The sequence below is a fragment of the Cellulomonas sp. KH9 genome, from assembly GCF_900114185.1.
GTDB lineage: Bacteria > Actinomycetota > Actinomycetes > Actinomycetales > Cellulomonadaceae > Cellulomonas.
In genome coordinates this window covers 173,341-871,964 of record NZ_FOSE01000002.1, presented here as the reverse complement: position 1 = coordinate 871,964, position 698,624 = coordinate 173,341, and the positions used below count along the sequence as shown (strand labels likewise).

General features: G+C 75.1%; 596 protein-coding genes, 9 tRNA genes, 1 other RNA gene, 1 pseudogene and 2 riboswitches (1 of these 609 running past the window's edge). Of the genes and pseudogenes, 339 read left to right on the top strand and 268 right to left on the bottom strand.

The window, feature by feature from the left end:
• Positions 1–184 precede the first annotated feature (184 nt).
• Positions 185–1,705 carry an acyltransferase family protein gene (locus BMZ16_RS09950; RefSeq protein WP_089799872.1) on the top strand — a complete coding sequence of 507 codons (1,521 nt, stop codon included), beginning with the start codon at positions 185–187 and terminating at the stop codon, positions 1,703–1,705.
• Between the two features lie 56 nt (positions 1,706–1,761).
• Here BMZ16_RS09950 and BMZ16_RS09945 read toward each other — a convergent pair whose 3' ends face one another.
• Positions 1,762–5,106, bottom strand: coding sequence for a peptidoglycan recognition protein family protein (locus BMZ16_RS09945; RefSeq protein ID WP_089799870.1), 3,345 nt, complete (start codon positions 5,104–5,106; stop codon positions 1,762–1,764).
• A gap of 103 nt (positions 5,107–5,209) precedes the next feature.
• A complete protein-coding gene (locus tag BMZ16_RS09940) occupies positions 5,210–5,761 on the bottom strand; it encodes a hypothetical protein (RefSeq protein WP_089799868.1) in 552 nt (183 codons plus the stop codon).
• 199 nt (positions 5,762–5,960) lie between these two features.
• Here BMZ16_RS09940 and BMZ16_RS09935 point away from each other — a divergent pair, with 199 nt between their 5' ends.
• Positions 5,961–8,069 (top strand): acyltransferase family protein, encoded by a 2,109-nt coding sequence (locus BMZ16_RS09935; RefSeq protein WP_089799866.1) that lies wholly within the window; start codon positions 5,961–5,963, stop codon positions 8,067–8,069.
• 117 nt (positions 8,070–8,186) lie between these two features.
• On the opposite strand, the gene BMZ16_RS09930 is transcribed toward BMZ16_RS09935, so the two are convergent.
• The 3 genes from BMZ16_RS09930 to BMZ16_RS09920 are packed head-to-tail and all read right to left on the bottom strand — an operon-like array spanning position 8,187 to position 11,319.
• Complete coding sequence (locus BMZ16_RS09930; protein ID WP_177199639.1) at positions 8,187–9,470, bottom strand: methyltransferase domain-containing protein; 1,284 nt, start codon at positions 9,468–9,470, stop codon at positions 8,187–8,189.
• Positions 9,470–10,309 (bottom strand): hypothetical protein, encoded by an 840-nt coding sequence (locus BMZ16_RS19265; protein ID WP_089799862.1) that lies wholly within the window; start codon positions 10,307–10,309, stop codon positions 9,470–9,472. The genes BMZ16_RS09930 and BMZ16_RS19265 overlap by 1 nt, the downstream gene beginning before the upstream one ends.
• Positions 10,306–11,319: a glycosyltransferase family 4 protein gene (locus BMZ16_RS09920; RefSeq protein ID WP_177199638.1), complete on the bottom strand. Its 1,014-nt coding sequence runs from the start codon at positions 11,317–11,319 to the stop codon at positions 10,306–10,308. Before BMZ16_RS09920 ends, BMZ16_RS19265 begins: the two co-directional genes overlap by 4 nt.
• 200 nt (positions 11,320–11,519) lie before the next feature.
• Here BMZ16_RS09920 and BMZ16_RS09915 point away from each other — a divergent pair, with 200 nt between their 5' ends.
• Genes BMZ16_RS09915 through BMZ16_RS09895 form a run of 5 tightly spaced genes read left to right on the top strand, consistent with a single transcriptional unit; the run spans position 11,520 to position 17,289 of the window.
• Positions 11,520–12,455, top strand: coding sequence for an ABC transporter permease (locus BMZ16_RS09915; protein ID WP_089799859.1), 936 nt, complete (start codon positions 11,520–11,522; stop codon positions 12,453–12,455).
• Between the two features lie 2 nt (positions 12,456–12,457).
• Positions 12,458–13,636, top strand: a complete 1,179-nt coding sequence (locus BMZ16_RS09910) for an ABC transporter ATP-binding protein (RefSeq protein WP_089799857.1) — start codon at positions 12,458–12,460, stop codon at positions 13,634–13,636.
• Positions 13,633–14,826: a glycosyltransferase family 4 protein gene (locus tag BMZ16_RS09905; RefSeq protein WP_089799855.1), complete on the top strand. Its 1,194-nt coding sequence runs from the start codon at positions 13,633–13,635 to the stop codon at positions 14,824–14,826. Before BMZ16_RS09910 ends, BMZ16_RS09905 begins: the two co-directional genes overlap by 4 nt.
• Positions 14,823–16,190, top strand: a complete 1,368-nt coding sequence (locus tag BMZ16_RS09900; RefSeq protein ID WP_143082787.1) for a glycosyltransferase family 4 protein — start codon at positions 14,823–14,825, stop codon at positions 16,188–16,190. Before BMZ16_RS09905 ends, BMZ16_RS09900 begins: the two co-directional genes overlap by 4 nt.
• Positions 16,191–16,194: 4 nt before the next feature.
• On the top strand, positions 16,195–17,289 hold the full coding sequence (locus BMZ16_RS09895) for a glycosyltransferase family 4 protein (RefSeq protein ID WP_218143341.1): 1,095 nt from the start codon (positions 16,195–16,197) through the stop codon (positions 17,287–17,289).
• On the opposite strand, the gene BMZ16_RS09890 is transcribed toward BMZ16_RS09895, so the two are convergent.
• Entirely contained in the window at positions 17,265–18,362 is a 1,098-nt protein-coding gene (locus tag BMZ16_RS09890; RefSeq protein ID WP_089799851.1) for a glycosyltransferase family 4 protein, read from the bottom strand. The two genes, BMZ16_RS09895 and BMZ16_RS09890, sit on opposite strands and share 25 nt — an antisense overlap.
• 89 nt (positions 18,363–18,451) lie before the next feature.
• Between BMZ16_RS09890 and BMZ16_RS09885 the strand changes: the two genes are divergently transcribed.
• The gene (locus BMZ16_RS09885) at positions 18,452–19,609 is read left to right on the top strand and encodes a glycosyltransferase family 4 protein (RefSeq protein ID WP_255366519.1); all 1,158 of its coding nucleotides are present in this window, start codon (positions 18,452–18,454) and stop codon (positions 19,607–19,609) included.
• Here the strand turns inward: BMZ16_RS09885 and rfbA are convergent.
• Positions 19,579–20,445, bottom strand: coding sequence for a glucose-1-phosphate thymidylyltransferase RfbA (gene rfbA / locus BMZ16_RS09880; protein ID WP_089800082.1), 867 nt, complete (start codon positions 20,443–20,445; stop codon positions 19,579–19,581). The genes BMZ16_RS09885 and rfbA overlap by 31 nt on opposite strands.
• Before the next feature lie 85 nt (positions 20,446–20,530).
• The gene (locus tag BMZ16_RS09875; protein WP_089799849.1) at positions 20,531–21,289 is read right to left on the bottom strand and encodes a TIGR03089 family protein; all 759 of its coding nucleotides are present in this window, start codon (positions 21,287–21,289) and stop codon (positions 20,531–20,533) included.
• Between the two features lie 323 nt (positions 21,290–21,612).
• On the opposite strand from BMZ16_RS09875, the gene BMZ16_RS09870 reads away from it, so the two are divergent.
• The 3 genes from BMZ16_RS09870 (at position 21,613) to BMZ16_RS19260 (ending at position 27,305) form a co-directional block, all read left to right on the top strand.
• Positions 21,613–21,942 (top strand): WhiB family transcriptional regulator, encoded by a 330-nt coding sequence (locus tag BMZ16_RS09870; protein WP_089799847.1) that lies wholly within the window; start codon positions 21,613–21,615, stop codon positions 21,940–21,942.
• A gap of 84 nt (positions 21,943–22,026) precedes the next feature.
• Positions 22,027–25,710, top strand: coding sequence for a glycosyltransferase (locus BMZ16_RS09865; protein ID WP_089799845.1), 3,684 nt, complete (start codon positions 22,027–22,029; stop codon positions 25,708–25,710).
• The gene (locus BMZ16_RS19260; protein WP_089799843.1) at positions 25,707–27,305 is read left to right on the top strand and encodes a DUF5719 family protein; all 1,599 of its coding nucleotides are present in this window, start codon (positions 25,707–25,709) and stop codon (positions 27,303–27,305) included. Before BMZ16_RS09865 ends, BMZ16_RS19260 begins: the two co-directional genes overlap by 4 nt.
• Positions 27,306–27,390: 85 nt before the next feature.
• Here the strand turns inward: BMZ16_RS19260 and BMZ16_RS09855 are convergent, their stop codons facing one another.
• Both BMZ16_RS09855 and BMZ16_RS09850 read right to left on the bottom strand, forming a co-directional pair.
• Positions 27,391–28,299: a glycosyltransferase gene (locus BMZ16_RS09855; RefSeq protein WP_089799841.1), complete on the bottom strand. Its 909-nt coding sequence runs from the start codon at positions 28,297–28,299 to the stop codon at positions 27,391–27,393.
• A 25-nt stretch (positions 28,300–28,324) separates the two neighbouring features.
• The gene (locus BMZ16_RS09850; RefSeq protein WP_089800080.1) at positions 28,325–28,684 is read right to left on the bottom strand and encodes a metallopeptidase family protein; all 360 of its coding nucleotides are present in this window, start codon (positions 28,682–28,684) and stop codon (positions 28,325–28,327) included.
• 227 nt (positions 28,685–28,911) lie between these two features.
• Between BMZ16_RS09850 and BMZ16_RS09845 the strand changes: the two genes are divergently transcribed.
• Genes BMZ16_RS09845 through BMZ16_RS09835 form a run of 3 tightly spaced genes read left to right on the top strand, consistent with a single transcriptional unit; the run spans position 28,912 to position 29,815 of the window.
• Positions 28,912–29,301, top strand: a complete 390-nt coding sequence (locus tag BMZ16_RS09845) for a DUF3499 domain-containing protein (protein WP_089799839.1) — start codon at positions 28,912–28,914, stop codon at positions 29,299–29,301.
• Positions 29,298–29,552, top strand: a complete 255-nt coding sequence (locus tag BMZ16_RS09840) for a hypothetical protein (RefSeq protein WP_089799837.1) — start codon at positions 29,298–29,300, stop codon at positions 29,550–29,552. Before BMZ16_RS09845 ends, BMZ16_RS09840 begins: the two co-directional genes overlap by 4 nt.
• A gap of 53 nt (positions 29,553–29,605) precedes the next feature.
• Positions 29,606–29,815, top strand: coding sequence for a Trm112 family protein (locus BMZ16_RS09835; RefSeq protein ID WP_089799835.1), 210 nt, complete (start codon positions 29,606–29,608; stop codon positions 29,813–29,815).
• Positions 29,816–29,843: 28 nt separating this feature from the next.
• Here BMZ16_RS09835 and BMZ16_RS09830 read toward each other — a convergent pair whose 3' ends face one another.
• Entirely contained in the window at positions 29,844–30,692 is an 849-nt protein-coding gene (locus BMZ16_RS09830; RefSeq protein ID WP_255366516.1) for an RDD family protein, read from the bottom strand.
• Positions 30,693–30,766: 74 nt separating this feature from the next.
• Here BMZ16_RS09830 and BMZ16_RS09825 point away from each other — a divergent pair, with 74 nt between their 5' ends.
• Entirely contained in the window at positions 30,767–31,756 is a 990-nt protein-coding gene (locus BMZ16_RS09825; RefSeq protein WP_089799833.1) for a stage II sporulation protein M, read from the top strand.
• A 4-nt stretch (positions 31,757–31,760) separates the two neighbouring features.
• Here the strand turns inward: BMZ16_RS09825 and BMZ16_RS09820 are convergent, their stop codons facing one another.
• From BMZ16_RS09820 to BMZ16_RS09795, 6 genes are all read right to left on the bottom strand, one after another.
• Positions 31,761–32,930: a winged helix DNA-binding domain-containing protein gene (locus BMZ16_RS09820; RefSeq protein ID WP_089799831.1), complete on the bottom strand. Its 1,170-nt coding sequence runs from the start codon at positions 32,928–32,930 to the stop codon at positions 31,761–31,763.
• Between the two features lie 62 nt (positions 32,931–32,992).
• Positions 32,993–34,309, bottom strand: a complete 1,317-nt coding sequence (locus BMZ16_RS09815) for a DUF58 domain-containing protein (protein WP_089799829.1) — start codon at positions 34,307–34,309, stop codon at positions 32,993–32,995.
• A gap of 3 nt (positions 34,310–34,312) precedes the next feature.
• Positions 34,313–35,356, bottom strand: coding sequence for an AAA family ATPase (locus BMZ16_RS09810; RefSeq protein WP_369822522.1), 1,044 nt, complete (start codon positions 35,354–35,356; stop codon positions 34,313–34,315).
• Positions 35,353–36,543: a DUF4350 domain-containing protein gene (locus tag BMZ16_RS09805; RefSeq protein WP_089799827.1), complete on the bottom strand. Its 1,191-nt coding sequence runs from the start codon at positions 36,541–36,543 to the stop codon at positions 35,353–35,355. Before BMZ16_RS09805 ends, BMZ16_RS09810 begins: the two co-directional genes overlap by 4 nt.
• The gene (locus tag BMZ16_RS09800) at positions 36,540–37,163 is read right to left on the bottom strand and encodes a DUF4129 domain-containing protein (protein WP_089799825.1); all 624 of its coding nucleotides are present in this window, start codon (positions 37,161–37,163) and stop codon (positions 36,540–36,542) included. Before BMZ16_RS09800 ends, BMZ16_RS09805 begins: the two co-directional genes overlap by 4 nt.
• 22 nt (positions 37,164–37,185) lie before the next feature.
• Positions 37,186–38,451: a DUF7847 domain-containing protein gene (locus BMZ16_RS09795; protein WP_089799823.1), complete on the bottom strand. Its 1,266-nt coding sequence runs from the start codon at positions 38,449–38,451 to the stop codon at positions 37,186–37,188.
• Positions 38,452–38,610: 159 nt separating this feature from the next.
• Between BMZ16_RS09795 and mtrA the strand changes: the two genes are divergently transcribed.
• From mtrA to secA, 7 genes are all read left to right on the top strand, one after another.
• A complete protein-coding gene (gene mtrA, locus BMZ16_RS09790; protein WP_089799821.1) occupies positions 38,611–39,294 on the top strand; it encodes an MtrAB system response regulator MtrA in 684 nt (227 codons plus the stop codon).
• A 40-nt stretch (positions 39,295–39,334) separates the two neighbouring features.
• On the top strand, positions 39,335–41,098 hold the full coding sequence (mtrB, locus tag BMZ16_RS09785; protein WP_089800075.1) for an MtrAB system histidine kinase MtrB: 1,764 nt from the start codon (positions 39,335–39,337) through the stop codon (positions 41,096–41,098).
• Complete coding sequence (locus tag BMZ16_RS09780; protein ID WP_089799819.1) at positions 41,095–42,792, top strand: LpqB family beta-propeller domain-containing protein; 1,698 nt, start codon at positions 41,095–41,097, stop codon at positions 42,790–42,792. The genes mtrB and BMZ16_RS09780 overlap by 4 nt, the downstream gene beginning before the upstream one ends.
• Before the next feature lie 185 nt (positions 42,793–42,977).
• Positions 42,978–43,805, top strand: a complete 828-nt coding sequence (locus BMZ16_RS09775; protein ID WP_255366537.1) for a ComF family protein — start codon at positions 42,978–42,980, stop codon at positions 43,803–43,805.
• A gap of 157 nt (positions 43,806–43,962) precedes the next feature.
• On the top strand, positions 43,963–44,598 hold the full coding sequence (hpf, locus tag BMZ16_RS09770; RefSeq protein ID WP_089799817.1) for a ribosome hibernation-promoting factor, HPF/YfiA family: 636 nt from the start codon (positions 43,963–43,965) through the stop codon (positions 44,596–44,598).
• Positions 44,599–45,045: 447 nt separating this feature from the next.
• Positions 45,046–46,329, top strand: coding sequence for a winged helix-turn-helix domain-containing protein (locus tag BMZ16_RS09765; RefSeq protein WP_089800073.1), 1,284 nt, complete (start codon positions 45,046–45,048; stop codon positions 46,327–46,329).
• Positions 46,330–46,450: 121 nt separating this feature from the next.
• Positions 46,451–49,273, top strand: coding sequence for a preprotein translocase subunit SecA (gene secA / locus BMZ16_RS09760; protein WP_089799815.1), 2,823 nt, complete (start codon positions 46,451–46,453; stop codon positions 49,271–49,273).
• A gap of 3 nt (positions 49,274–49,276) precedes the next feature.
• Here secA and BMZ16_RS19255 read toward each other — a convergent pair whose 3' ends face one another.
• Both BMZ16_RS19255 and BMZ16_RS09750 read right to left on the bottom strand, forming a co-directional pair.
• Positions 49,277–49,933, bottom strand: a complete 657-nt coding sequence (locus BMZ16_RS19255) for an Rv3235 family protein (RefSeq protein ID WP_089799813.1) — start codon at positions 49,931–49,933, stop codon at positions 49,277–49,279.
• A complete protein-coding gene (locus tag BMZ16_RS09750) occupies positions 49,930–50,703 on the bottom strand; it encodes a LysM peptidoglycan-binding domain-containing protein (protein WP_089800072.1) in 774 nt (257 codons plus the stop codon). Before BMZ16_RS09750 ends, BMZ16_RS19255 begins: the two co-directional genes overlap by 4 nt.
• Before the next feature lie 151 nt (positions 50,704–50,854).
• Here BMZ16_RS09750 and BMZ16_RS09745 point away from each other — a divergent pair, with 151 nt between their 5' ends.
• Positions 50,855–51,415: a hypothetical protein gene (locus tag BMZ16_RS09745; protein ID WP_255366510.1), complete on the top strand. Its 561-nt coding sequence runs from the start codon at positions 50,855–50,857 to the stop codon at positions 51,413–51,415.
• 86 nt (positions 51,416–51,501) lie between these two features.
• Here the strand turns inward: BMZ16_RS09745 and BMZ16_RS09740 are convergent, their stop codons facing one another.
• On the bottom strand, positions 51,502–51,723 hold the full coding sequence (locus BMZ16_RS09740) for a helix-turn-helix domain-containing protein (RefSeq protein ID WP_089799811.1): 222 nt from the start codon (positions 51,721–51,723) through the stop codon (positions 51,502–51,504).
• A 189-nt stretch (positions 51,724–51,912) separates the two neighbouring features.
• Here BMZ16_RS09740 and BMZ16_RS09735 point away from each other — a divergent pair, with 189 nt between their 5' ends.
• The 6 genes from BMZ16_RS09735 to BMZ16_RS09715 all read left to right on the top strand — a co-directional run bounded on the left by BMZ16_RS09735 (position 51,913) and on the right by BMZ16_RS09715 (position 54,743).
• The gene (locus BMZ16_RS09735) at positions 51,913–52,437 is read left to right on the top strand and encodes a hypothetical protein (RefSeq protein WP_255366509.1); all 525 of its coding nucleotides are present in this window, start codon (positions 51,913–51,915) and stop codon (positions 52,435–52,437) included.
• Positions 52,434–52,574, top strand: coding sequence for a hypothetical protein (locus tag BMZ16_RS19735; protein WP_255366508.1), 141 nt, complete (start codon positions 52,434–52,436; stop codon positions 52,572–52,574). Before BMZ16_RS09735 ends, BMZ16_RS19735 begins: the two co-directional genes overlap by 4 nt.
• A 1-nt stretch (position 52,575) precedes the next feature.
• Complete coding sequence (locus BMZ16_RS09730) at positions 52,576–53,817, top strand: AAA family ATPase (protein WP_177199636.1); 1,242 nt, start codon at positions 52,576–52,578, stop codon at positions 53,815–53,817.
• 23 nt (positions 53,818–53,840) lie between these two features.
• Positions 53,841–54,299 carry a DUF6912 family protein gene (locus tag BMZ16_RS09725; protein ID WP_089799808.1) on the top strand — a complete coding sequence of 153 codons (459 nt, stop codon included), beginning with the start codon at positions 53,841–53,843 and terminating at the stop codon, positions 54,297–54,299.
• Positions 54,300–54,456: 157 nt separating this feature from the next.
• Positions 54,457–54,528: transfer RNA gene (locus tag BMZ16_RS09720), tRNA-Gln, on the top strand.
• 142 nt (positions 54,529–54,670) lie between these two features.
• Positions 54,671–54,743 (top strand) — tRNA-Glu (locus BMZ16_RS09715).
• Between the two features lie 172 nt (positions 54,744–54,915).
• On the opposite strand, the gene BMZ16_RS09710 is transcribed toward BMZ16_RS09715, so the two are convergent.
• Positions 54,916–55,635, bottom strand: a complete 720-nt coding sequence (locus BMZ16_RS09710; protein WP_089799806.1) for an IclR family transcriptional regulator — start codon at positions 55,633–55,635, stop codon at positions 54,916–54,918.
• A gap of 117 nt (positions 55,636–55,752) precedes the next feature.
• Here BMZ16_RS09710 and leuC point away from each other — a divergent pair, with 117 nt between their 5' ends.
• The 5 genes from leuC (at position 55,753) to BMZ16_RS09685 (ending at position 61,191) form a co-directional block, all read left to right on the top strand.
• Positions 55,753–57,216, top strand: a complete 1,464-nt coding sequence (gene leuC, locus BMZ16_RS09705) for a 3-isopropylmalate dehydratase large subunit (protein WP_089799804.1) — start codon at positions 55,753–55,755, stop codon at positions 57,214–57,216.
• Between the two features lie 31 nt (positions 57,217–57,247).
• Positions 57,248–57,916: a 3-isopropylmalate dehydratase small subunit gene (gene leuD, locus BMZ16_RS09700; protein WP_089799802.1), complete on the top strand. Its 669-nt coding sequence runs from the start codon at positions 57,248–57,250 to the stop codon at positions 57,914–57,916.
• A 145-nt stretch (positions 57,917–58,061) separates the two neighbouring features.
• On the top strand, positions 58,062–59,393 hold the full coding sequence (murA, locus tag BMZ16_RS09695) for a UDP-N-acetylglucosamine 1-carboxyvinyltransferase (protein WP_089799800.1): 1,332 nt from the start codon (positions 58,062–58,064) through the stop codon (positions 59,391–59,393).
• A gap of 47 nt (positions 59,394–59,440) precedes the next feature.
• Positions 59,441–60,175, top strand: a complete 735-nt coding sequence (locus BMZ16_RS09690; protein WP_089799798.1) for a lysophospholipid acyltransferase family protein — start codon at positions 59,441–59,443, stop codon at positions 60,173–60,175.
• Positions 60,172–61,191, top strand: a complete 1,020-nt coding sequence (locus BMZ16_RS09685; RefSeq protein ID WP_089799796.1) for an NAD(P)H-dependent glycerol-3-phosphate dehydrogenase — start codon at positions 60,172–60,174, stop codon at positions 61,189–61,191. Before BMZ16_RS09690 ends, BMZ16_RS09685 begins: the two co-directional genes overlap by 4 nt.
• A gap of 28 nt (positions 61,192–61,219) precedes the next feature.
• On the opposite strand, the gene BMZ16_RS09680 is transcribed toward BMZ16_RS09685, so the two are convergent.
• Entirely contained in the window at positions 61,220–62,464 is a 1,245-nt protein-coding gene (locus tag BMZ16_RS09680) for a trans-sulfuration enzyme family protein (RefSeq protein ID WP_255366507.1), read from the bottom strand.
• Positions 62,465–62,537: 73 nt separating this feature from the next.
• On the opposite strand from BMZ16_RS09680, the gene BMZ16_RS09675 reads away from it, so the two are divergent.
• Positions 62,538–63,710, top strand: coding sequence for a D-alanine--D-alanine ligase family protein (locus BMZ16_RS09675; RefSeq protein WP_089799794.1), 1,173 nt, complete (start codon positions 62,538–62,540; stop codon positions 63,708–63,710).
• A 12-nt stretch (positions 63,711–63,722) separates the two neighbouring features.
• Here BMZ16_RS09675 and BMZ16_RS09670 read toward each other — a convergent pair whose 3' ends face one another.
• Complete coding sequence (locus BMZ16_RS09670; protein ID WP_089799792.1) at positions 63,723–64,196, bottom strand: DUF3515 family protein; 474 nt, start codon at positions 64,194–64,196, stop codon at positions 63,723–63,725.
• A gap of 78 nt (positions 64,197–64,274) precedes the next feature.
• Here BMZ16_RS09670 and BMZ16_RS09665 point away from each other — a divergent pair, with 78 nt between their 5' ends.
• Positions 64,275–65,249, top strand: a complete 975-nt coding sequence (locus tag BMZ16_RS09665) for a thiamine-phosphate kinase (protein ID WP_089799790.1) — start codon at positions 64,275–64,277, stop codon at positions 65,247–65,249.
• Positions 65,250–65,348: 99 nt separating this feature from the next.
• Here the strand turns inward: BMZ16_RS09665 and BMZ16_RS09660 are convergent, their stop codons facing one another.
• The gene (locus tag BMZ16_RS09660; protein WP_089799788.1) at positions 65,349–65,873 is read right to left on the bottom strand and encodes a GNAT family N-acetyltransferase; all 525 of its coding nucleotides are present in this window, start codon (positions 65,871–65,873) and stop codon (positions 65,349–65,351) included.
• Positions 65,874–65,997: 124 nt separating this feature from the next.
• A complete protein-coding gene (gene rpmB / locus BMZ16_RS09655; RefSeq protein WP_046528726.1) occupies positions 65,998–66,189 on the bottom strand; it encodes a 50S ribosomal protein L28 in 192 nt (63 codons plus the stop codon).
• 334 nt (positions 66,190–66,523) lie between these two features.
• Here rpmB and BMZ16_RS09650 point away from each other — a divergent pair, with 334 nt between their 5' ends.
• From BMZ16_RS09650 to rsmD, 5 genes are read left to right on the top strand one after another with little or no spacing between them, the layout of a single operon-like run.
• Positions 66,524–68,068 carry a DAK2 domain-containing protein gene (locus BMZ16_RS09650; RefSeq protein WP_177199635.1) on the top strand — a complete coding sequence of 515 codons (1,545 nt, stop codon included), beginning with the start codon at positions 66,524–66,526 and terminating at the stop codon, positions 68,066–68,068.
• A 1-nt stretch (position 68,069) separates the two neighbouring features.
• Entirely contained in the window at positions 68,070–70,313 is a 2,244-nt protein-coding gene (locus tag BMZ16_RS09645) for an ATP-dependent DNA helicase RecG (RefSeq protein ID WP_089800063.1), read from the top strand.
• A 49-nt stretch (positions 70,314–70,362) separates the two neighbouring features.
• Positions 70,363–71,049: an ABC transporter ATP-binding protein gene (locus BMZ16_RS09640; RefSeq protein ID WP_089799784.1), complete on the top strand. Its 687-nt coding sequence runs from the start codon at positions 70,363–70,365 to the stop codon at positions 71,047–71,049.
• Positions 71,046–72,728 carry a DUF6297 family protein gene (locus BMZ16_RS09635; protein ID WP_255366506.1) on the top strand — a complete coding sequence of 561 codons (1,683 nt, stop codon included), beginning with the start codon at positions 71,046–71,048 and terminating at the stop codon, positions 72,726–72,728. Before BMZ16_RS09640 ends, BMZ16_RS09635 begins: the two co-directional genes overlap by 4 nt.
• Positions 72,725–73,297 carry a 16S rRNA (guanine(966)-N(2))-methyltransferase RsmD gene (gene rsmD, locus BMZ16_RS09630; RefSeq protein ID WP_089799782.1) on the top strand — a complete coding sequence of 191 codons (573 nt, stop codon included), beginning with the start codon at positions 72,725–72,727 and terminating at the stop codon, positions 73,295–73,297. Before BMZ16_RS09635 ends, rsmD begins: the two co-directional genes overlap by 4 nt.
• Positions 73,298–73,316: 19 nt before the next feature.
• Here the strand turns inward: rsmD and BMZ16_RS09625 are convergent, their stop codons facing one another.
• Positions 73,317–74,525, bottom strand: a complete 1,209-nt coding sequence (locus tag BMZ16_RS09625) for a PP2C family protein-serine/threonine phosphatase (protein WP_177199634.1) — start codon at positions 74,523–74,525, stop codon at positions 73,317–73,319.
• Positions 74,522–75,328 (bottom strand): alpha/beta fold hydrolase, encoded by an 807-nt coding sequence (locus BMZ16_RS09620; RefSeq protein WP_089799778.1) that lies wholly within the window; start codon positions 75,326–75,328, stop codon positions 74,522–74,524. Before BMZ16_RS09620 ends, BMZ16_RS09625 begins: the two co-directional genes overlap by 4 nt.
• A gap of 188 nt (positions 75,329–75,516) precedes the next feature.
• Between BMZ16_RS09620 and BMZ16_RS09615 the strand changes: the two genes are divergently transcribed.
• A complete protein-coding gene (locus BMZ16_RS09615) occupies positions 75,517–76,203 on the top strand; it encodes an HD domain-containing protein (RefSeq protein WP_089799776.1) in 687 nt (228 codons plus the stop codon).
• A gap of 13 nt (positions 76,204–76,216) precedes the next feature.
• Here the strand turns inward: BMZ16_RS09615 and BMZ16_RS09610 are convergent, their stop codons facing one another.
• The gene (locus tag BMZ16_RS09610; RefSeq protein WP_089799774.1) at positions 76,217–77,446 is read right to left on the bottom strand and encodes a saccharopine dehydrogenase family protein; all 1,230 of its coding nucleotides are present in this window, start codon (positions 77,444–77,446) and stop codon (positions 76,217–76,219) included.
• A gap of 43 nt (positions 77,447–77,489) precedes the next feature.
• The gene (locus BMZ16_RS09605; RefSeq protein ID WP_089799772.1) at positions 77,490–78,107 is read right to left on the bottom strand and encodes a GNAT family N-acetyltransferase; all 618 of its coding nucleotides are present in this window, start codon (positions 78,105–78,107) and stop codon (positions 77,490–77,492) included.
• A 61-nt stretch (positions 78,108–78,168) separates the two neighbouring features.
• Here BMZ16_RS09605 and coaD point away from each other — a divergent pair, with 61 nt between their 5' ends.
• From coaD to mutM, 6 genes are all read left to right on the top strand, one after another.
• Positions 78,169–78,675, top strand: a complete 507-nt coding sequence (coaD, locus tag BMZ16_RS09600; protein ID WP_089799770.1) for a pantetheine-phosphate adenylyltransferase — start codon at positions 78,169–78,171, stop codon at positions 78,673–78,675.
• Positions 78,672–79,172 carry a hypothetical protein gene (locus BMZ16_RS09595; RefSeq protein ID WP_089799768.1) on the top strand — a complete coding sequence of 167 codons (501 nt, stop codon included), beginning with the start codon at positions 78,672–78,674 and terminating at the stop codon, positions 79,170–79,172. Before coaD ends, BMZ16_RS09595 begins: the two co-directional genes overlap by 4 nt.
• A 178-nt stretch (positions 79,173–79,350) precedes the next feature.
• Positions 79,351–79,929: a YceD family protein gene (locus tag BMZ16_RS09590; RefSeq protein WP_089799766.1), complete on the top strand. Its 579-nt coding sequence runs from the start codon at positions 79,351–79,353 to the stop codon at positions 79,927–79,929.
• Positions 79,930–79,931: 2 nt separating this feature from the next.
• A complete protein-coding gene (rpmF, locus tag BMZ16_RS09585) occupies positions 79,932–80,129 on the top strand; it encodes a 50S ribosomal protein L32 (RefSeq protein ID WP_089799764.1) in 198 nt (65 codons plus the stop codon).
• Between the two features lie 46 nt (positions 80,130–80,175).
• Positions 80,176–80,916: a ribonuclease III gene (rnc, locus tag BMZ16_RS09580; protein ID WP_089799762.1), complete on the top strand. Its 741-nt coding sequence runs from the start codon at positions 80,176–80,178 to the stop codon at positions 80,914–80,916.
• 3 nt (positions 80,917–80,919) lie between these two features.
• Positions 80,920–81,936 (top strand): bifunctional DNA-formamidopyrimidine glycosylase/DNA-(apurinic or apyrimidinic site) lyase, encoded by a 1,017-nt coding sequence (mutM, locus tag BMZ16_RS09575; RefSeq protein WP_089799760.1) that lies wholly within the window; start codon positions 80,920–80,922, stop codon positions 81,934–81,936.
• Positions 81,937–81,942: 6 nt separating this feature from the next.
• Here mutM and BMZ16_RS09570 read toward each other — a convergent pair whose 3' ends face one another.
• Positions 81,943–82,887: an NAD(P)-dependent oxidoreductase gene (locus BMZ16_RS09570; RefSeq protein ID WP_255366497.1), complete on the bottom strand. Its 945-nt coding sequence runs from the start codon at positions 82,885–82,887 to the stop codon at positions 81,943–81,945.
• An 85-nt stretch (positions 82,888–82,972) separates the two neighbouring features.
• Here BMZ16_RS09570 and BMZ16_RS09565 point away from each other — a divergent pair, with 85 nt between their 5' ends.
• Positions 82,973–83,599, top strand: a complete 627-nt coding sequence (locus tag BMZ16_RS09565) for a response regulator (RefSeq protein WP_089799756.1) — start codon at positions 82,973–82,975, stop codon at positions 83,597–83,599.
• A gap of 61 nt (positions 83,600–83,660) precedes the next feature.
• On the opposite strand, the gene BMZ16_RS09560 is transcribed toward BMZ16_RS09565, so the two are convergent.
• The 5 genes from BMZ16_RS09560 to BMZ16_RS09540 are packed head-to-tail and all read right to left on the bottom strand — an operon-like array spanning position 83,661 to position 91,559.
• Positions 83,661–85,412, bottom strand: coding sequence for a sensor histidine kinase (locus tag BMZ16_RS09560; RefSeq protein ID WP_089800058.1), 1,752 nt, complete (start codon positions 85,410–85,412; stop codon positions 83,661–83,663).
• Between the two features lie 17 nt (positions 85,413–85,429).
• Entirely contained in the window at positions 85,430–87,292 is a 1,863-nt protein-coding gene (gene cydC / locus BMZ16_RS09555) for a thiol reductant ABC exporter subunit CydC (RefSeq protein ID WP_089799754.1), read from the bottom strand.
• Complete coding sequence (gene cydD / locus BMZ16_RS09550) at positions 87,289–88,956, bottom strand: thiol reductant ABC exporter subunit CydD (protein WP_089799752.1); 1,668 nt, start codon at positions 88,954–88,956, stop codon at positions 87,289–87,291. The genes cydC and cydD overlap by 4 nt, the downstream gene beginning before the upstream one ends.
• 19 nt (positions 88,957–88,975) lie before the next feature.
• The gene (gene cydB / locus BMZ16_RS09545; protein WP_089799750.1) at positions 88,976–90,025 is read right to left on the bottom strand and encodes a cytochrome d ubiquinol oxidase subunit II; all 1,050 of its coding nucleotides are present in this window, start codon (positions 90,023–90,025) and stop codon (positions 88,976–88,978) included.
• A 10-nt stretch (positions 90,026–90,035) separates the two neighbouring features.
• On the bottom strand, positions 90,036–91,559 hold the full coding sequence (locus tag BMZ16_RS09540) for a cytochrome ubiquinol oxidase subunit I (RefSeq protein WP_089799748.1): 1,524 nt from the start codon (positions 91,557–91,559) through the stop codon (positions 90,036–90,038).
• A gap of 478 nt (positions 91,560–92,037) precedes the next feature.
• On the opposite strand from BMZ16_RS09540, the gene BMZ16_RS09535 reads away from it, so the two are divergent.
• The 12 genes from BMZ16_RS09535 to BMZ16_RS09485 all read left to right on the top strand — a co-directional run bounded on the left by BMZ16_RS09535 (position 92,038) and on the right by BMZ16_RS09485 (position 104,184).
• Positions 92,038–95,343 (top strand): Rne/Rng family ribonuclease, encoded by a 3,306-nt coding sequence (locus BMZ16_RS09535; RefSeq protein ID WP_369822519.1) that lies wholly within the window; start codon positions 92,038–92,040, stop codon positions 95,341–95,343.
• 309 nt (positions 95,344–95,652) lie between these two features.
• Complete coding sequence (gene rplU / locus BMZ16_RS09530) at positions 95,653–95,961, top strand: 50S ribosomal protein L21 (protein WP_177199655.1); 309 nt, start codon at positions 95,653–95,655, stop codon at positions 95,959–95,961.
• Positions 95,962–96,017: 56 nt separating this feature from the next.
• Positions 96,018–96,275: a 50S ribosomal protein L27 gene (rpmA, locus tag BMZ16_RS09525; protein WP_089799742.1), complete on the top strand. Its 258-nt coding sequence runs from the start codon at positions 96,018–96,020 to the stop codon at positions 96,273–96,275.
• 131 nt (positions 96,276–96,406) lie between these two features.
• The gene (obgE, locus tag BMZ16_RS09520; protein WP_089799740.1) at positions 96,407–97,927 is read left to right on the top strand and encodes a GTPase ObgE; all 1,521 of its coding nucleotides are present in this window, start codon (positions 96,407–96,409) and stop codon (positions 97,925–97,927) included.
• 78 nt (positions 97,928–98,005) lie between these two features.
• Complete coding sequence (gene proB, locus BMZ16_RS09515; protein WP_089800055.1) at positions 98,006–99,154, top strand: glutamate 5-kinase; 1,149 nt, start codon at positions 98,006–98,008, stop codon at positions 99,152–99,154.
• A gap of 67 nt (positions 99,155–99,221) precedes the next feature.
• On the top strand, positions 99,222–100,526 hold the full coding sequence (locus BMZ16_RS09510) for a glutamate-5-semialdehyde dehydrogenase (RefSeq protein ID WP_089799738.1): 1,305 nt from the start codon (positions 99,222–99,224) through the stop codon (positions 100,524–100,526).
• A gap of 111 nt (positions 100,527–100,637) precedes the next feature.
• Entirely contained in the window at positions 100,638–100,814 is a 177-nt protein-coding gene (locus BMZ16_RS19250) for a hypothetical protein (protein WP_177199618.1), read from the top strand.
• 2 nt (positions 100,815–100,816) lie between these two features.
• Positions 100,817–101,434 carry a nicotinate-nucleotide adenylyltransferase gene (nadD, locus tag BMZ16_RS09505; protein ID WP_089799736.1) on the top strand — a complete coding sequence of 206 codons (618 nt, stop codon included), beginning with the start codon at positions 100,817–100,819 and terminating at the stop codon, positions 101,432–101,434.
• A complete protein-coding gene (locus tag BMZ16_RS09500) occupies positions 101,427–102,755 on the top strand; it encodes a hypothetical protein (RefSeq protein ID WP_143082785.1) in 1,329 nt (442 codons plus the stop codon). Before nadD ends, BMZ16_RS09500 begins: the two co-directional genes overlap by 8 nt.
• 161 nt (positions 102,756–102,916) lie before the next feature.
• Complete coding sequence (rsfS, locus tag BMZ16_RS09495) at positions 102,917–103,300, top strand: ribosome silencing factor (protein WP_089799732.1); 384 nt, start codon at positions 102,917–102,919, stop codon at positions 103,298–103,300.
• Positions 103,297–103,998 (top strand): histidine phosphatase family protein, encoded by a 702-nt coding sequence (locus tag BMZ16_RS09490; protein WP_089799730.1) that lies wholly within the window; start codon positions 103,297–103,299, stop codon positions 103,996–103,998. Before rsfS ends, BMZ16_RS09490 begins: the two co-directional genes overlap by 4 nt.
• Before the next feature lie 113 nt (positions 103,999–104,111).
• A tRNA-Ala gene (locus BMZ16_RS09485) sits at positions 104,112–104,184 on the top strand.
• Between the two features lie 77 nt (positions 104,185–104,261).
• On the opposite strand, the gene BMZ16_RS09480 is transcribed toward BMZ16_RS09485, so the two are convergent.
• The gene (locus BMZ16_RS09480; RefSeq protein ID WP_089799728.1) at positions 104,262–104,555 is read right to left on the bottom strand and encodes a DUF1330 domain-containing protein; all 294 of its coding nucleotides are present in this window, start codon (positions 104,553–104,555) and stop codon (positions 104,262–104,264) included.
• Positions 104,556–104,781: 226 nt separating this feature from the next.
• On the opposite strand from BMZ16_RS09480, the gene BMZ16_RS09475 reads away from it, so the two are divergent.
• The gene (locus BMZ16_RS09475; RefSeq protein WP_089799726.1) at positions 104,782–106,365 is read left to right on the top strand and encodes a pectate lyase family protein; all 1,584 of its coding nucleotides are present in this window, start codon (positions 104,782–104,784) and stop codon (positions 106,363–106,365) included.
• 62 nt (positions 106,366–106,427) lie between these two features.
• Here the strand turns inward: BMZ16_RS09475 and BMZ16_RS09470 are convergent, their stop codons facing one another.
• Entirely contained in the window at positions 106,428–106,925 is a 498-nt protein-coding gene (locus tag BMZ16_RS09470) for a MarR family winged helix-turn-helix transcriptional regulator (RefSeq protein WP_089799724.1), read from the bottom strand.
• A 58-nt stretch (positions 106,926–106,983) separates the two neighbouring features.
• On the bottom strand, positions 106,984–107,418 hold the full coding sequence (locus tag BMZ16_RS09465) for a hypothetical protein (RefSeq protein WP_089799722.1): 435 nt from the start codon (positions 107,416–107,418) through the stop codon (positions 106,984–106,986).
• 82 nt (positions 107,419–107,500) lie between these two features.
• Between BMZ16_RS09465 and BMZ16_RS09460 the strand changes: the two genes are divergently transcribed.
• On the top strand, positions 107,501–110,176 hold the full coding sequence (locus tag BMZ16_RS09460; RefSeq protein ID WP_089799720.1) for a phosphoenolpyruvate carboxylase: 2,676 nt from the start codon (positions 107,501–107,503) through the stop codon (positions 110,174–110,176).
• Between the two features lie 177 nt (positions 110,177–110,353).
• Here the strand turns inward: BMZ16_RS09460 and BMZ16_RS09455 are convergent, their stop codons facing one another.
• The 3 genes from BMZ16_RS09455 to BMZ16_RS19240 all read right to left on the bottom strand — a co-directional run bounded on the left by BMZ16_RS09455 (position 110,354) and on the right by BMZ16_RS19240 (position 112,958).
• Positions 110,354–111,850 (bottom strand): AAA family ATPase, encoded by a 1,497-nt coding sequence (locus BMZ16_RS09455; RefSeq protein ID WP_089799717.1) that lies wholly within the window; start codon positions 111,848–111,850, stop codon positions 110,354–110,356.
• A 173-nt stretch (positions 111,851–112,023) separates the two neighbouring features.
• A complete protein-coding gene (locus BMZ16_RS19245; protein ID WP_177199633.1) occupies positions 112,024–112,530 on the bottom strand; it encodes an NUDIX domain-containing protein in 507 nt (168 codons plus the stop codon).
• Positions 112,531–112,565: 35 nt separating this feature from the next.
• The gene (locus BMZ16_RS19240; protein ID WP_369822528.1) at positions 112,566–112,958 is read right to left on the bottom strand and encodes a VOC family protein; all 393 of its coding nucleotides are present in this window, start codon (positions 112,956–112,958) and stop codon (positions 112,566–112,568) included.
• Positions 112,959–113,078: 120 nt separating this feature from the next.
• Between BMZ16_RS19240 and BMZ16_RS09445 the strand changes: the two genes are divergently transcribed.
• Entirely contained in the window at positions 113,079–114,179 is a 1,101-nt protein-coding gene (locus BMZ16_RS09445) for a sigma-70 family RNA polymerase sigma factor (RefSeq protein ID WP_255366494.1), read from the top strand.
• Between the two features lie 129 nt (positions 114,180–114,308).
• Here the strand turns inward: BMZ16_RS09445 and BMZ16_RS09440 are convergent, their stop codons facing one another.
• From BMZ16_RS09440 to BMZ16_RS09430, 3 genes are all read right to left on the bottom strand, one after another.
• Positions 114,309–116,339 (bottom strand): pectate lyase family protein, encoded by a 2,031-nt coding sequence (locus tag BMZ16_RS09440; RefSeq protein WP_089799713.1) that lies wholly within the window; start codon positions 116,337–116,339, stop codon positions 114,309–114,311.
• Positions 116,340–116,506: 167 nt separating this feature from the next.
• Complete coding sequence (locus tag BMZ16_RS09435) at positions 116,507–118,138, bottom strand: DEAD/DEAH box helicase (RefSeq protein WP_089799711.1); 1,632 nt, start codon at positions 118,136–118,138, stop codon at positions 116,507–116,509.
• A 156-nt stretch (positions 118,139–118,294) separates the two neighbouring features.
• Positions 118,295–120,187: an alpha/beta hydrolase gene (locus BMZ16_RS09430; protein WP_089799709.1), complete on the bottom strand. Its 1,893-nt coding sequence runs from the start codon at positions 120,185–120,187 to the stop codon at positions 118,295–118,297.
• A gap of 130 nt (positions 120,188–120,317) precedes the next feature.
• Here BMZ16_RS09430 and BMZ16_RS09425 point away from each other — a divergent pair, with 130 nt between their 5' ends.
• The 11 genes from BMZ16_RS09425 to holA all read left to right on the top strand — a co-directional run bounded on the left by BMZ16_RS09425 (position 120,318) and on the right by holA (position 135,830).
• Positions 120,318–120,950 (top strand): CYTH domain-containing protein, encoded by a 633-nt coding sequence (locus BMZ16_RS09425; RefSeq protein WP_089799707.1) that lies wholly within the window; start codon positions 120,318–120,320, stop codon positions 120,948–120,950.
• A 148-nt stretch (positions 120,951–121,098) separates the two neighbouring features.
• Complete coding sequence (locus BMZ16_RS09420; RefSeq protein ID WP_255366493.1) at positions 121,099–122,817, top strand: hypothetical protein; 1,719 nt, start codon at positions 121,099–121,101, stop codon at positions 122,815–122,817.
• 52 nt (positions 122,818–122,869) lie between these two features.
• Complete coding sequence (locus BMZ16_RS09415; RefSeq protein ID WP_089799705.1) at positions 122,870–123,661, top strand: LLM class F420-dependent oxidoreductase; 792 nt, start codon at positions 122,870–122,872, stop codon at positions 123,659–123,661.
• Between the two features lie 38 nt (positions 123,662–123,699).
• A complete protein-coding gene (locus tag BMZ16_RS09410; protein WP_143082784.1) occupies positions 123,700–125,706 on the top strand; it encodes a metallophosphoesterase family protein in 2,007 nt (668 codons plus the stop codon).
• Positions 125,707–125,836: 130 nt separating this feature from the next.
• Positions 125,837–127,474 (top strand): D-alanyl-D-alanine carboxypeptidase family protein, encoded by a 1,638-nt coding sequence (locus tag BMZ16_RS19535; protein WP_143082783.1) that lies wholly within the window; start codon positions 125,837–125,839, stop codon positions 127,472–127,474.
• 19 nt (positions 127,475–127,493) lie between these two features.
• The gene (locus BMZ16_RS09400) at positions 127,494–128,186 is read left to right on the top strand and encodes a metal-dependent transcriptional regulator (RefSeq protein ID WP_089799701.1); all 693 of its coding nucleotides are present in this window, start codon (positions 127,494–127,496) and stop codon (positions 128,184–128,186) included.
• A gap of 76 nt (positions 128,187–128,262) precedes the next feature.
• A complete protein-coding gene (leuS, locus tag BMZ16_RS09395) occupies positions 128,263–131,178 on the top strand; it encodes a leucine--tRNA ligase (protein ID WP_089799699.1) in 2,916 nt (971 codons plus the stop codon).
• Entirely contained in the window at positions 131,175–132,149 is a 975-nt protein-coding gene (locus BMZ16_RS09390; RefSeq protein ID WP_089799697.1) for a DegV family protein, read from the top strand. The genes leuS and BMZ16_RS09390 overlap by 4 nt, the downstream gene beginning before the upstream one ends.
• 135 nt (positions 132,150–132,284) lie before the next feature.
• A complete protein-coding gene (locus BMZ16_RS09385; RefSeq protein WP_255366491.1) occupies positions 132,285–133,223 on the top strand; it encodes a helix-hairpin-helix domain-containing protein in 939 nt (312 codons plus the stop codon).
• Complete coding sequence (locus BMZ16_RS09380; protein ID WP_089799694.1) at positions 133,220–134,734, top strand: ComEC/Rec2 family competence protein; 1,515 nt, start codon at positions 133,220–133,222, stop codon at positions 134,732–134,734. The genes BMZ16_RS09385 and BMZ16_RS09380 overlap by 4 nt, the downstream gene beginning before the upstream one ends.
• 130 nt (positions 134,735–134,864) lie before the next feature.
• The gene (gene holA / locus BMZ16_RS09375) at positions 134,865–135,830 is read left to right on the top strand and encodes a DNA polymerase III subunit delta (RefSeq protein ID WP_089800047.1); all 966 of its coding nucleotides are present in this window, start codon (positions 134,865–134,867) and stop codon (positions 135,828–135,830) included.
• Between the two features lie 164 nt (positions 135,831–135,994).
• On the opposite strand, the gene BMZ16_RS09370 is transcribed toward holA, so the two are convergent.
• Positions 135,995–136,723, bottom strand: coding sequence for an EAL domain-containing protein (locus tag BMZ16_RS09370; RefSeq protein WP_089799692.1), 729 nt, complete (start codon positions 136,721–136,723; stop codon positions 135,995–135,997).
• Positions 136,724–136,918: 195 nt separating this feature from the next.
• On the opposite strand from BMZ16_RS09370, the gene BMZ16_RS19730 reads away from it, so the two are divergent.
• The gene (locus BMZ16_RS19730) at positions 136,919–137,044 is read left to right on the top strand and encodes a hypothetical protein (protein ID WP_255366490.1); all 126 of its coding nucleotides are present in this window, start codon (positions 136,919–136,921) and stop codon (positions 137,042–137,044) included.
• A gap of 196 nt (positions 137,045–137,240) precedes the next feature.
• A complete protein-coding gene (locus BMZ16_RS09365) occupies positions 137,241–138,569 on the top strand; it encodes a helix-turn-helix domain-containing protein (protein ID WP_089799690.1) in 1,329 nt (442 codons plus the stop codon).
• Positions 138,570–138,690: 121 nt separating this feature from the next.
• On the opposite strand, the gene rpsT is transcribed toward BMZ16_RS09365, so the two are convergent.
• Both rpsT and BMZ16_RS09355 read right to left on the bottom strand, forming a co-directional pair.
• Complete coding sequence (rpsT, locus tag BMZ16_RS09360) at positions 138,691–138,951, bottom strand: 30S ribosomal protein S20 (protein WP_089799688.1); 261 nt, start codon at positions 138,949–138,951, stop codon at positions 138,691–138,693.
• Between the two features lie 144 nt (positions 138,952–139,095).
• A complete protein-coding gene (locus tag BMZ16_RS09355) occupies positions 139,096–139,557 on the bottom strand; it encodes a type II toxin-antitoxin system PemK/MazF family toxin (RefSeq protein WP_369822518.1) in 462 nt (153 codons plus the stop codon).
• 127 nt (positions 139,558–139,684) lie between these two features.
• Between BMZ16_RS09355 and BMZ16_RS09350 the strand changes: the two genes are divergently transcribed.
• From BMZ16_RS09350 to BMZ16_RS09340, 3 genes are read left to right on the top strand one after another with little or no spacing between them, the layout of a single operon-like run.
• Positions 139,685–141,274 (top strand): circularly permuted type 2 ATP-grasp protein, encoded by a 1,590-nt coding sequence (locus tag BMZ16_RS09350; RefSeq protein ID WP_089799686.1) that lies wholly within the window; start codon positions 139,685–139,687, stop codon positions 141,272–141,274.
• Positions 141,268–142,197, top strand: coding sequence for an alpha-E domain-containing protein (locus BMZ16_RS09345; protein WP_089799684.1), 930 nt, complete (start codon positions 141,268–141,270; stop codon positions 142,195–142,197). Before BMZ16_RS09350 ends, BMZ16_RS09345 begins: the two co-directional genes overlap by 7 nt.
• Positions 142,194–143,033 (top strand): transglutaminase family protein, encoded by an 840-nt coding sequence (locus tag BMZ16_RS09340; protein ID WP_089799681.1) that lies wholly within the window; start codon positions 142,194–142,196, stop codon positions 143,031–143,033. The genes BMZ16_RS09345 and BMZ16_RS09340 overlap by 4 nt, the downstream gene beginning before the upstream one ends.
• Before the next feature lies 1 nt (position 143,034).
• Here the strand turns inward: BMZ16_RS09340 and BMZ16_RS09335 are convergent, their stop codons facing one another.
• Positions 143,035–143,781: a maleylpyruvate isomerase family mycothiol-dependent enzyme gene (locus tag BMZ16_RS09335; RefSeq protein WP_089799678.1), complete on the bottom strand. Its 747-nt coding sequence runs from the start codon at positions 143,779–143,781 to the stop codon at positions 143,035–143,037.
• 158 nt (positions 143,782–143,939) lie between these two features.
• Here BMZ16_RS09335 and lepA point away from each other — a divergent pair, with 158 nt between their 5' ends.
• Positions 143,940–145,817 (top strand): translation elongation factor 4, encoded by a 1,878-nt coding sequence (gene lepA, locus BMZ16_RS09330; protein ID WP_089799676.1) that lies wholly within the window; start codon positions 143,940–143,942, stop codon positions 145,815–145,817.
• A 25-nt stretch (positions 145,818–145,842) separates the two neighbouring features.
• A complete protein-coding gene (gene hemW / locus BMZ16_RS09325; protein ID WP_089799674.1) occupies positions 145,843–147,081 on the top strand; it encodes a radical SAM family heme chaperone HemW in 1,239 nt (412 codons plus the stop codon).
• Between the two features lie 18 nt (positions 147,082–147,099).
• Here the strand turns inward: hemW and BMZ16_RS09320 are convergent, their stop codons facing one another.
• Positions 147,100–147,486, bottom strand: a complete 387-nt coding sequence (locus tag BMZ16_RS09320) for a DUF4870 domain-containing protein (protein ID WP_089799672.1) — start codon at positions 147,484–147,486, stop codon at positions 147,100–147,102.
• On the bottom strand, positions 147,483–147,860 hold the full coding sequence (locus BMZ16_RS09315; protein WP_089799670.1) for a DUF4870 domain-containing protein: 378 nt from the start codon (positions 147,858–147,860) through the stop codon (positions 147,483–147,485). The genes BMZ16_RS09320 and BMZ16_RS09315 overlap by 4 nt, the downstream gene beginning before the upstream one ends.
• Positions 147,861–148,022: 162 nt before the next feature.
• On the opposite strand from BMZ16_RS09315, the gene BMZ16_RS09310 reads away from it, so the two are divergent.
• Positions 148,023–149,177 (top strand): hypothetical protein, encoded by a 1,155-nt coding sequence (locus BMZ16_RS09310; RefSeq protein ID WP_089799668.1) that lies wholly within the window; start codon positions 148,023–148,025, stop codon positions 149,175–149,177.
• A 51-nt stretch (positions 149,178–149,228) separates the two neighbouring features.
• Here the strand turns inward: BMZ16_RS09310 and BMZ16_RS09305 are convergent, their stop codons facing one another.
• A complete protein-coding gene (locus tag BMZ16_RS09305) occupies positions 149,229–150,098 on the bottom strand; it encodes a DUF3097 domain-containing protein (protein ID WP_089799666.1) in 870 nt (289 codons plus the stop codon).
• 261 nt (positions 150,099–150,359) lie between these two features.
• Between BMZ16_RS09305 and hrcA the strand changes: the two genes are divergently transcribed.
• The 3 genes from hrcA to BMZ16_RS09290 all read left to right on the top strand — a co-directional run bounded on the left by hrcA (position 150,360) and on the right by BMZ16_RS09290 (position 153,349).
• Entirely contained in the window at positions 150,360–151,382 is a 1,023-nt protein-coding gene (hrcA, locus tag BMZ16_RS09300) for a heat-inducible transcriptional repressor HrcA (RefSeq protein WP_089800043.1), read from the top strand.
• Positions 151,383–151,469: 87 nt separating this feature from the next.
• A complete protein-coding gene (gene dnaJ, locus BMZ16_RS09295) occupies positions 151,470–152,594 on the top strand; it encodes a molecular chaperone DnaJ (protein ID WP_089799664.1) in 1,125 nt (374 codons plus the stop codon).
• Entirely contained in the window at positions 152,591–153,349 is a 759-nt protein-coding gene (locus BMZ16_RS09290) for a 16S rRNA (uracil(1498)-N(3))-methyltransferase (RefSeq protein WP_089799662.1), read from the top strand. The genes dnaJ and BMZ16_RS09290 overlap by 4 nt, the downstream gene beginning before the upstream one ends.
• Positions 153,350–153,473: 124 nt before the next feature.
• Here BMZ16_RS09290 and ppdK read toward each other — a convergent pair whose 3' ends face one another.
• The gene (ppdK, locus tag BMZ16_RS09285; RefSeq protein ID WP_089799660.1) at positions 153,474–156,191 is read right to left on the bottom strand and encodes a pyruvate, phosphate dikinase; all 2,718 of its coding nucleotides are present in this window, start codon (positions 156,189–156,191) and stop codon (positions 153,474–153,476) included.
• A gap of 229 nt (positions 156,192–156,420) precedes the next feature.
• On the opposite strand from ppdK, the gene BMZ16_RS09280 reads away from it, so the two are divergent.
• From BMZ16_RS09280 to BMZ16_RS09220, 13 genes are all read left to right on the top strand, one after another.
• Entirely contained in the window at positions 156,421–157,422 is a 1,002-nt protein-coding gene (locus tag BMZ16_RS09280) for a PhoH family protein (protein WP_089799658.1), read from the top strand.
• Positions 157,419–157,871 (top strand): rRNA maturation RNase YbeY, encoded by a 453-nt coding sequence (gene ybeY / locus BMZ16_RS09275; protein ID WP_089799657.1) that lies wholly within the window; start codon positions 157,419–157,421, stop codon positions 157,869–157,871. The genes BMZ16_RS09280 and ybeY overlap by 4 nt, the downstream gene beginning before the upstream one ends.
• On the top strand, positions 157,868–159,241 hold the full coding sequence (locus BMZ16_RS09270) for a hemolysin family protein (RefSeq protein WP_089799655.1): 1,374 nt from the start codon (positions 157,868–157,870) through the stop codon (positions 159,239–159,241). Before ybeY ends, BMZ16_RS09270 begins: the two co-directional genes overlap by 4 nt.
• On the top strand, positions 159,238–160,158 hold the full coding sequence (era, locus tag BMZ16_RS09265) for a GTPase Era (protein WP_089799653.1): 921 nt from the start codon (positions 159,238–159,240) through the stop codon (positions 160,156–160,158). The genes BMZ16_RS09270 and era overlap by 4 nt, the downstream gene beginning before the upstream one ends.
• Before the next feature lies 1 nt (position 160,159).
• Positions 160,160–161,749: an alpha/beta hydrolase family protein gene (locus tag BMZ16_RS09260; protein ID WP_255366485.1), complete on the top strand. Its 1,590-nt coding sequence runs from the start codon at positions 160,160–160,162 to the stop codon at positions 161,747–161,749.
• 138 nt (positions 161,750–161,887) lie between these two features.
• Complete coding sequence (locus tag BMZ16_RS09255) at positions 161,888–162,727, top strand: PP2C family protein-serine/threonine phosphatase (protein WP_255366484.1); 840 nt, start codon at positions 161,888–161,890, stop codon at positions 162,725–162,727.
• Positions 162,724–164,250, top strand: coding sequence for an FHA domain-containing protein (locus BMZ16_RS09250; protein ID WP_089799648.1), 1,527 nt, complete (start codon positions 162,724–162,726; stop codon positions 164,248–164,250). The genes BMZ16_RS09255 and BMZ16_RS09250 overlap by 4 nt, the downstream gene beginning before the upstream one ends.
• Positions 164,247–165,755 carry a serine/threonine-protein kinase gene (locus BMZ16_RS09245; RefSeq protein ID WP_089799646.1) on the top strand — a complete coding sequence of 503 codons (1,509 nt, stop codon included), beginning with the start codon at positions 164,247–164,249 and terminating at the stop codon, positions 165,753–165,755. Before BMZ16_RS09250 ends, BMZ16_RS09245 begins: the two co-directional genes overlap by 4 nt.
• Positions 165,752–171,907 (top strand): Ig-like domain-containing protein, encoded by a 6,156-nt coding sequence (locus BMZ16_RS09240; RefSeq protein ID WP_089800039.1) that lies wholly within the window; start codon positions 165,752–165,754, stop codon positions 171,905–171,907. Before BMZ16_RS09245 ends, BMZ16_RS09240 begins: the two co-directional genes overlap by 4 nt.
• Positions 171,908–171,956: 49 nt before the next feature.
• Positions 171,957–172,913, top strand: a complete 957-nt coding sequence (locus tag BMZ16_RS09235; RefSeq protein ID WP_089799644.1) for an AAA family ATPase — start codon at positions 171,957–171,959, stop codon at positions 172,911–172,913.
• 4 nt (positions 172,914–172,917) lie between these two features.
• Positions 172,918–174,066, top strand: a complete 1,149-nt coding sequence (locus tag BMZ16_RS09230; protein WP_089799642.1) for a DUF58 domain-containing protein — start codon at positions 172,918–172,920, stop codon at positions 174,064–174,066.
• Positions 174,067–174,085: 19 nt separating this feature from the next.
• A complete protein-coding gene (locus BMZ16_RS09225; protein ID WP_089799640.1) occupies positions 174,086–176,530 on the top strand; it encodes a transglutaminase TgpA family protein in 2,445 nt (814 codons plus the stop codon).
• Positions 176,527–177,780, top strand: coding sequence for an RDD family protein (locus BMZ16_RS09220; RefSeq protein ID WP_089799638.1), 1,254 nt, complete (start codon positions 176,527–176,529; stop codon positions 177,778–177,780). Before BMZ16_RS09225 ends, BMZ16_RS09220 begins: the two co-directional genes overlap by 4 nt.
• Here the strand turns inward: BMZ16_RS09220 and BMZ16_RS09215 are convergent.
• Complete coding sequence (locus BMZ16_RS09215) at positions 177,777–178,541, bottom strand: TetR/AcrR family transcriptional regulator (RefSeq protein ID WP_089799636.1); 765 nt, start codon at positions 178,539–178,541, stop codon at positions 177,777–177,779. The genes BMZ16_RS09220 and BMZ16_RS09215 overlap by 4 nt on opposite strands.
• A gap of 98 nt (positions 178,542–178,639) precedes the next feature.
• Between BMZ16_RS09215 and BMZ16_RS09210 the strand changes: the two genes are divergently transcribed.
• The 5 genes from BMZ16_RS09210 (at position 178,640) to BMZ16_RS09190 (ending at position 184,243) form a co-directional block, all read left to right on the top strand.
• Positions 178,640–179,017: a VOC family protein gene (locus BMZ16_RS09210; protein WP_089799634.1), complete on the top strand. Its 378-nt coding sequence runs from the start codon at positions 178,640–178,642 to the stop codon at positions 179,015–179,017.
• 44 nt (positions 179,018–179,061) lie between these two features.
• Positions 179,062–180,537 carry an outer membrane protein assembly factor BamB family protein gene (locus tag BMZ16_RS09205; protein WP_089799632.1) on the top strand — a complete coding sequence of 492 codons (1,476 nt, stop codon included), beginning with the start codon at positions 179,062–179,064 and terminating at the stop codon, positions 180,535–180,537.
• Between the two features lie 245 nt (positions 180,538–180,782).
• The gene (leuA, locus tag BMZ16_RS09200) at positions 180,783–182,552 is read left to right on the top strand and encodes a 2-isopropylmalate synthase (protein ID WP_089799630.1); all 1,770 of its coding nucleotides are present in this window, start codon (positions 180,783–180,785) and stop codon (positions 182,550–182,552) included.
• Positions 182,553–182,673: 121 nt separating this feature from the next.
• Positions 182,674–183,405, top strand: coding sequence for a DNA repair protein RecO (gene recO, locus BMZ16_RS09195; protein ID WP_089799628.1), 732 nt, complete (start codon positions 182,674–182,676; stop codon positions 183,403–183,405).
• Between the two features lie 52 nt (positions 183,406–183,457).
• Positions 183,458–184,243 (top strand): isoprenyl transferase, encoded by a 786-nt coding sequence (locus BMZ16_RS09190; protein WP_089800037.1) that lies wholly within the window; start codon positions 183,458–183,460, stop codon positions 184,241–184,243.
• Positions 184,244–184,266: 23 nt separating this feature from the next.
• Here BMZ16_RS09190 and BMZ16_RS09185 read toward each other — a convergent pair whose 3' ends face one another.
• From BMZ16_RS09185 to BMZ16_RS09170, 4 genes are read right to left on the bottom strand one after another with little or no spacing between them, the layout of a single operon-like run.
• Positions 184,267–184,857, bottom strand: a complete 591-nt coding sequence (locus BMZ16_RS09185; RefSeq protein WP_089799626.1) for a DedA family protein — start codon at positions 184,855–184,857, stop codon at positions 184,267–184,269.
• A gap of 31 nt (positions 184,858–184,888) precedes the next feature.
• On the bottom strand, positions 184,889–185,866 hold the full coding sequence (locus BMZ16_RS09180; RefSeq protein WP_255366483.1) for a metal ABC transporter permease: 978 nt from the start codon (positions 185,864–185,866) through the stop codon (positions 184,889–184,891).
• Complete coding sequence (locus BMZ16_RS09175) at positions 185,863–186,633, bottom strand: metal ABC transporter ATP-binding protein (RefSeq protein WP_089799624.1); 771 nt, start codon at positions 186,631–186,633, stop codon at positions 185,863–185,865. The genes BMZ16_RS09180 and BMZ16_RS09175 overlap by 4 nt, the downstream gene beginning before the upstream one ends.
• Positions 186,630–187,595, bottom strand: coding sequence for a metal ABC transporter substrate-binding protein (locus BMZ16_RS09170; protein ID WP_089799622.1), 966 nt, complete (start codon positions 187,593–187,595; stop codon positions 186,630–186,632). Before BMZ16_RS09170 ends, BMZ16_RS09175 begins: the two co-directional genes overlap by 4 nt.
• A 150-nt stretch (positions 187,596–187,745) precedes the next feature.
• Here BMZ16_RS09170 and BMZ16_RS09165 point away from each other — a divergent pair, with 150 nt between their 5' ends.
• The gene (locus BMZ16_RS09165) at positions 187,746–189,134 is read left to right on the top strand and encodes a glycine--tRNA ligase (protein ID WP_089799621.1); all 1,389 of its coding nucleotides are present in this window, start codon (positions 187,746–187,748) and stop codon (positions 189,132–189,134) included.
• A 132-nt stretch (positions 189,135–189,266) separates the two neighbouring features.
• Here BMZ16_RS09165 and BMZ16_RS09160 read toward each other — a convergent pair whose 3' ends face one another.
• Positions 189,267–190,313, bottom strand: a complete 1,047-nt coding sequence (locus BMZ16_RS09160) for an NAD(P)-dependent alcohol dehydrogenase (protein WP_218143340.1) — start codon at positions 190,311–190,313, stop codon at positions 189,267–189,269.
• 108 nt (positions 190,314–190,421) lie between these two features.
• On the opposite strand from BMZ16_RS09160, the gene BMZ16_RS09155 reads away from it, so the two are divergent.
• The 3 genes from BMZ16_RS09155 to BMZ16_RS09145 all read left to right on the top strand — a co-directional run bounded on the left by BMZ16_RS09155 (position 190,422) and on the right by BMZ16_RS09145 (position 193,644).
• A complete protein-coding gene (locus BMZ16_RS09155; protein ID WP_255366481.1) occupies positions 190,422–191,135 on the top strand; it encodes a TetR/AcrR family transcriptional regulator in 714 nt (237 codons plus the stop codon).
• A 153-nt stretch (positions 191,136–191,288) separates the two neighbouring features.
• Complete coding sequence (gene dusB, locus BMZ16_RS09150; RefSeq protein WP_089799617.1) at positions 191,289–192,482, top strand: tRNA dihydrouridine synthase DusB; 1,194 nt, start codon at positions 191,289–191,291, stop codon at positions 192,480–192,482.
• 67 nt (positions 192,483–192,549) lie between these two features.
• The gene (locus BMZ16_RS09145; RefSeq protein ID WP_177199652.1) at positions 192,550–193,644 is read left to right on the top strand and encodes a carboxylate-amine ligase; all 1,095 of its coding nucleotides are present in this window, start codon (positions 192,550–192,552) and stop codon (positions 193,642–193,644) included.
• A gap of 49 nt (positions 193,645–193,693) precedes the next feature.
• On the opposite strand, the gene BMZ16_RS09140 is transcribed toward BMZ16_RS09145, so the two are convergent.
• Together BMZ16_RS09140 and BMZ16_RS09135 are read right to left on the bottom strand one after the other, a co-directional pair.
• Positions 193,694–195,409, bottom strand: a complete 1,716-nt coding sequence (locus BMZ16_RS09140) for a glycoside hydrolase family 13 protein (RefSeq protein ID WP_089799613.1) — start codon at positions 195,407–195,409, stop codon at positions 193,694–193,696.
• Between the two features lie 96 nt (positions 195,410–195,505).
• Positions 195,506–196,567, bottom strand: a complete 1,062-nt coding sequence (locus BMZ16_RS09135; RefSeq protein ID WP_255366480.1) for a LacI family DNA-binding transcriptional regulator — start codon at positions 196,565–196,567, stop codon at positions 195,506–195,508.
• A gap of 201 nt (positions 196,568–196,768) precedes the next feature.
• Here BMZ16_RS09135 and BMZ16_RS09130 point away from each other — a divergent pair, with 201 nt between their 5' ends.
• The 4 genes from BMZ16_RS09130 to BMZ16_RS09115 all read left to right on the top strand — a co-directional run bounded on the left by BMZ16_RS09130 (position 196,769) and on the right by BMZ16_RS09115 (position 202,005).
• Positions 196,769–197,998, top strand: a complete 1,230-nt coding sequence (locus BMZ16_RS09130; protein WP_089799608.1) for a sugar ABC transporter substrate-binding protein — start codon at positions 196,769–196,771, stop codon at positions 197,996–197,998.
• A 120-nt stretch (positions 197,999–198,118) separates the two neighbouring features.
• A complete protein-coding gene (locus BMZ16_RS09125; protein WP_089799606.1) occupies positions 198,119–199,765 on the top strand; it encodes an ABC transporter permease subunit in 1,647 nt (548 codons plus the stop codon).
• Between the two features lies 1 nt (position 199,766).
• Entirely contained in the window at positions 199,767–200,675 is a 909-nt protein-coding gene (locus tag BMZ16_RS09120; RefSeq protein ID WP_089799604.1) for a sugar ABC transporter permease, read from the top strand.
• 40 nt (positions 200,676–200,715) lie between these two features.
• Positions 200,716–202,005, top strand: a complete 1,290-nt coding sequence (locus BMZ16_RS09115; protein WP_089799602.1) for a deoxyguanosinetriphosphate triphosphohydrolase — start codon at positions 200,716–200,718, stop codon at positions 202,003–202,005.
• Between the two features lie 7 nt (positions 202,006–202,012).
• On the opposite strand, the gene BMZ16_RS09110 is transcribed toward BMZ16_RS09115, so the two are convergent.
• Positions 202,013–202,429 (bottom strand): YciI family protein, encoded by a 417-nt coding sequence (locus BMZ16_RS09110; RefSeq protein ID WP_369822513.1) that lies wholly within the window; start codon positions 202,427–202,429, stop codon positions 202,013–202,015.
• 71 nt (positions 202,430–202,500) lie between these two features.
• Here BMZ16_RS09110 and dnaG point away from each other — a divergent pair, with 71 nt between their 5' ends.
• Entirely contained in the window at positions 202,501–204,456 is a 1,956-nt protein-coding gene (gene dnaG, locus BMZ16_RS09105; RefSeq protein WP_089799598.1) for a DNA primase, read from the top strand.
• Between the two features lie 47 nt (positions 204,457–204,503).
• On the opposite strand, the gene BMZ16_RS09100 is transcribed toward dnaG, so the two are convergent.
• Both BMZ16_RS09100 and BMZ16_RS09095 read right to left on the bottom strand, forming a co-directional pair.
• Complete coding sequence (locus BMZ16_RS09100) at positions 204,504–205,298, bottom strand: transglutaminase-like domain-containing protein (protein ID WP_089799596.1); 795 nt, start codon at positions 205,296–205,298, stop codon at positions 204,504–204,506.
• A 295-nt stretch (positions 205,299–205,593) separates the two neighbouring features.
• Positions 205,594–206,019 carry a phage holin family protein gene (locus BMZ16_RS09095; protein WP_089799594.1) on the bottom strand — a complete coding sequence of 142 codons (426 nt, stop codon included), beginning with the start codon at positions 206,017–206,019 and terminating at the stop codon, positions 205,594–205,596.
• 232 nt (positions 206,020–206,251) lie between these two features.
• Between BMZ16_RS09095 and BMZ16_RS09090 the strand changes: the two genes are divergently transcribed.
• On the top strand, positions 206,252–206,815 hold the full coding sequence (locus BMZ16_RS09090) for a metallophosphoesterase family protein (protein ID WP_255366478.1): 564 nt from the start codon (positions 206,252–206,254) through the stop codon (positions 206,813–206,815).
• 24 nt (positions 206,816–206,839) lie between these two features.
• Here BMZ16_RS09090 and BMZ16_RS09085 read toward each other — a convergent pair.
• From BMZ16_RS09085 to BMZ16_RS09065, 5 genes are all read right to left on the bottom strand, one after another.
• Positions 206,840–206,912 (bottom strand) — tRNA-Asn (locus BMZ16_RS09085).
• Positions 206,913–206,981: 69 nt separating this feature from the next.
• Positions 206,982–207,488, bottom strand: a complete 507-nt coding sequence (locus BMZ16_RS09080; protein WP_089799592.1) for a hypothetical protein — start codon at positions 207,486–207,488, stop codon at positions 206,982–206,984.
• Positions 207,489–207,492: 4 nt separating this feature from the next.
• Positions 207,493–208,230, bottom strand: coding sequence for a phosphatase PAP2 family protein (locus BMZ16_RS09075; RefSeq protein ID WP_089799590.1), 738 nt, complete (start codon positions 208,228–208,230; stop codon positions 207,493–207,495).
• 20 nt (positions 208,231–208,250) lie between these two features.
• On the bottom strand, positions 208,251–209,009 hold the full coding sequence (locus tag BMZ16_RS09070) for a phosphatase PAP2 family protein (RefSeq protein ID WP_089799589.1): 759 nt from the start codon (positions 209,007–209,009) through the stop codon (positions 208,251–208,253).
• 64 nt (positions 209,010–209,073) lie between these two features.
• Positions 209,074–209,147, bottom strand: a tRNA-Ile gene (locus BMZ16_RS09065).
• Between the two features lie 135 nt (positions 209,148–209,282).
• Between BMZ16_RS09065 and BMZ16_RS09060 the strand changes: the two genes are divergently transcribed.
• The 4 genes from BMZ16_RS09060 to BMZ16_RS09045 all read left to right on the top strand — a co-directional run bounded on the left by BMZ16_RS09060 (position 209,283) and on the right by BMZ16_RS09045 (position 211,753).
• The gene (locus BMZ16_RS09060) at positions 209,283–210,065 is read left to right on the top strand and encodes a DUF1206 domain-containing protein (protein ID WP_089799587.1); all 783 of its coding nucleotides are present in this window, start codon (positions 209,283–209,285) and stop codon (positions 210,063–210,065) included.
• Positions 210,066–210,144: 79 nt separating this feature from the next.
• A riboswitch (cyclic di-GMP riboswitch) is annotated at positions 210,145–210,219 on the top strand.
• A gap of 19 nt (positions 210,220–210,238) precedes the next feature.
• Complete coding sequence (locus BMZ16_RS09055) at positions 210,239–210,463, top strand: BldC family transcriptional regulator (protein WP_089799585.1); 225 nt, start codon at positions 210,239–210,241, stop codon at positions 210,461–210,463.
• Between the two features lie 151 nt (positions 210,464–210,614).
• The gene (gene def / locus BMZ16_RS09050) at positions 210,615–211,103 is read left to right on the top strand and encodes a peptide deformylase (RefSeq protein WP_089799584.1); all 489 of its coding nucleotides are present in this window, start codon (positions 210,615–210,617) and stop codon (positions 211,101–211,103) included.
• A gap of 149 nt (positions 211,104–211,252) precedes the next feature.
• On the top strand, positions 211,253–211,753 hold the full coding sequence (locus BMZ16_RS09045; RefSeq protein ID WP_089800029.1) for a DUF3145 domain-containing protein: 501 nt from the start codon (positions 211,253–211,255) through the stop codon (positions 211,751–211,753).
• Positions 211,754–211,870: 117 nt separating this feature from the next.
• Here BMZ16_RS09045 and BMZ16_RS09040 read toward each other — a convergent pair whose 3' ends face one another.
• From BMZ16_RS09040 to BMZ16_RS09020, 5 genes are all read right to left on the bottom strand, one after another.
• The gene (locus BMZ16_RS09040; RefSeq protein WP_089799582.1) at positions 211,871–213,115 is read right to left on the bottom strand and encodes a beta-ketoacyl-[acyl-carrier-protein] synthase family protein; all 1,245 of its coding nucleotides are present in this window, start codon (positions 213,113–213,115) and stop codon (positions 211,871–211,873) included.
• 82 nt (positions 213,116–213,197) lie between these two features.
• Positions 213,198–213,446 carry an acyl carrier protein gene (locus BMZ16_RS09035; protein ID WP_089799580.1) on the bottom strand — a complete coding sequence of 83 codons (249 nt, stop codon included), beginning with the start codon at positions 213,444–213,446 and terminating at the stop codon, positions 213,198–213,200.
• Positions 213,447–213,514: 68 nt separating this feature from the next.
• Positions 213,515–214,519 carry a beta-ketoacyl-ACP synthase III gene (locus tag BMZ16_RS09030; protein ID WP_089799578.1) on the bottom strand — a complete coding sequence of 335 codons (1,005 nt, stop codon included), beginning with the start codon at positions 214,517–214,519 and terminating at the stop codon, positions 213,515–213,517.
• Complete coding sequence (locus BMZ16_RS09025; protein ID WP_089799576.1) at positions 214,516–215,493, bottom strand: ACP S-malonyltransferase; 978 nt, start codon at positions 215,491–215,493, stop codon at positions 214,516–214,518. The genes BMZ16_RS09030 and BMZ16_RS09025 overlap by 4 nt, the downstream gene beginning before the upstream one ends.
• Before the next feature lie 114 nt (positions 215,494–215,607).
• A complete protein-coding gene (locus BMZ16_RS09020; RefSeq protein WP_089799574.1) occupies positions 215,608–216,852 on the bottom strand; it encodes a PucR family transcriptional regulator in 1,245 nt (414 codons plus the stop codon).
• A 115-nt stretch (positions 216,853–216,967) separates the two neighbouring features.
• Here BMZ16_RS09020 and BMZ16_RS09015 point away from each other — a divergent pair, with 115 nt between their 5' ends.
• The gene (locus BMZ16_RS09015) at positions 216,968–217,654 is read left to right on the top strand and encodes a hypothetical protein (protein WP_089799572.1); all 687 of its coding nucleotides are present in this window, start codon (positions 216,968–216,970) and stop codon (positions 217,652–217,654) included.
• A gap of 92 nt (positions 217,655–217,746) precedes the next feature.
• On the opposite strand, the gene aceE is transcribed toward BMZ16_RS09015, so the two are convergent.
• Positions 217,747–220,491, bottom strand: coding sequence for a pyruvate dehydrogenase (acetyl-transferring), homodimeric type (gene aceE / locus BMZ16_RS09010; RefSeq protein WP_089799570.1), 2,745 nt, complete (start codon positions 220,489–220,491; stop codon positions 217,747–217,749).
• 302 nt (positions 220,492–220,793) lie between these two features.
• Between aceE and BMZ16_RS09005 the strand changes: the two genes are divergently transcribed.
• Positions 220,794–221,216: a DUF3052 domain-containing protein gene (locus BMZ16_RS09005; protein ID WP_089799568.1), complete on the top strand. Its 423-nt coding sequence runs from the start codon at positions 220,794–220,796 to the stop codon at positions 221,214–221,216.
• A complete protein-coding gene (locus tag BMZ16_RS09000) occupies positions 221,213–221,686 on the top strand; it encodes a peroxiredoxin (protein ID WP_089799566.1) in 474 nt (157 codons plus the stop codon). Before BMZ16_RS09005 ends, BMZ16_RS09000 begins: the two co-directional genes overlap by 4 nt.
• Positions 221,687–221,749: 63 nt before the next feature.
• On the opposite strand, the gene BMZ16_RS08995 is transcribed toward BMZ16_RS09000, so the two are convergent.
• A tRNA-Val gene (locus tag BMZ16_RS08995) sits at positions 221,750–221,823 on the bottom strand.
• A gap of 99 nt (positions 221,824–221,922) precedes the next feature.
• Between BMZ16_RS08995 and BMZ16_RS08990 the strand changes: the two genes are divergently transcribed.
• Genes BMZ16_RS08990 through BMZ16_RS08975 form a run of 4 tightly spaced genes read left to right on the top strand, consistent with a single transcriptional unit; the run spans position 221,923 to position 225,785 of the window.
• Entirely contained in the window at positions 221,923–222,972 is a 1,050-nt protein-coding gene (locus BMZ16_RS08990; RefSeq protein WP_089799564.1) for a zinc-dependent alcohol dehydrogenase family protein, read from the top strand.
• Positions 222,969–224,156, top strand: a complete 1,188-nt coding sequence (locus tag BMZ16_RS08985) for a Nif3-like dinuclear metal center hexameric protein (protein WP_089799563.1) — start codon at positions 222,969–222,971, stop codon at positions 224,154–224,156. Before BMZ16_RS08990 ends, BMZ16_RS08985 begins: the two co-directional genes overlap by 4 nt.
• Positions 224,153–224,887, top strand: coding sequence for a zinc ribbon domain-containing protein (locus BMZ16_RS08980; RefSeq protein ID WP_089799561.1), 735 nt, complete (start codon positions 224,153–224,155; stop codon positions 224,885–224,887). Before BMZ16_RS08985 ends, BMZ16_RS08980 begins: the two co-directional genes overlap by 4 nt.
• Positions 224,888–224,945: 58 nt before the next feature.
• Positions 224,946–225,785, top strand: a complete 840-nt coding sequence (locus BMZ16_RS08975; RefSeq protein WP_255366475.1) for a histidine phosphatase family protein — start codon at positions 224,946–224,948, stop codon at positions 225,783–225,785.
• Positions 225,786–225,805: 20 nt separating this feature from the next.
• Here the strand turns inward: BMZ16_RS08975 and BMZ16_RS08970 are convergent, their stop codons facing one another.
• Positions 225,806–226,588 (bottom strand): YaaA family protein, encoded by a 783-nt coding sequence (locus tag BMZ16_RS08970; RefSeq protein ID WP_089799557.1) that lies wholly within the window; start codon positions 226,586–226,588, stop codon positions 225,806–225,808.
• A 52-nt stretch (positions 226,589–226,640) separates the two neighbouring features.
• On the opposite strand from BMZ16_RS08970, the gene BMZ16_RS08965 reads away from it, so the two are divergent.
• Both BMZ16_RS08965 and rnpB read left to right on the top strand, forming a co-directional pair.
• A complete protein-coding gene (locus BMZ16_RS08965; protein WP_089799555.1) occupies positions 226,641–227,024 on the top strand; it encodes a tautomerase family protein in 384 nt (127 codons plus the stop codon).
• Between the two features lie 23 nt (positions 227,025–227,047).
• An RNA gene (gene rnpB / locus BMZ16_RS08960) (RNase P RNA component class A) lies at positions 227,048–227,438 on the top strand.
• Between the two features lie 10 nt (positions 227,439–227,448).
• Here rnpB and BMZ16_RS08955 read toward each other — a convergent pair.
• Genes BMZ16_RS08955 through BMZ16_RS08925 form a run of 7 tightly spaced genes read right to left on the bottom strand, consistent with a single transcriptional unit; the run spans position 227,449 to position 236,147 of the window.
• Entirely contained in the window at positions 227,449–228,747 is a 1,299-nt protein-coding gene (locus BMZ16_RS08955; RefSeq protein ID WP_089799553.1) for a sensor histidine kinase, read from the bottom strand.
• Complete coding sequence (locus BMZ16_RS08950) at positions 228,744–229,412, bottom strand: response regulator transcription factor (protein WP_089799551.1); 669 nt, start codon at positions 229,410–229,412, stop codon at positions 228,744–228,746. Before BMZ16_RS08950 ends, BMZ16_RS08955 begins: the two co-directional genes overlap by 4 nt.
• Before the next feature lie 47 nt (positions 229,413–229,459).
• On the bottom strand, positions 229,460–230,725 hold the full coding sequence (locus BMZ16_RS08945; RefSeq protein ID WP_089799549.1) for a cation:proton antiporter: 1,266 nt from the start codon (positions 230,723–230,725) through the stop codon (positions 229,460–229,462).
• A complete protein-coding gene (locus BMZ16_RS08940) occupies positions 230,722–232,053 on the bottom strand; it encodes a cytochrome P450 (protein ID WP_143082782.1) in 1,332 nt (443 codons plus the stop codon). The genes BMZ16_RS08945 and BMZ16_RS08940 overlap by 4 nt, the downstream gene beginning before the upstream one ends.
• Positions 232,050–233,084 (bottom strand): alpha-hydroxy acid oxidase, encoded by a 1,035-nt coding sequence (locus BMZ16_RS08935; protein WP_255366474.1) that lies wholly within the window; start codon positions 233,082–233,084, stop codon positions 232,050–232,052. Before BMZ16_RS08935 ends, BMZ16_RS08940 begins: the two co-directional genes overlap by 4 nt.
• Position 233,085: 1 nt before the next feature.
• Positions 233,086–234,639: an NAD(P)-binding domain-containing protein gene (locus BMZ16_RS08930; protein WP_089799545.1), complete on the bottom strand. Its 1,554-nt coding sequence runs from the start codon at positions 234,637–234,639 to the stop codon at positions 233,086–233,088.
• The gene (locus BMZ16_RS08925; protein WP_089799544.1) at positions 234,636–236,147 is read right to left on the bottom strand and encodes an aromatic amino acid ammonia-lyase; all 1,512 of its coding nucleotides are present in this window, start codon (positions 236,145–236,147) and stop codon (positions 234,636–234,638) included. The genes BMZ16_RS08930 and BMZ16_RS08925 overlap by 4 nt, the downstream gene beginning before the upstream one ends.
• A 62-nt stretch (positions 236,148–236,209) precedes the next feature.
• On the opposite strand from BMZ16_RS08925, the gene BMZ16_RS08920 reads away from it, so the two are divergent.
• Complete coding sequence (locus BMZ16_RS08920; protein ID WP_089799542.1) at positions 236,210–237,673, top strand: class I adenylate-forming enzyme family protein; 1,464 nt, start codon at positions 236,210–236,212, stop codon at positions 237,671–237,673.
• On the opposite strand, the gene BMZ16_RS08915 is transcribed toward BMZ16_RS08920, so the two are convergent.
• The 4 genes from BMZ16_RS08915 to map form a co-directional block, all read right to left on the bottom strand.
• Positions 237,663–238,571 carry a DUF817 domain-containing protein gene (locus BMZ16_RS08915; RefSeq protein ID WP_255366472.1) on the bottom strand — a complete coding sequence of 303 codons (909 nt, stop codon included), beginning with the start codon at positions 238,569–238,571 and terminating at the stop codon, positions 237,663–237,665. The two genes, BMZ16_RS08920 and BMZ16_RS08915, sit on opposite strands and share 11 nt — an antisense overlap.
• Positions 238,572–238,704: 133 nt before the next feature.
• Positions 238,705–239,802: a fatty acid desaturase family protein gene (locus tag BMZ16_RS08910; protein ID WP_089799538.1), complete on the bottom strand. Its 1,098-nt coding sequence runs from the start codon at positions 239,800–239,802 to the stop codon at positions 238,705–238,707.
• A 171-nt stretch (positions 239,803–239,973) separates the two neighbouring features.
• Positions 239,974–240,807, bottom strand: a complete 834-nt coding sequence (gene ppgK / locus BMZ16_RS08905; protein WP_089799536.1) for a polyphosphate--glucose phosphotransferase — start codon at positions 240,805–240,807, stop codon at positions 239,974–239,976.
• On the bottom strand, positions 240,804–241,676 hold the full coding sequence (gene map, locus BMZ16_RS08900; protein ID WP_089799534.1) for a type I methionyl aminopeptidase: 873 nt from the start codon (positions 241,674–241,676) through the stop codon (positions 240,804–240,806). The genes ppgK and map overlap by 4 nt, the downstream gene beginning before the upstream one ends.
• 58 nt (positions 241,677–241,734) lie before the next feature.
• Between map and BMZ16_RS08895 the strand changes: the two genes are divergently transcribed.
• Positions 241,735–241,920 carry a hypothetical protein gene (locus BMZ16_RS08895; protein ID WP_089799533.1) on the top strand — a complete coding sequence of 62 codons (186 nt, stop codon included), beginning with the start codon at positions 241,735–241,737 and terminating at the stop codon, positions 241,918–241,920.
• A 64-nt stretch (positions 241,921–241,984) separates the two neighbouring features.
• Here BMZ16_RS08895 and panB read toward each other — a convergent pair whose 3' ends face one another.
• The gene (panB, locus tag BMZ16_RS08890; RefSeq protein ID WP_089799530.1) at positions 241,985–242,809 is read right to left on the bottom strand and encodes a 3-methyl-2-oxobutanoate hydroxymethyltransferase; all 825 of its coding nucleotides are present in this window, start codon (positions 242,807–242,809) and stop codon (positions 241,985–241,987) included.
• Positions 242,810–243,007: 198 nt separating this feature from the next.
• Between panB and BMZ16_RS08885 the strand changes: the two genes are divergently transcribed.
• Genes BMZ16_RS08885 through BMZ16_RS08875 form a run of 3 tightly spaced genes read left to right on the top strand, consistent with a single transcriptional unit; the run spans position 243,008 to position 248,662 of the window.
• Positions 243,008–244,345, top strand: a complete 1,338-nt coding sequence (locus BMZ16_RS08885) for a glutamine synthetase family protein (RefSeq protein ID WP_089799529.1) — start codon at positions 243,008–243,010, stop codon at positions 244,343–244,345.
• A gap of 4 nt (positions 244,346–244,349) precedes the next feature.
• On the top strand, positions 244,350–247,391 hold the full coding sequence (locus BMZ16_RS08880) for a bifunctional [glutamine synthetase] adenylyltransferase/[glutamine synthetase]-adenylyl-L-tyrosine phosphorylase (protein ID WP_089799527.1): 3,042 nt from the start codon (positions 244,350–244,352) through the stop codon (positions 247,389–247,391).
• Positions 247,392–247,435: 44 nt separating this feature from the next.
• On the top strand, positions 247,436–248,662 hold the full coding sequence (locus BMZ16_RS08875) for a cytochrome P450 (RefSeq protein ID WP_089799525.1): 1,227 nt from the start codon (positions 247,436–247,438) through the stop codon (positions 248,660–248,662).
• 25 nt (positions 248,663–248,687) lie between these two features.
• Here the strand turns inward: BMZ16_RS08875 and BMZ16_RS08870 are convergent, their stop codons facing one another.
• Positions 248,688–249,737, bottom strand: a complete 1,050-nt coding sequence (locus BMZ16_RS08870; protein WP_218143339.1) for a hypothetical protein — start codon at positions 249,735–249,737, stop codon at positions 248,688–248,690.
• Positions 249,738–249,862: 125 nt separating this feature from the next.
• On the opposite strand from BMZ16_RS08870, the gene BMZ16_RS08865 reads away from it, so the two are divergent.
• Together BMZ16_RS08865 and BMZ16_RS08860 are read left to right on the top strand one after the other, a co-directional pair.
• Positions 249,863–250,432 (top strand): SbtR family transcriptional regulator, encoded by a 570-nt coding sequence (locus tag BMZ16_RS08865; protein ID WP_089799524.1) that lies wholly within the window; start codon positions 249,863–249,865, stop codon positions 250,430–250,432.
• 10 nt (positions 250,433–250,442) lie between these two features.
• Positions 250,443–250,856: a TIGR03618 family F420-dependent PPOX class oxidoreductase gene (locus BMZ16_RS08860; protein ID WP_089799522.1), complete on the top strand. Its 414-nt coding sequence runs from the start codon at positions 250,443–250,445 to the stop codon at positions 250,854–250,856.
• A 17-nt stretch (positions 250,857–250,873) separates the two neighbouring features.
• Here the strand turns inward: BMZ16_RS08860 and BMZ16_RS08855 are convergent, their stop codons facing one another.
• The gene (locus tag BMZ16_RS08855; protein WP_143082781.1) at positions 250,874–253,087 is read right to left on the bottom strand and encodes a hypothetical protein; all 2,214 of its coding nucleotides are present in this window, start codon (positions 253,085–253,087) and stop codon (positions 250,874–250,876) included.
• A gap of 614 nt (positions 253,088–253,701) precedes the next feature.
• Complete coding sequence (gene glnA / locus BMZ16_RS08845; RefSeq protein WP_089799516.1) at positions 253,702–255,126, bottom strand: type I glutamate--ammonia ligase; 1,425 nt, start codon at positions 255,124–255,126, stop codon at positions 253,702–253,704.
• 177 nt (positions 255,127–255,303) lie between these two features.
• Between glnA and BMZ16_RS08840 the strand changes: the two genes are divergently transcribed.
• Entirely contained in the window at positions 255,304–255,807 is a 504-nt protein-coding gene (locus tag BMZ16_RS08840) for an RDD family protein (protein WP_089800023.1), read from the top strand.
• Between the two features lie 67 nt (positions 255,808–255,874).
• Here the strand turns inward: BMZ16_RS08840 and BMZ16_RS08835 are convergent, their stop codons facing one another.
• Both BMZ16_RS08835 and lipA read right to left on the bottom strand, forming a co-directional pair.
• Positions 255,875–256,615 carry a DUF4191 domain-containing protein gene (locus BMZ16_RS08835; RefSeq protein WP_089799514.1) on the bottom strand — a complete coding sequence of 247 codons (741 nt, stop codon included), beginning with the start codon at positions 256,613–256,615 and terminating at the stop codon, positions 255,875–255,877.
• A gap of 114 nt (positions 256,616–256,729) precedes the next feature.
• The gene (gene lipA / locus BMZ16_RS08830; protein ID WP_089799512.1) at positions 256,730–257,743 is read right to left on the bottom strand and encodes a lipoyl synthase; all 1,014 of its coding nucleotides are present in this window, start codon (positions 257,741–257,743) and stop codon (positions 256,730–256,732) included.
• A gap of 168 nt (positions 257,744–257,911) precedes the next feature.
• Between lipA and BMZ16_RS08825 the strand changes: the two genes are divergently transcribed.
• Complete coding sequence (locus BMZ16_RS08825) at positions 257,912–258,415, top strand: flavodoxin domain-containing protein (protein ID WP_089799510.1); 504 nt, start codon at positions 257,912–257,914, stop codon at positions 258,413–258,415.
• Between the two features lie 2 nt (positions 258,416–258,417).
• Here BMZ16_RS08825 and lipB read toward each other — a convergent pair whose 3' ends face one another.
• Together lipB and BMZ16_RS08815 are read right to left on the bottom strand one after the other, a co-directional pair.
• On the bottom strand, positions 258,418–259,107 hold the full coding sequence (gene lipB, locus BMZ16_RS08820; protein ID WP_089799508.1) for a lipoyl(octanoyl) transferase LipB: 690 nt from the start codon (positions 259,105–259,107) through the stop codon (positions 258,418–258,420).
• Between the two features lie 5 nt (positions 259,108–259,112).
• Positions 259,113–259,640, bottom strand: a complete 528-nt coding sequence (locus tag BMZ16_RS08815; RefSeq protein ID WP_255366469.1) for a MarR family winged helix-turn-helix transcriptional regulator — start codon at positions 259,638–259,640, stop codon at positions 259,113–259,115.
• A 48-nt stretch (positions 259,641–259,688) separates the two neighbouring features.
• Here BMZ16_RS08815 and BMZ16_RS08810 point away from each other — a divergent pair, with 48 nt between their 5' ends.
• From BMZ16_RS08810 to BMZ16_RS08800, 3 genes are read left to right on the top strand one after another with little or no spacing between them, the layout of a single operon-like run.
• Entirely contained in the window at positions 259,689–261,971 is a 2,283-nt protein-coding gene (locus BMZ16_RS08810) for an MMPL family transporter (protein ID WP_255366468.1), read from the top strand.
• A gap of 19 nt (positions 261,972–261,990) precedes the next feature.
• A complete protein-coding gene (locus BMZ16_RS08805) occupies positions 261,991–263,037 on the top strand; it encodes a Gfo/Idh/MocA family oxidoreductase (RefSeq protein ID WP_089799502.1) in 1,047 nt (348 codons plus the stop codon).
• 51 nt (positions 263,038–263,088) lie between these two features.
• On the top strand, positions 263,089–264,444 hold the full coding sequence (locus BMZ16_RS08800; protein WP_089799500.1) for a protein kinase family protein: 1,356 nt from the start codon (positions 263,089–263,091) through the stop codon (positions 264,442–264,444).
• Here the strand turns inward: BMZ16_RS08800 and BMZ16_RS08795 are convergent.
• From BMZ16_RS08795 to lpdA, 3 genes are all read right to left on the bottom strand, one after another.
• Positions 264,416–265,333 (bottom strand): TIGR01777 family oxidoreductase, encoded by a 918-nt coding sequence (locus BMZ16_RS08795; RefSeq protein WP_089799499.1) that lies wholly within the window; start codon positions 265,331–265,333, stop codon positions 264,416–264,418. The two genes, BMZ16_RS08800 and BMZ16_RS08795, sit on opposite strands and share 29 nt — an antisense overlap.
• Positions 265,334–265,468: 135 nt before the next feature.
• Positions 265,469–267,286 (bottom strand): 2-oxoglutarate dehydrogenase, E2 component, dihydrolipoamide succinyltransferase, encoded by a 1,818-nt coding sequence (gene sucB, locus BMZ16_RS08790; protein WP_089799497.1) that lies wholly within the window; start codon positions 267,284–267,286, stop codon positions 265,469–265,471.
• 29 nt (positions 267,287–267,315) lie between these two features.
• Positions 267,316–268,698, bottom strand: coding sequence for a dihydrolipoyl dehydrogenase (lpdA, locus tag BMZ16_RS08785; protein WP_089799495.1), 1,383 nt, complete (start codon positions 268,696–268,698; stop codon positions 267,316–267,318).
• Between the two features lie 202 nt (positions 268,699–268,900).
• Between lpdA and BMZ16_RS08780 the strand changes: the two genes are divergently transcribed.
• Positions 268,901–269,260 (top strand): oxidoreductase, encoded by a 360-nt coding sequence (locus BMZ16_RS08780; protein WP_089799493.1) that lies wholly within the window; start codon positions 268,901–268,903, stop codon positions 269,258–269,260.
• Positions 269,261–269,330: 70 nt separating this feature from the next.
• Here the strand turns inward: BMZ16_RS08780 and BMZ16_RS08775 are convergent, their stop codons facing one another.
• A complete protein-coding gene (locus BMZ16_RS08775) occupies positions 269,331–270,812 on the bottom strand; it encodes a leucyl aminopeptidase (protein WP_089799491.1) in 1,482 nt (493 codons plus the stop codon).
• An 80-nt stretch (positions 270,813–270,892) separates the two neighbouring features.
• Between BMZ16_RS08775 and BMZ16_RS08770 the strand changes: the two genes are divergently transcribed.
• The 4 genes from BMZ16_RS08770 to BMZ16_RS08755 are packed head-to-tail and all read left to right on the top strand — an operon-like array spanning position 270,893 to position 272,991.
• Entirely contained in the window at positions 270,893–271,249 is a 357-nt protein-coding gene (locus BMZ16_RS08770) for a hypothetical protein (RefSeq protein WP_089799489.1), read from the top strand.
• 1 nt (position 271,250) lies between these two features.
• Positions 271,251–271,721, top strand: a complete 471-nt coding sequence (locus BMZ16_RS08765; RefSeq protein ID WP_255366466.1) for a hypothetical protein — start codon at positions 271,251–271,253, stop codon at positions 271,719–271,721.
• Positions 271,722–271,726: 5 nt separating this feature from the next.
• Positions 271,727–272,779 carry a quinone-dependent dihydroorotate dehydrogenase gene (locus BMZ16_RS08760; protein WP_089800019.1) on the top strand — a complete coding sequence of 351 codons (1,053 nt, stop codon included), beginning with the start codon at positions 271,727–271,729 and terminating at the stop codon, positions 272,777–272,779.
• The gene (locus tag BMZ16_RS08755; protein ID WP_255366465.1) at positions 272,776–272,991 is read left to right on the top strand and encodes a hypothetical protein; all 216 of its coding nucleotides are present in this window, start codon (positions 272,776–272,778) and stop codon (positions 272,989–272,991) included. Before BMZ16_RS08760 ends, BMZ16_RS08755 begins: the two co-directional genes overlap by 4 nt.
• Before the next feature lie 3 nt (positions 272,992–272,994).
• Here BMZ16_RS08755 and BMZ16_RS08750 read toward each other — a convergent pair whose 3' ends face one another.
• Positions 272,995–274,443, bottom strand: coding sequence for a MocR-like transcription factor YczR (locus tag BMZ16_RS08750; RefSeq protein ID WP_089799487.1), 1,449 nt, complete (start codon positions 274,441–274,443; stop codon positions 272,995–272,997).
• Positions 274,444–274,504: 61 nt separating this feature from the next.
• Between BMZ16_RS08750 and BMZ16_RS19230 the strand changes: the two genes are divergently transcribed.
• Both BMZ16_RS19230 and BMZ16_RS08745 read left to right on the top strand, forming a co-directional pair.
• Positions 274,505–274,666 carry a hypothetical protein gene (locus tag BMZ16_RS19230; RefSeq protein WP_177199630.1) on the top strand — a complete coding sequence of 54 codons (162 nt, stop codon included), beginning with the start codon at positions 274,505–274,507 and terminating at the stop codon, positions 274,664–274,666.
• A 57-nt stretch (positions 274,667–274,723) separates the two neighbouring features.
• Positions 274,724–275,569 carry a hypothetical protein gene (locus BMZ16_RS08745; protein WP_089799485.1) on the top strand — a complete coding sequence of 282 codons (846 nt, stop codon included), beginning with the start codon at positions 274,724–274,726 and terminating at the stop codon, positions 275,567–275,569.
• 20 nt (positions 275,570–275,589) lie between these two features.
• Here BMZ16_RS08745 and BMZ16_RS08740 read toward each other — a convergent pair whose 3' ends face one another.
• Positions 275,590–276,189 carry a DUF3043 domain-containing protein gene (locus BMZ16_RS08740; RefSeq protein WP_089799483.1) on the bottom strand — a complete coding sequence of 200 codons (600 nt, stop codon included), beginning with the start codon at positions 276,187–276,189 and terminating at the stop codon, positions 275,590–275,592.
• A 32-nt stretch (positions 276,190–276,221) separates the two neighbouring features.
• Here BMZ16_RS08740 and BMZ16_RS08735 point away from each other — a divergent pair, with 32 nt between their 5' ends.
• Complete coding sequence (locus tag BMZ16_RS08735) at positions 276,222–277,616, top strand: dipeptidase (RefSeq protein ID WP_089799481.1); 1,395 nt, start codon at positions 276,222–276,224, stop codon at positions 277,614–277,616.
• Between the two features lie 41 nt (positions 277,617–277,657).
• Here BMZ16_RS08735 and BMZ16_RS08730 read toward each other — a convergent pair whose 3' ends face one another.
• The gene (locus BMZ16_RS08730; protein ID WP_089799480.1) at positions 277,658–278,176 is read right to left on the bottom strand and encodes an acyl-CoA thioesterase; all 519 of its coding nucleotides are present in this window, start codon (positions 278,174–278,176) and stop codon (positions 277,658–277,660) included.
• 94 nt (positions 278,177–278,270) lie between these two features.
• Positions 278,271–279,467, bottom strand: coding sequence for a quinolinate synthase NadA (gene nadA / locus BMZ16_RS08725; protein ID WP_089799478.1), 1,197 nt, complete (start codon positions 279,465–279,467; stop codon positions 278,271–278,273).
• A gap of 95 nt (positions 279,468–279,562) precedes the next feature.
• On the opposite strand from nadA, the gene BMZ16_RS08720 reads away from it, so the two are divergent.
• Both BMZ16_RS08720 and erpA read left to right on the top strand, forming a co-directional pair.
• The gene (locus BMZ16_RS08720; RefSeq protein ID WP_369822507.1) at positions 279,563–280,771 is read left to right on the top strand and encodes a glycerate kinase family protein; all 1,209 of its coding nucleotides are present in this window, start codon (positions 279,563–279,565) and stop codon (positions 280,769–280,771) included.
• A gap of 73 nt (positions 280,772–280,844) precedes the next feature.
• A complete protein-coding gene (gene erpA / locus BMZ16_RS08715; RefSeq protein ID WP_089799476.1) occupies positions 280,845–281,195 on the top strand; it encodes an iron-sulfur cluster insertion protein ErpA in 351 nt (116 codons plus the stop codon).
• A 100-nt stretch (positions 281,196–281,295) separates the two neighbouring features.
• On the opposite strand, the gene BMZ16_RS08710 is transcribed toward erpA, so the two are convergent.
• Positions 281,296–282,414 (bottom strand): cysteine desulfurase family protein, encoded by a 1,119-nt coding sequence (locus BMZ16_RS08710; RefSeq protein WP_089800014.1) that lies wholly within the window; start codon positions 282,412–282,414, stop codon positions 281,296–281,298.
• A gap of 358 nt (positions 282,415–282,772) precedes the next feature.
• Between BMZ16_RS08710 and coxB the strand changes: the two genes are divergently transcribed.
• From coxB to BMZ16_RS08695, 3 genes are read left to right on the top strand one after another with little or no spacing between them, the layout of a single operon-like run.
• Positions 282,773–283,642, top strand: a complete 870-nt coding sequence (coxB, locus tag BMZ16_RS08705; protein WP_089799474.1) for an aa3-type cytochrome oxidase subunit II — start codon at positions 282,773–282,775, stop codon at positions 283,640–283,642.
• Positions 283,642–285,465, top strand: coding sequence for an aa3-type cytochrome oxidase subunit I (gene ctaD, locus BMZ16_RS08700; protein WP_089799472.1), 1,824 nt, complete (start codon positions 283,642–283,644; stop codon positions 285,463–285,465). The genes coxB and ctaD overlap by 1 nt, the downstream gene beginning before the upstream one ends.
• Positions 285,462–285,860 carry a cytochrome c oxidase subunit 4 gene (locus BMZ16_RS08695; RefSeq protein WP_089799470.1) on the top strand — a complete coding sequence of 133 codons (399 nt, stop codon included), beginning with the start codon at positions 285,462–285,464 and terminating at the stop codon, positions 285,858–285,860. Before ctaD ends, BMZ16_RS08695 begins: the two co-directional genes overlap by 4 nt.
• A 431-nt stretch (positions 285,861–286,291) precedes the next feature.
• Here the strand turns inward: BMZ16_RS08695 and BMZ16_RS08690 are convergent, their stop codons facing one another.
• The 5 genes from BMZ16_RS08690 to BMZ16_RS08670 form a co-directional block, all read right to left on the bottom strand.
• Entirely contained in the window at positions 286,292–286,921 is a 630-nt protein-coding gene (locus tag BMZ16_RS08690; RefSeq protein WP_089799468.1) for a superoxide dismutase, read from the bottom strand.
• 123 nt (positions 286,922–287,044) lie between these two features.
• Entirely contained in the window at positions 287,045–288,790 is a 1,746-nt protein-coding gene (locus tag BMZ16_RS08685; protein ID WP_089799466.1) for a cytochrome bc1 complex cytochrome b subunit, read from the bottom strand.
• Positions 288,787–289,851: a cytochrome bc1 complex Rieske iron-sulfur subunit gene (locus tag BMZ16_RS08680; protein WP_089799464.1), complete on the bottom strand. Its 1,065-nt coding sequence runs from the start codon at positions 289,849–289,851 to the stop codon at positions 288,787–288,789. Before BMZ16_RS08680 ends, BMZ16_RS08685 begins: the two co-directional genes overlap by 4 nt.
• Entirely contained in the window at positions 289,848–290,633 is a 786-nt protein-coding gene (locus BMZ16_RS08675; RefSeq protein WP_089799463.1) for a cytochrome bc1 complex diheme cytochrome c subunit, read from the bottom strand. Before BMZ16_RS08675 ends, BMZ16_RS08680 begins: the two co-directional genes overlap by 4 nt.
• A gap of 73 nt (positions 290,634–290,706) precedes the next feature.
• The gene (locus BMZ16_RS08670; RefSeq protein WP_089799461.1) at positions 290,707–291,354 is read right to left on the bottom strand and encodes an aa3-type cytochrome oxidase subunit III; all 648 of its coding nucleotides are present in this window, start codon (positions 291,352–291,354) and stop codon (positions 290,707–290,709) included.
• Between the two features lie 183 nt (positions 291,355–291,537).
• On the opposite strand from BMZ16_RS08670, the gene BMZ16_RS08665 reads away from it, so the two are divergent.
• Positions 291,538–291,954, top strand: a complete 417-nt coding sequence (locus BMZ16_RS08665) for a response regulator transcription factor (protein WP_089799459.1) — start codon at positions 291,538–291,540, stop codon at positions 291,952–291,954.
• On the top strand, positions 291,951–293,000 hold the full coding sequence (gene trpD / locus BMZ16_RS08660) for an anthranilate phosphoribosyltransferase (RefSeq protein ID WP_089799457.1): 1,050 nt from the start codon (positions 291,951–291,953) through the stop codon (positions 292,998–293,000). Before BMZ16_RS08665 ends, trpD begins: the two co-directional genes overlap by 4 nt.
• Positions 293,001–293,046: 46 nt before the next feature.
• On the opposite strand, the gene BMZ16_RS08655 is transcribed toward trpD, so the two are convergent.
• Together BMZ16_RS08655 and BMZ16_RS08650 are read right to left on the bottom strand one after the other, a co-directional pair.
• Positions 293,047–293,328 carry an Lrp/AsnC family transcriptional regulator gene (locus BMZ16_RS08655; RefSeq protein WP_089799455.1) on the bottom strand — a complete coding sequence of 94 codons (282 nt, stop codon included), beginning with the start codon at positions 293,326–293,328 and terminating at the stop codon, positions 293,047–293,049.
• A gap of 7 nt (positions 293,329–293,335) precedes the next feature.
• On the bottom strand, positions 293,336–295,153 hold the full coding sequence (locus BMZ16_RS08650) for a DEDD exonuclease domain-containing protein (protein ID WP_089800011.1): 1,818 nt from the start codon (positions 295,151–295,153) through the stop codon (positions 293,336–293,338).
• Between the two features lie 69 nt (positions 295,154–295,222).
• Between BMZ16_RS08650 and BMZ16_RS08645 the strand changes: the two genes are divergently transcribed.
• A complete protein-coding gene (locus BMZ16_RS08645; protein WP_089799453.1) occupies positions 295,223–296,509 on the top strand; it encodes an NYN domain-containing protein in 1,287 nt (428 codons plus the stop codon).
• Positions 296,510–296,593: 84 nt separating this feature from the next.
• Here the strand turns inward: BMZ16_RS08645 and BMZ16_RS08640 are convergent, their stop codons facing one another.
• A complete protein-coding gene (locus BMZ16_RS08640; RefSeq protein ID WP_089799450.1) occupies positions 296,594–298,396 on the bottom strand; it encodes an AMP-dependent synthetase/ligase in 1,803 nt (600 codons plus the stop codon).
• Positions 298,397–298,631: 235 nt separating this feature from the next.
• Between BMZ16_RS08640 and BMZ16_RS08635 the strand changes: the two genes are divergently transcribed.
• Positions 298,632–299,579, top strand: a complete 948-nt coding sequence (locus BMZ16_RS08635) for an ROK family glucokinase (protein WP_089799448.1) — start codon at positions 298,632–298,634, stop codon at positions 299,577–299,579.
• A 26-nt stretch (positions 299,580–299,605) separates the two neighbouring features.
• Here the strand turns inward: BMZ16_RS08635 and BMZ16_RS08630 are convergent, their stop codons facing one another.
• Positions 299,606–300,199 carry a hypothetical protein gene (locus tag BMZ16_RS08630; RefSeq protein WP_089799446.1) on the bottom strand — a complete coding sequence of 198 codons (594 nt, stop codon included), beginning with the start codon at positions 300,197–300,199 and terminating at the stop codon, positions 299,606–299,608.
• Between the two features lie 133 nt (positions 300,200–300,332).
• Here BMZ16_RS08630 and BMZ16_RS08625 point away from each other — a divergent pair, with 133 nt between their 5' ends.
• The 3 genes from BMZ16_RS08625 to BMZ16_RS08615 all read left to right on the top strand — a co-directional run bounded on the left by BMZ16_RS08625 (position 300,333) and on the right by BMZ16_RS08615 (position 303,873).
• On the top strand, positions 300,333–301,115 hold the full coding sequence (locus tag BMZ16_RS08625; protein WP_089799444.1) for a lysophospholipid acyltransferase family protein: 783 nt from the start codon (positions 300,333–300,335) through the stop codon (positions 301,113–301,115).
• A gap of 188 nt (positions 301,116–301,303) precedes the next feature.
• Complete coding sequence (locus tag BMZ16_RS08620; protein ID WP_089799442.1) at positions 301,304–302,524, top strand: pyrophosphate--fructose-6-phosphate 1-phosphotransferase; 1,221 nt, start codon at positions 301,304–301,306, stop codon at positions 302,522–302,524.
• Positions 302,521–303,873 (top strand): class II 3-deoxy-7-phosphoheptulonate synthase, encoded by a 1,353-nt coding sequence (locus tag BMZ16_RS08615; RefSeq protein WP_089799440.1) that lies wholly within the window; start codon positions 302,521–302,523, stop codon positions 303,871–303,873. Before BMZ16_RS08620 ends, BMZ16_RS08615 begins: the two co-directional genes overlap by 4 nt.
• Before the next feature lie 113 nt (positions 303,874–303,986).
• On the opposite strand, the gene pknB is transcribed toward BMZ16_RS08615, so the two are convergent.
• A complete protein-coding gene (gene pknB, locus BMZ16_RS08610) occupies positions 303,987–305,969 on the bottom strand; it encodes a Stk1 family PASTA domain-containing Ser/Thr kinase (protein WP_089799438.1) in 1,983 nt (660 codons plus the stop codon).
• A gap of 49 nt (positions 305,970–306,018) precedes the next feature.
• Entirely contained in the window at positions 306,019–307,362 is a 1,344-nt protein-coding gene (locus BMZ16_RS08605) for a LysM peptidoglycan-binding domain-containing protein (RefSeq protein ID WP_089799436.1), read from the bottom strand.
• A 190-nt stretch (positions 307,363–307,552) separates the two neighbouring features.
• Between BMZ16_RS08605 and BMZ16_RS08600 the strand changes: the two genes are divergently transcribed.
• Positions 307,553–307,963: an Rv2175c family DNA-binding protein gene (locus BMZ16_RS08600; RefSeq protein ID WP_177199629.1), complete on the top strand. Its 411-nt coding sequence runs from the start codon at positions 307,553–307,555 to the stop codon at positions 307,961–307,963.
• A gap of 49 nt (positions 307,964–308,012) precedes the next feature.
• Here the strand turns inward: BMZ16_RS08600 and BMZ16_RS08595 are convergent, their stop codons facing one another.
• Positions 308,013–309,131 carry a polyprenyl synthetase family protein gene (locus BMZ16_RS08595; RefSeq protein ID WP_089799434.1) on the bottom strand — a complete coding sequence of 373 codons (1,119 nt, stop codon included), beginning with the start codon at positions 309,129–309,131 and terminating at the stop codon, positions 308,013–308,015.
• 9 nt (positions 309,132–309,140) lie between these two features.
• A complete protein-coding gene (locus BMZ16_RS08590; RefSeq protein WP_089799432.1) occupies positions 309,141–309,656 on the bottom strand; it encodes a hypothetical protein in 516 nt (171 codons plus the stop codon).
• Positions 309,657–309,821: 165 nt separating this feature from the next.
• Between BMZ16_RS08590 and BMZ16_RS08585 the strand changes: the two genes are divergently transcribed.
• From BMZ16_RS08585 to BMZ16_RS08575, 3 genes are all read left to right on the top strand, one after another.
• The gene (locus tag BMZ16_RS08585; protein WP_089799430.1) at positions 309,822–310,940 is read left to right on the top strand and encodes a DUF4192 domain-containing protein; all 1,119 of its coding nucleotides are present in this window, start codon (positions 309,822–309,824) and stop codon (positions 310,938–310,940) included.
• Positions 310,941–311,042: 102 nt separating this feature from the next.
• Entirely contained in the window at positions 311,043–311,435 is a 393-nt protein-coding gene (locus tag BMZ16_RS08580) for a universal stress protein (RefSeq protein ID WP_089799428.1), read from the top strand.
• A 328-nt stretch (positions 311,436–311,763) separates the two neighbouring features.
• A complete protein-coding gene (locus BMZ16_RS08575; protein ID WP_089799426.1) occupies positions 311,764–313,305 on the top strand; it encodes an RNA polymerase sigma factor in 1,542 nt (513 codons plus the stop codon).
• A 368-nt stretch (positions 313,306–313,673) separates the two neighbouring features.
• Here the strand turns inward: BMZ16_RS08575 and BMZ16_RS08570 are convergent, their stop codons facing one another.
• On the bottom strand, positions 313,674–313,937 hold the full coding sequence (locus BMZ16_RS08570; RefSeq protein ID WP_089799424.1) for a DUF7455 domain-containing protein: 264 nt from the start codon (positions 313,935–313,937) through the stop codon (positions 313,674–313,676).
• Between the two features lie 107 nt (positions 313,938–314,044).
• On the opposite strand from BMZ16_RS08570, the gene BMZ16_RS08565 reads away from it, so the two are divergent.
• The 12 genes from BMZ16_RS08565 to BMZ16_RS08510 all read left to right on the top strand — a co-directional run bounded on the left by BMZ16_RS08565 (position 314,045) and on the right by BMZ16_RS08510 (position 330,586).
• Positions 314,045–316,186 carry a DNA gyrase/topoisomerase IV subunit B gene (locus tag BMZ16_RS08565; RefSeq protein WP_089799422.1) on the top strand — a complete coding sequence of 714 codons (2,142 nt, stop codon included), beginning with the start codon at positions 314,045–314,047 and terminating at the stop codon, positions 316,184–316,186.
• 90 nt (positions 316,187–316,276) lie between these two features.
• A complete protein-coding gene (locus BMZ16_RS08560) occupies positions 316,277–317,305 on the top strand; it encodes a GNAT family N-acetyltransferase (protein ID WP_089799421.1) in 1,029 nt (342 codons plus the stop codon).
• A gap of 64 nt (positions 317,306–317,369) precedes the next feature.
• On the top strand, positions 317,370–318,167 hold the full coding sequence (locus BMZ16_RS08555; protein WP_089799419.1) for an ABC transporter ATP-binding protein: 798 nt from the start codon (positions 317,370–317,372) through the stop codon (positions 318,165–318,167).
• A gap of 94 nt (positions 318,168–318,261) precedes the next feature.
• Complete coding sequence (locus tag BMZ16_RS08550; RefSeq protein WP_089800007.1) at positions 318,262–318,735, top strand: NfeD family protein; 474 nt, start codon at positions 318,262–318,264, stop codon at positions 318,733–318,735.
• Between the two features lie 79 nt (positions 318,736–318,814).
• Complete coding sequence (locus BMZ16_RS08545) at positions 318,815–320,017, top strand: SPFH domain-containing protein (protein ID WP_089799417.1); 1,203 nt, start codon at positions 318,815–318,817, stop codon at positions 320,015–320,017.
• A gap of 191 nt (positions 320,018–320,208) precedes the next feature.
• Complete coding sequence (locus BMZ16_RS08540; RefSeq protein WP_089799415.1) at positions 320,209–321,954, top strand: ABC transporter ATP-binding protein; 1,746 nt, start codon at positions 320,209–320,211, stop codon at positions 321,952–321,954.
• A 71-nt stretch (positions 321,955–322,025) separates the two neighbouring features.
• Complete coding sequence (locus BMZ16_RS08535) at positions 322,026–323,951, top strand: ABC transporter ATP-binding protein (RefSeq protein ID WP_089800005.1); 1,926 nt, start codon at positions 322,026–322,028, stop codon at positions 323,949–323,951.
• Positions 323,952–324,251: 300 nt separating this feature from the next.
• Positions 324,252–325,625, top strand: coding sequence for an SLC13 family permease (locus BMZ16_RS08530; RefSeq protein WP_369822527.1), 1,374 nt, complete (start codon positions 324,252–324,254; stop codon positions 325,623–325,625).
• A gap of 94 nt (positions 325,626–325,719) precedes the next feature.
• Positions 325,720–327,009, top strand: coding sequence for an endo-1,4-beta-xylanase (locus tag BMZ16_RS08525; RefSeq protein ID WP_089799411.1), 1,290 nt, complete (start codon positions 325,720–325,722; stop codon positions 327,007–327,009).
• Positions 327,006–328,346 (top strand): MFS transporter, encoded by a 1,341-nt coding sequence (locus BMZ16_RS08520; RefSeq protein WP_089799409.1) that lies wholly within the window; start codon positions 327,006–327,008, stop codon positions 328,344–328,346. Before BMZ16_RS08525 ends, BMZ16_RS08520 begins: the two co-directional genes overlap by 4 nt.
• Positions 328,347–328,440: 94 nt before the next feature.
• Complete coding sequence (locus BMZ16_RS08515) at positions 328,441–329,706, top strand: MFS transporter (RefSeq protein ID WP_089799407.1); 1,266 nt, start codon at positions 328,441–328,443, stop codon at positions 329,704–329,706.
• A 40-nt stretch (positions 329,707–329,746) separates the two neighbouring features.
• A complete protein-coding gene (locus BMZ16_RS08510) occupies positions 329,747–330,586 on the top strand; it encodes a TrmH family RNA methyltransferase (RefSeq protein ID WP_089799406.1) in 840 nt (279 codons plus the stop codon).
• A 94-nt stretch (positions 330,587–330,680) separates the two neighbouring features.
• Here the strand turns inward: BMZ16_RS08510 and BMZ16_RS08505 are convergent, their stop codons facing one another.
• The 5 genes from BMZ16_RS08505 to BMZ16_RS08485 all read right to left on the bottom strand — a co-directional run bounded on the left by BMZ16_RS08505 (position 330,681) and on the right by BMZ16_RS08485 (position 334,774).
• Positions 330,681–331,307, bottom strand: coding sequence for a DUF1349 domain-containing protein (locus BMZ16_RS08505; protein ID WP_089799404.1), 627 nt, complete (start codon positions 331,305–331,307; stop codon positions 330,681–330,683).
• 141 nt (positions 331,308–331,448) lie between these two features.
• Positions 331,449–332,024, bottom strand: coding sequence for a YbaK/EbsC family protein (locus BMZ16_RS08500; RefSeq protein WP_089799402.1), 576 nt, complete (start codon positions 332,022–332,024; stop codon positions 331,449–331,451).
• 36 nt (positions 332,025–332,060) lie between these two features.
• Positions 332,061–332,603: a YbhB/YbcL family Raf kinase inhibitor-like protein gene (locus BMZ16_RS08495; protein WP_089799400.1), complete on the bottom strand. Its 543-nt coding sequence runs from the start codon at positions 332,601–332,603 to the stop codon at positions 332,061–332,063.
• Between the two features lie 37 nt (positions 332,604–332,640).
• Positions 332,641–334,353, bottom strand: coding sequence for a SulP family inorganic anion transporter (locus BMZ16_RS08490; RefSeq protein WP_089799398.1), 1,713 nt, complete (start codon positions 334,351–334,353; stop codon positions 332,641–332,643).
• Between the two features lies 1 nt (position 334,354).
• Positions 334,355–334,774 (bottom strand): ArsR/SmtB family transcription factor, encoded by a 420-nt coding sequence (locus BMZ16_RS08485; protein ID WP_218143338.1) that lies wholly within the window; start codon positions 334,772–334,774, stop codon positions 334,355–334,357.
• A gap of 263 nt (positions 334,775–335,037) precedes the next feature.
• Between BMZ16_RS08485 and BMZ16_RS08480 the strand changes: the two genes are divergently transcribed.
• Genes BMZ16_RS08480 through dnaE form a run of 3 tightly spaced genes read left to right on the top strand, consistent with a single transcriptional unit; the run spans position 335,038 to position 341,145 of the window.
• Positions 335,038–335,970 carry a hypothetical protein gene (locus tag BMZ16_RS08480; RefSeq protein ID WP_089799396.1) on the top strand — a complete coding sequence of 311 codons (933 nt, stop codon included), beginning with the start codon at positions 335,038–335,040 and terminating at the stop codon, positions 335,968–335,970.
• Positions 335,967–337,667: a DNA polymerase Y family protein gene (locus tag BMZ16_RS08475; RefSeq protein ID WP_089799394.1), complete on the top strand. Its 1,701-nt coding sequence runs from the start codon at positions 335,967–335,969 to the stop codon at positions 337,665–337,667. Before BMZ16_RS08480 ends, BMZ16_RS08475 begins: the two co-directional genes overlap by 4 nt.
• Positions 337,660–341,145, top strand: coding sequence for a DNA polymerase III subunit alpha (dnaE, locus tag BMZ16_RS08470; protein ID WP_089799392.1), 3,486 nt, complete (start codon positions 337,660–337,662; stop codon positions 341,143–341,145). Before BMZ16_RS08475 ends, dnaE begins: the two co-directional genes overlap by 8 nt.
• Here the strand turns inward: dnaE and BMZ16_RS08465 are convergent.
• The 4 genes from BMZ16_RS08465 to BMZ16_RS08450 form a co-directional block, all read right to left on the bottom strand.
• Positions 341,096–341,644: a hypothetical protein gene (locus tag BMZ16_RS08465; protein WP_143082780.1), complete on the bottom strand. Its 549-nt coding sequence runs from the start codon at positions 341,642–341,644 to the stop codon at positions 341,096–341,098. The two genes, dnaE and BMZ16_RS08465, sit on opposite strands and share 50 nt — an antisense overlap.
• A gap of 387 nt (positions 341,645–342,031) precedes the next feature.
• The gene (locus BMZ16_RS08460) at positions 342,032–342,595 is read right to left on the bottom strand and encodes a GNAT family N-acetyltransferase (RefSeq protein WP_089799388.1); all 564 of its coding nucleotides are present in this window, start codon (positions 342,593–342,595) and stop codon (positions 342,032–342,034) included.
• Between the two features lie 130 nt (positions 342,596–342,725).
• Positions 342,726–343,796 carry a Fic family protein gene (locus tag BMZ16_RS08455; protein WP_255366457.1) on the bottom strand — a complete coding sequence of 357 codons (1,071 nt, stop codon included), beginning with the start codon at positions 343,794–343,796 and terminating at the stop codon, positions 342,726–342,728.
• Between the two features lie 87 nt (positions 343,797–343,883).
• Entirely contained in the window at positions 343,884–344,456 is a 573-nt protein-coding gene (locus BMZ16_RS08450; RefSeq protein WP_218143337.1) for a maleylpyruvate isomerase N-terminal domain-containing protein, read from the bottom strand.
• Between the two features lie 157 nt (positions 344,457–344,613).
• Between BMZ16_RS08450 and BMZ16_RS08445 the strand changes: the two genes are divergently transcribed.
• The 26 genes from BMZ16_RS08445 to BMZ16_RS08325 all read left to right on the top strand — a co-directional run bounded on the left by BMZ16_RS08445 (position 344,614) and on the right by BMZ16_RS08325 (position 392,968).
• Positions 344,614–346,692: a hypothetical protein gene (locus BMZ16_RS08445; protein ID WP_089799384.1), complete on the top strand. Its 2,079-nt coding sequence runs from the start codon at positions 344,614–344,616 to the stop codon at positions 346,690–346,692.
• Between the two features lie 37 nt (positions 346,693–346,729).
• Positions 346,730–349,075, top strand: a complete 2,346-nt coding sequence (locus tag BMZ16_RS08440) for a phage tail sheath family protein (protein WP_089799382.1) — start codon at positions 346,730–346,732, stop codon at positions 349,073–349,075.
• A gap of 10 nt (positions 349,076–349,085) precedes the next feature.
• The gene (locus BMZ16_RS08435) at positions 349,086–349,616 is read left to right on the top strand and encodes a phage tail protein (RefSeq protein ID WP_089799380.1); all 531 of its coding nucleotides are present in this window, start codon (positions 349,086–349,088) and stop codon (positions 349,614–349,616) included.
• A 19-nt stretch (positions 349,617–349,635) separates the two neighbouring features.
• Entirely contained in the window at positions 349,636–350,136 is a 501-nt protein-coding gene (locus tag BMZ16_RS08430; protein ID WP_089799378.1) for a phage tail protein, read from the top strand.
• A complete protein-coding gene (locus BMZ16_RS08425) occupies positions 350,136–351,032 on the top strand; it encodes a hypothetical protein (protein ID WP_089799375.1) in 897 nt (298 codons plus the stop codon). Before BMZ16_RS08430 ends, BMZ16_RS08425 begins: the two co-directional genes overlap by 1 nt.
• Positions 351,025–351,225 carry a hypothetical protein gene (locus tag BMZ16_RS08420; protein WP_143082779.1) on the top strand — a complete coding sequence of 67 codons (201 nt, stop codon included), beginning with the start codon at positions 351,025–351,027 and terminating at the stop codon, positions 351,223–351,225. Before BMZ16_RS08425 ends, BMZ16_RS08420 begins: the two co-directional genes overlap by 8 nt.
• Positions 351,225–351,995 carry a hypothetical protein gene (locus BMZ16_RS19225; RefSeq protein ID WP_089799372.1) on the top strand — a complete coding sequence of 257 codons (771 nt, stop codon included), beginning with the start codon at positions 351,225–351,227 and terminating at the stop codon, positions 351,993–351,995. Before BMZ16_RS08420 ends, BMZ16_RS19225 begins: the two co-directional genes overlap by 1 nt.
• On the top strand, positions 351,992–352,270 hold the full coding sequence (locus BMZ16_RS08410; RefSeq protein WP_089799370.1) for a hypothetical protein: 279 nt from the start codon (positions 351,992–351,994) through the stop codon (positions 352,268–352,270). The genes BMZ16_RS19225 and BMZ16_RS08410 overlap by 4 nt, the downstream gene beginning before the upstream one ends.
• On the top strand, positions 352,267–353,541 hold the full coding sequence (locus tag BMZ16_RS08405) for a contractile injection system protein, VgrG/Pvc8 family (RefSeq protein WP_089799368.1): 1,275 nt from the start codon (positions 352,267–352,269) through the stop codon (positions 353,539–353,541). Before BMZ16_RS08410 ends, BMZ16_RS08405 begins: the two co-directional genes overlap by 4 nt.
• Positions 353,538–353,927, top strand: a complete 390-nt coding sequence (locus BMZ16_RS08400) for a GPW/gp25 family protein (RefSeq protein WP_089799366.1) — start codon at positions 353,538–353,540, stop codon at positions 353,925–353,927. The genes BMZ16_RS08405 and BMZ16_RS08400 overlap by 4 nt, the downstream gene beginning before the upstream one ends.
• The gene (locus tag BMZ16_RS08395) at positions 353,924–357,517 is read left to right on the top strand and encodes a baseplate J/gp47 family protein (RefSeq protein WP_089799365.1); all 3,594 of its coding nucleotides are present in this window, start codon (positions 353,924–353,926) and stop codon (positions 357,515–357,517) included. The genes BMZ16_RS08400 and BMZ16_RS08395 overlap by 4 nt, the downstream gene beginning before the upstream one ends.
• Positions 357,514–359,934, top strand: coding sequence for a baseplate J/gp47 family protein (locus BMZ16_RS08390; protein WP_089799363.1), 2,421 nt, complete (start codon positions 357,514–357,516; stop codon positions 359,932–359,934). Before BMZ16_RS08395 ends, BMZ16_RS08390 begins: the two co-directional genes overlap by 4 nt.
• Positions 359,931–363,812: a phage tail protein gene (locus BMZ16_RS08385; protein ID WP_089799361.1), complete on the top strand. Its 3,882-nt coding sequence runs from the start codon at positions 359,931–359,933 to the stop codon at positions 363,810–363,812. Before BMZ16_RS08390 ends, BMZ16_RS08385 begins: the two co-directional genes overlap by 4 nt.
• Complete coding sequence (locus BMZ16_RS08380; protein ID WP_089799359.1) at positions 363,809–371,914, top strand: hypothetical protein; 8,106 nt, start codon at positions 363,809–363,811, stop codon at positions 371,912–371,914. The genes BMZ16_RS08385 and BMZ16_RS08380 overlap by 4 nt, the downstream gene beginning before the upstream one ends.
• 82 nt (positions 371,915–371,996) lie before the next feature.
• Positions 371,997–372,320, top strand: coding sequence for a hypothetical protein (locus BMZ16_RS08375; RefSeq protein WP_089799357.1), 324 nt, complete (start codon positions 371,997–371,999; stop codon positions 372,318–372,320).
• Positions 372,317–372,523 (top strand): hypothetical protein, encoded by a 207-nt coding sequence (locus BMZ16_RS08370; protein ID WP_089799356.1) that lies wholly within the window; start codon positions 372,317–372,319, stop codon positions 372,521–372,523. The genes BMZ16_RS08375 and BMZ16_RS08370 overlap by 4 nt, the downstream gene beginning before the upstream one ends.
• Entirely contained in the window at positions 372,520–373,740 is a 1,221-nt protein-coding gene (locus tag BMZ16_RS08365; protein WP_089799354.1) for a phage baseplate assembly protein V, read from the top strand. Before BMZ16_RS08370 ends, BMZ16_RS08365 begins: the two co-directional genes overlap by 4 nt.
• Complete coding sequence (locus tag BMZ16_RS08360; protein ID WP_089799352.1) at positions 373,737–373,967, top strand: hypothetical protein; 231 nt, start codon at positions 373,737–373,739, stop codon at positions 373,965–373,967. The genes BMZ16_RS08365 and BMZ16_RS08360 overlap by 4 nt, the downstream gene beginning before the upstream one ends.
• Entirely contained in the window at positions 373,936–375,540 is a 1,605-nt protein-coding gene (locus tag BMZ16_RS08355; protein ID WP_089799350.1) for a hypothetical protein, read from the top strand. Before BMZ16_RS08360 ends, BMZ16_RS08355 begins: the two co-directional genes overlap by 32 nt.
• Positions 375,537–377,972, top strand: a complete 2,436-nt coding sequence (locus BMZ16_RS08350; protein ID WP_089799348.1) for a hypothetical protein — start codon at positions 375,537–375,539, stop codon at positions 377,970–377,972. Before BMZ16_RS08355 ends, BMZ16_RS08350 begins: the two co-directional genes overlap by 4 nt.
• A complete protein-coding gene (locus BMZ16_RS08345; RefSeq protein ID WP_089799346.1) occupies positions 377,969–379,099 on the top strand; it encodes a hypothetical protein in 1,131 nt (376 codons plus the stop codon). The genes BMZ16_RS08350 and BMZ16_RS08345 overlap by 4 nt, the downstream gene beginning before the upstream one ends.
• Positions 379,096–379,779: a hypothetical protein gene (locus BMZ16_RS18920; protein ID WP_143082778.1), complete on the top strand. Its 684-nt coding sequence runs from the start codon at positions 379,096–379,098 to the stop codon at positions 379,777–379,779. Before BMZ16_RS08345 ends, BMZ16_RS18920 begins: the two co-directional genes overlap by 4 nt.
• A 1-nt stretch (position 379,780) precedes the next feature.
• Positions 379,781–384,583 (top strand): SidA/IucD/PvdA family monooxygenase, encoded by a 4,803-nt coding sequence (locus tag BMZ16_RS08340; protein ID WP_177199628.1) that lies wholly within the window; start codon positions 379,781–379,783, stop codon positions 384,581–384,583.
• On the top strand, positions 384,580–387,003 hold the full coding sequence (locus tag BMZ16_RS08335) for an AAA family ATPase (protein WP_089799341.1): 2,424 nt from the start codon (positions 384,580–384,582) through the stop codon (positions 387,001–387,003). Before BMZ16_RS08340 ends, BMZ16_RS08335 begins: the two co-directional genes overlap by 4 nt.
• Positions 387,000–391,949 (top strand): eCIS core domain-containing protein, encoded by a 4,950-nt coding sequence (locus tag BMZ16_RS08330; protein ID WP_089799339.1) that lies wholly within the window; start codon positions 387,000–387,002, stop codon positions 391,947–391,949. The genes BMZ16_RS08335 and BMZ16_RS08330 overlap by 4 nt, the downstream gene beginning before the upstream one ends.
• Positions 391,946–392,968, top strand: a complete 1,023-nt coding sequence (locus tag BMZ16_RS08325) for an outer membrane protein assembly factor BamB family protein (RefSeq protein ID WP_089799338.1) — start codon at positions 391,946–391,948, stop codon at positions 392,966–392,968. The genes BMZ16_RS08330 and BMZ16_RS08325 overlap by 4 nt, the downstream gene beginning before the upstream one ends.
• Positions 392,969–392,983: 15 nt before the next feature.
• On the opposite strand, the gene BMZ16_RS08320 is transcribed toward BMZ16_RS08325, so the two are convergent.
• From BMZ16_RS08320 to BMZ16_RS08305, 4 genes and pseudogenes are all read right to left on the bottom strand, one after another.
• Positions 392,984–396,424: an ATP-binding protein gene (locus BMZ16_RS08320; protein WP_089799336.1), complete on the bottom strand. Its 3,441-nt coding sequence runs from the start codon at positions 396,422–396,424 to the stop codon at positions 392,984–392,986.
• 356 nt (positions 396,425–396,780) lie between these two features.
• Positions 396,781–397,440, bottom strand: a pseudogene (locus tag BMZ16_RS08315) (DUF4194 domain-containing protein); the annotation flags it as partial.
• The gene (locus tag BMZ16_RS08310) at positions 397,437–398,906 is read right to left on the bottom strand and encodes a DUF3375 domain-containing protein (protein WP_089799334.1); all 1,470 of its coding nucleotides are present in this window, start codon (positions 398,904–398,906) and stop codon (positions 397,437–397,439) included. The gene BMZ16_RS08310 and the pseudogene BMZ16_RS08315, both read right to left, overlap by 4 nt.
• Before the next feature lie 220 nt (positions 398,907–399,126).
• Positions 399,127–399,209 (bottom strand) — tRNA-Leu (locus BMZ16_RS08305).
• 175 nt (positions 399,210–399,384) lie between these two features.
• Between BMZ16_RS08305 and BMZ16_RS08300 the strand changes: the two genes are divergently transcribed.
• From BMZ16_RS08300 to BMZ16_RS08280, 5 genes are all read left to right on the top strand, one after another.
• Positions 399,385–400,671 carry an AI-2E family transporter gene (locus tag BMZ16_RS08300; RefSeq protein WP_089799332.1) on the top strand — a complete coding sequence of 429 codons (1,287 nt, stop codon included), beginning with the start codon at positions 399,385–399,387 and terminating at the stop codon, positions 400,669–400,671.
• Positions 400,672–400,689: 18 nt separating this feature from the next.
• Entirely contained in the window at positions 400,690–401,631 is a 942-nt protein-coding gene (locus BMZ16_RS08295) for a PaaX family transcriptional regulator (protein WP_089799331.1), read from the top strand.
• Positions 401,632–401,851: 220 nt separating this feature from the next.
• A complete protein-coding gene (locus tag BMZ16_RS08290) occupies positions 401,852–403,108 on the top strand; it encodes a cellulose binding domain-containing protein (RefSeq protein ID WP_089799329.1) in 1,257 nt (418 codons plus the stop codon).
• A gap of 160 nt (positions 403,109–403,268) precedes the next feature.
• Positions 403,269–404,525, top strand: a complete 1,257-nt coding sequence (dinB, locus tag BMZ16_RS08285; RefSeq protein WP_089799327.1) for a DNA polymerase IV — start codon at positions 403,269–403,271, stop codon at positions 404,523–404,525.
• 71 nt (positions 404,526–404,596) lie between these two features.
• Positions 404,597–404,980, top strand: coding sequence for a helix-turn-helix domain-containing protein (locus BMZ16_RS08280; RefSeq protein ID WP_089799325.1), 384 nt, complete (start codon positions 404,597–404,599; stop codon positions 404,978–404,980).
• Between the two features lie 50 nt (positions 404,981–405,030).
• Here the strand turns inward: BMZ16_RS08280 and BMZ16_RS08275 are convergent, their stop codons facing one another.
• Both BMZ16_RS08275 and BMZ16_RS08270 read right to left on the bottom strand, forming a co-directional pair.
• Positions 405,031–405,624: a ClpP family protease gene (locus tag BMZ16_RS08275; protein WP_089799323.1), complete on the bottom strand. Its 594-nt coding sequence runs from the start codon at positions 405,622–405,624 to the stop codon at positions 405,031–405,033.
• A complete protein-coding gene (locus tag BMZ16_RS08270; protein WP_089800001.1) occupies positions 405,621–406,247 on the bottom strand; it encodes a ClpP family protease in 627 nt (208 codons plus the stop codon). Before BMZ16_RS08270 ends, BMZ16_RS08275 begins: the two co-directional genes overlap by 4 nt.
• A 131-nt stretch (positions 406,248–406,378) precedes the next feature.
• Here BMZ16_RS08270 and BMZ16_RS08265 point away from each other — a divergent pair, with 131 nt between their 5' ends.
• On the top strand, positions 406,379–407,182 hold the full coding sequence (locus BMZ16_RS08265; RefSeq protein ID WP_089799999.1) for an alpha/beta fold hydrolase: 804 nt from the start codon (positions 406,379–406,381) through the stop codon (positions 407,180–407,182).
• Between the two features lie 36 nt (positions 407,183–407,218).
• Here the strand turns inward: BMZ16_RS08265 and BMZ16_RS08260 are convergent, their stop codons facing one another.
• The 3 genes from BMZ16_RS08260 to BMZ16_RS08250 all read right to left on the bottom strand — a co-directional run bounded on the left by BMZ16_RS08260 (position 407,219) and on the right by BMZ16_RS08250 (position 409,597).
• A complete protein-coding gene (locus BMZ16_RS08260) occupies positions 407,219–407,983 on the bottom strand; it encodes a metallophosphoesterase family protein (protein ID WP_089799321.1) in 765 nt (254 codons plus the stop codon).
• Between the two features lie 41 nt (positions 407,984–408,024).
• Complete coding sequence (locus BMZ16_RS08255; protein ID WP_255366455.1) at positions 408,025–408,741, bottom strand: alpha/beta fold hydrolase; 717 nt, start codon at positions 408,739–408,741, stop codon at positions 408,025–408,027.
• Positions 408,742–408,829: 88 nt separating this feature from the next.
• Positions 408,830–409,597 (bottom strand): fructosamine kinase family protein, encoded by a 768-nt coding sequence (locus BMZ16_RS08250; RefSeq protein WP_089799319.1) that lies wholly within the window; start codon positions 409,595–409,597, stop codon positions 408,830–408,832.
• 103 nt (positions 409,598–409,700) lie between these two features.
• Here BMZ16_RS08250 and ald point away from each other — a divergent pair, with 103 nt between their 5' ends.
• From ald to BMZ16_RS08235, 3 genes are all read left to right on the top strand, one after another.
• Positions 409,701–410,834, top strand: coding sequence for an alanine dehydrogenase (ald, locus tag BMZ16_RS08245; protein WP_089799317.1), 1,134 nt, complete (start codon positions 409,701–409,703; stop codon positions 410,832–410,834).
• Between the two features lie 109 nt (positions 410,835–410,943).
• Positions 410,944–413,037, top strand: coding sequence for a M3 family metallopeptidase (locus BMZ16_RS08240; RefSeq protein WP_089799315.1), 2,094 nt, complete (start codon positions 410,944–410,946; stop codon positions 413,035–413,037).
• Positions 413,034–414,350 carry a M20/M25/M40 family metallo-hydrolase gene (locus tag BMZ16_RS08235; RefSeq protein WP_089799313.1) on the top strand — a complete coding sequence of 439 codons (1,317 nt, stop codon included), beginning with the start codon at positions 413,034–413,036 and terminating at the stop codon, positions 414,348–414,350. Before BMZ16_RS08240 ends, BMZ16_RS08235 begins: the two co-directional genes overlap by 4 nt.
• A gap of 64 nt (positions 414,351–414,414) precedes the next feature.
• Here the strand turns inward: BMZ16_RS08235 and BMZ16_RS08230 are convergent, their stop codons facing one another.
• Positions 414,415–414,663 carry a DUF5703 family protein gene (locus tag BMZ16_RS08230; RefSeq protein ID WP_089799311.1) on the bottom strand — a complete coding sequence of 83 codons (249 nt, stop codon included), beginning with the start codon at positions 414,661–414,663 and terminating at the stop codon, positions 414,415–414,417.
• A 102-nt stretch (positions 414,664–414,765) separates the two neighbouring features.
• On the opposite strand from BMZ16_RS08230, the gene BMZ16_RS08225 reads away from it, so the two are divergent.
• On the top strand, positions 414,766–415,077 hold the full coding sequence (locus tag BMZ16_RS08225; RefSeq protein ID WP_089799310.1) for a primosomal protein: 312 nt from the start codon (positions 414,766–414,768) through the stop codon (positions 415,075–415,077).
• Between the two features lie 44 nt (positions 415,078–415,121).
• On the opposite strand, the gene BMZ16_RS08220 is transcribed toward BMZ16_RS08225, so the two are convergent.
• Entirely contained in the window at positions 415,122–416,078 is a 957-nt protein-coding gene (locus BMZ16_RS08220; RefSeq protein ID WP_089799308.1) for an aldo/keto reductase, read from the bottom strand.
• Positions 416,079–416,164: 86 nt separating this feature from the next.
• Here BMZ16_RS08220 and BMZ16_RS08215 point away from each other — a divergent pair, with 86 nt between their 5' ends.
• Both BMZ16_RS08215 and mshC read left to right on the top strand, forming a co-directional pair.
• Positions 416,165–417,067, top strand: a complete 903-nt coding sequence (locus BMZ16_RS08215) for an undecaprenyl-diphosphate phosphatase (protein ID WP_369822501.1) — start codon at positions 416,165–416,167, stop codon at positions 417,065–417,067.
• Positions 417,068–417,130: 63 nt separating this feature from the next.
• Positions 417,131–418,375 (top strand): cysteine--1-D-myo-inosityl 2-amino-2-deoxy-alpha-D-glucopyranoside ligase, encoded by a 1,245-nt coding sequence (mshC, locus tag BMZ16_RS08210; protein ID WP_089799306.1) that lies wholly within the window; start codon positions 417,131–417,133, stop codon positions 418,373–418,375.
• A 71-nt stretch (positions 418,376–418,446) separates the two neighbouring features.
• Here the strand turns inward: mshC and BMZ16_RS08205 are convergent, their stop codons facing one another.
• Positions 418,447–419,304, bottom strand: a complete 858-nt coding sequence (locus BMZ16_RS08205) for a PAC2 family protein (protein WP_089799304.1) — start codon at positions 419,302–419,304, stop codon at positions 418,447–418,449.
• 159 nt (positions 419,305–419,463) lie between these two features.
• Here BMZ16_RS08205 and BMZ16_RS08200 point away from each other — a divergent pair, with 159 nt between their 5' ends.
• Positions 419,464–420,144 (top strand): HAD family hydrolase, encoded by a 681-nt coding sequence (locus tag BMZ16_RS08200; protein ID WP_255366454.1) that lies wholly within the window; start codon positions 419,464–419,466, stop codon positions 420,142–420,144.
• A 4-nt stretch (positions 420,145–420,148) separates the two neighbouring features.
• On the opposite strand, the gene BMZ16_RS08195 is transcribed toward BMZ16_RS08200, so the two are convergent.
• Positions 420,149–420,967: a RecB family exonuclease gene (locus BMZ16_RS08195; RefSeq protein ID WP_255366531.1), complete on the bottom strand. Its 819-nt coding sequence runs from the start codon at positions 420,965–420,967 to the stop codon at positions 420,149–420,151.
• A gap of 305 nt (positions 420,968–421,272) precedes the next feature.
• On the opposite strand from BMZ16_RS08195, the gene BMZ16_RS08190 reads away from it, so the two are divergent.
• Positions 421,273–422,406 carry a site-2 protease family protein gene (locus tag BMZ16_RS08190; protein WP_089799302.1) on the top strand — a complete coding sequence of 378 codons (1,134 nt, stop codon included), beginning with the start codon at positions 421,273–421,275 and terminating at the stop codon, positions 422,404–422,406.
• A 94-nt stretch (positions 422,407–422,500) separates the two neighbouring features.
• On the top strand, positions 422,501–425,185 hold the full coding sequence (locus BMZ16_RS08185) for a winged helix-turn-helix domain-containing protein (RefSeq protein WP_089799300.1): 2,685 nt from the start codon (positions 422,501–422,503) through the stop codon (positions 425,183–425,185).
• A gap of 64 nt (positions 425,186–425,249) precedes the next feature.
• Here the strand turns inward: BMZ16_RS08185 and BMZ16_RS08180 are convergent, their stop codons facing one another.
• Complete coding sequence (locus BMZ16_RS08180; RefSeq protein WP_089799298.1) at positions 425,250–425,477, bottom strand: hypothetical protein; 228 nt, start codon at positions 425,475–425,477, stop codon at positions 425,250–425,252.
• A gap of 268 nt (positions 425,478–425,745) precedes the next feature.
• On the opposite strand from BMZ16_RS08180, the gene BMZ16_RS08175 reads away from it, so the two are divergent.
• The 4 genes from BMZ16_RS08175 to dop all read left to right on the top strand — a co-directional run bounded on the left by BMZ16_RS08175 (position 425,746) and on the right by dop (position 430,784).
• Positions 425,746–426,159: a hypothetical protein gene (locus tag BMZ16_RS08175; RefSeq protein ID WP_089799296.1), complete on the top strand. Its 414-nt coding sequence runs from the start codon at positions 425,746–425,748 to the stop codon at positions 426,157–426,159.
• A 37-nt stretch (positions 426,160–426,196) separates the two neighbouring features.
• Positions 426,197–427,246, top strand: coding sequence for a tRNA (adenine-N1)-methyltransferase (locus BMZ16_RS08170; RefSeq protein WP_255366452.1), 1,050 nt, complete (start codon positions 426,197–426,199; stop codon positions 427,244–427,246).
• A 196-nt stretch (positions 427,247–427,442) separates the two neighbouring features.
• A complete protein-coding gene (gene arc, locus BMZ16_RS08165) occupies positions 427,443–429,077 on the top strand; it encodes a proteasome ATPase (RefSeq protein ID WP_089799294.1) in 1,635 nt (544 codons plus the stop codon).
• Between the two features lie 99 nt (positions 429,078–429,176).
• On the top strand, positions 429,177–430,784 hold the full coding sequence (dop, locus tag BMZ16_RS08160; protein WP_089799987.1) for a depupylase/deamidase Dop: 1,608 nt from the start codon (positions 429,177–429,179) through the stop codon (positions 430,782–430,784).
• An 8-nt stretch (positions 430,785–430,792) separates the two neighbouring features.
• On the opposite strand, the gene BMZ16_RS08155 is transcribed toward dop, so the two are convergent.
• Complete coding sequence (locus BMZ16_RS08155; protein ID WP_089799291.1) at positions 430,793–435,334, bottom strand: SCO7613 C-terminal domain-containing membrane protein; 4,542 nt, start codon at positions 435,332–435,334, stop codon at positions 430,793–430,795.
• A 196-nt stretch (positions 435,335–435,530) separates the two neighbouring features.
• On the opposite strand from BMZ16_RS08155, the gene BMZ16_RS08150 reads away from it, so the two are divergent.
• The 6 genes from BMZ16_RS08150 to hisF all read left to right on the top strand — a co-directional run bounded on the left by BMZ16_RS08150 (position 435,531) and on the right by hisF (position 440,494).
• Entirely contained in the window at positions 435,531–435,725 is a 195-nt protein-coding gene (locus tag BMZ16_RS08150; RefSeq protein ID WP_089799290.1) for a ubiquitin-like protein Pup, read from the top strand.
• Positions 435,726–435,731: 6 nt separating this feature from the next.
• Complete coding sequence (gene prcB, locus BMZ16_RS08145; protein ID WP_089799288.1) at positions 435,732–436,562, top strand: proteasome subunit beta; 831 nt, start codon at positions 435,732–435,734, stop codon at positions 436,560–436,562.
• Positions 436,559–437,296, top strand: a complete 738-nt coding sequence (gene prcA, locus BMZ16_RS08140; protein ID WP_089799286.1) for a proteasome subunit alpha — start codon at positions 436,559–436,561, stop codon at positions 437,294–437,296. The genes prcB and prcA overlap by 4 nt, the downstream gene beginning before the upstream one ends.
• Positions 437,297–437,343: 47 nt before the next feature.
• The gene (pafA, locus tag BMZ16_RS08135; protein ID WP_089799284.1) at positions 437,344–438,705 is read left to right on the top strand and encodes a Pup--protein ligase; all 1,362 of its coding nucleotides are present in this window, start codon (positions 437,344–437,346) and stop codon (positions 438,703–438,705) included.
• Between the two features lie 158 nt (positions 438,706–438,863).
• Positions 438,864–439,727 (top strand): FKBP-type peptidyl-prolyl cis-trans isomerase, encoded by an 864-nt coding sequence (locus tag BMZ16_RS08130; RefSeq protein ID WP_255366451.1) that lies wholly within the window; start codon positions 438,864–438,866, stop codon positions 439,725–439,727.
• On the top strand, positions 439,724–440,494 hold the full coding sequence (gene hisF / locus BMZ16_RS08125; RefSeq protein ID WP_089799280.1) for an imidazole glycerol phosphate synthase subunit HisF: 771 nt from the start codon (positions 439,724–439,726) through the stop codon (positions 440,492–440,494). Before BMZ16_RS08130 ends, hisF begins: the two co-directional genes overlap by 4 nt.
• Before the next feature lie 123 nt (positions 440,495–440,617).
• Here the strand turns inward: hisF and BMZ16_RS08120 are convergent, their stop codons facing one another.
• Positions 440,618–441,250, bottom strand: coding sequence for a TIGR03085 family metal-binding protein (locus tag BMZ16_RS08120; protein ID WP_089799278.1), 633 nt, complete (start codon positions 441,248–441,250; stop codon positions 440,618–440,620).
• Between the two features lie 177 nt (positions 441,251–441,427).
• Here BMZ16_RS08120 and BMZ16_RS08115 point away from each other — a divergent pair, with 177 nt between their 5' ends.
• The 17 genes from BMZ16_RS08115 (at position 441,428) to BMZ16_RS08035 (ending at position 462,927) form a co-directional block, all read left to right on the top strand.
• A complete protein-coding gene (locus BMZ16_RS08115; protein WP_089799985.1) occupies positions 441,428–443,296 on the top strand; it encodes an ABC transporter ATP-binding protein in 1,869 nt (622 codons plus the stop codon).
• 35 nt (positions 443,297–443,331) lie between these two features.
• Positions 443,332–445,137, top strand: a complete 1,806-nt coding sequence (locus BMZ16_RS08110) for an ABC transporter ATP-binding protein (protein ID WP_089799983.1) — start codon at positions 443,332–443,334, stop codon at positions 445,135–445,137.
• 110 nt (positions 445,138–445,247) lie between these two features.
• On the top strand, positions 445,248–445,679 hold the full coding sequence (hisI, locus tag BMZ16_RS08105) for a phosphoribosyl-AMP cyclohydrolase (protein ID WP_255366529.1): 432 nt from the start codon (positions 445,248–445,250) through the stop codon (positions 445,677–445,679).
• Positions 445,676–447,253: an anthranilate synthase component I gene (locus BMZ16_RS08100; protein WP_089799276.1), complete on the top strand. Its 1,578-nt coding sequence runs from the start codon at positions 445,676–445,678 to the stop codon at positions 447,251–447,253. The genes hisI and BMZ16_RS08100 overlap by 4 nt, the downstream gene beginning before the upstream one ends.
• Entirely contained in the window at positions 447,250–447,852 is a 603-nt protein-coding gene (locus BMZ16_RS08095; protein WP_089799273.1) for a Trp biosynthesis-associated membrane protein, read from the top strand. Before BMZ16_RS08100 ends, BMZ16_RS08095 begins: the two co-directional genes overlap by 4 nt.
• Positions 447,853–447,918: 66 nt before the next feature.
• The gene (locus BMZ16_RS08090; RefSeq protein ID WP_089799270.1) at positions 447,919–448,224 is read left to right on the top strand and encodes an HGxxPAAW family protein; all 306 of its coding nucleotides are present in this window, start codon (positions 447,919–447,921) and stop codon (positions 448,222–448,224) included.
• Between the two features lie 72 nt (positions 448,225–448,296).
• Positions 448,297–448,950, top strand: coding sequence for a DUF4190 domain-containing protein (locus BMZ16_RS08085; protein ID WP_089799268.1), 654 nt, complete (start codon positions 448,297–448,299; stop codon positions 448,948–448,950).
• Positions 448,947–449,402: a DUF2752 domain-containing protein gene (locus BMZ16_RS08080; RefSeq protein WP_089799266.1), complete on the top strand. Its 456-nt coding sequence runs from the start codon at positions 448,947–448,949 to the stop codon at positions 449,400–449,402. Before BMZ16_RS08085 ends, BMZ16_RS08080 begins: the two co-directional genes overlap by 4 nt.
• 40 nt (positions 449,403–449,442) lie before the next feature.
• On the top strand, positions 449,443–449,955 hold the full coding sequence (locus BMZ16_RS08075; protein ID WP_089799264.1) for a DUF4190 domain-containing protein: 513 nt from the start codon (positions 449,443–449,445) through the stop codon (positions 449,953–449,955).
• A gap of 244 nt (positions 449,956–450,199) precedes the next feature.
• Positions 450,200–451,012: an indole-3-glycerol phosphate synthase TrpC gene (gene trpC, locus BMZ16_RS08070; RefSeq protein ID WP_089799262.1), complete on the top strand. Its 813-nt coding sequence runs from the start codon at positions 450,200–450,202 to the stop codon at positions 451,010–451,012.
• A gap of 35 nt (positions 451,013–451,047) precedes the next feature.
• Positions 451,048–452,325 carry a tryptophan synthase subunit beta gene (trpB, locus tag BMZ16_RS08065; protein WP_089799981.1) on the top strand — a complete coding sequence of 426 codons (1,278 nt, stop codon included), beginning with the start codon at positions 451,048–451,050 and terminating at the stop codon, positions 452,323–452,325.
• Positions 452,322–453,158, top strand: coding sequence for a tryptophan synthase subunit alpha (trpA, locus tag BMZ16_RS08060; RefSeq protein ID WP_089799260.1), 837 nt, complete (start codon positions 452,322–452,324; stop codon positions 453,156–453,158). Before trpB ends, trpA begins: the two co-directional genes overlap by 4 nt.
• On the top strand, positions 453,155–454,033 hold the full coding sequence (gene lgt / locus BMZ16_RS08055; protein ID WP_089799258.1) for a prolipoprotein diacylglyceryl transferase: 879 nt from the start codon (positions 453,155–453,157) through the stop codon (positions 454,031–454,033). The genes trpA and lgt overlap by 4 nt, the downstream gene beginning before the upstream one ends.
• Positions 454,034–454,185: 152 nt before the next feature.
• Positions 454,186–458,751 carry a glutamate synthase large subunit gene (gene gltB / locus BMZ16_RS08050; RefSeq protein ID WP_089799979.1) on the top strand — a complete coding sequence of 1,522 codons (4,566 nt, stop codon included), beginning with the start codon at positions 454,186–454,188 and terminating at the stop codon, positions 458,749–458,751.
• Entirely contained in the window at positions 458,744–460,210 is a 1,467-nt protein-coding gene (locus BMZ16_RS08045; RefSeq protein WP_089799256.1) for a glutamate synthase subunit beta, read from the top strand. Before gltB ends, BMZ16_RS08045 begins: the two co-directional genes overlap by 8 nt.
• Positions 460,211–460,324: 114 nt before the next feature.
• Positions 460,325–461,761 carry a pyruvate kinase gene (gene pyk / locus BMZ16_RS08040; protein ID WP_089799254.1) on the top strand — a complete coding sequence of 479 codons (1,437 nt, stop codon included), beginning with the start codon at positions 460,325–460,327 and terminating at the stop codon, positions 461,759–461,761.
• 119 nt (positions 461,762–461,880) lie between these two features.
• A complete protein-coding gene (locus BMZ16_RS08035) occupies positions 461,881–462,927 on the top strand; it encodes an RDD family protein (RefSeq protein WP_089799252.1) in 1,047 nt (348 codons plus the stop codon).
• Here the strand turns inward: BMZ16_RS08035 and BMZ16_RS08030 are convergent.
• Positions 462,924–463,787, bottom strand: coding sequence for a hypothetical protein (locus BMZ16_RS08030; RefSeq protein ID WP_089799250.1), 864 nt, complete (start codon positions 463,785–463,787; stop codon positions 462,924–462,926). The two genes, BMZ16_RS08035 and BMZ16_RS08030, sit on opposite strands and share 4 nt — an antisense overlap.
• Before the next feature lie 170 nt (positions 463,788–463,957).
• Between BMZ16_RS08030 and BMZ16_RS08025 the strand changes: the two genes are divergently transcribed.
• Entirely contained in the window at positions 463,958–464,524 is a 567-nt protein-coding gene (locus tag BMZ16_RS08025) for a cysteine hydrolase family protein (protein WP_089799248.1), read from the top strand.
• A gap of 158 nt (positions 464,525–464,682) precedes the next feature.
• Here BMZ16_RS08025 and BMZ16_RS08020 read toward each other — a convergent pair.
• Positions 464,683–464,763, bottom strand: a tRNA-Leu gene (locus BMZ16_RS08020).
• A 351-nt stretch (positions 464,764–465,114) separates the two neighbouring features.
• Here BMZ16_RS08020 and BMZ16_RS08010 point away from each other — a divergent pair.
• Entirely contained in the window at positions 465,115–465,798 is a 684-nt protein-coding gene (locus BMZ16_RS08010; protein WP_089799977.1) for an ANTAR domain-containing response regulator, read from the top strand.
• Positions 465,799–466,014: 216 nt separating this feature from the next.
• Complete coding sequence (locus BMZ16_RS08005) at positions 466,015–467,304, top strand: ABC transporter substrate-binding protein (protein ID WP_089799244.1); 1,290 nt, start codon at positions 466,015–466,017, stop codon at positions 467,302–467,304.
• A gap of 199 nt (positions 467,305–467,503) precedes the next feature.
• Here the strand turns inward: BMZ16_RS08005 and BMZ16_RS08000 are convergent, their stop codons facing one another.
• From BMZ16_RS08000 to BMZ16_RS07985, 4 genes are read right to left on the bottom strand one after another with little or no spacing between them, the layout of a single operon-like run.
• Positions 467,504–468,319 carry an ABC transporter ATP-binding protein gene (locus BMZ16_RS08000; protein WP_089799242.1) on the bottom strand — a complete coding sequence of 272 codons (816 nt, stop codon included), beginning with the start codon at positions 468,317–468,319 and terminating at the stop codon, positions 467,504–467,506.
• A complete protein-coding gene (locus BMZ16_RS07995) occupies positions 468,316–469,263 on the bottom strand; it encodes an ABC transporter ATP-binding protein (RefSeq protein WP_089799240.1) in 948 nt (315 codons plus the stop codon). Before BMZ16_RS07995 ends, BMZ16_RS08000 begins: the two co-directional genes overlap by 4 nt.
• The gene (locus BMZ16_RS07990) at positions 469,253–470,239 is read right to left on the bottom strand and encodes a branched-chain amino acid ABC transporter permease (RefSeq protein WP_089799238.1); all 987 of its coding nucleotides are present in this window, start codon (positions 470,237–470,239) and stop codon (positions 469,253–469,255) included. Before BMZ16_RS07990 ends, BMZ16_RS07995 begins: the two co-directional genes overlap by 11 nt.
• Before the next feature lie 12 nt (positions 470,240–470,251).
• Positions 470,252–471,697 (bottom strand): branched-chain amino acid ABC transporter permease, encoded by a 1,446-nt coding sequence (locus BMZ16_RS07985; protein WP_255366450.1) that lies wholly within the window; start codon positions 471,695–471,697, stop codon positions 470,252–470,254.
• Positions 471,698–472,044: 347 nt separating this feature from the next.
• Here BMZ16_RS07985 and BMZ16_RS07980 point away from each other — a divergent pair, with 347 nt between their 5' ends.
• Positions 472,045–472,713, top strand: a complete 669-nt coding sequence (locus BMZ16_RS07980; protein ID WP_255366449.1) for a GNAT family N-acetyltransferase — start codon at positions 472,045–472,047, stop codon at positions 472,711–472,713.
• Here the strand turns inward: BMZ16_RS07980 and BMZ16_RS07975 are convergent.
• Complete coding sequence (locus BMZ16_RS07975) at positions 472,629–473,033, bottom strand: hotdog fold thioesterase (RefSeq protein ID WP_089799234.1); 405 nt, start codon at positions 473,031–473,033, stop codon at positions 472,629–472,631. The two genes, BMZ16_RS07980 and BMZ16_RS07975, sit on opposite strands and share 85 nt — an antisense overlap.
• On the opposite strand from BMZ16_RS07975, the gene polA reads away from it, so the two are divergent.
• The 3 genes from polA (at position 473,032) to BMZ16_RS07960 (ending at position 477,980) form a co-directional block, all read left to right on the top strand.
• Positions 473,032–475,779, top strand: a complete 2,748-nt coding sequence (gene polA / locus BMZ16_RS07970; protein ID WP_089799233.1) for a DNA polymerase I — start codon at positions 473,032–473,034, stop codon at positions 475,777–475,779. The two genes, BMZ16_RS07975 and polA, sit on opposite strands and share 2 nt — an antisense overlap.
• A 171-nt stretch (positions 475,780–475,950) precedes the next feature.
• Positions 475,951–476,322 (top strand): DUF485 domain-containing protein, encoded by a 372-nt coding sequence (locus tag BMZ16_RS07965; protein ID WP_255366448.1) that lies wholly within the window; start codon positions 475,951–475,953, stop codon positions 476,320–476,322.
• A complete protein-coding gene (locus BMZ16_RS07960; RefSeq protein ID WP_089799231.1) occupies positions 476,319–477,980 on the top strand; it encodes a solute symporter family protein in 1,662 nt (553 codons plus the stop codon). The genes BMZ16_RS07965 and BMZ16_RS07960 overlap by 4 nt, the downstream gene beginning before the upstream one ends.
• A gap of 4 nt (positions 477,981–477,984) precedes the next feature.
• Here BMZ16_RS07960 and BMZ16_RS07955 read toward each other — a convergent pair whose 3' ends face one another.
• Positions 477,985–478,812: a class I SAM-dependent methyltransferase gene (locus BMZ16_RS07955; RefSeq protein ID WP_089799229.1), complete on the bottom strand. Its 828-nt coding sequence runs from the start codon at positions 478,810–478,812 to the stop codon at positions 477,985–477,987.
• Positions 478,813–478,955: 143 nt separating this feature from the next.
• Between BMZ16_RS07955 and BMZ16_RS07950 the strand changes: the two genes are divergently transcribed.
• From BMZ16_RS07950 to BMZ16_RS07895, 12 genes are all read left to right on the top strand, one after another.
• Complete coding sequence (locus BMZ16_RS07950) at positions 478,956–480,608, top strand: ABC transporter substrate-binding protein (RefSeq protein WP_089799227.1); 1,653 nt, start codon at positions 478,956–478,958, stop codon at positions 480,606–480,608.
• 16 nt (positions 480,609–480,624) lie between these two features.
• A complete protein-coding gene (locus BMZ16_RS07945; RefSeq protein ID WP_089799225.1) occupies positions 480,625–481,629 on the top strand; it encodes an ABC transporter permease in 1,005 nt (334 codons plus the stop codon).
• Positions 481,626–482,564, top strand: a complete 939-nt coding sequence (locus tag BMZ16_RS07940) for an ABC transporter permease (RefSeq protein WP_089799223.1) — start codon at positions 481,626–481,628, stop codon at positions 482,562–482,564. Before BMZ16_RS07945 ends, BMZ16_RS07940 begins: the two co-directional genes overlap by 4 nt.
• Complete coding sequence (locus BMZ16_RS07935; protein WP_089799221.1) at positions 482,561–484,354, top strand: ABC transporter ATP-binding protein; 1,794 nt, start codon at positions 482,561–482,563, stop codon at positions 484,352–484,354. Before BMZ16_RS07940 ends, BMZ16_RS07935 begins: the two co-directional genes overlap by 4 nt.
• 157 nt (positions 484,355–484,511) lie before the next feature.
• Positions 484,512–485,537 (top strand): 6-phosphofructokinase, encoded by a 1,026-nt coding sequence (locus tag BMZ16_RS07930; protein ID WP_089799219.1) that lies wholly within the window; start codon positions 484,512–484,514, stop codon positions 485,535–485,537.
• Between the two features lie 212 nt (positions 485,538–485,749).
• Complete coding sequence (gene rpsA, locus BMZ16_RS07925) at positions 485,750–487,225, top strand: 30S ribosomal protein S1 (RefSeq protein WP_089799217.1); 1,476 nt, start codon at positions 485,750–485,752, stop codon at positions 487,223–487,225.
• A gap of 140 nt (positions 487,226–487,365) precedes the next feature.
• A complete protein-coding gene (gene coaE, locus BMZ16_RS07920; RefSeq protein WP_089799216.1) occupies positions 487,366–487,995 on the top strand; it encodes a dephospho-CoA kinase in 630 nt (209 codons plus the stop codon).
• A gap of 177 nt (positions 487,996–488,172) precedes the next feature.
• Complete coding sequence (locus tag BMZ16_RS07915; protein WP_089799214.1) at positions 488,173–488,619, top strand: hypothetical protein; 447 nt, start codon at positions 488,173–488,175, stop codon at positions 488,617–488,619.
• Positions 488,620–488,684: 65 nt separating this feature from the next.
• Positions 488,685–490,787, top strand: coding sequence for an excinuclease ABC subunit UvrB (gene uvrB / locus BMZ16_RS07910; protein WP_089799212.1), 2,103 nt, complete (start codon positions 488,685–488,687; stop codon positions 490,785–490,787).
• Between the two features lie 52 nt (positions 490,788–490,839).
• Complete coding sequence (locus BMZ16_RS07905; protein ID WP_089799210.1) at positions 490,840–491,277, top strand: VOC family protein; 438 nt, start codon at positions 490,840–490,842, stop codon at positions 491,275–491,277.
• Positions 491,278–491,513: 236 nt separating this feature from the next.
• Positions 491,514–492,575, top strand: a complete 1,062-nt coding sequence (locus BMZ16_RS07900) for a TerC family protein (RefSeq protein ID WP_089799208.1) — start codon at positions 491,514–491,516, stop codon at positions 492,573–492,575.
• A complete protein-coding gene (locus tag BMZ16_RS07895) occupies positions 492,572–493,615 on the top strand; it encodes a TerC family protein (RefSeq protein ID WP_089799206.1) in 1,044 nt (347 codons plus the stop codon). Before BMZ16_RS07900 ends, BMZ16_RS07895 begins: the two co-directional genes overlap by 4 nt.
• A 62-nt stretch (positions 493,616–493,677) precedes the next feature.
• On the opposite strand, the gene BMZ16_RS07890 is transcribed toward BMZ16_RS07895, so the two are convergent.
• Positions 493,678–493,968, bottom strand: a complete 291-nt coding sequence (locus BMZ16_RS07890; protein ID WP_089799204.1) for a YciI family protein — start codon at positions 493,966–493,968, stop codon at positions 493,678–493,680.
• Between the two features lie 112 nt (positions 493,969–494,080).
• Between BMZ16_RS07890 and BMZ16_RS07885 the strand changes: the two genes are divergently transcribed.
• Positions 494,081–495,244: an acyl-CoA dehydrogenase family protein gene (locus BMZ16_RS07885; protein WP_089799202.1), complete on the top strand. Its 1,164-nt coding sequence runs from the start codon at positions 494,081–494,083 to the stop codon at positions 495,242–495,244.
• A gap of 3 nt (positions 495,245–495,247) precedes the next feature.
• Here BMZ16_RS07885 and BMZ16_RS07880 read toward each other — a convergent pair whose 3' ends face one another.
• Both BMZ16_RS07880 and BMZ16_RS07875 read right to left on the bottom strand, forming a co-directional pair.
• Complete coding sequence (locus BMZ16_RS07880) at positions 495,248–495,973, bottom strand: MBL fold metallo-hydrolase (RefSeq protein ID WP_255366446.1); 726 nt, start codon at positions 495,971–495,973, stop codon at positions 495,248–495,250.
• Complete coding sequence (locus BMZ16_RS07875; RefSeq protein ID WP_089799200.1) at positions 495,970–497,859, bottom strand: glycoside hydrolase family 15 protein; 1,890 nt, start codon at positions 497,857–497,859, stop codon at positions 495,970–495,972. Before BMZ16_RS07875 ends, BMZ16_RS07880 begins: the two co-directional genes overlap by 4 nt.
• A gap of 145 nt (positions 497,860–498,004) precedes the next feature.
• Between BMZ16_RS07875 and uvrA the strand changes: the two genes are divergently transcribed.
• Positions 498,005–500,866 carry an excinuclease ABC subunit UvrA gene (uvrA, locus tag BMZ16_RS07870; protein ID WP_089799969.1) on the top strand — a complete coding sequence of 954 codons (2,862 nt, stop codon included), beginning with the start codon at positions 498,005–498,007 and terminating at the stop codon, positions 500,864–500,866.
• Between the two features lie 18 nt (positions 500,867–500,884).
• Here uvrA and BMZ16_RS07865 read toward each other — a convergent pair whose 3' ends face one another.
• Complete coding sequence (locus BMZ16_RS07865) at positions 500,885–501,388, bottom strand: OsmC family protein (RefSeq protein ID WP_089799198.1); 504 nt, start codon at positions 501,386–501,388, stop codon at positions 500,885–500,887.
• A gap of 111 nt (positions 501,389–501,499) precedes the next feature.
• Between BMZ16_RS07865 and uvrC the strand changes: the two genes are divergently transcribed.
• The 9 genes from uvrC to BMZ16_RS07820 all read left to right on the top strand — a co-directional run bounded on the left by uvrC (position 501,500) and on the right by BMZ16_RS07820 (position 510,885).
• A complete protein-coding gene (gene uvrC / locus BMZ16_RS07860) occupies positions 501,500–503,530 on the top strand; it encodes an excinuclease ABC subunit UvrC (protein WP_089799196.1) in 2,031 nt (676 codons plus the stop codon).
• The gene (rapZ, locus tag BMZ16_RS07855) at positions 503,527–504,468 is read left to right on the top strand and encodes an RNase adapter RapZ (RefSeq protein ID WP_089799194.1); all 942 of its coding nucleotides are present in this window, start codon (positions 503,527–503,529) and stop codon (positions 504,466–504,468) included. The genes uvrC and rapZ overlap by 4 nt, the downstream gene beginning before the upstream one ends.
• Complete coding sequence (yvcK, locus tag BMZ16_RS07850) at positions 504,465–505,454, top strand: gluconeogenesis factor YvcK family protein (RefSeq protein WP_089799192.1); 990 nt, start codon at positions 504,465–504,467, stop codon at positions 505,452–505,454. The genes rapZ and yvcK overlap by 4 nt, the downstream gene beginning before the upstream one ends.
• A gap of 110 nt (positions 505,455–505,564) precedes the next feature.
• Positions 505,565–506,545, top strand: a complete 981-nt coding sequence (gene whiA, locus BMZ16_RS07845; RefSeq protein WP_089799190.1) for a DNA-binding protein WhiA — start codon at positions 505,565–505,567, stop codon at positions 506,543–506,545.
• A 299-nt stretch (positions 506,546–506,844) separates the two neighbouring features.
• Positions 506,845–507,849: a type I glyceraldehyde-3-phosphate dehydrogenase gene (gene gap / locus BMZ16_RS07840; RefSeq protein WP_089799188.1), complete on the top strand. Its 1,005-nt coding sequence runs from the start codon at positions 506,845–506,847 to the stop codon at positions 507,847–507,849.
• Between the two features lie 165 nt (positions 507,850–508,014).
• A complete protein-coding gene (gene pgk / locus BMZ16_RS07835) occupies positions 508,015–509,214 on the top strand; it encodes a phosphoglycerate kinase (protein ID WP_089799186.1) in 1,200 nt (399 codons plus the stop codon).
• 5 nt (positions 509,215–509,219) lie between these two features.
• On the top strand, positions 509,220–510,011 hold the full coding sequence (tpiA, locus tag BMZ16_RS07830; RefSeq protein WP_089799184.1) for a triose-phosphate isomerase: 792 nt from the start codon (positions 509,220–509,222) through the stop codon (positions 510,009–510,011).
• Between the two features lie 268 nt (positions 510,012–510,279).
• Positions 510,280–510,525, top strand: a complete 246-nt coding sequence (secG, locus tag BMZ16_RS07825; protein ID WP_089799182.1) for a preprotein translocase subunit SecG — start codon at positions 510,280–510,282, stop codon at positions 510,523–510,525.
• A gap of 12 nt (positions 510,526–510,537) precedes the next feature.
• Positions 510,538–510,885, top strand: coding sequence for an RNA polymerase-binding protein RbpA (locus BMZ16_RS07820; RefSeq protein ID WP_089799180.1), 348 nt, complete (start codon positions 510,538–510,540; stop codon positions 510,883–510,885).
• 87 nt (positions 510,886–510,972) lie between these two features.
• Here the strand turns inward: BMZ16_RS07820 and pgl are convergent, their stop codons facing one another.
• The 5 genes from pgl to tkt all read right to left on the bottom strand — a co-directional run bounded on the left by pgl (position 510,973) and on the right by tkt (position 518,357).
• Positions 510,973–512,460: a 6-phosphogluconolactonase gene (gene pgl / locus BMZ16_RS20035; RefSeq protein WP_089799178.1), complete on the bottom strand. Its 1,488-nt coding sequence runs from the start codon at positions 512,458–512,460 to the stop codon at positions 510,973–510,975.
• 60 nt (positions 512,461–512,520) lie between these two features.
• On the bottom strand, positions 512,521–513,438 hold the full coding sequence (locus tag BMZ16_RS07810; RefSeq protein WP_089799176.1) for a glucose-6-phosphate dehydrogenase assembly protein OpcA: 918 nt from the start codon (positions 513,436–513,438) through the stop codon (positions 512,521–512,523).
• Positions 513,435–514,976 carry a glucose-6-phosphate dehydrogenase gene (zwf, locus tag BMZ16_RS07805; RefSeq protein ID WP_089799174.1) on the bottom strand — a complete coding sequence of 514 codons (1,542 nt, stop codon included), beginning with the start codon at positions 514,974–514,976 and terminating at the stop codon, positions 513,435–513,437. Before zwf ends, BMZ16_RS07810 begins: the two co-directional genes overlap by 4 nt.
• Positions 514,973–516,103: a transaldolase gene (gene tal, locus BMZ16_RS07800; protein WP_089799172.1), complete on the bottom strand. Its 1,131-nt coding sequence runs from the start codon at positions 516,101–516,103 to the stop codon at positions 514,973–514,975. Before tal ends, zwf begins: the two co-directional genes overlap by 4 nt.
• Before the next feature lie 85 nt (positions 516,104–516,188).
• A complete protein-coding gene (tkt, locus tag BMZ16_RS07795) occupies positions 516,189–518,357 on the bottom strand; it encodes a transketolase (RefSeq protein WP_089799170.1) in 2,169 nt (722 codons plus the stop codon).
• Between the two features lie 534 nt (positions 518,358–518,891).
• Between tkt and BMZ16_RS07790 the strand changes: the two genes are divergently transcribed.
• The 12 genes from BMZ16_RS07790 to BMZ16_RS07735 all read left to right on the top strand — a co-directional run bounded on the left by BMZ16_RS07790 (position 518,892) and on the right by BMZ16_RS07735 (position 529,485).
• Positions 518,892–519,770: a heme o synthase gene (locus tag BMZ16_RS07790; RefSeq protein WP_255366525.1), complete on the top strand. Its 879-nt coding sequence runs from the start codon at positions 518,892–518,894 to the stop codon at positions 519,768–519,770.
• A gap of 10 nt (positions 519,771–519,780) precedes the next feature.
• Positions 519,781–520,713, top strand: a complete 933-nt coding sequence (locus tag BMZ16_RS07785; RefSeq protein WP_089799165.1) for a site-specific tyrosine recombinase XerD — start codon at positions 519,781–519,783, stop codon at positions 520,711–520,713.
• A gap of 106 nt (positions 520,714–520,819) precedes the next feature.
• A complete protein-coding gene (locus BMZ16_RS07780) occupies positions 520,820–521,683 on the top strand; it encodes a ParA family protein (protein WP_089799967.1) in 864 nt (287 codons plus the stop codon).
• A complete protein-coding gene (locus tag BMZ16_RS07775; RefSeq protein WP_089799164.1) occupies positions 521,667–522,605 on the top strand; it encodes a segregation and condensation protein A in 939 nt (312 codons plus the stop codon). Before BMZ16_RS07780 ends, BMZ16_RS07775 begins: the two co-directional genes overlap by 17 nt.
• Entirely contained in the window at positions 522,602–523,261 is a 660-nt protein-coding gene (locus tag BMZ16_RS07770; protein ID WP_089799161.1) for an SMC-Scp complex subunit ScpB, read from the top strand. The genes BMZ16_RS07775 and BMZ16_RS07770 overlap by 4 nt, the downstream gene beginning before the upstream one ends.
• Positions 523,262–523,395: 134 nt before the next feature.
• Positions 523,396–524,136, top strand: a complete 741-nt coding sequence (locus tag BMZ16_RS07765; RefSeq protein WP_177199649.1) for a pseudouridine synthase — start codon at positions 523,396–523,398, stop codon at positions 524,134–524,136.
• Positions 524,133–525,242: a prephenate dehydrogenase gene (locus BMZ16_RS07760; protein ID WP_089799158.1), complete on the top strand. Its 1,110-nt coding sequence runs from the start codon at positions 524,133–524,135 to the stop codon at positions 525,240–525,242. Before BMZ16_RS07765 ends, BMZ16_RS07760 begins: the two co-directional genes overlap by 4 nt.
• A complete protein-coding gene (gene cmk / locus BMZ16_RS07755; protein WP_089799156.1) occupies positions 525,239–525,940 on the top strand; it encodes a (d)CMP kinase in 702 nt (233 codons plus the stop codon). The genes BMZ16_RS07760 and cmk overlap by 4 nt, the downstream gene beginning before the upstream one ends.
• Positions 525,937–526,635 carry a lysophospholipid acyltransferase family protein gene (locus BMZ16_RS07750; RefSeq protein WP_089799154.1) on the top strand — a complete coding sequence of 233 codons (699 nt, stop codon included), beginning with the start codon at positions 525,937–525,939 and terminating at the stop codon, positions 526,633–526,635. The genes cmk and BMZ16_RS07750 overlap by 4 nt, the downstream gene beginning before the upstream one ends.
• An 82-nt stretch (positions 526,636–526,717) precedes the next feature.
• The gene (gene der, locus BMZ16_RS07745) at positions 526,718–528,256 is read left to right on the top strand and encodes a ribosome biogenesis GTPase Der (protein ID WP_089799153.1); all 1,539 of its coding nucleotides are present in this window, start codon (positions 526,718–526,720) and stop codon (positions 528,254–528,256) included.
• Positions 528,257–528,263: 7 nt separating this feature from the next.
• Entirely contained in the window at positions 528,264–529,322 is a 1,059-nt protein-coding gene (locus tag BMZ16_RS07740; RefSeq protein WP_089799151.1) for a hypothetical protein, read from the top strand.
• Positions 529,323–529,411: 89 nt separating this feature from the next.
• Positions 529,412–529,485, top strand: a tRNA-Pro gene (locus tag BMZ16_RS07735).
• Between the two features lie 239 nt (positions 529,486–529,724).
• Here BMZ16_RS07735 and BMZ16_RS07730 read toward each other — a convergent pair.
• The gene (locus BMZ16_RS07730; RefSeq protein WP_089799149.1) at positions 529,725–530,120 is read right to left on the bottom strand and encodes a PLDc N-terminal domain-containing protein; all 396 of its coding nucleotides are present in this window, start codon (positions 530,118–530,120) and stop codon (positions 529,725–529,727) included.
• Positions 530,121–530,283: 163 nt separating this feature from the next.
• Complete coding sequence (locus tag BMZ16_RS07725; RefSeq protein WP_143082774.1) at positions 530,284–530,490, bottom strand: hypothetical protein; 207 nt, start codon at positions 530,488–530,490, stop codon at positions 530,284–530,286.
• A 252-nt stretch (positions 530,491–530,742) separates the two neighbouring features.
• Between BMZ16_RS07725 and BMZ16_RS07720 the strand changes: the two genes are divergently transcribed.
• A complete protein-coding gene (locus tag BMZ16_RS07720) occupies positions 530,743–531,228 on the top strand; it encodes a DUF1269 domain-containing protein (protein WP_177199627.1) in 486 nt (161 codons plus the stop codon).
• Between the two features lie 15 nt (positions 531,229–531,243).
• Here BMZ16_RS07720 and BMZ16_RS07715 read toward each other — a convergent pair whose 3' ends face one another.
• Positions 531,244–533,826, bottom strand: a complete 2,583-nt coding sequence (locus BMZ16_RS07715; RefSeq protein ID WP_089799143.1) for a LuxR C-terminal-related transcriptional regulator — start codon at positions 533,824–533,826, stop codon at positions 531,244–531,246.
• Positions 533,827–534,117: 291 nt separating this feature from the next.
• On the opposite strand from BMZ16_RS07715, the gene BMZ16_RS07710 reads away from it, so the two are divergent.
• Together BMZ16_RS07710 and BMZ16_RS07705 are read left to right on the top strand one after the other, a co-directional pair.
• Positions 534,118–536,736, top strand: a complete 2,619-nt coding sequence (locus tag BMZ16_RS07710) for a LuxR C-terminal-related transcriptional regulator (RefSeq protein WP_089799141.1) — start codon at positions 534,118–534,120, stop codon at positions 536,734–536,736.
• A 91-nt stretch (positions 536,737–536,827) separates the two neighbouring features.
• Complete coding sequence (locus tag BMZ16_RS07705) at positions 536,828–538,006, top strand: AI-2E family transporter (protein ID WP_089799139.1); 1,179 nt, start codon at positions 536,828–536,830, stop codon at positions 538,004–538,006.
• Here the strand turns inward: BMZ16_RS07705 and BMZ16_RS07700 are convergent.
• The 3 genes from BMZ16_RS07700 to BMZ16_RS07690 form a co-directional block, all read right to left on the bottom strand.
• The gene (locus BMZ16_RS07700) at positions 538,003–538,434 is read right to left on the bottom strand and encodes a hypothetical protein (protein ID WP_089799137.1); all 432 of its coding nucleotides are present in this window, start codon (positions 538,432–538,434) and stop codon (positions 538,003–538,005) included. The two genes, BMZ16_RS07705 and BMZ16_RS07700, sit on opposite strands and share 4 nt — an antisense overlap.
• A gap of 154 nt (positions 538,435–538,588) precedes the next feature.
• Positions 538,589–539,566: an alpha/beta fold hydrolase gene (locus tag BMZ16_RS07695; protein WP_089799135.1), complete on the bottom strand. Its 978-nt coding sequence runs from the start codon at positions 539,564–539,566 to the stop codon at positions 538,589–538,591.
• A 241-nt stretch (positions 539,567–539,807) separates the two neighbouring features.
• On the bottom strand, positions 539,808–540,302 hold the full coding sequence (locus BMZ16_RS07690) for a hypothetical protein (RefSeq protein WP_089799133.1): 495 nt from the start codon (positions 540,300–540,302) through the stop codon (positions 539,808–539,810).
• 53 nt (positions 540,303–540,355) lie between these two features.
• On the opposite strand from BMZ16_RS07690, the gene BMZ16_RS07685 reads away from it, so the two are divergent.
• Entirely contained in the window at positions 540,356–541,774 is a 1,419-nt protein-coding gene (locus BMZ16_RS07685; RefSeq protein WP_089799130.1) for an ATP-binding protein, read from the top strand.
• A gap of 82 nt (positions 541,775–541,856) precedes the next feature.
• Positions 541,857–543,251: a hypothetical protein gene (locus BMZ16_RS07680; protein ID WP_089799129.1), complete on the top strand. Its 1,395-nt coding sequence runs from the start codon at positions 541,857–541,859 to the stop codon at positions 543,249–543,251.
• Positions 543,252–543,356: 105 nt separating this feature from the next.
• Here BMZ16_RS07680 and BMZ16_RS07675 read toward each other — a convergent pair whose 3' ends face one another.
• Positions 543,357–543,920: a potassium channel family protein gene (locus tag BMZ16_RS07675; RefSeq protein ID WP_089799127.1), complete on the bottom strand. Its 564-nt coding sequence runs from the start codon at positions 543,918–543,920 to the stop codon at positions 543,357–543,359.
• A 178-nt stretch (positions 543,921–544,098) separates the two neighbouring features.
• Between BMZ16_RS07675 and BMZ16_RS07670 the strand changes: the two genes are divergently transcribed.
• Genes BMZ16_RS07670 through BMZ16_RS07660 form a run of 3 tightly spaced genes read left to right on the top strand, consistent with a single transcriptional unit; the run spans position 544,099 to position 547,905 of the window.
• Positions 544,099–545,955 (top strand): glycoside hydrolase family 15 protein, encoded by a 1,857-nt coding sequence (locus BMZ16_RS07670; RefSeq protein ID WP_089799125.1) that lies wholly within the window; start codon positions 544,099–544,101, stop codon positions 545,953–545,955.
• Positions 545,956–546,011: 56 nt separating this feature from the next.
• Positions 546,012–547,388 (top strand): glucose-6-phosphate dehydrogenase, encoded by a 1,377-nt coding sequence (locus tag BMZ16_RS07665; RefSeq protein WP_218143336.1) that lies wholly within the window; start codon positions 546,012–546,014, stop codon positions 547,386–547,388.
• A gap of 46 nt (positions 547,389–547,434) precedes the next feature.
• On the top strand, positions 547,435–547,905 hold the full coding sequence (locus BMZ16_RS07660) for a hypothetical protein (protein ID WP_089799121.1): 471 nt from the start codon (positions 547,435–547,437) through the stop codon (positions 547,903–547,905).
• Between the two features lie 120 nt (positions 547,906–548,025).
• Here the strand turns inward: BMZ16_RS07660 and BMZ16_RS07655 are convergent, their stop codons facing one another.
• Positions 548,026–548,451: a DUF7144 family membrane protein gene (locus tag BMZ16_RS07655; protein WP_089799119.1), complete on the bottom strand. Its 426-nt coding sequence runs from the start codon at positions 548,449–548,451 to the stop codon at positions 548,026–548,028.
• 273 nt (positions 548,452–548,724) lie between these two features.
• Here BMZ16_RS07655 and BMZ16_RS07650 point away from each other — a divergent pair, with 273 nt between their 5' ends.
• From BMZ16_RS07650 to BMZ16_RS07615, 8 genes are all read left to right on the top strand, one after another.
• Positions 548,725–549,165 (top strand): DUF6325 family protein, encoded by a 441-nt coding sequence (locus tag BMZ16_RS07650; RefSeq protein WP_255366444.1) that lies wholly within the window; start codon positions 548,725–548,727, stop codon positions 549,163–549,165.
• A 58-nt stretch (positions 549,166–549,223) separates the two neighbouring features.
• A complete protein-coding gene (locus tag BMZ16_RS07645; protein ID WP_089799117.1) occupies positions 549,224–549,514 on the top strand; it encodes an SHOCT domain-containing protein in 291 nt (96 codons plus the stop codon).
• A 59-nt stretch (positions 549,515–549,573) separates the two neighbouring features.
• On the top strand, positions 549,574–549,996 hold the full coding sequence (locus tag BMZ16_RS07640) for an SHOCT domain-containing protein (RefSeq protein WP_089799115.1): 423 nt from the start codon (positions 549,574–549,576) through the stop codon (positions 549,994–549,996).
• Between the two features lie 191 nt (positions 549,997–550,187).
• Positions 550,188–551,699, top strand: a complete 1,512-nt coding sequence (locus BMZ16_RS07635) for an MFS transporter (protein WP_089799113.1) — start codon at positions 550,188–550,190, stop codon at positions 551,697–551,699.
• On the top strand, positions 551,696–552,823 hold the full coding sequence (locus tag BMZ16_RS07630) for an aminopeptidase P family protein (RefSeq protein WP_089799111.1): 1,128 nt from the start codon (positions 551,696–551,698) through the stop codon (positions 552,821–552,823). The genes BMZ16_RS07635 and BMZ16_RS07630 overlap by 4 nt, the downstream gene beginning before the upstream one ends.
• Before the next feature lie 79 nt (positions 552,824–552,902).
• The gene (locus BMZ16_RS07625; RefSeq protein ID WP_089799109.1) at positions 552,903–554,387 is read left to right on the top strand and encodes an APC family permease; all 1,485 of its coding nucleotides are present in this window, start codon (positions 552,903–552,905) and stop codon (positions 554,385–554,387) included.
• Complete coding sequence (locus BMZ16_RS07620) at positions 554,384–554,830, top strand: hypothetical protein (RefSeq protein WP_089799107.1); 447 nt, start codon at positions 554,384–554,386, stop codon at positions 554,828–554,830. Before BMZ16_RS07625 ends, BMZ16_RS07620 begins: the two co-directional genes overlap by 4 nt.
• A 3-nt stretch (positions 554,831–554,833) precedes the next feature.
• A complete protein-coding gene (locus BMZ16_RS07615; RefSeq protein WP_089799105.1) occupies positions 554,834–556,189 on the top strand; it encodes a dipeptidase in 1,356 nt (451 codons plus the stop codon).
• A gap of 15 nt (positions 556,190–556,204) precedes the next feature.
• Here BMZ16_RS07615 and BMZ16_RS07610 read toward each other — a convergent pair whose 3' ends face one another.
• Complete coding sequence (locus tag BMZ16_RS07610) at positions 556,205–557,074, bottom strand: universal stress protein (protein WP_089799102.1); 870 nt, start codon at positions 557,072–557,074, stop codon at positions 556,205–556,207.
• A gap of 135 nt (positions 557,075–557,209) precedes the next feature.
• Here BMZ16_RS07610 and BMZ16_RS07605 point away from each other — a divergent pair, with 135 nt between their 5' ends.
• Both BMZ16_RS07605 and BMZ16_RS07600 read left to right on the top strand, forming a co-directional pair.
• Positions 557,210–557,617, top strand: coding sequence for an endonuclease/exonuclease/phosphatase family protein (locus tag BMZ16_RS07605; protein WP_089799100.1), 408 nt, complete (start codon positions 557,210–557,212; stop codon positions 557,615–557,617).
• Positions 557,618–557,703: 86 nt separating this feature from the next.
• Entirely contained in the window at positions 557,704–558,483 is a 780-nt protein-coding gene (locus BMZ16_RS07600) for a DUF899 family protein (protein ID WP_089799098.1), read from the top strand.
• 34 nt (positions 558,484–558,517) lie between these two features.
• Here the strand turns inward: BMZ16_RS07600 and BMZ16_RS07595 are convergent, their stop codons facing one another.
• Positions 558,518–559,156 (bottom strand): DUF2231 domain-containing protein, encoded by a 639-nt coding sequence (locus BMZ16_RS07595; RefSeq protein WP_255366443.1) that lies wholly within the window; start codon positions 559,154–559,156, stop codon positions 558,518–558,520.
• 319 nt (positions 559,157–559,475) lie between these two features.
• On the opposite strand from BMZ16_RS07595, the gene BMZ16_RS07590 reads away from it, so the two are divergent.
• The 8 genes from BMZ16_RS07590 (at position 559,476) to BMZ16_RS07555 (ending at position 566,739) form a co-directional block, all read left to right on the top strand.
• Complete coding sequence (locus BMZ16_RS07590) at positions 559,476–560,222, top strand: succinate dehydrogenase cytochrome b subunit (protein ID WP_089799094.1); 747 nt, start codon at positions 559,476–559,478, stop codon at positions 560,220–560,222.
• Positions 560,223–560,272: 50 nt separating this feature from the next.
• The gene (locus BMZ16_RS07585; RefSeq protein WP_089799964.1) at positions 560,273–562,279 is read left to right on the top strand and encodes a fumarate reductase/succinate dehydrogenase flavoprotein subunit; all 2,007 of its coding nucleotides are present in this window, start codon (positions 560,273–560,275) and stop codon (positions 562,277–562,279) included.
• Positions 562,276–563,025, top strand: coding sequence for a succinate dehydrogenase/fumarate reductase iron-sulfur subunit (locus BMZ16_RS07580; RefSeq protein WP_089799092.1), 750 nt, complete (start codon positions 562,276–562,278; stop codon positions 563,023–563,025). Before BMZ16_RS07585 ends, BMZ16_RS07580 begins: the two co-directional genes overlap by 4 nt.
• 50 nt (positions 563,026–563,075) lie before the next feature.
• Positions 563,076–564,398: an MFS transporter gene (locus tag BMZ16_RS07575; protein ID WP_255366441.1), complete on the top strand. Its 1,323-nt coding sequence runs from the start codon at positions 563,076–563,078 to the stop codon at positions 564,396–564,398.
• A complete protein-coding gene (locus BMZ16_RS07570; RefSeq protein WP_089799090.1) occupies positions 564,395–565,231 on the top strand; it encodes an aldo/keto reductase in 837 nt (278 codons plus the stop codon). The genes BMZ16_RS07575 and BMZ16_RS07570 overlap by 4 nt, the downstream gene beginning before the upstream one ends.
• An 88-nt stretch (positions 565,232–565,319) precedes the next feature.
• Positions 565,320–565,826, top strand: a complete 507-nt coding sequence (locus BMZ16_RS07565) for an RNA polymerase sigma factor (protein ID WP_089799088.1) — start codon at positions 565,320–565,322, stop codon at positions 565,824–565,826.
• Complete coding sequence (locus tag BMZ16_RS07560; RefSeq protein ID WP_089799086.1) at positions 565,823–566,452, top strand: methylated-DNA--[protein]-cysteine S-methyltransferase; 630 nt, start codon at positions 565,823–565,825, stop codon at positions 566,450–566,452. Before BMZ16_RS07565 ends, BMZ16_RS07560 begins: the two co-directional genes overlap by 4 nt.
• Before the next feature lie 11 nt (positions 566,453–566,463).
• Positions 566,464–566,739 (top strand): DUF2277 domain-containing protein, encoded by a 276-nt coding sequence (locus BMZ16_RS07555; RefSeq protein WP_089799084.1) that lies wholly within the window; start codon positions 566,464–566,466, stop codon positions 566,737–566,739.
• Between the two features lie 35 nt (positions 566,740–566,774).
• Here the strand turns inward: BMZ16_RS07555 and BMZ16_RS07550 are convergent, their stop codons facing one another.
• Entirely contained in the window at positions 566,775–567,110 is a 336-nt protein-coding gene (locus tag BMZ16_RS07550) for a hypothetical protein (protein WP_255366440.1), read from the bottom strand.
• Positions 567,111–567,114: 4 nt separating this feature from the next.
• Positions 567,115–568,602 carry a malate dehydrogenase (quinone) gene (mqo, locus tag BMZ16_RS07545; RefSeq protein WP_089799083.1) on the bottom strand — a complete coding sequence of 496 codons (1,488 nt, stop codon included), beginning with the start codon at positions 568,600–568,602 and terminating at the stop codon, positions 567,115–567,117.
• A gap of 249 nt (positions 568,603–568,851) precedes the next feature.
• Between mqo and BMZ16_RS07540 the strand changes: the two genes are divergently transcribed.
• Positions 568,852–569,064, top strand: a complete 213-nt coding sequence (locus BMZ16_RS07540) for a hypothetical protein (protein WP_089799081.1) — start codon at positions 568,852–568,854, stop codon at positions 569,062–569,064.
• Positions 569,065–569,131: 67 nt separating this feature from the next.
• Here BMZ16_RS07540 and BMZ16_RS07535 read toward each other — a convergent pair whose 3' ends face one another.
• From BMZ16_RS07535 to ligD (BMZ16_RS07520), 4 genes are all read right to left on the bottom strand, one after another.
• A complete protein-coding gene (locus tag BMZ16_RS07535; protein WP_089799079.1) occupies positions 569,132–570,325 on the bottom strand; it encodes an App1 family protein in 1,194 nt (397 codons plus the stop codon).
• Positions 570,322–570,900, bottom strand: coding sequence for a Dps family protein (locus BMZ16_RS07530; RefSeq protein ID WP_089799958.1), 579 nt, complete (start codon positions 570,898–570,900; stop codon positions 570,322–570,324). Before BMZ16_RS07530 ends, BMZ16_RS07535 begins: the two co-directional genes overlap by 4 nt.
• Positions 570,901–571,029: 129 nt before the next feature.
• Positions 571,030–571,911, bottom strand: coding sequence for a non-homologous end-joining DNA ligase (gene ligD / locus BMZ16_RS07525; protein WP_089799077.1), 882 nt, complete (start codon positions 571,909–571,911; stop codon positions 571,030–571,032).
• 58 nt (positions 571,912–571,969) lie between these two features.
• Complete coding sequence (gene ligD, locus BMZ16_RS07520; RefSeq protein ID WP_089799075.1) at positions 571,970–572,905, bottom strand: non-homologous end-joining DNA ligase; 936 nt, start codon at positions 572,903–572,905, stop codon at positions 571,970–571,972.
• 89 nt (positions 572,906–572,994) lie between these two features.
• On the opposite strand from ligD (BMZ16_RS07520), the gene BMZ16_RS07515 reads away from it, so the two are divergent.
• The 3 genes from BMZ16_RS07515 to BMZ16_RS07505 all read left to right on the top strand — a co-directional run bounded on the left by BMZ16_RS07515 (position 572,995) and on the right by BMZ16_RS07505 (position 575,520).
• Positions 572,995–574,065 (top strand): non-homologous end joining protein Ku, encoded by a 1,071-nt coding sequence (locus BMZ16_RS07515; RefSeq protein WP_089799073.1) that lies wholly within the window; start codon positions 572,995–572,997, stop codon positions 574,063–574,065.
• On the top strand, positions 574,062–575,099 hold the full coding sequence (locus BMZ16_RS07510; RefSeq protein ID WP_089799071.1) for a PHP domain-containing protein: 1,038 nt from the start codon (positions 574,062–574,064) through the stop codon (positions 575,097–575,099). The genes BMZ16_RS07515 and BMZ16_RS07510 overlap by 4 nt, the downstream gene beginning before the upstream one ends.
• Before the next feature lie 139 nt (positions 575,100–575,238).
• Positions 575,239–575,520, top strand: coding sequence for an HU family DNA-binding protein (locus tag BMZ16_RS07505; RefSeq protein WP_089799070.1), 282 nt, complete (start codon positions 575,239–575,241; stop codon positions 575,518–575,520).
• Positions 575,521–575,620: 100 nt separating this feature from the next.
• On the opposite strand, the gene BMZ16_RS07500 is transcribed toward BMZ16_RS07505, so the two are convergent.
• A complete protein-coding gene (locus tag BMZ16_RS07500) occupies positions 575,621–576,061 on the bottom strand; it encodes a DUF6328 family protein (protein ID WP_089799956.1) in 441 nt (146 codons plus the stop codon).
• A 216-nt stretch (positions 576,062–576,277) separates the two neighbouring features.
• Here BMZ16_RS07500 and BMZ16_RS07495 point away from each other — a divergent pair, with 216 nt between their 5' ends.
• Positions 576,278–577,336 carry a threonine aldolase family protein gene (locus tag BMZ16_RS07495; protein WP_255366437.1) on the top strand — a complete coding sequence of 353 codons (1,059 nt, stop codon included), beginning with the start codon at positions 576,278–576,280 and terminating at the stop codon, positions 577,334–577,336.
• 82 nt (positions 577,337–577,418) lie between these two features.
• Here the strand turns inward: BMZ16_RS07495 and BMZ16_RS07490 are convergent, their stop codons facing one another.
• The 3 genes from BMZ16_RS07490 to BMZ16_RS07480 form a co-directional block, all read right to left on the bottom strand.
• Positions 577,419–579,209, bottom strand: coding sequence for a cellulase family glycosylhydrolase (locus BMZ16_RS07490; protein ID WP_089799065.1), 1,791 nt, complete (start codon positions 579,207–579,209; stop codon positions 577,419–577,421).
• A 151-nt stretch (positions 579,210–579,360) separates the two neighbouring features.
• Entirely contained in the window at positions 579,361–581,256 is a 1,896-nt protein-coding gene (locus BMZ16_RS07485; RefSeq protein ID WP_089799062.1) for a glycoside hydrolase family 6 protein, read from the bottom strand.
• 260 nt (positions 581,257–581,516) lie between these two features.
• Positions 581,517–582,611 (bottom strand): LacI family DNA-binding transcriptional regulator, encoded by a 1,095-nt coding sequence (locus tag BMZ16_RS07480; protein ID WP_089799955.1) that lies wholly within the window; start codon positions 582,609–582,611, stop codon positions 581,517–581,519.
• A gap of 74 nt (positions 582,612–582,685) precedes the next feature.
• Between BMZ16_RS07480 and BMZ16_RS07475 the strand changes: the two genes are divergently transcribed.
• On the top strand, positions 582,686–585,349 hold the full coding sequence (locus tag BMZ16_RS07475) for a substrate-binding domain-containing protein (RefSeq protein WP_089799953.1): 2,664 nt from the start codon (positions 582,686–582,688) through the stop codon (positions 585,347–585,349).
• 113 nt (positions 585,350–585,462) lie between these two features.
• Here BMZ16_RS07475 and BMZ16_RS07470 read toward each other — a convergent pair whose 3' ends face one another.
• Together BMZ16_RS07470 and BMZ16_RS07465 are read right to left on the bottom strand one after the other, a co-directional pair.
• Positions 585,463–587,196, bottom strand: a complete 1,734-nt coding sequence (locus BMZ16_RS07470; protein WP_255366436.1) for a DEAD/DEAH box helicase — start codon at positions 587,194–587,196, stop codon at positions 585,463–585,465.
• Positions 587,197–587,496: 300 nt separating this feature from the next.
• Entirely contained in the window at positions 587,497–587,904 is a 408-nt protein-coding gene (locus BMZ16_RS07465; RefSeq protein WP_089799058.1) for a CoA-binding protein, read from the bottom strand.
• A gap of 138 nt (positions 587,905–588,042) precedes the next feature.
• Between BMZ16_RS07465 and BMZ16_RS07460 the strand changes: the two genes are divergently transcribed.
• From BMZ16_RS07460 to BMZ16_RS07425, 8 genes are all read left to right on the top strand, one after another.
• Complete coding sequence (locus BMZ16_RS07460) at positions 588,043–588,645, top strand: CDP-alcohol phosphatidyltransferase family protein (protein ID WP_369822500.1); 603 nt, start codon at positions 588,043–588,045, stop codon at positions 588,643–588,645.
• On the top strand, positions 588,642–589,589 hold the full coding sequence (locus BMZ16_RS07455) for a DUF881 domain-containing protein (RefSeq protein WP_089799056.1): 948 nt from the start codon (positions 588,642–588,644) through the stop codon (positions 589,587–589,589). Before BMZ16_RS07460 ends, BMZ16_RS07455 begins: the two co-directional genes overlap by 4 nt.
• The gene (locus BMZ16_RS07450; RefSeq protein WP_089799054.1) at positions 589,586–589,918 is read left to right on the top strand and encodes a small basic family protein; all 333 of its coding nucleotides are present in this window, start codon (positions 589,586–589,588) and stop codon (positions 589,916–589,918) included. The genes BMZ16_RS07455 and BMZ16_RS07450 overlap by 4 nt, the downstream gene beginning before the upstream one ends.
• Positions 589,915–591,141: a DUF881 domain-containing protein gene (locus BMZ16_RS07445; protein WP_089799052.1), complete on the top strand. Its 1,227-nt coding sequence runs from the start codon at positions 589,915–589,917 to the stop codon at positions 591,139–591,141. Before BMZ16_RS07450 ends, BMZ16_RS07445 begins: the two co-directional genes overlap by 4 nt.
• Before the next feature lie 187 nt (positions 591,142–591,328).
• On the top strand, positions 591,329–591,799 hold the full coding sequence (locus BMZ16_RS07440; RefSeq protein ID WP_089799049.1) for an FHA domain-containing protein: 471 nt from the start codon (positions 591,329–591,331) through the stop codon (positions 591,797–591,799).
• Positions 591,800–591,899: 100 nt separating this feature from the next.
• Entirely contained in the window at positions 591,900–592,562 is a 663-nt protein-coding gene (locus tag BMZ16_RS07435; protein WP_089799949.1) for a transcriptional regulator FtsR, read from the top strand.
• Positions 592,563–592,668: 106 nt separating this feature from the next.
• Positions 592,669–593,175, top strand: a complete 507-nt coding sequence (locus BMZ16_RS07430) for a bifunctional nuclease family protein (RefSeq protein WP_089799947.1) — start codon at positions 592,669–592,671, stop codon at positions 593,173–593,175.
• A 157-nt stretch (positions 593,176–593,332) separates the two neighbouring features.
• Positions 593,333–593,914: a MerR family transcriptional regulator gene (locus BMZ16_RS07425; protein WP_089799047.1), complete on the top strand. Its 582-nt coding sequence runs from the start codon at positions 593,333–593,335 to the stop codon at positions 593,912–593,914.
• A 212-nt stretch (positions 593,915–594,126) separates the two neighbouring features.
• On the opposite strand, the gene BMZ16_RS07420 is transcribed toward BMZ16_RS07425, so the two are convergent.
• Positions 594,127–594,891 carry a ParA family protein gene (locus tag BMZ16_RS07420; RefSeq protein ID WP_089799945.1) on the bottom strand — a complete coding sequence of 255 codons (765 nt, stop codon included), beginning with the start codon at positions 594,889–594,891 and terminating at the stop codon, positions 594,127–594,129.
• A gap of 245 nt (positions 594,892–595,136) precedes the next feature.
• Between BMZ16_RS07420 and BMZ16_RS07415 the strand changes: the two genes are divergently transcribed.
• The 4 genes from BMZ16_RS07415 (at position 595,137) to BMZ16_RS07400 (ending at position 598,275) form a co-directional block, all read left to right on the top strand.
• Positions 595,137–595,325, top strand: coding sequence for a hypothetical protein (locus BMZ16_RS07415; protein ID WP_089799045.1), 189 nt, complete (start codon positions 595,137–595,139; stop codon positions 595,323–595,325).
• A 46-nt stretch (positions 595,326–595,371) separates the two neighbouring features.
• Complete coding sequence (locus BMZ16_RS07410) at positions 595,372–595,878, top strand: GNAT family N-acetyltransferase (protein WP_255366433.1); 507 nt, start codon at positions 595,372–595,374, stop codon at positions 595,876–595,878.
• Positions 595,879–596,150: 272 nt separating this feature from the next.
• The gene (locus BMZ16_RS07405) at positions 596,151–597,611 is read left to right on the top strand and encodes a phytoene desaturase family protein (protein WP_089799042.1); all 1,461 of its coding nucleotides are present in this window, start codon (positions 596,151–596,153) and stop codon (positions 597,609–597,611) included.
• A 211-nt stretch (positions 597,612–597,822) separates the two neighbouring features.
• Positions 597,823–598,275, top strand: coding sequence for a hypothetical protein (locus BMZ16_RS07400; RefSeq protein WP_089799040.1), 453 nt, complete (start codon positions 597,823–597,825; stop codon positions 598,273–598,275).
• 33 nt (positions 598,276–598,308) lie between these two features.
• On the opposite strand, the gene BMZ16_RS07395 is transcribed toward BMZ16_RS07400, so the two are convergent.
• Positions 598,309–599,256: an aldo/keto reductase gene (locus BMZ16_RS07395; protein WP_089799943.1), complete on the bottom strand. Its 948-nt coding sequence runs from the start codon at positions 599,254–599,256 to the stop codon at positions 598,309–598,311.
• Positions 599,257–599,624: 368 nt separating this feature from the next.
• Here BMZ16_RS07395 and BMZ16_RS07390 point away from each other — a divergent pair, with 368 nt between their 5' ends.
• A complete protein-coding gene (locus BMZ16_RS07390) occupies positions 599,625–599,969 on the top strand; it encodes an RNA polymerase-binding protein RbpA (RefSeq protein ID WP_089799038.1) in 345 nt (114 codons plus the stop codon).
• 154 nt (positions 599,970–600,123) lie between these two features.
• On the opposite strand, the gene lnt is transcribed toward BMZ16_RS07390, so the two are convergent.
• From lnt to BMZ16_RS07345, 9 genes are all read right to left on the bottom strand, one after another.
• On the bottom strand, positions 600,124–601,692 hold the full coding sequence (gene lnt / locus BMZ16_RS07385; protein WP_089799036.1) for an apolipoprotein N-acyltransferase: 1,569 nt from the start codon (positions 601,690–601,692) through the stop codon (positions 600,124–600,126).
• A gap of 475 nt (positions 601,693–602,167) precedes the next feature.
• Positions 602,168–603,787, bottom strand: a complete 1,620-nt coding sequence (locus BMZ16_RS07380; RefSeq protein WP_089799033.1) for an amidohydrolase — start codon at positions 603,785–603,787, stop codon at positions 602,168–602,170.
• 72 nt (positions 603,788–603,859) lie between these two features.
• Positions 603,860–606,751 carry a DEAD/DEAH box helicase gene (locus BMZ16_RS07375; RefSeq protein ID WP_089799031.1) on the bottom strand — a complete coding sequence of 964 codons (2,892 nt, stop codon included), beginning with the start codon at positions 606,749–606,751 and terminating at the stop codon, positions 603,860–603,862.
• A gap of 31 nt (positions 606,752–606,782) precedes the next feature.
• The gene (locus BMZ16_RS07370) at positions 606,783–607,697 is read right to left on the bottom strand and encodes a diacylglycerol/lipid kinase family protein (protein ID WP_089799030.1); all 915 of its coding nucleotides are present in this window, start codon (positions 607,695–607,697) and stop codon (positions 606,783–606,785) included.
• A complete protein-coding gene (tatC, locus tag BMZ16_RS07365) occupies positions 607,694–608,545 on the bottom strand; it encodes a twin-arginine translocase subunit TatC (RefSeq protein ID WP_089799028.1) in 852 nt (283 codons plus the stop codon). Before tatC ends, BMZ16_RS07370 begins: the two co-directional genes overlap by 4 nt.
• A gap of 49 nt (positions 608,546–608,594) precedes the next feature.
• Positions 608,595–608,906 (bottom strand): twin-arginine translocase TatA/TatE family subunit, encoded by a 312-nt coding sequence (gene tatA / locus BMZ16_RS07360; protein WP_089799026.1) that lies wholly within the window; start codon positions 608,904–608,906, stop codon positions 608,595–608,597.
• Between the two features lie 96 nt (positions 608,907–609,002).
• Positions 609,003–609,335 (bottom strand): hypothetical protein, encoded by a 333-nt coding sequence (locus tag BMZ16_RS07355; RefSeq protein ID WP_089799024.1) that lies wholly within the window; start codon positions 609,333–609,335, stop codon positions 609,003–609,005.
• Position 609,336: 1 nt separating this feature from the next.
• Entirely contained in the window at positions 609,337–610,323 is a 987-nt protein-coding gene (locus tag BMZ16_RS07350) for a helix-turn-helix transcriptional regulator (RefSeq protein ID WP_089799022.1), read from the bottom strand.
• Positions 610,316–611,374 (bottom strand): helix-turn-helix transcriptional regulator, encoded by a 1,059-nt coding sequence (locus BMZ16_RS07345; RefSeq protein WP_089799019.1) that lies wholly within the window; start codon positions 611,372–611,374, stop codon positions 610,316–610,318. Before BMZ16_RS07345 ends, BMZ16_RS07350 begins: the two co-directional genes overlap by 8 nt.
• 73 nt (positions 611,375–611,447) lie before the next feature.
• Between BMZ16_RS07345 and BMZ16_RS07340 the strand changes: the two genes are divergently transcribed.
• A complete protein-coding gene (locus BMZ16_RS07340) occupies positions 611,448–612,605 on the top strand; it encodes a DUF3866 family protein (RefSeq protein WP_089799017.1) in 1,158 nt (385 codons plus the stop codon).
• A gap of 34 nt (positions 612,606–612,639) precedes the next feature.
• Here the strand turns inward: BMZ16_RS07340 and BMZ16_RS07335 are convergent, their stop codons facing one another.
• The 24 genes from BMZ16_RS07335 to pyrR all read right to left on the bottom strand — a co-directional run bounded on the left by BMZ16_RS07335 (position 612,640) and on the right by pyrR (position 637,798).
• Positions 612,640–613,086: a PH domain-containing protein gene (locus tag BMZ16_RS07335; RefSeq protein WP_089799015.1), complete on the bottom strand. Its 447-nt coding sequence runs from the start codon at positions 613,084–613,086 to the stop codon at positions 612,640–612,642.
• Between the two features lies 1 nt (position 613,087).
• Complete coding sequence (hisG, locus tag BMZ16_RS07330) at positions 613,088–613,936, bottom strand: ATP phosphoribosyltransferase (RefSeq protein WP_089799013.1); 849 nt, start codon at positions 613,934–613,936, stop codon at positions 613,088–613,090.
• A gap of 61 nt (positions 613,937–613,997) precedes the next feature.
• Positions 613,998–614,261 (bottom strand): phosphoribosyl-ATP diphosphatase, encoded by a 264-nt coding sequence (locus BMZ16_RS07325; RefSeq protein WP_089799011.1) that lies wholly within the window; start codon positions 614,259–614,261, stop codon positions 613,998–614,000.
• Positions 614,262–614,307: 46 nt separating this feature from the next.
• Positions 614,308–614,781, bottom strand: a complete 474-nt coding sequence (gene ribH, locus BMZ16_RS07320) for a 6,7-dimethyl-8-ribityllumazine synthase (protein ID WP_089799009.1) — start codon at positions 614,779–614,781, stop codon at positions 614,308–614,310.
• A complete protein-coding gene (gene ribB / locus BMZ16_RS07315) occupies positions 614,778–616,154 on the bottom strand; it encodes a 3,4-dihydroxy-2-butanone-4-phosphate synthase (protein WP_089799007.1) in 1,377 nt (458 codons plus the stop codon). Before ribB ends, ribH begins: the two co-directional genes overlap by 4 nt.
• Positions 616,151–616,765 carry a riboflavin synthase gene (locus tag BMZ16_RS07310; RefSeq protein ID WP_089799004.1) on the bottom strand — a complete coding sequence of 205 codons (615 nt, stop codon included), beginning with the start codon at positions 616,763–616,765 and terminating at the stop codon, positions 616,151–616,153. The genes ribB and BMZ16_RS07310 overlap by 4 nt, the downstream gene beginning before the upstream one ends.
• Positions 616,765–617,898, bottom strand: coding sequence for a bifunctional diaminohydroxyphosphoribosylaminopyrimidine deaminase/5-amino-6-(5-phosphoribosylamino)uracil reductase RibD (gene ribD, locus BMZ16_RS07305; RefSeq protein WP_369822499.1), 1,134 nt, complete (start codon positions 617,896–617,898; stop codon positions 616,765–616,767). Before ribD ends, BMZ16_RS07310 begins: the two co-directional genes overlap by 1 nt.
• 83 nt (positions 617,899–617,981) lie before the next feature.
• A riboswitch (FMN riboswitch) is annotated at positions 617,982–618,115 on the bottom strand.
• 114 nt (positions 618,116–618,229) lie between these two features.
• On the bottom strand, positions 618,230–618,901 hold the full coding sequence (gene rpe, locus BMZ16_RS07300; RefSeq protein WP_089799938.1) for a ribulose-phosphate 3-epimerase: 672 nt from the start codon (positions 618,899–618,901) through the stop codon (positions 618,230–618,232).
• A 35-nt stretch (positions 618,902–618,936) separates the two neighbouring features.
• Positions 618,937–620,508: an RsmB/NOP family class I SAM-dependent RNA methyltransferase gene (locus BMZ16_RS07295; RefSeq protein WP_089799001.1), complete on the bottom strand. Its 1,572-nt coding sequence runs from the start codon at positions 620,506–620,508 to the stop codon at positions 618,937–618,939.
• Positions 620,505–621,476: a methionyl-tRNA formyltransferase gene (fmt, locus tag BMZ16_RS07290; protein WP_089798999.1), complete on the bottom strand. Its 972-nt coding sequence runs from the start codon at positions 621,474–621,476 to the stop codon at positions 620,505–620,507. The genes BMZ16_RS07295 and fmt overlap by 4 nt, the downstream gene beginning before the upstream one ends.
• A 39-nt stretch (positions 621,477–621,515) precedes the next feature.
• Positions 621,516–623,621 (bottom strand): primosomal protein N' family DNA-binding protein, encoded by a 2,106-nt coding sequence (locus tag BMZ16_RS07285; RefSeq protein ID WP_089798997.1) that lies wholly within the window; start codon positions 623,619–623,621, stop codon positions 621,516–621,518.
• 76 nt (positions 623,622–623,697) lie between these two features.
• Positions 623,698–624,897, bottom strand: a complete 1,200-nt coding sequence (metK, locus tag BMZ16_RS07280) for a methionine adenosyltransferase (RefSeq protein WP_089798995.1) — start codon at positions 624,895–624,897, stop codon at positions 623,698–623,700.
• Positions 624,894–626,144 (bottom strand): bifunctional phosphopantothenoylcysteine decarboxylase/phosphopantothenate--cysteine ligase CoaBC, encoded by a 1,251-nt coding sequence (gene coaBC / locus BMZ16_RS07275; protein WP_089798993.1) that lies wholly within the window; start codon positions 626,142–626,144, stop codon positions 624,894–624,896. The genes metK and coaBC overlap by 4 nt, the downstream gene beginning before the upstream one ends.
• An 11-nt stretch (positions 626,145–626,155) precedes the next feature.
• Positions 626,156–626,422, bottom strand: coding sequence for a DNA-directed RNA polymerase subunit omega (gene rpoZ, locus BMZ16_RS07270; protein WP_089798991.1), 267 nt, complete (start codon positions 626,420–626,422; stop codon positions 626,156–626,158).
• 131 nt (positions 626,423–626,553) lie between these two features.
• Positions 626,554–627,120 (bottom strand): guanylate kinase, encoded by a 567-nt coding sequence (gene gmk, locus BMZ16_RS07265; protein ID WP_089798989.1) that lies wholly within the window; start codon positions 627,118–627,120, stop codon positions 626,554–626,556.
• 100 nt (positions 627,121–627,220) lie between these two features.
• Entirely contained in the window at positions 627,221–627,532 is a 312-nt protein-coding gene (gene mihF, locus BMZ16_RS07260) for an integration host factor, actinobacterial type (protein WP_013117080.1), read from the bottom strand.
• Between the two features lie 207 nt (positions 627,533–627,739).
• Entirely contained in the window at positions 627,740–628,570 is an 831-nt protein-coding gene (locus tag BMZ16_RS07255) for a hypothetical protein (RefSeq protein ID WP_089798987.1), read from the bottom strand.
• Positions 628,571–628,870: 300 nt separating this feature from the next.
• Positions 628,871–629,725 carry an orotidine-5'-phosphate decarboxylase gene (gene pyrF / locus BMZ16_RS07250; protein WP_218143335.1) on the bottom strand — a complete coding sequence of 285 codons (855 nt, stop codon included), beginning with the start codon at positions 629,723–629,725 and terminating at the stop codon, positions 628,871–628,873.
• Positions 629,722–633,081: a carbamoyl-phosphate synthase large subunit gene (gene carB / locus BMZ16_RS07245; protein WP_089798985.1), complete on the bottom strand. Its 3,360-nt coding sequence runs from the start codon at positions 633,079–633,081 to the stop codon at positions 629,722–629,724. The genes pyrF and carB overlap by 4 nt, the downstream gene beginning before the upstream one ends.
• Entirely contained in the window at positions 633,081–634,301 is a 1,221-nt protein-coding gene (gene carA, locus BMZ16_RS07240; protein WP_089798983.1) for a glutamine-hydrolyzing carbamoyl-phosphate synthase small subunit, read from the bottom strand. Before carA ends, carB begins: the two co-directional genes overlap by 1 nt.
• Complete coding sequence (locus tag BMZ16_RS07235; RefSeq protein WP_089798981.1) at positions 634,298–634,846, bottom strand: PH-like domain-containing protein; 549 nt, start codon at positions 634,844–634,846, stop codon at positions 634,298–634,300. The genes carA and BMZ16_RS07235 overlap by 4 nt, the downstream gene beginning before the upstream one ends.
• Positions 634,846–636,150: a dihydroorotase gene (locus BMZ16_RS07230; protein ID WP_089798979.1), complete on the bottom strand. Its 1,305-nt coding sequence runs from the start codon at positions 636,148–636,150 to the stop codon at positions 634,846–634,848. Before BMZ16_RS07230 ends, BMZ16_RS07235 begins: the two co-directional genes overlap by 1 nt.
• A complete protein-coding gene (locus tag BMZ16_RS07225) occupies positions 636,147–637,196 on the bottom strand; it encodes an aspartate carbamoyltransferase catalytic subunit (protein WP_089798977.1) in 1,050 nt (349 codons plus the stop codon). The genes BMZ16_RS07230 and BMZ16_RS07225 overlap by 4 nt, the downstream gene beginning before the upstream one ends.
• Positions 637,193–637,798: a bifunctional pyr operon transcriptional regulator/uracil phosphoribosyltransferase PyrR gene (gene pyrR, locus BMZ16_RS07220; protein WP_089798975.1), complete on the bottom strand. Its 606-nt coding sequence runs from the start codon at positions 637,796–637,798 to the stop codon at positions 637,193–637,195. The genes BMZ16_RS07225 and pyrR overlap by 4 nt, the downstream gene beginning before the upstream one ends.
• A gap of 183 nt (positions 637,799–637,981) precedes the next feature.
• Here pyrR and BMZ16_RS07215 point away from each other — a divergent pair, with 183 nt between their 5' ends.
• Complete coding sequence (locus BMZ16_RS07215; protein ID WP_255366428.1) at positions 637,982–640,306, top strand: putative bifunctional diguanylate cyclase/phosphodiesterase; 2,325 nt, start codon at positions 637,982–637,984, stop codon at positions 640,304–640,306.
• A 49-nt stretch (positions 640,307–640,355) separates the two neighbouring features.
• Here BMZ16_RS07215 and nusB read toward each other — a convergent pair whose 3' ends face one another.
• The 26 genes from nusB to BMZ16_RS07090 form a co-directional block, all read right to left on the bottom strand.
• Complete coding sequence (nusB, locus tag BMZ16_RS07210; protein ID WP_089798973.1) at positions 640,356–640,772, bottom strand: transcription antitermination factor NusB; 417 nt, start codon at positions 640,770–640,772, stop codon at positions 640,356–640,358.
• Between the two features lies 1 nt (position 640,773).
• Complete coding sequence (gene efp, locus BMZ16_RS07205) at positions 640,774–641,337, bottom strand: elongation factor P (RefSeq protein ID WP_089798971.1); 564 nt, start codon at positions 641,335–641,337, stop codon at positions 640,774–640,776.
• Positions 641,338–641,568: 231 nt separating this feature from the next.
• On the bottom strand, positions 641,569–642,000 hold the full coding sequence (locus tag BMZ16_RS07200) for a hypothetical protein (RefSeq protein WP_089798969.1): 432 nt from the start codon (positions 641,998–642,000) through the stop codon (positions 641,569–641,571).
• Positions 642,001–642,016: 16 nt separating this feature from the next.
• Complete coding sequence (locus BMZ16_RS07195) at positions 642,017–642,628, bottom strand: hypothetical protein (protein WP_089798967.1); 612 nt, start codon at positions 642,626–642,628, stop codon at positions 642,017–642,019.
• 66 nt (positions 642,629–642,694) lie between these two features.
• Positions 642,695–643,819 carry a 3-dehydroquinate synthase gene (gene aroB, locus BMZ16_RS07190; protein WP_089798965.1) on the bottom strand — a complete coding sequence of 375 codons (1,125 nt, stop codon included), beginning with the start codon at positions 643,817–643,819 and terminating at the stop codon, positions 642,695–642,697.
• Positions 643,816–644,379: a shikimate kinase gene (locus tag BMZ16_RS07185; RefSeq protein ID WP_089798963.1), complete on the bottom strand. Its 564-nt coding sequence runs from the start codon at positions 644,377–644,379 to the stop codon at positions 643,816–643,818. Before BMZ16_RS07185 ends, aroB begins: the two co-directional genes overlap by 4 nt.
• 97 nt (positions 644,380–644,476) lie before the next feature.
• A complete protein-coding gene (gene aroC / locus BMZ16_RS07180) occupies positions 644,477–645,694 on the bottom strand; it encodes a chorismate synthase (protein WP_089798961.1) in 1,218 nt (405 codons plus the stop codon).
• Between the two features lie 135 nt (positions 645,695–645,829).
• On the bottom strand, positions 645,830–646,633 hold the full coding sequence (locus BMZ16_RS07175) for a hypothetical protein (protein ID WP_089798960.1): 804 nt from the start codon (positions 646,631–646,633) through the stop codon (positions 645,830–645,832).
• Position 646,634: 1 nt separating this feature from the next.
• Positions 646,635–647,324, bottom strand: coding sequence for a fimbrial assembly protein (locus BMZ16_RS07170; RefSeq protein ID WP_143082771.1), 690 nt, complete (start codon positions 647,322–647,324; stop codon positions 646,635–646,637).
• Complete coding sequence (gene pilM, locus BMZ16_RS07165) at positions 647,321–648,385, bottom strand: type IV pilus assembly protein PilM (protein WP_255366427.1); 1,065 nt, start codon at positions 648,383–648,385, stop codon at positions 647,321–647,323. The genes BMZ16_RS07170 and pilM overlap by 4 nt, the downstream gene beginning before the upstream one ends.
• A gap of 118 nt (positions 648,386–648,503) precedes the next feature.
• Entirely contained in the window at positions 648,504–649,298 is a 795-nt protein-coding gene (locus BMZ16_RS07160) for a prepilin peptidase (protein WP_089798954.1), read from the bottom strand.
• On the bottom strand, positions 649,295–651,091 hold the full coding sequence (locus BMZ16_RS07155; protein WP_255366426.1) for a hypothetical protein: 1,797 nt from the start codon (positions 651,089–651,091) through the stop codon (positions 649,295–649,297). The genes BMZ16_RS07160 and BMZ16_RS07155 overlap by 4 nt, the downstream gene beginning before the upstream one ends.
• A complete protein-coding gene (locus BMZ16_RS07150; protein ID WP_177199626.1) occupies positions 651,088–651,729 on the bottom strand; it encodes a PulJ/GspJ family protein in 642 nt (213 codons plus the stop codon). Before BMZ16_RS07150 ends, BMZ16_RS07155 begins: the two co-directional genes overlap by 4 nt.
• A 26-nt stretch (positions 651,730–651,755) precedes the next feature.
• Complete coding sequence (locus BMZ16_RS19220; protein WP_177199625.1) at positions 651,756–653,138, bottom strand: type II secretion system protein; 1,383 nt, start codon at positions 653,136–653,138, stop codon at positions 651,756–651,758.
• Between the two features lie 120 nt (positions 653,139–653,258).
• A complete protein-coding gene (locus BMZ16_RS20030) occupies positions 653,259–653,708 on the bottom strand; it encodes a type IV pilin protein (protein WP_089798949.1) in 450 nt (149 codons plus the stop codon).
• Between the two features lie 151 nt (positions 653,709–653,859).
• Positions 653,860–655,086, bottom strand: a complete 1,227-nt coding sequence (locus BMZ16_RS07140; protein ID WP_089798947.1) for a type II secretion system F family protein — start codon at positions 655,084–655,086, stop codon at positions 653,860–653,862.
• On the bottom strand, positions 655,086–656,372 hold the full coding sequence (locus BMZ16_RS07135) for a type IV pilus twitching motility protein PilT (protein ID WP_177199624.1): 1,287 nt from the start codon (positions 656,370–656,372) through the stop codon (positions 655,086–655,088). Before BMZ16_RS07135 ends, BMZ16_RS07140 begins: the two co-directional genes overlap by 1 nt.
• Positions 656,373–656,743: 371 nt before the next feature.
• Positions 656,744–658,417, bottom strand: a complete 1,674-nt coding sequence (locus BMZ16_RS07130) for a GspE/PulE family protein (protein WP_089799932.1) — start codon at positions 658,415–658,417, stop codon at positions 656,744–656,746.
• A 129-nt stretch (positions 658,418–658,546) separates the two neighbouring features.
• The gene (locus BMZ16_RS07125; protein WP_089798942.1) at positions 658,547–659,395 is read right to left on the bottom strand and encodes a shikimate dehydrogenase; all 849 of its coding nucleotides are present in this window, start codon (positions 659,393–659,395) and stop codon (positions 658,547–658,549) included.
• The gene (gene mltG, locus BMZ16_RS07120) at positions 659,392–660,606 is read right to left on the bottom strand and encodes an endolytic transglycosylase MltG (RefSeq protein ID WP_089798940.1); all 1,215 of its coding nucleotides are present in this window, start codon (positions 660,604–660,606) and stop codon (positions 659,392–659,394) included. The genes BMZ16_RS07125 and mltG overlap by 4 nt, the downstream gene beginning before the upstream one ends.
• A 7-nt stretch (positions 660,607–660,613) precedes the next feature.
• The gene (ruvX, locus tag BMZ16_RS07115) at positions 660,614–661,180 is read right to left on the bottom strand and encodes a Holliday junction resolvase RuvX (protein ID WP_255366425.1); all 567 of its coding nucleotides are present in this window, start codon (positions 661,178–661,180) and stop codon (positions 660,614–660,616) included.
• A gap of 4 nt (positions 661,181–661,184) precedes the next feature.
• On the bottom strand, positions 661,185–663,878 hold the full coding sequence (alaS, locus tag BMZ16_RS07110; RefSeq protein WP_089798938.1) for an alanine--tRNA ligase: 2,694 nt from the start codon (positions 663,876–663,878) through the stop codon (positions 661,185–661,187).
• A gap of 87 nt (positions 663,879–663,965) precedes the next feature.
• Positions 663,966–664,349: a hypothetical protein gene (locus BMZ16_RS07105; RefSeq protein ID WP_089798935.1), complete on the bottom strand. Its 384-nt coding sequence runs from the start codon at positions 664,347–664,349 to the stop codon at positions 663,966–663,968.
• Positions 664,346–664,711 carry a DUF948 domain-containing protein gene (locus BMZ16_RS07100; protein ID WP_089799929.1) on the bottom strand — a complete coding sequence of 122 codons (366 nt, stop codon included), beginning with the start codon at positions 664,709–664,711 and terminating at the stop codon, positions 664,346–664,348. Before BMZ16_RS07100 ends, BMZ16_RS07105 begins: the two co-directional genes overlap by 4 nt.
• A 164-nt stretch (positions 664,712–664,875) precedes the next feature.
• Complete coding sequence (rpsD, locus tag BMZ16_RS07095; protein WP_089798933.1) at positions 664,876–665,502, bottom strand: 30S ribosomal protein S4; 627 nt, start codon at positions 665,500–665,502, stop codon at positions 664,876–664,878.
• A gap of 268 nt (positions 665,503–665,770) precedes the next feature.
• A complete protein-coding gene (locus BMZ16_RS07090; protein ID WP_089798930.1) occupies positions 665,771–667,180 on the bottom strand; it encodes a replication-associated recombination protein A in 1,410 nt (469 codons plus the stop codon).
• 108 nt (positions 667,181–667,288) lie between these two features.
• On the opposite strand from BMZ16_RS07090, the gene BMZ16_RS07085 reads away from it, so the two are divergent.
• A complete protein-coding gene (locus BMZ16_RS07085) occupies positions 667,289–669,520 on the top strand; it encodes an MMPL family transporter (protein ID WP_089798928.1) in 2,232 nt (743 codons plus the stop codon).
• 36 nt (positions 669,521–669,556) lie between these two features.
• Here BMZ16_RS07085 and BMZ16_RS07080 read toward each other — a convergent pair whose 3' ends face one another.
• The 6 genes from BMZ16_RS07080 to BMZ16_RS07055 all read right to left on the bottom strand — a co-directional run bounded on the left by BMZ16_RS07080 (position 669,557) and on the right by BMZ16_RS07055 (position 676,445).
• Complete coding sequence (locus BMZ16_RS07080) at positions 669,557–670,336, bottom strand: SDR family oxidoreductase (RefSeq protein ID WP_089798926.1); 780 nt, start codon at positions 670,334–670,336, stop codon at positions 669,557–669,559.
• Between the two features lie 87 nt (positions 670,337–670,423).
• The gene (locus BMZ16_RS07075) at positions 670,424–671,194 is read right to left on the bottom strand and encodes a GNAT family N-acetyltransferase (RefSeq protein WP_089798924.1); all 771 of its coding nucleotides are present in this window, start codon (positions 671,192–671,194) and stop codon (positions 670,424–670,426) included.
• Positions 671,191–672,987, bottom strand: coding sequence for an aspartate--tRNA ligase (gene aspS, locus BMZ16_RS07070; protein WP_089798922.1), 1,797 nt, complete (start codon positions 672,985–672,987; stop codon positions 671,191–671,193). The genes BMZ16_RS07075 and aspS overlap by 4 nt, the downstream gene beginning before the upstream one ends.
• A 135-nt stretch (positions 672,988–673,122) precedes the next feature.
• Entirely contained in the window at positions 673,123–674,169 is a 1,047-nt protein-coding gene (locus BMZ16_RS07065; RefSeq protein ID WP_089798920.1) for an Rv2578c family radical SAM protein, read from the bottom strand.
• Between the two features lie 101 nt (positions 674,170–674,270).
• Positions 674,271–675,647, bottom strand: a complete 1,377-nt coding sequence (hisS, locus tag BMZ16_RS07060) for a histidine--tRNA ligase (RefSeq protein ID WP_089798918.1) — start codon at positions 675,645–675,647, stop codon at positions 674,271–674,273.
• A gap of 75 nt (positions 675,648–675,722) precedes the next feature.
• Positions 675,723–676,445: an MBL fold metallo-hydrolase gene (locus BMZ16_RS07055; protein WP_089798917.1), complete on the bottom strand. Its 723-nt coding sequence runs from the start codon at positions 676,443–676,445 to the stop codon at positions 675,723–675,725.
• Between the two features lie 227 nt (positions 676,446–676,672).
• Between BMZ16_RS07055 and BMZ16_RS07050 the strand changes: the two genes are divergently transcribed.
• The 3 genes from BMZ16_RS07050 (at position 676,673) to BMZ16_RS07040 (ending at position 680,145) form a co-directional block, all read left to right on the top strand.
• Positions 676,673–677,443 (top strand): peptidylprolyl isomerase, encoded by a 771-nt coding sequence (locus BMZ16_RS07050; protein WP_089798916.1) that lies wholly within the window; start codon positions 676,673–676,675, stop codon positions 677,441–677,443.
• Entirely contained in the window at positions 677,440–679,350 is a 1,911-nt protein-coding gene (locus tag BMZ16_RS07045; protein WP_089798915.1) for a DUF349 domain-containing protein, read from the top strand. Before BMZ16_RS07050 ends, BMZ16_RS07045 begins: the two co-directional genes overlap by 4 nt.
• A 72-nt stretch (positions 679,351–679,422) precedes the next feature.
• The gene (locus BMZ16_RS07040) at positions 679,423–680,145 is read left to right on the top strand and encodes a hypothetical protein (protein ID WP_143082770.1); all 723 of its coding nucleotides are present in this window, start codon (positions 679,423–679,425) and stop codon (positions 680,143–680,145) included.
• Positions 680,146–680,214: 69 nt separating this feature from the next.
• Here the strand turns inward: BMZ16_RS07040 and BMZ16_RS07035 are convergent, their stop codons facing one another.
• From BMZ16_RS07035 to thrS, 19 genes are all read right to left on the bottom strand, one after another.
• Positions 680,215–682,611 (bottom strand): RelA/SpoT family protein, encoded by a 2,397-nt coding sequence (locus BMZ16_RS07035; protein WP_218143334.1) that lies wholly within the window; start codon positions 682,609–682,611, stop codon positions 680,215–680,217.
• A gap of 111 nt (positions 682,612–682,722) precedes the next feature.
• Entirely contained in the window at positions 682,723–683,301 is a 579-nt protein-coding gene (locus tag BMZ16_RS07030; RefSeq protein WP_089798913.1) for an adenine phosphoribosyltransferase, read from the bottom strand.
• A complete protein-coding gene (secF, locus tag BMZ16_RS07025) occupies positions 683,298–684,386 on the bottom strand; it encodes a protein translocase subunit SecF (RefSeq protein WP_089798912.1) in 1,089 nt (362 codons plus the stop codon). The genes BMZ16_RS07030 and secF overlap by 4 nt, the downstream gene beginning before the upstream one ends.
• The gene (gene secD / locus BMZ16_RS07020) at positions 684,386–686,122 is read right to left on the bottom strand and encodes a protein translocase subunit SecD (protein ID WP_089798911.1); all 1,737 of its coding nucleotides are present in this window, start codon (positions 686,120–686,122) and stop codon (positions 684,386–684,388) included. The genes secF and secD overlap by 1 nt, the downstream gene beginning before the upstream one ends.
• Positions 686,123–686,254: 132 nt before the next feature.
• Entirely contained in the window at positions 686,255–686,641 is a 387-nt protein-coding gene (yajC, locus tag BMZ16_RS07015) for a preprotein translocase subunit YajC (protein ID WP_089798910.1), read from the bottom strand.
• Positions 686,642–686,763: 122 nt separating this feature from the next.
• A complete protein-coding gene (gene ruvB, locus BMZ16_RS07010) occupies positions 686,764–687,810 on the bottom strand; it encodes a Holliday junction branch migration DNA helicase RuvB (protein WP_089799925.1) in 1,047 nt (348 codons plus the stop codon).
• A gap of 31 nt (positions 687,811–687,841) precedes the next feature.
• The gene (gene ruvA / locus BMZ16_RS07005) at positions 687,842–688,453 is read right to left on the bottom strand and encodes a Holliday junction branch migration protein RuvA (RefSeq protein ID WP_089798909.1); all 612 of its coding nucleotides are present in this window, start codon (positions 688,451–688,453) and stop codon (positions 687,842–687,844) included.
• Between the two features lie 97 nt (positions 688,454–688,550).
• Positions 688,551–689,117, bottom strand: coding sequence for a crossover junction endodeoxyribonuclease RuvC (gene ruvC / locus BMZ16_RS07000; protein ID WP_089798908.1), 567 nt, complete (start codon positions 689,115–689,117; stop codon positions 688,551–688,553).
• Between the two features lie 88 nt (positions 689,118–689,205).
• A complete protein-coding gene (locus BMZ16_RS06995; protein ID WP_089798907.1) occupies positions 689,206–689,961 on the bottom strand; it encodes a YebC/PmpR family DNA-binding transcriptional regulator in 756 nt (251 codons plus the stop codon).
• Positions 689,962–690,047: 86 nt separating this feature from the next.
• On the bottom strand, positions 690,048–690,659 hold the full coding sequence (gene pdxT / locus BMZ16_RS06990; protein WP_089798906.1) for a pyridoxal 5'-phosphate synthase glutaminase subunit PdxT: 612 nt from the start codon (positions 690,657–690,659) through the stop codon (positions 690,048–690,050).
• Positions 690,660–690,670: 11 nt separating this feature from the next.
• A complete protein-coding gene (locus BMZ16_RS06985; RefSeq protein WP_089798905.1) occupies positions 690,671–691,879 on the bottom strand; it encodes a pyridoxal phosphate-dependent aminotransferase in 1,209 nt (402 codons plus the stop codon).
• A 78-nt stretch (positions 691,880–691,957) separates the two neighbouring features.
• Positions 691,958–692,533 (bottom strand): NUDIX hydrolase, encoded by a 576-nt coding sequence (locus BMZ16_RS06980; RefSeq protein ID WP_255366420.1) that lies wholly within the window; start codon positions 692,531–692,533, stop codon positions 691,958–691,960.
• On the bottom strand, positions 692,530–693,438 hold the full coding sequence (pdxS, locus tag BMZ16_RS06975) for a pyridoxal 5'-phosphate synthase lyase subunit PdxS (RefSeq protein ID WP_089798903.1): 909 nt from the start codon (positions 693,436–693,438) through the stop codon (positions 692,530–692,532). The genes BMZ16_RS06980 and pdxS overlap by 4 nt, the downstream gene beginning before the upstream one ends.
• Before the next feature lie 159 nt (positions 693,439–693,597).
• A complete protein-coding gene (locus tag BMZ16_RS06970; protein ID WP_089798902.1) occupies positions 693,598–694,275 on the bottom strand; it encodes a hypothetical protein in 678 nt (225 codons plus the stop codon).
• Positions 694,272–695,459, bottom strand: coding sequence for a glycosyltransferase family 4 protein (locus BMZ16_RS06965; RefSeq protein ID WP_177199643.1), 1,188 nt, complete (start codon positions 695,457–695,459; stop codon positions 694,272–694,274). The genes BMZ16_RS06970 and BMZ16_RS06965 overlap by 4 nt, the downstream gene beginning before the upstream one ends.
• 14 nt (positions 695,460–695,473) lie before the next feature.
• Complete coding sequence (locus BMZ16_RS06960) at positions 695,474–696,466, bottom strand: phosphatidylinositol mannoside acyltransferase (protein WP_369822497.1); 993 nt, start codon at positions 696,464–696,466, stop codon at positions 695,474–695,476.
• Positions 696,463–697,074 carry a phosphatidylinositol phosphate synthase gene (gene pgsA / locus BMZ16_RS06955; protein WP_089798900.1) on the bottom strand — a complete coding sequence of 204 codons (612 nt, stop codon included), beginning with the start codon at positions 697,072–697,074 and terminating at the stop codon, positions 696,463–696,465. Before pgsA ends, BMZ16_RS06960 begins: the two co-directional genes overlap by 4 nt.
• A 7-nt stretch (positions 697,075–697,081) precedes the next feature.
• On the bottom strand, positions 697,082–697,654 hold the full coding sequence (locus tag BMZ16_RS06950) for an HIT family protein (RefSeq protein WP_089798899.1): 573 nt from the start codon (positions 697,652–697,654) through the stop codon (positions 697,082–697,084).
• 3 nt (positions 697,655–697,657) lie between these two features.
• A protein-coding gene (gene thrS / locus BMZ16_RS06945; protein ID WP_089799921.1) for a threonine--tRNA ligase crosses the window boundary here: on the bottom strand, positions 697,658–698,624 show its 3' end. 1,034 nt of this gene lie beyond the right edge of the window; only the last 967 of its 2,001 coding nucleotides appear in the window; its start codon lies beyond the right edge, outside the window; the stop codon is at positions 697,658–697,660.

The window sequence follows — 698,624 nt, the reverse complement described above, 5'->3', positions numbered from 1 at the left end:
GGCAGCGTCGTGCGGTGTCGAGCATGGACACCGTGTACGCGCTGAGCGCGGGGCACCCGTTGACGATCGTGCAGCTCGAGCGGTCGGTGCTCGACGCCATGCCGGCCGGCCCCGGCGTCTGACGGGGACCCGCCGCGCCGCCGGCCGTGCCGGGGCCCGTCGCGCGGGCCGCTAATCTGGCGCGGTGCCACGAAGCGACGTCGACGACACACCCACCCCCGCCCTGACGCCCCGCCGGGGGGATACCGGGGCGACCCGCCCGGGAACGCCCGCCGCACCGGCGAGGACCGCGACCAGCGCCGGGAGGTTCGACTTCCTGGACGCCCTGCGCGGCATCGCCGCGATGGCCGTCGTGGTGCAGCACGCCGCGGAGTTCATCTGGCCCGACTACCTGCGGTTCTCGATCGACACCTTCCGGCTCGGCGAGTTCGGCGTCGTCCTGTTCTTCCTCGTCAGCGGGTTCATCATCCCGGCGTCGCTCGAGAAGTACGGGTCGGTCGGGACCTTCTGGGTGGGCCGCTTCTTCCGGCTCTTCCCGCTGTACTGGTTCTGCCTCGTCGTCGCGCTGGCGCTGGCCGCCCTCGGCCGGTACCACCTCTCGGAGGAGTACCTCTCCGCGCCGTGGCTGTGGAGCGCGGTGAACGCCACGATGGTGCAGCAGTTCATCGCCGGGCCGCTGGCCATCGGGGCCAGCTGGAGCCTGGCGTACGAGATGGTGTTCTACCTCGCCATGTCGATCCTGCTCCTCGTCGGCCTGAACAAGCGCTCGGTGCCGATCGCGGTGACGCTGCTGGGCGCCGCCGGGGTGGTCGGGGCCTGGGTGCCCGGTCGTCTGCTGACCGGCGACCACGGCTGGCCCGGGGTCCTCACCGTCATCAGCGCGACGGCTGCCGTGGCCGTGTTCGTGGCCTTCCGCGCGGGCAGCGCCCGCGCCGCGGTCGTCGGCGTGGGCCTGGCGGTCGTCGCCGTCCCGCTCGCGCTGAACCAGCCGGAGCGGGTGTGGTTCAGCCTGCTGCTGTTCGGGACGATGGCCGTCGGGACCGTCATGTACCGGATGATGACGGCGTCCCTGCGCCCGGTCATCGGGTGGAGCGTGCTGGTCGGTGCGGTCCTGGTCATCGCCGTCGTGCACCGTGTGTACGTCAGTCCGCACGTCGAGCCGCTGGCCGGCGCTTTCGTGACGTGGAAGCCCGAGGCGGTCACGTTCGGTGCGGCCTACGCGCTGTTCGGCCTCGGCTACGCGCTGCGGGCCCGCCGCTGGCCGCGGTTCGTGCCGTACCTGGGGCGCATCAGCTACTCCCTGTACCTGGTCCACACCCTCGTGCTCTACGCCACGCCGTGGTGGAGCGAGGAGCTCGCCGCCCGGATCGGCCTGACCCCGCAGTGGCCGACGTTCGTCACCTGGGTGCTGCTCACGGTGGCCGTGTCCGCGCTGACCTACCGGTTCGTCGAGGCGCCGTTCCACAGCCTCGGCCGCCGGCTGACCCGCCGCCCGCCCATCGTCGCGGCGGACGCGGCACCCGCGGTCCTCGCCGAGCCCGCCCCGACGATGTCGCCGGCGCCGACCGAGCCGACCGTCGAGGCCGTGGTCCGCGGGACGCACCCCGCAGCCGTCGACGCCAGGACGGGCCTGCCCGAGCGCGACTCGAGGCCCGAGCCGCGGGAGCAGCCGGGTCGCGGCACGCCTCCCGAGTCGCAGGAGTAGCAGCCTCCGGCGGTCCTGCGACCGCGCGCGACGGGTGCCCGTCGCGCGCGGTCAGGTCAGGCGGGCGAGCCCGTCGGCACCGCGCGCAGCCGCGCGTCGGGGACCACCGCGACGAGCGGTCCGGCGCCCCCGGTCAGCTGGTACACCCGCGCCATCGTGGCCACGGGCCGGCGGGTGCCGTTCTGGAGCAGGTACAGGTCGCCCGCCTGGGCCGTGCGGACGAACACCGGCTGCGTCCAGGTGCCGCCGACCGGCAGCCGCCGGCAGGTGGACCCGTCCAGGACGGTCGCGGGCGCGGCGTCGGCCGCCAGCAGCCCACCCGGGACCAGCCGCAGGGCGCCCCCTGCCGCGACCCTGGGGGCGCCACCGCACGTCCACAGCGCGGAGAGGCTGTCCGCGGTGCGGGTCAGCCCCTCCAGCCGCGCGGACGGCACCTCGACGATCTGCTGCGGGATCCCCGCGGCCGCCGCGAGCTCGAACGACGGCAGGTGCACCAGCCGGTCGAGCCCGTCGACCAGCCACACGCGCGCGTCCCCCTGCCCCTTGACCAGGGTGCCCGGCCCGTACGCCACCGGCCCGGTCGGGACCGCCGCGAGGCTCTCGGCCGGCACCGTCGCGACGTCCCAGCGGTCGGTGAGGACGCGCCACGCCGCCCCGGACGGGATCGGCCGGCGCAGACCGCCGCTGAGCACCCACAGGTCGGCCGAGCCCGCGGTCCCGACGACGACCGGCTCGCCCCAGGCGGTGCCGCTGCGCGCAGGACGGGCGCAGGTGGACGCGTCGAGCGTCGTGGCGGGGTCACCGTCGCGGGCGAGGGTGGACGCGGGCACCGGCCACAGCCGGCCCCCCGCCCCGAGCAGCACCTCGTCACCACAGCGCCAGAGCCCGCTGAGGGGGCGCGCGGCGACCGTGTAGCCGGTGAGGTCCGTGTCGGGCACCGTGCTCCACGCCGTGCCCACGCCCACCGCCGCGGCCAGCGAGAACGACGGCAGCCGGACGAGGGTGCGCAGACCGTCCACGAGGTAGACGTCCGCGCCCGACGCCTTGACCAGCGACCCCGGTTCCAGGATCGCCCCGCCGAGCGGCAGCGACCGCAGGGCCGCGTCGCCGACGAACACCACGGACGGCCGCTCGGGCGCGGCGAGTGCGTCGAGCAGCGCACCGGTGCGCACGGGCCGCCGGGTCGCCCCCTCGACGAGGAAGACGTCGGCGGCGCCCACGGAGCGCACGAACAGGCGTGCCGCGGCCGGTGCGGGCGACAGCGCGGCCAGCACCTCGGCCGACGTCTCGACGCCCGCCTCGGCCGGGACCGCGTCGCCGGGCAGGAGCCTCGCTCCGGTGGTCGTCAGCGCGACCCGACGCCCGTCGGGTCCGCGCAGGACGCCGTTCGCGGTGGCCCGCGGCGGGGTCAGCTGCGCCATGCTCTCGCTGTCGAGTCGGCGCAGCGGCAACCCGTCGGGGAACCGCGTGGCGTTCGCCACGGCCGTCGGCAGCGCGATGCCGTCCGGCCGGTCGAGCAGGACCGTCGCGCCGGAGGTGCGGTCCTGGACCACGGTGCCGGTCCGGACGATGGGCGGCCCGTAGGGGAGCGAGGCACCGACGGACGCGTCGAGCGGCACCGCCGGGCCGTTGGACTGCACCGGCCAGGCGGCAAGGGCCTGCGCGTCGGTGATCTCGTGACGCCGCCCGCCGTCGACGAGGAAGTACTGGGACTGCGGCGTGACGTACGCGGTCGTCAGCTCCTCCCCGAAGGGCAGCAGCGACGTCATGGGGTCCGGCAGGGCCATCGCGCCGTACTCCGCGCACGCGCGCCCCCACGCGGCGAGCTCGGCGCAGCTGTCCACGCGGTGCCGTCGCCCGCGGTCCACCAGGGCGATGGCGCCGTCCCGGTCGCGGACGAACCGGCCGAGCGCGACGCCCGACGCCAGCTGGTCCACCTGCACCTGGCCCACGACGACGACGGGCCCGAGCGGGGCCAGCGCGCCGAGCACGGTCCCGTCCGTCACGTGGTGCTTGGTGGAGGCGGTCACGAGGTAGATCTCGGGCCGCCCGGAGGCACGCACGAGGTTGCCGCCGAGGCGGGACGTGCCGTACCCGTCGACGACCGCCTGGGCCCGGTTGCGGATCTCGCCCATCGCCGCGTAGCCCGCGTTGCCGGGGCAGGAGGTGTACGCCACGTCCCGGTGCGCGAAGACCACCGGGAGCCGGACGGTCGTCCCGGCGCCGAACCGGGAGTTCTCCCCGCCGCCCGTGGTGTAGTCGAGGACGCCGTTGGGTGCGCGTCCGTACGCGGCGAGCCGCCACCCGATGATCCGTGCGACGGCGTCGACGGTGGCGGGCGTGAACCCGACGTCCGTGTACGTCCCGAGCACGGAGACGCCGAACGTCCCGGTGTTGAAGCCGCCCGCGTGGACCCCGACCACCGGGGCGCTGAGCGAGCCGACGCGCCCCTCGTAGATCGTTCCCCACTTGTCGACGACGACGTTGTACCCCAGGTCGCACCAGCCGCGGGAGTCCATGTGGTAGCGCTGGTCGTTGCGCAGCTGGGCCATCGCCTCGGCCTGCGACGAGTAGTCCGGGCCGGCCGTGTGGTGGACGACGGCGCCGACGAGCGACGACGCGGTGTCGGGCGTGCACGACGGGGCACGCGCGCCCCACTGCGCGCGGGACACCACCCCGGGACCCGTCGCGGCGGCGGCCACGGGGGCCGCGGGCACGGCGGCACCGCGCTGCGCACCCGCGCTGCCGGAGCCGACCGCGGGTGCCGTGAGCTCCGAGGACAGCAGCGCCACCTCGACGTCCGCCGGTGCGTCCGCGCCGGGAGCCACCGTGAACGCGACCTGGACGCCGTCGGCAGCCCCCACCCACAGGGACGACGTGCCGTCGCGGCGGTCCGCCGTGTCGTCCGGCGTGCCGACGTCCGGGGCCCCGGCGTCGGTGTCGAGCGCCAACCAGGACGACCAGGTCCCCTCCGACCGGTACCGCACCTGCGCCTCGAGCGCGCCGTCGCCCGTGCCCTCGGCCCAGGTGAGGCCGACGGTCTGCACCCCGTCCGTCTCCACGACGGGACCCTCCACGCGGGTCGCGTCGGGCGGTGGCGGGGCCGCGTCGGGGTCCCGCCCCTCCACCTCGAGCGGCGCCTCGTCCGACGGCGCCGCCTCGGCGAGCGGCACGGCCACCTCGTCGAGCTGGACCTCCGGGGTGTCCGCCGACGCGGCGGGTGCCGCCCCGGGGCCGGCGACGACGGCCCCGGTGAGCGGCGAGCCGGCGGGCGACGCGGCGGCGGCCGCCGACGCGGCGAGCGCGGCGGCGGGCGGCCCGGCGGCCACCGCGACGGGCGCCACGAGCGAGGGCGCGACGAGCGCGAGGGTCAGGACAGCACACGAACGGGTGATCCGCATGGTTCCAGGATGGCCTGTGGGGCGCCCGGACCGGGGCGACGCGCCGCGGAGGGCCGGGAGACGGCCCCCGGGACGCGGCCGGGTCGCCGGTGCGCGGCCCGGATCAGCCCCGGGTGACGGTGACCTCGGGGGAGCGGGCTCCGGTCTCCACCCACACCAGCCGGGCGCGCCAGGTGTCCGGTGCCCCGGCGGGGGCGGGCACCGTGACCCCCGGGCAGGTCGTCACGGTGGCGTCGGCGATCGCCGTGCTCTCGGCGCGGGCCACCGTGCCGCCGCCCACCAGCTCGAAGCGGCACGCGCCGCCCTCGGAGACGACGCCGGCGACGAACCCCGCGAGCTCCACCTGCCCGTCCACGAGCGTGGCCAGCGTGAGCGTCGGGACCGGGCCCGTCGTGCCGGGGTCCGTGCTGCCCTCGTCCGCGCCGCCGGGGTCCGCGCCCGCGGCGGGCTCCTCGGCGCCGACGTCCGCCGGGGCCGTGGGCGCGGCGGACGGCTCGGGGGTGCCCGCCGTGGGCGCCGCGACACCGGCCGACGGGCTCGCGGTGGGCGACGACGAGGGCGTCGGCCCCGACCCTCCGGCGGCCGTGCACCCCACCGTCGCGGCGAGGAGGAGCGCGGCGACGAGCGCGCCACGGGGTGCCGGGGTGGTCCGCACGGTGCATCTCCTGCTGTCGGTGCCGGGGGTGGGAACGCCATGCTAGGCGCAGGGCACACCCCGGCCCGGGGAACCGTCGCGCGGTACGGCCGGCAGGTGCCTCCCGCACGACCCTGGAGAAGGTCGTCCGCGGGTTCGCTTAGGCTCTTCGGGTTGCCGCCCGGGCCGTCCACGGGTCCCGGCTGACAGGAGCCCCACGATGACGTCCCCGGCCCCTCGCACCGCGCCGTCGGTCGCGACGCGTCCCCGGCGCCAGGACCTCGACGGCCTGCGCGCCGTCGCGGTCGCGCTCGTCGCCGTCTACCACGTGTGGACGGACCGCGTCTCCGGTGGCGTCGACGTCTTCCTGCTGATCTCCGGCTACTTCGTCGTCGGCGGGCTGCTCCGGGCGTTCGCCGCCGGTCGGCCCGTGGAGCTGCGCACGTACCTGCCGCGGCTCGCGCGGCGGCTGCTGCCGGCGCTGCTCACGGTGCTGGCCGGGGTCGTGATCGCGACCGCCCTCCTGCTCCCGGCGACGCGGTGGCGCGCCGTGGCCGCGGAGTCCGTCACCTCGACGCTGTACGTGCAGAACTGGTACCTGCTGCTCACGGGGCGTGAGTACGCCGCGGCGGACCCCGCCGGCAGCCCGCTGCAGCACCTGTGGTCCATGTCCGTCCAGGGCCAGCTGTTCGTCGCCGTCCCTACCCTCCTGCTGCTGGTCTGGCGGATCACCCGGCGTCGGGCGCACGAGGTCCGCGTGCGCGCGGTCCAGGGCACGGTCGTGGCCCTGACGGTGCTGTCGGCCGTGTGGGCGGCGGTCGCCGTCCACCTCGACCAGCCTGCCGCGTACTACGACACGGCGGCACGGGCGTGGGAGTACCTCGCCGGTGCCGTCCTCGCCCTGGTCGTCGCGCGGATGCGCCGCCCGGTGCCGGGTGCGCCGCTCCTCGGTACGGCCGGCCTGGTCCTGCTCCTCGCGTCCGGTCTCCTCGTCGACGGCGGCCACGTCTTCCCGGGCCCGGCCGCCCTGGTGCCGCTCACGGCCGCCGCGCTCGTCGTGCTCGCCGGTGCGGGCGACGGCCCGCCGCGCGGTGTGGCGCGCCTGCTGGGAGCCCGTCCGCTCGCCGAGGCGGGCCGCCGTGCCTACGCGTTCTACCTGTGGCACTGGCCCGTCCTCGTCATCGCCGTCACGGTGCGGGGTCGCGGGGCGGGGTGGATGGCCGGGACCGCGGTGCTCCTCGTCTCCGCGGTGCTGGCGTGGGCCACCCACCGGTTCGTCGAGGCGCCGCTGCACGCGCCGGCGACGTCCGCGCCCACCGGGCGCCGCGCGCTGCACCGGCCCCGACCGGGGCTCTGGCACCCGGTGGGCCTGGCGCGCCGCGTGGTGGCCGTGTCCGTCGTCGTCGCCCTCGTCGTGCCCGTGTCGTGGTCCGTGCACCGCGAGGTGATGCGGCAGGGGCTCATGGCCTCCTCGCTGATCGACGACGTGGCGACGCGTCCGGGGGCGCTGGCGGTCCTCGACCCCATCGGGTTCCCGGTCGACCCGACGGTCGCGCCCCTGCCCGCACCCGTGGACGCGGTCGACGACATCGGTCCGCTCGACCGTGACGGCTGCACGGTCGGCGGCGGCCGCACCGAGGTCCGCACCTGCGTGTACGGGGACCCCGACGCGGACCGGACGATCGCGGTCGTGGGTGGCTCCCACGCCGAGCCGTTCGCCATCCCGCTGGACCTGCTCGGTCAGGAGGAGGGGTTCCGCGTCGTCACGATGATCCGGTGGAGCTGCTCCCTCGTCGTCGGGACGGCAGGTGTCGAGAAGCTCCTCGAGCGCGACCCGACGTGCCCGCAGTGGTCGGCGCGCGCCATGTCGACGCTCGAGGAGCTGGACCCCGACGTGGTCCTCACGACGGCGACCCGCCCCGACGAGAGCCCGTCCGACCGGCGCGAGCACGTGCCCGACGCGTACCTGCGGGCCTGGCAGCGCCTCGCGGCCCGCGGCATCCAGGTGGTCGGCGTGCGCGACACGCCCTGGGTCGGCAACGACCCGCCGGAGTGCGTCGCCCTGCACGGACCCGATCCGGAGCTGTGCTCCACCCCCGCCGCGGACATCCTCGACGACCCCAGCCCGCTGCTGGAGGTGGACAGCAGGACCTCGTCGGCGATCCGCTTCATCGACATCAACGACGTGCTCTGCGCGGACGGGCGCTGCGACTTCGTCCAGGGAGGGCGTCTCGTGTACCGGGACGGCAACCACCTCACCGCGACGTACGCCATGTCGCTGGCGCCCGTGTTCCGGGAGCGGCTGGGCAGCGTCCTGCTCTGGTGGTGAGCCGGGCACCCCTCCGGTGGTGAGCCGGGCGCGCCTCCGGTGGTGAGCCCGGCACGACGACGGCCCCGCCGCACCCCGGGGTCCGGGGTAGGTGGCGGGGCCGTCGTGGTGCGGTCGTCAGGCGGCGGGGGCCTCGCCGACACGCGCGACGACCGTGTACTCCTGCGCCCCGAACAGCACGTCGTTCAGGCGGCGGAAGCCGCTGTCGACGGCGCTGGCCACCTCGCCCAGGTCGTGGTCGACCGCGGGCAGGTGGTAGCTCTCGGCGGGGGAGTAGAAGTTCAGCCGCACGTCGTGGAAGCCGGCGTTCTCGCAGAGGAACGCCATGAGCGACGGGTGCAGCGGTCGCACGTGGGTCGGGTCGAGGATGTAGCTGTTGCCCAGGACCACGAGCGAGGCCGGGTTGGGGGTCTCGGCGACGAACAGGCCGCCGGGCCGCAGCCGCGACGACGCGAGGTGGATGAACTCCAGCAGGTAGTCCAGCTCGACGTGCTCGACGACGTGGGCGGAGAAGATCGCGCCGAGGGAGCCCGGCTCGCACTGCCGCAGGAACGTCACCGCGTCCGTCTCCTCGACGCGCAGACCGCGCGCCCGTGCCTCGGCGGCCATGCCCGGCTCCGGCTCGACGCCGATGCCCTCGGTACCGACCTCGGCCAGCGCGCTCAGCAGCTCACCCCGGCCGCAGCCGATGTCGACGACCGGGCCGTGGTCGGCCAGCAGCGGCACGTAGCGCTCGCGCTGGATCCGCAGCACCTCGTCCGGGTCGCCGCGGAAGCGGCGCTCGAAGCCCACGTAGTCGAACCCGGGGACGTCGGAGGCCCGTGCGGGCGTCGCCGCGGGGACGGGCGTGCTCGGCGTCGTCGGCTCCGCCGCGGTCGCGCCGCCGGCCTGCAGCCGGGCCACGCGCTCGTCGAGCAGGCGCAGCCGGCGGTCGAGCGAAGCGAGCTGCTCGCGCTGCTCCGCGAGGCGCGTCGCCGCGCCGTCGATGCCCGTCGCCGGGGCGATCGCCATGCCGAGGTCGTCGAACCGGCGCAGGACGTCGCCGAACTCCGCCTTCAGCAGGGACTGGTTGATGGTGTTCGCCTGGACCTGCTCGGAGAGCAGCGCACGGTCGACGCGCGCGGGCGCGGTCGCCGCCTGCCGGCCCTCGAGGTGGTCGAGGCGCTGCTGGACGTCCTCGAGGCGCCGCGCCAGGGTGTCGACCGACCGCGTGACGGGCGCCATGACGCGCTGGTAGACGGGCTTGAGGACGGCCTTGGCGGCGTGCTTCGCACGCGTGCGGACCCCGGCGGGGGCCGGTGCGTGGCGGGTGTCGGCACGGGGAGGCGGGGTCGACCCGGCAGCCGGAGCGGGCAGCAGCCTGCTCGTTGCCTCGGGACTGATCTCGGCGGGAAGCGTCATCATCGACTCCTCAGTACGTGGATCGCCGCGTGCGCGCGGTCCCGGATCCGGGCGTCCGGCGGCGTGCCGAGCCGATCCAGGGGGGCAGCGTAGCCGGTCTCCCACGGTCGACCTGGACGCAGGACCAGGATATCGGCGAGGTGCGCAACAGCGGCGTCGGGGTCGTGGTCGAGCTCGAAGGCGCGACGGCAGCTGCGGGCCAGGACGGCGGCGGCCGTCTCGTCGGCCAGGAGCCGCTCGACCTCGGCCTCCGGGTCGTCGGACGCCGCGAGGGGCAGGCCGGTGCGCTCGGCGACGTCCCGCGGTGCGACGACCGGCGCGGACCACGCCGCACCGAGCACCGCCGACGCGTCGTCGTCGGCCACGACCACCGCGGCCAGGCCGGCGGCCGTCGGACCGGCCTGCGGCTCCAGGACCGCCCCGTCCCACGTCCAGGTGCCGCCCAGGTGCCGGGCGACGGCCGGCCCGACCAGGCCACGGGCCCGGCGGATGCGGGACCGGGTGAACGGCATGATCGGGCGCGCCCGGCGGTGCACCGCGGCGGGGCCCAGCGCCACGACCGGGAGGTCGACGGTGCCGCGCAGCGCGCGCGCCACGGCGGGCGGCGCGAGGAGGGCGACGGCGTGCGGGTCGTCGGGGACGTCGGCGGCGTCCTCGACCCACAGCACGGTGCGCTCGGCGTACTCGCGCCCGGCGGGGGACGTGCGGACCACGGCGTCGAACGGGCCGCCGTCCGACAGCGCGACCACGGAGCAGCGCTCCGCGAGGCGCGACAGGGCCGCGTGCAGTGCGTCGGAGGCGGGGGCGCGCACGGCGACCCCGATGCGTGCGTCGATCATGCCGAGAGCAGCCGCTCGACGACCCGCTGCCAGGACAGCTCCCGCGCGCGGCGTCGTCCCTCCTCGCCCATGGCCGCCGCGTTGTCGCGGTCGGCGGCGAGACGCTCGACGGCGTCGGCCAGGCCCTCGGCCGTGCCGTCGGTGACGTAGCCGGTGACGCCGTCCTCGACCCACTCCAGGACGCCGCCCGCGTCGTGCGAGGTGATGACCGGCTTGCCCGCCAGGAACGCCTGGAGGGTCACGTAGCCGTAGTCCTCGTCGAACGGGGCGTAGATGACGCCCAGGGCGCCGGCGTAGCGGTCGACCAGCTCGGCGTCCGGCACGAACCCCGCGAGCTCGACCCGGTCGCCCAGGTCCTGGCGCTCGACGCTCGCTGCGAGGTCGGCGGCCATCGACCCGCGTCCCGCGACGACGGCCCGCACGCCGGAGCGCACGTGGCGCATCGCGTCGACGATCCGGTCGGGGCGCTTGTTCGTCTCCAGGCGGGTCGGCGTGAAGACGTAGTCGCCCATCTCGCCGGGGTGCAGCTCGTCGGCCAGCGGCGGCGGGTGGTACAGCGCCTCCCCGGCCAGCCCGTTGTAGCGCGCCAGGCGGTCGGCCACGACGTGCGAGGTCGTGAAGACGTGGCGGGCCTCCTCGAGGGCGACCGTGTCCCACTGGGTCAGCTGACGCTGCACCTCCAGCGCCTCGTCGTCCGTGCCCAGGTCCGACCACGCCGCGTCGATGGCGTCGTAGGCGCCGCGGTGCTGGTGGAAGAGCCAGACGACCTTGTGGTCGTGCCGGGCGAAGTACGACGGGAAGTTGGTCGCGACCACGACGTCGGCGTCCAGGGGCAGCATGCGCCACGCGAGCGGGGCGTCGAAGAGCCGGTCCTTCTCCCATGCGGTCGGCAGGTGCACGAGCTCGCTGCGGTGCCCCGCCTCCTGCATCGCGCGCACGATGTTGTGCATGTGCAGCTCGGCGCCGCCGCTGACGAACGGGACCTGCGCTCCGCAGACGAGGACGTCCACGCGGTTCTCACCTCGTTCTTGGCTCGGGGTCCGGCGCACCGGACGGACCGCCCCGGGCCGGCGGCGCGGGGCGCGGCCGGGCCTGCGAGGCGTGCCCATGCTACTCACCGGCCCGGACGCGCGGTCCCCGCAGGACCCAGGGAGGCAGGCGCCGGACCGGGGTAGGCTCTGGTTTTCGTGCGTGGAGACAGGAGCAGGGGATGACGGCGGCCGACGTGCGCGGCACCCTCACCACGGGTCGGTCGCCCGACGAGTCGATGCAGCGGGTGTTCACCCGGCCACGGTGGTTCCGGGGCAGCGTGCGCGACTGGGTCGACATCTGGCGGTACCGCGAGCTGTTGGGCAACCTCGTCCGCAAGGAGCTCAAGGTCAAGTACAAGGACTCCGTCCTGGGGTTCTTCTGGACGCTGGTCCGGCCGCTGCTGCAGCTGCTGGTGTACTCGGTCGCGATCGGGATCTTCCTCGGCAGCGGCAAGGTCATCCCGCAGTTCGGTGTGTACCTCTTCACCGGCCTGCTCGCGTGGAGCCTGTTCACGGACATCATCGGGGGCAGCACCGGGTCGATCGTCGGCAACGCCGGCCTCGTGAAGAAGGTCTACCTGCCACGCGAGCTGTTCCCGCTGTCGGTGGTCGGGGCCAGTGCCGTCAACTTCGTGCTGCAGCTGGTCGTGCTGATCGGCGCCTACGTGGTGACGCGCTCCTGGCCGCAGGCCGGTGACCTGCTGCTGGTGCCGCTCGCGCTGATGGTCCTGCTGGTGTTCGCCACCGCCCTGGGCCTCGTGCTCGCCGCCGCCAACGTGTACCTGCGCGACGTGCAGTACCTCGTCGAGGTGGGGCTGCTGCTGTGGTTCTGGATGACGCCGATCGTCTACGACTGGACGAAGGTGCGCGACAACCTCTCGGGCGCCCACGAGTGGCTCTTCCACCTCTACATGGCCAACCCGATGACCAACGTCGTCCTGGCGTTCCAGCGCGCCCTGTGGCCCGGCGGTCGCACGGAGGCCGGCGCGCCGTTCTACTACGACGGCGACCTGGTCGGACGCCTGCTCGTCGTGGGTGCCGTCAGCCTCGTCCTCCTGTGGTTCGCGCAGCGCATCTTCGCGCGCGCCCAGGGCAACTTCGCTCAGGAGCTGTGAGCATGGCCGCCGACGTGATCCGCGTCCACGACGTGTCCAAGCAGTTCCGTCTGCGCAACGACAAGAGCCTCAAGGAGCGTCTGGTCAACCGCCGGGCGTCGCGCGAGCACGAGAACTCCTTCTGGGCGCTGCGGGACATCGACCTGAACGTCCCCGCCGGTTCCACCGTCGGGTTCGTGGGCCACAACGGCTCGGGCAAGAGCACGCTGCTGAAGGTGATCGGCGGGATCCTCGCCCCCACCTCCGGCTACGTCGAGCGGCGTGGTCGCCTCGCGGCCCTGCTCGAGCTCGGGGCGGGGTTCCACGGCGACCTGACCGGCCGCGAGAACGTCTTCCTCAACGCGTCGCTGCTCGGCCTGAGCCAGAAGCAGACCGAGAAGTACTTCGACGCGATCGTCGACTTCTCGGGCATCGGCGCGTTCATCGACACCCAGGTCAAGTTCTACTCCTCGGGCATGTACGTGCGGCTGGCCTTCGCGGTCGCCGTCCACGTGGACCCGGAGATCCTGCTGGTGGACGAGGTGCTCGCGGTCGGTGACGAGCCGTTCCAGCGCAAGTGCCTCGAGCGGATCCGCCGGTTCCAGGCGGAGGGACGCACGATCGTCCTGGTGACGCACGCGCTGGACCAGGTCCGCGAGCTGTGCGACCGCGCGGTCATGCTCGACCACGGCCGGATGGTGGTGGAGGGCACGCCGGCCGAGGTCATCCGCGCGTTCCGCGAGGCGAACGAGGACGTCGTGGCCGCCGACGCCGAGGTCACGCCGTCCGAGAGCCCCGCCCGGATCTCGAGCGTCCGCATCACCGGGACGGACGGCTCGCAGGTCCTGACGGTCGGTCCCGACGAGCCGCTCGAGATCCGCATCGGGCTCGAGACGACGCGCCCCGTGGAGGACTACGTCGTGGGCATCGCGCTCACGGACCACATGGAGCGGCTCGTCTACGGGACCAACTCCCACCTCCTCGGCATCGAGACCCCGCGGGTCGACGGTCACGCCGAGGTGCGCTTCGCCGTCGACCGCCTCCCGGTGGTCGAGGGCCAGTACTTCGTCACCGCGGCCGTGCACCCCGTGCGCGGCCCCGAGTGGCACCGAGTGGACCGCGGCGCCGTCGTGCGCGTGCGGACGACGATCCAGGAGGACGGCGTGGTGCACCTGGCGCCCCGGTTCGAGGTGACGACGTGAGCGAGCGGCGGGGGCGCATCGGCTTCGTGCCGGCCCGGTACGGCGACAAGATCGTCGGCGGCGCGGAGATCGTGCTGCGCCAGATGGCGTTCGGCCTCCAGGAGCGCGGCTGGGACGTCGAGGTGCTCACCACGACGGCGCTCGACCACCACGGGTGGGCGAACGAGCTGCCGGCGGGCGTCGCGGACGAGGGCGGCATGCGCGTGCACCGCTTCACCGTGGACCCGGGTGGCAGCCCCGAGCGCGCCGAGCTCGAGGCCCGCATCCTGCGCGGTGAGCGGCTGACGATCACGGAGCAGCAGCGCTGGATGAACGGCGGCATGCGGTCGCCCGAGCTGTACCACTACCTGCTGGACCACGCGGACGACTACCGCGCCCTGGTCTTCACGCCGTACCCGTTCTGGGTGACGTACGCGTGCTCCCAGGTGGCGCCGTCGCGCAGCGTCCTGTGGACCTGCCTGCACGACGAGCCGTACGCCTACCTCGAGCTCTTCCAGCCCGTGTTCAGCGGCGTCGCGGGGCTGCTGTTCCAGTCGGGTCCCGAGCAGGACCTGGCCGAGCGCGTCGCGCCGTCCCTCGCCCCGCACGCCGTCGTGGGCTGCGGCGTGGAGGTCCCGGACCACTACGACCCGGAGGGCTTCCGCGAGCGGTACGGCATCGAGGGGCCGTTCCTGCTGTACGCGGGGCGCCGCGAGGGCGGCAAGGGCTGGGACGACCTGCTGGCGGCGCTCGCCCGGATCGACGAGCGGCGCGGCCTGCCGTTCTCGGTCGTCACCATGGGTGCCGGGGAGGTCCGTCCGCCGGAGCGCCTGCGAGGACGGGTCATCGACGTCGGGTTCCTGCCGGACGACGAGCGGGACAACGCCTTCGCCGCCGCGACCGCGTACGTGCAGCCCAGCCGGTTCGAGGCCTTCTCGCGCACCATCATGGAGGCGTGGCTCGCCGGTACCCCCGTGATCGCGAACGCGGGCAGCGAGGTCGTGGCCTGGCACTGCGAGCGGTCCGGTGCGGGCCTGACGTACGACGACGAGTACGAGCTGGAGCAGTGCCTCGCCTTCCTCGCCGACGCCCCGGAGCAGGCGGCGGCGATGGCCGTGTCGGGCCGGGCCTACGTCCTCGACAACTACCGGTGGGACCTCGTCCTCGACCGTGTCGAGGAGCGGATCGAGCAGTGGACGGTGGCGCCGTGAGGATCCTGATGGTCAGCCCGTACCCGCCGCTGCGCGACGGCATCGCGGCGTACGCCCTGCAGTCGGTGCGCGCCCTGCGCGCCGAGGGGCACGACGTCGAGGTGCTCTCGCCCGGGCCGTCGGCCGCGCACCACCACCTCGACCTCGTGGGGCCCCGCGGGGCGCTGGCGCTCGCCAAGCGGGTCCGCGGCTACGACCGTCTGGTCGTCCAGTTCCACCCGGACTTCTTCTACCCGATCGGTGCCTCGCCCACGCAGCGGGCCGCGGTCAGCGCCGCGCTCGCCGCCGCGTTCCGACTGGCCCCTCACGTCGAGGTCGTGGTCCACGAGATCGACTACCGGCACGGTGCCGGGGCCTCGCCGGCGGCGCTCGCCGCCCGGGCGCTGTGGCAGCAGGTCGACCGTGTCACCGTCCACTCCGAGTCCGAGCGCACGGCCTTCGTCGACGCCTTCGGCGTGCGGCCCGACCGGGTGCACGTGACGGAGCACGGCGCGGCGTTCGTGCCGCACACCCACCTGGACCGTGCGGCCGCGCGCCGCAGCCTGGGCATCGACCAGGACGCGTTCGTGTTCCTGTCCATCGGCTTCGTCCAGCCGCACAAAGGCTACGACCGGGCGGTGCGCGCCTTCCAGGGGCTGCCCGCCCCGGCGCGGCTGGACGTGGTCGGCTCGGTCCGGGTCGAGGAGCCGCAGTTCGTCGCGTACGCCGAGGAGCTCGCCGAGCTGGCCGCGGACGTCCCCGGGGCGACCCTGCACCTCGGGTTCGTCAGCGACGAGCTGTTCGACCGGTGGCTCATCGCGTCCGACGTCGTGGTGCTGCCCTACCGCGAGATCTGGTCCTCCGGTGTGGTCGAGCGCGCACGGCTGTTCGAGCGCCCGGTCATCGCGACGCGGGTCGGGGCGCTGGCCGAGCAGACCGCCGGGATGCCCGACGTGCGGCTGGTGTCGTCCGACGCCGAGCTGCGCGACGCCATGTGGGAGGCCGCCGGCCACCCCCGGCACGGGCTCGACGCCGGTCCCTGGCCCTCGGCGGACGAGGGTCGCGCGGCGATCCAGGCCGCGGTCGTCGAGCGGGCCGCCGCGATGCGCGGCGGACCGGTGGCGTCCGGGACGGCCACGGACGCGACGACCGTGCGCGACCGCGCCCGGGCCACCGCGCCCTTGCGCCGCGTCGGCGAGGTGCACCTCCCGGACCCGGGTCACGGGCGAGGGATGCGGGTCCTGGCGCGCAAGGTGGTGCGCCGGCTCACGGGATGGCAGCTGCAGCCCGTGGTGGACCACGTCAACGCCCTGACCCGCGCGACGGCGGAGGCGGTCGACCGGACGACGTCCGGCGGCGAGGGCAGCACGCGCACCGGGCGCTGACGCGGTGCCCGGAACGCTGCGCGTGGCGCTGGACGCCACGCCGCTGCTGGGTGCGCGGACCGGCATCGGCACGTACGTGCGCGAGCTGGTCGGTGCGCTCGGTGCGCTGCCGGACGTGGCCCTCACGGCGACCGCGTTCTCCGGTCGCGCGCACCGGCCCGACGACCTGCCGGCCTCCGTGGCGTTCCGGGCCGCCCGCGTGCCCGCCCGGCTGCTGCGGGTGGCGTGGCTGCGGACCGACCTGCCGCCCGTCGAGGCGCTCGCGGGCCGGCACGACGTCTTCCACGCGACGAACTTCGTCCTGCCCCCCGGGCGCGGTGCGGGCGTGCTGACCGTCCACGACCTCACGTACGTGCGGTACCCCGAGCTCGTCGCCCCGGCGTCCCGTGCGTACGCCACGCTCGTGCCCCGCGGGCTGCGCCGCGCGCGGCTGGTGCTGACGCCGTCGCAGGCCGTGGCGGCGGAGGTGGTCGAGGAGTACCGGCTCGATCCCGAGCGGGTGCGGGCCACGCCGCTCGGGGTGGCGTCGGCGTGGTTCGACGCCGCGCCCCTGATGCCGGTCCGTCGCCGCGAGCTCGGCGTGGGGGAGCGGTACGTGGTGTTCGTCGGGACGCGCGAGCCGCGCAAGGACCTCGGCACGCTGCTGGCCGCGCACGCGGCGCACCGGGCCGCCGGCGGTGACCTGCAGCTCGTGCTCGTCGGCGCGGCCGGCTGGGGCGAGGAGCTGGCGGGGCGTCACGGCGTGCGCGTGCTGGGCCACCTGCCCGGTGCGGACGTGCGCGCCCTCGTCGCGGGCGCCCGCGCGCTGGCGATGCCGTCGCGCTACGAGGGGTTCGGGCTGCCCGTGCTGGAGGCCCAGGCCGCCGGCACGGCGGTGCTGTGCTCGGACCTCCCGGTGCTGCGTGAGGTCGGCGGCAGCACGGCGACGTACCTGCCGGTCGGGGACGTCGAGGCGTGGTCGGCGGCGCTCGACGGCTGCGGTGCCACCGCACCGGACCTCGACGCCGCCCGGACCGCCCGGACCCGCGCCGCGACCTTCACCTGGGCGGCCTGCGCCCGGCTGACGCTGGCGGCCTACCGGGACGCGACGGCGGCGTAGACCTCGGCCGTCGCCCGCGCGGCGGTCGTCCAGGAGAAGTCGGCGGCGCGCACCAGGGACGCCGCGGCGAGGGTCTCGCGCCGCGGGCCGGCCGCCTGCACGAGCGCGTCGGCCACTGCGTCGGGGTCCCGCGGGTCCACGAGCAGGGCGGCGTCGCCCGCCACCTCCGCGCAGGACGTGCCGGCCGAGGTGACGACCGGCACGCCGGCGGCCATCGCCTCGAGGACCGGCAGGCCGAAGCCCTCGCGCAGCGACGGGAAGCAGAACGCCCGGGCGCCCGTGTAGAGGGCGGCCAGGTCGCTGCGCGAGACGGCGCCGAGGACCCGCACCCCGGGGTGGTGGCCCGCCGCGGCGTCGTCGCCCCAGCCGCGCGGTCCGACGAGCACCAGCTCGGCGTCGAGCTCCGCCCGTGCGCGGGCGTACGCCCGGAGCACGACGTCGAGGTTCTTGCGGGGCTCCCGCGTACCGACCCACAGCACGTAGGGGCGCGCCAGGCCGTGACGCGCGGTGACCTCCGCGACGGCGGCAGGGTCGGCGGGCTGCACGTCCGTGCCGTGCGGCACCACGTGGACGAGGGCGGGGTCGACACCCGCGCGCGCGCACGCGGCGGCCGTGTCGTGCGACGGGACCACGACGGCCGCGGCGTGCGCCTGCACGGTGGCGAGCGCCCGCCGGAAGAACGCGACGCCGTGCGGCGTGAAGTGGCTGGGGTCGTCGAGGAACGCCAGGTCGTGCACCGTGACGACCAGCGGCAGCCGGGTCGGGGGGATCGCCCACGTGGTCGCGTGGACGACCCGGGCGTCGCGCGCGAGGTGCTCGGCCCGCGGCAGCCCGGCGCGCTGCCACGCCTCGTACAGCGCCCGGCGGGGCAGCGGGGCGCGGCGCACGGCGACCCGGGGGTCGAGGTCGGCCGGACGCGCCTCGCGGTGCCACGCGCTGATCCCCGTGACCGGCAGCAGGTCGCACAGCGCCCCGGCCAGGGCTGTCACGTAGGTGCCGGAGCCGCCCGGCACCCGCTGCCACAGCTGCTCCACCGTGAGCGCGAGCGGGGGCAGGGGAGCGGGCTCGGGCATGGTGAGAGACTACGGTGTGCCCGTGATGACGACGCCGTGGCCCTTGCTCCGTACCGCCCCGAGGGCGGGTGCCTGAGGTGCGGGTCCTGGTGGACGCGACGGCGGTGCCGGACGACCGCGGCGGTGTGGGTCGGTACGTCGACGAGCTGGTCCCGGCCCTGGTGCGGGCCGGCGCCGACGTGGTCGTCGCGTGCCGTCGGTCCGGGGTCGGCGCGCTGGCCTCGTCGGGCGCGGACGTGCACGAGGTCCCGGACGCGCTGGACCGTCGCCCGGTGCGGCTGGCCTGGGAGCAGACGGGGCTGCCCGCGCTGGCCCGGCGCGTGCGTCCCGACGTGCTGCACAGCCCGCACTACACGCTCCCGGTCGCGGCCGGGCTGCCCGTGGTCGTGACCCTGCACGACGCGACGTTCTTCTCCGACCCGCAGTGGCACCTGCCCGTCAAGGCCCGGTTCTTCCGGACCGCCATCCGGGTCGCGGTCGCGCGCGCCGACGCCCTCGTGGTGCCGTCCGCGGCGACGCGGGACGCGGTCCTGGCGGCGGTCCCGTCGGCCGCGCACCACGCCGACCGGTTCCACGTGGCCTGGCACGGGGTGGACCGCACCGTGTTCCGCCCCGTCGACGAGGCGGACCGGCGCCGCGCGACGGCCGCGGTGGGCGCGGACCGGCCGCCCGTCGTGTTCCTGGGCACGCTGGAGCCGAGGAAGAACGTCGTGGCGCTCGTCGACGGGTGGGTGCGGGCGTGCGCCGACCTCGCGGACCCTCCGCCGCTCGTGCTCGCGGGAGCCCGCGGGTGGGACCAGAACATCGACGACGCCCTCGCCCGGGTGCCCGACCGGCTGCGCGTCCTCGTGCCCGGGTACGTGCCCCTCGAGGACCTCGCAGGGCTCCTGGGCGGTGCGCTCGTGGTGGCGTACCCGAGCCTGGGGGAGGGCTTCGGCCTTCCGGTCCTCGAGGCGATGGCCTGCGGTGCCGCCGTCCTGACGACGCGCCGCCTGTCGCTGCCCGAGGTCGGTGGTGACGCCGTGGCGTACACCGGCACGGACGCCGCGGCGATCGGTGACGCGCTCGCCGGGCTCCTGGCCGACCCGCAGCGGCGCGCGGACCTCGGGCGACGTGCGCTGGAGCGCGCCGCCGGGTTCACGTGGGACGCGTCCGCCGCCGTGCACCTCACCGCGTTCGAGCAGGCGGTCGGCGCACGACGGCGGCGACGCGGCTCTCAGCCCCGCTCGAGCAGCCCCAGCAGGTAGCTGCCGTACCCGGACTTCACGAGCGCCTCGGCGCGCGCCCGCAGGTCGTCGTCCGACAGGAAGCCGCGTCGCCACGCCACCTCCTCCGGGGCGCCGACCTTCAGCCCCTGGCGCGCCTCGACCGTGCGGACGAACTCCGACGCCTCCAGCAGCGAGTCGAACGTGCCGGTGTCGAGCCACGCGGTGCCGCGCGGCAGCACCTCGACCTGCAGCCGGCCCTGCTCGAGGTAGGTCCGGTTGACGTCGGTGATCTCGTACTCGCCGCGCGCCGACGGGCGCAGGTCCCGCGCGATCGCCACGACGTCGTTGTCGTAGAAGTACAGGCCGGGCACCGCGTAGGAGGAGCGCGGGTTGCTCGGCTTCTCCTCGAGCGAGAGGGCGCGGCCCTCCGCGTCGAAGTCGACGACGCCGTACGCCGTCGGGTCCGCGACGCGGTAGGCGAACACGGCGGCGCCGTCGATGTCCCCGAAGCGCTGGAGCCGCGAGCCCAGTCCCGGGCCGTAGAAGATGTTGTCGCCGAGCACCAGCGCGACGGGCTGGTCCCCGACGAAGTCGGCACCGAGGACGAACGCCTGCGCCAGCCCGTTCGGCTCCGCCTGGACCGCGTACTCGATGCTGATGCCGAACTGCGACCCGTCACCGAGCAGCCGCCGGAACTGCTCGGCGTCGTGCGGCGTCGTGATGACGAGGACGTCCTGGATCCCCGCGAGGATCAGGGTGGAGAGCGGGTAGTACACCATGGGCTTGTCGTAGACCGGCACGAGCTGCTTGCTCACGCCGAGGGTGATGGGGTGCAACCGTGTGCCGGACCCGCCGGCCAGGATGATTCCTCGCATGCGCGCCATTGTGGCGCATGCCCGCTGGTGGCAGGAATCGGGTGGCCTCCGGGCAGACCGGACGTCCCGCCGGGGCCGGATGTGCTCAGGCGGTCGCGTCGGCGTCCACGCGCTCCGTGCGCCGCAGCCGGTCACGGGCCTGCGCGTCGAGCCCGGGGCCGACCAGGACGAGCGAGCCGTCGCCGCTCCAGGCGGCCAGGGCGGTCGTCAGCGTGGCCGCCAGCGCGGCGCCCCGGTCGGCCGTCGAGCCCACGTCGAGCAGGACGCGTGCACCCGCCGAGCCGGTGCCGGCGACCGTCCGGGCGTGCTCGACCAGCGCCGCGTGGGTGGTCGAGCCGGTCGGGGTGACGAGCGCCGGGGCGGTGGCGTCCGTGGCGGGCAGCCACCCCAGCGTGTCGCCGTAGGTCATGACGGCCGCGGCGGCGTCGAGGGCTCCGGCGGGCAGCGGGCCGGGCCAGGAGCGCGCGAGCGCGGGGGAGGCGACCGCCACGAGCGGTGCGCCCGTCGTGTGGGCCTCCGGCCGGTCGGTCACGACGACGTCGACGCCCCCGCCGTCCACGGGGCCGGTGCCGTCGGGCAGCACGACGCACGCACCCGACCGCCAGACGGCCGGCGCCCACGTGAGGGCGCGCCAGGCGGCGGGCAGGTCCAGCAGGACCCGTGCGCCCGGTCCCGCGTCGAGCTCCTCGACCAGGAGGTTGGTGGTCTTGGTGACCCAGTTGACGAGCACGGTGCCGGACAGCTCGACGCGCTCGGTGTCCGTGTACCAGGTCACGCGCGGTCGACCGGGGTCGCGGGTGAGCTGCTCGAGGACGCGGGGCAGGGTCGTGGTCACGTCGGCCATCCTGTCAGCCGGGCCGTCGGTGCGCGGGTTCGCGCGGGGCGTGGACGGGGCCGACGGGGTCCCGTGGCCGGTCCGTGGCACGGCTCGCGGACGCCACGCCGTGCGCACAGAACTTTCACCCGGACAACTCGGGCAGATAGCACGTCTCCGGTTGACGATCGCGAACGACACGCGTGTAATTCTTGAGAGTTGATTCATACGCGCACCACCGTCGCGGCCTCCGCGCCGCACCGGCCGGATCGGGCGTGATCAGCAGGACGACGGCGCACTGGCAGCACCGGCCAGCATGAGCACCACCGAGCACGACTTCCGCGGAGGCACGTATGTGGCACCTGCTCGACGACGAGAGCTTCCCGACCGACGCCGCGACCCCCGCACCCGTGCAGCCCGCCTCCAACGTGCTCTCCATGTTCGGCACGCCGGACGACGACGGGCCGATGGGATGGCAGGAGCGTGCCCTGTGCGCGCAGACCGACCCCGAGGCCTTCTTCCCCGAGAAGGGCGGGTCCACCCGCGAGGCCAAGAAGGTGTGCACCCAGTGCGACGTGCGCGCCGAGTGCCTCGAGTACGCCCTCGCGAACGACGAGCGGTTCGGTATCTGGGGCGGGCTGTCCGAGCGTGAGCGGCGCAAGCTGAAGCGGCGCGTGGTCTGACGGTGCCGGCGTCGGCGCTCCGCTGCGCCACGCCCGGGCGGCCTCCCGCCCGATGCGGCACCGCGACGGCATGATGGCGCGAGCATGACTGACACGCTGTCCCCTGCGGACCCCATCACGACGGCCGCGGTGCCGGTGACGACACCGGTGACCGCGGTGGTCGTGACCCGCGGTCGCACCCGCTACCTCGCGACGACGTTGCGTGCCGTCGCGACCCAGTCGCGGCGCCCCCTGCGGGTGCTGGTCGTCGACGTCGCACCCGCGGACGAGCGGGTCGGACCGGTCCTCGACGACGCGTTCGCGGCGGTCCCCGCGCCCGCCCCGCGGCTGTCGACCGTGCGTGCGCCCCACGCCCGGACGTTCGGCGAGGCGGTGCAGGCAGGCCTGGACGCGCTGGCGGAGGCGCTGGGTGAGCGCCCGACCACGTGGCTGTGGCTGCTGCACGACGACAGCGCCCCTGCGCCCGAGGCCCTGGCCCGGCTCGTGCGGACGGTCTCCAACGCGCCGTCGGTCGCGGTCGCCGGCTGCAAGCAGCGGACGTGGACGGACCCGGAGCGGCTGCTCGAGGTGGGCGTGCGCACGACCCGCTCGGGACGGCGGATGACCGACGTCGAGCCCGGTGAGCTCGACCAGGGCCAGCACGACGGCCGCACCGACGTGCTCGGTGTGGGCATCGCCGGCGCGCTGGTGCGCCGCGACGTCTGGGACGCGCTCGGCGGCACGGACCCGGCGCTGGGTCGGTTCGGTGACGGGCTGGACCTGTCGCGGCGGGCGCGGCTCGCGGGGCACCGCGTGGTCGTCGTGCCCACCGCTGTCGTCCGGCACGCGCAGGCGTCGTACCACGGCCTGCGCACGGCGCGCGGCGGTGCGGAGTCCGACGCCGCCCCGGGCGAGGTCGACCTCGACGGGGACGGTGAGCCGGACAGCGCCGACCCGACCCGCTCGTTCCCGGCCCGGCGACGGTCCCTGCTGCACCAGCGGCTCGCGAGCGCGCCGCTGCCGCTCGTGCCGCTGGTCGCGGCCATGACGGTGGCGGTGGCGGTCCTGCGCTCCCTCGGACAGGTCGCTGCCAAGCACCCGCAGCTGGCGGTGGCGGAGCTGCGCGTCGCGCTCCTCGTGCTGCTGCGCCCCGGCCCGGTGATCCGGGCACGGCGCCGCGCGCGCGCCTCCCGCGTGCTGCCCCGGCGGACGCTGCGCCCGTTGCAGGCGACCTGGCGGGACGTCTGGCAGCAGGCCCGCGACCGTCGGCTGGCCCGTCTGGAGGAGCGCCGCCTGGTGCGCGCGCCCAGCGAGCTGGAGCTGCGGGAGCTGGCACTCCTGGCGACCCGGCGTCGCGTCACGCTCGCCGTGGTCGCCGCGGCGCTCGTGCTGCTGTCCGTCGCCGCCGTCGGTCCCCTGCTGAGCCCCGTCGCGGCGGGTGCACCGCTCGTCGGTGACGCCCTCGCACGCACGACGACGGGCCTGGGTGACCTGTGGTCGGCCGCGACGTCGGGCTGGGTCGCCGCCGGTGTCGGGGCACCCGGCCCCGCCGACCCGCTCCTCGTGGTCCTCGCCTCGCTCGCGGCGCTCCTCGGTGGAGCGCCGGCCGCGGCCGTCGCGGTGCTCGTGCTGGGAGCCGTCGTGCTGTCCGGCCTCGGGGCGTGGGCGGCTGCCGGCGCCGCGACCCGCTCGGTCGTCGTGCGCGCGTGGGCCGCGTTGGTCTGGGCGTCCGCGCCCGCGCTGCTGCTGGCCGTCGGGGACGGTCGGGTGGGTGCGGTCGTCGCGCACTGCGCACTGCCCTGGGTGGCGCTGGGGCTCGCGCGCGCCGTCGGGGTGCAGCGCGTGGACCAGGTCCTCTCCGGCATCTCGACCGCACGGCGGGAGGTCGACGAGCCCGATGCGGACGTCGCCGCCGACGAGCGGGCCGCCGCGGCCGCACGCCGGGTGCTCGGTGCCGACGTGGCCCCGCTGGGCGTCCGCGCGTCGACGGGCGCGGAGCACGGTGAGGCGGGTGCGGAGCCCGGTGCGGTGGGTGCACCGCATGCGGAGGTCGACGTCGTCACGCCCGTCCGGGGCGTCGGCGTCGTGCCGGCACCGCGGTCGCCCGGGTCGGGGGCCGTCCCCGTCGCACGACCGGTGACCGCCGCCGGTGACGCGCGGTCCGGGACCACCCCGTCGGACGAGCCGTCCGTGGTCGCGACGTTCGTCGGGGCACCCGACCCCACGGGCTCGGTCGCCGCCGCGGCGGGTGCGGCGATCGCGCTGGCCGTGGCCGTCGCGGCCGCGCCCGTGCTGCTCCTGCCCGCGCTGCTGCTCGTGGTGGTGGTCGCGGCCACGGTGCCGCGGGCACGCGTCCGGGTGCTCGGGGTGGTCGTTCCCACGCTGGTGCTGCTGACGCCGTTCCTCGTCGAGGTCGGCACGCGGGGCGTCGCGGGCGTCCGGCTGCTCCTGGCGGAGCCCGGCCCGGCGACGCCCGTCGAGCCCGCCGCGGCGTGGGCGCGTGCGCTGGGCGTCCCGGCGGACCCGGCCGGGCTGGTGCCGGCAGGGCTGCCCGAGGTGCTGACCGTCGCCTGGCCGTACCTGACGGGTGCCGTGCTGGTGCTGCTCGCGGCCGGTGCGCTGCTGCGCGGCCGGCCCGTCGCCCGCGGGGTGCGCGTCTGCTGGACCGTCGCCGCGGTCGGGGTCGCCGCCGGTGCGGCGGTCGCCGTGCTGCCGGCCGCCGCCGGTGCCGACGTCGTGGGACCCGCGTGGACGGGCGCGACCGTGTCGCTGACCACGCTGGGCCTGCTGGGCGCCGCCGTGCTGGGCAGCGACCGGCTCACCGCCCGGCTCGCCCGGCAGTCGTTCGGCTGGCGGCAGCCCCTGGTGGCGATCACCACGGTCGTGGCCGTCGTCGCCGTGGCGTGCGGCACGCTCGGCTGGGCGTGGTCGGCGCGCACGGGCGACGCCGTCGGGCTGCGCGCCTCGGGCGATCCCGTCGTCCCGGTCGTCGGGCAGCAGGCCGGGCGGTCCGCCGCCGCGTCGCGCGTGCTGGCCCTGACCGCACGCGGTGACGGGTCCGTCGACTGGTCGCTGCTGCGGTCGGACGGCGACCAGCAGGTGGACCACGCCGCCGCCGTCACCACCCGCACGCTGACCGGGTCGCTCCGGGAGCCGGTCGTGACCGGTCCCGACGACCCGTCCGCCGAGGTCGCGGGGCTCGCCGCGCGGCTGGTGCAGGGGGCGGCGGGCGACGTGGCGCACGCCGTCGGCGCGCTGGGCGTGGCCGACGTGCTGGTGCCCGCCGCCACGGACGACGACGCGCGGACCCGCGCCGCCCGCGCCCGGCTCGTCGGGGTGCTGGACGCCACCGCCGGGCTGGAGCGCGTGACGCACGACAGCGCGGCCACCCTGTGGCGCGTGCGCCCCGCGCAGGGCGACGTGGTCACCTCCTGGGCCCGCCTGCTCGGCGCCGGGCAGGACGTGACCGATCCGGGCGCCGCGGCCGTCGAGGTGCCCGCCGACGGGCGCGCGGTCGCCACGACCGTGCCGCAGGGCGAGGGACGCCGCGTGCTGGTGCTCGCGGAGCGCTCCGACCCGGGCTGGCGCGCGTGGCTGGACGGCCGCGCGCTGCCCGCCGCCGACGCAGGCTGGCGCCAGGCGTTCGAGCTGGGCTCCGACGGCGGCGCGCTCGAGGTCCGGTACGTGGTGCCGCACCGGACGCCGTGGGTCGCGGTGCTGGCCCTGACCACCCTGGTCACGGTCCTGCTGGCGCTGCCGCTGCGACGACGTCGGGGGATGCGCACGTGACCGGACCGACGACCGCACCGACGACGCCCGACGACACGGGCTCCGAGCGCCGCGCCCGGCCGCGGACGCGGCGCGGGCGCCTGGCGCGCGCCGCGTCGGGGCTGCTGGTGCTCGGGATGGCGGGCGGTGCCGTGGCGGGCGCCACGCAGCTCGGTGCCGCGGGGGCGCGTGCGGTCGCCGCACCCGGGGTGGAGGTCGCACCCACGCCCGTGACGCTCCAGTGCCCCGGGCCGGTGGTGCTGCCGCAGCGCGCCGAGCGGGGTGACGCGGCGTTCGACCCGGCGCCCGTCGAGCCGCAGGTCGCGCTCGACGCCGTGACCGCCGCCGGCGAGGGCGCCGGGCCGCTCGCGGTCCTGCCGCTCGGGGGCACGACGGCGGCGCGCGACGTCGCCGCGGGGGGTGGCGCCGTCCGGGTCCAGGGCGGGAGCACACCGTTCGTCGTGCGGGCGCAGCCCGGCGACACGTCGCCGGTGGTCGCGGCCACCGGGACCTCGGTGGTCACCGACGGCGACGCGCGGGGCCTGGCCGCCGCGTCGTGCCGGGCGCCCTCGAGCGCGCACTGGTTCGTGGGCGGCTCGACCGCGGTCGGTGCGACGTCGACGCTGGTCCTGAGCAACCCCGGCCTGACCGCCGCGCAGGTCGAGCTGGAGATCTACGGGCCGCGCGGTCCGGTCGACCCGACGGCGGCACAGCACCTCGTCGCTCCCGGCGCCACCACCACGGTCGACCTCGGCGGCGCCGCAGCCGACCAGGCCGCGATCGTCGTGCACGTCACCGTCACGGGCGGCCAGGTGGCCGCGCACGTCCAGGACACCGCCGTGCGCGGGTTCACACCGGCGGGGACCGACCTCGTCGTGGCCGGCGCCGCCCCTGCGACGCGTCAGGTGGTCACGGGCGTGGTGGCCGCGGAGTCGACGGTCGGGTCGCCCGACGCCCCGGTCCTGCGCCTGCTGGCACCCGGCCCGGAGCAGACGGTCGCCCGGGTGACGCTGCTCGGCGGCGACGGGCCGGTGACGCTGCCCGGTGCCGACCGGGTGACGCTCACGGGCGGTGAGGTCACCGACGTGCCGCTCGGCGGGCTGCCGGCCGGGGTCTACACCGTGGTGGTGGACGCCGACGTCCCGGTGGTCGCCGGTGCCGTCACCTCGCGCACGGGTGCTCCCGGTGCCCTCGACGACGAGCCGCGTGTCGACCGCGCCTGGTCCGCGGCCACCGCGCCGGCGGCGCACGGCGCGATCGCGCTCCCGGCGGGTGTCGGGGCGCGGGTCGTGGTGGGCGCCGTCGGGCAGGACGCGGACGCACCGGGGGCCGGCAGCGCGACGCTGCGCGTCCTGGGGAGCGACGGGCAGGTCCTGTCCGAGCACCGCGTGCGGGTGGACGCCGGGACGACCGGGGCGTGGGACGTCGCCGACCTCGCCCCCGACGCGGCGGGCGTGGAGCTGGAGCCCGTCGGTGGCGTGCCGCTCGTCTGGGCCGTCGCGCTCACGCTCGAGCAGGAGGACGGGCCGCTCGTCGCCACGCTGGACCCGGTGGGCGTCGTGGGCGCCACGGGTGCGGTCGCGGTCCGCGAGGACGCACGCCCCGCGCGCGGCTGAACGCGCACGACCGGCGTCGCCGGACGTGCGGCACCGGCGCGTCCCGCACCACCCCGTGTGGCCGCGACGGCGCGCGGCGGGCCGCTCAGCGCGCGGCGGCCCGCAGCTGCTGCTGCTCGCGCAGCCGCAGGCCGGCGCGCAGCGCGATCCGCACCGGCGCCTGGTACCACCGGCTGTAGCGGCGCTCGAGGTACTGCAGCGCGCTCGCGTGGTGCGCGCGGATCATCGGCGCCGGACGCTCGCGCCAGGACGTGCCGCCGACGTGCGTGACCCGGACGTCGGGGACGTAGAGGTTCTCCCACCCGGCGTGGCCCAGGCGCTCGCCCAGGTCGACGTCCTCGAAGAACATGAAGTACGACTCGTCGAAGCCGCCGACCTGCTCGAACGCCTCGCGGCGCAGCAGCAGGCAGGCGCCCGAGAGCCATCCCGCCTCGCGCAGGTAGCCACCGGTCGACTCCTGGCGCGCGTGGTACGCCCGGGTCCACGGGTTGTCCGGCCACAGGCGGGCGAACATCGCGTGTCCCGCGCCCTGCCGCAGGGAGGGCAGCGCGCGGGCGGACGGGTACATCGTGCCGTCGGTGTTCATGAGCATCGGGCCGAGCGCACCGGCGCTGGGCTGCTCCTCACCGGCGGCGACGAGCCGGTCGAGCGCGCCCGGCGTCCACTCGATGTCGGAGTTGGCGACGACGATCCACGGTGCGTCGGCGCCCGCGGCGCCCCGGTTGGCGGCTGCGCCGTACCCGAGGTTCGACCCGGGAACGAGCAGGCGGCCGCCTGCCCCGGTCACGACCGACCGGGCGACGGTGTGATCGGTGCCGTTGTCGACGACGACCAGCTCGACGGGTCCGCGGGACGCGGTCGCGAGGGTCTCGGCGAACCGGGCCAGCTCGTCACCGGGGTGGTAGACGACGCAGACCACCCGCACGCGGGGGGTGGCCGTGTCGTGGGTGGGCGCCCGCGTGCCGGCGGGCTCGGGGGAGTGGCGCGTGGTCATCGACGGTCACCTTAGTGGGCGCAGCTCAGCGCCCGTCGTCGTAGCCCGGGTCGATCTCCTCCGGGCTGCGGTCCAGCAGGTGCGCGACCTGCTCGACGACCACGTCCCGGACGAGGTCGGCGAGGTCCGCCGGGTCCGCCGCGCGTGCCTCGACCGGACGGCGGTAGACCACCACGCGGTGCGGCAGGCCGGCGTCGGCGGGGAAGTACCGCCCGAGCGGCACCCCGCCGTGCTCCCACGGCGCGGGGTTCGACGGCGGCACGTCCTCGACGGCGAACTCCGCGCCCTCCAGCTGCCGCGCCCAGCGGCGCTCGAGGTCCTCGACGGCGTCCAGCACCAGGTCGTCGAACCGTTCGGCACGCGTGCGGTACCCCGGCGTGCTCATCGGCAGGACGGTCCCGCGCAGGCCGCGCCCGCGCCGGTCCCGCCGGCGCACGGGTGCCGCCGCGGCGGGAGCGCCGACCGTGCCGCGGCGTGGGCCGGTGGGGCGGGAGGGGCCGAGCGGTGTCACACCGTCACTGTAGCCACGGTGCCGCCGCCGTCCGGCACGCGCGTCCGACACGCGGTCCGCGCGCGCCGCGGTGCGGGCCCGACGGGGGGTACCGTCTGCACGTGAGATCCGTCCGACAGTGCTCGCGCACGGCGTGCCCGCACGCTGCGGTCGCGACGCTCACCTACGTGTACGCCGACTCCACCGCCGTCCTCGGCCCGCTCGCGCAGCTCGCCGAGCCGCACTCCTACGACCTGTGCGTGGAGCACGCCGACCGGCTGACGGCCCCCCGCGGCTGGGAGGTCGTCCGGCTGCTGCCGGAGCTCCAGGCCGCGGCGCCGAGCCACGACGACCTGGTCGCGCTGGCCGAGGCCGTGCGCGAGGCGGGTCGGCGACGCGCGCCCGACCCCGCGCCGGCGCTGGCGCCCGCCGCGGCACCGGCCCCGGACACGTCGCGCCGGCGGGGCCACCTGCGGGTGGTGCCCGGTGCGGCGCAGGGCGAGCAGCCGTGACCCCGCCGCGGGACCGGCGCCCGCCGGCGGACGAGCCCCTGGGCTCCATCACGCGCCCCGTCGTCGACGACTCGGCGACCGCCCCGGAGTGCTACGCCTGCGCGGCCACCGACCTCACCCGGGTGCGCCTGGCACTCCCGGACGGACGCCCCGCGGTCTTCGCGTCCTGCCCGGCCTGCGAGGCCACCGCGTGGTTCGTCGTCGAGGGCGACGGCACGCCCCTGCGGCCCGACGGCTCACCGCGCGCCTGACCGCGCCCGACCGTGCCCGCCCGTACGACGCCCGACCGACCCCTGGAGATGCCATGACGGCGACGCCCGGCCCCGCCACCGACCTCGAGCCCTGGGCGCGTGCGCTGCTGCGCTGCCCCGTCACCGGGGCGGAGCTCGTGGACGGCACGGACGACGAGGGCGCACCGGCGCTGGTCTCGACCGACCCGGAGCGTCCGCTCGTCTACCCCGTGGTCGACGGGATCCCGGTGCTGCTCGTGGACGAGGCGCGTCCCGCCACCTGACCGGGTGCCGCCGGTCGCCCACGGGCGCTCACAGCTCCGGGTCCGGCACACCGTGCGGCAGCCGTCGCAGCAGCGCCGCCTCGGCCTGCTCGCGGCGCACCCGCTCCGTCTCGACGACGGTCTCGCGCCGTCCGCGCTCGGCGAGCACCGCCGACAGGAACACCTCCGGGTGCGTCCCCGGGGGCGGCGGCGGGCTCACGTACGGCCGCAGCTCGGCCGCCAGGCGCGCGCCCAGCTCGGCGCGCGAGCCCGGGTGCAGCGTCGCGGCCCGTCCCAGGAACTGGCGGACGGCCAGCGCGAGGCCGTCCGGCAGGCGCGCGACGTCGGCGTGCGCCGCCCACCCTGCCAGCTGCGGGGGCATCACCGCGGCGGTCCGCACGGGCGCGGCCGTGCGCACGCGTGAGCCGTACGTGCCGGCGAGCAGGTCACCCACGCGCTTGCCCCGCGGGTTGAACAGCGAGCACAGGACGGCGACCGACCCGAGCGTCGCCCACAGCTCCACGACGCCGGTCAGCGCCCGGACGAACGCGTGCCGGAAGGTGATGGGGCCGCCGTCGTCGCGGACGATGCGCACGCCGGCCACCAGCTTGCCGAGGGACCGGCCGCGGCTCAGCGTCTCGATGGTCGTCGGCACGACGACCGTGACGGTGACGATCACCACGACGGTGACGATGCGGTAGTACTCGGCCGGGATCGAGATCTCGACGCCGCGCAGCAGGACGCCGACCACGACGGCCGCGGCCCCGAGCGCGAGGACGTCGACGAACCCCGACAGGAGCCGGGACGCGACCGACGCGGGCCGGGTGTCGAGCACCACGCCCTCGCCGATGACGACACCGTCCTGCAGGTCGGGGTGGCGGGCGCCGGTCGTGGTCACCCGCGCAGGGTATCCGGCGACGTGCCGACCCGTGGGACGCACGTGCCGGGCGTCGGCGATGGCAGGCTGGGGTCGTGGACCTCGACGCGTACACCCGCGCCCGCACGCCGACGTGGGCGCGCCTCGACGAGCTGGCCCGCCGGCGCCGCCTGACGGGCGCCGAGGCCGACGAGCTCGTCGCCCTCTACCAGGCGACGGCGACGGACCTGTCGGCGGTGCGGTCGGCCGCCCCCGACCCGGAGACCGTCACGCGGCTGTCGCAGGTCCTCGCCCGGGCACGGGCCCGGCTCGCGGGCACCCACGCACCGTCGTGGTCGGACGTGGCGGCGTTCGTGGGGGTGCGGCTGCCGGCCGCGTTCTACCGGATCCGCTGGTGGACCGTGGCCGTGATGACGGCGTTCCTGGCCGTCGGGACGGCCACGGGCGTCCTGGTCGCCACGTCGCCCGACGCGCTGGCGCTCATGGGCACGCCCGCGGAGCAGCGCCAGTACGTCGAGCACGCGTTCGCGGAGTACTACGAGCCCGGCGCCGGGTTCGCCACGATGGTGTGGACGAACAACGCCTGGATCGCGGCCCTGTGCGTCGCCACCGGCATCACCGGCGTCTTCCCCGTGTACGTGCTGTTCTCGAACGCGGTCGGCGTGGGCGCCGCGGGCGGTCTGATGGCGGCGCACGGTCGGCTGGACGTGTTCCTGCAGCTCATCTCCCCGCACGGGCTGCTGGAGCTCACCGCGATCTTCGTGGCCGGTGCTGCGGGGCTGCGGCTCTTCTGGACCTGGGTGGACCCGGGCCCGCGTCCCCGCGCCCGGGCCCTGGCCCAGGAGGGGAGGGCGCTGTTCACGGTCGCCATCGGCCTCGTCGGGGTGCTCGCCGTGTCGGGTCTGGTGGAGGGGTTCGTCACGGGCTCCGCACTGCCCTGGCCGGTGAAGGTCGCCGTGGGCGTCGTGGTGCTCGCCGCGTTCTGGGTGTACGTGCTGGTGCTCGGGCGGCGCGCCGTGGAGGCCGGGCACACCGGCGACCTCGACGACGACCGTGCCGGGTACGCCGTGGCGACGGCGGGCTGAGCGCTCAGCGCGCGTACCGGACCACGTGCTCGTCCGCGTCGTCGGCGAGGAACCGCACGGCGTCCTCGGCGGCCGCGACGACCTCGCGTCGCCGCGCGACCGGCAGGGGCTCGAGCGGCGTGACGGTGAGGGTCGCGGTCGTCCTGCGCGAGCGCGCCGGGCCGTCCGCGCGCGTGCGGTCGATCGCCCAGGTGGCACGGACCCGGCCGTCCACCAGCACGGCGGCCGGTGCGCGGCCGTTGGGCGTCTGCAGGCGCCGCCGGTGCGCGTCGTCGATCACCCGCGTGCGCTGGGCGTGCGCGAGCCAGAGGTTGTCGTAGTCCGGCAGCAGGCGGACCGGTGCGGGCACGTCGGGGTCCGGGCGCGGGGCGTCCGGCAGGTCGAGCAGCTCCCGGGGGCGCCCGCCGGGGCGGGCGGGCGCGGCGGGGACGGTCACGAGCCGGTCCCGCAGGCCGTCGACGACCGCGCGCTGGCCGGTCAGGCCGGACCACGCCTGCACGTCGGCCACGCTCGCCGGCCCGAACGCGGCCAGGTACCGCAGCACGACGTCCTGCGTGGCACGGAGCAGCGCGTCCTGGTCCGTGAGGTCGGGGGCGGCGTCGGTGACGGCGGGGACCCACGCGTCGAGCGTGGTCCAGGTGGTGGCGGCCGACCGTCGCCACAGCCCGCGGGGGGTGACCTGCACCAGCGGCAGCAGGGCGCGCGCGAACGCGGCGAGGTCCGCCGGGCGGGCCGTGGGCACGTCCCGGGCCAGGTACGCCGCCAGGTCGGTCGTGCGGCGGGGGGCCGCGCGCAGGTGCGCGCCCGCCGCCGCCGCGAGGTGCTCCAGGTCCACGACCGCCAGCGCGGCGCGGCGGTCGGCGTTCGCGGTGAGCTCGCGGCGCATGACGGGCCGGGCGAGGGCCGCCAGCACCGGGGCGTCCGCCGCGGTGACGAGGTGCACGGTCGAGCGCATGACCGCGATCCGCAGCACCGTCCTGTCCAGCAGGGCGGCGTCCAGGTCCTGCGTGGTGAAACCCTCGACGCGGCTCCACAGCCCCAGGAACGGGGACCACGGGTTCTGCGCCTGGAGCCCGACCAGGTGCTCGACCACCCGTGGCACGGGGTCGCGCGTGGGCGTCAGCAGGTGCTGGCGCGCCAGCAGCGCCCGGTTGAGCGCACGGTCGTCGAGCATGGCCCGACCGTAGCCGCGGACGCCGGCAGGGGCCCGTCGCGCGTCCGTCGTCGGGCGGCCCGCTACAGCCGACCTGCCGCCTTGAGCGCCAGGTAGGTGTCCGCGAGCCGCGGCGCGAGGTCGTCGGGCGTGGCCTCGACCACCTCGACGCCGCGCTGGCGCAGGCGCACCGCGACGGCGGCACGCTCCAGCGAGGTGCGCTCCGCCGCGGCGGCGTCGAACACCTGGTCGATCGTGCGCCGCGCGGTGCGCAGCTCCTCGAGCTCGGGGTCCGCGACCGAGGCGAGGACCACCTGGTGGCGGCGCGTCAGGCCGCCGACGACGTCGAGCAGACCCTGCTCGACGGCGGCGGGGTCCAGGGAGGTGAGCAGCACGACGAGCGCCCGGCGGCTCAGTCGCGCGCGCACCTGCGCGACGAGACCGGGCCAGTCGGTCTCGACGAGCGCGGGCTGCACGGTCGCCAGCGCGTCGGCGAGCGCCGGCAGCACGCGCGACGAGTGCGTGTCGACGGCCCGGGCGCGCACCCGGCGGTCGTACGCCAGCAGCTCGACGCGGTCCCCGGCGTGCGCGGCCAGGACACCGAGCAGCAGCGCGGCCTCCACCGACGCCTCGAGCCGGGTGCCGTCGAGCACGCGGGCGGCGCTGGTACGCGACGTGTCCAGCACCAGGAGCACGTGCCGGTCGCGCTCGGGGCGCCACGTGCGGACCACCACCTCGCGCCGGCGGGCGGTGGCACGCCAGTCGATCGACCGGACGTCGTCACCGTCGACGTACTCGCGCAGCGAGTCGAACTCCGTCCCGGCGCCGCGCACCTGCACGGCGGCGCGCCCGTCGAGCTCGCGCAGCCGGGCGAGCCGCGACGGCAGGTGCCGGCGGGACGCGAACTCGGGCAGGACGCGCAGCCGTCCGGGGACGTCGAGCGACACCTGTCGTCCCGCCACGCCCAGCGGGCCGGACGTGCGCACGGTCACGCGCCCGGCGACGGCGTCGCCCCGGCGGGTGGGGACCAGCGTGGTCGTGACCCGGCGCCTTTCGCCCGGTGGCACGTCCACGCGGTGCCGGGGGGTGCGGGCGCCGGTCGGGGCGTCCCCGCCCGGCAGCGTCGAGGGCGGCCACGCGTCGCGCACCAGCACGCGGGCCGTGCGCCGGCCGGTGTTGCGCAGGGTCAGCTCGGCGTCGGCCGTCCCCGACAGCCGCACCGAGGTGGGCAGGCGGCGGGCGACCGCCAGCTCGCGCGGCGACGCCGCCAGGGCGACGTCGACCGCGCAGAGCGCGACGACCACCAGGGCCCACACGCCCACCGTGAGGGGTGCGGGCAGCAGGGCGACGGGCACCAGGCCCGCGAGCGCGACGAGGACCGCGCGTGACGTCAGCGCCACGGCTCAGCGGGGGACCGGGACGGAGGCGAGCACCGTGTCGAGCACCGACTCGGTCGTCACGCCCTCGATCTCCGCCTCGGGGCGCAGCTGCACGCGGTGGCGCAGCGTCGGGTGCGCGAGGGCCTGCACGTCGTCCGGGGTGACGTAGTCGCGCCCCGACAGCCACGCCCACGCGCGGGAGGTCGCGAGCAGCGCCGTGGCGCCGCGCGGCGACACGCCGAGGCTCAGGGACGGGGACGTCCGGGTGGCACGGCAGACGTCGACGACGTACCCGAGGACCTCGGGTCCGACCTGGACGCGGGCGACCTCCGCACGGGCGCGGTCGAGCTCCTGGGCCCCGGCGACCGCTCGCAGGCCGGCCGCGGCCAGGTCCCGCGGGTCGAACCCGGCGGCGTGCCGCGCCAGCACCTCGACCTCGTCGGCGCGCTCGGGCAGCGGGAGCAGCAGCTTGAGCAGGAACCGGTCCAGCTGGGCCTCGGGCAGCGGGTACGTGCCCTCGTACTCCACGGGGTTCTGCGTCGCGACGACGACGAACGGGTCCGGCAGCGCGCGCGGCACCCCGTCCACGGTCACCTGCCGCTCCTCCATGGCCTCGAGGAGCGAGGCCTGCGTCTTGGGCGGCGTGCGGTTGATCTCGTCGGCCAGCAGCAGGTTCGTGAACACCGGGCCCTCGCGGAACGAGAACTCGGCGGTGCGCGCGTCGTAGACCAGCGACCCCGTGACGTCACCGGGCATGAGGTCGGGCGTGAACTGCACCCGCTTGGTGCCCAGCGACAGGGCGCCGGACAGCGAGCGGACGAGCAGGGTCTTGGCGACTCCGGGCACCCCCTCGAGCAGGACGTGACCGCGGCACAGCAGGGCGATGATCAGCCCCGTGACGGCGGCGTCCTGACCGACCACGGCCCGGGCGACCTCCGTGCGCACGGCAGCCAGGGAGCCGCGCAGCGCGTCCCCGGCCCCGGTGCTGGCGGCCGGCGACGTCGGCACGGTGGTCGGGGGCACGGGTGCGGCCGGCGCGCTCGGGGGCGGCAGCGTCTCGTCGGTCACGGTCGGTGTACCTCGCTCTCCAGGTGGTGCAGGTCGTCGGCGAGCCGCAGCAGGCCCGCGTCGTCGGTGGGCGGCGGTCCGTAGACCAGGGTCTCGATGTCCCGCGCCGGCCGGCCGGTGGCACGGGCGACGGCGTCGACGACCGCTGCTGCGTCCGCCGAGCGCGGCAGGCCGAGCCGGTGCGCGACCCGGGCGGCCGTCCCCGCCCGCAGGGCGGCAGCGGCGTGCCCGTGCGCCCGCACGCGGCGGTACAGGCGGCCGCGCCCGCGGGTGGCCTCGGCGGACCGGACGACGACGGGCAGGGGCTCGGCGACGACGGGCCCGAGGCGCCGTGCCCGCCACACCATGGTCACGAGCAGCACGAGCACCAGCCACCAGGTGACGGGCCCCACCCACGGCACGAGGTCCGTGAGGGCCGGGGTGCCGGTGTCCTGCGTGACGGGTCCCACGTCGTTCAGGCTCGGCACGTACCAGACGAGGTGGTCGTGGCGGCCGAGGACCCGCAGCACGAGCGCGGCGTTGCCCTCCTCGTCGACCCTGTCGTTGCTGAGGAGTCGGATGTCCGAGAGCGCTGCGACGCGGCGCCCGTCCTGCTCGAACGTCAGGTAGGCGCCGGAACCGTCCGCGGCGGGGAAGCACACGACCGCCCGGCCGGTGTCGTCCCGGTAGCCGCCGCCCGCCACCACGGTGCCGGCCGCGAGGGCGTCCGGGTCGGCGCACTCGGCGGCCCGGGAGCGCGCGGCACCGGCGGAGCTGCTGGCGGAGATGCCGGGGTCGAGGGTCGACAGCGCCCAGCCCGCGTCCACGAGCACGAGGTCGTCGTCGAGGGCGACGAGCGCGTCGAGCTGGTCGGTGCCGAGCAGCGCGTCGCCGACGACCACGACGGTGCTGTCGCCGGTCGCGGCCGCGACGGCGGCGGACGCCGTCGTGACGGACTCGACGGTGACGCCCTGACGCTGCAGGACCTGGGCGACCGCGCGCGACCCGGCCGGGCCGGGGTTGTCCGGGCTGCCCGGCGCGTTGCTCGTCGGCGGGGCGGGCAGCACGAGGGCCAGCGCGCCGGCCACCACGAGCGCGAGCACGACGAGCCACGGCCGCGCCCCCCGCCAGCGACGCGCGGCGCGCGAGCGCCCGGTGGTGCCGTCGCCGACGACCTCGCCGGCCGGTGCCCACGCCGGTGCGGTCATGCGTCCACCGCCACGGGGCGGGCGGCGCGGACCGCGGCGTCGAGCTCGCGCATCGCGGCGTCGTCCGGCGCGGCCGCGGGCCGGTCGCCGTACACGACGGCGTCGAACAGGTCGCCCCCGCGGGCCAGCGCCCCGGCGTGGGGAGGCAGGGCGGCACCGGCGAGCCGGGCGGCCTCGTGCGCCGTGCGCCCGGGGCGGTCGTCGAGCAGCCCGCGTTCCTCCAGGTCACGCACGACGGCGCGGTAGCGGTCGGCGACGGCCGTCGACCAGTCGCCCGCCTGCGCGGCCGCGTCGGCCGCGTCGCGCAGCTGCGCCGCGGTCCGACGGTCGTCGGCGCTCAGCACCGCGGTGCGCCGGCGCCGCGCGCCGGCGCGCACCGGTCCCGCGACGACCAGCGCGACGACGACCACGACGAGGACCACGCCGACGGCGACGAGCAGGACCGTGCGCCCGGACATGCCGACGTCCGGGAGGCCGTCCAGCAGCTCGGCGAACCAGCGCAGCACGCGCTCCAGCAGGGTCTCCTGGCGGTGGTACGCCGGGTCGAGCAGCTCGCCACGCACCCAGCGGCGGGCCTCGGCGGCGTCGGGCTCGACCGGTACCCCGGCGAGGACGATCACGGCAGCTCCTGTCCCGCGGCCGTCACGCCCCGCCCGCCGCGGCGCGCGCGAGCTCGAGGTCGAGCCCCTCGCGCCGGATGCGGACGTCGACGTACAGCAGCGCCACGACCGCGGCCATGAACGTCGTGGACAGCGTCAGCCCGACGATCTGGCCGAGGGCGGAGACGAGGACCGAGGCGTCGTCGGACCCCGACGTCACGCTCACGACGCCGGCGATCAGCCCCGCCGGCACGAGGACGAGGTACATGAGCACCGAGATCAGGAGGTTCGCGAGCAGGTAGATGCCGAGCAGGCGCCAGAAGCTGCCGCGCGTGAGGCGCCAGGCCCGCACGACGGTCGGCCAGAACCGCTTGCCCTCGAGCATGAGCGCCGGGGGGACCAGGAGCGTGCGGGTCGTGACCCACACCCCGCCCACGACCAGCGCGAGGCCGCCGACCAGCGCCACGACCACCGCGGCGCCGTTCGCACCCGCCGCGACGAGCCCCACCACGGCGCCTACGAGGGCGGCGACCGCGAGGAACGAGACGAGCAGCTGCAGCAGGGCGAAGCCGACGAGGGACCACACGCGCCGGGTCCGCCACACGTCGCGCACGGCGACCTTCTGACCCAGCACCGACCGGCTCACCGACACGATGAGCAGACCGGTGAGGATCGACGTCACGGGCACCAGCAGGGGGGTCGTGACGACCTGCCCGCCGCTGACCGACAGGAGCTCGGAGACCGCCGCGGAGTCGGCCGCGGACGACCCGTCGTCGAGGGGGAAGCTCCCGAGCGCGGCACCGAGCAGGCTGCTCACGTAGAGCTGCAGCAGGGTCTGCAGGGCGACCGCGACGGTCACGACGACGGCGGACAGCCCGAACATGACCGTGGGGTTGGCGCGCACCGCCCGGACCGCACCGTCGAGGATCTCTCCCAGCCCGAGCGGGCGCAGCGGGATGATGCCGGGCTGCAGCGCGGGCATGCGCCACGCCGCCGGGCCGCCGGTCCCCGGCGGCGGAGGGGCGCCCCACCCGGGGGGTGCGGTCGGCTGCCCCCAGCCCGGCGGCGGCGGGTTGCCCCCGGTGGTCGGCTGGTCCGTCGCCGGCGGCACGGGCGGCTGCCCCGACGCGGGTGGTGCGGAGGGCTGCCCCCACGCGGGCGGTGCGGGCGGCTGCCCCCACGCCGGCGGTGCGGAGGGGCCGCGGTCCGTCACCGGCGGCGCAGCGTCACCGTCGGGTGCACCCGACGGGGTGCCGGCCGGGCTCGCCCACGGCGTCGCGGGCGCGCCGTCGTCGTGCGGGGAGGTCATGCGTCCGCTCCTCGTCGCGTGCGTCCGGGTCGACGAGGGGTGCCCGTCGGCCCCCCATCGTGCCACGGGGGCGGTCCGCGGAGGTCCCGGACGCGCAGGTCACCCGACTGCGCGCGGCGGACGCCCCCGCCGACCGCCGACGATGAGACAATCTCCGCCATGAAGGGACGCGTCCTGGTCGTCGACGACGACACCGCACTGGCCGAGATGATCGGCATCGTGCTGCGCTCCGAGGGTTTCGAGCCGGTCTTCTGCGAGGACGGCGACGAGGCGCTCGGCGTCTTCCGGGCGACGCAGCCCGACCTGGTGCTGCTCGACCTCATGCTGCCCGGCAAGGACGGCACCGAGGTGTGCCGGCAGATCCGCGCCGAGTCGGGGGTGCCGATCGTCATGCTGACGGCGAAGAGCGACACCGTCGACGTCGTCCTGGGCCTGGAGTCCGGGGCGGACGACTACATCTCCAAGCCGTTCAAGCCGAAGGAGCTCGTCGCGCGGGTGCGCGCACGGCTGCGGCGCAGCGACGAGCCGGCCCCGGAGCACCTGGCGATCGGCGACCTCACGATCGACGTCCCCGGGCACCGGGTGGAGCGGGCGGGGCGGCCCATCTCCCTGACGCCGCTGGAGTTCGACCTGCTCGTGGCCCTCGCGCGCAAGCCCTGGCAGGTGTTCACGCGCGAGGTGCTCCTCGAGCGGGTGTGGGGGTACCGGCACGCGGCCGACACCCGGCTCGTGAACGTCCACGTCCAGCGGCTGCGCTCCAAGATCGAGACGGACCCCGAGCGGCCCGAGATCGTCGTGACCGTGCGGGGTGTGGGGTACAAGGCTGGTGGCGGGAGCACGTGAGCAGGTGCCCTCGTCGGGCGCGCGGGCGTCGGGCGGCGGCATGGCACGGCTGACCGCCTGGGCGCGGCTGGGGCGTGCGCGGTGGGGACGGCGTGCCCGGGGTGTGGCGCGGCGCTGGCGCTCGTCGCTGCAGCTGCAGGTCCTCACCTCGACGCTGGCGATCGGTCTCGTGGCGCTCGCGGTCATCGGGGCGTACGTGAGCGAGCGGACGAGTGCGGGCCTGTTCGAGGACCGGCTGGGCCAGGTGCTCGAGGAGAGCGCGCGCAGCACCCAGCAGGTGCAGGACCAGCTGTCCGCGTCCCCGGCCAGCACGTCCCCCGAGGTGGCGCTGCTGCTGGAGGACGTGACCACGGCCCAGCGCAACGGCGGCTCGGGCGAGCGTGACGTCTTCCTGCTGCGGGCCCCGGGCCAGAACACCTCCATCAGCGTCGGGGCGACCGCGACCGACAGGTCGTTGGTGGCGCTCGTGAGCCGGGACCTCAAGCAGGCGGTGGCCGACGGCGGCCAGCACTGGCAGTCCGTGGCGATCCCGACGGCCGACGGCCGCACCCAGCCGGGCATCGTCGTCGGCCAGCAGGTCGACGTGCCGATGGCCGGCACGTACCAGATGTTCTTCCTCTACAGCCTGCAGGCCGAGCAGGAGCGGCTGGACTTCCTGCTGGGGACGCTCGCACTGGCCGCCGTCGCGGTCGTCGCGCTGCTCGGGGCCATGACGTGGTCCGTCACCCGCCGCACCGTCGACCCCGTGCGCCGCGCGGCCCACGTCGCGGAGCGGCTCGCCGACGGTCACCTGTCGGAGCGGATGGCCGTCCACGGCCGCGACGAGATGGCGACGCTGGCGCGCACCTTCAACGAGATGGCCGAGAGCCTGCAGGACCAGATCCACCGCATGGAGGAGCTCTCGACGCTGCAGCGGCGGTTCGTCTCCGACGTGTCGCACGAGCTGCGCACGCCCCTGACCACCATCCGGATGGCGGGCGAGCTCATCCACGGCGCACGGGACGACTTCGAGCCCTCCGTGAAGCGCTCGGCCGAGCTCCTGGCGACGCAGCTGGACCGCTTCGAGGACCTGCTGGCGGACCTGCTCGAGATCAGCCGGTTCGACGCGGGCGCCGCCGTCCTGGACGCCGAGGGACGCGACCTGCGGGACATCGTCGTGCAGGCGGTCGACAACGCCGTCCCGCTGGCCGTGCGGCGCGGGTCCTGGCTGCGGGTCGACCTGCCGGACACGCGGGCCGACGCGGACGTCGACCCCCGACGCGTCGAGCGGATCCTGCGCAACCTGCTGGTGAACGGCGTCGAGCACGCCGACGGCTCGCCCGTCGAGGTCACGGTCGGCGTCGACGCCTCCGCCGTCGCGGTGACGGTGCGGGACCACGGCGTGGGCATGACGGCGCAGGAGGCCGAGCACGTCTTCGACCGGTTCTGGCGCGCGGACCCCGCGCGGGCGCGCACCACCGGTGGCACGGGCCTGGGCCTGGCGATCTCCCTCGAGGACGCCCACCTGCACGGCGGGACGCTCGAGGCGTGGGGGCGGCCGGGGCACGGGGCGTGCTTCCGGCTGACCCTGCCGCGCCGTGCCGGGATCCGGCTGACCGGCTCACCGCTGCCCCTGCAGCCGGAGCCCGAGGCCTTGCCCGCGGTCGACGCCGGTCCGCGGCGCAGCACCGACCCGGTGGCGCTGCCGGAGCTGCCGCCGATGACGGGGGAGATCGCGATCGTGAGCAACCCGACGGACCCCGTCCGGACGGACGTGCGGCTCGACGACGCGGGCGTGCCCGCGGACGTCCGGGGCGCGCTGTGACGCGCCGGTCCGCCTCGGCCGGCAGGCGCCTGGCCGTCGTGTGCGCGCACGTCCTCGCGCTCGTCGGTCTGACCGCGTGCGTCGCCATCCCCACCGAGGGCAGCGTGACGGCGGGGGACGGCGAGGTCCGCGAGCAGGACAGGGTCGTGGTGCTGGCGCAGGGGCCGCAGGCCGACGCCGACCCCGTCGGCATCGTCGAGGGGTTCCTGCTCGCGGCGGGCACCGAGGTCACGGGCGACTTCGAGGTCACCCGGGAGTTCCTGTCGGCCGACGAGCGCGCGGAGTGGGACCCCGGTGCGGGCACGGTCGTGGCGAGCCAGCGCAAGGTCGAGCAGACCGGGGAGGCGCAGGTCACCGTCTCCCTGACCGTGACCGCCAAGGTGGACGCGGAGGGGCGGTTCGTCGAGGCGCCCGCCGACGCCGTGGAGACCCTGCGGTACGAGCTCGTGCAGGACGCGCGCGGCGACTGGCGGATCTCGCACGCCCCGGACGTCCTGGTCGTGGACTCGCGACGCTTCGCCTCGCAGTTCCGTGCGGCGTCCGTCTACTTCCTCACGCCGGACCGCGAGATGCTCGTGCCCGAGGTCCGGTGGTTCCGGGACCGGGACCGCAGCGTGGCCACCTCCGTGGTCCGGGCCCTGCTCGCCGGGCCGTCGCCGTGGTTGCACGACGCGGTGACGTCGGCGCTGCCGGCCGGTGCGGTCCTCAAGCCGGAGGCGGTGTCCGTGGAGCAGGGCGTCGCCGAGCTCGCGCTCGAGCCGGCGCGGGCGGTGCTCGACGCGGACCGCGGCCTGCTGCTCGCCCAGCTCGAGGCGTCGCTGCGGCCGCTCGGTGTGGCGACGCTCCACGTGCGCGCCGGCGCCGCCGGGGCGCTGCTCGAGGGGACCGCGACCGACCTGCCCGTACCCGGGTCCGACGAGCTCGAGATCCTCGTCGACGGCGGCACCCTCGCGCTCGGCGAGGGCGCCCCCACCGCCGTGGACGGGGTGCGGGCCGTGACCGGTGCGCGTCCGGGTGCGCCCGCGCGCTCGCCCGACGGCACCGTGCGCGTGGCGCTCGCCGACCCGTCGACGCTCGTGACCGTGCCCGTGGGGGACTCGCCGCAGCGGGTCCTGCTGAGCGGCGGGTCCCTGGTGGCACCCTCGGTCGACCGCTTCGGGTGGGTGTGGACGGCGCGCAGCGCGGTCCCGGGTCGGCTGGACGTCGTCCGGACGGACGGCACGCTGGTCGAGGTGACCGCCGAGTGGCTGGAGGGCCGGACCGTGGACGCCGTGCGGGTGTCGCGGGACGGCACGCGCATCGCCATCGTGTCGCGCGGCACGGACGGGACCACGCTCGACGTGGCGGGCATCGTGCGCGACGACGCCCGCACCCCGCAGACGATCGGCGAGGCCGTGGCGGCCGGCGCCGCGCTGACGCCGACGGCGTCGGTGGTGTGGGTCGACGAGGTCACGCTCGGCGTCCTGTCCGACGGGGAGGCGGGCCCGACTCCCTACCTCGTCCCGGTGTCCGGGACGAGCTCGCCGCTGCCCGCCGTCGCGGACGCGACGTCGCTGGTGGCCGACCGCGGGCTGCGGACGGTCCACGTCGTCACGGCCGGTGGTGACCTGCTGCGCCTGCAGGGCGGGACGTGGGTCGAGGTGCCCGGCGTCACGGGCATGCTCACGGTGACCGGCGCGGCGTTCCCCGGCTGACGTCGCGCACGGCGGGTGGTGCCGGACGGTCGGCCGCCCACAGCCCCGCGCGGGTCGGTCGGCCGCCCACAGCCCCGCGCGGGTCGGTCGGCCGCCCACAGCCCCGCGCGGGTCGGTCGCTGTCCACGGTGCGTGCTGCCGGCGTCGACGCCGGCGCCCGGGTCGTGCAGGCTGCCCGGGTGTCGATGGATCCGGCGGGCGCTGTCGTGCCGTCGTGGCGCCGGCGCGTGCGCACCCTGGTGGTGGCCGCCGGCCGCGACGTCGCGGGGCTGGTCGTGCCGGTCGCCTGCGCGGGCTGCGGGCGGGTCGACGAGCCGTGGTGCGCGCCGTGCGCAGCCGCGCTCGCGGGGCCCGTCGTGCGTCGCGACCACGGCGCCGGGCGGCTCGACCTGCTGGACGGCCGCACGCTGCTCCCGGTGCTGGGCCCCGGCACGTACGCCGGACCCCTGCGTCACGGCGTCGCGGCGTGGAAGGACGGCGGACGGACGGACCTCGACCGTCCGTTCGCCGCGGCGGCCCACCGCACCGGCAGGGCCCTGGCCCCCGGCACCGGGCACGTGGCGGGCCGGGCGGGACCGGTGCTCGTCGTGGCGGTGCCGTCCACGGCGCAGGCGCGCCGACGCCGTGGCCGGGACCCGGTCGACGTGCTCGCCGCCGCGGTCGCGGAGGGTCTGTGCAGCGGTGGCGTCCCCGCCGTCCGGGCGCGCCCGCTGGGCCGGTCCGGTGGCCCCGACCTCGCCGGCCTGGGTGCCCGGGCGCGCGGCGACGCGCTGCGGGGGCGCGTCCGTGTCCGTGCCGCGGCGCGTCTGCGCGGGCGTGTCGTCGTGCTCGTGGACGACGTCCTGACCACGGGCGCGACCCTCGCGGCGTGCCACGGCGCGCTCGTCGCGGCGGGGGCGCGCGTACCGGCGGCCGGTGTGCTCGCGGCCACCCCGCCTGCTGGGGCCGCGGGTGTCGCGGATGTCGCACCGTCGGTCCGTGGCGTTTCGCGTCGGGACGCCGCGGAGGGTTAGCGTGGTGCCTGGGAACGATGCCGCGACGGCTCTCCTGCAGCAGTCCGACGGAGGGCGCGCGGTGGAGGAGGTGATGTCGCCCGCCCCGTGGAGGGGCAGCTGAAGTTCGTCCCGTCCGGGCGGGCGTCGCCCGCCCCTGACCTCTCAGGAGGCCCCCATGGAGATCGTGGTTGCCGGTCGGCACACCGAGGTGTCCCCGCGGTATCGCGCGCACGTCGAGTCCAAGCTCGCCAAGATCGAGCAGCTGGCCCCGCGCGCCCAGCGCGTCGACGTCCTCGTGTCGCACGAACCGAACCCGCGTCAGTCCGACTCCGCCGAGAGGGTCGAGCTCACCGTGGTCGACAAGGGGCCCGTGATCCGCGCGGAGGCGTGCGCCGACGACGCGTACGCGGCCCTCGACGTCGCGCTCGGTCGTCTGCTCGAGCGGCTGCGCCGCGCGCGCGACCGGCGCAAGGACCACCGCAACCACACTCCGCTGGCGCCCGTCGACGTGCGCCCGCCCGAGTCGGAGCCCGAGCCGCGGTCCGCACCCGAGACGGGTGAGGACGGCGTCGTCGAGGTCGCGCTCGGGGACTCCCCGGTGGTCATCCGCGAGAAGGTGCACCACGCCGAGCCGATGACGGTCGACGACGCGCTCTACGAGATGGAGCTCGTGGGGCACGACTTCTACCTCTTCGTCGACGCCGAGACCGCCCAGCCCGCCGTGGCGTACCGCCGCCGCGGCTGGAGCTACGGCGTCATCAAGCTCGACGCACCGGTGTCGATCGCGGGACCGGAACGCGCGGCGGGCTGAGCCCGCGGCGACGACGGGGCGGCGGGCCGACGGGTTCGCCGCCCCGTGGCGTGTCCGGCGCCGGTGCGCGCACGAACCGCCCGGCGTCCGTGTCGGTGGTGCCCGGCCCCGGTGCCGGCCGGCGCGGTCCGTCCGGCACCGGGGGTCCGGTGGCGGCGAGCGCCCGGAGGGGGGCGTCGGCCGCGGGACGACCGTCGCCCGCGACGGCCTCCCGCGTCAAGAGTGGCGGAGATGTTTCGGAGAACTTTCGGCGACATGGCACCGGTGAAGCGGTTCCGGGGGCACGGCGGTGGCCGGGGATCACTGCTCGCGGGTGCGCCGACCCGTCGAGATCCGCAGGGAACTCAGGAACCGCCCGTCGACGACGGGCGCGGCCGGCGAAGGTCGTGCGTCGAAAGTGTCGGGATGCGTGCGGGTGTGTCGGAGGGCTCCGGCAGGATCGGCGCCATGGCCGCCGACGTCGACCACCTCACGCGCTCGCAGGCGCGTCGCCTCGCTCTGCGCGCCTCCGGGCTCGACCGCCCGCGGCCCGTCCGGGGTGCCGTCCCGGGCGGGCGGGCGCTCCAGCAGGTCGTCGGCCGTCTCGGTCTGCTGCAGGTGGACTCCGTCAACGTCCTGGCGCGGGCCCACCTCGTGCCGGTCTACTCCCGGACGGGACCCTGGGACGTGTCCGCGCTGGACCGGGCCACGAGCCGGGCCCCGCGCCGCCTCGTGGAGACGTGGGCGCACGAGGCGTCGCTGGTGCCCCCGACCACGTTCCGGGACCTGGCCTTCAAGCACGCGGCCAACCGTGCCCGGGTCGAGCGGCGCGGCGACACGCTGCACGGCGTGCCCGTGGGCCGCTCGCCGGAGGTCGCGGCCGTCCGCCGCATCGTCGACGAGGTGGGCCCCGTCACGGCACGCCAGGTGCAGGACCTCCTCGGGGGCGACGGACGTCGCTCCGGGGACTGGGGGTGGTCGTGGACGGACGCCAAGCGCGCCCTGGAGCACCTGTTCCTCGTCGGTGAGCTCACGACCGCGGGCCGCAACGCGCAGTTCGAGCGCCGTTACGCCCTGCCGGACCGCGTGCTCCCGCCGGAGGTCCTCGCCGTGCCCCCGCCGGACCAGGCGACGGCGCGACGCCGGCTGGTCGAGGTCGCGGCCCGCGCGCACGGGGTGGCGAGCCTGCGCTGCCTGGCCGACCACTGGCGGACCGCGACCGCCGCGACGGCCACCGCCGTCGCGGAGCTCGTGGAGGAGGGCGTGCTCGTGCCGGTGCAGGTCGAGGGGTGGCGCGGTCCGCTCTACCGGCACCGCGACGCGACCGTCCCCCGGCGTGCCCACGGGCGGGCGCTGCTCAGTCCCTTCGACCCGCTGGTGTGGGAGCGCACGCGCACCGAGACCCTGTTCGGGCTGCGCTACCGCCTCGAGATCTACGTCCCGGCAGCGGCTCGGGTCTGGGGGTACTACGTGCTGCCCTTCCTGCTGGGGGAGCGTCTGGTCGCCCTCGTCGACCTCAAGGCGGACCGGCGGCGGGGCGTCCTGCAGGTGGCCGCGGCGCACCGGGCGCCCGGCCCGGCCGCGGACCCGGCGGCGGGTGCGCCCGGGGACGCCGAGGTGGCGCACGAGCTGGCGCGCGAGCTGCGCACGGCGGCGCGGTGGCTGGGCCTGGCCGACGTGGCGGCCGGTCCGGAGGCGGTGGGCGACCTCGTGGCGGGGCTGCGGCACGAGCTCCCGGGAGCCGAGGCCTGAGCCGACGGCCACGCAGGTCCTGCGGCTCGCCTACGATGGTCGGGCCCGGCCGCGCGGTCGGGCGACACGCACCGCCCCGACGCCGCGAGCGGACGGGCGCCAACGACGTCGGGAGAGTTGCGTGACGGCGATCCTCGAGAAGGTCCTCCGGCTGGGCGAGGGGCGGATCCTCAAGAAGCTGTCCGGCATCGCTGCACAGGTCAACGCGCTGGAGGACAGCTTCACGGCGCTCTCCGACGCCGAGCTGCGCGAGGAGACGGACCGCTTCCGGGCGCGTCTCGACGAGGGCGAGAAGCTCGACGACCTGCTGCCCGAGGCGTTCGCCGCCGTCCGTGAGGCGTCGCGTCGCACGCTGGGCCAGCGGCACTTCGACGTCCAGCTCATGGGCGGCGCCGCCCTGCACCTCGGCAACATCGCCGAGATGAAGACCGGTGAGGGCAAGACGCTCGTCGCCACGCTGCCGGCGTACCTCAACGCGCTGTCGGGCAAGGGCGTGCACGTCGTCACCGTCAACGACTACCTGGCGGGCTACCAGGCCGACCTCATGGGCCGCGTCTACCGGTTCCTCGGCCTGACCACCGGGACGATCCTGTCGCAGCAGACGCCGGCGCAGCGTCGCGAGCAGTACGCCGCCGACATCACGTACGGCACGAACAACGAGTTCGGCTTCGACTACCTGCGCGACAACATGGCCTGGAGCGTCGACGACCTGGTGCAGCGCGGCCACCACTTCGCGATCGTCGACGAGGTCGACTCGATCCTCATCGACGAGGCGCGGACGCCGCTCATCATCTCGGGTCCCGCGTCGGGGGACGCCAACCGCTGGTACGGGGAGTTCGCCAAGGTCGTGCGGCGCCTGCAGCCGGAGCGTGACTACGAGGTCGACGAGAAGAAGCGCACCGTCGGCGTCCTGGAGCCGGGGATCGCGCGCGTCGAGGACTACCTCGGGATCGACAACCTCTACGAGTCCCTGAACACGCCGCTGATCGGGTTCCTCAACAACGCCATCAAGGCCAAGGAGCTCTTCAAGCGCGACAAGGACTACGTCGTGATGAACGGCGAGGTCCTCATCGTCGACGAGCACACGGGCCGCATCCTGCCGGGCCGCCGCTACAACGAGGGCATGCACCAGGCCATCGAGGCCAAGGAGGGTGTGGCGATCAAGGCGGAGAACCAGACGCTCGCCACGATCACGCTGCAGAACTACTTCCGCCTGTACGGCAAGCTCGCCGGCATGACCGGTACCGCCGAGACCGAGGCGGCCGAGTTCCAGGGCACCTACAAGCTCGGTGTCGTGCCGATCCCGACCAACCGGCCGATGCTGCGCATCGACCAGAAGGACCTGGTCTACAAGTCCGAGGAGGGCAAGTTCGACGCGGTCGTCGCGGACATCGTCGAGCGGCACGCCAAGGGTCAGCCGGTCCTGGTGGGCACGACCAGCGTCGAGAAGTCCGAGCTGCTGTCGTCCAAGCTCAAGAAGCAGGGCGTGCCGCACGAGGTGCTCAACGCCAAGCAGCACGCGCGTGAGGCCTCGATCGTCGCGCAGGCCGGTCGTAAGGGCGCCGTGACGGTGGCGACCAACATGGCCGGCCGTGGCACCGACATCATGCTCGGCGGCAACGCCGAGTTCATGGCGGTCGCCGAGATGACCGCACGCGGGCTCGACCCGGCGGAGAACGCCGACGAGTACGAGGCGGCGTGGCCCGACGTGCTGGAGAAGGCCAAGGTCGCCGTCTCCGCCGAGCACGACGAGGTGACCGAGCTGGGTGGCCTGTACGTGCTGGGCACCGAGCGGCACGAGTCGCGCCGCATCGACAACCAGCTCCGTGGCCGGTCGGGTCGCCAGGGCGACCCGGGGGAGTCCCGGTTCTACCTGTCGATGCAGGACGACCTCATGCGGCTGTTCAACTCCGGCCTCGCCGAGTCGATGATGACGCGCGCCGGGTTCCCCGAGGACATGCCGCTGGAGTCCAAGATCGTCACCCGCGGCATCCAGTCCGCGCAGTCGCAGGTCGAGGCCCGTAACTTCGAGATCCGCAAGAACGTCCTGAAGTACGACGACGTCATGTCCCGGCAGCGCGAGGTCATCTACGACCAGCGGCGCCGGGTGCTGGAGGGCGAGGACCTCCAGGACCAGCTCGCGCACTTCCGCAACGACGTGCTGACGGACTACATCGCCCTGGCCACGGCCGAGGGTCGCCCGGAGGACTGGGACCTCGAGGCGCTGTGGACCGCCCTGCGTGGCGTGTACCCGATCTCGATCACGCCCGAGGAGGTCGTGGAGGAGGCCGGCGGTCCCACCCGCCTGTCCGCCGAGCTGCTGACCCGCGAGGTCCTCTCCGACGCCGAGCACGCCTACGCCGAGCGTGAGGAGAAGCTCGGTGGGGCGAACATGCGCCAGCTCGAGCGGCGCGTCGTCCTGTCGGTCCTCGACCGCAAGTGGCGCGAGCACCTCTACGAGATGGACTACCTCAAGGAGGGCATCGGCCTGCGCGCCATGGCGCAGCGCGACCCGCTCATCGAGTACCAGCGCGAGGGCTTCCAGCTCTTCACGGCGATGACCGACGCCATCAAGGAGGAGTCGGTCCAGTACCTCTACAACCTCGAGGTGCAGGTCGCCCAGCCCACGGACGGGCCGGTCGTCAGCGCGGACTCCGCGGCCTCGGCCGCGGCCTCCGTCGGTGCTGCCGCCACGGCCGACCGTCCGGTCGTCGACGGCCCTGCGGCCGACGGCGAGCCGGCGCCCGGGGCTCTCGTCGCCAAGGGTCTCGACGGCCCTGCCGAGCGCACGCCGCTGCAGTACACGGCGCCGTCCGCTGACGGTGACGGTGCGACCGTCACGCGCGCGGAGGGCGGTGCCGGTGCCGGTCGTCCCGCCGCCCCGGCGTCCGGCGGGGCGAACCGCGCCGACCGTCGCAAGCAGGCCAAGCAGCGCAAGCGCTGACGCTCACCCGATCTCCAGCGCCGTGACGCGCCACGCGCCGCGGTGGGACTCCAGACGGAGTGCCACCGCGCGCACGCGCACGCCGTCCTCGACCACGAGGCACGCCTCGACGGTGTGGTCGTCGAGCGGGCAGACCCGCACCCGGCGGGCTGCCGGGCGCCGCGCGTGGGTGAGGACGCCCGCGCGGCGCACGAGCGCGGCGCGCTGCTGCAGCGACTCCAGCACCGTGGGCGACACCCACCGGGCCAGCTGAGCGGCCGCCCGGCGCGCCAGCACGACCTCGACGCACGCGAGCCCGACGCCGTGCGCGAACCGTCCGGCGTCCGTCGCGGGTGCCGCGCCCCGGTCGTCCGGCGGGTCGCCGGCGGGTGCCCGCTCGGCCACTGCGAGCCGGTGCAGACGCTCGACCAGCGAGGGCGGGGGTGAGAGCTCCGCGGCGCGCCGCCCCGGTGGTGCGGGCGCGGCCGGGACGAGCCTGAGGCGCGGCCGGCCCCGGGCGGGAGCCGGGCTCCCGGGGTGGTCGGGCGGGCGCGGGGACGTGGGCGTTGCCGGCTCCGGGTGCGTGGCCGTCGGGTGCCCCCCGCGACCCGCGGCGGTGATGGCGGTGAGGGCGTCCTCGAACGCGGCCCCGGCGACGTCGTCGTGGTCCGGCGTCGTCATCGTGGGCTCCCGGTGGTCGGCACGGTCAGGGTCTGCCCGGGCTGCAGGACGTCGGGGTCCGGGCCGATGGTCGCGGCGTTCGCCGCGTACCACCGCGGCCACTCGGCCGCGACGGCGGCGTCGGACGCGTCGGGCCCGAGCGCGCGTGCCGCGATGCCCCACAACGTGTCGCCGGCGCGGACCACGACGACCTGCGCCTCCCGGGGTGCCGGCGTCGTCGCGGCCTGAGGCGGCGCCGCCGGGGCCGGTGCGGCGACCTCCTGCAGCGCGGCGACCTCCTGCAGCGCGGCGCCCGACGGTGCGCGGGTCGCGATCGGCGAGGTGCCCGCGGTGTCCGGGGGGTCGGACGGCGGGGCGTGGGCGACGGTGCCGCCGCCGGTCGCGGTGGGCGACCACCCGAGGTCGACCGTCACCACAGGGCGGTCGGCGGGGGAGTCGGTGCCCTGGGCCCCGACCGCGCTCCCCAGTCCCACCGTCGCCGCGACCGCCACCGTCAGGGCGCGGCGCACGAGCCCCGGCGCCCACCGGTGGACGACGGACTCACCCGTGCGCCACGCACCGCCGGCGGTGCGCGCCGCGGCGCACGCGGCAGCGAGCAGCGCGGACGCCCCGAGCCAGGCGGCAGCGAGAGCACCGCTCACCACGACGGCCGGACCGACGACCGCCTCGACGCGCCACACCTGCGTCGACCCGATGTGGGCGACCACCCAGGCGAGGAGGAGCGCGGCGGCGGCCGTCGCGCCGGTGCCGAGCAGGACCAGGCTCGCCACGGCGCGGCGCGGTGTGGCGCCGCGGGGTGGCGGGGGTGTCGTCGGCAGCGGCACAGTGCTCCTCTTTGATGCAGTTTGATGTCGTTTGACGTCGACTGGTGAGGACAGGTGTAGTCGAGGCGGGCCCGGATTGTCCAGTAGGGTCCGATCCGTGACGTGGGGTGAGGGCGCGGTGGCCGGGGACGCCGCGGGCCGGTGGGAGCGGCTGTTCGCCGACCTGGAGGCCCAGCTCGCCGCCGGCAGCGCCGCCGAGACGCGGTGGGACGTGGCCGAGCTGACCCGCGCCGAGCGTGCGCGGGTGGGGCTGGCGGACCGGCTGCGCGCGTCGACGGGGCGTCGCCTGCGGGTCGTCACGACGGACGCCGGCGCCTTCGAGGGGGATCTGGTCGACGCGGCGCCGCAGTGGCTCCTGCTCGCGTCCGGTGCGGGCCGGACCGCCCTGGTCGTGGTGGCGGCGCTGGCGGCGGTCGAGGGGCTCGGGGCGCACGTGGCACCGCCCGCGGGCCGCACCGAGTCGGCGCTCGGGCTCGGGCACGCGTTGCGCGCGCTGGCGCGCGACCGTGTCGGCGTGACCGTGCACGCCCGGGGTGCCGTGCTCGCCGGACGTCTCGAGCGCGTCGGGGCCGACCACCTGGACCTGATGCCAGCGACGGGGCCGGCGCGGCCCGTCTGCGTGCCGTTCGACGTGCTGCAGGCGGTGGTGTCGCGGTGACGCGGGCCCGCGTCGACGTGGCCCCGCCCGCGGCGCGCGACGTGCGCCGACCGGGCCGCGGCGCGGCCGGGTTCAGGCCGGGTGCGTCAGGCCTGCCCCTCCGACGCTGCGGGGGTGTTGCGCGCCCGGGTCTCGGCGTACATGCGCTCGATGTACCGCTCCAGCTCGGCCGACTCGACGCGCCACTGGAGCCGCCCGCCGATCTGGATCGCGGGCAGCTCGCCCGACCGCACGAGCGCGTACGCCTGCGGGGCCGAGACGTTGAGGATCTCGGAGACGTCGGCGAGCGTCAGGAACCTCGGTGCCATTCCCGCAGTCTCGCACGGCCGACCTCGCGCGGACCGTTGTCCACAGGCGCCGTCACCCCCCGCCCGTGTCGCTGCCGACCGGGCCAGACTCGTGCCGCCGGGACGCACGTCGACCGGCCCCCTGCTGCCCGCCGTCCCGGCTCGCCCGTGGGCCGTCGACTCGTCCGTCATCGCTGATCAGGAGCTGCTGTGGACACCACCGTGCTCGACCTGCCCGCCCCGGCGGCGACGCGGCTGCGCCGCCCCGGGTGGCGCGACCCCCGGCTGCTCGTCGGGTTCGCGCTCATCGCCGCGTCCGTCGTGCTCGGCAGCTGGGCCGTGACCTCGGCGCAGCGGACGGTGCAGGTGTACGTCGCCCGGGACGTGCTCGTCCCGGGTGCCGCGCTGTCGTCCGCGGCCCTCGTCGTGGCGGACGTGCGGCTCGCCGACCGTGTCGAGGGGTACCTGCGGGCCGATCGGCCCCTGCCGGAGGGTGCCGTCGTGGTACGTCCCGTCGGCGCCGGTGAGCTGGTGCCGCTGGGGGCCGTCGGCGCCGCGGCCGACCTGCAGGTGCGCGCGGTGCCGGTCGCCCTGGCGGGGCCGCCGCCGAGCGGCCTGGTCGCGGGGTCGCGCGTCGACCTCTGGTTCACACCCGAGCAGGGTGCGCCCGGCGCCGCCGACGCGGGCGCGACTCCACCGGCTCCGCTCGCGGCGGACCTCACCGTCGCGGAGTGAGCGCACCGGACGGTGCGTTCACGAGCGGCGGCGCGCGCACGGCCCACGTGCTGGTCCCCGTGGACGACCTGCCGACCGTGCTCGGCGCGCTCGCCGGCGACGGCCGCGTCGACGTCGTCCCCGTCCCGGGCGGCTGACGTGGGCGTCGGGGTGCTGTGCGCGGTGCAGGGCGCGGCCGAGTCGGTGGTCGTGCAGGCCGTGGAGGGGTCGGGCGGGCGGCTGTCGGTGACGCGGCGGTGCGCCGACCTCACCGAGCTGCTCGCCGCGGCGGAGGCGGGACTCGGCGGGCTGGCGGTCGTGTCCGCCGACCTGGACCGGCTCGACCGGGAGGCCGTGGCGCTGCTGCACCGGTGCGGCGTCCGTGTCGTCGGCCTGGCGGACCCGGCGCGCCCGTGGCTCGCCGAGCGCTTGACCGCGCACGGCGCCGACCTCGTCCTCGACGTGGCGGACGACGGGGAGGTGCCGGACGTGGTGCGCGGGGCGCTGGCCGTCCTGGAGGACGTCCCGCCCCGGCAGTCGGTGGCCCGGCCCGCCCCTCCCACGCGCCGCGGGGCGACCGTGGCCGTCTGGGGGCCCACCGGCGCCCCCGGACGCACGTTCGTCGCGGTCAACCTGGCCGCCGAGCTGGCCGCGCTCGGGCGGTCGACGCTGCTGGTGGACGCCGACACGTACGGCGGGGTGGTCGCGCAGGTGCTGGGGGTGCTCGACGAGGCGCCCGGCCTGGCCGCCGCGGCCCGGGCAGCCGGCCAGGGGGCGCTGGACCTCGGCACGCTCGCCCGTCTCGCACCGGTCGTCCTGCCGGGCCTGCGGCTGCTGTCCGGCATCTCCCGTGCGGACCGCTGGCCCGAGCTGCCCGCCAGCTCCCTCGAGCCGGTGCTGTCCCAGGCGCGGGCGCTCGCGGAGGTCACGGTGCTCGACACCGGCTTCTGCCTGGAGCAGGACGAGATGCTCAGCTACGACACGCGGGCGCCCGCGCGGAACGCCGCCACGATCACCGCGCTCGAGCAGGCGGACCTCGTCGTGGTCGTCGGCGCGGCGGACCCGGTGGGGGTCCAGCGACTCGTGCGGGCGCTCGCCGACGCGACGGACCGCGGCCTGGCCGGCACGCGCCGCGTCGTCGCGAACCGCGTGCGACCGACGGTGGCCGGCGCACGTCCGGGGGAGGCGGTCGCCGCGGCGCTGGCCCGGTACGCGGGCGTCGAGGACGTGGTGCTCGTGCCGGAGGACCGTCAGGCAGCCGACACGGCGCTGCTGGAGGGGCGGGCGCTGCGGGAGGTGGCGCCCGGCTCCCCGGCGCGCCGCAGCCTGGCGGCGCTCGCGGCGCAGATCGTGGCGGGCCTGCCCGCCGACGCGCCGGGCGCCCGCGTCGCGGTGGGGTGAGCCGGCAGCGGCAGACTGGTCCCGTGCGCGTCTACCTGCCTGTGACCCTCGACGAGCTGCAGCAGTCCTCCCCGGTCCTGCTCGGACCCCGACCGGGGCATGCCGTCACGTCGGCGCTGCGTGCCCTGTGGCCGGACGAGGACGAGGAGGGGTGGGAGTACGCGGCGCAGGCCGGCGCCGGCGACGGCTCGGTCGCGCTGCTGGGCGGTCGCCCGGACGCCCCGCGGCTGCGAGTCGTCGTCGCCGCCGACGTCCCCGACGGCTGCGTGCGCGCACCGGAGGACGCCGCGGTGCCCTCCGCCGTGGAGGTGGTGTGCGAGGTCACCCTCGCCCAGGTGGTGAGCGTGCACGTCGACGAGCCGGCAGCGGCCGCGGACGTCACGGCCGCGGCGGCGGGGGACGAGGCGGCACTCGAGCGCCTCGACGAGCGTGACCTGCTCTGGTACGACGTCACGGAGATCGCGGACATCCCGGTCGCCTGAGACCTGCCGCCGACCCCGGTGCGCCGACCGTGACCCGCGCCACGCGCGGCCGGTTGGACCGCCGGGCCCCGGCTCGGGTAATGTTCCCGGTCGGTGCGGGGCAGTGAGCCGCGCGCCGCTGGTGCTGTGCACGGGTCTTCGATCCGGTCACAGCCCTTGGGGTATGGTGTAATTGGCAGCACGACTGATTCTGGTTCAGTTAGTCTAGGTTCGAGTCCTGGTACCCCAGCGTTGTTCTTCGGGCGTCAGCCCGTTGACCAGCACGGATGCGTCCGCCTCACGGCGGGCCGCCGGACGTCGCGGATTTCGGCTCGCGGCGGACGTCGGGTACAGTATCCACTCGGCACACGGCCTACGGGTTCGTGAGCAAGGCCCCCGTTGTGTAGCGGCCTAGCACGCCGCCCTCTCACGGCGGTAGCGCCGGTTCGAATCCGGTCGGGGGTACGGTCGAAGGCCCGGTCACCATGGTGACCGGGCCTTCTTCGTGCCGCGGCACCGCATCCGGGCGAGTGCGGCGGGGGCGGCCGGGGCGTGGTGACGTCCGTCACGGTCCGCAGACGAAGGAGCCCGAGCCCGTCGGCGACGCCGATCGGGCCCGGGCTCGTGGTCGGGGAGGTCAGTCGGCGGTGCGGCGCAGCACCTCGGTCAGCCGGTTGGCCGCCGAGACCACCGCGGAGGCGTGCAGCCGGCCCGGCTGCCGGGAGAGGCGCTCGAGCGGCCCGGAGACGGACACGGCGGCCACCACGCGCCCCGACGGGCCGCGGACCGGCGCGGAGACCGAGGCGACCCCGACCTCGCGCTCGGACACCGACTGCGCCCAGCCGCGACGACGCACCCCGGACAGGATGGTGGCGGTGAACTTCGAGCCCTGCAGGCCCCGGTGCAGCCGGTCCGGCTCCTCCCACGCCAGGAGGACCTGCGCCGCGGACCCGGCCTGCATGGTCAGCGTCGCGCCCACCGGGATCGAGTCGCGCAACCCGATCGGGCGCTCCGCCGCCGCCACGCAGATCCGCTGGTCGCCCTGCCGGCGGTACAGCTGCGCGCTCTCCCCGGTGTGGTCCCGCAGCAGCGCCAGCACGGGCCCTGCGGCGGCCAGCAGCCGGTCCTCGCCGGCAGCTGTCGCCAGCTCCGACAGGCGCGGGCCCAGCACGAACCGGCCCTGCAGGTCGCGCGCCACGAGGCGGTGGTGCTCGAGGGCGACTGCGAGGCGATGGGCCGTGGGGCGGGCAAGATGGGTGGCGGCGACCAGCTGTGCGAGGGTCGCGGGTCCGGCCTCCAGGGCGCTCAGCACCGACGCGGCCTTGTCCAGGACGCCGACTCCGCTAGAGTTGTCCATAGGTCGATATTGGCGTCTCGAAGGCTGAGATGCAAGCCGGAGGCCACCAGGCACCGTCGAACAGTCATCGACCCGGTGACCCGGGAGGCCCCCGCCCGGACGAGAGGAACGACGCACATGGCCGGCACGCTGGCGGAGAAGGTCTGGGACGCGCACGTCGTGCGCCGTGGCACGGACGGTGCCCCGGACCTGCTGTACATCGACCTGCACCTCGTGCACGAGGTCACGAGCCCGCAGGCCTTCGAGGGCCTGCGCCTGGCCGGCCGGCCCGTGCGTCGTCCCGACCTCACGCTGGCCACCGAGGACCACAACACCCCGACGCTCGACATCGACCGTCCGATCGCCGACGCCACGAGCCGCACGCAGATCGAGACGCTGCGCAACAACGCCGCGGAGTTCGGCGTGCGGATCCACTCGCTCGGTGACGCCGACCAGGGGATCGTCCACCAGGTCGGTCCGCAGCTCGGGCTGACGCAGCCGGGGCTGACGGTCGTCTGCGGGGACTCGCACACCTCGACGCACGGGGCGTTCGGCGCCCTCGCGTTCGGCATCGGCACCAGCGAGGTCGAGCACGTCCTGGCGACCCAGACGCTGCCCCTCGCCCCGTTCAAGACCATGGCGATCACCGTCAACGGCGCGCTGCCGATCGGCGCCAGCGCGAAGGACATCATCCTGGCGATCATCGCCAAGATCGGCACCGGCGGCGGTCAGGGCTACGTCCTGGAGTACCGGGGCGAGGCGATCCGCAACCTCTCGATGGAGGGGCGGATGACGATCTGCAACATGTCGATCGAGGCCGGGGCGCGCGCGGGCATGATCGCGCCGGACGAGACCACGTTCGCCTACCTCAAGGGCCGCCCGCACGCGCCCGAGGGCGCCGACTGGGACGCCGCCGTGGAGTACTGGCGCACCCTGCGCACCGACGACGACGCCGTCTTCGACGCGGAGGTCGTGCTCGAGGCGGCCGACCTCGAGCCGTTCGTCACGTGGGGCACCAACCCCGGCCAGGGTCTGCCGTTGTCGGGCAACGTGCCCGTCCCGGAGCAGATCGCCGACGCCAACGAGCGCGTCGCGGCCGAGCGCGCCATCGAGTACATGGGTCTGACGCCCGGACAGCCGCTGCGCGAGATCAAGGTGGACACCGTCTTCATCGGCTCGTGCACCAACGGGCGGATCGAGGACCTGCGGGCCGTCGCCAAGCTGGTGAAGGACCGCAAGAAGGCCGACGACGTGCGCGTCCTGGTGGTGCCCGCCTCCGCGCGCGTGCGCCTGCAGGCCGAGGCGGAGGGCCTCGACCGGATCTTCCTCGACTTCGGTGCCGAGTGGCGCAACGCCGGCTGCTCGATGTGCCTGGGCATGAACCCCGACCAGCTCGCCCCGCAGGAGCGCTCGGCGTCCACGTCGAACCGCAACTTCGAGGGCCGTCAGGGCAAGGGCGGGCGCACCCACCTGGTCTCGCCGCTCGTCGCAGCGGCCACCGCGATCCGCGGGACGCTGTCCTCGGTCGCCGACCTCGGCCCCGACGTCGAGGTCCCCGACGGCAGCCCGCTGCACACCGACGACGCGCTGCAGACCGTCTGACGCCCCCGAGACCCCGACAGGCAGGCCCATCATGGAGAAGTTCACCCAGCACACCGGGGTCGGCGTCCCGCTGCGGCGCAGCAACGTCGACACCGACCAGATCATCCCCGCCGTGTACCTCAAGCGGGTCACGCGCACGGGCTTCGAGGACGCGCTGTTCGCGGCGTGGCGCGGCGACCCCGCGTTCGTCCTCAACCAGGACGCCTACCGGGCCGGCTCGGTCCTCGTCGCCGGCCCCGACTTCGGGACCGGGTCGTCGCGCGAGCACGCCGTGTGGGCGCTGAAGGACTACGGCTTCCGTGTCGTGATCTCGCCGCGGTTCGCGGACATCTTCCGCGGCAACTCCGGCAAGCAGGGCCTGCTGGCGGCCCAGGTCGCGCAGGAGGACGTGGAGCTGCTCTGGAAGGTCCTCGAGACGCGGCCCGGCACCGAGGTGACCGTCGACCTCGGGGCGCGCACGGTCGTCTGCGACGACGTCGTGGTGCCGTTCCAGGTCGACGACTACACGCGCTGGCGGCTCATGGAGGGGCTCGACGACATCGGCCTGACCCTGCAGCACGCCGACGAGATCACGGCGTTCGAGCAGCGTCGCGAGTCGTGGCGGCCCGCCACGCTCCCCGCGAAGCACCTGCCGCCGGTCCCGGTGCGCCCGGCGCGGCCGGTCGTGGCGGTCGACCTCGGGCCGACCCGGGGCGCCTGACGACGTCCTGACCTGCTCGCTCGACGGGGCGGGAGCGCGGCACCCGCCGTGCTCCCGCCCCGTCGCTTGTGAGGGTTCTGCGAGAACAGCGCGCAGCGGGACCGAGATGACGCGCGCATCCCGTCGCGTGGTGGACGATATGGGCATGAGCGACCTGCTGTACGTCGAGGGTGGCAACCCGTTGCGCGGCGAGATCACCGTCCGCGGAGCCAAGAACTTCGTGTCGAAGGCGATGGTGGCCGCCCTGCTGGGCGAGACGCCGAGCGAGCTGCGCAACGTCCCTCAGATCCGGGACGTCGCGGTCGTCTCCGGTCTGCTGCGGCTGCACGGTGTGACCGTCGAGATCGACGACGACGCCGGCACGATCAGCCTGGACCCGACGGACGTCGAGTCGGCGCACGTCGCCGACATCGACGCCCACGCCGGGTCCAGCCGTATCCCGATCCTGTTCTGCGGACCCCTGCTGCACCGCCTGGGCGAGGCGTTCATCCCGGACCTGGGCGGCTGCCGCATCGGCGACCGGCCCATCAACTACCACCTCGACATCCTGCGGCAGTTCGGCGCGGTCGTGGACAAGAGCGACAACGGCATCCGCATCCGCGCCCCGCACCGGCTGCAGGGCACCAAGATCGCGCTGCCGTACCCGAGCGTCGGCGCCACCGAGCAGCTGCTGCTGACGGCCGTGCGCGCCGAGGGCATCACCGAGCTGTCGAACGCCGCGATCGAGCCCGAGATCATGGACCTGATCAACGTGCTGCAGAAGATGGGCGCGATCATCTCCGTGGACACCGACCGGGTGATCCGCATCGAGGGCGTCGACCGGCTGGTCGGGTTCCGGCACACCGCTCTGTCCGACCGCATCGAGGCGGCGTCGTGGGCCTCCGCGGCGCTGGCCACCGGCGGGGACGTCTACGTCCGCGGGGCCACGCAGCCGGAGATGACGACGTTCCTCAACACCTTCCGCAAGGTCGGCGGGGAGTTCGCGATCGACGACGAGGGCATCCGGTTCTTCCACCCGGGCGGCGACCTGCGGTCGATCCAGCTCGAGACGGACGTGCACCCGGGCTTCATGACGGACTGGCAGCAGCCGCTGGTCATCGCCCTGACCCAGGCGCGCGGCCTGTCGATCGTCCACGAGACGGTGTACGAGAACCGGTTCGGGTTCGTCGACGCCCTGCTGGGCATGGGCGCCACGATCCAGGTCTACAAGGAGTGCCTGGGCGGGCGGCCCTGCCGCTTCGGCCAGCGCAACTTCTACCACTCGGCCGTCATCTCCGGGCCCACGCCGCTGTCGGCGGCCGAGATCGAGGTGCCGGACCTGCGCGGCGGCTTCAGCCACCTCATCGCGGCGCTGACCGCCAAGGGCACGTCCGCGGTGCGGGGCATCAGCCTCATCGACCGCGGCTACGAGCACTTCACCGACAAGCTCGAGGCCCTGGGCGCGACGTTCAGCCGCGAGCCCGACACGCGCCGCTGACGCGGCGCGGACCGCGGCACCCCGTGGCGCGGCTACGATCGGTTCCCGTGCCGTCGCCGTCGCGTTCCAACCTCGCCTACCGCAACGTCGCACGCATCGTGCGCACGCTGCTGTTCGCGACGACCCGCCCCGACTGGCACGGTGCCGAGCACCTGCCGACCGAGGGCGGGTTCATCGCGGTCGCCAACCACATGACGGAGGCCGACCCGCTCACGTTCGCCCACTACCTGTGGGACAACGGGCACGTCCCGCGTGTGCTGGCCAAGGCCTCGCTGTTCCGGGCCCCCGTCGTGGGGTCCGTGCTGCGCGCGACGGGTCAGATCCCCGTGCACCGCGACACCGCGGCGGCGGGTGACTCGCTGCGGGCAGCCGTCGAGGCCGTGCGGCAGGGGGAGTGCGTGGCGGTGTTCCCCGAGGGCACCCTCACGCGCGACCCCGACCTGTGGCCGATGGTCGGGCGCACGGGCGCCGCGCGCCTCGCGCTGACGACGCGGGCCCCGGTCGTGCCCGTCGCGCAGTGGGGCCCGCAGGACCTCCTCGCGCGGTACGGCAAGGTCCCCCACCTGGTGCCGCCCAAGAAGGTCACGATCGTCGCCGGACCCCCGGTCGAGCTGTCCGACCTCTACGACCGGCCGCAGGACACCGCGACGCTGCGTGAGGCGACCGAGCGCATCATGACGGCCATCACCGTCCTGCTCGAGGAGATCCGCGGGGAGCAGGCGCCTGCGGAGCGGTACGACATGCGTCGGCGACGCGCAGCCGAGGAGGGGACGACGCCGTGACGCAGCCGACAGGTCCGCTGCGGACCGCCGTCCTGGGGTCGGGGAGCTGGGGCACGACCTTCGCCGCCGTGATGGCCGACGCGGGGTGCGAGGTCACGGTCTGGGGGCGTGACGCGACCACCGTGGACGAGATCGTGCGCGACCGCCGCAACTCCCGGTACCTGCCGGGCGTGGAGCTGCCCGCCGCGGTCACCGCGACGCTGGACGCGCGTGCGGCGGTGGCCGACGCCGACGTGGTGGCGGTCGCCGTGCCGTCCCAGCGTGCGCGTGCCGTGCTCGCGCCGCTGGCGGACGCGGTGCCCGGGCACACCGTGCTGGTGTCGCTCATGAAGGGCGTGGAGCTGGAGACCGACCAGCGGATGAGCCAGGTCGTCGCGGAGAGCCTGGGCATCGCCGCCGACCGTGTCGCGGTGCTGTCCGGGCCGAACCTCGCGCGCGAGATCGCCCTGCGCCAGCCGACGGCCACCGTCGTGGCCTCCACGAGCCGGGACACGGCGGCCCTCGTGGCGCGCGCGTGCGCCTCGTCCTACTTCCGCCCGTACACCAACCCCGACGTCGTGGGGGTCGAGCTGTGCGGTGCGGTGAAGAACGTCATCGCGCTGGCGGTCGGCATCTCGCAGGGGCGGGGCATGGGCTTCAACACCATGGCCACGGTCATCACGCGGGGCCTGGTCGAGATCACCCGCCTGGGCCTGGCGCTCGGCGCCGACGCCGAGACGTTCCCCGGCCTGGCCGGGATGGGCGACCTCATGGCGACGTGCGCGTCCCCGGACTCGCGCAACCACACGCTGGGTGTGCACATCGGGCGGGGGATGCGCCTCGACGAGGCCGTCGTCGCCACGGGAGGGACGGCCGAGGGCGTGAAGTCCTGCCGCTCGGTGCTGGAGCTCGCGACGTCCCTCGGCGTGGAGATGCCCATCACGTCGGCCGTCGTGCAGGTGCTGCACGAGAACCTGCCCGTCGACGAGCTGGCCGGGTTGCTGCTCGCACGCCCGCACAAGGCCGAGGGCGTCTGACCCGGCGGCGTCCGAGCGCCGCGTCGGGTCAGACGTGCGCGTCGCCCGCGTGCGAGGCCGCGTCGAGCGCCGCGTCGAGGTCCGCCCACAGGTCCTCGACGTCCTCGATCCCGACCGACAGCCGGACGAGGTCGTCGGGCACCGTGGCCGACTCGGTGGCGAAGCGGCGGCGGCGCTCCAGCGTCGACTCCACACCGCCCAGGCTCGTGGCCGGCACCCACAGCCGCACGGCGGCGACCAGGGCGTCGGCACCGGCGGCGCCGCCGACGGGACGCACGCCGAGGATCGCCCCGAAGCCGTCCATCTGCGCGGCCGCCCGTGCGTGCCCCGGATCGCCGGGCAGCCCGGGGTAGCGCACCTCGACGACGTGCGCGTGCGCGGCGAGCCGTCGCGCCAGCTCGGCCGCGTTCTGCTGGGCGCGCTCGACGCGCAGCGCGAGCGTGCGCAGGCCCCGCAGTGCCAGCCACACCTCGAACGGGCCCGCGATCGCGCCGTGCGTGGTGCGGTGCGCCACGAGGCGGGCGTGCAGGTCCGGGTCGTCGGTGACCGTGGCGCCCAGCACGACGTCGGAGTGACCCGCGAGGTACTTGGTGACCGAGTGCACGACGACGTCCGCGCCGTGCGCCAGGGGGCGCTGCAGCAGGGGGGTCGCGAAGGTGCTGTCGACGGCCACGAGGGCGCCGACCTCGTGCGCCGCGGCCACCAGCGTCGGCAGGTCCGCGACCTCGAGCATCGGGTTGGTGGGCGACTCCAGCCACAGCAGGTCTGCAGGTCCGTCGGCTCCGCCCCGCACGGCGGCGACCACCGCGTCGGTGTCGGCCACGTCGACGGGATCGACCCGCAGCAGGCCTCGGCCGGCGAGCTCGCCCAGCAGCACGAGCGTCACCTGGTACGCGTGGCGCGGCACGACCACGCGCCCACCCACCGGCACGAGCGAGACGGTCGCGTCGACCGCCGCCATGCCGGACGCGAACACGGTGGCGGGCGGCCCCGTGACCGGTCGCCCGGTGGCCGCGTGGTCGGTGCGCTCGAGCACCGCCAGCGCCTCCTCGAAGGGCTCCCAGGCGGGGGTGCCGATGCGGCCGTAGACGAGCTCGCCCGTGGCGGGCGTGCCCTGCGAGACGAACGTCGAGGTGAGCACCACCGACGGGTTGAGCGCCGCACCGGGGGTGCGGGCGGGGCGCCCGGCGCTGACCGCGAGGGTGCGCGGCGAGGGGGCCGTGGGTCGGCCGTCGGGTCGCGGGGCGGGGGCGTCGGGCACCGGCGTGGTCACCGGGGCAGGCTACGCCCGGCGGGGTGCCGGGCGGGCCCACGACCGGAGCGCGGGAGGGTAGGGTCGGTGCGCGATGGACGCCACCGAGATGCCCCTGCCCGACGACGGCACCCGCAGCGGTGGTGACGCTCCCGCCGGCGGTCGCCGCCCCCGGGTCATGGTGCTCTTCGGGGGGCGCTCCGGCGAGCACGCCATCAGCTGTGCGACAGCCGGCGGCGTGCTGCGCGCCATCGACCGCAGCCGGTACGACGTGGTCGCCGTCGGCATCACGCGCACGGGCCAGTGGGTCCTCGCCGACGACGACCCCCAGCGCTGGGTGATCCGCGACGGGCGCCTGCCGGAGGTCGAGGACACCGCGACGCGCGTGCTGCTGCCGCAGGGCACGGGCGAGCACGACGTGCAGGTGATCCGCGACGGTCGTCTCGACGCCCCGCTCGGTGCCGTCGACGTCGTCTTCCCGCTGCTGCACGGCCCGTTCGGCGAGGACGGCACGCTGCAGGGCCTGCTGGAGCTGGCCGACCTGCGCTACGTCGGCTCGGGCGTCCTGGCGTCGGCCGTGGGCATGGACAAGCACATGATGAAGCTCGTGCTGGCCGGCTCCGGCCTGACCGTCGGCCCCTTCCGGGTGCTGCCGGGTGGGCGGCCGGCCGACGACGCGACCCTCGCGTCGTGGGTGGAGGACCTCGGTCTGCCGCTGTTCGTCAAGCCGGCCCGCGCCGGGTCGAGCCTGGGGATCTCCCGCGTCGACGACGCCGCCGACCTCCCGGCGGCGGTCGCCGCGGCCCGCGAGCACGACCCGAAGGTGATCGTCGAGGCCGGTCTCGTCGGACGCGAGATCGAGTGCGGTGTGCTCGGCGGTCGCGGGGGCGTCGCGCCCCGCGCGTCGCTGCCCGGTGAGATCGTCGTCACCGACGCCCGCCACAGCTTCTACGACTTCGAGGCCAAGTACCTCGACGAGGCGGGCGTCACGCTGTCCTGCCCCGCCGACCTCGACCCCGACGTCGTCGCACGCGTGCAGGACGTCGCGGTGCGCGCGTTCGAGGCCGTGGGCTGCGAGGGCCTCGCCCGCGTCGACGTGTTCGTGACCCCCGACGGCGACGTCGTCGTCAACGAGATCAACACCATGCCCGGCTTCACGCCGTACTCGATGTATCCGCGGATGTGGCAGGTCACGGGCCTGGACTACGCGGACCTCGTCGACGAGCTGGTCGGCCTCGCGCTCGAGCGGCCCACCGGCCTGCGCTGAGGGCGGCGCCCGTCACAGGCAGCTGCGCTGCTGCTCCGTGAGGGCGACCGCCGGTCCGAGCAGGTCGACGAAGGACGTCGAGTAGGTCGTCGCGACGGCCTCGGGCACCCGCAGCTCGACCGCCGGGACCCGGCCGTACGTGGTGAAGGTCCAGTCGCCGTCGTCCTCGACGACCACCCAGTCGATCGTCGGGCCCTGCGGCGTCGTGACGGACCGGCACTGGTCGGTGGTGGGTCCCGGCGGCTCGACGCCGCACCGCAGCACGAGCGCCGCACCGGGCTCGCCCCACGCCGTGGTGGCCTGGGCGTCGGTGTCGAGGCGGTCCAGCCCGTCGCCGAGCGAGTCCGGCAGCGCCAGCACGACCGAGGCGCACACGGGGTCGGTGGCGTGCGGGGCGACCGTCACGGGCACGGTCGGGGCGCAGGCCGTCAGGAGGAGGAGTGCGCTGCTCGCCGCGAGGGCGGCGGCGGTGGGACGGTGGTGCACGCCGCCACGCTACCCGTCGCGCGGTGGTGCCCACGCCCGTGGGCCCACGCACCGCGACGCAGCGTCTAGCGTGGTCCCGTGCCCCGGGATCCTGCCGTCGTGTCCGACCTCACCGAGCAGGGCCTGCTGGACCTGATCCTCCCGCACCTGCCCGTGGGCTCCGGCACGCTGGTCCCGCCCGGCGACGACGCGGCCGTGGTCGCCGCCCCCGACGGCCGCTACGTCGTGACGTGCGACGTGCTGGTCGAGGACGTGCACTTCCGCCGCCGCTGGTCGAGCGGGCAGGACGTCGGTCGGCGCGCGGCCATGCAGAACCTCGCCGACGTCGCCGCCATGGGCGCGCGGTCGGTCGCCCTGGTCGTCGTTCTCGTGGTGCCGCGGGAGACGCCCGTCGCGTGGGTCGAGGACCTCGCGCGCGGGCTCGGGGACGCGTGCCGGCCGCTCGACGTCGGTGTCGTGGGCGGCGACCTGTCGTCGGGTCCGGCGCTCATGGTGTCGGTGACCGCGCACGGGGACCTCGAGGGGCGCGCCCCGGTGCGGCGCGGGGGTGCCCGGCCCGGTGACGTGGTCGCCCACGCGGGACGCCGGGGATGGTCCGCGGCCGGCCTCGGTCTGCTCACGGCGGGGCGCGAGGACGCCGACCCGGGTCTGGTGGCCGCCTACCGCTCGCCCGAGCCCGCCCTGGCCGCCGGGCCGGCGGCGGCCCGGGCGGGCGCCACCGCGATGCTCGACGTGTCGGACGGGCTGCTGGTCGACGCGGGGCGCCTCGCCCGGGCGAGCGGCGTGACGCTCGCCCTCGACGCCCCCGGCGACGTGTTCGCCGACGACGTCGCGCGCCTCGGGCCGGCGGCCGCGCTGCTCGGTGCCGACCCGGTCGGCTGGGTGCTGGCCGGGGGAGAGGACCACGGCCTGCTCGCGACGTTCCCGCCGGACGCGGTGCTGCCGCCGCCGTTCCGTGCGGTCGGCGTCGTGCGTGAGCGGGGGGCCGAGGACGTGCTCGTGGCGGGTGCGGCCCCGACGGTCGCCCCGGGGTGGGACCACTTCGGCGGGTGACGCACCGCGGGTCGTGACGCACGGGTCGTGACGCCCAGGTCATGGCGGCCGCGGCACCCGGCGCGTCGGGCCGAGACGTGTCACCTGCGGCCCGGCGGGTCAGCCGCGGCGGTACCGCACCTCGAGCAGGTCCGCACCGCCGATGGTCTCGAGCCGCTCGACGCCGTCCGGCGAGAACCCGTGGCGGCGGTAGAAGTGCCGGGCGCGGGCGTTGTCCGCCAGCACCCACAGCGCCATCGGGGTGCGCTCGCCCACCTCGGCGAGCACGCTGCGGATCAGGTCCCGTGCCACGCCGTGCCCCCACGTGCCGGGGTCCAGGTAGATCGAGTAGATCTCGCGCTCCCCGCGGCGGGCGTCCTCGTCACGGCTCGGGCCGTACGTCGCGAAGCCGAGCAGGCGCCCGTCGGACTCCGCGACGAGCGTGCGGACGTGGTCGGCCGGACCGGCGGCGAGCATCTGCGCCCACCGTTCCCTGCGGCTGTCGGGATCGAGCGACCGCAGGTGCTCCGCCGGGACGATGCCGGCGTAGGCCTCCTGCCACGAGCGCACGTGCACGGCAGCGATCTCCGCCGCGTCGTCGGTGGTCGCGGGACGGATGGTGACCTCGTCGATGTGCTCGGCCATGCCGACACCCTGCCACAGGTCGCGGGCAGCACGAAGGCCCGCGAGCTGGTGCTCGCGGGCCCTCGGCGTGTCGTTGGTGCGTCCGCGCCGTGCGTCCCGTCGGGTCGCCGGGCGGTGCAGCGGCTCAGACGGCGCGCTGGACCTTGCCGGCCTTGAGGCACGAGGTGCACACGTTGAGGCGCTTCGGGGTCCCGGCGACGACGACGCGCACGCGCTGGATGTTCGGGTTCCAACGCCGCTTCGTACGCACGTGGGAGTGCGAGATGCTGTGCCCGAAGCTCGGGCGCTTGGCGCAGACGTCGCAGTTGGCAGCCACGGTCTTCTCCTGGTTCTGTCCTGTCGCGGGCCGACGGGCGACCCGGGGTCGTGCACGTCCCGCGCTCCCGCGCATCGGCCGGGCCCGCGGGCCCGGGACCGCACGGCGGTGCGTCGGAAGGTCTGTGGGGGTGCCGGACGGTGGTCCGGGCAACCGGGCAAGACTAGCCCATCGCCGGGGTGACGCCCAAATGTGGGTACGGTGCGGGACAGTGGGCCGCGGACGGGAGCCCGCAGCCGGCACGTGCGGGACCCCTGCGGTGCCCGGTGCGGTGCCCGGTGCGGGGCCCGGAGCCGTGCCGGGTCCGGGTCGACGTCGGTCAGGGGAGGTGCGGGTGGAGGTCGTCGTGCAGCACGTCGCGCTCGACGCCGCGGTCGTGCGCGCGTGGGCCGAGGGCGCCCTCGCGGCCTGCCGGGCGGCCCGGGAGCGGATCGACGCGGTCAACGTGTTCCCGGTGCCGGACGCGGACACCGGCTCCAACGTCGCCCTGACCGTCGCGGGCGGTGCGCAGGCGGTGGCGAGGGCGGGCGGCGACGCCGGTGCCGCGGAGCTCCTGGCGGTGTTCGCCGCGGGGGCGGCGCGGGCGGCACGCGGCAGCTCGGGGATCATCCTCAGCCAGTGGCTGGTCGGGTTCGCGGACGGGGTGCCGGACACGCTCCCGCCCACCGCGACCGACGGGGCGGGTGCCGCACTTCTCGTCGGTGCGCTCGAGCGCGCCGCGCGCGCCGCGGCCGCCGCGGTGCCCGACCCGCAGGAGGGCACCGTCCTGACGGTCGCGCGGGAGGTGGCCGCGCACGCCCGTCGCGGGCTGGGCACCCGCACCGCCGCCGTCGACGTGCTGGCGGACGCCGCCGCCGCGGCGCGCGCGGACCTCGCACTGCTCAGCGCCGGGCACGACGTGCTGCGCGCGGCCCGCGTCGTCGACGCGGGCGCCTGCGCCCTGCTGGTGGTGGTCGACGCGCTCGTCCGGACGCTGCGCACGGGCGGGGCGCCCGGCGGTGCGCAGGACGTGGACCTGGCGTGGTTGCCCGAGGCCCGGGCCGACGTCGTCGCCTCCTGCCCACCGGCCGGTGGCGGCGCCTACGAGGTGATGATGCTGGTGCACGCCACGTGGGACGGTCTCGACGGCCTCGCGGCGGCGCTGCAGGGCGTGGGCGACGCGGTCGCCGTGGTCGACGCGGGCCCCGCGTGGCACGCCCACGTCCACTGCGACGACCCGGCCGTCGCCCTGGCGCTGGTGCCCGCCGAGGTCCGCGAGCAGGTCGTCGTGCGGCGGGTGGACGAGCCGGCGCCGGCCGAGCGGGGCCTCGTGGTGCTCACCCGGTCGCCCGGGCTCGCCGCGTGGTACGCCACGTGCGGCGCGGTGACGCTCGTGGGCGGGCGCACCGACGCGGAGCAGGTCACCCGCGCGGCGGTCGACACACGGGCCGGGCACGTCGTGGTCGTGGACGCGGGCGTCGGGGTCCCCCCGGCGCCCGGTACGGGCACGCCCGACCTGCCGGACTGCGGCCTGCCGACCCGTGACCTGGCGACTCCTGACGTGCCGACCTGCGACGTGCTGGCCGCGGCGGGGGACGGGCCGGCGGTCGTGGCGTGCCTGGCGCTCGTGGCGGACCCGCAGGTGGCGCCGGACGCGGGACGCGCGGCGCTGCGGCGGCTGCGCGCCGCCGTGCCCACGGACCTCGGGACCGTGCCCGGGACGGTGGTCGACCTGCTGCGCGACGCGCACGACGCGCAGGGGCTGACCCTCGTGCACGGCACGGTCGACGGGGCGCAGGTGCGTGCCGTCGCCGACGCGCTCGGCGCCGCGCACCCGGAGCTCGAGGTCGTCGTCGCGGGCCCCGCGGTCGGCCCCGCGTGGTGGGTGGGGGTGGACTGACGTGCTCGCCGCCGACCCGCTGGGCGTGCCGCTGACGAAGCTGAACGCCCGCACCGCCAAGGCCCTGGGCAAGCTCGGCCTCACCACCGCCGGCGACCTGCTGCGGCACTACCCGCGGCGGTACGCCGAGCCGGGCACGCTCACCGACATGGCGAGCCTGCGCGTGGGGGAGCACGTCACGGTCGTCGCCGAGGTCGTCCGGACGTCGCTGCGCCCCACCGCCCAGGGGCGCGGGCTGCTGCAGTCGACCATCACGGACGGCCGCAGCCGCATCGAGCTCACGTTCTTCGCCTCGCACGTCAAGAAGCTGGAGTGGCGCCAGGGGCAGCTGCGCCCGGGGCGCCGCGGGCTGTTCACGGGTGAGGTGTCCGTCTACCGCGACACCCTGCAGCTCATGCACCCCGAGTGCCGGCTGTTCGGCGCCGACGACGACGCCCACGACGAGGACGAGGCGCTGCTCGAGGCGGGGCGACCGATCCCGGTCTACCCGGCCGTCGCCGGGTTCGAGTCGTGGAAGGTCGCGCAGGCCGTGCGCACCGTGCTCGACCCGCTGCGGGAGGCCGACGTGCCGGACCCCGTGCCCGCCGACCTGCGCGAGCGCGACGCGCTGCCGACCCTGCTGGAGGCGCTGCGGCTGGTGCACGTGCCGCAGGCCGAGGTGGACTGGCAGCGGGGCCGCGAGCGGCTGCGGTACGAGGAGGCGCTGGTGCTGCAGGCCGAGCTGGCCCGCCGCCGCGCCCGCGTCGCCCGTGAGGAGGCGGTCGCCCGCCCGCCGCGGGCGGACGGTCTGCTCGACGCCTTCGACGAGCGGCTGCCCTTCACACTGACGGCGGGCCAGCGCACCGTCGGGGAGCAGATCGCGGCCGAGCTGGCCGCACCGCGTCCCATGCAGCGGCTGCTGCAGGGCGAGGTGGGCTCGGGCAAGACCGTGGTGGCGCTGCGCGCGATGCTGCAGGTCGTCGACGCGGGCGGGCAGGCGGCGCTGCTGGCACCCACCGAGGTGCTCGCGGCCCAGCACGCGCGCACCCTGCGCGGCCTGCTCGGGGACCTGGCCGAGGGCGGGTTCCTCGGCGGGGCGAGCCGGGCGACCCGGGTGGCGCTCCTCACCGGGTCGCTGCCGACGGCGGCCCGCCGGGCGGCGATGCTCGACGCCGCGAGCGGGGCCGCGGGGATCGTCGTGGGGACCCACGCGCTGCTGTCCCAGGACGTGCAGTTCGCCGACCTCGGTCTGGTGGTCGTCGACGAGCAGCACCGGTTCGGCGTCGAGCAGCGCGACGCGCTGCGCGCCAAGGCGGGTCGCACCCCGCACACGCTGGTCATGACGGCGACCCCGATCCCGCGGACCGTGGCGATGACCGTCTTCGGGGACCTCGAGACGTCGGTGCTCAGCGAGGTGCCGGCCGGGAGGCAGGGCATCACCACCCACACCGTGCCGGCCGACAACCCCCGCTGGACCGACCGCACCTGGCAGCGGGTGCGCGAGGAGGTCGCCGGCGGCGGGCGCGCGTACGTCGTGTGCCCGCGGATCGACGGGGACGCCACCGCGGGCGACCCGGCCGACGAGGACGGGTCCGACCTCGTGCTCGACGCCGACCCGACGGTCGGCGCGCCGGCGCCGGGGGAGCGACGACCCCTGCGGGCGGTGCTGGACGTGGTCGAGGAGCTGCGGGCGCGGCCCGACCTCGCCGGGATCGGCATCGGCGTGCTGCACGGACGGCTGAGCCCTGAGGAGAAGGGCCGGGCGTTCGCGGCGTTCGCCTCGGGCGAGGCGCCGGTGCTCGTGTCCACCACCGTCGTCGAGGTCGGCGTGGACGTGCCCGACGCGACCGTCATGGTCGTGCTCGACGCGGACCGGTTCGGCCTGTCGCAGCTGCACCAGCTGCGCGGCCGGGTGGGGCGCGGGTCGCGGCCGGGGCTGTGCCTGCTGGTCAGCGCGGCGCAGCCGGGGACCGACGCCCACACGCGCCTGGAGACGCTCGCGGCCACGACCGACGGGTTCGAGCTGGCCGCGCTCGACCTGGAGCTGCGCCACGAGGGTGACGTGCTCGGCGCCGCCCAGCACGGGCGCGGCAGCTCGCTGCGGCTGCTGCGCGTGACCCGGGACGCCGACGTCATCGCGCGGGCCCGCACCGACGCGCGCGCTCTGGTCGAGCGCGACGCCGACCTGGGGGCCTGGCCGGCGCTCCGCTCGGCGATCGAGGCGTCGCTGGCGGGCGAGCGCGAGGAGTTCCTCGACCGCGCCTGAGGCGCGGCCGCCGGCGTCAGCAGGCGCGGGCGCTGGCTACCCTGGCCGCATGGCTCCGGTGGTGCGTGTGCGTGATCTGCAGGTCGGCTACGGAGCGGCACCCGTGTGCGCGCCGGTCTCGTTCACGCTGGGCGAGGGGCGCGCCGTCGCGCTCGTCGGCGCCAACGGATCGGGCAAGTCCACCGTCCTCAAGACCGTCCTGGGCCTGCTCGAGCCCGTGGCGGGGCGCGTCGAGGTGCTGGGCCGCCCGGTCGACGAGCGCCAGGTGTGGTTCCGGCGCGCGGTGTCGTCCGTCCTCGACGACGACGCCTACTTCCCTGCGCTGACGGTGGCGGAGCACCTGTACCTGACCGCGCGGGGCCACGGCGTCCTCGACGCCCAGGACGAGGTGGCCACCCTGCTGGACGAGTTCGGCCTGGCGGACCACGCGCGCGCGACGCCCGTCTCCCTGTCCTCCGGTCAGCGACGCCGGCTGCTGCTCGCGGCCGGGCTGGTGCGGCCGCGGTCGCTGCTCGTGCTCGACGAGCCGGAGCAGCGGCTGGACCAGCGGATGCGGGCGCGGCTCGCGGACCGGCTGCGAGCGGAGCGCGAGGCCGGCGGTGCGGTCCTGATCGCGACGCACGACCCCGACCTCGTCGCTGCGGTGTGCACGCAGGCGGTGCACGTCGCGGACGACGCGTCGAGCGTCCTGTCGCCCGCCGAGGCGGCGGACCGCATCGCGCGGGTCGCGCTGTGACCGACGTCGACGCGCCCGCGGGCGACCCGCACGCCGGCGAGCCGCACGACGCCGAGCCGTACGGCACCGACCCGTACGACGTCGACGAGGACCCGCTCGTCGGCGACTTCGACCTCGGCGAGGTGCCGTCCGCGCGGACCGTCCGCCGGTACACCGCGCAGGCCGCGCGGGCCCGCGCCGGCGCGTCCGTCGGCTCCCTCCTGACCGACGTGTACACCGCCGCGACCAGCGTGGCCATCTCCGTGCTGATCGTGCTGGGCGTCGTGCAGCAGCTGGGCGACTCCCTGCCGCCCGCACCGCCCGTGCGCGACGCCGGCGGCGGCCTGAGCCTGCCCGTGCTGGTCGCCGTGCTGCTGCTGGCCGCCACCGGCGTGCTGCTGTCGACGGCCGGTCGGCTGGGTCCGGTCGGCGTGGAGGGTGCCCAGGCCGCGTGGTGGCTGCCGCTGCCCGTCGACCGCCGCGGCCTGCTGCGGCCCGCGGCCGCGCGCGTCCCTGTCGTGGCGGCGCTGACCGGCGCCCTGGTCGTGATCGTCCTCGAGGCCGGGCTGCTGGCGACGGGCGCGGCGGCGCTGGTCCGTGCCGGGCTGCTCGGGGCTGCCGTCGCCGCCGTCGTCGTCCTCGCGGCCGCCGTGGCGCAGAGCCTCGGCGTGCCGCGTCGCCGCATCGCGCTGGTGGGCGACGCCCTGCTGGTGACGGCGCCCCTGCTGGCCGTCGCCGTCCTGCTCGGCGGTCGCGCCCCCGCGACCCTGCCGGGGCCGTCCTGGCCGGTCGTCGCCGGTGCCGCCGTCCTCGCGGCGGTGCTCGCCGTGGTCGTCGACCGGCGCCTGGGGGACCTGCCCGGCCGTGCGCTGCGCGAGGGCGGCTCGGTGGCGACGCAGGCGGTGGGCGCCGTCGTCTCGCTGGACTCCCGTGAGCTGGGGCGGGCGCTGACCGGTGGCGCCGCCGCGACGTCGCGGCGCTGGGTGTCCCGCCTGCGGACCGCGCGCGGCCCGGCGACCGCGCTCGTGACGGCCGACCTCGTGGTGCTGCGCCGCTCGCTGCGGCACGTCGTGCAGCTCGTCGTCGCGGCCGGTCTGCCGGTCCTCGCCACGGTCGTCCCGCAGCTGGCGAGCCCCGTCGGGGTGCTCCTCGCCGTGCTGCTCGGCGGGTGGATGGCGTCGAGCGCGAGCGCGGAGGGCGCCCGGTGGGCCGAGATGGCCCCCGTCCTGGACCGGCTGCTGCCGCTCGACGACCGCACGGTGCGGCGCCTGCGGATGGTCGTCCCGGGGCTGGTCATGCTCGGGTGGTCCCTCGTCGCGCTCACCGCGGTGGGCGTCTGGGCGGGCGCCCCGCAGCACTGGCTGGTGCTGGCGGTCGCGTCGGCCCCCGTGTGGGCGGCCGCCGCCGTGCGCGCGGCGTACCGGCCCGCCCCCCGCTGGGACAAGCCGCTGATCGCGACCCCGGCGGGTGCGCTGCCGTCGGGGGTGCTGCAGGTCATCGCACGCGGTCCGGACCTGGTGGCGTTCTGCCTGCTGCCGCTGTGGATCGCCATCGGGCTGACGGACGTCGTCACCGTCATGGTGACCGCGCAGCTCGCGCTGTCCGTGGTGGCAGTGCTGATCGCGTCGTCGACCGCCGAGAAGGGCTGGATGGAACGGATGCTCGAGCAGCAGGACCAGGGCAAGGGGGCGACCCCGTGACCCGGATCGTCGCGGGCAGCGCGGGCGGGCGCACGCTCGTCGTGCCCCCGTCCGGCACGCGGCCCACCAGCGAACGCGTCCGCGAGGCCCTGTTCTCGCGGCTGGAGCACCTGGACGCCGTCGACGGTGCCCGGGTGCTCGACCTCTACGCCGGGTCCGGTGCCCTCGGCCTCGAGGCGGCGAGCCGCGGTGCGGTGCACGTCGTGCTCGTCGACGCCGCGCGGACGGCCGCCGACGTCTGCCGTCGCAACGCGCGCGGGCTGGGTCTGACGGACCGGGTCGAGGTCGTGGCCGACCGGGTCGACCGGTACCTGAGCCGTCTGGCACCCGCCGACGGGCCCGCCGGTGAGGTGTTCGACCTCGTGCTGCTGGACCCGCCGTACGACCTGGCGGAGGACGCGCTCGCGGCGGCGCTCGCGGGCGTCGCCCGCTGCACCGCCCCGGGCGGCGTCGTGGTGGTGGAGCGCTCCTCGCGCGCGGCCGCCCCGACGTGGCCGCAGCCGCTGGCCCCCTCGGACGACCGCCGCTACGGCGAGACCCGGGTGTGGTTCGGGGAACGTCCCGCCTGACGTCCGCCGCGTCCCGGGATCAGGACGGCCCCGTGCCGGCGGTGCCGTCCACCGCGACGGTGACCACCGCGATGTCGTCGCGGGCGTCGTCCGCCTGGTAGGTCATGACGTCGGCGAGGATCGCCTCCGTCACGTCGGCCGCCGGGCCCCGGTGATCGTCCACGACGGCCCGCAGACGGTCGTCCCCGTAGAGCTCGCCGCGTCGCCCGCGCCCCTCGGTGACGCCGTCCGTGAACAGGACGAGCGCGTCACCGGGCCCGAGCGTCACGTCCGTGTCCGTGAAGACGGGGGCCGGGAGGATGCCGAGCAGCGGGCCGTGCGCGCCGACGCCCACCGTCCGGCGGCCCGGACGCCGCAGCAGCGGCAGCGGGTGCCCGCCGCACGCCACCGTCGCCCGCCAGGTGCCGTGGGTGCGGCGCAGCCGTGCGAGGACCGCGGTGCAGAAACGGTCCGTGTCCGCCCGGCGCAGCACGTCGTCCAGCGTCGCCAGCACGTCGCGCGGTGCCTCGTGGTCCACGGCCGCGGCGCGCACGGTGTACCGGGCCAGGGCGGTGACGACCGCGGCCTCCGCCCCCTTGCCCTGGACGTCGCCGAGCACCGCGACCCAGTCGTCGGGGGCGACCTGGAACACGTCGTAGAAGTCGCCGCCCACGTGCCGGCCGTCGCCCGCGGGGCGGTAGACCGCCGCCACGTCCAGCCCCGGCACGTGGGGCGGGGTCGGGGGGATCAGGGTCTGCTGCAGGGTCTGCGCGAGCCGCAGCGCCCGCTCCTCGGAGTCCTCGGCGCGCCGCTTGGCGGCGAGGAGCTCCTGCTCGTAGCGGCGCCGCTCGGTGGCGTCGAAGACGGCGGTCCGGATGGCGCGCGGGCTGCCGTCGTCGTCCCGGTCCAGCACCGAGTTGACCAGCACCGGCAGGCGTCGCCCGTCCGCGCAGACGATCTCGAGCGCCACCTCGCGGGCCGCGCCCTGCAGGCGCAGCGTGGGGGAGTAGTGCGTCTCGTGGTAGATCCGCCCGCCGGCCGGCAGCAGGTCCACGAACCGCCGGCGGCCGACGAGGTCCTCGCGGCGGTGGCCCGTCCAGGCGAGGAACGTCCCGTTGACCTGGACGATGACCCCGTCCGGGGTGGTCGCGAGATACCCGCAGGGCGCGCGGTCGTCCCGCAGCTCCGGGGCGTCGTCGACGAGCGCGGCGTGGACGACCTCGGCGTGCCCGCGGCGCCGGACGCTCACCCCAGGCCCTCGTCCACGAACGCGGCGACGGCGGCGGTGGTCGCCTCCGGGGCGCTGAGGTTGGGGCAGTGCCCCGTCGCGTCCAGCAGGACCAGCCGTGCACCGGGCACGGCGTCGCGGACGTACTCGCCGACCGCGAGGGGGGCGATGACGTCGTGCGTGCACTGCAGCACCAGCGTCGGCACCGTCACCCGGGGCAGCGCGGCGCGGTCGTCGGAGAGGAAGGTCGCGCGCGCGAACCGGCGCGCGATGTCCGGGTCGGTGCGGCAGAAGCTCGCGGTGAGCTCGGCGCCGAGCTCCGGGCGGTCCGGGTTGCCCATGATCGCCGGGGCGATGGCGCTGGACCACCCGAGGTAGTTGCTGTCCAGCGACTCCAGCAGCTCGCAGATGTCGGCGCGGGTGAAGCCCCCGGTGTACCCGTCGTCGTCGAGGTACCGCGGCGAGGGGCAGACGAGGACGAGGCCGGCGAACCGGTCGGGCTCGGCGATGCTCGCGAGCACCCCGATCATCGCCGACACCGAGTGGCCGACGAGGACCACGTCGCGCAGGTCGAGCTCCCGGACGATCGCCAGGACGTCCTGGGCGTAGCCCTCGAGCGAGGCGTGCCGTGCGGGGTCGTACGCGGACAGGTCGGAGGCGCCGGCGCCCACGTGGTCGAACGTCACGACGGTGAACCGGTCCTCGAAGTGCGGCGCGACGTACCGCCACATGTGCTGGTCGCACCCGAACCCGTGGGCGAACAGCAGGGGGCGCGCCCCGGGCACCCCCGAGACGTGGACGGCGTGCCGGTCGACCGCGCTCACCCGACGAGGCTAACGACTCGGTGCGGGGGCAGCACCGGCCGGGCGCGCACCGATGGCACCATGCGGACCACCGGAGACCGTGGGGGACCGTGCTCCGGTGGACCCGGGCGGCGGGTTGGCGCGATCCTGCGCACGCGTGGCGGTCGCGGCTCTCGCGGGCCCGGGCGCCGCGCGCCACCATAGGGGCCATGGCGATCTCGTCCACGACACCGGCCGACGGCCTGGTCGACCTCCTCGACGACGGCAGGCTCGCGCTGCCGTCCGGTCCCGTCCCGCGTGCCGCGCTCGCCCTGGCACGCGAGCTCGAGCCCGACCACCTGCTCCACCACAGCGTGCGCAGCTGGGTCTTCGCGCGCGTCGCAGCCGCCACGCGCGGGTGGCGCGTGGGCACGGACTTCGACGACACCGCGCTGTTCGTCGCGTGCGTCCTGCACGACACCGGGCTGCACGCGCCGGCGCGGGGCGACCGGCGCTTCGAGGTCGAGGGGGCGGACCTGGCGCGGTCCTTCGCACTCGACCAGGGCCTGCCGCGAGCGACGGCGGACACCGTGTGGGACGCGGTCGCCCTGCACACGTCGGTCGGGATCGCCGAGCACAAGCAGGCCGAGGTGGCCCTGACGCGGGCGGGCATCGCGATGGACTTCGGGCACGACGCGCACACCGTCCCCGACGACCTGGCGACGGCGGTGACCGCCGAGCTGCCGCGCCTGGGGCTGACCCCGCGCCTCGTCGACGCGATCGTCGCCGACGCTCACGGCGCCACCGGGCGTGCGCCGGCCGCGAGCCTCGCGTGGCTCTTCGTGCAGGAGCGGCGCGAGCCGCCGCACGTCACGGACATGGAGCGGCGCGCGGCCGCCTCCCGCTGGGGGCTCTGACGCGCACCCGGCCTCAGCGCGGCGCGGCCTCGTAGGTGTGGCCCGCGGCACGCAGCCGCTCGACGAGCACGTCCCCGAGCCCCGCGGCCGGGGTGAGCGAGCCGGCGCGGTCCGGGAGCCGGTCGCCGTCGAGCGCGAGCGCCAGGGCGCTCTGGCCGAGCATCACGGACGTCGCCGCGTAGCCCGGGTCGCCGCTGCCCGCCGCGAGCGCCCGGTACGCGTGCCCGTCGGTCGTCAGCGCGTGCACCTCCATGCGGAACCACCCCGTGCGGCGGGTCTCCTCGTCGGGACCCGTGCCGGGAGCGGGCACGAACCGTCCGAGGAGGGCGCGGGCCTGCGGGACGGCGAGGGCCGCGAGCCCGAGCGGCAGGCCCGCGGCGAGCCCGGCCGCGGCCAGCGCCCCGCGCAGCCCGCGGCCCGTCCAGGCGACCTCCTGGTAGCGCAGGTCGCGGCCGTACGCCCAGCCCTGCAGCGCGTTGGAGCGCCGCACCAGGCGGGAGTCGAACGAGCCCATGGGCGCCGGGCCGACCCAGCCGCCGTCGACCGTCCGGCCGGGGACGGGGAGGTCCGGCGGCTGGGGGACGGTGGGCTCGGCCGCACGGTCGGGGCTCAGGGCGTACGGGTCGGCCAGCAGGCGCCGCACCTGCGCGTCGCGCGCTGCGAGCTCCGCGAGGCCGCGGACCGACGCGATCGTCCCGCCGCTCAGCCCGCCCCGCGCGGACGCGACGAGCCGGACGTGGCGGAGCGTGCCGGCGCCGTCCGCCGCCACCCGCCGGTGCAGGGTGAGCATCGCGAGGTCGGACGGGACCGCGTCGTACCCGCACGCGTGCACCAGCCGGGCCCCGGTGGCGCGGGCCACGTCGTCGAACGCGTCCGCGGCGCGCCGCACGAAGGGCACCTCGCCGGTGAGGTCCGCGTAGTGGGTCCCTGCCCGGGCGCACGCCTCGACGACCGGCATCCCGTGCTGGAGGTACGGCCCGACGGTGCTCACCAGCACGCGGGTGCCCCGGGCGAGCGCCCGCAGCGACGCGTCGTCGCCGGTGTCCGCCGCGAGGAGCGGCCAGCCGTGGGCCACCTCGGGAAGCCCCTCGCGGACCTCGGCGAGCCGGTCGGCGGACCGTCCGGCGAGCGCGACACGCGTGTCCGGCGGTGCGTGCCGGGCGAGGTGCTCGGCCACGAGCGCGCCGGCGAACCCGGTCGCTCCGAGGAGGACGATGTCGTGGTCTCGCCCGGTGCCCGTCATCCGGACAGGCTCGCGGGGCCCGGCCCGGCCCGCAACCGCGGCGTCAGGACGGCGGGTGGGGAGGCGCGTGCAGGACCGTGAGGTCCGGCCCGGAGGTGCCCAGCGTCACCACCCCGGCCACCACGAGACCGTGGCGCCCGTAGAACGGCAGGTTGCGGCGGTCGGTCGTGCCGAGCCAGGCCGTGCCCCCCGCACCGGCCGTCCCCGCCAGCCCGTGGCGCAGCAGCTGCCCACCGAGGCCGTGCCCCTGGTGGTCCGGGTGCACGGCGAGGTAGTTGAGGTAGGGGCCCGGCGTGGTCGGCGCGAGGTCCGACGCCCGGCCCAGCGCGCCGAGCACCTCCGCCGCGCGATGCGCGCCGACCAGGGCCTGCAGCACGCCCGCGGGGCGGGGGAGCGTGGCCGTGACGTGCGGCGTGGCGTCCGCACCGGGGAGCCGCCAGGCCGCCAGCGCGACGGGCTCGTCGTCGACCGTCAGCACGTCGACGCGGCCGGTCGCGACGTACCGGTCCAGGGAGGGCCCCAGCCAGGCGGCGCACGCGTCCGTGCGGGTCGCGTCGTCGGGCAGGACCCAGCGCATCAGCGGGTTGTCGCGGTACGCGAGCGCGCAGACCGTGCGCAGGTCGGGCGCGTCCGCCGGGGTCGCGGGCCGGATCGTCGCCATCACCGCACGCTAGCGGCCTGCCGCCGGGACCGTCGCGGGTGCGTGACGTAGGTTGGCGTCCGTGAGCATCGCGGTCTGCCCGGGGTCGTTCGACCCGATCACGCTGGGTCACGTCGACGTCGTGCGGCGTGCCCGGACGATGTTCGACGAGGTCGTCGTGGCGGTCGCGCACAACTCGTCCAAGCGGTCCCTGCTGGGACCTGAGGAGCGCGTGCGGCTGGCGCAGGACGCCCTGGCGGGCACCGACGGCGTGCGCGTCGTGGCGACCGACGGCCTGCTGGTCGACCTCGTGCGCGACCTGGGGGCCCGTGCGGTCGTCAAGGGGCTGCGCAGCGGTGCGGACCTGGACGCGGAGCTCGCGATGGCGCTGATGAACCGGCACCTGTCGGGGGTCGAGACGGTCTTCGTCCTCGGCGACCCCGGGCTGGCGCACATCGCGTCGTCCCTGGTCAAGGACGTGGCCCGGCACGGCGGGCCGATCGACGACATGGTGACGCCCGCGGTGGCGGCGGCCGTGCGGCAGGCACTGGCACCCGCGTCGGCGGGTGGGGGAGAGGACGGACGATGACGGAGCACGTGGACGACACCGAGGAGCGCACCGAGGGGGTGGCGGGGGTCCTCGACGCGATCGAGGAGGCGGTGGCGCAGGCCCGGGCCATGCCGATGTCCTCGTCGGTGCTGGTCAACCGGGCCGAGCTGCTGGAGCTCGTCGACCAGGTGCGCGCGGCGCTGCCGGACCAGCTGTACCGCGCCGACGAGGTGCTGGCCGACGCCGATGCGGCGCGCCAGGCGGCCCAGGCCGAGGCGGACGCCGTCCTGGCCCGGGCGCGGGCCCGCGCCGCCGAGCTGGTGGAGCAGGAGAGCGTCGTCGTCGCGGCGCAGGAGCGCGCGGCACAGATCGTCGCCGACGCGCAGGAGACGGCGCAGGCGCTGCGGCGGGACGCCGACGACTACTGCGACCGCCGGCTCGCGGACTTCGAGATCGACCTGGGCAAGGTGCTGTCGCAGGTCCAGGCCGGGCGGGCCAAGCTCGCCGGCCGGCTCGCCCCCGGCGAGGCGGGCTGACGGCCCGTCCTGGTCGCGTGGCGGGCGCCGACGTCGCCCCGTGGTTTGGGCGAGCGTCCGACGTGACGTAGAGTTGACGGTTGGTCCTGCCTGTCATGGCGTGGGCCGAGCCGTCAATGCCATCAACTCGGTGCCGCGCGTCCGCGCACGGCACCACCTGGAACGAGGGGACCGGACCGTGCGCCCAGCCCACCTCGATCCCCGTTCGCCGTTCGTGCTCGAGACGCACGAGCTCGGCCGACGTCCGGGATCGATGCGGACCGTGCAGCGGACCGTCGCGGCACCCGACGAGCTCGGCAGTGGCATGATCGGCATCCCCGCCGGGAGCGACCTCGAGCTGGATCTGCGGCTCGAGGCGGTCATGGAGGGGGTCCTGGTCTCCGGGTCGATCCACGGCGAGGCCGTCGGGGAGTGCGTGCGGTGCCTGGACCGGGTCGTCGAGCCTGTCGACGCCACGGTGCAGGAGCTGTACGTCTACCCTGAGCGTGCCGAGGCCGCGGTCGACAGCGGGGACGACGAGGACGAGGACGTGCGCGAGCTGGAGGGCGACCTGGTCGACCTCGAGCCCGCGCTGCGGGACGCGGTCGTGCCCGCGCTGCCCTTCCGGCCCCTGTGCCGGCCGGACTGCCCGGGCCTGTGCCCGCAGTGCGGGGAGCGGCTCGCGGACGACCCGGACCACACGCACGACACGATCGACCCCCGGTGGGCCGCCCTCGGCGGGCTGCTGGGTCCTGACGACGAGAAGAGAGAGAGCTGACCGTGGCGGTTCCGAAGCGCAAGATGTCGCGCAGCAACACCCGTGCGCGTCGGTCGCAGTGGAAGACCACTGCCACGACGCTCACCACCTGCCCCCAGTGCAAGTCGCAGACGCGGCCGCACATCGCGTGCCCGTCGTGCGGTGCGTACAACGGCCGTCGCTACGTCGAGGCCGTGCGCAGCGAGCACGAGGCCGTCTGACCCTCGGGCAGACGATGACCGGCACACCCGTCGACACCGACGTCGCGTGAGCACGGCAGCGCAGCAGCTCCTCGAGAAGCTCGGGGTCCACCTGGACCCCGAGCTTCTCGTGCTGGCACTGACGCACCGTTCGTTCGCCCACGAGGCGGGCGGCATCCCCACCAACGAGCGCCTGGAGTTCCTGGGCGACACCGTGCTGGGGCTCGTCGTCACCGAGCACCTGTACCGGGCGCACCCCTCGCACTCGGAGGGCGACCTGGCCAAGATGCGCGCGGCCACCGTGTCGCAGCGCGCCCTCGCCCGCGTCGCGCGCACCCTCGACCTCGGCGACTACGTGCTGCTCGGCAAGGGTGAGCTCGCCACCGGCGGCAAGGACAAGGACTCGATCCTGTCCGACACGCTCGAGGCGATCTTCGGCGCGGTCTACCTCTCCCACGGTCTCGAGCCGGCGCGCGAGCTGGTCGACCGCCTGGTGAGCCCGACCCTGGCCGCCGCCGCCGACCTGGGCGCCGGCCTCGACTGGAAGACCTCCCTGCAGGAGCTGTCCGCCGCACTCGGGCTCGGCGCTCCGTACTACGAGGTCACGGGCGAGGGCCCCGACCACGCCCGCACGTTCACCGCCCGGGCGGTCGTGGGCGGCGAGGTCCGCGGCAGCGGCACCGGACCGGCCAAGAAGGTCGCGGAGCAGGAGGCCGCCGCAGCCGCGTGGACCACCCTGAGCGCGCTGCGCGACGCCGCGGCGGCCGACGCCGGGGCGACGCAGGACGCGGCCGTCGAGCCGCGCTGACGCGTGCCCGAGCTCCCCGAGGTCGAGACCGTCCGTGACGGCCTCGCGCGGCACGTGCTCGGCCGCACCGTCGTCGGCGTCGAGGTGCGGCGCGACTACTCCGTGCGCCGGCACGACGGCGGTCCTGTCGACTTCGCCGCGCGCCTGACGGGACGGCGGCTCGAGGCCGCGGTGCGGCGCGGGAAGTTCCTGTGGCTGCTCCTCGACGCCGGGCCGGGGCACGGCGACGACGCCCTGCTGGCGCACCTCGGCATGAGCGGCCAGCTGCTGGTGCGTGGGCCGGGACGGCCCGCGACCGTCGTGGTGACCGGCCCCGCGGGCCGCCTCGACCGTCCTGGGCCGCCCGACCCGGTCGACGTGCCCGACCTCGTGGCCGCGCCCGGCCCGGAGGGCTGGGTCGACCACCCGCACCTGCGCGTGCGGTTCGCCCTCGACGACGGGTCGGCCCTGGACTTCGTGGACCAGCGCACCTTCGGGCACCTGTCCGTGCCGGACCTGCTCCCGACCGCCGACGGCGCGCCCGGTGGGCTCGGCTCGCCGCGGGCCGTCGTGCCGGCGCCCGTCGCGCACATCGCCCGCGACCTGCTGGACCCGGCGCTCGACCGCGCTGCCGTGGTCGACGCCGTGCGGTCCCGGCGCACCGAGCTCAAGCGCGCCCTGCTCGACCAGACGCTCGTGTCGGGCATCGGCAACATCTACGCGGACGAGGCGCTGTGGCGCGCGCGGCTGCACGGGGGCCGCCCCACCGCGACGCTGCGGCGCGCCGAGGTGGCGCGCGTCCTGGACGCCGCCGCGGAGGTCATGTCCGAGGCGCTGGCCCAGGGCGGGACGAGCTTCGACGCGCTGTACGTCGACGTCAACGGCGCGTCGGGCTACTTCGACCGGTCCCTGGCGGTCTACGGCCAGGAGGGCCGTCCGTGCCCGCGGTGCGGCACGCCCGTGCGGCGCGACGCGTTCGCCAACCGGTCGTCCTTCACCTGCCCCCGCTGCCAGCCCCGCCCCCGGCGCCCGCGCGCCTGACGCGGCTCACCGCGGCACGACGTTGCGCAGGGGGCGACCGGCCAGGAAGCGGTCGACGTTCTCCGCCACCAGGTCCTGCCAGCCGACCGGTCGCCCACCTGCCGCGTGCGGGCTGATCAGCACGTCCGGCTCGTCCCACAGCGGTGAGCCGGCCGGCAGCGGCTCGGTGTCGAACACGTCGAGCGCCGCCCCCGCGATGCCGTGCGCGCGGACCGCGGCGAGCAGCGCGTCCTCGTCGAGCGTCGAGCCGCGGCCCGCGTTGACGACCCACGCGCGGGTCGGCAGCAGGCCCAGCACCCGGGCGTCGATCGCGTGGTGCGTCGAGTCCCGCGCCGGGAGCAGCCCGATGAGCACGTCCGTCGTCGGCAGGATCTCGGGCAGGTCGGCGGGCGTCACGACGCGCACCCCGTCGCGCACCCCCGCCATGGTCGCCACGCCCGTCACACGGGCACCCAGACCCCTCAGGAGCGGTGTCAGGCGGGCCGCGATCGAGCCGAAGCCCCAGACGGTCACGTGCGCGTCCGTCAGGGTGCGCACCCGCGCGGGGTCGTGCAGGGGCTGCAGGCCGCCGAGCTCGTCGGCCCAGCGGTGCGCCGCCTGCGCCCGGACCATGCCGGGCACGCTGCGCACGCACGCGAGCGTCAGCGCGAGGACGTGCTCGGCGACGGTCGCGTCGTGCAGGCCGCGCCCGTTGGTCACGACAGCCCCGGGGGCGAACCCCGCGGCGAGGACGGCGTCGGGGCCCGCGGCCAGGGTCTGCACCCACCGCACGTGGCGCGCGGCGGCGGCGAGCTCGGCCAACCGGTCGTCGGGGTTGCCCCAGACGACGACCGCGTCGGCGTGCGCGGCCTGCGGCGGCGGCGGCGCGGCGACGTCGTAGGGGACGGTGGTGACGCCCGTGGGCAGCGACGGCGCGCCGTGGACGGATGTCGGGAGGAGGATCGTGGTCACGGGTCGATACGATGCCAGGGTGTCAGCCACGAGTCAGTCGACGCCGCCGCCCGCACCGGGCGCCCGGCCCGGACCCATCTCCGTCATGATCGTCGACGACCACGAGGTCGTCCGCCGCGGCATCGCCGAGGTCGTCGAGCGCACCGACGGCATGACCGTCGTCGCCGAGGCCGGGTCGGTCGCCGACGGCGTCCGGCGCGCCAACCTGGTGCGGCCGCAGGTCATGCTCGTCGACCTGCAGATGCCGGACGGCACGGGCATCGACCTCATCCAGCAGGTCCGCGAGACGCTGCCCGAGGCGCGCGCCGTCGTCCTGACGTCGTTCGACGACGACGACGCGCTCGCCGCGGCGCTCGACGCCGGTGCGGCCGCCTACCTGCTCAAGAGCGTCCGCGGGGCGGAGATCACCGACGTGATCCGCGCCGTGGCGGCCGGGCGCACGCTGCTCGACGACCGCACGGTCGCCCGCCGCCGTGCCGGCCACGAGGACCCGACGGAGTCGCTGACGCCCAGCGAGCTGCGCGTGCTCGACCTCATCGGCGAGGGCCTGTCCAACCGCGAGATCGCCGAGCGCCTCGGTGTCGCCGAGAAGACGGTGAAGAACCACATCACGTCGCTGCTGGCGAAGATGGGGCTGCAGCGACGCACGCAGGTCGCCGCCTGGGTGGCGTCGCGCAAGAACTCCGGCTGGCGGGCCGAGCCCGGGCACTGACGGCCCCGCGGCGCACCGTCGCCGGTGCGCCGCCCGGGACGCCCGTGCCCGGGACGCCCGGTCAGCCGAGCGGCGCCTGCCACATGAGCAGCGTGCCCGCGCCGCTGGGTGCGGTGCCGATGCTGAACGTCCCGCCGTGCTGCCGCGCGCGGGCCGCCAGGTTGCCCGTCCCGGAGCTGCGCTCCCGGCCGGCGGGCAGGCCCACGCCGTCGTCCTCGACGTCGACCTCGACCGACCCGGTCGGCCCGGACCCGCGCACCGCGACGCGGACGGCCACCGAGGACGCCTGCGCGTGCCGCGCGGCGTTGGCCAGCCCCTCGCGCACCACGGCCACGACGTCGTCGGTGAGCTGCTGCTCGAGGCGCTCGTCGATGTGGTCCTGCGCGTCGACGTCGTCCTGCGACAGGTCCTCGCCGTCGAGCGAGAGCACCAGGGACGGGGCGAAGCCCAGGCCGGTGCGGGCGAGCGACGCCTCGCGGCGCAGGCGCTCGACCAGCCCCGTGGCGGCGTCCGGGTCACGCAGCGCGTAGACGATCTGGCGGATCTGGCGCACCGAGCTGTCGACGTTGTCCAGGGCCTCCTCGACGATGCTCGTGAGCTCCTGGGGGTCGACGCCGCGCGCTGCCCGGCGACGCACGGTCTCCAGCTGCATGCCGGTCGCGAACAGCTGCTGGATGGCCAGGTCGTGCAGGTCCCGCGCGATGCGCTCGCGCTCGTCGAGGAGGGCGGCGACGTCCTGCGCGTGCCGGGCCTCGGCGAGCACGTACGCGAGGGCCGCCTGGGCGGCGAACGACTCGGCGGTGGCCAGGTCGCGCTCGTCGAACGGGGTGCGGCCGATGCGGCGCAGCAGGACGAGCACGCCGACGCCGCGGCCGGAGGAGTGCAGCGGGGCGAACATCGCCGGGCCGAAGGCGCGCATCTCGTCGACCTTGACGGTCCGCGACGCGGACAGGGACGGCGTGAGCAGCCCGCGGCCCTCCTCGAGGACCGTCCAGGCGCGTCCGCCGCGGGGCATGACCAGGCCCGTCAGCTCGGCCGCGTGGTAGCCGTCGGCCAGCTCGATGAACAGCTCGCCGCCCATGCCGGGCAGGGCGAGCGCGGCGGTGTCCGCGCCGGCGACCTCGCGCGCGGTGCGTGCCACGTGCTCGAGCGCCGACTCCTCGTCCACGCCCTCGAGGAGCATGGTGGTGATGTCCTGGCCGGCGCGCAGCCAGTGCTCCCGGCGCTCCGCCTCGGCGTAGAGCTGGGCGTTGGCGACGGCGACCCCGGCGGCGGCGGCCAGGGCGACCACCATCCGCTCGTCGCCCGCGGTGAACGGGCCGCCGCCCTCCTTCTCCGAGAGGTAGAGCTGGCCGAACACGTGCTCGCCGACCTTCACCGACGCCCCGAGGAACGACCCCATGGGCGGGTGGTGGGCCGGCCAGCCCTGGAACGCCGGGTGCTGGGTCAGGTCGTCCAGGCGCAGCACGCCCTCGTGGGGGATCTGCCCCAGGACGCCCTGCGCGTGCGGGGGGTGCCGCAGCATCCGTGCGACAGCGGTCGGCACGCCGGTGTAGACGAACGTCGTCGAGGTCCCCGAGTCGTCCAGGACGTTGATCGCGCCGTACCGGGCGTGCGTCAGCTCGGCGCTGACCTGCACGAAGCGGTCGAGGACGGCGGACAGCTCGAGATGACCGGCGACCGCGAGCATCGCACCGAGCAGGTCCGTCAGCGCGTCCCCGGTGAGGGGAGCGGGGGCCGGCGGGCGGTCGCTGATGACCCCGCGCTCGAACGGCGTCCCCGCCGTCGGGAGCCGTCCCGCCACCTCCCGCATCTCGCCCCGGTACTCGTTCACGACGTCTCCTGCTGCTCGGCCTGCACGGCCTCACGGTAGCCCGGCACGCGCGCGACCAGGTCCACGTGGGTGCCACGCGCCGCGACCCGCCCGTCCGCGAGCCACAGCACCTCGTCGGCGGCGGCCAGCGGCGCGAGCCGGTGGCTGACGAGCACGACGCCCCGGGCACGCCCGTCGCGCGTCGGCGGCGCGTGCCACAGCTCGTCCAGGAGCGTGTCCGCGGTGGCCGGGTCGAGGTGCTCGGCGGGCTCGTCGACGAGCAGCAGCGCCGCGTCGCTCAGCAGCGCGCGGGCCAGCAGCAGGCGCCGGCGCTCGCCCCCGGACACGGTGCGGGCGTCGGAGCCGACGACCGTGTCGAGCCCGTCGGGCAGGGCGGCGAGCCACGCACCGAGACCGGCGCGGCGCAGGGCGTCGGTGGCCTCCTCGGGTGTCACGTCGCCGCGCGCGACGCGCAGGTTCTCGAGGACGGACGTGCCGAAGACGTGCGCGTCCTCGCTCGTCACCACGACGTCGCGCACGACCTGCGCCCGGCCGACCGCGGCCAGGGGCGACCCGTCGAGGGTCACCCCGCCCGCGACGGGTGGCAGCAGCCCCGCGAGCGTGAGCAGCAGCGTGGTCTTGCCCTCGCCGCTCGGTCCGGCGACGGCCAGCCGCCGGCCCGGCGACAGCGTGAGGTCGACACCGGTGAGGACCGCGGGACGCCCCGGCCAGCCGCACGCCAGGTCGCGCGCGACGAGCGTCGGGCCCCCCACGGCGCGCGGCGCGGACCCCGGCGCGGACGGCGGCGTGGACGGCGGCGGCGCGACGGCGGTCGTGGCGCTCGGTGCCCGGCTCCCGTGCGCGTCGTCGGCGTCGTCGAGCAGCGCGAGGACGCGTGCCGCGGCGGCACGCGAGCGCTGCACCTGCACGGCGGCCGCCGGCAGCAGCGAGGTCGCCTCGAACGCGGCCAGGGGCGTCAGCACGATCACCGCCAGCTCCACCGGGGCGAGCAGCCCCGCCCGCACGGCAGGCACGCCGGTGACGAGCGCGGCGAGGACCGCCGCGCCGACGGCGAGCTGGCCGATCCCCGCCGCGACCGCTGCCGGGCGGGCCCCGGCGTCGGTGGCGCGCGCCAGGTCCGCGTCCGCCGCCCGCAGCGCGTCGAGCTCGCCGCCGAGGCGTCCTGAGACGGCCAAGGGTCCGGCGTCGTCCAGCACGCCCAGCGACGTGGCGCTCATGCGCGCCCGGGCCAGGACGCCGCGCTCCTCGGTCGTCCGGGCGCCGCGGGCCGCGAGCCAGGGGGCGAGCACGCCCGCCGCCAGCAGGCTCAGCGCCAGCGCGAGCCCGGCGGGCGGCCAGAACAGGGCCATCGCCACCGACGTGCCCACGCCGAGGGTCACCGCGACCCCGGCCGGGAGCAGCCCGCGGACCACGACGTCGCCCACGGCGTCGACGTCCGCGCCGACCCGCGCGAGCAGGTCCCCGCGGCGCACGCCCAGCAGCGCGCGGGGCGAGCCCTCGGCGAGCCGCTCGTAGAGCGTGGTGCGCAGGTTCGCCATGCCGCGCAGCGCGACGTCGTGCGACACGAGGCGCTCCAGGTAGCGCATGAGACCGCGCCCGATGCCGAACGCGCGGACCGCCACGGTGGCGACCGAGAGCTCCAGCACGGGCGGCATCTGCGACGCGCGGGCGATCAGCCACGCCGACACGGCGGCGAGCGCGACCGCGCACCCGAGCGCGAGGGTGCCGAGCAGGACGGCCAGCGCGACCCGCCGCGGGTTCACGTCGAGCAGGCGGACCGCGCGTCGCAGGGTGCCCCGGGCGGGGCGGGCGGGGCCGTCGACGGGCGGGGGAGCGAGGGTCGGGGGCGGGGTGCTCATCGCGTCACCTGCTCGGTGTCCGCGGCCGAGGGGACGACGTGCACCAGCTCGTCGGCGCGGCTCGCGAGCGACGCGCGGTGGGCGACGAGCAGCACGGCGCACCCGGCGGCCCGCAGCGCGTCGAGGGCAGCCAGGACCACCTGCTCGCCCGCGGCGTCCAGGTGGGCCGTGGGCTCGTCGAGCACGACCACCGGGCTGGGACGCAGCAGCGCCCGGGTGAGCGCGAGCCGCTGCCGCTGCCCGACGCTCAGCCCCGCCCCGCCCGTGCCCAGGACGGTGTCCCACCCGGCCGGGAGGTCCGCCACGACGGCGTCCAGCCCGGTGAGGGCCGCCGCCCGGTCGCGCTCGGCCGGGGCGGGGGAGCCGAGCACCTGCGCGACCGTGCCGGGCTCGAGCACGGGGCGCTGCGGGAGCCAGGTGACCTGGCGCCAGTAGTCGGGCAGGTCGACGTCGGGCAGGGCGGTGACCGTGCCGTCGGCGGCTTCCAGCTCCACCGTCCCCTCGTCGGGGGGGAGCAGGCCGAGCAGCACCTCGACCGTCGTCGACTTGCCGGCGCCGGACGGGCCGACGAGCGCGACCACCCGCCCGGGGCGCAGCTCGACGTCGACGGGGGCGGGCGCCCAGCCGCCCCGGGCCCGCACGGCGACCCCGCGGGCACGCACGACGCCGCCGGTGAGGTCGGGAGCGGGGCGGCCCCCGGCCGCCGGCACGGGGACCTCGAGCACGGCGAAGGCGCGGTCCGCGGCGGCGACGCCGTCCGTGGACGCGTGGAAGTGCAGGCCGACCTGGCGCAGCGGGTTGAACACCTCCGGTGCCAGCACGAGCACGGCGAGCCCCGTCACGAGGTCGAGGTGCCCGTACACCAGCCGCAGGCCGATGCCGACGGCGACGAGCGCGACGGACAGCGTCGTCAGCAGCTCGAGGACCATCCCCGAGAGGAAGGCGATGCGCAGCGTGCCCATGGTCGCCCGGCGGTGCGCGTCCCCCAGCTCGCGCACGCGGGCGGCCGGTCCGCGCTCGCGCCCGAAGGCGCGCAGCGTCGAGAGGCCGGCCAGGAGGTCGAGCACCTGCGCGCCCAGACGCTGCATGACCGCGAGGCCGCGCTCCGAGCGTCCCTGCGTCATGACGCCCACGAGCCACATGAACAGCGGCACGAGCGGCACGGTGCCCGCGAGGATCGCGGCGGACACCCAGTCCAGCCCGAGGACGACGAGCAGCGTCGCCGGCGTGAGCGTGGCGGCCAGCACGAGCTGCGGCAGGTAGCGCACGAAGTACGGCTCGAGCGCGTCGAGGCCGCGGGTGGCCAGGGTCACGAGGCTCGCGCCGTCGGTCGGTGCCGCGCGCCGCGGCCCGACCGCGGCGGCGTGCGCCACGACGCGCTCGCGCAGCTCGGCGACGGCACGTGTCGCGGCCCGGTGCGCGTAGCGCTCCTGCGTCCCGGCGACGAGCGCCCGTGCGACGACGACGAGCAGCAGCCAGCCGGCGAGCGGGGCGATGTCCTCCGGCGTCGCCCCGTCCGCGACGGCGGAGCCCAGGGCGTGCGCCAGCAGCAGGGCCTGGGCGACGACGAGCCCGCCGGTCAGCACGCCGAGCGCGACCGTGAGGGCGAGGTAGCCCCGGGCGGCCCGTGCGTACCGCAGCAGGCGGGGGTCGAGGGGCTTCACGCCGTCCAGCAGACCATGCTCAGGACCGCGAGACCACGCGCTCGAAGGTGAGCCCGACCGACTCGGGGATGTGCTCGATCGTCAGCCGCTTGCGGAAGACCCAGTAGGTCCACCCCTGGTAGAGCAGCACGATCGGCGTGAGGATCACCGCGACCCAGGTCATGACCGTCAGGGTGTAGTCGGTGGACGACGCGTTCTCGATCGTCAGCGAGTTCGCCGGGTCGAACGCGGGCATCACGTCGGGGAACATCGACCCGAAGATCAGCACGACGGCGGCGACGATCGCCACGGCCGACCCGCCGAACGCCAGCGACTCGCGCCGCTGCCGGGTGGCGACGACCACGAGGACGAGCGCCACGGCGGCGACCGCGACGGCGGCCCAGGTCCAGGCCTCGCCGCTGTGGGCGACCTGCGCCCACACGGCCCACACGCCGGCGACGACGAGCGTCACGACGGAGCTGCGCGCCGCGAAGGTACCGGCACGTTCCCGCATCTCGCCGTCCGTCTTCATCGCGAGGAAGATCGCGCCGTGCGTCAGGAAGATGCTCAGCGTGACCACACCGCCGAGCAGGGCGAACGGCGACAGCAGCGCGAAGAACCCGCCGACGTACTGGTGGTTCGCGTCCAGCTCGACGCCGCGCACGAGGTTCGCGAACGCCACGCCCCAGAGCAGGGCCGGCACGAACGAGCCGAAGATCAGCGCGCGGTCCGCCCACGTGCGCCACTGCGGGGAGTCGATCTTGCCGCGCCACTCGAAGGCGACGACACGCACGATCAGCGCGATGAGGATGAGGAACAGCGGCAGGTAGAACCCCGAGAACAAGGTGGCGTACCACTCGGGGAAGGCGGCGAACGTCGCACCGCCGGCGGTGAGCAGCCACACCTCGTTGCCGTCCCACACCGGGCCGATCGTGTTGATCATCAGCCGCCGCTCCTTCTCGCGGCGCAGCTTGTCGCCCCGCGGCAGGATCGCGAGCAGCATGCCGATGCCGAAGTCGAAGCCCTCGAGGACCAGGTAGCCGGTCCACAGGACGGCGATGAGGAGGAACCAGACGACGGGGAGGTCCATGACGGGCTCCTCAGTAGGCGAAGGACAGCGGACGGGTGGTCCCGTCGGCGTCGTCGGACGGCGGGTTGGCCTCGGGGCTGGGGTCGTGCTCGGTGTCGGCGACGCCCTGCGCGGCGTACCGCTTCATGAGCCGGAACCACACGACCATGAGCACGCCGTACAGCAGGGTGAACCCGATCATCGAGAACAGGACCATGCCGGGGCTGACGACCTCGCTCACGCCGCGTGCCGTGAGCAGCCAGACGCCGTCGACGCCGGACGCGTCGGGGTTGGGTGCGACCACCCAGGGCTGGCGCCCCATCTCGGTGAAGATCCAGCCGAACGCCGAGGCGAGGAACGGGGTCGCGATGGCCGCCAGGCCGAGGCGGCCGAACCAGACGTTGCCGGTGACCGAGCCCTTGCGGCGCAGCAGCCACAGCGCGGCCAGCGACAGCGCGGCGGACCCGACGCCCAGCCCGATCATGAGCCGGAACGACCAGTAGGTGACGGCCAGGTTCGGGTAGAACCGCGTGTCCTCGTCGACGCCGGAGTCGACGCCGTTGGCCTCGTCCCACTCGGCGATCCACTGCGTGTACTCCTCCTGGAGCTCGTCCACGCCGCGGATCGGTGCGTCGAAGTCGTTGGTGGCCAGGAACGACGTGAGGCCGGGCACCTCGAGGATGTGGCGGACGTTGTCGCAGTCGTTCGTCAGGTCGCCGATCGCCAGGATCGAGAAGGGCGCGCCCTCCTGCGAGGTGCACAGCCCCTCGGCGGCGGCCATCTTCGCCGGCTGCTGCTGGAACATGAGCTTGGCCTGCCAGTCGCCCGACAGGGCCACCCCGGCGCCCGAGACGAGCATGGTCACCAGCCCGAGGACCACCGCGGGACGGTAGACGTCGCGGGCCTTGTCGACCTGGCCCGAGCGCACGAGCCGCACCATCCACCAGGCGGCGATGCCGGCGACGAAGGTGCCCGCGGTGAGGAACGCGGCCGCGATGGTGTGCGGGAACGCCGCGAGGAGCGTGGGGTTGGTGAGGACCGCGACGATGTCGGTCATCTCCGCGCGGCCGGTCTCCAGGTTGAACGTGGTGCCGACCGGGTGCTGCATCCAGGAGTTGGCCGCGAGGATGAAGTACGCGGACAGGTTCGTGGCGATCGCCACCGCCCAGATGCACGCGAGGTGGATCTTCCTCGGCAGCTTGTCCCAGCCGAAGATCCACAGCCCGAGGAACGTGGACTCGACGAAGAACGCGGCCAGCGCCTCCATGGCGAGCGGCGCCCCGAACACGTCACCGACGAACCGCGAGTACTCCGACCAGTTCATGCCGAACTGGAACTCCTGCACGATGCCGGTGGCGACACCGATCGCGAAGTTGATGAGCAGCAGCTTGCCGAAGAACTTGGTGAGCCGGAGCCACCGCTCGTTGCCCGTGCGGACCCACGCGGTCTGCATGATCGCGACGAGCGGGGAGAGCCCGATCGTCAGCGGGACGAAGATGAAGTGGTAGACGGTCGTGATACCGAACTGCCAGCGGGCCAGGTCGAGGGCGTCCACGCGGGTCTCCGGACGGGTGCGAGGGGGCGGGCAGGAGCGTGCGGCCGGACGGGTCGCGGCAGGATCTCGGCACGCGCCGCACGGCGCGTGTCTCCCTCGACGGTAGGCCGGGCCGCAGGGGGACGGCAGGACGTTGGTCCCGGGTGCTGACGACACGTCGTCAACTCACCCTGCTCACGGGCGGTGGGAGCGGGGTCCTGTGCGATACTCGTCACTGGTCCCGACGTCCACACCGCCGGGACCGACGAGCTCGCCGCAGCAGTGCCCGTGCAGGCCAGCCGCCGCCCCGCCCTCGGCGGGCTCCAGCCTGGAGCCCCGAGACGGCCTGGCAGGCGATGGCGCCGGACGGTGCGGCGGGCGCGACCGACGACTTCCGTCGCCGCACCGGGTCGACCGGACGTGAGCGACGACCGACCGCCTGGGGGTGCACGTCGTGTGGGCGGGCTCCCCGGTACCCAGGAGCACCCGCTTGCCTCCCGTGAACACTCCCGAGAACCCTTCCGACGCCGACGTCACCGAGGTCGCCGACGCGGCGCCCCGCAAGCGACGCCGCCGCGTGGTCCGTGACGTCGTGACGCCCGACGCGGCACCCGCCGCCCCGGCACCGCACGCCGAGGTGCCCGAGGCGCCGGTCGCGCCGGCCCCGGAGCCGGTGGCCGAGGAGCCCGCGGCCGTCGAGCCGCCCGCCGCACCGCCGGCCGCCGCACCGACGCGTGCGCGCCGGTCGCGCCGCGTGACGCGCACCGTCGTGCTCGACGGCGCCCCGGCCCCGGAGGCAGCACCGCAGCCCGCGGCGGAGCCGGCACCCGCGGCCGAGCCGCCCTCGCCGGACGTCGTGGCCGAGGACGTCGTGGACGAGGACTCCGAGGCCGACGCCGAGATCGCCGCCGAGACCGCAGAGGTGACCGCGCCCGAGGCGCAGGACGCCGACGAGCCCGAGGCCAGCGGTGTGGCCGAGTCCGTGGCCGAGGAGGCCGAGGAGCGTGCACCGCGCCGGCGCCGCTCGGGTCGCCGCGGCGGCCGCACCGGCCGTGCCGCGCAGGACACCGACACCGCGGAGGCCACGCCCGACGCCGCCGGGGCCGACGGGGCGACGACCGACGGCCCCGCACCGGACGACTCCGGGTCGGGTGACGCCGGGTCGGGTGACGCGGCGCGCAGCACGGCCGCGCTCGACGTCCTCGCCGAGCTGGGACCCGTCCGCACCGCCGACGAGCCCCCGGCCCGCGCACGCCTCGCCACGACCGCGCTGCTCTTCCAGGCGCCGGACGCCGCGGTCCGCCCGCGGCGCCGCCGGGCGCAGGCCTCCACGGGGTCGCCCGAGGAGATCTCCGGCACCGCGCGCGCCGAGGTCGAGGAGCAGGACGCCCCGGCCGCCGAGGTCACCACGCCCGACGCCGCCCAGCCCGCCGCGGAGGAGGGTGCGGCCCGGCCGCGCCGCCGCCGGGGACGTGGCCGCCGTGGCGGGTCGGACGTCGAGGAGACGGGCTCCGCCGACGACCTGACGGCCGAGGCGACCGACGACGAGGCGACGGAGGCGTCCGTCACCGCCGAGGACACGTCGGACGACGTCGCGACCGTCACCGCCGAGGGCGCCGACGGCGACGACGAGCAGGACGAGGACGGTGCGTCCGGCCGCCGTCGCCGCCGCCGCGGGGGCCGCGGCCGGCGCGGGCGTGCGGACGCCGGCGACGACGACGCGACCGGCGAGGCGGCCGGTGACGACGACGCGGACGCCGAGGCCGGCACCGACACGGCGGACGACTCCGGTGAGGACGAGGGCTCGGGCTCGAGCCGTCGTCGCCGCCGTCGTCGCCGCGGTGCCCGGGGTGACGCGGCGGAGGAGCCGCGGCGCCGGTCGTCGGGCGACGAGGTCACCGCGCTGCGCGGCTCGACCCGGCTCGAGGCGAAGCGGCAGCGTCGGCGTGAGGGTCGCGACGCCGGTCGGCGCCGCCAGATCATCACCGAGGCCGAGTTCCTGGCGCGGCGCGAGTCCGTCGAGCGCTCGATGGTGGTGCGCGAGGTCGACAGCCGCACGCAGATCGCGGTCCTCGAGGACGGCGTGCTCGTCGAGCACTACGTCTCGAACCAGGCGCAGGCCTCGATGGTCGGCAACGTGTACCTGGGCCGCGTGCAGAACGTGCTGCCCAGCATGGAGGCGGCGTTCGTCGACGTGGGCAAGGGCCGCAACGCCGTGCTCTACGCGGGCGAGGTCAACTGGGACGCGGCCGGCCTCGAGGGCCAGCCGCGCCGCATCGAGCAGGCGCTCAAGTCCGGTGACGCGGTTCTGGTGCAGGTCACCAAGGACCCGATCGGCCACAAGGGCGCGCGCCTCACGAGCCAGATCACGCTCGCCGGCCGCTACCTCGTGTACGTGCCCGGCGGTGGCATGACCGGCATCAGCCGCAAGCTCCCCGACACCGAGCGCTCGCGCCTGAAGAAGATCCTGCGCGACCTCGTGCCCGACTCGGCCGGCGTCATCGTGCGCACCGCGGCCGAGGGGGCCAGCGAGGACGAGCTGCGCGCCGACGTCGCCCGCCTGCAGGGCCAGTGGGAGGCGATCGAGAAGAAGCGGAAGACCGCCAACGCGCCCGCCCTGCTGCAGGGCGAGCCGGACATGGCGATCCGCGTGGTCCGCGACATCTTCAACGACGACTTCTCCTCCCTGGTGGTGCAGGGCGACGACGCGTGGTCGACGATCTCGACCTACGTGGGCGACCTGGCACCCGACCTGGCGGCGCGCGTCGAGAAGTGGACCGGCACCCAGGACGTGTTCACGGTCCACCGCGTCGACGAGCAGCTCGCCAAGGGCATGGACCGCAAGGTCTGGCTGCCGTCCGGCGGGTCGCTGGTCATCGACCGCACCGAGGCCATGACGGTCGTCGACGTCAACACCGGCAAGTTCACCGGTGCGGGCGGGACGCTCGAGGAGACGGTCACCCGCAACAACCTCGAGGCGGCCGAGGAGATCGTGCGCCAGCTCCGGCTGCGCGACATCGGCGGCATCATCGTCATCGACTTCATCGACATGGTGCTCGAGTCCAACCGTGACCTCGTGCTGCGTCGGCTCGTCGAGTGCCTCGGGCGCGACCGCACCAAGCACCAGGTCGCCGAGGTCACGTCGCTCGGTCTCGTGCAGATGACGCGCAAGCGTGTCGGGCAGGGTCTGGTCGAGGCGTTCAGCGAGACCTGCGAGCACTGCCACGGACGCGGTTTCATCGTCCACACCGACCCGGTGGGCCGGAACGGGCGGCCGGAGACCACGGCGCCGCAGCCGGCGGCCGAGCAGGGCGAGTCGAAGCGGTCGCGACGCAAGCGTGCGGCGGCCGACGCGGGCGCCGCGCCCGCCCCCGCGGTGCCGGTGCTCCCGGAGGCGCGTGAGGCGGTCAAGGCCACGCTCGCGACGATCGCCGCGGCGGCGGCCCACGCGCACGATCACGACGCCGACCGGCCCGAGGGCTCGACCCCCGACGTCGCGCCCGACGTGTCGCCCGGGGCCGTCACGCCGACGGACGCCGAGCAGGTGCCCGCCGCCGCGGCGGACACCGGTCACGGTGCCGCGACGCTCGACGTCATGGCCGAGCTCGGCGCCGTGGTGCGGGAGCCCCGCCGTCGGCGCGCGACGAGGGCCGCGACCACGGACGCCCAGCTCGAGCTGCACGCCGTCGCCCCCGAGGTCTTCGCGGTCGACGACGAGGCGGACGGGACCGGCCCGGACGTGCAGGACGCGCCCGCGGACGGTGGCGCGGGGCCCACGACGGCACCGCAGCAGTCCGACGACTGACGTCCCCGCACGTGACGCCCGCCACCACGGCGGGCGTCACGGCGGGGCCCGTTTGACCGGGCGCGAACGGGTCCGTACCCTAGAACGTCGGTGCGTCACGCACGTACCGGGAGGTGGACGTGCCCCCGAGGACACTCGGACCCGGGTCCGTCGCACGGACCCGGTCAGGCGCCGCGGACGACACCGCCGACGCGAACCCCCGCCCTCGTGGCTGGGCGGCGCGCGGGGTCCGGCGGGTCGAGCGGCACCGACGAGCAGGACAGACGTAGCACCGATGAGCAGGTCCGACGAGCAGAGATGAGCAGCAACGTGGTGTACGCGATCGTGAAGGCTGGCGGCCGCCAGGAGAAGGTCGCCGTCGGCGACGTCGTCGTCGTCGACCGCCTCGCCGCCGGGGCGGGGTCGTCGGTCCAGCTGCCGGCGCTCCTGCTCGTCGACGGGGACAAGGTCACCACCGACGCCGCGGCCCTGGCCGGGGTGACGGTGACGGCGGAGGTCGTGCGGGACGAGAAGGGTCCCAAGATCGACATCCTCAAGTACAAGAACAAGACCGGCTACCGCAAGCGCCAGGGTCACCGCCAGAAGCTGACGCGCCTGAAGGTCACCGGCATCAAGTGAGCCCGCGCCGCCTCGGCGGTCGCCCCCGTTTCTGAAACCCGGAGAGCAGGTCAGTCATGGCACACAAGAAGGGCGCGAGCTCCTCGCGCAACGGTCGCGACTCGAACGCGCAGCGCCTCGGCGTCAAGCGCTTCGGCGGTCAGGTCGTCAAGGCCGGCGAGATCATCGTCCGCCAGCGCGGCACGCACTTCCACCCGGGCGACAACGTCGGCCGTGGCGGCGACGACACGCTGTTCGCGCTGGCCGCGGGCTCGGTGCTGTTCGGCACGCGTCGTGGCCGCAAGGTCATCGACATCGTGGTCGCCGACGCCTGAGGTCGCGACACACCCCAGCTTCACGGTCGAAGGGGCGCACCGGTGCGGTGCGCCCCTTCGGCGTATGACGATCGAGAGCAGTACCCGCAGGACAAGCGAGAGCAGTACCCGCAGAACAAGGAGGTCCAGCCGTGGCGACGTTCGTCGACCGTGTCGTGCTGCACGCGACCGGCGGTGACGGTGGGCACGGTTGTGCGTCCATCCACCGCGAGAAGTTCAAGCCGCTCGCCGGCCCCGACGGCGGCAACGGCGGCAACGGCGGGTCGGTGATCGTCGAGGTCGACCCTCAGGTCACCACGCTGCTGCCGTTCCACCACCTGCCCCACCGCCGGGCCGCCTCGGGCGGCCAGGGCATGGGCGACCACCGCAGCGGCGCGACCGCGGACGACCTCGTCCTGAGCGTGCCCGACGGGACCGTCGTGAAGTCGCCCGACGGCACCGTGCTCGCCGACCTCGTCGGAGCCGGTGCGCGCTACGTCGTCGCCGCCGGGGGACGCGGCGGGCTCGGCAACGCCGCGCTCTCGTCGCCGCGCCGCAAGGCTCCCGGCTTCGCGCTGCTGGGGGAGCCGGGCGAGGAGGCGGACGTCGTCCTCGAGCTGAAGACCATCGCCGACGTGGCACTGGTCGGGTTCCCGTCCGCGGGCAAGTCGAGCCTCGTCGCGGCGATCTCCGCCGCCCGGCCCAAGATCGCGGACTACCCGTTCACGACCCTCGTGCCGAACCTGGGCGTCGTGCAGGCCGGTGACGCGCGCTACACCGTGGCGGACGTCCCCGGGCTGATCCCCGGTGCGTCGCAGGGCAAGGGCCTCGGGCTGGAGTTCCTGCGGCACATCGAGCGCTGCGCCGTCGTGGTGCACGTGCTGGACTGCGCGACGCTCGAGCCGGACCGCGACCCCGTCACGGACCTCGATGTGCTCGAGCAGGAGCTCGCCGCGTACGCGGAGGACCTGGCGGTGGCCGCCGGCGGTGTGCCGCTCACCGAGCGGCCGCGCGTCGTCGTGCTCAACAAGATCGACGTCCCCGAGGCACGCGAGCTCGCCGAGCTCGTGCGCCCCGAGCTCGAGGCCCGGGGGCTGTCCGTCTTCGAGATCTCGACCGCGAGCCACGAAGGGCTGCGGCCCCTGACATTCGCGCTCGCCGAGCGGGTCGCCGCGGCGCGCCGCGCCGCGCCGGCGGTCGAGCCGACACGCGTCGTGCTGCGTCCCCGTGCGGTGGACGAGACCGGCTTCACGGTGAAGCGGCGCGAGGGCGGCGGCCAGGTCTGGTTCGCCATCCGGGGTGAGAAGCCCGAGCGGTGGGTGCGCCAGACGGACTTCTCCAACGACGAGGCCGTGGGCTACCTGGCCGACCGGCTCGCGCGCGCCGGGGTCGAGGACGCGCTGTACAAGGCCGGTGCCGTCGCGGGTGACGAGGTCCGCATCGGGCCGGACGAGAACGCGGTGGTCTTCGACTGGGAGCCCACGCTCCTCACGGGGTCCGAGCTGCTCGGCGGCCCGCGCGGCACGGACGTGCGTCTGGAGGACCGGGCGCGTCCGACCCGCGGCCAGAAGCGCCGCGAGTACACCGAGCGCATGGACGCCAAGGCGGCCGCGCGCTCCGAGCTGTGGACGGAGCGCGAGCAGGGTGTGTGGACGGACCCGGACGACGCCTGACCGGTGCACCGCCCGCCCTCGGGACCGCCGCGTCCGCAGGTCGGGCGGTGCGTGGGACCGGGGGCGGCGCGGGGCATCATGGGTGCCGTGAGTGCCGCCGCCCTGTCGGGACGTGACCAGCTGCCCGGTGCGGGCCGCATCGTCGTCAAGGTGGGGTCGTCCTCGCTGACGACGCCCGACGGGCACCTCGACCCCGCGCGGCTCGGCGCGGTGGTCGACGTCCTCGCCGCCCGGCGGGCCGCCGGCACCCAGGTCGTCCTCGTGTCGTCCGGTGCGATCGCGGCGGGCATCGGCCCGCTCGGCCTGGCCGCACGCCCGCGCGACCTGGCGACGCAGCAGGCCGCCGCGTCCGTGGGGCAGGGGCTGCTGGTGGCGCACTACACGCGCGCCTTCGCGAACCACGGCGTCACGGTCGCCCAGGTGCTGCTCACGGCTGAGGACACGTGGCGCCGCGGGCAGTACCGCAACGCGCACCGCACGCTCACGCGGCTGCTGGACCTGGGCGTCGTCCCGATCATCAACGAGAACGACGCGGTGGCGACCGACGAGATCCGGTTCGGCGACAACGACCGGCTCGCGGCCCTGGTGTCGCACCTCGTGCACGCCGACGCGCTCGCGCTGCTCACCGACGTCGACGCGCTCTACACCGGTCCGCCCTCACGTGCCGGGTCGCGGCGGATCGCCGACGTGCGCGCGCTCGACGAGCTCGCAGGCATCGACGTCACGGCCCGCGGCAGCGCGGTGGGGACCGGCGGCATGGTGACCAAGCTGGAGTCGGTCGCCATCGCCACGCAGTCCGGGATCCCGGTGGTGCTCACGTCGGCCGCGCGCGCCGGCGACGCGCTGGCGGGGCAGGACGTGGGCACGTGGTTCGCGGCGACCGGGCGGCGCCGCTCCATCCGCCTGCTGTGGCTCGCGCACGCGGCACGCACGCGCGGCCGGCTGGTGCTGGACGACGGCGCGGTGCGTGCGGTCGTCGACCGGCGCACGTCGCTGCTGCCCGCGGGCGTCACCGACGTCGAGGGGACGTTCGAGGCGGGTGACCCCATCGAGCTCGTCGACGGCTCCGGTGAGGTCGTCGCCCGCGGGCTGGTCGCCTACGGCTCGCAGGAGGTCCCGCAGCTGCTGGGCCGCACCACGGGCGAGCTGCGGACCGAGCTCGGCCCGGGCTGGGACCGCGAGCTCGTGCACCGTGACGACCTCGTGCTGGTGCGCCGGCGGCGCTGACGCCGCGGCTGCCCACGGTGCGGGAGGGGTCGGCACCCGCGCCCCGTGCGCGACTAGCCTGGGTGGCATGACCACGTCGCTGGAGCAGTCGACACCCGCCGCGCTCGTCGACCCCGAGGAGGCGGTCCTCGCCGTCGCGCGTCGTGCCCGCGAGGCGTCCCGCACCCTGGCCACCGCGACGCGGGCCACCAAGGACGCCGCGCTGCACGCCATGGCCGACGCGCTGGTGGCTGCGACCGACCGGGTGCTGGCCGCGAACGTGCAGGACGTCGAGCGGGAGCGCGCAGCCGGGATGTCGCCGGGCCTGCTCGACCGGCTCGCGCTGACGCCGGAGCGCGTCGCGGCGATCGCCGACGCCCTGCGGGAGCTCGCGGCCCTCCCGGACCCCGTCGGGGAGGTCGTGCGCGGGTCGACGCTGCCCAACGGGCTGCGGCTGCGGCAGGTCCGGGTGCCGATGGGCGTCGTCGGGATGATCTACGAGGCGCGCCCGAACGTCACGGTGGACGCCGCGGGCCTCGCCCTGAAGAGCGGGAACGCCGTGGTGCTGCGCGGCGGGTCCGCCGCGGCACGGTCCAACGAGGTCGTCGTGCGGGTCCTGGCCGACGCGCTGGAGGCGCAGGGGCTCCCGGGCGACCTGGTCCAGTCCGTCGACGCGTGGGGGCGTCCGGGGGCCGTCGCGCTGATGCACGCGCGCGGCCTGGTGGACGTGCTCGTGCCGCGCGGGGGAGCGGACCTCATCGCGACGGTCGTGCGGGAGGCCACCGTGCCGGTCATCGAGACCGGCGTGGGCAACTGCCACCTGTACGTCGACGCGAGCGCCGACCACGCCGACGCGCTGGCGATCCTGCTGAACTCGAAGACGCAGCGCGTCGGGGTGTGCAACGCGGTCGAGACCCTGCTCGTGCACCGTGACGTGGCCGACACCTTCCTGCCGGCGGCGCTCACGGCGCTGGCGACGGCCGGGGTGACGGTCCACGGGGACGAGGTGACGTTGACGCACGTGCCGGCGGGGGCCGCCGCGGTCCCCGCGACCGAGGAGGACTGGGGCACCGAGTACCTGTCGCTCGACCTCGCGGTCCGCGTGGTGGAGGACCTCGACGCCGCCGTCGCGCACGTGCGGCGGTGGTCCACCGGGCACACCGAGGCGATCGTCACGCGGGACCTGCGCGCCTCCGAGCGGTTCGTGGCGGAGGTGGACGCGGCCGCGGTCATCGTGAACGCGTCCACGCGGTTCACGGACGGCGGGCAGTTCGGGCTCGGTGCCGAGATCGGCATCTCCACGCAGAAGCTGCACGCGCGCGGTCCGATGGGCCTGTCCGAGCTGACCACCACCAAGTGGGTCGTGCACGGTGACGGCCACGTGCGTCCCTGACCCGCCCGGCGGGCGGTCGGTGGTCCTGCACCACGGCCCCGCGTGCGAGACTGGGTGGCCGTGGCGCGGGCCCCTCCCGGGCGTGTGCCGCCACCGACCCGCAGGACCGACGTGAACCCCCAGGAGGACGACGTGCACGCCACCCTCATCGCCGCGGCAGAGACCGCCGCCGAGCACTCCGAGGCGCTGCCGTTCGCGCCGGCCGTCTTCGGTGTCGGCGCGTTCGTGGGGCTCCTGGCGATGCTCCTCGTGACGTACGCCTTCCGCTCCGTCGGGACGCGCCACTGACGGTGCCGGCCACCACGGGGGTCCCTGCCCGCCCACGCCTCGGGGTGATGGGTGGCACGTTCGACCCCGTGCACCACGGCCACCTGGTGGCCGCGAGCGAGGTCGCCGCGCGGTTCGATCTCGACGAGGTCGTGTTCGTGCCGACGGGGCAGCCCACGTTCAAGCAGCACGTCGACGTCTCGCCCGCCGAGCACCGGTACCTCATGACGGTGATCGCGACGGCGTCGAACCCCCGGTTCACGGTGAGCCGCGTGGACATCGACCGCGCCGGACTCACCTACACGGTCGACACGCTGCGGGACCTCAAGACCGAGCGCCCGGACGCCGACCTCTTCTTCATCACCGGCGCGGACGCGATCGCGCAGATCCTCACGTGGAAGGATGCTGCCGAGCTGTTCGACATGGCGCGGTTCGTGGCGGTCACCCGCCCCGGGCACCCGCTGTCGGTGGACGGCCTGCCCGCCGGGCGGGTCGACGTGCTGGAGGTCCCGGCCCTCGCGATCTCCTCGTCCGACATCCGTGCGCGTGCGCGTGCTGCGGAGCCGGTGTGGTATCTCGTCCCCGACGGGGTCGTCCAGTACATCGCCAAGCACAGGTTGTATCGAGGTCGTGATGAGTGAACCCGGAGAGCGCCGCCGCCGTCGTGAGATGGAGCGGGCGGCCCAGGACGGTGGCCAGGGCTCCGGTGCCCCGCTGCCCCCGTCCGACGAGCCGGTCGCACCCGCGTCGCGCCGCGCCATGCGCAGCAGGCTCGTGACCCCGCCCGCGGGGACGTCGTCGGCCGCTGCCGGCGGTACGCCCGCCTGGTCGGCGGGTGCCGTCCAGCCGACCCCGCGGCCCGCGGCGACGGGGCCGGGTGCCCCGGCTCCGGCGCCCGCGCAGGGCCCGGCCGTCGGTGACGCGTCCCGCTCGCGACGGTCGTACCGTGACGCGGCACTCGACCCGACGGCCGGCCCGCGGACGTCCGGCCCCACGGCGCCGCGTCCGGGGACGCCGCCGCCGGCGCCGCGCCCCGCGACCCCGCAGCACCGCCCGGTGCCGTCGACGGCGCCCCGCCCCGCCGCCGCGGGCCCGTCCTGGGGCGCCCCGCAGGGTGCCGACGCCCCCGCGACGTCGCGCCCGACCGGTGGCCCCTCGGCGGCGGCGTCGCCGGCACGCCCGTGGGCGCAGCCCCCGTCGCAGCCGTCGGGCCCCGCGGCGACCTCGCGCCCCGAGGCGCGCACCCCGTGGAACCGGGAGCCGGGCGCGACCGCCTCGCCCTCCGGTGCACCCAGCTGGGCGGCCTCCGCGGCCCCGCCGGCCGCGGCCCCGCCGGCCGCGGCCCCGCCCCGCACCTCCGCCTGGGGCCCCGGCACGCAGGCAGCGCCCACCGGTCAGCCGCCCGCGCCCTGGACGCCCTCGCAGCCCTCGTCCGACGACCGGCGGCCGGCCGGGCCGACGCCGTCCCTCAGCTCGTTCCAGGCATCCGCCGCGACCGCACCGCGCACCGAGCCGGCCTCGCCGCGCGTCGAGCCCGCCGTGCCGGCGCCCGCGGCGTCCGCCGCACCGACGGCGTCCCCCGTCTGGACGCCGGGCGGTGCCCCGGCCGCGCCCGCGGCACCCCAGCGGGCCGCGGGGGAGCCGGCGGTCGACGGCTGGCCGCGGACGCCCGTCGCGGGCCCCGACCCCGTGGCCGGGGCCTCCGACGAGAAGGCCGCCCCGCCGTGGGGTGTCTCGCGTCCGCCGTACGACGAGGACGACCTGGACGACGAGGACGACGACGAGCCGGGACGGCGGATCCACCCGTACACCTGGCTGCACGTCCTGATCCTGGCGGCCGTGGCCTTCGTGCTCGGCTTCCTCATCATGCTGCTCTACATCCGGACGCGCGGCGCCGACGGCGCCGCCGAGGCCGCGGCCGCCGTGAGCGGCTGGGTCACGAGCCGCGCCGGCCCGCTCTGAGCGACGGCACCCGACCGACCCGCACCGCCGCGTCCGGCGGGGCTGCGCCCGGCAGTGCACCGCCCGGCACCCCCGCACCCGGCACCACCGCATCCCGTACCACCCGCATCCCGCGGCGGCGGTCTCCCCGGCCGCGCCGCCCCCCGACCCGAGGAGCCCACGTGCCCGCGAGCACCCGTGCGATCGAGCTGGCCCACGCCGCCGCCCGCGCCGCATCCGACCTCAAGGCGCAGGAGATCATCGCGCTCGACGTGAGCGAGCAGCTCGTCCTCACGGACGTGTTCCTCATCGCGTCCGGGACGAACGAGCGGCAGGTCGGCGCGATCGTCGACGCCGTCGAGGAGTCCCTGCACAAGCTCGGTGCGAAGCCCGTGCGCCGCGAGGGCAAGGCCCAGGGCCGCTGGGTGCTCATCGACTTCGGTGACGTCGTCGTGCACGTGCAGCACGCCGAGGACCGCGTCTACTACGCCCTCGAGCGGCTCTGGAAGGACTGCCCGGTGATCGAGCTTCCCCCGGACGAGCGGGGCGAGCAGGCCGACGCGTGAGGCAGCACCTGCTGCTCTGGCGGCACGCGCGGACGGCCTACAACGCCCTGGCCCGGCTGCAGGGACAGATCGACATCCCCCTGGACGAGGTCGGGCACTGGCAGGCGCGGGTCTCCGCGGCGCGCCTGGCCGCCCGCCACCGCCCGGTGCGCATCGTCGCGTCGGACCTCTCGCGCGCGGTCGACACCGCGGGGTACCTGGCCCGCGCGGTCGGCGTCCCCGTGGAGCTGGACCCGCGGCTGCGGGAGCGGGCCTTCGGCGAGTGGGAGGGCATGACCGGCCACGACATCGAGGCCCGCTGGCCGCAGGAGTTCCGCGAGTGGCGAGCCGGCGGGGACCCGGTCGGGGTCGGCGCCGAGACGCGCGCCGAGGTCGCGGCCCGCATGGGGGAGGCCGTGCGCGACCAGGTGGGGCGCACGCCCGAGGGCGGGACGCTCGTCGTCGTGTCGCACGGTTCGGCGCTCGGCTCGGTCGTGGCCGACCTGCTCGGGCAGGACCCCGAGTGGCGCGGCATCGTCGGCATGCACAACGCCCACTGGGCCGAGCTGCTGGCCGCGTCGTCCGCCGACGCGGACCCGGCCTGGCGTCTGCTGGGCTACAACGTGGGGCCGACCGACGCCTCCGCGGACTGGAACGCCGGCCCCGACCCGGAGCCCGCGCAGGAGGCCGCCGACGACGCCACACGTGACCCGGACTGACGGCATGTCGCACGTCACACGGCCCCTGCCGGGGCGCGATTGGCGTTCTGCGGCTCGTTCGTCCTAGACTCACCGGGCGCCCTTCGGGGCGACGGGGTCCGTCCGCGGACCACGGGGCTGTGGCGCAGCTGGTAGCGCACCTGCATGGCATGCAGGGGGTCAGGGGTTCGAGTCCCCTCAGCTCCACCCGAGAACGACGGCGAGGCCGCGTCAGGATCCTGGGACCAGGAACCCGACGCGGCCTTCGGCGTTTCCGGGGGACGTCAGGTCCGCAGGGCGACCGGGAACACCTCCGTCCGGGCGACGACCCGGTCCCGCTCGTCGGCCATCCGCGCGCGCCGGGGGTCGGCGACGTAGGCGTCGAGCGCTGCCGCGTCCGGGAACCGCAGGATCTGGACCTCGTGCGGCTGCCCGTCGCCCCCGTCGCCCACGGCGCGCTGCAGGACGCTGCCGCCGTGGTCGGGCAGCAGGGCCAGCACGGCGTCCTCGTAGGCCTGCAGGGCCGCCTCCCGGCCGGGGACGGCCCGCAGCAGGCAGCACAACGTCAGGGCGCTCATCCGGGCAGCGTGGCACGGGCGGGCGGCCGGGGTCGAGGGGCCGGGGCCGGCGGCTAAAGGTTTCGTCGCCCGCGGACACCTTGCTGCGGGGGAAAGCGCTCGCCTACGGTCGAGAAACCGGTTTCCGTCCCAGTGCACCGCATCGTCGCGGTGCGACCGGGCCGGACGGTGCATCCCGCGGGGCACGCACCGGTCCGACCGTGCTCGACGACGAGAAGAGGCAACGATGAGACGACCTGTCGCGACACGACTCCTGGCGACCGGGGTCGCTGCGGCCCTGGCCACGGCCGTCGGCGTGTCCGTGCTGACCATCCCTGCCCAGGCGGCCACCGGCGCCGCCGACGGCTTCGCCTCGCAGAACGGAGGCACCACCGGCGGCGCCGGCGGGCGGACCGTCCGCGCCACGACCGGCACCCAGATCCACGAGGCCCTGTGCGGCCGCGCGAGCAGCAGCACCCCGATCGTCATCGAGGTGTCCGGCACCGTCAACCACGCCAACACCGCCAAGGTCTCCGGCAGCAGCTGCAGCACGGCCGCCGGCGTCATCGAGCTCAAGCAGGTGAGCAACGTGACGCTCGTGGGCGTCGGCAGCGGCGCGGTGTTCGACCAGGTCGGCATCCACATCCGCGAGGCGCGCAACATCATCGTCCAGAACGTCACCGTCCGGAACGTCAAGAAGTCCGGGTCGCCCACGTCCAACGGCGGCGACGCCATCGGCATGGAGAGCGGTGTCAGCAACGTCTGGGTCGACCACGTGACGCTCGAGGCGTCCGGCGGGGAGTCCGAGGGGTACGACGGCCTGTTCGACATGAAGGGAGACACGCGGTACGTGACGCTCTCGTACAGCATCCTGCGCAACTCCGGCCGTGGGGGCCTCGTCGGGTCCGGCGACAGCGACCTGGGCAACGGCCCGGTGACCTACCACCACAACCTCTACGAGAACCTCGACTCACGCGTGCCGCTGCTGCGCGGGGCGACGGCGCACATCTTCAACAACCACTACGTCGGCATCAAGGAGTCGGGGATCAACGCCCGCGCCGGCGGCAGGGCCAAGGTCGACAACAACTACTTCGAGGACTCGAAGGACGTGCTCGGCACGTTCTACACGGACCTGCCGGGCTACTGGCAGGTCTCCGGCAACGTGTTCGACGACGTGACCTGGTCGTCGCGGGGGAGCGACACGAACCCCGCGGGTCCGAACGTCACGTCGACCACCACGGTCTCGGTCCCGTACTCGTACCGGCTCGACGGCGCGAGCTGCGTGCCGGCGCTGGTGCGGGCCACCGCGGGGGCGAACAAGGGCAACCAGGTGTCGAACGGGTCCTGCACGCCGCAGAGCCCGGCACCCACGGCGGCGCCGACGTCCGCGCCGACCACGGGCCCCACCGCAGGCCCCATTCCGTCGGCACAGCCGTCCACGCCGACGCCCACCGCGCCGCCCGTGGGGCGCAACCTCAGCCTGGGCGCGGGCGCCGACGGCTCCGGCAAGGGCGGCGGCACCAGCTACGGCAACGCGATCGACGGCTCGCTGAGCACGTACTGGCAGCCGAACGGCTCGACGGGCCGCATCTCGGTGAAGTGGGGCTCGGCGACCACGGTCGCCCGGGTCGTGCTGCGCGAGCCGGCAGGCTCCGCGGGGTCCGTCGGGGCGTGGCGGGTCGTCGACAACTCCACGGGCGCCGTGCTCGCCACGGGCGACGGTGCCGGGACCCTGACCTTCCGGGCCACGTCCCTGACCAAGCTCAACGTGGAGATCCTCGCGTCGACCGGCACACCGCGCGTCGCGGAGGTCGAGACGTACGCCGGCTGAGCCGGTCCGGTCGGGGGTCGTCGGGGCAGCGCGCCCCGGCCGCCCCCGGCCGTGCGGCGTCGTCAGCCGGCGAGCTCGTCGAGCGGCGGCGTGAGGCGCCCCTCGGGGTCGAGGCGGTGCAGCATCGCCCGGCTGAGCTCCTCGAGCAGGGTGACCTGCTCGGGCGTCAGCGCGTCGATCACGAGCGCCCGGGCGGTCGCGACGTGCCCCGGGGCCGTCCGCACCACCAGGTCCCAGCCGTCGGGCGTGAGGTGCGCGTTCGTCGCGCGGCGGTCCGTGGCGCACGGCGCCCGCTCCACCAGCCCGCGCTCCTCGAGCCGGCGCACGACGTGCGAGAGGCGGGGGAGCGTGGCGTTGGTGCGGCGGGCCAGCGCCGACATCCGCAGCGTGCGGTCCTCCGCCTCGGACAGCATCGCCAGCACCTGGTACTCGAAGTGCGTCAGACCGGCGTCGCGCTGCAGCTGCGAGTCGAGCTGGGCCGGCAGGAGCTCGGCGACGGCCACCAGCCCGAGCCAGGCGCGCAGCTCGGCCGGCGTCAGCCAGGGGGTCTCGGAGGTCACTCCTCCAGGGTACGCCGATGTTGAAGCGACAACGATGAGCCGCGTGCCGCGGTGTGCGTCAGTGCCCGTCCGGGCGTCTCACGGGCACACCGAGGATCGTCGGCTCGGGCGGTGGCAGCGTGTCGAGCCCCTCGGGCACGGGCGGGAAGCCGTCGTCGGGGACGTCGCCGACCCAGATGCGCCACGTGCCGTCCGTCCGGTGCGCCACGCCCGGCACGACCAGCGCGGCGTCCCCGGCCGCCGCGAGCGCGGCCGCGAGCGGCGGTGCCGCCCCGGCGGGCACGAAGCCGACGATGACGTTGCGCCAGACCAGGACCAGCCGGTCGTCGGCGCCGTGCTCCACCACCAGCCGTGCCGGGACCCGCGCCGGCGCGGGGCGGTCGCCCATGCCCAGGGCGGCGAGGATCGAGCGCTGCATCGCCGGCGCCTCCGCCGCGCAGAACCCGGTGGTGACGTCGGCCGGGACCTCGGGGCGACGGCGGAACCAGCTCACGCGCCCAGCATGGCACGCGCCGCCGCGACCACAGGGCGGTCGGGGCGGGCGCACCGTGCGCCGGGTCAACTACCTTTCTCCCGTGACAGAAGCCGAGATCAGGCCGGACGTCCCTCGCGGCGTCGTCAGCCATGAGGTACCCGAGCTCCTGCGCAACGACGTCCGGCTCCTCGGGGAGCTGCTGGGACGTGTGCTGCGCGAGGCCGGCGGGGAGGACCTGCTCGCCGACGTCGAGCGCCTGCGCGAGCTCGCCATCGCCTCGCACAGCGAGCCCAACGGGCACGCGCTGGCGCAGGCCGAGGAGCTCGTCGCCGGGTTCAGCCACGAGCGGGCGGAACAGGTGGCGCGGGCGTTCACGTGCTACTTCCACCTCGCCAACCTGGCCGAGGAGTACCACCGCGTCCGCGTGCTGCACGACCGTGAGTCGCGCCTGGCGCCCCACGAGCTGGCTCCCGACGACTCGCTGCCGGCGGCGTACCAGCAGCTCGTCGCCGAGGTGGGCGAGGACGAGGCCCGCGCCCGCCTGCGCGACCTCGAGTTCCGCCCGGTCTTCACCGCCCACCCGACCGAGGCCCGCCGGCGCGCGGTCGCGCGCGCCATCCGGCGCATCGCCGAGCTCGTCGCCGAGCGCGACGCGCTGCACATCGGCGGGACCACGCTGGCGGAGAACGAGCGCCGCCTGCTGGCCGAGATCGACACGCTGTGGCGCACCTCCCCGCTGCGGGCCGAGAAGCCGACCGTCCTCGACGAGGTCGCCACCGTCCTGTCGATCGTCGACTCGACGCTGGCCGACGTGCTGCCCACGGTCTACCGGCGGCTGGACGACTGGCTGCTCGAGCGGGACGCCGGCACCACCGCGCCCCTGGTCGCGCCGTTCGCGCGGCTCGGCTCGTGGATCGGCGGCGACCGCGACGGCAACCCCAACGTCACGGCGGAGGTGACGCGCGCCGCGGCGGCGCTGGCCTCGGAGCACGCCCTCGACGCGCTGCTCGTGTCCGCACGCCGCACGGCCGACGGCCTCACCCTCGACGCGGCCGGGACCCCCGCGTCCCCCGAGCTCAGCGCCCTGTGGCAGCGGCAGCGCTCGCTGTCGGACGCGATGACCTCCCGCATCGCGGGCGACGCCCCCAACGAGCCGCACCGGCGCGCCCTGCTGGGCATCATCGAGCGGATCGCCGCGACCCGTCGGCGCGACGCCGACCTCGCGTACGCCACCCCTGACGAGCTCGAGGCGGACCTGCGCACCGTGCAGGACTCGTTGCAGTCGGCCGGCGCCCGGCGCGCCGCGTACGGGGACCTGCAGCGGCTCATCTGGCAGGTGCAGACCTTCGGCTTCCACCTCGCGGAGCTCGAGGTGCGGCAGCACTCGCAGGTGCACGCGGCCGCGCTCGCGGACATCGAGGAGCACGGCGTCGACGGCGACCTGCAGCCGATGACCGTCGAGGTCCTCGACACCTTCCGCGCGCTGGGGACGGTCCAGCGCCGGCTCGGCGTCGCCGCGGCACGGCGCTACATCGTGTCCTTCACGCAGTCGCCCGAGCACCTGCCGGCGGTCTACCGGCTGGCCGATCTGGCCTTCGGCGGGCCGGAGCACGCGCCCGTCATCGACGCGATCCCACTGTTCGAGACGTTCGCGGACCTGCAGAACAGCGTCGAGATCCTCGACGCCGCCCTCGAGCACCCGCGGGTGCAGGAGCGGCTCGCGGCCAACGGCCGGCGCGTGGAGGTCATGCTCGGCTACTCCGACTCCTCCAAGGACGTCGGGCCGCTCTCGGCGACACTGGCCCTCGACGACGCGCAGCGCCGGATCGCCGACTGGGCGCGTCGCAACGACATCGTGCTCACGCTGTTCCACGGGCGTGGCGGTGCGCTCGGCCGTGGGGGCGGCCCGGCCAACCGTGCCGTGCTCGCCCAGCCCCCGGGCTCGGTCGACGGCCGGTTCAAGCTCACCGAGCAGGGCGAGGTCATCTTCGCCCGGTACGGCGACCCCGACATCGCCACGCGCCACATCGAGCAGGTCGCCGCGGCGACCCTGCTCGCCGACGCGCCGAGCGTCGCGCAGCGCAACACCGAGGCCGCCGCGCGGTTCGCCGACCTGGCGTCCCGCCTGGACGTGGCGTCCCGCGAGCGGTTCCACGCGCTGGTCCGTTCCGAGGGGTTCCCGGCCTGGTTCGCCCAGGTCACCCCGCTGGAGGAGATCGGTCTGCTGCCGATCGGCTCCCGACCGGCCCGCCGCGGACTGTCCGTCTCGTCGCTGGACGACCTGCGGGCGATCCCGTGGGTGTTCTCCTGGTCGCAGGCCCGCATCAACCTCGCGGGGTGGTACGGGCTCGGCACGGCGCTCGACACGGTCGGCGACGTGGAGGAGCTGCGCACGGCCTACGCCGAGTGGCCGCTGTTCGCGACGATCATCGACAACGTCGAGATGTCGCTCGCGAAGACCGACGAGCGCATCGCCGCCCGCTACCTGGCCCTGGGCGACCGGGACGACCTGGCGCAGCAGGTGCTCGACGAGATGCGGCTGACCCGGCAGTGGGTGCTGGCCACCACCGGCAGCACGGGCGTGCTCTCGCGCCGGCGGATCCTCGGACGTGCCGTGCAGCTGCGCAGCCCGTACGTGGACGCCCTGTCGCTGCTGCAGCTGCGCGCCCTGCGCGGGCTGCGCACGGGCCAGGACCCGCAGTCGGCGGAGGAGCTGCGCCGGCTGCTGCTGCTCACGGTCAACGGCGTCGCGGCCGGTCTGCAGAACACGGGCTGACACCCCCGCGTCCGCCACGACGCCCCCGCACCGACCCGGTCGGCGCGGGGGCGTCGGGCGTCCGGCCGCCCGTGACGTGCGGGTCCCTGCCGTGCGGGTCCCTGCCGTGCGGGTCCGTGCCGTGCGGGTCCGTGCCGTGCCCCTCGGTGCCGTGCGCCCCGGTGCTGCCCGGGCTGGTCAGCGAGCCGGCACCGTCCGTGTGGCCGCCCACGCGCGGAGCGCGGCGACACGCTCGCCCATGACCACGGACAGCGGGCGGGTGGCCCGCAGCTCCTCGAGGACGGTGGCGGCGTCGAGCGCGGTGCCGCGGGCGTGCGCGGCGTACGTGGCCGAGACGACGGCCTGCTCGACCTCGGCGCCCGAGAACCCGGCCGACGCGGCGACGAGCGGGGCCGCCGCGACGTCGTCCAGGGCGAGCCCGCGGCGCCCGGCGTGCAGCCGCAGGAGCGCCGCGCGGGCCGCGTCGTCCGGCAGGTCGACGAAGAAGATCTCGTCGAAGCGCCCCTTGCGCACCAGCTCCGGGGGCAGGGCGGAGACGTCGTTGGCGGTCGCGGCGACGAACACGCGGGAGCGGCGGTCGGCCAGCCACGTCAGCAGGGTCCCCAGGACGCGCCGTGCGGAGCCGCCGTCCTCGTCGCCCGCGACCGCCTTCTCGATCTCGTCGACCCACAGCACGCAGGGTGCGAGCGCGTCCGCCGCGGCGAGCGCCTCACGCAGCCGGCGCTCGGACTCCCCGACGTACTTGTCGTGCACGCCCGCGAGGTCCAGACGCAGCAGCGGCACACCCAGCACGGAGGCGGCCGCGCGCGCGGCGAGGGACTTGCCGCAGCCCTGGACGCCGACCAGCAGCACGCCGCGTGGCGGGTCGAGGTGCGGTGCGGAGCCGTCGGTCGCCGGGCGTCGCAGCAGGAGCCAGCGCACGACCCGGTCCAGGCCGACCACGTCGCCCGGCGCGACCGTCGCGTACTCGTACGCGAGCACACCGTCCCCGGCGAGGGCGTCGAACCGCGCGCGGTCGACGACCGCCACGTCGTCGACCGTCAGCGCGCCGTCGTCGACCACGGCGCCGTGCGCCAGCCGCGCGACGTCGGCCCGGGACAGCCCGGCGAGGCGCCGGACGAGCAGGTCGCGCGCCCGCGGGTCCACGTGCGGCACACGCCCCGTCGCGTGCGCCCAGGCGGCGACCGTGCGGTCGACGACGGTGGCGCGCTCGTCGGCGGAGGGGAAGGACACGGGGACGGTCACCGCCAGGTGCTCCACCTCGCGCGGCAGGTCGAGCCGTCGCGAGACCAGCACGAGCGTGCTGCGCAGGCCGAGGGGCCGCTGGGCGGCGTCCTTCAGCAGGCGCACGACCAGCGGGTCGTCGAACCAGGGGTGCAGGTCGAGCAGCACGTACACGGCGGGCGCGACGCTGTCGACGATCGTGCGCAGCAGGGCGGGGGGATCGGTGTTGTGCAGCTGGGAGCCGCCGAGGTCCACGTCCATGCGGCGCAGCCCGTCGGTCACGCTCCAGCGGAACACCGGGCGCGGGGACCGGCCGCCGGGCGGCCGCGACGCCGCGCGCAGCACCAGCTCGACCGCCTCCGGCTCGTCGGCCGTCTCCAGGACGATGACGGGCGTGCGCGCCGCCACGAGCGCGGCGAGGTCGTCGAGCGTGGAGGTCTCGGGGCGCACGCGGGCCACGGTAGCCCGCCGGTGCCCGTGCGGAGCCGGGCGCGGCCGCGGGGGGCGACGTTCCACCCGCTCGGCTCAGCGGGGGGCGAGGGGTGCCGGAGCAGCGCGGCCCGGCAGGGTCGGGCGACGGCTCAGCGGGGCGGGACGAGGGCTCAGCGGGGCGGGGTGAGGGCTCAGCGGGGGAGCGAGACGACCGCCGGCACGGGGGAGCCGGACGCGAGCAGGTCGAGCACGAGGCGCTCGTGCGGCACGACCCGCCCCGGCAGCGCGCGCAGCGGGAACCAGCCCATGGCGGCGGCCCGGTCGGGCTCCCGCAGCGTGGGCTCGCCGGTCCACCGGGTCACCAGGAAGAAGACGTCGACGCGCTGCTCGACCTGCGGGCCGCCGCGCTCGAACCGGTGCAGCGCGGTCAGGGGCTGCAGCGCGTCGGGTGCGACGACCACGCCCGACTCCTCGGCCGCCTCGCGCACGGCCGCCTCGTGGACGGACTCGTCGCGGTCGACGTGGCCCGCGAGCAGCCCCCACCACCCGTCCATGTACCCGGTGCCGGCGCGGCGCTGCAGCAGCACCTCGTCGCCGTCGTCCCCGGGGCGCCGCAGGACGACGTAGGCGGCCGCGACGAGGAGCGTGCGCCCGTCGAGGTGGTCGTCCGGGGCGTAGGCGTCGACGGGGGCGGGCACGGCACCGAGTCTGGCACGCGGCGGCCTGCTCGACGTCAGGTGTCCGGTGCGCAGCCCGGGTGCAGCAGCTCCCAGACGTGCCCGTCGGGATCGGCGAGCGTCCGCGCGTACGGAGACGTGGTGCGGGGGTCCGCCCCGACCTCCGTCCCGCCCGCGGCCAGGGCTGCGGCGGCCAGGGCGTCGACGTCGGCGCGCGACGGTGCAGCGAGGCAGAGGACGACCTGCGTCGCGGTGCGGGCGTCGACCACGGGCAGCCCGGTGACCTCCGCGAACCGCGCGGGGCGCAGCAGCATGACGCACACCGTGCGCGACACCAGCACGCAGACGACGTCCTCGTCGCTGAGCATCTCGTCCACGACCATGCCGAGGCCGGTGTAGAACCCGCGCGACGCGGTCAGGTCCCGGGCCGGCAGGTTGACGACGATCATGCGGTCCACGGGTGCTCCCTGCGGTGCGGGACGGAGGGACGTCGTGGGTGTGCCGACCGGCGCGGAGGCCGGGTCTCGTCGGGTGGTGACGATGTCGGTGGTGGCCGCTACCGTCGAAGTGTGACGACGACCACATCGGGAACCACGACCGGAGCCACGACCCAGCCGGCCCCGCCGGCCGCTGGCGGGACCGCCGGCAGCCGCGCCCCGGAGCCCGGCCCCGGCGCCGGACAGCGGGCCGGCCCCGGCGCCGAGGACCTGACGGCGGACGACTTCGCGGCGCGGCTCGCACCGTTGCGCCGCGAGATCCTCGCGCACTGCTACCGGATGACGGGGTCGGTGCACGACGCGGAGGACATGCTGCAGGAGACGTACCTGCGCGCGTGGCGTGCGATGCGGGGGTTCGAGAACCGGTCGTCGCTGCGCACGTGGATGTTCCGCATCGCGACCAACACCTGCCTGACGCACCTCGAGGGCCGGCGACGCCGGCCGCTGCCCACGGGACTCGGTGCGCCGGCCGCGGACCCCCGCGAGCGGCCGCGCGAGGACCACGCCACGGCGTGGCTGGAGCCGATGCCCGACCGCCTCGTGTGGGCCACGGCCCCGGCCGACCCGGCGGAGACGACGGTGGACCGCGACACGGTGCGGCTCGCCTTCGTCGCGGCGCTCCAGCACCTCACGGCCCAGCAACGTGCCGTGCTGCTGCTGCGGGACGTGCTCGCGTGGTCGGCCGCCGAGGTGGCCGACGCCCTGGCGCTGTCGGTGGCCGCGGTGAACTCCACGCTGCAGCGGGCGCGGGCCCACATGGCCAACGTCCAGGACGTCACGCCCCTGGAGCCCACCGACCCGCGCCGGCAGGAGCTCCTCGCCCGGTACGTCGCGGCCTTCGAGGCGTACGACGTCGCCGCGATCGTCGAGCTGCTGGCCGCGGACGTCGTGTGGGAGATGCCGCCCTTCCCCGGGTGGTACACCGGCCCGCGCGCGGTGGGCGAGCTCATCGGCACGTGGTGCCCGGCCCGGGCGGCGGGGGACATGCGCCTGGTACCGACCGCGGCCAACGGCCTGCCGTCGTTCGCGATGTACATGCGCGACGCCGAGGGCAGGCACCGCGCGTTCCAGCTCCAGCAGGTCGCGGTGACCGCGGCGGGGGTGCGCCACGTGACGGCGTGGTTCGACGAGGACCTGTTCGCGCGGTTCGGGCTGCCGACCGAGCTGGACTGACTGTGAGGGTTGTGCCCGCGGCGCCGACGCGCGGACGGTCCCGGACCAGCGGTGGGCCCCGGACGAGCGGTGCGCCGCCCGTCCGGGGAGGGCGGACGGGCGGCGCGTGGCCGGGCGGACCCGGCCGCGTCAGCCTCCGACCCGCACCTCGAGGGGAAGGCTCGAGGCCTCACCGACCGCGTTGCGGAACGTCGCGACGACGGTGTGCGTGCCCGGCGCCCAGCCGGCGGTGGACGTGCTGACGGTCTGGCCGTGCGGTGTGCGCGCGACGAGTACCTGGCGGTCGACCTCGACCCCGTCGGCGGTGAGCACGTACTCGGTGGCGTTGGTGCCCCACCAGAGGGTCGCCGTCACGGTCGGCGTGCCGTCGGCCCCTGTCGCGGCGCTCAGTCGCGGGGTGCCCGGGCTCGCGTCGCTCACGGTGACCGTGAGCGGGGCGGAGCGGGCCGTCCCCCAGGGGTTGAGCGCCTCGGCGACGTACGTGTACGTGCCGTCGGGTCGCCCGGAGACGGTGAACGTCGCGCGCTGCGCGTGCGGGGTGCGCGGGTCCACCCGCTGTGCGTCGACCAGCACGCCGTTCTCCAGGAGCCGCACGACGGTGGCGTTCTGGCCCCACCACAGGGTGGAGGTGACGGTGAACCGACCGTCGTGCAGCCCCGTGTCCCAGCCGTCGTCGTGGGAGAGCAACGGGGCGTCAGGAGCGCGCGACGCGCCCGGTGTGCCCGACGGCAGCGTGGCACCCGCACCCGCGCGGACGGCGTCGGCGACCTGATCCGCGGGCTGGACGTCCGGTGCGTAGTGGTCCCCGGGGGTCCACCGCGCCGTGTCCAGGAGCGGGGGCTGCGCGGTGGCGTTGAAGGCGGCCACCAGGTCCACGGGCTCGCCCCGGACCAGTGTGCCCTCCTCGCGCAGCATGGTGCCCTTCCAGGCCGTGACCACGGACGCCGGGTCGACGCCGGGGGCCAGGTCGACCACGTTCTGCTCGGCGACGATGCTCGACTCGACGCCCGCACCCAGGAGGTATGTGTACCCGGCTGCACGCGTCTGCTCGTAGACGTTGTTGTAGACGTGGACGTCGCCGTACCGCACCCGGGGCGCGCGCTGGCCCACGTCCGTCCAGAGGTTGTGGTGGTACGTGACGCGGTGCTGCCCGCGGTCCTGCGTCCGCGAGTCCGACGAGCCGACCAGGCTCGTCTTGTCGTGGTCGTGGAAGTGCGTCCACGAGACGGTGACGAGGTCGGAGCCGTGGGTGACGTCGAGCAGCCCGTCGTGCACCTCGTACGGGCGCCCGTAGACGGTCCGGGTCGTGGCCGGGGGGTGGTCCCCGTCGTCGAGCCGGAGGTGGTCGACCCACACGCTGGTCGAGGACCACACGGAGAGGTTGTCGTAGGCGGAGTTCCAGTTGCCGGCGCCGGTGTCACCGGGATCCCACTGGGGGAAGCAGTCCGAGGCGTCGGACAGCGTCAGGTTGCGGACGATCACGTTCGACGCGTCCCGGATCCGCAGGTTGGCCCCGACGATGCGGGCGTCCCCGACGCCGACGATCGTCACGTTGGACCCGACGTGCTGCTGCGTCTGGGCGGCCTGCACGGCCGCGGCCGCCACCCGGGCGTCCTCGAGCGGCCCGCTGGGGTCGGTGCGCCCCCACGGCCCCTCGGGGTCGAAGTGGGCGATGTGGCCGGCCATGGAGAAGGGCGCTCCGCTCCCGGCGACGGTGACCTGGCGGGCGTGGTCGTCGCACGTGGCGCGGGTCCCGTCGGCGCGGACGGACGCGTCGATCGTGCCGCGGACGTACACGATGCGGGGCTCGGTGACCGTGCGCGCCGTGGTGCCGGTGGAGCCGGGGCGCCCTCCGAGGGCGTCGCGCAGCTGCGTCCACGTGTCGACGACGTACACCTGTGCCGCGGCCGCGTCGGCGCCCCCCGTGGTGCCGGTGGCCTGGACGACGCGGCCCTCCGGACGCGAGACGCCCGACCACGAGGCCCAGCCGTCACCGGGGGCGAGGGTCTCGCGGCCGAGATCACGGGCCTCGCCGCCCGTGTCGCCGCCGGCGGACGCGGGTGCGGGGACGGCGACCAGCGCCGTCGCGAGGGTGGCGAGGACGACGACCCACCGGCGGGGCGTGCCGCGCGTCGGGTGCGGGGGCAGAGCGTCACGCATGGGGACCCCTTCGTCTCCTGACGGCGCCGGAAACCGGTTTCTCAGCGCCCGGACGAGGGTGTCACAGATCGGGCGGAAAACGCAATCCCGGCCCCCGACGACGACGGGCCCGCGAGCGGCCGACCGAGGTGGTCGACCGGCTCGCGGGCCCGTCGGGGTGGAGCAGGTCAGGCCGTGGGTGCGCCCGCCGGAGCACCCGCGCGGCCGCGGCCGCGGCCGCCCCGGCGGCGGCGCGGGGCGCCGGTCGCGTCACCGGCGCGCGTGTCGCGGCCCGTGGCCGGACCGGAACCGCCCGGGGCGGTACCCCGGCCGCGACCGTCGCCGGAGGCGTCGGTCCGGGCCGGGCTGCCGGACTCGGACGTCCAGGCGGTGGCCGGGCCGGCGGGGCGCGACGCGGCGCGGGAGCCGGAGCGACGTCGTCCGGCGGCGTCGGGCTGGGCCGCCGGGCGGGCGCCACCGGTCGGCGCGGCGGTACCGCGGGCACCGGTCCGGCCGCGCGCGGGGGCCTGGCTGCGACCCGAGCCGCCCTGACCGCCGGAGCGGGTGCGGCCGGACGCGGAGGAGCGGTCGCCCGTCATGACCGTGCCGGACGCCGGGCCGCTCGGGGCGGGTGTGCCGCCGTTGGCGGCGGGCACCGAGCCGGGTGCGTCGGCGAGCCGGCGCACCAGGTCGTCGCCGGGCGTGACGGCCACGGGCGTGACGGTGATGCCGGCGGCGCGGGTCATGGACCGCACGTCGGCCCGCTGCTCGGGCAGCTGCAGCGTCAGCACCGTGCCGCTGGCGCCGGCCCGGGCCGTGCGACCGGAGCGGTGCAGGTACGCCTTGTGCTCGGCCGGCGGGTCGACGTGCACGACCAGCTCGACCTCGTCGACGTGGATCCCGCGGGCCGCGATGTCCGTGGCGACCAGCACGCGCGAGCGGCCCGAGGAGAACGCCTCGAGGTTGCGCTCCCGGGCGCCCTGGCCCAGGTTGCCGTGCAGGTCGACCGCCGGGATCCCGGCGAGCGTGAGCTGGCGCGCCAGCTTCTTGGCGTGGTGCTTGGTCCGCATGAACAGCACCCGCCGGCCGGGACCGGCCGCGAGCGTCTCGACGACGGCGCGCTTGGCGGCCGCGTCGGCGACCTCCAGGACGTGGTGCGTGCTCGCGACGGCGGTCTGCGCGGCCGGGTCGACCGCGTGCTCCACCGGGGAGGTCAGGTAGCGGTCCACGAGGGTGCCGACGCCGTTGTCCAGCGTCGCGGAGAACAGCAGGCGCTGGCCGCGCGTCGGCGTGCGGTCCATCAGGCGGCGCACGACGGGCAGGAACCCGAGGTCGGCCATGTGGTCCGCCTCGTCGAGCACGGTGATCTCGATGCCGTCGAGCGTGACGAGGCCCTGCTTCAGCAGGTCCTCGAGGCGGCCCGGGCAGGCGACCAGCACGTCGACGCCACGGTCCAGGGCGCTGACCTGGCGCGACTGCGCGACGCCGCCGAACATCGTCGCCGTGCGCAGACCGACGGCCGCGGCCAGCGGCGCGAAGACCGCGTCGATCTGCGTGGCCAGCTCACGGGTGGGACACAGCACCAGGGCGCGCGGGCGGCGGGCGCGACGCTGCGTGCCCGACGCGGCGAGGCGCGCGACGACGGGCAGGGCGAACGCGAGCGTCTTGCCGGACCCGGTGCGGCCGCGGCCGAGCACGTCGGCGCCCCGCAGGGTGTCCGGGAGCGTCGCGGTCTGGATCGGGAAGGGGGAGGTGATCTGCTGGGCGGCGAGGGCGCGGGCCAGCACCTCGGGCACGCCGAGGTCGGTGAAGGTCGTCACAGGGAAAGGTGCCTCTCGGGCTGAAGAAGTCGGGGTCCGCCGCACGATTCCCGGGGGGACTCCACGACGCGGGCGCGCGGTCGATCGCGCTGCCTCTCGGTACCCACCCTCTCACACCCGGCGTCCGGGGCGCCGGACGGACGGTGTCGCCGCAGGTCAGCGGCCGCCGACCGACGTGTCGGTGGGGGCGTCGAGCACGGCGCGCACGGCGTCGGTCGCCGCGGGCGTCCAGCCGGGCGGCGGTGCCACCGCCGCCCACGCGTCGGCGTACTCACCCACGTACGTGTGCCCGTGCCCGGCGGGCGACTGACCGGCGACGAACAGGTCGATGAGGACACGCCAGAACGTCGCGACGGGGAACCAGCGCACGTCCGGCAGCACGTCCGCCCCGCGCGGCTCGCGCAGCCAGTCGGGCTCGTGCAGCAGCAGGTCCGGGGTCCACCACACGACCCCGTCGGAGGGGTGCTGCAGGTACACGACGCGGGGGTCCTCCCAGGTCGCGGTGCCGTCGTCGGCCAGGGAGGCGCCGTCCACGTCGCGCAGCGTCCGGCCCCAGCGCACCGTGCGGCCCTCGTCGAGGACGGGGCGGATCTCGGGCGACCCCGGCTGCCGGTCGTCCGTGAGCCGCCGCCACAGCGGGGTCGTGCCCGGCGTGCCGGCCCAGACCGCGCCGTCGGTGCGTGCGGTGACGTCCTGCAGGCTCGAGAACGCGCCCTGCGAGCCGAAGCTGCCCAGCGAGATGCCGAACGGGTACAGCGCCGGTCGGTCGTCCTCGGGCAGCTGCGACCAGCGCGCGTGCACCGCCTCGAAGAGGGCGCGGCCCGCCGCCACCGGCGTCGCGCGGTCCCCGACGAAGTTCACCCAGCTCGGCAGGTAGGAGTACTGCATCGCGGCGATCGCGCTGTCGCCGCCCCACATCATCTCGACGGCCGCCGCCGACGCCGGGTCGACCCACCCCGTGCCGGTCGTGGTGACGACGACGAGGACGGACCGGTCCCACGCGTTCGTGCGGTCGAGCTCGTCGACGACGAGGGACGCGAGCTCGTCGAGGTCGTCGTCGCTGTCCAGGCCCGCGTAGACCCGGATCGGCTCCTGGACCTCACGGTCGAGGCCGGCGGCGGCCGACAGGTCGGCGAGCTGCGCGACGTCCGGGCCGCCCGAGACGAACCGCCGGCCCTCCCGGCCCAGCGACTCCCACGGCGACAGGGACGCGGGCGAGCCGCTGCGCAGCGGGTCGGCCGGGCGCACCTCGTCGGGGTACGTCTGCTCGTCGCGGTCCGCGTACGTCGTCGTCATCAGGTGCCGCACACCGGCGACCAGGGTGCCGTCGACCAGCAGGTACGTCACGACGGCCACCACGACCACCGCGAGCAGGCGGGCGGGGACCGGCGGCAGCAGCCGGCTCGTCAGGCGTGCCACGGCGCGCACCACGGCCCGCAGCCCGCGGGCGAGGAGCACGAGCAGCAGAGCCACCAGCGCGGCCAGCAGGACGACGAGGAGCGGCCGCGCGGGCGGCGGCGGTCCCATGTCGAGCAGGGCGCGGGACCTCGCCTGCCAGTCGGTGTCGACGACCGCCGCCGCCACCACGACGGCCAGGGCGACGAGCCCGCCGACCAGCCGCACGGTCCGTGCCCGGCGCTCGGGCCACGGGGCGCGCAGCCCGATCCGTCGCCCGCCCCACCCGACCGCGGCGCCGACGGCGTAGCCGATCGCGGCGCAGACCCCGCCGATGACGCCCTGGTACAGCGGGCTGCGCGGCAGCAGGGACGGCCCGAGCGCCGCGGCGAAGAGCACCAGCGCGCCGACGAGCCCGGCGGGCGAGAAGCGCCGCCACCACCGGGCGACGGCGGACGCGGCACGGGCACCGCGGCCGCGCACCGGGGTGCCCGACCCGCTCGCGCGCGTCCTGTCGGTGCGCGGGGCGTCCGGCGACGGCGGCGCGGCGGTCGGGTCCTGCGACCTGTCGCGGGCGGGGTCGTGCGGAGGGTCTCGGCCCGCGTCCGCCGGGTCGTGCGCCGTCGCCGCGTCCCCCGACGCCCCCCTCGTCATCCCAGCACTGTGCCACGGAACGCTGCCCCGGACCTGGCGTCGCGGTCTGCGGCAGGTCCCTGCGGGTTCCGGCGCCGCGGTGGGTACGGTGTGTCCGGGCGGCCGTGGGGTCGGCGGACGGGTGGCAGGGATGAGCGACACGGGGTACGGCGACTTCGAGTTCGAGCGGCGGTTCGTCGCGCGCGACGTCCCGCCCGAGCTGCTGGACGCCGCCCCCGCGCTGATCGTGCAGAGCTACTACCTCGCCGACGCCGGGTTCGCGCTGCGCGTGCGCGCGCAGGTGTCGTCGGTGGTCGGTGTCGACGTCCGCACGGACGAGACGACGCTGCTCGAGCGGTACGCCGACCAGGTCGACTTCTGCGCGGTCACCGTCAAGGGGCCGATGAACGGTGGCACCCGGTACGAGGCGGAGCGGGAGATCGACCCGCTCGTCGGCGTCGAGATGGTGCGGCGCGGCGGTGCGCGGGTCGCCAAGGTCCGGCACTCGGTGTGGCTCGGTGAGGACGGCTGGGTCGTCGACGTGTTCGCCGGGGCCAACGCCCCTCTCGTCGTCGCCGAGGTGGAGCGCGGCGGCCCGGTGACGGATCTCGCGATCCCGGACTTCTGCGTGACCGAGGTGACCGTGGACCCGCGGTTCGCCAACGACGGGCTCGCGCGCGCGCCGTACGCCGGCTGGGCGGCGGCGTGGCAGGCCGAGCTGGAGCAGGAGGGCCCGCGGTTCCTCGAGGGGTTCGGGCACGACCACCGCATGACGGGCATCTAGGCCCGTCCCGAGCGTCCGCCGCCCGGGGCGGCGCGATCGCGCGTCCGTGCCGCCGGCGGCCCGACCTCGTGGGCTGCGTCCCGGCGCCACGCTGCCTACAGTGGCGGACCGGTGCGCGGAGCGTCCGTGCCCGGGAGGTGAGGTGGTCGTGGCGGGTCTCGGCGGCGGTGCGCGGGTGCGCGGGTGCGTGGTCGTGCTGCTCCTCGGGGTGCTCGCGGCCTGCACGGCGGGCACGCCCGGCGCCGCCCCCACGGAGGCGACCACGCCCACGGCCTCGGCCGCGCTCTCCGTGGTCCCCGCGGCGCGTCCGGCAGCGGCCACGGTCGTCGACGGGGACGAGGCGACGGCCGCGGCGAGCACCTCGGCCGCCCTGCTCGACGCGGCGCCGGTCGCCGTCGTGGCGGCAGCGGGCGACGTCGCCGGCGGGCTCACGGGGGCCACCGCGGCGGTCGCCCTCGGTGCCCCGCTGCTGCTCGCGGGCGGTGGCGCCGACGTCCGCGCCGAGCTGGCGCGCCTGGGCGCCGCCCACCTCCTGGTGGTGGGCGACGTCCCGGACGACGCGCTGCCCGCCGACGTCGTGCGCGTGCGGGTGCCGTCCGGGGCCGACGGCGCCGCGCTCGCCGCCGCGACCGGTCACCGGTTCGGCCCGGCCACGCCCGTGCCCGTCGGCGGGGAGGTCGACGCCGTCCGCGCCCTCGCCGGTCCGGAACCCGCCGTCCTGGTCCTCGACGGGGCGCCGGCGCCCGCCGCCCCGACGCAGCCCGCCCCGTCGGCGACGCCGTCCGCGACACCCGCCCCGGCCGGCCTCCCGTCGACCACGCCCGCGGCGGTGCCGGACGTGCTCGCGCTCGCGGACGGCCCCGTGCCGACCGCGGCGCTGGCGACCCTGCGCGCGCTCGACGTCGACGTGCTCGACGTGCCCGGGGGCGACCCGCGGGCCACCACGGCCACGGTGCAGGCGCTGGCGCAGGCCGACCCGGCGGCCGTCGTCGCGTTCGGGCCGACCTTCGGGCAGTCGGACCTGCTGGCCGCCCGCGTGGCGACCGCGCGGACCGGCGTCGAGCTCCCGGGTGGCGGCCAGCTGGTGTTCCCCGCGGTCGCGGGGCAGCCCGGCAAGAAGTACGTGGCGCTCTACGGCACGCCCGGGTCGGGTGCGCTCGGGGTGCTGGGGGAGCAGGACGTCCCCGCGACCGTCGCCCGCGCGCAGGAGCACGCGGCGATGTACGCGGACCTGACGTCCGACACCGTCGTGCCCGCGGTCGAGATCATCGCGACCATCGCCTCGGCCGGGCCGGAGGACGACCAGACGTACTCGCGCCGCCGGGCGGTCGACGACCTGCGCCCGCTGGTCGACGCGGCGGCCGCCGCGGGGCAGTACGTCCTGCTGGACCTGCAGCCCGGGCGCACCGACTTCGTCACCCAGGCGCAGGCGTACGCCGAACTCCTCGAGCTGCCCCACGTGGGGCTCGCGCTCGACCCCGAGTGGCGGCTCGCCCCCGACCAGGTGCACCTGCGCCAGATCGGCTCCGTCGGCATCGACGAGGTGAACGCGACGGCCGCCTGGCTGGCGGGCTTCACGCGGGAGCGGGCGCTGCCGCAGAAGATGTTCGTGCTGCACCAGTTCTCGCTGCGCATGATCACCGAGCGGGAGCGGCTGGACACGTCGTTCGACGAGCTGGCCCCGCTGATCCATGTCGACGGGCAGGGCACCCAGGGTGCCAAGGCCGGCACGTGGGCCGCGCTGCGCGCCGGCGCGCCGCCGGTGCACTGGGGCTGGAAGAACTTCTACGACGAGGACCTGCCGATGCTCGACCCGGCCGCGACGTACCGCGTGGAGCCCGTCCCCGACCTGGTCACCTACCAGTGACCCGCGCCGGGCCCGCCGCGCCCGCCGCGCGTCGCGGCGCTACCGTGTCCCGGTGACCCAGACCCCCGCGACCGACGTGCGCGTCGGCGTCCAGATCCAGCCCCAGCACGCCGACTACGCGCAGATCCGGGACGCGGTGCGCCGTGCCGAGGACATCGGCGTGGACGTGGTGTTCAACTGGGACCACTTCTTCCCCCTCAGCGGGGAGCCCGACGGCAAGCACTTCGAGTGCTGGACGATGCTGGGTGCCTGGGCCGAGCAGACGAGCCGCGTCGAGATCGGCGCGCTCGTCACGTGCAACTCGTACCGGAACCCGGACCTGCTGGCCGACATGGCCCGCACGGTCGACCACATCAGCGGCGGCCGGCTGATCCTCGGCATCGGCGCCGGCTGGTTCGAGCGCGACTACACGGAGTACGGCTACGAGTTCGGCACCGCGGGGTCGCGGATCGCCGACCTGGCGCAGGCGATGCCGCGGATCCGGTCGCGCTGGGCGGCGATGAACCCCGCACCGACCCGCGACATCCCGGTGATGATCGGCGGCGGCGGTGAGCGCAAGACGCTGCGGATCGTCGCGGAGCACGCCGACATCTGGCACTCGTTCGGCGACGTGGACACGCTGCGACGCAAGAGCGCGATCCTCGACGAGCACGGCGCGGCCGTCGGGCGGGACACCGCTGCGCTCGTCACGCGGTCGCTGGGCGTCGACGGGTCGGACCCGGAGCAGGTCGGGGACGAGCTCTACGCCGCGGGCGTGCGGCTGTTCACGTGCGGCGCGAGCGGACCGGACTACGACCTGAGCGAGGCGGAGCGCTGGGTGCGCTGGCGCGACGCGCGCGCCTGACGCCGAGCGCACCGGGCGGTCGCGTCTAGGCTCGCCGCGTGGGAGGTCCGACGAACGACGTGCCGGCGCCCGGCCGGCTGCTGCGTGCGCGTCGACACGTCGTGCGGGTGCTGCGCGCGGTGCGCCGGTGGCGGCCCCGGCACGGGTGGTGGTCGGCGATCGGGCTCGTCGTGGCGGGCGTCCTGGTGTCCGTCGTCTTCGGTGTGACGACCGCGAGCGTGCAGGCGTCCCTCGGGCCCCACGTGACGCGCTACGACGTCACGACCGACGCGACGGTGACGATCGACTTCGGCCCGCTCGGCACGCTCCAGCTCGACTCGCCGCTGCCGGCGACCCTCGGCCTGCGGGCGACCGTGCAGGAGATCCCGGCGTCCGTCACCGAGCTCGGCGAGGCGCGCACCCTGCAGGCGCTCGGGGAGGACCTCAACGCGTACGTGGCCTTCTTCTCCGGCCCGGCCGCGGCCGTGCAGGACGTCGCGAACGCCCTCGTGCGGGACGCGCTGCTGCGGTCCGGGGCGGCGTTCGTCGTGCTCGTGGTCGTCTTCTGGCTGGGACGTGCGCTGCTCGGCGGCCCGCGGCGGCGCGAGCTCACGGAGCAGCTCGCCGCGCACGCCCGCCCGCTGGCTGCCGGCGGCCTCGCCGTCGTGGTCGGCACGACGGTGCTCACGTCGAGCGTCGGCCCCCACGAGCGGCAGGAGCCGGCGCAGCTCGCCTCGGCCGTCTTCGACGGCACCCCGCTGGAGGGCGCCCGCGTCACCGGCAGGCTGGGCGGTGTCATCGACACCTACGGCGCCTACGCGGTGGACGCCTGGCGGCAGAACGAGGAGTTCTACCGGGCGGCCGACGACGCGCTCGTCCTGGCGTGGGAGGACTGGGAGGCCCAGGAGGCGCTGCTGCTCGCCGAGCAGGCCGCGCAGGAGGCCGCGCAGCGTGCGGCCGGCGACGACGGCACGGGGACGGGCGGGGACGGAGCCGAGGGGGCGGGCAGCGACGGCGACGCCGGCGCGTCCCCCGACGGTGTCGGGGGCGGTGCCGGCGACGGTCAGGACGGCATCCCGGACGGGGCGGACGCAGGCGGGGACGCGCTGACGGGTGCGGCGGGCGAGGACGTCACCGCGACGGCGCGTCCGAGCGCGTCGCTCCCGAGCCGCACGCCGTCCGCCGAGCCCGAGCCGGAGGTCGAGCCGGTGGTGCTGGTCGTCGTGTCCGACCTGCACTGCAACGTCGGGATGGCCCCGCTGATCGGCACGCTCGCGCGCCTCTCCGGTGCAGCAGCCGTGCTCGACGCGGGCGACACGACCATGAACGGGACGTCCGTCGAGCAGTACTGCGTGACGTCGTTCGCGCGTGCCGTCCCGCCGGGGGTGGCGCTGGTGACGTCGCCGGGCAACCACGACTCGCGCGAGACGACCGCGAACTACGCGCGTGCCGGCGCCACCGTGCTCGACGGGTCCGTGATCGACGTCGCCGGGGTCCGCATCCTCGGTGACAGCGACCCCAACGAGACCCGCGTGGGCGCCGGCGGCACCGCGTCGGCCGCCGACGAGACGGTGGCGGAGGCGGGGGAGCGGCTCGCCGAGACGGCGTGCGAGGACGGGGCGGTCGACCTGCTCCTGGTCCACACCCCGGCGGTGGGCGACGAGGCGCTCGAGGCGGGGTGCGTCCCCGCGCAGGTCTCCGGGCACCTGCACCGCCGGTCGGGTCCGGAGCAGGTCGGGTCGGGCGTCCGGTACATCTCGGGGAGCACCGCGGGTGCCACCCTCAACCAGCCGACCGTCGGCCCGCTGCGCGGGGTGGCCGAGATGACCGTGCTGCGGTTCGACCCGGAGTCACGCCGGCTGCTGGACCTGCAGGTCGTGCGGGTCGCGCCCGATGCGACCGTCACGGTCGGCAGCCCGCAGCCGTGGCCGCTGCCCGCGCTGGGCGACGCCGACGACGCGACCGACCAGGACGGCGGTGCGCCGGGCGACGGGACGGTCGGTCGTGACCCCCAGGAGGGCCCGGGCGCGACCCCGGACGGCGGAGCCGATGCGCAGGACGGCTGAGCGCGGGGCCGGGGTCAGGGGGACGAATCCGGCGCAACGGGTTGCGCATCCGTGACGCAGATGATCGCCTGGACCCGAGCCACCACGCCGGCCCAGGGGAGCGCCGCGCGGTGAGCCGGGGGGAGTGCGCGTGCGACGTGTCGCGATCGTGGTGGTCACCGCAGGGTTGGTGCTGGCCGGCGCCCTGCCCGCGCTGGCCGGGCCTGGCGAGGACGTCCTGCGACCCGGTGAGCAGCTGGCCCCCGGTCAGGCCCTGCTCGCGCCGGGCGGCGCGCAGGTGCTCGTCATGCAGCCGGACGGTTCGGTCGGCATGTACGCGCTGGACGACGTCGTGCGGTGGACGACGGGTCGCGGTGTCGCGGGCTCCGTCCTCAGCACCGACGCCACCGGCGACGTCCGGCTCGTGGCCCCCGACGGCGCCGTGCTGTGGAGCACCGGGACGGGCGGCTCCGGCGGCACGCTGCGCCTGCAGGACGACGGCGACCTCGTCGTGCAGGGTGCCGACGGCGCGGTGCTGTGGAGCAGCGGGACCGCGCAGGCCCCGTCGTCGCTCACCGGTCCCGGTCGCCTGGCCGGGGACGACCTGCTCTCGTCGCCGGACGGCCGGCACACGCTCCTGATCGGACCCGACGGGGTGCAGCTCATGGGGCCGGACGGCACCGTGCGGTGGGCGCCGCAGGCCCCGGCCCGTCCCGAGGAGTCCGACGGGTCGTCGAGCGGGCGGTCGCAGCGGGCCGGCGCGACGCCCACCCCGCGGCCGTCGCCCTCGGCGGCGCCCCGCGCGACCGCCGTGGCGCTCGAGCTGCGCGAGGACGGCAACCTCGTCGCGCTCGACGCGGACGGCGCCCAGGTCTGGCGCAGCCGCACGGCCGGGCACGGGCCGGCGACGCTGACGCTGCAGGACGACGGCAACCTCGTCCTGCTGGACGCGGCGGGTGCCCCCGTGTGGAGCTCGAGCACGCCCATCGGACCGTCGGCGCTCGAGCCGGGCGGTCAGGTCGCCGCGGACGGGTCGCTCGGCTCCCCGTCGGGGCACCTCGGGCTGGCGGTCCGCGACGGTGCGCTGGTCGCCTCCTGGGACGGCGAGCCGTTCTGGTCCTCGCCCACGGACGGCGCGGCGTCCGTGCGGCTGCAGGAGGACGGCGACCTCGTGCTGCTGGACGGCGCCGGCGCACCGGTCTGGTCGACGGGCACGGCCGGCAGGACCGGGGCGCGGCTCGTGCTCGAGGAGCGGGCGGTGCTCCTCGTCACGCCCGACGGCGAGGTGCCGTGGCAGGTGCCCGTGCCGGACGGCCTCGCGGCCGCACCCGTGGACGCTGGACCGGCGCCCGGGGCGCAGCCGACCGACTGCGCCCTCGTCGAGGGGCCCGTGGCCGAGGCGGACGTCGTGCGCACCAGCAGCGGCATCCGCGTCCACCCGTGCCTGGCGGGCGCGGTCGACGCGCTGGTGACCGCGGCGCGCGCCGACGGGGTGGAGCTCGGCGGGGGCGGCTGGCGCAGCCCCGAGCAGCAGATCGCGCTGCGCCGCGCGCACTGCGGCCCGTCCGACGCTGACATCTACGACAAGCCCGCCTCGGCGTGCTCCCCGAGCACCGCCCGGCCGGGCAGCTCACGGCACGAGCGGGGTCTGGCGATCGACTTCACCGGCGGTGGCCGGTCCCTGTCCGCCGGTTCTCCCGGGTACGCGTGGCTCGTGGAGCACGCGGCGACGTACGGCCTGACGAACCTGCCGGGGGAGCCGTGGCACTGGAGCGTCGACGGCTCCTGAGCCCTCTACGCTGGGCGGCGTGAAGCAGAGCCCCGCCCCCGCGGCCGCCGACCTCAGCGCGGTGACCCAGGACTACCTCAAGGTCATCTGGGGGGCGCAGGAGTGGTCGGACGCCCCCGTGACGACCAAGCTGCTGGCCGGGCGCCTGGGTGTCGGCCCGTCGACCGTGTCGGAGACCGTGAAGCGTCTCGTCGACGCCGGGCTGGTCTCGCACCGGCCGTACGGCGCGGTGGAGCTGACCGCGGCGGGCCGGGCGCACGCCCTGGCGATGGTGCGCCGGCACCGCCTCATCGAGACCTACCTGGTCGAGCGGCTCGGCTACGGCTGGGACGAGGTGCACGACGAGGCCGAGGTGCTCGAGCACGCCGTCAGCGACCGGTTCGTCGAGCGGGTCGCCGACCTCCTGGGCCACCCCGACCGGGACCCGCACGGCGACCCGATCCCCGCCGCCGACGGCACCGTCCACCTGCCTGACGCCCGCGTCATGTGGGAGGTCGAGCCGGGCGACTACCGGGTCGCACGGATCTCCGACGCGGACCCCGAGCTCCTGCGGTACCTCGAGGGCGTCGGCCTGGTGCTGGACGCGCCGGTCGTGCTCGACGAGCGACGCGCCGTGACCGGTGTCGTCAGCGTCCAGGTCGACGGCCGTCCGGAGCGCGTGGAGCTGGGTGAGGTCGCGGCCTGCGCGATCTGGCTCACCGGGCGGCCCTGAGGCCGCACGCCGACGTCGCCCGTCCGGCGTCGTGGGCCTGACGTCGCCCCGCCCCGGCCCTCGGTACGATTCACGGGTGAGCGACCAGTCCCCGAACCCGACCCCCGACGACGTCCCGTTCCGTTACACCGCCGCCCTCGCGCAGGAGATCGAGCTGCGCTGGCAGGACGAGTGGGAGAAGCGCGGCACGTACTTCACGCCCAACCCGGTGGGTCCGCTCACGGACGGCCAGGGCCGGCACGCCGACCCGGCCGCGCGGCCCTTCTTCGTGATGGACATGTTCCCGTACCCGTCGGGCGCCGGGCTGCACATCGGCCACCCCCTGGGGTACATCGCCACCGACGTGGTGGGCCGGTTCCGGCGCATGTGCGGGGACAACGTCCTGCACGCGCTGGGGTTCGACGCCTTCGGGCTGCCCGCCGAGCAGTTCGCCGTGCAGACGGGCCAGCACCCGCGCGTCACGACCGAGGCGAACATCGCGATCATGCAGCGCCAGCTGCGCCGCCTGGGCCTGGCGCACGACCCGCGCCGGTCGTTCGCGACCATCGACCCGGACTACGTGCGCTGGACGCAGTGGATCTTCCTGCAGATCTTCGAGTCCTGGTACGACGAGGACGCCCCGCGACCCGACGGCGGCACGGGCCGGGCGCGCCCGGTGTCCGAGCTGGTCGAGGAGTACGCCGCGGGCACGCGCGCGCTGCCGACCGACGTCGAGGGCGTGACCGCGGACGCGACGTGGGCGGACCTCGACGAGGCGACGCGTCGGCGCGTCATCGACAGCCGGCGCCTGGCCTACCTGTCCGAGACGCCCGTGAACTGGGCGCCCGGGCTGGGCACGGTCCTGGCGAACGAGGAGGTCACGGCCGACGGCCGCTCGGAGCGCGGCAACATGCCGGTGTTCCAGCGCAGCCTGCGCCAGTGGAACATGCGGATCACGGCCTACGCCGACCGCCTGACCGACGACCTGGAGCGCATCGACTGGCCCGAGAAGGTCAAGGCGATGCAGCGGCACTGGATCGGCCGCTCGACGGGTGCGCGCGTGCGGTTCGCGGTGCAGGGCGGCGAGGAGGTCGAGGTCTTCACGACGCGGCCCGACACGCTGTTCGGCGCCACGTTCCTCGTCGTCTCGCCCGAGCACCCGCTGCTCGACGAGGTGCCGCAGGCGTGGCCCGACGGCACGTCGGACGCCTGGACGGGCGGGCACGCCTCGCCGGTGGACGCCGTGGCGGACTACCGCCGGCAGGCGGCCGCCAAGACCGCCGTGGAGCGCCAGCAGGACGCCGGCCGCAAGACGGGCGTCTTCACGGGCCACCTGGCGGCGAACCCGGTGAACGGCGAGCTGCTGCCCGTCTTCACCGCCGACTACGTGCTCATGGGCTACGGCACCGGGGCGATCATGGCCGTGCCCGGCGGCGACGAGCGCGACTTCCAGTTCGCCGAGGCGTTCGGGCTGCCGGTCGTCTACACCGTCGACGCACCCGAGGGCACCCCGCCGGGCGCCCGCACGGGCGACGGGGCGGTCATCAACTCGTCCAACGACGAGATCAGCCTGGACGGCCTGGACGTCGCCGATGCCAAGGACCGCATCGTCGACTGGCTCGCGGCCCGCGGCGCGGGGGAGCGGACGGTCACCTACCGCCTGCGCGACTGGCTGTTCAGCCGGCAGCGCTACTGGGGCGAGCCCTTCCCGATCGTCTACGACGAGCACGACCACCCGATCGCGCTGCCGGACTCGGCCCTGCCCGTCGAGCTGCCCGAGGTGCCGGACTTCTCGCCGCGCACCTACGACCCGGACGACGCGGACTCCGAGCCGGAGCCGCCGCTGGGCCGCAACACCGACTGGCTGCACGTCGAGCTGGACCTGGGCGACGGGCCCAAGCGCTACCGCCGCGACGCCAACACCATGCCCAACTGGGCCGGCTCGTGCTGGTACTACCTGCGCTACCTGGACCCGCACTCCGGTGACGCCCTGGTCGACCCGGTGCTCGAGGAGTACTGGATGGGCCCGGGCCACGGCGAGCAGCCGGCCGGCTCCACGGGCGGCGTGGACCTGTACGTCGGCGGCGTCGAGCACGCCGTCCTGCACCTGCTGTACGCCCGGTTCTGGCACAAGGTCCTGTACGACCTGGGCCACGTGCGCAGCTCGGAGCCCTTCCACAAGCTCTTCAACCAGGGTTACATCCAGGCGTACGCCTACACCGACGAGCGGGGCGTGTACGTGCCGGCCGCCGAGGTCGTGGAGGACGAGTCGTCGCCGACCGGCTTCACGTGGGACGGCCGCCCCGTGAACCGGGAGTACGGCAAGATCGGCAAGTCGCTGAAGAACGCCGTGTCGCCCGACGAGATGTACGAGGCGTACGGCGCGGACACGCTGCGCGTCTACGAGATGTCGATGGGCCCGCTCGACCTGTCGCGGCCGTGGGAGACGCGGGCCGTGGTCGGCGCGCAGCGGTTCCTGCAGCGGCTGTGGCGCAACGTCGTCGACGAGACCACGGGCGAGCTCGTGGTGTCCGACGACGAGCCCTCGGCGGAGACCCTGCGCCTGCTGCACCGCACGATCGCCGACGTGCGCGCGGACATGGAGGGCATGCGGATCAACACCGCGATCGCCAAGCTCATCGTCCTCAACAACCACCTGACGACGCTCGAGCGCAGCCCGCGCCCGGTGGTCGAGGCGCTCGTCGTCATGACGGCCCCGGTGGCGCCGCACGTCACCGAGGAGCTGTGGGCGCGGCTCGGCCACGACGAGTCCGTGGTGCACGCGGCGTTCCCGCAGGCCGACCCGCAGTACCTGGTCGAGGACACCGTGACCTGCGTGTTCCAGGTGCAGGGCAAGGTGCGCGGGCGCGCGGAGGTCTCGGCGTCGATCGGTGAGGACGCGCTGCGCGAGCTCGCGCTCGCGGACGCCGGCGTGCAGCGCGCCCTCGCAGGCCGCGACGTGCGCACGGTGGTCGTGCGCGCGCCCCGGCTCGTCAACGTGGTGCCTTCCTGAGCCCCGCGACGGGCCGGCACGCGTCCCGCGTCGCGGTCGTCACCGACTCCACGGCCGCGCTGCCCCCGGGCCTGGCGGCGGACGTCGGTGTGCACGTGGTGCCGCTCGAGGTGAGCATCGACGGCGCCCGGTACGCCGAGGGCGTCGACGTCACGCCCGAGCAGCTGCTGCACGCGCTCGCGCGCGGGTCCCGGGTCACGACGTCGCAGCCGCCGCCCTCGGCGTTCGCGGCCGCGTACGAGCAGGCGGCCGCCGACGGCGCCCACGCGATCGTGTCGGTCCACCTGTCCGGCGAGATGTCGGGGACGGTGCGCTCGGCACGGACCGCGGCGACGGTCAGCCCGGTGCCCGTGCGGGTGGTCGACTCGCGGACCGCTGCACTCGGGCTCGGGTTCGCCGCGGTGGCCGCGGCGCGGTACGCGGCGACACCGCTGCCGGACGAGCCGGGCGACGCCGACCCGGAGGACGGCGTCGGCGGCACCGTGCGGCGGTGGGTGGCGCGCACCGTCCACCGGACGGCCACCCTCCGGTGGCCGGACGCCGAGCAGGTCGCCGACGTGGCGACGGCGACCGCGACGAGCAGCCGGGTGTGGTTCCTCGTCGACTCCCTGGAGCACCTGCGCCGCGGCGGGCGGCTGGGGACGGCGGCCGCGGCGCTGGGCACCGTGCTGGGTCTGCGTCCGCTGCTGACCGTCCAGGACGGCCGGCTCGTGGTCTGCGAGAAGGTCCGCACCCGGCGGGTGGCGCGCGAGCGCCTGGAGCAGCTGGCGCTCGCGGAGCTGGCCGACAGGCCCGGCGCCCGGGTCGCCGTGCACCACGTGGGCCCGTCGGACGTCGCGGACGACGTGGCCGCACGCCTGGCGCAGGCGGCGGGTCCCGCGGTCGGCGAGGTCGTCGTGGCCGACGCGGGCGCGGTGCTCGCCGCGCACGTGGGTCCCGGTCTGCTGGCGGTCGTCGTCAGCGACGCGTAGCAACCCGGTGCGCCTGCGGCCCGGCGTCCCCGCAGGCGGCCGACGAGCCGACCCCAGGCCCGCGGTGCGCCGCACGACCCACCGTCGGGCCCTCGTCCTCGAGGGGGCGGCACGGATGCCCCTAGCGTCGCGACGGTGCCGCCCCTCGACCGCCGCCGCGTCCCGCCCGACGTCGCGCACCGCCTCGCGGCCCTGACGTCCGCCCCGCGCCGACCGGTCGCCCCTGACCACCCGGCCTGGCACCTCCTGCCGGGCGCGGTGGCGTCCGGTCCCGCCCGCGACGACGGCACTCCCGGCGGCTGGACCCCTCGCCCCGACGGTGCCCCTGACGAGGCCCCCGTGGACGACGGGGCCGAGGAGCCGTCGCCCGAGCGGTGGCGTCCCGACGTGCGGGCGGCGCTCGCCGCCGCGTCCCCCGGGTCACCGCCCGCGGCCCCCCGGGTGCGGTGGGTGCCGGGCTGGCGGGCCGCGGGAGCGGCGGTCCTGGTCCTGGGTCTGGTCGCCGGTGGCATCGTGCTGCGCGCGGTCGCGGCGCCCCGGGGAGAGCCGGTCCGGCTGCCGACCCCCGCGGTGGCGGGGACCTCCGCCGTGCCGCAGGACGGCGTGCCGGGAGCAGGGCAGGGGGCGGCGTCCCCGGACGGCGCGGGCGACGAGGTCGTGGTGCACGTGGTCGGGGCGGTCGTGCGACCGGGGGTCGTCCGGCTCGCGCGCGGGGCGCGGGTGGGCGAGGCCGTCGACGCGGTCGGGGGCAGCGCCCCGGGTGCCGACCTGGCGGGCGTCAACCTGGCGCGCGTCCTGACCGACGGGGAGCAGCTGGTCGTGCCGGTCGTGGGGGCCGTGCCCCTCGCGACCGGCGGCACCACCGCCGCGGACACCGCCGCGGACGGGCTGGTCGACCTCAACACGGCCGACGCCGCGACGCTCGAGGGCCTGCCCGGGGTGGGCCCGGTGCTGGCGGAGCGCATCGTGCAGCACCGGACGGAGCACCCCTTCACCACCGTCGACGACCTCGACGACGTGACGGGGATCGGCCCCGCGCTGCTCGCGGACCTGCGCGCGCGGGTCCGCGTGTGAGCGCGGGTGCCGCGGGACCGGTCGACCTGCGGATGCTCCCGCCGGCGGTCGCCGCGTGGGGTGCCGGAGCCGTGGTCGTGCACGCCCCCGACGTCGTCGCCCGGACCGCCGCGGTGCCGGGTGCCGTGGTCGCCGTCGCGGTCGTGGCCGTGCTGGTGGCCGGAGTCCGCCGGGTGGCCCGGCCACGCGCCGTGGACGACGGGCCCGCGACCGGGCGACCCGGTGGACTGCTGCCCGCGCTGGTGCTGGCCGTGGTGACGGCGGCCGTGGTCCTGCTGGCCGGGGCGGTCGGCCAGCAGGCCCGTGCGCCGGACGTCCTGCTGCGGGCCGCGCACGAGCGTGCGACGGTCGAGCTGACGGGCCGGGTGTCCACGGCCCCCCGGTCGGTGGTCGGCGGTGGCGCCCGGCTCACCGTCACCGCGTCGGCCGTCCGCGTGGACGGCACGTGGCACCGGGTGCGTGCACCGGTCGACGTCCTGGCTCCGGCGGGTGCGGAGCTCGACGCGGTCGTGCGCGTGCGGGGCGTGCCGTCGCCGGGGAGCGCCGGCGTCCGCACCGCCGTCACCCTGCGCTCCGCGGAGGCGCCGGTGGTCACCGCGTCGCCGCGCGGGGTCCGGGCGTGGGCGGCGGGGGTGCGCGACGGGGCCCGCGCCGTGGCCGCGCCCCTGCCACCCGACGTGCGCGGGCTGCTGCCGGCTGTGACGGTCGGTGACACCGGCGCCGTCCCCGCCGACCTCGCGGTCGCGATGCGCGCGGCCGGGCTCGCGCACGTCATGGCCGTCTCCGGTGCCCACTTCGCGATCGTCGGTGCGATCGTGCTGGCCGGGGCGGCCGCGGCGCGGGCACCCCGGGCCGTGCGCCTGGGCCTGGTGGCGTCCGCGGGTGCCGCGCTGCTGCTCGTGGTGGGGCCGGCGCCGAGCGTCCTGCGGGCGGCCGTGATGGGAGCGGTGGGCCTGGTGGGCCTGCTCGCCGGGCGCCGCGCCGCCGGACCGGCGGCGCTCGGCACAGCGGTCGTCGCGCTGCTCGTCGTCGACCCGTGGCTGGCGGTCGACGTGGGGTTCGCGCTGTCGGTCGCGGCGACCGCCGGCCTCGTGGTGCTCGGTTCGCCGCTCGTCGACCGGTGGGCGCCGCGCTGCGGCCGACCGGTCGCCGCCCTGCTCGCCGCCCCCGTCGCCGCGCAGCTCGGGTGCCTGCCGGTGACGCTGGCGGTCTGGCCGACCTTCGGCCCGTGGGCGGTGCTCGCGAACGTGGCGGTCGCCCCGGCCGTCGCGCCCGCGACGGTGCTCGGCCTGCTCGCCGCCGCACTGGCCAGCGCCTGGCCGTGGGCCGCCGACGTCACCGGCGCGGGGGCGGGGGCGGCCTGCTGGTGGATCGCCGCGGTCGCGCGGTGGTCGGCCGGCCTGCCGGGCGCCGCCCTGCCGTGGTGGCCGGGGGTCGGGGGAGCGGTCTGCGCGCTCCTGGTCGCCGCGGCCGCCGCGGCCCTGACGCTGCGGCCCGCGGCCCCCCGGTGACGGGTGCGGGACGGGCGGGGATGTCCCCGGCACGTGGCAGGCTGGTGCCGTGGCCGCCCGTACACCCGCACGTCCGTCCCGCAGCACCGCCGGCTCGTCGCGCGGGCGGTCCGCCGGCTCGTCGGGCGGCGTGCCGTGGACGCAGGCGGCGCCGGCTCCCGTGGTCCTCGTCGCCGGCCCGGAGGGCCTGCTGGCCGACCGTGCGTGCGAGCGCATCGTCGCGCAGGTCCGCGAGACCGACCCGGAGGTCGAGGTGACCCGGGTCGACGCCGCCACCTACGCGCAGGGCGAGCTGAGCGTCCTGACCAGTCCCTCGCTCTTCGCGGAGGCCAAGGTCGTGCTCGTCGAGGGGGTGGAGCGTGCGGGGGACGCGCTCCTGCTCGACGCCGAGGCGTACCTGGCGGCGCCGGTGCCCGACGTCGTCGTCGTGCTCCGGCACGGCGGCGGTCAGCGGGGCAAGCGGCTGCTCGACGCGGCGAAGCGGGAGCAGGTCCCCACGGTCGCGTGCGACCAGGTCCGTACGGACGCGGACAAGACCGCGTTCGTCACCGAGGAGCTGCGCCGGGCCGGCCGGCGCGCCGACGGTCGCGGCGTGCGGGCTCTGGTGGACGCGGTCGGCTCGGACCTGCGGGAGCTGGCGGCCGCGTGCGCGCAGCTCGTGGCGGACACGACCGGCGTGATCGGCGAGGAGGCCGTCCAGCGGTACCACGGCGGGCGTGTCGAGGCGACGGGCTTCCAGGTCGCCGACGCCGCGGTCGCCGGGGACGCGGGCCGGGCCGTCGCGCTGCTGCGGCACGCCATGGCGACGGGGCTGGACCCGGTGCCGGTCGTCGCGGCGGTCGCCGCGCGGCTGCGCACGCTGGCGAAGGTGGGCGCGGTCCGCGGGCGGGGCGCCGCTGCCGCACGGGAGCTGGGCATGGCCCCCTGGCAGGTGGACCGTGCGGCGCAGGACCTGCGGCGCTGGAGCCCCGAGGGCCTGGCCGTCGCCATCTCCGCGGTGGCGCAGGCCGACGCGGAGGTCAAGGGCGAGGGACGCGACCCGCGGTTCGCGGTGGAGCGTGCGGTGCTGCGGGTCGCGGCGGCGGTCGACCGCTGACGCGTGGACCCGCGCGCCTGGCGGTCATGTCCGCACCAGGTGCCCGGGGCACCCGCCTGTGACTGGGCCCACCGGGCGCTCACCCGTACGGACTCGTCCGTCCGCGCACGGTCGTGACACGCCCCGGGACCCTGCCGACAGGGCGCGTCCGCGGGGAGCGGACGTCAGTGCCCGACGAGGCGCGCCCCGGCGCGGTCGAGGACGCCGGCCCGCTCGATCAGGTTGCCCTGGAAGAGCGTGAACCCCAGGTCGCGCGCGTGGCGCAGCACCTCGGGCGACTCGACGTACTCCGCGACGAGCATCGCGCCGAACGAGCGCGCGACACGGACCACGGGGTCGCCCTCGACGTCCAGGTCGCGCACGTCCACCTTGACGAAGTCCGCGTGCGGCAGCAGGCGCCGCTGCTCCGGACGGTCGGCGAAGGCCGGCAGCGCGATGCGGAATCCCTGCTCACGGAGCCGACGCAGCCCCGCCAGGGCCGCGGCGTCGACCTCGGCCGTGCTGCTGACCTCGATCACCAGGCGGTCCGGGCGTGCGGGCACCGGGAGCTCGCCCAGCAGGTGCGCCCGGGGGCAGCGGACGAACAGCAGGCGCCCGTGCGCCACCTGCTCGAGGTCGGCGCGCCCGAACGTGGCGCGCAGCACGTGGTCCGTGGCGTGCTCGTGGGCGGCCCGGTCCCAGGTGCGGGCGAGGTCCGGGTGGTGGCCGGGCGCACGGTAGGAGAGCTGGTACGCGAAGGGCCGGCCGTGCGTCGAGTAGATGCCCTGCCGGGCGACGAGCACGGGATCGTGCGCCAGGTGCTGCTCCCAGGCGCGCCGCAGCGCGCGGGGGATCGCCGCATCGACCGCCGCGCCGATCCGGGCGAGCGTCGCGTCCTGGTCGTCCGATGTCATGGGCCCTATGACACCACAGGTGCGTACGGGTGATCACGTGTCGAGAGGGTGGAAATCCGCCCGACCCGTTCGGGTGCACGGGTGTTCGCGCGGATCCTGCCGGTGTGTCACCCTGTCGGCGACGCGTCCCGACCTGGCGGGCCGTCGAGCCCACGTCCCCCAGGGAGCACGAAGCCCTCTGACAGGAGAACGACCATGAAGCCCCTCACCAGTGCACTCGCCGTCCTCGCCATCGCCGGTTCGCTCGTCGTCGGCGTTCCTGCCGCCACCGCGTCGGTCTCGATCTACGGCGGCGCGAGCGGGTGCTGCAAGGCCCTCTGATCGCGCTCCCCGTCGGACGCGGGTCGGCGACCGGTCGGCGGTGATCGGTCACGCCGCGCCGGCGGTCCGCGTCGCGCGCCGGGCCGGCACCTTGTCGTGCCCGGCCCGGCGCGCCGCGCAACCCCGGAGGGTGAACGTCGGCCGTGAATCGCCAGGGGGATGGCTTTCACGAACGTCATACGTACAATGACTTCTCATGACGACGATCGGTGACCGCGTGCGCGAGGCGCGGCTGGCCTGCGGGCTCTCCCAGACGGCGCTGGCGGGCAACGCGTTCTCGCCCAGCTACATCTCTCTCATCGAGGCCGGCCACCGGGAACCGACGGACGCCGCGCTCGGTGTGCTGGCGGAGCGTCTCGGCACGACGCTCGAGTTCCTCAAGCACGGCGAGGACGGCCCCAACGAGGCGCGGACCCGGCTCGAGCTCGACTACGCGCGGCTCGACCTGGCCAGCGGCGACGCCGCCGGCGCGGTCCGGCGCATCGACGCGCTGGACCTCACCGTGGTCACGCCCGTGCTGCGCGTCGAGGCGCTCACCACGCTCGCCTGCGCCCACGAGGTGCTCGGTGAACTGGAGACGGCGATCGCCCTGCTCGAGCCGCTGCTGGCCGAGACACGGGAGCGCCCCGACCACCTGCGCGCCGCCTCGCTCACGACGGCCCTGGTCGGCTGCTACCTCGAGGCGGGCGACCTGCACCGCGCGGTCGAGGTGGGGGAGGTCACGCTCGCGGACCTCGACACCGCGGACCTGCTCGGGACCGACGAGCACCTGCGGCTCGCGTCGACCGTGCTGTGGGCGTACGTCGAGCGCGGCGACCTGCTCTACGCGACGCACCGCGCGGCGGAGCTCGTGCGGCTCGCGGAGTCGCTCGGCACGCCCCGCGGCCGGGGCAGCGTGTACTGGAACGCCGCGCTGGTGGCCGAGCAGCGCCGGGACTACGAGCTTGCGCAGCGGTACACGGAGCGGGCGCTCGCCCTGCTGTCGGAGGGGGAGCCCGACCGGGACCTGCCCCGGCTGCGGGTGAACTACGCCTGGCTCCTGCTGCGCTCCGAGCCGGCGGACCCGCGGGCCGCGCTCGAGCAGATCGACAGGGCGGAGCCGGGGGTGAGCGCGGTCGGCTCGGCGCTCGACATCGCGCGCCTGCAGGTCGAGCGCTCACGGGCGCACCTGCTCCTGGGCGACGAGGGTGCGGCCGAGGCCGACGCGCGGCGGGCGCTGGAGGGTCTGGGCGACGCGCCCCGGCTGGAGTCCGCCACGGCGCACGTCGCGCTGGGTGACGTGCTCGACGCCCGCGGGGACCACGAGGGCGCGACCGCGTCGTTCAAGTGGGCGGCCGACATGCTCGGCATGATGGCGGCCTCGCGGTACTCCGCCGGCGTCTGGCGTGACCTGGGTGACCGCTACCTCCGTCGCGGCGACGTCGACGCGGCGGCGCGGGCGTTCGACCGTGCCCTGCGCGAGGCGGGCTTCCACCCGTCGGTGCCGACGGGTGCGCCGCGCGAGACGTGGGCGCTGGGCGGCTGACGACGTCCGGCGACGCCGGTTCCGAGCACAGCGGAAGGGCGGCACCCCTCGCGGGTGCCGCCCTTCCGGCGTTCGTGCGGGACGTCGAGGTCCCTGCGCAGGTGGAAGCTGCGCGTCGGCCTCAGAGGCCGTTGACGGCCTTCGACAGCGCCGACTTGCGGTTGGCGGCCTGGTTGGCGTGGATCACGCCCTTGGACACCGCCTTGTCGAGCTTGCGCGCCGCGACGGCGAGCGCAGCGTTCGCCGCGTCCTTGTCGCCACCGGCGACGGCCTCGCGGACGCGACGCACGTACGTCTTGAGCTCGGACTTGACGGACTTGTTCCGCAGCCGGGCCTTCTCGTTCGTGCGGATGCGCTTGATCTGGGACTTGATGTTCGCCACGTGTGGACTCTCTTGGTTAGGTCGCCGGAGCGATCCGACAGGTCGTAGAGGGCATGCGCAGCGCCAGGACTGGGGCGTGGGGACACCCTCGGGAAAGGCCTGCGCCCGCGCCCGCCGACCCAGGCGGGCACGCGGTTCGACATCCTACCAGCCGTGCAGCCGACCGGCCGCACCCACGACCTCGTCGTACCGGCGGCGGTCCAGTGCGGCGCCCTCACGGCGGACGTCGTCGGCGGGGAGCCGCAGCACCCGGTCGAGCCGCACCTCGCTCGGTCGACCCCGGGGGTCCCACGCACCGCTGCCCACGTCGAGCCAGACGCGCCCGTGCCGCGCCTCGTCGGCGGCGTCCCGGTCGTGGTCCTTGCTGGTGAGCATGAGCGCGACGACGGTGGCGTCCTCGACCGCCAGCACGAGCACCGGGCGGTCCTTGCCCCGCCGTGGGTCGTCCTCGTAGGGCACCCAGGTCCACACGACCTCACCCGGGTCGGGCCGGCCGTCGGCGCTCGGCGCGTACGTCGGGCGGACCGTCCGGGTGCCGCGGGACGTCGGGTGCAGGAGCCGACGCACGACGCGCCGCAGGGCGGAGGGTCGGCGGCCGTCGGTCACGGTCGGCGAGCCTAGCCGCGGCGTGCCGACGGCGCCGTGCGGGCGGCGCGGGCCGTGCGCCGGGCGCCAGGTCGCGGCGACCGCGTCACGTAACGCGACGTTGACACGGGCCGACTAGATTCACGCCATGGCCGACCTCTTCGACGACTACCCGGCGGGTACCGCGTGGGACGAGATGATCGGCCCGGACGGTGAGGTCCGTGCGGCGTACCGCCACGTGCACTCGGCGCTCGCGCAGCTGTCGGCGGGCGAGCTGCGGGCGCGTGCGGACACCCTCGCGCGGTCGTACCTCAAGCAGGGCGTCACGTTCGACTTCGCCGGGGAGGAGCGCCCGTTCCCCCTGGACGTCGTGCCGCGCGTGATGGCGGGTGACGAGTGGGAGCACGTCGCGCCCGGCGTGTCGCAGCGGGTGCGGGCGCTGGAGGCGTTCCTCGCGGACGTCTACGGCCCGCAGAAGTCGGTCGCGGACGGGGTGGTGCCGCGGTCGGTCGTCGTCTCCTCGAACCACTTCCACCGGGCCGCGCGGGGCATCGAGCCGCCCAACGGCGTGCGCGTGCACGTCTCCGGGATCGACCTGGTGCGGGACTCCCTCGGGGGCTGGCGCGTGCTCGAGGACAACGTGCGGGTGCCGTCCGGCGTCAGCTACGTGCTGTCGAACCGCCGCGCCATGGCGCAGACGTTCCCGGAGCTGTTCGCCACGCTGCGCATCCGGCCCGTCGTGGACTACTCGCGTCGGCTGCTGGCGGCGCTCACCGCGGCGGCGCCGCACGGCGTCGACGACCCCACGGTGGTCGTCCTGACACCGGGCGTCTTCAACTCGGCGTACTTCGAGCACACGCTCCTCGCCCGGACGATGGGCGTCGAGCTCGTCGAGGGGCGGGACCTGTACGTGTCCGGCGGCCGGGTGTGGATGCGCACGACCCAGGGGCGGCGCCGCGTCGACGTCATCTACCGGCGGGTCGACGACGAGTTCATCGACCCCGTGACGTTCCGGTCCGACTCGCTGCTGGGCTGCCCGGGCATCATGACCTGCGCGCGCCTCGGCAACGTCACCATCGCCAACGCCGTCGGCAACGGCGTCGCGGACGACAAGCTGCTCTACACCTACGTCCCCGACCTCATCCGGTACCACCTGGGCGAGGAGCCGATCCTGCCCAACGTGGACACGTGGCGGCTCGAGGACCCGGGCGCCCTCGAGGAGGTGCTCGACCGCCTGCACGAGCTCGTCGTCAAGCCGGTCGACGGGTCGGGCGGCAAGGGCCTGGTCGTCGGGCCGCGAGCGACCCGCGCCGAGCTCGACGTGCTGCGCGCCCGGCTGCGCGAGGACCCGCGCGGCTGGATCGCGCAGCCGGTCGTCCAGCTCTCGACCGTCCCGACGCTCGTGGACGACGGCCTGCGCCCGCGGCACGTCGACCTGCGGCCGTTCGCCGTGAACGACGGCGACTCGGTCTACGTGCTGCCCGGCGGCCTGACCCGGGTGGCGCTGCCGGAGGGGCAGCTGGTCGTCAACTCCTCGCAGGGCGGCGGCTCCAAGGACACCTGGGTCCTGGGCGGCCGCGTCCCGCGCCGCGCGCAGACGCAGAGCCAGTCGCGGCCGCAGGCGGTCCCGAAGGACGCCTCCGTGCCGATCGACTCCAACCCGTCCGACGCCCGCGTCCAGGTCATGCAGCAACAGCAACAGCAGCAGCAGCGGACGACCGGGGGTGCGACGTGCTGAGCCGCATCGCCGAGTCGCTGTTCTGGATCGGCCGGTACGTCGAGCGGGCCGACGACACCGCCCGGCTGCTCGACGTCCACGTGCAGATCCTGCTCGAGGACCCGTGGGCCGAGGAGGACCTGGCCTGCCGCTCGCTGCTGTCGGTCATGGACCGTCCGGCGCCGCCCGACGACCTCGAGGTGGGGCGTGAGCACGTCCTGGACATCCTGGCGTACGACCGGTTCTCGCCGTCGTCGATCGCCGGGGCCCTGGTGGCCGCCCGCGAGAACGCGCGCCGGGCGCGGGAGATCGTCTCGACCGAGCTGTGGGAGTGCCTCAACACCAGCTGGAACCAGCTGCCGTCCCAGATGCGTCCGGCCCGCCCGCACGACTACTTCACCTGGGTGCGCGAGCGTGCCGCGATCGTCACCGGGATCATGGAGTCCACGACGTCCCGGGACGAGACCTGGCACTTCATGGTCCTGGGGCGGTCGATCGAACGGGCGGACATGACGGCGCGCCTGCTGACGACGCGCGCGCTGGCCGGGTCGGCCGGGCCGAGCTGGGCGACGCTGCTGCGCTCGTGCGGGGCGCACGAGGCCTTCCTGCGCACCTACCGCGGCAACGCGTCCGACGAGCGCGCGGCGGGCTTCCTGCTGCTCGACCGTCTGTTCCCGCGGTCCATCGTCTACGCCCTGAACGAGGCGGAGGCGTCGCTCGCGGCACTGGAGCCGATCGCCGACCGCGCGACCATCGACGACGCACGTCGGCACATCGGGCACGTGCGCACGAGCCTGGAGTACCGGCCGCTGCTGGAGATCATCGACGCGCTGCCGCGGGAGATGGAGCGCGTGCAGCGTGCGTGCTCGGCCGCGTCGGACGCGATCCGCGGGCGGTACTTCCCGTCCGGGGCTGAGCTGACATGGGTGGGGGAGGCGCTGTGAGCCGCCTGCGGATCGTCCACACGTCCACGTTCCGGTACGCGGACCCGGTCGTCGCCTCGTACAACGAGGCCCGCATGACGCCCCTGTCCCAGGCGGGCCAGTCGGTCCTCGAGACGCGGCTGGAGATCCAGCCGCAGACGTGGACGCACGACTACCGGGACTACTGGGGCACGCAGGTCACGGCGTTCGAGGTGCTCGCGCCCCACCGTTCCCTGCTGCTGACGGCCGAGCACCTGGTCGAGGTGGCCGAGCGGCCGGCGAAGTCGTCGTCGGTCGGCTGGGACGTGCTGCGCGGGCCCGAGGTGCGCGACCGGCTGTCCGAGCAGCTGGCCGACACGGAGGTGACCGACGCCCCGCAGGAGGTCGTCGAGCTCGCGCGCCGCGCCGCCGGGGACCTCGCGCCCGCGGCCGCCGCGGAAGCCGTGTGCCACGCGCTGCGCGACGAGATGGAGTACATCCCCGGCGTCACGTCCGTGCACACCCCCGCCGCGGAGGCGTGGGCCAAGCGCACGGGTGTGTGCCAGGACATGGCCCACCTGGCGCTGGGGGCGCTGCGCGCCATCGGCATCCCCGCGCGGTACGTCTCGGGCTACCTGCACCCGGACTCGTCGGGCGAGATCGGGGCGACGGTCACGGGGGAGTCGCACGCCTGGGTGGAGTGGTGGACCGGGGAGTGGTGCGGCTACGACCCGACCAACCGGGTCCGCGCGGGTGAGCACCACGTCGTGCTCGGACGCGGACGGTGCTACGACGACGTGCCGCCGCTGCGCGGGATCTTCGCCGGGCCGCGCACGCAGGACCTGCAGGTGCAGGTGCGGATCACGCGCGAGGCGTAGCTCAGGGCGTGGTGCGGCCCGCCAGCAGCGCGTCGAGGGCCGCGCGGTCGCCCTCGACGCGCAGGGCCGGGTCGTCGGGTGTCGTGCGGCCCCACAGCAGCAGCGCCAGCGCGCCCGCCGGTCCGGTGACCTCGGCCGCGGGCTCCGTCGCGGCATCGGCCGTCGTCGCCCACGCGCGGCCGGCGTCGCCCGCGACCAGGGCGATCGGCCGCCCGGGTACGGCCACGCGTCCGAGCCGCACCTGGCGCGGGTGCATGACGGTCACGACCTCGTCGACGGTGTCGGCCCACAGAGCGGGTGCGACGTCCAGCGGCAGGGCGCCGGCCGTCCGCAGGTCCCACAGGTGCACCAGCGTCTCGTGGACCTGGCGACGGTGCCAGAACCGCACGACCCCGCTGTCGTCGAGGGTCCACGCGGGTGCGGCCGGGTCGAGGGCCGCGAGGGTGTCGTACAGCTCGGCCGCCTGCGCGGTGTACAGGTCGTCCAGGACGAACGGCCCGCGGCCGAGCGGGGTCTCCTGGTGGCGGCGGGCCTGCCCGGCGGCCCAGTGGTGGATCCGGGCGAGGTGCACCACGAGGTGCCGCACGCGCCACCGTCCGCACCACGGCACCGGCACGTCGGCCGCCACCTCGCCGATGCTCGCGCGGAACCGCTCCTGCAGCGCGGCCAACGTCGCCAGGTCCGGGCCGGACGTCGGGACGTGGCCCGGTGCGGTCGACGCGGCTGCGTCGCCCAGGTCGCGTGTCATGGGACCATGGTGGTGTCCGCCGCCGACACCCGACAGGGTCGGGTCCGCCACCGAGGGTCGGGATCCCGCCGACCACGGGCGAGCCCGGCGTCGCGACGGCACCAGCGCCACGGTCGACCGACCGCCCACAGATCGTCCAGAAGCCGGAGAACGTCGAGTTGCCGATCCCGTCCGCCACCGCCGCCGAGCGGATCCGACCCTCGGCGACCGCACCCGAGCTGCTGCGCAACTTCTGCATCATCGCGCACATCGACCACGGCAAGTCCACGCTCGCCGACCGCATGCTGCAGCTGACGGGTGTCGTCGACGCGCGGGCGATGCGCGCCCAGTACCTCGACCGCATGGACATCGAGCGTGAGCGTGGCATCACGATCAAGTCGCAGGCCGTGCGCATGCCGTGGGAGCTCGACGGGACGCCGTACGCGCTGAACATGATCGACACCCCGGGCCACGTCGACTTCACGTACGAGGTGTCGCGCTCGCTGGCCGCGTGCGAGGGCGCCGTCCTGCTGGTCGACGCCGCGCAGGGGATCGAGGCCCAGACGCTGGCCAACCTCTACCTGGCGCTCGAGAACGATCTGCAGATCATCCCGGTCCTCAACAAGATCGACCTGCCGGCGGCGCAGCCGGAGAAGTACGCCGAGGAGCTCGCCAAGCTCATCGGCGGCGAGCCCGAGGACTGCCTGAAGGTCTCGGGCAAGACCGGCGTCGGCGTCGAGGCGCTCCTGGACCGCATCGTCGAGCTGGTCCCGCCGCCCGTCGGCGACGCGGACGCCCCGGCACGCGCCATGATCTTCGACTCCGTCTACGACACCTACCGCGGGGTCGTGACGTACGTCCGCGTCGTCGACGGCAACCTGAACCCGCGCGAGAAGATCGTCATGATGTCGACGCGCGCGACGCACGAGCTGCTCGAGATCGGCGTGAGCTCCCCGGAGCCGGTGCCGACCAAGGGGCTGGGCGTCGGTGAGGTCGGGTACCTCATCACCGGTGTGAAGGACGTGCGCCAGTCCAAGGTCGGCGACACGATCACCAACGCCGGCAAGCCGGCCACGGACGCGCTCGGCGGCTACTCGGACCCCAAGCCGATGGTGTTCTCCGGTCTCTACCCGATCGACGGGACCGACTACCCGGTCCTGCGCGACGCCCTGGACAAGCTGAAGCTCAACGACGCGGCGCTGAACTACGAGCCGGAGACGTCGGTCGCGCTCGGGTTCGGGTTCCGCGTCGGGTTCCTCGGGCTCCTGCACCTGGAGATCGTGCGGGAGCGGCTCGAGCGGGAGTTCGACCTCGACCTCATCTCGACCGCGCCGAACGTCGTGTACGAGGTGACGCTCGAGGACAAGAGCGTGGTCACGGTCACCAACCCGAGCGAGTTCCCCTCGGGCAAAATCCTCGCGGTGCGCGAGCCGATGGTGAAGGCGACCATCCTCGCCCCGTCGGAGTTCATCGGCGCGATCATGGAGCTGTGCCAGGCCAAGCGCGGCGACCTGCAGGGCATGGACTACCTGTCCGAGGACCGCGTCGAGCTGCGCTACGTGCTGCCGATGGCCGAGATCGTGTTCGACTTCTTCGACCAGCTCAAGTCCCGCACGCGCGGCTACGCGAGCCTCGACTACGAGCGCGTGGGCGACCAGGTCGCGGACCTGGTGAAGGTCGACATCCTGCTGCAGGGCGAGACGGTCGACGCGTTCAGCGCGATCGTGCACAAGGAGAAGGCCTACGCGTACGGCGTCATGATGACCGCCAAGCTCAAGGACCTCATCCCGCGCCAGCAGTTCGAGGTCCCGATCCAGGCGGCGATCGGCGCCCGCATCATCGCCCGCGAGACGATCCGGGCCATCCGCAAGGACGTCCTGGCCAAGTGCTACGGCGGTGACATCTCCCGCAAGCGCAAGCTCCTGGAGAAGCAGAAGGAGGGCAAGAAGCGCATGAAGACCATCGGCCGGGTCGACGTGCCGCAGGAGGCCTTCATCGCCGCGCTGTCGTCCGACGGCGGCGGCGGCAAGGACGCCAAGGACGCGAAGAAGAAGTGAGCAGCGTGGCCACGGGCGGCGCCCGGTGAGCCCCGCGCTGCCCGACGGCGACCCCGCCCCCGCGGACGGCGCGCTGCCCCCGTCGGCCGTCGAGGGGGCGCAGGACCGTGCCTTCGGCGTGTACCTGCACGTGCCCTTCTGCGCCGTGCGGTGCGGGTACTGCGACTTCAACACCTACACCGCCACCGAGCTCGGCGGCGGTGCGAGCCTCGCCGAGTACGCGGCGACGGCCCTGGCGGAGGTGGCGCTCGCGGACCGGGTGCTCCGCGCGGCGGGCGTGCCGCCGCGTCAGGGCGCGACGGTCTTCATCGGCGGGGGCACCCCGACGCTGCTGCCCGTGGCCGACCTGGTGCGTCTGCTCGACGGCGTGCGCACCACGTGGGGCCTGGCCCCGGGCGCCGAGGTCACGACCGAGGCCAACCCCGACTCGGTGACTCCCGACGGCCTCGCACGGCTGGCCGCCGCCGGCGTCACGCGCGTGTCGTTCGGCATGCAGTCCGCCGTCCCGCACGTGCTGCGCACGCTCGAGCGCACCCACGACCCCGATCGCATCCCCGACGTCGTGCGCTGGGCGCGCGACGCAGGCCTGCGGGTCTCGCTCGACCTGATCTACGGCACCCCGGGTGAGTCGCTCGACGACTGGCGCCGGTCCCTGGAGGCGGCGCTGGCCACGGGCGTCGACCACGTGAGCGCCTACGCCCTGGTGGTGGAGCCCGGCACGCGCATGGCGGTGCAGGTGCGCCGCGGCGAGCTGACGCTGCCCGACGAGGACGACCAGGCGACCAAGTACGAGCTGGCGGACGACCTGCTGACGGCGGCGGGCCTGCACTGGTACGAGGTGAGCAACTGGGCGCGCACACCGGCCGACGCGTCGCGCCACAACCTGGGCTACTGGCGCGGCGACGACTGGTGGGGGATCGGCCCCGGGGCGCACAGCCACGTCGGTGGCGTGCGGTGGTGGAACGTCAAGCACCCGCGCGCGTACGCCGACCGTCTGGGGCGAGGGCTGAGCCCTGCCGCGGGTCGCGAGGTCGTCGACGGCGGCACCGCGGAGCTGGAGCGGGTGATGCTGGGCGTGCGCATCGCCGAGGGCCTGCTCGTCGACGACCTGCCCGTCGCCGCGCGTCCGGCGGTCGCGGGGCTCGTCGCCGACGGGCTGGTCGACCCGCGCGCCGCGCTCGGTGGCGACGGTCCGCGGCGAGTGGTGCTGACCCGTCGCGGGCGGCTGCTGGCCGACGCGGTCGTGCGGGCCCTCGTCGTCTGACCGGTCGGTGCCCCCGGCTCAGGGGACCAGCCGCAGCGTCACCGGGTACCGGTACCACTCCCACCGGCTCGCGGCGACGGCGGCGAGGATCTCCAGCACCACCCACGCCACGCCGGCGAGGACGAGGAGGAGCGCCGGGATGCCGAACAGCACCACCGACAGGAGCGTGCCGACGGCGACGGCGATCAGCACGGTCAGCTGGAGGTTCAGCGACTCCTTCGCGTGGTGCTCGAGGAACGGCCCGCGCCCGCGGAAGACGAGCCAGACGACGAGCGGTGCGAGGAGCCCCACCCCGAGGAGCGGGAGCAGGTGGACGAGGATCGCCCAGGTCCGCTCGTCCTGCGGGCTCAGCGGTGGGACGGGTGCGGGCGCGTCCCACGCGGGCGGGGGCGTCGGCGTGCTCATCGGACGAGCTCGAGGCTGACGGGGTAGCGGTACGACCCGCCACGGTACGCGGCGGCGGCCGCGACGATCGAGAGCACGAGCGCGACGACGCCGACCGCGAGCTTGCCGATCCAGCCGATGATCCCGATCACGGGGAACTGCTCCACCACGTGGAGCACGACCATCGCGATGAGCGCCGTGAGCTGGAAGTTGAGCGCCGTGCGCGCCTCCTGCGCCGTGGCCGGGTCCTGGTCCCGCTGGACCAGCCAGACCACGAGGGACGCGATCCAGCCCGCGAACAGGTAGGTGAGCACACCGCCCAGGTGCGCCACCATCGCCAGGGTGCGGCCCTGGGCGGGCGGGCCGGGCGGTGTGGCCCGAGGGTCGTACGACACGGGGCGGCTCCGGGTGTGGTCGTGGTGGTGGGCGTCCGCAGCGTACGGCCCGGGTGACCGGGCGCGCCACGGTGGGCGGCGCGGTGCCTTGACACGCCGCAGGCCATGTGGGTTCCCTGCGAGGAGGGCGTGTCCGCGCCCTGGTCACGCCTGGAGGCATGCATGAGCGAGAACACCGGCGGCACGCCGCCGCGCGACGACGGCGGCAGCCCGGTCCCGCCGCCCCCGCCCGCGCACGGCGAGGGCGCCCACGACCTGCCGTCGCCGCCGTCCGCCCCCGGCGAGGCTGCCCGGGACGTGCCGCCCGCGCAGGCTCCCACGCCGCCGCCGGTGGCACCCGGCCCGGCTGCGCAGGACGTGCCGCCCGCGCAGCCCCCGACACCGCCGCCGGGCGCCGGGTACCCCCCGCCGCCGCCGGGTGCGGGGTACCCGCCGCCCACGCCTCCCGGTGGCGGGTACCCGCCACCCCCCGGCCCGTCCGGCCCCGGGGGACCCCCGCCTGCCTCGCCGTACGGCGGGTCGTCGCCGTACGGGACCCCGCCGCCCCACGGCGCACCGCCGCCCTACGGCGCACCGCCGCCCTACGGCGCACCGGGTCAGCAGCCGCCCTACGGGCAGCCGTACGCGTCGCCGTCCGGTCCGGTCGACATCGGTGCCGGGTTCTCGTGGGCGTTCTCGAAGTTCGGGCAGAACTGGGCGGCCTTCGTGCTCGGCGGCCTGGTGTGGTTCGTCGTCATCGCGGTCGTCGCGGTGATCGGCGCCGCGCTGGTCGGCGGCGCCGCCGCCATTACCGGGTCCGGGGACGCGCCCGGCCTGCTCGCGGGCCTCGGCGCCTCGATCGGCGTCACCATCTACGGTGCCCTGCTCCTGCTGCTGCTCGTCCTGTTCAGCGCGGCGTTCACCAAGGCGGCGCTGAAGATCGCGGACGGTCGGCCGCTGTCGATCGGTGACCTGTTCGACACGTCGTACGCGGGGCAGCTCGTGCTGTTCGCGCTCATCGCGTGCGCCGGCGGCATCGTCGCGAGCCTCATCCCGTTCCTGGGTCAGGTGGCGCTGCTCGTCGCCGGGTTCTTCGTGTTCTACGTGGTGGCCGCGATCGTGGACCGTGGCGAGAGCGCCGTGCAGGCGATCCGCACGAGCGTGAACCTGCAGGTGCGGGACCTCGGCACGGGGGTCCTGGTGTACCTGGTCGTCGCGCTGGTCAGCTGGGTCGGCACCCTGGTGTGCGGGATCGGTGTCCTGGTCTCGCTGCCGGTCGGTGCCCTGCTGACCGTGTACGCGTACCGCCGTCTGACCGGCGGGCGCCTCGCGGCCTGAGAGCCGACGCACCGACGTGGGGCCCGTCCGGCGGACGGGCCCCGTCGTCGGTCAGGCGGTGACGAAGTCGATGAGCTCCTCGACGCGGCCCAGGAGGCTCGGCTCGAGGTCCGCGTACGAGCGCACCGAGCGCAGGATGCGCTGCCAGGCCCGCGCCACGTCCGCCTGGTCGTCCGCCGGCCACCCCAGCTCGCGCAGGATGCCGCGCTTCCACTCCGTGCCGCGCTCGATGGTGGGCCACGCGTCGAGCCCGACGCGCTGCGGGCGGACGGCCTGCCACACGTCGACGTACGGGTGACCGAGCACCAGGACGGTCCCCGCGGGCGCGGCACGCAGCGCCTCGGCGGCGATCCGGCTCTCCTTGGAGCCGGGGACGAGGTGGTCGACGAGCACGCCGACGCGCCGGTCCGCGGTCGGGCGGAAGTCCCGCAGGGCGTCCGCGAGGTGGTCGACACCGTCGAGCAGCTCGACGACGACGCCCTCGACGCGCAGGTCGTCGCCCCAGACCTTCTCGACGAGCTCCGCGTCGTGCTTGCCCTCGACCCAGATGCGCGACCCGCGCGCGACGCGTGCCGGCGCGTCCGGCACGGCGACCGACCCGGACGCGGTGCGCGTCGGCCGTGCGGGCGCCCGTGACGTCACCGGCGCCGTGAGCACCACCGGCTCACCGTCGACCCAGAACCCGGGACCGAGCCGGAACGTCCGGGTGCGGCCGCGCCGGTCCTCGAGGACCACGACGTGCTGGCCCCCGGACTTCTCGACGCGCACGACGGCGCCGACCCACCCGGTCTCGACGTCCTCGACGACCAGACCGGGGTCGGCCGTCTGCTCGCGCGACGTGCGCGCGGGGCGGTGGTGGGCCGGACGGGACGGGGAGCGGTCGCCCGACAGCACGTCGGATCCGTAGCGGTCGTCGGTCACGCGGGCACTCTAGGAGGTCGCGGGCGCGGCCTCGCGGCGGACGCGCGGGGAGCGGCCGCAGCGGCGCACGGAGCGGCGCAGGGCGAGACGCAGGCGAGGCGCGGGGGTGGCGCCGAGGCGCCCGCGGGGGCATGCCACCGTTCCTCCTGGACGAGCGCGTAGAATTGGCACTCGGTACGGGCGAGTGCTACCAGGGCGCCGGGGTGCGGTGCCGTCTGGTGCGCTCGATGGCCACCGGGGGCAGGAGGGAGCGACATGAGCATCAGCGAGGACCGACGGCTGGACGTGCTGCGCGCGATCGTCGAGGACTACGTCGCGACCCGCGAGCCCGTGGGATCGCGGGCCCTGGCGGAGCGCCACGCGATCGGTGTCTCGCCGGCCACGATCCGCAACGACATGGCCGCGCTCGAGGACGCCGGGCTCATCGTCCAGCCGCACACGTCGGCCGGTCGCGTGCCGACCGACCTGGGCTACCGCGAGTTCGTCGACCGCCTGTCGGGCGTGCGCCCGCTGTCCGCCGCCGAGAAGCGGGCCATCGGCACGCTGCTCGAGGAGGCGGTGGACCTCGACGACGTCATCGACCGTGCGGTGCGGCTCATCGCCCAGCTCACGCACCAGGTCGCGATCGTCCAGTACCCGTCGCTGCGGCGTTCGGCGCTGCGGCACGTCGAGCTGGTCCCCGTCGGTGCGCGTCACCTGCTGGTCGTCATCATCACCACCACGGGTCGCGTCGAGCAGCGCACCCTGGAGCTCACCACCGACCTCGACGAGGCCGTCGTGGCGCGGCTGCGCGTGCGGCTCAACGTCGCCGCCGCCGGCCTGCGTCTCGCCGAGCTGGACGGCGCCCTCGAGGCGCTGGCCGCCGAGTTCACGTCGGGCGGCGAGGACCTCGCCCGCTCGGTGGTCGCGGTCGTGGCCGAGACCCTCGCGCAGGAGCGCGAGGAACGGGTCGTCGTCGCGGGGGCGTCGCACCTGGCCCGCAGCGCCAACGCCGACTTCCCGCACACGATCGGACCCGTCCTCGAGGCCCTCGAGGAGCAGGTCGTGCTGCTGCGCCTGCTGTCCGAGATGGCCGAGGACTCCGGCGGCGTCGCGGTGCGGATCGGCCGCGAGACCCAGCACGAGGGCCTGGCCGAGACCAGCATCGTCACCAGCGGGTACGGCGGTGACGGGTCGTCCGTCGCCGTCCTCGGGGCCGTCGGCCCGCTGCGCATGGACTACCCCCAGACCATGGCGGCGGTCCGTGCCGTCGCCCGGTACCTCACCCGGATCCTTGCGGGCTGACCGGCACGTCCCGCGGACGCGCCGTCGGGCGCACCGCGTGCGCGGCCGGGCACGCCACCCACGAGCAGGAAGCGAGCAGCACGCCACGTGACCGACTACTACGAGATCCTCGGCCTGCCGCGTGACGCCACGCCCGAGCAGATCAAGAAGGCCTACCGCCGGCTCGCCCGTGAGCTGCACCCCGACGTGGCGGGCACCGACCCCGCGTCCGAGGAGCGGTTCAAGGACGTGTCGCGCGCCTACGACGTGCTGGGCAACCCGGAGAAGCGCCGTGCCTACGACATGGGCGCCGACCCCTCGTCGCCGGGTGGCGGCATGGGCGGCGGCTTCGGGTTCCAGGACATCTTCGAGACGTTCTTCGGTGCCGCCGCGGGCGGTGCGCCGCGCGGACCGGTGCCGCGCGCCCGCCGCGGGCAGGACGCCCTGGTACGCCTCGACCTGGACCTGGCCGAGACGGCGTTCGGCGTGCACCGCGAGGTGCAGGTGGACACGGCGGTGCTGTGCCCCACGTGCGGGGGCACCTGCTGCCGGCCCGGCACCTCGCCGCGCACCTGTGAGGTCTGCGGCGGGCGCGGGTCCGTGCAGCGGGTGGCGCGCTCGTTCCTCGGGCAGGTCATGACCACGCAGCCCTGCGCGGCCTGCCACGGGTTCGGCACGGTCATCCCCGAGCCGTGCACCGAGTGCGCCGGTGAGGGCCGCGTGCGCTCGCGGCGGACGCTGTCGGTGGACGTGCCCGCGGGCGTGGACACCGGCACGCGCATCAAGCTCACCGGCCAGGGCGAGGTCGGCCCGGCCGGCGGCCCGGCGGGCGACGTGTACCTCGAGGTGCGCGAGCGCAAGCACGACACGTTCGTGCGCCGCGGCGACGACCTGCACGCGACGCTCCAGGTGCCGATGACCGCGGCCGCGCTCGGCACGGTCCTGTCGATGGAGACGCTCGACGGGCCGCAGGAGGTCGACCTGCGCCCGGGCACGCAGCCCGGGCAGGTCGTCACGCTGCGCGGGCTGGGGGTCGGGCACCTGCACGTGGGCGGCCGCGGCGACCTCCACGTGCACGTGGAGGTCCAGGTGCCCGTCCCGGCCGACGACGAGCAGACCGAGCTGCTGCGTCGCCTCGCCGTGCTGCGCGGCGAGGAGCGCCCCGAGGCGCGGTTCGCCGCGGCCAACCCCGGCATGTTCGCCAAGCTCCGCGACAAGCTCGCGGGCCGGTGAGCGCGCCGGTCTTCGTCGTCGAGCCGGGGCGGCTCGCCGACGCGCGGCCGGGCGGGGAGTACCTCCTGGACGGTACGGAGGGCCGGCACGCCGGCGTCGTGCAGCGCCGCGGACCGGGGGAGCGGGTGGACGTGGTCGACGGCGCCGGTGTCCGGCTCGTCGGCCGGGTGCGGACCGCCGGCCCGGAGGGGGTGCGCCTCGACGTCGAGGACGTCGTCGTCGAGCCCGAGCCCGCCCCGCGGCTGGTGCTCGTGCAGGCGCTGGCCAAGGGCGACCGTGACGAGATGGCGATCGAGGCGGCCACCGAGGTCGGGGTCGACGGGGTCGTGCCCTGGCAGGCCGAGCGTTCCGTGGTGATCTGGCGGGGGGAGCGGGCGCAGAAGAGCCGCGCCCGGTGGGTCGGGACGGTGCGCGCGGCGACGAAGCAGTCCCGCCGCGCCCGCATGCCGGTCGTCGAGCAGGCCCTCGACGACCGGGGGCTGGTCGCGCGCGTCGCGTCGACCGTCGCGGGCGGCGGGGTGGCCGTCGTGCTCCACGAGTCCGCCACGACGCCGCTGCACGGCGTCGCGACGCCCGCCGGGGGTGAGCTGCTGGTCGTCGTCGGTCCCGAGGGCGGCATCAGCGACCGGGAGCTGGAGGCTCTGACCGGGGCCGGCGCCGTGGTCTGCCGGCTCGGGCCGCACGTGCTGCGGACCTCCACGGCCGGCCCGGTCGCTCTGGCGATGCTCGCGGACCGGCTCGGCCGCTGGGGCTGACGCCGGGGGTCGCCGACGACGGTGCCCCGGCAGGTCGCGGCCGGTCCTCGCGGGGGACCGGGTACGTGGGGGCGGCGGTGCGCGACGGGGAGAGAGCTGCCGCCGCCCCCACGGGTCCGGTGGGTCAGCGCGAGTCGCTGCCCTCGTGCTCGATCGCCGCGCGACCGGCCTCGAGCCGGGCGATCGGCACCCGGAACGGCGAGCAGGACACGTAGTCCAGGCCCACGGCGTCGAAGAACCGGATGGACTCGGGGTCGCCGCCGTGCTCGCCGCACACGCCCAGGGTCAGGTCGGGCCGGGTCGCGCGCCCGCGCTCGACCGCGATCTGCACGAGCTGCCCGACGCCCTTGACGTCGAGCGTCTCGAACGGGGACACCGACAGCACGCCGTTCGCGGTGTACTGCGCGAAGAACGCACCCTCCACGTCGTCGCGGCTGAAGCCCCACGTCGTCTGCGTGAGGTCGTTGGTGCCGAACGAGAAGAACTGCGCCTGCGTCGCGATGCGGTCCGCCGTCAGGGCAGCCCGCGGCAGCTCGATCATGCAGCCGACGGGCAGGTCGACCGTGACGCCCTGCTCGGCGCTGACGTCGGCCATGATCGCCACGGCGCGCTCGCGGACCAGCCGCAGCTCCTGCACGGAGCCGACGAGCGGGACCATGATCTCGGCGTGCGGGTCCCCGCCGGCGGCCAGCCGTGCGGCGACCGCCTCGGCCACCGCGCGGATCTGCAGGTCGAACAGGCCGGGGATGACCAGGCCCAGCCGCACGCCGCGCAGCCCGAGCATCGGGTTCGCCTCGTGCATGCGGCGCACGGCCGCGAGCAGCGTCACGTCGTGCTCGTCGACCTCGCCGCGCTCGGCCTGCAGCGCGACCTTCACCGACAGGTCGGTGAGGTCCGGGAGGAACTCGTGCAGCGGCGGGTCGATGAGGCGGATCGTCGTGGGCAGCCCGTCCATCGCCTCGAGGATGTCGGTGAAGTCCTGGCGCTGCAGCGGCAGCAGGGCGTCGAGCGCCGCCTGCCGCTCGTCGTCGCCGGCCGCGAGCACGACCCGCTCGACGAGCACGCGGCGCTCGCCGAGGAACATGTGCTCGGTGCGGCACAGGCCGATGCCCTGCGCGCCCAGGTGCCGGGCGCGCGCGGCGTCCTCCGCCGTGTCGGCGTTGGCGTGCACGTGCAGCCGTCGGGTCGCGTCGGCGTGGCGCAGGATCCGGTCGACCGCCCGCACCAGCTCGCGGGTCTCGTCGTCGGGGGCCTCGGCCAGCGCGACGTCCAGGCCGTCCTCGAGGTAGCGCTGCACGGGGGAGGGGACCACCGGGACGTCGCCCAGGACGACCTCGCCGGACGTGCCGTCGATCGCGATGACGTCGCCCTCGTGGACGGTGTGACCACGCGCCGTCATGGTGCGTGCCTCGGAGTCGATGACCAGCTCCTCGGCACCGACGACGCACGTGCGGCCCATGCCGCGCGCCACGACGGCCGCGTGCGACGTCTTGCCGCCGCGCGCCGTGAGCACCCCGACCGCGGCGATCATGCCGCCGAGGTCGTCGGGGTTGGTCTCGCGGCGCACGAGGATGACGTCCTTGCCGTCGGCCGCCCACTGCGCCGCCGTCTCCGGGTCGAACACGGCCATGCCGACCGCGGCGCCCGGCGACGCCGCCATGCCGCGCGTCAGCAGCACGCGGTCGGAGTCGTCGGCCACCGGGGCGAACTGCGGGAACTGCAGCTGGGAGAGCTGGGCACCCGTCACGCGGGACAGCGCCTCGTCCATCGTGATGAGGTGCTCGTCGACGAGCTGGCACGCGATGCGGAACGCGGCGGGCGCCGTGCGCTTGCCGACGCGGGTCTGCAGCATCCACAGCTTGCCGCGCTCGATCGTGAACTCGATGTCGCACAGGTCGCGGTAGTGGGTCTCGAGCCGGCGCATGGCCTGCAGCAGCTCGGCGTGCGCCGCGGGGTCGACCTGCTCGAGGTCCGCGAGGGACAGCGTGTTGCGGATGCCGGCGACCACGTCCTCGCCCTGCGCGTTGACGAGGTAGTCGCCGAACTCGCCGGTGCGACCGGACGCGGGGTCCCGCGTGAACGCCACGCCCGTGCCGGACGTCGGCCCGAGGTTGCCGAACACCATCGAGCAGACGTTGACGGCCGTGCCCAGGTCGTCCGGGATGCGCTCCTTGCGGCGGTACAGCCGGGCGCGCTCGGTGCCCCACGAGTCGAAGACCGCGACGATCGCCATGTCGAGCTGCTCGCGCGGGTGCTGGGGGAACTCGCGACCGGACTGCTCGCGCACGATCTGCTTGTACGTGCCGACCAGGGTGCGCAGGTCGTCCGCGCCCAGGTCGACGTCGGCGGTGACGCCGCGCGCGGCCTTCGCCTTGTCCAGCGCCTCGGCGAACAGGTCGCCGTCGATGTCCAGGACCGTGCGGCCGAACATCTGGATGAGCCGGCGGTAGGAGTCCCACGCGAACCGCTCGTCGCCGGACAGCTCGGCCAGGCCCTGCACCGACGCGTCGTTCAGCCCGACGTTGAGGACGGTCTCCATCATCCCGGGCATGGAGAACTTGGCCCCGGAGCGGACGGACACCAGCAGCGGGTCGTGGAAGTCGCCGAGGCGCCGGCCCAGCTGGTCCTCGAGGTGCCGGACGGCCATGGTGACCTCGACCCGCAGCTCGGGCGGGACCTCACCGGTGCGCATGTACGCCCGGCACGCCTCGGTCGTGATGGTGAACCCGGGGGGGACCGGCAGGCCGAGCCGGGTCATCTCGGCGAGGTTCGCCCCCTTGCCGCCCAGCAGGTCCTTCTGGTCCTTGTCGCCCTCGCTGAAGTCCTTGACGTACCGCGCCATGGTGCTTCCTCCGTCGCCACGCACACCACCGGGCTCCGTTGCCCGGCTCTGTGCTCCAGTGTTCTCCCGCTCGGGCGCCGGTGCCCGGGGACGAAGGACCCACACCGCCGGCGCCCGCGCGCGCCCTGCCGCGCGGGAGTCCGCGGCCCGGGTGACCGGCGACGTAGGATGGAGCCGTCCGCAGCACGGCACGCGTCGAGAGAAGGAGCGCACGGCACCCGCCGAGCACATGGCCGAGTCCAGCCCCGCACCCCGTGCACCCGAGCCCCGTCACGCGCGCATCGAGCACCGCATCACCGTCCCGCCGGACGTGTCGATGGTCGAGCTGCTCGGGCTGCGCGACGAGGTGCTGCGCAGCATCGAGGACGGCTTCCGCGCCGTCGACGTCCACGTCCGCGGCAACGAGGTGACGCTCACCGGCCCCGCGGGCGACGTGGCCCTGGTGACGCGCCTCGTCGACGAGCTCGTCGAGATGGCCGCGGTCGGTACCCCGCTGAGCCCCGACGTCGTGACCCGCTCCGTCGCGATGCTCACGGCCGACGCGGGCGCGCGCCCCGCGGACGTCCTGACGTTCAACATCCTGTCGACCCGCGGTCGCACGATCCGCCCCAAGACGCCGGGGCAGAAGAGTTACGTGGACGCGATCGAGCGCAACACCGTCACGTTCGGCATCGGCCCCGCGGGCACCGGCAAGACGTACCTGGCGATGGCCAAGGCCGTGCAGGCGCTGCAGGCGCGCAAGGTCAACCGCATCGTGCTGACGCGCCCCGCCGTCGAGGCCGGGGAGCGGCTCGGGTTCCTGCCCGGCAGCCTCTCGGACAAGATCGACCCGTACCTGCGCCCGCTGTACGACGCGCTGCACGACATGGTCGACCCCGAGTCCATCCCGCGGCTCATGGAGGCGGGCACCATCGAGGTCGCGCCGCTGGCGTACATGCGCGGGCGGACCCTCAACGACTCCTTCATCATCCTCGACGAGGCGCAGAACACGTCCGTCGAGCAGATGAAGATGTTCCTCACCCGCCTCGGGTTCGGCTCGAAGGTCGTCGTCACCGGCGACGTCACGCAGGTCGACCTGCCCAGCGGCACGCGGTCCGGGCTGCGCGTGGTCGAGGAGATCCTCTCCGGGGTCGACGACGTGGAGTTCTGCCGGCTGTCGTCCTCCGACGTGGTCCGGCACCGGCTGGTGGGGGACATCATCGACGCGTACGCGAGGTGGGACGGGGCATGAGCGTCGAGGTGAGCAACGAGTCCGGCGTCGAGGTCGACGAGGCGGAGTTCGCCGCGCTCGGGCGCTACGTGCTGGACGAGATGCACGTGCACCCGCAGGCGGACCTGTTCGTGCGGCTGGTCGACGTCCCGACCATGACGGACCTGCACGTGCGGTGGATGGACGAGCCGGGACCCACGGACGTGCTGTCGTTCCCGATGGACGAGCTGCGCCCCGGGCGCGAGGGCGACCCCGCCGGCCCCGGCGTGCTCGGCGACGTCGTGCTGTGCCCGGAGGTGGCCGCCACGCAGGCGCGCGCCGCGGGCCACTCGACGGCCGAGGAGATGCTGCTGCTGACGACGCACGGGATCCTGCACCTGCTCGGTTACGACCACGCCGAGCCGGACGAGGAGAAGGAGATGTTCGCGCTGCAGCGTCGCCTGCTCCTGACGTTCCTGGCCGGTCGATGAGCGGCGTCCCCGTCGCCCTGCTCCTCACCGTCGCGCTGATCGGGATCGTCCTGGCGGCCGCGCTGTCGGCCGGTGAGGTCGCGGTGCTGCGCGTCACGCGGGCCCGCGTCACCGAGCTCGAGGGGGAGCGTCCCGGTGCGGCCGCCCGCGTGCGGCGCCTCGTCGACGACCCCGCCCGCGTCGCCGCTGCCGCGGCGTTCGTGCGCCTGCTGGGGGAGATGACCGCGACGGTCTGCCTGACCCTGGCGATCAGCGCGGGCAGCCTGTCGTGGTGGGCCACGGCGCTGCTGGCCATCGCCGCGTGCGCGGTCGTGGCGTACCTGCTGGTGCGGGTGAGCCCCCGCAGCATGGGGCGACGCCACCCCGTGGGTGTGCTCGCCAGCCTGTCGCGGCTGCTGCTCGTCGTCACGACCCTCGCCGGCGGCGTGGGCCGCCGTGCCGACCCCTCGGGCTCGACGAGCGAGCAGGACGACGCCGAGCTGCGCGACATGGTCGAGCGCGTCAGCGAGTCCGACGCCATCGAGGACAACGAGCGTGAGATGTTCCGCTCGGTGCTCGAGCTGGGCGACACGCTGACGCGCGAGGTCATGGTGCCCCGCACGGACATGATCACCACCCAGGCCGACACCCCGCTGCACAAGGTCCTCGCGCTGCTCCTGCGCTCGGGATTCTCGCGGGTGCCCGTGGTCGGCGAGTCCGTCGACGACGTGATCGGCGTGCTCTACCTCAAGGACGTCGTGCGGCGGATCCCCGCGCGCGGCGCCCACGGCGCGGCGCCCACCGGCGAGGACCCGCTCGACGCGCCGGCGTCCTCGCTGGCCCGGCCACCCGTGTACGTGCCGGAGTCGAAGCCCGTCGACGAGCTGCTGCTGGAGCTGCGCGACGGCTCGAGCCACATCGCCCTGGTCGTCGACGAGTACGGCGGCATCGCCGGGCTGGTCACCATCGAGGACGCTCTCGAGGAGATCGTCGGGGAGCTGACCGACGAGCACGACACCAGCGCGCCCGGCGTCGAGGACCTCGGCGACGGCGGCTACCGGGTGCCGGCGCGCCTGGGACGCGACGAGCTCGGTGACCTGTTCGGCATCGCGGTGGAGGACGAGGACGTCGACACGGCCGCCGGCCTGCTGGCCAAGGCGCTCGGCAAGGTGCCGCTGCCCGGGTCGGTGGGCGAGATCCACGGCCTGCGGCTGCAGGCCGAGCGCGTCGAGGGGCGCCGCAAGCGGCTCGCGACGGTGCTGGTGCACCGCGCCGCCCTCGACGACGACGACGACCCACCCACCACCCCCGCCCGCGGCACCTCGGCCGCCGGCACCCCGCCGCGCGGCACCCCCGCCGCGCGCGACCACGGCTCGGAGGCCGCTCGATGACGTACCGTTCCGGCTTCGCGTGCTTCGTGGGCCGCCCCAACACCGGCAAGTCCACGCTCACCAACGCGCTCGTCGGCCAGAAGGTCGCCATCACGTCGGGGCGCCCGCAGACCACCCGCCACGTCGTGCGCGGGATCGTGCACCGCGAGGACGCCCAGCTCGTGCTCGTCGACACGCCCGGCCTGCACCGGCCGCGCACCCTGCTCGGTGAGCGCCTCAACGACCTGGTGCGCGACACGCTGACCGAGGTCGACGTCATCGGGTTCTGCCTGCCCGCCGACGAGAAGATCGGCCCCGGTGACCGCTTCATCGCCGAGCAGCTCGCCCGGCTGACCCCGCCCGGGCGCACCGGCACCCCCGTCGTCGCTATCGTGACCAAGACCGACACCGTGCCGCGGGCGCGGCTGGCCGAGCAGCTCATCGCCGTCGACCAGCTGGGGGAGTGGGCCGACATCGTCCCCGTCTCCTCGCGCGACGGGTACCAGGTGGACGTGCTGGCCGACGTCCTGGTCGAGCACCTGCCGGAGGGGCCCGCGCTGTACCCCGAGGGCGAGCTCACGGACGAGCCGGAGCAGGTCATGGTCGCCGAGCTCGTGCGCGAGGCGGCGCTCGAGGGCGTGCGCGACGAGCTGCCGCACTCCCTGGCCGTCGTCGTCGACGAGATCGTGCCGCGGGACCAGCCGCCGGGCGCCGACGGCCGTCCGCTGCTGGACGTGCGTGTCCACCTCTTCGTCGAGCGCGACAGCCAGAAGGCGATCGTCATCGGGCGCGGTGGCGCGCGCCTGCGCGACGTGGGCACGCGCGCCCGCACGCAGATCGAGGCGCTGCTCGGGGCCCGGGTCTTCCTGGACCTGCACGTCAAGGTGGCCAAGGACTGGCAGCGCGACCCCAAGCAGCTCGGACGGCTGGGCTTCTGAGGTGGCGCTGCACGTCCCGCGCGCGCTGAGCCGTGCCGCAGGCCCGGACGACCGCCCGCCGCAGCGCGGCGCGCGGTTCGGCTCGGTCTACCGGCTCGTCGCGAGCGTCGCGCTCGGTTCGCTGCTGCTCGCGGTCGTCGGGGCCGTCACCGGGCCGACGTGGGACCCGGCGCCGCTCGAGGAGGGCATCGAGGTCGCGACCGCCGACACCGCGATCGGGGGCGCGCCCGAGGCCGGGCGGTACGACGTGCGGGAGGTCGAGGTCTCGGTGCCCCTCGACGGTGCGACCGTCGGGGCACGCATCTCCGTGCCCGTGGGCGTCGCGGAGCCGGCCCCGGCCGTGCTCTTCGTCCACGGCGCGGGCACGGGACGCTACCAGCGGGCGTTCCTCCGGCAGGCGCGGTCGCTCGCGGAGGCCGGGGTCGTCGCGATGGTGCCCGACAAGCGGCTCGACACCTACAGCACCGCGCACCGCGACTACGTGGCGATGGCCCGCGACTACCTGCACTCGCTCGACCTGCTGCGGGACCGGCCGGAGGTCGACCCCGAGCGTGTCGTGGTGTACGCGGAGAGCGAGGGCGGGTGGATCGCGCCCGTGATGGCGGCCGAGGAGCCCGCGATCGCCGGCGTGGTGCTCGTGTCGTCGCCGGTCGTGCCCCCGCGCCAGCAGGCGGCCTTCGCGGTCGACGCCTACCTGCGCAACACCGGCGTCCCGCACGCGGTGTTCCGCGCGATCCCGCGGGCCGTGGGCATGTCGATGCCCGGCGGCGGGTTCGAGTACGCGGACTTCGACGTCTCGCCGTACCAGCAGCGCATGACCCAGCCGGTCCTGGTCGTGTACGGCACGGCGGACGCGTCCATGCCGATCGTCCAGGGTGCGCTGCAGGTCCGGGAGGACCTGGCGCGGGCGGGCAACGAGGACGTCACCGTCCGCTACTACGCGGGGGCGGACCACGGGATCCGCGTCGGGGGCTCGCCCACGGAACCCTTCCTGCGGGACCTGGCCGGCTGGGTCATGGGGCTGCCCGCGACCGGGGACACCCCGCCGCGGGTGGCCGGGGCGGAACCCGAGCAGACCTACGTGGCCGGCCCGGTGCCGCAACCCCGGTGGCTGCGCGACGGCGTCGCGCTGATCGTCCTGGTGCTCGGTGCGCCGGTGGTCATGCTGGTCTGCGGGCTCGCGGTCGGCATCGCACGCGTCGTGCAGCGCGGTGCGTCGCGCCGGGACCCGGCGGCGCCGGTCCGTCGCTTCGCCCCGGGGATCGCGGGCCGGCTGGTCGCGCTCGGCGGCGTGACCGTCGCGACCGTCGCCGCGATGGTCTGGTACCTCCTGGCCGTCGCGCGGCTCGCCCTCGACTACGAGCGCAACGCCTGGGTCGTGCAGGGCGGGTGGATCGGCGTGCGTGTGCTGGGCGTCGGTGCCGTGCTCGCGGCCGTGCTCCTCGCCCACCGCGCCCACGACGCGCGCGAGGAAGGCGTCCCGGTCGCACCGGGCGTGGTGCGGCGTGTCGCGGCCTCCGGCGTCGTCGTGGCCGCCGCCGTGCTGCTGGTCGTCCTGGCCTACTGGGGTGTCTTCCAGCTCAACATCTGAGGGTGAAGTGGACGGACGGACGTGAACCGTTCGGCTCAGGTGAGGCACCATGTGCGCCGATGACTTCTCAGGTCGGGACGGGGTGGTGCAGTGCGAACGTCGTGGGGTTCGGCGACGGACCGGGGTCGGGTCCGTGAGGTGAACGAGGACGCGCTCCTCGCGTACCCCCCGGTGTTCCTCGTCGCCGACGGCATGGGCGGGCACGACGCCGGCGACCTCGCCAGCCGGATCGCGGTCGAGGAGTTCGCCCAGCTCGCCGGTCAGCCGTCCGCGTCGTCCGACGACGTCCACGCGTGCTTCTCGCGCACCTCGACGCGCATCCGCACGGAGTTCACGCGCGGGCGCCAGGGCGGGACGACCGTCTCCGGGGTCGCGGTGACGGAGCACGACGGCGGCTGGTACTGGCTCGTGTTCAACGTGGGCGACTCGCGGGTGTACCGCTGGTCGGACCCCGCCCTGACGCAGGTGAGCGTCGACCACTCGGTCGTGCAGGAGCTGCTCGACTCCGGCGACCTGTCGCCCGACGCCGCGCGCCGGCACCCCGAGCGGCACGTGCTGACCCGTGCCCTGGGGACCGGCGAGCCCCCCGAGCCGGACTACTGGCTGCTGCCCGCCGGTGCCGAGGACCGGCTGCTGATCTGCACCGACGGCCTGACGCGCGAGCTCGCGGACCACGAGATCAGCCGCGTCCTGGCGTCCGTCGACGACCCGCAGGAGGCGGCGGCGCTGCTCGTGCAGGAGGCCCTCGAGCGCGGTGGACGGGACAACGTGAGCGCGGTCGTCGTCGACGTCGCCACCGCCACCGCGCCCGAGCAGAGCCACGCCACCGCACCGCGCTCGGCGCCCGACCTCGGGCCGCACCTGTGGGACGAGATGCTCAACGGCGCCACCGTGCCCCGTCGACCGGCGGCACGTCCCGACCCCTCGCCCGTCCCGCCCGCGACCGCGGCCGACCACGCCCAGGAGGACCCCGCATGACCGAGCGCGCGCACCACGAGTACCAGCACGGCCGGTGGACGGCCGTCGCCGGTGAGGGGTTCCTCGCGCTGGTCGAGCCGGACGCGGCACGTCGCGTGGTGGACGGGCTGTGGCAGGTGGCGAGCGGCGACGGCGACGTGCTGGGTGCGCTCGGTGTGGTGGCGGCCGACGGCTTCGCCGCCCTGCCCGGGTTCGCCGTGGTCCGCACCGACGCGGACGGTGCCGTGCACGCCGTGCTGCGAGGGCCGCTGCGGCTGCGCCTGCACGGCGCCGACGGTGTGCAGGAGGTCGCCGCCGGCGAGGGCGCCGTGTGGACCGAGCACCGCGCGCTCGGGGTGGCGGGCCTCGAGGTCGCGGTCGACGACGCCGCCGGGTCGGGCACGGACTGGTGGCCCCTCGTGGGCGGCGTCGTGCAGGCTGCGGGTCTGCGGTCGGGCACGCTCGACGACCCCGCGCAGGAGGTCGTCGACGCGGTCGGGACCGCCACGCACGAGCAGCCGGTCGTGCCGGCGCCGGCCCTGGCGCCGGCGCCGGTGACCGCGGCCGTGCCGCACACGCCGGTCGTGCCGCCGGTCGTGCCGGTGGCCGAGGCCCGGCACGCCGAGCCGGCGGACGTCGCGCCCGGTGACGTCGCACCGGCTGAGCACGTCGAGCCCGAGCAGGTCGTCCCGGTGGCCGTGGAGGCCGAGCCCGTCGAGCCCGTGGCGGTGGAGGCCGAGCCCGTCGAGCCGGTGGTCGTGGAGCCGGAGCCCGTCGAGCCCGAGCCGGCGGTCGAGGTGGTGGCGGTCGAGGAGCCCGTCGCGGCGACGGACGGCCCGACGGGGTGGTCGGCGCTCGACGCCTGGCCCGTCGCCCCGGCGGTGCAGGAGCAGCCGCAGGAGCCCGAGCCCGAGCCGGCGGCCGAGATCCCGTGGTGGCCCCTGACGGCCGCCGACCCGGCCCCCGCGACCGCGCTGGACGCGCCGCTCACGGCGGCGTCCGTCGGTGCCGCGCCGGCAGGCTCCCTGGCCGCCGGCCACGTCGCGCTCGGCTCCGGCCGCCCCGACGTCCTCGACACGGGCACCGACGACCACGACGGGATGACGATCCTGTCGAGCGACCTCGCGCGGCTGCGCGACCGCCTCCCGGCCTGGTCCCAGGACGGTGCGTCCGGACCGTTCCCGACGCCCGAGGCCGCGCCGCCGGCCGCGCGTCTCGTGCTGTCCACCGGCCTCGTCGTGGCGCTCGACCGCGCCGTGCTCCTGGGCCGCGCACCGCAGGTGGCCCGCGTGACCAACCGCGAGCTGCCGCGGCTCGTCACGGTGCCGAGCCCCAACCAGGACATCTCGCGCACGCACGCCGAGGTGCGGCTCGAGGGTGAGCACGTCGTCGTGACCGACCTGGACTCGACCAACGGCGTGCACGTGTCCCGCCCGGGGGAGGGCGTGCGGCGGCTGCACCCCGGCGAGCCGAGCGTCGTGGGCACGGACGAGGTGGTGGACCTGGGTGACGGCGTGACGTTCACGGTGGAGCGCACCGCGTGACCGCTCGCCGTGAGGCGTCCGCGCCGCCGGACCTGCCGGGGTACGAGTACGTGCGCGTGCTCGGCCTCGGGGGCTTCGCCGACGTCTTCCTGTACCGCCAGCACCTGCCGCGTCGCGACGTGGCGGTGAAGGTGCTGCTCGCGGGCAGCCTCGACGACGACGTGCGCCGGCGGTTCCAGACCGAGGCCAACCTCATGGCGCAGCTGTCGCACCACCCGTCGATCGTCACGATCCACCACGCCGCCATCGCCGCCGACGGACGACCGTTCCTCGTCATGGAGTACTGCTCGCGCCCCGGGCTGGCGGAGCGGTACCGGGCCGAGCGGATGCCCGTGCCCGAGGTCCTGCGCATCGGCGTGCGGCTCGCGTCCGCGGTGGAGACCGCGCACCGCGCGGGCATCCTGCACCGCGACATCAAGCCCGCCAACGTGCTGACCACCGACTTCGGGTGGCCTGCGCTCACCGACTTCGGCATCGCGGCCACCACGGGTCCGGCCGCGCAGACCATGGGCATGTCGATCCCGTGGTCGCCGCCCGAGATGCTCGCCGAGCACCCCGGCGGGGACGAGCGCTCGGACGTCTACGCGCTCGCGGCGACGATCTACTCCCTGCTCGCCGGTCGCACCCCGTTCGAGCTGCCCGGCGGCAACAACAGCGCGCAGCAGCTCGTCGCGCGCATCGAGCGCTCGCCGCTGCCGCCCGTGGGGCGCGAGGACGTGCCGCCGCAGCTCCAGGCGGTGCTGGAGCGTGCGATGGCGAAGCACCCGTCGCGCCGGCACGCGTCGGCGGTCGCGGTCGCCCGCGCCCTGCAGGAGGTGGAGGCGGCGCTCCGGCTGCCGGTGACGCCGCTCGACCTGCCCGACGACTCCGGCGACCCCGGGGGGCCCCTCGGTGACCTGCGCTCCGACGACGACGCGACCCGCCTGCGCGGCGTCGCCGTGCCCGGTGCGGCCGCCGGTCGCCGGGTCGACGACGAGGACGCGACCCGTGCGCGCGCCGTCGTGGTGGGGCGACCCACGCTCGTCCCGCCCGCCCCCGCACCGGCGGCACCGCCACCCGTCGGGGTGCCGGTGGGCCCGGAGCCGCGCCGCGGTGCCCGGGTGGCGGCCGCGGCCGCGGTGGTCGTGGTCGCCGCGGTGGGGGCGGTCCTGGTGACCACCCTCGGGGGTGCGGACCCCACCGGGCCGGTCGCGCCCACCGACGGCCTGGCCGCGCCGCAGACCGGTCCGGCGGCCGCCCCGGTGCCCGCACCGCACTCGCTGGCCGGCACGCGCTCGGCGGACGGGGCGGTGACGTTCACGTGGCAGAATCCGGACCCGCAGGACGGGGACAGGTACCTGTGGGGCGTGCTCACCGCGACCGGCGAGCCCACCCTGGAGCTGGTGGACCAGGAGAGCGTCACCGTCCCCGCCGACCAGGGGACGGGTGAGGTGTGCATCCAGGTGTCCATCGTGCGGGCGGACCGCACCGCCAGCGCGCGTCCCGCGCAGGGGTGCGCGCCGTGACGTGGTGGGCACCCCGCACGTGGCGCCGGCGCCCCGTGACCACGGTCGCCGCGGTCGTCACCGTGCCGGCGCTGGTGCTCACCCTCGCGCTGATGGACCGCGGCTTCCCGCTGGCGCGGGTGGACCTCAACGACGGCGGCGTCTGGCTCACCGCCACCGGCCAGTCCAGCCTCGGCCGGTACAACGTGCCCGTCGAGGAGCTCGACGGCGGGCTGGTGGCGGCGACCAGCACGTTCGACGTGCACCAGGACGGCGGCTGGGTGCTGCTGGAGGAGTCGACGGCGGTCTCCGTCGTCGACCCCGCGAGCGTCGCGACGACGACGCAGCTGGCGACCACGGACACCGAGGTGTCGATGGCGGCGGGCCGGGTCGCGTTCGTCGACGGCGCCGGGGACACCTGGGTGCGGCAGGTCGGCGAGCTCGACCTGCTGAACCTCGGCGACGACGCCCCGGACCTGGAGCTCGGTGAGGGCGGTGCCGCCGTGGTCGCCCGCAGCGGGGCCGTGCTCGCCGTCGCCCCCGAGGACGGTGCGGTCACGCTCGTCCCCGCGACGCAGCCGGTGGCGCCGCAGCGGCTGGGTGCCCTCGGCGCGGTGGAGGTCGACTCTGTCACGACCGTCGGCGACGAGCTCGTCGTGCTGTCGGGATCCACGGTCCGCACGCTCGCGGGGCAGGTCACGGTCGACGACAGCGACCTCGTGCTGCAGCAGCCCGGGCCGGCCGCCCGCACGGTGCTCCTGGCGGGCACGTCCGCGCTGTGGGAGGTGCCCCTCGACGGTGGCACGCCCCGCCGGCACGACACGACGGGCTCCGGCCCGCCCGCCGCACCCGTCCGCGTCGGGGACTGCGCGTACGCCGCGTGGGCCTCGGCCGTCGGCTCCTCGCTGCGCCTGTGCGACGGCAAGGACCCCGTCGTCGAGAACCTCGAGACCATGACCGCGGCCGACCGGCTCGCGTTCCGGGTGAACCGCGGGTTCGTGGTGCTCAACGAGACCGTCGGGGGCCGGGTCTGGCTGCCGCAGCAGGACACCGCGGTCCGCGTCCCCAACTGGGCGGACATCGTGCCGGAGGACGAGCCCGAGGAGTCCGAGGAGGACTCCGAGAGCGGCGACGTCACCCAGGAGCCCGTGACGGAGTGCAGCGAGCAGAGCGCGCCGCCCGTGGCCGTGGACGACGAGTACGGCGTCCGGGCCGGTCGCACGCGCGTCCTGCCGGTCATCGACAACGACTCGTCGTCCGACTGCGGGATCCTCGTCATCTCCGTGCTGGACGCCCTGCCGCCCGAGTTCGGCACGGTCGAGCTGATCCGTGGCGGGCGTGCGCTGCAGGTGCACGTCCTCGAGGAGGCCACCGGGACCGCGGAGGTGCGGTACACGGTCACCGACGGGCGCGGCGTCAACGCGCCCGCGACCGCGACGGTCCGCCTCACCGTCAGCGACGGTGACACGCCGCCGGAGCAGGTCCGCACGTCGACCCTGACCGTCGAGACGGGGGGCAGGCTCGAGCACGGCGTCCTCGCCGACTTCCAGGACCCCGACGGTGACGACCTCCTGCTGGTCGGCGCCACCGCCGACCCGGCGGCGGGCACGGCCCGGTTCCGCCAGGACGGCGTGCTGACCTTCTCCGCCGACGGCGGTGCGCTCGGACGCACGACCGTGACGGTGCAGGTCTCCGACGGCACCAACGTCGTCGAGGGGGAGGTCGCGGTGGACGTCCGCGCCGCCGGCTCGGTGCCGCCCCGGATCGACCCCGTGCACGTCGTGACGTACGTCGGGCAGGAGGTCGCGGTGCGCCCGCTCGACGCGGTGCGCTCCGCGTCGGCCGACCCGCCGCGGCTCGCCGCCGTGTCCGACACGGTCGGTGCGACGATCGTGCCGGACCTGCAGGCGGGCACGTTCGTCTTCAGGGCCCCCCGGGCCCAGTCGTACTACGTCACGTTCGTCGTCGCGGCGGGGCCGCAGCAGGCGACCGGGATCGCGCGGATCGACGTACGCGAGTGGCCCGAGCAGGCGCAGCCGCCCGTGGCGGTCCGTGACCTGGCCCTGCTGCCCGCGGGCGGCGAGGTCACGATCGACCCGCTGGCGAACGACGAGGACCCCGCCGACAACGTGCTCGTGCTGCAGTCCGTCACGGCACCGGAGGACTCGGGGCTGCAGGTCGCGGTGCTCGAGCACCGCTACGTGCAGATCCGGGCCGAGCGCACGCCCGACGGTCCGGTCGTGCTGGGCTACGACGTGTCGAACGGGTCGGCCACCGCCCGCGGCGAGATCGTCGTGCAGCCCGTCCCGCCGTCCGCCTCCTCCCAGCCACCGGTGGTCCCCAACGTCGAGGCCACGGTGCGGGCCGGCGGTGTCGTGACGATCCCCGTGCTGGCGGGTGCGTCGGACCCCGACGGGGACCGCCTGACGGTGCTGCGCGAGCTGCCCGAGCCCCTCGCCGACGGCGACGGCCTGCTGTTCGTGTCCGGGGACGTGCTGCGCTACCAGGCGCCCGACCGGGCGCTCACGGCCCGCGCGACGTTCGCCGTGCAGGACACCGCGGGCAACGTGACCGCCGCGACCGTCACCGTCCGCGTGCACGAGTCGGACCCGGCGACCAAGTCCCCGCCGCGTCCGAAGGACGTCGACGCGCGGGTGTTCGACGGGGACACGGTCCGCATCCCGGTGCCGCTGGTGGGCATCGACGGCGACGGTGACGGCGTCACCCTGCTCGGCCAGGCGTCGGCACCGGTGCTGGGCAGGGTGGTCGACGTCGGTCCCGACTGGATCGAGTACGCGGCGGACCCGGGCTCGCGCGGGACCGACACGTTCACGTACGCCGTCGAGGACTGGGTCGGGCAGCGCGCCGTGGCCCGCGTGCGGGTCGGCATCGCGCCCCGTCCGTCGGGCGTGTCGGAGATCGTCGCCGTGGACGACGCGGTGACGCTGCGCCCCGGGCAGCGCGTCGAGGTGCGCGTCCTGGCCAACGACATCGACTCGACGAGCCGCGAGCTGCGCCTGGAGTCGATCGAGCCGCCGCCGGGCGTGGCGGCCGAGATCCAGGGGCGCCGGATCGTGGTCACCGCGCCGTCGACCCCGGGTGTCGTCCCGATCCCGTACCTCGTCGTCAACGACGGCGGCGGGCGCGACTACGGCGTGCTCACGATCACCGTGACCGACGACGCACCCGTCCTGCCGCCCGTGGCACGCGACGTCCTCGTGCCCGCCATCGACACGCTCGGCCGGACCGAGGTCTCCGTGGACGTCCTGGCCGTGGCGCAGAACCCGTCCGGCCCGCTGTCCGACCTCGAGGTGTCGGTGCCCTCGTCGCACGCGGACGTCGCACGGGTCACCGCCGACGGCGACGTGGTGGTCACGCTCGTGGACCACGCGCAGAACGTGCCGTACCGGCTGGTCAACCGCACGTCGCCGGACGCCGACGCGTACGCGTTCATCACGGTGCCCGCGCTCGGGTTCTTCCCGCCGCAGCTGCGCCCGCGGGCGCCCGAGCTGCGCGTGGCCACCGGCGAGCAGCTGGTGATCCCGCTCGCCGAGCACGTCCAGGTCGCACCGGGCCGCGAGCCCTCCATCGCCGACCCCACCCAGGTCACCGCGACCCGTTCCGACGGCGCCGAGCTCGTGCGGGACGCCGAGACGCTGGTGTTCACGTCGGCGCCCGGCTACGCGGGGCCCGCGTCGATCTCCGTACCGGTGACCGACCGCACGGGACCGACGGACGCGACCGCGCGCACGACCCTGCTGACCCTGCAGGTCACCGTGTACGCGGTCGACGACCACCCGCCGACGTTCGACGCCCCCACCATCGAGGTGGAGCCGGGGGAGGCCGCTGCCCGGGTCGACCTGCTGGCACTGACGCGCGGGCCCGAGCAGGCCGAGGGCTCGGCGAGCCCCGCGGACCGGTACGGCTACCGGACGGTCTCCGGGACGCCCGCGGGCTTCACCGTGGTCCTCGACGGCTCGCAGCTGCAGGTGTCCGCCAAGGCCGACACGCCCAAGGGCACCACCGGCCGGCTGGAGCTGCAGGTGACGTACGGGCGCAGCGGCGTCCTGGACGTGGCGGTGGACCTGCGGGTCGTCGCGAGCAAGCGCCGGACCGCGACGGTGCAGAACTTCGTCGTCGACGACGGGGCGCAGGGCAGGGAGAGCACCGTCCGGGTGCTCGAGGGCTCCGTGAACCCGTTCCCGGAGCAGGGCCCGCTGACGGTCGTCGGCGCCGTCGTCGAGACCGCGGGCGCCGGCACGGCCGGTGCGTCCGCGGACTCGGTGACGATCCGCCCCGACGCCGACTTCATCGGCCAGATGGTCGTGCGGTTCCGCGTGCGTGACGTGACCGGCGACCCCGGCCGCGAGGTCGAGGGGCGCATCACGGTCCGCGTCAGCGGGGTCCCGCTCGCACCCGTGCCACCGCGCATCGGGGAGATCCGGGACCGGACCGTGGTGCTGTCGTGGACCGCGCCGGACAACCGGGGCGAGCCGATCACGGAGTACCGCGTGACCGCGTCCCCGGGCGGGATGGCGCGCAGCTGCGTCAGCACCACCTGCACCATCGACGGGCTGACGAACGACGTCGAGTACACGTTCACGGTGGCGGCGCGCAACCGCATCGGGTGGTCGGACGAGTCGCCGGTCTCGGCGCCCGCCCGGCCCGACGCGGTGCCCGAGGTCCCCGGCGCGCCGCGCCTCGTCTTCGGCGACCAGTCCGTCACCGCGACGTGGGAGGCGCCCCCGTCGGTCGGGTCCGCCGTCTCGAGCTACACCCTCGAGATCAGCCCCGCGCCCGAGGCGGGCTCGGTGAGCCGCACGACGACGGCCACGTCGTACACGTTCGACCGGCTGCGCAACGGTGTCGCGTACGCCGTGCGCGTGCGGGCGCACAACAAGGCGCCCGAGCCGAGCGGGTGGAGCCTGTGGTCGGCGACGGAGGTCCCGGCGGGGGTGCCGGACGCACCGGACGGTCTCGCGGCGACGCGGGAGAACACGCCGCTCGGTGGGCAGATCAACGTGGTGTGGGGCGACACCCGGCCCAACGGTGACGCGATCCAGGGCTACCAGCTCGTCATCAGCGGTGGGCCCGGGGGCGGGACGTTCCCCCTGTCGGCCGACGCCCGGTCCTACCCCTTCAGGGGCGCGGCGAACGGTGTGGAGTACACGTTCGAGCTCCGGGCCCGCAACAAGGCGGGGCTCGGTGCGTCGGCCGTCGCACGCTCGATGACCTTCGGCGTGCCGGAGGCCGTGACGGGTGTCGTCGCCCGCGGCGCCGTCGGCGGCGACCCGGGCAACGGCGCCGTGGACGTCACCTGGTCCCGCGCGGGCGACCGCGGGTCGCCGGTCACGGACTACCGGGTCAGCGTCGGCGGCAGCGAGCGCTCCGTCGGGCCTGCGACCTCGACCTCCGTGGCAGGCCTGCCCGGTGGTGAGGCCGTGGACGTGCGGGTGCAGGCCTGCAACGCCGCCGGGTGCGGCGACTGGAGCGCGGCGGTCCGCGCCGACCCGGCACCGGTCACGCGCCCGACCGGTGTGACCGGCCTGGGCGAGCCGGTGCCCGCGTGGAACGGTGACCGCCAGGTCACGTCGGTCAGCGCCTCGTGGGCGGCCGTCGCGTGGGGTGGCAGCACCGGCTCCTACCGCGTCGAGTTCTACGTCGACGACCGCCTGACCGAGACGCAGACGGTGACGGGGACCAGCGCGGCCTCGTCGGCCGGCATGCCGTCGTTCAACCTCGTCAACCGCCGCGCCACCTTCCGGGTCGTGGTCACACCCGTCAACAGCGCCGGGGAGGGCGGGCGCGCCGCGAGCGAGGTCCGCGTCACGCGTGCCAGTGCGCCGGACGACGTCCGCGGCGGGTTCGGCCTGACGGTCGCCGCCGACGGCTCGACGGTGAGCGCGTCCTGGTCACCGCCCGACGACGGCGGCTCGGGCATCGTCGGCTACGACGTCGAGGTGGCCGTGAACGGCTCGTGGCAGGCTCTCGGGCGCGTCGCCCAGGCGTCGCTGCAGGGAGCCGTGCTGCCGACGGCAGCCCCCCCGGGCGCCACCGTCCGCGTCCGGGTCAAGGCGGTGAACGACATCGGGTCGTCGTCCCGGTGGGGGGAGTCGCAGCAGGTGACCGTGCCCGCCGCCCCCGCCCCTCCCGACCCCGGGGACGGCGGATGACCCGCCGCCCGTCCCGCCCGCACGCCCCCACCGACTGGAGCCTGAGCACATGACCCCCGAGCAGACCACCTGGTTCGCCGAGACGTTCGACGCCCTCGTGGCCAACGTGGGGCAGGCGCTCCTCGGCAAGGAGGAGACGGTCCGCCTCGTCCTGACGGCGATGCTGGCCGACGGGCACGTGCTGCTCGAGGACGCGCCGGGCACGGGCAAGACGTCGCTGGCCAAGGCGATCTCGGCGACGGTGCAGGGGTCGCACCACCGGATCCAGTTCACGCCGGACCTCCTGCCGTCGGACGTCACGGGCGTGACGATCTACGACCAGTCGACGCAGCGGTTCGAGTTCCACCCGGGACCGATCTTCGCGTCCGTCGTGCTCGCGGACGAGATCAACCGTGCCTCGCCCAAGACCCAGGCCGCGCTGCTGGAGGTCATGGAGGAGGCCAACGTGACCGTCGACGGCGTCACCCACCCCGTGGGGCGGCCGTTCATGGTGATCGCCACCCAGAACCCGATCGAGCAGGCGGGGACGTACCGGCTGCCCGAGGCCCAGCTCGACCGGTTCCTGCTCAAGACCTCGCTCGGCTACCCCGACCGCGCCGCCGCTGTCGAGATCCTGGCCGGTGCCAAGGACCGCACCGCCGCGCTGCGCCCGCGCATCACGACGCAGGCCGTGGGCACCATGGCCGACCTCGCGCTCACCGTGCACGTCGACGAGGTGGTGCTCGACTACATCGCGCGGCTCCTCGAGGCGACCCGCGACGACCCGCAGACCGCGCTCGGCGCGAGCGTGCGCGGCGGTCTCGCCCTCGTGCGGTGCGCCAAGGTGCGCGCCGCGGCCGACGGGCGCGACTACGTGCTGCCCGACGACGTCAAGGCGCTCGCCCAGTCCGTCCTCGCGCACCGCCTCGTGCTGGACTCCGAGGCGGAGTTCGCGGGCGTGACGGCGACGGAGGTGGTGGGCCGCGTCCTGGAGCAGGTCGCACCGCCCGCGCTGCGGCAGGGCTGAGGGCGTGGGTCTGCGGGTCGCACCCCTCGGCTGGGGGGTGACCGTCCTCGCGCTCGGCGCCCTGGTGGCCGGGCGCCTCCTGGGGTGGGGCGAGCTGGCCGCCGTCGGGGTGGCGCTGCTCGGCGTCGTCCTGGCGTCCCTGCTGATGACGGCGGGGCGCACGCGGTACCACGTGGTGCTGGACCTGGCCGACCACCGGGTGCGGATCGGGCAGCGCGCCGTGGGCCGCGTCGACGTGCGCAACGCCGCACGGCGGCGGTCCCTGCCGTCGCAGGTCGACCTGCCCGTGGGGGAGCGTGTCGTCGAGCTGGCCGTCCCGAGCCTGCCCCCGGGAGGCGCGCACGACGACCTGTTCGCGGTACCGACGGAGCGACGGGCGGTCATCGTCGTCGGGCCCGTGGTGTCGCGTCGCGGCGACCCCCTGGGGCTGCTGCAGCGTCGGCTGCGCTGGACGGAGCCGGCCGAGCTGTTCGTCCACCCGGAGGTCGTGGCGCTGGGCGGCGCCAACGCGGGGCTGCTGCGCGACCTCGAGGGCCAGGCCACGCGCGACCTGTCCGACTCGGACCTGAACTTCCACGCGCTGCGCGACTACGTGGCCGGCGACGACCGGCGGTACATCCACTGGCGCACCACCGCCCGTCGCGGCAAGCTCATGGTCAAGCAGTTCGAGGACACCCGCCGCACGCTGACGTCGATCGCGCTGGCGACGGCGACGTCCGACTACGCGCACCCCGACGAGCTCGAGCTGGCCGTCTCGGCGGCCGCCTCGATCGCCGTGCAGGCGATCCGCGACGAGCGGGACGTCGAGGTGCTGGCCGGACCGGGCCGGCTGCGCACCGCGACCCCGCCGCTGCTGCTCGACGACTGCTCGCGGCTGTCGTGGTCGCCGGCCGGGGCCGGTGCCGTGCTGCTCGGCCGGCGGGTCGTGCGCGAGACCCCCGACGCCTCCGTCGCGTTCCTCGTCACGGGCGGCACGCCCACGGACGCCGAGCTGCGGCTCGGGGCCCGTGCACTGCCCGCGGGCACCCGCGCGGTCGTCCTGCGGTGCGCCCTGGGGCAGGAGGTCGCCGTGCGCACCCAGGGCACGCTGACGCTGGCGACCGTGGGCGAGCTCGCCGACCTCCCGCGCGCGCTGCGACGGGTGGTCGGATGAGCCGCCACGGAGGACCGCGATGAGGCCCGGGCAGCGCATCGGGGTCCGGGAGCCCGCCGACGCCGTCCGCGACGTGCTCGTGCTGACCGTCGCGACCGCCCTCGCCCTGACGCCCCTGCTGCCGGCCTACGGCTCGTCCGCGGTCCTCCCGGCGCTGGTCGGCGGGGTGGTCCTGGGCGCGGCCGTGACGGTCGTCGGTGCCCTGCGCCGGTGGTCCGCGGTCGTCGTGGTCGCGGTGCTGGTCGGTGCGTACGCGCTCGCGGGCGGCGCCCTGGCGGCCCCGACGACGACGGTCGGCGGGGTCGTGCCCACACCGACCACCCTGCTCGCGCTCGCGCGGGGGGCCGCGTCGACCTGGAAGCAGGTGCTCACGCTGCAGCCCCCGGTGGGCACGGGCGGCACGCTGCTCGTCGCGGCGTACCTGCTGGCGCTCGTCGGCACCGCGACGGCCCTCGCCCTGACGCTGCGCGTGCGACGGCCGGCGGTCGCGGCCCTCGCCGGGCTGGTGCCCGTCCTCGTGCTCGTCGGCGCGATCGTGCTGGGCACCCGCCAGCCGCCCGTCCCGCCCGCCGTGGCGGGCACCGCCCTGGCCGTGCTGGGGCTGACGTGGGCGTCGTGGCGGACCGGCCGGTGGCGGCCGCGACGTGTCGTCGCCACGGGCGCCCTGGCGGCCGTCGCGCTGACCGGGGGACTGCTCGGGGGTCCTCTCGTCGTCGCGGACGAGCCGCGCGTCGTCGTCCGCGACGAGATCGTGCCGCCGTTCGACCCGCGGGACTACCCGAGCCCGCTCGCCGCGTTCCGGCGCCTCGTCAAGCTCGACGAGACCGTGCTGCTGACCGTGGACGGGCTGCCCGAGGGGGCGCGCGTCCGGCTGGCCACGTTCGACCGGTACGACGGCGTGGTGTTCAACGTGGCGGGCGACGGGACCGCGCAGGCGTCCGGTGAGTTCCGGCGGGTCGGGGACCGGATCGAGGTCCCGGTCGCCGGGGAGCGCGCACGCGTCGAGGTGACCGTCGGGGCGCTGCAGGGGGTGTGGTTGCCGACCGTCGGGTACGCCCGGGCGATCGACCTGGGACGCGTGACCGGGGACCTGCGGTACAACGACGCGACCGGCGGGGCCGTGGTCACCTCCGGCCTGCGCGAGGGGATGACGTACGCGCTGGACGTCGTCGTGCCGCCGGTGCCCGGCGCGGACGACATCGGCGACGCCGCCGCCGGGCCGGTCGTGCAGCCCGCCTCGCAGGACGTGCAGGCGGTCTCCGTGGCCGCCACGGACATCGCGCGCGACGCCGGCACCGCCGTGCAGATCACCGAGGCCATCGCCGTGCACCTGGCCGAGCAGGGCTACTTCAGCCACGGCATCACCGACGCGGGCGACCACCCGTCGCTCTCGGGGCACGGGGCGGCACGCCTCGCCGACCTGGTGGCCGGCGACCTCATGGTGGGCGACGGCGAGCAGTACGCCCCAGCCGCGGCGCTGATGATCCGGGAGATGGGCCTGCCGGCCCGCGTCGTGCTCGGGTTCGTGCCGGGGTCCGGCGACGACGACGGCGAGGGTGCGCCGCCGACGGACCAGGACGGCCCCGTCGAGATCCGCGGGCGCGACGTCCAGGCGTGGGTCGAGGTCGCGTTCGCCGGCCACGGCTGGGTGCCGTTCGACGTGACCCCGCCGCGCTCGCGCACACCGGAGCAGGAGCAGGAGGAGACGGACACCGACCCGCAGCCGCAGGTCGTCCAGCCCCCCGCGCTCCCGCCCGACCGCGTCACGCCGCCGGACGACGACACCGAGCAGCCGCAGACGGAGGACCCCGCGCAGGACGACTCCGGGCTGGCGGTGTGGCTGCGCGTCGCGGCGTGGGTCGGCATCGGGCTCGGCGGGGTGCTGCTGCTGCTGTCTCCCGTGCTGGTGGTGCTCGCGATCAAGTGGCGCCGTCGTCGCCGTCGTCGCCGTGCCGCCGACCCCGTGCGCCGGGTCGCCGGTGGCTGGGACGAGGTCGTCGACGCGGCGCGCGACATGGGAGGCGCACCGCCGCCCGCCGCGACGCGCCGCGAGGCGGCGCGGGCCTGGGCGCTCTCGCTCGTGGCCGGGCACCCCGCGGTGGCGGCACGCGTCGAGGCGCTGGCACGGCGTGCCGACCGGGCCGTCTTCGCCGCCGGCACCCCGGAGCGCTCGGAGGTCGAGGCCTACTGGGCGGACGTCGACGCCACGGTGGTCGCCCTGCGCCGCACGCTCCCGTGGCGGGCGCGCGTGCGCTCGCAGGCGTCCCTCGCCTCGTTGCGCGCCGGCGGTGGTCGGCGGCCTCGCGCGCCCCGCGCACGGCAGGGGTCGGACGGCCGGGCGGCGGACACCCCCGCCGCCGGCCGCGGGGCGGGTGGCCGCACGCCGGCGCCGCCCGGCACCACGCGCCGCGCCACCCGTCACGGACGTCCCCACCGCACCCGCCGAGCCCGAGGTGAACGATGAGCCCCCGTCCCGTCCCCGCCGTCGACGACCGCCCCGCCGGCCTCGGCCGGAGGTTCCTCGCGGTCCTGGTGGACCAGGTGCTCGTCCTGGTGCTGGGCGGTGGCGTCGTGCTGGTCACCGTGGTGCGTGCCGCGGCGACGCTGCAGGACGGCGGGGCCGTGCCGGACGGGCAGGTGGCGTCGCCCGCCGTCCCGCCCGCGCTGGTGGTGACCGGTGCCGTGCTGGCGCTCGTCGTGACCGTGGTGCAGTGGCTGCTGCACGGCCGCCACGGCTGGACGCTGGGGCGCCGGCTGCTGGGCGTGCGCACGGTCGACGAGCACAGCCGACGGCCGATCGGGGCGGGCCGCGTGCTGGTGCGGGGGCTCGTGGTCGCCGCGGGGTCCCTGGTCCTCGGCATCGGCCAGTACGTCGTGCTGCTCTCCCCGCTGCTGGACCGGACCGGCCGCGGGCGGGGCTGGCACGACCGGGCCGTGGGTGCGGAGGTGCTGCGCGCCGCCCCGGGTGCGCACGTGGCGGGCGGCCGGGTCGCCCCGGCGGCCGTCGCGGCGCGGCAGGGCCGTCCGGCGACGGCGGCGCCCGACCGGGGTGGTGACGTGCCGCGCCCGCACGGTGTGCCGACGGCCTTCCGGGACGCGGGCGCGCGCGGCGGGGTCCCGGCCCCGCCGGACGCCCTGTCGGCACCGGCCGCGCCGGACTCCTTCGCGGCACCGGCTGCGACGCCGACCGGCGGTCTCGTGCTCGCGCCGCTGCACCCGACGCGCTCCGGGCCCGACCTCGACACCCGGGCGATCCCCGCGGTGCGGTCGGCCCCCACCCTCGCCTTCGGCCTGGCGCCCGAGCTCGAGCTGACACGCCCGGCGCCGCCGCGCACCGACGTGGTCCCGGAGCCGCGGCCGGGGACGTCGACGGGTCTGCGGATCGCGCTCGACGACGGCCGCCGGGTCACGGTCGAGCGCCTCGCGCTGGTCGGGCGCAACCCGTCACCGGGTCCGGGGCTGCAGGTCGTGCGCGTCGTCGACCCGTCGCGGTCCGTGTCGAAGACCCACCTGCAGCTCGCGGTCGACGCGAACGGCGGCGCCTGGGTCGTCGACCGGGGTTCCACCAACGGCACCCTGGTGACGCTGCCGGACGGCGGGCAGGTCGTGTGCCCGGTCGACCACCCCGTGCGGCTGCGGCAGGGGGCGGTCGTGGTGTTCGGCGACACGTCGTTGCGTGTCGTGGCGATGCCCCCGGCGGCGCCCCCCGGCTAACCGGCCCGGCCCGGCCCGGTCTGCTCCGGTCGGCCGTCGGCCGCGCGGACCAGGGCGTCGAGGGCGTCCAGGACCCGCGCCAGGCCGAAGCGCCACGCGTGCTCCGCGCTGGCGGGCCCGGCCATCGCCGCTCCGGCGACCGCACCGACCCGCCGTGCCAGGTCGAACCGGTCGCCGACGTACGTGGCGAGCCGCTCCGACCACCGGGCCCACACGGCCGCGGAGGCGCCGGCGGGCGGGTCGGTGCGCCGGGCGTGCGCGGACGCCCGCACGAAGTCGGCGACGAACGTGACGGCCGCGTCGCGGTCCAGGTCGCCCAGTGCGGTGCCGTCGAACGCGTGCAGCCGGTGGTCGTAGGCGGCGATGGTGCCGGGGCCGAACGCCGTCCGCTGGTCGTCGACGTCGAGCAGCCACGGGTGCCGCCCGTACGTCGCGAGGTCGGCCTCGGCGACGGCGGTGACCCGGGCGCGCCACCCGCCGTCCGGGTGGGGTGCCCGGTGCTGCCGGGCGTGCACCGCGTCGACCATCAGCACCAGCAGGTCGTCGCGCGCGCCGACGTGCGAGTACACGGCGTTGGGGGCGATGCCCAGCCGGGCGCCGAGGCGACGCACCGTCACGGCGTCGACGCCCTCGGCGTCGGCCAGCGCGACGGCCGCGTCGACCACCTCGGAGGTGGTGACCCGGGACCGTGGTCCGCGGCTGCCGCCGCGGGGTGCGGCGGGGTGGTCGCGCCACAGCAGGTCGAGCAGCTCGCGTGCCATGGACCCTCCGGGAACATCCGCGGGGACAGATACCTTGTACGGTGAACAAGGTAGTCCACCGGGGGGGACGACCCCGGCCCCGACCCGTGAGGAGCACCGTGCACATCACCGGATCCGCCCTGTCCCTGACCGTGGACGACGTCGAGGCGTCGGCCGACTTCGCACGCCGGCACTTCGGGTTCACCGACGCGATGTCGGCCGACGGGTTCGTCGCGATCACCCACCCCGACCTGGGCTGGAACATCACCCTGCTGCGCACCGGCCTGCCCTCGTTCCGGCCCGAGCGGATCGCCGGACCCTCCGGGCAGGGCCTGCTGGTCGTGTTCGTCGTGGACGACGTCGACGCCGAGTTCGCCCGCGTGGCGGCCGCGGGCGCCGAGGTCGTCACGCCGCCCGAGACGGAGCCGTGGGGCGAGCGCTACTGCCAGGTCGCCGACCCGAACGGGATCGTCTGGCAGCTCGTCACGTGGGTGTGACCGTCCGCGCCTCGTGCAGGGCACCCGTGGCCTAGTCTCGGCCCATGGGTGCCATGCGCCCGGCCTCGCGGATGCGGCCGGTCGAGCTGGTCGACGACGCGGACGACCGTGGTCCGCCGACCGGTGGGTCGTCGCTGCACGGCGACGGCCCCGGTGCGGCCGGTCCCGGGGACCCGCCGACCAGCTCCGGGCCGCAGCCGTCCGGACGGCGCTGGTGGCCCTGGCTGCTCGGGGTGCTGGTCGTGGTGCTGGCCGCCGGGGCGCTCGCGACCGCCGCGACCGAGCGGGCCGCGACCGCACGCGCGGACGCCTTCGCCCGGTTCGAGGGTGTCGTCCGCCCGCTCGACGAGGCCCCCGTGGTCCGCTGGCGCGCGGCGGCCGACGGGCCGACACCGGTCATGACGTCGGGCGGGGCGATCGTGACCGTGACCGACGACGAGGGGCCCTGGGTCGTGCGTTCCTCGGACCCTGCGACGGGCGACCTGCGGTGGCGCGCCGAGGTGACCGAGTCGCCCGGCGCGGGGTTCGAGTCCGTCGCGGTCGCCTGCGTCGGCCACCCCGACCCGGCCGCGCTGCTGCTGTGCCTGTGGGACGAGCCGAACGTCGTGTACGGCGGTGCGGGGGAGTCGACGCCGTACGTCCCGCCCACGCACGTCCTGGCCCTGGCGCCGGACGACGGCACGCGGCGCGGCACCTGGGAGGTGACGGGCCCGCTGCTCGGCGCCCTGCGCCACGACGACGACGTCGTCGTGGCGACCGCCCTGCCCGACCGGCGGGTGCTCGTCGAGCGTCGCGCCGGCACGGACGGCACGGTGCGCTGGTCCTGGGCCTCGCCCGGCCCGCTGGTCGACGACGGCGGCCTGCGCGCCGCACCCGACCTGCGGCTCGCGGGCGACGTCGTCGCGCTGGTGGCCGTCTCGACCGTCCTGATCGACGTCGACGACGGCCGGGTGCTCGAGGACGGCCCCCCGGGCCGGCAGATCCTCGTCAGCGCGCTGCCCGACGGCGGCTTCGCGACCTGGACCTCCGGCCTCGCGGGGCAGCTGCGGGACGCCGACGGCGGGGTCCGGGCGACCGCCCCCGGGCTGCCCGCCTCGCCCGTGGGGGACCGCTCGGTGGACGCGCTGCTGGTCGACGCGGGCAGCCAGGTCCTGGGCGTGCGCGCGGCCGACGGCACCACGGCGTGGTCGCTGCCGACCTCGATGTCACCCGTGGCCGTGGCCGACGGCGTGGTCGTGCTCGCCGGGGAGGCGTCCGTGGGTGCCGTCGACGGTGCCGACGGGCGGCTGCTGTGGGAGCGGGACCTGGTCGTCACGCCGCGCGCGTCGCCCCTGACGGACGCGCTGCACGTCCTGGTCGCCGAGCACGAGGGGCCGGACCGCACGACGTTGGTGGCCCGCGGGCTGCGGGACGGCGTCGAGGCGTGGCGGGTGCCGCTGCCCGAGGGGGTGCGCACGGTGACGGCGGCCGGTGGGCACGTGGTCGCGCGCACCGCGTCCGAGGTGCTCGTGCTGGGGTGACGCCCCGGTGCGGGCCCGTCGGGTCGTGCGGGCCGGGTCGGGAGCGGCACGGCAGGACGGGTTGCGGATCGGGGTGCCCCCGGGGGTAGGGTCGTCCCGTGCGCGCACGCTCGCTGCTTCTTCGTCGCCGCGACGAGGCCCTCTAGGCCGGCTCCTCGTCGCGGTGTGTGTCGTGCCCGGCTGACAGCCCGCCGAGACCCGCGATGAAGGACCACCCCATGAGCAGCCAGAGCCCCGCTGTGCCGATGCCCACCGCAGCCGTCGCGCCGGCCCCCGCCGCCGAGCGCAACCCGCAGCAGCCCTCGGGCATGCCGGCGCACCGCTACCGCCCGTTCCACGAGCAGATCCGCGTCGAGCTCCCCGACCGGACGTGGCCCGACAACCGGATCACCCGAGCACCGCGCTGGTGCGCCGTCGACCTGCGCGACGGCAACCAGGCGCTGATCGAGCCGATGAACCCCGCGCGCAAGCTCGAGATGTTCGAGCTGCTGGTGGACATGGGCTTCAAGGAGATCGAGGTCGGGTTCCCCTCGGCGTCGCAGACCGACTACGACTTCGTGCGGATGCTCATCGAGGAGGGGCGCATCCCGGACGACGTCGTCATCCAGGTGCTCACCCAGGCGCGCGAGCACCTCATCGAGCGCACGTACGAGGCCATCGCCGGTGCCAAGCAGGCGATCGTGCACCTGTACAACTCCACGTCGGTGCTGCAGCGCGAGGTCGTGTTCCGCAGCGACGAGGACGGCATCGCCGACATCGCCGTGTCGGGTGCGCGGTTCTGCCGCAAGTACGAGGAGCTGATCCCGGACACCGAGGTGCTGTACGAGTACAGCCCCGAGTCGTACACCGGCACCGAGCTGGAGTACGCGGTGCGCGTGTGCAACGCGGTCCTCGAGGTGCTGGAGCCCACGCCGGACCGGCCGGTGATCATCAACCTGCCCGCCACGGTCGAGATGGCCACGCCGAACGTGTACGCCGACTCGATCGAGTGGATGAGCCGGCACCTGCACCACCGCGAGTCGGTCGTGCTCTCGCTGCACCCGCACAACGACCGCGGCACCGCGGTCGCGGCGGCCGAGCTGGGGTACCTCGCGGGTGCCGACCGCATCGAGGGCTGCCTGTTCGGCAACGGTGAGCGCACCGGCAACGTCGACCTGGTCACCCTCGGCATGAACCTCTTCAGCCAGGGCGTCGACCCCCAGATCGACTTCTCCGACATCGACCGCATCCGCCGCACCGTCGAGCGCTGCAACCAGATGCCGGTCCACGAGCGCCACCCGTACGGCGGCGACCTCGTCTTCACGGCCTTCTCGGGGTCCCACCAGGACGCCATCAAGAAGGGCCTCGACGCGATGGAGGCCAAGGCCGCCCGCACCGGGCGCAGCGTCGACGAGGTCGAGTGGGCGGTGCCGTACCTGCCGATCGACCCCAAGGACGTCGGCCGCAGCTACGAGGCGATCATCCGCGTGAACTCCCAGTCCGGGAAGGGCGGCATCTCCTACCTGCTGAAGTCCGAGAAGGACCTGGACCTGCCGCGCCGGCTGCAGATCGAGTTCTCGCAGGTGGTCCAGCGCCACACCGACCAGCACGGCACCGAGGTCACCGCCGACGACCTGTGGTCCATCTTCAGCGACGAGTACCTGCCGGCCCTGCCCGGGGGGCCGCTGGAGCCGTGGGGGCGGTTCGCACTACGCGGGACGCGTGCCACCAGCACCGAGGGCGGCCAGGACACCCTCGAGGTCGACGTCGTCGACCGCGGTGTGCCGACGACCCTGCGCGGCACGGGCAACGGGCCCGTCGCGGCGTTCGTGGCGGCGCTGCGCACGACCGGCGTCGACGTGGCCGTGCTCGACTACGCCGAGCACGCGCTGTCGGCCGGCGGCGACGCCACCGCGGCCGCGTACGTCGAGTGCGCGATCGGCGACGACATCCTGTGGGGGGTCGGCATCGACCCGTCCATCACGACCGCGTCGCTCAAGGCGATCGTCTCGGCCGTCAACCGGCACGAGCGCTGACGACCGCGCCGCCCGACGTCGGCCCGGGCCCCCGCACGAGAGGGCCCGGGCGACTGGCGGTGCACGGCGTCGCCTGCGCGCCGCGCCCGCCCGTGTCGGCGGCGCGGGGGACAATGGCCCCGTGAGCCTCTACCGCGACGAGGCGATCGTCCTGCGCACCCACAAGCTGGGGGAGGCCGACCGCATCGTGACCCTCCTGACGCGCGAGCACGGCAAGGTGCGCGCGGTCGGCAAGGGCGTCCGCCGGACGACCTCGCGGTTCGGGTCGCGGCTCGAGCCGTTCATGCACGTCGACGTGCAGCTGAGCACCGGGCGCAACCTCGACGTCGTGACCCAGGTGGAGACGCTGGGGTCGTACGGCCGCCAGGTGTGCGAGGACTACGCGCTGTACACCGTCGGCACGGTGATGCTCGAGACGGCCGAGCGGCTGGTCGAGGCGGAGCGGGAGCCCTCCGTGCAGCAGTACCGGCTGCTGGTGGGCGCCGTGCGGGCGCTCGCGACGCGGGCGCACGCGGCGGGCCTGGTCCTGGACTCCTACCTGCTGCGCGCGCTCGCCGTGGCCGGCTGGGCGCCGAGCTTCACCGACTGCGCCCGCTGCGGGGCACCGGGCCCGCACCACGCGTTCGCCCCGGCCGTGGGCGGCGCCGTGTGCGGTGCGTGCCGGCCGCCGGGCGCCGCGGCACCGGCCCCCGAGACGTTCGCGCTGCTCGCCGCGCTGCTGTCGGGCGACTGGGCGGTGGCCGACGCCAGCGCCGAGCGTCACCGGGCGGAGGGCAACGGGCTCGTGGCGGTGTTCTGCCAGTTCCACCTCGAACGGCGGCTGCGCTCGCTGCCGATGGTCGAGCGGGTCTGACCCGCCCGTCCGGGGGCACCGCACCGCCGACCGCGGGTGGCACGATGTGGACGTGCCCCGCGAGATCGTCCCGCCCTACCCGCACCCGTCCGGCGCCCGCCCGCCGCAGATCCCGCGGGAGCTGGTACCGCGGCACGTCGCGGTCGTCATGGACGGCAACGGCCGCTGGGCCAACGCCCGCGGGCTGCCGCGCGTCGAGGGGCACCGAGCCGGCGAGGCCTCGCTGCTGGACGTCGTGGCCGGGGCGATCGAGATCGGCGTGCAGCACGTGTCGGCGTACGCGTTCTCGACCGAGAACTGGTCGCGATCGCCCGACGAGGTGCGCTTCCTCATGGGCTTCAACCGCGACGTGCTGCGCCGCCGGCGGGACCTCATGGACTCCTGGGGCGTGCGGGTGCGGTGGGCGGGGCGTCGCCCGCGTCTGTGGCGGTCCGTCATCAACGAGCTCGAGACGGCGGAGCGGCAGACCGCCGGCAACACCACCTGCACGCTGACCATGTGCGTGAACTACGGCGGGCGCGCCGAGATCGCCGACGCGGCGCAGGCCATCGCACGGGAGGTCGCCGCGGGACGGCTGAAGCCCGAGCGCGTGACCGAGAAGACCGTGCAGAAGTACCTCGACGAGCCCGACCTGCCGGACGTCGACCTGTTCCTGCGGTCGTCGGGGGAGCAGCGCATCTCGAACTTCATGCTCTGGCAGTCGGCGTACGCCGAGCTGGTCTTCCTCGACGAGCCGTGGCCCGACGTGGACCGTCGGCACCTGTGGCGGGCGGTGGAGACGTACGCGCGCCGTGACCGGCGCTACGGCGGCGCCGTGGACGCCCCGGTGACCTCCTGACGTGTCGGTGGTGGCCCGGGTGCTCAGCGGTGCTCGGGCGTCGTCGCGGGCTCGGCGTGCGTGCCCGTGGGGGCCAGGCCCGGCTCGGCGCGCCGGCGACGGCCCACGACCACGGCACGCACCAGCGCGAGCACGACGAGCGTCAGCGCGGCCACGCCCCACGGGGAGCCGGCGGCGAGCGACAGGGCGCCCCAGACCGCGCCGATCCCGACCGTGCCCCAGATGACCGCCCACATGGCGGCACCGGGGATCGACGCGAGCGTGAAGCGCAGGTAGGGCATGCGCAGGACGCCGGCGCCGACGAACACGGCCGTCTGGATGCCGACGGTGACGTACGCGAGCGTGACCGCGATCCAGCCCCACCGGTGCACCAGCGCCACCCCGCGCCGCGCCGACGGTGTCGACGCCACCCGGGTCGTGCGCTCGACGACGCGCTGCCACCAGCGGGGGCCGTGGCGCCGCTCGCCCTCGAGCCGGGCGCCGCGCTCGACGCCGCGTCCCGCCCAGTACGTGAGGTGCGACCGCGCCATCACGATGCCGAACAGGCACACCAGCGCGACCGCGACGGGCATCCCGTCGAGGCCGTACTCGGCCAGCACCTGCGGCGACGTCATCCCTCGATCGTACGTCCGGCGGCGGGGCGTCTCACCGGCCGGTGGTCCCGGTCCCGGCCGGCGACCCGGGTGCGGACCCGGGTGCGCAGTCCGGGTCCGTCGCGGGCACGAGCACGTCGTCCGACACGTCCGGGTGCGGGTCGCGCCCGGCGGCGCGGCGCCGGGCCACCAGGGGGTGCGCGACCGCCGCCGCCGCGTACAGGCCGATCGCGAGCACGACGATCGTCGCGCCCGGCGGCACGTCGTTCCAGTAGGTGATCAGCAGGCCCACGACGCTCACCGCGACCCCGATGCCGCTCGCGAGCAGCATCGTGCGGCCGAACGAGCGGGAGAGGATCTGGGCCACCGCGACCGGCACGATCATCAGGGCGCTGACGAGCAGCAGCCCCACGACGCGCATCGAGATCGTGACCGTCAGCGCGGCGAGCGCGGCGACGACCATCGACAGCGCCCGCACGGGCAGCCCGCTGGCGCGTGCGAACTCCTCGTCGTGGCTCACCGCGAACAGCGCCCAGCGCAGACCGACGCCGACCACCAGGACGAGCACGGCCAGCGCCGCCGTCCACCAGAGGTCGCCCGTCGAGACCGTGGAGATCGACCCGAACAGGTAGCTCATGAGGTTCGCGTTGGTGCCGCCCGCGACCTTGATGAGCAGCACCCCGCCGGCGATGCCGCCGTAGAACATGATCGCGAGGGCCAGGTCGCCGCTCGTGCGGCCGCGCTCGCGGACCAGCTCGATGACGACGGACCCGACGAGCGCGGCGACGACCGCACCGGGTACCGCGAGGGAGTCGGCGGGGGAGACCGCCGCCCAGCTGCCCACGAGCCAGCCGAGGGCCACGCCCGTCAGCGCGACGTGACCGATGCCGTCCCCCATGAGCGCCATGCGGCGCTGGACCAGGAACGTGCCCACGACGGGGGCCGCGGCACCGACGAGCACGGCCGCGACGAGCGCACGCTGCATCAGCGGCGAGGCCAGCAGCGTGAGCACCTGCTCCCACCCGGTCACGGCGTCACCTCCAGCGTCAGGTCGGGGCCGTCGGTGGGCGGCTCGGGGTCGGCGTGCGGGTGCGTGTGGTCGTGGCCGGCGTCGCCGTGCTCGCCGCGGGCGGGCGGTGGGGGGCCGTCGTGCACGACCTGCCCGTGCCGCAGCACGACGGCGCGGTCGATGAGCGGGGCGAACGGGCCGATCTCGTGCAGGACCACGACGACGGTGGTCCCCGTGTCGCGCAGGCGGGACAACGTGTCCACGAACGCGCGCTGCGTGGGCAGGTCGATCCCGGACGTGGGCTCGTCGAGCACCAGGAGCCGGGGCTCGCGCACCAGTGCACGGGCGATGAGCACGCGCTGCTGCTGGCCGCCAGAGAGCTCCTGCACCCGGCGGTCCCGCAGGTGCGCGACCCCGAGCGCGTCGAGTGCGGCGAGCGCCCGCGGTCGCCGGTCGCGGGGCGGGCGCAGCCGGCGACCGTGCAGCATCCCCGAGACGACGACCTCGAGGGCGGTGGTGGGGACGCCCCCGGCCGCGGCCATCCGCTGCGGCACGTACCCGACGCGGTCCCAGGGCACCCGCGGCCCGAGCGGTGCACCGAGCAGCTGGACGGTCCCCGACACGTGCGGGACGACGCCCAGCAGTGCGCGGACCAGGGTCGACTTGCCGGACCCGTTGGCGCCGAGCAGCGCGAGCACCTGGCCGGTGGGCACCGCCAGGTCGACGCCGCGGACGATGGGCTGGCCGCCGAGGGTCACGTGGACGCCGACGGCCTCGATCGCGTTCACGAGCAGGACAATGCCACGCGCAGGGCGTCGAGGTTGGCCTCGGCGATCGAGAAGTAGTCCTGCGAGTCGTCCGTCACGCCCTCGATCGGGTCGAGCACGGCCGTCTCGACGCCCAGGTCCGCGGCGAGGGTCTGCGCGACCTTGGGCGACGCGAGCGTCTCGAAGAAGATCGTCGTGACGCCCCGGTCGCGGACGACGTCGCCGACCTCCCGCAGCCGCGCCGGCGACGGCTCGGACTCCGGGTCGATGCCCGAGATGCCGACCTGCTCCAGGTCGTAGCGGTCCGCGAGGTAGCCGAAGGCCTCGTGCGAGGTGACCAGCACGCGGCGCTCGCAGGTGGCCAGGGCGGCGGTGTACGTCTCGTCGAGGTCGGTCAGGCGGTCCACGAGCGCGTCGGCGTTGGCCCGGTACGTCTCGGCGCCGTCGGGGTCGATCTCGGACAGCGCGTCGGCGACCGGCCCGGCGAGGGCGGCCAGGCGCGTCGGGTCGAGCCAGAAGTGGGGGTCGAGGCCGTCGTGGTCGTGCCCGTCGTCGGCGTGCTCGTCGTCGGCGTGCTCGTCCTCCGCGTGCCCGTCGTCGGCGTGCTCGTCCTCGTGCGTCGCGGCACTGTCGAGGTCCGCCCGGTCCGCCGCGTCGACGACGTGCTCGGGTGCGGTCTGCGCGACGGCGTCGTCCACGGAGGGCTGGAAGCCGGACTGGTAGACGACGAGGTCCGCGGCGTCGAGGGCGGCGACCTGCGCGGGTGACAGCTCGACGTCGTGCGGCTCGGCGCCGGGCGGGGTCAGGGAGTCGACGTCGATCCGGTCGCCCCCGACCTCCTCGAGCACCATCTGCAGGGGGTAGAAGGACGCCAGCGCCCGCACCGTCCCGTCGTCGCCGGCCGTGGACGCGCACGCCGACAGCGCGAGGACGGGCGCGGTGAGTGCGGCGAGGAGGGCGGGGCGACGGTGATGCGGGGACATGAGACCGATTCTCAATCCTGTCGAGAACCGTTGTCAAAACAGCGACCCGACCGGAGACGTGTGCGGCACCCTGCCGGGCGACCGATAACCTGGGCTGCTGTGCCCCGCGGCACCCAGCCGCGGACGTCCTCGACCCAGGAGAAACCCACCGTGGCTGCCGCACCGTCCCGTCTCGACTCCGTCGTCTCCCTCGCCAAGCGCCGGGGCTTCGTGTTCCCGAGCGGTGAGATCTACGGGGGCACCCGCTCCGCGTGGGACTACGGACCGCTCGGTGTCGAGCTGAAGGAGAACATCAAGCGCCAGTGGTGGCGCGCGATGGTCACGAGCCGCGACGACATCGTCGGCCTCGACTCCTCGGTGATCCTGCCGCGCCAGGTCTGGGTCGCGTCCGGCCACGTCGGCGTCTTCACCGACCCGCTGACCGAGTGCCTGTCGTGCCACAAGCGGTTCCGTGAGGACCACCTCGTCGAGGAGTTCGAGGAGAAGAAGGGCCGCGCGCCCGAGAACGGCCTGGCCGACATCGCGTGCCCCAACTGCGGCACGCGCGGGCAGTGGACCGAGCCGCGCGACTTCAACATGATGCTCAAGACCTACCTCGGCGCGGTCGAGGACGAGTCCGGCCTGCACTACCTGCGGCCCGAGACCGCGCAGGGCATCTTCGTGAACTTCAAGAACGTCTACACCGCCGCCCGCATGAAGCCCCCGTTCGGCATCGGGCAGATCGGCAAGTCGTTCCGCAACGAGATCACGCCCGGCAACTTCATCTTCCGCACGCGCGAGTTCGAGCAGATGGAGATGGAGTTCTTCGTCGAGCCCGGCACCGACGAGACGTGGCACCAGTACTGGATCGACACCCGCACCGACTGGTACGTCGACCTCGGCATCGCGCGCGAGAACCTGCGCCACTACGAGCACCCGGCCGAGAAGCTGTCGCACTACTCCAAGCGCACGGTCGACATCGAGTACAAGTTCGGCTTCACGGGCAGCGAGTGGGGCGAGCTCGAGGGCATCGCCAACCGCACCGACTTCGACCTCGGCACGCACTCCGAGCACTCGGGCCAGGACCTGTCGTTCTTCGACCAGGCCAAGAACGAGCGCTACGTGCCGTACGTCATCGAGCCGGCGGCCGGCCTGACACGCTCCCTCATGGCGTTCCTCGTCGAGTCGTACACCGAGGACGAGGCGCCCAACACCAAGGGCGGGGTCGACAAGCGCACGGTCCTCAAGCTCGACCCCCGCCTCGCCCCGGTCAAGGCCGCGGTGCTGCCGCTGTCGCGCAACGAGCAGCTCAGCCCGAAGGCGCGCGACCTCGCCGCGGAGCTGCGCAGGAACTGGAACGTCGAGTTCGACGACGCCGGGGCGATCGGCCGCCGCTACCGCCGCCAGGACGAGATCGGCACGCCGTTCTGCATCACGGTCGACTTCGACACGCTCGACGACCAGGCCGTGACGATCCGGCACCGTGACGACATGTCGCAGCAGCGCGTCGCGCTCGACCAGGTCACCGGCTACCTCGCGCAGCGCCTCGTGGGGGCCTGAGGCGCCGCACGACCGCGGGCCCGGGTGCTTCGGCGCCCGGGCCCGCGGCTGTTCGTGGCCGGCGGTTCGTGCCCTGCTGTCCGTGCCGGCTCGTCCGCGACGGGTCGTGACGCCCGACGTGCCGGCGTCCGGTCAGGCCCGCACCTCGGGAAGGATCCGCAGCACCACCGCGCCGCGCTTGCGGCCGGTGTCGACGTAGCGGTGGGCCTCGACGACGTCCTCGAACGCGTACGTCCGGTCGACGACCGGGCGCAGGGTGCCCTCGGCCGCGAGCCGCAGGAGCTCGGTGAGGTCGGCGGCCGACGTCGGCAGGTCGCCGGTGACGGCGCGGACGCCACGGAGCCGGGCGAACGGTGCGCCGATGGTGCCGGCCAGGTCGGCGACGACGAGCAGCAGCGTGCCGCCGCGTCGCAGCACGCGGCGGGCTCGGGCGAGCGGCAGCGTGCCGACGCAGTCGACGACGACGTCGACGCGCCGCCCCAGCGCCGTGACGTCCTGCGTGAGGTGGTCGACGACCTCGGTGGCCCCGAGCGAGCGCACGAGGTCGGCGTTCGGTGCGCTGCACACGGCCGTCACGCGTGCGCCGCGGGCGGCGGCGAGCTGGACGACCATCGTCCCGACGGCGCCCGACGCACCGTTGACGAGCGCCTCGGTGCCGGGGCGCACGTCGGCGCGGCTCAGGAACTTGTGGGCCGTGAGCCCGCCGAAGACCAGCGCGACCGCCTCGTCGAGCCGCAGGGCGTCGGGCACGTGCGCGACGACGCCGGACGCGGGCACCCGCACGAGCTCGGCGTGGCCGCCGAACCCGGACCCGGTCGCCGCGACGACGCGGTCGCCGGGGCGGAACCCCGTCACCCGGGGGCCGGTGGCGGCGACGACGCCGGCGACCTCCATGCCGAGCACCTGCCGACGCGGACGGCGGAAGCCGACGACGGGGCCGGCGAGCACGCCCATGCCGCGGGGCAGGTCCCGTGCGCGCAACCGGTGGTCCGCGACGCTCACGTCCGAGGCGTACGCGCGGACGAGCAGGTCGTCCGGGCCTGGCGTGGGCACCGGGACGTCGGCGAGGCGGACCACGTCCGGCCCGCCGTAGCGCTCGTGCACCGCGGCGCGCATGCGGGGGCCGGCGCCGGGGGCTGTCGGTGTCGTGGGGTCGCTGCGGTGGGGCGTGGTCGGCACGGTCGCCTCCGGGCATTCGAGCCTTACGACGTAAGGCTTACGCTGTAAGGGTCGCACTCACGGTGCGGCGCGTCAACGGTCCGGCCGGGACGGTGAGAGGGTGGTGGCGTGGTCGAGGCTCCCGTCGCCGACGCGTCGCGTCCGCGCCTGACGCGTGAGCGCGTGCTGCGCCGTGCCGTCGACATCGCCGACGCCGCGGGCGTCGAGGCCCTCACGATGCGACGCCTGGCCGACGAGCTCGGCGTCGAGGCGATGTCGCTGTACCACCACGTGCGCGGCAAGGGCGGCATCCTCGACGGCGCCGTCGAGCTCGTGCTCGACGAGCTGGCCGCCGCAGCCGACACGAGCGCGGTGCCGGCGCAGGACGGCGGGTGGCGCGCGGCGGTGCGTGCCCGGCTGCTCGCCGCGCGCACGGTCATGCTGCGTCACCCGTGGGCGCCGGACGTCATGGCGGCGCGCAGCGTCATGACCCTGGGCGCGGCACGGCACGTCGACGCCGTCGTCGGTCTCATGCGTGACGGCGGGCTGTCCTACGACCTCGTGCACCACGGGCTGCACGCGCTGGGCAGCCGGATGTTCGGCTTCAGCCCCGAGATCGGCGAGCCCGATGCCGGTGACCAGCAGGGCGCCGACGCGCTCGCCGGGATGGCGGAGCTGGTGCCGCACCTCGCCGCCATGCTCGCCGAGGTCGCGCACGACGACGCCTCGACGCTCGGGTGGTGCGACGACCAGGCCGAGTTCGAGTTCGGTCTCGACCTCGTCCTCGACGGCCTCGACCGTCTCGCCCGCGGCTCGTCGGCCGCAGGCGACGGGCGCGGCTGAGGACGTCCGCCCGCTGCGGTGTCAGCGCACGGACTCCCGTTCCGGGCGCGCGTCGCGGCCTCCACCTCCGCGGGCGCGCCCCCGGGGTGGTCGCGCCCACCCCCGGCGAGGAGGTCCTCGAGGCCGGGCGGGGTTGGGGGGGACAATGGACCCGTGCCCGAGACGACCACGACCCCGCACGGGACCCCGCAGCCGGGTTCCGCCGTCCTCCCGCCCCTGCGGATCGGCCCGATCACCGTGGACACGCCCGTCGTGCTCGCGCCCATGGCCGGGGTCACCAACGCCGCGTTCCGTCGGCTGTGCCGCGAGTCCGGCGCCGGGTTGTACGTCGCGGAGATGCTGACGAGCCGCGCGCTGGTCGAGCGCAGCCCCGAGTCGTTCCGCATCATCGCGTTCGAGCCGGACGAGGTGCCGCGCTCGGTGCAGATCTACGGCGTCGACCCCGCGACGGTCGGCGCAGCCGTGCGCCTGCTGGTCGAGGAGGACCGCGCCGACCACATCGACCTCAACTTCGGCTGCCCGGTGCCCAAGGTGACCCGTCGCGGCGGGGGAGCGGTGCTGCCGTGGAAGCGGGACCTGTTCGCCGGGATCGTCCGTGCCGCGGTGGACGCCGCGCAGCCGCACGGCGTGCCCGTGACCGTCAAGATGCGCAAGGGCATCGACGAGGACCACCTGACGTACGTCGAGGCCGGCCTGACGGCACAGGACGCGGGCGTCGCCGCCGTGGCCCTGCACGGGCGCACCGCGGCCGACTACTACTCCGGCACGGCCGACTGGGACGCGATCGCCACGCTCAAGCAGGCCGTCACGGACATCCCGGTGCTCGGCAACGGCGACATCTGGTCGGCCGAGGACGCCCTGGCGATGGTCGCGCACACCGGCTGCGACGGGGTCGTCGTGGGGCGCGGGTGCCAGGGCCGGCCCTGGCTGTTCGCGGACCTCGCGGCGGCCTTCGCGGGCTCCGACGAGCGGATCCGCCCGGGGCTGGCCGACGTCGCGCGCGTCATGCGCCGGCACGCCGAGCTCATGGTCGACCACTTCGGCGAGGAGTCGAAGGCGCTGCGCGAGATGCGCAAGCACATGGCGTGGTACCTCAAGGGCTACGTCGTCGGCGGGGAGCTGCGCGCCCAGCTCGGGCTCGTGTCGTCGCTGGCCGAGCTCGACGACCTGCTCGCCCGGCTCGACCTCGACCAGCCGTACCCCGGCGACGCGGCCGAGGGGCCGCGGGGCCGTGCGGGCTCGCCCAAGCGCCCGATCCTCCCGTACGGGTGGCTCGACTCCCGCGAGCTGTCCGACGACTTCCGGCGGGACCTGCACGAGGCCGAGCTGTCCGTCTCGGGCGGCTGACGCACCGGTCGTCCGTCTCGCCGCGCGCGGACGCCCACGGGCCTGCAGACTGCAGCCCGTGCGGACGATGGGTGTGGAGGAGGAGTACCTGCTGGTGGACGCCGCGGGCGTGCCCACCGGTGTGGCCGAGGCGGCGGTGCGCGCCCACGAGCAGGGCGGTGGGGAGGCTGCCGACGAAGGGCCCCCGGGCGGGGGCCTCGAGAAGGAGCTGCAGGAGCAGCAGGTGGAGACGGGCACGCACCCGTGCCTCGAGCTCGACGAGCTGGCGGTCGAGGTCCGGGAGGGGCGCGCGCGGGCGTCGGCGGCCGCGCTGCAGGCAGACGGCCGGCTCGTCGCCGTCGCGACGTCCCCCATGTCGGGCCCGACGACGCTCTCGCGCGGCGCCCGCTACGAGGCCATGGCGAAGGCGTACGCGCTGACGGTGCGCGAGCAGCTCACGAGCGGCTGCCACGTGCACGTCTCGGTGGCCGACGACGACGAGGGCGTCGCGGTCCTCGACCGCATCGGCCCGTGGCTCCCGGTGCTGCTGGCACTGAGTGCGAACTCGCCGTACTGGCACGGCGAGGACACGGGGTACTCCTCGATCCGGTCCCAGATGTGGAACCGGTGGCCCACGGCGGGGCCCACCGCGCCGTTCGGCACCGCCGACGCGTACCGGCGGGCGGTCGCGGGCCTCGTCGAGTCGGGGGTGGCGCTCGACCCGGCGATGATGTATTTCGACGCCCGGCTGTCGCCGCGGTACCCCACGGTCGAGATCCGGGTGGCCGACGTCTGCCTGCGGGCGGACGACGCCGTCCTGGTGGCGGCGCTGTGCCGTGCGCTGGTGGAGACGGCAGCGCGGCAGGCCGCCGACGGCGTGCCGCCGTCGCACGAGCGCGTCGAGCCGCTGCGCGCCGCCACGTGGCGGGCGGCGCGGTCGGGCCTCGGGGGCGACCTGCTGCTGCCGCCGTTCATGACCCCGGTGCCGGCGCGGGACGCGGTCGCGCAGATGCTGGACCACCTGCGCCCGGCGCTGGTCGACAGCGGCGACCTCGCCACGGTGCAGGACCTCCTGGCGCGGCTGTGGCAGCGGGGCACCGGCGCCGACGAGCAGCGCGCGTGGGCCCGGGAGGGCGGCCTGCCGGCCGTCGTCGAGAACGCCGTGGCGGCGACCGTCGCCTGACGCACGGACGGCCCGGTCGGCAGCTGCCGACCGGGCCGTCCCGCGTGCGTCAGGGCAGGCGCAGCCAGACCGTCGTGGCCGCCGGCAGGACCCCGTCGCCCAGCGGGCCCGAGGCCAGCAGCACCTCGGCGTCCCGGGGCAGGGGCACGTCGACGTCGTCGAGGTTGGCCAGCACGACGACGTCCCCGTTGCGGAACGCCAGCACGTGCTCGCGCGCCGGGGTGTCCAGCCACTGCAGGCCGCCGGCACCGAGGTTCTCGCTGCGACGCAGCCGCAGCGCGGCGCGGTACAGCTCGTAGGTCGAGCCCTCGCGCCCGCGCTGGCGGTCGACGGCCAGGTCGGCGAACTCCGGGGGCTGCGGGAGCCAGGTCGCACCGGTCGGCGAGAATCCGAGCCCGGGGGCGTCGCCTGCCCACGGCAGCGGCACCCGGCAGCCGTCACGGCCGCGCTCGGCGCCGCCCGTGCGGAAGAACGCCGGGTCCTCGCGCAGCTCGTCGTCCAGCGACGTGTGGTCCGGCAGACCCAGCTCCTCGCCCTGGTAGACGTACGCCGACCCGGGCAGCCCGAGCATGAGCAGCGACGCGGCACGCGCGCGCTGCAGGCCCAGCTCCGCGTCCGGCTGCTCGTCGTCGTGGCCGATGCCGTTGGGCCGGTGGGTCGGGTCGTCGAGCCCCATGCGCGACGCGTGGCGCACGACGTCGTGGTTCGACAGCACCCACGTCGTGGGTGCCCCGACGGCGTCGTTGGCCTCGTACGAGGCGGTGATGACGCGCCGCAGCGCCGGCGCGTGCCACCCCGCGGCGAGGAACGCGAAGTTGAACGACTGGTGGGCCTCGTCCGGACGCACGTAGCGCGCCAGGCGGCTCAGCGGCTCGACCCACGCCTCGGTGACCATGGCGCGGTCGCCGTCGTACGTGTCGAGGATGCGGCGCCACGCGCGGTAGATCTCGTGCACGCCCTCCTGGTCGAACATCGGGCCGTGGTTGCCCGAGCCGTCCACGGCGTCGACGTCCTGCGACGCGTCGGTGCCGTCGATCATCGCGACGTGCCCGTCCCAGTCCGGCAGGCCCGGCGCCTTGACCATGCCGTGGGCCACGTCGACGCGGAACCCGTCGACGCCCCGGTCGAGCCAGAACCGCAGCACGTCGGCGAACTCGGCGTGCACCTCGGGGTTGTCCCAGTCGAGGTCCGGCTGCTTGCTGTCGAACAGGTGCAGGTACCACTGGCCGGGCGTGCCGTCCGGGTCGGTGGTGCGCGTCCACGCGGGGCCGCCGAAGATCGACTCCCAGTTGTTGGGCGGCAGCTCGCCGTGCTCGCCCTTCCCGTCACGGAAGTGGTACCGGGCGCGCTCGGGCGACCCGGGACCGGCCGCGAGGGCCGCCTGGAACCACGCGTGCTCGTCGGACGTGTGGTTCGGCACCAGGTCGACGATCACGCGCAGGCCCAGCTCGTGGGCGCGGGCCACGAGGGCGTCGGCGTCCGCGAGCGTGCCGAAGAGCGGGTCGACGTCGCGGTAGTCCGCCACGTCGTACCCCGCGTCGGCCTGCGGCGAGCGGTAGAACGGCGAGAGCCAGACCGCGTCGACGCCGAGCTCGACGAGGTGGTCGAGATGGGCCGTCACACCGGGCAGGTCGCCGATGCCGTCGCCGGAGGCGTCCGCGAACGAGCGCGGGTAGACCTGGTAGATGACGGCGTGGCGCCACCACTCGGTGCCCGTGTCGGGGCGGTGGGCGACGAGGTCGGGGGTGAGCGCCGTGAGGGTCACGGATGGCCTTCCTGAGGGGGTGCAGGGCAGAGGTGCAACAGGGTGGTGCGGGTGGTCGCGGGCGCGCGGAGGCGCCCGGACGCGGGGCGCGGCCGCTCAGCGTGCGGCGGTCGCGACGGCGCCGGTGTCGTCCGTGGCGGGCGGGGCGCTCGCGGGCGCGGTGCCCGTCGACCCGCGTACGACCAGCTCGGGGTGGAACAGCATCTCGGTGCGCGGGGCCGCGCTCCCGGTGATCTCGGCGACGAGCGCCGACACGGCCGCGTGCCCCATCGCGGGGACCGGCTGCCGGACGGTCGTCAGCGGCGGGTCGGTGAACGCGATCAGGGGCGAGTCGTCGAACCCGACGACGGACACGTCCTCGGGCACGCGCAGCCCCAGGGAGCGCGCGGCGCGTACGGCACCGAGGGCCATGAGGTCCGAACCGCACACCACGGCGGTGTGCCCGGACTCGAACAGCTGGGTCGCGGCCGCCCGGCCGCCCTCGACGGTGAACAGGGTGGACACGACGTGAGCCTCGGGGTCGGTGACGCCCAGGCGCTGCTCGATGAGCGCGGCGAAGGCGTCGCGCTTACGCTGCGAAGGGACGAACCGCGTGGGTCCGACGGCCAGTCCGATCGCGCGGTGACCGAGGGAGTGCAGGTGGCGAAGCGCCTGATCCATCGCCGCGGTGTCGTCGGTCGACACGGCCGGCGCGTCGACGCCCTCGGCGTACCCGTTGACGAGCACCAGGGGGACGCCCCGGCCGCGCAGCCGGTGGTAGCGGTCCTTGCTGGCCGTGGTGTCGGCGTGCAGGCCGGACACGAAGACGATGCCGTCCACGCCGTGGTCCATCAGCAGCTCGATGTACTGGTCCTCCGTGGTGCCGCCGGGGGACTGGGTGCACAGGAGCGGGGTGTACCCGCGGTCGCTGAGCATGGTCTCGATGACCTGGGCGAAGGCGGGGAAGACGGGGTTGGACAGCTCGGGGACGATGAGCCCGACGAGGCCGGCGGAGCGCATGCGCAGCTTCTCGGGCCGCTCGTAGCCCAGCATGTCCAGGGCCGTCAGCACGGCCTGGCGCGCCTGGGCGGAGACGCCAGGCTTGCCGTTGAGCACGCGCGACACCGTGGCGGTGCTCACCCCGGCCTGCTCGGCCAGGTCCGTGAGTCGTGTGCGCACAGTGGGCAGCGTAGTCGGGGCCACCGGACCTCCTCGTCCCGTCGCGCGGCAGATCGGCGCGGCCTACGTGAAACTGGAACCTGAAAGTTACCGTAACGACTTGCAAGGGGGGCTGCAACGCGCATACCGTTTCGGCAACGGCCGACAACGGTGATGCGCCGGACGTCGGGCAGGTCGAACGACACATCAGGAGACAACAAGATGCGACGAGGCATCCCGGCCGCTGCGTTCACGCTCGGCCTCGCGCTGACGCTCACGGCGTGCAGCGGTTCCAGCGACGAGCCCGCGGGCGACGCCACGACCGGTGGCTCCGCCGGCTCGGGCGACGCGCTCGTGGTCTGGGTCGACGAGACCCGGCAGGCCGCGGTCGAGCAGGCCGCCGAGGCGTTCGAGTCCGAGAACGACGTGGACGTCGACGTGGTCCTCAAGAACTTCGAGGACATCCGCGCCGACTTCCTGGCGCAGGTCCCCACCGGTGAGGGCCCCGACATCACGGTCGGTGCGCACGACTGGCTCGGCGAGTTCACCACCAACGGCGTGGTGGCCCCCATCGAGCTCGGCGACAAGACCGCCGACTTCGAGGAGGTCGCGATCGAGGCGTTCACGCAGGACGGCCAGGTCTACGGCCTGCCGTACGCGATCGAGAACGTCGCGCTGATCCGCAACACCGCGCTGGCCGCCACGGCACCGGCGACGTGGGACGAGGCGATCGCCGCGGGCCAGGCCGCCGGCACGCTGTACCCGTTCCTCATCCAGACCGGGACCGAGGGCGACCCGTACACGTACTACCCGCTGCAGACGTCCTTCGGTGCCCCCGTCTTCGTGCAGAACGACGACGGCTCCTACTCCACGGAGCTGGGCATGGGCGGCGCGCCGGGTCAGGCCTTCGCGACGTGGCTGCAGACGCAGGGCCAGGCGGGCGTCCTGTCGACCGACATCACGTACGACATCGCCGTCGAGGCGTTCAAGAACGGTGAGTCGCCGTTCATCATCGGCGGCCCGTGGATGATCGAGCAGTTCGGGGACCTCGAGCTGTCGATCGACGCCATCCCGTCGGCAGGCGGCGAGCTCGCCCAGCCGTTCGTGGGTGTGCAGGGCTTCTACGTGTCGGCGCAGAGCGAGAACGCGCTGCTCGCGAACGACTTCCTCGTCAACTACATGGCGACGGACGAGGCGCAGCTCGCGCTCTACGAGGCCGGCAACCGCCCGCCGGCCCTGAAGTCGGCGGCCGAGCAGGCGTCGGCGGACCCGATCACCGCCGGCTTCGCGGCCGTCGGTGCCGAGGCCGTGCCGATGCCGTCGATCCCCGAGATGGGCTCCGTCTGGGCCTTCTGGGGCGTCACCGAGGCGAACATCATCTCCGGCGCGGCCGAGCCTGTGGCCGCCTGGGACAAGATGATCGCCGACATCCAGGGAGCGATCGGGTCCTGACCCGACACGGGCCGTACCGCGGGCGTCGTCCCGCGGTACGGCCGACCCGGTCCGCGGACCGTCCGCGGGCCACCCGTCCCGGCGCACCGACGCGCCGACCGACTGCACGGAAGGCGCGCGATGGCCACGCACCCCACCCTCGCCGGTGACACCACGGACCCCACCGGGGCCGCGGGCGGACCGACCCCCGGGTCCTCCGGTCCCGTGGTGGCCGACCACGGGCGTCGGCCGCGGGAGCCGTTCCGCATCGGCGTGCTCGTGAAGATCGCGCTGATGGCGGTCGTCAACGCGCTCGGCGTCTACGGGATCCTCGCCGCCTGGCGCGAGGGTCACCTGGGGATCCTCGCGTCGATGGTCGTGCTGGTCCTCGTGGCCGACTGGGTCTACTTCTCCCGGCGCACGCTGCCCCTGAAGTACGTGCTGCCCGGCCTGGCGTTCCTGCTCGTGTACCAGGTGTACGTGGTCGGGTACACGGGCTGGGTCGCGTTCACCAACTACGGGGACGGGCACAACTCCACCAAGGAGCAGGCCGTCGAGGCGCTGCTCATCCAGAACGAGCGCCGCGTCGAGGGCTCGGCCACCTACCCCCTGACCGTCGTCGAGCGGGGCGGGCAGCTCGGGTTCGCCATCGTCGAGGACGGCGAGGCGCAGGTCGGCACGGCCGAGGAGCCGCTGCGGGCGGACGACGCCGCGACCATCGACGACGGCCGCGTGACCGAGGTCCCCGGTGCCACCGTGCTCAGCCGGCAGGAGGTCCTGGCGCGCCAGGGTGAGGTCACCCAGCTGCGGGTCCCGCTGTCCGACGACCCGGAGGACGGCTCGATCCGGACGCAGGACGCCCGCACCGGCTTCGTGTCGCTGCCGTCCCTCGAGTGGGACCCCGAGGCCGACACGATGACCGACGTCACGACGGGCACGGTGTACCGCGCCACGTCGGACGGCACGTTCCGCTCCGACGACGGCCAGCAGCTGAACGTCGGCTGGCGCGTCATGGTCGGCCTCGACAACTTCAAGACCGCCTTCGCGGACGAGCGCTACGCCGGACCGTTCGTGAAGATCCTGGTCTGGACGTTCGCGTTCGCGATCCTGTCCGTCGTCTCGACGTTCCTGCTCGGGCTGTTCCTCGCCATCACGTTCAACGACACGCGGCTGCGCGGGCGCAAGATCTACCGGACGCTGCTGATCTTCCCGTACGCGATCCCGGGGTTCCTCGCCGCGCTGCTGTGGTCCGGCATGCTGAACCGGTCGTACGGCTTCATCAACCAGGTGCTGCTCGGGGGAGCGGCGATCCCGTGGCTCACGGACCCGTGGCTGGCCAAGCTGTCGGTCCTGGGGGTCAACCTGTGGCTCGGCTTCCCGTACATGTTCCTCATCTGCACGGGCGCGCTGCAGTCGCTGCCCGCCGACGTCCTCGAGGCGGCCAAGGTCGACGGGGCGAGCGCGGCGCGCACGTGGCGCTCCGTGACGCTGCCGCTGCTGCTGGTGTCGACGGCGCCGCTGCTCATCTCGTCGTTCGCCTTCAACTTCAACAACTTCACGCTGATCTACATGCTGACCAAGGGCGGACCGCGGTTCCCCGACGCGTCGGTGCCGCTCGGCCACACCGACATCCTCATCTCGATGGTGTACTCCGTGTCCGGGCTGGACGGGACGGCGGCGAAGAACTACGGGTTGGCGTCAGCGCTGTCCATCGTGATCTTCGTGATCGTCGCGACCATCTCCGCGATCACGTTCAAGCGGACGAAGCAGTTCGAGGAGATCAACTGACATGGCCACCACCGACGTCACGCTCCCGCACCGCACCTCCTCGAGCGCGGCGCAGCCGCGCATGCGTCCCGCCCGCTGGTTCCGCGAGCTGGGGTGGCGGCACGTCATCGGCGTGCTCTTCGTCCTCTACGCCATCTTCCCGATCGTCTACGTGATCTCGGCGTCGCTCTCCGAGGGCGGGACGCTGACCGGCTCGAACGACCTGTTCTCCTCCGTCAGCACCGCGAACTACGAGGCGCTCGGCGGCACGCTGTTCTGGACCTGGCTCGCCAACTCGTTGCAGATCGCCATCGCGACCGGGATCGGCACGGTCCTCATGGGAGCGGCGGCCGCCTACGCCTTCTCGCGCTTCCGGTTCACCGGGCGGCGTGCCGGCCTGACGGCCCTGCTGATCATCCAGATGTTCCCGCAGATGCTCGCGTTCGTCGCGATCTTCCTGCTGCTGATCGCGCTGGGCAACGTCGTGCCGGCGCTGGGCCTCAACAGCAAGCTGGCCCTGATCGCGGTGTACCTGGGTGGTGCGCTCGGCGTGAACACGTTCCTCATGTACGGGTTCTTCAACACCGTCCCGCGCGAGCTGGACGAGGCGGCGAAGATCGACGGCGCGACGCACGCCCAGACGTACTGGACGATCATCCTGCGCTTGGTCACGCCGATCCTGGCCGTCGTCGCGCTGCTGTCCTTCATCAGCACCTTCGGTGAGTTCATCATCGCGCGGCTCGTGCTGCAGTCGGAGGCGAACTGGACGGTGGCCGTCGGCCTCTACGGCTGGGTGTCCGCGCTGCTCGAGGCCAACTGGGGGCTGTTCGCCGCCGGTGCCGTCATCTCGGCACTGCCCGTGCTCGTGCTGTTCCTCTTCCTGCAGAAGTACATCGTGGGCGGGCTGACGGCGGGCGCCGTCAAGGGCTGAGCACACCCGGGGGCGGGCCGTCGACATCTACGCTGGGCACGTGACCGCACTCGACCACCTCGCCCCCGACGTCGACGGGTACGCCGACGCCGACCGGGAGCGGTGGGTGCACGAGGGGGTCAAGTCGCGCGAGCGCACGCCGTTCGAGCGCGACCGGGCCCGGCTCGTGCACTCCTCGGCGCTGCGGCGGCTCGGTGCCAAGACCCAGGTGCTCGGCCCGTCCTCGGACGACTTCGTGCGCACGCGCCTGACGCACACGCTCGAGGTGGCGCAGGTCGGCCGCGAGATCGGCAAGGCGCTGGGCTGCGACCCCGACGTCGTCGACAGCGCGTGCCTCGCGCACGACCTGGGCCACCCGCCCTTCGGGCACAACGGCGAACGGGCGCTGGCGGACCTGGCACGCGGCATCGGCGGCTTCGAGGGCAACGCCCAGACGCTGCGGCTGCTCACGCGGCTGGACCCCAAGGTGGTCGCCCCCGACGGGCGGTCCGTCGGGCTGAACCTCACGCGCGCCAGCCTCGACGCGTCGGTCAAGTACCCGTGGCGCTACGGGCAGGGGCCGATCAGCCCCGCCAGCGGGCGCCCGACCCACAAGTTCGGGGTGTACGAGGACGACCTGCCGGTGTTCGAGTGGCTGCGCGCCGATGCGCCTGCGGGTCGCAAGTGCCTCGAGGCGCAGGTCATGGACCTGGCCGACGACATCTCCTACTCCGTGCACGACGTCGAGGACGCGGTCGTCGGGGGCCGGCTCGACCTGGGCGTGCTGACGCGCCCGGACGAGCGGGCGCGCGTCGTGGAGGCCGTGGACACCTGGTACGGGGCCCAGGTCACCGGCGCCGAGCTCGAGGCCGCGATGGACCGCCTGGTCGCCGCGCGGCTGTGGGAGGCGGGGTTCGACGGCTCGCGCCGCGCGCTGGCCGTGCTGAAGGACGCGACGAGCCAGCTCATCGGCCGGTTCGCCAAGGCCGCCCAGCAGGCCACCCGGGCCCGCTACGGCGACGGTCCGCTCACCCGCTACGCCGCCGAGCTCGTCGTGCCGCACGACACGCTCGCGGAGATCCTCGTGCTCAAGGGCCTGGCCGTGGCGTACGTCATGGCGCCCCGGGAGCTCGAGCCGCTGTACCAGCGCCAGCGCGAGATCCTCACCGACCTCGTGCACGTGCTCGCCGACCGTGGGCCGGACGCCCTGGAGCCGCCGTTCGCGGCGGACTGGCGCGCGGCCGACGACGACGCCGGTCGCCTGCGCGTCGTCGTCGACCAGGTCGCCTCCCTGACGGACGTCTCGGCGGTCGAGGTGCACGGCAGGCTGGTGCACCCCCCGCGCCACTGAGCCGCCGTCAGTCGCCCGCGTCCAGCGGCCACACGGGCCGGACCTCGATCCGCCCGGCGCGGGCCATGGGGTGCGCGGCGGCGACCGCCACGGCCTCGTCCAGGTCCGCCGCCTCGATGACGTCGTACCCCGCGATGTGCTCGCGGGTCTCCGCGAACGGCCCGTCGGTCAGGACGACGCGGTCGCCCCGGCGGCGGACCGTCGTGGCCGCCTCGACGGGACGCAGCCGGTCACCGTGCCGCCACACGCCGCGGGCGTCCACGTCGGCGCCCCACTGCTCGATCGTCAGGTCGTCGGGTGCGGGCTGCTCACCCTCAGGGTCGGTGCAGATGAAGAGCAGGTACTCCATGTCGGCCTCCTCGTGGCCGGGCGCAGGTCGCCCGTCACCGCCATGACGTGCGGCGCGCAGGACATTCGACACCATGCGGACGCCCACCGCGAGGGGCGTCGCGGACCACGTCCGGGCACGTCCCGTGGACGCCTAGAATCACCGACGTGGCCGGACGGATTCTGCGGGAGGACGTGGAGGCCGTCCGTGAGCGCGTGCACATCGAGGAGGTCGTCGGCGCGCACGTCGCGCTGCGGCCCGCGGGTGTCGGCTCCCTGAAGGGCCTGTGCCCCTTCCACGACGAGCGGTCGCCGTCGTTCCACGTGCGGCCCCAGGTGGGCCGGTACCACTGTTTCGGGTGCGGTGAGGGCGGCGACGTCATCGCGTTCGTCCAGAAGGTCGACGGCCTGGGGTTCACGGACGCCGTGGAGTACCTGGCCTCCCGCGCGGGCATGCAGCTGCGGTACGAGGAGGGCGGGGGCCCGTCGCGCCCCGGCGAGGAGCCCGGCCGACGTCGGCGCCTGCTCGACGCGCACCGCATCGCCGAGGAGTTCTACCGCGAGCAGCTCGTGCAGCCGCAGGCGGCCGCGGCCCGGGCCTTCCTCGCGGAGCGGGGCTTCGACCGCTCGGCCGCCGACGACTTCGGTGTGGGCTTCGCCCCGCAGGGCTGGGACGCGCTGCTGCGGCACCTGCGCGGGCGGGGCTTCACCGAGGCCGAGCTGACGGCCTCCGGGCTCGTCAGCCAGGGCCAGCGGGGCATCTACGACCGGTTCCGCGGCCGCCTGGTGTGGCCGATCCGCGAGGTCACGGGGGAGACGGTCGGGTTCGGCGCCCGGCGGCTCTTCGACGAGGACAACGGCCCGAAGTACCTCAACACCCCCGAGACGCCGCTCTACCGCAAGTCCCACGTGCTCTACGGCATCGACCTGGCGAAGCGGGAGATCGCCCGCGAGAAGCAGGTGGTCGTCGTCGAGGGCTACACCGACGTGATGGCCATGCACCTGTCCGGGGTCCGCACCGCGGTGGCCACGTGCGGCACCGCGTTCGGCCCGGACCACGCCCGGATCGTGCGGCGGCTCGTCGGCGACTCCGGCGGTGCCGCCGGCGTGCAGCTCGCGGGCGGCTCGTCCGTGGGCGGGGAGATCGTCTTCACGTTCGACGGCGACGCCGCCGGCCAGAAGGCCGCCCTGCGTGCGTTCGGCGAGGACCAGGCGCTCACCGCCCAGACGTTCGTCGCCGTCGAGCCGTCCGGCATGGACCCGTGCGACCTGCGCCAGGCCCGCGGGCCGGACGCCGTGCGTGCGCTGGTGTCCTCGCGGCAGCCGCTGTTCGAGTTCGTCATCCGCTCGACGCTCGCCGCGCACGACCTGCGGACCGCCGAGGGTCGCGTGGCGGCGCTGCGCGCCACGGCCCCGGTCGTGGCGGGGATCCGCGACTCCGCCCTGCGCCCGGAGTACGAGCGCCTGCTGGCGGGCTGGCTGGGCATGGACGACGTCGCGGGCGTGCGCCGCGCCGTGGCCGGCGCCGCGCGCCGCGGCTCCCGTCCGGGTGCGCGCCCGGCGGAGCGCGACGCGGGACGGCGGGCGGGGGAGCCGGGGGCGGCGCCGACGCCCGTGCCGGTGGCGCGCATGACGGCGCCGGACCGGCGCGACCCCGTCGCCCAGGTGGAGCGGACCGCGCTCGAGGTCGTGCTGCAGCACCCCACCCTGGTCCCGGCGGAGTTCGACCAGCTCGCGCCCGACGCCTGCACGGCGCCGGCGTACCGGGCGGTGCACGAGGCCGTGCGCGCGGCGGGCGGCATCACCGCCGCGCAGCGCGTCGTGGCCGCGGGCGGCGGGACGGCGTGGGTCGGGGCCGTGCTGGACGAGGCCGCCGAGCCCGTGCACGCGCTGCTGACCGAGCTGTCGGTCGCCCCGCTGCCCGAGGACCGGCCGGACGCCCTGCCGGCGTACGTGCGCGGCGTCGTGCTGCGCCTGGTGGACATCGGCATCACGCGCCGGATCGCCGACGTCCGGGGCCGGCTGCAGCGCCTGGGCGACGACGCCGACCCCGCCGAGCAGCGCGCCCTGCTGGGTGAGCTCATGGAGCTCGAGGCGCAGCGCCGGACGCTGCGCAGCGCCTGACCGCACGGCACGCCCGCCCACGCGGCGCTGCGTCCCGTGCCGGGTGCTCACCGCAGCGCGACGAGCCCCGTCCCGTCGTCGACGAGGCGCGTGTCCGTGACCGCCGAGACCGTCATGGCGCGCAGGCGCAGGCTGCCGCCGTAGTAGGACAGGAACGCCGTGTCGGTGGCGTCGCGTCCGGTCGCGATGCGCAGCAGCGACTCCCGCGGCGCCAGCCCCGTCGCGTCGACGACGTACCAGGCGCCCTCGACGTACGCCTCGGCGACCGCGTGGAAGTCCATCGGCTTGAGACCCGGCGCGTACACCGACGCGAGCCGCGCGGGCACGTCGCACGCCCGCAGCAGCGCGACGACGAGGTGCGCGAAGTCGCGGCAGACGCCGCGGCGCTTCAGGAGCGTGTCCGTCGCCCCGTCCGTCGGCAGGCTGGAGCCCGACAGGTACGTGACGTGCCGGCTCACCCACGTCACGACGGTGTCGAGCAGGTCGGCACCCGTCAGGCCGCGGAACTGGTCGCGCGCGAACGCCAGCAGCCGGTCGGACTCGGCGTAGCGGCTGGGACGGCGGTACTCGACGAGGTCGACGTCCTCCACCGGCGGGACACCAGCCTGGCCGGTGACGGTGGCCTGGTAGTCCACGACCACGCGTCCGGCGGGCGCCAGGATGCGGTGCACCCGGCCCCCGTGCGCGGTCTTGATCTCCTGCACGTCGAGCGGGTCGTCGTCCGACCGCGCCGTCAGCAGCTCGGTGCGGTCGTGCGGGCCCTCGGCCACGGCCACGGACAGGAGCAGCTCGAGCGGCGCGTGGACGTCGAACGAGAGGTGGGCGGCCACGGAGCGCAGCACGACGACGCATCCTTCCCCGGCCAGACGGGCCGGACGACGGGTGGAGACAGGGGACGGGCGAGGGGTCGACGGCGTCTCCGGACCCGGCCGGGGGACGGTCGGCGGCCGCCCGGAGGAGGGCACGGCGAAGCGGGGGCGATGCGGAGGTGAGGTCCCGTGACGAGCGGGGCCGAGGCAAGTGTGAGGCCCGCGGGGGCGTTCGTCCAGCCCCGGCGTGCAGCCCCGTGAAACCGCAGGTCAGGGCGCTGATCGGGGCGTCATGGCGGCCCTCGTCGACGGGCTGCGTGCCCGGTCCTCACCGGGGCTCGGCCGCGGTGCCGCTGCCCGTCCTCGCCGACCGCCCGTCCCGGGTGCCGCGACCCCGGGGGAGCACCAGCGGCAGGGCGACCGCCGCCAGGGCGGTGGCGGCCCACACCACCAGCGTCGCGAGCGCCCAGGCCCCTGCCCCGACGATGCGCAGACCGTCCGTGAGCACCGAGGCGAGCACGAGCGCGAGGAACGTCGACACCAGTCCCGCCCCGCCGAGGAAGGCGGGCGCGTACCGGGAGCTCAGGCGCGTCACCAGGGGCGTGATCACCGACTGGGCGACCGCGAACACCACCACCGCGACGACGAACCCCGAGGCCCGCAGCGTCAGGTCGGGGACCAGCGCCGCGGCGACCAGCAGGCCGATCGCGGCCGAGCCGAGGAAGATCAGCGTGCGCAGGGCGAGCCGGGCCATGGGTTCACGCTAGGCCCGCCGCCCCCGCGCTGCGCGACGGGACGTGTGGTGGCGGCGTGCGGCCCGTGCGAGGCTGACGGCGCGCCGCCCCAGCCCGCGCGGCGCAGGAGGGACGCGCGATGGTGCGACGACCGACCGGGGCCCAGGTGGCCGCCTCGAGCACGTGCGAGCGCTGCCGTGCCGCCCTGCGCCCGCGGCGCGACGCGGTCGACCGTCGCGCGTTCCGTCGCCCGTGAGCCCCGACGCCGTGCGCGTGTGCGCGGTCGCCGACACGCACGTGCCCGCCCGTGCCCGGGACCTGCCCGCGGAGGTCTGGCAGGCCGTGGCGGACGCCGACCTGGTGGTGCACGCGGGGGACTGGGTGGCCACCGACCTGCTCGACCGGTTCGAGGACCGCGCCGCCCGGCTGCTGGCCTGCCACGGCAACAACGACCCGCCCTCGCTGGTCGCGCGCGTGCCCGAGGTCGCGCGCACCGAGGTCGCCGGCGTCCGCCTCGGCGTCGTCCACGAGACGGGCGCCGCGGCCGGGCGCGAGCGGCGGTGCGACGAGCGCTTCGGTGACCTGGACCTGCTCGTGTTCGGCCACAGCCACGTGCCGTGGGACTCCGTGACGCCGCGCGGTCTGCGGCTGCTGAACCCCGGGTCGCCGACCGACCGCCGACGCATGCCGCGGTGCACCTACCTGACGTTCACGTTGCGCGCGGGGCGGGTGACGGACGTCGTGCTGCACGAGTTGCCGCTGCGCGCACCGGCCCGTCCGCGGCCCGGCAGCACGAAGGCCCCCGGCCCGCGGTGACGCGGGACGGAGGCCTCGATGATGCTCCCCCGACTGGACTCGAACCAGTAACCCTTCGATTAACAGTCGAATGCTCTGCCAATTGAGCTACGGGGGATCGTGCGGGGAAAACCCTAGCAGGCTCCGAGGGGTGCGGCGGACACGACGGGCGTCGGCCGTGGTCCCCTCAGGGCGCGAGACCGGCCTCCGACCGGACCCGGGCCTCGGCCGCGGTCAGCCGGCGCACCGTGGCCGGGTCGGTCAGGTCGACCGCGGCGTCGCCGATCACCTGCGTGAACAGGTCGCCGTGCTCGTCGCGGCGCAGCGCGACCCGTACCGTGCCGGCGCCCACCGGCACGTGCTCGACGTGCACGACCGACTGCTGGACGCGCTCGCGGAACGTCTGCACGAGGTCCCACGCGTCGACGTCGGACGCGAGCACGAGGTCGGTGCGCGCACCGTTGACCCAGTGCACCGTCAGCGTCCGGGTGTCGGCGTCGAGCGCACCGCGGTCGACGTCCGCCCAGGGCGTGCGCGCCGCGCCGGACGCGCCCACGACGTGCAGGGCGCGGCGCGTCGCCACGACCCACCGGCCGTCGTCGAGCGGTGTCGAGGCGAGGATCGCGTCCGACCGGAGGTCGAGGGAGCGTCGCAGGTCGTCGGGCAGCCGGCGCCGCCGGGAGAACAGGGCCACGTGGTCACGGTAGTCGTGCGGGAGCGCGCTCCCGCACCGCCGGGCCGTCGGCGCCCGTCGCGGGGGTGCGCCGCAGGTAGTTCCACGCGATGACGGCGCAGGTGGCGCCGTTGAGCGCGCCCACGACGACGTCGCTGAGGGAGTGCATGCCGCGGTAGGCCCGCGCCACCCCGACCGCCACCGGTACGAGCACGCACAGCAGCGTCAGCGCCCAGCGGGCGACGGGGTGGCGCACGCGCTGGGCCTGGAAGGCCAGCGTCAGGTAGAAGGCCGTCGCAGCCCCGGTGTGCCCGCTGGGGAAGCTCGAGGTCGGCGGTGCGTGGTCCAGCTGCTCGACCTCGGGCCGCTCGCGCCCGACGACCAGGGCTGACGTGAGGAAGATCACCGCCTGCACGGCGACGGCCAGACCGGGCACGACCGCGTACCACCACTGCCGCGTCCGCCACCACGTCAGCGCGATCGCCAGGAGGCACGCGCCGATGAGGAACTCCGTCTGCCCGATCGCCGACAGCACCGTGGTCACCGCGTCCAGCGCGGGCGTGCGCTGCTCGACGAACCACGTGCTGACGCCTGCCTCCGCCGGCAGCCCGCCCAGCGGTCCGGTGACGAGCAGGCCGAGGCCGACGACGACGCACCACAGCACGGCCGCGGGCACCAGCACGCGCCGGGCGAGGTCGTGCCGCACGTCACGGCCGTCGGGGCGTGTGCTGTCCGTCTCGTAGCGGTGCCAGAAGGCGTTCACGGGTCCTCCGGGGCCAGGGCTCACGAGGGGCCGTGAGCCGGGTGCGAGGTGTCGCGGGCGGGGTCGTGCGTGGAGTCGTGCGTGGTGTCGTCGCCGGGGTCGTGCGTGGTGCCTGTGCCGGGGTGCGTGGGGCCGCGGCGCCAGCCGACGTACGACGCGCCCGCCACGGCGAGGCCCAGCAGGACGCCGGCGACGACGTCCGACGGGTGGTGCACCCCGAGGAGCACGCGGTCGGCGGCCGTGAGCACCACGAGCACGGCGCCGGTGAGGGGCAGGAGGACACGGCCCCGGCGCCCGAGGACGGGCCACAGCAGCAGCGTGAGCGTCACGGCGACGATGGTGGTGTTCGCCGCGTGCCCCGACGGGAAGCTGGACCCGGGGGCGTGCGCGACCGCGTCCTCGATGACGGGTCGCGTGCGCTGCACGATCCCCTTGGCGGCGAGCTGCAGGAGCCACCCCACGCCGACGGTGCACGCGGCCCACAGCACGCGGTCCCGCAGCCCGTGCCTGCGCCACGCCCACACGCACACGGCCGGGACGAGCAGCAGGTTCAGCCAGCGTGCGGCGAACACCTCCTGCCAGACGACGAGCACCGTCCGCAGCCCGTCCGACGTGCGGGTCAGGTCGGTCGCGGCCCGCACGACCGACTGGTCGACGCGCACGACCGTGCCGGACTCCCCGCGCACGGCGACGGCGAGGGCGACCACGGGCAGCACCACCACCGCGCCGAGCGCCGCGGCGCGCAGCAGGTCCCGGCGGCGGGTCGGGTCGGCTGGCATGGCGAGGACAGTAGGGGGGTGTCGATGTCCTCGCACGTGGGGCCGCGACCCGGGTCGCTCACGGTGGGCCAGGTGGGGCTTGAACCCACGACCGACGGATTATGAGTCCGCTGCTCTGACCGACTGAGCTACTGGCCCGCGCCCCGCAGCCTACCGACGGCCGGCGGCCGCCGGCCGCCCTCGCCAGCGGATGCCGACGGCGCGTGGCACTGCCACCATCGCTCCGGGCGCCGACGGACGTCGGCGGGTGGGGGCCCGCGTCGAGGAGGTGACATGACCACGGTCGCGACAGGATCCCGCCAGGGTGCGTGGGAGCTGGGGGCACGGGCGGGCTACGCCGCCTCCGGTCTGGTCCACGTGCTGATCGGCGTGCTGGCGCTGCAGCTCGCGTTCGGGTCCTCCGGCGGGAGCGCCGACCAGTCCGGGGCCTTCGAGCAGATCGCGAGCTCCCCGTTCGGTGGGGTGGTGCTGTGGTTCACGTGCGTGGCGTTCCTGGCGCTCGGCGCCTGGTACGCGGCCGCGGCGATCAGCGGCGCCGCGGGCGGGACGTCGGAGCGGGCGAAGGCCGGCGGCAAGGCGGCGATGTACGCGGCGCTGGCGGTCACGGCGTTCGCCTTCGCGCGCGGGTCGGGCTCCGACAGCGAGGGCCAGACGTCGAGCGTCACGGGCGAGCTCATGCAGGCGCCGGGCGGCCGGCTGCTCGTCGGCGCGGTCGGCGTCGGCATCGTCGTGGTGGGGGCGTACCACGTGCACAAGGGCCTGGCGAAGAAGTTCCTCGAGGACCTGCAGCGGCTGCCCGCCGGGACCACGGGCCGGGTGGCGCGCCGGGCGGGCGTCGTCGGGTACACCGCGAAGGGTGTCGCGCTGGGCATCGTGGGCGTGCTGTTCGTCCTGGCGGCGGCGGACGCGAACCCGCAGGAGGCGACCGGCCTGGACGGCGCGCTCGTGGCGCTGCGCGACGCGCCGGGGGGTCCGGTGCTCCTCGCGCTGGTCGCGCTGGGCCTCATCGCGTTCGGGGCGTACTGCGGCATCCGGGCACGGTTCGGACGGCTCTGACTTTTCACCCGCTCCGGACAGATCAGGCACGGCGGCGGTTGTTGCACAGTTGTCCAGATTGGGGCATAGTCGTTCACGTCAGCGACAACGGCAAACCCGCCGCAAGGTGGGGACGCAAAGCCACGGGGCCTACAGGGCCAGCCGAGCTACCGAACGATGAAGGAGTACCAGCCATGGCTGTTCACACGCCTGCCAACGAGGCCCCGCTCACGCAGGGCAGCCTGCTCACCCCGGGCGAGGTCGCGGTCCTGTTCCGGGTCGACCCCAAGACGGTGACCCGCTGGGCCCAGGCCGGCAAGCTCTCCGCGGTCCGCACCCTCGGCGGCCACCGCCGCTTCCACGAGGCGGAGGTCCGGCAGCTCCTGACGGGCGTCCCGCAGCAGCGCGCGGGGGAGTGACCCTCGGGGCCGTCGACGACGACGCACCCACGACACCGACGCCGGTGGCGACCTGATCGCCACCGGCGTCGTGCTGCGTCCGGCCGGTGCAGCGCGCACCGTCCGGCGGGCGGTGGGACGGTGCGCCCGCGGGACGTGAAAGGATCAGGACATGGCCCTGCGTGAGATCCGCATCGTCGGCGACCCCGTGCTCCGCACCCCGTGCGACCCGATCACCACGATCGACGACCGGGTCCGCTCGCTCGTCGAGGACCTGCTCGAGACCGTCGACATGGACGGGCGTGCCGGGCTGGCCGCCAACCAGATCGGTGTCAGCCTGCGGGCCTTCTCATGGAACATCGACGACGAGATCGGCTACGTGCTGAACCCCGTCATCGTCGAGCTGTCCGAGGACGAGTACCAGGACGGCGACGAGGGCTGCCTCTCGGTGCCGGGGCTGTGGTTCCCGACGCACCGCGCCTGGTACGCCCGGGTGGTCGGCACGGACCTCGACGGCCGGGAGGTCGTGGTCGAGGGCACCGAGCTCATGGCGCGCTGCCTGCAGCACGAGGTCGACCACCTCGACGGCATGCTCTACCTGGACCGGCTCGAGCGCTCCGTGCGCAAGAAGGCGATGCGGGCCATCCGCGAGCAGCTCTGAGGCGTCCCGCGCGTCCGCTGGACCTGCGGCGACGCATGGGGCATCCTGTGCCGTGCACGCCGCGTGCGCTGCACCTGTGCTGATGACGTTCCCGACACGGGGCGAGGTCGTTGGGGAAGGCGACCCTCGAGCCCAACCGGGAGGACGACATGGCCGGTGCCATCACCCGCGGTGTACTTTTCGTGCACTCCGCGCCGCGCGCGCTGTGCCCCCACGTCGAGTGGGCGGCAGGCAACGCGCTGGGCGCGCGCGTCAGCCTGGACTGGACGCAGCAGCCCGCCGGACCGAGCTTCTACCGCGCCGAGCTGTCGTGGCAGGCGGCGCCGGGCACAGGCGCCCGTCTGGCGTCGGCGCTGCGCGGCTGGGCGCACCTGCGCTACGAGGTCACGGAGGAGCCGAGCGCCGGCGTCGACGGGTCCCGCTGGAGCCACACGCCCGAGCTCGGCATCTTCCACGCCGCCACGGACGTGCACGGCAACGTCGTGATCCCCGAGGACCGGATCCGCGCCGCGCTCGAGCACGCCGCCGACCCCGAGCGGCTGCGTGCGGAGCTCGACCTGGCCCTCGGGCAGGCGTGGGACGACGAGCTCGAGCCGTTCCGCTACGCGGGCGCCGGTGCGCCCGTGCGGTGGCTGCACCGCGTCGGCTGACGCACCCGGACGCACGACGGCGCCCGCACCCCGACGGGGGCGGGCGCCGTCCCGTGACCGGGCAGGTGCGCGGCGGAGGCCCGCCAGGAGGCCCGCGGGCGGCGCCGCGGGCCCGCATCAGGCGGAGGTGACCACCAGGGCGACGTTGTGACCGCCGAACCCGAACGAGTTGTTGATGGCGGCGACGGGGCCGGCGGGCAGCGCGCGCGGGGTGTCGCGCACGAGGTCGAGCACCAGCTCCGGGTCGGGGTTGGCGACGTTGATCGTCGGTGGGGCCTGGCGGTCGTGCACCGCGAGCACCGTGAAGATCGTCTCGAGCGCACCGGCGCCGCCGAGCAGGTGCCCGGTCATCGACTTCGTCGCCGAGAGCGCCACGTGGTCGGCGTCGTCGCCCAGCACGCCGCGGATGGAGCGGGCCTCGATGAGGTCGCCCACGACCGTGGACGTCGCGTGCGCGTTGACGTGGGTGACGTCGGCCGCCGCGACGCCGGAGTCGGCCAGGGCCGCGCGCATCGCGCGGGTCTGGCCGTCACCGGACGGCTCGGGGGAGGTCAGGTGGTAGCCGTCGGCCGACAGGCCGACGCCGCCGATCCGCGCGTACACGCGGGCACCGCGGGCCGCGGCGTGCGCGGCGGACTCCAGCACGACGATGCCGGCGCCCTCGCCGATGACGAAGCCGTCACGGTCGACGTCGTACGGGCGCGACGCCCCCGCGGGGTCGTCGTTGCGCGTCGAGAGGGTGCGGGACGCCGCGAACGCGGCGATGGGCATGGGGTGGATCGTGGCCTCGGTGCCGCCTGCGACCACCACGTCGGCACGGCCGTCGCGGATCATCTGCACGGCGTACCCGATGGCCTCCGCCCCGGACGCGCACGCCGAGACGAGCGCGTGCGCGCCGGCGCGCGCACCGAGCTCCAGCGAGACGTACGCGACGGGCGAGTTCGGCATGAGCATGGGCACGGTCATGGGCAGGACCCGGCGACCGCCCTTCTCGCGCAGGGTGTCCCACGCGTCGAGGGTCGTCCAGATGCCGCCGATGCCCGAGGACACGACGGCGCCGAGACGGTCGCCGTCGACCTCGGGGGAGCCCGCGTCCGCCCACGCCTCGCGCGTCGCGATGACGGCGTACTGCGCGGAGGGGTCCATGCGCCGGAGCTCGGGCCGGGGGAGCACCTGGTCCGCGGGGACCTTGACCATCGCCCCGAAGTTCACGGCGATGTCGTAGCGCTCGGCCCAGTCGTTCTCGAACGTGCGCGCGCCGGACTCACCGGCCAGCGCGGCCCGCCACGTGCTGGGGACGTCACCGCCCAGCGGTGTGGTGGCGCCCAGGCCGGTGACGACGACCTCGGGGACGGTGCTCATGGGTTCTCCTTGGGTCAGGCGGGCGGTGCGCACGGCTGCAGGCCGGCGCACCGCCCGGGTGCCGCGGGTGCGGCGCGCAGGCTCAGGCCTGGGCGCCGGCGATGAAGCTCACGGCGTCGCCCACGGTGGCGAGGTTCTTGACCTCGTCGTCGGGGATCTGGACGTCGAACTTCTCCTCCGCGAGCGTGACGATCGTCATCATCGACAGCGAGTCGATGTCGAGGTCGTCGGTGAAGGACTTCTCGGGCAGGACGGAGTCGGTCGGCAGGCCGGTCTCCTCGCTGACGATCTCGGCCAGTCCGGCCAGGATCTCCTGCTCGCTGTGCGCCATCGTGTCTCCTCGTGTCGGGTGGTGCTGGGACGTGCTGAACGGTACAGGCGCGGTCGGCGCCGACCGGGTCAGGGCAGGACGACGACCTGGGCCGCGTAGACGAGGCCGGCGCCGAAGCCGATCTGCAGCGCGAGCGCGCCGGAGCCGACCTGGCCCTCGCGCAGCAGGCGCTCCGTGGCCAGGGGGATCGACGCGGCGGACGTGTTGCCGGTGTCGGCGATGTCCCGTCCCACGACGACGCTCTCGGGCAGCCGCAGCTGCTTGATGAGCTGGTCGATGATCCGCATGTTGGCCTGGTGCGGGACGAACGCCTCGATGTCCTGCGGGGAGACGCCGGCGGCGTCCATCGCCTTCTGGGCGACGGGGGCCATCTGCCAGACGGCCCACTTGAAGACCGACTGGCCCTCCTGGCGCAGCGTCGGCCACCCGGCGCCCTCGTCGCGGGTCGCGAGCCACGAGTGGGTCTGGCGGATCGCCTGCGCCTGGCTGCCGTCCGAGCCCCACACCGTGGGCCCGATCCCGGGCGTGTCGGAGGGGCCGACGACGACGGCGCCCGCACCGTCGCCGAGCAGGAACGAGATGGACCGGTCCGTCGGGTCGACGAACTCGCTCATCTTCTCCGCTCCGATCACCAGGACGTGGCGGGCGGTCCCGGCGCGCACCAGCGCGTCGGCCTGGCCGATGCCGTAGCAGTACCCCGCGCACGCCGCCGAGATGTCGTACGCCGCGGCCGGCGTGGCGCCGATCCGGTCGGCGACGATCGCGGCGCCGGCCGGCGTCTGGTGGAAGTACGTGACCGTGGACAGGATGACGACGTCGATGTCCGCGCCGGTCAGCCCGGCGTTCTCGAGCGCGGCGCGGGCGGCGCCCTCGGCCAGGTCGAGCACGTCGGTGCCCTCGCCGGCGCGCCGGCGCGTCACGATGCCCGTGCGCTGGCGGATCCACTCGTCGGACGACTCGATGGGGCCGACGAGGTCGTCGTTGGGGACCACGCGCTCGCCGCGCACCGCGCCGAGCCCGAGGATGCGGGTGTGCGCGGGCCCGGTGGCCTGCGTGAGGGTCGGACGGGTCACGGCGTGCTCTCCTGGGGGGTCAGGGCGGTACCGGCGTGCCGACGGACGAGGTCGCGTGCGGCGTCGAGGTCGGCGGGGGACTTCAGGGCGAGGGTCTCGACGCCCGGCAGCGTACGACGTGCCAGGCCGGTCAGGACGCCGCCGGGCGCCACCTCCAGGAGCGCCGTCACGCCCAGGTCGACGAGCGTCGCCTGGCACAGGTCCCACCGCACGGGGCGGGCGACCTGGGCGACGAGGCGGGCCACGGCGTCCGCGCCGTCGCGCACGACCGCACCGTCGGCGTTGCCGAGCAGCGTCACGACCGGGTCGCGGGGGGAGACCTGCGCCGCGGCGGCGGCCAGCTCCTCGACCGCGGGCGCCATGGCGTCGGTGTGGAAGGCGCCGGCCACCTGCAGCGGGACGACACGGGCGCGCGTCGGAGGTGCGTCGCCCAGCGCGGCCAATGCGTCGAGCGGCCCTGCCGCGACCACCTGCCCGGCCCCGTTGACGTTCGCCGGCACGAGCCCGAGCTCGGCGAGGCGTGCGAGCACCTCGTCGGGGTCGCCGCCCAGGACGGCGCGCATGCCCGTGGGCGACGCGGCCGCGGCGCGGGCCATGGCGGCACCGCGCACGGCGACCAGCCGCAGCGCCTCGTCGTCCGTCAGCACGCCGGCGACGGCGGCGGCCGCCAGCTCGCCCACGGAGTGCCCGGCGACGACGTCGACCGTGCCGCGGGCGGCGACGGGCAGCGCCGTGCCCGCGGGGACGCCGAGCACGGCCCGCAGGCTCGCCAGGGCGGTGGCCACGAGCAGCGGCTGGGCGACGGCGGTGTCCCGGATGGTCTCGGCGTCGGACGTCGTCCCGTGCGCGAGCAGGTCGGTACCGGTGACGTCGCTCGCGCGGGTCAGGGTGTCGACGAAGCCGTCGACCTCCGTCCACGGGGTGAGCATGCCGGGGGACTGGGCCCCCTGGCCGGGGCAGGCGACGACGAGCACGTGACCACTGTGCCGTGCCCGGACGACGTCGCCCGGTCGCGCCACGCACCAACCTCGCGACCCAGCGTTGTCGGACCCGTACAAAGGTCCCCTCGTGGTGCGGTGACCTGCCGGTCAGCCCGCCGCGCCGTCGAGCCGGCCGACGGCCAGCGCCGTCTGCAGCACGTACGACTCGCGCGCGTCGAGCGGGTCCCAGCCCGTGACGTCGGCCACGCGCCGCAACCGGTACCGGACGGTGTTGGGGTGCACGTACAGGGAGCGCGCGGCGGCCTCCAGCGACCGCCCGCCGCCCAGGTAGGCGGACAGGGTCTCGAGCAGGGACCCCTGGCTCGCCGCCAGCGGGGCGTACGCGCGCTCGACGAGCGCCCGGCGGGCCTCGACGTCCCCGACGAGGACGCGCTCGGGCAGCAGGTCGTCGGCGTGCACGGGCCGCGGTGCCTGCTCCCAGCCCGCGGCCGCGGCGAGCCCCGCGAGGGCGGCGCGCGCCGATCGGGTGGCCTCGGCCAGGCCCGAGGCCGTGGGGCCCACGACGACGGGCCCGGGGCCGAAGCGCGGCAGCAGCGACATCGCGGCGGCGCGCAGGTCGCCCTCGCCGCCCAGGAACACGACCAGGCGGTCCCCGAGGATGCCGACCAGCGCGTCGTCCGCCGCGCGCCGGGTCGCCCGGCGCAGGTCGGCGGCGCGGACCTCGTCCATGTGGGCCGTCGTCGTGCCCACGACCACCAGCGTCGCGCCGCGACCGCTCCAGCCCAGGGCGGACACGCGTGAGCGCAGCGCGTCGTCGGCGTCGCCGCGCACCAGCGCGTCCACGACCAGCGCCTCGAGGCGGGCGTCCCAGGCGCCGCGCACCTCGGCGGCGCGCGCGTAGACCTCCGCCGCGGAGAACGCCACCTCCCGCGAGTACCGCAGCACGGCCTCGCGCAGCTCGCGCTCCGCGCCCGGGGCGGCCAGCCGGTCGGAGTGGGTCTCGACGACGTCGACGACCACCCGGACCAGCTGGAGGGTGTGCTGCAGCGAGATCGAGCGCGTCAGCTCGGGCGGGGCGGTGGCGAAGATCTCGCTGACGCCGTGCGGGGGCTGCGTCGGGTCGGCGTACCAGGTGACGAAGGCGGTGATGCCCGCCTGGGCGACCAGGTTGACCCAGGACCGGTCCTCGGCCGGCAGCGCCCGGTACCACTCGAGGTCGGCGTCCAGCCGGCGCATGGCCGCGGCCGAGAGCAGACCCGTGCCGTCGCGCACGCGCCGCTGCGTCTCGCTCTGGTCGCCGGGCGTGCCGGGTGCGGTGGTGCCGCCGTCGGGGGTGGGGGGAACGGTGCGACGGGGCGCACGCGCCGCCGGCGTCCGGGGAGACGTCGCCATGGCGCGAGCATAAGGGCGCGGGTTGTGGGAAGTCGACAAATGTCCGGGACCGTCGCGGGCGTCGTCGACGGCCCTCGGGAAGGTGTCGCACGGGCTGACCGGATAAGGTCTCGGCATGGCTCTTCTGCCCCGCCTGCGCCAGCTCATGAGGCGACCCTCCTCGGCCTCCACGGTCGGGGCGCGTCGCCCGACGAAGGCCTCGCGACGCGGCGACACGCTCCACGAGGACGCGCTGCGGTCCATGCTGAGCGACGACCCGAACAACGAGCGTGCCTTCCAGGCCCTCGCCGAGATCGTGCGTCGCCGGGCCGCGGAGTCCGTCCCCGAGCAGGACCCGCTGACCGCGCCCAACGTCGAGCACGAGCGGCAGCACGCCGCCGACCTCGCCGTGTGGTCGCTCGGTGAGGAGCTCGCCGGCAACCCGCGTGCGTGGTTCCCGCTCATCGAGGTCGCACGGCTCTCCGTGCGCGACGACCACGAGGGGACGACCCGCCGGCTCACCACCGCCGCGGAGCGTGACCCGTCCGGCCAGGCGCTGACCCAGGCGCTGGCCCTGCTCACCGACGCCGGGCAGCCCGTCGAGGCGCTCAACCTCGGCGTCGGTCACTGGCGGCCCCGCGAGCACGTCCCCGACGTCGCCCGCGAGCTCGTCCGGGCCGCGATCGCCGCCGAGCGCCCGCTCGAGGCCAAGCAGCACCTGGCGTCGCTGGACCTCTACCCGGACCAGTCGGCGGTCTCCGGACTGAAGGCCGAGCTGGCGCAGGAGATCGCGCGCGCGCAGCAGTCCATCCCCGGGACCTGACGGCGCGGGCCCGGCCCCCCGGGACGCACCGCCCCACGAACGCACGAACGCCCCCGGCCACAAGGCCGGGGGCGTTCGTCGTGCGGCGTCCGTCAGGAGTCGCCACCCGTGTTGCCGGACGTGCCGGCCGTGACGTCGTGCAGGCGGTACCGCTCGATCGCCTGAGCCGGCAGGGACGGGTCGACCTTCCCCTCGAGCACCAGCTGCTGCAGCACCCGCACCACCGTCGACGGACCGTCGATCTTGAAGTGCCGACGTGCCGCCGCGCGGGTGTCGGAGAACCCGAAGCCGTCGGCGCCCAGCGTGGCGTAGCGGCCCGGGATCCAGGCGCGCACCTGGTCGGGCACGAGGTGGTCGTAGTCCGTCGTGGCGACGAACGGGCCCTCCGCACCCTGGAGCTTGGCGGTCAGGTACGGGGTGCGCACCTCGTCGCCCGGGTTGAGGAAGGCGTGCTGCTCGGAGGCCAGCGCGTCGCGTCGCAGCTCGTTCCAGCTGGTCACCGACCAGACCGCGGCGCGCACGCCCCAGTCCTCCGCCAGCAGGTGCTGCGCCTCGAGCGCCCACGGCACCGCGACGCCGGACGCGAGGATCTGGGCGCGCGGCCCGTCGCCCTCGGCCGGTGCGATGAGGTGGATGCCCTTGAGGATGCCCTCGACGTCGACGCCCTCGGGCTCCGCCGGCTGCACCATCGGCTCGTTGTAGACCGTCAGGTAGTAGATGACGTCCTGGTCGCGGCCGTCGGGCTCCCCGTACATCCGCTGGATGCCGTCACGCACGATGTGCCGGATCTCGTACCCGTAGGCCGGGTCGTAGTGCACGACGTGCGACATGGTGCCCGCCAGCAGCGGCGAGTGGCCGTCGGCGTGCTGCAGGCCCTCGCCCGTCAGCGTCGTGCGGCCCGCCGTGGCGCCGATGAGGAACCCGCGCGCCATCTGGTCGCCGGCTGCCCAGAACTGGTCGCCGGTGCGCTGGAACCCGAACATCGAGTAGTAGAAGTAGAACGGGATCAGCGGCTCGCCGTGCGTGGCGTACGACGTGCCCACCGACTGGAACGCGGCGGCGGAACCGGCCTCGTTGATGCCGGTGTGCATGATCTGCCCGGCCTCGGACTCCTTGTAGCTCAGCATGAGCTCGCGGTCCACGGCCATGTAGTTCTGGCCGTTGGTGTTGAAGATCTTCGCGCTCGGGAAGATCGAGTCCAGGCCGAACGTGCGGGCCTCGTCGGGGATGATCGGCACCAGGCGGTGGCCGAACTCCTTGTCCTTCACCAGGTCCTTGAACAGGCGCACGAGCGCCATGGTCGTGGCGACCTCCTGCGTGCCCGAGCCCTTGGCCAGGATCTCGTACGCCTTGTCGCCCGGCAGCGTCAGCTTGGTGTGCGCGCTGCGCCGCTCGGGGACGAACCCGCCCAGCTGACGACGCCGCTCGAGCATGTACTTGATCGCCTCGTCCTCCGGCCCCGGGTTGTAGTACGGGGGCAGGTACGGGTTCTCCTCGAGCTGCTCGTCCGTGATCGGGATGTGCAGCGAGTCGCGCAGGGTCTTGAGCTCCTCGACCTTGAGCTTCTTCATCTGGTGCGTCGCGTTGCGGCCGGCGAAGCCCGACCCCAGCCCGTAGCCCTTGATGGTGTGCGCGAGGATCACGGTCGGCTGACCGGTGTGCTCGCGCGCCGACTTGTAGGCCGCGTAGAGCTTGCGGTAGTCGTGCCCGCCGCGCTTGAGGGCCCAGATCTCGTCGTCCGTCATCTTCTCGACGAGCGCCTTGGTGCGCGGGTCGCGGCCGAAGAAGTGCTCGCGGATGAACGCGCCGCTCTCGGCGCGGTACGTCTGGAAGTCACCGTCGGGCGTGGTGTTCATCAGGTGGACCAGGGCGCGGTCCTTGTCGGCGTTGAGCAGGGTGTCCCACTCGCGGCCCCAGATGACCTTGATGACGTTCCAGCCCGCGCCGCGGAACTGCGCCTCGAGCTCCTGGATGATCTTGCCGTTGCCGCGCACCGGGCCGTCGAGCCGCTGCAGGTTGCAGTTGACGACGAACGTGAGGTTGTCCAGGCCCTGCTGGGCGGCGTGCTGGAGCATGCCGCGCGACTCGGGCTCGTCCATCTCGCCGTCGCCGAGGAACGCCCAGACGTCCTGCTGGCTGGTGTCCTTGATCCCGCGGTTGTGCAGGTACTTGTTCGTCCACGCCTGGTAGATCGCGGACGCCGGGCCCAGGCCCATCGACACCGTGGGGAACTCCCACAGCTCGGGCGCCAGGCGCGGGTGCGGGTAGGACGGCAGGCCGCCGCCGGGGTGCGAGAGCTCCTGCCGGAAGCCGTCGAGCTGGTGCTCGGACAGCCGGCCCTCGAGGAACGCGCGGGCGTAGACGCCGGGGGAGGCGTGGCCCTGGAAGTAGACCTGGTCACCGCCGCCGGGGTGGTCCTTGCCGCGGAAGAAGTGGTTGAGGCCCACCTCGGTGAGCGTCGCGACGGAGGCGTACGAGGAGATGTGCCCGCCCACCGCGACGCCGGGGCGCTGCGCGCGCGTCACCATGACGGCCGCGTTCCAGCGGATCCACGAGCGGTAGCGCCGCTCGATGACCTCGTCGCCGGGGAAGTAGGGCTCGTTGTGCACCGCGATGGTGTTCACGTACGGCGTGTTGAGCGACGCCGGGATCGCCACGTTGCGCTCGCGTGCGTGCCGCAGCATGCTCATCAGCACGTAGCGGGCCCGCGGGCCGCCCTTCTCCTCGATCAGCCCGTCGAGGGACTCGACCCACTCACCGGTCTCCTCCGGGTCGATGTCGGGGACCTGGCTGAGCAGGCCGCCGATCAGGGGGCCCGTCTCGTCGATGGAAGCCACCGGTGCTCCTTCGCGTCTCGTGCGTGCCCGGCGCCTGGTGGCACCACGGAACGCTGCGTTGCCTGCATCCGTGCCGCCGCGTCGTGCGCGGGGTGCGGTTGCGGGTAGTCGGACCATTCTCGGTCCGTCGACCCCCGAAAGTCACACCGTGGGGCTCCGGGAGGGGCGTGACGTCCGTGACACGCCCGGACGGACCGCCTCTTGCCAGGGCCCAGTGGTCTGCGGTGGGCTAACGTGTGCCGACATCGACAGGTGGGTCCGCGGACAGTGCGGCGCACCGGGGGAGAAGGGAACCGGCCGACGTGTCATCCACCGCGGACGACTCCGCGACGCAGGCTGTCGCTCGGCTCGGCTTCATTGCCGGGCAGGTGATCCAGGAGCTGGGTTACGACGACGACGTCGACGACGACATCCGTGCGGGGCTCGAGGCCCTCACCGGGACCGAGCTCGTCGACGAGGACTTCGACGACGTCACGGACGGCGCCGTCATCTGGTTCCGCCAGGAGGACGGTGACCTCACCGACGCCCTGGTGGACGCGATGACCGTGCTCGACGACAGCGGTCCCATCTGGGTGTTCAGCCCCAAGGCCGGCCGACGCGGCCACGTGTCGCACTCGGACATCGAGGAGGCCGCGAACACCTCGGGCCTGCACGCGATGACCACCTTCGCGATCGGACCGGACTGGTCCGCCACCCGGCTGGCCACGCGCGGCCGCGGCAAGTGAGCACGGCGAGCGCCCCCGCGGTCGGGGCGCCCGCCCCCGACCTGGCGCTGCCGGACACGCACGGCACGCCGGTCACCCTGGCGCAGCTGCGCGGCACGCCGGTGGCGCTCGTGTTCTTCCCGTTCGCGTTCTCGGGCATCTGCACCGGTGAGCTCTGCGAGCTGCGCGACAACATCGCGGCGTTCGACGACGCCGGCGTGCGGCTCCTCGCCGTGTCCTGCGACCCGATGTTCACCCTGCGGGCGTGGGCGGAGCAGGAGGGGTTCACCTTCGACCTGCTCTCCGACTTCTGGCCGCACGGCGCCGCCGCGCGCGCGTACGGCGTGTTCGACGAGGCCACGGGGCACGCGCTGCGCGGCTCGTTCCTCGTCGACGCCGACGGGGTGCTGCGGTGGAGCGTGGTGAACCCGCGCGGGCAGGCGCGGCCGCTGTCGGCGTACCGCGAGGCGCTGGCGGCGCTGGCCCGCTGACGGGCGGTGCCGCCGCGGCGCAGCCGGACGCACCGGGTCGTCCGGCGCACGGGTCGGCGTGGGTGGGCCCGGCCGGTCTCGAACCGGCGACCTCCGCGGTGTAAGCGCGGCGCTCTGACCAACTGAGCTACAGGCCCCTGCGGTCGGTCAGCCTACCGGCGGCCGGGGGCCCTGCTGCACGTCGCGGCGGCGATCCGGTGCGCCCCCGGCCGGCGTCCCGCCGTAGGCTCGACGTCGTGCGAGCCACCGTCATCCACGGCCCCCGCGACGTGCGCGTCGAGCAGGTGCCGGACCCCGTGATCCACCGTCCCACCGACGCCGTCGTCCGCGTCGTCGCCGCGTGCGTGTGCGGCTCCGACCTGTGGGGCTACCGCGGGGTGCGACCGACCCGGGAACCCCACCGGACCGGCCACGAGTTCGTCGGCGTGGTCGAGGAGGTGGGCGCCGACGTGCGCCGCGTCCGGGTCGGCGACTTCGTCGTCGCGCCGTTCTCGGTCTGCGACAACACCTGCGTGCACTGCCGCAACGGCGTGCACACCTCGTGCGAGCAGGTCGCGTGGTGGGGGTCGCCCGACCATGACGGCCTGCCCACCGACGGCGGGCAGGGTGAGTACGTCCGGGTCCCGCTGGCCGACGGCACGCTCGTCGTCACCCCCGAGCACCCCGACGCGGCCCTGCTGCCCCACGTGCTGACCCTCACGGACGTGCTGGGCACCGGCCACCACGCCGCGCTGGCGGCCGGTGTGCACGCCGGCTCCACCATCGCCGTGGTGGGCGACGGGGCCGTCGGCCTGTGCGGGATCATCGCGGCACGCCGCCTCGGTGCCGCGCGTGTCGTCGCGATGTCGCGCAACCCGGCCCGGCAGGCCCTGGCGCGGCGCTTCGGCGCGACCGACGTGGTCGAGGAGCGTGGCGACGAGGGTGCCGCGGCGGTGCTCGACCTGCTCGGCGGCGTGGGTCCGGACGGCGTCCTGGAGTGCGTCGGCACCAAGGAGTCGATGGCGCAGGCGCTGGCCACCGTGCGGCCCGGCGGACGGGTCGGCTTCGTCGGGGTGCCCGCGGGCGGCCCGGAGCTGTCGGTCCAGACGATGTTCGGCGGCAACAAGGGCGTGGTCGGGGGGGTGGCCCCCGTGCGTGGTTACATCGAGGGCCTGCTGCCCGACGTCTGGGCGGGGACCATCGAGCCCGGCCTCGTCTTCGACGCGACGTTCGCGCTCGACGACGTCGCGGACGCCTACCGCGCGATGGACGAGCGCACCTGCACGAAGGCGCTGGTGCTGCCGTGACCGCGACGCTCGCCGACGTCGTCGCCGCGCTGGACCGGCGGTACCCGCCCGGCACCGCCGAGCAGTGGGACCGGGTGGGTCTGGCCGCCGGCGACCCCGACGCGCCCGTGCGTCGCGTGCTCCTCGCGGTCGACCCCGTCGCGGCCGTCGTGGACGAGGCGCTCGCGTGGGAGGCGGACCTGCTGGTCACGCACCACCCGCTGCTGCTGCGCCCGGTGCACTCGGTGGCCGCGACCACCTTCAAGGGCGCGCTCCTGCACCGTCTGGTGCGGGGCGGCTGCGGGCTCTACACGGCGCACACCAACGCCGACGCGGCGCACGGCGGGGTCGCCGAGGCGCTGGCCGACACGATCGGCCTGGTGGGCACCGAGCCGCTGGTGCCCGCCGACGCGCCGGCGCTCGACAAGCACGTCGTCATGGTCCCGGTCGAGGACGCCGAGCGGCTGGTGGACGCGCTCGCGGGCGCGGGTGCCGGGCACGTGGGCGCCTACGAGCGCTGCGCGTGGACGACCACCGGCGAGGGCACGTTCACGCCGCTGCCGGGTGCCGCGCCGGCCCTGGGCGTCGTGGGGCGCCGCGAGACGGTCGCCGAGGCGCGTGTCGAGATGGTCGCGCCCCGGAGCCGGCGGGCCGCGGTCGTCGCCGCGATGCGCTCCGCGCACCCGTACGAGGAGCCCGCGTTCGACGTCCTGGAGCTCGCGGCGCTCCCGGGCGCCACCGGGCTCGGACGTGTCGGGACGCTGCCCGCACCGCAGCCGCTGCACGCGTTCGCCGCCGCGGTGGCCCGTGCCGTGCCCGCCACGGCGCAGGGCGTGCGGTACGCGGGGGACCCCGACATGCCGGTGCGCCGTGTCGCGGTGCTCGGGGGATCCGGCGACTCGCTGTTCGACGCGGTGCGCGCCGCGGACGTCGACGTGTACGTCACCGCCGACCTGCGGCACCACCCGGCCTCGGAGCAGCAGGAGCGGGCGGCCTTCGACGCGCGGGGCGGTGCGCCGCGCCCCGCCCTGGTCGACCTGGCCCACTCCGCGTCCGAGTGGCTGTGGCTGCCCCGCGCGGCGCAGGCGCTGCGCGACGACCTGGCGGCCGCGGGCACTACGGTGGAGACCCGCGTCAGCACGCGGCGCACCGACCCGTGGACGGGTCACGTGCCGCAGACGTCCCCGCCGGAAGGAACCACGTGAGCAGCGCCCCCGCCGCCGACCAGCGCCGACTCCTCGACGTCCAGGAGCTCGACACCCGACTCGCCCAGCTCGCGCACAAGCGGCGCAGCCTGCCTGCGCTCGCCCGCCTCGTCGAGCTCGACTCCCGCCTCGCGGACCTCGAGACCGCGCTGGTGACGTCCCGCACGGCGGCGTCGGACCTGCGCACGGAGGTGGCCAAGGCCGAGGCCGACGTCGACCAGGTGCGCAGCCGCGCCACGCGCGACCAGCAGCGGCTCGACGGCGGTCAGGTGGGTGCCAAGGACGCGCAGGCGCTCACCAGCGAGCTGGCGAGCCTCGCGGCCCGGCAGTCGCACCTGGAGGACGTGGAGCTCGAGGTGATGGAGCGGCTCGAGGCGCACGAGGCGGTGCTGCGCGACCTGGAGCAGGCGCGTGCCGCGCTGGTCGAGGACCGCGACCGGGTCGTCGCAGAGCGCGACGCGGGCTATGCCGAGGTCGACGCGGAGGCCGCACGGGTGCGCGCCGAGCGCGAGCGCACCGCCGACGGCCTCGACGGCGCGCTCGTCGCCCTCTACGAGCGCCTGCGCGGTCAGCTGGGCGGCAGCGGGGCCGCCGCGTTGCGCGGCAACCGGTGCGAGGGGTGCCGGCTCGAGCTCAACCCGCTCGACCTCGAGGCGATCCGTGCCCGGCCCGTCGACGCGGTGGTGCGGTGCGAGGAGTGCGGTCGGATCCTCGTGAGGCTCACGGACTGACGTCGCGCGCGGGCGCGGCGCGCTGGACCGCCGGCCGTCCACGGCGAAGACTGCAGGCGTGACCAGCACACCGCCTCGCGACGACCGGCCCGCCGACGACCGCCACGGGGCGCACGCGCACGCCCCGGACCCCTCGCCCGCCGACGCGCTCGCGGCGTCGGCGGCGGACCCGGCGGGGTCGGGTGCCTCGGCGGCCCCCGGCACCCGGCGTCGGGCCGACCGCCCGTCCGGCAGCGTGCCGCGCTTCGACGACGACGAGCCGACGACCGTCGTGCTGGTGCGCCACGGGCAGACCACCATGACGGTCTCGCGCGGCTACTCGGGCTCGTCCGAGCCCGGACCGTCGCTGGACGAGCGCGGGCGGCAGCAGGCGGCGGCCGCCGCGGCCCTCGTCCACCGGGTGGGTCGCGACCTGTGGGGCGACATCGCGTACCCCTCCGAGATCGTCGCCTCGCCGATGATCCGCACGCAGGAGACCGCGGGCGTCGTGGCCGAGCGCCTGGGGCTGCCCGTCCGGACGGACCCCGCCTTCCAGGAGGCGCACTTCGGCCACTGGCAGGGGCTGACGTCCGAGCAGATCGAGGAGCGCTGGCCCGGCAGGCTCGAGCCGTGGCACACCACGGGGCGTCTGCGACCCCCGGGCGGCGGTGAGTCCATCGAGGACGTCGGCGTGCGCCTGCGCGCGGGTCTGGACGCGCTGCGCGCGGGCGGCAGCCGGACCGTGGTCGTGGTCTCCCACGCGGTGGCGATCCGCGCGGCGCTCGGCGTGACCCTGGGTGTCGACCCCGGCACCTGGAGCCAGCTGCGCGTGGCGCCGGCATCGGTGAGCATCATCCGGCTCTTCGGTGACCGCCGCGACGAGATCGCGGTGGCCGGGGCGCCCAGCGAGGGCTGGTGACGGACGTCAGGTGACGGCGGTCAGGTGACGACGAGGGAGAGCATGCGGGCGCCGCGCCGCGGCACCGGGCCGAGCTCGACGGCGTGCAGCGCGCCGCCCACCAGGGCGCTCGCGGCGTCGGCGAGCTCCTCGGCGTCCCGCGGCGCACGGCCGCGGCGGGTCACCAGGTGGCGCGTCAGGACCCCGCGCGTGTGCTTGGCGTGGTGGGAGACGACGGAGCGCCGCCCGTCGACCTCGCGCAGCACGCGGACGTCGACCCAGCAGGCGCCGGCCGGCGGCGTCCAGGCGGCGCGGTAGGCGGCCGAGCGGCAGTCGACGACGAGCCCGCCGTCGGCGGCGTCCCCCAGCTCGACGCCCAGGGGACCGCGCCACGCGGCCGCCAGCGGCCCGATGCCGGGCAGGTCGGTGCCCATGGACAGGCGGTACGCCGGGACGACGTCGTCGACCGTCAGCAGGCCCCACAGGGCCGAGACGACGCGCACGCTCCCGACGGCGCGCGCCCGCGCGGCGGGCGTCAGCGCGTCGAGGCCGGCGGCCCCGTAGAGCACACCGGTGTAGACCCGTGACGCGCGGGCCGCGGGTGCCCCGCGCAGGCCGACGTTGCGGGCGACCTCGTCGGCCAGCCCGGCGGACACGCCGAGGACGTCGCACGCGTCGGGTCGGCCGCTCACCGCCACCAGTGCGTCGAGGACCTTCTCGCGCACCGGCGTCAGGCCGCCGTGGGACAGGGCGTCCAGGTCGAGCGGCGGAGCGGTCGGCGGTGCGGGCGTCTTGCCCTCCGAGGGCGGCAGCAGCACGAGCACCGCACGAGGGTACGTTGGTCGCCCCGCAGTCCCCACGTCCCGAGGGTGTGAGATGGCACAGGTCAAGGTGTACGGGCGGCGCTCGGTGTGGGCCGACCGGCGGAGCGAGGTCTCGGACGCCGTCCACGGCGCCCTCGTGGGCGCGTGGGGGCTGCCCGCGGACAAGCGGTTCCACCGGTTCCTGCTGCTCGACGACGAGGACCTGGTCGCGCCGCGGGGCCCGGAGTACCTCGTCGTCGAGGTCGTCTGCTTCACGGGCCGCAGCCCGGCGGCGGTGCGGGCGCTGGTCGCGGCCTTCTTCGACGACGTGGCACCCGCCCTCGGGCTGGCGCCCGACGACCTGGAGGTCGTGGTCCTCGAGAGCCCGCCGACGCACTGGGGCATCCGCGGCGTCGCGGGCGACGAGCTGAGCCTGTCGTACCGCGTGGACGTGTGACGCGGGTAGGCTGACCACGCGGATGAGTCAGCCAGGCGGCCGCGTCGGGACCCTCGGGTCCCGCCGAGGAACGTCCGGGCTCCGTAGGGCAGGGTGGTGGGTAACGCCCACCCGGGGTGACCCGCGGGACAGTGCCACAGAGAACAGACCGCCACGACGGACCGGTTCGCCGGGACGACGGGGTAAGGGTGAAACGGTGGTGCAAGAGACCACCAGCGCACCGGGTGACCGGTGCGGCTCGGCAAACCCCACCCGGAGCAAGGCCAGACAGGGAGCGTTCGAGGGTTGCCCGCCCGAGCTCCCGGGTAGGCCGCTGGAGGCGTGCGGCAACGTACGTCGTAGATGGATGGTCGCCACCCGCGCGGGGGAGACCGCGCGCGGGGACAGAACCCGGCGTACCGGCTGACTCATCCGCCCTCGCGGGTCAGAGCCGCGCGGGCGTCCGCCGCGCCTCCCGTGCCTCGTCGGCGCGGTCGACGCCGACCGGCGCGGCGGCCACGGCGGGCAGAAGCACGGTGAACGTCGCGCCACCGCCGGGACCGCTGACCGCCTGGATCGTGCCACCGTGGCTGGTGACGACCTCGCGCAGCAGCGCGAGCCCCAGCCCGAAGCGCCGCTCCTCGTCCCCGGGTCCGCGGTGGAAGCGGTCGAAGATCCGCTCGGCGTCCAGCGGGTCGAACCCCTCGCCGGTGTCGGTGACGACAAGCTCGACGACGCCCCGCTGCTCGACCGCCGTCACGGACACGACCACGCGTCCCGCGGGCGGGGTGTGCGACAGCGCGTTGGAGACCAGCTCGGCGACGACGCGTCGCAGGGCGGACGCGACACCCACGACGGGTGGCACGTCGGGGTCGGTGAGCGCGGTGACGCTCACGCCCTGTGCTGCGGCCCGTGCCGCGTCGTTCGCGACCGCCTCCTCGACGAGGGCGGCGAGGTCGACGTGGGTGCTGTCCGGGCGGGTCGTGGCCGTGTCCTGCGCGGCCGTGAGCCGTGCGGACAGGAGCAGCTCGTCGACGATCTCCCCGAGGCGCCGGGTCGTGACGACGAGCCGGTCGAGGTCGCGCGCCTGGACGTCGTCGTCCGCGGCGCGGGCGCGACGCTCGAGCAGCTGGGCGCGGGCGTGCACCTGGGCGATCGGCGTGCGCAGCTCGTGGCTGGCGTCGGCGACGAACCGCCGTTGGCGCTGCAGGGCCTCGGCCAGCGGGGCGACGGCGCGGCGCCCGACGACCACACCGCCGACGACGGCCGCGAGCGCGCCCGCAGCGGCCGCGACGCCGAACGCGATGAGCAGGTGCCGGCGGTCGGCCAGCTGGAACCGGGCGTCGAAGACGGCCTGCACGACGTGGTCGCCCTGCGGCGCGGTGCGCACGAAGTAGACGGTGCCGTCCTGTGCGACGCGGGTGTCCTGGGGGACACCGGTCGCGTGCACCTCGCGCAGCGCGTCGGTGAGCGGGAAGCCGTCCGGCGGGGCGGCGACGCCGTTGTCCACGGCGGTGCCGTCGTACGTGATGATCCAGCTGCACGCGGGCGGTCCGGCGATGGTGCCGTGCTCGACGCCCCACGCGAGCTCACCGTCGATCTGGCGCTCCTGGCTGTGCAGCAGCAGCCCGTAGGAGATGGCCCCGGCCAGGGCGAGCAGCACCGCGATGACGAGGCCGACGAGGGCGCCGATGCGCAGTCGCGCCCGCCGCAGGACGCGGTCCTCGGGCGTGGGCGGGTTCACAGCGTGCCCAGCCGGTAGCCGGCGCCGCGGACGGTGCGCACGGCGTCGCGTCCGAGCTTGCGGCGCAGGTAGTACACGTAGGTGTCGACGATGGACGCCGCCTCGGTGTCCTGGAACACGACGCGGCGCAGCTCCGCGCGCGTGTGCACGGTGCGTGGCCGCTCCGCGAGGGTGCGCAGCAGCGCGTGCTCGCGCGTCGAGAGGTCCACGCACCGGCCGCCCGGCAGGACGACCTGGCGGGTCACGAGGTCGAGCGACGCCTCGCCGACCGGCAGGTGGGTGTCGGCCTCGTCGACGCGGCGGCACAGTGCGCGGATGCGGGCGCTGAGCTCGTCCAGCTCGAACGGCTTGACGAGGTAGTCGTCGGCCCCGGCGTCGAGGCCGGCGACCCGGTCGGCGACCGTGCCCAGCGCGGTGAGCACCAGTGCCCGTGCCACGACGGCGCGTGAGCGCAGCCGCCGCAGCAGGTCCAGGCCGTCCACCGCGGGCAGCCGGCGGTCGACGACGAGGACGTCGTAGGGGCGTGTCAGGCCGAGGTGCAGCGCGCGGTGGCCGTCGCGCGCCTGGTCGACGAGGTACCCCTCGTCGGTCAGGGTCTCGGTCAGCATGTCGTTGAGCTCGCGGTCGTCCTCGACGACGAGGAGGCGGTGGGATCGTCCTGACATGTCCTGACAATGGCACATCTGGTGTGACTTGAGTAACACTTCCGTGGTCACGATGTCACCCGCTCGGCCTCCACCGCGGCCGGCGTGGGCTCCACGAGAGGGTGACGGCGCTCGACCCAGGACAGCAACGGGCTGGTCATCACCGTGGTCACGAGCGCGACCAGCACGAGGACGGTGAACAGGGCAGGGCCTACGATGCCGGCCTCCAGGCCGATGTTCAGCGCGATGAGCTGCATCAGCCCGCGGGCGTTCATGAGGGACGCGACGCGCAGCGCGACCCCCTGCGGCTCACCACGGCGCCGAGCCGCTGCCCAGCAGGCGCCGAACTTCCCTGCGACCGCCACGACCACGCACGCCACGGCGAACAGCAGCACCGTCGGATCCGTGAACAGCCCGAACTGCGTGTTCAGGCCGGAGTACGTGAAGAACAGCGGGACGAGGACCCCCGTCACCGGCGTGAGGGAACCCACGACGCGGTCGGCGGCAGGCACCCGCGGGACGGCGAGGCCGAGCGCGAACGCGCCGAAGACCGCGTACAGCCCGATCTCGTCGGTGAACCACGCCGCGCCGAACAGCACGGCCACCGTGCCGAGCAGGCGCGCGCCGTCGTCCACGCGCGGGCTCCCCATGAGGCGGCGCATGCCGGGACGGGCCACGAACACCACGACGGCCACGAACACCAGCGCACCGCCGACGGTGACGAGCGCCGGCCCCGGGCTGCCGGTCGCCACGGCCAGCACCACCGCGAGCAGCACCCAGGCGACGACGTCGTCCACCGCACCGCTCGCGAGCGCGATCGTCCCGTGGCGGGTGCCGGCCTGCCCCCGCTCGGTGATGATCCGCGCGAGCATCGGGAACGCCGTGATCGCCAGCGCCACCCCCACGAACGCGGCGACGACGCCCACCGGGACGCCGTCGGGCTGCAGCGGGACGTGCCCCGCGGCGAGCAGCACGAGCGCGACGCCGAGGACCAGCGGCCCGGTGACGCCCGCGAGCGACACGGCTGCCGCGGTGCGGGCCAGGCCGTCGGAGCGCCGGGCGGTGAACGCGTACCCCGCGTGGAACATCAGCAGGACGAGCCCCACCTGCCCGACGACGAACAGGACGGGCCGCAGGTCGTCGGGGAACAGCGACTCCTGCACGCCCGGCAGGAACAGGCCCAGCAGGGACGGGCCGAGGAGCACCCCGGCCACCATCTCGCCGACGACGGGTGGCTGCCCGACGCGGCCCAGCAGCCACGACACGCCGCGGCACACGAGCAGGATGACGACCACTGCGAGGAAGAATCGGGGTGCGAGCTCGACCGGTGTCATGCGCGGACCTCCCGGAAGTAGGTGGTGCAGGGACGGCGTCGACGGGCGTCGAGGACCATGACGGTGCCGAGCACCAGCTGCTGCACGGACCGCCCGACGTCGGCCCACCGGTCGGCCAGCCGCATGGCGGCCAGCCGCACGCGTCCCGGTGCGGGGGCGCCGGCCGGCGTGAGGTAGGCGGGGCCGCGGTTCGGCAGCGACCGCGTGTGCGCGGCGCTGGACGTCACGTCGTAGCGGCGGAGCACCTCGCGCAGCACGGCGCGCAGCATGACGGGCGCCGACCCGCGTGCGGGGCAGGCCCGGTTCGCGGTGACGCCGAACGGGATGAAGTGCGCGTCGCGCGGGCGCAGGGTCCGCCAGCGCTCGGGGTCGAACGCGTCGTCGGGTGCGGTGCCGGTGCGCTGGTACGCGAGGTAGTTGAACAGCAGCACCGAACCCGTCGGCAGCGTCACGTCGCCGACGTCGATCGGCGCGGACGTGATGCGGTGCGCGATGCCGAACAGCGGGTGCACCCGCAGCGTCTCGTCGACGATCCGGTCCAGCGCCTCGTCGTCGTCGACCTGGCCCCGTGCCGGTGCGTGGTCGCCCGCGCAGAGCAGGACGTGCGCGGCGGCCTCCGACATCTGCACGACCGCGGTGTTGAAGAACGCGCCCTGCAGGTACCAGGCGGTCTCCTGCGCGGTGAACGGCGGTGGCAGCACCACCGGGCACGTGCCCGCCTCGATCCGGGCCTGCAGGTACGCGGTGAGCCGGTCGCGCCGGTCCAGGTGCCGCAGCCCGGTGCACTTGAGGGCCGTGACGACGTCGTCGGCGTTGCCGACCACGAGGTCCCGGGCGTCGCGCGGGCACGGCTCGGCGAAGACCAGCTCGTGGTAGACCTCGGCCCACACGGGCATCAGCAGGTCGCGCAGCCGTACGCGGGTCGTGCGGTCCGCCGGCAGGGCGTCCAGCGCGCGGCGGACGGCCGCGGTCGCGAGCTCGTCGCTGCGCTCGTGCCGCACCGCCAGGACCTGGCGCGTCGTGCGGGCGACCGTCCGGTAGCGCTCACCGGGCTCGAGGTGCTCCTGGTGCATGTGCGGCCCGGGTGCCAGCCAGTACCAGAAGAGGTCCGACAGCCCGGCGCCGGCGCTGCGCCCGTCGGCGGCGGGGTGCGAGTAGACGTCCTCGAAGTGCTCCGCGCCGACCAGCGGGCCCGGCACGGGGATGCCCTCGGCGCCGTTGACCCGGGCGAACACCCGCTCGCGCAGGCGCACGACCGTGCGTGGCAGCCACCGCGGCAGCGTCCAGAGCACCACCGCCGCCGCGAGGACCGCGAGCGCCGTCGTCACGGGACCGTCACCAGGTCGGGGGTGAGGTCGCGCGGTCGGTGCGCCCCCGCGAGCGCCATGGCGTGGGCGAGGTCGTCGACGAGGTCCGTCAGCACCGACCGGACCCCGTCCGCCCCGCCCTGTGCGAGTCCCCACAGCACGGGCCGGCCGACCATCACCGCGTCCGCCCCCGTCGCGAGCGCCACGAGCACGTCGACGCCGCGACGCACCCCGCCGTCGAGCAGCACCGGCACCCGCCCGTCGACCGCGGCGACCACGCCGGGCAGCGCGTCGAGCGAGCTGACCGTGCCGTCGAGCTGGCGGCCGCCGTGGTTGGAGACCACGACGCCGTCGACGCCGTGCTCGACCGCCAGCCGCGCGTCGGCGGGGTGCAGCACGCCCTTGACGAGCACGGGCAGGGTCGTGGTGGTGCGCAGCCACGCCACGGCGTCCCACCCGAGGTCCGCGTCGACGACCAGCTCGCGCACCCGCCCGTCGGCGTCCCGGAGGTTCTCGCACACCAGACCGGCGGGCAGGTCGGTGAAGCCGTGCCGTGCGTCGCGCGCGTGGCGGCCGCGCACCGGGGAGTCCACGGTGACGACCAGGGCCCGGCAGCCGGCCGCCTCCGCGCGGGCGACGAGCGCCGCCGTGAACGCGCGGTCCGGCTGCACGTACAGCTGGAACCACGTGGTGGCGCCCGTCGCGGCGACGTCCTCGAGCGCGACGGTCGACATGGTGCTCACGGTGAGCAGCCCGCCGGCCGCGCGCACGCCCCGCGCCGTCGCGGCCTCGCCGTCCGGGTGCGCCAGGCGGTGGAACGCGGTCGGCGCGACCACGACCGGTGCGGCGAGCCGCACCCCCGGCAGGTCCGTCGTCAGGTCGGTGGCTCCCGGGCCGCGCAGCACGCGCGGCACCACCCGGCGGCGGGCGAACGCCTCCTCGTTGTCCGTCAGGGTCCGCTCCTCACCGGCCCCGCCGGCGAGGTAGTCGAAGTGCACGGGGTCCAGCACGGCCCGGGCGCCGCGCTCGGCCTCCCGCAGCGGCCCGGGCACGTCAGCGTCCCGCCAGCGCACCGGCCACGAAGCCCTCGAGCGGGGCCACGTGCGCATCGGGCCGGTCCCACCGGTTCTCGAGGTTCTCCGCCAGGTGGTGCGTCGCGACGAGCTGCCCGTGTCGGTGGTGACGGACCACCGGGTGCAGGTACGCCGCGTCGTGCGCGACGCCGGGCTGGTCCTGCGCGATGCGGGCCACGCCGATGTCGAACGGGTCGACCTTGTCGTGGTCGGGCCCGTACTCGAGGGTCACGACGAACGTGTCGTCGTCGTGCCCGTCGGGCCCGAGCCCGACGCGCGCGTGGTACGCGACGGGCACCTCCTCGTGGTAGCGGGCGGTGTCGCCGGCGACGGCGACGACGTCCGCCAGGACGCCGAACTGCTGCCACAGCGCGGAGGACCGGTTGACCCGCTCGACCACGGCGGCGGCGATCGCCGCGGGCGTCGCGGCGACGGGCCGCGAGGGCCACGGCTCGTCGGCGTACCGCCGCTCGAGGATGTGGTGCAGTGCCCGTGTGGCGTACCGGAACCCGTGCACGAACCCGTTGGTGGAGTGCTTGAAGTCGCGCTGCTGGCTGAGGGTCCCGGCGAAGAAGAGCCCCGGCACGTCGACGGACTCCCACTCGTCGGTCTGCGCGGGGAACCGGCCGCCGATCGCGAGCGCCGGCCGGCACGACTCGTCGAACACGCCGGGGTCGAACGCGAACCCGGTGCACGCGAGCACCCGGTCGTAGTGGAGGACGCGGGTCTCGTCGGCCCGGGCGAAGCGGAACGTCACGGCCAGGCCGTCGTCGTCGCGCTCGATGCGCTCGATCGTGCCGTCCAGCACCGCGTTGGCGGACTTCAGCTGGTACGTGTCGAGGAAGTTGTTGTTCACGGCGCGCAGGTGCCCCACGTAGTGCGTGCGCCACGCGAGCCGCACCGAGTCCGGTCCCGCGAGGTGGATGAGGGTGGTCGTCTCCATGAGCGCGTCGGCCGTCTCGAACCCCGAGTTGCCCTTGCCGATGACGAGCACGCGCTGGTCGAGGAAGTCGTCCGGGTCCACGGGCATCGTGTCGTAGCCCTCGACGAGCTCGAACCCGGGGATCGCGGGGCGGTGCAGCCGGCTGACACCCGTCGCGACGACGACCGAGCGGGCCGTCAGGACGTCGTCGCCCACCCGCACGTCGAACAGGTCGCCGCGGCGTGACACCCGCCAGACGGGCGCGCCGTACCGCACCCGCACCTTGGTGCGCTCGGCGAAGTCGGCGAGGTACTGCACCATCACGTCCGCGTCGGGGAAGTACCGGTCCGTGTAGCGCGTGAACCGCAGGTCGGGGTCGTCGCTGAGCAGCGAGTTCCAGTCGAACCGCAGGTTCAGCTCCGGGTCGTCGCTGCCGGTGCGCGGCTTGTTGATCGAGATGAGGCGGCGGTGCCGCGGGTACCGCGCGAAGAACGAGCCCGCGGCGTCGGCCCGCTCGACGACGAGGTAGTCGCGGCGGCCGTCGGCCTCCAGCAGCGCGCCGAGCTGCAGGCCGGCGGGTCCGGCTCCGATGACGAGGTGGTCGAGGGTCACGGTCGTGCCTCCGGGTCGGTGGTGAGGACGACGTGCGCGCAGGTGCGCACGTCCTGCTCGAGCGGACGGTCGGGGTCGACGGGGCGCACCGCGTCCTCCAGTGCGTCGAGGAGGGCGACCGACGCGCTCGCGGTGGGGCGCCGCGCGCCGACGTGCGGGGCCTGCCGCAGCCCCAGCGCGAGGGAGCCGAGCAGCAGCCGCAGGACGACGACGCCGTCGAGCGACCGCAGCGCGGCCTGCGTGCCGAACGGCACGACGTCCTGCGTGCGCAGGTTCGTCGAGAGCGACTGCATGCTGGCCGGGGTCGCGTCCCGGCGGAGCTCGGCCACCAGGGCGGTCGAGGCGAGCTGCACGCCCTGCAGCCCGTGCTGCTGCCCGGGGCCGGCCGCGAGCATCGGCGGCAGCCCGCCGTTGCGGCTCGGGTCCACGAGCAGGTCGAGCTGCCGCTCGGCGAGGTTGCCGAGCTGGGCGGCCACGAGCGCGAGCAGGTCGGCCGCGAACGCCGCGGGCTGCCCGAAGAAGTTGCCGCCATGCACCACCTTGTCCGCCTCGGGGAACAGCAGCGGGTTGTCGCTGACGCCCGCCAGGTCCGCCGTGACGACGTCCTCGACGTACCGCAGCGCGTCGTGCGCGGCCCCGAGCAGCTGCGGTGCGCAGCGGATGGAGTAGGGCTCCTGCAGGGGCCGGGTGCCGGTCGGCGTCAGGCCGGTCAGCAGCTCCCGCATGCGCGTGCCCACGACGGTGGCGCCGGGGTGCGCCCAGCGGGCGAGCAGGTCGGCGTCGGCGAACTGCGGGTCGCACCCCAGCAGGTCGGCGAGCAGGCACGTCAGGCGCACGACGCCCGCGTGCACGGCCCGGACCCCGTCGAGGGCGAGCGCGAGCGCCGCCGTCGTCAGCGACGTGCCGTTGACCAGCGCGAGCGCGTCCCGGCCGTCGAGGTGCAGCGGTGCCAGGCCGGCGGCGTCCAGCGCCTCGCGCGCCGGCAGACGTCGGCCGTCGAGCTCCGCCTCCCCGTCGCCGCGCAGCGCGGCGGCGACCGCGGCGAGGGGGATCAGGTCACCGCTCGCACCCACGGACCCCCACCGCGGCACGACCGGTGCGAACGTCGTCCCGAGCATCGCGGCCAGCGCGTCCAGCACGTCGGGCCCCACCCCCGAGGCGCCCTGGGCGAGCGAGCGGGTACGCACGAGCACGGTGGCCCGGACGAGCCCGGGAGGCAGCGTGGGGCCCTGACCGGCGCCGAGGTGCGCGAGCGTGTTGTCCGCCTGGTCGCGACCGTCGGCCCTGCCGGCGAACCCCACCAGCGCGCCGAAGCCCGTCGTGCGGCCGTACACCGCGCGGTCGCCCGCCACGGCGGCGTCGAGGAGGGCCCGTGCCGCGCCGGTGCGCTCGCGTGCCTCGGGCGGCACGACCACGTCCACCGGGCCGGCGGCCGCCGCGAGCAGGTCACGGGTCCGCAGAGGGGCGGCGAGGTCGACGCGGGTCGTCAGCGCGGCACGGGCTTCCATGCCCCCGACGGTAGGGACGCGATCTCAGAGCGGTGTGAGATGCGTCACCCTACGGTCCGTGCATGACGTCCGCCGGTCCGCAGGGCCCCGACCGCGACCCCGACCACGAACCCGCCCCCGCGGTGCTGTGGCCGCAGCCCGTGCTCGACGTGCTCGCCCGTGACCCGGGGCGCCCGGTCTTCGAGGACGGTGACCGGGTCGTGACGGCGGGGGAGATGGGGCAGGCGGTGGCGCGCGCGGCCGCGGGCCTGCGCGCCGCGGGCGCGGGGCCGGGCGCGGGCGTGGCCCTCGACCTCGGCGTGACGCCGGAGGCGTTCGCCACGACCGTGGCCGCCTTCGCGGTCGGTGCACGGGTGTGCGGCGTCCCGCCCGGGCTCACGTCCGCGCAGCGCGCGGACCTGCTCGCACGCGCCGACGCCACCGTCGTCGTCGACGAGGCCCGCCTGCCCGACCTGCTCGCGACACGCTCGCACGGTCCGCTCGTCGCGGCCGGGCGGCTGGGCGACGTCGCGCGGATCACCTGGACCAGCGGGACCAGCGGGCGGCCCAAGGGCTGCGTGCAGACCTACGCCGCGATGAGCGGTGCGTGGGTGCCGTTCCCGGAGCGGTGGCCGGCCGCGGTCGCGGCGCTCGCGCCCCGGCTCGCCCGCTTCCTGGTGCTCGGGTCGCTGAGCAGCCACGTGATGCTCGAGTACAGCGTGCTGGCGCTCACCGCCGGTGGCGTCCTCGTCGCGGCGCGGCCCCCGGGCTATCCCGCCGCGATCGTGCGGCACCGGGCGACGGCCGGCGTCGTCACCGTCGGGCGGCTCCACCAGCTCGTGCGCGCGCAGCGCGACGACCCCGCCGACCTGTCGACCCTGCGGGCGCTGCTGGTGTCCGGTTCCCCGCTCGCGCCGTCACGGCTGGCGGAGGCGCTCGACGTCCTCGGGCCCGTCGTCTTCCACGGCTACGGGCAGACCGAGACCGGCATGATCGCGATGGTCGCGCCGGACGAGATGCGGTCGCCGCCCGTGCTCGGCACGGTGGGACGCCCGCCGGCGCAGGTCGACGTGCGGGTGCGCGACGGCGAGGTGTGGGTCCGCACGCCGTGCCAGGCGACCGGCTACTGGGACGACCCCGCCGAGACCGCGGAGGTGTTCGTCGACGGCTGGGTGCGCACGCGCGACCTCGGCGAGGTCGACGCGGACGGCTACCTGCACCTGCGGGGCAGGGCGCGGGACGTCGTCATCGTCGACGCCCAGCTCGTGCACGCCGGGGCCGTCGAGCGGGTCCTCGAGCAGGACCCGGCGGTCGCCGAGGCGTACGTCGTCGCCCGGCCCGACGACCTCACGGGGGAGGCGGTGCACGCGTGGGTCGTCCCGGCGCACGGGCGTCGGCCCGACGTCGAGGTGCTGCGCGCCCGCGTGGCGCACACGCTCGGCGCGGTCGCCGTCCCGCAGGCGGTGCACGTCGTCGATCACGTGCCGCTCGCACCGAGCGGCAAGCCCGACAAGCGCGCGCTGGTCGAGCCGCTCGTCAGCTCGTGACCTCGGGCACCGGGTCGGGCGCCCGCGGCGGGTGGACCCAGGCCACGAGGACGACCGAGATGATCATCAGCAGGAACCACGAGACGAGCTTGCTGCCGCCGACGACGTGCCAGCCGTCGACCTGCGACGGGTACAGCCACGCGCCGGCGAACGTGGCGACGTTCTCGGCCAGCCAGATGAAGGCCGCCACCAGGGTGAACGCGAGCAGCACCGGCATCCGCGGGCGGGCGGCGTGGACGCGCAGGTGCATCACGGTGCGACCGAAGACCAGGACGACCGCGGCCAGCAGCACCCACCGGGCGTCCGCGACCCAGTGGTGCGTGAAGAAGTTGGCGTAGACCGCCACGGCCAGCACGGCCGTCACCCGGCGGCGGGGGTACCGGTCGAAGCGCAGCTCGAAGATGCGGAACACCCGCACGAGGTACGAGCCGACGGCGCCGTACATGAAGCCGGAGAACAGGGGCACCGCCCCGACGCGGAGCACGCCCTCGGCCGCGTAGGACCAGGATCCCACGTCGGTCTTGAACACCTCCATGGCGGTGCCGACGACGTGGAACAGCAGCACCACGCGGAGCTCCCGGACGGTCTCCAGGCGCGTGAGGAGCATCCCCACCTGCAGCGCGAGCGCCGCGACCGTCAGGGCGTCGTTGCGCGCGAGCCAGGCGTCGTCCGGGTACCAGAACCGCGCCGCGAGGAGCAGGGCGAGCAGCAGCGCGCCGAACAGGCACGCCCAGCCCTGCTTGAGGGTGAACACGGTGAGCTCGACCAGGCCGGTGCGGACCCGGCGGCCGCGCACCCGTGCCAGGCGGGCACGCGCCCAGGCGTCGACGCGTTCCTCGACGACGGTGAGCTCACGCGCACCGGCGCGCGGCAGGGTGAGGCGCAGGTCCCGTAGCACGACGCCCATCCCACCGCTGCGCTGCGGGGGGACGGGCGTCGGCCGTGGACGGGTCGGCGGGAGGACCTGTGCAGATCCTGTGCGGCACCCGTCGTCGGGTGGCGGTGGAGGTCTGCGGGACCGCCGGTGCGGCTCAGCGCGTGGAGCGCGCCCGGTACCGCTGGACCATCGGGCAGTCGAAGGGGTCGCGGGCCGACAGGCCGACGCGGTTGAGGTACTGCACCACCAGCAGGTAGCTGCGGGGCAGGGAGGTCTCGGTGTACGGCATGCCGATCTGTGCGCAGTGCTCGCGCACCATGCGACGGGCGCGGGCCAGGTGCGGCCGCGGCATGCTCGGGAACAGGTGGTGCTCGATCTGCGCGTCCAGGCCGCCCATGAGCATCGTGACGGTGGTGCCGCCCCCGATGTTGCGCGACGTGAGCACCTGCTTGGACAGGAAGTCCAGGCGGCTGTCGGCGGGGATGATCGCCATGCCCTTGTGGTTGGGCGCGAACGACGCACCCATGTACACGCCGAACACGGCGAGCTGCACGGCGAGGAACGCTGCGGCCATGCCCAGCGGCAGCGCCCACAGGACCAGTGCCAGGTAGATGCCGAGCCGGGCGACGAGGACCACGAGCTCGACCGTGCGGGAGCGGGAGCGCGGGGACGCGAGCAGGCTCTTGAACGCCAGGAAGTGCAGGTTCACACCCTCGAGCGTCAGCAGCGGGAAGAACAGCCAGCCCTGGTGGCGGGTGATCGCCGCCATGAGGCCGCGCTGCTGGACGGCGTCCTGCTCGAGGAACGAGATCGTGTCCCGCTCGATGTCCGGGTCCTTGCCGATCCGGTTCGGGTTCGCGTGGTGCCGTGTGTGCTTGGTCATCCACCACGAGTGGCTGATCCCGACGACGCCGTTGGCGAGGATCCGGCCGAGCCGGTCGTTGGCCGGGCCCGTGAGCATGACCTGACGGTGCGACGCCTCGTGCGCGACGAACGCGAACTGCGTGAGGACCAGCCCGAGGCCGGCGGCGACGAGCAGCTGCCACCAGGAGTGGCCGAGCAGCACGAAGGCCGTCACGAGGCCGGCGAGCACCGTCGTCAGCGCCGCGAGCAGGGAGAAGTAGAAGCCGGGGGTGCGGTCGAGAAGTCCTGCCTCACGCACCTGGGCGGACAGCTCGTGATAGCTGCCGGTGGCGGCCGCCTGACGGGGACGCGTCGGGGCGGGGGGCGCAGGTACGGATGCAGGAGCCACATGACCTCCAGGGCTCGGATCGACTTCCCAGCCGTGGGGGGAGCAGGTGCTCGTGGTGCGGATAGCCCTACCCTACGGCACCGTAGGTTCGGTGTCGCGGGTGTCTGCCCACCAATCGTCCCCACGGTCCGGGTGCCTCACCGGACCTGCGTGCCCCCCGGTGCGCCGCGGTCAGCGGCGGTCCGCGGCCGCCAGACGTGCGGCGCCCACGATGCCGGCGGCGTTCCGGAGCCCGGCGGGCACGATCGGGGTGCGCAGGTCCAGCAGCGGCAGGAACTGCTCGTGCTTCTTGCTCACCCCGCCGCCCACGACGATCAGGTCGGGCCAGAACAGGTCCTCCACGACCGAGAAGTACCGCTGCAGACGCTTCGCCCACTGCTCGAACGACAGGCCCTCGCGGTCCCGCGCGGCGTCCGAGGCGCGCGACTCCGCGTCGTGACCGTCGATCTCGAGGTGGCCGAGCTCCGTGTTGGGCACCAGCACCCCGTCGACGACGAGCGCGGAGCCGATGCCCGTCCCGAGCGTCGCGACGAGCACCACGCCGGGGACGTCGCGAGCCGCGCCGTAGACGACCTCCGCGTACCCGGCGGCATCGGCGTCGTTGACCGCGACCACGCGCCGCCCGGTGGCCTCGCCGATGGTCGCGGCGACGTCGGTGCCGATCCAGGAGTCGTCGACGTTGGCGGCGGACTGGGCGACGCCGTGCAGGATGACCGCGGGGAACGTGACCCCGATGGGCACGTCGTGGTCCAGGTCGAAGGAGTCGACGACCTCGGCGACCGTCCGGGCGACCGCCTGCGGCGTCGCCGGCTGCGGCGTGGGGATCCGCACGCGGTCGGCCGCGAACTCCCCGGTGCGCAGGTCGACCGGCGCCCCCTTGATGCCCGAGCCGCCGATGTCGATGCCGAAGGCCGTCCTGACGACCGTGTCGTCGTGCCCGTGCTTCGTGTCGCCGTGCCCGTGCTTCGCGTGCTTCGTGCCGTCGTGCTTCGCGTCCTTGCTCATGGCAGCGTCAGCACCTCCGCTCCGGTGTCGGTGACCAGCAGGGTGTGCTCGAACTGCGCCGACCGGCTGCGGTCGGCGGTGACGACCGTCCACCCGTCGTCCCACATCTCCCAGTCGGCCGTGCCCAGGTCCAGCATGGGCTCGATCGTGAAGACCATGCCGGGCTCGATGACGGTGGCGTGCTGCGGGGCGGCGTCGTAGTGCGGCACGACGAGCCCCGTGTGGAACGCGGGGCCCACGCCGTGGCCCGTGAAGTCGCGCACCACGCCGTAGCCGAAGCGTGCCGCGTACTTCTCGATGACGCGACCGATGACGTTGATCTCGCGGCCCGGGCGGACGGCGGAGATGCCCCGCTGCAGGGCCTCGCGCGTGCGCTCGACGAGCAGCCGGGACTCCTCGTCCACGTCGCCGGCGAGGAACGTCGCGTTGGTGTCGCCGTGCACCCCGTCGACGTAGGCGGTGACGTCGATGTTCACGATGTCGCCGTCCTCGACGACCGTGGAGTCGGGGATGCCGTGGCAGATGACCTCGTTGACCGACGTGCACAGCGACTTGGGGAACCCGCGGTACCCGAGCGTCGAGGGGTACGCGCCGTGCGCGACGAGGAACTCGTGGCCGATCGCGTCGAGCTCGTCGGTGGTCACGCCGGGCACCACGTGCCGTCCGGCCTCCTGCAGCGCCTGCGCGGCGATCCGTGCGGCGTGCCGCACGCGCTCGATCGTGCCCGCGTCGAGCACGTCCGGCCCGCGCCACGGCGCGGGCATCGGCTTGTCGACGTACTCCGGGCGGGGGATGTGCGCGGGGACCGCGCGCCGCGGGCTGACCTGCCCGGGGACGAGCGCGGTGCGCGGCGGGTGGACCGGCGGCATGACTGGCAGTCTACGTAGCGACGGGGTGGGACTGCCCGCCGGGACGAGAGGAGCCGACGTGGCCGAGTACTTCTACAACACCCGGACCCACCAGGTGGAGGAGGGGCGCCACAGCGACTGGGCGCAGCTCATGGGTCCGTACGCCACGCGTGAGGAGGCCGAGCACGCGCTGGCGCGGGCCCGGTCGCGCAACGAGTCGTGGGACGCCGAGGGTCGGGCCTGGGAGGGCGACGACCGCTCGTGACGGTGCGTCCGGCCCCGGCGCCAGCGCCGGGGCCGGACGGCTCACGGCGTCGGTGCTCGCGACGTCAGGCGTCGAACGTGTGCCCGGCGGCGGGGAAGGTCCCGGAGCGGACCTCGTCCACGTAGTCGCGGGCTGCCGCGCCCAGCGCGCGGCCGACCTCGCCGAACCGCTTGGCGAAGCGCGGGGACCAGTCGCCCATGCCCGCCATGTCGACCCACACCAGTACCTGGCCGTCGCACTCCGGGCCGGCCCCGATGCCGATCGTGGGGACGCGCACCACCTCGGTGACCCGGGCGGCGACGGGCGCGGGGACCATCTCCAGCACGATCGCGACCGCGCCGGCCTCCGTGACGGCCACGGCGTCCTCGCTGATCTGCTCGGCGCCGCCGTTGCCGCGGCCCTGCACCCGCGGGCCGCCCAGCGCGTTCTCGGACTGCGGCGTGTACCCCAGGTGGGCCACGACGGGGATGCCCGCCTGCGTCAGGGCGCGGATCTGCGCGACGGACCGCAGGCCGCCCTCGAGCTTGACGGCCGAGACGCCGGTCTCCTTCATGACGCGCACCGCGCTGGCCAGCGCCTGCTCCGGGCCGGCCTCGTAGGTGCCGAAGGGCAGGTCCGCCACGACGAAGGCCCGCTCGACGGCACCGGCCACGGCGCGGGCGGCGACGACGATCTCGTCGAGCGTCACCGGCAGCGTCGTCGTGTGCCCGTGCATGGTGTTCCCGATCGAGTCGCCGACCAGCAGCATGTCCACGCCGGCCTGGTCGAAGATCCGCGCCGTGGGCGCGTCGTAGGCCGTGAGCATCGTCAGGCGCTCACCGCGCTCCTTGGCAGCCTGCAGGTGGTGGACGCGCACGCGGCGCGGTGTCGGGGCGTCACTGGTCGGCATGCCGCGAGCCTAGTCGCGAGGTCGCCGGCGGGGGCGGCCCCCGCGGCCGCCGGCGCGTTCCCGGGGCCGTTCCGGGCCCGTCGCGTGCCTGCTGCGTGCCTGCTCCGTCCCCGCTCGGAGGCCCGCTCGGACGACGCGGCGCGGCCACCCGCGTGACGGTCGCACCGGTGCGGCCCGTCATCAGGCAGGATGTACGCCATGGACAGGCAGCAGGAGTTCGTCCTCCGGACCGTCGAGGAGCGGGACATCCGCTTCATCCGTCTGTGGTTCACGGACGTGCTCGGCATGCTCAAGTCGGTGGCGGTCGCGCCGGCGGAGCTCGAGCAGGCGTTCAGCGAGGGCATCGGGTTCGACGGCAGCGCGATCGAGGGCCTCACGCGCGTGTACGAGGCGGACATGATCGCCAAGCCCGACCCCTCGACGTTCCAGATCCTGCCGTGGCGGGGGGAGCGGCACGGCACGGCGCGCATGTTCTGCGACCTGCTGACGCCGGACGGTGAGCCGTCGCTGGCGGACTCGCGGTACGTCCTCAAGCGTGCGCTGGACCGTGCGAGCGACCGCGGCTTCACCTTCTACACGCACCCCGAGGTGGAGTTCTACCTCTTCGACGCGCCGGCCGACCCGCTGCGTCCGCTCGTACCGGTCGACCGTGGCGGGTACTTCGACCACGTCCCGCGCGGCACGGCGCACGACTTCCGGCGCGCCGCGATCACGATGCTCGAGTCCATGGGCATCTCGGTGGAGTTCTCCCACCACGAGGCCGGGCCGGGGCAGAACGAGATCGACCTGCGCTACGCCGACGCGCTGACGACGGCCGACAACATCATGACGTTCCGCACGGTCGTCAAGGAGGTCGCGCTCGAGCAGGGCGTGTTCGCGTCGTTCATGCCCAAGCCGCTGGCCGACCAGCCGGGCTCCGGCATGCACACGCACCTCTCGCTCTTCGAGGGGGACCGCAACGCGTTCCACGAGCCGGGCGCGCCGCTGGAGCTGTCCAAGGTCGCGCGGTCCTTCATCGCCGGCCTGCTGACGCACGCGGCCGAGATCACGGCGGTGACGAACCAGTTCGTCAACTCCTACAAGCGCCTGTGGGGCGGTGCGGAGGCCCCGAGCTTCGTGTGCTGGGGCCACAACAACCGCTCGGCCCTGGTCCGCGTGCCGATGTACAAGCCCGGCAAGGGCAACTCGAGCCGGGTCGAGTACCGCGCGGTCGACTCGGCCACCAACCCCTACCTCGCCTTCGCCGTGCTGCTGGCCGCCGGCCTCAAGGGCGTCGAGGAGGGGTACGCGATGCCCGAGGGCGCCGACGACGACGTGTGGGAGCTGACCGACGCCGAGCGCAAGGCGCTCGGCATCGAGCCCCTGCCGACGTCGCTCGAGGCGGCGATCGAGGTCATGCAGCGGTCCGAGCTGGTGGCGGAGACGCTGGGCGAGCACGTGTTCGACTACTTCCTGCGCAACAAGCGCCAGGAGTGGGCCGAGTACCGCGCGCAGGTGACCCCGTACGAGCTGCAGCGGTTCCTGCCGCTGATCTGATCCGATGACCACGTCCACCGGCCGTGGGACCTCGCTCGCGACGCGGCTGACGCGCGCGGGTGCGGCGGACGTGCCGCGCGCCGAGCGCCTGCTCGCCGACGCGGCGCTCCTGGCCGTCGACCCGGACGTCGTCGAGCACGTGGTCGGGGGGCTGGCGGACGTCGGCGACCCCGACGAGGCGCTGCTGGCGGTCGCGAAGGTCGCCGGCGCGGTGCAGCGCGACCCGGAGCTGTCCCGCGTGCTGCACGACGTGCTCGCCGACGACGGCCCGGCCCGGCGTCGGCTGCTGGCCCTGACGGGTGCGTCGCCCGCGCTCGGCAACACGCTCGCGGCGCACCCCGCGAACCTGCGCGTCGTCGCCGACCCCACGCCGGGCACCGGCGTCGCGGCGGCCGACGTGCGCGCCGAGCTGCTGCGGGCCGTCGACGCGGACCCGGACGCGCCGGTCCCGGTGGCCCGGCTGGCGGGTACGCCGGGGATCGACGCGATGCGCCGCGCGTACCGGACGCGGCTGCTGCGGATCGCCGCGACCGACCTCACGGCCGAGGACCCGCTGAGCCGGCTGCCGGGGGTCGGTGCGGCCCTGGCCGACCTGGCCGCGGCGGCGCTCGAGGCCGCGCTCGCTCTGGCGCGGGCGGACCTCGAGGACGAGGGCCGCGGGGTGCGCCTCGCCGTCATCGGCATGGGCAAGGCCGGCGGTCGGGAGCTCAACTACGTCTCGGACGTCGACGTCGTGTACGTCGCCGAGCCCGTCGACGGCACCCCCGAGGACGAGGCGATGATCGCCGGAGCCCGGCTGGCCGCCGGGCTGGCGCGCGCGTGCTGCGCGCCCGCGGGGGAGCCCGCGCTGTGGCCGGTGGACGCCGCGCTGCGGCCCGAGGGCAAGGACGGGCCCTTGGTGCGGACGCTCGCCAGCCACCGCGCCTACTACGAGCGCTGGGCCAAGACGTGGGAGTTCCAGGCGCTGCTCAAGGCCCGGCCGCTGGCCGGGGACGTCGAGCTCGGACGCGCGTACGTCGAGACCGTCAACCCGTTCGTGTGGTCCGCGGTCCAGCGCGAGCACTTCGTCGAGGACTCCCAGGCCATGCGGCGGCGCGTCGAGGCGCACGTGCCGCGGGCCGAGGCCGACCGCCAGCTCAAGCTCGGCGTCGGGGGTCTGCGGGACGTCGAGTTCACGGTCCAGCTGCTGCAGCTGGTGCACGGGCGCGCCGACGAGAGCATCCGGAGCCCCAGCACGCTGACGGCGCTGGCGGCACTGGCCGCCGGCGGCTACGTGGGCCGGGAGCACGCCGGGCAGCTGGCCGTCTGCTACCGGTGGATGCGGACCATGGAGCACCGCATCCAGCTGCACCGGCTGCAGCGCACCCACCTCGTCCCGACGTCGGAGGCCGACCTGCGCCGCCTGGCGCGGACCATGGGCATGCGTGCCGAGGGTCCCGAAGGGCTGCTCGAGCGGTGGCGGTCCACCCGGCGCGAGGTGCGGCGACTGCACGAGGAGCTGTTCTACCGGCCGCTGCTGCCGGCGACCGCGGCGCTGTCGACCGAGGAGGCGCGGCTGGCGCCGGAGGCGGCGCGCGCCCGGCTGGCCGCGATCGGGTACCGGGACCCGGCCGGTGCCGTCCGGCACATCGCCGCGCTGACCGACGGCGTCTCCCGGCGGGCGGCGATCCAGCGCCAGCTGCTGCCCGTCATGCTCGGCTGGTTCGCGGACGGGGCCGACCCCGACGGCGGGCTCCTCGCCTTCCGGCGCCTGTCCGACCAGCTCGGCACGACGCACTGGTACCTCAAGCTGCTGCGTGACTCGGGCAGCGCGGCGCAGAACCTCGCGCAGGTGCTGTCGACGTCCCGGTACGTCGCCGACGCGCTGCGGCGCTCGCCCGAGTCGGTGACCTGGCTGGACGACGACGCCGAGCTCGCGCCCCGGTCGGCGGAACGGCTCGCTGCGGAGGCCGACGCCGTGCTGCGCCGCGCGTCGGAACCCGTGCCTGCCGTGACGGCGCTGCGCGCGCTGCGCCGTCGCGAGCTCGCGCGCACCGCGGTCGCCGACGTCCTGGGCGTCACCACCGGGGTGCGGGCCTCGCAGAGCCTGACCGTCACGGCCGACGCCGTGCTCGCCGGGACGCTGCGCGTCGCGGAGTCCGACGCGCGCACCGCTGCGGGGCTCGACGTGAGCCCGACCCGCCTGCTGGTCGTCGCGATGGGACGCCTCGGCGGGCGCGAGATGGCCTACTCGTCGGACGCCGACGTGCTCTTCGTGCACGACCCGCTGCCCGGCGCCGACGGCAAGGTCGCCCAGGACTTCGCGGTGTCGGTCGCCACGCGCGTGCGCCAGCTGCTGGGGGCCGTGGGGCCAGAGCCGACGCTGAGCGTCGACGCGGACCTGCGCCCCGAGGGCCGCAACGGGCCCCTGGCGCGGTCGTTCGACGCGTACGTCGAGTACTACCAGCGGTGGTCCTCCCCGTGGGAGAGCCAGGCGCTGCTGCGGGCACGGCCGGTGGCGGGCGACCACGAGCTGGGGGAGCGGTTCGTCGCGCTCATCGACCCGCTGCGGTACCCCGCCGGAGGTCTCGACGCCGCGACCGAGCGTGAGATCCGGCGCATCAAGGCACGGGTGGAGGCCGAACGGCTCCCGCGCGGTGTCGAGCCGTCGCGGCACCTCAAGCTGGGCCGCGGTGGCATCAGCGACGTCGAGTGGACGGCGCAGCTGCTGCAGCTGCAGCACGCGCACGCCGTGCCGGGTCTGCGGACGACCTCGACGCTCGACGCGCTGGACGCGGCGTGCGACGCCGGGCTGCTCGACGCGGACGACACGGCCGTCCTGCGCGAGGCCTGGTTGCTCGCGTCCCGCGTCCGCGACGCGAACGTCCTGTGGACGGGGCGCGCCGAGGGGGCGCACGCCGACGTCCTGCCGCACGACCGCACGGCGCTCGCGGGCGTCGCGCGCGTGCTGGGTCACCCCCCGGGCTCGGGTGCCATGCTCGAGGAGACGTACCTGCGGACCGCGCGCCGCGCGCGGGCCGTCGTGGAGCGGGTGTTCTACGGCTGACGTCGCGGTGGTCCGCCGGACGGGTGACCCCTACAGTCGAACGGGTGACGGCGACCACGGGCGGGCAGACGCAGGGTGCGACCGGCTGTCCGGTGCGCAAGACGGCGCAACCCGGTGACGGCAGCGGCCCGGAGATCGAGCACGTCGCGGGGGAGCGCCCGCGCTGGCGCATCCGGTCCTACGCGCTGGCCCGTGACGTGCTGCGGCGCCCCGAGCACACGCGGCAGGCCGGGTTCGGTGCCGACGACGTCGGTGGTGGTGGACCGGTGCGGATCCGCCCGCCGATCCTCTTCGTCGAGGGGGAGGTCCACCACGCGCAGCGGCGCGCTGCGGCCCACCTGTTCGCCCCGCGCGTCGTGGCCGGGTACCGCGACTGGATGCAGGCGACCGCCGAGCGCGTCGTCGCGCAGGTGCGCACCGACCGGTGGACGGACGTGACGGCGCTGAGCATGCAGATGGCGGTCGAGGTCGCGTCCCGCGTGATCGGCCTGGACCACGGCTCGTCGCCGCGGATGCGCGCGCGCCTCGACGCGTTCTTCGCGCCCCCGCCGCGGCCCGGGTCACCGCTCGCCGGCGTGAGGGAAGCCCTGCGCGGCACCGCGATGCTGCGGTTCTACGTGCTCGACGTGAAGCCCGCCATCCGCGCGCGACGGCGGCGGCGGCGCGAGGACCTCATCAGCAGCCTGCTGGACGAGGGCTACTCGGACCTGGAGATCCTCACCGAGTGCGTCACGTACGCGGCGGCGGGCATGGCGACGACGCGCGAGCTCATCGCGGCAGCCGTGTGGCACCTGCTCGACGACGACGCGCTGCGTGCCCGGTACCGCGCGTCCGACCGGGACGGCCGGGTCGCGATCCTCGAGGAGGTGCTGCGCGTCGAGCCGGTCGTCGGGCACCTGCTGCGCCGCACGACGGCGCCGCTGACGCTCGAGGGGCCCGACGGACCCGTCGAGCTCCCGGTCGGTGCCCTGGTCGACGTGGACGTCCGGGCGGTCAACGCCGATGCCGGTGTCGTGGGCGCCGACCCGCACGCGGTGCGCCCGGGACGGACCATGACGCGTGCCTCGGGGCCGGCCGTGCTCGCCTTCGGCGACGGCCACCACCGGTGCCCGGGTGCGCCGCTCGCGTCCGCGGAGACCGAGGTGTTCGTCTCCGCCCTGCTGCGTGACGACCTCGCTGCCGCGGGGCCGCCCCGCGTGCGGTGGAGCGAGGTCAGCCAGGGGTACGACCTCACCGCGCTGCGCGTGCGGCGCGTCCCCCTGCGCGCCTGACCGCCCCGACCCGCCCTGCCGCCGTTCAGGCGACGGCGATCGCGGGCGTGGTGGTCGCGGCCGTCGCGCGTGCCGCGCGGCGTGTCCCGACCGTGTGGATGACGAGCCCGACGACGACCCAGCCGCCCAGCGTGAGGCCGGCGGTGAGCCCGCCCGTGCCTCCGAAGTAGGCGACCGAGCGCACCAGGGTGCCGGTGGCCCCCGGGGGCAGGATCTGCCCGAAGGTGCCGAGCCCGGCGGGCAGCCAGGCCGAGGTGGTGGCGATCCCCGCGAACGGGTTGCCGAGGAACATCATCGTCATGGCGCCGGCCGTGAAGCCCTTGCCGCCGAAGGCCTCCTGCAGACCGGTCAACGGGAACGCCATCGCGGCGATGCCGAGCGCCATCGCGCCGGCGACGGGGAGGAACGCCGACTCGATGCTGCCGAACGCGAACCGCAGCACCGCGGCGACGACCAGCCCGCCGACCACGGAGAACGTCAGCAGGCCGACGAGCTTCCACGTGTTGCTGCGGGCGAAGGCGGTCCGGAACGCGACGACGGGCACGATGCCGCCGAAGACGAGCGGGAAGGCGAGCCCGCCGATGCCGATGCCGGACGGGTCGCTGGTGGGCAGGGGGACGACGTCGCTGGTGCTGACGGGCACCCCGAGCGCGGTCCCGAGGCCCTGCGCGGTCGCGGTGACGGTCTGGGCGATGCTCGCGCCGCCCGCGGACGCGACCACGCTGTGGACGCCCTGCGGGTCGACCACGAAGCCGCCGACGACCTCGCGGTCCTCGACGGCGCGCTCGAGCGCGTCCTGCGTCGGGAGGTGGCGGACGTCGTAGGCGTCGGGGGCGGCAGCCGTCAGGGCCTCCTCGAACCGCGCCGTCTCCTGCGACGACCCGACCAGCCCGACCGGCAGGTCGCGGGGCCCGCTCTTCAGCGAGGGGAGGATGAAGATCGCCAGCAGGACGGCCAGCACGGCGCCGAGGGCCACGGTCATGCCGACCAGGGTGGCCAACGGGCGGCGGGCGGTGCGGGTGGCGGGGGCCTCGTCCGTGGCGGGGTCGGGGACCAGGTCGAGCGTCGCGGTCATCGGTGTCCTTCGAGGGGGCTGCAAGCGGAAGTTCTTCCTCCGCTTATATGGAGGCTACCCCTCCGGTTATGGTGGTGGAACCCAGGACGGCAGGATCGTGGCGGACATCACCCCAGGAGGAGCGCATGCGAGCCGATGCAGCACGGCGCCGCGGACGGCTGGTCCGCGCGGCCCGTCGGCTGTTCGCAGCCCACGGCAGCGACGTGGCACTCGAGGCGGTCGCCGAGGCGGCCGAGGTGGGCATCGCGACGCTCTACCGCAACTTCCCCTCGCGTGCCGCACTCGCGGACGAGGTGGCCGTCGCGATCCTCGACGACGTGCACGCGGCGGCCGACGAGGCGCTGCGTGCCATGCGCGGCGACGCGGCGGCGGCGTGGCGGGCCTACGTCCTGCGGCTCGTCGAGCTCGACCTGGGGGCGCTGTCGGCTGCACTGTCCGACCACGTCGCGGACCTCTCGGACACGGTCCGCACCGCCCAGGCCGAGACGCTCGGCGGCGTGGGTGAGGTGCTGGCGGCCGCACGCCGGGCCGGTCTGGTGCGCCACGACCTCCAGCCGCTCGAGCTGATCCTCGGGGTGGGCATGGTCACGCGGCCGCTGCCCGAGCCCGTCGCCCGTGACGTGCCCGAGCTGGTGCCGCGCATGGTCGAGATCGTCCTCGCCGGCCTCCGCCCGCCCGCGGGTCGCGACGTCTAGGGTCGTCGCCGTGGCGGACGCGGACGGGACACCGGCGGAGCCCGAGCGCGAGCCGCTCACCGCGGCGCCGTGCGCGTGGCTGACGACGCTGCGGCGGGACGGGTCGGCGCACGTCACGCCCGTGTGGTTCCTGCACGATCCCGGCACCTTCTGGATCGCGAGCTCGACGGTGAACGTCAAGGTCGCGAACATCCGGCGCGACCCGCGGGTCGTGCTCGCGATCGACGGGTCCGGACCGCGGCCGGTCGTCGCCCAGGGGCGGGCGCGCGTGCACCACGACATCGGGTCGTACCCCACGCTCCTGGCCCGGTTCGCCGGGAAGTACGGCGGATGGGACGCCGCCGACCCGCGCCAGGACGGGCCGCGCGTCCTCCTCGAGGTGCAGGTCGACCGGTGGCTCCTGGGGCCCGGCACCGCGCGGTGACGGCGCTGCGGACGTCCTCAGGAGCGGCCCGGTACCGGCGGACGCGTCCCGCGGCGCGCCACCACGGCCAGGGTGGCCACGACGCCCAGCGCCGCCCACCACCCGTACAGCAGCCCGGCGGCGCCGCCGTCGGCCGGTGAACCGGCCAGCGTCCCGCGCCCCAGGTCCGCTGCCGGCGCGAGCCACAGGTCCGCCTCCGGCGCGAGCGCCAGGGCCGCCGAGGCCGTGGGCACCGGACCGAGGGTGGCCCCGACGACGCATGCCAGCCACACCGCCTGCACCAGGAGGAAGGAGCCCGCGCGCCTCCCGCCGTCGTGCAGCATCCACCAGGTCAGGGATCCGACGACCGCGGCCACGAGCACGGCCGCCAGCAGGACGGACCCCGCCGCGGCGTGGTGGGTCGTGCCCACCGGCAGCAGCCACGTGGCGGCGACCCGGACCTGCCAGGCCAGGCCCGGGTGGGCCGGTGCGTGCTCGTCCACCAGGCCGAGCACCGCCCCGCGGGCGGCCACGAGGAGCAGCCAGCCACCGCCGGCGAGCACCGCAGCGACCACGGCGCCCGTCCGGGCGGTGGGATCCGCGCCGCGAGGCGCAGCGGCGTCCCGGCGCCAGGCGACCCGCGCGACGAGGAGCGCGACCAGCCACCCGTACGCGACCCCCCAGCCGGCCGAGGCGCGGACGTGCGCCCAGCCGTCGGCGCTCAGTATGAGGTACCAGAAGTCCGGGGTGAGGTACGCCCCGCCGGGAGCGCCGACGGCGACCGGCGCACTCACCACCGACGCGACCACCCCGCCACCGACCACGGCGGACCACACGCCGAGCGCACGGGGGACGGTCCCCGGCGTGGTCGACCGGACGGCCGGGATCGTCAGCAGCGCCGACACGGCCACCAGCACGACGGCGGCGACCAGCAGCCCGTTCGTACCGCCGCCGGCCCCCGGCGGGTGCGGCACCAGCAGCCCGGCCGCACCGGTGGGCACGCCGGCCTGGCTCACCATGCGCCGGAGCCCCGTGCTGACCAGCAGCACGACCAGGCTGAGGACGGGGACCAGGAGGCGAGGGTCGCGCCACGTTCGGTCGTCCCGCCGCCCGGAGCCGGCCCGCGGCTCGCCACCCGTGTCGTCCGGCTCGGTGACGGCCTCCCGCGGCTCGGTGGCCGTGCCCGCCTGCGCTCGCGGGTGCAGCCGGGGTGCGCCGAGCACGGCGACGGCCACCAGCGCGGCCACCCACCCGTACGCCAGCCCGGCGGCGCCGCCGTCGGTCGGGCCCAGCAGGGCGTCCTGCGCGCGTACCCAACGGCCGTCGCCGTCGGGGTCCAGCGCGTCGCCCCGCAGCACCGTGGGCAGCGCCCCGACGGCTGCGCCGACCACGCACGCCATCCAGACGCCCTGCACGACGATCCGTCGGGCGCCGTGGGGCACGGCCCACCGGGCCGCCGACCACGTCAGTGCGCCGACGACGGCGGCGACGAGGACCCCGGCAAGCAGGACCACCGGCACCGGTACGTCCGTGGCGCTGGTCACCGGCAGCAGCCGGTCGGTGACCGCGCGCAGGGCCGCAGCGGTGGGTGACCGGGGCGTGGTGACGGCGGTCGTCACGGTGGCGTCGGACCACGCGTGGGCCAGGGCGACAACCGTCCATCCCGCACCGGCCACGGCGCCGGCGGCGGCTGCCGCGGGTAGGGCACGAGCGGCCGGTACCAGGTGCGCACCGGGAGCGGTGCGGCGCTCCCACCGGACGGTGACGAGCGCCACGGCCCACCCGTACCCGACGCCCCAGGCGCCCGCGTGCCACAGGGCGTCCACCGAGCCGCCCGGCTGGACCGCCGTGGCGACGACGCCGGCGACCGTGACGGCGAACCACAGCGCGAGCGCGCGCAGCGCCGGTGGTGCGGTCCGCTCCCGCAGGGCCGGCCGCGCGGCGAGCAGCAGGACGCCGACGAGCACGGCCGCGGTCAGCGTGGCGCCGGGCAGGCCGCGCAGCGGCTCGCGCACCAGGCCGCTCGCGGGTGTCGACGGCGCCAGGAGGCCGACGAGCCCGGCGGGCGCACCCGTGCGCGTGCCGACGGCGTGGAGGAGCCCGCAGACGAACCACGCCAGGACGGCTGCCGCCGTGAGCAGCACGTCGGTCCGACGCAGCACCTCGGTCCGTCGCAGCACCTCGGGCCGGCGGGTCCCGGGTCCGCCCGGGGCGCCTGGCCCGTCGTGCGCATCCGGTGTGGTGGGGATCACGGCGAGAACGTAGCAGCGGCGGTCCACCGGGGCGGGCGAATCCGGCACCCGCCCTGGGCGTGACGGGGGACGGGGTCTGCGGCGTGACCCGGACGCCGGGAACCGAGCCGATACCGTGGGTGCCGTCCGGCGCCGGCACTTCGGCACCTCGAGGCGGCGTGACGCCGCGCGGACCACGGCCCGGAGGAGCGTCGACGGCGAGCTTGTCACCGCGTCTGCGCCGCGTCGTCGACGCCCTGCCGCTGCGCCCGGGCCTGCGCGTGCTCGAGGTCGTTGGCGCGCCGGGTGCGGCGGCGCGCGAGGTCGCTGCACGCGTCGGGCCACGGGCCACGTGCTCGTGCTCGACCGCTCCCCGGAGGGCGTCGCGCGCACCCGGGCCGGGTGCCGCGCCGACATCGAGGCCGGCGTGCTGTCCACGCTGTGCGCGCACGTCGAGGACTTCACGCTGTCGGACGGGGTCGCACCGTTCGACCTCGCCTTCGCCTGTCGGGCCGTCGCGGACGTCTGCGTGCGGTCGGGCAGGACAGCGCGGCACCCCCGCCACCACGAGGGTGACGGGGGTGCCGTTTCCTGCAGGTCAGACGCTCACGGGAGCAGCCGTGACGCCTGACGACTCAGCAGTCGTAGTAGAGCTCGAACTCGTGCGGGTGCGGACGCAGCCGGATCGGGTCGACCTCTGCCGAGCGCTTGTAGTCGATCCACGTCTGGATGAGGTCCGGCGTGAAGACGTTGCCGGCGGTCAGCCAGTCGTGGTCGGCCTCGAGGTTGTCGAGCACCTCGGACAGCGAGCCCGGGACCTGCTGGATGAGGGCGTGCTCCTCGGGGGGCAGCTCGTACAGGTCCTTGTCGACCGGCTCGGGCGGCTCGATGCGGTTCTGGATGCCGTCGAGGCCGGCCATGAGCATGGCCGCGAACGCCAGGTACGGGTTCGACGACGGGTCCGGCACGCGGAACTCGATGCGCTTGGCCTTCGGGTTCGAGCCGGTCACCGGGATCCGGATGCACGCGGAGCGGTTGCGGGCCGAGTAGACCAGGTTGACCGGCGCCTCGAAGCCGGGGACCAGGCGGTGGTAGGAGTTCACCGTTGGGTTGGTGAACGCCAGCAGTGCCGGGGCGTGCTTGAGCAGGCCGCCGATGTACCACCGGGCCATGTCGGACAGGCCGCCGTAGCCCTTCTCGTCGAAGAACAGCGGCTCGCCGTCCTTCCACAGCGACTGGTGCACGTGCATGCCCGAGCCGTTGTCACCGAACAGGGGCTTCGGCATGAAGGTGGCCGTGCGGCCGTTCTCGTGCGCGACGTTCTTCACGACGTACTTGAACAGCTGGACCTTGTCGGCCGACTTGCCGAGGGTGTCGAAGCGGTAGTTGATCTCCGCCTGGCCGGCCGTGCCGACCTCGTGGTGGGCGCGCTCGACCTGGAAGCCGAGCTCGTCGAGCTGCAGCGAGATCTGGTCGCGCAGGTCGGCGAAGTGGTCGACCGGCGGCACGGGGAAGTAGCCACCCTTGTAGGGCGTCTTGTGCCCGAGGTTGCCACCCTCCTCCTTGCGTCCGGTGTTCCAGGCGCCCTCGATGGAGTCGATGTAGTAGAACGACGCGTCCTGGCGGGTCTGGAACCGGATGTCGTCGAAGATGTAGAACTCGGCCTCGGGCGCGAAGAACGCGGTGTCCGCGATGCCGGTCGACTTCAGGTACGCCTCGGCCTTGGCGGCGACCTGGCGGGGGTCGCGGCTGTACGGCTCGTCGGTGTACGGGTCGACGATGTGGAAGTTGATGTTGAGCGTCTTCTCCGTGCGGAACGGGTCGACGTACGCCGTCGTCAGGTCCGGGATCAGCTTCATGTCCGACTCGTGGATCGCCTGGAAGCCGCGGATCGAGGACCCGTCGAACATCTGGCCGTCGGTGAAGAAGTCCGCGTCGAGCGAGGCGGCGGGCACGTTGAAGTGCTGCATCACGCCCGGCAGGTCGCAGAACCGCACGTCGACGAACTTGACGTCCTCGCTCCTGATGAACGCCAGGACTTCCTCCGGCTTGGTGAACATCCGCTGCTCCTCGGTCGATGGTGCCCGGTCGTCCCGGGCACGAGCGAGGCTAGGAGCGGGGCGTTTCCCTGTCGTGGCCCTGCTGTTTCCGGGAGGTTACGGGGGTCGTTGCCAGGTAACGATCCCACGACACGACGGGTGGGCGGGCCGTCCTGGTCGCGCACGTACGCTGGACGCATGGTGACGCGTGACTCGGTCGGCTCCTGGCTCGAGGGTGGTCCCCGCGGCGACGACGACGGCCGTGCGGCGGGCGCCGCGCTCGGTCTGCCGGCCTCCGGCCCGGGGTCGATGGCGCGGCTCGGGCGGCGGCTGGTCGCCCTCGCGATCGACTGGGTCGCGTGCCTCGCCGTGTCCGCCGTGCTGCTGCCGGCGCGCTCGGACGGCGCGTTCCTGCTGCGTGGCGACTCGTTGGGGACGCTGGCCGTCTTCGCGGTCGAGAACGTCGTGCTCGTCGCCACTCTCGGGCACACGCTCGGTCACCGCGTGGCCGGTCTCCAGGTCCGGCGTCTGCTCCGGCCGTCCCTCGACCGTCCGCCCGTGCCGGCGCCCGGGGCGCCCGGACCCGTCGCCGCGCTCCTGCGCACGCTCCTGCTGTGCCTCGTGCTGCCCGCCGTGGTCTGGGACCCCGACGGTCGCGGTCTGCACGACCGCGCCGCGGGCACGGTGCTGGTCCGACGCTGAGCGGGGTCCGCCGCTGAGCCGCCCACGACTCGTCCGCCGCGGCGCGGGCCGGGCGGGCCCGCGGGCGTCAGCGCCCGCGCATGCCCTTGCGGTCGGGGCGCGCGCGCATCGGGTCGATGCCCTTCGGGACGGGCAGCCGCGCGGCGCCGAGCGAGGTCACGCGCCGCAGCACGACGGCGACCTCGGCCTTGGTGAGCTGGCCCTTCAGCTTGGTGACGGTGCGCGGCAGCTTGCGCAGCGGGACCTGGCCCGCGCCGTCGCCGACCTGGATGAGGTGGATGGGGGCGCCGGACACGACGCGCGCCGTGCGCTTGCGCTCCGCCTCGAGCAGCTTGCCGATGCGGTGCGGCGGGCCCTCGCCGACGAGGACCACGCCCGGCCTGCCGACACCGCGGAACACGAGGTCCTGCGTGCGGGGGTCGGCCGCGACGGGCTCCTGCGTGAACGTCCAGCCGCGACGCAGGGTCCCCAGCGCGGCGAGCGACGCCCCGGGCTGGCCCTCGATGCGGCTGTAGGCGGCGGTCTCGGCGCGGCGGGCGAGCACGAACATGCCGCCCAGGACCGCGAACGGGACGCTGAGGATCAGCACGTACACCGGCTGGCCGATGACCTGGCCGATCACGACGCCGAGCGTGACGATCCCGACGAAGACGCCGAGCATGATCCACGTCACGGCGGGGTCGGTCTGGCGGGTGATCCGGTACGCCTGCCAGATCTGGTGGTACCAGCGGGTCTTCTTGACCTTCCCGCTGCCCTTCGCCGTGCCCTCGGGGGAGCTCTGCGGGGACGTGGAGCGCTCGCGTGCCATGACCCGGGAGTCTACCGGCGCGTCGGGGCGCGCACGTCCGGTCCGCCGGACGGCGCGACCGCGGGCCGGGTCGGTCCGCGTGCGGCCGTGCTGCTCAGCGCCCCGGAGGGCCGCTCAGGCGAGCGGCGTGCGGGACAGCAGGGCCGACGCCTCCTGGCGGGCGGTCGTCGGCTCGCCCAGGTGCGCGAGCGCGGCGGGGATCTCCAGGCCGCGCCGGCGCATGGCCTGGCCCCACAGCCGGCCCGCGCGGTACGACGAGCGCACCAGCGGCCCGGACATGACGCCGAGGAAGCCCAGGCGCTCCGCCTCCTGCGAGAGCTCGACGAACTCCTCGGGGCGCACCCACCGCGCCACCGGGTGGTGCCGGACGGACGGGCGCAGGTACTGGGTGATGGTGATGAGGTCGCAGCCCGCCTCGTGCAGGTCGCGCAGCGCGTCCACGACCTCCTCGGTCGTCTCGCCCATGCCGAGGATGAGGTTCGACTTGGTGACGAGCCCGGCCTCGCGGGCGCGGGTGATCACGGAGAGCGAGCGCTCGTAGCGGAAGCCCGGGCGGATCTGCTTGAAGATGCGCGGGACGGTCTCGAGGTTGTGCGCCAGCACCTCGGGCCGGGACTCGTTGACGACGTCCAGCAGCTCCGGCGTGGCGTTGAAGTCCGGGATGAGCAGCTCGACGCCCGTGCCGGGGTTCAGCGCGTGGATCTGGCGCACCGTCTCGGCGTACAGCCACGCGCCGCCGTCGGCGAGGTCGTCGCGCGCGACGCCGGTGACCGTCGAGTACTTCAGGCCCATCGCCTGCACCGACTCGGCGACACGGCGCGGCTCGTCGGCGTCGAAGTCGGCGGGCTTGCCGGTGTCGATCTGGCAGAAGTCGCAGCGCCGGGTGCACTGGTCGCCGCCGATGAGGAACGTCGCCTCGCGGTCCTCCCAGCACTCGAAGATGTTGGGGCAGCCCGCCTCCTCGCACACCGTGTGCAGGCCCTCGCGGCGCACGAGCCCCTTGAGCTCGCTGTACTCCGGGCCTGTCGTCGCCCGCGTGCGGATCCACTCCGGCTTCTTCTCGATCGGGGTGGCGGCGTTGCGTGCCTCCACCCGGAGCATCCGGCGTCCCTCGGGTGCGATCGTCACCCGGCCACACTAGCCCGACGGACGTGCGACCGGGCTGCCCCGGGGTGTGACGGGGACCTCTGTCCCGCGCGCCCGGGGCCGGTCCGGGCCACGCTGGGAGGAGCCACCCGCGCCCGCGGGGGGCAGGCGGTCCCGGCGGACCGGCCGGGGGCTCGAGGAGGTGGCGCCATGCGCGTCCTGGTGACGGTGGCGTCGAGGCACGGCGCGACGCGGGAGATGGGCGCGGAGGTCGCGGAGCAGCTGCGCGCCGCGGGGCACGAGGTCGACGAGGTCGAGCCCGACGACGTCGAGCACGTCGACCCGTACGACGCGGTCGTGCTGGGTTCCGCGGTGTACGTGGGCCGGTTGGCGCTCGGGCTGCGGGACCTGGTGGACCGGCAGGCCGGCCAGCTGCGCGAGCGCCCGGTGTGGCTGTTCTGGTCCGGACCGGTGGGGGACCCGCCGGTGCCCGAGACCGTGCCGGACGACGTCACCGAGATCGCGCGGACGGTCGGTGCGCGCGACGTCGCGGTGTTCACCGGACGGCTGGACCGTGCGGGGCTCAACATCTCCGAACGGGCGCTCGTCGCGCTGACCCGGGCGGACGCGGGCGACTTCCGCGACCTCGACGTGGTGCGTGCGTGGGCGCAGGACGTCGCGCGCGAGCTGCGGCAGATCGCGCGCAGCGCCTGATCTCAGCCGACCGGGGCGGTCCGGTCGGCCGTCGCTGCCAGCAGGGGGCCGAGCTGCTCCTGCAGGTGGGCGACGACCAGTGGCGTCACCTCGGCGATCGTCACCTCGCGCCCGGCCTCGGCCGACAGCGTCGTGACGTCGGCGTCGTCGATGCCGCACGGGACGATCCGCTCGTACCAGTCGAGCGACGCGGTGCAGTTGAGGGCGAACCCGTGCATGGTCGTGCCGCGGGCCACGCGCACCCCGATCGCGGCGACCTTGCGCGCCCGCCGCGGCGTCGGCGACGCCCCCGGGGCGTCGGCCGGCAGCCACACGCCGCTGCGTCCCTCGACGCGGCCGGCGCTGACGCCGACGTCCGCGCAGGTGCGGATCAGCGCCTCCTCGAGGGCGCGGACGTACCGCACGACGTCGACGGGCTCGGCGAGCCGGACGACCGGGTAGCCGACGAGCTGACCGGGCCCGTGCCAGGTGATGCGCCCGCCCCGGTCGACGTCGACCACGGGTGTGCCGTCGACCGGTCGGTCGGAGCGTGCCGTGCGCTTGCCGGCGGTGTAGACCGGCTCGTGCTCGACGAGGAGCAGGGTGTCCTCGTGCTCACCGGCGGCGACCGCGGCGTGCCGCTCGCGCTGGAGGTCCCAGGTCGGGACGTAGGGCTGGAGCCGGGTGCCGAGCTCGAGCGGTTCGACGCGCATGGCCGTCAGGCTATGCCCTCGCGGCGGGGCGGCACCCTGGTCGCGTCGGCGGTGTCGTCGTCGGCGGGCCGGCCGCCGGGCCGCTGGTCGGGCAGCACGTCCCACGGGGCGACGACCTCGCGCAGCAGGTCGTCGAGCAGCGCGCGGCGCTCGGGGGGCAGGTGCCCCAGCACGGACTCCTGCGCCGGGCCCGGGTCGGCGCACGCCCGCAGCGCGGCCGCCCCGGCGGGTGTGATCGCCACGACGTGGCGCCGCCGGTCCTCCGCGTGCGGGCCACGGGTGACGTACCCGGTGCGCACCAGGCGGGTGACCACACGGCTCATGGTCTGCTCGGTGACGCCGCAGGCGTCGGCCAGCTCGCGCTGCGACATCGGGGACGCGGTGACGTGGACGAGCACGGGCAGGCTCGCGTGGTTGAGGTCCCACGACGCGAGGTGCGCGTCCCACGCCCGCTCGATGCGGCGTGCGGCCGCCGACAGCATCCGGCCCACGGGCCAGTGGTCCGCAGGCGGCGGACCCTGCTGCACACTCACGCGTCCTCCGGTTTGCCGAGTCGTTCCTGCGGGCCCATGATACTCAGCATGCTGAGGAATCCCGTGGCCCGCGCTGTGGCCGTCGCCGTCGTGCTCGTCGTCTGGCTGGGCCTGGGTGGTGTCGGCGGCGCCGCCCAGGGACGTCTGTCCCAGGTGCAGACGAACGACGCCGCGGCGTTCCTGCCGTCGTCGGCGCAGTCCACGCTGGCCGCCGAGGCGTCCCGCGAGTTCGTCGACACGCAGACCCTACCCGCGCTGGTCGTCCTCACCCCGGCCGACGGGGGTGACGTCACCCCCGAGCAGCTCGCCGCCGTCGCGACCTTCGCCGAGGAGTTCCCCGACGAACCCGTCGCGGACGGGACGTGGGCGGACCACCTCACCGGGCCCGTGGTGCCGGTGCCGTCCGAGGACGGCGAGGCGATCCTGCTCGCGGTCCCGCTGGACGCCGACGACGCCGAGACCCTCGTGGGCGAGGAGTCGCTCAACAACCTGCTGGTCGAGGACCTGCGCGCCGGCCTGGCCGACCGGCTGGGCGCGACCGCGTCCAGCGCCGGGGACCTCGGTCTGGAGGCGTGGGTGACCGGTCCCGCGGGGTTCGTCACCGACCTCGGCACCGCCTTCGCCGGCATCGACGGCCTGCTGCTGCTCGTCGCCCTGGGTGCGGTCCTGCTGATCCTCGTCGTGGTGTACCGCTCGCCGTTCCTGCCGTTCGTCGTCATCTTCACCGCCGTGTTCGCCCTCGCGCTGGCGGGGCTCGTGGTCTACGAGCTCGCCGACGCCGGCGTCCTGGTCCTCAACGGCCAGGCCCAGGGCATCCTGTCGATCCTCGTCGTCGGCGCCGCCGTCGACTACTCGCTGCTGCTCGTCGCCCGGTACCGCGAGGAGCTGCGCCACCAGGAGCACCCGGCCGAGGCCATGCGCATCGCGTGGCGCCAGTCGCTCGAGCCGATCGCCGCGAGCGCCGGCACCGTGGTCGCCGGCCTGCTCTGCCTGCTGCTGTCCGACCTCGGGTCGAACCGCAGCCTCGGCCCCGTGGCCGCCATCGGCATCGGCGCCGCGCTGCTCGCCGCGCTCACGCTGCTGCCCGCCATCCTGCTCGTCGCCGGCCGTCGGTCCCGCGTGCTGTTCTGGCCGCGCGTGCCCCGGTACGTCGCCGCGGGCAGCGCGGGGCAGGGCACGCACGGCGAGCACGCCACCGACGTGCCGCCCGCGGCCGTCGACGCCGCCGAGGGCAACGGCCTGTGGGCCCGCTGGGCGCGGTTCGTGGCACGCCGGGCGCGTCCCGTCTGGATCATCAGCGCCGCCGCGCTGCTGCTGGCCGCCGCGTTCGTGCCGACGTTCCGCGCGGGCGGCACGAGCCAGACCGACGTGTTCCTCACGCCCGTCGACTCGGTCGCGGGGGAGGAGGTGCTCGCCGAGCACTTCCCCGCCGGCGCGGTGCAGCCCGCCCTGGTCGTGGTGGACGAGAGCGAGCTGGACGCAGTGCTCGAGGCCGCGCAGGGCGTCGAGGGTGTCGAGTCCGCGGCCGCCTACACCGGCGCGCCCGGTGGTGCACCGGGTGCTGCCGACGCCCCGCCGGTCGTCGTCGACGGTCGGGTGCGGGTGGACGTGGTCACCCAGGCGCCGTCCGACAGCCAGGAGGCCGTCGACACCGTCGCCGACCTGCGCGACGCGGTCGCCGAGGTCGCACCCGACGCGCTCGTGGGCGGGCCGGCCGCCGAGACCCTGGACACGCAGGTCGCGAGCGAGCGGGACCTGCGCGTGATCGTCCCGGTCGTGCTCGTGGTGATCCTGCTCATCCTCATGCTGCTGCTGCGATCGATCGTGGCGGGGCTGGTCCTCATGGCTGCCAACGTGCTGTCCTTCGGCGCGGCGATCGGCATCTCGGCGCTCGTGTTCGACCACGTGCTCGACTGGCCCGACGCGGACCCGGTGGTCCCCCTCTACGGGTTCGTCTTCCTGGTCGCGCTGGGGGTCGACTACTCGATCTTCCTCATGACCCGGGTGCGCGAGGAGTCCCTGCACGTCGGTACCCGCGAGGGCGTCACGCGCGGGCTGGCCGTCACCGGTGGGGTCATCACGTCCGCCGGCCTGGTCCTCGCGACGACGTTCGCGGCGCTGGCGGTCATCCCGCTGCTGTTCCTCGCGCAGCTCGCGTTCATCGTGTCGCTCGGCGTGCTCATCGACACGTTCGTGGTGCGCAGCCTGCTGGTGCCCGGCCTGGTCCACGACCTGGGACCGCGCACCTGGTGGCCGAGCCCGCTGTCGCGGCGCCCGGAGCACGGCGCGCACGCGACGGTCGGCACCGCGGAGCGGACGAGCGTGTCCTGAGCCCTCCTAGAGTGGCGGCATGGAGCCGCTGCGCATCGGGCTGATCGGGTACGGCGCGGCCGGGCGTGGGATCCACGCCCGGCTCGCGCGTGAGACGGGGCAGCAGGTCGTGGCGGTCGTGACCCGGCACCGCGGCGAGCAGGTCGCGTCCGACTGGCCGGGCGCACGCGTCGTCCCCGACGTCGCGGCGCTGCTGGCCGGCGCCGACGACCTCGACCTCGTGGTCGTCGCCAGCCCCACGGGTGAGCACGCCGAGCACGTGCGCGCGGCGCTCGAGGCGGACGTCGCCGTGCTGGTGGACAAGCCGCTGGCCACCACCCGGGTGCAGGCCACGTCGCTGGTGCGGCTCGCCGAGCAGCGCGGCGGGCGGCTGACCGTCTTCCAGAACCGCCGCTGGGACCCCGAGCAGCTCACGCTGCGCGGCCTGCTGGCCGACGGGACGCTCGGCCGCGTGCACCGGTTCGAGCGCCGGTGGGAGAGGTACCGCCCCGAGCCGCAGCACCGGTGGAAGGAGGAGGACACCGTGGGCGGCGGGCTCCTGCTCGACCTCGGCGCCCACCTCGTGGACTCCGCGGTGCAGCTCTTCGGTCCCGTGCGTCGCGTGCACGCCGAGCTGCGGGCGCTGACGACGCCGGCGGTCGACGACGTCTTCCTCGCGCTCGAGCACGCGCCCGACCCGGACGGGCACCACGTGGTCTCGCACCTGGCGGCCGGGGGGCTGGTGGGCGCGCCGGGTCCGCGCACGCGCGTGCTGGGCGAGCGCGGCGCGTACCTGGTGACGAGCTACGAGGGTGAGCCCACCCCGTTCGCCGTGCTCGACGAGGTCCAGGAGGACGGGCGTCGCCCCGGGGAGCCCGTGCACGAGGGCTGGCTCGTCCGCGGCGCCGACCGCACACCCGTGCCGCGCGCCCCCGGAGGTCACGCCGACCTGTACCGCGCGGTGCAGGCGTGGGTGCTCGCCGGTGGCCCGGTCCCGGTAGACCCGGCCGACGCGGTCGCCACCGCCCGGGTCCTCGACGCGGCCCGCGTCGCCGCCTCGACCGGGGTCGCGCAGCTGCTCGACTGAGCCTGTGGACGACGCCTGCGGGCGGGAGGACCCCCGGTGTTCCATGGCTCCGTGGACACCCCCGCGCCCCCGCCGGACGACGTCACCCGCCTGCTGCAGGCGCACGGGACCCGTGCGGCCGGCGCGGTGGGCACGGACGGTGCGTGGTGGGTGGCGCGCCCGGTGGCCGACGACGGGGCCTGGCTCGAGGTGATGGTGGCGGACGTGCCCGTCGACGCCACGCTCGCAGAGAGGGCCCGCGCGCTCACCGGCCTGCACCATCCCCACCTCGCCCGGGTGGTGGCGGTCGAGCCGCTCGGCCCGGGACGGGTGGCCCTGGTGTGCGCGCACGTGCCCGGCCCGACGCTCGCCGCCGTCCGTGCCGCCCGGCACCCCCTGAGCGACGGCGAGGTCGTGACCGTCGCCGTGCCCGTGGCCCAGGCACTCGCCCACCTGCACAGCACCGGGATGGCGCACGGTGCCGTGGGGGCGGACCGCATCGTTCTCGGCCCGGGCGGGATGCCCGTGCTCGTCGACCTGCGCGCCGCGCTGCGCGGCGGCGGGACGACCACGGGTGACGTGCACCGCCTGCTCGCGACGCTGCTCGGGGTCATGCCGCCGCTCGACGCGCACCTGGCCGCGGGGCTGCCCGACGAGGTGCGGCTGCGCGACGCACTCGAGGCGCTGCTGCGCACGGGCGCCGGACCGGACGAGGTCGTCGACACCGTCTTCGCGCACGCCGCCCCGGAACCCGTCCACGTCCCGGACGACGGGCCCGTCGCCGGCCCGGGTGCCGAGCGCGCGGCCGACGGCTCCGGCGGACCGTCGGGCGGCGCACCGGTGCGCCGCCTGCGGCGGGGCGGTCGCCCCCGACGCCGCCGGCCCGTCGCAGCGGTCGCGACCGTGGTGGCCCTCGTGGTCCTGGGCGCGGCGGCGGTCCTCGGGCGGGGCGTCCTGTCGGGGGCGGCCGCGCCCGTGGCGGAGGCACCTGGTCCACAGGTGCGCGCGACGTCGACGCCACCGGACCCCGCCACCGACCGCGAGGACCCGGCGGGCGCGGCAGGTGCGCTCACACGGTTGCGCGGGGCCGTGCTCGCGGCCGCCGACCCGCAGGCACTCACGACCGTCGCGGCCGACGGCTCGCCCGCCCTGGCCGCCGACCGGGACCTGCTCGGGCGCCTGGCCGGTGCCCGCAGCGACGGTCTGGTCGTGGACGTGGTCGCGACCGCCGCCACCGGCGCGACGCCGGACGGTGACGCGACCGTCGTGGTCACGTCGGCCGTGGGTGCCCACACCCGGGTCGCCCCCGACGGGCAGCGGGCCGAGGTCGCGGCGACGGCACCCCGCACCGTCGAGCTGGTGCTGCGGTGGACCGCGCAGGGGTGGCGCGTCTGGGACGTCAGGGAGCCCGTCGCCGCGTCGCCCTGAGCCACCGTGCCGCCTCGACCGGCGTGGTGTGGCGCGGGACGAACCCCGTCGCGGTCAGCACGGTCGGCTCCGCGCGGACGGAACCGAGCACCTCGGAGGAGAAGTCGCCCAGCGCGACGCGCAGCAGCGGGGCGGGCACCGGCAGGGTCACCGGGGCGCCCCACGCGCGCCGCAGGGCATCGACCAGGTCGACGTGCCGGTCGGCGGACGCGACCAGGTTGGCCGGACCCTGCACGTCGGCCGTGAGCAGGTGGGTGATGGCGCGGACCTCGTCGAGCAGGGTGATCCAGCTCCAGAACTGCCGCCCGGACCCGAGCCGGGTGGCCACACCGGCTCGCAGGGGGAGCAGCAGCGGCGCCGCGGCACCGCCGTGCGCGCTGAGCACGATGCCCGTGCGCAGGTGCACCACCCGCACCCCGGCCGCCTGCGCGGGCACGGTCGCCGCCTCCCAGCGGCGGACGACCCCGGCGAAGAACGTGTCGCCCAGCGGCTCGTCCTCGGACAACGGCGTCTCGCCGCGGTCGCCGTACGCCCCGATGCCCGACGCCTGCAGCAGCACGCGGCGCCCGCGCCCGCCGTCGGCGTCCGCCAGGTCGGCGAGCGTGCGCGCGAGCAGGCCCGCGGTCTGCACCCGGGAGGACAGCACCGCCTGCTTGCGCGCGGGGGTCAGCGGGCGCGAGGCCACGGGCACGCCGGCGAGGTCGACCACCGCGTCGCTCGCCGCCACGGCCGCGGTGTCGACGGTGCCGGCCGCGGGGTCCCAGGTCGCCTCGTCCGGGCCGCGGGACGCGCGCCGCACCAGCCGGACGACGTCGTGGCCGGACTCGCGGAGGTGCCGCACGAGGGCCGTTCCGACCAGGCCGGACGAGCCGGCGACGAGGACGCGCATGCCGCTCACCCTAGTCACGGCCCGGTGGCACGCCACCGCCGTGCGCCGGCCGCCGCAGCCCGGCGGGTGCGACCCGGACGCGCCGCGGGGCCGCCCACCGGCTGGTGGACGGCCCCGCGGGGGAGTGCGTGTGCGTCAGAGCCCGAGCTCGGACTCGAACGCGCCCTCCTCGAGACGGTTCTTCACCGCGGTGAGGTAGCGCGACGCGTCGGCGCCGTCCACCAGGCGGTGGTCGTACGACAGGCACAGGTAGCACATCGAGCGGATGGCGATGACCTCCTCGCCGTCCGGGCCCTTGACGACGACGGGGCGCTTGACGATCGCACCGGTGCCGAGGATGGCCGACGTGCCGCCGGGGACGATCGGCGTGTCGATGATCGCCCCGCCCGAGCCGGTGTTCGTCACCGTGAAGGTGGCGCCCGACAGCTCGTCCGGCGTGACCTTGTTGGACCGGGTGCGGCCCGCGAGGTCGTTGATCTTGCGGGCGATGCCGGCGAGGTTCAGGTCGCCCGCGTCGCGGATCACCGGCACGAGCAGCCCGCGCTCGGTGTCGACCGCGATGCCGACGTTCTCCTGGCCGTGGTACGTGATGGTCTTGTCCTCGAGGATGCCGTTGACCTTGGGGTAGGTCTTGAGCGCCTCGACCGCGGCCTGCACGAAGAACGGGAGGAACGTGAGGTTGACACCCTCGCGCGCCTTGAAGTCCTCCTTGGCCCGCGCCCGGAGCTTGGCGATCCGGGTGACGTCGACCTCGACGACGGTGGTGAGCTGCGCCTGCGTGTGCAGGGCCTCGACCATGCGCTCGGCGATGATCTGCCGCAGGCGGCTCGCCTTCTCGGTCGTCCCGCGCAGCGGCGAGACCTGGGCGGGCGCGGAGGCCTTGGTGGGGGCGGGTGCGGCGGCGGCCGGTGCCGGTGCCGCCTTCGCCGCCTCGGCGGCCTTGCGGGCCTCCTCGGCCTTGGCGGCCGCCTCGAGGACGTCCTCCTTGCGGATGCGTCCACCGACGCCCGTGCCCGTGAGGGTCGCGACGTCGACGCCCTTCTCGGCCGCGAGCTTGCGGACGAGCGGGGTCAGGTACGAGCCGCCGGCGGTGGGCTGCGGGGTGGGCTGCGGCGCGGACTGCGCGGTCGGCTGCGCGGCGGCGGCCTCCTGCGCGGCCGGCGCGGGCTGCTCCGCGGCCGGCGCCTGCTCGGTCTCCGGTGCGGGGGTCTCGTGGTCGGCCGGCTGAGCGGCGGGCGCCTTCTCCTCGGCGGGCTGCTCCGGTGCCGACGGCTGCTCGGGGGCGGCGGCGGGCGCGGCGGCACCGGACCCGACGACCGCCAGCACGGCGCCGACCTCGACCGTCTCGTCCTCCTGCACGCGGATCTCCTGCAGCGTGCCTGCGACCGGCGAGGGGATCTCCGTGTCGACCTTGTCGGTCGAGATCTCGAGCAGGGGCTCGTCGACCTCGACGGTGTCGCCGACGCTCTTCAGCCAGCGGGTGACGGTGCCCTCGGTGACGGACTCGCCCAGCGGCGGGAGGGTGACCTCCTGGCCGCCGCCGTTGCCGCCGGCAGACGGCGCCGGGGCGTCCTCGTGCTCCTCGACGGGCTGCTGCGCGGGCTGCTGCTCGGCGGCGGGCTCCTCGGCGGGCGCCTGCTGCTCGCTCGCGGCCGGCTCCGCCGGCTGCTCCTGGGCGGGGGCGTCCTGCGCCGTGGAGCCGGAGTCACCGCCCTGGCCGGAGCCGATGACGGCGAGCGACGCGCCGACCTCGACCGTCTCGTCCTCCTGGACGAGGATCTGCTCGAGGACGCCGGCGAACGGCGAGGGGATCTCGGTGTCGACCTTGTCGGTCGAGATCTCGAGCAGGGGCTCGTCGACCTCGACGGTGTCGCCGACGTTCTTCAGCCAGCGGGTGACGGTGCCCTCGGTGACGGACTCACCGAGCGCGGGAAGCTGCACGTTGTCGGACATGACCGCTCGTGTCTCCTTCGGTCCTGGGGTCAGTTGTGGGCGTGCAGCGGCTTGCCGGCGAGCGCGAGGAACGCCTCACCGAGAGCCTCGTTCTGCGTGGGGTGCGCGTGGACCAGCTGGGCGACGTCCTCCGGGTAGGCCTCCCAGTTGACGATCAGCTGACCCTCGCCGATCAGCTCGCCGACGCGCGCACCGATCATGTGCACGCCGACGACCGGACCGTCCTTCTTCCGGACGAGCTTGATGAAGCCCTGGGTCGCGAGGATCTGGCTCTTGCCGTTGCCGCCGAGGTTGTACTCGAGGACCTCGACGCCGTCGTCGCCGTACAGCTCCTTGGCGCGCTTCTCGGTCACGCCGACCGAGCCGACCTCGGGGTCCGAGTAGGTGACGCGGGGGATCCCGGACTCGTCGATCAGCGGCGGGTTCAGGCCCGCGATCTGCTCGGCGACGAAGATGCCCTGCTGGAAGCCGCGGTGGGCGAGCTGCAGGCCGGGGACGATGTCGCCGACCGCGTAGATGTTCGCGACGCCGGTGTGCAGGCGCTCGTCGGTGATGACGAAGCCGCGGTCCAGGGTGATGCCCTGCTCCTCGTAGCCCAGGCCGCCGGTGTTGGGGCCACGGCCGACGGCGACCAGCAGCACGTCGGCGTCGAACGTCTTGCCGTCCTCGAGCGAGACGTGCACCCCGTTGTCGTCCTGCGTGACGCCGGAGAACCGGACGCCGAGGTTGAACTTGATGCCGCGCTTGCGGAAGGCGCGCTCGAAGGCCTTCGAGACCGCCTCGTCCTCGTTCGGCACCAGGTGGGGGAGTGCCTCGATGATCGTGACGTCCGCGCCGAAGGACTTCCAGACGCTCGCGAACTCGGAGCCGATGACGCCGCCACCGAGGATGATCGCGGACTTCGGCACCCAGTCGAGCGTCAGCGCCTGGTCGGAGGTGATGACCCGGCCGCCGATGTCCAGCCCGGGCAGCGAGCGCGCGTACGAGCCGGTGCCGAGCACGATGTGCTCACCGGTCAGCGTGCGGTCGCCCACCTGGACGGTGTTCGGGCCGGTGAGCTTGCCGTAGCCCTCGACCACCTCGATCTTGCGGGACTTGATGAGACCCTGCAGGCCCTTGTAGAGCCGGCCGATCACGTTGTCCTTGTAGGTGTTCACGCCACCCATGTCGATGCGCTCGAGCGTGCTGTGCACACCGAACTGCGCACCCTCACGGGCGTTGTCGGCCAGCTCGGCCGCGTGCAGGAGGGCCTTGGTCGGGATGCACCCGCGGTGCAGGCAGGTGCCACCCACCTTGTCGGCCTCGACCAGGGCGACGGTCTTGCCCAGCTCGGCGGCGCGCAGGGCGGCTGCGTAGCCGCCACTGCCTCCGCCCAGGACGACGATGTCGAAAGCGGTGCCGTTGTCGGCCACGTGCGCACTCCTCGGAGGGTCTGGGATCTGCTGCGGCCCCATCTTGTCATCCCGTCCGCGCCGCGACGAACCGTCTACCACATCCGGGGGTGTGAGTCCCACGACAGTCGTCCCATGTCCAGTGCGTCCCCCGGACGGCGGCACCCGATCCGGCGACGCCGTGTCCAGGCCGTGCCCAGGTGCCGTCGGTAGGGTCTCGGGCATGGGTCTCTTCTCCCGCCGACGGGCGGCGCGCACGGAGTCGTCGACGGACGTGCCCGCGGGCCGCAGCGCACGCGCCGAGACCCTCGCGTACCTGCGCGAGTTCGTCGCCACGCGGGTCGGGGTCGAGGCGTACGTCGAGCCGCGGACCAACGTCACGCCCACGACGCTCATGCTCGTGGCGACGGACGGGGAGTGGACGCGCCGCAAGGTGCCCGACGAGCGGACGGCCGCCGCGCTCGCCCGTGACCTGCAGATCCCGGTCTACGACGTCCAGCGGACCGGGTACCCGCAGCGGGTGCGGGACTGGAACTCCCGCCAGCGCATCGAGCGCCGGCGGCGCGCCGCCGAGCGGGGCTGACGCACCCACCGACCCCGGACCGAGCGCTGCGGACGCCGTGCGCGGCCGGGCCGCAGCGCCCGGGTGCCGGTCAGGAGGCGCGCTGCTCCAGCAGGCGCAGCAGCGTGCGGACGCCCACGCCCGTCCCGCCGACGGGGGTGTAGCCGAACGCCGTGCGCTCGTTGAACGCCGGGCCGGCCACGTCGAGGTGCGCCCACGGCGTCGTGCCGACGAACTCCTGCAGGAAGATCCCGGCCGTCAGCATGCCGCCGAACCGGTCCCCGATGTTCGCCAGGTCCGCGACCTTCGACTTCAGGCCCGCGCGCAGGTCGGCCGGCAGCGGCATCGGCCAGAACTGCTCGCCCGCGCCGTGCGCGGCGTCGACCAGCTCGGCGCGCGCCTCGTCCGTGCCCATCACCGCGGACACGCGGTGCCCGAGGGCGACCATCTGCGCACCCGTGAGCGTGGCGATGTCGACCACGAGGTCGGGCTTCTCCTCGACCGCCGCGACCAGGCCGTCGGCCATGACGAGCCGGCCCTCGGCGTCGGTGTTGAGCACCTCGACGGTCTTGCCGCCACGGATCGTCACGACGTCCGAGGGGCGCTGAGCCGTGCCCGACGGCATGTTCTCGGCCAGGCAGAGCCAGCCGGTGACCGCCACCGGCAGGCCGAGGCGCGCGGCCGCGACGACCGTGTGCAGCACGGCGGCCGCACCGGCCATGTCGGACTTCATCGCCTCCATACCGGCCGCGGGCTTGATCGAGATGCCGCCGGAGTCGAACGTGATGCCCTTGCCGACCAGGGCCACGTGGCCCGACGCCTTGGACGGGGCGTAGGCGACCTTGACGAGCCGCGGCGGGCGCGCCGAGCCCTGCCCCACGCCGACCAGCCCGCCGTAGCCACCGGCGGCGAGTGCCTTCTCGTCGAGGACCGTGATCTTCAGCGACCGGGTGCCGGCCGCCTTGACCGCCGCCTTGGCGAGGTCCGCGAACGCGGCGGGGTAGAGGTCGTTGGGAGCGGTGTTGACGAGGTCGCGGGTGGCGTGGACGGCCTCGGCGAGCACCTCGGCCCGTGCCAGCGCGGCCCTGGCCGCCTTGTCCTTCACCGCGGGGGTGACGAGCTCGATGCGCCCGACCGGGGCGTCCTGCGCGTGGTAGCGGGCGAACCCGTAGGCGCCGAGCAGGGCACCCTCGGCCACGGCGGCCACCGCGTCGGCGTCCTGCGCGGGCAGCGCGAGCGCCACCGACTCCAGGCCCGCGAGCTCGCGGGTCGCGGCACCTGCCGCACGGCGCAGGAGCTCCGCACCCGCCGGCGTGCCCGCGTCGGCCGGGGCGTCGCCCAGCCCCGTCACGACCAGGGTGGCCGCGCGCAGCCCGGTGCCAGGGAGCCGGCGCACCTCGTCGACCGCCCCGGTGATGCCCAGGCGCGCACCGTCCTGCGTGATCTGGCGTGCCAGCTCGGCGGGGAGCCAGTCGGCGGCGACGGGGACGACGGACGTGCCCTGGGCCTGGACGCCCACGACGACGGCGTCGACGTCGAGCTCGGCAGGGGCGGAGGAGGTCAGCGAGATCACGTACCCGATGGTAGCCGCGCCGGGACCGGGACCCGGCGGACGTGAGGCCCGGTCGGTGGTGCGCGGTAGGTTGTGGCCCCGTGTTCCTCCCTCTCGCGCTGCTCGTCGCCGCCCTCTGCCTCGCACTGGCCGGATGGGCAGCGTGGTTCGTCGTCGCCGACCGCCCGGTCGTCCTGCGGCAGCTCTGGGGCGGTGCCGTCGTCGAGGGCGTGCTGGTGCTCCAGGGCGTCCTGCTCGCGGTCGTGCAGGCGACGGGTGACCAGGACGTCGACGGTGTGCTGCTGTGGGGGTACGTCGTGACGCAGCTGGTGGTGCTGCCGGTGGCCGCCGCCTGGGCGTTCGCCGAGCGCACCCGGTGGAGCTCGGTCGTCCTGCTCGTCGCCGCGCTCACGGTCGCGTTCCTCGAGCTGCGCCTCCTGCAGATCTGGGCGGCCTGACGTGGCCGGGTCCGGCGGCGCCGCACCGGGGGCCGTGCCGTCGCACCGCGCGACCGGCACCGGCGGCGGGCGGCTGCTCGTCGCGGTCTACGGCGTGCTCGCGATCGCGGCGACGGCGCGCGGCCTCTACCAGGTCGGCACCAAGCTCGACGAGGCGCCCGTCGCGTACGTGCTGTCGCTGGCCGCGGGCATCGTCTACGTCGTGGCGACCGTCGCGCTGGCGCGCGACCGGCGGCCCACCGCCTGGGTCGCGGTCGTGTTCGAGCTGGTCGGCGTGCTCACCGTGGGGACCCTGTCCGTGGTCGACGTCGGCGACTTCCCGGACGAGACGGTCTGGTCGCGGTTCGGCGCGGGCTACGGCTACGTCCCGCTGGTGCTGCCGTTCGTCGGGCTGTGGTGGCTGCGGCGCACCGGGGACCGCGGTGCCGCCGTGGACGGCCGGGCCCCGAGCGACCCGCCGGCCGTAGGGTGATCGACGTGTACCGGCTCCTGTTCGACCTGGTCTTCCGTCGCATGGACCCCGAGCGGGCGCACGAGCTGGCGTTCGCGCTGATCGGCGCCGTGGGGCGCGTGCCGGGGCTGCGGTCCCTCGTGTCGCGGGTCCTGCGGGTGCCGCGCGGGGGCGCAGGCGCCGTGCGCGTCTGGGGGCGCACCCTTCCCGGTCGGTTCGGCCTCGCGGCGGGCTTCGACAAGAACGCCCGCGCGGTCGAGGGACTGGCGATGCTCGGGTACTCCTTCGTGGAGATCGGCACCGTGACCGCGGAGCCGCAGCCCGGCAACGAGCAACCACGGCTGTGGCGGGTCCTCGACCAGCGCGCGCTGCGCAACCGCATGGGCTTCAACAACGAGGGGTCGGCAGCGGTCGCCGCACGGCTGCGCCGGCTGCGGTCCACGCCGCACGGCCGCTCGCTCGTCGTCGGGGTGAACATCGGCAAGACGAAGGTGACCCCGGCGGCCGAGGCGGCCGCGGACTACGCGACGAGCGCCGGACGCCTGGCCCCCTACGCCGACTACCTCGTGGTCAACGTGTCGTCGCCCAACACCCCGGGGCTGCGCGACCTGCAGGCCGTCGAGTCCCTGCGGCCCGTGCTCACCGCGACGCGTGTCGCCGCAGACGAGGCGACCGCACGCGCCGGGCGCCCCGTCGTCCCCGTGCTGGTGAAGATCGCGCCGGACCTGTCCGACGCCGACGTCGACGCGGTCGCCGACCTGGTGGCCGAGCTGGGCCTGGACGGTGTGGTCGCCGTCAACACCACCATCGGGCACACCCTGGGGCCGGGCGGGCTCTCCGGTCCGCCGCTGCTCGCCCGCGGGCTCGACGTCGTCGCACGGCTGCGCACGCGGCTGGGGGAGGAGGCCGTCATCATCGGCGTCGGGGGTGTCGGCTCGCCCGCCGACGCCCGCGAGTACCTGGCGGTGGGGGCCACGCTGGTGCAGGCCTACACGGCGTTCATCTACGAGGGACCGACCTTCCCCGCGCGCGTCGCCCGTGCGCTCGCGGACGACGCCCGCCGCGGGGGTGGGCGGTGAGCCTGGTGCGCCCCCGCTGGCAGTGGCGGCTCGAGGACGCGGGCGGGCTGCCCGTCGACCGACCCGGCAGCCCGGTGTTCCTCGCGCGGTTCGAGGCGGAGCAGTGGCTCGGCGAGCACTGGCGCGCCCTGGCCGGCCAGGGCGTCCGCCGTGTCGTGCTGCAGAACGGCGAGGACGACGTGCCACCAGCGGTCGAGCTGCCCGCCGACTGAGGGTCACACCAGCGTCGGCTGACCCGTCGCGGTACGCGTCGACGTCCGGGGGCCCAGGGCCGCCCAGGCCGCGGCCAGGCCGTCGACCGCCCGGCGAAGGGTCGCCGCGTCCTGCGAGAACGGCACGCGCAGGCGGTCCTCGAAGGTGCCGTCCACGCCGAACGCCGGACCCGGGGCGACACGCACGCCGTGGCCGTGGGCCAGCGCGACGAGCGCCGTCGACACCGGTGCGCCGAGGTCGACCCACGTCGACAGCCCGCCGTGCGGGACCGCCACCCGCCAGTCGGGCAGGTCACGGGCGAGCATGCCCAGCAGGGCGTCGCGCTGCGCGCGGACCGTCGCGCGCCGCTCGGCGAGGATCTCGTCCGCCCGGTCCAGCAGCCGCAGGGTGACGAGCTGGTCGAGCACCGACGTGCAGAGGTCCACGTGCGCACGGCGCTGTCCCAGGGCGGCGACCACGTCCGGGTGCGCCCTGACCCACCCGACCCGCAGACCGCCCCAGAACGACTTGGACGCGGATCCCACGCACACGACGTACCGGTCCACGCCCCCGTCGCCCGCGAACGGGGCGGGGTCCGCGCCGTCGAGCGTGAGGTCCGTGAGCGTCTCGTCCCCGACGACCACCGTCCGGGTGCGGCGCGCCAGGTCGCGCACCCGCTCGCGGTCCTGGTCCGGCAGCGACGTGCCCGTCGGGTTGTGGTGGTCGGGGACCAGGTACACCAGGCGGGGCGAGGACTGGCGCAGGGTCGAGGCGAGCAGGTCCAGGTCGGTGCCGTGCGCCGTGACGGGCACGGGGACCGGGCGTGCGCCGACGGCCCGGACCGCGTCGACCGCGTGCGGGTAGGTGGGGTGCTCGACCGCGACCCGGTCGCCGGTGCCCGCGAACGTGCCCGCGAGCAGGTGGATCGCCTGCTGGCCGCCCGTCGTCACGAGGACCTGGTCCGGGGTGGTCCGCACACCGCGGCGCGTGTACCGCTCCGCGATCGCCGCGCGCAGGTCGGGCAGGCCGAGCGGCAGGTACCCGGCCCGGGAGGTGTACCGCGGCAGGGCGTCGAGCGCGGCCGCGCAGGCGGCAGCGAGCTGCGGTGGTGCCGACGGCGCGGCGGCGGACAGGTCGACGAGCTCGTCGTCCACGGTGCCCAGGCGGGCCGGTGCCCGGTCGCCCGCGTGGTCCGGCAGCGTCGTGACCGTGCCGGACCCGCGCCGGCTGACGAGGAACCCCTCCTCGCGCAGCAGGTCGTAGGCCGCGGTGACCGTGGTCCGTGACACGCCGAGCGCCTCGGCGACCTCCCGCTCGCCCGGCAGCCGGGTGGCCAGCGGCAGCGTCCCGGAGCGGGTCAGGCCGCGCAGTGCGTCGGCGAGCGCCCGGTAGGCCGGGCCGTGGCGGTGCCACGAGCCGAGGAGCGTGCGCAGGCGGGTGCCGTTCACACGGCGGTCGGCCGTCAGGGGCATGTGACCACTCTTCCCGAAGTGGCACTGGAGGACAAGGCCACGAGCGCGCGACGGTAGGGCCATGTCTCTCCCTGTCGCCGTCCTCCTCGTGGCGCTCGTCGTCACCGTCGTCGCGCTCGGCGTGCTTCTCGTGCGCACCGTGCGCCGCGACGGGCTGGGGCACCGCCCGCCGCCTCCGTCGCGGCACGACCACACCGTGGCACCTGGGCGGATGCTGCTCTGAGCGGTCCGCCGGGCGGTAACCTGCCGCCAGGTTCGACGAGGGTGCCCGAGGAGGACGATGTACGCGGTCGGTGCGGTGGTGGACGGCTTCGAGCTGACCGGCTCGGGGGAGTGGGTGCGGCTCTCGCCGACGGCCGGCTCGCCCTACCGCCTCGGTGACGTCGTGGACGGGCACATGCTCGACGCGGACCTCACGTGGGTCGCGCTGCGGCGCGACCCCTCACCGCCGTACGCCGCGGGCGACGTGGTCGACGAGCACGTGCTCACACCCGACGGCGAGTGGGTGCCGCTCGGCGAGCGGGTGCGCGCCCGTGCGGCCTCCGGGTCGGCACGGCGGGGTACCGGGCGTGCGGCGACCGGCACCGGGGCCGGACCCGCCACCGCGGAGCGGACCACCACGGGACGGACCACCGCGGAGCGCCCGACACCGGAGCGGTCGGCGGCCGAGCGGGCGGCGCACCGCGCGACCGAGCGCCGGCTCGCCACCGAGCGCGCCGCCGCGGATCGCCGCGCCGTCACCCGGGAGGCGTCCGCGGAGCAGCGGGCGGTCGACCAGCGGGCGGCCGACGCCCGGGAGGCGGCGAGCCGTGCCGCTGAGCGCACCGCGGCGCAGGCCACGGCGTCCGCACCGGCGCAGCGCACCTACCGGGTCGGTGACGTGGTCAACGGCCACGTGCTGCTGCCCGACCACCGCTGGGTGCCCGTCCCGTCCGGGCCGACGGGAGGCCTGCCCTCGTCGGCGCAGCGCCACGGCGGGCAGCCGACGGGGGCACAGCCCTCGGCGCGCCCGTCGTCCGCGACGCCCGGCGACCCGACGGCGCCGCGCCGCAGCGGTGTGCCGCCGGTGGTGCCGTTGGCCGTCCTCGCGTTCGTCGTGCTCCAGGTGGTCCGGGCCTGCGGCTGACCGCAGGCCGGACCGGTGCGTCAGGCCGGGCGCTGGCCGTGCTTGACGAGCGGCTTCGGTAGCCGCGAGGGACGCACCTGGAACGCGCGGAGGACCGCGTACATGGCGAGGCCCCGGGGAAGCTTGTCGGCGCCGAACTTCGCGACGAGACGCTTCTTCAGCCCGCGCCACATCAGCCAGGCGTCGACCATCGAGGCGATGATGTAGACGTACAGCAGCAGCAGCGTCGCGAAGGCGACCACGGGTGCGCTGCGCGCGGTGACGAACTGCAGGACCAGGAACACCGCCGCGAGCGGCAGGAAGAACTCCCCGAGGTTCCAGCGCGAGTCCACGCTGTCGCGCACGTAGCGGCGCACCGGGCCGCGGTCGCGCGCGGGCATGTGCCGCTCGTCACCCGAGCGCATGGCCTGGTACTCCAGGTCGCGCTGCGCGCGGTTCCGGGCGCGGGCCTCACGGGCGGCGGCCCGGCGGTCCGTCGGGACGAGGGGTCGCTTGTTGCGCGCCTCCGCCTCCTTGCGCTTGGGCGTGGGGCGGCCCTTGCCCGTGGGCACCGGCTGCGGCGGCTCGTCGACGAGCGGCGCGTCGACCGTCGGCGGGGGATCCTGCTTGCGTCCGAACACCCTCCCAGGGTAGTCGAGTAGCGTCGGCCGACGTGACCACCATCGACCCCGTCCCCGCCCCGACCGACGACCGCGTCGCCGTGCTGCGGGCGCGCGTCGCCGAGCAGTTCGCCGGCGTCCGCGCCGACCTCGAGGCCCTCGTGCGCATCCCGAGCGTCTCCAACACCGAGTTCGACCGTGCGCACGTCGAGGCCTCGGCCGCCGCCGTCGCGCAGCTGCTCTCCGACGCGGGCATGCCCGAGGTCCAGGTGCTGCGCGTCACGGGCGCCGACGGCACGCCGGGCGCGCCCGCCGTGGTGGCGCGCCGCCCGGCCCCCGACGGTGCCCCGACGGTGCTGCTCTACGCCCACCACGACGTGCAGCCGCCCGGTGACGACAGCCACTGGTCGTCGGCGCCCTTCGAGCCCACCCAGCGCGGCGAGCGCCTGTACGGCCGCGGCGCGGCGGACGACAAGGCGGGCGTCGTGGCCCACGTCGGTGCGCTGCGCGCGCTCGGTGACGAGCTCGGCGTCGGCGTGACGGTCTTCGTGGAGGGCGAGGAGGAGGTCGGCTCGCCGACGTTCGTCGACTTCCTCCGCACCTACCGTGACCTGCTCGCCGCGGACGTCATGGTCGTGGCCGACTCCTCCAACTGGAAGGTGGGCGTGCCCGGCCTGACGACGTCCCTGCGCGGTCTGGTCGACCTGGTCGTCGACGTGGAGGTGCTGTCCCACGCGGTCCACTCCGGCATGTTCGGGGGCCCGGTGCTCGACGCCCCCACCCTGCTGGCCCGCCTGATCGCGACCCTGCACGACGAGCACGGGGACGTCGCGGTCGCGGGGCTGGTCCACGCCGACGACCCGACGGTCGACTACGACGAGGCCGAGCTGCGCGCCGACGCGGGTGTGCTGCCCGGCGTCCGGCTGGCCGGCACCGGGCCGCTGACCGCGCGGCTGTGGACGCGCCCTGCCATCGGCGTCATCGGTCTGGACGCCCCGCGGGTCGCCTCCGCGTCGAACACCATCACGCCGCGGGCGTCCGCGATGATCTCGGTCCGTCTCGCGCCGGGGCAGGACCCCGCCGCGGCCATGGCGGCCATGCGCGAGCACCTGCTGGCGCACGCGCCGTTCGGTGCGCGGGTCACCGTGCACGAGGGGGAGCAGGGGCGGCCTTTCCGGTCGCCGGCCGACTCCGCCGGCATGCAGGCCGCCCGCTGGGCGATGGCGACGGCGTGGGGCACGGCGCCGGTCGACATCGGCGTCGGCGGGTCCATCCCGTTCATCAGCGACCTGCTCGACGTCTACCCCGATGCGACCATCCTGGTCACGGGCGTCGAGGATCCGGACTCGCGCGCGCACGGCGCCGACGAGTCGGTGCACCTGGGCGAGCTCGAGCGGGTCGTGCTCGCCGAGGCGCTGCTGCTGGAGGTGCTCGCACCGACGGCATGACCTCCGCGCGCCGGCCCTCCGCCGCGGCGGGGGCCGGCGGCTCAGCGGTGGGCGACGTCGACGGCGCGCGCCCAGGCGGCGACGTCGTCGGGCAGCTCAGGACTGTCGCGCAGCTCGGCGTCGATGACGGCGATCACGTCGGCCGGTGCGATGCGGTCGCCCGCGCGCGACAGGAAGCGCCCGGCGACCCACCCGCGCGCCACCAGCAGGCCCTCGCGCTCGATGACCTGCTCCAGGTAGACCACGCGGACATCCCACCCGAGCAGGCGCGTCGTGACGGTGAACCGCTGCCCGAGGGTCAGGGAACGGCGGTGCTTCACGGTCGACGCGGCGACCACCGGGTACCAGCCGCGGGCCGACAGCCGGCCGAACGCGCCGAGGTCGGCCAGGTAGTTCGACCGCCCCAGGTCCATGTACTGCAGGTACACGCCGTTGTTCACGTGGCGGTACAGGTCCAGGTCGCCCGGGCGCACGCGCAGGCGTGTGACCGACGGGGTGAGCGGGTCGGCGCAGGGCAGGGCGGGCCGTGGGCGCAGGGTGGCGAGCGTCAGCTGCAGCATCCGGGACACGGCGCCGAGGCTACCGGCGGGTACGCGTGACGCGCCTCAGGGCGCCACGCCGGGTGGCCTCGACGACCCGGGCGACCGGTCGGCGTCAGTGGCCGGGCAGCGCCAGCATCTGGTCGAGGGCGGCACGGGCCCACCGCGCGTCCTGCTCGTCGACCACGATGCGGTGCGGGACGCGCCCGGCGACCAGCTCCTCGAGGGTCCACACCAGGTGGGGCAGGTCGATCCGGTTCATGGTGGAGCAGAAGCACACCGTGGAGTCGAGGTAGTGCACCGACAGCTCGGGGTGCTGCCGCGCCAGCCGACGCACCAGGTTGAGCTCGGTGCCGATCGCCCACGACGAGCCGGGCTCGGCCGCGTCGAGCGCCTTGATGATGTACTCGGTCGACCCGACCATGTCGGCCGCCGTGACGACCTCGTGCTTGCACTCCGGGTGGACGAGCACGGTGACGCCGGGCACCGCGGTACGCACGTCCGCCACGTTGCGCGCCGAGAACCGACCGTGCACCGAGCAGTGGCCGCGCCACAGGATCATCCGGGCGTCGCGCAGCTGCTCGGCCGTCAGGCCACCGCCCGGCCGCCGCGGGTCGTAGACGACGCAGTCGTCGAGCGACAGGCCGAGCTGTGTGACGGCCGTGTTGCGGCCCAGGTGCTGGTCGGGCATGAAGAGGACCTTGCCGCGCCCGGCCAGGCCACCCACCCGGTCGAACGCCCACCGCAGCGCCACGTGCGCGTTGGACGACGTGCACACCGTCCCGCCGTGGCGGCCGGTGAAGGCCTTGATGGCCGCGGTCGAGTTCATGTAGGTCACGGGCACCGTGTCCTGCGCGACCCCCGCGTCGACGAGCACGTCCCATGCGTCCTCGACCTGGTCGAGGGCCGCCATGTCCGCCATCGAGCAGCCCGCCGCCAGGTCCGGCAGCACGACCTGCTGGGCGTCGGACGTCAGGATGTCGGCGGACTCCGCCATGAAGTGCACGCCGCAGAAGACGACGAACTCGGCGTCCGGGCGCGCGGCCGCCTCGCGTGCGAGCTTGAAGGAGTCGCCGGTGACGTCGGCGAACGCGATGACCTCGTCGCGCTGGTAGTGGTGCCCCAGGACGAAGGCGCGGTCGCCCAGCGCGGCCCGGGCGGCGCGCGCCCGTTCGACCAGTCCGGGGTCGCCGGGCTCGGGCAGCGCACCGACGCACTCCACACCGCGCTCGGAGGTCAGGTCGACGCCGCGCCCCAGCAGCAGCAGGGCGGACGCCGCGGGCTCGGTGAACGTGCCGGTGGGGGTGCTCACGGCGGCATGATCGCACAGAGGTCCCCGCCGCCCGCGGACGCGCCCGGCCCGTGGCACGGTCCGGGGGACGCGCCGGCACGTGCCACCATCGGGGCGTGCGCGTCCTCATGGCCCCCGACGGGTTCGGTACCCACCTCACGCCCGCCGAGGCGGCCGCCGCGCTGCGCGCCGGCTGGTCGGACGGCGCGCCGCACGACGCGGTCGACGTCTGCCCGCTGGCCGACGGCGGGCCGGGGTTCGTCGCCACGCTGCACGCCACGCTCGGCGGCGACCTCGTGCCGGTGACGGTGGGATCGCCGCTGGGGGAGCCCGCGCCCGCAGCGATGCTGCGCGTCGGCACGACGGTCTACCTCGAGTCGGCGCACGCGGTCGGCCTGGGGCTGGTGCCGGTCGGGCGGCGCGACCCCACGCGGACCACGAGCCGGGGGGCGGGGGAGCTGATCGCAGCCGCGCTGCCGGGGGCGCGTCGCGTCGTGGTCGGCCTCGGCGGTTCCGCCACCAACGACGCGGGCGCCGGCCTGCTGCTCGCCCTGGCGCAGGCCCTCCTCCCGCCCGGGACGGTCGACGACGAGGTCGCGGCGCGGCTGGGCTCCGGGGGTGGTGCCCTCGGCGACGTGCACGCCGACGACCTGCCGTGGCTGCCCGCCCTGCGCGCCGCGCTCGCGGGCGTCGACCTGCTCGCCGCCGTCGACGTGGACGTGCCGCTGCTCGGGCTGACCGGCGCGTCGGCGGGCTTCTCGGAGCAGAAGGGCGCCACCGCCGAGCAGGCGCAGGACCTGGAGCGGGCCCTCGGCGCGTTCGCGCACGCCGCCACGACCGCCCTCGGCCCCGTCCGCACCGGCCCCGGCGCCGACCTGCTGGGCGCGTCCGCCGCGCGGTCCGCCCGCCCGGCCGCGCTGCCCGGGGCCGGGGCCGCGGGCGGGCTCGGCTTCGCCCTCGCGCTGCTGGGCGCACGCCTGCTCCCCGGGGCGGGCCTCGTCGCGGACGCCGTGGACCTGCCCGCACGCATCGCCGCGCACGACCTGGTGGTCACGGGCGAGGGGCGTACCGACTGGCAGTCCCTGCACGGCAAGGTGGTGGCCGAGGTCGCCGCGCGGGCGCTCCCGCTGGCGGTGCCCACCGTGGTGGTGTCCGGGGAGGTGCTCGTCGGTCGCCGCGAGCTCTCGGCCGCGGGCGTGACCGCCGCGTACCCGGTGGCCGAGGGCCCGGCCGCGGTCCGCGCCGCGCTCGCGGACCCCGCGGGCACGCTGCGCGCACGCACGGCCCGGGTCGCGCGCACGTGGTCGCCGTCGCGTGGCGCGTAGGCTGGTCGGGAACAACGGACCGGCCGACGGTGTTGGCGTCGTCGAGGAACGTTCTGGCGAACCCGGGAGTGACATGAGCGAGACCACCGAGACCACGACGCACGGCGTCCAGCTCACCGACGTGGCGGCCGACAAGGTGCGCAGCCTGCTCGAGCAGGAGGGCCGTGACGACCTGCGGCTGCGGGTCGCCGTGCAGCCCGGGGGCTGCTCCGGCCTGATCTACCAGCTGTACTTCGACGAGCGCCTGCTCGACGGCGACGCGACCCGCGACTACGACGGCGTCGAGGTCGTCGTGGACCGGATGAGCGTCCCGTACCTCGAGGGCGCGACGATCGACTTCGCCGACACGATCGAGAAGCAGGGCTTCACGATCGACAACCCCAACGCGGGCAGCGCCTGCGCGTGCGGCGGCTCCTTCAGCTGACGCCGGGACGTGTCACACCGGGCCCGCACCCTCCGGGGGTGCGGGCCCGGTGCGCGTCCGGGGCCGGTGGCGGGGGCCGGGCCTCCTGCCGGACGCGCGGTCAGGCGCCGAGCGACGCGCGCACGGCGGCGACCGCACCGGGCAGCACGTCGCAGAACCGCCGCACCGCCTCCGCGGTGACGTCGTGCGGCAGCGACAGCCGCACGTTGCCCTGCGTGAGCGCCCCCATCGCCGCGAGCACGTGGCTGGGCTCCAGCGAGCTCGACGTGCACGCCGAGCCGGACCCGACGCCGAAGCCCGCGCGGTCGAGCGCGTCGACGATCGCCTCGCCCTCGACGTAGAGGCAGGAGAACGTCACGACGTGGGGGAGGCGGTCCACGGGGTCCCCGACCACCTGGACGTCCGGCACCGTCGCCGCGACGCGTCGGCGGACCTCGTCCACGAGGGCCCGCCGGTGCGCGTCGGCGCGGTCGCGGTCGGCGGCCGCCTCCTGCAGCGCGACCGCGGCGGCCAGGGCCAGGGGTACGGGGACGCCGCCCGGTGACCAGCGGTCGTCGTCCTCGGGCCAGTCGGGGCTGCGGCGCACCCCGGTGCGGGTCACGGTGACCCCCAGGGGCGGACCTCCCCAGTCGCCGGCGTCCGCGACGAGGACGTCGCCGCCGGCGGGCGGCGCCAGGTGCCCCGTGCTCGCCCCGACGTCGACGACCAGGGGCACGCCGGTGCCGCGCAGCGCGGCGTGCACGGCGTCCACGGGCTGGCACGTGCCGACCTCGCCGTTGGCGTGCTGCAGGACGGCCAGCGCCGTGCCCGCGGCGCGTGCCGCGGTGACGAGGGCGTCGACGTGGACCCGGCCGAGCCGGTCGACGCCCACGGGGTGCACGCGCCCGCCGCCGCGAGCGGCGACGAACTCCGCGGCGTGGCGGACGGCGGCGCGCTCGACGGTCGGCACCACCACGTCCGCGCCGACGCGCCGTCGTCCCCGCGCGACCCCGAGCACGGCGTTGTGCAGGGCGAGCGTGTGGCTGGGCAGCAGGTCCACCTCGTCGGGGCGGGCGCCGAGCGCACCGGCGAGCGCCTCACGCGCCCCGTCGAGCAGCAGACGGGCACGGCGCCCCTCGGCGTACAGGCGTCGGGGGTCCGCCCAGCCCTGGTCGAACGCCTCCAGCAGCGCGGTGCGTGCGCCCGGGCGCAGCGGGGCGTGGCCCGCGACGTCCAGCACCGCGCGCGCGGCGGTGCCCGCCTGCCGCGGGCTCGTCGGGACCGTGCTCGTGGGTGCGGGGCCGCTCGGCACGGTGCTCGTCGCCGCGGGGGACAGGGGATCGCTCACCCCGGCACGCTAACGCGCGGCGCCTCGCCGCTCGCCGCCGTCGTCGGACGCGCGTGCGTGCTCGTGACGGGCGTGTCCGTGCGGCGGTGTCGCGGATGTGACGGTGCTGACACCATGTCGTCAAACGTGCGCCGCGGCACGTGAGCGCCGCCACGGCGCGCTACGCTGACCCGGTCGAGGACGAAGGTCCCACACGGCTGCCCGCACATGGCGGGATGTCGTCCGGTGGGACGCGAGTGGAAGGTTCCCCGTGCACCCGGTTCCCCCCCGCCGTACCCGGCGCGTGTCCGTCGCCGTGCTGGCCACGGCGCTCGTGCTCGTGCTCAGCGGCTGCTCCGAGACGGTCCAGCGTGGCTGGCTCCCCGGATTCTCCGACCAGGAGGTGACCGACCAGACCGGTCGCGTGGTCTCGCTGTGGGTGGGGTCCTGGATCGCCGCCCTGGCGGTCGGCGTCATCACCTGGGGTCTGATCCTGTGGTGCGTCGCGGTCTACCGGAAGCGCAAGGACGACGACACGCTGCCCGTCCAGCTCCGGTACCACGTGCCGCTGGAGATCATGTACATCCTGCTGCCGGTGGTCATGGTGGGGGTGCTCTTCTACCACACCAACGAGGACACGCTGGCGCTGCAGGACACGTCGGCGGAGCCCGACGTGCGCATCCAGGCGATCGGCAAGCAGTGGAGCTGGGACTTCAACTACCTCGACGACGAGGTCTACGAGACCGGGCAGCACGCGATCGACATCGGCGTCGAGCCGGCCGCGCTGGACGAGCAGGTGACGCTCTACCTACCGGTCGACCAGCGGGTCGAGTTCACGCTGGACTCGCGGGACGTCATCCACTCCTTCTGGATCCCCGACTTCCTCTACAAGCTCGACATGATCCCGGGGCACACCAACACCTTCCAGGTGACCCCGACGCGTGAGGGCGTCTACCGCGGCAAGTGCGCGGAGCTGTGCGGGGAGGAGCACTCCTCGATGCTGTTCAACGTGGCGGTCGTCTCGCAGGAGGAGTACGACGCCCAGATGGAGGAGCTGCGTGAGCGCGGCCAGACCGGAGCCCTCGGCCTGGAGTACAGCCGGCTGCAGGACCTGAACGACGTGGCAAAGGACGAGGACTGATGGCGGCGAGCACCGAGGTCATCCCTGGCCTGTCCCCCCGGCGGCAGTCGCTCGGGCGGACCGTGGTCAAGTGGATCACCTCCACGGACCACAAGACGATCGGGTACCTGTACCTGATCACCTCGTTCATCTGGTTCGCGATCGGCGGCATCCTCGCGCTGCTGATCCGCGCCGAGCTGTTCCAGCCGGGCATGGACCTGTTCCAGTCCAAGGAGCAGTACAACCAGGCGTTCACGATGCACGGCACGATCATGCTGCTGCTGTTCGCGACCCCGCTGTTCGCGGGCTTCGCCAACATCATCATGCCGCTGCAGATCGGTGCTCCGGACGTCGCGTTCCCGCGGCTGAACATGTTCGCGTACTGGCTCTACCTCTTCGGCGGGCTCATCGCCGCCGGTGGCTTCCTCACCCCGCAGGGTGCGGCGTCGTTCGGGTGGTTCGCGTACGCGCCGCTGTCCAACCAGATGTACTCACCAGGCATCGGGGGAGACCTCTGGGTCTTCGGCCTGGCGCTGACCGGATTCGGCACCATCCTCGGTGCCGTCAACTTCATCACGACGATCGTCACGATGCGCGCGCCGGGCATGACCATGTTCCGGATGCCGATCTTCACCTGGAACATCCTGGTGACGTCGCTGCTCGTCCTCATGGCGTTCCCGCCGCTGGCCGCCGCGCTGTTCGCGCTGGGCGCCGACCGGCGCCTCGGGGCCCAGGTCTTCAACCCGGACAACGGCGGTGCGCTGCTGTGGCAGCACCTGTTCTGGTTCTTCGGGCACCCCGAGGTCTACATCATCGCGCTGCCGTTCTTCGGCATCGTGTCCGAGATCCTGCCGGTGTTCAGCCGCAAGCCGATCTTCGGCTACAAGGGCCTCATCTACGCCACGATCGCGATCGCGGCCCTGTCCGTCACGGTGTGGGCGCACCACATGTACGTGACCGGCGCGGTGCTGCTGCCCTTCTTCGCGTTCATGACGATGCTGATCGCGGTCCCGACCGGGGTGAAGTTCTTCAACTGGATCGGCACGATGTGGCGGGGCAAGCTCACCTTCGAGACACCGATGCTGTGGTCCATCGGCTTCCTGGTGACCTTCCTCTTCGGTGGGCTGACCGGCGTCATCCTGTCCAGCCCGGCGCTCGACTTCCACCTGTCCGACACGTACTTCGTCGTCGCGCACTTCCACTACGTGGTCTTCGGCACCGTCGTGTTCGCGATGTTCGCCGGCTTCTACTTCTGGTGGCCGAAGTTCACCGGCCGCATGCTCGACGAGCGGCTCGGCAAGATCCACTTCTGGGTGCTGTTCGTCGGCTTCCACATGACGTTCCTCGTCCAGCACTGGCTCGGCGTGATCGGCATGCCGCGGCGGTACGCGGACTACTCCCCGGAGGACGGGTTCACCTGGATGAACCAGCTCTCCACCGTGGGGTCGGCGATCCTCGCCGCGTCCACGCTGCCGTTCCTCTGGAACGTGTACGTGACGTGGCGCAACGCCCCCAAGGTGACGGTCGACGACCCGTGGGGCTACGGCGGCTCGCTCGAGTGGGCCACCAGCTGCCCGCCGCCGCGGCACAACTTCACGTCGCTGCCGCGCATCCGCTCCGAGCGCCCCGCGTTCGACCTGCACCACCCCGAGGTCGCCGCCATGGACCACGTCGAGCCGGAGGACCCGGGCCCGCTCGACTGGGCACCGCAGCGCACCGGCGAGCGTGAGCTCGCCGAGGAGCGCATGGCGCAGGGCACGGGGCAGGAGCGCCAGTCGACGGCCACGGTCGTCGAGGACGACGTCGAGGACGTGCGTGAGCGTCGCGAGGAGGACGAGCGGTGAAGATCGAGGCGAAGCTCTTCCTCTACGGGATCCTGTTCTTCATCCCGGTCGGCCTGATCTACGGGTTCTGGAGCGGCGGTGAGGCTGTCGGCACCGTCGGCATCCCGCTCGTCGGCGGCCTCGTCGGCATGATCGGCGGGTACTTCGCTCTTCTGGCCCGTCGGATCGACCCCCGCCCGGAGGACGACGAGCTCGGCGAGATCGAGCAGGGCGCCGGCAACCAGGGCACGTTCAGCCCGTGGAGCTGGTGGCCGCTCGTCGTCGCGCTGGGTGGCTCGGTGGCGTTCCTGGCCATGGCGGTCGGCTGGTGGCTCATGGTCCCCGCCGCGGTCCTGGCCATCATCGGGCTCGTCGGCTGGATGTTCGAGTACTCGCGCGGTCAGCACGCGCACTGACTGAGGCGACACACAGACGCACGAGGACGGCCCGTCACCCGATGGTGACGGGCCGTCGTCGTACCGGGTGAGGTCCGGGCGTCCGTCGGGGTGCGGGCGCCGGGAAGCGCGCACGCTCCGCGTCGACCGCGCGATGCGCCCGCACAGGGCCGTGGGTGCTGCTCCCGGGCTGGACGGGACCGTCCCCGTGGCTCCGGCGTCCGGGGGATCCCCCTGGGCGGCACGCCCATGACGCCGCACCCGCCCATCGGACGTCCCCGAAGGTGCGCGGCGAGCACCGGGAGATCGCGTCGTGGCGCCGCGCGCAGTGGTGGGAGGGCGCTGCGCCGGATCGTGCCGTGCTGCGGACCGGGGCGGGAACGGCCGCAGCCGCCCGCCCCGAGGGGCGAGCGGCTGCGGTGCAGGTGCGGCCGCCCTGGCGGCCGGCGTCGTCAGGCCGAGGCGACGATGAGCCCGGCCGTCTGGGTGCGCGCGCGCGTGAAGCGCTCCGCGGCGTCCGCCCAGTTGACGATGTTCCACCAGGCCTTGATGTAGTCCGCCTTGACGTTGACGTAGTCGAGGTAGAAGGCGTGCTCCCACATGTCGAGCACGACGATCGGCACGAGGCCGAGCGGGTAGTTGCTCTGCTGGTCGTACAGCTGGAAGATCGCGAGCTTCTGGCCCACCGAGTCCCAGCCCAGGATCGACCAGCCGGAGCCCTGGATGCCCGCAGCGTTCGCGGCGAAGTGCTTCTGGAACGCCTCGAACGAGCCGAAGAACTCGTCGATCGCGGCGGCCAGCTCACCGACGGGCTTGTCGCCGCCGTCGGGGGAGAGGTTCTCCCAGAACACCGAGTGGTTGACGTGCCCACCGAGGTTGAACGCCAGGTTCTTCTCGTGCAGGTTCACCGCGGCGAAGTCGCCCGTCTCGCGCGCGGCAGCGAGCTTCTCGAGCGCCGTGTTGGCACCCGCGACGTACGCGGCGTGGTGCTTGTCGTGGTGCAGCTCCATGATCCTGCCGGAGATGTGCGGCTCGAGCGCCGCGTAGTCGTACGGCAGATCCGGGAGCGTGTAGTCAGCCATCTCGTACCTCTCCTGCGTCGGGTGGCGGTGTTCAGCATCCGCCCGGAAACGCCGTCGCGGTGCCCGGCACGTCCGGCCGGACACCGCGAACGGTCGTCTGTTGGGGTCAACTCTGGACCAGGATCACCTGTTCCGCGTGCCGTGCCCCGTCTCATCCTCCGGGCGCAGGCGCGTGCCGCCACCCGTCGGTGCGCTCTCGCCCAGCAGCTGGGCGGGTGCCTTCTCCTGGTCGGAGCCGAGCGCGTCGTGCTCACCGTGCGAGTGCGACGCCTCCAGCTCGGCCGGCGTGACCGGCTCGACCCGGTCCTCGTAGAACAGCTGCGACAGCCGCTGGCGCATGCGGTCCGTGCGGTAGCCCTTGCGCCGCACGCCGCGGGAGTCCTCCGCCGGCTCGATCTGGATCGGTCGCGTCGGGTCGTGCTGGACGCGCAGCCAGCGCTCGTGGGCGTCGAGGGGCTTGTGCACCTCGATGTACTCACCGGACGCGAAGCGCACGATCTGGCCCGTCTCGTGCCCGTGCAGGACCAGCTCGCGGTCCTTGCGCTGGAGCGCGAGGCAGATGCGCTTGGTGATGACGAACGCCGCCCACGGGCCCAGGAAGAACAGGAACCGGAACACCCACGTGATGTCGTTGATCGACAGGTGGAAGTGCGTCGCGATGATGTCGTTCGAGCCCGCCAGCACCAGGATGAAGAACGCGGTCAGCAGCGAGACGCCGAACGCGGTGCGGAACGGCCGGTTGCGCGGACGGTCCAGCACGTGGTGCTCCCGCTTGTCACCGGTCGCGAACGACTCGACGAACGGGTACAGCGCCAGCAGCGTGAAGAGCACGCCGGGCACGACCACCGCAGGGATGAGGACGTTGAGCGACAGCGTGTACCCGTCGGGCCCGAACAGCACGTACTCCGTCTGCCCCGGCATGAGCCGCAGCGAGCCCTCGAGGAACAGCATGTACCAGTCCGGCTGGGCGCCCGCTGACACCGGTGACGGGTCGTACGGGCCGTAGTTCCACACGGGGTTGATCGACAGGGTCGCGCCCATGAGCGCGATCACGCCGAACACCACGAAGAAGTAGCCACCGGCCTTCGCGACGTAGATCGGGAACAGCGGGTACCCGACGACGTTCGCGTTGGTGCGCCCGGAGCCCGGGTACTGCGTGTGCTTGTGCAGCACCACGAAGAACAGGTGCAGCGCGATCAGGGCGAGGATCAGGCCCGGGACCAGCAGGATGTGGACCGTGAAGAGCCTCGGGATGATGTCGTGCCCGGGGAACTCGCCGCCGAAGACGAAGTACGACAGGTAGCTGCCGACGATCGGGATCGCCTTGATGACGCCGTCGGTGATCCGCAGGCCGTTGCCCGACAGGACGTCGTCGGGGAGCGAGTAGCCCGAGAAGCCGGCCGCGAGGCCGAGGATCAGGAGCACGAAGCCGACGACCCAGTTGAGCTCACGCGGCTTGCGGAACGCGCCGGTGAAGAACACGCGCATCATGTGCGTGACGATCGCGGCCATGAAGATGAGCGCCGCCCAGTGGTGGATCTGCCGCATGAGCAGACCACCGCGGACCTCGAACGACAGGCGCAACGTGGAGGCGAACGCCTCGGACATCTCGACGCCGTGCATCGTCGGCCACGGGCCGTCGTAGTGCACCTCGGCCATGCTCGGCACGAAGAACATCGTGAGGAACACGCCGGAGATCAGCAGCGTGACGAAGCTGTACAGCGCGATCTCGCCGAGCAGGAACGACCAGTGGTCGGGGAAGATCTTGCGCGCGAACTCCTTGACCGCGGTCCCGATGCCGGTGCGCTGGTCGAGGTAGTCGGCGGTCCTGGCGGCCTTGCCGCTCGGGGGTGCCGTGGTGGCGCTCATCGCAGCCGCTCCCAGAAGCTCGGACCGATGGGCTCGTGGAAGTCGCTCTGCGCGACCAGGTAGCCCTCGTCGTCGACGGTGATCGGCAGCTGGGGAAGCGGCCGCTTGGCGGGACCGAACACGACCTTCGCGCCGTCGGCGACGTCGAACGTGCTCTGGTGGCACGGGCAGAGCAGGTGGTGCGTCTGCTGCTCGTACAGGGCCACCGGGCATCCCACGTGGGTGCAGATCTTGGAGAAGGCCACGATGCCGTCGTACGACCAGCCCTCACCCTGCTCCGACTTGATGTCCCGGGGGTCGAGCCGGACCAGCAGGACGACGGCCTTGGCCTTCTCGTCGAGCGGCGCGCCGGTCTCGTCCAGGCCCTCGGGGATCACGTGCACGACCGAGCCGATGGTCACGTCGGCCGCCTTGATCGGGCGACCGGTCGGGTCGATCGTGAGCTTCTTGTTCTTCGCCCACATCGTGTGCTTGAGCTTGCGGACGTTCCAGTCCTCGCCGACCTCGCCGATCAGCGGCAGCGCGATGGTCAGCGGGAACAGCGCGAGCGACGAGACGAGCGCGCCCTTGAGCACGCCGCGCCGGCCGATCGCCGAGTCCTCGACGCCGTCCTTGAGGACCTGGACGGCCTCGGCGCGGGTCTGGTCCGAGCTGCGCTGGGCGTGCCGGTCCTCGGCCTTCTCGTGGTCGTTCATCAGCGACTTGGCCCAGTGCACGGCCGCGAGACCGATGCCGAGCAGCGCGAAGGCGAGCCCGAGCCCGAGCGTGAGGTTCGACCGGTGCAGCGTCTGCGGCGAGTCGCCCAGCGGGAACGCGAAGTACGCGGTGATGAACCCGATCGTGCCGAGGATCGAGATGGCGAACAGCGCGACGACCTGCCGCTCGGCACGCTTGTTCGCGGCCGGGTCGACGTCGGAGCGCCGCGGCCGGTGCGGGCCGAAGCCGGGGTTGGGGAAGCGCTCGGGCGAGTCCTCGCCCTCGCGCAGGACCACGTCGGAGCCCGCCGTGTCGGCGTGCGGCTGCTCGTCGTGGCCGTCGTGGCCGTGCTGGGTGATGCTCACGAGGACCTCGCTCCGATCCAGACCGCTGCTCCGATGAGCAGTCCCATGCCGATGACCCACGCCCACAGGCCCTCGCTGACGGGGCCGAGGCTGCCGAGGTCGAGGCCGCCGGGCGGGCTCTCGCGCTGCAGGTCGACGTACGCGATGATGTCGCGCTTCTCGTCCGGCGTGAGCGTGGCGTCGTTGAAGACGGGCATCGACTGCGGGCCGGTCGCCATCGCCTCGTACAGGTGGGTGGGCGTGGTCTCCCACAGGTTCGGGGCCCACTTGCCCTGCGACAGCGCACCACCGGCGCCGACGGCGTTGTGGCACATCGAGCAGTTGGTGCGGAACAGCGCCATGCCGTTGGCCGGGTCGCCCAGCGCGGGGTCGACCTGCTCGGCGGTCGGCACGGCCGGCCCGGGGCCGAGTGCCGCGACGTAGGCGGCCAGGGCCGCGATCTGCTCCTCGTCGAACTGCGCCGGCTTGGCAGGCGCCTGCGGCCCGTTCGCCTGCATGGGCATGCGCCCGGTGCCGACCTGGAAGTCGACCGCCGCGGCGCCGACGCCGACGAGCGACGGGACCACGTCGGTCCCGGTGGCGTCCGGCCCGTGGCAGGTCGCGCAGTTGGCCTGGAACAGCTTCTCACCGGTCTCGACCTGGTCGGCCGAGGCCGCCGCGGGGGCGGCGTCGGCTGACGTGGGGGACAGCACGGCGTACAGCGCGCCGGTGAGGAGCAGCGCCAGCAGGAGCAGCACGACCGGCGCACGCCGGTCGTGCCTGCGGGCTGCGAGTGCCTTCACGGATCGGTCCTCGTCTCGCATGTCAGGGGATGTGCGGGTGGGGTGGCGCCGGCCCGCGGCGGGCCGGCCGTCGTCATCGGACGAGGTAGATGACCGCGAACAGCGCGATCCAGACCACGTCGACGAAGTGCCAGTAGTACGAGGTGACGATCGCCGTCGTCTCCTCGTGGTGGGTGAAGCGCTTGGCGGCGAAGGAGCGTCCCAGCAGGAAGAGGAACGCGATGAGGCCGCCCACGACGTGCAGGCCGTGGAAGCCGGTCGTCAGGTAGAAGACGGAGCCGTACGGCGACGACGAGATCGTCAGCCCGTGCTCCACGAGCTCGGCGTACTCGAAGATCTGGCCGCCGATGAAGACCGCGCCCATGACGTAGGTCAGCGTCATCCACTCGTTCATGCCCCAGCGCCAGAACTGCACCAGGGACCCGCTGCGCACGGGCTGGAGCCGCTCGGCGGCCCACACGCCCATCTGGCAGGTCACGGAGGACAGCACCAGGATCGTGGTGTTGACGAACGCGAACTGGAGGTTCAGCTTGGCGGACTCGATCGCCCACTCCTCCGGGACGGCCGCCCGCACGGTGAAGTACATGGCGAACAACCCGGCGAAGAACATGAGCTCGCTGGCGAGCCACACGATCGTCCCGACCGACACGGGGTTCGGTCGGTTCACGGTCAGGTGGGGGGCGGGGCGCGAGGCAGCCGTTGCGGTCGACACGTCCGCCATTATGGCTGACGAGAGCGTTGCATGGGTCGTTGGGCCCATGCGCGTCCCCGGGGATATGTCACATCGTCACCTTCCCGTGACCCGGCGTGCCGCACTACGCGCCGCGGGGCGGTCGCGGCACCCGCGCCCGGGGCCCGACGTGCCAAGATGCACTCTGCACGTCGACGACGAGTGAGGGGCACCATGAGCACCGCGAACCCGGCGGCCCGCGCGCCGCGCATCCTGCTGTACAGCGACGACGTGGACGCGCGTGAGCAGGTGCGTCTCGCGGTCGGCCGCCGCCTGGGACGCGGCGAGCCCGACATCGCGTGGGTCGAGGTCGCGACCGCGGACGCCGCGATCGCCGCCACGGACGCCGGCGGCCTGGACCTGCTCGTCCTCGACGGCGAGGCCGACAAGGTGGGCGGGCTCGGCCTGTGCCGCCAGCTCAAGGACGAGGTGTACGACTGCCCGCCCGTGCTCGTGCTGACCGGCCGGCCGCAGGACGCCTGGCTGGCGTCGTGGTCCAACGCCGACGCCGTCGTGAGCCGGCCGCTGGACCCCGTGGTGCTGCACGCCGCGGTCGTCGACCTCGTGCACGCCGGCGCGCCGCGCGGATGACGGTGACGACCACCTGGCCCGACCTCCTGACGACGCTCGTCCGGGGCCAGGACCTCGACAGCGGGCACGCCGCGTGGGCGATGGACCGGATCATGAGCGGCGAGGCCTCGCCCTCGCAGGTGGCCGGGTTCCTCGTGGCGCTGCGCGCCAAGGGCGAGACCGTCGAGGAGCTCGCGGGCCTGGCCGACACGATGCTGGCCCACGCGCACCGGTTCGAGGTGCCGGGGCGCACCGTCGACATCGTCGGGACCGGCGGCGACCGCCTGCACACGGTCAACGTGTCCACGATGGCGGCCCTGGTGGTCGCGGGCGCCGGTCTGACCGTCGTCAAGCACGGCAACCGCGCCGCGTCGTCGTCCACCGGCTCGGCGGACGTGCTCGAGGCCCTCGGCATCCGGCTCGACCTGCCCCTGGCGCGCGTGGGCGCCCTCGCGTCCGAGGTGGGGATCACGTTCTGCTTCGCGGGCGCGTTCCACCCGGCCATGCGGCACGCGGGCGTCACGCGACGTGACCTCGGGATCGCGACCGCGTTCAACTTCCTGGGTCCGCTGACCAACCCCGCGCAGCCCCGGTCCAACGCCATCGGTGTCGCCGACGCACGCATGGCCGGCCTCATCGCCGGCGTCCTCGCCGCCCGGGGCCGGTCCGCCCTGGTGTTCCGCGGGGAGGCCGACGGCCTCGACGAGATCGCCTCGACCGGGCCCACCCGGTTCTGGGAGGTCCGGGACGGGGCAGTCCGCGAGGAGGTCGTCGACTGGGCCGCCGTGGGCGTGCCGCCGGTGACGGTCGAGCAGCTGCGCGGCGGTGCCGCCGAGCGCAACGCCGAGGTGGTGCGTGCCCTCGTCGGCGGGGAGCACGGTCCGGTGCGCGACACCGTGGTGCTCAACGCGGCTGCCGCGCTCGTCGCGGACGCGACGCTGCCCGGCACCTCCGCGGGCACGCTCGTGGAGCGGCTGGTCGCCGGGGCCGGGCACGCCGAGCGGGCGCTCGACGACGGTGCGGCGGCTGCCGTCCTCGAGCGCTGGCGGGCTGCCGCCGCGGTCTGAGGCCGCGGCCCGACCCACGGTCCGGGGCGGCGGTCGCCGCCCCGGGTCAGTCCCCGAGGCCGAGGGCGAACGCCTCGTCGAGGTCGTGCCGCGAGTACGCGCGGAACGCGATGTACGTCTGCGTCCGCAGGACGCCGTCGAGCTTGCTGACCTTGTCGGCGATGACGTCGGCCAGCCGCTCGTGCTCCCGCACGCGGACCATGGCGATGAGGTCGACCTCGCCGGTCACCGAGTACACCTCGCTGACGCCCTCGATCTCGGCGGCCGCGGCGGCGACCTCCGGGATGCGGGCGGCGTCGCAGTCGATCAGCACGATGGCAGTGAGCATGCCGCCATCATGCCGTGCGCTGCGGCGCCCCCGCAGGGGACCCGGGCGCGTCGTCGACCAGCGGTGCGCGCGGCGCGACGAGGTCGAGCGCCACCGTCGCGGCGACGTCGCGGACCGACTGGGCCGCGCGGACCGGTGAGGACCACTCGCCGTCCACCTCGACGAGGCGCACGCCCGGCTGCTCCAACCAGGTCAGCAGCAGGTCCGTCTCCTCCGGGTGCGCGGCGGTCGCGGGCGCGACGGGCGGTGCCACGTGCTCCCCGCCGGCGCGCAGGCTCGCGACGACAGGGAGCGGGTCGGTGCGGCGGTCCACGACGGCGGTGCCGGCCAGCCGCCCGTGCCGGACCAGCACGAGCTCCCACCCGCCGTCCTCGGTGCGGCGCGCGGCGACGAGCTCGCGGACCGTGGCCAGCCGGCCGTGCCGTTGCGCGCGCGCGGCGCCGCGCAGGAAGGCCGTGAGACGGTCGCGCACCGCCGCGGCCTCCTCGAAGCGCTCCTGCGTGGCCAGCGTGCGGATGCGGGCGGCGTGGGCCGCGGCCACGGCCGCCGGGTCGCCGGTCATCGAGCGGCGCACCGCGTCCGCCACGGGCGCGTACGTCGCGACGTCCTGGCCGCCGGTGCACGGCGCCCCGCACCGCCCGACCTCCGCCAGCACGCAGGCGTGGGCACCGGGCGCCGGCGTCGCCGGCAGCCGGCCCGTGCACTGCCGCAGCGCGAACGCCGCGTGCAGGGCGTCCACGGCCTGCTGCGCGAGCGCCCGGGACGCGAACGGTCCGATGTGGGTCGGTCCGGGCCGGACGTCGCGCACGACGGACAGCCGCGGGAAGGGCTCGTCGGTCAGGCGCACCCAGGGCATGCGCTCCGGGGACCGGGACCGGCGGTTGTAGCGCGGCGAGTGCTCGGCGATGAGGCGCAGCTCGCGGACCCGGGCCTCCAGCGGCGACACGCACACGACCGGGTCGACGCGCTCGGCCAGCCGCACCATCTCGGTCATGCGGGCGCGCTTCTCGGCCGAGGTGAAGTAGCTGCGGACACGGCGGCGCAGCGAGGTCGTCGACACGCCCACGTACAGCACCTCCTCGCGCGGGCCGCGGAAGAGGTAGACGCCGGGGACGTCGGGCAGGCCGTCGGCCAGCGTGCTGCGGCGGCGAACGTCCGCCGGGACCGGGTCGGTGGCCGTGGCGAGGTCCTCGAGGTGGGTGACGCCCAACGGTGCGAGCCGACCGAGCAGCGCGTGCAGCACGTCGACGGTCGCCCGCGCGTCGGACAGCGCGCGGTGGTTGGGGGTGACCTGCGCACCGAACAGCGCGGCCAGGGTCGACAGCTTGTGGTTGGGCGCCTCGTCGCGCAGCACGACGCGGCGCGCGAGCCGCACCGTGTCGACCACCGGGAAGCCGGGCCACGGACGGTCCAGCCGTGCCGCGGCGGCCCGCAGGAACCCGACGTCGAAGGGTGCGTTGTGCGCAACGAGCACCGACCCGCGGGCGAACTCCAGGAAGCTCGGCAGGACCTGGGCGATCGTCGGCGCACCGACGAGCATCGACGTGGTGATGCCCGTGAGCACCTGGATGAACGGCGGGACGGGCCCGCCGGGGTCGACGAGCGTCTGGAACTCGCCGAGGACCTCGCCGCCGCGGACCTTCACCGCCCCGATCTCGGTGATCGCGTCCTCCGCGGCGCGGCCACCGGTCGTCTCGAGGTCCACCACCACGAACGTCACGTCCCGCAGCGGGGTGCCGAGCTCGTCGAGCCCGAGCTGCACGGGAGTGGCGCCCGGTCCGGGTGCCGTGTCCTCGAGCGGACGCAGACGACGAGCGGTGGGCATGTGCCGGACGGTACCCGGCTGCACCGACACCACCCGCCGTCGACGGCCGTCCGACCTAGGGTGGGGCGCATGGCGCAGCCGCAGGACGGGACGCAGGACGCGGCCGAGGTGCCCGACGACCTGCGGGCGGCGCTCGTGCGGCTGGCCGCCGACGTGCTCGGCGAGACGGAGCCCGCGCAGACGCCGACGGCGCTGCGGGCGGTGCGCCGCTTCGCGCCCCGGCGGCGTGCGTCGGCGGGCGCGCTGCCGCTGTGGGCGGCGCTCCAGGAGGACGCGGGCTTCCGGGCGCGCGTCACCCGGGTGTGGCTGCTCGCGCACGAGGGTGCGTCCGCGCCGGCGGAGCCCGGGGTGGCCGGCGGGCAGCCCGGCGACGTGCCGGCCCTCGACCGGGCGGTCGGTGCCTGGTTGCAGGGGCACCCGTGGCGGGACCTGCTGCGTCCCGACGCCCCCGCGCCGGGGCAGGACCTCGGCGCGCGCCGCGAGGAGGCGGCCGAGCGCGAGGCCGCCCGGCTGCGGGCCGCCCTGGGCGTGGCACGCGACGGCGAGCGCGCCGCCCGTGAGGAGCTCGCGGCGCTGCAGCGCGAGCTGCGCCGGCTCCGCTCGGACGCCGACCGCGCGCGCAGCGACGCACGGGCGCTGGCCGCGGCGGCCGCCGAGGACGCCCGGCGGGCGGCCGCGGACCACGCCGCCGCCGCTGCCGAGCGGGCGGCCGCGGCGGCGGACCTGCGGGCCGCGACGGCCGAGCGGGCCGTGGCCCGGGACACCGCCCGGACCGGCCGGCGTCTCGCGGAGACGCGCGCCCGCCTGCTCCTCGACACGCTGATCGACGCCGCCGGCGGGCTGCGTGCCGAGCTGGCGCTGCCGCCGGTCGTCGACCTGCCCGCCGACCTCGCGGTGCCCGCGGGCGCGGCACCGGCCGACCGGCCCACGTCGCGGGGTCGCTCGGTCGACGACCCGGCGCTGCTCGACGACCTGCTGCGACTGCCGCGGGCGCACCTGCTGGTCGACGGCTACAACGTGTCGAAGACCGGCTGGCCCGGCACGACGCTGGCCGACCAGCGGCGGCTCGTCGTCGACGGCATGGCGGCGCTGGCAGCGCAGACCGGTGCCGAGATCACCTGCTGCTTCGACGGGCAGCCCGGCCACCGGGCCGTCGCGACCGTGCGGGGCGTGCGGGTGCTGTTCACGGCGGGGGAGACGGCGGACGACCTGCTGCGTCGCCTGGTGGCGGCCGAGCCGCCGGGCCGCGTCCTCGTGGTGGCGACGTCGGACCGCGAGATCGTCCAGGACGTCGAGGCGCACGGTGCCTGGGCCGTGCCGGCGGTGACGGTCGTCGAGCGGCTGCGGCGTCGCTGACGTCGCCCGGCGCCACGCACGACGCACCACGCCCCTGGCACGGGGTGCCGGGGGCGTGGTGACGAGCGGTCGACGGGCTGCCGGTCAGCGCTCCCCGGAGGAGTACAGGGCCTCGACCTCGGCGGCGAAGTCCTTGAGCACCTCGGCCCGGCGGACGCTGAGCTTCGGCGTGAGGTACCCGTCGGCGATCGTCAGGTCGCGGTCGAGGATCCGGTACCGGCGGATGGACTCGGCGCGCGAGACGGCCTTGTTGGTGCGCTCGACCGCCCGGTCGAGGGACGCCAGCACGTCGGGGTCCTTCGCCGCCTCCGCGACCGACATGGCGGGCTTGCCGTGCGCGCTGAGCCAGCCGGGCACGCCCTCGGGGTCCAGCGTGATGAGCGCACCGATGAACGGGCGCTGGTCGCCGACCACGACCACCTGGCTCACCAGGGGGTGGCCCCGCAGCCGGTCCTCGAGCACGCTCGGGGCGACGTTCTTGCCACCCGCGGTCACGATGATCTCCTTCTTGCGGCCGGTGATCCGCAGGAAGCCGTCCTCGTCGATGGAGCCGAGGTCGCCCGTGCGGAACCAGCCGTCCTGCATGGACTCGTCGGTCGCCTGCGGGTTGTTGTGGTACCCGCGGAAGACCTGGATGCCCTTGATCTCGATCTCGCCGTCGGCGGCCAGCCGCAGCGCGGTGCCCGGCAGCGCGGGGCCGACGGTACCGATCTTGGTGCGCTCGGGCAGGTTGACCGTGGCGGGTGCCGTGGTCTCGGTCAGGCCGTACCCCTCGAGGACCTTCAGGCCGACCCCGCGGTAGAAGTGCCCGAGCCGCTCGCCGAGGGGTGCACCGCCGGAGATGGCCCACTCGACCTGCCCCCCGAGCACCTTGCGCAGCTTCGAGAGGACCAGCACGTCGGCGACCTTGTGCTGCAGCCGCAGCCAGGGGCTCGGGCCGCGCGGGGTGTCCAGCGCCCGGGAGTACACGATCGCCGTCTTGGCGGCCCGCTGGAAGATCGCGCCCTTGCCCCCGGCGGCGGCCTTCTGCTCGGCCGAGTTGTAGACCTTCTCGAACACGCGCGGCACGGACAGGATGAACGTCGGACGGAACGACCCGATGCCCTCGACGAGGGTCTTGGTGTCGGGCCAGTGGCCCAGGGTCGCGCCCGCCGGGACGGTCAGCACGTGCACGAACCGCGCGAACACGTGCGCGAGCGGCATGAACAGCATCGTCCGTGCCCCCGGGGTGGACACGACGACGTTGAGCTTCTCGACCGCGTTCGTCGTCAGCACCGAGAAGTTGCCGTGCGTGAGCTCGACGCCCTTCGGGCGGCCCGTGGTGCCGGAGGTGTAGATGACGGTGGCCAGGTCGTCGCGCGCGGCGAGGCCACGACGGCGCGCCACCTCCGCCTCCTCGACGCCGGCACCGGCCGCGACCAGCGCGTCGACGGCGCCGTCGTCGATGACGAGCACCTCGCGCAGGGTGGGGGCCTGGTCGCGCACCTCGGCCACGACGTCGGCGTGCGCCTGCGTCTCGACCACCAGGAGGCTGACGTCGGCGTCCGTGAGGATCCAGGCGACCTGCTCGGCCGACGAGGTCTCGTACAGCGGCACCGGGACCGCGCCGACGGCCCAGGTGGCCCAGTCGAGCAGGGACCACTCGTACCGCGTCCGCGACATGATGCCCACGCGGTCACCGGGCTGCACCCCCTTGGCGACGAGCCCACGGGCGGCCGCCACGATCGCGGCGTCGTACTCGCGCGCCGTCATGGGCAGCCAGGCGCCGTCCACGTAGCGCTCGACGAGCACCCGGTCCGGCGTGCTGCGCACGCGGGACGCGAACAGGTCGTTGAGGTTGTCCGACGGGTCGACCTCGACGAGGAGAGGGCTGTGGGACTCGTCCATGCTGACTCCAGTGGCAGGGGGGCGAAGGGTGCCATGAGGATACGGGACGTCGGTCCCTGGTCAGGGGTGCCCGGACGGGTGGAGTCGCAGGCCAGGGGCCCCCGGACCGCCGGACGCACCTCCCGCGGCCCCGCCGCGTGCGTGGTCGCGCTCCCGCACCGGTCGACACGGGCGCTAGCGTGGGTGGCGCGTGCGCGAGGGACGCGCCGCGGCGAGGGCAGGAGCGGACCAGGACATGCACGCCATCGGGGTCGACATCGGCGGGACGAAGATCGCGGCAGGCGTGGTCGACGACGACGGCAGGATCCTCGCGCAGACGCGGCGGGACACCGACCCCGACGACGTCGCGAGCATCGACGCCGCGATCGCGGACGTCTACCGCGAGCTGGCGGCGTCGTACGAGGTGCGGCAGGTCGGTCTGGCCGCGGCGGGCTTCGTGGCCTCGGACCGCGCCCGTGTGCTCTTCGCCCCCAACATCGCGTGGCGCGAGTACCCCCTGCGCGACAACGTCGCCGCTCTCATCGGCGACCCCGACGTGCGGGTCGTCGTCGAGAACGACGCCAACGCGGCGGGGTGGGCCGAGTTCCGGTTCGGCGTCGGGCGCGACGTCGAGGACATGGTGATGCTCACGCTCGGCACCGGGCTCGGCGGCGCGATCGTCTCCGGCGGGCGGCTGGCCCGGGGTGCCTGGGGTGCCGCCGCCGAGATCGGCCACATGCGGGTGGTGCCCGGTGGGCACTACTGCGGCTGCGGGCACGAGGGCTGCTGGGAGCAGTACGTCTCGGGCTCGGCGCTCGTGCGCGACGCGCAGGCGGCCGCGATCACGCACCCGGAGGACGCCGCGGGGCTGCTGGAGCTCGCCGGCGGAGGTCCCGACGCCATCACGGGCCCTCTCGTCACGCGTGCGGCCCAGGACGGCGACCCCCTCGCCCTGGAGCTCCTCGGGGAGATCGGCCGCTGGGTCGGGGAGGGTGCGGCCAGCGTCGCGGCCCTGCTCGACCCCGAGCTGTTCGTCATCGGCGGCGGGGTGAGCGCCGCGGGTGACCTGCTGCTCGTGCCCGCGCGCAAGGCGTTCGGCGAGCAGCTCTCGGGCCGGGGGCACCGGCCGGAGGCGGCGATCGTCGTCGCCGCCATGGGCAACGACGCCGGCATGGTCGGCGCCGCGGACCTCGCGCGGATCTGACGTCCGGGCGGGCGGTCCGGCCGGGCTCAGACGACCGCGCCGTCGCCGTCCGTCGGCTCGCGGCGCTGTGGCATGCGCCACACCAGGACGGCCACGGCGATGACGAACAGCGCGGCCGCCGCGCGCACGAGCAGGGCAGGTGCGTCCTGCCACGCGACGACCACGACGAGCAGGAACAGGGGTGACCCGATCGCGGCCCCCCACGCCAGCGTGAGCAGCGGGTTCCCCCCGAGCACCGGGCCCGGGTCCTGCGGGACGAAGTGCTCGATCTCGTCCACGGCGTCCTCGGCGGCGTCGTACTGCGTGGTGCCGTCCCAGTCGCGGGCGCCCAGGGGAGCGGGATCGGCGGTGCCGGGGACGTCCGGCGGACCGGACGGCGCGGGCGGCTCCTCGGGTGCCGCGCGCAGCACCCGGCCGCGCGCCGGCGGCTCGGGCGCGGTGTCCACGTCCGACAGTCGCGCGACCAGCGAGGCCCACACCTCGTCGTCCGTCGCGGGCGGGTCGACCGGGCCGTCCGCGGCCGGCGGGCCGTCGGGCGGCGGCCCTGCGGGAGCATCGCGGGGGTGCTCCGTGCCGGCGGAGTCGTCGGCGCCGGGGTCGTCCTCGGGACGTGCGTCCATGGGAGCACTCTAGAGTCGGACCCGACGAACCGGCCCGTCGCGGTCGGTGGCGGGTCCGCGGGCCGGCCGGCGGCCCGCGGGACGGGTCGGCGCGACGGACGTCGAGCGAGGAGACACGTTGTTCTACTGGTTGATGAAGCGGGTGTTCGTCGGGCCCCTGCTGCGCCTGGTCTACCGGCCGTGGGTGCGTGGTGCCGAGAACGTCCCCGCCGAGGGCGGTGCGATCCTCGCGAGCAACCACCTGGCCGTCATCGACTCGTTCTTCCTGCCGCTCGCGCTCGACCGGGAGATCGTGTTCATCGGCAAGCAGGAGTACTTCACCGGTGTCGGTCTCAAAGGCCGCGTGACCGCGGGCTTCATGCGCGGCGTGGGCACCATCCCCGTCGACCGTGGGGGCGGCAAGGCCGGCGAGGCTGCGCTGCGCACCGGCCTGCGGCGGTTGTCCGAGGGCGGCCTGTTCGGCATCTACCCGGAGGGCACACGCAGCCCTGACGGGCGGCTGTACCGTGGCAAGACCGGCGTCGCCCGGCTGGCGCTGGAGTCGGGGGCCCCCGTGATCCCCGTGGCCATGGTCGGCACCGACGTCGCGCAGCCGCTGGGCCGGCGCATCCCGAAGATCATGCGCATCGGGATCGTCATCGGCGAGCCGCTGGACTTCTCCCGGTACCGCGGCATGGAGAACGACCGGTTCATCCTGCGCTCGGTGACGGACGAGATCATGTACGCGATCATGAGCCTGTCGGGCCAGGAGTACGTCGACGTGTACGCCGCGACGCAGAAGGCCCGGATCGCGACGGGCCACCCCGAGACGGGCGACGGCGCGGGTCGGATGCCCGCCGCGCCCGGCGGCCGGCCGGTTCCCGATGTCCAGGTTCCGGTCCCGCCGCAGGACGAGGCCCCGCCGTCAGTAGGATGAGGTGGACCCGGCCGCGTGCCGGGCCCGTGCGCGTGCCCTGCGGTGCGCGCCCGCCGTCCTCTGCGTGACGCCCGGCCCCGGACCTCGGTCCCGGTGGCGGGCTGTGCGCAGGCCCCACGCTGGGCGCCGGCCGGGTGCGTCCTCGCAGCCCACGCCCGTCAGTGCTCTGCCAACGAGAGGTGTGTCCCATGTCGGTCCGTCGCGTCGCCCTTCTGACCGCCGGCGGTTTCGCTCCCTGCCTGTCGTCCGCCGTCGGCGGGCTCATCGAGCGCTACACGGAGATCGCTCCCGAGGTCGAGATCATCGCGTACCAGCACGGCTACCACGGCCTGCTGCTCGGCGAGAGCGTCACCGTCACCCCCGAGGTGCGGGCGAAGGCCGGCATCCTCCACCGCTTCGGCGGGTCGCCGATCGGCAACTCGCGCGTCAAGCTCACCAACGCCAAGGACTGCGTCAAGCGCGGCCTGGTGAAGGAGGGCGAGGACCCGCTGCAGGTCGCTGCCGAGCAGCTCAAGGCCGACGGCGTGGACGTGCTCCACACCATCGGTGGTGACGACACCAACACCACCGCGGCCGACCTCGCCGCGTACCTGCACGAGAACGGCTACGAGCTGACGGTCGTGGGCCTGCCCAAGACGATCGACAACGACGTCGTGCCGATCCGGCAGTCGCTCGGGGCGTGGACGGCGGCCGAGGAGGCTGCCGGTTTCGCGCGCAACATCATCGGCGAGCACCGCTCGGGCCCGCGCATGCTCATCGTGCACGAGGTCATGGGCCGGCACTGCGGCTGGCTGACCGCCGCCGCCGCCGCGGAGTACCGCAAGTGGCTTGCCACGCAGGAGTGGGTGCCGGAGATCGGCCTGTCGCGCGAGCGCTGGGACATCCACGCCGTCTTCCTGCCCGAGCTGGCGCTCGACATCGACGCCGAGGCCGACCGGCTGAAGAAGATCATGGACGAGCAGGGCAACGTCAACATCTTCCTGTCCGAGGGCGCGGGCATGCACGAGATCGTCGAGCAGCTCGAGGCCGCCGGTCAGCCCGTCGAGCGGGACCCGTTCGGGCACGTGAAGCTCGACACGATCAACCCGGGCCAGTGGTTCGCGAAGCAGTTCGCGGAGAAGCTCGGCGCCGAGAAGGTCATGGTGCAGAAGTCCGGCTACTACTCGCGCGCCGCGGCCGCGAACGCCGAGGACCTGCGCCTCATCAAGTCCATGACCGACCTGGCCGTCGAGTGCGCGCTGCGTGCCGAGTCCGGTGTCATCGGCCACGACGAGGAGGACGGCGACCGCCTGCGCGCGATCGAGTTCCCCCGCATCGCCGGCGGCAAGGCGTTCGACGTCTCCCAGCCGTGGTTCGGTGCGCTGCTGTCGGACATCGGCCAGGCCCTCGTGCCCGCGAGCCACTCGTGAGCGTCGAGCCGGACGCGGGCGTCGTCGCCGGGCTCGACGCCTGGGAGACGCTGCCGGTCGCTCAGCAGCCCCAGTGGCCGGACGCGTCGCAGGTGCGGCGCGTCCGCGACCGGCTCGCGAGCCTGCCCCCGCTCGTCTTCGCGGGGGAGGCCGACGCGCTGCGGGCGCAGCTCGCGGCCGCGTCCCGCGGCGAGGCGTTCGTCCTGCAGGGCGGTGACTGCGCCGAGACCTTCGCCGAGGCCACGGCCGACAACATCCGCAACAAGATCAAGACGATCCTGCAGATGGCGGTCGTGCTCACCTACGGCGCGAGCCTGCCCGTCGTGAAGATGGGCCGGATGGCCGGGCAGTACGCCAAGCCGCGCTCGTCGGACGTCGAGACGCGTGACGGCGTCACGCTGCCCGCGTTCCGCGGCGACATCATCAACGGGTTCGACTTCACGGCCGAGGCCCGCACGCCGGACCCGCAGCGGCTGCTCGAGGCGTACCACACGTCCGCCTCGACGCTGAACCTCATCCGGGCGTTCACGACCGGTGGGTTCGCGTCGCTGCTGCGCGTCCACGAGTGGAACCGCGGCTTCACGTCGAACCCGGCGTACTCGCGCTACGAGGAGATCGCCGCGGAGATCGACCGGGCGATCCGCTTCATGGCGGCGTGCGGCGCCGACGTCGACGCGCTGCGCACGGTCGACTTCTACTCGGCGCACGAGGGGCTGCTGCTCGACTACGAGCGGCCCCTGACGCGCATCGACTCCCGCACGGGCCTGCCGTACGACTGCTCGGCGCACTTCCTGTGGATCGGGGAGCGCACCCGCCAGCTCGACGCGGCGCACGTGGACTTCTTCTCCCGCGTGCAGAACCCGCTCGGCGTGAAGCTCGGCCCCACCACCACCGGTGACGACGCCATCGCGCTGATCGACCGGCTCAACCCCACGGGGGAGCCGGGCCGCCTGACGTTCGTCACGCGGATGGGAGCCGGCAAGGTGCGCGACCTGCTTCCCGCGCTGGTCGAGAAGGTCACCGCCGACGGTCGTCCCGTCACCTGGGTGTGCGACCCGATGCACGGCAACGGCATCACGTCCGCCAACGGGTACAAGACGCGCCGGTTCAGCGACGTCATGGACGAGGTCGCCGGGTTCTTCGAGGTGCACCGCGCGCTCGGCACCGTCCCGGGCGGCCTGCACGTCGAGCTCACCGGTGACGACGTCACCGAGGTCCTGGGCGGCACCGAGGAGATCGACGACGAGGGTCTCGCGCTGCGGTACGAGACGCTCGTGGACCCGCGGCTGAACCACCAGCAGTCGCTGGAGATGGCCTTCCAGGTCGTGGAGCTGCTGCGCCGCGCCTGAGGTGCGTGACGAGAGCCCCGGAGCGGTGACGCTCCGGGGCTCTCGTCCGTCCGGGGACCCGCGGTCGCTCGCCGCGGTGCCGGGTGGCAGCCCGCGTGGCACGAGGCCGGCGGTCACACGACCTGCAGCACGACCTCCGTGCCCTTCGGCACCGCGTCACCGGCGCGGACGCTCTGGGAGCGCACCGTGCCGAAGATCCCGCCGAGCACGTTGTCCCGCCGGGCCGTGAGACCGAGCGCCTCGAGCTCCGCCTTGGCCTTGTCGAACTGCTTGCCGGTCAGGTCCGGCATCGGCACGGTCTGCGGGCCCTTGGACACCGTCACGGTGACCACGTCGCCGCGGTGGGCCGTCTCGCGCGCTGCCGGGCTCTGGTCGATGATCCGGCCGGCCGGGACCGTGTCGTGGAACTCCTCCGTGGCCTCGACGGTGAGGGCGTCCGCGGCCAGCTGCTCCTGTGCGTCCTCCACGGTGATGCCGACCACGGAGGTGACCGTCACGGGCGCGGGGCCGTCCGACAGCACCAGCGTGACGGTGCTCCCGCGCTTGACCTCGTCACCCGCTGCCGCCTCGGCGCCGTCGGGCAGCGTCGCCGTGAGGACCTGGCCCGCGGGCGCCTCGTCGTCGTGGACGGGGGAGCCGTAGCCGACCGTGAGGCCGGCGTCGGTCAGGGTCTTCTCCGCGTCCGCCTGCATGGCACCGACGACGCCCTCGGGGACGGCCACGAGGTCGGGCCCCTTCGAGACCGTGTACGTCACCGTGCCGTCCTTGCGGACCGGCTCGCCGACGGGCGGGTCCGTCGAGACGACCACACCGGGCGGGACCTCGTCGTCGAACGCCTCGGCCTTGTCGTGCGCGAGGCCCGCCGCCGCCAGCGCGGCGACGGCGTCGGCCTCGGCCTCCGCCACGACGGCGGGCACCGAGGTGTACGCGCCGGGCCCGACCTCGAGGTACCACCACGTGCCGAGCCCGAGCAGCGCGGCGAGGCCGAGGGCGGCCGCCACGAACGGCCACCGGCGTCGGGTGCGGGCCGCCGGTGGCGTCGCCTCGACCACGCCCAGCCCGATGGGCAGCGCGACGGTGCCGCCGTGCGCGTGGGCCCCGACGGGGACCCGGGTGGTCAGTGCGTCGTCGTCGGGGGCGCCGGCGTCGTCGTCCTGCGTGAGGTCGGACTCCTCCGGGTCGGTCGCTGCCGGGAGCACGACCGTGGGCTGGACGTCCGCGCGCCGGTCGAGGGTGACGCCGTCGAGCGCGGCACGCGTGCGTCGCACGAGCTGGAGCGCGGCGCCGGCGTCGACCGGGCGGTCGTCCGGCGCGTGCGCCGCGAGGGCGCCGACGAGCTCGTCGATCTCCGAGGGCAGCCAGTCCACGAGGGTCGACGGCGCGGGGATCTCGGAGCTGACGTGCTGGAACGCGACCTGGATCGGTGTCTCGCCGGTGAAGGGCTGGCGGCCCGTGAGCATCTCGAACAGCATCACGCCGACCGCGTAGACGTCGGTGCGTGCGTCGCTGGTGCCCTGCCGGACGAGCTCGGGCGCGAGGTACGCGACGGTGCCGAGCACCGTGCCGGTCGTCGTGGCGGTCACCTCGGTGACCGCACGGGCGAGACCGAAGTCCGCGACGCGCACGCGGTCGTCGGACGCGATCAGCACGTTCTCCGGCTTGACGTCGCGGTGCACCAGACCCGTGCGGTGGGCCGCGGAGAGGGCGTCGAGCACGGCCTCGGTGATGCGCAGCGCCTCGCCGACGCGCAGCGCGCCCTGCTCGGCCAGGCGGCGTCGCACGTTCGAGCCGTCGACGTACTCCATGGTCAGGTAGCTGGTCTCGCCGTCGAGACCCTGGTCGAGCACCCCGACGATGCCGGGGTGGGTCAGCCGTGCGGCGCTGCGCGCCTCACGCCGGAAGCGCGCGATGAACGCGCCGCCCTGCGCCCCCTCGGCGAGGTGCGGGTGCATGACCTTCAGCGCGACCTCGCGGTCGAGGCGTCGGTCGACCGCCAGGTACACCGTCGCCATCCCGCCGCGCGCGATGCGCGACACGACCTCGTACCGCCCGTCGACCAGGCGGCCGACGAGCGGATCGGTGACAGTGGTTCCCACGCGCGGCAGTCTACGGTCGGGCGGCGGCGGATCTCGGGAGCCGCGCGGGTCAGCCGAATCGCGTCATGAGCGTCTGGACGTTCGCCACGTACCGGCGCGTGTCGGCGTACATGCCGTTGCGCTTCACGGAGCCCGCGCCCTGGTAGTACGACGCGATCGCGGTCGGCAGGTCGTCGGACGTGCGCACGAGCGACCGCAGGATCGCGACGCCCGCCACGACGTTGTCATCCGGGTCGAGGAGGTTCAGCTGGCGTCCCACGAGCTGCGACGCCCACTCGCCGGACGACGGGATCACCTGCATCGTCCCGATCGCGTTGGCGGGGGAGACGGCCGTGTGGTCGAAGCCCGACTCCTGGTGGGCGACGGCCTGGGCGAGTGCCGGGTCGACGCCCATCGCGCGGGCCGTGGCGGCGACCTTGGCCTGCATGTCGGCCCGCGACGGCGCCCCCGCCGCGAGCAGGCTCCGCTTGTTCTGGTTGGCCGCGTCGACGACCTGGGACGAGTAGGTGCGACCGGCGAACGTGTTGCCGACGAGCTGCGTGGCAGCGGCGGCCTGCGGTGCCGCGGCGGTGCCCGGCACGGTCAGCTGCTGACCGGCACGGATCGTGGCGCGCGCGTCGAGGCCGTTGGCCGCGACGACGGCCGGGACCGTGGTGCCGTGCCGCGAGGCGATGGCGGACACCGTGTCACCGCTGCGGACCGTGTACGTCGTGCCGGTCGCGGCGGGCTGCGCGGAGCTCGCCTGCGGAGCGGCGGGTCGGGCTGCGTCGGCGCCGGGGATCGTGAGGGTCTGCCCGGCGCGGATGAACGCGCGCGCGTCCAGGCCGTTGGCCGCGACGACGGCGGCGACGGTGGTGCCGTGGCGTGCCGCGACGGCGGACACGGTGTCCCCGCGCTGCACGGTGTAGCTGCTGCCGCCGGCCGCTGCCGGCGCGGGGGCGGCGACGCCTCCTGCCGCTCCGGGGATCGTGAGGGTCTGCCCGGCGCGGACGAAGGCGCGCGCGTCGAGCCCGTTGGCGGCCACGACCGCGGCCACCGTGGTGCCGTGGCGTGCGGCGATGCCCGAGACCGTGTCGCCCGACCGCACGGTGTACGACGTCCCGGCGGCGACGGGTGCGGCCGTGGTGGCCGGTGCCGCGTCGGGGACGCGCAGGATCTGTCCGGAGCGGACGCGTGACGGGTCCGCCAGCGCGTTGTCGGCGGCCAGACGGGCGACGGTCGTGCCGGTGCGCTTGGCGATGGACGTGAGCGTGTCACCGTCGCGGACGGTGTAGTCGGCGGCGTGGCCGGCGGTCCCGGTCGCGGCGAGCGCGACGGTCGCGAGCGCGAGCGTGGCACCCGTCCCGGACGCGGCACGCGCCACGGTGCGCGGGCGCGGAGAGAGTGCGGACATTGGCCCCCCCAGGCGGTGGTCAGTGGTGGTGCGTCGATGGTCGGCGGCACCCCGTCAGCACGGGCACCGAGTGACTGGTGGTGCTGATGTGACAGGTGTGACGTCGTTCGACGCTAGACGACAATGTCCAGGACGGGAAGTCCTGAGCGCCGATGACGGCCCTCCGACGTGGGACCCGTAGGCTGACAGGGTGACTTCGCCCTCGGATCTGGACCAGCTGGTCGGCGCGTGGCTGACCGTCCCGGACGTCGCGCAGATGCTCGGTGTCGACCCCGGCAAGGTGCGTCGCCTCCTGCAGGAGCGCAAGCTCGTCGGGGTGCGGCGCGGTACCCCGCCGGTCATGAGCGTGCCCGCGGCCTTCCTCGTGCCGGGCCACCTCGCCAACCCGGCCGCGCCCGACGTCCCGTCGGACGACCGCCCGTGGACGGTGCTGGCGTCCCTGCAGGGCACGCTGACCGTGCTCGGGGACGACGGATTCTCGGACGAGGAGACGCTCGCGTGGCTCTTCCGCGTCGAGGAGTCGCTGGGTGTCCCGCCGATCGAGGCCCTGCGCGCCGGTCGCAAGACCGAGGTGCGGCGGGTCGCGCAGGCGATGCTCTGACCGACGCGGCCGCCGGCTGACGGGCGCCGACGGCCCGCGAGGGCGCCGCTCAGGCCGTGCGGTCGACCGCCGCCCGCGCGAGCGCGATGAGCGCGCTGCGTGCCGGCTCGGGCCAGCCCTGCGCCTCGATCTGGGTGAACGCCTGCTCGCGCAGGTCCTCGATGAGCTCCTCCACCTCGGCGACCGCGCCGGTGCGCACCAGCAGAGCCGTGACCTCGGCGACGCCGTCCGCGTCGAGGTCCGCGTCGCCGACGCGGCGGGTGAGGGTGGCGACGGCGTCGCTGTCGCCCGTCTCCGTCGCCCGTGCCAGCGCGCGCGCGACGAGCACGGTGCGCTTGCCCTCGCGCAGGTCGTCGCCGGTGGGCTTGCCCGTCGTGGACGGGTCGCCCAGGACGCCCAGCAGGTCGTCCCGCAGCTGGAACGCCTCGCCGAGCGGCAGCCCCACCGCACGGCAGCCGGCCAGGGCGTCCTCGTCGGCACCGGCGAGCGCGGCCCCGAGGACGATCGGGTGCTCCACGCTGTACCGCGCCGCCTTGGTCCGCACCACCTCGCGAGCCCGGCGCTCGTCCTCCGCCGGGTCGCCCCAGGGCATCGTCTGCGCGACCAGGTCGAGGTACTGGCCGATCGTCACCTCGGTCCGCATGAGCGCGTACACCGATCGTGCCGCGCGTGCGACCGGCTCCGGCACACCGGTCAGTGCGTGCGACATCTCGTCGTCGCTGGCGACGAGCGCGAGGTCGCCCAGCAGGATCGCGACCCCGTCCCCGAAGCGCCGGGGCTCGCCGCGACGGTCCGCGGCGACGTGGTCGTCGGCGAAGACGCGGTGCGCGGTGGGCAGACCGCGCCGGGTCGACGAGTCGTCCATCACGTCGTCGTGGAACAGGGCGGCCGCCTGGAAGAGCTCGAGGGCCGCACCCGCCCGCAGGACCGCCACCTCGCGGTCGTCCCCGGGAACCCCGCCGTGGGCGCGCCAGGACCAGTAGCAGAACGCCGCGCGCAGCCGCTTGCCGCCGGCGAGCATCCGCTCGACCGCGTCCGCCAGTGGGGAGGCGTCCGGGCTGATCGCCAGGGCGGTGTCGCGCAGCGCCGTGACGTGCCTGGCGAGGGCCGCGTCGACGCCGGCACGGAGGTTCTCACGGTCGACCAGAGCAGCGTTCGCGGTGGGCACGGACCCACCCTAGGGGGAGGGTGCGCCGACCGTCCCCCCGAGCGTCATCGTGCGCTGCCCGTCGCGGTCCAGGATGCCCACGACGACCAGCTCCGCGCCGTCCGAGCGGGCGAACGTGGTCTGGGCGGCAAGGCCCGGTTCGGGCACGGCGGGCGGGGCCTCGGCGAACCCGGCACCGACCAGTGGTGCGCGCACGGCGTCGAGCAGGGCCGCGGTGTCCTGCCCCGTCCGCACGTTGAGGCTGATGCGCAGCATCCCGTCCGCGACGGGCTCGGCGGACGAGACGAGGATCTCCGCGTCCGGGGGCACCGGCACCAGGTCGGTGGGGAACCCCGGGGCGAGCGTTCCGACCGCCGAGTCCTCGGCGATGTCGTCCGTCAGCAGCGGCTCACCGGGCGTCGGGGTCGCGCTCGCGGTGCTCGGGGACGACGTGGGGGCGGGCGCCGGCGTCGTCGTGCACCCGGCCGTCAGCACCGTGCCGAGCGCGAGGGCTGCGACCAGGGCGGGTGTCGTCGGGCGGGGCACGGCGCCAGGGTAGTCGCGCCGGCCGGGGGCGTGAGCCGACGACCCGGGGGAGCGCAGGTCGGCGCGACGGGCCCCGACCCGACCACAGGAAGCCGACGACGCAGCGTGCCCACAGTTCCGCCGTCACACGCACCGGTCGTCGACCCGACCCGCTTCGGTGAACCCATGAAACCCCTCGTCCTCCGGCTCCACGAGCCACGTGAGCTGCTCGCCCTCGTCCCTCATCTGCTGGGTTTCCAGCCCCGGGACAGCGCCGTCGCCGTCAGCCTGCGGGGAGCGCGCGGCCGCGTCGGGCTGGTCGCCCGGGTCGACCTGCCCGACCTCGCGGACGTGCTCCACGGTCCGCAGGTCGCGCGGGCGCTGGCGACCCACCTCGACCGCGACGGCGCGCGCCGGTCCGTGCTCGTCCTCTACACCGCGGGCAGCGCTGCGGGCTCCGACCAGGGCGTCGACGCCGCGGTGGCGCACGTGGCCGAGGCGTTCGACGTGCCGTTCGGGGGTGTCGAGGTGGTCGTGGTCGACCGGACGACGTACCGCTGCCTGTCGTGCGACGACGGGTGCTGCCCACCGGGCGGGCGGCCGCTCAGCGACCTGGAGTCCACGCGCGCCGGCGCGGAGATGGTGCTCGCCGGGTCCGTCGTGGCGTCCGACCGGCAGTCGCTGGGCCAGGTCGTGACGGCGCCGGGCGACGTCCGGCGCGCCGTCGCCCGGGTGCGCCGCCGACGCACCGAGGCCCGCGCGCGCGCGACGGCGGACGGCCCCGGTGCCCTGTCGCGGTGGCGGGTCGAGGCTCTCGTCGCGTGGCGCGCGCTCGTCGCGGACGACCCGGTGCGGCCACGCCACGCCTCCCGTGCCGCCCTGCTCGGGCGCGTGGAGGCGGGACTGCACGACCGCCGGGTGCGGGACGCCGTGCTCGTCGCCGCGCTGCCCGGGGCCGGCACCCTGCCCGAGCGTGCCCTCGCACCCGGCGGCGCGGACGAGGACGCCGAGCTGCGGACAGCCGTGGGGCGGCTCGTGGACCCGGCCGCGGGCCTGCCGCCCGGCGAGGAGGTGACGGCGGTACGCCGGGCGCTGCAGGACGTCGTGGCGCACGGCCGTCGGGGAGCACAGGCTCCCGCGACCACGCTGCTGGCCACGCTGGCCTGGTGGGAGGGCGACGGTGCGCGCGCCGCGGTGCTGATCGACCGGGCGCTGCGGGACGATCCCGCGTACCGCCTGGCGCATCTCCTGCGCACCGCGCTCGACGCCGGGCTCGCCCCCGGGTGGGCGCGTGCCGGCGCATGAGACGAGGCCGAGGGCACACCGTGCGCGCGCCGAGGTCGTCGGCGGTCCCGTGCTCGGGTAGCGTCGCGCCCGAGGCCGGCGCGGCCAGGAGGAGGAGCGACGATGGGGATCGTGGTCGGCTACCTGGCGACCCCGGAGGGTCACGCGGCGCTGGACGCCGCCGTCACGGAGGCGCAGCGACGCTCGCTGACGGTCGTGGTCGTCCTGAGTGCGCGGCCCGACGAGACCCCGGAGCGGCGCGCCGAGACCGAGCAGGCGCTGGTGCGGGTGCGCGAGGAGCTCGACGCGATCGGCGTCGCGCACGACGTCCGCCTGCTGGACGGTGGGGACGTCGCGGACGACCTCATCAGCACGGCGGAGGAGGTCGGTGCGGAGCTCGTCGTCCTGGGCCTGCGCCGCCGCAGCCCCGTCGGCAAGCTGATCCTGGGGTCCAACGCGCAGCGCGTCCTGTTCGACGCGCCCTGCCCGGTCCTCACGGTCAAGCCCACCGCCTGAGGCTGCCGGCTCAGCTCTCCCGGTCCGGCGTCCGCTCCTGGAGCCGACGTCCGCGGCCCCGTCGTGGTCCCGCGCCCTGGCTGACGCGCCTCGATCCGTCGCGGCGCCCGCCGTGCGGTCGTGCCCGGCACGCCCGGCGCGCCCGGCGGGAATGCCCGGCGCGCCCCCGGCGTTGCAGCAGGTCGACCCCGGAGTTCGGCTCGGCCGTCGTCGGCGCGCGCTCGACAGCACGCGCGGCGTGCCCCCGTGGGTCGGTACAATATCCGTCTGTCTCCCGGTCCTTCGGACTCCCCTCGGTTCCGGTTGCCGCGCTGACGAAAGGTCGTTCGTGACGTCCCAGACCCCCCACCCCGCACTTCCGCGCGAGTTCCAGCACCCTGCGCTGCAGGAGCTGGTCCTGCGTGGGCGGACCCACGGCAGCGTCGACAGTGCGGCCGTGCGCGCCGCCTGCGAGGCCGCCGGCGTCGAGGGACCCAAGCGGCTGCGCGCCGTGGTGCGCGGGCTCGGCACGGCCGGCATCGACGTCAACGACCTCGGCACCGCCGGGCGTGCGGTCGCCGCGACGAGCGCCAAGTCCCGCCCCGCAGCCAAGGCGTCCGTCGGTGACGCCGTGAAGCCTGCCCGGGCCAAGGCAGCCGCCAAGCCCGCGGCGAAGGCGACCGCTGCCAAGGCCCCCGCCACGAAGACCGCTGCCGCGAAGGCGACGCCCGCCAAGGCGTCGAAGGTCGGCGACGACGTGGACGTCGACGTCGAGGACGTGGAGGACGTCGAGCTCGAGGACGTCGAGGTCGTCGACACGGTCGACGTCGACGTCGAGGAGGTCGTCGCGGACGACGCCGAGGAGACCGAGGCGGCCCCGGCCGTCGCGAAGAAGGCCGACGAGCCCGAGGACACGGGCTTCGTCTACTCCGACGCCGACGACGACGACGCCCCTGCCCAGCAGGTCGTGACCGCCGGTGCCACCGCGGACCCGGTCAAGGACTACCTCAAGCAGATCGGCAAGGTCGCGCTGCTGAACGCCGAGCAGGAGGTCGAGCTCGCCAAGCGCATCGAGGCCGGCCTGTTCGCCGAGGAGAAGCTCGCCGAGACGCGCGACTCGCTGGAGCCGAAGCTGCGCCGCGAGCTCGAGTGGATCGCGCAGGACGGCCGCCGCGCCAAGAACCACCTGCTCGAGGCCAACCTGCGCCTCGTGGTGTCCCTGGCCAAGCGGTACACGGGCCGCGGGATGCTCTTCCTGGACCTGATCCAGGAGGGCAACCTCGGGCTCATCCGCGCCGTCGAGAAGTTCGACTACACCAAGGGCTACAAGTTCTCGACGTACGCCACGTGGTGGATCCGCCAGGCGATCACCCGCGCCATGGCCGACCAGGCCCGCACCATCCGCATCCCGGTGCACATGGTCGAGGTCATCAACAAGCTCGCGCGCGTGCAGCGCCAGATGCTCCAGGACCTGGGCCGCGAGCCCACGCCGGAGGAGCTGGCCAAGGAGCTGGACATGACGCCCGAGAAGGTCGTCGAGGTCCAGAAGTACGGTCGCGAGCCCATCTCGCTGCACACGCCCCTCGGTGAGGACGGCGACAGCGAGTTCGGTGACCTCATCGAGGACTCCGAGGCCGTCGTCCCCGCGGACGCCGTGAGCTTCACCCTCCTGCAGGAGCAGCTGCACCAGGTCCTCGACACGCTCTCGGAGCGCGAGGCAGGCGTGGTCTCGATGCGGTTCGGCCTCACCGACGGTCAGCCCAAGACGCTCGACGAGATCGGCAAGGTCTACGGCGTCACGCGTGAGCGCATCCGCCAGATCGAGTCCAAGACGATGTCGAAGCTGCGCCACCCGTCACGCTCGCAGGTGCTGCGCGACTACCTGGACTGAGACGCACCACGCACGATCCACGAGAGCCCGGCCCGCGAGGGCCGGGCTCTCGTCGTTCCGCCTCGGGAGAGCCCGTCGGTCGTGGCTGACCGCTGGCTGTCACTCACCATGGGCGGGTGGCCGAGACGCGGCATCGCGGGACCGACGAGGCACTGCGCGCGCCGCCAGAGCCGTGCCGCCGGGCGGTCTGTGTCGTGGCCGGTGGCCGGCCCCTCGCTCGGGGGGCAGGCCCGGAGGCCGGCCCATGGTGCCGGGGCGGCTGCGGGACCACGTCCGGGCCGGGTGACGGCGGGACATCGAGGACGGACGACGAGGGCCCCGGACCGTGCGGTCCGGGGCCCTCGTGGCTCGTTCGCGGTGCTGAGCGGTCAGCCGGCCGCACCGGCGCCGGCGCCGTGCTCGGCGAGCAGGCGGTCGGTCTCGTCCTGGACGTGCGTCGCGACCGAGGCGAACTTCGGCGCGTGCTCACGCGCGTGGTGGGCGCAGAACAGCAGCTCACCGACCGGGAGCACCACGCGGACGTACGCCTGCGCGTTGCAGCGGTCGCAGCGGTCGGCTGCCGTCAGCGGGGTCGTGGGTTCCGTCGTCGTCCCTGTCACATCTCCATACAACCATCCGGGCCGCCGATCCATCCCCTCACGGCCCGTCGGTTCGCTGTCTGCGTACAAGATCGTGACTTCCGGGCCGCCCCGGCACGGCGGCACGGGTGCCCGGGCCGGGCGCGACTACGATCGGCGCCGTGACGACGACCGCCGCCCAGGCCGGCTACACCGCCCGCCACCTCTCGGTGCTCGAGGGTCTCGAGGCCGTGCGCAAGCGCCCCGGCATGTACATCGGCACCACCGACAGCCGCGGCCTGATGCACTGCCTCTGGGAGATCATCGACAACTCCGTCGACGAGGCCCTCGGGGGCCACGGCGACCGGATCGAGGTCGTGCTGCATGCCGACAGCTCGGTCGAGGTGCGCGACAACGGCCGCGGCATCCCCGTGGACGTCGAGCCCAAGACGGGCCTGACGGGCGTCGAGGTGGTGCTCACCAAGCTGCACGCGGGCGGCAAGTTCGGCGGCGGCTCGTACGCCGCGTCGGGCGGTCTGCACGGCGTCGGCGCCTCGGTGGTCAACGCGCTCTCGGCGCGCCTCGACGTCGAGGTCGACCGCGGCGGACGCACCCACCGCATGACGTTCCACCGCGGCGAGCCGGGCGTCTTCGACGACCGCGGCGGCGTGGGCCCGGACTCGCCGTTCGAGCCGTTCGTGCAGGGCTCGGAGCTCGCGGTCGTGGGCAAGGTCGCCAAGGGGGTGACCGGGACGCGGGTGCGGTACTGGGCGGACCGCCAGATCTTCCCCAAGTCCGCCGTCTTCTCCTACGACGAGCTGGTGACGCGGGCCCGGCAGACGAGCTTCCTGGTGCCCGGGCTGGCCATCACGGTGCGCGACGAGCGCGGCCTGGCGGGCACGCCCGGTGAGCACGGCCCTCACGAGGAGACGTTCCTGCACACCGGGGGAGTCGTCGACTTCGCCGACCACCTCGCGCCCGACGCACCCGTCACGGACACCTGGCACCTGACGGGCCAGGGCACGTTCACGGAGACCGTCCCCGTCCTCGACGACCGGGGTCACATGACGCCGCAGGAGGTCTCGCGCACCTGCGAGGTCGACGTCGCCGTGCGGTGGGGCACCGGGTACGCGACCGAGGTGCGCAGCTTCGTCAACATCATCGCGACCCCCAAGGGCGGCACGCACCTCGCCGGCTTCGAGGCCGGGCTGCTGAAGACGCTGCGCGCGCAGGTCGCCGCCAACGCCCGTCGGCTCAAGATCTCGGCCAAGGACTCCTCGTCCGAGCGCATCGAGAAGGAGGACGTGCTCGCCGGTCTGACGGCCGTCGTCACGGTCCGGCTGGCGGAGCCGCAGTTCGAGGGGCAGACCAAGGAGGTGCTCGGCACCGGCCCCGTGCGCGGCATCGTCGCGCGGGTCGTGGAGAAGGAGCTCGCGGCGCTGTTCGCCTCGTCCAAGCGGGAGCACAAGGCGCACTCGGCGCTGCTGCTCGACAAGGTCGTCGGCGAGATGCGGGCGCGGGTCTCGGCGCGCAAGCAGAAGGAGATCTCGCGACGCAAGAACGCGTTGGAGTCCTCGTCGCTGCCGGCCAAGCTCGCCGACTGCCGGATCGACGACGTCGCCCGCAGCGAGCTGTTCATCGTCGAGGGGGACAGCGCGCTGGGGACCGCCAAGCTCGCCCGCAGCTCGGACTTCCAGGCGCTGCTGCCGATCCGCGGCAAGATCCTCAACGTCCAGAAGGCCTCCATCAGCGACATGCTGAAGAACGCCGAGTGCGCCTCGATCATCCAGGTCATCGGCGCCGGGTCGGGCCGGACGTTCGACCTCGAGGCGGCGCGCTACGGCAAGATCGTGCTGATGACCGACGCCGACGTCGACGGTGCGCACATCCGCACGCTGCTGCTGACGCTCTTCTTCCGGTACATGCGCCCGCTGGTCGAGGACGGTCGGGTGTACGCGGCCGTCCCACCGCTGCACCGCATCGAGGTGATCGGGTCGGGCTCGCGCAAGAACGAGTACGTCTACACGTACTCGGAGGCCGAGCTCGCAGCGACCCTCAAGAAGCTGGACCGCTCGGGGCGTCGCTACAAGGACGACATCCAGCGCTACAAGGGCCTCGGAGAGATGGACGCCGACCAGCTCGCCGAGACGACCATGGACCCGCGGCACCGCACGCTGCGGCGGGTGCGCATCGGGGAGGCCGAGCAGGCCGCCGCCCAGGTCGAGAAGGTCTTCGAGCTGCTCATGGGCTCCGACGTCGCTCCCCGCAAGGACTTCATCGTGGCCAACGCGCACGCCCTGGACCAGTCGCGCATCGACGCCTGACCGTGCCGGCGCGACCGGGCAGCCGGGTCCGGACGACGTGTCGCGCACATATCGCTGGACCCGTCGTGGTCGGCCCGCGAGGGTAGGGGCATGACCGACACGACCGTGCCTCCTCTCGCGAGCCGCGTGGCGGCGCCCGCGCAGGTCCCGCTCCCGGCACCGGGTGCCGGCCTGACCTGGCGTCCCGCGACGGCGGACGACGCGGCCGCGATCACCGCGCTGCGGGTGCGCTCGGAGGAGGCCGACGGGCTGCCCTACCGGACGTCGGAGGCCGAGACGGCCGAGGAGCTCGCCGGGCCCTGGCGCGACCTGACGTGCGACACGCTCCTGGGCGTGGACGCCGACGGGACGCCCCGGGCCTGGGCGCAGGCCGACTCCGCGCCCGGCGACCAGCGCGTGGTGCGCGCGTTCGTCGAGGGCACGGTCGACCCGGCCTGGCGCGGGCGGGGGATCGGTACCGCGCTCGTGGCGTGGTCGCAGGCGCGCGCCCGGCAGCTGCTCGCCGCGTCCGGCAAGGAGCTCCCGGCGCGGATCGCGACGTCGGTCGAGGACTCGACGCCGGAGGTCGCCCGGGTCTACGAGGCTGCAGGGTTCCGGCCCATCCGCTACTACGCCCACATGAGGCGGCCCCTCGACGTGCCCCTGCCGGACGTGCCGCAGGTCGAGGGCGTGCGCGTCGTGCCCTGGGACCCGCGCCTCGACGACGCGGTGCGGGTCGCCCACAACGACGTGTTCGCCGACCACTGGGGGTCCGAGCCCCGGACGCCGGAGCAGTGGCGCCAGGCCCGGGTCATGTTCGCGCCCGAGTGGTCGTTCGTCGCGCTCGACGACGCGGACCGTGTCGCCGGCTACGTCGTGTCCGGGCGGTACGAGCAGGACTGGCCCGCGGCGGGGTACACCTCCGGCTACACCGAGCTCCTGGGCGTGCGGCGGGAGTGGCGCGGACGTCGCCTCGCGGTGGCGCTGCTCGCCACGGTGATGCGGGCGTACGCCGCCGACGGCATGCAGTACGCCGAGCTGGACGTCGACACGGAGAACCCGTCGGGGGCCCACGGGCTCTACGCGGCACTCGGCTACGACGTGGCCCACTCCTCGACCACGCTGACGGTCGAGCTGTGAGATCCGCCGCCCCGAGGCCCGCGGGGGCCACCCCGCGGGCCGCGGGCCGTTAGGGTCAGTGCCCATGACCGACGTGCTCGACCTGCAGGACGTGACGATCCGCCGAGGGACGACGACGATCCTGGAGGACCTGTCGTGGCGCGTGCGCGACGACGAGCGCTGGGTCGTCCTGGGACGCAACGGCGCGGGCAAGACGACGCTGCTGCAGGTGGCCTCCGGCCGCATGCACCCGACGTCCGGCACCGCGACGCTGCTGGGTGCGCGGATGGGCGCCACCGACGTGTTCGAGCTGCGTCCGCGGATCGGCCTGGCCAGCGCGGCGCTGGCCGACCGGATCCCGTCGGGGGAGACGGTCCGGGACGTGGTCCTCACGGCGGCGTACGGCGTGACCGGGCGCTGGCGGGAGGCGTACGAGAGCGTCGACGAGTCGCGCGCCACGGACCTGCTGGCCGCGTTCGGGGTCGCGCACCTCGCCGAGCGCTGGTTCGGCACCCTGTCCGAGGGGGAGCGCAAGCGCGTGCAGATCGCCCGGTCCCTCATGAGCGACCCGGAGCTGCTCCTGCTCGACGAGCCGGCCGCGGGCCTGGACCTGGGCGGCCGCGAGGAGCTGGTCAGCGCCCTCGCCGAGCTCGCGCGCGACCGTCGCTCGCCCGCGCTGGTCCTGGTGACGCACCACGTCGAGGAGATCCCCCCGGGCTTCACCCACCTGCTGCTGCTGCGGGCGGGGCGCGTGTTCGCAGCCGGTCCGATCGGCGAGGTGCTGACGGCCGAGAACCTGTCCGGCACGTTCGACCTCCCGCTGCGGCTCGACCACGTCGACGGGCGGTGGGCCGCGCACGCCACGGACCGCCCGGCCGGGTGATCGTCACCCTTCCGTGACCCCCGGACCACGGCCCCGCAAAGCGATCGCCTAGGATCGGTCCAGAGGACGACGGCGACCGGCGGAGGTGGCGGGCATGGGATGGCTCTGGTGGGTCGGGGGAGCGCTGACGCTCGGGATCCTCGAGATGATCTCGCTGGACCTCGTGCTCGTGATGTTCGCGGGCGGTGCGCTCGCCGGTGGCCTGGCCTACGCGCTGGGGGCTCCGGTCGCCGTGCAGATCCTGGTGGCCGCGGTCACGTCGGCGGTGCTGCTCCTCACGCTGCGCCCGTACCTGCTGCGGCACCTCAAGGGGCGGGTGGACCTGCCCGAGACCAATGCCGCGGCGCTCGTCGGCCGACCGGCCGTGGTCGTCGCGACGGTCGACGGCACCGCGGGCCGCGTCAAGCTGGTCGGTGAGGTCTGGAGCGCGCGGACGGCCGACGGCGGGTCGCTGCCGCCCGGCACCACCGTGACCGTCACCAAGATCGACGGCGCCACGGCCGTCGTCACCCCTGCGGCAGCGACCGCCCCCGGCGACACGGCCGCGCCCGGCGTGGCCCCCGCCTGACGCCCCTTCCCGTCCTCGGCCCGGGTCCCCGGGTCACCGTGGTCGTCCCGGCACGGGCGACATCACCTGCGGAGGTCCCATGAACGACGGCCCCGGCGCCGGCCAGATCGCGCTCCTCGTCGTCCTGCTGCTCGTCCTCGTCTTCGTCGTCGTCGCGCTGGTACGTGCGGTGCGGATCGTCCCCCAGGCGGTCGCGATCATCGTCGAGCGGCTCGGGCGGTACAACAAGACCCTGGACGCAGGCCTGCACCTGCTCATCCCGTTCGTCGACCGCGTGCGCGCGAGCGTCGACCTGCGCGAGCAGGTCGTCTCGTTCCCGCCGCAGCCCGTCATCACGTCCGACAACCTCGTGGTGAGCATCGACACGGTCATCTACTTCCAGGTGACGTCCCCCAAGGACGCGGTCTACGAGATCGCGAACTACATCACGGGCATCGAGCAGCTCACGGTGACCACGCTCCGCAACGTCATCGGGTCGATGGACCTCGAGCAGACGCTGACCAGCCGTGACCAGATCAACGGCCAGCTGCGCGGCGTCCTCGACGAGGCGACGGGCAAGTGGGGCATCCGCGTCAACCGCGTCGAGCTCAAGGCGATCGACCCGCCCGCGTCGGTGCAGGGCTCGATGGAGCAGCAGATGCGTGCCGAGCGGGACCGTCGTGCCGCGATCCTCACGGCCGAGGGTGTCAAGCAGTCGGCGATCCTCACCGCCGAGGGCGAGAAGCAGTCGGCGATCCTGCGGGCCGAGGGTGAGGCGCAGTCGGCGATCCTGCGGGCCGAGGGTGAGGCGCGCGCGATCCTCCAGGTGTTCGACGCCGTCCACCGGGGCGACGCCGACCCCAAGCTGCTGGCGTACCAGTACCTGCAGACGCTGCCGAAGATCGCGTCGAGCCCGTCCAACAAGATGTGGTTCCTGCCGGCCGAGCTCAGCGGTGCGCTGGGGTGGTTGTCCAAGGGCTTCCAGGGCGGTGGCCCGTCCGACGGCGAGTACCCGACGCGTGCCGCGGGCGACTCGCCGATCGCCGAGGGCGACCTGCCGCCGGTCTCCCTGACCGACCCGGGCGAGGCGCTCGCCGAGGCGCGGCGCGAGTCGGCCGCGGCGACGGCGGACGCCACGAGCGCGGGCACGCTGTCGGGCGTCCCGTTCGACCCGGCGGCCGAGCGTGGTCAGCGCCCCGGCGCCGGACCGGCCGCGCCGCAGCAGCCGGCGTACGGCACACCCGCCCCGCGTCCCGAGCAGCAGGACGCCCCGCCGCAGGGGGAGCAGCCGCCCGCTCCCTGACGACGTGCACCCGCGGCGCCGGCGCCCTCCACCGTGAGGGCGCCGGCGTCGGCGTTCCGCCCACCGCGGAATGCTGGTGCGCAGCGGCGGCAGGCGAGGCATCGTGTACCTGCTGCTGCACGGCCTGCTCCCGCCGAGCCGACCGCTGGTTCCGGTGGGCCCGCCCCGCCGTCACGGAAGGGCGCCGCCCCATGCTCATGCGACTGCTCCGCGAGCACCTGCGCCCGTACCAGGGCGCCGTGACCGCGGTCCTCGTCCTGCAGCTCGTGCAGGTGATCGCGACGCTGTGGCTGCCCAGCCTCAACGCGGACATCATCGACGACGGCGTCGCGCGCGGTGACACCGCCACGATCTGGCGTCTGGGCGGCGTGATGCTCGGGGTCAGCCTGGTGCAGGTCGTCGCGTCGATCGCGGCGGTGTGGTTCGGTGCGCGGACGGCGATGGCGTTCGGCCGGGACGTGCGCGCCCGCCTGTTCGACCAGGTGCAGTCGTTCTCCCAGCAGGAGATGGGCCGGTTCGGTGCCCCGACGCTCATCACGCGGACGACCAACGACGTCCAGCAGGTGCAGATGGTCGTCTTCATGACGTTCGTGTTCCTCGTCATGGCGCCGCTCATGCTCATCGGGGGCGTGGTGATGTCCCTGCGGGAGGACGTCGCGCTCTCCGGGCTGCTGGTCGTCATCGTGCCGGTCCTGGTCGTCGTCATCGGCCTGATCGTGTGGCGCATGGTGCCCTGGTTCCGGCAGATGCAGCGGCGCATCGACGCGGTGAACCGGGTCATGCGCGAGCAGCTGTCGGGCGTGCGCGTCATCCGCGCCTTCGTGCGCGAGCGGCAGGAGCAGGCGCGCTTCGAGGTCGCGAACACCCACCTGTACACCGCGTCGCTGCGGGCCGGGATGCTGCTGGCGCTGATGTTCCCGGTGGTCATGCTCGTCATGAACCTGTCGAGCGTCTCCGTGCTCTGGTTCGGCGCCGAGCGCGTCGACGCCGGCCAGATGCAGATCGGGTCGCTCATCGCGTTCCTCAGCTACATCATGTTCGTCCTCATGGCCGTGATGATGAGCTCGATGATGGTCGTCATGGTCCCGCGGGCCATCGTCTCGGCGGACCGCATCGGTGAGGTGATCGACACCGCGACGACCGTCGTGCCACCCGTGCAGCCCGTCGCGTTCCCCACCGGCGCGGACGCCCGGCCCGGCCTGCTGGAGCTGCGCGACGTGGAGTTCCGGTACCCCGGTGCCGAGCACCCGGTGCTGCAGGCGGTGTCGTTCGTCGCGGAGCCCGGGCGCACGACCGCGGTGATCGGCTCCACCGGCTCCGGCAAGACGACCCTGCTGAACCTGGTGCCGCGGCTGTACGACGTCACCGGCGGCGCCGTCCTGGTCGACGGGGTCGACGTGCGCGACGCCGACCCGATCGCCCTCGGCGACCGCATCGGCCTGGTCCCGCAGCGGCCCTACCTGTTCACCGGCACCGTGCGCAGCAACCTGGAGTTCGGCCGACCGGGCGCGACCGACGAGGAGCTGTGGCACGCCCTCGAGGTGGCGCAGGCGCGGCCGTTCGTCGAGGAGCTGGCCGAGGGCCTGGACGCGCCGATCGCGCAGGGCGGGACCAACGTGTCCGGCGGGCAGCGGCAACGGCTGGCCATCGCGCGGGCCCTGGTCCGGCGGCCCAGCATCTACCTGTTCGACGACTCCTTCTCGGCGCTGGACTACGCCACCGACGCCGCGCTGCGCGCCGCGCTCGCACCGGAGACACGCGCGGCGACGGTCCTCGTCGTCGCGCAGCGGGTGGCCACGATCCGCCACGCCGACCGCATCCTGGTGCTCGACGAGGGCCGGGTGGTCGGCGACGGCACGCACGACGAGCTGCTGGCGACGAACGAGACGTACCAGGAGATCGTGTACTCGCAGCTGAGCGCGCAGGAGGCGGCGTGAGCGCCACGACGAAGGACGACAGCCCCGCCGGCGGGCCGCAGCGTCCCCCCGGCCGCCCGCACGGCGGACCCATGGGCATGGGGCTGGGCATGCCGGGGCAGAAGTCCATGGACTTCCGCGGCTCCCTGCGGCGGCTGCTCGCCGTGCTGCGGCCGGAGCGGCTGCGCCTCGCGGGCGTCCTGGTGCTCGGCGCGCTGTCGGTGGCCGCGGCCGTGGCCGGGCCCAAGCTCCTCGGCAACGCCACCGACGTGCTGTTCGAGGGCGTGGTGTCACGGCAGCTGGAGCAGGTGGTGCCGCCGGGGACGACGCAGCAGCAGGCCGAGGACGCCCTGCGGGCCGCGGACCAGGGCACCCTCGCCGACCTGGTCGGCGGCATGCGGGACCTGACCGTCGGCGCCGGCGTCGACTTCGGCCGTCTGGGGTCGATCCTCCTGCTCGTCCTCGGTGTCTACGTCGCGGCGTTCCTGTTCGGCTGGTGGCAGGGGCGGCTGACGACACGGGCGGTGCAGAACACCGTGCTGCGCCTGCGGTCGCAGGTCGAGGAGAAGCTCACGCGCGTCCCGCTGTCGTACTTCGACCGCCAGCCCCGCGGTGAGCTGCTGTCCCGGGTCACCAACGACATCGACAACGTCGCCCAGACCGTCCAGCAGACGTTGTCCCAGCTGGTGACGTCGGTGCTGACGGTGATCGGCGTGCTCGGCGTGATGTTCTGGATCTCGCCCCTGCTCGCGGTCGTGGCGCTGGTGACTGTCCCGCTGTCCGTGGTGATCGCCGCCGCCATCGCCAAGCGCTCGCAGCCGCAGTTCGTGCAGCAGTGGGCGTGGACCGGCAAGCTCAACGCGCACATCGAGGAGATGTTCACGGGCCACGCGCTGGTGACGGTGTTCGGTCGTCAGCAGGAGGCCGCCGCGACGTTCGCCGAGCGCAACGAGAAGCTCTACGAGTCGGCGTTCCGCGCCCAGTTCATCTCGGGCATCATCCAGCCCGCGCTCGGGTTCGTCGCCAACCTCAACTACCTGGTGATCGCCGTGGTCGGGGGCCTGCGGGTCGCGTCGGGCACCATGACGCTGGGCGACGTGCAGGCGTTCATCCAGTACAGCCGGCAGTTCACGCAGCCCATCACCCAGATCGCCTCGATGGCCAACCTGCTGCAGTCCGGCGTGGCGTCGGCCGAGCGGGTGTTCGAGCTGCTCGACGCCGACGAGCAGAGCCCCGACCCGGAGCAGCCCGCCGTGCTGCCGGAGCGCGTCCGCGGGCGCGTCGTCTTCGAGGACGTGTCCTTCCGCTACGAGCCGGACACCCCGCTCATCGAGCACCTGTCGGTCGTCGCCGAGCCGGGCCAGACGATCGCCATCGTCGGCCCGACCGGCGCGGGCAAGACCACGCTGGTCAACCTGATCATGCGGTTCTACGAGGTCGACTCCGGGCGGATCACGCTGGACGGTGTCGACACCCGTGACCTGACGCGTGACGCCCTGCGCTCGCAGATGGGCATGGTCCTGCAGGACACGTGGCTCTACGAGGGGACGATCGCGGAGAACATCGCGTACGGCGTGGACGCCGCGACGCCGGAGCAGATCGTCGAGGCGGCGGTGGCGACCCACGTCGACCGGTTCGTGCGGACCCTGCCGGACGGGTACGACACCGTGCTCGACGACGAGGGCGGCGCCGTGTCGGCGGGGGAGAAGCAGCTGCTGACGATCGCGCGCGCGTTCCTGGCGGATCCCGCGATCCTCATCCTCGACGAGGCGACGTCGTCGGTGGACACGCGCACCGAGGTGCTCGTGCAGCACGCCATGAACGCGCTGCGCGTGGGTCGCACGTCGTTCGTGATCGCGCACCGGCTGTCCACGATCCGTGACGCCGACGTCATCCTGGTGATGGAGCACGGGCAGATCGTCGAGAAGGGCAGCCACGACGAGCTCCTCGCGGCGCACGGCGCGTACGCGCGGCTGTACGAGAGCCAGTTCGCGGCGGCGGTCGCACCGGTCGACTGACGCAGGCGGGGATGGTCGTGCGGTCGTGCAGGTCGCACCGGGGGCGCAGCCCTGCCCCCGAAGGTCCCAGGTGAGGGCGTCGGGCGCGCCGTAGCGTCGAGTGGGACGACACCCCCATCTCGCCGAGAGGGTCGACCCATCAGCTCCGCCACCGCCTCCGCCCCCACGCACCCGTCGCCCGGCCGGGAGCGGCCCGACAGGCCGCCGCGTGCGGAGCGGCTGCGCCGGCCCAGCCGGCCCACCGTCGGCCTGGTCGTCGGACCCCTGCTGGCGCTCCTCGTCGGATGGCTGGTGCCCGACATGCCGGCGGAGGCGGCCGGCGTGCCCGCCTACGCCGGTGCCGTGACCGCCGCGACCCTCGTGCTCATGGGCGTCTGGTGGATGACCGAGGCGCTGCCGCTGGCGGTGTCCGCGCTGCTGCCGCTGGTGGTGCTCCCCGTCGCGGGCGTCGCGCCCGTCTCCGACGTCGCCGCACCGTACGCGAACAAGGTGATCTTCCTGTTCCTCGGCGGGTTCGTGCTCGCCGTCGCGCTCCAGCGGTGGGACGTGCACCTGCGGATCGCCCTCGGTGTCGTCCGCCTGGTCGGCACGGCGCCGCGGCGCCTCGTGCTCGGCATGATGGTCGCCACCGCGCTGCTGAGCATGTGGGTCTCCAACACCGCGACGGCCGTGATGATGCTGCCCATCGGGGTGTCGGTCCTCGCGCTGCTGGGGCGGGAGCGCGGGAGCGTCGACCCGCGCCTGTCGGCCGCGCTCATGCTGGGCATCGCGTACGCGGCGACCATCGGGTCGTTCGGCACGATCATCGCCAGCCCGCCGAACGCGCTGCTCGTCGGGTACGTCTCCGAGACGTACGGCATCGAGATCAGCTTCGGCCAGTGGATGGCCGTGGGTCTTCCGCTGTCCGTCGTGTTCCTGCTGCTGGCCTGGCTCGTGCTGACCCGCGTGATCTTCCGCTTCGACCCCGCGCCGTTGTGCGAGGACGACTCGGTGGTCCGCGCCGAGCTCGACCGGCTCGGCCCCATGGGTCACCCGCAGCGGCGGGTCGTCGCGGTCTTCGCGCTCGCGGCCGCGTCCTGGATCGCCCTGCCGCTGGTCTGGCCCGGCACACCGGTCACGGACGAGGTGGTGGCGGTGATCGTGGCGATCCTGCTGTTCCTGCTGCCGTCCGGCGACGACTGCGGCGGTCGGCTGCTCGACTGGTCCGACACGCGGGAGCTGCCGTGGGGCATCCTGCTGCTGTTCGGCGGCGGGCTGGCCCTCGCGTCGCAGATCACGGCGTCCGGGCTGTCGGTCTGGATCGGGGAGCGTGCGCACGGCCTGGACGGGATGCCGACCGTGGTGGTCGTGGCCGCGGTGTGCGTCCTGACGGTCGCGATGACCGAGTTCATGTCGAACACCGCCACCGCCGCGACGCTGCTGCCGATCATGAGCACCGTGGGCGACTCCCTGGGCTACGGGCCGCTGCTGCTGGCCGTGCCGGTGGCGCTCGCCGCGGGGTGCACGTTCATGATGCCGGCGGCGACCCCGCCCAACGCGATCGCGTACTCGTCGGGGTACGTGCGGGTGCCGGACATGATCCGGGCCGGGGCGCCGCTGAGCGTCGCGTCGGTGCTGCTGGTGACGATCACGGTCACCACGCTGGCGTCCTGGGTGCTCGGCATCCCGGCGTGAGGATGAGAGCCTGATCACCCTCGCCGGGGCCGGCGGTCCGTCCGGCGTGGCCCCCCGGGGTGATGTGTCCGTCCAGCCCGTCCTGAGGAGCCGCATGACCGTCCAGCCGAGCTCGCCCACCGTCGTCGCGAGCGCCGCCGTCACCGACCCCGACGTCGCCCACCGCACCTGCACGCGCACCGTCCAGGTGGTGGACGCCGCCGGCCGCCCGGCGGCCGGCACGCAGGTCACCGTGGAGCAGGTGGGGCACGGCATCGCCTTCGGCTGCATCGGGTTCGACGAGACCGAGCGCGCGTGGCGCCGGCTGACGGGCGCGGCACCGGACCCCGAGCAGGACGCGCTGCTCGACCGGCTCGACGAGCTGTGGTTCGGGCTGTTCGACACCGCGACGCTGCCGTTCTACTGGGGCACGTTCGAGCCCCGGCAGGGCGCCGTGCGTACCGCTGCGCTGCGTGAGGCGGCCGAGCACTACGTGTCGCGCGGCGCCCGGGTCAAGGGCCACCCGCTGGTGTGGCACACCGTGGCGCCGCGGTGGCTCGAGGCGTACCCCGACCACGAGGTGCTGCGGCTGCTGCGCGAGCGCGTGCGGCGCGACGCGGGCGAGTTCGCCGGCCTCGTCGACACGTGGGACGCCATCAACGAGGTCGTCATCATGCCCGTGTTCACCAAGGACACGAACGCGGTCACGCGGGTCGCCAAGGGTGTCGGGCGCGTCGGCATGGTGCAGCTCGCGTTCGACGAGGCGCGCGCCGCGAACCCCGCGGCCACGCTGCTGCTGAACGACTTCGACATGTCCGCCGACTACGAGCACCTGGTCGAGGAGTGCCTGGCCGCCGGGGTGCGTATCGACGCCCTGGGTCTGCAGAGCCACATGCACCAGGGGGCGTGGGGCCGCGACAAGACGCTCGACGTGCTCGAGCGGTTCGGCCGGTTCGGCCTGCCGCTGCACTTCACCGAGACGACGATGCTGTCCGGCGACCTCATGCCGAAGCACCTGGACGACCTCAACGACTACCGGGTCGACGTGTGGCCCAGCACCCCCGAGGGCCTGGACCGGCAGGCGGAGGAGATGGTCGCGCACTACCGCACGCTCGTCGCCGACGCGCGGGTGCAGGCGGTCACCTACTGGGGACTGTCGGACCACGGGATGTGGCTCAACGCGCCCGGTGGCCTCGTGTTCGCCGACGGCACCCCCAAGCCGGCGTACGACGCCGTGCGGGAGCTGGTCCGCGGACGGTGGTGGCTGGCGCCGACGGCCGTGACCACCGACGAGCAGGGTCGTGTCGCGGTCAGCGGGCTGCCCGGGCGCTACGTGGTCGAGCTCGACGGCGCACGCCACGAGGTCACGCTGGACGACGACAGGTCGGACGTCGTCGTGCGATGAGCACCTCGGACGCGCCGCAGCAGCCGTCCGCACCCTCGTCGTCCGCGGCGCGGGGCGGGCAGCGCGACGGCGCGTCCGGTGCGGCGCGTCCCCGCCTGGTGCGGGACCGCACCACGGTCGGCCTCTACACGCCGTACGTCGCGTGGGGGTGGGTCCTCTACTCGTTCAACCCGTCGGTCCCGTTGCTGGCCGACGAGCTGCGCATCAGCGGTGCGCAGGCCGGCCTGCACGGGACGGCGATGGCGGCAGGGTCGCTGCTCGCCTCCGTGGCCGTGCCCCGGTCCGTGCGCGCGGTCGGGCGCCGCGGCACGGTCGTCGTGCTGGCGGTGCTCGTCGCGCTCGGCGTGACCGGCCTGGTGCTGGCGCCGTCGCTGCCGTGGACGCTCACGTCGATCCTCGTGGCGGCGCTCGGCGGGTCCGGCGCCATCGCGGCCGTGCAGGTCGGGCTGGCCGACCACACGGGTCCGGCCGCGTCGGCGGCGATCACCGAGGCGAACGGCGTCGGCTCGTCCGTGGGGCTGATCGGACCGCTCGCGGTCGGGGCGTGCGTGACCGCCGGGTGGGGGTGGCGTCCGGGGGTCGCGGTGGCGATCGTGCTCGGCGTCCTCGCCGCGGTCGTCGTCGCCCGGCTCCCCGTCTCCGCGGCCCTGCCGGCCCTGCGCCGGCCCGCGCGACCCGCGGCGACCGCCCCGGCGGCGCCCGACGCGTCGGCCGGTGCCCCCGTGCCGCAGGACGCCGCCCCCGCGCCCCGCCGCCGCCTGCGCCCCTCGATGCTGTTCCTCGTGGCGCTCGTCGCCGCGGTCGCCCTCGAGAACGCCACGACCTACTGGGCCGCCGACCTCGTCGTCACCCGGACCGACGCCGGCCCGGGCATCGCGACGGCCACCACCGCCGGCCTGGTGGCGGGCATGTCCGCGATCCGCTTCGTCACCGGGCCGCTGTCGTTGCACGTCGCGCCCGTCCACGTGCTCGCGGCGTCGTTCGTCGTCGCCATCGGCGGGTGGGCCGTGCTGTGGACCGCGACGGACGCCGGGGTCGCCCTCGCCGGGCTCGTGCTCGCCGGCATCGGCTACGGCGCGCAGTACCCGCTGTCCATCGCCCTGCTGCTCGCGGTCACCCCGGGGCACCGTGACCGCGCCCAGGCGCACGCGACGCTCGCCGGGGCGCTCGCGCTCGGCGTGGCGCCGTTCCTCCTCGGGGCGCTGGGCGACGCCGTGGGGCCGCACCGCGCGTTCCTCGTCGTCCCGGTGCTCGCGGTCGCCGGCGCGGTGGCCGCCGCGGCGGGTGGGCGGCTCGCCCGCCGGGACGGACCCGCGAGCGTCCTGACCCGTGGCTGAGCGCGCGCCCGAGGGCCCCGCACCCGCCGCGGTGCGACGAACGTCACCGACGTCGGTGGTCCAGGCGGTGCCGTCCCTCGACGATGCTCCTGCCATGCCCTCCGTGTCGGCCCCCGTGCGTCCGCGGCTCGTCCGCGACCGCCTCACCGTCGGTCTCTACACCCCGTTCGTGGTGTGGGGCTGGTTGCTGTACTCCTTCAACCCCTCGGTCCCGCTGCTCGCGGACGAGCTCGGCGTGAGCGCGGCACAGGCGGGGCTGCACGGCACGGCGATGGCCGTCGGCGGCCTCGTGGCCGCGCCCGTGACGCCGCGCGTGGTGCGCCGCGCGGGACGACGCGGCGCTGTCGTGGGGGCCACGCTGCTCGTCGCCCTCGGCGTCGTCGCGCTGCTGCTCGGGCCCACGCTGCCGTGGACGCTCGCGGGGATGTTCGTCACCGCGCTGGGCGGCAACGTCATGGTCGCCTCCGCGCAGGTCGGGCTCGCGCAGCACGCCGGACCCGCCGCGTCGGCGGCCATCACCGAGGGCAACGGCGTCGGGTCGGCGGTCGGTCTGCTCGGGCCGATCGCCGTCGGTGCCTGCGTCACCGCGGGGTGGGGATGGCGACCCGGCGTCGCCGTCACCGCCGTGCTGGCCGTCGTCGTGGCCCTCGTCGTGGCCCGCCTGCCGCACACCACCGCACTGCCCGCGCGCCGCCGGCCGCGCCCAGCAGGCGACGACGCACCCGACGAGGCCACCGCGCCCGGCGTGCCCGACGTCGCCGTGGCCGACGTGGCCGCCGTGCAGCGGCCCGGCACCGCACGGCTGGCCGCGGGGCTGTTCCTCACCGCGGTCGTGGCGGCCATCGCCCTGGAGAACGCGACGACGTACTGGGCCACCGACCTCGTGCTGTCCCGCACCGACGCCGGCCCGGGGATCGCCGCCGCCACCACCGCCGGGCTCGTCGCCGGCATGTCCGCCATGCGCTTCGTCGTCGGCCCGCTGTCGCTGCGGGTGCACCCCGCCCACCTGCTCGCGGCGTCGTTCGGGATCGCGCTGGTCGGGTGGGCCGTGCTGTGGACCGCCACGGACGTGCGGGTGGCTCTCGCCGGGCTGGTCGTCGCGGGCTTCGGCTACGGCGCGCAGTACCCGTTGTCGATCTCGCTGCTGCTCGCGGCGTCCCCGGGCCAGGGCGACCGTGCGCAGTCCCGTGCGACGCTCGCCGGCGCGCTCGCCATCGGCGTGGCGCCGTTCCTGCTGGGTGCGCTCGCGGACGCCTTCGGGACGCACCTGGCGTTCCTCGTCGTGCCGGTGCTCGCCGTGCTCGGCGGCGTCGTCGCCTTCCTCGGGGCGCGCGTCGTGCGGCGCCCCGCGGTGCTCTGACGGGTGCTGCACCACCGGCACCGGCTGGGAGGATGAGGGCGTGTCCCACCCCGACGTGCAGCCCGTCACCGACCGCGACGACCCCCGGCTCACCGACTACGTCGGCCTCACGGACGTGGCCCTGCGCACCCGCGTCGAGCCGGCCAGGGGCCTGTACATCGCCGAGAGCTCCGTGGTGCTCGGGCGGGCGCTGCGCGCCGGTCACCGGCCGCGGTCGGTGCTGATCGCCCCGCGCCTGCTGCCCGACGTCGAGGCGATGCTCGCCGACCTGCCCGGCGAGGACCCCGTGCCCGTGTACGTGGCCGAGGACCCCGTGCTCGAGGCCATCACGGGCTTCCACGTGCACCGCGGTGCGCTCGCGGCGATGCACCGGCCGGAGCTGCCGTCCGTGCCGGCCCTGCTCGCGTCCGCGCGCGGGGGTGCCGGGGCGCGGCGTGTCGCGGTGCTCGAGGACCTCGTCGACCACACGAACGTCGGTGCGGCGTTCCGGTCCGCCGCGGCGCTCGGCGTCGACGCCGTGCTCGTCACCCCGCGGTGCGCGGACCCGCTGTACCGGCGGTCGGTGCGGGTGTCGATGGGGACGGTGTTCCAGGTGCCGTGGACGCGCATCGACCCGTGGCCCGACGGCATCGCGACGCTGCGGGCGGCGGGCTTCGTCACGGCGTCGCTCGCGCTGTCCGACGACTCCGTCCCGCTCGACGACCTCGCCGCCGACCCGCCGGACCGGCTCGCGCTCGTGCTGGGCACCGAGGGCGACGGGCTCAAGCCGGCGACGATCGCCGCGGGCGACCTGACCGTGCGGATCCCGATGGCCGGGGGCGTCGACTCGTTGAACGTCGCGGCCGCCGCAGCCGTGGCGTTCTGGGCCGTGCGGGTCTGACGGGGTCGCACGACGGGCCGGGATGACGGGCCCGGACGGCCAGCCCGGACGCGGGGACCGCGCGACGGTCCGCGGGCGACCGGCGCAGGTCCGCTCAGGATCCGTCGCGCAGGTCGCCCAGCCGGGTGGTGGTGAAGTAGATCCGGTCGAACGTCACCGTGCAGCCGTCGCCGGTGGGGGACTGGCCCTCGAAGCCGACGGTCACCTCGCCGGCCGGGTCCTCCAGCGTGAAGTGCCGGACCAGCTCCCACCGCGTCCCGTCGAGCGACGCGTGGTACGCGTACGCCGCACCGATCCGGGACACGCGCAGCCACACCTGGTCGCCGTCCACCGCGAACCCGTTCGCGTCGTCGGAGACGCCCCGCGTGACGACCGAGACGATCAGCGGGACACCGTCGGGCGAGTACTCGAAGCAGAGCTTGCCCCAGTGGCGGTCGTCGACCCGCAGCAGCAGGACGCCGGCGTCGAACGTCGACGCGAAGCCGACCGTCACGCGGGCGGCGAGCTGGAAGTCACCGATCGGCGGCGCGCCCATCAGCGTGGGGGCGTTGAGCACGCCGGGGGAGTCGTACGACATCCCGTCGCGGGGGTCGATGAAGACGTCCGTGCGCGGCGGGGCGGTGACCCGGACCGTGCCCGCCGCCTCGTCGACGACCCACGCGGAGCCCTCGGACGGGACCAGCGCGAAGGGGACGGCGGGGACGTGCAGCGGGGTGGTCATCGGGGCTCTCCTGGATCTCGTGCAGCGGCACGCCGCCGACGTCGGCGGGTGCTCGCGCCAGCATCGCACCGCTGCAGGGTCATCCCGCGGCGTGCGCCGCTTCCGCCGTTTCGCCCGTGTCGGGCGGGCTCACCGACCGGGTCAGCCGACCGCGAGCCCGTCGACCACCTCGACGCCCGGCGCCCGCACCAGCAGCGCACCGGGCAGCGCGATCTTGGAGCGGCGCACGCCGCTGCCGATGATGACGGTGCCCGCGGCGTCCGGGTCGTCGGCGGCGACACCGGCGTCCGCGAGCACCCGGTACCCGGCGGGCAGGCCCAGCGGCGTGATGCCGCCGTACTCCATGCCGGACTCCGCCGTCGCGCGGTCCATCGGCAGGAACGACGCCTTGCGCACGTCGAGCAGGCGCTTGACCGCGTTGTTGACGTCGGCGCGGGTCGTGGCGCGCACGAGGCACGCCGCGGTGCGTTCCTCCCCGGCGCGCCGGCCCGCGACGAGCACGCAGTTCACCGACGCGGACAGCGGCAGGCCGTAGGCGTCGGTCATGGCCGCGGTGTCGGCCAGGTCGGGGTCGATGGCGGCGACGAGGACGGCGTCGGCGACGGCCGGGTCGACGACCGCCCACCCGCTGACCGCGGCGTGCGTGCTCGCGGCCAGCAGGTCGGGGCGGTCGACGGCCCGCTCCCAGGTGAGGGTCCCGAGGGCGGTGGTGGTCATGCGCGGCAGGCTACCCCCGGGTCACCGGTGACGCGCTCAGCGCTGGTACGTCCCCATGAGGACGGCGCGGGCGAGGGTGTGGAACACCAGCGCGCAGCTCGCGGCACCCGGCGGCGTGTCGGGCGCCAGACCGAGGTCCGCGGTGTCCAGCGCGTGCACGGCCACGTAGTACCGGTGCACCTGGTCCCCGGGCGGTGGCGCGGACCCGACGTAGCCGGCCACGCCGTCGTCACCGCGCAGGTGGTACGCGCCGGCCGGCAGGGCCGCGCCGTCGGGGCGTCCGGCGCCGGTGCCCAGCGACGTGACGTCCGGTCCGAGCCCCAGCACCGTCCAGTGCCACCACCCGGCGACACCCGGTGCGTCCGGGTCGAAGACGTTGACGGCGAACCCGGCGGTCTGCTCGGGGAAGCCCGACCACGACAGCTGGGGCGAGACGTTGCTCCCGGCCGGGGTGTTGGTGTGCACGTCCGGGATCGGGGCGCCGTGCACCCAGTCCGTGCTGGTCAGGGTGAACGCCGGGACGGGGGGCAGCAGCGCGTACGGTTCGGGGGCGACAGGACGCGTCAGGGACGTGGGCACGGGAACCTCCGGTCGGCCCGGCGCCGGTCGCCGGGGGTCAGCCCATCGTGCTGGTGCCCAGGGTCCGGCGCACGTGCGCGCGGGCGTGCGCGAGGGCGTCGTCGAGGTGGTCGAACAGGTGCCGCTCGTCGGCGAGCGCGTCGACGACGCCGAGGCTCTCCGCGAGCCGCCGGTGCTCGGGCCGCAGGCCCTTGAGCAGGACGACGATGCCGCGCCGTCGCAGGTCGTCGACGATCTCGACGAGCGCGTTGGCGCCGCTCGCGTCGAGCACGCGCACGTTGCCCAGCCGCAGCACGACGACGCGCACGTCGCTGACCAGCGCGAGCTCGTCGAGGAACCGGCGCACGTCGGCGAAGAACAGCGCGCCGTCGATGCGGTAGACCGCGATGTGCTCGTGCAGCAGGGTGCGCTCCGCGTCCGCGGTGAGGCGCTCCTGCGACTCCTCGGCCTCGTCCGGCAGCGGCTCGCGGTGCAGGCCGCTGCTGCGGGCGATCGCGCGCAGCGCGAGCACGGCGGCCACCGCGACGCCCACCTCGACGGCCATGACCAGGTCGAACACGACGGTCACCACGAGCGTCACGCAGAACACGAGCGCACCGGAGCGCCCGGACCGGCAGATCGCCCGCGCGGTCGGCAGGTCGACCATGCGGGCGGCGGTGACGAGCAGCACGCCGGCCAGCGCGGACAGCGGGATGCGCCCGACCAGGGGCCCGGCGAGGTAGATGATCGCGGCCAGCACGAGGGCGTGCGTGAGGGCGGCGACCCGGGTGCGCCCGCCGGCGCGGACGTTGACGGCGGTGCGGGCGATCGCGCCGGTCGCGGGCAGCCCGCCGAACAGGCCCGACGCGACGTTGGCCAGGCCCTGGCCGACCAGCTCGCGGTTGGGGCGGGTGCGCTCGATGTCGTCGGCCATGCCGTCGGCGACGCGCGCCGAGAGCAGCGACTCCAGCGCCGCGAGCGCCGCCACGGCCAGGGCGGCGGAGAACAGCGCACTCGTGGTGGCCACGTCGACGACCGGCAGGTGCGGGCCGGGCAGGGTGTCGGGCAGGACGCCGATGCGGTCGACGTCGAGCCGCGCGACCTCGGCGACGAGCGTGGCGAGCACGACGGCCACCAGGGAGGCGGGCAGACCCCTGTGCAGCCGGGGCAGCACGACCATGACGGCCACCACGAGGGCGACGAGGACGAGCGGCACGACGGCCTGCGACCAGTCGGTGGCGCCCAGGGTGCGCAGCGCGACGAGGCCGGCGTTCTCACCCTCCGCGCGCGGCGTGTCCAGCGCGAGCGGCACCTGCTGCAGCGCGATGACGACACCGATGCCGCAGGTGAACCCCTCGACGACGGGCCAGGGGATGTACGCGACGAGGCGGCCGATCCCCAGGACGCCGGCCAGCAGCACGATCCCGCCGGCCATGATCGCGACGACGGGCACGGCCTCGGCGCCGTGGCGGGCGACCACGGGCAGCAGGACGACCGCCATGGCGCCGGTCGGCCCGCTGACCTGCAGGTGCGACCCGCCGAACGCGGCGGCCACGGCACCGGCGACCACCGCGGTGACGAGCCCGGCGGCCGCGCCGAGCCCGGAGGAGACGCCGAACCCGAGGGCGAGCGGCAGCGCGACGATCGCGACGGTGAGCCCGGCGAGCAGGTCGTGCCGCCACGAGCGCGGCAGGTCGGCGTAGTCGGTGCGGCGCGGGGCGAGGGCGAGCAGGCGTCGCCGGGCGGTCGGTAGGAAGGTGTCGAGGCTCATGTCAGGCCTCGGCGTCGGAGTCGGTGGTGGGGGAGGCGGGTGCGGGGGCGCTGGGCGAGGGTGCCGGGCGTCCGGGTGCGTCGGACGTCGCGTCGAGCCGGTCCCGGTGGCGCGTGGCCGCGTCGACGAGGACGTCACGGGCGGCCGTGAGCATGTCGGCGACGGCGGGCAGCGCGAGCGCGTAGTGCACGGCGTTGCCGGTGCGGTGCGCGGTGACGACACCGGCCCGTCGGAGCACGGCCAGGTGCTGGGACAGGTGCGAGGCCTCGAGGCCGAGCTCGGTGAGCAGCTCGCTGACCTGCCGGTCGCGCACGACGAGGAGCTCCAGGGTGCGGACCCGCACCGGGTGGGCGAGGGCCTTGAAGAGGTCGGCCTTCACGTCCGCGAGCGGGCGGTCGACGCCGAGGGCGTGCAGGGGCACGACGACTCCGGATGACGATGTGATGAAACCATCAAATGGTAGCGGACCCTGCGCGCCGAGCCCGCCGCGCCCGGACGGGTGAACGGCGGGGAGGGGGCCCGCGCGGCGTCACGGCGGAGCGCGGGAGGCGGTTTGACACCCCCTCGGTGTCGGCGTCTACTGGCATGATCGAACACGTGTTCGACCGCGTGTCGAACGCGGGTGGGTCCGAGTACCCACCGGGGACGGACCGGTGGTGCACGAGTGGCGAGGCGGGGAGTGGCGTGACGGGGACGAGCACCGTGGAGCGGGCCGCGCGGGCGCGCGCGGCGCTCGCGGCTGCCGAGCGCCGTACCGGCGCGCGCTCCGTGCTGACGGGCACGTCAGCCGCGGGCTCGTCGGGTGCGGGTGCCGCGGGCTCGGGTGCGTCGACGGTGCGGGCCGCGACGGGGGCCGTGTCGTTCGGCGGGACGGGCGTGCTCGGGACGCTCGACGTCCTGGAGGACGCGCGTCCCGTCGGGTCCGCCCCCGCCGCCCCGCCGTCCGACGTCCCACCCCCGTCGTCCGTCGCGTCCCGGCGCACGTCCCTGCTCACCAGCGAGCGTCCGCCGCTGCCCGTGCCGCCGCCGCTGGCCGAGCTGCTGCCCGACGGTCTGCGGCGCGGCGCGACGACCTCGGTGCTCGGGTCCACGTCGCTGGCGCTCGGCGTCCTCGCGCACGCGTGCGCGTCGGGGGCGTGGGCGGTGGCCGTCGGGCAGCCGCGGCTCGGCCTGCTGGCGGCCGCGCAGGCGGGGGTCGACCTCGCGCGGTTCGCGCTCGTCCCCGACCCGGGGGCCGACGCCGCCCTCGTGCTGGCCGCGCTGGTCGACGGGATCGACGTCGTGCTCGTCGGCCCCGGCACCCCGCTCGCGGACGCGGACCGGCGCCGCCTGTCCGCCCGGGCGCGCGAGCGCGGCGCGGCGCTGCTGACGACCGTCCCGTGGCCCGGCGCCGCCGTCGTGCTCGACGCCGGGCCGGTCCGCTGGTCGGGGGTCGGCGACGGGGACGGGCGGCTGCGCACGTGCGAGGTGCAGGTGCGGCGCACCGGCCGCGGCAGCGCCGCCGTCCCGACGTCGGCCGACGTCGTGCTGCCGTTCGCCCCGCCCGGTGGGCACGTGCCGCCAGGCCCCGAGCGCCGCCGTCCCCGGACGGCCGGCGGGTTGCGGCTGGTCGGATGAGCACGCGGACGACGGTCGTGTGGGTGCCCGACTGGCCCGTGGTCGCGGCGATGGCCGCCGACGAGGTCCCCCTCGACGTGCCGGCCGCGGTGCACGACGGGCGCCGGGTCACCGCCGTGTCGGCGCTCGCCCGCGCCGACGGCGTGCGGCGGGGGATGCGACGACGCCAGGCGCAGGGCGTGAGTCCCGAGCTGGTGCTGCTGCCCGCGGACGACGCGCGTGACGTGCGGCTGTTCGAGCCCGTCGCGGCGGCCACGGAGACCGTCGTCGCGGGGGTCGAGGTCGCCCGGCCAGGTCTGCTCCTGCTGCCCGCCGGTGGGGCGTCGCGGTACCACGGGTCGGAGGAGGCGCTCGCGGAGCGGATCGTCGACGCGGTCGCCCGCGCGACGGGGCACGAGTGCGGCGTCGGGACGGCCGACGGGCTGCTCGCCGCCGTGCTGGCCGCGCGCACCGGGGCCGTCGTCGAGCCCGGGGTGTCGGCGGTGTTCCTCGCGCCGCACGGCGTCACCGAGCTCGTGCACGCGACCACCACGCCCGAGCAGGCCGCCGAGGTGATGCGGCTGGTCGACCTGCTGCACCGCCTCGGCCTGCGCACGCTCGGCGCGTTCGCGGCACTGCCCGCGCCGGACGTGCACGCGCGGTTCGGGCGCCTCGGCACGTGGGCGCGCACGCTCGCGCGCGGTCTGGACGAGCGGCCGCCCGCGCGGCGTCGCCCCGAGGCGGACCTCGAGGTGAGCGTCGACCTCGACCCGCCGGTCGACCGCGTCGACACCGCGACGTTCGCCGGGCGGCGCCTGGCCGAGGAGCTGCACGCCGACCTCGTCGCGCGGTCCGTGACGTGCGGGCGGCTGCAGGTCGCGGCGCGCACCGACGACGGCACCGAGCTGGTCCGCACGTGGCGCACCGACCTGGGCGGGTGGGGTGCGCTCGCGGCCGCCCGCATCACCGACCGGATCCGCTGGCAGCTCGACGGGTGGCTCACCGCGTCGGCGCTCGCGACGGCCCGGGACCGGCGGCGCGAGGCGTGGGAGCAGGAGCGGGGCGTCGGGCGGTCGGCCCGGGTGGACGTACGGGCGCCCGGCGACGAGGACGACCTCGCCCCCGTCGCGCTGGTCCGGCTGACCCTCACGGCGCTCGACGTCGCGCCCGCGGGTGCCGAGGCGACGCAGCTGTGGGGCGGCCCGTCGGGCGGCGACCTGCGCGCGCACCGGGCGCTGGAGCGGGCGCAGAGCATCGTCGGTGGGCAGGGCGTCCTCACCGTGGCCCTGCAGGGCGGGCGGGACGTGCGCGACCAGGTGCACGTGCGGCCCTGGGGCGAGCAGAGCGACCCGCCGCGCCCGCTCGACCGACCCTGGCCGGGCAGGCTGCCGGACCCGGCGCCGGCGACCGTGCTGGTCGACCCCGTGCGTGTCGAGGTGCGGGACGTCGACGGCGCACCCGTGCGGATCGACCGGCGCGGGCGGCTGAGCGGGCGGCCCGGCACCGTGCGTGCCGCGTGGTCCGACGTCGACGGCGGCGACCGGGTGCGGGTCGTCGTCGGGTGGGCCGGGCCGTGGCTGCTGTCCGACCGCTGGTGGGCGCACCCCGGCGCCGCGCCCCAGGTCCGGGGTCACCTGCAGGTCGCGTTCGACGACGGGGGAGCCGTGCTGCTCACGCACACCGACGGGGTCTGGACCTGCGAGGCGGACTATGACTGAGCGCCACGTCCGGGGGCGGGTCGTGCACGAGGCCCGCGCGGACCGGCCGCCGCGGTACGCCGAGCTGCACGCGCACTCGGCCTTCAGCTTCCTCGACGGTGCCAGCCAGCCCGAGGAGCTGGCCGCCGAGGCCGCTCGGCTGGGGCAGAGCGCGCTGGCGCTCACCGACCACGACGGCCTGTACGGCGTGGTGCGGTTCGCGCAGGCCGCACGCGCCGTGGGGCTGCCCACGGTGTTCGGTGCCGAGCTGCACCTGCCCGCCCCCGACCCCCGCCGGCACCCGCGCGAGAAGCGCCCGACGCCGGGGCCGCCCGTGCTCGACGCGCCCACCGGTGTCCCCGACCCGCGCGCGAGCCACCTGCTGGTCCTCGCCCGCGGGCCCGACGGGTACCGGGCGCTGTCGCGCGCGATCGCCGAGGGGCACCTGCGCACGGGCCGCAAGGGCGCCGCGGAGTACCACCTGGAGGAGCTGGCGCAGGCGGCGGCCGGGCAGTGGCTCGTGCTGACGGGGTGCCGCAAGGGGGCGGTGCGGCGCGCGCTCGCGGGCGGTGACCCGTCGGGCGTGCTCGGGGTGGCACCCGGTGGGCCGGAGGCCGCGCGTCGCGAGCTCGACCGGCTCGTCGCGCTGTTCGGACGCGACAACGTGGCGGTCGAGACGACGGTGCACGGCGACGCGTACGACACCGACCGCGCCGACGCGCTCGCCGCCCTGGCGAGCGAGGCGCACCTGCCGCTGGTCGCGACCGGCAACGTCCACTACGCCACCGAGCGCGACGCGGACCTGGCGCAGGCGCTGGCGGCCGTGCGCGCGCGGTCCTCCCTCGACGACCTCGACGGGTGGCTGCCCGGTGCGCCCGTCGCCCACCTGCGGTCGGCGGCCGAGATGCTCCACCTGCACCGTCGGCACCCCAGCGCGGTGGCCACGGCCGCGGACCTGGCTGCCGAGTGCGCGTTCGACCTGTCGCTCGTCGCCCCGCGCCTGCCGCCGTACCCCGTGCCGGACGGGCACACCGAGGCGACGTGGCTGCGCGAGCTCGTGCGCCGCGGCGCGCTCGACCTGTACGGGCCGCCGGAGGCCGAGCGGGTGCCCGGCGCGTACGCGCAGCTGCAGCACGAGCTGCGCGTCATCGAGGACCTCGGGTTCTGCGGGTACTTCCTCGTGGTCTACGAGCTGGTCGACTTCTGCCGCCGCAACGGGATCATGGCGCAGGGGCGCGGCTCGGCGGCCAACTCCGCGGTCTGCTTCGTGCTGCGCGTCACCGCCGTCGACCCCGTGAAGCACGGGTTGCTGTTCGAGCGGTTCCTCGCCCCGGAGCGCGACGGCCCGCCGGACATCGACGTCGACATCGAGTCCGCGCGGCGTGAGGAGGTCATCCAGCACGTCTACGCCATGCACGGGCGCACGCACGCCGCGCAGGTCGCCAACGTCATCTCCTACCGGCCGCGCTCGGCGGTACGCGACGCGGCCCGGGCGCTGGGGTACGACGCAGGGCAGCAGGACGCGTGGAGCTCGTCGATCGAGCGGTGGGGGAGCCTGCGCGGGCAGGAGAAGCCCAGCCCGTGGTGGCACCTGACGCGCTCCGGGCCGGTGGCACCGGAGACGCCGGGGCGTCCGACCGTCGACAACCACGACGTCGTCCCGGCGCACCTGCCGCCGGCCGCGGCGGACACCGAGGACATCCCCGAGCACGTCATCGACCTGGCCGAGCGGTTCCTGCGCCTGCCGCGGCACCTGGGCATCCACTCCGGCGGCATGGTGATGTGCGACCGGCCCGTCATCGAGGTGTGCCCCGTGGAGTGGGCGCGCATGGAGGGGCGCACCGTCCTGCAGTGGGACAAGGAGGACTGCGCCGACGCCGGGCTGGTGAAGTTCGACCTGCTGGGCCTGGGCATGCTCACGGCGCTGCGGCTGGCGTTCACCGAGGTGCAGAAGCACGAGGGCGTCACGCTGGACCTGCACGGGCTGCCGCACGAGGACCCGGCGGTGTACGAGCTGCTGTCCGCCGCGGACACCGTGGGTGTGTTCCAGGTGGAGTCGCGTGCGCAGATGGGGACGCTGCCACGCCTGCGGCCGCAGAAGTTCTACGACATCGTCGTCGAGGTCGCGCTCATCCGGCCCGGGCCCATCCAGGGCGGGTCCGTGCACCCGTACATCGAGCGCGCCCAGGGCCGGCAGAAGGTCACGTACCTGCACCCGACGCTGGAGAAGTCGCTGAGCAAGACCCTCGGTGTGCCGCTGTTCCAGGAGCAGCTCATGCAGATGGCCATCGACGTGGCGGACTTCACGCCCGCCGAGGCGGACCAGCTGCGCCGCGCCATGGGGTCGAAGCGCTCGATGGAGCGCATGGAGGCCATGCGGGCGCGGCTCATGGACGGCATGGCCGCCAAGGGCATCGGGCCGAAGGTCCGCGAGGAGATCTTCGACAAGCTCAAGGCGTTCGCGGACTTCGGCTTCCCCGAGTCGCACGCGTACTCGTTCGCGTTCCTCGTCTACGCCAGCTCGTGGCTCAAGGTGCACCACCCCGCCGCGTTCTACGCCGGGCTGCTCGCGGCGCAGCCCATGGGGTTCTACTCACCGCAGTCCCTGGCAGCGGACGCGCGCCGCCACGGCATCGAGGTGCTGCGCCCCGACGTGCAGGCGTCCGACGTGCTGGCCGTCGTCGAGCGGGTGGGCCCGACGCCGCCCGGTGGTGAGCCGCGCCTGGTGCCGCAGCCCAGCGGCACCGGTCCGACCCGACCCGTGGGGGTGCGCACCGGGGAGGGGTCGGTGCGCGCGCTCGCGGTGCGGCAGGGGCTGACGCAGGTGCGGACCGTCGGGGAGGACGTTGCGCGTGCCCTCGTCGACGAGCGCGCCGCGCATGGTCCGTTCACCGACCTGCAGGACCTGGTACGCCGGGTGCGTCTGACGACCCCGCAGCTCGAGGCCCTTGCGACGGCGGGTGCCCTGGACTCGCTGGGCGTGGACCGGCGCGCCGGGCTGTGGGCGGCCGGTGCGCTCGCGCAGGAGGGGCCGGACACGCTGCCGGGCGTCGCCGTCGGGGTGAAGGCGCCGACCCTGCCGGGGTTGTCGGACGTCGAGGTCGCGACCGCCGACGTGTGGGCCACGGGGGTGTCCGTCGACTCCTACCCGACCCAGTTCGTCCGCGAGGGCCTCGACGCCGCCGGGGTGCTGCGCGTCGAGCAGGCGTTCCGCACCGAGGAGGGCCGCCGCATCGCCGTCGCCGGTGTCGTCACCCACCGGCAGCGCCCGGGCACGGCCGGGGGAGTGACCTTCCTGTCCCTGGAGGACGAGACCGGGCTGCTCAACATCGTGTGCTCCGCCGGGCTGTGGCAGAGGTTCCGGCGGACGGCCAGGACGGCGAAGGCGATGGTCGTGCGGGGGCGGCTGGAGAAGGCGGACGGGGCGACGAACCTCGTCGCCGAGCACCTCAGCCCGTTGTCGTTGAAGGTGCGCAGCAGGTCGCGGGACTTCCAGTGAGGCGGTGCCGCGTCACGGGCCCGCCGTGCCCGCCTCCTGTGCGGGGGGTGTCGGGTCTGGTCGCGGGCTCCAGGGCCACCGACGAGCAGAGGTCGTCGTCGACGCACAGCACACTCTCCCCGCACTCCTCGTCGGTGTACGTCACGCCGACCTCCCACCGACCGGGCGGCAGGTCGACCGGCACCACCTCGCGTGGCAACTCCGGAGCGAGCGTCACGCTCACCACCTGCACCCAGGCGTCGTCGTTCGACGAGGAGCCCACCGGACGCCGGTAGACCGTGTACTCCTTGTGCGCCTCGAGCAGCCACGGGAGCTCGGTCCAGGTGAGACCCGTGCCGCGGTCGTCGGCCACAGCCGACACGTCGATGAACGGCCACGGCATGTGCGCGCAGAGATCCTCCGGCGTCATCTCGTGGTCCGCCACGTCCGCGCACGCCGCGAGGCAGGCGACGACGAGCACGACGACCCCGCCGGGCGCCCACCACCTCCCAGGAGCCACGTGCGGACGATAGCGCCGGGGCCGGTCCGGGGACTGCCGGTCTGGGGCGGCGTCATCCGGACGGCTGAGCCCGGGGCGAGCGTCACCAAGCACGCGGGACAGGCGTCCGACGAGATGGCGACACGGCGACGTGCCTTCATGGTGGTCGGCGTTCGCCGTCTTCCTGCACCTCGTCGTAGGAACAACAGGGTCCGCGTTGGCGGTGACGGCTGTGCCTCTCGGGGTTCGTGTTCCCGACCGGCCGACCTACCCGACAGCCTGCTGCCGACGCGCAAGCCTGCGACATCTCCTGCCGGACGAACGATCGCACCGAGCTCATCCGCGAGGGGCGGCTCGGAGTGCGGCCGTGCCCGCGCCACCTGTGCGATCGCCCGCCGAACGTGCACGTCATCGCGCTGTACCGCCGACGACCGATGGTCGGATCGCGGAGTACAGCAGCATGTCCACCCGTCGCCCGCCGATCTCCTGCCTGCTGCGCAGCAGCCCTTCGCGTTCGTAGCCGGCGTTCTCGGCGGTGCGGGTGGATGCCACGTTCCACGGCTCGATGGAGAGCTCGATGCGGTGCAGCTCAGGGATGGTCCACGCGAACGCGGTGAGCGCTGTCAGAGCACGCGCCGCGACGCCTCGGCCGCGTTCGGTCGGTGCGACGCCGTACCCCGCGGTCGCACGTCCGTGGGCGAGGTCGGCGAGCCACAACCCGGCCTGCCCGAGGGCGCGGTCGTCGGTGGCGTCCGCGATGCAGAACGAGTACCCCGAGCCTGAGACCAGGCGGTCGTGCTGCCGGCCGATCCACTGCCCGGCCTGCTCGGTCGTGGCATCGGCGACCAAGGTGCCGGTCAGGGGCGTGTACGGGTCCGTCGAGAGGTTCTGGACCATCCCGACGTCGCGGGGCTCGAACGCCCGCAGGCGGACACCGTCGAACGTCGGCGCGGTCGTCGGCAGCACGAGCATGCGGACAGTGTCGGGGGAGCGCTGAGCCGCGTCCACGGAGCGCGGTCCTCGTGACGTTCGCGCTAGGGGTCCCTCGGCTCTGAGACCAGGTGATCGTGCGCGTGCACCACCACCAGGGGTGCCGCTCGCACTACCGGTCGCGCACCACGCTCCACGTCGCGCTGCGGCCCACACCGTCCACCTCGACCAGTCCCTCGCTCCTCAGCTCGCCGAGGACCAGCCGGATCGTCTGGTCGGACACCCCGGGCAGCGCGGCGCGGGCGTCGCTGATGCGGAACGAGCGTCCCGCGTGCTGCAGCACGTAGGTGCGGACGCGCTCCTGCTTGCTCCGGCCGCTGCGGGCGGTGGCGACGAGGGACGAGAGCTCCTCGGAGCACTCGGCCAGCGCACGGACCAGGGAGCGCAGCCACGGCCACGGGTCGTGCCGGCCGTCCTGCCAGTCCGCGGTCGAGTCGAGCAGCGCGGTGGCGTGCGCCTCGGCGGACCGGGCGATCGCCGCGTCGAGCGACACGTACCGCGCGACGTCGTACCCGGCGTCGTGCAGGAGGCCGGGCGTCAGGGCGCGCGCGAGCCGGCCGTTGGCGGTGGTGAAGGGGCGGATCGCCATGAGGTCGAGCACGAACAGGCCCGTCAGCAGCACGGGGTGGTGGCGGCCGGTGGCGAGTGCGCCGCGGTACCGGGCGATCAGCTCGTCCAGGTGGTGCGGGACGTCGGCCACCGCGACCGGCGTGAAGCGCTTGACCCGCGCGGCGCGGGGGTCGCGGTCCAGGACCACGCTCTCGACCCGCCGGAGCCGTCCGCCCGGCGTCGGCGTGTGAGCGAGCAGCAGCCGGTGGACCTCCAGGACGAGGTCCACGTCCAGGGCTCCCCGGCCCTCACCGGCGACGTGGTCGAACGCGTCGCGGCACCCCGCGAGCTCCTGCTCCTCGCGTCCGTGCAGCCGGTCGACGTCGCCCGCGATGACGGCCGGAGCGCGTCGGCGGCTGACGACGACCCCGTCGAGGGCGGCCGACGACTCGATGCTCGCGGGGCGTGCGCGGTCGGCCAGGCTCGACAGGAGACCGGGCAGGACGTCCGGCAGCAGCCCCGCGGAGCCGCGGACCGCGTCCACGGCACGGAGGTTCGTGACGACGTCGAACGGGACGGACCCGATCAGTTCGTCGAGGTCGTGGAACGACTTCACGCTGTCACCGGTCTCCACCAATCGATCTAAGAATGCTGCTGCTTGGTGAGTTTAGAGGGTCCTTAGGGGTTTGCTGGTCCAGCAACGGAACCGTGGCACGCGTCGTCACAGCACCCGCAGCGCGTCGTGCCCGTCGCGCTCCCGCCGGGCCAGCGCGTGCAGCACCTCCGCGTCCCCGCGCCGGTTCCGGGCCGCACCGACGAGCACGTCGACGGCCGCGGTCAGCGTCGTGCCGGGCGTGCGGACGTCGCTGCTCACGCTCAGCGCGAGGTCCTCCGTGTGCACGGCGAGCTCGACGCACCGTGTCCGCAGGTACTCGTCCAGCAGCAGGGTGTGGCCCTGGTGCCGCACGGTCATGAGCCGGTCGGCCGGCTCCTGCGCGAGTCGCACCCGCAGGCGCTCCCGCGCGGCCCCGACCTCGGCAGCGAGCGCCTCGGGGCCCTGCGCGGCGGTCTCGGCGCTGCGCTGCCGTACGCCGGTGTTGAGTGCGGGCGCCGGCTCCGAGGCTCCCGCGAGGTCGCCGTAGTAGCCCTCCGCCGTGACGGGCCGCAGTGTGCCCCCGGGGACGTGACTGCGTGCGAGTCGCCGGCGGGGTCGACGACGACGGACGCCGCCCCCGCAGGCCACGCGCGGCTCACCGCCGACCCGCCCGTCGCCCATCGCAGGGTGAAGTCGCACGCCGGTGTATCTGCCCCTCCGGCGCCCTGCTCCTCACCGTGGGACGAACCGCGTACGTGCCGCGGACCCTGCGCCACCGCGCGGGACGCGCACGCGGCGCGGTCGAGGGGGACCGCTGCACCTGAGGGTCGGTGCCCGGACGGGGGGAGAGGCCGCGGTGACTGCTGACGTCGTCGACGCGCTGCTGTGGCGGGCACGGGCCGTGCTGCGGCTCGACGGCGCCCCCCTCCTCGCGGGTCACGGCCTGGCCGACGCGCTCTACCGCCCGCCACGGCTGCCGTACGCGTCGGTCCTGGGCCCGTTGTCGTACACGGTGGAGCCCGAGCGCGACGTGACGCGCCAGGTGTCGCTGACGGTGCGGCTGCCCGGGTTCCTGGCGGGCGCGCCCCTCGACGGCGCCGCGACGGTGCCGCCGCCCGGGACGCTGGACCTGCTGGTCGACGCCGACGTGCGCGTCACGGTCGACCTGGACCACGGCGCCGACGGGGGGCAGCCGCTCACCGACGCGCGTGGCCGGGCCGTCGCGGACCGCGCGCAGCAGGCGTGGGCCGCCGCGCTGGCCGCCCCGGTCACCACCCTCGACGGCACGCCCGTGACCGCGCAGCGGCTCGCCGAGCTCGCGCGGGTCACGCTGCGCTGGGACGGTGCCGCACGACGGTTCGTCGTGGCCTCCGGGCGGCGCGGGCCGGCATCGGCCTCGTCCGACACGGCGTCGCCCGACGCGACCTCGTCCGACACTGCCTCGTCCGTCCGGCTCGCGGCCACGACGCCGCACGCCGCAGCGCTGGGGCTCGGGGACGGGGCGATCACGCCCCCCGGCCGGCTCGCGCGCCACCAGGTGCCGGCACCCGTCGCGATGGCGTTCGACGTGCGGGTCGACCTGTGGGCGGGCAGCCAGCGCCACCTCGCGGCCCTCGTCGAGGCGTGGGCGCGCGTCACCCCGACGCGGTGCCAGATGCTGCTGCGTCCCGGGTTGCCGGCGTCCGACGTGCCCGACGGTGCGCGCGAGGTGCGGCTGCAGGCCCGGGGCGAGCCCGCGACGCGGTGGACGCGGCTGCAGCTGGAGGGGCCGGACCTGACCGACCGGCGCACGGGGCACCCCGTCGCGCCGGCCGGGGGTGCCGCGGCGGGCGCCGACGGCCTTCGCCTGCCGGGCGGCGGCACGGCGACCGCCGCGTTCCTGCCGCGTCCCGCCGTGCCCGACCCGATGCGTCCCGCGCACCCGGCGCCCGCCGGCTGGTCCCTCGCGGCCGACCTGTCCGCCACCGGTGCCGACGGTGACACCCGCACGCTCGCCACGCTGCGCCGCGGTGCCGACCCGGTGCTCGAGGTCACGCTCGCGTGGGTGGACGTGCCCGCCGGCAACGGCGTGCCCGCGGGCCTGCAGGTGCGCGTCACGGTCGCGGCGCGCGCCGGCGACGGCACCGACCTGCCGCCCGCGACCACGCAGGTACCGGCGGCGGTGCTCGCCGGCGGTGCCCGCGTGCACGCGCTCGTCGACGCGACCGCGGGCCGCACCGGCGCGTGGGTCGACGACACCGGCACGCTCGGGGCCCCCGTCGGGCCCGTGCCACCCGCCGGCGGGGACGACATGGAGCTCGTCCTGGGCGGGGACGCCGGCCCGCAGCTGCTGGTCGAGCAGGTGCACGTCGTCTCACGCCCGCTGGGCCCGCTCGACCACCGCACGCGGGCGTCGTCCGCGCCCGCCGGCCGGTGGCGCCCCGGCGACCCGGTCACCCTGGTGCGCAGCGACGACGGGGCGACCCCGCGCGGCACGCCGTTCACGGCGGTCGTCGTCGCCGTCGACGGTGACGTCCTCACGCTCGACCGCACGGTCGTCGGCACGTGGCCGCGCCACGACACGCTCGTCGGGACGCGCGTCGTGTTCTCCCGGCAGACCGCGGTGCGGCGCCGCGACGACCTCGCCGCGAACCTCGCGCGGATCAGCCTCGAGCACACCGTCTCGGCGTTCGTCGAGCCGGAGGGCACGAGCGCCGGCGCCCGCTTGGTCGAACGCGTCGACGCCCAGCTGCTCGACATGCCGCTGCAGCCCACCCCCGACGAGCAGCCCGCCGGCGTGCCGACGGGCGACGCACCACCTCCACCCGCTCGCAGCGGTCAGGGCAGCCCTGACGTCCGCGTCGAGCTCGTCCCTGCGCGCGCGCTGCGCAGCACCGTGACCACCACCCCGCCCGCCGCCGACACCGTCACGGGCGCGTCCGACGAGCAGGGCTGACCCGGGGCGACCGCCCCGGGCCCGCTGAGGAGGAACGATGGCTGAACGACTCACCCCGGGCGTCTACGTCGAGGAGATCTCGAGCGGGATCAAGCCCATCCAGGCGACGGGTACCTCGAGCGCCGGGTTCATCGGGGAGGCCGCACGCGGCGTCCCGGGCGTCGCGACCTTCGTGCGAGGGTTCGCCGACTTCGAGCGCGCGTTCGGCGGCCACCGCCGCGGGCCCGCGGGGCACCTCGCGCAGGCCGTCGACGCCTTCTTCGCCGCCGGGGGCGCGCGCGCGTTCGTCGTGCGTGTGCTCCCCGACGACGCGCTGATCGGCCGCGGCCGGGACGTGCTCGCAGTCACCGACGACGTGTGGGGCCTGGACCGGCCCGTGCTGCGGCTGACGGCCCGCGGGCCCGGCGCGTGGGCCGACGACGTGCGCGTGCACGTCGAACCGTCCCGCGCGTTCCCCGGACGCGCCTTCGGGATCGCCGTCGAGTGGGTGGAGGGCGGCCGCGGCCGCGTCGTCGAGCGGTTCGAGAACCTCGTGCTCGACCCCGAGTCGCCCGACTACGTCGTCGACGTGGTCGGCGACTCCTCGCGGTACCTGCACGCCACGGACCTGCACCGCACCGAGTTCCTCGACGCGGACCCCCGGCCCCTGCCGCCGCTGCCGGACCGCGGTGCGCGCCTCGTCACGCGCGGGGCCGCGGGGTACACCGTGCCGGTCGACGCGACGGTCGACCTGCGCTGGGCCGGCCCGGACGGGGTCGGTGCCACGACGAGCGTCAGCTTCGCCGCGGCGCGCGTGCAGGCTGCGGGCGGCACCCTGGCCGCCGACGGCCGCACCGTGACCCTGACCCGCGCCCAGCTCGTGGCGCTGCTCGCCGCCGTGCCCGGCACCACGCTGGTCGCGGCGGAGGTCGACGACACGGTCACCGTGACCGCACCCGTCGCCACCCGCGCGTACCTCGTGGTGCCGCCGCCCGACGGCAGCGACACGTTCGACCTGGGCCCCACGGACGAGCTGGTGCTGACCCTCGCGGCGGGCGACGGCAGCGGCCCGCGCACCGTGACCCTCGACACGACCGGCGCGGCCGCCACGACACCCGCGGCGCTCGCCGACCTGCTCACGGCGGCGGTCGCGGCGGCCGACCTCGACGACGACGTGCAGGTGCACGCCGCCGGGCGGCTGCTCGTCGTGCGCACCACGGCGCCCGACACCGACGGTGCGACGCTCACGCTCGTCCCCGACGCCGGGACCCCGTTCGGTGACGTGCTGACGCGCGACGGGGCCGGCGGGGCGGTCGTCGACGACCTCGGTGCGGTGACGGTCGTCGCGGCCGAGACCGTCCGACCCGGCGTCCCCCCGGCCCTGTCCGTGCTGTTCGACCAGGTGCGGGACTGGGGGCTGCGCGAGTCCTCGCCGCTGGACCCCGACCTGCTCCCGGCCCCCACCGGTGACACGCCGCTGCGGCTGCCCGGAGGCACGGACGGCACGACCGACGTCGACGCCGTGGACCTCGCGGGCCGGGAGGACGCGAACGGGCGCACGGGGCTGCGGGCGTTCGACGACGTCGACATCCAGCTGCTGGCCGTGCCGGGCCGCACCACGCCGGACTTCCTGGCGGCGGCGATCGCGTACGCCGACCGGCGCGGCGTGTTCTACGTCGCCGACGGCCCCGGCAGCGACGACCGGCAGTTCGCGATCGACACGTCGGACGTCGTGCGGTTCGTCGACGGGCTGCCCACACGGTCGGACAACCTCGCCATGTTCTACCCGTGGCTCGAGGTGGCGGACCCCGTGGGGGTCGGCCGCGCACCCCGCAGGTTCGTCCCGCCGTCGGGGCACGTGGTCGGGGTGTTCGCACGCACGGACCGCGCGCGGGGGGTCTGGAAGGCCCCCGCCGGGATCGAGGCGACGCTGCCCGGCGCGCTGGACCTGCAGCACCGCCTGCTGGACGCCGACCAGGACCTGCTCAACCCGATCGGGCTCAGCTGCATCCGGCAGCGCCCGGGGACGGGCATCGTCAGCTGGGGCGCGCGCACGCTCTCGTCGGACCCGGAGTGGCGGTACACGAACGTGCGCCGCACCGCGCTGTTCCTCATGGCCTCGCTGCGCCGCGGCCTGCAGTGGGCGGTGTTCGAGCCCAACGACGTGCAGCTGTGGAGCCGGATCCGCGGCAACGTCGAGTCGTTCATGCTCAGCCTGCACCGCCAGGGCGCGTTCCAGGGCGCGACCCCCGAGGAGGCGTTCGCGGTCAAGTGCGACACCGAGACCAACCCGCAGGAGCTGATCGACCAGGGCATCGTCACGGTCCAGGTCGCGTTCGCGCCCCTCAAGCCCTCGGAGTTCGTGGTCGTGCAGCTCAGCCAGAAGACGCTGCTGGCGGCGTGAGGGACCCGCCATGACCGTCGCCCGGCCCCGCAACCCGCTGCGCACCTACGCGTTCCGCGTGCGCCTCGACCTCGCGAGCGAGGCGGTCGTGGGCGTGCGGCGCGTGTCGGGGCTGTCGACGACCGTGCAGGCGCACGAGACCTGGAGCGGCGGCAACGCGCTGCACCGCTACGCGTCGCCCGACCGCGCCACGTGGGAGCCGATCACGCTCGAGCAGGGCCTCGCGCTGGACGACTCGCTCGAGCGCTGGGCGCAGGCGTGCCTGCACTACCTGACGACGGGCGACGCGCCCGCCGACGTCCCGGTCAAGCGTGACGTCGTCATCGAGGTGTGGGACCCGCACCTGTCCGGCGGCGACCTGTTCAGCGAGCCGACGGGCACGGCACCCGTGCCGCGGCGGCGCGACTACCTGGTGGTCAACGCCTGGGTCAGCAAGCTCCAGGCGCTGCCCGCACTCGACGCGATGTCGAACGAGGTCGGCCTGCTCACGGTCGAGCTCACGCACGACGGCTGGCGGCCCATGCCGCCCGCCGAGGCATGAGAGACGAGGGAGCCGTCCGATGGCACGCAGGTTCGAGGGGACGCGCCGGGACCCGTTCCGGAACTTCAACTTCCGCATCTTCATGGGCGGGGAGGAGGTCGCGGCGTGCCGCAAGATGTCGGCGCTCGACGCGACCGTCAACGTCGTGAAGTTCCGCGCCACCGACTCGCCGTCGAGCGTCGACGAGCTGATGCCGGGGCGCACCGAGTACCAGCCGGTGACGTTCGAGGCGGGCGTGACGTTCGCCGACACGTTCGAGCAGTGGGCGTACCAGCTGATCGACCACGCCCACCAGTCCGAGCGGCAGGCACGGGCGTCGGAGGACGACTTCCGCCGCGACATCGAGGTCAGCGTCCTCGACGTCGACGGCACCGAGGTGCGCCGCTACAAGCTCTTCCACTGCTTCGTGACCAAGTACCAGCCGGTGTCCGACCTGGCGGCCGACGGCAACGACGTGCTGATCGAGCTCCTCGAGGTCGCGCACGAGGGCTACACGCGGCTCGCCGTCGAGAGCGCGTGATGCCCACGCTCACCCTGGCCCACGGGCTGGTGGACACCGACGGGCGTCGGCACCGTGACGCCGTGCTGGCCCCGCCCGACGGCCGGCTCGAGGAGCTGCTCGCCACGACGCTGCCGCCGGGTGCCGGCGGGTCCGTGCACGTGCGCGCGGCGGTGCGCGCCGGCGTGCTCGCGCAGTGCCTCGACGCGCTGGGCGGGTACGAGCGGCCGGGGGCGGACGTCGTCGCCGCACTGACGCGCGGCGACGGCGACCTGGTCGCGCTGGCCGTGCGGCGCGCACTCGTCGGGGACGCGCTGGCGCTCGTCGTGCGGTGCGCGAGCCCGGTCTGCGGCGAGCTCGCGGACGTCGACGTCGACGTGGCCGAGCTGCTGCCCGAGGTCGGCGAGCCGGACCCCGAGTGGTTCGACGTCGACGCCGGCGCGCACGGCCGCGCCCGGCTGCGCGCCGCGACGGGCGTGGACGACGCCGTCCTCGACGGGCTCGACACGCCTGCCGACGAGCGCACGGCCACGCTCATGGACCGGCTCGTGGCCGACGCGCACGACGGCGCCGGCACCGCCGTGGGGCCGTGGCGCGCACTGCCCGCGCCGCTGCGCACCCGGGCCCTCGTGGTGCTCGCGACGGCGCCGACCGCCCCGACGACGGTCCTGGAGGTGGGGTGCCCGTCGTGCGGGGCCGTCCTGGAGCTGGCGCTCGACCCGTGGGTGCTGCTCGCGCGCGAGCTGCGCGCCGGCGGGGGCCGCCTCGTGCTGGAGACCCACTGCCTGGCGTTCCACTACGGCTGGTCGCAGGACGAGGTCTACGACCTGACGCGGGAGCGCCGCTGGGCGTACCTCGCGCTGCTGCGCGCCCAGCTCACCGGTGCCGCGCTGGAGACGGCGGTGGACCGTGGCTGAGCCGCAGGTGGGGATGTCCCGCACCGAGCTCGAGCGCCTCGTGCGGTGGCTGGTGCGACGGCCGCCCGGCGACCCGGCGAAGCTCGTCCCGTTCCTGGCGGAGGTGCTCGTCGAGGTCGTGGAGGAGAACAACAAGGCGGTCGCCGCCCACCTGGCGGGGCGTGACGCGCGCGAGGACGGGGAGGGGTTCTGATGATCGACAGGCTCCCCGCCCACGCGGCCCACCTGCCGGGCTTCGAGCACGGCTGCCTGGTGCGGCTCGACCAGGGCGACGGGCGCACCGGCCCGGTGCTGGAGTTCGCGTTCAACCCCGAGACGATCACGCGGGCCCGCACGGGCCGCTGGGACCCGCGCCGCGCCCGGCGCCCGGCTGACGCGGTCGTCGCGCCGTCGACGGCGCGTGGTGACGTCGCGGCGCACGGCGCGGCCGCGCTGCTGGCCGAGGCCGAGACCATCTCCTTCCGGCTCACGCTGGACGCGACCGAGACGATCCTGCGCGGCACGGACCCGACCGAGGCGTCGCCCGCCGCCGTCGGGATCCTGCCCGAGCTCGCCTTCCTGGAGCAGGTGTCGATCGGACGGGACGTGCAGGAGAACCGTGGGGGAGCCGGCACCCGCGCCGGGCGCACCGGTGGCACCCCGATCCGCCCGGTGCGGCCCGACGAGCTGCTGCTCGAGCTCGGCTCCTCGCGCGCCTTCCCGTGCGTGCTCACCGAGCTGAGCATCACCGAGCAGAAGTTCACGGCCGGTCTGGTGCCGGTGCGTGCCGAGGCGGAGCTGAAGCTCACGGTGCTGGAGCCGGTGGAGAACCCGTACAACCCGCTGGTCCGGCGTGCGTTCGACCAGCTGCTGGCCGAGCGCACGCGGCACGCCGACCTGCTCGGTGGGTCCGCCGGGGCGGGGTCGCTCCGCGCGGCGGTCGACGGCACCGCGACCGGCGGGACCGCGGGGGTGGTCGTGTGAGCGACCCCGCCGGCCGCTACCAGGGCGCCCCCACCTACCGCCGCACGGTCGACGGCGAGCGGGCCGTGCAGCTCGCGCAGCCGCGCCTGGTGCCCGTCACCCCCACGGACGGCACGACGGCCGTGGGCGCCGGTGAGCGCAGCGACCTCGTCGCCGCGCGCGTCCTGGGCGACCCGTACGCCTGGTGGCGTCTGGCGGACGCCAACCCGCACGTCGACGTCGACGGTCTGGACACCCCCGGGCGCCGCCTGGACCTGCCGCGGGAGCGACCGTGACCGGCCAGCGCGTCCCGCACCTGCACCTGTGGGTCGACGGCGAGCCCGTGGACGCGGGCGTCGTGGCGTCCCTGACGGTCGAGGACCGCGTGGACCGGGCCTCGACGTTCGCGTTCACGATCCCGTCGAGCCCCGTCGCGGCCGTGGCCGCCGGGGACGCCGGGGGCGACTGGGACACGCTGCTGCGCGGGCAGCCCGCGACGGACCTGGGGATGCCGGGCGCACGGCTGCTCTCCCGCGTGACGATCGGGTTCTCGCTGGTGCCGCCGGACGCGTCCGACGGCGGGACCGAGCTGCGGGTGGTGCTCGACGGGTACGCGACCGCGCTGGAGCACCGGTACGCGCACGCCCGCGTGCCGGACTCCGAGCTGGTGGTCACGGGCGTCGACGCCTCGTGCCTCATGCACCTGCAGACCGTGACGCGCCGGTGGCAGGACCGCTCGGACGCGCAGGTCGCCCGCGAGATCTTCGAGCGGTACGGCTTCGGTGCACAGGTCGAGGACACCCCGCGCCGGGACGGCACGGACGTCTCCCTGCTGCAGCGCTGCACCGACGCCGAGTTCCTGCGGCTGCTGGCCCGGCGCCACGGCTTCGAGGTGTTCGTCGCACCGACGGTGGACGAGGTCACGCCCGGGCGGCACCCCGGCACGGCCGTCACCGGGCGGTTCCGGGCCGCGCCCGTGGGGCGCGAGACGTTGCCGCAGGCGGACCTGTTCCCGCACGACGCACCCACGATCGTCGACATGACGGCGCGCTACGACGCGCACCAGCCGACGACGGTGCGCTCGTGGCACGTCGACGACCGCCGCCGCACGGTGCGTTCCGTCGAGGTCACCGACCCCGGGTACCCGCGCACGGGTGAGCGCTCGCGGGCCGACGTGCTGCAGGGCGCCCTGGGGGAGATCCTCGGCGACGGGCGCGCACCGGTCGCGGTGGAGGTCCGCAGCGCCGACGTCCCGTCCGACGACGACGAGCTGGCGCGCCTCGCCCGCGCGGACCTGCGCGGAGCCGACTGGTTCGCGACCGCCGAGGCGACGCTCGCGGCCGGCCGCTACCCCGGGTTCGTCGGGTCCGGCCGCATGCTGCCCGTGACCGGCACCGGCCCGGTGTTCGCCGGCGACTGGTACGTGCGCGCCGCGACGCACCGCTGGGGTGCCGCGCGCACGCCCCTGGGCGACCCGCCCGCGGTCGGGGCGGCCGACGGCGAGAGCGAGATGGTCTACGAGGTCGACGTGGAGCTCGTCCGTGGGGCGCTCGGGGGTGAGCCGTGAACCGCACGCTCGACCAGCCCTTCCGCATCACGGACCGCGGCACCGCGGGTGCCGCCGCCGGCGCCGCGCAGCTCGCGCGCGCGCAGCTGCGCCAGCTGCTGTTCACGGCGCCGGGCGAACGCGTCGACCGGCCCGAGCTCGGGTGCGGGCTGCACCTGCTGGTGTTCTCGGGCGCCGACGCGGCCCGCGCGGCCGCGACCGAGTACGCCGTGCGCACCGCGGTGAACCGCTACCTCGGTCGGCTGCTCACGCTCGACGCCGTCCGCGTGAGCGTCGACGACACGACGCTCGTGGTCGACGTGCTGTACACGCTGCGCGCCTCCGGCGACGAGCTGGCCGACACGTTCACCCACCCCCTGCCCGCACCGCCCGGGGGTGCGTCGTGACCGAGGTGCGCCTCGACGGCACCGACCTGCCCGCGTCGCTCGTGCAGGCGCAGGCCGGCCTGACGGCGGCCGCGGCCGGCAGCGCGCACGTGTGGCTGGTGCCGCACGGCACGTTCGACCTCGGCACGACGACCCTCGGCGCGCCCGGCCGCGACCTCACGCTGGCCGGCGTCGCGCCCGGGCCCGCGCCGACGTTGCGCGTCACGGGCCCGGCAGGGCTGACCGTGACAGGTGCGCAGGTCGCGGTGCGAGGGCTCGTGGTCCAGGCGGCCGTCGACGACGGCCCGGGGCTCGTGGTCGTCGGCGACGACGTGCACGTGGGCGGCGTCGAGGCCCGAGGACGCGGACGGTCGGTCGTCGCGCTCGACGTGACGGCGGCACGCACCGCGCAGGTGCTCGGCACGACGCTCGACGCGGACGCCACGGTCGGCGACGCGACCGGGCTGCGCGTCGAGGCCGGCACGGTACGCGTGCACCGCGTCGAGGTCGGCCCGGTGACGGCGCGGGGCGCGGCGACCGGCGTGCACGTCGCGGCGGTGGGGCCGCTCGCGCGCGCGTCGGTGTCCCGGGTGCACGCGGCGGGCGTCGCCGGCGCGCAGGCGGACGGTGTGGTGGTGACGGCCGGGACCATCGCCGACGTCGACCCCGGCGCCGACGTGCCCCCGCCCGCCGCCCTGGCGGTCGTCGACGTCGCGGTGGAGGACGTGCGCGCGCGCAGCGGGCCGGCGTGCGCGGTCCGCGTGCGCAGCGCGGGCGCGGCACAGGTGCGCGGTGTCGGGGTAGGCCCGGTGCGCGGCACGGCCGCCGCGGGCGTCGACGTGCTCGCGGGCGGGCAGGTGGAGGTCGCGGGCGCGAGCGTGCGCGCGGTGACCGGGGAGGACGACGGTGCGGTGGGGGTGCGCGTGCGGGCGTCGGCGTCGGCGCAGCCGCTCGTCGTGGACGACGTGCACGTCGAGCAGGTGACGGCCGCGGACCGGCCGCAGCGGGTGCGGGGGGTCGAGGTGGCGGGCGTCGTCGACGAGGACGCACCGTGGCTCGACGACGCGACCGACGCCGGACCGGTGCGCGTCACCGGGTGCGTGCTGCGGCGGGTGAGCGGCACCGCGCTGCTCGTCGACGCGGACCTGCGCGACGTCGAGGTGCGGGGCGTGGAGACGTGGACCGCGGCGCGTGCCGCGTCGGTGCGCGGGGAGCGGGTGCTGCTCGCGGAGTCGACGTGGCACCGCACCGGGACGGGCGTGGAGGTGGGCCCGTGCACGCTGACGCTGGTCGACGCGCTGGTGACCGGCGTGGTGACGGGCCCCGCCCTGGTGCTGGACCCGCAGACCGAGGTCGCCGTCGTGGCGGCGGCGTACGGCGAGCGTCCCGACGCGGGGCTGCGGCTGTCCGCGCTGCCGACGGCGCCCGCCCTCCCGTACGTCGACCCGGGGCCCGCGGGTGTGCCCGACGCGCTGGGCCAGGGGCGGTTCGTGCCGACCGCCGCGGTCGACCTGCGGCTCTCCGACGACGCGGTGCACGCGCTGGCCGTGCCCGTGCCCGGGGACGGGGACGGGCGCACGCGCCAGGTGGGCGCGCAGCCCCCGGCGGCCGCACCGGTGTGCGACCTGCGCGACCCCCTCGAGGTCCCGCAGGACCCGCCGGAGCCCCCGGCGGCGCCCGGCCCCGTGATCGACCGCACGGCCAAGGACGCGCGCGGGCTCCTCGCGGTGATGCGCGCCCGGGCCGCGGGCGTGCTGCCCGGCTGGGTGCCCACCGACGCGGCCGACCTGACCACCACGCTGCTCGAGCTGGTCGCGCACCGGCTGGACCGCATCGGCTACCGGCAGGACGACGCGCTCACCGAGGCGTACCTGCTGCACGCGCGCCGCCGCCGGTCGGTCGAGGAGCACGCGCGCCTCGTCGACTACCGCCCGGACCCGGGGCTCACCTCCACCACGATGCTCGACGTGGTGGTGCGCGAGGACGCGCACGGCGTCGAGCCCTTCGTCCTCGGTGCCGGCTCGCTCGTGGTCAACCCCGACGCCACGCAGGACCCCGTGCTGGTGGCGACCGAGACGGACCTCGTGCACCACCCGTCCCTCGCGCGCGTCGCGCTGCTCGACGACGTGCGCGCCGGTGCGACGTCGGCCCGGCTCGCCGGTGACCTGGTCGACCTGGCACCGGGACGCTGGCTCGTGCTCGCGCCGGTGGACCCGCGGGCGTCGGCGCACGTCGTGCGGGCGACCGTGGTCGAGGTCGGCACCGACGAGACGCTGGTGCGCTGGGACCCGCGGCGGCCCGTACCGCGCGACCTGCCCGCGGGAGCGACCGTGGTGCTGGGCAACGTCGTGCCCGCGCACCACGGGCTCACCGTGCCCTACCCGCGCACCGACGACGCCGCCGACCCCGGCCTCGCCGCCCAGCTCGCGGAGGTCGAGGCCCAGCTCGTCGGCGACGTCGTGGGCGGCGGCGACGTGACCGTCGAGGTGCCCGTGCCGCTCGCGCCCGTCAGCCGTGTCGCCCCCGGCTGGCCGCTGCCCGGGCAGCCGCCCCGCGACGGGCGGGCGCAGGTCGGTGTCACGGTGGACGACGAGCCGTGGCGTGCCGTCGACGACGTCGCGACCGAGCCGGGTGAGGTGTTCGCGCTCGCCGCCGAGGCCGACGGCAGCACCCGCGTCGTCCTGGGGCAGCCCGGGACGCTGCCGGGCCGCCCGGTCCGGGTGCGCCTCGCCGCGCGGCTGGGCGGCGGGGTGGCGGGTAACGTCGCCGCGCACACCCTGACGTCGCTGGTCGCCGTGGGGCCGGGGACGACGGGCCTGGCCGGCGGTGCGTCGCTCGACGCCGTGCGTGCCGCCGTCAGCGTGGACAACCCGGTGCCGGGCGTCGAGGGCCGCGACCCCGAGCCGCTCGACCGCATCCGGCGCCGTGCGCCCTGGGTCGCCCGCAGCCTGGTGACGGCGGTCACCGCGGACGACCACGCCCGCCTGCTCGAGGAGCTGCCGGAGGTCGCGGCCGCCCGCGCCCGTGTCGTCGAGCTCGGGGAGCGGCGTCTCGTGCGCGTGACGCTGCTGCTCGCGGGCGAGGACACCCTCGTGCCCGGGCGCACCGACGGGGCGCCCGGCGGCGCGGACGACGCCCGCGGCGGCCTCCTGGACCCCGTGCGCGACGCGGAGCGGCTGCGGCGCTGGGCACTGGCGCGGCACCGGCTGGAGGACGTGCGGCTGCTCGGTGTCGACGTGCAGCTCGTGCCGCCGACATTCGTCCCCGTCGACCTGGACGTCGTGGTCGACGCGCACCCCTGGGCACCGGCCGAGCAGGTGCACCACGACGTCACCGCCGTGCTCGAGGGGGACGGCGGGCTGTTCGACCCGGACACCCTGGGGCTGGGCGGCGACGTGCACGTCGACGCCGTGCTGCGTCGTGCGCTGGCCGTGCCCGGCGTCGCCGCCGCGCACGTGCGCCGCCTGCGGCGCGCCGTCCCCGGCGCCCCGGAGCACGCGGTCGACGGCACCCTGCCCGTCGGCGACGAGGAGGTCGCGGTCCTGCGCCCGATGTACGGAAACGGTCCGCGCGGACTCCTCACCATCGAGGTCTGCGGAGGGACACGATGAGCGCCACGACGAGCCGGACGCCCGGGCACCACCGCGCCCGCGGTCACGGCGAGCTGCTCGCGGGCATGCAGGACGACGCCCGCCGGCTCTTCGCGACGGCCGCCCGCCCGTGGGCACCCACGCCCCTGACCGCCGCGTCCGATCCCGGGCACGGCGTGCTGGAGTGCGTCGCCGCGGCGTGCGACGTGCTGTGGTCCTACGAGCAGGCGTGGTCCGACGAGTGCTTCGTGCCGACCGCGCATCTCGCGGCCTCGCAGGCCCGCCTGCTCGACCTCGTCGGGCACCGGCCGCGGCCCGCCCTCTCGGCCGCGGGCCTGCAGCAGCTGCGGCTCAAGGCCGGCACCCAGGTCGTCGTCCCCGCAGGGTTCGCGGTGGGTGCGCCCGCGACGGCCGACCTGCCCGCCGCGGTCTACGAGACGATGACGCCGCTGCGCGCGCACGCGCGGCTCAACGAGGTGCAGCCCTTCCTCGCGCCCGTGGCACCCGTCGCCCCGCTGCCGCCCGTGCCGCTCACCGCCGCACCGCCGCCCCTGGCGCTGCCGGGCACGACGTCGCTCGCCGAGCAGCTCGCGTCCCGCGTCGACGCCGCGCAGCGCGGTGCCGGGGCGGCCCGGCAGGCCGCCCGCACGCGGCAGGAGGCGCTCGCCCTCGCGGACCTCGCGACGGTCGTGCGCGGGCTGGACGCCGAGGCGTGCCCCGACCAGCTCGCCGCGCTGTGCGCCGACCTGTGCGAGCGCGCGCACGCCGCGCTGGAGGCCGACGCGGTGGCCGCGGCGCACCCGCTCGAGCCGCTGTCCGAGTCGCAGCGCCTCGTCATGGAGGGGCTCGCGCGCGTCGACGGCACGCTCCCGGCCGCGCTGAGCGCGCTGGAGGTCGCGCTGGCCCGCGTCGACGGCGAGCCCGACGCCGACTACGCACGCCGCCTCGACGCGATGGCGCAGTTCCTCGACGCGCTCGTCTCGCAGATCCTCGCGCAGGCCCGTGACGACGTCGTGCGGCTGCGCGGGCCGCGCGCCCTGACGGCGCTGGACCGCACGCTCGCGGGCGGCGCGCGCCCGGGCGACCTGGGTGTCGCCGGGCCCGGCACCGACCGGCTCTGGCTGCTGCCCGCGACCGGCGTCGACGCGACGCACGCGGGCCTGCTGGCACCGGGGGACTGGCTCGTCGTCGCCGAGGTCGTCGAGGTCGTCAGCCGTGACGGCGCGACGTCGCGCACGCAGCTGCCGCGCGAGGCGGTGCGGGTCGTGCGCGCCGAGGACGCCACCTCGCCGTCGGCCGGCGAGGTGGCGACGCGCGTCGTCGTCACCCCACCGCTCACGCGGGCCTACGACCTCGCGCGCACGGTGCTGCTCGGCAACGTCGTGCCCGTCACGCACGGACGCACGAGCAGCCGCACCGTGACCGGCCCGGGGCCGTGGCCGGTGGTCGGCGAGCCGCTCGCGTACGTCGCCGACCCGCTCGCACCCGAGGGGCGGCGCCCGCAGGCGGCGCTCGCGGTCGGTGACGAGCCGTGGACACCCGTCGGCGAGGTGGTCGACGCGCCCGCGGGTGCCCGCGCGTTCACGGTGGACGTGCGCGCCGACGGCGGGGCGCAGGTGCGTGCCGGCGAGCGCGGCGCGACGTCGGCCGTCCCGCCCGGCACGCCCGCGCGGCTCACGACGCGCCAGGGCACCGGTGCCGGCGGCAACCGCCCGGCCGGTGCCGTGCACCAGGTCGTCTCGCCCTCGCCCGAGGTGGTCGCGACGACCAACCCGTTCGCGCTGTCCGGCGGTGCGGACGGCGAGGACCCGGCGGTCGCGCTGCGCCGGGCGACCGCCGGCGTGCAGACGCTCGACCGCGCCGTCACCACGACGGACCTCGCCGCGCTGCTGGAGTCGCAGGGCCTGGTGAGCCGCGCCTGGGTGGGCCGAGACGACGCGGACCGGCGGCGGTCGCTGCGCGTCGTGGTCAGCGGCCCCGGCGGCGCGGTGCTCACCGCCGACGAGCACGCGCTCGTCGCCCGCTTCCTGGCCGCGCGCGTCCCGCCGGGGCTGGTGCTGCGCACCGTCGACCGCCAGGTCGTCGCGCTGCGGGCCGCGGTGACCCTCGCGCTCGCACCGGGTGCCGACCCGCTCGCGGCGGGGGCGTCGGCGCGCGAGCGGCTCGGAGTCGTCCCTGCACCCGGCGCACCGCCCGGGCTGCTGGACCCCCGCGCCGTGCGGCTGGGGCAGCAGGTCTCCGTCAGCGACCTGCACGCCGCGCTCGCGGGCGTCCCGGGCGTGCAGCGCGTCGTGGTGCACGCCCTGCACCGCGCCGACGAGCCCGCGCGCCGCGCCGAGCGGGTGCGTGTGCCGCCCGACTCCGAACCCCGCTGGGCGCCCGACGTCGAGGGCACCGAGGGCGTCACGGTGCGCTGGGAGGAGGCGGTCGACCGATGACGCCCACCGACGTCCGCGACCTGACCCCGCAGGCCCAGCGCCTCGCGGCGCTGCTGCCCGCGATGCTCCTCAGCGAGGACGCAGCCGACCCCGACCGTCCGCTGCTGCGGCTCCTGGAGGTGCTCGCCGCACCGCTCACGGAGCTCGAGGACGCCGTGGGCAGGCTCGCGCGCGACCCGTTCGTCGCCCGCGCGTCCGCGCCGGCGCTGCCGCTGCTCGCCGAGCTCGTGGGGGCGCGGCTGCTCGGTGACGACACGGCGACGCACCGCATGGTCGTCGCGCGGACCGTCGCGTGGCGTCGGCGCAAGGGCACCCGCGACACCCTCGAGGACGTCCTGACCCGCACGTCCGGGTGGCCGGCCGAGGTCGACGAGGGGTTCCGCTCCCTGCTCGTGACGCAGGACGTCACCGAGCCGCTGCCGTCGCGCGGGTGGACCGCGCTGCTGTGGGACCCGGTCGCGACGGCCGACCCGCTGACGCGCCGCGCCCGGACGCACGACCGGCACCCGAGCGCCGCGCTCGACGCCCCGCGAGCCGGCGACGACGTCACGCAGACGCTGCACCGGCTGGGGGCGCCGGACGCCGTCACGCTCGCGGCGTCGCCGCGCACGGTCGACCTCGACGGCTGGGCGCGGCCCGACGCGGTCGCGATCCGGACCAGCCGGGTCACGGTGGCCGAGCGTGACGGTGTCGAGCTCGCACCGGCCCGCGCGCTCGTCGCCGTCGACGGGACCGCGCTGCTCGGGCTGCACCTCGACCCCGGTGGCGCCGACGCGCCGGTCGCCGCGCGCGTGGTCGGTGAGGTCCTGCCGTCCGGCACGGGATACACGGCCGTGCACGAGCCCCCGCCGGCCCCGCCCGAGCCCCGGCGCCCCGAGCTGCTCACGCCCACGGACCTGGCCGCCGACCCCGGCGCCCTGGCGTCCGGCGACGCCCTGACCCTCACCGTGGACGACGTCCTGCTGGTGGGCGGGGCCGGCGCGGTCGGTGGTACGGACGCGCCTCTCGGCGTGCCGGCGGCCCCGCTCCCGCTCGCGTACGCGCCCCCGGGGACGCGCCCCGTGCTGCGGTTCGCGGAGGCCACGCGCCCCGGGCCCGGCGAGACGTGGTCGTTGGCGGTCGGTGCGCTGGAGGACCCGGCGCTCGTGGCGACGACCCTGGCCGGCGCGACGCCGTCCGGCGCCGTCGCCGCGACCAACCCGGTGGTGCTGCGCTCCCAGGCGTCCCGCACGTCGGCGACGGTCGCGGTGACGCCCGCGGGCCGTCTCGAGCGGGCCGGCGCGCACGTCGCGCTGCGCCTCGAGCGCACCGCCGGCGCGCTCGCGACGTGGCGGCGCGCCGCGGACGGCACCTGGACCGGCACGGACGTCACCCCCCACCCGGGCGAGCCGGTGAGCGACGCCGTCGTCGTGACGCCGGGCGGGCCCACCCTGGTGCGGCTGACCCGCACGGGCGACACGCTCGCGCTCGCGCGGCGCGCACCCGGCGCGTCGACGTGGACGGTCGCGGACCTCGACCTGACCGGCCTCGACGCCGACGACCGTCCCGGCACCGCGTGGCTCGCGGCCGGCCCGGCCGCGACCCTCGTGCCCGACGGCGCGCAGGCCCTGCTGCTCGCGCCGTCCGCGGACGGCGCGGCCACGCGCGCGTGGCGGCTGACGGGCCTCGGCACGGCGACGCCGGGCGTCACCGTCGCGGACGTGGGCCCCGTGCGCCCGCCGCGTCGCGTCGCCGCCGCGGCGTGCCTGGCGGACGGCGAGGTGTGGCTGCACGGCGGTCAGCCCGGGACGGACGCGGCGGGTGCCGCCGGGAGCGGCGCGCGTGGCGGGGGCCCGCGGCACGACCTGTGGTCCCTCGTGCTCACGGGCCCCGGTGCGGGGCGGTGGCGTCAGCGGCGGGTCCGCGACAGGCTCGCCCGGACGGGGGGTGCGCTGCTCGCGACGGTGGACGGCCTGGTGCGTGTGGGCGGTGCGGGCCTCGACGGCGGCCTCGCGCACGACGTCCACCTGCTGCGCCCCGCGGCGACGCGTCCCCTCTGGGAGCCGCTCGCACCCTTGCCGGTCCCCGCCGGTCCCGGCGTGCTCGTCGCGTGGTCCGACGCCGCCGGCCTGCACGCGCTCGTGTGGGCCGACCGTGTGCACCCCCGCGCCGCGACCCTGCGCGCCGGCGACACCGCGTGGCACGTCGGCCCGCCCGAGCCCGGTGCGCCGCACGCGCCCGCCGAGGGCGAGGGCGTCGTCAGCGGCGACGAGGTGCTGCTGGTGGGCCCGTCGCCCCTGCCGCCCAGCGAGGTGGTCGTCAGCGTGGGCGGCCGCGGGCACCTGGTCTTCCTGCCTGCGCTGGACCTCGCCCCGGACGAGGTCGCGGTGGCCCTGGTGCGTCAGGACGCGTCGACCGTGCTGTGGTTCACCCCCGGCACGCCCACCACCGTGCGGCTGCGCCTCGGCCGGGCGCGCGAGGCCGTGCCCGTCGCGGGCCGCCGGGCGCCGGCACAGCGGCTCGGGGCCCCGGGGCGCCTGGCGTGGGTCCCGCTGGAGGTGCAGCAGGCGTCCCTCGGGCCGTGGGACGAGCCCGTCGCGCTCGACCTCGACGGACGTGTCGCGCTCGACCCGCGCCTGGGACGGCTGCTCGTGCCCGCGGCGCACGCGGGGTTGCGTCCCGCCGGCGACGCACCCACGTTCACGGCGCACCACCACGTCGCACGCGGCGCCGCGCTGGGTGCCGGGTTCGCGCCCGCCGACGCCGCGGTGCCCGTGGGGTGGCTCGAGCCGCCGGACCCCGACGACCCCGACCGGTTCACCGTCCCCGCGCTCCCGCCCGCCGTCCGGCGCGGACCCACGGCGACGGTGGGTGGCGCGCGCACCGACGGGGCACCGACCCTGCAGGACGCGCTCACGGCGGCGGACGGGGTGGGCGGGCCGCCCGCGGGCGGTGCACCGGGTGCGACGGAGGGGTCGACGGCCGGCGGTCCCGTGGTCGCCGTCGTCGGCAGCCCGCGCCTGGCCGCCACGACGGCGGTGCTCGCACCCGGCACGACCACCACCGTCCTCGCGACCGACCCCGGCGCGTACCCCTACGTGACCGCGGACGTCGCGGGCGCCAGCCTGACGCTCGTCGAGGGCGTCGCCGCGGACCCCGACGACCCGGCGCCCCACGTGCTGCTGGCCGGCCTCGCGCTCGCGGGCACGCTCGACCTGGCCCTGACCGGTGGCACGGTCGACCTGCGCTGGTGCGACCTGGGCCTGGCGCTCGGCGGCTGCGGCGTCCGTGTGGCGGGCGCCGGCCACCACACGGAGCTGCTGCGCGCCACCCCCGCCGACGTCCGGCTGGTGCTGCGCCTGCACGGCTGCCGCGTCGCGGGGGTGCAGGTGCCGCCGTGGGTCCAGGTGGTGGCCGCGGGCTGCACCTTCGACGCGGGGTCGCGGACCGCGACCGCCCTCGACGCGCCGGGCGCGCGGCTGCGGCTGCGGGGGTGCACCGTGCGCGGCGGGATCACCGCGGGTGTGCTGGAGGCGTCCTCGAGCGTGCTCGCCGGGCCCGTCGTGTGCGACCGGCCCGACCTCGGGTGGCTGCGGCGCTGCGTGAGCGAGCCCGTGCCCGGCCGCCGGCCGCGCGCGTGGCGCGGCGTCGACGCGTCCGCGTCGTTCCTCGACGGGCGGCCCGCCTGGCCGCACCACCTGGTGCTCGACGACAACAACCCCGCCGCGGTGCTCACGGCCGGGGACGGTGGGCGGCCCCCGGGCGCCCACGCCGACCGCGGGCGTGCGTCGCGGGAGCTGACCGAGCGCACCGACGACTTCCTGCCGCTGGGACTGGCGGCGTACCACAGCGACCGCGCGGCCGCGGACGTGCACCGGATGGGACGGAGCCGCACATGAAGGGCTACACCTCGCGCGAGCGCTTCGACGAGTCGCGGCGGTTCGTCGCGGTCCAGGAGGAGATGGGCCGCGCGCGCCTCGACGCCGACGCGAACGAGCAGGCGGCCATCACCGCGACGGACGGCCGCCGGCGGTCCGCCGACGTCGCCGACGGGTCGCCTGACGACGGCTTCCGCGTGGGTGCGACGCTGCTGCTGGACGCGATCACGTCGACCGCGGGATGGACCGGGTCGGGCCTGGCACCGGGCGACCTGCGCGTCATCCCGCCGTCGATCACGCTCGCCCGCCGCGAGGCGGAGTCGCTGCCGCACGTGCTGCGCTCCCACGGCCACGTCGAGGTGCGCCGCGTGCTGCCGCACCCCGTCGACCTGCGGGCCGTGCCGCGCACCCCGCCCCCCGGTGGTGCGCTGCCGGGGGTCCCGGGCGCCGCCTGGCAGGTCGCGGAGCTGCACGTGGACCTGCGGCTGCGGCGCCCGACCACCGACGAGGAGGTCGCGCTGGGCCGGGTCGTGGTCCGCGACGTCGACGGCGCGTGGCACGAGGTGCTCGACGTGCCGGCGGACCACCGTGCGGGCGTCCTGCGCGTGCCGGCGGCGGCGCTGCACGCGGTCCTCGACCGCGGCACGGGTGCCGCGACGCGCGCCGTGCTCACCGGCTGGGGGGTGCGCGGCCTGCCGCCGCGCGCCGACAGCGACCTCGACGCGCTCGTGGCGACCGACGCGGCACTCGGCGGGGACGTCGTGCTGCGGGGTGGCGGCGGCACCGCGGCGACGGCCGGGCGTCTGTACGTCGACGGCGTGCGGGCGTTCCTCGAGGGGGACTGGCGGTACACGGAGCAGCCGTTCCTGCCCGCGCCGCAGCCGCTGTCCGTGCCCGGAGCGGGGCAGCGGGTGTCCGACGCGCTGGAGATCGACGTCTGGGAGCGCGAGGTGCACGCGTGGCAGGACCCGTTCCTGGCGGAGCCGGCGCTCGACGGCGACCCGACCACGTTCCGCCGGCAGCAGGTCGTGCAGGTGCGGGCACGCCGTGACGTCGACCCCGGTGCGCCGCCGCCGCCGGCCACGCCGCTCGGTGGCGGACGCCTCAGCTCGGACGTGCCCGACGGCCTGCTGCCCGACCGCACGGCCGCGCCCGAGCCCGACCGCTGCCGGGACCGCTGCCTGTCGACCGAGCAGGCCACCACGGGCGTCGGGTACACCGGCTCGGTCAACGCGCACGTCCGCGTCGAGGTGCTCGCGCTGCCCGGCACCGAGGACCGCGCGGTGCTCGTCTCGCGCGACAACGCGGCACTGGTCGCACCGCTCCTGGTCGACCTGCCGCCCGACGGCGTGACGCTCGTCGTCGGCGCGTTCCAGGCCGCGCGGTTCCGCGCCGGCGACGTGGTGACCCTCGAGGACGAGGCCGCCCGCCTGGACCCGGGCGACCCGTGGCACCTGCCCGTGCTGCGGCGCGTGCGGTCGGTCGACACCGCGACCGGACGCCTCGAGCTCGAGCCCGACGGGTACGTGCTGCCCAGCGACCCGGCCCCGCTGCCAGCGGGCGGTGGGCCCGGCCGGGCGCTGCGCGTGGCCGACGTCGCCGCCGTGCGCCGGTGGGACCTCGCCGACCGGCTGGTGACCGGCGTGCGGTACCGCCTGGTCGACAACCTGACGTTCGCGCTGGACGGCGCGGACTTCCGCCCCGGCGAGCACTGGCACTTCACCGCGCGCGTGGTCGCACCCGACGGCGCCGCGCAGGGCGTCGTCGAGCGCCGCACCGACGTGCCGCCCGACGGTCCGTGGCACAGCCGCGCCAGCCTGGGCGTCGTCACGTCCGAGCGCGTCGGTGGGGACGACCCCGTGCAGCGGACGTTCACCGACCTCCGCACGCGGTTCCTGCCGCTGCAGGACGTGCGCGACAGGCTGGCCGAGCTCGACGCGCGGCACCTGGCCCCCGGCGCCTTCACGGTGGTCGTGGGGGACGGTGAGCGCACGTTCGGGCACATCGACCAGGACCTCGCCGAGGGCGTGACGGGCGACGAGGCCGTGCACGCCGCGCTCGCGGAGCTGGCGGGCCGGCCCGGCACGATCTACCTGCGGGCGGGCACGTACGTGCTCGAGCACCCCGTGGTGCTGCAGGGTCTGTCGGGCGTGCGGATCCTGGGCGACGGCGCGGGGACCCGGCTCGAGGTGCGCGGTGCGGGTGGGGCGTTCGTGGTGGACGGCTGCGGCGCCGACGCGCCGGTCGCGCTCGAGCTCATGGACCTCGTCGAGGTGCCGGAGGCGGACGTGCCGATCGGCCCGGAGGTCGGCGGCGCGCTCGTGGGCGACCTGGTGCCGCTCGACGACGGCGGCGGTGCGCTCGTGCGCGCCGACGTGCTGCGCCCCGGCGGCGGGCTCGCCGGGCTGCTCGACGCGCTCGGGGCGGGGCTCCGCGCCCTGCAGCCCGGGCGGCGCCGGGCGTTCGCGTCCCTCGTGGCCACGGTGCTGGAGCTGCGCCGACTGCAGCGCACGCAACCCGGGCGCCCGGTCGAGGACGTCGCGCCGGACCAGCTGGCCACCCTGCGCAGCCTGCCCCACGGCGTGGTCAGCGTGGGCGACAGCCACGGGGTGCTCCTGCGGGACCTGCGCCTGACGTCGACCGAGCGCACCCCGGGTGCGGCCGGGCTGCCGACGGACGCCGGTGCGGGTGTGCTCCTCACGGGCACCCTCGAGGACGTCGAGGTCAGCGGGTGCGCGGTGCGGGCGGGCGCCGGCGTCGTGGCGGCCCCGCTCGCCCCGTGGCTCGTGCCGGCGGCGTTCGTCGCCCGCCCCCGTGCGGGGCTGTTCGTGCGCGGGCTGCGCGTGACGGGCAACGACCTGCGTGCCCGCGACGCCGGGGCGGGGTCGGGCGTCGTCGTGGGTGAGGGCGAGCTCGAGGGGGTCGTGGTCAGCGACAACCGGGTCGCGGGGTTCGCGACGGGCGTCGTGGTGCGCGACGCCGCGGTGGTGCGTCACGCCGAGGCGACCGCGCGGACCAGCATCAGCGACAACCGGCTGGTCGACGTGACCCTCGGGATCGACGTCGTGGCGGACGTGGTCGACGTGGACCGCTGCGTGGTGCGCCTGGCCCCGGTCGCGGCGCCCCTCCACGTGGGCGTGCGCGTGCAGGGCAGCGGGGTGCGCGTCAGCGGGTGCGTGGTCGACCTGCCCGCGACGGCGCCCGGTGCGTCGCCGCTCGCGCTCGAGGCCGGGGTGGTCGTGGGGTCGGGCGCGGACGCGGACGGCACGCTGGACCGCCCCGTGACCGAGGTGAGCGTGCTGGACACCCGCGTGGTGGGCGTCGGTGCGGCCACGCTCGCGCACGGGGTCGTGGTCGGCGGCGGTGGCCCGGTCCTGGACGTGACGATCGCCCGCTGCGACGTGCGCCGCCTGGGCGGTACCGGGGTGCGCGCGTTCGGGCACGCGTCGTCCGTGGGCCGTCTGCGCGTGCTCGACTGCACGGTCGACGACGTCGCCACCGCGCCGTTCGCCTGGTCGGGTGCCGTCACCGCCGCGGCGACGGCCCTGGTCCCGGCGGCGGCGGGCGCCGCGCCGCGGACCCTGCTGGAGTCGCTGGTCGCGGCGGGCGGCCCGGGGGTGCGGCCCGCGCTCGACGGGGTGCTGCGCTGGACGGAGGCCGCGACCCTGCGTGCCGGCATCGCGCTGAGCCTCGTCGACGGGGCGGTCGTCGCCCGCAACCGCGTGCGCGGCGTCGGCACGGGCGACCTGCCGACGCAGGTGCCCGGCGCCGACGTGCACGTGGCCGGCATCGCGGTGGTCGGCGGCGAGGACGCGCGCGTCGACGACAACGACGTCGAGGACGTCCACGGGGCCGTGCGCACCGTCGTGCCGACCGTCCCGCCGGTGGTGACGGTGCGACCGGGCGTGCGGGGCTTCCTCGACGCGCTGCCGTCGCGCGCGGTGCGGCCCGCGGGGGACCTGCACACCGCGCTCGTCGGGCTGCGCTCGCTGGTGCTCGACTACGCGGTGGCCCGCCGGACCGCCCGTGAGCAGGTGGGGCGCCGCATCTACACCGCGATGGAGGCCGTGGGCACCGAGCTGGCCACCCGTGGCGGCCAGGCGGCACGCCTCGCGCAGCAGCTCACCGAGGCGGTCGAGGGCATGCGCGAGGCGCAGGGCGACACCGACCACACGGCGGCCGCGCACCTCGTGCGGGTGGCCGTGTCGCGTGCCGCGGAGCTCACGGCCCCCGACGAGCCGACGGGCGTCGCGTGGGCGAGCGCAGCACGCGTCGACTCCGCGGCGGCGGCACGGAGCGACGCCGCCACGCCTGCCGAGCGGGACGCCCTGACGGCCGCCGCGCAGGACGTCGTCGACGGGGCCGCCGAGCTGCTGGCGGGGCTGGACCTCGGCATCGACCTCGCCGCCGACGGGCGTGCCGTGCTGGCGGCCCCCGCCGGGTCGCCCGCGCAGGAGACGGCGACGCTCGCCCTGGCGCGCGACCTGGGCACGGTCGCGGCCGCGCGGCGCCTGGTCACCCAGGTCGGCGGTCCGGTCACCGCGAGCCGCGCGAGGGTGCTCTCCGGGGTGCTGGCGGGCGTCGAGGCGCAGCTCGCCGCACCGACGGGTGGAGCCGTGACGCCCGCCGTGGTGGACGCGCTCGCCGACGGCGTGGACACGCTCGTCGACGTCCTGGCGCCCGCCCACGCGCCGCTGGCGGCGAGCGTGCGGCAGCGCTACGAGCGGCTGCGCCGCACCCGCGTGCGTCCCGCGCCGGCCGACGTCACGGCGTTGCGCGACGCGCTCGTGCAGGTGCGTGCGCTGCGCGACGCACCCGGCCCGGCGACCGTCGGCGCGGCCGAGGCCGCCGCCGCGGGCGAGCAGGCCGCCGGTGAGCTCGTCATGCTCACGGCCGGCTGGGTCGACCGGCAGCTCGCCGCCGTCGCCGAGCTCGACGAGAGCGGGGAGACCCGCAGCCTGCGCCTGCTCGCGGGCGACGTGCGCCAGCTGGCCCGGCTCGTCGGCGACGACCCCGCGCTCGCGCCGCACGTCCAGTCCCTGCGCGCCGCCGTGAAGGCCGCGGCCGACGAACCACGCGACCGCGCGCGCCACAAGCAGGACGCCGCCCGCGCGCTCGCGACGCTGCGGGCCGAGCAGGCGCACGTCGTGGGGGCGGACGCACCGCCGGCACCGACGACGGCGCCGTCGCAGGCGGCCGAGCGGCTCGCCGGGGTCGCCCAGCTCGTGCTCTCGCTGCCCGACGACGCCGAGGAGCGCGCGGCGGCCGTCGACGCGCTGGGCACCCACCTGCGCGTCACGATCGGTGACGACGCCCTCGACCTGCCGAGCGGTGAGCGCGGTGAGCTCCTGGAGCGGACGTCGGCGGCCGTCGCAGGGCTGGGCGCCGCCCGCGCGGCCGCCCGGGACGCCGCCCTGCACGACGTGGCCGACGTGCTCGCGCACGTCGGCGCGCGCGTCGCGGAGCACGTGGGGAGCCCGACCGCCGAGGCCGTCGGGACCCTCGTCGCGGCGCTCCCGGTGCTGCTCGACCCCGACCGGCCCGAGCCCGAGCGCGTCGCCGCGACGCGGGCCGTGCTGACCGCACGGGCCGCGACCCTCAGCCCGTCGTCGGCGCAGGCGCTGACCTCCGCCGCGACCCTCGCGGACCTGCGTGACCGCCTCGACCTCGACCTGTCCGGCGTCACGCTCGTGCCCCGGCCGCTGCCCGTGCCCACGGTGCCGGCCGCGGTGGTCGAGCCGTCGCCCGCCGACGGCGTGGTCGCCGCCCAGGTGGCCGGCACCGTCGCCGTGCTCGCCAACCGGGTCACGTCCGGGCGGCGCGGCGTCGTCGTGGCCGGGCCCGGTGCGCACCCGCTGGCACCGACCGTGCCCGAGCAGGACGACCCGCTCGAGGTGGACGTGCGGGGCAACACCGTGCGGGGCGCGGTCCTCGCCGGCCTCGTCGTCGACCCCGGGCGACCCGCCCGCGTGCGGGTGGCGGACAACGACGTCGCGGGGTGCGCGGGGGCGGTCACCGACCCGGCGTCGGCCCCCGCGACCGGCCGGGCCGTGGTCGACGTCGCGGGCTCGGGGGAGCTGACGGTGAGCGACAACCGGCTCGACGGCAACGGCTCGAGCGCGCACCCCGGTGTCGTGCACGCCGTCGTGCTGCACTTCGCGGGCGACGTGACCGTGAGCGGCAACCGCGTGCGGCACACCGGCGGGCAGCCCGGCGGTGGTGGTCTGGTCGTCGTGCCGGTGCCCGTGCCCGCCGGCCCTGTCGACGGCCGCTCGTGGGACCTGACCGCGTTGACCACCCGCCCGTTCCTCGACGTGGACGCCCCGCCTCGCCCGCCGCGGGTCCGCCCGCCGCGGACGGTGCGGCCCCTCGACCCGGGGCTGCTCGACGTCGTGGGCCACGTGCGACCCGTCGCCCTCGTCCCGGGTGCGGTCTCGCTCGCGGGCGTCGCCGGGGGCTCGGTGCCGCCCTCGGTGGGCGCCGCGACGTTCGCCGCGGTCCGCCCGCCGGCCCTGTCGGTGCTCACCGTGGCCGCGGCGGCGCCGGTCGCGCCCGTCGCCGCCGAGCAGCTCGCGGCGCGCTGGCTCGCCCCCGTCGCACCCGCCGCGGGGTCGCTGCGCGCCGCACCGGGCCTGCGCCCGCTGCTCGACTTCCTGCGCCGACCGCCGCGCGTGCTGGTGCCGCGTCCGCCGCGTCCCGTGCGGCTCACCGTGCGGGTCTGCGACAACGACGTGCTCACGGCCGGGCCCGCGCTGCTGGTGCTCGGCTCGGCGCAGGTGCTGCTCGGTGCGACGGTCACGGGCAACACGCTGCTGTCCACCGGCGTGTCCGGTGCGGCGTACCTGCGCGACGTCGACTCGTGCGTCGTGGGGACCAACCGCCTGGAGGGCGCCGCCGTCGTGACGGTGCTCGTGGTGCGTGCGCTGCACTCGCTCGTGGCGGTGTCCGGCAACGTGCTGGCCGGGCGTGAGCCGCCCGCGAGCACGACCGTGCTGCCCACGCCGCCCGTGCTGCTGCCGCCCGTCACCAGGCGCCCACCGGTCCGGCTCGACCTGGACCTGTCCGACGACCTCGGCGGCAGCGTGTCGGTCGTGCTCGACCCGGCGCGCGTCCTCGCGGCGCTGCGCTCGCAGCAGGACCGCGCCGCCACGCAGGCGGCCGCCGGAGCCCAGGCCGACTTCGACGTGTTCGCCCGGACCAACGCGATCGTCACGGACCCGCGCGCCGCGCTCGTGCTGGAGACCGCGTCGCGGAGCAACCTGCTCGACGTCGACCTCAGCACGGTGATCGTGCGTGCGGACCTCGAGCGGCTCACGGGCACGCGCGTGACGCTGCCGCCCCTGGGCGGCCTGGCCGGGGGAACGGGCCGACGGCCGCTGGTGCGCGGCGCCGCCGGGACGCTCGGCCGCGCGGACGGGCAGGCCGACGGCCCTGACGACGCCCCGTCGGACGGGCAGGGCGACGGCCCGGGGCGCCGCGCCGGCCGCGCCGCGACCCCGCGCGCAGCCGCAGCCGCAGCAGCGGGCCAGGGTGGCGGACAGGACGCAGAGCAGGGCGGGGACGACCTCGCGGTCACCCTGAGCCGGCTCACGGACGACTTCGGTCGCATCCTCTCCGACGCCGCGCTGAGCCCGGCCGCCAAGCTGTTCGGTGTCGCGCGCTCCGGCGGCCTGCCGGACACGGCGGCGCGCGCGATGGTCGCCGAGCAGCTCGTGCGGTCGGGCGGCGACGGTGACGCCGCACTGCGGGCCGGGCTCGGCACGCTGACGGGCGTCGCGCCGCCCGCGACGGCCCCGGCACCGGTGCGCTCGCAGCTGCCGCTGCTCGAGCAGCTGCTGGGGTCGGTGCTCGCGGACTCCGCGCTCGATGTGCGCCCCGCGGCGACCGTCCGACCCGGTCTCGACCTGGGCGGCGCCGTCGCGCCGGGCCCGTTCGTCCCGATCGGTCCGGCGGGCACCGTCGGGTGGCCGGTCCGCGTCCCGCCGGGCCTGCTCGACCCGGTCCGGCCCGTCCCACCGCCGGCGGCGCACACGCTCGTCGTCATCGGCGGTGCGCAGGTGGCCCTCAGCGGCAACGCCACCACCGCGGGCGCCGACGTGCGCCCGGCCGAGCCCGCGCCATGACGCACGACCCCATGGGCCCTGCCCCCGGGCCTGCCCCACGACCCGTCCCACGACCCGCCCCCACCGACCCGAGGAGCCCGCGATGCCGCTGCCGGAGCACCTGACCACCGCGCACCTGCGCGTCGCGGTCGTCCCCGACCTGGTGCCGACCGACCCGGCCGAGCACCGGGCCGCCGTCCGTGCCGTCCTGGAGACCACCCGGGCGCGGCTCGACCTGCGCGCCGACCTGCTGGACGGGTGGCGCGAGCGCGCACCGCTGCTGCCGCTGCCGACGCGCACCACGTCCCTGCAGCAGGCGGTCCAGGCGGCGCGCGTGCGGCTGCGCGCGGACCGCGCCGCGGCCGAGCGCACCGAGGTCGACAACCGCCGGTACGTGCTCACCACGGCCCTGGAGGCGTTGCGATGAGCCTGCGGGACCAGCTCGAGGAGATCGGCACCGACGCCGTGGTGCTGGTGCTCACCACGCTCGGCCAGGTGCACGTCGGCCGGCTGACGGACATCGAGAACGACGCGATCGTCGTCGAACGGCCCGACCGCGGCAGCCGCACGGTGCTCAGCCTCGAGGACGTGTCCGGGGTGCGCCTGCACGAGGAGGAGGCGGAGCGATGAGCGTCGACGAGCTGCTGGCCGACCTGCTGGAACGGCTCGACCAGCGCCTGTACGGCAAGTTCCGCGGGTACGTGCACCGGGTGGACGACCCCGAGAACCGCGGCCGGCTGCAGGCGGTGGTGCCACGCCTGCTGGGCCCCGACGAGCCCACCGGGTGGGCGCTGCCGTCCTCCCCGTACGCGGGGCCCGACCAGGGGCTGTACGTGGTGCCCGAGGTCGGCGCGGGCGTGTGGGTGGAGTTCGAGGAGGGCGACCTGTCCCGTCCCATCTGGAGCGGCATGTGGTGGGGCTCGCCGCAGGCCGAGGACGTGGGCACGCCCGACTCGGTCGCCGACGGCGTGGCCCGCTCGGCGCACCAGCCGCCGCTGCCCGACGGCGGCGTGCCCGACCGTGTCCCCGAGGTGCCCCGGCACGGTCGCCCGTCGACGGTCGCCGGCCCGCGGGTGCGGATCCTGAAGTCCGCGTCGGGGCACCGCATCGTCCTCGACGACGACGCCAACGTGCTCGAGATCCACGACGCGCAGGGCAACCGCATGACCTTCGGCCCCGAGGGCGTCGACGTGGTCGCCAGCAACGAGCGGACCGTCAACCACGGGTCGCGGGGGGTGACGGTCGACGGGGCCCTGCGCGAGACCGTCGCGCGCGACGTGACACGGACCGTCGGCGGGGGAGCCACCGAGAAGGTCGCGGGTGACGTCGCGCGCGAGTTCGGGGCCACGCTGACCGAGACGGTGGGCCGGGTGCTGTCCCGCACGGTGGACGCGACGGGGGAGACCGTCGAGGTGACCGGACCCGTGCGGCGCACGGTGCACGGCTCGGTGACCGAGCAGGTCGACGGCGCGTACGGGCTGACGGCCGGCTCGGGCGTGGGGATCACCACGGGCGGCGGCGTGAACGTCGTGTCGGGTGGTGCCACGACGATCGCGGCCGCGAGCCCGGGGCTCGGCATCACGGCGGTCGACGTCGACGCGGGCGTGGGCAACGTGTCGCTCAACACACGGCTGGGCGTCCTGCAGCTGGGCGGGTTGTCGGCCGTGTCGCCGATGGTGCTGGGCGACGGCCTGGCGCAGCACCTGCTGATGCTCAGCACGATCGCCAAGGCCATCAACCCGATGACGGTCGCGGCCTACGGGCCGGCCCTGGACGTGTGGGCAGCGCTGACGCCCGTGATGGACCTGTCGTACTTCGGCTTCGTCAAGCGGTTCCCGGTCGGATGAGCACGCACCCCGCCCCCGAGCCCGCCCGGTACGCGACGTCCGGGTGGCGCCCCGCCGAGCCTGTCGAGCTGCTGTCCCGCCTCGAGTCCGCGCGGGACATGCTGCGCGAGGCGGCGGCGCTGGTCGCGGCGCAGGAGGCCGCGACGCTCGCGGCGATGACCGAGCAGCAGCGACGCCGCGGGCAGGAGGTGCGCGATGCCGGCCTACGGCGGCGACGTTACCGCTGACCTGCGGGCGCTCCTGCTCACGCACTGCCCGGACCTCGCGGACGAGGTCATGGCGGCGTACGGCGTCGCGTCCGCCGCGGCGACGCCGCCGGGCGACGACGGCACCGGGCCGCGCTGGTCGCACCTGACGCTCGGGCAGGTCCCCGGCGTGCAGCAGGTCGCCGAGATCGCGGCGGCACCGCTCGAGGCCGTGGCGGCGGCCCTCAAGGTCGTGGCCGGGCTGCTCGACGTCCTCACGGCGTTCCTGCTGGAGCTGCCCGACCCGGTGCGGGCGATGATCCAGGCGGCGTACGAGATCCTCAAGCAGGTCGTCGACGACATCCTGTCCTCCGGCTGCTACCTGTACACCGACGTGCCCGGGGTGACGTCCTGGCAGCAGCGCGTGGACGCGCTGGGGGAGACCGCGTCCCGGCCGCGCACGTGGAAGGCGGGTGACCACCGGGCGCCCGCACCCGTGGTCGGCGCGTTCGAGGGCTGGTCGGCCACGTTCCGTCGGTCGTTCGACGACCCCGGCGACGGCGACCGGCCGATCTTCTCCGACGGCGCCACGGTCGAGGCGGTGTTCGTCATGGCGACCGCCCCCGGCATGGCGAACCTCGTGCCGCTGCTCAACGGGCTCGGCGCGCTGGTCGACGACAGGGCGCTGACCGACGCGCTCACGGCGTTCCGGGACGCCGACCTGCCGGGCTTCGAGGACTGGCTGCACCCCGACCCCGACGACTGGCGCGTGCGCGGCGAGCAGACGGGTCCCGGCTGGCGGTCGTGGAAGCTGCGCGACATCGCGCCGCCGTCCTACCCGCTGCGCGAGCTCGAGCGCGTCCCGGAGCTGCTCAAGGCGATCCTGGAGAACATCGACTCGGTCGTCGGGCTGCTGAAGAAGCTCATCGAGGCGGTGCGCTCCAAGATCGACGTGCTGCTGCAGATCGCCGAGACCATCCAGCGGATCGTCGACATGATCCGCTCGCTGACCGCGTCGGGGCTGCACGTGCTCGCGGTGGTCACCCACGACGGCGTCGACGGGCTCGTGCAGGCGTTCCTCGACGCGCAGGACCGGCCCGGCCGCGACGCGCAGGGCAAGCCGGTGCGCGGGCTCGTGATCGGTGGCGCGTGCCTGCTGTCGGGCACGTCCACCGCGACGTACCTGGCCGGACCGGCGCTGATCTGGAAGCTGCTGGGCGTCGACGGCCCGCTCGACGACGCCCGCGCCGCGCTCGAGAAGGACGTCGTCGCGCACCGGGACCGGCTGCTGGCCGCGGGTGCGCCGGTCGAGCAGGCGTGGCAGCGCATGCGCGACGGGGTGGCCGAGCACGGCGCGGCGTTCGTCGCGGAGGAGCGGGACGCGCTCGACCGGCTGGTGGGCGCCGTGACGACGGTCGGACCGGCGCTGGGCCGCACCCCGGCGGAGGTCGCGGAGGCCGTGCGCACCGCACGCGGCGACGTCATGGGCCAGGTCGAGCAGCTCGCGGCCGCGGGCGCGGTGCTCGACCCGTTCGTCCTGGCCGAGCTCGAGGCCACGCGCGTCGCACGCAGCCGCGGACGACGCGCGCTCGCGGACGGGCAGGCCGACGCATGAGGCTCGCGCGCCGGCTGCGCCACCAGCTCGACGAGTGGCAGCAGGTGTGGCGGCAGGTCGAGGCGATGGTCGACCGCCTGGAGTCGGCGCGCGACGAGGACGACGCGCCGCGGCGCCGCACCGAGGCGCTGCTGCTCGCGGCCGGTGCGCTGGAGCGCCGGCGCGCGCTGGCCGGCACCGGGGCCGTCACGCTGAGCGACCCCGTGGTGACGGTGGTGCCCACGAGCGGCTGGGACGCGACGACGGGCGCGCCGGTACCCGTCGACGCGTGGGCACCGGACGCCCGCAGGGGTCGCCTGCCCGGCACGGACGAGCTCGAGCTCGCGGTCGCGGACCTCGCGACCGTGACCCTGCCCGCCCCGTTCACGGCATCGGGGCCGCTGGTGAAGGAGAGCGTGCGGCTGCTGGCCGCGCGCGCGACGCTCGACGTCGAGCTCGACGGCACGGTGCAGCCGCTGTACGTGCCGTCGTACCCCGGGGGCGTCGCACCGTTCGCTGTGCCCGGCGAGGCCGACGTCGCCGCCACCAGCCTGTTCCCGCCCGACGCGCGGTTCGCCGCGGCGACGCACGTCGACGACGGCGCGGGTGACCCGCCCGCGTTCGTCGCGGCGTGGTCGGCACTGACGGTCGCGCGCCGGGCGCAGCCGCCGGCGCCGCCCGCGCCGCGCACGTCCTCGCGCGCGGGGGCGCCGACGCCCGTGCTGACCGCCGTGACGCGCACGCTCGCGCGCTCGCTGGTCGCCGACGTGCTGGGCGGCGCGCCCGTGCGGCTGCCCGCCGGGTCGCACGCGCGCGTGGCGGCCCAGGTCGCCGCCGCCGCGCACGCCGCGTCGGCACCGTCGCCCGACGCCCAGGACCTGCGCGACGCCGCGACCCTGCTGGAGGACGAGGGGGTCGACGCCACCGGGCCCGGCAGCGAGGAGCTGCCGGCCGCGCTCGCGGCAGCGGCCGACGCCGCAGGCGGCTCACCCGACGCGCTCGCGGCGCTCGCGGCGGCGGCCGACGCACTCGCCGGCACGCTCGCGGGGGCAGCGCTCGGCAGCCCTGCCCCTGCGGTGCAGGTGGCCCGGCGCGACGGTGCGGCGCGCACCCTGGACGTGACGCTCGACGCACTGCCGACGGGCGGCGGTGGGCTGCTGGCCGTGCCGCCCGAGCTCGGTGCGCTGGGTCGCGAGCTCGACGTCGCCGTCGGTGGCCGCATCGCCTACCCCGACGGCACGCTGCGGCTGCTGCGCGCGCTCGAGGTCGCGTTCGCGCGGTGGTGGCCCACGGTCGTGCGGTGGATGGCCGCCCGGACGCGCGCCGGCGGGTGGCTGCACCGCGCGCTGGACCGCGCCACCGAGCCGTTCGTGGTGTCGTTGCGTGCCCTGGTCGCCGGTGGCGGCACCGGGTTCGGCATCGAGGGCCTGGCGCTCGCGGGCCCGGCCGCGCTGGGAGCGACCCAGCTCACGTGCGACGCCCCCGCGTCGCTGCTGCCGGTCACCGAGCGCGTCGTCGAGGTGGGGCAGGTCGTGCTCACGTCGGGGGTGCGTCCCGGTGCGGCCGTGGTGCTCGGCCTCGACCGCGACGGGGACCGGCTGACGGTCCGCACCTCGGCGCTGCGGGTGTCGCGGACGCCCACCGGGCCGTCCGGCGGCGCACCCGGGCTGGTACCTGCCGGCGCCGTGCTCGGCGTGGTGTCGACGGGCCTGACGGCCGCCGAGCTGCGCCGCGGCACGGCGGACGACCCGGCGCGCGACGGTGTGCTCGAGCAGGCGGTCGCGCTGCACGGCCAGCTCGCGCTGCTGCTGGGACGGGGGCGCGTCGAGGCGCGCCTGGGGGCCGTGCGGGTGCCCGACCCCGACGGTCCGCCGCTGCACACGGTCGCCTGGCACGGTGCGGTGCCCGCCTCGACGTCGGCGTTCGTGCTGCACGGCGTCCCCGACGTGTGGTGGGAGAGCGTCGTCGAGGAGCGTCGGCCCACGCTCGTGCGCGCCGGTGAGCTGCTGCTGCTGCGCGGCGACGTGCCGCCCGACCCGGCGGGTGCGTCCGGCGGGCCGTGGCAGAGCGCGGTCGAGGTCGACCGTGCCGTGCGGCTGCCGGCGGCGATGCTCGGGCGGACCGACCTGTCGCGTGCGGCGGTCCTGGCGCGTGACCCCGCGGTCCTCGGCACCGGACCGGGCCCGACCCTGGTGTGCGGGCCGCAGGAGGACCTGGTGCTGCTGACGCTGCGCCGCACGTGGCAGACGGCGGCGCTGGTGGGCCCCGTGACCTTCCGCCGGGACTTCGCCGGCCTCGACCTGCCGAGCCTGGCCGTCGGCGTGCCGCTGGGCGACACGCTCGTGACCGCGGCGACCGGTGCGCCGCCCCCGGGTCCCGCGGGCGTCGACCGGTCCACCGAGCTGGCGGCCGCGTCCGGGCTGCTCGACGACTGGACGAGGTACGCACGATGACCGCCCGCGACGACGTCTTCGCCGTGCTGGTGCTGCTCTCGCAGCTCGAGCGGGTGCTGCACCCGGCCGGGCCACGCACCGACCCGGGCGGGTACACGGTCGACCCCGGGGTGCCGCCGCCGCTGCCGCCCACCGGGCCCGCCCCCGGCCAGGTGCCCGGCCGGCCGGTCGCGGCCACCTACGACGAGTGGACGGCACGGCAGGGGTCGGCGGGCCCGGGTCGGGGGGTGCGGGACGGCGGCGGGGGCTCCGCGCCGCGGGCCACCGGTGACTCCGCACCGGTGGAGCGCGCCGTCACCGGGGCGGTGGGGGTCGCCCGGTCGGTCGCGCGGCCGGGGCCGGTGCCCGCGGCGGTGGCGCCCGTCCTCGGGGCCGGCGCCGTGCCGCACCCGCACCCCGCCGCCGTCACGGGGGTCCGCACGCCGCCGCCGGTCGCGGTGCCGCCTCGCGCGCGGCCGCCCGTCGCGGCGACACCGCCGCGTGCACCGCTCGCACCGCGGGGGCTCACGCCCGTGCTCGGTGTCCCCGCGCCCGACGCCCCCGGGGCGGTCCCGTCCCGTCCGGTCGCGCCCGCGGGTCGGGCGGATCCGGGCAGGGCCCCCGACGTGCCCCCGCCCGGCGACCCGGCGGCGACCCCCGCCACTGCGGCCGTCCGGCCACCGCACCCCGGTCCGGCCGGCCCGGTGCCGTCGGAGCGGTGGCGTCCGCCCCCGGCACCCGGGGCGGCCCCGGGACCGGAGGCGCGACGCCCGCGGCCGCCCGGCGCCCCGGTCCGCACCCGACCGCCCGTCCCGGGGCCGCCCGCACGCCGGGTCGCGCCGGCACGGGCCCCGCGGCCACCTCGTCGCGCCCCGGTGACCCGGGCACCCGTGCCGCCCTCCCTGCCGCCGCTCGACCTGCGGGTCCCGGCACCGCGTCCGCCGGTGGTCGCGGGCGCTGCCCCGCCGCCGCTGCCGGCCCCGCCGCCGCTGCCGGCGTCACCCCCGCCGCCGCGGCGTCGCCGACTGCCGGTGGTGCGCCTGCAGGCCGGGCGCGCGGGCCTCGCGCTGACCGCCCGTGAGGCCGCGCGTGCCCGCCGGGCCGTGACCACCGGGTACCTCGACCGCGTGCTGCGCAGGTTGTCGTGAGCGCCCCCGAGGTCGACAGGCTGCGACGGCTGCTCGCCGCGCTCGCGCACCGCCTCGACGACGACACCGACGGGCTCAGCCGTGCTCCCGAGCTCGCCGACGCGCGGGCCGCGCTCGACCGCCTCGTCGCGCCGGGCACGGTGCCGCCCCACGGCAGGGTGGGAGCTCCCGGGTCCGGCGGGGCCGACGGGGCCGACGGGCTCGACGGGGCGGACGGGCTCGACGTGGTCGACCCGCGCGAGGCCGTCTGGCTCGCCGACGAGGTCGAGCGGCGGTGGGCCCTGCTGGGCGTCGCCGCGCGTGCGGCGACGGCACGGATCGAGGAGGTGCCGAGCGACGGTGCCCACGCGCCGGCCGGGGTGCGTCGGCTCGTCGTGCGCGTCGAGGGGCTCGAGCCCGGCTGGACAGCCGCCTGGGGTGGCGCCACGCCGGTCCACGACGACGCCGGCACCCCCGGGCCGGGCGAGGGTGCCGCGGGCGACGCCGTCGCGGACGACGTGGGTGCCGCGGACGACGCCGGTGCCGACCGGGGCGCCGCAGGGCAGGAGCCCGACGCCGCACGCACGACCGTCGCCGACTGGGTGCTCGACCCGGCGCGTCGCGACCCGGGCGTCACGGTGCGCGTCACGGGGCGCGGTGCGTCCGGGCGACAGGTGCTCGTCGCACGGTGGGAGCCCTGACGTGGAGCCGCGACCCCTCGCCTGCCGGGCACGCACCGACCCGGCCTCGCACCCCCCGGTGGCGCCGCCGGTGGGTGACCAGCGCGCGGGGCTGACCGCGATCCGGGACCTGGTCGCACGTGCGCCGGGAGAGCCGGCGCACCGCACCGGTGCGGCCGACCGGCTGCCCACCGGGGGGCGCGTGCACCGGGGCCCGGAGGCCGACCGCGTCACGGCCCTGCTCGGCACGCCCGCCGCGAGCGTCGGCCCGCACGTCGTGCTGTCGTCCGCGGCCACCCCGCGGGTCCTCGAGCACGAGCTCGTGCACGTCGCGCAGGACTCCGCGGAGCCCGACCCGACCCTGCCGTTCGCGCTGGGTGCCCGCGGCACCGCGCAGGAGCGGCAGGCCGCGCCGGGTGCCACCCCCACGGCCGCGCCGCGTGCAGCCGCAGGGGTGGGCGGTGTGGTCCGCCGCTGGGAGGAGGTCGACGCCGTCGAGTACGTCGACCGGCTGCAGGTCGAGATCGGCGCCGGCATGGCCCGCCACGTCGGCGAGGGGCCGGACCCCGTGCTGCCCCCGGGGCCCGCGGCGTGGGCGCCCGGCGGCGCGGCGGACCTCCTGCGGCACGTCGTCGAGCAGATGTGCACGACCGGTGACCTCGGCGCGTGGCTCGTGTGGGTGCTCGACCCCGTCTCGCCCTGGTCCGTCGTCGACCGTGCCCGGGTCATGCCGCTCGTGCCGGTCGCCCACGAGTCGGCACCGGGCGACGTGCAGATGTTCGAGTCGGGCCGTGGCCCGGACGTCTACGTGCCGGCCGTCGCCTACGCCCTCGCGGACGCCGTCCGGGCCGAGGCGGTGCGTGGGCTCGCGCGCATGGTGCCGCGCTACCTCACGGCGCTCCGCCGCGAGCTGGACGCGCAGCAGCGCTGCGACCCGGCGGACGACCTGCCGACCGTGCCGACGCTGCTGACCTCACGGCCCGTCGACGTGCTGCTGGAGCCGGTGCTGCGCGCCCACGACGGGCTGTCCGTCGACGTCGCCGCGCTGGTCTCCGCGCCCCTCGACGAGCGTCCTGCGGTGGTCGAGGACCTGCGCACGGTGACCTGGGTCAGCATGGGTGCCGCGGGGCTGGACCGCTGGGTGCGCGTCACGGACCCACCGGACGCGACGCCCGAGGAGGTGTCCCTCGCGCTGTACGGGCACCCCGCCAACGCGTCCCGGCTCACGCACGTGGGCATGCTCTTCGGCTTCGCGTCCGCCGAGGGCATGCTGCCCGACGCGCAGCTGCTCGTGGGCGTCACGCCGGTGGTGGCCCCGGCCGGGACCGCGCTCGACGAGCTGCTCGCGAGCCCGTACGCCGCCGAGGCGCGCCTGGCCACGGCCACGCCGCCCCGCGCGGGCGCGACCGGTGCCGCCGTCCTCGTCGAGGCGGGCGTGGCGGGCGCGATGCTCGCGGACGTCGTGCGGCTCGCCGGGCGGTTCGGCCTCGGGCGGCGCCTGGGAGGCGCCGCGGAGCGTCTCGACGCGCGGACCGCTGTGCTCGCCGCCGGGACCGAGGCCGAGGCCGTCGCGTGGGACGGGCACGTGCGGGACCAGCAGCGGGTGCTGACCGGCGTCGCGACAGGTCTCGCGGCGACCGTCGCCCAGCTCGACGCCATGGTCGACGCGCAGGTGGACCTCGGCGGGCACCGGCTCCCGTCCTACGTGCGGTACGCGCTGTACGAGACGGCGGAGCGCTACGTGCTCGCCGCCGACCGCAGCGACGTGCCCGCGCTCGCGACCGACCTGCTCGCGGCGGCCGACCTGAGCCTGCGGACGCTGCCCGCGACCCTGGTGGCCGGCATGCTGCGCGTCGTCACGGAGTCGCTGCACACCGCGACGGGGGTGACGTCGGCGCGCGGGTTCGACGCCGAGACGGCCCTCGGCCTGCCCGAGCTGCGGGTGCGCCTCGACGACCTGCAGCGCCGCCTGTCCACCGTGCGGGCCCTGCTGGTGGAGAACCCGGCCGACGCGGGCGCGCTCGCGGCGACGGTGATGCGGGACGCGCACGACCTGGCCGACGAGGTCCAGGTCGTCGCCGTGGTCACCCAGCTCGAGCAGGCGTGGTCCGCGCTCGAGGCGGCGGACGGCGTCAGCGCCTGGTTCGCGGGCCAGAGCGGGGACCTGGAGGCCCTGCAGGAGGAGGCGACGCGGTGGCGCGCGCAGTGGGCGCAGGTGCACGCGCACTGGCGGCAGGGCGAGAAGGACGCTGCGCGCACGGCGGCCGCACGGATCGCCCAGGACGAGGCGTTCGGCACGTTCCTGACCCGCGCCCAGGCCGAGATCACGGACGCGCGGGGCAAGGCGCTGATCGCCGAGATCGTGCTCGCCGTCGCGATCACGCTGGTGACGATGGGGGTCGGCGCGTACGTCGGCGGTGCGGTCGCCGGTGCCATGGCGGGCTCGCGGCTGGCGACCGTCGCCGTGACCGTGTCGACCGTCGCCGCGGAGACGTTGACCGCGACGGCCCTGCACATGCTGCTGCTCGCGCCCGCCGACCAGCGGACCGCGGGCGACTGGGCGACACAGGCCGGGTGGAACGCCGTGACGTTCGGGGTCCTGCGTGTCGTGTCGACGCAGCTGCGAGCGGCCGGCTTCATGCGCTCGCTCGCGCTCGACCGCACGGGGAGGTTCGTCGCCCTGGGGATCGAGCACTCGGCCAACGTCGTGGTGCTCGGTGCGGCCGACCTCGTCCGCGCGTCCTTCGAGACCGACGCGAACGGGCACGGGCCGACGTCCCAGGAGATGCAGGACCGGCTGGCGCAGGGCGTCCTGATGTACCTGCTCATGGCCGCCGCGGGTGCGGCCGCCCGCACGCACCTGCAGGTCGCCCAGGGGGCGGGCAGCCGGCACGGGTCGCTCGTGCGCGAGTGGGCGCGGCTGCGGTACGAGGCCGCGGGCTACGGCACGCGGCCGCCGGCGGTCTCGGAGCTGCCCGTGGTCGCCGAGCAGCTGCGGCGGTACTGGGAGACCAGCCGCGTGCTGGCCGAGGAGTACCTCGCCGACCCCGCGGCCGCGCGCCGCCTCGGCTGGTCCGAGGCCGACCTGCTCGCGCTGCGTGACGCCGCGATCGCCGCGCTGCCCGAGCAGCAGGCGTTCGCGGTCGCCGCGGCCATGCGCCCGGTCGGGCCCGACCACGTCCTCGTGCCGAGCGCACGCGTGCCGGACCTGCTGCGGCTGCACCAGCAGGCGGGCGCGACCGTCAGGGAGGTGCGGCGAGACCCGACGTCGGGCGTCATGACCTTCGAGGTGACGAGGGACGGCACGACCCAGCGGATCACGCAGATGCCGGGACCGCTGCGGGCGGGCGAGAGCGCGTCGGTCCGTGCACCGGACGCGGCGGAGGCCGGGGCGGCGCGTCTGGACGCCCTGCGCGGCGGGCTCGTCGTCGACCTGCGCAACCGGCAGCTGACGGCGCTGGTCGAGGCCCGCCGGGCCGCGCACGAGATCATCCGGGTCCGCCACCTCGTGCTCGGCAGCGGCCAGGCCGGCGTGATGGCGTACGCGACCCGGCCGCCGGGCACGGGCCGCGGCGCCGTGCCCGGTGCCGACGTCACCGCGATCCCGGAGGTCATGGGGATCGCCGACGGACCCGACATGTGGCGCATCGCGGGGCTCCGGCCCGCCGGGCAGGGCGCCTCCGAGTGGTTCAGCCGCGGGTTCGCGCGCCAGCCCCAGGAGTTCGCGCCGGCAGGGCGTGGTCTGGCGAGCGTCGAGGCGTTGGCGGCCGCGAGCCTCGCGACCGCGTACGAGTCGGGGATGGCGACGTACCGCGCCCGGGTCGTGCGGGTCGAGGTGAACCCCGACGTCGGCGTGCCCGCACGCCTGCGGGTCACGGTGCGCACCGCGAACGGCACGACGCACCACGTGTACGCCGACTCGGTGGACGTCGGGATCGGTCCCGGCCCCGCCAGGCCGCTGCCGCCCGGGGTGCTCGACGCCGCGAGCAGGGCCCCGCTCGAGCAGTCGGGCCGCGTGCTCTACGGGGAGGAGGCCCTCACCGTGCCGATGCCACGCGAGGAGGTCCTCGTCGTGGGCAGCGGTGCCACGGCGGCGTGGGTCGCGACCGACGCGGTCGGCCGGCTCGGAGCGGTCCGCGTCGACTGGGTGGCGAACCCGCGCGCGCCCGCACCGCTGTCCGAGACCGTCGCGCGGAACGTGCAGGCCTACCGGGCCCAGGGCATCGTCCTCACCGCCGAGGACGTCGCGTCCTTCTCGCCCGCGATCGTGCCGGGCAACGAGGCGGCGTTCCGCGGCGGACCGGTCCGGCGCGTGCTCGCCGAGGTGGGCTCGGTGCGTGCGGGCGACCCGAGCGTGCCCACCGAGGCGGGTCGCGTCGTCGTCGAGCTGCGCGCCGCGGACGGCACCACGGCGCGACGCGTCGTCGACCGCGTCGTCGTCGCACGCGGGCAGGCCCCGGGCGGGCCGGGCGGGCAGGCCCCGATGCTGGCCGGCACCCGGTTCCGCATGCAGCTGGACGGCGGACGCCTCGTCGCGCTGACCAGCGTGGACCCACCGGGCGCGGTGCGGCTCGTGGGTGCCGCCATGACGACCGGCGGCATCGAGGAGCTCGTCGTCCCGGGGGAGCGTGCCCAGTTCGTCCGGCTCGTGAGGGAGCAGGCGGTGGGCCCCGAGGTCCCGGCGAACTCGCAGGCGGTGCCGCCCTCGGTGCACCAGACCGGCGTCAACGTGCCCCGCTCCAACCGTGTCGACCTCACGACCCCGGCCGTGCCCGACCAGCGGCCGAGGGACCGTGACCGGGACCGCAGGGACGTGCCCCGGTGACCCGCGACGAGGTGCTCACGCGTGCGCTCTCGCGGCTCGACGCGCAGCTGCTGCACGCGTGCGACGTCGAGCAGCACCGCGTGACGCTGCTGGCCGGGGACGGGCGCACCGGCTGGGACGGCGTGCGCAACCTGCTGCGCCCGACGGTCGCCGAGCTCGCACAGCCCGGACCGGCGTCCGCACCCGCACCGTCCGACGAGCCGCTCGTGCCCGCCGGGCACCCCGTGCTCGACCGCCTGCGCACCGTCCTGGACGTCGCCTCGCTCGACGTGCTGCTGCTGCTGCTCGCCCCGCACGTCGACCCGCGGTACCAGTCGGTGTACGCCGTGCTGCACGACGACCTCGACGAGCGGCGGGTCACCGAGCGCGTCGTGCTGCTGGGCCTGGGCACCTCGCCGCGCCGGCGCGGCGCCGTCCGGCGCGCGCTCGCGGCCGGCTCGGCGCTCGCCCGCGGTGGTCTGGTGCGCCGCGCGCCCGGCGCCTTCGCACCGCTCGGGTCACCGCTCGAGCTCGCGCCCGACGTCGTCGACGCGGTCCTGGGCGACGCGGCGCCGGGCGTCGACGCACCGAGGTCCTCGCACGTGGCCGGCGCTGCGCGCGTCGCTGCCGTGACGGGCACGGCCGGCACGGCCGGCCCCGGTCGCGGTTCCCTCACGGCGGCGCCCCTGCTCGTCGTGCACGGGACGGGTGACGCCGTCGCGGCCGCGCGGTCCGTGACCCCGCCGGGCGCGGCGCTGCTGGTCGTCGAGGTGGCACCCGCCCCCGACGCGGCCGACGTGTGCCGCGCGGCGTGGCGCGCCGGCGTCCTCGCGGGTCTGGCACCGCTGGTGGACCTGCGGGGCTGGACCGAGCACGAGACGACGCCCGTGGTGGCGGCGCTCGTCGGTCTCGTCGACGACGTGGGCGGGCGCCTGTGGGTCGCGTCGCGCCAGCCGGTCGCGGTGGCGGCCCCGCACCTCGAGGCACGCCCGCCCGACTGGTCGCAGCGGCGCCGCACGTGGACGAGCACGGCCGCCGCGCTCGGTGTCGCCCTGGACGACGCGACGGCCGACGTGCTGGCCTCGCGGCACCGCATCGACGCGGCAGCGGTGCACGACGTCCTCGCCGACGCACCCGTCCCCGACCTCGCGACCCTGAGCGCGCGGGCCGCCGCGTACGTGGGCGCGCTGCCGACGGCCGCGCGGCGCCCCGTCGTGCGCCGCCGGCTCGACGACCTCGTGCTCGCACCGGGCACGCGCGACGCCCTCGACCGCCTCGTGCACTACGTCGCGCGGCGCGACGAGCTCGCGCGTGCCCAGGGGCTGGCCGCCCGGCACCGCGTCGAGCACGGCCCGCTCGTGCTCTTCGCCGGGCGCTCCGGCACGGGCAAGACGGCCGCCGCCGAGGGGGTCGCCGCCGCGCTGGGACGTCCGCTGTTCACGCTCGACCTCTCCCAGCTCATGAGCAAGTACATCGGCGACACCGAGAAGAACGTCGACGAGGTGCTGCGGGCCGCCGAGCAGGCGTCCGGCGTGCTGTTCTGCGACGAGGCCGACGCGCTGTTCTCGCACCGCACCGAGGGGGCGAGCACCGCGGGGGAGCACTTCAGCAACGTGCTGGTGGGCTACCTGCTGCAGCGCATCGAGGCGCACGAGGGCGTCGTCGTGCTCGCGACCAACCTGCGTCACGCCCTGGACGACGCCTTCGTGCGCCGTTTCCGGTTCCGCATCGAGTTCCCGCTGCCCACCCCGGACGAGCGCGAGCGGATCTGGGACGTCATGCTCCCGCCCGGGGTGCCGCGCGCGCCGGGGCTCGCGCTCGCGGGGGTCGCCCGGCGCGACGACCTGTCGGGCGGGGACGTCGCGAACGCCGCGCTGCGGGCGATCTTCCTCGCCGACCGCGCCGGTGCGCCGCTCACGCAGGAGGTCCTCGAGCAGGCGGTCGCGCTCGAGCTGATGGAGCAGGGCCGGCTCTCGCGCCCCGACCGACCGGTCCTGCCCGACGGCGCCGCCGCGCCCCCCGACCGCGGCCTCCTGCTCCGGGCGTTCGTCGAGACCCTGCAGGCGCAGCTGCGCACGGTGCTGCGGGCGACGTTCCTCAAGGAGGTCCACGTCGTGCACGGCTCGCCGTCGCAGGACCGGCTCGCGGGGCGTCGGCCGGCCGTCTCGCTGACGCTGCTGCGGCTCGCGGCGCCCCGTGGCACCCGGGGCATGCGCGCGGGGTTCGTCGTCTCGGTGTGGTCCGCGTTCCCCGAGGAGGAGTACGAGCTGATCGGCGTCGTCCACGAGGCCCTGAGCGCGCTCGACCTCACCGAGGTCGCGGGACGTCCCACGCGCGTGCGGCTGCACGAGAGCTCCGACTTCGACCTGCTGCACAAGTTCTGGTCCAGCCACGAGCGGCCCGTGCAGGCCAGCGTGGTGCTCGACGTGGAGATCGAGTGAGCGCCCGCACGGCGCACGGCCCCGTCCTGGCCGACCCGGTACCGCGCCCGTCACGGGTCGCGGACCACGCCCCGGCGCCCTCGGTGCCCGGTGCCGTGAGCCCCGCCCCGAACCGGGAGACGCTGCGGGCGGCACGGCGTGCCGGGCGGCAGCAGGGCCGCGCGACGGCCCGGGCACCCGATCCGCGGGCCCGCGCACCACGCGTCGACGGCACGGGTGGCGCGGTGGCCGAGTCGGCGGCACGGGCAGCCGCGCGCGCCGTGCTCGCCGCGCCGCCGGGTCTCCTCACCGCGGCGGACCGCGGGACGGCGCCGGTCGCCGGGCGCACGCTCGCCGCCCCGGCGCCCGGCCCGACGGCGGCACTCGGGCCCGGGGCCCCGCTCGCGCCGCACGTCCTGGCCGCGCTCGCCCCGCCGGGAGCGCCGATGCCCGCCGTCCGCGTCCACACGGGTGCGTCCGCCGGTCGGATGACCCGGCTGCTCGGGGCACGGGCCGTCACCGTCGGCGCGGACGTGCTGTTCGCGCCCGGCCGCTTCGACACCCTCACCACCGCGGGTCAGGCGCTGATCGCGCACGAGCTGCGGCACGTCGCCGACCAGACGTCCGCGGGTGCGGTGCGCGTGCAGTGCTCGCCCGACGAGGTGCTGGTCTCGACCGTCCTCCCGGACCGGGTGTCCTCGTGGTCCGACGCGGACCTGTCGACCGCCGTGGACCTGCTGGCCCGTCAGCTCACCGACCTGGCGGTCGACGACGTGCTGCGGGTCGCCGCGGTCGAGAACCTCTTCACCGTCGCCATGGAGTCCGACGACCGCGGCCTGGACTGCGCCCCGCGGGCGTGGCAGACGCTGCGTGAGCGTGTCGGCGGGGACCTCGCGCCCGCGTCGGCGGTCGCGGACCTCGAGGCGCAGGTCGACGTCGCGACGACGATCCTGACGCAGGCGTTCGGCACGGACCTCACCGCGGAGGCGGTCGTCCGTCTCGACCGGTGGCGCCGCTCCCTGCCGCTGCTGCCCGCGGGGGTGCTGGGACCGATGCAGCACCGCGTGGGCCGGACGGTGGTCGTCGTCGACGAGCTCGTGGCGCTGCGGTCGGTCACGCCCGACAGCGCCCCGCCCGAGCCGGCCGACACGAGCGACCCGCTCGCGACGGGCCTGGTGTCGACCGTGCGCACCGCCACGACGACGCTGATCGCGACGCTCGACGGGGCCGTGCGTGCCGTGGCGTCGGGCACGCAGGACTCGACGCACCGCGCGGCACGCACCGCGCAGGAGGCGTACTTCGACGCGTTCAGCCGCAGCTTCACGTACTCGGTGGAGAAGGCCCGCAAGGGCCTGCCCACCGGGTCGTCGATCCCGCAGCCGCGCTACCTGGGCGACATCGACGTGTGGCCCAACCGCTGGTACGGGCACGCGACCGAGAAGCGCCGGTTCGACACCGCGTGCACCACGGTGGCGCAGGAGCTCGACGCGCTCGGGACGTTCACGGGGCTGTGGGCCCGGCCCGTGGCGGAACGCGCCGCCTACCTCGTCGAGCACGGCGACGCCGCGCTGGCGGCGCTGCACCACGCCCGACCCCTGCAGATCGCGTACGCCGCCCTGGCGTACTCGTCGCTCGTCCGTTACGAGACGCACCGCCGCTACCAGATGAACTGGGACGACGCCGAGCTCGACGGAGGGCTCGCGGGCGCGGCGTCCCGGGCGCTGGACCTGCTGGACGCGGCCGGGGAGCCGGACGAGCGCGCGCTGGTCAGCCTGCAGGACGCGCTCACCGTCCGCATCGCCGAGGCCGAGGCACGGTTCGAGCACCTGCGGGACATGGACACCGCGATCGAGTGGATCGCGACCATCGCGTCGATCGTCATCGGCGTCGGCGTCATGCGGCTCGGCCTCATGGCGCTGCGGGCCGGCGTCGCGTGGACCGCCGGGCGGGCCCTGGCCCCGACCGTCACGCGGTTCGTCGTGGGGTCGTTGCTGTTCACGGCCGGCTCGACCGTGGGCCGCGGTGCCCTCACCGGTCAGTGGCCGACCCTGCGCCAGCTCGGCACCCAGACCGCCCTCGACATGGCGACCTTCGGCATCGCACGCGGCGCGCACGCGCTCGTGGGATTCGCGTACGCGGCGTCCGGCAGCCGGCTGACGGCCGCGGGCATCGTCGCCGGGATGCGCGCGGCGCCGCCCGTGGCCGTGCACGCCGCGACGTTCGTCGCGATGTGGGCCTGGGGCAGCACGCTCGCGATCGTCACGGCCGACGGTCCGATGGACGCGAGCGCGATCGCGTCGACGATCGCGCGCACCGGGGCGCGCACGGCGCTGGACCTCGTGGTGCTGCACTACGCGACGCGGCTCGTCGAGCCGCCCGCCGCTCCCACCACCGGCCTGGACGCCACGGTCGGGCGTCAGTGGGAGGCGCTGCGGGCGCAGTCCCGCGACGTGGGGGGACGACTGCAGGAGTGGCTGCGCCGCCCCGGTCGTGACCCCGCCGAGTTCCGGCGGCTCACCGCCGAGGGCGAGAGCGTGCTGCTGCGCATGCGCGAGGTCATGGGCCGGATGTTCGAGCTGACCCCGAGCCAGCGTGCCGGGCTCGACACGATGCTGGGCGACCAGCTGCGGATGATCGAGACGCTGCGCCAGGGCGTGGACCTGGGCGTCGAGCAGACCGGTGACGTCGTGTGGCGCTACCGCGGGCCGATGGACGCGCTCGAGACGTACCTCGGTCGGCTGCAGCGTGCGGGCACCGTGGACTCCTTCGTCCGTGGGCGCGGCGGCGTCGTCGAGGTGAGGTTCGCCGACGGGCGGATCGCGTTCTTCGCCCCGCGCGGTGCGCCGTCGCCGGTCGTCGAGGCGCGGCCCGACACGACGGGCGCCGCGGTGCGCACGTCCGCGCCCGCGCTGCCCGCCGCGGTCCAGGCCGACGCGGTGCTCGCGCTGCGCCTGCTGCCGCCGGGGGAGGGCGCCCGCGTCGCGGGGGCGCTCGGCCCGCCCGGGTCGAGCGACCTGGTGGCGTGGCTCGCCCGGCCGGACGTCCTGCCGCTGCTGCGCGGCACCGACCCGTTCGGCACGGGACCGCGCCTGCGGGAGATGCTGGCCGACGCACCCGCCGCCGAGCTGATCCGGGGGATGCGGCCCGCCGACGTCGCCGCCTGGTGGGCCGCTCGCCCCACCCCCGACATGTCGGCCGTGCAGTTCGCGCAGCACCTGCAGGCCCTGCGCTCGTTCCGGGGCACGCTCGAGCTGTCCGCACCCGGCCAGGCGGTGACCGAGACCGCGCGGTTCGGCAGGTCGGTCGCGGACCGTCCGCTCGTCGTCCACGCGCCGGCCGTCGCCCCCGGGCCGAGCGCCGCACCGTCGACGTCGGCACCGCTCACCGCCGGGTCCGCGACGGTCACGTCCACCGGGCAGCGGGCGCGCATCAACGACCACCTCGCGGCCGCGGGGTTCGAGGGCCACGCGATGGTGGAGATCCGGGGGCTGTCCGAGACGTGGGTCGTCGACGTGGTCGCGGGCGTCCCGGTGCGCGCCTGGCGGTTCTCCGACGGGCCGCGCCTGGTCGTCGCGGACCTGCCGCTGGAGACCCGGCTCGCCGAGGTCCGACGGGCGGTCGAGGACGCCGAGACCCTGGCGCAGGTCGACCGGGTGCGCGCCACCGAGCGGCTCGCGGGGGTCCGGGCGCTCGTCGAGCAGCTCGACGTCCTGCGCACGACCAGGGCACCCGATCTCGCCGACGCACGCAACCTGCTCGAGCGGGCCCAGCCCGACCGGTTCGTACCGCAGCCCGTGCTGCCGGGCCCGGTGCTGGAGCCCGCGACGTTCGCCGAGAGCCTCGGTCGGCGGCGCGCGGGCGTCATGGCGCGAGCGGCCCGCATGAACCTGCCGCGCGACGCGGGCCAGGCGCCGTCCGCCGCGGCACGGGTCGCCGTGCTCGCGGTGGAGGCCCTGCGGCCCCGCAACCCCCGCGGCGCGAGCGCGCCGGACACGCTCGCGGCGATCGAGCGGCAGGCGCTCGCGGCGGAGCAGGCACTCGACCGGTTGTCGCTCGCGGCGTACGACCGGGTGGTCGGGCGGCTCGGGGTCGACGTGGTGGCCGCGATCCGCGGTGGTCGCCTCGGCGCGCTCACGGACGTGCAGCTGGGTGAGGTGATGGAGTCCCTGCGGTCGCGTCAGCTCGTCCCGCCCGGGGCCTCGCCGGACGTCGTGGTCGACACCCTGCGCGGGTACCTGCACGCCCTGAACCCGCCGCCGGGGGTGCGGTCCGTGGCGGTCGAGCGCATCCTCGACGCCGCGCCCACGGCCGCGGCGCGCGGCCGGGCGATGCAGCTGTTCGGTCGCCTCGCGGAGGCGCAGGTGCCCGGCGTGCACGACGTGCTGCGGGCCATGGTCGGCAGCCGGACGTCGTGGCGCGGGGGCATGTTCGCACTGGAGATGGTGGTGCGCGGCGGCCCGGAGAACGTCCTGGCGGTCGAGGTGCGCGAGTCGGTGCCCGACCCGTCGCGGCCCCGGGACGTGGTGCGCGTCTACGACATGGTGCGGCGCGCGGCCGCGGGCCGGCCGGCCGAGCTGCAGACGATCGAGCTCAAGGACTGGTCACGGTGGTTCGAGGAGTCGATCCGCAGCCACGGCGCGGACGGGCGCAGCCAGTTCGAGCGGGACGTGCTGCTGCGCACCGCGGGACTCACGGACCCGACCGGGCTGCGGCGCCTGTCCTGGGTGTTCCGCGGCCCGGGGCCGGCGGTCGACGGGCTGACGGACCCCGCGCAGGTCCAGGCACGCATCCGCTCGGTCATGCGGGGTGCGCTCGACGCCCTGCTGGCCGACCAGGCGGTCCCGCTCGCCACGCGCGAGATGTGGCTGCGAGAGTTCGACGCGTACAGCAGGATCGTCGAGATCGTCGAGCTCGACCCGGCGAGCTGGTCGGTACGCCGGCTGGCCCCCGACCCGGAGGTGCCGTGACCCACCCGTCGACCACGCCACACGGCGTGCCGGTGCTGCCGTCGACCACCCGCCTCGACCTGGCACCCGCGCAGGGCGTCACGTCCGGGGCTCCGCGGGTCGTCGGCGTCCGGACGGTCGACCCGCGCGCGCGGCGCCGGTGGTTGCTGCCCTGGCGCGACCGCCTGCTGCTGCACGCCGACGACGCCGTCCACGACGTCGACGCCCCGGGCGCGCCCGCGGTCGCGGCCCGCTACGTGCTCCCGGCGACGGCGGACGGCCCCCTGGTCGTGACACCGGAGGGCCGGCTCGCCGCGTGGGACCGCGCACCGTTCACCTGGCCCACGGGCGACCTGCTGCACGACGTGTCGGTCGTCGGCCTGGGGGAGCACCTGATGCTCACGGACCACGCGGCCGGCACCACGCGCCTGGTGACGCGCGACGGCGACGACGTGTGGAGGGCGGCCGGCCTGCTGCACGCGACGCTCCCCGCCGCCGGGCTGCTGCTCGGCCTGGCCCCCGACGACACGGCGACGGTGTGCGCGTGGTCGCTGGTCGACGGCGCGTCGGCGTGGCGGTACACCGCGCGTGCGGCGGTGCGCCAGGTCGTGGCGTGCGTCGGCGACCGCCTGTGGGTCGGGCTGGACGACGACCGGCTGCTGGCGCTCGACGTCGCCACGGGCGAGGTCCGCGCGGCGGTGCAGCACCCGGGCGTCGACGGCTGGCGGCCCGGGCCGGTGACCGCGGACGGGCTGCTCGTCCTGCTGCGCCCGTCCGAGCTGACGGTCGTCGACCTGTGGACCGCGTCCGTCGACCACCACGTCCTGACGCCGGGCCTCGGCGACCCGATGATCGTGCGCGCCGACGCCGGCGGCCACGTGCTCGCGGTGGACGACTCCCGTCGCGTCTGGTCCGTCGACCTGCGCGAGCCACGCCCCGTGGAGGCGGCGCGTGCCGGTGCGCCGGCGACGGGCCTGGAGGTGCACGACGGCGCGTGGTGGGTCGTGGACCAGGGTGGTGGCCTCACGACGCTGCGGTGAGCGCCGCGGCGCACGCTAGACGCCGGATCGTCCGGTTCCGCCCCGCCCGTCGCGAGTCGTCCCGGCGTCCTGCGCCACCCCGGCCACCGGCTTGGTCCGCGACCGGCCCGTGGCGTCCTTCAGCACCACGTACTTCAGGTCCACGTGCGGCTCCAGCGCGCTGAACTTGTCGTTCGGCGCCCCGATGATCAGCTGGAACCCGAGCCCGCGCCACGCGCCGATCGCGCGGCCGGTGAACCGGGCGTCGGCCTTGATGAGGGCCTCGTCGAGGAACACCGGGGCGTACCGGGGACGCTCGGCGCCCGCGTCGCCGAGCTGGTAGCGCAGCGCCGCGCCGACGATGAACGCGACGAGCTCCTGCGACTCCCCGCCGGACTTCTCGCCGATGTGGTCGTACAGCGCGACGTGGTTCCCGTCGAGGTCGACCTTCTCCGCGGACAGCCGCACGTGCCGGCGCACGTCGACGAGGTCCGCGAAGTCCGGGGACGTGCGGCGGATGCGGTCGATGACCTTGGCCATCCGGTGGTACCGGCGCTCGCGCTCGGCGTCCGTCGCCTCGGTCGAGAGCACCTCGCGCAGCTCACGCAGCTCCTTGCGGAACCGGGCGACGACGGTCGACTGCGTGTCGCGCGCGTCGATGCGCAGGCGGTGGTCGTCGTCCGCGAACGGCAGGTCAGCGAGGATGTCGTTGACCGGCCGGATGCGTTCCTTGATCTCGCGCACCGAGCGGGACAGCGCGCTGTGCAGGTCCGCCAGGTCGTTGCCGGACAGCCGCAGCAGGCTCTTGCGCCACTCCGCCTCGAGCTCGTGCAGACCCTGGGCCTGCAGCTCGGTGAGGATGCGGTCGTAGTCCGCGTACGACGCGTCCGGGTCGGTGCCGAGGTTCGGGTCGGGCCAGCGCTCGACGAACGTCTCGAACGTGCGGCGCAGGGCCTCGCGCGCCGTCGCGACCGTCTGCTGGGCGGCCTGACGGTCCGCGCGCAGCAGGTCCGCCGCTCGTGACACGACGGCGTCGAAGGCGTCGAGCGCGGCGGACGGGTCGGTGCGCGCGTCCGCGCCCGGCTGGTCCGCGGCGCCGCCACTCGGCTGGTCCGCGGCGCCGCCGCCCAGCACGTGCTCGAGGTACGCCCGCTGCTCCGGGTCGAGCTGCGTCCCCGCGTCGTGCGCGGCGTCCAGCGCGCCCTGGGCGACGTCCACCGCGTCGGTCGTCGCCGACCAGCGCTCCCCGAGGTCGCCGGCGGCACCCTTGGTGCGCCCCAGCTGCTCGGTGAGGTCCTGGATGAGCACCTCGAGCTCGACGGCCCGCTGCTGCAGGCGCACCACGTCGGGGTTGCCGGACGTGACCTCGTCGACGACGAACTGCCAGCGGTCCCGCTCGGCCTCCACGCCGGCGACGTCGACCTGGTCCCACGTGAGCTCGACCACGGCGGTGTACGCGCGCAGCGTCGCGTCGTGCCGGTCCCAGGCGGCCTCCGCCTCCTCGACGCGGGCCTCCGCGGACGCGAGCCGCGCCTCCGCGACCTCGACCTGCCGCTCCAGGTCGCTCAGGCGGCGCGTGTTCGTGAAGCCCAGCACGTTGCGGGCCCCCTGCCCGCCGTGCGCGCCGCGACGCCCCTCGGAGACCTGGCCGCCGCGCGTCAGCGCCTTCTCGTGCTGCGCGAGCTCCCCGGGGGTGTCCACGCAGACGTACGCGAACCGGGACGCGAGCTCACCCTTCAGCCAGCCCGTGAACGGGCTCTGCCGGTAGTCCAGCCGGCCGGGCAGCGTGCGGCCGTCCATGCCGACGTCGTCGCGCAGGTCCGTGGGGACGCCCTCGAAGCGGATGCGCCGACCCGTGCGGACCGTGTCGATGGCGCGCCGGAACGCCTGCAGGTGGGCGATGTCGATCAGCAGGAGCGTCGCGAACCCGCCCAGCGCCAGGTTGAACGCGTCGCGCCACGGCTCGTGCTCGGTGCGGACCTCGACCAGCTCGGCGACGAACGGCAGGTCCTCGGGCGCCAGACCGGCCGCCTGGGCCAGTGCCGCGCGCGTCGCGTGCAGGTCTCCGGGGATGTTGTCGTGGCGGTGCCGCGCGTCGTCGTGGTCGCGGCGCAGGACGGCCAGGTCGGCCGAGGCCTCCTTGCGCTCGGACATCGCGTCGAACAGCGCCTGCCGGGCGCCGGCCTTGGCGTCGGAGTCGGCGAGCGCGTGCCGGGCGCGGGCGACGAGGTCGGTGAACTCCTCGAGCGTCGTGACCGACGTCCCGAGCGTCGAGGTGAGGACCTCCTCGAGCCGGGCCCGCGCCCGGGTCACCTCGTCCAGCCGCGTCCCGACGCCCCGCAGCTCGCGCTGCGCGGTGGCGAGCCGGTCGCCGCCCGACGCCCACAGGGTCTGCTTGACCCCGTCGAGCTCCGTGCGGGCGGCGGCGATGCGCGCCGAGGTCTCCGCCGCCAGCCGCTGCGCCTCCCGGTGCCGGCCCTGCAGGTCCGTCTCGACGTCCCGGAGCAGCCCCAGGCGCCGCTCGTGGCGCCACAGCGCTGCCGGCGACGTGCCGTCGTCGAACCCGCCGACCGCGTCGACGACGCGCAGCCGGGCCGCGGCCTCCTCGATCGCGGCGCGGTGCTCCCGGATCGGCTCGAGGGCCTTGACCTGCTGGCGTGCGGTGATCATCTGCTCGCGCGTGCCCGTGAGCTTGTCGAACTGCTCGACCACGGCGTCGGCCGTGGCGAACGTGTCGGGCTCCTCGAGCACCATCGCCTTGTACAGCGCGTCGACCGTGGTGATCTGCTGGCCCGCCTGGATGCGCCCCAGCAGGGCGACGGCCTTGCCGCCGTCACCCGCGGCACCGATCCCCAGGGTCGAGTGCAGCCGCGCGGTGAACTCGCGGTCGGTGTCGAAGCACGTGAGCCCCGCGGCCGCCACCGCCGAGCGCGCCAGGCGCTGCGCCGCGGCCGGCTCCAGGTCCCGCAGGTCGAACGCGGTCTCGCACGTCGCCCGCACGGCGGTGACGTCCTCGAGCGTGCGCGCCGACGACGGCACGTACCAGCCGCGCACCGCCGTGAAGCGGGTGCCCGACTGGTCGGCCCACGTCATCGCGATCGCCGACCACGTGTCCTTGCCGTCGCCGCGCAGCACCCGCTGCCGGGTGCCCTCCTCGGTGCGCGACTCGTCGAGCTTGCCGCGCGCGTACGACAGGATGTTGCGCTGGTCCTTGCCGCGCGGACGGCCCACCACCCCGCCGTTCGACGCCCCGTTGAACGGCGTCGTGTGCGGCATCAGCAGCGCGATGTACGCGTCCATCAGCGTGGACTTGCCCGAGCCGGACCCGCCGGACAGCAGCGTCGCGGTCGACGCGAGGCGCACCCGGTGGTGCCCGTCGTAGCCGCCCCAGTTCACCAGCTGCAGGTCGAGCGCGACCCACTGCTGGCCCGTCGACGCCGCGGGGATCAGCCCGAACAGCGAGTCGACCATCGTCACGGTGCCGTCTCCTCGTCGTCGTCCTCGCCGGACGCCTGGTCCGCCAGTGCCTCGTCGATCGTCCCCTGGCCGGGGATCTCGTCGACCGGGCCGCCCGGGGGTGCGTCACCCGTCCGCTCGTGCGACTCGTCGGTGGTGGGCCGGGAGGCGAGCGCGTCCCGCTCCGCCACCTCCGCGGCGGCAGTCTGCGAGGCGTCCGCCTCCTCGTCGTCCGCCTCGTCGTCGTCGGGCCCGGCGTCGTCCGTCTCGTCGTTGCCCGTCTCGGCGTCGTCGACGTCGCTGCCGGCGTCCTCGGTGACGTCGGACCGCGGGGCAGGGGTCTCGTCGTCCGTCGCGGACGTGGCGTGCGGGTCGTCATCCTGCATGGCTGCGTCGCGCGTCCGCAGCCACTCGCGCAGCTCGGCGAGCCGCTCGTTGCTGAGCACGACCTCCACCAGCGGCGTCACGCGGTAGCGCCCCTCGGACTCCTCGTCGATCACGCCGTCCTTGGCCAGCCGCGCGACCGCCGTGCGGATCTCACGCTGGTGCGCGGCGACGTTGGTGTCGTCGGGGTCGAAGTACGTCAGCGCGGTGGCCTCGAGCTCCTCGACGTCGACGCGCGCCGACGTCTCGCCCGCGCCGCGCTCCCGCTGGAAGACGGTGCGCAGGTGCACGAGCACGAGGGTCTCGGCACGCGTGTACGGCTCGTCGCGCAGCAGCACGGGCACGTCGAGCTCGGCCGAGCGCACCTGGCGCTTGTACGCGATGCCCCGCTCGTGGTCGACGACGAGGTGGACGAACAGGTCGTGCAGGCGCGACTCGACGACCTGCTGGTTCTCCAGCAGGGTGCGCCACTGCGCCGGGTTGCGCTCGGCCAGCAGGAACCGGCGCTGCAGCAGCCGCACGAGGACCCGGCGCACCTCGGCGTCGAGCGTGCCGGTGTCCCCGGCGAACAGCTCGGCCGGGTCGTCCTCCATCGCGACGGGCGCGATGAACCCGCCGGCCTCCAGGTCGTCGTGCACGACGGTGTCCGTCATCGGTCCTCGTCCCTCGTCCTCGTCGTCGTCGCGCCGAACGCGAACCGGCGGCGCGTGCCGTCGGGTCGGACCGCGTCGACGAACGCGACCTCGTCGCTCTCCGTCATGCCGCGCTGGTGCGCGAGCTCCAGCAGGCCCAGCAGGTCGACCGGCCGGCGCAGCTCCGCCGGCGCGGCGCGGAACGCCGCGGCCAGGTCGACCTCGGGTGCGTCCTCGCCGAACGTGCGCAGGTGCGCGTCGAGGTCGGCGTAGTGCGGCCCGCCCCACGCGCGGGCGTCGGTGTCCGACACGTCCGCGTCGTCGTCCCGGTCCGGCAGCGCGTCGGGCGCCTGGGCGGGTCGCAGGTCGCCGGGCGTCTGGCGCAGGTGCTCGACGTCCGCGACGGGCAGCCGGCGCAGCGGTGTGACGGCCTGCCCGCGGCGGGAGTCCGGCAGCCAGGCCTGCATGCCCGTCATGACGTCGCGCAGCAGGTCGTCGACCTGCCGGTCGCGCAGCGGGTCGTGGTTGCGCACCTGCGCCGTGATCACGTACGACGCCTCGCGCTGCGCCGTGAACACCTGGTCGAGGCCCTGCTCGATGCGCCGGACGATCTCGCGCAGCTCGGCGCGCTGGGCCGAGGGGAGCCGGGCGGCGAACCGGTGCCGCAGCACCGTGTCGAGCTGCGTGGACAGCTCGTCGAGCCGCTGCGGGTCGCCCAGCAGCCGCAGCGCACCGGCGAACGCCCGCCCCTCCGGGGTCGCGTCCATGACCTGCTCGCCGCGCTGCAGGTACTCGCGCAGCACGTCACCGGTCGGGCGCTGGTCCTGGCGCAGGGCGGTGACGACGTCGCGCTGCATCGCCTTGATCGACTCGGCGACGCGTGCGAAGTCGGCGGGGAGCTCGCGCACCAGGTGCACGACGTTCTCGGCCTCCTCGAGCAGCTCCTCGTCGTCGACCTCGTCGACCTCGCCGGTGCGCTCGAGGCGCGCGATCTCGGCCTGCAGCCGCTTCACCTCGGTGTCGAGGCGGGCGATGCGCATCATGACGTCGGGGTCGGCGTCGAGCGCGAGCCGCTCGACGGCCTCCAGCAGCGTGCGCACGCGCGACTGCGACACCCGGGCCCGCGCACCGCCGGCACGGCCCGCGACCTCGAGGGCCCCGACCGCGTGCGCCGAGAGCCGGTACACCTCGACGTCGTCGTCCAGCACCTGGCGCACGAGCCAGCCCGCGTCCGCCCACTGCCGGCACAGGTCACGGGCCGAGCCGACCGGCAGGGCGTCGCCGTGGCCGGCGGCACGCAGCTGGTCCAGCGCGTCGGCGACCTCGGTGTGGGCGTCCGCGACGGGCACGGCGGGTCGCTCGGCCGTGAACACGAGCGACAGCAGCGAGACGACCAGGGGAGCGTGCCGCTTGTGCAGCAGGTCGAGCATGGGGTTCTGGAACGCCCGGACCGCTCCCAGGTACGCCCCTTCGGCACGAGTGATCATCGCGGGACAGCGTAGGTGGTCCGGTGGGGTCCTCCGCCCCGCGCGGCCCCGGGGTGCGCACGGCGCCGCGCGGTCGCGGCCCGCGCCGTCCGGTCGCGACGGCCTCGTCGCCTTCCGACGTCCGGTGACGTCGGGAACGGCGTGGTTCCACCGCGGGGACGAAAAAACCCCCGACTCGCGTCTCCGCAGGTCAGGGGTTCTTCGTCGCTGTCTCAACGAGTGTCCGGAGGGGGACTTGAACCCCCACGCCCTTTCGGGCACTAGCACCTCAAGCTAGCGCGTCTGCCATTCCGCCACCCGGACGAGTGGACATCGAGGAGCCGTTTCCGGCCCCTCGGCGCGGCAGAAAACATACCACGGTGCCGTCGTGGTTCCCGCATCCGCGGGTTCGGGGGGCTCGCCGGTCGGCCACCGCGCAGGCAGCGTGCGCGGGGGGCAGACTGCTCGTGTCAGCGCCACGACGAAGCGGAGGTCCGGCATGGTCGACGGGTCGGACGTGCGGGCGTCCGCGGGTGCGGCGGGAGCCGCGCGCAAGGTCGCAGGCGGTCGTCGCAACCCCGCGGTCGTGGGTCGCGACGAGACGGCGCCCCGCTGGCTGCGACGCTCGGCAGGTGTCTCGTGGCGCCTGCTCGTGGTCCTGGCCGCCGTCGTCGTCGTCTTCTTCGCGACGTCCCGCGTGACGCTGCTGTTCGTCGCCGTCTTCCTGGCGATGGTCTTCACCGCGGTGCTGCGTCCCCTGGTCGAGCTCATGTCGCGGGTGATGCCCCGCGGCCTGGCGACGGCCCTGTCCCTGCTCGCCGGCATCGGGTTCTTCGTCGGCATGCTCACGTACGTCGGCTACTCCATCGCGACGCAGTGGAACGACCTGAGCAAGCAGTTCGAGTCGGGCATCAAGCAGATCACCGACTTCCTCGAGAGCGGGACGCTGCCGTTCACGATCACCAGCGAGCAGATCGCCACGTGGATCGAGAACGGCGTGAAGTGGATCCAGGACCACGCGGGTGACCTGGCCGGGGAGGTCGCCGCCAGCGCCGGGTCGGTCGTGGAGGGGTTCACCGCGCTCGCGCTCGCGGTCTTCTGCACCGTCTTCTTCCTCGCCCGCGGTGCCCAGATGTGGACGTGGTTCCTCAACCAGCTCCCGGCCCGCAACCGCCCGACCTGGCAGACCGCCGGTGACGCCGGCTGGTACACGTTCTCCGGCTACACGCGGGGCACCGTCATCATCGCGATCACGGACGGTCTCCTCGCGTTCGCCCTGCTCACGGCCCTGCGGGTGCCGCTCGCCGCGCCGCTCGCCGTGCTGGTGCTCATCGGTGCGTTCATCCCGCTCATCGGCGCACCGGCGGCGATGGTCGTCGCGATGATCGTGGCGCTCGCGGCCAACGGGTTGTGGTCGGCGGTCGGCGTGGGTGTGGGGATCGCCCTCATCGGGCAGCTCGAGGGGCACATCCTGCAGCCGCTCATCATGGGCAGGCAGGTGTCGTTGCACCCGGTCGTGGTGGCGCTCTCCGTCACCGCGGGGACGCTGACCGCCGGCATCCTCGGCGCGGTGATCGCCGTCCCGCTGGTCGCGGTGGCGTGGGCCGTCTTCTCCCGGCTGCGCACGCTCGACCCGCCCATGGGCGCGGACGTCACGGACGACGACGCGGACGACGACGCGGACGACGACGCGGACGACGGTGGTGGTGACCGGCCCGTCGGACCCGGGGGGCGGGCGGGTGCTGCTCTGCGGGCGCCGGGCGCGGAGCCGGACGCCCTGCGCTGAGCGGGCTACCGTGACGCCGTGGAACCGCACGGGGTCGACGTCGCAGCGCCCCGGCAGCAGCGTGGCCCCAGCCCGCAGCACCTGCTGACCACCGTCCTGGGGGAGTACCTCGACTCCGCCGACGCGGCGCTGCCGTCGGCCACGGTCGTCGCGGTGCTCGGGGAGTTCGGGATCAGCCCGGCGAGCGCCCGGGCGGCGCTGTCGCGGCTGGTCCGGCGCGGCCTGATCGGCGTGCGGGCGAACGGTCGGACGCCGCTGTACCACGTGGCGCCGCAGGCGGTCGCGCGGCACCGTGCGACGATGCACCGGTTCCTCGCCTTCGGCGGGGTGCCGCGGGTGTGGGACGGGCAGTGGCTCACCGTCTCCTTCTCGTTGCCGGAGTCGTTGCAGGCGCAGCGGCACGCGCTGCGCAAGGCCCTCGGCGCCCTCGGCTTCGTGCGGCTGTACGACAGCGTGTGGATCAGCCCGGACGACGACCCGGCGCCGGTCCGCGACGGGCTGGCGCAGCTGCTGGGCGGGGTGCCCGGCGCGCGCTGGTCGGTCATGCGCACCCGCTTCGAGGACGAGGCGGGCCCGGGCGGGCCGGGCGCGGCGTACGACCTGGAGGCGCTGGCGCGTGCCTACCGGGACTTCGTCGCGCGGCACGAGCCGGTGCTGGTGGACGTCCGGGAGCGGCGCGTCCGTCCGGCGGCCGCGCTGGTGGCGCGGGCGACCCTGATGGACGGGTGGCGTCGCTTCGCCGCGGTCGACCCCGACCTGCCCCCGCACCTCCTGCCTCCCGACTGGCCGCGGGAGCAGGCGCGCGCCACGTTCCTCGAGGCGCACACCGCGCTGGGGCCTCTCGCGCACGAGCGGCTCGTGGCCGTGATGTCGCCCACCTGGCCCGACGCCGCCCGGTGGGTCACGCACTACGTCGCGGCGGACGACCCGCGGGACCCGCCGCGCCGTGCGTCGGGCTGACACCGCGAGGACGTCGAGCTCGGCGGGGGTCGCGCGGTCGGGTGGCGGAAACGTTTCGGAGCCGAAGCGGTCCGGGCAGTTCCTGGACATTTGTCGTGACTGCAGCGACGGTGAGTGTGCACCTGCTCGACCGGCTCGCCGGCGACGCCGCCCGGTCGCGTGCCCCGCCCGCCGAGGCACCCGGGGTCCGTGGCGTCGTCGCCCACACTCGGAGGTCCCCATGAGACGACGAACGTTCACCCGCCCCGTCCTGGCCGCAGCGCTGGCCGCCGGTGCGCTCGTCGGCGCGGCCGTGCTGACGCCCGCCGTGGCCGCGCCCGGAGGGTCGGGCCCCCACCCGGCCGACTACTCGACGACCAGCGCCCTGCCCAACCACACGGTGTACCGCCCGGTGAACCTCCCGGCGGAGCGGATGCCCGTCGTGGTCTGGGCCAACGGGGCGTGCTCGGCCGACGGGACCTCCGCCCAGAACTTCCTGCGGGAGATCGCGTCGTACGGGTTCCTCGTGATCTCCAACGGACGCCCCGGGGGAGGCGGGAGCTCGAACGCGAGCTGGCTGACGCAGGCGATGGACTGGGCGACCGCCGAGAACTCCCGGCAGGGCAGCCCGCTCTACGGTCGGATCGACCCGGACAACGTCGGCGCCGCCGGGTTCTCGTGCGGGGGCATCGAGGCCTACGCCGTGTCGGACGACCCCCGCGTGCGCACCACCGGCATCTTCAGCAGCGGCCTGCTCAACGACGCCGACGACTACCAGCTGCGACGCCTCGACCACCCGATCGCGTACATCATCGGCGGGCGGAGCGACATCGCGTACCCCAACGCGATGGACGACTGGGGCAAGCTGCCCGCCGGGCTGCCGGCGTTCATGGGCAACCTCGACGTGGGGCACGGCGGTACGTACCACGAGACCAACGGCGGCCAGTTCGGCCGCGCGGCCCAGCTGTGGTTCCGGTGGCAGCTCCAGGGCGACCGGCAGGCCGGGCAGGCCTTCGTGGGCCAGAACTGCGGTCTGTGCACGTCCGGCTGGGCGGTCCAGCAGAAGAACCTGACGCTGGGGGCCGAGCCGACGCCCACGCCCACCGTGACACCCACGCCGACCGTGACACCGACCCCCACCCCGACGCCGACCCCCACCGCGACGCCGTCCCTCACGCCGACGCCGCCCCCGACGGACGGCGGCGGCACGTCCGCCTGCACCGCCGCGTACCGGGTCGTGAACCAGTGGGGCGAGGGCTTCGTCGCCGACGTCACGGTCACGGCACGGTCCTCGCTGACCGGGTGGCGGGTGCGCGTCACGCTGCCCGGTGGCGGCGTGTCGACCAGCTGGAACGGTGTGGCGAGCGGCTCGGGCGGTGCGGTGACGGTCACCAACGCGCCGTGGAACGGTGCGGTCGCCGCGGGTCAGAGCACCACGTTCGGGTTCCAGGGCACCGGCAGCGGCGCGGGCGCCACCGTCACGTGCGAGGCCGCCTGACCACGCGCTCACGCACCCCCCGTGCGGCGGGCCGGTGATCCGGCCCGCCGCACGGTGCGTCCGGTCCTCGGCGCCCGCCCGGCGCGGGTGAGGCCGCAGCGCGCCGGGCGGTCCACGCCGAGACGCCGGGTCGAACAGGTGTTCGAGTTATGCTCGCCCCATGGCGGGCCCGACGATCCTGCACGCCGACCTCGACGCGTTCTACGCGTCGGTCGAGCAGCTGCTGGACCCCCGCCTGCGCGGGCGCCCGATCGCGGTGGGGGGCAGCGCACGCGGGGGCGTGGTGCTGGCGGCGTCGTACGAGGCGAAGGCGTTCGGCGTGGCCGGGGGCATGCCGGGCTGGCGCGCCGCGCGGCTGTGTCCCGCGCTGCGGTTCGTCCCCGGTCGGTTCCGGGAGTACCAGCCGCTCGCGGACCGCGTCATGGACATCCTGGGCGACGTCACGCCGGCCGTGGAGCGGATCTCGATCGACGAGGCCTTCCTCGACGTCTCGGGGTCGACGCACCTGTTCGGCCCGCCCGCGCAGATCGCGGAGCTCCTGCGGCGGCGGGTCCGCGAGGAGGTCGGTCTGCCGATCTCGGTGGGCGCGGCGCGCACCAAGCACCTGGCCAAGATCGCCTCCCAGGTGGCCAAGCCGGACGGCCTGGTCGTCGTCGACCCCGAGCGGGAGCAGGAGTTCCTCGACCCGCTGCCGGTCGGGCTCATGTGGGGCATCGGGCCGGTGGCCCGTGCCCGGCTGGCCGAGCGCGGCATCACGACGATCGGGGAGCTGGCCCGGACGCCCTCGGGCGCTGTCGAGCAGGTGCTGGGGCACGCGGTCGGCGCGCGGATGTCGGCGCTCGCGCACAACGAGGACCCGCGCCGGGTCGCCGGTGCCGGCCGGGCGCGGTCCGTCGGGGCGCAGTCCGCGCTCGGTCGGCAGCCCGTGACGCGCGAGCTGGTGCGCGAGGTGCTCACCCAGCTCGCCGACCGCGTCGCCGGACGCCTGCGGGCCAAGGACCGCGCCGGGCGCACCGTCACCGTGCGCGTGCGGTTCCCCGGCATGCGGTCGGTCACGCGGTCGTCCACGCTGCCCGGGCCGGTGGCCACCACCCTGACCCTCACCGAGGTCGCCGAGCAGCTCGTCTGGCAGGCGATCCGTGACCAGCCGCAGCCGGAGCCCGAGGTGACGCTCCTCGCGGTCTCGGTGTCCGGGCTCGTCCCGCAGTCCGCGCTGCAGCTGGAGCTGCCGCTGGAGGCCGACGACCCGCGGCGCCCGGGGTCGGCGCCGGGCGCGGCACGCTGGGCCGTCGACCGCTCCGTCGACGCGGTGCGCGCCCGGTTCGGCACCCGCGCCGTGGGGTACCTGCCCGCCGCGATGCCGCGCGTGCGCACGGTGCCCGACGAGTTCCGTGAGCTCGCCGAGCACGACCTGTGACCGCCGGCCCCGCCGTTCTGCCCTCAGCAGATCGTGCTCCGCACCGCCCCCGGCGGACCTAGGTTCGGTCCATGGACCACGACGTCGTCCCGCTCGTGACGCGCCGCCCGTCCGCGTGGCGGCGGACCATCGGTGCGCTGCTGCGCGCCGCGCGGGAGGACCGAGGCCTGCGCCTGGTCGACGTGGCCGCCCGGGCGCGCCTGTCGCCGCAGTACCTCTCGGAGGTCGAGCGCGGCCTGAAGGAGCCGTCGTCCGAGGTGCTGGCGGCGCTGACGGACGCCCTCGGGCTGACGCTCGTCGACCTCGCGGAGGGCATCGCCGCCGTCCTGGGCCGCGCGGACGGGCGCGGGCACGCGGGCGGGACTGTCCGGACGCTGTCGGGGGCGGCCGAGCTGCCGAGGCGGGCGGACGGCCCCGCGGGCCCGCTGCGTCCCGGCGTGCTGCTGGCCGCCTGACCCTCGTCCCGCCCTGCCCTCCCGGCGCGCCCCGTCGCCCCGTCGCCCGGTCAGCGTCCCCGCGACCGCACCACGTGGTCCGCGATTCCGTACGCCACCGCCTGCTCGGCCGTCAGCACCAGGTCGCGGTCGGTGTCGCGGCGCAGGGTCGCCGTGTCCTTGCCCGTGTGCCGGGACAGCACCTCCTCGAGCTGCGCCCGCACCCGCACCACCTCGTCCGCGGCCAGGATCAGGTCCGGCACCGTCCCCTGCCCGCGGGTCGACGGCTGGTGCAGCACCACCCGCCCGTGCGCGAGGATCGCGCGCCGCCCGGCGGCGCCCCCCGCCAGCAGCACGGCCGCGTCCGCCGCGGCCTGCCCCACGCACGTGGTCTCCACGTCGGGCCGCACGTACTGCATCGCGTCGTAGACCGCGAGCATCGCCGACGTGTCACCGCCGGGAGAGTTCACGTACAGCTGGATCGGCAGGTCGGGGTTCTCCGACTCGAGGTGCAGCAGCTGCGCCACCAGCACGTTCGCCACCCCGTCGTCCAGCGGCGTGCCCAGGTAGACGATCCGCTCGGACAGCAGCCGGCTGAACACGTCCACCGACCGCTCGACCGTGCCGCGCCGCTCGACGACGTTCGGCACCAGGTACCCGCTCACGCGCCGAACCCCGCGATCCCCACGGCGGCACCGCGTCCCGCGACCCGGGGGCGTACGTCCGCCGGGTTCGTCGCGACCGCGTCGACGAACCCGTACGCCAGCGCCTCCTGCGCCGTGAACCAGCGGTCGCGCAGCGAGTCCTCCCGCACGCGCTCGACCGGCTGCCCCGTGTGCTGCGCGATCAGCCCCAGCACCGTGTCACGGGTGTGCCGCAGGTCGTCCGCCTGCAGCTCCACGTCCACGGCGGTGCCGCCGATCCCCGCCGACCCCTGGTGCAGCAGCACCCGCGCGTGCGGCAGGGCGTACCGCTTGCCCGGCGTGCCGGCCGAGAGCAGGAACTGCCCGGCGCTCGCGGCCATGCCGGCCGCCACGGTCCGCACGTCGTTGGGGATCAGCCGCATCACGTCGTGGACCGCGAGCATCGCGGGGACGGACCCGCCGGGCGAGCTGATCCACAGCGTGATGTCGGTCCGCGGGTCGTCCGCGGACAGCAGCAGCAGCTGCGCCGCCAGCCGGTGCCCGGTCTGCTCGTCGAGCGCCGTGCTGAGCGCGACGACGCGCTCGTCCGCGAGCCGGGCGAGCAGCTCGTCGTCGTAGGGGCGGGTGGGGGTCGGTGTGGTCATGGCCCCACCCTGCGCCGGGTCGAGCGCGACCGGGGCGCCGTGCTGCCGACGGCGGATCCGCCACGGGCAGCGCACACCGTCGTCGGCCGCCACCGGGTCGCGGCGCGGCCCACGCCCTAGGCTCGGTGGCCGTGAGCACCAGCGCGCAGCCCCTCGTCGGCACCACCGTGGGGGAGTCCGGGCAGCCGGTCGTCTTCCTGCACGGACTGTTCGGGCAGGGCCGCAACTTCACGCAGGTCGCCAAGGCGCTGACGCCCGAGTTCCGGTCCCTGCTGCTCGACCTGCCCAACCACGGCCGCTCGGCCTGGACCGAGGACTTCGACTACGCGGCGACCGCCGACCTGGTGGCCGAGCACCTGCGGGGCGGGTTCGCGGCGGACGGGCCCGTGCACGTCGTCGGGCACTCGATGGGTGGCAAGGTCGCCATGCTGCTGGCCCTGCGGCACCCCGACCTCGTGGACCGGCTCGTCGTCGCGGACATCGCGCCGGCGTCCGGCGGGTCCCTGGGGGAGTTCGCGCACCTGCTCGACAGCCTCGCGGCGATCGACCTGAGCACCCTGACCCGCCGCGGCGAGGCGGACGAGCGCCTCGCGGAGCGCGTCCACGACGCCCGGGTCCGCGGCTTCCTGCTGCAGAACCTGCGCGCCGACGGCGACACGTTCCGGTGGCAGGCCAACCTCGACCTGCTGCGCCGCGACCTGCCCACGATCGGCGGGTTCCCCGACGTGGGGGACGCCACGTTCGACCACCCGGTGCTGTGGGTCGCCGGGGACCGCTCGGACTACGTGCGCCCCGAGCACGGGCCGCAGATGCGGCGCCTGTTCCCGCGCACGACGCTGGTGACGCTCAAGGGGGCGGGGCACTGGGTGCACTCCGAGCAGCCCGAGGCCTTCGTCTCGGCGCTGCGCACGTTCCTGGGTGCCGCCGGCCGCTGACGGCCTGGTCGACCGTCCCGCCAGGCCGGCACCGGGTCAGACGTCGTCGGCGCGCAGCCCGCGCTCCGCGTGCAGACCGCGGTACACGGCCGTGCGCAGCTCGATCGCGTACGCCTCGCGCTGCGGCATCCGCGCCTCACGGGCCACGGCGATCTCGGCCTCGACGTCGTAGGGCACCCGCACCACCTGCAACGAGAACGGCGCCGACGCGTCGGCGCCCGGCTCGCCCTCCAGCACGACGTACGAGGCGGTCGGCTCGTCGAGCGGGTTGCCCACGCTGCCGACGTTGAACAGCGTGCGACCGTCCTGCGTCTCGACGTACGTGTCGTGGACGTCGCCGTACCCGACCATCGTCGGCACCGGGCCGTCACCCGTGAGCTCGGTGGTGGCGAACATGCCGGCGAACTCCTCGGCGGTGTGGTGGAAGTGCACGCGCACGTGCACGCTGCGCGCCGATGCGTGCAGCAGCCGGATCCGCCGCCCGCTCAGCTCCAGGTGGTGCACCAGGGGCAGGCTGCGCAGCCACGCGCGGTCGTCCGGCGTGAGCTCCTCGTACCACCAGGTCAGCGCCTCGTCACGGACCGTGTCCGGGTGGGGGAGGAAGTCGTCCCAGTTGCCGCGGACGGTCACGGCGCAGCGCTCGCGGCTGCGGGCGACGGCGGCCGAGCCGCGCGGGCCCTTGCCGACGACGTCCCCGAGGTTCAGCACCGTCGTGACGCCGCGGGCGTCGACGTCCCGCAGCACCGCGTCGAACGCCGTCATGTTGCCGTGCACGTCCGACAGCACGGCGATGCGCTCCATGCCGGCTCCCTCCGTGGTCGTCCGCAGAGGGTAGCGGGACGTCAGACGGCCGCGGCCAGTGCAGGCGCGGGCGTGCGGGCCGCGAGCTCGTGCAACGCGTCCAGCAGCACCCGGTTGAAGGCGGCAGGGGCGTGGGAGTTGACGTCGTGCCCCGCCCCGGGCACGACGGTCAGCCGGGCGCGGGGCACCGCACGCAGGTAGCGGCGCTCGTCGAGGCGCAGCGGGTCCCGCGCACCGTTGACGAGCCACACGGGCAGCAGCAGACGGCGCAGGTCGTTCAGCGGGGAGTACCCGGCCATCGCGGTCAGCATGTCGGTCACGACGTGCCACGAGCCCTTGCCCAGGCCGAACCACCGCGTCACGTGGTGCGCCGCCCGCCGGTACAGCGACAGCGGCTTGCCCTTGATCTCCGTCGAGCAGCCCGCGAGCACGACCCCCGCGATGCGGTCCTCGTGCCGGCCCGCGTACGCCAGCGCCGTGTAGCCGCCCAGCGAGAGCCCGACGAGCAGCGGCTGCTGCGCGCAGGACCGGACCGCGTCGTCGATGGCCGCCAGCGCGCCGTCCAGGGTGAACCGCTCGTCGGAGCGTGAGCCGTGCCCCGGCAGGTCGATCGCCACGGTCGGGTGCCCGCGGCGCTGCAGCGCCCGGACCTGGGGCGACCAGATCTCCGAGGACGTGCGGGTGCCGTGGACGAGGACGATGGGGCGGGTGATGAGGGGCCTCCTGGGCGTGGGTCGATCGGTCGTCCCGGGCCGCACGGCGCCGGTGCCGTCCTCCCGGGACGCTGTGACGCTAACCCCGGAACCTGGGTGCCCGCCGGGCGTGCCCGGGTCCCTCACCAAGTTCTCACACGAGCGCGCCGTGCAGCAGCGCCCGGGTCTGCGCGACGTACCCGCCGCCGAACAGCAGCGCGTGCACGGCGACCGGGTACAGCTGGTGCAGACCCACCCGGTGGCGCCGGCCCGGCAGCGGGTGGACCTCCTCGTACGCCCGGAGCACCTCGTCGAGGTGCGGCAGGCCGAAGAGCGCGAGCATGGCCAGGTCCGTCTCGCGGTGCCCACCGTGCGCCGCCGGGTCGACGAGCGTCGCACCCCCGTCCGTCCACACCACGTTGCCCTGCCACAGGTCGCCGTGCAGCCGCGCCGGCGGCTCGCCGTCGTCCCACCGGCCCGCCCGCAGCAGGTCCGCGAGCCTGCCGAAGGCCTCGTCGTCCTGCGGGGTCGTCAGGCCCGCGCGGCGCAGGTCCCGCGCGACCGGCTCGACGCGGCAGGCCGCGAGGAACGCGCCCCACGAGTCGTACCGGCCGGCCCGCATCGGCAACGGCGCGTCCAGCGGGCCGAACCACCCGTCCCCGGACCACCCGTCGGGCGGCGCGCCGAACGCCGACGCCCCGGCGTCGTGCGTGCGGGCCAGCCCTCGCCCGAACGCCCGGGCGGCGGCGGCGTCCGGGGGGACGGGGTGCAGCCGCACCAGGTCGAGGTGGTCGTCCGCGACGTCGAGCACCTCCACCACCGGGACGCCGCCGGCGGCAGCCAGCCAGCGCAGCCCCGCGGCCTCGCACGCGAAGAACCCGGCGGGGGCGTCCTGGCGGGACTTGCGGTGCACGGTCGACACACCGCCACGCTACCGACCGCCATCAGGTCGTCATGCGGGCGCAACAGCCCCGCAGCAGACTGGACCGACAGGAGCACCGCCCTCGGCCACCAGGAGAACCGTCATGCAGGTCGGCGTCCCGCGCGAGACCAAGAACCGCGAGTACCGGGTCGCCCTGACCCCGGCCGGGGTGCAGCACCTCGTCGCGCGGGGCCACGAGGTCCTGGTCGAGGCCGGCGCCGGGGACGGCTCCGCCGTGCCCGACGAGGACTACGCCGCCGTCGGCGCCCGCATCGTCCCCACGGCTGCCGACGCGTGGGCGGCCGAGCTCGTGTGCAAGGTCAAGGAGCCGATCGCCCAGGAGTACGCGTACCTGCGTCCGGACCTCACGCTGTTCACCTACCTGCACCTGGCCGCCGACCGGCCCACCACCGACGCGCTGCTGTCCGCCGGCACCACCTCGATCGCGTACGAGACCGTGCAGCTGGCCGACGGCTCGCTGCCGCTGCTGGCACCCATGAGCGAGGTCGCCGGGCGGCTCGCCACGCAGGTGGGCGCCTACCACCTCATGCGCAACGAGGGGGGCCGCGGCCTGCTCCTCGGCGGGGTGCCGGGAGTCGACGGCGCGAAGGTCGTGGTCCTCGGGGGCGGCGTCGTCGGGACGCACGCCGCCCAGATCGCCGCCGGCATGCGCGCCGACGTGACCGTGCTCGACCTGTCGGTGCCGCGGCTGCGCGAGCTCGACGACCTCTTCGGCGGGCGCGTGCGCACGATCGCGTCGTCGACCTGGGCGATCGAGCACGAGCTGCTCGACGCCGACCTCGTGGTCGGCGCCGTCCTGCTGCCGGGGGCGCGCGCACCGCGCCTGGTGAGCAACGAGCTGGTGTCCCGCATGCGGCAGGGGTCGGTGCTGGTCGACGTCGCGGTCGACCAGGGCGGCTGCTTCGAGGACACCCGGGCCACGACCCACGACGAGCCGACGTTCCGCGTGCACGGCTCCGTGCTGTACTGCGTCGCCAACATGCCCGGGGCGGTGCCCGTGACGTCGACACGTGCCCTGACCAACGCGACGCTGCCGTACCTCGCCGCGTTGGCCGACCTGGGGTGGCGGGGTGCCGCGGCGGCGGACCCCGCGCTCGCGGGCGGCCTGACGACGCACGGTGGGCGGCTGCTCAACGAGGCCGTCGCGCAGGCGCACGGCTACCCCTGGACGTCACCCGACGCGTGGCTGCCGACCGACGCCGACACCCGGGGCTGAGCCGCGGTGCCGCGCGCGCCGCGCGGTGGCACCGACGTGACGTGCGCGACGCGACGCCCCGGGGCGAGGGTGCGTGCCCCGCGGCGCCCGCGTCTGTGACGATGGCCCCATGACCTCCGACGCGCTCCCGCTCGACCCCGCCAACCCGTTCGCCCGGGCGTCCGACCTGCCCTACGGCCTCCCGGACTTCCGGGAGCTGCGCGAGGAGCACTTCCTGCCCGCGATCCGTGCGGGCATGGCCGAGCAGCGCGCCGAGGTCGAGGCCGTCGCCACCGACCCCGCCGACCCCACCGTCGAGAACACGCTCGAGGCGCTGGAGCGCACCGGGCGGCTGCTGTCGCGGGCCGCGTCGGCGTTCTACGTCCAGGCCGGCGCGGACTCCACGCCGGGTCTGCAGGCGATCGAGGAGGAGGTCGCGCCGCTGCTCGCCGAGCACTCCGACGCGATCTGGCTGGACGCCCGGCTGCACGCGCGCGTGGAGGCGCTCGCCGCGGCGCTCGAGGCCGACGGCACGGAGGTCGCCCCCGACACGGCGTGGCTGCTGCACCGCACGCGGACCCGGTTCGCCCGCGCGGGCGTCGGTCTCGGCGCGCAGGAGCAGGAGCGCCTGCGCGCGATCAACGCGGAGCTGACCACCCTCGACGCGACGTTCGGCCGGCGGCTGCTGGCCGCGACCAACGCGGCGGCCGTCCTCGTGACCGACGAGGCGGAGCTCGACGGTCTGCCCGAGGACGCGCGGGCCGCAGCGGCCCAGGCGGCGACCGCCCGCGGGCACGAGGGCGCGTGGCTCATCGAGCTGCAGCTGCCCACCCAGCAGTCCGTGCTGTCGCTCCTGCGCGACCGCGGGCTGCGGGAGCGGATCATGACCGCGTCGCTCGGGCGCGGTGCCGCCGGCGACGAGAACGACACCCGCAGCACCCTGCTCGGCATGGTGCGGCTGCGTGCCGAGCGGGCCCGCCTGCTGGGCTTCGAGCACCACGCCGCCTACGTGGCCGCGGACGCCACGGCCGGGTCGGCGCAGGCGGTCGAGGACATGCTGTCGCGGCTGGCGCCCGCCGCCGTCGCCAACGCGCGTGCGGAGGCCGCGGACCTCGAGCACGCGCTGCAGGCCGACCACCCGGGGTCCTCGCTGGAGCCGTGGGACTGGGCGTACTACGCCGGGCGCGTGCGCCAGGAGCGCCGGGCGCTCGACGAGGCGGAGCTGCGGCCCTACCTGGAGCTCGAGCGCGTCCTCGCCGACGGCGTCTTCCTGGCGGCGAACAAGCTCTACGGCCTGACCTTCGCGGAGCGGCACGACCTGGTCGGCTACCACCCGGACGTCCGCGTCTTCGAGGTGTTCGACGCCGACGGCACCGGCCTGGGCCTGTTCCTCGGCGACTGGTGGACCCGCCCGGCCAAGCGGGGCGGGGCGTGGATGAACTCCCTGGTCGAGCAGTCGACGCTGCTGGGCGACGCCCCGGTCGTCGTCAACAACCTCAACGTGCCCAAGCCGCCGCCGGGCGAGCCGACGCTGCTGACGTGGGACGAGGTCATCACGCTCTTCCACGAGTTCGGGCACGCGCTGCACGGGCTGCTGTCCGACGTGCGGTACCCGTCGCAGTCGGGCACGAACGTGCCGCGGGACTTCGTGGAGTACCCCTCGCAGGTGAACGAGATGTGGGCGTGGGACCCGACGGTGCTGCGGTCGTTCGCCGTGCACCACGAGACCGGTGAGCCCATGCCCGACGAGTGGGTGCGGACGCTGCTCGCGGCGCGTCAGGACGGCGAGGGGTTCGCCACCACGGAGTACCTCGCCGCGGCGCTGCTGGACCAGGCCTGGCACCGCCTGAAGCCTGAGGAGGTGCCGACGGACCCGGCCGACGTCGTGGAGCTCGAGGCCCGCGCGCTGCGCGCCGCCGGCGTCGACCTGCGCACCGTCCCGCCGCGGTACCGCACCACGTACTTCAACCACATCTTCTGCAGCGGCTACTCGGCCGGCTACTACGCGTACATCTGGTCCGAGGTGCTCGACGCGGACACCGTGGAGTGGTTCACCGAGAACGGCGGGCTGGACCGCGCCAACGGTGACACGTTCCGCCACCGGCTGCTGGCCCGCGGAGGGTCCGTGGACCCGCTGCAGTCGTTCGCCGACCTGCGCGGCCGGGGACCGCACATGGAGCCGCTGCTCGCGCGGCGCGGGCTGCTCGGGGCGGTCGCGCGGTGAGCGCCGCGGGGACCGCCGCTGACGAGGTCGTCGACCTGTGCCGTGAGCTCATCCGGTTCGACACCACCAACCCGGGCGACGGCACCGGGCCGGGGGAGCGGGCGGCGGCGGAGTACGTCGTGGGCCTGCTGCAGGACGTGGGCCTGGAGCCGGAGCTGTTCGAGAGCGAGCCGGGGCGGGCCAACGTCGTCGTCCGGCTGGAGGGCGCCGACCCGTCGCGGCCGGCCCTGGTCGTGCACGGGCACCTCGACGTGGTGCCCGCCCACGCGCCCGACTGGTCCGTGGACCCGTTCGCCGCCGAGCTGCGCGACGGCCTGGTGTGGGGCCGCGGCGCGGTCGACATGAAGGACATGGACGCGATGGTGCTCGCCGTCGTGCGGCAGATGGTCCGCGAGGGCCGGCGGCCGGCCCGTGACGTCGTCGTCGCCATGTTCGCCGACGAGGAGGCGGGGGGCCGGCTCGGCGCGCACTGGGCGGTCGAGCACCGGCCCGAGCTGTTCGCCGGGGCGACCGAGGCGATCAGCGAGGTCGGGGGCTTCTCCGTCGACGTCGCCGGGCAACGGGTGTACCTGCTGCAGACGGCGGAGAAGGGCCTGGCGTGGTTGCGGCTCGTGGCGCGCGGCCGCGCGGGGCACGGCAGCCAGGTGAGCACCGACAACGCGGTGACGCACCTGGCGTCGGCCGTGGCCCGCATCGGCGCGCACCCCTGGCCGCTGCAGCTCACGCCCACCGTGCGTGCGCTGCTCGAGGGCGTCGCGGACCTCACGGGGCTGCCGTTCGACCCGGACGACCCCACGGGCGTGGAGGCGCTGGTCGAGGCACTGGGGCCGGTGTCGCGGTTCGTGGGGGCGACCCTGCGCCACTCGACCAACCCCACCCGCCTGGCGGCCGGCTACAAGGAGAACGTCATCCCCGGGGAGGCGACGGCGGTCGTCGACGGCCGGTTCCTGCCCGGTCGCTCGGCGGAGTTCGACGAGACCGTCGCCCGCCTGGCGGGACCGCACGTGCGCGTGGACGACCTCGTGCGCGACACCGGCCTGGAGGTGCCGTTCGAGGGTGCGCTGGTCGACGCGATGGCCGCGGCGGTCCTCGCGGAGGACCCGGGCGCCCACGTCCTGCCCTACATGCTGTCCGGCGGCACCGACAACAAGTCGCTGTCGCGCCTCGGCATCACGGGGTACGGCTTCGCGCCGCTGCGCCTGCCCGCCGACCTCGACTTCGCCGGCATGTTCCACGGCGTCGACGAGCGGGTGCCGGTGGACGCCCTGCAGTTCGGCACGCGCGTGCTGGACCGGCTGCTCTCGACCTGCTGACGACGCGCCCGGGCCGCCCGTCGGTGGCCCGGGCGCGCGTCGGTCCACGTCCGGCGCCGTGCCGTCAGCCGAGGGTCTCGGCCAACGTCGAGCGCACCCGGATGATCTTGCGGCGCAGCCACACGCGTCGCTCGCCGCCCGCGTACAGCCGCAGCCGGGCCAGCTCCCACCGCCCGTACTCGGCCTCGTCCGTCAGCAGGCGGCGCGCGTCGCCACCCGACGTCGTCGGGGGGATCCGCAGGACCCGGTACTCCCACTGCCCGCCCTGCGTGTCCCACTCGCTGCGCCGGTCGCGCACGGTGCCGTTCGCCATCGCCTCACCCCGTCCCGCCCGTCCGGGCCCGACGTCGTGCCAGGAGCGCCCGTGGGCGCCGATGCGCTGCCATTGTGCCCCGCGCGGCGCTACCGTCGTCGCATGACCGTGGACCCGCGCGCCGCCCTCGACCGTCTGGTGGCCGCCCTCGAGGCGCACTATGCCGCCGTCCTCGCCAAGCAGGGCGACGACGACCCTGCGGTGGACGATGCATACGACGTCCTCGCGGACGCGTTCGAGGTCTACGACGACGCGCTCGGCACGGTTCACGGGGAGGCCACCCCGTTCTACCTCGCCGAGGAGGACGACGAGGACGACGACGACCTCGACGACGACGACCTCGACGACGAGGACGACCTGGACGAGCACGAGGATCTCGACGACGACCTCGCGTACCCGCACGCGGGCGCCTGACCTGCAGGCCGGCCCGGGCGCCGGCGCCCGACGCCGGCGGTGTCTCAGCGTTCCGGGTAGCCGGCGGGCGGGGCCGTGATCTCGTCGAGCGCGACGACGATCTCCGGCGGCAGCCGCAGGTCGTCGACCGCCAGCGCGCCCCGCAGCTGCGTGGCCGTGCGCGCCCCGACGATCGCGCTGGCCACACCCGGCCGTGACGTCACCCACGCGAGGGCGACCTCCAGCGGGGTCCGGTCCAGGCCCGCGGCCGCGGTGACGACGGCGTCGACCACCCCGGCGGCGTCGGCCGTGAGGTAGGGCTGCACGAACCCCGCGAGGTGCGCGGAGGCCGCCCGGGAGTCCGCCGGGATCGTGCGCCGGTACTTGCCCGTCAGGACACCGCGCCCCAGCGGCGACCAGGCCAGCAGGCCCGCGCCGAGCGCCGTGCAGGCGGGCAGCACCTCACGCTCCACACCACGCTGCAGCAACGAGTACTCCGCCTCGACGGCCGCGAGCCCGGGGTCGTGCTCGAGCAGCGTCGCCGCCCGCGCCACCTGCCAGCCGGGGTGGTTGGAGAGACCCACGTAGCGCGCCTTGCCGGCCGTGACCGCGTGGCGCAGCGCCGAGACGGTCTCCTCCAGCGGGGTGCGGACGTCGGGGGTCGCGAGCCATAGGTCCACGTGGTCCGTGCGCAGCCGGCGCAGGGAACCGTCCAGGCTGTCCAGCAGCGCCCCGCGCGACGCGTCGACGACGCCTCCGTCGGCGGTGCGCCGGACGCCCGCCTTGGTGCAGATGACGACGTCCTCGCGCCCCGCGACGTCGCCCAGCAGGGTGCCCAGCAGCTCCTCGGCGCCGCCGTCGGCGTACGCGGCGGAGGTGTCGACGAGCGTGCCGCCGGCCTCGACGAAGTCGCGCAGCTGGTCGGCCGCCTCGTGGTCGTCGGTGTCCCGGCTCCACGTCATGGTGCCGAGGCCCAGGGACGAGACGCGCAGACCCGTGCGGCCCAGACGGCGGTGCTCCATGGGGCGCCACCCTAGCCGCGTCCGCGGGTCGGGCCGGTACGCCGGGCCGCGCGGCACCGGCGCGGGCACCGCTATCGTTGCGCCTCGTGGCGACGGGTATCGGGACAGGCGAGGCGATCCTCCTGGGGCTGGTCCAGGGGCTGACGGAGTTCCTCCCGGTCTCCTCCAGCGCGCACCTGCGCATCGTGGGTGAGCTGGTCGGGTCGGGCGACCCGGGTGCGGCGTTCACCGCGATCACGCAGCTCGGCACCGAGACCGCGGTCCTGCTCTACTTCCGCCGCGACATCAAGCGCATCGTGCTGGCCTGGTGGGCCGCGCTGCGCGGCGCGTACGGCACGGACTGGCGGTCGCGCGCCGGCATGCCGGCGGGGCGTCCCTCGGACCACGACGCGCTCATGGCCTGGTTCATCGCCCTCGGCACGGTGCCGATCGTGGTGCTGGGCCTGGCGTTCCAGGACGCGATCGAGCGCCCGTTCCGCAACCTGTGGCTGGTGGCGCTGACGCTGGCGGTCTTCGCCCTCGTGCTCGGCTGGGCCGACCGCCGGGGCGCCAAGACCCGCACGCTGCAGGAGCTGACGCCGCGCCACGCGCTGGCCTTCGGGTTCTGGCAGGCGCTGGCGCTCGTGCCGGGCGTGTCCCGCTCGGGCGGCACCATCACCGGCGGGCTCCTCATGGGCTACACCCGGGAGGCGGCCGCCCGGTACTCGTTCCTGCTCGCGATCCCCGCGGTGTTCGGCTCCGGGCTCTACCAGCTGGCCAAGAGCGTCGGGTCGTTCGGGGAGTCCGGGACCCCGGGGTTCGGGGCGACGGTGGTGGCCACCCTCGTGGCGTTCGTCGTCGGGTACGTCGTCATCATCGCGTTCCTCAAGATCGTGTCGACCTTCAGCTACACGCCGTTCGTGTACTACCGCCTCGGCCTGGCCGCGCTCGTCGTGGTCCTGCTGCTCACGGGCGTCCTCGAGCCGGTCACCGCGCCCGCCAACGCCTAGGCGTCACAGCCAGCCGGACCGGCGTGCGCGGGGACCCCCGCCGGCGGCGGTTAGGCTTCCGCCGTGCTCACCTGGCCCGCCCCCCAGATCCCTCGGCTGCCCGGGACCGGTGAGCCGGTCCGCGTGCTCGACACCTCCTCCGGGCAGGTCGTCGTGGCGGCACCCGGTGCCGACGCGCGGCTGTACGTGTGCGGGATCACGCCGTACGACGCGACCCACATGGGCCATGCCGCGACGTACGTCGCGTTCGACGTGCTCGGGCGCGCGTGGCGCGACGCCGGGCAGCGGGTGACCTACGCGTCGAACGTCACCGACGTGGACGACCCGCTGCTCGAGCGGGCGACGGCCACCGGGGTCGACTGGCGTGCGCTGGCCGCCGACCAGACCGCGCTGTACGCGTCGGACATGGCGGCGCTGGGCGTGGTCCCGCCCGACGTGTTCCGCGGCGTCGTGGAGTCCGTGCCGCAGGTCGTCGACGGCGTGAACCACCTGCTGGCCCGTGGTGCCGCCTACCGGCTGCCCGCGCCCGACGGCGGCGAGGACGTCTACGCCGACCTGGCCGTGGACCCCGCGTTCGGGACGGTGGCACGGCTCGACCCCACCACGATGCGCGCGCTCAGCGCCGAGCGCGGCGGCGACCCGGACCGGCCGGGCAAGCGGTCGCCGCTGGACCCGCTGCTGTGGCGGGCCGAGCGTCCCGGTGAGCCCGCCTGGGAGGCACCGGGCCTCGGCCGCGGCCGGCCGGGGTGGCACATCGAGTGCGCGGTCATCGCCCGCGACGCCCTCGGTGTGCCGTTCGACGTGCAGGGCGGCGGCTCCGACCTGGTGTTCCCGCACCACGAGTGCAGCTCCTCGCACCTGCGGCTGCTCGACGAGGGGCAGTCCGCGCGCGTCCACCTGCACACCGGCATGGTCGGCTACCAGGGCCACAAGATGAGCAAGTCGCGCGGCAACCTCGTGCTCGTCTCGACGCTGCTGGCGCAGGGCGTCGAGCCCATGGCCGTGCGGCTGGCCGTCCTGGCGCACCGCTACCGCGACGACTGGGAGTGGACCGACGCGGGCCTGGTGGCCGCGCAGCAGCGCCTCGCCACGTGGCGTCGCGCGCTGTCCGGCAACGGCGGACCCGACGCGGCGCCGGTCCTCGCGGAGGTGCGGGCCGCGGTCGCCGACGACCTCGACACGCCGCGCGCCCTGGCCGTCGTGGACGCCTGGGCCGCGACGGCGCTGGCCGGCGAGGTCCCCGTGCACGAGGGGGCGCCGGGCGTCGTGGGCCGTACGGTGGACGCTCTGCTCGGTGTGCGGATGTGACCGTGGACGTCGTGACCGCGGACGTCGTGACGGCAGGTTCGTGAGCGCGGGCTCGTGACCGCGTCGGGGGCTCAGCCTCCGGTGCCCTTGTCCCGCCGCCGCAGGTAGCGCTCGAACTCCTGCGCGATGGCCTCGCCGCTGGCCTCCGGCAGCTCCGCGGTGTCCTTGGCCTCCTCGAGCTGGCGCACGTACTCGGCGATCTCCGAGTCCTCGCCCGCCAGCTCGTCCACGCCGTGCTGCCACGCCGTGGCGTCCTCCGGCAGGTCCGCCAGGGGGACCGGCTCACCGAGCAGGCCCTCGATGCGGTGCAGGATCGCCAGGGTCGCCTTCGGTGACGGGGGAGCCGCCACGTAGTGCGGGACGGCCGCCCACAGCGACAGCGCCTGCATGCCGCGGGCAGCCGCCTCGTGCTGCAGCACCCCGACGATGCCCGTGGGGCCCTCGTAGGTGTTGGGCTCCAGGCCCATCAGCTCACGCACGTCCCCGTCCTCGCTGGTGGCGTTCACGGGGATGGGTCGTGTGTGGGGCACGTCGGCCAGCAGCGCGCCGACCGTGACGATGGTCCGGGCCCCCAGCCCGGCCGCGATGTCCAGGAGCTCGCCGCAGTAGCGGCGCCAGCGCATGGACGGCTCGATCCCGTGCACGAGCACGACCTGGCGGCCGGAGCGCGGCGTCGTGGCGACCGCCACGGCCGTCGTGGGCCACGTGATCTCGCGCGTGCCGTCAGGTCCCATGCCGACGACGGGCCGGTTCACCTGGAAGTCGTGGTACTCCTCCGGGTCGAGCTCGTCGACCTGCTCGGCACCCCACACGTCGTGCAGGTGCTCCAGGGCCGCCGTGGCCGCGCCTCCCGCGTCGTTCCAGCCCTCGAAGGCCGCGAGCAGGACGGTCTCACGTGCGGGCAGGTCGGGGGCTGCGTGCTCGCTCACCGTCCCAGCCTAGGGTGCGAGCGGCGCACGGGCCGGACGACAGCGGGGCGTCGGACCCCGCCGGTACGCTCGTGCGACCGTCCACGCCCGCCCCCGCACCCCCCGGAGCCACCCCTGAGCACCGTCACGAACCCCACCGGACCTGCCGCCGCGCGGCCCGTGCCCCGCCCGGCGCTGCCCGCCGCGGTCCTCTGGGACATGGACGGGACGCTCATCGACACCGAGCCGTACTGGATGGCCGCCGAGATCGAGCTGGTGGAGGCCCACGGCGGGGTCTGGACGCGTGAGGACGCCGTCGCGATGATCGGCAGCTCGATGGACGTGTCCGCCGGGCTCCTGCAGGCCGCCGGGGTGGAGCTCGAGGTCGCGGAGATCGCGGACGCCCTCAACACGGCGGTGCGCGCGGCCGTCGCCGCGGGGATCCCCTGGCAGCCCGGCGCGCACGAGGTCCTGCGTGCGCTGCACGCCGCCGGCGTCCCGCAGGCGCTCGTCACGTCGTCCTTCGACGTCCTGGCCGCGCCCTTCGCGGACGCGGTGGGCCTGTTCGACGTCGTCGTGTCGGGCGACACCGTGGCGCGGCCCAAGCCGCACCCGGAGCCCTACCTCGCGGCGGCACGTGCCCTCGGGGTCGACGTCGCGGCGTGCGTCGCCTTCGAGGACTCGCGGTCGGGGCTCGCCTCGGCGGTCGCCAGCGGTGCACGGGTCGTGGCCGTGGACTCCCACGTCGTGCTCGACCCGCCCGCCGGCGTCTCCCGCGCGTCGTCGCTGCTGCACGTCGACCTCGACGTGATCGCCCGCGTCGCGGCGGGCGAGACGCTGCACCTGCGCGACGCGGCCTGACCCCTCAGGCGGTGGGCGGCACCGGGGTGACGCCGATCGCCCGCTCCACCGCACCGACGGGGACCTCGGGGGGAGTGCCGCCGAACGCGGGGCACCGGTCGCGGAACGCGCACCAGTCGCACAGCCGCGACGGTCGCGGCCGCCAGTCGCCGGCGCGGGCCGTGTCCTCGATGCCGGCCCAGATGGACCGGACCCGCGCCTCGAGGGTGTGCATCTCCGGCTCGGTCGGCTCATGGGTGACCACCACGCCGTCGCCCAGGTACGCCAGCTGCAGCCGCTTGGGCAGCACCCCCCGCGTGCGCCACACGACGTACGCGTAGAACCGCATCTGGAACAGCGCCGAGCCCTCGTAGCCCGCCCGTGGGGAGCGGCCCGTCTTGTAGTCGACGACCCGCACCCACCCGTTGGGGGCGACGTCCACCCGGTCGACCACGCCGCGCAGCTGGGGTCCGTCGGGCAGGTCGTGCCGCACCTGCAGCTCGCGCGCCCGCGGCTCCAGGCGTGTGGGGTCCTCGAGCGTGAACCACGTCGCGAGCAGGCGCTCGGCCTCGGCGAGGAACTCCGCGCGCTCGGCGTCGGTGGTGTGCAGCGCGCCGTACCGCGGGTCCTGCTCGAGCAGCTCGGCCCAGCGCGCGGGCAGGGACGCACACGCCGCGGCGAGCGTGCGCTCGGGTGCCGGCAGGTCGAACAGCGTCTCCAGCGCCGCGTGCACGAGCGTGCCCCGCGCCGCCGCCGGCGACGCCGGCTCGGGGAGCCGGTCCACCACGCGGAACCGGAACAGCAGCGGGCACTGCAGGAAGTCGTTGGCGCGCGAGGGGGACAGGCCGGGGGTGCGCCGCTCGGCGGGCGGGTCCGCGACGACGACGTCGGGGACCGCGTCCCCGGGCGCCGCACCGGCCGGCCGGTCCGTCCCGGGCGCACCGTCGGTCGCCTGCGGTCGGTCGGTGCTCTCGGCCTGCTCGGTGTCCACGCTCACGGCACGAGGGTAGGCGCGACCGCCCACACGACCGCCCGCACGGCGCTGCACGCGCCTCCCTCGGACGCGCCGCCCGGCGCGCCGCCGGCCGCGGGGACGTGCCTGCCCGGCCACGAGCGGGGACGCCACGGCCGCGACCGTAGGCTGGGTGCGTGAGCGCACCGCGACCCGACCGTCGGACCGGCTGGGTGCTCGGCCACGTGGCCGGGGCACCCGTCGTCCTGGCCCCGAGCTGGCTGCTGGCCGCCGTGGTCCTGACGCTCGTGTTCACGCCCAGCGTGCGCACGTGGACCGGCGCGGGTGGCGGGGTGCTGCCGTACGTCGTGGCCCTCGTCTTCGTGGTGCTGCTGTTCGCCTCGGTCCTGGTGCACGAGCTCGCGCACGGCCTCGTCGCCAAGGCGCGGGGGCAGCAGCCGCGCGAGTTCGTCCTGACGCTGTGGGGCGGGCACACCACGTTCGGCGGCGCGGCACCCTCACCCGGTACCAGCGCGCTCGTCGCGGTCGTGGGGCCGGTCGCGAACCTCTTGCTCGCGGGCGGGTTCCTGCTGCTGGCCGACCACGTCGCGCCCGACGGCAGCGTGCTGCAGGCGATGACCTGGGCCGGCGCGGTCGCCAACGGGTTCGTCGGCCTGTTCAACCTGGTGCCCGGCCTGCCGCTGGACGGCGGGCGCATCCTCGAGGCCGCCGTGTGGGCGGCCACCGGCGACCGGCACCGCGGCAGCGTCGTCGCCGGCTGGACGGGCCGAGTCGTCGCGGTGGGCGTCGTGCTGCTGGTCCTCGTCCGGCCGTACGTCACGGGCGGCACGCCCGACCTCGGCACCGTCGCCTGGGCCGCGCTGATCGGTGCGTTCCTGTGGTCCGGTGCGTCCGGCGCGGTGCGTGCGGGCCGCACGGGGCGCGTCGTCGACGCGATGACGATCGGCACCGTCGGCCGGCCGGCCGTCGTGGTCGGGGTCCGGTCGTCGCTGGCGCAGGCGCGGACCACCGCCGCCGCGGCGCACGCCGCGGAGGTGGTCGTCATCGCCCCCGACGGCAGGCCCGCCGCGTACGTGGACGCCGACGCGGCCGCGCGCGTCCCCGCCGAGCTGGCCGGCAGCACGGACGTCCTCGCGGTCGCCACCCCGCTGCCCGCGGGCACCGTGGTGGACGGCACCCTGACCGGGGACGCGCTGCTGGAGGCGCTGTCCCGCGCGTCCGCGAACGGTCCCGTGATGGCGGCCGTCGTCGACGGCCGGGTGGTCGCGCTGGTGCGGACGGCGGACGTCGTCGCCGCACTGCGGCACTGACGCACCGCCGGGGTGCGGCGGCGCTCCCGGGGGACACCGCCGGGGCCGCGGGCTAGATTCGGCCCAGGATCGCGTCCAGCCCCGGGGGGACGGCATGACGACGACCGTGCGCACGTCGACGTCGACGCGCGACGCAGGGCGGCCGCCCGTCGGCAAGACGACGGCGCCGCACCCCCCGACGCTGCAGGTGGACAGACCGCGGTGCACCGCGGCGCTCGCCGAGGCGCTCGCGTCGCACGGCGTGACCGCGGTGACGGCACCCGCCGGCTACGGCAAGTCCACGCTCGTCGGGCAGTGGGGCGCGGGCCACCCCGGGCCCGTGGCGTGGGCGAACCTCGACGCCTTCGACGACGTGCCGCAGCTCGTCCGGCTGCTGGCCACGTCCGTCGCGCTCGCCGTCCCGGGCTCATCCGCCGCGGACGCGTTGCACCGGGTCGTCGCAGCCACGCGCTCCGGGAGCGTCACCACCCTGACCGGGGCGCTGCTCGCGGCGCTCGAGCGGCTGGAGCAGTCCGTCGTGCTGGTCGCCGACGACGTGCACGAGCTGCCGCTGGAGAGCGTCCGGACCGTCCTCGAGCCCCTCGTCCGCTACCGTCCCGACCTCCTGCGCCTGGTCCTGACCAGCAGGTACGACGCCGCGCTGCCCCTGCACCGGCTGCGGGTGCAGGGCGCCCTGGGCGAGCTGCGCACCGACCGGCTCGCGTTCACGCCCGAGGAGGTGGCCGCACTGGTCCGGGCCGACGGCCACCGGCCCGACGCGCAGCGGGTCGCCCGGCTGCACACCGTCACCCGCGGCTGGCCCGTGGCCGTTCGCCTGGCCCTCGTCACGGGCGACGAGGACGGCGTCGACGCGCGTCTGGACGGCATGGAGGCGTCCCAGGTGCCGCTGACCGGGTACCTGGTCGAGGAGGTCCTCGGCTCGCTGCCGGACCGGCTGCGCACGCTGCTGCTCACCGGCAGCGTCTGCGAGACGCTCGACCCCGCCCTGGCGGAGCGTCTGGTGCCCGGCGGGGCCGCCGCGCTCGCCGAGTGCGTCGCGCGGGAGCTCTTCGTCACCCCCGTGGCCCGGAGCGGCCGACCCGTGCAGTACCGGTGGCACGACCTCGTCGCCACGCACACCCGCATGGCCTTCGAGCGGAACGACCCCGCCGGTGCGGCACGTGCGCACCGCGTGGTCGCCGAGCACCGGCGCCGCACCGACCCCGCTGCCGCGGTGCGCCACGCACTCACCGCCGGTGACGTGCCGCTCGCGGTCGAGGTCCTGGCCGACCAGTGGCCCGAGATGCTCGTGCGGGGCGACGCCCTCGTCGTCGAGCGGCTCGTCGACGCGATCCCCGTCGCGGTGTCCGCGACGCCCGACCTGCAGGTGGCGCTCGCCGCGGCCCGCACCTTCCGTCACGCGGCCTCCACCGGGGGGCCGGACGGCGCGCCGGCGGCGGTCGTGCGGTGCGTCGAGCTCCTCGCCGGCGACGCGGGCGCACCGCAGGAGATGACCGCTGCCGCCCGCGCGCTGCTCGCGGCCGAGCCGCTGCGCCCGTCCGACCGCGCCCTCGGCCTGTACCTGCTGGGCCGGGCGGAGGCGCAGCGGGCCGCCGACGCGGCGCCCGCCGTGCAGCACCTCGCGGAGGCGCGGGACCTGGCCACGGCCCGCGGCTGGACCGCCGTCGCCGTCGCGTGCCGCGCGGAGACGTGCGTCGCGCTGCTGCACGGCGACGACCCGGGCGAGGCGGAGCGGCTCGCGGCGGACGTCCTGGCCGAGGCGGCGGTCCACGGCTGGGCGGGCAGCGGCGTCACCGCGGGCGCCTCCCACGTCCTCGGCGTGCTCGCCTACTGGCGCGGGGACTTCGCCGCGGCGGCCGAGCACCTCGAGCAGGTGCTGGGCGCGACCGGCGCGGCGCGCCCGGAGCCGACCGCCGCCGCGGGTGCGCACCTGGCCCTCGTCGGCATCGACGCGCACGACCCGGCCGTCCTCGCGCGGGCCCGCCACGCGCTGGCAGCCGTCGACGACCGCGCGGTGCTCCCGCCCGAGGTCCAGGACCTCCTGCTCGCCGTTCGGGTGCGGGACCGTGCGGCGCACGAGCGGCCGACCGAGGCGCTGGCCCTGCTCGCGGACGCCGCGGGCAGCGTCGCGTACGGGCCGCTGAGCCGGTGCTGGGAGGCCGAGCTGCGGCACCGGGCCGGGGACACCGCGGGGGCGTGGCGGGCGCTCGGGCGTCCACCCGGGCAGGACGCGCCGCGGGACGACGCCCACGAGGACGACGTGCCTGTCAGCGATGCGCCCGGCGACGACGTACCCGGCGGCGACGTGCCCGGCGGTGCCGCGTCCGGCCGGGGGCACCGGCCGGTGCGGGTGCTCGCCGCGCTGGTGCGCGCGCGGCTCGCCCCGGACCGGCGCACCGCGCACGCGGCGCTGGAGACGGCGCTCGACCTGGCCGCACCGCTCGGGCTGGTCACGCCGTTCCTGGCCGACGACCCCGGCTGGCGCGCGCTGCTGTCGGAGCACCTCGAGCGGGCGGGGCGCCACGAGGCCCTCGTGACGCAGGTCCTCGCGCGACTCGCCGACGCGCCGGTGATGACGCGCTCGTCGTGGGACCTGACGCCGCGCGAGCGCGACGTCCTGGTCCGGCTGCGCACCACCGCGACCGCCGAGGAGATCGCCGCGGGGCTCTTCGTGTCCGTCAACACCGTCAAGACGCACCAGCGCGCGATCTACCGCAAGCTCGGCGTGGCCGGTCGACGGGCCGCCGTCCGCACGGCCCTGGAGCGCGGGCTGGTCTGACACGGGCGTGTGCGTCTGACACGGGCGTGCGCGGCTCGGCGCGCCGCCGCAGTCCCGTCGGTGATCATGCCGGCGGGCGCGGCGGGGGGACGTCGTCGGGGACGCGGTAGATCTCCGCGATGGTCATGCCCAGGTCCGTGAGCAGGGCCACGAGGCCGGTCAGCGCGGCGGCGTCGGGCAGCCGGCAGGACAGCGCGGCACCGTCCGGTGTGGGCGCCGCCACGACGTCGGCGAAGTCCGCGAGCGACGCGAGGTCGTGCGCGGCCGACACGACGCGGATGTGGTAGAGCATCAGGCCTCCTCGCTCCCGCGGACGAGCCTGGCAGGGGCGTGGCGTGGCGGCGTCATGCCCACCGGATGACGCCGTGGCGGCCGCAGCGCCCGCGGCCGCCGGGTGACCCCCACCGGACCGCCCCCCGCACCCGGTGCGAGCGGCCCCGGGCGCCGTCGGAGCGCGTCGGCCGCGGCGCGCGCTCATCCGCGCCGGGTGAGGCACGGCGGCGCGCCCCGGGTGACAGTGGCAGCCGGTGCCCCGTGCGGGCGGACCCGAGGAGAGCGCCATGCGTCGTCCCCGTCTCGTCGTCGTCGTCCTGCTGAGCCCCGTGGCGCTGCTGCTGGCCCAGTGCTCGACCGGGACGCCCGAGGCAGCCACGACCCGCGCGTGCGAACGGGCCCAGGACCTCGCGACCGCGCTCGCCTCGCTGGACGAGACGATCGGCGAGGGAGCCCCGCTCGCCGACGTCCAGGACGCGGCCCAGCGCGCCGGGGACGCGCAGGACGCCCTCGACGACGCGGCCGGCGACCTCGCGCGCGATCGCGTCGACGCCGTCGACGCCGCCTGGGAGCGGGTCGACGACGGGATCGACGCGCTGGCGGACGACGCGGCCGTCACCGCCGGGGCCGACCGTCTGCAGGAGGACGTCGCCGTGGTCGAGGAGGCACGGGTCGACCTGGTGGCCGAGCTGGGCTGCTGAGACGGTGGGCGCCGCGGGGCGCCTAGACTCGTCGCCCGTGACCTCCGACGACGCCGCCGTGCCCGCACCGACCGGGGCCGCCCAGCGGCGCGGTCCCTTCCGCGTCGGCGAGCGCGTCCAGCTGACCGACCCGCGCGGTCGCCTGCACACCATCACGCTGCACCCCGACGGCGCCTTCCACACGCACCGCGGCTACCTGCGGCACACGGACCTGATCGGCGCGAGCGAGGGCGTCGTCGTGCAGAACACGTCGGGCATCGCCTACCTCGCGCTGCGCCCGCTGCTGGCCGACCACGTGCTGTCGATGCCGCGCGGTGCCGCGGTCGTCTACCCGAAGGACGCCGGCCAGATCGTCACGATGGGTGACGTGTTCCCCGGCGCCACCGTCGTCGAGGCGGGCGTGGGCTCCGGCGGGCTGACGCTGTCCCTGCTGCGCGCCGTGGGTGACGGTGGGCGCCTGGTGTCCATCGAGCGCCGGGAGGACTTCGCCGCGATCGCGCGCGGCAACGTCGAGACGTTCTTCGGCGGTCCGCACCCCGCGTGGGACCTGCGGCTCGGCGACCTGTCCGACGTGCTGCCCACGGCCGCGGAGCCGGGCACGGTGGACCGGGTGGTGCTCGACATGCTGGCGCCCTGGGAGAACCTCGACGCGGTCGCGACCGCGCTCGCGCCCGGCGGCGTCCTGGTCTGCTACGTGGCGACGACGACCCAGCTGTCCCGCCTGGCCGAGGACGCGCGGTCGGACGGCCGGTTCACCGAGCCCGAGGCGTGGGAGTCGATGGTGCGCGGGTGGCACCTCGAGGGTCTGGCGGTGCGTCCGCAGCACCGCATGGTCGGCCACACCGGCTTCCTGCTCACGACCCGCCGGCTCGCCGACGGCGTCGAGCCGCCGCACCGCAAGCGGCGCCCCGCCAAGGGGTCGTACCCCGTGGCCGACGACGGTGCGCCCGTGACCGACCCCGAGCTGTGGTCGCCCGAGGCGATGGGGGAGCGCGAGACGTCCGCGAAGAAGATCCGTCGCGTGCGGCGCGAGCTGCACGTCGCCCCCGAGGACCTCGGGCCGCAGGGTCCTGCCACGGGCGACTGACCTCCGGTGTGCGTCCGGCCGGTGGGTGGCGCGTGTCCGGGGCGCGCCGTCCACCCTGCGGGACGCCCTCGACCCGCGGGCCGCGACACGCGCCAGGTGTTGACACCTGCGGTTAGTGTCGTCTGACCAGCAGGCACAGCGGCGTGCACGGTGGACCGGAGGAAGGGCGCATCGCGCGGAACGGAGGCCGAGCACCATGACCGAACCGGCTGTCCCCGGACGTGACCTGCACCGCGAGCTCGCGGTGCTGGCAGCGAAGAACGAGCGGCTGAGCGAGGCGCTCGTCGCGGCACGCGAGCAGATCCTCGAGCTCAAGCGGCAGGTGGACGACCTCGCCAAGCCGCCCGGCACCTACGCCACCTTCCTCGGTGCGCGTGACGACGGGACGGTGGACATCGTGTCCGCCGGCCGCAAGATGCACGTGGGCGCGAGCCCGACCCTCGACGTGCACCGCCTGCGCCCCGGCCAGGAGGTCATGTTGAACGAGGCGCTCACGGTCGTCGAGGCCGGCGGCTACGAGCAGGTCGGCGAGATCGTCACCGTCAAGGAGATGCTCGGCGAGGGGCGCGCGCTCGTCGTCGGGCGCGGCGACGAGGAGCGTGTCGTGCGCTTCGCCGGCCAGGTGGCCGACGCAGGCGTGCGCGTCGGCGACGCACTGACGATCGATCCGCGCAGCGGGTTCGTGTTCGAGGTCATCCCGCGGGCCGAGGTCGAGGAGCTCGTCCTCGAGGAGGTCCCGGACATCGACTACACCGACATCGGCGGTCTGGGCCCGCAGATCGAGGCGATCCGGGACGCGGTCGAGCTGCCGTTCCTGCACCCCGAGCTCTTCCGGGAGCACGGCCTCAAGCCGCCGAAGGGCGTGCTGCTGTACGGCCCGCCCGGCTGCGGGAAGACCCTCATCGCCAAGGCGGTCGCGCACTCGCTGGCCGCGACGGCGGCCGCCGCGCGCGGTGCGGACGTCGCAGAGGCGCGGTCGTACTTCCTCAACGTCAAGGGCCCCGAGCTGCTCAACAAGTACGTGGGTGAGACGGAGCGGCACATCCGCCTGATCTTCGCGCGTGCCCGCGAGAAGGCGTCGCAGGGTCACCCGGTCGTCGTGTTCTTCGACGAGATGGAGTCGCTGTTCCGCACCCGTGGCACGGGTGTGTCCAGTGACGTGGAGACGACGATCGTGCCGCAGCTGCTGGCCGAGATCGACGGTGTCGAGCGGCTGGACAACGTCATCGTCATCGGGGCGTCCAACCGCGAGGACATGATCGACCCCGCGATCCTGCGGCCCGGCCGGCTCGACGTGAAGATCAAGATCGAGCGCCCCGACGCGGAGGGTGCGCGCGAGATCTTCGCGAAGTACCTCACCGCGGACCTGCCGATCCACGACGACGACATCGCCGAGCACAGCGGGTCGGCGTCCGCGGCGGTCGAGGCCATGATCTCGCGCGTCGTCGAGCGCATGTACTCCGAGGCGGACGAGAACCGGTTCCTCGAGGTCACGTACGCCAGCGGCGACAAGGAGGTGCTGTTCTTCAAGGACTTCAACTCCGGCGCCATGATCCAGAACGTCGTCGACCGCGCCAAGAAGTCCGCGATCAAGGACCTGCTGTCCACCGGGCAGCGCGGCATCCGCGTGGACCACCTGCTCGCGGCGTGCGTGGACGAGTTCAAGGAGAACGAGGACCTGCCCAACACGACCAACCCCGACGACTGGGCCCGGATCTCCGGCAAGAAGGGCGAGCGGATCGTGTTCATCCGCACGATCGTCCAGGACAAGAAGGGCATCGAGGCGTCGCGGACCATCGAGAACGTCACGAGCACCGGCCAGTACCTGTGACGTCCCCCGCGTGAGCGGTCCGGCGGGGTGCCCGCGCGGCGGTGACCGCCTCGCGGGCACCCGCGGCCGGTCCTCCCGGCGGCGCCTAGGGTGGACGGCGTGACCGTGCGCCGCGTGATGGGCATCGAGACCGAGTACGGCGTCCTGCAGCCGGGCCGGCCGCTGGCGAACCCCATGCTGCTGTCGAGCCACGTGGTGGCCGTGCACGCGGCCGCGCGCGAGGCGGGCCGCTCGCGGGCGCGCTGGGACTACGACGACGAGGACCCGCTGCACGACGCGCGGGGGTTCCACCTGCAGCGCGCCGCCGCGCACCCGTCGATGCTGACGGACTCGCCGACGGTCCCGGCGCCGTCCGGCGACGGCCCGCAGGCCATGCCGCGCTCCGAGGGCGAGGAGTACGAGGACCCCGGCGCCGCGAACGTGATCCTCACCAACGGGGCGCGGCTGTACGTCGACCACGCGCACCCGGAGTACTCCTCGCCGGAGGTGACGACCCCCCTCGACGCGGTGCGGTGGGACCGGGCCGGCGAGCTCGTCATGCTCGAGTCGGTGCGCCGGCTCGCGGCGAGCCCCGCGCTGCCGGACGTCACGCTGTACAAGAACAACGTCGACGGCAAGGGGGCCACGTACGGCACCCACGAGAACTACCTCGTCGAGCGGTCGGTCCCGTTCGCGGACCTGGTCGCCGGTCTGACGACGTTCCTGGTGACGCGCCAGGTGTTCACCGGGGCGGGGCGGGTCGGGCTGGGGCAGCGCGGTGAGCACCCGGGGTTCCAGCTGTCGCAGCGTGCGGACTACATCGAGGCCGAGGTCGGCCTGGAGACGACGTTGCGTCGTCCGATCGTCAACACCCGCGACGAGCCGCACGCCGATCCCGCGCGCTGGCGGCGCCTGCACGTCATCATCGGCGACGCCACGATGCTGGAGCCGGCGACGTACCTGCGGCTCGGGACGACCTCGCTCGTGCTCTGGCTGCTGGAGCAGGCCACGGCGGGCGGTGCCGCGCGACGGGCGGCGCAGCGCGTCGAACGGCTGGCGCTGCGCGATCCGGTGCAGGCCGTGCACCGGGTCAGCCACGACCTCGGCCTCGGCGAGCGGCTGGAGCTGGTCGACGGGCGCCGGCTCACGGCCCTCGAGCTCCAGGCGGAGTACCTGGACGCGGTCCGTGAGGCGCTCGATGCGCAGGGCGCCGAGCCCGACGACGCGACGCGGGACGTGGTGGCGCGCTGGGGGTCGTTGCTGGAGCGCCTGGGGACCGAGCCCGCGTCCTGCGCTCGGGAGGTCGAGTGGCTCGCGAAGCTGCGCCTGCTCGACGGCATGCGCCGGCGGGACGGCCTGGCCTGGGACCACCCGCGCCTGGCCGCGGTGGACCTGCAGTGGTCGGACGTGCGGCCCGAGCGAGGGCTGTACCACCGGCTCGCGGCCGCCGGGGCGGTCGAGCTGCTGGTGACGCCGCAGGACGTGGCCGACGCCGTGCAGCACCCGCCGCAGGACACCCGCGCGTACTTCCGCGGGGAGGCGGTCGCGCGCTACGGCTCGGAGATCTCGGCGGCCAGTTGGGACTCGGTGGTGTTCGACGTGCCCGGCACCCAGACGTTGCAGCGGGTGCCCATGCGGGACCCGTTGCGTGGCACCAGGGCGCACGTGGGTGAGCTCCTGGACCGGAGCCCGGACGCCCGTTCGCTGCTGGCGGCGCTGGGCGGCTGACCCCGCCCTCAGCGCATCTCGCCGACGAACCGCACCGCCTCGCGGGCCTCCTGCACGCGCTTCTCGTACGTCACCCCGAGCCCGAGCACGAGCGTGCCGCCCACCGCGAGCAGGACCCATCCGTCGATCGCGGCCAGGGCGCCCGCCGCGATCGGGCTGAGCACCACGACCAGCGTCACGAGCACGGCCCCGGCCCCCAGCAGGAACGGGGCCTGCCGGCGGCGTGCCGCACCGGTGACGACCGAGGCCACGCCGAGCGCGAGGAGCAGGGTCGCCCGCCACCCCGCGGGCTCGGCCACGAGGAGGGCGAGCGGCGCCCCGAGCGTGAGCACCAGCGGGCCGCCGAGGTGGGTCCACGAGCCCCGTGCCGGGTCCCGCCGCAGGCGCTGGACCCCCAGGGCGAGCGTCAGCAGGCCGAGCACCGTCCAGGGGACGTCGGCCGGCTCGGGTCCGCCGCGCAGGGCCAGCAGGGTGGTGGCGAACGCCGCGATCGTCAACCCCGACGCGGTGCCCACGCGGTCGCGGGCCCACCACGCCACAGCGGCCCCCGCGCCCAGCACGACGACCCCGCGTGCGGTGCCGAGCGCCGTCGCGTCCACCGCCGCGAGGGTGGGCAGGACGAGCAGACCGACCAGCAGGCACCGCAGCACGGTGCCCGCGTGGCGACCCGGCCACGTGCGGCGGTGCGCGAGCCCGACCCCCCACGTGAGGACGGCGACGCCCTCCACCGCGAGCACCGACGGGACCACCTGACCCGGCCGGTGCACGAGCGACTCCGCCCACGGCCCGACGGCGGCCACGATGAGTGCGGCGCCTGTGAGCACCGGGGCCACGTACCGCGCCGCGAGCAGTACGCCGGCGGTCGGCACCGGGCGCCGCGGGCCGGCGGGGGCGGGCCGCGGGTCGGCGCCGTCCGGGCGGTTCCCGTGCCCGGCGCGGGCCACCAGGGCCAGGCCGAGCAGCGCCGCCGCCGTGACCCACCACACGACCGGGCGTGCGTCGGGCGTCCGCAGGAGCACGGACGGGACGAGTGCGAGCAGTCCCGCCACCGTCCAGGCGCGGGGGACGTCACCGCGGCGTGCGGCGAGCGCCACGGTGGCCAGCGTCACCACCCCGGCGGCCGCGAGCGGCAGGTCCGCGAGCGGCGGCACGCCGCCGCCGGGGGCCCGCGCGACGATGACCGCCGTGCCCGTGGCGGCGGCCCCCGCGAGCAGCAGCAGTCCCAGGCCCGCCAGTCCGGCGCCGGCGCCGGCCGCCGGCGCGTCACCGGCCGGGCCCGCCGCGCGGGGCCGCGGCAGCGGCGCGCGCAGGCGTCGCCCGCTCGCCCCGCCGCCGAGCGCGAGGACGACGGCCGCACCAGCGAGCACGAGGCCGCGGACCGTCGCGGCCGGGCCCGCGGGCGCGGCGAGCGCGGCGATCACCGTGGGGACGGTCGCCGCGACGACGACCGCCCAGGGTGCGGCCGTGTCGACGACCGCACGCACCCGGGGCCCGCGGGCGGTCCCCGCACACAGCAGCAGCGCGGCCGCCGCCGGCCAGGACCAGGCCTCCACGGCAACCGTGCCGTCGGGTAGCCACGGGCCGCTGACCACCGCGCCGGGGGTCACCGCTGCGACGACCGCACGGGCGATCGGACCGAGGAGCACCAGCAGCGCGGCCAGCCCGCACAGCAGCTCACCGGCCGCCGGTCGACGCGGCGCGACGAGCACCGCGGCCGCGGTCAGGGCGACGGTGACGCCTGCGGTGAGCAGCCCGCGGTCCACCCACCGGGTGCCCACCTCGAGCACGGCGGGCAGCACGGCCGTCGGCAGGGTGGCCGACGCCAGACCGGCGACCATCAGACCGGCAGCGCCGGCTCGGTCCCGGGTCACGCGCCAGGCGCCGACCCCGGCGACCACGAGGGCCGGCGGCAGCGTCCAGACCTCGACGGCGCTGGCGTCGCGCACGCCCAGGACCGACCACCACGCGCACGTCGCCAGGGCCAGCGCCAGCCACCACACCCGCGAGCGCCCCGGGCCCAGCGCCCACGCGGCTGCTCCGACGGCGGCGAGCACCAGCGCCACCGCGAGGGGCGCCTGGCCCTGGGCGGTCGCCGCGGCCAGGCCACCCGCGACGACGGCCGTGCCGGCCACCTCGACCGTGACCCGTCCCGCGGGGGCGGCGCGCGGGGCCGCGGGTGCGGCCACGGCCCAGGCCACGGCGCCCACGAGCGTGACGAGCAGGGCCGTGCCCGTCGCGCCGGGACGCCCCAGCGCGAGGTGGGCCGTGGTGACGACCAGGGCCGCGACGGGTGCCGCGGCGCCGGCTCCCGCGGTCACGTGGTCGGCGCCCCAGCGTCGCCCGTCCCGCAGCAGCACCGCGACGAGCGCCACGGCCGCCGCGGCGACGGCGAGGGGCGCCACGGTGACGAGCGACGTCAGGGTGGCGAGCCGGGTGCCGTGCGTGGCGGCCTCGTGCGCGTGCGCGGTCGCCGACGCCCAGGAGACCGCGACCGCGACGGCGGCCAGCCCGAGGGCGGTGTCGCGCTCGGCGGCGTCGGCGGTGCCCAGGCGGTGCGCCCGGACCAGCAGCGCGCCGGTCACCGGCGCGACCGCCAGGGCGAGCGCGGTGGCGACCGGTAGGTCGGCGGCCGCTCCCGCGGTCGTGCCGGCCGCCACCAGGAGGAGGGCGGCCGTGGCGGTCGAGGCGGCCCCCGACCGTGCAGCGGCCGACCAGGTCCGCGCGTGGCCGGCGATCGCCGCGGGGACGAGCAGCGCGGCGGCCGTCCACCCGGGGTGCGGCAGCGCGCCGAGGACCGCGAGGACACCGGCCGCGACCGCCCCGGTGCGGACGGCCGCCCGGCCGAGCCGCCGGGCGGTCCCGGGGGTGAGCAGCACGGCGGCGACGGCGCCCTGCGCGCCCACGGCCACGACCGGTGCCGCGGGGCCGACGGCCGTCAGGACGGGCGCGACGACCGCGAGACCCACGACCACCCCGCGCCACGCGAGCGCGCCGGCCCGCGCGACGGTGCCCTGCTCGCCCCGGGCGACGAGCGCCGCGAGCGCGCCGGCGGCGGCGAGCGCGCCGACGGCGGCGGCACCGACCCGCGGGGCGCTCCCGGGGGCGGGGTCCTGCAGGAGGTGCGTCGTGGCCACCGTCACGAGGACGAGGCCGGCCCACGAGGCGGCGGGCACGGTCGTCGCGAGCGCGGCGCGGGCGCCGGTCCGTACGTCGACGCGCCAGGCCGCGGGGACCACCGCGGCCACGCGCAGCAGGCCGCCCGCGGCGAGGCACGTGCCGACCACGCCCGCGAGGGACGCCAGGACCGCGTCCGTCGCGCGGGCCGCCCCCGTGACGCCGACCACGGCCGTGGCGCACGCGGCGGCCGGCGCCAGTGCCGCGGTCACGCCCGCCGTCCACGCCCAGGCCGTGCGCGGGCCGGTGCCGCTGCGCGCGCCCGAGGGCGGTGCGACCGCACCGCGCGCCTCCACCACCACCTGGAGGGCCGCCACGGCGGCGACGCCCGTGAGGGCCGCCACGGCCGGCCACGCCGTGCCGCCGGGGCCGGTGACCGTGCCGACCAGCGCCGTGACCGCGGCCGCCGGCAGCAGACCGGCGGCCGCGGCGTGCAGCACCGTCCGCTCCGCGCGGGAGTGCACCCAGGGCGCCACCGCGCGCACGGCCGTGAGAGCCCCGGCGAGCAGCAGCAGCGCGGCGGCCGTGGCGGCGTCCGGTGCGGTGACCAGCCAGGCGAGCGGCGTCAGCGGGACCAGCGCGGCACCGGCGACCGCGCCCACGCGCAACCGCGACCGGACGCCCCAGGCCGTGAGCAGCCCCGCGCAGACGAGGGCGGACAGACCGGCCTGCGTCGGGCCGTCCCCGACGACGAGCGCCCCGGTCGCGCGGACCGCCCAGGCGTCCAGCAGGAGCAGGACGACCGCCACCGCGCCCACCGCCTCGGAGCCCTGCGGGAGGCTGCGCGCGCGCAGCCACGACGCGAGGCCGAAGACCACGACGGTGCCGACGGCGACGACGAGCGCCCGGCCGCCGAGCCCCATCACGTCCCAGGCGAGGACGAGGAACGCGATGCTCGCCGCGACCAGCAGCGCCGCGCCGACGACCTGCAGGACGGTCTGCACCCGCCACGGCCGCCGCGGCGCGGCGGGGGGAACGGGGGGCACGGGTGCCACGGCCGGCCGGGCGGCCCGCGGCACGGCGTGCGTCGCCGTCGCGGCGGTCGCGGCCGGGACGGCAGGTCGCCGGACCGCCGGGGCGGGCGCCGCCGGTGCCGGGTGCCGGGTCGGCGGGACGCCCGGGGGCGCCGGCGTGGGCGCCCCGCGGCGCGTGGCCGCCCGCAGCTGTGCCGCCCGCAGCGCCTCGACCCGGTCCTGACGCGCCCGCAGCGCGTGGACCACGGCCTGGCTGTCCCGCCAGACCAGCGCACCGTCCGGTCCGGAGACGTCGAGCGCGCACCCGCCGCAGCGGCCGGCGCTCAGCGGGGCGGCGCACGCGGGGCACAGCGTCGGGTCCTGCAGCGCACGCAGCACGCGGCCGTAGAGAGTCTCGGGCATGCGCGCATCGTGCCAGGCCACCGCCCCTGCGGACCCCTCGTCCACAGCCCGTGCGCGTGCCGGACCACCCGGGTGGCCCAGAGCAGCGCCCGCGGCGGCGCGCCGTCCGTGGCGTGGTCACGGGTACGGCGACGGGGTGTTGGGCCTAGGGTGGTCGAGCGAGCACGCGGCACGTGGTCGCAGGACGGAGATCACCATGGCTGGGCAGGATCAGGTCAGGCACGGTCACGAGGACGAGCCGGTCGACGAGCCGGCCCCGCCCGCCCCGTCGGCGGCGGGCGCGCAGGCCCGGGACGCCGAGGTCGACGCGCTGCTCGAGGAGATCGACGACGTCCTGGAGCAGAACGCCGAGCAGTTCGTGCGCGGGTTCGTCCAGAAGGGCGGGCAGTGAGCGCCGATGACACCGAGCGACTCGTCCGGGCGGCTCCCGCACGCCTTCACGACCCCCGGCACACCCTCGTTCGTCGACTTCCTGTCGGGGTACGCCCCTGACCTGCTCCCGGGACGCCGACCCGTCCCGGTGGGCGACCTGCAGGCGCCGCACGCCACGACGATCGTCGCGCTGACGTTCGACGGCGGCGTCGTCATGGCGGGGGACCGGCGCGCCACGATGGGCTCGATGATCGCGAGCCGGCACATCGAGAAGGTCTTCCCGGCCGACGAGTTCTCCGCCGTGGGCATCGCCGGCACCGCCGGTCTGGCCATCGAGCTGGTGCGGCTGTTCCAGCTCGAGCTGGAGCACTACGAGAAGATCGAGGGCAGCCTGCTGTCGCTCGACGGCAAGGCCAACCGGCTGGCCACCATGATCCGCGGCAACCTGGGGCTCGCCATGCAGGGGCTGGCGGTCGTCCCGCTGTTCGGCGGCTACGACCTGGACCTCGGTGCGGGCCGGATCTTCTCGTACGACGTGACGGGCGGGCGCTACGAGGAGCACGGGCACCACGCGGTGGGCTCCGGCTCGGTGTTCGCGCGCGGCTCGCTCAAGAAGCGCTGGCGTCCCGACCTCGACGCGGCCGGGGCGGTGCGGGTCGCCGTCGAGGCGCTCGTCGACGCCGCGGACGACGACTCCGCCACGGGCGGCCCCGACCGTGCGCGGCGGATCTGGCCCGTGGTCGCCACCGTGACGCAGGCCGGCTACCTGCGGGTGTCGGACGACGAGCTCGCCGCGGCGGTCGACGTCGTGGAGAACGGCCGGCGCAGCGCCCGGCGCGACGGAGGTGCCGCATGAGCATGCCGTTCTACGTCTCGCCCGAGCAGCTGATGAAGGACCGGGCCGACTACGCGCGCAAGGGCATCGCGCGCGGCCGGTCGGTCGTCGTCCTGCAGTACGACGACGGGATCGCCTTCGCCACGGAGAACCCGTCGCGCGCCCTGCACAAGATCTCGGAGATCTACGACCGGATCGCGTTCGCCGCGGTGGGCAAGTACAACGAGTTCGAGAACCTGCGCGTGGCCGGGGTCCGGTACGCCGACCTGCGCGGCTACTCCTACGACCGCGTCGACGTGACGGCCCGCGGGCTGGCGAACGCGTACGCCCAGACCCTGGGCACCGTGTTCACCACCGAGTCGAAGCCGCTCGAGGTGGAGCTGGTCGTCGTCGAGGTGGGGCGCGAGCCGGCGGGGGACCAGATCTACCGTCTGTCCTACGACGGCTCCGTCACCGACGAGCACGGGTGGGTCGTCATGGGCGGGCAGGCCGAGCGGCTGGCCACCGTGCTGGGCGGCGGGTGGCGACCCGGCATGACCCTCGCGCAGGTGCTGGGGCTCGCGGTGCGGGTGCTGGGCGGCACGGGCGAGGACGGTGCGCCCCGGGCGCTGGGCGCGGCGCAGCTCGAGGTCGCGGTGCTGGACCGCACACGGCCGCGGCGGGCGTTCCGGCGGCTGACCGGTGCGCTCCTGGAGGACGTCCTGGGCGGTGCCGGTGCGCCGACGGGCGGCGGGGACGAGCCGGTCGCACCCTGAGGGTGTGTCCCGGCGGCGCCGGACCGACGAGCGACGGGGAGTGACGCATGGACAGACGCATCTTCGGCCTGGAGACCGAGTACGGGGTCACGTGCGCGGCGCAGGACGGCCGTGGCCTGTCCGCGGACGAGGTCGCGCGGTACCTGTTCCGCAAGGTCGTCGCGTGGGGGAGGTCGTCGAACGTCTTCCTGCGCAACGGCTCGCGGCTGTACCTCGACGTCGGCTCGCACCCGGAGTACGCGACCGCGGAGTGCGACGACTGGCGCCAGCTGGTCACGCACGACCGCGCGGGCGAGCGGATCCTCGAGGGCCTGGTCGGCGACGCGCAGCAGCGGCTCGAGCACGAGGGCCTGCCGGGGCGGATCCACCTGTTCAAGAACAACACCGACTCGGCGGGCAACTCCTACGGGTGCCACGAGAACTACCTCGTGCGCCGGCAGGGAGACTTCGCGCGGCTGTCGGACGTGCTCGTCCCGTTCCTCATCACCCGCCAGATCCTCACCGGTGCCGGCAAGGTGCTCGCGACCCCGCGCGGTGCGGTCTACTGCCTCTCCCAGCGCGCCGACCACATCTGGGAGGCCGTCTCGAGCGCGACGACGCGCTCGCGGCCCATCATCAACACGCGCGACGAGCCGCACGCCGACGCCGAGCAGTACCGGCGGCTGCACGTGATCGTGGGCGACTCCTCGATGTCCGAGACCACGACGATGCTCAAGGTCGCGTCGACGGACCTGCTGCTGCGGCTCGTCGAGGCGGGGGTGACGATGCGCGACATGACGCTCGAGAACCCGATCCGCGCGATCCGGGAGATCAGTCACGACATGACCGGACGGCAGCCCGTGACGATGGCGTCCGGGCGCACGGTCACGGCGATCGACCTGCAGGAGGAGTACCTCGCGCGGGTCACGGAGTTCGTGACGGCCGAGATGGGCCCGTCGCCGGAGACCAAGCAGGTGCTCGACCTGTGGGAGCGAGGGCTGCGGGCGCTGCGCACGGGTGACCTGACGCTCGTCGAGCGCGAGCTGGACTGGGTCATCAAGTACCGGATGATCGAGCGCTACCGCGCCAAGCACGGCCTGGAGCTGTCGGACGTGCGCGTGCAGCGGCTCGACCTGGCCTACCACGACATCTCGCGCACCGAGGGGCTGTACAACCTGCTGGCGGCGCGTGGGCTCGTCGAGCGCGTGACGACCGACCTCGACGTCTTCGAGGCGACCGCGGTGCCGCCGCAGACGACCCGTGCCAAGCTGCGCGGCGACTTCGTGCGCGCCGCGCAGGACGCGCGCCGGGACTACACGGTCGACTGGGTGCACCTCAAGCTCAACGACCAGGCGCAGCGCACGGTGCTGTGCAAGGACCCGTTCCGCAGCGTCGACGACAGGGTGGAGCGGCTCATCGAGTCGATGTGACGCGGCCGGCGCGGGTCCGACGGCCTGCGGCCCGGACGTCGCGGCGTCGGCCCGCGCCGGGGTCGTACAGTGAGTCCCCGTCGAGGGCGGACCGGTGTGCGCGGTCCGCTCCGGCGTGACCGGTGGGACGACCTGGAGGAGGCACGGACGTGCGGTGGGTGGCTGCCCGACGCCTGACGGTGCTGGCCGTCGTGGGCCTGCTGACGGCGTGCAGCGCGGTCGCCCCGGTCGAGCCGGAGGTGACGGTCACCGGGGGCCCGGGGGAGGCGCCGACGGTCACGTACCTGACGCCGCTCACGGTCGACGGGACGCACCGGGAGACGGTCTGGCCCGGCACGGGTGCCGAGCTCGTCGAGGGCGCCCCCGTCCTCATCGACTTCTGGCTGGAGAACGCGACGGACGCGAGCCTGGTCAAGGAGAGCTACTCGACCAGCCCGACCCCCCGCCTCCTGACGGCCGAGGACCTCGGCACCGACCTGTACGAGACCCTCAAGGGCCAGCAGGTGGGTGCCCGGCTCCTGCAGGTGGTGCCCGGCGGCGCCGGCGTGGACTACCCGACGGTGACGGTCCTCGACGTGCTGCCGTCGCGCGCCGTGGGCGAGCCCGTCCCCCCGGACGCGTCGCTGCCGGTCGTGACCGAGGGCGGTGACGGCGGGTTCTCGCTGGCGCCCACCGGTACGGAACCCCCGGACTCGCTCGTGATCCAGCCGCTCGTGCGCGGGACGGGCCCGCAGGTCGCCGCCGGCGACGTCATCACGGTGCAGTACAGCGGGTTCGCGTGGGACGACGGCGCGCTGTTCGACTCCACGTGGCAGCACGGGCTGCCCGTCTCGTTCCTGCTCTCCGACGTGCCGCCGTGGGCCGAGGGGCTGGTCGACCAGCCTGCAGGCAGCCGCGTCATGCTCGTCGTGCCCCCCTCGTACTCCCTCGGTGTCACCGACAGCGAGGAGCTCTCCGGGAAGACGGTGGTGTTCGTGATCGACATCCTGGCCACGGGCAACCCTGCGCAGGGTGCCTCGTGAGCCTCGCGCTGCGGGTCATCCCGTGCCTCGACGTCGACGCGGGCCGCGTCGTCAAGGGCGTGAACTTCGAGAACCTGCGGGACGCGGGTGACCCGGTCGAGCTGGCGCGGCGGTACGACGCGGAGGGCGCCGACGAGCTGACCTTCCTCGACGTGTCCGCGTCGTCGTCGGACCGTGAGACCACCTACGACGTCGTGCGCCGGACCGCCGGCGAGGTCTTCGTCCCCCTGACCGTCGGTGGGGGGGTCCGCTCGCCGCACGACGTGGACCGCTTGCTGCGTGCCGGTGCCGACAAGGTCGGCGTCAACACCGCCGCGATCGCGCGGCCCGAGCTCATCACGGAGATCGCCGACCGGTTCGGCTCCCAGGTCCTCGTGCTGTCCGTGGACGCGCGACGGGCGACGGGCGACGTGCGCACGCCGTCGGGCTACGAGGTGACGACGCACGGTGGGCGCCGTGGCACGGGCATCGACGCGGTGGAGTGGGCGCACCGCGCCGTCGAGCTCGGCGTCGGTGAGGTCCTGCTCAACTCGATGGACGCGGACGGCACCACCGCGGGGTTCGACCTGGCGATGATCCGGGACGTCCGTGCGCGGGTGAGCGTGCCCCTGATCGCCTCGGGCGGGGCGGGCACCGTCGACCACTTCGTGGAGGCGGCTCGGGCGGGCGCCGACGCGGTGCTGGCGGCGAGCGTCTTCCACTTCGGCACGCTGACGGTGGGGCAGGTCAAGGACGCCCTGCGCGCGGCCGACGTCGTCGTGCGCTGACGGCGGACGCGCCCGGAGGGCCCGAGGGCACCCGGGAGGCGCTCCCGCCCGTGCAGGGCCGCGGTGAGCCGCCCACGGTGACCCGGCCCGCGCCGGCCCGCCCCACGGTGGCCTGCGCCGCGGTCAGGGCCCGGTGAGCAGGTCCCGGACCGCCTGCACGTCCTCCGGTGCGCCGTCGACGGTCACGTCCGCGGCCTGCAGCCGGCCGGAGACGGCGAGCACGAGCTCGCCCACGTCGCCGCGCAGGACGACCGTCCCGTGGCCGGCGCGGGGCCGGTGGACGGCCGAGCGGACGTCGTCGGTGCGCACGAGCACGACGCCGGGACCCAGGCCGCGCAGCCGCAACGGTGCCATCCGGACGAGCTGGGACCACAGCACCTCGGCCAGCTCCGGGGGAAGCTCGCGCGGCTCCCGGGTCCCGGACCCGCGGCGCACGTCCTCGGTGTGCACGAAGTACTCCGTGGTGTTCACGGTGTCACCGGCCCACGCCAGGGGGCTCCAGCGCGGCGGGAGTGCGGCGAACCGGTCGACGAGCGCGGTGTAGCCCGCCCGGTCCGCCGCGGTGTCCGCCAGGCGCTCGGTCGCCGCGGCGACGCCACCGCGCAGGGCACCCGCGGCCGTGGCCGGGCTCTCCCGGATCACCAGGTGGGCCGCCAGGTGCCGGGCCTGCCAGCCGTCGCACAGCGTGGGGTCGTGCGGGTCCGCGGCGCGCAGCGCGTCGGCCAGCCAGTCGCGTTCGGTCTCGTGCCACGTCATGCCACCGGATCGTGCCACGTGCGGGTGGTGTGCGCGCACGTCCGCGGGGCGGGTCGTGTCGCAGGCGTGCGTGTCGGAGGTGCGTGAGAGGATCCCGGGATCCCCTCTCCCGTCAGGAGTGTGAACGCCGTGCCCGCACGTCCCCGGCAGCCGGACGAGCCGCCCGTTCGCGGTGCCATGCTCCAGGGCTCCGCCGCGCGCCGCTCCGCCGCGCTGGTCTGGCGGGGCATGCGCTCGCACCCGCGGACGTACCTGGCAGCCGTCGGGACGTCGGCGCTGTTCGGCGGCCTGGTCGTCGCGGTCAGCCGCGTGCTGGGCGCCGTGACGGACCAGGTCGTGGTGCCCGCGCTCGAGGGCTCGGCCGAGGCGCGGGACCGGATCTGGCTCGCGGGACTGACCATCGCGCTGGTGGCGCTGGCGCTGGCCGTCACGGTCGCCGGGCGGCGCATCTTCGCCGGGATGGGTGTCGCGGACATCCAGGCGGACCACCGCCGGGCGGTGACCCGTCAGTACCTGCGGCTGCCGATGACGTGGCACCGGCAGCACCCGACGGGCCAGCTGCTGTCGAACGCCGGCTCCGACGTCGAGGCGGCCACCGGCGTGTTCAACCCGCTGCCGTTCGCGCTCGGCGTCGTCGTGATGATCGTGACCGCGACGGTGGCCCTGCTGCGCACCGACGTGTGGCTGGCCGTCGCCGCGCTGGTCGTGCTGCCGCTCGCCGTGATCGCCAACCTGGTCTTCCAGCGCCGCATGACGCCGGCCATCACGCGTGCGCAGCAGCTGCGCGCGGAGGTCGCGGACGTGGCGCACGAGAGCTTCGAGGCCGCCGCGCTCGTGAAGTCGCTGGGCACCGAGGACCGGGAGGACGAGCGCTTCACCGACCGGGCGCGCGCCCTGCGGGACGCGAACGTGCGCGTCGGGGTCGTCCGGGCCGTGTTCGACCCGGTCATCGACCTGCTGCCGAACCTCGGGACCCTGCTCGTGCTGCTCGTCGGCGCCCAGCGGGTCGCGGCCGGGGCGATCGGCACGGGTGACGTCGTGGCGGCGGCGTACCTGCTGACGATGCTCGCCGTGCCGGTGCGGGCGTTCGGGTGGGTGCTCGGCGAGCTGCCCCGGGGCCTCGTCGGGCACGACCGCATCGCGCGCGTCCTCGACGCGCCGGGTGTGCCCGTGCCGGGGCGGACGGCGCTGGTCGCGTCCGGTCCGGGCGCCGACGTCCGGCTGCGCGGCGTGCACCTGCGGGTGCCCGGCGAGGGCGGGGAGGTGACGCTGCTGCGCGACGTCGACCTGCACGTCGCACCCGGCCGGACGCTCGCCGTCGTCGGCCCCACCGGGGCGGGCAAGTCCACGCTGGTCGGCCTGGTGCCGCGCCTCGCGGACCCGTCGGCGGGCGTCGTCGAGATCGACGGCACGGACGTGCGCGACCTGCGCCCGGCGGACCTCGCCGCCCAGGTGGGCTACGTGGGGCAGTCGACCTTCGTGTTCGAGGACACCGTGCGCAGCAACGTGACGCTCGCCGACGCCGGTGACCCCGACGCGCCCGACGACGCGCAGGTCTGGGCGGCCCTCGCCGCCGCGCACGTCGACGACGTGGTCCGGGCGCTGCCCGGCGGGCTCGACGCGCCGCTCGGCGAGCGGGGGGCCAACCTGTCGGGCGGTCAGCGGCAGCGACTGGCCCTGGCGCGCGCCCTCGTGCGCCGGCCGCGCGTGCTGGTGCTGGACGACGCGACGTCCGCCGTCGACCCGCGCGTGGAGCGGGACATCCTCCTGGGCCTGCGGTCCGCCGAGGGCGCCGCGGGTCCGACCGTGCTGCTCGTGGCGTACCGGATGGCCTCGGTGCTGCTGGCGGACGAGGTGGTGCACATCGAGGCGGGACGGGTCGTGGACCGCGGACCGCACGACGAGCTGCTGGTGCGCGACCCCGGGTACCGCGAGCTGGCCACCGCCTACGAGCGGGAGTCGCAGCGCCGTGCCCAGGAGCGGGCGGACGAGGACGCCGCGGTGTCGTGGTCGGACGACGTGCCGGCCGAGGGAGGACGCAGGTGAACGCGACCACGGAGCCCCAGCGCACGGACGCACGGATGGCGCCCGCGAGCACGCTCGGGGTGTGGGCGACGCTGCGCCGCGCGGCGCAGGTGTCGCCCGAGCTGCTCGACGGCCTGACCGTCACGCTCGGCCTGGCCGTGCTGGCGGCCACCGCGCGCGTGCTCGTCCCCATCGCCGTCCAGCAGACCGTCGACACGGCGATCCTCGCGCCGGGCGGTGTGGACGTGCAGCGCGCAGCCGTGCTGGTCGGCCTGGCCGCGGTCGGGCTGGCGGTGGGCGCGGCGTGCTCCGCGCTGGTCAACGTGCGGCTCTTCCGGTCCAGCGAGTCCGGGCTGCTCACGCTGCGGACCCGCGCCTTCCGGCACGTGCACGACCTGTCCGTGCTCACGCAGAGCACCGAGCGCCGCGGCTCCCTGGTGTCCCGCGTGACGTCCGACGTCGACACCGTCTCGATGTTCGTGCAGTGGGGCGGCATCATGCTGCTCGTCTCGGTGCTGCAGATCCTCGTGGCGACGACGCTCATGGCCCTCTACTCGTGGCAGCTGACGCTCCTGGTGTGGGCGTGCTTCGTCCCGCTGCTCGTGGTGCTGCCGCGCCTGCAGCGCGGGGTGAACGCCCGCTACGCAGCGGTCCGCCAGGAGTACGGCGCCATGCTCGGTGCGGTGTCCGAGGCCGTCGTCGGCGCCGAGACCATCCGGGCCTACGGCGTCGCCGCCCGCACGCAGCGCCGCATCGACGCCGCGGTGGCCGGGACCCGTCGGGCGATGGTGCGCGCGCAGAACCTCGTGGCGGTCGTGTTCTCCTCCGGGGTGCTGGTCGCCAACCTCGTGCTCGCGGTGGTCGTGGTCGCCGGCACGTGGCTCGGGGTGGCCGGTGAGCTCAGCGTGGGGCGCGTGCTGGCGTTCCTGTTCCTGGTGCAGCTGTTCACAGGGCCCGTGCAGATGGCCACCGAGATCCTCAACGAGCTGCAGAACGCCGTCGCCGGGTGGCGCCGCGTGCTGGGTGTCCTCGAGACGCCCGTCGACGTCCCCGAGCCGGGCGCGGACGCCGTGCCCAGCCCGCGCGGCCCCGCGGCCGTGACGTTCGACCACGTCGGGTACGCCTACCCCGGGGGTCCGCCCGTGCTGCAGGACGTGGACCTGCAGGTCGCGGCCGGCACGTCGGTGGCCGTGGTCGGCGCGACGGGCTCGGGCAAGACGACGCTCGCCAAGCTCGTCGCGCGGTTCATGGACCCGAGCACGGGCGCCGTGCTGCTCGACGGCGTCGACCTGCGCCGTGTCGCCTCGGCGGACCTGCGCCGCCGGGTGGTGCTCGTCCCGCAGGAGGGGTTCCTGTTCGACGCGACCCTGGCGCAGAACGTGGCGTACGGGCTGCGGGACGTCCCGCGCGGCGCGGACGGCACGGCGGAGCTCGACGCGGGCACGCTCGCGCGCGTGCGGCAGGTGGTCGACGAGCTGGGCCTGGACGCGTGGGTCGACGAGCTGCCCGCCGGGCTCGACACGCCGGTGGGGCAGCGGGGCGAGCTGTTCTCGGCGGGCGAGCGTCAGCTGGTCGCCCTCGCCCGCGCCCGCCTCGCGGACGGTGACCTGCTCCTGCTCGACGAGGCGACGTCCGCGGTCGACCCCGTGGCCGAGGTGCGTATCGCCCGGGCGCTGCGCGAGCTCTCGCGCGGGCGCACGACGCTGACCATCGCGCACCGGCTGTCCACCGCCGAGGCGGCCGACCTCGTGGTCGTCGTGCACGCGGGCCGCGTGGTCGAGGTCGGGACGCACCCCGAGCTGGTCGCCCGGGGCGGTCACTACGCGGCGATGCACGCCGCCTGGGTGTCCCAGACCCGCTGACCCCGGCACCGTGCCGCGGCGGGCCACGGACAGGTCGCCGACGGTCCCGCGGCGCGTGGCAGGATCGGCACGTGCCGCAGAACCCCCCGACCACCACGTCCGACGGCCGCATCACGCGCAGCGACCTCGACCCAGCCGTCGCCACGCGGCTGCGCCGGGACGACGCCGGGCTCGTCGCCGCGATCGTCCAGCAGCACGACACCCGCGAGGTGCTCATGCTCGGCTGGATGGACGACGAGGCGCTGCACCGCACGCTCACGACGGGCCGGGTGACGTTCTGGAGCCGGTCGCGCCAGGAGTACTGGCGCAAGGGCGACACGTCCGGGCACGTGCAGCACGTGCGCGGCGTGGCCCTGGACTGCGACGGCGACGCGCTGCTCGTCACCGTCGACCAGGTGGGTGCCGCGTGCCACACCGGGACGCGCACCTGCTTCGAGGCGGGCGGTCCGCTGCCCGTCACCACGACGACCCCCGATGCCACGGAGCCCGCCCAGCCGGCCGTCGGTGACGACGCCGCGACCCCCCGAGGAGCCCAGCCGTGACCCAGCCGTCCGTCTCCGCCGCGCCGCGCGCGACCGCCACGGACCTGCCCTGGGGCGCGACGTGGCCGACGCCGGAGCACTTCCGCGAGCTCGCGGCGGACCGCCGGGTCGTGCCCGTGGTCCGCCGGCTGCTCGCCGACGACGTCACGCCGGTCGGGCTCTACCGCACCCTGGCGGCCGGGCGGCCCGGCACGTTCGTGCTGGAGTCGGCCGAGTCCGACGGCACCTGGGGCCGCTGGTCGTTCGTCGGGGTGTCGTCGCGCGCGACCCTGTCCGTCCGTGACGGGCGGGCCTGCTGGTCCGGTGACGTCCCGGTGGGCGTGCCGACCGAGGGCGACGTGCTCGACGTGCTGGGCCGGACGCTGGACGTGCTGCACACGCCGCGGGTGGCCGGGCTGCCGCCCCTCACGGGCGGGCTGGTCGGCGTGCTCGGGTGGGACGTCGTGCACCACTGGGAGCCGACGCTGCCGCGCCGGGCACCGGAGGAGCTGGACGTCCCGGAGGTGACGCTCCTGCTGGCGTCGGACGTCGCCGCCGTGGACCACGTCGACGGGTCGGTGTGGCTCGTGGCGAACGCCATCAACTTCGACGCCACCGACGAGCGCGTGGACGAGGCCTACGCCGACGCGGTCGCCCGGCTGGACGCGATGCAGGCGGCGCTGTCGCGTCCCGCACCGCCGGCGCCCGCCGTGCTCGACCCCGAGGCCCCGGTCCCCGCGCTGGAGTTCCGCAGCACGCGCGAGGAGTTCGAGGAGCAGGTCCGGCGCGGGCAGGAGGCCATCCGTGACGGCGACGTCTTCCAGGTCGTCCTCTCGCAGCGCCTCGACCTGGACTGCCCGGCCGAGCCCGTGGACGTGTACCGCGTGCTGCGCACCGTCAACCCCAGCCCGTACATGTACCTGCTCGCGCTGCAGGACGCGGACGGGCGCGACTTCGCGGTCGTCGGCTCCAGCCCCGAGACGCTGGTGAAGGTCAGCGACGGTCACGTCACGACGTTCCCGATCGCCGGGTCGCGGCCGCGTGGCGCGACGCCGGAAGAGGACCGTGCCCTCGCCGACGAGGTGCTGGCGGACCCGAAGGAGCGTGCGGAGCACATCATGCTCGTCGACCTGTCCCGCAACGACATGGTCAAGGTCTGCGAGCCCACGAGCGTCGAGGTCGTCGAGTTCATGGCCGTGCGCCGGTTCTCGCACATCATGCACATCTGCTCCACGGTGGTCGGCCGGCTGCGCACCGGTGCGACGGCGCTGCAGACGTTCGTGGCGACGTTCCCCGCGGGGACGCTGTCCGGGGCGCCGAAGCCGCGGGCGATCGAGCTGATCGACGAGCTCGAGCCCGCCCGGCGCGGTGTGTACGGCGGCACCGTCGGCTACTTCGACTTCGCCGGGGACATGGACATGGCGATCGCGATCCGCACCGCCCTGCTCCGCGACGGGCGCGCCAGCGTCCAGGCGGGTGGCGGCATCGTGGCCGACTCCGTGCCGGCGCTCGAGTACGAGGAGTCGCGGAACAAGGCGGCGGCGGCCGTCCGGGCCGTCCAGCTCGCGGCGCGGCTGCGCCGCGCCACGCCGTGACGGCGGCGCCCGCGCCGGGACCCGGCGCGCGGGCGCGCCGCGGCCGCTGGGTCGTGCTGCTGCTGGGCGCCGCGGGTCTCGTGGGCCTGGTGTCGGTGCCCACCTGGGTGCACGGTGAAGGTCGCAGCGTGCTCGAGGGCACGGTGGCGGTCGCCGTCCCGGGGTCGCAGGCGGCACCGCAGGCGCCGGCGGCCGCGCTGGTGCTGCTGGCCGCGGCCGGTGCCCTCGCGCTCGTCGGGCGGGTGGGCCGGTGGGTCGTCGCGGGGGTGAGCGCCGCGGCCGGGGTGCTGGTCGTGGCCGGTGCCGTGGGCGTCCTGCGGGACCCGGCAGGCGCCGTCGCCGCGGCCGTCGCCGACGCGACCGGCGTCGCGGCGGCCGACCCGGTGGCGTCCGCGACCGCGTGGCCGGTGGTGGCGCTGGTGGTCGGCGCCGCGGTGCCGGTGCTCGCGGTGGTGCTCGCGCGCGCACCCGGCGGGTGGGACCAGCGCTCCCAGCGCCACGAGCGGCCCGCACCGGGTCGTGCCGGCCGCAACGCGAGCGGCGCGGCCGACGAACGATCCGACTGGGACGCGCTCAGCCGGGGCGACGACCCGTCCTGACCAGCGCGTGGGTCGCCGGGCTCTCGGATAGGGTGAGCGAAACCGAGCACGAAGGACGTACCGCTGATGGCCGATCACACGCTGGCCCACCGTTCCCAGAACGCCACCCGGACCGAGACGGTCCACCTGCCGCCGGCGACGCCGCCGACGAACCACGGGCGCACCCTCGCCGCGTGGACGACCACGTGGACCGTCGTGGCGGGCGGCGTCGTCGCCGGCCTGGGCGTCGCGTTCACGATGATGTGGCTGTTCTGGGTCGGCATGGGCGTGATCGCGGGCGGGCTCGTCCTGGGCAAGGTCCTGCAGCTGCTGGGCCACGGTCAGGGCGGCGCGGCGACCCGCGCCCGCGCCCAGCGGCGCGGCGGTCACTGACCCCACCGGAGGGTTTCCTCCGGTCCCCACCCGGCTGGTTCCGCCGGCCACCACCGACGCAGGGAGAGCCGCATGTCGAGCCCCAACGAGCCCCGCGACCCGGGCGCACCCGACGAGCAGCCGGGCACCGGGCCGGGGTCACCCGACTCGCCGTCGCAGCCGTCCGGCCCCGACGTCCCCCCGTACCCGGCGGGTACGGGTCCGGACACCCCGGCCGCGCCCGGGTACGGTCAGCCGCCCGCCTACGGGCAGGGCCAGCCGCCCGCCTACGGGCAGGGCCAGCCGCCCGCCTACGGGCAGGGCCAGCCGCCCGCCTACGGGCAGGGTCAGCCCCCGACCTACGGTGAGCAGCCGACCTACGGCCAGCCCGCGTACGGGCAGGCACCGGGCTACGGGGCGCCGCAGTCCACCGCACGCAACTCGCTCGGTGTCTGGTCGCTGGTGCTCGGCATCCTGTCGATCGTGCTGTGCTGCCTGGTGGTCGGCATCGTGCCGGGCGCCATCGGCGTGTGGCTGGGCTTCAAGGGACGGTCGGCCGCCGCGCGCGGTGAGGCCAGCAACGGGGGCATGGCCCTGGCCGGCATCATCCTCGGCATCGTCGGCATCCTCGCCAGCCTCTACATGATCATCAGCCTCTCCATCGGGCTGGCCGAGTACGGCGGCCTGGACGGCTTCCTGCAGTACGTCGAGGACGAGGTGGAGCGCCAGCAGCTGCAGGCGCCGTGACCGACGTGCGGCAGCCGGCGGCGGGCGCCGGGCACGCCACCGCGTCGCGGGTGCGACGGGGTGCGCTGCCCCTCGCGCTCGCCGCCGCTGCCGCCGGGGCCGCGACCCTGCTCGTGGTGCGCTCGCCGTACACCCCGCTGAGCTACGGGTTCTGCCCGTCGGTCCTGTTCCTCGGTGTGTCCTGCCCCGGGTGCGGCGGGCTGCGCGCGACGCACTCGCTGCTCACCGGGGACCTGGCCGCCGCCTGGCAGGCCAACCCGCTGTGGACCGTCGCGGCACCGCTGCTCGTCGTCGCGTGGGGGGTGTGGACGGTGCGGCGCCTGCGCGGCCGCCCGCCCGTGTCGGCGCCGACGTGGCCGGCCTGGCTGGTCCTCGTCGTCGTCGTGGGCTTCGCTGTCCTGCGCAACGTGCCCGCGCTCGTGCCCTACCTGGGCCCCGCACCGCTGCCCTAGGGGGCGGTCGCACCACCTCTCGACCGACCGGAGGCCGTCCATGAGCAGTCCCAGCGAACCCCTGGGCCCGCCGTACGGGCAGGAGGGCGCGTACGCCGCGCACGCGGTGCCGCCCGCGGCCACCCCGCGCACGACCGGGTCGGACCAGCCGCCGGTCGGCGCGTCCCCGCCCGGGGCGCTGCCGCCGCCCGCGACGTACCCGCCCGGCCCTGCCGGTCCTCCCGCGCCGGCCTACGGGTACGCCGAGGGCCCGCCGCGCCCGCCGTCGCCGCCCCGCAACGACCTCGCGGTGTGGTCGCTCGTGCTCGGGCTGCTGGGCGTGCTCGGGTGCGTGTTCTTCACCGGCATCCCCGCCGTGGTCGTCGGCGGGCGTGCGCGTCGGGCCGTCGCCGCGGGCCAGGCCGACAACGAGTCCCTGGCGACGGCCGGGATCGTGCTCGGCTGGGTCGCGACCGCGCTGGGTGCCGTCCTGCTCGTGACCTTCGGGGTCCTGCTGCTGCTGCCTCTCCTCTTCCTCGGGCTCGCCATCCCGTTCATGGGCGCGTTGCCGTAGTCCGAGCCGTCGCCGGGAGTGGACCAGGAGCTGGACCACGCGCCGGACCACGCTTCGGACCATGCCCCGGACCACGCCTCGGACCACGGTCCGGACGGCGGCGGGGCGTCCTCCCCGGTCCCACACCTCGGGCGGGTGGGCCGAGGCGGTCCGCGGCCCGTCTACCATGGCTCGTCGGCGGCGGCCTCCCGGGGAAAGCCCGTGGTGCCTGCCGCACCAACCGGCCAGAGGGGATGATCGGTCGATGACCGTGCTGGACGACATCGTCGCGGGGGTCAGGGTCGACCTCGCAGCGCGCCAGGCAGCGACGCCCCTGGCCGAGCTCAAGGAGCGCGCCGCCCGGCGCGAGTCCGCGCTGCAGTGCGTGGCGCGGCTGAAGGTGCCCGACGCGGTCACCGTGATCGCCGAGGTCAAGCGCTCGAGCCCGAGCAAGGGTGCGCTCGCGGCGATCTCCGACCCGGCCGCGCTGGCGGCGGAGTACGAGAAGGGTGGCGCCGTCGCGATCTCCGTGCTCACGGAGCAGCGCCGGTTCAACGGCTCGCTCGACGACCTCGACGCCGTGCGCAGCCGGGTGGACGTCCCGGTCCTGCGCAAGGACTTCGTGGTGTCGCCCTACCAGGTGTGGGAGGCGCGCGCCCACGGCGCGGACCTCGTGCTGCTCATCGTCGCCGCGCTCGAGCAGACGGTGCTCGAGTCGCTGGTCGAGCGGGTGCACTCGCTCGGCATGACCGCGCTGGTCGAGGTGCACGACACCGAGGAGGTCGCCCGGGCGCTGGACGCCGGGGCCCGCGTCATCGGTGTGAACGCGCGCGACCTGCGGTCGCTCGAGGTGGACCGCACGACGTTCTCCCGGGTCGCCCCCGCGATCCCGTCCGACATCGTCCGGATCGCCGAGTCGGGCGTGCGCGGACCGCACGACGTCATGGACTACGCCCGTGCCGGCGCGGACGCGGTGCTCGTCGGCGAGGCGCTGGTGACGGACGACGCACCGCGGCAGTCCGTCGCGGACCTCGTCGCCGCCGGCGCGCACCCCTCGCTGCGCGCGGTGCGGCAGTGAGCGGCACCGCGGGCCGCGACGGCGCCCGCCGCCGCATGCGTGACGTCCTGCTCGGCGGCGGGCCGCTCGCCACCCACGAGGGGCCGTACTTCGGTGACTTCGGTGGCCGGTTCGTCCCCGAGGCGCTCATCGCCGCCCTCGACGAGCTCGAGACGGAGTACCACAAGGCCCTCGCGGACCCGGCGTTCTCCGACGAGCTGGAGCGGCTGCACCGCACCTACACGGGGCGGCCCAGCCCGCTGACCGAGGTGCCGCGGTTCGCCCGTCACGTGGGCGACGGGGTGCGCGTCTTCCTCAAGCGGGAGGACCTCAACCACACGGGCTCCCACAAGATCAACAACGTGCTGGGCCAGGCGCTGCTCGTCAAGCGCATGGGCAAGCGGCGCGTCATCGCCGAGACCGGCGCCGGGCAGCACGGGGTGGCCACGGCGACGGCAGCCGCGCTGCTGGACCTGGAGTGCACCGTCTACATGGGCGAGGAGGACACCCAGCGCCAGGCGCTGAACGTCGCCCGGATGGAGCTGCTCGGGGCGACCGTCGTGCCGGTGACCATCGGCGCGCGCACCCTCAAGGACGCCATCAACGAGGCCCTGCGCGACTGGGTCGCGAACGTCGACTCGACCCACTACCTGCTCGGCACCGTCACGGGTCCGCACCCGTTCCCGGAGATGGTGCGCGACTTCCACAAGATCATCGGTGAGGAGGCGCGCGCCCAGATCCTCGAGGAGACGGGTGCGCTGCCCGACGCCGTCGTGGCGTGCGTGGGCGGCGGGTCCAACGCGATGGGCATCTTCAACGCGTTCCTCGACGACCCGCAGGTGCGGCTGTTCGGCTTCGAGGCCGGGGGCGCCGGCATCTCCTCCGGCCGGCACTCGGCGCGGTTCTCGGGCGGCGCCCCGGGTGTGCTGCACGGTGCGCGCAGCTACCTCCTGCAGGACGAGGACGGGCAGACGCTGCCGAGCCACTCGGTCTCCGCCGGGCTGGACTACCCGAGCGTCGGCCCCGAGCACGCGTGGCTCCACGACACCGGGCGGGCGCAGTACCGTCCCGTCACGGACGACGAGGCCATGGAGGCGTTCCGGCTCCTGTGCCGCACGGAGGGCATCATCCCCGCGATCGAGTCGGCGCACGCGCTGGCCGGGGCCATCCAGCTCGGCCGCGAGGCCGCGGGGTGGGCGGGCGGTGACCGGCCGCCGGTCGTGCTCGTCAACCTGTCCGGACGGGGGGACAAGGACGTGGCGACGGCCGCCGCCTGGTTCGGCATCCTCGAGCCGGAGCCCGTCGTCAAGGCGGACGAGGGGGAGCAGCTGTGAGCGTGACGGACGTGCGGTCGGCCACCGCGGAGCGGATCGACGAGCTCGCCTCCGGCCCGGCGCCGCGCGCGGCACTGATCGGCTACCTGCCGGTCGGCTTCCCGTCGGTGCCCGGGTCCGCGCGCGCGGTCCGCACCATGGTCGACGCCGGTGTGGACGTCGTCGAGCTCGGGATGCCGTACACCGACCCGGTCATGGACGGCCCGGTCATCCAGGCCGCCGCGAACCGGGCGCTGGCCAACGGCACGCGGGTGCGCGACACGCTGCGCGTCGTCGAGGAGGTCGCGTCGGCCGGGGCGCCCGTCCTCGTCATGACCTACTGGAACCTCGTCCTGCGGTACGGCGTCGACGCGTACGCCCGCGACCTGGCCGCGGCCGGGGGCGCCGGGCTCATCACGCCGGACCTCATCCCGGACGAGGCGGCCGACTGGATCGCCGCGGCCGACGAGCACGCCCTGGACCGGGTGTTCCTGGTCGCCCCGAGCTCCACGCCGGAGCGACTGGCCTCGACCGTCGCCGCGAGCCGCGGGTTCGTGTACGCGGCGTCGACCATGGGCGTGACGGGGGAGCGCGCGACCGTGGGGGAGCGCGCGGAGCAGCTCGTCGCCGACACCCGCGCCGCGGGTGCCGCACGTGTGTGCGTGGGGCTCGGGGTGTCCCGCCCGGAGCAGGCGGCGCAGGTCGCCGGCTACGCGGACGGCGTCATCGTGGGGTCGGCGCTCGTCCGTTCGCTGCTCGACGCACCGGACGAGGCCGCCGGGCTGGACGCCCTCGCGGGTGTCGTGCACGGGCTCGCGGAAGGTGTGCGCTCGGCGCAGCGGATCCCGCGATGACGGTGCTGCCGCTCGCGATCCCGAGCCCGGGGCAGAGCGTGTGGCACCTGGGCCCCTTCCCGCTGCGTGCGTACGCGGTCGCCATCCTGCTGGGCATCGTCGTGGCCACGCTCATGACGCAGCGCCGTTGGAAGGCCCGCGGCGGCGACCCCGAGACGGTCCTCGACATCGTGTACTGGGCGGTGCCCTTCGGGATCGTGGGCGGTCGTCTCTACCACGTCATCAGCTCGCCGGACGCCTACTTCGGGCCCGGCGGCGACCCGTGGCGGGCGTTCGCCATCTGGCAGGGCGGGCTGGGCATCTGGGGGGCCGTGGCCCTCGGTGCGGTCGGTGCGTGGATCGGGTGCCGACGGCACGGCGTGCGCCTCGCACCCTTCGCCGACGCGCTCGCGCCGGGTCTCCTGGTCGCCCAGGCGATCGGTCGGCTGGGCAACTGGTTCAACCAGGAGCTGTTCGGCGGTCCGACGACGCTGCCGTGGGGGTTGCGCATCGACGACGCGCACCTGCCGGCCGGGTACGACCCCGGCACGCTGTTCCACCCGACGTTCCTGTACGAGGTGCTGTGGAACCTCGGCGCCGCGGCGCTGCTGGTCTACCTCGACCGCCGGTTGCGGCTCGGCCACGGGCGGGTCTTCTGGCTCTACGTGCTGCTCTACACGGTGGGGCGCCTGTGGATCGAGCTGCTGCGCATCGACCCGGCCGAGACGGTGCTCGGGCTGCGGCTCAACGTCTGGACGTCGATCCTGCTCGGCCTGGTGGCGCTGGTAGCGTTCGTCGTGGTCGGGCGTCGGCATCCAGGACGCGACACGACCCTCCTGCTCACACCCCCCCTGCGGCAGGACGACGAGGCGGACACCTCCCACGGCACCCGGTGACACCGGGGACGTCGGACCTGATGTCGTGCGGCGTGGTCATCGGGACCGTCGCCCGGGCGGTATCGTCGCCTCACTGCACGGGCCGACGGCGTCCCGGTACCCCCATGTTCGTGCGACACCCCGGTCCTCCGGGGACTGTGAGGACGGTGCTGATGTCGACGTCGCCCGAGAGCCCCGGCGCCGCCCAGGCGCCGACCCGGCACGCGCTCTACGACCCCGCCGCCGAGCACGACGCGTGCGGCTTCGCCTTCGTCGCGACGCTGCGCGGCACGCCCGGCCGTGACATCGTCGACGCCGGCCTGACGGCGCTGCTCAACCTCGACCACCGCGGTGCGGTCGGGGCCGAGGAGGACAGCGGCGACGGTGCCGGCATCCTCACCCAGATCCCGGACGCGTTCCTGCGGGACGTGGTCGACGCCGAGCTGCCCGCAGCGGGCTACTACGCCATCGGCATGGCCTTCCTGCCGGTCGACGAGGCGGAGCGGGCGCGCGCGGTGGCGGCGGTCGAGGCCGTGGCCGCCGAGGAGAAGCTCGAGGTCCTGGCGTGGCGCGAGGTCGTGGTCACCGCGGACCTCGTCGGTCCGACCGCCCGCGCCTCGATGCCCGTGTTCCGCCAGCTGGTCGTGGCGGACCCGTCGCGCGAGCTGTCCGGGATCGCCCTGGACCGCCGCGCCTACCGGCTGCGCAAGCGCGCCGAGCGCGAGCACGGCGTGTACTTCGCGTCGCTGTCGGCCCGGACCATCACGTACAAGGGCATGCTCACCACGGGGCAGCTCGAGCCGTTCTTCGCCGACCTGTCCGACCCGCGCTACGCCTCGGAGATCGCGCTGGTCCACTCGCGGTTCTCCACCAACACGTTCCCGTCGTGGCCGCTCGCGCAGCCGTTCCGGATGGTCGCGCACAACGGTGAGATCAACACCGTGCGCGGCAACCGCAACTGGATGGCCGCGCGCGAGGGCATGCTGTCGTCGGACCTGCTGGGCGACCTGGGCCCGCTGCTGCCGGTCTGCACGCCGGGCGGGTCGGACTCGGGCAGCTTCGACGAGGTCCTCGAGCTCCTGCACCTGTCCGGGCGCTCGCTGCCGCACGCGGTGATGATGATGATCCCGGAGCCGTGGGAGAACCACGCGCAGATGGACCCGTCCACCCGCGCGTTCTTCGAGTACCACTCGACGCTGATGGAGCCGTGGGACGGCCCGGCGGCGATGACCTTCACCGACGGCACGCTGATCGGCGCCGTGCAGGACCGCAACGGGCTGCGTCCCGGGCGGTACTGGGTGACCGAGGACGGCCTCGTGGTCTGCGCCTCCGAGGCCGGCGTGCTGGACATCGACCCCGCGTCGATCGTCGCCAAGGGGCGGCTCGAGCCGGGCCTGTTCTTCCTCGTCGACACCGGCCAGGGCCGCATCGTCGCCGACGTCGAGGTCATGGCCCAGCTCGCGGCGCAGCGTCCCTACGCCCAGTGGGTCGAGGAGAACGCGGTCCACCTCTCGCAGCTGCCCGACCGCGAGCACGTCGCGCACTCGGCGGCGTCGGTCCGGCGCCGCCAGCGGGCGTTCGGGTACACCGAGGAGGAGCTGAAGATCCTCCTGTCGCCGATGGCGGCCGCCGGTGCCGAGCCGCTCGGCGCGATGGGCTCGGACACGCCGGTCGCCGTGCTCTCCAAGCGCCCGCGTCTGCTGTTCGACTACTTCACGCAGATGTTCGCCCAGGTGACGAACCCGCCGCTCGACGCGATCCGCGAGGAGCTGGTGACGTCCATCGGCGGCGCGATCGGGCCGGAGCCCAACCTGCTGGCGGACGGGCCGGAGCACGCGCGCAAGATCATGCTGCCGTTCCCGGTCATCGACAACGACCAGCTCGCCAAGATCGTGCACGTGGCCAAGGAGCCGTCGCTGGGCTTCCGCGCCACGACGATCCGCGGGCTGTACCGCGTCGACGGTGGCGGCGCCGCGCTCGAGCAGCGGCTCGAGGAGATCTTCGCCGAGGTGGACCGGGCGGTCGCCGACGGGGTCAGCTTCCTCGTGCTGTCGGACCGCAACTCCGACGCCGACCTGGCGCCGATCCCGTCGCTCCTGCTGCTGTCCGCGGTGCACCACCACACGCTGCGCCGGCACACCCGCACGCAGATCTCGCTGGTGGTCGAGGCCGGTGACGTCCGCGAGGTGCACCACGTGGCGCTCCTGGTCGGCTACGGCGCGGCCGCGGTCAACCCGTACCTGGCCATGGAGACCGTCGAGGACCTGGCGCGCAGCGGCTACCTGCCGGGCGTGAGCCCGGAGAAGGCCGTGGCCAACCTCATCAAGGCGCTCGGCAAGGGCGTCCTGAAGGTCATGTCGAAGATGGGCATCTCGACCATCGCGTCGTACCGCGGCGCGCAGGTCTTCGAGGCCATCGGCCTGTCCCACGCGCTCGTCGACCGGTACTTCACCGGCACGACGAGCCGGCTCGGCGGCATCGGCCTGGACGTCATCGCGGCCGAGGTCGCGGCCCGGCACGCCGACGCGTACCCGGCCAGCGGCAACCGGCAGGCGCACCAGCGGCTCGCGGTCGGTGGCGAGTACCAGTGGCGGCGCGGCGGTGAGGAGCACCTCTTCGACCCGGAGACGGTGTTCCGGCTCCAGCACTCCACGCGCACCCGCCAGATGGACGTCTTCCGCGAGTACACCGCGCGGGTCGACGCGCAGTCCGAGCGGCTCATGACGCTGCGTGGCCTGCTGCGGTTCAAGGAGGGCGCACGGCCCCCGGTCCCGATCGACGAGGTCGAGCCGGTCAGCGAGATCGTCAAGCGGTTCAACACCGGCGCGATGTCCTACGGCTCGATCTCCGCCGAGGCGCACGAGACGCTCGCGATCGCGATGAACCAGCTGGGCGGCAAGTCGAACACGGGGGAGGGCGGCGAGGACCCCGACCGGCTGCACGACCCGCGGCGCCGCTCGGCCATCAAGCAGATCGCGTCGGGCCGGTTCGGCGTGACGAGCGAGTACCTGACCAACGCCGACGACATCCAGATCAAGCTCGCGCAGGGTGCCAAGCCCGGCGAGGGCGGTCAGCTGCCCGGGCACAAGGTGTACCCGTGGGTCGCGAGGACCCGGCACTCCACGCCCGGCGTGGGCCTCATCTCGCCGCCGCCGCACCACGACATCTACTCGATCGAGGACCTGGCGCAGCTCATCCACGACGCCAAGAACGCCAACCCGTCGGCGCGGATCCACACCAAGCTCGTCAGCGAGTTCGGCGTCGGCACCGTGGCGGCCGGCGTGGCCAAGGCGCACTCCGACGTCGTCCTGATCTCGGGGCACGACGGCGGCACGGGCGCGAGCCCGCTGACGTCGCTGAAGCACGCCGGGACGCCCTGGGAGATCGGGCTCGCGGAGACGCAGCAGACCCTCGTCCTCAACGACCTGCGCGACCGCGTGGTCGTGCAGGTCGACGGGCAGCTCAAGACGGGCCGCGACGTCGTCGTCGGCGCGCTGCTCGGGGCCGAGGAGTTCGGGTTCGCCACCGCGCCGCTGGTCGTCTCCGGCTGCGTCATGATGCGCGTGTGCCACCTCGACACCTGTCCGGTGGGCGTCGCGACGCAGAACCCCGAGCTGCGGGCGCGCTTCACGGGTAAGCCCGAGTTCGTCGTCACGTTCTTCGAGTTCATCGCGCAGGAGGTGCGCGAGCTCCTCGCGGCCCTCGGGTTCCGTTCCCTCGAGGAGGCGGTCGGTCGCGTCGAGATGCTCGACGTCCGCGACGCGATCGACCACTGGAAGGCGGAGGGCCTCGACCTGGGGCCGGTGCTGGCCGTGCCGCAGCCCAAGCCGGGCTCGGCGCTGTCCCACACCAAGGACCAGGACCACGGCCTGGAGCGCGCCCTGGACAACCAGCTCATCGCGCTGGCGCAGGACGCGCTGGAGCGCGCCGAGCCCGTCCGCATCGACCTGCCGGTGCGCAACGTCAACCGCACCGTCGGGACCATGCTCGGGCACGAGGTCACCAAGCGGTACGGCGGCGCGGGGCTGCCCGACGACACGATCGACGTCACCCTGACCGGCTCGGCCGGCCAGTCGTTCGGCGCCTTCCTGCCCCGCGGCATCACGCTGCGGCTGTTCGGTGACGCCAACGACTACGTCGGCAAGGGGCTGTCCGGCGGACGGGTCGTCGTGCGCCCGGACCGCAGCTCGTCGCTGTCGAGCCAGCACAACGTCATCGCGGGCAACGTCATCGGCTACGGCGCCACCAGCGGGCAGATCCTGCTGCGCGGGCTGGTCGGCGAGCGGTTCGGCGTGCGCAACTCGGGTGCGACGCTCGTCGTCGAGGGCGTGGGTGACCACGCCTGCGAGTACATGACCGGTGGCACCGTGCTCGTGCTCGGCCCGACGGGACGCAACCTCGGTGCCGGGATGTCCGGGGGCACCGCCTACGTCCTCGATCTGAACCCGGAGCTCGTCAACGTCGAGGCGGTCCGCAGCGGTGAGCTCGCGCTCGACCCGCTCGACGACGAGGACGTCGCGCTGGTCATGGACCTGCTGCGCACCTACGCCGAGGAGACCGGTTCGCTGGTCGCCGCCCAGCTGCTCGAGGAGCCGGACGCCACGCGCGCCCGCTTCACCCGGCTGCTGCCCACCGAGTACGCCCGCGTCCGCAGCGCGCTGGCCCGGGCCGAGGCCGACGGCCTCGACCCGAGCGCGCCCGGCGTGTGGGACAAGATCCTGGAGGTGGCCCGTGGCTGACCCCCGCGGCTTTCTGAAGGTCCGGGAGCGCGAGCTCCCGCCGAACCGCCCCGTCGAGGTGCGTCTGCGCGACTGGAAGGACGTGCACGCGCACCTGGAGGAGGGGCAGCCGTTCCTCAAGGAGCAGGCTGGCCGCTGCATGGACTGCGGCATCCCGTTCTGCCACAACGGCTGCCCGCTGGGCAACCTCATCCCGGAGTGGAACGACCTGGTGTGGCGCGGGCAGTGGTCCGACGCCATCGACCGGCTGCACGCCACCAACAACTTCCCCGAGTTCACGGGGCGGATCTGCCCGGCGCCGTGCGAGTCGAGCTGCGTGCTGGGCATCAACCAGCCCCCGGTCACGATCAAGAACGTCGAGGTCTCGATCATCGACGAGGCGTTCGCCCGCGGGCTCGTCACGCCGCAGGTGCCGCAGCGCCTCACGGGGCACACCGTGGCCGTGGTGGGCTCCGGTCCGGCCGGCCTGGCCGCGGCGCAGCAGCTGACCCGTGCGGGCCACACGGTCGCGGTCTACGAGCGCGACGACGAGATCGGCGGCCTGCTGCGGTACGGCGTGCCGGACTTCAAGCTCGAGAAGATCCACATCGAGCGCCGGCTGGAGCAGATGCGTGCCGAGGGCACGCGCTTCCGCCCCGGTGTCGAGGTCGGCAAGGACGTCACCTGGGTGCAGCTCCAGGCGCGGTACGACGCGATCGTGCTGGCGACCGGGGCGACGGTCCCGCGGCGGCTCGACGTGCCGGGGCTCGAGCTCGAGGGCGTGCACGTCGCCATGGACTACCTGCACCAGGCCAACGCGCTCGTCGCCGGCAAGGACGTCGCCGACCCGATCAGCGCCGAGGGCAAGCACGTGGTCATCATCGGAGGCGGCGACACCGGTTCGGACTGCCTCGGCACGGCGCTGCGGCAGGGCGCGGCCTCCGTCACGACGCTCGCCATCGGCAAGCGACCGCCCGGCGAGCGCCCCGAGAGCCAGCCGTGGCCCACCGACCCCGTGCTGTACGAGGTCTCGTCCTCGCACGAGGAGGGCGGCGAGCGCGCGTACCTGGCGTCGACCGTCGCGTTCCTCGGCGACGACACCGGTCACGTCCGTGCCCTGCGTCTGGCGACCACCGAGTACCTGCCCGACGGCCGGCGCGTGCCGACCCCGGGCACGGAGCGCGACATCCCGGCGGACCTCGTGCTCGTCGCGATGGGCTTCACCGGCCCGGAGACCGAGCAGGTGACCCAGCAGATCGGCGTCGACGTCACCCGCCGCGGCGCGCTGGCGCGCGACGAGGGCTTCGCGACCAACGTCCCGGGCGTGTTCGTCGCCGGCGACGCCGGCCGCGGCCAGTCGCTCGTGGTCTGGGCGATCGCCGAGGGCCGGGCCGCCGCGGCCGCGGTCGACGCGTACCTGTCCGGCACGACCGAGCTGCCCGCACCCGTGTCGGCGAGCACCGTCGCGCTGCGCCCCTGAAACCGTTCCCCCCGATCCACCCACCCGCTCCCGGAGGTCCGTACCCGCAGGCCGGGCACGACCACCGGGACGTCCGGCCTGCAGCCGGAAACCAGGAAGGCATAGTCTCGAGTCATGCGTAGAGCCAAGATCGTCTGCACCATCGGTCCTGCGACGGAGTCGCCCGAGCAGGTCCAGGCCCTCGTCGACGCCGGCATGGACGTCGCGCGCCTGAACCGCAGCCACGGTGACACCGAGGTGCACAAGCGCGTGTACGACAACGTGCGCGCCGCGGCGAAGGCCTCGGGTCGCTCGGTGGCCGTCCTCGTCGACCTCCAGGGCCCGAAGATCCGCCTCGGGCGGTTCGTCGAGGGCAAGCACGACCTCGCGGTCGGCGACGTCTTCACCATCACCACGGACGACGTGGAGGGCACCAAGGAGCGTGTCTCGACGACGTTCAAGGGTCTGCCCGGCGACGTGAAGCCCGGTGACCCGATCCTCATCGACGACGGCAAGGTGCTCGTGCGCGTCACGGCCGTCGAGGGCAACGACGTCGTCACGCGCGTCGAGGTCCCCGGCCCCGTGTCGAACAACAAGGGCCTGAACCTCCCGGGTGTCGCGGTCTCCGTGCCGGCCATGAGCGACAAGGACGAGGAGGACCTGCGCTGGGCCCTCAACGTCGGCGCCGACCTCATCGCGCTGTCGTTCGTGCGCACCGCCGCCGACTACGACGACGTGCGCCGGATCATGGAGGAGGAGGGCCGCGTCGTCCCGGTCGTCGCCAAGATCGAGAAGCCGCAGGCGGTCGAGAACCTCTCGGAGATCGTCCAGGCGTTCGACGGCATCATGGTCGCCCGCGGCGACCTGGGCGTCGAGCTGCCCCTCGAGCAGGTCCCGCTGGTGCAGAAGCGTGCGGTGGAGCTGGCGCGACGCAACGCCAAGCCGGTCATCGTCGCCACCCAGGTGCTCGAGTCGATGATCACGAGCCCGCGCCCGACGCGCGCCGAGGCGTCCGACTGCGCCAACGCGGTGCTCGACGGTGCCGACGCGGTCATGCTCTCGGGCGAGACGTCCGTCGGTGACTTCCCGATCGAGGCCGTGCGCACCATGGCGCGGATCATCGAGAGCACCGAGGAGCTCGGCCGCGAGCGCATCGCGCCGCTCGGCTCGGTGCCCTCGACGCGCGGTGGCGCGATCACGCGCGCCGCCGCCGAGATCGGTGAGCGCATCGGCGTGAAGTACCTCGTGACGTTCACGCAGTCCGGCGACTCGGCGCGGCGGATGTCGCGTCTGCGCTCGCCCATCCCGCTGCTGGCGTTCACGCCGGTCGAGGACGTGCGCAACCGGCTCTCGCTGTCGTGGGGCGTCCAGACGTACCAGGTGCCCTCCGTCGAGAGCACCGACTCGATGGTGAGCCAGGTGGACCACACCCTGCGCGCCAACGGCCTGGCCGAGGTCGGCGACTACGTCGTCGTCGTGGCCGGGACGCCCGTGGGTGTCGTCGGCTCGACCAACACGGTCGTGGTGCACAAGATCGGCGACGAGGAGACGGTGCGTACCCGCATCGCCTGACCTGTCACGTCCCGACGGCCGCCGTCCCGTTCCCCGGGTCGGCGGCCGTCGGCGTCCGTGCGGTCCCGGGGGAGCCGAACCGCCCACGCGACCGCGACCGGTCTGCCAGGCTTCACGGCATGACCGCAGGTGCTGTCGTCCCGGGCGTCGCCGTGCCGGCCGCGGGATCCGTGGGGCGCGCGTCCTGGTCGTCGCGCGTGGTCGCCTTCCTGCTCGACTCGGCGGTGATCGCGACGTGCGTGTGGTGGGTGGCGCCGGGTGCGAGCCCACCGGGTCTGTGGCCCGGGCTCGCCTCGCCCCCGTCGGCGCCCCGGCCCTCCCTTGATCCTTCGACGGGTGCGGCGATCGAGGCGTCGCCGCCGGGGTCGTGGCCCGTCGCGCTGCTCGTCCTCGTCGTGCTGGTCCTGCAGGGCTGGACGGGCGCCTCCCTCGGCAAGCGGGCCGTGGGGATCGTGGTGGTCCGTGCCGCCGACGGGCGTCCTGCCGGTCTCGTCCGCACGCTCGTCCGTCAGCTCCTGCACGTCCTCGACGCCATCCTCCTGCTGGGCTACCTGCGGCCGCTGTGGCACGCGGAGGGTCGTACGTTCGCCGACTCCCTCGCCGGGACGGTGGTCGTGGCGTCGCCCTGGCCGCCCGCGTGGCACGCCGTCCCACCGGGTGTCGACCGGTGGGCCCGACCCGTGGTGTGGCTGGTGTGCGCGGTCGGGGTCGCCGGGGTGCTGCCCGTGTCGGGCGGTGCCGCGACGGACGCCGTCGACCAGCCGTGCGCGGTGGTCTCGGCGCCGACCGGCACCACGGCCCACGTGCGGTGGTCCGTCCACCGTGCCTGGGAGACCCGGCTCGGTGTGCGGCGCGAGCTGCCCGTGCAGGACGGCCCGTGGACCGTCGCGTGGACGTTGCCGGACGTGCCGCAGGCGTCGGACGTGCGGGTGGACACGACCGTGACGGCGGCCGGCGGGGACCGGGCGGGGACGACCTGGCGCAGCCGCACGCCGAACACCTTCGGGGACGACGACGTCGTCCTGGGGGAGACGACGGTGTCCGGTGCGCCGCGGACGGGGGAGTTCCGCGTCGCCAGCGCGCTGGTGGTCGACGGGACCACCGTCGGCACGTGCAGCGCCGACGTACGGGTCGACGAGCGGGACCTGGCCGTCCGCACGTCCTAGGGCGCACGCACGCCGTGCGCGCCGGCGCGCCCCCGGGGCACGTCCGGGCGCGGTCGGACCACGTCGACGCCCCACATCTCGACGGTCTGCAGCACCCAGAACCCGGCGAACAGCGCCACGAGGGCCGTCTCGAGCACCAGCACCGACGCCGTCCACGACGGGACGGTCACGTGCAGCGCGACCACGACGGCCAGCGTCACCAGGGTCGTCGCCCCGAGCGCCGCGTAGGCGGCCGCCCACCGCGCGGACGCGGCACGTGCGACGGCGGCGTGCCGGAGCATGACGCCGACGACGGCGACGAGCAGCAGGACCGCGGCCGGGCCGTGGGCGCGGGCCACCACCGTCCCCGGCGCGGCCAGCAGGGCCACCGCCAGCACCAGGAGGAGCACCCCTCCTGCCACGTCCGTCACCCGCGGCCGCCGCGCCGGGATGCCGCGCACGGCGACGACGGCCCGCACCGTCCAGGCGAGCGCACCCGCCACGACCAGCGCCGTCAGGCCGGAGCGCGGGTCGGCGAGCACGACGGGGACCTCGGGTGCACCGGTGCCGCCGCAGCCCGGACCGGGCTCGGTCGGCGTCAGCGCGACGACGAGCGCGAGGATGCCCGCGACGTCCAGCAGCGCGTCCTCCACGTCGTCGGCGCCGGTGTACACGACGAGCACCGCGCCGATCGCGCACAGCGCGCCGACGAAGGCGTCGTGCGCCCCGGTCCAGTAGTAGGCGCTCAGCGAGTCGAGCCAGCACCCGGCGCGCACGGCCTCGCTCACGATCGCCGTGACGAGCAGCACCGGCAGCACCACGACGGCGAGGCGCAGGCTCCGGTACGTCGAGCGCACGGCGCGGCGCTCCCTGTCCGACATCGGCCCTGGCTGCACGCCGCACCTCCCGGCCCACACCCTGCCACCCGCCGTCGACGTCCGCCCCAGGGCCCGTGCCGGGACGGCGCTGTCGGTGGGCGGGCGCTGTCGGTGGGCGGGCGTAGTGTCGCCGAGGTCGGGCACGGCGCCCGGCACGGAGGCAGGGGGACGCCATGACCACGCTGCAGAACCGCCCGCAGTCCGCGCTGCTCGTCATCGACGCGCAGAACGGCGTGCTCGCGGGCGCCCACGACCGTGACGGCGTCCTGGCCAGGATCGCCGGCCTCGTCGAGCGGTCGCGCGCCGAGGGCACCGACGTGCTCTGGGTCCAGCACAGCAGCGACGAGCTGCCCCTCGGCTCCGACGTGTGGCGGATCGTCCCCGAGCTCACGGTCGGCGACGGCGAGCCCGTGGTGCGCAAGCTGTACGGCGACGCGTTCGAGGCCACGGACCTGGAGGACCTGCTCGCCGCCCGCGGGGTGGGGCGGATCGTCGTCGCCGGTGCGCAGACCGACGCCTGCATCCGGTCGACGGCCCACGGCGCCTTCACGCGGGGGTACGACGTCACGCTCGTGTCCGATGCGCACACGACCGAGGACCTCACGCCGTGGGGCGCGCCCCCGCCCTCCCAGGTGATCGCTCACACCAACCTGTACTGGGGCTTCCAGGACGCCCCCGGCCGGACCGCCGGTACCGCGACGGCGTCCGAGGTCCCGCTGAGCGGGACCGGGCCGGTCTGACGGCGGTCGGGCTACCGGCCCGCACCGCCGACGGCGGCGGCGCCGCACCGCCCCACCGGACGCGGCCACCCGTGGCCGGACCGCGCCCTCGGGCACGACGTCCTGCTCGAGCCGGGGCGGCGCCGGACGCGGCACGCCGCACCACGGTTCGTGACAGGTGCCCCCGGAGGGACTCGAACCCTCACGCCTTGCGGCACTCGGGTTTGAGCCGAGCGCGTCTGCCATTCCGCCACAGGGGCCAGCGGCGCCCAATGTACCGGCCGGGCGGGCCTCCCCGCGGTGTCGTCCGCACGCGCCCGCACGTGGCCCCGGGCGCACACGCCGGTCGTGCGGATGTCGGTGCAGGTCGGGACGGGTCCTCGGCGGGTGCGCCACCGCCCCGGGGGGCTCCGGGGCGGGCGCCGGGCGACAGGCGTCGGCGGAGCGCGCCGGGCCGTGCACCGCCGACCGGCGCGGTGCGGCGGGCGACGGGTCGACCCGGGCGCCGCCGTCGGTCCGGTCATCGGCCGGCCGCGGGTGCGCGACACCACGTGACGGCGGCCACGGGCGCTTCGCGCCATCACCGGCGGTCGGCGCACTACGCTGTGCTCGTGACCAAGGACGACAGCACCGAGCCCACGCAGGACGCGCCCCAGGCCGCGGACCTGTCCGCCGTCGAGGCCGCACCGCGCGCGGCGACGTCCCCCGCGCGCCCCGCACGCCGTGCCGTGGTCGCCGAGGACGAGGCGCTCATCCGGATGGACGTCGTCGAGACGCTCACCGAGGCGGGGTTCGACGTCGTCGGGGAGGCCGGCGACGGTGAGCGCGCGGTCGAGCTCGCCACCGAGCTCAAGCCCGACGTCGTGGTCATGGACGTCAAGATGCCCGTGCTCGACGGCATCTCCGCGGCCGAGCGCATCGGCAAGGCGCACCTCGCACCCGTCGTGCTGCTCACGGCGTTCTCGCAGACCGAGCTCGTCGAGCGGGCGCGTGACGCCGGAGCGATGGCCTACGTCGTCAAGCCGTTCAGCCCGGCCGACCTGCTGCCCGCGGTCGAGATCGCGATCTCCCGCTACGCCCAGATCACGGCGCTCGAGTCCGAGGTCGCCGACCTCGCCGAGCGCTTCGAGACGCGCAAGCGCGTCGACCGGGCCAAGGGCCTGCTCATGACGAAGATGGGTCTGACCGAGCCCGAGTCGTTCCGGTGGATCCAGAAGACGTCGATGGACCGCCGCCTCACGATGCGTGAGGTCGCCGACGCGGTCATCGAGCAGGTCGGCGGCGCCTCGTCCTGACCGTGCACTGACCCCTCCGTGCCGGTCCGTGAGCCCGGTCGACGCCCTCGGCGTCGGCCGGGCTCACGGCGTTCTTGGTCACAAGTGCACAACGACATCGTGGTGAGACATTGCCATTCACATGTCGGACACAAACGATGAGTACGTTCTCGCCACATTCGCCGGGTCCGTACGGATCCAGGCAGGAAGCAGTGCTCACAGAGGGGTACCACACGCATGATTCGTTCGACACGTGCAGGACGCACGCTGGCGGTCGCGGGCGTGCTCGCGCTCGCGCTGACCGCCTGCTCCGGAGGGTCCGACTCCGCCGACGAGCCGACGGACGGCGACGCAGGCGGCGGGAGCGGTGAGCCGCTGGTCATCGGCACGATCCTCCCGGTCACCGGGTCGCTCGCCCAGCTCGGCCCCCCCGAGATCGCCGGCGTGGACCTCGCGGTCAAGGAGATCAACGACGCGGGTGGCCTCTTCGGCGCGGACGTCGAGGTGAAGCACACCGACTCGTCGGACGCGAAGAACGCGTCCGTGGCGACGGCCTCCGCCCAGGAGCTCATCTCCGGGGGCGTCTCGGCGATCATCGGCGCCGCGTCGTCGTCCGTGACCCTCAACATCGTCGACGACATCACGGGTGCCGGCATCGTCCAGGTGTCGCCGGCCAACACCGCGACGGACCTGTCCGGCTACGACGACTTCTACTTCCGCACCGCCCCGCCGGACACCGTCCAGGGTGACGTCCTCGGCAACCTGATCGTCAGCGACGGTGCCAGCAACGTCGGCATCCTCGTCTTCAACGACTCGTACGGCACGTCGCTGCGCGACGTCGTCGAGGGTGTCGTCTCGGACGCCGGCGGGACCGTCGTCTACGGCACGGAGGGGGAGGAGTTCGACCCCGACGAGACGAACTTCGCCACCATCGTCTCGGACGCCATCGCCGCCGCGCCCGACGCGATCGCCATCCTGTCGTTCACCGACCAGACGCCCCCGCTGGTGCGCGAGCTCGCCGCGCAGGGCTGGGACATGAGCAAGACCTACTTCGTGGACGGCAACCTCGACCAGTTCGGCGTCGACGGGGAGAAGGGCTTCCCGGCGGGCACGCTGGAGAACGCGCAGGGCACGCTCCCCGGGGCCTACCCGTCGGAGGAGTTCCAGGCACGGATGCTCGAGATCGACCCGGAGCTGACCGGGTTCTCCTACGGGCCCGAGTCCTACGACGCGACGATGCTGGTGGCGCTCGCCGCGCTCAAGGGCGGGGCGTCGGACGGGGAGACCATCCAGGCCAACATGGTGGCGGTCTCCGGCGCCGACGGCGGCACGGAGTGCACCGGCTGGGAGGAGTGCTCCCAGCTCATCGAGGACGGTGAGGAGATCGCCTACCAGGCGGTGGCCGGCGTCGGTCCGTTCAACGAGGCGAACGACCCGTCGTCCGCGTACATCGGCATCTACCGCTTCGGTGCCGACAACACGTACACGTTCACGCGGTCGGAGCAGGGCGAGGTCCCCGAGGACTGACACGGGCACCACGTGACGACGGCCCCCGGAGCTGCGGCTCCGGGGGCCGTCGTGCGCCCCGCCCGGGTCGAGCGGGCCGTGTCGTGCGGGTCGAGCGGGCACCCTCGCGGCCTCCGCGCCGTGCGGGCGCGACGACGTCGTCCCGGCGGCCCGGCCCGTCGCCGGCCCACCGGGAGCCACCCGCGAGCAGGCGCGGCGGTCAGACGCCGGGCTCGCCCGTCTCCCGGTCGACGGCGCGCGCGGCGTCCACGTCGGTCGCGAGGGTCCCGAGGTACAGCTCGATGACCTTCGGGTCGTGCATGAGCTCGCGTCCGGGGCCCGAGTACGCGTTGCGCCCCTGGTCGAGCACGTACGCCCGGTCGCAGATCTGCAGCGCGCGGCGCGCGTTCTGCTCGACGATCACGACCGACACCCCGGCCTTGTTGATCCGCCGGGTCCGCAGGAACGCCTCGTCCTGGCGCACGGGGGACAGGCCCGCGGAGGGCTCGTCCAGGAGCAGCACCGACGGCTCGGGCATGAGCGCGCGCGCCATGGCGACCATCTGCCGCTCACCCCCCGACAGTGCGCCCGCCCGCTGCTTGCGCCGGTGCGTCAGCTCCGGGAACAGGTCGAGCACGACCTCGAGCCGCTCGGAGAACTTCTGGGGCGCCTGGTAGACGCCCATCTGCAGGTTCTCCTCGATCGTCAGGCTCGGGAACACGTTGTTGGTCTGCGGGACGAAGCCGACGCCGCGCCCCACGAGCGCGTCGGCGCGCAGGTTGGTGATGTCCTCGCCCTTCAGGGTCAGGGCGCCCTCGCGGATGCTCACCAGACCGAACAGCGCTTTCAGCAGCGTCGACTTGCCGGCCCCGTTCGGGCCGATGATGCCGACGAGCTCGCCGGGGTGGAGCACGAGCGAGCACTCCTGGAGGATGTTGACACCGGGCAGGTAGCCGGCGACGAGCCGGTCCGCGTGCAGGAGCGGCTCACCCTCGGGGGCGCCGCGGTGCAGCGCCGGTGCGGCGGTCTCGGTCACGGTGCCTTCTCCTCGGTGGGCGTGGGGACCTCGGCGGCCGCCTCGGCGTCGGCCTCGGCGTCGATCACGCCACCCTCGTCGAGCAGCGCGTCGTCCCCGAGGTCCATGTCGTGGTGGGCGCCGAGGTACGCGTCGATGACGGCCTGGTCGGCCATGACCTCCGAGGGCGGTCCCTCCGCCACGACCCGTCCCTGGGCCATGACCACGACCCAGTCGGAGATGTGGCGCACCATGTGCATGTCGTGCTCGACGAACAGCACGGTCGTCCCCGTGTCGCGCAGGTCGGTGATGTGCCCCAGCAGGGACTGGGTCAGCGCCGGGTTCACCCCCGCCATCGGCTCGTCGAGCATGACGAGCGTCGGATCGGACATGAGTGCCCTGGCCATTTCGAGGAGCTTGCGCTGCCCGCCGGACAGCTCCCCGGCGAAGTCGTCCTTCTTGGTGTCGAGCTTGAAGCGCTCCAGCAGGCTCATCGCCTTGTCGGTGATCTCCCGCTCGCGGGGCGCCCACAGCGGCTTGACGAGAGCCGTGAACAGACCCTCGCCGGGCTGCGACCGTGCACCGAGGCGCATGTTGTCCAGCACCGTCATGCGCGCGAGAGCCTTGGTCAGCTGGAACGTACGCACCATGCCGGTCTTCGCGACCCGGGACGCGGTGACCCCGGCCAGGGAGGTGCCGTCGAAGTCCCAGCGGCCGGCGTCGGGCTTGTCGAAACCGGTCATGAGGTTGAAGAAGGTGGTCTTGCCGGCGCCGTTCGGTCCGATGAGGGCCGTGATGACGTGCCGCTGGACCTCGAGGTGCTCGACGTCGACGGCGTTCACACCGCCGAAGCTGCGTCGCACGCCGTCGGCGACGAGCAGCGCGTCCGCCTTCGGGGCCCCGGGGACGCGGGGGACGGGTGCGAGGTCACGCCTCGCCTGCTGGACGACCTCGTCAACGGGCATTGATCGCCAGCTCCTTCTTGTCGCCCAGGATGCCCTGGGGTCGGAAGACGATGAGCGCCATCAGCGTCAGGCCGACGAGGACCCAGCCGATCTGCTCGATCTGCTGCACCGAGAGCGTGTCGGGGGGGATGACGCCGCGCAGGAACCCCCGCACGAAGACGAGCGCCGCCCAGAACAGCAACGAGCCCAGCACGGGGCCCAGGACCGTGGCGGCGCCTCCCAGCAGCAGGATGGTCCAGGTGTTGAAGGTCACCGGGCGTCCCAGGGAGTCGGCCTGCACCGAGCTGGCGAGCACGAACACCACACCGCCCAGCGCACCGAAGATCCCCCCGAGCACCAGCGCCTGCAGCTTGTAGCCGTAGACGTTCTTGCCCAGCGCGCGCACGGCGTCCTCGTCCTCGCGGATGCCCTTGAGCACACGCCCCCAGGGGCTGCGGACGAGGCGCCACACGAACAGGCACGCCAGCAGGACGAGGCCCCACCCGACGATGCGCAGCCACCACGAGTTCGACGCGTTGGTGGCCAGCGTGATCGGGCCGAGCGTCCAGCGGTCGTCCGGGAACGGTGACGCGTCCTGGAACGTGGCCTTGAAGGAGTTGCCGGTCAGCCCCTCGGCGCCTCCCGTCACCTCGGTGAGCGCGGTGGACCGCCCGATCATGCGGACGATCTCGGCCGCGGCGATGGTGACGATGGCCAGGTAGTCGCCCCGCAGCTTGAGGGTGGGCAGCCCCAGGAGCAGCGCGAACACGACCGCCGCCGCGACCGCGACGAGGAACGCCAGCCACACCGGCGCGCCCTGGATGGTGGAGATGGCGAACCCGTACGCGCCCAGCAGCATGAAGCCGGCCTGGCCCATGTTGATGAGCCCGGTGAGCCCGAAGTGGATGTTGAGCCCGATCGCCGCGAGCGCGTACGCGATCGCCGTCGGTCCGAGCATCTCGGTCAGGACGTTGGTGGCCAGTTGTCCGAAGTCCATGGCGATCTCCCGCTAGCCGATGCGCTCGGCGCGCCCGAGGATGCCCTGCGGTCGCACCAGCAGGACGAGGATGAGGATGACGAGCGCGCTCGCGTAGCGCATGTCGTTGGGCAGGACGAGCGTCGACAGCTCGACCACTAGTCCGATGACCAGCGCCCCGATGACGGCGCCGAGCGGTGAGCCCAGGCCACCGAGGGTGATGGCCGCGAACATCAGGAGCAGGAGGGTGGAGCCGAAGTTGAACCGGGTCGTGTTGAGGTAGAGCGACAGCAGCACCCCGCCCAGCGAGGCCAGCGCCGCCGAGACCACCCACACCTGGCTGATGACGGACTCGACCTTGATGCCCGTCGCCGCGGCGAGCGCGGGGTTGTCCGACACCGCCCGCGTCGCGCGTCCTGTCCGCGTGCGTGCCAGGACGAAGGCGACCAGGGCGAGGACCGCGACGGCGATGCTGACCGACACCAGCGACTGCGCGGAGATCTGCACCGGACCGAGCTGCATGCGCTGGGAGATGCCCGACACCACGGGTCTGGGCTGCGCGCTGAAGAAGAAGAGGTAGGCGGACACCAGGGCGAGCGACAGGCCGATCGTGACGATCATCTGCTGCGTGATCCCGACGCCGCGCCGACGCAGCGGGCGGAACAGGAACCGGTTGAGGAACCACCCGAGGAGCGCCCCGGCGGCGGTGGCCAGGATGATGGCCAGCCACAGCGGCAGGTGCGCGCGCTGCACCGCGAGGAACGCGACCATCCCGCCGAGGGTCACCAGCTCGCCGTGCGCGAAGTTCGACAGCCCGGTGGTGCCGTAGATGAGGTTGGCACCGAGCGACGCGAGCGCCAGCAGCAGACCGAACACGGTCCCGGCCAGCAGGAGCTGGGCGTAGCGGTTCGTGCCGGGCGCGGCGGACGCCTCCGCGCTCGACTCCGCCTCGGCTCCCGCCTCGGCCTCGCCGCCCGCGGCGTCGGCGTCGTCCGGCGTCGCCGTCGCGCCCGTGTCGTCCGTGGGCGACGCCTCGACGGCGCCGTCGGCCCCGGGCGGCAGCACCTGCACGATCCGTCCGGCGGCACGTCCGAGCGCCACCGTGACGGTCGCCGGGTTGGCCGCCGGGTCCTTCAGCGTCGTGCCGGCCGGCAGGGTCGCCTCGTCCACGGTGACCGTGTAGTCGCCCGCGGCCGTGAGCGCGACCGACGCCTTGCCGGCGTCGTCCGTGGTCACCTGCACCGGCGCGGCCCCCTGGCCCGCCACGGTCAGGCCGACACCCGCCGCGGGTCCGGTGCCGGGCACCGTCACCGTCACGTTGAGGCACGCCGTGGCGTCGTCGGGGCTGCAGGGGGCGGTCGCCGCGTGCGCCGGCCCGACGACGCCGAGCGTCGACAGGGCGGTGAGGAGGGTCAGCAGCAGGCCGCCGGCTCCTCGACGCAGGGCGACGGATCGGTCCCGGCATGCGACTGCTCGCACGTCTGACCTCCGTCCTGGTGGGTCGGGCGCTGACGCCGGGGCGCCGCACGGTGGGATGGGCCCTCGCCCACGGTCAGCAGACGATAGGGAGGGATTGTGTCCTGTTCATTACGTATGCGCGAGGGTTGCCTACCGATCGGTAGGCAATCGCGACCGATCGGTAGGCCGGAGGGTGGGGCGCCGCCCCTCGACCCCGGTGGGTTCGTCCGGTTTCACCGGGTCGGGGTGGATGCTCCCCCTAGGCAGACGTCGTCCGGTGGGCCATGATCGGTGCAGGGCGCACGGGCCGGGGGACGGTGCGCCGGGAGTCACGACCTCGTCCCGGGAGGCCCGCAGTGCGGCCAGGTGTGCACGTCCGACCCGCCTCGTCCACGGACATCGAGGATCTCGTCGATCTCTGCCTCCAGGCGCGGAACGAGTCCGGCCTGGGTCGCCAGCTCTGCTCCGACGACCGTGAGCGCCTGCGCGCGCACCTCTCCGTGCTCGGTTCGGTGCAGGACGGGCTCGTGCTGGTCGCGACGTGCGACGGCGAGACCGCGGGGCTGACCCTGTGCCGGCTGCTCGGGCCCGGTCTGCTGTCCGACGCGACGGTCCTCAGCCTGGACGCCGTGTACGTCCGGCCGCAGTCCCGCCGTCGTGGCCTGGGCCACGCGATGCTCCAGGCGGCTGCGGAGGTCGCCGAGGCCGCGGGCGCGACCGACGTGTACGCGGCGCCCCTGCCGGGGTCGCGCGGCATGCAGCGCTTCCTGGCCCGGCTCGGGTTCGCCCCCGTGGCCGCGCACCGCGTCGTCAGCACCCCCGCCCTGCAGCGACGGCTGGCGCAGGACGTGCCGGTGACGGCGCGTCGCCCGGCACCCCGGGGCCTCGAGGACCTCATCGAGCGGCGGCGCCGGGCCCGTGCCCGGGCCGCCGGGGACGACGAGCGAGCCCGTCAGGCCGGGGCGTCGATGAGCATGCAGGTCAGGCGCGCGGTGCAGAGCCGGCGACCCTCGTCGTCCTCCACGACGACCTCGTAGGTCGCCAGCGACCGACCGCGGTGCAGGGCGCGTGCCGTGCCGGTGACGGTGCCGGCACGCGCGGACCGGTGGTGCGTGGCGTTGAGCTCGATGCCGACCGCCGCCCGGCCGACGCCGGCGTGGGCCGTCGCGGCCAGCGAACCCAGCGTCTCGGCCAGCACCGCCGACGCGCCCCCGTGCAGCAGGCCGTAGGGCTGGGTGTTGCCGGCGACCGGCATGGTGCCGGTCGCGCCGTCCGCGTCGACGTGCGTGATCTCGATGCCCATGCGGTGCAGGAGGGTGTCGACGGTCGGCGGGAGGACGAAGGGGTTGTCGGACATGGCAGATAGGTTGGCACCCGTGAGTGCCGACCAGCCAACGACCACCGGTTCGACGACCCCGCGACTGCTCCTCATCGACGGTCACTCGATGGCGTACCGCGCGTTCTACGCGCTGCCGGTGGAGAACTTCGCCACCTCGACGGGCCAGCCGACCAACGCCGTGTTCGGGTTCACCTCGATGCTCGCCAACCTGCTGCGGGACGAGGAGCCGACGCACGTCGCGGTCGCGTTCGACGCCGGCCGGACGACGTTCCGCACGGAGCGGCTGGAGTCGTACAAGGGCAACCGCGCCGCCACGCCCGAGCCGTTCCGCGGTCAGGTCGACATCATCAAGGACCTGCTCGCGACGATGCACGTGCAGGTGCTGGAGAAGCCCGGGTTCGAGGCGGACGACATCCTCGCCACCCTGACCGCGCAGGCGCGCGACCAGGGCATGCACGTGGCGATCTGCTCGGGCGACCGGGACTCGTTCCAGCTCGTCGGCCCGACCGTCACCGTGCTCTACCCGGTGCGCGGGGTGTCCGAGATGGCGCGCATGACGCCGGAGGCGGTCGAGGCGAAGTACGGCGTGCCGCCCGCCCGCTACCCGGACCTGGCGGCGCTCGTGGGCGAGACGAGCGACAACCTCCCGGGCGTCCCGGGCGTCGGACCCAAGACCGCCGCCAAGTGGATCGGCCAGTACGACGGGCTGGCCGGCGTGCTCGCCCACGCGGAGCGGATCACCGGCAAGGCGGGGGAGTCGCTGCGTGCGAACCTCGAGCAGGTCGCCCTCAACCGTGAGCTCAACCACCTGCTCGACGACCTCGAGCTGCCCGTCGGCCCCGAGGACCTCGCCGTCCGCCCCTGGGACCGGGCCGCGCTGCACGAGATCCTCGACGGCCTGGAGTTCCGGACGCTGCGCGACCGCCTGTTCGCGATGCTGCCCGACGAGACCCGTGACGAGCGCGTCGCCACCGCCGCGGCGCTCGACCTGGTCGAGACCGGCGTCGGCGGCCTGGGTGCCTGGCTCGCCGCGCGCGCCGACGACGTCCTGGGGCTCGACGTCCGGGGGACCGGTGCCCCGGCGCGGGGCGACGCCTGGGGCGTGGCGATCGCCGACGGCGACGGGCAGGCCGTCGCCTACGACCTCACGGCCATCGACCCGGTGGACGACGCCGCGCTCGCGGCCTGGCTGGCGGACCCGGCGCGTCACAAGGCGCTGCACGCCGCGAAGGAGGCGTGGCACGCGCTGGAGGGTCGTGGCCTGCCGCTGCGCGGTGTCACCTTCGACACCGAGCTCGCGGCGTACCTGTGCCAGCCCGACCGCCGTGCGTACGACCTGTCCGACCTCGCGATCGGCTACCTGCACCGCGAGCTCGTCGCGGCGGACGACTCCTCGGCCGGCCAGGGGGCGCTCGACCTGGAGGTGGACGGTGCGGACGAGGGGCGTCGGGCAGCCGTGCGCGCCGCCGCGGTGCGGGACCTCGTCGACGTCCTCGGGGGCGAGGTCGCCGACCGGGGCGCGGGGATGCTCCTGTCGGACATCGAGCTGCCCCTGCAGGACGTGCTGGCCCGCATGGAGCGCACCGGGATCGCGGTGGACCGCGAGGACCTCGCCTCGCTGGAGCGGGAGTTCGACGCGCAGGTGCAGGACGCGGCGGCGGAGGCCTACGCCGTCATCGGGCGCGAGGTGAACCTCGGGTCGCCCAAGCAGCTCCAGGAGGTGCTGTTCGACCAGCTGGGGATGCCGAAGACGAAGCGCATCAAGACCGGCTGGACGACGGACGCCGCGTCCCTCACCGACCTGTTCGCCCGCACCGGGCACCCGTTCCTCGAGCACCTCCTGGCGCACCGCGACGCCATCCGGCTGCGGCAGACGGTCGAGGGGCTGCTGCGCTCCGTCGGCGACGACGGCCGCATCCACACGACGTTCCAGCAGACCATCGCGGCGACCGGCCGGCTCTCGTCGGCGGACCCCAACCTCCAGAACATCCCGATCCGGACCGATGCCGGACGCCAGATCCGGCGCACGTTCGTCGTCGGACCGGGGTACGACACCCTGCTGACGGCCGACTACTCGCAGATCGAGATGCGCATCATGGCGCACCTGTCCGGTGACGAGGGGCTGATCGAGGCCTTCCGCTCCGGGGAGGACCTGCACAGCTACGTCGGTTCCCGCGTCTTCGGCGTGCCGACGGACGAGGTCACGCCCGCGATGCGCTCGAAGATCAAGGCGATGAGCTACGGCCTGGCGTACGGGCTGTCCGCGTACGGCCTGTCCCAGCAGCTGTCCGTCGAGGTGTCCGAGGCGTCCGCGCTGATGGCCGACTACTTCGAGCGGTTCGGCGGGGTGCGCGACTACCTGACCAGCGTCGTGGACCGGGCCCGGGCGACGGGCTACACGGCGACCGTCCTGGGGCGCCGCCGCTACCTGCCGGACCTCACGAGCGACAACCGGCAGCGCCGCGAGACCGCGGAGCGGATGGCGCTCAACGCGCCGATCCAGGGCAGCGCGGCCGACCTCATCAAGGTCGCGATGCTCGGGGTCGACGGCGAGCTCGGGCGACGCGGGCTCCGCTCACGGCTGCTCCTGCAGGTGCACGACGAGCTCGTGCTGGAGGTCGCGGCGGGGGAGCGGGGCGAGGTGGAGGAGCTCGTGCGCGACCAGATGGGCCGGGCCGGGGACGGCCTGCCCGACGGTCCGCTGGACGTCCCGCTGGACGTCTCGGTCGGCGTCGGGGCCAGCTGGCACGCCGCCGGGCACTGACGGGCCGGCCCGCCCCAGGAGCCCGTCCGGTCACCGTTCCGTGTGACACGCGTCGCGGTCCGCGACACGCGGGCGAAGTTTCGTGCCGCGATGTCTGGATTCCGTGGGGTGATGTACGCCACAGTGGTCCACCTGGCGGCGACGGGGCCGCCCGGGCCAGCGGAGGTGCACGTGTCGCAGAGTCAGACGGAGACCGACTACCAGCGCGTTCAACGATCCCCGGAGTTCCAGGACCTGCGACGCAGGTTCCGCAACTTCGTGTTCCCGATGACCGCGCTGTTCCTGGCGTGGTACTTCCTGTACGTCCTGCTCGCCAACTACGCGCACGGGTTCATGAGCCAGCGGGTCGTCGGCACGATCACGGTGGGGCTGCTCTTCGGGCTCGGGCAGTTCGTCTCGACGTTCGCCATCACCATGGCCTACGCGCGCTGGGCCAACCAGAAGCAGGACGCGGTCGCGGAGAACCTCCGTGAGCACATCGAGTCCGGGGCCCTCATCGAGGGCTCTGCCCCGGCCCGCCCGTCCGACGGGAGCCGCGCATGATCGCCGTCGGCGCACCCGTGGTCGCCGCTGCCGCCGCCGGCGGCCAGGTCGGCGACCCCGTCGTCAACATCGCGATCTTCGGGGCGTTCGTGCTGGTGACCCTGGTGATCGTGTTCCGGGCTTCCCGCAACAACAAGAGCGCCGCGGACTACTACGCGGCCGGGCGGTCCTTCACGGGTCCGCAGAACGGGACGGCGATCGCCGGCGACTACCTGTCGGCGGCCTCGTTCCTGGGGATCTGCGGTGCCATCGCCATCTACGGGTACGACGGCTTCCTGTACTCGATCGGCTTCCTCGTCGCGTGGCTCGTCGCGCTCCTGCTGGTGGCCGAGCTGCTGCGCAACACGGGGCGCTTCACGATGGCCGACGTGCTGTCGTTCCGGCTGAAGCAGCGCCCGGTGCGCCTCGCCGCGGCGCTGTCGACGCTCGCCGTCGTGTTCTTCTACCTGCTGGCGCAGATGGCGGGGGCGGGTGGCCTGGTGGCCCTGCTGCTGGGCATCGACGGGGTGGCCGGGCAGGCGCTCGTGATCGCCGTCGTCGGCGCGCTGATGATCCTCTACGTGCTCGTCGGGGGCATGAAGGGCACCACGTGGGTGCAGATCATCAAGGCGATCCTGCTGATCGCCGGCGCAGGGCTCATGACGATCTGGGTCCTCGCGCGGTTCGGCTTCGACCTGTCGGCGGTGCTGCAGGGCGCGATCGACGCCGCGGGCGAGGGCGGCGAGACGCTCGTGGAGCCCGGTCGGCAGTACGGGGCGACGGCGCTCACGCAGCTGAACTTCCTGTCCCTCGCGCTGGCGCTCGTGCTCGGGACCGCCGGCCTGCCGCACGTCCTCATGCGCTTCTACACCGTGCCGTCCGCCAAGGAGGCGCGGCGCTCGGTGGTGTGGGCGATCTGGCTGATCGGGATCTTCTACCTGTTCACGCTCGTGCTCGGCTACGGCGCCGGCGCGCTCGTCGGGCCGGAGACGATCATGTCCTCGCCGGGCAAGGCGAACTCCGCGGCCCCGCTGCTCGCCTACGAGCTGGGCGGGGTGTTCCTGCTCGGCATCATCTCCGCGGTGGCGTTCGCCACCATCCTCGCCGTCGTGGCCGGTCTGACGATCACGGCTGCCGCCTCGTTCGCCCACGACATCTACGCGTCGGTGATCAAGCAGGGCCAGGTGGCGCCGGACGGCGAGGTGCGCGTCGCGCGCATCACCGTCGTGGTGATCGGGGCGCTGGCGATCGTGGGCGGGATCTTCGCGAACGGTCAGAACGTGGCGTTCCTCGTCGCGCTGGCGTTCGCGGTCGCGGCGTCGGCGAACCTGCCGACGATCCTGTACTCGCTGTTCTGGAAGCGGTTCAACACGTCCGGTGCGCTGTGGAGCATGTACGGCGGGCTCGTGTCGTGCATCGTGCTCATCGCGTTCTCGCCCGTCGTGTCGGGCAAGGTCGACCCGGTCACCGGGGACAGCCTGTCGATGATCCGCGACACGTCGGTGGACTTCGCGATCTTCCCGCTGGAGAACCCGGGGATCGTGTCGATCCCGCTCGCGTTCCTGCTGGGGATCGTGGGGACGCTGCTGTCGAAGGAGCAGCCGCACCCCGAGAAGTTCGCCGAGATGGAGGTGCGCTCGCTCACCGGGGCCGGCGCCGAGAAGGCGACCAGCCACTGACGGGTCAGGCGAGGGGCCGGTGCGCCCGCACGATGAGCGTCCCGGGCAACCGGGCGCCGCGCACCGGCCCCCAGCCTCCCCACACGCGGTCGTGGCCCGCGGGCCACTCCGGTTCCAGGAGCCCGTCGACCACCAGCCCGGCGCCGACGACGTCACCCACGTGGTCGGCCAGGGTCCGGTGGTACTCCGCGTACAGCACGCGCCCGTCGGCGGCCTGCTCCACGTAGGGCCGCCGGTCGAAGTAGGAGCGTGTGGCCGTGAGTCCACCCTCACCGGGGTCGTCGGGGAACGCCCAGCGCACCGGGTGGGTGACGGAGAAGACCCAGCGCCCGCCCGGGCGCAGGACCCGGGCGACCTCGGCGTGCACCCGCGCGGTGTCGGGCACGAACGGCAGGGCACCGAACGCGGTGAACGCCACGTCGAACGACGCGGACGCGAACGGCAGGGCCCGGGCGTCGGCCTGCACGAGCGGTGTCCGGGTGCCCGTCCGGGCGTCGAGGCGCCGTGCCGCGGCGAGCATGCCGGCGGACACGTCGGTCGCGACCCCGTCGGCGCCCCCCTGGGTGCGCAGCCAGCGCGTCCCCTGCGCCGCGCCCGCGCCGAGCTCCAGGACGCGGGCGCCGCGGACGTCGCCGAGCAGGTGGGCCTCCGACTCCCGCAGCCCCTCGGGGCACCACAGCAGGTCGGCGGGGCCGAGGAACGCGCCGTGCTCGTCGAGGTACTCGTCCGCGTTGGCGTCCCACCACCCGCGGGCGGCACGACCACCCTGTTCGTCCGGGACGTCCAGGTATCCGGCAGCGGCCAGCGCGTCGTCCGGCGATTCCTCCGACATCCTGCCAGTCTGTCCGATGCCGAATCCGTACCGGTGCGTAACACGCGCGTGACACGGCGCACCTAGCGTCTGCCGGGTCCCGGGCGGCGTGGTGCACAACCAGGCCCTGACGAGAGGTGGCTGCAGTGAGGACCAGATGGCAGATGGTGGCCGGAGGGCTGGTGGTGGGGCTCGCCCTGACCGCGTGCGCCGCCAGCGACCGCGACACCGGCGGCGACGACGACGGCGCGACGGACGGAGGTCGTGACACCTTCATCTTCGCGGCGTCCGGCGACCCGTCCTCGCTCGACCCGGCGTTCGCCAGCGACGGCGAGACCTTCCGGGTGGCGCGGCAGATCTTCGAGGGCCTGGTGGGGGTCGAGCCCGGCACCGCGGACCCCGCGCCCCTGCTCGCGGAGTCGTGGGACGTCAGCGACGACGGCCTGGAGTACACGTTCACCCTCAAGGAGGGCGTGACCTTCCACGACGGCACCGCCTTCGACGGCGACGCGGTGTGCGCCAACTTCGAGCGCTGGAACAACTTCACGGGCGTCCTGCAGTCGGAGTCGCTCTCCTACTACTGGCAGAAGGTCAACGGCGGGTTCGCGAGCAGCGACGTCGAGAGCCTGAACGGCACCGGCAAGTACGAGTCGTGCGAGGCGCCCGACGCGGGCACCGCCGTGGTCCACCTGCGCAGCCCCCTGCCGGAGCTGGTCTCGGCCCTGTCCCTGCCCGCGTTCGCCATGCAGTCGCCCACCGCGCTCGAGAAGTACGACGCGGACGGCGTGACCGGCGACGGCGAGGCGCCGGTGCTGCCCGAGTACGCCACCGGACACCCCACCGGCACCGGACCGTTCGTGTTCGAGTCCTGGAGCCCGGGCGAGGAGGTCGTGCTCAGCGCCTACGAGGACTACTGGGGCGAGCAGGGCCAGGTCCGTCGGATCGTCTTCCCGATCATCTCCGACGCGACGGCGCGCCGGCAGGCGCTCCAGGCCGGTGACATCGACGGGTACGACCTCGTCGGCCCCGCCGACGTGGTGGCGCTCGAGGAGGCGGGCTTCCAGATCGTCAACCGTGAGCCCTTCAACGTGCTGTACCTCGGCATGAACCAGGGGAACCCGGACCTCGCCGACCTGCGGGTCCGGCAGGCGATCGCGCACGCGATCAACAAGGAGGCGCTGGTCGCGCAGACGCTGCCCGAGGGCACCGAGGTCGCGACGAACTTCGTCCCGCCGTCGGTCGCCGGCTGGAACGCCGACGTCGCGACCTACGACTACGACCCGGACAAGGCGCGCGCGCTGCTCGCCGAGGCCGGGAGGTCGGCGCTCACGATCGACTTCAACTACCCGACCAACGTCTCGCGGCCCTACATGCCGACGCCGGAGCAGGTGTTCACGGCCATCGAGGCGGACCTCGAGGCGGTCGGCATCACGGTCAACGCCGTGCCGGACCCGTGGAACCCGGAGTACCTCGACCGGATCCAGGGCGGCGCCGACCACGGGCTGCACCTGCTCGGGTGGACCGGCGACTACAACGACACCTACAACTTCATCGGCGTCTTCTTCGGCGGTACGTCGAACGAGTGGGGCTTCGACAACCCGGAGCTGTTCGCGGCGATCAACGACGCGCGGTACGTCGCGGACCTCGACGCCCAGACCGAGGCGTACGAGGCGGCCAACGCGGCCATCCTCGACTTCCTGCCGGGCGTCCCGCTGGCGCACCCGGTGCCGTCGCTCGCGTTCAAGGCCGACGTCCGGGGCTACCCGGCCTCGCCGGTCCAGGACGAGGTCTACAACGTGATCACCCTGGGCGACTGAGGAGCTGCTCGACCCGATGACCCGACTGATCCTGCGGCGCCTCGCGCTGCTCGTCCCGACCCTGCTCGGGTTGTCGGTGCTGCTGTTCCTGTGGGTGCGTGCTCTCCCGGGAGGGCCGGCGACGGCCCTCCTGGGGGAGCGTGCGACCCCCGACGCCGTGGCACGCATCAACGAGCTCTACGGATTCGACCGACCGCTGCCCCAGCAGTACGTGACCTGGCTGGGGCAGCTCCTCCAGGGCAACTTCGGCGTGTCGACCCGCACGGGCCGACCCGTCCTCGACGAGTTCATGTCCCGGTTCCCCGCGACGATCGAGCTGTCGCTCGTCGCGCTGCTCGTCGCCGTCGGCGTGGGCATCCCGCTGGGGTACGTGGCAGCCCGGCGCCAGGGCCGGCTCGTCGACCACGCCGCGGTCGTCACCTCGCTGCTCGGTGTGACGATCCCCGTCTTCTTCCTCGCGTTCCTGCTGAAGTGGCTGTTCGCCGTGCAGCTCGGGTGGTTCCCGTCCGCCGGGCGGCAGGACCCGGCCATGGTGGCGACCCACCCGACCGGGTTCTACGTGCTCGACGGGTTGGCGACCCGCGAGTGGGACGCGAGCTGGGACGCCCTGGTGCACCTCGTGCTGCCGGCGCTCGCGCTGGGGACGATCCCGCTGGCGATCATCGCCCGGATCACCCGCGCGTCGGTGATCGACGTGCAGCACGCCGACTACGTCCGCACGGCCCGCGCCAAGGGGCTCTCGCCCACGCACGTGCGCGGCCGGGTGATCCTGCACAACGCGATGCTGCCCGTCTCGACGACCATCGGTCTGCAGATCGGCCTGCTGCTGTCCGGTGCGGTGCTGACCGAGACGGTGTTCGCGTTCCCCGGCGTCGGCAAGTTCCTCGCCGACGCCGTGTTCAACCTCGACTACGCGGTGCTGCAGGGCTTCATCCTGCTGATCGCCGTGGTCTACGCCCTGGTGAACCTGGCGGTCGACGTGTCGTACGGCCTGATCGACCCGAGGATGAGGACCCGATGAGCGCACCCGAGGTCTACGAGGTCCCGCAGGCGCCGGTCGACGCCGGCGAGCTCGCGGAGGACCGCCGCGCGGGGGAGGCGCTGTGGCGTGTCGCCGCGCGGCGTCTGCTGCGCAACCCCGCGGCGGTCCTCGGTGTGGTCATCGTCGTGGCGTTCCTGCTGGTGGCGCTCCTCGCCCCGGTCCTGGCGCCGTACGCGCCCGGTGCGCTGCCCGGCCGCGCCGACGTGCGCCCGACGTTCATCCCCGGACCGTCGGCCGAGCACCCGCTCGGCCTGGACCGGTACGGCGCCGACGTGCTGTCCCAGCTGATCTGGGGTGCGCGCGCCTCGCTGCTCATCGGTGTCCTGTCGACGCTGCTCGGGCTCGCGGGCGGCATGGTGCTCGGTACGCTCGCGGGCGCCTTCGGCGGGTGGGCCGACTCGGCGGTCATGCGGCTGGTCGACCTCATGCTGGCCGTCCCCAGCCTGCTGCTCGCGGTGTCGATCGCCGCGGTGGCCGGGCAGACGCCCTCGTCGGTCGTCATCGCGATCGGCGTCGTGCAGGTGCCGGTGTTCGCCCGGCTGCTGCGCGGGTCGATGCTGGCCCAGAAGAACCAGGACTACGTGCTGGCGGCCCGGTCGCTGGGTCTGTCGCGGCGCACGGTCACGATGAGCCACGTCCTGCCCAACAGCGTGTCCCCGGTGATCGTGCAGGCCACGCTCCTGCTCGCGACGGCGGTCATCGAGGCGGCGGCGCTCTCCTTCCTCGGCCTGGGAGGCGGATCGCCGACCACCGCCGAGTGGGGCCGCATGCTCGTCGCCGCCCAGAACGAGCTCGAGGTGGCGCCCCGGCTCGCGCTGTGGCCCGGCCTCTGCATCTCGGTGACGGCCCTGGGCTTCACGTTGTTCGGCGAGGCGCTGCGGGAGGCCCTCGACCCGCGATCGAGGAGGCGATGAGCGTGACCGACGCACCGGAGCAGGAGACCGACCAGGCCGAGCCGCTGCTGCGCATCCGGGACCTCGAGGTCACGTTCCGCACCGAGTCCGGCTCCGCCACCGCGGTGCGCGGCGTGTCGTTCGACGTGCACGCCGGCCAGACCGTGGCCGTGGTGGGGGAGTCCGGCTCGGGCAAGTCCACGACCGCGGCGGCCGTGATCGGGCTGCTGGCCGGCAACGGCGCGGTCACGGGCGGCTCGATCCTCTTCGAGGGCGAGGACCTCGTGGCCCTCGGGCCGGACGCGATGCACCGCGTACGCGGGTCGCGGATCGGCATGGTGCCGCAGGACCCGATGTCGAACCTCAACCCGGTCCGCCGGGTGGGGGAGCAGGTCGACGAGACGCTCGAGGACAACGGCGTGCTGCGCGGCCGCGGCGTGCGGGCGCGCACGGTCGAGCTGCTGGCCGAGGCGGGCCTGCCGGACGCGGAGCGGCGTGCGCAGCAGTACCCGCACGAGTTCTCGGGGGGCATGCGGCAGCGGGCGCTGATCGCGATGGGTCTGGCGGCGCGCCCGCGCCTGCTCATCGCCGACGAGCCCACGTCGGCGCTCGACGTGACGGTGCAGCGCACGATCCTCGACGGGCTGACGGAGCTCACCGACCGGCTGGGCGTCGCGGTGCTGCTCATCACGCACGACCTGGGGCTGGCGGCCGAGCGCGCGGACCGGGTGGTCGTGATGTACCGCGGCGAGGTGGTCGAGGAGGGCGACGCGCACGCGATCCTCACGTCGCCGCAGCACGAGTACACCCGGCGGCTGCTCGCCGCGGCGCCCTCCCTGGCGTCGCGGCGCATCGAGCTCGCCCGGCACGGTGCCGACGTGGCCGTGCCCGTCGGTGCGGAGCCCGTCACCGCGGGGGCCTCCGAGAGGGGCGTCGCCCGGCCCGTCGCGTCCGGCCCCACCGCGGGGTCCGGCGCGTCGGCCCCGCACGACGTGGTGGTCGCGCCGCCGCTCGTCGAGGTGGACCACGTCAGCAAGGTGTTCCGCATCCGCGGCCGCGGGCTGCTGGGGCGGGGCGCGGACTTCACGGCGGTCGACGACGTGAGCCTGGTCGTCCCCCGGGGTCGCACGGTGGCCGTGGTGGGGGAGTCCGGGTCCGGCAAGTCGACCGTCGCGCGGATGATGCTGGGGCTGCTGGCCCCGACGTCCGGAGCGATCCGGTTCGACGGCGTCGACGTGGCGCACCGCGACCGGGGCGCCGAGGTCGCGTTCCGCCGACGGGTGCAGCCGATCTTCCAGGACCCGTACGCGTCGCTCGACCCGCTCTACACGGTGTTCCGGACGGTCGAGGAGCCCCTGCGGGCGCACGGCACCGGCGACCGCGCGCAGCGGCACGCGCGCGTCCGCGAGCTCATGGACCAGGTGGCGCTGCCCGCGGGCCTGCTGTCGCGGTACCCCGCGGAGCTGTCCGGCGGCCAGCGCCAGCGGGTCGCGATCGCCCGCGCCCTGGCGCTCGAGCCCGAGCTCGTGGTGTGCGACGAGGCCGTCTCGGCGCTCGACGTCATCGTCCAGTCGCAGATCCTGCACCTGCTGGCGGACCTGCAGGAGCGGCTCGGCCTGTCGTACCTGTTCATCAGCCACGACCTCGCCGTGGTGCGCCAGATCGCGGACGAGGTGTGCGTGATGCAGGAGGGGCGGGTGGTGGAGAGCGGCACGGTGGACCAGGTGTTCGACGCGCCGCGCACGCAGTACACCCGCACGCTGCTCGACGCGATCCCGGGGCGGGACCTCGACCTGCGCCGCAGCGTCTGACGCCCTACTCCCCGGCCGCGAGGTCCCCCCGGGACCGAAGCCGCACGGCGTCCCGCGCGGGCCTCGCTAGTGTGGGACGTGCGGCGCCGCGTCGGAGCGCGCCCGGCCCCCCTTGCCGTCCCGGCGGGGCGGACCCCTGCGAACGAGGAGCTCCAGCGTGCGAGTCGGTCTGCTCACGGGTGGCGGCGACGTCCCCGGCCTGAATGCCGCGATCCGTGCGGTCGTCAAGCGGGGGGAGGGCGAGCACGGCCACTCCATCATCGGGTTCCGCAACGGGTGGAAGGGCGTCGTCGACGGCGACGTCATGCCGCTGACGCGCCAGCACATCCGCAACGTGCTGCCGACGGGCGGCACGCTGCTCGGCACGGCGCGCTACCACCCGCACGCCTCCGACGGCGGGCTCGACGCCGCACTGGCGACGCTCGAGGCGGAGCGCATCGAGGCGCTCATCTGCATCGGTGGCGACGGGACGCTGAACGCGGCGAGCAAGGTCGCCGAGGCGGGCGTGAAGGTCGTCGGCATCCCCAAGACGATCGACAACGACGTGTGGGGCACCGACGCGTCGATCGGCTTCGACACCGCGGTGAGCATCGCCACCGAGGCGATCGACCGGATCCACACGACCGCCGAGTCCCACAACCGCGTGATGATCGTCGAGGTCATGGGGCGGCACGCCGGCTGGATCGCCGTGACGTCGGGCATCGCCGGTGGTGCCGAGCTCGTGCTCGCACCGGAGGAGCCCTTCGACATCGGCCGGATCGAGCGCTTCCTCAAGCACCGCCACCGTGCGCACGCGAGCTTCTCGATCGTCGTCGTGGCCGAGGGTGCCGTACCGGCCGAGAACACGCCCATGCACTACGAGACCCAGATGGGCAAGTACGGCGAGATCGTCGCGGGCGCGATCGGGGAGCGGCTGAAGACCGAGATCGAGCAGCGCACCGGCTTCGACACGCGCGTCACGGTGCTCGGTCACACGCAGCGGGGCGGCATCCCCACGGCGGCGGACCGGATCCTGGCGTCGCGGTTCGGCGTCGCGGCGATCGACGCGGTGACGGCCGGCACGACCAACGTCATGACCGCCGTCCGGGGCGAGGAGGTCGTGCTGGTCCCGCTCGAGGACGTCGCCGGCAAGGTGAAGTTCGTCCCGCAGGGCCTGCTGACGGTGGCCCGGGCGCTCGCCTGAGCCCCACCCTTTGCCTGCACGGTCATGCACCCGATAGGGTGGACGGCGGTGCCGCGCGTGTTGATCGATCCCCGTGCGTACCGACTCGTCACCCCGCCCGGTTCCACTCCGCACGCGGGTGCGGCGGGTCGGCGCGGCGGGCGACCGGCGCGAGGACCGCGTCACCCTTCCTGTCCGCACTACTTCCTGTCCGCATCGGAGCCCACCACTACATGAGCATCTCCACCCCCGCGAAGCCGGCCAGCCCGCAGGTCGCGGTGAACGACATCGGTACGGCCGAGGACTTCCTCGCTGCGATCGACGCCACCATCAAGTACTTCAACGATGGCGACATCGTCGAGGGCACCATCGTCAAGGTCGACCGCGACGAGGTCCTGCTCGACATCGGTTACAAGACCGAGGGCGTCATCCCCTCCCGTGAGCTGTCCATCAAGCACGACGTGGACCCCGGCGAGGTCGTCAAGGTCGGCGACGAGGTCGAGGCCCTGGTCCTCCAGAAGGAGGACAAGGAGGGTCGTCTGATCCTGTCCAAGAAGCGCGCGCAGTACGAGCGGGCGTGGGGCACGATCGAGAAGATCAAGGAGGAGGACGGCGTCGTCACCGGCACCGTCATCGAGGTCGTCAAGGGTGGCCTCATCCTCGACATCGGCCTGCGCGGCTTCCTGCCGGCCTCCCTCGTCGAGATGCGTCGCGTGCGCGACCTCCAGCCGTACGTCGGCAAGGAGATCGAGGCCAAGATCATCGAGCTCGACAAGAACCGCAACAACGTCGTGCTGTCGCGGCGTGCGTGGCTCGAGCAGACGCAGTCCGAGGTCCGCTCCACCTTCCTGCAGACCCTGCAGAAGGGCCAGGTGCGCCCCGGTGTCGTCTCGTCGATCGTCAACTTCGGTGCCTTCGTGGACCTGGGCGGCGTGGACGGGCTCGTGCACGTCTCCGAGCTGTCCTGGAAGCACATCGACCACCCGTCCGAGGTCGTCGAGGTCGGCCAGGAGGTCACGGTCGAGGTGCTCGAGGTCGACTTCGACCGCGAGCGGGTCTCCCTGTCGCTGAAGGCGACGCAGGAGGACCCGTGGCAGGCGTTCGCCCGGACGCACGCCATCGGCCAGGTCGTGCCCGGCAAGGTCACCAAGCTCGTCCCGTTCGGTGCGTTCGTGCGCGTCGAGGACGGCATCGAGGGCCTCGTGCACATCTCGGAGCTGGCCGTGCGCCACGTCGAGATCCCGGAGCAGGTCGTGCAGGTCGGCGACGACGTCTTCGTCAAGGTCATCGACATCGACCTCGAGCGTCGCCGCATCTCGCTGTCGCTCAAGCAGGCGAACGAGGGCTTCGACCCCGAGTCGGACGACTTCGACCCCGCGCTGTACGGCATGGCGGCGGAGTACGACGAGCAGGGCAACTACAAGTACCCCGAGGGCTTCGACCCGACGACGAACGAGTGGCTCGAGGGCTTCGAGACCCAGCGCGAGGCGTGGGAGGCCCAGTACGCGGCCGCCCACGAGCGCTGGGAGGCGCACCGCAAGCAGGTCGCCGCGGCGGCCCAGGCGGACGCCGAGGCCTCGACGTCCGAGTCCACGGGCAGCGGCCCGGCGCCGTCGACCTACTCGTCCGCCCCGGCGGAGGAGGTCGCGGGCACCCTCGCGTCGGACGAGGCGCTCGCCGCGCTGCGCGAGAAGCTCACCGGCAACTGAGTCCGCGCGGGTCCGCCCGCGACGGTCTGCACGGCGGACGGCCGGTCACCCCTCGGGGTGGCCGGCCGTCGGCGTACCCGGGGGACCGTCGCCCGCGTGGGGAGGTCGCGCGGCACGCGCCGGGCCGGGAGGATGGGGCGATGCAGAGGATCGGGCTGACCGGAGGGATCGCGGCGGGCAAGTCCGTCGCTGCGCGCAGGTTCGCCGAGCGCGGCGCGGTCGTGGTCGACGCGGACGTCCTGGCGCGGCAGGCCGTGGCGCCGGGCAGCGCCGGCCTCGACGAGGTGGTCGCGGAGTTCGGCCCGGGGGTCCTCGACGCCGCGGGGGACCTGGACCGCGCGGCGCTGGGACGGATCGTGTTCGCCGACGCCGGGGCCCGTGCCCGGCTGGACGCGATCGTGCACCCCGTCGTCCGCCGGCTCGCGGCCGAGCAGGAGGCGGCCGCCGCGGCGCTGGACCCCGGGGCCGTCGTGGTGCACGACATCCCGCTGCTGGTCGAGACGGGGCAGGCCGAGGACTTCCACGTGGTCGTGGTCGTGCACGCCCCGGCGGGGCTGCGCGTCGAGCGGCTCGTGCGGCTGCGCGGGATGGACCGGGCGGACGCGCTGGCGCGCGTGGCGGCGCAGGCCCGCGACGAGGCCCGGCTGGCCGTGGCGGACGTCGTGCTCGACGGCGCCGGCAGCGACGCGGACCTCGAGCGGCAGGTGGACGCGCTGTGGGAGCGGCTGGCCGTGGAGCGTGCCGACGAGCGGGCGGCCGACGCCCCCTGACGTGCGCTGCAGGACGAAGGTCCCCCGTCCCGCGCAGTACCCGTCATTCCTTCGGGTGAATTGAACGGCCGTCCACGCGAGCAGTACGGTTCGGACGCCGATCACTCGGACGGACGCGCGACGAGCGTGTCCCGGGGGCCGCGTCGGGCGGACCCGGGCAACGTAGCCGGAGGAACGATGGCCCAGCAGTCGGTCGGTAGCGGGTGGGAGGCGCGCCCGCTGCAGTCCAAGGCCTCGATGTCGGTGGCCACCGGTGCGCTGTCGGCGACGCAGGTGCTGGACATGGTGGCCCAGGCGGTCGCCGCGGTCGAGGACGAGAGCGGCTGGCTGCGGGTGGGTGAGCGCAGCGCGAACAAGGTGTCGGTGTCGATCCGGGACATGACCCGGGAGACCAGCGAGCCGGTGCTGTTCTTCGACGTCGAGGTGGACCGTGCCGTCGGTCGGGTGACCGTGCGCACGCTCATCACCAGCTACGTCGTGAAGTCGTCCGGCATGAGCGCGCTGGTGCCCATGGCCAAGCGCCGGGTGGTCGGCTTCAGCGCCTACCGGGCGTTCATGGACCGCTACGCGTCGATGCTGTCGACGGCGGACCCCGCGGCGTACGTGTCGTTCAGCGGGGACTGACCCGCCGCCGGCCGCCCCCACGGGGTCGTCGGGTCGTTGTCGGTGGTGCGACGTACGGTGTCCTCATGCGTCCCGTGACCGACCTGCAGCGGACCGTCGCGCCGTTCGAGGTGGTGTCCGAGTACACCCCGAGCGGTGACCAGCCGACCGCCATCGCCGAGCTCGCCGCCCGCGTGCGGGCCGGCGAGAAGGACGTGGTGCTGCTCGGCGCCACCGGTACCGGCAAGTCGGCGACGACGGCGTGGCTCATCGAGCAGCTGCAGCGTCCGACGCTCGTCATGGCCCCGAACAAGACCCTCGCGGCCCAGCTGGCGACCGAGTTCCGCGAGCTGATGCCGAACAACGCGGTCGAGTACTTCGTGTCGTACTACGACTACTACCAGCCCGAGGCGTACATCGCGCAGACGGACACCTACATCGAGAAGGACTCCTCGATCAACGAGGAGGTCGAGCGGCTGCGACACTCGGCGACCAGCTCGCTGCTGACGCGGCGCGACGTGGTCGTCGTGTCGACGGTGTCGTGCATCTACGGCCTGGGCACGCCGCAGGAGTACGTCGACCGCATGGTCACCCTCGCGGTGGGGGACCGGATCGACCGCGACCAGCTGCTGCGCCGCTTCGTGACGATGCAGTACACGCGCAACGACATGGCGTTCACCCGCGGCACCTTCCGGGTGCGCGGGGACACCGTCGAGATCATCCCGGTGTACGAGGAGCTCGCGATCCGGATCGAGTTCTTCGGCGACGAGATCGAGGCCATCGCGACGCTGCACCCCCTGACGGGCGACGTGGTGCGCGCGGAGCAGCAGATGCACGTGTTCCCCGCGACGCACTACGTGGCGGGGCCCGAGCGCATGGAGCGCGCCATCGCCGGCATCGAGGCCGAGCTCGAGGAACGGCTGGCCGAGCTCGAGCGGCAGAACAAGCTGCTCGAGGCGCAGCGCCTGCAGATGCGCACCACCTACGACATCGAGATGATGCGGCAGATCGGCTCGTGCTCGGGCATCGAGAACTACTCCCGCCACATCGACGGACGGCCCGCCGGCTCCGCACCGAACACCCTGATCGACTACTTCCCCGAGGACTTCCTGCTCGTCATCGACGAGTCGCACGTCACCGTGCCGCAGATCGGCGCGATGTTCGAGGGCGACATGTCGCGCAAGCGCGCCCTCGTGGACCACGGGTTCCGCCTGCCGAGCGCGGTCGACAACCGGCCGCTGCGCTGGGAGGAGTTCGTGGAGCGCATCGGGCAGACGGTCTACCTGTCGGCCACGCCCGGGGACTACGAGCTGTCGATGGCCGACGGCGTGGTCGAGCAGATCATCCGGCCCACGGGGCTGGTGGACCCGCAGGTGCTGGTCAAGCCGACCAAGGGGCAGATCGACGACCTCCTGGGCGAGATCAACGACCGGGTGGAGCGCGACGAGCGCGTGCTGGTCACGACGCTGACCAAGAAGATGTCCGAGGACCTCACCGACTACCTGCTGGAGAAGGGCGTCCGGGTGCGCTACCTGCACTCGGAGGTCGACACGCTGCGGCGCGTGGAGCTGCTGCGCGAGTTGCGGCTGGGGGAGTACGACGTGCTCGTCGGCATCAACCTGCTGCGCGAGGGGCTCGACCTGCCGGAGGTGTCGCTCGTGGCGATCCTCGACGCCGACAAGCAGGGGTTCCTGCGCTCCGGCAAGTCGCTCATCCAGACCATCGGGCGTGCGGCGCGCAACGTCTCCGGTGAGGTGCACATGTACGCCGACACCGTCACGCCGGCCATGCGCCAGGCGCTGGACGAGACCGAGCGCCGCCGCGAGCGGCAGATCGCGTACAACCTCGAGCACGGGATCGACCCGCAGCCGCTGCGCAAGCGGATCGGCGACATCACGGACATGCTGGCGCGCGAGGACGCCGACACGGCCGAGCTGCTCGGCGGCGCCGCACGTCAGGCGAGCCGCGGCAAGGCACCGGTGCCCGGGCTGGGCTCGCGGCCCGCGGCGGACGACCGCACGCGGCTGACCGGCGCGGCCGCCCACGACCTGGCCGACCTCATCCAGCAGCTCACCGAGCAGATGCACGCCGCGGCCGGCGAGCTGCAGTTCGAGCTCGCCGCCCGGCTGCGCGACGAGATCTCCGGGCTCAAGAAGGAGCTGCGCCAGATGCAGGCCGCCACGGCCTGAGCGCACCGCGACCGCGGTGGACCGGCCGGGCACGTCCCGAGGAGGAGCACCGATGGACCGCAGGCTGCAGATCGTGTTCGACGCCCACGACCCCTTCGCGCTCGGGGTCTTCTGGCAGGAGGCACTGGGGTACGTCCGCGAGGCGCCGCCGGAGGGCTTCGCCTCCTGGGAGGAGACGTTGCGCGCGTGGGGGCTGCCGGAGGAGCGCTGGAACGACGCGAACGCGATCGTCGACCCCGAGGGCTCCGGACCGCGGATCTTCCTGCAGAAGGTGCCGGAGGGGAAGACGGCGAAGAACCGGGTGCACCTCGACGTCGGGCTGCCCGGCGCGCCCGCCCGTCCCGGTGAGCGTCGGGCCGACGAGATCCGTGCGCGGGCGGGGGAGCTGGAGGCGCTCGGGGCCTCGCGGGTCCGCGAGCACGACGACGAGCTCCAGGGGTTCTGGATCGTCATGCGGGACCCCGAGGGCAACGAGTTCTGCCTGGTCTGAGCGTTCTGGTCGCGCGCCGGCGGTGCCGTCCACGGCGCGGGCGCCGCGCGGCGCGAGGCGTGGGCGTCACCTATAGTTCTCGGCGGAGGGGAGTACTCCCCACGACGTCATCGTCATCACGGTCGCCAGCGTTGCCGGCCCGGTGCGTCGGCCGCGCGCACGACCCGCACCGGGTGGAGTCAGCGCTGGCGGAAGAGACCTCCGGTCATCAGTCGTACTCTCCGGAGGTCTGTCTCGTGGATGTTCAGCCCTGGGTGTGGGCCGTCACCGTCGGTCTCATCGTCGTCATGCTCGCGGTCGACTACATCGGCCACGTGCGTTCGCCGCACGAGCCGACCCTGCGCGAGTCGGCCTGGTGGTCGGCCGGGTACGTCGCGGTCGCGCTCGTCTTCGGCGTGGTGGTCTGGGTCGTGTGGGGCACGACCTACGGCGCGGAGTACTTCGCCGGGTACGTGACGGAGAAGAGCCTGTCGGTCGACAACCTGTTCGTCTTCGTCCTCATCATGGCGAGCTTCCGGGTGCCGCGGCTCTACCAGCAGAAGGTGCTGCTCATCGGCATCACCATCGCGCTGGTCCTGCGGACGGTGTTCATCTTCGTCGGCGCCGCCTTCATCGAGCGCTTCAGCGCGATCTTCTACCTGTTCGGGGCCTTCCTGCTCTACACCGCGTGGACGCAGATCCGCGCGGGGAGCGCGGACGAGGAGGAGTACCACGAGAACGCGGTGCTGCGCTGGACGCGGCGCGCGTTCCCCACGACCGACGACTACGTCGGCGACAAGATGGTGGTGCGGCGCGACGGCAAGCGGTACATGACGCCGATGCTCATCGTCATGGTCGCGATCGGTACCGCCGACATCATCTTCGCGGTCGACTCGATCCCGGCGATCTTCGGGCTCACGCAGGAGACGTTCCTGGTCTTCGCGGCGAACGCGTTCTCCCTGCTGGGCCTGCGCCAGCTGTTCTTCCTCATCGACGGACTGCTCGACAAGCTCGTCTACCTGTCCTACGGCCTCGGCGTGATCCTGGGCTTCATCGGCATCAAGCTCCTCATCCACGCGATGCACACCAACGAGGTGCCGTTCATCAACGGGGGTGAGCACATCACCGTCGTGCCCGAGATCAACACCTGGGTCTCCCTCGGGGTGATCGTCGGCACGCTCCTGGTGACGACCGTCCTGTCGCTGCGGCGAACCCGCAAGGACGAGGCGGCACGTGCACTCGAGGAGGCGCGCGGCGCGACGCACGGTCTGGCGGCCGACCCGGCGCACGACGAGAGCGGGTCCGAGGGCCGGCCGTGACGCACGAGCTGCCCGCCGCCTTCCAGGCGGCGTCGCTCGTCGCCCTCGTGGCGATCCTGCTGCTCGACCTCGCGCTCGTGCGCCGGCGGCCGCACGTGCCGTCGGTGCGCGAGAGCGTCGTGTGGGTGCTGGTCTACGTCGGCCTGGCGCTCGTGTTCGCCGGGCTGGTGGCCCTGGTGGGCGGGCCCGCCCCGGCGGGGGAGTTCGTCGCGGGCTGGTTGACCGAGTACAGCCTGTCGGTCGACAACCTGTTCGTCTTCCTGCTGATCATGTCCAGCTTCGCGGTGCCCCGCGAGCAGCAGCAGCGCGTGCTCATGGTGGGGATCATCGTGGCGCTCGTCCTGCGCGGCGCCTTCATCCTGGCGGGCGCCGCGCTCATCGAGCGCTACACCTGGGTCTTCTACCTCTTCGGGGCGTTCCTGGTGTGGACGGCCGTGCGGCTGCTGCGGGAGGGCGCGGGCTCCGGCGACGAGCCGTACGAGGAGAACCGGCTGGTGCGCGGCCTGCGACGCGTGCTGCCGATGTCGCCGACGTACGACGGCGGGCGCGTGCGCACCGTCCACGAGGGCCGCCGCGTGTTCACGCCGCTCGTCGTCGTGTTCGTGGCGATCGGGACCACGGACGTGCTGTTCGCGTTCGACTCGATCCCCGCGATCTTCGGGCTGACGCACGACCCGTTCATCGTCTTCACGACCAACGTGTTCGCGCTCATGGGGCTGCGCCAGCTGTACTTCCTGCTCGGCGGGCTGCTCGACCGGCTGGTGTACCTGCCGTACGGGCTCGCGGCGATCCTCGCGTTCATCGGCGTCAAGCTGGTGCTCGAGGCGCTCGCCACGAACTCGCTGGGGTTCGTCAACGGCGGCGAGCCGGTCCCGTGGGCGCCCGAGGTGCCCACGTGGGTCTCGCTCACGGTCATCGCGGGCGCACTGGCGGTCGCCACGGTGGCCAGCCTCGTGCGCGCCCGGCACGACCTGGCGGCGGCGCGCCGCCTCCCGCCCCCCGCGCCCGAGCAGCGTCCGGACGGGCCGGGCGCCTCCTGACGCACCGGGCCCGCGGACGTGCAGGCCGCGGGCGCCGACGGTCCCGGCTCAGGGGGTCCGGCTCAGGACGTCGCGGACCAGGGGCCCAGGACCAGGTCCCACCCGCGCACGTCGGTCGCCGCGACGAGCCCCTCGCGTGCGAACGGGTCCCGCGCGAGCACGCCGCGCACGGCCGCCTCGTCGTCCGCGCGGAGCACCAGGAGCGCACCGGGGTCGCCGTCGGTGAACGGGCCCGACCCGAGCAGCACGCCGTCCTCGGCCTGCTGCGCCAGCCACGCCCGGTGCTCGGGGCGGACGGCGTCGCGGACCGCGGTCCGCTCGTCGTAGGTGTAGCGGACCGCGAAGATGCTCATGACCGCATCCTGCCGCAGCGGAAAGCACGCCCGCCACGGGCCGGCTCCGGTCGCGGTGGCACAGTGGGCGTATGACCACGACCACGACCCTTCGCCCGGTCCGGGACGGCCGATGACGCGGCGGCTGCGCACCCTGCTCTCCGACGACCTGCTCGCCCGGGTCCACGCGCGCGCGGACGCGCACGACCGCGACAACACCTTCCCCCACGACGACCTCGCCGACCTCGTGGCGGCCGGGTACCTGCGGGCGTTCGTGCCCGAGCGTCTCGGCGGTGCCGGGCTCACCCTCGAGGAGGTGGCGCGCGAGCAGGTCCGGCTCGCGGCAGCCGCGCCGGCCACGGCACTGGCCGTCAACATGCACCTCGTCGTCACCGGCCTGGCCGCGCTCCTGGTGGCCCGCGGCGACGACTCCGTGGAGTTCGTGCTGCAGGACGCGGCCGCGGGGGAGGTGTACGCGTTCGGCAACTCCGAGGCGGGCAACGACCTGGTGATGTTCGGGTCCCGCACCCGGGCCGTGCCGCAGCCCGACGGCGGCTACCGGTACCACGGCACGAAGATCTTCACGTCGCTGTCGCCGGTCTGGACGCGGCTCGCGACGTTCGGCCTGGACGACTCCGACCCGGCCGACCCGCGCCTCGTGCACGGCGTCGTCGCCCGGCAGGACGGTGGCGTCCAGGCGCGCGACGACTGGGACACGCTCGGCATGCGCGCGACCCAGTCGGCCACCACCGTGCTGGACGGCGCGTACGCGCCGGCGGACCGCGTCTACCGGAGGCTGCCGCCGGGACCGTCGGCGGACCCGTTCGTGTTCGCGCTGTTCGCCGTCTTCGAGACGTTGCTGGCGGCCGTGTACACGGGCATCGGGCGCCGGGCGCTCGAGCTCGGCGTCGGGCACGCCCGGCGGCGCACGTCGCTCAAGCACGGCGGCCGGTCGTACGCGCAGGACCCCGACATCCGCTGGCGCATCGCGGACGCGGCGCTCGCCCAGGACGGGGCCGAGCTGCAGGTGTTCGCCCTGGCGCGCGACGTCGACGAGCAGGCGGACCACGGCGCGCGGTGGTTCGCGCAGCTCGTGGGGCTCAAGGTGCGGGCCACCGAGACGGCACGCGTCGTCGTGGACCTCGCGCTGCGCGTGTCCGGCGGCGGGGCGTACTTCACGGGCAGCGAGCTCGCCCGGCTGTACCGCGACGTGCTGGCGGGGATCTACCACCCGTCGGACGACGAGTCGGCGCACGCGACCGTCGCGACCTCGGTGCTGGGCCCGCCGGAGGACTGAGGGTCACCAGCCGCGGGAGGCCCACGCGGGGAGGTGGGGGCGCTGTTCGCCCAGGGTCGTCGCCTCGCCGTGGCCCGGGTGGACGCAGGTGCCGTCCCCGTACCGGTCGACGACGCGCGAGGTGACGTCAGCGAGCAGCCGCGCGAACCGCGCGGGGTCGCCCTGCGTGCTGCCCACGCCGCCGGGGAACAGCGAGTCCCCCGTGAACAGGTGCGTGCGCCCGGCCACGGCCCCGGGCGTCCGCGCCTGCGGGCCCTCGGTCAGCGCCAGGGCCACCGACCCCGGGGTGTGGCCGCGCAGCGCCACGACGTCGAGGACCAGCGCGCCGACCCGGACGTGGTCGCCGTGGCGCAGGCGCACCGCGACCTTGCAGCCGGTCGCGTCCTCGATCGCGTCCGCGTCGGCGACGCCCGCGGCGACCCGGGCCCCCGTCACGGCCACGACGGAGGCCAGCGCACCCAGGTGGTCGCCGTGCCGGTGGGTGACCACCACGGTGTCGAGCCGTGCCGACGGCGAGCCCTCCCGGACGAGGGCCAGCAGCCGGTCGGGGTCCGCGGGGGCGTCGACGAGCAGCTGGGCGCCCGTGGCGCGGCACGTGAGCAGGTAGGCGTCGTTGTCCATCGGCCCGACGGACGCGGTGCGGAGCTCCGCGTCGTCCAGCACCCGCACCGCGCTGGGGCCCCCGGGGTCGACGTGGTCCGTGCACGGACCGGCGGGCCGCGCGATCACGGGGTCACCGCCGCCGCCCCCGCGGCCGCGCGCCGGGCCGCCGCCGCGTGGCTGTGCGCCGCGCGGACGAGCGCCAGGTGCGAGAGCGCCTGCGGCACGTTGCCCCGCATGTGCCGGCCGACGGGGTCGTACTGCTCGGCGAGCAGGCCCACGTCGTTGGCCAGCGGCACCACCGCGTCGAGCACCCGGCGGGCGCCGTCGACGTCGTTCCCCCGGGCCAGGGCGTCGGCGAGCCAGAAGGAGCACGCGAGGAACGCGGCCTCGTCGCCGTGCAGCCCGTCGTCCGTGCGCTCCGTGCGGTACCGGCGCAGCAGCCCCGGCCCGACCTCCAGCTCCTCGCGGACCGCGGCGACCGTCCCGCGCGCGTGCGGTCCGTCCGCGGGCACGAACCCCACCAGGACCAGCTGCAGCAGCGAGGCGTCGGCGTGCTCCGCCCCGTAGTGCTGCACGAAGCTGCCGCGCGCGTCGGACCACCCGTGGGCGAGGACGTCGGTGCGGACCTCGTCGCGGGTGCGGCGCCAGCGCTCGACGGGGCCGGGCAGGCCGTGCTGCTCGACGGCCTGCACCGCGCGGTCGAGCGCGACCCACGTCATCACCTTCGAGTGCGTGAAGTGCCGGGGCTCGCCGCGCACCTCCCAGATGCCGCGGTCCGGCTCCCGCCAGTGGCGCGCCAGGTCGTCGACGAGCCGACGCTGCAGCGACCACGTGTCGGACGTCTCGGCGAGACCCGCGTCCCGGGCCATCGCCAGCGCCGACATGACCACGCCGAGCACGTCGTGCTGCACCTGCCGCACCGCGCCGTTGCCCCGGCGCACCGGGCGCGAGCCCGCGTACCCCGGCAGGTGGCCGAGGTGCGTCTCCGGCAGGCGGCGCCCGCCGTCCAGCCGGTACATGATCTGCAGGTCCCGCGGGTCGCCCGCCACGGCCCGGGCCAGCCAGTCCCGCCACTGGGTCGCCTCGTCGCGGAACCCCTGCTCCAGGAGCGCCTCGAGCGTGAACGCGGCGTCCCGCAGCCAGCAGTACCGGTAGTCCCAGTTGCGCTCGCCGCCCGGGGTCTCGGGCAGCGACGTCGTCGGCGCCGCGACGATGCCCCCGGTGGTGGCGTCGGTCAGCAGGCGCAGCACGAGCAGCGAGCGGACGACCGCCTCCCGGTACGGGCCGTCGTACCCGCAGTCGCGCGCCCACAGGCCCCAGCGGACCGCCGTCGTGTCGACCCGGCCGCTCACCGGCAGGCGCGGCGGCACCGGCTGCCACGAGTGGACCCACGTGAGCGACAGCTCGACGCTCTGCCCCGCGTGCAGCGTGAACCGGTCGCGGTGGCGGCGTCCGTCGGCGCGGGGGAGGCGGTCGCCGCGCAGCACCAGCGAGTCGGGGCCCGCCACCGCGCGGATCGTGTCGCAGCCGTCGGCGTCGTCCTCGTGGCGCACCCACGGCTGCACGGCGCCGTACCCGAAGCGCACCACCCACTCGTGCTCGACCTCGACCTCCCCGGCCGTGCAGGTCAGCCGGCGCACCAGGTCCGCGCGTCCGTCGCCCGACGGCATGGCGTCGGTGGCGACGGCCGTGCCCCCCGCGGTGCGGTAGGTCGTCTCGAGGACGAACGAGTCGCCCCGGTACCGCCGGGTCACGGCGGCGGCGTCCCGGACCGTCAGGAGCCATCGGCCGTGCTCGGGCGTGCCCAGGAGCGCGGCGAAGCAGGCGTCCGAGTCGAACCGCGGCAGGCACAGCCAGTCGACCGACCCGTGCCGCGACACCAGGGCGGCGGAGTGGCCGTCGCCCAGCACGGCGTACTCCTCGACGGGGACCTGGCCGTCCAGCAGGAGGTCGCCCGCCGGGGGGTCGTCCGGCGGGCCGTCCTCGCCCGTCGGTGTGCTCGGCGCGACCATCGCCCTCAGCATGGCCCGCTCGGCCCGACGGCGCTCGCGGGGTCGGGCGTGCGGATGCGGTACCGCACCGGCGTCGATCGCGCACCTCGAACACGTGTGCGACTGTCGGTGGCCCGACGTAGACTCGTCGGCTGTGACCGATCCTCTGTCCGACCGTCTGCTGGTCCGCGGCGCCCGGGAGCACAACCTCCGCAACGTCGACGTCGACCTGCCCCGTGACGCCCTCATCGCCTTCACCGGCCTGTCCGGCTCCGGCAAGTCGTCCCTCGCCTTCGACACGATCTTCGCCGAGGGGCAGCGACGCTACGTCGAGTCGCTGTCCGCGTACGCGCGGCAGTTCCTCGGGCAGATGGACAAGCCCGACGTGGACTTCATCGAGGGGCTGTCCCCGGCGGTGTCCATCGACCAGAAGTCGACCAACCGCAACCCGCGCTCCACCGTCGGCACCATCACCGAGGTCTACGACTACCTGCGCCTGCTGTTCGCCCGCGCCGGCACGCAGTACTGCCCGGTGTGCGGGGAGCGGGTCACGGCCCAGACGCCGCAGCAGATCGTGGACCGGCTGCTGGAGCTGCCGGAGGGGACGCGGTACCAGGTGCTCGCGCCGGTCGTGCGCGGGCGCAAGGGGGAGTACGCGGAGCTCTTCCGCGAGCTGCAGGGCAAGGGGTTCTCCCGCGCCCGCGTCGACGGCGAGGTCGTGCAGCTGGCCTCACCGCCGACGCTCGAGAAGAAGCTCAAGCACGACATCGAGGTGGTCGTGGACCGCCTGGTGTCCCGCGAGGGCGTGCAGCGCCGCCTCACCGACTCGGTCGAGACGGCGCTGGGGCTCGCCGGCGGCCTGCTCGTGGTCGAGCTCGTCGACGCCGACGCGGACGACCCGCAGCGCGAGCGCCGGTTCTCCGAGCACCGCGCGTGCCCGAACGACCACGTCCTGACGCTCGAGGAGATCGAGCCGCGCACGTTCTCGTTCAACGCGCCCTACGGCGCCTGCCCGGAGTGCACGGGCATCGGGTCGCGGCTCGAGGTGGACCCCGAGCTCGTGATCCCCGACGACGACCTGTCGCTCGCGCAGGGGGCGGTCGCGCCGTGGGCCCAGACGTCGTCCGAGTACTTCCAGCGCGTGCTCAGCGCGCTCGCGGCCGACCTCGGGTTCTCGATGGACACGCCCTGGCGGGCGCTGCCGAAGCGCGCACGGGACGCGGTGCTGCACGGGCAGAACCACGAGGTGCACGTCCGCTACCGCAACCGGTGGGGGCGTGAGCGGCAGTACTCCACGGGGTTCGAGGGCGTCATCACCTTCCTGCAGCGCCGGCACGCCGAGACCGACTCGGAGTGGAGCAAGGAGAAGTACGAGGCCTTCATGCGGGAGGTCCCGTGCCCCACGTGCCAGGGCGCACGGCTGAAGCCCGAGGTGCTCGCCGTCAAGGTCGGCGGCCGGTCGATCGCCGAGGTGTGCGAGCTGCCGATCGACGAGGCGCGCGCGTTCATCGACGGCCTCGAGCTCGGTGAGCGCGAGCGGGCGATCGCCGCGCAGGTGATCAAGGAGATCCAGGCCCGCCTGGGGTTCCTGCTCGACGTCGGCCTCGACTACCTGTCGCTCATGCGGCCGGCCGCGACGCTCTCGGGCGGCGAGGCGCAGCGCATCCGGCTCGCGACGCAGATCGGGTCGGGCCTCGTCGGGGTGCTGTACGTGCTCGACGAGCCGTCCATCGGCCTGCACCAGCGTGACAACCGGCGGCTGATCGACACGCTCACCCGGCTGCGGGACCTCGGCAACACCCTCATCGTCGTCGAGCACGACGAGGACACCATCCGGGCGGCGGACTGGATCGTCGACATCGGTCCGGGCGCGGGCGAGCACGGGGGGCGCGTGGTGCACTCGGGGGACCTCGACGGTCTGCTCGCGTCCGCGGAGTCCGTCACCGGCGCGTACCTGTCGGGCCGCCGGTCCATCCCGATGCCGGCCGAGCGCCGGCCCGTGGACCGCACGCGGCAGGTGACGGTCGTGGGGGCGCGCGAGAACAACCTGCGGGGCATCGACGTGTCCTTCCCGCTCGGGGTGCTCACGGCGGTCACCGGGGTGTCCGGCTCCGGCAAGTCGACGCTCGTGAACTCGATCCTCTACACGGTGATGGCCAACGAGCTCAACGGTGCGCGGCAGGTCGCCGGACGCCACAAGCGCGTCACGGGGCTCGACCAGCTCGACAAGGTCGTGCACGTGGACCAGGGCCCCATCGGGCGCACGCCGCGGTCCAACCCCGCGACGTACACGGGGGTGTGGGACCACGTCCGCAAGCTGTTCGCGGAGACCCAGGAGGCCAAGGTCCGGGGGTACACCCCCGGCCGGTTCTCGTTCAACGTCAAGGGCGGCCGGTGCGAGGCGTGCTCGGGTGACGGCACGCTGAAGATCGAGATGAACTTCCTGCCGGACGTGTACGTGCCGTGCGAGGTCTGCCACGGCGCCCGGTACAACCGCGAGACGCTCGAGGTGCACTTCAAGGGCAAGACCGTCGCGGACGTCCTGGCGATGCCGATCGAGGAGGCCGCGGAGTTCTTCGCCGCGGTGCCGGCGATCGCCCGCCACCTGCGCACGCTCGTCGACGTGGGGCTGGGCTACGTCCGGCTCGGGCAGCCCGCCCCCACGCTGTCCGGCGGCGAGGCGCAGCGGGTCAAGCTCGCCGCCGAGCTGCAGCGCCGCTCGACCGGCCGCACCATCTACGTGCTCGACGAGCCGACCACCGGGCTGCACTTCGAGGACATCCGCAAGCTCCTCGGCGTGCTGCAGTCCCTGGTCGACAAGGGCAACACCGTGCTCGTCATCGAGCACAACCTCGACGTGATCAAGAACGCCGACTGGGTCATCGACATGGGCCCCGAGGGCGGGTCCGGAGGCGGCACGGTCGTCGCCGAGGGGACGCCCGAGCACGTCGCGGGCGTGCCGGGCAGCCACACGGGGCGCTTCCTCGCCGAGGTCCTCGAGCCCGAGCGGGAGCGGGTGCCCGCCTGACCGGGGCGGGCCCCGGCGTCAGGCCGGCTCGTGGGCCGGCGGGGCCGGCTCGTGCCGCACGGGGAAGTTCACCGAGCGCGCGATGAAGCAGTGCTCCTGCGCGCGGTGGTGCAGGCCGGTGAGCAGGGCGCCGTCGATGGCGGTGCCGTCGGCCAGGGCGGTGCCGCGCACCGTCACCCGCGGCCGGAGCACCACCTCGGTGAACTGCCCCTGGCCCGCCGCCTCGATGCGCATCGTGCCGGACGCGGAGTCGGTGTAGCCGACGACGACGACGCCCGCGGCGGCGGCGAGGTGCAGGAACCACAGCATGTGGCACTGGGACAGCGCCCCGACCAGCAGGTCCTCGGGCGACCAACGGTCCGGGTCGCCCCGGAACCCGGGGTCCGAGGTGCCCGGCAGCGGCATCTTGCCGCCCGACGTCAGGGTGTGGTCGCGGCCGTAGGACGTGTACGTCGCCGTCCCGGTGTCGCGCGCACCGGTCCACACGAGGTCGACGGAGTACTGGTGCAGGAGCTGAGCCATGCCCCGACCCTAGTGGTGCACGTCACACCCGCATCCTGCTGCGGCGCACCCGGTGCCCGGCACGGGCACCCGGGGCGCGGGCCTGTCGGTCGTCGGACTTAGGCTCGGGACATGGCCGACCCCGCGACCTACCGCCCCGCGCCGGGGGAGATCCCCGACGCCCCGGGCGTGTACCGCTTCCGGGACGAGCACGGGCGCGTGGTGTACGTCGGCAAGGCCAAGAGCCTGCGCAACCGGCTCAACAGCTACTTCCAGGACATCGCCGGGCTGCACCCGCGCACGCAGCAGATGGTGACCACGGCGGCGTCGGTGCAGTGGACGGTCGTGGGCACCGAGGTCGAGGCGCTCGCCCTCGAGTACTCCTGGATCAAGGAGTTCGACCCGCGGTTCAACGTCAAGTACCGCGACGACAAGTCCTACCCCTACCTCGCCGTCACCATGGCCGACGAGGTGCCCAGGGTGCAGGTCATGCGCGGGGCCAAGCGCAAGGGCACCCGCTACTTCGGGCCGTACGCGCACGCGTGGGCGATCCGCGAGACCGTGGACCTGCTGCTGCGGGTCTTCCCCGTGCGCACGTGCTCCGCCGGTGTCTTCAAGCGCGCGCGTCAGCAGGGGCGGCCGTGCCTGCTCGGCTACATCGACAAGTGCTCGGCCCCGTGCGTCGGACGCATCGGCGTCGACGAGCACCACCAGCTCGCCCAGGACTTCTGCGACTTCATGGCGGGCGACACGGTCCGGTTCACCCGGCGGCTGACGCGCGCGATGAAGGAGGCCGCGGCCGAGCTCGACTACGAGCGTGCCGCGCGGCTGCGCGACGACATCGCGACCCTCGAGAAGGCCACCGAGCGCAACGCGGTCGTCCTGTCCGACGGCACCGACGCCGACGTCTTCGCCCTGGCCGGTGACGAGCTCGAGGCCGCCGTCCAGGTCTTCCACGTGCGGGACGGCCGCATCCGCGGGCAGCGCGGCTGGGTGGTCGAGAAGGTCGAGGACATCGACGACGCGGCGCTGGTCGAGCACCTGCTGCAGCAGGTGTACGGCGGCGAGGACCCGGAGGCCGCCTCGGCGTCGGTGCCGCGCGAGGTGCTCGTGCCCGTGCTGCCCACCGACGTCGAGCAGGTGCAGGCCTGGCTGTCCGGCCTGCGGGGCAGCCGCGTGCAGGTGCGCGTGCCGCAGCGCGGCGACAAGCGGGAGCTCGCGGCCACCGTGCTGCGCAACGCCGAGCACGCCCTCGCGCTGCACCGGACGCGCCGCGCCGGCGACCTCACGAGCCGCAGCATGGCGCTGCGCGAGATCCAGGAGGCGCTCGACCTGCCGACGGCCCCGCTGCGGATCGAGTGCTACGACGTGTCCCACAACCAGGGCACGTACCAGTCCGCGTCGATGGTGGTGTTCGAGGACGGGCTCGCCCGCAAGAGCGAGTACCGACTGTTCTCGGTGCGCGGCCCGGAGGGCCAGGGTGCGCGCGACGACACCGCCGCCATGCACGAGGTCATCACCCGGCGGTTCCGCCGCTACCTGGCGGAGCGAGCAGACGCGCACGACCCCGAGCTGGGGGACGGGGAGGAGGACGACGCGCCGCGCAGCGGACCCGTCGACGAGCGCACGGGACGGCCCGTGCGGTTCGCGTACCCGCCCAACCTCGTCGTCGTCGACGGGGGCCCGCCGCAGGTCGCGGCGGCTGCCGCGGCGCTGGCCGAGCTGGGCATCGACGACGTCGCGCTGTGCGGGCTGGCCAAGCGGCTCGAGGAGGTGTGGCTGCCGGGGGAGGAGTACCCGGTCATCCTCCGGCGCGCGTCGGAGGGGCTGTACCTGCTGCAGCGCGTCCGCGACGAGGCGCACCGGTTCGCGATCACCGCCCACCGCAAGCGGCGCAGCAAGGGCATGACCGTGTCCGTGCTGGACGACGTGCCGGGCCTGGGACCCGCGCGCAAGGCCGCGCTGCTGCGGCACTTCGGCTCGGTGAAGCGGCTGCGCGCGGCGTCCGCCGAGGAGATCGCGACGGTCCCCGGCATGGGTGCCCGCACGGCCCAGGCGGTGGTCGCAGCGCTCGCGGGACCGCCGGTGGACGCAGCCACCGGCACGCCGCCCGGCGGGTCCGGCGCGGTGCCCGCCGACGAGCCTGGCATCCTTGACGCATGAGCGAGCCCTCGCCGATCACCGTGCCGGCGGGCATCCCCGCCCTCGAGGCGGCCGCCGAGGCACCGGTCCTCGAGCAGCCCGAGGTCCTGGTCATCACCGGCATGTCCGGTGCCGGCCGGACCCGCGCGGCCGCGGTCCTCGAGGACCTCGGCTGGTACGTCGTCGACAACCTGCCCGCGCAGATGCTCACGCACCTGGTCGGCATGCTCACGAGCGGGCCGGTGGGCACGGGGGCCCGGCGGCTGGCTGCGGTGATCGACGTCCGCGGCCGGGAGTACTTCGCGGCGCTGACCGGGGTGATCGACCACCTGCAGGGCACGGGGGTCGAGCTGCGGGTGCTGTTCCTCGACGCGTCCGACGAGGTGCTGGTCCGCCGGTTCGAGCAGGTGCGCCGGCCGCACCCGCTGCAGGCGGACGGCCGGATCCTCGACGGCATCGCCCGCGAGCGGGCCCTGCTCGCCGAGCTGCGCGAACGGGCCGACACCGTCATCGACACCTCGGACCTCAACGTGCACGACCTCGCACGTGTCGTGCGCGCCGGGGTCGCGAGCCCGGCGGACGAGGTGCTGCACCTGTCCGTGGTGTCGTTCGGGTTCAAGTACGGCATCCCGCTGGACGCGGACCACGTCGTCGACGTGCGGTTCCTGTCCAACCCCTACTGGATCACCGAGCTGCGGCACCTGTCGGGGCGGGACGCCCCGGTACGCGACTACGTGCTCGGACTGCCGGGCGCCACGACGTTCGTCGAGCGCTACGTCGACGCGCTCGAGCCGGTGCTCGCGGGCTACGTGCACGAGGAGAAGCGCTACGCGACCATCGCGGTGGGCTGCACGGGCGGCAAGCACCGCTCCGTCGCCATCAGCGAGGCGATCGGTGCGCGGCTGCGCGAGCGCGGGCACCGCGTCCAGGTGACGGCGAGGGACCTGGGCAAGGAGTGAGCACTCCGCCGAGCGGGCTCCGTGAGCCCGCGAACCCCGCCTTCGTCGCCTTCGGCGGCGGGCACGGCCTGGCGGCCTCCCTGTCGGCCCTGCGGCTCATGACGGACCGGATCACGGCTGTCGTCACCGTCGCGGACGACGGCGGGTCGTCCGGCCGGCTGCGCGAGGAGCTCGGCGTGCTGCCCCCGGGGGACCTGCGGATGGCGCTGGCCGCGCTGTGCGACGACTCCGAGTGGGGTCGCACCTGGCGGGACCTGCTGCAGCACCGCTTCGCCACCGACGGGCCGCTGGACCACCACTCGGTGGGGAACCTGCTGATCGTCGCCCTGTGGCAGCTGCTGGGGGACACGGTGGGCGGGCTCGACCTCGTGGGGCGGCTGCTCGGTGCGCGAGGACGCGTGCTGCCCATGGCGGCCGTGCCGCTGGAGATCGAGGCGGACGTGCGGCGCGACGACGGCACGCTCGAGGTCGTGCGCGGGCAGACCCAGGTCGCCGTGACGCCGTACCGCATCGAGCAGCTGCGGCTGCACCCGGCGGACCCCCCGGCCTGCCCGGAGGCGGTGCAGGCGGTGCGCGACGCCGACTGGGTCGTGCTGGGCCCGGGCTCCTGGTACTCGTCGGTGCTCCCGCACCTGCTGGTCCCCGAGCTGCGCGCCGCGCTGCTCGGGACCCGGGCGCGCATCGTCGTCACGCTCAACCTCACGCCGGACGACGAGACGCAGGGCATGCGCGCCGTCGACCACCTCGCGGTGCTGCGCGCGCACGCCCCCGAGCTGCCCGTGCACGCCGTGATCGTGGACCCGGCGTCCGTCGACGACGTCGGTGAGCTCGCGGACCTCTGCGCGTCGACGGGCACCCGGCTGCTCGTCCGACAGGTCCGGCGGGGGGACCAGAGCGCGGTGCACGACCCGTTGCGGCTCGCTGCGGCGCTGCGCGACGTCGTGGAGGGCTACCTGGGCGACGTCGGGACCCCGGTCGGGCACTGACAGGGCGCTGGTCGGTCGACCTCGGCACGCCGCGCGGACCGCCGCCGAGCCCCCGAACCCGGGTCACGGGACGGTCACGACCACCCGGGTGTCAGTGGCAGGATGACGCCATGGCGCTGACGGCACAGGTGAAGGACGAGCTCGCCCGGCTGAAGGTCGACAAGACCTCGTGCCGGAAGGCGGAGATCTCGGCCACCCTGCGGTTCGCCGGTGGCCTGCACATCATCTCCGGGCGCATCGTCATCGAGGCGGAGCTGGACACCGGGATCGCCGCCCGCCGGCTGCGCCAGGCCATCGCCGAGGTCTACGGCCACGAGAGCGACATCATCGTGGTGTCCGGCGGCGGCCTGCGCCGCGGCAGCCGGTACGTCGTGCGCGTCGTCAAGGACGGCGAGTCCCTGGCCCGTCAGACCGGTCTGCTGGACAACCGGGGGCGTCCCGTCCGCGGGCTGCCGCCGCAGGTCGTGTCGGCCGGGGTCGGCGAGGCCGAGGCCGCGTGGCGCGGCGCGTTCCTCGCGCACGGCTCGCTCACCGAGCCGGGACGCTCGTCGTCGCTCGAGGTGACGTGCCCGGGGCCGGAGGCCGCACTGGCGCTCGTGGGCGCCGCGCGACGCCTCGGCGTGGCGGCCAAGGCCCGCGACGTGCGGGGCGTGGACCGGGTCGTCATCCGCGACGGCGACGCCATCGGCGCCATGCTCACCCGGCTCGGCGCCCACGACACGATGCTCGTGTGGGAGGAGCGCCGCGTCCGCCGTGAGGTGCGGGGGACCGCCAACCGGCTCGCCAACTTCGACGACGCGAACCTGCGGCGCTCCGCGCGGGCCGCCGTGGCGGCCGGGGCCCGCGTCGACCGGGCGTTCGAGATCCTCGGTGACGACCTGCCCGAGCACCTGCGCCAGGCCGGCGAGCTCCGGCTCGCCCACAAGGAGGCCTCGCTCGAGGAGCTCGGCAAGCTCGCCGACCCGCCGCTGACGAAGGACGCGGTCGCGGGCCGGATCCGGCGCCTGCTCGCCACGGCGGACCGGCGCGCCGCCGAGCTGGGGATCCCCGACACCGAGGCCGGGCTCAGCCCGGACCTGCTCGACCTCTGACCCGCGTCCGGTCCGTGCCCCCGCGGCCCTGCCGTCGCGCCCTGCACGCCACCCGGACTGCTGCGACGCGGTCTCCGGATCGTCCAGCATGCGAACGGCGCGGGAGGGTGGACCTTCGTCTCGGGCGAGCCCCGCGCCTCGGGGTATAGGCTCGAGTCATCCGATCGCAACGAGGACGCAACGCGCTGGGCACGGCCCGGCAGGTGGTGGTCAGTGGCGGTCGGGACGCACAGCGGCGTGCGTGACCCGAACACCAACTGTGTGCGCCGGCATGGATCGGCGCGTGCCGAGGAGGGCAAGTGACCATCAAGGTCGGCATCAACGGCTTCGGCCGCATCGGGCGCAACTTCTACCGCGCCATCGTCGCCTCGGGGGCGGACATCGAGATCGTCGGGGTCAACGACCTCACCGACAACCACACCCTGGCGCACCTGCTCAAGTACGACACGGTCCTGGGCCGCTTCCCGCTGAGCGTGGACTACGACGACGAGAACATCATCGTCGACGGCAAGAAGATCCGTGCGCTGGCCGAGCGCAACCCGGCCGACCTGCCCTGGGGCGAGCTGGGCGCGGACATCGTCATCGAGTCGACCGGCTTCTTCACGGACGCCACCAAGGCGAAGGCGCACATCGACGCCGGCGCCAAGAAGGTCATCATCTCGGCCCCGGCCAAGAACGAGGACGCCACGTTCGTCGTCGGTGTGAACCACACCGACTACGACGCCGCGGCGCACCACATCATCTCGAACGCCTCGTGCACCACGAACTGCCTGGCCCCCGTGGCGAAGGCGCTCAACGACGCGATCGGCATCGAGCGCGGTCTCATGACCACGATCCACGCGTACACGGGCGACCAGAACCTGCAGGACGGCCCGCACCGCGACCTGCGTCGTGCGCGCGCCGCCGCGCAGAACATCGTCCCGACGACGACCGGTGCGGCCAAGGCCGTCGCCCTCGTCCTGCCGGAGCTCAAGGGCAAGCTCGACGGCTTCGCGCTGCGCGTGCCGACGATCACCGGCTCGGCCACGGACCTGACCTTCACCGCCTCGCGCGAGGTCACGGTCGACGAGGTCAACGCCGCGGTCAAGGCTGCCGCCGAGGGCGAGATGAAGGGCACGCTGAAGTACACCGAGGACGAGATCGTCTCCTCGGACATCGTCACCGACCCGCACCAGAGCATCTTCGACGCGAAGCTCACCAAGGTGATCGGCGACCAGGTCAAGATCGTCGCCTGGTACGACAACGAGTGGGGCTACTCCAGCAGCCTCGTGAAGCTCACGGAGTACGTGGGCGCGCGTCTCTGACGTCCCACGCTCCGAGGCAGTCCATGCGTCCGCGTGCGCCCAGGCCACCGGCCCGGCGCACGCGGACGCTGCTGTGTCCGGGGCCGTAGCGCCCCACACCGTGCCCCCGCCCGGCGGGGGAGACCCAGGCCGCCGGCGACGCCGGCGGCAGGTAGGTAGGAGACCATGAAGACCATCGACGACCTCGGCGACCTGCGCGGCAAGCGCGTGCTCGTCCGCTCCGACTTCAACGTGCCGCTCGACGGCACGACCATCACCGACGACGGCCGCATCCGCGCCGCGCTGCCGACGCTGCAGGCGCTGCTCGCCAAGGGCGCACGCGTCGTGGTCGTGGCGCACCTCGGCCGCCCGAAGGGCACCCCGGACGCCAAGTACTCGCTCGCTCCCGTCGCGGCACGTCTCGGCGAGCTGCTCGGCCAGCCGGTCGCGCTCGCGCAGGACCTCGTCGGCGACTCGGCGAAGGCCACCGTCGCGGCGCTCGAGGACGGCCAGATCGCCCTCCTCGAGAACGTCCGCTTCGACGCCCGCGAGACCTCGAAGGACGACGCCGAGCGCGGCGCCCTGGCCGACGAGCTCGCCTCGATGGTCGACGCCTTCGTGTCGGACGGCTTCGGTGTGGTGCACCGCAAGCAGGCGTCGGTGTACGACGTCGCGCAGCGGCTGCCGCACGCCGTGGGCCAGCTCGTCCTCAAGGAGGTCGAGTCGCTGCGCAAGGCCACCGACGACCCGTCGCGCCCCTACGTCGTCGTCCTCGGCGGCTCGAAGGTCTCCGACAAGCTCGGCGTCATCGAGAACCTGCTGAGCAAGGCGGACCGCCTGCTCATCGGCGGCGGCATGCTGTTCACGTTCCTCGCGGCGCAGGGCCACTCGGTGGGCAAGAGCCTGCTCGAGGAGGACCAGATCGACCGCGTCAAGGGCTACCTCGCCACGGCGAAGGAGAAGGGCGTCGAGATCGTCCTTCCCGTCGACGTCGTCGTCGCGCCGGAGTTCAAGGCCGACGCCCCGGCGACGGTCGTCGACGTGGACGCCATCCCGGCCGACCAGATGGGCCTGGACATCGGCCCGAGGACGGCCGAGCTGTTCGCGTCGAAGATCGTCGACGCCAAGACCGTGGTCTGGAACGGCCCGGCCGGCGTGTTCGAGTTCGAGGCGTTCGCCGCGGGCACCCGTGCGGTCGCGCAGGCGCTCGTGGACGCGGGCAAGGCCGGTGGCTTCACCATCGTCGGCGGCGGCGACTCGGCCGCGGCCGTGCGCACGCTCGGCTTCGACGAGGCCGACTTCGGCCACATCTCCACCGGCGGCGGCGCGTCGCTGGAGTTCCTCGAGGGCAAGACCCTCCCCGGCATCGCTGTCCTGGAGGACTGACGACCATGGCGACCCGTACCCCCCTCATGGCGGGCAACTGGAAGATGAACCTGGACCACCACCAGGCGACCCACACGCTGCAGAAGCTCGCGTGGACCCTCAAGGACGCGAAGCACGACTTCGCGGCCGTCGAGGTCGCGGTGCTCCCGCCGTTCACCGACCTGCGCAGCGTGCAGACGCTCGTCGACGCGGACAAGCTCGACATCCGCTACGGCGCGCAGGACGTCTCGGCGCACGAGTCCGGTGCCTACACCGGTGAGATCTCGCCGCTGTTCCTGGCCAAGCTCGGCGTCACGTACGTCGCGGTCGGGCACTCGGAGCGCCGGGAGTACCACCACGAGGACGACGCGCTCGTCAACGCCAAGGTCAAGTCGGCGCTCGGAGCCGGGCTCGTCCCGATCCTGTGCGTCGGCGAGCCGCTCGAGGTCCGCGAGGCCGGCGAGCACGTGCCGCACACCCTCGCGCAGCTCGAGGGCGCCCTCGCCGGCCTGTCGGCCGAGCAGGTCGCGGGCCTCGTCATCGCGTACGAGCCGGTGTGGGCCATCGGCACCGGCAAGACGGCCACGCCGGACGACGCCCAGGAGCTGTGCGCGGCGATCCGGGTCAAGGTCGCCGAGCTGTACGACCAGGCCACGGCCGACGCGGTCCGCGTGCTGTACGGCGGCTCCGTGAAGTCGTCGAACGTCGCCGAGATCATGGCGAAGCCCGACGTCGACGGCGCGCTCGTCGGCGGTGCGAGCCTCGACCCGGAGGAGTTCGCGAAGATCGCGCGGTACCAGGCGCACACGGTCGCCTGACCTCGTCGGGACCGGGGCGCGCCGCGGCGCGCCCCGGTCCCGCACGTCCAGGGACGGGGTGGTGGTGGATCACACCGCCCTGCGTCGCCTACCCTGTACCGCGGTCACCGTGTCGGCGCATCCCGACGACCACGGTGCGCACCGGAGCGTCGCTCCACGGCACCACCTGCTCCACCGCACGACCTGCTCCACCGCACCACCTGCTCCGCCGCCGATCGGCAACGGCGCACTGCTGCACCGAACCGCCCGAGTGAGGAACCCCACCGACGTGACTGGTCTTCGTATCACCCTCCAGGTGCTGCTGGTTCTCACCAGCCTGCTGCTCGTCCCGCTGGTGCTGCTGCACAAGGGCAAGGGCGGCGGCCTGTCGGACATGTTCGGCGGCGGCATCACCGCCGGTGCCGGCTCGTCCGGCGTGGCGGAGCGCAACCTCAACCGGATCACGGTGACCGTCGCCCTGCTGTGGACGGTCATGATCGTCCTGCTCGGCCTGATCGAGAAGTTCTCGGAGTAGGGAGACCTGACCATGGCGAGCGGGAGTGCGATCAGGGGGTCGCGCGTGGGGGCCGGCCCGATGGGCGAGGCCGAACGCGGGGACGCCGCACCGCGCGTGTGGATCTCGTACTGGTGCTCCAACGGTCACGAGACCCGGCCGAGCTTCGCGGAGGAGGCCGCCGAGGAGGCGCCCGCCACGTGGGACTGCCCGCGCTGCGGGTTCCCCGCGGGGCAGGACCCCGACGCGCCGCCGGCACCGAGCAAGAACGAGCCGTACAAGACGCACCTGGCCTACGTGAAGGAGCGGCGCTCCGAGGAGGACGGCGCCGCCATCCTCGACGAGGCGCTGGCCGCGCTGCGCGCACGCCGCGGACGCTGACACCACCCGGCACACGGCGCCGCACCTGCTCCGGGTGCGGCGCCGTCGCCGTGCGCCCGCGCGCCGGCCGGTCAGCACACCGGCCGGTCAGCACACCAGGAGCAGCGCGAAGCCGTCGTACCCCTTCTCGCCCACGGTCTGGACCACGGTGCCCAGGAGCCTGCCGTCCGCGGTCGCGCGCTCGACGAAGGCCCGGACGCCCTGCACGCGGTCGTCCGGGTGGTGGGCGTCGACCACGGCGCCGCCGCGCACGACGTTGTCCACGACGACCACGGTTCCCGGCCGGGCGAGCGCGACGGCGCGGTCGAGGTAGGCCGCCAGCTGCTGCTTGTCCGCGTCGACGAAGACGAGGTCGAAGGGCTCGGTGCCGTCCGCGACGAGACGGTCCAGGGTGTCCGTCGCGGGTCCCACGCGGACCTCCACGCGGTCCGCCAGCCCTGCGGCGGCGAGCGACGCGCGGGCCACGGTGGCGTGCGCGTCGCTCAGCTCGAGGCTGAGCACCGTGCCCGTGGCGCCCACCGCCTGCGCGAGCCACCAGGTGCTGTAGCCCCCGAGCGTGCCGATCTCCAGCACCCGGGTGGCGCCGGTGGCCCGCGCGAGCAGCTCGAGCAGACGGCCCTGGGCGGCGCTGACGGCGATGTCCGGCAGGCCGGCGTCGGCCGCAGCGGTGCGCACCGCTGCCGCGTCCGCCGGCTCGGCGACGAGGGGGGCGACGTAGGCGTCGACGGCTGCCCATGCGCGGTCGGCCCCGGACGCGGTGCGGGGGCGCAGCCCCTCGGCGGGGCCGGTGCCCGCGTCGGAGGTGTCGGGGGCGTCCCCCGGCAGCGTGCTCGCTGCCGCGACGTCGACGAGCCACAGCGTGCGCTCGGTGCCGTGGGCCGCCGCGGCGGGGGTCGTGCGGACGTCGTCACCGGCCAGCGCGCGGGCCACGGCGGGCGCCTTCTCCGCGCCCGCGGCCACGACCCACACCTCACGGGCCGACTGCAGCAGGGGGAACGTCAGCGAGACGCGCTCGGGCGGCGGCTTGGGGGAGTCGTGCTCGGCGACGACCAGGAGGTTCGCCTCGTACAGCGCGGACCGACCCGGGAACAGGGAGGCGACGTGCCCGTCGGGTCCCATGCCGAGCAGCAGCACGTCGAAGCGGGGCGCGAGCCCGTCGCCGACGGCGTGCGCCCGCAGCTCGGCCGCGTAGCGACGCGCCGCCGTCCCGCCGTCCGGCACGTCGTCCGAGAGCGCCGGCACGGGGTGCACGTTGCCCGCCGGCAGGGCGTCGCCCAGCGCGTCGAGCAGCGCCTCGCGTGCCTGGGTCTCGTTGCGGTCCGGGTCGCCGGCGGGCAGGAAGCGCTCGTCGCCCCACCACAGGTGCACGCCCGACCAGTCGACCGCGTCCCGCACCGGGGAGGCCGCGACGGCGCGCAGGGCGGCGATCCCGACGGTCCCCCCGGTCAGGACGACGTGCAGCGGTGAGCGGTGGGACTGCAGGTCGACGAGCCTGGTCAGCAGACGGACGGCGGTCGCTGCGGCGAGCACGTCGCCGTCCGGGTGGACGAGGACCTCGGGCGGGGCGGGGCTCATGGGTGGTGTCCTCCGTGCCCGGACGCCGGGCGGGTCGGGGCGCGGGTGCACCGCGCCGGGTCAGCCGTCGATGCGGGCGAGGCCCTTCTGCAGCACCTCGCCGTACACCTCGTCGGCGTCGAGGCGGCGCAGCTCCTCGACCAGGCACTCACGCAGCTGCCGGATCGGCAGGGCGATGCGGTGCTCGGGCTGGTCCGGCTGGCGCAGCGAGGCGGTCTTGCCGTCGGGCCGGTCGAGCACGATGTCGCCGGACGCCCGCTCGAGGCGGACCTGCGTGATCGCGGGGGCCCCCGGGACGCGCTCGATCTCCACGGGGCAGCGCAGCGCGTGCGCGAGCCACGCCGCGATGAGGTCGACCGAGGGGTGCGTGCTCTCGCCGGTGACGACGGCGCGGTGCACCGGCTCGTAGGGCGGCTGGTCGAGCGTCGCCGCGATGAGCCCGCGCCACAGCGTGGCACGCGTCCACGCGAGGTCCGTGTCGCCATCTGTGTAGACCTGCGCCAGGTCGCGCAGCGCCCGGCTGGGACGGCGGCACGTCGTGGTGTCGGTGATGCGGCGCTGCGCCATCCGCCCCAGGGGGTGCTCGGCGGGGTTGGCGGGGACGTCGTAGGGCCACCACACGACGATCGGTGCGTCGGGCAGGAGGAGCGGCATGACCAGCGTGTCGATGTGCCGGACGACGCCGCCGGAGACCCGCAGGACGATGACCTCGCTGGCACCGGCGTCGCCACCGAGGCGGATCTGGGCGTCGAGGTTCGACTCCCGGTCGCCCGTGCGCTCGGTGATCACGATGATGCGGCAGGGGTGCTCGCGGCTGGCCGCGTTGGCGGCCTCGATGGCGTCCTCGGGGTCGTGGGCGTCGGCGTCGATGATGAGGGTCAGGACGCGACCCAGCGCGACGGCGCCGCCCTCCTCGCGCTCCTTGAGCAGCCGCCGGTTGATGTCGCGGGTGCTCGTGTCCGGCATGTCGATGATCACGGGAGCCTCCAGGCACGCCCGTCGCGGGCCATCATCTCGTCGGCCGAGGCGGGACCCCATGTGCCCGCCCGGTACTCGTCGGGCTTGCCGTGGGACGCCCAGTACTCGGTCACCGGGTCGAGGATCTTCCAGGACAGCTCGACCTCCTCGTGCTGCGGGAAGAGCGGCGGGTCGCCGAGCAGCACGTCGAGGATGAGGCGCTCGTAGGCCTCGGGGGAGGACTCGGTGAAGGCGTGGCCGTAGCCGAAGTCCATGGTGACGTCGCGGACCTCCATCGCGGTGCCCGGCACCTTGGCGCCGAACCGCAGCGTGACGCCCTCGTCGGGCTGCACGCGGATGACCAGCGCGTTCTTGCCGAGCTCGGAGGCGGCGGTCGCCTCGAACGGCAGGTGCGGGGCACGCTTGAACACGACGGCGATCTCGGTGACGCGTCGTCCGAGCCGCTTGCCCGTCCGCAGGTAGAACGGCACCCCGGCCCAGCGGCGCGTGTCGATGTCGACGCGGATCGCCGCGTACGTCTCGGTCGTGGAGTCGGGGTTGAAGCCCTCCTCCTGCGCGTAGCCCACGACCTTCTCGCCGCCCTGCCAGCCGGCGGTGTACTGACCGCGCGCCGTGTGCTTGCCCAGGTCGCGCGGCAGTCGCAGCGCCGAGAGCACCTTGGTCTTCTCGGCCCGCAGCGCGGCGGCGTCGAAGGAGACCGGCTCCTCCATCGCGGTCAGCGCGAGCAGCTGCAGCAGGTGGTTCTGGATGACGTCGCGGGCGGCGCCGATGCCGTCGTAGTACCCGGCACGGCCGCCGATGCCGATGTCCTCGGCCATCGTGATCTGCACGTGGTCGACGTAGTTGCCGTTCCAGATCGGCTCGAACAGCTGGTTGGCGAACCGCAGCGCCAGCAGGTTCTGGACCGTCTCCTTGCCCAGGTAGTGGTCGATCCGGAAGATGTCGTCCGGGTGGAACACCTGGGACACGATGTCGTTGAGCTCCCGGGCCGACTCGAGGTCGTGACCGAACGGCTTCTCGATGACGACGCGCCGCCAGGTCCCCTCCTTCGGCTGCGAGAGCCCCGAGCGGGCGAGCTGCTGGCACACGACGGGGAACGAGCTCGGCGGCACCGAGAGGTAGAACGCGTGGTTGCCGCCGGTGCCGCGCGTCACGTCGAGCTCCTCGACCGTCTTGCTCAGCCGGTCGAAGGCGTCGTCGTCGTCGAACGTGCCCTGGACGAACCGGATGCCCTCGGACAGCTGGCGCCACGTGGCCTCACGGAACGGGGTGCGCGCGTACTCCTTGACGGAGTCGCGCACGACCTGCTCGAAGTCCTGCGTCTCCCAGTCCCGGCGGGCGAAGCCCGTCAGGGCGAACCCGGGCGGCAGCAGCCCGCGGTTGGTCAGGTCGTACACCGCGGGCATGAGCTTCTTGCGGGCGAGGTCACCGGTGACGCCGAAGATCACCAGGCCGCTGGGCCCGGCGATGCGCGGCAGCCGTCGGTCCCGCGCGTCGCGCAGCGGGTTCTGGTCGGGTCCGACCTTCGCGGGGCTCACAGGTCCGCACCGGCGTCGTCGGCGGCGCCCTGGAGGCCGGCCTCGACGGTGGTGAGCAGCTCGGCCCACGAGGCCTCGAACTTCTGCAGCCCCTCGGCCTCGAGCTGGTCGGTGACGTCGTCGACCGAGATGCCCAGCGCCTCGATCCGGTCGAGGAGCGCGGCGGACTCGTCCTGCGTGCCGCTGACCGTGTCGCCGTGGACCTGCCCGTGCTCGGCGACGGCCTCGAGCGTCTTCTCCGGCATCGTGTTGACCGACCCGGCCACGACGAGCTCGTCGACGTACTTGGTGTCGGGGTAGGCGGGGTCCTTCACGCCCGTGGACGCCCAGAGCGGCCGCTGCGGCTTCGCGCCGGCCGCGGCCAGCGCCTGCCAGCGCTCGCTGCCGACGACGTCCTGGTAGACGCCCCACGCGAGACGCGCGTTGGCGACGGCGGCCTTGCCGCGCAGGGCCGCGGCCTCCGCGGTGCCGATCTCGTCCAGCCGCGGGTCGATCGCGGCGTCCACCCGCGAGACGAAGAACGACGCGACGGACGCGATGGGCGCGAGGTCGATGCCCGCCGCGTGCGCCTGCTCCAGGCCGTCGACGAACGCGTCGAGCACCGCGCGGTAGCGCTGCAGGGAGAAGATGAGCGTGACGTTGACGCTGATGCCCTGGGCGAGCGCGGCCGTGATGGCCGGCAGACCCTCGACCGTGGCCGGGATCTTGATGAAGAGGTTCGGCCGCTCGATCTCCGACCAGAGGGTCTCGGCCGAGGCGGTGGTCGCGGCCGTGTCGCGCGCCAGGCGCGGGTCGACCTCGATGGAGACCCGGCCGTCGACGCCGTCCGTGGCGTCGTACACCGGGCGCAGGACGTCGCACGCGTCGCGCACGTCGTCCGTCGTGACGCGCAGGACCGCCTCCTCGACGGCCGCACCGTCGACGGCGAGGGCGCGCAGCTGGGCGTCGTACGCGTCACCGTGCGCGAGCGCGGCGGCGAAGATCGACGGGTTCGTCGTCACGCCCACGACGCCGCGGGCGACGAGGTCGGCGAGCCCTCCGGACTCGATCCGTTGACGCGACAGGTCGTCGAGCCAGACGGCGACGCCCGCCTGACGCAGTGCCTGCAGGGGGGTGGTGCTGGTCATGGTCGTTCCCCTTCGTCCCACGAGGTGCGTCTGCGTCCTGCGGGCGGCGGGGCCGGGCTGGAGCCGGCCCCGCCGCTGTCGACCGTCAGGCCGGCAGGTCGCCGGTGCCGGACTGCGCGGACGCGTCCGGCCGGTCGGACGGGGCGTGCGCCCCACGCGCTGCCGCGATCGACTCGTGCGCCGCGGCCACGACGGCCTCGGCGGTGATCCCGAACTCCCGGTACAGCGTCTGGTACTCCGCGGACGCCCCGTAGTGCTCGAGGGAGACCGCGCGACCCGCGTCGCCGAGGATCTTGTGCCACGACAGCGAGATGCCGGCCTCGACCGACACCCGCGCGCGCACCGAGGACGGCAGCACCGACTCGCGGTACTCCTCGTCCTGCTCGGCGAACCACTCGAGGCACGGTGCCGACACCACGCGGGTGGCCACACCGGCGGCCTCGAGGGTCTCGCGCGCCTCGACGGCGAGCTGGACCTCGGAGCCGGTGGCGAGCAGCACCACGTCGGGCGTGCCGGTCGACGCCTCGAGCAGGACGTACGCGCCCTTGGCGACGCCGTCGGTCGTCGCGAAGCCGTCCTCGCCGCGCGGGAACGTGGGCACGTTCTGGCGGGTCAGGACGAGCGCGACGGGGCCGTCGGTGCGCTCGAGCGACGCCCGCCAGGCGGCCGCCGTCTCGTTGGCGTCGGCCGGGCGCACGACCGCCAGGCCGGGGATCGCACGGACCGCGGCGAGGTGCTCGACCGGCTGGTGCGTCGGGCCGTCCTCGCCGAGGCCGATGGAGTCGTGGGTCCAGACGTACGTGACGTTCACGCCCATGAGCGCCGCCAGACGGACGGCGCCTCGCATGTAGTCGGAGAACGTGAAGAAGGTGCCGCCGTAGGGCCGCGTGAGGCCGTGCAGGCGGATCCCGGACAGGATCGAGCCCATGGCGTGCTCGCGGATGCCGAAGTGCAGCGTGCGACCGTACTCGTCACCGGCGAACTCGTGCGACGAGCGGTGCGCCGGCAGGAAGGACGGCTCACCCTTCATCGTCGTGTTGTTCGACCCGGCGAGGTCGGCCGAGCCGCCCCACAGCTCGGGCAGCACGGGGGCGAGGGCGGACAGCACCTCACCGGACGCCGCACGGGTGGCGACGGCCTTGCCGGCGGGGAACGTCGGCAGCGCGTCGGTCCAGCCCTCGGGCAGCGCGTCCGCGCGCAGGCGGTCGAGGAGCGCCTTGCGCTCGGGGTTGGCCGTGGCCCAGGCGTCGAACGACTCCTGCCACGCGGCGCGCGCCTTCGCGGCACGGTCGGCCAGGCTGCGCGTGTGCGCGATGACCTCGGGGGCGACGTCGAAGGACTTCTCGGCGTCGAAGCCGAGCACCTCCTTCAGCCCGCGGATCGCCTCGGCACCCAGCTTGGAGCCGTGCGACGAGTGGTCGTCCGTCTTGCCGGGCGTCGGCCACGCGATGAGGGTGCGCAGGCCGATGAACGACGGCTTGTCCGTGACGGCCTTGGCGGCCTCGATCGCCGCGTTGAGCGCGTCCACGTCCTCGCGGTACTCGCCGCCGACGGTCCAGTCGACGTACTGCACGTGCCAGCCGTAGGACTCGTACCGCTTGAGCACGTCCTCGGTGAACGCGATCTGCGTGTCGCCCTCGATCGAGATGTGGTTGTCGTCCCACAGCACGACGAGGTTGCCGAGCTCCTGCGTGCCGGCCAGCGAGGAGGCCTCGCTGGTGACGCCCTCCTGCAGGTCTCCGTCGGAGGCGATCACGTACACGTGGTGGTCGAACGGGCTGGTGCCGGGCGCGGCCTCGGGGTCCAGCAGGCCGCGCTCACGGCGGGCCGCCATCGCGAACCCGACGGCCGAGGCGAGGCCCTGGCCGAGCGGGCCGGTCGTGATCTCGACGCCCGCCGTGTGGCGGTACTCGGGGTGGCCGGGGGTCTTGGAGCCCCACGTGCGCAGCGCCTGGAGGTCCTCGAGCTCCAGCCCGAACCCGCCCAGGTAGAGCTGGATGTACTGCGTCAGGCTGGAGTGCCCGGCGGACAGGACGAACCGGTCGCGGCCCAGCCAGTGCGGGTCCGTCGGGTCGTGCCGCATGACGTTCTGGTAGAGCAGGTAGGCGGCCGGCGCGAGGCTGATCGCCGTGCCGGGGTGCCCGTTGCCGACCTTCTCGACCGCGTCCGCCGCGAGCACGCGGACGGTGTCGACCGCCCGCACGTCGAGTTCGGACCAGCCGACCGTGGTGGCCAGGGGAGCCTTCGCGTTCACCGCACCTCATTCCCGTCCCGCACGCGCGGGGCGTCGTTCCGAGCGTCTCCGGACGTCTGCCGCAGGGGTGCGGTGCGTCCGGCTGGGGCCCCGCCGCGTCGTCGGGCGGGGAGGTCTGCTGACCGGGAGCCTATAGCGGACGCGCGTCCTGCCGCGCACTGGGTCCAGGAACGCGGCAAACGATTGCCGCCGCCCACAGGCGCGCCGCGCCGGCCCGCCGCGGGTCTCGTGCGACCGATCTCACGTCCTCCGACGGCGCCGCGACCGGGTCGAACGTCCCGTCGGCGGGGTGGGGTGCGTACCATGGCGGGCGGGACCTCGGTCCCGTCCGCCCACGCCCCGACGGGTGTCGGCAGCCCCGATCCGACTCCCGAACGGAAACCGAAGCGCGTGCGCCTGTCCACCCCCGCGTCCCTCGACGCGAGCAGCCCCGGTGCCACGGTCGGCACGGACGGCACGGTGGAGGGCGGGTCGCAGGGCGCGGACGGCGCCCCGGCCGTCGCGCAGGCCCCGGCGGGCCGGTGGTCCACGGCCCTGGGCACGGTCGCCGCGTACGTCGCGCTGACCAAGCCCCGCGTCATCGAGCTGCTGCTCATCACGACCATCCCCACGATGTTCCTCGCCGCGCGCGGCATGCCGCCGCTGGGTCTGGTCGTCGCCACGCTGGTCGGGGGAGCGGGCGCCGCGGGCGCGGCCAACACGCTGAACCAGTACCTCGACCGGGACATCGACGAGGTCATGAACCGCACGCGGCGCCGGCCGATCGTCACGGGGCGGATCACGCCGCGCGCGGCCCTGGTGTTCGGTCTGGTGCTGGGTGCGGTGTCGCTCGCGTGGCTGTGGTTCGTGGTGAACCCGCCGTCGGCGCTGTGGACCGCGTCCGCGATCCTCATCTACGTCGTCGGCTACACGATGATCCTCAAGCGGCGCACCCCGCAGAACATCGTGTGGGGCGGTGCGGCGGGCTGCATGCCGGTCGTCATCGGCTGGTCCGCCGTGACCGGCGGGGTGTCGTGGGAGGCGGCTCTGCTGTTCGGTGTCGTGTTCTTCTGGACGCCGCCGCACTACTGGCCGCTGTCGATGAAGTTCCGGCGGGACTACGCCGCCGCGGGCGTCCCGATGCTGCCGGTCGTCGCCGCCGACACGAAGGTCGCGCGGGAGATGATCGCGTACACGCTGGCGATGATCGCGTGCTCGCTGCTGCTGGTGCCCGTGGGCGGCATGACCTGGGTGTACGGCGTCGTCGCGGCCGCTCTCGGCGCGTGGTTCCTGTGGCTGTGCATCGGTCTGCTGCGCCGTGCGCGCGACCCGCAGCACCCGCCCCTGCGCGCCATGACGGTGTTCCACGGGTCCATCACGTACCTGACCCTGCTGTCCGTCGCCGTCGCGGTGGACGTCTTCCTGCCGCTGTGACGCCGCGGACGTGGCCGACCGCCTGACCGCCGCGCTCGAGGGGTACCTCGCCCACCTCGCGGTCGAGCGCGGCCTGGCCCCCCACACCCTCGCCGCGTACCGCCGCGACCTGACGCGCTACGTCGAGCACCTGCGGGCGTGCGGACGCACCGACCCCGCGCAGGTCACGGAGCGCGACGCCGAGGACTACGTCCTGGTGCTGCGCACGGGATCCGACGGGCGCGCGGTCCTGTCGCCGGCGTCGGCGGCGCGCAGCGTCGTGGCCATGCGCGGCTGGCACAGGTTCCTCGCGCTCGACGGCCTGGCCCCCACCGACGCGGCGGCCGACGTGCGCCCGCCGCAGCAGCCCCGGCGGCTGCCCAAGGCCATCTCGGTCCAGGACGTGGGCCGGCTCCTGGACGCCGCCGGCGTCGGCGACGGACCCGTCCCGCTGCGCGACCGCGCGCTGCTCGAGCTGGTGTACTCCACGGGCGCCCGGATCTCCGAGGCGGTCGGGCTCGACGTCGACGACCTGGACCTCACGCCGGACCGGGCGGCGGTGCGGCTGCTCGGCAAGGGGGGCAAGGAGCGCGTGGTCCCCGTGGGCTCGTACGCGGCGCGGGCCGTCGACGCCTACCTGGTGCGCGGGCGGCCGGCGCTCGCGCAGGCGGGACGCGGCACCCCGGCGATCTTCCTCAACACCCGCGGTGCGCGCCTCAGCCGGCAGTCCGCCTGGGCCGTGCTGCGCACGGCGGCCGAGCGGGCCGGCCTGGACGCCCAGCACCTGTCGCCGCACACGCTGCGGCACTCGTTCGCGACGCACCTGCTGGCCGGTGGCGCGGACGTGCGCGTGGTCCAGGAGCTGCTGGGCCACGCCTCGGTGACGACCACGCAGATCTACACGATGGTGACGCCGGACACCATGCGCGAGGTGTACGCGGCGAGCCACCCGCGGGCCCGGTGATGCGGATCGTGCGGCGCCCGGTCTGTCGCACCGGGTGCGGGCGCCGGGCTCGGGTAGGTTGTGCGCGAGGTGGGCCCGCACGGGCGACGGGGAGCAGATGGTGAGCATGAGCCAGGAGACGACCGAGCAGCAGCTCGACGCGGTGGGACGGCCGCTACCGGAGTTCCCCGTGCCCGCGCCGCTGGCGTCGCACGGTCCGGCGCGCGTCATCGCGATGTGCAACCAGAAGGGTGGCGTCGGCAAGACGACGACCACCATCAACCTGGCCGCGGCGCTCGCCGAGTACGGCCGCCGGGTCCTCATCGTCGACTTCGACCCGCAGGGTGCCGCCTCGGTCGGTCTGGGCATCAGCCCGCACGAGCTCGACCGCACGGTCTACAACCTGCTCATGGAGCGCGACGCCGACCTCCAGGACGTGCTGCGCCACACGGCGGTGCCGGGTCTGGACCTGCTGCCGGCCAACATCGACCTGTCGGCCGCCGAGGTGCAGCTCGTCGGGGAGGTGGCGCGCGAGTCCGTCCTGTCGCGGGTGCTGCGCCCGGTCCTCGACGACTACGACGTCGTGTTCATCGACTGCCAGCCGTCCCTGGGCCTGCTCACTGTGAACGCGCTGACGGCGGCGCACGGCGTGCTCATCCCGCTGGAGTGCGAGTTCTTCGCGCTGCGCGGCGTCGCGCTGCTCATCGAGACGATCGAGAAGGTGCGCGACCGGCTCAACCCGCGCCTCGAGGTCGACGGCATCCTGGCGACCATGTACGACTCGCGCACGCTGCACGCCCGGGAGGTCGTCGCGCGCGTCAACGAGGCGTTCGGGGACACGCTGCTGCACACGGTCATCGGCCGGACGGTGAAGTTCCCCGACGCGACCGTGGCCGCCGAGCCGATCACGCAGTACGCCCCGACGCACCCGGGTGCCGAGGCCTACCGCCGGCTCGCGCGCGAGCTCGTGGCGCGTGGCGACGCCGCCTGACGGCGCGCCCGGCACGCTGGACACCCCGCGCCCGTCCTACGGCGCGCCGGGGGAGGGGGCGCCGTCGGGGTCGTCCGGGTTCGAGGTGCACCTCGACGTCTTCAGCGGCCCGTTCGACCTGCTCCTCGGCCTGATCGCCAAGCACCGCCTCGACATCACCGAGATCGCGCTCGCGCAGGTCACCGACGAGTTCATCGCGTACATCCGCGCCGCCGAGCGCTCCGCGGCCGCGGGCGGCAAGGACTGGGACCTGTCCCAGGCCAGCGAGTTCCTGCTCGTGGCCGCCACGCTGCTCGACCTGAAGGCGGCGCGTCTGCTGCCCTCCGCGCAGGTCGAGGACGCCGAGGACCTGGAGCTGCTGGAGGCGCGCGACCTGCTGTTCGCCCGGCTCCTGCAGTACCGCGCGTACAAGGTGGTCGCCGGCGACCTCGGCGCGCGGCTCGAGGAGGGTGCCCGCCGGTTCCCGCGCGACGTCCAGCTCGAGCCGCACCTGGCCGCGCTGCTGCCCGAGCTCGTCTGGCAGCTGGGGCCCGACCGGCTCGCCGAGCTCGCCGCGCGCGCGATGGCCCCCAAGCCCCCGCCGCCCGGTGTGGACGTCAGCCACCTGCACGCGCCGCTCGTCAGCGTGCGCGAGCAGGCCGCCCTGCTGGTCGACCGGCTGCGGCGCGACGGCGCGACGAGCTTCCGCTCGCTGACGGCGGACGCCGGTGAGCCCGTGGTGGTCGTCGTGCGGTTCCTGGCGCTGCTGGAGCTGTTCCGCGAGGGAGCCGTCGCGTTCGACCAGGTGGTGCCGCTCGGCGAGCTCACCGTCCGGTGGACCGGCAGCGAGGACGGCGACGTCACCGTGTCCGACGACTTCGACCACGACGACGCGGTGGCCCCGGCCACGGACGTCCCGCAGCACGAGGAGGCCGGCGCATGAGCGCGCAGGACGCACCGGGCGCCGCCCCGGACACGGCGGACGCCGCACCCGACGAGCCGGCGTTCGACGTCGGGTCGCTGCCCGGCGGCGCGCTCGCGGCGCTCGAGGCCGTCCTCATGGTCGCCGACGAGCCGGTCCCGGCGGTGCGTCTGGCCACCGCGTTGGCGCTGCCGACCGCGCACGTCGAGGACCTCCTGGCCGAGCTCGCCGCGGAGTACCGCGGCGAGGGCGGCGGCCGGCCGCGCGGGTTCGAGCTGCGGCGTGCCGGCGACGGCTGGCGGATCTACTCCGCCGGGCCGTACGCGGACGTGGTGGGGCGCTTCGTGGTCGACGGGCAGACCCAGCGCCTCACCCAGGCGGCCCTCGAGACCCTCGCCGTCGTGGCCTACCGCCAGCCCGTCAGCCGCGGGCAGGTCTCCGCCGTGCGCGGCGTCAACGTGGACGGCGTGATGCGGACCCTGACGACGCGCGGTCTGGTGGCCGAGGTCGGGCAGGACGCGGCCACCGGTGCGGTGCTCTACGGGACCACGGGATACTTCTTGGAGCGGATGGGCCTGTCGAGCCTCGACGAGCTGCCCCCGCTGGCGCCGTACCTGCCGGACATCGAGTCCCTGGACGGCGTGGACACGACCGACGGACGAGAGGACGGACGATGAGCGGCACGGGAGCGCGTGGCCACCGGGGTGGCGGGCGCGCAGGAGGTGCGGGTCGCACGGGCGGCGGGACGCCGGGTCGCGGACCGCGTCGCACGGGTCGGCCGGCGCGGCGGCCGGCCCAGGCCGCGGAGCCGATCGACGTGCACGACCCCGACGGTGTGCGGCTGCAGAAGGTGCTGGCCTCGGCCGGCCTCGGCTCGCGCCGCGCGTGCGAGGAACTGATCGCCGCGGGGCGGGTGACCGTCGACGGGCAGGTCGTCACGGAGCTCGGTGTGCGGGTGGACCCGCTGACCGCCGTGCTGCACGTGGACGGCATGCGGGTGCAGCTGGACTCGTCGGTGGTCACGATCGCGCTGAACAAGCCGGCTGGCGTGGTCTCGACCATGCACGACCCCGAGGGGCGGCCGTCGCTGACGCAGTACGTCGCCAACCGCGAGGAGCGCCTGTTCCACGTCGGGCGCCTCGACGCGGACTCCGAGGGCCTGCTGCTGCTGACGAACGACGGCGAGCTGGCCAACCGGCTGGCCCACCCGTCGCACGGCGTGCCCAAGACGTACCTCGTCGAGGTGCAGGGGCGTGTCCGCGAGGCGCTGGGCAAGCAGCTGAAGGCCGGTGTCGAGCTGGAGGACGGCCCCGTCACGGTCGACGAGTTCAAGATCGTGCAGGTCGCCAGCCACGCCAGCCTCGTCGAGATCGTGCTGCACGAGGGCCGCAACCGTGTCGTGCGCCGCCTGTTCGAGGAGGTCGGCCACCCGGTCGACCGCCTCGTGCGCACCCGCATCGGCCCCATCCGGCTCGGTGACCTGCGCCCCGGTCGCACCCGCGTGCTCTCGAAGACGGAGGTCGGCTCGCTCATGACGGCGGTGGGCATGTGAGCGTCGCGACCGTCGGCCCGGTGCGCGTCGTCGGCACCGGGCTGCTCGGCGCGTCCGTGGGGCTGGCCCTGACGCAGCACGGCGTGGACGTCCAGCTGGAGGACCCCTCGCGCACGGCGCTCGCCCTGGCCCGGGACGTCGGTGCGGGCACGCCCGCCGACGCGTCCTCCCCGGACCCGGCCCTCGTGGTCGTCGCGGCACCGCCCGACGTGACCGCGGACGTGGTCGCCGCTGCCCTCGCCGCGCACCCGGCCGCCGTCGTGACCGACGTCGCGAGCGTCAAGGGGTACGTGCTCGCCGAGCTGCGCGCCGCGGGCGCCGACCTCACCCGCTACGTCGGCTCGCACCCCATGGCGGGCCGCGAGCGCTCCGGGCCGTCGGCCGCGGTGCCCGGCCTGTTCCTGGGCCGGCCGTGGGTGATCACCGACTCGGGCGCGTCCCGCGACGACGCCCTGCTGGCGGTCCGGCACCTCGCCGTCGACCTCGGCGCGGTGCCGGTGACCATGGACGCCGACGAGCACGACGCCGCCGTCGCGGTCGTGTCGCACGTGCCGCAGCTCGCGTCCTCGCTGGTCGCGGCCCGGCTGCGGGGCGCCGACGAGGCCGCGCTGGCGCTCGCGGGCCAGGGGCTGCGCGACGTGACCCGCCTCGCGGCGTCGGACCCGGCGCTGTGGACGTCGATCCTCGCGGCCAACGCCGCGGCCGTGCGCGACGTGCTCGTCGCCGTGCGCGACGACCTCGACACGGTCCTCGGCGCCCTGGAGCTGGCCGCCGCCGCCAGCGGACCGGAGGACGTCGAGCTCGGTGCCCTGGCCACCATCGCGCGCACCATCGCCGACGGCGGCACGGGGGTCGCGCGCATCCCCGGCAAGCACGGCGGCGCCCACCGGCGCTACGCCGTGGTGACGGTGCTGGTGCCGGACCAGCCGGGCGAGCTCGCGCGGCTGCTCGGCGACGTCGGCGACGCCGGCGTGAACCTGGAGGACCTGCAGCTCGAGCACGCGGCGGGACGACCGGTCGGCATGGCGTCGATCTCCGTCCTGCCCACGCGCGGCGAGCACCTGGAGACCGAGCTGACCGCTCGGGGTTGGAGGCTGGTGAGTTGAGCACCGTCGTGGCGGTGGACGGACCGTCCGGGTCGGGCAAGTCGAGCGTGTCGCGCGAGGTCGCGCGTCGCCTGGGGCTGGCGTACCTGGACACCGGGGCGATGTACCGGGCGGCGACCTGGTGGTGCCTGGAGCAGGAGGTGCCGCTCACGGACGGTCCGGCGGTCGCCGCCGCCGTGCGCGAGCTGCCGCTCGCCATGGGTGTGGACCCGGCCGGTCCGACCGTGACCGTGGCGGGCCGTGACGTCGGCGCGGCGATCCGCACCACCGAGATCTCCTCGCGGGTCAGTGCGGTGGCCACCAACCTGGACGCCCGCGCCGAGCTGGGTCGCCGGCAGCGCGCGCTCATCGAGGCGGAGCGCACCGGGGGGTGGTCGGGCGGCCGCGGTGTCGTCGCGGAGGGCCGCGACATCACGACCGTCGTCGCCCCCGACGCCGACGTGCGGGTGCTGCTCACCGCCGACGAGGCGGCCCGCCTCGCCCGCCGGGCGCGGGAGGTGCACGGCACCGACGACGCCGCCGCGCTCGCGGCCACGCGCGACCAGGTGGTGCGCCGCGACGCCGACGACTCGACCGTCGTGGAGTTCCAGGTCGCGGCGGACGGCGTGGTGACCGTCGACTCCTCGCAGCTGGACCTCGAGCAGACGGTCGCCGCCGTGCTCGACGTCGTGCGGCGGGCGCGCACCCCGCAGGCATGAGCGGCGCGGACCCCGCCACGGGCGGACCCCACGTGCCGTCCCCGGCCGGTCCGGCGTGGGCGCGGTGGGTGGGGCGGTTCCTGGCGCGCGTGGTGTGGGACACGCACGTGACGGGGGCCGAGCGGGTGCCGCGGACCGGTCCGGTGGTGCTGGCCGCGAACCACATCACCCTGCTGGACGGGCCGCTGCTCATCGGTGTGTCGCCCCGGCCGCTGCACATCCTCGTGAAGACCGAGCTGTTCCGTGGGCCCGTGGGGGGTGTGCTGCGGGCGGCCGGTCAGATCCCCGTGGACCGGCACGCGGGGCGTCCCGCGCTGCAGTCGGCGCTCGGCGTGCTGCGCCGCGGTGGGGCCGTCGGGATCTTCCCCGAGGGGACACGCGGACGCGGCACGGTCGAGCAGGTGCGCGCGGGGGCGGCGTGGCTCGCCGTCCAGGGCGGTGCACCGGTGGTGCCGGTGGCGATCCTGGGGACCCGGCGCACGGGGGAGTCGACCCACGGCCTGCCCGGGCCGCGTCGCGACCTGGTCGTCGAGTTCGGTGACCCGATCGACGTGACGGCGGCCGGGCTGTCACGCCGGGCGGCGATCGACCACGCGGCGACGTCGGTCCGTGACGCGATGAGCGCGCTGCTGGCCGCCGCGCAGGCGCGCACGGGGGTCGAGCTGCCCGCCGACGACCCGCGCTCGTCGGCCTGACGCGCGCGGTCCGTCGCCGCACGCGGCGGGCCGTCGTGCCGTGGTGGCCCGACCGGGTGCCGCGGCAGGGGACAATGGACGCATGGATCAGCCCGACCCCACGACGACGCGCACCCCGGACGACGACCGCGGCGACCTCCTCGAGCCCACCGTGCCGCCGACCGCCGACGCCGCGGCCGACGGCGACGACGAGGTGGCCCGCGAACGTGCCCTGCGGGCCGGTCTCGCGGAGTACGAGCTCGGTGACGAGGACCTGGCGCTCCTCGAGGGCGACGGGATCGAGGGCGACGCCCTCGAGATCGAGACGACGCTGCCCGTGCTGGCCGTCGTCGGACGCCCGAACGTCGGCAAGTCGACCCTCGTCAACCGCATCCTCGGGCGCCGTGAGGCCGTCGTGGAGGACAACCCCGGTGTGACGCGCGACCGCGTGAGCTACCCGGCGGAGTGGTCCGGGCGCCGGTTCACGCTCGTGGACACCGGCGGCTGGGAGGTCGACGTCGCGGGCATCGACAAGCGGGTGGCGCAGCAGGCCGAGGTCGCCGTGGACCTGGCCGACGCCGTGCTCTTCGTCGTCGACGCGACCGTCGGGTCCACGGACACCGACGAGCAGGTCGTGCGCCTGCTGCGGCGCTCCGGCAAGCCCGTGGTGCTGGTCGCCAACAAGGTCGACGGCCCGGCGGTCGAGGCGGACGCGGCCGCCCTGTGGTCGCTGGGCCTCGGGCAGCCGCACCCGATCTCCGCGTTGCACGGGCGCGGCACCGGTGACCTCCTGGACGCGGCCATGACGGCCCTGCCCACGGTCTCCGCGCACGCCGTGCCGCTGCCGGACGGCCCGCGCCGGGTCGCGCTGGTCGGACGGCCGAACGTCGGCAAGTCCTCGCTGCTCAACAAGGTCGTGGGGTCCGAGCGCGTCGTGGTCGACCCGACCGCCGGGACCACCCGCGACCCCGTCGACGAGCTCGTGGCGCTGGGCGGCAAGCCGTGGGTGTTCGTCGACACCGCCGGCATCCGCCGCCGCGTCCACCAGACCTCCGGGGCCGACTTCTACGCGTCCCTGCGCACGCAGGCCGCGATCGAGAAGGCCGAGGTCGCGGTCGTGCTGGTCGACGCCTCGGAGGCGATGACGGAGCAGGACATCCGCATCATCCAGCAGGTCATCGACGCGGGCCGCGCGCTGGTCATCGCGTACAACAAGTGGGACCTCATGGACGAGGACCGCCGCCCGTACCTCGAGCGTGAGATCGAGCAGCAGCTGGTGCAGGTGCAGTGGGCGCCGCGGGTCAACGTGTCCGCGAAGACCGGCTGGCACACCGACCGCCTGGTGCCCGCCCTGGAGCGGTCGCTGGAGTCGTGGGACACGCGCATCTCCACCGGACGCCTCAACGCGTTCCTCGGCGAGCTCGTCTCGGCGCACCCGCACCCGCTGCGCGGCGGCAAGCAGCCGCGCATCCTGTTCGCCACGCAGGCCTCGACGCGTCCGCCGCGGTTCGTCATCTTCGCCAGCGGGTTCCTCGAGCCGACGTACCGCCGGTTCATCGAGCGCCGCCTGCGCGAGACCTTCGGGTTCGAGGGCACGCCCATCTCGATCTCGGTGCGCGTGCGCGAGAAGCGCAGGCGGTGACGCTGCGGTGAGCACCCGGCAGGCCGCCGGCCGCCCCGGCACGGCGACGCACGTGCTGCTGCGGCTCGGCCTGCCGCGCGACCCCCGCGCCACCCGGCACCTGGGGACGTTCCTCGTGGCCACGGGCGCGACCGTGCTGCTGACACGCGCGTTCCTGGCCGCCACCGGGTACCCGCAGCTCGGCGGCGACGGCCTGCACATCGCCCACGTCCTCTGGGGCGGGTTGCTGATGGCCGTCGCCTTCCTCCTGCTGCTGTCGTTCGCGGGGCCGGTGCTGCGCCCGCTCGGCGCGCTCGTCGGGGGGATCGGGTTCGGGCTGTTCGTCGACGAGGTCGGCAAGTTCGTGACGTCGGACAACGACTACTTCTACGAGCCGACCGCGGCGATCATCTACGCCACGGTCGTGGGCCTGGGGATCGCGGCCGAGGCACTGCACGGCCGACGACCGCCCGACCCGCGGGAGGCGCTGGCGGGGGCCGTCGACGAGGCGGTCGCGGGTGTGGTCGGCGGGTTCACGCCTGCGGCGCGGCACCGGGCCGAGGCGCGTCTGGCCGACGCGGGTGACGTGGCCGGTGCGCGGGAGACCCGCGCGCTGCTGCGCAGCATCGACGAGGACCACGCCGAGCTGCCCGACCCGGTAGACGCGGTCGCGTCGGGTGTCGTGCGCGTGCTGCACACCCTGGTGCGGGCCCGGTTCGTGCCGTGGCTGGCCGTGCTCGCGCTGGTGGGGACCTCCGGCGTCACCGTGGCCGGTGCCGTGGCCCGCTGGTGGGGCGGCGACGACTCCCCGGGCTGGGTGGTGGCCGGCGCGCTGGTCGCCGGCGCCGTGAGCGTCGCGCTGTGCCTGGTGGGCCTGGCCCGCGTCGGACGGGACGCCGTCGACGGGTACCAGTGGTTCCGACGAGCCGTGCTCGTCAGCCTGCTCGTCACGCAGTTCTTCCTGTTCCGGCTGTCGCAGTGGGACGCGTCCTGGGGGCTGCTCGTCGACCTGCTGGTGCTGGGCGTCGTCGCCGCCGAGCTCGAGGTCCTGCGGCGGCGGGGCGAGGAGCGCGAACCCACCGCCTGAGCCCGCACGGCTGCGCGCGAGGGCGCGACGGGTGGTCGGGACAGGGTCGTCACGTGCGGTAGGCTCTTCGAGGCTTCTGCGGGAGCCATCGGGCTGTGGCGCAGCTTGGTAGCGCACTTGACTGGGGGTCAAGGGGTCGCAGGTTCAAATCCTGTCAGCCCGACAGACGAAGAGCTGGACGAGGGGCCGTTTCCGAGAGATCGGAGCGGCCCCTTTCCGGTCTGCGGGAGGCGCGGTCCCCTGCTCGCAGCGGCGTCGCCCCGGAGCCCTCCGGCGACGGGGGAGGGCGCGGCTCGGGGCAGGTGCGAGGAGACGTGCTCGCACCAGCGGGAGCGGGGTCGTCCGTGGGCCGCGCCGGGCGGTGTCCGGGTGGGGCCCACCGTCCGGCGCGGACCGGCGGGTTCAGGCCAGTGCCGCAGCCTTGAGCGCGTCGAACTCCGTCGGCGTGATCGCCCCGGAGTCGAGGAGCTTCTTGCCCTCGGCGATCTGTTCCGCCGGGGCCATCCCCGCGGCGGGTGCCGGGCTCGACGCCACCGCGCGGATGTACGCGTCGGCCTCGCGCCGGGCGCCGATGGCGGCGGCCGTCGCGCGCTCGCTCATGCCGCGACCGCGGGCGATCAGGTAGACGAGCCCGCCCAGGAACGGTGCGACGAGGAGGAAGACCACCCACACCGCCTTCCACCCGCCGGCGAGGTCCTTGTCGCGGACCAGATCGGCGAAGATCTGGAAGATCACCATCAAGTAGGCGATGAAGAAGAAGCTCCACACGACCAGCCAGAAGAACTCCCAGAAGTCCACGGCTCGCCCCCTTCCCACGTCGGACGGGCACCTGGCGGCGCCCTGTGCCCCCGAGCGTCACCCAGCCGTGCCCTCCGCGGTTCACCGGGAAGTCGTGATCCTGGCGCCCGGCCCGGGTCGACCCGGGCGTGGCGGGCCCCGGCCGGCGGACCGGCGGCGACGGTCAGACGTCGTCGGGGAAGGTCACGACCTCGACGATGCCCACACCGAGGCCCGCCAGGTAGTTGAGGATGCCCTGGAGCTCGCCCTGGTCGCGGACGGCGCCCGTGAGCATCGTCTGGCGCACCTGGACGGTCGGCGTCAGGTGGGGGAACGGTGCCAGCATCTCGTCCGACACCTCGGCGCTCACCCGGATCAGCATGCGTGGCATCGCAGTCCCCTCGCCCGTGTCCGGCCCTCGCGCCCGTCGCGCCGATGAGCGGCGCCGACGTGTCAGCCACGGCCTCGCGGCCGACCGTAGGTCCGACGGTCCCGGTCCGTGTCACCCGTGCCGGGTGAACGCCCGGGCGGCGACGACGTCACCCGCTACGGGCGATCGGAGGACGGCGTCGTGCTGGCACGCTCGCGTCAGGGCCCACCGGAGTCGGCCCGCCGCCGGGGAGGGGGGGCCGTGGTCAGCCTCGTGGCACTCCAGTACGGGGACGTCGCGGGCGCCGCACGCGCCGCCGAGCGCGTCGCCCGCTCGGGTCGGACCGCCTCCGACGCGCCGGTCCTCGAGACGGGCGGCCTCGCGGCCGCGTGGTGGCCGCCCCAGGCCCCCGGCCCGCGGTTCCGGCCCGTGGTCGTGCGGGCGAGCACACGGGTGGGGCCGGGCTTCTGGGGCCTGTTCTTCGGGACCGTCTTCTACCTCCCGCTCGTCGGCGCCGCCCTGGGACGCACCACGGGCACCGATCCGGGGCTGCTGGCGGACCTCGGTATCGGCGACCGGTTCGTCAACAGCATGCGCGACCAGCTGGTGCCGGGGACGTCCGAGCTCGTCGTGCTGCTGGTGCGACCGGAGCCCGCGGCGCTGCTGACGTCGGAAGGCGGTCGCGGAGCCCGCCTCCCGCTGGTCGCCGAGCTCGACGACGCGCAGCAGGCGGCGCTGTGGACGGTCTTCCCGGAGTGAGCGACTCGGGCCCGCTCAGGGGAGCATCCCGTGCCGACGAGCGGTGCGGACCGCCTGCAGCCCGGTCTCGACGCCCAGCTTGCGGTAGAGCGAGCCGACGTGCGTCTTCACGGTGTTGGGCGTGATGAACAGCGACTGCGCGAGGTCGGCGTAGGACAGGCCGTCGGCGAGCCCCCGCAGGACCGCCCGCTCGCGCACGGTCAACGGTGCGCCGACCGGCACCGTGGGGACGGGCGGCGCACCGTCGTGGTCGGGCGCGGCGCGTTGCACGATGCCGAGCGCCGTGGCCGCCCACGGGTGCCCCCGGGGGTCCTGTGCCTCGCGCCGCAGCGCCCCGAGGTAGGCCGCGTCCGCCGCCAGCCCGACGGTGAGGAACACGATCGCGCCGCTGGACCACGTCCGGCTGAGCAGGTCCTGCAGCGGCCGCACGACCGCCTCCGGGTCCGCTCGCAGGAGGAGCAGCACACGGCACGCCGCCGCGGCGGTCCCCGTCGTGGTGTGCCGCGTCGGTCGTGCCACGAGCGCACCGAAGGCGCGCTCCGCCCCGTCGACGTCGTCGCGGAGCATCGCGGCGATCCCGTCGAACAGGCGGGCGTCGTCCGTCTCGCCCAGCGTGCGGAGCGTCTGCGCCTCGCCGGCCAGCCCCGCCAGGTCCCGCTGGGTCGCGTACACGTCGGCGCGGGCCACGTGCACGAGCCGCGCCAGGAACGGCGGCAGGTCCAGGCGGACCACCGAGCGGCTCGACAGCAGGCGCCACGCCGTGTCGAACGACCCCTCGTGGGCCGACGTCCGGGCCCGCAGCAGGCGGGACAGGACCCGCACGACGGGGTCGAGGTCGTCCGCGCTGCTGCCCTCGGCGGCGTCGAGGTGGCGGCGGACCGCATCGTGCTCGAGGTGGTAGTACGCCAGCCACGCGGCGGTCACGTCCGCGCGGGCGACGTCCAGCGGGCGGGACGACCCCGGCGCGGTGAGGGCCAGGCACTCCTGCGTCGTGGCGGCTGCCGCCTGCAGCGCACCGTCGACGAGCTCGGTCAACGCCCGTGAGGCCAGCGCCGACGCCCTGAGGTGGACGTACTCCGTCCCCGCGACGAGGGACGCGGCGCGCTCGAGGTGCAGCGCGGCCGCGTCGACGTCGCCCGCCCAGAGGTGCACGGCACCGAGCTCGACCGCGAGAGCGGCCCCGCGCGCGACGGACAGCCCGGCGTTCGACCCGGACGACGCGTCGTCGAGCAGCCGCCCGGTCGAGGCCAGCGCGGACGACGCGTCGACCCAGCCGTGCCGTGCCGTCCACAGGTGCAGCAGTGCCAGGTCCGTCCGCAGGGAGGCCCTGGGCACGTCGTCCGCGGGGCCGCGGGCCGCGACGTCGACGGCTACGCGCGCGACGTCCAGGGCGCCCGCGACGTCGCCGGCGGTGCGCAGGCGGAGCGCCTCCACCGCCAGCAGCGACGGGTTGCGGGCGCGCGCGGCCTCGGGGAGCGCCAGCCGCGCGGGAGCCAGCAGGTCCGCACGGCCGAGCGCGACGAGTGCGGGGCCGAGATCCACCACCACGTCGGTGATCGCGTCGACGTCCTGGCTCGCGAGCGCCTGCTCGAGCGCGGCGACCGGCCGGCCGAGCCGCGCGACGTGGTCGGAGGCGCGCGTGCGGGCCGCCGTCACGACCCGCCGGGCGGACGACCCCGACCCGGCCAGGCCGACGAGGTGCTCCCGCAGCACCGGGTGGACGCCCCAGAGCGGTGCGCGACCCGCGCGGTCGAGCGGGACGACCAGACCGGCGGCCGTGAGGGCCTCGAGGCGCACGTCGGCGTGACCGGCCAGCGCGGCAGCCTCCGGCGCCTCGAAGGAGTGCACCACCGTGAGCGCGAGCAGGTCGTCCACGTCCTGGTGGTCGAGCGACCCCACGGACTCGGCCATGAGCTGCGCACCGGTGGGGGAGACGGCCAGTGCGCGGGCCAGGTCGCGCGGCGTCCCGCCGGGCGAGGGCAGCTCACGGACGGCGGCCTCGAACAGGCCCAGCCAGCCGTGCGTCGCGTCGAGCAGCGCCCGGACGTCGCGGTCGCGTGCCCGGGGCCGGCGCTCGCGGACGATGAGCGCTGCCTCGGCGACCGTGAGGGCCAGGGCCGGCGCCGGCAGCACCCGGACCCGGTCACCGTCGACGACGGGTCGGAGCCGACCGGCACGCGGGTCGGCGGACGTGTCGCGGGACATGAGGACGACGTGCACGTCGTCGGGCGCCCGGCAGGCCTGCTCCACGAGGTCGTCGACGGTGTCCGTCGACGTGAGGGCACGGTGGTCGACCACGTGGAGCAGGGGGCCGTCCGGCGACCGGCCGCGCGTCCGGGGCGCGTCCTGACCCGACGTGGACCCCAGCGTGCGCACGCCGCGGATCCTGCCCTGTGCCAGCGCCCGGCCCGCCCACCCGGCGACCAGCAACGACTTGCCGGATCCCGGGGGACCCTCGACCACGACCACCGGCACCCGGAGCCACGCGTCGAGCAGCCGCTCGAGGCGCGGACGGGGCCGCAGCGCCGTCGCGACCCCGGGTGGTGGCGCACCGGTGGCTGCGCTGCGTGCGTGTCCGCTCCTCGAGCTCCCGCTCATCGCCGTCGGCCCCCGCCCCCGGAGATCGCTGCTCCCGACCCGACCGCCCTGCCCGGCGCCTCACCCTTTCGGGTGAGGCGACTGCCGGACGGCGCTCCTAGCGTGAAGAGGACAGCAGCGATCCGTATGCGCCCGAGCTGCACACGTCGACGTGAAGGACCGTGCGATGCCCGGCTTCCAGCAGAGTAGCGCCGCGCGTCCCTGGGGGTCGAGGCCCGGGTCGACGCGCACCCGCGCCGCGCGCACGGCGCCGCCCTCGGTGCGGTCCGGGCCGCCCCCGGGCCGACGACGATGAGCGCGGGCACCGGCACGGGCCACGCGATCGACGCGCTCCCGGCTCTTCCGCGCACGTACCTCGCCCGCACCCGCCTGTGGCAGTGCCTCGACGACGCGACGCGCGGTGCGGTCACGACCGTGACCGCACCGGCCGGCTCGGGCAAGACCATGGGCGTCGCGGGCTGGGCGCGGGACCGCACCCCCCGTGACGGCACCCGGACACCGCCGGCGTGGATCGACGCGGAGGGCCTGACCGGCGACCGGCTCGCGGCGACGCTGGGCGCGGCCGCCGCGGGCGGGCCCGCCGCGGGAGCGGACGCGCCGTGGCCACCGCAGGGCGACCGGCTCGACGAGGCCGACGAGGTCGGTGTCGTGGTCGTCGACAACGCGGAGCGGCTCGACCCGTCGTGCGTGGCCGTGGTCGACGACGCGCTGGACCGCGCACCGCACCTCCTGCACCTCGTGCTGCTGTCCCGGTGGGACGTCCCCCTGCGCAGGCTCGTCCCGACGATGCTGGGCACGCTCACGGACCTGCGGGGCGACGTCGTGCGGCTCGACGCCGCGGAGTCGGCCGCCCTCGTGCGGCTGCACGTCCCGGACGCACCCGACCACGTGGTCTCCGCCATCGTCGACCAGGCCCAGGGATGGTGCGCCATCGTGGTCCTGGCCGCGCGTGCGGCGCGCGCGGCCAGGGCGGCGGGTTCGCGCGCGACGCCGTCGATCCGGCCCTCCACCCAGGGTCCGCTCGTGAGCGACCTCATGGCGCGGGAGGTGTTCGCGGCCCTCACACCGCGTGAGCGGCACGTGGTCCTGAGCGTGTGCCACGAGCCCAGCGTCACGGCGGAGGACGCGTGCCTCGCGTCGAACGACCCGCGGGCGCTCGAGGTGCTCGAGGCGATGGAGCAGACGGGTCTGCTCGTGCAGCGCGACCAGGTGGCCGCCGACGGGGGCGCCCGCTTCCGCGTGCACCCGGTGCTCCTCGACGTCGTGCGCCGGCGCTTCGTGACGGGCGGTGTCGACATCCAGCGCGCGCGGGCGACGATCGCGCGCTCCAGCGACATCGAGCTCGCGCGGGGCCACCTCGGACGGGCGCTCGAGCTCGCCGCCATCGGCGGCCCGGCGGCCGCGAGCGAGTTCGTCGGCGCGCACGGCCTGATCATGGTCCTGCGGGGGGAGCACGCACGCCTCAGGGTGGTGGTCGACCAGGCCGCCGGACCGCTGCGGCAGAACCCGCCCGCCAGCCTCGCGCTCGCGGTGGAGTGCTGGTTCGCCGACGACGCCGTGGGCGTGGCGCGGTGGCTCGAGGCGGTGCGCGAGCCGGCGCACGCCGGCCGTCTCACCGCCGTCGACGCCGCCGTCGCCGGCCTGCTCGGGGCCCAGCTCGGGCTCGAGCCGCTGGTGCCCGCGACGCGGACGGCCCTCGACCTGGTCCAGACGTCGGCCGGTTCCCTGCGGGCCGGGCACCGTGCCCTGCTGCTCACGCTGACGGGCAGCGCCCAGACCTGGCTCGGTGACCTGCGCGGTGCCGAGAGCAACCTCAGCAGCGCGATCCTCGCAGCCCGCAGTGAGGGCGCCGGCGCGTTGGAGGACGTGGCCGCCGAGGACCTCGCGCTGACGGAGTACCTGCGGGGCCGCGAGCCGGGCGCCGCCGAGCTCCTGCGCCGGGTCGCCGCGGCGGGACCCGCCACGCCGGCGACGGGTGCCGACGGTGTGCCGGCGGTGCTCCTGCGCATGCACGCCGAACCGTGGACCTTCGTCGACGCGCCACCCGCCGACGTGGTCGCGCCCCTCTCGCTGGGGTTGGTCGGTGCGTTCTGGGCCTGGGTGGCCCGGGCGCGTGCGCTCGCGCTGCGGGGACGGGCGGTCGAGGCACAGATCGTGCTCGACACCCCGGCGGGCCCCGCGCGGCCGCGGCACCTCGACACCGTGCTGGAGGTCGAGCGGTCGCTGCTCGCCGTGGTGAACGGCGACACCGACGTGCTGCGGGAGTGCGCGGACGCACTGCACCGGTTGGACGCGCCCGCCGACGAGGCACTCGCCCGCGGGTTCCTCGCGGCGTGCCGGGGCGAGCTCGCCGCCGCCGCACGGCACCTCGAGGCGGCGACGCGCGCCGAGCGCTCGCAGCCGGACACCGCGACGCTGGCGCTCGCCGCGCAGGCGCAGCTGGTGGACGCACTCGGTGCGCCGGCGGACGCCGCGGCCCTGCTGGGCGTGGCGCTGCGGCGTGCCGAGGCCCGCTCCAACGCCCTGCCGTTCGTGGGCTGGCTCGGGCACGCCACCCCCGTGCACCTCCTGCTGGCCCGCGCGGGCGGTGACGGCGTCTCGGCGTGGGGACGGCGGCTCGCCGAGGGGCTCGCGGCGGTGGGCCCGCTGAGCAGCCGGGTGTCGTTCCTCTCGCCGACCGTCCAGGAGACGCGGTCGGCCGCGGCGCTGGCCGCGGCGCCCGTGCTCACGGCCCGTGAGCGTGACGTGCTGCTCCTGCTCGCGCGCGGTGCGACCTACGAGGACATCGGCCGGAGCCTGTACGTGACCACCAACACGGTGAAGACCCACGTCACGAACGTCTACAAGAAGCTCGGGGCGCGCACCCGCAGCGAGGCGCTCGCTGCCGCACGCAGCCTGTTCCTGCTCTGACGGCCTGCCGCCGGCTCACCCGGAACGGCGGATCTGGGCGGCGCGCGCGGCACGCGACGCTCGGGCCCCGACCAGTGGACGGGGTGGCCGCATGTTCTTCCGCCGTGGGCGTCGCCCCCACGCGGCCCCGACGCCGATCCCGGACGTGCCGCCGCGCGCGGACCCGGAGCCTGGTGCCGGCCCGCGCGTGCCGCGCTGGCTGGTCCCGCTGCTCGCCGGCGCGGTCGTCGCCACCTGGGTGGGCATCCTCCTGTGGCGGGCCGCCGCCTCGATGGGCACCGTGTTCGCGATCGTCGCGATCTCGTGGTTCCTGTCCCTCGTGCTCGACCCGCTCGTCGCGGGCCTGGAGCGCCGTGGGGTGGGTCGCCGCGTGGCCACCGGCGTGGTCGGGCTGCTGTCCCTCATCGGCGTCGTCGCGGTCGCCTGGGTCTTCGGCGACCTGTTCGTCGAACAGCTCAGCGCGCTGGTGGCGAGCATCCCGGCGGTCTACGCCGCGGTCCGGACGGCGGCGCACGACGTGCTCGGCGTCGTCCTGCCCGCGTCGGACGACGCGGTGAGCGGTGCGCTGCAGCGCTGGGGGGACGACGTCGCGACCGCGGTGGTGAGCCTGGGCGGCTCGGTCGTGGGGGCACTGGTCACGGCCAGCTCGGTGCTGCTCGTGACGTACTACACGACGGCGGCCGGACCCCGGCTGCGCGTGGCGATCTGCCGCACGCTGACGCCGCGGCGCCAGGCGCAGGTCCTGCACCTGTGGGGTACCGCCCAGGCGAAGGTCTCGGACTTCATCAACTCCCGGATCGTCCTGGCCGCGCTGTGCACGGTCGCCACGGGCGTGTTCCTCAGCGTGGTCGGGGTGCCGTACGCGCTGCCCCTGGCGCTCTTCACCGGCGTGGTCTCGCAGTTCGTCCCGACGATCGGCACGTACATCGGCGGTGCCGTCCCCATCGCGGTCGCCCTCGTCGAGAGCGTGGGCACGGCCCTCGCGGTGCTCGCGTTCGTCGTCTGCTACCAGCAGGTGGAGAACCTCGTCCTGTCCCCGCGCATCGCCGCGTCCACGATGGAGCTCGACCCCGCGGTGTCGTTCCTGTCGGTGCTCGCGTTCGGTGCGGTCCTCGGCCCGCTCGGGGCGTTCCTCGCCCTGCCCGCCGCCGCCACCATCCAGGCGGTCGTGACGACCTACGGACGCCGGCACGACCTCATCGAGTCGGCGATGCTCGACGACACCGTCCGTCCCGCGTCCGGTCACCGGTCCGACGGCAGGGGCGGCTAGGGGCTCGGCGTCGTGGCGCACCCGAGGTCGTCGTCCAGCGCCTCCAGGCTCTGCCGGACGTCGGCGGCGCTCGCGCGCAGCGGCTCGAGAGCCGCCCCGGGGCCGGCGTCACCGTCGACGTCGTCCACCGCCGCGGTGAGGTCCCGCCACGCGGCCTGCACGTCGTCGGCGCGCCCCTCGGCGACGTCGTCGGCCTGGTCGCGGAGCGCGTCGAGGGCGTCACCGACCCGCGTCCGCGCGTCCCGCAGCTCGTCGACCGTGGCGTCCGGCGTCAGCGTCGCTCGCAGGTCGTCCAGCGCCTCGTCGAGCTCACCGCTCGCGGCGCACGCCTCGTCGACGTCCTCGGCATGGTCCGTCCCGCCGCAGGCGGCGAGCCCGAGGGCCACCGCGCACACCAGGGCCGCGACCGCGGGACGGGCGGACCGCACCGCTCAGGCCCCCTCGGGGCACGCGAGCGTCCCCGGGGTGCCCGACCTGCACACGCTCAGGGCGGCCATGGTTGCTCCGGGGCTGTCGGTGCCGGTGGGACACGGCCAGGGTGACCGAGGACCGCGCGTGGGGCCTCCCCCGGGACGGACGAGGTCACGCGGCGCGGCGGGGGTGCCCGTCGGGGCCGTCCGGGCCGTCCGGGCCGCCGCCGGGGCGCCGTGGCGTCAGGGTGCGGGCCGTGCCCGGCTCCGTGGGGTCGTCCACGACGTCGCGGTCGTCCAGCCACGCACCGATGACGTTCGCGAGCTGACCCGGGTGGCTGAAGTTGATGGCGTGCGCCGCGCCCTGGATGAGGACGACCGCGATGTGGTCGTGCGACAGCGCCTGGACCTCCCGCACGCGTCGCGGACCGGGAACCAGCGGGTCGCGGTCGCCGAGGACCGCCAGCGTCGGGACCGGCACGCTGACGAGCCGCTCGAGCGCCGGGAACAGCGTCAGCTCGTGGAACGCCCGGAACGCGTTCACCGCGCCGAAGCCGACGTAGTCGGGCACGGCGACGCCCGCCATCCGCGGGTCCTCGCGCACCACGTCCCGGGCGAGCTGACGCAGGGCACGGCGGAAGGGCTGGTTCTGCAGCCCGCCGGCGGGCGAGACGAGCACCAGGCGGTGCACCCGCTCGGGGCTGGCGTGCGCGACCTCCAGGGAGACCGCGCAGCCCATCGAGTTGCCGACCAGCACGACCTGGTCCAGGCCCAGCCCGTCGAGGATGCCCTCGAGGCTGCGCGCGAGGCCGACGATCCCCAACGGGCGGGGCGAGCGCTCGCTGCGGCCGTACCCCGGCAGGTCGGGAACGACCGCCGTCCCGTGGTCGGCGAGCCGCCGCGCCGTCGGCATCAGGTACGACCCGGAGATCGCGAAGCCGTGCACGTGCACGAGCGGCACGCCCTCACACGTGGGGCCGCGCCGGTAGAACACGTCCCGCCCGTCGACGACCAGCCGGCCCTCGGTCCAGCCGTCCGTGCCGGCAGCGGCTGACCCGGCCGCCGCTGACCCGGCCGCGGGCGGCTGTCGCGCGGCGCGTCCCTGCTCGTGCCGCCGGGCCAGGGGTCCTCGCCGGTACGGCGCTGCCATGGCGATCCTCCGGTGCGGTGGACGAACCCCCACCGTCACCCCGCCGGCCCGGGACCGCCTCACGCGGACCGGGTGACCCGGGGCGGTCCGGTCTGCCGCCGACGTCATCCCACCCGGGTGAGGCGGCGGGCCGCGCGGCGCGGCACGCTCACGGCGGGGGGCGCGGTGCGTCGCGCCCCGAGGCGGCGAGGGGGCCGGCATGACGCGACCGACGGAGCACCGGCCGGTGCACGACGACGTCTCAGTGCACGAAGACCTTGAGCGCGAGGACGGCGAGCCCCAGCCCGCTGACCGCGATGCCGTTCAGCAGGATCCGCGGCCACCGCGCGCTCTCCTGCCGTCCGATCATGATCCCGTACGTGAACAGGGCGCCGACCCCCACGGCCATCGCGACGTCGACCGCCCGCACGGGGTCCAGCACGCCCACCAGCCCGAGCAGCAGGACCGCCAGGATCGGCCAGGACGACTGCAGCATCGGCCACTCCGCACGCGCGACGGCCACGAGCTCGGAGCGGTGCAGGGGCCGCCCGGCGATCAGCCGCGCGGCCACCTCGACCGCGTAGACGTGCGCGATCCAGAAGACGACCGACGTGCCGAGCACCAGCACCGTCGTGCGACCCAGTGCCTCCGGGTGCGTGCTGGCCGCGGCCACCACGGTGGTCGCCAGGATCGTCCCGTAGATCGCCCCGGCCAGGTGGTGGGCGCGGTGCTCGAGCGGCGTCTCGACCGGAGTCACCCAGGCAACGTACCCCGCGGCCGAGCCGCGTCGACAGGCAGGGAGGGCCGGCGATGAGCGCAGAGGTGCGAGCACGCGCGTCGGAGGCGACGTCGTTGGACGGTCGGACCTTCACCTACGGGACGGCCCGCGCGATCCCGTACCGCGTGGGCGACGTGGTGCTGCTGCGGGGCGCCGACGTCACGGCCGTCGGGCAGGTGACCGCGACCGGGGCGCCACCCGGACGTGGGGGGACCTCGCAGGGGGAGGGGGTGGTGCTCGCCGCCGTCGGGCAGGACGGCGAGCCCGTGCGGCAGCCGGTGCCGCCCTTCCTCGACGCGACCGTCGAGGGTGCGCCGGCCGCGCTGCTCGAGGGGCTGCAGCGGTCCGTCGGTGCGTCGTTGCCCGTGGGCCTGTGGCACGGCGGCGACGCGGAGACGGTCGCCCGCCTGCGCGCCGCGGGCTTCAACCGGCACACGTTCCTGTGCGGGCAGAGCGGATCGGGCAAGACCTACGCGCTGGGGGTGCTGCTCGAGCAGCTGGTGCTGGCCACGGACCTGCGCGTGGTCGTCCTGGACCCCAACGCCGACTTCGTGCGCCTCGGCGAGCTACGCCCCGGCGCCTCGGCCGGGGCGGCCGGGCGGCTGGGCGGTGGCGCCGTGCGGGTGCTGCGCTCGCAGGGGGCCGGGAGAGATCCGCTGCGCATGCGCTTCGCGACGATGCCGCCGCGTGCCCAGGCGGCGGTGCTGCAGCTCGACCCCGTCGCGGACCGTGCCGAGTACCACCGCTTCCTGCAGGTCATCGCGAGCCTGCCCGCCGGCACCGTGGCCCACCTGGCTGCCGTCCTGGGCGACGGTGACGCCGAGGAGCGCGCACTCGGCCAGCGCATCGAGAACCTCGGCATGCACGAGTGGCAGGTGTGGGCCCGTGACCTGCCCTCGGCGGCCGAGCTGATCCGGTCCGGGCAGCGGGTCACGGTGCTGGACCTCGGCGGCTTCAGCGACCCGCTCGAGCCGCTCGCGGTGAGCCTCGACGTCCTCGAGGACCTGTGGGCGCACCGCGCCGAGCGCGTCCCGACGCTGATCGTCGTCGACGAGGCGCACACCCTGTGCGCCGCCCAGCCCTCCGGCGCCGTCCAGGAGCGGGTGACCGAACGGATCGTGCAGATCGCCGCGGAGGGCCGCAAGTTCGGTCTGTGGCTGCTGCTGTCGACCCAACGGCCCTCGAAGATCCACCCGCAGGTCCTCTCGCAGTGCGACAACCTCGCGCTGATGCGCATGAACTCGCGCGCCGACCTCGAGGAGCTCGCGACGGTCTTCGGGTTCGTCCCACGGGCCATGCTGCGCCAGTCCCCGCACTTCACCCTCGGGGAGATGCTGCTGGCCGGGGCGTTCGTCCCGGCGCCCACGCTGCTGCGCGTCGGGTCGCGCCTGACGTTCGAGGGCGGCAGCGACGTGGGCGTGCCGCTGGCCGACCTCGCCCGGCACGGATGAGGCACCGGCCCACCCGGCGACGAAGGATGAGCGGCGCGCACCCCGGACCGGCGGCGCGCGCCCACGACGGCGGGAGGCTCGGATGGCGGACCAGGGGACGTCGGCCGCGGACGACCTCGCGGCACGCCTGGCGGCGCTGGAGCACGAGAACGCGCTGCTGCGCGACCGCCTCGACGGGTCGCCGCCGGTACGCCGCGCCGCGGGGCGCGGTCGTGCGCGCACCGCCGCCGTCGTGGTGCTCGTGACGCTCGGGCTGCTGACCGCGCCGCTGGCCGTCGTCGCGGCGTGGGCCGAGCGTGTCCTCACCGACACGGACCGGTACGTCGCGACGGTCGGGCCGCTCGCCGCCGACCCGGTCGTCCGGTCGGCCGTGGAGGACCGGGTCACCGCGATCGTGATGGAACGCGCCCAGGTCGAGGACCTCGTGCACGAGGCGGTCACCGCGATCGGCAGCCAGCCGGGCGTGCCCCCCCGCGCGTCCCTCGCGCTCGGCGCGATGGAGGAGCCGTTGACCAGCGGCATCGAGTCGTTCGTCCGGCGCGTCGCCGTGCGCGTCGTCGAGAGCGAGGCGTTCGAGACCGCGTGGGTCGAGGCGAACCGGCTGGCGCACGAGCAGCTGGTGGCCGTCATGGAGGGCCGGGAGGGCAACGCGCTGCAGCTCGGCGAGCAGGGACAGCTGACGATCCAGCTCGCCGGCGTCATCGAGGCGCTCAAGGACCAGCTCGTCGCATCCGGGTTCGACGTCGCGGCCGGCATCCCCGAGGTCGACGCCTCGTTCACCGTGGTGCAGACGACACAGCTCGTGAAGGTGCAGAACGCCTACGAGTCGGTGCGGCTGCTCGGCACCTGGCTGCCGTGGCTGAGCCTGGGGCTGCTCGCCGCCGGCGTCGTGGCGTCGCGGGAGCGAGCCCGCACGCTCGTCGTCGTCGGGCTGGGTCTGCTCGTCGCCATGGTGGTCCTCGCCCTCGGCCTGTCCGTCGGACGCACGTTCTACCTCGCCGCGCTCGCGGGCGAGGTCGCGCGCCTGGACGCGGCGGAGGTGGTGTTCGACCAGCTCGTGCTGGACATCCGCGCCGCGCTGCGGACCGTCGCGGTGGCGGGACTGGTCGTCGCCACCGCCGCGTACGTCGCCGGGAGGAGCACCTCCGCCCGGAGCGCGCGTGCGGGCGCCTCCCGGGCGTTCGCCACGGTCCGCGCCCGCGCGGCCGCCCGGGGCGTGACCTCGGGACCCGTCGGCACCTGGCTCGGGCTGCACAAGGGCGCCGTGCGCACCGTGGTCGTCTCCGCGGCCGCGCTCGTCGTCCTGCTCGCGCGGACCCCGACCCCGGGCCTGGTCGTGGGGGTCGCGCTCGTCGCAGCCGGGCTCGTCACGATCGTCGAGCTCGTCGCGCGACCACCTGCGCCGGCCGTCCCGGACGGTACGGACGACGGCGACGACGGTGTCGCGACGGCACCGTGGGTCGCGACGCCACCCTGACCCGTCCGCAGGCGGCGCCGGCACCGCGCGGCGACCTGTCGAAGGCCCTGACGGGGTCGGGCTCACCCGATGCGGGCGAGGCGGCGGGACGCGGGCCGTCCCGCCTCACGGCGCCGGACGCGCCGGTGCGGTCACGTCCTCCGGCCCGCGGCCCGTGCCGCGCGCGGTGAGCACCCGCAGCGCGGTGCCGACGTAGATGAGGTTGACCAGCATGTGGGTCGTGACCACGAGGCGCGCGGCCGTGCCCACGGGCGTGATGTCCCCGAAGCCGACCGTCGACACGACCGTCACGGTGAAGTAGAGCGCGTCCGTGGAGTCCTCGATGCCGTCGAACTGCCCGGGCACGTGCGTCGCCATGGTGCTGTAGGTGACGGCGAAGAACAGGACCAGGACGTACAGCACGGTCAGGACCGCCTCGCCCCGTGCGACGAACGACGGGTCCCTGCGCGCCGTGCGCACGCTGCGGCGCACGAGCAGGACGAACCCGCACAGCGCGACGACCGAACCGAGCCAGCGGGCGCCCGTGAGGGGGTCGTGGAACGGCCCCGCGGGCGGGAGCACGTAGTAGCAGACGGTCAGGAGCACCACCGTCAGGCTCGTGCGCCACACGAACTGCAGGGCCTCGCGCGGCCGACCGTGGGGCTCCGGGGTCGCCGCGTGCGGCGTCATGGCCGCGTCCAGTGCATCGTCGCTCCCCGCGTCCGGTCGGCACCTGCCCGACGCACGACTGTGCTCCCGGTGGCGACCGGACCACCTCACCCACGGTGGAGGACGCGGGCGCCCGAGGCCACCAGGAGGGTGGACCACCTACGGTGCGGGACCGCGCCGGCAGGCGAGGAGGCGCACCATGGCGACGTACCCGCAGATCGCGGACCACGGGCTGATCGGGGACCTGCAGACGGCCGCGCTGGTCTCCACCGACGGCTCGGTCGACTGGTACTGCTGCCCCCGTTTCGACTCGCCCAGCATCTTCGGCGCCCTCCTCGACGCCGAGCGCGGCGGCCACTTCCGCGTCCGACCCCCGGGCGACGACCACGTCGTCACCCAGCTCTACCTGCCGGACACCGCCGTCCTCATCACCCGCTTCCTCACCCAGGCCGGCGTCGGCGAGGTCGTCGACTTCATGCCGCCCACGGGCCGCACCGCCACCGACCGGCACCGGCTCGTCCGCGTCATGCGCTGCGTGCGCGGGCGCGTGCGCTTCGAGGCGCACGTCGCACCGCGGTTCGACTACGGGCGGCAGCCCCACACCACCCACGTGACGGAGCACGGTGCGGTCTTCGAGAGCGCGGACCTGACTCTCACGCTGCACACGGCCTGGACGGACGACGACCGCACGCGCGAGCGGCTCCAGCTCGACGAGGACGGTGACGTCCGCGCGGTGTACGAGCTCGCGGCGGGGGAGCGTGCCGGCCTCGTGCTGGAGTCCTCGGGCGACGGCCCCCCGCGCGCGATGCGCGCCCAGGAGCTGCGTGAGCTGGTCGACGGGACCGCCGGCTTCTGGCGGCAGTGGCTCGCGCGGTCGACGTACACCGGCCGCTGGCGCGAGGCGCTCCAGCGCTCCGCGATCGCGCTCAAGCTCATGACATACGCACCGTCGGGCGCACTCGTCGCCGCACCGACCGCGGGACTGCCGGAGCAGGTCGGCGGCGAGCGGAACTGGGACTACCGCTACACCTGGGTCCGCGACGCCTCGTTCTCGATCTACTCGCTGCTCGGCATGGGGTTCGTGGACGAGGCCGCCGACTTCGGTGCGTGGCTGCGCGACCGCATCGAGGAGACGACCGGTGGCCCGGGCGGGCCGCTCAACATCATGTACCGCGTCGACGGGTCGTCCGACCTCACCGAGGAGTCCCTCACCCACTGGGAGGGCTACCGCGGGTCGAGCCCCGTCCGGATCGGCAACGCGGCGATGGACCAGCTGCAGATGGACATCTACGGGGAGGCGCTGTGCAGCGTCTACTTCGCCGACCGGCACGGGCTGCCCATCGGGCACCGCGGGTGGATCGCGCTGCGCAGCATCCTCGACTGGCTGTGCGACCACTGGGACCAGCCCGACGAGGGGATCTGGGAGACCCGCGGCGGGCGCCAGGACTTCACGTACGGACGGGTCATGAGCTGGGCCGCCCTGGACCGCGGCATCCGCCTCGCGACGGACCACGGCCGACCCGCCGACGTCGGACGGTGGGCCGCGGGGCGGGACGCGATCTACGACCAGGTCTGGGAGCGCGGGTGGAGCCCGCGGCGCGGCGCCTTCGTGCAGCACTACCGCACGGAGGTCCTGGACTCCTCGCTGCTGCGCATGGCGACGGTCGGGTTCATCGACCCGCGGGACCCGGCGTGGGCCTCGACCCTCGCGGCGATGGACGGTGAGCTCGTGACCGACAGCCTGGTCTACCGCTACGACCCCGCGGCGTCGCCCGACGGGCTCGCCGGTGACGAGGGCACGTTCTCGCTGTGCACGTTCAACTACGTCGACGCGCTGGCGCGCGCCGGGCGGGCCGACGAGGCGCGGATGGTCTTCGAGAAGATGCTCACGTACGCCAACCACGTCGGCCTGTACTCCGAGGAGATCGGCCTCACCGGCGAGCAGCTGGGCAACTTCCCGCAGGCGTTCACCCACCTCGCGCTCATCGACGCGGCGATCACCCTGGACGCGACCCTCGACGGCAGGGCACCCCGGCGCGCCTGGGAGAGCTTCTGATGCCGCCGGACCGACCGGGCGACCGACCGGGCGACCGACCGGGCGACCCGAGCAGCGTGGCCGGTCCGGTCGACGCGCTCGTCGTCTTCGGGGCCACCGGGGACCTCGCCCGTCTCGAGACCTTCCCCGCCCTGGTCGCCCTGGTCGACCGCGGGCTCCTGACGGTCCCGGTCGTCGGGGTGGCCCGCAGCGGGTGGGGGACCGAGGAGTTCCGGGCCTACGCCGTCGCGTCTCTGCAGGCTGCCGGGATCGACCCCGGGGGTTCCGCCGCCCGCACGATGCTCGGCCTCCTGCGGTACGTCGACGGCGACCTGGACGACCCGCGGACGTACGCGGCGGTCTCGCAGGTGCTGGGAGCAGGACGCCGCTTCCTGTACTACCTGGAGGTGCCGCCGGCGCTGTTCGGGCGCATCGTCCAGGGCATCGCCGCCGTCGGCCGGGCCACCGGGTCGCGCGTCATGGTCGAGAAGCCGTTCGGCACCGACCTGCGCAGCGCCCGGGTGCTCGACGAGACGATCCACACGGTGTTCCCCGAGACCGACGTCTACCGCGTCGACCACTGGCTCGGCCTGGAACCGCTCGAGAACGTGCTGTTCGCGCGGTTCGCGAACGCGGTCCTCGAGCCCCTGCTGCACCGCGAGCACGTCCACAGTGTCCAGATCACCATGGCCGAGACGTTCGGCGTCACCGGCCGCGCCGCCTTCTACGAGCGCACCGGCGCCGTGCGTGACGTGCTGCAGAACCACATGCTCGAGGTGCTCGCCACGGTGCTCGCGGACCCGCCCTCGGGCGTCGACCCCGCCCGCTCGTGGCTCGCGGCGCGGTCGACCCTCCTCGAGGCGGTGCGTCCCGTCGGGCCCGACGACGCGGTGCTCGGGCAGTACGCGGGGTACCGCGACGTCGAGGGCGTCGCCACCGGGTCGACGACGGAGACGTACGCCGCGGTCCGGCTCGCGGTCGACTCGTGGCGGTGGGCCGGCGTGCCCGTCCTCATCCGCGTCGGCAAGTGCCTGCCCGTGACCGCCACGGAGGTCACGTTCCGCTTCCGGCGCCCGCCGGCCGACGTCGTCGGCGGCCTGCCCGCCGACCTCGTCAACCGGTGGGCGTTCCGGATCTGGCCCGGGACCGGGGTCACTCTGAGCCTGGTGGGCAAGCAACCCGGCACCGGCTGGCAGCCCACGACGCAGACGCTCTCGACCGTGGACACCTCCGGCCCCGTGGTGCGCCCCTACGACCGTCTCATCGGCGCCGCGCTCGAGGGCCGGCGCCGGCTCTTCGCACGTCAGGACGCCGTCGAGGCCGCGTGGCGCGTCGTCGACCCGGTGACCTCCGCGGGCCTGCCGGTGCACCCCTACCCGCCGGGGTCCTGGGGCCCCGCGCAGGCCGACCGGCTGCTGCCCGAGGGCTCGACCTGGTTCGACCCCCGGCCGTAGCACCCCGCCACCCGCCCCGACCCCCGACCCACCCCGTGGAGGAACCATGGCCGTCCCGAGCACCCCGGACCACGCCGACGCGGCCGCTCCCGGCTACGCCGCCCGCCTCTGGGCCGCCGGCCTCGCGACGGCCGTCGTCGCAGGGCTCGTCGCGCTCGCGGGCGCGTCGCTCGCCGCGGCGCTCCTGGACGTGCAGGTCCTGTCGGTGGAAGTCGCCGGCACCGGCTGGTCCGCCACCACGACCTACGTCGTGGCCGCGGCGGGCCTGGCGGTCCTGCTCACCGCCGTGCTGCACCTGCTCCTGGCGGCCGTGCCGCGGCCCGTCGCGTACTTCCGGTGGATCGTCGCGCTCGTCGGTGTCGTCCTCGTCGCGGTGCCGTTCGCGTTCGACGCGCCGGTGGCCGCCCAGGTGGCGACGGCCGTGGTCTCCGGGTTGGTCGTCATCGCCATCGGCTCGCTCCTGGGCGCCCAGGGCCGGCTCGTCGAGCGCGCCCGGGCGCGGTCGGCCGTCGCCTGAGCCCGAGGGTGTCCGCGGACCCGCCCACCCGCACGCGGACCGGTCACCGGGAGCCCGGTGACCGGTCGTGGTGGTCGCGTGCCGTGGTGAGCGCACGGTGGGGCCAAGGGCCAGGTGGTGTCAGGGCATGGTGATGTCACGGCCGTGCGCCGTCAGGGCCCAGATCACGACGATGTCCACGGCGATGATCGTCAGGCTCCAGAACGGGTAGTACGGGATGAAGGCGAAGTTGGCCACCGCGCTGACGACCGCCAGCGCGACGCCGACGGCCCTCGCCCAGACCCGTCCGGAGAGCACCGCGAACCCCGCGAGCACGACCAGCAGGCCCACCAGCAGATGGACCCACCCCCACGTGCCGACGTCCAGCTGCAGGAGGTAGTTCGGCGTCGCGACGTAGAAGTCGTCCTGGAAGACCGCGACGAGGCCCTGGATGACGTTGAAGCTCCCCACCACGATCATGAGCACCGCGGCGAGCACCGTGGTGCCCCTCGCGAAGGCGTTCGGTGTCGCGGGCGCTGCCTCGCGTGATCTGGTCTGCTCGCTCATGGCCGGTTCCTCTCGGTCGCTGCCCGGGTGCGGGGTCACCTGGATCGTGCGCGCACCGACCTCGCGGTGTCCTCGCGCAGCCCGGACCAGACCGGGGGCCCTGCCGCGGGACGGGCGGCCCGCCGCGGCACCCCGCCACGTCACCGCGTGGGCCGGCGGCCGGCGTCGCAGCGCGCGACGCGGAGGTCTCACCCGTATCGGACGATCCCGCGGAGCACGCGCTCGCCGAACGTGGTCCCGCCACTACCGGACGAGTGCGACGAGGTGAGCGCTGTGACGATCGAGGACCTGGACGACGTGGGGCCGATCGACTACATGGTGGTCGAGTTCCCCGGCAGCCGGATGACCGGGGAGGGTCTGCCGATGCTGGTCGACCTCGTGGACCGCGGGATCATCCGCGTCCTCGACCTGCTCTTCGTCAAGAAGGAGCTCGACGGCTCCGTGAACGGCGCCCTCATCGCCGACCTGGACGCCGACGGCGAGCTCGACCTGTCGGTCTTCGAGGGGGCGAGCTCCGGGCTCCTGGGCCAGGACGACATCGAGGAGGCCGGCGCCGTCCTGGAGCCGGGCAGCGCGGGCGGCGTCCTCGTCTACGAGAACAGGTGGGCGGCACCCTTCGCCGCGGCCCTGCGCCGGGGAGGGGCCCAGCTCGTCGCGAACGGGCGGATCCCCGTCCAGGCGCTGCTCGCCGCCGAGGAGGCGGCGGCCGGGTGACCAGAGCCCCGCACCAGGCGTGCCGTCACGACCACGAGACAGAGGAGAGGTGTCCCCGATGCCAGGACTGATCCGAGGAGTCGCCCGGACGGCGGTCATCGCCGGGACCGCCACGGCGGTGTCGAACCGCGTGTCCCGGCGGCAGGCCGGGCGGTGGGCCGCGCAGGAGGCACCGCCTCCGCAGGCCTACCCGCAGCCCGTCGACGCCCCGCCACCGCCCGCAGCGCCGGAGCCGGTGGGCATGACCACGAAGATCGAGCAGCTCCAGCAGCTCGCCGCGCTCCGGGACCAGGGCGTCCTCAGCGAGGCGGAGTTCGCGACCGAGAAGAGCCGCATCCTCGACCAGTGAACCGCCCGGCACCGTTGCCACCCGCCCCGCTGCACCGCACACCGGAGGAAGGAAGCGCCATGTCGTCCTTCTGGGACTTTCTGTGGTTCATCGCCGTCACCTACCTGTTCGTCGCCTACCTCATGGCGCTGTTCTGGGTCATCTCCGACGTGTACCGCGACCGGAGCACCGGCGGGTTCGTGAAGGCGCTGTGGACGATCCTGCTGATCTTCCTGCCCGTCCTGACGCTGCTGATCTACCTGATCGCGAACGGCTCCTCCATGGCCGAACGCACCGCCGAGCGCGCGCGGACCACGCGGGAGAGCCAGGAGACCTACATCCGGGAGGTCGCCACGACCGCACCCGCCGCCCGGGCCGCGACCCCGGTGGAGCAGGTCGCCCAGGCCAAGGCGCTCCTCGACTCGGGGGCGATCTCCGCGGACGAGTTCCAGTCGATGAAGACGGCTGCGCTGTCCGGGACCACGACCGCCGCCCTGTCGTGACGGACCTGTCGTGACCGATCCGTCGTGACCACGTCGCCGCGACCGCCGACCACCCGGCGGTCGCGGCAGCGGGGCGCCCGCGCCGGCACCGGGGGCGCGAGACCCGCACGACCACGCTCACCCGGACCCCGGTCGGGGTCCGCGCACGCGGCGCCCCCGGCGTCGTCGACGACCGCACGGGGAGGCCGCGCATGACGGACGCACCGCGCACGACCCGGGCGACGGGCGTCCTGGTCGCCACGTGCCTGTCCACGCTCGTGGTGAACGCCAACACCTCGGCCGTGAGCATCCTGCTCCCGGCCATCAGCACGGACACCGGCACACCGGTCGAGACCCTGCAGTGGGCGGTGACCGGCTACTCGCTCGTGGGGGCCGCCGTCATCATCACGTCGGGCTCCCTGGGGGACGTGTTCGGGCGGCGTCGCATCTTCCAGCTCGGCCTCGCGCTGTTCGTCGTGTCGTGCGTGCTGATCGCCCTGTCCGACCAGGGCGCGGGCGTGATCGCCGGGCGCCTGGTCCAGGGTGCCGCGGGTGCGACGATCCTCGCGTGCGGGCTGAGCCTGCTCTCCGTGGCCGCCGACGGCGAGACGCAGCTGCGCTGGGTGTCGCTGTGGGGCGCCGCCGCGGCGGTCGGTGCGGCCGCGGGCCCGCTGGTCGGGGGCCTGCTGGTCGACGTCGCCGGGTGGCAGGGCCTGTTCTGGATCGACGCGGTCGTGGGCCTGGTGTGCATGGGGATCACGCGCGCCACCGTCGCCGAGTCGAGGGACCCGGCCCGCCCCCGCTCCATCGACTACCTGGGCACCGTCCTGGTCGCGCTCACGCTGGCGCCGCTGATCCTGGGCGTCACCAAGAGCGGCGACTGGGGCTGGCTGTCGGCGCCCACGATCGGCTGCCTCGCGGTCTCCGTCGTCGCGGGCTACCTCTTCGTGGTCGTCGAGCAGCGGGTCGCCGTCCCGCTGGTGCACCTCGCGGTGCTGCGCAACCGCGTCCTGGTCGGCTCGACGCTCGCGATCCTCATCGGCGCCGGCACGATCAACGGGCTGATGTACCTGCTCAGTCTGTACTTCCAGGACCCCGTGGCGCTGGGCTTCAGCCCGCTCGAGGCGGGGCTGGCCACTCTGCCCGCCACGGTCGGCCTGGTCGTCGTCGCCCCGCTCGTGCCACGGCTCGCCACACGGTTCGGCGGCCGGCCGGTCATCGGCGCGGGCTTCGTCATCACGACTGCCGGGTTCGTCGTGGTCGGTCTGACGCAGCCGTCGTGGCACTACACGGCGTTCCTGCTGCCGCTCGTCGCGATCGCGGTCGGGATGGGCCTGTCCAACGGACCCGCGTCGTCGGCGGCGACCGCGGCGGTCCCCGAGGAGCAGGTCGGTGAGGCGTCCGGCATCTCCAACATGGCCAGGTACGTCGGCGCGGCCGTCGCGACCGCCCTGGCCGCGACGGTGTACTCCTCGGTCGACGCCACGCGTCAGGCGGCGGGTGCGTCCGCGGCGGACGCCCTCGCCGGTGGGCTCGCCGCGGCGTCCTGGGTGATGGCCGTGCTGAGCAGCCTGGGCATCGTGCTCGCCGCCGTGGCGATCCGCCACCACCGCGGCGTCACGCGCGGCAGTCTGCGCGACGCCACCGCGGCGGCCGCCGCTGCCGGCGTCATCACGCTGCCGCTCCCGCCCGTGGCGACGACGGCGACGGGGGAGACGTCATGACCGTCCCGTCCCTGGTGCCCTTCACCCGCGCCGACCACGCGGCGCGGATGGCACGCGCGGTGGCCGACGCGCAGGCGGCAGGTCTCGCCGGGGTGCTCGTCACCCCGGGCCCCGACCTGGTGTGGCTGACCGGCTACCGGCCCACCGCGATGACCGAGCGCCTGACGCTCCTGGTGCTCGCCGCCGACCGCGAGCCGACCCTGCTCGTCCCGACGCTGGAGCGGCCCGACGCCGAGGCAGCCGTGGGTGCGGCCGCCACCGTGCTGGTCGACTGGCCGGACGGCGCGGACCCGTACGCCGCCGCGAGTGCGCTGCTGCGTCCGGACGGCCGGTACGGGGTGTCCGACAACGCGTGGGCCCTGCACGTGCTGGCTCTCCAGCAGGCGCTCCCGGACTCGTCGTACGACGCCCTGACCCGGCTGCTGCCGATGCTGCGCGCGGTCAAGGACGAGAACGAGCTCGCCCGGCTGGCGGCCGCGGGGGCCGCGGCCGACGCCACCTACGAGGAGATCGTCGGGGTGCGGTTCGCCGGCCGTCGGGAGACGGACGTGGCGGGTGACCTCGCCGACCTGCTGCGCGGGTTCGGGCACGAGCAGGTCGACTTCACCGTGGTCGGGTCCGGTCCGAACGGGGCGAACCCCCACCACGAGGCCGGTGACCGCACGATCCGGGACGGGGACTGCGTGGTGCTCGACTTCGGCGGGCTGCTCGCGGGCTACGGCTCCGACACCAGCCGCACCGTCAGCGTCGGCGAGCCCGGTGCCGAGGTCCGGGAGGTCCACGAGGTGGTGCGCCTGGCGCAGCAGGCCGGCGTCGAGGCGGTCCGGCCGGGCGTCGCGTGCCAGGAGGTCGACCGCGCGGCCCGCCGCGTCGTCGTCGAGGCGGGGTACGGCGAGCGGTTCCTGCACCGCACGGGGCACGGCATCGGCGTCACGACCCACGAGCCGCCCTACGTCGTCGAGGGCGAGGAGCTGCCGCTCGTGCCGGGCATGTGCTTCTCGGTCGAGCCCGGGGTGTACCTCGCGGGGCGCTTCGGCGTGCGCATCGAGGACATCGTGACCGTCACCGCGGACGGCGGCCGACGGCTCAACGCCACGTCCCGCGCGCTCCGCGTCGTCGGCTGACTCACCCGTCCGGGGTGAGGTGCGCGCGGGTCGCGCTGACCACGGTGGTCGTCATCAGCCCCGGCCCGAGGAGGCGTCGATGAGTGCCATGGACTTCCCGGTCGACCGACCGGTCCCGGCCGTGCCGGCCACGCCCGCCGCGCCGGCACGGACGGCCGCACCGGCCACGCAGTGGATCTCCTGGATCGCCCTGGCCATGATGACCACCAGCTCCGTCGCGAGTCTGCGCGCGGCGCCGACGATGGCGGTCTACGGCCTGGCCTGCGTCTTCCTCTACCTGGTACCGGCCGTCGTCTTCCTCCTGCCGACGTCGCTGGTCTCCGCGGAGCTCGCGTCCGGCTACAAGGGAGGCATCTACAACTGGGTCTCGCGGGGCATCTCGAAGCCGATGGGCTTCCTCGCCGTGTGGTGCCAGTTCGCGATGACGATCTTCTACTACCCGAGCCTGCTCGGGTTCGTGGCCAGCACGCTCGCCTACGTCATCAACCCGGCGCTCGCGTCGAGCGGGGTGTGGACGGCCTGCGTGATCGTGGTCGTCTACTGGTCGGGGGTCTGGGTGTCGTCCCGCGGGACGTCCGGGGTCGCCGGTCTGGCGAGCGGGGGCCTGATCATCGGCACCCTCATCCCCGGCGTCGTGCTGGTGACCCTCGGGGTGGTGTTCCTCGGTCAGGGCAACGCGCCGGCGGCCCCCATGGACGCGAACCACCTCCTGCCCGCGTGGGCCGGCCTGGCCAGCCTCGTGCTGATCGTCAACAACTTCCTGTCGTACTCCGGCATGGAGATGAACGCCGTGCACGTCGGCTCGCTGAAGAACCCGGCCAAGGAGTTCCCGCGGGCAATGTTCCTGGCGATGGCCATGGTGCTGCTGATCTTCATCGTCCCGGCGCTGGTCATCAGCTGGATCGTGCCCGCCGAGGAGCTGTCGCTCACGGCCGGGGTGATGCAGGCCTTCGACGCCGTGTTCGCGCAGTTCGGGGTGCAGGGTCTGACGCCTGTCTTCGGGGTGATGCTCGTGGCCGCCTCGCTCGGCGGCATGCTCACGTGGCTCGCGGGCCCGTCGAAGGGCCTGCTGATGATCTCGCGGCAGGAGGGCTACCTCCCGCCGTACCTGCAGAAGCTGAACAAGCACGGCGTGCAGCAGAACATCCTCGTGGTCCAGGGCATCGTCACCACGGTGATCGCGCTGGGGTACGCGCTGATCCCCAACGTCTCCAGCGCCTACTGGATCTTCTCGGTGATCACGACGCAGGTGTACCTCATCATGTACCTGCTGATGTTCGTCGCCGCGGTCCGGCTGCGACGCGCCGAACCGGACCACCCGCGCGGGTACCGGGCGCCGATGCTCGTCGGACTGTGCGGCGTCGGGTTCGCGGCCTCGCTCGCCGCGCTGCTGGTCGGCTTCGTCCCGCCCTCCCAGTTCGGCGGGGGCAACCCGGCGACCTACTTCCTCATCGTCGGCGGCGGGGCCCTCGGCCTCGGTCTCCTCGTGCCGTTCCTCTTCTACCGGCTGCGCAAGCCGTCGTGGAAGCAGCCGGACGCCGCGGAGGAGGTGCCGGCGTCATGAGCAGCCACAGCGTGCGCACCGCGCGGCAGAACAGGGTCGTCTACTGGGTCGCGATCGGCCTGCTGGCGGTGCTGGTCGTGATCGCCCTCGTCTCCTTCCGGGGTGCCCGGGGGGAGGCGGCCGCCGCGGACAAGGCCGAGGAGCTCGTCCTGGTGCTCCAGGAGGCGGGCGTCGAGCGCCTGCCGTCCACTCAGCGCGTGGCCGACGTGCTCGGCGTCGACGGCGGGGCCGTCTGCGACGACCCCGCCGGCGGCCTGCGGCGGTCGACGCTGCACCTCATGCTCACCAACGGGGCGGCGGGGCCGGGCATGCGCCCCGTGATCACCGACAGCAGGCTCCTGCAGGGTCAGGTCGCGATCGTGAGCGTGTACTGCCCCGAGTACCTCGAGGAGGTCCAGGCGCAGATCGACGAGCTCCGGACCGCCGACGTGGCGGGGGACTGACCCGTGGACGTGGCACAGCGCGTGGCCGAGCAGATGCCACGGGTCCGCACGGAGCTCGCGGAGCTCGTCGCGATCCCGTCCGTGGCCGACGTGCGGCAGTTCCCCGCCGAGGAGTGCGCGCGGGCCGCGCGATGGGTCGCCGACGCGTTCCGCGAGGTCGGCTTCACCGACGTCGCGCTGCACCGCACGGCCGACGGCAGCGACGCCGTGGTGGGGTCGCGCCCGGGGCCCGACCCCGCCGCGCCCACCGTCCTGCTCTACGCCCACTACGACGTGCAGCCGCCGCTCGACGACGACGCGTGGCGCACCCCGCCCTTCGCGCTCACCGAGGTCGACGGCCGCTGGTACGGGCGCGGCGCGGCCGACTGCAAGGGCAACATCGTGATGCACCTCGCCGCGCTGCGTGCGCTCGGCGACGACGTCCCGGTGAACCTGCGGCTCGTGGTCGAGGGCTCCGAGGAGCAGGGGACCGGTGGGCTCGAGGACTTCGTCCCGCGGCACGCCGACCTGCTGCGCGCCGACGCGGTCCTCGTGTGCGACACCGGCAACGCGGCGGTCGGGGTGCCCGCCGTCACGGTGAGCCTGCGCGGCATGGTGAACGTCGTGGTGCACGTCGACGCACTGCCGACCGAGCTGCACTCGGGCATGTTCGGCGGTCCCGCTCCCGACGCGCTGGCCGCCCTCGTGCTGATGCTCGCGTCCCTGCGCGACGAGCGGGGCGACACGACCGTGCGCGGCGTCGACACCACGCAGACGTGGAGCGGGGCGCCGTACGACCCGGAGGCGTTCCGCGCCGACGCACGGCTCGCGGAGGGCGAGTCGCTCCTCGGGTCGGGCACGGTCTCGGACATGCTCTGGGCCCGGCCCGCGCTCACGGTGCTCGGGATCGACTGCCCGCCCGTGGTCGGCTCGACGGCCGCGATCGTGCCGCGGGCCAGCGCCCGGCTCAACCTGCGCATCCCGCCCGGGACGGCGCCCGAGCAGGCGCGCGACGCGCTGACGCGGCACCTGGTGGAGGCCGCGCCGTGGGGCGTCGCCGTCGCGGTGGAGACGGAGGCGGTGGGCACGCCGTTCCTCGCCCGCACCGACGGGCCCGCGTACGAGGCCGTGCGGGGGGCGATGCAGGACGCCTTCGGGCGGGACATGGTGCTGCTCGGGCAGGGCGGCTCGATCCCGCTGTGCACCGTCTTCGGCGCCACGTACCCCGACGCGGAGATCCTCATGCTCGGGGTGGAGGAGCCGCTCGCGCTGATCCACGCGCCCAACGAGAGCGTCGACCCCCGCGAGATCCAGCACCTCGCGACGGCGGAGGCGCTGTTCCTGCAGCGGTACGCCATCCAGGGGCGACCGACAGGCTGACGTGTGCCGACGACGTCAGTCCGCCGCTCGCCCGACCAGCACGCTCGACGCGGCGGTGCGGAGCACGTCGTGGCTCACGGAGCCCAGGAGCATGCCGCGGAACGCGCCCAGCCCTCGGCACCCGACCACCACCAGGTCGCTGCCGACCGACAGGGCGGCGAGGGCGTGCGCCGGGCTGTCCTCGACCACCTCCACCTCGACCTGCAGGCCGGGGTGCTCCGCCCGGAGCTCGTCCGCCAGCCCGGCCGCCGCGTGGTGCGCCGTGCCCGCCTCGTCCGGGGGCAGCGGAGCCGGTGCGCCGTGGGTGCCGTACGGGTCGTCCACGGTCGGGCGTGCGTGCACCAGGACGAGCGGCACGTCGCGGGACAGCGCGGCACGGGCGGCGGTCCGCGCCGCGGCGAGCGACGTCCCGGAGCCGTCGACGCCCACGACCACCGGGCCGGCAGGTCCGTCACCGGCGGCGCGGCGGACCACCGCGACCGGCACGGGGGCGTGCGCGGCCACGTGGCCCGCCACGCTGCTCAGCCGGGACCCGTCGGCCCGGCCGCTCGCGCCGATCACGAGCAGCTGGGCCTCCGCGGCGGCGGCGAGGATCGCCGGCACGGCCGCCCCCTGGACGGCACGGGTCTCGACCCGCAGCCCGGGGTGCGCAGCGGCCGCATGGTCCCGCTGCGCGTCGAGGTAGGCCTGCGCGTCGCGGTCCAGCCCCAGGGGGATGAAGGGCGCGTACCACCCCAGGGGCGAGATCTCGTAGGGCTCCTGCCACGCGTGGACGAGCAGCACGTCCGCGCCGCGCCGCTCGGCCTCCTCCAGTCCCCACCGCAGCGTGTGCGCGCTGTGCGCCCCACCGTCGAGAGCGATGACCACCGGTCCGTCCGCCACCATGACCGCCTCCTGCTCGAGTGGCCGAGATCCTGTTCCTCTCCAGGTTCCTCCCGGGGCGGGAGGGGCGGTCGTGACCTTGGGCCCATCACCACAAACCGGTTGCGGGACACGTCGCGGTCGCTCACCCTCGGAGGCGTGGACACCGACGCCCGTGCCACGCTGCGCGTGCTGACCCTCAACGTCCTGGCGCCCGCGAACCCCGGGTGGGAGGTCCGCGCCGAGCTCCTGCGGCGGACCGTGCCCGCCCTGCGTGTCGACGTCGCGGCGTTCCAGGAGGTGCCGGTCGGCGACGGGGGAGCGTTCCTGCGGGAGCTGGTCGGCCACGACGTGCACGTGGCGGTGCACGACGCGCCGGACGACCGGGGAGTCGGTGCGGCCCTGGTGTCGCGCTGGCCGCTGCGTGACGTCGAGCAGGTGGACCAGGTCGTCTCGCAGCCGACCTGGCGCTCCCGGGCCACCCCCCCCGGGTACCTGGGCGTCGGGTGCGGCGGCCGGCGAGGGCGCCGGCTCCCGGTAGGCGCGAGTGACCCGACCGGGCGATGAGTTCACCACACGGCACCGGTCAGACCTGGTGACCGTCGACGGATGCCGGGCACCCCGCCCGGCACCGACAGACCCGTGGAGACATCATGACGACCCTGGACGATGCACCCGCCACCTCACGCCCGGGCCGGCCGCCCGTGGTCGACCGGGCCACGTGGCAGGCCGCGCGTGACGAGCTCCTCGTCCGCGAGAAGGCTCACACCCGCGCGGGCGACGCGCTCGCGGCGGACCGTCGACGGCTGCCGATGGTCGCGCTCGCCCCCGACGTCCAGGTCGTCGGACCCGCGGGACCGGTCCCGTTCCGGGATCTCTTCCAGGGGCGCGACGAGCTCGTGGTCTACAAGCACATGTGGCACGACGGCGCACCGCACCAGGGGCAGTGCGAGGGCTGCACGCTCACCGCGTGGCACCAGAAGGACGCCGTCTACCTCAACGCCCGCGGGGTGTCGTTCGCGATCCTGACCACCGGCCCGTGGGACGAGGTCGCCCCGTACGTCGACTTCATGGGCTACACCCAGCCCTGGTACTCCGTGCGCGGCCTGGACGAGCCCGTCGGCGGCGAGATGGGCCACCTCACGTGCTTCCTGCGCGACGAGGACCAGGTCTTCCTGACGTACGACACCACGGGCCGCGGCACGGAGGTCGCCGACTCGTCGTTCGGGCTGCTCGACCTCACGCCCTACGGCCGCGGTGAGGCGTGGCAGGACGACCCCGACGGCTGGCCGCAGGGCAACGACCCGTGCTGGTACTGGAGGTCCGACGCCGAGGGCCGGGCGGGGTGGGGGCCCACGACCCGGCCCGTGCCGCAGTGGACGCGGCCCGGGGTGACCGCCGAGCAGACGCTGGGGCGCCGCGGGCACCACTGACGGCCGACCGGGTCGGCCGGGTGGACCGGCGGTCCTACGCGTCGGGGGCCGCGGAGGGCGAGCCGCCCCCGGGGACCAGGTCGACCTCGTCCGCGTCGGGCTCCGTGCGGGTGGTCGGCGGCCCGCTGTGCCGGCGCGGCGGGGAGCCGAGGCGGAACGACATGTGACCGCCCAGGTACCCGCTGGCCGAGACCGCACCTGTCGCGAGCAGCGACGCCACCACACCGGCCGGGTGCGCCCCGCGGCGCCGCAGCACCCAGGACCCCGCGTAGAGGCCCAGCGCCACGGAGTTGAGGGCGGCGTGCGCGACCCCGACGCGCTGCGTCCGGCGGCCGGACACGGCCCAGTCGGCCAGCCCGGTGAGGGAGGTCGGCAGCGCGGCCAGGATGCCGAGCCCGAGCAGCCGCTCGGCATGGGGTCGTGCGGAGGTGCCGCCCACGAGGTCCAGCGTGGTGGCGGACATCCACAGACCCAGCGGCAGGTCGGTCATCAGCGGGTGGAGCGCGTGGCCGAGGTCGCGCCCGTGCAGCCGCGCGGCGAGCTCGGGTCGGCGCTCCAGCGCGGCCGCGAGGCGGGGCTGCCAGCGCTCGATGACGGCGTCGAACGCGTCCGAGCGCTCGAGGGAGCGGGCGGCGCGCAGCGCGGGGGACGTCCGGTCGTCGGTGTCGCTCATCGGGGGACCTCCCTGGGGTGACGGTCTGCTCCGGTGGTCGTCGAGCATCGCACGGCAGGTCGACGCCCGCCCGGGCAACGTCGCCGTCCCGGCGGGGGAGGCAGGGACGTGCAGGCCGCGCCGGTGGGCGGCGTCCTGCAGGGAAGATAACGGAACCTGGCGTGCACCCAGCGCGAAGGAAGACGACAAACCAGCAGGGAAGCCCGGAGGGGAGCGACGACGCGGGGGACTCCAGTCCCACCTCGGCCACCGCGCCGGGTGGGAGCCTCGAGGCGCTGGACGCCCGCACCCCGTGGCGTCCGTGACACGGAGGTCAGCGGTGGCAGTCCCGACCAGCACGCGTCCCGAGCCCGGCCGGGTCCCCGCCGTCGCCCGTCCCGCCCCGACCCCGCCGCCCCGCCCGGCGACCTGGGCACTCAAGGCGGTGATGGCCGTCACCGGACTCGTCCTCGTGGTGTTCGCGGTCGTGCACCTCGTGGGGAACCTCAAGATCTTCCTCGGCCCCGAGCAGCTCGACGGCTACGCCCACTGGCTGCACGAGGACCTGCTGGCCCCGCTCGTGCCGCACGGCTGGTTCATCTGGATCTTCCGCGCCGTCATGGTGACGAGCCTCGTCGCCCACGTCGCGGCCGGCGTGGTGCTGCGGCGCCGCGCGCGCGCCGCCCGCGGGCCGTACCGCCGTCAGGGACTGCGGGGACTGCGCGGGTTCCAGGCGCGCAGCATGCTCGTCACGGGCGCGGTCCTCCTCTTCTTCGTCGTGTTCCACGTCCTCGACATCACGACGGGCACGCAGCCCGCCGCGACCGACGAGTTCGTCGCCGGGCAGGCGTACGCCAACATCGTCGCGTCCTTCCAGCGGCCGGCGGTCGCCGCGTTCTACGTCCTGGCGATCGGGACGCTCACGCTGCACCTGGCGCACGGGCTGTGGAGCGTGGTCAACGACCTCGGGGCCACCGGACGTCGGCTGCGCGCCACGGGCGCGGCACTCGCCGGTGGCGTGGGCCTGCTGGTCCTCGTGGGCAACCTGCTCATCCCGGTCGCGGTCCTGACGGGGCTCGTGGCATGAGCCGCACGGACGCACCCGGCACCGACGGCACCGACGCGATGGGCAGCGACATGACCGGCACGACCGCTCCCGGCACGACCACCGACGCCGGGGCACCGACGCTCACCCCCGAGGACGTGCGCCGGGTCGGTGAGCCGCTCGACGGCCGCGTGCCCGAGGTGCCGGCCGAGCAGGCGTGGGACGACCGCCGCCTGCACTACGACCTCGTCGCGCCCGCCAACCGCCGCAAGTTCACCGTGATCGTCGTCGGCACCGGCCTTGCCGGCTCGGGCGCGGCGGCCGCGCTGGGCGAGCTCGGGTACCAGGTGGAGTGCTTCACGATCCACGACGCACCACGCCGCGCGCACTCCGTGGCAGCGCAGGGTGGCATCAACGCCGCCCGCGCGCGCAAGGTCGACAACGACTCGGTGCACCGGTTCGTCAAGGACACCGTCAAGGGCGGCGACTTCCGCGGCCGCGAGGCCGACGCCTACCGGCTCGCGCAGGAGTCGGTGCGCGTCATCGACCACATGAACGCGATCGGCGCGCCGTTCGCCCGCGAGTACGGCGGCCGCCTGGCGACACGGTCGTTCGGCGGGGTGCAGGTGTCCCGCACGTACTACACCCGCGGCCAGACCGGCCAGCAGCTGCAGGTCGCCGGCGCCAACGCGCTCCTGCGTCAGGTGGCACGGGGGACCGTCACCCTCCACACGCGCCAGGAGATGCTCGACCTGATCGTCGCGGACGGACGCGCCCAGGGGATCGTGGTGCGCGACCTCGTCACGGGGGAGGTGCGGGCCGTCACCGCGCACGCCGTCGTCCTGGCCACGGGCGGCTACGGGAACATCTACTGCAAGTCCACGCTGGCGAAGAACTCGAACGCGACGGCCGCGTGGCGCGCCCACCGGCGCGGCGCCCACTTCGCGAACCCCGCCTTCATCCAGTTCCACCCCACGGCGCTGCCGCTGATGAGCGAGTGGCAGTCCAAGACGATCCTCATGTCGGAGTCGCTGCGCAACGACGGGCGGATCTGGGTGCCGGCACGCGCCGGCGACGACCGCGCCCCGGCGGACATCCCCGAGGACGAGCGCGACTACTACCTCGAGCGGCGCTACCCGACGTACGGGAACCTCACGCCCCGGGACGTCGCGTCCCGTGCGGCCCGCGAGCGCATCGACGCCGGCCACGGCGTGGGCCCGCTGCGCAACGCCGTGTACCTCGACTTCGCGGACGCCGTGGCGCGGCTCGGCCGCGAGACGGTGGTGTCGCGGTACTCGAACCTCTTCCACATGTACGAGCAGGCGACCGGTGACGACCCGCTGCGCACGCCGATGCGGATCGCGCCGGGTGCGCACTTCGCGATGGGTGGGCTGTGGTCGGACTACGACCTGATGACGTCGGTCCCCGGTCTGTTCGTCGGGGGTGAGGTCGGCTGGGGCTACCACGGCGCCAACCGGCTGGGTGCCAACTCGCTGCTCTCGGCGTGCGTCGACGGCTGGTTCACGCTGCCGTACGCCGTGCCGGGCTACCTGGCGCCCCTGCTGGGGTCGCACGTGCTGCCGCCGGACCACGAGGCCGTGCTCGACGCGCTCGAGGCGGTGCGCGCCCGGACGCAGCGGCTGCTGAGGAACGACGGCACGCAGGGTCCCGACCGGTTCCACCGCCGGCTGGGGGAGATCCTCTACCGCTGCGCCGGCGTCACCCGCACACCCGAGGGCCTGGCGCAGGGCATCGCCGAGATCCGGGCGCTGCGCGAGGAGTTCTGGCGCGACGTCCGCGTGCTCGGCGAGGGGTCGGCCCTCAACCAGGAGCTCGAGCGCGCGGGGCGCGTCGCGGACTACCTGGAGATGGCCGAGCTGCTCTGCGTCGACGGGCTGGACCGTGACGAGAGCTGCGGCGCCCACTTCCGCGCCGACCACCAGACGCCCGACGGCGAGGCGCTGCGCGACGACACCACGTGGTGCCGCGTCTCCGCGTGGGAGTCCCCGGCCCCCGACGCCCCCGACCAGCGGTTCGTGCGGCACGACGAACCGCTGACGTTCCAGGCCGTGCCGCTGCAGACGAGGAACTACGCGTGAAGCTCACCCTGGACGTCTGGCGCCAGCCCGACGCCGCATCGCCCGGCGCGTTCGAGACCTACGTGGTCACCGACGCGACCCCCGAGATGACCCTGCTCGAGCTGCTGGACCGGCTCAACGACCAGCTCGTGGCCGAGGGCCGCGAGCCGGTCGCGTTCGAGTCCGACTGCCGCGAGGGCATCTGCGGGTGCTGCGGGGTGAACGTCGACGGCCGGCCGCACGGCCCGGAACGCGGCACGCCGTCCTGCGAGCAGCACGTGCGGTCCTTCGCGGACGGCGACCGTGTCGTGATCGAGCCGCTGCGCTCGGCCGCGTTCCCGGTCGTCAAGGACCTCGTGGTCGACCGGTCGGCGCTGGACCGGGTGATCCAGGCGGGCGGGCACGTCGCGGTCGACGCGGGCACCGCCCCGGACGCGGACGTGACCACCATCGACCACCGGACCGCGGAGATGGCGCTGGACTTCGCTGCGTGCATCGGGTGCGGCGCCTGCGTCGCGGCCTGCCCGAACGGCTCGGCGTCCCTGTTCACCGGAGCCAAGCTCACCCACCTGGCGACCCTGCCGCAGACCCGTGCCGAGCGGGGGCGCCGGGCCGTGGCGATGGTCGACCAGATGGAGCACGACTTCGGGCCGTGCTCGACGTACGGGGAGTGTGCGCTGGTGTGCCCGGCGGGGATCCCGCTGAGCGCGATCGCGGCGGTCGGCAAGGAGCGGATGCGGGCGTTCCTGCGGGGCCGCGCGACCTGACGCCGGGGGGTGCGCTCGGCGCGACGGCACGGCGCCGCTAACGTCGTGCCGTGACCTCGTCCGACGGCCCGCCGGCGCCCGGCACCGCGCGGCCCGGCCTGGGCGGCGGCGACCTCGTCGACGTGCCGCGGCTGCGGCGGCGCACGCTCACCGTCCTGGTGGCCGCGCAGGTCTGCGGCGGTCTGGCCGCCGGGTCCGCGGTGTCGGTCGGCTCGCTGCTCGCGGTCGCGCTGTCGGGGTCGCCGACGTGGGCGGGCGGGGTGACGACCGCGACGACGCTCGGCGCGGCGCTCGCGTCGCTGGGCCTCGCACGCCTGGCGACGGCCCGGGGCAGGCGTGCCGCGCTGTCCACGGGCCTGGCGCTGGCGGCGCTCGGCGCGACGGTCGTCGTCGTGTCCGTCGTCCTGTCCGCGTTCGCGCTGCTGCTGGTGGGAAGCGTGCTGCTGGGCGTCGGGGCGGCCGTGAACCTGCAGTCGCGCTTCGCGGCGACGGACCTCTCGACGCCCGCGACGCGCGGCCGCGACCTGTCGCTGGTCGTGTGGACCAGCACGGTCGGCGCGGTCGTGGGCCCCAACCTCGTGCACCTCGACGGTGCCGTCGGTCGCCTCACCGGGCTGCCGCCGCTGACCGGTGTCTTCGTGCTGGCCGGTCTCGGCATGCTCGTCGCGCTGCTCGTCGTGCAGGTCGGCATGCGGCCCGACCCGCTGGACGTGGCGGGGCGGGCCGCGGGGACCGCGCGCCGGCACGTGCCCGTGCGGGTCGCCGCTGCCACGCTGCGCCGCCACCCCCGGGCCCTCGCGGGCGTCCTGGGCGTGGTCGTCGCCCATGCCGTGATGGTCGCGGTGATGTCGATGACGCCCGTCCACCTGGCGGAGCACGGTGGGTCGGTCGAGCTCGTCGGTCTGACGGTGAGCCTGCACCTGGCTGCGATGTTCGCCCTCGCGCCGGTCATGGGCGCGCTGGTCGACCGGGTCGGGGCGCGGCCCGTGCTCCTCGCCGGCCTGGTGGTCCTCGCGGCGGCCACGGCGGTCTGCGGCCTGGCCGGCGGGGACGCCGTGGGCGTGACGGTCGGGCTCGTGCTGCTCGGCCTGGGGTGGTCCGCGGCGACGGTCGCGGGCTCGGCGTCGGTCGCCGCGGACGTGACGGGCGTCGAGCGCGTCGCCGTCCAGGGGCTGTCCGACGCGGCCATGTCGCTCGCCGGCGCCGTCGGCGGCGCCCTGGCCGGCGTGTGGCTGGGCCTGGTGGGGTACGGCGGGCTGAGCGCGGTGTCGGGGGTCGTGGCGACCCTCGGCGTGCTGGTGGTGCTCGCCGCGCACCGTGGCGGGCGGTCCCCGCGCGCGGACGCGGGCACCGGTGCGAGGGTGACCCCATGACCTCTCCCACCCTCACCCTGAACAACGGCATCGTGATCCCGCAGGTCGGCTTCGGCACCTTCCAGGTCAAGGCCGAGGAGACGCAGCGCACCGTCGAGGACGCGCTCGAGGTCGGGTACCGCCACATCGACACCGCCGCCGGCTACTACAACGAGGCGGGCGTCGGCGCCGCGGTGCGGGCGTGCGGCCTGCCGCGTGACGAGGTGTTCGTCACGACCAAGCTCCGCAACGGTGACCAGGGCTACGAGCAGGCGCTGCGCGCGTTCGAGGACAGCCGCCGGGCGCTCGGCCTGGACGTCGTGGACCTGTACCTGATCCACTGGCCGGTGCCCAGCAAGGACCTGTACGTCGAGACGTGGCGCGCCTTCGAGAAGCTGCTCGCGGACGGTGCCGTCCGGGCGATCGGCGTCTCGAACTTCCTGCCCGAGCACCTCGAGCGGCTGCTGCGCGAGACCGACGTCGTGCCCGCGGCCAACCAGGTCGAGGTGCACCCGACGTTCCAGCAGCGGGCGACGCAGGACGCCTCCACCCAGCACGGGATCGCGGTCGAGGCGTACTCGCCGCTGGGGCAGGGCAAGGACCTGCAGGCCGACGCCGTGACGTCGGTGGCGGAGCGGCTCGGTGTCACGACGGGCCAGGTGGTCCTGCGCTGGCACGTGCAGGCGGGACGCATCGTCATCCCCAAGTCGGTCACGCCCGAGCGGATCCGCTCCAACCTCGACCTGTTCTCCTTCGACCTGACCGACGAGGACGTCGCGGCCGTCGACGCGCTGGACAGCGCGGAGCGCATCGGCGCCGACCCGGCCACCGCCGCGTTCACCCAGATGCGCTGACCCGCACGCGCCGACCTCGGCGCGCCCCGGACCCGCGCCCCGGCGGACCTCACGTCACGGCGGGGCGCGGCGTCTGCACACTGTGGGGATGACCGGACCGTTCGAGGACGTGGTGCGCGCGCACGGGGGCACCGTGCTGCGCGTGTGCCGCGCCGTGCTCGGGCGCCGTGACGCCGACGACGCGTGGTCCGAGACGTTCCTGGCCGCGCTGCGCGCCTGGCCCGACCTGCCGCCCGACGCGAACGTCGAGGCGTGGCTCGTGACGGTGGCGCGGCGCAAGGCGATCGACGAGCTGCGCCGCCGCGCCCGGCACGCGACACCCGCCGCCGAACCGGGCGCCCTGCGGGGTGACCCGCTGGTCGCACCGGCGCCACTGCCCGGGGACCGCGACCTCGACCTGTGGCGGGCGGTCGGCGCGCTGCCCGCCAAGCAGCGGCGTGTGGTGGTCCTGCACCACCTGGGCGGCCTGCCGTACGCCGACGTCGCGGCGCTCGTGGGCGGCAGCGACGCCGCGGCACGGCGCGCCGGTGCCGACGGGGTGGCCGCCCTGCGCCGCACGTACGGCGCGACCATCGACGACGGGGGCCTGCCATGACCATCGACCCGACCACGCGCACCGGTGACGAGCGGGCCACGCTGCGCCGCCTGCACGCCCGCCTCGTCGCCGAGGCGCAGGCCGACGGGCTGCTCGACGTCACCTACCGGGTGGTCGACTCCCCGGTGGGTCGGCTGCTGGTCGCCGCGGGGGAGTCCGGGGTGCTGCGGGTCGCGTTCGAGGTCCAGGGCCACACGGCGGCGCTCGACGACCTGGCCGCACGGGTCGGCCCGCGGGTGCTGGAGGGCGGCGCCCGCCTGGACCCCGTGCTGCGCGAGCTCGACGAGTACTTCGCCGGTCGACGCCGCACGTTCGACGTGCCGGTGGACCTGCGGCTCACGCGGGGGTTCCGGCGTGACGTCGTGGCGTCGCTGACCGCCGTGCCGTACGGCGCGACCGCGTCCTACCGGCAGGTCGCGGCGGCCGCGGGCCGCCCCGCCGCGGTGCGCGCCGTCGGCACCGCGTGCGCCCTCAACCCCGTGCCGCTGCTGCTGCCGTGCCACCGGGTGGTGCGGTCCGACGGGTCGCCCGGTCGCTACGCCGGGGGCGAGGCGGCCAAGCGTGCGCTGATCGGCCTGGAACGGGCGGGTGGCGGCCCTCTCGCCACGGCACCCGCCGAGGCGTAGGTTCGGCAGGCATGTGCCGGAACATCACGACGTTGCGCGGCCTGGAGCCGCACGCCACCGACGCGGAGATCGAGGCGGCCGCGCTGCAGTACGTGCGCAAGGTGACCGGGGTGCAGCAGCTCTCCGACGCCACCCGTGGGCCGGTCGAGGCGGCGGTGGCACAGATCGCGCACATCACCGCGCACCTGCTCGACGAGCTGCCGGAGCGTCGTCGCCCGCCGGCGACGGTGCCGCCGCTGCGCCGCCCCGAGGTGCAGGCGCGCATCGCCGCCCGCCGGACCGGCTGAGACCGCCACGACGTCCGCACGTGCGGGCGGGCCCGTCAGTCGTCCGCGCGGCCCGGTGCCCTCACGAGGCGGGGGATGCCCGCCGGGGCGACGGCCGACAGCGCGAGGAACCGCGCCTCGGCGCGGTGCAGGCGGATGTGCTCGTCGAGCGACCACCCGGGCCCGTTCGTCAGCGTCATGCCGCACGCGCACCCGATCGTCACCGCGCCGTCGTCGTCCACGACGACCTGCCCGACCGTCGTGTGGTCGGTGAAGGCCCGCACCTTGGCGTGGCGCATCGGAGCGCTGACGGGCTCCGGCAGCGTCTCCTGCAGGTCGGTCGTCGGCTCGCCGTCGGTCAGGTGGTCGTCGGGGAGGTCGTGGTCGGGCACGGGCTCAGTGTCCGCCCGTGAGCGTCCCGTCGTCCACGAGCTGGCGCTCCAGCGCCGCGTCCCACTCGCCGCCGCCCAGGCTGGGCATCAGCTGCTGCAGCCGCGGGCGCCACGTGTCGGCCCGCTCGGGGAAGCACCGGTCGAGCAGGTCCAGCATGGTCGCCACCGCGGTCGACGCACCCGGGGACGCGCCCAGCAGACCGGCGATCGAGCCGTCGGCCGACGCCACGAGCTCGGTCCCGAACTCCAGGACGCCACCGCCCTTGCCGCGCTTGATGACCTGGACGCGCTGGCCCGCGGTCACGAGCTCCCAGTCCCGCGGGTCGGCGGTCGGCATGTACGCGCGCAGCGTGCGCAGCCGCGCCGTGTCCCCGGCGGTGACCTCGCGGATCAGGTACGTCAGCAGGTCGAGGTTGCGCATGCCGACGGCGAGCATCGGCACGAGGTTCGCGGGTCGCACCGAGCGCAGCAGGTCCGTCCAGGAGCCGCGCTTGAGGAACTTCATGCTCCAGCCGGCGTAGGGGCCGAACATCAGCGCGCGGCGCCCGTCGACGACGCGTGCGTCCAGGTGCGGGACCGACATGGGCGGGGCACCGATGGCGGCCTTGCCGTAGACCTTGGCGCGGTGCTGGTCCACCACGTGCGGTGCGGTGGTGCGCAGGAACTGCCCGCTGATCGGGAAGCCGGCGTACCCGCGGATCTCCTTGATGCGGCTGCGCTGCAGCAGGTGCAGGGCACCGCCGCCGGCGCCGACGAACACGAACCGGGCGGTGGTCGTCCGCGGCGGGCGGCCGTTCCAGCGGCGGTCCGCGACGGTGACCCGCCACCGCCCGTCGCGCAGGCGCTTGAGCCGCGTCACCTCGCTGCTCGTGTGCAGGGTCGCACCGCGCTCGACCGCGTCGGCGAGCATGGCGCGCGTCAGCGACCCGAAGTCGACGTCCGTGCCCCAGGCCGCGCGCGTGGCGGCGACGGGCTCGTCGTCGGCCCGGTCGGCCATGAGCAGCGGCGCCCAGCGGGCGATGACGGCTGGGTCGGTCGTGAACTCCAGGTCGGCGAACAGGCGGTGCGCGCGCAGCGCCTCCCAGCGCCGGCGCAGGAACTCGACGTCCTGCGCCCCGCGGACGAACGTCAGGTGCGGGGTCGTGGTGACGGCGTCCTCACCGCCGGGCAGCCGGCCCGCCGCGGCCAGGTGGTGCCACAGCTCGCGCGACAGCTCGTACTGCTCGTTGATCGTGACGGCCTTGGTCACGTCGACCGTGCCGTCGGCGCGCTGCGGCGTGTAGTTCAGCTCGCACAGCGCGGCGTGGCCGGTGCCCGCGTTGTTCCACGCGTTCGAGCTCTCGAGCGCGGGGGCGTCCAGCCGCTCGTGCACCTCGATGCGCCACCCGGGCTCGAGCGTGCTCAGCAGCGACGCCAGCGTCGCGCTCATGATGCCGCCGCCCACCAGCAGGACGTCGACGTCGGCCGCGGTCTCGTGCTCTCCAGGTGCCACGTCCGCGATGCTAGGTCGACGTCGAGAGACCTCCCACCACAAGTCATGTGATGTTTGTCTCGTGGGACTTTCGTCACATGCGGTGCGCTGACCTGCGGCGCAGTCGTCGCCGACCGACACCGCGCCGTGCACCCGTCGCGGCGCCCGGGCCGTACCCGGCGCGACGACACGCCGCCGCCGGCGCCCGACACGCCCGGGCCGGGCGCCGAGCGGGTGCGCGACCCGCCCGGCGCGGGGTAGAACCGGTGCATGAGCCCCCACCGCGCGCGCGACCTGACGTCCGACCCCGCCGCCCACGGCCTGGCCGACCAGCCCCTCAGCCAGGCGGACCTGGACGCCGCCGACGCCCGCACCGGAGGCGACGCCGCACGGGCACCGCGGTCGCTGCGCGCCGCCGAGCTCGAGCCCGACGACGAGGCGATCGCCTCGAGCGACGACTGGGACGACCCCGAGCGGCTCTGACCGCGGCACCCGCGCCGAGACGCCGCGCCGCCCGGGCCTCGATGGCCCGGGCGACCCCGGACGGACGTCAGCGCGCGAGCCCGGCCTCCCGCGCACGCTGCAGCAGCTGCTCCCCGTCGTCGCCCGTGAGGACGTCGAGACCGGGTTGGTCGTCCGCCCGCTCCTCGGACTCCTCCTGCTCGGGCGTCGCGAGGGGCGTGCCGTGGGCGAGCACGTGCTCACCGGCCGTCAGCCGGCGGATGAGGACGGCCTCGACGCGGTCCGGGTGGTGCTCCACGGCCCCGGCGTAGATCTGCGGGTCGTGCTGGCCGTCGTCGCCGACGAGCACCCACCGCACCTGCGGCAGGTCGACGAACAGACGGCGCAGCTCGGACACCTTGTGCCGCGGGCCGCTGCGGAACAGCCCGGTGTTGGTCGGTCCCCAGTCCGTGAGCAGCAGCGGCCCGGCGGGGTAGTCGTGACGCCGCAGGAACCGGCCGATCGCCGGTGCCGCGTTCCACGCCCCGGTGGACAGGTACACGACGGGGGCCCCGGGGTGGTCCGCCCGCAGGGCGCGGTAGAGGCGAGACATGCCGGGCACTGCCTCGCGCGCGTTCTCGTGCCGCACGAAGACGTTCCACGCGGCGACGAGGGGACGTGGCAGGCGCGTGACCATCACGGTGTCGTCGATGTCGCTGACGATGCCCACCGTCGGCTCGGGGCCCACCACCACGACGCGCGCGGTGGTCCGGGCGTCGTCCACCGACGTGAGCGTGATGTCGTGCCAGCCGGGCGCGAGGTCGGCGTCGACCATCGCGTCGACGTAGCCACCGCGGTCCGTGGTCAGCCGGTGCGTGCGGCCACCTACCTCGACCTCGACCGGGGCACCGGCCACGGGCGCGGTGAAGAACGACCGCCAGCCCCGGACGGTCGGCGCGGGCCGCTCCCCGGTCTGCGCGCCGCCGCCGGCGTCGGGCAGGTCCCGCTGCCGCACGGTGGGCGAGGCCAGCAGGGTGCGCGCGAGCACCCGCACCTTGCCCCCGGAGCCGTACCCGGCGTACCCGACCACGCGCACCGTCCAGCCGCGCCGGCGCAGCACGCGGGCGAGGACGGCGTCGAACCGGTCCTCCAGGCGTGCCGCCACGTGCAGCCGCTGGACCGGGCTGCCGTCGGGGTTCTCGAGCCGGGGCGTGACGCGTCCTGCGCGCAGCCCGTCGTCGTCCGACCCGCCGCCGGCGGCGGACCCGGTCGAGGCAGGAGCCTCGGCGTGCCGGGGCGTCACGGAGCGGTGTCCGAGGTCACGGCGGACCTCGCGGCCTCGGCGGCACCCTTCTCGGTGGAGGCGCCGGCCGTCGACAGGGCACCACCGGACGACTCCAGGTGGGCGCGGACGAACCAGTGGAACAGCTCGAGCTCGCGCAGGTGCCCGACCAGCAGGTCGTTGGTGACGGTGTCGAGCTCCTCGGTGTCGGCCGCCGCCCGGCGGTGGTCCGTGATGACGCCGACGTAGACCTCGTCCAGGGCGCCGAGGTGCTCGGTGGTGCTCGCACGACCGATCGCGTAGTCGTCCCACGTGCGCGCGGCGACCAGGGCGCCGGGCGTGCCCACCGGCGCGGCACCCAGCGTCGCGATGCGCTCGGCCGTCGCGTCGACCATGAGGCGGACGGCGTCGACCTGGGGGTCGAGCATCTCGTGCACGGCGATGAAGTGCGGGCCGACGACGTTCCAGTGGATGTGCTTGAGGGTCAGCGCCAGGTCGTTCAGCGCGTCGAGCCGACCCTGCAGGATCGCGGCCACCCGCGCGCCGTCCTCCGGCGTCAGCGACGGGACGGTGTACTTCGGGAGATCGCGGGCCATGACCACTCCTTCGCAGACGCGCCGGGCTCGTCCGGCCCGGGGTGACGTCCACGCTGCCAGGAGCCGCGACGCCCCGCCATCGGAGCCGGTGGCCGGGTGCGCGACCTGGTCGGGGGTCGTGCGAGCTGCTCAGAGGTCGAACGGGTCGCCGTCGCGTGCGAGGCGGTCCGCCGCCTCGTCGGCCGTCAGCTGCCGCAGCCCGGGACCGATCTCGTCCCAGTCCCGTGGTGCCGCGACCGTGGGTCGGTCCCGACCGCGCAGCGACCACGGCGTGATCGTGGTCTTCGCCGGGTGGTTCTGCGACCAGTCCAGGAGCACCTTCCCGCCGCGCAGGTCCTTGCGCTGCACCGCGACCACCAGGTCCGGGTGCTCGCCCGCGAGCGCATGGGCCAGGTCGTGCGCGAGCTGCCGCACCTCGGTCGCGGGGCGGGGCCGGGGCAGCGGCGCGTAGAGCTGCAGGCCCTTGGAGCCGGAGGTGACGGGCACCGTGCGTCCGAGCCCTTCGGTGGCGAGCCTCTCGGCGACGAGGTGCGCGACGCGGGCGCACTCGTCGAGCCCGGCGCCGGGTCCGGGGTCGAGGTCCACGACGAGGCGGTCGGCGCCCCGCAGGCCTCCGCGCGGTCCGACGGTCCACTGCGGGGTGTGCAGCTCGAGGGCGCCGGAGTTGGCCGCCCACATCAGCCCTGCCAGGTCGTCGATGAACGGCAGGTCGAGGGTCGTGCCCTCGTCGTCCGTGCCGGGGGACGCGGGCAGGCGCTGGTGCCGCAGCCAGGACGGGGCGCCGCGGGGGACGTTCTTCTCGAAGAACTTCTCGCCGTCGACGCCTCCGGGCCAGCGGATGCGTGTGACGGGTCGGTCCCGCAGCTGGCGCAGGATCGCCGGCTCGACGCGCACGAGGTAGTCCATGACCTCGGCCTTGGTGGTGCCCGTCGCGGGGTACAGGACCCGGTCGAGGTGGGTCAGCCGGACGGGACGGCCGCCGACGTCCACGGTGCGGCGCTCGGCGGTCATGCGGTCGGCGTCTCCTCGGGTTCGCGGGGCGGGTCGGGTGTCAGGTCCGCGCGGGGTGTCAGGGCTGGTCCCACGGGTCGGCCGTGGTGTCGGTCCGCACACCGCGCACGACCGGCTGGCGCAGGCGCCCGGTCGGTGTGCGACCCAGGTAGAGGATGTCGGTCACGACCACCGGGTCGCACCAGATGGTGCCGCGGGCGTCGACGGCGGGCACGTCGTCGGCGAACGGGCTGGTGGCGCGCTCGAGGGGGGCGAGGCGCTCGCGCATGGCGCGGGCCGCGGGGCCGGCGAGCCCGGAGCCGGCGCGGCACAGGTAGCGCAGGGCGCCGTCGGCGTCCGGGGCACCCAGCAGCACGGCGCCGAGGCGCCCTGTCCCGGTGGACTCCGGGCGCCAGCCGCCGACGAGTGCCGTGCGGGTGCGCCGGTGCGCGGACTTCACCCAGTCGGGCGACCGCCGACCGGGTCGGTAGGTGGAGTCGGTGCGCTTGGCGACGACGCCCTCGAGCCCGTGGGCGGCGGTGACCTGCCAGAGGTCGTCGCCGTCGTCGTACCAGGGGGAGACCTGGACGTGCTCGGGCAGGGGCAGGTCCTCGAGGACGGCGCGCCGTGCGCGCAGCGGCAGCGGCGCGAGGTCCTGGCCGCTGCGGCGCAGGACGTCGAACACGAGGTACGTGACGGGTCGCGCCGCGGCCAGGGCCTCGGCGCGCCGGGCGTCGCGCACGTGCATGCGCTCGGCGAGGGCCGGGAAGGACGGCCGGCCCCGCTCCATGAGCACGACCTCCCCGTCGAGGAGCACGTCCCCGAGGTCGGCCAGGCCGCGCAGCTCGGGGTACGCCGGGGTGACGTCGCGCTCGTTGCGGCTGCCCAGCCGCACGGTGCCGTCGCGCACGTCGGCGAGGACGCGGACGCCGTCCCACTTCACCTCGTAGACCCAGTCCCGCCCGTGCGGCAGGGCGGCCGGTGCGGGCGCAGGGGTGGCGAGCATGGGCTCCACGGGTCCATCCTGCCCGTGGACGGCGCAGCGGTCGCGTGGGGCGGCCCGTGGGGGAGCGGTGCTGTCGTCACGACGAGGGAGGACGTGCCGTGCGGGCGATCTGGAAGGGCGCCGTGGCCTTCGGCCTGGTGAACGTGCCCGTGCGGCTCTACGCCGCGACGGGGGAGCACGAGGTCCGGCTGCACCAGGTGCACCGCGAGGACGGTGGCCGCATCCGGTACCGCAAGGTGTGCAGCATCGACGGTGAGGCCGTGGAGTGGTCGGACATCGCGAAGGGCTACGAGACGGAGGACGGTGAGCTGGTCGTCCTCACGGACGAGGACTTCGAGCAGCTGCCCCTGGCCACCGAGCGCGAGATCGAGGTGCTCGAGTTCGTGCCGGCCGACCAGGTCGACCCGATCATGCTGCAGAAGACGTACTACCTGGAGCCGGACCGCACGGCCGCCAAGCCGTACGCGCTGCTGCGCGGTGCGCTGGAGGAGACGGACCGGGTCGCGGTGGTGAAGGTCGCGATCCGGCAGCGGGAGTCCATGGCGGTGCTGCGGGTGCGGGACAAGGTCATCGTGCTGCAGACGCTGCTGTGGCCCGACGAGGTGCGGGAGGCCGACTTCCCGGTGCTGGACGACGACGTGACGGTGCGCCCGCAGGAGCTGACGATGGCGTCGTCGCTGGTGGAGTCCCTGGCGGGGGACTTCGACCCCTCGCAGTACGAGGACGCGTACGTGGCGGCGCTCGAGCAGCTGATCGAGACCAAGGTGTCGTCGGGGGACACGCAGGCCCGTCCCGCACCGCCCGAGGAGGAGGCCGGCGAGGGCGGCGGCGAGGTCGTCGACCTGCTCGCGGCCCTGCAGCGCTCCGTCGAGAAGGCGCGTGCGGCCCGGGGCGAGGACGCCGACGACGCCCCGACCGAGAAGGAGAAGCCGGCGGCACGCACGCGCACGACCTCCGGCACACGCACGCGCGCGACGAAGGACGCCGCCGGTGAGGCGTCCACCGACAAGGGCGCGAAGGGTCGTGGCCGCAAGGCGGGTGCGGCGACGAGCGGCACGGGTGACGACGCGACGAGCGGCACGGGCACGAGGCGTCGGTCCGCGGCGGCGAAGGAGGGGGCCGACGAGCAGGCCACGCCGCGGCGGCGGGCGCGCAGCAAGGCGTCGTGAGCGCGCAGGACGACCAGGAGCGGGCCGTCGCGACGCTGCGTCGCATCGCGTTCCTGCTCGAGCGCGAGCAGGCGGGCCGGTACCGCTCGGAGGCGTACCGGGCGGCCGCCCGCACGGTCGAGCGGCAGGACCCGGCGCGCCTGGCGGCCCTCGCCGCGGCCGGGTCCCTGACGGACCTGCCCGCGGTCGGCAGCAGCACCGCGGGGGTGGTGTCACGCGCGATGGCAGGACGTGCCGTGCCGACGCTCGACGAGCTGGAGGCCCGTGCGGCCGAGCAGGACGCGGGCCTCACCCCGCAGGGGGCTGCCCTGCACGCCGCGCTGCGTGGTGACCTGCACACCCACACGGACGCCAGCGACGGGTCGGCCCCCGTGCAGGAGATGGTCCTGGCCGCCGTCGGGCTCGGACGCGAGTACCTGGCCGTCACGGACCACTCGCCCCGGCTCACGGTCGCGCACGGCCTGTCGGCCGCGCGGCTGCGCGCCCAGCTGGACCAGCTCGCCGCGCTGCGCCCGGTGGTCGCCCCGTTCGAGGTGCTCAGCGGCATCGAGGTGGACGTCCTCGAGGACGGCACGCTCGACCAGGACCCCGAGCTGCTCGACGAGCTGGACGTCGTCGTGGCGTCGGTCCACTCGAAGCTGCGCATGGACCGCACGGCGATGACACGCCGCATGCTCACCGCGGTGCGCGACCCGCGTACCGACGTGCTGGGGCACTGCACCGGTCGGCAGGTGGGCGACAAGCACCGGCCGCCGAGCGAGTTCGACGCCCGCGCGGTCTTCGACGCGTGCGCCGAGCACGGCGTCGCGGTCGAGATCAACTGCCGCCCGGACCGGCTGGACCCGCCGCACGAGCTGCTGCAGGTCGCGGTCGACGCCGGGTGCGACGTCACGATCGACTCCGACGCGCACGCACCCGGCCAGCTCGACTGGTTGCGGGTGGGGTGCGAGCGTGCGGTGGCCCACGGGATCGGCCCCGAACGTGTCGTGACGACCCGTCCGGCGCACGAGGTGCGGCAGCGTGCACGACGCTGAGCGCCGAAACCGGCCGCGTCGGCGGGCTGTACAGGGGTGGCGAGGCTAGGGTCGGTGGCCGTGCGCACGCCCGACGTGCCGCACCGCCCCGGCCCGTACCCGGCCGGGGGAGTGAACCGAGTACCGAGGAGCAGACTCCGTGAGCGTCAACCGCACCGAGCTCGTCCAGGCCGTCGCCGCGAAGGCCGGGCTCACCAACGCCGACACCGACAAGGCGCTCAAGGCCCTGCAGGAGGTCGTCGTCGAGCAGCTCGCCGCCGGCGGCGGCGTGTCGATCCCCGGCTTCCTCGCGGTCGCGCGCGCCGACCGTGCCGCGCGCACGGGCGTCAACCCGCAGACCGGCGAGAAGCTGGAGATCCCGGCGGGCCACCGTGTGAAGATCACGGCCGGCAGCGCCCTGAAGCGCGCCGTCCAGGACTGAGTGACCCGACGGCCCCGGACCTCACCGATCGGTGCGGTCCGGACCCGACGGCCCCGGACCTCACCGATCGGTGCGGTCCGGGGCCGTCGCCGTCCCGTGGTCAGGGAGTGCTGCGCTCCGCACGACGCGCGATCAGCCGGGGCAGCACCAGCCACGCGAGCACGATCACGAGCAGCAGCGCGCCGCTGACGAGGCGCCCCGCCGTCCGCGAGAGCACGACGTCGAACAGCAGCATGGTCGCGCCCGACAGCACCAGTGCGAGCGCTGCCAGCCCGGCGCGGGCGAACCAGTGCGCGGCGTCCACCAGCTGCGGCTTGAGGCGGCGGCGGAAGAGCAGCCGGTGCAGGCTGACCGGCGCGACGATCAGCACGGTGGCCAGCGCGGCGAGCACGACGAGCACCAGGTAGACGTCGCGCTGGTAGTCGTCGAGGTCCGCGAACCGGGACTGGAAGGGCAGCGTCAGCAGGAAGCCCGTGAGGATCTGCGTGCCGGTCTGCGTGACGCGCAGCTCCTGCAGCAGCTCGTCCCAGTTGCGGTCCATCCGCTCGATGTACGTCTCGTCGCGGCCGTCCGGGTCGGTGCCGCGGCCCTCCGGGGTGGGGACGTCCGTGCTCCCGGTGTCGGCGGGTCGGGCGTCGCCGCCGGTGCGTGCCATGCGGGCTCCTCTGGTGGGTGGGCTGCACGGATCATGCCGGTCCGAGGGAGGTCGCGCACGCCCGGGTGCCGACCCGTCCGACGCGTCGGGGACACTGGGGGCGTGAACGATCCGCACGCGCCCGGTACCCGTCACTTCGCCTCCGACAACTACGCCGGTGTGCACCCCGAGGTGCTGGCCGCCGTCGCGGCCGCCAACGTCGGGCACGAGCCCGCCTACGGGGACGACCCGTGGACCGAGCGGCTGCAGGAGGTGGTGCGCACGCACCTCGGCGATGCGGCCGCCGCCTACCCGGTGCTCAACGGCACCGGCGCCAACGTGGTGGCCCTGCAGGCGATGCTGCCGCGCTGGGGTGCCGTGGTGTGCGCCGAGACCGCGCACGTCAACACCGACGAGAACGGCGCACCGGAGCGTGTCGGCGGACTGAAGCTGCTGACCGTGCCCACGCCGGACGGTCGCCTCACACCCGACCTGGTCGCGCGCCAGGCCTGGGGGTTCGGTGACGTGCACCGCGCGCAGCCCGGGGTCGTCTCCCTCACGCAGGCCACCGAGCTGGGCACGGTGTACACCCCGGACGCGGTCCGCGAGCTGTGCGACCAGGCGCACGCGCTGGGCATGCGGGTGCACGTGGACGGGTCCCGGATCGCCAACGCGGCCGCGCACCTGGGCCTGCCGCTGCGTGCGCTGACCACCGACTGCGGGGTCGACGTGCTGTCCCTCGGGGGCACGAAGAACGGGCTGCTGCTCGGCGAGGCGGTCGTGGTCCTCGACCCCGGCGCCGTCGACGGGGTGGAGTACCTGCGCAAGGCCGGGATGCAGCTGGCCTCGAAGATGCGGTTCGTCTCGGCGCAGCTGGTCGCGCTGTACGAGGGCGACCTGTGGCTGCGGTCCGCGCAGCGTGCCAACACGATGGCGGCACGCCTGCGCGCCGGGCTGGACGCGCTCGGGCTGGAGATCGCCCTGCCGACCGAGGCCAACGGGGTGTTCGTGCGGCTGCCGCGGCCGGTCGCCGCCGCACTGCGGCGCACGTGGCGGTTCTACGACTGGGACGTCGCCGACGGCACGGTGCGGCTCATGTGCGCGTTCGACACCACGGAGCAGGACGTCGACGACCTCCTCGCCGCGCTGGGCGAGGCCCTGCACGGCACCGCCGCGCCCTGACCTGCGGTCGGCTGCCGCACCTCGGGGTGCGGCAGCCGACCGGGTCACGGGCGCTCGGTCCGTCCGGACGGGCCGGGCAGCCTCAGCCGACGACGCACCGGGCACCGTTGAGCGCGAAGCCCGTGGGTGTGCCGGCGGTGCCGCCGTGCGACGCGTTGAAGCCGATCTCCGCCGTGCCGCCGGCTGCGAGGGCGCCGTTCCAGGTGGCGTTGGTCACCGTGACCGCAGTCCCGGACTGCGACCAGGTGCCGCCCCAGCCCTGCGTGACGGTCACGCCCGCCGGGGCGGTGAAGGTCAGCGTCCACCCCGACAGGGTGCTGCCGGTGTTGGTCAGCCGCACGGCGCCGGACAGGCCCGTGCTCCACGAGCTCGCGCTGTACGTCACGGTGCAGGCCCCGGTCGGCGGGGTCGTCGGGGTGGGCCCCGCGGTCGGCGGGGCGGTGGGGGTGGCGGTCGGGCCGGGGGAGACCGACGCGGACGGCGTCGGGGTCGGGGTCGGGGTGAGCGTCGGACGCACCGTGGGGGTGACCGACGGGGTCGGTGTGGCCCCGGTCCCGGTCGCCTGCGAGAGGGAGATGCCGGTCGTGCTGCCGGCGCCGCCGAGCGGGACGTCGTGGTCGAGCCCGACGAACTTGCCGCCCTGCTGCCACAGCGCCGGCTCCAGCAGCGCGTACTTCTCCTCGTCCCAGGTCGCCCAGTCGTACCCGAGCAGGCCGCCGGTGTCCCCCGAGTTCGGGTTCAGCACCCAGAAGGTGTGGCTCAGGCGGCGGTCCACGATGAGGTCCCGCAGCGCGAGCATCCACTTCTCGTTCTTGCCGCCGTCCATGAACCCGCCCCACTCACCGATGAGCAGCGGCGCGATGCCCTCCTTGTGCAGGTACAGCCAGTTCGGGTCCCACACGTCGCGCTCGAGGCTGGCGCGGTCGAAGTCGCCCGTGAACCACGGCTGCTCGTACACCAGCGGGCCGTAGTCGTGCGGGGAGTACACGAGCTGGTCCTGGTTCGCGCCCAGGTCGATGGGGAAGTCGCGCACGCCGCGCAGGTTGCCGCCCCACCACGTGCCGTAGTAGTCCGTCAGACCCTTCGACGACCACGACACCCCGGGCTTGGGGTAGATCTCGATGCCCTCGATGAAGACGAGCCAGTTCGGGTTGATCGCGAGGACCTTGCGTGACGCCGTCTCGGCGAAGTGCTTGAAGTTGTCCTTGTCGGTCGAGCCGTCCCACTTGGCGCGCTCGGTGTCGCCCTGGGTGCCGTGCGGCTCGTTCTTGATGTCGGCACCGATGATCGTGTCGTCGTTCTTCCAGCGGGTCGCGGCCCACTCCCAGCCCTCGTAGACCTTCTCGGTGGTGATGTCGCCCTTCCACCACGTGGGGTAGACGTGTCCGGAGTTGTCGGCCTCGGCGCTGTGCACGTCGAGGAAGACCTTGATGCCGTACTCCTCGCACATGTCGAGCCACGTCTCGAAGACCTGCAGGCTGTTGAGGCCCGCCAGCTCCGGGTTGGCGAACTCGTTGACGTTCGGCTTGGTGAACGTGCCGGCCTTCCACTCCAGCAGCAGCTGGGTGGAGATGGGCACGCGCACGACGTTGAGGCCACGGGCGGCGATGTCGCGCGTCAGGGTCCGCATGTTCGCCGACCACAGCCCGTGGAAGACGCGTTCGGTGGCGTTGAACCCGAACCAGTTGACGCCGGTGAGCCACACCTCCTTGCCGGAGGCGTCGACGATCGTGCTGCCCTGCACGTGCAGCCAGTCGTCGGTGGGCGCGGCCTGCGCCGGTGCCGCGGACAGGGCGAGCGGGAGGGTGAGGGCGCCGGCGGCGACGAGGCTGCCGAGCGCGGTGCGCAGGCGGCGCACGCGTGAGGTGGACACGGTTCTCCTGGGGAGTGCACGGCGGGAGGGGAGCGGGGCAGGAGTGCGGGGGCGTGTCGGCCCCCGCCGCCGAAGGGGCCCTCCCGGACTGGTCCGGGAGGGCCCCTTCGTCACGTCGGGCGCGTGCGCGCTCGGCTCGTCAGCCGGTCTGTCAGCCGATCGAGCAGGTGGCGCCGTTCAGCGTGAACGCGGTCGGCGCGTTGTTCGTGCCGGAGTGCGAGCCGTTGAAGCCGATGTCCACCGAGCCACCGGCGGCCAGCGTGCCGTTCCAGGCCGCGTTGGTGGCCGTCACGGTCGTGCCGGACTGCGACCAGGTCGCGCTCCAGCCCTGCTGGACCTGCTGGCCGTTGGCGAAGGTGAACTTCAGGTTCCAGCTGCTCAGCGCGGACGAGGAGCGGTTGGTGACCTTGACCGACGCCGTGAAGCCGTTGTTCCAGCTGTTGGCCGTGTACGTCACGGCGCAGGCGCCGGCCGGGTTCGCGGTCGGCGACGGCGTGACCGGCGGCGGCGTGGTGACCGTCGGGCTCGGCGTGACCGGCGGCGGCGTGGTGACCGTCGGGCTGGGCGTGACCGGCGGCGGCGTGGTGACCGTCGGGCTCGGCGTGACCGACGGGGTGGGGCCGGGGGTGGCACCGCTCGTCGGGATGACCGGGTAGGCGTTCTTGACGAGCGTCTTGAACTGGGCCTCGAACCACTGGCCGGCGAGCGGGGCGTCCGGCGTGGCGCCGGTCAGGTTGTTCGCCAGCTTGGAGGCGACGTAGGTCGGGTCGCACATGCGGTCGAAGCTCTTGCCCTGGTCGTTCGGGATCTCCTTCGACGCACCGTCGGACTCGCCCGGGGGCTTGATCCAGACGTACGCGTCGAGGTGGGCGGCGGCCGGTGCGCTGGACGGCGTGGCCACGGGCAGCTCCCCGATGCCGGCACCCAGCGGGTTGCACCAGGCGCCGCGGTGGGTGCGGCGGTCGATGCGCGACTCGTTCACGTACGTGTCGAGGTTCGTGCTCGTCGAGACCCTCGTGGGACGGTCCGGGCCGCCCCAGCCGTTGCGGGACGTGTCGATGAGCATGCCGGTCGAGGCCGGGAAGCCCTCGGCCACGAGCAGGCGGTGCAGCTGCGCCGTCCACGCGTGCTCACCGAAGTCGGAGTTCCACTCGTAGAACTTCGACGAGCGGACCGGGTTGCCGCCGACGTTCAGCGTCGGGTCCGGCAGGAACGGCTCGGCCAGCGGCGTGCTGTTGGCCGTGTTGGTCACGAAGCCGTCGATCGACGCGAAGCCCTTCTTGGTGGACTTGGCGACCTCGGCGAAGAGCTTGGCGGTCGGGCCCGAGTTCGAGTCCCAGCCGAGCCAGCCCGAGTGGGCGGCGTCGATGTACGTGTAGACGTTGTCGAGCGTCTTCAGCTCGTCCAGCGCGTACTTCACGCCCTCGCGGTAGTACGGCGCCGACGCCTGGCAGGTGGCCTCGGACATGTTCGTGACGAGGTTCGGCAGGGAGTCGGGCTCGATCGTCGCGGCGATGCGGATGTCCGCGTACTTGGAGTCCGAGAGCAGGTCGACGATGGGGTCGATGTACTCGGTCTTGTAGCGCGCGAGCCCCGCGTCGCTGGCCGGCAGCTCGCCGTTGGACGCCAGCGCGAAGCAGTCGCGGCCGGGCAGGTTGTAGATGACGAGGTTGAAGACCAGGGGAGTGCTGCCGGTCTTCTGCTTGAGGGCCTCGTCGAGGTGGAACTTCAGGCCGTTGCCGTCGGCGTTGCCGTTGATGGCGCTGATGCGGTCCATCCAGACGGCGGTGGGCTGCTGGGCGACGGTGCGCATCTGGGCTGCGAGCGTCGGGTCGCCGGCACGTGTGGCAGCGCTCTCAACCGTCGCTGCCCACGTGGGGTTCACGTACTGCTTGGCGCCGGCGTAGGGGTTGTCGACGTGCGCCTCGGCAGCGGTCGCCATCGTGCTGCTGAGCGTCAGGGGCACCGCGACGAGCGCCGTTGCCGTCGCGACGGTCGCGACGGCGCGCCAGCGCCCTCGCTCCGTTCGATTGCCGTGTGTGGACACGCGGGTCCTCCGGGGGGTGGTCGGTCGCACCCGGCCCTCGGCGGCGACGGGTGCGTGCCGCCGCGGACGCAGTCCACGACGACTGTGGGGAATCCATCACGCGGACGGCGGGGTCGAACGGGGGCAAATCGTTTAGGCAAGCCGCCGTTACCAGATCGTGATCTGGCCCCGATCGGCCCCGGCAGGGCGAAGCAGCAGGTCAGGAGGCAGGTGAACGCACACATCGGGTGCACGGCGCCGTTCGGCTGTGCCGCGCGCGGTCAGCGGGACCGCGGCCCGGTGCTGCCCCGCACGGCGAGACCGCCGACCTCGATCAGACGCACCGGCGCCCCCTGGGCGTCGAGGACCGTGAGCACGGCCTCGCCGACCGCCGTGCCGAGCTCCGCCTGGACCGACGGCAACGACGTGATGGACGGCGTCGCCAGCCGGCACAGCGCGGAGTCCGACAGTGCGACGATCGAGACGTCCCACGGCACCGCCAGCCCCGTGCGCCGCGCCACGTCGAGCGCCGCCACCGCCATGTGGTCGGTGTCGAACACCACCGCGGACGGCGGACGGTCCCCGGTCAGCAGGCGCCGGCAGGAGGCCGCCGCCTCCTCGGGGGAGCCGCCCGTCGGCTCGTGCGTGAGCACGCCGCCGCCGGCGTCCAGCGCACGCTCGAGGCCTGCGACCCGCGAGCGCGTGCGGTGCAGCGACGCCGGGCCGGTCACGGCGCCGACGTGACGGTGGCCGAGCTCGATGAGGTAGCGGCCCACCCGCTCGGCCGCCTGCTCCTCCTCGACGCGGACGTTCGCCACCTCGCCCGGGACGTCGCCCGCGCCGACCACCACGGCGGGGATCCGCAGCCGACGCAGCGCGTCCAGCCGGGGGTCCTCGGTCCGCACGTCCGTCACGACCATGACGTCGAACCGGCGCTCGGCCCACCACTCGCCGTACAGCGCCACCGCCGCCGGCAGGTCGTCGACCACCTGGAGGACCAGGGCCAGCCCACGCGTGGCGAGGACGTCCTGCAGCGCGACGACGAACTCCAGGACGTGGGCGCCGTAGCCCACCGCGCCGGTGAGGCCCCGGTCGACCACGAGCCCGACCGCCCGGGGCCCGCTGCGCATGGACCGCGCTGCCGCGCTCGGGCGCCAGCCGAACTCGTCGGCGACGCGCAGCACCCGTTCTCGTGTGGCGGCCGAGACGCCGGGGCGTCCGTTCAGCGCGTACGACACGACGGCGATGGACACCCCCGCGGCCTTGGCGACGTCGGTGATCGTCGGTCGGCGGGCGCCAGGGCCGCCGAGGACGGGCTGTGCCCCGGTCGCCGGAGAGACAGCATCTTTGCCAGTGTCATGTGCAGGAGTGACCACGATCACCTAGTGTTGCGCCCGATGTGGGTCAAAAGCATCAGCTCGACTCCGACGGTGTGGGCGAGGTGTGGCAGATGGTGACGGTCCGACGCGGGGTTCCCGCCACGGTGCGTCGGACGATCGGAGTCCTGTCGCCGGTCGTCGGAGGGTTCTACTTCGGCGCACTGATCGCCGGCGTGGCGCGGGCCGCACGGGGCGTGGGCCACCGCGTGGTGGCCGTCCAGACCTATCCCGCAGGGCTCGACCGCGAGCGCTACCCCGAGGAGTCGGTGCTCGACACCCCGGTGGCGCTGGGCGCCGTCGACGGGCTCGTCGTCATCGGCAAGGCGCTGAGCCCGGAGCGGCTCGCCGCGGTGCGCGAGTGGGGCGTCCCGGTGGTCCTCATCAGCGAGGACCCCGCGCACCCGGACGACCCGGTGGTCGTGCCCGACAACGTCGGCGGCGTCCGTGCGGCCGTCGAGCACCTGATCTGGCACGGGCACACGGCCATCGGGTTCCTGGGGAACCTGGGGCAGCGTGACATGCGCGAGCGCTTCGCGGCCTACCGGACGACGCTCGCCGAGCACGGCATCGACTCCGACGACTCCTGGTGGTACGAGGCGTCGGACAACCAGGAGCAGGGCGGCGTCGACGCGGCTGCCCGCATGCTGCAGGCCGGGACGCCCACCACCGCGGTCATCGCGGCGACCGACCGCAACGCCGTCGGGTTCCAGCGCGCGCTGCGCTCGCACGGGCTCGTGCTGCCGCGCGACCAGGCGGTCGTGGCGTTCGACCACGCGGACTCGGGCGCCCGGGTCAGCCCTCGGCTGTCGACCGTGGACGCGCACTTCGGACGTGTCGGCGAGCACGCCGTCGGGCTGCTGCTGGCGCGCATGCGGGGTGACGACGTGATGCCGGGGGAGCACCGTGTGCCGTCGTCCCTGGTGGTGCGCGAGTCCTGCGGGTGCACCGAGGTCACCTCGCCGGGCCAGGAGGGCGGGGACGTCACGGGCTCCGAGCTGCTGCGCCGGTTGGCGGACTCCGCCTTCGCGGGCCCTGCCGGGTCGGCCGTCTCGCGGCGCACCGGTCCCGACGCCCGCGAGACGTGGTGGCGTGCCGTGGAGGAGCCCGTCGAGGTCGCCGCGGAGCGGGGCGTCTCACCGGCGCCGGCCGCCCTGGGACGCCTGTCGGACCTCACCGCGGCGCTGCAGCCGCACCCCGAGGCGCTCGAGCAGATGGTCGCGGTGCTGCGCGCGGTCGAGCGCCGTCGCGTCGCGTCCCTCGACGAGGCCCGCGCCGGGCACGAGCCCGCGGTGCGCCGTGCGGTCACCGACGTCCTGCTCGCGGTGACCAAGGGGTGCACCCGCGCGATGCTGGCCCGCAGCGGCCAGCTGGAGCGCACGATCGTCGACCAGTACGAGGTCGACATGGACCTGCTGCGGGGCGACGGCGCCAGCCCGCGCGCGCTGGGGTGGCTGCCGCGCGGCGTCCGCGGGCACGCGTGCCTGGGCCTGTGGGTCGGCACGGACCGCGGCCCCGGGGACCGGGAGATGGAGATCGTCGGCGTGCACGACACCAGCGGGACGCTCTCGCGGCTCGTCGGGGTGCGGACCACGGCGAGCCAGTTCCCGCCCCCCGCGCTGACGCGCGCGGGGACCGTGGGGTCCAACGAGCTGACGTTCGTCGTGCCGGTCACCTTCGGCGGCAGCGACTGGGGCCTGCTCGCGATCGACGGGACCGTCGAGACGCGCGCCACGCAGCCGCGGGACCGCTTCAACCACTGGGCCGCGCTGCTCGCCGTGGCGCTCGACCAGGAGCGGTTGCTGGGCTCGCTGCGTGAGCAGCGCAAGGCGCTGGAGCAGGCGGCGGCCCGCGAGCGCGCGCTGGCCGACACGGTCCGGGAGAGCGAGGAGCGGTACGCGCTCGCGTCGATGGCCGCGCACGACGGGACCTGGGACTGGGACGTCTCGGCCGGGGCGGTGTACTACTCGCCGCGGTGGAAGCAGACGCTCGGGTACGCCGAGGACGTCATCGGGGACCAGCCGTCGGAGTGGCTCGAGCGCGTGCACCCCGCGGACCGGGACGAGCTGTCCGCCGCGATCGCCGCGCAGCTCGCCGGGTGCGGGACGCCGCTGGAGCTCGAGCACCGGGTGCGCACGCAGTCGGGGGACTACCGCTGGATGATGTGCCGCGCGGTGACCGTGCTCGACGACGCGGGGTGCCCCTCGCGGCTGGTCGGGACGCTGGTCGACGTGACCGAGCGCAAGGAGGCCGAGATCGCCCTGCAGCGCGACGCGCTGCACGACCCGGAGACGGGCCTGGTGAACCGGCTGCTGTTCCTCGACCGGCTGGGGGCCGCGCTGCTGCGGTGCCGGCGGTCGGCGGCGTACGACTGCGCCGTGGCGTTCGTCCGGGTGGTGGACGGCGGGGCGGTCCAGCGCGACGAGGACCACGCGCCGGACGTCCACCGCGAGGTGGTGCGGCAGCTGCGCCGTCCCCTGCGGGAGGGCGACACGACCGCCCGCACGGGGGAGGACGACTTCGCGATCCTCGTCGACGACGTCGGCGCCGGCGGGATGCCGGACCGGCTGACCGAGCTGCTGGAGCGGCTGCGGCGGGAGATCGGCCCGCGGATCGCCATCGGGGTCATCGGGTCGGTGCGCGGCATGCGGGACGTGAGCGAGGTGCTGCGCGAGGCCGACATCGTGCTGCTGCGCGGACAGGCACGCAGCGACCCGCGCAACACCGCCGTGCGCTGACGCCGGCGCACCACCGGCGCACCACGGACGGCCGGACGGACGACGGACGGGGCGTCACCGTGAGGTGACGCCCCGTCCGGGCGACCGGGTGCCGACGTGTGCCGGCGGCCGGGTCAGGCGTGCGCGCGGTGCGTCCGCTCGCCGCGCGACGGGCCGCGCGACGCCTGCGGACCGGTGTCGAGGCGGATCCGCAGGGGGCGTCCGGCGACCCGCGTGCGGCCGAGCCGGTCGACGACGTCGGCGCTCAGCCCGTCCGGGATGTCGACGAGCGCGAAGCTGCCGTAGATGTCGATCTTGCCGACGTCCTTGCCGGTCAGGCCGCCCTCACCGGTGAGCGCGCCCACCAGGGCGCCCGGCTGCAGGCCGTCCCGCTCGCCGATGGCGACGCGGTAGCGCGGCCGCCCGCTGGGGCCGGTGGTACCGGCGCGGCGACGGGCGCCGCCGGTGCTGCCGCGGACCTCGTCGGTGCGGGCCTCGCGGGCGCGGCGCACCGCGTCGTCGAGGTCCTCGACCTCGGACGCCGCACCGGGCCCGGTGTCGCCGACGGCCAGCGCGGTGACCGCCGTCAGCACGTCGACCGGGTCGAGGTCGGGGTTCGCGGCGAGGTGCTCGACGACGGCCTGGCGCACGACCTCCAGGCGGCCGGCGGCGAGGCGCTCGGCGGTGCGCGCCAGCATCGCGGTCGCACGGTGCGCGCTGACCTCCGCCGGCGTCGGGATGGCGATCTCGGTGAGGGTGGTGCGGATGGTCCGCTCGATCTGCCGCAGGCGGGACCGCTCGGCAGGGGTGACGAACGTCAGCGCCTCACCGGTGCGGCCGGCGCGACCGGTGCGGCCGATGCGGTGCACGTAGGACTCCGCCTCGCGGGGCAGGTCGAGGTTCACGACGAGACCGATGCGCTCCACGTCGAGCCCGCGGGCGGCGACGTCGGTGGCCACGAGGACGTCGAGCGCGCCGGAGCGCAGACGCTCGACGATCCGCTCACGGTCCGACTGGGCGACGTCCCCGGAGATGTGTGCGGCGGCGATGCCGCGCTGCACGAGCGCGTTGCCCATCTCCTCGGCGGCCTCGCGGGTGCGGACGAAGACGATGGCGGCGTCGGCGTCGCTGACCGCGAGCACGCGGGCCAGCGCACCGGCCTTGTGACGGTAGGGCACGACCGCGAAGGACTGCTTCACCGCGTCGACCGTGGACGACTGCCGCGTCACGGACACCGAGACGGGGTCCTTGAGGTGCTTGTCCGCGACCCGGCGGATCGGCGTCGGCATCGTCGCCGAGAACAGGGCGACCTGCCGTCCGGCCGGCGTGCCGGACAGGACCTTGTCGACGTCCTCCGCGAAGCCCATGCGGAGCATCTCGTCGGCCTCGTCGAGCACGAGGAAGCGCACGTCCTCGAGGCGCAGGGTCCGACGCTCGATGTGGTCGATGACGCGCCCGGGCGTCCCGACGACGACCTGGGCACCACGGGCCAGCGCCCGCTGCTGCGGGACGAAGGGCGCACCGCCGTACACGGGCACGACCTGCAGGCCCGGCATGTCGGCGGCGAACGAGGTCAGCGCGTCGGCGACCTGCATGGCGAGCTCGCGGGTGGGGGTCAGCACGACCACCTGCACCGCGGCGAGCTCGGGGTCGACGGCCTGCAGGAGCGGCAGGCCGAACGCGGCGGTCTTGCCGGTGCCGGTCTGGGCCACGCCGACGACGTCGCGACCGGACAGCAGGGCGGGGATGGTGCGTGCCTGCACCGGCGTGGGCGCGGTGAAGCCCAGGCGGGTCACGGCGCTGAGGATCTGGGGGGCGAGTCCGAGCTCGGCGAACGTGCTCGTGTCGGCCTCGGAGGTCGTGGGCATGGCAGAGGGCATGGGGGTGCTCATGGATCACCGTTCGGTGGCAGTGGGGGAGAGCCGGGGCGTCGTCAGACGACCCGGACGTCGCTCACCCCGAACCAGACCACGCGCCGCCAGGGGCGGCGCACGCAATGTGCACGAGACGGGAGGTGGCTGCCGGCTGACCGGCGGACCGCCCTACGAGAGGGGATGCGACACGACTCCAGATGTCCCGGACACTCTACCTGCCCGGTGGTCGCGGCGGCAGGTGCGGCGGGGTGACGTCGCACACGCCCCGGTGATCCGTCGTGGTGACGACCCTGGTCAGCCGAGCCCGCGCGCCCTGCCCTCGATCGCCGGGCACGCGTCCTCGACGACGACCAGGCCCGCGGCACGGGCGCGTGCCACGGCGTCGTCGGCGTGGACGCCGAGCTGCAGCCACACCGCGCGCGCACCGACGGCGACCGCCTCGTCGACCACGGCTCCCGCGCGGGAGCTGTTGACGAAGACGTCGACGACGTCGGGCGGCTCCGGCAGGTCGGTGAGCCGTTCGACGCCCGTCGCACCGTGGACGGTGGGGGCGCTCGGGTGCACGGGCACGATCGTGTGGCCGAGGCGCTGCAGGTACGCGGACACGCCGTACGCGGCACGGTCCCGGTTGGTCGACAGGCCCACGACGGCCCACGTGCCGGGGGTGCGCAGCAGGTCGTCGATCGTGCGGGCGTCGTCCATCCCCCGAGCGTGCCACCCCGTCGGCGGGCGTGCCCCGGGACCCGCACGCACGCTCGTCGGGTGTGCGCACCGACGGCCCCGTGCCGCGCCCCGCGGCCCGGGACATAGGATCGCGCCAGGACGACGACGGGGGAGAGGGTGACCCAGGACCCACCGGTCAGCACGCGTGTGCTCACGGTGCCGAACATGATCAGTCTCGTGCGGCTGCTGCTCGTGCCCGTCTTCGCGTGGATGGTCGTCGAGGGGCACGACGCCTGGGCGCTGGCCGTCCTCCTGGTGTCCGGCGCCAGCGACTGGCTCGACGGCGTGCTGGCGCGCCGCATGAACCAGGTCACGCGGCTCGGTCAGATGCTGGACCCGGCGGCGGACCGCCTGTTCATCCTCGTGACGCTGCTCGGTCTCGCGTGGCGCGACGTGATCCCGGTGTGGCTCGTCGTGGTCCTCGTGGCACGTGACGTGGTGCTGGGCGTCATGCTCGTCGTGCTCGCCCGGGCGGGCTACCCGCCGCTGCGTGTCCACCTGGCCGGCAAGGCCGGCACCTTCGCCATCATGTACGCGTTCCCGCTGCTGCTGCTCTCCGAGTGGCCGCCCCCGGTCGGTGACGTCGCGGGCGTGCTGGGATGGGCGTGCGCGCTGTGGGGGGTCGCCCTGTACTGGTTCGCCGGGGCGCTCTACCTCACGCAGGCGGCCACCGTCCTGCACCGTGACGCGCGTGACGGGCGTGCCGCGAGGACCACGTGAGCCGCCGGCACGCCGAGGCGCTGCCCGTGCGTGAGGCCGACGCGTCGATGACGCTGCTCAAGGAGGTCGACCGGCGACCGCTCGACCCGGGGTACCAGGAGGCGGCGGACCGCCGGGCGGCCGGCACGGCGCCGCGCCGCACGGTCGTGTCCGCGATCGGGCTGCTGGTCCTCGCCGTGGCGCTCGGCATGTTCGCCACGACGTCGGCGACGGCGCTGCGGCGGCCCGCGCCGGCGGCGATCCAGGCGCGCGCGCTGCTGGAGGCGGAGATCCGCGAGCGCACCGCGCAGGCGGACGAGCTGCGGGTGCTGAACGCCGACCTGTCGGCGCAGATCGCCCAGCTGCAGGGCCGGGCGGCGGCCACCGACGACCCCGAGCTGTTCGCGCAGCTGCAGCACGACGCGGTCCCGGCCGGTGTCGTGCCGGTGTCCGGGCCGGGTCTGCGCATCGTCGTCACGGACGGGGACGAGGAGGCCGTGGCGGACGACATCGGCGCCCTCGTGCTCGACGTCGACCTGCAGATCCTCGTCAACGGGCTGTGGGCGGCGGGGGCGGAGGCCGTCGCGCTCAACGGCGAGCGCGTGATCTCCACGACCGCGATCCGCAGCGCCGGGGACGCCGTGCTCATCGACAGTACGCCCCTGAGCAGCCCGTACACCGTCGAGGCGATCGGTGACGCCGCCACGATGCAGACGCGCATGGCGCGGCAGTACGCGGGGCAGCACCTGGCGTCCCTGGCCGGCTACGGCATCGACGTCCAGGTGTCCGCGCAGCGGATGCTCGAGCTCCCCGGACGCGGTCAGCTCACGCTGCGCTCCGCGCGCGTGCTGGGCGGCGACGACGCGGACGCCGGCACCGGCACGGCCGGCGCGACGTCCGACCCTGGGCCGACGCCGTCCGATGTGGCAGGGTCGGGGAGTCCCGACGGAGAGGAGGCGCCGTGATCGCGGTGATCGGGCTGGTGCTCGGCGTCGTCGCGGGGCTCCTCATCGAGCCGACCGTGCCGGCGAACCTCCAGCCGTACCTGCCGATCGCGGTCGTCGCCGCGCTGGACGCGCTGTTCGGCGGTCTGCGCGCCTACCTCGACGGGATCTTCGACGAGCGCGTCTTCCTCACCTCGTTCCTGTCGAACGTGGTGGTGGCCGCCCTCATCGTCTTCCTCGGTGACCAGCTCGGCGTGGGCTCCCAGATGACCACGGCCGTCATCGTGGTGCTCGGCATCCGCATCTTCTCCAACGCCGCGTCGATCCGCCGGCACCTGTTCAAGGCATGACCGGCACCGAGCCCGACCGGCCGCAGGACGACGTGCCCGTGGAGGACGCCGTCGGCCACGGCCCGGCACGCGACGACGACGACGTACGTGACGACGGTCCCGTCATCGACCCGCGGGACCCGCTCGGGCTGGGCGACCTCGATCCGACGGGCGCCACCGGCCCGCCGCCGGCGCCGCCCGTCGGGGCGGGACACGACGCCTCGGATCAGGACTCCGCCGACGAGGAGTCCGCCGACGAGGAGTCCGCGGGAGGCGACGGCCCTGGTCCCGACGCCCCCGACCCCGACGTCCCGCATCCTGCCGAGCCGGCGCCGGTCGCGCCGCCGGCACCTGCCGGCCCCGCGACCGCGACCCTGCCGCCCGCCACGGACCCGCACACCCCGGCGACGGGGGCTGGTGCGCCGGCGGCGGAGACCCCGGCTGCCGCGGGCACACCGACCCCCGTGCCCGCGGGCGCGGCCGTCGACGACACGCCCGGGGGAGCAGCGGGCGCCCGACCCCCGCGGTCCGGCTGGGCGCGCCTCGGCCACGCCATGCGCCCGCGCACCACGCAGGGCCAGCTCATCACGGCCGGCCTGTGCGCCCTGCTGGGCTTCGCACTGGTGGTGCAGGTGCGCCAGACCACGGACACCCAGCTGGGCGCGCTGCGGCAGAACGACCTGGTGCGGCTGCTCGACGAGACGACCACCCGCACCGACGAGCTCGAGCAGGAGTCCCGTGACCTGCAGCGCGAGCGGGACGAGCTGCTGTCCGGCTCGGACCGGCAGCAGGCGGCGCTGGACGCCGCGCGGCGCACGGCCGCGATGCAAGGGATCCTCACGGGCCGGCTGCCCGCCACCGGCCCGGGGGTGCGGGTCACCCTGACGGAGCCGGACGGGGGGATCCGTCCCACCACGCTGCTGCACGTGCTCGAGGAGCTGCGCAACGCGGGTGCGGAGGCGATGGAGCTCAACGGGCAGCGGATCACGGCGAGCACCGCCATCACCGGTGTCCGTGGCGCGATCGAGGTCGACGGCACCGTCATCACCTCGCCGTTCCGCTGGACGGTCATCGGCGACCCGGACACGATCGCGCCGGCGCTCGAGATCCCCGGCGGCGCGCTGGCACGGGTGCGCAGCGACGGCGGGCGCGGCACGGTCGAGAAGGCCGACCGCGTGGACGTCGAGGCCGTCCGCGAGCTGCCCGACCCGGTCTACGCGACGCCGGACACCGACGAGGGATGACGCTCGGCGCCGCCCCGTGGCGGTGCGTCGGCCGCCCCACCGCGCGCCCCCGGAGGGCGGCCGTCACCCGACCGGCCGTGCCGGTGTGCTGCGCACTCGCGCCGAGACCGCATAGGGTGAGTCCGCAAGGCTGGGTCGACGGCGAGCGCGCTCGCACGGGTGCCCGCGACCGACACGGGAGGTGCGCATGAGCGACGATCGACGGGCGCCGGACGGCGGGCTCCCCGCCTACCGGGGCGACGGCCCCGACACGACGGTCAGCTTCGGCTCGCTGGACCCGTCCGACACCGAGGCGCCTCCGGTCGGCCTGACGTCCGACGAGGCCGCGGCAGTCCAGGCGCTGCCCCCCACGTCGGCCCTGCTGCTGATGCAGCGCGGCCCGAGCGCCGGGGCGCGGTTCCTGCTCGACGCCGAGCGCACCACCGCGGGCCGCAGCACCAGCGCCGACATCTTCCTCGACGACGTGACGGTCTCGCGCAAGCACGCGGAGTTCGTGCGCGACGGGAACCAGTTCCTCGTGCGGGACATCGGCTCGCTGAACGGCACGTACGTCAACCGCGAGCGGATCGACGCGGCCGTGCTGCGCCCCGGGGACGAGGTGCAGATCGGCAAGTACCGGATGACGTTCCACCCCAGCCCCCACCGTGACGCGTCCTGACCGCGCTGTGAGCGGCGCCCTCGAGCAGGAGGGCGACGCGGCCGAGGGCGGCGACAGGGCCGTCGAGCCGTGGCCACGCGGGATCTCTCGCCGTGCCTCGATGCGGATCTCCGACGTCCTGGCCGCGCTGCGCATCGAGTTCCCCGCGGTCACCACGTCCAAGCTCCGGTTCCTCGAGGAGCAGGGGCTGGTCGCGCCGGTGCGGACACCTGCGGGGTACCGGCAGTACTCCCCGGCGGACGTCGAGCGGCTGCGCTTCGTGCTGCGTCAGCAGCGTGACCGGTACATGCCGCTGAAGGTCATCGGGGAGCGGCTGGCGGCCCTCGACGCGGGCGAGGACGCCGAGCCGCCCGTGCGGGCACGGCTCGCGACGCGCGACGGGGTCGTGCCGGACACCACCCGGCTCACCGCGGAGCGGCTGGCCCAGGAGGCCGGTGCCGACGTCGAGCTCGTCGCGGAGCTGGTGACCCAGGGTGTCCTGCGTCCGGGACCGCGGGGGGTCTTCGACCCGTGGGCGCGCGAGGTCGTCGCGGTGGCCGCTGCGCTGGCGGACCACGGCATCGACCCCCGCCACCTGCGCACGTTCCGTGCGGCAGCGGACCGTCAGGCCGACCTGGTGGACCAGGTCGTCGCCCCGTGGCGCGGTCAGCGCAGCGTGTCGGCACGAGCACGGGCCGGCACCCTCGCCGCCGAGGTGGGGGAGCTGTGCGCGCGCATGCACACCGCGCTGGTGCGCTCCTCGGTCCACGACATGGCGCCCTGAGCGGCCCCGCGCTCGTGTGACCTGAGGGCTCTCGCCGCTGTTCCGCTCCCGGGCAGACGTCGCGCGCTGCGCGACGTAGCGTGGGTGCGTGGGCGTGGAACCCGAGATGGTGCCGGTCGAGGTCGTCGGTGTGCGGACGCACCTGGCCGACGACGAGATCGTCGTGCTGCTCCTGGACCCCGACGCCGCGCTGCTCGTGCCGATCCTCATCGGGCCGGCGGAGGCGTCGGCGATCGCGTCGGCCCAGGCCGGGATCGTGCCGCTGCGACCGATGACGCACGACCTGCTGCGCGACGCGCTGGTGGCAGCGGGCGCACCGGTCGACCACGTGGAGATCAACCGGCTCGAGGACGGTGTCTTCCACGCGGCGCTCGTGCTGTCGACGGGTCGGCACGTGGACGCGCGCGCGTCCGACGCGATCGCGGTGGCGCTGCGCTTCGGGTGCGACGTGCTGTGCTCGGCGGAGGTGGTCGCCCTGGCCGGTGTGGAGATCCGGCCCGCGGCCAGCGAGGAGGACATGGCGCAGTTCCGGGAGTTCCTGGACCACGTCTCGGCCGAGGACTTCGAGTCCGGGCCCGATCCCGGGCCGGAGGGTGGGGCGCGTGAGGGTTGAGCCGTTCGGGTGGCGACCTTCGACGTCGACCTGAAGGTGAGGCGATCGACACCGACACGCCGGGCGTCGTTCGTTGCGCCCCCGTCATGCCGGGCCTAGCGTTGCCGACGTACCAGCACAGCGCGGACGCCCTCGGGTGCCGCCGAGGGAGGGCCCCGTGATCCGCAACGAGAGTGCCGACGACACCGGCGCTGTCCCTCAGCATGCGCAGGGCCTGCTGTTCGACGACGACCTGCCCGACCTCGACGTGACGACCGGGTACCGCGGGCCCACGGCCTGCCGTGCCGCCGGCATCACGTACCGCCAGCTCGACTACTGGGCCCGCACCGGGCTCGTGGAGCCGTCGGTCCGCCCCGCGACGGGGTCCGGCACGCAGCGCCTCTACTCGTTCCGCGACATCCTCGTGCTGAAGGTCGTCAAGCGGCTGCTCGACACGGGCGTGTCCCTGCAGCAGATCCGCGCAGCGGTGGGTCACCTGCGCGAGCGCGGGGTCGAGGACCTGGCGCAGATCACGCTGATGTCCGACGGCGCGAGCGTGTACGAGTGCACGTCGGCCGACGAGGTCATCGACCTGGTCCAGGGCGGTCAGGGCGTGTTCGGCATCGCCGTGGGTCGCGTCTGGCGTGAGGTCGAGGGCACCCTGGCCGAGCTGCCGCGCGAGCGTGCGGACGACGACGCCCCCGCCGCGACCGGTCACGACGAGCTCGCCCAGCGCCGCCGCGCCCGCACCGCCGGCTGACACGACCCTGGGGCGCCACGCGCCGGTCGGACCGCCCGCGGTCCGACCGCTCGCTCGCGGGGACGGTGCGGCGCGCCGCACCGTCCCCGCGGTGCGCGGCACACGGCCGCCTGCTCGGCGCGCCGTCGGCCGCACCGACGGGGGAGCGGGCGTGGCCCGAGCCTCTGCGCAGCAGGTGAGGGCGCGGTGCCCGTCAGCGGGGCGGCGGCCCGTCAGCGGCGTGGTGCGCGCAGGGCCCGGTCGAGCAGCTGGTCGAACACGTCGGCCAGCTCGGCGGCCGCGGCGCCCGGCCACACGTGCACGGGCTGCGCGGCGCCCTGGGCCTGCTGCAGCGCGGCGCGCTCGGGGATGTTCGGCGTCAGCACCAGCGGGCCGTACAGGGTCTGCAGCTCCTGCAGGCGGTACGCCTGCTCGACCGAGCGCGCCCGTACGCGGTTGACCGCGATCCCGAGCGGCTGCAGCGACGGCGCCGGCCCGCGGCGCAGCTCGTCGATGGTGCGCATCGCCCGGCCGACCGCCATGACGGCGAACAGGCCGGGCTCGGTGACCACCACGGCGCGGTCGCACGCCGTCAGTCCCGTGCGCGTGAGCCCGCCGAGCGACGGGGGGCAGTCGATGAGGACGAGGTCGTACCCCGCGACCCAGGACAGCGCGTAGCGCAACCGGTCGGCGTCGGCGTCGTCGACGCGGTCGTGCATGACGGACCGCTCCGAGCCGACCAGGACGTCGAGCCCGTGGTCGGCCCACGAGGACGGGGCCGTCGCCGCCGCCACGGTCTGCGCGGACGGTGCGTCGAGCACCGACGCGACGTCGCCCTGCGCGCCCGCCGCGCCCAGCGCCATCGTGGAGTCGCCCTGCGGGTCGAGGTCGACGACCAGGGTGCGCAGACCCCGTTCGAGGGCCGCCGAGGCGAGCCCCAGCGTCACGGAGGTCTTGCCCACTCCACCCTTGAGGCTGCACACACCGAGGACGAGCACGGCGCCCACCGTAGTGGGACCGGTCGCCCGTCACGAAACCCCTGGCCGACACGCCGACGCGCAGACGGGTGCCCTCGGCACCCGGGAGGTGGTTGTGCGGTGGTCTGACCTCCGGTGGGCGGTTCCCCGGTGTCCGGCCCCGGCAGGGTCGCCTCACCGCGCCGGGCGCGGGCGGGGGAGGGGGCCTCTCGCCTCGCCGGGTCGGGCCCGTCCGGTTAGCGTGGGCGCCGCCGGAAGGAGGCGACATGACCGAGTCGTTCGACGACACGCAGGTGCCCGAGCTCGAGTACGACGAGACGATCCCGCCGCGCCCCGAGGAGGAGGTCGCCGACGCCGCCCGCGCCGTCCCCGACGCGGCGGGTCACGGGGGAGACGGCGCACCGCAGGCGGGGACCGCGCGCACGGACGAGCCGACGGCCCGCGAGGTCGGTTGAGCGCGCCTCGACACCGGTGCCCGGCGGATGGGGCATGCTGGCACGCGTGCTGATCCGACGCGTCGACGAGGACGACTGGCAGACCGTGCGCGACATCCGGCTGCGGGCCCTGCGGGAGTCACCCGACGCGTTCGGGTCGTCGCTGGCCCGCGAAGGGCTGTTCGCCGAGTCGCACTGGCGCATGCGGCTGCGCACGAGCCCGACGTGGGTCGCCCTGGACGAGCAGGGCACGCCGCGCGGCCTGGTGTCGCTGGTGCAGGAGCCGGGCTCGCCGGACGACGACCGGCACGTCGTGTCGCTGTGGGTCGCACCCGAGGTGCGTCGGCGCGGGATCGGCTGGTCGCTGCTGGACGCCGTGGTGCGCGCCGGTGCCGCCGACGCGGCCCGGACCGTCTCGCTGTGGGTCGTGGACGACAACGCGTCGGCCGTCGACCTGTACGTGCGCGCCGGCTTCGAGCGCACGGGTGAGCGCCAGGTGCTGCCGCGCGACCCGCAGCGCACCGAGGAACGGTACGTCCGGCGCACGGACGTCCTCGGGCTCGCCGGCCGCTGAGCGACACGTCAGCGGCGACCCGGGCGACCGGAGCGGGCCGACGGCAGGGGACGTGGTGCGCGGCGTCATGGTGACGCTGGGGGCTTTTGGTTCCGACGTTCTGACATAATGCACATTATCGGCGTTTGATCGCACGTCCTCGGAAGGGGCCGCCACCGCCGGGTGCGCCGCTCCGTGCACGTGCGCCGGGCGTCGTCGCACGACCACCGGTGGCCCCGGCTGCCCGGGATGGTTGAATCGCGGGGTCAAACGTCGACCCGAAGGGGCTCACCGTGGACGTCGTCGTCGTCGGCTCGGGACCGAACGGACTGGCCGCGGCCGTGACGATGGCGCGTGCCGGGCTGGGCGTCACGGTCCTCGAGGCCCAGCCGACCGCGGGTGGCGGCGCGCGCACGCTCGACCTGGGGCTGGCCGACGGCCTCGTGCACGACGTGTGCTCCGCCGTGCACCCGATGGCCTGGGCGTCACCGTTCTTCCGGGCGTTCGGCCTGGAGCGCCGTGTCGAGCTGCTCGTCCCGGAGGCGTCGTACGCCCAGCCGCTGCCCGGTGGCCGGGCCGGCGTGGCGTGGCACGACCTGGAGCGCACGGTGGCGGACCTGGGCGCGGACGGGCCCGCGTGGCGCGCGCTCGTCGGTGGGTTGGCCGGTCACGCGTCCGACGTCGTGCGTGTGGCGCTGGGTGACAAGCGCAGCGTCCCGACCGGGTTGCTCCCGGGTGGCGTCGGCACGGCCGCGCGGTTCGGGCTCGGGGTGCTCGAGCAGGGCTCGGCCGCGTGGGGCCTGCGGTTCCGCGACGAGGTCGCGCCCGCGCTGCTGACGGGCGTCGCCGCGCACGCCATCACTCCCCTGCCCAGCCCGGCCGCCGCCGGGACCGCGCTGCTGCTGGCGTCCCTCGCGCATGCCGGGCAGGGCTGGCCGATCCCCCGCGGTGGGTCCGGCGCGATCGTCGCCGCCCTGGTCGAGGACCTGATCGCCCACGGCGGCACGGTCGTGACCGACCACCCGGTGCGCAGTCGCCGTGACCTGCCGGACGCCCGGTGCGTCCTGTTCGACACCACGCCGCGCACCCTCGTCGAGGTCCTCGGTGACGAGCTGGCCCCGGGGCGGCGCGCGGCGCTGGAGCGGTACCGGTACGGCGACGGTGCCGCCAAGGTCGACTTCGTCCTGTCCGGGCCGGTGCCCTGGGCGCATCCCGACGTGGCCCGGGCCGGCACGGTCCACGTGGGCGGTACGCGCGCGCAGATGGTGCGCGCCGAGGCCGAGGTGCATGCCGGACGCCACGCCGAGCTACCGATGTGCCTGGTCAGCGACCCGGCCACGGTCGATCCCGGGCGGGTGCGGGGCGGGTTGCGGCCGCTGTGGACGTACGCGCACGTCCCCGCGGGCTCCGACGTGGACGTGACGGAAGCGGTCACCCGCCACATCGAGCGGTACGCACCGGGGTTCCGGGACGTCGTCGTCACGTCCCGGTGCGTCCCGGCGGCGCGCATGGCGGACCACAACGCCAACTACGTCGGCGGGGACATCGCCGCCGGTGCCGTGAGCCTGCGGCAGGTCCTGGCGCGCCCCACGGCGGCGGCGGACCCGTACGCGACCGGTGCCGACGGTGTCTACCTGTGCTCGGCCGCCACACCGCCGGGGCCCGGGGTGCACGGGCTGGGCGGGTGGTTCGCGGCGCGGCGGGCGCTGCGCCGCGAGTTCGGGATCCGCGTGCGGCCGCTGGGCGGGGTCTGATCCCCCGCCGCCGGCGGGTGCGGGAGCCGTGGACGTCAAGCCCGACGGCCGACGTGCCGATCGTCCCCCCGTGACGAGTCCCGTGCACGCCCACCGCGGCCCGCCGCACGGGTGCGCCCCGAACCGACCACAGACCCGGTGCCACCGTGCCGTGTCCACGACCGGTCGTGCGGCGCGCCCGCACCCCGCGCCGCGCCCCCAGGGTCGAGGCATGGACACGCCCGACACGGCCGGCTGGGCCGCCCCCGGCCCCGACGACGACCTGCCCGTGCTGCCCGCGCACCCGTTGCGCGACGTCGACGACATCCTCGCGGTGATGCTGTCGCTCGTCGGGCCCGAGCGGGCCGGTCCGCCGGCGCTGTGGCTCGTGCTGCTCGACGCGGACGGCAGGATGCTGCCGGTCGTGCTGCCGCTCGTCGGCATCCCCCTGCACCCCGACCCGGCGCAGGTCCGGCAGGTGGTGGTCGCGATGGCGGACATCCTCAGGCACGACGCGCCCGGCGGGTCGGTGGCGGTGGCCGTCGTGCGGGCCGCCGGCGGCGACCGCGGGTCCCTGGAGCGTGCGTGGGAGCACGCCCTGCGTACGACCACCGCGGACCACGGTGTGCGGCTCAGCGCCGTGGTCGCGATCGGCGAGCACCGCGCACGCGTGCTCGGCCCGTGAGGTCGACCCGTGACGCCTGCGCGCTGCCGCTCGTCAGACGGGACCGGGCGCGGCCTCGTCGATGGCGGCGAGCTGCTCGAGCGTCGGCTCCCACAGGGCCGCGGCCACGTTGGCACGCACCTGCTCGGGCGTGCGGGCACCGGAGATGATCGATGCCACGGCCGGCTGGGCGGCCAGGCCACCGAGCGCGACGGTGGGCAGGTCGACCCCCCAGTCGGCGGCGAGCGCGGCGAGCGCCTCGATGCGGTCGAAGTCGGCCGCGGCCAGCCGATGCGGCATGCGCGCCAGCCGGCTGCCCACGGGCGCTGCCTCGCCGCGGCGGTACTTGCCCGTCAGCAGGCCGGACGCGAGCGGGACGTACGGCAGGAGGCCGACGCCCACGTGCTCCGCCGCCGGCACGAGCTCGGCCTCGGCCTCGCGGTCCAGCAGGTTGTACCGGTTCTGGGCGGAGACGAACGGGGTCGTGCCGGCGGACCGGGCCACCCAGTCGGCGTCGACCACCTGCCAGGCCGCGAGGTTGGAGGACCCCAGGTACCGGACCTTGCCCTCGACGACGAGCTCGTGCAGCGCGGCCAGCGTCTCCTCGACCGGGGTGCCGGGGTCGGGTGCGTGCAGCTGGTACAGGTCGACGTGATCCGTCCCCAGCCGGCGCAGCGAGCCCTCGATCGCCCGGCGGACGTACCGCCGGGACCCGCGCGCGCCCCAGTCGGCGCCGTGCAGCCCGCGCACGTCCATCCCGAACTTCGTGGCCACGACGACGTCGTCGCGCCGGCCCCGCAGCGCGGCGCCCAGCAGCTCCTCGCTCTGCCCCGGTACTCCCCCGTACACGTCGGCGGTGTCGAACAGGGTGACGCCCGCATCGAGCGCGGCCGTGACCACCGCCCCGACGCCCGCGGGATCCAGCGTCGCACCGAACGTGTTGCACCCGAGGCCGGCCGTGGAGACCGTCAGTCCGCTGTCGCCCAGCCGGCGGTACGTCATCGTCATGCGCCCCACCCTAGGGACCGGTCGATCCGCGCGCCGCGGGACGGGCCCGGCCGGCCAGGAGCGCACCGCAGGTCGCAACGCAGCTCCCTGCTGCGGGTCGCGGGTCACGTCGCCGACCGGGCTGCGGCCGTCCCCCGTCCGGCCCTCCCCCGACGCGCGACGCGCGCCGGGACCTGACAGGGTGGGTCTCCACCACGACGTGCGGGCACCGCACCGAGGGGTGTTCACCAGACCTTCACGGTCGGCCGGAACACCGGGGTCCCCGGCCACGTTGACAGTCAGGTAGCAGAACGATTCGACACACGATCTGGCGGGGCCCACCACGAGCGGGTCCGCCGGGACGACACGGCACGGAGGTCCACATGGCCAACAGGTCCCTGCGCGGCATGCGCATCGGGTCCCACAGCATGGAGACCGAGGAGGGCGTCGACTTCGCCCCTCGGCTCCAGGCGCACTACGACTGCCCCAACGGCCACACCATCATCCTGCCGTTCTCCGTCGAGGCGGACGTGCCGGTGGTCTGGGAGTGCCGCTGCGGCGCCGAGGCTCTGCTGCGCGACGCGGCACAGCCCGAGGCGAAGACCGGCAAGCCCCCGCGCACGCACTGGGACATGCTCCTGGAGCGGCGCACGGTGAACGAGCTGCAGGAGCTGCTCGACGAGCGCCTGGGCCTGCTGCGCGCGGGCAAGCTGCGCCGCAGCGCCTGACGGCGCGCACCGCACAACCCGACGACGCCCCGGTGGAGACACCGGGGCGTCGTGCTGTCCGGCCCCGGCGGTGAGCCCCCGGGGGAGACGGACGCCCCGGCGCGGCAGCCGCTCCCGACGGCGGGGCCGGCCTGGGGAGCCTGGGTGGCGGGCGTCAGGCGGGGCCGTCGGGCCGTTCGGCCCGCGGCAGCCGGGCTGCGCCCACCATGCCCGCCAGGACCACCCACACGGCGAGCACGTCGGCGACCAGGGCGGGCCGGTCACCCGCCCGCGTCGCGGGCGTCAGGGAGTCGCGCAGCGGCAGGTTCGCGATCATCTGGGCGTCCGTGAACAGCTCCGTGCGCTGCGTGACGACACCGTTGGGCTCGATGACCGCGCTCACGCCGACGGTCGAGATCTGGACCGTCGCCCGCCCGTGCTCGATCGCGCGCAGCCGGGACATCGCCAGCTGCTGCGTGGACTCGTCGGACCACCCGAACGACGCGTTGTTGGTCTGCACGACGAGCAGCTCGCCACCCTCGGTGACCGCCTCGCGGACGATGGCGTCGTACGCCACCTCGAAGCAGATCACGTCCCCCACGACGACCGTGCGGCCCAGGCGGGGCGACTCGAGCGGGATGACGCCGGGCTCGGTGCCGGGCAGCATGTCGCGCGACACCAGGTCGACGGCGTCCGAGAAGTGCCGCACGAACGAGCGCAGGGGGATGTACTCGGCGAACGGCGCGGGCCGCTGCTTGGAGTACCGGGCCACGGGCCCCTCCCCCGGCTGCCACAGCAGCGCCGTGTTGTACCGGCCACCGGAGTCGGGGTACTCCACGGTCCCGACGAGCAGCGGTGCACCCACCTCCTGCGCGACGCCGTCGATGAGTCCTGCGGCCTCGGCGTCGACCTGCGGGTCGATGTCGGTGCCGTTCTCGGGCCAGAGCACGAGGTCCAGGTCGCCCGGCTGCACGTCCTCGAGCAGCGCCCGGGTGCCGGCGACGTGGTTGTCGAGGACCTGGCGGCGCTCACCGAACGCGTCGAGCTTGCCGGGTTCGGGCACGTTACCCTGCACGGCGCCGACCCGCAGCGTCCCCTGCTGCGCGACCGTGTCGAGCGGGATGAGCAGGGACCCGACGACGAGGGCCCCACCGGCCGCCAGGGCACCGACGGTCCGGCCCAGGGCGACCTGGCCCGCCGCGAGCACGGCCCGGCCCAGCAGCACGCCGAGTGCCGCGACGACGCCGCTGAGCAGCGGGGTGCCGCCGAGCCACATGTACGCGGACAGCGAGGAGTCGGCCTGCGAGAAGGCCAGCCGACCCCACGGGAAGCCCCCGAACGGCCAGGCGGAGCGCAGCTCCTCGACGCCGACCCACAGCACGACGAACGCCGCGAGCTGCCACGCGCCGCTGCGCCACACGGCGTGACCGCGCCGGGCCCACGCCCACGCGGCGCCGAACAGTGCCACGTAGCCCGCCTCGAACACCGTCAGCGCCAGCCACGGGACGGGCCCGACGGCGTCGTTCGCCCACGTGATCATGGGGCCGAAGCACGTCAGGCCCCACACGAGGCCGACCAGGGCGTTCCAGGCCGCGGAGTCGCGGCGCAGCGCCAGGTACAGCAGGGCCATGCCCACGGGTGCCAGCAGGGACAGGCCGGGGTCCGGGAAGGCGAGGCGCGTGATCAGGCCGCCCGCGGCGGCCAGGACGAGCGTCAGCCAGCGGGCGGACGGTGGGACGGGCACCGCAGCAGGGTACGTCAGCCTGCGCAGGTGCCTCGTCCGCGCCCCGGATGGGACCGGGGACCGCACGGCCGGCCCGACCGACCGGCCCGCGCGCCCTTCGTACCGGCGAGGACGAGTCCTGCCGTTTTCTGTTGAGCGCGCGGACCCGGTCGGAGCTCGGACCGTGCGGCACCGGTCAGTGGCTCGTGGGTCCCCCTCCGGTGCCCGCAACGACGGGCCACTGCGAAACTACCCGTCTGACCGACCCTGTCAAGGGGACGAACGGCCAGGTCAGGGAGATCGGCGCAGGCCAGCACGGGTGTGCCGCTGCCCGCACGCTGCCCCCGTGCGGCGTGTCGCCCGCGTGTCGGCCACGGCCGTGATCTGGACGGTTCACCGGCTGCGCGACCGGCGCCGTTCTTCACCCGGGGCGTCCCCCGGCGTGACGTCCGCAGCCCGCTGCCGCCGCGCCGGGCCGCGGGCACAACCCTCACAGTCAGCCCAGGGTGTCGTGCAGGACGACACCCGCGCGCACCGTGCGCAGGCACTGCGGTGCGGGCTCGTCGGGGCCGAGGTCCGGCAGCAGCGGGCTCCCGGCGCGCGCGTCCGCGCTCCACGTCGACGTGCGCGACGCCTGGACCACGAGGTGCTCCGCCTGCCACACCGCCAGGTGCGCGGGCGCACCGACCCGCAGCTCGCCGGCACCGCTGTGGTCCAGCCCGGCCAACCGCCAGCCGCCGCGGGTCGCGGCCCGGAACGCAGCCCGCACGCTGATGCGCTGGTCGGCCTGGCGGTGCGCCGACGCGGCCCGCACACCGCCCCAGGGGTCGAACGGGGTGACGGGTGTGTCCGACCCCAGGGCGAGCGGCACACCGGCGGCCGCGAGGTCCGCGAACGGGTTCAGCGCCGCCGCCCTGCCCCGGCCCAACCGAGCGGCGTACATGCCGTCGGGGCCACCCCACGTCGCGTCGAACGCCGGCTGCACCGACAGGCGCAGGCCCAGCAGCAGGATCTGCGCGAGCGAGTGGGCGTCGACCATCTCGGCGTGCTCGATGCGGTGGCCGGCGGCGGCGATCGCCGCCGAGCCCTCCACGTCCGCCGCGGCCCGCAGCCCCAGCAGCAGCTCGTCCAGGGCGCGGTCCCCGATGACGTGGAAACCTGCCTGCGACCCGGCGCGCGTCACGGCCGTGACGTGGTTCGCGATCTGCTCGGCCGTCAGGTGCAGGGTCCCGGACGTCCCCGGCGCGTCGGCGTACGGGTGGCGCAGGGCGGCCGTGCGCGAGCCCAGGGAGCCGTCGACGTTGAGGTCGCCGCCGATGCCCGTCAGCCCGGGCAGGTCGGCCAGCAGCGCCCGCGCGTCGTCGACCGTGACGCACGCCTCGGCGCGGTAGCCCACGACCAGCGGCAGGGCGGACGCCGCGTCCGCGGTCGTGGTCAGCAGCTCGCGCAGCCCGTCACGGGTGTCGACGTGGGGCGCCGACTGCTCGTGCACCGCGACGATCCCGGCGGCCGCGGCACGCCGCAGCGCGTCCCGGTACAGCGCGGTGCGCTCGCGCGCGTCGACCGCGAGCGCGACGTCGCGGGCTGCGTGGTGCGCGGCGCCGACCACCAGGCCGTCCTGCGACCACCCGGGAAGGTCCCGCAGGCCGGCCAGGTCGGCCAGCGCGCTCGACACCACCGCCGAGTGCACGTCCACCCGCGCGAGGTACACGGGCAGACCCTGCCCCGCGGCATCGAGCTCGGCGCGGGTCGGCGGCCGGCCCTCGGGCCACGCACCCTCGTCCCAGCCGGTGCCGTGCACGACGCGGCGGTCGCCCGCCCCGCGCTGCGCGGCGACGGCCGCGACGGCGTCCAGGACGCCGGGCAGGTCGGCGCCGGTCAGGTCCAGGCCGGCCGCCGCGAGGGCGGTCTCGAGCAGGTGCACGTGCGCGTCCACGAACGCGGGCGCGACCAGCGCACCGCCCAGCTCGACCACCTCGTCGACGCCGGCGACCAGGCCGTCGGCCGTGTCGTCGGAGCCGAGCCAGGCGACGACCCCGTTCTCGACGAGGAGCGCTTCGGCGAAGGGGTCGGCCGGGGAGTGCACGACGCCGTGCCGGTACAGGGTCGAGCTCACATCAGCACACGATAGGGCCCCGCCGCGCCCGTTGCGGTCCGCACACCGGCGGTAGATCGCCGGGTCAGGGCCTCAGACCGCCGAGTACGCGACCACGCCGCGCCGCACCGCGGAGACCGCCCGCCCGGCCGTCGTGCGCAACCGCTCCGTCGGCGCGGCGCCGGCGACCTGGTCGAGCACGTCGACGACCTGCTTGCACCAGCGCACGAAGTCCCCGGCCGCCAGGTCGGACCCCCGCAGCACGGTGTCCAGGCTGCGCCCGGCCGCCCACCGGTGGATCGGCTCGACGAGCCCCAGGTCCAGCGGCTGGATCGTGTCGAGGCGCGCCCCGTGCTCCAGGTCCTCCAGCTCCGACCACGCCCGCACGGCGGCGTCGAGCGCACGGCCCAGCCGGCTGTCCGTCCCGCCCGGCACGCGGGGCTCCGTGTCCTCCTCACGGCGCGACCGGTAGACGATCGTCGAGACCGCCGCCGCCAGGCCGGGAGGGTCCAGCTCGTCCCACACGCCACGACGCAGGCACTCCGCGAGCACGAGGTCGTTCTCCGCGTACAGGCGGCGCAGCCAGCGGCCGTCGTCGGTCACCCGCAACGCCCCGGTGTCGTCCGTGGCGAGGTACCCCATGGTGCCCAGCACGTCGCAGATGCGGTCGAACACGGCCGCGATCGAGCCCGTTCGTCCCGAGATGCGGCGCACCAGGGCGGCGTGCTCGTCACGCAGCCGCTCCCACCGCTCCGCCCAGCGCGCGTGGTCCTCGCGGTCGGGGCACCGGTGGCAGGGGTGCGCTCGCATCCGGCGCCGCAGCGACTCCAGCTCGGCGTCCTCCGTGGCCGCCGACCGGAGCTCCGCACGTCGCCCCCCGGAGCGGGCGGGCGAGGGCACCACGTCGAGCTCGTCCAGGCGGGCACGCAGGCGCGCCGCCAGGTCACGCCGCGCAGCCGGCACCCGCACCTCGAACCGTCCCGGCACCCGCAGGCGTCCCACCGTCCGCAGACCCGTCCCGACGTCGGCCACCGTGAGCCGGCGCACGCGGCGGTCCGTGGTCAGCACGGTCGGGCGCGGGCCGTCGAACCCGCCGCCACCCCCGGGGTCCACGACGACCGCGTGCTCCGCGCGCCGACCGACGGGGATCTCGACCACGTCGCCCACGTGCAGCCCCTCGAGCGTGCGCGTGACGTCCGCCCGCCGGGCGGCGGCCGCCGCCTTGGCCATGCCGCGCTCGCGGTCGGTGAGGGCCCGGCGCAGGCCCATGTACTCCGCGAAGTCCCCGAGGTGGCACTGCATGGCCTCGGCGTACCCCTCGAGGGCCTCGGCGTGCGTCTGGGCCTGACGGGCCAGGCCCACGACGCCACGGTCCGCCTGGAACTGGGCGAACGACGTCTCCAGCACGTCGCGGGCCCGCTCCCGGCCGACCTGCGCCACGAGGTTCACGGCCATGTTGTACGTCGGGCGGAACGACGAGCGCAGCGGGTAGAGCCGGCGCGACGCCAGCCCGGCGAGCTGGACGGGGTCCAGCCCGGGGTGCGCGACGACGACCGCGTGCCCCTCGGTGTCGATGCCCCGGCGCCCGGCGCGACCCGTCAGCTGGGTGTACTCCCCCGGCGTCACGTCGACGTGCGCGCTGCCGTCCCACTTCACCAGCTTCTCGAGCACGACGGAACGTGCCGGCATGTTGATGCCCAGGGCGAGGGTCTCGGTGGCGAACACGACCTTGACCCACCCGCGCGAGAACAGGTCCTCCACGGTCTCCTTGAACAGCGGGAGCATGCCGGCGTGGTGCGCGGCGACCCCGCGCGCGAGCGCCTCGACGAACGCGTCGTACCCGAGCACCCCCAGGTCCTCGGGCGGGATCGCGGCGCACCGCTCCTCCACGACGCGGCGGATCCCGGCCTCCTCCCGCGGGTCGGTCAGGCGCACCCCCGCGGACAGGCACTGCTGCACGGCCGCCTCGCAGCCGACCCGGGAGAAGATGAAGACGATCGCGGGCAGGAGCCCCGCCTCGGCCAGCTCGTCGACGACCACGAACCGTGGCGGCGGGCGCAGCCCCGGTCCGGGCCGGTGGCCGCCGCGTCCCCGGTGCCCGCGGTCACGCGGGCCGCGCTGGTCACGCGCACCGGGCGGCTGGCGCCGCAGCAGGTGCGTCAGGTCCGGGTTGATGGGCGGGTCGACGCCGGGGGCCGTCGGGTCGACGTGCCCGGCGTACAGGTCGAGCAGCCGGTCACCCACCAGCACGTGCTGCCCCAGCGGCACGGGGCGGTGCTCGCTGACCACCACGGTGGTGTCACCGCGCACCGTGGCGAGCCAGTCGCCGAACTCCTCCGCGTTGGACACGGTCGCCGACAGGGACACGAGCTGCACGTCGTCGGGCAGGTGGATGATCACCTCCTCCCACACCGGACCGCGGAACCGGTCCGCCAGGTAGTGCACCTCGTCCATGACGACGTAGCCGAGCCCCGCCAGCGCCGGCGACCCCGCGTACAGCATGTTGCGCAGCACCTCGGTCGTCATCACCACGACGTCGGCGTCACCGTTCACCGTCGTGTCACCCGTGAGCAGGCCGACACGGTCCGCGCCGTGGACCCGGGCGAGGTCGGCGTACTTCTGGTTCGACAGCGCCTTGATGGGCGTGGTGTAGAACGCCTTGCGCCCCGAGGCGAGCGCCAGGTGCACGGCGAACTCCCCGACCACCGTCTTGCCCGCCCCGGTCGGTGCTGCGACGAGCACACCGCTGCCGCGTTCCAGCGCAGCGCACGCCTCGACCTGGAAGTCGTCCAGCGGGAAGTCCAGGCGCTCCCGGAACGTCCCGAGCTCACCACGCTCCGCCGCGGCCCGGCGGCGTGCGGCCGCGTACCGCTCCGCGGGCGACGGCTCCTGGTCCGCCTGTCGCGAGGGCGGCGCGGCGTTCGAGCCACCGGCCCGGCGGGGCTCGGCGGACGCGGCACGGGACGGTCGACGACGTGGGGGCACGGGCCCACCCTAGGCACGCCGCGGCGGTGCGCTACCGGAGCACGCCGAGCGCGCCGGGGACCACCTCGACGACCAGCGGCAGGGCGCCCACACGCTCCCCGTCCGCGAACGCGACCGGCGGCGGCGGGCCCAGTGCGGGTGCCGCCTCGACCAGCACGCGCCGCCCACGCAGCACCTGCACCCGCGGGTCGTCGACGTGCCTGCCGCGGTAGATCCGCGGGAACACCCCGAGCGCCTGCGTGCGGGTCAGCGGGCCGGCGAGCACGACGTCGAGCAGGCCGTCGTCCGGGACGGCATCGGGCGCGATGGGCAGGCCGCCGCCGAACCAGGGCGTGTTGGCCACGGCCACGAGCGTGCCGGCCGACTCCCAGACGGTGTCGTCGACCTGCACGCGGTACCCGTACGGCCGGAAGGCAGCCAGCTCCGGGGGCAGCGCTCGCAGGTAGCGTGCGTGGCCCCGGGGCCAGTTCAGGGCGTTGGCGCGCGCGTTGACGGCTGCGTCCAGCCCGCAGGACAGGACGCCGGCGCACCACGTGCTCGCGGACCCGTCGGGCGGTCCAGCGCGCAGCGCGTCGACCCGCTGCGGTGCGGCGCGCAGCGCCCGGTCGATGACGGCGACCGCCTTGTCGACGTCGGCGCGCGGCAGCCCGAGGGCGCGTGCCACGTCGTTGCCGGTCCCGACCGCGACGACGCCGAGGGGCACGTCGGTGCCGGCGACGACGTCGACGCCGAGGTGCACCATCCCGTCCCCGCCGACGACGACGAGCGCGTCGAGCCCGGCCGTGGCCGCCTGCCGTGCCCGGGACGTGGCCTGGGCGAGCGTCGGCGCGGACAGGTCGTGGACCACGTGCCCGGCACGCTCCAGCAGCCGGTGGGCGCGCCGTCCGACGCGGGTGCCCTGCCCGGTGCCGGCGACGGGGTTGACGACGAGCCCGACGGTGCTCATGCCGTGCCGGGCGCGGCGTCGGTGCGCGTGCCGGCGGGCCCGGCGCCGTCCCGGGGGGTGCCGCCACCGGGCGCCTCGTCGTCGTCGGGCATGGTGCCGTCCAGGCGCGGCATCCCCTGCGCGACGAGCGCGCGGTCCAGCCGGCGGTCGTGCAGCAGGCACACCCCGAGCGCCCCGAGGAAGAGCAGGCAGATCGGCACGGCGACGACGAGCATCGACACGGCGTCGGGCGTGGGGGTCGCGATCGCCGCGAAGACGAACGCGAGGACGATCGCCCACCGCCACCCGGCCGCCCACGTGCGTGCGCGGACGAGCCCGGCGAAGGTCAGGGCGACCATGACGACCGGGAGCAGGAACCCCAGGCCGAAGGCCAGGACGATCCGCATGACGAACGACAGGTAGAGCTGGGCGTCGACCCAGTTGGTCGTCTCCGCGGGGGCGAAGGCGGTGAGCAGGCGCACGGCGTTGGGCAGCGCCCACCAGGCGAGCCCGGCGCCGGCGAAGAAGAGCGGCACGCCGACGGCGATGAACCCCACGGCGTAGCGGCGCTCCTTGGACGTCAGCCCGGGCGTGATGAAGGCCCACAGCTGGTACATCCACCAGGGCGCGGTGAACAGCACGCCGAGGAACAGGGAGACCTTCACCTGGACGTCGAACGCCGTCGCCACACCCTGGAAGTTCAGCGACACCCGGTCGCCGCGGGCGTCGGCGACGTCGAGGATCGGCTGCTGGAGCAGGTGGAAGACCGGCTCGTAGAGGAACCAGCCGCCGACCGCGCCGACGACCAGACCGAGCGCGATGAGCACGATCCTGCGACGCAGCTCGCGCAGGTGCTCGCGCAGCGGCATGCGGGCCCCCGGGTCCGCCGCGCGTCGGGGCTTGCGGCTCACCGGCCGCTCAGGCGCGCGGCGGTGCGGCGGGCGCCGCGGGCGGCGGTGGCGGCACGTCACCGGCGGCCGGGGCGGTACCGGCGGCCGTGCCCGTGCCGGCGGTGGTGCCGGTCACCGGGTCGGCGTCGACCACGGGGTCGGGCGTCGGGGCGCCGGGGGTGCGGCGTCCGTCGTCCGCGAGGTCCTTGACCTCGTTCTTGAAGATCTTCATGGACTGCCCGATGCTCTTGGCCAGTCCCGGCAGCCGGTTCGCCCCGAAGAGCAGCAGGACCACCACCAGGACCATGATCACGTGCACGGCGCTGACGTTCCTGAGCATGACGACCCCTCTGTGGTCCGTTGTCCTCCGGGCGAGTCTACGGGGTGGACCTCGGGAGTCGAAGCGCTTCGGCAGGCGGTTCCGGGAGTGGTGCGCTCACCCGAACCAGCGGGTCGACGCGTCGGCGACCGTGGCGCGGTGCCGCTCCCGGCGCAGGGCCCGGTGCTCCCGGCGGACGGCCCGCAGCAGCTCGACGCGGTCGCGCAGCTCCTGCGGCTCGCGTCCCAGCGCGGGTCGGATCTCCGCGCCGGCCGCGCGTGCCTGCTCCTCGAGCTCTGCCGTGCGGGCGGTCAGCCGGTCGGCGACCTCCCCCGCCCGCGCGAGCTCGTGCCCCAGGGCGACGACGGCGTGCCACAGCCGCCGGCCGATCAGGAAGGCGCCGGCCAGGGTCGCCAGGACCAGGACCGTCCACACCGTGAACCACAGCACGTCAGCACTCCCCCGCGGTCGTCTCGAGCAGCGGCGCGTAGGCCGCCAGGGCGCCGCGGGCGGTCGCGGCCACGTCGTGCGCGACGTGCGGCGGCCGCACGTCCAGGACGTCGTCCGCCACCTGCAGCAGCAGGTGCCGCACCCAGGCCGGCTGCACCACGCGCAGCTCGACCTCGAACGCCCCGTCGGCCAGCTCGCGCGTGCGCTCCACGGGGACGGTCTCGGCGACCCAGCGTGCGCGGCCGGCCAGGCGGACGGTCACGAGCTCACCGGACGGGTCGGGCTGGAACACGTCGGCGTCGGCGGCGACGGGGTGCTCGTCGGCGGGCTCGTCGAGCACGGCGGCGTCGACGATGCGGTCGACGCGGAACATCCGCTCGGCGTCGGCCGCGAGCGACCACGCCAGCAGGTAGGAGTGCTCGTCCTGCGTCACCAGGCGCACGGGGTCGACGTCCCGCTCGGTGACGACGTCGGAGGCGTCCACGTACCGCAGCCGCAGGCGCCGACGTCCGGACAGGGCGGCGCCGACCGCGGCGGCGACCGCCGGGACGGCGCCGACCTGCAGCTCGACGTCGACGGGCACCCCCGCCGCCGCGTCGCCCGTGGCCGCCTGCACCTTGGCGAGCACGGAGTCGAGCACGGCCGCGCGCTCGGCGTCCATCGCGGGTCGCAGGGCGGCGAGGGAGCGCAGTGCCGCCAGCAGCGCGACGCCCTCGCGCGGGCCGAGGCGCAGGGGGCGCGTCACGCCGCGCCCCTCGGTGAGCCGCACGACGCCCTGCTCGTAGGAGGACGCGTCGAAGTCGATGAGGTCGTCCGGGAGGTACCCCGGTGTCCCGGTCACCCACAGGGTGTCGACGTCGGCCATGACCTGCTCGGGGGTGACGCCGAACTGGGCGGCGACCTGCTCGACCGGGACGTCCTCGTGCCGCTCGAGGTAGGCGATCATGCCCAGCATCCGCACCAGGCGGTCGCTCGCGCGCTCAGGCACCGCGGGCCTCCTCGACGTCGGTGCGGTGCGGCGCCTCGTGGTGCGCCGGGCGGGCGTCGAGGGTCGCGGCGACGCGCAGCATGCCGACCACGGCGTCGCGCACCTGCGGCGGGTCCAGCACGACCACGGCGTCGCCGTACCCGACGACCTCCTCGGCGAGCTCCCAGTCGACCCGGAACGGCACGGCCAGCAGGTCGCGCCCGGCGAGGACGTCCGCGGCGCCGGTGGGCAGCGCGACGTCGGACGGGGCCTGCGTGGCCCGTGCCCGCAGCGCGCCGGCCCGCCCGGGCGTGACGGCGAGCAGGGCCGTCTGCTCCGGTCCCGCGGCACCCCACGTGCGGGCCGCCTCGGCGAGCTCCTCGGCGGTGGGCGGTGCGAAGCCGCCGGGCTCCCCCACCGGCCGCACGGGCCCGCGGATGCGCGACAGGCGGAACGAGCGGCTGGCGTCGCGGTCGAGGTCACGGGCGAGCAGCACCCAGCCGCCGCGTCGCGCCAGCAGCCGCCACGGCTCGACGCGCCGCTCACGCACCTCCCCGGTGGTCGCGGCGTGGTACGTGAAGCGCACGGCCTGGCGGTTCTGCACGGCGTCGACGAGCGGTGCGAAGGCCTCACCGCCGGCGCGCACCCGCGGGGCGAGACCTGCGACGAGGTCGTGCGCCTCGGGTGCAGTGCCCACGGCGCGCAGCTTGGTCAGCGCGCGCGTCGAGTCGGCGCGCAGCGACTGGTCCTGCCACACCTGGGCGGCCAGGGCCAGGACCCCCAGCTCGGCGGCCGTCAGCTCGATCGGCGGCAGCGACCAGTGCGCCGTGTCGATGCGGTACCCGATGTCGTCGCCGTGCCCGGCGTGCGTCACCGTGAGCACCGGGACGCCGAGCTCGCGCAGCGTGTCCTTGTCCCGCTCGAACATCCGCTCGAAGGCGTCGTCGGAGCGGGCGTCGCCGTACCCGGCCACGGAGGCGCGCACCTGCTCCTTGGTCATGCGGCCGGTGGTGTTCACCAGGGCGATGACGAGGTTGAGCAGGCGCTCGGCGGGTGGGATCGCGGGGGGCATCGGGCACCACGGTAGTCGTCCGGACGTGCACGGGGGGCACGGGACGCCCGCGCCGCGCCGGTAGCGTGGGCGCGTGATCGCGTGGCGTGCGGGAGTGGTGAGGGAGTGCCGGGCCCGGTGGGACGGTGCGTGCGAGTCGACGGTGGCGCTCGAAGGCGAGGACCGCACCGTGCGGGCGCTGTCCTACCCCCACCTCGTCGGCGAGGTCGTGCCGGGCGCGCGGGTGCTGCTCAACGCCACCGCGCTGCTGCGCGGGCTCGGTACCGGGGGGTACGCCCTGGTGGTCGCGCGCACCGACTCCCTGGTGCCGGACCCGCTGCCCGGTCCCGGGCACCTGGTCAAGGCGCGGTACACGCCCCTGCAGGCGATGGTCCTGGGCGTCGACGACCAGGAGTCCCCGCACCACGAGGTGCTGCGGGACGCCGACGACCTCGCCGGGCTGCCGGTGGTCGTGGCCGACCTGCACTCGGCGCTGCCGGCGGTGGTCGCCGGTGCCCGCGCCGCGGCTGCCGGCCTCGGGCGTCCGGCGCCGCGGGTGGCGTACGTGATGACGGACGGCGGGGCGCTGCCGGCCTGGTTCTCCCGCGCGGTCGACGGCCTGCGGTCGGCGGGGTGGCTGCAGGCGTGCGTGACCGTGGGGCAGGCGTTCGGCGGTGACCTGGAGGCGGTGACCGTCCACACGGGGCTGCTGGCCGCGCGGCACGTGGTCGGCGCGGACCTCGTGGTCGTGGCACAGGGGCCCGGCAACCTCGGGACGGGCACGCGCTGGGGGTTCTCGGGGGTCGCCGCCGGTGAGGCGCTGAACGCGGCCGGCGTCCTGGGGGGCCGGCCCGTCGCGTCGCTGCGCGTGTCGGGTGCCGACGCCCGTGACCGCCACCTGGGCGTGTCCCACCACTCGCTGACGGCCTACGGCCGCGTGGCGCTGGTCCCGGCCGACGTCGTCGTCCCGGAGTTCGACCCCGACCTGCCCGGCACCCCGCAGGACCTCACCGCGGACCCCGACCCCGCGGCGTGGGCCGCGTTCGGGGCGCGCGTCACGGCGCAGGCCGAGGGGATCACGTCACCGGCCGGACGTCACGCGTCGGTGCGGGTCGGTGCGGGGACGGCGCTGCTGGACGCGCTGCGCACCTGCCCCGTGCGGCTGTCGACCATGGGTCGGGGCCTGGACGCCGACCCGGCCGCGTTCCTCGCGGCGGCCGTGGCGGGCGTGCACGCCGTGACGGCGGGCTGACGCGGCGACGCCGGGACCGGCGGCCGGCCCCGGGTCAGTCGTCGGCGGCCGTGGCGCTGCGCCGTGCGACGAGCGTGGCCAGGCGGCGCGCCTCGCGCTCGGCGCGCTCACCGTCGGCGCGCTGCACCCCCATGACGGCGAGGGTGTCCCCGTCCGCCAGGTCGAGCTGCACCCAGGCCCGTCCCTGCCCGAACCGCACCGAGACGATCTGCGCCCAGGTCACGTGCGTGGTGACCAGGAGGTTGCGCACGCGCAGGCCGGTCGCGTCCGGGACCGCGCTGACGGAGGCCTGCCGCCAGCAGAACCACGCGATCGCGAGGGCGAACAGCACGAACGCGACCTGGTCGAGCGGCGAGAGCCCGGGCATGACGGCGACGAGCAGGACCGTCAGGGCGAGCACGGCGACCGCGACGCCCAGCGTGACGGCGCGTGCGAGCCGCGGCCGGAACGGTGCGTCGAGCCGGTCGTCGTCGGGCGTCACGTCAGATCCGGCAGGCGAGGATCGACGTCACGAGGATCGCGCGGGCGCCCACGTCGTACAGGGCGTCCATGACGCGGTTGGTCTGGTTGCGCGGCACCATCGCACGCACGGCGGCCCACTGGCCGTTGTGCAGCGGTGACACCGTGGGCGACTCCAGGCCGGGGGTGATGGCGACGGCCTGGTCCACCAGCTCGAGCGGCACGTCGTAGTCCATGAGGACGTACTCGCGGGCGGTGAGCACCCCCTGCAGCCGGCGGGTGAGGATGTCCAGGCCCGCGGGCTGGTCCACGTCGGCACGCCGGACCAGGACGGCCTCGGAGCGCAGGATCGGCTCCCCGAAGACCTCGAGCCCGGCGGCACGCAGGGTGGAGCCGGTCTCCACGACGTCGGCGATCACGTCGGCGACACCCAGGCGGATGGCGGACTCGACGGCACCGTCGAGGCGCACGACCGCGGCCGGCTCGATGTCGCGCTCGCGCAGGTAGGCGGCCACGAGCTCGGCGTAGGAGGTGGCGACCCGCAGCCCGGCGATCTGCCGGGCGTCGGTCAGCCGACCGGCTGTGCCGGCGAACCGGAACGTGGAGCGGGCGAACCCGAGGGGCAGGTGCTCGACGGCCGACGAGGCGGAGTCGATGAGCAGGTCACGCCCGGTGATGCCGACGTCGACGGTCCCGGCGCCGACGTACACGGCGACGTCGCGCGGGCGCAGGAAGAAGAACTCCACGTCGTTGTCCGGGTCCGGCAGGACCAGCTCGCGCGAGTCGCGGCGCTGCCGGTACCCGGCCTCCCGGAGCATGTCGACGGCGGGCTCCGACAGGGAGCCCTTGTTGGGGACGGCGATCCTCAGCACGGTATCCTCGGGTGGTTCGGTGGGTGTCGGTGGGCGGTGCGTCCGGCGGGGCCGGGATCCCTCACAGGTGCGTGTACACGTCCTGCAGCGTCAGCCCCTTGGCGAGCATGAGCACCTGCAGGTGGTACAGCAGCTGGGAGATCTCCTCGGCGGCGCGCACGTCGGACTCGTGCTCGGCCGCCATCCAGACCTCGGCCGCCTCCTCGACGATCTTCTTGCCGATCGCATGCACGCCGGCGTCCAGCTCGGCGACCGTGCCCGACCCCTCGGGGCGGGTGACGGCCTTCTGGGACAGCTCGGCGTACAGCTCCTCGAACGACTTCACGAGCCGAGCCTAGACGTCCGTCCGACCGCAGCCGCACACGGGTCCGTCATGCGTCGCCCAGCGCACGCAGGGTCAGCGCGGTGGCGACCGCCGCCTGCGCGGCTTCGGCGCCCTTGTCCTCCCGCGAGCCGGGCAGCCCGGCACGGTCGAGGGCCTGCTGCTCGTCGTCGCACGTCAGCAGCCCGAACCCGACGGGGACCCCGGTGTTCAGGCCGACCTGCGTCAGGCCCCAGGTCGCGGCCTGGCACACGTAGTCGAAGTGCGGGGTGCCGCCGCGGATGACGACACCGAGGGCGACGACCGCGTCGGCCGTGCCGGCGGCGCGCTGCGCGGCCACGGGCAGCTCGAACGAGCCGGGGACGCGCACGGTGGTGACGTCGCGCACACCGGCCTCGGCCAGCGCGCGCTCGGCGCCGGCGACCAGACCGTCCATGACGGTGGTGTGCCAGCTCGCGGCGACGACGACGACCTTCAGGCCGCTGCCGTCCAGGTCCAAGGTGGGTGCGCCTGCACCGCTCATGCCAGCTCCTCCAGGGGTGCGAACGTGTGGTCGGTCGTGTCGGCGCCCGCCGGTGCGGGGCCGGCGAGGACGGGGGCGACGTGCACGGCGGGTGCCACGTCCGGTGCGCCCACGGTCGCGGGGTCGTCGAGGTGCAGCGCGTGGCCCATGCTGACGGCCTTGGTGCGCAGGTACGCCTCGTTGTGCGGGGTGCGACCCACCTCCAGGCCGCGCACCTGGGTGACCTCGATGCCGTGGGCGCGCAGCCCGGCGACCTTGGCCGGGTTGTTGGTCAGCAGGCGGACGCGCCGCACGCCGAGATCGGCCAGGATCGCCGCCGCGGCGCCGTACTCGCGCCGGTCGGCGGGCCACCCCAGGTCGACGTTGGCCTCGATGGTGTCGCGGCCCTCGTCCTGCAGGGCGTACGCGGCGACCTTGGCGAGCAGCCCGATCCCCCGGCCCTCGTGCCCGCGGAGGTAGACGACCGCGCCGCCCTCGGCGGCGGCGATCTGCAGCGCCGCGTCCAGCTGCGGACCGCAGTCGCAGCGCGCGGACCCGAACGCGTCGCCGGTGAGGCACTCGGAGTGCACCCGCACCGTCGGCTCGGCGGCCAGGCCCGACGTCGAGACGAGCGCGACGTGCTCGTCGCCGGTGCGCAGGTCACGGAACCCGTGGATGCGGAAGTCGCCGTGGCGCGTCGGCAGGTACGCGGTGTGGGTGGCGTGCACGCGCGGCGCCAGGGCGGCCGGCTCGACGGGCTCCGGCTCGGTGTCGCCGTGGGCGAGGCGCCAGGCCCGCAGGTCGGCGATCGTCAGGAGCACCAGGCCCTCCTCGGCGGCGACCGCGGCCGCGTCCGGCAGCCGCATCATCGTGCCGTCGTCGTGCACCAGCTCGGCGATCGCGGCGACCGGCTCCAGGCCGGCCAGCCGGCACAGGTCCACCGCGGCCTCGGTGTGCCCCGCGCGGTGCAGCACCCCGCCGGGCACGGCGCGCAGCGGCAGCACGTGCCCGGGGCGGATGAGGTCGGTGCGGCCCGACGCGGGGTCGGCCAGCACCCGCAGCGTGCGGGCGCGGTCGGCCGCGGAGATCCCCGTGGTGACGCCCGTCGCGGCGTCGACGGTGACCGTGTACGCGGTGCGGCGGGGGTCCTGGCTGTGCGGGACCATCAGCGGCAGGTCCAGCGCGTCCGCGCGCTCGCCGGTCATCGGCGCGCAGAGGTAGCCCGAGGAGTGCCGGATCGTCCAGGCGACCCACTCCGGCGTCGCGGACTGCGCCGCGAGGACCACGTCGGCCTCGTTCTCCCGGTCCTGGGAGTCCGAGACGAGCACCGGGCGGCCGGCGCGCAGCGCGTCGAGCGCCTCCTCGACCGTGCCCAGACGGATGTCGCCGCTCATCGGGCCACCCCCGCCGTGGCCAGCAGCCGCTCGGTGTACTTCGCGAGCACGTCGACCTCCAGGTTGACCCGTGCCCCGGGCGCGAGCGTCCCCAGCGTCGTGACCTGCAGGGTCGTGGGGATCAGCGAGACGCCGAACGTGTCGTCGCCCACGTGCGTCACCGTCAGCGACACGCCCTGCACCGTGATGGAGCCCTTCTCGGCCACGTACCGAGCCAGCGCCGGCTCGAGCCCGATCTCCACGTCGTCCCAGCGAGGGCCGGGCCTGCGCGACCGCACGACGCCCACACCGTCGACGTGCCCCTGCACGACGTGCCCGCCGTACCGGCCGCCGACCGCCAGCGCCCGCTCCAGGTTGACCGCGTCGCCCGGTGCGAGGTCGCCCAGCGCGGAGCGCCGCAGCGTCTCGGGCATGACGTCGGCGACGAACGTGCCGTCGCCCGGCAGGTCCGCGACGGTCAGGCACACGCCGCTGACCGCGATCGAGTCGCCCGGTCGCGCGTCGGACGTGACCAGCGGCCCACGCACGCGCAGCCGCGCGTCCGCCTCGTCCCCGGCCCCGCGCTCCAGCGCGACGACCGTGCCCAGCTCCTCGACGATCCCGGTGAACATCAGTGCTCCTCCTCGGTGGACGGACGTGCGGCCGGGGCTGGTGCCTCGCCGGCCGGTGCGGGCCGGAGCGTGGCGACGACGAGCACGTCGGGCCCCAACGGGACCACCGTGCTCGGCACCAGGCGCAGCGCCTGCGTGATGGTGGTGATGCCGAGGTCGCCGACCGCGGCCGGGCCGGCGCCCAGCAGCACCGGGGCGATGTACGCGTGGACCTCGTCCACCAGGCCGGCCGCGAGGAACGCGGCGGCGAGCGTCGGGCCGCCCTCGACCAGCACGTGGCGCACCTCGCGCTCGTGCAGCACGGCCAGCACCTGCGCGGGGTCGTGCGTGCGCACGGTCACCAGCTCCCCGCCGGGGCCCCGCAGCCGGCTGCCGGCGGGCACGTCGCGACGGCCCACGACGACCCGCAGCGGCTGGTGCTCGACGAGCGAGCCGTCCTCGGTGCGCGCCGTCAGCGACGGGTCGTCGGTCAGCGCGGTGCCCGTGCCCACGACGATCGCCCCCACGTCCGCGCGCAGCGCGTGCGCGTGCCGGCGTGCCACGTCCGACGTGATCCAGCGGCTCGTGCCGTCGACGGCGGCGATGCGCCCGTCGAGCGTGGTGGCCGTCTTCAGGGTGACGAACGGGCGACCGTGGCGCACCGCGGGCAGCCAGGCGCCCAGCGCGGCCAGACCCTCGTCGGCCAGGACGCCCGTCAGGACGTCGACACCCGCCTCCCGCAGGCGGCGCGTGCCGCCGGCGGCAACGGGGTTGGGGTCCTCCACGGACACCACCACCCGCGCGATCCCGGCCGCGAGCAGCGCCGTCGAGCACGGGCCGGTGCGCCCGGTGTGGTCGCACGGCTCGAGGGTCACGACCGCCGTGGCGCCGTGCACGGCCGCACCGCGCTCGCGGGCGTCGGCCAGCGCGGCGACCTCGGCGTGCGGGGTGCCCGCACCGCGGTGCCAGCCCTCCCCGAGGACCTCGCCGTCGCGGCCGAGCAGGACGCACCCGACGCGGGGGTTGGGGCCCGTCGGCCCGCGGTGCGCCAGCCCCAGGGCACGACGCATCGCGTCGACCTCGTGCGGGAGCACGCCCTGCGGGCCCGGCACGGGCACGTCGCGTGCGGCGTCGTCGGTCGTCGTCCGCGTCACCGTCCACCTCCGTCGCCGTCAGGGCTCCGGGGCAGCACGGGCGGAGGACCGCACCGTCACGGCACGCCGCAGGCGCACCGCGCACGCGTCTCCTCCCATCCGGACTTTCACCGTCGGTCCTGGAGTTCCACCAGGTCAACCGCTCACCCCTCGCGGGGATCACGGGTCGCGGACTGTCACCGCCGGCTCGGACTTTCACCGACCCCGGAGCACGTGTGTGTTCGACAACGATGATGCCACACGGGGCATTCCCGCCCGGCCGCCCGTCCGCACCCCGACCTGTGGTGTCCGGTGGCGCGGGCCGGACGCGCAGGGTCCGGTGCCGGCGGCCTCAGGCCTGCGTCGTCGGGCGCTCGGCCAGCGCCCGCAGCGCCGCGATCTCCTGGGCGGGGTCCGCCGCGCCGTAGACGGCCGAGCCCGCGACGAACACGTTCGCCCCGGCGCGGGCGATCCGCCCGATGGTGTCGCGCGAGACGCCGCCGTCGACCTGGATCCACGTCGCCGCACCGGCCGCGTCCACCGCGGCGCGCGCCCGGCGCACCTTCGCCAGCGTGCCCTCGATGAACGCCTGCCCACCGAAGCCCGGCTCGACCGTCATCACGAGGATCATGTCGACCTCCGCCAGGAGGTCGAGGAACGGCTCGACCGGGGTCGCGGGGCGCAGCGCCACCGCGGCACGCACCCCGCCGGCGCGCAGCTCGCGCGCCAGGCGCACCGGCGCCTGCGTCGCCTCGGCGTGGAACGTCACCGACGCGGCGCCGGCCTCCGCGTACTGCGGTGCCCAACGGTCGGCGTCCTCCACCATGAGGTGCACGTCCAGCGGCACGGGGCTGACCTCCGCCAGCCGCCGCACCACCGGCAGGCCGATCGTGAGGTTGGGCACGAAGTGCTGGTCCATCACGTCGACGTGCGCGTGGTCCGCCGACGCGATCGCCTGCAGGTCCCGCTCGAGGTTGGCGAAGTCGGCGGACAGGATGCTCGGGTTGATCAGCACGGGTGGCACGAGCACCACGCTACCGACCCCGCCGGGCGCCGCGCTCAGAGCCGCCGCAGCAGCGTCAGGTGCATCGCGTCGGTGCCGTGCACGTGCGGCCACAGCTGCACGTCGGTGCGCCCCGTCACCGGCTCCCACGCCGGCGCGACACCGGCGAGGACCGGCGCGGCGTCGACGACCTCCGCGGGCGTGCCGGCCCGCGTGGCCGCCCGCAGCCCGTCGAGCACCACCAGTTGCGTCTCGGCCAGGTGCGGCGAGCACGTCACGTACCCGACCACACCCCCGGGACGCACGGCCGCCAGCGCCGACGCCAGCAGCGCGCGCTGCAGGGCGCCGAGCGTCGCCAGGTCCGCCGGCGTGCGCCGCCAGCGGGACTCCGGACGCCGCCGCAACGCGCCCAGACCCGTGCACGGGGCGTCGAGCAGCACCCGGTCGTAGGCGCCGGGCTCCAGCTCCCCCACGGTGCGCCCGTCCGCGGTGCGCACCTCCTCCACGGCGTCACGGGGCACCGCTCGCAGCGCCTGCTCGACCAGCCGGGCGCGGTGCGGCTGCACCTCGTTGGCCACCAGCCGCGCCCCCCGACCGGCTGCGAGGGCACCGAGCAGCGCCGCCTTGCCGCCGGGTCCCGCGCACAGGTCCAGCCAGCGCTCGTCGCGCCCGTCGACGGGAGCCGCGGCGAACGCGAGCGTCACGAGCTGCGACCCCTCGTCCTGCACACCCGCCAGGCCGTCGCGGACCGCCGGCACCGCACCCGGGTCTCCCCCGGTCAGCACCAGCGCCGTCGGCGCCAGACCGGCCGGCACCGCGTCCACCTGCTCCGCGAGCCCCGCCGGCGTCACGAGCCCGGGACGCGCCACCAGCGTCACCCGGGGCGGCGCGTTGTCCGCCTCCAGGAGCGCCGCCAGCTCGTCCGCCGAGCGCCCCGACCCCACCAACGACTCGCGCAGCGCCCGGACCACCCACGCGGGGTGGCTCTCCACAGCGGCCAGCCGCGCGACCACGTCCTCGCCCGTGGGGTCGGCCGCGTCCCCGACCCGCGTCAACCACACGTCCAGGGGCTGCTCGGCCACCCGGCGCAGCACCGCGTTGACGAACTGCGCCGCCCCCGCCCCGACGCGCTCGCGGGCCAGGCCCACCGTCTCGGAGACCGCCGCGTGCGGCGGCACCCGCATGCCCAGCAGCTGGTGCGCACCCATCCGCAGCACGTCGAGCACCGGCGGGTCCACCTGCGCGAGCGGACGCGACGACGCCTGCTCCAGCACGGCGTCGTACCGGCCCTGCAGCCGCAGGGTGCCGTACGCCAGCTCGGTGGCGAACGCCGCGTCACGCCCGGCGACCCGGCGCTCGCGCAGCAGCGGCGGCAGCACCAGGTTGGCGTACGCGTCCGAGTCCGCCACCGCCCGCAGGGTGTCGTACGCCGCACCGCGGGCGGCGTCGCCCTGCCGAGCACGTTGCGACGGCGCCGCCGTCGTGCGTGCCGCGCGACCCTGCACCCGCGCCTCACCACGCTGCCGGCCCCGCGCGTCACGCCGGGCGTCCTGACCGCCGCCGTCGCGGCGCGGACGCTCGTCGCGCCCGGCACGGTCGTCACGGCGCGGGCCGTCCTCCCGGCTCATCGGGCACCCCCCTCGGACGCTGCGGCACCCTCCGGCACCCGGCCCAGCACGGTCCCCGCGTCGAGGCGCGCACCCCGCGCCCAGTCGGCCGCGGGCATCGGGCGCTTGCCCGGTGCCGTCACCTCCCCCAGGCGCACGGCGCCGGCCCCCGTCCCGACCAGCACCTCCCGCTTGTCCGCACGCACCTCGCCCGGGCGCAGGTCCGTCACCTCCGGGACGGGACGCACCGGCCCCACGCCCAGCCGCTGCCCGTCCGGCAGGGTGGTCCACGCACCGGGGGCAGGCGTGCAGCCCCGGATCCGCCGGTCGACGGCGGTCGACGGGTGCTGCCAGCGCACCAGCGCGTCCTGCACCGTCAGCTTGGGCGCCAGGCTCACCCCGTCCGCCGGCTGCGGCACCGGCTCCAGCACGCCGTCCTCGAGCGCGTCCAGCGTCCGCACCAGCAGCTCGGCCCCCGCCACGGCCAGCCGACCCAGCAGGTCGCCCGACGTGTCGGTGGGGCGGATCGTCTCGGTGAGGGTGCCGTACACCGGCCCCGTGTCCAGCCCCTCCTCCAGCCGGAACGTCGAGGCGCCCGTGACCTCGTCGCCCGCCATGACCGCGTGCTGCACCGGCGCGGCCCCGCGCCAGGCGGGCAGCACCGAGAAGTGCAGGTTGACCCAGCCGTGCCGCGGGACGTCGAGCAGCGCCGGCGGCACGAGCACCCCGTAGGCGACCACCGGTGCCGCGTCCACGCCCAGGGCGGTGATCTCGGCGACCACCTCGGGGTCGCGCAGCGTCCGCGGGGTCAGCACCGGCAGACCGCGCTCGCGGGCCAGGGCACCGACGGGCGACGGCTGCACCGTCCGCCCCCGCCCCACGCGCGCATCGGGCCGGGTGAGCACCGCGGCCACCTCGTGCCGGGAGGCCAGGAGGGCCTCGAGGGAGGGAACGGCGGCCGCGGGACTCCCCGCGAAGAGCAGACGCATGGGTTCGATCCTAGGTCGGCTCACCGCACCCGCCGTGCGTCACAGCACGTCGGCGGGGTCCATCTGGACGCGGACGGTGCCGCCCTCCCGGCGGGCGCTGCGGATCGCGACGGACGCGGCGACGGCCGCCGCCAGCGCCGCCCCGTCGGCCGGGGGCACACGCAGGAGCGTGCGCACCTCGGGCTCCAGCGCCGCGCCCCGGTCGTCCGGGGGCACCGGCACGGGTCCGAGCACCTCCAGCACGGGGACGTCGACGCGCGCGACGACCGCCGCGACCGCGTCCCGCGTGCCGGTCAGGGCGGCGACCCGGACCGCCGGCGGCAGCCGGAGCTCGGCGCGCTCGTCGAGCTCGCGCTCGGCGAGGCCGGCGGGGTCCCAGCGGACGAGGGCCTGCGTGGGGCGCGCCGCACCGTCCCCGACGAGGAGCACCTGGCCCGCAGGGCGCACGAGCGCGGCCGCGCCCAGCCAGCGGCGCAGCGCGTCGACCTCCGCCCCCAGCCGCTCCCCTGCGCTGGCGACGGCGGCATCGAGCAGCACGGCGGCCGCGTAGCCGGTGGGGGCGTGCGGCTCCGCACCGGGCGTCGCCACCACGAGCGCCGGCCGGTCGGGCACCTCGGACAGGACGCCACCTGCCGCACGGGCACCGGACACGCGCACCGTGGTGCCGGGGAAGGCGCGCCCGAGCTCCTCGGCGGTGCGCTCGGAGCCCACGCGGACGGACCGCAGGGCCGCCGCACCGCACTCGTCGCACCGCCAGCCGGTGGCCAGCCGACCGCACCAGCCGCAGGACGGCGGACCGTCGCCGGACGTCAGGCCCAGCGGCCCGTGGCACGTGGCGCAGCGCGCGGGTGTGCGGCACCGTCCGCAGGCCACCACGGGGACGTACCCCGCCCGCGGCACCTGGACGAGGACCGGACCGAGCGCGAGGGCGTCGCGCAGGACGCGCCACGCCGGCGCGGGCAGCCGGGCGGCCGCGGCGGGGCCCTCGCGCGCCAGCTCCACGCTGGTCAGCGCGCGCACACGCGCCGTGCGGGCACGCACGCCCGCACGGTCGGCGGACACCTCGTGCGCCCAGCCGGACGCGACCAGGTGCTGCGCCTCGACGGTCCGGGCGTGGCCGCCGACCAGAAGCGCGGCGCCCTCGAGCTCGGACCGCAGCGCCAGCACCTCGCGCACGTGCGGGTACGGCGCGCGCGGCTCGGCGTGCTGCAGGTCGCCGTCGTCCCAGCACACGGCCAGGCCGAGGTCCGCCACGGGGGCGAACGCCGACGCCCGCGTCCCGACGACCACCCGGGCGCTGCCCCGCAGGGTGGCGAGGAACGCCCGGTACCGCGCGGCGGGCCCGTCCTCGGCGACCAGCCGCGCCACGGGCCCGCCGTCCGACACGTCCGTGAGCCCCGTCTCGTGCAGCGCGGTGCACACCCGCTCGACGTCGCGCGCGTCGGGCACCACGACGAGAGCGCCGCGGCCCCCCAGCAGGGTCGTCGTCACCGCCTGTGCCACGGCGGCGGCCCAGCGGTGCTCGCCGGTGCCGGGCAGCGCGGTCCACACGGCCCGCGGCGCACCACCGGAGAGCACGTGGCGCAGGAACGCCGGACCGCCCCGGTAGGCCTCCCAGGCGGGCGCCCCCGGAGCCACGTGCGCGGCTGCGCCCGCGACGTCCCCCGGCCCGGCGGACCCGGCCGTCTCGTCCTCACCCTCCACGCGCGCGTGCCGCGGCGGGACCGCCAGCCGCAGGACGTCGGCGAGGCTCCCCGCCCACCGGTCGGCGACGGCGCGCGCCAGCCGCGCGACCGCGGGTGCGACGACGGGCTCGGAGGACACGACGCGCCGCAGGGGCAGCAGCCGTCCCTCGTGCTCCGCCTCCTCGACACGCTCGAGGAGCCACCCGTCGACGTCCTGCCCGGCGAACCGCACCTTGACCCGGACACCGGGGCGCGCCGCGTCGTCGAGCGTCTCGGGCACCAGGTACTCGAACGGACGGTCGAGGTGCGGCGGCGCGAGGTCGACGCAGACCCGGGCCACGGGCAGCCGGGCGGCCGGCCCGGGCGGGGCGGCGACGCGACGCCGACGCGGTGCGGCCGGTACCTCGAGCCCGGCCAGCGCCGGCTGCTCGGGGGTGCTCGCGCTGGTCACACGGTCCATCCCACCACGGGGCCGGGCGTCCGTGCGGCGCCCGGGCGCGTGCGAGCCACCGCCGTCGGGCGGGCGGCGGGCGCGGTCAGCCGACGGCCGACAGCAGGTCGGCCGTGCGATCGGTGCGCTCCCAGGTGAACTCGGGCAGCTCGCGGCCGAAGTGGCCGTACGCCGCGGTGCGCCGGTAGACGGGCCGCAGCAGGTCGAGGTCGCGGATGATCGCGGCGGGGCGCAGGTCGAAGACCTCACGGATCGCCGCGGTGAGACGGTCCTCGGGGACCGTGCCGGTGCCGAACGTCTCGACGTACAGGCCCACGGGGTGCGCCTTGCCGATCGCGTACGCGACCTGCACCTCGCAGCGGCGTGCGAGGCCTGCCGCGACGACGTTCTTGGCGACCCACCGCAGGGCGTACGCCGCCGAGCGGTCGACCTTGGACGGGTCCTTGCCCGAGAACGCGCCGCCGCCGTGGCGCGCCATGCCGCCGTAGGTGTCGACGATGATCTTGCGTCCCGTCAGCCCGGCGTCGCCCTGCGGGCCGCCGATCACGAACTGGCCGGTGGGGTTGACCAGCAGGCGGTGGCCGGAGGTGTCGATGCCCGCGTCGGCGAGCACGGGTGCCACGACGAGCTCGGCGACCTGCGCGGCGAGGGCGGACTCGTACAGGTCGGGCTCGTGCTGCGTGGACAGCACGACGGTGTCGAGGGACACCGGCCGGTCGCCGTCGTAGCCGACGGTGACCTGCGTCTTGCCGTCGGGCCGCAGGCCGGGCAGCGTGCCCTCCTTGCGCACCTGGGCGAGGCGCTCGGCCAGCCGGTGCGCCAACCAGATCGGCAGCGGCAGCAGGGACGGCGTCTCGTCGCTCGCGTACCCGAACATCAGTCCCTGGTCGCCGGCGCCCTGCAGGTCCAGCGGGTCGAGGTCCGCGGCGTCCTGGCGGACCTCGATGGCCTTGTCCACACCCGCGGCGATGTCGGGCGACTGCTGGCCGATGGAGACGGACACGCCGCAGGAGTCGCCGTCGAAGCCGATGAGCGAGGAGGTGTACCCGATGCCGCGGACCACCTCGCGGACGATCTGCGGGATCTCGACGTACGCACTGGTCGTGACCTCACCGGCGACGTGCACCAGGCCGGTGGTCACCATCGTCTCGACCGCGACGCGCGCCGTGGCGTCCTGCTCGAGGATCGCGTCGAGGATCGCGTCGGAGATCTGGTCGCAGATCTTGTCGGGGTGGCCCTCCGTCACGGACTCCGAGGTGAACAGGCGGAGAGGCGTGGAGGTCATGCAGGAAGCGTAGCCGCGCCGCCGGGGCGCGGTGAGCGGATGTCCACGACCGGGACCACGGCGTCCCACACGGCGTGGGCGACCTCGCCCTTGGTGCCCGCCGCCTGTGTGACGACGTCACCCGTCCGGTCCAGCACGGTGATCTCGTTGGTCGTGGTGCCGAAGCCGCGCCCGCCGCCGACCGGGTTGACGACGAGCAGGTCGGCGCCCTTGCGGCGCGCCTTGGCCCGGGCGTGGTCGAGCACGGTGCCGGTGGCGTCACCGGTCTCGGCCGCGAAGCCGACGACGACCTGGTCGGTGCGCGGCGGGTCCGTGACGAGCTCCCGCAGGATGTCGGTGGTCTCCACCAGCTGCAGCACCGGGGCGTCGCCGGACTTCTTGAGCTTGGCGTCGGCGACGCTCGCCGGGCGGTAGTCCGCGACGGCAGCCGCCATGACGACGACGTCGGCGTCGCGCGCGGCCTCCCGGACGGCGCTCCGCAGCTCCTCCCCCGTCTCCACGGGGACGACGTGCACGCCGGCACCGGCCTGCGTCAGGACGTCACCGGCGACGTTGGCGGCGACGAACGTGACGTCGGCGCCGCGCTGCGCGGCCGCGCGGGCCAGCGCCGCGCCCTGGCGTCCGGACGACCGGTTGCCGAGGAACCGGACCGGGTCGAGGGGCTCGCGCGTCCCGCCCCCGGACACCACGACGCGCCGTCCGGTCAGGTCCTGCTCGACGGGCGGCTCGACCAGCCGCAGCGCCGCGGCCGCGATGACCTCGGGCTCGGGCAGGCGCCCTGCCCCGGTGTCGGTGCCGGTGAGGCGGCCGACGGCGGGCTCCAGCACGTGGACACCACGGGACCGCAGCGTCGCCACGTTGGCGGCGGTGGCCGGGTGCTCCCACATCTCGGTGTGCATGGCCGGCGCCAGCAGCACCGGGCAGCGCGCCACCAGCAGGGAGGCCGTCAGCAGGTCGTCGGCCCGGCCGGCTGCGGCACGGGCCAGCAGGTCGGCGGTCGCCGGGGCCACCACGACGAGGTCGGCCGTCTTGCCGACGGCGACGTGCGCCACCTGGTCGACGTCCTCGAAGACGTCGGTCGTGACCGGCTCGCCCGACAGGGCCTCCCAGGTCGCACGACCGACGAACTCCAGCGAGGCGCGGGTGGGCACGACGCGGACGGCGTGGCCCTGCTCGCGCAGGATCCGCAGGAGCAGGACCGCCTTGTACGCGGCGATCCCGCCCGCGACCCCGAGGACGATGCGCATGACGGGGAGGCTCAGGCCTCCGCGACGGGCTCGGACGTGAGCAGCCCGGCGTCGATCTCGCGCATCGCGATCGACAGCGGCTTCTCCTGCGGGCGGGTCTCGACGAGCGGGCCGACGTACTCGAGCAGGCCCTCGTTGAGCTGGGCGTAGTACGCGTTGATCTGCCGCGCGCGCTTGGCCGAGAACAGCACGAGCGCGTACTTGGAGTCGGCGCGCTCGAGGAGGCGGTCGATCGGCGGGTCGGTGATGCCCGTGGGGGCGGCAACGGTTCCGGACACGGAGGACTCCAGTCCTGTCGGATGGCTGAGCGGGTCTGAGGCGCCGCCGGCACGAGCCCCGCGTGGGAGGTGGGCGTCGAGCGGCGCAGTCGGTCCCATCGTACCTGGTCCCGCGGGTCGGCCGGGAACCCTCAGGCGTCGACGCCCATCAGCCGCACGAGCTCGTCCGTGGCGCGGTGCACGTCGTCGTTCACGATGACGTGGTCGAACTCGGACTCCGCCGCGAGCTCGACACGGGCCGTCTCCAGCCGCCGCTCGCGCTCCTCGGGGCTCTCCGTCCCGCGCCCGACCAGCCGGCGGACCAGCTCGTCCCAGGACGGCGGCGCGAGGAAGACGAACCGCGCGTCCGGCATGGTCCGGCGGACCTGCCGCGCGCCCTGCAGGTCGATCTCCAGCAGCGCCGGCTCACCGGCCGCGAGCCGCTCGAGGACGGGCCCGCGGGGGGTGCCGTACCGGTTGCGGCCGTGCACGACCGCCCACTCGAGCAGGTCGCCGTGCTCGACCATCTCCTCGAACCGCTCGGGCGAGACGAAGTGGTAGTGCAGGCCGTCGACCTCGCCGGGGCGCGGGTCACGGGTGGTCATCGACACCGAGAGCCACACCTGCGGGTAGCGGGCACGGATGTCGGCCGAGACCGTCCCCTTGCCCACGGCTGTCGGTCCGGCGAGCACGGTGAGCCGTGCCGGCTGCTTCGTCATGGGTGGTGCACCGCTCCAGGTTCCGGGGATGGCGTCCGGGTCGTCCCGGACATGCGACGGCGCCCCACCCGGTGTCGGGCGGGGCGCCGTCGCAGGACGCTCAGCCGAACCGGTCGACGAGCGCCTTGACCTGGTGCGGGCCGAGGCCACGCACCCGGCGCGTCTCCGAGATGCCGATCTCGGACATGATCGCACGGGCCTTGACCTTGCCCACACCGGGCAGGGACTCGAGGAGCGCGGCGACCTTGAGCTTGCCGATCGTCTCGTCCTGCTGCCCCTGCTCGATCACCTCGGACAGGGAGCCCTGCGAGTACTTGAGGCGGTTCTTCACCTCGGCACGGGCCTGCCGCGCCGCGGCAGCCTTCTCGAGCGCGGCGGCTCGTTGTTCGGGAGTCAGCGGAGGAAGAGCCACGCGCTTCACCTTCTCGTCACTGGGCCGGAGATCCTGGTCGCCGTTGCGCGGGATCTGAGACGAAACTAGCGACGCTGCTGCCGCTCGGCAACGCGGGGGCGTGGTGTGTCGCCCCACGACCTGCGCCGACGCCCGTCCGCGGGGCTCCGCCGCAGGTCATCGGCCCGTCGCCGGGGGCCGCCGGAACCGTCGCCGGACCGCCGGTCGTCACGTCGTCGCGGGGCGGGCGAGCGCGCGGACGTGCGCGACCGTGCAGGGGGCGAGGCGCGGGTCGGCGCCGCTCAGCACCTCGACGACCTCCTGGAACGCCTTGCGCAGCCCGCGCGCGGTGATGGGCATGCCCACCGGGGCGACGACGCCGGTGCGGGGATGGGTCGACGGGTGCGCCCGCACCCAGAGCTGCGGCGGCGGACTGCCCTGCAGCGTGCCGACGAGCTCCTCGCGGGTCACGAGCCAGGTCTCCAGGGCGTGCCGGGTCGACTCCCCCACCGCGTAGCGGGTACCGGCCAGCGTGAGCGCGGTGCGGTCGGCGGCCACCTCGTCGAGGAGCGCGCGGCCGAGGTCGCGCTCCGGCGCGCCCGTGTCGGACAGGACGAGCACGTGCGCCCGGAAGCGGACCCACACGTCGTGCGACACGCCGTACGGGCGCCCGCCGGTGGCCCTGGCCAGCAGGAGGCGGGCGACGGCCGTGTCGCGCGTCACCGCGGGGGTCGCGGGCCGGCGCAGGGTGTGCAGGGCGGTCTGCGCGGTCGCGTCGTCGAGCAGGCGGTGGTCCAGCGCGAACCGCACGAGCCCGCGCGCCGCGGTCGCCCGCTGCCGCACCGACGCCGGCGCCGGCTGCTTCCCGGCGGCCGTCGGCGACGCGAGCCACAGGCCGAGTGCCGGCCCGCCCAGCACCTCGACGAGCCGGTCGTCCCCGCACGCCGCGGCGAGGTCGCCCAGCGCCCACCGGTACGCCCGCGCCGTGCTCGGGTGCAGGTCCCCGAGGGCGGCGACGTACCGGGTCACCGTCCGTCCCACCGTCGTCTCCCCCGCCACGGGACGGACGGTACCGGCTGCCGCGGACACGCCGGCGCCTGCCGACCCGGGCGGTGTGCGGGCGGTGGTGACCGGGGTCGTCGGCCTGTCGTGCCGTCCGGGCGGGCCGCCGTGAGGCGGCCCTCCGTGGCGACCACCGGTGGCGCTCGACGGCGCCAGGTTCCGTTATCGGTCCGCCTCGACGGCCGCACCGAGGAGCGGGGCCCGTCCCTCGCCGGGTGCGACAGGCATCCACGCGTCCGTCCGACGACATGCCGAGGGGTGGCCGCACCATCGTGCGGCCACCCCTCGTGCGGTCCCTCAGCGCAGCGCGGCGGACGCCTCCGCGGCAGCCCGGCCGGCCGCGTCCCGCAGGGCGCCGACCTCGGGGCCGGCGCGCAGCACTCCCCTGCTCGACGACGCGAGGACCTGGCGGCGGGCGGCACCGAAGACGGCGGTCAGCTCGCGCGCCCCCGCCCCCTGCGCCCCGACACCGGGCGCCAGCAGCGGCCCGTTGACGGCGGCCAGGTCGACGCCCGTCGCGCGGGCCGCGTCCCCCACCGTGGCGCCCACGACCAGCCCGACGGAGCCCAGCGGCGACGCGCCCGCGTTCAGCGCGGCGGCGCGCGCGGCGACGGCCGCCGCCACCGTCACACCGTCGGCGGTGCGGGCGTGCTGCACCTGCGCACCCTCCGGGTTCGAGGTGAGGCACAGGGCGAACAGCCCGCGTCCCGTCGCCAGGGCCAGCTCGACGGCGGGACCCAGCGACCCGAAGCCGAGGTACGGGGACACCGTCAGGGCGTCCCCCGCCAGCGGCGAGCCGTCACCCAGGTACGCGTCGGCGTACGCGCCCATCGTCGACCCGATGTCCCCCCGCTTGGCGTCGACGACCACGAGCGTCCCGGTGGCGCGTCCCGCCGCGACCACCTCCTCGAGGACGGCCAGCCCGGCCGAGCCGTGCCGCTCGAAGAACGCGGCCTGCGGCTTGACCGCCGCGACCCGTCCCGCGACGGCGTCCATCACGCGCAGCGCGAACTCCCGCAGCCCGGTGGCGTCGTCCGGCAGACCCCAGTCCGCCAGGAGCGTGCTGTGCGGGTCGATGCCGACGCAGAGCGGTCCGTGCTCGTCCATCGCCGCCGCGAGGCGGGCGCCGAACGGGACGGGACCGCCGCTCACGCGTCGACCCCGACGTCCGCCGCCGACGTCGCCGCGGCCAGGACCGCCCGCCGTGCTGCCGCAGCCGCGTCGTGCTCCTGCAGGCTCGTCACCGTGAACGGCCCGGCCTGCAGCGCCTCGATGGCCTGCACCGCGGCACCGAGCTGCTGCACGGTCGTCACGATGGCCTTGTCGGCGGCCGTCGTGGCGGCACGGATCTCGTAGCCGTCGGCCCGCGCGCCCTGCCCGGACGGCGTGTTGACGACCATGTCGATCTCACCGGCGGTGATGAGGTCGACGATCGTGGGCTCGCCGCCCGGGCCGCGGCCCGCGGAGTGCTTGCGCACGACGCTCGCGCGGATCCCGCTGCGGCGCAGCACCGCGGACGTCCCCTCCGTCGCCAGGATCTCGAACCCGAGCTCCACCAGGCGCTTGACGGGGAACACGATCGAGCGCTTGTCCCGGTCCGCCACCGAGATGAACACCCGACCACCCGTGGGCAGCCCGCCGAAGGCGGCGGCCTGCGACTTGGCGAACGCCGTGGGGAAGTCCACGTCGAAGCCCATGACCTCGCCGGTCGAGCGCATCTCGGGTCCGAGGACCGTGTCGACGACCGTGCCGGCGGCGGTCCGGAACCGCTTGAACGGCAGCACGGCCTCCTTGACGGCGATCGGCGCGTCGAGGTCGACGACGCTCGCGTCGGTCGGGGGCAGCACCCCCTCCGCCCGCAGCTGGGCGATCGACCGCCCCGTCATGACCAGCGCCGCGGCCTTGGCCAGCGAGACGCCCGTCGCCTTCGACACGAACGGCGCGGTGCGCGACGCGCGCGGGTTCGCCTCGAGCACGTAGAGCACGTCGGACACGAGCGCGAACTGGATGTTGAGCAGCCCACGGACCCCCACACCCCGCGCGATCGCCTCGGTGGAGGTGCGGATCCGCTCCAGCTCCGAGACCGACAGCGTCACGGGCGGCAGGACGCACGCCGAGTCGCCGGAGTGCACACCGGCCTCCTCGATGTGCTCCATGACGCCACCGAGGTACAGCTCGGTGCCGTCGTACAGCGCGTCGACGTCGATCTCGATGGCGTCGTCGAGGAACCGGTCGATCAGCAGCGGCGGCAGGCTGCCGCCGCGGTCGCCGCCGAGCTGCTCCGTGATCGCCCGCTCGACGTACTCGGTGAGCTGCGCCTCGTCGTACACGATCTCCATGCCGCGCCCGCCCAGCACGTACGAGGGCCGCACGAGCACGGGGAACCCGATGCGCCGGGCCGTCTCCCGCGCCGCCTCGAGGTGCGTGGCGGTGCCGAACGCCGGGGCGGGCAGACCCGCCGCGGCGAGGACCTCACCGAACTCCGCACGGTCCTCGGCGGCGTCGATCGCCTCGGGCGACGTGCCCAGGATGGGCAGGCCCGCGTCGGACAGACGCTGCGCGAGCGACAGCGGCGTCTGGCCGCCCAGGGTCACGATGAGGCCGGCCACCGGCCCGGCGGCCAGCTCGGCCTCGTACACCTCGAGGACGTCCTCGAAGGTCAGCGGCTCGAAGTACAGGCGGTCGGCGGTGTCGTAGTCCGTCGAGACGGTCTCGGGGTTGCAGTTGACCATGACGGTCTCGTACTCGCCCTTGAGGGCGAGCGCGGCGTGCACGCACGAGTAGTCGAACTCGATGCCCTGGCCGATGCGGTTGGGCCCCGAGCCCAGGATGAGGATCGCGGGACGCTCGCGCGGGGCGACCTCGGTCTCCTCGTCGTACGACGAGTAGTGGTACGGCGTGCGGGCCTCGAACTCGGCCGCGCACGTGTCGACGGTCTTGTAGACCGGCCGCACGCCCAGCGCCCAGCGCGTGCGCCGCACGGCGTCCTCGCTGGTCCGCCGCAGCGACGCGACCTGCACGTCGGACAGGCCGTGGCGCTTGGCGTGCGCGAGCACGTCGGCGGTGAGCGCCGGCGCGTCGGCCGTGGCCTGCGCGACCTCGTTGACGAGCTGCACCTGGTCGAGGAACCACGGGTCGATTCCCGTGCGCGCGTAGACCTCGTCGACGCTCACACCGGCGCGCAGCACCTGCTGCACGTCGACCAGGCGACCCTCCGTGGGCCGCGAGATCGTCGAGAGCAGCGTGTCGAGGTGCTCCCCCGTCGCCGGCTCCCCGTCCCAGTGGAACGTGGACCCGCCCTTGTCGATGGACCGCATCGCCTTGCCGAGCGCCTCGGCGAAGTTGCGACCCATCGCCATGGCCTCGCCGACGGACTTCATCGTGGTGGTGAGCGTGTCGTCGGCCGCGGGGAACTTCTCGAACGCGAACCGCGGGACCTTGACCACGACGTAGTCGAGGGTCGGCTCGAACGACGCCGGGGTGGAGCCCGTGATGTCGTTGGGGATCTCGTCGAGCGTGTAGCCCACCGCGAGCTTGGCGGCGATCTTGGCGATCGGGAAGCCCGTCGCCTTCGACGCCAGCGCCGAGGACCGCGACACGCGCGGGTTCATCTCGATGACGATGACGCGGCCCGTGTCCGGGTGCACCGCGAACTGGATGTTGCAGCCACCGGTGTCGACGCCGACCTCGCGGATCACCGCGATGCCGATGTCGCGCAGCCGCTGGTACTCGCGGTCCGTCAGCGTGAGCGCCGGCGCCACCGTGATCGAGTCGCCGGTGTGCACGCCGACCGGGTCGACGTTCTCGATCGAGCAGACGACCACGACGTTGTCGTGCTTGTCGCGCATCAGCTCGAGCTCGTACTCCTTCCAGCCGAGGATCGACTCCTCGAGGAGCACCTCGGTGGTCGGCGAGTAGTGCAGGCCCTGGCCGACGATCCGGCGCAGGTCCGCCTCGTCGTACGCGATGCCCGAGCCGAGCCCACCCATGGTGAACGACGGACGCACGACCATCGGGTAGCCGAGGTCCTCGGCCGCGACCAGCGCCTCGTCGATCGTGTGGATGATGGCCGAGCGCGCCGACTCACCGCCGCAGACCTCGACGACCTGCTTGAACTGCTCGCGGTCCTCGCCCTTCTGGATCGCGGGGATGTTGGCGCCGATGAGCTCGACGTCGTACTGCGCGAGCACACCGGCCTCGTCGAGCGCGATCGCCGCGTTGAGCGCGGTCTGGCCGCCCAGCGTCGGCAGGATCGCGTCGGGGCGCTCCTTGGCGATGATGGACGTGAGGACCTCGGTGGTGATCGGCTCGACGTAGGTGGCGTCGGCGAACTCGGGGTCCGTCATGATCGTGGCCGGGTTGGAGTTGACGAGGACGACCCGCAGGCCCTCCTCCTTCAGGACGCGGCACGCCTGCGTCCCGGAGTAGTCGAACTCGCAGGCCTGGCCGATGACGATCGGGCCGGACCCGATGACGAGGACGGACTTCAGGTCGTCGCGACGGGGCATCAGGCGGCGCCCTTCTCGGTGGTGGCGGCGTCCGGCGTCGAGCCGGCGCCGTCGCGGTGCGTGGTCATGAGGTCGAGGAAGCGGTCGAACAGGTACGCGGCGTCGTGCGGACCGGCCGCGGCCTCCGGGTGGTACTGGACCGAGAACGCCGGCAGGTCGAGCGCCTCGAGGCCCTCGACGACGTCGTCGTTGAGGTCGACGTGCGACACCCGGACACGGCCGTAGCGGCCGCCGTCGAAGGGCGCGACGGTCTCCGCGTCGAGCGGCGCGTCGACGGCGAAGCCGTGGTTGTGCGCGGTGATCTCCACCTTGCCCGTCGTGCGGTCCAGGACCGGCTGGTTCACCCCGCGGTGGCCGTAGCGCAGCTTGTAGGTGCCGAACCCGAGGGCGCGGCCGAACAGCTGGTTGCCGTAGCAGATCCCGAAGAACGGGATGCGGCGGTCGAGCACGCCGCGGAGCACGTCGATCTCGTGCCGTGCGGCCGACGGGTCGCCGGGACCGTTGGAGAAGAACACGCCGTCGGGCGCGACCGCGAGCACGTCGTCGATCGCCGACGTCGCGGGCAGCACGTGCACCTCGACGCCGCGCTCGGCGAGCCGCTGCGGGGTCATCGACTTGATGCCCAGGTCGACCGCGGCGACGCGCGCCCGCGGCTCGGCCAGCGGCTGCCCGTCGGCACCGAGCGCCGGCACGACGTACGCCTCGTCGACGCTGACCTCCCCCGCCAGGTCCGCACCGGCCATCACGGGGGCGGCCAGCACCTCGTCGACGAGCTCGTCGACGGGCCGGCGCTCCCCCTCGGGCCGCACCAGCGCGTCGCCCGAGAAGATGCCGGCGCGCATGACGCCGCGCTCGCGCAGGTGACGGGTCAGGGCGCGGGTGTCCACGTCGCTGATGCCGACCACGCCGTGCGCGACGAGCTCGTCGTCGAGCGTGCGGCGCGCCCGCCAGCTCGACGAGCGACGCGCGGGGTCCCGCACGACGAACCCGGCGACCCAGATGCGCCGCGACTCCGTGTCCTCGTCGTTGACGCCCGTGTTGCCGATGTGCGGCGCCGTCATCACGACGATCTGCCGGTGGTACGACGGGTCGGTCAGGGTCTCCTGGTAGCCCGTCATGCCGGTGTTGAAGACGATCTCGCCGAGCGTCCGCCCGGTCGCGCCGTAGGCCCGCCCGGTGAACGTGCGGCCGTCCTCGAGGACGAGGATCGCGTCGCTCATGCCTGCTCCTCCCGCGCCGGGGGCGGCGCCGTGTCGGTGTCGGTGGGCGCTGCCAGGGTGCGGGCCGCGGCGAGCAGCGCGGGACGCGCGTCGTCGTGGCGCACCTGCAGCGCGGTGTCGATGGGGGTGCCGGTCGTCGTGTCCGGGACCCAGGTGAGGACGACCAGCTCGTCGCGGCCGACGAACTTGCCGGCCTGCCCGCTGCTGGTCCCGACGGCGCGCAGCGCGCCCGCGGGCACCCACACGTCGGCGGCGCCGGTGCGCGTGAGCAGCACGCCGTCGGCGTGGACCTGGACCCGCGCGGGGCTCCGCACGCCCAGGTCGTGGGCGACGACGCGGTCGAGCCAGTCGCCGGCGCGTGTCGAGGAGACGTACACCGCCTCGACGGGCTCGCCGAGCGGGGCGCCGGGGGCGGCCGGGACGGCCGGGAGCGACGGCACGAGGGCCGCGGTCCGTCGGCCGCGTGCCTGCCAGCCGTGCCACATGCCCCACAGGCCGAGCACCGCGAGCGCGGCGAGGATCGCGACGGAGGCCCAGAGGGGCATCAGGCGTGCCCCCCTGCCGGGACCAGGGCGCCGTCGAGGACGGTGGCGCGGCCGCGCAGGAAGGTCGCGACGACCTTGCCGGGCAGCTCCTGCCCGGCGAAGGGCGAGTTGACGCTGAGGGTCGCCTGCTGCTCGGGGACGACGACCCGGCGGGCGGCGGGGTCCACGAGGGTGAGGTTGGCGGGCTCCCCCACCGCGATGGGCCGTCCCTGGCCGGTGAGCCGCCCGATGCGGGCGGGTGCGGTGGACATGACGCGGGCGACGTCGGCCCAGGTCATGCGGCCCGTGTCGACCATGGCGGCCTGCACGACGGACAGGGCGGTCTCCAGCCCGGTCATGCCGAACGCCGCGGCGGCCCACTCGCAGTCCTTGTCCTCGCGGGGGTGCGGGGCGTGGTCGGTGCCGACGGTGTCGATGGTGCCGTCGGCGAGGCCCTGGCGGACGGCCTCGACGTCCTCGGCGGTGCGCAGCGGCGGGTTCACCTTGAAGCGGGGGTCGTAGCCGCGGACGAGCTCGTCGGTGAGCATGAGGTGGTGGGGGGTGACCTCGGCGGTGACGTCGATGCCGCGGGCCTTCGCCCAGCGCACGATCTCGACGGAGCCGGCGGTCGACAGGTGCAGGACGTGCAGCCGGGAGCCGACGTGCTCGGCGAGGAGCACGTCGCGGGCGATGACGGCCTCCTCGGCGACGGCGGGCCAGCCGGTGAGCCCGAGCTCGGCGGACACCACGCCCTCGTGCATCTGGGCGCCCTCGGTGAGCCGCGGCTCCTGCGCGTGCTGGGCGACGACGCCGTCGAACGCCTTGACGTACTCCAGGGCGCGGCGCATGACGACCGGGTCGTGGACGCACTTGCCGTCGTCGGAGAAGACGCGCACCGCGGCGGCGGACCGGGCCATGGCGGACAGCTCGGCCAGCCGGTCTCCGGCGAGCCCGACGGTGACGGCGCCCACGGGGTGGACGTCGCACCAGCCGGCGTCGCGGCCGAGGCGCCAGACCTGCTCGACGACGCCCGCGGTGTCCTGCGTGGGGGTGGTGTTCGCCATGGCGTGCACGGCGGTGAACCCGCCGAGCGCGGCGGCGCGGGTGCCGGACTCGACGGTCTCGGCGTCCTCCCGGCCGGGCTCGCGCAGGTGGGTGTGCAGGTCGACGAGCCCGGGCAGCAGGACCAGGCCGTCGGCGTCGACGACGTGGGCGCCGGCACGGCGGGCGTCGGCACCGATCGCGGCGACCACGCCGTCGGCCAGCAGGACGTCGGTGGGCTCGCCGCCCAGGGGGCGGGCGCCGGTCAGCAGGTGGGTGGTCACGCGTGCGTCCTCGTCTCGTCCGTGCGCACGTCGGTGCGCTCCTGGTGGTCCGCCGTGCGCCCGGCCGGTGCGTCGCCGCGGGCGGTGTCGCCGCCCGCCAGCAGCAGGTAGAGCACGGCCATGCGCACCGCGACGCCGTTGGCGACCTGCTCGACGATCACGGCGCGCGGCGAGTCGGCCGCGTCGGCCGAGATCTCCAGGCCCCGGTTCATGGGTCCGGGGTGCAGGACGACGGCGTGGTCGGGCAGCATCGCCAGGCGGCGTGCGTCCAGCCCGTAGTTGCGGGTGTACTCCAGCGGGCTGGGGAAGAACCCACCGCCCGCGCTCGACATCCGCTCGCGCTGGACGCGCAGCATCATGACGGCGTCGGGGCCGGTGGCCAGGACGTCGTCCAGGTCGTAGGACACCTCGGCGGGCCAGGCGTGCACGCCGACGGGCACGAGCGTGGGCGGTGCGACCAGCGTGACGCGGGCCCCGAGGGTGCGCAGCAGCTGCACGTTGGAGCGGGCGACCCGGGAGTGCAGGACGTCCCCGACGACCGCGACGTGCGCGCCGGACAGGTCGCGACCGGTGACGTCGGCGCGGCCGCCGTCGCCGACGAGGTGCCGGCGCAGCGTGTACGCGTCGAGCAGGGCCTGCGTGGGGTGCTGGTGCATCCCGTCGCCGGCGTTGACGACCGCGCCGTGGGTCCAGCCCGCGTGCGCGAGGGTGTGGGGCGCGCCGGACGCCTGGTGGCGGATGACCACGGCGTCCGCGCCCATGGCCTGCAGGGTCAGCGCGGTGTCCTTGAGCGACTCGCCCTTGGAGACGCTCGAGCCCTTGGCGGAGAAGTTGATGACGTCGGCCGAGAGGCGCTTGGCGGCGGTCTCGAACGAGATGCGCGTGCGTGTGGAGTCCTCGAAGAAGAGGTTGACCACGGTGCGGCCGCGCAGCGTCGGCAGCTTCTTGATCTCGCGGGCCTGCGTGGCCGCCATCTGCGCGGCGGTGTCCAGGACGAGGACCGCCTCGTCGAGCCCCAGGTCGGCGGCGGAGAGCAGGTGCCTCATCGGGTACCCCCCTCGATGACGACGCGGTCGTCGCCGTCGGTCTCGGCGAGGAGCACGCGGACGCGCTCGGCGGTGGCCGTGGGCAGGTTCTTGCCGACGTAGTCGGCGCGGATCGGCAGCTCGCGGTGGCCGCGGTCGACGAGGACGGCGAGCTGGACGGCGCGGGGCCGGCCGAGGTCGCTGATCGCGTCGAGGGCGGCGCGGATGGTCCGGCCCGAGTACAGGACGTCGTCGACGAGGACGACGACCTTGCCGTCGATCCCGTCACCGGGGACGAACGTCTCCCCGATGGTGCGGGTCGGCTGGTGGGCCAGGTCGTCCCGGTGCATCGTCACGTCGAGGCTGCCGACGAGGTCGGCGGCGTCGGCGTGCTCCACCTGCGCGAGCCGCTGCGCGAGCCGGCGGGCGAGGGGCAGGCCGCGGGTCGGGATGCCCAGCAGGACGACGTCGTCGACGCCCTTGTTGCGCTCCACGATCTCGTGGGCGATGCGGGTCAGCGCCCGTCCGACGTCGTCGGGGCCGAGGACCGTGGTGCCGGTGGCCGTGGGCTCCGCGTCGGGGGCGGGGCGTCCGGGTCCGGACGTGGGTGTGGACGTGCTCATGCGTGCGACTCCTTCCCCGCCTCACGGGACGGGCTTAAAGGGAGGTTGCTCGACGTACCACCCTACCGTCGCCCTCGGCGCCCGGGACCTCGGTCCCGCGTGACGCGCAGCACGCCGACGTCGGCGCGTGCCGTCACCCGGATGCCGTTCATGTCCGGTCCCAGGCCCGCCGATGTAGCCCACATGCTCGGCGACGTCCCCCTGTGGACCACCGTCCTGCAGTTCCTGGCGGCCGGCCTGATCGGCGGCTTCTGCGTGCTGCAGTGGGTCTGGTGGCGTGGTGCGCTGCGCTCGGACGGGTCGGCGTGGGCGCTGGCGCTGTCCGTGGCGATGGCGATGATGGTCCTGGTGGCGGGTCTGCACGGCGTCGCCGAGGGGGTCGAGCTGCGCGAGGCGCTGTCGTTCCTGCACGGGCAGCTCGTCGGGGTCGTCGCGCTGCTGTGCCTGCCCGCGACGCGCGCGTTCGGCGGGACGGGCCCGCGGCTGCGGCCCTGGGTCGTCACCGCCGCGGTGCTGCTGGCGGTCCGCACGCTGCTGTGGTTCCTGACGTTCGGACCGGTCGACGCGCCCGGCCTGCCCACCGGACGTCCGGTCGCCGTCGCCCTGCTGTTCCTCGTGCTCGCGATCACCGTGGGGTACGCGGTGACGGCACTGGGTGCCGTGCGGCTGAACGGGCTGGGCGTGCTGCTGGTGGTGGCCGCGGCCGGGTCGCTGACGATGCTCACCGCGGGCATCCTGCTCACCGGGCAGCCCGTCGGTGCGCTCCTGGCGGGACTGTGGCCGCTGCCGCTGGCCGTCGGCCTGGAGTCCCTGGCGTCGCTGCGGCTGCGCCGCTCGCAGCTGACGGCGCGCCGGCGCGAGCTGATGCGCGACGCGCTGGCCCAGGTCACCAACACCGCGTGGTTCCACCGCGACCCCGACGCGCTGCTGCTGCAGGCGCGCGACGCGGCACGGGACGTGCTGCAGGACCCGACCATCGAGGGGTCGCTGCGCCCGCTGCAGCGCGACCGGTACGTCGTCGACCTGTTCCCCGACACCCCGGACCGGCTGGCGCCGCACGAGCGCACGTTCCTCATCGACCTCGGTCTGGTGGTGTCGTCGGCCGCCGAGCGGTACGCCCTCACCGAGCGGCTCTCGCGCGCGGCCGTGACGGACACCCTGACCGGGCTGCCCAACCGGCGGGCCGTCGACACCCACCTGCTCGAGGTGCTGGAGCGGGCCGCCGTCGAACGGACCCGGGTGTCGGTCGTGTACTGCGACATCGACGGGTTCAAGGACGTCAACGACCGCGAGGGGCACGCCGCGGGCGACGAGCTGCTGCGCCGCACTGCCGACTACCTGCGCACGTGGGTCGACGACGACACGTACGTGGCACGGCTCGCCGGTGACGAGTTCGCGGTGATCGTGGCACGCGCCCCCGGGGACGAGGAGCTGGCCGACCTGGCACGACGCGTGCGCAGCGGGTTCGGTGCGCGGGTGGGCACCGTGGTGGGCCCGCGCCTGACGTGCGGCGTCGCGACCTGGAACCCCAGCGACGTGGTCGACGCCGACACGCTGCTGCGGCACGCGGACGCCGCGATGCTCGAGGCCAAGCGGACCGCGTCGGGGCACCGCGTGTTCGACCCGGCCCTGCGGGCGCGCGCCGAGGACGCCCGCCGGCTGCGCTCGGCCCTGGAGCGGGCGGTCGAGGAGGACCGCATCACCGCGTACTTCCAGCCGATCGTCGACACGCGGACGCTCGAGGTCGTGGGCCTGGAGGCCCTGGCCCGGTGGCAGGAGGACGGCCACCTGGTGCTGCCCGAGCACTGGCTGTCCCTCGCGGAGCAGACGGGGCTGATCGTGCCGATCGGGCGCTCGATGATCCGCCAGGCACGGCGCGCCCTGGACCGCCACCACATGCCGGTGGCCGTGAACCTGTCTGCGCGTGAGCTGCACGAGCAGGACGTCCTCGAGCGCATCGACGCGGCGTGGTCCGGCGGGCCGTGGGAGCACCTGACGATCGAGATCACCGAGAGCACGATGCTGCGCACGTCGTCCGCGGTACCCGTGCTGTCCGAGCTGCGGGCCCGCGGGGCGCGCATCGCCCTCGACGACTTCGGCACGGGGTTCAGCTCGCTGGCCCGGCTGGCGCGGCTCCCGGTCGACGTGCTGAAGATCGACCGGTCGTTCGTGCGGGAGGTCCGCACACCCCGCGGGGCGGGTCCCGTGCGGGCGATCGTCGCGCTGGCCGAGCACCACGGCCTGGACGTGGTGGCCGAGGGCGTGGAGTCCGCGGGCGACCTGCAGGCGCTGGTCGAGCTGGGGGTGCCGCAGGCGCAGGGCAACTTCGTCGGACGGCCGGCGCCGGGGCTGCCCGTGCGCGGGGCGCGGCCGCTGCCCCGCCCGGCGGCCGAGGAGCAGGTGCGACGGGTGGAGCCGCACCTGCCCGGGCGGCGGGTGCGCGCCGTGCCGCGTCCGCTGCGCGTGGTGCAGGGCGCCCTGGACGACGCGACGCCCGAGCACCTGTGAGGTGCCCGGGCGTCGGGTGAAGCGTGCGGCGCTGCGGGCCGCCGGCGGGTCAGGCCAGCAGCGTGGGCTTCAGCGCCACGATGCGGCCGAGCAGGCCGTTGACGAAGGCCGGCGAGTCGTCGGTCGACAGCTCGCGCGCCAGGGAGACGGCCTCGTCGACCGCGACGGCGTCCGGGACGTCGTCGTTCCAGAGGACCTCCCAGGTGCCGATGCGCAGCAGCGCGCGGTCGACCGCCGGCATGCGGGCCACCGTCCAGCCGTGCGCGTGCGTCGCCAGCAGCTCGTCGATGCGCTCGGCGTGCGCCAGGACGCCCTCGACGATGTCGACGGAGTACTGCGGCAGCGACGTCTCGGCACCCGGCTCCACGACGCGGCGCGACAGGAGCTCCGCGACGGGCAGGTCCCGCTGCTCCGCCTCGAACAGCACGTCCAGCGCGCGCTTGCGCGCCTTGGTCCGGGCGCCCACGTCAGTCGTTCACGCGGCCGAGGTACGACCCGTCGCGGGTGTCGACCTTGACCTTGGTGTTGGCCTCGAGGAACAGCGGCACCTGGATCTCGTAGCCGGTCTCGAGCGTGGCGGGCTTGGTGCCGGCCGACGAGCGGTCGCCCTGCAGGCCGGGCTCGGTGTACGTGACCTCGAGCACCACGGACGGCGGCAGCTCGACGTACAGCGGGACACCCTCGTTGGTCGCGACCAGCGCGGTCTGCGACTCGAGCATGAAGTTCGCGGCGTCGCCGACGGTGGCGGCCGGCACGTGGAGCTGGTCGTACGTGTCCGTGTCCATGAACACGAAGTCGTCGCCGTCCTTGTACAGGTACTGCATGTCGCGCTTGTCGACGTTCGCCGTCTCGACCTTGATGCCGGCGTTGAAGGTCTTGTCGACGACCTTGCCCGACAGCACGTTCTTCAGCTTGGTGCGCACGAACGCGCCACCCTTGCCGGGCTTGACGTGCTGGAACTCCACGACGGTCCACAGCTGGCCGTCGATCCGCAGCACGATGCCGTTCTTCAGGTCGTTGGTGGTCGCCACGAGCGTCGTTCTCCCGGTCGGTGGTGGTGCGCGCCGTGCGGCGCGTCCGGAGCACAGCGCCCCGCGGGACGGCTGCCGGCCACGGAGCCGACGGGCGGGTCACCCCACCGTGTCCGGCTCGCTTCGCCCGGCCGGACCGGTGCACCAGGTGCACGGACCGGCCGCAGGCCGTCGACCATCCTAGCGCCCGCGCCGGGGGTGCACCCACGGGGGCCCCGATCCGGCGGGGCGTCAGGTGAGCAGCAGGCGCACGGCCGCCAGCCCGCAGACCGCCGACCACAGCAGCGAGGCGAGGGTGCCGATGACGAAGCGCTCCGAGGCGCCGGGGTTCTCCCGCAGCTCGGGGTAACGGCCCAGGCCCTTGACGGCGACCACGACCGCGACCCCCTCGGGGACCCCCGCCAGCAGGCTGCCGGTCACGGCGAGCCGCTCCAGGACGCCGATCCACGTCCCGCCGCGCAGGACGATCTGCGCGCCCTCCCCGTTCGGGCCGTCGCTGACCCGCAGGGGCTCGAGCAGCACCGGGCCGTGGGAGCCGCGGCGCCGGCCGGCGTCCCGGGAGCGCGACGCGAGGCGCAGCACCACGCGGGTGACGAGCCAGCCGCCGAGGGCGGACACGAGCAGGGCGCCGGCCCAGATGCCGGCCACGAGGGCGGGGTGCACGGGACCGACCCTGACGTCACCCGGCCGCGCGCGTCAACAGGCGCGCCGCAGCCGGGCGCACGGCGACCTCCTCGGCCCACAGCGCGGTCCGCAGGCGTTGGCTCACGGCCTGCTGGGTGACCCCGAGCGCCGTCGCGACGACGTCCTGCGCGGGGGCGTCGTCGCGAGCGGTGGCGCCACGGGCGCGCAGTGCGTCGACCGCCGCCCAGCCGGCCGGGGTGCGTCGGACGGTCACGGCGCCGAGGAGCACGAGGACGCCGTCGGCGTCGGCGGCGGCCTGCGGGTCCGCACCGCGCACCGCCAGCGGGACGGGCCGCTGCCGGCTCTTGGCCGCCTCGACCGCCTCGCGCGCCAGCACGAACGCGGGACCGGCGCCCTCACGTGGTGAGGCCGGCAGCGGCTCGTCGACGGCGCCGGCACCGATGCCCACGCTCCACCCACCGTCCCGGAGCACGCGCAGCGCGGTGTCGACGACGACGTCCGGGTCGTCGAGCACGCCCTGGACCTCGTCACCGACCGTGCGCTCGAACCCGCGGACCACGGGGACGTCGGCGAGGTCGGCCAGCAGCTCCGGGACGCGGTCGGTGCCGGTGCGACTGCCCCGCTGGTCGATGGTGAGGACGAACATGGCACAAGACTGCCACCTTGTTCGGCACACCACAAGGTCTGGATGTTGTAGGAGCCGTCACAAGGGTCAGAGCAGGATGCCGGTGCCCCGCTCCGGCTCGGTCGCGATCTCCGCGTACGCGGCGGCCAGCAGCGTCGGGTCCGGGCCCTCCAGGCGTGCGGGCCGGGCCAGGCCGTCCAGCACGACGAACCGCAGCAGGTCCCCGCGCGTCTTCTTGTCCCGCCGCATCGCGGCGAGCAGCTGGTCCCACCGGTCGCCCCGGTACCCGGTCGGCAGACCGAGCGCCGTCAGGACGCTGCGGTGCCGTGCGACGACGTCGTCGTCGAGGCGGCCGGCCAGACGCGCGAGCTCCGCGACGAACACCATGCCCACGGACACCGCGGCCCCGTGCCGCCAGCGGTACCGCTCGACGTGCTCGACGGCGTGCCCGAACGTGTGCCCGTAGTTGAGGATCTCGCGCAGCCCGGCCTCGCGCAGGTCCTGCCCCACGACGCGGGCCTTGGTGCGCACGGCGCGCTCGACCAGCTCGGCCAGCACCGGCGACGACGCGGCCGCGACCGGGTCGCGCAGCAGCGCGGTGTTCTCCTCGACGAGCTCGAGGATCCGCGGGTCGTCGATGAACCCGCACTTGACGATCTCCGCGAGCCCGGCGACGAAGTCGTACGGGGACATCGACTCCACGGCGGCCAGGTCGCACAGCACACCGGCCGGCGGGTGGAACGCGCCGACGAGGTTCTTGCCCTCGGCGGTGTTGATGCCGGTCTTACCGCCCACGGCGGCGTCGACCATGCCCAGCACCGTGGTGGGCACCTGCACGACGCGCACGCCGCGCAGCCAGGTGGCCGCGACGAACCCGGCGAGGTCGGTCGTCGCTCCCCCGCCCAGGCCCACGACGGCGTCGGTGCGGGTGAAGTCCGCCTGCCCCAGCACGCCCCAGCAGAACGCCGCGACCTGCGCGGTCTTCTGCTCCTCGGCGTCCGGCACCTGCGCCAGGTACACCTCGTACCCCGCGGCGACCAGGTCCTCGCGCACCGTCTCCGCGGACGTCGCCAGCGCGGCCGGGTGCACGACGAGCACGCGGCGCACACCCTCGCCGAGCATCGCCGGCAGGTGGCCCAGCAGGTGCCGGCCGATGACGACGTCGTAGGGCTGTTCCCCCGCGACCGTGACGACGGCCTCGCCGCCGCTCACGCGTCGGACCCCGTGGCCGACGGTGCGCCCAGCGCGTCCTCGACCGCCACCGCCACCTCGGCGGGCGTGCGCCCGTCCGTCGACACCCGCACCGTCGCGACCTCCTCGTAGACCGGACGCCGGGCGTCCATGAGCGCCTGCCACTGCGCGCGCGGGCTGCCGACGAGCAGCGGGCGCGACTGGTTGAGCCCGACGCGCGGCGCGGCGTGCGCCAGGCTCACGTCGAGGAAGACGACCACACCGCCGGCGTCGCGGTAGTCCCGCAGCGCCGCGCGGGTGCCGTCGTGCAGCACCGCCCCGCCGCCGAGCGCCAGGACGCCGTCGTGCTCCGCCAGGGCCGTCGCCACCGCGGCGCGCTCCAGCTCGCGGAAGTGCGGCTCACCGTCCTCGACGAACACGTCGGCGACGGACTTGCCCGCGAGCGTCTCGACGTCCGTGTCGGTGTCGCGGACCGCCAGCTGCCAGCGCCGGGCCAGCGCGGCAGCGACGGTCGACTTGCCGGCGCCCGGGGGGCCGACCAGCACGAGGCGGGGACCGGGGGTGGGGGTTGCAGAGGGCACGGGCGGCAGCCTAGTCGCGCGGGTGGCGGCGCCCCGCGCCGTCCAGCGGACGGGCAGGGAGCCGCGCGGTGCGGGACCGCGCGGCTCGCTCCCCCGGTCAGCTCAGCAGCTCAGGGACCGCGTCGAGGTAGGCCTCGAGGTTGCGGCGGACCTCGGCGACGCTGTCGCCACCGGTCTTCTCCAGCAGCGTCTGCGCCACGACGAGCGCGACCATCGCCTCGGCCACGACGGCCGCCGGCGGGACCGCGCACACGTCGGACCGCTGGTGGTGCGCCGTGACCGGCTCCCCCGTCGCGGTGTCGACCGTCGCCAGGGCGCGCGGCACCGTCGAGATCGGCTTCATCGCCGCGCGCACGCGCACGACCTCGCCGTTCGACATGCCGCCCTCGATGCCACCGGCGCGGTTGGTGCGTCGCACGATCCGACCCGAGGCGTCGCGCTCGATCTCGTCGTGCGCCTGCGAGCCGCGGCGGGTGGCCGTGCGGAACCCGTCGCCGACCTCGACGCCCTTGATCGCCTGGATCCCCATGAGCGCGGCCGCGAGCCGCGCGTCGAGGCGGCCGTCGGCCTGCACGTACGTGCCGATGCCCGACGGCAGCCCGTGGACCAGCACCTCGACGACGCCACCGAGCGTGTCGCCGTCCTTGTGGCACTGGTCGATCTCGGCCACCATCGCCGCGCTGGTGGCCGGGTCGAAGCACCGCACCGGGTCGGCGTCGAGCGTCGCGACGTCGTCCGGCGTCGGGGCCGGTGCGTCCTCGGGGACCGCGACCGGGCCGATCGCCACGACGTGCGACACCAGCCGCACCCCGGCGACCTGCTCGAGGAACGCCGCGGCGACCGTGCCCAGCGCGACGCGCGTGGCCGTCTCGCGGGCCGACGCGCGCTCCAGGACCGGGCGCGCGTCGTCGAAGCCGTACTTCCGCATGCCGACCAGGTCGGCGTGACCCGGGCGAGGACGCGTCAGCGGGCGGTTCCGGGCGATCTCCCGCGCGTCACCGGTCCCGGCGTCGACCGTCAGCGCCTCCGGCGGCACCGGGTCGGCCGACATCACGTCGGCCCACTTGGGCCACTCGGAGTTGGCGACCTCGATCGCGACCGGACCGCCCTGCGTCAGGCCGTGCCGCACGCCGCCCAGCAGACGCACCGCGTCCTGCTCGAACTTCATGCGCGCACCGCGCCCGTACCCGAGACGACGCCGCGCGAGCGCGGCCTGGACGTCGGAGGTCTGCACCTGCACGCCGGCAGGCAGACCGTCGAGGATGCCGACGAGCGCGGGACCGTGCGACTCACCGGACGTCAACCATCGGAGCATGAGGGGATCCTTTCACGTGGTCCGCCAGCCACGTCGCGGTGTCCGGCATGCCGAACTCTCGGACGCTCGGACGCTCGGACGCGACGGTGGCCCGCGCGACGCGTGTCGCGCGGGCCACGAACGGCCGCAGGGGCGTCAGCTGACGACACCCTCCGACGACTCGACCGCGATGCGGGGCTCCTTGCCGGCGGGCAGCGGCGCGAGCTCAGGCGACTCGGTCGGCTCGGCGCCCGAGGACGCGCCAGCGGTGGCGCTCAGCACGTAGACGAAGCCCGTGAGCACCAGCTCGACGTCGCCTTGGCCAACAGCGGGTCGACCATTTGCGGCCTCCGCCGCCTGCAGTCCCTTGGCGGTGTACTTGGTGACGAGGAAGAGTCGCTCGTTCCCAGTCTGCACACGCTCGATGAAGGCAAACACGTTCGACACCGGGCCGACAGCCGTGATGGTCAAGGAGACGCCCGCGAAACCCTCCACGGGTCCTACCGCCACCGATGCCCCGGTGGTTCCCTCTGTCCCTTCCGCAGCCGGCGGCTCGGTGGCCTCCCCGGCCTCGCCCTCGGACGGGGCGACCTGCTCCGGCAACGCCGCGGGCGCGATGGTCTCCGGGAGCGCAGCGTCGAGCGTCACCACGGTGACACCGGTCTCCTCGGCGGTCGACTGGAGGGCGCGCACGTATTCAGCAAGCTGAGCCTCACTCGGGATCTGACGCCCGATGCCCGCGAGCTCCGCCTTCGTCGCATCGAGCCCCGCTGCCTGCTCGACGAGCCGGTCGAGCTGGGCCTGGAGCTGAACGTTGCGATCCTCTGCCGCACCGGCCTCGGTCCGCGCGGCGGCCGCAGCCGTCAGCGTCGGTGAGATGGCCAGGAACCACGCCAGGGCAGCGATCAGGACCGAAAGCACCACCGTGCCCCCGACCCACTGTGTCGACTTCGCATTCATCTCAGCCCTCCGGGGCGAAGCGGTTGGCGTACGCCTGGTCCGAGACCAGAACGCGGCTCGTGTATCCGTACACCGGCTGGCCGTCGAACTCCTCGAGCGACGCACTGCTCACCCACGCGCCGTGGAAACCGGGGATGGCGTTGAGGGCGTCGATCCACGCAGCGGTGTCGACGAGCGTTGGCGCCTTCGCCTCGAACGTGATCGTGGCAACGGCTGGCTCGTCGAGCGGGCTGACCGGCGGTGCCGGCGCCAGCATGGGCGTCGCACCGTCCATCGCAAAGCCCGTGAGACCCACGCCCTCGGGCATCACCGCGCCGATCGCACGCAGGTACGGTGCCCACAGCGCCTCGGTGGACATGCCCAGGAGGCGCGCACTCGTCGCACGCTCGAGCGCGCCGAGCACCTGCGGGACCTCCGAGTACTTGGCCTGCTGCTGAAGCAGACGCGTCGTCTCCGCCTCAGCGCGGCTCTGCTCCGCTCGGGCTTCGGTCAGGGACACGATCGACGTACCGTAACCAACGGCGGCGAAGGCGACCACGGCCGCAACCACGAACACCAGACGGCGCTTGAGCCTACGCAACCGGTGCTTGCCGACGATTTCCGGGGGCAGGAGGTTAACCTGCGGCAGCGCCGGGACCCCCGTCGCGGGCACCCGCTTGGGCGAGCGCTGCCGAGTCAGGATCGTGCTCATGCGGCCGCTCCCATCGCGAGACCGAGCGCGATCGCGAGCGTGTACTGCTCCTCGACGAGCCGAGGCGAGGCGGCGTGGCGTTCGACGTCGAGGTTGTCCAAGGGCTGTCCGGCGCTCACCGGCAGCCGCGTCGCGGTCGAGAGGTACTGGCCCAGACCGGGCAGCTGTGAACCACCGCCCGTCAGCATGACGTGCTCTACGCCGGCGCCCGGATGGCTGCTCGCGTAGTACACCATGGTGTTGCGGATCGCCTCGATGAGCGCCGACACGACGGTCGTGATCTGTTCGGCCGCCCGCTCGTGCTCCGGTGCGGTCGCAAATCCCACGCCGATTCCGCGCTTCGCGATCTCCGCCTGGTCGAGCGGGATCTGCAGGGCCGCGGCTACTGCCTCCGTGACGTCCTGGCCTCCCGACGGCAGCATGCGGATCATCCTCGGCACACCGCGCGCCACGACCGCCACCGTCGTGACCCGCGCACCGACGTCGACGACCGCCACCGTGTGCTCCAGTGCCTCGCCCCGTGCCATGGCACGCGAGAGCGCAAAGGCGCTGAGGTCGACAATGACCGGCCGGAGCCCGGCGACCTCGACGGCCGCCGTGTTCGCGGTCACCGTGTCCTTGGTCGCCGCGACCAGCAGACCCTGCATGACGTCACCACCCTCGGACTGCCGGACGCCGGTGGGCAGGTAGTCGAGGATGGCATCGTCGACCGCCACCGGGATCAGATCCGCCACCTGGAACGGCAGCGACGATCGCACCTGTGCGATCGGCATGGCCGGAAGGTCGAGGTCACGCACGACGACGCGCTGGTTACCGATTCCCAGCACGACGTTCTTGTGGCTGAACTTCTGCTCGGTCCAGAGTCGCTTGATCGCGCTGCCCACCGTCTGGCGTTCGACCACCTCGCCCTCCCGGACCGCCCCCGGGGGAAGCTGCGCGACGCCGAGCCGAACCAGGCGGGGCCGCGCGGTCAGCGACGGTCCTCCGTTCCCGAACTCCAGCTCGGCAGCGCGGACATGCGTGGTCCCGATGTCCAGACCGATCACACGTGTCTTGGTCACGTGACATCCCTTCGTGCGGCGCGACGACCACTGCTCTATCGGGTCTAGAGCGGCCGGCCTTGAGTCGTCTGGCGAGCGTGCACGCGACCGGATGCAACCGGAGACGCCGCCCGGGTCGCTAGGCGAGCAGCGTGGCGTCCAGGTACGCGGCCCAGAGGGTCTCGCCCGTCACGAGCCCGATCGCGCACCCGACGAACATCCAGGGGCCGAACGGGATCCCGGAGCCGCGGCCGGCGCGACCCAGCGCGAGGAGCACCAGCGCGTACAGCCCGCCGCACAGGAACGCGGCGAAGGCGCCGACGACGAGCGCTCCCCAGCCGACCCAGCCCAGGCACAGCCCGAGGACACCTGCAAGCTTCACGTCCCCGAAGCCCATGCCCCGCGGGTTCACGAGCGCTAAGAGGAGGTAGAAGGCCCATAGCGCCCCGCCGCCGACAGCTGCCCGCCCAAGGGCGGGCCAGTCGCTCGTCCCAGCCGCCGCCACCAACAGGAGCCCCGACACGACGAGATAGGAGGGCAGCACGATGGCATTCGGAAGCCGGTGGACGTCGAGGTCGATGAGCGTCAGCGCGACTGCGATCGCGACCAGGTACAGGACTGCGGGGACGAACCAGGGTGCGTCGTCGCGCCGCAGGGCCCACGCCGTCGCGCCGACGAACAGCAGCGCGGTCGCCAGCTCGACAAGCGGATAGCGTTGTGAGATCGACTCACCGCAGTCACGGCACCGGCCACGCAGCACCAGCCAGCCGACGACTGGGACGTTGTCCCGCGGCCGGATCCGGTGCCCACAGCGCGGACAGGAGCTCGGAGGTCGGACGACGGACTCACCACGGGGAACACGCCAGATGACGACGTTGAGGAAGGACCCGACCGCGAGGCCTACCAGGCCCGCGAGGCCGAGGAGCGCGGTCACGCGTCATCCAACGAGGTGCCGTCGGCTGCGAACGCCGGCTCCACCTCGACCCACACGTTGACACCATAGGTCGTGGTCACGGGCGAGAGGAACTTCGGTGGGGCCGTCTGCCGGAAGCGTGTGTCGTACCGGTAGTTCTTGGCGTAGCCGTTGTTGAGGGATCCTCCGCTGCTGGTACCAACCGGTCCCCGGAAGCGTTGGGCGATCGCACCGTTCACCGTCAGGGTGCCGCGCTTCCCGCCCTCGTCATAGTTCTGCACCATGAAAGTGTGGGCGACGGACAAGATCGCCGCGTCGATCTGGCGGTCCTTCCCGAGCAGGGCGGTCCCCGAAGAGTTGACGGGGTTCCACACCCAGACGGCATTGTTGCCGACGAGCCCGAGCATGTCCCCGTCCGGGCTCGAGTCGGTGTACTCCACGTCTCCCGTGACGTAGACGTAGTTCTCCGCCGCGAAGGTCGCACGCCCCTTCAACGTTCCCTCGACGAACAGATCCCCCGCACGACAGCCGTAGGCGGCCGAGAACGGCGGCTTCTCTGTGGTCGAGGTACTCCCGGTCTTCCGCGGGAACCCTATCGAGTTGCTTTCGCTGGCGCAATTGGCTGCGCCGCTGGAGGGGTGCGGCGGGCGACTACCGGTGTGGGTGTTGACGTTCCCGGCAACGTTCGGCACATTCTGCACATACACGATGTGGTTCTGCGGGACGTCAAGCGTCTGACCCACGTACACCCCAGATCCGTCGCGCTTGGCCAGCCCGCCGGACCCCGGCGTCCCGCACTCAGGGTTCGCTGTCCCCGCCGCGCCCGCCTCGTTCGGGTTCGTGTGCTTCGTCCATGGCGAGACGACCGTCATCTTGCCGTTGGCGTGGAGAGTGATCTTCGTCGGACCGGTGTAGAGGCAACCGGGATTGGGGACCTTGGTCGGGATGTCGGGCAGGGTCTCTTTCCGCAGCTCCGCGTTCGTCGCCGGCATACCGATCTTCGAGACGTTCTGCGGGTCGGTCGTGCCGTTCTCGAACCATGGCGCAGTCGTCGAGCTCTGGCGCACGTAGTTCCTGTCGCTGCCGGGGGCGTCGTACGCGGTCGTGACCTTCCCGTGGAACTCCGCCTTCCCGTTCGTGTGGATGGCGTCGTTGGAGTGGACCGGACCGTAGATCTTGTCCTGACCACCGAAGAAGATCTCGCCGCACGAGCTGGGCCGCGTGCCCTCGTAGTAGTAGAAGGCGCAGTTCAGGGTGCTGGTCGGGCTCTTCGCCTGCGGGTCCGAGACCTCGAAGTCGGTGAAGTAGAGGAAGTCGATGAACCCGCGCTGCCTGAGGTCGGCGACGATCGAGCGGGTCTGGCCACCTGAGCGTCCGGTCGAACGCACCCGCAGGATGCCGTCGGAGAGGAACTTCGAGCTGTCAACCTCGTAGCGGAACTGCGCCGTGCCGTCGCTGCCGGCGACTGTTGCCCACGGTCCGCCCGCACCCAGCGCGAAGGCAGGGTTGTCCGCGCCTACCGGCGGCATCTGGACGGGGCTGCCCGCGCTGAACGGTGCCGCGGGGTTGCCGTACGAGTAGTACGTGAGATCCGCCGCGAGCCTGCTCTCGTACTCCTCGACGCCCGCGTACGCGGCGGCGAGGGCGGCGCTCCAGCCCTGGTCGCGCTGCGACTGCCGCGCTGCGCCCGTCGCGTAGGCGATCGCCGCGACCACGAGTCCGGACAGCAGCACCGTGACACCCAGGACGAGGACGAGCGCGGCGCCCCGTTCGCGCTCCTCGACGGGGGTGCGGAGCAGGTGCGACAAGTTCACGGGAGCCTCACTCGGTCGAGGTCGCGGTTCGGGATCCCCACGGCGTTCTGCATGGTGACCTCCGCGGCGCGACCTGTGCTGTCGGCCTGCACCGTCAGCGTGATACGGACCGCTGCGATGAGGCGCTTCTGGTCGTCGGTGAACCCGCCGGCGGGCACCGCCATGGGCTTGTTCTCTTTGTCCAGGTACTGGAAGAGCGGGGGCGCTCCGACCGGGACCGCCCGGGCGATCGGGCGCACAGACGTCGGGGCAGACGCGGGAGGGAAGGCCCACGGGCTCGCGGTCGACGAGGTCTGCCAGCGAGTCTCGATCAGCCGGCGCTGCGCATCGATGGAGAACTGCACCAGCACCGGGCGCGGCTGGGCGGCGTCCGTGTCGATATAGGCGTACACCTTGATCGAGTTGGCACGGGCGTCGACGAACGCTGGCACGTTGGTCGACGCCCCCGTTGGCCTCAGCTCCGTGGTAGCGCGGACAACGCGCGTGAGCTCCTTCATCCCGGTCGAGGCCACCGTCGTCGAGTCCGTGGCCGCCCTCTCCCGCGAGAAGGTCGAGCTGAAGCCCGAGACCATGCCGACGATGAGGAGCGACACGATCGACATCAGCAGCATCGTGACCAGGAGCTCGGGCAGGGTCACCCCGCGGTCGTCGAGGTGGGGGCGCCTCACGGCGTCACCTCCGGCTGCCGGGGGTCGACGGTCACGGTCACACCGCCACCCGTCGCGGCCTTTGTGACGGTGCCCGCGACATTGGGCGAGGGGATGGTGACACGGCCCTCCGGGAGGTCCGTCACGGCGTTCACAGAGGAGCCGAAGTAGAGCCGCCAGGTGCCGTACGGCAGCGCGATCGCGACCTTCTGCCCGTTGGTCGCAGGGATCACCGAGCCGTAGGTGAGCGTCTCACCGCTCGCGCAGCCCGGGGATCCGCTGCCGGGTGACGGGACCGCCACCGCGCGCACGTATCGGTTGGTGTTGCCGACACTGGTCACCTCGACGACGCCCATGGGGAGCGGGAAGGTCGCGGTCGCGCCGGGTAATGCCGCGACGGCGTCGCCGAGGAATCCCCGATGTTCGACCCCGCCGACTGTCGCCGGCGCCCACAACGTGGGGTCCGCCGCGTCGCACTGGCCGGCGAGCGCGTGGTAGCCGGATGTGAAGGGGTGCAGGCGGAACGAGGGACGGCGAGGGTCCGCGGTGGACGTCGCGGTCGGGGCGACCCGCCCGTAGGTGCTCAGGAAGGTGATCTTGAGCGAGCCTGACGTTGGCATGGCCACCGGTCCAGCCGCATGCGGTGCCAAGTGCGTGACGTAGGTGGCGCCCTCGTCGAGCTGGAAACCGATCGACGCCGTCTCGCCCTTCTTCACGACAACGGACTGGCTCGGCTCCGCCAGCTGCCCGTCGCTCACGTGTCCGCTGCGCGACACCGACACGGTGTAGGTCTTCGGTGGCACCCGCAGCACGTAGGTGCAGCCCTGGGCGTCGGTGGGGTTGACCACGCTTCCAGCGCTGGGGCTCGCCTCGACGGTCACACCCTCGTTGCCCTGGCCGTCGGCACGGATGACGGACACGAGGATGGTGCCCTTGTCCGGATCGTTGATGTGCTCGTCGGGGTTCAAGACCGTGTCGCTGCGCACCGGGCGGGCGCCCGCCCGCATGCCCTGCCAGGTGACCGACACGTTGATGCGCTTGTACCGCAGCGCGCCAGCGCTGCCCGTGGACCCGCAGGAGAAGTCATCGTCCGGGTCGCTGACCCACTGGGTTCGACGCTCGACATGAAACGTGTCGGTGCCGACCTCGACATCACGGTCGTCGTCGAGCAGCGCGAAGATGTCAGGCGTATCACGAGCGAGGTCGATCTCCTCGGCTGCAAGATTCGCTGCGATGGCGCGCACACGCGCATCGCGGGACACGTGCAGGACGCTGATGAGCGAGTAGGCGAGGCCCGTGCTCACCAGAGCGAACAAGAACATGGCAACGAGTACCTCGGCCAGGCTGATGCCGTCATCACCGGCGCGGACGCGCCGCAGGCGGTGCCACCAGGTGTGCACGGCATTCCTCCGGGTGCTCGCGGGCCTACGGTCCCGGCTGCCGGCCGGGGCGGGTGTGACGCAAGGGTGCAGAGCATCACCGTGGTGATGCTCTGCACCCCTGGGACGCGGCGTAGAGCGTCAGTCGTCCGCGCCACCCGCGTCGGCGTCGGGACCAGTGATGACGCCCGAGTCGCTGCTGTACGTCCAGACCTTGTCCGTACCGAGGTCGGTGTGCGTCGCCGTGAGCGTGAACGACGTCGCCGTCGGGCTGACCACGGACACCGTGACGCGGTCGGTCTTGTTGTAGCCGTTGTCGTAGATCGACGTTCCGGCGGCGCTCTTGGCGGCGTTGGTCAGGCCCGCGTACGAACCGTTGTTGCTGACGGCGTACGTCTCGGCGGCGAGCGCCGCGTTCTTCAGGTCGGACTCCACCTGCGCCTCCCAGCCCCGGGTGCGCTGGTTGAGGAACGCCGGGATCGCGATCGCGGCGAGAATGCCGATGATGATGATCACGACGAGGAGCTCGATCAGGGTGAAGCCCTTGTCGGCCTCACGCTCGTTCATGGCCTTGCGGACACGAGCCATCATGCTGCTGCCCTGCTTTCGATGTCGGGATTCAGTCGCCGGCCGGTGGCCGGCGGTTCGGTAGTGCTGCATCCCGGTCATCGGGCGGACGGAGGGACCGCTTGAGCGGAGCCGCAGGTTTCACCCGGACGGCCGCGTCCATGTGGCGTACGCCTCACTCCACAAGCTCGAAGATGGAGAAGATGGGCATGTACAGCGCGACGATCATGGATCCCACGATGACGCCCAGGAAGGCGATCATCAGCGGCTCGATGAGTGAGGTGAGCTGCTCGGTGGTTGCCGTCACCTCCTCGTCGTAGAAGACCGCGACCTTCTTGAGCATGTGCTCGAGCGAACCCGAGTCCTCACCGGTGGCGATCATCTGCACGACCATCGGTGGGAACACGGCGTGCTGCGCCAAGGGAACCGACAGTGACTGTCCCTGGCGCACGCTCTGCTGGATGTCTTTGACCGCCAACTCGATGACGTAGTTACCGCTGGTCTGCCCGACGATGTCGAGTGCTTGGAGGATCGGGACGCCAGCGCCCAGCATGGTGCCGAAGTTCCGCGTGAAGCGAGCGATCGCGATCTTCTTGAACAGGTCGCCGAACACCGGGACGCGCAGGGTCAGCGGCTGCACCTTCGACCGGATGGCGTCGTCGTTCTTGTGCTTCCGCCACCAGACGCCGAATGCCACGCCGACCACGACCAGGACCGGCGCGAGCCACTTCATGACGCCCGAGAGAAACACGAGGAACTGCGTGGGCGCTGGCAGGGCTCCGCCCAGGTCGGTGAACATCTGCTCAAAGATCGGCACGATGAACAACAGCATCCCGACGACGGCGAGCAACGCCATGATCAGCACCATCACGGGATACGTCATGGCGGACTTGATCTGTGCCCGGAGCTTTACCTCAGACTCGTAGTTCTCCGCCACGGACGTGAGCGCGTCCTCGAGGAACCCGCCGATCTCGCCGGCCCGGATCATGTTGATCATCAGCGGGGGGAAGATCTCGCGGTGCTTGGTGAGCGAATCTGACAGCGATCCTCCGGTCTCGACGTCGCTGCGCACGGTCGTGAGCGCCTTCGCGAGCGGCTTGCTGTCCGTCTGTTCGGAGAGGATCGTTAGGGCCCGTAGCAAGGAGAGTCCTGCGCTGATCATCGTGGCGAGCTGCCGCGCCATGATCGCCAGGTCCTTGAGCTTCACGGAGTCGCCGAACCCGGGAAGCTTGATCTCGGCCTGCAGACCGCTGTTCGAGATCTCCGTGATCGCAATGGGAGCCATTCCCATGGAACGGAGCCGGTTGGCGACCGCCTCCTCGTTCTGCGCGTCGATCCGCCCCTTGACGACTTTCCCCGTACGGTCCGAGAGCTCGTACTCGTACGTGCGCATGACGGCCATCAGTACCCCCCGAGGGATGCGATCGTGGCGGGGCCCGAACCCTGGACGCCACCGAAGGCACCCCCCTGCGTGGTCGCGGCACCCTGACGCACACGCGACGTGCGTCCGACGAGCTTGTTGAAGTCCTCGATGTGATGGGCCTTGTCCAGGCCGACCTCGTAGGTGATCTTGCCGCGCTTGACCAGCTCCGCCAGGTTCTGGTCCATCGTGTGCATCCCGCTGTCGGCGCCGGCCTGCATCGCGGAGTAGATCTGGTGCGTCTTGCCCTCGCGGACGAGGTTGCGGATGGCCGGTGTCGCGAGCATCACCTCAGTGGCCACGACACGGCCGGTACCGTTCGCCTTCTTGGCGAGCGTCTGGCACACAACACCCTGGATCGCCGAGGCCAGCTGTGTCCGGATCTGCGCCTGCTGACCCGAGGGGAAGACGTCGATGATGCGGTCGATCGTCTGCGCGGCGTCCTGGGTGTGCAGCGTGGCGAACACGAGGTGGCCGGTCTCAGCGGCGGTGAGCGCGACCGAGATGGTCTCGAGGTCGCGCATCTCGCCGACCAGGATGATGTCGGGGTCCTGGCGCAGCACGTGCTTGAGCGCGTTCGCGAAGGAGTGCGTGTCGGCGCCGACCTCGCGCTGGTTGACGATGCACTTCTTGTGCCGGTGCAGGAACTCGATGGGGTCCTCAACCGTCATGATGTGGTCTTCACGTGTCCGGTTGGCGAGGTCGATGATCGACGCGAGAGTCGTCGACTTTCCGGATCCGGTCGGGCCGGTGACCAGGACCAGACCACGGGGCAGCCCGGCGAACGACCCAACCGAGGTCGGCACGCCCAATTCCTCCAGCGGCTTGATCTCGTAGGGGATCACGCGGAAGGCAGCACCGATCGACTCCCGCTGCTGGTACAGGTTGACGCGGAACCGTGCCAGTCCCCGCACCGCGTAGGAGATGTCGAGCTCGAGGTTCGCCTCGTACTTCTCCCGCTGCTTCTGCGTGAGGAACGAGTACAGGCTGCGACGAAGGGGCTCAGGCGTCAGGGTGCCGAACTGGTCGAGGGGTCGCAGCGCGCCGGAGATCCGGACCATGGGAGGCGCACCGGTCGTGAAGTGCACGTCGGACGCACCCAGACGGTGCATCTCGCGCAGCACCTCGTCGATGTGGACGTCACCGTCCTCCCGCCCCGGGGAGGCGCCCGTCCGGCTTGGTCCCGTGGTCGCGGCCGCGCGCGCCGGACCGGCCCCTGCCGGCGGACCGCCCGCACCCGGTACACCCACCGGTGTCGGCAGACGCATGCCGGAGGCCGGTGGGTGCTGGTGGTCCGGGGGCGGGACGCTCCCGGCCGGCACGCCGGGATACCCCTGAACCGCGGGCGCGGCGGGTACCACGTGGCTCTGCGACGGCACCGGCTGATACGTCTGACTCTGCGACGGCACCGGCTGGTACGTCGCGCCGGGTAGGGCCGCGGGCGCGTCGGGCTGCGGCCCCGCCGGTCGGTACGGAGGCAACGGCCGCGTCGGCTCCCAGGACGGCACCCTGTAGTTCTCACTCACGTCGTCTGCCTCCCAGGGGGTTCACGCACCGGCGCCCGCACGCCATGCGGGCCCGCCAACACCATCGGCCCGGGCACCGCGTGACTTGAGTTCTCGTGCGTCGCAGACGCACGTCACGCGACGACGCGCAGGATCTCCTCGATCGACGTCAGGCCGTCGGCGACCTTGTACCACCCGTCCTCGCGCAGCCGGCGCATCCCCTGCTTGACGGCCGTAGCGCCGATGTCGGCCGATGACGAGTGGGCGACGGCGTGGCGCTCGATGTCCTCGGTGACCCGCATCACCTCGTGCAGCGCCAGCCGCCCCTTGTACCCGGTGCGCGAGCACGCTGAGCACCCGGTCGGCCGGTACAGCTGGGGCAACGGCTCCCCCGGCACCCACGGGAACTGCGCGGCCTCGAGCTCGACGGGCGTCGGTTCGTACGGTTCCTTGCACTTCGTGCACAGCCGGCGCGCGAGCCGCTGCGCGACCACGCAGTCGAGGGCCGATCCGACCAGGAACGGCTCGATGCCCATCTCCGTCAGGCGTGTCACGGCCGACGGGGCGTCGTTCGTGTGCAACGTCGAGAGCACGAGGTGGCCCGTCAACGACGCCTCGATGGCGATCTGCGCGGTCTCGTGGTCGCGGATCTCACCGAGCAGCACCACGTCGGGGTCGGACCGGAGGATCGAGCGCAGGGCGGCGGCGAACGTCAGACCGGCCTTGGGATTGACCTGCACCTGGTTGATGCCCGGGAGCCGGTACTCGACCGGGTCCTCGACCGTGATGACGTTGATCTCGGGCTTCGACACCGCGTTCAGCGTCGCGTAGAGCGTCGTGGACTTGCCCGACCCCGTGGGTCCGGTCACGAGGATCATCCCGTAGGGCTTCGTGTACGACTCGCGGTACGTCTCGTAGTTGTGCTCGAGGAACGACAGGTCGCGCAGGTCGAGGCTCGCGGTGGAGTTGTCGAGGATGCGCATGACGATCTTCTCGCCCCACACCGTCGGCAGTGTCGCCACGCGCAGGTCGATCTTGCGCCCGTTGTGGGTGACGGACATGCGCCCGTCCTGCGGCTTGCGCTTCTCCGCGATGTCGATGTCGCTCATGATCTTCACGCGGCTGACGACGCCGCCGGTGATGTTCTTGGGCGAGCGCTGCGTCTCGTGCAGGACACCGTCGATCCGGTACCGCACCCGCAGGTCGTGCTCGCTGGGCTCGATGTGGATGTCGGACGCGCGGTCGGTGATGGCCTGCGTCACCAGGAGGTTGACGTAGCGGACGATCGGCGCGTCGTCGTCGACCACGTCGCCGATGCGGCTGACGTCGGTCTCCGGCTCGGCTGCCTCCTCGACGAACGCCGACGAGAGGTGCTCCATCTCGCCGTCGGCACGGCAGAACCGGTCGATCGCGCGCAGGACATTGTCGTAGGTCGCAACGACGGGAACCACGTGCAGGCCGGACAGTGTCCGCACGTCGTCGACCGCGACGACGTTGCCGGGGTCGGCGGTCGCGAGCACCAGGGCGCCACCACGCAGGGCGACGGGCAGCACGGCGTGACGCCGGCAGACGCTCTCGGACACCAGCGCGACCGCGTTGCGGTCCACCGGGTACTCGTCCAGGTCGACGAACTCCATCCCGACCTGCGCGGCCAGCGCCTGGACCAGCTGGGCCTCGGTGAGGATGCCCAGCTCGACGAGCGTGCGTCCCAGGGACGTGCCCATCGCGGTCTGCTCGTCCAGCGCGGCCAGCAGCTGCGCCTCCGTCACCAGGCCCTGGGTCAGCAGGATCTCCCCGAGCTGCTTCACGCGCACGCCTCCTCGTCCGGGGGCCCCGGTGGACCCCTCGGACGGCATCGGCAGCGCGTCGGCACGTCTGAAGCCCCACGGGCCACCCGTGCCGCGGAGCACGCCCGTGGGTCGCGCGTGCGGGTGACGTCAGCCGACGGGTGCGAGCGCGCCCGTCAGCGCGGCGTCCATCGCCGCCAGCGGCGCCGTGCGCCCGGTCATGAGCCGCACCTGCTCCGCCGCCTGGTGCAGCAGCATCCGCTCCCCGCCCACCACGCGCCCGCCGCGCGCGGCCCACGCCGCGGACAGCGCCGTGGGGCGCGGGTCGTAGCAGACGTCGAGCAGCGCACCGCGGACGGACCCGGGCAACGCCGCCGCGAGCGGGTCGGCCGCGTGCGCGGGCAGCGTGCTCACGACCACGTCGCGGCGCCCGACCTCCCCCGCCGCGTCGTCCAACCGGCACAGCCGGGGCTCGACGCCCATGCGGTGCGCAGCACGCAACAGGGCCCCGGCGCGGGCCTGGGACCGGACGTACACGCGCGGCGTGGGGCAGCCGAGCTGGGCCAACGCGGCCAGGGTGGAGGACGCGGTGGCGCCCGCCCCGACGACGGCCGCCGAGGACACTCCCCCGGTGACCCCGGCCTCCCCCAGCGCCGCGACGATCCCGTGCACGTCGGTGTTGGCCCCCGTGAGCATGCACCCGGCACCGGAGCCCTGCGGCAGCACCGTGTTGACGGCGCCCACGACCTCCGCGAGCGGCTCGACGTGGTCGAGCAGCGGGATCACGGTCTGCTTCAGCGGCATGGTGAGGCTGAGCCCCGCCCACGTGTCGTCGAGGTCCGCGAGCAGCGCGGGCAGCGCGTCCTGCGTCACGTCGACGGCGTCGTAGCGCCAGCCGTCGAGCCCCAGCGCGGTGTACGCGGCGCGGTGCAGCACGGGCGACAGCGAGTGCGCCACGGGGTGCCCCAGCACCGCGGCGCGACGTGCGGCGGTCGTCACCCGGAGTGCTCCGCCTGCCACTGGCGCAGCAGCGCGACGTTCTCCTGGTGCTCGTCGTACGTCTCGGCGAACCGGGTCTCACCGGTCTCGAGGTCGATCGCGACCCAGAACACCCAGTTGCCGGGCGCGGGGCTCAGCACGGCGTCGATCGACACGGCCCCCGGGGAGGCGATCGGCGTCGGCGGCAGACCCAGGTGCTTGTAGGTGTTGTACGGGTTGGACGGGTCCTGGGTGTTCTCCCGCGTGAGCTGCGTGCCGGAGATGCCCAGCCCGTAGGCGACGGACGCGTCGATGTCGAGCGTCATGCCGCGGTCCAGACGGTTCTCGATGGCGCGGGCCATGATCGGCCGGTCCTCGTGCATCTTGGCCTCGCGCTCCACGAGCGACGCCTTCGTCAGGACGGCCTGCCACTGGTCCTGCGGGACACCCTTGGCGGTGAGCGTCTCGACAGTCTTGGCGACCATCGGCGCGAGCACGGCCGCGGCGGACGTGTTCGGCTCGACCTGGTACGTCGACGGGAACAACCAGCCCTCGATCTTGCCACCGGCCTCGGCCGGCAGGCCGATCGCGGCGGGGTCGCCCTCGGCCGCGGCGCGCAGCTCCTCGACCGGGATGAGCGTGACCTTGTTGATGCGGGTGTAGATGTCCTCGGCGGAGAACCCCTCGGGGATCGTCACCTTCATCGAGACCCGGCTCTTCGGGTCGAGCAGGGCGCGTACCGCGTCCTCGGCCTTCATCTCCAGCAGCAGCTGGTACGACCCGGGCTGGATCCCTGCGGCGTCCGGGTTGTTGTCGAACGCCTCGCGGAACGCCCCCTCGGACGCCACGATGCCGGCGGAGTACAGCGTCGTGGCGATGGCTGCACCGGAGTCGCCGGCGTTGATGACGACCGTCGGCGCACCCGGCCGGCCGGGCCCCGGGTAGTCCGTGACCTCCTTGGACTGCGCGGAGCCGCCGAACAGCGACCCGCCCATGAGCGAGTAGACGACGTAGCCGGCGCCGGCGACGAGGATCAGCGCGACCACCAGCACGGAGATCGTGCGGCGGCGCCGCTGCTTGCGCAGGCGCTCCTCGCGCTTGCGGCCGGACGCGCGCGAGCGTCGACGCGGCTCGGGCGCACCGGGCGCACCGGCCGACCGCTCACCGCCGAACAGCTGCGTCACGCTCTCGTCCGACTTCACCGGGGCCCACCACTCCGTCTGGTTGCTCACCTGCGCGTCACTCCACAGTCGTCGTGCCGTCGCCCACAACCCCCCGGCGCGCCGTTGCGGATCGGCCGGGGTCCACCTCGACCCGTTCCCCGGGCCGACGGCCCGTGGATCTCTCCGTGTCCAGCGCGTGCTGCAGGATCACCACCGCGGCCGCCTGGTCGACGACCTGCCGGTGGCGGCGTCCGGATCGGCCGGCCGCCTGAAGCGCGTGATGTGCGGTCACCGTGCTCATCCGCTCATCCACGAGCCGGACCTGGACAGGGCCGACCGCGTGCGCCAGTGCGACAGCGTACGCGCGCGCGAGGCCCGCCGACGACCCCTCGGCGCCGGAGAGGTGCCGCGGGAGCCCGACGTACACGACATCGGCACCCCGTTCGCGCGCCTCCTGCGCGATCGCGGCGACGTCCGCGGCCGTCGAGGCGGGCTTGCCGGCGGCACGCGCGAGCGTCGCGACCGGGGTCGCGAGCGTGCCGTCGGGGTCGCTCGTCGCGACCCCGACGCGCACGGACCCGACGTCCACCGCGAGCCGCACGGCACGCGTCACGGCATCGAGGTCACCCCGGTCGCTCGGCACGACGTCAGCCCCGGACCGCCGCGACGACGCCCTCGAGCGCCTCGGTCAGCCGGCCGGCGTCGGTGCCGCCGCCCTGCGCCACGTCGTCCTTGCCGCCGCCCCCGCCACCGAGCACGCCGGATGCGGTCCGCACCAGCACACCGGCACGGTGGCCCGCCTCGCGCGCCGCGGCGTTCGTCGCGACGACGACCACGGGACGGCCCTTCGCGACGCCGCCGACGGCCACGACCGCGGGCGACGCCTCACCGAGGCGGCCCCGCACGTCGAGCGCCAGCGTGCGCAGGTCGTCGGGTGCGGCGACCTCGCCCGCGTCGTGGGCGACGACGAGCGCGGTGCCGACCTGCGTCGCACCCGCCGCGAGCGTTCCGGCGGCCGCGAGGAGCTGTGCCTGGCGCAACGCGGCCAGCTGCTTCTCGGACTCGCGCACCCGCGTCAGCAGGGACGACACGCGGTCCCCGAGCTCGTCGGGGCGCGCCCCGAGCAGCCCGGAGAGCTGGCTGACCAGGGCGCGCTCCTTGGCCTGGTACCCGTAGGCGGAGTCGCCGACGAGGGCGTCGACGCGCCGCACGCCGGACCCGATGGACGACTCCCCCAGGAGCGTCACCAGGCCGAGCTCGCCGGACCGGCGCACGTGGGTGCCGGCGCACAGCTCGCGCGACCAGTCCCCGCCGATCGACACGACCCGGACCTCGTTGCCGTACTTCTCGCCGAACAGCGCCATCGCACCCAGGGCGCGCGCCTCGTCGATCGCCATGACGCGGTCGGTCACCTCGAGGTCGTCCTGCAGCCGCTCGTTGACGCGCCCCTCGATCTGGGACAGCGACGAGCCGGGCACACCGGAGCCGGAGCGGAAGTCGAACCGCAGCCGGCTCGGCGCGTTCTCGGACCCGGCCTGCGTCGCGGTGTCGCCCAGCTCCTCGCGCAGCGCCTTGTGGACCATGTGCGTCGCGGTGTGGGCGCGCGCGATCGCACGCCGACGCGCGGTGTCGATCGTGGCGGTGCCGGCGTCGCCGAGCGTGAGCGTGCCGTCGACGAGCCGCCCGTGGTGCACCGACAGGCCCTTGATCGGCGCCTGCACGTCGTCGACCTCGACGATGCCGCCGCCCTCGAGGCTGATCGTGCCGGTGTCGGCGAGCTGACCGCCCGCTTCGGCGTAGAACGGCGTGACGTCGAGCACGACCTGGACGTGCGCGGGCGCGGTGGCCGCCGGCGCGGGCACCCCGTCGACGAGCAGACCGACGACCCTGGCCTGGGCCGTGGTGTCGGTGTACCCGACGAACGTGACCGGGCCGCCGTTCTCGCTGCTCAGCGCCTGGTGCAGCTGCTGGTACGCGCTGGTGTCGGCGTGGCCGGTCTTCTTGGCCAGCGCGTCCGCGCGGGCACGCTCGCGCTGCGCCTGCATCAGGGTGCGGAACGCCTGCTCGTCGACGCTGACGCCGTGCTCGGCCGCCATCTCCAGCGTCAGGTCGATCGGGAAGCCGTAGGTGTCGTGCAGCGCGAACGCCTGCTCACCGGTCAGCACGACGCCGCCCTGGCCGCCGGACGCCTTCGCCTTGGTGACGGCGCCCTCGAAGATCGTCGTGCCGGCCGTCAGCGTGCGGAGGAACGCGTCCTCCTCGCCGTACGCGATCTGCGCGATGCGGTCGAAGTCCCGCGCGACCTCCGGGTACGACGCGCTCATCAGGTCGCGGCTGATCGGCAGCAGCTCGGGCAGCGCGGCCTCCTCGACGCCGAGCAGACGCATGGAGCGCACCGTGCGGCGCACGAGCCGGCGCAGCACGTAGCCACGTCCCTCGTTGGACGGCGAGACGCCGTCGCCGATGAGCATGAGCGACGAGCGCACGTGGTCGCCGATCACGCGCAGCCGCACGTCGTCCTCGCCGCCCGCGCCGTAGCGCCGGCCCGTCAGCTCGGCCGCGCGCTGGATGACCGGGAAGACCTCGTCGGTCTCGTACAGGTTGTTCTTGCCCTGCAGCAGGTACGCGATGCGCTCGAGGCCCGCGCCGGTGTCGATCGCCTTGCGCTCGAGCTCGCCCAGCAGCGGGTAGTCCTTGCCCCGCCCCTCGCCGCGCACGAACTGGTCGAAGACCAGGTTCCAGATCTCGAGGTACCGGTCGCCGCCGGGGTCGACCGTGCCGCCCTCCGCCTCGGGACCGAACTCCGGGCCGCGGTCGTAGTGCCACTCCGCGCAGGGACCGGCGGGGCCGGGCTGGCCGGTGTCCCAGAAGATCTCCTCGCGCGGGAGCCGCACGATGTGACGCTGGTCGACGCCGACGCGCACCAGCGCGTCCGCGGACTCGGCGTCCTCGTTCCAGATCGTCACCCACAGCCGGTCGCCGTCGAGCCCGAGACCCCCGGACTCCTGGGGGGCCGTGAGGAACTCCCAGGCCAGCTCGATGGCACCGGTCTTGAAGTAGTCGCCGAACGAGAAGTTCCCCATCATCTGGAAGAACGTGCCGTGCCGCGTGGTGCGGCCGACGTTCTCGATGTCGTTCGTGCGGATGCACTTCTGCACGCTCGCGACCCGGGGCCAGGGCGCGTCCTGCGTGCCGAGGATGTACGGGATGAACGGCACCATGCCGGCGATCGTGAAGAGGATCGACGGATCCGGGGAGATGAGCGGCACGGACGGCGCGATGGCGTGGTCCTTGCTCGCGAAGTAGTCGAGCCAGCGCTGGCGGATCTCGGCGGTGCGCATGTCGTCCTCGTCAGGTGCGGTCCGCCGCCGGAGGGCGGCGGACGGTTCGGGTGGGCCGGGTACGGCCCGGGTGGTGCGGGCTCACGCTCAGAAGAACGGGGCCTGCTCGTCGTCGTCGGGGTCCGTGGTGGGTTCGTCGGCCCAGCCCCGGGCGCTCAGGTCGCCGGCCAGGGTCCCGGCGGCCGGGCGGCCGAACGCCTCGCGCAGCTCGGCGCGGTGCCGCGGGGCGTTGGCCCGCACGGTGTCGACGTCGACGTCGCCGACGAGCGCCTCCAGGAGCTCCGCCTCACGCTCGGCGACCCCGCTGCGGAAGTCCTCGCGGGCGGCGCGCAGCGCCTGGCCCACGCGCACGGCCCCCGCGACGGCGTCCGTCGATCCCGGCGGCGCGTAGTGCGCCACCAGCCGACGGCCCTGCCGCACGACCACGACCGTGAGGGCCGCGCCCACGCCGACCCAGAACAGGCGCCTCATCGCACGCCACCGCCGGCGCGCAGCCCGGCCAGGGCCCGGCGCACGCCGTACGAGAAGGCGGCGACCTTGAGCAGCGGGGCGCCGACGGTCGCCGTGACCAGCGACGTCAGGGCGGAGACGTTCTCCCCGACCTGGGCCGCGGCGGTCGTGACGGTGTCGACCTTGTCGATCTGCGTCGCGGAGGACGCGACGACGCGGGCCGTCTCGTCCAGCACCGGCAGCGCGTGGTCGGTGATCTCCTTGACGGAGGTGCGGGTCTCGTCCAGCACGTCGGCGAGCCGCAGCAGCGGGCGCGCGACGAACCCGACGAGAGCCACGAACGCGATCGCGGCGATGAGCCCCGCGACGTCACCGATCGACACCATGTCCGACACTCCTCACGCCTGGGTCCTCGTCCGGTTCCGGACCACGTCACCCTACCCGCGCGCCGGTGCCGCACCACGCGCGGCGCGGGCGTGCGTCGTCCGGACGCGCGAACGCCCCGCCGGCACAGGTGCGCGGCGGGGCGTCCGTCGGGAGGAACGGGTCAGCGGGCGTAGTACTCGACGACCAGCTGGACCTCGCACGTCACGGGGACCTCGGCGCGCTTGGGGCGACGCACCAGCGTGGCGCTGAGCTTCTCGAGCTGGACCTCGAGGTAGCCCGGCACGGCCGGCAGCACGTCGCGGTGGGCACCGGCGGCGGCGACCTGGAACGGCACCGTGGCCTGCGACTTCGGCTTGATCTGGAGGGTCTGGCCCTCCTTCACGCGGAACGACGGGCGGTCCACGATCTTGCCGTCGACGAGCACGTGACGGTGCGTGACCGTCTGGCGCGCCTGCAGGATCGTGCGGGCGAACCCGGCGCGCAGCACCAGGGCGTCCAGACGCGTCTCGAGGTCCTCGACGAGGGCCTCACCGGTCAGGCCCGGGGCCTTGCGGGCGTTCTCGTACGCCTTGGCGAGCTGCTTCTCGCGCAGCGCGTACTGCGCGCGCAGACGCTGCTTCTCGCGCAGCCGCACCGCGTAGTCCGACTCGGTGCGGCGACGGGCGCGGCCGTGCTCACCCGGGGGGTAGGGGCGCTTCTCGAAGTGCTTGACGGCCTTGGGCGTCAGGGCCAGGCCGAGCGCGCGGCTCAGGCGGACCTGGCGACGCGAGCGGGTCACGTTGCTCACAGAGGTACTTCCTGTCGTGTCGATGGACGAGCACACCCGCGCACCGGACGAGGTCCGGACGGAAAGGGTTCCGGCGGGCGTGGGGCCGACCACTGGTGCGGCGCCCAGACCGTCGCAGGACGGTCGGCGCCACGGGCTAGGGCCCCAGGTGCTGCTTGCTGGTGGTGCTCGTGCGGCGGACCGCACGATCGCCCGCACGCGGCGGACGACCGGTCCATGCTACCCGACGACCACCGTCCGACCGACCGCGGCGTGCGCACACCGACCGTCACCCGCCGGACGTGCCCGAGCCCGACCGCGTCCCGGGGTCGAGGATCGAGCGGATCCGCGTCAGCCGCTCCCCCACCGACCGCTCGAACCCGCGGTCCGACGGCTCGTAGTAGCGCGTGCCGGCCAGCTCGTCCGGCAGGTACTGCTGCGGGGCGACCGCGTGCGGCTCGTCGTGCGCGTAGCGGTAGCCCTTGCCGTGGCCCAGCCCCTGCGCACCCGCGTAGTGGGCGTCGCGCAGGTGGGGCGGGACGCTGCCGATCCGGCCCGCCCGCACGTCGGCGAGCGCCCGGTCGATGCCGAGGTACGCGGCGTTGGACTTCGGGGCCGTCGCCAGGTGCACGACCGCCTCGGCCAGGATGATCCGCGCCTCCGGCATCCCGATCAGCGCGACGGCCTGCGCGGCCGCGACCGCGGTCTGCAGCGCGCTGGGGTCGGCCATGCCGACGTCCTCCGCCGCCGAGATGACGATGCGGCGCGCGATGAACCGGGGGTCCTCCCCCGCCGCGATCATCCGCGCCAGGTAGTGCAGCGACGCGTCGACGTCGGAGCCGCGGACCGACTTGATGAACGCGCTGATGACGTCGTAGTGCTGGTCGCCGTCGCGGTCGTACCGCACGGCCGCGACGTCGATCGCGCGCTCCATGGTGGCGAGGTCGACCGTGGCGGGCGTCGCGTCGTCGGCCGCAGGGCCACGGTCCGCGAGCGCCGCCCCGGCGGCCGCCTCGAGGATCGTCAGCGCCTTGCGGGCGTCGCCACCCGCGAGGCGCAGCAGGTGGTCGAGCGCGTCGTCGTCCAGCGCGACGGAACCCGCCAGGCCCCGCTCGTCGCGGACGGCACGCTCGACGAGGGCGCGCACGTCGTCCGTGGTCAGGGGCTGCAGCGTGAGCAGCAGGGAGCGTGACAGCAGCGGGGAGTTGACCGAGAACGACGGGTTCTCCGTGGTGGCGGCCACGAGCGTGACCCACCTGTTCTCGACGCTGGGCAGCAGCGCGTCCTGCTGGGCCTTGGTGAAGCGGTGGACCTCGTCGATGAACAGCACGGTCTCCGACCCGTCGGACGCGAGCCGGCGCCGGGCGTCCTCGACCACGGCCCGCACGTCCTTGACGCCCGCGGTGACGGCGGACAGCTCGACGAAGCGCCGCCCCGAGGTGCTGGCGACGAGGTAGGCCAGGGTCGTCTTGCCGGTCCCGGGCGGCCCCCACAGGATCACCGACGACGGTGCCGCGCGGCGCGACGCCTCGTCGGCGGGCTCGACCAGGCGGCGCAGCGGCGAGCCCGCCACGAGGAGGTGCCCCTGGCCGGCGACCTCGGCGAGGGTGCGGGGTCGCATGCGCACCGCGAGGGGGGCCCCGGCGCCGGGCGCGGGCAGCCCCTGCGCGGTCGAGACGACCGCGTCGAACAGGTCCATGCCTGCGAGCCTACGCACCGCCGGCGACAGCACCGCGCACGGTCACGGCGGCGCACGACGCGGCGTCCGCGGCCCGTGACATGCGCCGGTGGCCACCGACCTGCGAGCATGGCGGGCGTGTTCGCACGCCTGGGTCGCACGGTCGCCCACCACCCGCGCCTGACCGTCGTCGTCTGGCTGGTGCTCACGGTCGTGGGCTACGGCCTCGCCGTCCAAGGTCTGCACGGCGAGAGCCTGTTCGACCGCGTCGCTGCCGGAGGGCCCGGGGTCCCGGGCGCCGAGTCGACCCGCGGCCAGCAGATCCTCGCGGACGAGCGGACCACCGGACCCGCGGTGAACCTCGTGCTGACGGGCATCGACCCGGCGGACCCCGCGGTCGGCCCCGCCCTCGAGGAGGCGCGGGCGCAGGTCGCGGCGGTGCCCGGGGTGGCGTCCGTGATCGACCCCCTGGTGCTCCCCGGCGGTGTGCAGAGCCCGGCGGCTGCGCCGCTGCTGGCGCAGGACGGCGACGGGTTCCTCGTGGTCGTCGAGCTGGAGCCTGACCTGCCGGCGGACCAGCAGACCGCCGCGCTCGAGGACGTCGAGCAGCGGCTGCGCGAGGTCCCCCAGGACCTGCGGGAGGTCGCACCGGACGTGCGCGGCGTCGTGGGTGCCGAGCACCTCGTCGTCGACGAGATCACGCAGCAGGTCGAGGACGACCTGCGCACCGGTGAGGTCGTCGCGCTGCCGATCGCGCTGCTCATCATGGTCGTCGTCTTCGGCGGGTTCCTCGCCGCCGCGATGCCGATGGCCGGGGCGCTCGCCTCCATCGCCGGCGGTCTGGGCGCGCTGCTGGCGCTCACGTACGTGATGGACGTGGACGCGTCGGTCGTCAACGTCGTCACCGTGCTCGGCCTGGGCCTGTCCATCGACTACGGCCTGCTGATCGTGTCGCGTTTCCGCGAGGAGCTGCAGCGCGCGGTCGGGACGGACGACGGTGCGGGGGCTCGGCGCCGCCGCGGGGACGGACCGGTGGTCGCGGCCGTGGAGCGGACGATGGCGACCGCCGGGCGGACCGTCGTGTTCTCGGCCGTGACCGTCGCCGTGTCGATCGCGGGGCTGCTGGTGTTCCGCCCGGACATCCTGCGGGCCGTCGGTGCCGGCGGCGTGGCGGTCGTGCTCGTGGCGGTCGCCACGGCGATCACCCTCGTCCCGGCCCTGCTGACGCTGACGGGCCGCCGCCTGTCGCGCCCGGGACTGCTGGCGCGGATCCCCCTGCTGCGCCGCGCGTCGGACGTGCAGCGCGAGGAGGGCGCGTTCTCGACCCTGGCCGCCCGGGTCCAGCGCCACCCCTGGTGGGTCATGGTGGGGTCCGTCGCGCTCCTGGTGCTGCTGGCCTCCCCGGCGCTGCGCATGGAGCTGCGGATCAGCGGGCTGGAGCTGCTGCCCGCGGGCACCACGCAGCGCGAGTACGTGGGTGACCTGGAGGAGAACTACCCGGCGGCGGCGGCACCCGCCGTGACCGTGGTCGCCGCGACGTCGCTGGCCGAGGCCACCGCGTGGGCCGAGGAGCTCGCGGACCTGCCGGACGTGGCGTCCGTCGACCCGCCGGCCGAGCTGGGCTCGTACGTCGTCATCGGCGTCCGGGCGGACACCACCGACCCCGGCGGGTCGGTCGCGGCGGACGTCGTGCGGGAGGTCCGCGACGTCCCGGCGCCGTTCGAGCGGTGGGTGGTCGGGCAGGCCGCGTCGCAGATCGACTTCACGGCGGCACTCGTGGAGCGCGCACCGGTCGCGCTGGCCGTGGTCGGCGTGGCGACGCTGCTGCTGCTGTTCCTCATGACGGGGTCGGTGGTGATCCCGGTCAAGGCACTGCTGACCAACGTGCTGTCGATCCTCGCCTCGCTGGGCGTGCTGGTCTGGGGCTTCCAGGACGGGCACCTCGAGGGTCTGCTGGGCTTCACGTCGACGGCAGGCATCGAGACGTACGTGCTGGCGCTCGTCGTCGCCTTCGCGTTCGGCCTGGCGATGGACTACGAGGTCTTCCTGCTCTCGCGCGTCAAGGAGCTGCACGACGAGGGGCTGCCGACCGACGCCGCGGTGCGGCTGGGGCTGCAGCGCTCCGGGCGGATCATCACGTCGGCCGCCGCCATCATCATCGTGGTGTTCACCGGGTTCGTGGCCGGTGACCTGGTGGTGATCAAGCAGGTCGGGTTCGCGCTGGCGTTCGCGGTGCTGATCGACGCGACGGTCGTCCGCCTGTTCCTGGTGCCGGCGACGATGACGGTCCTGGACCGCGCCAACTGGTGGGCCCCGCGCCCCCTGCGCCGGCTGTACGACCGGTTCGCGATCCTGCACTGAGCCGTCGAGCGGCGCGGGCAGGGGGCCGACGGGCCGTCAGGCGACCAGGCCCTGCCCACCGTCGACGAAGACCTCGGTCCCCGTCACGTGTCGCGCCGCGTCGGACACCAGGAACGCGATGACGTCGGCCACCTCCTGCGGCGAGCCGGGCTCCTCCCCCGTGAGCGGGATCTGCCCCTGCGGGTACTGCGCCGGCAGCCCGAGGTCGTCCGTGCCCCGCTGCTCGGTGTTGTCGTCGATGTTCGTCTCGATGGCGCCGGGGCACACCGCGTTGACGCGCACCCCGCGCGGGCCGAGCTCGACCGCCGCCATGCGGGCGAACGCGACCTGACCCGCCTTACTCGTGGCGTACGCGGACGCCCCGGGCGTCGTGAAGGTCCGGGTCCCGTTGATGGACGACACCACGACGACGGCCCCGCCCTGACGCAGCAGCAGCGGCAGCGCGTAGCGCAGGGTGAGGAACGTCCCGGTGAGGTTGGTGCCGAGGGTGGCCTGCCACTCCTCCGGCTCGATCTCCTCCAGCGGCGCCCACACGCCGTTGACGCCCGCGTTGGCCACGACCACGTCGAGGCGGCCCAGCTCGCGCTCGACGCGTGCGTAGACCTCGCGCACCGCCGCGGCGTCCCCGACGTCGGCGGCGACGGGCAGCACGCGCCCGCCGGCCGCGCGGACCTCCGCGGCGACGTCGTCGGCGCTCTCCTGGCGGTGCCCGACCGCGACGACGGTCGCACCGTCCTGCGCCAGGCGCACCGCCGTCGCCCGTCCGATGCCCGATCCCGCGCCCGTGACCAGCGCGACCTTGCCGTCCAGCGTCATCGTGCTCCCTCCCTCGACGTCACGGTCGACGGTAACCACGCCCGGCGCGGACCGCCCGGTGAGCGCCGTGGCGGAGCCAGGGGCACGTCAGGGGCGTGCGGCACCCGGCGGCCCGTAGCCCGCGTTCTCGACGTCGACCCGGAATCCGAGTGCCCCGTAGACGCGGCGTGCGGGTGCGTTGTCGGCGTACATGCCCAGCGACACCCAGGGCGCGCCGCCCTCGAGCGCCCGGCGCGTCGCCACCGCCGCCAGCGCGGTGCCCAGCCGGCGGCCGCGCGCATCGGGGACGACGCCCAGTCCGTGCAGGTGCATCGAGGGGACGTCGGTGCCGCCGCGCACCGCCACACCGATCACGCCCAGCAGGCGTCCGCCGGCCGGGTCGCGGACACCCCACCACGCCGCGTCGTCGGGGGCCCCGGGCCGCGCGTGGGTGGTCGGGTTCGCCACGTCGAGGCAGGCCGCGATCGCGGCGGCGTCGCGGTGGACGTCGAGCAGGACGACGCCGTCCTCACCGGGCTGCACCCCGGGCGGCACGTCGCACGAGAGCCGGTCCCACAGCGTGCTGGGCACGACGCCGGCGGCCGCGAGGTCCGCCGGCGCGACGGGCACGGCGCGTGGCACGGTGGCCCAGCGCAGCCCCGGGCCCTGGCGCCGCAGCGCGTCGGGGACGAGCCCTCGGAGCTCGTCGTGCGCCCCGACGGCCCACAGGAAGGGACCGTGCGCGAGCTCGCGCACCAGGACCGCCGCCGCGGCGCCCTGCGCGAGCACCGCGGCGTCGGCCCAGTCGTGCCGTTGGTCCAGCACGTCCCGCCGGCTCCGCAGCACGGCGGGCAGCCGGTCCAGGAGCCGGTGGCTCACCCCTCGGCGGTCGGTGCCTGGCCGGCGGCCGGCTGGGCGGCCTTGGGACGCGTGTCGACCCCGGTCTCGCGGCGCTGCTCGGGCGAGATGGGGGCCGGTGCCCCGGTGAGCGGGTCGTACCCGCCACCGGACTTGGGGAAGGCGATGACCTCACGGATCGACTCGGAGCGCGTGAGCAGGGCGACGATCCGGTCCCAGCCGAACGCGATGCCGCCGTGCGGCGGTGCACCGAACGCGAACGCGTCGAGCAGGAAGCCGAACTTCTCCTGGGCCTCCTCCTGCCCGATGCCCATGACCTCGAAGACGCGCTGCTGCACGTCGCGCCGGTGGATACGGATCGAGCCGCCGCCGATCTCGTTGCCGTTGCACACGATGTCGTAGGCGTACGCGAGCGCCGCGCCCGGGTCCTCCTCGAAGCGGTCGATCCACTCGGGGGTGGGCGACGTGAACGCGTGGTGCACAGCCGTCCACGCGCCCTTGCCGACGGCGACGTCGTCGTCCTCGCCCGTGGGCTTGAACAGCGGCGCGTCGACGACCCACACGAACGACCAGGCGTCCTCGTCGATCAGACCGCCGCGGCGGCCGATCTCCAGGCGGGCGGCGCCCAGCAGCGCACGCGCCTCGCTCTGCTTGCCGGCGGCGAAGAAGACCGCGTCACCCGGGTTGGCGCCGACCGCGGCCGCCAGCCCGGCGCGCTCCTGCTCGGTGATGTTCTTGGCGACCGGGCCGCCGAGCTCGCCGTCCTCGCCGACCGTGACGTACGCCAGGCCCTTGGCCCCGCGCTGCTTGGCCCACTCCTGCCAGGCGTCGAACCCGCGGCGGGGGGTGCTCGCACCGCCCGGCTGCACGACGGCCCCGACGTACGGCGCCTGGAAGACCCGGAACGGGGTGTCGGCGAAGTACGCGGTGAGGTCGGTCAGCTCGAGGCCGAAGCGCAGGTCGGGCTTGTCCGTGCCGAAGCGGCGCATCGCGTCCGCGTAGGTCATGCGCGGGATCGGCGTCGGGATGGTGTACCCGATCAGCTCCCACAGCGACGTCAGCACGGCCTCGGCGAGCTCGATGACGTCGTCCTGGTCGACGAAGCTGGCCTCGACGTCGAGCTGCGTGAACTCCGGCTGGCGGTCCGCGCGGAAGTCCTCGTCGCGGTAGCAGCGGGCGATCTGGTAGTACCGCTCGAGGCCGCCGACCATCAGCAGCTGCTTGAACAGCTGCGGGGACTGCGGCAGCGCGTACCAGCTGCCCGGGGCCAGACGCGCCGGGACGACGAAGTCGCGCGCGCCCTCGGGCGTGGACCGCGTCAGCGTGGGGGTCTCGACCTCGACGAACCCGCGCTCGTCAAGCACGGCGCGCGCGGCACGGTTGACCTGGGCGCGCAGCCGGATGGCGTGGGCCGGGGCGGGACGCCGCAGGTCGAGGTAGCGGTGGCGCAGGCGCGCCTCCTCCCCGACGGGCTCGTCGACGGACGCCGAGACCTGGAACGGCAGCGGCGCGGACTCGTTGAGGACGACGACCTCGTGCGCGACGACCTCGATCTCGCCGGTGGCGAGGTTCGGGTTCTCGTTGCCCTGCGGGCGGCGCCCGACCTCACCGGTGACCTGCAGCACGTACTCCGCACGCAGCCCGTGCGCGACGGCCTCGTCGCGGATGACGACCTGGGCGATGCCCGAGGCGTCGCGCAGGTCGACGAACGCGACCCCGCCGTGATCGCGCCGACGGTCCACCCAGCCCGTGAGGGTGACGGTGGTGCCGATGTGCTCGGCACGCAGCGAGCCGGCGGTGTGGGTGCGCAGCACGGAAGGTCCTTCAGGTCGGGGATCCGCGCCCGGACGGACGCACCCCCGATCATAGGTGCGCCGACGGTGCCCGGCCCACGCGGACGACCACCTCGCGACCACCCCGCACGCACCCGCCCCGGGCGGCCACGGCCCTCAGAAGAGGCTGGGCTGCAGCTCAGTCGCCGCCGGCGGCGCCGTGTCCCGGTCCCTCCCCCGGCGCACGCCGCCCCCGACGTCCTGGGGTGCGCGGTCCAGCCCGTGCCGTGCTAGCAGCGGTCGCACCCGCGCGGCCAGCCAGGCGCCGTACTCGGCGTGGGCGTACGACCCGCCCCGGTACACCCGGTCGTAGCCGGCCACCAGGTCGGGCCGCTCCCGCCGCAACCATGCGAGGAACCACTCCCGGGCGCCCGGCCGCAGGTGCAGCGGCAGCACGGTGGCCCGCTGCGCCCCGGCCTCGGCGACGGCGGCGAGCAACCGGTCCAGGTGGTCCGTGGAGTCCGTCAGCCACGGCAGCACCGGCGCGACCATGACGTGCACCGGCAGCCCGGCGTCCCGCACCGCGCCGACCAGCGCCAGACGCGCCCGGGCCGTCGGCGTGCCGGGCTCCAGGCTCTGCTGCAGGTCGTCGTCGAGGACGGCGAGGGAGACGGCCAGCGAGACCGGCACGTCGCGGGCGGCCGCGGTGAGCAGCGGCAGGTCCCGGCGCAGCAGGGTGCCCTTGGTGAGGACGGACAGCGGTGTGCCCGAGCCCGCGAGCGCGTCGATGATCCCCGGCATCAGGGCGTACCGACCCTCGGCCCGCTGGTACGGGTCGGTGTTGGTGCCGAGGGCGACGTGCTCGCGCCGCCACGACGGTCGCCCGACCTCGGCGCGCAGCACCTCGGCGACGTTGGTCTTGACGACGATCTGGGTGTCGAAGTCCTTGCCCGCGTCGAGGTCGAGGTAGCGGTGGGTGCCCCGGGCGAAGCAGTAGGCGCACGCGTGCAGGCAGCCGCGCATCGGGTTCACGGTCCACCGGAACGGCACAGCCGACGCGTCCGGCACCCGGTTGAGGGCCGTGCGGCACAGCACCTCGTGGAAGGTGACGCCGGCGAAGTCCGGCGTGCGCACGCTGCGCACGAGCCCGGGCATCGTCCGCAGGTCGAGCCCGGGCAGCGCGTCGCCGTCCCCCGCACCGACCTTCTGCCCGTCCCATCGCACCCGGCCATTCGAACACATGTTCGACCGGGTGTCGAGAGGTCCGGGCCCGCGCGGCCGGCCCGGCGGTGCGGGCGGCCCGGCGGTGCGGTCGGTGGTGGCCGTCAGCCGGCCGCGACGACGCGCGGGCGCAGGTCGTCCGCCGGCGGGGCCCACGTCGCGGCGTCGGCGGGGACCTGCTCGCCCGAGCGGATGTCCTTCACCTCGTCGTGCGCCGGTGCGCCGTCGTCGGTCGTGTCGCCGACGAACCACACGAAGGGGATGCCGCGGCGGTCGGCGTGCTTGATCTGCTTGCCGAACTTGGCGGCGCTGGGCGCCACCTCGACGGGGATCCCCCGCGCCCGCAGCGCGGCGGCGACGGCGTCGGACCGCGAGCGCCTCTCCTCCGACGTGACCGCGACGAGCACCGCGGTCGGCACCGAGCGCGTCGCGCGCACGAGGCCGGCGGACAGCAGCCGGGACACCAGCCGGGACACGCCGATCGACAGGCCGACGCCCGGGTAGGTCTGGTTGCCGTCCGACGCGAGCGTGTCGTACCGGCCGCCGGAGCAGATGGAGCCCAGGTCCTCGTGCCCGACCAGCACGGTCTCGTAGACCGAGCCGGTGTAGTAGTCCAGGCCGCGGGCGATCCTCAGGTCGGCCACGACCACCCCGGGGGCGCGCTCGGCCGCGGCGGCGACGAGCGCACCGAGCTCGCCGAGCCCCTCCTCCAGCAGGTCGTTCGACGCCCCGTGGCGTGCCGCGAGCGCGCGCACACGGTCGACGACGGCGGCGTCGTCGCCGCTGATCGCGGCGAGCTCCAGGCAGGCGCCGGCCTGCTCGGGCGCGGCGCCGGCCTCCTCGACGAGCAGCGCCGCGACCGCCTCCGGGCCGACCTTGTCGAGCTTGTCGATGCCGCGCAGCACGGCCTCGACGTCATCCAGGCCCAGGCCGCGGTAGAAGCCTTCGGCGACCTTGCGGTTGTTGACGAGGATCCGCACCGGCGGCACGCCCAGGTCGCGCAGCGCACCGAGCGCGTCGGCCATGACCAGCGGGAGCTCGACCTCGTAGTGGTAGGGCAGCGCGCCGGCGCCGACGACGTCGATGTCGGCCTGCACGAACTCGCGGAACCGTCCGTCCTGGGGCCGCTCGCCACGCCACACCTTCTGGATCTGGTAGCGGCGGAACGGGAAGGCCAGGTGCCCGGCGTTCTCCAGCACGTACCGCGCGAACGGCACGGTGAGGTCGAAGTGCAGGCCCAGCTGGCCCGCGCGGTCCGGTGCCGCGTCCGGGTCCTCCTGCAGGCGCCGCAGCACGTAGACCTCCTTGGAGGTCTCCCCCTTGCGCAGCAGCTGGTCCAGCGGCTCGACGGCCCGTGTCTCGATCCCGGCGAAGCCGTGCAGCTCGAACGTGCGGCGCAGCACGTCGAGGACGTGCTGCTCGACGATGCGCCCGTCGGGCAGCCACTCGGGGAATCCGGACAGGGGTGTGGGTCGCGCCATGGGCACGATGATCCCAGAACGCGGCGCCCGGTCCCGCACCCCTTCCGGGACGTGGGCGATGGCGTCCCGGAAGGGTCAGCGCTGCCGCGGCAGGTACGGGTTGGTCGCCAGCTCGGTCGCCACGTCGGTGGCGGGGCCGTGACCCGGCAGCACGCGGGACCCGCGCGGCAGGGCCGCCACGACGTCGCGCAAGGTCGCGAGCATGGCGTCGTCGTCGCCGCCCGGCAGGTCGGTGCGGCCGATGCCGCCGGCGAACAGCACGTCGCCGGACAGCACGACGGGGTCGGCCTCGCCGGCGTCGACGAGGTAGAGCGTGGAGCCCTCGGTGTGGCCGGGGGCGTGCCGTGCGACGACCCGGACCCCGCCGAGGTCGAGGTCGAGGTCACCCGTCCGGCCCACCCCCGCGCGACCGAACGGCTGGACCTGCTGCGGCTGCTGCCACGTGGCGGGCTCGACACCGACGGCTCGCAGGGCCTGGGCGAGCGGTCCGCGCGGGTCGTGGCGCGGGTCGAGGACCCCGAGCGTGCCGAACGGGTCCGCCAGCCGGTACTCGTCCCCGGCGTGCAGCAGCACGGGCACGTCGAAGGCGTGGGACAGCCCGGCCGCGTCCCACGTGTGGTCCGCGTGCCCGTGCGTGAGGAGCACGCCGCGGGGCCGCAGCCCGTGGCGTGCGACGAGCTCGCGGACCGGCTCCGCCGTGCCGGCGCCCGGGTCGACGACCGCGCAGTCACCGTCCGGGGCGACGAGGACGGAGCACCGCGCGGCGAAGACGGTCGCGACCACCGTGAGGATCTGCATGCCCCGCACGCTAGACGAGGCCCCCGGCGTGCGCTGCACGGGCACCCGCGGCTGACGTCGACGCGCACAGGACCGGACCACACGCCGTGGTCAGCGTGCGCGACGAGGGCCCGGGCTTGCCTAGACTGTCCCGGGGTCCGGCGCGTCTGCGGCGGTGGCACGTGGGACGGCAGCGGTGCAGCGGCGACGCGCACGTGCCGGCGGCACGACGAGACTGAGGGAGAACGGTGTCTTCGAAGCGCGAGCGCGAGCAGGAGCGCCGTCGGCAGGAGAAGCAGCACGCGCGCATGCTCGAGGCGCAGCGCGCGCGCCAGAGGCGCGCCCGCGTCGTCGCCGGCGGCGTGGCCGGCGCGCTGGCGCTCGGCCTGGGGACGGTGGCCGTCGTCGGTCTGACGCGCGACGACGCGCCGACGTCGGCCGCACCGCAGGACGCACCCTCCGCCCCCGCGACCTTCCCCGCCCGGACGGGCAACGGCGGCGTCGCGCCCGACGCGGCGCTGGCCGAGGCGCGCACCTGGTCCGGGACGCTGAGCACCTCCGCCGGTGAGATCGGCGTCGAGCTCGACGGCGCGGCCGCGCCGCAGGCCGTCGCGAACTTCGTGACGCTCGCCGACGAGGGGTACTTCGACGGCACGCTGTGCCACCGGCTCGTGACGCAGGGCATCCACGTGCTGCAGTGCGGCGACCCGACGGCCACCGGCATGGGCGGCCCGGGATACTCGTGGGGGCCGGTGGAGAACGCGCCCGCCGACGACGTGTACCCCGCCGGCACCATCGCGATGGCCCGCGTCGGCGGCGACGCCGAGTCGATGGGCTCCCAGTTCTTCCTCGTCTACGAGGACTCGCAGATCCCGTCCGACGCGGCGGGTGGCTACACCGTGTTCGGCCACATCACGTCCGGTCTGGACGTGGTGCAGGCCATCGCTGACGCGGGGACCCAGGACGGCACCGAACGTCCGGTCTCCGACGTCACCATCGAGGGAGTGGAGATCCAGTGACCGAGCACCCCACGACGCCGTCCGCGGACGACGCCGAGCAGGCTCCCCCCCTCGCGGGCGACCCGACGACCGTCGGGGCGACTCCCGACGCGCCGGCGGGCGAGCCTGCCACCGAGGACACCACCGCTGCGCCGGAGACACCGGCCGAGGACGCCGCGCAGGACGTCACCTCCGAGCCGCCGGCCGAGGTCGAGGTCCCGGCGAGCGACGCCACCGGGAGCGCCGTGACGGACGCCGAGGTCGGCGCCGCCGCGGACGAGGCTCCGGCAGGGTCGGCACCGGTCGAGGACACCGCACCGGTCGAGGACACCGCACCGGTCGAGGACACCGCACCGGTCGAGGAGACCGCACCGGTCGAGGAGACCGCACCGGTCGAGGCCGCGCCCGCCGACGAGGCCGTGCCCGCCGAGGAGGCCGTGCCCGCCGAGGAGACGACGCCGGCTGCGGAGACCGCACCGGCCGAGGTCGCCGCGGTGGACGCCGCGTCCGAGCAGCCCGCCACGCCCGCGCCGGCCCCCGGCGACCGCCCGGGTCGCCCGCGACCGACTCCCGCGGCGATGCGTCCCGGCCCGCGGCCGCCGCGTCCCGGCGGCCCCGCCACCCCGACCGCGCCTGCGGTCCCCGTTCCCACGCCGGACGAGGAGGCCGAGGCCGCGCGGGCCGCGACCTTCGGCCGGGTGGACGAGGACGGCACGGTGCACGTGGTCGAGGCCGCGGGCGAGCGCGTCGTCGGGCAGTTCCCCGGCGCGAGCGCGCCGGAGGCCCTCGCGCTGTACGTACGCCGGTTCCTGGACCTGCAGGCCAAGGTCGCGCTGTTCGACGCCCGGCTGTCCGCGACGGACCTGTCCGTCAAGGAGATCGACCAGACGCTCGCGCGCCTCACCGAGGAGCTCGCCGAGCCTGCCGCCGTCGGCGACCTCGACGGCCTGCGGGCACGCCTGGAAGGGCTGCGCGCACGCGCCGCCGAGCGTCGTGCCCAGGCGGACGCGGAGCGCGCCGCCGCGCGCGAGGCCGCGGTGGCGGCCCGCACGCAGATCGTCGAGCAGGCCGAGAAGATCGCGGCGACCGACCCTGCGCGCATCCAGTGGCGTCCCGCCGGTGAGCAGCTGCGCTCCCTGCTGGACCAGTGGAAGGACGCCCAGCGCTCCGGACCGCGCATCGACCGGCCCACGGAGGAGTCACTCTGGAAGCGGTTCAGCCACGCGCGGACCACGTTCGACCGGGAGCGGCGGCACTTCTTCGCCGAGCTCGAGGCGCGCAACGCCGAGGCGAAGGGCGTCAAGGAGCAGCTGGTCGCCGAGGCGGAGCGCCTGGCGTCCAGCACCGACTGGGGCGCCACGTCCGCCGCGTTCCGTGACCTCATGACCCGCTGGAAGGCCGCCGGGCGCGCCAACCGCCAGGTCGACGACGCGCTGTGGGCCCGGTTCCGGACCGCACAGGACGCGTTCTTCGCCGCGCGGGACGCCGCCAACGAGGCCGTCGACGCCGAGTTCCGGGCGAACCTCGAGGTGAAGGAGGCCCTGCTCGTCGAGGCGGAGGCGCTCCTGCCCATCCGTGACCTGGGCGCCACGAAGGCGGCGCTGCGGTCCATCCAGGACCGCTGGGACGCCGCCGGCAAGGTGCCGCGCGCCGACCTGCAGCGGGTCGAGGGCCGGCTGCGCGCCGTCGAGAGCGCGGTCCGTGACGCGGACTCCGCGCAGTGGCGTCGTGGCAACCCCGAGACCCGCGCGCGGGCCGAGGGCGCCGCAGCCCAGCTGGAGCAGGCGATCGCCGGGCTCGAGGCGGACCTCGAGGCCGCGCGCGCCGCGGGCGACAAGCGCCGCGTGAGCGAGGCCCAGGCCGCGCTCGACGCCCGACGCGCGTGGCTGGAGCAGGTCCAGCGCGCCGCGCAGGACGCCCGCGGCTGACGCACGACCCGTCCGTCCACAGGATGCCCGTCCCCATCCCGACAGGGGGTGAGGGCGGGCATCCTGGCGTTCGTGACCTCTCCGCTCGACGTCCCGGGCCCCGGGGCCCTGCGCCGGCTGCGGCCCGGCACTCCCCCGCCGGCACCGCTGGTCGTGCGCCGTGACGACGTGCCGGCCTCGGCGTGGACAGGGCTGCACCTCGACGGTGTGCTCGCCCCGCTGTGGCGGGACACCGCCCGCGTCGTCGACCGCACCGCACGCGACACCACAGCTCTCGACGTCCCTGCTCTCGACGTCCCTGCTCTCGACGTCATAGCGCACGACGACGCGGCGCTCGACGGTCCATCGCTCGGCGACGCAGCAGCCGCCGACGCAGCGCCCGACGTCCCCGTGCACCCCGCCGTGCGCGCGGCGGCGTTCGCCGCGCTCGTGCCGGCGCGCGGAGCCGTCGGCCGTGAGGCGGCCGCGTGGGTGCACGCGGGCGGCCCACCGCCCGGCCGTGTCACGGTGCTGGTGCGGTCCGGGGCGCGGCGACCGGATCCCCATCCGGGTCGCACGACGGCCGAGGCCGACCTGACGGACACCGACGTCGTGGACGTCGGTGGGGTGCGCGTCACCACCGTGCTGCGCACCGCCGTGGACGTCGCTCGGTGGCTCCCGACCGAGGACGCGCTGCGAGTGCTGCGCCGGCTGCGGCCGGTGGGCCTGGACCCGGCCGCCGCGCTGCACCGCCTCGAGGCGCACGCCGGCGGGCGCGGGGTGCGGCGCGCACGCCGCACCCTGCGGCTCGTCTGACGCCGCCACGCCGTCGGAAGACGCGGCCGACCGACGGACGCGTCCGGCGCGGACGACCGACGTGACGCGTCAGGCGCGGATGGCCGGCTCCTCGGCCCCGCGGGACCCGGTCACCCGGTACACGTCGAAGACGCCCTCGACCTTGCGCACCGCGGCCAGCACCGACGCGAGGTGCGACGGCTCGGCCATCTCGAACACGAACCGTGACAACGCGACCCGGTCGCGGGACGTCGACACGGAGGCCGACAGGATGTTCACGTGGTGGTCGGACAGCACGCGCGTGACGTCCGACAGCAGCCGGCTGCGGTCGAGCGCCTCGACCTGGATCTGCACGAGGAAGAGCTGGGAGCTGGTGTGCGTCCACTCCACCTCGACGATGCGCTCCGGCTGGCGTCGCAGGCCCTCGACGTTCAGGCAGTCCGTGCGGTGCACGGAGACGCCGGCGCCCCGCGTGACGAACCCGATGATCTCGTCACCGGGCACGGGCGTGCAGCACTTGGCGAGCTTGACCCACACGTCCTCGACGCCCTTGACGACCACACCGGGGTCGCCCGTACGCACGCGCCGCGCGGTCGACCCGGGTCGCGCCGCCTCGGCGAGGTCCTCCTCCTGTGCCGGTTCACCCCCGAGCGAGTGCACGAGGCGCTGCACCACCGACGTGGCCGACGCCTGTCCCTCACCGACCGCCGCGTAGAGCGCCGAGACGTCCGCGTAGCGCATCTCGTGCGCCAGCGCGACGAGCGCCTCGTGCGACATGAGCCGCTGGATCGGCAGGTTCTGCTTGCGCATCGCCTTGGCGATGGCGTCCTTGCCCTGCTCGATCGCCTCCTCGCGGCGCTCCTTGGTGAACCACTGGCGGATCTTGTTGCGCGCGCGGGGGCTCTTGACGAACGCGAGCCAGTCGCGGCTGGGCCCGGCCGTCTCGGACTTCGACGTGAAGACCTCGACGACGTCCCCGTTCTCCAGCGTGGAGTCGAGCGGCACGAGGCGTCCGTTGACCCGCGCGCCCATGGTGCGGTGGCCGACCTCGGTGTGCACCGCGTAGGCGAAGTCGACGGGCGTGGAACCCGCGGGCAGCGCCTGGACGTCGCCCTTGGGCGTGAAGACGTACACCTCGGCCCCGGCGATCTCGTCGCGCAGCAGGTCGAGGAACTCCGTGGGGTCGGCCGTCTCGCGCTGCCAGTCGACGAGCTGACGCAGCCACGTCATGTCGTTGCCGGCGGCGTCCTGCGGCCCGCCGCTCTTGGCGGTCTCCTTGTACTTCCAGTGGGCCGCCACGCCGTACTCCGCGCGCCGGTGCATGTCGTGCGTGCGGATCTGGATCTCGACCGGCTTGCCCCCGGGACCGATCACCGTGGTGTGCAGCGACTGGTACAGGTTGAACTTGGGCATCGCGATGTAGTCCTTGAACCGGCCGGGCACCGGGTTCCACCGCGCGTGCAGCGCACCGAGCGCCGCGTAGCAGTCGCGGACCGTGTCGACGAGGACGCGCACGCCCACCAGGTCGTAGATGTCCGCGAACTCACGGCCGCGCACGATCATCTTCTGGTAGATCGAGTAGTAGTGCTTGGGCCTGCCCGTCACCGTCGCCTTGATGCGGGCGGTGCGCAGGTCGGCGCCGACCTGCTCACGGACCGTGGCCAGGTACTCCTCGCGGGCCGGGGCGCGCTCGGCGACGAGGTGCACGATCTCGTCGTACACCTTGGGGTAGAGCGTCGCGAAGGACAGGTCCTCGAGCTCCCACTTGATGGTGTTCATGCCGAGCCGGTGCGCGAGCGGCGCGTAGATCTCGAGGGTCTCGCGAGCCTTCTTCTCGGCCGACGCCGCGGAGACGAACTTCCACGTGCGGGCGTTGTGCAGCCGGTCCGCCAGCTTGATGACGAGCACCCGGATGTCGCGCGACATCGCGACGACCATCTTGCGGACCGTCTCCGCCTGCGCGGCGTCCCCGTACGCGACCTTGTCCAGCTTGGTCACGCCGTCGACCAGCATCGCGACCTCGGGCCCGAAGTCGTGCCGCAGCTGGTCCAGGGAGTAGTCGGTGTCCTCGACGGTGTCGTGCAGCAGCGCCGCCACGATGGTCGACGGGGTCATGCCGAGGTCGGCGAGGATCGTCGCGACGGCGACGGGGTGGGTGATGTACGGGTCGCCGCTCTTGCGCAGCTGGCCGCGGTGGGCATGCTCGGCCACCACGTAGGCCTGCTCGATCACCGACAGGTCGGCCTTGGGGTGGTTCGTGCGCAGCGCGTGCAGCACCGGCTCGAGCGCCGGGTGCGCCGAGGCCGACCGCCCCGACAGCCGCGCCAGGCGGGCACGGACCCGGCCGGTGGACCCCTGCGCGGCGTCCACCTCGGGCGTGCCGCTACCGGGCGTCGTGACCGCGGGCCCGGGGCCCGAGGCCGGTCCGGGCACGGCGGGGACGGGCGAGCTGACCGGCTCGGCCCCTGCTCCGACCTTCTCCGACATCCGCCCGCACCCCCTTCCGTGGTCGCTCGATTCTACGGCCGCGACACGTCCGGCCCGGCACCGTGCGCTGCGTCGCCCCCGGGGTGTGCGCCCCGTCGGCGTCGCGGGCCGTCAGTCGACGGTCAGCAACGCGTCGACGAACCGCCCGGGCAGCTGCGCCCGCCCGCCCAGCGCCTCGAGCTCCACGAGGAAGCTCAGGCCCACGACGGTGGCGCCACAGGACTCCAGCAGCTCGACGGTGGCTGCCGCCGTGCCGCCGGTCGCCAGGACGTCGTCGACGACGAGCACACGCGCACCGTCGGGAATGGTGAACGGCTGCACCTCGACCGCGGCCGTCCCGTACTCGAGCGCGTACGACTGGGACGCGACGGGTCCGGGCAGCTTGCCGACCTTGCGGACGGGGACGACACCGGCACCCAGGGCGACCGCCACCGGCGCGGCCAGCAGGAACCCGCGTGCCTCCATCCCCGCCACGAGGTCGACCGGGCCCGGCGCGTCGCCGGCCAGCGCCCCGACGACCTCCGCGAACGCGGCGGCGTCCGCGAGCAGCGGCATGATGTCCCGGAACAGGACCCCGGGCTCCGGGTAGTCCGGGACCGTGCGCATGAGCGCCTCGATCCTGCGCGCCAGCGCGGCCCGGTCGTCCGACGGACCGGGCACCGTGCCCGGCCCGTCGTGCTGCGCGCTCATCGGCCCTTGCGCCGGGGCTGCGCGCCCTGGCCCAGGTGGCCGCCCGGCCGCAGCGCCGCGGCCGCGTGCACCGCACCGGCGGTGACGCCCTCGCCCTGGGTGCCGTCGCCACCCGCGCGCGCCGCCAGCACCTTGGCGGTGTGCTCACGGATCCGCGGCTCGCGCTCCCGCAGGGTGACCTCGAGCGGCGTGGCGATGAAGATCGACGAGAACGTCCCGACGAACATGCCGACGAACAGCGCCAGGGCGATGTCCCGCAGCGTCCCGGCCCCCAGGACGAACGCACCGATCACGAGGATCGACGCGACCGGCAGGAGCGCGACGACCGAGGTGTTGATCGACCGGACGAGGGTCTGGTTGACGGCCAGGTTGGCCCGCTCGGCGTACGTGAAGCGCGTCTGCTCCAACGTGTCCGCGGTGTTCTCCCGGACCTTGTCGAACACGACGACCGTGTCGTAGATCGAGTACCCGAGGATCGTGAGGAACCCGATGACAGTGGCCGGGGTGACCTCCCAGCCGATGGCCGCGTAGATCCCGACGGTAATGATGAGGTCGTGGAACAGGGCGATGATCGCCGCCGCCGCCATCCGCCAGTTGCGGAAGTACACCGTCATGACCAGCGACACGAACAGCAGGAAGACGAGCAGACCGGTCACGGCCTTCTGCGAGACGTCCTGCCCCCACGAGGGGCCGATGTAGGCGCTGGTGATCTGGTCCTGGCCGACGTCGAAGGCCTCGGCGAGACCGTTCTTGACCTCCTCGACCTGCTCGTTGGTGAGCTCGGCCGTCTGGATACGCAGCGAGCTGCCGCCGACGGTCGTGACGCGCGGGGCCTCCTCGGGCGAGACGGCCTGCACCGTGTCGACCGCGAGCTGCTGGTCGTCGGTGGGCACACCGGAGACCATGAACTCCGAGCCGCCGCGGAACTCGATGCCGGGGTTGAGCCCCGGCTTGACGAGCAGCACCGCGGAGACGAGGACGAGCACGAGCGAGATGGCGTACCACCTGCGCCGCTTGCCGACGATGTCGTACGAGCGGCGGCCCGTGTAGAGGTCGTTGCCCCACTGGGCGAATCCCGTGGCCATCAGCGGTCGCTCCCCTCGGCGCGCTCGGCGGCGGGCTCGTCGGTCCCGGACGCGGGCGGTGCGTCCGGCGGTGGTGCCGCGGCCGCCTGGGCGGCGCGGGCCGCGGCGCGGCGCTCGGCGATCGTCATGCCGCCGCCGCTGCCGACGGCGACCGGCTCGCGTGCGGACTCCGGGGCGGGCGCACCCGAGGCGCGCCGACCCGGCGTGACCACGCGACCCCGCCCGCCGTACCGCAGCGTGTCGACACCGAGCCGGCGCGGGTCGAGGCCGGAGGCGGGGTGCCCCTCGGCGAAGAACCGCGTGCGGCCCAGCAGGATCATCAGCGGGTGCGTGAACAGGAAGACCACGAGCAGGTCGACCAGCGTCGTCAGACCCAGGGTGAACGCGAACCCGCGCACCCCGCCGACCGCGAGCAGGTACAGCACGATCGCGGCGGTGAAGTTCACCGCGTCGGACGCCAGGATCGTGCGACGCGCGCGCTCCCAGCCCTTCTCGATGGCGGCACCCAGGGCGCGGCCGTCCCGCAGCTCGTCGCGGATGCGCTCGAAGTACACGATGAACGAGTCGGCGGTGATGCCGATCGCCACGATGAGGCCGGCGACACCGGGCAGCGAGAGTCGGTACCCCTGCAGCCACGAGAGCAGCGTGATGACGCCGTAGGTCACGAGCGCCGCCACGAGCAGCGAGGCGACCGTCACCAGGCCCAGCGCGCGGTACTGGAAGAGCGAGTACACGACGACCAGCAGCAGCCCGAAGACGCCCGCGAGCAGACCCTTCTGGAGCTGCTCGGAGCCGAGCGTCGCGGAGATCTGCTGCTCGCTCTGGACCGTGAAGCTGATCGGCAGCGAACCGAAGTTGAGCTGGTTCGCCAGGGTCGCGGCGGTCTCGCGCGTGAAGGACCCGGAGATCTGCGCCTGGCCGTTGGGGATGACCTCGTTGACCGACGGGGCGGAGATCACCAGCGCGTCGAGCACGACAGCGAACTGGTTGAGCGGCGGGGTCTGGCTCGCCAGGCGCGTCGTGACCTCGGTGAACTTCGGGGTGCCGGCGCCGGTGAACTCCAGGTTGACGACCCACTGGCCGGTGGAGGCACCCGTGGAGGTCGCCCCCATGCCGGACGTCGCGCTCTTGATGTCCTCACCGGGGATCTCGACCGGGCCGAGGATGTACTTGGCCAGACCCTCCTGGTCGCACGCGACGAACGCGGTGTCGGGGTCGCCGGGGGCGCCACCGGTCCGGTTCTCGGGCAGCGTGCAGTCGAGGGCGTCGAACTCCTGCTGCACCTCGGGCGTCACGTAGTACGCGATGTCGCTCGGACCGTCGGGCGACGCCTTGGTCGGCTGGTCCGCCGCCGGGGGCGCCGCGGGGTCCTGGGGCGTCGCCGCCGGGGCCCCCATGACGAGGACCGGACGGAACTCCATCTGCGCGGAGGTGCGGACCAGGTCGAGGGTCTCCTCGTCGGGGCGGCCGGGCAGCGCGACGACGATCTTGTCGCCACCCTGGCTGGTGATCTCCGCCTCGGCGACGCCGGAGGCGTCGACGCGCTGGCGGATGACCGCGATCGCCTGGTTGATCGTCTCGGACGTGACGTCGCCCTGCGCCTCGGGCACGGGCTCGAGGATGACCTGCGTCCCGCCCTCGAGGTCGAGCGCGAGGTTCGGCGTCAGGGACGCGTCGCTCCAGCGGGTGCCGGCGAGGATCGACGCGAACAGCGCGACGACCAGCAGCCCGAGCATGACGAGCGTACGGACCGGCCGTTCACGGCGGCGGGGAGGAGGGGCCAACGGAGTTCTTCTCTCGTGCGCGCACCGCCCGGGAGGACCGGCCGGTGGGGTCGGGGCCCGGGCGTCGTCGCCCGGGCCGGTGGGTCACTTGTCGTCGCGGCGGTCGTCCGGCGTCGTCGGGGGCTCCGGCGGCAGCGAGGACAGGTCGTCGGGGACGTCGACCACGGGCTCGTCCTGGACGGCCGGGGCGTCGGCCTCCGACGGCTCCTCGCCCACGACGGCCTCGGTGCGGCGACCGATCGCGGCGCGCAGCCAGCGGGTCTGCGTGCCGGGCGTGGACTCGAGCGTGACGACGTCACCGTCGATGGCGGTGACGGTCCCGAAGAGCCCGGACGCGGTCATGACCTCGTCCCCCACCTCCAGGTTGTTCCGCAGCTCGGCGGCCTCGCGCTGCTGCTTGCGCGAGCGGCTCGACATGAACCACAGCGCGGCGAACGCGAGCAGCATGATGATGAGGAACGAGTAGTCCATGGGGTGGTGGTTCTCCGCATTCGTGTCAGACGTCCGCCGCAGTCTAGGCGCCGCGGCCCGTCGCTCCAACGTCCCAGGGTCCCCCGACGTTCCCACCCGCCGCCCGAGGGGGCGCCGCGTCCTCAGCCGAAGAGCGTGTCGGAGGCCGCGGGGACCGCGAGACCCAGGTGCTCCCAGGCCGGTGGCAGCGCCACGCGGCCCCGCGGCGTGCGTCCCACCAGGCCCTCGCGCACGAGGAAGGGCTCGGCCACCGTCTCGACGGTCTCGGGCTCCTCGCCGACGGCCACCGCGAGGGTGGTCAGGCCGACGGGGCCGCCGCCGAACCGACGGCACAGCGCGTCGAGCACCGCACGGTCCAGCCGGTCCAGGCCGCGCTCGTCGACCTCGTAGACCGCCAGCGCCGACCGGGCGGCGTCCAGCGACAGGCGCCCGTCCCCGCGCACCTGCGCCCAGTCCCGCACCCGGCGCAGCAGCCGGTTCGCGATGCGCGGCGTGCCGCGCGAGCGCGACGCGATCTCGGACGCCGCCGCGGCGTCGAGCGGCACGCCCAGCAGCCCGGCGGACCGGACGAGCACGCGCTCGAGCTCGTCGTCGGCGTAGAAGTCGAGGTGACCGGTGAACCCGAACCGGTCGCGCAGCGGGGCCGGCAGCAGTCCCGCGCGGGTCGTGGCACCGACGACGGTGAACGGCGGCAGCGACAGCGGGATCGCGCTGGCGCCGGCCCCCTTGCCGACGACCACGTCGACCCGGAAGTCCTCCATGGCCACGTACAGCAGCTCCTCCGCCGGGCGGGCCAGGCGGTGGATCTCGTCGATGAACAGCACCTCCCCCTCGTCGAGGGAGGACAGCACCGCGGCCAGGTCGCCCGCGTGCTGGATGGCCGGCCCGCTCGTGACCCGCAACGAGGCGCCGAGCTCGGCGGCGATGATCATCGCCAGCGTCGTCTTGCCCAGTCCCGGAGGGCCCGACAGCAGCACGTGGTCCGGCGCCCGCCCGCGCGCCATCGCGGCCTCCAGCACCAGCGACAGCTGGTCGCGCACGACGCGCTGACCGACGAACTCCTCCAGGCGACGCGGCCGCAGCGCCGCCTCGGCGGCACGCTCGGGCTCGTCCGCGGCGGGACGCACCACCGAGCCGGCGTCGAACGCGTCGGGCTCCCCCACCTCGATGCGCCCGCCGAGGAGGTCGTCCGGGGCGTCCTCAGGCACGGGCGCTGCCCAGCGAGCGCAGGGCGGCGCGCAGCACGCCGGGCACCTCGTCGGCACCGACGGGGCCGGCGGTCCCGTCGAGCACGGCCGCGACCGCGTCCTGCGCGGCCCGCAGCGGCCAGCCGAGGCCGACGAGGGCCTCGACGACCTGCTCGCGGTGGTCGGCCGACACCGGGGCCGCCGCGGCACCGGCGGCGGGCGCGGGTGCCCCCAGCCGCTCCCCCAGCTCCAGGACGATGCGCTGGGCACCCTTGCGCCCGATGCCCGGCACCCGCACGAGCGCGGCCAGGTCCTCGTCCGCGACCGCACGGCGCAGCCCGTCCGGGGTGTGCACGGCCAGCATCGCCAGCGCGAGGCGCGGCCCGACGCCCGAGACGGTCTGCACGGTCTCGAACACGTCGCGCTCGTCGTCGTCGGCGAAGCCGAACAGGGTCAGGGAGTCCTCGCGCACCACCAGGGACGTGAACAGCCGCGCCGGCTGCCCGACCCGCAGGCCCGCGAGGGTCGCCGGGGTCGCCTGGACCAGCAGGCCCACACCGCCCACCTCGAGGACGGCCGAGTCCAGCCGTACCGCCAGCACGGTCCCGTGCACCGACGCGATCACCGCGCGCTCCTCCCGTCGTCGACCGGGACACTGTGCCACACCCGGGCGAACACCTGTACGAACGACACGCGCGCCGTCATCCCCGCGTCACCCGCCGTCACCCGCGGCGGCGCGCCGCCTGCTCCGCCTCCGCCCACCGGCGCTGCGCGGGCGTGAGCGCCCCGGGCTCGCGCTGCGGGGCCCCCAGTGCCCCGGCCGGGCGCCAGAGGTGGCAGATCGCCAGCGCGAGGGCGTCCGCGGCGTCCGCGGGCCGCGGCAGGTCGGCCAGGCCGAGCAGCCGGGCGACCATCGTCTGGACCTGGGCCTTCTCGGCACGGCCCGACCCGGTCACCGCGGCCTTGACCTCGCTGGGCGTGTGCAGGGCGACGGGGATGCGGCGCCGGGCGGCCGCGACCATGGCCAGGCCGGCGACCTGCGCGGTCCCCATCACGGTGCTCACGTTGTGCTGCGCGAACACGCGCTCCACCGCGACGGTGTCCGGCGCGTGCTCCTCGATGCACTCCTCGAGGGCGCGCTCGATGAGCAGCAGCCGCTGGTCGACGTCGAGCGCCGGGTCGGAACGCGCCACCGACACGTGCACGAGGCGGGCGCGCCGGCCCGCCAGCCCGTCGACCACGCCCAGGCCGCAGCGGGTCAGGCCGGGGTCCACTCCGAGCACGCGCACCCGCCCATCGTCGCAGCCGCCGGACGCAGGACGGGCCCCGCCACACCGGTGGCGGGGCCCGTGCACGCGCGACGGCGCGTGCGGTGCGTCACTCGGCGTCGAGCTCGGCCATGACCTCGTCGGACGCGTCGAAGTTGGCGTAGACGTTCTGCACGTCGTCGGAGTCCTCGAGCGCGTCGATCAGGCGCATGATCTTGCGCGCGCCGTCGGCGTCGACCTCGATCTGCGTGGCGGGCCACCAGACGACGTCGGCGGAGTCGTAGTCGATGCCGGCCTCCTGCAGCGCCGTGCGGACCGGCACCAGGTCGGTCGCCTCGCTGAGCACCTCGAACGACTCGCCGAGGTCGGTGACCTCCTCGCCGCCGGCCTCGAGCACGGCCTCCATGACGGCGTCCTCGTCGGTGCCCTCCTTGGGCACGATGACGACGCCCTTGCGGCTGAAGATGTAGGCGACGGAGCCGGGATCGGCCATCTGCCCGCCGTTGCGCGTGAACGCGACCCGGACGTCCGACGCGGCGCGGTTGCGGTTGTCGGTGAGGCACTCGACCAGCACCGCGACGCCGCCGGGGCCGTAGCCCTCGTACGTGATCGACTGGTAGTCGGCGCCGCCGGCCTCCTGGCCGGAGCCGCGCTTGACCGCCCGGTCGATGTTGTCGTTCGGGACGGACGACTTCTTCGCCTTCTGGATGGCGTCGAACAGCGTCGGGTTGCCGGCGGGGTCACCACCGCCCGTGCGGGCGGCCACCTCCACGTTCTTCACGAGCTTGGCGAAGAGCTTGCCCCGCTTCGCGTCGATGACGGCCTTCTTGTGCTTGGTGGTGGCCCACTTGGAGTGACCCGACATGGCTCGTTACCCCTTCGTCTGCGCTGGTCCGCCCGCGTCGCTCCCGGCGCAGCGCCCACGTGCGGACGGACCGGGGATCCGCGACGTCACAGGCTGTCGCGGACGATCTGCACGAACAGTCGGTGCACCCGCGGGTCCCCGGTCACCTCGGGGTGGAACGAGGTCACGAGCAGCGGGCCCTGGCGCACCGCGACGATCCTACCGGCGGCGGGCCCCTCCGCGACGCGTCCCACGACGGTCGCGGCGGGTCCCACCTCCTCGACCCAGGGCGCCCGGATGAACACGGCGTGCACCGGGTCGTGCTCGCTGCCCGCCACGCCGTCGAGGACGAGGTCCGTCTCGAAGGAGTCGACCTGCCTGCCGAACGCGTTGCGACGCACCGTGATGTCGACGCCGCCGAGCGTCCGCTGGCCAGCGATGCCCCCGATGATCCGGTCGGCGAGCAGGATCATGCCGGCGCACGACCCGTAGGCGGGCATGCCGCCCGCCAGCCGATCGCGCACGGGGCCGTCGAGCTCGAACGCCCGCAGCAGCTTGTCGATCGTGGTCGACTCGCCCCCGGGCAGCACGAGCGCGTCCACGGCGTCGAGCTCGCTGCGGCGGCGGACCGCGACCGCCCCGACGCCGAGGGAGCCGAGCACCGCCAGGTGCTCGCGGACGTCGCCCTGCAGGGCGAGCACGCCGATGGTGGGGGTCACGGTCGCCGATCCTAGGCGTCCTCGACCGCGACCGGCCCGACCGGGGCGAGCGACCGGCCGGCCGGGCCCGCGCAGGCCGCGACCTCGTCGGCCAGCCGCTCCAGCCCGAGCAGCAGCTGGTCGCGCGGTGCCGCGAGCGAGACCCGCACCATCCCCGCGGCCGCGGTCCCGAAGGTCGACCCGGGCGCCACCGCGACGTGCCGGCGCGCCAGCAGGCGCCGGGCGAAGCCGTCGGTGTCGGCGGTGCCGACGTCGACCATGAGGTAGAACGCGCCGTCGGGCACGACGTGCCGCACCCCGCGGCGCGCCAGGAGCGCGCACGCGGCGTCCCGCCGCTGCCGGTAGGACGCCACGGCGGCGACGACGCCGTCCTGCGGCCCGGTGAGCGCCGCCAGCGCCGCCACCTGCCCCGGCGTCGACGGGCACGCGACGGTGGCCTCCGCCAGGTGCCCGAGCGCCTCGACGACGTCGGGTGCGGGGACGACCACCCAGCCCGTGCGCCAGCCCGTCAGCGCGTAGGTCTTGGAGACGCTGAAGAACCCGAGGACCCGTCCGTCCGTGTCGTACGCGAGCGGGCTGACGTGCGGGCGGTCGAAGGTGATGGCCTCGTAGCACTCGTCCGACAGCAGCCACAGGTCGTGGCGCCGCGCGACCTCGACCAGCCCCGCGACGACGTCCGGCGGGTACACCGCGCCCGTGGGGTTGTTGGGCGAGCACACGACGAGCGCGCGGGTGCGCGGTGTCACCCGCGACGCCACCTCGGCGGGGTCCGGCACGAAGCCGGCGGCCGCGTGCGCCGGGTAGGTCCGGACGGCGGCGCCGGCCGCGACGGCCGCCATCTCCCAGTTCGGGAAGGTGGGGTCGGGCAGCAGCACCTCGTCCCCCGGGCCGAGCAGCGTGGCCATGGCCATCGCCAGCCCGTGCATCGCACCGTGGGTCACCACGACCTCGTCGGGCGACGTGGGACGCCCGAGCGTGCGCGACACGCGCTCGGCCGCGGCGGCGCGCAGCACGCCGAGACCCGTGCTCGAGGTGTAGCCGGTGCGCCCGGCCCGCGCGGCCGCGGCGACCGCCGCCACGACGTGCTCCCCGGGGGGCGCGTCGGGCTCGCCGATCTCGAGGTGGACGGCGCGCGGGTCGCCCAGCGCGAGGTCCATGAGGGTGCGGATGCCCGACCGCGGGATCCGGGCGACGGACGAGGAGGCGGCGGCACGAGGCATGCGCCGGACGCTAGCCCGGTGACGTGACCGGCAAGTTACCGACCGGTACGCATGGCGCGGAGGTCCACCCGTGCCACGTCACTCCTCGACGAGCCCGAGGTGGCGCGTGGTGCCGTCCCAGACGAGGACCGCCCGCACGAGGTCGGCCAGCCCGGCCGGGAACACCTCGATGGTGACGCGCTCCAGCTCGTCGAGGTCCCACCACCGCAGCTCGTCGATGACGTCCAGCTCGACCGCCGTCCAGCCCTCGCGCGTCAGGGCGAGGTCGGCCGCCCGCACGCGCGCGAGGTACAGGTCCTCGTCCTGCCGGCACGTGCGGGCGGCGAAGTCGAACAGCGCGGAGCGCGTGTAGACCGGGCCCACCAGCTCGTCCGTCGCCAGCACGATGCCCGTCTCCTCGCGTACCTCCCGCACCGCGGCCTGCCGGGACGTCTCCCCGGCGTCGATGCCGCCGCCCACCGTGAACCACCACGACCGCTCCGGCAGGTCGACGTCGTGGCCGCGGACGAGCAGCACGCGATCACGCTCGTCGAGCAGGATGACGCGGGCGGCGCGCCGGTGCAGCAGGCCGTCCGGGCCGGGCACCCAGTCGCTCCCGAAGACGGCGGCCGACGCGCCGCCCGCCGCAGCGCCGTGCGGGTCGGCCGTGCTCACCAACCCCGCTCGGCCAGCCGGTGCGGCACCGGCACGTCGTCCACGTTGATGCCGACCATGGCGTCACCCAGGCCGCGGGACACCTTGGCGATCACGTCGGGGTCGTCGTGGAACGTGGTGGCCTTGACGATGGCCGCGGCCCGCTCGGCGGGGTTGCCGGACTTGAAGATGCCCGAGCCGACGAACACGCCCTCGGCTCCGAGCTGCATCATCATGGCCGCGTCCGCCGGCGTGGCGATGCCGCCGGCGGTGAACAGCACGACGGGCAGCTTGCCGGCCGTCGCCACCTCCTTGACCAGGTCGTACGGCGCCTGCAGCTCCTTGGCCGCGAGGTAGAGCTCGTCCTCGGGCAGGGACGCCAGCCGGCGGATCTCGTCGCGCAACGTACGCATGTGCGTCGTCGCGTTGGACACGTCGCCGGTCCCGGCCTCGCCCTTGGAGCGGATCATCGCCGCGCCCTCGGTGATGCGCCGCAGCGCCTCGCCCAGGTTCGTCGCGCCGCAGACGAACGGGACGGTGAACGCCCACTTGTCGATGTGGTGCGCGTAGTCGGCGGGCGTCAGCACCTCCGACTCGTCGACGTAGTCGACACCGAGCGACTGCAGCACCTGCGCCTCGACGAAGTGCCCGATGCGGGCCTTGGCCATCACCGGGATGGAGACCGTGGAGATGATGCCGTCGATGAGGTCGGGGTCGCTCATGCGTGCGACGCCGCCCTGGGCGCGGATGTCGGCGGGGACCCGCTCGAGCGCCATGACGGCGACGGCGCCCGCGTCCTCGGCGATCTTGGCCTGCTCCGGGGTGACGACGTCCATGATGACGCCGCCCTTGAGCATCTCGGCCATGCCGCGCTTCACGCGCGCGGTGCCGACCTCGCCGGCGGCGGGCTGGGAGTTCTCGGTCACGTCAGACCTCTTCGATCGGTGGTGGCGGGAGGCCGCCTGCCGCGGTGCCCCGGCGGCACGGCGCGACGCCGGACGCCGGCCGCCGTGGTCGGGGACACATCCATCCTAGGCAGGACGACCCCGACGGTGGTCGGACGCCCGCCACGCGGACAGCGTGCGTCAGGCGTCGGCCGCGCCGGCCTCCGGAGGTGCCGCCCGCGCGTTCTCGCCGGGGCGCGCCAGACCCAGGGGCCACGCGTCGTCGAGCTCCAGGGTGCGCGGCTCGGGCGCGTGCCCGGCCAGCCGCAGCAGCCTCACCGAGGCGCTGCGCCGCACGCGCTGCGTCTGGGCGACGGCCTCGTTGTGGAACCGACGGGCCAGCTGCACGCGGTACCAGGCGGCAGCCAGGTCGCCCAGCAGCCGGGCGCCGAGCGGGTCGGTGGCCAGCGCGGCCACCTCGTCGGCGTCGTCGAGGATCTCGCGCAGCGCCGCCGTCAGCTCGCTCTCCGCCCGGGAGCGGTCCACCGGCTCGTCCGGCGCACCCGGGGCACCGAGCACCTCGTGCACGTCGGGCGGCAGCAGCCCCGCCGGCACGTCGCCCGCCCCGGCGGCGGTCAGCGACTCCCACACGGACTCGCCCAGCACGAGCGAGCTCGCGGGGTCCAGCAGGCCGCTGGTGGCCAGCTCCGCCGCCACCGTCGCACGCCGGACGAGCTGCGCGTCGACCACCGCGCGCGACGCCGCCACCTTGCGGTGCAGGCGGTCCAGCCGGCTGGCGCGCACCCACACCAGCCACAGCACCAGCAGGACGACGCCGACGACCACGAGGACGACCGTGCCGTCCAGCCGGCCCGTCACGTGCGGTTCCGCCGCATCTCGAGCAGGCGGGCGCCGCGCAGCGACGACGGGTCCTCACCCACGGGCGCGTCGCGGCCGGCGACCGCCATCTCGTAGACGGCGAGCACCTGGTCGGTCACCGCCGACCAGTCGTAGCGGCCCACCACCCGCGACGCGTGCGCGCTGATCCGCTCGCGCAGGGCTGCGTCGCCGAGCACCCGCACGAGCGTGGCACCGAGGTCCGCCGGGTCGCCGGTACGGAACAGCACGCCGGCCTCCCCGTCGTCGAGCACGCGCGCGAACGCCCCCAGGTCGCTGGCGACGACCGTCGTCCCGGCCGCCATCGCCTCGACCAGGACGATGCCGAAGCTCTCGCCACCGGTCTGCGGCGCGCAGTAGACGTCGACCGACGACAGCAGCCGCGCCTTGTCCTCCTCGCTGACGCCACCGAGGAACTCGACCGCGCCGGCCCGGTCCCCCAGCAGCTCGCGCGCCTGCTCCTGACCCGTGTCACCGCTCCCGGCGACGAGGAACCGCGCACCGGGGTAGGTGTCGAGCACGGTCCCGACGGCGCGCAGCAGCACGGCGAGGCCCTTGCGCGGCTCGTCGAGGCGCCCGAGGAACGCCACGGTCGGCGCCTGCGGCGTCCCGGTCCACCGCGGGTCCGTGCCGGCGTTCGCGAAGGTGTCGACCCACACCCCGTTGGGGATCACCACCGCGTCGCCGCCGAGGTGCTCGACGAGGGTGCGGCGCGCGTCCTCCGAGACGGCGATCCGCAGGGAGATCTTCTCCAGCGACTGACGGACGAGCGGGTACGCCATCTGCAGGGAGCGGGACCGCACGATGGACGTGTGGAACGTCGCGACCACCGGGCCGTCCGCGATCCACAGGGCGAGCATGCCGAGACTCGGCGTGACGGGCTCGTGCAGGTGGAGCACGTCGAACTCACCGGCGGCCAGCCAGCGCCGCACGCGGCCGGCCGTCACGGGGCCGAACGTCAGCCGCGCGACGGAGCCGTTGTAGTGCACCGGGACCGCGCGACCGGCCGCGACCAGGTACGGCGGCACCGGGGTGTCGTCGGCCGCGGGTGCCAGCACCGACACCTCGTGGCCGCGCCCGATGAGCGACTCGGCCAGGTCCCGGACGTGGAACTGCACGCCCCCGGGCACGTCGAAGGAGTAGGGGCAGACGATCCCCACGCGCAGGGGGCGGGTGCCGGTCACGTGGCGACCTCCGGCCCGAGTGCGTCGTCGCCCGCGGCCGGCTCCTCCGCGGCACGGCGGGCCGCGTCGCGGGCCGGGTCGAGGTCCGCGACGAACACGCGCTGCAGCATGTGCCAGTCCTGGGGGTGGGCGTGGATCTGCTCGGCCAGCACGTCCACCCAGGCCTGCGTGAGGGCCTGGACCCGGTCGGTGCGAGGGAGGTCGGCCGGCACCTCGACGAGCGGGCTGAACCGGACCACGATCCCCCACGGCCCGCCCGCGGCGCGCCGACGTGCGCGTCGCAGCCGCTCGTAGGAGATGGACGCGGCGACCAGCGGGGCGCCGGTGGTGACCGCCAGCGCGGCCGGACCGGCCGCCACCCGCGCACGCTCCCCGAACAGGTCGACCTCGAGGCCCCTGGCCGTCAGGTCGCGGTCCGCGAGCAGCGGCAGGAGCCCGGGGCCGGTGCGCGCGACACGCACGAGCTGCCGGAACACGTCGCCACCACCGGTCAGCGGGATGATCCGCAGGCCGATGCTCTCGCGGAAGGCCAGGAACTCCTGGAAGAGCTCCTCGGGCTTCAGTCGCTCCGCCACGGTCGTGACCGGCGCGACGTGGGCGGTGGCCCAGGCGCCGGCGAGGTCCCAGTTGCCCGTGTGCCCGAGGGCGACGACCACCTGCCGCCCCTCGTCGAGGTGCGGCCGGAGGTGCTCGAGGCCCTCGACCCGGACGCGCGCGGCGAGCTGGTCCGTGCTCAGCGCGCGCAGGGTGAACGCCTCGCCGAAGTAGCGCATGTACGACCGCATGCCCGCGCGCGAGAGGCGGCGCAGGGCGCGCGCGTCCAGCTCGGGGCGGACCCGGGCGAGGTTCGCCTCGAGGCGCCGCACGCCGGACCCGCGGCGCGCCCACGCGACGTCCGCCCCGAGCGTGCTCAGCCCCCGCACGACGGCGCCGGGGACCCGGTGGCCCACGCGCCACGCGAGGTGGTAGGCGCGGGCGACGTCGATCACGGGGTCGCCTCGCGCACCTGGCGACGGACCGTGGCCATGCGCTGCACGACCGTGATCGCGGACGCCACCGTGAGCAGGCCGAGGACGACGGTCATGACGACGTCAGGCAGGCCGGCACCCACCAGGACCGTCGCGAGGAGCACGGCGAACAGCCGGTCGGCGCGCTCGGCGATGCCGACGGCCGCCGTCATGCCCAGGCCCTCCGCGCGAGCCCGGGCGTAGGGCACGATCGAGCCCAGGACGAGGCACGCCAGCGCGAGCACCGCGGTGAGGCGCGAGTCGCCACCGCCGGTGTACCAGAGCACGAGGCCCGCGAAGATCGCGCCGTCGCCGAAGCGGTCGAGGGTCGAGTCCAGGAACGCACCCCAGGGGCCGCTGCGCCCGGACCGGCGCGCCATGACCCCGTCGATCGAGTCGGTGAGCGTGAAGACGGCGATGAGCAGGCCGCCCAGCAGCAGGTGGCCCGTGGGGAACGCCCACAGCGCCGTGACGACGACGACGAGCGTCCCGGTGATCGTCACGGCGTCCGGGGACACCCCCCGGCGCAGGAGCGCGTCGGCCAGCGGCGTCCACAGCCGCGTCATGGCGCCGCGCAGTCGGCTCAGCACGCGTCCGTCATCCCTTCGTGGTGGCGGGCCACGCGGCGGCCAGCGCCGCGCGCGTGTCGCCGAGCAGCGCCGGCAGCGCGCGGGTGCGCGCGACGATCGGCAGGAAGTTCGCGTCGCCGCCCCAGCGGGGAACGACGTGCTGGTGCAGGTGCGCCTGGATGCCGGCGCCCGCCACCTGGCCCTGGTTCATGCCGAGGTTGAAGCCGTCGGGCGCGAGCACCTCGCGGACCACCCGCATCGCGGTGCGCGTGAGGTCGGCGACCTCCGCGACCTCGGGCGGCGTGAGCTCGGTGTAGTCCGCCACGTGCCGGTAGGGGCACACCAGCAGGTGCCCCGAGTTGTACGGGTAGAGGTTCATCACCACGTACGCGACCTCACCGCGGTGCACGACCAGCCCTTGCTCGTCCGGCAGGCCGGGGATGCGACAGAACGGGCAGCCGTCCCCCGGTGCGTCGTCGGCAGGCTTGTCCTGCCCGCCGATGTACGCCATGCGGTGCGGTGTCCACAGCCGGTCGAGCCCGTCCGGGACGCCGGCGAAGGCGTCGGCGGGCTCGACCTCCACGTCGTCGGAGGGCGGCACGGCTCAGACCTGCACGCGGTCGCGGACGGCCGCGACGATCCGCTCGACCGCCTCGTCGACGGGCACGCCGTTGTCCTGGCGGCCGTCGCGGTAGCGGAAGGACACGGCGCCGGCCTCGGCGTCCTCCCCGCCGGCGATGAGCACGAAGGGGATCTTCTGCGTCGAGGCGTTGCGGATCTTCTTGCCGAAGCGGTCGTCGGACCGGTCGACCTCGGCACGGATGCCCTGGGCGCGCAGACGGGAGACCACCTCGTCGAGGTACGGCTCGAACGGCTCGGCCACCGGGACGGCGAGCACCTGCACGGGCGCGAGCCACGCGGGGAACGCCCCGGCGTAGTGCTCGGTCAGCACCGCGAAGAACCGCTCGATCGACCCGAACAGCGCGCGGTGGATCATCACCGGGCGCTGGCGGCTGCCGTCGGGCGCGGTGTACTCGAGCTCGAACCGCTCGGGCAGGTTGAAGTCGAGCTGGATGGTCGACATCTGCCAGGTGCGGCCGATGGCGTCCTTCGCCTGGACCGAGATCTTCGGACCGTAGAAGGCGGCGCCACCCGGGTCGGGCACGAGGTCGAGCCCCGACGCCTCGGCGACCTGGCGCAGCGTCTCGGTCGCCTCCTCCCAGACCTCCTCGGAGCCCACGGACTTCTCCGGGTTCCGGGTCGACAGCTCGAGGTAGAAGTCGTCGAGCCCGTAGTCCTTGAGCAGGTCGAGGACGAAGGTGAGCAGGCTGGTGAGCTCGTCCTTCATCTGCTCGCGGGTGCAGTAGATGTGCGCGTCGTCCTGGGTGAAGCCGCGCGCGCGGGTCATGCCGTGCACGACGCCCGACTTCTCGTACCGGTAGACGGTGCCGAACTCGAACAGCCGCAGCGGCAGCTCGCGGTACGACCGCCCGCGCGAGGAGAAGATCAGGTTGTGCATGGGGCAGTTCATCGGCTTGAGGTAGTAGTTCTGCCCCTCGCGCCGGATCGTG

Bases quoted from the DNA above. Each gene is read 5' to 3' on its own strand.
- BMZ16_RS07035 (WP_218143334.1), bottom strand. From the start codon at position 682,611: ATGTCGGAGAAGGTCGGAGCAGGGGCCGAGCCGGTCAGCTCGCCCGTC.
- BMZ16_RS09480 (WP_089799728.1), bottom strand. From the start codon at position 104,555: ATGAGCGCCCTGACGTTGTGCTGCCTGCTGCGGGCCGTCCCCGGCCGG.
- BMZ16_RS07660 (WP_089799121.1), top strand. From the start codon at position 547,435: ATGGCCGTCCCGAGCACCCCGGACCACGCCGACGCGGCCGCTCCCGGC.
- era (WP_089799653.1), top strand. From the start codon at position 159,238: ATGACGTACCGTTCCGGCTTCGCGTGCTTCGTGGGCCGCCCCAACACC.
- BMZ16_RS08025 (WP_089799248.1), top strand. From the start codon at position 463,958: ATGACCACGCTGCAGAACCGCCCGCAGTCCGCGCTGCTCGTCATCGAC.
- BMZ16_RS09500 (WP_143082785.1), top strand. From the start codon at position 101,427: ATGAGTGAACCCGGAGAGCGCCGCCGCCGTCGTGAGATGGAGCGGGCG.
- BMZ16_RS08555 (WP_089799419.1), top strand. From the start codon at position 317,370: ATGACCGACGTGCTCGACCTGCAGGACGTGACGATCCGCCGAGGGACG.
- BMZ16_RS07645 (WP_089799117.1), top strand. From the start codon at position 549,224: ATGCCAGGACTGATCCGAGGAGTCGCCCGGACGGCGGTCATCGCCGGG.
- BMZ16_RS08685 (WP_089799466.1), bottom strand. From the start codon at position 288,790: ATGAGCGCCACCACGGCACCCCCGAGCGGCAAGGCCGCCAGGACCGCC.
- BMZ16_RS07940 (WP_089799223.1), top strand. From the start codon at position 481,626: ATGAGCGCACCCGAGGTCTACGAGGTCCCGCAGGCGCCGGTCGACGCC.
- BMZ16_RS09145 (WP_177199652.1), top strand. From the start codon at position 192,550: ATGGGTGTGGAGGAGGAGTACCTGCTGGTGGACGCCGCGGGCGTGCCC.
- ribB (WP_089799007.1), bottom strand. From the start codon at position 616,154: ATGAGCGGCGACATCCGTCTGGGCACGGTCGAGGAGGCGCTCGACGCG.
- BMZ16_RS08670 (WP_089799461.1), bottom strand. From the start codon at position 291,354: ATGGCGGACGTGTCGACCGCAACGGCTGCCTCGCGCCCCGCCCCCCAC.
- BMZ16_RS09035 (WP_089799580.1), bottom strand. From the start codon at position 213,446: ATGGCGCACAGCGAGCAGGAGATCCTGGCCGGACTGGCCGAGATCGTC.
- BMZ16_RS08580 (WP_089799428.1), top strand. From the start codon at position 311,043: ATGGGGATCGTGGTCGGCTACCTGGCGACCCCGGAGGGTCACGCGGCG.
- BMZ16_RS07080 (WP_089798926.1), bottom strand. From the start codon at position 670,336: ATGACGCTGGACGGCAAGGTCGCGCTGGTCACGGGCGCGGGATCGGGC.
- tal (WP_089799172.1), bottom strand. From the start codon at position 516,103: ATGACCAGCACCACCCCCCTGCAGGCACTGCGTCAGGCGGGCGTCGCC.
- BMZ16_RS07395 (WP_089799943.1), bottom strand. From the start codon at position 599,256: ATGACGTACCGCCGGCTGGGCGACAGCGGACTGACGGTCTCCACGGCC.
- BMZ16_RS08835 (WP_089799514.1), bottom strand. From the start codon at position 256,615: ATGGCACGCGAGCGCTCCACGTCCCCGCAGAGCTCCCCCGAGGGCACG.
- BMZ16_RS09870 (WP_089799847.1), top strand. From the start codon at position 21,613: ATGTGGCACCTGCTCGACGACGAGAGCTTCCCGACCGACGCCGCGACC.
- BMZ16_RS07090 (WP_089798930.1), bottom strand. From the start codon at position 667,180: ATGGACCTGTTCGACGCGGTCGTCTCGACCGCGCAGGGGCTGCCCGCG.
- BMZ16_RS09070 (WP_089799589.1), bottom strand. From the start codon at position 209,009: ATGCCAGCCGACCCGACCCGCCGCCGGGACCTGCTGCGCGCCGCGGCG.
- BMZ16_RS07440 (WP_089799049.1), top strand. From the start codon at position 591,329: ATGAGCGACGATCGACGGGCGCCGGACGGCGGGCTCCCCGCCTACCGG.
- BMZ16_RS08945 (WP_089799549.1), bottom strand. From the start codon at position 230,725: ATGACACCGGTCGAGCTCGCACCCCGATTCTTCCTCGCAGTGGTCGTC.
- BMZ16_RS08110 (WP_089799983.1), top strand. From the start codon at position 443,332: ATGGCGCCCGCGAGCACGCTCGGGGTGTGGGCGACGCTGCGCCGCGCG.
- BMZ16_RS07540 (WP_089799081.1), top strand. From the start codon at position 568,852: ATGAGCCCCCACCGCGCGCGCGACCTGACGTCCGACCCCGCCGCCCAC.
- ybeY (WP_089799657.1), top strand. From the start codon at position 157,419: ATGAGCGTCGAGGTGAGCAACGAGTCCGGCGTCGAGGTCGACGAGGCG.
- BMZ16_RS07030 (WP_089798913.1), bottom strand. From the start codon at position 683,301: ATGAGCGCGCAGCACGACGGGCCGGGCACGGTGCCCGGTCCGTCGGAC.
- hpf (WP_089799817.1), top strand. From the start codon at position 43,963: ATGGAGATCGTGGTTGCCGGTCGGCACACCGAGGTGTCCCCGCGGTAT.
- BMZ16_RS08270 (WP_089800001.1), bottom strand. From the start codon at position 406,247: ATGACCACACCGACCCCCACCCGCCCCTACGACGACGAGCTGCTCGCC.
- BMZ16_RS08825 (WP_089799510.1), top strand. From the start codon at position 257,912: ATGCGCGTCCTGGTGACGGTGGCGTCGAGGCACGGCGCGACGCGGGAG.
- BMZ16_RS08520 (WP_089799409.1), top strand. From the start codon at position 327,006: ATGAGCACCTCGGACGCGCCGCAGCAGCCGTCCGCACCCTCGTCGTCC.
- BMZ16_RS07975 (WP_089799234.1), bottom strand. From the start codon at position 473,033: ATGTCCGACAACCCCTTCGTCCTCCCGCCGACCGTCGACACCCTCCTG.
- BMZ16_RS09820 (WP_089799831.1), bottom strand. From the start codon at position 32,930: ATGCTCGACGACCGTGCGCTCAACCGGGCGCTGCTGGCGCGCCAGCAC.
- BMZ16_RS09795 (WP_089799823.1), bottom strand. From the start codon at position 38,451: ATGACCTCCCCGCACGACGACGGCGCGCCCGCGACGCCGTGGGCGAGC.
- ppdK (WP_089799660.1), bottom strand. From the start codon at position 156,191: ATGGCGCGGTACGTCAAGGACTTCAGCGAGGGCGACAAGGACCAGAAG.
- BMZ16_RS07685 (WP_089799130.1), top strand. From the start codon at position 540,356: ATGAGCGCAGAGGTGCGAGCACGCGCGTCGGAGGCGACGTCGTTGGAC.
- BMZ16_RS07435 (WP_089799949.1), top strand. From the start codon at position 591,900: ATGCGGATCTCCGACGTCCTGGCCGCGCTGCGCATCGAGTTCCCCGCG.
- BMZ16_RS09425 (WP_089799707.1), top strand. From the start codon at position 120,318: ATGAGCGACACGGGGTACGGCGACTTCGAGTTCGAGCGGCGGTTCGTC.
- BMZ16_RS09910 (WP_089799857.1), top strand. From the start codon at position 12,458: ATGGCCGCCGACGTGATCCGCGTCCACGACGTGTCCAAGCAGTTCCGT.
- BMZ16_RS09185 (WP_089799626.1), bottom strand. From the start codon at position 184,857: ATGACGTCGCCGCAGGTGCTGGCCGAGTACGGCCTCGACGGGATGCCC.
- BMZ16_RS09060 (WP_089799587.1), top strand. From the start codon at position 209,283: ATGACCACGGTCGCGACAGGATCCCGCCAGGGTGCGTGGGAGCTGGGG.
- cydB (WP_089799750.1), bottom strand. From the start codon at position 90,025: ATGGACCTCCCCGTCGTCTGGTTCCTCCTCATCGCCGTCCTGTGGACC.
- pgk (WP_089799186.1), top strand. From the start codon at position 508,015: ATGAAGACCATCGACGACCTCGGCGACCTGCGCGGCAAGCGCGTGCTC.
- BMZ16_RS08370 (WP_089799356.1), top strand. From the start codon at position 372,317: ATGAGCCTGCGGGACCAGCTCGAGGAGATCGGCACCGACGCCGTGGTG.
- rfbA (WP_089800082.1), bottom strand. From the start codon at position 20,445: ATGCGAGGAATCATCCTGGCCGGCGGGTCCGGCACACGGTTGCACCCC.
- ligD (WP_089799077.1), bottom strand. From the start codon at position 571,911: ATGACCGCCGAGCGCCGCACCGTGGACGTCGGCGGCCGTCCCGTCCGG.
- BMZ16_RS07295 (WP_089799001.1), bottom strand. From the start codon at position 620,508: ATGAGCCGGGAGGACGGCCCGCGCCGTGACGACCGTGCCGGGCGCGAC.
- BMZ16_RS08690 (WP_089799468.1), bottom strand. From the start codon at position 286,921: ATGGCTGACTACACGCTCCCGGATCTGCCGTACGACTACGCGGCGCTC.
- BMZ16_RS08260 (WP_089799321.1), bottom strand. From the start codon at position 407,983: ATGGAGCGCATCGCCGTGCTGTCGGACGTGCACGGCAACATGACGGCG.
- BMZ16_RS07530 (WP_089799958.1), bottom strand. From the start codon at position 570,900: ATGGCCCGCGATCTCCCGAAGTACACCGTCCCGTCGCTGACGCCGGAG.
- pgl (WP_089799178.1), bottom strand. From the start codon at position 512,460: ATGAGCCCCGCCCCGCCCGAGGTCCTCGTCCACCCGGACGGCGACGTG.
- BMZ16_RS09560 (WP_089800058.1), bottom strand. From the start codon at position 85,412: ATGCGGGAGGTGGCGGGACGGCTCCCGACGGCGGGGACGCCGTTCGAG.
- BMZ16_RS08500 (WP_089799402.1), bottom strand. From the start codon at position 332,024: ATGACCACCACCGCCCTCGGGACCCTCACCTGGGAGCGGGCCGTCGAC.
- BMZ16_RS08240 (WP_089799315.1), top strand. From the start codon at position 410,944: ATGACCTCCGACGCGCTCCCGCTCGACCCCGCCAACCCGTTCGCCCGG.
- BMZ16_RS09510 (WP_089799738.1), top strand. From the start codon at position 99,222: ATGACCACGTCGCTGGAGCAGTCGACACCCGCCGCGCTCGTCGACCCC.
- BMZ16_RS07310 (WP_089799004.1), bottom strand. From the start codon at position 616,765: ATGTTCACCGGGATCGTCGAGGAGCTGGGCACGGTCGTCGCGCTGGAG.
- BMZ16_RS07085 (WP_089798928.1), top strand. From the start codon at position 667,289: ATGGCGGGCGTGTTCGCACGCCTGGGTCGCACGGTCGCCCACCACCCG.
- BMZ16_RS09605 (WP_089799772.1), bottom strand. From the start codon at position 78,107: ATGGCGACGATCCGGCCCGCGACCCCGGCGGACGCGCCCGACCTGCGC.
- BMZ16_RS08360 (WP_089799352.1), top strand. From the start codon at position 373,737: ATGAGCACGCACCCCGCCCCCGAGCCCGCCCGGTACGCGACGTCCGGG.
- metK (WP_089798995.1), bottom strand. From the start codon at position 624,897: ATGACCTCCACGCCTCTCCGCCTGTTCACCTCGGAGTCCGTGACGGAG.
- BMZ16_RS08750 (WP_089799487.1), bottom strand. From the start codon at position 274,443: ATGCCCCTGACGGCCGACCGCCGTGTGAACGGCACCCGCCTGCGCACG.
- BMZ16_RS08075 (WP_089799264.1), top strand. From the start codon at position 449,443: ATGAGCAGTCCCAGCGAACCCCTGGGCCCGCCGTACGGGCAGGAGGGC.
- gmk (WP_089798989.1), bottom strand. From the start codon at position 627,120: ATGACGAAGCAGCCGGCACGGCTCACCGTGCTCGCCGGACCGACAGCC.
- BMZ16_RS08225 (WP_089799310.1), top strand. From the start codon at position 414,766: ATGACCGTGGACCCGCGCGCCGCCCTCGACCGTCTGGTGGCCGCCCTC.
- secF (WP_089798912.1), bottom strand. From the start codon at position 684,386: ATGGCCACGGGATTCGCCCAGTGGGGCAACGACCTCTACACGGGCCGC.
- erpA (WP_089799476.1), top strand. From the start codon at position 280,845: ATGAGCGAGACCACCGAGACCACGACGCACGGCGTCCAGCTCACCGAC.
- BMZ16_RS08925 (WP_089799544.1), bottom strand. From the start codon at position 236,147: ATGGAAGCCCGTGCCGCGCTGACGACCCGCGTCGACCTCGCCGCCCCT.
- whiA (WP_089799190.1), top strand. From the start codon at position 505,565: ATGGCGCTGACGGCACAGGTGAAGGACGAGCTCGCCCGGCTGAAGGTC.
- sucB (WP_089799497.1), bottom strand. From the start codon at position 267,286: ATGTCCGACAACGTGCAGCTTCCCGCGCTCGGTGAGTCCGTCACCGAG.
- BMZ16_RS08185 (WP_089799300.1), top strand. From the start codon at position 422,501: ATGACGACGACCGTGCGCACGTCGACGTCGACGCGCGACGCAGGGCGG.
- BMZ16_RS07865 (WP_089799198.1), bottom strand. From the start codon at position 501,388: ATGGCTCAGCTCCTGCACCAGTACTCCGTCGACCTCGTGTGGACCGGT.
- BMZ16_RS08570 (WP_089799424.1), bottom strand. From the start codon at position 313,937: ATGGATCGGCGGCCCGGATGGTTGTATGGAGATGTGACAGGGACGACG.
- def (WP_089799584.1), top strand. From the start codon at position 210,615: ATGGCCCTGCGTGAGATCCGCATCGTCGGCGACCCCGTGCTCCGCACC.
- BMZ16_RS19265 (WP_089799862.1), bottom strand. From the start codon at position 10,309: ATGATCGACGCACGCATCGGGGTCGCCGTGCGCGCCCCCGCCTCCGAC.
- rapZ (WP_089799194.1), top strand. From the start codon at position 503,527: ATGAGCGAGCCCTCGCCGATCACCGTGCCGGCGGGCATCCCCGCCCTC.
- ald (WP_089799317.1), top strand. From the start codon at position 409,701: ATGCAGGTCGGCGTCCCGCGCGAGACCAAGAACCGCGAGTACCGGGTC.
- BMZ16_RS08560 (WP_089799421.1), top strand. From the start codon at position 316,277: ATGACCGACACGACCGTGCCTCCTCTCGCGAGCCGCGTGGCGGCGCCC.
- BMZ16_RS07470 (WP_255366436.1), bottom strand. From the start codon at position 587,196: ATGCCCACGACCTCCGAGGCCGACACGAGCACGTTCGCCGAGCTCGGA.
- BMZ16_RS08280 (WP_089799325.1), top strand. From the start codon at position 404,597: ATGGACCACGACGTCGTCCCGCTCGTGACGCGCCGCCCGTCCGCGTGG.
- BMZ16_RS08870 (WP_218143339.1), bottom strand. From the start codon at position 249,737: ATGACCGCGACGCTCGACCTGGTCCCCGACCCCGCCACGGACGAGGCC.
- BMZ16_RS08290 (WP_089799329.1), top strand. From the start codon at position 401,852: ATGAGACGACGAACGTTCACCCGCCCCGTCCTGGCCGCAGCGCTGGCC.
- BMZ16_RS08090 (WP_089799270.1), top strand. From the start codon at position 447,919: ATGGCCGATCACACGCTGGCCCACCGTTCCCAGAACGCCACCCGGACC.
- polA (WP_089799233.1), top strand. From the start codon at position 473,032: ATGGCAGATAGGTTGGCACCCGTGAGTGCCGACCAGCCAACGACCACC.
- BMZ16_RS08220 (WP_089799308.1), bottom strand. From the start codon at position 416,078: ATGGAGCACCGCCGTCTGGGCCGCACGGGTCTGCGCGTCTCGTCCCTG.
- BMZ16_RS08810 (WP_255366468.1), top strand. From the start codon at position 259,689: ATGCTGAGGAATCCCGTGGCCCGCGCTGTGGCCGTCGCCGTCGTGCTC.
- BMZ16_RS08385 (WP_089799361.1), top strand. From the start codon at position 359,931: ATGACGCCCACCGACGTCCGCGACCTGACCCCGCAGGCCCAGCGCCTC.
- BMZ16_RS09875 (WP_089799849.1), bottom strand. From the start codon at position 21,289: ATGGCCGACGTGACCACGACCCTGCCCCGCGTCCTCGAGCAGCTCACC.
- BMZ16_RS07215 (WP_255366428.1), top strand. From the start codon at position 637,982: ATGCTCGGCGACGTCCCCCTGTGGACCACCGTCCTGCAGTTCCTGGCG.
- BMZ16_RS08460 (WP_089799388.1), bottom strand. From the start codon at position 342,595: ATGCTCGTGCTGCCGACGACCGCGCCGACGTTCGACGGTGTCCGCCTG.
- BMZ16_RS09040 (WP_089799582.1), bottom strand. From the start codon at position 213,115: ATGAGCACCGTCCCCGAGGTCGTCGTCACCGGCCTGGGCGCCACCACA.
- BMZ16_RS09170 (WP_089799622.1), bottom strand. From the start codon at position 187,595: ATGTCCCCGCATCACCGTCGCCCCGCCCTCCTCGCCGCACTCACCGCG.
- fmt (WP_089798999.1), bottom strand. From the start codon at position 621,476: ATGCGTCTGCTCTTCGCGGGGAGTCCCGCGGCCGCCGTTCCCTCCCTC.
- BMZ16_RS09215 (WP_089799636.1), bottom strand. From the start codon at position 178,541: ATGGCACGCGAGCTGCTCGACCTGCTGTGGCGCGACCACCCCGCCGCA.
- BMZ16_RS08880 (WP_089799527.1), top strand. From the start codon at position 244,350: ATGACCACGTCCACCGGCCGTGGGACCTCGCTCGCGACGCGGCTGACG.
- BMZ16_RS08505 (WP_089799404.1), bottom strand. From the start codon at position 331,307: ATGACCACCCCGCTGCACGTCCCCGCCGTCCCCTTCGCGCTGGTCCCG.
- BMZ16_RS07635 (WP_089799113.1), top strand. From the start codon at position 550,188: ATGACGGACGCACCGCGCACGACCCGGGCGACGGGCGTCCTGGTCGCC.
- BMZ16_RS08545 (WP_089799417.1), top strand. From the start codon at position 318,815: ATGAACGACGGCCCCGGCGCCGGCCAGATCGCGCTCCTCGTCGTCCTG.
- BMZ16_RS07555 (WP_089799084.1), top strand. From the start codon at position 566,464: ATGTGCCGGAACATCACGACGTTGCGCGGCCTGGAGCCGCACGCCACC.
- BMZ16_RS09130 (WP_089799608.1), top strand. From the start codon at position 196,769: ATGCGACGAGGCATCCCGGCCGCTGCGTTCACGCTCGGCCTCGCGCTG.
- cydC (WP_089799754.1), bottom strand. From the start codon at position 87,292: ATGAGCACCCCGCCCCCGACCCTCGCTCCCCCGCCCGTCGACGGCCCC.
- BMZ16_RS07875 (WP_089799200.1), bottom strand. From the start codon at position 497,859: ATGGTCGCGCCGAGCACACCGACGGGCGAGGACGGCCCGCCGGACGAC.
- BMZ16_RS07105 (WP_089798935.1), bottom strand. From the start codon at position 664,349: ATGAGGCGCCTGTTCTGGGTCGGCGTGGGCGCGGCCCTCACGGTCGTG.
- BMZ16_RS07465 (WP_089799058.1), bottom strand. From the start codon at position 587,904: ATGGACGACGCCCGCACGATCGACGACCTGCTGCGCACCCCCGGCACG.
- BMZ16_RS07995 (WP_089799240.1), bottom strand. From the start codon at position 469,263: ATGCCCGTTGACGAGGTCGTCCAGCAGGCGAGGCGTGACCTCGCACCC.
- BMZ16_RS08530 (WP_369822527.1), top strand. From the start codon at position 324,252: ATGCCGGCGGAGGCGGCCGGCGTGCCCGCCTACGCCGGTGCCGTGACC.
- prcA (WP_089799286.1), top strand. From the start codon at position 436,559: ATGAGCATGCCGTTCTACGTCTCGCCCGAGCAGCTGATGAAGGACCGG.
- BMZ16_RS08950 (WP_089799551.1), bottom strand. From the start codon at position 229,412: ATGTCAGGACGATCCCACCGCCTCCTCGTCGTCGAGGACGACCGCGAG.
- BMZ16_RS08490 (WP_089799398.1), bottom strand. From the start codon at position 334,353: ATGAGCCTCGACACCTTCCTACCGACCGCCCGGCGACGCCTGCTCGCC.
- BMZ16_RS09095 (WP_089799594.1), bottom strand. From the start codon at position 206,019: ATGGCCCGGCTCGCCCTGCGCACGCTGATCTTCCTCGGCTCGGCCGCG.
- der (WP_089799153.1), top strand. From the start codon at position 526,718: ATGGATCAGCCCGACCCCACGACGACGCGCACCCCGGACGACGACCGC.
- BMZ16_RS07345 (WP_089799019.1), bottom strand. From the start codon at position 611,374: ATGCCCCCCGCGATCCCACCCGCCGAGCGCCTGCTCAACCTCGTCATC.
- BMZ16_RS09855 (WP_089799841.1), bottom strand. From the start codon at position 28,299: ATGACCACGCGCCACTCCCCCGAGCCCGCCGGCACGCGGGCGCCCACC.
- BMZ16_RS07225 (WP_089798977.1), bottom strand. From the start codon at position 637,196: ATGAGGCACCTGCTCTCCGCCGCCGACCTGGGGCTCGACGAGGCGGTC.
- BMZ16_RS07400 (WP_089799040.1), top strand. From the start codon at position 597,823: ATGGACACGCCCGACACGGCCGGCTGGGCCGCCCCCGGCCCCGACGAC.
- prcB (WP_089799288.1), top strand. From the start codon at position 435,732: ATGACACCGAGCGACTCGTCCGGGCGGCTCCCGCACGCCTTCACGACC.
- BMZ16_RS07630 (WP_089799111.1), top strand. From the start codon at position 551,696: ATGACCGTCCCGTCCCTGGTGCCCTTCACCCGCGCCGACCACGCGGCG.
- trpC (WP_089799262.1), top strand. From the start codon at position 450,200: ATGACCGTGCTGGACGACATCGTCGCGGGGGTCAGGGTCGACCTCGCA.
- BMZ16_RS09350 (WP_089799686.1), top strand. From the start codon at position 139,685: ATGGCCGACCTCTTCGACGACTACCCGGCGGGTACCGCGTGGGACGAG.
- BMZ16_RS07500 (WP_089799956.1), bottom strand. From the start codon at position 576,061: ATGGACCGCAACTGGGACGAGCTGCTGCAGGAGCTGCGCGTCACGCAG.
- lipB (WP_089799508.1), bottom strand. From the start codon at position 259,107: ATGCGCGTCGAACCGCTCGAGCTCGGCACCCGGCTCCAGCCCTACGTC.
- BMZ16_RS07715 (WP_089799143.1), bottom strand. From the start codon at position 533,826: ATGAGCGGGAGCTCGAGGAGCGGACACGCACGCAGCGCAGCCACCGGT.
- BMZ16_RS08525 (WP_089799411.1), top strand. From the start codon at position 325,720: ATGACCGTCCAGCCGAGCTCGCCCACCGTCGTCGCGAGCGCCGCCGTC.
- tatC (WP_089799028.1), bottom strand. From the start codon at position 608,545: ATGCCGCTGCGCGAGCACCTGCGCGAGCTGCGTCGCAGGATCGTGCTC.
- BMZ16_RS08005 (WP_089799244.1), top strand. From the start codon at position 466,015: ATGATTCGTTCGACACGTGCAGGACGCACGCTGGCGGTCGCGGGCGTG.
- BMZ16_RS07475 (WP_089799953.1), top strand. From the start codon at position 582,686: ATGGTGACGGTCCGACGCGGGGTTCCCGCCACGGTGCGTCGGACGATC.
- BMZ16_RS09250 (WP_089799648.1), top strand. From the start codon at position 162,724: ATGACCGAGCGCGCGCACCACGAGTACCAGCACGGCCGGTGGACGGCC.
- BMZ16_RS09640 (WP_089799784.1), top strand. From the start codon at position 70,363: ATGGCTCCGGTGGTGCGTGTGCGTGATCTGCAGGTCGGCTACGGAGCG.
- tpiA (WP_089799184.1), top strand. From the start codon at position 509,220: ATGGCGACCCGTACCCCCCTCATGGCGGGCAACTGGAAGATGAACCTG.
- BMZ16_RS08150 (WP_089799290.1), top strand. From the start codon at position 435,531: ATGGCTGGGCAGGATCAGGTCAGGCACGGTCACGAGGACGAGCCGGTC.
- BMZ16_RS07285 (WP_089798997.1), bottom strand. From the start codon at position 623,621: ATGGACCGTGTGACCAGCGCGAGCACCCCCGAGCAGCCGGCGCTGGCC.
- BMZ16_RS19255 (WP_089799813.1), bottom strand. From the start codon at position 49,933: ATGACGACGCCGGACCACGACGACGTCGCCGGGGCCGCGTTCGAGGAC.
- lgt (WP_089799258.1), top strand. From the start codon at position 453,155: ATGACGGTGCTGCCGCTCGCGATCCCGAGCCCGGGGCAGAGCGTGTGG.
- BMZ16_RS09125 (WP_089799606.1), top strand. From the start codon at position 198,119: ATGGCCACGCACCCCACCCTCGCCGGTGACACCACGGACCCCACCGGG.
- gltB (WP_089799979.1), top strand. From the start codon at position 454,186: ATGTCGACGTCGCCCGAGAGCCCCGGCGCCGCCCAGGCGCCGACCCGG.
- BMZ16_RS09945 (WP_089799870.1), bottom strand. From the start codon at position 5,106: ATGCGGATCACCCGTTCGTGTGCTGTCCTGACCCTCGCGCTCGTCGCG.
- ppgK (WP_089799536.1), bottom strand. From the start codon at position 240,807: ATGAGCAAGGACGCGAAGCACGACGGCACGAAGCACGCGAAGCACGGG.
- BMZ16_RS07415 (WP_089799045.1), top strand. From the start codon at position 595,137: ATGACCGAGTCGTTCGACGACACGCAGGTGCCCGAGCTCGAGTACGAC.
- panB (WP_089799530.1), bottom strand. From the start codon at position 242,809: ATGCCGACCAGTGACGCCCCGACACCGCGCCGCGTGCGCGTCCACCAC.
- BMZ16_RS07055 (WP_089798917.1), bottom strand. From the start codon at position 676,445: ATGCAGATCCTCACGGTGGTCGCGACCGTCTTCGCCGCGCGGTGCTCC.
- BMZ16_RS07820 (WP_089799180.1), top strand. From the start codon at position 510,538: ATGGCGAGCGGGAGTGCGATCAGGGGGTCGCGCGTGGGGGCCGGCCCG.
- ctaD (WP_089799472.1), top strand. From the start codon at position 283,642: ATGGCGGCGAGCACCGAGGTCATCCCTGGCCTGTCCCCCCGGCGGCAG.
- BMZ16_RS09850 (WP_089800080.1), bottom strand. From the start codon at position 28,684: ATGAGCACGCCGGGGTACCGCACGCGTGCCGAACGGTTCGACGACCTG.
- BMZ16_RS08630 (WP_089799446.1), bottom strand. From the start codon at position 300,199: ATGGACGCACGTCCCGAGGACGACCCCGGCGCCGACGACTCCGCCGGC.
- BMZ16_RS07430 (WP_089799947.1), top strand. From the start codon at position 592,669: ATGGTGCCGGTCGAGGTCGTCGGTGTGCGGACGCACCTGGCCGACGAC.
- BMZ16_RS08435 (WP_089799380.1), top strand. From the start codon at position 349,086: ATGACCGTCGCCCGGCCCCGCAACCCGCTGCGCACCTACGCGTTCCGC.
- BMZ16_RS08625 (WP_089799444.1), top strand. From the start codon at position 300,333: ATGAAGCGGGTGTTCGTCGGGCCCCTGCTGCGCCTGGTCTACCGGCCG.
- BMZ16_RS09615 (WP_089799776.1), top strand. From the start codon at position 75,517: ATGGCGATCTCGTCCACGACACCGGCCGACGGCCTGGTCGACCTCCTC.
- BMZ16_RS08230 (WP_089799311.1), bottom strand. From the start codon at position 414,663: ATGGCGAACGGCACCGTGCGCGACCGGCGCAGCGAGTGGGACACGCAG.
- BMZ16_RS08350 (WP_089799348.1), top strand. From the start codon at position 375,537: ATGAGGCTCGCGCGCCGGCTGCGCCACCAGCTCGACGAGTGGCAGCAG.
- BMZ16_RS20030 (WP_089798949.1), bottom strand. From the start codon at position 653,708: ATGATGGCTCGTGTCCGCAAGGCCATGAACGAGCGTGAGGCCGACAAG.
- BMZ16_RS08175 (WP_089799296.1), top strand. From the start codon at position 425,746: ATGCGTCGTCCCCGTCTCGTCGTCGTCGTCCTGCTGAGCCCCGTGGCG.
- BMZ16_RS07195 (WP_089798967.1), bottom strand. From the start codon at position 642,628: ATGTTCGTCCTCACCATCGACCAGCGGGGCAGTCGCACCGGCACCGAC.
- map (WP_089799534.1), bottom strand. From the start codon at position 241,676: ATGCCGCCGGTCCACCCGCCGCGCACCGCGCTCGTCCCCGGGCAGGTC.
- BMZ16_RS07675 (WP_089799127.1), bottom strand. From the start codon at position 543,920: ATGACGCCGCACGCGGCGACCCCGGAGCCCCACGGTCGGCCGCGCGAG.
- BMZ16_RS08640 (WP_089799450.1), bottom strand. From the start codon at position 298,396: ATGGACGAGTCCCACAGCCCTCTCCTCGTCGAGGTCGACCCGTCGGAC.
- BMZ16_RS08730 (WP_089799480.1), bottom strand. From the start codon at position 278,176: ATGCTGCAGCTGACGCTCGCCACCCTGCGCCCACGGCCCGCCCTGCCC.
- BMZ16_RS08620 (WP_089799442.1), top strand. From the start codon at position 301,304: ATGTCGGTCCGTCGCGTCGCCCTTCTGACCGCCGGCGGTTTCGCTCCC.
- BMZ16_RS08540 (WP_089799415.1), top strand. From the start codon at position 320,209: ATGCTCATGCGACTGCTCCGCGAGCACCTGCGCCCGTACCAGGGCGCC.
- dnaE (WP_089799392.1), top strand. From the start codon at position 337,660: ATGACTGAGCGCCACGTCCGGGGGCGGGTCGTGCACGAGGCCCGCGCG.
- BMZ16_RS08440 (WP_089799382.1), top strand. From the start codon at position 346,730: ATGGCTGAACGACTCACCCCGGGCGTCTACGTCGAGGAGATCTCGAGC.
- BMZ16_RS08355 (WP_089799350.1), top strand. From the start codon at position 373,936: ATGCCGGCCTACGGCGGCGACGTTACCGCTGACCTGCGGGCGCTCCTG.
- BMZ16_RS09270 (WP_089799655.1), top strand. From the start codon at position 157,868: ATGAGCGGCGTCCCCGTCGCCCTGCTCCTCACCGTCGCGCTGATCGGG.
- BMZ16_RS07705 (WP_089799139.1), top strand. From the start codon at position 536,828: ATGTTCTTCCGCCGTGGGCGTCGCCCCCACGCGGCCCCGACGCCGATC.
- BMZ16_RS07955 (WP_089799229.1), bottom strand. From the start codon at position 478,812: ATGTCGGAGGAATCGCCGGACGACGCGCTGGCCGCTGCCGGATACCTG.
- aroC (WP_089798961.1), bottom strand. From the start codon at position 645,694: ATGCTCCGATGGTTGACGTCCGGTGAGTCGCACGGTCCCGCGCTCGTC.
- rpsA (WP_089799217.1), top strand. From the start codon at position 485,750: ATGAGCATCTCCACCCCCGCGAAGCCGGCCAGCCCGCAGGTCGCGGTG.
- yajC (WP_089798910.1), bottom strand. From the start codon at position 686,641: ATGGACTACTCGTTCCTCATCATCATGCTGCTCGCGTTCGCCGCGCTG.
- BMZ16_RS09370 (WP_089799692.1), bottom strand. From the start codon at position 136,723: ATGACATCGGACGACCAGGACGCGACGCTCGCCCGGATCGGCGCGGCG.
- pyrR (WP_089798975.1), bottom strand. From the start codon at position 637,798: ATGAGCACGTCCACACCCACGTCCGGACCCGGACGCCCCGCCCCCGAC.
- BMZ16_RS07725 (WP_143082774.1), bottom strand. From the start codon at position 530,490: ATGCCACGCATGCTGATCCGGGTGAGCGCCGAGGTGTCGGACGAGATG.
- BMZ16_RS07640 (WP_089799115.1), top strand. From the start codon at position 549,574: ATGTCGTCCTTCTGGGACTTTCTGTGGTTCATCGCCGTCACCTACCTG.
- alaS (WP_089798938.1), bottom strand. From the start codon at position 663,878: ATGCGCACCGCCGAGATCCGCCAGCGCTGGCTCGACTACTTCGCGAGC.
- BMZ16_RS09930 (WP_177199639.1), bottom strand. From the start codon at position 9,470: ATGACGCTTCCCGCCGAGATCAGTCCCGAGGCAACGAGCAGGCTGCTG.
- BMZ16_RS19230 (WP_177199630.1), top strand. From the start codon at position 274,505: ATGTCTCTCCCTGTCGCCGTCCTCCTCGTGGCGCTCGTCGTCACCGTC.
- leuD (WP_089799802.1), top strand. From the start codon at position 57,248: ATGGAGAAGTTCACCCAGCACACCGGGGTCGGCGTCCCGCTGCGGCGC.
- BMZ16_RS07445 (WP_089799052.1), top strand. From the start codon at position 589,915: ATGACCGGCACCGAGCCCGACCGGCCGCAGGACGACGTGCCCGTGGAG.
- BMZ16_RS08665 (WP_089799459.1), top strand. From the start codon at position 291,538: ATGAGCACCGCGAACCCGGCGGCCCGCGCGCCGCGCATCCTGCTGTAC.
- uvrC (WP_089799196.1), top strand. From the start codon at position 501,500: ATGGCCGACCCCGCGACCTACCGCCCCGCGCCGGGGGAGATCCCCGAC.
- BMZ16_RS07670 (WP_089799125.1), top strand. From the start codon at position 544,099: ATGGCGACGTACCCGCAGATCGCGGACCACGGGCTGATCGGGGACCTG.
- murA (WP_089799800.1), top strand. From the start codon at position 58,062: ATGAGCGACCTGCTGTACGTCGAGGGTGGCAACCCGTTGCGCGGCGAG.
- BMZ16_RS09205 (WP_089799632.1), top strand. From the start codon at position 179,062: ATGGGTGCCATGCGCCCGGCCTCGCGGATGCGGCCGGTCGAGCTGGTC.
- rpmA (WP_089799742.1), top strand. From the start codon at position 96,018: ATGGCACACAAGAAGGGCGCGAGCTCCTCGCGCAACGGTCGCGACTCG.
- BMZ16_RS08390 (WP_089799363.1), top strand. From the start codon at position 357,514: ATGAGCGCCACGACGAGCCGGACGCCCGGGCACCACCGCGCCCGCGGT.
- BMZ16_RS09020 (WP_089799574.1), bottom strand. From the start codon at position 216,852: ATGGCGACGTCTCCCCGGACGCCGGCGGCGCGTGCGCCCCGTCGCACC.
- hisS (WP_089798918.1), bottom strand. From the start codon at position 675,647: ATGGCGCGACCCACACCCCTGTCCGGATTCCCCGAGTGGCTGCCCGAC.
- BMZ16_RS08780 (WP_089799493.1), top strand. From the start codon at position 268,901: ATGGGTCTCTTCTCCCGCCGACGGGCGGCGCGCACGGAGTCGTCGACG.
- BMZ16_RS07710 (WP_089799141.1), top strand. From the start codon at position 534,118: ATGAGCGCGGGCACCGGCACGGGCCACGCGATCGACGCGCTCCCGGCT.
- BMZ16_RS09310 (WP_089799668.1), top strand. From the start codon at position 148,023: ATGAGCGAGAACACCGGCGGCACGCCGCCGCGCGACGACGGCGGCAGC.
- BMZ16_RS08155 (WP_089799291.1), bottom strand. From the start codon at position 435,334: ATGCCCGAGACTCTCTACGGCCGCGTGCTGCGTGCGCTGCAGGACCCG.
- BMZ16_RS06985 (WP_089798905.1), bottom strand. From the start codon at position 691,879: ATGCCTCGTGCCGCCGCCTCCTCGTCCGTCGCCCGGATCCCGCGGTCG.
- BMZ16_RS08840 (WP_089800023.1), top strand. From the start codon at position 255,304: ATGGTGACGCGTGACTCGGTCGGCTCCTGGCTCGAGGGTGGTCCCCGC.
- BMZ16_RS07170 (WP_143082771.1), bottom strand. From the start codon at position 647,324: ATGAGCACGATCCTGACTCGGCAGCGCTCGCCCAAGCGGGTGCCCGCG.
- coaBC (WP_089798993.1), bottom strand. From the start codon at position 626,144: ATGCGCATCGTCCTCGGGGTCGCGGGCGGGATCGCCGCGTACAAGGCG.
- BMZ16_RS08380 (WP_089799359.1), top strand. From the start codon at position 363,809: ATGAAGGGCTACACCTCGCGCGAGCGCTTCGACGAGTCGCGGCGGTTC.
- BMZ16_RS08535 (WP_089800005.1), top strand. From the start codon at position 322,026: ATGGGCATGGGGCTGGGCATGCCGGGGCAGAAGTCCATGGACTTCCGC.
- BMZ16_RS07595 (WP_255366443.1), bottom strand. From the start codon at position 559,156: ATGAGCGACACCGACGACCGGACGTCCCCCGCGCTGCGCGCCGCCCGC.
- BMZ16_RS09015 (WP_089799572.1), top strand. From the start codon at position 216,968: ATGGCTCTTCTGCCCCGCCTGCGCCAGCTCATGAGGCGACCCTCCTCG.
- BMZ16_RS08115 (WP_089799985.1), top strand. From the start codon at position 441,428: ATGCTCCAGGGCTCCGCCGCGCGCCGCTCCGCCGCGCTGGTCTGGCGG.
- BMZ16_RS09225 (WP_089799640.1), top strand. From the start codon at position 174,086: ATGAGGCCCGGGCAGCGCATCGGGGTCCGGGAGCCCGCCGACGCCGTC.
- BMZ16_RS09765 (WP_089800073.1), top strand. From the start codon at position 45,046: ATGGCCGCCGACGTCGACCACCTCACGCGCTCGCAGGCGCGTCGCCTC.
- BMZ16_RS07915 (WP_089799214.1), top strand. From the start codon at position 488,173: ATGGCCCAGCAGTCGGTCGGTAGCGGGTGGGAGGCGCGCCCGCTGCAG.
- mtrB (WP_089800075.1), top strand. From the start codon at position 39,335: ATGGCACGGCTGACCGCCTGGGCGCGGCTGGGGCGTGCGCGGTGGGGA.
- BMZ16_RS08650 (WP_089800011.1), bottom strand. From the start codon at position 295,153: ATGCCCACCGCTCGTCGTCTGCGTCCGCTCGAGGACACGGCACCCGGA.
- BMZ16_RS07945 (WP_089799225.1), top strand. From the start codon at position 480,625: ATGACCCGACTGATCCTGCGGCGCCTCGCGCTGCTCGTCCCGACCCTG.
- BMZ16_RS07135 (WP_177199624.1), bottom strand. From the start codon at position 656,372: ATGCGTCTGCCGACACCGGTGGGTGTACCGGGTGCGGGCGGTCCGCCG.
- BMZ16_RS08865 (WP_089799524.1), top strand. From the start codon at position 249,863: ATGCGAGCCGATGCAGCACGGCGCCGCGGACGGCTGGTCCGCGCGGCC.
- BMZ16_RS09110 (WP_369822513.1), bottom strand. From the start codon at position 202,429: ATGGTGTCGAATGTCCTGCGCGCCGCACGTCATGGCGGTGACGGGCGA.
- BMZ16_RS09740 (WP_089799811.1), bottom strand. From the start codon at position 51,723: ATGGCACCGAGGTTCCTGACGCTCGCCGACGTCTCCGAGATCCTCAAC.
- BMZ16_RS08655 (WP_089799455.1), bottom strand. From the start codon at position 293,328: ATGCTCACTGCCATCGTGCTGATCGACTGCGACGCCGCCCGCATCCCG.
- BMZ16_RS08645 (WP_089799453.1), top strand. From the start codon at position 295,223: ATGGCGCAGCCGCAGGACGGGACGCAGGACGCGGCCGAGGTGCCCGAC.
- BMZ16_RS19730 (WP_255366490.1), top strand. From the start codon at position 136,919: ATGAAGCCCCTCACCAGTGCACTCGCCGTCCTCGCCATCGCCGGTTCG.
- BMZ16_RS08365 (WP_089799354.1), top strand. From the start codon at position 372,520: ATGAGCGTCGACGAGCTGCTGGCCGACCTGCTGGAACGGCTCGACCAG.
- BMZ16_RS09865 (WP_089799845.1), top strand. From the start codon at position 22,027: ATGACTGACACGCTGTCCCCTGCGGACCCCATCACGACGGCCGCGGTG.
- BMZ16_RS09120 (WP_089799604.1), top strand. From the start codon at position 199,767: ATGGCCACCACCGACGTCACGCTCCCGCACCGCACCTCCTCGAGCGCG.
- BMZ16_RS09335 (WP_089799678.1), bottom strand. From the start codon at position 143,781: ATGACACGCGACCTGGGCGACGCAGCCGCGTCGACCGCACCGGGCCAC.
- BMZ16_RS07885 (WP_089799202.1), top strand. From the start codon at position 494,081: ATGACGCGGCGGCTGCGCACCCTGCTCTCCGACGACCTGCTCGCCCGG.
- BMZ16_RS08965 (WP_089799555.1), top strand. From the start codon at position 226,641: ATGGCACAGGTCAAGGTGTACGGGCGGCGCTCGGTGTGGGCCGACCGG.
- BMZ16_RS07600 (WP_089799098.1), top strand. From the start codon at position 557,704: ATGACGACCCTGGACGATGCACCCGCCACCTCACGCCCGGGCCGGCCG.
- BMZ16_RS09280 (WP_089799658.1), top strand. From the start codon at position 156,421: ATGGCCGAGTCCAGCCCCGCACCCCGTGCACCCGAGCCCCGTCACGCG.
- BMZ16_RS07565 (WP_089799088.1), top strand. From the start codon at position 565,320: ATGACCGGACCGTTCGAGGACGTGGTGCGCGCGCACGGGGGCACCGTG.
- BMZ16_RS07175 (WP_089798960.1), bottom strand. From the start codon at position 646,633: ATGAATGCGAAGTCGACACAGTGGGTCGGGGGCACGGTGGTGCTTTCG.
- BMZ16_RS09440 (WP_089799713.1), bottom strand. From the start codon at position 116,339: ATGCGTGACGCTCTGCCCCCGCACCCGACGCGCGGCACGCCCCGCCGG.
- BMZ16_RS08120 (WP_089799278.1), bottom strand. From the start codon at position 441,250: ATGACGTGGCACGAGACCGAACGCGACTGGCTGGCCGACGCGCTGCGC.
- BMZ16_RS09710 (WP_089799806.1), bottom strand. From the start codon at position 55,635: ATGGACAACTCTAGCGGAGTCGGCGTCCTGGACAAGGCCGCGTCGGTG.
- BMZ16_RS08300 (WP_089799332.1), top strand. From the start codon at position 399,385: ATGGTCGACGGGTCGGACGTGCGGGCGTCCGCGGGTGCGGCGGGAGCC.
- BMZ16_RS08805 (WP_089799502.1), top strand. From the start codon at position 261,991: ATGGAGCCGCTGCGCATCGGGCTGATCGGGTACGGCGCGGCCGGGCGT.
- BMZ16_RS06995 (WP_089798907.1), bottom strand. From the start codon at position 689,961: ATGTCGGGTCACTCCAAGTGGGCCACCACCAAGCACAAGAAGGCCGTC.
- BMZ16_RS19225 (WP_089799372.1), top strand. From the start codon at position 351,225: ATGATCGACAGGCTCCCCGCCCACGCGGCCCACCTGCCGGGCTTCGAG.
- BMZ16_RS08795 (WP_089799499.1), bottom strand. From the start codon at position 265,333: ATGCGCGTCCTCGTCGCCGGCTCGTCCGGCCTGGTCGGAACGGCCCTC.
- BMZ16_RS09220 (WP_089799638.1), top strand. From the start codon at position 176,527: ATGAGCCCCCGTCCCGTCCCCGCCGTCGACGACCGCCCCGCCGGCCTC.
- BMZ16_RS07990 (WP_089799238.1), bottom strand. From the start codon at position 470,239: ATGGACTTCGGACAACTGGCCACCAACGTCCTGACCGAGATGCTCGGA.
- BMZ16_RS09595 (WP_089799768.1), top strand. From the start codon at position 78,672: ATGACGGAGCACGTGGACGACACCGAGGAGCGCACCGAGGGGGTGGCG.
- BMZ16_RS08920 (WP_089799542.1), top strand. From the start codon at position 236,210: ATGACGTCCGCCGGTCCGCAGGGCCCCGACCGCGACCCCGACCACGAA.
- BMZ16_RS09235 (WP_089799644.1), top strand. From the start codon at position 171,957: ATGACCCCCGAGCAGACCACCTGGTTCGCCGAGACGTTCGACGCCCTC.
- proB (WP_089800055.1), top strand. From the start codon at position 98,006: ATGGGTGCCGTGAGTGCCGCCGCCCTGTCGGGACGTGACCAGCTGCCC.
- BMZ16_RS07655 (WP_089799119.1), bottom strand. From the start codon at position 548,451: ATGAGCGAGCAGACCAGATCACGCGAGGCAGCGCCCGCGACACCGAAC.
- trpB (WP_089799981.1), top strand. From the start codon at position 451,048: ATGCGTGACGTCCTGCTCGGCGGCGGGCCGCTCGCCACCCACGAGGGG.
- BMZ16_RS08180 (WP_089799298.1), bottom strand. From the start codon at position 425,477: ATGCTCTACCACATCCGCGTCGTGTCGGCCGCGCACGACCTCGCGTCG.
- leuC (WP_089799804.1), top strand. From the start codon at position 55,753: ATGGCCGGCACGCTGGCGGAGAAGGTCTGGGACGCGCACGTCGTGCGC.
- BMZ16_RS09365 (WP_089799690.1), top strand. From the start codon at position 137,241: ATGACGACGATCGGTGACCGCGTGCGCGAGGCGCGGCTGGCCTGCGGG.
- BMZ16_RS19240 (WP_369822528.1), bottom strand. From the start codon at position 112,958: ATGATCGTCGTCAACCTGCCGGCCCGGGACCTGACCGCGTCGCGCGGG.
- BMZ16_RS07560 (WP_089799086.1), top strand. From the start codon at position 565,823: ATGACCATCGACCCGACCACGCGCACCGGTGACGAGCGGGCCACGCTG.
- BMZ16_RS07750 (WP_089799154.1), top strand. From the start codon at position 525,937: ATGAGCGGCGCGGACCCCGCCACGGGCGGACCCCACGTGCCGTCCCCG.
- uvrB (WP_089799212.1), top strand. From the start codon at position 488,685: ATGCGTCCCGTGACCGACCTGCAGCGGACCGTCGCGCCGTTCGAGGTG.
- BMZ16_RS09565 (WP_089799756.1), top strand. From the start codon at position 82,973: ATGATCGTCGACGACCACGAGGTCGTCCGCCGCGGCATCGCCGAGGTC.
- BMZ16_RS07370 (WP_089799030.1), bottom strand. From the start codon at position 607,697: ATGAGCACCGTCGGGCTCGTCGTCAACCCCGTCGCCGGCACCGGGCAG.
- carA (WP_089798983.1), bottom strand. From the start codon at position 634,301: ATGAGCGACGCGATCCTCGTCCTCGAGGACGGCCGCACGTTCACCGGG.
- BMZ16_RS07140 (WP_089798947.1), bottom strand. From the start codon at position 655,086: ATGGCCGTCATGCGCACGTACGAGTACGAGCTCTCGGACCGTACGGGG.
- pafA (WP_089799284.1), top strand. From the start codon at position 437,344: ATGGACAGACGCATCTTCGGCCTGGAGACCGAGTACGGGGTCACGTGC.
- BMZ16_RS07890 (WP_089799204.1), bottom strand. From the start codon at position 493,968: ATGAGCATCTTCGCGGTCCGCTACACCTACGACGAGCGGACCGCGGTC.
- BMZ16_RS07620 (WP_089799107.1), top strand. From the start codon at position 554,384: ATGAGCAGCCACAGCGTGCGCACCGCGCGGCAGAACAGGGTCGTCTAC.
- BMZ16_RS09045 (WP_089800029.1), top strand. From the start codon at position 211,253: ATGGCCGGTGCCATCACCCGCGGTGTACTTTTCGTGCACTCCGCGCCG.
- BMZ16_RS08605 (WP_089799436.1), bottom strand. From the start codon at position 307,362: ATGTCCGCACTCTCTCCGCGCCCGCGCACCGTGGCGCGTGCCGCGTCC.
- BMZ16_RS07570 (WP_089799090.1), top strand. From the start codon at position 564,395: ATGACCTCTCCCACCCTCACCCTGAACAACGGCATCGTGATCCCGCAG.
- dinB (WP_089799327.1), top strand. From the start codon at position 403,269: ATGGCGGGCCCGACGATCCTGCACGCCGACCTCGACGCGTTCTACGCG.
- BMZ16_RS09935 (WP_089799866.1), top strand. From the start codon at position 5,961: ATGACGTCCCCGGCCCCTCGCACCGCGCCGTCGGTCGCGACGCGTCCC.
- BMZ16_RS09320 (WP_089799672.1), bottom strand. From the start codon at position 147,486: ATGAGCACGCCGACGCCCCCGCCCGCGTGGGACGCGCCCGCACCCGTC.
- BMZ16_RS07235 (WP_089798981.1), bottom strand. From the start codon at position 634,846: ATGCCCCTCTGGGCCTCCGTCGCGATCCTCGCCGCGCTCGCGGTGCTC.
- BMZ16_RS07935 (WP_089799221.1), top strand. From the start codon at position 482,561: ATGAGCGTGACCGACGCACCGGAGCAGGAGACCGACCAGGCCGAGCCG.
- BMZ16_RS08030 (WP_089799250.1), bottom strand. From the start codon at position 463,787: ATGTCGGACAGGGAGCGCCGCGCCGTGCGCTCGACGTACCGGAGCCTG.
- BMZ16_RS09660 (WP_089799788.1), bottom strand. From the start codon at position 65,873: ATGGCCGAGCACATCGACGAGGTCACCATCCGTCCCGCGACCACCGAC.
- BMZ16_RS07960 (WP_089799231.1), top strand. From the start codon at position 476,319: ATGATCGCCGTCGGCGCACCCGTGGTCGCCGCTGCCGCCGCCGGCGGC.
- BMZ16_RS08550 (WP_089800007.1), top strand. From the start codon at position 318,262: ATGGGATGGCTCTGGTGGGTCGGGGGAGCGCTGACGCTCGGGATCCTC.
- BMZ16_RS07780 (WP_089799967.1), top strand. From the start codon at position 520,820: ATGAGCCAGGAGACGACCGAGCAGCAGCTCGACGCGGTGGGACGGCCG.
- BMZ16_RS08585 (WP_089799430.1), top strand. From the start codon at position 309,822: ATGAAACCCCTCGTCCTCCGGCTCCACGAGCCACGTGAGCTGCTCGCC.
- tatA (WP_089799026.1), bottom strand. From the start codon at position 608,906: ATGCTCAGGAACGTCAGCGCCGTGCACGTGATCATGGTCCTGGTGGTG.
- BMZ16_RS07950 (WP_089799227.1), top strand. From the start codon at position 478,956: ATGGTGGCCGGAGGGCTGGTGGTGGGGCTCGCCCTGACCGCGTGCGCC.
- mtrA (WP_089799821.1), top strand. From the start codon at position 38,611: ATGAAGGGACGCGTCCTGGTCGTCGACGACGACACCGCACTGGCCGAG.
- BMZ16_RS07680 (WP_089799129.1), top strand. From the start codon at position 541,857: ATGGCGGACCAGGGGACGTCGGCCGCGGACGACCTCGCGGCACGCCTG.
- BMZ16_RS08425 (WP_089799375.1), top strand. From the start codon at position 350,136: ATGCCCACGCTCACCCTGGCCCACGGGCTGGTGGACACCGACGGGCGT.
- BMZ16_RS09775 (WP_255366537.1), top strand. From the start codon at position 42,978: ATGGATCCGGCGGGCGCTGTCGTGCCGTCGTGGCGCCGGCGCGTGCGC.
- BMZ16_RS07390 (WP_089799038.1), top strand. From the start codon at position 599,625: ATGGCCAACAGGTCCCTGCGCGGCATGCGCATCGGGTCCCACAGCATG.
- BMZ16_RS08345 (WP_089799346.1), top strand. From the start codon at position 377,969: ATGACCGCCCGCGACGACGTCTTCGCCGTGCTGGTGCTGCTCTCGCAG.
- BMZ16_RS08085 (WP_089799268.1), top strand. From the start codon at position 448,297: ATGTCGAGCCCCAACGAGCCCCGCGACCCGGGCGCACCCGACGAGCAG.
- BMZ16_RS07905 (WP_089799210.1), top strand. From the start codon at position 490,840: ATGGACCGCAGGCTGCAGATCGTGTTCGACGCCCACGACCCCTTCGCG.
- ribH (WP_089799009.1), bottom strand. From the start codon at position 614,781: ATGAGCGGTGCAGGCGCACCCACCTTGGACCTGGACGGCAGCGGCCTG.
- coaE (WP_089799216.1), top strand. From the start codon at position 487,366: ATGCAGAGGATCGGGCTGACCGGAGGGATCGCGGCGGGCAAGTCCGTC.
- BMZ16_RS09430 (WP_089799709.1), bottom strand. From the start codon at position 120,187: ATGACGAGGGGGGCGTCGGGGGACGCGGCGACGGCGCACGACCCGGCG.
- BMZ16_RS09890 (WP_089799851.1), bottom strand. From the start codon at position 18,362: ATGCCCGAGCCCGCTCCCCTGCCCCCGCTCGCGCTCACGGTGGAGCAG.
- BMZ16_RS08745 (WP_089799485.1), top strand. From the start codon at position 274,724: ATGTACGCGGTCGGTGCGGTGGTGGACGGCTTCGAGCTGACCGGCTCG.
- glnA (WP_089799516.1), bottom strand. From the start codon at position 255,126: ATGTTCACCAAGCCGGAGGAAGTCCTGGCGTTCATCAGGAGCGAGGAC.
- BMZ16_RS07585 (WP_089799964.1), top strand. From the start codon at position 560,273: ATGACCGGCACGACCGCTCCCGGCACGACCACCGACGCCGGGGCACCG.
- BMZ16_RS09835 (WP_089799835.1), top strand. From the start codon at position 29,606: ATGACGGCGACGCCCGGCCCCGCCACCGACCTCGAGCCCTGGGCGCGT.
- BMZ16_RS07625 (WP_089799109.1), top strand. From the start codon at position 552,903: ATGAGTGCCATGGACTTCCCGGTCGACCGACCGGTCCCGGCCGTGCCG.
- BMZ16_RS08885 (WP_089799529.1), top strand. From the start codon at position 243,008: ATGGACAGGCAGCAGGAGTTCGTCCTCCGGACCGTCGAGGAGCGGGAC.
- BMZ16_RS09915 (WP_089799859.1), top strand. From the start codon at position 11,520: ATGACGGCGGCCGACGTGCGCGGCACCCTCACCACGGGTCGGTCGCCC.
- pyk (WP_089799254.1), top strand. From the start codon at position 460,325: ATGCGTAGAGCCAAGATCGTCTGCACCATCGGTCCTGCGACGGAGTCG.
- BMZ16_RS07770 (WP_089799161.1), top strand. From the start codon at position 522,602: ATGAGCGCGCAGGACGCACCGGGCGCCGCCCCGGACACGGCGGACGCC.
- BMZ16_RS08475 (WP_089799394.1), top strand. From the start codon at position 335,967: ATGAGCACGCGGACGACGGTCGTGTGGGTGCCCGACTGGCCCGTGGTC.
- BMZ16_RS07695 (WP_089799135.1), bottom strand. From the start codon at position 539,566: ATGGCAGCGCCGTACCGGCGAGGACCCCTGGCCCGGCGGCACGAGCAG.
- BMZ16_RS08375 (WP_089799357.1), top strand. From the start codon at position 371,997: ATGCCGCTGCCGGAGCACCTGACCACCGCGCACCTGCGCGTCGCGGTC.
- BMZ16_RS07610 (WP_089799102.1), bottom strand. From the start codon at position 557,074: ATGGTGGCGGACGGACCGGTGGTCATCGCTCTCGACGGTGGGGCGCAC.
- leuA (WP_089799630.1), top strand. From the start codon at position 180,783: ATGCCCACCGCAGCCGTCGCGCCGGCCCCCGCCGCCGAGCGCAACCCG.
- BMZ16_RS08035 (WP_089799252.1), top strand. From the start codon at position 461,881: ATGACCGCAGGTGCTGTCGTCCCGGGCGTCGCCGTGCCGGCCGCGGGA.
- BMZ16_RS08430 (WP_089799378.1), top strand. From the start codon at position 349,636: ATGGCACGCAGGTTCGAGGGGACGCGCCGGGACCCGTTCCGGAACTTC.
- BMZ16_RS09475 (WP_089799726.1), top strand. From the start codon at position 104,782: ATGAGACGACCTGTCGCGACACGACTCCTGGCGACCGGGGTCGCTGCG.
- BMZ16_RS09610 (WP_089799774.1), bottom strand. From the start codon at position 77,446: ATGACGGGCACCGGGCGAGACCACGACATCGTCCTCCTCGGAGCGACC.
- secD (WP_089798911.1), bottom strand. From the start codon at position 686,122: ATGCTCGGGCTGCTGGTCGTCGCGCTGTTCGCGTCGATCCTCGCCGGC.
- BMZ16_RS08635 (WP_089799448.1), top strand. From the start codon at position 298,632: ATGCACGCCATCGGGGTCGACATCGGCGGGACGAAGATCGCGGCAGGC.
- arc (WP_089799294.1), top strand. From the start codon at position 427,443: ATGACCGAACCGGCTGTCCCCGGACGTGACCTGCACCGCGAGCTCGCG.
- BMZ16_RS08515 (WP_089799407.1), top strand. From the start codon at position 328,441: ATGCCCTCCGTGTCGGCCCCCGTGCGTCCGCGGCTCGTCCGCGACCGC.
- carB (WP_089798985.1), bottom strand. From the start codon at position 633,081: ATGCCCCGTCGCGACGACCTGAAGTCCGTCCTCGTCATCGGGTCCGGC.
- BMZ16_RS09055 (WP_089799585.1), top strand. From the start codon at position 210,239: ATGGCTGTTCACACGCCTGCCAACGAGGCCCCGCTCACGCAGGGCAGC.
- trpD (WP_089799457.1), top strand. From the start codon at position 291,951: ATGACGGTGACGACCACCTGGCCCGACCTCCTGACGACGCTCGTCCGG.
- BMZ16_RS09675 (WP_089799794.1), top strand. From the start codon at position 62,538: ATGGACGCCACCGAGATGCCCCTGCCCGACGACGGCACCCGCAGCGGT.
- BMZ16_RS09805 (WP_089799827.1), bottom strand. From the start codon at position 36,543: ATGACCGCACCGGCGTGGGCACCGGCCGGCGAGGTCGTCGGCGACGGC.
- BMZ16_RS08310 (WP_089799334.1), bottom strand. From the start codon at position 398,906: ATGATCACTCGTGCCGAAGGGGCGTACCTGGGAGCGGTCCGGGCGTTC.